General features: G+C 67.5%; 823 protein-coding genes, 1 tRNA gene, 10 pseudogenes and 1 riboswitch (2 of these 835 only partly in view). Of the genes and pseudogenes, 426 read left to right on the forward strand and 408 right to left on the reverse strand.

Going from position 1 to position 920432, the window contains the following annotated elements:
- The 7 genes from WS54_RS04490 to WS54_RS04525 all read left to right on the forward strand — a co-directional run.
- On the forward strand, window positions 1-368 hold the 3' portion of the coding sequence (locus WS54_RS04490) for a formate dehydrogenase subunit gamma (protein WP_059783954.1). It extends 259 nt beyond the left edge of the window; the window shows 368 of its 627 coding nt (coding positions 260-627); its start codon lies off the left edge, out of view; it ends in the stop codon at window positions 366-368.
- A gap of 108 nt (window positions 369-476) precedes the next feature.
- Entirely contained in the window at window positions 477-1412 is a 936-nt protein-coding gene (gene fdhE / locus WS54_RS04495) for a formate dehydrogenase accessory protein FdhE (protein WP_179949044.1), read from the forward strand.
- Between the two features lie 74 nt (window positions 1413-1486).
- Complete coding sequence (gene selA, locus WS54_RS04500) at window positions 1487-2926, forward strand: L-seryl-tRNA(Sec) selenium transferase (RefSeq protein WP_059783949.1); 1440 nt, start codon at window positions 1487-1489, stop codon at window positions 2924-2926.
- Window positions 2923-4848 carry a selenocysteine-specific translation elongation factor gene (gene selB / locus WS54_RS04505; protein ID WP_059785070.1) on the forward strand — a complete coding sequence of 642 codons (1926 nt, stop codon included), beginning with the start codon at window positions 2923-2925 and terminating at the stop codon, window positions 4846-4848. The genes selA and selB overlap by 4 nt, the downstream gene beginning before the upstream one ends.
- 32 nt (window positions 4849-4880) lie before the next feature.
- Window positions 4881-4976: transfer RNA gene (locus WS54_RS04510), tRNA-Sec, on the forward strand.
- A 275-nt stretch (window positions 4977-5251) separates the two neighbouring features.
- Complete coding sequence (locus WS54_RS04520) at window positions 5252-6373, forward strand: DUF2827 domain-containing protein (RefSeq protein ID WP_059783947.1); 1122 nt, start codon at window positions 5252-5254, stop codon at window positions 6371-6373.
- 487 nt (window positions 6374-6860) lie between these two features.
- Window positions 6861-7073 (forward strand): hypothetical protein, encoded by a 213-nt coding sequence (locus WS54_RS04525; protein WP_082725156.1) that lies wholly within the window; start codon window positions 6861-6863, stop codon window positions 7071-7073.
- Window positions 7074-7132: 59 nt separating this feature from the next.
- On the opposite strand, the gene WS54_RS04530 is transcribed toward WS54_RS04525, so the two are convergent.
- The 3 genes from WS54_RS04530 to WS54_RS04540 all read right to left on the reverse strand — a co-directional run bounded on the left by WS54_RS04530 (window position 7133) and on the right by WS54_RS04540 (window position 10389).
- On the reverse strand, window positions 7133-7558 hold the full coding sequence (locus tag WS54_RS04530; protein ID WP_059783945.1) for an NUDIX hydrolase: 426 nt from the start codon (window positions 7556-7558) through the stop codon (window positions 7133-7135).
- A 232-nt stretch (window positions 7559-7790) separates the two neighbouring features.
- Complete coding sequence (locus WS54_RS04535; RefSeq protein WP_059783943.1) at window positions 7791-9179, reverse strand: nucleobase:cation symporter-2 family protein; 1389 nt, start codon at window positions 9177-9179, stop codon at window positions 7791-7793.
- Between the two features lie 232 nt (window positions 9180-9411).
- Window positions 9412-10389, reverse strand: coding sequence for a LysR family transcriptional regulator (locus WS54_RS04540; RefSeq protein ID WP_059783941.1), 978 nt, complete (start codon window positions 10387-10389; stop codon window positions 9412-9414).
- A 134-nt stretch (window positions 10390-10523) separates the two neighbouring features.
- On the opposite strand from WS54_RS04540, the gene WS54_RS04545 reads away from it, so the two are divergent.
- The 3 genes from WS54_RS04545 (at window position 10524) to WS54_RS04555 (ending at window position 12972) form a co-directional block, all read left to right on the forward strand.
- Window positions 10524-11243, forward strand: coding sequence for an SDR family oxidoreductase (locus tag WS54_RS04545; RefSeq protein ID WP_034205134.1), 720 nt, complete (start codon window positions 10524-10526; stop codon window positions 11241-11243).
- A gap of 239 nt (window positions 11244-11482) precedes the next feature.
- Window positions 11483-11818, forward strand: coding sequence for a putative quinol monooxygenase (locus WS54_RS04550; RefSeq protein ID WP_059783939.1), 336 nt, complete (start codon window positions 11483-11485; stop codon window positions 11816-11818).
- Window positions 11815-12972 (forward strand): iron-containing alcohol dehydrogenase, encoded by a 1158-nt coding sequence (locus tag WS54_RS04555; protein ID WP_059783937.1) that lies wholly within the window; start codon window positions 11815-11817, stop codon window positions 12970-12972. The genes WS54_RS04550 and WS54_RS04555 overlap by 4 nt, the downstream gene beginning before the upstream one ends.
- Window positions 12973-13086: 114 nt before the next feature.
- On the opposite strand, the gene WS54_RS04560 is transcribed toward WS54_RS04555, so the two are convergent.
- On the reverse strand, window positions 13087-15267 hold the full coding sequence (locus WS54_RS04560; RefSeq protein WP_059783935.1) for an ornithine decarboxylase: 2181 nt from the start codon (window positions 15265-15267) through the stop codon (window positions 13087-13089).
- Window positions 15268-15774: 507 nt separating this feature from the next.
- Here WS54_RS04560 and WS54_RS04570 point away from each other — a divergent pair.
- Complete coding sequence (locus WS54_RS04570; RefSeq protein ID WP_059783933.1) at window positions 15775-18075, forward strand: Orn/Lys/Arg decarboxylase N-terminal domain-containing protein; 2301 nt, start codon at window positions 15775-15777, stop codon at window positions 18073-18075.
- A 61-nt stretch (window positions 18076-18136) separates the two neighbouring features.
- Window positions 18137-19522 carry a putrescine-ornithine antiporter gene (gene potE / locus WS54_RS04575; protein WP_059783931.1) on the forward strand — a complete coding sequence of 462 codons (1386 nt, stop codon included), beginning with the start codon at window positions 18137-18139 and terminating at the stop codon, window positions 19520-19522.
- Window positions 19523-19525: 3 nt separating this feature from the next.
- Here potE and WS54_RS04580 read toward each other — a convergent pair whose 3' ends face one another.
- Complete coding sequence (locus WS54_RS04580) at window positions 19526-20434, reverse strand: LysR family transcriptional regulator (RefSeq protein ID WP_059783929.1); 909 nt, start codon at window positions 20432-20434, stop codon at window positions 19526-19528.
- Window positions 20435-20630: 196 nt separating this feature from the next.
- Between WS54_RS04580 and WS54_RS04585 the strand changes: the two genes are divergently transcribed.
- Window positions 20631-21215, forward strand: a complete 585-nt coding sequence (locus tag WS54_RS04585) for a putative glycolipid-binding domain-containing protein (protein WP_059783927.1) — start codon at window positions 20631-20633, stop codon at window positions 21213-21215.
- Between the two features lie 39 nt (window positions 21216-21254).
- On the opposite strand, the gene WS54_RS04590 is transcribed toward WS54_RS04585, so the two are convergent.
- Both WS54_RS04590 and WS54_RS04595 read right to left on the reverse strand, forming a co-directional pair.
- The gene (locus WS54_RS04590) at window positions 21255-22247 is read right to left on the reverse strand and encodes a sulfonate ABC transporter substrate-binding protein (RefSeq protein ID WP_059783925.1); all 993 of its coding nucleotides are present in this window, start codon (window positions 22245-22247) and stop codon (window positions 21255-21257) included.
- 184 nt (window positions 22248-22431) lie between these two features.
- Entirely contained in the window at window positions 22432-22839 is a 408-nt protein-coding gene (locus tag WS54_RS04595; RefSeq protein ID WP_034205125.1) for a DUF427 domain-containing protein, read from the reverse strand.
- Window positions 22840-23211: 372 nt separating this feature from the next.
- Between WS54_RS04595 and WS54_RS04600 the strand changes: the two genes are divergently transcribed.
- Entirely contained in the window at window positions 23212-24873 is a 1662-nt protein-coding gene (locus WS54_RS04600; RefSeq protein WP_059783923.1) for an ABC transporter substrate-binding protein, read from the forward strand.
- Between the two features lie 118 nt (window positions 24874-24991).
- Here the strand turns inward: WS54_RS04600 and WS54_RS04605 are convergent, their stop codons facing one another.
- The 6 genes from WS54_RS04605 to WS54_RS04635 all read right to left on the reverse strand — a co-directional run bounded on the left by WS54_RS04605 (window position 24992) and on the right by WS54_RS04635 (window position 30749).
- Window positions 24992-25978, reverse strand: a complete 987-nt coding sequence (locus tag WS54_RS04605) for an ABC transporter substrate-binding protein (protein WP_059783922.1) — start codon at window positions 25976-25978, stop codon at window positions 24992-24994.
- Window positions 25979-26109: 131 nt separating this feature from the next.
- The gene (locus tag WS54_RS04610; protein ID WP_059783920.1) at window positions 26110-26541 is read right to left on the reverse strand and encodes a DUF1090 family protein; all 432 of its coding nucleotides are present in this window, start codon (window positions 26539-26541) and stop codon (window positions 26110-26112) included.
- 164 nt (window positions 26542-26705) lie between these two features.
- A complete protein-coding gene (locus tag WS54_RS04615) occupies window positions 26706-27881 on the reverse strand; it encodes a LysR family transcriptional regulator (protein ID WP_059783918.1) in 1176 nt (391 codons plus the stop codon).
- A gap of 61 nt (window positions 27882-27942) precedes the next feature.
- Window positions 27943-28671, reverse strand: coding sequence for an aspartate/glutamate racemase family protein (locus WS54_RS04620; RefSeq protein WP_034205121.1), 729 nt, complete (start codon window positions 28669-28671; stop codon window positions 27943-27945).
- Between the two features lie 22 nt (window positions 28672-28693).
- Window positions 28694-30244, reverse strand: a complete 1551-nt coding sequence (locus tag WS54_RS04625; RefSeq protein ID WP_034205120.1) for an NCS1 family nucleobase:cation symporter-1 — start codon at window positions 30242-30244, stop codon at window positions 28694-28696.
- Window positions 30245-30497: 253 nt separating this feature from the next.
- A complete protein-coding gene (locus WS54_RS04635) occupies window positions 30498-30749 on the reverse strand; it encodes a hypothetical protein (RefSeq protein ID WP_236872757.1) in 252 nt (83 codons plus the stop codon).
- 188 nt (window positions 30750-30937) lie between these two features.
- On the opposite strand from WS54_RS04635, the gene WS54_RS04640 reads away from it, so the two are divergent.
- Window positions 30938-31489, forward strand: a complete 552-nt coding sequence (locus WS54_RS04640) for a DUF3005 domain-containing protein (RefSeq protein WP_059783914.1) — start codon at window positions 30938-30940, stop codon at window positions 31487-31489.
- Window positions 31490-31556: 67 nt separating this feature from the next.
- Here the strand turns inward: WS54_RS04640 and WS54_RS04645 are convergent, their stop codons facing one another.
- Window positions 31557-32318 (reverse strand): DUF4397 domain-containing protein, encoded by a 762-nt coding sequence (locus tag WS54_RS04645; protein ID WP_034205117.1) that lies wholly within the window; start codon window positions 32316-32318, stop codon window positions 31557-31559.
- 295 nt (window positions 32319-32613) lie between these two features.
- Window positions 32614-33921: an MFS transporter gene (locus WS54_RS04650; RefSeq protein WP_059783912.1), complete on the reverse strand. Its 1308-nt coding sequence runs from the start codon at window positions 33919-33921 to the stop codon at window positions 32614-32616.
- A gap of 535 nt (window positions 33922-34456) precedes the next feature.
- Here WS54_RS04650 and WS54_RS04660 point away from each other — a divergent pair.
- On the forward strand, window positions 34457-34903 hold the full coding sequence (locus WS54_RS04660) for a MarR family winged helix-turn-helix transcriptional regulator (protein ID WP_034205115.1): 447 nt from the start codon (window positions 34457-34459) through the stop codon (window positions 34901-34903).
- Between the two features lie 18 nt (window positions 34904-34921).
- Here the strand turns inward: WS54_RS04660 and WS54_RS04665 are convergent, their stop codons facing one another.
- From WS54_RS04665 to WS54_RS04685, 5 genes are all read right to left on the reverse strand, one after another.
- The gene (locus WS54_RS04665; RefSeq protein ID WP_059783909.1) at window positions 34922-37198 is read right to left on the reverse strand and encodes a xanthine dehydrogenase family protein molybdopterin-binding subunit; all 2277 of its coding nucleotides are present in this window, start codon (window positions 37196-37198) and stop codon (window positions 34922-34924) included.
- 171 nt (window positions 37199-37369) lie between these two features.
- Window positions 37370-38023: an isochorismatase family protein gene (locus WS54_RS04670; RefSeq protein ID WP_006483545.1), complete on the reverse strand. Its 654-nt coding sequence runs from the start codon at window positions 38021-38023 to the stop codon at window positions 37370-37372.
- Between the two features lie 19 nt (window positions 38024-38042).
- Complete coding sequence (locus tag WS54_RS04675) at window positions 38043-39083, reverse strand: hypothetical protein (protein ID WP_059783907.1); 1041 nt, start codon at window positions 39081-39083, stop codon at window positions 38043-38045.
- Between the two features lie 47 nt (window positions 39084-39130).
- Window positions 39131-39961 carry an alpha/beta fold hydrolase gene (locus tag WS54_RS04680; protein ID WP_059783905.1) on the reverse strand — a complete coding sequence of 277 codons (831 nt, stop codon included), beginning with the start codon at window positions 39959-39961 and terminating at the stop codon, window positions 39131-39133.
- A 27-nt stretch (window positions 39962-39988) separates the two neighbouring features.
- A complete protein-coding gene (locus WS54_RS04685; RefSeq protein WP_034205111.1) occupies window positions 39989-40741 on the reverse strand; it encodes a maleate cis-trans isomerase family protein in 753 nt (250 codons plus the stop codon).
- 296 nt (window positions 40742-41037) lie between these two features.
- On the opposite strand from WS54_RS04685, the gene WS54_RS04690 reads away from it, so the two are divergent.
- The 4 genes from WS54_RS04690 to WS54_RS04705 all read left to right on the forward strand — a co-directional run bounded on the left by WS54_RS04690 (window position 41038) and on the right by WS54_RS04705 (window position 45832).
- Complete coding sequence (locus tag WS54_RS04690) at window positions 41038-42195, forward strand: FAD-dependent monooxygenase (protein ID WP_059783903.1); 1158 nt, start codon at window positions 41038-41040, stop codon at window positions 42193-42195.
- Between the two features lie 175 nt (window positions 42196-42370).
- A complete protein-coding gene (locus tag WS54_RS04695; protein ID WP_059783902.1) occupies window positions 42371-42874 on the forward strand; it encodes a (2Fe-2S)-binding protein in 504 nt (167 codons plus the stop codon).
- The gene (locus WS54_RS04700; protein WP_059783900.1) at window positions 42864-45275 is read left to right on the forward strand and encodes a c-type cytochrome; all 2412 of its coding nucleotides are present in this window, start codon (window positions 42864-42866) and stop codon (window positions 45273-45275) included. The genes WS54_RS04695 and WS54_RS04700 overlap by 11 nt, the downstream gene beginning before the upstream one ends.
- A gap of 224 nt (window positions 45276-45499) precedes the next feature.
- A complete protein-coding gene (locus tag WS54_RS04705) occupies window positions 45500-45832 on the forward strand; it encodes a hypothetical protein (protein ID WP_034205107.1) in 333 nt (110 codons plus the stop codon).
- 115 nt (window positions 45833-45947) lie between these two features.
- Here WS54_RS04705 and mmsB read toward each other — a convergent pair whose 3' ends face one another.
- From mmsB to WS54_RS04720, 3 genes are all read right to left on the reverse strand, one after another.
- Window positions 45948-46838, reverse strand: coding sequence for a 3-hydroxyisobutyrate dehydrogenase (mmsB, locus tag WS54_RS04710; protein ID WP_059783898.1), 891 nt, complete (start codon window positions 46836-46838; stop codon window positions 45948-45950).
- 23 nt (window positions 46839-46861) lie between these two features.
- On the reverse strand, window positions 46862-48388 hold the full coding sequence (locus WS54_RS04715) for a CoA-acylating methylmalonate-semialdehyde dehydrogenase (RefSeq protein ID WP_059783896.1): 1527 nt from the start codon (window positions 48386-48388) through the stop codon (window positions 46862-46864).
- Window positions 48389-48498: 110 nt separating this feature from the next.
- Window positions 48499-49818 carry an MFS transporter gene (locus WS54_RS04720; RefSeq protein ID WP_059783894.1) on the reverse strand — a complete coding sequence of 440 codons (1320 nt, stop codon included), beginning with the start codon at window positions 49816-49818 and terminating at the stop codon, window positions 48499-48501.
- Between the two features lie 158 nt (window positions 49819-49976).
- On the opposite strand from WS54_RS04720, the gene WS54_RS04725 reads away from it, so the two are divergent.
- Both WS54_RS04725 and WS54_RS04730 read left to right on the forward strand, forming a co-directional pair.
- Window positions 49977-50936, forward strand: coding sequence for a LysR family transcriptional regulator (locus WS54_RS04725; RefSeq protein WP_059783892.1), 960 nt, complete (start codon window positions 49977-49979; stop codon window positions 50934-50936).
- A gap of 93 nt (window positions 50937-51029) precedes the next feature.
- Window positions 51030-51821 (forward strand): hypothetical protein, encoded by a 792-nt coding sequence (locus WS54_RS04730; RefSeq protein ID WP_059783891.1) that lies wholly within the window; start codon window positions 51030-51032, stop codon window positions 51819-51821.
- Between the two features lie 67 nt (window positions 51822-51888).
- On the opposite strand, the gene WS54_RS04735 is transcribed toward WS54_RS04730, so the two are convergent.
- Complete coding sequence (locus tag WS54_RS04735) at window positions 51889-52611, reverse strand: haloacid dehalogenase type II (RefSeq protein ID WP_034205102.1); 723 nt, start codon at window positions 52609-52611, stop codon at window positions 51889-51891.
- Window positions 52612-53075: 464 nt separating this feature from the next.
- Here WS54_RS04735 and WS54_RS04740 point away from each other — a divergent pair, with 464 nt between their 5' ends.
- Window positions 53076-55325 carry a putative bifunctional diguanylate cyclase/phosphodiesterase gene (locus tag WS54_RS04740; RefSeq protein ID WP_059783889.1) on the forward strand — a complete coding sequence of 750 codons (2250 nt, stop codon included), beginning with the start codon at window positions 53076-53078 and terminating at the stop codon, window positions 55323-55325.
- Between the two features lie 23 nt (window positions 55326-55348).
- On the opposite strand, the gene WS54_RS04745 is transcribed toward WS54_RS04740, so the two are convergent.
- The 3 genes from WS54_RS04745 to WS54_RS04760 form a co-directional block, all read right to left on the reverse strand.
- Window positions 55349-56401 (reverse strand): response regulator, encoded by a 1053-nt coding sequence (locus WS54_RS04745; protein WP_059783888.1) that lies wholly within the window; start codon window positions 56399-56401, stop codon window positions 55349-55351.
- 76 nt (window positions 56402-56477) lie between these two features.
- Complete coding sequence (locus WS54_RS04750; RefSeq protein ID WP_059783886.1) at window positions 56478-57479, reverse strand: chemotaxis response regulator protein-glutamate methylesterase; 1002 nt, start codon at window positions 57477-57479, stop codon at window positions 56478-56480.
- 712 nt (window positions 57480-58191) lie between these two features.
- Window positions 58192-58416: a hypothetical protein gene (locus WS54_RS04760; protein WP_027782734.1), complete on the reverse strand. Its 225-nt coding sequence runs from the start codon at window positions 58414-58416 to the stop codon at window positions 58192-58194.
- Between the two features lie 271 nt (window positions 58417-58687).
- Between WS54_RS04760 and WS54_RS04765 the strand changes: the two genes are divergently transcribed.
- From WS54_RS04765 to WS54_RS04780, 4 genes are all read left to right on the forward strand, one after another.
- Window positions 58688-59377: a DUF969 domain-containing protein gene (locus tag WS54_RS04765; RefSeq protein WP_059783884.1), complete on the forward strand. Its 690-nt coding sequence runs from the start codon at window positions 58688-58690 to the stop codon at window positions 59375-59377.
- The gene (locus tag WS54_RS04770) at window positions 59374-60324 is read left to right on the forward strand and encodes a DUF979 domain-containing protein (RefSeq protein ID WP_034205097.1); all 951 of its coding nucleotides are present in this window, start codon (window positions 59374-59376) and stop codon (window positions 60322-60324) included. Before WS54_RS04765 ends, WS54_RS04770 begins: the two co-directional genes overlap by 4 nt.
- 19 nt (window positions 60325-60343) lie before the next feature.
- On the forward strand, window positions 60344-61366 hold the full coding sequence (locus WS54_RS04775) for a DUF2891 domain-containing protein (RefSeq protein WP_059785067.1): 1023 nt from the start codon (window positions 60344-60346) through the stop codon (window positions 61364-61366).
- A gap of 220 nt (window positions 61367-61586) precedes the next feature.
- Window positions 61587-62648 (forward strand): asparaginase, encoded by a 1062-nt coding sequence (locus WS54_RS04780; protein ID WP_034205096.1) that lies wholly within the window; start codon window positions 61587-61589, stop codon window positions 62646-62648.
- A 57-nt stretch (window positions 62649-62705) separates the two neighbouring features.
- Here WS54_RS04780 and WS54_RS04785 read toward each other — a convergent pair whose 3' ends face one another.
- Complete coding sequence (locus WS54_RS04785) at window positions 62706-63680, reverse strand: LysR family transcriptional regulator (RefSeq protein ID WP_059783882.1); 975 nt, start codon at window positions 63678-63680, stop codon at window positions 62706-62708.
- 141 nt (window positions 63681-63821) lie between these two features.
- Here WS54_RS04785 and aspA point away from each other — a divergent pair, with 141 nt between their 5' ends.
- Both aspA and WS54_RS04795 read left to right on the forward strand, forming a co-directional pair.
- Window positions 63822-65228, forward strand: coding sequence for an aspartate ammonia-lyase (gene aspA / locus WS54_RS04790; protein WP_034205094.1), 1407 nt, complete (start codon window positions 63822-63824; stop codon window positions 65226-65228).
- A 103-nt stretch (window positions 65229-65331) separates the two neighbouring features.
- A complete protein-coding gene (locus WS54_RS04795; RefSeq protein ID WP_059783881.1) occupies window positions 65332-66837 on the forward strand; it encodes an amino acid permease in 1506 nt (501 codons plus the stop codon).
- Window positions 66838-66894: 57 nt separating this feature from the next.
- On the opposite strand, the gene WS54_RS04800 is transcribed toward WS54_RS04795, so the two are convergent.
- On the reverse strand, window positions 66895-67584 hold the full coding sequence (locus WS54_RS04800) for an alpha/beta hydrolase (RefSeq protein ID WP_059783879.1): 690 nt from the start codon (window positions 67582-67584) through the stop codon (window positions 66895-66897).
- Window positions 67585-67841: 257 nt separating this feature from the next.
- Between WS54_RS04800 and WS54_RS04805 the strand changes: the two genes are divergently transcribed.
- Both WS54_RS04805 and WS54_RS04810 read left to right on the forward strand, forming a co-directional pair.
- Window positions 67842-68084, forward strand: coding sequence for an antitoxin (locus tag WS54_RS04805; RefSeq protein ID WP_027782744.1), 243 nt, complete (start codon window positions 67842-67844; stop codon window positions 68082-68084).
- Window positions 68081-68488 carry a type II toxin-antitoxin system VapC family toxin gene (locus tag WS54_RS04810; RefSeq protein WP_059783877.1) on the forward strand — a complete coding sequence of 136 codons (408 nt, stop codon included), beginning with the start codon at window positions 68081-68083 and terminating at the stop codon, window positions 68486-68488. The genes WS54_RS04805 and WS54_RS04810 overlap by 4 nt, the downstream gene beginning before the upstream one ends.
- 116 nt (window positions 68489-68604) lie before the next feature.
- Here WS54_RS04810 and WS54_RS04815 read toward each other — a convergent pair whose 3' ends face one another.
- On the reverse strand, window positions 68605-68793 hold the full coding sequence (locus WS54_RS04815; RefSeq protein WP_236872758.1) for a hypothetical protein: 189 nt from the start codon (window positions 68791-68793) through the stop codon (window positions 68605-68607).
- 96 nt (window positions 68794-68889) lie between these two features.
- Here WS54_RS04815 and WS54_RS04820 point away from each other — a divergent pair, with 96 nt between their 5' ends.
- From WS54_RS04820 to WS54_RS04855, 8 genes are all read left to right on the forward strand, one after another.
- Window positions 68890-71277 carry an MCP four helix bundle domain-containing protein gene (locus WS54_RS04820; protein WP_059783876.1) on the forward strand — a complete coding sequence of 796 codons (2388 nt, stop codon included), beginning with the start codon at window positions 68890-68892 and terminating at the stop codon, window positions 71275-71277.
- 22 nt (window positions 71278-71299) lie between these two features.
- Entirely contained in the window at window positions 71300-72028 is a 729-nt protein-coding gene (locus WS54_RS34410; RefSeq protein WP_059785064.1) for a methyl-accepting chemotaxis protein, read from the forward strand.
- Window positions 72025-72603: a hypothetical protein gene (locus WS54_RS04830; protein WP_059783873.1), complete on the forward strand. Its 579-nt coding sequence runs from the start codon at window positions 72025-72027 to the stop codon at window positions 72601-72603. Before WS54_RS34410 ends, WS54_RS04830 begins: the two co-directional genes overlap by 4 nt.
- Before the next feature lie 22 nt (window positions 72604-72625).
- Complete coding sequence (locus tag WS54_RS04835; RefSeq protein ID WP_034205088.1) at window positions 72626-73585, forward strand: chemotaxis protein CheX; 960 nt, start codon at window positions 72626-72628, stop codon at window positions 73583-73585.
- 37 nt (window positions 73586-73622) lie between these two features.
- Window positions 73623-73988: a response regulator gene (locus WS54_RS04840; RefSeq protein ID WP_006486240.1), complete on the forward strand. Its 366-nt coding sequence runs from the start codon at window positions 73623-73625 to the stop codon at window positions 73986-73988.
- 199 nt (window positions 73989-74187) lie between these two features.
- Window positions 74188-74772, forward strand: coding sequence for a hypothetical protein (locus WS54_RS04845; RefSeq protein WP_059783871.1), 585 nt, complete (start codon window positions 74188-74190; stop codon window positions 74770-74772).
- 10 nt (window positions 74773-74782) lie between these two features.
- On the forward strand, window positions 74783-75235 hold the full coding sequence (locus WS54_RS04850; RefSeq protein WP_059783869.1) for a DUF3592 domain-containing protein: 453 nt from the start codon (window positions 74783-74785) through the stop codon (window positions 75233-75235).
- Window positions 75236-75384: 149 nt separating this feature from the next.
- Window positions 75385-76335, forward strand: coding sequence for a hypothetical protein (locus WS54_RS04855; protein ID WP_059783868.1), 951 nt, complete (start codon window positions 75385-75387; stop codon window positions 76333-76335).
- 12 nt (window positions 76336-76347) lie between these two features.
- On the opposite strand, the gene WS54_RS04860 is transcribed toward WS54_RS04855, so the two are convergent.
- Complete coding sequence (locus WS54_RS04860) at window positions 76348-77229, reverse strand: LysR family transcriptional regulator (protein ID WP_034205084.1); 882 nt, start codon at window positions 77227-77229, stop codon at window positions 76348-76350.
- A 257-nt stretch (window positions 77230-77486) separates the two neighbouring features.
- Here WS54_RS04860 and WS54_RS04865 point away from each other — a divergent pair, with 257 nt between their 5' ends.
- Together WS54_RS04865 and WS54_RS04870 are read left to right on the forward strand one after the other, a co-directional pair.
- Window positions 77487-78908 (forward strand): MFS transporter, encoded by a 1422-nt coding sequence (locus WS54_RS04865; protein ID WP_059783867.1) that lies wholly within the window; start codon window positions 77487-77489, stop codon window positions 78906-78908.
- Between the two features lie 184 nt (window positions 78909-79092).
- On the forward strand, window positions 79093-79887 hold the full coding sequence (locus tag WS54_RS04870; protein ID WP_059785059.1) for an enoyl-CoA hydratase: 795 nt from the start codon (window positions 79093-79095) through the stop codon (window positions 79885-79887).
- A gap of 194 nt (window positions 79888-80081) precedes the next feature.
- On the opposite strand, the gene alr is transcribed toward WS54_RS04870, so the two are convergent.
- A complete protein-coding gene (alr, locus tag WS54_RS04875; protein WP_059783866.1) occupies window positions 80082-81203 on the reverse strand; it encodes an alanine racemase in 1122 nt (373 codons plus the stop codon).
- Between the two features lie 301 nt (window positions 81204-81504).
- On the opposite strand from alr, the gene WS54_RS04885 reads away from it, so the two are divergent.
- The gene (locus tag WS54_RS04885) at window positions 81505-81876 is read left to right on the forward strand and encodes an MAPEG family protein (protein WP_034205081.1); all 372 of its coding nucleotides are present in this window, start codon (window positions 81505-81507) and stop codon (window positions 81874-81876) included.
- Between the two features lie 40 nt (window positions 81877-81916).
- On the opposite strand, the gene WS54_RS04890 is transcribed toward WS54_RS04885, so the two are convergent.
- Window positions 81917-82864 (reverse strand): LysR family transcriptional regulator, encoded by a 948-nt coding sequence (locus tag WS54_RS04890; protein WP_034205080.1) that lies wholly within the window; start codon window positions 82862-82864, stop codon window positions 81917-81919.
- A 119-nt stretch (window positions 82865-82983) separates the two neighbouring features.
- On the opposite strand from WS54_RS04890, the gene WS54_RS04895 reads away from it, so the two are divergent.
- The 9 genes from WS54_RS04895 (at window position 82984) to WS54_RS04935 (ending at window position 94173) form a co-directional block, all read left to right on the forward strand.
- Entirely contained in the window at window positions 82984-86523 is a 3540-nt protein-coding gene (locus WS54_RS04895) for an ABC transporter ATP-binding protein/permease (RefSeq protein ID WP_059785055.1), read from the forward strand.
- Window positions 86524-86898: 375 nt separating this feature from the next.
- The gene (gene glnH, locus WS54_RS04900) at window positions 86899-87651 is read left to right on the forward strand and encodes a glutamine ABC transporter substrate-binding protein GlnH (RefSeq protein ID WP_034205078.1); all 753 of its coding nucleotides are present in this window, start codon (window positions 86899-86901) and stop codon (window positions 87649-87651) included.
- A gap of 66 nt (window positions 87652-87717) precedes the next feature.
- Window positions 87718-88374: a glutamine ABC transporter permease GlnP gene (gene glnP / locus WS54_RS04905; protein ID WP_059500780.1), complete on the forward strand. Its 657-nt coding sequence runs from the start codon at window positions 87718-87720 to the stop codon at window positions 88372-88374.
- A complete protein-coding gene (gene glnQ / locus WS54_RS04910; RefSeq protein ID WP_034205076.1) occupies window positions 88371-89099 on the forward strand; it encodes a glutamine ABC transporter ATP-binding protein GlnQ in 729 nt (242 codons plus the stop codon). Before glnP ends, glnQ begins: the two co-directional genes overlap by 4 nt.
- Before the next feature lie 20 nt (window positions 89100-89119).
- Window positions 89120-90169 carry a C45 family autoproteolytic acyltransferase/hydolase gene (locus tag WS54_RS04915; RefSeq protein WP_059783864.1) on the forward strand — a complete coding sequence of 350 codons (1050 nt, stop codon included), beginning with the start codon at window positions 89120-89122 and terminating at the stop codon, window positions 90167-90169.
- Window positions 90170-90184: 15 nt separating this feature from the next.
- A complete protein-coding gene (locus WS54_RS04920) occupies window positions 90185-91519 on the forward strand; it encodes an aspartate aminotransferase family protein (protein ID WP_059783862.1) in 1335 nt (444 codons plus the stop codon).
- A gap of 25 nt (window positions 91520-91544) precedes the next feature.
- Window positions 91545-92099, forward strand: coding sequence for a carboxymuconolactone decarboxylase family protein (locus WS54_RS04925; RefSeq protein WP_034205073.1), 555 nt, complete (start codon window positions 91545-91547; stop codon window positions 92097-92099).
- 208 nt (window positions 92100-92307) lie between these two features.
- Entirely contained in the window at window positions 92308-93207 is a 900-nt protein-coding gene (gene lpxO, locus WS54_RS04930) for a lipid A hydroxylase LpxO (RefSeq protein ID WP_034205072.1), read from the forward strand.
- 168 nt (window positions 93208-93375) lie between these two features.
- Entirely contained in the window at window positions 93376-94173 is a 798-nt protein-coding gene (locus WS54_RS04935) for a hypothetical protein (RefSeq protein ID WP_059783861.1), read from the forward strand.
- Window positions 94174-94268: 95 nt separating this feature from the next.
- Here WS54_RS04935 and ahpF read toward each other — a convergent pair whose 3' ends face one another.
- From ahpF to WS54_RS04955, 4 genes are all read right to left on the reverse strand, one after another.
- Complete coding sequence (gene ahpF / locus WS54_RS04940) at window positions 94269-95867, reverse strand: alkyl hydroperoxide reductase subunit F (RefSeq protein WP_059783859.1); 1599 nt, start codon at window positions 95865-95867, stop codon at window positions 94269-94271.
- Between the two features lie 119 nt (window positions 95868-95986).
- On the reverse strand, window positions 95987-96550 hold the full coding sequence (gene ahpC, locus WS54_RS04945; protein ID WP_034179823.1) for an alkyl hydroperoxide reductase subunit C: 564 nt from the start codon (window positions 96548-96550) through the stop codon (window positions 95987-95989).
- A 136-nt stretch (window positions 96551-96686) separates the two neighbouring features.
- Window positions 96687-96896, reverse strand: a complete 210-nt coding sequence (locus WS54_RS04950; protein WP_059783857.1) for a CopG family transcriptional regulator — start codon at window positions 96894-96896, stop codon at window positions 96687-96689.
- 129 nt (window positions 96897-97025) lie between these two features.
- Window positions 97026-97922 (reverse strand): LysR substrate-binding domain-containing protein, encoded by an 897-nt coding sequence (locus WS54_RS04955; RefSeq protein ID WP_034205068.1) that lies wholly within the window; start codon window positions 97920-97922, stop codon window positions 97026-97028.
- Between the two features lie 180 nt (window positions 97923-98102).
- On the opposite strand from WS54_RS04955, the gene WS54_RS04960 reads away from it, so the two are divergent.
- Genes WS54_RS04960 through WS54_RS04970 form a run of 3 tightly spaced genes read left to right on the forward strand, consistent with a single transcriptional unit; the run spans window position 98103 to window position 101062 of the window.
- On the forward strand, window positions 98103-99269 hold the full coding sequence (locus WS54_RS04960; protein ID WP_059783856.1) for a branched-chain amino acid ABC transporter substrate-binding protein: 1167 nt from the start codon (window positions 98103-98105) through the stop codon (window positions 99267-99269).
- Between the two features lie 25 nt (window positions 99270-99294).
- Window positions 99295-99819: an L-2-amino-thiazoline-4-carboxylic acid hydrolase gene (locus tag WS54_RS04965; RefSeq protein WP_059783854.1), complete on the forward strand. Its 525-nt coding sequence runs from the start codon at window positions 99295-99297 to the stop codon at window positions 99817-99819.
- A complete protein-coding gene (locus WS54_RS04970) occupies window positions 99812-101062 on the forward strand; it encodes a Zn-dependent hydrolase (protein WP_034206216.1) in 1251 nt (416 codons plus the stop codon). Before WS54_RS04965 ends, WS54_RS04970 begins: the two co-directional genes overlap by 8 nt.
- 29 nt (window positions 101063-101091) lie before the next feature.
- On the opposite strand, the gene WS54_RS04975 is transcribed toward WS54_RS04970, so the two are convergent.
- From WS54_RS04975 to WS54_RS05020, 10 genes are all read right to left on the reverse strand, one after another.
- The gene (locus WS54_RS04975) at window positions 101092-101928 is read right to left on the reverse strand and encodes a c-type cytochrome (RefSeq protein ID WP_059783852.1); all 837 of its coding nucleotides are present in this window, start codon (window positions 101926-101928) and stop codon (window positions 101092-101094) included.
- A gap of 291 nt (window positions 101929-102219) precedes the next feature.
- Window positions 102220-103485, reverse strand: coding sequence for a hypothetical protein (locus tag WS54_RS04980; RefSeq protein WP_059783850.1), 1266 nt, complete (start codon window positions 103483-103485; stop codon window positions 102220-102222).
- A complete protein-coding gene (glmS, locus tag WS54_RS04985) occupies window positions 103482-105305 on the reverse strand; it encodes a glutamine--fructose-6-phosphate transaminase (isomerizing) (RefSeq protein WP_059783848.1) in 1824 nt (607 codons plus the stop codon). The genes WS54_RS04980 and glmS overlap by 4 nt, the downstream gene beginning before the upstream one ends.
- A 119-nt stretch (window positions 105306-105424) precedes the next feature.
- A complete protein-coding gene (locus tag WS54_RS04990; RefSeq protein WP_034205062.1) occupies window positions 105425-105913 on the reverse strand; it encodes a biofilm PGA synthesis auxiliary protein PgaD in 489 nt (162 codons plus the stop codon).
- The gene (pgaC, locus tag WS54_RS04995; RefSeq protein ID WP_059783847.1) at window positions 105891-107162 is read right to left on the reverse strand and encodes a poly-beta-1,6-N-acetyl-D-glucosamine synthase; all 1272 of its coding nucleotides are present in this window, start codon (window positions 107160-107162) and stop codon (window positions 105891-105893) included. Before pgaC ends, WS54_RS04990 begins: the two co-directional genes overlap by 23 nt.
- A complete protein-coding gene (gene pgaB, locus WS54_RS05000; RefSeq protein WP_059783845.1) occupies window positions 107159-109255 on the reverse strand; it encodes a poly-beta-1,6-N-acetyl-D-glucosamine N-deacetylase PgaB in 2097 nt (698 codons plus the stop codon). The genes pgaC and pgaB overlap by 4 nt, the downstream gene beginning before the upstream one ends.
- Window positions 109256-109270: 15 nt before the next feature.
- The gene (gene pgaA, locus WS54_RS05005) at window positions 109271-111913 is read right to left on the reverse strand and encodes a poly-beta-1,6 N-acetyl-D-glucosamine export porin PgaA (RefSeq protein ID WP_059783843.1); all 2643 of its coding nucleotides are present in this window, start codon (window positions 111911-111913) and stop codon (window positions 109271-109273) included.
- 104 nt (window positions 111914-112017) lie between these two features.
- Window positions 112018-112776 (reverse strand): hypothetical protein, encoded by a 759-nt coding sequence (locus WS54_RS05010; RefSeq protein WP_059783841.1) that lies wholly within the window; start codon window positions 112774-112776, stop codon window positions 112018-112020.
- A gap of 62 nt (window positions 112777-112838) precedes the next feature.
- Window positions 112839-113267 (reverse strand): hypothetical protein, encoded by a 429-nt coding sequence (locus tag WS54_RS05015; protein WP_034205057.1) that lies wholly within the window; start codon window positions 113265-113267, stop codon window positions 112839-112841.
- A 631-nt stretch (window positions 113268-113898) separates the two neighbouring features.
- Window positions 113899-114894 carry a LysR substrate-binding domain-containing protein gene (locus WS54_RS05020; RefSeq protein ID WP_059783839.1) on the reverse strand — a complete coding sequence of 332 codons (996 nt, stop codon included), beginning with the start codon at window positions 114892-114894 and terminating at the stop codon, window positions 113899-113901.
- 583 nt (window positions 114895-115477) lie between these two features.
- Here WS54_RS05020 and WS54_RS05030 point away from each other — a divergent pair.
- From WS54_RS05030 to WS54_RS05060, 7 genes are all read left to right on the forward strand, one after another.
- Window positions 115478-116893, forward strand: coding sequence for a circularly permuted type 2 ATP-grasp protein (locus WS54_RS05030; RefSeq protein WP_034205055.1), 1416 nt, complete (start codon window positions 115478-115480; stop codon window positions 116891-116893).
- Window positions 116894-116957: 64 nt separating this feature from the next.
- Entirely contained in the window at window positions 116958-117899 is a 942-nt protein-coding gene (locus tag WS54_RS05035) for an alpha-E domain-containing protein (RefSeq protein WP_059500757.1), read from the forward strand.
- Window positions 117900-117907: 8 nt separating this feature from the next.
- Window positions 117908-118891, forward strand: coding sequence for a transglutaminase family protein (locus WS54_RS05040; protein ID WP_034205053.1), 984 nt, complete (start codon window positions 117908-117910; stop codon window positions 118889-118891).
- 93 nt (window positions 118892-118984) lie between these two features.
- Complete coding sequence (locus tag WS54_RS05045; RefSeq protein ID WP_059783837.1) at window positions 118985-122413, forward strand: transglutaminase family protein; 3429 nt, start codon at window positions 118985-118987, stop codon at window positions 122411-122413.
- A 202-nt stretch (window positions 122414-122615) separates the two neighbouring features.
- Window positions 122616-125222: a circularly permuted type 2 ATP-grasp protein gene (locus tag WS54_RS05050; RefSeq protein WP_059783836.1), complete on the forward strand. Its 2607-nt coding sequence runs from the start codon at window positions 122616-122618 to the stop codon at window positions 125220-125222.
- Window positions 125216-126274, forward strand: coding sequence for a transglutaminase family protein (locus WS54_RS05055; RefSeq protein ID WP_059783834.1), 1059 nt, complete (start codon window positions 125216-125218; stop codon window positions 126272-126274). The genes WS54_RS05050 and WS54_RS05055 overlap by 7 nt, the downstream gene beginning before the upstream one ends.
- Window positions 126275-126451: 177 nt before the next feature.
- On the forward strand, window positions 126452-126724 hold the full coding sequence (locus WS54_RS05060; protein ID WP_059785052.1) for a hypothetical protein: 273 nt from the start codon (window positions 126452-126454) through the stop codon (window positions 126722-126724).
- 60 nt (window positions 126725-126784) lie between these two features.
- Here the strand turns inward: WS54_RS05060 and pip are convergent, their stop codons facing one another.
- On the reverse strand, window positions 126785-127717 hold the full coding sequence (gene pip / locus WS54_RS05065) for a prolyl aminopeptidase (protein ID WP_059783833.1): 933 nt from the start codon (window positions 127715-127717) through the stop codon (window positions 126785-126787).
- A gap of 320 nt (window positions 127718-128037) precedes the next feature.
- Here pip and WS54_RS05070 point away from each other — a divergent pair, with 320 nt between their 5' ends.
- The gene (locus tag WS54_RS05070; protein ID WP_059783830.1) at window positions 128038-129189 is read left to right on the forward strand and encodes an acyltransferase family protein; all 1152 of its coding nucleotides are present in this window, start codon (window positions 128038-128040) and stop codon (window positions 129187-129189) included.
- A gap of 29 nt (window positions 129190-129218) precedes the next feature.
- Here the strand turns inward: WS54_RS05070 and WS54_RS05075 are convergent, their stop codons facing one another.
- The 9 genes from WS54_RS05075 to WS54_RS05115 all read right to left on the reverse strand — a co-directional run bounded on the left by WS54_RS05075 (window position 129219) and on the right by WS54_RS05115 (window position 138111).
- The gene (locus tag WS54_RS05075; RefSeq protein WP_059783828.1) at window positions 129219-130037 is read right to left on the reverse strand and encodes a hypothetical protein; all 819 of its coding nucleotides are present in this window, start codon (window positions 130035-130037) and stop codon (window positions 129219-129221) included.
- A gap of 95 nt (window positions 130038-130132) precedes the next feature.
- Window positions 130133-130606: a cupin domain-containing protein gene (locus WS54_RS05080; RefSeq protein ID WP_059783826.1), complete on the reverse strand. Its 474-nt coding sequence runs from the start codon at window positions 130604-130606 to the stop codon at window positions 130133-130135.
- Window positions 130607-130881: 275 nt separating this feature from the next.
- On the reverse strand, window positions 130882-131946 hold the full coding sequence (locus tag WS54_RS05085) for a 2-aminoethylphosphonate aminotransferase (RefSeq protein ID WP_059783824.1): 1065 nt from the start codon (window positions 131944-131946) through the stop codon (window positions 130882-130884).
- Window positions 131946-133127 (reverse strand): phosphonopyruvate decarboxylase, encoded by a 1182-nt coding sequence (aepY, locus tag WS54_RS05090; protein ID WP_059783822.1) that lies wholly within the window; start codon window positions 133125-133127, stop codon window positions 131946-131948. Before aepY ends, WS54_RS05085 begins: the two co-directional genes overlap by 1 nt.
- Entirely contained in the window at window positions 133124-134812 is a 1689-nt protein-coding gene (aepX, locus tag WS54_RS05095; protein WP_034205044.1) for a phosphoenolpyruvate mutase, read from the reverse strand. Before aepX ends, aepY begins: the two co-directional genes overlap by 4 nt.
- Window positions 134809-135576 (reverse strand): phosphocholine cytidylyltransferase family protein, encoded by a 768-nt coding sequence (locus WS54_RS05100; RefSeq protein WP_059783820.1) that lies wholly within the window; start codon window positions 135574-135576, stop codon window positions 134809-134811. Before WS54_RS05100 ends, aepX begins: the two co-directional genes overlap by 4 nt.
- Before the next feature lie 35 nt (window positions 135577-135611).
- Window positions 135612-136613 (reverse strand): HpnL family protein, encoded by a 1002-nt coding sequence (locus tag WS54_RS05105; protein ID WP_034205042.1) that lies wholly within the window; start codon window positions 136611-136613, stop codon window positions 135612-135614.
- Window positions 136610-137419, reverse strand: a complete 810-nt coding sequence (locus tag WS54_RS05110; protein WP_059783819.1) for a HalD/BesD family halogenase — start codon at window positions 137417-137419, stop codon at window positions 136610-136612. Before WS54_RS05110 ends, WS54_RS05105 begins: the two co-directional genes overlap by 4 nt.
- Window positions 137416-138111 carry a CDP-alcohol phosphatidyltransferase family protein gene (locus WS54_RS05115; RefSeq protein WP_034205040.1) on the reverse strand — a complete coding sequence of 232 codons (696 nt, stop codon included), beginning with the start codon at window positions 138109-138111 and terminating at the stop codon, window positions 137416-137418. Before WS54_RS05115 ends, WS54_RS05110 begins: the two co-directional genes overlap by 4 nt.
- A gap of 654 nt (window positions 138112-138765) precedes the next feature.
- Here WS54_RS05115 and WS54_RS05125 point away from each other — a divergent pair.
- Window positions 138766-140280: an acetyl-CoA hydrolase/transferase family protein gene (locus WS54_RS05125; protein WP_059783817.1), complete on the forward strand. Its 1515-nt coding sequence runs from the start codon at window positions 138766-138768 to the stop codon at window positions 140278-140280.
- A 30-nt stretch (window positions 140281-140310) separates the two neighbouring features.
- On the opposite strand, the gene WS54_RS05130 is transcribed toward WS54_RS05125, so the two are convergent.
- The gene (locus tag WS54_RS05130) at window positions 140311-141840 is read right to left on the reverse strand and encodes a DHA2 family efflux MFS transporter permease subunit (RefSeq protein WP_059783816.1); all 1530 of its coding nucleotides are present in this window, start codon (window positions 141838-141840) and stop codon (window positions 140311-140313) included.
- Window positions 141841-141975: 135 nt separating this feature from the next.
- Here WS54_RS05130 and WS54_RS05135 point away from each other — a divergent pair, with 135 nt between their 5' ends.
- The 3 genes from WS54_RS05135 to WS54_RS05145 all read left to right on the forward strand — a co-directional run bounded on the left by WS54_RS05135 (window position 141976) and on the right by WS54_RS05145 (window position 144037).
- A complete protein-coding gene (locus tag WS54_RS05135; protein WP_034205037.1) occupies window positions 141976-142416 on the forward strand; it encodes a MarR family winged helix-turn-helix transcriptional regulator in 441 nt (146 codons plus the stop codon).
- Between the two features lie 74 nt (window positions 142417-142490).
- The gene (locus tag WS54_RS34415; protein WP_269467448.1) at window positions 142491-143543 is read left to right on the forward strand and encodes a tetratricopeptide repeat protein; all 1053 of its coding nucleotides are present in this window, start codon (window positions 142491-142493) and stop codon (window positions 143541-143543) included.
- Between the two features lie 68 nt (window positions 143544-143611).
- A complete protein-coding gene (locus WS54_RS05145; RefSeq protein ID WP_059783812.1) occupies window positions 143612-144037 on the forward strand; it encodes a helix-turn-helix domain-containing protein in 426 nt (141 codons plus the stop codon).
- Between the two features lie 149 nt (window positions 144038-144186).
- On the opposite strand, the gene WS54_RS05150 is transcribed toward WS54_RS05145, so the two are convergent.
- Both WS54_RS05150 and WS54_RS05155 read right to left on the reverse strand, forming a co-directional pair.
- Entirely contained in the window at window positions 144187-145068 is an 882-nt protein-coding gene (locus tag WS54_RS05150) for a helix-hairpin-helix domain-containing protein (protein WP_059783810.1), read from the reverse strand.
- A 181-nt stretch (window positions 145069-145249) separates the two neighbouring features.
- On the reverse strand, window positions 145250-146785 hold the full coding sequence (locus tag WS54_RS05155; RefSeq protein ID WP_059783808.1) for a sigma-70 family RNA polymerase sigma factor: 1536 nt from the start codon (window positions 146783-146785) through the stop codon (window positions 145250-145252).
- Between the two features lie 298 nt (window positions 146786-147083).
- Here WS54_RS05155 and WS54_RS05160 point away from each other — a divergent pair, with 298 nt between their 5' ends.
- Together WS54_RS05160 and WS54_RS05165 are read left to right on the forward strand one after the other, a co-directional pair.
- Complete coding sequence (locus WS54_RS05160) at window positions 147084-147506, forward strand: hypothetical protein (RefSeq protein ID WP_034205033.1); 423 nt, start codon at window positions 147084-147086, stop codon at window positions 147504-147506.
- A 33-nt stretch (window positions 147507-147539) separates the two neighbouring features.
- Entirely contained in the window at window positions 147540-148478 is a 939-nt protein-coding gene (locus WS54_RS05165) for an SH3 domain-containing protein (RefSeq protein ID WP_059783806.1), read from the forward strand.
- Window positions 148479-148588: 110 nt separating this feature from the next.
- Here the strand turns inward: WS54_RS05165 and ilvD are convergent, their stop codons facing one another.
- The 5 genes from ilvD to WS54_RS05190 form a co-directional block, all read right to left on the reverse strand.
- A complete protein-coding gene (ilvD, locus tag WS54_RS05170) occupies window positions 148589-150448 on the reverse strand; it encodes a dihydroxy-acid dehydratase (RefSeq protein ID WP_059783804.1) in 1860 nt (619 codons plus the stop codon).
- Window positions 150449-150947: 499 nt separating this feature from the next.
- Complete coding sequence (locus WS54_RS05175) at window positions 150948-151994, reverse strand: Ldh family oxidoreductase (protein WP_059783802.1); 1047 nt, start codon at window positions 151992-151994, stop codon at window positions 150948-150950.
- A complete protein-coding gene (locus tag WS54_RS05180) occupies window positions 151987-153579 on the reverse strand; it encodes an aldehyde dehydrogenase (NADP(+)) (RefSeq protein WP_059783800.1) in 1593 nt (530 codons plus the stop codon). Before WS54_RS05180 ends, WS54_RS05175 begins: the two co-directional genes overlap by 8 nt.
- A 72-nt stretch (window positions 153580-153651) precedes the next feature.
- On the reverse strand, window positions 153652-155277 hold the full coding sequence (locus WS54_RS05185; RefSeq protein ID WP_059783798.1) for an APC family permease: 1626 nt from the start codon (window positions 155275-155277) through the stop codon (window positions 153652-153654).
- A 225-nt stretch (window positions 155278-155502) separates the two neighbouring features.
- Window positions 155503-156423, reverse strand: coding sequence for a dihydrodipicolinate synthase family protein (locus WS54_RS05190; protein WP_034205027.1), 921 nt, complete (start codon window positions 156421-156423; stop codon window positions 155503-155505).
- A 250-nt stretch (window positions 156424-156673) separates the two neighbouring features.
- On the opposite strand from WS54_RS05190, the gene WS54_RS05200 reads away from it, so the two are divergent.
- The 4 genes from WS54_RS05200 to WS54_RS05215 all read left to right on the forward strand — a co-directional run bounded on the left by WS54_RS05200 (window position 156674) and on the right by WS54_RS05215 (window position 160356).
- Window positions 156674-157606 (forward strand): 4-hydroxyproline epimerase, encoded by a 933-nt coding sequence (locus tag WS54_RS05200; RefSeq protein WP_059785050.1) that lies wholly within the window; start codon window positions 156674-156676, stop codon window positions 157604-157606.
- Complete coding sequence (locus tag WS54_RS05205) at window positions 157603-158730, forward strand: NAD(P)/FAD-dependent oxidoreductase (protein ID WP_059783796.1); 1128 nt, start codon at window positions 157603-157605, stop codon at window positions 158728-158730. Before WS54_RS05200 ends, WS54_RS05205 begins: the two co-directional genes overlap by 4 nt.
- A gap of 127 nt (window positions 158731-158857) precedes the next feature.
- A complete protein-coding gene (locus WS54_RS05210; RefSeq protein ID WP_012338331.1) occupies window positions 158858-159091 on the forward strand; it encodes a 2Fe-2S iron-sulfur cluster-binding protein in 234 nt (77 codons plus the stop codon).
- A complete protein-coding gene (locus WS54_RS05215; protein WP_059783794.1) occupies window positions 159088-160356 on the forward strand; it encodes an NAD(P)/FAD-dependent oxidoreductase in 1269 nt (422 codons plus the stop codon). Before WS54_RS05210 ends, WS54_RS05215 begins: the two co-directional genes overlap by 4 nt.
- A gap of 70 nt (window positions 160357-160426) precedes the next feature.
- Here the strand turns inward: WS54_RS05215 and WS54_RS05220 are convergent, their stop codons facing one another.
- The 3 genes from WS54_RS05220 to WS54_RS05230 all read right to left on the reverse strand — a co-directional run bounded on the left by WS54_RS05220 (window position 160427) and on the right by WS54_RS05230 (window position 163647).
- Complete coding sequence (locus tag WS54_RS05220; protein WP_059783792.1) at window positions 160427-160705, reverse strand: hypothetical protein; 279 nt, start codon at window positions 160703-160705, stop codon at window positions 160427-160429.
- A 96-nt stretch (window positions 160706-160801) separates the two neighbouring features.
- Window positions 160802-162130: a cytochrome-c peroxidase gene (locus WS54_RS05225; protein ID WP_082725153.1), complete on the reverse strand. Its 1329-nt coding sequence runs from the start codon at window positions 162128-162130 to the stop codon at window positions 160802-160804.
- Window positions 162131-162183: 53 nt separating this feature from the next.
- The gene (locus WS54_RS05230; RefSeq protein ID WP_059783788.1) at window positions 162184-163647 is read right to left on the reverse strand and encodes a metallophosphoesterase family protein; all 1464 of its coding nucleotides are present in this window, start codon (window positions 163645-163647) and stop codon (window positions 162184-162186) included.
- A gap of 164 nt (window positions 163648-163811) precedes the next feature.
- Here WS54_RS05230 and WS54_RS05235 point away from each other — a divergent pair, with 164 nt between their 5' ends.
- Window positions 163812-164660: a class I SAM-dependent methyltransferase gene (locus tag WS54_RS05235; RefSeq protein ID WP_059783786.1), complete on the forward strand. Its 849-nt coding sequence runs from the start codon at window positions 163812-163814 to the stop codon at window positions 164658-164660.
- Window positions 164661-164761: 101 nt separating this feature from the next.
- Here the strand turns inward: WS54_RS05235 and WS54_RS05240 are convergent, their stop codons facing one another.
- From WS54_RS05240 to WS54_RS05260, 5 genes are all read right to left on the reverse strand, one after another.
- Complete coding sequence (locus tag WS54_RS05240; RefSeq protein WP_059783784.1) at window positions 164762-165073, reverse strand: hypothetical protein; 312 nt, start codon at window positions 165071-165073, stop codon at window positions 164762-164764.
- Window positions 165070-167091 carry a BCCT family transporter gene (locus tag WS54_RS05245; protein ID WP_059783782.1) on the reverse strand — a complete coding sequence of 674 codons (2022 nt, stop codon included), beginning with the start codon at window positions 167089-167091 and terminating at the stop codon, window positions 165070-165072. The genes WS54_RS05240 and WS54_RS05245 overlap by 4 nt, the downstream gene beginning before the upstream one ends.
- Window positions 167092-167398: 307 nt before the next feature.
- Window positions 167399-168586: a porin gene (locus tag WS54_RS05250; protein WP_059783780.1), complete on the reverse strand. Its 1188-nt coding sequence runs from the start codon at window positions 168584-168586 to the stop codon at window positions 167399-167401.
- A gap of 125 nt (window positions 168587-168711) precedes the next feature.
- Window positions 168712-171132 carry a glycoside hydrolase family 31 protein gene (locus WS54_RS05255; RefSeq protein WP_059783778.1) on the reverse strand — a complete coding sequence of 807 codons (2421 nt, stop codon included), beginning with the start codon at window positions 171130-171132 and terminating at the stop codon, window positions 168712-168714.
- Between the two features lie 28 nt (window positions 171133-171160).
- A complete protein-coding gene (locus WS54_RS05260) occupies window positions 171161-172432 on the reverse strand; it encodes an MFS transporter (protein ID WP_059783776.1) in 1272 nt (423 codons plus the stop codon).
- 469 nt (window positions 172433-172901) lie between these two features.
- Here WS54_RS05260 and WS54_RS05265 point away from each other — a divergent pair, with 469 nt between their 5' ends.
- From WS54_RS05265 to WS54_RS05305, 9 genes are all read left to right on the forward strand, one after another.
- Window positions 172902-173846, forward strand: coding sequence for a MurR/RpiR family transcriptional regulator (locus WS54_RS05265; protein ID WP_059783774.1), 945 nt, complete (start codon window positions 172902-172904; stop codon window positions 173844-173846).
- Entirely contained in the window at window positions 173843-174841 is a 999-nt protein-coding gene (locus tag WS54_RS05270; RefSeq protein ID WP_059783772.1) for an isoaspartyl peptidase/L-asparaginase family protein, read from the forward strand. Before WS54_RS05265 ends, WS54_RS05270 begins: the two co-directional genes overlap by 4 nt.
- Window positions 174842-174866: 25 nt before the next feature.
- On the forward strand, window positions 174867-176765 hold the full coding sequence (locus WS54_RS05275; protein ID WP_059783770.1) for a dipeptide ABC transporter ATP-binding protein: 1899 nt from the start codon (window positions 174867-174869) through the stop codon (window positions 176763-176765).
- A gap of 101 nt (window positions 176766-176866) precedes the next feature.
- Window positions 176867-178429, forward strand: coding sequence for a glutathione ABC transporter substrate-binding protein GsiB (gene gsiB / locus WS54_RS05280; RefSeq protein ID WP_059783769.1), 1563 nt, complete (start codon window positions 176867-176869; stop codon window positions 178427-178429).
- A 67-nt stretch (window positions 178430-178496) separates the two neighbouring features.
- Window positions 178497-179417 (forward strand): glutathione ABC transporter permease GsiC, encoded by a 921-nt coding sequence (gene gsiC, locus WS54_RS05285; protein WP_059783767.1) that lies wholly within the window; start codon window positions 178497-178499, stop codon window positions 179415-179417.
- 7 nt (window positions 179418-179424) lie between these two features.
- Complete coding sequence (gene gsiD, locus WS54_RS05290; protein WP_059783765.1) at window positions 179425-180318, forward strand: glutathione ABC transporter permease GsiD; 894 nt, start codon at window positions 179425-179427, stop codon at window positions 180316-180318.
- Window positions 180318-181400 (forward strand): DmpA family aminopeptidase, encoded by a 1083-nt coding sequence (locus tag WS54_RS05295; protein WP_059783763.1) that lies wholly within the window; start codon window positions 180318-180320, stop codon window positions 181398-181400. Before gsiD ends, WS54_RS05295 begins: the two co-directional genes overlap by 1 nt.
- Window positions 181397-182224 carry a M55 family metallopeptidase gene (locus tag WS54_RS05300; protein WP_059783761.1) on the forward strand — a complete coding sequence of 276 codons (828 nt, stop codon included), beginning with the start codon at window positions 181397-181399 and terminating at the stop codon, window positions 182222-182224. Before WS54_RS05295 ends, WS54_RS05300 begins: the two co-directional genes overlap by 4 nt.
- Before the next feature lie 97 nt (window positions 182225-182321).
- Window positions 182322-183101: an AraC family transcriptional regulator gene (locus tag WS54_RS05305; protein WP_059783759.1), complete on the forward strand. Its 780-nt coding sequence runs from the start codon at window positions 182322-182324 to the stop codon at window positions 183099-183101.
- 460 nt (window positions 183102-183561) lie between these two features.
- Here WS54_RS05305 and pcaG read toward each other — a convergent pair whose 3' ends face one another.
- The 3 genes from pcaG to WS54_RS05325 all read right to left on the reverse strand — a co-directional run bounded on the left by pcaG (window position 183562) and on the right by WS54_RS05325 (window position 185710).
- Window positions 183562-184155 (reverse strand): protocatechuate 3,4-dioxygenase subunit alpha, encoded by a 594-nt coding sequence (gene pcaG / locus WS54_RS05315; protein ID WP_059783755.1) that lies wholly within the window; start codon window positions 184153-184155, stop codon window positions 183562-183564.
- Between the two features lie 3 nt (window positions 184156-184158).
- Complete coding sequence (gene pcaH, locus WS54_RS05320) at window positions 184159-184866, reverse strand: protocatechuate 3,4-dioxygenase subunit beta (RefSeq protein WP_059783752.1); 708 nt, start codon at window positions 184864-184866, stop codon at window positions 184159-184161.
- 277 nt (window positions 184867-185143) lie between these two features.
- Window positions 185144-185710: a YiiX/YebB-like N1pC/P60 family cysteine hydrolase gene (locus tag WS54_RS05325; RefSeq protein ID WP_059783750.1), complete on the reverse strand. Its 567-nt coding sequence runs from the start codon at window positions 185708-185710 to the stop codon at window positions 185144-185146.
- Between the two features lie 120 nt (window positions 185711-185830).
- On the opposite strand from WS54_RS05325, the gene WS54_RS05330 reads away from it, so the two are divergent.
- The 4 genes from WS54_RS05330 (at window position 185831) to WS54_RS05345 (ending at window position 188490) form a co-directional block, all read left to right on the forward strand.
- Window positions 185831-186568 carry a helix-turn-helix domain-containing protein gene (locus WS54_RS05330; protein WP_034205003.1) on the forward strand — a complete coding sequence of 246 codons (738 nt, stop codon included), beginning with the start codon at window positions 185831-185833 and terminating at the stop codon, window positions 186566-186568.
- A gap of 77 nt (window positions 186569-186645) precedes the next feature.
- Complete coding sequence (gene pcaQ, locus WS54_RS05335) at window positions 186646-187632, forward strand: pca operon transcription factor PcaQ (protein WP_059783748.1); 987 nt, start codon at window positions 186646-186648, stop codon at window positions 187630-187632.
- 127 nt (window positions 187633-187759) lie between these two features.
- Window positions 187760-188119 (forward strand): type II toxin-antitoxin system RelE/ParE family toxin, encoded by a 360-nt coding sequence (locus tag WS54_RS05340; protein WP_034206211.1) that lies wholly within the window; start codon window positions 187760-187762, stop codon window positions 188117-188119.
- 74 nt (window positions 188120-188193) lie between these two features.
- Window positions 188194-188490 (forward strand): XRE family transcriptional regulator, encoded by a 297-nt coding sequence (locus WS54_RS05345; RefSeq protein WP_012338300.1) that lies wholly within the window; start codon window positions 188194-188196, stop codon window positions 188488-188490.
- Between the two features lie 97 nt (window positions 188491-188587).
- Here WS54_RS05345 and WS54_RS05350 read toward each other — a convergent pair whose 3' ends face one another.
- The 3 genes from WS54_RS05350 to WS54_RS05360 all read right to left on the reverse strand — a co-directional run bounded on the left by WS54_RS05350 (window position 188588) and on the right by WS54_RS05360 (window position 195230).
- Window positions 188588-189862 (reverse strand): APC family permease, encoded by a 1275-nt coding sequence (locus tag WS54_RS05350; protein WP_059783745.1) that lies wholly within the window; start codon window positions 189860-189862, stop codon window positions 188588-188590.
- Window positions 189863-190002: 140 nt separating this feature from the next.
- Window positions 190003-194505 (reverse strand): DEAD/DEAH box helicase, encoded by a 4503-nt coding sequence (locus WS54_RS05355; protein ID WP_059783743.1) that lies wholly within the window; start codon window positions 194503-194505, stop codon window positions 190003-190005.
- 200 nt (window positions 194506-194705) lie between these two features.
- A complete protein-coding gene (locus WS54_RS05360; RefSeq protein WP_059783740.1) occupies window positions 194706-195230 on the reverse strand; it encodes a metal-dependent hydrolase in 525 nt (174 codons plus the stop codon).
- A 397-nt stretch (window positions 195231-195627) separates the two neighbouring features.
- Between WS54_RS05360 and ggt (WS54_RS05365) the strand changes: the two genes are divergently transcribed.
- On the forward strand, window positions 195628-197349 hold the full coding sequence (ggt, locus tag WS54_RS05365; RefSeq protein WP_011547886.1) for a gamma-glutamyltransferase: 1722 nt from the start codon (window positions 195628-195630) through the stop codon (window positions 197347-197349).
- Window positions 197350-197439: 90 nt separating this feature from the next.
- Here the strand turns inward: ggt (WS54_RS05365) and WS54_RS05370 are convergent, their stop codons facing one another.
- Window positions 197440-198363 (reverse strand): alpha/beta fold hydrolase, encoded by a 924-nt coding sequence (locus tag WS54_RS05370; protein ID WP_059783737.1) that lies wholly within the window; start codon window positions 198361-198363, stop codon window positions 197440-197442.
- Window positions 198364-198712: 349 nt separating this feature from the next.
- Here WS54_RS05370 and WS54_RS05375 point away from each other — a divergent pair, with 349 nt between their 5' ends.
- Entirely contained in the window at window positions 198713-199162 is a 450-nt protein-coding gene (locus tag WS54_RS05375) for a winged helix-turn-helix transcriptional regulator (protein ID WP_006479218.1), read from the forward strand.
- 184 nt (window positions 199163-199346) lie between these two features.
- Here WS54_RS05375 and WS54_RS05380 read toward each other — a convergent pair whose 3' ends face one another.
- Window positions 199347-200762 (reverse strand): TolC family protein, encoded by a 1416-nt coding sequence (locus WS54_RS05380; RefSeq protein WP_059783734.1) that lies wholly within the window; start codon window positions 200760-200762, stop codon window positions 199347-199349.
- Between the two features lie 278 nt (window positions 200763-201040).
- Here WS54_RS05380 and WS54_RS33525 point away from each other — a divergent pair, with 278 nt between their 5' ends.
- The 7 genes from WS54_RS33525 to ppk2 all read left to right on the forward strand — a co-directional run bounded on the left by WS54_RS33525 (window position 201041) and on the right by ppk2 (window position 208636).
- Window positions 201041-201217 carry a hypothetical protein gene (locus WS54_RS33525; protein ID WP_006479216.1) on the forward strand — a complete coding sequence of 59 codons (177 nt, stop codon included), beginning with the start codon at window positions 201041-201043 and terminating at the stop codon, window positions 201215-201217.
- A 224-nt stretch (window positions 201218-201441) separates the two neighbouring features.
- A complete protein-coding gene (locus WS54_RS05385; RefSeq protein ID WP_059783732.1) occupies window positions 201442-201627 on the forward strand; it encodes a hypothetical protein in 186 nt (61 codons plus the stop codon).
- Window positions 201628-201769: 142 nt separating this feature from the next.
- The gene (locus WS54_RS05390; protein WP_059783729.1) at window positions 201770-203890 is read left to right on the forward strand and encodes a peptidase domain-containing ABC transporter; all 2121 of its coding nucleotides are present in this window, start codon (window positions 201770-201772) and stop codon (window positions 203888-203890) included.
- On the forward strand, window positions 203887-204891 hold the full coding sequence (locus tag WS54_RS05395) for a hypothetical protein (protein WP_059785047.1): 1005 nt from the start codon (window positions 203887-203889) through the stop codon (window positions 204889-204891). The genes WS54_RS05390 and WS54_RS05395 overlap by 4 nt, the downstream gene beginning before the upstream one ends.
- A 12-nt stretch (window positions 204892-204903) precedes the next feature.
- Window positions 204904-206199, forward strand: a complete 1296-nt coding sequence (locus WS54_RS05400; protein WP_059783727.1) for an HlyD family secretion protein — start codon at window positions 204904-204906, stop codon at window positions 206197-206199.
- Window positions 206200-206203: 4 nt separating this feature from the next.
- Entirely contained in the window at window positions 206204-207598 is a 1395-nt protein-coding gene (locus WS54_RS05405) for an OmpW/AlkL family protein (protein WP_059783725.1), read from the forward strand.
- 87 nt (window positions 207599-207685) lie between these two features.
- Window positions 207686-208636: a polyphosphate kinase 2 gene (gene ppk2, locus WS54_RS05410; RefSeq protein ID WP_034204991.1), complete on the forward strand. Its 951-nt coding sequence runs from the start codon at window positions 207686-207688 to the stop codon at window positions 208634-208636.
- A 270-nt stretch (window positions 208637-208906) separates the two neighbouring features.
- Here ppk2 and WS54_RS05415 read toward each other — a convergent pair whose 3' ends face one another.
- Window positions 208907-209494, reverse strand: a complete 588-nt coding sequence (locus tag WS54_RS05415; RefSeq protein WP_034204990.1) for an IMPACT family protein — start codon at window positions 209492-209494, stop codon at window positions 208907-208909.
- A gap of 356 nt (window positions 209495-209850) precedes the next feature.
- On the opposite strand from WS54_RS05415, the gene WS54_RS05420 reads away from it, so the two are divergent.
- Window positions 209851-210648: a hypothetical protein gene (locus tag WS54_RS05420; protein WP_159086630.1), complete on the forward strand. Its 798-nt coding sequence runs from the start codon at window positions 209851-209853 to the stop codon at window positions 210646-210648.
- The gene (locus WS54_RS05425; RefSeq protein WP_034204988.1) at window positions 210624-211076 is read left to right on the forward strand and encodes a hypothetical protein; all 453 of its coding nucleotides are present in this window, start codon (window positions 210624-210626) and stop codon (window positions 211074-211076) included. The genes WS54_RS05420 and WS54_RS05425 overlap by 25 nt, the downstream gene beginning before the upstream one ends.
- A gap of 256 nt (window positions 211077-211332) precedes the next feature.
- On the opposite strand, the gene WS54_RS05430 is transcribed toward WS54_RS05425, so the two are convergent.
- Complete coding sequence (locus WS54_RS05430; RefSeq protein ID WP_059783722.1) at window positions 211333-212190, reverse strand: LysR family transcriptional regulator; 858 nt, start codon at window positions 212188-212190, stop codon at window positions 211333-211335.
- Between the two features lie 130 nt (window positions 212191-212320).
- Between WS54_RS05430 and WS54_RS05435 the strand changes: the two genes are divergently transcribed.
- Window positions 212321-212899, forward strand: coding sequence for a DUF4865 family protein (locus WS54_RS05435; protein WP_179955203.1), 579 nt, complete (start codon window positions 212321-212323; stop codon window positions 212897-212899).
- Window positions 212896-213021 (forward strand): hypothetical protein, encoded by a 126-nt coding sequence (locus tag WS54_RS34360; protein WP_256980673.1) that lies wholly within the window; start codon window positions 212896-212898, stop codon window positions 213019-213021. The genes WS54_RS05435 and WS54_RS34360 overlap by 4 nt, the downstream gene beginning before the upstream one ends.
- Window positions 213022-213104: 83 nt before the next feature.
- Here WS54_RS34360 and WS54_RS05440 read toward each other — a convergent pair whose 3' ends face one another.
- Together WS54_RS05440 and WS54_RS05445 are read right to left on the reverse strand one after the other, a co-directional pair.
- Window positions 213105-215306 (reverse strand): glycoside hydrolase family 3 C-terminal domain-containing protein, encoded by a 2202-nt coding sequence (locus WS54_RS05440; protein ID WP_059785044.1) that lies wholly within the window; start codon window positions 215304-215306, stop codon window positions 213105-213107.
- Between the two features lie 483 nt (window positions 215307-215789).
- The gene (locus tag WS54_RS05445; protein ID WP_373557144.1) at window positions 215790-216902 is read right to left on the reverse strand and encodes a polysaccharide biosynthesis/export family protein; all 1113 of its coding nucleotides are present in this window, start codon (window positions 216900-216902) and stop codon (window positions 215790-215792) included.
- A gap of 514 nt (window positions 216903-217416) precedes the next feature.
- Here WS54_RS05445 and WS54_RS05450 point away from each other — a divergent pair.
- The 13 genes from WS54_RS05450 to WS54_RS05510 all read left to right on the forward strand — a co-directional run bounded on the left by WS54_RS05450 (window position 217417) and on the right by WS54_RS05510 (window position 234066).
- Window positions 217417-218463, forward strand: coding sequence for a GHMP family kinase ATP-binding protein (locus WS54_RS05450; protein ID WP_059783717.1), 1047 nt, complete (start codon window positions 217417-217419; stop codon window positions 218461-218463).
- On the forward strand, window positions 218460-219041 hold the full coding sequence (locus WS54_RS05455) for a D-sedoheptulose 7-phosphate isomerase (RefSeq protein ID WP_059783715.1): 582 nt from the start codon (window positions 218460-218462) through the stop codon (window positions 219039-219041). Before WS54_RS05450 ends, WS54_RS05455 begins: the two co-directional genes overlap by 4 nt.
- Window positions 219038-219769, forward strand: coding sequence for a nucleotidyltransferase family protein (locus WS54_RS05460; RefSeq protein ID WP_236872761.1), 732 nt, complete (start codon window positions 219038-219040; stop codon window positions 219767-219769). The genes WS54_RS05455 and WS54_RS05460 overlap by 4 nt, the downstream gene beginning before the upstream one ends.
- A complete protein-coding gene (gene gmhB / locus WS54_RS05465; protein ID WP_034204984.1) occupies window positions 219759-220331 on the forward strand; it encodes a D-glycero-beta-D-manno-heptose 1,7-bisphosphate 7-phosphatase in 573 nt (190 codons plus the stop codon). Before WS54_RS05460 ends, gmhB begins: the two co-directional genes overlap by 11 nt.
- A 227-nt stretch (window positions 220332-220558) precedes the next feature.
- Window positions 220559-222781 carry a GNVR domain-containing protein gene (locus WS54_RS05470; RefSeq protein WP_082725152.1) on the forward strand — a complete coding sequence of 741 codons (2223 nt, stop codon included), beginning with the start codon at window positions 220559-220561 and terminating at the stop codon, window positions 222779-222781.
- Window positions 222782-222825: 44 nt separating this feature from the next.
- Window positions 222826-224007: a glycosyltransferase gene (locus tag WS54_RS05475; protein WP_159086631.1), complete on the forward strand. Its 1182-nt coding sequence runs from the start codon at window positions 222826-222828 to the stop codon at window positions 224005-224007.
- An 11-nt stretch (window positions 224008-224018) separates the two neighbouring features.
- The gene (locus WS54_RS05480) at window positions 224019-225452 is read left to right on the forward strand and encodes a DUF6418 domain-containing protein (protein ID WP_059785041.1); all 1434 of its coding nucleotides are present in this window, start codon (window positions 224019-224021) and stop codon (window positions 225450-225452) included.
- Complete coding sequence (locus WS54_RS05485; RefSeq protein WP_059783711.1) at window positions 225449-226687, forward strand: hypothetical protein; 1239 nt, start codon at window positions 225449-225451, stop codon at window positions 226685-226687. The genes WS54_RS05480 and WS54_RS05485 overlap by 4 nt, the downstream gene beginning before the upstream one ends.
- Window positions 226688-226775: 88 nt before the next feature.
- Window positions 226776-227984 (forward strand): glycosyltransferase, encoded by a 1209-nt coding sequence (locus WS54_RS05490; protein WP_159086632.1) that lies wholly within the window; start codon window positions 226776-226778, stop codon window positions 227982-227984.
- Between the two features lie 200 nt (window positions 227985-228184).
- On the forward strand, window positions 228185-229996 hold the full coding sequence (locus tag WS54_RS05495) for an alpha/beta hydrolase (RefSeq protein ID WP_082725149.1): 1812 nt from the start codon (window positions 228185-228187) through the stop codon (window positions 229994-229996).
- 105 nt (window positions 229997-230101) lie between these two features.
- Window positions 230102-231295: an acyltransferase family protein gene (locus WS54_RS05500; protein ID WP_059783709.1), complete on the forward strand. Its 1194-nt coding sequence runs from the start codon at window positions 230102-230104 to the stop codon at window positions 231293-231295.
- Between the two features lie 166 nt (window positions 231296-231461).
- Complete coding sequence (locus tag WS54_RS05505) at window positions 231462-232676, forward strand: glycosyltransferase (RefSeq protein ID WP_080747711.1); 1215 nt, start codon at window positions 231462-231464, stop codon at window positions 232674-232676.
- A gap of 100 nt (window positions 232677-232776) precedes the next feature.
- The gene (locus tag WS54_RS05510; RefSeq protein WP_059783707.1) at window positions 232777-234066 is read left to right on the forward strand and encodes a hypothetical protein; all 1290 of its coding nucleotides are present in this window, start codon (window positions 232777-232779) and stop codon (window positions 234064-234066) included.
- Window positions 234067-234090: 24 nt separating this feature from the next.
- Here WS54_RS05510 and WS54_RS05515 read toward each other — a convergent pair whose 3' ends face one another.
- Together WS54_RS05515 and WS54_RS05520 are read right to left on the reverse strand one after the other, a co-directional pair.
- Entirely contained in the window at window positions 234091-235656 is a 1566-nt protein-coding gene (locus WS54_RS05515; RefSeq protein ID WP_059783705.1) for a mannose-1-phosphate guanylyltransferase/mannose-6-phosphate isomerase, read from the reverse strand.
- Window positions 235653-236231, reverse strand: a complete 579-nt coding sequence (locus WS54_RS05520) for a drug:proton antiporter (RefSeq protein WP_034206202.1) — start codon at window positions 236229-236231, stop codon at window positions 235653-235655. The genes WS54_RS05515 and WS54_RS05520 overlap by 4 nt, the downstream gene beginning before the upstream one ends.
- Before the next feature lie 316 nt (window positions 236232-236547).
- Here WS54_RS05520 and WS54_RS33530 point away from each other — a divergent pair, with 316 nt between their 5' ends.
- Both WS54_RS33530 and WS54_RS05525 read left to right on the forward strand, forming a co-directional pair.
- Window positions 236548-237036: a hypothetical protein gene (locus WS54_RS33530; protein ID WP_156444431.1), complete on the forward strand. Its 489-nt coding sequence runs from the start codon at window positions 236548-236550 to the stop codon at window positions 237034-237036.
- 495 nt (window positions 237037-237531) lie between these two features.
- Window positions 237532-238923, forward strand: a complete 1392-nt coding sequence (locus tag WS54_RS05525; RefSeq protein WP_034204976.1) for a sigma-54 dependent transcriptional regulator — start codon at window positions 237532-237534, stop codon at window positions 238921-238923.
- Between the two features lie 41 nt (window positions 238924-238964).
- On the opposite strand, the gene WS54_RS05530 is transcribed toward WS54_RS05525, so the two are convergent.
- The 6 genes from WS54_RS05530 to WS54_RS05555 all read right to left on the reverse strand — a co-directional run bounded on the left by WS54_RS05530 (window position 238965) and on the right by WS54_RS05555 (window position 245878).
- Window positions 238965-241418: a glycoside hydrolase family 2 protein gene (locus tag WS54_RS05530; protein ID WP_236872763.1), complete on the reverse strand. Its 2454-nt coding sequence runs from the start codon at window positions 241416-241418 to the stop codon at window positions 238965-238967.
- Between the two features lie 29 nt (window positions 241419-241447).
- Window positions 241448-242503 carry a DUF1839 family protein gene (locus tag WS54_RS05535; protein ID WP_059783702.1) on the reverse strand — a complete coding sequence of 352 codons (1056 nt, stop codon included), beginning with the start codon at window positions 242501-242503 and terminating at the stop codon, window positions 241448-241450.
- A complete protein-coding gene (locus WS54_RS05540) occupies window positions 242500-243474 on the reverse strand; it encodes an amino acid--[acyl-carrier-protein] ligase (protein ID WP_034204974.1) in 975 nt (324 codons plus the stop codon). The genes WS54_RS05535 and WS54_RS05540 overlap by 4 nt, the downstream gene beginning before the upstream one ends.
- Window positions 243471-244667, reverse strand: coding sequence for an acyl-CoA dehydrogenase family protein (locus WS54_RS05545; protein WP_059783700.1), 1197 nt, complete (start codon window positions 244665-244667; stop codon window positions 243471-243473). The genes WS54_RS05540 and WS54_RS05545 overlap by 4 nt, the downstream gene beginning before the upstream one ends.
- The gene (locus WS54_RS05550) at window positions 244664-244915 is read right to left on the reverse strand and encodes an acyl carrier protein (protein WP_006490451.1); all 252 of its coding nucleotides are present in this window, start codon (window positions 244913-244915) and stop codon (window positions 244664-244666) included. The genes WS54_RS05545 and WS54_RS05550 overlap by 4 nt, the downstream gene beginning before the upstream one ends.
- A 180-nt stretch (window positions 244916-245095) precedes the next feature.
- On the reverse strand, window positions 245096-245878 hold the full coding sequence (locus WS54_RS05555; RefSeq protein ID WP_034204972.1) for a Crp/Fnr family transcriptional regulator: 783 nt from the start codon (window positions 245876-245878) through the stop codon (window positions 245096-245098).
- Window positions 245879-246796: 918 nt separating this feature from the next.
- On the opposite strand from WS54_RS05555, the gene WS54_RS05560 reads away from it, so the two are divergent.
- The 4 genes from WS54_RS05560 (at window position 246797) to polX (ending at window position 251700) form a co-directional block, all read left to right on the forward strand.
- Window positions 246797-247579 carry a Crp/Fnr family transcriptional regulator gene (locus tag WS54_RS05560; RefSeq protein WP_034204971.1) on the forward strand — a complete coding sequence of 261 codons (783 nt, stop codon included), beginning with the start codon at window positions 246797-246799 and terminating at the stop codon, window positions 247577-247579.
- Between the two features lie 32 nt (window positions 247580-247611).
- Window positions 247612-248997 carry an undecaprenyl-phosphate glucose phosphotransferase gene (locus WS54_RS05565; protein WP_230624784.1) on the forward strand — a complete coding sequence of 462 codons (1386 nt, stop codon included), beginning with the start codon at window positions 247612-247614 and terminating at the stop codon, window positions 248995-248997.
- A 383-nt stretch (window positions 248998-249380) separates the two neighbouring features.
- A complete protein-coding gene (locus WS54_RS05570) occupies window positions 249381-249773 on the forward strand; it encodes a TraR/DksA family transcriptional regulator (protein ID WP_059783698.1) in 393 nt (130 codons plus the stop codon).
- Between the two features lie 151 nt (window positions 249774-249924).
- Window positions 249925-251700 carry a DNA polymerase/3'-5' exonuclease PolX gene (gene polX, locus WS54_RS05575; protein ID WP_059783697.1) on the forward strand — a complete coding sequence of 592 codons (1776 nt, stop codon included), beginning with the start codon at window positions 249925-249927 and terminating at the stop codon, window positions 251698-251700.
- A 45-nt stretch (window positions 251701-251745) separates the two neighbouring features.
- Here the strand turns inward: polX and ald are convergent, their stop codons facing one another.
- Window positions 251746-252861, reverse strand: coding sequence for an alanine dehydrogenase (gene ald, locus WS54_RS05580; protein ID WP_059783695.1), 1116 nt, complete (start codon window positions 252859-252861; stop codon window positions 251746-251748).
- Between the two features lie 292 nt (window positions 252862-253153).
- On the opposite strand from ald, the gene WS54_RS05585 reads away from it, so the two are divergent.
- The 6 genes from WS54_RS05585 to WS54_RS33535 all read left to right on the forward strand — a co-directional run bounded on the left by WS54_RS05585 (window position 253154) and on the right by WS54_RS33535 (window position 261914).
- Entirely contained in the window at window positions 253154-253570 is a 417-nt protein-coding gene (locus tag WS54_RS05585) for a DUF3995 domain-containing protein (protein ID WP_034206199.1), read from the forward strand.
- Between the two features lie 818 nt (window positions 253571-254388).
- Entirely contained in the window at window positions 254389-255129 is a 741-nt protein-coding gene (locus tag WS54_RS05600; RefSeq protein ID WP_059785038.1) for a gluconate 2-dehydrogenase subunit 3 family protein, read from the forward strand.
- Window positions 255129-256907 (forward strand): GMC family oxidoreductase, encoded by a 1779-nt coding sequence (locus WS54_RS05605; protein WP_059783691.1) that lies wholly within the window; start codon window positions 255129-255131, stop codon window positions 256905-256907. The genes WS54_RS05600 and WS54_RS05605 overlap by 1 nt, the downstream gene beginning before the upstream one ends.
- Complete coding sequence (locus WS54_RS05610; protein WP_059783689.1) at window positions 256904-258331, forward strand: c-type cytochrome; 1428 nt, start codon at window positions 256904-256906, stop codon at window positions 258329-258331. The genes WS54_RS05605 and WS54_RS05610 overlap by 4 nt, the downstream gene beginning before the upstream one ends.
- A 199-nt stretch (window positions 258332-258530) precedes the next feature.
- Window positions 258531-260246, forward strand: a complete 1716-nt coding sequence (locus WS54_RS05615) for a cation:proton antiporter domain-containing protein (protein ID WP_059783688.1) — start codon at window positions 258531-258533, stop codon at window positions 260244-260246.
- Between the two features lie 582 nt (window positions 260247-260828).
- Window positions 260829-261914: a fimbrial protein gene (locus WS54_RS33535; RefSeq protein ID WP_159086633.1), complete on the forward strand. Its 1086-nt coding sequence runs from the start codon at window positions 260829-260831 to the stop codon at window positions 261912-261914.
- A 218-nt stretch (window positions 261915-262132) separates the two neighbouring features.
- Here WS54_RS33535 and WS54_RS05625 read toward each other — a convergent pair whose 3' ends face one another.
- Window positions 262133-264028, reverse strand: a complete 1896-nt coding sequence (locus WS54_RS05625) for a peptidoglycan D,D-transpeptidase FtsI family protein (protein ID WP_034204963.1) — start codon at window positions 264026-264028, stop codon at window positions 262133-262135.
- A 421-nt stretch (window positions 264029-264449) separates the two neighbouring features.
- Entirely contained in the window at window positions 264450-264797 is a 348-nt protein-coding gene (locus WS54_RS05630) for a DUF3564 family protein (RefSeq protein ID WP_034204962.1), read from the reverse strand.
- Between the two features lie 650 nt (window positions 264798-265447).
- Between WS54_RS05630 and WS54_RS05635 the strand changes: the two genes are divergently transcribed.
- Complete coding sequence (locus WS54_RS05635) at window positions 265448-266659, forward strand: SDR family oxidoreductase (RefSeq protein WP_059783686.1); 1212 nt, start codon at window positions 265448-265450, stop codon at window positions 266657-266659.
- A 55-nt stretch (window positions 266660-266714) separates the two neighbouring features.
- Here WS54_RS05635 and hpaR read toward each other — a convergent pair whose 3' ends face one another.
- The gene (gene hpaR / locus WS54_RS05640) at window positions 266715-267155 is read right to left on the reverse strand and encodes a homoprotocatechuate degradation operon regulator HpaR (protein WP_059783684.1); all 441 of its coding nucleotides are present in this window, start codon (window positions 267153-267155) and stop codon (window positions 266715-266717) included.
- 152 nt (window positions 267156-267307) lie between these two features.
- Between hpaR and WS54_RS05645 the strand changes: the two genes are divergently transcribed.
- The 7 genes from WS54_RS05645 (at window position 267308) to hpaI (ending at window position 273338) form a co-directional block, all read left to right on the forward strand.
- A complete protein-coding gene (locus WS54_RS05645; protein ID WP_059783682.1) occupies window positions 267308-267997 on the forward strand; it encodes a fumarylacetoacetate hydrolase family protein in 690 nt (229 codons plus the stop codon).
- Window positions 267994-268758, forward strand: a complete 765-nt coding sequence (locus tag WS54_RS05650) for a fumarylacetoacetate hydrolase family protein (protein WP_034204958.1) — start codon at window positions 267994-267996, stop codon at window positions 268756-268758. Before WS54_RS05645 ends, WS54_RS05650 begins: the two co-directional genes overlap by 4 nt.
- Window positions 268759-268780: 22 nt before the next feature.
- Window positions 268781-270244, forward strand: coding sequence for a 5-carboxymethyl-2-hydroxymuconate semialdehyde dehydrogenase (gene hpaE, locus WS54_RS05655; protein ID WP_059783680.1), 1464 nt, complete (start codon window positions 268781-268783; stop codon window positions 270242-270244).
- Window positions 270245-270409: 165 nt separating this feature from the next.
- The gene (gene hpaD, locus WS54_RS05660; RefSeq protein WP_034204956.1) at window positions 270410-271258 is read left to right on the forward strand and encodes a 3,4-dihydroxyphenylacetate 2,3-dioxygenase; all 849 of its coding nucleotides are present in this window, start codon (window positions 270410-270412) and stop codon (window positions 271256-271258) included.
- A 44-nt stretch (window positions 271259-271302) separates the two neighbouring features.
- On the forward strand, window positions 271303-271695 hold the full coding sequence (locus WS54_RS05665; protein WP_034204955.1) for a 5-carboxymethyl-2-hydroxymuconate Delta-isomerase: 393 nt from the start codon (window positions 271303-271305) through the stop codon (window positions 271693-271695).
- A 20-nt stretch (window positions 271696-271715) separates the two neighbouring features.
- Window positions 271716-272519 carry a 2-oxo-hept-4-ene-1,7-dioate hydratase gene (gene hpaH, locus WS54_RS05670; RefSeq protein WP_059783678.1) on the forward strand — a complete coding sequence of 268 codons (804 nt, stop codon included), beginning with the start codon at window positions 271716-271718 and terminating at the stop codon, window positions 272517-272519.
- 12 nt (window positions 272520-272531) lie between these two features.
- Complete coding sequence (gene hpaI, locus WS54_RS05675) at window positions 272532-273338, forward strand: 4-hydroxy-2-oxoheptanedioate aldolase (RefSeq protein WP_059783676.1); 807 nt, start codon at window positions 272532-272534, stop codon at window positions 273336-273338.
- Window positions 273339-273413: 75 nt separating this feature from the next.
- Here the strand turns inward: hpaI and WS54_RS05680 are convergent, their stop codons facing one another.
- Window positions 273414-274205 carry an AraC family transcriptional regulator gene (locus WS54_RS05680; protein WP_059783674.1) on the reverse strand — a complete coding sequence of 264 codons (792 nt, stop codon included), beginning with the start codon at window positions 274203-274205 and terminating at the stop codon, window positions 273414-273416.
- Window positions 274206-274300: 95 nt separating this feature from the next.
- Here WS54_RS05680 and WS54_RS05685 point away from each other — a divergent pair, with 95 nt between their 5' ends.
- Window positions 274301-274552 (forward strand): hypothetical protein, encoded by a 252-nt coding sequence (locus WS54_RS05685; protein WP_034204951.1) that lies wholly within the window; start codon window positions 274301-274303, stop codon window positions 274550-274552.
- A 31-nt stretch (window positions 274553-274583) separates the two neighbouring features.
- Window positions 274584-275546 carry a quinone oxidoreductase family protein gene (locus WS54_RS05690; protein WP_059783672.1) on the forward strand — a complete coding sequence of 321 codons (963 nt, stop codon included), beginning with the start codon at window positions 274584-274586 and terminating at the stop codon, window positions 275544-275546.
- A gap of 136 nt (window positions 275547-275682) precedes the next feature.
- Here WS54_RS05690 and WS54_RS05695 read toward each other — a convergent pair whose 3' ends face one another.
- From WS54_RS05695 to pdxR (WS54_RS05715), 5 genes are all read right to left on the reverse strand, one after another.
- Window positions 275683-276774: a porin gene (locus WS54_RS05695; RefSeq protein WP_059783670.1), complete on the reverse strand. Its 1092-nt coding sequence runs from the start codon at window positions 276772-276774 to the stop codon at window positions 275683-275685.
- Window positions 276775-276932: 158 nt separating this feature from the next.
- Complete coding sequence (locus tag WS54_RS05700) at window positions 276933-278000, reverse strand: ABC transporter ATP-binding protein (protein ID WP_034204948.1); 1068 nt, start codon at window positions 277998-278000, stop codon at window positions 276933-276935.
- A complete protein-coding gene (locus WS54_RS05705; RefSeq protein WP_059783668.1) occupies window positions 277993-279765 on the reverse strand; it encodes an ABC transporter permease in 1773 nt (590 codons plus the stop codon). Before WS54_RS05705 ends, WS54_RS05700 begins: the two co-directional genes overlap by 8 nt.
- 105 nt (window positions 279766-279870) lie before the next feature.
- Window positions 279871-280971 (reverse strand): ABC transporter substrate-binding protein, encoded by a 1101-nt coding sequence (locus WS54_RS05710; RefSeq protein ID WP_034204946.1) that lies wholly within the window; start codon window positions 280969-280971, stop codon window positions 279871-279873.
- Between the two features lie 181 nt (window positions 280972-281152).
- Window positions 281153-282640 carry a MocR-like pyridoxine biosynthesis transcription factor PdxR gene (gene pdxR, locus WS54_RS05715; RefSeq protein ID WP_059783665.1) on the reverse strand — a complete coding sequence of 496 codons (1488 nt, stop codon included), beginning with the start codon at window positions 282638-282640 and terminating at the stop codon, window positions 281153-281155.
- A gap of 101 nt (window positions 282641-282741) precedes the next feature.
- On the opposite strand from pdxR (WS54_RS05715), the gene WS54_RS05720 reads away from it, so the two are divergent.
- From WS54_RS05720 to WS54_RS05730, 3 genes are all read left to right on the forward strand, one after another.
- Window positions 282742-283977 (forward strand): multidrug effflux MFS transporter, encoded by a 1236-nt coding sequence (locus WS54_RS05720; RefSeq protein WP_059783663.1) that lies wholly within the window; start codon window positions 282742-282744, stop codon window positions 283975-283977.
- A gap of 123 nt (window positions 283978-284100) precedes the next feature.
- The gene (locus WS54_RS05725) at window positions 284101-284781 is read left to right on the forward strand and encodes a response regulator (RefSeq protein ID WP_034204943.1); all 681 of its coding nucleotides are present in this window, start codon (window positions 284101-284103) and stop codon (window positions 284779-284781) included.
- Between the two features lie 163 nt (window positions 284782-284944).
- Window positions 284945-286366 carry a sensor histidine kinase gene (locus WS54_RS05730; protein WP_034204942.1) on the forward strand — a complete coding sequence of 474 codons (1422 nt, stop codon included), beginning with the start codon at window positions 284945-284947 and terminating at the stop codon, window positions 286364-286366.
- 81 nt (window positions 286367-286447) lie between these two features.
- Here the strand turns inward: WS54_RS05730 and WS54_RS05735 are convergent, their stop codons facing one another.
- From WS54_RS05735 to WS54_RS05770, 8 genes are all read right to left on the reverse strand, one after another.
- Window positions 286448-287314, reverse strand: a complete 867-nt coding sequence (locus WS54_RS05735; protein ID WP_034204941.1) for an MOSC domain-containing protein — start codon at window positions 287312-287314, stop codon at window positions 286448-286450.
- Between the two features lie 87 nt (window positions 287315-287401).
- Entirely contained in the window at window positions 287402-288355 is a 954-nt protein-coding gene (locus WS54_RS05740) for an ABC transporter substrate-binding protein (protein ID WP_059783661.1), read from the reverse strand.
- 33 nt (window positions 288356-288388) lie between these two features.
- Complete coding sequence (locus tag WS54_RS05745; protein ID WP_059783659.1) at window positions 288389-289570, reverse strand: c-type cytochrome; 1182 nt, start codon at window positions 289568-289570, stop codon at window positions 288389-288391.
- A 50-nt stretch (window positions 289571-289620) separates the two neighbouring features.
- The gene (locus WS54_RS05750) at window positions 289621-290436 is read right to left on the reverse strand and encodes an ABC transporter ATP-binding protein (protein WP_059783657.1); all 816 of its coding nucleotides are present in this window, start codon (window positions 290434-290436) and stop codon (window positions 289621-289623) included.
- A complete protein-coding gene (locus WS54_RS05755) occupies window positions 290430-291524 on the reverse strand; it encodes an ABC transporter permease (RefSeq protein WP_059783655.1) in 1095 nt (364 codons plus the stop codon). Before WS54_RS05755 ends, WS54_RS05750 begins: the two co-directional genes overlap by 7 nt.
- Window positions 291525-291528: 4 nt before the next feature.
- A complete protein-coding gene (locus WS54_RS05760) occupies window positions 291529-292563 on the reverse strand; it encodes an ABC transporter substrate-binding protein (RefSeq protein WP_034204936.1) in 1035 nt (344 codons plus the stop codon).
- 31 nt (window positions 292564-292594) lie between these two features.
- Window positions 292595-293434, reverse strand: coding sequence for a class II aldolase/adducin family protein (locus tag WS54_RS05765; RefSeq protein WP_034204935.1), 840 nt, complete (start codon window positions 293432-293434; stop codon window positions 292595-292597).
- Window positions 293435-293450: 16 nt separating this feature from the next.
- The gene (locus WS54_RS05770; RefSeq protein ID WP_059783653.1) at window positions 293451-294536 is read right to left on the reverse strand and encodes an LLM class flavin-dependent oxidoreductase; all 1086 of its coding nucleotides are present in this window, start codon (window positions 294534-294536) and stop codon (window positions 293451-293453) included.
- Window positions 294537-294782: 246 nt separating this feature from the next.
- Between WS54_RS05770 and WS54_RS05775 the strand changes: the two genes are divergently transcribed.
- Complete coding sequence (locus WS54_RS05775) at window positions 294783-296141, forward strand: acyl-CoA dehydrogenase family protein (RefSeq protein WP_059785036.1); 1359 nt, start codon at window positions 294783-294785, stop codon at window positions 296139-296141.
- A gap of 70 nt (window positions 296142-296211) precedes the next feature.
- On the opposite strand, the gene WS54_RS05780 is transcribed toward WS54_RS05775, so the two are convergent.
- On the reverse strand, window positions 296212-297186 hold the full coding sequence (locus tag WS54_RS05780; RefSeq protein ID WP_179955204.1) for a LysR family transcriptional regulator: 975 nt from the start codon (window positions 297184-297186) through the stop codon (window positions 296212-296214).
- A 17-nt stretch (window positions 297187-297203) separates the two neighbouring features.
- Between WS54_RS05780 and WS54_RS05785 the strand changes: the two genes are divergently transcribed.
- Window positions 297204-297770, forward strand: coding sequence for a cysteine dioxygenase (locus tag WS54_RS05785; RefSeq protein ID WP_059783649.1), 567 nt, complete (start codon window positions 297204-297206; stop codon window positions 297768-297770).
- A 105-nt stretch (window positions 297771-297875) separates the two neighbouring features.
- Complete coding sequence (locus tag WS54_RS05790; RefSeq protein WP_059783647.1) at window positions 297876-299501, forward strand: rhodanese-related sulfurtransferase; 1626 nt, start codon at window positions 297876-297878, stop codon at window positions 299499-299501.
- Between the two features lie 70 nt (window positions 299502-299571).
- On the opposite strand, the gene WS54_RS05795 is transcribed toward WS54_RS05790, so the two are convergent.
- Window positions 299572-300717, reverse strand: a complete 1146-nt coding sequence (locus WS54_RS05795) for a glycerophosphodiester phosphodiesterase (RefSeq protein WP_059783645.1) — start codon at window positions 300715-300717, stop codon at window positions 299572-299574.
- Between the two features lie 368 nt (window positions 300718-301085).
- On the opposite strand from WS54_RS05795, the gene WS54_RS05800 reads away from it, so the two are divergent.
- A complete protein-coding gene (locus WS54_RS05800; RefSeq protein WP_059783643.1) occupies window positions 301086-302153 on the forward strand; it encodes a phytoene/squalene synthase family protein in 1068 nt (355 codons plus the stop codon).
- Window positions 302154-302633: 480 nt separating this feature from the next.
- The gene (locus WS54_RS05805; RefSeq protein WP_059783641.1) at window positions 302634-303866 is read left to right on the forward strand and encodes a porin; all 1233 of its coding nucleotides are present in this window, start codon (window positions 302634-302636) and stop codon (window positions 303864-303866) included.
- 104 nt (window positions 303867-303970) lie between these two features.
- On the opposite strand, the gene WS54_RS05810 is transcribed toward WS54_RS05805, so the two are convergent.
- The 3 genes from WS54_RS05810 to pdxR (WS54_RS05820) all read right to left on the reverse strand — a co-directional run bounded on the left by WS54_RS05810 (window position 303971) and on the right by pdxR (WS54_RS05820) (window position 306419).
- Window positions 303971-304390, reverse strand: a complete 420-nt coding sequence (locus tag WS54_RS05810; RefSeq protein ID WP_059783639.1) for a cupin domain-containing protein — start codon at window positions 304388-304390, stop codon at window positions 303971-303973.
- Between the two features lie 10 nt (window positions 304391-304400).
- Window positions 304401-304838 carry a carboxymuconolactone decarboxylase family protein gene (locus WS54_RS05815; protein ID WP_006479143.1) on the reverse strand — a complete coding sequence of 146 codons (438 nt, stop codon included), beginning with the start codon at window positions 304836-304838 and terminating at the stop codon, window positions 304401-304403.
- A gap of 96 nt (window positions 304839-304934) precedes the next feature.
- Entirely contained in the window at window positions 304935-306419 is a 1485-nt protein-coding gene (gene pdxR, locus WS54_RS05820) for a MocR-like pyridoxine biosynthesis transcription factor PdxR (RefSeq protein WP_059783637.1), read from the reverse strand.
- 225 nt (window positions 306420-306644) lie between these two features.
- On the opposite strand from pdxR (WS54_RS05820), the gene WS54_RS05825 reads away from it, so the two are divergent.
- Both WS54_RS05825 and WS54_RS05830 read left to right on the forward strand, forming a co-directional pair.
- Complete coding sequence (locus tag WS54_RS05825) at window positions 306645-307562, forward strand: LysR family transcriptional regulator (protein ID WP_034204925.1); 918 nt, start codon at window positions 306645-306647, stop codon at window positions 307560-307562.
- Between the two features lie 122 nt (window positions 307563-307684).
- A complete protein-coding gene (locus WS54_RS05830) occupies window positions 307685-308434 on the forward strand; it encodes an SDR family oxidoreductase (RefSeq protein WP_059785033.1) in 750 nt (249 codons plus the stop codon).
- Window positions 308435-308501: 67 nt separating this feature from the next.
- Here WS54_RS05830 and WS54_RS05835 read toward each other — a convergent pair whose 3' ends face one another.
- Window positions 308502-310139 carry a glycoside hydrolase family 32 protein gene (locus WS54_RS05835; RefSeq protein WP_059783634.1) on the reverse strand — a complete coding sequence of 546 codons (1638 nt, stop codon included), beginning with the start codon at window positions 310137-310139 and terminating at the stop codon, window positions 308502-308504.
- Between the two features lie 196 nt (window positions 310140-310335).
- Window positions 310336-311919: a glycoside hydrolase family 68 protein gene (locus tag WS54_RS05840; RefSeq protein ID WP_059783632.1), complete on the reverse strand. Its 1584-nt coding sequence runs from the start codon at window positions 311917-311919 to the stop codon at window positions 310336-310338.
- Window positions 311920-312115: 196 nt separating this feature from the next.
- Here WS54_RS05840 and WS54_RS05845 point away from each other — a divergent pair, with 196 nt between their 5' ends.
- The 5 genes from WS54_RS05845 (at window position 312116) to WS54_RS05865 (ending at window position 317223) form a co-directional block, all read left to right on the forward strand.
- The gene (locus WS54_RS05845; protein ID WP_059783630.1) at window positions 312116-313141 is read left to right on the forward strand and encodes a substrate-binding domain-containing protein; all 1026 of its coding nucleotides are present in this window, start codon (window positions 312116-312118) and stop codon (window positions 313139-313141) included.
- Between the two features lie 360 nt (window positions 313142-313501).
- Complete coding sequence (locus WS54_RS05850; RefSeq protein WP_059783628.1) at window positions 313502-314188, forward strand: type 1 glutamine amidotransferase domain-containing protein; 687 nt, start codon at window positions 313502-313504, stop codon at window positions 314186-314188.
- 140 nt (window positions 314189-314328) lie between these two features.
- A complete protein-coding gene (locus WS54_RS05855) occupies window positions 314329-315438 on the forward strand; it encodes an NADH:flavin oxidoreductase/NADH oxidase (protein ID WP_034204919.1) in 1110 nt (369 codons plus the stop codon).
- A 115-nt stretch (window positions 315439-315553) separates the two neighbouring features.
- On the forward strand, window positions 315554-316624 hold the full coding sequence (locus tag WS54_RS05860) for an AI-2E family transporter (protein WP_059783626.1): 1071 nt from the start codon (window positions 315554-315556) through the stop codon (window positions 316622-316624).
- 224 nt (window positions 316625-316848) lie between these two features.
- Window positions 316849-317223, forward strand: a complete 375-nt coding sequence (locus WS54_RS05865; RefSeq protein WP_034204917.1) for a hypothetical protein — start codon at window positions 316849-316851, stop codon at window positions 317221-317223.
- 39 nt (window positions 317224-317262) lie between these two features.
- Here WS54_RS05865 and WS54_RS05870 read toward each other — a convergent pair whose 3' ends face one another.
- Entirely contained in the window at window positions 317263-318057 is a 795-nt protein-coding gene (locus tag WS54_RS05870; RefSeq protein WP_059783623.1) for an SDR family NAD(P)-dependent oxidoreductase, read from the reverse strand.
- A 362-nt stretch (window positions 318058-318419) separates the two neighbouring features.
- Here WS54_RS05870 and WS54_RS05880 point away from each other — a divergent pair, with 362 nt between their 5' ends.
- Complete coding sequence (locus WS54_RS05880; RefSeq protein WP_059783620.1) at window positions 318420-319265, forward strand: AraC family transcriptional regulator; 846 nt, start codon at window positions 318420-318422, stop codon at window positions 319263-319265.
- A gap of 20 nt (window positions 319266-319285) precedes the next feature.
- On the opposite strand, the gene WS54_RS05885 is transcribed toward WS54_RS05880, so the two are convergent.
- The 7 genes from WS54_RS05885 to WS54_RS05915 form a co-directional block, all read right to left on the reverse strand.
- A complete protein-coding gene (locus WS54_RS05885) occupies window positions 319286-319873 on the reverse strand; it encodes a LysE family translocator (RefSeq protein ID WP_034204914.1) in 588 nt (195 codons plus the stop codon).
- A gap of 99 nt (window positions 319874-319972) precedes the next feature.
- Entirely contained in the window at window positions 319973-321457 is a 1485-nt protein-coding gene (locus WS54_RS05890) for a heavy metal sensor histidine kinase (protein ID WP_059783617.1), read from the reverse strand.
- On the reverse strand, window positions 321454-322149 hold the full coding sequence (locus tag WS54_RS05895; protein WP_034204912.1) for a heavy metal response regulator transcription factor: 696 nt from the start codon (window positions 322147-322149) through the stop codon (window positions 321454-321456). The genes WS54_RS05890 and WS54_RS05895 overlap by 4 nt, the downstream gene beginning before the upstream one ends.
- 33 nt (window positions 322150-322182) lie before the next feature.
- Window positions 322183-323694: an efflux transporter outer membrane subunit gene (locus WS54_RS05900; RefSeq protein ID WP_059785031.1), complete on the reverse strand. Its 1512-nt coding sequence runs from the start codon at window positions 323692-323694 to the stop codon at window positions 322183-322185.
- A gap of 5 nt (window positions 323695-323699) precedes the next feature.
- On the reverse strand, window positions 323700-324932 hold the full coding sequence (locus WS54_RS05905; protein ID WP_059783615.1) for an efflux RND transporter periplasmic adaptor subunit: 1233 nt from the start codon (window positions 324930-324932) through the stop codon (window positions 323700-323702).
- 36 nt (window positions 324933-324968) lie between these two features.
- Window positions 324969-328217: an efflux RND transporter permease subunit gene (locus WS54_RS05910; RefSeq protein ID WP_059783613.1), complete on the reverse strand. Its 3249-nt coding sequence runs from the start codon at window positions 328215-328217 to the stop codon at window positions 324969-324971.
- Window positions 328218-328402: 185 nt separating this feature from the next.
- Window positions 328403-329146: a Crp/Fnr family transcriptional regulator gene (locus WS54_RS05915; protein WP_059783610.1), complete on the reverse strand. Its 744-nt coding sequence runs from the start codon at window positions 329144-329146 to the stop codon at window positions 328403-328405.
- Between the two features lie 168 nt (window positions 329147-329314).
- On the opposite strand from WS54_RS05915, the gene WS54_RS05920 reads away from it, so the two are divergent.
- Entirely contained in the window at window positions 329315-330967 is a 1653-nt protein-coding gene (locus WS54_RS05920; protein ID WP_059783608.1) for an acyl-CoA synthetase, read from the forward strand.
- Window positions 330968-331013: 46 nt separating this feature from the next.
- On the opposite strand, the gene WS54_RS05925 is transcribed toward WS54_RS05920, so the two are convergent.
- The 4 genes from WS54_RS05925 to WS54_RS05935 all read right to left on the reverse strand — a co-directional run bounded on the left by WS54_RS05925 (window position 331014) and on the right by WS54_RS05935 (window position 334481).
- Window positions 331014-332996, reverse strand: a complete 1983-nt coding sequence (locus WS54_RS05925) for a methyl-accepting chemotaxis protein (protein ID WP_059783606.1) — start codon at window positions 332994-332996, stop codon at window positions 331014-331016.
- 148 nt (window positions 332997-333144) lie between these two features.
- Window positions 333145-333576, reverse strand: a complete 432-nt coding sequence (locus WS54_RS05930; protein WP_059505133.1) for a YqaA family protein — start codon at window positions 333574-333576, stop codon at window positions 333145-333147.
- A 37-nt stretch (window positions 333577-333613) separates the two neighbouring features.
- Window positions 333614-333760, reverse strand: a complete 147-nt coding sequence (locus tag WS54_RS33540) for a hypothetical protein (protein WP_159086634.1) — start codon at window positions 333758-333760, stop codon at window positions 333614-333616.
- Window positions 333761-333824: 64 nt separating this feature from the next.
- The gene (locus WS54_RS05935; RefSeq protein ID WP_059783604.1) at window positions 333825-334481 is read right to left on the reverse strand and encodes a LysE family translocator; all 657 of its coding nucleotides are present in this window, start codon (window positions 334479-334481) and stop codon (window positions 333825-333827) included.
- Between the two features lie 283 nt (window positions 334482-334764).
- Here WS54_RS05935 and WS54_RS05940 point away from each other — a divergent pair, with 283 nt between their 5' ends.
- Window positions 334765-335247, forward strand: coding sequence for an Lrp/AsnC family transcriptional regulator (locus WS54_RS05940; RefSeq protein ID WP_006479115.1), 483 nt, complete (start codon window positions 334765-334767; stop codon window positions 335245-335247).
- A gap of 423 nt (window positions 335248-335670) precedes the next feature.
- Here WS54_RS05940 and WS54_RS05945 read toward each other — a convergent pair whose 3' ends face one another.
- Both WS54_RS05945 and WS54_RS05950 read right to left on the reverse strand, forming a co-directional pair.
- Window positions 335671-335814 carry a hypothetical protein gene (locus tag WS54_RS05945; protein WP_230624783.1) on the reverse strand — a complete coding sequence of 48 codons (144 nt, stop codon included), beginning with the start codon at window positions 335812-335814 and terminating at the stop codon, window positions 335671-335673.
- 225 nt (window positions 335815-336039) lie between these two features.
- On the reverse strand, window positions 336040-337689 hold the full coding sequence (locus tag WS54_RS05950) for an IclR family transcriptional regulator (protein WP_059783602.1): 1650 nt from the start codon (window positions 337687-337689) through the stop codon (window positions 336040-336042).
- A 177-nt stretch (window positions 337690-337866) separates the two neighbouring features.
- Between WS54_RS05950 and WS54_RS05955 the strand changes: the two genes are divergently transcribed.
- Together WS54_RS05955 and WS54_RS05960 are read left to right on the forward strand one after the other, a co-directional pair.
- Window positions 337867-338826, forward strand: coding sequence for an MBL fold metallo-hydrolase (locus WS54_RS05955; protein WP_034204902.1), 960 nt, complete (start codon window positions 337867-337869; stop codon window positions 338824-338826).
- Between the two features lie 186 nt (window positions 338827-339012).
- Complete coding sequence (locus tag WS54_RS05960; protein WP_059783601.1) at window positions 339013-340359, forward strand: MFS transporter; 1347 nt, start codon at window positions 339013-339015, stop codon at window positions 340357-340359.
- A gap of 253 nt (window positions 340360-340612) precedes the next feature.
- On the opposite strand, the gene WS54_RS05965 is transcribed toward WS54_RS05960, so the two are convergent.
- Complete coding sequence (locus tag WS54_RS05965; protein WP_059785027.1) at window positions 340613-341413, reverse strand: SDR family NAD(P)-dependent oxidoreductase; 801 nt, start codon at window positions 341411-341413, stop codon at window positions 340613-340615.
- A gap of 132 nt (window positions 341414-341545) precedes the next feature.
- Between WS54_RS05965 and WS54_RS05970 the strand changes: the two genes are divergently transcribed.
- Both WS54_RS05970 and WS54_RS05975 read left to right on the forward strand, forming a co-directional pair.
- Window positions 341546-342505: a GlxA family transcriptional regulator gene (locus WS54_RS05970; RefSeq protein ID WP_034204900.1), complete on the forward strand. Its 960-nt coding sequence runs from the start codon at window positions 341546-341548 to the stop codon at window positions 342503-342505.
- 87 nt (window positions 342506-342592) lie between these two features.
- Window positions 342593-343741 (forward strand): epoxide hydrolase family protein, encoded by a 1149-nt coding sequence (locus WS54_RS05975; protein WP_059783599.1) that lies wholly within the window; start codon window positions 342593-342595, stop codon window positions 343739-343741.
- 83 nt (window positions 343742-343824) lie between these two features.
- On the opposite strand, the gene WS54_RS05980 is transcribed toward WS54_RS05975, so the two are convergent.
- Window positions 343825-344316, reverse strand: coding sequence for a 2,4'-dihydroxyacetophenone dioxygenase family protein (locus WS54_RS05980; protein WP_050010988.1), 492 nt, complete (start codon window positions 344314-344316; stop codon window positions 343825-343827).
- Between the two features lie 167 nt (window positions 344317-344483).
- On the opposite strand from WS54_RS05980, the gene WS54_RS05985 reads away from it, so the two are divergent.
- From WS54_RS05985 to WS54_RS05995, 3 genes are read left to right on the forward strand one after another with little or no spacing between them, the layout of a single operon-like run.
- The gene (locus WS54_RS05985) at window positions 344484-344954 is read left to right on the forward strand and encodes a MarR family winged helix-turn-helix transcriptional regulator (protein ID WP_034206193.1); all 471 of its coding nucleotides are present in this window, start codon (window positions 344484-344486) and stop codon (window positions 344952-344954) included.
- Between the two features lie 37 nt (window positions 344955-344991).
- Complete coding sequence (locus WS54_RS05990; protein ID WP_059783597.1) at window positions 344992-345327, forward strand: hypothetical protein; 336 nt, start codon at window positions 344992-344994, stop codon at window positions 345325-345327.
- Entirely contained in the window at window positions 345324-346562 is a 1239-nt protein-coding gene (locus tag WS54_RS05995) for an MFS transporter (protein ID WP_034204896.1), read from the forward strand. The genes WS54_RS05990 and WS54_RS05995 overlap by 4 nt, the downstream gene beginning before the upstream one ends.
- Window positions 346563-346580: 18 nt before the next feature.
- Here the strand turns inward: WS54_RS05995 and WS54_RS06000 are convergent, their stop codons facing one another.
- On the reverse strand, window positions 346581-347531 hold the full coding sequence (locus tag WS54_RS06000; RefSeq protein WP_059783596.1) for a LysR family transcriptional regulator: 951 nt from the start codon (window positions 347529-347531) through the stop codon (window positions 346581-346583).
- Window positions 347532-347636: 105 nt separating this feature from the next.
- On the opposite strand from WS54_RS06000, the gene WS54_RS06005 reads away from it, so the two are divergent.
- Both WS54_RS06005 and WS54_RS06010 read left to right on the forward strand, forming a co-directional pair.
- Window positions 347637-348992 (forward strand): aspartate aminotransferase family protein, encoded by a 1356-nt coding sequence (locus tag WS54_RS06005; protein WP_034204895.1) that lies wholly within the window; start codon window positions 347637-347639, stop codon window positions 348990-348992.
- 49 nt (window positions 348993-349041) lie between these two features.
- Window positions 349042-350559, forward strand: a complete 1518-nt coding sequence (locus tag WS54_RS06010; RefSeq protein ID WP_034204894.1) for a CoA-acylating methylmalonate-semialdehyde dehydrogenase — start codon at window positions 349042-349044, stop codon at window positions 350557-350559.
- 126 nt (window positions 350560-350685) lie between these two features.
- Here WS54_RS06010 and WS54_RS06015 read toward each other — a convergent pair whose 3' ends face one another.
- Window positions 350686-351060, reverse strand: a complete 375-nt coding sequence (locus WS54_RS06015; RefSeq protein ID WP_027782957.1) for a COG4315 family predicted lipoprotein — start codon at window positions 351058-351060, stop codon at window positions 350686-350688.
- A 417-nt stretch (window positions 351061-351477) separates the two neighbouring features.
- On the opposite strand from WS54_RS06015, the gene WS54_RS06020 reads away from it, so the two are divergent.
- Together WS54_RS06020 and WS54_RS06025 are read left to right on the forward strand one after the other, a co-directional pair.
- On the forward strand, window positions 351478-351855 hold the full coding sequence (locus WS54_RS06020; protein WP_059785024.1) for a nuclear transport factor 2 family protein: 378 nt from the start codon (window positions 351478-351480) through the stop codon (window positions 351853-351855).
- A 101-nt stretch (window positions 351856-351956) separates the two neighbouring features.
- The gene (locus WS54_RS06025) at window positions 351957-352805 is read left to right on the forward strand and encodes a dienelactone hydrolase family protein (protein ID WP_059783591.1); all 849 of its coding nucleotides are present in this window, start codon (window positions 351957-351959) and stop codon (window positions 352803-352805) included.
- Window positions 352806-352848: 43 nt separating this feature from the next.
- Here the strand turns inward: WS54_RS06025 and WS54_RS06030 are convergent, their stop codons facing one another.
- Window positions 352849-353652 carry a helix-turn-helix transcriptional regulator gene (locus WS54_RS06030; RefSeq protein ID WP_059783589.1) on the reverse strand — a complete coding sequence of 268 codons (804 nt, stop codon included), beginning with the start codon at window positions 353650-353652 and terminating at the stop codon, window positions 352849-352851.
- A gap of 133 nt (window positions 353653-353785) precedes the next feature.
- Between WS54_RS06030 and WS54_RS06035 the strand changes: the two genes are divergently transcribed.
- Both WS54_RS06035 and WS54_RS06040 read left to right on the forward strand, forming a co-directional pair.
- Entirely contained in the window at window positions 353786-355192 is a 1407-nt protein-coding gene (locus tag WS54_RS06035; protein WP_059783586.1) for an APC family permease, read from the forward strand.
- 64 nt (window positions 355193-355256) lie between these two features.
- Window positions 355257-356366, forward strand: a complete 1110-nt coding sequence (locus WS54_RS06040) for a P1 family peptidase (protein WP_059783584.1) — start codon at window positions 355257-355259, stop codon at window positions 356364-356366.
- Window positions 356367-356504: 138 nt separating this feature from the next.
- Here WS54_RS06040 and WS54_RS06045 read toward each other — a convergent pair whose 3' ends face one another.
- Window positions 356505-356717 carry a hypothetical protein gene (locus tag WS54_RS06045; RefSeq protein ID WP_034204888.1) on the reverse strand — a complete coding sequence of 71 codons (213 nt, stop codon included), beginning with the start codon at window positions 356715-356717 and terminating at the stop codon, window positions 356505-356507.
- Between the two features lie 137 nt (window positions 356718-356854).
- Window positions 356855-359038, reverse strand: a complete 2184-nt coding sequence (locus tag WS54_RS06050; protein ID WP_059783583.1) for an FUSC family protein — start codon at window positions 359036-359038, stop codon at window positions 356855-356857.
- A gap of 188 nt (window positions 359039-359226) precedes the next feature.
- On the opposite strand from WS54_RS06050, the gene WS54_RS06055 reads away from it, so the two are divergent.
- Window positions 359227-360174, forward strand: a complete 948-nt coding sequence (locus WS54_RS06055; protein ID WP_059783581.1) for a LysR family transcriptional regulator — start codon at window positions 359227-359229, stop codon at window positions 360172-360174.
- 95 nt (window positions 360175-360269) lie between these two features.
- On the opposite strand, the gene WS54_RS06060 is transcribed toward WS54_RS06055, so the two are convergent.
- Entirely contained in the window at window positions 360270-360572 is a 303-nt protein-coding gene (locus tag WS54_RS06060; RefSeq protein ID WP_034204885.1) for a DUF4148 domain-containing protein, read from the reverse strand.
- Window positions 360573-360838: 266 nt separating this feature from the next.
- Complete coding sequence (locus WS54_RS06065) at window positions 360839-361981, reverse strand: porin (protein ID WP_059783579.1); 1143 nt, start codon at window positions 361979-361981, stop codon at window positions 360839-360841.
- A gap of 336 nt (window positions 361982-362317) precedes the next feature.
- Here WS54_RS06065 and codA point away from each other — a divergent pair, with 336 nt between their 5' ends.
- The 5 genes from codA (at window position 362318) to WS54_RS06095 (ending at window position 367777) form a co-directional block, all read left to right on the forward strand.
- On the forward strand, window positions 362318-363559 hold the full coding sequence (gene codA / locus WS54_RS06075) for a cytosine deaminase (RefSeq protein ID WP_059783577.1): 1242 nt from the start codon (window positions 362318-362320) through the stop codon (window positions 363557-363559).
- A gap of 164 nt (window positions 363560-363723) precedes the next feature.
- A complete protein-coding gene (locus WS54_RS06080) occupies window positions 363724-365058 on the forward strand; it encodes a chloride channel protein (RefSeq protein WP_059783575.1) in 1335 nt (444 codons plus the stop codon).
- 276 nt (window positions 365059-365334) lie between these two features.
- Window positions 365335-365772 carry an STM2901 family protein gene (locus WS54_RS06085; protein WP_034204882.1) on the forward strand — a complete coding sequence of 146 codons (438 nt, stop codon included), beginning with the start codon at window positions 365335-365337 and terminating at the stop codon, window positions 365770-365772.
- A complete protein-coding gene (locus WS54_RS06090; RefSeq protein ID WP_059783573.1) occupies window positions 365765-366112 on the forward strand; it encodes a DUF1493 family protein in 348 nt (115 codons plus the stop codon). The genes WS54_RS06085 and WS54_RS06090 overlap by 8 nt, the downstream gene beginning before the upstream one ends.
- A gap of 342 nt (window positions 366113-366454) precedes the next feature.
- Window positions 366455-367777, forward strand: coding sequence for a TIGR00366 family protein (locus WS54_RS06095; RefSeq protein ID WP_059783571.1), 1323 nt, complete (start codon window positions 366455-366457; stop codon window positions 367775-367777).
- A gap of 64 nt (window positions 367778-367841) precedes the next feature.
- On the opposite strand, the gene WS54_RS06100 is transcribed toward WS54_RS06095, so the two are convergent.
- The 5 genes from WS54_RS06100 to WS54_RS06120 all read right to left on the reverse strand — a co-directional run bounded on the left by WS54_RS06100 (window position 367842) and on the right by WS54_RS06120 (window position 372977).
- Entirely contained in the window at window positions 367842-369170 is a 1329-nt protein-coding gene (locus WS54_RS06100) for an MFS transporter (protein WP_059783569.1), read from the reverse strand.
- Between the two features lie 223 nt (window positions 369171-369393).
- Window positions 369394-370326 carry a 3-keto-5-aminohexanoate cleavage protein gene (locus tag WS54_RS06105; RefSeq protein WP_059783566.1) on the reverse strand — a complete coding sequence of 311 codons (933 nt, stop codon included), beginning with the start codon at window positions 370324-370326 and terminating at the stop codon, window positions 369394-369396.
- Window positions 370327-370361: 35 nt separating this feature from the next.
- Window positions 370362-371168 (reverse strand): SDR family oxidoreductase, encoded by an 807-nt coding sequence (locus WS54_RS06110; protein WP_059783564.1) that lies wholly within the window; start codon window positions 371166-371168, stop codon window positions 370362-370364.
- A gap of 74 nt (window positions 371169-371242) precedes the next feature.
- The gene (locus WS54_RS06115) at window positions 371243-371953 is read right to left on the reverse strand and encodes a GntR family transcriptional regulator (RefSeq protein WP_034204877.1); all 711 of its coding nucleotides are present in this window, start codon (window positions 371951-371953) and stop codon (window positions 371243-371245) included.
- A gap of 232 nt (window positions 371954-372185) precedes the next feature.
- Window positions 372186-372977, reverse strand: a complete 792-nt coding sequence (locus WS54_RS06120; protein WP_059783562.1) for an IclR family transcriptional regulator — start codon at window positions 372975-372977, stop codon at window positions 372186-372188.
- A gap of 160 nt (window positions 372978-373137) precedes the next feature.
- Here WS54_RS06120 and WS54_RS06125 point away from each other — a divergent pair, with 160 nt between their 5' ends.
- The 4 genes from WS54_RS06125 (at window position 373138) to WS54_RS06140 (ending at window position 376718) form a co-directional block, all read left to right on the forward strand.
- Window positions 373138-373914: an ABC transporter substrate-binding protein gene (locus WS54_RS06125; protein ID WP_059783560.1), complete on the forward strand. Its 777-nt coding sequence runs from the start codon at window positions 373138-373140 to the stop codon at window positions 373912-373914.
- 88 nt (window positions 373915-374002) lie between these two features.
- Window positions 374003-374659 carry an amino acid ABC transporter permease gene (locus WS54_RS06130; protein ID WP_034204874.1) on the forward strand — a complete coding sequence of 219 codons (657 nt, stop codon included), beginning with the start codon at window positions 374003-374005 and terminating at the stop codon, window positions 374657-374659.
- On the forward strand, window positions 374656-375411 hold the full coding sequence (locus WS54_RS06135) for an amino acid ABC transporter ATP-binding protein (protein ID WP_034204873.1): 756 nt from the start codon (window positions 374656-374658) through the stop codon (window positions 375409-375411). Before WS54_RS06130 ends, WS54_RS06135 begins: the two co-directional genes overlap by 4 nt.
- The gene (locus WS54_RS06140) at window positions 375408-376718 is read left to right on the forward strand and encodes an NAD(P)/FAD-dependent oxidoreductase (RefSeq protein WP_059783558.1); all 1311 of its coding nucleotides are present in this window, start codon (window positions 375408-375410) and stop codon (window positions 376716-376718) included. The genes WS54_RS06135 and WS54_RS06140 overlap by 4 nt, the downstream gene beginning before the upstream one ends.
- Window positions 376719-376735: 17 nt before the next feature.
- On the opposite strand, the gene WS54_RS06145 is transcribed toward WS54_RS06140, so the two are convergent.
- Together WS54_RS06145 and WS54_RS06150 are read right to left on the reverse strand one after the other, a co-directional pair.
- A complete protein-coding gene (locus WS54_RS06145; RefSeq protein WP_059785021.1) occupies window positions 376736-378157 on the reverse strand; it encodes a cytochrome-c peroxidase in 1422 nt (473 codons plus the stop codon).
- A 98-nt stretch (window positions 378158-378255) separates the two neighbouring features.
- Window positions 378256-379929, reverse strand: a complete 1674-nt coding sequence (locus WS54_RS06150; protein WP_034204871.1) for a phospholipase C — start codon at window positions 379927-379929, stop codon at window positions 378256-378258.
- A gap of 404 nt (window positions 379930-380333) precedes the next feature.
- Here WS54_RS06150 and WS54_RS06165 point away from each other — a divergent pair, with 404 nt between their 5' ends.
- Window positions 380334-381191 (forward strand): EamA family transporter, encoded by an 858-nt coding sequence (locus WS54_RS06165; protein ID WP_059783556.1) that lies wholly within the window; start codon window positions 380334-380336, stop codon window positions 381189-381191.
- A 27-nt stretch (window positions 381192-381218) separates the two neighbouring features.
- Here the strand turns inward: WS54_RS06165 and WS54_RS06170 are convergent, their stop codons facing one another.
- Complete coding sequence (locus tag WS54_RS06170) at window positions 381219-381692, reverse strand: Lrp/AsnC family transcriptional regulator (RefSeq protein WP_006479071.1); 474 nt, start codon at window positions 381690-381692, stop codon at window positions 381219-381221.
- Between the two features lie 318 nt (window positions 381693-382010).
- Here WS54_RS06170 and WS54_RS06175 point away from each other — a divergent pair, with 318 nt between their 5' ends.
- The 6 genes from WS54_RS06175 (at window position 382011) to WS54_RS06200 (ending at window position 386368) form a co-directional block, all read left to right on the forward strand.
- The gene (locus tag WS54_RS06175) at window positions 382011-383396 is read left to right on the forward strand and encodes an amino acid permease (RefSeq protein WP_034204869.1); all 1386 of its coding nucleotides are present in this window, start codon (window positions 382011-382013) and stop codon (window positions 383394-383396) included.
- 46 nt (window positions 383397-383442) lie between these two features.
- Entirely contained in the window at window positions 383443-384645 is a 1203-nt protein-coding gene (locus WS54_RS06180) for an amino acid aminotransferase (protein WP_059783554.1), read from the forward strand.
- A 161-nt stretch (window positions 384646-384806) separates the two neighbouring features.
- Window positions 384807-385205: a DUF488 domain-containing protein gene (locus WS54_RS06185; RefSeq protein WP_034204867.1), complete on the forward strand. Its 399-nt coding sequence runs from the start codon at window positions 384807-384809 to the stop codon at window positions 385203-385205.
- Window positions 385206-385316: 111 nt separating this feature from the next.
- Entirely contained in the window at window positions 385317-385607 is a 291-nt protein-coding gene (locus WS54_RS06190) for a DUF1488 domain-containing protein (protein ID WP_034204866.1), read from the forward strand.
- A 16-nt stretch (window positions 385608-385623) separates the two neighbouring features.
- Complete coding sequence (locus tag WS54_RS06195) at window positions 385624-385863, forward strand: hypothetical protein (protein ID WP_006479066.1); 240 nt, start codon at window positions 385624-385626, stop codon at window positions 385861-385863.
- Between the two features lie 154 nt (window positions 385864-386017).
- On the forward strand, window positions 386018-386368 hold the full coding sequence (locus WS54_RS06200) for a hypothetical protein (protein WP_059783552.1): 351 nt from the start codon (window positions 386018-386020) through the stop codon (window positions 386366-386368).
- Between the two features lie 29 nt (window positions 386369-386397).
- Here the strand turns inward: WS54_RS06200 and WS54_RS06205 are convergent, their stop codons facing one another.
- From WS54_RS06205 to lhpI, 3 genes are all read right to left on the reverse strand, one after another.
- The gene (locus WS54_RS06205) at window positions 386398-387177 is read right to left on the reverse strand and encodes a helix-turn-helix domain-containing protein (RefSeq protein WP_034204864.1); all 780 of its coding nucleotides are present in this window, start codon (window positions 387175-387177) and stop codon (window positions 386398-386400) included.
- Window positions 387178-387193: 16 nt separating this feature from the next.
- A complete protein-coding gene (locus tag WS54_RS06210; RefSeq protein ID WP_059783550.1) occupies window positions 387194-387598 on the reverse strand; it encodes a response regulator transcription factor in 405 nt (134 codons plus the stop codon).
- A gap of 159 nt (window positions 387599-387757) precedes the next feature.
- Entirely contained in the window at window positions 387758-388693 is a 936-nt protein-coding gene (gene lhpI / locus WS54_RS06215) for a bifunctional Delta(1)-pyrroline-2-carboxylate/Delta(1)-piperideine-2-carboxylate reductase (RefSeq protein ID WP_059783548.1), read from the reverse strand.
- A gap of 263 nt (window positions 388694-388956) precedes the next feature.
- On the opposite strand from lhpI, the gene WS54_RS06220 reads away from it, so the two are divergent.
- From WS54_RS06220 to WS54_RS06250, 7 genes are all read left to right on the forward strand, one after another.
- The gene (locus tag WS54_RS06220) at window positions 388957-389694 is read left to right on the forward strand and encodes a FadR/GntR family transcriptional regulator (protein ID WP_034204861.1); all 738 of its coding nucleotides are present in this window, start codon (window positions 388957-388959) and stop codon (window positions 389692-389694) included.
- 124 nt (window positions 389695-389818) lie between these two features.
- Window positions 389819-390940 carry a branched-chain amino acid ABC transporter substrate-binding protein gene (locus WS54_RS06225; RefSeq protein WP_034204860.1) on the forward strand — a complete coding sequence of 374 codons (1122 nt, stop codon included), beginning with the start codon at window positions 389819-389821 and terminating at the stop codon, window positions 390938-390940.
- Window positions 390941-391009: 69 nt separating this feature from the next.
- Window positions 391010-392017: a trans-3-hydroxy-L-proline dehydratase gene (lhpH, locus tag WS54_RS06230; protein WP_059783546.1), complete on the forward strand. Its 1008-nt coding sequence runs from the start codon at window positions 391010-391012 to the stop codon at window positions 392015-392017.
- 196 nt (window positions 392018-392213) lie between these two features.
- Window positions 392214-394793: a penicillin-binding protein 1A gene (locus tag WS54_RS06235; RefSeq protein WP_059785018.1), complete on the forward strand. Its 2580-nt coding sequence runs from the start codon at window positions 392214-392216 to the stop codon at window positions 394791-394793.
- Between the two features lie 205 nt (window positions 394794-394998).
- A complete protein-coding gene (locus tag WS54_RS06240; protein ID WP_034204857.1) occupies window positions 394999-395328 on the forward strand; it encodes a DUF4148 domain-containing protein in 330 nt (109 codons plus the stop codon).
- A 245-nt stretch (window positions 395329-395573) separates the two neighbouring features.
- Window positions 395574-396251: a hypothetical protein gene (locus WS54_RS06245; RefSeq protein WP_159086635.1), complete on the forward strand. Its 678-nt coding sequence runs from the start codon at window positions 395574-395576 to the stop codon at window positions 396249-396251.
- Window positions 396252-396470: 219 nt separating this feature from the next.
- A complete protein-coding gene (locus tag WS54_RS06250; RefSeq protein WP_059783543.1) occupies window positions 396471-396875 on the forward strand; it encodes a lysozyme inhibitor LprI family protein in 405 nt (134 codons plus the stop codon).
- Between the two features lie 121 nt (window positions 396876-396996).
- Here the strand turns inward: WS54_RS06250 and WS54_RS06255 are convergent, their stop codons facing one another.
- Together WS54_RS06255 and WS54_RS06260 are read right to left on the reverse strand one after the other, a co-directional pair.
- On the reverse strand, window positions 396997-397644 hold the full coding sequence (locus tag WS54_RS06255) for a response regulator (protein WP_034204855.1): 648 nt from the start codon (window positions 397642-397644) through the stop codon (window positions 396997-396999).
- Window positions 397641-399743 carry a PAS domain-containing sensor histidine kinase gene (locus tag WS54_RS06260; RefSeq protein ID WP_059783541.1) on the reverse strand — a complete coding sequence of 701 codons (2103 nt, stop codon included), beginning with the start codon at window positions 399741-399743 and terminating at the stop codon, window positions 397641-397643. The genes WS54_RS06255 and WS54_RS06260 overlap by 4 nt, the downstream gene beginning before the upstream one ends.
- 3 nt (window positions 399744-399746) lie before the next feature.
- Between WS54_RS06260 and WS54_RS33545 the strand changes: the two genes are divergently transcribed.
- The 7 genes from WS54_RS33545 (at window position 399747) to WS54_RS06295 (ending at window position 405818) form a co-directional block, all read left to right on the forward strand.
- Window positions 399747-399908, forward strand: a complete 162-nt coding sequence (locus tag WS54_RS33545; protein ID WP_159086636.1) for a hypothetical protein — start codon at window positions 399747-399749, stop codon at window positions 399906-399908.
- 153 nt (window positions 399909-400061) lie between these two features.
- On the forward strand, window positions 400062-400532 hold the full coding sequence (locus WS54_RS06265) for a universal stress protein (RefSeq protein WP_034204853.1): 471 nt from the start codon (window positions 400062-400064) through the stop codon (window positions 400530-400532).
- A gap of 340 nt (window positions 400533-400872) precedes the next feature.
- Complete coding sequence (locus tag WS54_RS06270; protein ID WP_034204852.1) at window positions 400873-401379, forward strand: cupin domain-containing protein; 507 nt, start codon at window positions 400873-400875, stop codon at window positions 401377-401379.
- Between the two features lie 185 nt (window positions 401380-401564).
- Complete coding sequence (locus WS54_RS06275) at window positions 401565-402590, forward strand: DedA family protein/thiosulfate sulfurtransferase GlpE (protein ID WP_034204851.1); 1026 nt, start codon at window positions 401565-401567, stop codon at window positions 402588-402590.
- An 81-nt stretch (window positions 402591-402671) separates the two neighbouring features.
- Complete coding sequence (locus tag WS54_RS34190) at window positions 402672-402839, forward strand: hypothetical protein (protein ID WP_230624781.1); 168 nt, start codon at window positions 402672-402674, stop codon at window positions 402837-402839.
- Between the two features lie 449 nt (window positions 402840-403288).
- Window positions 403289-404671, forward strand: a complete 1383-nt coding sequence (locus WS54_RS06290) for an amino acid permease (protein WP_059783539.1) — start codon at window positions 403289-403291, stop codon at window positions 404669-404671.
- Window positions 404672-404882: 211 nt separating this feature from the next.
- Window positions 404883-405818 carry a universal stress protein gene (locus tag WS54_RS06295; RefSeq protein ID WP_034204849.1) on the forward strand — a complete coding sequence of 312 codons (936 nt, stop codon included), beginning with the start codon at window positions 404883-404885 and terminating at the stop codon, window positions 405816-405818.
- A gap of 427 nt (window positions 405819-406245) precedes the next feature.
- On the opposite strand, the gene WS54_RS06300 is transcribed toward WS54_RS06295, so the two are convergent.
- Window positions 406246-406683 (reverse strand): hypothetical protein, encoded by a 438-nt coding sequence (locus WS54_RS06300; protein WP_059783537.1) that lies wholly within the window; start codon window positions 406681-406683, stop codon window positions 406246-406248.
- A 529-nt stretch (window positions 406684-407212) separates the two neighbouring features.
- On the opposite strand from WS54_RS06300, the gene WS54_RS06305 reads away from it, so the two are divergent.
- Window positions 407213-407467 carry a DUF3562 domain-containing protein gene (locus tag WS54_RS06305; RefSeq protein WP_034204847.1) on the forward strand — a complete coding sequence of 85 codons (255 nt, stop codon included), beginning with the start codon at window positions 407213-407215 and terminating at the stop codon, window positions 407465-407467.
- A 192-nt stretch (window positions 407468-407659) separates the two neighbouring features.
- Window positions 407660-409459: a methyl-accepting chemotaxis protein gene (locus WS54_RS06310; RefSeq protein WP_034204846.1), complete on the forward strand. Its 1800-nt coding sequence runs from the start codon at window positions 407660-407662 to the stop codon at window positions 409457-409459.
- A 36-nt stretch (window positions 409460-409495) separates the two neighbouring features.
- Here WS54_RS06310 and WS54_RS06315 read toward each other — a convergent pair whose 3' ends face one another.
- Entirely contained in the window at window positions 409496-410785 is a 1290-nt protein-coding gene (locus tag WS54_RS06315; protein ID WP_236872764.1) for a sigma-54 interaction domain-containing protein, read from the reverse strand.
- 149 nt (window positions 410786-410934) lie between these two features.
- Here WS54_RS06315 and WS54_RS06320 point away from each other — a divergent pair, with 149 nt between their 5' ends.
- The 4 genes from WS54_RS06320 to WS54_RS06335 all read left to right on the forward strand — a co-directional run bounded on the left by WS54_RS06320 (window position 410935) and on the right by WS54_RS06335 (window position 414682).
- Window positions 410935-412917 carry a hybrid sensor histidine kinase/response regulator gene (locus tag WS54_RS06320; RefSeq protein ID WP_059783534.1) on the forward strand — a complete coding sequence of 661 codons (1983 nt, stop codon included), beginning with the start codon at window positions 410935-410937 and terminating at the stop codon, window positions 412915-412917.
- Between the two features lie 70 nt (window positions 412918-412987).
- Window positions 412988-413398: a BON domain-containing protein gene (locus tag WS54_RS06325; RefSeq protein WP_059783532.1), complete on the forward strand. Its 411-nt coding sequence runs from the start codon at window positions 412988-412990 to the stop codon at window positions 413396-413398.
- Between the two features lie 79 nt (window positions 413399-413477).
- Complete coding sequence (locus tag WS54_RS06330) at window positions 413478-414023, forward strand: hypothetical protein (protein WP_034204843.1); 546 nt, start codon at window positions 413478-413480, stop codon at window positions 414021-414023.
- A 32-nt stretch (window positions 414024-414055) separates the two neighbouring features.
- The gene (locus WS54_RS06335; RefSeq protein ID WP_059783530.1) at window positions 414056-414682 is read left to right on the forward strand and encodes a DUF4142 domain-containing protein; all 627 of its coding nucleotides are present in this window, start codon (window positions 414056-414058) and stop codon (window positions 414680-414682) included.
- 22 nt (window positions 414683-414704) lie between these two features.
- Here the strand turns inward: WS54_RS06335 and WS54_RS06340 are convergent, their stop codons facing one another.
- From WS54_RS06340 to WS54_RS06350, 3 genes are all read right to left on the reverse strand, one after another.
- Window positions 414705-415208, reverse strand: coding sequence for a PRC-barrel domain-containing protein (locus tag WS54_RS06340; protein WP_059783528.1), 504 nt, complete (start codon window positions 415206-415208; stop codon window positions 414705-414707).
- A 105-nt stretch (window positions 415209-415313) separates the two neighbouring features.
- Complete coding sequence (locus WS54_RS06345; RefSeq protein ID WP_034204840.1) at window positions 415314-415745, reverse strand: CBS domain-containing protein; 432 nt, start codon at window positions 415743-415745, stop codon at window positions 415314-415316.
- Window positions 415746-416114: 369 nt separating this feature from the next.
- Entirely contained in the window at window positions 416115-416363 is a 249-nt protein-coding gene (locus WS54_RS06350; protein ID WP_059783526.1) for a hypothetical protein, read from the reverse strand.
- Window positions 416364-416501: 138 nt separating this feature from the next.
- Here WS54_RS06350 and WS54_RS06355 point away from each other — a divergent pair, with 138 nt between their 5' ends.
- The 5 genes from WS54_RS06355 (at window position 416502) to WS54_RS06375 (ending at window position 422601) form a co-directional block, all read left to right on the forward strand.
- Window positions 416502-416801, forward strand: a complete 300-nt coding sequence (locus WS54_RS06355; RefSeq protein ID WP_034204838.1) for a hypothetical protein — start codon at window positions 416502-416504, stop codon at window positions 416799-416801.
- A 307-nt stretch (window positions 416802-417108) separates the two neighbouring features.
- Window positions 417109-417420, forward strand: coding sequence for a hypothetical protein (locus tag WS54_RS06360; RefSeq protein ID WP_006479035.1), 312 nt, complete (start codon window positions 417109-417111; stop codon window positions 417418-417420).
- Window positions 417421-417623: 203 nt separating this feature from the next.
- A complete protein-coding gene (locus tag WS54_RS06365) occupies window positions 417624-418502 on the forward strand; it encodes a MipA/OmpV family protein (protein ID WP_034204837.1) in 879 nt (292 codons plus the stop codon).
- A 107-nt stretch (window positions 418503-418609) separates the two neighbouring features.
- Entirely contained in the window at window positions 418610-420304 is a 1695-nt protein-coding gene (locus WS54_RS06370; RefSeq protein ID WP_059783525.1) for a VRR-NUC domain-containing protein, read from the forward strand.
- Window positions 420301-422601 (forward strand): ATP-dependent DNA helicase, encoded by a 2301-nt coding sequence (locus tag WS54_RS06375; RefSeq protein ID WP_059783523.1) that lies wholly within the window; start codon window positions 420301-420303, stop codon window positions 422599-422601. Before WS54_RS06370 ends, WS54_RS06375 begins: the two co-directional genes overlap by 4 nt.
- Window positions 422602-422708: 107 nt before the next feature.
- On the opposite strand, the gene WS54_RS06380 is transcribed toward WS54_RS06375, so the two are convergent.
- Window positions 422709-423482 (reverse strand): IclR family transcriptional regulator domain-containing protein, encoded by a 774-nt coding sequence (locus tag WS54_RS06380; RefSeq protein ID WP_034204834.1) that lies wholly within the window; start codon window positions 423480-423482, stop codon window positions 422709-422711.
- Window positions 423483-423644: 162 nt separating this feature from the next.
- Between WS54_RS06380 and WS54_RS06385 the strand changes: the two genes are divergently transcribed.
- Both WS54_RS06385 and WS54_RS06390 read left to right on the forward strand, forming a co-directional pair.
- Entirely contained in the window at window positions 423645-423878 is a 234-nt protein-coding gene (locus tag WS54_RS06385; RefSeq protein WP_027808267.1) for an AbrB/MazE/SpoVT family DNA-binding domain-containing protein, read from the forward strand.
- On the forward strand, window positions 423865-424278 hold the full coding sequence (locus WS54_RS06390) for a PIN domain-containing protein (RefSeq protein WP_034204833.1): 414 nt from the start codon (window positions 423865-423867) through the stop codon (window positions 424276-424278). Before WS54_RS06385 ends, WS54_RS06390 begins: the two co-directional genes overlap by 14 nt.
- A gap of 71 nt (window positions 424279-424349) precedes the next feature.
- On the opposite strand, the gene WS54_RS06395 is transcribed toward WS54_RS06390, so the two are convergent.
- Window positions 424350-425651 carry a UDP-N-acetylglucosamine 1-carboxyvinyltransferase gene (locus WS54_RS06395; protein ID WP_059783521.1) on the reverse strand — a complete coding sequence of 434 codons (1302 nt, stop codon included), beginning with the start codon at window positions 425649-425651 and terminating at the stop codon, window positions 424350-424352.
- 167 nt (window positions 425652-425818) lie between these two features.
- Here WS54_RS06395 and WS54_RS34420 point away from each other — a divergent pair, with 167 nt between their 5' ends.
- Window positions 425819-426631, forward strand: a complete 813-nt coding sequence (locus tag WS54_RS34420) for an HNH endonuclease (RefSeq protein WP_230624776.1) — start codon at window positions 425819-425821, stop codon at window positions 426629-426631.
- Window positions 426632-426663: 32 nt separating this feature from the next.
- On the opposite strand, the gene shiA is transcribed toward WS54_RS34420, so the two are convergent.
- A complete protein-coding gene (shiA, locus tag WS54_RS06405; protein WP_034204830.1) occupies window positions 426664-427971 on the reverse strand; it encodes a shikimate transporter in 1308 nt (435 codons plus the stop codon).
- Between the two features lie 358 nt (window positions 427972-428329).
- On the opposite strand from shiA, the gene WS54_RS06415 reads away from it, so the two are divergent.
- Window positions 428330-429457 carry a 4-hydroxyphenylpyruvate dioxygenase family protein gene (locus WS54_RS06415; protein ID WP_059783519.1) on the forward strand — a complete coding sequence of 376 codons (1128 nt, stop codon included), beginning with the start codon at window positions 428330-428332 and terminating at the stop codon, window positions 429455-429457.
- Window positions 429458-429614: 157 nt separating this feature from the next.
- Here the strand turns inward: WS54_RS06415 and WS54_RS06420 are convergent, their stop codons facing one another.
- The 3 genes from WS54_RS06420 to WS54_RS06430 form a co-directional block, all read right to left on the reverse strand.
- Window positions 429615-430955 carry a type II toxin-antitoxin system HipA family toxin gene (locus tag WS54_RS06420; protein WP_059783517.1) on the reverse strand — a complete coding sequence of 447 codons (1341 nt, stop codon included), beginning with the start codon at window positions 430953-430955 and terminating at the stop codon, window positions 429615-429617.
- Between the two features lie 2 nt (window positions 430956-430957).
- Window positions 430958-431365, reverse strand: a complete 408-nt coding sequence (locus WS54_RS06425; protein WP_059783515.1) for a helix-turn-helix domain-containing protein — start codon at window positions 431363-431365, stop codon at window positions 430958-430960.
- 473 nt (window positions 431366-431838) lie between these two features.
- Entirely contained in the window at window positions 431839-432504 is a 666-nt protein-coding gene (locus WS54_RS06430; protein ID WP_059783513.1) for a cation diffusion facilitator family transporter, read from the reverse strand.
- Between the two features lie 491 nt (window positions 432505-432995).
- On the opposite strand from WS54_RS06430, the gene WS54_RS06435 reads away from it, so the two are divergent.
- The 8 genes from WS54_RS06435 (at window position 432996) to WS54_RS06470 (ending at window position 442244) form a co-directional block, all read left to right on the forward strand.
- Window positions 432996-434015: a DNA-binding protein gene (locus WS54_RS06435; RefSeq protein WP_059783511.1), complete on the forward strand. Its 1020-nt coding sequence runs from the start codon at window positions 432996-432998 to the stop codon at window positions 434013-434015.
- A gap of 170 nt (window positions 434016-434185) precedes the next feature.
- Window positions 434186-434809, forward strand: coding sequence for a TetR/AcrR family transcriptional regulator (locus tag WS54_RS06440; protein WP_059783510.1), 624 nt, complete (start codon window positions 434186-434188; stop codon window positions 434807-434809).
- A gap of 234 nt (window positions 434810-435043) precedes the next feature.
- Window positions 435044-436102, forward strand: coding sequence for an NADP-dependent oxidoreductase (locus WS54_RS06445; RefSeq protein WP_034204821.1), 1059 nt, complete (start codon window positions 435044-435046; stop codon window positions 436100-436102).
- Window positions 436103-436194: 92 nt separating this feature from the next.
- Window positions 436195-436494 carry a putative quinol monooxygenase gene (locus tag WS54_RS06450; protein WP_034204820.1) on the forward strand — a complete coding sequence of 100 codons (300 nt, stop codon included), beginning with the start codon at window positions 436195-436197 and terminating at the stop codon, window positions 436492-436494.
- Between the two features lie 148 nt (window positions 436495-436642).
- Window positions 436643-437098, forward strand: coding sequence for a (2Fe-2S)-binding protein (locus WS54_RS06455; RefSeq protein WP_034204819.1), 456 nt, complete (start codon window positions 436643-436645; stop codon window positions 437096-437098).
- A gap of 1 nt (window position 437099) precedes the next feature.
- Window positions 437100-439319 (forward strand): xanthine dehydrogenase family protein molybdopterin-binding subunit, encoded by a 2220-nt coding sequence (locus WS54_RS06460; RefSeq protein ID WP_059783508.1) that lies wholly within the window; start codon window positions 437100-437102, stop codon window positions 439317-439319.
- A 15-nt stretch (window positions 439320-439334) separates the two neighbouring features.
- The gene (locus WS54_RS06465; RefSeq protein ID WP_059783505.1) at window positions 439335-440645 is read left to right on the forward strand and encodes a cytochrome c; all 1311 of its coding nucleotides are present in this window, start codon (window positions 439335-439337) and stop codon (window positions 440643-440645) included.
- Between the two features lie 153 nt (window positions 440646-440798).
- Complete coding sequence (locus WS54_RS06470; RefSeq protein WP_059783503.1) at window positions 440799-442244, forward strand: NAD-dependent succinate-semialdehyde dehydrogenase; 1446 nt, start codon at window positions 440799-440801, stop codon at window positions 442242-442244.
- An 85-nt stretch (window positions 442245-442329) separates the two neighbouring features.
- Here WS54_RS06470 and WS54_RS06475 read toward each other — a convergent pair whose 3' ends face one another.
- Window positions 442330-443382, reverse strand: coding sequence for a hypothetical protein (locus tag WS54_RS06475; RefSeq protein WP_059783501.1), 1053 nt, complete (start codon window positions 443380-443382; stop codon window positions 442330-442332).
- A 437-nt stretch (window positions 443383-443819) separates the two neighbouring features.
- Between WS54_RS06475 and WS54_RS06480 the strand changes: the two are divergent.
- Window positions 443820-444410 (forward strand): annotated as a pseudogene (locus WS54_RS06480) (ISNCY family transposase); the annotation flags it as partial.
- Window positions 444411-444613: 203 nt separating this feature from the next.
- Here the strand turns inward: WS54_RS06480 and WS54_RS06485 are convergent.
- Both WS54_RS06485 and WS54_RS06490 read right to left on the reverse strand, forming a co-directional pair.
- The gene (locus WS54_RS06485) at window positions 444614-445456 is read right to left on the reverse strand and encodes a formate/nitrite transporter family protein (RefSeq protein WP_034204814.1); all 843 of its coding nucleotides are present in this window, start codon (window positions 445454-445456) and stop codon (window positions 444614-444616) included.
- 326 nt (window positions 445457-445782) lie between these two features.
- A complete protein-coding gene (locus tag WS54_RS06490) occupies window positions 445783-447138 on the reverse strand; it encodes a nitrate regulatory protein (RefSeq protein ID WP_059783500.1) in 1356 nt (451 codons plus the stop codon).
- A 502-nt stretch (window positions 447139-447640) separates the two neighbouring features.
- Between WS54_RS06490 and WS54_RS06495 the strand changes: the two genes are divergently transcribed.
- A complete protein-coding gene (locus tag WS54_RS06495) occupies window positions 447641-449044 on the forward strand; it encodes an MBL fold metallo-hydrolase RNA specificity domain-containing protein (protein ID WP_059783499.1) in 1404 nt (467 codons plus the stop codon).
- Between the two features lie 79 nt (window positions 449045-449123).
- Here WS54_RS06495 and WS54_RS06500 read toward each other — a convergent pair whose 3' ends face one another.
- Entirely contained in the window at window positions 449124-450164 is a 1041-nt protein-coding gene (locus tag WS54_RS06500) for a zinc-dependent alcohol dehydrogenase family protein (RefSeq protein WP_034204811.1), read from the reverse strand.
- A pseudogene (locus WS54_RS06505) lies at window positions 450161-450346 on the reverse strand (bifunctional enoyl-CoA hydratase/phosphate acetyltransferase); the annotation flags it as partial. The pseudogene WS54_RS06505 and the gene WS54_RS06500, both read right to left, overlap by 4 nt.
- 194 nt (window positions 450347-450540) lie before the next feature.
- On the opposite strand from WS54_RS06505, the gene WS54_RS06510 reads away from it, so the two are divergent.
- From WS54_RS06510 to fnr, 7 genes and pseudogenes are all read left to right on the forward strand, one after another.
- Complete coding sequence (locus WS54_RS06510) at window positions 450541-451380, forward strand: universal stress protein (RefSeq protein ID WP_059783495.1); 840 nt, start codon at window positions 450541-450543, stop codon at window positions 451378-451380.
- A pseudogene (locus WS54_RS06515) lies at window positions 451335-451747 on the forward strand (acetate/propionate family kinase); the annotation flags it as partial. The gene WS54_RS06510 and the pseudogene WS54_RS06515, both read left to right, overlap by 46 nt.
- Before the next feature lie 69 nt (window positions 451748-451816).
- Window positions 451817-452320, forward strand: coding sequence for a universal stress protein (locus tag WS54_RS06520; RefSeq protein ID WP_059783489.1), 504 nt, complete (start codon window positions 451817-451819; stop codon window positions 452318-452320).
- Window positions 452317-453150, forward strand: coding sequence for a universal stress protein (locus tag WS54_RS06525; protein WP_059783487.1), 834 nt, complete (start codon window positions 452317-452319; stop codon window positions 453148-453150). Before WS54_RS06520 ends, WS54_RS06525 begins: the two co-directional genes overlap by 4 nt.
- A gap of 491 nt (window positions 453151-453641) precedes the next feature.
- On the forward strand, window positions 453642-453965 hold the full coding sequence (locus tag WS54_RS06540; RefSeq protein WP_236872698.1) for a hypothetical protein: 324 nt from the start codon (window positions 453642-453644) through the stop codon (window positions 453963-453965).
- Window positions 453962-454609, forward strand: a complete 648-nt coding sequence (locus tag WS54_RS06545) for a response regulator (RefSeq protein WP_059783484.1) — start codon at window positions 453962-453964, stop codon at window positions 454607-454609. Before WS54_RS06540 ends, WS54_RS06545 begins: the two co-directional genes overlap by 4 nt.
- Before the next feature lie 319 nt (window positions 454610-454928).
- Window positions 454929-455702, forward strand: a complete 774-nt coding sequence (gene fnr, locus WS54_RS06550; protein WP_059783482.1) for a fumarate/nitrate reduction transcriptional regulator Fnr — start codon at window positions 454929-454931, stop codon at window positions 455700-455702.
- A gap of 25 nt (window positions 455703-455727) precedes the next feature.
- Here the strand turns inward: fnr and WS54_RS06555 are convergent, their stop codons facing one another.
- Window positions 455728-456717 carry a zinc-dependent alcohol dehydrogenase family protein gene (locus tag WS54_RS06555; protein WP_059783480.1) on the reverse strand — a complete coding sequence of 330 codons (990 nt, stop codon included), beginning with the start codon at window positions 456715-456717 and terminating at the stop codon, window positions 455728-455730.
- Window positions 456718-456895: 178 nt separating this feature from the next.
- On the opposite strand from WS54_RS06555, the pseudogene WS54_RS06560 reads away from it, so the two are divergent.
- The 6 genes and pseudogenes from WS54_RS06560 to WS54_RS33925 form a co-directional block, all read left to right on the forward strand.
- Window positions 456896-457369, forward strand: a pseudogene (locus WS54_RS06560) (Acg family FMN-binding oxidoreductase); the annotation flags it as partial.
- A 359-nt stretch (window positions 457370-457728) separates the two neighbouring features.
- A complete protein-coding gene (locus WS54_RS06565; RefSeq protein ID WP_034206188.1) occupies window positions 457729-458175 on the forward strand; it encodes a VOC family protein in 447 nt (148 codons plus the stop codon).
- Window positions 458176-458218: 43 nt separating this feature from the next.
- A complete protein-coding gene (locus WS54_RS06570) occupies window positions 458219-458797 on the forward strand; it encodes a hypothetical protein (protein WP_059783478.1) in 579 nt (192 codons plus the stop codon).
- A 214-nt stretch (window positions 458798-459011) separates the two neighbouring features.
- Window positions 459012-460223: a porin gene (locus WS54_RS06575; RefSeq protein ID WP_059783477.1), complete on the forward strand. Its 1212-nt coding sequence runs from the start codon at window positions 459012-459014 to the stop codon at window positions 460221-460223.
- Between the two features lie 415 nt (window positions 460224-460638).
- On the forward strand, window positions 460639-461130 hold the full coding sequence (gene pal, locus WS54_RS06585) for a peptidoglycan-associated lipoprotein Pal (RefSeq protein ID WP_034206187.1): 492 nt from the start codon (window positions 460639-460641) through the stop codon (window positions 461128-461130).
- Window positions 461131-461263: 133 nt separating this feature from the next.
- A complete protein-coding gene (locus WS54_RS33925) occupies window positions 461264-461419 on the forward strand; it encodes a hypothetical protein (protein WP_034204800.1) in 156 nt (51 codons plus the stop codon).
- Between the two features lie 91 nt (window positions 461420-461510).
- On the opposite strand, the gene WS54_RS06590 is transcribed toward WS54_RS33925, so the two are convergent.
- Genes WS54_RS06590 through WS54_RS06600 form a run of 3 tightly spaced genes read right to left on the reverse strand, consistent with a single transcriptional unit; the run spans window position 461511 to window position 466338 of the window.
- Window positions 461511-462770, reverse strand: coding sequence for a cytochrome c (locus WS54_RS06590; RefSeq protein ID WP_034204799.1), 1260 nt, complete (start codon window positions 462768-462770; stop codon window positions 461511-461513).
- Window positions 462767-463462 (reverse strand): (2Fe-2S)-binding protein, encoded by a 696-nt coding sequence (locus WS54_RS06595; RefSeq protein ID WP_059783475.1) that lies wholly within the window; start codon window positions 463460-463462, stop codon window positions 462767-462769. The genes WS54_RS06590 and WS54_RS06595 overlap by 4 nt, the downstream gene beginning before the upstream one ends.
- A complete protein-coding gene (locus tag WS54_RS06600; RefSeq protein WP_059783474.1) occupies window positions 463459-466338 on the reverse strand; it encodes a xanthine dehydrogenase family protein molybdopterin-binding subunit in 2880 nt (959 codons plus the stop codon). The genes WS54_RS06595 and WS54_RS06600 overlap by 4 nt, the downstream gene beginning before the upstream one ends.
- Before the next feature lie 460 nt (window positions 466339-466798).
- Between WS54_RS06600 and WS54_RS06610 the strand changes: the two genes are divergently transcribed.
- From WS54_RS06610 to WS54_RS06625, 4 genes are all read left to right on the forward strand, one after another.
- Window positions 466799-468349, forward strand: a complete 1551-nt coding sequence (locus WS54_RS06610; RefSeq protein WP_059783472.1) for a sensor domain-containing diguanylate cyclase — start codon at window positions 466799-466801, stop codon at window positions 468347-468349.
- Between the two features lie 256 nt (window positions 468350-468605).
- Entirely contained in the window at window positions 468606-468881 is a 276-nt protein-coding gene (locus WS54_RS06615) for a hypothetical protein (RefSeq protein WP_034204795.1), read from the forward strand.
- A 161-nt stretch (window positions 468882-469042) separates the two neighbouring features.
- Window positions 469043-469258: a hypothetical protein gene (locus WS54_RS06620; protein ID WP_059783470.1), complete on the forward strand. Its 216-nt coding sequence runs from the start codon at window positions 469043-469045 to the stop codon at window positions 469256-469258.
- Between the two features lie 33 nt (window positions 469259-469291).
- Complete coding sequence (locus WS54_RS06625; protein ID WP_034204793.1) at window positions 469292-470326, forward strand: succinylglutamate desuccinylase/aspartoacylase family protein; 1035 nt, start codon at window positions 469292-469294, stop codon at window positions 470324-470326.
- Between the two features lie 61 nt (window positions 470327-470387).
- Here WS54_RS06625 and WS54_RS06630 read toward each other — a convergent pair whose 3' ends face one another.
- On the reverse strand, window positions 470388-471458 hold the full coding sequence (locus WS54_RS06630; protein WP_059785015.1) for a hypothetical protein: 1071 nt from the start codon (window positions 471456-471458) through the stop codon (window positions 470388-470390).
- Between the two features lie 575 nt (window positions 471459-472033).
- On the opposite strand from WS54_RS06630, the gene WS54_RS06635 reads away from it, so the two are divergent.
- The 7 genes from WS54_RS06635 to WS54_RS06670 all read left to right on the forward strand — a co-directional run bounded on the left by WS54_RS06635 (window position 472034) and on the right by WS54_RS06670 (window position 480309).
- Complete coding sequence (locus WS54_RS06635) at window positions 472034-472954, forward strand: recombination-associated protein RdgC (protein WP_034204792.1); 921 nt, start codon at window positions 472034-472036, stop codon at window positions 472952-472954.
- 486 nt (window positions 472955-473440) lie between these two features.
- Complete coding sequence (locus WS54_RS06645; RefSeq protein ID WP_059505503.1) at window positions 473441-474001, forward strand: GNAT family N-acetyltransferase; 561 nt, start codon at window positions 473441-473443, stop codon at window positions 473999-474001.
- Between the two features lie 66 nt (window positions 474002-474067).
- Complete coding sequence (locus WS54_RS06650) at window positions 474068-475021, forward strand: ABC transporter substrate-binding protein (RefSeq protein WP_059783466.1); 954 nt, start codon at window positions 474068-474070, stop codon at window positions 475019-475021.
- A 46-nt stretch (window positions 475022-475067) separates the two neighbouring features.
- The gene (locus WS54_RS06655) at window positions 475068-476117 is read left to right on the forward strand and encodes an LLM class flavin-dependent oxidoreductase (RefSeq protein WP_059783464.1); all 1050 of its coding nucleotides are present in this window, start codon (window positions 475068-475070) and stop codon (window positions 476115-476117) included.
- Window positions 476118-476127: 10 nt separating this feature from the next.
- Window positions 476128-477480 (forward strand): LLM class flavin-dependent oxidoreductase, encoded by a 1353-nt coding sequence (locus WS54_RS06660; RefSeq protein WP_059783463.1) that lies wholly within the window; start codon window positions 476128-476130, stop codon window positions 477478-477480.
- Between the two features lie 62 nt (window positions 477481-477542).
- Entirely contained in the window at window positions 477543-479342 is a 1800-nt protein-coding gene (locus tag WS54_RS06665; protein ID WP_082725146.1) for an amino acid ABC transporter permease/ATP-binding protein, read from the forward strand.
- A 34-nt stretch (window positions 479343-479376) separates the two neighbouring features.
- Window positions 479377-480309, forward strand: coding sequence for an ABC transporter substrate-binding protein (locus WS54_RS06670; RefSeq protein WP_059783461.1), 933 nt, complete (start codon window positions 479377-479379; stop codon window positions 480307-480309).
- A 70-nt stretch (window positions 480310-480379) separates the two neighbouring features.
- Here the strand turns inward: WS54_RS06670 and WS54_RS06675 are convergent, their stop codons facing one another.
- Window positions 480380-481474, reverse strand: coding sequence for an LLM class flavin-dependent oxidoreductase (locus WS54_RS06675; RefSeq protein ID WP_059783459.1), 1095 nt, complete (start codon window positions 481472-481474; stop codon window positions 480380-480382).
- A 61-nt stretch (window positions 481475-481535) separates the two neighbouring features.
- Window positions 481536-482504: an ABC transporter substrate-binding protein gene (locus WS54_RS06680; RefSeq protein WP_059783458.1), complete on the reverse strand. Its 969-nt coding sequence runs from the start codon at window positions 482502-482504 to the stop codon at window positions 481536-481538.
- 296 nt (window positions 482505-482800) lie between these two features.
- Here WS54_RS06680 and WS54_RS06685 point away from each other — a divergent pair, with 296 nt between their 5' ends.
- The 6 genes from WS54_RS06685 (at window position 482801) to otsA (ending at window position 492447) form a co-directional block, all read left to right on the forward strand.
- Complete coding sequence (locus WS54_RS06685) at window positions 482801-483718, forward strand: alpha/beta hydrolase family protein (RefSeq protein WP_059783456.1); 918 nt, start codon at window positions 482801-482803, stop codon at window positions 483716-483718.
- The gene (locus tag WS54_RS06690; protein WP_059783454.1) at window positions 483715-484146 is read left to right on the forward strand and encodes a MarR family winged helix-turn-helix transcriptional regulator; all 432 of its coding nucleotides are present in this window, start codon (window positions 483715-483717) and stop codon (window positions 484144-484146) included. Before WS54_RS06685 ends, WS54_RS06690 begins: the two co-directional genes overlap by 4 nt.
- Window positions 484147-484599: 453 nt before the next feature.
- Entirely contained in the window at window positions 484600-486045 is a 1446-nt protein-coding gene (locus WS54_RS06700) for a sialidase family protein (protein WP_059783452.1), read from the forward strand.
- A 467-nt stretch (window positions 486046-486512) separates the two neighbouring features.
- A complete protein-coding gene (locus WS54_RS06705; protein ID WP_059783450.1) occupies window positions 486513-488597 on the forward strand; it encodes a TonB-dependent receptor in 2085 nt (694 codons plus the stop codon).
- A 472-nt stretch (window positions 488598-489069) separates the two neighbouring features.
- Window positions 489070-490689, forward strand: coding sequence for a methyl-accepting chemotaxis protein (locus WS54_RS06715; RefSeq protein ID WP_082725144.1), 1620 nt, complete (start codon window positions 489070-489072; stop codon window positions 490687-490689).
- Between the two features lie 351 nt (window positions 490690-491040).
- On the forward strand, window positions 491041-492447 hold the full coding sequence (gene otsA, locus WS54_RS06720) for an alpha,alpha-trehalose-phosphate synthase (UDP-forming) (RefSeq protein WP_034204779.1): 1407 nt from the start codon (window positions 491041-491043) through the stop codon (window positions 492445-492447).
- 141 nt (window positions 492448-492588) lie between these two features.
- Here otsA and ftsH read toward each other — a convergent pair whose 3' ends face one another.
- Window positions 492589-494565, reverse strand: a complete 1977-nt coding sequence (gene ftsH / locus WS54_RS06725) for an ATP-dependent zinc metalloprotease FtsH (protein ID WP_059783446.1) — start codon at window positions 494563-494565, stop codon at window positions 492589-492591.
- Between the two features lie 466 nt (window positions 494566-495031).
- Between ftsH and WS54_RS06735 the strand changes: the two genes are divergently transcribed.
- Complete coding sequence (locus WS54_RS06735; protein WP_059783444.1) at window positions 495032-496696, forward strand: acid phosphatase; 1665 nt, start codon at window positions 495032-495034, stop codon at window positions 496694-496696.
- 140 nt (window positions 496697-496836) lie between these two features.
- On the opposite strand, the gene WS54_RS06740 is transcribed toward WS54_RS06735, so the two are convergent.
- Window positions 496837-498702: a phosphoenolpyruvate carboxykinase (GTP) gene (locus WS54_RS06740; protein WP_059783442.1), complete on the reverse strand. Its 1866-nt coding sequence runs from the start codon at window positions 498700-498702 to the stop codon at window positions 496837-496839.
- An 836-nt stretch (window positions 498703-499538) separates the two neighbouring features.
- Window positions 499539-501122 carry an isocitrate lyase gene (locus tag WS54_RS06750; protein WP_034204776.1) on the reverse strand — a complete coding sequence of 528 codons (1584 nt, stop codon included), beginning with the start codon at window positions 501120-501122 and terminating at the stop codon, window positions 499539-499541.
- Between the two features lie 403 nt (window positions 501123-501525).
- On the opposite strand from WS54_RS06750, the gene WS54_RS06755 reads away from it, so the two are divergent.
- From WS54_RS06755 to WS54_RS06775, 5 genes are all read left to right on the forward strand, one after another.
- Complete coding sequence (locus WS54_RS06755) at window positions 501526-502047, forward strand: YbaK/prolyl-tRNA synthetase associated domain-containing protein (protein ID WP_059783441.1); 522 nt, start codon at window positions 501526-501528, stop codon at window positions 502045-502047.
- Window positions 502044-502682: a helix-turn-helix transcriptional regulator gene (locus WS54_RS06760; protein WP_059783440.1), complete on the forward strand. Its 639-nt coding sequence runs from the start codon at window positions 502044-502046 to the stop codon at window positions 502680-502682. Before WS54_RS06755 ends, WS54_RS06760 begins: the two co-directional genes overlap by 4 nt.
- 66 nt (window positions 502683-502748) lie before the next feature.
- Window positions 502749-503723, forward strand: coding sequence for a threo-3-hydroxy-L-aspartate ammonia-lyase (locus tag WS54_RS06765; RefSeq protein ID WP_059783438.1), 975 nt, complete (start codon window positions 502749-502751; stop codon window positions 503721-503723).
- Between the two features lie 117 nt (window positions 503724-503840).
- The gene (locus WS54_RS06770; protein WP_059783436.1) at window positions 503841-504089 is read left to right on the forward strand and encodes a hypothetical protein; all 249 of its coding nucleotides are present in this window, start codon (window positions 503841-503843) and stop codon (window positions 504087-504089) included.
- Between the two features lie 202 nt (window positions 504090-504291).
- A riboswitch (cobalamin riboswitch) is annotated at window positions 504292-504484 on the forward strand.
- 215 nt (window positions 504485-504699) lie between these two features.
- A complete protein-coding gene (locus WS54_RS06775; RefSeq protein WP_059783434.1) occupies window positions 504700-506628 on the forward strand; it encodes a TonB-dependent receptor domain-containing protein in 1929 nt (642 codons plus the stop codon).
- A gap of 160 nt (window positions 506629-506788) precedes the next feature.
- On the opposite strand, the gene WS54_RS06780 is transcribed toward WS54_RS06775, so the two are convergent.
- Window positions 506789-507421 carry a LysE family translocator gene (locus WS54_RS06780; protein WP_059783433.1) on the reverse strand — a complete coding sequence of 211 codons (633 nt, stop codon included), beginning with the start codon at window positions 507419-507421 and terminating at the stop codon, window positions 506789-506791.
- Between the two features lie 116 nt (window positions 507422-507537).
- Here WS54_RS06780 and WS54_RS06785 point away from each other — a divergent pair, with 116 nt between their 5' ends.
- Window positions 507538-507999 carry an Lrp/AsnC family transcriptional regulator gene (locus WS54_RS06785; RefSeq protein ID WP_059783431.1) on the forward strand — a complete coding sequence of 154 codons (462 nt, stop codon included), beginning with the start codon at window positions 507538-507540 and terminating at the stop codon, window positions 507997-507999.
- A 111-nt stretch (window positions 508000-508110) separates the two neighbouring features.
- On the opposite strand, the gene WS54_RS33930 is transcribed toward WS54_RS06785, so the two are convergent.
- The 6 genes from WS54_RS33930 to WS54_RS34195 all read right to left on the reverse strand — a co-directional run bounded on the left by WS54_RS33930 (window position 508111) and on the right by WS54_RS34195 (window position 512454).
- Window positions 508111-509424 carry a collagen-like triple helix repeat-containing protein gene (locus tag WS54_RS33930; protein ID WP_179955193.1) on the reverse strand — a complete coding sequence of 438 codons (1314 nt, stop codon included), beginning with the start codon at window positions 509422-509424 and terminating at the stop codon, window positions 508111-508113.
- A gap of 261 nt (window positions 509425-509685) precedes the next feature.
- Window positions 509686-510033: a copper-binding protein gene (locus WS54_RS06800; protein ID WP_059783427.1), complete on the reverse strand. Its 348-nt coding sequence runs from the start codon at window positions 510031-510033 to the stop codon at window positions 509686-509688.
- A 53-nt stretch (window positions 510034-510086) separates the two neighbouring features.
- Window positions 510087-510878, reverse strand: coding sequence for a DUF2182 domain-containing protein (locus tag WS54_RS06805; RefSeq protein WP_059783426.1), 792 nt, complete (start codon window positions 510876-510878; stop codon window positions 510087-510089).
- Complete coding sequence (locus WS54_RS06810; protein ID WP_059783424.1) at window positions 510875-511519, reverse strand: DUF1326 domain-containing protein; 645 nt, start codon at window positions 511517-511519, stop codon at window positions 510875-510877. The genes WS54_RS06805 and WS54_RS06810 overlap by 4 nt, the downstream gene beginning before the upstream one ends.
- A 166-nt stretch (window positions 511520-511685) precedes the next feature.
- Window positions 511686-511985, reverse strand: coding sequence for a hypothetical protein (locus WS54_RS06815; protein ID WP_059783422.1), 300 nt, complete (start codon window positions 511983-511985; stop codon window positions 511686-511688).
- Window positions 511986-512205: 220 nt separating this feature from the next.
- Window positions 512206-512454 carry a hypothetical protein gene (locus WS54_RS34195; protein ID WP_034204763.1) on the reverse strand — a complete coding sequence of 83 codons (249 nt, stop codon included), beginning with the start codon at window positions 512452-512454 and terminating at the stop codon, window positions 512206-512208.
- 100 nt (window positions 512455-512554) lie between these two features.
- On the opposite strand from WS54_RS34195, the gene WS54_RS06825 reads away from it, so the two are divergent.
- Window positions 512555-512998, forward strand: coding sequence for a hypothetical protein (locus tag WS54_RS06825; RefSeq protein WP_159086637.1), 444 nt, complete (start codon window positions 512555-512557; stop codon window positions 512996-512998).
- Window positions 512999-513374: 376 nt separating this feature from the next.
- A complete protein-coding gene (locus tag WS54_RS06830) occupies window positions 513375-514754 on the forward strand; it encodes an MFS transporter (protein ID WP_059783418.1) in 1380 nt (459 codons plus the stop codon).
- A gap of 27 nt (window positions 514755-514781) precedes the next feature.
- Here the strand turns inward: WS54_RS06830 and WS54_RS06835 are convergent, their stop codons facing one another.
- The 3 genes from WS54_RS06835 to WS54_RS06845 form a co-directional block, all read right to left on the reverse strand.
- A complete protein-coding gene (locus WS54_RS06835) occupies window positions 514782-515030 on the reverse strand; it encodes a hypothetical protein (protein ID WP_059783416.1) in 249 nt (82 codons plus the stop codon).
- A complete protein-coding gene (locus tag WS54_RS06840; RefSeq protein WP_059783415.1) occupies window positions 515027-516292 on the reverse strand; it encodes an alkaline phosphatase family protein in 1266 nt (421 codons plus the stop codon). The genes WS54_RS06835 and WS54_RS06840 overlap by 4 nt, the downstream gene beginning before the upstream one ends.
- Window positions 516293-516459: 167 nt before the next feature.
- Window positions 516460-517359 carry an AraC family transcriptional regulator gene (locus tag WS54_RS06845; RefSeq protein ID WP_059783413.1) on the reverse strand — a complete coding sequence of 300 codons (900 nt, stop codon included), beginning with the start codon at window positions 517357-517359 and terminating at the stop codon, window positions 516460-516462.
- 166 nt (window positions 517360-517525) lie between these two features.
- Here WS54_RS06845 and WS54_RS06850 point away from each other — a divergent pair, with 166 nt between their 5' ends.
- A complete protein-coding gene (locus WS54_RS06850) occupies window positions 517526-518305 on the forward strand; it encodes an SDR family NAD(P)-dependent oxidoreductase (RefSeq protein ID WP_059783411.1) in 780 nt (259 codons plus the stop codon).
- Window positions 518306-518809: 504 nt separating this feature from the next.
- Here the strand turns inward: WS54_RS06850 and infA are convergent.
- The 4 genes from infA to WS54_RS06885 all read right to left on the reverse strand — a co-directional run bounded on the left by infA (window position 518810) and on the right by WS54_RS06885 (window position 520832).
- Window positions 518810-519073 carry a translation initiation factor IF-1 gene (gene infA / locus WS54_RS06865; RefSeq protein ID WP_059783409.1) on the reverse strand — a complete coding sequence of 88 codons (264 nt, stop codon included), beginning with the start codon at window positions 519071-519073 and terminating at the stop codon, window positions 518810-518812.
- 468 nt (window positions 519074-519541) lie between these two features.
- Window positions 519542-519745, reverse strand: a complete 204-nt coding sequence (locus tag WS54_RS06875) for a cold-shock protein (protein ID WP_006483056.1) — start codon at window positions 519743-519745, stop codon at window positions 519542-519544.
- Window positions 519746-520192: 447 nt separating this feature from the next.
- Window positions 520193-520609: a type II toxin-antitoxin system VapC family toxin gene (locus WS54_RS06880; protein WP_179949311.1), complete on the reverse strand. Its 417-nt coding sequence runs from the start codon at window positions 520607-520609 to the stop codon at window positions 520193-520195.
- Complete coding sequence (locus WS54_RS06885; RefSeq protein ID WP_034204757.1) at window positions 520596-520832, reverse strand: FitA-like ribbon-helix-helix domain-containing protein; 237 nt, start codon at window positions 520830-520832, stop codon at window positions 520596-520598. The genes WS54_RS06880 and WS54_RS06885 overlap by 14 nt, the downstream gene beginning before the upstream one ends.
- Window positions 520833-521317: 485 nt before the next feature.
- On the opposite strand from WS54_RS06885, the gene WS54_RS06890 reads away from it, so the two are divergent.
- A complete protein-coding gene (locus tag WS54_RS06890; RefSeq protein WP_059783405.1) occupies window positions 521318-522544 on the forward strand; it encodes an acyltransferase family protein in 1227 nt (408 codons plus the stop codon).
- 11 nt (window positions 522545-522555) lie between these two features.
- Here the strand turns inward: WS54_RS06890 and WS54_RS06895 are convergent, their stop codons facing one another.
- Window positions 522556-523233 (reverse strand): hypothetical protein, encoded by a 678-nt coding sequence (locus WS54_RS06895; RefSeq protein ID WP_082725170.1) that lies wholly within the window; start codon window positions 523231-523233, stop codon window positions 522556-522558.
- 826 nt (window positions 523234-524059) lie between these two features.
- Here WS54_RS06895 and WS54_RS06910 point away from each other — a divergent pair.
- Window positions 524060-525445, forward strand: coding sequence for a DHA2 family efflux MFS transporter permease subunit (locus WS54_RS06910; protein ID WP_059783401.1), 1386 nt, complete (start codon window positions 524060-524062; stop codon window positions 525443-525445).
- A gap of 17 nt (window positions 525446-525462) precedes the next feature.
- On the opposite strand, the gene WS54_RS06915 is transcribed toward WS54_RS06910, so the two are convergent.
- Window positions 525463-525843, reverse strand: a complete 381-nt coding sequence (locus tag WS54_RS06915; RefSeq protein ID WP_059783400.1) for a DUF4377 domain-containing protein — start codon at window positions 525841-525843, stop codon at window positions 525463-525465.
- 296 nt (window positions 525844-526139) lie between these two features.
- Between WS54_RS06915 and WS54_RS06920 the strand changes: the two genes are divergently transcribed.
- The gene (locus WS54_RS06920; protein WP_059783398.1) at window positions 526140-527336 is read left to right on the forward strand and encodes a tyrosine-type recombinase/integrase; all 1197 of its coding nucleotides are present in this window, start codon (window positions 526140-526142) and stop codon (window positions 527334-527336) included.
- Between the two features lie 135 nt (window positions 527337-527471).
- Here the strand turns inward: WS54_RS06920 and WS54_RS06925 are convergent, their stop codons facing one another.
- The 7 genes from WS54_RS06925 to WS54_RS06955 form a co-directional block, all read right to left on the reverse strand.
- Window positions 527472-527690, reverse strand: a complete 219-nt coding sequence (locus WS54_RS06925; RefSeq protein WP_034204751.1) for a YXWGXW repeat-containing protein — start codon at window positions 527688-527690, stop codon at window positions 527472-527474.
- Between the two features lie 58 nt (window positions 527691-527748).
- Complete coding sequence (locus WS54_RS06930; protein ID WP_034204750.1) at window positions 527749-528906, reverse strand: DUF1501 domain-containing protein; 1158 nt, start codon at window positions 528904-528906, stop codon at window positions 527749-527751.
- A 2-nt stretch (window positions 528907-528908) separates the two neighbouring features.
- Window positions 528909-530303 (reverse strand): DUF1800 domain-containing protein, encoded by a 1395-nt coding sequence (locus WS54_RS06935; protein ID WP_059783396.1) that lies wholly within the window; start codon window positions 530301-530303, stop codon window positions 528909-528911.
- Window positions 530304-530527: 224 nt separating this feature from the next.
- Complete coding sequence (locus WS54_RS06940; protein ID WP_059783394.1) at window positions 530528-531028, reverse strand: periplasmic heavy metal sensor; 501 nt, start codon at window positions 531026-531028, stop codon at window positions 530528-530530.
- Window positions 531025-531444 (reverse strand): hypothetical protein, encoded by a 420-nt coding sequence (locus WS54_RS06945; protein WP_059783392.1) that lies wholly within the window; start codon window positions 531442-531444, stop codon window positions 531025-531027. The genes WS54_RS06940 and WS54_RS06945 overlap by 4 nt, the downstream gene beginning before the upstream one ends.
- On the reverse strand, window positions 531441-532226 hold the full coding sequence (locus WS54_RS06950) for an RNA polymerase sigma factor (RefSeq protein WP_082725141.1): 786 nt from the start codon (window positions 532224-532226) through the stop codon (window positions 531441-531443). The genes WS54_RS06945 and WS54_RS06950 overlap by 4 nt, the downstream gene beginning before the upstream one ends.
- A 226-nt stretch (window positions 532227-532452) precedes the next feature.
- Window positions 532453-532752, reverse strand: a complete 300-nt coding sequence (locus WS54_RS06955) for a YXWGXW repeat-containing protein (RefSeq protein ID WP_059783390.1) — start codon at window positions 532750-532752, stop codon at window positions 532453-532455.
- Window positions 532753-533075: 323 nt separating this feature from the next.
- Here WS54_RS06955 and WS54_RS06965 point away from each other — a divergent pair, with 323 nt between their 5' ends.
- Together WS54_RS06965 and yddG are read left to right on the forward strand one after the other, a co-directional pair.
- Window positions 533076-534761 carry a purple acid phosphatase family protein gene (locus tag WS54_RS06965; protein WP_034204745.1) on the forward strand — a complete coding sequence of 562 codons (1686 nt, stop codon included), beginning with the start codon at window positions 533076-533078 and terminating at the stop codon, window positions 534759-534761.
- A 579-nt stretch (window positions 534762-535340) separates the two neighbouring features.
- Complete coding sequence (yddG, locus tag WS54_RS06970; RefSeq protein WP_059785003.1) at window positions 535341-536279, forward strand: aromatic amino acid DMT transporter YddG; 939 nt, start codon at window positions 535341-535343, stop codon at window positions 536277-536279.
- Window positions 536280-536357: 78 nt separating this feature from the next.
- Here the strand turns inward: yddG and WS54_RS06975 are convergent, their stop codons facing one another.
- The gene (locus WS54_RS06975; RefSeq protein ID WP_179955194.1) at window positions 536358-536990 is read right to left on the reverse strand and encodes a LysE family translocator; all 633 of its coding nucleotides are present in this window, start codon (window positions 536988-536990) and stop codon (window positions 536358-536360) included.
- Window positions 536991-537108: 118 nt separating this feature from the next.
- Window positions 537109-538005 carry a LysR family transcriptional regulator gene (locus WS54_RS06980; protein ID WP_059784999.1) on the reverse strand — a complete coding sequence of 299 codons (897 nt, stop codon included), beginning with the start codon at window positions 538003-538005 and terminating at the stop codon, window positions 537109-537111.
- Window positions 538006-538626: 621 nt separating this feature from the next.
- Here WS54_RS06980 and WS54_RS06985 point away from each other — a divergent pair.
- Both WS54_RS06985 and WS54_RS06990 read left to right on the forward strand, forming a co-directional pair.
- Complete coding sequence (locus WS54_RS06985) at window positions 538627-538884, forward strand: hypothetical protein (RefSeq protein WP_006478949.1); 258 nt, start codon at window positions 538627-538629, stop codon at window positions 538882-538884.
- 286 nt (window positions 538885-539170) lie between these two features.
- Window positions 539171-539470 carry a DUF4148 domain-containing protein gene (locus WS54_RS06990; RefSeq protein ID WP_034204742.1) on the forward strand — a complete coding sequence of 100 codons (300 nt, stop codon included), beginning with the start codon at window positions 539171-539173 and terminating at the stop codon, window positions 539468-539470.
- An 87-nt stretch (window positions 539471-539557) separates the two neighbouring features.
- On the opposite strand, the gene WS54_RS06995 is transcribed toward WS54_RS06990, so the two are convergent.
- From WS54_RS06995 to WS54_RS07005, 3 genes are all read right to left on the reverse strand, one after another.
- Complete coding sequence (locus WS54_RS06995; protein ID WP_059783386.1) at window positions 539558-541330, reverse strand: GGDEF domain-containing protein; 1773 nt, start codon at window positions 541328-541330, stop codon at window positions 539558-539560.
- Window positions 541327-542457, reverse strand: coding sequence for an extracellular solute-binding protein (locus WS54_RS07000; RefSeq protein WP_059783384.1), 1131 nt, complete (start codon window positions 542455-542457; stop codon window positions 541327-541329). The genes WS54_RS06995 and WS54_RS07000 overlap by 4 nt, the downstream gene beginning before the upstream one ends.
- 166 nt (window positions 542458-542623) lie before the next feature.
- Entirely contained in the window at window positions 542624-543346 is a 723-nt protein-coding gene (locus tag WS54_RS07005; protein WP_059784995.1) for a FadR/GntR family transcriptional regulator, read from the reverse strand.
- Window positions 543347-543613: 267 nt separating this feature from the next.
- Here WS54_RS07005 and uxuA point away from each other — a divergent pair, with 267 nt between their 5' ends.
- From uxuA to WS54_RS07030, 4 genes are all read left to right on the forward strand, one after another.
- Window positions 543614-544675, forward strand: coding sequence for a mannonate dehydratase (gene uxuA, locus WS54_RS07010; RefSeq protein WP_179955195.1), 1062 nt, complete (start codon window positions 543614-543616; stop codon window positions 544673-544675).
- 72 nt (window positions 544676-544747) lie between these two features.
- Window positions 544748-546058 (forward strand): MFS transporter, encoded by a 1311-nt coding sequence (locus tag WS54_RS07015; RefSeq protein WP_034204739.1) that lies wholly within the window; start codon window positions 544748-544750, stop codon window positions 546056-546058.
- 306 nt (window positions 546059-546364) lie between these two features.
- Window positions 546365-546754, forward strand: a complete 390-nt coding sequence (locus tag WS54_RS07025; protein WP_034204738.1) for a hypothetical protein — start codon at window positions 546365-546367, stop codon at window positions 546752-546754.
- Window positions 546755-546789: 35 nt separating this feature from the next.
- The gene (locus tag WS54_RS07030) at window positions 546790-546915 is read left to right on the forward strand and encodes a hypothetical protein (protein ID WP_442861302.1); all 126 of its coding nucleotides are present in this window, start codon (window positions 546790-546792) and stop codon (window positions 546913-546915) included.
- 82 nt (window positions 546916-546997) lie between these two features.
- Here the strand turns inward: WS54_RS07030 and WS54_RS07035 are convergent, their stop codons facing one another.
- The 4 genes from WS54_RS07035 to WS54_RS07055 all read right to left on the reverse strand — a co-directional run bounded on the left by WS54_RS07035 (window position 546998) and on the right by WS54_RS07055 (window position 552714).
- Window positions 546998-548278 carry a virulence factor family protein gene (locus WS54_RS07035; RefSeq protein WP_059783382.1) on the reverse strand — a complete coding sequence of 427 codons (1281 nt, stop codon included), beginning with the start codon at window positions 548276-548278 and terminating at the stop codon, window positions 546998-547000.
- A complete protein-coding gene (mprF, locus tag WS54_RS07040) occupies window positions 548275-550869 on the reverse strand; it encodes a bifunctional lysylphosphatidylglycerol flippase/synthetase MprF (protein ID WP_034204736.1) in 2595 nt (864 codons plus the stop codon). Before mprF ends, WS54_RS07035 begins: the two co-directional genes overlap by 4 nt.
- A 414-nt stretch (window positions 550870-551283) precedes the next feature.
- Window positions 551284-551718: a hypothetical protein gene (locus tag WS54_RS07050; protein ID WP_034204735.1), complete on the reverse strand. Its 435-nt coding sequence runs from the start codon at window positions 551716-551718 to the stop codon at window positions 551284-551286.
- Between the two features lie 81 nt (window positions 551719-551799).
- A complete protein-coding gene (locus tag WS54_RS07055; RefSeq protein ID WP_059783380.1) occupies window positions 551800-552714 on the reverse strand; it encodes a LysR family transcriptional regulator in 915 nt (304 codons plus the stop codon).
- 107 nt (window positions 552715-552821) lie between these two features.
- Here WS54_RS07055 and WS54_RS07060 point away from each other — a divergent pair, with 107 nt between their 5' ends.
- Both WS54_RS07060 and WS54_RS07065 read left to right on the forward strand, forming a co-directional pair.
- The gene (locus WS54_RS07060) at window positions 552822-553262 is read left to right on the forward strand and encodes a GlcG/HbpS family heme-binding protein (RefSeq protein WP_059783378.1); all 441 of its coding nucleotides are present in this window, start codon (window positions 552822-552824) and stop codon (window positions 553260-553262) included.
- 4 nt (window positions 553263-553266) lie between these two features.
- Window positions 553267-554043 carry an SDR family oxidoreductase gene (locus WS54_RS07065; RefSeq protein ID WP_059783376.1) on the forward strand — a complete coding sequence of 259 codons (777 nt, stop codon included), beginning with the start codon at window positions 553267-553269 and terminating at the stop codon, window positions 554041-554043.
- A 183-nt stretch (window positions 554044-554226) separates the two neighbouring features.
- Here the strand turns inward: WS54_RS07065 and WS54_RS07070 are convergent, their stop codons facing one another.
- From WS54_RS07070 to WS54_RS07085, 4 genes are read right to left on the reverse strand one after another with little or no spacing between them, the layout of a single operon-like run.
- On the reverse strand, window positions 554227-558414 hold the full coding sequence (locus WS54_RS07070; protein ID WP_059783374.1) for a bifunctional nitrate reductase/sulfite reductase flavoprotein subunit alpha: 4188 nt from the start codon (window positions 558412-558414) through the stop codon (window positions 554227-554229).
- A gap of 16 nt (window positions 558415-558430) precedes the next feature.
- A complete protein-coding gene (gene nirD, locus WS54_RS07075; protein ID WP_059783373.1) occupies window positions 558431-558775 on the reverse strand; it encodes a nitrite reductase small subunit NirD in 345 nt (114 codons plus the stop codon).
- Between the two features lie 38 nt (window positions 558776-558813).
- Window positions 558814-561375, reverse strand: a complete 2562-nt coding sequence (gene nirB / locus WS54_RS07080; protein WP_059783371.1) for a nitrite reductase large subunit NirB — start codon at window positions 561373-561375, stop codon at window positions 558814-558816.
- A gap of 21 nt (window positions 561376-561396) precedes the next feature.
- Entirely contained in the window at window positions 561397-562722 is a 1326-nt protein-coding gene (locus tag WS54_RS07085; RefSeq protein ID WP_059783369.1) for an MFS transporter, read from the reverse strand.
- A gap of 661 nt (window positions 562723-563383) precedes the next feature.
- Here WS54_RS07085 and cobA point away from each other — a divergent pair.
- From cobA to WS54_RS07120, 6 genes are all read left to right on the forward strand, one after another.
- A complete protein-coding gene (gene cobA / locus WS54_RS07095) occupies window positions 563384-564145 on the forward strand; it encodes a uroporphyrinogen-III C-methyltransferase (RefSeq protein ID WP_059783367.1) in 762 nt (253 codons plus the stop codon).
- A gap of 120 nt (window positions 564146-564265) precedes the next feature.
- Window positions 564266-564862 carry an ANTAR domain-containing response regulator gene (locus WS54_RS07100; RefSeq protein ID WP_034204726.1) on the forward strand — a complete coding sequence of 199 codons (597 nt, stop codon included), beginning with the start codon at window positions 564266-564268 and terminating at the stop codon, window positions 564860-564862.
- Window positions 564863-564867: 5 nt separating this feature from the next.
- Complete coding sequence (locus WS54_RS07105) at window positions 564868-565920, forward strand: CmpA/NrtA family ABC transporter substrate-binding protein (protein WP_059783365.1); 1053 nt, start codon at window positions 564868-564870, stop codon at window positions 565918-565920.
- Between the two features lie 121 nt (window positions 565921-566041).
- Window positions 566042-566641, forward strand: coding sequence for a uracil-DNA glycosylase family protein (locus WS54_RS07110; RefSeq protein ID WP_059783362.1), 600 nt, complete (start codon window positions 566042-566044; stop codon window positions 566639-566641).
- A gap of 80 nt (window positions 566642-566721) precedes the next feature.
- Window positions 566722-567663, forward strand: coding sequence for a helix-turn-helix transcriptional regulator (locus WS54_RS07115; RefSeq protein ID WP_059783360.1), 942 nt, complete (start codon window positions 566722-566724; stop codon window positions 567661-567663).
- Between the two features lie 118 nt (window positions 567664-567781).
- Window positions 567782-568480 carry a fumarylacetoacetate hydrolase family protein gene (locus WS54_RS07120; protein ID WP_034204722.1) on the forward strand — a complete coding sequence of 233 codons (699 nt, stop codon included), beginning with the start codon at window positions 567782-567784 and terminating at the stop codon, window positions 568478-568480.
- A gap of 56 nt (window positions 568481-568536) precedes the next feature.
- Here the strand turns inward: WS54_RS07120 and WS54_RS07125 are convergent, their stop codons facing one another.
- From WS54_RS07125 to pdxR (WS54_RS07150), 6 genes are all read right to left on the reverse strand, one after another.
- Entirely contained in the window at window positions 568537-569076 is a 540-nt protein-coding gene (locus WS54_RS07125; protein ID WP_059784987.1) for a DUF4303 domain-containing protein, read from the reverse strand.
- A 126-nt stretch (window positions 569077-569202) separates the two neighbouring features.
- Window positions 569203-570414: an MFS transporter gene (locus tag WS54_RS07130; protein WP_059783358.1), complete on the reverse strand. Its 1212-nt coding sequence runs from the start codon at window positions 570412-570414 to the stop codon at window positions 569203-569205.
- Window positions 570415-570642: 228 nt separating this feature from the next.
- Complete coding sequence (locus tag WS54_RS07135) at window positions 570643-572223, reverse strand: trypsin-like peptidase domain-containing protein (RefSeq protein ID WP_059783356.1); 1581 nt, start codon at window positions 572221-572223, stop codon at window positions 570643-570645.
- A 353-nt stretch (window positions 572224-572576) separates the two neighbouring features.
- The gene (locus WS54_RS07140) at window positions 572577-573488 is read right to left on the reverse strand and encodes a hypothetical protein (RefSeq protein ID WP_059783353.1); all 912 of its coding nucleotides are present in this window, start codon (window positions 573486-573488) and stop codon (window positions 572577-572579) included.
- 50 nt (window positions 573489-573538) lie between these two features.
- A complete protein-coding gene (locus tag WS54_RS07145) occupies window positions 573539-574378 on the reverse strand; it encodes a CPBP family intramembrane glutamic endopeptidase (RefSeq protein WP_059783351.1) in 840 nt (279 codons plus the stop codon).
- A 489-nt stretch (window positions 574379-574867) separates the two neighbouring features.
- Window positions 574868-576346: a MocR-like pyridoxine biosynthesis transcription factor PdxR gene (gene pdxR / locus WS54_RS07150; protein WP_059783349.1), complete on the reverse strand. Its 1479-nt coding sequence runs from the start codon at window positions 576344-576346 to the stop codon at window positions 574868-574870.
- A 174-nt stretch (window positions 576347-576520) separates the two neighbouring features.
- Here pdxR (WS54_RS07150) and WS54_RS07155 point away from each other — a divergent pair, with 174 nt between their 5' ends.
- Window positions 576521-577723 (forward strand): GNAT family N-acetyltransferase, encoded by a 1203-nt coding sequence (locus WS54_RS07155; protein WP_059783347.1) that lies wholly within the window; start codon window positions 576521-576523, stop codon window positions 577721-577723.
- 23 nt (window positions 577724-577746) lie between these two features.
- On the opposite strand, the gene WS54_RS07160 is transcribed toward WS54_RS07155, so the two are convergent.
- Entirely contained in the window at window positions 577747-578235 is a 489-nt protein-coding gene (locus tag WS54_RS07160; RefSeq protein ID WP_059783345.1) for a DUF3331 domain-containing protein, read from the reverse strand.
- 44 nt (window positions 578236-578279) lie between these two features.
- A complete protein-coding gene (locus WS54_RS07165) occupies window positions 578280-579491 on the reverse strand; it encodes an MFS transporter (RefSeq protein ID WP_059784985.1) in 1212 nt (403 codons plus the stop codon).
- A gap of 207 nt (window positions 579492-579698) precedes the next feature.
- On the opposite strand from WS54_RS07165, the gene WS54_RS07170 reads away from it, so the two are divergent.
- From WS54_RS07170 to WS54_RS07190, 4 genes are all read left to right on the forward strand, one after another.
- Entirely contained in the window at window positions 579699-580439 is a 741-nt protein-coding gene (locus tag WS54_RS07170; RefSeq protein WP_059783343.1) for a GNAT family N-acetyltransferase, read from the forward strand.
- Window positions 580440-580796: 357 nt separating this feature from the next.
- Window positions 580797-581861 carry a 2,3-butanediol dehydrogenase gene (locus tag WS54_RS07180; RefSeq protein WP_059783341.1) on the forward strand — a complete coding sequence of 355 codons (1065 nt, stop codon included), beginning with the start codon at window positions 580797-580799 and terminating at the stop codon, window positions 581859-581861.
- 295 nt (window positions 581862-582156) lie between these two features.
- The gene (locus WS54_RS07185; RefSeq protein ID WP_059784977.1) at window positions 582157-582813 is read left to right on the forward strand and encodes a VC0807 family protein; all 657 of its coding nucleotides are present in this window, start codon (window positions 582157-582159) and stop codon (window positions 582811-582813) included.
- A gap of 85 nt (window positions 582814-582898) precedes the next feature.
- Complete coding sequence (locus WS54_RS07190) at window positions 582899-583765, forward strand: CPBP family intramembrane glutamic endopeptidase (RefSeq protein ID WP_059784981.1); 867 nt, start codon at window positions 582899-582901, stop codon at window positions 583763-583765.
- Between the two features lie 25 nt (window positions 583766-583790).
- Here the strand turns inward: WS54_RS07190 and WS54_RS07195 are convergent, their stop codons facing one another.
- The 5 genes from WS54_RS07195 to WS54_RS07215 form a co-directional block, all read right to left on the reverse strand.
- Window positions 583791-584771: an aldo/keto reductase gene (locus WS54_RS07195; RefSeq protein ID WP_059783339.1), complete on the reverse strand. Its 981-nt coding sequence runs from the start codon at window positions 584769-584771 to the stop codon at window positions 583791-583793.
- Between the two features lie 174 nt (window positions 584772-584945).
- Window positions 584946-585617: a MarC family protein gene (locus tag WS54_RS07200; RefSeq protein WP_034204711.1), complete on the reverse strand. Its 672-nt coding sequence runs from the start codon at window positions 585615-585617 to the stop codon at window positions 584946-584948.
- 138 nt (window positions 585618-585755) lie between these two features.
- Window positions 585756-586556: an enoyl-CoA hydratase-related protein gene (locus WS54_RS07205; protein WP_059783337.1), complete on the reverse strand. Its 801-nt coding sequence runs from the start codon at window positions 586554-586556 to the stop codon at window positions 585756-585758.
- A gap of 40 nt (window positions 586557-586596) precedes the next feature.
- Window positions 586597-587919 (reverse strand): phenylacetate--CoA ligase PaaK, encoded by a 1323-nt coding sequence (gene paaK / locus WS54_RS07210; protein WP_059783336.1) that lies wholly within the window; start codon window positions 587917-587919, stop codon window positions 586597-586599.
- A 55-nt stretch (window positions 587920-587974) separates the two neighbouring features.
- Window positions 587975-589531: a 3-hydroxyacyl-CoA dehydrogenase gene (locus tag WS54_RS07215; protein ID WP_059783334.1), complete on the reverse strand. Its 1557-nt coding sequence runs from the start codon at window positions 589529-589531 to the stop codon at window positions 587975-587977.
- A gap of 542 nt (window positions 589532-590073) precedes the next feature.
- Here WS54_RS07215 and WS54_RS07220 point away from each other — a divergent pair.
- Window positions 590074-591162: a calcium:proton antiporter gene (locus WS54_RS07220; protein ID WP_034204707.1), complete on the forward strand. Its 1089-nt coding sequence runs from the start codon at window positions 590074-590076 to the stop codon at window positions 591160-591162.
- 174 nt (window positions 591163-591336) lie between these two features.
- Here the strand turns inward: WS54_RS07220 and WS54_RS07225 are convergent, their stop codons facing one another.
- A complete protein-coding gene (locus WS54_RS07225; protein WP_034204706.1) occupies window positions 591337-592245 on the reverse strand; it encodes a LysR substrate-binding domain-containing protein in 909 nt (302 codons plus the stop codon).
- A gap of 113 nt (window positions 592246-592358) precedes the next feature.
- Here WS54_RS07225 and WS54_RS07230 point away from each other — a divergent pair, with 113 nt between their 5' ends.
- Together WS54_RS07230 and WS54_RS07235 are read left to right on the forward strand one after the other, a co-directional pair.
- The gene (locus WS54_RS07230; protein WP_059784974.1) at window positions 592359-593297 is read left to right on the forward strand and encodes a 2-hydroxyacid dehydrogenase; all 939 of its coding nucleotides are present in this window, start codon (window positions 592359-592361) and stop codon (window positions 593295-593297) included.
- A 64-nt stretch (window positions 593298-593361) separates the two neighbouring features.
- Window positions 593362-594726, forward strand: a complete 1365-nt coding sequence (locus tag WS54_RS07235) for an MFS transporter (RefSeq protein ID WP_059783332.1) — start codon at window positions 593362-593364, stop codon at window positions 594724-594726.
- Between the two features lie 25 nt (window positions 594727-594751).
- On the opposite strand, the gene WS54_RS07240 is transcribed toward WS54_RS07235, so the two are convergent.
- Window positions 594752-595720 (reverse strand): LysR family transcriptional regulator, encoded by a 969-nt coding sequence (locus tag WS54_RS07240; protein WP_034204704.1) that lies wholly within the window; start codon window positions 595718-595720, stop codon window positions 594752-594754.
- Window positions 595721-596080: 360 nt separating this feature from the next.
- Between WS54_RS07240 and WS54_RS07245 the strand changes: the two genes are divergently transcribed.
- From WS54_RS07245 to WS54_RS07260, 4 genes are all read left to right on the forward strand, one after another.
- Window positions 596081-597253 (forward strand): HPP family protein, encoded by a 1173-nt coding sequence (locus WS54_RS07245; protein WP_059783331.1) that lies wholly within the window; start codon window positions 596081-596083, stop codon window positions 597251-597253.
- A 123-nt stretch (window positions 597254-597376) separates the two neighbouring features.
- Window positions 597377-597790: a MarR family winged helix-turn-helix transcriptional regulator gene (locus tag WS54_RS07250; RefSeq protein ID WP_034204702.1), complete on the forward strand. Its 414-nt coding sequence runs from the start codon at window positions 597377-597379 to the stop codon at window positions 597788-597790.
- A gap of 20 nt (window positions 597791-597810) precedes the next feature.
- A complete protein-coding gene (locus WS54_RS07255; RefSeq protein ID WP_059783329.1) occupies window positions 597811-599598 on the forward strand; it encodes a chloride channel protein in 1788 nt (595 codons plus the stop codon).
- 485 nt (window positions 599599-600083) lie between these two features.
- Window positions 600084-600416, forward strand: coding sequence for a hypothetical protein (locus WS54_RS07260; protein ID WP_059783327.1), 333 nt, complete (start codon window positions 600084-600086; stop codon window positions 600414-600416).
- A gap of 98 nt (window positions 600417-600514) precedes the next feature.
- Here WS54_RS07260 and ppnP read toward each other — a convergent pair whose 3' ends face one another.
- Together ppnP and WS54_RS07270 are read right to left on the reverse strand one after the other, a co-directional pair.
- A complete protein-coding gene (ppnP, locus tag WS54_RS07265) occupies window positions 600515-600835 on the reverse strand; it encodes a pyrimidine/purine nucleoside phosphorylase (RefSeq protein WP_006478890.1) in 321 nt (106 codons plus the stop codon).
- A gap of 186 nt (window positions 600836-601021) precedes the next feature.
- Entirely contained in the window at window positions 601022-601924 is a 903-nt protein-coding gene (locus tag WS54_RS07270) for a LysR substrate-binding domain-containing protein (protein ID WP_059783326.1), read from the reverse strand.
- A 182-nt stretch (window positions 601925-602106) separates the two neighbouring features.
- Between WS54_RS07270 and WS54_RS07275 the strand changes: the two genes are divergently transcribed.
- Window positions 602107-603291 (forward strand): M20 aminoacylase family protein, encoded by a 1185-nt coding sequence (locus WS54_RS07275; RefSeq protein WP_059783324.1) that lies wholly within the window; start codon window positions 602107-602109, stop codon window positions 603289-603291.
- 44 nt (window positions 603292-603335) lie between these two features.
- Entirely contained in the window at window positions 603336-604655 is a 1320-nt protein-coding gene (locus WS54_RS07280; protein WP_059783323.1) for an MFS transporter, read from the forward strand.
- Window positions 604656-604749: 94 nt separating this feature from the next.
- On the opposite strand, the gene WS54_RS07285 is transcribed toward WS54_RS07280, so the two are convergent.
- The 5 genes from WS54_RS07285 to WS54_RS07305 all read right to left on the reverse strand — a co-directional run bounded on the left by WS54_RS07285 (window position 604750) and on the right by WS54_RS07305 (window position 609919).
- Window positions 604750-605856, reverse strand: coding sequence for a porin (locus WS54_RS07285; RefSeq protein ID WP_034204697.1), 1107 nt, complete (start codon window positions 605854-605856; stop codon window positions 604750-604752).
- Between the two features lie 63 nt (window positions 605857-605919).
- Window positions 605920-606339, reverse strand: coding sequence for a DoxX family protein (locus WS54_RS07290; RefSeq protein WP_059783321.1), 420 nt, complete (start codon window positions 606337-606339; stop codon window positions 605920-605922).
- Between the two features lie 174 nt (window positions 606340-606513).
- Window positions 606514-607791 (reverse strand): cytochrome c, encoded by a 1278-nt coding sequence (locus WS54_RS07295; protein WP_059783319.1) that lies wholly within the window; start codon window positions 607789-607791, stop codon window positions 606514-606516.
- Window positions 607792-607793: 2 nt separating this feature from the next.
- On the reverse strand, window positions 607794-609413 hold the full coding sequence (locus WS54_RS07300; RefSeq protein WP_034204694.1) for a GMC family oxidoreductase: 1620 nt from the start codon (window positions 609411-609413) through the stop codon (window positions 607794-607796).
- On the reverse strand, window positions 609413-609919 hold the full coding sequence (locus WS54_RS07305; RefSeq protein WP_059783317.1) for a sugar dehydrogenase complex small subunit: 507 nt from the start codon (window positions 609917-609919) through the stop codon (window positions 609413-609415). Before WS54_RS07305 ends, WS54_RS07300 begins: the two co-directional genes overlap by 1 nt.
- A 304-nt stretch (window positions 609920-610223) precedes the next feature.
- Here WS54_RS07305 and WS54_RS07315 point away from each other — a divergent pair, with 304 nt between their 5' ends.
- The 3 genes from WS54_RS07315 (at window position 610224) to WS54_RS07325 (ending at window position 619347) form a co-directional block, all read left to right on the forward strand.
- Complete coding sequence (locus WS54_RS07315) at window positions 610224-616268, forward strand: MG2 domain-containing protein (RefSeq protein WP_059783315.1); 6045 nt, start codon at window positions 610224-610226, stop codon at window positions 616266-616268.
- 10 nt (window positions 616269-616278) lie between these two features.
- Window positions 616279-618534: a penicillin-binding protein 1C gene (gene pbpC, locus WS54_RS07320; protein WP_059783313.1), complete on the forward strand. Its 2256-nt coding sequence runs from the start codon at window positions 616279-616281 to the stop codon at window positions 618532-618534.
- 123 nt (window positions 618535-618657) lie between these two features.
- On the forward strand, window positions 618658-619347 hold the full coding sequence (locus WS54_RS07325) for a hypothetical protein (RefSeq protein WP_059783311.1): 690 nt from the start codon (window positions 618658-618660) through the stop codon (window positions 619345-619347).
- 44 nt (window positions 619348-619391) lie between these two features.
- On the opposite strand, the gene WS54_RS07330 is transcribed toward WS54_RS07325, so the two are convergent.
- Window positions 619392-619913 carry a GNAT family N-acetyltransferase gene (locus WS54_RS07330; protein ID WP_059783310.1) on the reverse strand — a complete coding sequence of 174 codons (522 nt, stop codon included), beginning with the start codon at window positions 619911-619913 and terminating at the stop codon, window positions 619392-619394.
- Between the two features lie 21 nt (window positions 619914-619934).
- On the reverse strand, window positions 619935-621182 hold the full coding sequence (locus WS54_RS07335) for a multidrug effflux MFS transporter (RefSeq protein ID WP_059783308.1): 1248 nt from the start codon (window positions 621180-621182) through the stop codon (window positions 619935-619937).
- 296 nt (window positions 621183-621478) lie between these two features.
- On the opposite strand from WS54_RS07335, the gene WS54_RS07345 reads away from it, so the two are divergent.
- Window positions 621479-622027 carry a hypothetical protein gene (locus WS54_RS07345; protein WP_059783307.1) on the forward strand — a complete coding sequence of 183 codons (549 nt, stop codon included), beginning with the start codon at window positions 621479-621481 and terminating at the stop codon, window positions 622025-622027.
- A 75-nt stretch (window positions 622028-622102) separates the two neighbouring features.
- On the opposite strand, the gene WS54_RS07350 is transcribed toward WS54_RS07345, so the two are convergent.
- A complete protein-coding gene (locus tag WS54_RS07350) occupies window positions 622103-622999 on the reverse strand; it encodes a glutamate/aspartate ABC transporter substrate-binding protein (RefSeq protein WP_059783305.1) in 897 nt (298 codons plus the stop codon).
- Between the two features lie 421 nt (window positions 623000-623420).
- Between WS54_RS07350 and WS54_RS07355 the strand changes: the two genes are divergently transcribed.
- The 3 genes from WS54_RS07355 (at window position 623421) to mgtA (ending at window position 628581) form a co-directional block, all read left to right on the forward strand.
- The gene (locus tag WS54_RS07355) at window positions 623421-625079 is read left to right on the forward strand and encodes a S8 family peptidase (RefSeq protein ID WP_059783303.1); all 1659 of its coding nucleotides are present in this window, start codon (window positions 623421-623423) and stop codon (window positions 625077-625079) included.
- Between the two features lie 521 nt (window positions 625080-625600).
- Window positions 625601-625768: a hypothetical protein gene (locus WS54_RS33940; protein ID WP_179949033.1), complete on the forward strand. Its 168-nt coding sequence runs from the start codon at window positions 625601-625603 to the stop codon at window positions 625766-625768.
- Window positions 625769-625815: 47 nt separating this feature from the next.
- Entirely contained in the window at window positions 625816-628581 is a 2766-nt protein-coding gene (gene mgtA / locus WS54_RS07370) for a magnesium-translocating P-type ATPase (RefSeq protein ID WP_059784971.1), read from the forward strand.
- Window positions 628582-628690: 109 nt separating this feature from the next.
- Here mgtA and WS54_RS07375 read toward each other — a convergent pair whose 3' ends face one another.
- Window positions 628691-628975, reverse strand: coding sequence for a transcriptional regulator (locus tag WS54_RS07375; protein ID WP_082725167.1), 285 nt, complete (start codon window positions 628973-628975; stop codon window positions 628691-628693).
- Between the two features lie 72 nt (window positions 628976-629047).
- The gene (locus WS54_RS07380; protein WP_034204685.1) at window positions 629048-629923 is read right to left on the reverse strand and encodes a LysR family transcriptional regulator; all 876 of its coding nucleotides are present in this window, start codon (window positions 629921-629923) and stop codon (window positions 629048-629050) included.
- Window positions 629924-629974: 51 nt separating this feature from the next.
- On the opposite strand from WS54_RS07380, the gene WS54_RS07385 reads away from it, so the two are divergent.
- The 7 genes and pseudogenes from WS54_RS07385 (at window position 629975) to WS54_RS07420 (ending at window position 636121) form a co-directional block, all read left to right on the forward strand.
- On the forward strand, window positions 629975-630253 hold the full coding sequence (locus WS54_RS07385; protein WP_059783299.1) for a hypothetical protein: 279 nt from the start codon (window positions 629975-629977) through the stop codon (window positions 630251-630253).
- A 197-nt stretch (window positions 630254-630450) separates the two neighbouring features.
- Window positions 630451-631532 (forward strand): annotated as a pseudogene (locus WS54_RS07390) (serine hydrolase).
- A 44-nt stretch (window positions 631533-631576) separates the two neighbouring features.
- Window positions 631577-631810 carry a DUF7661 family protein gene (locus tag WS54_RS07395; protein ID WP_059783296.1) on the forward strand — a complete coding sequence of 78 codons (234 nt, stop codon included), beginning with the start codon at window positions 631577-631579 and terminating at the stop codon, window positions 631808-631810.
- Between the two features lie 79 nt (window positions 631811-631889).
- A complete protein-coding gene (locus tag WS54_RS07400) occupies window positions 631890-632345 on the forward strand; it encodes a MarR family winged helix-turn-helix transcriptional regulator (RefSeq protein ID WP_059783294.1) in 456 nt (151 codons plus the stop codon).
- 65 nt (window positions 632346-632410) lie between these two features.
- Complete coding sequence (locus tag WS54_RS07405) at window positions 632411-632974, forward strand: isochorismatase family cysteine hydrolase (RefSeq protein WP_059783291.1); 564 nt, start codon at window positions 632411-632413, stop codon at window positions 632972-632974.
- The gene (locus WS54_RS07410) at window positions 632971-634428 is read left to right on the forward strand and encodes a DHA2 family efflux MFS transporter permease subunit (RefSeq protein WP_059783289.1); all 1458 of its coding nucleotides are present in this window, start codon (window positions 632971-632973) and stop codon (window positions 634426-634428) included. The genes WS54_RS07405 and WS54_RS07410 overlap by 4 nt, the downstream gene beginning before the upstream one ends.
- 451 nt (window positions 634429-634879) lie before the next feature.
- Window positions 634880-636121 (forward strand): mechanosensitive ion channel family protein, encoded by a 1242-nt coding sequence (locus WS54_RS07420; RefSeq protein WP_059783284.1) that lies wholly within the window; start codon window positions 634880-634882, stop codon window positions 636119-636121.
- Between the two features lie 58 nt (window positions 636122-636179).
- On the opposite strand, the gene WS54_RS07425 is transcribed toward WS54_RS07420, so the two are convergent.
- Entirely contained in the window at window positions 636180-637601 is a 1422-nt protein-coding gene (locus tag WS54_RS07425; RefSeq protein ID WP_059783281.1) for an aminotransferase-like domain-containing protein, read from the reverse strand.
- A 151-nt stretch (window positions 637602-637752) separates the two neighbouring features.
- On the opposite strand from WS54_RS07425, the gene WS54_RS07435 reads away from it, so the two are divergent.
- Complete coding sequence (locus tag WS54_RS07435) at window positions 637753-640077, forward strand: FdhF/YdeP family oxidoreductase (protein WP_059783279.1); 2325 nt, start codon at window positions 637753-637755, stop codon at window positions 640075-640077.
- A 12-nt stretch (window positions 640078-640089) separates the two neighbouring features.
- Window positions 640090-641010 (forward strand): bestrophin family protein, encoded by a 921-nt coding sequence (locus WS54_RS07440; RefSeq protein ID WP_034204674.1) that lies wholly within the window; start codon window positions 640090-640092, stop codon window positions 641008-641010.
- Here WS54_RS07440 and WS54_RS07445 read toward each other — a convergent pair.
- From WS54_RS07445 to WS54_RS07640, 44 genes and pseudogenes are all read right to left on the reverse strand, one after another.
- Window positions 641003-641695: pseudogene (locus WS54_RS07445) on the reverse strand (FUSC family protein); the annotation flags it as partial. The gene WS54_RS07440 and the pseudogene WS54_RS07445 sit on opposite strands and share 8 nt — an antisense overlap.
- 141 nt (window positions 641696-641836) lie before the next feature.
- Window positions 641837-643489, reverse strand: coding sequence for a hypothetical protein (locus tag WS54_RS33550; protein WP_159086638.1), 1653 nt, complete (start codon window positions 643487-643489; stop codon window positions 641837-641839).
- Window positions 643490-643498: 9 nt separating this feature from the next.
- Complete coding sequence (locus WS54_RS07450) at window positions 643499-644086, reverse strand: lipase family protein (protein ID WP_082725139.1); 588 nt, start codon at window positions 644084-644086, stop codon at window positions 643499-643501.
- Window positions 644086-644496 carry a hypothetical protein gene (locus WS54_RS07455; RefSeq protein WP_059783275.1) on the reverse strand — a complete coding sequence of 137 codons (411 nt, stop codon included), beginning with the start codon at window positions 644494-644496 and terminating at the stop codon, window positions 644086-644088. Before WS54_RS07455 ends, WS54_RS07450 begins: the two co-directional genes overlap by 1 nt.
- 24 nt (window positions 644497-644520) lie before the next feature.
- A complete protein-coding gene (locus tag WS54_RS07460) occupies window positions 644521-644793 on the reverse strand; it encodes a hypothetical protein (protein WP_059783273.1) in 273 nt (90 codons plus the stop codon).
- Complete coding sequence (locus WS54_RS07465; RefSeq protein ID WP_059783271.1) at window positions 644790-645260, reverse strand: lysozyme; 471 nt, start codon at window positions 645258-645260, stop codon at window positions 644790-644792. The genes WS54_RS07460 and WS54_RS07465 overlap by 4 nt, the downstream gene beginning before the upstream one ends.
- Window positions 645257-645598 carry a DUF1003 domain-containing protein gene (locus WS54_RS07470; protein WP_059783269.1) on the reverse strand — a complete coding sequence of 114 codons (342 nt, stop codon included), beginning with the start codon at window positions 645596-645598 and terminating at the stop codon, window positions 645257-645259. Before WS54_RS07470 ends, WS54_RS07465 begins: the two co-directional genes overlap by 4 nt.
- Window positions 645591-645788: a hypothetical protein gene (locus WS54_RS07475; RefSeq protein WP_059783267.1), complete on the reverse strand. Its 198-nt coding sequence runs from the start codon at window positions 645786-645788 to the stop codon at window positions 645591-645593. Before WS54_RS07475 ends, WS54_RS07470 begins: the two co-directional genes overlap by 8 nt.
- Window positions 645781-646071, reverse strand: coding sequence for a hypothetical protein (locus tag WS54_RS07480; RefSeq protein WP_159086639.1), 291 nt, complete (start codon window positions 646069-646071; stop codon window positions 645781-645783). The genes WS54_RS07475 and WS54_RS07480 overlap by 8 nt, the downstream gene beginning before the upstream one ends.
- Before the next feature lie 30 nt (window positions 646072-646101).
- Window positions 646102-646566: a hypothetical protein gene (locus WS54_RS33555; RefSeq protein ID WP_159086640.1), complete on the reverse strand. Its 465-nt coding sequence runs from the start codon at window positions 646564-646566 to the stop codon at window positions 646102-646104.
- Window positions 646563-647477: a tail fiber domain-containing protein gene (locus WS54_RS07485; protein WP_159086641.1), complete on the reverse strand. Its 915-nt coding sequence runs from the start codon at window positions 647475-647477 to the stop codon at window positions 646563-646565. Before WS54_RS07485 ends, WS54_RS33555 begins: the two co-directional genes overlap by 4 nt.
- Window positions 647478-647589: 112 nt before the next feature.
- Window positions 647590-649521: a hypothetical protein gene (locus tag WS54_RS07490; protein WP_159086642.1), complete on the reverse strand. Its 1932-nt coding sequence runs from the start codon at window positions 649519-649521 to the stop codon at window positions 647590-647592.
- Entirely contained in the window at window positions 649518-651431 is a 1914-nt protein-coding gene (locus WS54_RS07495) for a hypothetical protein (RefSeq protein WP_159086643.1), read from the reverse strand. The genes WS54_RS07490 and WS54_RS07495 overlap by 4 nt, the downstream gene beginning before the upstream one ends.
- Window positions 651432-651434: 3 nt before the next feature.
- The gene (locus WS54_RS07500; RefSeq protein WP_159086644.1) at window positions 651435-651632 is read right to left on the reverse strand and encodes a hypothetical protein; all 198 of its coding nucleotides are present in this window, start codon (window positions 651630-651632) and stop codon (window positions 651435-651437) included.
- A gap of 388 nt (window positions 651633-652020) precedes the next feature.
- Window positions 652021-652923: a hypothetical protein gene (locus WS54_RS33560; RefSeq protein ID WP_159086645.1), complete on the reverse strand. Its 903-nt coding sequence runs from the start codon at window positions 652921-652923 to the stop codon at window positions 652021-652023.
- Window positions 652920-653318, reverse strand: coding sequence for a hypothetical protein (locus WS54_RS07515; protein WP_059783249.1), 399 nt, complete (start codon window positions 653316-653318; stop codon window positions 652920-652922). Before WS54_RS07515 ends, WS54_RS33560 begins: the two co-directional genes overlap by 4 nt.
- 2 nt (window positions 653319-653320) lie before the next feature.
- Window positions 653321-653647: a hypothetical protein gene (locus tag WS54_RS07520; RefSeq protein ID WP_059783247.1), complete on the reverse strand. Its 327-nt coding sequence runs from the start codon at window positions 653645-653647 to the stop codon at window positions 653321-653323.
- Window positions 653644-655158 carry a hypothetical protein gene (locus tag WS54_RS07525; RefSeq protein ID WP_059783245.1) on the reverse strand — a complete coding sequence of 505 codons (1515 nt, stop codon included), beginning with the start codon at window positions 655156-655158 and terminating at the stop codon, window positions 653644-653646. The genes WS54_RS07520 and WS54_RS07525 overlap by 4 nt, the downstream gene beginning before the upstream one ends.
- Window positions 655158-655832, reverse strand: a complete 675-nt coding sequence (locus WS54_RS07530; RefSeq protein ID WP_059783243.1) for a phage adaptor protein — start codon at window positions 655830-655832, stop codon at window positions 655158-655160. Before WS54_RS07530 ends, WS54_RS07525 begins: the two co-directional genes overlap by 1 nt.
- Before the next feature lie 84 nt (window positions 655833-655916).
- Window positions 655917-656255, reverse strand: a complete 339-nt coding sequence (locus WS54_RS07535; protein ID WP_059783241.1) for a carboxypeptidase-like regulatory domain-containing protein — start codon at window positions 656253-656255, stop codon at window positions 655917-655919.
- Window positions 656255-656536 carry a hypothetical protein gene (locus WS54_RS07540; protein WP_059783240.1) on the reverse strand — a complete coding sequence of 94 codons (282 nt, stop codon included), beginning with the start codon at window positions 656534-656536 and terminating at the stop codon, window positions 656255-656257. The genes WS54_RS07535 and WS54_RS07540 overlap by 1 nt, the downstream gene beginning before the upstream one ends.
- Window positions 656536-656835, reverse strand: coding sequence for a hypothetical protein (locus WS54_RS07545; protein ID WP_059783238.1), 300 nt, complete (start codon window positions 656833-656835; stop codon window positions 656536-656538). Before WS54_RS07545 ends, WS54_RS07540 begins: the two co-directional genes overlap by 1 nt.
- Before the next feature lie 68 nt (window positions 656836-656903).
- Complete coding sequence (locus WS54_RS07550; RefSeq protein ID WP_059783236.1) at window positions 656904-657884, reverse strand: DUF5309 domain-containing protein; 981 nt, start codon at window positions 657882-657884, stop codon at window positions 656904-656906.
- A 12-nt stretch (window positions 657885-657896) separates the two neighbouring features.
- Window positions 657897-658943, reverse strand: coding sequence for a hypothetical protein (locus WS54_RS07555; RefSeq protein WP_159086646.1), 1047 nt, complete (start codon window positions 658941-658943; stop codon window positions 657897-657899).
- A gap of 58 nt (window positions 658944-659001) precedes the next feature.
- Window positions 659002-659283: a hypothetical protein gene (locus WS54_RS07565; RefSeq protein ID WP_159086647.1), complete on the reverse strand. Its 282-nt coding sequence runs from the start codon at window positions 659281-659283 to the stop codon at window positions 659002-659004.
- Window positions 659273-661441, reverse strand: coding sequence for a portal protein (locus tag WS54_RS07570; RefSeq protein WP_108041805.1), 2169 nt, complete (start codon window positions 661439-661441; stop codon window positions 659273-659275). Before WS54_RS07570 ends, WS54_RS07565 begins: the two co-directional genes overlap by 11 nt.
- Window positions 661434-661580, reverse strand: coding sequence for a hypothetical protein (locus tag WS54_RS33565; protein ID WP_159086648.1), 147 nt, complete (start codon window positions 661578-661580; stop codon window positions 661434-661436). Before WS54_RS33565 ends, WS54_RS07570 begins: the two co-directional genes overlap by 8 nt.
- A gap of 32 nt (window positions 661581-661612) precedes the next feature.
- Window positions 661613-662923 carry a PBSX family phage terminase large subunit gene (locus tag WS54_RS07575; protein ID WP_059783228.1) on the reverse strand — a complete coding sequence of 437 codons (1311 nt, stop codon included), beginning with the start codon at window positions 662921-662923 and terminating at the stop codon, window positions 661613-661615.
- On the reverse strand, window positions 662920-663249 hold the full coding sequence (locus WS54_RS07580; protein WP_082725138.1) for a DUF5681 domain-containing protein: 330 nt from the start codon (window positions 663247-663249) through the stop codon (window positions 662920-662922). The genes WS54_RS07575 and WS54_RS07580 overlap by 4 nt, the downstream gene beginning before the upstream one ends.
- A 41-nt stretch (window positions 663250-663290) precedes the next feature.
- Window positions 663291-663482 carry a hypothetical protein gene (locus tag WS54_RS07585; protein ID WP_059783226.1) on the reverse strand — a complete coding sequence of 64 codons (192 nt, stop codon included), beginning with the start codon at window positions 663480-663482 and terminating at the stop codon, window positions 663291-663293.
- Window positions 663482-663760, reverse strand: coding sequence for a hypothetical protein (locus tag WS54_RS07590; RefSeq protein ID WP_059783225.1), 279 nt, complete (start codon window positions 663758-663760; stop codon window positions 663482-663484). Before WS54_RS07590 ends, WS54_RS07585 begins: the two co-directional genes overlap by 1 nt.
- Before the next feature lie 737 nt (window positions 663761-664497).
- Complete coding sequence (locus tag WS54_RS07595) at window positions 664498-665670, reverse strand: helix-turn-helix domain-containing protein (RefSeq protein ID WP_059783223.1); 1173 nt, start codon at window positions 665668-665670, stop codon at window positions 664498-664500.
- Between the two features lie 249 nt (window positions 665671-665919).
- Window positions 665920-666336 (reverse strand): hypothetical protein, encoded by a 417-nt coding sequence (locus WS54_RS07600; protein WP_059783222.1) that lies wholly within the window; start codon window positions 666334-666336, stop codon window positions 665920-665922.
- Window positions 666337-666516: 180 nt separating this feature from the next.
- Window positions 666517-666852, reverse strand: a complete 336-nt coding sequence (locus WS54_RS33570) for a hypothetical protein (RefSeq protein WP_159086649.1) — start codon at window positions 666850-666852, stop codon at window positions 666517-666519.
- Window positions 666852-667421, reverse strand: a complete 570-nt coding sequence (locus WS54_RS07605) for a recombination protein NinG (RefSeq protein WP_059783220.1) — start codon at window positions 667419-667421, stop codon at window positions 666852-666854. The genes WS54_RS33570 and WS54_RS07605 overlap by 1 nt, the downstream gene beginning before the upstream one ends.
- Window positions 667418-667645, reverse strand: coding sequence for a helix-turn-helix domain-containing protein (locus WS54_RS33575; RefSeq protein WP_159086650.1), 228 nt, complete (start codon window positions 667643-667645; stop codon window positions 667418-667420). Before WS54_RS33575 ends, WS54_RS07605 begins: the two co-directional genes overlap by 4 nt.
- A complete protein-coding gene (locus tag WS54_RS33580; protein WP_059783218.1) occupies window positions 667642-668016 on the reverse strand; it encodes a hypothetical protein in 375 nt (124 codons plus the stop codon). Before WS54_RS33580 ends, WS54_RS33575 begins: the two co-directional genes overlap by 4 nt.
- Window positions 668013-668303, reverse strand: a complete 291-nt coding sequence (locus WS54_RS07615) for a hypothetical protein (protein WP_059783217.1) — start codon at window positions 668301-668303, stop codon at window positions 668013-668015. The genes WS54_RS33580 and WS54_RS07615 overlap by 4 nt, the downstream gene beginning before the upstream one ends.
- The gene (locus WS54_RS07620) at window positions 668300-668725 is read right to left on the reverse strand and encodes a hypothetical protein (protein WP_236872699.1); all 426 of its coding nucleotides are present in this window, start codon (window positions 668723-668725) and stop codon (window positions 668300-668302) included. The genes WS54_RS07615 and WS54_RS07620 overlap by 4 nt, the downstream gene beginning before the upstream one ends.
- On the reverse strand, window positions 668694-669431 hold the full coding sequence (locus tag WS54_RS33585; RefSeq protein ID WP_159086651.1) for a DnaT-like ssDNA-binding domain-containing protein: 738 nt from the start codon (window positions 669429-669431) through the stop codon (window positions 668694-668696). The genes WS54_RS07620 and WS54_RS33585 overlap by 32 nt, the downstream gene beginning before the upstream one ends.
- A 92-nt stretch (window positions 669432-669523) precedes the next feature.
- Window positions 669524-669799 (reverse strand): hypothetical protein, encoded by a 276-nt coding sequence (locus tag WS54_RS07630; RefSeq protein WP_059783215.1) that lies wholly within the window; start codon window positions 669797-669799, stop codon window positions 669524-669526.
- On the reverse strand, window positions 669796-670065 hold the full coding sequence (locus WS54_RS33590; RefSeq protein WP_159086652.1) for a hypothetical protein: 270 nt from the start codon (window positions 670063-670065) through the stop codon (window positions 669796-669798). The genes WS54_RS07630 and WS54_RS33590 overlap by 4 nt, the downstream gene beginning before the upstream one ends.
- On the reverse strand, window positions 670062-670406 hold the full coding sequence (locus WS54_RS07635; protein WP_059783213.1) for a helix-turn-helix domain-containing protein: 345 nt from the start codon (window positions 670404-670406) through the stop codon (window positions 670062-670064). The genes WS54_RS33590 and WS54_RS07635 overlap by 4 nt, the downstream gene beginning before the upstream one ends.
- Before the next feature lie 108 nt (window positions 670407-670514).
- Window positions 670515-670742, reverse strand: coding sequence for a transcriptional regulator (locus WS54_RS07640; protein WP_059783211.1), 228 nt, complete (start codon window positions 670740-670742; stop codon window positions 670515-670517).
- Window positions 670743-670813: 71 nt separating this feature from the next.
- Here WS54_RS07640 and WS54_RS33945 point away from each other — a divergent pair, with 71 nt between their 5' ends.
- The 22 genes and pseudogenes from WS54_RS33945 (at window position 670814) to WS54_RS07730 (ending at window position 681331) form a co-directional block, all read left to right on the forward strand.
- The gene (locus tag WS54_RS33945) at window positions 670814-671338 is read left to right on the forward strand and encodes a hypothetical protein (RefSeq protein ID WP_059783209.1); all 525 of its coding nucleotides are present in this window, start codon (window positions 670814-670816) and stop codon (window positions 671336-671338) included.
- Window positions 671339-671603: 265 nt separating this feature from the next.
- On the forward strand, window positions 671604-672008 hold the full coding sequence (locus tag WS54_RS07650) for a hypothetical protein (RefSeq protein ID WP_159086653.1): 405 nt from the start codon (window positions 671604-671606) through the stop codon (window positions 672006-672008).
- An 879-nt stretch (window positions 672009-672887) separates the two neighbouring features.
- Window positions 672888-673178 carry a hypothetical protein gene (locus WS54_RS07655; RefSeq protein WP_059783206.1) on the forward strand — a complete coding sequence of 97 codons (291 nt, stop codon included), beginning with the start codon at window positions 672888-672890 and terminating at the stop codon, window positions 673176-673178.
- Between the two features lies 1 nt (window position 673179).
- Window positions 673180-673386, forward strand: coding sequence for a hypothetical protein (locus tag WS54_RS07660; RefSeq protein WP_059783205.1), 207 nt, complete (start codon window positions 673180-673182; stop codon window positions 673384-673386).
- A 146-nt stretch (window positions 673387-673532) separates the two neighbouring features.
- Entirely contained in the window at window positions 673533-673664 is a 132-nt protein-coding gene (locus tag WS54_RS34345; RefSeq protein WP_240006032.1) for a Rax2 family protein, read from the forward strand.
- A gap of 109 nt (window positions 673665-673773) precedes the next feature.
- Entirely contained in the window at window positions 673774-674586 is an 813-nt protein-coding gene (locus tag WS54_RS07665) for a pentapeptide repeat-containing protein (protein WP_236872700.1), read from the forward strand.
- A gap of 48 nt (window positions 674587-674634) precedes the next feature.
- Window positions 674635-674859: a hypothetical protein gene (locus tag WS54_RS07670; RefSeq protein WP_059783203.1), complete on the forward strand. Its 225-nt coding sequence runs from the start codon at window positions 674635-674637 to the stop codon at window positions 674857-674859.
- Window positions 674856-675305 (forward strand): hypothetical protein, encoded by a 450-nt coding sequence (locus tag WS54_RS07675; RefSeq protein ID WP_059783201.1) that lies wholly within the window; start codon window positions 674856-674858, stop codon window positions 675303-675305. Before WS54_RS07670 ends, WS54_RS07675 begins: the two co-directional genes overlap by 4 nt.
- Window positions 675306-675606: 301 nt before the next feature.
- Complete coding sequence (locus WS54_RS34370; RefSeq protein ID WP_257792053.1) at window positions 675607-675738, forward strand: hypothetical protein; 132 nt, start codon at window positions 675607-675609, stop codon at window positions 675736-675738.
- 75 nt (window positions 675739-675813) lie between these two features.
- A complete protein-coding gene (locus WS54_RS07680) occupies window positions 675814-676389 on the forward strand; it encodes an ERF family protein (protein ID WP_059783200.1) in 576 nt (191 codons plus the stop codon).
- On the forward strand, window positions 676389-676667 hold the full coding sequence (locus tag WS54_RS07685; protein ID WP_059783198.1) for a hypothetical protein: 279 nt from the start codon (window positions 676389-676391) through the stop codon (window positions 676665-676667). The genes WS54_RS07680 and WS54_RS07685 overlap by 1 nt, the downstream gene beginning before the upstream one ends.
- A complete protein-coding gene (locus WS54_RS07690; RefSeq protein ID WP_059783196.1) occupies window positions 676664-677053 on the forward strand; it encodes a recombination protein NinB in 390 nt (129 codons plus the stop codon). The genes WS54_RS07685 and WS54_RS07690 overlap by 4 nt, the downstream gene beginning before the upstream one ends.
- Window positions 677054-677138: 85 nt before the next feature.
- A pseudogene (locus WS54_RS07695) lies at window positions 677139-677345 on the forward strand (DNA-methyltransferase); the annotation flags it as partial.
- 38 nt (window positions 677346-677383) lie between these two features.
- A complete protein-coding gene (locus tag WS54_RS07700) occupies window positions 677384-677677 on the forward strand; it encodes a hypothetical protein (protein WP_059783192.1) in 294 nt (97 codons plus the stop codon).
- Window positions 677674-677823: a hypothetical protein gene (locus WS54_RS33595; RefSeq protein WP_159086654.1), complete on the forward strand. Its 150-nt coding sequence runs from the start codon at window positions 677674-677676 to the stop codon at window positions 677821-677823. Before WS54_RS07700 ends, WS54_RS33595 begins: the two co-directional genes overlap by 4 nt.
- Window positions 677820-678086 carry a hypothetical protein gene (locus tag WS54_RS07705; protein ID WP_059783190.1) on the forward strand — a complete coding sequence of 89 codons (267 nt, stop codon included), beginning with the start codon at window positions 677820-677822 and terminating at the stop codon, window positions 678084-678086. The genes WS54_RS33595 and WS54_RS07705 overlap by 4 nt, the downstream gene beginning before the upstream one ends.
- Window positions 678083-678283 (forward strand): hypothetical protein, encoded by a 201-nt coding sequence (locus WS54_RS07710; protein WP_059783188.1) that lies wholly within the window; start codon window positions 678083-678085, stop codon window positions 678281-678283. Before WS54_RS07705 ends, WS54_RS07710 begins: the two co-directional genes overlap by 4 nt.
- Entirely contained in the window at window positions 678280-678924 is a 645-nt protein-coding gene (locus WS54_RS33600; protein ID WP_159086655.1) for a hypothetical protein, read from the forward strand. The genes WS54_RS07710 and WS54_RS33600 overlap by 4 nt, the downstream gene beginning before the upstream one ends.
- Complete coding sequence (locus WS54_RS33605) at window positions 678924-679193, forward strand: hypothetical protein (RefSeq protein ID WP_159086656.1); 270 nt, start codon at window positions 678924-678926, stop codon at window positions 679191-679193. Before WS54_RS33600 ends, WS54_RS33605 begins: the two co-directional genes overlap by 1 nt.
- The gene (locus WS54_RS07720; protein ID WP_059783185.1) at window positions 679190-679549 is read left to right on the forward strand and encodes a hypothetical protein; all 360 of its coding nucleotides are present in this window, start codon (window positions 679190-679192) and stop codon (window positions 679547-679549) included. Before WS54_RS33605 ends, WS54_RS07720 begins: the two co-directional genes overlap by 4 nt.
- Before the next feature lie 455 nt (window positions 679550-680004).
- The gene (locus WS54_RS07725; protein WP_059783183.1) at window positions 680005-680232 is read left to right on the forward strand and encodes an excisionase; all 228 of its coding nucleotides are present in this window, start codon (window positions 680005-680007) and stop codon (window positions 680230-680232) included.
- Window positions 680204-681331 carry a tyrosine-type recombinase/integrase gene (locus WS54_RS07730; protein ID WP_059783181.1) on the forward strand — a complete coding sequence of 376 codons (1128 nt, stop codon included), beginning with the start codon at window positions 680204-680206 and terminating at the stop codon, window positions 681329-681331. The genes WS54_RS07725 and WS54_RS07730 overlap by 29 nt, the downstream gene beginning before the upstream one ends.
- Before the next feature lie 78 nt (window positions 681332-681409).
- Here the strand turns inward: WS54_RS07730 and WS54_RS07735 are convergent.
- Window positions 681410-682783 (reverse strand): annotated as a pseudogene (locus WS54_RS07735) (FUSC family protein); the annotation flags it as partial.
- A gap of 146 nt (window positions 682784-682929) precedes the next feature.
- Here WS54_RS07735 and WS54_RS07740 point away from each other — a divergent pair.
- The 5 genes from WS54_RS07740 (at window position 682930) to WS54_RS07760 (ending at window position 689534) form a co-directional block, all read left to right on the forward strand.
- Window positions 682930-683832, forward strand: coding sequence for a LysR family transcriptional regulator (locus WS54_RS07740; RefSeq protein WP_034204672.1), 903 nt, complete (start codon window positions 682930-682932; stop codon window positions 683830-683832).
- A 404-nt stretch (window positions 683833-684236) separates the two neighbouring features.
- On the forward strand, window positions 684237-685796 hold the full coding sequence (locus tag WS54_RS07745) for a DHA2 family efflux MFS transporter permease subunit (protein WP_059783179.1): 1560 nt from the start codon (window positions 684237-684239) through the stop codon (window positions 685794-685796).
- Window positions 685797-686076: 280 nt separating this feature from the next.
- Window positions 686077-686409: a hypothetical protein gene (locus WS54_RS07750; RefSeq protein ID WP_059783177.1), complete on the forward strand. Its 333-nt coding sequence runs from the start codon at window positions 686077-686079 to the stop codon at window positions 686407-686409.
- 135 nt (window positions 686410-686544) lie between these two features.
- Window positions 686545-688134: an ABC transporter substrate-binding protein gene (locus tag WS54_RS07755; RefSeq protein WP_034204669.1), complete on the forward strand. Its 1590-nt coding sequence runs from the start codon at window positions 686545-686547 to the stop codon at window positions 688132-688134.
- A 146-nt stretch (window positions 688135-688280) separates the two neighbouring features.
- Window positions 688281-689534: a hypothetical protein gene (locus WS54_RS07760; protein WP_034204668.1), complete on the forward strand. Its 1254-nt coding sequence runs from the start codon at window positions 688281-688283 to the stop codon at window positions 689532-689534.
- A gap of 18 nt (window positions 689535-689552) precedes the next feature.
- On the opposite strand, the gene WS54_RS07765 is transcribed toward WS54_RS07760, so the two are convergent.
- The 5 genes from WS54_RS07765 to WS54_RS07780 form a co-directional block, all read right to left on the reverse strand.
- A complete protein-coding gene (locus WS54_RS07765) occupies window positions 689553-690860 on the reverse strand; it encodes an Nramp family divalent metal transporter (protein ID WP_059783175.1) in 1308 nt (435 codons plus the stop codon).
- Window positions 690861-690953: 93 nt separating this feature from the next.
- The gene (locus WS54_RS07770; protein WP_059783173.1) at window positions 690954-692210 is read right to left on the reverse strand and encodes an oxalate decarboxylase family bicupin; all 1257 of its coding nucleotides are present in this window, start codon (window positions 692208-692210) and stop codon (window positions 690954-690956) included.
- Window positions 692211-692247: 37 nt separating this feature from the next.
- Entirely contained in the window at window positions 692248-692598 is a 351-nt protein-coding gene (locus WS54_RS33610; protein ID WP_159086657.1) for a hypothetical protein, read from the reverse strand.
- Window positions 692599-692626: 28 nt separating this feature from the next.
- A complete protein-coding gene (locus tag WS54_RS07775; protein WP_059783171.1) occupies window positions 692627-693961 on the reverse strand; it encodes a type II toxin-antitoxin system HipA family toxin in 1335 nt (444 codons plus the stop codon).
- Between the two features lie 3 nt (window positions 693962-693964).
- On the reverse strand, window positions 693965-694213 hold the full coding sequence (locus WS54_RS07780) for a helix-turn-helix domain-containing protein (RefSeq protein ID WP_034204664.1): 249 nt from the start codon (window positions 694211-694213) through the stop codon (window positions 693965-693967).
- 247 nt (window positions 694214-694460) lie between these two features.
- Between WS54_RS07780 and sapR the strand changes: the two genes are divergently transcribed.
- The 13 genes from sapR (at window position 694461) to WS54_RS07845 (ending at window position 708979) form a co-directional block, all read left to right on the forward strand.
- The gene (gene sapR / locus WS54_RS07785) at window positions 694461-695345 is read left to right on the forward strand and encodes a sap1 transcriptional regulator SapR (protein WP_034204663.1); all 885 of its coding nucleotides are present in this window, start codon (window positions 694461-694463) and stop codon (window positions 695343-695345) included.
- Between the two features lie 17 nt (window positions 695346-695362).
- Window positions 695363-695926, forward strand: coding sequence for a D-alanyl-D-alanine dipeptidase (gene ddpX / locus WS54_RS07790; RefSeq protein ID WP_059783169.1), 564 nt, complete (start codon window positions 695363-695365; stop codon window positions 695924-695926).
- 62 nt (window positions 695927-695988) lie between these two features.
- A complete protein-coding gene (locus WS54_RS07795) occupies window positions 695989-697590 on the forward strand; it encodes an ABC transporter substrate-binding protein (RefSeq protein WP_059783167.1) in 1602 nt (533 codons plus the stop codon).
- 10 nt (window positions 697591-697600) lie between these two features.
- The gene (locus WS54_RS07800) at window positions 697601-698671 is read left to right on the forward strand and encodes an ABC transporter permease (RefSeq protein WP_059783165.1); all 1071 of its coding nucleotides are present in this window, start codon (window positions 697601-697603) and stop codon (window positions 698669-698671) included.
- 66 nt (window positions 698672-698737) lie between these two features.
- Window positions 698738-699652 (forward strand): nickel transporter permease, encoded by a 915-nt coding sequence (gene nikC / locus WS54_RS07805; RefSeq protein WP_034204660.1) that lies wholly within the window; start codon window positions 698738-698740, stop codon window positions 699650-699652.
- Between the two features lies 1 nt (window position 699653).
- Entirely contained in the window at window positions 699654-700568 is a 915-nt protein-coding gene (locus WS54_RS07810) for an ABC transporter ATP-binding protein (RefSeq protein ID WP_059783163.1), read from the forward strand.
- Window positions 700565-701341 carry an ABC transporter ATP-binding protein gene (locus tag WS54_RS07815; RefSeq protein ID WP_034204658.1) on the forward strand — a complete coding sequence of 259 codons (777 nt, stop codon included), beginning with the start codon at window positions 700565-700567 and terminating at the stop codon, window positions 701339-701341. Before WS54_RS07810 ends, WS54_RS07815 begins: the two co-directional genes overlap by 4 nt.
- A gap of 129 nt (window positions 701342-701470) precedes the next feature.
- A complete protein-coding gene (locus WS54_RS07820) occupies window positions 701471-701725 on the forward strand; it encodes a GlsB/YeaQ/YmgE family stress response membrane protein (RefSeq protein WP_034204657.1) in 255 nt (84 codons plus the stop codon).
- Window positions 701726-702426: 701 nt separating this feature from the next.
- Window positions 702427-702969: a fimbrial protein gene (locus WS54_RS07825; protein WP_059783161.1), complete on the forward strand. Its 543-nt coding sequence runs from the start codon at window positions 702427-702429 to the stop codon at window positions 702967-702969.
- A gap of 134 nt (window positions 702970-703103) precedes the next feature.
- On the forward strand, window positions 703104-703859 hold the full coding sequence (locus WS54_RS07830; protein WP_059783158.1) for a fimbrial biogenesis chaperone: 756 nt from the start codon (window positions 703104-703106) through the stop codon (window positions 703857-703859).
- Window positions 703860-704073: 214 nt separating this feature from the next.
- Complete coding sequence (locus WS54_RS07835; protein WP_059783156.1) at window positions 704074-706728, forward strand: fimbria/pilus outer membrane usher protein; 2655 nt, start codon at window positions 704074-704076, stop codon at window positions 706726-706728.
- A gap of 353 nt (window positions 706729-707081) precedes the next feature.
- Complete coding sequence (locus tag WS54_RS07840; protein WP_059822187.1) at window positions 707082-708068, forward strand: fimbrial protein; 987 nt, start codon at window positions 707082-707084, stop codon at window positions 708066-708068.
- Between the two features lie 575 nt (window positions 708069-708643).
- Window positions 708644-708979 (forward strand): hypothetical protein, encoded by a 336-nt coding sequence (locus tag WS54_RS07845; protein ID WP_059783155.1) that lies wholly within the window; start codon window positions 708644-708646, stop codon window positions 708977-708979.
- Between the two features lie 64 nt (window positions 708980-709043).
- Here the strand turns inward: WS54_RS07845 and WS54_RS07850 are convergent, their stop codons facing one another.
- The 3 genes from WS54_RS07850 to WS54_RS07860 form a co-directional block, all read right to left on the reverse strand.
- Entirely contained in the window at window positions 709044-709916 is an 873-nt protein-coding gene (locus WS54_RS07850) for a LysR substrate-binding domain-containing protein (protein ID WP_034204653.1), read from the reverse strand.
- A 116-nt stretch (window positions 709917-710032) separates the two neighbouring features.
- Window positions 710033-710932, reverse strand: coding sequence for a class A beta-lactamase (bla, locus tag WS54_RS07855; protein WP_059783152.1), 900 nt, complete (start codon window positions 710930-710932; stop codon window positions 710033-710035).
- 211 nt (window positions 710933-711143) lie between these two features.
- Entirely contained in the window at window positions 711144-712001 is an 858-nt protein-coding gene (locus tag WS54_RS07860; protein WP_059783149.1) for a peptidoglycan DD-metalloendopeptidase family protein, read from the reverse strand.
- A gap of 499 nt (window positions 712002-712500) precedes the next feature.
- On the opposite strand from WS54_RS07860, the gene WS54_RS07865 reads away from it, so the two are divergent.
- Both WS54_RS07865 and WS54_RS07870 read left to right on the forward strand, forming a co-directional pair.
- Window positions 712501-713397, forward strand: coding sequence for a LysR substrate-binding domain-containing protein (locus tag WS54_RS07865; RefSeq protein ID WP_059783148.1), 897 nt, complete (start codon window positions 712501-712503; stop codon window positions 713395-713397).
- A gap of 45 nt (window positions 713398-713442) precedes the next feature.
- Entirely contained in the window at window positions 713443-713829 is a 387-nt protein-coding gene (locus WS54_RS07870) for an ester cyclase (protein WP_034204650.1), read from the forward strand.
- Between the two features lie 77 nt (window positions 713830-713906).
- Here WS54_RS07870 and WS54_RS33615 read toward each other — a convergent pair whose 3' ends face one another.
- Complete coding sequence (locus WS54_RS33615; protein ID WP_159086658.1) at window positions 713907-714299, reverse strand: hypothetical protein; 393 nt, start codon at window positions 714297-714299, stop codon at window positions 713907-713909.
- Between the two features lie 39 nt (window positions 714300-714338).
- Here WS54_RS33615 and WS54_RS07875 point away from each other — a divergent pair, with 39 nt between their 5' ends.
- Window positions 714339-716501, forward strand: a complete 2163-nt coding sequence (locus WS54_RS07875; protein WP_059783146.1) for a hypothetical protein — start codon at window positions 714339-714341, stop codon at window positions 716499-716501.
- An 84-nt stretch (window positions 716502-716585) separates the two neighbouring features.
- On the opposite strand, the gene WS54_RS07880 is transcribed toward WS54_RS07875, so the two are convergent.
- Window positions 716586-717326, reverse strand: coding sequence for a sulfite exporter TauE/SafE family protein (locus tag WS54_RS07880; protein ID WP_059783144.1), 741 nt, complete (start codon window positions 717324-717326; stop codon window positions 716586-716588).
- A gap of 131 nt (window positions 717327-717457) precedes the next feature.
- Window positions 717458-718459: an aldo/keto reductase gene (locus WS54_RS07885; RefSeq protein WP_059783142.1), complete on the reverse strand. Its 1002-nt coding sequence runs from the start codon at window positions 718457-718459 to the stop codon at window positions 717458-717460.
- 141 nt (window positions 718460-718600) lie between these two features.
- Here WS54_RS07885 and WS54_RS07890 point away from each other — a divergent pair, with 141 nt between their 5' ends.
- The gene (locus tag WS54_RS07890) at window positions 718601-719506 is read left to right on the forward strand and encodes a LysR family transcriptional regulator (RefSeq protein ID WP_034204646.1); all 906 of its coding nucleotides are present in this window, start codon (window positions 718601-718603) and stop codon (window positions 719504-719506) included.
- A gap of 46 nt (window positions 719507-719552) precedes the next feature.
- Here the strand turns inward: WS54_RS07890 and WS54_RS07895 are convergent, their stop codons facing one another.
- On the reverse strand, window positions 719553-720707 hold the full coding sequence (locus WS54_RS07895; protein WP_034204645.1) for a porin: 1155 nt from the start codon (window positions 720705-720707) through the stop codon (window positions 719553-719555).
- A 380-nt stretch (window positions 720708-721087) separates the two neighbouring features.
- On the opposite strand from WS54_RS07895, the gene WS54_RS07905 reads away from it, so the two are divergent.
- The 3 genes from WS54_RS07905 to WS54_RS07915 all read left to right on the forward strand — a co-directional run bounded on the left by WS54_RS07905 (window position 721088) and on the right by WS54_RS07915 (window position 724125).
- The gene (locus WS54_RS07905) at window positions 721088-722185 is read left to right on the forward strand and encodes an OpgC domain-containing protein (RefSeq protein ID WP_034206162.1); all 1098 of its coding nucleotides are present in this window, start codon (window positions 721088-721090) and stop codon (window positions 722183-722185) included.
- Between the two features lie 61 nt (window positions 722186-722246).
- Entirely contained in the window at window positions 722247-723185 is a 939-nt protein-coding gene (locus WS54_RS07910) for an alpha/beta hydrolase (RefSeq protein WP_034204644.1), read from the forward strand.
- Window positions 723186-723366: 181 nt separating this feature from the next.
- A complete protein-coding gene (locus WS54_RS07915; protein WP_059783140.1) occupies window positions 723367-724125 on the forward strand; it encodes an SDR family oxidoreductase in 759 nt (252 codons plus the stop codon).
- A 102-nt stretch (window positions 724126-724227) separates the two neighbouring features.
- On the opposite strand, the gene WS54_RS07920 is transcribed toward WS54_RS07915, so the two are convergent.
- Window positions 724228-724602: a hypothetical protein gene (locus WS54_RS07920; RefSeq protein ID WP_059783138.1), complete on the reverse strand. Its 375-nt coding sequence runs from the start codon at window positions 724600-724602 to the stop codon at window positions 724228-724230.
- Window positions 724603-724919: 317 nt separating this feature from the next.
- On the opposite strand from WS54_RS07920, the gene WS54_RS07925 reads away from it, so the two are divergent.
- The 5 genes from WS54_RS07925 (at window position 724920) to WS54_RS07945 (ending at window position 732601) form a co-directional block, all read left to right on the forward strand.
- Window positions 724920-725843, forward strand: coding sequence for a LysR family transcriptional regulator (locus WS54_RS07925; protein ID WP_034204641.1), 924 nt, complete (start codon window positions 724920-724922; stop codon window positions 725841-725843).
- Window positions 725844-725863: 20 nt separating this feature from the next.
- Window positions 725864-726538: a response regulator transcription factor gene (locus tag WS54_RS07930; RefSeq protein WP_059783136.1), complete on the forward strand. Its 675-nt coding sequence runs from the start codon at window positions 725864-725866 to the stop codon at window positions 726536-726538.
- A gap of 154 nt (window positions 726539-726692) precedes the next feature.
- Entirely contained in the window at window positions 726693-729947 is a 3255-nt protein-coding gene (locus WS54_RS07935) for an efflux RND transporter permease subunit (protein WP_059783133.1), read from the forward strand.
- Window positions 729937-731142 (forward strand): efflux RND transporter periplasmic adaptor subunit, encoded by a 1206-nt coding sequence (locus WS54_RS07940; RefSeq protein WP_059783130.1) that lies wholly within the window; start codon window positions 729937-729939, stop codon window positions 731140-731142. The genes WS54_RS07935 and WS54_RS07940 overlap by 11 nt, the downstream gene beginning before the upstream one ends.
- A complete protein-coding gene (locus tag WS54_RS07945; RefSeq protein WP_059783128.1) occupies window positions 731135-732601 on the forward strand; it encodes an efflux transporter outer membrane subunit in 1467 nt (488 codons plus the stop codon). The genes WS54_RS07940 and WS54_RS07945 overlap by 8 nt, the downstream gene beginning before the upstream one ends.
- Before the next feature lie 86 nt (window positions 732602-732687).
- Here WS54_RS07945 and WS54_RS07950 read toward each other — a convergent pair whose 3' ends face one another.
- Window positions 732688-733863, reverse strand: coding sequence for a porin (locus WS54_RS07950; protein ID WP_059784967.1), 1176 nt, complete (start codon window positions 733861-733863; stop codon window positions 732688-732690).
- 330 nt (window positions 733864-734193) lie between these two features.
- Between WS54_RS07950 and WS54_RS07955 the strand changes: the two genes are divergently transcribed.
- Together WS54_RS07955 and WS54_RS33950 are read left to right on the forward strand one after the other, a co-directional pair.
- On the forward strand, window positions 734194-734466 hold the full coding sequence (locus WS54_RS07955; RefSeq protein WP_059783125.1) for a DUF4148 domain-containing protein: 273 nt from the start codon (window positions 734194-734196) through the stop codon (window positions 734464-734466).
- Between the two features lie 66 nt (window positions 734467-734532).
- Window positions 734533-734688: a hypothetical protein gene (locus WS54_RS33950; protein ID WP_179950160.1), complete on the forward strand. Its 156-nt coding sequence runs from the start codon at window positions 734533-734535 to the stop codon at window positions 734686-734688.
- Window positions 734689-734756: 68 nt separating this feature from the next.
- Here the strand turns inward: WS54_RS33950 and WS54_RS07960 are convergent, their stop codons facing one another.
- From WS54_RS07960 to WS54_RS07975, 4 genes are all read right to left on the reverse strand, one after another.
- Window positions 734757-735440: a response regulator transcription factor gene (locus WS54_RS07960; protein ID WP_059784963.1), complete on the reverse strand. Its 684-nt coding sequence runs from the start codon at window positions 735438-735440 to the stop codon at window positions 734757-734759.
- 58 nt (window positions 735441-735498) lie between these two features.
- Window positions 735499-736830 carry a HAMP domain-containing sensor histidine kinase gene (locus WS54_RS07965; protein WP_236872701.1) on the reverse strand — a complete coding sequence of 444 codons (1332 nt, stop codon included), beginning with the start codon at window positions 736828-736830 and terminating at the stop codon, window positions 735499-735501.
- A gap of 79 nt (window positions 736831-736909) precedes the next feature.
- Window positions 736910-737587 carry a response regulator transcription factor gene (locus WS54_RS07970; RefSeq protein WP_034206160.1) on the reverse strand — a complete coding sequence of 226 codons (678 nt, stop codon included), beginning with the start codon at window positions 737585-737587 and terminating at the stop codon, window positions 736910-736912.
- A 361-nt stretch (window positions 737588-737948) separates the two neighbouring features.
- Window positions 737949-738143: a hypothetical protein gene (locus WS54_RS07975; protein WP_236872702.1), complete on the reverse strand. Its 195-nt coding sequence runs from the start codon at window positions 738141-738143 to the stop codon at window positions 737949-737951.
- Window positions 738144-738430: 287 nt separating this feature from the next.
- Here WS54_RS07975 and WS54_RS07980 point away from each other — a divergent pair, with 287 nt between their 5' ends.
- Together WS54_RS07980 and WS54_RS07985 are read left to right on the forward strand one after the other, a co-directional pair.
- Window positions 738431-738736 (forward strand): DUF4148 domain-containing protein, encoded by a 306-nt coding sequence (locus tag WS54_RS07980; protein ID WP_059783119.1) that lies wholly within the window; start codon window positions 738431-738433, stop codon window positions 738734-738736.
- Between the two features lie 430 nt (window positions 738737-739166).
- Complete coding sequence (locus WS54_RS07985) at window positions 739167-740336, forward strand: porin (RefSeq protein WP_059783117.1); 1170 nt, start codon at window positions 739167-739169, stop codon at window positions 740334-740336.
- A gap of 122 nt (window positions 740337-740458) precedes the next feature.
- Here WS54_RS07985 and amiE read toward each other — a convergent pair.
- The 7 genes and pseudogenes from amiE to WS54_RS08015 all read right to left on the reverse strand — a co-directional run.
- Window positions 740459-740617, reverse strand: a pseudogene (amiE, locus tag WS54_RS34505) (aliphatic amidase); the annotation flags it as partial.
- 171 nt (window positions 740618-740788) lie between these two features.
- Entirely contained in the window at window positions 740789-743119 is a 2331-nt protein-coding gene (locus WS54_RS07990) for a dockerin (protein WP_236872703.1), read from the reverse strand.
- A 64-nt stretch (window positions 743120-743183) separates the two neighbouring features.
- On the reverse strand, window positions 743184-745457 hold the full coding sequence (locus WS54_RS07995) for a LamG-like jellyroll fold domain-containing protein (protein ID WP_059783113.1): 2274 nt from the start codon (window positions 745455-745457) through the stop codon (window positions 743184-743186).
- Between the two features lie 411 nt (window positions 745458-745868).
- Window positions 745869-747059, reverse strand: a complete 1191-nt coding sequence (locus WS54_RS08000; RefSeq protein ID WP_059783111.1) for a M20 aminoacylase family protein — start codon at window positions 747057-747059, stop codon at window positions 745869-745871.
- Between the two features lie 78 nt (window positions 747060-747137).
- Window positions 747138-748472: a DUF3100 domain-containing protein gene (locus WS54_RS08005; protein ID WP_059783109.1), complete on the reverse strand. Its 1335-nt coding sequence runs from the start codon at window positions 748470-748472 to the stop codon at window positions 747138-747140.
- 48 nt (window positions 748473-748520) lie between these two features.
- Window positions 748521-750038 carry an aldehyde dehydrogenase family protein gene (locus WS54_RS08010; protein ID WP_034204626.1) on the reverse strand — a complete coding sequence of 506 codons (1518 nt, stop codon included), beginning with the start codon at window positions 750036-750038 and terminating at the stop codon, window positions 748521-748523.
- Between the two features lie 54 nt (window positions 750039-750092).
- On the reverse strand, window positions 750093-750965 hold the full coding sequence (locus WS54_RS08015) for an NAD(P)-dependent oxidoreductase (protein WP_059783106.1): 873 nt from the start codon (window positions 750963-750965) through the stop codon (window positions 750093-750095).
- A 144-nt stretch (window positions 750966-751109) separates the two neighbouring features.
- Here WS54_RS08015 and WS54_RS08020 point away from each other — a divergent pair, with 144 nt between their 5' ends.
- Window positions 751110-752018, forward strand: coding sequence for a LysR family transcriptional regulator (locus WS54_RS08020; protein WP_034204624.1), 909 nt, complete (start codon window positions 751110-751112; stop codon window positions 752016-752018).
- 130 nt (window positions 752019-752148) lie between these two features.
- Here WS54_RS08020 and WS54_RS08025 read toward each other — a convergent pair whose 3' ends face one another.
- The 5 genes from WS54_RS08025 to WS54_RS34430 form a co-directional block, all read right to left on the reverse strand.
- Complete coding sequence (locus WS54_RS08025; RefSeq protein ID WP_059783103.1) at window positions 752149-753243, reverse strand: potassium channel family protein; 1095 nt, start codon at window positions 753241-753243, stop codon at window positions 752149-752151.
- Between the two features lie 61 nt (window positions 753244-753304).
- Window positions 753305-754639, reverse strand: a complete 1335-nt coding sequence (locus WS54_RS08030; protein ID WP_059783101.1) for an NAD(P)/FAD-dependent oxidoreductase — start codon at window positions 754637-754639, stop codon at window positions 753305-753307.
- 83 nt (window positions 754640-754722) lie between these two features.
- The gene (locus tag WS54_RS33620; protein ID WP_159086659.1) at window positions 754723-755124 is read right to left on the reverse strand and encodes a hypothetical protein; all 402 of its coding nucleotides are present in this window, start codon (window positions 755122-755124) and stop codon (window positions 754723-754725) included.
- A gap of 151 nt (window positions 755125-755275) precedes the next feature.
- Window positions 755276-755551, reverse strand: coding sequence for a hypothetical protein (locus WS54_RS08035; RefSeq protein WP_059783100.1), 276 nt, complete (start codon window positions 755549-755551; stop codon window positions 755276-755278).
- 166 nt (window positions 755552-755717) lie between these two features.
- Window positions 755718-755927, reverse strand: a complete 210-nt coding sequence (locus WS54_RS34430) for a hypothetical protein (protein WP_011547465.1) — start codon at window positions 755925-755927, stop codon at window positions 755718-755720.
- 483 nt (window positions 755928-756410) lie between these two features.
- Here WS54_RS34430 and WS54_RS08045 point away from each other — a divergent pair, with 483 nt between their 5' ends.
- Window positions 756411-757265 (forward strand): helix-turn-helix domain-containing protein, encoded by an 855-nt coding sequence (locus WS54_RS08045; RefSeq protein WP_027780902.1) that lies wholly within the window; start codon window positions 756411-756413, stop codon window positions 757263-757265.
- Between the two features lie 118 nt (window positions 757266-757383).
- Window positions 757384-759051 carry an ATP-binding domain-containing protein gene (locus WS54_RS08050; RefSeq protein WP_059783098.1) on the forward strand — a complete coding sequence of 556 codons (1668 nt, stop codon included), beginning with the start codon at window positions 757384-757386 and terminating at the stop codon, window positions 759049-759051.
- 48 nt (window positions 759052-759099) lie between these two features.
- On the opposite strand, the gene WS54_RS08055 is transcribed toward WS54_RS08050, so the two are convergent.
- Window positions 759100-760659 carry a methyl-accepting chemotaxis protein gene (locus tag WS54_RS08055; protein ID WP_059783096.1) on the reverse strand — a complete coding sequence of 520 codons (1560 nt, stop codon included), beginning with the start codon at window positions 760657-760659 and terminating at the stop codon, window positions 759100-759102.
- A 230-nt stretch (window positions 760660-760889) separates the two neighbouring features.
- Between WS54_RS08055 and WS54_RS08060 the strand changes: the two genes are divergently transcribed.
- The gene (locus WS54_RS08060; protein WP_059783093.1) at window positions 760890-762404 is read left to right on the forward strand and encodes an MDR family MFS transporter; all 1515 of its coding nucleotides are present in this window, start codon (window positions 760890-760892) and stop codon (window positions 762402-762404) included.
- Between the two features lie 57 nt (window positions 762405-762461).
- Here WS54_RS08060 and WS54_RS08065 read toward each other — a convergent pair whose 3' ends face one another.
- Window positions 762462-763460: a quinone oxidoreductase family protein gene (locus WS54_RS08065; protein ID WP_059783092.1), complete on the reverse strand. Its 999-nt coding sequence runs from the start codon at window positions 763458-763460 to the stop codon at window positions 762462-762464.
- A gap of 131 nt (window positions 763461-763591) precedes the next feature.
- Here WS54_RS08065 and WS54_RS08070 point away from each other — a divergent pair, with 131 nt between their 5' ends.
- The 5 genes from WS54_RS08070 to WS54_RS08090 all read left to right on the forward strand — a co-directional run bounded on the left by WS54_RS08070 (window position 763592) and on the right by WS54_RS08090 (window position 767050).
- Entirely contained in the window at window positions 763592-764464 is an 873-nt protein-coding gene (locus tag WS54_RS08070) for a LysR family transcriptional regulator (protein WP_059784960.1), read from the forward strand.
- Window positions 764465-764544: 80 nt separating this feature from the next.
- Window positions 764545-765105, forward strand: a complete 561-nt coding sequence (locus tag WS54_RS08075; RefSeq protein ID WP_059783090.1) for a GNAT family N-acetyltransferase — start codon at window positions 764545-764547, stop codon at window positions 765103-765105.
- A 9-nt stretch (window positions 765106-765114) separates the two neighbouring features.
- Window positions 765115-765954 carry a MerR family transcriptional regulator gene (locus tag WS54_RS08080; protein ID WP_034204613.1) on the forward strand — a complete coding sequence of 280 codons (840 nt, stop codon included), beginning with the start codon at window positions 765115-765117 and terminating at the stop codon, window positions 765952-765954.
- A 386-nt stretch (window positions 765955-766340) separates the two neighbouring features.
- Window positions 766341-766544, forward strand: coding sequence for a cold-shock protein (locus WS54_RS08085; protein ID WP_011549079.1), 204 nt, complete (start codon window positions 766341-766343; stop codon window positions 766542-766544).
- A 281-nt stretch (window positions 766545-766825) separates the two neighbouring features.
- A complete protein-coding gene (locus WS54_RS08090; protein WP_034204612.1) occupies window positions 766826-767050 on the forward strand; it encodes a hypothetical protein in 225 nt (74 codons plus the stop codon).
- Between the two features lie 212 nt (window positions 767051-767262).
- Here WS54_RS08090 and speB read toward each other — a convergent pair whose 3' ends face one another.
- Window positions 767263-768225 (reverse strand): agmatinase, encoded by a 963-nt coding sequence (gene speB, locus WS54_RS08095; protein ID WP_034204611.1) that lies wholly within the window; start codon window positions 768223-768225, stop codon window positions 767263-767265.
- A 360-nt stretch (window positions 768226-768585) separates the two neighbouring features.
- Between speB and WS54_RS08100 the strand changes: the two genes are divergently transcribed.
- From WS54_RS08100 to WS54_RS08120, 5 genes are all read left to right on the forward strand, one after another.
- Complete coding sequence (locus WS54_RS08100; protein ID WP_034206159.1) at window positions 768586-769257, forward strand: lysoplasmalogenase; 672 nt, start codon at window positions 768586-768588, stop codon at window positions 769255-769257.
- Window positions 769258-769503: 246 nt separating this feature from the next.
- A complete protein-coding gene (locus WS54_RS08105) occupies window positions 769504-771087 on the forward strand; it encodes a flavin-containing monooxygenase (RefSeq protein ID WP_059783089.1) in 1584 nt (527 codons plus the stop codon).
- A gap of 21 nt (window positions 771088-771108) precedes the next feature.
- On the forward strand, window positions 771109-772035 hold the full coding sequence (locus WS54_RS08110; protein ID WP_059783087.1) for an SDR family NAD(P)-dependent oxidoreductase: 927 nt from the start codon (window positions 771109-771111) through the stop codon (window positions 772033-772035).
- The gene (locus WS54_RS08115) at window positions 772032-772937 is read left to right on the forward strand and encodes a metal-dependent hydrolase (RefSeq protein ID WP_059783085.1); all 906 of its coding nucleotides are present in this window, start codon (window positions 772032-772034) and stop codon (window positions 772935-772937) included. Before WS54_RS08110 ends, WS54_RS08115 begins: the two co-directional genes overlap by 4 nt.
- A 4-nt stretch (window positions 772938-772941) precedes the next feature.
- Window positions 772942-773856, forward strand: coding sequence for an alpha/beta fold hydrolase (locus tag WS54_RS08120; RefSeq protein ID WP_059783084.1), 915 nt, complete (start codon window positions 772942-772944; stop codon window positions 773854-773856).
- Here WS54_RS08120 and WS54_RS08125 read toward each other — a convergent pair.
- The gene (locus WS54_RS08125) at window positions 773808-774371 is read right to left on the reverse strand and encodes a putative glycolipid-binding domain-containing protein (RefSeq protein ID WP_034204607.1); all 564 of its coding nucleotides are present in this window, start codon (window positions 774369-774371) and stop codon (window positions 773808-773810) included. The genes WS54_RS08120 and WS54_RS08125 overlap by 49 nt on opposite strands.
- 417 nt (window positions 774372-774788) lie before the next feature.
- On the opposite strand from WS54_RS08125, the gene WS54_RS08130 reads away from it, so the two are divergent.
- The 4 genes from WS54_RS08130 to WS54_RS08145 all read left to right on the forward strand — a co-directional run bounded on the left by WS54_RS08130 (window position 774789) and on the right by WS54_RS08145 (window position 781717).
- Entirely contained in the window at window positions 774789-775679 is an 891-nt protein-coding gene (locus WS54_RS08130; protein WP_059783082.1) for an urea transporter, read from the forward strand.
- On the forward strand, window positions 775657-776430 hold the full coding sequence (locus WS54_RS08135; RefSeq protein ID WP_059783080.1) for a class II aldolase/adducin family protein: 774 nt from the start codon (window positions 775657-775659) through the stop codon (window positions 776428-776430). The genes WS54_RS08130 and WS54_RS08135 overlap by 23 nt, the downstream gene beginning before the upstream one ends.
- Window positions 776431-776494: 64 nt before the next feature.
- Window positions 776495-776683, forward strand: coding sequence for a 4-oxalocrotonate tautomerase (locus WS54_RS08140; RefSeq protein ID WP_059783078.1), 189 nt, complete (start codon window positions 776495-776497; stop codon window positions 776681-776683).
- Between the two features lie 192 nt (window positions 776684-776875).
- Window positions 776876-781717: an NAD-glutamate dehydrogenase gene (locus WS54_RS08145; protein WP_059783076.1), complete on the forward strand. Its 4842-nt coding sequence runs from the start codon at window positions 776876-776878 to the stop codon at window positions 781715-781717.
- A 25-nt stretch (window positions 781718-781742) separates the two neighbouring features.
- Here WS54_RS08145 and WS54_RS08150 read toward each other — a convergent pair whose 3' ends face one another.
- From WS54_RS08150 to WS54_RS08175, 6 genes are all read right to left on the reverse strand, one after another.
- Entirely contained in the window at window positions 781743-782603 is an 861-nt protein-coding gene (locus WS54_RS08150; protein WP_034204603.1) for a class I SAM-dependent methyltransferase, read from the reverse strand.
- 10 nt (window positions 782604-782613) lie between these two features.
- On the reverse strand, window positions 782614-782964 hold the full coding sequence (locus WS54_RS08155) for a VOC family protein (protein ID WP_034204602.1): 351 nt from the start codon (window positions 782962-782964) through the stop codon (window positions 782614-782616).
- A gap of 1 nt (window position 782965) precedes the next feature.
- The gene (locus WS54_RS08160; protein ID WP_034204601.1) at window positions 782966-783142 is read right to left on the reverse strand and encodes a ribbon-helix-helix protein, CopG family; all 177 of its coding nucleotides are present in this window, start codon (window positions 783140-783142) and stop codon (window positions 782966-782968) included.
- Between the two features lie 91 nt (window positions 783143-783233).
- Entirely contained in the window at window positions 783234-784064 is an 831-nt protein-coding gene (locus WS54_RS08165; RefSeq protein WP_059783074.1) for an arylamine N-acetyltransferase family protein, read from the reverse strand.
- Window positions 784065-784192: 128 nt separating this feature from the next.
- Window positions 784193-784879, reverse strand: a complete 687-nt coding sequence (locus WS54_RS08170; RefSeq protein WP_034204599.1) for a hypothetical protein — start codon at window positions 784877-784879, stop codon at window positions 784193-784195.
- A gap of 355 nt (window positions 784880-785234) precedes the next feature.
- Window positions 785235-786719, reverse strand: a complete 1485-nt coding sequence (locus WS54_RS08175; protein WP_059783073.1) for an amidase — start codon at window positions 786717-786719, stop codon at window positions 785235-785237.
- 342 nt (window positions 786720-787061) lie between these two features.
- Here WS54_RS08175 and WS54_RS08180 point away from each other — a divergent pair, with 342 nt between their 5' ends.
- From WS54_RS08180 to WS54_RS08190, 3 genes are all read left to right on the forward strand, one after another.
- A complete protein-coding gene (locus WS54_RS08180) occupies window positions 787062-787496 on the forward strand; it encodes a universal stress protein (RefSeq protein ID WP_059783070.1) in 435 nt (144 codons plus the stop codon).
- A gap of 472 nt (window positions 787497-787968) precedes the next feature.
- The gene (locus tag WS54_RS08185) at window positions 787969-788217 is read left to right on the forward strand and encodes a hypothetical protein (RefSeq protein WP_034204596.1); all 249 of its coding nucleotides are present in this window, start codon (window positions 787969-787971) and stop codon (window positions 788215-788217) included.
- Window positions 788218-788342: 125 nt separating this feature from the next.
- On the forward strand, window positions 788343-788816 hold the full coding sequence (locus tag WS54_RS08190; protein ID WP_059783068.1) for a nuclear transport factor 2 family protein: 474 nt from the start codon (window positions 788343-788345) through the stop codon (window positions 788814-788816).
- Window positions 788817-788831: 15 nt separating this feature from the next.
- On the opposite strand, the gene WS54_RS08195 is transcribed toward WS54_RS08190, so the two are convergent.
- Window positions 788832-789629: a BPL-N domain-containing protein gene (locus WS54_RS08195; protein WP_236872705.1), complete on the reverse strand. Its 798-nt coding sequence runs from the start codon at window positions 789627-789629 to the stop codon at window positions 788832-788834.
- Between the two features lie 387 nt (window positions 789630-790016).
- Between WS54_RS08195 and acnB the strand changes: the two genes are divergently transcribed.
- The gene (gene acnB, locus WS54_RS08200) at window positions 790017-792602 is read left to right on the forward strand and encodes a bifunctional aconitate hydratase 2/2-methylisocitrate dehydratase (RefSeq protein WP_034204593.1); all 2586 of its coding nucleotides are present in this window, start codon (window positions 790017-790019) and stop codon (window positions 792600-792602) included.
- A gap of 114 nt (window positions 792603-792716) precedes the next feature.
- Here the strand turns inward: acnB and WS54_RS08205 are convergent, their stop codons facing one another.
- On the reverse strand, window positions 792717-793229 hold the full coding sequence (locus WS54_RS08205; RefSeq protein ID WP_034204591.1) for a DUF4274 domain-containing protein: 513 nt from the start codon (window positions 793227-793229) through the stop codon (window positions 792717-792719).
- A gap of 73 nt (window positions 793230-793302) precedes the next feature.
- Window positions 793303-793716: a PPC domain-containing DNA-binding protein gene (locus WS54_RS08210; protein ID WP_034204590.1), complete on the reverse strand. Its 414-nt coding sequence runs from the start codon at window positions 793714-793716 to the stop codon at window positions 793303-793305.
- A gap of 308 nt (window positions 793717-794024) precedes the next feature.
- On the opposite strand from WS54_RS08210, the gene WS54_RS08215 reads away from it, so the two are divergent.
- From WS54_RS08215 to WS54_RS08225, 3 genes are all read left to right on the forward strand, one after another.
- Entirely contained in the window at window positions 794025-794927 is a 903-nt protein-coding gene (locus tag WS54_RS08215) for a hypothetical protein (RefSeq protein ID WP_059783064.1), read from the forward strand.
- Between the two features lie 150 nt (window positions 794928-795077).
- Window positions 795078-795335: a hypothetical protein gene (locus tag WS54_RS08220; protein WP_034204588.1), complete on the forward strand. Its 258-nt coding sequence runs from the start codon at window positions 795078-795080 to the stop codon at window positions 795333-795335.
- An 86-nt stretch (window positions 795336-795421) separates the two neighbouring features.
- Entirely contained in the window at window positions 795422-795820 is a 399-nt protein-coding gene (locus WS54_RS08225) for a RidA family protein (RefSeq protein WP_034204587.1), read from the forward strand.
- 15 nt (window positions 795821-795835) lie between these two features.
- Here the strand turns inward: WS54_RS08225 and WS54_RS08230 are convergent, their stop codons facing one another.
- The 15 genes from WS54_RS08230 to WS54_RS08300 form a co-directional block, all read right to left on the reverse strand.
- Window positions 795836-796384 carry a GNAT family N-acetyltransferase gene (locus WS54_RS08230; protein ID WP_059783061.1) on the reverse strand — a complete coding sequence of 183 codons (549 nt, stop codon included), beginning with the start codon at window positions 796382-796384 and terminating at the stop codon, window positions 795836-795838.
- Window positions 796385-796551: 167 nt separating this feature from the next.
- Window positions 796552-797952: an MFS transporter gene (locus tag WS54_RS08235; RefSeq protein ID WP_059783060.1), complete on the reverse strand. Its 1401-nt coding sequence runs from the start codon at window positions 797950-797952 to the stop codon at window positions 796552-796554.
- A 37-nt stretch (window positions 797953-797989) separates the two neighbouring features.
- A complete protein-coding gene (locus tag WS54_RS08240; RefSeq protein WP_059783058.1) occupies window positions 797990-799234 on the reverse strand; it encodes an NAD(P)/FAD-dependent oxidoreductase in 1245 nt (414 codons plus the stop codon).
- Window positions 799231-800193, reverse strand: coding sequence for a VOC family protein (locus WS54_RS08245; protein ID WP_059783056.1), 963 nt, complete (start codon window positions 800191-800193; stop codon window positions 799231-799233). Before WS54_RS08245 ends, WS54_RS08240 begins: the two co-directional genes overlap by 4 nt.
- Before the next feature lie 18 nt (window positions 800194-800211).
- Window positions 800212-801702 (reverse strand): aldehyde dehydrogenase, encoded by a 1491-nt coding sequence (locus WS54_RS08250; RefSeq protein ID WP_059783054.1) that lies wholly within the window; start codon window positions 801700-801702, stop codon window positions 800212-800214.
- Between the two features lie 72 nt (window positions 801703-801774).
- Window positions 801775-802602 carry an aspartate dehydrogenase gene (locus WS54_RS08255; protein ID WP_059783052.1) on the reverse strand — a complete coding sequence of 276 codons (828 nt, stop codon included), beginning with the start codon at window positions 802600-802602 and terminating at the stop codon, window positions 801775-801777.
- On the reverse strand, window positions 802595-804262 hold the full coding sequence (locus WS54_RS08260; protein ID WP_059783051.1) for a thiamine pyrophosphate-binding protein: 1668 nt from the start codon (window positions 804260-804262) through the stop codon (window positions 802595-802597). Before WS54_RS08260 ends, WS54_RS08255 begins: the two co-directional genes overlap by 8 nt.
- Window positions 804255-805052 carry an SDR family oxidoreductase gene (locus WS54_RS08265; RefSeq protein ID WP_059783049.1) on the reverse strand — a complete coding sequence of 266 codons (798 nt, stop codon included), beginning with the start codon at window positions 805050-805052 and terminating at the stop codon, window positions 804255-804257. The genes WS54_RS08260 and WS54_RS08265 overlap by 8 nt, the downstream gene beginning before the upstream one ends.
- The gene (locus tag WS54_RS08270) at window positions 805049-805906 is read right to left on the reverse strand and encodes an IclR family transcriptional regulator (protein ID WP_059783047.1); all 858 of its coding nucleotides are present in this window, start codon (window positions 805904-805906) and stop codon (window positions 805049-805051) included. Before WS54_RS08270 ends, WS54_RS08265 begins: the two co-directional genes overlap by 4 nt.
- A complete protein-coding gene (locus tag WS54_RS08275) occupies window positions 805903-806799 on the reverse strand; it encodes an alpha/beta fold hydrolase (protein WP_059783045.1) in 897 nt (298 codons plus the stop codon). The genes WS54_RS08270 and WS54_RS08275 overlap by 4 nt, the downstream gene beginning before the upstream one ends.
- 18 nt (window positions 806800-806817) lie before the next feature.
- On the reverse strand, window positions 806818-807345 hold the full coding sequence (locus WS54_RS08280; RefSeq protein ID WP_034204576.1) for a cupin domain-containing protein: 528 nt from the start codon (window positions 807343-807345) through the stop codon (window positions 806818-806820).
- A 34-nt stretch (window positions 807346-807379) separates the two neighbouring features.
- A complete protein-coding gene (locus WS54_RS08285) occupies window positions 807380-808150 on the reverse strand; it encodes an SDR family oxidoreductase (protein ID WP_059783042.1) in 771 nt (256 codons plus the stop codon).
- On the reverse strand, window positions 808143-809213 hold the full coding sequence (locus WS54_RS08290; RefSeq protein ID WP_059783040.1) for an aromatic ring-hydroxylating dioxygenase subunit alpha: 1071 nt from the start codon (window positions 809211-809213) through the stop codon (window positions 808143-808145). The genes WS54_RS08285 and WS54_RS08290 overlap by 8 nt, the downstream gene beginning before the upstream one ends.
- 54 nt (window positions 809214-809267) lie before the next feature.
- A complete protein-coding gene (locus WS54_RS08295; RefSeq protein WP_059783038.1) occupies window positions 809268-809579 on the reverse strand; it encodes a recombinase-like helix-turn-helix domain-containing protein in 312 nt (103 codons plus the stop codon).
- Between the two features lies 1 nt (window position 809580).
- Entirely contained in the window at window positions 809581-809898 is a 318-nt protein-coding gene (locus WS54_RS08300; protein ID WP_006489883.1) for a non-heme iron oxygenase ferredoxin subunit, read from the reverse strand.
- A 435-nt stretch (window positions 809899-810333) separates the two neighbouring features.
- Here WS54_RS08300 and WS54_RS08305 point away from each other — a divergent pair, with 435 nt between their 5' ends.
- Window positions 810334-811413: a porin gene (locus tag WS54_RS08305; RefSeq protein WP_034204572.1), complete on the forward strand. Its 1080-nt coding sequence runs from the start codon at window positions 810334-810336 to the stop codon at window positions 811411-811413.
- 123 nt (window positions 811414-811536) lie between these two features.
- Here the strand turns inward: WS54_RS08305 and WS54_RS08310 are convergent, their stop codons facing one another.
- From WS54_RS08310 to WS54_RS08390, 17 genes are all read right to left on the reverse strand, one after another.
- A complete protein-coding gene (locus tag WS54_RS08310; protein WP_027780959.1) occupies window positions 811537-812430 on the reverse strand; it encodes an IclR family transcriptional regulator in 894 nt (297 codons plus the stop codon).
- Window positions 812431-812718: 288 nt separating this feature from the next.
- Window positions 812719-813198 (reverse strand): type 6 secretion system effector deamidase TecA, encoded by a 480-nt coding sequence (gene tecA / locus WS54_RS08315; protein ID WP_034204570.1) that lies wholly within the window; start codon window positions 813196-813198, stop codon window positions 812719-812721.
- 99 nt (window positions 813199-813297) lie between these two features.
- Window positions 813298-813777: a hypothetical protein gene (locus tag WS54_RS08320; protein ID WP_059783037.1), complete on the reverse strand. Its 480-nt coding sequence runs from the start codon at window positions 813775-813777 to the stop codon at window positions 813298-813300.
- Window positions 813774-815216 carry a Do family serine endopeptidase gene (locus WS54_RS08325; protein WP_059784956.1) on the reverse strand — a complete coding sequence of 481 codons (1443 nt, stop codon included), beginning with the start codon at window positions 815214-815216 and terminating at the stop codon, window positions 813774-813776. Before WS54_RS08325 ends, WS54_RS08320 begins: the two co-directional genes overlap by 4 nt.
- A 103-nt stretch (window positions 815217-815319) precedes the next feature.
- On the reverse strand, window positions 815320-815685 hold the full coding sequence (locus tag WS54_RS08330) for a hypothetical protein (protein WP_059784953.1): 366 nt from the start codon (window positions 815683-815685) through the stop codon (window positions 815320-815322).
- Between the two features lie 40 nt (window positions 815686-815725).
- Window positions 815726-816616 (reverse strand): hypothetical protein, encoded by an 891-nt coding sequence (locus tag WS54_RS08335; RefSeq protein WP_059783035.1) that lies wholly within the window; start codon window positions 816614-816616, stop codon window positions 815726-815728.
- A gap of 8 nt (window positions 816617-816624) precedes the next feature.
- On the reverse strand, window positions 816625-817515 hold the full coding sequence (locus tag WS54_RS08340) for a peptidylprolyl isomerase (protein ID WP_059783033.1): 891 nt from the start codon (window positions 817513-817515) through the stop codon (window positions 816625-816627).
- A 46-nt stretch (window positions 817516-817561) separates the two neighbouring features.
- Window positions 817562-817981, reverse strand: coding sequence for a hypothetical protein (locus WS54_RS08345; RefSeq protein ID WP_236872706.1), 420 nt, complete (start codon window positions 817979-817981; stop codon window positions 817562-817564).
- Complete coding sequence (locus WS54_RS08350; RefSeq protein ID WP_059784945.1) at window positions 817978-818550, reverse strand: YbjN domain-containing protein; 573 nt, start codon at window positions 818548-818550, stop codon at window positions 817978-817980. Before WS54_RS08350 ends, WS54_RS08345 begins: the two co-directional genes overlap by 4 nt.
- 59 nt (window positions 818551-818609) lie before the next feature.
- The gene (locus WS54_RS08355; protein WP_059783031.1) at window positions 818610-819287 is read right to left on the reverse strand and encodes a hypothetical protein; all 678 of its coding nucleotides are present in this window, start codon (window positions 819285-819287) and stop codon (window positions 818610-818612) included.
- Window positions 819288-819299: 12 nt separating this feature from the next.
- Complete coding sequence (locus WS54_RS08360) at window positions 819300-821111, reverse strand: putative porin (protein ID WP_059783029.1); 1812 nt, start codon at window positions 821109-821111, stop codon at window positions 819300-819302.
- A 91-nt stretch (window positions 821112-821202) separates the two neighbouring features.
- On the reverse strand, window positions 821203-821901 hold the full coding sequence (locus WS54_RS08365; RefSeq protein WP_059783027.1) for a TonB family protein: 699 nt from the start codon (window positions 821899-821901) through the stop codon (window positions 821203-821205).
- Between the two features lie 4 nt (window positions 821902-821905).
- Window positions 821906-822316 carry an ExbD/TolR family protein gene (locus WS54_RS08370; RefSeq protein WP_027780971.1) on the reverse strand — a complete coding sequence of 137 codons (411 nt, stop codon included), beginning with the start codon at window positions 822314-822316 and terminating at the stop codon, window positions 821906-821908.
- Between the two features lie 19 nt (window positions 822317-822335).
- Entirely contained in the window at window positions 822336-824141 is a 1806-nt protein-coding gene (locus WS54_RS08375) for a DUF2341 domain-containing protein (RefSeq protein WP_059784941.1), read from the reverse strand.
- A 65-nt stretch (window positions 824142-824206) separates the two neighbouring features.
- On the reverse strand, window positions 824207-825862 hold the full coding sequence (locus WS54_RS08380) for a ShlB/FhaC/HecB family hemolysin secretion/activation protein (protein WP_230624761.1): 1656 nt from the start codon (window positions 825860-825862) through the stop codon (window positions 824207-824209).
- 151 nt (window positions 825863-826013) lie between these two features.
- Window positions 826014-826661, reverse strand: coding sequence for an adenylyl-sulfate kinase (gene cysC, locus WS54_RS08385; protein ID WP_034204562.1), 648 nt, complete (start codon window positions 826659-826661; stop codon window positions 826014-826016).
- Window positions 826658-827833: a TIGR03032 family protein gene (locus tag WS54_RS08390; protein ID WP_059783025.1), complete on the reverse strand. Its 1176-nt coding sequence runs from the start codon at window positions 827831-827833 to the stop codon at window positions 826658-826660. The genes cysC and WS54_RS08390 overlap by 4 nt, the downstream gene beginning before the upstream one ends.
- A 584-nt stretch (window positions 827834-828417) precedes the next feature.
- On the opposite strand from WS54_RS08390, the gene WS54_RS08395 reads away from it, so the two are divergent.
- On the forward strand, window positions 828418-828984 hold the full coding sequence (locus WS54_RS08395) for a hypothetical protein (protein WP_034204560.1): 567 nt from the start codon (window positions 828418-828420) through the stop codon (window positions 828982-828984).
- A gap of 34 nt (window positions 828985-829018) precedes the next feature.
- A complete protein-coding gene (gene gspK / locus WS54_RS08400; protein ID WP_034204559.1) occupies window positions 829019-830014 on the forward strand; it encodes a type II secretion system minor pseudopilin GspK in 996 nt (331 codons plus the stop codon).
- A 67-nt stretch (window positions 830015-830081) separates the two neighbouring features.
- Here the strand turns inward: gspK and WS54_RS08405 are convergent, their stop codons facing one another.
- Window positions 830082-831716, reverse strand: coding sequence for a transposase (locus WS54_RS08405; RefSeq protein WP_059783023.1), 1635 nt, complete (start codon window positions 831714-831716; stop codon window positions 830082-830084).
- Window positions 831717-831898: 182 nt separating this feature from the next.
- On the opposite strand from WS54_RS08405, the gene WS54_RS08410 reads away from it, so the two are divergent.
- Window positions 831899-832711: a hypothetical protein gene (locus WS54_RS08410; protein WP_059783021.1), complete on the forward strand. Its 813-nt coding sequence runs from the start codon at window positions 831899-831901 to the stop codon at window positions 832709-832711.
- Window positions 832712-832854: 143 nt separating this feature from the next.
- Here the strand turns inward: WS54_RS08410 and WS54_RS08415 are convergent, their stop codons facing one another.
- The 6 genes from WS54_RS08415 to gspG all read right to left on the reverse strand — a co-directional run bounded on the left by WS54_RS08415 (window position 832855) and on the right by gspG (window position 836914).
- A complete protein-coding gene (locus WS54_RS08415) occupies window positions 832855-833106 on the reverse strand; it encodes a FecR/PupR family sigma factor regulator (protein WP_236872708.1) in 252 nt (83 codons plus the stop codon).
- A 308-nt stretch (window positions 833107-833414) separates the two neighbouring features.
- A complete protein-coding gene (locus WS54_RS08420; protein WP_059784937.1) occupies window positions 833415-834410 on the reverse strand; it encodes a FecR family protein in 996 nt (331 codons plus the stop codon).
- A gap of 11 nt (window positions 834411-834421) precedes the next feature.
- Window positions 834422-834970, reverse strand: a complete 549-nt coding sequence (locus WS54_RS08425; protein WP_034204554.1) for an RNA polymerase sigma factor — start codon at window positions 834968-834970, stop codon at window positions 834422-834424.
- A 6-nt stretch (window positions 834971-834976) separates the two neighbouring features.
- Window positions 834977-835723, reverse strand: a complete 747-nt coding sequence (locus WS54_RS08430) for a secretin and TonB N-terminal domain-containing protein (RefSeq protein ID WP_059783016.1) — start codon at window positions 835721-835723, stop codon at window positions 834977-834979.
- Window positions 835724-835917: 194 nt separating this feature from the next.
- Window positions 835918-836457, reverse strand: coding sequence for a GspH/FimT family pseudopilin (locus tag WS54_RS08435; protein ID WP_082725133.1), 540 nt, complete (start codon window positions 836455-836457; stop codon window positions 835918-835920).
- Window positions 836432-836914 (reverse strand): type II secretion system major pseudopilin GspG, encoded by a 483-nt coding sequence (gspG, locus tag WS54_RS08440; RefSeq protein ID WP_442861305.1) that lies wholly within the window; start codon window positions 836912-836914, stop codon window positions 836432-836434. The genes WS54_RS08435 and gspG overlap by 26 nt, the downstream gene beginning before the upstream one ends.
- A 22-nt stretch (window positions 836915-836936) precedes the next feature.
- Between gspG and WS54_RS08445 the strand changes: the two genes are divergently transcribed.
- On the forward strand, window positions 836937-837422 hold the full coding sequence (locus tag WS54_RS08445) for a hypothetical protein (protein WP_442861306.1): 486 nt from the start codon (window positions 836937-836939) through the stop codon (window positions 837420-837422).
- Window positions 837423-837430: 8 nt separating this feature from the next.
- Here WS54_RS08445 and gspF read toward each other — a convergent pair whose 3' ends face one another.
- Window positions 837431-838648 (reverse strand): type II secretion system inner membrane protein GspF, encoded by a 1218-nt coding sequence (gene gspF / locus WS54_RS08450; RefSeq protein WP_059783010.1) that lies wholly within the window; start codon window positions 838646-838648, stop codon window positions 837431-837433.
- Between the two features lie 663 nt (window positions 838649-839311).
- Between gspF and WS54_RS08455 the strand changes: the two genes are divergently transcribed.
- Window positions 839312-840610 carry a substrate-binding domain-containing protein gene (locus tag WS54_RS08455; RefSeq protein ID WP_034204551.1) on the forward strand — a complete coding sequence of 433 codons (1299 nt, stop codon included), beginning with the start codon at window positions 839312-839314 and terminating at the stop codon, window positions 840608-840610.
- Window positions 840611-840932: 322 nt separating this feature from the next.
- Here the strand turns inward: WS54_RS08455 and WS54_RS08460 are convergent, their stop codons facing one another.
- From WS54_RS08460 to WS54_RS08500, 9 genes are all read right to left on the reverse strand, one after another.
- Window positions 840933-853820: a filamentous haemagglutinin family protein gene (locus WS54_RS08460; protein WP_442861307.1), complete on the reverse strand. Its 12888-nt coding sequence runs from the start codon at window positions 853818-853820 to the stop codon at window positions 840933-840935.
- A gap of 65 nt (window positions 853821-853885) precedes the next feature.
- On the reverse strand, window positions 853886-856153 hold the full coding sequence (locus WS54_RS08465) for a tetratricopeptide repeat protein (RefSeq protein WP_082725131.1): 2268 nt from the start codon (window positions 856151-856153) through the stop codon (window positions 853886-853888).
- On the reverse strand, window positions 856150-858393 hold the full coding sequence (locus WS54_RS08470) for a tetratricopeptide repeat protein (protein WP_059783008.1): 2244 nt from the start codon (window positions 858391-858393) through the stop codon (window positions 856150-856152). Before WS54_RS08470 ends, WS54_RS08465 begins: the two co-directional genes overlap by 4 nt.
- Window positions 858394-858435: 42 nt before the next feature.
- On the reverse strand, window positions 858436-860658 hold the full coding sequence (locus WS54_RS08475; RefSeq protein WP_059783006.1) for a tetratricopeptide repeat protein: 2223 nt from the start codon (window positions 860656-860658) through the stop codon (window positions 858436-858438).
- Between the two features lie 178 nt (window positions 860659-860836).
- A complete protein-coding gene (locus WS54_RS08480; protein ID WP_059783004.1) occupies window positions 860837-861499 on the reverse strand; it encodes a PulJ/GspJ family protein in 663 nt (220 codons plus the stop codon).
- Complete coding sequence (gspI, locus tag WS54_RS08485) at window positions 861483-861914, reverse strand: type II secretion system minor pseudopilin GspI (protein WP_059784921.1); 432 nt, start codon at window positions 861912-861914, stop codon at window positions 861483-861485. Before gspI ends, WS54_RS08480 begins: the two co-directional genes overlap by 17 nt.
- A gap of 292 nt (window positions 861915-862206) precedes the next feature.
- Entirely contained in the window at window positions 862207-862413 is a 207-nt protein-coding gene (locus WS54_RS08490; protein WP_034204546.1) for a hypothetical protein, read from the reverse strand.
- A gap of 304 nt (window positions 862414-862717) precedes the next feature.
- Complete coding sequence (locus WS54_RS08495; protein WP_230624759.1) at window positions 862718-863317, reverse strand: alpha-ketoglutarate-dependent dioxygenase AlkB family protein; 600 nt, start codon at window positions 863315-863317, stop codon at window positions 862718-862720.
- A gap of 167 nt (window positions 863318-863484) precedes the next feature.
- The gene (locus tag WS54_RS08500) at window positions 863485-864630 is read right to left on the reverse strand and encodes a metallophosphoesterase (protein WP_059783003.1); all 1146 of its coding nucleotides are present in this window, start codon (window positions 864628-864630) and stop codon (window positions 863485-863487) included.
- A gap of 150 nt (window positions 864631-864780) precedes the next feature.
- Between WS54_RS08500 and WS54_RS08505 the strand changes: the two genes are divergently transcribed.
- The 6 genes from WS54_RS08505 to WS54_RS08535 all read left to right on the forward strand — a co-directional run bounded on the left by WS54_RS08505 (window position 864781) and on the right by WS54_RS08535 (window position 871463).
- Entirely contained in the window at window positions 864781-865269 is a 489-nt protein-coding gene (locus WS54_RS08505; protein WP_236872709.1) for a hypothetical protein, read from the forward strand.
- 289 nt (window positions 865270-865558) lie between these two features.
- The gene (locus tag WS54_RS08510) at window positions 865559-865852 is read left to right on the forward strand and encodes a hypothetical protein (protein WP_059783002.1); all 294 of its coding nucleotides are present in this window, start codon (window positions 865559-865561) and stop codon (window positions 865850-865852) included.
- Window positions 865849-866898 (forward strand): multidrug transporter subunit MdtN, encoded by a 1050-nt coding sequence (mdtN, locus tag WS54_RS08515; protein ID WP_034204542.1) that lies wholly within the window; start codon window positions 865849-865851, stop codon window positions 866896-866898. The genes WS54_RS08510 and mdtN overlap by 4 nt, the downstream gene beginning before the upstream one ends.
- Window positions 866879-868924 carry an FUSC family protein gene (locus tag WS54_RS08520; protein WP_059783000.1) on the forward strand — a complete coding sequence of 682 codons (2046 nt, stop codon included), beginning with the start codon at window positions 866879-866881 and terminating at the stop codon, window positions 868922-868924. The genes mdtN and WS54_RS08520 overlap by 20 nt, the downstream gene beginning before the upstream one ends.
- A complete protein-coding gene (locus tag WS54_RS08525) occupies window positions 868911-870455 on the forward strand; it encodes a TolC family protein (RefSeq protein ID WP_059782997.1) in 1545 nt (514 codons plus the stop codon). The genes WS54_RS08520 and WS54_RS08525 overlap by 14 nt, the downstream gene beginning before the upstream one ends.
- A 300-nt stretch (window positions 870456-870755) precedes the next feature.
- Window positions 870756-871463, forward strand: a complete 708-nt coding sequence (locus WS54_RS08535; RefSeq protein ID WP_027780999.1) for an MgtC/SapB family protein — start codon at window positions 870756-870758, stop codon at window positions 871461-871463.
- A 38-nt stretch (window positions 871464-871501) separates the two neighbouring features.
- Here WS54_RS08535 and WS54_RS08540 read toward each other — a convergent pair whose 3' ends face one another.
- Complete coding sequence (locus tag WS54_RS08540) at window positions 871502-872221, reverse strand: autoinducer binding domain-containing protein (RefSeq protein WP_034204539.1); 720 nt, start codon at window positions 872219-872221, stop codon at window positions 871502-871504.
- A 73-nt stretch (window positions 872222-872294) separates the two neighbouring features.
- Between WS54_RS08540 and WS54_RS08545 the strand changes: the two genes are divergently transcribed.
- From WS54_RS08545 to WS54_RS08555, 3 genes are all read left to right on the forward strand, one after another.
- Window positions 872295-872738, forward strand: a complete 444-nt coding sequence (locus tag WS54_RS08545) for a DUF4902 domain-containing protein (RefSeq protein ID WP_059782995.1) — start codon at window positions 872295-872297, stop codon at window positions 872736-872738.
- A 210-nt stretch (window positions 872739-872948) separates the two neighbouring features.
- Window positions 872949-873557 carry an acyl-homoserine-lactone synthase gene (locus WS54_RS08550; protein WP_034204537.1) on the forward strand — a complete coding sequence of 203 codons (609 nt, stop codon included), beginning with the start codon at window positions 872949-872951 and terminating at the stop codon, window positions 873555-873557.
- A gap of 51 nt (window positions 873558-873608) precedes the next feature.
- The gene (locus WS54_RS08555; protein WP_179949031.1) at window positions 873609-874370 is read left to right on the forward strand and encodes a hypothetical protein; all 762 of its coding nucleotides are present in this window, start codon (window positions 873609-873611) and stop codon (window positions 874368-874370) included.
- A 181-nt stretch (window positions 874371-874551) separates the two neighbouring features.
- Here the strand turns inward: WS54_RS08555 and WS54_RS08560 are convergent, their stop codons facing one another.
- Window positions 874552-874842 carry a hypothetical protein gene (locus WS54_RS08560; RefSeq protein ID WP_059782991.1) on the reverse strand — a complete coding sequence of 97 codons (291 nt, stop codon included), beginning with the start codon at window positions 874840-874842 and terminating at the stop codon, window positions 874552-874554.
- A gap of 298 nt (window positions 874843-875140) precedes the next feature.
- On the opposite strand from WS54_RS08560, the gene WS54_RS08570 reads away from it, so the two are divergent.
- Window positions 875141-875527: a VOC family protein gene (locus WS54_RS08570; RefSeq protein ID WP_059782989.1), complete on the forward strand. Its 387-nt coding sequence runs from the start codon at window positions 875141-875143 to the stop codon at window positions 875525-875527.
- Here WS54_RS08570 and WS54_RS08575 read toward each other — a convergent pair.
- Window positions 875442-875816: an aldehyde dehydrogenase family protein gene (locus tag WS54_RS08575; RefSeq protein ID WP_082725130.1), complete on the reverse strand. Its 375-nt coding sequence runs from the start codon at window positions 875814-875816 to the stop codon at window positions 875442-875444. The genes WS54_RS08570 and WS54_RS08575 overlap by 86 nt on opposite strands.
- Before the next feature lie 35 nt (window positions 875817-875851).
- Complete coding sequence (locus tag WS54_RS08580; RefSeq protein ID WP_034204534.1) at window positions 875852-876556, reverse strand: glutathione S-transferase; 705 nt, start codon at window positions 876554-876556, stop codon at window positions 875852-875854.
- Window positions 876557-876702: 146 nt separating this feature from the next.
- Here WS54_RS08580 and WS54_RS08585 point away from each other — a divergent pair, with 146 nt between their 5' ends.
- Window positions 876703-877278, forward strand: a complete 576-nt coding sequence (locus tag WS54_RS08585; RefSeq protein WP_059782987.1) for a TetR/AcrR family transcriptional regulator — start codon at window positions 876703-876705, stop codon at window positions 877276-877278.
- Between the two features lie 687 nt (window positions 877279-877965).
- Here WS54_RS08585 and ribA read toward each other — a convergent pair.
- Window positions 877966-878616 carry a GTP cyclohydrolase II gene (ribA, locus tag WS54_RS08590; RefSeq protein WP_034204532.1) on the reverse strand — a complete coding sequence of 217 codons (651 nt, stop codon included), beginning with the start codon at window positions 878614-878616 and terminating at the stop codon, window positions 877966-877968.
- A gap of 177 nt (window positions 878617-878793) precedes the next feature.
- Between ribA and WS54_RS08595 the strand changes: the two genes are divergently transcribed.
- Window positions 878794-879255 (forward strand): CBS domain-containing protein, encoded by a 462-nt coding sequence (locus WS54_RS08595; protein WP_034204531.1) that lies wholly within the window; start codon window positions 878794-878796, stop codon window positions 879253-879255.
- Window positions 879256-879413: 158 nt separating this feature from the next.
- On the opposite strand, the gene WS54_RS08600 is transcribed toward WS54_RS08595, so the two are convergent.
- Complete coding sequence (locus tag WS54_RS08600) at window positions 879414-879743, reverse strand: DUF4148 domain-containing protein (protein ID WP_059782985.1); 330 nt, start codon at window positions 879741-879743, stop codon at window positions 879414-879416.
- A gap of 513 nt (window positions 879744-880256) precedes the next feature.
- Between WS54_RS08600 and WS54_RS08605 the strand changes: the two genes are divergently transcribed.
- Window positions 880257-880655, forward strand: a complete 399-nt coding sequence (locus tag WS54_RS08605) for a GreA/GreB family elongation factor (RefSeq protein WP_034204529.1) — start codon at window positions 880257-880259, stop codon at window positions 880653-880655.
- A 174-nt stretch (window positions 880656-880829) separates the two neighbouring features.
- Here the strand turns inward: WS54_RS08605 and WS54_RS08610 are convergent, their stop codons facing one another.
- Window positions 880830-881951, reverse strand: a complete 1122-nt coding sequence (locus WS54_RS08610) for a porin (RefSeq protein ID WP_034204528.1) — start codon at window positions 881949-881951, stop codon at window positions 880830-880832.
- A gap of 585 nt (window positions 881952-882536) precedes the next feature.
- Between WS54_RS08610 and WS54_RS08620 the strand changes: the two genes are divergently transcribed.
- Both WS54_RS08620 and WS54_RS08625 read left to right on the forward strand, forming a co-directional pair.
- Window positions 882537-882908 (forward strand): YXWGXW repeat-containing protein, encoded by a 372-nt coding sequence (locus tag WS54_RS08620; protein ID WP_080747640.1) that lies wholly within the window; start codon window positions 882537-882539, stop codon window positions 882906-882908.
- Window positions 882909-883145: 237 nt separating this feature from the next.
- Window positions 883146-883334 (forward strand): annotated as a pseudogene (locus tag WS54_RS08625) (nuclear transport factor 2 family protein); the annotation flags it as partial.
- Between the two features lie 203 nt (window positions 883335-883537).
- On the opposite strand, the gene WS54_RS08630 reads toward WS54_RS08625, so the two are convergent.
- The 5 genes from WS54_RS08630 to WS54_RS08655 all read right to left on the reverse strand — a co-directional run bounded on the left by WS54_RS08630 (window position 883538) and on the right by WS54_RS08655 (window position 892030).
- Window positions 883538-884149 carry a cysteine hydrolase family protein gene (locus tag WS54_RS08630; protein ID WP_059782983.1) on the reverse strand — a complete coding sequence of 204 codons (612 nt, stop codon included), beginning with the start codon at window positions 884147-884149 and terminating at the stop codon, window positions 883538-883540.
- 176 nt (window positions 884150-884325) lie between these two features.
- Complete coding sequence (locus WS54_RS08635; RefSeq protein WP_059782980.1) at window positions 884326-885576, reverse strand: MFS transporter; 1251 nt, start codon at window positions 885574-885576, stop codon at window positions 884326-884328.
- Window positions 885577-886126: 550 nt separating this feature from the next.
- Window positions 886127-887650, reverse strand: coding sequence for an efflux transporter outer membrane subunit (locus tag WS54_RS08645; RefSeq protein WP_059782978.1), 1524 nt, complete (start codon window positions 887648-887650; stop codon window positions 886127-886129).
- Window positions 887647-890820, reverse strand: coding sequence for an efflux RND transporter permease subunit (locus tag WS54_RS08650; RefSeq protein WP_059784917.1), 3174 nt, complete (start codon window positions 890818-890820; stop codon window positions 887647-887649). The genes WS54_RS08645 and WS54_RS08650 overlap by 4 nt, the downstream gene beginning before the upstream one ends.
- A gap of 13 nt (window positions 890821-890833) precedes the next feature.
- Window positions 890834-892030, reverse strand: a complete 1197-nt coding sequence (locus tag WS54_RS08655; protein WP_059782975.1) for an efflux RND transporter periplasmic adaptor subunit — start codon at window positions 892028-892030, stop codon at window positions 890834-890836.
- 79 nt (window positions 892031-892109) lie between these two features.
- Here WS54_RS08655 and soxR point away from each other — a divergent pair, with 79 nt between their 5' ends.
- Window positions 892110-892589, forward strand: a complete 480-nt coding sequence (gene soxR, locus WS54_RS08660; RefSeq protein WP_034204522.1) for a redox-sensitive transcriptional activator SoxR — start codon at window positions 892110-892112, stop codon at window positions 892587-892589.
- 24 nt (window positions 892590-892613) lie between these two features.
- On the opposite strand, the gene WS54_RS08665 is transcribed toward soxR, so the two are convergent.
- Window positions 892614-893375 carry an SDR family NAD(P)-dependent oxidoreductase gene (locus WS54_RS08665; protein ID WP_059782973.1) on the reverse strand — a complete coding sequence of 254 codons (762 nt, stop codon included), beginning with the start codon at window positions 893373-893375 and terminating at the stop codon, window positions 892614-892616.
- A 114-nt stretch (window positions 893376-893489) separates the two neighbouring features.
- Between WS54_RS08665 and WS54_RS08670 the strand changes: the two genes are divergently transcribed.
- Complete coding sequence (locus WS54_RS08670; protein ID WP_034204520.1) at window positions 893490-894401, forward strand: LysR family transcriptional regulator; 912 nt, start codon at window positions 893490-893492, stop codon at window positions 894399-894401.
- Window positions 894402-894423: 22 nt separating this feature from the next.
- Here the strand turns inward: WS54_RS08670 and WS54_RS08675 are convergent, their stop codons facing one another.
- Window positions 894424-895077 (reverse strand): TetR/AcrR family transcriptional regulator, encoded by a 654-nt coding sequence (locus WS54_RS08675; protein WP_034204519.1) that lies wholly within the window; start codon window positions 895075-895077, stop codon window positions 894424-894426.
- Between the two features lie 146 nt (window positions 895078-895223).
- Between WS54_RS08675 and WS54_RS08680 the strand changes: the two genes are divergently transcribed.
- Window positions 895224-896516 carry an NAD(P)/FAD-dependent oxidoreductase gene (locus tag WS54_RS08680; protein WP_059782971.1) on the forward strand — a complete coding sequence of 431 codons (1293 nt, stop codon included), beginning with the start codon at window positions 895224-895226 and terminating at the stop codon, window positions 896514-896516.
- A 44-nt stretch (window positions 896517-896560) separates the two neighbouring features.
- The gene (locus WS54_RS08685) at window positions 896561-896950 is read left to right on the forward strand and encodes a DUF3331 domain-containing protein (protein WP_059782969.1); all 390 of its coding nucleotides are present in this window, start codon (window positions 896561-896563) and stop codon (window positions 896948-896950) included.
- Between the two features lie 3 nt (window positions 896951-896953).
- On the opposite strand, the gene WS54_RS08690 is transcribed toward WS54_RS08685, so the two are convergent.
- Together WS54_RS08690 and ggt (WS54_RS08695) are read right to left on the reverse strand one after the other, a co-directional pair.
- Window positions 896954-898282 carry a dicarboxylate/amino acid:cation symporter gene (locus WS54_RS08690; protein ID WP_059782967.1) on the reverse strand — a complete coding sequence of 443 codons (1329 nt, stop codon included), beginning with the start codon at window positions 898280-898282 and terminating at the stop codon, window positions 896954-896956.
- A gap of 181 nt (window positions 898283-898463) precedes the next feature.
- A complete protein-coding gene (gene ggt, locus WS54_RS08695; protein ID WP_059782966.1) occupies window positions 898464-900215 on the reverse strand; it encodes a gamma-glutamyltransferase in 1752 nt (583 codons plus the stop codon).
- A 367-nt stretch (window positions 900216-900582) separates the two neighbouring features.
- Here ggt (WS54_RS08695) and WS54_RS08700 point away from each other — a divergent pair, with 367 nt between their 5' ends.
- Window positions 900583-901461, forward strand: coding sequence for a MurR/RpiR family transcriptional regulator (locus tag WS54_RS08700; protein ID WP_034204514.1), 879 nt, complete (start codon window positions 900583-900585; stop codon window positions 901459-901461).
- Window positions 901462-901488: 27 nt separating this feature from the next.
- Here the strand turns inward: WS54_RS08700 and WS54_RS08705 are convergent, their stop codons facing one another.
- The 3 genes from WS54_RS08705 to WS54_RS08715 all read right to left on the reverse strand — a co-directional run bounded on the left by WS54_RS08705 (window position 901489) and on the right by WS54_RS08715 (window position 904888).
- A complete protein-coding gene (locus tag WS54_RS08705) occupies window positions 901489-902835 on the reverse strand; it encodes an ABC transporter ATP-binding protein (RefSeq protein WP_108041812.1) in 1347 nt (448 codons plus the stop codon).
- An 11-nt stretch (window positions 902836-902846) separates the two neighbouring features.
- Window positions 902847-904598 (reverse strand): ABC transporter permease, encoded by a 1752-nt coding sequence (locus WS54_RS08710; RefSeq protein ID WP_059780573.1) that lies wholly within the window; start codon window positions 904596-904598, stop codon window positions 902847-902849.
- Between the two features lie 80 nt (window positions 904599-904678).
- Window positions 904679-904888: a hypothetical protein gene (locus tag WS54_RS08715; RefSeq protein ID WP_059780574.1), complete on the reverse strand. Its 210-nt coding sequence runs from the start codon at window positions 904886-904888 to the stop codon at window positions 904679-904681.
- A gap of 254 nt (window positions 904889-905142) precedes the next feature.
- Here WS54_RS08715 and WS54_RS08720 point away from each other — a divergent pair, with 254 nt between their 5' ends.
- The 3 genes from WS54_RS08720 to WS54_RS08730 all read left to right on the forward strand — a co-directional run bounded on the left by WS54_RS08720 (window position 905143) and on the right by WS54_RS08730 (window position 907006).
- On the forward strand, window positions 905143-906087 hold the full coding sequence (locus tag WS54_RS08720) for a metallophosphoesterase family protein (protein WP_034204510.1): 945 nt from the start codon (window positions 905143-905145) through the stop codon (window positions 906085-906087).
- Between the two features lie 21 nt (window positions 906088-906108).
- On the forward strand, window positions 906109-906450 hold the full coding sequence (locus WS54_RS08725; RefSeq protein WP_059780575.1) for a cupredoxin domain-containing protein: 342 nt from the start codon (window positions 906109-906111) through the stop codon (window positions 906448-906450).
- A gap of 94 nt (window positions 906451-906544) precedes the next feature.
- Window positions 906545-907006 carry a cupin domain-containing protein gene (locus WS54_RS08730; RefSeq protein ID WP_034206145.1) on the forward strand — a complete coding sequence of 154 codons (462 nt, stop codon included), beginning with the start codon at window positions 906545-906547 and terminating at the stop codon, window positions 907004-907006.
- Between the two features lie 160 nt (window positions 907007-907166).
- Here the strand turns inward: WS54_RS08730 and WS54_RS08740 are convergent, their stop codons facing one another.
- Both WS54_RS08740 and WS54_RS08745 read right to left on the reverse strand, forming a co-directional pair.
- Window positions 907167-908336: an alpha/beta fold hydrolase gene (locus tag WS54_RS08740; RefSeq protein ID WP_059780576.1), complete on the reverse strand. Its 1170-nt coding sequence runs from the start codon at window positions 908334-908336 to the stop codon at window positions 907167-907169.
- 94 nt (window positions 908337-908430) lie between these two features.
- A complete protein-coding gene (locus WS54_RS08745; protein WP_059780577.1) occupies window positions 908431-909141 on the reverse strand; it encodes an HAD family hydrolase in 711 nt (236 codons plus the stop codon).
- A 250-nt stretch (window positions 909142-909391) separates the two neighbouring features.
- Here WS54_RS08745 and WS54_RS08750 point away from each other — a divergent pair, with 250 nt between their 5' ends.
- Window positions 909392-909700: an ArsR/SmtB family transcription factor gene (locus WS54_RS08750; RefSeq protein ID WP_059780578.1), complete on the forward strand. Its 309-nt coding sequence runs from the start codon at window positions 909392-909394 to the stop codon at window positions 909698-909700.
- An 80-nt stretch (window positions 909701-909780) separates the two neighbouring features.
- Entirely contained in the window at window positions 909781-910842 is a 1062-nt protein-coding gene (locus tag WS54_RS08755; RefSeq protein ID WP_034204506.1) for an alkene reductase, read from the forward strand.
- 66 nt (window positions 910843-910908) lie between these two features.
- Here the strand turns inward: WS54_RS08755 and WS54_RS08760 are convergent, their stop codons facing one another.
- From WS54_RS08760 to WS54_RS08770, 3 genes are read right to left on the reverse strand one after another with little or no spacing between them, the layout of a single operon-like run.
- The gene (locus tag WS54_RS08760) at window positions 910909-912189 is read right to left on the reverse strand and encodes an MFS transporter (RefSeq protein WP_059780579.1); all 1281 of its coding nucleotides are present in this window, start codon (window positions 912187-912189) and stop codon (window positions 910909-910911) included.
- Window positions 912190-912202: 13 nt separating this feature from the next.
- The gene (locus WS54_RS08765; protein WP_059780580.1) at window positions 912203-913375 is read right to left on the reverse strand and encodes a porin; all 1173 of its coding nucleotides are present in this window, start codon (window positions 913373-913375) and stop codon (window positions 912203-912205) included.
- A 60-nt stretch (window positions 913376-913435) separates the two neighbouring features.
- Window positions 913436-914623, reverse strand: a complete 1188-nt coding sequence (locus WS54_RS08770) for a M20 aminoacylase family protein (protein ID WP_059780581.1) — start codon at window positions 914621-914623, stop codon at window positions 913436-913438.
- Between WS54_RS08770 and WS54_RS08775 the strand changes: the two genes are divergently transcribed.
- The gene (locus WS54_RS08775) at window positions 914547-915656 is read left to right on the forward strand and encodes a LysR family transcriptional regulator (protein ID WP_230624755.1); all 1110 of its coding nucleotides are present in this window, start codon (window positions 914547-914549) and stop codon (window positions 915654-915656) included. The two genes, WS54_RS08770 and WS54_RS08775, sit on opposite strands and share 77 nt — an antisense overlap.
- A gap of 22 nt (window positions 915657-915678) precedes the next feature.
- Here WS54_RS08775 and WS54_RS08780 read toward each other — a convergent pair whose 3' ends face one another.
- Complete coding sequence (locus tag WS54_RS08780; protein ID WP_059780582.1) at window positions 915679-916206, reverse strand: GNAT family N-acetyltransferase; 528 nt, start codon at window positions 916204-916206, stop codon at window positions 915679-915681.
- Window positions 916207-916291: 85 nt separating this feature from the next.
- Between WS54_RS08780 and WS54_RS08785 the strand changes: the two genes are divergently transcribed.
- The gene (locus tag WS54_RS08785; protein WP_059780583.1) at window positions 916292-916903 is read left to right on the forward strand and encodes a LysE family translocator; all 612 of its coding nucleotides are present in this window, start codon (window positions 916292-916294) and stop codon (window positions 916901-916903) included.
- 54 nt (window positions 916904-916957) lie between these two features.
- Window positions 916958-917914, forward strand: a complete 957-nt coding sequence (locus tag WS54_RS08790) for an alpha/beta hydrolase family protein (RefSeq protein ID WP_059780584.1) — start codon at window positions 916958-916960, stop codon at window positions 917912-917914.
- Here WS54_RS08790 and WS54_RS08795 read toward each other — a convergent pair whose 3' ends face one another.
- Window positions 917915-918835: a phosphatidylinositol-specific phospholipase C gene (locus WS54_RS08795; protein ID WP_159086660.1), complete on the reverse strand. Its 921-nt coding sequence runs from the start codon at window positions 918833-918835 to the stop codon at window positions 917915-917917. It lies immediately after the preceding gene.
- Window positions 918836-918841: 6 nt separating this feature from the next.
- Here WS54_RS08795 and WS54_RS08800 point away from each other — a divergent pair, with 6 nt between their 5' ends.
- The gene (locus tag WS54_RS08800; protein WP_059780585.1) at window positions 918842-919864 is read left to right on the forward strand and encodes a LacI family DNA-binding transcriptional regulator; all 1023 of its coding nucleotides are present in this window, start codon (window positions 918842-918844) and stop codon (window positions 919862-919864) included.
- Window positions 919865-919896: 32 nt separating this feature from the next.
- Here the strand turns inward: WS54_RS08800 and WS54_RS08805 are convergent, their stop codons facing one another.
- Window positions 919897-920432, reverse strand: partial view of a carbohydrate ABC transporter permease gene (locus WS54_RS08805; protein ID WP_059780586.1) — the 3' portion only. 325 nt of this gene lie beyond the right edge of the window; only the last 536 of its 861 coding nucleotides appear in the window; its start codon lies off the right edge, out of view; its stop codon occupies window positions 919897-919899.

Consider the following 920432-nt stretch of genomic DNA (forward strand, 5'->3'; position numbering starts at 1 on the left):
ACCGACAGTGGCTGAAGCAGATCGGCGACGTGCTGACCAACCGGGAAGACAAGCTGCCGCCGGTCGGGCGCTATAACGCCGGGCAGAAGCTGCTATTCTTCACGCTGGTGGCGTGCCTGCTGCTGCTCCTGCTGTCGGGAGTCGTGATCTGGCGGCGCTATTTCTCGTTCTACTTCCCGATCGGGGTCATCCGCGCGGCCGCTGTCGTGCATGCCGTGGCGGCCTTCGTGCTGATCGCGAGCATCATCGTGCACATTTACGCGGCGTTGTGGGTGAAGGGTTCGATCGGCGCGATGGTGCGGGGCACCGTCACGCTGGGCTGGGCCCGCAAGCATCACCCGAAGTGGTTCCGTGAAAGCGTGAAGTGACGCAGCGGAGCGGGGCGGTACGCCGATTGCGGCGTATCGTTCCGCCCACCGCCGGAATCGCCCGAAAGCGCCGATTCGTCGGCGCTTCGTTTTTTGGAAGATATTTTCGTGACACAACGCATTCTGGAGCCGACCGAGATCTCGGCACTCGATCATTCGGCCATTCCGCGCTTTCGCCTGCCGGAGCGTGCGACCGCGTTCGCGGCGCGCGCCGCGCGGCTGCGCAAGCTTGCCGACCTGAACCCGATCAGCGGCTATCTGCGGCTGATGGCCACCGTCGCCGACGCGCAGCACGCGACGCTGCAGACGCTGGAGCTGCCGCTGCCGTCGAAGGAAGCGATCGCACGCGCGCAGGAACATTCGATGCCGCTCGTGCCGGCGCTCGACGGCCAGCGCGATTCGCGGTGGCGCGCCGTGCTGTATGAGCTGCTCGATCGCGTCGAAAGCGCCGGGCTCGTCAATCCGCAGCTCGCGAAGCTGCTCGACCGGCTGCGCCTGACGGCGCCCGCCGAACTCGACGCGCAGGCCGATGCGATTCTCGCGCTGCGCTTCGCGGAGGTCGACCCGGCCACCGCGCCGTTCCTGATGGCCGCGCTGCAGGTCGCGTGGACGGACCTCGCGAGCCGTGTGACGCCGGCCGATGTCCCGTATCTCGACCAGCCGGGGCTGTGCCCGGTGTGCGGCACGCATCCGGTCGCGAGCGTCGTGCGGGTCGGCGGCCAGTACCAGGGCTACCGTTTCCTGCAGTGCGGGCTGTGCACGACCGAGTGGCACATGGTGCGCACCAAGTGCTCGCACTGCGATTCGACGAAGGGCATCGCGTATCACGGGATCGAAGGCGGCAGCGAAGCCGTCAAGGCCGAATCGTGCGACGAGTGCAAGACCTATCGCAAGATCGGCTATCAGGAGAAGGACTACGAGTTCGAGCCGCTGGCGGACGACCTCGCGAGCCTCACGCTCGACCTGCTGATGAACGAAGCCGGCTACCAGCGCAGTTCGCCGAACCCGCTGCTGTGGCCCGACGTGCCGCGCGAAGCGGACTGACGGCACGGGGCCGCGGCGGCGCGCGAGCGCCGGCCCCGGCCGACTGCGGAGCATGAGACTGGAGCTACAACGACGTGACCGAACCGGGTGTGAATGAATTGAATGCCGTGCTGGCGCGCGTGCCGTCGGTCGAGCGCGTGCTGTCGTCGGCACCGCTGCAGCCGCTCGTCGCGGACTATGGCCGCACGCGCGTGCTCAATGCCGTGCGCGCCGAACTGGAACGCTGGCGCACGGCGGCGCAGCACGATCCCGCGGCGGCCGAACCGCTCGACGAGCCGCGCATCGCCGCGGCCGTCGCGCACGCGTTGGCCGCACAGAGCGCGGGGGCGGTGTGCCCCGTGTTCAACCTGACCGGCACCGTGCTACACACGAACCTCGGGCGAGCGTTGCTGCCCGACGACGCGGTGCGTGCCGTGGTCGACGCGCTGACGCGGCCCGTCAACCTGGAGTTCGATCTCGCCACCGGCCGCCGCGGCGACCGCGACGACCTGATCGACGCTCTGCTGTGCGAACTGACGGGCGCGGAAGCCGCGACCGTCGTCAACAACAATGCGGCGGCCGTGCTGCTGACGCTGTCGGCGCTTGCGACGAAGCGGGAAGTGGTCGTGTCGCGCGGCGAGCTGGTCGAGATCGGCGGCGCGTTTCGCATTCCCGACATCATGAGCCGTGCCGGCGCGAAGCTGCGCGAGGTCGGCACGACCAACCGCACGCATCCGCGCGACTACGCGGACGCGATCGGTCCGCGCACGGCGCTGCTGATGAAGGTGCATTGCAGCAACTACGCGATCAGCGGCTTCACGAAGGAGACGACGCTCGCCGAACTCGCGCCGCTCGCGCGCGAGCACGGGGTGCCGGTCGCCGTCGATCTCGGCAGCGGCACGCTGGCCGACCTGTCGCAATGGGGCTTGCCGCACGAGACGACCGTGCAGGAAACCGTCGCCGCCGGCGCGAACGTCGTCACGTTCAGCGGCGACAAGCTGCTCGGCGGCCCGCAAGCCGGCCTGATCGTCGGCGATCGGGCGCTCATCGCGAAGATCAAGAAGCATCCGCTCAAACGTGCGCTGCGCGTCGGCAAGCTGACGCTCGCGGCGCTCGAACCCGTGCTGCGCCTGTACCGGTCGCCCGAATTCCTGCGCGACCGGCTCACGACGCTGCGATTGCTGACGCGCCCGCAGCGCGACATCGCCGAGGCCGCCGAACGCATGCGCCCGGTGCTGCAGGCGGCGCTCGGCAGCGGTTTCGACGTGACGGTCGAGCCGATGTTCAGCCAGATCGGCAGCGGTGCGCTGCCGGTCGACCAGTTGCCGAGCGCCGGGCTCGTCGTGCGCGCCGCGGACGGCAAGCGCAGCGGCCGCGCGCTCGTGCAGCTCGAAAAACGCCTGCGCGAATGGCCGCGCCCGGTGATCGGCCGCGTGGCCGACAACGCGCTGCGGCTCGATCTGCGCTGCCTCGAAGCGGCCGACGAAGCGGCATTCGTCGCGCAATGCGTGCCGCTCGCGGGGCCGGCCGCATGATCGTCGGGACCGCTGGACACATCGACCACGGCAAGACCACGCTCGTGCGCGCGCTCACGGGCGTCGACACCGATCGGCTGAAGGAAGAGAAGGCACGCGGCATCTCGATCGAGCTCGGCTACGCGTATACGCCGCTCGACAACGGCGACGTGCTCGGCCTGATCGACGTGCCGGGCCACGAGAAACTGATTCATACGATGGCGGCCGGCGCGTGCGGCATCGACTTCGCGCTCATCGTGATTGCCGCGGATGACGGCGTGATGCCGCAGACGCGCGAGCATCTCGCGATCCTGCAACTGCTCGGCGTCACGCACGGCGCCGTCGCGCTGACGAAATGCGATCGCGTCGATGCTGCGCGCGTTGCCGAGGCGCGCGACGAGATCGCTGCGTGGTTGCACGATTCGACGCTGGCCGGCGTGCCGATCTTCGAAACGCGTGCCACGGTGGCCGACGATCCGGGCGTCGCCGCGTTGAAGCAGCACCTGGCCGACGCGGCGATCGCGTGGCGTGCGCGTCGCGACGACGGGCTGTTCCGGCTCGCGGTCGATCGCGTGTTTACGCTCGCCGGGCAGGGTACCGTCGTGACGGGTACCGCATTCGCGGGCCGCGTCGCGACGGGCGACACGCTCGCGATCGTGCGCACGGGCGACGCCGCCCGCGTGCGCAGCATCCATGCGCAGAACCGGCCGGTCGAGGCCGGCCGCGCGGGCGAGCGTTGCGCGCTGAACCTGGCCGGCGTCGACAAGGCCGACGTCGAGCGCGGCGACACCGTCGCCGATGCGCGGCTCGTCGCGACGTCGCCGCGTCTGGACGTCGACCTGACGCTGCTCGCGGACGCGGGGCTGACGCTGACCCACTGGGCGCCGCTGCACGTGCATCTCGGTACGCTGCATCGCGTGGCGCATGTCGCGTTGCTCGACGGCGACACGCTCGCGGCCGGCCAGCGGATGCGCGTGCAACTGGTGTTCGACGAGCCGGTGTTCGCGCTGCCGGGCGACCGTTTCATCGTCCGCAATCCGCAGGCGACGCGCACCGTCGGCGGCGGCCGGGTGCTCGATCCGTTCGGGCCGGCGCGCAAGCGCCGCACGCCTGCGCGCCGCGCGTGGCTCGATGCGCTCGCGGCGTGGCTCGACGAAGGGCGCCTCGATGCGCTGCTCGCGCAGGCGCCGCTCGGCATTGCGCGCGCGACGCTCACGCATCTGACGGGATTCGCGCCCGATGCGCTGGCGTTGCCCGGCGATGCGCTGGCGATCGGACAACGCGATGCCGCGTCGAACGAAGGCGCGGTGATTTCGCATGCGCACTGGCGTGCGTTGCAGACGCGGGCGGTCGATACGCTGCGCGCGCACCACGAGCGCATGCCCGACGAGCAGGGGCTCGACGCCGCACGCTTGCGGCGGATGGCTGCGCCGCTCGTCGGCGATGCGCTGTGGCGCGCGCTCGTCGAGGCGCTGGTGGCGGGCGGCGAAGTCGCGCGCAGCGGGCCGTGGCTGCATTTGCCGTCGCATTCCGTGAACCTCGAGCCGCGCGAGGAAGCGCTGGCGCAGCAACTGCTGCCGCTGATCCACGCGGGGCGCTTCGATCCGCCGTGGGTGCGCGACCTGGCTCGCGACACCGGCGCGGCCGAGGACGCGGTGCGCGTGCTGCTGCGCAAGCTCGCACGGCGCGGCGACGTGCATCAGGTCGTGCGCGACCTGTTCTATCATGCGGACGTCGCGCGCGAACTGGCGGAACTGGTCGCGCATCTCGCACCGTTGCGTGGCGGCGGGCTCGATGCCGCGACGTTCCGCGATGCGACGGGGCTCGGCCGCAAGCGCGCGATCCAGATTCTCGAGTTCTTCGATCGGGTTGGGTATACTCGCTTCCGCCGCGATCTTCACTACCTGCGGCCTGACAGCGGTTGGGTGGGTATTCAGGCGTAGGCGCTCGTCGTTCTTTTCGGTTTTTTCCCTGCGGAAGGCATTCGTATCCGGTGGTACGGCCGGGCTTCAAACTCGGTTAGGGGCGTCAGCCGCTCCTGGGTAGGTTCGACTCCTGCTGCCTTCCGCCACATGGCTTAAAGCGGATCTCGTGCTATCAAGCGTAGCGCGATTGATTTCGGCACATCGAGATGCATGACGCGAATTCCATCGATCGCGTGACGTAGCCCATCGTCGGCAATGACGCGATGTGCGGTGTTTGCGCCGGCCGCCGTCGACGCTGGCAATTGCCGAATTCCGGTGTGTTCCGCGGGAAAACGTTCCAAATTTTGACAGTTTTTAACCGCTCCGAAAATGTGGGGCGCGCTATGATTTGCATCTATTTGACGAGCACACCGGACCCCCAATGAGTTCCGCACGATCACTCAACATCGGCATCACGATCGGCCTTCACCACGCGACCGAGAGTCTTTGGGTCAACGGCATCAAGCAGAACGCCTTGTATCTGATGAAGCTCTTTCAACACTCGCCGCTCGGTCATCAAGTCAAGCTCGTCAACACAACGAGCGTCGAGATCACGTCCGCTCTTCCCTGGGATATCAAGCAGTTTCCGGTGTGTTCCTTCGACGATGCGAAGGATTCGCTGGATGTCCTGATCGAGCTCGGGGGGCAAATCGATCAACAGCAAACCTCGTATCTGCAGGCACGTGGCGCAAAAGTCGTAAGCTATTGTTGTGGTCCGGAATACGTGCACATGATGCAGGCGATGATTTTTGGCAGACGGCACGCCGAAACGGTATTCATCAACCAGCGTTACGACCAAGTGTGGATCATCCCGCAAGTCGTCGATACCAGCGCCGGCTTCTTTAGCGTATTGCGACGCCAGCCTGTTCGCGAGGTGCCGTTTGTCTGGGACCCGATCTGCGTGGAAGAACGATCGGCCGCACTCCCGCATCGCGGGGAATATCGCCCGACCGGACAACCGAAGCGGTTGTCCGTGATGGAGCCGAATATCGACGTCACCAAGTTCTGCCTCTACCCGATCTTGATTGCGGAATTGGGTTATCGGAAGCTGGGCGAGAAAATATCCTATGTGCACGCGACAAACACGGAGCATCTCGCGAAAGGCAGCCCCGAATTCATCGGCATCGCAAGTAATCTGGATCTTGTGCGAGATTCGAAGATAAGCTTTGTCGGTTATTACAATACGCCCCAATTTCTTTCGGAATACACCGACATCGTCATTTCTCATCAATCCGGTCTTGCATTGAATTATTTCTATTTCGATGTTTGCTGGAACGGTTACGCGATGGTTCACAACGCCGACCTATGCCGCGAACTGGGCTACTTTTACAATAAAAACGACGTGGATGAAGGGTGCCGTCAACTCGAGCGAGCCGTCGAATTTCACGATGAGGATTGGCAGGGCTATCGAATTCGGCAACGAGAGCGGATCGGGCGGTTTTTGTCCACCAATCCGAAACAGGTGGAAGCGTATGACAGGTTGCTTCTCGGGCTTTTCGAGTGAAATCGATCGTCCGGCTTCGGGAAGCGTGTGGCCGCGATGTATAGCTGTTCGGCATGGCGTGCTTGAGCGGCCTGGATCCCGCGGCGTATCGTGGCTACGTGCCTGACCGCATTGCCGATCGTCAGTGAGCCGCATAGGCCAAATGCTACCTTGGCACGTGGCGCCATTGCTGCTCTCTACTGCTTCGCGTCGAGCCCATCCGATAGCATCGCGGACTCCGCAGTCGACAACCTGCAGGTTTCCGCTGGCGAATCTGCTCCCGTTGATGGGCGACACGAAAGCTGCGCGACGGACCGGGAAACGGGCCAGCGCTCGATACCGCGCACCGCGCACGACGCCGCGCAACGGTCGCGACCGCGCAAACTTGATGGGGAAAAGCACTAGAAGTACGAGATTTATTTCCCGGCTATAGTGGAATGACTGAAGGTAGACGCGGCGAGTTTTTGCCGATACCGATCAGGCCATGACTGTATAGACGGGTTGCTGTATGAAAAATAAAACCGACAAGACCGCCGGACCGATCTGGGGCGTGGCAGCAGGATTGCTTCTTGCTGGCACGGGATTGAGTCTCGGTATTTTCCCGGCGGCGCTGCACGGTGCGGGAAGCGCAAACGACTTCCTGGCATCCGGTGTCACGATGCTGGGCATTTTCCTCGTCGTCTATTCCACGCACGAACTGCGAAGAAAGCGCTCGTACTGAACGTTCGCTCACCTCCGATCACGACAATCGACGCGAGCCGGCCGACGGCTCGGGATGCGCTACGTCTTGCGGATTTCGTGGTTGTAGACGAGTTCGACGATGCGCTTCGTCGGAATACTCGCGCGCAGACGCTCGATACCGTCGATCGGAAACCACTTGCATTTCTCGATCTCGTTGTTCGCTTGCGGCGTCTGCTCCGGCCCGACTTCCGCGAAGAACACGTGATGGATCTTCGCGAGCCCGGTGAACTGCATCGAGTAGATCAGATCCTGGCCGGTCATGCCGGTTTCTTCGCATAACTCACGATGCGCGGCTTCTAGCGGCGTCTCCCCGCGCTTGATCGTGCCGCCCGGAAGCGCCCAGCGCGACGCCGCACGCGCGACGAGCAATACGCGCTCGTCGCGATAGCAGACGACGGTCGCGCGTTCCTTGATCGGGGCGGCAGTCGTTTCGGGGGCGGTGTCGGGCGCGAGGATCTGGGGCATGTCGTGATTCTAACCAGCGCGACTCGATCGGCCAAGGCAGCCTGACCGGGTTTGACGATTGACGCTCGCCGACGCGTGGTCGGCCATCGCGTGACACGCCGAAAGCGCAAGGCCGGCGGCAGGGCCGTACGTCGGCCCCCGATGCCGTTCGGCTCTGGCGCGACGACCGGCGCGGCCCATCACGCCCCATCGCGCCCGGCACGTCGTCATGCGGTTCGCACCGCGATTGCCTTTACTTCTTTTCAGGCAGGAACCAGTTCATCACGAGCGCGCAGATGCCACCCGTCGCCACGCCCGATTCCAGCACGTTCTTCAGTGCATGCGGCAGGCTGTTCAGGATGTCCGGCACCTGCGACACGCCGAGGCCGAGCGCGAGCGACACCGCGATGATCAGCAGCGCGCGGCGATCGAGGTGGACGCCCGCGAGGATGTTGATGCCGGACGCGGCCACCGCACCGAACATCACCATCGCCGCACCGCCGAGCACGGGCTCGGGCACGGCCTGCAGCACGCCGGCGACGACCGGGAACAGGCCGAGCACCACCAGCATGCCCGCGATCCAGATACCGACGTGACGGCTCGCGACGCCGGTAATCTGGATCACGCCGTTGTTCTGCGCGAATACCGAGCTCGGGAACGTATTGAACACGCCGGCCAGCAGCGAGTTCGCACCGTTGACGAGCACGCCGCCCTTGATGCGCTGCATCCACACCGGCCCTTCGACCGGCTCGTTCGAGATCTTGCTGGTGGCCGTCACGTCGCCGATCGCTTCGAGCGACGTGACGAGGTAGATGATCAGCATCGGGACGAACAGCGCCCACGAGAAGCCGATGCCGAAGTGCAGCGGCGTCGGCACCTGGAACAGCGCGGCCTGGTGCATGCCGGTGAAGTCGAGGCGTCCGAGGAACGCGGCCGCGCAGTAACCGATCGCGAGCGCGATGACGAGCGCGGTGCTGCGCACCCAGACGATCGGCACGCGGTTCAGCAGGATGATCGTGCCGAGCACGAGGCCCGACAGCGTGAGGTTCTCCGCGCTCGCGAACGTGCCCTTGGCCATCGCGCCGTAGCCGCCGCCCATGCTGATGAGGCCGACCTTGATCAGCGTGAGGCCGATCAGCAGCACGACGATGCCGGTGACGAGCGGGGTGATCAGGCGTTTCACGAACGGCAGGATGCGCGACACGCCCATCTCGACGAACGACCCGGCGATCACGACGCCGAAGATCGCGGCCATCACGGTCTCGACCGGCGTGCCCTGCTTGACCATCAGGCTGCCGCCGGCGATCAGCGGGCCGACGAAGTTGAAGCTGGTGCCCTGGACGATCAGCAGGCCGGCGCCGAGCGGGCCGAAGCGCTTGCACTGAACGAAGGTGGCAATGCCGGAAATCACCAGCGACATCGACACGATCAGGGTCGTATCGCGGCTGGACACGCCGAGCGCCTGACAGATCAGCAGGCCCGGCGTGACGATCGGCACGATGATCGCCAGCAGGTGCTGCAGCGCGGCAACGAAGGCGACCATCGGCGCCGGCCGGTCGTTCGGGCCGTAGACGAGGTCGCGGGCCGCGTCTGCGGCGTCGGCGCCGTGGGAGGCGGATGGGGCGGAGGAGGCGGGTTGCATGGCGAGCGGGCCGGACAAGGTGGAAAGTGCGGCATTTTAGCCGAAGGGCTCGCCGGCGCCGCCCGGGCGTGCCGCAATAGTCGGGATTCGGCGGAACGTGGAAAAGGGCCGGTTCGGCACCCGGCGATCGGCGCATCGCTGCCAGGCGATCGCAGTCCTGTCGAGCAACCGCTTTGCGAATGGCGGATCCTGCCCTCGACGGCGGCGGCCGGCTGGCCCGAGCCGCGGAACGTCAGCCTGCGACGCGTGCTTCGTTGCCGCGCGCCGTTGTGCGTGGCGGACGGGAATCCGGATACGCGCGCTGGCAGACGGCAATGACCGTCTCGCGCAGGCGGCGATGCACGGGGTCGCCGTGCATGCGCGGATGCCACAGCGCGGACACGAGGATCGCCGGCAGCCGGACCGGGATCTCGAAACTGCGCAGCCCGAGGGCTTCGATGAGCCCCGGCGAGCACGCGTTGCCGAGGCTCGAGCGCGGCACCAGCGCGATCAGGTCGGTGCTGGCCGCGACACGCATTGCGTCGGGGTAGCCCGGCACGACGACGTGCACGGCGGGGCCGTCGCCTGCGTCGACGGTCGAATCGTCGGCCGGCCCGCCGAAATCGCCGAGCTGAGCCGCCATCACGTGACGGCAGGCTGCATAGCGCGCGGGCGTGATCCGGGCCGACGCGAACAGCGGATGGCCGGCGCGTGCCACCGCGACGTGCCAGTCGTGAAAGAGCATGCGCGTGTGCAGTTCGGGTGCGTCGTCGCCGCGCTTGCCGATTTCGAGGTCGACGGTGCCGTTGCGCAACGCTTGCGGATCGCGGTCGAGTTTCGGGACGAAGCGAATACGCACGTGCGGCGCGACGTCGGCCAGGGCGGCGACGACCGGGCCGGCCAGCATTTCCATGAACGATGCGGCTGCCCGGATGGTGAAGGTGGCCGTGAGCGTGGCGAAGTCGACATCGGCGGTCGCCGGACGCAGCACCGCGCGCGCGTCGCTTGCGACGGCATGCACGCGCTCGCGCAACGCGGCGGCGTGCGGCGTCGGCACGAGCTTGCGCCCCGCGCGCACCAGCAGTTGATCGCTGGTGGCGACGCGCAGCCGCATGAGCGTGCGGCTCATCGCGGACGTGCTCAGGCCCAGCCGCCGCGCGGCGCCGGTCACGCTGCTCTCCGACAGCAGCGCGTCGAGCGCGGTGACGAGGTTCAGGTCGATGTCTTCCATGCGGACAGGATACGCCACTGCGGGGTTTGGCATGGCGTTCGATGCAACGATGGATTGCATTCGATGCGTCTGGCGCCTGTCGAGGTGTGCGCCTATAGTGGGTGCGTCACGAAACAGGGCAAAGGCGAAACACCATGCAATCGACCGAATCGAATCGACGAAACGCCCCCGCGATCCTGCTCGTCGCGGCATCGCGCGGCCTCGGGCTGGCGATGGCGGAGGCATTCCTGAACAAGGGCTGGCACGTGACGGGCACGGTGCGCGAAGGATCGGGGCGCACGAAGCTGCACGACCTGGCCGACCGGTTCGACGGCCGGGTCGAGATCGGCACGCTCGACATCTGCGAGCCCGCGCAACTCGCCGCGCTGCGCGAGCGCCTGTCGGGCCGGCGCTTCGACATGCTGTTCGTGAATGCCGGCACGACCAACGATCCGAATGAAACGATCGGCGAAGTGACGACCGACGAATTCGTGCGCGTGATGATCACGAATGCGCTGGCGCCGATGCGCGTGATCGAGACGCTGCAGGATCTGGTGACCGACGACGGGCTGATCGGCGCGATGTCGTCGGGACAGGGCAGCGTCGCGAACAACGTGACCGGCATGCGCGAGGTGTATCGCGGCAGCAAGGCGGCGCTGAACCAGTTCATGCGCAGCTTCGCGGTGCGTCAGGCCGATACGCGCCGCGCGCTCGCGCTGATGGCGCCCGGCTGGGTCCGTACCGAACTCGGCGGCCCCGACGCGCGCCTGACCATCGACGAAAGCGTGCCGAGCCTCGTCGACGTGCTGCTGGCGAAGCGGGCGCGGCCCGGGCTCGAGTACCTCGACTATCTGGGGCGGACGGTGCCCTGGTAAGCAGGGTCGCGCAAGCTCGCGGCGGCCGGCCGGGTTCCGGCTTGCCGTGAGCGTGCCGTGCGGGATCGGGCCCGATGTTCGCGGCCCGGCCGCGGCGCTGCGAAGGCCGGGCCGATTCAATACAATGCGACGACGCGTCAGCGATACGGTGCCGCCTCATCGCGTTTGAATCCGTCCGGTTCATGGCGGATGGTGTGCGCTCCCGTCGTGACGGCCTGGTGTCGAACTTGGAGCGCAGCATGAACGAACCCTATCTGCAGGTGATCGCGCATTACTTCGCGAAACCCGGCAACGGCGACCGCGTGGTCGAACTGCTCGCGGAACTCGCGCCGGCCACGCGGGCCGAGCCGAAGAACCTCGACTACGCGTACTTCCGGTCGCCGGAGCATCCCGACCACATCGTGATCCTCGAGCGCTACCGCGATGCGGACGGCCTCGATGCGCATCGGGAAACGCCGCATTTCCAGCGGATCGGCGTCGGCGCGATCATTCCGTTGCTCGACCGTCGCGACGTGATCCGCTACATGGTGCAGCCGGACGCCGGCACGGCGACGCCACCGGGAGGCACCCGATGAACCCGTTCCAATTCCGTACCGTTCCGACGCAGATCGTCGAATTCGGCGCCGCGCGCCGGCTCGGCGCGCTGTTGCGCGAACGCTTTCCGGCGCTCGCGCGGTTGTGCGTGGTCACCGACGCGTTCCTGCATCGCAGCGGCGTGCTCGCGCCCGCGCTGGAAAGCATCGCCGCGCACGGCTGGCAGGTCGCCGTGATCGACGACGTGATCGCCGATCCGCCCGAGCACGTGGTGCTCGAGGCGACCGAGCGGGCCGTCGCGGCCGATGCCGAAATCGTGCTCGGCCTGGGCGGCGGCTCGTCGATGGACGTCGCGAAGCTGATCGCGGTGCTCGCGCCGGGGCAGCAGGCGCTGGCCGACATGTACGGCGTCGACAAGGTCTCGTGCGCGCGGCTGCCGCTCGTGCAGATGCCGACCACGGCCGGCACCGGCTCCGAGGTCACGGCCGTGTCGATCGTGACGGTCGGCGAGGCGCGCAAGATGGGCGTCGTGTCGCCGCATCTGTTCGCGGACGTCGCGATCCTCGACGCGGAACTCACGCTCGGCCTGCCGCGCGCGGCGACGGCCGCCACCGGCATCGACGCGATGGTGCACGCGATCGAGGCGTACACGTCCGCGCGGCTGAAGAATCCGGTATCCGACATGCTGGCCACGCACGCGCTGACGCTGCTGTCGCGCAACCTGCTTGCCGCATGCGACGACGGGCAGAACCGGCGCGCGCGCGAAGCGATGCTGGTCGGCGCGATGTTCGCGGGGCAGGCGTTCGCGAATGCGCCGGTCGCGGCCGTGCACGCGCTGGCCTATCCGGTCGGCGGCATCTTCCACGTGCCGCATGGGCTGTCGAATGCGCTCGTGCTGCCGCACGTGCTGCGCTTCAACGCACCGGCCGCCGCGCCGCTGTATGCGGAACTGGCGGCCATCGTCGCGCCGTCGGCCACGGGCAGCGACGAAGCGAAAACGCATGCGCTGATCGCCGAGATCGACCGGCTGATCGTCGCGACGGGCATTCCACGCACGCTGCGCGAGGTCGGCATCGGCGAGGCCGATCTGCCGAGGATGGCGTCGGACGCGATGCTGCAGACGCGCCTGCTCGTGAACAATCCGCGCGAGGTGACCGAGGCCGACGCGCTGGAGATCTACCGGCAGGCGTGGTGACGGGCGGCGCAGGCACGGCGTCGGCCGTCACGGGGCACACGCGGCCTGCCGTGCGGGCCGTGCTGCGGCATGCGCATGCCGGCGCACCGGCCGCGCGTCCGCAGCCCTCCGTCCTTACAGGCGCGACGCGTCCGCGCCGGCCGCGACCACGTACGCCGAGGCCTGCCTGGTGCCGTCCGGCTTCGTCTGCAGGTACACGCCCTGGATTTCCGGCTCGAAGCCCGGCAGCGCGTTGATCCCGGCTTCGAGCGCGCGGAAGTAGTCGAGCGCCGGGCCGCCCCACACTTCACCCGGCACCACGCAGAAGATACCGGGCGGATAGGGCAGTGCGCCTTCGGTCGCGATCCGGCCTGCGATGCGGTCGAGCGTGACGAGTTCGACGTTGTTGCGGATCAGCTCGGCATTCGCGGCCTGCGGCAGCATCGCCTGCTTCGGGAACTGCGCGCGCCGGAACATCTGCTTCTGCAGATGCTTCATGTCGTGGCTGCGGTAGAAATCGTGCATGCGCTGGCACAGCTGCCGCAGGCGCATGGTGCCGTACAGCTCCGGATATGCTTCGCACAGCGATGGAATCGCTTCGCGCAGCGGCGTGTCCTGGTCGAGATGACGCTCGAATTGCGCGAGGTGCGCGACCAGATGCTGCAGCTTGCCGAAACTCTCCGACGGCGTGAGCAGGAACAGGATCGTGTACAGGTCGGCTTTCTCGGGCACGACGCCGTGCTCGCGCAGATAGCGCGCGAGAATCGGCGCCGGTGCGCCGAACGGCGCGTATTCGTGCGTATCGCGATCGATGCCGGGCGTGGTCAGCAGCAGCTTGCACGGATCGACGAAATACTGGTCGTCCGCATAGCCTTCGAAGCCGTGCCACGCGTCGGCCGGATGGAAGCGGAAGAAGCGCAGGTCGTCGACGATCTGCTCGGTCGGGTAATCGGCCCACGGGCGGCCGTCGATCTGCTGCGGGACGAACGGGCGGATCTGGCGGCAGGTTTTCAGCAGCAGCTTGCGCGCATCGACGCCATGTGCGACGCAGTCGCGCCACAGGCGCTTGCCGGCCGGGCCCGCGTGCATCTGCGCGTTGACGTCGAGCGCCGCGAACATCGGGTAGAACGGGCTCGTCGACGCGTGGATCATGTACGCGTTGTTGAAGCGCCGATGATCGCAGAAGCGCTTCTGGCCTTCGATGTGGCTGTCCTTCTTGTGGATCTGGGACGTCTGCGAGAAGCCGGCCTGCTGCTTGTGCACCGACTGCGTGACGAAGATGCCGGGATCGTCGGGGCCGAGCGTCAGCATCAGCGGCGAGCAGTCCTGCATCATCGGGATGAACTGTTCGTAGCCGACCCACGCCGAATCGAACAGGATGTAGTCGCACAGATGGCCGATCCGGTCGACGATTTCGCGCGCGTTGTAGATCGTGCCGTCGTAGGTGCCGAGCTGTATCACCGCGAGCCGGAACGGGCGCGGCAGGTCGGCGCGCTCGGGCGCGACGTCGCGGATCGCGTCGCGAATGCGCGCCTCGCCGAGCGCCGCGCTGTCGACGCCGCCGATGAGGCCCCACGCGTTGCGCGCGGTCTCGAGATAGACCGGCCGCGCGCCGGACAGCACGAGCGCGCCGAGGTGCACCGACTTGTGGTTGTTGCGGTCGAACAGCACGAGATCGTCGGGCGCGAGCAGCGCGCTCGTGACGACCTTGTTCGACGTCGACGTGCCGTTCAGCACGAAGTAGGTCTTGTCCGCGTTGTAGATGCGTGCGGCGTTGCGCTGCGCCTCCAGCGCGGGCCCTTCGTGGATCAGCAGGTCGCCGAGCCGGACGTCCGCGTTGCAGAGATCGGCGCGAAAGAGGGTTTCGCCGAAGAAATCGAAGAACATTCGGCCGAGCGGATGATTCGAAAAGAACTGGCCGCCCTGGTGGCCCGGGCAGTCGAATTCGACGTAGCCACGCTGCACGTATTCGCGCATGACCTTGAAGAACGGCGGCAGCAGGTTCTCGCTGTAGATGTCGGCGGCGGCGGAAATCTGCCGGCCGTAGTAATGGCGGCCGCCGTGCCGAAGCTGGATCACGCCGCTCGCGCGCGGCAGGACCGACGGCGGCACTTCCTGGTCGGGCTCGACCGCGACGAAGAACGGAATCGCGAAACCGGTTCTTTCGACGGTTTTCAGCACCTTTTCCGCGGAATCGATTCCGACGACGATTGCCGCGATATTCGTGAAATCGGTCTGAAATACGTCGACCTGTTCGTGCGTGGTGAGGAAGGCGCCGATCAGCGCCGGCTCGACTGCGATTTTCAACAGGCTCACGCGAACTCTCCGGTAAATGACCTGAAAACGGGAGCCGCATTCATATCGGCGCGCAATCCAGGCCCGACACGCGCTGCAGCCGATCGAAACGGTCCCGCGAATGCTGAATGCCGAATGCGCACTGCACCAGAAGCCTTGCGCGGCGCGGCGCCGCCGCGATCGGGCCGGGTCCGGCGCAGCCGATCGTAGCAACAAAATCCCGCGAATTCAATCGAACCGAATCGGCAATGTCATTGCGGCATGAGCATGATCAAACAATCCGGAATTGGCATGCTGCGGTGCACATAAAAATGATCCAATGATGAAATCCGATTTGAAAGGCGCCGATGGTTTTACCGAATCGTCAGCTTTTCAGAGAAAAGCATCTATGGCATAGTCGGCTCCGAATTGGATGGCGAATCAAGCCGGAATTGCGAGCGTCTCATGCCGCTGCCCGTGGCCTGCTGTCCGCGTGCTCGTGAGACGAACGATACCAATCGAAGCAACGCAACAGCGAGGGTCAACATCATGAATACTTCTGTCGGCGGCATTCGTCGTCTGGGCATGCGTGCGCTACTGGTCGACGACGAAATCGCGCAGGAAACCGCAACCGGGCGCGCGGTCCGCACGCTGAGCGCGGAGCTCGCGCAACGCGGTATCGACGTGTTGACGGCCACGTCCGCCGACGATGCCATCGTGCTGATCCGCTCCGATCCGTCGATCCAGTGCGTGCTGCTCGACTGGGATCTCGGCGTGGACGGCCACGGGCCGTCCGAGGCCGTGGTCGACGCGATCCGGCATCGCAACGGCAGCGTGCCGATCTTCCTGCTGGCCGACCGCAGCGTCGCGTCGTCGGTACCGGCCGCGGTGATGGGCAAGGTCGACGATTTCGTGTGGCTGCTCGAGGACACGGCCGACTTCATCGGCGGGCGCATTCACGCGTCGATCGAACGCTATCGCTCGACCGTCCTGCCGCCGATGTTCGGCGCGCTCGCGAAGTTCTCGCGCGTCTACGAATACTCGTGGCATACGCCCGGTCACACCGGCGGCACCGGCTTCCTGAAATCGCCGGTCGGCCGCGCGTTCTTCGAATACTTCGGCGAATCGCTGTTCCGCTCGGACCTGTCGATCTCGGTGGGCGAACTCGGCTCGCTGCTCGACCACTCGGGCCCGATCGGCGAAAGCGAGCGCTACGCGGCGCGCGTGTTCGGCGCGCATCGCACGTATCACGTGACGAACGGCTCGTCGACGTCGAACCGCATCATCCTGATGGCGAGCGTGAGCCGCGACCAGATCGCGCTGTGCGACCGCAATTGCCACAAGTCGGCCGAGCATGCGATGACGATGTCGGGCGCGATTCCGACCTACCTCGTGCCGACGCGTAACCGCTACGGGATCATCGGGCCGATCGCCGCGGAGCGCCTCACGCAAACGGCCATCCGCGAGGCGATCGCGTCGAACCCGCTCGCGGCCGGGCTGGCGGATCGCCAGCCGAAGCACGCGATCGTCACGAACTCGACGTACGACGGCCTCTGCTACAACGTGACGCGTGTCGAGGAGCTGCTCGGCGCGAGCGTCGACCGGCTGCACTTCGACGAGGCGTGGTACGGCTACGCGCGTTTCAATCCGATTTACCGCGACCGTCATGCAATGCACGGCGACCCGCGCGACCATCATGCGGACCGGCCCACGGTGTTCGCGACGCAGTCGACGCACAAGCTGCTGACCGCGCTGTCGCAGGCGTCGTACATCCACGTGCGCGACGGCCGCAGCCCGATCCCGCACGGTCAGTTCAACGAAACGTTCATGATGCATGCGTCGACGTCGCCGAACTACGCGATCATCGCGTCGAACGACGTCGCGGCCGCGATGATGGACGGCCCCGGCGGCGCCGCGCTGACGCGCGAGTCGATCGAGGAGGCGGTCGCGTTCCGGCAGATGATCGCGCGGATGAACGGCGAATTCGGCGCGAAGGGCGACTGGTTCTTCGAGTGCTGGCAGCCCGACACCGTGCTGGAGGCGCGCACGGGCCGCACGCTGCCGTTCCACGATGCGCCGCCCGAACTGCTCGCGAGCGACCCGGCGTGCTGGGTGCTGCGCCCCGGCGCGCAATGGCACGGCTTCGGCAACGTCGAGGACGGCTACTGCATGCTCGATCCGATCAAGGTGTCGATCGTCACGCCGGGCGTCGCGCCGGCCGGCGGGCTGATGCCGGTCGGCATTCCCGCGAGCGTCGTCACCGCGTATCTCGATGCGCGCGGCATCGTCGTCGAGAAGACGACCGATTTCACGATCCTGTTCCTGTTCTCGATCGGCATCACGAAGGGCAAGTGGGGGTCGCTCGTCAGCGCGCTGTGCGATTTCAAGCGCGACTACGACGCGAACCTGCCGCTCGACATGGCGATTCCGTCGCTCGCGAAGGCGCATGGCTCGCGCTATGCGGGCATGGGGCTGAAGGACCTGGCCGACACGATGTTCGCGGCGATGGAGCAGCTCGGCACGACGCGCCTGATGTCGGAGGCGTTCTCGATCCTGCCGAAGCCGGAGATGAGCCCGGTGCGCGCGTACGAGCATCTCGTGCAGGGCCGCATCGAGCAGGTGACGCTCGACGAGCTGGCCGGGCGCACGGTGGCCACCGGCGTCGTGCCGTATCCGCCGGGTATCCCGCTCCTGATGCCGGGCGAGAACGCGGGGCCGGCCGGCGGCCCGGTGCTCGGCTACCTGAAGGCGCTCGAAGCGTACGACCGGCGGTTCCCGGGGTTCGCGCACGACACGCACGGCGTGGAGGTCGAGGACGGCACGTACCGCGTGTATTGCCTGACGGCCTGAAGCCCGGCCGGGCGTACGAGCGACCGGCCGCGCGGCGGCCTCACATCGAAGGATCGACACCATGGAAAACGCAGCGCGCATGTCCGACGCGGCCCCGGCGGCCGCGCCGAAAAACCGGATGAACGTCTGGCAGCTCACCATCCTCACGGCGGTCAACATGATGGGCTCCGGCATCATCCTGCTGCCGTCGAAGCTCGCGCAGGTCGGCACGATCTCGCTGCTGTCGTGGATCGTCACGGCCGGCGGCTCGCTCGCGCTGGCCTATGCGTTCGCGCGCTGCGGGATGCTGAGCCGCAAGCCGGGCGGGATGGGCGGCTACGCGGAGTACGCGTTCGGCAAGGCCGGCAACTACATGGCGAACTACACGTACGGGCTGTCGCTCGTGATCGCCAACGTCGCGATCGGCGTCACGGCGGTCGGCTACGGCACCGTGCTGTTCGACGCGACGTTGTCGCCGCTGCAGACCGGCTTGTGGACGATCTTCCTGCTCGTGCTGACGACGGTCGCGAACTTCGGCGGCTCGCGCATCACCGGCCGGATCGGCGCGGTGACGGTGTGGGGCGTGATCATTCCGGTCGTCGTCGTGTCGCTGATCGGCTGGTTCTGGTTCAGCGGCGCGACCTGGGGCGCGGCGTGGAATCCGCACGGCATGCCGTTCGGGCCGGCGGTCGGCAGCTCGATCGCGGTGACGCTGTGGGCGTTCCTCGGGCTCGAATCCGCGTGCGCGAACTCGGACGCCGTGGAGAATCCGGAGCGCAACGTGCCGATCGCCGTGCTCGGCGGCACGATCGCGTCGGCGCTCTTCTACATCGTGTCGACCAACGTGATCGCGGGCATCGTGCCCAACGCGATCCTCGCGAAGTCGAATGCGCCGTTCGGCATCGCGTTCGCGACGATGTTCACGCCGACCGTCGGCACGATCGTCACCGGGCTGATGGTGATTGCGTGCATCGGCTCGCTGCTCGGCTGGCAGTTCACGGTGGCGCAGGTGTTCAAGAGCTCGGCGGACGTCGGCTATTTCCTCCCGGTGTTCGCACGCGCGACGCGCACCGGCACGCCGATCGTCGGCATGGTGATCCTGCTGGTCGCGCAGGTCGCGCTGGCGCTGATGACGATCAGCCCGGAGCTGAGCAGCCAGTTCCAGAAGATCGTCGATCTCGCGGTCGTCACGAACCTCGTGCCTTACGTGATGTCGATGGCCGCGCTGATCACGATCCAGAAGGTCGCGAAGGTGCCGCCGGGCAAGGCGCTGGTGACGAACGTGATCGCGATGGTCGCGACCGCGTACAGTTTCTATGCGCTGTTCAGTTCGGGCGAGCAGGCGCTGATGCTCGGCGGCCTGTGCGTGTTCCTCGGCTGGACGCTGTTCGGCTTCGTCAGCGCGCGCTTCTATCAGATGGAAGTCGATGCGCACGTGAAGGAGCCGGGGAAGTCGCTGCAGGCGTGACGGCTACCGGTCGTGCTTCATCAGTAACGGCGGAAGCGCCTTTTTCAGCAGATCGACGACGGCGCGCACGCGCGGCGGCAGCGGCCGCTGCGCGTGCACCAGCACGTTGAGCGCGAATTCGGGGATGTCGTAGTGCGGCAGCAGGCGGACGAGCCGGCCCTGCGCGAGCGCATCGGCGCACGCCGGGTACTGAACCACGCCGATGCCGCCGCCCGCCGCGATCGTGTCGAACATCGGGCGCCAGTGGCTGGTGGTCATGACCGTCCGGATGCGCGCGTATTCGACCGCGCTGCCGCCGCACTGAAGCGGCACCTGTTCGTTCGCGAATACGCCTTTCACGCGGATGAACGGATGGTTCGCGAGATCGGCCTTCGTGTCGAGCGGGCCGTGCCGGTCGAGATACGACGGTGCGGCGACGAGCACGCGGCCGACCGAGCCGAGGGCGTAGGCGACGAACCCGCCGTCGCCGAGCTGGCCGACCCGGATCGACACGTCGACGCCCTCCGTGACCGGATCGACGATATCGTCGTTCAGCACCAGGTCGATGTGCAGCTTCGGATACGCGGTGCGGATCTGCATCAGCACGCCCGGCATCACGACCTCGCCGAAACATTGCGGCGCCGCGAGCCGGATCGAGCCGTCGAGCGCATTCTCCGTCTTCGAGACCGATGCAACGGCCAGTTCGGCCGCTTCGAGCAGCGCCTTGCTGCGTTCGTAGAAGATGCGGCCTTCCTCCGTGCACGCGAGGGTGCGCGCACTGCGCATCAGCAGCCGCGTGCCGAGATGCTTTTCGAGTTTCTCGATGCGCTCGCTGACGGCCGGTTGGCCCATGTCGAGATCCCGCGCCGCGCCGGACATCGTGCCGCGCTCCACGACCCTGACGTAGATGCGCATCGTCGCCAACAAATCCATGAAGTCGCGCCTTTTGTCTTCCGGTCCGATTTTTACCGATCGACGGATGGTACCAAAGCGGCGGAAGGGCGACGTGTGCGTCGTGCCGATACTGACTATCGGCCGGAGGGCGACCCGCGCCGTCGAAGCCGCGTGCGTTCATCCGCGCCGTGAGCGAAAATCGGTTTCCTTGCGCGCGACCGACAGGAGACCCGACATGACGCAACGTAGCGAAGCGCCACGGACGCACTGCGTCGCATGGCAGATCGTGCAGACGTGGCAAGCGGCGGAATGGTGCCGGCTCGACGAGTCGCAAACGGGCATCGCGCTGTCGGGGGCGGTGGCGGGCGCGATCGACGGTGCGCCGTTTCGCATCGATTACGCGATCGCATGCGGGACCGACTGGCTCACGCGCTCGGCGCGCGTGACGCGATGGACCGGTACGGCGCCGCCACGACAATGGGACATTGCCTGCGATGCCGGGCAGTGGACGATCGACGGCGTCGCTGCGCCGATGCTTGCGGGCGCAACCGATATCGATCTCGGCTTCAGTCCGTCGACCAATACGCTGCCGATCCGGCGGCTGGCGCTTGCCGTCGGCGAGTCGGCCGCGATTCGCACCGCGTGGCTGAGGTTTCCGGATGTCGACATCGTGCGCGGCGAGCAGCGCTATACGCGCACCGCGCCGCACGTGTATCGCTACGAGAGCGGCACGTATGCGGCCGATATCGCGATCGACGACGCAGGCCTCGTCACCGACTACGACGAATGGCGACGCATCGGCGCGACGCCTGCGCCGTGACGCGCCGCATCGCGAATCGCGCGCCTGCACCGTGACGCTTCAACGCGCGCTCGCCACCGACAGCTTGCCCGGGATCAGCTTCAGCGTGCTGAACGCGTCGGCGATGCTCTGCTGGTACGCGACCGTCGCATCGGTGATCGGCTGCACGCCGTAGCCGGCGCGCTTGAGCGCGACTTCGAGCGTCGGCGCGTCGAGGCCGACGAGCGGCGACAGTTGCGCGGCCACGTCGGGCACGTGATCGCGCGCCCAGCGATCGACCGCGTCGACTTCGTCGAGCAGCGCGCGCACCACCTGCGGGTGGGCGGCCGCGTACTTGCGCGCCGCGAGGTAGTACTGCGTGTTGCGCACGAGCCCGTCGCCGTTCGCGATCGCGCGGGCGCCGAGCTGCCGTTCGGCGGCGGCCAGATACGGATCCCAGATCACCCACGCATCGACGCTGCGCTGCACGAAAGCGGCGCGCGCGTCGGCCGGCGTCAGGTAGATCGGCTGGATGTCGGCATACGTGAGGCCCGCATGCTCGAGCGCCTTCACGAGCAGATAGTGGACGTTCGAGCCCTTGTTGAACGCGACCTTCTTGCCGCGCAGTTGCGCGACGGTGCGGATCGGCGAATCGGGCAGCACGACGATCGCCTCGCCCTGCGGCGCGGGCGGCTCGTTGCCGATGTAGACGAAATCGACGCCGCCGGCCTGCGCGAAGATCGGCGGGGTTTCGCCCACCGTGCCGACGTCGATCGCGCCGGCGTTCAGCCCTTCGAGCAGTTGCGGGCCAGCCGGGAATTCGAGCCATTGCACGGTGACGCCCTGGCTCGCGAGACGCTTCTCGAGCGTGCCGCGCGCCTTGAGCACGACGAAGTTGCCGTATTTCTGGAAGCCGATGCGCAATCGCGTGCCGCCGGCGTCGGCGCGTGCGGGCGCGGCCGCGAGCGGCCCGAGCGCGAGTCCGGCCAGCCCGGCGGCCGCGCCGTGCAGCCACCGGCGGCGGTGCGGGTTCGCCGGGGTCGTTTCAAGGTCTGCGTGCGGTGTGTCGTTCATCGAGGCGTCCTGCTGGAGGGTTCACGGGGCGCGCGGGCATGGCGCGATCGGCACGGGACGCGGCCGGCCCGCGCCGGACTCGAGACGATACGACCATGCGGGACGGCGGCCAACCAATGAATCCGCATATGCAAATCAGCCGCCGGACGATACGTGAACGGCGACGCGGCAGGGCGCCGCGCGCTCAGGCGGTGACGAGCAGGCTTTCCTCGATCGAATCGACGCGGTCCGGATAGAACGCGAGGTGCCCGCGAATCGATTCGACTGCCGGATTCGGATGCTCGTACGTCCACACCGCATTGGTCGCGCGTTCGCCGCCGGCCGGAATCGAGTAGTACGCGCAATCGCCCTTGTACGGGCAGTAGGTCGCGTGATCGGTGCGTTCGAGCAGCGACATGTCGGCATCCTCGCGCGGAATGTACAGCACCGCCGGATAGCTGGCCTCGCGCAGCACCAGTGCATGGCGCGTATCGGCGACGACCTTGCCGGCGACTTTCACGACCACGCGCGACGAGTGCGGTTCGATCAGGATCGGATGATCGGGGCCCGGCGACTTCACGGGACGAGACGGCGTATCGGGGTTGAGCGACATGCGTGGGTCCTCCAGGAACGGACGGCGCACCCGCGGGCGCGCCGTGCCGGCATGCGTGCGCCGGCGGATTCCCGCGCACCGGTGCCGGCGTTGGCCAACCGATACGATGCGCCAATTCCGCGGAACCTGCAGGGGGCCGGAAGGATGTCCGCAACCGTGAGCGAACGGCGCTGCGTCATGACGCCGGGCCGGGCGTCGCGGCGGTGTTCCGCGAGCATGTCCACGGCGCTCGCATGGACATTCCCATGCAGGGGCAGCGGGATGCATCCGCGACGATAAGCAACGCGGAATTAATTGGTAAGCGATCGGCGGGATGCGCGCGAAGATCGACGGTCGTCATTCGCATGGCACTTCTTGCTTGCCTCTCTCACCATGAAGAATCCTTTCGTTTCGTCAGCCGCGCGCCGTACGCGCGGCGTATCGCATGCCGGCGCCGCGCTGCGCTGCATGGCCGCGTCGCTGCTGCTGGCCGGCGCCGTGCCGCACGCACTCGCGGCCCCCGCGGGCAAGACACTCGTGTACTGCTCCGAAGGCAGCCCGGCCGGCTTCGATCCCGGTCAGCATACGACGAGCACCGATTTCGATGCGAGCACATACACGATCTACAACGGGCTCGTGCAATTCAAGCGCGGCACGCTCGATCTCGTCCCGTCGCTGGCGACGAGCTGGGACGTGTCGCCCGATCAGCGCACGATCACGTTCCACCTGCGGCGCGGCGTGAAATTTCAGACGACCGCGTGGTTCAAGCCGACTCGGCCGTTCCAGGCCGACGACGTCGTGTTCACGTTCCGCCGGATGCTCGACCCGAACGATCCGTTTCGCCAGGCCTATCCGGTCAGCTTCCCGTATTTCAGCGATCTCGGCTTCGACCGCAACATCGAGCGCATCGAGAAGGTCGACGACTATACGGTGCGCTTCGTGCTGAAGTCGCCCGACGTCGTCTTCGTGCGCAATCTCGCGATGGCGTTCGCGTCGGTGCTGTCGGCCGAATATGCGTCGCAGCTCGCCGCGCGCCATCGCGAGTCGGACATCAACCAGTTCCCGGTCGGCACGGGGCCGTTCCTGCTGCGCACGTACCAGAAGGACGCGCTGATCCGCTACGACGCGAATCCCGACTACTGGAAACCGGACGACGTGAAGCTCGCGCGCCTCGTGTTCGCGATCACGCCCGATCCGGCCGCGCGGTTGCAGAAGCTCGTGGCCGGCGAGTGCCAGGTGTCGGTGTTTCCGCGGCCGGCCGATCTCGAGACGGTGCGGCGCGACCCGAAGCTGACGCTGTTCTCGGGGACGGGCTTCAACGTCGGCTTCGTCGCGTACAACACGCAGCATCCGCCGCTCGATCGCGTCGACGTGCGGCGCGCGCTCGACATCGCGATCGACAAGGCGGCGATCATCAAGACCGTGTTCAACGGCGACGCGACGATCGCGACGAACCCGATGCCGCCCGCGCAATGGTCGTACAACCCGCGCCTGAAGGACGCGCCGCGCGATCCGGCGGCCGCGAAGGCGCTGCTCGCGCAGGCCGGCTTTCCGAACGGCTTTGACCTGACGCTGTGGGCGATGCCCGTGCAGCGCCCGTACAACCCGAATGCCCAGCTGATGGCGCAACTGATCCAGCAGGACTGGGCGAAGATCGGCGTGCGCGCGAAGATCGTCAGCTACGAATGGGGCGAATACAACCGCCGCGCGAAACACGACGGGCAGCACGACGCGATCCTGTACGGCTGGTCGGGCGACAACGGCGACCCCGACAACTGGCTCGGCACGCTGCTCGGCTGCGACGCGGTGCACGGCAGCAATCTCGCGAAGTGGTGCAACAAGGACTTCGAGCAACTCGTGACGGCGGCGCGTTCGAACGCGGATGTCGCGAAGCGCACGGCGCTGTACGAGCAGGCGCAGGTGGTGTTCAAGGACCAGGTGCCGTTCACGCCGATCGCGACGTCGATCGTGTCGCTGCCGATTTCCAGGCGCGTACACGGGCTGACGTTCTCGCCGCTCGGCGGACACCGGTTCGACGGCGTGTGGCTCGATTGAGGGAGATGTCGACGGACGCGAGATGCGCGGTCGCACGGTCGACGTTCGGCGACGACGTACCGGATCTCGATATGGCGCGGCCGCGCTGAACGCGCGCCCGCGCTCCGCGAGGCGCCACTCAGGCCGCCACGTTCCGGATGGCGATCGACGCGACGTCGACGCGGCGCGGCAGGATCGCGTCCGCCGCCGCGCGATCGGCGACGCGTTGCAGTACGTCGATGTCGGCGTCGCTGAGGCTGCGCTGTGCGAGCGCGGCCCGCCGCGCGATATCGGCGGCCGCGTCGGGCGGCAGGCGCGTGAGCGACGCATAGACGCTCGCGTAGTCGGCCGGGTGCGCGAGCGCCCATTGGCCCGCGCGGGCGAGCCGCGCGAGCACGTCCGCGAGCGCCGCGCGCTTGCCGCGATCGTCGAGGGTTTCGACCGGCGACGTGAGGAACGCGAGCCCCGAATTGATGCCGCTGCCGTCGCGGACGATGCGCGCGCCGCGTCGCACCGCGTGCCCGTAGTACGGATCGAACGTGGCCCAGATGCCGATCCGCTTCGCCTCGAACGCGGCGAACGCGTCGACCGGCAGCACGAAGCGCACGTCGACGTCGCGCGGCGCGAGCCCGTGTTCGCGCAGCGCGCCGTACAACTGGTATTGCGAGATGCTGCCGCGCGCGGACGACACGACGACCGTTTGCCCTTTCAGGTCGGCCACCGTGCGCACCGGCGAGTCGGGCTGCACGACGATGCCGAGCGACGTCGGCGAGCCGACGCGCGTCGCGACGATCCGCAACGACGGATCGCCGAGCGCGGCCGTCAGGACGGGGAGGTCGCCGGCTGGCGCGAGATCGATCGCGCCCGCGCGCTGCGCTTCGAACAGCGGCGCGGCGCCCTGGAAGTTGGCCCAGCGGAACCGGTACGGCGTGCCGTCGAGCACGCGCGCCGCTTCGGCCAGCGCCCGCAGGCCGCCGGCCTGATCGCCGAGCACGAGCGTGACGCCCGACAGGTCGGCGCCGGCCGCGCGCGCGGGCAGCGCGAGGCCGCTCGCGAGCGGCGCGGCGGCGAGGGCGGCAAGGCGCTGCAGCGTGCGGCGGCGTGCCGTGGCGAAAGAGTGGGTCATCGGCGGCGTGTCCTCGGTTCGGTGATCCGCGCGCGGGCGGCGCGGCTGCCGGGCAGATTACGGAATCGGTTTCCGGCCGACAAACATCGAATCGTGAAATGCATATTCGCGCGGCACGCCGTTTCGATCCGTCAGCCTTTCAGCGCGTCGCGATCGACCTGCGCGTCGTGCAGGTCGCGCGTGGCGTTGCGCAGCTTCGTTTGCTTGTCGGCGAGCTTGCGTTGCGCGTTGTTCAGCTTTCTTGCGTCGCCGAGCGCTTCGGCTTCGCGGACGCGCGCCTGTGCGTCGCGTACCTCGTCTTCCGCGTGGCGCAGGTCGCGCGCCTTGTCGGTCAGCTTGCGTTCGGCGCGTGCGAGCTGGCCGGCATCCGTGCAGTTGGCCATGATCCGTTCGAGCGCGGCCTGCTGGCGCATCGCCTGTTGCGTGTTGCCGAACCGTTTCGCGTTGTCGATCTGCGTGTGCAGCGCGCGGATGCGTGTCGAGCAGTCCTGAGTACCGGCGAATGCGCCGGCGCTCGCGAATAGCGCGACCGGGACGGCCAGCGCGACGAGTGTGTTCTTCATGCGGATTTCCTCGATTCGATAAAGCGGCTACGGGCGTTCGCGATGCGACGTCCGTCGGCATGCGTTCAATGCGTCATTCTGGCGAGTCGTCGCGGTGCGGGTAAATAGGACCGGTCTGACATGCGGCGTTCGAGCGCACGCTTGCCGCCTAGCTGCGGCGCCGGTCAGTGCGACTTCGTCGCGATGCGATGGATGCGTGCCGCCTGCGCGACGCGTGCCGGATGCGACGCATGGCAATGTGCGGCCGGTCCGCGGCGCGTGCGCCGGGCGGGCGCGGGCGGATCGGCGGCGGCCGGCGCGGTTGTCGGGATGTCCGCATCGACGCCGGAAGCGGCGACCGCGGCGACTGCCGGCAGCGTCGCCTCGGCGTCGAGCCACGCGCGCGTCGCTTCGGCGATCAGTCCGCGCAGCCACCGACCGCCTTCCGCGCACGATCCGGCTTCGTTCCACGTCATCCGGTACACGATGTCCGGCGGCTCGGCCGGCAGCGCGACCGCGGCGAGCGGCAGCAGCTTCGCGTAGTGCCGCGCGAGCCGGTACGTGGTGGTGAGGATCAGGTCGGTGCGCACGAGCGCATGCGCGGCGAGCTCGAAGTGCGGCAGCGTGACGGCGATGCGCCGCTGCAGGCCCACGCGCTCGAGTTGCCGGTCGATCGCGCCGGACGCTTCGAGCCACGACGGCGTCGGGCACAGCTGCGGCGCCGCCGCGAACCCGGCGGCCGTCATCGCGCCGCGCCGCGCGAGCGGATGCGTCGCGCGCATCAGGCACACGACGCGATCGTCGAACAGGTCGTCCTGCCGGAAGCGCGACCGGCGTGCGGGCCGGTTGTCGATCACGACGTCGAGTTCGCCGTCGGCCAGCGCGCGTTCGTCGTCGAATCCGTCGCCGAGCGGATGAAACACCAGTTGCGCGTTCGGCGCCCGCTCGCGAAACAGCGCGACGAGCTTCGGTACGAACAGCACGTTCAGGTAGTCGGGGCAGCCGATCCGGTAGGTGCGCACCGACGTGCGCGCGTCGAACGTCGGCTGCTGGATGCGGATGAAGTCGATCACGCGCAGCGCGTTGCGCAGCGGCTCGATCAGGCGCGCACCGAATTCGGTCGGCACCATCCCGTAGCGGCTGCGCACCAGCAGCGGGTCGCCGAGCAGCGTGCGCAGGCGCTTGAGCGCGGCGCTCGTCGCCGGCTGCGACATGTTCAGGCGCACGGCCGCACGCGACACGGTGCGCTCGGTCAGCAGCACGAGCAGGATGCGCATCAGCCGTGCATCGAGCACGTCGAGCGCGCCCGCGGCGTCGGGCGCGTCGCGGAGCAGGGGCGGCCGGTCTAGCGGGTTCCGCATGCCGATACGCGTCCCGGCGAGACGGGGCGTGCGCGCCGCACGGTAACCGGCCGGCGGCCCGTCATTTCGCGAAGGTTCCCGGCCAGCCGACGATCCGCTTCGGGCGCGGCGGCGCGTACGTGCGGACCTTCGACGTCTTCAGCTTCAGTCGCACCAGCGACTCGGCGAGCGCGACCGCCGCCGACACGCCGTCGACCACCGGCACGCCCGTGCATTCCTCGATCTGCCGATCGAGGCCGGCCATTCCGCCGCAGCCGAGGCAGATCACTTCCGCGCGATCGTCCCGCACCGCGCGCTGCGCCTCGCCGACGATCGATTCGATCGCGCGGGCCGGGTCCTCCTCGAGCTCCAGCACCGCGAGGCCGCTCGCGCGCACCGACGCGCAGCGCGCATCGAGCCCGGCGAGCTTCAGGCGATCCTCGATCAGCGGCACCGTGCGGTCGAGCGTCGTGACGACCGAGTAGCGATGGCCGAGCAGCATCGCGACGCTGGCGGCCGCTTCGGTGATGTCGACGACGGGCACCGTCAGCAGTTCCTGCAGCCCTTCGCGGCCGTGTTCGCCGTAGCCGGCCTGGATCACCGCATCGTACGGTTCGTCGTAGTTCAACACGCGATCCATCACGGCGATCGCCGCGAGGTAGCTCTCGAAGTTGCCTTCGATCGACTCCGCGCCGAAGCGCGGCGTCAGCCCGACGATCTCCGTGCCGGGCGACGCGGCGGCCTGCGCCTGCGCGGCGATCGCGTCGGTGATCGACTCGGTCGTGTTGACGTTGACTACCAGGATCCTCATCGTGACTCCGTATGCGTGTATGTCAGTGTTGCGCGCAGGCGACCGCGATGTGTTCGCCCGAGCGCGCTTCGTAGTGCCGTTTGCGATCGGCCAGCAGCCAGTACACGCCGCCCGCGATCGCGGCGCCGAGCAGCCACGAGAACGGCGTCATCGCGCCGAAGGCCGGCACGACGGCGAGCGCGATCGAGATCAGCGCGGACGGCACGAGCGCCGCGAGCGCCTTGCGGTTCACGCCGCGCGTGTAGAAGTAGGCGCCGCTCGGCGCTTCGGTATAGAGCTCGGGCACGTTCACGCGCTGCTTGCGCACGAGCCAGTAGTCGACCGTGATGATCCCGTACAGCGGGCCGAGCAGCGCACCGAGGCCGGACAGGAAATAGACGATCACGATCGGGCTGTTGTACAGGTTCCACGGCAGGATCAGCACGGCGATCGTCGCGCTGATCAGGCCCGCGCGGCGGAACGACAGGCGGTGCGGCGCGAGGCTCGTCAGCACGAAGGCCGGCGCGACGAAGTTCGCCATGATGTTCACGGCCACCGTCACGATCAGGAACGCCAGGCAGCCGAGCACGAGGAACAGCTTGTTCGGCACCGTCGCGATGATTTCGGTCGGGCTGTGGATGATGTGGCCGTTCAGCTCGAACTGCGCGCCCGCGAGCACGAAGCTGATCGTCGCGAACACGAGGATGTTGACCGGCAGGCCCCAGAAATTGCCGACGCGCACGGTCTTCGCGCTCGGCGACGAACGCGCGAAATCGCAGAAGTTGAGCACCAGCGTGCCGTAGATCGCGAGCCACAGCGAGCCGCCCGCGAAGATTTCCGTCCACATCTTCAGGCCGGTCATCGGCTTGCCGATCGACATCGCGAGATGGCCGCCGGTGCGGCTGATCATCCATGCGGCGAGCGACAGCGTCGTGACGAGGATCACCGGGCCGGCGAGCCCTTCGTACTTGCGGACCGTTTCCATCCCGTACGTGAGGATGCCGATCTGTACCAGCCAGATCGCGACGAACGTGATCCAGCCGAGCGTCGACAGCCCGAAGATCGCATTCCGGTCGAACGCGGCGAGGCCCGGCCAGATCGCGGTGAGCAGCACGCGCAGCACGACCGACGCGAGATAGGTCTGGATACCGAACCATGCGATCGCGATCACCGCGCGGATCATCGCGGGCAGCAGCGCGCCGTAGATGCCGAAGCTCATCCGGCTGATCACCGGGAACGGCACGCCGGTTTTCTGGCCCATGTAGCCGGTGAGGTTCATGAAGCAGTACACGAGCACCGCGCCGATCGCGAGCGACGCGAGCATCTGCCAGCCCGACAGGCCGAGCGCGAACAATCCGATCGCGAACGAGTAGTTCGCGATGTTGTGCACGTCGTTGGTCCATAGCGCGAAGATGCTGTAGCGGCCCCATGTGCGGCCTTCGGCCTTGGTCGGCGCGAGATCGGGATTGTGCAGCCGCGGGCTCAGCGCGGGATCGCGCGCGGCCGTGTCGTCTCGATGCGATGCGTCGTCCGCGCCGAGCCCGAGGCCCGTGCGGTGAATGGCTTCCAGTTGCACGCCGTTGTCTCCTTCCATGTGCGGGGCGCGAAACCGCGCCGCGGGTGTACGCAGCGCGGGCCGGGCCGCCGTGGACGTTATGTCTCGGATTTGTTCGCGAGTATGGGCGGCCGCCCCGGCGATGGGAAATTAAATATTCGGCTGGGCGTCATTCGAAAAATGAATGCGACGCGCGCGGCCGCGGCGGCGCGGGAAGGCACGCAAATTGCGGGTCGATGGGTTCCATCCACATCGACATCAGCGGAGGTGTCATGCAGCGATATTCATTTCGTCACGTATCGCGAGCCGTCTTCGCCGGCATCCTGATCGCGGGCTTGGCGGCAGGCGCGGGTTGCCAGAAGAAGGGAGACAACGGCGCAGCCAGTTCCGACTCGGGCGCAGCGAGCGGCATGTCGGCCGCGCCTTCGACCGCGCCCTCGGGCATGCCGAGCAGCGGGGCGGCCGGCAGCAGCGGCGATACCGGTGCAAGCATGCCGGGCGCGGCTTCCGGGCCGGCCGGCGCGAGCGGCGGCGGCTGACGCACGGTCGACGGTCGGGCGGGCGGCGCGCGAGCGTGCCGTCCGCCCGCGGGTGCCGTGCCGGCGGCACGCGCGCCGGATGGTGCGCGTGCGGAGCCGTGCGCATGAAAGATTTGCAAGGACCGTTGTAGCGATTTCCTGCCCGGCGGCGCTGGCACGATGCCGGCGCCCGTGGGCCGGCCAAGGAGGTGCGATGCAGAACGCGGAATCGAACCCTACCCCGGAAAAGCAGCGGGAACAGATCGAGAAAAGCCCGGTGAAGACGCCGGCGGCCGGCGACATGCCCGACGCGGCGACCCAGGCCGCGCAGGTCGCGCGGCGTCCGCTGACGCCGGAGGCGGTCGCCGGGAAAATGCCGACCGGCCTGCCGGCGATCGACGTCGACGCGCATGCGGTGGACAGCGGCGATCCGGTACGCCGTGCCGCCGGCCGGATCGTCACGCTCGACAACGCGAACATGGCGATGACCGACAACACGGTCGACGTCGACGGCAAGGGCATGGAGGCCCGCACCGGCGCGTCGGAACTGCAGGACAACGTGATTTATTCGAACGCGTCGCTCGACGAAGCGATCGATACGCCCGACGAAGGGCTCGGCGGGATCGAGAGCCGGCCGTCCGGCAACATGCCGCAGATCGCGACGCGGCCGGGCTGGCGCGTGCGCCATGTCGGCGACGTCGATATCGAGCACGGCGACGGGACGCGCGCCGAGCACGTGATCTGCCTCGAACGGTCCGACGGCTGATCCCGGGATTCGACGCCACGCGGCGGCCGTTGCATGTTGCACCGGCCGCCGCGACCGTTTCCGGCCCTTACTGCGGCCCCAGTTCCTGCGCGGACGTATCGGCGTCGTTGCCCTGCGCGACGAGCACGTGGATATCGTTCGGCGTCACGTCGCCGACCCCGCCCGACGGAATCGTCAGAAGCAGCCAGTCGGCGTTGTTGCCGATGCTGACCGGCGCGGTCTTCAGGATCGGCGACTTGCTGCCGGCCGTCGTGACGATCACCTGGTAGGTGCCGCCGTTCAGGTAGACCGAATCCTGCGTCGTTGCCGGCACGGCGTTCTGGTAGGCCGCGCCCGCCATCGTCGGGCTTTGCGTGGTGATGTCGGTGCCCGGCGGCACGACGTAGACGTCCACGTTCTGCGCATTCGGCGATGCGTTGAAGCTGCGCACGCGCGCCTTGTCCGACAGCAGCCCCTTGTCGTATGGATCGTCGATGACGGAGATCAGCGACGTCGTGCTCGGCAGCGCGATCGTCGTGTAGTGGTGACCGTTCGCCGCGCTGAACGATTGAGACGCGACGGTCGAGGTCGTGCCCGACACGTCGTAGCTCGCGGTCTGCGTGCCCGAATCGATGTCGTGATAGCGCGTCACGCCCTTGTATGCGACGCCCGACTGGTCGATCTTCGCATTCAGGTAGTAGTCGAGGTTCGGGCCGGCCGGCACCGCGTTGATGAAGCGCGCCTGCGGCTTCGAGATGCCGAGTACGGTCCCGGCGTCGTCGCCGCCGCCGCATGCTGCGAGCACGGAAATGACCGAGCACAGGGCCACTATCGTTCGTATTGATTTCATGTCGTCCTCTCGTTCAGGAAACCTGCATTGCGATGCGGGACCGCCGCGCAAAGCACCGCGCGGGTCGCAGCGCCGGTTGGAAGGAAGATGGCTGTCCGCCGGAGGGCGGGCGCGGGGATGACGCAATCGACGTGCCTGCGCGGCGCGAAAATCGGCGAACGGCGGCGGCGTGGCGGCGGGAAGCGCGCACGCGCCGGGAGGGCGGCGTGCGCGGAATGACGCGGGGGACGTTGGGGGCGGACCGCGCTAGCGGCGCGGTTGTAAAAAGGCAGTGTTGCGCGTGCGGCGCGAGGCGTCAGCGGTTCACGAGCCGGGCCGGATAGGCGAGCGCGAGTGCGCAGCCGACCAGCATGCACGCGGCGAAGCCGACCAGCCCTGCGCTTTGCGAATGGAACGTGTCGCGCAGCCAGCCGATGAAGTAGGTGCTGCCGAATCCGCCGAGGTTCGCGATCGAACACGCGAACGCGATGCCGCCGGCGGCGGCCGAGCCCTTCAGGAACGTCGACGGCAGCGCCCACACGACCGGCATCGCGGCGGCCGCGCCGGCGTTGATCAGCGAGAACAGCAGCACCGTGCCGAGCGTGCCGTGCGACGACGAAGCCGCGATCGCCAGCGCGACGGCCGACACCATGAACGGGACGACGATATGCCAGCGGCGCTCGCGCGCGCGATCGGAGCTGGCGCCGCAGTACAGCGTGGCGAGCACGGCGGCGGCGTTCGGGATCACCATCAGCCAGCCGATGTGATACGCGTCCTTCACGCCGGTGTCGCGCAGGATCGTCGGCAGCCAGAAGCTCACCGCATACAGGCCGAGCAGCACGCACAGATCGATCAGGCCGAGTGCCCACACCTTCGGATCGGAGAAGGCCTTGCCGAGCGCGTGGCTCTTGTTGCCGGCCGGATCGGCGTCGAGATTCGCGCGCAGCACCCGCTTCTCGTCGGCGTTCAGCCATTGCGCGGATTCGATGTCGTTGGGCAGCCAGCGCAGCACCGCGAAACCGAGCAGCACCGACGGCAGCGCCTCGAGCAGGAACAGCCACTGCCAGCCGCCGAGCCCGTGCACGCCGTCGAACGCACGCATGATCCAGCCGGAGATCGGGCTGCCGATCATGCTCGACAGCGGCAAGCCGACCATGAACAGCGCGACGATCCGTGCACGACGCGCATCGGGATACCACTGCGTCAGGTACAGCAGCACGCCCGGCAGGAAACCGGCTTCGGCGGCGCCGAGCAGGAAGCGCACGACGTAGAACTGCATCGGCGTCTGCACGAACATCGTCGCGCCGGACAACAGGCCCCACGTGATCATGATCCGCGCGATCCACAGCTTCGCGCCGACGCGCTGCAGCACCAGATTGCTCGGGACTTCGAACAGGATGTAGCCGGCGAAGAACAGGCCGGCGCCGAGGCCGTACACGGTGTCGCTGAACTTCAGCGCATCGAGCATCTGGAGCTTCGCGAGCCCGATGTTGATGCGGTCGAGATAGGCCGCGAAGTAACACAGGCAGAAGAGGGTGATGAGGCGCAGCGTGACCTTGCGATAGAGAGCGCCGTGCAGCGCGTCGTCGGCGGAAACGGCGGCGCTCGGGTGTGCGGTAGACATGGGACTGCCCCTGTTCGAATGTGACGGATGAATGGGTGGCTCGATCGACGCGAGCGGACGTTCCGCTGCGCACTGGAGTCTGTATATCACGTCAAATACATAGCGTACACACTAGAAAATACCGAATCGAACGGGCACGAATCCGGTCGTCGTGTTGTCAGTATAAGACCGGGGAAAGCCACGATTTAAAAGGGCTTATGGACGATATGAAGCATGCGCTGAAAAGGCTGGGGCACGCGTGCCGGTATGCACGAAATTCGTGCGTATGCACTCAAAATTGAAGCGTGTGCACGAAAGCCGGCAGCAGTGCGCGCAGGGGCCTGCGGCAGCCGCCGCGCCGGTGCGCGGCCGGCCCGGCGCGCCGACGCGACGAGCGGGCGACCGTTGCACTCGGGCGACCGTCACGCGCAATCTGCATGCGATGCCGCGAATCGTGATGCACCGCAATGACGCGATCGTTCTGCGCCGGCCGCGTTGATTCGAGGGTGTACACTGCTTGTCTTTCATTTGCATGCGGGCGCGGGCCCGCACTCTCATGGCGTCTTCCAAGGATTCGTACGATTTTCACGATCAGGTCGGGCATCTGCTGCGCCGCGCGTATCAGCGGCACGTGTCGATTTTTCAGGAAGCGATCCCCGATTCGGATCTCACGGCCGCGCAGTTCGTGACGCTGTGCGCGGTCAAGGAACGGCAGGCGTGTTCGCTGAACGACATCGTCAAGGCGACCGCGATCGATCAGGCGACGATTCGCGGCGTCGTCGAGCGCCTGAAGACGCGCGCGCTGATCGAGGTGTTGCCCGACCCGAACGACGGCCGCAAGCTGATCGTGCGCACGACCGCGGCCGGCCTCGCGCTGATCGATCGCACGGTGCCGTTCGCGCGGCAGGTGACGGAGCGCACGTACGGCACGCTCAATCCCGGCGAACGGGTCGCGCTGCAGTTCCTGCTGCGCAAGATGATGGAAGAAGACGGCGACGCGTGACGAGCGGCGCAGGCCACGCTACGTCGCGCCCGCCGTGGCTGATGCGCGGGTCGCGTCGGCGTGCATCAGCCGGCCGGCCTCGCGCAGCGCGGCGCGCACCGTTTCGGGCGTGAACGGCGGCGCGTAGAAGCGTACGCCGGTGGCATCGAACAGCGCGTTCGCGACCGCGGCCGGGCCTGGCACCGATGCCGATTCGCCGGCACCGAGCGGCGGTTCGCCTTGCCTCGGCATCAGCACGACATCGACGTCCGGCACTTCCGCGAACGTCAGGATCGGGTAGCTCGCCCATTCGCGCGACGCGACCTTGCCGTCGGCGAACCGCACGCGCTCCTTCAGCGTGCGGCTCAATACCTGGATCACGTTGCCGTGGATCTGGTGGCGCACGCCGTCCGGGTTGATCATCGTGCCTGTGTCCTGACCGACCGTCACACGTTCGATGCGGATCTCGCCCGACGCGCGATCGACGCTCAGGTCGACGATCCAGGCCGACCACGCCGCGCCGAAGCCGGGGAAGCGGCTGTGCACGTAGCGCGCATACGCGATCCCGCGGCCGCGCACGAGCCGCGATTCGTCGCGTTCGTTCGGCGCGCGCGTGGTCCATCCCGCGCGATCGGCCACCGCCTGCAGCAGCTCGGTCGCACGCGCGTCCTGCAGGTGGCGCAGCCGGAATGCGAGCGGATCGACGCCGGTCAGCGCCGCGCATTCGTCGACGAATGCATCGTGCGCGAACGAGTTCGGCAACGCCGACACGCCGCGCAGCCACGCTGCGCGCACGAGCGGCGCGAGATCCTCGCAGACGAAGCGGCGATGCGGGCTCGCATACGGCGACACGGCCGTACGGTCGCCCATCTCGAACACGCGCGGCTCGGGCGCGATCGCGCCGGTCAGCAGCGCCGCGAGCAGCGGCGCGTCGTTCGACGGGTAGCGCGTCGTGAAGTCGTAGCCGAGCAGGCGGCCGTCGCGCGTGACGGTGCCCGTCACCTGCATCGACTGGCCCGCGCCTTTCGGTTCCCACAGATGCTCGTCCGCGCGCGACAACTGCACGCGCACCGGCCGGCCGACCGCGCGCGACAGCAGCAGCGCGTCGCCGCACACGTCGTCCGCGCCGTTGCGGCCGTAGCAGCCGGCCGCTTCCATCCGCACGACGTCGACGTCGGCTTCGTCGCGCGCGACGAGCGTCGCGAGGTCGTAGCGCAGCGACACGGGGTTCTGCGTGCCGGACCACACGGTGATTCGCCCGTCGCCCGGTGCGCGGTAGTCGGCGAGCGCGCACGACGGGCCGATCGAGCCGTGCATCTGGAACGGCCACGCGTAGGTGCGCGACAGCGTGAGTGTGTCCGGTTCCGTTTGCGCGGCGTCGACGTCGCCTTCGTCGAGCAGTACGCGGCGTCTGGCCTGCGCGGCGGCGATCGCGGCGGCCGGCTCGTCGAGCGACGGCAGCGCGGGAAGCGGCCGCCACGTCACGCGCAACTGGCGCGCGGCGCGGATCGCCTGCTCCTCGCGCTCGGCCACCACGCCGACGAAATCGCCGATCGCGACGACGGCCACGAGCCCCGGCACGTCGGCCACCGACGCGCGATCGACGCCCACGAGCGACGTGCCGACGAACGGACCGCTGTCGTGGCCCGCGTACGGCGGCCGCACGACGCGGCCGTGCAGCATGCCCGGCACGCGCATGTCGTGCACGAACGTGAGCTGGCCGGTCGCTTTCGCGGGCAGGTCGACGCGCGGCGACGAGCGGCCGACGATACGGTATTGGGTCGGGTCCTTCGTGCGGGTGTTCGGGTCGAGCGTCAGCGCGATCCGCTGCCCGGCGACGAGCGCGGCGAACGTCATCGCCTGCCCATCGACTGAAATCGTTCCATCGTCGATGTCCAACTGCGCGGCGTCGACGCCGAGCCGCTCGGCCGCGAGCGCCAGCAGCGCGTGACGGGCCTGCGCGGCCGCGCAGCGCAGCGGCGTCGCGGAAATCTGGATCGTCGCGCTCGCGATGGTCGGGCCCTGGTTCGGTGTCGCGGCCGTGTCGCCGAGCACCATCGTCACGCGCGCGGCCGGCACGTCGAGCTCCTCGGCGACGATCTGCGCGAGCGACGTGCGGATGCCGGTGCCGAGATCGACGTGCCCGTTGAACGCGAGGATGCGGCCGTCGTCGAGAATCGCGACGAAGATTTCGGGCAGCGCCGGCACGTAGGACGACAGGCTGCCCGGCTGACCGGGCGCCGGCTTCACGGGCGGCGCGGGCGGCCGGATCACGGTCAGGCCGCCGGTGCGCGCGAGCAGTTCGGAGCGGTTCACGGGGAGAGGTCCTGTCGAGGGGCGGCGCGGCCGGCGGGCGATGGCGTCGGGAAGCGTTCGGGCGGCGGCGCGCGTGGCGTCAATCTAGGTCGTCAAAAGCGCAGCGTCAATCGCGGGCGACGCGCGATGCACGACGCACGCGCACTCGCGCCGCCCGCGATCCGTCGCGACTCAGCGCGCGCGGGCCTGGACGGCGTCGATCGCCGCGATCGCATCGTCGAGCGGCATCACGGCCGCATATTTCTGCTGCATGTCGAACAGGTTCGCGTCGTGCGGCGCGATCGCGCGATCGCCGACGCAATCGGCGAGCACGAGCGGGCGGAACCCGTGCGACATCGCATCGACGACGCTCGCGCGCACGCAGCCGCTCGTCACGGCGCCGGCGACGAGCAGCGTCTGCACCGCGCGCTGCGCGAGCCACGGCGCGAGCTGCGTGCCGAAGAACGCGGACGGCACGGTCTTGCGCACGACGAGTTCGCCTGGCGCGGGCGTGAGTTCGGGCACGATCGCGCTGTTCGGATGATGCTCGGTCAGCGTCGCCATGCCGGGCACTTTCAGCGAGAACACGTTGTCGTCGCTGCCGTCGTCCGCGTAGACGATGCGGCTGTGCGCGACCGGCCAGCCGCGTTCGCGCGCCAGCGCGAGCGCATGCGTCGTGCGCGCGATCGCCGGCGCGATGTTGCCGCCGCCGAACGTCGCGGGATCGGCGAAGCCGACTACGAAATCGACGATCAGCAGGCCGAGGTTGCCGTGCGGCGGCAGCGGCGTGCCGAAGCCCTGCTGGCGATACACGTTCGCTTCGGCGTGACGGGAAAGATCGTTCATGGTGTCGGGCACTCGTCGGTCAGGCGGGTTGATCGGTCACGCGGCCGTCGCGCACGACGGTCTCGCCGTCGAGCTCGACCGTGCAGCGGCGCAGCGGGATGTCGATGTGGCAGGTGGTCGTGCGGTTGCCGCCGCCTTCGTTGTTCGGGCCGAGCGAGAACAGGAAGTTGCCTTCGAACGCGCGCGCATCCATCCCGATCGTCGCCTCGCGGTCGTAGAGCCCGAGCGTCGACCAGCGTGCGCGCGGCTGCAGCCCCCAGCCGATGTGCGAGATCGCATAGCCTTCGGGGTCGGCGAACGTTTCCATGTAATCGCGCAGCAGGTCGGCGTCGACGCCGCCTTCGATGCGCGTCGCGTAGCCGCCTTCGACGGTGAGCGCGATCGGCTCGCGCACGTAGTGCTTCTGCGGCAGCAGGATGTCGCCGCGATCGATCACGATCGTGCCGTGTGCGGCGCGATCGTTCGGGTAAGTCAGCGCGAAGCCGCTCGGCCAGTGGTCCCAGCGGCCCGGCGCGTCGACGAAGCCGTACTCGGCGGTCGGCGGAAACTCGCCGAGCGGGCATACGAGCGCGGTGCCGGCCGCCGAGTTCACGCGCATCTCGCGCGCGGCCGCGATCTTCTTCGATGCGGCGAGTACGCGCGTGCGGTCGGCCAGGGTCGGCACCATCCGCACGAGCACTTCGGGCGGCTCGACCGCGAGCAGGATCTTCGTGCCCGATTTCAGGATGTCGTGTTGCTCCGGCGAGAACAGCAGCGTCATCAGGTCGAGCACGAGATCGCTCTCGCGCAGCGCGGCGATCGCGGCCTTGTTGCCGGTCAGCGGCGTCGTGCCGAGGTAGGCGAGCGGATCGCGGCTGAACGCCTTGTCGCCGTTGACGGGCGGCAGGTCGAGCCGGTTGACGATCGCGCCCAGAGATTGCGTCGCGATCAGCGCGCACGACAGCGTCTGCGGATGGGTGGCCGCGCTCGTCAGGATCGTGACGGTCTGGCCCGGTTCGAGGCGCGACAGCGTGAGGACCTGCTTCCACGCGTCGATCAGTTGGGTGTCGCTGACTGGCATCGTCGGCTCCGGTAAAGGCGTGAAGGAAATGGGCGGGCGCCGCGCGCTCAGGCCGCGAGCGGTGCGCCGAGGAAATCGCCGAACGCCGCGTAGAAGCCCGCCGCGTTGTCCCACGGGATCATGTGGCCGGCATCCGGCACGCGCACGTGCCGCATCGACGGCGTCGCGCGCTGCAGTTCGGCGACATCGTCGTCGCGCACCACGTCGCCGCGCTCGGCCGTGATCAGCAGCGACGGCACGGCCAGTCGCGCGGCGTCAGCGTGGAAATCGTCGGTGTGGAAGCCTTCGTACGACGTGCGCACCGCGCGCTCGTCGCAGGTATGCAGCCATTCGGCGCGCAATCGCAGTTCGGCATCGGTCCAGGTCGGGCAGAACGCGCGCATGCCTTCGGCGTCCGTGCCGGCGCGCGCGAGCGCCATCGAGTCGATGTACCACGGCAGCTTGCCCGGATAGTCGCGGCGGTTCGGGCCCGACACGGGTGGGTCGACGAGTACGACCGACGCGAGCCCGCGGATGCCGCGCCGGGCCGCGCGCGCGGCGATCCGCGCGCCCATCGAATGGCCGACGAGGCTCGTGCGCGGCAAGTCGAGCGCGGCGACGAACGCCGCGACGTCGTCCGCCTGCGCATCGAGGCTGTAGTCGAGCGCCGGCGATGCTTCCGACAGCCCGCGGCCGCGTACGTCGAGCACGTAGGTGTCGAATGCCGCGCCGAAGGTTTCTCCGACGAAGCCCCAGGTGATCGCGGGGCTCGTGATGCCTGGAATCAGCACGATCGCCGGGCGCGATGCGCGCGCGCCGGTCGCGCCGCCGTAGCGCAGATAGTGCTGGCGGATGCCGTTGGCGCGGACGTTCGCACCGTACAGGAAAGTCGAGGGCATGGGGCGTCTCCGAAGTGGCGGCGGCACTCAGTACGCGCCCGAAAGCAGCGCGCCGGCGCCGGGCACGACCGGCTCGAGATCGAGTTCGCGCAGCATCGCGTAGGTGGTCGCGATCGCGGCGGTGATCACCGGCTTGCCCGTCATCGCCTCGACCTTCGCGACGGCCGGCAGCGACGGCATCTGCACGCACGCGGACAGCACGATCGCATCGGCGTCCCGGTACGGCAGCGTTTTCACGATGTCGGGCAGGCGCGCCGGATCGTGACGGCCGACGTCGAGGTTGTCGGGGATTTCCAGCGCGCGGTAGGCGAGTACGTCGAAGCCTTCGTTGCGGATGTAGTCGACCACCAGCTCGGTGAGCGGCAGCATGTACGGCGCGACGACGACGATCCGCTTCGCGCCGATCACCTTCAGCGCGTCGACGAGTGCACCCGCGCTCGTCAGTACCGGCGCCTGCGCGCCGTTGTCGGCCGTGTGCTTCGTGAGGCGCGCCTGCGACACGCGGTGGTAGCCGTGCCCCATCGCCATGATCGCGACGAGGCACGCGTAGCCGAGCACGTCGACGCGCGCATCGCTCAGTTCCACCGCGCAGCGGTCGGATTCGGCATCCATCGCCGCGAGCTCTTCCTTGACGACCTTCTTCATCCGCATCCGGCTCGAGTGATACGTGAAGCGCTCGGGACGGATTGTTTCGCGCAGCCGCAGCATCGCGGGAATCTCGGTTTCCATCGTCGTGTTGGAACTCGGCACGATCTGGCCGATGCGGTAGGTCTTGCTCATGACGGGAGGCTCCGTGTCGGTGAGGGTGGGGCGGCTCGCGGGCGGGATCGCCGGATGTTGGGCAAAGTCTAGTGTGTACATTTGAAAATGGCAATGGATCAAAATGACGTCAGACATGGTTGTATTGTTATCGTGCGCGGGGTTCAGGCGAATAATTGGTGTTTTCCCGAATGCGGTGGCGTCGATCGACAATCCGCTTGTCCTGAATAAATTGAGTGTGTACGCTACATAAACGCCATTCAATCCGCCCGTCCTCGCGCCGCGTTCGGCAACGGGCCCACGATCAGGAGATCCGCATGAGCAAACCCCGTATCGCAATCATCGGCGCCGGCCTCGGCGGCACGGCCGCTGCGGCGCTGCTGCAGCGCGGCGGTTACGACGTCGCGCTGTACGAGCAGGCGCCCGCGTTCTCGCGTCTCGGCGCGGGCATCCATCTCGGTCCGAACGTGATGAAGATCATGCGGCGCATCGGCTGCGAGGACGCGCTGGAAACGATGGGTTCGCATCCGGATTGCTGGTACAGCCGCGATTGGCAGACGGCCGACGTGCTGTCGCGGATTCCGCTCGGCGACTACGCGCGCAAGACCTACGGCGCGAGCTACCTGACCGTGCATCGCGGCGATTTCCACGCGCTGATGACGCAGGCGGTGACGCCCGGCACGATTCGCTTCGGCAAGCGGCTCGCGGCGGTGGAGGACACCGGCAGCGAGGTGCGCCTCACGTTTGCCGACGGCAGCGTCGAGACGGCCGACATCGCGATCGGCGCGGACGGCGTGAACTCGCGGCTCCGCGAGCATCTGCTCGGTGCGGAACCGCCGCGCTACACCGGTTATGTCGCGCACCGCGCGGTGTTCCCCGCGTCGCTGCTCGGCAACAAGCCGTACGACATGTGCGTGAAGTGGTGGTCGGAGGATCGCCACATGATGGTCTATTACGTGACCGAGAAGCGCGACGAGTACTACTACGTGACGGGGGTGCCGCAGGCCGAGTGGCCGGAAGGCGTGTCGATGGTCGACAGCAGCCGCGACGAGATGCGCGAGGCGTTCGCCGGTTTCCATCCCGACATCCAACACCTGATCGACGTATCGCCGTCGATCACCAAATGGCCGCTGCTCGAACGCGATCCGCTGCCGCTGTGGAGCCGCGGCCGTCTCGTGCTGCTCGGCGACGCGTGCCATCCGATGAAGCCGCACATGGCGCAGGGCGCGGCGATGGCGATCGAGGACGCCGCGATGCTCGCGCGCTGTCTCGACGAAGTCGGCATCGGCGACCATGCGGGCGCGTTCGCGCTGTACGAGGCGAACCGCGCGGCGCGTGCGTCGAAGGTGCAGCTCGTGTCGCACAACAACACGTGGCTGCGCACCAACGAGGATCCGTCGTGGGTGTTCGGGTACGACGTGTTCGACGTGCCGCTCGAGGCGCCGTCGCGCGGCAACGTGGCGGCCGCGGCCTGACGCGCGGCGCCGGTGCCGGTCGGCACTGGGCAGCCGTTTCGCCGGCGCGGGCATCGATGCGTCGCAACGCGCGCATTTCGGCGTGTTATATGTCAGGCGCGTCGGCAGGCGCCAGCCGGCGGTCGTGTCCGCCGCCGGCCGACTCCGGCCCGCACGCCGTATTCCGGATCCATTCATGTCCCATCCCGCTTCTCCGTCGCGGCCGCTGGCGTTTCGCGTGAACGGCACGCCGCATACCTTCGCCGACGCCGCGCCCGACGCGCCGCTGCTGCTGGTCCTGCGCAACGATTGCGCGCTCAACGGTCCGAAATACGGCTGCGGGCTCGGGCAGTGCGGCGCGTGCACGGTGCTCGTCGACGGGCAGGCCACGCGTTCGTGCGTGGTGCCGGCCGCCGCCGCGCACGGACGCGACGTCACGACGCTGGAAGGGCTCGGGTCGTGCGACGCGCCGCATCCGATCCAGCGCGCGTTCATCGACGAGCAGGCCGCGCAATGCGGTTATTGCCTGAACGGAATGATCATGAGCACGAAGGCGCTGCTCGAGCGCAACCCGACACCCGACGATGCGGCGATCCGGGATGCATTGCGTTTCAACCTGTGCCGCTGCGGCACGCATCTGGAGATCATCCGCGCGGTGCGTCGCGCCGCACGCTATCTGCGAGGCGGCGATGAAGCATGATGCGGATTTGCCCGCGGCGCCGGCGTGCGTGACGGAACCGGCGCCGCACGATGAAGCGGCCGCCGACGCATCGCGCCCGCACCGCGCGCGCTACGCGTGGCCGCTCGGCGATGCGCACACGCATGCCTCGTTCGAGATCGAAACCTGGACCGCGCCCGACGGCCGGATGACGGCCTGGCGCTATCGCGCGCAGGCGCCCGGCGCAGGCGCGGGCGATGCTCGCGCAGCGGAGGAACGCGCCGATCCCGGCTCCGCATCGCCATTCGTGTACCGGCACGCGCAGACGTCGATCGAGCTGGCCGATGCAGATGGCGCGATTCCCGGTCACGCGCACGTCTTTGCCCGCGAATCCTTCGTCGACGAACTCGCGGGCGCAATGCGGCGCGATCCGGTCGCGTTGCGGTTGCAGCATCTCGATGCCGCGCGGGACGCGGGCCCGCGCGAAACGATCCGGATGGTCAGCGAACGCGCCGCGTGGGGCGCGCCGGTTGCGGCGCGGGCGAACGCGCCGTCGCGCGTCAGCGGCCGCGGTTTCGCATTCGACGGCGAGCGTGCCGATGCGCGCGCAGCCGCGTCCGGCGACGATGGCGGCCACGAATCGCACTGGTCGGCGTGGATCGTCGATCTCGAGGTCGATTGCGCGACGGGCGATGTCTCGGTGCGGCGCGTCGTGGCCGGGCAGGGTGCCGGCGAGCCGGGCGACGCATCGACGGCGGGCCTGCCGGCGTGGCAGATCGAGGCCGCGATATCGCGCGTGATGGGGGCACGGTTGTCCGCGCGGCCCGCATACGACGAAACCGAGGCCGGCGCGCGGCCCGACGCGTTCGCGCACGAGCTGGTTGCAGTCGATGCAGCCGCGCATCGCGCACACGGCGACCTGTCCGCATACGACGCGCGGCGAATCGAACAGGCGGCCGCACCGGCCGCGGCCGCGATCGCCAACGCGCTGTACGACGCGACCGGCGTGCGTTTTCGTGCGCCGCCGTTCGACGCCGCGCACATTCGCGCCGCGCTCGCGCAACCGGCGCCGGCCGATGTGGATGCCGATGCCGGCGACCGGCCGCGGCCCGCCGCACGCCGCGCATCGCGGTGGCGCCGCTGGCTGGCCGGCGGCGGCATCGGCGGCGTGGTCGGCGGGCTGATCGGGCTCGCGTGCGCGATCCTGCCGGGCCCGGCGCCGATCGCGCCCGTTGCGCCGGGCGGCGTGGACGGCGCGATGTGGAGCGCGGCGACGCTCGAACGCGGCCGCCAGATCGCGCTCGCCGGCGATTGCGCGGTATGCCACACGGCGCCGGGCGGCGCGACCAATGCGGGCGGGCTCGCGCTCGACACGCCGTTCGGCACGATCTACACGACGAATCTCACGCCCGATCCGGAAACCGGCATCGGCGCGTGGTCGTATCCGGCGTTCGCCCGCGCGATGCGCGAAGGCATCTCGCGCGACGGCTCGCACCTGTATCCGGCCTTTCCGTACACCGCGTTCGCGAAGCTGAGCGAGCCCGATCTGCTCGCGCTCTATGCGTACCTGATGTCGCAGCCGGCGGTGAAGCACGAGCCGCCGAAGACGAAGCTGCCGTTCCCGCTCGACCGGCGGGGTCTCGTGGCCGGCTGGAACTGGCTGTTTCACGATGCGCGGCCATTTGCGCCGGACCCGGCGCGCTCGGCGACGTGGAATCGCGGCAAGTATCTGGTCGACGGCGCCGGGCACTGCGGCGCCTGCCACACGCCGCGCAACGCGCTCGGTGCGGAGAAGGGCGGCCTTGCCTACCTGGCGGGCGGCGAAGCGGAAGGATGGGTCGCGCCGCCGCTCGTCGCGTCGCCGGCTTCGCCCGTACCGTGGACCGAAGGCGCGCTGTTCGACTATCTGCGCACGGGGTTCTCGGCGCAGCACGGCGTCGCGGCCGGGCCGATGGCGCCCGTCGTCGCGGGGCTCGCGGCGCTGCCCGAGTCCGACGTGCGGGCGATCGCGCATTATCTGGCGTCGCTGTCGCCGCCCGTCGATGCGGCAGTCGCCGCGGACGCGGCCAGCCGCCACGCGCGCGGCGCGGAAACGATCGCGACGCTCGGCCTCGAGAACGGCCGTCGCGCGTTCGACGCGGCGTGCGCGGTCTGTCACGCGGAATCGGGCGGCGTCGGGCATTTCGGCGTGCGGCCGCTGATGGGGCTCAACACGAGCGTCAGCCAGGCGACGCCGGACAACCTGCTGCGCGTGCTGCACCACGGGATCGACCGGCCGGCCACCGACGGGCTCGGCTACATGCCGGGCTTCGGCGATGCGTTCGACGATCGCCAGATGGCCGAGCTTGCCGCCTACATTCGCGCCCGCTACGCGCCGGGGCAGCCGGCGTGGCGAAACCTCGCTGAAGCGTCCGCGAAAATCCGGCAGGCGGGCGCGCATTGACCGTCGCGCCGGCGTGAGCGCCCCCGCCGGCGGACGCGCCGGGCGAAATGACCTGCCTGACGAAAACGAGGGTCGACGACGGCTGTAAATCTTGCCTGATTCGGCCATCGTTTAACCATTCGAAACAATGTGTTCACCGAAAGGGGCATGATCTCCGGCGATCGAGCAGGCATACTGTCGCCTATGTTGCTCAATGCACGTCGCCCGGCGTGCGCTTGCCCTCCATGTCCATTCCAGTCTCTTTTCGAACCTTGCGATGGTTGACCATTGCGGCTGCTGCATGCTTGCTCGCCGCGTGTTCGACTGCTTCCGACGTGACGGCGACGTCGAACCCGAACGTGTTCACCGTGACGACGCACACGGTCGGCGTGTCGACGACGTGGGCCGACGCCCACGAGAAGGCCGTCAGCGAAGCCACCAACTACTGCACGCAGCGCGGGATGCGCGCGAGCATGAAGCAGGAGTCGCTGAGCGGCGGCCGCCGCATCGACGCACGTTCCGAACTCGCGTTCGAGTGCCATCCGACCTTCGAGACGGCGTCGAACCCGCGCGGTTGACCGAGCGGCGGCATGATGACGCCGCCCGCGTTCTCCTTCCCCCGCATGCAAACCGACCCGCGACGCCATTCGGGCGCATCGCGGGTCGGCGCACGTCCGGCGGCGGCCGGGCGGGTCAGGACGGCTGCGCCTCGTACAGCTTCACGCACGCGGAGAAGTCGAGCGCGCCGAGCCCCTGCTGGCTCATCGACTGATACAGCTGCTGCGCGAGCGCGCCCATCCAGACCGGCTGATGCGCGCTGCGCGCGGCTTCGGTCGCGAGCCCGAGATCCTTCAGCATCAGGTTCGCCGCGAAGCCGCCCGCATAGCCGCGCGCGGCCGGCGCCGTGTCGCTCACGCCCGGATACGGGTTGTACGCATCCGAACTCCAGCAGCGGCCGGTCGACGTGTTGATGATGCCGGCCAGCACGGCCGGCTCGATGCCGAGCGCGGCGCCCAGCGCCATCGCTTCCGCGACGCCCATCATCGAGATCCCGAGCAGCAGGTTGTTGCAGATCTTCGCGATCTGCCCGGTGCCGGTGCCGCCGCAGTGCACGACGTTCTTGCCCATGTCCAGCAGCACCGGGCGGATGCGCTCGAACAGCGCACCGTTCGCGCCGACCATGAAGGTCAGCGTGCCGGCCTGCGCGCCGCCGGTGCCGCCCGATACGGGCGCGTCGGCGAGCGGGAAGTCGCGCTGCGCGGCGGCGTCGGCCACCGCGCGCACGGTGCCGGGATCGATCGTGCTGCAGTCGATCAGCGTCGCGCCGGCGCGCGCGCCGGCCAGCACGCCGTCGTCGCCGAGGTAGACGGCGCGCACGTGCTGCGCGGCCGGCAGCATCGTGATCACGACGGCGCCGCGCGCGGCCGCGTCGCGCGGCGAGCCGGCCGCCGTCGCGCCGGCGCGCACCGCGGCGTCGACCGTGTGCGCGTCGAGGTCGAACACCGTCAGCGCGTGGCCGGCCTTGAGCAGGTTGGCGGCCATGGGGCCGCCCATGTTGCCGAGTCCGATGAATGCAATGTCCATGTCGAGGTTCCCTGTGCGTTGCATCAGCGCAGCGCGATCGTCGTGTTCACGCCGCCGGCCGTCGCGTCGTCGTCGAACCAGCGCGCGGTGACCGTCTTGGTCTGCGTGTAGAACTGCACGACCTGCTTGCCGTACGGGCCGAGATCGCCGAGCTTCGAGCCGCGCGAACCGGTGAAGCTGAAGTAGGGCACCGGCACCGGAATCGGAATGTTGATGCCGACCTGGCCGACGTCGATCTCGCTCTGGAACTTGCGCGCGGCCGCGCCGCTCTGCGTGAACAGGCCCACGCCGTTGCCCATCGGGTTCGCGTTGACGAGCGCGATCGCGTCGTCGAGCGTGTCGGCCTCGAGCACCACCACCACCGGCCCGAAGATTTCTTCGGTGTAGATCGACATGTCGGTCGTCACGCCCGAGAAGATCGTCGGGCCGACGAAGTTGCCCTGCTCGTAGCCGGGCACCTTCACGTCGCGGCCGTCGAGCAGCAACGTCGCGCCTGCTTTCACGCCCGCGTCGATCAGCGACAGGATGCGTTCCTTCGCCGCCTTCGACACGACCGGGCCGACGTCGGTGCCGGCTTCGGCGCCCGCGTTGACCTTCAGCGCCTTCGCCTTGTCGACGAGATCGGGCAGCCAGTCGCGGGCCTTGCCGACCAGCACGACGACCGACGTCGCCATGCAGCGCTGGCCGGCCGCGCCGAAGCCCGCGCCGACGAGCGCGTTGATCGTCTGTTCGCGGTGCGCATCGGGCAGCACGACCGCGTGGTTCTTCGCGCCCATCATCGACTGCACGCGCTTGCCGTGCTGGCTGCCGAGGTTGTACACGTGCGTGCCGACGCGCGTCGAGCCGACGAACGAGATCGCCTTGATGTCCGGGTGCGTGCACAGGCGGTCGACTACCGTCTTGCCGCCGTGCACGACGTTCAGCACGCCTTGCGGCACGCCGGCCTCGATCGCGAGTTCGACGAGCTGCATGGTCGACAGCGGGTCCTGCTCCGACGGCTTCAGCACGAACGTGTTGCCGCATACGATCGCCATCGGGAACATCCACAGCGGGATCATCCCGGGGAAATTGAACGGCGTGATACCCGCGCACACGCCGATCGGCTGGCGCAGCGTGTAGGTGTCGACGCCGCCCGCGACGTTCTCCGCGAATTCGCCTTGCTGCAGCGTGCCGATCGAGCATGCGTGCTCGACCACTTCGAGGCCGCGGAAGATGTCGCCCTGCGCATCGGGCAGCGTCTTGCCTTGTTCGGCCGTCAACGTATGCGCGATCCGTTCGAGATTGCGGCGCACCAGATCCTGGAACTTCAGCATGATGCGCAGCCGCGCGCCGATCGGCGTCGTCTTCCAGGTCTGGAACGCGCGCTGCGCGGACGCGATCGCGGCATCGACCTCGTCGAGCGTCGCATACGGCACGCGGCCGATGAGTTCCTGCGTCGCGGGGTTGACGATGTCGCCCCATTCGGCGCTTTGCGAATCGACGAACGCGCCGTCGATCAGCAGCTTGGCGGTGGGCAGGGCGAGGGTGGTCTGGGGAACTGCGGCGTTCATGGAACTCTCCGGGAATCGGTGGTGCGAAGGAAAAGAGGGCTGCGTCCGCCGCGCGTGCGGCCACGGCGGACGGCAGGTCGAACTGAAATCGGACGAATGCGTGCGGCGGACTAGGTGCGCGCCGGACGCATCAGCGCGGTACACGCGAGTGCGAACACGCCGAAGCCGACGAGGTACGCGATCACGTAGTGCGGCTGGCCGCCGCCGGCCTTGAGCAGCGACGTCGCGATCATCGGCGCGAAGCCGCCGCCGATCACGCCGGCCAGCTGCACCGACAGCGAGATGCCGCTGTAGCGGATTTCCGCCGGGAACTGCTGCGCGAACAGCAGCGATTCCGGCGCGTAGAGGATCGGGAACACGACGCCGAGGCCGAGCACGATCGCCCACCATGCGTACGACGTCTGCTGCGTGCCGAGCATCGTGAAGAACGGCGCGGCGAACGCGCACATCAGCACGAGGCCGAGCGCGAACATCCGGCGCTGGCCGATGCGGTCGCTCAGATGCCCGCACAGCGGCATCGTGACGAGCGACAGCACCGCGCCGGCCGTGATCGCATGCAGCATCTCGGCTTTGGGCAAATGCAGTTGCTGGGTCGCGTAAGCGAGCGCGAACGTGACGACCATGTAGAACCAGGTGTTCTCGGCCGCGCGCGCGCCGACGATCGTCAGCACTTCGCGCGGATGGCGGCGCAGCGCGGCCGTCACCGGCGATTTCTCGGCCTTGCCTTGGCGCTGCATCTTCTCGAAGTCGGGCGACTCCGGCACCTTCGCGCGGATGAACCAGCCGAGGCCGACGAGCGCGATGCTCGCGAGGAACGGCACGCGCCAGCCCCACGACAGCATGTCGGCTTCCGGCAGCGCGGCCACCGCGGCCATCGCCACCGACGACAGGATCAGGCCGAGCCCGACGCCCGTCTGCGGCAGGCTGCCGAACAGCCCCTTGCGGCCCTTCGGCGCGTGCTCGACGGCCATCAACACCGCGCCGCCCCATTCGCCGCCGACGGCCATCCCCTGCAGGAAGCGCATCGCGATCAGCAGCGCGGCGGCCCAGTAGCCGATGCGGTCGTACGACGGGATCATCCCGATGATCATGCTCGGCACGCCCATCAGCAGCAGCGTGATCATCAGCATCGACTTGCGGCCGATGCGGTCGCCGAAGTGGCCGAACACGATGCCGCCCATCGGCCGCCCGATGAAGCCGACCGCGAACGTGCCGAATGCGGCGAGCGTGCCGACGACCGGGTCCAGCGACGGGAAGAAGATGCGGTTGAACACGAGCGCGGCGGCCGTGCCGTAGAGGAAGAAGTCGTACCACTCGATCGTCGTGCCGGCCATGCTGGCCCAGCCGGCCAGCAGGTAGTGCTTCGCGGTGCGTTCGGGGGCCGGCGTTGCGACTGCCGCATGCTCGTCGAGGGTGGATCGGGTCTGCATGGTGTCTCCGTGGTAGTTATTGCCGCGGCTCGTGGTCCGCAGGTCACGGTCGAGTATAGTTATGCGCAGATTCACGATGTACCGATAAAGAAACCGGTTGGATGTGCATTTATGCATATCGACGACCGGCCCGGAGACGCCCGCCTTTTCCTTCGCCGATGCGACATGCCACCGAGCCGGTTTCCGGCAACCTGAACTGGGACGACCTGCGCTTTTTCCTCGAGGTTGCGCGCACGCAGCGCGCGAGCGGCGCCGCGAAGCGGCTCGGCGTCGACTACACGACCGTCGCGCGGCGCATCCGCGCGCTCGAGGCCGCGATGGGCACGCTGCTGTTCGACAAGTCGCGCTCCGGCGGCTTCGCGCTGACGGCCGAAGGGCAGCGGCTCGTCGCGTATGCGGATGCGATGGAGACGACCGTGCAGTCCGCGTGCGACCAGATCGCGAATACCGGCGAGGCGCTGTCGGGCCACGTGCGGATCGGGTCGACCGAAGGGTTCGGCTGCTTTTTCCTCGCGCCGCAGCTCGCGCGGTTCCGCGCCGCGCATCCGCACGTGACGGTCGACCTGCTGCCGGTGCCGCATTTCGTCAACCTGCCCAAGCGCGAGGCCGATCTCGCGATCACGCTCGAGCGGCCCGAACGCGGGCCTTACGTGGTCACGAAGCTGTGCGACTACCAGTTGCGGCTCTATGCGACGCGCGACTATCTGGCGAACCACGCGCCGATCACGTGTACGGACGATCTCGCGCAGCACGCGTTCATCAGCTACGTCGACGATCTCGCGTTCAGCAACGAGCTGCTGTACCTGGACCGCGCGGTGCCCGGCGCGACGGCCGGTTTGCGCACGACCAGCGTGATCGCGCAGTATTTCGCGGCGCTGCAGGGCGGCGGCCTCGCGATCCTGCCGTGTTTCATGGCGGCCGCGCAGCCGGCGCTCGCGCCCGTGCTGCCGAATGATGTAGTCGTCACGCGGTGTTTCTGGCTGACGTGCCGCGAGGATCTGCGCAAGCTGCGGCGCGTGACCGCGCTGTGGGATTACCTGCGTGCGGCGGCGGACGCGAATCGCGCGTTGCTGTCGGGGGAGTCGGGGATGCTGCGCTTCGTCGGCGAGCCGGAATAGCGGTCGAAGGGCGGGGCGCGACGGCGACGCGGCGATCGATCTGGATGACAACACGGCCGGCGGCGATTCGACCGGCTAGCGGGGAGAAGGCAAATGGCTTTGACGCATGCGGGCAAGGTTTTCGTGGTGTGCGTGGTGGTATTCGGCGTGACCGCCTATTGGCTCGCGTCGCGCATGGTGCGCCGACAGACGGGCGGCAAGCGCGGCTCCGGCGGCGCGGTCGCGTTCTGGTGGCTCGTATGTTTTTGCCTGGTGTCGCTGTTGTTCCCGTTCGTGTACTGGATCGGCGACGAGCTCTACGCACTGACGGTATCGCCGAAATACGAAGCGACCGTCGTGTCCTACCAGTCCGAGTGGGATACCTGCGAGCGCCGCGACAGTTCGGGGCGAACCTCGTCGTACCGGTGCATCAAGTACACGTCGATCCTGGAAGCCGTGATGCCGGATGGCGAACGCATCGTGCTGCCGGGCAACATCCGTTCGGGGGCCGTGCCCGAAATCGGCGAGAAGATCGATGTCGTGTTGCCGCAAGGGGCTCATCAGTGGCACGAACGCAGCGTGCGGAGTATCGGGCTGCTGGCCGGCGGCACGGTGATGGTCGCGATCATCGGGTATTTCGTGTACCTGATCGCGGCGTACGGGGCCGGGAAGAAGATCGACGGCGCGGCACGCTTTGGCGTGGCGGCGGTGCTGAACGGGCTCGTGCCGCTCGGTGCGCTGCTGATGGAACTCGCCTTGCTGAGCGTGCCGTACCGTTACTGGGCGCACGGGAATCCGCAGCGATGGCCGGTGTGGGTGCTCGCGCTGTGCCTGCTGTTCGCGCTGGCGCTGCTGCCGTTGCTGCTCATCTACGCGCGAACCGCGTGGCGGGCGGTGGTGAAGTAGCGGAGGCGCGGCATGCCTGTACCGCGCCTCGCGAGCGCGGCGCGGGGGCAGGTCGCGTCGCCGGCGCTCAACCCGTGCAGCCCAGCCGATCCGCCAGCTCGTTCAGATCCCTGACGTCGAAATCCCACGCTTCGTCGGCTTGCAGGTCGGTCGTCTGGCCGGGCCCGTGTTCGGTCGGCCGCAGCACGAACGCGGTCGACAGCCCGAGCCGGCGCGCGGCCGCGAGATCGCCGTTGTGCGCGGCCACCAGGCACAGCTCGGCCGGCGCGAGACCGAGAATCTCGACCGCTTCGGTATAGACGGCCGGCGATGGCTTGTACGCGCGCGCCACCTCGGCGCCGAGAATCGCGTCCCACGGCAACCCGCCGTGTTTCGCGACGTCGACCATCAGCCGGATGTTGCCGTTCGACAGCGGCGCGATGATGTAGCGTCGCTTCAGACGCTGCAGCCCGGCGACGGCATCGGGCCACGGATCGAGCCGATGCCATGCGAGATTCAGTGCGTCGATGTCGGCATCGGGCACGTCGTCGATGCCGAAGCGGTCGAGCGTGCGCACGAGGTTCTCGCGATGCAGCACGTCGAGCCGCACGTAGCGGCGGCGCCCGCTGCGGATTTCTTCCATCGACGGCGAATACTCGGCGCGCCACGCATCGGCGAACGCGAACGGGTCGAGCGTCGGCGCGTGGCGCGCCAGGAATGCGGCGGCACCGCGTGCGACACCGCTTCTCCAGTCGACGATCGTTCCGAAGACATCGAAAACGAGCGCCTTGATTTCGGCAGGATTCGTCATGGTGATCCAGTGAAGGTCGTTCGATGAGGGGTCACATCGCCGTGCCGCCGGATGGCGCGACGTCGGTTCGATCGACATTGAATCACGGATACGAAAACGCGGCCCGGGAGGCCGCGATGCGTGGCTCGGTATTTCCGTCGCGGTGCGGGTCGCTGCCGCGGCTGCGTGGCCGAGCACATCCGGAAGGATCGACGGGCGGCGCGCCTGCGCCTTCGTGCAGCGCAGCAACCCTGTCGTCGCACCGGCCGCCGCCCGCGAGCCGCGCGGCAACCGAGCGTATCCCCTGATGCAAGCAGGCACGCCGGTTGTGCCGGATTGGTGTTAAATACATTTCGGCGCGCCCAGGCACGGCGCGCAAACGGGGCGCACCGTGCATCGGCGTAAACCCGAGGCGGGACAGGGCACGAAATATCGATAACGAATCGGGCGCATCAGACCCGGTCGGACAGACGGCAGGATTCATCTTGAATACCGAACCGCAAAGTTCTCGCTACAGCTTCGGGCTCGCCGCGGAAGTGCTCGCGTCCGAGCAGAGCGTGCTGAGACTGATCACGCGCAACACGCCGCTGCCGGAACTGCTGTCCGAAGTTTGCCGGCGTGCCGAGGTTTTGCTCGGCGACGGCGCGTCGTGCACGATCCTGCTGCTCGATACGGACGGCGTGCACGTGCGCGTCGGCGCGGCGCCGTCGCTGCCCGCGCAGTACAGTGCGGCGATCGACGGCGCGGCGATCGGGCCGGCGGCCGGCTCGTGCGGCACCGCGATGTACGAGCGCCGGATGGTCGCCGTCGAGGACATCGAAACCGATCCGCGGTGGGCCGACTATCGCGCCATTGCATTGCCGCTGGGCTTGCGCGCGTGCTGGTCGGTGCCGTTCGTCGACGAGGCCGGCGTCGTGCTCGGCGCGTTCGCCATCTATCACCACCGGCCGTGCCTGCCGAGCGACGAGGAAACCGCGCTGTTGCGCGATATCGGCAACAGCGTCGGCCTCGCGGTGCACCAGGACCGGATCGCGCGGCAGCTTGCGCGCAGCGAGGAACATCACCGGCTCGTCGTCAACAGCCTGAACGAAGGAATACTCGTCGTGTCGCGCGACGGCGTCGTGGTCGCGAGCAACCCGAGCGCGAACCGGATGATGCGCGTGAAGGGCGATCTCGTCGGGCGCCGGCTGTCGACGGTGATCCTGCGCAAGCTGCGCGAAGACGGCACGCCGATCGCGCCGGACGACTGGCCGAGCCGGATCGCGCTCGTGACGGGCACGCCTCAGCTCGGCTACACGGTCGGCTTCGGCCTCGCGGACGGCGACATCATCTGGGTGCGCGGCAACGCGGTGCCGATCGTGAGGCCGGGCGAGACGCAGGCCGACTCGGTGCTCGTGTCGTTCAACGACATCGGCCCCGTGCGCGAAGCGCAGCAGCAGTTGCGCTACATGGCGACCCGCGACGCGCTGACGGGCCTCTACAACCGCCGCTGGCTCGGCGACCGCATGCGCGAGCTGTTCGGCGTGCACGATGCGGCGGCCGGGCCCGCGCGCGTCGCGATCCTGTTCATCGATCTGGTCGGCTTCAAGAAGGTCAACGACACGGCCGGTCACGACGCGGGCGACGCGCTGCTGCGCAGCGTCGCGGCGCGGCTCGCGGCCTGTGCGGACGGCCGCTACGCGCTCACGCGCGTCGGCGGCGACGAGTTCGTGATCCTCGTCGACGACTGCGACGATCCCGAGCATCTCGCGGTGCTCGCGCGCGAGGTCATCGACGCGATCGCGAAGCCGTTCGCGATCGCGAACAACGAATACTGGCTCGGCGTATCGATCGGGATCAGCGTCGCGCCGCGCGACGGCGACGACGCCGTGACGCTGATGCGCAACGCCGATTCGGCGATGTACGACGCGAAGCAGCGCGGCCGCAACCACTTCACGTTCTTCACCGCCCAGCTCAACCTGCGGCTGCAGCGCCGCTTCGCGATCGAGCAGTCGCTGCGGCGCGCGCTCGCGTCGGACATGCTGCGGCTCGCGTATCAGCCCGTCGTCGATGCGCGCAGCGGCCGCACGGTCGGCGCCGAGGCGCTGCTGCGCTGGACGAGCCCCGAGCTCGGGCCGATGTCGCCGGCGGAATTCATTCCGGTCGCGGAAGACACGGGGCTGATCGTCGCGATCGGCCAGTGGGTGCTCGAAACCGCGTGCCGGCAGGCGGCCGAGTGGCGTCGCACGATCGCGCCGGACCTGATGCTGGCGGTCAACCTGTCGCCGCGGCAGTTTCACGAAGGGCTCGTCGAATCGGTCGCCCGCTGTCTCGCGCATACGCGGCTCGATCCGTCCGCGCTCGAACTCGAGATCACCGAAGGCGTGCTGATGAACGACACGGACACCGTGCTGCCGATGCTCGAAGCGCTCACGGACATGAACGTGCGGATCTCGGTCGACGATTTCGGCACCGGTTATTCGTCGCTCGCGTACCTGAAGCGTTTTCCGTTGCACAACCTGAAGGTCGACCGCTCGTTCGTGTCGGGCGTGCCCGATCATCACGACTCGGTCGCGATCACGCAGGCGGTCGTCGCGATGGCCCATTCGCTCGGGATGAAGGTCACGGCCGAAGGCGTCGAGACGCAGGCGCAGTCGTGGTTCCTGCAGCAGATCGGCTGCGACATGCAGCAAGGCTATCTGTTCAGCCGCCCGCTGGACGCGAACGACTACGCGCGCCGGCTCGGCGCCGCCTGAGCGCGCCGGGTGTCCTGCTGGCGCTAACGCGCGCCGAACCCGCCGGCGCCCGGCGGCGGATCGATCTCGACCCGGTTCTTGCCTTCGTGCTTCGCGCGATAGAGCGCGCGGTCGGCCGCCTCGATCAGGAGTGTCGTCGGCAGGCCGGGCGTGGGCACGATGCTCGCGCCGCCGATGCTGATCGTCACCGTGTGGTTGCCCGTCGACGAGTGCGCATGCCGCAGGCGCAGCGCTTCGACCGCGAGCCGGATCTTCTCGCCGAGCAGCCGTGCGGCGCCCGGCGACGTGGCCGGCATCACGACCGCGAATTCCTCGCCGCCGAAGCGCGCGGCGAGATCGCCCGACTGCCCGAGGCAGCGCTCGATCGTGGATGCGATCTGCTTGAGCACGTTGTCGCCCGACACGTGCCCGTACGTGTCGTTGTACAGCTTGAAGTTGTCGACGTCGATCATCAGCAGCGACAGCTCGCTGCGTTCGCGCGCGCCGCGCCGCCACTCGGCGGCCAGGTATTCGTCGAGATAGCGCCGGTTCGACAGCCCGGTCAGGCCGTCGGAGTGCGTGAGGCGCCGCAGTTCGAGATTGGCCTCGAGCAATTGCTGTTGCGACTGCCGCAACGCGCGATAGGCTTCGTCGCGCTGCAGCAGGTTCATGTACGAGCGCGAGTGGTAGCGGATGCGCGCGACGAGTTCGATGCGATCGGGCAGCTTGACCAGATAGTCGTTCGCGCCGGCCGCGAACGCGGCGCTCTTGATCACCGGCTCTTCCTGCGTCGACAGCACGATGATCGGCACGTCGCGCGTCGCCGGATTCGCGCGGTACGCCCGCACGAGGCTCAGCCCGTCGATGCCCGGCATCACGAGGTCCTGCAGGATCACGGTCGGGCGCGTCTCGATCGCGGTGGCCATCGCGTCGTCCGAGCGCGGGCAGTAGTGGAAGTCGATGCCTTCCTCGTCGACGAGCGCGCGCCGCACGGCCTCCGCGACGATCGTCTGGTCGTCGACCAGCAACACCATCGCCGGCGCGTCGGCGGGCGACGCGGTCGAACCGCCCGGCGGGCGAGTCAGGTCAATCGTCATGATCGATGCGGGTCGTTGCGGTTGTCGCGGTCGTTGCAGAAGCAGGCATGGGTGTTGCGCACGGTCATCGTCGGGTTCAGAGCCGCGCGAGCGCCGCCAGCTCGCCCGCGATGCGCCCGAGCGGCAGGATCGCACGCGCCGCGCCGAGCGTCGCGGCCGCCTTCGGCATGCCGTACACCGCGCTCGTCGCCTCGTCCTGCGCGATCGTATGGTAGCCCTTCATCCGCAGCGCCTTCAGGCCGATCGCGCCGTCGCGTCCCATCCCCGTGAGCAGTACGCCGATCACGCGGCCGGGCCAGTGCTCGGTCAGGCTGTTGAAGAACACGTCGACCGACGGCCGATACGGCGTGGCGGCCGGTTCCCGCGTGTATTCGAGCGTGCCGGCGCGCGTGATGCGCAGGTGGTCGTCGGTCGCGGCGAGCAGCGCGACGCCCGGCTGCGGGCGGTCGCCTTCGCGCGCGACGCGCACGGCGAGCCGGGTCTGACCGTCGAGCCATTGCGCCATGCCTTCGGCGAACGCGCGATCGACGTGCTGCACGATCACGATCGGCGCATTGAAATCGGCCGGCAGGCTGCCGAGGATCGACGCGAGCGCGCCGGGGCCGCCGGCCGATGCGCCGATCGCGACCAGCGGGCCGCCGCCGCGCGCGGCCGCGCCGGCGACGCGCGTGCCGCCCGGCGCGTCGAGCAGGCGGCCGATCTGGTCGATCTTCGCGAGCAGCAGTTTCGTCGTGTCGCCGGCGGCGCCGTCGCCGAGCCGCGGCGTGTCGACCGCGTCGAGCGCGCCGGCGCCCATCGCCTCGAACACGCGCCACGCGTTCGCGCCGATGCAGCTCGTCACGATCAGGATCGCGCACGGTCGTTCGGAACGCATGATCCGACGCGTCGCTTCGATCCCGTCGAATTTCGGCATGATCAGATCCATCAGCACGATGTCGGGCGGCTGCGCGGCGCACAGTTCGACGGCTTGCGGGCCGTCGGTCGCGACCCACAGCACGCGGTGCTCGGGCCGTCGCGCGATCGCGCGGCGCATCGCCTCGACGGCAAGCGGGAGGTCGTTGACGATGCCGATGTTCACAAGCGGAATTCTCCGGTCGGTTCGTAGTGTTGGAGGTGGGCCGGGTTCATGGAGGGGGGCAGCCTGTTCGGCGCTCGCTGCCGGGCGGCATCGGCGGCCGGACGGCGCGGCATTCTTTTCGGTTGACGACGCCCGAATGCTGTCATGCAGCGCGGGCGGCGGCAATCGAAAAATGAACGCATGATGCCGTTTCAGTGCGTTTCCTCTATGACTGTGCCGCATTGCCTGCAAGCGGGCCAGTGATCCTGTCCGGACAGGCCGCAAAAGTCCGCATGTTACCGTGCCGGCATCGACAAAAAAGAAAACGGGATCCCGAGGAGCGCGCCCGAAACCCTGCTCGTCAGCCGCGCGTCGTTCGCACCGGTCGCGATCGGGCGCGACGGCCGTTTGCCGTAGAGGATCTACATCGAGAGCGCGTATGCGTCGACCGACCGCGCTTGCCCGGTCGAACGCGATGCGCGGCGCGGGCGGCATTTCAACCCGATCTCGTGTGCCGCCCGCGACGAGGCCGAAGCCTTCATGACGGAAACCGATCGCGCCGACGAGGCGCGGCGGCCAACTTGCCGAGGCGCCTCGCGCAGACTGACGACCGGCAACCGCGCGAGGGCAGGTTTTGACATGGGCGCGGTCGAGCCGGCCGCGTAGCGGGCCGTACCGAGCCGTACCGGGCCGTCGAGGCATCGGGCCGCGGCGCACACGCGCCGCCGCACCGTCAATGGCTGCGCGCGTAGCCCTGGATCAGCGCGCGCATCATCCCTTCGACCGTCGCGTCGCGCAGATCGCCTTCCTGCTCGGCTTCCTCGACGAGCGCCGCATAAGCGGTCGCGAGCGTCACGCGGTCGACTTCATGGCGTTGCTCCATCAGCGTCACCATCCCGTCCTTCGCCAGATGAGCGGAGAACGCGCGGCTGCCGATGGTCTGGAATACGTCAATCATGGCGGCTCTCCCGTACGTTGCCGATGCCTTTCAGTGTAGTCGCCGTCCCGGGGCCGCGCCACGCGCGCGGGCCGACCCGATTCGTCCGATGAAATGCGTCCGACACACGGCGCGCGCACGGTATCCGCAGGCTTCAACGTTTACCCGAATCGGCAAATTGTCGACTTTTTATCGATAAAGTCTCGTGTTAGATTTCGCCGTCCGAGCCCGATGCAAACCGGGCCGCCTACGCGTTGCCGACGTGCCGCGCGTCCAGACACACGGAGGAGAAATGCTGGTGCTGATTGGGGTGCCGATCGTCGTGATCGGCTTCGCGCTGCGCTTCAATGCGCTGCTGGTGGTCACGATCGCGGGGCTCGCGACGGGGCTGGCGGGCGGGCTGAATCTCGTCGACATCGTCGGCGCGTTCGGCAAGGCGTTCGCCGAGAACCGCTACATGGGGCTGATCTGGCTCACGCTGCCGGTGATCGCGCTGCTCGAGCGCAACGGGCTCAAGGAGCAGGCGAAGCGGATGATCTCGCGCGTGCAGGCGGCCACCACGGGCCGCGTACTGATGCTGTATTTCGTGCTGCGCCAGGCGACGGCCGCGCTCGGTCTCACGTCGCTCGGCGGCCACGCGCAGATGGTGCGGCCGCTGATCGCGCCGATGGCCGAGGCCGCCGCGGTCAGCCGGCACGGCGAGCTGCCCGAGTCGGTGCGCCAGCAGATCCGCGCGCACGCGTCGGGCGCCGACAACGTCGCCGTGTTCTTCGGCGAGGACATCTTCATCGCGATCCAGTCGATCCTGCTGATCAAGGGCTTTCTCGAACAGAACGGCATCGCCATCGAGCCGCTGCACCTGTCGGTGTGGGCGATCCCGACCGCGATCGCCGCGCTGCTGATTCACTGCACGCGCCTCGCGCTGCTCGACCGCCGGCTCGCGCGCGGCTTCGGCCTGGTGAAGCAGGAGGGCGCGCGATGATCGGCCTCGAATCGCTGTACACGCTCGCGGGGCTGATGTTCGCCGCGTTCGCGTACTTCAACCTGACGGACCGCACGAACCCGCGGCGCGTCGTCAATTTCGCGTTCTGGGCCATCTACGCGGTCACGTTCCTGTTCGGCGCGCTGCTACCGCATTTCGTCACGGGCTGCCTCGCGATCGCGCTTGCGCTGATCGCCGGTTCGGGCAAGCTCGGCCGCGGCCGGTCGGACGAGGCCGGCGAAGCGGCGGCCGTGCGGCGCGAGACGCTCGCGCAACGCTTCGGCAACCGGTTGTTCCTGCCGGCGCTGCTGATTCCGGTCGTCACGCTGATCGGCACGTTCGCGCTGAAACTCGTGCCGTTCGTCGACCCGAAGAGCGTGACGCTGATCTCGCTCGTGCTGGGCACGATCGTCGCGTTCGTCGTCGCGCTCGCGATGCTGCGCGATTCCCCCGTGCATGCGCTGAAGGAAGCGCGCCATACGATGGATGCGGTCGGCTGGGCCGCGATCCTGCCGCAAATGCTCGCGGCGCTCGGCGCGCTGTTCGCGATCGCGGGCGTCGGCGGGGTGGTGTCGGGGCTCGTGAAGGAATGGGTGCCGATCGATTCGCCGTTCGCGGTGGTCGCCGCCTACACGGTCGGCATGGCGCTGTTCACGATGATCATGGGCAACGGCTTCGCCGCGTTCCCGGTGATGACGGCGGGCATCGGCCTGCCGCTGATCGTCCATCAGTTCCACGGCAACCCGGCGATCATGGGCGCGATCGGGATGCTGAGCGGCTTCTGCGGTACGCTGATGACGCCGATGGCCGCGAACTTCAACATCGTGCCCGCGGCGCTGCTCGAACTGAAGGACAAGAACGGCGTGATCAAGGTGCAGTGGCCGACGGCCGTGCTGCTGCTGGCCGTGAACACGCTGCTGATGTACGCGTTCGTATTCCGCTTCTGACTCGATGGACGAGATCCTCATGACCGACCGACTCACTTCCGAACTCGCGTCGAAATTCGCGTCGCTCGCGCTCGCGCATCTGACCCGCGAATATCCGAACAAGCTCACGCATGCGCTCGAAGGTCCGCACGACGTGCAGGGGCCGCGCGCATTGCACCCGATCTTCTACGGCAGCTACGACTGGCACTCGTGCGTGCACGGCTACTGGCTCGTGCTGCGCGTGCTCGAACGCTACCCGGCATTGCCGGAAGCCGAACGCATCGTCGCGACCGTCGACGCGCATTTCACCGACGCGAACGTCGCCGGCGAGCGCGCGTATCTCGCGCGGCCGCACAACGCCGGCTTCGAGCGGCCGTACGGCTGGGCGTGGCTGCTCGCGCTCGCCGCGCAGCTCGAGCGGCTCGCGCTGAAGGGCGTGCTGCCGCAGGCCGCGCGCTGGGCGAAGACGATGGCGCCGCTGGCCGACCTGTTCGTGTCGCGCTTCGAGACTTTCCTGCCGAAGGCGACCTATCCGCTGCGTGTCGGCACGCACTTCAACACCGCGTTCGCGCTGGCGCTCGCGCTCGATTTCGCACGCGACACGCAGCGCGACGGGCTTGCCGCGCTGATCGTCGATACCGCGAAGCGCTGGCACCTGAACGACGTCGCATGCCAGGCGTGGGAGCCGTCGGGGGACGAATTCCTGTCGCCCGCGCTGATGGAGGCCGAACTGATGCGGCGCGTGCTGCCGGCCGCCGAATTCGACGGCTGGTTCGCGCGCTTCCTGCCCGACCTCGCGCGCGGCAAGCCCGCGACGCTGTTCGAACCGGCGACCGTCAGCGACCGTAGCGACGGCAAGATCGCGCACCTCGACGGGCTGAACCTGAGCCGCGCGTGGTGCCAGCGTTCGCTGGCCGGTGCGCTGCCGGCAGACGATGCACGGCGTGCGAAGCTGCTCGACGCGGCCGACCGGCATCTCGCGAGCGCACTCGCGCACGTGGCCGGCGACTACATGGGCGAGCACTGGCTCGCGACGTTCGCGTTGCTCGCGCTGGACGCATAGCGCGCGAAGCCGCGCCGGCGGGAAGGGCCTCGGCGCGCGGCCGATACCCGCCGCGCGGGCCGCTCCGTGCAGCATGTGCGGCGCGAAGCGACCGGCTTTGCATCGTGCGCAACACCGCTTTCCACGACACGACCGACGCGCGGCGGCGGCGACTCGCTACACTGCCGTACCGGTTGGACGGGCCCCGGCATCAGGCCCGCGAGCAAGGAGACAGAAGAGGATGGACACCCCACGCGCAGCGGTCGTCACGTACCGCGGCAATGCGATCGAGAACACGCACGTCGCCCACGTGGCGATCGTCGATGCACGCGGCCGGCTGCTGGCCCGGTTCGGCGATCCGTTCCGGATGACGCTCGCGCGCTCGGCCGCCAAGCCGGCCCAGGCGCTGTCGGTGATCGAGACGGGCGCGCCGGAACGTTTCGGCTTCGACGACGCGGACATCGCGCTGATGTGCGCGTCGCACAGCAGCGAGGACCGTCACATCGAACGCACGCGCGCGATGCTCGAGAAGGTCGACGCGCACGAATCGGATTTGCGCTGCGGCGGCCATCCGCCGTTGTCCGACGCGGTCTACCGGTCGTGGATCAAGCGCGACTACACGCCGACCGGCGTCTGCAGCAACTGTTCGGGCAAGCATGTCGGGATGCTGGCGGGTGCGCGCGCGATCGGCGCCGCGATCGCCGATTACCATCTGCCCGACCATCCGATGCAGGTGCGCGTGAAGCACGCGGTGGCCGACGCGTGCGGCCTGCGCGACGACGAAGTCGACTGGGGCATCGACGGCTGCAACCTGCCGACGCCGGCGTTCTCGCTGGATCGGCTGGCGCGCCTGTACGCGTCGCTGGCCGACGGCGCGGACGCGGTGGAAGCGGGCGGCGCGCTCACCGATCGCGTGCGTGCACTGGCGCGCATTCACCGCGCGATGACCGCCTATCCGGAACTGGTCGCAGGCGACGGGCGCTATTGCACGGTGCTGATGAACGCGTTCGGCGGGCAGGTGGTCGGCAAGCTCGGCGCGGATGCGTGCTACGGGATCGGCGTGCGTGCGTCCGAACGCACGCGGCAACTCGGCGCGGACGGCGCACTCGGCATCTCGGTGAAGATCGAGGACGGCAATCTCGACGTGCTCTATATGGTCGTCAGCGAAATCCTCGAGCGGCTGCAGATCGGCACGGCCGAGCAGCGCGCGCAACTGGCCGGTTTCCACCGGCCGCCGATGCTCAACACGCAGGGCGTCGAGTTCGGGCACGCGACGTTCCCGTTCGAATTGCAGGCGGCCTGAACGCGGCCGCCGCGCCGATGCCGTCGGCCCACGATCCGGGCCGCGCATCGGCGTGCGCTACGCGCGTGCGTCGCGAATCTTCGCCAGCTCCCGCTCCGACAGCTCGCCGATGTGCGCGAGGTGTTCCGCGAGAAAATCCTTCAGCACGCGCAGCTTCGCCGAGCTGCGCCGGTTCGCCAGATACGCGATGTAGATGAACTCGCCGGTCAGCCGGTTCTGCAGCCGATAGCGCGGCAGCACGGCTTCGAGTTGGCCGCTCGCGAGCAGGTCGCGCACCAGCCAGATCTCGAATTCCGCGATGCCGAGCCCCGCGCAGGTCGCTTCCAGCAGCAACTCCGAATGGTCGGTGACGAGATTGCCGGCCGGCAGCACGCTGTGCTGCGTGTTGCCGCGCACGAGCGCCCAGCGCGGATCGCCTTCCGGATGCACGTAGCGCAGGCAGTTGTGGTGCTTCAGGTCGTCCGGCGTCGCCGGGCGTCCGCAGCGGTCGAGGTAGCCGGGCGTCGCGCACAGGATGCTGTCGTTGCGCGACAGCCGGTGGACGACCAGGTTGTCCAGGTAGTTCTCGCCTTCGTGGATGTCGAGATCGAAGCCACCGGCCACGAGGTCGTTGTGGTTGTCGGTGAGCCGCACGTCGAGCTGGATCGTCGGATAGCGCGCCAGAAACGGCGCGATCAGCGGCGCGAGATGGCGGCGGCCGAACGCGACCGGCGCGGTGAGCTTCAGCGGGCCGCTCGGCTGCGCGTTCAGCTCGGCGACGACGCGCAGCGTGTCGTCGAGATCGGCGATCAGCGTGACCGCGCGCTCCAGATAGATATGGCCGGCTTCGGTGAGCGTCACGCTGTGCGTCGAGCGGTGCAGCAGCGCGACCCCGAGCGCCTCCTCGATCGCCGTCACCTTGCGCGCGACCGTCGACGTCGACACGTGCATCTCCTTCGCGACCGCCGAAAAACTCCCCGTTTCGACCACGCGCACGAACGCGCGCATCGCGCCGAGGTGATCGATGCCGGTTTCTCTCGCGCCTTTTTTCATTCGATTCTCGCTGTTGCGTCACACGCAAAACCGCTTTCGATAATACAGAAGGGAGCTTGTTTTTGCAAAGGCATAGAATGCGAACCCGTCGCGTCGGCAAGCGGCGAACGACGAGCGGCACGAGACATCCAGGAGGGCACGATGAGCGAAAACGGCTTCCGCGTCGAAGCGGATCTTTTAGGCAAACGAAGTATTCCGGACGCCGCCTATTACGGCGTCCACACGCTGCGCGCGAAAGAGAATTTCGACATTTCGGGCCGCACCATTGCGTCGCTGCCGTACCTCGTGATGGCGCTCGCGGCCGTGAAGGAAGCGGCGGCCGACGCCAACTGCGAACTGGGCCTGCTGCCGCGGCCGTACCGCGATGCGATCGCCGCCGCGTGCGTCGAGATCCGCGAAGGGCGGCTGCACGACCAGTTCGTCGTCGACGTCATCCAGGGCGGCGCCGGCACGTCGACCAACATGAACGCGAACGAGGTGATCTGCAACCGCGCGCTCGAAATCATGGGGCACGCGCGCGGGCAGTACGAATATCTGCATCCGAACGAGCACGTCAATCTCGCGCAGAGCACCAACGACGTGTATCCGACCGCGATCCGGATCGCGACGTGCTTCGCGGTCGAACATCTGCTCGAAGCGATGGCGCGGCTGCGCGATGCGTTCGCGGAGCGGGCCGATGCGTTCGCCGGTTTGCTCAAGCTCGGCCGCACCCAGTTGCAGGACGCGGTGCCGATGACGCTCGGCCAGGAATTCTCGACCTACGCGGTCATGCTGACGGAAGACATCGCGCGGCTGCAGGAGGCCGGCTGGCTGATTCGCGAGATCAACCTCGGCGCGACCGCGATCGGCACGGGCATCACCGCGCACCCGCAGTACGCGGAGAAGGCGCTGGCCGCGCTGCGCCGGATCACCGGGCTCGACCTGAGCACCGCGCCGAACCTGATCGAGGCGACGCAGGATTGCGGCGCGTTCGTCCAGGTGTCGGGCGTGCTCAAGCGGATCGCCGTCAAGCTGTCGAAGATCTGCAACGACCTGCGGCTGCTGTCGAGCGGCCCGCGCGCGGGCTTCGGCGAGATCAACCTGCCGCCGGTGCAGGCCGGCTCGTCGATCATGCCCGGCAAGGTGAATCCGGTGATCCCGGAAGTCGTCAACCAGGTCGCGTTCGAGGTGTTCGGCAACGACGTGACCATCACCTTCGCGGCCGAGGCCGGCCAGCTTCAGCTCAACGCGTTCGAACCGGTGATCGCCAGCGCGCTGTTCCGCAGCTTCAGCCACCTGACGGCCGCGTGCACGACGCTCGCGCAGCGATGCGTGAGCGGCATCACCGCGAATCCCGAGCGGCTGCGCGAGACGATGGAGCGCTCGGTCGCGCTCGCCACCGCGCTGAATCCGTACATCGGCTACAAGCGCGCAACCGCCGTGGCCGCCGAAGCGCACGAGAGCGGCAAGTCGATCCGCGAAGTCGTGCTGGCTCACGGATTGATGACCGACGCGCAACTGGACGAGGCGCTGCAGCCCGAAGCGTTGATCCGGCCGCGCGCCTACTGATTCCGCCCGCGCGGCGCCGGCCGATGCCGCCGGCGGCCCGCGCGTGGCCGTTCCCCGCAGCGCCCGTCGACGGGCGCGATACATCAAGAAACGGAGACACACCATGAAGCACGCCAGCGAGCGCCCGGCCGACACGGCCGGCGGCGCCGATCCCCGTCATGCCGACCGCGATGCGATGTTCGCGTCGCACGAAGCCGGCTATGAACAGAAGTTGAAGCCGCGCCACGTGCAGATGATCGCGATGGGCGGCGCGATCGGCACCGGCCTGTTCCTCGGCGCGGGCGGCCGCCTGCAGAGTGCGGGGCCCGCGCTGGCGCTCGTGTATCTCGTGTGCGGCGTGTTCGCGTTCCTGATCATGCGCGCGCTCGGCGAGCTGGTGATGCACCGGCCGACCAGCGGCAGCTTCGTGTCGTACGCACGGGAGTTCATGGGCGAGCGCGCGTCGTTCGTCGCGGGCTGGATGTACTACCTGAACTGGGCGACGACCGGCATCGTCGACATCACCGCGGTCGCGATCTACATGAAGTACTGGGCCGTGTTCACCGACGTGCCGCAATGGGTGTTCGCGCTCGGCGCGCTCGGGATCGTGTCGGTGATGAACATGATCGGCGTGAAGGTGTTCGGCGAGATGGAGTTCTGGTTCTCGATCGTCAAGGTCGGGACGCTCGCGCTGTTCCTCGCGGTCGGCGCCGTGTTTCTCGCGAGCGGGCACCCGGTCGCCGGCCAGATGCCGGGGCTGCATCTCGTCGCGGATCACGGCGGGATCTTCCCGCACGGCATCCTGCCGGCCGTGCTGATCGTGCAGGGCGTGGTGTTCGCCTACGCGAGCATCGAGCTCGTCGGCGTCGCGGCGGGCGAGACCGCCGATGCGCGCAAGGTGTTGCCGAAGGCGATCAACAGCGTGATGTGGCGTATCGCGCTGTTCTACGTCGGCTCGGTCGTGCTGCTGACGATGCTGCTGCCGTGGACCGCGTACAGCGCGCACGAAAGCCCGTTCGTGACGTTCTTCGGCAAGCTCGGCGTGCCGTACGTCGGCACGGTGATGAACGTCGTGGTGCTGACCGCCGCGCTGTCGAGCCTGAATTCCGGCCTCTATTCGACCGGGCGCGTGCTGCGCTCGCTCGCGATGGGCGGCTCCGCGCCGCGCTTCGTGTCGCGGATGAACGCGCGCGGCGTGCCCTATGGCGGCATCCTCGTCACGGTCGCGGTCAATGCGATCGGCGTGCCGCTGAACTACATCGTGCCGGCGCAGGCGTTCGAGATCGTGCTGAACATGGCGTCGCTCGGGATCATCACGACCTGGGGCTTCATCGTGATGTGCCAGATCCTGTTCCGTCGCGCGGTCGATCGCGGCGAACTGAGCCCGGTGTCGTTCCGGATGCCCGGCGCGCCGTTCACGTCGTGGCTCACGCTCGGGTTCCTGGTCAGCGTGCTGGTGCTGATGGCGTTCGATTATCCGGGCGGCACGTGGACCGTCGCGATGATTCCGGTCGTCGTGCTCGCGCTGGTGGTCGGCTGGAAGCTGGCGAAGCGCGGCGCCGTGCGCGAGCAGGCGGCGGCGATGCCCGCAACGGCGCGCGCCGTTGCCGAGCCTGCGCAGAACGCGTAATGCCATGCACCGCAGGCGCCGGTCCGGTTGCGGGCCGGCGCCCGCGGTGCGTCCGGTTCAAGTCCGGTTCAAGCCGGCGCGCTCGCCGACCCATCGGCCGAAATCGCCGGCCATCTCCGCGGTCAGCTCGTGTCCGGCCGCATACAGCCGCGTGTCGTGCGCGACACCGAGCGCGGCGAGTTTCGCATCGGCCTTGTCCGCCCACGCGGCGGGCAGCTTGTCGTCGAAGCGGCCATGCACGATCAACGCGTGCAGCGGGCGAAGCGCATCGCGCGGCGCGATCAGCGGATCGATTTCCGGCAGGATGCGCCCGCACAGCACGGCGAACGCGCTCACGTCGCCCGGCGACGTGAGGCCGACGCTCGCGCTCATGATGCCGCCCTGGCTGAAGCCGGCGATCACGGTTGCCGACGCGGGGGCCGCGCCATCCCGCGCGCGGAGCGCGTGCAGCAGCGCGATCAGTTGCACGCGGCTCGCGTCGGCACGCGCCGCATCGATTTCAGGGCCGTTCGGGCCGAAACGCACCGGAAACCATGCATGCTGATTCGGCCCGAACGTGAGCGGGCCGCGCACGAACGCGATTTCGATGCGCGGATCGATCGCGTCGGCCACGTTCAGCAGGTTGGTTTCGTTGCCGCCGACGCCGTGCAGCAGCAACAGGCGCGCGGCGGGGCGGCCGGCGGCCGGGCGCAGCCGGTACTGCAGCCCGGATTCGGGATCGGTGGTCAGCGGCAGGACGTCGGTCATTGCGTGGGTCCGAAAAGGAACGATGCGACAGTCTAGAGCGGGCGGATCGGGAGGGGAATCGCCGGGGCGGGATTGATTGTTTCCTGGCAGGAATGAATGGGGCCACGGTGCGTTGCGGGAACGAATCGCGAGGCCATGCCGCCAGGTATGGACCAACGGCCCGGCAACCCATCGACGGTAGTCCGGTCGGACGACTCGTCATTCTCACGTGCGGTTGATAAAATAGATACATTTTGTAGATACGTGAGGGCGCGAAGATGGATACGGCAAAGATCTTCAAGCATGGCGGCTCGCAGGCCGTCCGGCTGCCGAAGGATTTCCGCTTCGATACGGCCGAGGTGCGCATCCGCCGCCATGGGGCGTCCGTCATTCTTGAACCGGTGCCGCAAGACTGGGCATGGCTGACACCGCTGATCGGCCCGGTCGACGCCGATTTCGAGGCTGCCGCGACCACGCAGCCGTCCGCTCAGGAGCGTTCGGGCCTGGATGTGTTCGAATGAAGTTCCTGCTGGACACCAACGCGGTGATCGCCATTCTCAAGGGCGAGCCGGCGATGCTGGCCCGTCTGCATGCGTGGCAGCCGGCCGATTTCGGGATTCCTGCGATCGTCGCGCATGAGCTTTATTACGGCGCGTACAAGAGCCGGCGAGCGGCAGCGAACGTCGCGCGTGTCGACGCGCTTCAGTTCGAGGTCGTACCGTTCGACACCGAGGACGCGCAGCATGCGGGCGAAATTCGTGCACATCTGATCGCGGCCGGCGCGCCGATCGGCCCTTACGACGCGTTGATCGCAGGGCAGGTGCGCGCCCGGCATCTCGTGCTCGTCACGCACAACGTCCGCGGATTCGGGCGGGTTCCGCGGTTGCAATTCGAGGACTGGCTCGCCGAACCGAACGAAGGCTGAGCGGCGGATCGCGCAAGGGCGACATCAACGAACCTGCGAGGCGAACGCCGCATCGATCATAAAAAGAAACCAAAACAAACCGGCTCGCCGATAATGCGCAAACGTTTTGCCGGCATTCAATAAAACGGATTTTGCGGGGCATGAATAAAACAATGAATATCCGCCATTACGGCGACGCATCGAGCGCCGCAGCCGCGCCGCGTATAGCGGCCGGAAGTTAACGGCAAATCTGCAAAAAACTTTAGGATTTTTCCCGCGCAATTATTCATTCCAATTTCCTCAATGAACGATTGATTTTCAGTCATCGGACGGTCATACACCTTCCCCGATAATTCGGCGCTCACATTCTTTCAATAGACCAAAGGGCGATCGAAGCCGGATCGCTGCGGGGAGCTGTACTCATGACCATCCGTCATCGCATTACGCTGCTAGTCGTCCTGACGTTCTTCGCGCTGTCCGCGATCGGCATCTATGCCGTGTACCAGACGCGCAAGAGCGCGTCCGAGGTGCGTCAGGTCACCCAGGGAATCGTGCCGAGCGCGCTCGCGTCGGCGGATCTCGTCGCCGACGTGAAGAACATCCAGATCGCGACGATGACGCTCGTCTACGCGCCCGACGCGAACACCGCCGCGCAGGCCCGCGACGAGCTGAAGGCGAAGCAGGCCGCCCTGCGCGCCGCGCTCGACGCGCAGGCGAAATCGGCGGTCGGCCGCGCGCAGGAAGGGCTCGTCGCGCAGGCGAAGGACAGCGCCGCCAATTATTTCGCGGCGATCGACGACACCGTGAAGATGAAGGCGGACGGCAAGGCCGAGATGGCGCAGGCCTATCTGTTCGCGAACGTCGCGCAGTATCGCGACGAACTCGAAAGCATCGTCGACACGCTGCGCGTCGAGAAGAACCGCCAGAAGGACGACGCGATCGGCGCGCTGAACGGGATGCTCGCGACCACGGCGACCGCGATCGCGGCCGTCGCCGGCACGGTGATCGTGCTGCTGACCGCGCTCGGCCTCGTGCTGTATCGCCAGATCACGCGCCCGTTGATCGGGATGCAGACGGCGATGAGCGAGATCGCGAGGAGCCAGGATTTCACGCGCCGCGTGCCGGTGGGCCGGATGGACGAAATCGGCCATTCGATCGTCGCGTTCAACGGGATGATCGAGAAGATCCAGGAGAACGCCGCGCAACTGAAGCAGAAGACGGCCGACATCCAGGCGATGCTGCAGAACATGCAGCAGGGCATCCTGACCGTCGTCGAAGGCGGCGTCGTGCATGCGGAGTATTCGGCGTACCTCGAAACCATCTTCGAAACGAACGACATCGCCGGCCGCGACCTGATGGCGCTCGTGTTCGACGATTCGACGATCGGCGCCGACGCGCGTTCGCAGGTCGATGCGGCCGTGCACGCGTGCCTGGGCGAAGACAGCATGAACTTCGGGTTCAACGAGCACCTGCTCGTCAACGAAGTCGCGAAGCGGATGCCGGACGGCCGCGAGAAATGGCTCGACCTGAGCTGGTCGGCGATCACCGACGAGACCGACACGGTGGTGCGCCTGATGCTGTGCGTGCGCGACGTGACCGAGATCCGCGAGCTGACCGCGCAGGCCGGCGAGCAGCAGCGGCGCCTCGAGATGATCGGCGAGATCCTGTCGATCAGCCAGGACAAGTTCCACGACTTCGTGCACAGCGCGAAGGGCTTCCTCAGCGAGAACGAGCGGATGATCCGCCAACACGAACGCGCCGATCACTCGATCGTCGCAGCGCTGTTCCGCAACATGCACACGATCAAGGGCAATGCGCGCACCTACAGCCTCCAGCATCTGACGAACATCGTCCACGAAGCGGAGCAGGCGTACGAATCGCTGCGGCGCGCGGACAGCGGCCCCGAGTGGAACCGCGACGCGCTGATGGACGACCTGGCGCGCGTGCGCGAAGCCGTCGACCACTACGCGACGATCAACGCGGTCACGCTCGGCCGCAGCAGCGAGCCGGCGCAAAGCGGCGCCGATTTCCTGATGGTCGAGCGCGCGCGCATCAGCGAAAGCCTGCGCGTGCTCGACGGCGCCGATCCGGCGAATGCGTCCGACTGGCACGCGGCGCGCGATGCCGTGCGGCGCATGCTGAGCCAGCTCGGCACCCAGGGTATCGGCGAGGCGCTCGGCAGCGTGATCGAGTCGCTGCCGTCGCTCGCGGCCGAGCTCGGCAAGCCGGCGCCGGTCGTGCATATCGACAGCCACGGCCAGCGCGTGCGCAGCGAGATCGTCGCGACGCTGAAGAACGTATTCATGCACCTGCTGCGCAATTCGATCGACCACGGGATCGAATCGTCCGACGTGCGGCGCGCGGCCGGCAAGGCGGCGTCCGGCACGATCGACATCGCGGTCGGCGTGGGCGGCGGCGAGCTGTGGTTCGTACTCGCCGACGACGGCCGCGGCCTCGCGCTCGAGCGGATTCGCGGCATCGCGCGAGAGCGCGGCTGGATCGATGCCGACGACGCGGCGGCACTGTCCGACGAGGAAGTCGCGGAGCTGATCTTCCGGCCGGGTTTTTCGACCGCGCAGACGGTGACCGAAGTATCCGGACGCGGCGTCGGCATGGACGCGGTGCGCAATTTCCTGAAGCGCGAAGGCGGCGATATCGCGCTGCGCTTCACCGACGATCGCGTCGGCGCGCCGTATCGCGCGTTCGAGACGATCGTGTCGCTGCCGGCGCGCTTCGCGGCGGACGGCGCCGCGCAGGGCGCGGGGCCGGCCCAGCGGGCGCGCATCGCGGATATCGGCGCAGCGGAGTGACGGCGTGATCGTGCAGGCGTGGATGATCCAGATGGCCGCCGCGCTGGCGGGCGGCGCGGTCGTCGCCGCGGCGGCGGCGATCGTGTTTCGCGTGATGCGCGGGCGGCACGTCGCGGCGCTGGCGCGCGAGGCCGATGGGTTGCGCGACGCGCTCGACGCCGCCCGCGCACGCGCCGAGGAAGCGGCGTCGGCGCATGCGGAAGCGGCCGACGCATGGGCGCGGCGCGAGGCGCAGCTCGAGGAGGCGCTGACACGCGAGGCATCCGCGCACGGCGCACAGCGCGACGCGTTGCAGGCGCTGTCGGCCGATCGCGCGGCGCTCGCGCAGCACGCGATGAAGATCGCGGACGAAGCCGCGCGCCTGCGCGGGCTTGCCGGCACGTTCGAGCGCTGGCACGAGCAGATGATCTCGCTGACCACGCAGAACCAGGACATGCGGACGAAGAACCAGGAGCTGTCGGCGATCGTCGCGCACGTGTCGATCGTGTCGCTGAATGCGTCGATCGAGGCCGCGCGCGCGGGCACGGCCGGGCGCGGCTTCTCGATCGTCGCGAGCGAGGTGCGCGGGCTGGCCGCGCGCTCGCAGCAATTGTCGAACAGCTATCGCGACAGCCTGAACCGCAACGATCTCGTGACGGCCGCGACGTTCCAGGACATCCAGGCCGGCGGCAAGATGATCACGGCCGCGCTCGCGACCGTCGAGACGCTGGCCGGGCAACTGCACGCGCGGATCGAAGGAGAGGCCGCGTGATCGGCGCGCAGGCGAGAGCCGGTTTCGAGCGGATCTTTTTCGACGCCGCGCGCACGCGGCTCGCATCCGGCGGCGCATGCGACATCCGGCCGGCCGCCGGCCACGAACATGACGCGCCCGATCGCGTGCAGGCGACGTCGCGATCGAAACCGACGGCGCCCGAGCATGTGGTCGTGCTGACGATCTCGGCGCTGCACTTCCGCCTGCTGCTCGCGCTGCGCTTCAGCGACGACGACGCGACGCGCCGCCATTTCGTCGGCGCGGCGGCAGGCGCGGGCAACCAGCGGCCGCTGACCGACGCGTTCATGGAAGCCGCGAACCTGTGTTGCGGCGCGATCAACCAGGCGCTGACCGTGCCGTTTCCCGATCTCGGGATGTCGACGCCTTACCTGCTGAGCGGCGCGAGCATCGACTACATGCACGCGCTCTCGCCCGATTACGTGGCCGCGTACGACCTGACGCTCGACGACGTGCGGGTCGGCGCGACGCTGTGCGTGTGCGCGAACGCGCCGGTCGATTTCCATGTGCCGGAATCGGCCACGGTGGAAACCGGCGGCGAGCTCGAACTGTTCTGACCGACCATCAGGAATCCATCAGATGACCGAAGACCAACCCGTCAGCAAGGTGCTCGTGCTCGACGACAGCCGCGTGCATGCCGACGCGATCAAGCGTTTCTGCGACGAGCACAACCTGGTCGGCCTGACCGTGCGGCGCAGCCGGTTGCTGAAGGTGCTGCGCTCGAACATCGATCTCGGCGCGATCCTGCTGGCCGAGGATTACGGCGGCTCGCCGGCCGAGAGCGCGATCATCGCGACGCAGATCGACGCGCTGCGGCCCGAGCTGCCGATCATCCTGCGCCGCGAATCGCTCGCGTCGCGCGACGGGCTGCCAGATGCGCTCGCCCGTGTCGCGTGCGCGGCCTACGTCGCCGACGACATGACGCCGCTCGCGCGTGCGATCGACGAATACCTGTTCGGCCGCGACTACCCGAACGCGCTCGTGCGCGGCATCTCGGAGATCACCGAGGCGCGCCTCGACAGCCTGTTCCCGGGCATGACGATCGAGCACGACACGCCGTGCATCGTGCGCGACCAGATCATCTTCGGCGAGGTGTTCAGCCTGATCGCGCTCGAAAGTGCGTGGTGCCGCGGCTACATGCTCCTGCAGACGAGCGAGCAGCCGCTGCTCGACATGCTCGGCGGCACGCGCGACGGCAGCCGCGCGCCGGATTTCCGCGACGTGAACAGCGTGCTCGGCGAGCTGACCAACCTCGTGTGGGGCGCGTTCAAGAACCGCTATCTCGGCGACGCCGAGGCGCTGGCGCGCCATCCGGTGCAGGTGCCGCTCGTCGTCAATCACAAGCAGAAGTTCATCTCGTTCGGCGGCGATTGTCCGCAGCTTTGTTTCAAGTACCGGATGACCGATCCGGCATCGGGGCGCTCGGTCCGTCTCGACCAGCGTTTCGTGTTCAGCCTGAGCTGGTCGCCGGAGGATTTCCGCGAATCGGTGCAGGACGTCGGGCCGATGGTCGAATCGGGCGAACTCGAACTGTTTTGAATGTTGAAGTCGGCAACGACGAAAAGGGGAATACGACATGGCAAAGATTCTGGTGGTCGACGATTCGGGCACGGTGCGCGACGAAGTGGCGGGCTTCCTGCGCAATCACGGGCTCGACGTCGCGACGGCCGTCGACGGCAAGGACGGGCTCGCGAAGCTCAAGGCGACGCCCGGCGTGCGCCTCGTGATCAGCGACGTGAACATGCCGAACATGGACGGCCTGACGATGGTCGAGAAGATTCGCGGCGAGCTGGCGAACACGGCGGTCAACGTCGTGATGCTGACGACCGAAAGCAGCCCGGCGATGAAGGAGCGCGGCAAGGCCGCCGGCGTGAAGGGCTGGATCGTGAAGCCGTTCAAGGGCGACGCGGTGCTCGACGCGCTGAAGAAGCTCGCGGGCTGACGCGCGCGGCCGGCGGGCCCGATGCCGCGCCGGCATTCGACGCTGCGGTTCGGGTTGCGCGGCCGCGGCGTGGCCGGTCGCCGGCGCAATTTACAGCGCGCCCCGATGTCCGTATCCTGCCGGTTGCCGAGGGCGGCGTGCCGGTGTGTCATGCACGGCACGCCCGGCATTGACGACATCGGGAACGGAACACCTTCCAATGAAAACCGGAATCGGTCGGCCCGCGCGCCTGCGCGGCGCGTGTGTATCGCTGGTCGCCGCGCTGGCGGGCGGATGCGCGAACACGGGGCCACGGAACGCACCAACGGCGGCCGCGGGCGGCGGCTCGTCGTACACGTGCAATCCCACGCAGGCCAACGGGCAGGCGTCGGCCGGGCGGGGCGCGAACGGATGCTATTTCGTGCTGCACGACCCCGCCACCAGGCAGGCGCTGCCGAACACGCGCTATGCGTTCGCGCTTTACACCAGCGCCGCCCAGGACAGCCGGGAACTCGAAGTCGAAGGCGCGACCGACGCGCAGGGGCGCACGCTCTACATGCGTTCCGACGCGCCGATCGATGCGGCGCGCATGGTGCTCGTCCGCACGATCGGCGACGGCCCGACGGGACGCATTCCGGTGCTGGTCCGTCCGACGGACGGCAAGCGCGTTCCGTTCGCGCGGTACAAGGTGACGGGCTGCAACGGGCCGTACGAAGGCGTGACCGACGAAACGGGGCGCGGCGTGATGTATCGCTGCAAGACACAGTCCCGGATCGACGTGTCGTTCTATCGGTCGCGTCCGTAGCGCGAAACGGATGATGTCCGTATCCGGCCGCGCTGCAGCCCGGCACATCGAGACGCTGATCGCAAAGGGCGTCGTCTTTACCGTCGTGGGCACGTGCATGCTGATCGGCGTCGCCCTGTATGCGCAGTCGACGCGTGAGTTCCTGCGCACGTCGGTCGTCGTGCCGGGGCGCGTCGTCAAGCTGAACGCGGGACCGCATCATCCGGAGATCGCGTTCACGACGCTCGCGGGCGAGCATGTCGAATATCCGCAGGGCGGCGACGTCAGCGTCGAGGACGGCGCGACGGTCGAGGTGCGCTATGCGCCGGACGCGCCGGAGATGACTGCGCGGATGAACACGTTCGGCGCGATCTGGGGCGATGTGCTGACATTCGGCGCGATGGGGTTGGTCTCTTTCGTCGTCGGTGTCGGTCAGTTGCGGTCGGGCGTGCGTGTGTGGCGCAGCGGGCGCAAGCGGGAGTGACCGCCTGCTGCGCGCTGAAACGCGTCGAATCCGGCAAGCAGAACATCATGAAACGCACGTGACACTATGGGCCGATCCGGTTGTCGCGCACACGATTGCGTGTGCGGCGTCGCAGTATGTTGCCTCGTTACTTCACAGGACATTCCCGCATGACAATTCGCTTGATACCGTGGCTCGTCGCGATCGGCGCTGCATTCGCGGGCTTCCCCGCGCACGCGGCCGGCACCGCGCATTCGCTCGACCAGGTGCCCGGGAAGCTCGGTTCGCCCGAAGCACGCGCCGCGTACGCGCGCGACATGAGCGGCGCGGAAGCGGACGGTTTCGGCGTGCACCTGCCGCCCGGCTTCACGAAGGAGAGGCTGGTGGCGCAGCTTGCCCCGGGCCAGCCGCTTGCGCGTGTCGTGCTGGTCGGCGCGAAACCGTGGCCGCAGCGCCCTGGCGCGTTCGTCGCGATCGTCTGCGTGGCGCCGACCGACGAGTCTGCGCGCGAGGTGCTGCGATTCAGTGCGCCGACCGATTGCGAAGGCTTCGAGAGCCACGCCGACGCCGATGACCGGAAGGAGCTGGTCTGGCTGGGCGTGTTCGAGCGCGGTCCGGACGGCGTGCCGCGCCTCGTCGCGCGCACCGAAGAGCCGCTCGAACAGGCGACCGACTGGAGCAACACGAATCTCGACAGACCCGACTACCTCGAGCAGACGAAGCAGTCGCGCGATGTCGCGTTACGGCCCGAGCGGTGGTCGCGGTTCGATCTCGCGCCGTACACGCTGCGGGCGGGCGATGCCGCGTTCGGGGTACGGGCGGGCTGGTCGATCGGCTATTCCGGCGGCGGCGCATCGTTCGAGGCGTTGTACCTGTTCCGGATCGACGGCAAGACGCTGCGCGTCGTGTTCGCCCAGCCGATGATGTTCTACCGGGATATCGCCGGCGACTGGCATCGCGACGGCACGCGCGATCACGACATCACGGAAGGCAGCAATGCGCTGAGCGTGCTGTCGACGTCGACGGACGGCTTCCACGACTTGCAGTTGCGCGAGCGCGGCGGCAAATGGCGCCGGACGTTTCGCTGGTCGGCGACGGATGGCGAATATCAGCCGCGCTGACGCACCGGCCCGTTAGCGGGCGGGGGCCGCCGCCGTCGCGAATTCGTCGACGACCGCCTCGATCACCGCCTGCACGCGCGCGGTCTTGTAGAGATCGGCATGGGCGACGAGCCACACGTCGAAATGATTGCACCGCTGCGGCATGAGTCGCACCAGTTCCGGCTCGGCGTCGGCGCGGAAGCACGGCAGCTCCGCGATGCCGAGCCCTGCCAGCGCGGCTTCCACCAGCATCATCGTCGACGAGGTCTGGAACATCACGCGGCCGCGTGAAGTCGGCTCGCCGCACAGCGCGTCCCACATCGTCGGCACCACCGGCTGCTGATACATCACCAGATCGTGCCCGTCGAACGCGCTGCCCGCGACCGGTTCGCCGCGTTCGGCCAGATAGCGGTGCGATGCGTAGATGCCGGTTTCGAGATGCCCGAGCCGCCTGACGATCAGGTCCGGCGATTCCGGCCGCAACGTGCGAATCGCGAGATCCGCTTCGCGGCGCGTGAGGTTGGTGATTTGCGCCGACGTCACGCACACGACGTCGATGCCGGCATGCCTGCGCCGCAAGCGGGCGATCGCGGGAACGACGAAGCGCTTGCCGAGCGTGTCGGTCGTGGCGACGCGCACGGACCCGGCGAGTTGCTCGTCGAGCCCCATCACGCGGCGTTCGATCGTCAGCGACGCCCGCTCCATCGTTTCGGCCGGTTCGAGCAGCGCTTCGCCCGCGGTCGTCAGCACATAGAGGGACGGTGTGCGGAGAAACAGCCGGGCCGAGAGTTCGTCCTCGAGCGCGGCGATCCGGCGCCCGACCGTCGCCTGGTCGACGTTCAGTTGCGCCGCGGCGCCGCGCAGCGTGCCGGTGCGCGCCAGCGCGAGGAAGAAGCGGGCGTTGTCCCAGTTCATCAGAATGTGCTCCGAGAAACCCCGCCATCGATGGCGGGAAGGCAAGGCGTGCGGTTGACAGGCAGGTTCTGCCACGGGTCGGGATCGCCTGCATGATTCTTGTCTACCGCTACCGGGTGAAGTCGCTCAACGGACAATCGGGCAGCCAGCGGCGGGCGGCATCGAATGATGCAAATCTGCATCAGGCAAATGCGAAATTATCACTTTTCCGCATCAGGCGCGCGGTCCTAGACTCCCGGCATCTGCCTGGAGGTGTCATGTCCGATTGCCATTCCGTTTCCGTTCCTGTCGCCGCGGCGGCGCCGAGCCGCCCGACGGCGCGCGAGCAGCGCTGGACGCTGGCGCTCGTCGCGGTCGGCATGTTCATGGCGGTACTCGATTCGACGATCGTCAACGTGGCGCTGCCGGCGATGCGCACGAGCCTCGGCGCGACGGTCGCGGAGCTCGCGTGGATCGTCGACGCGTACACGCTCAGCTTCGCCGCGCTGATTCTCGCGGGCGGCGCGCTGTCCGACCGGTTCGGCGCGAAGCACGTGTATCTCGCCGGGCTGGCGCTGTTCGTCGCCGCGTCGGCGGCGTGCGGCGTCGCGTCGTCGGTGGCGGTCCTCGTGGTCGCGCGTTTCGGGCAGGGCATGGGCGCTGCGCTCTTCTTGCCCGCGTCGCTCGCGATCGTGCGCAGCACCTTCGACGTGCCGGCCGAGCGGGCGCGGGCGATCGCGGTGTGGGCCGGCATCGCGTCGGTCGCGGTCGCCGTGGGGCCGGTGCTCGGCGGGATCCTGGTCGACGATTTCGGTTGGCGCAGCGCATTCCTGATCAACGTGCCGACCGGCGCCGTGGCTTTTGCCGGCGCGGCGGCGCTCGTCCGGGCATCGGCCGCGCAGGACGTGCGCCGGTTCGACTGGGCCGGCCAGTGCGTCGGGGCGACGGCGCTCGGTGCGCTGTGTTTCGCGGTGATCGAACTGCCGACGCGCGGCGTGGGCGCCACCGAGGTCCGGTGCGCGCTGCTGATCGCCGCGCTCGCCGCCGCCGTGCTGGTCGTGGTCGAGCGGCGTGCCCGCGATCCGATGGTGCCGCTCGCATGGTTTCGCAACCGCATCTTCGTCGCGATGAACCTGATGGGCAGCCTCGTCTATGTCGGGTACTTCGGGCTGCTGTTCGTGCTGAGCCTGTACCTGCACGGGCGCTTCGGCATGAGTGCGCGGCAGACGGGGCTGACGCTGTTGCCGTTCGCGCTGAGTCTGTCGCTCGGCAATCTGCTGTCGGGAAAACTGCACGGCCGGGTGCGTCCGGTCACGCTGATGGCGAACGGCCTCGCGATGGCGGCGCTGGCCGTTCCCGCGATCGCGCTTGCGCTCGCGCTGCGTGCGCCGTGGCCGGCGGTCTGGACGGCCATGGTCGCATTCGGCACCGGGACCGCGCTGTCGGTGGCGCCGATGATCGCGACGGTGCTCGAACAGGTGCCCGCCGACGCGGCGGGCGTGGCATCCGGGTTCCTCAACGCGGCACGGCAGGCCGGCAGCCTGCTCGGCGTGGCCGTCGCAGGCGCCGCGACGATCCTGTTGCCGGATCCGACCGATGCGCTGTGGGCAGTCGCGGCGCTCGGCTGCGTCGCCTATGCGATTGCCGCGCTGGCTGCGCGGACGGCAGATCGCGCGCAAGCCGCGCAGCCGCGCCGTTGACGCACGAGCGGCAGGGGCGTGGCGCAGTGGCCGGCAAGCCGCTGCGCACGCGCATGCGGCGGCGCGGCTGGACGCGCCGCGGAATGTGGAGGACCATTTCCTCGTCATGCCGCGAGCGGGCGGGCGCGACGGTCACGCGTTCGCCTCGCCGCGCCACCTGTCGAACCCCGTCCAGCGGAGCCCCATGGAACCCGATCAACAGACCGCCGATCCGATCCTGCTGCGCGACACGCACGACGGCGTCGTCACGCTGCGCCTGAATCGCCCGCAGCAGTTCAACGCGTTGTCCGAAGCGTTGCTCTCGGCCCTGCACGATGCGTTCGATACGCTGGCTGCCGATCCGCACGTGCGCTGCGTCGTGCTGGCGGCCGAAGGCAAGGCGTTCTGCGCCGGCCACGACTTGCGGCAGATGCGCGGCAAGCCCGAACTCGACTACTACCGCACGCTGTTCGCGCAGTGCAGCCGCGTGATGCTCGCGATGCGCGCGTTGCCGGTGCCGGTGATCGCGCGCGTGCACGGCATCGCGACGGCGGCCGGCTGCCAGCTCGTCGCCGCGTGCGACCTCGCGATCGCGGCCGACACCGCGCGCTTCGCGGTGTCCGGCATCGACGTCGGGCTGTTCTGCTCGACGCCGGCCGTCGCGCTGAGCCGCAACGTCGCGGCCAAGCGCGCGTTCGACATGCTGATGACCGGGCGCTTCGTCGATGCGGCGACGGCCGCCGCGTGGGGACTCGTCAACGAAGCCGTGCCCGAGGACGCGCTCGATGCGGCTGTCGCGCGCAAGGTCGCGGAGATCGTCGCGAAGAGCCCGGCCGCGGTGCGGGTCGGCAAGCAGATGTTCTATCGTCAGCGCGAGATGCCGCTCGACGAAGCGTATGCGTACGCGGGCGACGTGATGGCACGCAACATGATGGAAGAGGATGCGGGCGAGGGCATCGACGCGTTCCTCGACAAGCGGAAGCCGACGTGGCGTTCGTGATGTTTCGCCGGAAGGGGGCACGGAGCGCATCGGCGCCCGTCGTTGCACGACGCGCAACGACGTACCGCGTCGTCGCCGGTGCGCGTGAGCGGGCCGCCGGTATGTAGCGCGACAGGTGCGGCGGTGCGCTCGCGTATCACCGAACCGCCGAACCGCCGAACCGCCGAACCGCCGAACCGCCGAACCGCCGCCGGTCAGCGCCCGTAGCTGCCGGTCCGCGGCGCCGGCTGCACGCTCGACGCGCCGGGTGGCACGATCACCACCGGCACGCGGCGCGCGAGCGCGCACATCAGCTCGTAGCCGATCGTGCCGCTGGCTTCCGCGACGTCGTCCACCTTCACCTGGTCGCCCCACAGCTCGACGCTCGAGCCGATGCCCGCGTGCGGGCACGGCGTCAGGTCGACGGTCAGCATGTCCATCGACACGCGGCCGACGACGCGCGTCATCACGCCGTCCACGGCGATCGGCGTGCCGGTCGGCGCGTGGCGCGGATAGCCGTCCGCGTAGCCGCACGCGACGACGCCGATCCGCATCGGCCGGTCGGCCGTGAAGCGCCGGCCGTAGCCGACGGTCTCTTCGGGGGCGAGCGTCTGCACGCCGATGATCCGGCTGGTCAGCGTCATCGCGGCCGTCAGCGGCGTGTCGGCGATATGGCGCGACGCGCCCGTCGGCGAAGCGCCGTACAGGATCGTGCCGGGACGCACCCAGTCGCGGTGCGCGTGCGGGTGCCACAGCACCGCCGCCGAATTCGATACCGAGCGCTCGCCCGGAATCCCGGCCGTGGTCGCGTCGAACTGCTCGAGCTGCCAGTCGACCTCGCCTTCGTCGGCGTTCGCGAAATGCATCATCAGCGTGATCTTGCCGATCGACGGCGCGCGCGCCGCGCGCTCCCAGGCGGCGCGGAACGCGGCCGGCCGGTAGCCGAGCCGGTTCATCCCGGAATTCATCTTGAGCTGGATGTCGATCGGCTGCCGCGGCTTCGCGGCGATCAGCAGGTCGAGCTGTTCGTCGCAGTGCACGGCGACCGTCAGCCGGTGGCGATCGGCCAACTCGACGTCGGCCGGCTCGAAGATCCCTTCGAGCAGCAGCACGGGCTTGTCCCAGCCGAGCTCGCGCACGCGCACGGCTTCGTCGAGATCGAGCAGCGCGATGCCGTCGGCGGCCGCGAGGCCCGGGTAGATCCGTTCGATGCCGTGGCCGTACGCGTTGGCCTTGATCACGGCCCACACGCGCGATTGCGCAGCGGTGCGGCGGATGAAGTCGAGGTTGTGGCGGACGGCGTCCGGGCGGATATGGGCGACGATGGGACGGGGCATGGCAAGGGCTCGGGTCGGATGTCGTTCGGCGCACGGCGGCGCGGAGGAAACGGCGGGCTTGGCGCGACCGCGTGCCAAGCCAGTGTTGAGCGCTATCTTATTGGTGATCGACCAGTTTTAATTAACGTATTTGTCGACGATTTGGTGGAAATTTTGGTGTCATAGCAGGCCGGGCTCGTTGCCGGCGGCCTGCGCGGCCGAGTCTCCCGTCTAGAAAACCGGTGCGCGAACGGCACGGCGCGATGCTAAGCTCTCGGCGATCTTGTCATTGTTCAATGTAATCATAATGGAGGAGACCTGGATGACGACGTCCCAGCTGTGCCTGTTCATCGTCGCATTGTTGCCGTTCCCGATGACGTTTCTCGCCAAGGCCCGCAAGGGCTACGACAACCGCGCGCCGCGCGCGTACCTGGCGAAGCTCGAAGGTTGGCGCGCACGCGCCCAGGCCGCTCATCAGAATGCGTGGGAAGCGCTTGCGCTGTTCACGGCCGCGCTGGTGGTGGCATGGCACAACGGCGCGAACGTGCATCGCGTCGACCAGCTCGCGATCGCGTTCGTCGCGATCCGCATCGTCTATGCGCTGATGTACCTGCTGAACTGGGCGTCGCTGCGTTCGCTCGTGTGGTTCGGCGGGATGGCGTGCGTCGTCGCGCTGTTCTTCGCGACGCCGTAAGCAGCCAGGCGACGCGACGCCGGCCTCGCATGCCGGCCCGTCAGGCGCCGCTCGTGCCTCGCGCGTGACTGTCGTTGGATGCGGGCGCAACCATTTTCGAGACGAACGGCGGCGCGTTCGCTTCACTGCGCAGGAACGCGATCAACGGATCGAGCAGCCGGTGCCGCGTCGACGGATGGCGGCGCAGCACGAAGCGCCACGACGCGTCGCGCGCGAGGCCCGGCACCAGCGGCACCAGGCGCCCGCTGCGCAGTTCGGGCTCGATCAGCGGCACGCGGCCGAGCGCGATGCCCGCGCCGCCGACGGCCGCGCCGATCACCTGGCTGAAACTGCTGTAGCGGACGATCTTCGTCTCGAAGTCGCTCGGCAGGCCGAATTCCGACGCCCAGTTGCGCCAGTCGATCTCGGGGTTGTCCTCGTGCATCTCCTGCAGCAGCCGCGAGCGGCATACGTACCCCGATGCGTACGGAAACAATTCGGGACTGCACACCGGAAACACGGTTTCCCGCATCAGCACGTCGTCGTCGGCCCGCAGCCGGTGCGCGGGCACGTGCACGATCGCCAGATCGACGCCGCTGCGCGCGAAATCGGGCTCGTCGTCGAGCACGACCGCGTGCAGCGGGGTGTCGGGATGAAGCGACGAGAATTCCGCCAGCCGGCGCGCGAGCCACATCGACGAAAACGGCGCGTTGGCGGAGACGGTGAGCCGTTGCGCGGTGCCGCGAATCTCGGCGCACGCGTCGGTGAGACGCGACAGCGCGTCGCCGACGGCCGGCAGCAGGCGCGCCCCGGCCGGCGTGAGGCTGATGCCGCCGAGCCCCGTGCTGCGTTCGAGCAGCCGTGCGCCGAGCGATTCCTCGAGCGAGCGGATCTGATGGCTGACCGCGCTGGTCGACACGTTCAGCTCGACCGCCGCGCGCGCGAACCCGCCGAGGCGAACGGTCGCCTCGAAAGCACGCAATGCGCTGAGGGGAGGTAGGTGCGACATGCGGGGTATTGTAGTTGACTCAACACCCGTTGAAAAATCATCTTTTGCCGCGCGCGGGCGGCGCGGGTAGCCTCGATCCGGTCAAGAACAACGCAACGAAACACCGACTGGAGGGCTTCATGTATTTCGACCGACGACTATGGGCGATGATGGCGGGACTGCGCTGGCGGGTGGCGGCGGCCGTCGCGCTCGGGCTGCTCGCGATGGGTGTCGGCATCCTGCGCTTCGTATTTCTCGGTCGCGTGCTGGCGCTGGTTTTTTCCGGCGCGCCGGCGCGCGACATCGGCGAGGCCGTCGCTGCAACGGCGGCTTGCGTGCTGCTGCGTGCCTGGCTCGATCATCGCCGCACGGTGCTCGCGCAGCATACGGCGGGCCGCGTGCAGGCGACGCTGCGCGCGCGGCTGTTCGACCGGATCGCCGCGCTCGGCCCCGCATGGTTCAACGGCGAACGCACGGGCGGCGTCATGCTCGCCGTCGTCGACGGCGTCGAGCAGTTGCAGACTTTTTTCGGCGTTTACCTGCCGCAGCTCGTGATCGCCGCGTGCGCGCCGCTGATGATCTTCGCGGTGCTCGCGTGGTGGGACGTACCGACGGCCGCGATCCTGTTGGTCGCGGCGCTCGTCACGCTGGCGCTGCCGCAGCTCGTGCATCGCGCCGACAAGCGGGCGGCGCTCGCCCGTTCGGCCGCGTTCAAGGCGTTCGGCGAGGAGTTTCTCGACGCGGTGCAGGGCCTGCCGACGTTGAAGGCGTTCGGACAGAGCACCGCGTTCGGCGCGAAGCTGGCAGCGAAGGCGCGCGCGCTGTCGGACAGCACGTTCTGGGTGCTCGCGCTCGGCCTGCTGACGCGGTTCTTCACGGATCTCGGCACCGGCCTCGGCGCGGCCGCGGCGATCGCGGTGGGCGCGTGGCGTGTGCGGCACGGCGACATGAGCCTTGAAGCGCTGCTGATCGTGCTGATGGCCGGCAGCGAGATCTTCCGGCCGCTGCGCGACCTGCGTGCGGTGCTGCATCAGGGGATGATCGGCCAGTCCGCGGCGCATGCGATCCATGCGCTGCTCGACGCGGGCAGTCGGGCGCCGGCCGCCGACGCGCCGCGGGTGGCGGGCCTGCGGCCGGAGATCGCGTTCGACGACGTCAGCTTCGCGTATCCGGGGCGCCGCGCGGAGGCTCATGCGGCGCTGAGTTTCTCGGTGCGCGAGGGCGAGACGGTGGCGATCGTCGGGCCGAGCGGGGCCGGCAAGTCGACCATCGTACGCCTGCTGCTGCGCCAGCACGACGCGCAAGGCGGTGCGGTCCGGATCGGCGGCCACGACGTGCGTACGCTCTCGGCCGACCAGGTACGCGACATGATCGCGGTCGTCGCGCAGGACGCGACGCTGTTCGACGGCAGCGTCGCCGACAATCTGCGGCTCGGCCGCCCGGACGCCAGCGACGCGGACATGATCGCGGCCGCGCGCGCGGCCAACGCGCACGATTTCATTTCGGCGCTGCCCGACGGTTACGCCACGCGCATCGGCGAACGCGGGCTCATGCTGTCGGGCGGCCAGCGCCAGCGCATCGCGATTGCCCGCGCGCTGCTGCGCGATGCGCCGATCCTGTTGCTCGACGAGGCGCTGTCGTCGGTCGATGCGGAGAACGAAGCGCTGATCCAGCAGGCGCTCGACCGGCTCACGCACGGACGGACGACGCTCGTGCTCGCGCACCGGCTGTCCAGCGTGATCGGCGCCGATCGTATCCTGGTGCTCGACCAGGGGCGGGTGGTCGACGAAGGGACGCATGCGGCGCTGATCGCGCGCGACGGCCCGTATCGACGGCTGATGGGGCCGCAACTGGAAGCGGTCGCCGAATCCGTCGGCGCGACGGCGGCCGCCGGTGCGACCGCGCGCGCGTCGTCGGGCCCGCAGGTGCGGCCGCTGAACGACGATGCGGCGACGATCGGTTGGCCGGAAACGTTGCAGACGTTGCTGCGCTTCGTGCGTCCGTGGAAGGCCAAGGTGATGCTGACCGTGCTGTTCGGGATCGGCCGCGTGCTCGCATTCATCGGCGTCGGCGTGATCGGCGCACGGGTGGTCGGCGCGGTGCCGACGGGGCAGGTCGGCAGCGGGCTCGTGGTCGCGCTGCTCGCGATCGCGCCGGTCGCGGCCGTGCTGCACTGGCTCGAATCCTGGCTCGCGCACGACATGGCGTACCGGCTGCTCGCGGAAATGCGCATCGCGCTGTTCGCGACGCTCGAACGGCTCGCGCCGGCCGGACTGCTGCACCGCCGTTCCGGCGATCTCGTGTCGCTCGCGACGCAGGACGTCGAGACCGTCGAATATTTCTACGCGCATACGCTGGCGCCGGCTTTCGTCGCGGTGCTCGTGCCGACCTGTGTGCTGGCGTTGCTCGTGTCGGTCGCGTGGCCGCTCGCGCTCGTGCTGTTGCCGTTTCTGCTGTGGGCGGGGCTCGCACCGGTGCTGGCGCGGCGCGACGTCGACCGGCTCGGCACCGGTGCGCGCGAAGCGCTCGGCCAGCTCGGTGCGCACCTGACCGAAACGATCCAGGGGCTCGCGGAACTGACCGCGTTCCAGGTGATCGCGCGCCGGCGCGCGGCGTTCGTGGCCGAGGTCGATGCGTACCGCCGGCAGCGCGCGAAGCTGCTCGACGATCTGTCGTCGCAAAGCGCCGCGCTGGAAGTCGCGAGCGGGCTCGGCGGGCTGGCGGTCGCGGCGCTCGGCGCGTGGTTGTGCGCACGCGGCGGGTTCCCGCGCGAATCGTTGCCGCTATTGGTGCTGGTCGCGGTGGCCGCGTTCATGCCGGTGGCCGAAATCGGCCAGGTCGCGCGCCAGCTGGCCGACACGATCGCCTCGACGCGCCGCTTGCGCGCGCTGGAGAAGGAGCCCGTGACGGTGACCGACGGCGCGCACGCGATGCCCGGCGATGCGACGGTGCGGCTCGAGGCGGCGTCGTTCACGTATCCGGGGCGCAGCGTGCCCGCGATCGATCGCGTGAGTTTCGAGGCGCCGCCCGGCAGCACGGTCGCGCTGGTCGGCGCATCGGGCGCGGGCAAGTCGACCGTCGCGAGCCTGCTGCTGCGCTTCTGGGATCCGCAGCAGGGCCGCGTGACGCTCGGCGGCGTCGACCTGCGCGACCTGCGGCTCGACGACCTGCGGCAGCACATCGCGCTCGTTGCGCAGGATACCTACCTGTTCAACGACACGCTCGAAGCGAACATCCGGCTCGCCGCGAACGACGCATCCGACGCGGACGTGCGGCGCGCGATCGATCACGCCGCGCTCGGCGACTTCGTCGCGCGGCTGCCGGACGGGCTCGCGACGCGCGTCGGCGAGCGCGGCGTGCAGTTGTCGGGCGGCCAGCGCCAGCGCGTGGCGATCGCGCGCGCATTCCTGAAGGATGCGCCGGTGCTGATCCTCGACGAGGCGACGTCGCACCTGGACACGATCAGCGAGCAGCAGATCCGCGCGGCGCTGGAGGACCTGATGGCGCAGCGCACGTCGATCGTCATCGCGCACCGTCTGTCGACCGTGCGCCATGCCGACCTGATCCTCGTGATCGAGCAGGGCATGGTGGTCGAGGCCGGACGCCATGCGGACCTGATGGCGCGGCAGGGCGCGTATGCGCGGCTCGTGTCGCATCAGGCGAGCGGGGTCGCGGCGTGAGCGACGCGGCATCGGCGCGTTGCCCGTTGGCCGAGCGTTGCGTCACCTGCATTGAATCGAGCCGGCGGTTGTCGGCGTGACGCGCACGACCGTTCCGGCACGGCGCGCCATCTTCCGCCCCGCGCCGCGCCACGATCCGGCGGGGCATTGTGCTCCGCCATCCTCCCGCTTTCCTCCGATCTATCCGCGCCGCGCGGCCCGGGTTTGTCTCGATGCATTTATCTGTTGCGGACTTTTTTGGCGTCGTAGTATCGCCATTGACAACACTTGTTGCACTAATGTCTAATTAGACATCGCATGTTGCGGTGTGACTCGATGTCGTCGTTCCGCCGGCCCGTCGGCCGGTTACATCGCTCAATCATGCGGAGAGAAACCATGAGTCGCCGTTCCTTCCTGAAAGCCGTCGCGGTCGTCGCCGCGCTCGGCGCCAGCCTCGCGCACGCGGACACCAAGACGCTCGTCGTCGGGACCGATACGTCGTTCATGCCGTTCGAGTTCAAGCAGGGCGACAAGTACGTCGGCTTCGATCTCGACCTGTGGGCCGAGATCGCGAAGGACCAGGGCTGGAAATACACGATCCAGCCGATGGATTTCGCGGGCCTGATTCCGGCGCTGCAGACGCAGAACATCGACGTCGCGCTGTCGGGGATGACGATCAAGGAAGAGCGCAAGAAGGCGATCGACTTCTCCGCGCCGTATTACGACAGCGGGCTTGCGGCGATGGTGCAAGCCGGCGACACGTCGATCAAGTCGATCGACGACCTGAACGGCAAGGTGATCGCCGCGAAGACGGGCACTGCGACGATCGACTGGATCAAGGCGCACCTGAAGCCGAAGGAGGTCCGCCAGTTCCCGAACATCGACCAGGCTTACCTCGCGCTCGAAGCCGGCCGCGTCGACGCGGCGATGCACGACACGCCGAACGTGCTGTTCTTCGTGAACAACGAAGGCAAGGGCAAGGTGAAGGTCGCGGGCCAGCCGGTCAGCGGCGACAAGTACGGGATCGGCTTCCCGAAGGGCAGCGCGCTGGTGCCGAAGGTCAACGCGTCGCTCGTGAAGATCAAGGCCGACGGCCGCTACGCGCAGATCTACAAGAAGTGGTTCGGCGCCGAGCCGCCGAAGATGTGAGCGTGACGGCGCATCGGCGCGCGGCCCCGGGGCCGCGCGGGTCTTGAATCGAACGGGGAGCGACAAGTGAATTTCGATTGGTCGGCGATCTGGGCGGCGTTGCCGGACCTGATGGACGGGGTCCGGTTGACGGTGTTCATCGCATTTTTCGGGCTGGTGGGCGGCTTCGTCGTCGGGATGATCGCGGGCATGTTCCGCGCATACGGACCGAAGGCGATGAACGTGCTCGCACAGGTCTATATTGAATTGATTCGCGGCACGCCGATCGTCGTGCAGGTGATGTTCCTGTATTTCGCACTGCCGCTGCTCGCGCATATCCGCATCGACGGCCTGACGGCCGCGATCATCGCGATCACGGTGAATTCCGGCGCGTATCTCGCGGAAGTGGTGCGCGGCGCGCTGCTGTCGATCCCGAAGGGGCTGACGGAAGCGGGGCTCGCGATGGGGCTGTCGATGCCGCGCGTGCTGTTGAAGATCGTCGGGCCGCTGGCGTTCCGGCGGCTGATTCCGCCGCTCGGCAACCAGTGCATCGTGAGCCTGAAGGACACGTCGCTGTTCATCGTGATCGGCGTGGGCGAGCTGACGCGCAAGGGGCAGGAAATCATCGCGGGCAATTTCCAGGCGGTCGAGATCTGGAGTGCGGTGGCCGTCATCTACCTGATACTGACCGGTGCGATGACGCTGACGCTTCGTCTCGTCGAAAAGCGGATGAAAATCTTATGAGCATGATCGAATTCCAGAACGTGTCGAAGAGCTTCGGCCATGTGCCGGTGCTGAAGAACATCGACCTGAAGATCGACGCGGGCGAGGTGGTCGTCGTGGTCGGCCCGTCGGGCTCGGGCAAATCGACGATGCTGCGCTGTATCAACGCACTCGAGAAAATCACCGGCGGCGAGCTGCTGGTCGACGGCCAGAGCGTGCGCGGCAACGCGGCGACGATTCGCAACATCCGGCTCGAAGCCGGCATGGTGTTCCAGCAGTTCAACCTGTTTCCGCAAATGACCGCGCTCGAGAACGTGATGTTCGGGCCGATGCAGGTGCGCGGCGCGTCGCGCGCCGACGCACGTGACCAGGCGATGGCGCTGCTCGACAAGGTCGGCCTCGAATCGCGCGCGAATCATTACCCGTCGGAGCTGTCGGGCGGCCAGCAGCAGCGCGTCGCGATCGCGCGCGCGCTCGCGATCCGGCCGCGACTGATGCTGTTCGACGAGCCGACGTCGGCGCTCGATCCGGAATTGCGCCACGAAGTGCTGAAAGTGATGCAGGATCTCGCGACCGAGGGGATGACGATGATCGTCGTCACTCACGAGATCGGCTTCGCGAAGCGGGTCGGCACGCGGCTGCTGTTCATGGATCAGGGCGGCATTGCCGAGGACGGCCATCCGGCCGACCTGATCGACCGGCCGCCGACGCCGCGCCTGAAGGAATTCCTGAAGCACGTATCCTGAACGAAACCGAAACACCCGACATGCCGCTTTCCCTTTCACCCGTCATCGCCGGCACGCCGTTCGACATCGGCGTGCGCCTCGGCGAGCTTGCGCGCCCCGTGTTCCATCCGTACATGCAGCAGAGCAGCGCATGGGAGGCCGTGCGCCGCTGGCGCGGCCATCCGTTCGTCGCTGCGCTGCGGCAGGCCGCGCTGGCCGCGTACCCCGACCTCGTCGCGGAACTGGACGGGATCGCGGCGGGCGTCGGCTGGCCGGCCGAGGACATTTTTCTGTGGAATTGCCGCGGCGAGCTGATTCACAACGCGCCGGACGGCTGCACGACGCTCGCCGCGCGCGGCGCGGACGGCGCGCGCTGGATCGCGCACAACGAGGACGGCGATCCATACCTGCGCGAACGTTGCCTGCTCGTCGACGTGCAACCCGCCGGCAAGCCCGGATTCGTCAGTTTCTATTACCCCGGTTCGCTGCCGGGGCATACGTTCGCCGCGAACCGCGCCGGCATCGCGCAGGCGATCAACAACCTGCGGATCCGCACGCCGGCGCCGGGCGTGCCGCGCATGATCCTCGCGCGCGCCGTGCTCGACGCGACGTCGCTCGACGCGGCCGCCGACGTGCTGCGCACGCATGCGCGCGCGAGCGGTTTTCATCACACGCTCGGTGCGACCGGCGATGCGCGGCTGCTGAGCATCGAGGCGAGCGTCGCGCGCTGTTCGGTCGTCGACGTCGCACGGCTTGCGGGCCATGCGAATCATCTGGTGCATCCCGGTTGCGATGCGGAAGCGCAGATCGTCACGCAATCGTCCGGCGATCGCCAGCAGCGCGTCGACGCGCTCACGCGCGACATCGACGCGATCGACGAAGCCGCGCTGCTGCGCGTGCTCGGCGATCGTGCGCCGGAAGGACTGCCGATCTATCGCGACGATCCGGCCGACCCCGACGACGAAAACACGCTGGCGACCGCGGTGTTCGCGATTCGCGACACCGCGATCGACTTCACCGTTCATCAACACGGCACGCAGCGCTTCGCGACGCGCATCGTGCCGTCCGGACGCGCACACCGCGCATCCTGATCCATGAGGCCACGCATGACGACCGTTTTCCATCGCGCCCCGCGCGCCACCTTGCCCGTTGCCGTCGCAGGCGACGGCATCGAGATCATCGATTCGACCGGCAAACGCTATATCGACGCGTGCGGCGGGGCGGCCGTATCGTGTCTCGGCCACAGCAACCCGCGCGTGATCGACGCGATCAAGCGGCAGGTGCAGCAACTGCCGTACGCGCATACGTCGTTCTTCACGACGGACGTGGCCGAGGAACTGGCCGACCGGCTCGTCGATGCCGCGCCGGCCGGGCTCGAGCACGTGTACTTCGTGTCGGGCGGTTCCGAGGCGATCGAGGCCGCGCTGAAGCTCGCGCGCCAGTATTTCGTCGAGAAGGGCGAGCCGCAGCGGCGTCATTTCATCGCCCGCCGCCAGAGCTATCACGGCAACACGCTCGGCGCGCTCGCGATCGGCGGCAACGCGTGGCGGCGCGAGCCGTTCCTGCCGCTGCTGATCGAGGCGCATCACGTGAGCCCGTGCTATGCGTACCGCGACCAGTTGGCGGGCGAAACCGACGAAGCGTATGCGCAGCGCCTCGCGGACGAGCTCGAACGCAAGATCGTCGAACTCGGTGCGGAAAACGTCGCGGCGTTCGTCGCGGAAACGGTGGTGGGCGCCACGGCCGGCGCGGTGCCGCCGGTGCGTACCTACCTGAAGAAGATTCGCGCGGTGTGCGACAAGTACGGCGTGCTGCTGATTCTCGACGAGATCATGTCGGGGATGGGGCGCACGGGCTATCTGTATGCGTGCGACGAAGACGGAGTCGCGCCCGATCTGCTGACGATCGCGAAAGGGCTCGGCGCGGGCTACCAGCCGATCGGCGCGACGCTGGTGAGCGACCGCATCTACCGGACGATCGTCGACGGTTCGGGCTTCTTCCAGCACGGTCATACCTACCTCGGCCATGCGACGGCGTGCGCGGCGGCGCTCGAAGTGCAGCGCGTGATCGCGGAGGAGAAACTGCTCGACAACGTGAAGGCGCGCGGCGAGCAGTTGCGTGCGTCGTTGCGCGAGCACTACGGCGCGCATCCGCATGTCGGCGACGTGCGTGGCCGCGGGCTGTTCGTCGGCGTCGAGCTCGTGCGCGATCGCGACACCAAGGCCACGTTCGATCCCGCGCTGAAGCTGCATGCGGCGGTCAAGCGCGAAGCGATGCAGCGCGGGTTGATGGTGTATCCGATGGGTGGCACGATCGACGGCGTGCACGGCGATCACATCCTGGTCGCGCCGCCGTTCGTCTGCACCGCGCAGCAGATCGACACGATCGTCGAACGGCTGTCCGGCGCGATCGGCGCGGCGCTCGCGTCGGCCGGCGCATGAACCTCGATCTCGGCGAATTTGCACCATGACGAACAGACTGCCTCCTTTCGATCCCGCATCGGCCACCGACGAACAGAAGGCCGTGCTCGCCGACATCCTCAGCGGCCCGCGCGGCAACCTGAACGGGCCGTTCCTCGGCTGGATCGCGAGCCCCGAACTGGCCCAGCACGCGCAGAAGCTCGGCGCGTTCTGCCGCTACCGCACGGGGCTGCCGCTGCGCCTGTCGGAGCTCGCGATTCTCGTGACGGCCGCGCGTTGGCGCTCGCAGGCCGAGTGGCACATCCATCATCCGATCGCGCTCGATGCCGGCTTGCCGGCGGCAACCGCCGACGCGATCCGGCGCGGCGTCGCGCCGGCCTTCGAATCGGACGACGACGCGCTGATCCATGCGTTCGCCACCGAGCTGTACGACACGCGCCGCGTGAGCGATGCGACGTTCGCACGTGCCGAGGCGCGCTTCGGCCACGAGACCGTGGTGAACCTCGTCGCGCTGCTCGGCTATTACGCGCTCGTCGCGATGACGCTCAACACGTTCGGTATGCGCGCAGACGGACAAACTGATTTGCCGTTTCCGGAATAATCGCCGCCGGCGCGTGCGTCGGCGGCATGCCGCGTGCGCGTGCGGATTGCCCGAAAAGCCCGTCAACGCGGGCTTTTCGGCGTTTGAGCCTCGATCGACCGACGTTCGCGGCGTGTCGTCCCGCTGCCCGTCGTTCCGCCTGCGCGTCGATGCAGGAAATTTTCCCCGTCTTTAGAATTTCGCCAAAATAACCACGGGGGAAATATCGATGCGCTGGGTCCTGCTGATCGTGTTCATTGCGTGTGTCGTGTACACGCATCGGCGCGGCAAGGTTCGGCACCGGTTGTTCAGGCAACTATCCGACCACTCGACCTTTACCGCACCGCTGAACTGCTTTTCGTACGCGTTCTCGTCGGTGCCGACCACGCCGTTTCTCGACACCGATCATTTTCCGGAGCTGGCGGTGCTGCAGCGCGAATGGCGCACGTTTCGCCGCGAAGCGCTCGCGTTGCGCGACGCGAGCCGGATCAAGGCGTCCGGCGAGTACAACGACATCGGTTTCAATTCATTCTTTCGTCACGGCTGGAAGCGTTTCTACCTGAAGTGGTACGACGCGCCGCATCCGTCCGCGCAGGCGTTGTGCCCGCGCTCGGTCGAGATCCTGTCGCGGATTCCGTCGATCAAGGCGGCGATGTTCGCGCAGTTGCCGCCGGGCGGCAAGCTCGGGCTGCATCGCGATCCGTATGCGGGCTCGCTGCGCTACCACCTCGGGCTCGATACGCCGAACGACGACGCGTGCCGGATCGTCGTCGACGGCGAGTCGTATGCATGGCGCGACGGCGAAGCCGTGATGTTCGACGAGACGTACCTGCACTGGGCCGAAAACCGCACCGCGCACGATCGCGTGATCCTGTTCTGCGACATCGATCGCCCGATGAAATATCGCTGGGCGCAGCGCGTCAACGATGCATTCGGGCAACTGCTGATGCGCGCAGCCGCGTCGCCGAACGAAACCGGCGATCGCACGGGCGGGCTCAATCGCGCGTTCAGGTACCTGTATGCGATCCGGCGCGCCGGCAAGCGGTTGAAGGCGTGGAATCGCACCGTGTATTACGTCGTCAAGTGGCTGCTGTTCGGCGGGATCGCGGTCGCGATCTTCTGCATCTGACGGGCGAAGGAGGGCGGTATTTTTCTCGTCCGACGATAGTGCGGCGCGGCATCGCCGGTGCTGACGGCGCGCCACCGTGATCAATGCAACCAAATGTATTCATGCGGGATCAACGGGCGTCGGCCGCGTATCATGGCTTGTTCACGTGGATATGATCGGTGAGCAAGCATGACAAGTACCCGTAAAACCATGATGATCGCCGGCGGGCTTCTGGTGGCCGCGGCCGGCTCCGCGTACGTGATGCTCCTGCGCGCGGATCACCGTGCGATCGAAGATGCCGGCATCGGCGATTCGTCCGCGCCGGTTGCCGCGGCGCCCGCGGGCAACGATCACGCGGTGCAGGGCGCGATCGCGCCGCCGGCACCGGCCGCCGCGACGACGCCGAAACTGGCGGCTGCCGCGCCACCTCCGTCCGCGCCCACACCCGCGCCGGCCGCCCCCGCGCGCGTCGGTGCTGCGCCGGCGATTCCGGTCGTCAGCGACAAGCCGCAACCGGTAACGAAACCGGTCGCACCGCCGCCGAAGGTCCACGTCGTGACGGTCGACGAGCAGGATTCGACCCCATCGGCGCAGGTCCCGGCTTCGCCTCCGGCCCCCGCCCCAGGCCCGGCCGCCAAACGCGCTCAGTCAGCTGCGCCCGCGCAGGTCACGCAACGCGCGCCGCGCAAGCGCGACGGCCTCGAACGCCACGCCGCCGCCGCGCCGCCGGTCGTGACGAAATCCGAAACACCGGAGACGGCCGCGCTCGTCAGGGAATCGGCGAAGCTCGACCCGTCGTTGCCGCCGCCGTCGATGTCGCCGGTATCCTCGATGCCGGCGAGCACCGGTTCGTACCGGCAGGGCGGATCGTCGTCCGGCGCGAATCCGGTGGCGGCCGCGATGACCGAGCAACTGGTCAGGCAATCGAGCAGTTTCAAGTCGACGGCGCCTGCGCCGGCGGACGGCAGCCCGACCGCGACCAAGTAAGCGCGATCGGCGTCGGCATAAAAAGGACCCCGCACGCCGACCAAGGCATGCGGGGCCAAGAGAGACAAACTTTGATGTCGTCGGGCTGACGCGCGTCAGGCGGCGACCGCTTCTTCGGCCTGCGGCTGAGCGGTTGCCGCCGGCGCCACGTCCTGGCGGATCAGGTGATCGAACGCGCCGAGCGACGCCTTCGCACCTTCGCCGACCGCGATCACGATCTGCTTGAACGGCACCGTCGTCACGTCGCCGGCCGCGAACACGCCCGGCACCGACGTCGCGCCGCGCGCATCGACGACGATCTCGCCGTGCTTCGACAGCTCGACCGTGCCCTTCAGCCATTCGGTGTTCGGCACGAGTCCGATCTGCACGAACACGCCTTCGAGTTCGATGCGCTGCGTGTCGCCCGAGCGCAGATCCTTGTAGACGAGCCCATTCAGCTTGCTGCCGTCGCCGGTCAGTTCGGTCGTCTGCGCCTGCGTGACGATCGTCACGTTCGGCAGGCTGCGCAGCTTGCGTTGCAGCACTTCGTCCGCGCGCAGTTGCGCACCGAATTCGATCAGCGTGACGTCCTTCACGATGCCCGCGAGGTCGATCGCGGCTTCGACGCCCGAGTTGCCGCCGCCGACCACCGCGACGCGCTTGCCCTTGAACAGCGGGCCATCGCAGTGCGGGCAGTAGGCGACCCCGCGGTTGCGGTATTCGCGCTCGCCGGGCACGTTGATTTCGCGCCAGCGTGCGCCGGTCGCGAGGACGATCGTCTTCGCCTTCAGCACCGCGCCGTTCGCGAGGCGGATCTGGTGCACGTCGCCCGGAATCAGCGCGTCGGCGCGCTGCACGTCCATGATGTCGACGTCGTACTGCTTCACGTGCTGTTCGAGTGCGGTCGCGAATTTCGGCCCTTCGGTTTCCTGTACCGACACGAAATTCTCGATCGCCATCGTGTCCAGCACCTGGCCGCCGAAACGCTCGGCGACCACGCCCGTCGCGATGCCCTTGCGTGCCGAGTAGATCGCCGCGGCCGCGCCTGCCGGGCCGCCGCCGACGATCAGCGTGTCGAACACCGGCTTGTTTTGGAGCGACTTCGCCGCGCGTTCGCCGGCGCCCGTATCGAGCTTCGCGAGGATTTCCTTCACGCTGCTGCGGCCCTGGCCGAACGACGCGCCGTTCAGGAACATCGTCGGCACGGCCATGATCTGGCGCGACTCGACTTCATCCTGGAACAGCGCACCGTCGATCGCGACGTGGCGGATGCGCGGGTTGATCAGCGACATTACGTTCAGCGCCTGCACGACTTCCGGGCAGTTCTGGCACGACAGCGAGAAATACGTTTCGAATGCGTAGTCGCCGTCGAGCGCGCGAATCTGTTCGATCACGTCGTCGTCGAGCTTGATCGGATGGCCGCCCGTCTGCAGCAGCGCGAGGACGAGCGACGTGAATTCATGGCCCATCGGAATGCCGGCGAAACGGATGCCGGCCGGCTTGCCGGGCTCGCCGATCGAGAACGACGGCTTGCGCTCGGCGTCGTCGCGGCGTTCGATCACGGTCACGCGATCCGTCAGCGACGCAATCTCGGTCAGCAGCGCCAGCAGTTCCTGCGATTTCGCGCCGTCGTCGAGCGAGGCGACGAGTTCGATCGGGCGCGTGATTTTTTCGAGGTACGCTTTGAGTTGGTTCTTGAGATTGGCGTCGAGCATGGCGTTTCGGATTCCGTATTGATAATTCTGGTCGGGCACGTCGTGCCGGAGGAGGGCGCGGGCCGCGCGATGCGGCGGCCCGCCGTCGCGCGCCCCGTGCGAGGCGCGCGGCGCGATCGTCAGATCTTGCCGATCAGGTCGAGCGACGGGGTCAGCGTTTCCGCGCCCGGCGTCCACTTGGCCGGGCACACTTCACCCGGGTGCGCCGCGATGTATTGTGCCGCCTGGACCTTGCGCAGCAGTTCGCCTGCATCGCGGCCGATACCGTTGTCGTGGATTTCGCACAGCTTGATCTCGCCTTCCGGGTTGATCACGAACGTGCCGCGCAGCGCCATCCCTTCTTCCTCGATCAGCACGTCGAAGTTGCGCGACAGCGTGAGCGTCGGGTCGCCGATCATCGGGTACTTGATCTTGCCGATCGTGTCCGACGTGTCGTGCCATGCCTTGTGCGTGAAGTGCGTGTCGGTCGACACGCCGTAGATTTCGACACCCAGCTTCTGGAATTCCGCGTAACGGTCGGCGAGGTCGCCCAGCTCGGTCGGGCAGACGAACGTGAAGTCGGCCGGGTAGAACACGACGACGGACCACTTGCCCTTGAAGTTCTCTTCCGAAACGGGCACGAATTCGCCGTTGTGGTAAGCGGTTGCCTTGAACGGCTTGATTTGGGTGTTGATGATCGGCATCTGGACAATTCCTTTTCGTCAGGGGTGAGTGGAGTGTTGCCAGTATCCGGGTTCACCCTGAAGTTGTGAAATTGCTTGTTTCAATCCGCGGCATCGGGATTTTCTATCTGCTTCCGGCCCTTGATTGCATGGGCTTTCACCACGCCGAGCGCAGTCTCTCCAGATCGACGACCGCGCGGCCCTTCCATAGACCGAACACATCGTCAGCAAGTGTCATCGCGTGCTGCGCGAGATACGCATCGATTGCATCGCGGATGATCTCGGCCGGGGAACTGCCATTGATCGCCGCGATGATGGTCAGTGCCGCATGCCGGTCATCCGACAGATCGACGGGAACTCTGGTCATTGCAACCTCCGTTATACGACCCGCCCATCCTGACTGTCCGGCAAGAAAAGGGCAAGGTCGCGGCATGTCCGGATGTGAGTGCCGCTTTCCTGACGAGCCGGCCGACAGCGTAGCGGCGGCCCGGCCTGCTCAAATCCCCGCCATCTTCCGCAACCACGCCGCCAGCCGTCGCGCCCCGTCCGGCAGGTCCGCGTCCTCGCGCGTGCACAGGTAGTAGTCGCGCCCGTCGTCAAGCGCGCGATCGAACAGTTGCACGAGTTCGCCGTTCGCCAGTTCGCGCTGGACCAGCGGCGCGCGCAGCAACGCGGCGCCGAGATCCGCGCGGGCGGCGCTCAGCGTGAGCTGGCCATCCTCGAACATCGGTCCCACCGCGTGCGATACGTGCCGCACGCCGGCGCCCTGCAGCCAGTTGACCCACGTGCTGCGATCCTCGTCGTGCACGAGCGGTGCGCGCGCGAGATCGGCCGGCGTGCGGAACGGCCCGTGACGCTTCAGGAACGACGGGCTGCACATCGGCACCATCGCGCCCGGCAGCAGCCGCTCGCAGCGGTAGCCGGGCCAGTCGCCGGTGCCGAAGCGGATCGACAGGTCCGACGCATCGCTTCGGTAGTTGCGGTGATGCGCGTACAGCACCGTGACGTCGACATCGGTGTTGTCGGCCAGGAACGCGTGGAGCCGGGGAATGAACCAGCCGATGCCGAGCAGCGGAATCAGGCTGACGGTGATCTGTCGCAGCGACGAACGGTCGCGCACGAAGCGCGTCGCGCTGCGCAGCACCGAGAACGCCGCGCTGATCGACCGGTAGTAGTCGCGCCCCTCGTCGGTGAGCACGAGCAGACGGCCTTCGCGTACCGTCAGCGGCGTCTGGATGAACGCTTCGAGCAGTTGCAGCTGATGGCTGACCGCCGACGGCGTGATGTCGAGTTCGCCCGCCGCCGCGGTGACCGAGCCCAGACGCGCAAATGCTTCGAACGCACGCACCGCGCGCAGCGGCGGATCGTGCGGCAATTGTTCGATATTTTTCATGTATCGAATTTTATCGAAAAGTCAGGGTAAGCGACAACACGAAAATATCCTGTATTTACAGGGATGTGCGCTAATGTGTCGGGAACGGCATAAGCATCCAACAATTGGGTATTTGGGGCTTGGGTGTCGAATATTTAATATTTTTCATGTTTTTTTTGATTCGACGGATCGCCCCCGCACATGAAAATCGCTTTCCTCTCCGCCAGCGTCGCCTTCTCGGCGGCCGCCCTGGTCGCCTCCGTTCCCGCGTTCGCCCAGTCCGCTCCACGGACGGTCCTGATCGGTCTCGCCGCGCCGCTCACCGGCCCGTCCGCACGGATCGGCAAGGATCTGCAGAACGGCGCGCAACTCGCGATCGACGACGCGAACGCGAAGCATCCGACCATCGGCGGCCAGCCGGTCGTCTACAAGCTCGTCGCGGCCGACGACCAGTCCGACCCGCGCACGGCCGTCGCGGTCGCGCAGCAACTCGTCGACCAGCACGTGATCGGCGTCGTCGGTCACTGGAACACGGGCTGCAGCGTGCCGGCGTCGCGCGTGTACCGCGACGCGGGCATCCCGCAGATCGCGCCGGCCTCCACCGGCCATCAATACACGCAGCAGGGCTACGCGACGGCGTTCCGCATCATGGGGCACGACGATGCGGGCGGCAACTTCACCGGCGCGTATGCGGTGAAGACGCTGAAGGCGAAGCGCATCGCGGTGATCGACGATCGCACGTCGTTCGGCGCGGGGCTGGCCGACCAGTTCATCAAGGGCGTGCAGGCGAACGGCGGCACGATCGTCGACCGTCAGTACGTGAACGACAAGACGACCGACTTCAGCGGCGTGCTGACCGCGATCAAGGGCAAGCGTGCGGATCTCTTGTTCTTCGGCGGCCTCGACGCGCAGGCCGCCCCGATCGCGCGCCGGATGCGCCAGCTCGGCGTGAACGCGCCGCTGCTCGGTGCGGGCGGCTTCGTGAGCCAGACCTTCCTGTCGCTCGCCGGCAAGGACGGCGACGGCGTGACGGCGCTCGAGCCCGGCCTGCCGCTCGACCGGATGCCGGGCGGCAAGGCGTTCGACACGCAATACCAGGCCCGCTTTCACGCGCCGATCGAACTGCATGCGCCGTTCGCGTACGACGCCGCCGCCACGCTGATCGCGGCCGCGCAGAAGGCCGGCACGACCCAGCCGGCGAAGCTGGTCGCGGCCGTGCGCGCGATCGAGCGGCCCGGCGTGACGGGGCGCATCGCGTTCGACGCCGAAGGCAACCTGAAGGACCCGGCCTTCACGATCTACCAGGTGCGCGGCGGCAAGTGGGCCGTCGTCGACGTGCTCGGCGGCTCGCGCGCCGCAGCCAAGTAACCGCAAAACGACCAGGACGATCCCCATGACCGAAGCGAACCCGACATCCGCCGCCGCACCCGAGGACCCGCGCCTCGGCATTCTCGCGCGGCGCCGCATCGAAGCGGAAATCATCAAGCCGATCTACGAGATCATGAAGCGCGAGTTCGGCGCCGAGCGCGCGCAGGCCGTGATCGCGGAAGCTGTGCGCGGCGCGGCCGTCGACGCGGGCCGTACGTTCGCCGCGCAGGAGCCGGGCGGCACGAGCGTGAAGTCGTTCATCGCGCTGCAGGTGCTGTGGGAGAAGGACGATGCGCTCGACGTCGAGGTCCGGCGCGCGGACGACGCGCACTACGACTACGACGTGCATCGCTGCAGCTACGCGGAGATGTATCACGCGATGGGGCTCGGCGAGATCGGGCACCTGCTGAGCTGTGCGCGCGACAGCTATTTCATCCAGGGCTATGCGCCGGACATCGCGCTCACGCGCACGAGCACGATCATGCAGGGCGGCCGGCGCTGCGACTTCCGCTATGCGCTGCAAAGCGCGCCGGAGCACGGCGATGCGTGACGCCACCGTGACCCTGCCGCGCGTCGACGGCGAGCGTCTGTGGGCGTCGCTCGAACGGATGGCGCAGATCGGCGCGACGCCGAAGGGCGGCGTCTGCCGCCTCGCGCTGACCGATCTCGACCGCGAGTCGCGCGACCTCTTCGTGCAGTGGGCGCGCGACGCCGGCTGCACGGTGCGCGTCGACCGGATGGGCAACGTGTTCGCGCGCCGCGCGGGCCGCAATCCCGACGCCGCACCGGTGATGACGGGCTCGCACGCCGATTCGCAGCCGACCGGCGGCCGCTACGACGGCATCTACGGCGTGCTCGGCGGCCTCGAAGTCGTGCGCGCGCTGAACGACGCGGGGATCGAGACCGAGCGCCCGGTCGACGTCGTGATCTGGACCAACGAGGAAGGCTCGCGCTTCGCGCCGGCGATGGTGTCGGCCGGCGTGTTCTCGGGCGTCTATACGCTCGAATACGGACTGTCGCGCACCGACGGCGCCGGCCGGACGATCGGCGAGGAGCTCGAACGGATCGGCTACGCGGGCACGGAGCCGGTCGGCGGCTATCCGGTGCACGCGGCGTACGAACTGCATATCGAGCAGGGCGCGATTCTCGAGCGGGCCGGCAAGACGATCGGCGTCGTGACCGCCGGGCAGGGGCAGCGCTGGTACGAGGTGACGCTCACCGGTGTCGACGCGCACGCGGGCACGACGCCGATGGCGTTCCGTCGCGACGCGCTGGTCGGCGCGGCGCGGATGATCTCGTTCGTCGAAGTGCTCGGGCGCCGCTACGCACCGGATGCGCGCGCAACGGTCGGGATGATCGAAGCGCGGCCGAATTCGCGCAACACGGTGCCGGGAGGCTGCTTCTTCACGGTCGAATTCCGTCACCCCGACGATGCGGTGCTCGACGAACTCGACGCGGCGCTGCGCGCGGAGCTCGCGCGCGTGGCCGACGAAACCGGCCTCGGCGCGCAGATCGAGCAGATTTTCACGTACGCGCCGATACCGTTCGCGCCGCGCTGCGTCGACACGGTGCGCGACGCGGCCCGTGCGCTCGGGCTGTCGCACATGGACATCGTGTCCGGCGCGGGCCATGACGCGTGCTATGTCGCGCGTGTCGCGCCGACCGGCATGATCTTCGTGCCGTGCGTCGACGGGCTCAGCCACAACGAGGCCGAAGCGATTACGCCGGAATGGGCGACGGCCGGCGCCGACGTGCTGTTGCACGCGGTGCTGAAGAGCGCGCAGGAAGCGTAATCGCGACGGGTGGGTAACCGGCGCGCGGCTTACTTGCCGGCCTTGCGGCGCGCCATATACCCCAGATACGCGACGATCTCGTCGAGCTCTCGGTCGCTCAACTGATCGGGCGGAAACGCCGGCATGCTGCGGCCCGGCCAGTCACGCACCGACGCCGGGTTGCGGATGTAGCGGCGCAGCGCGGCAGGCTGGAAATAGTCGACCGGGTTCATCGGCGCGTTCAGATCCGGGCCGGCGTGGCTGCTGCCCGCGCCGTCGATGCGGTGACACGCGAGACATTGCGTGACGAACAGGTGCTGGCCCGCACGCGCCGGGTCGTTCGCCGGCAACGCGGGATCGACGGCGAGCGACGGCCAGCGCGCGAGCGGCGACGATTCGATCGCGATGCGAACGATCTGGTATGGCCACTGCTCGCCGCGCACCGACGACGCGTCCGGCCCGAGCCAGACGAGATAGAACGGCCCCGCGCTGACCTGCTTGCCGGGCAGCTTCGGCCACGGATGGGCCGGATCCTCGATCGCGAGCCACGGAATCGCGCCGGCCGGCGCGCGGCGGCGCACGAGATCGAGCGGCAGTTGCGCGGCGAAACCGTCGGCCGCGCGCGTTTCGAGCACGCCGGCGGCCGGCAGCGGCGTGTCGCCGAGCAGCGCGGCGAACGGCACCGCGCGGAACGTCATCGGCCGGCCGTACGCGATGTCGCGCGGCACGTGGATGTCGGTCGCGTCCGGACGCGCGAGCAACGTCTGTCGGGTGAGGGCGCGGGCGGTGCCGTCGGTGTCGAGTTCGAGCGTGGACTGGGCCGACGCGCGTTGCCCGAGCAGGCAAACCGTCAGCAGCACAAGCGAAAACCACTGGCGCTTCAGCATTCGTTCTCCGGGAAGGGGCGTTCCGGCGGCGGCAGGAGGCGGGACGCCGCGGCCGATGGAAGGAATCGGGCGACAGTCTATCCGGTACGGGCGGCGCTGGCGAATTCGGTGCGCAAAGCGGTGTGCAAGGGCGCGGCGGTCGTGCCCGAACAGGGCCGCGACAGCGCGCCCGGCGACTCGATCACTGATGAGCGACGTGTTGGCGTAACGCGGGGCGGACGGACGAAGGCGACGGGCAGGTGGCGACGCGCGGCCTGCCCGCGTTCGCGACAGCGCGTTATCGGCGTGCCGTCAGTGGCTCGAACACGACACTTCGTTCTTCGGCATCGGCGTACGCTGCGCCGGTTCGAAATCGGCTTCGCGTATCCCCGACGGCGTCAGCGATACGAAATGCATCGCCGCGCCTCGCGCCGGGAAACCGGCGACGCCGGTCGAGCCCCACGGAATCGGCGAGCGCTGCACGCCGCTTACCGCGATGTCCGCCGGCGCCAGCGCGAGCGTCAGCAGCCGCCCGTCGCGGGTCGGCACATACGCGTGCGTGCCGGCGACGCCGATGTCCGATTCGCGCACCGACGCGGGCAGGCAATCGAGCGTCGCCGTGCGACGGCCGTCCGGGGCGATCAGCATCGCGACGCCGCGATCGTCGGCGGTCGTCGTGACGACGAGGAAACGGTCGATCTCCGGCACGTAGGCGGCCGAATACACGTAGTACTGGATGGCGCCGTTCAGCGATCCGAGTTTTTCCAGCTTCGCGGTGACCGGATCGAACATCGCGTATTCGAGCGTCGCGTCCGTGCTGCCTTCGATGAACTTCTGCCATACGAGCAGCGCGTTGCGCGGCGAGCCCGCGATCACGGGCCACCACTCGCGGCGGCGCGGCGCGACCGCGACATGGTTCAGCACGCGCCCGGCCGCGTCGTAGGTTTTCAGGTAGACGCCGTTGCCGCTGCCGAGGTTGTCGACTCCGCCGCCGTTGACCCAGTCGGCCGAATAGAACACGACGAAACGGTCGGCGACCGTCGCGACATGCCCCGAATGGCCGCCCGATTCGACGTCGTTCGGGTAGGGCTTGATCGGCTTCAGGTCGCGGCGGTAGACGCCGTAGCGCTGGCTGACTTCCTGCGGCGCGTTCCAGCCGTCCTCGAACGTGACGAAGATGTCGCCGTGCGCGTTCTGTGCGATCGATACGGGTTCCTGCGCTTCGGGGCGGCTGATGAACGTGCGGACGTGCAGCACGCGCGGCTTGTCGGGCTGCCATTCGCCGACGTATACGTCATGCGGCCAGTTGCCGCTGCGCAGCGCACCGCGCGGCACGATGCCCGAGCTGCTGAAGAACACCCAGCGTTTGCCGTCGCCGGCGTCGGCCACGCCGATGCCGTGCATGAAGCGCCGCGGGTCGCCGGTGTCCTGCGGCGACGGCGCGCTCGACACGGTGACCGTATGCACGGCCGGCGCGCCGGCGAGGGCCGCCGGCGCCGCGCCGATGCCGCCCGCGCCGCAAAGCGCGGCCGCGGCCAGCCGCACGGCCGCCCGTACCGGACGCGTTCGCCACATCATTCGACGGTCACCGATTTCGCGAGATTGCGCGGCTTGTCGACGTCGGCGCCGCGCGCGCAGCCGACGTGATACGCGAGCAGTTGCAGCGGAATCACGTTGACGATCGGCGACAGCAGGTCGCCCGATTCGCGCACGCGGATCACGTGCGTGTCGCGGTCGGCGTCGATTTCGAGCTGATTGCCGGCCAGCACATAGAGCCGGCCGCCGCGCGCGCGTACCTCGGCCATGTTGGATTTCAGCTTCTGGAACAGGCGATCGTCCGGCGCGATCGTGACCACCGGCATCGCGCTCGTGACGAGGGCGAGCGGGCCGTGCTTCAGCTCGCCGGCCGCATAGCCTTCCGCGTGGATGTACGACACCTCCTTGAGCTTCAGCGCGCCTTCCATCGCGATCGGACAATGGATGCCGCGCCCGAGGAACAGCGCGTTCTCGGTGCGGGCGAACTTCGCGGCCCAGCCCATGATCTGCGTTTCCAGCGCGAGCGCGTGGCCGATGCGGTCGGGCAGCGCGCGTAACTGCTTCAGGTGCGTCGCGACTTGCGTGGCGTCGAGCCGGCCGCGCAGTTGCGCGAGCGTCAGCGTCAGCACGAACAGCGCGACGAGCTGCGTGGTGAACGCCTTGGTCGACGCGACGCCGAGCTCGGTGCCGGCCCGCGTCAAAAACCGCAGCGGCGCGTTGCGCGCGATCGTGCTGGTCGCGACGTTGCAGATCGCCATCGACAGGTCCTGGCCCATCGTGCGCGCCTGCTCGATCGCGCCGATGGTGTCGGCCGTTTCGCCCGACTGCGAGATGCCGACGACGAGCGTGCGCGGATCGGCCACGGTGTCGCGGTAGCGGAATTCGCTGGCGATCTCGACCTGGGCGGGCACGCCCGCGATGCTTTCGAGCCAGTACTTCGCGGTCAGGCCCGCGTAGTAACTGGTGCCGCAGCCGAGCAGCAGCACGCTTCTCACCCGCGACAGCAGGGCGCCCGTGCCTTCCGTCGCGTCGAACAGCGCCGGCGTGATCGTGTCGATGCCGTCGAGCGTGCTGGCGATCGCCTTCGGCTGCTCGAAGATTTCCTTCTGCATGAAGTGCTGGTACGGGCCGAGCGCCGCATCGTCCGCGCGTGCCTTCACTTCGCACAACGGGCGCCGCGCTTCCTGTCCGCCCGCATCGACCACGGCGATGCGCTCCGGCGTGATCAGCGCGACGTCGCCGTCCTCCAGGTACACGAAGCGGTCGGTCAGGTCGGCGAGCGCCGCGCAGTCGGACGCGAGGTAATTCTGCTTGGCGCCGATGCCGATCACGAGCGGCGAGCCGGCGCGCGCGGCGACGAGGCGCTGCGGCTCGCGCGCGCCGAGCACCGCGATCGCGTACGCGCCGTGCAGCCGTTTGACGGCGCGCACCACCGCGTCGAACAGGTCGTCGCGATAGAGGCTGTGGATCAGGTGCGCGATGACCTCGGTGTCGGTCTGCCCGCGAAACGTGTAGCCGCGTTCACGCAGCTCGGCGCGCAGCGCGTCGTGGTTCTCGATGATCCCGTTGTGCACGACGGCGATCGTGTCGCCCGACATGATCGGGTGCGCGTTCATTTCCGACGGCGCGCCGTGCGTCGCCCAGCGCGTATGCGCGATGCAGGTCTGCGCTTCGAGGCCGAGCGTCAGCACGCGATCCTGCAGGTCCGTCACGCGTCGCAGCGTGCGTTCGCTGTGCAGGCGACCGTCGCCCTGCACGGCGATGCCGCACGAATCGTAGCCGCGATATTCGAGCCGGCTCAGCGCATTGACCAGTTGCGGCACCTGATTGTTCAGGCCGCTTGCTCCGACGATTCCGCACATGATTCACCTCGTCTCCAGGAAGTTGCCGGCCGGCGCGCGACGCGCGCCAGCACGATGCCGGAAGCGGTGCCACGCCGCGCGGCCAGGCGGCGCGAGCGGCGCGGCACGTCTCCGGCGATTCATTCGCGGGGCTGCGGGCCGGCGTGCGCGACCCATTCGATTCCCGAAATCGACCCGTTCGCATCGTGCGACGCGACGAGAATGCGCGTCGTGCGCCGCGCGCCGCGCCGGCGTGCGCTCGCGAACGCGGTCGGCGGCACCGAGCGCACCTTGACGCTGGCCGAGCGCCGCAGCATCTTCGATACGCGCAAGCGGTACGCGAGCGGATGCACGACGCGCCCCGCGATCAGCCACATGACGATCGTGCCGGCGATCAGCGCGATGCTCGTCACGTAGAACACGATCTGCTCGATCGGCATTTCGGCCTCGTTGAACGGCAACAGGTAGCGGTACGTGTAGATGCAGATCGATGCCCATACACCCCCGACCAGCGCGGGCCGCACGAGGCGGAACCACGCGACGAGCACGGGCCCGACGATGCCGCCGCGTTCGGCAATGATGTCGCGCGGGGCGCGCAGGGAAAGGTCAATAATCGGCGCGTTCTTCATGTTGAATGCCTCGGTCGGGACTGACCCAAACGGCGCGCTTGCCGCGGCCCCGCAGTACGACGGCGGGCAGGGCGACGACGGTGGTGATCATGCTGATCAGCCAGAACGCGACGGGGTACCAGATGGTGTCAAGGAAGTACATCAGGAGTTTCTCGTCGTATTGACGATCGATCATGCTGCCGATGATCAGTTGCAGGATGCAGGTCGCGACCAGCAGCATCCCGTGCCAGTGCGGCACCACGGACACATGCCAGTTCGGCGGAAGCGGGTAGACGACGTCGATCAGCGCGAGCAGCAGGATGAACGACATCGAGTACGCCCACGCGATGCCTATCAGGTATTCGGCGAACAGCGGCCACATCATCATCTGCGTGGGCCGCATCAGCGTGCCCGCGTACTTGAGCAGCACCTGGATGCCGCCCTTGGACCAGCGCAGCCGCTGCCGGTAGAGCCCCTTCACCGTCTCGGGCATCAGGATCCAGCTGAGCGCGTGCGGCTCGTACACGACGCGCCAGTCGCGGCACTGCAGCTTCCAGCTGATGTCGATGTCCTCGGTCAGCATGTCCGAGCTCCAGTAGCCGACGTCGGCGAGCGCGGTCTTGCGGAACATCGTGATCACGCCCGACACCGTGAAGATGCGGCCGTACACCTGCTGCGTGCGCTTGATCAGCCCCACGATCGACGAAAATTCGCCGACCTGCATGCGGCCGAGCAGCGACGTGCGCGTGCGGATGCGCGGGTTGCCGGTCACCGCGCCCACGCCCGGGTCGGTCAGGAAGTGCTCGAGCATCCAGCCGATCGCATCGTGCGCGAGCAGTGCGTCGCCGTCGATGCACAGCAGGTAGTCCGCGTTGGATACCGCGGCCGCGGTCGTGAGCCCGACCGCCTTGCCTTCGTTGCGCGCATGATGGATCACGAGCAGCCGCGGGATCTCGACGGCCAGCTCGTTGAGGATGTCGCCGGTGCGATCCTTGCTGCCGTCGTTGACCGCGATGATGTCGTAGTTCGGATATTGCATCCCGTTCAGGTGGGCGATCACGCTGCGCGCGTTCGCGGCTTCGTTGAAGCAGGGCACGACGATCGAGACCTTCGGGATGCCGCTCGACGCGATCGTGCGCGTCGACAGATCGCGGCCCTCCTCGAGCAGGAAGTAGTGCACGACACCGCCGATCATCCACAGATACGACATGAAGAACGGATAGTAGAAGACGAAATCCTGCAGGCGCTGGATGAGGCTGTGGGTGTTCATGGCGTCTTGGTTCCCGGCGATTGCTGCATCTGCATCAGCGCGTTGATCGAGGTGGGGTCGAGGCGCGACTTCAGCGACATCACGTCGCGCATCGCGTCGAGCTCCGGATGGCCGTTCAGGAAGTTGTCGGGGTAGTAGCCGAAATTCACGGCGCCCTCGCTGCGCAGCCGCCGCATCTGCGCAAGCAGCGTGCTGGCCGGCACGTCCTTGCGCGCGTGCCAGTCGTATGACTGCAGTTCGAACACGGTGCGCTGCAGCCCGCGCTGCTTCGTGCGCACCGCCTTCACGAGCTGGTCCAGCCAGCCCTCCGGGTCCTTCGCCTGCTCCATGTACGGCATCGCCATCAGCGCGACGTAGTCGTAGGCGGCGAGGAAATCGTCGTAGTTCTGCGCATACCACGCTTCCGATTCGGGCTTGAGCACCGGCATCGCGAAGATGTTGCGCGAGGTCAGCACGTCGCCGACGTTCTGGTGGGCCAGCACGATCTGCTCGAGCTGCCGGGTCATGTCGATCAGGTAGCGCGTCTTCTGCCGTGTCCAGCGCTTCATCAGGTCGGGGTTCTCGCGGATCTTGCCGACGTCGGCCGGCAGCCCCCATTGCGCATAGGTGCGCAGCGCATGCCGGCTGGCATCCTCGTAGTCGTCGAGCACGGCGTCGTCGCTGAACAGGATGCCGCTGAACGACGCGTGCTTGCTGAGATCCTCGTAGATTTGCTGGATCATCAGACGCGCATCGGGATCGAACGGGCTCAGCCGGAACACCCGCGTGCCGTTCTCGCGGGCCGGCGCGCCGCCGTATGCGCTGACGGCCTCGAGCTTGCGCTGCTTGTCGGCCGGCGGCCGGAACGCGAGCACCGGCATCCACGCGTACACCTGCACGTTGGAGCGCGTGTTGAGCTGCCACGCGGCGCGCGAGAACAGGTCGGAGCGCATCGGCAGGTGCCGGTTCGGGAAATACACCGCTTCGGCCACGCCCGTGCCGTTCGGGTCCGCATACGCCTGCAGGTACACCGACTTCGGCTGCATCCGGTAGATGCGCTCGATCAGCTTGCCGAGATTCGCTTCCTGGCGCGCGGGATCGGGATCGTAGACCTGGTCGAGATCGACCTGCACGGTGCGCTCGGGCACGTCGACGTCGCCGCGATTGGACGCCGGCTCGCGCATCGAGCGCTCGAAGCCGCCGATGTCGACGTCGTACATCATCAGGATCCGTCTCAGCCGGTCGAGCGGCACGTCCGGCGTATTCGGGCCGGCATCGAGGCTGAACTGGATGTCCATGCCGAGCGACGTCGATATCTGGCGCACGGGCTGGTTTTCCGCGCCGTATGGCCACACCATCGAGCGTGCGACGAGACCGGTGCGTTCGCGGATCTGCCGCACGCAGGTCTGCAGGTCGTCGTGCACGCGTGCGTGGAATTCGGCGTCGGTTTCATAGCGTTTCTGGTCCTGCAGGTAGAGATGCGACGTGGTCGCCGGCAATTCGTTGCCTTGCGGGTTCGCGACCGCGCCGTGATGGAGATTGTGGGTGTGGCAGCCGAGCTCGACGAATTCCGATTGCCCGAGCTTCTTCACCTCGTCCCACGACAGGAAGTAGTCGCGCGGCACCTGAACCTTGTCGCTGATGCGGATCGGCGTATCCGGCGGCGTGTCGATCCACGCGGTGACGAGGCCCATCACGGCCGGATACTTGAAGCGCTCGAGCAGCGGCAGCACCTTCGTGTAGTGGCTGCGGAAGCCGTCGTCGAACGTGAGCAGCACCGAGCGCGGCGGCAGCGGCTTGCCGCCGCGCCGCGACTCCTCGATCTGCTTGACCGTGATCGTGTGGTAGTTGTTGGTCTGCAGCCACGAGAAGATCGCGGTCAGCGTGCCGGTATCGACCGCGAACGGATCGATGATCGCGTTCGGCGACGAAAACGACGCCATCAGGTTGTCGCGCACGTCGTGCATGCAGATCACGCGAAACGTCTTGCCGTCGGCCGGATCGGACGGCGGCAGCAGGTCGATCATCCTGGCGTTGGTCACGCCCGGAAACAGCGAACAGGCGGCAAACGTGCCGAGGCATCCGCACATGAAGGTCCGTCTGGATTGAAGCATTGCCCGATCTCCTTGCTAGAACGGCAGGTTGAGCGACAGGAAGCCGGTTTCGGAGCGCTCGCGCTGGCCGTCGTACGCGTGGCTGCTGACCTCGACGCCGTAGCTCAGCGTGATGTCGTGCTTGAACGTCCACGCATGCTCGAGACGCGCGCTCCACAGCGGGCTGGTGCCGAAGCCGCGCTCGTTGTACGCGCCGCCCGACACCGACAGGCGCTGTTGCAGCCCCGTGTCGCCCTTCTTCCACAGCGTCAGTTGATGCATGACGGTCGCCGCGGCCGCGTAGTCGCGCCCGGGGCTGAAGTAGGGCGCGTCCCGGCGCGTGTTGCTGTCGGTACCGAGATTCAGCGAGACGTTGACGAGCTGGTTCGCGGACGTGTACACGCGCTGCGTGGCGGTCGCCGCGATTTCCTGGTGCAGGTTCGAATCGCTGTAGCGGCTCACGCCGTAGCTCAGCTTGACTTCGCGCCGGTCGTTCTGGCGATACACGACCTCGACGTTCGCGGAGCGGCCCCAGATGTGCGCGGCATACGCTTTCCACGGCAGCGAGTTGTCGTTGGTGTCGAGCCCGGCGCCGACCGTCCAGTAGTCGTTCAGTGCATACGCGATCGTCCCGCGGCCGCCGGTTCGGCCGTCCGAGCCCATCGAGCGCGTGACTTCGCCCAGCACCGTGAGCGGGCCGTGCCGGTAGTCGCCGCCGATGCCCGTGCGCGTGCGGCTGACTCTGCCGCCGTCGGTCTGCGCGAAACCGTAGAACGTGTGCGAAAACACGCGCCAGTTGTCGCCGAACGGTTGCGAATACACATAGCTGTCCGACGTGAAGCTGTTGTCGGCCAGCGCGCTGTTGCCGTGCTCGAAACTGAGGTCGGTCGTGAACACCGGGCTGCGGTATGCGTTGTAGTCGCGTTTGAAGCCGCGCACGGCGCCGCTATCGGGGAACGTGTTGCCCAGGGTCTGGTCGACGGTCTTCGCGGTCGCGTAGTCGTCCGCCGTGAGCGACGCGCGGCCGAGGCCCGCGAGCATCTCGACGCTGTCCGGGTGATCGGTCAGCGACGCGCGATACATCGAGATCGCCTGGCGCGGATGGGCCTGGCCGGACACCGCATCGGCGTGCGCGGCGCGGATCTCCGCGTTGAACGGCACCTGTTGCTCGAGCTGTTCGAGCGCGGCGATCCCTTCGTTGGCGTGACCCGTGAAGATCAGGTATTGCGCACGCAGCCGGTAGTAGCGCAGGTAGTCGCTTTCTCCCGGACCGACGTGGGTCACTTGCTTGGCCGGCGGCAGCGACTTCTCCATGTCGTCGAGCACCTGCTTCGCTTGCGCCGCGCGGCCCTGGTCGACGTACGACCAGAACAGCCCTTCCTGCAACTCGATCGGACGCGTACGCGAGCCGTACTGGAAGCCGCGCGTCGCGCGATCCGTCGGCGATGCGGTGGCCTGCTTCAGCGCGCGCGCATACACGGCGTTCGCCTTGGCCGGCTCGCTCAGATACAGATAGGCGTCGCCGACGGCCGCGAGCGCGTCGATCGAGATTTCCGCGTTGGACGGAATCGTCTCGAACGTCGCGACGGCCGTCTTCATGTCGCCGCGTGCCGCGAGGGCGACTACCCGGTCGCCCGCGAGCGCGGTGCGCACCGGCGTGTACTCCGGCGTGGCCGGTATCCGCTTGTCGAGGTCGTCGGCCGCGCGCAGCGCGCTGTCGATTCCGTCGAAGCGGTCCGAACTCGTCATCGAACGCGACTTGTCGCGTCCGCCGCGCACCTGCTGGCGAATCGACAGTTCTTCCAGTTGCGCGATGTCGACGGCGGAGAAGGCGTCGGGGCGAGCCTTCGCTTCATCGAGCGCCTTGACCGCGCCGCCGCTGGCCGCGAGGCCGAACACGTCGTTGCGCACCGTCGCGACATCGGCCGTGCGCAGATTCGGCGCTTGTGCATTCGGTGCTTCGACGTCGGGCCCCTGCGATCGTTGGGTCGGCTCGCCGGGGAGCTGCGCACCGGGCGACTGTGAAGTCGGTTGTGGGGACGACGGCGGTGCGGTACCGGACGGCTGGGTCACGGGCGCGGGCGCATTCGGCATCGGCGTGCCGGATGCCTGAGCGGTGAGCGTCGGCGTAGCGGGCGTAGCCGGCGGTGCAGCGGTCGCGGTCTGGGCGAGCTGCTGCGGTGCATCCGACTTTCGCTCGCGCGGCGCAGACGTATCGGGCGGCGAAGTGTCGAATGCCTGGGCCAGCAGCATCGGCGCGTTCGACGCAGGCTCGACCGCTGCGGCGGCATTCGACGAGGTCGGCGCCTGCACCGCGGCGCTCGGTTGCGCGGCATCCGGGTCCACCACGACCGTGGTCGGCATCGCCGGGTTCGATCCCTGCGCGCTCTGCATCGACGCATCCGAGGCCCGAGCGATCGGCGTCGGCGCGTAAGGGGGCTGCGCGCCCGAACCCTGCGCGGCCTGCGTCGCCACGCCCGTCGGCTGCAGGTCGGGCGGCAGCGCATCCGGCGTGCCGCGGGATCCGGCGATTTCGCTCGCGCTGCGCGGCTCCGCGTCGCCTTCGGCGGCAAGGCACGAGCCGGACGCGACGAGCAGGCACAGAAGCGGCGCATGCAGGAGGATCCGCCGATTCGGCGGAGCGACGGTGGTGCATTGTTGTCGACGATTGTTGGCCACGGTGTGTCCTCACTTTGAAACGATCACATCGGTTGCACGCCCGACGACGCGCGTCGCCGGTCGTCGCATCGCCGGGCAGCGAGGCCAGGCGTCGTCCGACCGGTTCACAGGCGGTTGCGGATCGCTTGTCCAAGCAGCGCGCGCGATTCGCTGTTCTTCGGGTCGATGGCGAGTGCACGGCTCGCGTTTTGCTCTACACAACTCCATTCGTCGATCCGTGCGCACCAGCGCGCCTTGGCCAGAGCGCGGGCGCCTTCCAGCTCGTCGTGCGTGACGCTGGTGGCCTCCATATGCGACGTGTCGGCGATATACGACTGCGGTTGCTGCTTCGGCACGGGGTCCGGATGTTTTCTCGTGCGCGCCAGCGTTTGCGAACGTGACGTCCGGTGCGCATCGCCCGGGCGCGCCGTACGGCTGCCGGTCGACGCGGCGTGCGGGTCGGCCGCGAGCTTCGTCGCCGGCAGATGCGCGCGGCGTGGGTGTTTCGGTTCGGAACGGGCCGTCGTGTCCGGCGGCGCGGCCGGTTCGACCGCGGCCGACATGGCAGGCGCAGCCGAGGCGGACGGCGGAACCGGCCCGGCCTGCGCGAGCGTCGACGTCGAGCCGGCGGTCGCCGCCGGGCCGGACGCACCGCCGGTCGCGGTGACGATGAGCTTGCGGTACTTGCCGACGGCGGTTCCGATCACGCCGGCGATATCGTGCGTCACGCTCGCATGGCCGACCCTCGCGTCTCGCTCGACATACGCGAAAGCGCCGAAGATCGCGGCAAACGCGGCGATGCTGAGCGCCGCATTCTTTCCCGGACCCCACGAGGGTTTCGGCTGACGGACAGGCGAGTCGTCCGGTCGTTCTGCACGGGGCATTCAAGACTCCTTGATTCGATGCGTTCCACGAATGACGTGATCGCAGCGGGGCGACGCGACGCTCACCATCGCAACTGCGTCGTGAGCGTGCCCGTCTCGACGATCGCGAACTGGGTTGCTCCCTGATAGGTCCCTTCGACCCGATAGCTCGCATCGGGCACGCTGAACAGGCAGCGCGATCCCGATGCGTTGAATTCGACGAGCACGCGTCCATGCCGGCGCAGGCGCACCTGCACGTTGGAGAGCGGCTGCCCGGTGTTTCCGGACACGAAAGACACGCCCAGGTTGTACGGGCGGCCGTCGGGCGGCAGCGGCGCGGTACCGTCGATCCGCGCATCGCCGCAGATATACGAAATCACGTACCGGTTTGCTCCCGGACCGGACGCCGGCGGCGCCGAGGTCGCCGGTGTCTGTGCCATGGCGTTCATGCAGAGCGTGGAGAGCACGACGCTCAGAAAAGGGCGAGCATGCTGTCGAAGCGAGGGTGACATTGCAATCTCCCGTCCGGAGTCGATGACGTGCACCGACCCCGAGTCGAATTTGCCAACGTTCTTTTTGCGACACGCTATTGATACACGATGGTTTTTGAACCAACAACCGCGTGTGGCCCGAATGGGACGAGGGTAAAAGGTCCTATCTAAATAGGATAAGGAGGGATTGGTGAGGATCGCTTATTGCTGAATAAAGTCGATATTGCCGAACATGAAAATTGCTCGTCGGTAGCGATGATCGAGCACGCTTTGAATCACGTCGGAGGTATCGACGTTCCTGCCGAAAAATAACGACTGATAAAAGAAACTATTGCACCGGGATCGGCGCAAATCCATGAAAACAGGGCTTCGAGTCGCACATCATGAAATGAGGGTGCGCCATTTTTGGTTATTCCGATACTTACAGGTAAATCGAAACTTGTGTAACAAGGTATTTCTGTCCTGAAAATCGGCCTGAATATTCTTACTTAATACGGAAAGCAGTAAAAAGTACGATATGAATTCGCAAACGTTTGCGTTTTATCGAGATCGATTACAGTCGAGGAGGGATTAACGGCGTCGGATGGAATTATCGATTGCCGATGAAGGAACGCGCATGCGCGCCGTGGATATCCACGGCGCGAAGGCTTCATCAGCGACTGCCGCTCGCGCTTCGCCGCGCGCTGCGCATCGCTGGTGCGGCCGCCTCTTCGGCGCCGATCGCACCGTCGATCGCCGTGCGCGGCCGGTTCATGATGTAGGCCCACAGCTGCTCGGCCGCGAGCCCGCGCTTGCGCGCCGATCGATACAGGCGGATTTCGAGTTCGGTGATCCAGTCGCCGGTGCCCGCGCACACGAGCGTGCCGTCAGCGAGCTCCTTCGCGACGCAGCTCTCGGGCAGCCAGCCGATGCCGTGCCCGGCCACGACCATGCCTTTCAGCGCTTCGGACATGTGCGTTTCGAAACACCGGTGCAGGACATATGGCTCGGTCGCATTCAACAGCAGCATCTCGACGATGTTGCCGAGAAAGGCGCCCGACGAATACGCGAGCAGCGGCAGCGGCGCATCGGGCGTGCCGGGCAGCTGGAATACCGGCTTGCCGTGCGCGTCGGGCGACGACACGGGCAGGATCCGCTCGACGCCCAGACTGACGAACGGGAAGTGGTTCGGGTCGAGCACGATCGGCAACTGCGGATGGTGATAGCCGAGCAGCAGGTCGCATTCGCCTTCGACCAGTTGCTGCACGCCTTCCGGCACGTTCACCGCATTGACGCGCGCGGTCACGTGGCCGACCTCGCCGTTGAGCCGCTTGAGCCATTCGGGAAACAGCGTGAACACGAGCGTATGCGCGACGGCGAAGCGCACGACCTGGTCGCTCGCCGCGAACTGGTCATAGCCGTTCACGAGATTGCGCGCCGCATACATGCTGCGCAGGATGTCCGCGGCGAGTCCGCGGAACATCTGGCCGGCGGGCGTCAGCGCGATCGGATTGATGCTCCGGTCCACCAGCTTCGCGTCCATCCAGGTTTCGAGAGCGGCGATTCGTCTGCTGAACGCCGACTGCGTCAGGTGCCGGTGACGCGCGGCCCGTGAAAAACTCTTGGTATCCGCGAGGCTCAGGAAATCTTCCAGCCACTTTGCTTCCATTTCGATCTTCGCTTTTTATAGTCGGGCGCCTGAAAGGCGGCGCCGTCTGCTGACCAACGTTCTAGCGTACCGCGCCTCGCGCCGGTCGGGCCGATGTTTTTTTTCGATGGGTGTCAGTCGAAATATGCATGGGCATTGTCGGCGGGATTACGGCTGCATAGCGTTGAGGGGCCGGACCGGTTAACCGGACGGTTCACCGCATCGGACTGTCCCGGCCGCCCGGACGGCACTTCCCCTCAGGGCCGGCTGCGCCGTGTGCGTGCCGGCCCGCCCGCTGGCGGTCGTTCCGGGGGCCCGGCTCGCCGCTTTTGGTGCAGTGCAGATTGCACATCCGTGACACGCTGGAGAACTATGTTCGTCGGGCGCGGCGCCGCATCGGCCGTGCGCGCTTGCGGCGCACGGCCGGCGCCCGTCGCGTCGGGCGCTGCACCGTTGTGGTGCGAAATGCCGCACGGGCGTGCCTGGGCGGCGCAAAACAGGGGGATATCGAAGGGATCGAGCAAGGCACGTTCCTTGCAAAGCATTCAGTACGCCGGTCCGGCATGCGCAATGCCGGGGAAAACGATCGATGGAGAAAAGGTCGATGAAGCCATTCGATGAAATGCTGCAATCCGGCGACATGGTAAGGGCGCCTTACGCGCGCCTGAAGCAATGGCTCGACACGCAGAATCCCGCGAGCCTCGCCCAGAAAGCCCACGATGCGGAAGGCGTGTTCCGCAAGACGGGCATCACGTTCGCTGTCTACGGCGACGCGGAGGCCGCCGAGCGGCTGATTCCGTTCGACATCGTCCCGCGCATCATCTCGGGGGCGGAATGGAGCCGGCTGTCGCTCGGCATCGAGCAACGCGTGATGGCGCTGAACGCGTTCCTCGACGACATTTACCACCGCCAGGAAATCGTGCGCGCGGGCATCGTGCCGAAGCACCTGATCGCGCACAACGAGGCGTTCATCCCCGAGATGATCGACTTCCGGCCGCCCGGCAACGTTTACACGCACATCATCGGCGTCGACATCGTGCGCACCGGCGAGAACGAGTTCTACGTGCTGGAAGACAACGCGCGCACGCCGTCCGGCGTGTCGTACATGCTGGAAAACCGCGAGACGATGATGCAGCTCTTCCCCGAGCTGTTCCAGCAGGTGAAGGTGCGCCCGGTCGAAACCTATCCGCAGATGCTGCGCCAGTCGCTCGCGGCCGTGTGCCCGCCGGGCGGCAACACCGACAATCCGACCGTCGCGGTGCTCACGCCCGGCATCCACAATTCCGCGTACTACGAACATTCGTTCCTCGCCGACCAGATGGGCGTGCACCTCGTCGAGGGCAGCGACCTGCAGGTGATCGACGGCCGCGTCGCGATGCGCACGACCGAAGGCTTCCAGCCGATCGACGTGCTGTACCGCCGCGTCGACGACGCGTTCCTCGATCCGCTCACGTTCCGCCCGGATTCGGTGCTCGGCGTGGCAGGCATCATGGACGTGTACCGCGCGGGCAACATCACGATCGCGAATGCGCCCGGCACCGGCATCGCCGACGACAAGGCGATCTACTCGTACATGCCGGAGATCGTCGAGTTCTACACGGGCCGCAAGGCGATGCTGGAGAACGTGCCGACCTGGCGCTGCGGCGAGGCCGACAGCCTCAAGTACGTGCTCGAGCATCTCGACGAACTGGTCGTGAAGGAGGTGCACGGCTCGGGCGGCTACGGGATGCTCGTCGGGCCGTGCGCATCGAAGGCCGAACTCGAGGCATTCTCCGCGAAGCTGCGCGCACGTCCCGCGAACTACATCGCGCAACCGACGCTCGCGCTGTCCACGACGCCGATCCTGACCGACGCCGGCCTCGCGCCGCGCCACGTCGACCTGCGTCCGTTCGTGCTGGTGTCGGACCGCATCCGCATCACGCCGGGCGGGCTTACGCGCGTCGCGCTGAAGGAAGGATCGCTCGTCGTCAACTCGAGCCAGGGCGGCGGCACCAAGGACACCTGGGTGCTGGCCGACTGAGCCGGGCACGACCGCGCGCGCCGGAGCCGGCGCGCGAACCGAACGAAGACGGAGTGGACACGAGATGCTTCTGGGACGTACTGCAAGCGGTCTCTACTGGATGTACCGCTATATCGAGCGCGCGGAGAACATCGCGCGCATCGTCGATGCCGGGCTGCGGATGGCGCTTACGCGCACGGCCGACGCGCCGGCCGAATGGTCGTCGGTGCTCGTCAGCTCGGGCGCGGACGACGGCTATCGGCAGAAATACGACGCGTATGCGGCCGATACCGTGACCGACTATCTGCTGCGCGACCGCGACAATCCGTCGAGCGTGCTGTCGTGCATCGAGGCCGCGCGCTCGAACGCGCGGATGGTGCGCACGGCGCTGACGCGCGAGGCGTGGGAAAGCGTGAACGGCGCGTGGCTCGCGCTGCGCCGCGCGCTGGCGCAGCCGGTGCCGGAAAGCGAGCTGCCGGCCGTGCTCGACCAGGTGAAGCGCGAAACCGCGCTGATCCTCGGCAGCTTCTACAGCACGATGCTGCGCAACGAGATCTTCGATTTCGCGCAGATCGGCGCATTCGTCGAACGCGCGGACAACACCGCGCGGATCATCGACGTGAAATACCACCTGCTGCTGCCGTCGGTATCGCACGTCGGCACGATCCTCGACAACTACCAATGGGAGACGATCCTGCGCTGCGTGGCTGCACACCGTTCGTATCGCTGGGTGTACGACGTACAGTACAAGCCGCTCAACATCGCCGACTACCTGATTCTGAACGGCCGCATGCCGCGTTCGCTGCGTTATTGCTACGGGCGCGTCGTGTCGAGCCTGAACCTGCTCGCGAAGGATTACGGCGTGACACACCCGTGTCACGACACGGCCACGAAGATTCTGCAAATGCTGTCCGATACCTCGGTCGAGCGGATCTTCAAGAGCGGCCTGCACGAATTCCTGACCGACTTCATCGGCCGCAACAACAGCCTCGGGCTCGAAATCGCCCAGGCTTACAACTTCGACTGAGGCTTGCCATGCGACTCGCCATCCGACACATTTCGCGTTACCAGTTCGACGATCAGGCCACCCATGCACTGCAACGGTTGCGGCTGCGCCCGCAGTCGGGCCCCGGGCAAACGGTGCGCGCGTGGCAGGTCACGATCGACGGCGTCGAGCCGACGCTGTCTTACGCCGACGGGCTCGGCAACCGGATCGACCTCGTGCGCCACGATCGCGGCGCGAAGGCCGAGATCGTCGTCGTGGCGGCCGGCGTCGTCGAGACGCAGGACCGCGCGGGCATACTCGGGAATCCAGAAGGCTATGCGCCGCCGTGGATCTTCGAGCGCGAGACCGCACTCACGAAGGCGGGCGACACCGTGCGCGCGCTGACCGACGCGTTGCCGATCGAGCCGCGAGGCCTCGACGCATTGCACTGGCTGATGACGGAAGTGCACGGCCGCATCGCGTACGCGCCGAACCTGGCCGGCGATGCCGCCGTCGATGCGGAAACCGCGCTGCAAAGCGGCGAGGGCACGAGCCGCGACCATGCACACGCGTTCATCGCGGCCGCACGTGTGCTGAAGATTCCCGCACGCTATATCTCGGGCTACGTGCTGGCCGACAGCGCGATGCAGCGCATCGCCGATGCGAAACAGCATGCGGGCGACGTCGAGGACGAGGAAGCGCTGGCGCTGCAGAGCGCCGACGGCATGCAGCAGGCGCTCGGCGCGTCGCATGCCGTTCAGTCGCAATCGCAGGGGCAGTCGCAGGCGGCGCTCGGCACGCAGCCGCAAGCCGCGGCGCTGATGCAGCAGCCGGCCGGCCACGCGTGGGCCGAGGCCTATGTCGAAGGGCTCGGCTGGGTCGGCTTCGACCCGTTCATGAACCGTTGCCCGGACGAACGCTACGTGCGCATCGCGGTCGGCCTCGACCATCGCGACGCGCAGCCGGTGACGGGGCTCGGCGCGACGGCCGTCGGCGTCGAGATCAGCGTCGTGCAGACGCCGGAACTCGTCTGACCCGGCGCGCGCCTTCGCCGAATCCGCCATGCCGGGCCGCCGCGTCGGAAGCGACGCGGCGTGCGCGGCCGGCCCAACCCGACTCGAGCTCCCATGTCCATCCACGTCGCGCTGCATCACACCACCCGCTATCGCTACGACCGGCTCGTCAACCTCGGCCCGCAGGTCGTGCGGCTGCGGCCCGCGCCGCATTGCCGGACGCCGATCCTCGCGTATTCGATGACGGTCGAGCCCGCGCAGCACTTCATCAACTGGCAGCAGGATCCGTTTTCGAACTATCTCGCGCGGCTCGTGTTTCCCGAGCGCACCGAGCACTTCGAGATCACGATCGATCTCGTCGCCGAGATGTCGGTGTACAACCCGTTCGACTTCTTCCTCGAAGCGAGCGCGGAGCAATATCCGTTCAGCTATGACGACGCGCTGAAGACCGAGCTCGCGCCGTATCTCGCATGCGATCCGCAGACGAGCGCCGCGCCGCTGTTTCGCGCGTATCTCGACGGCGTGGACCGCACGCCGGCCGGCACCGTGAACTTCCTCGTCGCGCTGAACCAGCGGCTTCAGCGCGACATCGGCTATCTCGTGCGGATGGAGCCGGGCGTGCAGACGCCCGCGCAGACGCTCGAACTCGCGTCCGGCTCGTGCCGCGACAGCGCGTGGCTGCTCGTGCAGCTGTGCCGCCATCTCGGCATCGCCGCGCGCTTCGTCTCGGGTTACCTGATTCAGCTCACCCCCGACGTGAAATCGCTCGACGGCCCGAGCGGCACGTCGGTCGATTTCACCGACCTGCACGCGTGGTGCGAGGTCTACCTGCCGGGCGCCGGCTGGATCGGCTTCGATCCGACGTCGGGCCTGCTCGCCGGCGAAGGGCATATTCCGCTCGCGTGCACGCCGCAGCCGACGAGCGCCGCGCCGGTGGAAGGGCTGATCGACGAGTGCGAAGTGTCGTTCGAGCACGAGATGAGCGTGACGCGCGTGTACGAGTCGCCGCGCGTGACGAAGCCGTATACGGAGTCGCAGTGGGATGCCGTGCTGGCGCTCGGCACGCAGGTCGACGGCGCGCTGGCCGCCGGCGACGTGCGGCTCACGCAGGGCGGCGAGCCGACCTTCGTGTCGATCGACGATCGCGACGGTGCCGAGTGGAACACCGATGCGCTCGGTCCGACCAAGCGCGGCTACGCGACCGAACTCGTGCAGCGGCTGCGCGCCGAATACGGCGACGGCGGTTTTCTGCATTTCGGGCAGGGCAAGTGGTACCCGGGCGAGCAACTGCCGCGCTGGGCGCTGTCGATCTTCTGGCGCGCGGACGGCCAGCCCGTGTGGCACGATCCGTCGCTGTTCGCCGACGAGCGCGAGCCGTCCGCGTATACCACCGACGACGCGAAGCGTTTCATCGACGCGCTCGCCGCGCGGCTGAACCTGACCGGCGAATTCATCCGGCCCGGCTACGAGGACGTCTGGTACTACCTGTGGCGCGAGCGTCGGTTGCCCGTCAACGTCGATCCGTTCGACGCGCGCCTCGACGACGAGCTCGAACGTGCGCGGCTGCGCAAGGTGTTCGAGCAGCAGCTCGACAGTGTGGTCGGCTACGTGCTGCCGATCAAGCGCATGGACGATTCGTCGGGCGGCGATCGGCCGGGCCTCGACGGGCCGCGCTGGCAGACGGGCCCGTGGTTTTTCCGCGACGAGCGGATGTATCTGGTGCCCGGCGATTCGCCGATGGGCTATCGGCTGCCGCTCGATTCGCTGCCGTGGACGGCCCGCGCCGACTATCCGTACCTCGTCGAACGCGATCCGTTCGCGCCGCGCGATGCATTGCCGGACGCGGCCGCCATTCGCGCCCGCTACGCGGGCCCGGCCGACGCGCCGCGCTATCTGGCCGGCTTGCATCGCGAAGCGTCCGCGCCGACCGTGATGCAGTGGCGTGCCGACGGCGCGGCCGGGAGCGAGCGGCCGGGCGCCGTCGACCCGCATCGTCGGCCCGAGCGCTTCGAATCGGCCGCGTGGATCACGCGCACCGCGCTGTGCGTCGAAGTGCGCAACGGCATCCTGTACCTGTTCATGCCGCCGCTCGCCGCGCTCGAGGATTATCTCGACCTGCTCGGCGCGATCGAGTCGACCGCGCACGCACTCGGCGTGAAGCTCGTGCTCGAAGGCTATCCGCCGCCGCGCGACGCGCGACTGAAGCTGCTGCAGGTGACGCCCGATCCCGGCGTGATCGAGGTGAACATCCATCCGGCCGCGAGCTTCGACGAACTCGTCGACCAGACCGAATTCCTGTACGACGCTGCGTGGCAATCGCGGCTGTGCAGCGAGAAATTCATGGTCGACGGGCGGCACGTCGGCACCGGCGGCGGCAACCACTTCGTGCTCGGCGGCGCGACGCCGGCCGACAGCCCGTTCCTGCGCCGCCCGGACCTGCTCGCGAGCCTGATCGCGTACTGGCACAACCATCCGTCGCTGTCGTACCTGTTCTCGGGGCTGTTCATCGGGCCGACGAGCCAGGCGCCGCGTGTCGACGAGGCGCGCAACGACCAGCTCTACGAGCTCGACATCGCGTTCGCGGAGATCCAGCGCAACAAGCTGCTGTTCGGACAGGACATGCCGCCGTGGCTCGTCGACCGCGTGCTGCGCAACCTGCTGATCGACGTGACCGGCAACACGCACCGCAGCGAGTTCTGCATCGACAAGCTGTATTCGCCCGATTCGTCGACCGGCCGGCTCGGCCTGCTCGAACTGCGCGCGTTCGAGATGCCGCCGCATGCGCGGATGAGCATCGTGCAGCAACTGCTGCTGCGCGCGCTGGTCGCGCGCTTCTGGACCGCGCCGTACACGACGCCCCTCACGCGCTGGGGCACCGCGCTGCACGATCGCTTCATGCTGCCCGCGTTCCTGAAGATGGATTTCGACGACGTGCTCGCCGAATTGCGCGACGCCGGTTTCGCGTTCGATTCCGCGTGGTTCGCGCCGCATTTCGAATTCCGTTTTCCGTTGTTCGGGCAGATCGCGGTGAACGGGATGCAGCTGTCGCTGCGCGGTGCGCTGGAACCGTGGCACGTGATGGGCGAGGAGGGCGCAATCGGCGGCACGGTGCGCTACGTCGATTCGTCGGTCGAACGGCTCGAAGTGCGCGTGACGGGGCTGAACGACAACCGGCACGTCGTGACCGTCAACGGCCGCGCGCTGCCGCTGCAGCCGACCGGCACCGTCGGCGAATACGTCGCGGGCGTGCGCTACAAGGCGTGGTCGCCGCCGTCGGCGCTGCATCCGACCATCGGCGTGCATGCGCCGCTCACGTTCGACGTCGTCGATACGTGGCTGCAACGCTCGCTCGGCGGCTGCCGATATCACGTCGCGCATCCGGGCGGGCGCAATTACGCGACGTTCCCCGTCAATGCGTACGAAGCCGAAAGCCGCCGGCTCGCGCGCTTCGTCGAGATCGGGCACACGCCGGGGCGGATGGATGTCGCGGCCGCCGCGCCGAGCCGTGAATTCCCGTTCACGCTCGACTTGCGGCGGCCGTGATCGATCGATGACAGGGTGGACGACGATGCGGGGTTCGCGACCTCCCGGCGGCCGCGCCGGAATGCTAGGATGCGGGCAGATTGCGGCCGTGCGCCGCGGTAGCTTGCCGCCGGTGCGGCGGCGCGCATGTGCGGTTGCACCCTGACGACGGAACGACATCGTGCCGCCCATTGACCTTGATCATCTCGCCGCTCTCGACGCGATGCCCACGCTTTTCGATTCCGGCGCCCAGCCGGACGCCGCCGAACTGGCCGCCGCGCTCGCGGCGCCGGCGGCAGCCGGCCGTTACGACGAACTGCGCGGCAGCGCGGCCGGCCTGAACGCGCCCGCGCTGGCACCCGCGTGGCGCAATTTCTTCACGTCGATCGGCAGCGACGGCGTGGCCGACCTCGACCGCCGCGCCGACGCGCTGCACCGGCGCATGCGCGAGAACGGCCTCTTCTACCAGTTGCACGAGCAGCGCGCCGGCGACGGCGCGGTCGGCCCGTGGTCGCTCGACCTGCTGCCGCTGATCGTCACGCCCGAGGACTGGGTCGCGATCGAGCGCGGCGTGCTGCAGCGCGTGCGGCTGCTCAACGCGACGCTGGCCGACCTGTACGGGCCGCAGACGATCCTGCAGCGCGGGCTGTTGCCGCCCGCGCTCGTCACCGGCCACCCCGGCTACCTGCGTGCGATGCGCGGTGCGCACGTGCCGGGCGATACGTGGCTGCACGTCGTCGCGTTCGATCTCGCGCGCGGCCCCGACGGCCAGTGGCGGATCGTCGCGCAGCACACGCAGGGGGCGGCCGGGCTCGGCTACCTGCTGGAGAATCGGCTGATCGTGTCGCGGCTCTTTCCGCGCGGGTTTCGCGGGCTGCGCGTGCAGCGGCTTGCATCCGCGTACCGTGCGCTGCTGCAGAGCATGCAGTCGCTCAGCCCCGCCGCGAAGAATTCGCGGATCGTGCTGCTGACGCCGGGGCCGCACAGCGCGACCTATTTCGAGCACGCGTATCTCGCGCGCTATCTCGGCCTCACGCTCGTCGAAGGCGGCGACCTGACCGCGCGCGACAACCGTGTGTTCCTGAAGACGCTGAGCGGCCTCGAGCCCGTGCACGGCATCCTGCGACGCGTCGACGACGCGTGGCTCGATCCGCTCGAACTGCGGCCCGATTCGATGCTCGGCGTGCCGGGGCTGTTGCAGGCCGTGCGCGCGGGCAACGTGCTGCTCGCGAACGCACCGGGCTCGGGCTTCCTCGAATCGCCGGCGATGCTCGGCTTCATGCCGCGTCTCGCGGAAGGCTTGCTCGGCGAAACGCTGACGTTGCCGGCCGTGCATTCGTGGTGGTGCGGCGAGGCGGCCGCGTGCGACGATGCGCTGCCGCAGCTCGCGCGCGGCATCGTCAAGGCATCCTATCCACCTGACGTGCAGGAAGGCGGTGCATTCGAACCGGTGATCGGCGCGCGGCTCACGCAGGCGCAACTGGCGGAATGGCGGGCGCGGATTCTCGCGCGGCCCGAACATTACACGGTGCAGGCGGATCTGCCGCTGTCGCAGGCGCCGACCTGGCCGCGACCCGATGCGCCCGACGGCAACGGCAGCGCGCGCATCGTGCCGAAGCCGTTGCTGCTGCGCGTCTTCGCGCTCGCCGACGGCGCGCAGCGCTGGCGGCTGCTGCCGGGCGGGCTGTCGCGGGTCGGCACGCGCGACACGCTGTTCAACGCGCCGATGCCGCGCGGCGGCAGCACCGTCGATACGTGGGTGATGACCGAGGGCATCGTCGATTCGACGACGCTGCTGCAGACGCACCTCGGCCCGGACGATCTCGTCGAGCGGCCGCGCGCGATCGCGAGCCGTGCGGCCGAGAACCTGTTCTGGCTCGGCCGCTACACCGAGCGCGCGACCAACCTGATGCGCCTGGCGCGTGCCGCGCTCGAGCGGCTGCGCGGCGAAGACGACGTCGACAGTCCCGCGCATCTGGAGCTGATCGATACGTTGTGCCGCGATACGGGACTGATCGCGGCCGACGCGCCGCAGGCCGTCGATGCGCCGCGCGCGTTCCAGCACGAGCTGGCGACGTCGCTGACGCGCGGCGCCGATCGCACGTCGGGGATCGCGTCGTGCCTGTTCGGCATGCGCGGCGCGGCTGCCGCGATCCGCGAGCGGCTGTCGAGCGATCAGTGGCGGCTGATCGACGACGCGACGCAACTGTTCGCGGACAGCGCAGGGCAACCGGAGGCGGAGGAGCAGATCGGCAACGAGGCGCTGCAGTTGCTGGAACGTCTCGGCCTGCTGCTTGGCGCGATCACCGGCGCGCAGACCGACAACATGACGCGCGACGACGGCTGGCGATTGCTGTCGATCGGCCGGCAGATCGACCGGCTCGACTTCCTGTGCAGCGTGCTGAAGTTCGCGTTCGACGAAGGCGCCGTGCATCGGCAGGACGGCTTCGAACTCGTGCTGGAACTGTTCGACAGCACGATCACGTTCCGTTCGCGGTTCCAGCGCGGCTTCGACGTCGCGCCGCTGCTGTCGCTCGTCGTGCTCGATACCGACAACCCGCGCTCGCTCGGCTGGGTCGTGCAGGCACTGCGCGGCCGGCTGACGAAGGTCGAGCGCAGCGAAGGCTATGCGCTGTCCGAGTTGGCCGAGACGGTTCCGAACATACCCGCGTGGTCGTTGCACGAGCTGTGCGAGACCGCCGAAGGCGGTCGGCACGACAAGCTGCTCGCCGCGCTCGACACGACGGCGAAAGCGGTGTGGGAGTTGTCGAACCGGATCGGCGAGCGCTATTTCAGTCACGTGCGCGAGGCGGGCAGGACGCTATGGTGACGACGAAAGGCGTGCCGAAAACACCGGCCGGCGCCGCAAACGCGCGGCAGGCGCCGGCTGCCGCGGCCTCGGCGCCGATCGCGACGGATGCGCCGGCCGCCGTCGCGCCGGGCCGGTTGCTGCGCGTCACGCACGACACCGAATATCGTTACGCGGCGCGCGTCGAATCCGCGCAGCACCAGGCACGCCTGCAACCGCTCGCGACGCCGCGCCAGCAGGTGCTGTCGTTCGCGCTCGACATCGAACCTTCACCGGAAACGGTCTGCACCGAGATCGATGCGTTCGGCAACGCGCGGGCGTCGTTCGCGCTGAATCAGCCGCACGACACGCTGCTGGTGCGCAGCCGCAGCACCGTGCGCGTGACGCCGCCCGCGTGGTCGCTCGGCGCGCGCGGCGAGCCGCCGCCTGCGATCGCGAACCCGGACGCCGCGCATGCCACCGCCTGGGAGGCCGTGCGCGACCGCTTGCGGTTCCGCGCGGGGCAACCGTACGATCCGGCGAGCGAGTTCGTGTTCGCGTCGCCGCACGTCGCGTGCGACCCCGAACTCGCCGCGTACGCGGCCGCGAGCTTCACGCCGCAACGGCCGCTCGTGCAGGCTGCGTGGGACCTGATGCGCCGCGTGCATGCCGATTTCGCGTACACGCCGAACAGCACCGACATCACGACGTCGGCGCTCGATGCGCTGCGGTTGCGCAAGGGCGTCTGCCAGGATTTCGCGCACGTGATGATCGGCGCGCTGCGCTCGCTCGGGCTGGCCGCGCGGTACATCAGCGGCTACCTGCTGACGCAGCCGCCGCCCGGTCAGCCGCGGCTGATCGGCGCCGACGCGTCGCATGCATGGGTCGACGTGTACGATCCGGCGTGGCCCGAGGACGGCGGCTGGCTGCAACTCGATCCGACCAACGATCGTGCGCCGGGCGACGACTACGTGATGCTGTCGGTCGGCCGCGACTATGCGGACGTGACGCCGCTGCGCGGCGTGATCCGTGGCGGCGGCGCGGATCAGGAGCTGAGGGTCGGCGTGACGGTCGAGCCGCTCGATGCGGCTTGAAGGGCCGCCGGGCATGGCCCGCGCGCTTTAAGTCTTCGTTAATACTGCACGCCTAGCATGGTGATGCCGGCGAACGGCTCGGGCCCCGGTCCGGCGCGCCGGCGGCACGCGCGGGTGCGTCGACGTCATGGCGCCGCGCCGTCGCGCGGCGCCATTTTCATGCAACGGCGGCAGACCATGATCAAGCACTTCGACTACACGCTCGGCGGCGAGACGATCGAGCTTTGTGCGAGCTTCGGCGCGGGCCCGGCATTGCGCCGCGTGCTCGTGAGCCGCGCGGATTCGATGGAGACGCTGGTGGTGCTCGACGCGCGCGGGCTGTCGGGCCTGTTGAAAGTGGCGACCGAGGAACCGGAAGGGTTGCTCGACGACGCGATCCGCAAGGTCGGCGACGAACAGCTCGTCGAGCGGGCGATCAGCGGCAGGACGATCGTCGAAGCGGCGTTGTGATCGGGCAGCGCGGGTGCGTGCGGTACGCGCGGAAACACGCGCCGCGTTGCGTGACGTTACTCAGGCCGCGAACCGGTCCGTCGCCGCGACCAGCGCTTCCAGAATCCCCGGTTCGTTGTATGCATGCCCGGCGCCGGGCACGATCTCGAACGTCGCATCCGGCCACGCCTTCGACAACTCCCATGCGGTACGTGCCGGCGTCGCGATGTCATAGCGGCCCTGCACGATCACGCCAGGAATGCCGGCGAGCCGGTGCGCGTCGCGCAGCAACTGGCCTTCCTCGACGAAGCCCTTGTTCACGAAGTAGTGGTTTTCGATCCGCGCGAACGCGAGCGCGTAGTGGCCGTCCGCGAAGTGCGCGGCGAGCGCGGGATCGGGCAGCAGCGTGATCGTGCGGCCTTCCCAGACGCTCCACGCGCGTGCGGCTTCGAGCTTCGCGGCTTCGTCGTCGCCCGTGAGGCGGCGATGGTAGGCGGCCATCAGGTCGCCGCGCTCGGCCTCCGGAATCGGAGCGAGGAAGTCTTCCCAGTGATCGGGAAACAGCCACGATGCGCCTGCCTGGTAGTACCACAGCAACTCCGCGCGACGCATCGTGAAGATGCCGCGCACGATCAGCGCGCTCACGCGTTCGGGGTGGGTTTCCGCGTACGCGATCGCCAGCGCGCTGCCCCACGAGCCGCCGAATACGAGCCATTGCTCGGCGCCGACCATCTCCCGCAGGCGTTCGATATCGGCGACCAGATCCCACGTCGTGTTGTTCTCGAGGCTCGCATGCGGCGTCGAGCGTCCGCAGCCGCGCTGGTCGAACAGCAGGATGTCGTAGCGCTCGGGATCGAACAGACGGCGATGGTCGGGGCCGCAGCCGGCGCCGGGGCCGCCGTGCAGGAACACGGCAGGCTTGCCGGCCGGGTTGCCGCAGCGTTCCCAGTAGATGCGGTGGCCGTCGCCGGTGTCGAGGTGGCCGTGGGCGTAAGGTTCGATCGGTGGATACACAGGCAGACTCCGGGTGAGGGTCGAGAGAACGCGGACGAGGCGCGGACCGGTGTGCGGACGCGTACGGCTGCGGAGATTGCTGCGCCGCAAAATTCGTTGCGTGGGCATCGGACCGGCCGCCGCCGGACAAGGCTTGTCATTATGCCCATTCGTCATGCCGGACGTTGGCGCGCCGTCGCCTCGTCGGCGGCATGTGTCACGCGGATTTTTGAAGCAATTTCATTCCGATATTTTTCATACAAAATCCCGGCGGCGGGTCGGCGGGCCAATCGGGCGCCGGCCGATTCCCGTTCCTTCACCGTGCCAACGGACTCCAGCCGATGAACCATCGCGTCACGCAGTTGACCGGGTTGCGCGCCGTCGCGGTCGCGATGGTCGTCGTCGGTCATGCCGAGCATGTGCTGCCCGGCGGCTATACGGGCTGGTACGCGCCGTTGCGGCTGATCGCCGACGGCCGGCTCGGCGTGCTGATCTTCTTCGTGCTGAGCGGTTTCCTGATCACCAACGTGCTGCGCGCCGAGTTCGCGCGCACGGGCGGCGTCGCGCTCACGTCGTTCTACGTGCGCCGCGCGTTGCGGATCTGGCCGGCCTGCTACGTGTATCTCGCGGCCGTTGCGATCGTGGCCTTCACCGGCTCGTTCGACGTCGATCGCCGGCAATGGCTCTATGCGGCGCTGCACCTGTGGAATTACTCGGCGTGGTTCGGGCTGACCGGAGACAACTCGTTGCATCCGGACGGTGCGTGGTACCTCGGCCATTTCTGGTCGCTCGCGCTCGAGGAGCAGTTCTACTGGTTCTGGCCGCTGCTGTTCGTGTTCGGCATCCGCCGCGCCGGCACGCGCTGGCTGGCCGCGCTGATCCTGATCGTGCCGCTGGTGCGCGCCGCCACGTATTTCCTGGCGCCCGCGCTGCGCGGACAACTCGGGATGATGCTGCATACGGGTATCGATCCGATCCTGATCGGCTGCTATGCGTCGCTCAACCGCGAACGGCTCGAAGCGTGGATAGGTTCGTGGCGCGGGGAGGCGCGCATCGTGACGGCGCTCGTGTTCGTCGTACTGCTCGGCATGCCGCTCGCCGAACACCGGCTCGGCGGTTTCTGGAATGCGACGTACGGCGTGACGCTCGAAGCCGCGCTGATCGCGCTCGTGATCGTCGTGCTGAATTTCCGCAGCGAGTTCTGGTGCGCGCGCTGGTTGCGCGCCGGGCCGGTGGTGTTCGTCGGCACGATTTCGTTCAGTCTTTATCTGTGGCAGCAGCCGTTTGCGAATCCGCGATTGCCGGTGCCGCACGGGTTTCCGCTCGGCATCGTGTGGGCGCTGATTGCCGCGACCGCCAGCTACTTTCTCGTCGAGAAACCGTTCCTGCGGCTCAAGGATCGCTATTCGGCGCGCGAGGCGCGACGCGTGCGGGGCGATGCGTTGCGGATGCCGGCGCCGACCGATGCGATCGGGCCGAAGGTGGTGGAGTAGGCGGGCGGGGCAGTGTCGTGCCCACGGCGTTACTTGAAGCGTTTCATCGCGGCCGGCGAATACCAGAAGTTCCGGAACATGTCGATTCCATAGGACTTGCCGTCGTAGTGGACGATCGTGCGTGCCGTGCGCTTGCCCGTATCCGAGTAATCGCCGTTCTTGCGTTGCGTCTGCGCGATGTGCGCCGTGATCGACAGGTCGGCGAAGCCGTGGCTCGACGTTTTCTCGACGGCGATCGTCATCCGGGCCTCTTCGCTGCGCGCATCGCCTGCACCCGGGCCGCAGGCGTCGCCTTCGACGCTGACCCAGCCGTAGAGGTTGGTGCCGAACACCGGGCGGATACGGCTGCCTTCGCGCACCCACAGCGTCAACTCTTCACCGGCGTTGGCATCCGGGCAGCTCGGCCCGCGTGCACTGCTGGTAAACACGACGCCGAACGCGCGTACGTCGGGCGTCAACCGGTAGGGCGCCGTGTCGATCCGATAGCTATTCTCACCGATCTCCGTCGCCGCATCCTCTTCGACTACCGACCGCTCGGCCGCCACGACCTTGCCGCCCTCGACGAGCGCGATCACCTGCAGCTTTCTGCTTTCGTCGGGATTCTTGCTCTTCGGCAGCGAATCGAATGCGACGGCCGCGATCGTCGTGCCCGGCGCGTTCGGCATGGCCTTGCACGACGACGCGACGACGAGCCGGTCCGCATCGCGCGTGGCGATGCGTGCGCTCGCGATGCCGGCCCAGCGGGCGATGGTTGTCACGGTTTCGTCGCTGCAAGCCTGGCTGTCGGCGGCGTGAACGATGGGGGCGGCGGCGAGCACCAGCAGCGGGGCGAAGCGCAGGATTTTCATTGTCGTGATCGGAGATGTTGTTTTCATTGATATGCGTGGGAGGCGCTTACCGACCCATCGGTGACGTTCAGCTCCCTCCAAAGCGGACGTTGAAATTAGTAGGGTTCACCGTTCTTGTGCTGGAAACCCCACTGGCCGTTTGAACCCATCACAGCAACGAGATCGTCCGTTGCATAGCTTACTGCGTCGCCAGATACCCTGCTGCCGACCTCGATGATCGTGGCATCGGCTGCCGAGTTATTTTGTAGATGGTGCGCCATGCCATTCGCGCGAAACCCGGCGCACATTCCAGGTCGCATGAGGTAGCTTTCGTCACCGACGTAGAGGGTGACCTCGCCGCTGAGGACATACACCCACTCGTCCTGTTTCGAGTGCCGATGGTGCAGAGCAGACACCGCGCCGGGGCTCAACGTCGTCAAGTTCACACCAAACTGACTCAAACCGAACGGATCGCCAAGAGGTTTCTTCTCCCGTCCCGTCATGCGCGAGGCAAACGGCTCAGGGTAGTTTGAAGGTTTGGTACGGGGTATTGCATCGGCGGCGATCATGCAAGCTTGGGGCTGATCCATTTGCAATCCTCACTCCGTCAAAATAGGCAAAAGAGATTGTGGAAATGCATGACGGAGACGTCAATCTTGATTCGAACAATCAACCTATCTTTCGATTGGTCGTGAGCCCCAGTTGCTTTAGGCGCTTTTTTGCTGCGATTGTCAGCGATGCTGGCATAGGGCCCAGTGTCCCTTCCTGGCCGAATGCCGACAACGTGTTCCACGCCTCAGGAATTTGCAAATGACAACAAAAAAGGCCCTCGCGGGCCTTTCCGGGACGAAGTCGCGGACGACGCTTACCGCGTCAGCGCCGTAAACCCTTCCAGCAACCGCTCGACATCGGCCGCTTGAATCGCGCCCATCGTGGAGATGCGGAACAACTCCTTCGACAGCCCGCCTTGCCCCGCATAAATCACGAAACCACGCGCCTTCAGCCCGTCGTGCAGCGTCTCGTACGTGACGCCCTGCGGCAACCGATACGCACGCAGCACGACCGACGACGCACCTTCCGGCAGCACCAGCGGCATCCCGCGCGCAGCAAGCCCCGCCTGCGCCTGATCCGCAAGCGCCTTGTAATGCGCATGTCGCGCACGCCAGCCGCCGGCCTCATCGAACTCGCGCAGCGCCTCGACGAGCGCGTAATACGCATGCACGGACGGCGTAAACGGCGTATTGCGCTGATCCTGCAGCTTTGCAAGCCGACCGAGATCGAGATAGTAAGTCCGGCTCGCCGCCTTCGCGAGCGCACTACGGCGCACGATCACGAACGCCGCGCCGGGCACGCCGTGCAGGCACTTGTTCGCGGTGGCGGCAACCGCATCGATGTCGCCACCGGCGAAGTCGATCGCTTCCGCGCCGAAGCTGCTGACGCCATCCACGAGCATCTTCACACCGCGCGCACGGCACACGTCCGCAATCGCGCCGAGATCGTTCAGCCGGCCCGTCGTCGTTTCATGATGAATCACGGCGACATGCGAGTACCCGCCCGCGTCGAGCTTCGCACCGATCTGCGCGAGATCGGGCGCCTGCATCCACTCATGCTTCAACACGTCGTGCGCGATGCCGTACTGCGTGGCGATCTGCGTGATCCGCTCGCCGTACACGCCGTTCTCGATCACGAGCAGCTTGCCGTCCTGCGGCACGAGCGCGGCGATCATGCTCTCGACGGCGGCGGTGCCCGAACCCGTCATCAGCACGGCGGCCCATTCGGCCGGATCGAGTTCGTACGCGGCGACGAGGCGCGCGCGCGCTTCATCCTGCAGGTCGAAGAACTCGCTTTCGCGATGGCACAGATCGGGTTGCAGCAGGCTGCGGCGCACGCGTTCGGTGAGCGTGACCGGGCCGGGGTTCAGCAGCAGCATCAATGAGCTCCTTCAACGTGGGCGGCGGTCTGCGCGGCGCCGATGTGCCGCATCAGACGGGTCTTGACCTCGACCGGCGTGACGGTCGGGCGGGGCAGGCCGTCGGGCACGCCCGTGCGGATCGCCACGCGAACGAATTGCGCACCGTTCCCCGTTGCGGCCAGCGTCGCATCGAGCACGTCGAGCGTATCGCCTTCGACCGCCGACGCATACCCGCACGCGGCGGCAACGCCCGCGAACGACACATGTTGCGACACGGTCGCCTGGCCGCCGGTCGATTCGTGCGCGCCATTGTCGAGCAGCACGTGCGTGAGGTTGGCCGGGCCGTAGGTGCCGAGCGTCGCGAACACGCCCATGCGCATCAGCGCGGCGCCGTCGCCGTCGACGGCCACCACGCGCAGGTCGGGGCGCGCGAGCGCGAGGCCGAGCGCGAGCGGCGTCACGCAGCCCATCGAGCCGACCATGTACAGCTGGTTCGGGCGATCGTCGAGCGCGTAGAGTTCGCGGCCGCAGAAACCGGTCGACGCAAGCACGACGGTCGAATCGACCGGCGTATGCGCGATCACGCGCTGCAGCGCGTCGTGGCGGGTCGGCCATGCATCGGCCGACCCGGCGCGCGACGACGATTGCGCGGCGACGTGCGCGCGCGGCTTCGCGGCCGGATTCGCCTTCAGTTCATACGGCGCGACGCTGCCTTTCTGCATCACGAGCGCATACGGGCGGCCCGTCGCGTCCATGTGCGCGATTGCACGGTCGAGCGCCGGGCCGACCTGTTCGGGGTCGGTCGGGAACGTCTCCCACGGGATCTCCATCGTGTCGAGCATCGCGGGCGTGATCGGCCCCATCAGCGCGTGCTGCGGCTCGTCGGCCACACCCGGCTGGCCGCGCCACGTGACGATCAGCAACTGCGGCAGCCGGAACGTCCAGGTCAGCGACGTGAGCGGGCTCACCGCGTTGCCGAGCCCCGAGTTCTGCATCATCGCGATCCCGCGCTTGCCGCCGAGCGTCGCGCCTGCGATCAGCGCGACCGCGTCGCCTTCGTTCGCGGCCGACACGTAGTGCAGCGTCGGGTCCTGCAGCACGTAATTGATGAACGGCGTCAGGTACGAGCAGGGCACGCCCGCGTACCAGTCGAAGCCGCGTTCGCGCGCGGCCTCGACGAACTGTGCCGCTTCGATCATTGCGCGCCCCCGTTGCCGGCGCCCGGTTCGGACAGCGGCGTCTGGCCGTGCGCGAAGTCGCCCGCGCGGCGGAAGTCTTCCAGGTCGTTGACGCCGCGCCAGTGGCCGTGCACGTACTGCACCTCGATCTTCTCGCCGGCGGCGATCAGTTCGTTCAGCAGCGACGGGATGTCGAGCGTGTCGAAATCGGGGCGTGCCTGCAGCGTCGCGAGCATCGCCTTCAGGCGGTCGACACCGGCGCCGCGCACGTTCAGCAGGCCGATCCAGCGGCCGTGCGGGGTGCCCGCGGCGACGTCGCTCGACACGCGTTGCAGGTAGGTCTTCTGGCCGAACAGGCCGCGATCGTCGGCTGCCGAGCAGAGGGCGAAGTCGCGCACGCTCTGGTTCGACGGCTCGGTCAGCGACGAATCGACCACCACGCTGAACTCGGCCTCGCTCTCCGCGAGGTCGCGCAGGATGTAGCTGCGGAACAGCAGGTCGCCGTACGAGATCACGGTGTCGCCGGTCAGGCGTTCGGCCGCGCAGGCGAGCGACGCGAGCTCGCCCGTCTGCGCATGGCGTTCGTTGACGACGAGCTTGATGCCCGACGTGTCGATCGCATCGGCGCGGTAGCCGCCGACCACGGTGATGTCGTTTACGCCTTGCTTCTTGAAGCCGTCGACGAGCCAGCGCAACAGCGGCTTGCCGGCGACCGGCAGCATGACCTTGGGCTTGTCTTCGGTGACGGCTTCGAGGCCCTTGCCGCGGCTCGCCGCGAGCACGACCGCCGCATTCGACGCGCGCGACGACGACGACAGGTAGATGCGCTCGGCCGCCGAATACTCGTCGGCGTCCTGCAGGCGGAAGATCTCGTTGACCGACGCGACGCGGTCTTCGACGTTGATCAGCGTTTCATTCTCGTGGATCTCGCGCGCGACGGCCTGCATCGCCGACGCGGACGCGCGGATCAGGTGGTTCGCCCAGATCACGGTGCTGATGCCGGCCTGGCGGAACACGTCGGTCGGCGTGCTGTAGTACTTGGTCGGCACGATCACGAGCGGCGCCTTGCCGCTCCATTCGCGCGCGAACTGCAGGATCTCGTCCGGACGCGACAGCTTGCTGTGGATCAGGATCGCATCGGCGCCGGCTTCCGCATACGCGTTCGCGCGGCGCAGCGCTTCGTCCATCCCCCAGCCCGCGATCAGCGCCTCGACGCGCGCGACGATCGAGAAATCGGGATCGGTCTGCGAATCCTTGCCGGCCTTGATCTTGCCGCAGAACTCGTCGATCTCGGCGAGCGGCTGGCGCTCGCCGTCGATGAAGCTGTTCGTCTTCGGGAACTGCTTGTCCTCGATGCAGACGCCCGCGATGCCGCGCTGCTCGAGCTTCTTCACGAGGCGGCGCACGTTGTTGAAGTTGCCGTAGCCGGTGTCGCCGTCGAGCAGGATCGGCAGGTCGCTCGCGTCGGCCATGAACTCGAGCACGTCGACCACCTGGGTCCAGCTCGCCTCGTTGTTGTCGCGCACGCCGAATTGCGCGGAGATCGCGAGGCCCGACGCCCAGATCCCCTTGAAGCCGGCCTCGCGGACGATCCGCGCCGACAGGCCGTTGTGCGCTTCCATCAGGAATTCGAGGTCGCTGCTGACGAGCATGCGACGCAGGCGCGCGCTGCGCGATTCGGTGAAGTTGGGTTCGCGTGCGTTCATCGTGCGGCTCCGGCGGTGGTGCGTTGAATCAGGGGGAGAATGTCTTGCGTCGCGCGTGCGACGTCGTTCGGGAAGTCGATCTCGATCCACGGCGAGCCGGTGACGTCGGCGACGTCGAACGCATGGCCGCCTTCGAGCAGCAGGTCGCGCACGGCTTCCTCGTGCGGCATGTTTGCGCGGCCGCTGTCGACGTAGCCCGCGACGATCGTCGCGAGGCGGCGCGCGGTGCCTTCGGTGAAGCGGAAGAAGCCGACGGATTCGCCGATCGTGTCGTAGTCGAGGTCGACCGCGAGCTGCTTGCGCAGCTCGACCGGCACGCCGTTCTTCAGGCACAGCTTGACGGGTTCGTCGCCGGCCTCGAAGTCGCGATCGATCAGCAGGCGATCGACCGGCTTGTCGGCGTCGGCCACCAGCGCGTGCAGGATGTTCTCGTCGTACAGCACGTCCGCGTCCATCAACAGCACGTCGCCGCCGCGCGTCATCGCATCGGCGACGGTATGCACGGTCAGCACGCTGCCGAGGTCGTAGCGGTCGTTGATCACGATCTCGGCCTGGCGGCCGAGGCGCTTCAGTTCCTGCTCGACTTTCTCGTGCTGAAAGCCGAGCCCGAGCACGATCTCGTCGACGCCCGCGGCATCGAGCACGCGCAGATGGCGCTCGAGCAGCGACACGTCGTCGAAGCGCAGCAGGCACTTCGGGAACTGCGCTTCGGGCGGTTGTTGCAGGCGCAAGCCGAGGCCTGCCGCAAGAATGATGGCTCGCATGGGTTCTCCAACCAAAAAGCCGGCGATCTGAACGATCAGTCGGCGAGCGGCTGCGGCGCATGGCGCCGCTGCCAGTTTCTTTCACTGAAATGCAGATAGAGCAGGCCGGGCAGGCCGAGCGCGAGTTCGCGCGCGCGCTTCGCGAGCGACAGCGCGAGCGCCGCGTCGGGCGGCAACCCGACCAGCGGCGCGAGCAGCAGGTAGCCGCCTTCCTGCGCGCCGAGCGAGCCCGGGATCGCGAAGGCCGCCCCGCGAATCGCCTGGCCGACGCTTTCGAGCAGCAGCGCGTCGAGCCAGCTCACCGGATGCCCGAGGAAGTGCAGCGCGAGCCACACTTCCGCGGTGCCGACGATCCAGCCGGCGAGACTCAATGCGAAGGTCTTCGCGACTTTCGCGCGATCGCGGTACAGCGCGCCGACCGCGTCGTCGATCGCGTCGGCGCGCGTGGCGAGCGACGACCAGTCGCGCGGGCCGAGCAGCTTCGACGCGAGGCGCAGCCCGCGGCCGAACAGCCCGCGCCGCTGCGCCAGATAGAACATCACCGCGAGCGCGCCGAGCACGCCGGTGGCGATCAGCGCGGGCGTGCGCAGGTGCGCGACCGACTCGTGCGTCGCATACAGGCTGAACGCGGCGATGCCGATCAGCGCGAAGGCCATTTGCGCGAGCGCCTGCATCGTCGTGCTGACGGTCACGGCGGCGGCCGCATCGGCCATCCGCGTGCCGCGCTGCGCGAGGTGGCGCACCATCAGCACCGGGCCGCCGATCTGCCCGGCGGGCAGCAGGCTGTTCACCGATTCGCCGACCCAGCGCGCGCGCAGCGCATTGCCGAGTTCGGCGGCGGGCTGCCCGCGGCGGAACATCACGGAGATCGCGACCGCGTCGATCGCGAGCGGCACGACGTGGAACGCCGCGACGAGCGCGAGGCCCCAGCCGGCCGCGAGGAACGTGGACGCTACCGCGCCGATGCCCTGCCAGGCCAGGAGTGCGATGAAGAGTGCGGTCCCGAGGGACAGCAGGATGAGGCCCGCGCGTGTCATGACCCGCTCGTGCGTCGCGTCGCCAGTTGCTTGAACACCTGGCGGAAACCGAAATACGCGATCGCGTCCTTCATGTTCGAGATGAAGCGCTTCCACGGCCGCATGCCGGGGTTCGTCACGTATTCGAACGTGAGCGACACGCGTATTTCGTTCTGGCCGAGCGGCGTGATGCGGTGGCGCAGCTTGTCGCCGTCGAACAGCACGATGCCGCCGTCGGCGATCTGCACGGAGCCCGGTTCGTCGGCGACGTCCGGGTTGCGCGTGTGCAGTTCGTAGTCGAGCCGGCACGACGATTCGTCGATCACGCCGATCAGCAGCGTGTAGCGGCGGCCGTCGTAGTACGACGTGTCGTAGTGCCAGCCGATGTGGTCGCCGGGCTTCGTGTAGTAATACAGCGCGTACGCGTGCGGATCGTCGTCCGGCGACAGCATCAGCTTGTCGCCCGTGATTTTCTCGAGGAAACCGATCAGCGCCTTCGAGCGATACAGCTCGGCGATGTACGGCGCCTGCTCGTCGATCGTATGGCGGCTCACGCTGCCGCCCTGCTTGTGGCCGGGCAGGTAATTGCGGTTCAGGCCGGCCTGCATCGCGCGGGCGGCATTCGCCAGCTTCGCGTGCGCGTCGGCCGGCAGGAACGCGTCGAGGTAGAGGAACGAGCCCTGGCGCGTGTAGTCGTCGCGCAGGCGGTCGAGGTCGAGCCGGCCGACGCAGTCGGCCACGGTGCGATCGGGATCGGCCGCGGCCGCGCGCACGGGCGCGGGGCGTGCCGGGCTCAGCACGGAATCGTCGCGCGTGCTAGGAGTCATTTGGAAGCCTGGATTTCGGTTGGGTTCTGCGCGGCCGGGTTCTGCGGCAGGTTGCCGCGCCGCACGATGCGCCACCAGTCGATCACGACCCAGGCGGCGAACAGCGGAGCGCCGATCGACGCCGCGAGCAGGAACGGCTCGACGCCGTCGACGAGCGTTACGATCGGCAGCAGGTACAGCACGTCTTCCGTCTCGAAGCCGCCGGCGAACGCCTGCTTGGTGCCGGCCTTGCCGGCGATCGATTCGATCCGCATGCGCAGGAAGAAGATCAGCGCGACGGCCGCGCCGGCCACCGCGCCGAGCAGCACCGGCGACGCGGCCATCTGGCCGCCCTGGGCGACGATGCCGACGCCCATGCTGACGAACAGCGCGACCGTGACGAGCGCATCGGCCGCCAGGTCGTAAAAATGACCGATCTTGCTGGACTTGCCGCTGATGCGCGCGAGCTCGCCGTCGGTGTGGTCGACGAAGTTCGACAGCACGATCAGGAACGCGCCTGCATTGCTCCAGCCGAAGCCGCCGTGCGCGAGGCACCAGGCGCCGGCGAGGCCGATCAGCAGACGAACGGTGGTGAGGTGATTCGGGGTGACCGGCGTATCGACGAGCGGTCGGACGAGCGAGCGCGCGAGCCGCGCATCCCAGGTGCGTGGCGGGGGTGGCTCGGGGCGTGTGGCGGTTTTTCTTTGGTCCATCGGCGAAATATATACGGAATTGTAATTTGTTGCTTTTTATTCGATCAATGTCCTGACATACGGGAGTGTTACCGCGTCTTGCAGGCATCGGCCGGGCCAAAAACGCACGGGTGAACGGGGCGGCCATCCGGTCGGCGAACCCGTCTTCCAGTGTGGTTCGCCTCACGCGGCTGTCAAGGCCGGACGGGCCTCGCAGGCGGATCGCGCGGTTTTTTCGCGCCGTGTGGCCGGCGTCGCGCAGCGCATGCGACCTTGATCTCCGTCAGGTCCGGAAAAGCCGCATCGGGCGACAATCGGCCGCGCCGGACGGGTATCGGCGATTACCGAGCCGGAGGCCGTCAATGTCGGCGTAATCGCATCGATTGATGCGCGACGGTCGGTGGATCGCGAATCCATGATTCGCCCGATGCTTTCGCGCGCCTTTCGCATGCATTCGGCGGGAGGCGGATCGCCTGTCACAGAACGCTCGTTCGATACCCGGCAAATCCGGCAAGGATCTTTTGCATCCAGCGGACATTTCGCGGCGATGGCCTCTGCGATACTCCGACCGTGCCCGTGGTGCCGGGCCGCCCCTCGCGGCCCCAAGGGCTTCGCGTCGCTCAGGAGACCCCCCCCGCGACGTCAACGACAGACCAAAGCGTCAGATAACCAGCCATGTCTTCATCACGCATCCTCGCTCCCGCCCTGCGTTCGCTCGTCCGCACCGCCGACGAAGCCGCCGCGCTGATCCGCCCCGGCATGACCGTCGCCATGAGCGGCTTCACCGGGTCGGGCTATCCGAAGGCCGTGCCGGCCGCGCTTGCCGCCCACATCGACGCGGCGCACGCGCGCGGCGAGGACTTCCGGATCAACGTGCTGACGGGCGCGTCGACCGCACCGGAACTCGACGGCGCGCTCGCCCGCACGAACGGCATCTCGATGCGGCTGCCGTATCAGTCCGACCCGACGTTGCGCGACAAGATCAACGGCGGCGAAGTCGATTACCAGGACGTCCACTTGAGTCACGTCGCGCAGTACGCATGGTTCGGGCTGTACGGCGATCTCGACGTCGCGATCGTCGAAGTCGCGGGCATTCGCGAGGACGGGTTGCTGATTCCGTCCGCGTCGATCGGCAACAACAAGACGTGGCTCGAACGCGCGAAGCACGTGATCCTCGAGGTCAATTCGCGCCAGCCGCTCGGCCTCGACGGGATGCACGACATCTACTACGGCACCGCGCTGCCGCCGCACCGCAAGCCGATTCCGCTCACGAAGAGCGACGACCGGATCGGCGAGCCGTACCTGCGCTGCCCGGCCGACAAGATCGTCGCGGTCGTCGAGACCGATGCGCCCGATCGCAGCAATGCGTTCACCGCGCCGGATGCGACGTCCAAGCAGATCGCGCTGCAGCTGATCGAATTCCTGCGCCACGAAGTGAAGCGCGGCCGTCTGCCGGAAAACCTGCTGCCGCTGCAGTCGGGCGTCGGCAACATCACGAACGCGGTGCTCGCGGAACTGAGCTCGGCCGGCTTCTCGAACCTGACCGCGTACACGGAAGTGATCCAGGACGGCATGCTCGACCTGCTCGACGACGGCACGCTGAGCTTCGCATCGGCCACCGCGCTGTCGCTGAGCCCGGCCGCCGTGCAGCGCTTCGCCGACGAAATCGCGACGTTCCGCGAGAAGATCGTGTTGCGCCCGCAGGAGATCAGCAACCATCCGGAACTCGTGCGCCGGCTCGGCTGCATCGCGATGAACGGGATGATCGAGGCCGACATCTACGGCAACGTGAACTCGACGCACGTGATGGGCACGAAGATCCAGAACGGCATCGGCGGCTCGGGCGACTTCGCGCGCAACGGCTACCTGTCGTGCTTCATGTCGGCCAGCACCGCGAAGGGCGGGGCGATCTCGCGGATCGTGCCGATGGCGAGCCACGTCGACCATACCGAGCACGACGTCGCGGTCGTCGTCACCGAGCAGGGGCTGGCCGACCTGCGCGGCCTGTCGCCGAAGCAGCGCGCGCGCAAGATCATCGCGAGCTGCGCGCACCCGGACTACCGGCCGATGCTCGAGGACTACTTCGAGCGCGCGTCGCGCGACAGCTTCGGCAAGCACACGCCGCATCTGCTCGCCGAGGCGCTGTCGTGGCACGAGCGCTACGTGCGAACCGGGACGATGAAGGCCTGACGCGGCCCCGGACGGGCGCATGCGCGCTCGTCAATCCATCGCCGCATGCGCGACGTCGACGCTCGCCGCCTTCTGCGGCGGGCGGATCAGCAGCAATAGCGGGATCATCAGCAGCGTCGCGACGAACATCAGTTTGAAATCGTTCAGGTACGCGATCATCGTCGCCTGCTGGTTGATCGTGCGGTCGAGCAGTGCGATGTCGACGCGGCTGCCGGCGATCGCCTGCACGGCCGGGTCGAACGGCGTGACGTGGGCCGCGAGATCGGCATGCGCGACCTGCGTATTGCGCGTCATCAGCGTCTGCACGATCGAGATGCCGATACTGCTGCCGATGTTGCGCATCAGGCTGTAGGTGGCCGTGCCGTCGGCGCGCAGGTCGGGCGGCAACGTCGAGAACGACAGCGCGCTCAGCGGCACGAACACGAGCCCGAGACCGAAGCCCTGGATCACGCCGGGCCACACGATGTCCGCTTCGGACAGCACGACCGTGTACTGCATCATCTGCCACAGCGCGAGCGCGGAAATCGACAGCCCCGCGAGCAGCAGCATCCGCGCATCCACGTATTTCAGCAGCCGCCCGACGAACAGCATCGCGATCATCGTGCCGGCGCCGCTCGGCGCGGTGACGAGGCCCGTCGTCGCGACCGGGTAGCCCATCAGGTTCTGCAGCATCGGCGGCAGTAGCGCGCGCGTCGCATACAGCACCGCGCCGACCACGAAGATGAACAGCGTGCCCGTTGCGAAATTCGGGTCGCGCAGCAGTTCCGACTTGAAGAACGACGCCTTGCCGACGCTCGCCGTATGCGCGAGGAAGAACGCGAAGCCGAGCGCCGCGACGAGCGCCTCGATGCGGATCTCGTACGAACCGAACCAGTCGAGCTGTTCGCCGCGGTCGAGCATCGCCTGGAACGCGCCGATCGCGAGCGCGAGCGTCGCGAAGCCGAACGCGTCGAATTTCACGTGCGGGCGCGGCGCGCGCGCCGGCAGGAAGGTCATCACGCCGGCGAGCGCGAATGCGCCGATCGGCACGTTGATGAAGAACACCCAGCGCCAGTTGTAGCTGTCGGTGAGCCAGCCGCCGAGCGTCGGGCCGAGGATCGGGCCGACCATCACGCCCATCCCCCAGATCGCCATCGCCTGGCCCTGTTTCTCGCGCGGGTTGATGTCGAGCAGGATCGATTGCGACAGCGGCACCAGCGCGGCGCCGAACACGCCTTGCAGCAGCCGCGCGCCGACGATCTGCACGAGCGTCTCCGACAGCCCGCACAGCGCCGACGCAACCGTGAAGCCGGCGATCGACACGATCAGCAGCCGCTTCACGCTCAGCCGGTCGGACAGCCAGCCGGTGAGCGGCGTCGCGATCGCTGCGGCGACGATGTAGGAGGTCAGCACCCACGTGATTTCGTCCTGCGACGCGGACAGCGTGCCCTGCATGTGGGGCAGCGCGACGTTCGCGATCGTGCTGTCGAGGGTCTGGATCAGCGTGGCGAGCATGATCGACAGGGTCAGCATCGGCCGGTTCAGGGCGGGCGAAGCAGGGGCGTCGGCGGCGGGGTTCAAGCGGGTGTCTCCGTGGGGCGGTCGCCGTGGGCGGCGATCCGGTATGGCGCAAATTATAAGCATGCTTATTATATAGCCGCTTATTGCCGGGTCGCCAGCCTCGGGTCGGTTCCGGCTTGACCCTATAATCGCCGCATGGACAAGACCTACGAGAACCGGATCGGTTACCTGATCGCCGACGTGGCTCGCCTGAACGGGCGCCTGTTCGACCGGCGCGCGAAGCGCATCGGGCTGACGCGGGCGCAAAGCCGCGTGCTCGCGTACCTGACGTGGAAGGGCGAGATGAACCAGGCGCGGCTCGCCGAATGGCTCGAGATCACGCCGATCTCGCTCACGCGGCTGCTCGACCGGATGGAAAGCTATGGGTGGATCGAGCGCGTCGCGAACGACGACGACCGCCGCGCGTTCGTGATCCGGCTGACCGACAAGTCGCGCGAGATCTTTCCGCAGATGCTGGAGGTGGGCGACACCGTCGCCGACGACGGGCTGCGCGGCTTCACGCCCGATGAGCGCGAGACGCTGGTGCGCCTGCTCGGGCGCGTGCGCCGGAACCTGATCGACTGCGGCGGCGAGTGACGCGGGTGCGCGGTCGGGCGTACCGGTTGCAACTACAAAAAAGAGAACACTGAGAGATGACCGAGGCACGACGAATGGGCCGGAAAGCCCGTATTGCGATTCTCATCGCGCTCGCGCTGGTATTGATCGTCGGGGGCGGCACCGCCTGGCTCGGGCACGACGATGCGCCCGGGGCGTTCGACGCGGCGATGGCGAAGGCGAAGCGCGGCGATCTGGACGGCGAATTCAGCGTCGCGCTGATGTACGAGCACGGCGACGGCGTCGAACGGAATCCCGCCGAAGCCGCGAAATGGTACCGGCGGGCCGCCGATCAGGGCGACGCGGCGTCGCAGAACAATCTCGGCACGCTGTACGAAACCGGCATCGGCGTCGAGCAAAGCCGTGCGGAGGCCGTGAGCTGGTATCGACGCGCGGCCGCGCAGGGCAATGGGGATGCGTTGTGCAATCTCGGCCGCGCATACGAGGACGGCGAAGGCGCGCCGCAGGATAGCGCGGAAGCGGTGCGGCTCTACCGGCGCGCGGCCGAACAGGGCCTGCCGAGAGGGCAGCTGTATCTGGGGCTGATGTACGACGCCGGGACCGGCGTGCCGCAGGATGCCGCGGAAGCCGCCAAATGGTATCGGCGCGCGGCCGATCAGGGCGAGCCGCAAGCACAGAACGCCCTCGGTTACCTGTACGACAGCGGGCGCGGCGTGACGCAGAGCGACACCGAGGCATTCAAGTGGTACCGACTCGCCGCGGAACAGGGTGACGCGAACGCGCAGAACAATCTCGGCCTGATGTACGAAAACGGGCAGGGCGTGCGCAAGGACGACGCCGAAGCGACGAGATGGTATCGGCTCGCTGCGGCCCAGGGGGCCGCGACCTCGCTGTTCCGGCTGGGCGTGCAGTACTACGCGGGCAGCGGTGTCGCATCCGATCCGATCGCCGCGAATGCGTTGTTGAGCCTGGCGGCCGCCGCAGGCGAGACGCGCGCGCAACAGTACCTCGATCAGGGCGCGAAGCTCACCGCGCCGGCCGATATCGAGAAAGCCGCCAGGCTGAGGGCCGCGATGAGCCGGCCGGGCAACCTGCTCGACGCGCTCGATCGCCACGAGGAAACGGCGCAGCGCGGCGACGGCGGCTGATTCCACCGGGCTTGTCTTCGTGAAGTCGAGCGACTATCTTGCAACTTCAAGTTCACTTGAGGTCAAGCATGAGCCGACTGGACATCGCGGACGTGGCGCGGCGCTCGGGATTGCCCGCGTCGACGCTGCGTTACTACGAGGAAAAGGGGCTGATCGTGCCGATCGGCCGGCACGGGCTGCGGCGGCAATACGACGCGTCGGTGCTGGAGCGCCTGGCATTGATCGCGCTCGGCCGGGAGGCCGGTTTCTCGCTCGACGACATGCTCGCGATGGTCGGCGGCGACGGTCGGCCCGCGATCGATCGCGCGAAGCTCGATGGCAAGGCCGACGAGCTCGACCGCACGATCCGCCGTCTCGGCGCGGTGCGCGATGCGCTGCGGCATGCGGCCGTGTGCCCGGCGGCGAACCATCTCGAGTGCCCGTCGTTCCAGAAGCTGCTGCGCATTGCCGCGCATCGTCGTCCGGCACGCCGCGCGAAGGCGGAAAGCGCGTAGGCGGCGAGCCTGCGCGAGGGCGGGCGTAGCGGTAGCGATTCGACGGGAGGGTGGTGACGTGGCGACGTAACGGGTTCGACATGCCCGAATCGTCAAGAGGGATGCCGTTCGTGCCGTGTTCGACGTCGGCAAAACCGTCGACGCATGACTCATCCCGCGTAATACACGCGGCATTCCATCTCGCGTCCGCGCACGATCCGCTTGCCGACGAGCGCGCCGTACGTTTCGGTGAAGACGGTGCGCTGGTGCTCGCACTGCACGGCGTCGTAGAAGTAGAGCGAGACCCAGTCGGTCGGGCGCCCGGCTTCCGGCGTGCGCATCGCGGCATGCTGGCTCAGCACCGTGAAGTGCCAGCCGCCCTTGGTCATGTGCATCACGGGCGGCGGCACGTAACCGTCCGCGTTCAGGCGCCGGTGCGTGAGCCTCGGCAGCACGCCGGCGGCCGCCTTGTTGCGGTATTGGCGGTCGATGTAAAGCAGCAGTTCGACGGGCGGTTCCGTGCCGGGATCGGCGTTCTGCATGTGACCTTGCCAGCGCCGGCGGCGACTCAGCACGTCGTCGAGTGCGGCGCGGATGCCGGCCGCTCGGCGCGGGCCGACGCCCGCGATCGTTTCGAGCTGGCCGTTGCGGGCCGCGCGTTCGAGCTCTTCCAGCGTGTCGATGTGCAGTGCGTCATGAATGCGCAGCGCGAGCGCGTGGCCGATGCCCGGCACCGCGTCGAAGGCCGATGCGCGTTCCGCATCGCCGCGCAAGCGATCGAGCTGGCGCCAGCGTCCCGTCACCAGCAGCTCGGCGATCGCCTGCGCGACGCCCGCGCCGATGTCGGGCAGCGCGCCGAGCGCCTCGACGCCGCCGGTTTCGAACACGCCGCGGATGTCGCGCTCGAGCGCGTCGACGGTATCGGCCGCCGCGCGGTACGCGGCGACCCGGTACGGGTTCGCGCCCTGGTCGACGAGCCACTGCGCGGCCTCGCGCAGGCAGGCCGCGATGGACCGGTTTTCCTCGTACGTCTGGCTAACGGTCGACTGCATGGCGAGGGGCCCGGAAAGCACAAACGGAATGGACGCGGCGAGCGACGCGCCGGTCGGCTGTCAACCATTGTGGCGACGCGCAACGAAGAAAGTTTGATGCGCGTCAATGACAAACGTAGCACAGGCGCGCAGCGCACGGTCGTGCCGGAACGCGGCACGATCGGCGCTGCGCTCGATGCGGTCAAGCGTCGAGAAACGACTGCGCGTTCTCGGCCTCGGCGGCCGTACGCAGCGCGGCGAGCGCCCGTTTCTCGATCTGCCGCACGCGCTCCCGCGACATCCCCGCGTCCTGCGCGATCGCGTCGTAGGTGTCGGGCTCGGCGCCGCCGAGGCCGAACCGCCGGCGCAGCACGTCGGCCTCGGTCGGCGTGACCGACCGCAGCAGCGACCGCACGCAGTCGCGCATGCGCGTGTCGGCCAGTTGCTCGAACGGGCTGGCCGAGGCCTGATCCTCGATCAATTCGACGAGGCCGGTGTCCGCGTCGGGCAGCGGCGTGTCGAGCGAGACCGGCTCGGCGGGCAGCGCGAGCACCGCGCGCAGCTTGTCCTCGTCGAGGCCGGTTTCGGCCGCGAGCTCGGCCGGCGTAGCCCGCCGGCCCGTGCGCTGGCGAAAGCGCAGCGCATGCCGCTGTACGCGCTGGTACTGATCGCCGACGTGCACCGGCACGCGAATCGTGCGCGAGCGATCCGCGACCGCGCGCGCGATCGCCTGGCGAATCCACCAGGTCGCATAGGTCGAGAACTTGAATCCGCGCCGGTATTCGAATTTCTCGATCGCGCGCATCAGGCCGAGACAGCCGTCCTGCACGAGGTCGGACAGGTCGACGCCGCGGTTCAGGTACTTGCGCGCGATCGACAGCACGAGCCGCAGATTCGCCTCGAGCATCGCCCGCGTCGCGTCGCGCACCTTCTGCTGGCCGTCGTTCAGTGCGGCTGCGAGCGCGCGCCGGGCGACCGCGTCGAAGCACGCCGCATCGGCCGCCGACGGATCGTGAGGGGCGGCCGCGAGTGCGCGGACCGCACGGCTCGCGTCGTCGGCGGCCGGCGCGACCCACGGGAGCGAACCGAGCAGGGCGGCCACGTGGTTGCGCGCGTCGCGGTATTCGGCCGAACGGCTGCCATGCGCATGCAATGCGCCGCGCAGCGCCGACACCGCTGCGTGCAGCGCATCGTAGCGGGCGGGCGCGGACGCACCGGCGTCGTCGTCATCGGGCGAGCCGGTCGAGCCGGCGCTGCCCGCCACGCGATGACGCTCGATCAGCGCGTCGATCGCGGGCGGATAGCCGGCAATCGCGTGCAGTACCTGATGGCGGCCCGTTTCGATCTCGCGGGCGAGGACGATTTCGCCTTCGCGCGTGAGCAGCGGCACCGCGTGCATGCGCCGCATGTAGAGCGCGAGCGGATCGGTCGACGCGCTCGTGCCGCGCGCGAGGTCGCCGAGCATGGCCCGGCCTTCGTCGAGCGCGTCGCGATCGACCTCGACCGGCGCCGCGCCGGCGAACGGCGCAGGCACGGCCGGCTCGTCGAGTACCGCGATGCCGATGTCGGCAAGCGCGGCGCGCACGACGTCGAGCGCGTCGGGGCTGTCGCTTTCGGGCGGCAGCGCGTCGACGAGGTCGGCGTGCGTCAGATAACCTTGCTCGCCGGCGAGCGCCAGCAACTGGATGATCGGATCGAGCGGTGTGTCCGCCCGGGAAGTGGGGCGTGGCGTAGTCATGTCGATGGCGGCGCGAGCCGCGTTCCTGTCTGGGCGGGCCGAAGCTCGCCGGTTTGCGGGGGGCCGGTGGATCGCGGACGCCCGTCCGCGCCGGTCAGCCCGACATCGTTCAAGTTGAGGGCATTTGCGCCAACTTCAACGTCGGCGCCGCCGACGGCCCAGCACGCGGCGTGCCTGCTTCGCCGGTCGGAGCAGGAAACAAAAAGTAACCGATCATACGCGCGGAAATCTGCAGGGGACGTAAGCTAGAGTCAGGCGCGCGCCCGGCGGCGGCGCGCGGATTCTGCCGGAGTACGAGATGAACCCCATTTCCGCCGCGAGGCCCGCCGCCGTCGCGCTGGCCGCACTGGCGCTTGGCGGCTGCTACTACACGAGCCCGTACGGTTATGCACCTTATTACGCGCCGGTGCCTGCCGCGGTGACGCAGCGCGACACGCCAGTCGCAACGGCCGCACCGGCCCCGGCCCCGTCGACCGTGCCGCAGGCGCAGGTCGACGCCGACACGGCGGTGCCGGTGTATGTCGCCCCGGCCTACGTGCCGCCACCGTATCCGTATTACTACCCGGCGTACTACTCCGGCTGGTACGGGCCGCCCGTGACGATCGGCTTCTGGGGCCGCTGGGGCGGCGGATACTGGGGCGGGCGCGGCGGGTACTGGCATCGTCCGTGGGGCGGCGGTCATTGGGGTGGCGGTCACTGGGGCGGTGGCCATCGCCACTGACCGGCGCGCGTCGGCGCGACGCGGGAGAGCATCATGAGGAACACGATTGTCCGAAGTCTGTGCGTCGTCCTGGCCGGCCTCGCGGCCGCACCGGGCGTCGCCGACGCGCAGAGCAGCGCTTACACGAATTCGCCGGCCGAGTTGTATGCCGGGCCTGCGCCCGATTATCCGGTGGTCGCGCAGATTCCGCCCGGCACCGCGCTGGACGTATTCGGCTGCCTGAGCGACTACACGTGGTGCGACGTCGCATTGCCGGGCGTGCGCGGCTGGATCGATGCGCAGTTGCTCGACTATCCCTACCAGGGCGGCTACGTGCCGTTGCTCGAATATGGCGCGATCATCGGCGTGCCGGTGACCGGGTTCGCGATCGGCGCGTACTGGGATCGCTATTACCGGCACCGCCCGTGGTATCCCGATCGCGATCGCTGGGCGCATCGTCCGGAGCCGAGGCTCGGCCCCGGCGGCGTGCCGCCGGCGCAAGGGCGTCCGCAACCGGGCGTACCGATGCAGGTCGCGCCGGGCGGCTCGCCGCCCGTGCACGACACGCGGCCGTCGGCGACGCGCGGCGGCTGGAACGGCGCGAACCGCGTGCCGGCGCCGGCGGCACCGGCACCGGTACCGACGCCGATGCCGATGCCGATGCCGATGCCGATGCCAGGTGGGGTGGGTAATGCGCGTCTGGCCAGCCCGCCGGCGCAGACGCCGATGCCGGGTGGGATGGGTAATGCGCGTCCGGCCAGCCCGCCGGCGCAGACGCCGATGCCGGGTGGGGCGGGTAATACGCGTCCGGCCAGCCCGCCGCCGGCGGTGCTGCGCCCGCCGCCTGCACCGGGCGGAGAGGGTCGCGCGATGCCGCCGCCGGTACGCCAGGGAGGCGGGGGCGGCGGTTATGCACGGCCGCAAGGCGGCGGAAACGGTGGCGGCAACCACGGCGGCGGCGGGGGTGGCGGCCCCGACGAACTCCGTCACTGACGGGGCCGCACCGCGGGTGCCGGACGAAAAAAAGCCGCTCCGAAGAGCGGCTTTTGGATCGGGCAAGCGCGGCGAGGTAAGGTGCTACCGGTCGCCGGTCGCTCGCGGCATCAGTCGTCGAGCAGCGACAGATCGCGCACGGCGCCCTTGTCGGCCGACATGACGAGCTTCGCGTACGCCTTCAGCGCCGCGGACACCTTGCGCGGGCGCGGCTGCGCGGGCTTCCAGCCCTTCGCGTTCTGTTCTTCGCGGCGGCGCGCCAGCTCCTCGTCCGACACCAGCACGTCGATCGTGCGATTCGGAATGTCGATGCGGATCCGGTCGCCGTCGCGCACGAGGCCGATCGCGCCGCCCGCTGCCGCTTCCGGCGAGCAATGGCCGATCGACAGACCCGACGTGCCGCCCGAGAAACGGCCGTCCGTCAGCAGCGCGCACGCCTTGCCGAGCCCCTTCGACTTGATGTAGCTGGTCGGGTAGAGCATCTCCTGCATGCCCGGGCCGCCCTTCGGGCCTTCGTAGCGCACGATCACCACGTCGCCGGCCTTGACCTTGTCGTTCAGAATGTTTTCGACCGCTTCGTCCTGCGATTCGGTCACGTGCGCCGAGCCTTCGAACACGAGGATGCTCTCGTCGACGCCGGCCGTCTTCACCACGCAGCCGTCGAGCGCGATGTTGCCCGTCAGCACGGCAAGGCCGCCTTCCTTCGAGAATGCGTGCTCGTACGAGCGGATGCAGCCTTCGGCGCGATCGAGGTCGAGGCTCGGCCAGCGCGTGTCCTGGCTGAACGCGACCTGCGTCGGGATGCCGGCCGGGCCGGCCAGGTAGAACGTGCGCACGGCTTCGTCCTGCGTGCGGACGATGTCCCACTGGTCGAGCGCGTCCTTCAGCGTCGGCGCGTGCACGGTCGGCACGTCGGTGTGCAGCTTGCCGGCGCGGTCGAGTTCGCCGAGGATCGCCATGATGCCGCCTGCGCGGTGCACGTCCTCGATGTGGTACTTGTTCGTGTTCGGCGCGACCTTGCACAGCTGCGGCACGCTGCGCGACAGGCGATCGATGTCCTTCATCGTGAAGTCGATGCCGGCTTCCTGCGCGATCGCCAGCAGGTGCAGGATCGTGTTGGTCGAACCGCCCATCGCGATGTCGAGCGTCATCGCGTTCTCGAACGCCTTGAAGCCGACCGAGCGCGGCAGCACGCGTTCGTCGTCCTGCTCGTAGTGCTGGCGCGTCAGTTCGACGATGCGGCGGCCGGCGCGCTTGAACAGTTGTTCGCGATCGGCGTGCGTGGCGACCACCGTGCCGTTGCCGGGCAGCGACAGGCCGAGCGCTTCGGTCAGGCAGTTCATCGAGTTCGCGGTGAACATGCCCGAGCACGAGCCGCAGGTCGGGCATGCCGAGCGTTCGACTTCGGCGACGTCGGCATCCGAATACGACTGGTCGGCCGCGATCACCATCGCGTCGACGAGGTCGAGCTTCTTCAGTTCGACGGTCTTGGTGACCGGGTTCGCGAGACGCGTCTTGCCGGCTTCCATCGGGCCGCCCGACACGAAGATCACCGGAATGTTCAGGCGCATCGCGGCCATCAGCATCCCCGGCGTGATCTTGTCGCAGTTCGAGATGCACACCATCGCGTCCGCGCAGTGCGCGTTCACCATGTATTCGACCGAGTCGGCGATGATGTCGCGGCTCGGCAGCGAATACAGCATGCCGTCATGGCCCATCGCGATGCCGTCGTCGACCGCGATCGTGTTGAATTCCTTCGCGACGCCGCCGGCAGCCTCGATCTCGCGCGCGACGAGCTGGCCGAGATCCTTCAGGTGCACGTGCCCGGGCACGAACTGGGTGAACGAGTTGACGACCGCGATGATCGGCTTCGAGAAATCGTCGTCTTTCATGCCGGTGGCGCGCCACAGCGAGCGCGCACCTGCCATGTTGCGGCCGGCGGTAGAGGTTTTGGAACGGTAAGTGGGCATGGTGATGGCTGAAGAAATATCGCGGGAAAAGGGTGGGGGCTCGGGAATAAAGGCCCCTCTCGCGCCCGTGCGAACAACCTCTTGAGCTGCGCCCTGGGCAAACTCGACGATTATCCCACAGCCGCCGGGCCGGCGGCGCCGGCGGGCGCGGGCGAGCGGCGCGGGGCGGGGCGGGGCGGCGCGCCGGGGCGGCTGAATACACGAAGGCCACCAAGGCACCAAGGCACCAAGGCACCAAGGCACCAAGGCACCAAGGCACCAAGGCACCAAGGCACCAAGGCACCAAGGCACCAAGGCACCAAGGCACCAAGGCACCAAGGCACCAAGGCACCAAGGCACCAAGGCACCAAGGCACCAAGACACCAAGACACCAAGACACCAAGCCCACCAAACCCACCAAGCACGACGCCCGATGCAAACCATTGCTGGCGCAACCGGGCGGCGGCTTCATCGCCCGTCCCGCGGACGATGAAGCCGCACCGTGCCGCCCGATCGCGCATCAATCGAGCAGCGTCAGGATCTCGTCGTACAGCGCCTTCGGAATCCGCACGCCGTTCGCGATGCTGCGCGCGCGGGCGTCGAAGCGCCGTTGCGACGGCAGCCGCGCGCCCTGCGCGACGATCGATTCGAACATCCGCTCGGCGCGCGCGAGCCCCGCGTCGAGATCGTCGCCGAGAAACACCTTCGGATCGAACGCGATCACGAGTTCGCCGTGGCAGGGCGTCGCGCCGACGCCTTCGTCGAAGTCCATCGATTCCCGGCTCGTCATGTCGCCGATCAGCGCGCCGCCGAGCAGTTCGACCATCGCCGCCAGCGCCGAGCCCTTGTGGCCGCCGAACGTGCGCATCGCGCCTTGCAGCGCGGCCTTCGGATCGGTAGTCGGCTGGCCGTCCGCGTCGATCGCCCAGTGCGACGGAATCGCCTTGCCCTGTTTCGCGTGCAGCTCGATGTCGCCGCGCGCGATCGCGCTCGTCGCGAAATCGAACACGAACGGCTCGCCGAAGGGCTCGCCGAAGGGCTCGCCGCCCGGGCGCGGCCACGCGAACGCGATCGGGTTGGTGCCGAATACGGGCTCGCGGCCGCCTTCCGGCGCGACCCAGCTATGGCTCGGGTTCATCGCGATGCCGACCAGCCCTTCGGCGGCGATCGCCTCGACCTCGGGCCACAGCGCGGAGAAGTGATAGCAGTGGTTGATCGCCATCGCGGCGATGCCGTGCTGCTTCGCCATCTCGACGAGCACCGGCAGGCCGGTCTCGAAGCTCAGCAGCGAGAAGCCGCGATGCGCGTCGACCGCGACGATCGACGACGACAGCCGGCGCAGCGTCGGCACGGCCTGCGGATCGACCTTGCCCTTCTTCAGCGAGCGCACGCACACGAGCAGCCGGTACACGCCGTGCGAGTGGCACTCGTCGCGCTGGCCCTGCGCGATCACGTTGGCGATGGCCCGCGCATGCGCGTCGGACATCCCGTTGTGCGTCAGCACGCGCAGCGCGAGCGCGTGGACTTCATCGAGCGACAGGACGACTTCGGCGGTGCGCTCAGACATGGTTCACCTCGCGCGGGGCGGGCACGCCGTCGATGCGTTGCGGCACGTGCAGCGGATTGCTGCTGCGGATCGCGTCGGGCAGCAGCGCGTCCGGCACGTCCTGGTACGACACGGGGCGCAGGAAGCGCTCGATCGCGCGTGCGCCGACCGACGTCGTGCGCGTGTCGGACGTCGCCGGGAACGGGCCGCCGTGCACGATCGCGTGGCCGACCTCGACACCCGTGCCGAAACCGTTGACGAGGATGCGGCCGGCCTTGCGTTCGAGCGTCGGGCGCAGCGCGGCGAACAGCGCCGCGTCGCCGTCGGCGAGATGCGCGGCGATCGTCAACTGGCCTTCGAGCGATTTCAGCACGCGATGCAGCGTGTCGGCGTCCGGGCAGCGCACGATCAGCGACGCAGGGCCGAACACTTCGTCGCGCAATTCGCGATGCGCGACGAATGCGTCGGCGGACGTCGCGAACAGCGCTGCGCGGGCCTGGTGACGGCCGCCTTCCGCGCCTTCGGCGAGCAGCTCGACCGCATCGTGAGCGCGCAGCGCCGCGACGCCTTGCGCATAGCTCGCGTGGATGTGGGGTGTCAGCATCGTTTGTGCGGCTGCCGCGCGCAGCGCATCGGCCGCCGCGGCTTCGAATGCGCGCAGCGCGGCGCCGTCGATCGCGAGTACGAGGCCCGGGTTCGTGCAGAACTGGCCGGCGCCGAGCGTGAGCGACGCGACGAACTGCGGTGCGATGGTGTCGTGACGGGCCTCGAGCGCGGCGGGACACAGCACCACCGGATTGACCGAGCTCATTTCCGCATAGACGGGGATCGGCTCGGCTCGCGCGGCCGCGATATGCATCAGCGCCACGCCGCCGCGGCGCGAGCCGGTGAAGCCGACGGCCTGGATGCGCGGATCGGCGACCAGTGCCTGGCCGATCTCGCGCGACGCGTCGAACAGCAGCGAGAACACGCCGGCCGGCATCCCGCATTCGCGCGCGGCCTGCTGGATCGCGCGGCCGACGAGCTCTGACGTGCCCGGATGCGCGGAATGCGCCTTGACGATCACCGGGCAGCCGGCCGCCAGCGCCGACGCCGTGTCGCCGCCGGCCACCGAGAACGCGAGCGGGAAGTTCGACGCGCCGAATACGGCCACGGGCCCGACCGCGACGTTGCGCAGGCGCAGGTCGACGCGCGGCAGCGGCTTGCGCTCGGGGCGCGCCGGGTCGATGCGTGCGTCGAGAAACCCGCCGTCGCGCACGAGCGACGCGAACAACGCAAGCTGGCCGACCGTGCGGCCGCGTTCGCCTTCGATGCGCGCGCGCGGCAACCCCGTTTCGACGACGCAGCGCTCGATCAGGTCGTCGCCGAGCGCCATGATGTGGCGGCCGATCGCGTCGAGGAACGCGGCGCGCGCGTCGAGCGACGTTTCGCGATACGTGTCGAACGCATCGTCGGCGAGCGCGCACGCCGTTTCCAGGTCGTGCAGGCTCGCGCCGCCGAACGCCGGTTCGAGCGGTTCGCCGGTGGCGGCGGCAAGCGCATGGAAGGAGCCGTTCTGTCCGGCGACGGCCGATGGGCCGATCAGGAGCTGACCTGTGAGTTGCATGGTTTTCCTCGGGAAAAAGCGGGGCCGGGCGTGCTGCGCCCGACCGATGGAAGGGGAAAGGGCGCGGGCGCGTCAGTCCTCGTCGTCGTCGAGTTGCAGCTTGTCGGCGCGCACGCCGGTGCGAGCGCCCCAGTAGTAGATGACGAGCGCGACGGCCGCGACGACGGCCGTGTCGTACGGGTGCGCGAGCCGGCCCGTGCCGCCGAAGCCGCCGAGATACGACAGCACGATCATCGCCGCATAGAACGCGATCAGCCACGCGGACGAGCGCACCTGCTCGGCGAGGCTCAGGTGCGCGGTCGGCACCCAGCGGCGGCACGCGAGATAGATCGCGAACATCGCGATCTGCAGGCCGAGCAGCCAGGACACCGTGCTCCAGCCGGACCAGTAGACGATCAGCGCGGCGATCACGAACGACGCGGGGCCGGTGATGCCGAACGCGCTGGCGCGGAACGGCCGCGGCAGGTCGGGCGCGGTGCGGCGCAACGCGGCGACCGACACGGGCGCGACCGCATAGCTGAGCACCAGCGCGGCCGACACGATGTTGATCAGCGCTTCCCACGACGGGAACGGCAGCGTCCAGAAGATCGCGAGCCCGAACGTGAGCCACAGGCCCGCGCGCGGGATGCCCGACGCTTCGTCGACGCGCGTGAACACCTTGAAGAACGTGCCGGTCTTCGCCCAGCCGTAGACGACGCGCGGCGTCGCGTTCATGTAGATGTTGCCGCAGCCGCTCGGCGAGATCATCGCGTCGGCGACGACCATCACCGCGAGCCAGCCGACGCCGAGCGCGAGGGCGATGTCGCGGTACGGCAGCGAGAATGCCTTGCTCACGTCGTGCCAGCCGGCGGCGAGCATCGCCGTCGGGATGCTGCCGATGAACGCGAGTTGCAGCAGCACGTAGATCAGCGTCGACAGCAGGATCGACAGGATCAGCGCGATCGGGATCGTGCGCTGCGGATTGCGCACTTCGCTCGCGACCGACACGATCGGCGTGAGCCCGAGATACGCGAAGATGATGCCGCCGGCCGACACGGCCATCTCGATGCCCGGCATGCCGAACGGCGCGAAGCCGTGCACGGTCAGGTTCGCGGACTTGAAGAACGCGAACAGCACCGCGATCACCGACAGCGGCACGATGAACTTGAAGAGGCTGATGATGTTGTTCGCCTTCGCGAACGTCTTCACGCTCGAATAGTTCAGGTAAAAGAAGAAGCACAGCAGCGCAGCCTGCACGAGCCAGCCGAGCGTGGTCGGGTCGCTCGACCCGACGGCCGTCAGGCCCGGAAACCACGCGGCCGCGTACTGGCGTGCGGCGACGACTTCGATCGCGATCAGGCTCGAGAAGGCGATCAGCGTGATGAAGCCCATCAGGTAGCCGAGCAGCGGGCCGTGCGAGAACACCGGGTAGCGCACCACGCCGCCGGCGCGCGGCAGCGCGGCGCCGAGTTCGCAGTAGACGATGCCGAGCAGCAGCACCGCGAAGCCGCCGAGCAGCCACGAGAAGATGCCGGCCGGCCCCGCGATCGTCGACACGTGACTCGCGGCGAACAGCCACCCCGAGCCGAAAATGGCGCCGAGACCGATGAACGTGAGATCGGTCAGCGACAACTGTTTCTTGAACTTGCCGTGACCCGCGCCGGGATGCGCGGAACGGGAAAGCGGGACGGACGGATGGGCATTGCCTTGGCCTGGCATGAGCGTGTCTCCTGGGAATGTCGGTGCAGGCGCGCGTGGCGCGCGCTCCGACGGAGCAGCGCACACGCCTGCCGGCCGGCGTCGCCCGGTTCGAACGACCGGGGCGGGCCGCGGCCCGTTCACGCGCGGCGCGGGCGGGCGCCGGGGCGTGCGGACCCGCGGGCCATGCCGGACCGCGGACGGCGACGCACCGGGCAAACCCGCGCGCCGCCGCAGGGGCGTCGATCAGAGACCGACGTCGGGCAGCGCAGGGCGCGTGTCGAGCGCCTTCGCGACGATGGCCTTCACTTCCGCGAGCGTGTCGCCTTGCAGCGCGAGGCGCGGCGGACGCGTGACCGCGCTGCCGCGGCCGACCAGTTCCTCGCACAGCTTGATGCACTGCACGAGATCCGGGCGCGCGTCGAGGTGCAGCAGCGGCATGAACCAGCGATACAGCGCGAGCGCTTCGTCGAAGCGCTTTTGCTTCGCGAGGCGGAACAGCGTCTCGCCTTCCTTCGGGAACGCATTCGACATGCCCGACACCCAGCCTTCGGCGCCGACCGCGATGCTCTCGACCACGACGTCGTCGAGGCCCGCGAACAGCACGAAGCGATCGCCGACCGCATTGCGCAGGTCGATGAAGCGGCGCGTATCGCCCGACGAATCCTTGAAGCAGACGATGTTCTCGCAATCCTGCAGCGCGATCAGCACGTCGGGCGTCACGTCGTTCTTGTAGATCGGCGGGTTGTTGTAGACCATCACCGGCAGGTCGGTGCTCGTCGCGACCGCCCGGAAGTGCGCGGCGGTTTCGTGCGGCTTCGCCGAGTACACGAGCGCGGGCATCACCATCACGCCGTCGACGCCGACGCGCTGCGCTTCGCGCACCGTGTTGCGCGCGAATTCGGTCGTGAATTCGGCGATGCCGGCGATCACCGGAATCTTGCCGCCGGCCGCGTCGCGTGCGGCTTCGATCACCTGGAGCTTCTCGCTCGTCGACAGCGACGTGTTCTCGCCGACCGTGCCGCAGACCACGAGGCCCGACACGCCGTCGTTCACCAGGTTCTTGACCACGCGGTGCGTGGCGTCGATGTCGAGGGAAAAGTCCGGCTTGAACTGGGTGCTGACGGCCGGGAAAACCCCGGTCCACTGAATGGCTTTGCGGCTCACTGAAATCTCCTACGTTCGTATCGGTCGGCCGACGGTGTGTCGGTGTGGCAACCAGTATCGCCGCGCAAACGCCCATCACGCTTGAGTCGTATCGCGGAGCAAAATGACGAAATCGGCACAGCGGCCGGCGAGGGCGCGAAGGGCGTTTCGCACTATGCCGATTTCGTCGTCGTCCTCATCGAAAAGCCACAAGCGGACGGACGCGCGACGGAGGAAGCTATGCTCCTTTCCCCACTTCGGACAGCTCATGATGAAGCGCATCCAGATCATCGATTCGCACACGGGCGGCGAACCCACTCGGCTCGTCGTGTCCGGTTTTCCGTCGCTCGGCAACGGCACGATGGCCGAGCGACGCGACGTGCTCGCGCGCGAGCACGACCGTTACCGCACCGCGTGCATTCTCGAGCCGCGCGGCAGCGACGTGCTGGTCGGCGCGCTGCTGTGCGAGCCGGTAGCGGCCGACGCGGCGGCCGGCGTGATCTTCTTCAACAATAGCGGCTATCTCGGGATGTGCGGGCACGGCACGATCGGCGTCGTGCGCACGCTGCATCACATGGGACGCATCGCGCCCGGCGTGCACCGGATCGAGACGCCGGTCGGCACCGTCGAGGCGACGCTGCACGACGACCTGTCGGTCAGCGTGCGCAACGTGCCCGCGTATCGCCACGCGCAGGGCGTCGAAGTCGACGTGCCGGGATACGGCCCCGTGAAGGGCGACGTCGCGTGGGGCGGCAACTGGTTCTTCCTGATCAGCGACCACGGGCAGCGCGTCGCCGGCGACAACGTCGCGGCGCTCACCGCGTATGCGTCGGCCGTGCGCGAAGGGCTCGAACGCGCGGACATCACCGGCGCGAACGGCGGCGAGATCGATCACATCGAGTTGTTCGCCGACGATCCCCGGCACGACAGCCGCAGCTTCGTGCTGTGCCCGGGCCTCGCCTACGACCGTTCGCCGTGCGGCACCGGCACGAGCGCGAAGCTCGCGTGCCTCGCGGCCGACGGCAAACTCGCGCCGGGCGCCGTGTGGCGGCAGGCGAGCGTGATCGGCAGCGTATTCCACGCGAGCTACGAACTGGTCGACGGCGGCATCGTGCCGACGATTCGCGGCAGCGCGCACCTGAGTGCGGAAGCGACGCTGCTGATCGACGAAGACGATCCGTTCGGCTGGGGCATCGGGTCGTGAGCGAAACGAAGACCGACGTCGTCGTGATCGGCGCCGGCATCGTCGGCGCGGCGTGCGCGCACGAGCTCGCGCAGCGCGGGCTGCGCGTGCTCGTCGTCGACGACGCGAGCGGCGGCGCGACCGGCGCGGGCATGGGGCACCTCGTCGCGATGGACGACAATGCGGCCGAACTCGCGCTGAGCCATTACTCGATCGAACTGTGGCGCGCGTTGAGCGGCGAGATGCCCGACGGCTGCGCATACCGCAACTGCGGCACGCTGTGGCTCGCGGCCGATGCGCACGAGATGGATCTCGCGCGCGCGAAGCAGGCGACGCTCGCCGCGCACGGCGTGGCCGGCGCGCTGATCGACGCGGCGGCGCTCGCGCAACTGGAGCCGATGCTGCGCGCGGGCCTCGGCGGCGCGCTGAAGATTCCGGGCGACGCGATCCTTTATGCGCCCGTCACCGCGAACTGGCTGCTGCAGCGCGCGCCGCGCGTCACGCTGCGCCGCGAGCGGGCCGTCGCGGTCGATGGCCCGAGCGTGACGCTCGCGAGCGGCGACGTGCTGCGCGCGGAGCGTGTGGTCGTCGCGAACGGCGTGGCGGCGCGCACGCTGCTGCCCGAATTGCCGCTGCGCCCGAAAAAGGGCCATCTGCTGATTACCGACCGCTATCCGGGCCAGGTGTCGCACCAACTCGTCGAGCTGGGCTATGCGGCGAGCGCGCATGCGAGCGACGGCACGCCGGTCGCATTCAACGTGCAGCCGCGGCCGACCGGGCAGTTGCTGATCGGCTCGTCGCGCCAGTTCGACACCGAGGATGCGCAGGTCGAGCCGCCCGTGCTCGCGCGCATGCTGCGCCGCGCGGCCGGCTACCTTCCGGATCTGGCCGACCTGAACGGCATCCGCGCATGGACGGGTTTTCGCTCCGCGAGCCCCGACGGCCTGCCGCTGCTCGGCGAGCACCCGGCGCGGCCGGGCGTATGGCTCGCGGTCGGGCACGAAGGGCTCGGCGTGACGACCGCGTCGGGCAGTGCGCGGCTCGTCGCCGCGCTGATGGCCGGCGAGCGGCCGCCCATCGATATCGAACCGTATTTGCCGGGGCGCTTCCTGACCGCGTCCCCCGTAGCCGGAGCGCTGACATGAAACGACCCCCACGCGCACTTCGTTCGCCGTTGGCCGGAGTGGGCGCTTCGGCGCTTACTCCGGTCCCATGCAAGGCGACCCCCACGGAGGCGGTCCGCCTCGTTGGAACGGTCCGGCGGAGGTTGACATGATCATTCATCTGGACGGCCGCGCGCTGACGGTGGCCGACGGTGCGACCGTCGCGGCCGCCGTCGCGGCGAGCGGCGACGACACGACGCGTGTGTCGTGCACGGGCGCGGCGCGAGCGCCGTTTTGCGGGATGGGCATTTGCCAGGAATGCCGGATGACGATCGACGGCCGGCGCCGGCTGGCGTGCCAGACGCTGTGCCGCGACGGCATGCAGGTGGAGCGCACGCGATGAAACAGGAACGATTGAGCGTCGACGTCGCGATCGTCGGCGCGGGGCCGGCCGGGCTGTCGGCCGCGCGGGCCGCCGCGCGCAGCGGCGCGACCGTCGCGATCGTCGACGACAACCCGCGGGCGGGCGGGCAGATCTGGCGGCAGCCGGCCGCGGCCGCACCGACGCGTGCCGCGGCCGAACGCCTCGCCATCCTGAGGCAGCCGAACGTCACGCATCTCGCGGCGACGCGCATCGTCGCCGAAACGCAGCCGGGAACGCTGCTGCTCGAGGATGACGAACGCGGGCTGCTGCTCGATTTCCGGACGCTGATTCTCTGCTGCGGCGCCCGCGAGCTGCTGCTGCCGTTCCCGGGCTGGACGCTGCCCGGCGTGACCGGCGCAGGCGGCTTGCAGGCGCTGATCAAGTACGGGCTCGACGTGCGCGGGCAGCGCACGGTGATCGCGGGCAGCGGGCCGCTGCTGCTGGCGAGCGCGGCGACGGCCCGGCAGGCCGGCGCACGCGTATCGCACGTGCTCGAACAGGCCGCATGGAGCGACGTGGCCGGCTTCGGCGCGGGGCTGTGGCGCTGGCCGTCGAAGCTCGCGCAGGCCGCGAAGCTCGTCACGTCGGCGTATCGGCCCGCTGCGCACGTCGTCGAAGCCTTCGGCGACGTGCGGCTCGAACGCGTGCGGATTCGCCAAGGCGATCGCGAATTCGACGTCGACTGCGACCGGCTCGCGTGCGGCTTCGGCCTCGTGCCGAACACCGTGCTGCCGCGCCATCTCGGCTGCCAGATCGAGAACGGCGCCGTGGCGGTCGACGCGCATCAGCGTACGAGCCGCGACGGGTATTTCGCGGCGGGCGAATGCACGGGCGTCGGCGGCAGCGAACTGGCAATGGTCGAAGGCGAAATCGCGGGCTACGCGGCGACCGGGCAGACCGCACAACTGGCCGAGCTCGTCGCACGGCGGGCCCACTGGCAGGCGTTCGCGGATGCCGTCCGCGAGCGCTTCGCGATCCGGGAGCCGATCCGCCGGCTCGCGCGGCCCGACACGCTGCTGTGTCGTTGCGAGGACGTGCGGTTCGACGCGGTCGCACGAGAGCCGGGCTGGACGGCCGCCAAACTGCAGTCGCGTTGCGGGATGGGCGCGTGCCAGGGCCGCGTGTGCGGCGCGGCCGCGCAGGCACTGTTCGGCTGGGCGCCGCAGGCGCCGCGCACGCCGCTCGTGCCCGCGCGGGTCGGTACGCTGATGCTCGACGGCCCGGGATCCTGCGACGGCGCATGACGCGTGCGGGCTTGCGAATACGCGAGTGCGCCGGCCGGACGCGGTACCGAAGCGGCAAGCCGCCGCCATCTCATCGGCCGACCGCGTGTGTGGCGAGGTGCTGGCGGATCAGCGACAGGTAACGATCGCCGACCGAGAAATCGCGGGCCGCGCGCGGCCGGGCCGGAGCCGGCCGCAGCGTGGCCGGCGCGCTCATGCCCAGATACCGGCACACGGCGGACGGAAAGGGCTTGCGCGTATGCCCGAGCTGACGCGCCGCGCGCTCGACGCGGGCATCGCCGACCTGGGCACGAAGCCACGCCAGCACTTGGCGATCGGTGTCGTTGACGATACGGACCAGATGTTCCATCGCGCACCTCACTGTTCATAAATACAGTACTGTAAATATAACCAGTAGTTGCGGTAATCGCAAGCGGTGGCGCGTCGACTGGCCGTTCGGCCAGGGTCAGCGCGCCGGTGCGACGGTGCGCGCGATCCGCGCGTCGGGCGCGGCCGACGCGGCGCGGCCGGTATAGCGCGCGTCAGTCAGCGTGCCGAGGAACGCGACGATGTCGTCGATTTCCGCGTCGGTCAGCGCGGGCGCCGTGCCGGGCCGGCGGTTCATCGGCGTCGAGTTGACGTTGATGTTGCCGCGATAGGCGGCCGGCACGTCGTCGAACGTCTTGGCGCCGTGATACCAGAAGCCGGGATCGGTCGAGCGCGTGTTGTAGAACGCGACCGCGTCGCGCAGCGTCGTGAACACGCCGTTGTGCATGAACGTCTGCTTGACCGCGACGTTGCGCAGCCCGGGCGTGCGCAGGTAGCCGCACCATTGCGTCGGTTCGGGCCAGCGCAGCCGCCGCGCGGTATCGCACAGCCCGTTGTCGAAATGGCGCGGATCGCGGTTCGCCGGCAGCGCGCGGTTGCGCGGCACCGCGATCGCGTCGTAGCCGAAATCGGTGAAGAGCGAGCGTTCCGGGCGGCTCGACGTATCCGACAGCGTATGGCAGGTCATGCAATTGCCCTTGTCCGGATTCCGGAACAGCGCGAGGCCGCGCATCTCGGCCGGCGCGAGCGGCGTGCGCGTGCGCAGGAACGCGTCGAAGCGCGACGTGAACGGCGCCATCTCGTCGCTCTGCAGATAGGCTTCGACGGCCGAGCCCAGCGCGCGCACCAGTTGCTCGGGATCGCGCCGTACCGGCGCGCCGAAGCGCGCGGCGAGATCGGGCGCGAGTTCGGTCGCATCGACCTTGCGCAGCAGCGCGGCCGGCGACCGGTTGTTCATCTCGTTCGGATCGAACAGCGGCCCGCGGATCTGCTCGGCGAGCGTATCCGCGCGACCGTCGCTGAACAGGCCGCCGAACGGCGACGGGGCCGGCGCATCGTCGTCCTGGTAGAAGTGGCGGCGCGGCACGTAGCGCACGTACAGCAGCGACGGCGCATTGCGTCGGCTGAAGCGCCCGGGCCGGCTGCCTTCCGGCACGCCGGGCCCCGCGAGCGATGCGGCCGACAGCGTCGGCGCGAACGCGCGGCCCGGATCGTGGCAGCCCGCGCACGACATGCCGCGCGGCTCGGACAGCCGCGGATCGAAGAAGATCCGGCGGCCGAGCGCGACGAGCGTCGGGTCGGGCGCGAAGCGGGCGGTGGCCGCGTCGATCTTGCTCGTCACCTGCGGCGTGCCGTTGCCGATCGTGTCGACGACGCGCGAAGGCGGCGCGCCGGGAAGCAGGACCGTTTCGGCCGGCGCGGCGTGGGCCGCGAGCGTCAGGCCGGCGAGCACGGTCGCGGCAAGCATGTGCAGCGTTTGCCGGCCGCGCCCGCCGTGGCCGTCGCATCGAACTGCTTCTGTCACGGCGCGATGAACCCCGTCTTGTCGCAGGCGAGCGTCGTGCCCGACTGGTTGCACGACGCGAGCCGCTTGCCGGCCGCCGAATACGCATGGAACACCCAGCCCGTCGCCGGTGCCGGGTTGCGCTCCATGATCAGGAAACCGAAGCTGTTGTTGTGCGAAAGCCGCTCGATCACGGCGCCCGGCGCGGGCGTCAGGCCGGCCGGGAATGGGTCGGGCAGCGCGACGTCGAGGTTGTCGCCGCCGTTGCCGGAGACGATCGTCGCCGGGTGCCCGGACGAGAAGTTGATCGCCTGGAAATCGTGCACGTGGCCGTGCAGCGCGACGTGGACGCCCGGCGGGTAGTACGCCTGCGCGTTGAGGCTCGACATCACCGACTGCAGCGCGAGGTTGCCCGGCGCCGGCGTGCTGCCGGCGATCGGCGCGAACGCGAGGATCGGGTGATGGTTCGTGAAGATCGTCGTCGTCATGCCGGGCTTCGACGCGAGCGAGCCGACCGTCTGGAACTGCTTCTGGTAGATGCCGAACTGCGCGTCCGTCGTCTTCAGCGGGCTGCGGCCGACCTTCGCGGTGTCGAACACGATCACCTGCGAGCCGCCGCCGAGCGACACCGCATAGGGTTCCGAATAGTTCGCGCTGTTGTCGTTGGCCGGATCGTCGCACGAACGTGCGGCCGAATACGGGTGCGGGTCGAGGAAACGGAACCAGCCCTGGCCCGCGCGCGCGCATTCCTCGTGATTGCCGCGCACGACCACCCACGGCGCCTTCGCGAGCAACGGCGCGGCCGGGCGGAACAGGTCGGCCTGCCACGTATCCCAACCATAGCCCCACGGGCTGTCCTTGCAGCCGGCGATGTCCGGCGGGCACGCGTTCTCGCGATAGTGGTAGTCGCCGACGTGCAGCACGAGATCGGGCGCCAGCTTCGCGACGCTGGCCGCGATCGTGTCGAGCGGCCAGACCGCGGCGTCGTTGCACGCTTGCCATGCGTTGTCGGCCTTCTTCATCCGGCAGCCCGTGTCGGCGATGATCGCGATGCGCTGCGGCTGCGCTTTCGGCAGCGGCAGCGTGCGGCCCGCGACGCTGGCCGCCTGCGCGCCGGCCGGCAACGTCGCCTCGCAGACGGACACCGGGAAGCTCGACGGTTTCGAATCGGCCGGGTCGCTGGCGGTCGGCCGCTGGGCGACGGTCGCGGCGCCCGCGCGCAGCGCCATGCGCGACAGCTTGCCGTCGACGGTCAGTTGCGGGCACGGCGAATCGCCGGCCGACGCGGGCGTGTAGTTCGTGACGACGCGCGCGATGGCCTGGTTCGCATCGCCGATCTCGACCCATGCGGCCTGGACGTTGACCGACGCGCTGGCCGGATCGTCCGGCGTATCGATGTGATTCGAGCACGCGGACAACGCGGCGAGGGCAACAAGAGGAGCGCAGCGCACGAGCAGCGCACGCGTGATGAGTCGTCGCATGGGAGGAGAAGGCGCCGTAGGAAAGTCGTCAACGATACGCAGCGCGAATGTAAGAAATGTGAAAAGCGGGGCGTGACGGGGCGCACAAGGACCGGCCTTGACCTCAAGCCGGCTTGAAGTAGCACAGTCCGGTTCGTCATCAATGAATCGGAAGGGGATCGACGATGGAAGCCAACCGGCCCAACGAAGCGCAATCGGCGCTATGGAACGGTCCGTCGGGGCGCGCATGGGTCGATGCGCAGGCGTCGCTGGACCGGATGTTCGAGCCGTTCGAAGCGCTGCTGGCGGATGCCGCGGCAGCGTCGTCGGCCAGTCGCGTGCTCGATGTCGGTTGCGGCACGGGCGCGGTCACGCTCGCGATCGCGCGGCGGCTCGGCGCGAACGCGCAGTGCACGGGCATCGATATTTCGGCGCGGATGATCGACGCCGCCCGGGCGCGCGCCGAACGCTGCGGCCTGCGCGCCCGCTTCGTGTGCGCGGACGGGCAGACGCATGCGTTCGAGCCGGCGAGCGTCGACCTGATCGTGTCGCGCCTCGGCGTGATGTTCTTCGACGACCCGGTGCGGGCGTTCGCGAACCTGCGGCGGGCGGCGCGCCCGGGTGCGCAGATGCGGTTCGTCGCGTGGCGTGGCGCGGCCGACAATCCGTTCATGACGACGGCCGAGCGGGCGGCCGCGCCGCTGCTGCCGAATCTGCCCGTGCGGCAGCCCGGTGCACCGGGGCAGTTCGCATTCGGCGACCGGCAGCGGATCGCATCGGTGCTGTCGGACAGCGGCTGGGCCGACGTCGCGATCGAGCCGGTCGACCGGGCGTGCGTGCTGCCGGAGCCTGCGCTGGACGACTACATTGCCCGGCTGGGCCCGGTAGGCCTCGCATTGCTGGAGACGGACGAAGCGACGCGGCGGTGCGTGATCGACACGATGCGCGCGGCGTTCGAGCCGTACGTGCATGGCGCCGAGGTGCGTTTCGATGCGGCGTGCTGGCTCGTGACGGCGCGCGCGCCGAGCGCATGATGTGTCGCATGAAAGGAGCGGATCAGGGAGTGGTTGGCCATCCGCTGGCCCCGCGCGTGACCGTGCCCGCGTGACGCAGCGGATGGCGCGGCGCGCGGTCGTCAGCGTTTCCGCGCGCGCAGCATCAGCCACGCGCAGCCACCGGCGACCAACGCGAGTCCGAGCAGGACGGCCTCGGCGCCGAGCGCGAAACCGGGCGGCATTTCGCCGCTGTTCGGTACCGGCGACAGGTTGCCGCTCATCGCGACTGCGCCGCCGCCGAGCAGCGCCGCGCAGACGATCCAGTAGACCTTGCCGAGCGGCGCCGCGGCGCGGATCCGCCACAGCGCGATGCCGGCGCCGCCGAGGTACAGCACGGCGAGCGTGCCGAGTGCGATGACGTCGACGGCGCGGCTTTGCAGCAACCCGCTCACTCGGCCTCCGTCGCGTGCCCCGGCGCGCGGCTCAGCAGGTGCGTGCGAGTGTCCGCGGCGAGCGACACGTAGCGTTCGTACTGGCGCAGCACGTCGGCGATCACTTCGTCGCCGCGCAGGTATTCGACGTCGTAGCCGAGCCGGCCATCCTCGAAGAACGTGACGATCCCGTACACGTGCGCCCGCGCGGCTTCCGGCTCGGCCGCCTCGCGCATCAGGAACGCGGCCGCGGATTTCGCGGTGACGCGCACGCCATACACGAAATCGCGGTGTTCGGCGGTCGGCACGGTGAGCCGCACCGCATCGTCGCCGTCGCGCTGCACGTGCGCATCGACGCCGCTTGCGCGCAGCTCGTCGGCGACCTTGCGCAGCGCGGGCTCGACCGTTTCGGCGACGAACTGGCGCGCCTCGGCCTCGGTCGTCTGCCGCAGGATGTGCGTCAGGCGATGGCGCCAGTGCTGGCCGGTCCAGAAGCTCGCCGCAGGCGCGATGTCCTGCGAATAGTGCGCACGGTCGGCCGCGAGCCCGCGCCACAGCCCGTAGCACAGCGCGAGCATGATGAGGGCGACCGGCAGCGCCGCGATCAGCGTCATCGCCTGCAACGCGCCGAGCCCGCCCGCGACGAGCAGCACCGCGGCCGTCACGCCGAGCAGCGCGGCCCAGAACAGCCGCTGCCAGACCGGCGAATGCGCGTTGCCGCGCGTCGCGATCTGGTCGATCACGAACGCGCCCGAATCGGCGGACGTGACGAAGAACACCGCGATCAGCACGATCGCGACGATCGACAGCAGTTGCGGAAACGGCAGGAAATCGAAGAAGCGGAACAGCAGCGCATCGACGTTGGTCGCCGTCTGCGCGAGCGCGCCGGCCGCGCCGTGCGTGTCGAGCCAGATCGCGCTGTTGCCGAACACGGTCATCCACACGAGGTTGAACGCGGTCGGCACGAGCAGCACGCCGATCACGAACTGGCGGATCGTACGGCCGCGCGAGATGCGCGCGATGAACATGCCGACGAACGGCGACCACGACACCCACCACGCCCAGTAGAGAATCGTCCAGCCGCCGAACCAGCCTTCCTCCCGCGGCGGCGCGTAGGCGTACGTACGGAACGACAGGTCGACGAGGCTCGACAGGTACTGGCCGATGTTGTCGCCGAGCGCGCGCAGCAGGAATGCGGTCGGGCCTGCGACCACCACGAAGGCGAGCAGCAGGAACGCGAGCAGCAGGTTCAGCTCGGACAGCCGGCGCACGCCCTTGTCGAGGCCGGTCGCGGCCGACACGCCCGCGAGGATCACGACCACCGCGACGAGCCCGATGCGGAACAGGTTGCCGCCCGTGTCCCACCCGGCGGCCGTATGCAGGCCCGCGCTCAGTTGCATCACGCCGTAGCCGAGGGTTGTCGCGATCCCGGCGACCGTGCCGACGAGCGCGAACGCGTCGACCGTGTGACCGACCCAGCCGTCGATGCGCTCGCGCAGCACCGGATACAGCCCCGAGCGCAGCGTGAGCGGCAGGTTGTAGCGGAAGCCGAAGTACGCGAGCACGAGCCCCATCAGCCCGTAGATCGCCCACGCGTGGAAGCCCCAGTGGAAGAACGTCATCAGCATCGCTTCGCGCGCGGCGGCAGGCGTGCCGGGATCGACGGTCGGCGGCTTCAGGAAATGCTGCATCGGCTCGCCGACACCGAAGTACATCAGCCCGATGCCCATGCCGGCCGCGAACAGCATCGCCGTCCACGACACGAAGCTGAATTCGGGTTCGGCGTCGTCGGGGCCGAGCCGGATATTGCCGAAGTCGCTGGCGGCGATCAGCACGAGAAACACGAGGAAGCCGGTGACGGCGAGCACGTAGAACCAGTCGAACCGTGCGATGACCCATTGCTGGCCGGCGGAGAACAGTGCGCCGGCTTCGCTCGGGTGCAGTGCGCACACGACGAGTAGCGCGCCGATGACGGCGAGCGCGGGCAGGACGACCTGCGGCTTGAATGTCGTGCGGGGCGAGGGACGGGAATCCGGCATGGCGGGCATCCAGTTGTGGGCGCAACGAAGCGCGACGCCGCCCGGCGCGCACGTCGCGCGTCGGACCCTGATACGGCGTGCGTCGAGTGTACCGCGGTGTCAGGACTGCAAGAAGGGGTATGCAGAAGGATGAACCTGACGGATTGTAAGGTATCGCGGCCATCGAGAAAACCCGCGCGATGCGCGCGGCGGGCCGGCGAGGCGGGGAACGCGCCGCGACGAACGCGTATCGGGCGCCCGGACGGCGCGCGCGGCAAGCGCATCGTCCGGGCCGGAGACGGCGCGCGGAAGGCGCCGCTGGACGGGCTCAGAACGTGACGGCGATCCCGGCCATGCCGACGAACTGGCCGTGCGTCGTCGACGGCGTGAGCTGCTGCGAATCGCCGACGATCGGCGCCGCGTCGACGATGTGGCCGGCGCCTTGCGCGCCGAGCGTCCGCCCGCTCGAATGCGTGTACGCCTGCAGCGCGTAGAGCGTCGTGCGTTTCGACAGGCTGTACGACTCCTTCAGCGAATACTGCTGATAGCGGGCCGCGTTCGCGACGCCGTTCGCCTTCGACGCGAGCGTATACGCGAATGCGCCGGCCACCGAGAACGTCGGCGTGAAGCGGTACGCGGCAAGCGCGCCGTAGGTGTTGAACACGGCCGTGTCGGTGAAGGTCGAGCCGTTGCCGGGCAGATACTTCACGTTCGAATAGTTGAGCCCCAGCGTCAGGTCGCCGAGCGTGTAGTTGCCGGCCGCCGCGACCTGCTCGACGGCTTTCGCGGTGAGGTAGCCTTGATTCAGCACGGATACCGCGAAGCTGCCCGACGATGCGGTGGCCGGATTCAGGAAGCCCGCCGACGAGCCCGAGCTGTTGATCCGCAGGTAGCCGGCCGCGATCCCGACCGGCCCGTTCGCATAGCGCAGCGCGGCGCTGAACGTGTTGCCCTTGCCGGTCGCGCCGGCAATGCCGCCGAATGCGTACATCGCGCTCGCGCTCAGCCCGGCGAAGGTCGGCGACGTATAGGTGACCGAGTTGTTTACGCGAATCGTCGTGTCGAGGCCGTCGATGTCGCCCGGATGCGCGCCGGTGGCGCCCGTCAGCCAGCTGCTCGACGCGTACGGGCCGACGAACAGAAAGTAGGGCGTGTACTGGCGGCCGGCCGTGACCGTGCCGTAGCGAACGTTGCGCAGGCCGACGAACGCCTGGCGATTGAACAGCGTGCCGGCGGCGGCCTGCGCGCCCGTATTCAGGTTGAAGCCGGCCTGCAGGTCGAAGATCGCGTGCGTGCCGCCGCCGAGATCCTCGTCGCCGCGCAGCCCGAACTTCGACGCATATAGGTTGCCGTCGCGCATGTAGACGTTCGAGTGTCCCTGCTGGTTGTTCACGTACGCGAGCGAATCGTCGACGACGCCGTACAGCGTGACGCTGCTCTGCGCGTGGGCGGCGGTCGTGCCGAGCGACGCGGCCGATAAAATCAGGATTGCATAACGGTTGGCGGATGCTTTCATTGTCGATCTCCGGGTCTCTTCATCTTTTCAAGGGGCGGGAGGTTGAATGCCTCCTCTGTGACAGGGAGCGGGCCGCGCGAACGGCCCGCCCGATCGGGTTTGCTTCGGCTTTCGTGTTCGGTGGTTCAGTGGTCGAACGCGACGACGAGGCGGCGCCACGCACCGTCCCGCGCATCCTGCTCGACCCGCGCACCGCGCACGGCAACCGGGCCTTGCAGCGACGCGGGCAGCAGGATCTCGACGCGATCGGCCGGGCGCGCCGGGCGGCCGTCCCAGCGGACCGACACGCCGAGCACGCCCGACGCCTCGCGGCCGGTCTCGATGCGCCACAGGCCGTATTCGCCGTCGCGCCATGCTTCCGTCTCGCCGTCGTCCTCGACGCATTCGCCGTACGCGACGCCGTCCTCGATCCGCGGTGCGACGAGGAAGCCGCGCGTATCGGCGCGCGCACCGAAATGCTGTTCCGCGACGTTCAGCGGCAGCACGCGGCCTTCGCGCAGCAGCGTCACCGGCGTGTCGAGCGGCGCGGGCAGCGTCACGCTCGCGCCGCCGTCGAACGACTGCGCGCTCGCACAGCACGTCCAGCGTGCGCCCGCCGGCAGGTAAACCGTGCGCTCGGTCAGACCGGGATCGACGACCGGCGCGACCAGCAGCGCGTCGCCGAGCATCATGTCGTCGCATGCGTCGTAGCAGCGCGCATCGCCGGGGAAATCGGCGAAGGTCGGCCGCAGCACGGGCTCGTAGCGCGTGGTCGACAGCCACAACAGGTGATAGAGGTACGGCAGCAGCCGGTAGCGCTGCTTGATCAGCGACGCGATCTGCGCGGTGATCTCCGGGTACATCCACGGTTCGTTGACGGTGCCGTCGTCGTTCCACGAATGAATGCTGAAGCGCGGCATGAAGATGCCGAACTGCACCCAGCGCAGCAGCAATTCGGGCGACGGCGCGGGGCCGGAGAAGCCGCCGATGTCGTGGCCGATGTTCGACACGCCCGACAGCGCGAGCCCGAGGCCCATCTTCAGGTTGTAGCGCAGCGTTTCCCAGGACGTGAAGTTGTCGCCGGACCACGTCTGCACGTAACGCTGCATGCCGGCGCCGCCGGAGCGCGACACGAGGAACGGTCGGCGCGCCGGCGCATGCGCGCGCTGCGCATCGCGCGACGCACGCATCATCAGCATCGTCTGGAGCACCTTGGCTTCGCGTGCCGGAAACGGTTGGCCGAAGCCGTGCGCGATCGCGTCGGGCGACCAGATCTCGTATTCGTTGTTGTCGTTCCAGGTCGACTCGATTCCGTATTCCAGCAGCGCCGACGTGACCTGCTCCTGCCACCATCGGTAGGTGTCCGGCTGCGTGAAGTCGAGATACGCGCCGACTTCGTCCCAGAACTGCACCCATGCGGGTTCGCCGGATGCCGAGCGGATCAGCAGAGCGCGCTGCGCGGCTTCTTCGAACGCGGGATGGTCGCGCAGCAGGCACGGCTTGATGTTCGCGCACAGGCGGATGCCGTGGTCGCGATAGTGCTGCACGAAGCCCTTCGCGTCGGGAAACTTGTCGCGGTTCCAGTTGAACACGTAGCGCTTCGCGCCGATCGACGTATAGCCCGACGACAGGTGGAACGAATCGCACAGGATGTCGTGCGCGTCGCACTGCTCGACGAACTGGTTCATCTGCTGCTGGGCGTCCGGCGCGTCGGTGTAGCTCATCGTCGAGCCCGAATAGCCGAGCCCCCATTTCGGCGTGCGCGCGGGGCGCCCGGTCAGCCACGTGAAGCGCCGCGCGGCCGCGAGCGGCGTATCGGGCGACGCGATGAAGTAGTAGTCGAGATCGCCGTGCTCGGCGACGAAATAGCGATAGGGCCCGTGATAGTTGTCGAGCTCGCGGCCCATGTCGAACGAGCAGTCGGACAGCGTGTCGTAGAACAGCCCGAACCCCTGGCACGCATCGGGCGACCACGTGATGTAGAACGGGATGTGCTTGTACAGCGGGTCGGTATGCTTCGCGCTGTAGCCCATCGCGTCGATGTTGCGCATCTCGAAGCGTGCGCCCGTGCGATCGAGTTCGCCTGCGCGTTCGCCGAGGCCGAATACCTTGTCGCCGCGCGCGCGGGCGACGTAGTGATACGCGCGCTCGTCCCACCAGCCGAAGTTGTACGCCTGCGTCGGGCGGTCGGCGAGTGCGACGCGCCATGCGCCGTCCGCGCCGCGCATCGACCACGTGCAATGGCCGCCTTGCCGGCGCACCGTGAGCCGGACCTGCGCGGTTTCGATGCGCATGCCGTCGTCGTCTTCCACGAAGTCGTAGTGGGGCAGCGCGAAGCCGCTCAGGTCGAGGCGGTCGCGCCCGTCGAGCGGCACGTCGTCGAGACCGGGCGCGATCGTCCACGTGCGCGGGTTGCGCGCCGTCGCGTCGGGGAGCACGCGCACGCGCACGATATCGTCCTCGAGCACGAAGATTTCGAGAGTCGCGCCCGTATCGGAGGCGAGCAGCACGCGGTTCGCGTGGTGACTGGCGACGCGGAACACGGGCGGATGAAGAAGCGAAGTCATGAATGCGATTTCCTGGTGAAAACGGATGTCACGCGTGCTGCGCGAGCAGGCGTTCCTGCTTCGACTGCCCGCGGATCAGCACCGCGAGCAGCGTGACGCCGACGATGTCGAACAGGCCGAGGCACGCGAACAGCGGCGCATAGCCGATCTTGTCCGCGAGCGCGCCGACCAGCAGCGAGAAGCCGAGGCCGCCGATCCACGCGGCCATCCCGGCGAAGCCGCTCGCGGTGCCGACTTCCTCGGGATCGAACACGTCGGCCGACAGCGTGTTGACGAGCGCCGAGATCATCTGGTGCGCGAAGCCGCCGACGCAGAACAGCGCAATCGCCGTGTACGGCGACGACACGAGACCGATCATCGCGGGCCCGAGCATCAGCACCGCGCCGAGCGCGACGCCGGCGACGCGCGACCACACGAGCGGCAGCCTGAAGCGATTGGCGAGATACGGCGACAGATAGCCGCCCGCGATGCCGCCTGCGTCGGCCGCGAGAAACGGCATCCACGCGAACACCGCGATCTGCGTGAGCGGCATGTGGCGCTCGGTCGCGAGGTACAGCGGAATCCAGAAGCTGAAGGTCTGCCACGCGGGTTCCGCGAAGAAGCGCGGCAGCGCGATCGCCCAGAAGCGGCGCGCGGTGACGACGTCGCGGATGCGGCGCTTCGACACGGGCGGCATCGTGGCCTGGCCGTCGCGGATCAGCGTGCGCTCCTGCGGCGTGATGCGCGGATGATCGGCCGGGGACCGGTACTGCGTGTACCAGAGCGCGGCCCACACGAATCCGAGCGCGCCGGTGACCATGAACGCGGCCTGCCAGCCGAACCGCATCGACAGGAACACGACGAGCGGCGGCGCGATCGCGGCGCCGAGCGACGTGCCCGCGTTGAAGTAGCCGACCGCGACCGATTTCTCGCGATCGGGAAACCATTCGGCGACGGCCTTCATCCCGGACGGAATCGCGGCGGCCTCGAACAGGCCCAGAAAGCCGCGCAGGATGCCGAGCGACAGCCAGCCGGACGCGAAGCCGTGCGCGACGCCGACCACCGACCACAGCATCGCGAACAGCGCGAAACCGAGCCGCAGCCCGATCAGGTCGACGATGAACCCGCATACCGGTTGCATGATCGTGTAACCGATCTGGAAGGCGCCGACGATGTACGAGTACTGCTGCGTCGAGATCGCGAACACCTGCTTGAGCTCGGGCGCGAGCACCGCGAGGGAATTCCGTGCGAGGTAGTTGAGGATCGTGCCGAGACACACGAGCACGATGATCCACCAGCGCAACGCCTTGACTGTCTTCACTGCTGTCTCCTGTCAGGGAGGGCGGGCGCGCGGCGCCTGCCCGGTCCGTGAGGGCCATCCGTCCGGATGGCTTGTTTCGTTTTGTTCGTACGATGTCCGATCTTGATGCGCGCCGGTTTTACCGGTTTATATCGAAATCACGGTGTTCGAGCGAACATTCGGTCGTCTTCGAGCTGCAATGTTATCTGACGACTGATCATTTTCGAACATCCTATGTTCGAATGCGAATCCGGTCAACGTGAATCTGCATTCGAACGAACGTACTCGGGGTTTTCCCGATGAACGGTCGCGACCGGGCGAGCGGCAGCGCAGGCGGTTGCCCGTCGAAGGCCCGTGCGGCGGCCCGGACGATCGTCCGGACGGTCGACGCACGCCGGGTGGGGCGTGACAACCCTGATGAAAATTTATTTCTTTTCGGAAGACGGATTGTGTAAATTGATTTTCATCGAACCTTGCAACAACCCTTCGCATGACGCCTCTCATTCCGCCCGATGTCAGTCACGACGAACCCGCGATCGCCGAGCGGATCGCGTCGGCGATGCCGTTGATGACGCCGATTCACCGGCGCATGGGCGAATTCGTGCTCGCGAACCCGTTTCGCGCGGCGACGATGCGGATCGACGAGCTCGCGCAGGCGGTGAATGCGTCGATCGCGACCGCGAACCGCTTCGCGAAGGCGCTCGGTTTCGACGGCTATCCGGCGATGCGCGCGGCGCTCGTGCGCGGCTTCGAGGCCACGCTCGGGCCGGTCGAACGGCTGCGTTCCGCGCAGGAGCAGGAATCCGGCGTGCGCGGCGCGGTCTGGATCGACGCGGTGTTCGACCAGGCTGCCGCCAACATCGAGAACACGCGTGCGCAACTGGACGCAGCCGATGTCGAGGCGGCGGTCGAGGCGATCGTCGGCGCGCGGCGCGTGCTGATTCTCGGCGCCGGGTCGAGCGCGTTTCTGGCCGGATTGATGGAGCACGGACTGTCCGTCTGTCATGACAGCGTGCAGTCGCTCGCGCTGCTCGGCGGGCCGTCGCATGCGGCGCGACGCCTGTACACGGCCGATTCGCGCGATCTCGTGATCGCGCTCGCGTTTCCGCGCTACGTGAAGGACACGATCGAGCTGGCCCGTCGTGCGGCGGCGCGCGGCGCGCGCGTGCTCGGCATCTCCGACGGCCCGCAATCGCCGCTCGCGCCGATCGCGTCGCTGAACCTGTACGTCAAGGCCGAGCGGCGTTTCGCGGCCACGTCGGAAGCCGCCGTGCTGACGATGATCGAGGCGCTGATCGATGCGGTCGCGCTGCGCACGCACCGGTCCGCGAAATCCGCCGCCGAGATGACCGAATTCCTGCTGCCGTGGCTCGTGCAGCCGCAAGCGGCGTTGCCGGCCGCCAACCCTTCTTTCCCCCGTCCGAAAAAATCATGACTTCATCCGCGATCGTCGCGATTCACGGCGGCGCAGGCACGATCCTGCGCGAAGCGATGGACACCGACACCGAACGTCGGTACCGCGCCGAACTCACCGCGATCCTGCAGGCCGCACAACGGGTGCTGGCCGACGGCGGCAGCGCGCTCGACGCCGTCACCGTCGCGGTGCGGATGCTCGAGGATTGCCCGCTGTTCAACGCCGGGCGCGGCGCCGTCTATACGGCGGAAGGCAAGCACGAACTCGATGCGGCGGTCATGGACGGCGCGACGCTCGGCGCCGGCGCGATCTGCTGCGCGACCCGCGTGCGCAATCCGGTGCTCGCCGCGCGGCGCGTGATGGAGGCGAGCGAGCACGTGCTGTTCGCCGGCGCGGGCGCCGATGCGTTCGCGGCCGCGCAGGGGCTCGAACTCGCCGAGCCCGGCTACTTCGACACCGAGGCGCGGCATGCGCAGTGGGTGAAGGCGCGCGCGGCGGCCGGCGCGATGCTCGACCACGATGCGGCGACGTTCGTGTTCGGCCAGTCTCAGCAACAGACGCAGCCGGCCGAGCCGCTCGATCCGGACCGCAAGCACGGCACGGTCGGCGCGGTCGCGTGCGACCTGAACGGCCACATCGCGGCGGCGACGTCGACAGGCGGCATCACGAACAAGCAGCCGGGGCGCGTCGGCGATTCGCCGATCATCGGCGCGGGCTGCTATGCGGACGACGCGACCTGCGCGGTATCGTCGACGGGCACCGGCGAGATGTTCATGCGGCTCGCGACGGCCTACGACGTCGCCGCGCAGATCGCGTATCGCGGCGCGTCGCTCGCCGATGCCGCGCACGACGTCGTGATGAACAAGCTGCCGCGCCTGGCCGGCCGCGGCGGGATCATCGCGGTCGACGCACGGGGCAACGTCGCGATGCCGTTCAACACCGAAGGGATGTACCGCGGCTACGCGCGCGTCGGTGAAGCGCCGGTCGTCGGCATCTACCGCGACGACGCGGCGTGATCGCGAATCGCACGAGGAGAGACGCATGACTTCGAGCCGTAACCCGTCGGTCCTGACGCTGCCCGAGCAGCGCGTGGTGGCCGTCGACGATCTGTCGGTGACGTTCCGCCGCGAAGGCGCGACGTTCGACGCGGTGCGCAACGTGTCGTTTCACGTCGATCGCGGCGAGACGCTCGCGATCGTCGGCGAATCGGGCTCGGGCAAGTCGGTCACGTCGCTCGCGCTGATGCGCCTCGTCGAGCACGGCGGCGGCGAAATCACGAGCGGCCGGATCGCGTTCCGGCGCCGCGGCGGCGCGCTGGTCGATCTCGCGCAGGCGCGTGCCGCGACGATGCGCGGCATCCGCGGCGCGGACATCGCGATGATCTTCCAGGAGCCGATGACGTCGCTGAATCCGGTATTTACGGTCGGCGACCAGATCAGCGAGGCGATCGCGCTGCACCAGTCGAAGGGCGCCGCCGAAGCACGCGCGGAAGCGCTGCGGCTGCTGGATCTGGTGCGCATTCCCGAAGCGCGCCGCGTGTTCGCACGCCATCCGCACCAGTTGTCGGGCGGGATGCGGCAGCGTGTGATGATCGCGATGGCGCTGTCGTGCCGGCCCGCGCTGCTGATCGCCGACGAGCCGACGACCGCGCTCGACGTGACGATCCAGGCGCAGATCCTGCAGTTGATCCGCGGGCTGCAGGACGAAATGAACATGGGCGTGATCTTCATCACGCACGACATGGGCGTGGTAGCCGAGGTCGCCGACCGCGTGCTCGTGATGTATCGCGGCGAGAAGGTCGAGGAGGGCGAGTCCGAGCGGATATTCGCGACGCCCGCGCATCGCTACACGCGGGCGCTGCTCGCGGCGGTGCCGCGGCTCGGCTCGATGCAGGGCACCGACGTCCCCGAGAAATTCCCGCTGCTCAAGGTGGACGGCGCGAGCGCGACGGCGCCGACCACGGCGTCCGCGGCGAACGACGCGCAGCCGCCCGTCGATCACGCCGCGCCGCCGATCCTGCGCGTGCGCGATCTTGTCACGCGCTTTCCGGTGAAGAGCGGCGTGTTCGGCCGCGTGTCGCAATACGTGCATGCGGTCGAGCGCGTGAGCTTCGAGCTGCGCGCGGGCGAGACGCTCGCGCTCGTCGGCGAATCGGGCTGCGGCAAGTCGACCACCGGCCGTTCGCTGTTGCGCCTCGTCGAGTCGCAAAGCGGCTCGATCGAATTCGACGGCCGCGACATCAGCGCGCTGAAGGGCCCGGACCTGCAGGCGTTGCGCCGCAACATCCAGTTCATCTTCCAGGACCCGTTCGCGTCGCTGAACCCGCGCCTGACCGTCGGCTTCTCGATCATGGAGCCGCTGCTGGTGCACGGCGTCGCGAGCGGCGGCGAAGCGCAGGCGCGGGTCGACTGGCTGCTCGACAAGGTCGGCCTGCCGCCGGAGGCCGCGCGCCGCTATCCGCACGAATTCTCGGGCGGTCAGCGCCAGCGGATCGCGATCGCGCGTGCGCTCGCGCTGAACCCGAAGGTCGTGATCGCCGACGAGTCGGTGTCGGCGCTCGACGTGTCGGTGCAGGCGCAGATCGTCAACCTGATGCTCGACCTGCAGCGCGAGTTGGGCGTCGCGTACCTGTTCATCTCGCACGACATGGCGGTGGTCGAGCGCGTCAGCCATCGCGTCGCGGTGATGTATCTCGGCCAGATCGTCGAGATCGGCCCGCGCCGCGCGGTGTTCGAGGCGCCGCAGCATCCGTACACGAAGAAGCTGATGAGCGCGGTGCCGGTGGCCGACCCCGCGCGCCGGCATGCGCCGCGCCAGCTCGCGGCGGACGAGATTCCGAGCCCGATCCGCGCGGTCGGCGACGAGCCGCTCGTCGCGCCGCTCGTCGCGGTCGGCCCCGATCATTACGTCGCGACGCATCGTGTCGGCGGCGCGTATTGAGTGGGGGAGCGTGCGCGGCGACGACGGCGCACGCACCCGCAGGCAGTCGAAACCGAAACGCCCGTGAGGCGTCACCGATTCACCGATAGGAGCCCAGCAAAATGACCCAGCAGCATCCGTTTTCGATGTTCCGTCCGCGCGCATGCTTCGTCGCGCTTGCCGGCGCGTTTGCGCTGTCGGCCGCGCTGCCCGCGTACGCGCAGCAGACCGCGGTGATGGCGGTGGACTCGACCTTCACGACGATGGACCCGTACGACGCGAACGACACGGTGTCGCAGGCCGTCGTCAAGTCGTTCTACCAGGGCCTGTTCGGCTTCGACAAGGACATGAAGCTCGTCGACGTGCTCGCGACGGGCTATGAAGCCAGCCCCGATGCGAAGACGTACACGATCAAGCTGCGCTCGGGCGTGAAGTTCCACGACGGCACCGATTTCAACGCGGCCGCCGTGAAGGCGAACTTCGACCGCGTGACCGATCCCGCGAACCACCTGAAGCGCTACAACATGTTCCGCGTGATCGAGAAGACCGAGGTCGTCGATCCGACCACGGTGAAGGTCACGCTGCGCGAGCCGTTCTCGGCGTTCATCAACACGCTCGCGCACCCGTCGGCCGTGATGATCTCGCCGGCCGCGCTGAAAAAGTGGGGCCGCGACATCGCGCTGCATCCGGTCGGCACCGGGCCGTTCGAGTTCGTCGAGTGGAAACAGACCGACGACCTGAAGGTGAAGAAGTTCGCGGGCTACTGGAAGAAGGGCTATCCGAAGATCGACGCGATCGACTGGAAGCCGGTGGTCGACAACAACACGCGCGCGGCGCTGATGAAGACGGGCGAAGCCGATTTCGCGTTCCGCATTCCGTTCGAGCAGGCGACCGAGCTGAAAGGCAACCCGAAGGTCGACGTCGTCGAGCGGCCGTCGATCGTGCAGCGCTACGTGTCGCTGAACATGCTGCAGAAGCCGTTCGACAACCCGAAGGTGCGCCAGGCGCTGAACTACGCGGTGAACAAGGAAGCACTCGCGAAGGTCGCGTTTTCCGGTTTCGCGACGCCGTCGACCGGCGTGGTGCCGCAGGGCGTCGATTACGCGACGAAGCTGGGCCCGTGGCCGTACGACCCGGCGAAGGCGCGTGCGCTGCTGAAGGAAGCCGGCTATCCGAACGGCTTCGAGACGACGCTGTGGTCCGCGTATAACAACTCGACGTCGCAGAAGGCGATCCAGTTCGTGCAGCAGCAGCTCGCGCAGGTCGGCGTGAAGGTGCAGGTGCAGGCGCTGGAAGCCGGCGAGCGCGTCGCGAAGGTCGAGAGCGCGCCGGATCCGGCGAAGGCGCCGGTGCGGATGTACTACATCGGCTGGTCGTCGTCGACGGGCGAAGCGAACTGGGCGATCACGCCGCTGCTGGCGGCCGCGTCCGCGCCGCCGAAGCTCGTCAATACCGCGTACTACAAGAACGACGCGGTCGACGGCGATCTGACGAAGGCGCTCGAGACGACCGATCGCGCGAAGAAGGCCGAGTTCTACGCCGATGCGCAGAAGCAGATCTGGGCCGATGCGCCGTGGATCTTCCTCGTGCAGGAGAAGATCGTGTATGCGCGCAGCAAGCGGCTGCAGGGCGCGTACGTGATGCCGGACGGCTCGTTCAACTTCGACGAGATCTCGCTGAAATGACGGCGGTTCGTCCGCCATGCCGTGCCGGCGGCGCGAGCCGCCGGTGCGCTGATTCGATCGGTGCCCCATGCTGAATTTCCTCGTCAAACGCCTGTTCGGCCTGCTGCCCACGCTCGCGATCGTCGCGGTGCTGGTGTTCCTGTTCGTGCACCTGCTGCCGGGCGATCCCGCGCGACTCGCGGCCGGCCCCGAAGCCGACGACGCGACGATCGCGCTCGTGCGCGCAGATCTCGGGCTCGACAAGCCGATGCCCACGCAGTTCGCGAACTTCTTCGTGAAGATCGCGCACGGCGATTTCGGCGTCTCGACGCGCAGCAAGCGGCCGGTCTCGACCGAGATCGGCGAACGTTTCATGCCGACGCTGATGCTGACGCTCGTCAGCATGGGGTGGTCGACGCTGTTCGGGATGGCGATCGGGATTGCGTCGGCGGTCTGGCGCAATCGCTGGCCCGACCGTCTCGGGATGACGCTCGCGGTGTCGGGCATCTCGTTTCCCGCGTTCGCGCTCGGCATGCTGCTGATGGAAGTCTTCTCGGTGAAGCTCGGCTGGCTGCCGGTCGTGCCGGACGGCTCGTGGAAGAGCTACGTGCTGCCGTCGCTGACGCTCGGCGCCGCGGTCGCGGCCGTGATGGCGCGTTTCACGCGCGCGTCGTTCGTCGAGGTGCTGAACGAGGACTTCGTGCGTACCGCGCGCGCGAAGGGCGTGCACGAGCCGATGGTCGTGCTCAAGCACTGCCTGCGCAATGCGATGATCCCGGTCGTCACGATGATGGGGCTGCAGTTCGGCTTCCTGCTCGGCGGCTCGATCGTCGTCGAGGTCGTGTTCAACTGGCCGGGGCTCGGGCGCCTGCTCGTCGACGCGGTGACGATGCGCGACTACCCGGTGATCCAGGCGATCGTGCTGCTGTTCTCGCTGGAATTCATCCTGATCAACCTGACCGTCGACGTGCTGTACGCGGTCATCAACCCGACCATCCGGTTCAAGTGAGGCGCGAATGAACGCGACTGCCCAGCCCGCGGCGCCGGCCGCACCGACCGCGATCCGCACGCCGTGGCGCGAATTCTGGCGCAAGTTCCGCAAGCAGACCGTCGCGCTCGTCGCCGGCGGCTTCGTGCTGGCGCTCGTGGTGCTCGCCTTCGTCGGCCCGCACATCGTGCCGTTCGATCCGGAGAACTATTTCGACTACGACGCGCTGAACGCGGGGCCGTCGGCCGTGCACTGGTTCGGCGTCGATTCGCTCGGCCGCGACATCTTCAGCCGGATCGTCGCGGGCACGCGCATTTCGCTCGCGGCCGGCTTCTTCTCGGTTGCGCTCGGCGCGGCGATCGGCACGTTGTTCGGGCTGCTCGCCGGCTATTACGAAGGCTGGTGGGACCGCATCACGATGCGCATCGCCGACGTGCTGTTCGCGTTCCCGGGCATCCTGCTCGCGATCGGCGTGGTCGCGATCCTCGGCAACGGGATGGTCAACGTGATCTGCGCGGTCGCGATCTTCAGCATCCCGGCGTTCGCGCGGCTCGTGCGCGGCAACACGCTGATGCTCAAGCACATGACCTATGTCGAGGCCGCGCGCAGCATCGGCGCGTCCGACTGGACGATCATCATGCGGCACATCCTGCCGGGCACCGTGTCGTCCGTCGTCGTCTACTTCACGATGCGGATCGGCACGTCGATCATCACCGCCGCGAGCCTGTCGTTTCTCGGGCTCGGCGCGCAGCCGCCGACGCCGGAGTGGGGCGCGATGCTCAACGAGGCGCGCGCGGACATGGTGACGGCGCCGCACATCGCGGTGTTCCCGAGCCTCGCGATCTTCCTGACCGTGCTCGCGTTCAACCTGCTCGGCGACGGGCTGCGCGACGCGCTCGACCCGAAGCTGGAGCGCCGTTGATGCGCGCCGCACCGATGTGGGCGGCGACGCTGACGGCCGGGCCGCGCGGCACGATCGCCGACGTGCCGGGCGTGACGGTCGGCCATTGCACGCTCGATGCCGGCAACGTGCAGACGGGCGTGACCGTCGTGAAGCCGCATCCGGGCGACGTGTACCGCAGCAAGGTGCCGGCCGGGGCGGCCGTGATCAACGGTTTCGGCAAGAGCGTCGGGCTCGTGCAGGTCGACGAGCTCGGCACGCTCGATACGCCGATCGCGCTGACCAATACGTTCGGCGTCGGCGCGGTTGCCCACGCGCAGATCCGTGCGGCGATCGCGGCGAATCCGCAGGTCGGTCGCGACTGGCCGACCGTCAATCCGCTCGTGTTCGAGTGCAACGACGGTTACCTGAACGATATCCAGGCATGCGCGGTCACCGCCGCGCATTACGACGACGCATGCCGCGCGGCGTCTCGCGACGTCGCACGCGGCGCGGTGGGCGCCGGGCGCGGGATGTCGTGCTTCGACCTGAAAGGCGGGATCGGCTCCGCGTCGCGCGTGGCCGTCGCGGCCGGCCGGCCCTATACGGTCGGCGCGCTCGTGCTCGCGAATTTCGGCCGGCTGCCGATGCTGACGCTCGGCGGCGTGCCGCTCGGGCGCATCGTCGCGCAACGGCGCGCGGCCGAAGCCGCCTACGCGGCGCCGCCCGAGCAGGGCTCGATCATCCTGTTGCTGGCCACCGATGCGCCGCTCGACGCTCGGCAGTTGTCGCGGCTCGCGCGCCGCGCGGCGGCGGGGCTGGCCCGCACGGGCTCCGTCTACGGACATGGCAGCGGCGATATCGCGCTCGCCTTCTCGACCGCCTACACGATCGCGCACGACGCATCGACGATCGCGCTGCCGGCCCTCGTGGCCGATGCGGCGCTCGATCCGCTGTTCATGGCCGCGGCCGAAAGCGTCGAGCATGCGATCGCCGACGCGTTGCTGCAGGCAGTGACGGTCGCCGGGCGCGACGGCCACGTGCGGTCATCGCTGCGCGACGCGGTGCCCGATCTCGACCGGTTGTTCAACGAAGACGACGAAGGACGTTCGACCCCGTCATGAAGATCCTGATCTCGACCGACATCGAAGGTGTCGCCGGCGTATTCGCCACCGAGCAGACGCGCGCCGGCAATCCGGAATACGAGCGGGCGCGCCGCTGGATGACCGCCGAGGCGAACGCGGCGATCGAAGGCGCATTCGCCGGCGGTGCGCAGGCCGTCTGGGTCAACGATTCGCACGGCGGCTTTCGCAACCTGCTGCCCGACGGGCTCGATGCGCGGGCGCGCGTCGTGCTCGGCAAGCCGCGTACGCTCGGGATGATGGCGGGCCTCGAACAGCAGCCCGACCTCGTATTCATGATCGGCTATCACGCGAAATCGCAGACGCGCGGCGTGCTCGCGCACACGATCAACAGCTTCGCGTTCACGCAGGTGTGGCTGAACGGCGTCGAGCTCGGCGAAGCCGGGCTGTACGGCGCGCTGGCGCATGAATACGGCGCGCACGTCGCACTCGCGACGGGCGACGACGTATTCGCCGAGGAAACGCAGCCGCTGTTCCCGGATGCGCGTTTCGAGACGGTCAAGACGGCCGGCGGCGCATCGAGCGGCGAGACGCTCACGCCGTCCGCGTCGTGCGCGCGCATCGCGACCGCCGCACGGGAGACGGTCGCGCACGCGCTGTCGTCCGGCCGGCGCGCGGGCGCCCATCGGCCCGCGCCGGCCGCTTGCACGCTGCGCGTGCAGACGGCCGCGCAGGCCGACCTGTTCTGCGTGCTGCCGTCGCTCGAGCGTGTCGATGCGGTGACGCTGCGTTTCGACGGGCCGTCGGTCGAGCACGCGGTGCGCACGCTGAACAGCCTGTCGGCGATGTCGTTCATGTTGCGGTGACGTGTGCCGCGCGATGCCGCCGGCGCATGGCCGGCCGGCCGATCGCGGCGGGGCGGACCGCCCTCGATAGCGAGTCATTGATGATGGAATTCGGGCCGTGAGAAATACGCTGCTAGATCCCTACGAACACATTCCCCGGAGCGTGGTCGTGCTCGCCAACGAATTCGCGGCGGGTACGACGTTTCCGGATCATGCGCACGTGCGCGGGCAATTCGCATTCGCGTCGCGCGGCACGATCAGCGTGTCCACGCCGCACGGCCGCTGGCTGGTGCCGCCGCAGCGCGCGTGCTGGGTGCCGGCCGGCGTGCGGCACGAAATGACGATGACGGGGCCGGTCACGATGCTCAACGCGTTCGTGTCCGCCGACGCCGCGCAGGCGGCCGGGCTGCCCACCCAGTGCGGCGTGTATGGCGTGTCGCCGCTGCTGCGGCAACTGATCGACGATGCGATCGACTTGCCGGCCATGTACGACGTCGACGGCCGCGCGGGCAAGCTGATGGATCTGCTGATCGCCGAAATCGCGACGATGCCGCGTCTGTCGCTGCATGCGCCGTTACCGGCCGATGCACGGCTGGCGAAAGTCTGCCGGCATCTGTTCGCGGCGCCGTCGATCGCGGCCGATCTCGACCGGGTCGCGGCCGACGCGGGCGTGAGCCGGCGTACCTTCACGCGGCAGTTCCGTGCGCAGACGGGCGTGAGTTTCGCCGCCTGGCGCCAGCAGGTATGCATGCTCGCGGCGATTGCGCGCCTGACCGACGGGCAGCCGGTGACGCGCGTCGCGCTCGATCTTGGCTACGCGAGTGCGAGCGCATTCACGTCGGCGTTTCGCCGCATTCTGGGCGACACGCCGAGCCGGTATCTGGAGATTCGTCGCTAGGCGCAGGGACGCCGCGCGGGTCACGCCGGTGCGCGGGCCGCGACGCCAAAAAAATACGCGTCCGCCAACTTCGACCGGACGCGTTCAAAGGCACTCTGTCTGACAAATGCGCGGACCGCTTGTCCGGCAGCGTCGCACGTGACGCCTGTCATTGTTGCTTCACAAGATTCAATTCTGCCGACTCGTTGCGGATAACGAAGAATACGCCGCATAACGCGCAAACGATATCGGGTCGACCCGACGATTGATGTGCTGTCGCAGCATGCGCTTCAATGGCGCGTTCGATATCGGAGCGGGAAGCCGATGACGGCAGGATCCGCAGCCGTCACCGGGTACGACGCGGCGCACCATCGAATGACGACGACGCGTGCCCCAAAACGCCGTGTGGCGCGATGCCTGCCGGTATCGCGCCACACGGCGGTGCGGTTGCACACGAAGCCGGCGAGCGCCGGCGCATGCGTCAAACGTCGAAGAACACGGTTTCTTCCGGTCCCTGCATGCGGATGTCGAAGCGGTAGACGACCGGGCGGCCCGGCTGCGCGTCGCGTTTCGCGACGAGCGTCGCACGTCGCTCGGCCGGCACCGTGTTCAGCACGGGGTCGACCGCGTTCGCGGCGGCTTCGTCGTCGAAGTACACGCGCGTGAACGCGTGGGTGAGGATGCCGCGCATCATCACGGTCACGTTGATGTGCGGCGCCTCGTCGGCGGCGATGCGGCCCGGCTTCACCGTCTCGACGACGAAGCGCTGCTGCGGATCGGTGCCCGTGCCGACCCGCGCGAAGCCCGTGAAGCCGGATTTCGCGATGTCGTCGCGCGACGCGGGATAGCGGCCCGCGGCGTCCACTTGCGTGAATTCGAGCACCGCGTCGCCCACGACGTTGCCGTCGCCGTCGAACACCTGCCCGACCAGCAGCACATGCTCGCCTTCGGCGTGCGCGGCGGCGATCGTCGGCGTGAACAGGCTTTTCAGGTCGTAGTCGTATTGCTGCGGGCACAGGCCGTACGCGAAGTACGGGCCGACCGTTTGCGAAGGGGTTTGCTTCAGCGTCGTCATGGTTCAGCGCTCCATCGGGGTGGCGTCGCGGCCGCGCAGCACGATGTCGAATTCGTAGCCGAGCGCATAGCCTTCTTCGGTGATGTCCATCGAGAAGCGCGAGATCAGGCGATCGCGCGCGGCTTCGGGCGTGCCCTGGAAGATCGGGTCGTACGCGAGCAGCGGATCGCCGGGGAAGTACATCTGCGTGACCAGACGCGAGCCGAAGTAATCGCCGAACAGCGAGAAGTGGATGTGATTCGGGCGCCACGCGTTCGGGTGGTTGCCCCACGGATACGCGCCGGGCTTGATCGTCAGGAAGCGGTAGCGGCCTTCGTCGTCGGTCAGGCAGCGGCCCGCGCCGAGGAAGTTCGGATCGAGCGGTGCGTCGTGCTGGTCGACCTTGTGCACGTAGCGGCCGGCCGCGTTGGCCTGCCACACTTCCACGAGCGTGTTGCGCACGGGCTTGCCGCCTTCGTCGAGCACGCGGCCGGTGACGACGATCCGCTCGCCGAGCGGCTCGCCGTTCTTCACGGCGTTCTTCGTCAGGTCGTGGTCGAGTGCGCCGAGATCTTCCGCGCCGTACACGGGTGCGTACTGGTCCCGCAGCTTCTCCTTCAGCGGGATCAGCGGGCGGGTCGGGCCGCGCTTCACGGACGAACGGTACTCGGGGTGAACATAAGCCGGATGCGACGGCCAGTCGCGCGGCGTGAGGATCGTGGGGGAATCCATCGGGGCGTCTCCTGATAGGTATTTCGCGAAGTGGACGACACGACTTTAGCCAATCCGGAAAGTTATGAAAAATGACCTTTTTTCGCGAATTGCATAACCATTAGTTATGTTCGTCCCGCCCATGAAAATTCCGCCGGACAGGAACCCTGTCCGGCGGAAAAAGCGATCGGGCTTCGCGTCGTCGGCGACGACCCCGTGCACGGCCCTCCAGCCAGCCCGTCGCTGTTTTTTGTCTTTCGTTCTCGTTGTTATTCGGCCTCCCCGAGCGTGCCCGTCGTCACGGATGGCGTGGATCGAACACGATTCCGTCGAATTCGAGCGCCAGCGTGCCGCTGCGCAGCAGGGCCGACGGTGTCGACGCGTGGCCGGCGCCGAGCACGTCGTTCACGTACTGCGCGCAGAAGCCGCGCCGCGCGCGCAGGTTGAAGCGACTGCCGAGCAGCGCATCGATTCGCCGTTCGGCCAGCGCATGGACGTGGCGCTGCGCGTCGACCGATGCTGCCGCGATGCGGCGCGCCAGCGCGATGCGTCCGCCGTCGGCACGGGCGACGAAGCGCGACAGCGGCGTGAGCTTCGTCCACGCGAACGCCGCGGCCTCGGCGAGCATCGGTTCGTCGCCCGACGTATCGACGACGATGCCGAAGCGATTGGCCCAGACGCCCGCCGAGCCGGTCGCGGCATCCGGCACACCGGCCGGCTCGCGGATGAACACGAGATCGCCGACGTGCGCGCCGGCGGCCAGCGTGCGCACGGTGGCGAGCGGCATCGTGCGATCGGTGTCGCGTGCATCGCGCGGGGCGGCGTGGCGCGGTTCGCTGGCGGCTGTGTCGATTCGGGCGGTCATTTCGGCTCCGTCGTTGCGTGACAGGACGGAGCGGATTATGCAGACAAGTAACCTGAATTGCTGATATGGATGCGCGAGTAGCCTAATATCCGACCACGAGCATCATTTTTCGATACCGACATGACCGAGATCGCCCAACTCATCGAAACGCTGAAGCGCCAGTTGAAGGCGCAGGGAATGACTTACCGGGACGTCGCGCGTGCGCTCGACGTCTCCGAAACGAGCGTGAAGCGGCTGTTCGCAAGCGGCCGCTTCACGCTGGAGCGCGTCGCGGAGATCGCGCAACTGCTCGGCTATACGCTCGCCGAGCTCGTGCAGGAAGCGTCCGCGTCCGCGCCGCGCTTGCGCGTGCTGACCGAGCAGCAGGAGGCGCTGCTCGTGTCGGACGAGAAGCTGCTGCTGGTCGCCGTGTGCGCGATCAATTACTGGACCGTGCAGGACATCGTGTCGGCCTATCGCGTCACGCAGGCCGAGTGCGTGAAGTATCTCCTGATGCTCGACCGGATGAACGTGATCGCGCTGCTGCCCGGCGACCGGATTCGCGTACGCGTCGCGCGCGATTTCGACTGGCTGCCGGGCGGGCCGATCCGCCGCTACTTCCATGCGCACGTGCTCGACGACTTTCTCGGCAGCCGCTTCGACGGCCCGGGCGAGACGATGACGTTCCTGCAAGGGATGCTGACGGACGCGGCCGCCGCGGAGCTCGAACAAGAGCTGCGGCGGCTGAGCAGCAAGGCGGCGGCGCTGCATGCGGAGTCGTCGTCCGCGCCGCTCGGGCAGAAGCACGGCACGGCCTTGCTGATCGCGAAACGGATCTGGGAGCCGACGGGATTCCACGCGCTGCGGCGCCATGCATGACGCCGTGCCGAACGCTTGGGCCTTTCCGGAAAGTTATGCAAAATGGCGATTCATCGTCATTCGCATAACCGCCCGTTATGAATAACCGTATCGCCGACGGTCGCGTCAAATTCCGGCACCTGCAGTGTTTCCTCGCGGTCGCCCAACTGGGCGGCGTGCAGAAGGCGGCCGAAAGCCTGTCGATCACGCAGCCGGCCGTGTCGAAGACGATCGCCGAGCTGGAGGCGATCCTCGGCGTGAAGCTGTTCGAGCGCGGCCGGCACGGCGCACAGCCCACCCGCGAAGCGCAACTGTTCATGCCGCACGCGAATGCGTGCGTGCTGGCGCTGCGGCAGGGCGTCGGGCTGCTGGCGCGCGAGGGCGGGGCCGCTGCCGCGACGCTGGAAATGGGCATGCTGCCGACCGTCGCGGCTTCGCTCGCACCGGCGTTGATGAAGGCGTTGACCGCACGCTGGCCGCGCATCGTCGTGCGGATCGCGACGGCCGCGAACGCCGAGTTGCTCGAGCGTCTGAAATCCGGGGCGATCGAATGCGCGATCGGCCGGCTGTCGGAGCCGGAGCGGATGATCGGGCTCGCGTTCGAACAGCTGTACAACGAGCCGCTCGTCGCGGTCGTGCGCGCCGGGCATCCGCTGCTCGCGAGCGCGGCGCCGGCCGCCGAGCTGGCGCGCTACCCGGTCGTGCTGCCGCCGTTCGGCACGTTGATCCGCCAGTCCGCCGAGCAACTCCTCGGCGCATGCGGCGCGCCGCCGCTGGATTCGTTCATCGAGGTGCTGTCGGTATCGGTCGCGCGCGCACTGGCGCTCGAGAACGACGCGGTCTGGTTCGTGCCGCTCTATGCAGCCGAATACGATCTGTCGGCCGGCGCGCTGGCGCGCCTGCCGCTGCCGTCGGCGGGCACCGACGAGCCGGTCGGGCTCGTGCTGCGTACCGATGCGCAGCCGTCGCCGGTCGCGCGGACGCTGATCGATGCGGTGCGCGACATCGCGCGATCGCGGTTCGGTGCGGCGCGCCCGCACCAGGCGCCGCGCGCGTCGCGCAAGCCCACTCGCGGCAAGCGGTGATCCACCGGGCCTGGCGGATGCGCCGGGTCCGATCTGCGTCTTGCCGAAGCATTGGCCATCCGGTCAGTAGCCGGCATCGGGGTGCTTGGCATGTCGTACCGTTTTTGATGCGATGGACGACAAGACGATGGCGAGACAGCAGATTCAGGTCACGCTCGGCGTGCGGTTCTTCCGGACGGCCCGCGGCCACGAGCCGGTGCGCGAATGGCTCAATGCGCTCGGGCAAGCGGAGCGAAGGGCGATCGGCGAAGAGATCAAGACCGTTCAACTCGGCTGGCCGCTCGGCATGCCGCTGGTCCGGAAGATGGCGAAGGATCTGTGGGAGATTCGCGTGACGGTGCCGGGGCGAAGCGCGCGCGTGCTGTTCACGGTCGTCGGCGACACGATGGTGCTGCTGCACGGCTTCTTCAAGCAGTCGCGGGCCACGCCGTCGGACGATCTCGACGTCACCGTCGCGCGCCTGAAAGCGCTGACGCACGCCATCTGAATTCCCCGGTTGCGCCGGAACGCACCGTCTCCGACGGTCGGGCAGCCGGCAACGCCATGCACCTGGAGTACGACATGACGACCACGAACAATCCGCATATCGGCAGCGATTTCGACGCCTTCCTCGAAGCGGACGGCAATCTCGAAGCGGCCACCGCCACCGCGATCAAGCGCGTGATCGCGTGGCAGATCGGGCAGGAAATGAAGGCGCAGCACATCACGAAAACCGCGATGGCCGCGCGGATGAAGACGAGCCGCGCCGCACTCAACCGTCTGCTCGACGAAACCGACACGAGCCTCACGCTGGCGACGCTCGCGAGCGCGGCCGCCGCGCTCGGCAAACGGCTCAGCTTCGAGCTGGTGCCGGCCTGACGGGCGCGAACCCACGGCGCACGGCCGGATCGACGCGAGTGTTCGCGCGATCGGTGCGGCGAGTCGGCGGGCGTCGGCGCCGCGGGCGCCTGCCGCGTCATCGGCGCGGGCCGGTGAGCTGCAGATAAAGCAGTGCGCCGCCCGCGAGCAGCAGCGGGCACAGGAAATACCATCCGGTCGTCACGAACAGCCCGGCGACGGCAATCAGCGAAATCCACGCGCAACGATATGCGATGCCGCCACGCGGCAGCAGCTTCAGCGCAGCCGCCGCGCCGAGCCCGTACACCATCACGAAACATCCGGACGTCACGAGCACGAGCGGCTTCGGCCCGACGTCCGACACCGCCGTGGCGGCCAGCGCGATGGCCGCGAGCACCGCGATCACGCCGAGGCTGCGGCGCGGCACGCCGCCGACCTGGCTGCCTTGCGCGAGCCATGCGGGCAGTGCGCCGTCGCGCCCGAGCGCCGCGCCGAGTTTGGCCGCGCCGGCGAAATACGCGTTCATCGTGCCGAGCGTGAGCAGCAGCGCGGCGGCCGCCGCCAGCACCTGCGCATGGCCGCCAATGCCGCCCGCGATCAGTTCGGCGAGCGGCGCGCCCGATGCACCCGCGGAAGGCCCGAGCACCGTCACGCTCGCGGCGGCCACCGACAGATACAGGAACCCGACGACCACGACCGCGATGCCGGCCGAGCGCGGCATGTCGTGCGCGGGCCGGCGGAACTCGGCCGCGAGATGCGTGATCGCTTCCCAGCCGGCGAAGCTCCACACGAGCAACGCGGCGGCCTGGCCGACCGCGAGCCAGCCGTGCGGGGCGAACGGATGGAGGTTCGCGGCGCGGGCATGCGGCGCGGACGCAAGCACCGCGGCAAGCAGTAGCGCGACGAGCAGCGCCGACAACACCAGTTGCATGCGGCCCGACACGGTGACGCCGAACGCGTTCGCGGCCGACACGGTCGCGATCAGCGCGGCGGCCGTGACGACGACCGTCGTGTGTCCGCCGCCCGTGACGGCCGCGACGTATGCGCCGCCGAACATCGCGGCGGCCGGCGCGCCGGCCGGCACCGCGAAGTAGAAGCACCAGCCGACGATCGCCGCCGCCTTCGGGCCGAATGCGCGCCGCGCGTAGGTCGACACGCCGCCGGCGTCGGGATAGCGGGCGCCGAGTGCGGCGAAGGTGGCCGCGAGCGGCCCGGACAGTACGACGAGCGCGGCCCATGCGAGTAGCGAGGCCGGCCCGGCGACTTCGGCGGCGAGCGCGGGCAGCGCGATCACGCCGGTGCCGAGCACCGCGCCGATATAGAGCGCGGCGCCCTGGAAAATGGTCAGCGAACCCGCGTGATGGGCAACGGGCGAATCGGCATGCGAAGGCATGAGCGGCAGTCTCCGGAAGTCTTGTCTTGTGTAGGCGACGCGCGCAAGCTCGCGCGGTCGATCGTCCGATGCTACCCGAACGATGGCGACCGCGCGGCCCGGCGATCAGTAGTCGTGTGCCGCGTGCGTGTCAGCCGATGTCAGCAGGAACGCGCGAGCCGCAGGCGCGCGTCCTCGCACGCGGCGGCCGACAGCTCGGGCGCGTAATGGAACGTACCCGATACCAGCGATGCGACGGGCACGCCGTCGCGAAACAGCACGCGGTTGCCGGCCAGCGCCGGCACCTTGTCGCCGGGCAGCAGCGTGCCGGCGAGATTCAGCGGGTCGGCGCCCGTCACGCATACATACTGCCCATCGCCCGGTTGCCGGCGCAGTTCGCGCAGGATCGGGATGGCCTCGGGCAGCGCGAACTGCTCGCCCGCGAGCCCGGCGACGAAGCGACCGCCGCGAATCTCGCCGCGTGCTTCGAGGCGCTGCAGCACGCGCACGAGTTCGCGCCAGCTCGGCAGCCAGTCGGCTTCGCGTTCGAGCAACCGCCAGAACACGACGCCGTAGCGGCGCAGCAGCGTCCACACGATGTGTTCGAGTGCGTCGGGATCGGTCGTGGCGGGGCCGCGTTTCGGTGCGGGCGCGTCGTCGTCCGGCGGTGCCCGACGCTGCACGAGCGCCCAGCGGCCGGCGTCGTCCATTCCGCCGATCAGCGCGCCGCCGCGTCGTGTACGCGGTGCATAGGTCGCACTGCGCTTGACGGCCGGCTTCAGCAGCGCGCGCAGGCCCGCGTAACTGTCCGCGTTCACGAGGCCGGCCGACACGAGTTCGCCGAGCGCCTGTTCGAGTTCGACGGGCAGCATGTGCAGGTCGTCGAGCAATGCGTCGAAGAACATCGCGCCGTGCGCGGCGAGCGCGTCGCGCACCTGTGTGGCGCGTGCGGACAGCGCAGGCTGCGCATCGGGATCGCGCAGCGCCTGCCACGCGGAAAGATGGCGGCGCGGCAGCAGCACGATCGGCGTCGTCTTCACGGGCGTGCCGGCTGCGCGCGCCGGCGCGCCGATGCGGGTCCACACCAGCTTGCCCGAGCGGCACAGCTCGTCGAGTCCGCCCGCCGTGTAGTCGGTGAGCCGCGCGGGCAGCAGCGCGTCTTCCCAGGCGCTCGCCGCGGCCTCGTAGCCTTCGAGCTGTTCGACCACGGCTGCCAGCGCGTCGCGACCGGTGCCACGCGTGTCGGGCGTCAGGTGCTGCCAGTGGAACAGGAAGCGCATGAAATCGGCGCGCTCGACCGGTTCGATCTCGCGGCGCAACCGCTTCACCGTATAGCGATGAATGCGCGCGAGCAGGTGACGTTCGCACCATTCGTCGGTCGTCGCGCCCGGCGTGAAGCGGCCGCGCATCACGTAGCCTTCGCGCTCCAGCGCCGCGAGCGCCGTCGCGATCGACGCGGGCGGCAGGCCGAGCGGCGCGGCGATCGCATCGACCGTGAGCGGCCCGAAGCCGGTGAGTCGCGCGCGGATCACGTCGACGAGCGCCGCATCGGTTTCCCACGGCTGCGCGCACGCGGCCGGCACCTTGAGCGCCGGTGTCGTGCGGGCGTCGGGATGCAGCGCGCGCACGCACACGAGCCGCTCGACCGGCACCCACAGCACGGCGCCGCCCGGTGTCGCGAGTTGCGTCGCGCGGCGGCGTTCCGCGAGTTCCGCGAGTCGCTCCGGCCAGCCTGCGTGCGCGTGCGCCTCGCTGTCGGCGACGCAGGCGAGCGTGAGCAGCGCATCGTGCATCTCGTCGGCGTCGCGCGCGAGCGGCCACGCTTCGTCGCGCACGGCGGCGATCGCATCGGCGTCGAGCGCGCCGAGATCGTCGGCCGATTCGGGATCGCTCCAGCGGCGCGACTGCACGGCCTGCGTGCGGCGCTCCTCCAGCGGCGCATCGTCGAGGAACGCGTAGGGCTTCGCGTTCAGGATCTCGGCGGCGAGCGGCGACGGCGCGGGCAAGTCGCGCGCGACGAGTTCGATCGCGCCGCTCTCGATCCGGCGCAGCAGCGCAAGCCAGCCGTCGGTGTCCATCGCGTCGTGCAGGCAATCGTCGAGCGTCTGGTCGACGAGCGGATGATGCGGAATCTCGCGTTCGCCGACGACGTTCTCGAGGCACGCGACCTGATCGGGGAACACCGTCGCGAGCAGATCGTCGCTCTTCATCCGCTGCAGTTGCGGCGCGGTGCGCCGGCCGCCGGTGAAACGCGGCAGCGCGAGCGCGGTGGTCGCGTTCCAGCGCCAGCGCACGCCGAACATCGGCGCGTCGAGCAGCGCCTGGATCAGCACGTGCTCGGCGCTGGCCGAACGCAGATAGCGCCACACTTCGTCGAGCGCGAAGCTGTGCGCGAGCGACAGCGACAGGATGATCGCGTCGTCGGTCGCGGCGGCCTGCAGCTCGAAGTTGAAGGTGCGGCAGAAGCGCTTGCGCAGCGCGAGTCCCCATGCACGGTTGATCCGGCTGCCGAACGGCGAATGGATCACGAGCTGCGTGCCGCCCGATTCGTCGAAGAAACGCTCCATCACGAGCGTGTCCTGCGTCGGCAATGCGCCGAGCGCCGCGCGAGTGCGCGCGAGGTAGTCGGCGATCTGGCGCGCGGCGTCGGGCGACAGGCGCAGATCGTCGACGAGCCAGCGCAACGCGGGCGCGAGGCGGCTTTCGGTGGGCGCGAGCGAGGTGGCGGCGGCAACGGTTCGCGAGTCGGCGACGACGCCGGTCTGGGCCGCTGGTTGGGCGTTGCCGTGCGTCTCGGTCTTGCCGGCCGCGTTGCCGGCCGCGCGCTTGCGTCCGCCGGCGTTCGCCTGCCGGTCGCCTTCCGCGAGCAGGCCGTCGATCCGTGCGCGCAGCCGCCCGACCGCCGCCGACAGCTCGTCGCTGCGTCCGAGCCCCTCGCCGAGCCAGAACGGAATGCTCGGCGATTGACCTTGCGCATCCTCGACGCGCACGCAGCCCGTTTCCACGCGAATGATCCGGTACGACTGGTTGCCGAGCTGGAACACGTCGCCGGCGAGGCTCTCGATCGCGAAATCCTCGTTGACGGTGCCGACCTGGATGCCCTGCGGTTCGAGCAGCACCGCGTAGTCGGCCATGTCGGGGATCGTGCCGCCGGAGGTGGTCGCGGTCATCATCGCGTTGCGGCGGCCGCGCACGGTGCCGCCGATCACGTCGCGGTGCAGGTACGCGCCGCGCACGCCGCGGCGGCTCGTGAATCCCTCGGCGAGCATCTTCATCACTTCGTCGAAGCGTTCGCGCGTCAGCCGCGCGTACGGCGCGGCGCGCGTGAAGCTCGCATACAGTGCGTCTTCGTGCCATTCCGTGCACGCGACTTCGGCGACGATCTGCTGGGCGAGCACGTCGAGCGGCGCTTCGGGAATCCGCAGCGCATCGAGTTCGCCGCGTTGCACGCAGTCGAGCAGCGCCGCGCATTCGACCAGCTCGTCGCGCGACAGCGGAAACAGCCGCCCCTTCGGCACGCCGCCGACATGGTGCCCCGAGCGGCCGACGCGCTGCAGGAACGGTGCGATGCCGCGCGGCGAGCCGACCTGGCAGACGAGATCGACGTCGCCGATGTCGATGCCGAGTTCGAGCGACGCGGTCGCGACGAGCAGCTTCAATTCGCCGCGTTTCAGGCGCTGCTCGGCGTCGAAGCGGTGCTCCTTCGCCAGACTGCCGTGATGCGCGGCGATCGCGTCCTTGCCGAGCCGGTCGGCGAGATGGCGCGCCATGCGCTCGGCGGTGCGCCGCGTGTTGACGAATACCAGCGTCGTGCGATGCGCGGCCGCGAGCCCGGCGATGCGGTCGTACACCTGTTCCCACACGTCGGTCGCCATCACCGGTTCGAGCGGCACGTTCGGCAGTTCGAGCGCGAGATCGCGCTCGCGGGTGTGGCCGGTGTCGACGATCGCGCAGTCGCGCGGCGCGTCGGCCGGCCCGCCGACGAGGAAGCGCGCGACCGCGTCGATCGGCTTTTGCGTGGCCGACAGCCCGATGCGCGGCAGCGCGTGCCCGGCCAGCGCGTCGAGGCGTTCGAGCGACAGCGCGAGATGGCTGCCGCGCTTGGACGACGCCAGCGCATGGATTTCGTCGACGATGACCGAGCGCACGGTCGACAGCATCTGCCGTCCCGACGTGGACGACAGCAGCACGTACAGCGATTCGGGCGTCGTGACGAGGATGTGCGGCGCGCGCTTGCGCAGCGCCGCGCGCTCGGCCTGCGTCGTGTCGCCGGTGCGCACCGCGGTGCGAATCGCCGGCACCGGCAGGCCGAGTTGCGCGAGCGATTCGGCGATGCCGGCGAGCGGCGCGTCGAGGTTCACGTGGATGTCGTTCGACAGCGCCTTCAGCGGCGATACGTAGACGACCAGCGTCGCATCGGGCAGCGTGCCGTCGTGCGCGAGCGCATCGCGCACCAGATCGTCGAGCGCGCACAGGAAGGCGGTGAGCGTCTTGCCGGAGCCGGTCGGCGCGGCGACGAGCGTCGAGCGGCCGGCCTTGATGTGCGGCCACGCGAGCGCCTGCGCGCCGGTCGGCGCGGCGAACGTGCGCCGGAACCACGCGGCGACGGCCGGGTGGAACACGTCGAGCGCGCGGGCGGCAGGGCGGGTAGCTGTGACGTCCATCGGAGCGTTGAAATGGGGTGCGAGCGTGCGGATTGATCGCACGCGAATCGAATCGTCAGTGTGCCAGACGTCACCGGTGCGTGCCGGTCATGCATGCCGACGATTCCCCTCAGATGGGGGCCTGCCGTGCGCTTTCAATGGACGGAAAGTTGCGTGCACGTCGGCATGCCGACCGCGTGCCGATTTGTGTCGAATTGCAACTAGACGCGATGCAGCCAGCCGAGCCAGTGTTCGATCAGCGGCGCACGCGACCACAGCGATTGCGCGAGCCACAGCGTGCCGGCCCAGGCGGCGGCCACGATGATCAGGTCGCAATGCCCACTGTTCCACAGGTTGAGCGAGTGGCGCCGCCAGATCCACGGTACGCCGAGCGGATTGGGCCAGTCGGCGAGCAAATGCATCACGCCGCCGCACGCGAAGCCGAACAGCGGCGCGGCCCACGGCGGATGCGGATGATGGATGAGCCCGTGCCATCCGAGCGCGAGCAGCGCGACCCAGCCGATGCCCCAGTGCGTGATGGTGCGATGCGTGATCCACAGGCGGCGCTTGCGGCTCCACCATGCGACTTCGAGCCAGTCGGGCGCGGTGCCGCCCGCGACGCCCGCCGCGAACGCGGCGAGCATGCCCGAGTGCCACGGGCCGGTTGCGCCGGTTTGCGCGACGAGGACGGCGGCGGCGACGCCGGCCGCGACGCCGGATGCATGATGCGCATTGTGTGATGCCATAGGGAGCGAGACGAGAAAACGTGAAGCGGCGCGTGCACGAAACGATGATGCGGCGCGCAAGCGGGGCGCTATCTTCGCAGATCGGCCTGAGTCGCGGGCAGGTCGTTCGCCGATTTTTTTGTGCCGGCGACGACGGCTGCCGCGCGGTTCGCAACTTTCGGTTTTGTGCATTGCGCGATGGCGCGCACCGTAGGGGAGGTCGAGCGATCCCCGTGTGCGTCGCGGCGCAGCAACGTGAGCGCGCGTACCCAACCGGCACGCTTTCGCCGCCGCCGTGTGTTCGACCCTTTTTGTCCCCCTATACTACGAAGCCGGCATATGGCCGTCGGCGCGCCAGCGGCCATCCACGGATCAGGTGCTCGTCGCGCCTGAAGGAGATCCACATGGGGGACATGCAATGACTACGCTGAATCGCTTCAAATCATCCGCCGCCGTGCTGGCGACGGTCGCCGGCATCGGTTTCCTGCCGAATGCGCCCGCCTATGCGAAAGGGCCGCAGCCCGCGGTCCTGACGAGCTCCGCGGTGGCGGTGGCCGACAAGTACAGCGCGGATGCGGCGGAGCGGATCTTCAAGGAAGGCGGCAACGCGATCGACGCGGCCGTCGCGATCGCGTTCACGCTCGCCGTCACGTACCCGGAGGCCGGCAACATCGGCGGCGGCGGCTTCATGACGATCTACAAGGACGGCAAGCCGTACTTCATCGACTACCGCGAGCGTGCGCCGCTCGCCGCGACGAAGGACATGTACCTCGACAAGGACGGCAACGTCGTCAAGGGCATGAGCCTGTACGGCCCGCGCGCGGTCGGCGTGCCGGGCACGGTGGCCGGCATGTGGGAAGCGCAGAAGCGTTTCGGCAAGCTGAAGTGGAAGCAGGTGCTCGCGCCGGCGATCCACTATGCGCGCGACGGCTTCGTCGTCGACGAACAGCTCGCGCAGCGCGGCGTCGACGCCTCGAAGGAGTTCGGCGGCAAGACCAACTTCGACAAGTACTTCTCCGGGCTGAAGGCCGGCGCGAACTTCAAGCAGCCCGATCTCGCCGACGTGCTCACGCGCATCGCGGACGGCGGCGCGGAAGGTTTCTACAAGGGCAAGACGGCCGAGCTGATCGCCGCGTCGATGAAGACCGGCGACGGCAACGGGCTGATCACGACCGAGGATCTCGCGCAGTACCGCGCGGTGTGGCGCCAGCCGGTGCAGGCGAAGTGGAACGGCTATGACGTGATCACCGCGCCGCCGCCGAGCTCCGGCGGCATCGGCCTCGTGCAGTTGCTGAAGATGAAGGCCGACCTGAAGCAGGACTTCGAGGGCGTGAAGCTCAATTCGCCGCAGTACATCCACCTCGTCGCCGAAATCGAGAAACGCGTGTTCGCCGATCGGGCGCAGTATCTCGGCGATCCCGACTTCTACAAGGTGCCGATCGCGCAGCTGACCGACGATGCGTACATCGCGAAGCGCGCGGCCGAGGTCAACCCGAAGGAGCCGTCGGACACGAAGAGCGTGCAGCCGGGCCTCGGCACGACGATGCCGGAGAAGGCCGAAACGACGCACTTCTCGGTGGTCGACAAGTGGGGCAACGCGGTGTCGAACACGTACACGATCAACGGCTACTTCGGCTCGGGCGTGATCGCCGACGGCACCGGGATCGTGCTGAACGACGAGATGGACGACTTCTCCGCGAAGCCGGGCGTCGCGAACATGTTCGGCGTGGTCGGCAGCGACGCGAATGCGATCGAACCGAAGAAGCGCCCGCTGTCGTCGATGTCGCCGACGATCATGACGAAGGACGGCAAGGTGTCGCTCGTGATCGGCACGCCGGGCGGCTCGCGCATCTTCACGTCGATCTTCCAGGTGATCAACAACATCTACGACTTCAAGATGCCATTGAAGGAAGCCGTCGGTGCGATGCGTTTCCATCACCAGTTGCTGCCGCCGAACACGATCTTCTGGGAGCCGTACCACCCGATCGAAGGCGAACTCGCGAAGCAGATCGAGGCGCGCGGCTATACGCTGAAGGGGCAGGATTTCAGCGGCGACATCCAGGTCATCAAGATCGACGGCAAGACGCCGGAGGCGATGGCCGATCCGCGCGGGCGGGGCGTGACGCGGATCATTCGTTGACGTCGACATGAAGCGATGCGTGCGCGTCGGCGACAGCGGCCGCGCGCGCCGTTCGGCAGCCGGTGTTTCGATCCGGCTGCCGAATTTTTTTCAGCCGGTCGTGCGGATGAAGCCCGCGATCCGCGCGCCAATGGCATCGGGCGCATCCTCGAAGCAGTAGTGCCCGACACCCGCCAGCCGCTCGATCGGCGCGGATGGAAACAGGGCGGTAAAGAGCGGCAGGAAATGTTCGGCGCCGAGCGTTCGGTCGGCGTCTCCCCAGATCGCGAGCGCGGGTTTGCCGCGTATCGCGCGCAGCGCCGCCGCGTCGGGTTCCTCGAACCGGTGCATGCCGGCCGCGACCCCCCGGGGCCATCCGATTGCGCCGAGACAGTCGGCCGGTTGCGCGAACGGCGCGCCGTATGCGGCGATCCACGTATCGGTGATGATCGCGTGGTTCTCGAAGCCGTTCAGCTTCAGCGTGCTCAGGATATTGAAACCGAGCTGCCCGAGCACCGTTTCGAGCGTGTCGTCGGCCGCCGCGTGCATGATCCACCGGAACCACGGCGCATCGCGGCCATTCGCCGTCAGGCGCTCGACGAGATCGGATTGCCCGAACGGCGTCGGTCCGTTGGCCGAGACGATGCGCCGAATTCGGTCCGGATGCCGCGCGGCGAGCCCCATGCCGACCGGGCCGCCGAAGTCGTGCATCACCAGCGTGATGCGATCGAGGTCGAGCGCGAGCACGAAACGCTCGAGATTGTCGATGTGATCCTGCAGCCAGTAGCTGCGGCCCCGCGGCGTCGCGCTTTTGCCGAAGCCCATGTGATCGGGCACGACGACGCGGCATGTCGGGCTCAGCGCCGTCACGAGGTGGCGGAACAGATATCCCCACGTGGGTTCGCCATGCAGACACAGGACGATTTCACCGTCGCGCGGACCTTCGTCCACGTAGTGCATCCGGAAGCCGGATGCATCGTCGAAATGCGGGGCGAATGGAAAGGTGCCGTCGAACGTGGCATCGGACCGGATCATCGAATGCTCCTTCGGTAGTCGAGCAGAGTGGTTTCAAATTGAAACCTGACGAAAGCGTAGATCATGCGGTTGCAAGTTGCAACCGGGTAAATCGCGGAAGCGGTTGCCGGATGCAGGACGATGACGCGGGACGATGCGATAAAGCACAGAAATGTACGGTTTATAGGCTAAAAATGATGAAACCGTGTACCAATCTGGAATGGCGAGCGCGTTTCGTTCACCTATCCCGAACAGTCGGCTCCCCGGCATTGATCTTTTTTTGACAAGGTTTTATATTGCAACCATTCATTTCAACGAGAACGACCGCCGTTCAGCCCGTATCCCGGGCACGGCATCGCCGTACGCACCGATGAACAGACGCACCACGCACGAAGATTCCCTTTGCGGTGTCGCCCGCCCGCTGGACGCGATCGGCGACTGGTGGTCGCTGCTGATCGTCCGCGACGCGTTCGACGGGCTGCGCCGCTTCGGCGAATTCCAGAAGAATCTCGGCCTCGCGAAGAACATCCTGGCTGCCCGCCTGCGCAACCTGGTCGCGCACGGGATCATGGACGTCGTGCCGGCCGCCGACGGCGGCGCGCATCACGAATACGTGCTGACCGAAAAAGGACGCGGGCTGTTTCCGCTGCTGGTCGCGCTGCGGCAGTGGGGCGAGGATTTCTTCTTCGAACCGGACGAGGCGCACGTGCTGTTGGTCGACCGGAAGACCGGGCTGCCGGTCAGGAAGCTGGAGTTGCGTTCTCAGGACGGCCGCGTGCTCGGCCCGGAGGACACGGTCGTGCTGCCGCCGCCCGACTGATGCATCTCGAATCGGCAGGTATCGCCGCTTCAGCCACGCATGCGGCTGCGCGCGGCTGAGGTAAGCGACGAGAGGGAGTCGCGATGTGCCGTCGTTGAACATCCGACCGGTCGGCACATCGACGTTGTTCTTGAAAGTTGTGCACGCAACGTTGCCCGGAATGCCGGTATGGATGAAATCGCGTTCAACTTCGATCGCTCGCCGCGTTGCTTTCGAGGAAACTATCCACCGCGATCAGCGACTGTTCGTCGAGCGTGCCGAGCACGCTTTTCAGCTTCAACTGCAACTTCAGCGCATCGAGATAGCTGTCGAACAGCTTCTGCCGGATGCCCGAGATGTCGCGCCGCAGGTTCAGCGTTTCGTACGTCGTGCTGTAGCCGACCTGATGCGCCTTCATCGACGACTCGTACGCGAGCCGCGCGGCCTGCAGCGACTGCTGCAGCGCGCGAATGCGCTTGCCGGCCGACTCGAGCGCGGCCAACGCCTCGCGACGATCGGTGCCCAGTTGTTCCTCGACCTCGCGCAGCCGGTTGCGGTACTGCTCGGTCACGTGCTCGGCCTCGACCTGCCGGTAGTACACGCTGCCGCCGGAGAAGATCGGAATCGTCACCTGTACGCCGACCGCGCTTTGATGGAAATCCGAGCGATCGGTGAGCCCGCGAAGGTTCGGATTGAGCCCGCGCGAATACGACGCGAAGAGGTCGACGGTCGGCAAGTGTTCGGCGCTGACACGCTTCGCGGCGAGCCGCGCGACCTGGACGTCGCGATAGGCCTGCCGGTACGCGGGATTGTCCTGCGGCGCATAGTCGCCCGACGGAATGCGCGGGGACGACCCGCGCATCGCGAGCCGCGGCCAGCGGGAGAAGTCGATCGCCGAACCGAGCAACGTCTCGTAACGGGCGCGCCGCGCGTCCACGTCGGTCTGCGCGAGCGCTTCGTCGGATTGCGCGAGGCTGCGACGCGCCTCGATCTCGGCGGTATCGCCGATCGTCTTCATCCCGAGTTGCGCCATGCGCCGCGTATCGCTCTCGAGTCGCGTGAGCGCGCTGACTTCGTCGTCGGCCGATTGCAGTTTCTCGCGCGCGCTCAGCAGATCGAAGCATGCATTCGCGACCCGCAGGATCAGGTCCTGCTTCGCGACCTCGAGCTTCTGTTTCGCCGCTTCCTCGTACTCGGTCGCGCGCCGCATGTCGTACAGGTAGGGCACGTTGAACAGCGCCTGCGTGACCTGCGCGGAACCATATGCCGCGTTGCTCGAGCCGCTGACGTCGATGCCGAACAGGTTCGCGTGCGTGCCGTAGCGCCCCCACTCGAGCTGCGCGGCAGCCTGCGGCAGCATTTGCGCACGGGCCTCGGGAAATTTCTGGCGGGCCGCATCGTATTCGCTGCGGGCCTGCAGGTAGCGCGGATCGTGCACGGACGCGTACTGGTAGGCGGTATCGAGGCAGAACGCACGGGCGTGTGCCGGCAGGCCGATTATCGTTACAGCGAACAATGTCATGGTTGCAAGCCGGGGATTCCACCTAGTCGAAAATCTTGATAGGGAAATACCCGCATCCGGTGTCGCCGACCCGCGATTCGTGCGCATCGTTTCAAACATGGCCGTCTCCGTCTCCTGTCCGTGCCGCAATGCATTGCGGCGGGATTTAAACGTATTGAAATTGGAATTCAAACAGCATGAATGCCTGATGATCGTCGCGCATCGGAAAACACGGCTGTAAGAGTGTGTCCTCCATTGAATTCCGATGCGCCCGCATGATAGCCTGATTTCGGCTGGTAATCGCAGTGATTATTGAATTAACGAGTCGCTCGGGATTAAAAGCCGTTTGTATTTTAATGAAGGTTCTTTGCATCGTCTTTATTTTTTACGAGGAGAGAATGATGAAGGTCATGACGACGGAACAGGTCAGGAATGTGCATGGCGGCGGTGCGATCAGCTCGCTGGGTAGCCTCGCCGTCGACGCTGCGCCGGTGGTGACCGCGCTCGGCCAGTTCCTGCCGAGCCTCGGCAATTACCTGCAGAACCCGAAGACGTTCAATAACACCGGCAAGTAACCGCCGTGCGCGGGGAGGCGCCCCCCGCGTCAGATGCTGCGAAACAGAAGGACAAGAATCGATCGCCGCAGTGGAAGTAAGGAGACTTCGAAATGCATTATTTCGAAATCGGGCGATTATCGGAAGACTGGGGTGCCGGATTATCACGTAATAGAGTGAACGGCCATTTGGCTTGCGATTGGCTGACGGCTGTTGGCATTCCGACAATATAAAGGCCACAACAAATGCGAGACATCACGGAAGAACAGGCCCGCCAGATTCGCGGCGGCGCGTCGCTTTACTCCAATTCGGCCGCCTATACGGTCGATCTCGTCAATCAGTCGATCGGGACCACGCTGCAGGGCCTGATGGCCCAGTACCAGGCCCACGCCGTCGAACAGTTCCGGATGTCGCTCGGCTCGTCGCACTGAGCGGCCCGCCGAGCGGCCGGCAACACCGATCTTCCGTCGCAGCCGGACGCGCCGGCTGCGTTCATGCGTATCGCGCACGACCCGTCGCGGGCCTGCACCGGCTGGCCCGGGCGGCGCGTCGTCGCGCCCCGGGTGCCCGACCATGCTCTTCAATACGCGTAAAGTCCGTCCGGTCCTGCAGGACGAAGTGACGGAGTGCGGCCTGGCCTGCCTCGCGATGATCGCGTCATGGCACGGGCGCGACACGACGCTGCGTACGCTGCGCAACCGCTATCCGGTGCGGATCGACTCCGGCCTGTCGTTTTTCGACCTGATGGAGATCTCGAACGATCTCGGCCTGCGCGCACGCGGGCTGCAGTTCGATGCGGGCGAGCTCGACGCGCTCAAGACGCCGTGCATCCTGCACTGGGGGATGAACCACTATGTCGTGCTGACGAAGGTCGGCTACGGCAGCGTGCACATCGTCGACCCCGCGCTCGGCGAGATGAAGCTGCCGCTCGCGCAGGCGCTCACGCACATCACCGGCTATGCGCTCGAACTGAATCCGGACATCGGTTTCACGCGGGCCGGGCAGGCCGACCGGATCCGGCTGCGCGACTACCTCGAAGGACTGACCGGCATCCGCAAGAGCCTCGCGATCGGCATCGCGGGCGGCGTCGCCGCGCAGCTCCTGCTGCTGCTCGGCCCGTCGTACGTACAACTGACGATCGACGAAGCGCTGAAGAAGACCGACGTCGACATCCTGTACCTGCTGACGATCCTGTTCGCGATCGTGTTCCTGTTCGACACGCTCTACGCGAACCTCGTCGGCAACATCAAGAGCTACCTGCGCAACATCGTGTCGCAGCAGTTGTCGGCGAACATGGTCGGCCATCTCGCGCGGCTGCCGATCGGCTATTTCCTGTTTCACAACACCGGCGATTCGATCTCGCGCGTGTCGTCGGTGTCGGAGGTCGGGCGGTTTCTCGTCGACGGGCTGATCGGCGGGCTGCTGAACATCGTCACCTGCACGCTGACACTCGTGCTGATGCTGTATTACAGCCCCGTGCTGGCCGGTATCAGCCTCGCCGGGATGGTGCTGTTCGCGTTGAGCCGGCTCGCGATCCAGCCGCAACTGCAGGACGCGATGTCGCAGATCCTCACGCGCGGCGCCGAGGCCGATGCGCTGCTGATCGAGAACATCCGGTCCGCGCATTCGATCAAGCTGCTGTCGGCCGAGACCGCGCGCAGCAGCCTGTGGGTCAACGCGTTCACGCAGAAACTGCAGGCGATGCGCCAGCAGGAGCGGCTGCAACTGCTGTTCGATGCGATCTCGAAGGGAATCGTGCACGTCGAGCAACTCGTGATCGTCACGTACGGCGCGTGGCTCGTGATGCACGGGCAAAGCACGATCGGCGTGATCTACGCGTTCATCCAGTACAAGAACCTGTTCGCGGACAAGTTCACCGATGCGATCCAGCTCTACGTGCGCCGCAAGGTGCTGCAGGTGCACATGGATCGCGTCGCGGACGTGTTGCAGACCGAAACCGAGGAACCCGCGCCGGATGCGGTCGTGCGGCCGGTCGACGGGTTCGACGGCGCGCTGTCGATCCGTGCGCTGTCGTACACGCCGAAGGGCGGCCGTCGCCCGATCCTGAGCGCTGTCGCACTCGACGTGCCGGCCGGCGGCAAGATCGCGATCGTCGGCCGTACCGGTAGTGGCAAGACGACGCTGCTGAACCTGATCTGCGGGCTCGTGCGGCCCGAGCCCGGCACGCTGTTTGTCGGCGGCGTCGATCTCGCGGAAGTGAACCTGCGGCAATACCGCAAGCATCTCGCCGCCGTCACGCAGTCCGACCAGTTGTTTCGCGGGACGATCCGCGACAACATCACGAACTTCGCGCCCGCGCCGCGGATCGGCGCGATGTACGACGCGGCGAAGCTCGCGTGCATCCACGACGAGATCGAGCGGCTCGACCATCGCTATGACACGCCGCTCGGCGATACGCAGAAATTCCTGTCGGCCGGCCAGATGCAGCGGTTGCTGATCGCGCGGGCGCTGTATTGCGAGCCGCGCCTGCTGATCCTCGACGAATTTTCGTCGAATCTCGACCAGGCGACCACGCACGAGATCTGCCGCAACGTGCTGACGCTGCCGTGCACGATCGTGCTCGTCACGCACGATGCGTCGATCCTGTCGATGGTCGACCGGGTCTACCGGATGCACGAGGGCGTCCTGACCGACGCGACGGACGCATGGCGCGCGAGCGAGGAGGTGCGGTGATGCTCGGGCGACTCTTCCTGCTCAATCCGTTCTCGTATGCGTTCCTGGTGCGTCGCGCGGTGCGCTCCGTCGCGCTGCGCACGTCGCCTGCGCGCGGGCTGCGACTGATGCGCTGGTGCTCGGGCGCGTGCCTGCGCTGCTTTCCGTGCATTCGCGAGTCGATCGAACGCGCGGTCGCTTACATGCTGGGCGCGCACCTGAACGACGATCCGCGGCGCGTGCGGGAAGTGTCGACCGCGATCGTGCGCGAGTTGTTCGAGGCCGAATTCGCGGGGCTCAAGCTGCGCACGCACAGCCTCGAATCGATGAAGACGATGATCGACGGGATGGCGTGCGAAGGCGACGACCAGTTGCGCGCGGCACTCGCACGCGGCGGCCCGCTGATGCTCGCGGGGCTGCATTTCGGTAACCTGATGCTGTTCGTCACGAAGCTGCGCTTCATGATTCCCGACGACCGCAAGCTGATGGTGATCCTGCACCGGGATGCGCCTGGCGCGTTCTTCGACGATGCGCTGCGGCTCGTCGCCGAGTACGGCGCCGGCGAAGTCGAATTCATCGACATCGAGGAGCGCGTGCACCTGCGGCGGTTGATCGCGAGCCTGCGGCGCGAGGCGCCGGTGTTCCTGCTGTTTTCCGACCTGCACGGCAAATTCGGCAAGACCAATCGCTGCCGGCTCGGCGGGCGCTGGGTGCGGATGGCCGGCGGCGGCGTGAAGCTCGCGGTCGAGCAGGGCATTCCGCTGCTCGTCGCGTATGCGACCGGCGTGCCGTTCCGCGATCGCTGCGCGGTGCATTTCACCGAGCTCGCGGCCAGCCCGCTCGTGCCGATGCTGGGTAGCGACGACGACGCGTCGCCCGTGCGCGCGACGCACCAGCGCATCGTCGACCGTCTCGATCAGGCGCTCGTGCGCCAGCCCGAGCAATGGCACTTCTGGGAACACTTCACGCCTTACCTGATGCCGACGCCGCTGCTCGATGCGGCCCCGCGGCGTCGCGCCTGACGAGCCCGCCCCATGCCGACCTGGAATTCCGCCCTCCGAGAACAGAAGCCGTCGCGCAAGCTCGCGCGCGGCACGACCTTCGGCACCGTGATTCACGGCGTCGTCGACGTGCCGGTGTCGATGCGGTTCTTCTGCTACCTGTCGCTGACGATGTTCGCGATGTTCGTGACCGCGCTCGTCGAACTGAGCTATGCGAATACCGAAAGCGTGTCGGGGATGCTGACGCCGCGCTCGGGGCTGATCGGCGTCGGTGCGCCGCCGGGGTGGGCGGTACGCGACGTCTACGTCGGCAAGGACCAGCACGTGAAAGCCGGCCAGCGGCTGCTCGCGGTGACGCGCGACACGAGCTTCGTCAGCCAGGCGAACAACGTGCAGGGAATGCGCGCGGCGCTCGACCGGCAGCGCGTCGAGGTGGCGCAGCAGATCGATGCGGCACGGCTCGAATACCGGTCGTCGGTGCAGCAGATCAATCAGCAGATCGCCGCGCAGGGCGAGAGCCGCGGGCTGATCGACCGGCAGATCCAGGACCAGAAGCGCATCGTCGACGAGTACGGCGAACGGCGCGCGCGCGTGAAGCAGTTGCTCGACGAACAGGTCGTGACGCTCGAACAGTACAACCAGGTCAACACGCAATACCTGCAGGCCGGGCAGGCGTACCAGGACTTGCTGCTGCGCCGGGCCGAACTCGCGAAGAACGCGATGAAGCTGCGCGGCGATCTCGACACGATGCAGAGCAAGTACGACGGCGCGAACGCGGAACTGAAGATCAAGCAGGAGGAGCTCAACGCGAAGGAATACAACATCGACGAGAACGTGAACCAGGTGCTGTACGCGCCGGCTGACGGGCAGATCGTGCGGCTCGACGTCGTGCAGGGCGGTGTGATCGACCCGCCCGGCACGCGCGTCGTCGAGATCCTGCCAGCGAAGGCCGACGGGTTGATTGCCGAGGTCTACATTCCGTCGTCGAAGGCCGGCTTCGTGAAGAAGGGCCAGGAGGTGAAGGTTGCGTACGCAAGCTATCCGGTAGAGAAATTCGGCACGTATCGCGGCAAGGTGTTGTCGATCTCGCCGGTCGCGTTCTCGGCGAAGGAGCTGAACCTGCCCGGCGATGCGGCCGTGCCGCAGACCTACTTCAAGACCTGGGTCGAACTCGCCGACCGCACGCCGTCGTTCGACGGCCGGCCGTTGTCGCTGCGGGCCGGGATGATGCTGAAGGCGGACATCGTGCTCGAGCGGCGCAGCCTGCTCGAATGGCTGTTCGAGCCGTTGTACCGGATCCGGCAGCGCCTGTTCGGCGTGCCGGCCTGAGTCGATGGCGAATCGCGACATCCGCCGCCGCCGCGCGCGGCCGGGCACCGTGCGTCCGCTGTCGCGCTGGCTCGGCGCGACGCTGTTCGCCTGCGCGGCGGCCGCGCAGGCCGCGCCGCCGCCCGACGGCGACGCCGCACCGCGCTGGCAGGCCGGCGCCGACGGGATCGGCTTCTGGCCGGGTGGCGATGCGGACGGCTTCGACGCGCGCGCTTGGACGACCGATCCCGGGCCGGCGCGCGGCGGACGCAACGAAGCTTCGGTCGACGGACGGCAAGCGAATACCATCCCGCTGACCGCCCGCAAGATCACGCTCGGGCAGCGAACCGGCGAAGCAGGGCGCGCCTGCGCGGCCGCAGGCGGCGAGGGCGCGGACGGCATCGGCTTCGACGAGGGCCGTGCCGGCGGCGGTTGCGATCCGGCCGCCACGCCCGATGTGCCGGCGGACGACGCAGCGGCGCGCGGCGTCGTCCACGCCGACCGGATGCCGTACGAACTGCATCCGGTCGATCCGTCGCGGCTGCCCGATCTGCCGGCCGCGCAGGCGCCGCCTTTGCTCGAGCAACTGATGGGCGACGACCGCAACATGGTCGGCCTCGGCTGGCACTTCGTCGGTACGACCGGCCGCTCGACGCCCGTGACGACGCGCACCGACGCGCTCGGCCTGAACAGTTTCCAGAACGCGGGTTCGAGCCTGTCGCTCAGCAATACGAACACGCTGGCGTTCACGTTCACGCATTTTGTCTCGGAGCACTGGGCGGCCGAACTTGGCGCGGGCATTCCGCCGGTGCTGACGCTGCGCGGGCACGGCAGCATCGCGTTGCCGCTCGACCGCATCTTTGCCGGCGTCCACGGGCGCTTTCCGCTGATCGATCTCGGGAACACCCAAAGCAACCCGCTCGCGACCACGCGGGCCTGGCTCGGCTCGGTCGTGTTCAAGTACTACCTCGGCGAGCGCGACGACCGTTTTCGCCCGTTCGCGGGCCTCGGCGTCAGCTACACGCGCTTCACGAACACGAACCTGAACCCCGTGTTCCAGCGCAAGCTCGCGTCGCTCGGCGGGCTGCTCGCGGCCGGCGCGGACATCGGCAGCCTGCAGTCGCTGCTGCTCGATCCGGCGTTGTTCCAGCGGATCTGGGATGCCGGCGGCGACCTGCTGCTGTCGGGGCGGACCAATGTGTCGGCGAAGGTGAAGAGCGTGTGGGAGCCGGTGTTCACCGTTGGCGCGAGCTACCAGATCACGCGCCGGTTCTGGGTCACCGGGATGGTGACCTACATCCCGCTGCGCACCAGGATCACGCTCGACATCAGCCAGCCGAACCGTACGCTTGCATCGAATACGTTCGATATTTCGGCGAACCCGGTGCTGGCCACCGTACTGCTGAACTTCCGCTTCTGACGGCGTAGCCGGCCATTTTCATGAATTTGACGCGCGACGCTGGGATAATGGTCGAGTTTGGCCGCGTCAATGATGGAAGGAGGCCCCATGGGCGACAACGATACCCGCACCGAGACCGACAACCGCACCGATACGCGCTCGATGGAGGCGCGCCAGCGCCGTTTCGAGGAGGATCTCGTCGATGCCTACGACGAAGAGCTCGAGATGGAACTCGACGACCGCCGTTTCGACAATGGTGAGGACCTGCTGTTCTCGCCCGAGCGTCGCGAGGCGCGCAAGGAGTATTTCCGCGAGCTGTTCCGCCTGCAGGGCGAGCTCGTGAAGCTGCAGGACTGGGTCGTGCATACCGGGCACCGGCTCGTCGTCATTTTCGAAGGGCGCGATGCGGCCGGCAAGGGCGGTGCAATCAAGCGCATCACGCAGCGCCTGAACCCGCGCGTGTGCCGGGTCGCTGCGCTGCCGGCGCCGAACAACCGCGAGCGCACGCAATGGTATTTCCAGCGCTATGTCGCGCATCTGCCGGCCGGCGGCGAGATCGTGCTGTTCGACCGCAGCTGGTACAACCGCGCGGGTGTCGAGCGCGTGATGAATTTCTGTACCGACGACGAGTACGAGGAGTTTTTCCGCTCGGTGCCCGAGTTCGAGAAGATGCTCGTGCGCAGCGGGATCCAGATCGTCAAGTACTGGTTCTCGATTACCGACCACGAGCAGGAACTGCGCTTCCAGAGCCGGATCGAGGATCCGCTGAAGCAATGGAAGCTGAGCCCGATGGACCTCGAAAGCCGCCGCCGCTGGGAGGCTTATACGGCCGCGAAGGAAGAGATGCTGCAACGCACGCATATTCCGGAGGCGCCGTGGTGGGTCGTGCAGGCCGTCGACAAGAAGCGCGCGCGGCTGAACTGCATTCACCATCTGCTCGGCCAGGTGCCGTATCACGAGGTGCCGCGCCCGACGATCGATCTGCCGCAGCGCGAGCATCACGAGGATTACATTCGTCGGCCGGTGCCCGACAGCATGATCGTGCCGGAGATTTATTGATCGGTTCGCGCCGGTCGATCGCGATGCGATGAAGCGCGCCGCTCGATGCGGCGCGTTTTTTTTTCGGGCGGCCGGTTGACGGCGGGCGATTCGGTTCGACAGGTTTTACCGTCTTTCAGAATGTCGGACGGACAGCCTCGACGGCATGCCTGTAGGGGGGGCGTCGATATGCGGCGACGCCTTCGAAACGGGGCGATTCCGACGCCCTGGGGAAACGACGAGCGCCGAGCGCGCCGGGCGTGCGCCGCTCGGGGCTGTCGCCGCAACGGCTCAAATCTCCGGAAAACCCGAGCGCCCCTGCGTCAGATCGAACAGTTCGACTCTTGCCGCGGCTTCGGCGGTTTCGGGCAGCTTGATCACGAGCTTCACCGTCATCCCGTACGCGCTGTCCACCAGCGCGTAGCCGGCCTGTTCGATCCAGCGACGCACGCGCGCTTCTTCCGGGTAGCCGATCTCGATCGCGAGCCGTGTGTGCCGAATGCGCTCGACGCGCTCGGCATCGAGCAGCGCCGATGCGATCGCGTCCGTATACGCCCGCACCAGCCCGCCCGCACCGAGCTTCACGCCGCCGTAGTAACGCACGACCGCGCCGAGCACGCCGTCGAGGTCGTGATGGCGCAGCACTTCGAGGATCGGCCGACCCGCGGTGCCCGACGGCTCGCCGTCGTCCGACATGCCCGACTGGCCGCCCGCCAGCAGCGCCCAGCACACGTGGGTGGCCGCCGGATGCTCGTCGCGCAGGCGTTGCAGTACCTGCATCGCGGCATCGCGATCCTCGACGGGAACGGCATACGCGATGAAGCGGCTCTTGCGGATGTCGAGTTCGCGGGTGTAGGCGGTGGCGAGCGAGTAACTCATGCGTCGCGACGCGGAAAGCGTAGGGAAATCAAGGCGATGATGGCTGGTGGATGCGTTTGGCGTTGGCCCCGGGGGCGGATGGACATCGTCTGCCTGTGCGCGGGGCGAAGACGCAATTTTACCGTGGCGCGCGTCGAGAGGACCGGGTTTGGCTGGCGACTTCGGTCTGGACGGCGGAGGCCGGCGCGCGATATGCGCTGCTTTCGCGCCCGAAACCGGATTGAAAAAGCGCCGGAGATGGTTCGGTATTACGGATGTCTCGATAGCCGAATCGCCGATACAACCGCGCACTCGGAAGGAAATTCGCACGCTGATATCATGCGTTTTCTTTCGGAAAATGCGTCGAGCGATTGATCGTGACAGCGAAGAAGCCATTCAAAACGATTGCGATACGGGTCGTTCTCGTCGTCGTATTCGCCATGGCCGGCTATGGATGGTTCAAGTCGTCGAATCTGTCTTCGGCCGCCTTCCCGAGTCCACCGTCCCGATCCGAGGCAGAAGCATTTGCGCGTCAGGATGCATTGCGCTACACGGCCCGCGAAGTTTGCGACGATTATCGCCACTGGCCTGTCGTCTACGATTTCGATGCGCCGGTGTATACGGAAACGAAATATACGCTGGCGTTGATGGAGGCATTGGCCGGCGTGGGATTCGTCACCCGGACGGTTGTGAAGAACCCGCATGGCGGGCCGGTTCAGTTTTATCCGCACGAGAAGCGAATTTACGACATTGCTCCGCGAGCGAAGCCGTACGTGCGCGAACAGGCCGGAACGCCCGCTGCCGGCGGATCGCCAAAGGCGCTTTGCTTCGGCCGCTATGTATTCGATGGCTTCACTTCGGTCGAGGCGGATTTTTTCGTCGGCGATTCGTCGGACCGGTCGAAAATCAACGGGAGCGTCTACAAGGATCTTGACGGCGCGTACAGGACGGATGTCAGGTATTCGATACGGGCCGCGTCGAGTTTCGACGATTGGGCAAATGCCATCGACATGAAGTTGCACGGGCACACCATCCGCGACGAACACGAATATCGTCCGTATCGCAAGCTTGGGAATCTGATGTTCTTTAGCGGCTATGACGAATCCAACGGGTTGGACAAATACGTGTCGCTGGAATACGGCGACGGTAAATGGAAGTTCGCGCCGAAATCCTGATCGAGATCGCAATGAACGATACCAGGTGGAAGTGGGTTTTCCGTATGCGGAAATGGATCGCGGTATCGTGTTCGGCGCTCGTGTCGATGGGCCCGATTCATGCCGACGCATCCGGAGATCGATGCGGTTGGCTCGACCTGTCGCAGAGTACGGTCAAGCGCGACGCGATCGAATTTCACGACAGCGAGCGGATCTGGCTCGTCAACCGGGATGCAGGGCAGTGGCCGCTCATTCGTCAGTCGGATATGTATCCGAACGGGGCGGCATCGTATGCGCATTCCGAAGTGCGCGAAGAGGACCAATTGACCTGCGCGTGCATGGCGTTCGAGTCCGTCGACGGTGGCGTGGTCAGCAAAATGCGTCGGGCGCGCCTCATTCCGATCGAACGTTGCCTGAACGACCGGAATTTGTGGCAGCCGCCGGCGTAGTTTGCGGCGAATATCCGTTGGTACGAAACGCGTCAGGCAATTGTGTCCGGCGTCGAGCGGGCCGCCCGTCGAAGGGCTGAAAGCGTCGCGCCATTCCGGTCCGACGGCGGCAATATCTCGCAACGACGACTCGCCGCCATCGCCCGCTCGATCGAGGACGCAAGCACGGAGTCACGTTCGTTTATCGGTTCGTCCGGCGCATGCATGCCATTTTCAGACAAGGGTTCACGCCGGTTCGTCGAACCCGCGCGCGGCATCAACGCACGCCAACCGACGACCGTAGCGCCGCGCCCAGCGTGCGCAGTGCCTGCCTGGCGCGTGCATCGGTCAAATTCGAGTGGAGCACCACCTCGCGCGCGGGCAGCGGCGGCAGCCCGTACCGCGTACCCACGTCGACGGTGCCGGCGGGCGCCACGCGATGCCCGAGCGCCGCGACGGCCAGCCCCGCGGATACCGCTGCGCCGATCGTCGCCACGCCGCCGCCGACGAAGACTTCCGTCCATGCGACACCGGCTTGGTCCAGCGCGTCGACCGCCATGCGGCGCACGCTGCATGGTTCGGCCTGCGTGGCGAGCCGCAGCGGTTGCGGCGGACGGTGCTCGAAATCGGCCGCCGCCATCCAGCCGAACGACTCCGACAGAATGGTTTCGCCGTCGAGCCGCCGGCTGTCGTGCTGCAGCGCGACGGCCGCATCGAGCTGGCCGCGATCGAACGCATCGAGTACGTCGCGCGACGCGGCGACGCGGATCTCCAGCACGAGCGCCGGCTCCGCTTCGCTCATCCGCCGCAGCAGCATCGGGAGATCGGCGCCGACGACGTGGTGGCTGACGCCGATCACCAGCCGTCGCTGGCGCGTGCCGAATGCGCTGATCGCGCCGTGGTGAGCGGCCACCAGCTCACGCGCCGGTTCCAGGAACGCGGTGCCGTCGGCCGACAGGCGAACCTGCCGCGGCGTGCGCTCCAGCAGGCGGCGGCCGAGCCCGTCTTCCAGCCGCTTGATCTTCAGGCTCACCGCGGACTGCGTCGTGTCCAGCGCTTCCGCAGCCCGCGTGAAGCTCTTGAGATCGGCGGTCAGCACGAACGCCTGCACGGCTTCGATGTCGAGCGTTTTCATCGCACCCTCATTCATTTCCGAATCGAATCATTGAAATATTCTGCCATCGTCTTTTCAAATGATTCAAGGCCTTCTACGCTGCTTTCATGTCGTCCGGAATTCCGTCCGTTTCTTTCGCCAGGAGTCGATCATGCTGACCGCGTACTACGTGCACCGCCTGCCGGCGGACTACGACCTCGACATCATCCGCAATCGCGTGCGCGAGCGCGGCCGGCTGTGGGACGACACGCCTGACCTGCTGTTCAAGGGCTTCCTGCTGCGCGAGGCCGGTCGTCACGGCGCGACGGAAAACGGCTATGCGTCGTTTTACCTGTGGCGCAACGAACAGGCGTTCGCGCGGTTCGTGACGGACGGCCGCTTTCGGGGCGTGACGGACAGCTTCGGCCGCGCGCCGATCGACACGCAGGTTGCGCTCGACGCGCGCAAGGGCAGTGCGTCGACGGGACGTTTCGCGCGTCTGGAAACGATCGAGATTCCGGCGGACGCCGATCTCGACGCGACGCTGGCGCGGGAGATCGCACGCAATCGCGACGCGGCGGCTCGGCAGGGCGTGGTTGCGGCGACCGTCAGTGTCGATCCGCTGCGCTGGCGGCTGACGCGTGCGCTCGTGACGGAGCGCGAACCGGACGAAGGCGGCGCGGGCACGGTGTACCAGGTCCTGCATCTGGCGAAGCCGTTGCTCGACACGCTGGAAGCGGGCGGCGCGTGATGGCCGGCATCGCGTCGCGATTGCCGGCCGGCGTGGTGATTGCCGCGCATCTGGCGGGGGTGGTGGTGGGGATCGCCGCGATTGCGGCGCTGGCGACGGTGCTGGCGCTGTTGCTCAGGTGAGCGAACTCCAGCATGGTGACGATTGACGCGGGAGCGCCGCGCGTGCGATGCATGGCGCTCCCGGTCGCTTCATCGTCGCCCAGTCAGTGGCCCTGCAAGCGGATATCGCGCGACGACGCGCCGACATACACGGTCCCGCCCGGGACGACCCGCCAGCCGTTGCGCGACGTATCCCAGACGCTCTGCATCCGCGGCGATACCGTCACACGCACACGCCGCGCTTCGCCCGGATTCAGCCGGATCTTTTCCCAGCCGACCAGCCGCTTCGGCGGCTCGTCCTTGTACGGCACGCCGAGATAGACCTGCGGCGTCTCCGCGCCGGCAACGCGTCCGTCGTTGCGCACGGTAAACGCCACGCTCAGCGAGCCGTCCCATTGCTTCGACACCGACAGACCCGAATACGCGAAGTGCGTATACGACAGGCCGTAGCCGAACTCGAACATCGGCTTGATGTTGCGCGCGTCATACCAGCGGTAGCCCATGTTCAGCTTTTCCGCGTACACCGGGTCGGTCTCGAACGTGCCGTTTTGCCCCCACGTCGGCGAATCCTGATCGCGCGCCGGGAACGTCACGGGCAGCTTGCCGGACGGGTTGACCGCACCGAACAGCACGTTCGCGATTGCCTTGCCGCCGGCTTCGCCCGGATACCACGCCTCGACGATGGCCGACACGTTGTCCTTCCACGGCATCAGCACCGGGTTGCCGCTCTGGACGACGACGATCGTATGCGGATTCGCGCGCGCGACGGCTTCGACGAGCGCATCCTGGTTCGACGGGTTCGCGAGGCTCAGGCTCTGCAGATCGCCGAAATCCTCGCCGGCCGGCTGCGCGACCACGACGATCGCGACGTCCGAGCGGCCCGCGAGCGCCGCGGCCTGGTCGATCTCCTGCTGCGTGTACGCGCGGAACGGCGACTGCTGGTCGCTGTTGCCCGCATACGTGACTTGCGCGGCCGGCGCCAACGCGCGGATCGCCGCGACGATCGGCACGTCGACCTTGAGCCACGGATTGCGCCACCAGCTGCAGCCGGTCGACGACCCGAACGTCAGGCCGCCGCAGCCAGCGAACGAACCCGATACGGGATCGCGCGTGTTGCCCGAACCGCCGCCGGACAGCACGGCCGCATCCGCATGGCCGCCGATCACGGCGATGCGCGACAGCGCCGACGCGACGAGCGGCAACTGGTTGCCGTCGTTCTTCAGCAGAACGATCGATTGCTCGGAGGCTGCCTGCGCGAACCGGTTGCCGGCCGCGAAATCGATCGTGCCGCCGCCTTTGGCCGGATCGTCCATCACGCCGACGCGGATCATCACGGCGAGCTTGCGGCGCACCATGTCGTCGAGGCGTGCGGTCGACACTGAGCCGTTCGCGATCGCCTGCTTCACGGCCGCAGGCGTCAGGTAGACGCTCGGCCCGACGTCCTCTTCCTCGTCGAGCCCGGCGTTGATCGCGGCGGCGGTGCTGTGCGTCGCGCCCCAGTCGGATTGCACCTGGCCCTGGAAGCCCCATTCGTTCTTCAGCACGTCGTTCAGCAGATGCGGGTTCTCGCACGCATAGGTGCCGTTCAGGCGGTTGTAGCTGCACATCACGCTGCCGGGCCGGCCGCGCTTCGCGGCGATCTCGAACGGCAACAGATACAGCTCGCGCAGCGTGCGTTCGTCGATCTGCGTATTGCCGCCCATCCGGCCGTGCTCCTGTTCGTTGCCCGCGTAGTGCTTGATCGTGGCGATGACCTTCTGTCGCTGCGTGGCGAGCGTGCGCTCGGCGAGCAGGTCGCCGGCCAGCAGCGGATCCTCGCCGAGATACTCGAACAGGCGGCCGCCGCGCGGCTCGCGCGCGAGGTTGGTGCCGCCGCCGAGGCCCATGCCGAATCCTTGCGCGCGCAACTGGATCGCGACCTGCTTGCCGAATTCGTACGACAGCCGGCGATCCCAGCTCGCGGCGACCGCGATCGTCGCCGGGAACGTCGTGCTGGCCTGCGACGTGCTGCCGGAGCCGGTCGCCGAATCGACCATGTTCAGATCGGGAATGCCGAGTCGCGGCACGCCCTGGATGTAGCCGGCGCCGCCGCCCGGCACCTTGGACATTTCGTATTGCGAATGAATGAATTGAAGTTTCTCGTCGAGCGTCATCTTGCGCACGAGCAGGTCGGCGCGCCGTTGCGCGGCGGCCGATGCGAACGCGTCGGTCGCGTCGCCCTGCGCATTGAAATCGGCGTCGCCGGCGTAGGCGGTGGTGCAGAGGGTCGCTGCCAGCACGACGGCCGGCCAGAGGGTGTCCCGCATGTTGCTCTCCATGATCGTATTGCCGGTTGTTCGGATGATGTCTGGAGCTGCGCGCGCCCGGTGGATTCGCACCGGACGCATTCGGCTGGCGATGCAGGGTGGTTGCGCGTCGGCATGCCAGGCCAGGCGGGGAATCGTTACGGCCGGTTGGGCTCGATCGGTCAATGCGGGCGGCGACGCGCTGGCCGCCCGACACTGTCGAATCGGATGTAGCGATTCTCTGCAACGACAAATGGTATGAATGTAGTTTGACTACAGCATCGGTGTTTCTACCGATACGTGCGATCTTTATTTCGTAGGGGCGCGCGGCGGGTCGGAAAGGCGGTCACCCTTCCCGATCGTCGGGATGAGGCGGGTAAGAAGTACTGAGTAGCAAGCGGTTTTGCGGCGTAGTGCGGCGGGATGGCGGTCGACTCGTTGCGTGCGCATCGAACGCGGGAAGGCGCGTCATGCGAACCCGCTCCCCGCGTGCGGCCGGCCCGGCTATTTCGTCACGAGTGCGCCGGTCAACCCCGCGCTGATCGCCGGCAGCAGCAGGTTCAGCACGCGGCTCGCGCGGACGAGCCCGGTGTTGTCGACATACACGATGTCTTTCGACGCGAGCGGGAACTGGTTCGCGAGCAGCATCGACACCGGCGACTGCATGTCGAGGTGATAGATGACGGGTTCGCTGTCGGCGGCCTTGCGCAGCACGAACACCTGCTTGGCATTCGACGTTTGCTGGTTGAGCTGACCGGCCTGCGTGAGCGCTTCGCTCAGCGTGAGCGAACCGTCGCGCAGCGGCGCGACGGCTTGCGGCCTGACCACTTCGCCCATCACGTACACGGGGTTGTCGTCGCGCGCGCTCACATGCAGCATGTCGCCGGGCTTCAGCATGATGTCCGCCGGGTTTTTCCCCGTCTTCATCATCTGCGCGACGTTCAGCGGATAGATCGTGCCGTTGCGGGTGAGCGTGATGCGGCTCTGATCCGCGGTCGGCGCAAAGCCGCCCGCGCGGCTGACGGCTTCGATCAGCGTCATCGGAATGTCGTTGATCGGCTGGGCGCCGGGGTTACGCACCTCGCCGTCGACGTAGACCTGCGTGGCGCGGAACGACGCGACGCGAACCGTGACCTGCGGCTTCACGAACACCTTCGCGAGTTCGGTCCTGACTTCGTGCTGGAGCTGCGCGACGGTTTTCCCGACCGCGTGGATCGGCCGCGGGATATACGGAAACTGCACGTTGCCGTTGCCGTCGACGACGAAGCCGGGCGCGGCGTCCGCGGCCTTCGTGTTCTGCACCGGCTGGCCGGCGGCCGTCGCGAATTCGGGGTGATCCCACACCGTGATCTGCAGCACGTCGCCGGCGCCGATCCGGTACATGTCCGCCTTCGCGAACAGGTTCGGCGCAATGGTCGCGCCGGGCGCACGTTTCTGTGCGGCGCGCATCTGCTCGATCTGCGTCAGATCGATCTGCTTGACCGGCACTTGCATGTCGCTGGTGACGTCGCCGTTCTCGGCGGTCGTGACCGGCAACGCGGTCGAATTCATGTGCTGCCCCGGCACCGTGCAGGCGGAGAGCGTCGCGAGGGTCGCGAACGAGAACGCCATGCACATGCGGCGCATGACTGTGCGAGTGTGGCCCGGCGCCACGGAGTCCAGTGGTTGAGCGATTTTCATTTTTGTGTCCAGCATCGTTGAATCGATTGTTACGTTATCCGGATCGAAGCGAAGGCGCCCGTCGCGCCTTCGCTTCGTTCTGCACATCGTGACGACACGCGCGGGCGGCATTCGGGCGCACGGCGACACGCGCGTCGTTCACGGCGAGGCGGCTCCCGGCATCGATTGTCAAACATTGCCAATGACGCAAGGTAGTCGTCATGCGCGGCTGGGACGTGACGGCGATTTCGACGCCGGTTCGCACGTCGCCGTGCCGATCGCGAACAGAGCGTAACGCAGGTTGAACGCCCTGGATCGAGCGGTGGCGGCTTAATGTAAGCCATCGCACGCAGCGTGCCGGACATCTATCGCATAGTGGCGCCAACGAACATGGTCGTGCATTTCCGACCGAATGTGCGGAGGCGCGAACGGCATCGTGCCGGCGTCCGACTCACTGTCTGCGAGAGATTTCATGACACGCTTCATTGCCCGTTCGAGGGCGCCTTTGCGGTTGGGTCTGGGCGGCGGCGGAACCGACGTGCCGCCTTATTCGGACCGGTTCGGCGGTCTGGCGCTCAATGTCACGATCGAGAAGTTCGCGTATGCGTCGATCGCGCCGCGCGACGACGCGAAGGTCGAACTGGTGGCGGCGGATACGGATACGCGCTGGATCGGCCCGGTGTCGCCGGTGCTCGACGTGCAGAAGGGCCTCGGGCTGCATGTCGGCGTCTACAACCGGATCGTGCGCGATTTCCACGGCGGCCATCCGTTGGCCGTCACGATCACGACGTGCTCCGAAGCGCCGCCCGGATCCGGGCTCGGCTCGTCGTCGACGATCGTCGTCGCGCTGGTCAGGGCGTTCTGCGAACTGCTGTCGCTGCCGCTCGGCGAATACGACATCGCGCACCTCGCGCACGACATCGAGCGAGAGGATCTCGGGCTCGCCGGCGGCAAGCAGGATCAATACGCGGCGACGTTCGGCGGACTGAACTTCATGGAGTTCTACGGCGATCGCGTGATCGTCAATCCGCTGCGGATCAAGCAGGAAATCAAGGCCGAGATGGAGGCGTCGCTCGTGCTGTATTACACCGGCGTATCGCGCGAGTCGGCCAACATCATCAAGGAACAGAGCAGCAACGTGACCGAAGGCGTCGTCGATTCGCTGGCCGCGTTGCACGAGGTCAAGGACGAAGCCGTGCGCATGAAGGAAGCCGTGCTGCGCGCCGATTTCGATGCGTTCGCCGCGTCGATGCGCGACGCGTGGGAATCGAAGAAGCGGATGGCGAAGAACATCTCGAACTCGATGATCGACGATCTGTACCGGGTCGCGGTCCGGGCCGGCGCGAAGGCCGGCAAGGTGTCCGGCGCGGGCGGCGGCGGCTTCATGATGTTCTTCGTCGATCCGGTCGAACGGTCGGCCGTGATGCGCGCGCTGGACGCGTACAACGGGATCAACGGCCAGGTGCTCAACTGTACGTTCACCGACATCGGTGCGCAGTCGTGGAGAAAGAATCAATGACGATCGGCGTGGAGAGCGAAATTCGCCAGACGCTGTCGGTGCTGACGGCGCTCGTATCCGACCGTGAGCAACTGGCGCGGATCGAACAGGTGGCCGAACGCGTGACGGAAGCGCTACGGACAGGCAACAAGATCCTGCTCGCGGGCAACGGCGGCAGCGCCGCGGACGCGCAGCATATCGCCGGCGAATTCGTCAGTCGTTTCAACTTCGATCGGCCGGGGCTCGCGGCGTTCGCGCTGACCGTGGACAGCTCGGTCATGACCGCGATCGGCAACGACTACGGTTACGAGAAGCTGTTCGAGCGTCAGATTCAGGCGACCGGGCGCCCCGGCGACGTCTTCTGGGCGTATTCGACGTCGGGGCGTTCGCCGAACATTCTCCGCGCGCTGGAAGTGGCCAGGACGGCCGGCATGGTTTGCGTCGGCTTCACGGGCAACGGACCCGGCGCCGCCGAGATGCGCACGCGTGCCGACATCTGCATCGAGATTCCGTCCGCGTCGACCCCGAAGATCCAGGAAGGGCATCTCGTATGCGGCCACATCATTTGCGGCATCGTCGAAGAGCGGATCTTCGCATGAACGCGATGCTGCCCTGCCTGATCCTGGCCGGCGGCCTCGGCACGCGGCTGCGCCCGGTGTTGGGCGACGCACTGCCGAAGGCGCTCGCGTCGATCGACGGCGAGCCGTTTCTGGGCTGGATGCTGCGCGGGCTCCAGCAGCAGGGCGTGACGGAGGTCGTGCTGTCGCTCGGTTACGGCAGCGGCCCGATCAAGTCGTTCGTGACGTCGCGCGACTTCGGCATCGCGATTTCCGTGATCGAGGAAGACGAGCCGCTCGGTACCGGCGGCGCGATCGTTCACGCGCTGAAGGCTCACGGCGCGCGCGACATGATCGTGATGAACGGCGATACGTGGTCGGACCTGGATCTGCGCGCGCTGTCGGCTTTCCATCACGCGACGCGCCCCGATCTCGTCGTGGCGGCCACGTGCGTCGACGATGCGTCGCGCTACGGCACGCTCGAATTCGATGCGACGTCGCGCAGGCTGTCGGCGTTCCGCGAGAAGCGGCCGGCACGGGGCTACATCAATGCGGGCACGTATGTCGTCGACGCGAGCAAGCTGCTCGGCTTCGCGCTGCCGGAGAAATTTTCGTTCGAGCAGGATTTCCTGGCCGAACGGGTAGACGCGCTCGACATCCGCGTATTCCCCGAGGTCACGTCGTTCATCGACATCGGCGTGCCGGCGGACTACCGGCGCGCGCAGACCGCGATTCCGCCGATGCTGGAGACCGGAACCAGTGAAGCGTAGAGCCCTGTTCCTGGATCGCGACGGCGTGATCAATGTCGACTACGGCTACGTCCACCGGCAGCAGGACTGCGTGTTCGTGGACGGCATCTTCGATCTCGTGCGGCTGGCCAATGCGAACGGTTACCAGGTGATCGTCGTGACGAATCAGGCCGGGATCGGCCGCGGATATTTTTCGGAGTTGCAGTTCGCCGCATTCATGGACTGGATGCGCCGCAGGTTCGACGAGCGTGGCGCAAGAATCGACCGCGTCTATTTTTGCCCGCATCACCCGGTGGCCGGGATGGGCCGCTACCGGCAGGCATGTGCATGCCGGAAGCCGCAACCCGGGATGCTGCACGACGCGCGGCGCGAGCTCGACCTCGACCTGTCGGCGTCGATCCTGGTCGGCGACAAGCCGTCCGATCTCGAGGCCGGTGCGCGCGCCGGCGTCGGGCGCCGTTTCCTGTTCGTGGGCGACCGGCCCGGCCCGGTGCAAGCCGATCAGGCGGCCGACGTCGTCGCGCGGCTGTCCGACATCGGTGCGGCGCTGCAACCCACGGGCGTCGTCGCGGCGGGTGCGTAGCGGGTCGCAGCCTCGACGGCTGCATGCCGAGATGAAACGAACGAGGACTCGACGACGGCTTGCCGGCCGTTGCGCCGATCGGGCAAGCGCGGGGCATCCAGGCTCCCGACGCAGTGCATTCCGGCCGGCACCGAAGGGCTTCCAGCCGGATTTTCAAAGACATGAACGTGAATCACAACGCGCGTAAGGCGGCGAAGCCAGCCGGATCTTCCATTCTGGAGTTCAGCATGAAGATGGACCGACCTGCATTGACCGGGCATCAGAACGAACCGAAACAGGCCGCCGGACATGCGACGCGGTTGTCGCCGATCGATTTGCTGGAGAACGTGCTCGACAACGGTCGCCTGTTTGCGGCCGTGTTCGCGGCCTGCCTGCTGCTGGCGATCGTCTATGCGATCGCGGCGACGCCCGTGTATTCGGCCGACATGTTGATCCAGATCGAGGAGAACAAGCCCAGCGCACTGGGGTCGCTGTCGTCGATCTCCAAGGCGCTCGATATCCAGAATTCGGCGGTGGTCGGCGAAATCGACATCGTCCGTTCGCGTTCGGTCGTTCTGGAAGCGATGAACGCGACGGCCGCGCAGGCCGAGGTGTCGGTCGAGAACCGGTTTCCGATCGTCGGCGGGCTGATCGGTTCGTTCCTGCCGAAGGACGCGAACGGCCTCGTCGACGCGCCGCTCGGGATGTCGTCGTGGGCCTGGGGCGGCGAGCGTCTGGAGTTCAGGACGTTCGAGGTGCCGGCCGCGCAGATCGGCAAGGCGCTGACGTTCGACTATCTCGACGGCAACCGCTTCCGGCTGACGGACCGCGGCGGCCAGGTGGTGCTGAGCGGCGTGGTCGGCGAGCCGAGCGCGAGCGACGGCTATCGCGTGGACGTCGCACGGATCGTCGCGCACCCCGGTGCGCAATTCCGCGTGCGGCGCGTCGCTACCGACGTGCGTCTCGACGCGATCCTGAAGAAACTCGGCGTGATCGAGACGAAGCGCCAGTCGGGCATCATGCAACTGAATTTCGAGGATCCGGATCCCGTCTTTGCCGCGCGCATGCTCAATGCGATCGCCGCGGCCTACCTGAACTTCAACGCGAGACGCCGCGCCGACGATGCGGAGCGCAGCCTCAAGATCCTCAACGCGCAGATGCCGATCGTCAAGGCCCGGCTGCAACAGGCCGAGCAGGCGCTGAACACGTTTCGCAACCAGCAGGGGTCGATCGACGCGCAGGGCGATATCCGGCTGCTGGTCGAGCAACTGGCGCTCGTCGACAAGTCGCGGCTCGAAACCCGGCTCGAGTATCAGGATCTGCTGTCGAAATACGTGCCGGGGCAGCCGCAGGTCGTTGCGGCGGCCAACAAGCTGAAGGAGCTCGACAAGCAGGCTGCGATGTTGAAGGACAAGGCCGCGCGCCTGCCGTCGCAGCAGCAGACGTACTTGCGTCTCGCGCGCGACGTCGAGGTCAACAACCAGCTCTATGTCGGATTGCTGAACAATACCCAGCAGTTGCAGATCGCGGAGGCCGGCACGGTCGGCAACGCGTCGATCGTCGACAAGGCGGTCGCGAGCGACAAGCCGATCCGGCCGAAGCGCCTGATCGCGATCCTCGCCGGTGCGGTGATCGGGCTGATGCTCGGGTTTCTCGCGGCACAGGGCCGTGCACTGCTGGCCGGCCGCATTCGCGATCCGCATGACCTGGAAGCGGCGCTCGGCATCCCGATGCTCGGCATCCTGCCGAATTCGCGCCGCCTGGCCGATGCGGATGCGAATCGCACGCCGGCCTTCATCGCGACGCAGGAGTCGGCCGACGAGCCGCTGGCCGATGCGATGGACAGTCTGGCGCTGACGTTGCGACACCGGCTGGCGGCCTATGGCGGCGACGCGAAGGTCGTGCTGGTGTCGTCCGCCGCGCCCGCGCAGGGCAAGTCGATGATTGCCGCCAACCTCGCCTATCTGTTCGCCGAGCAGGGGCTCGAGACGGTGATCGTCGATGCCAACGTGCGCGCGCCGGCGCTGCATCGCTATCTGCCGGTCGCCGCGACGCCGGGCTTGTCCGACGTACTGAAGGGCGCGCTGCCGGCCGACGAGGCGATCACGCACGTGGCCGGGAAACTCGATGCGCTGTCCGCCGGCACCCAGCGCGCGTCGACGCGCAACCCGTTCGACGTCGCGCGTCTCGACAAGCTGTTCGTGTCGTTGCGCAGCGGCTACGACATGGTCATCGTCGATGCGCCGTCCGTGCTGCCGGTGGCCGACATCGCGGCCTTGTCGCGCGTGGCCGACATGACGTTGCTGGTCGCGCGCCAGGGTTCGGCGAATTCGGTCGGCATCGCGGACGCACTCGAGAGCCTGCGCAAGATCGGTGTGCACATCGACGGGCTGGTGTTCAACGGGTTCGAGCCGTCGCCGTTGCACGGCGTTCGCCGGATCGGCGCCGGCTTCGCCGCGGCGCGCGCCTGATCGCTCGGGAGGCGTCGATGCAATCGGGCGAGGAGGTGCAACGCATGAGCGATTCGATGGCGGGCAACGACGGGCTGCGGCGCGAGTCGCCCGCGGTGCGGGTCGTGTGGTTTCTCGGCCCGCGGCCGGTGAGCTGGAACGGCGTCATGCGATACAGCCTCAAATGTATCGATTTCATCCCGGTATTGGCGGGATTCGACGTGGAGCCGGTCGACATTCCGGCCGAGCCGCGTTCGTTCCGGCGCTACTGGACGCAGTTCGTGCTGTATCCGCTGCGTGCGATCGCGGCGGCGCGCGCCGGACATTTCGTGATGCTGTACCAGGAAGACCTCGCCTTCATGATTCCGCTGATCCGGCGGGCGGGCGGCCGCGTCGGCATCGTGCTGCATCACGTGCAGCGTCCCGGGCAGGTGCGCGGCGTCGTCGAGCAGTTGAAGAATGCGTACATGCGATTGACGCAGTCGCTGATCGCGACCGCGGACGTGGTGCTCGCGCCGTCGGACGTGACCGCGCAGGAAGCGCTGGCGGCGCTGCGCATCCGCGCCGACCGGATCCAGGTCGTTCCCAACGCGTTCGACGACCGCTATGCGCCGATCGACGCCGCGGTGCGCGAACGGGCGCGCGCGACGCTGCTTGCGCGCTTCGGCATCGACGTCGGCGACGCGCTGGTGGTGCTGAACGTCGGCTCGGACGAAACGCGCAAGAACAATGCGACGCTGTTTCGCGCGCTGGCGTCGCTCGGACGCAAGGACGTGATGGTGCTGCGGGTAGGCAGCGCGCACAACCAGGCCAACCGCGACGAATGCCGCGGCATTGCCGCGCAGGCGGGCATCGCCGCCCATTTCGTCGAGAACGTCGACGACGAGGATCTCGGCTACTTTTTCCAGGCGGCGGATCTGTACGTATCGCCGACGTTGCACGAAGGCTTCGGTCGCACGGTGATCGAGGCGCAATTCGTCGGCGTGCCGGTCATCGCGTCCGATTTGCCGGTGTACCGCTACACGATGGGCGAGTCGTTCGTGGCCGTCGCCGATGCAATGGATGCCGCCGAATGGGGCCGGCAGATCGAACGCGTCGCCGGCGACCCGTCGCTGCGCGCTGCGCTGGTGAGCGCCGGGCGGGCGAACGCGCGGCGCTTTTCGTCCGGCGCGGTCAGCGCGCAACTGCACGATGCGCTGGCGCGCGCCGTGCATGGCCGGCCGCGCGCCAGCCGGGCACAAGCGTGAAAGAGGCGGCGATGCGAACGATTCCGGCCGACGGCCGAACCGCGGTGCTCACGGGCGTGGCCGTATCGACGCTGTTCGTGCTCGCGTTGAGCGTCAATGCGATGCTGCCGGCGCTCGGCGCGATGGAACCGAGCGCGACCTGCACGTTGCTGGTCGCGGTCGCGGGCGTGATCGCGCTGATCGTCGTGCGGCCGGTGTTCGCCGTGTCGATCCTGTACACGCTGGTGATCGGACTGACCGCATTCGTTGCCGGCGTGGGGATCGAGTCCGGCGGATTCCTGCGGGAAACGGACATCTTCGGCGTCGCGAACGGCGCGTTCAGCCGGCTGCTGTCGTTCTATGTCGTTTTCATCGCGTGCGCATCGTTCGCGTTCGAGCGGATCCTGAACGCACGCTCCGTCCATCCGCCGATCCGCGCGCGGATGACGCTTCAGCCGATGAGCGTGGCGCTCGGGCTGGGGCTGGTCGGCGCGATCCTCGCGACGGGCGTGCTGGCCGGTCTGACGGGCGGCTTCGCGGTGCTGAGCGGCGTGAATCGCTACGCGCTGCGCAACGACGCGTCGAACGGCACGCTGTTCAACCTGTTCCTGAACAACCAGACCTTCGTCGCGGTGCTGCTCGGCACCTTCTGCACGAGTTCGACGCGGGTCGTGCGCTGGACGTCCGTGTGCCTGCTCGTCGTCGATCTGGTGCTGGAGGCGTTGCACGGCGAACAGTTCATGGCCGTGCTGCACGTATGCCTGACCGTCCTGATCCCGTTCATCGCGATCCATGCGATGAACGGCAAGCCGGTGATGCGCTACCTCGGCATCGGCTCGCTCATCGCGCTCGTGATCGGCAGCGTGTCGGTGTTCTACGCGTACCGGGGGCAGGGGCTCGACGTCGCGGAGACGGTGGTGTCGCGGTTTCTCGAACAGGGGCAGGCGTGGTACGTGGTGGACGGCGACGCCCACCTGTTCGGCGCGCCGACGTTCGGGGGCATGGCCGCGTTCGGGCGCTTCGTCGATTCATTGGGCTCGTTCACCGAGCCGACGTTCTTCAGCGATGCGCCGGTGAGCGGGCTGCGCGACCTGATGCTGTCGTACGGCACGCCCGAGATCCTGAAGGCCTACGTGTTCGACGACGTGACGTTCACGATGGGCAACATGGCGGTGCCGGTCTACTGGTTCGGCTATGCGGGCGGCGCGCTGTTCATTGCGCTGACGGGCGCGATCTACGGCGTGGCGAGCGCGATGCTGATCCTGGTCGCGATGCGCGGCGGCGTCGTGATGCTGTGGCTGGCCACGAAGATCTTCGCCTACGCGACCTATGCGATGCAGCAGGGCGATTACTGGACCTTGTTCGGCGCGCGCACGCTGTTCTATCTGGCGATCGCGCTGATCTGGTGGCATTGCGTCGACGCGCGGCGCGTGCATGCCGATGCGATGCGGACGGGGACATCTTGAACGCGTTCGTCAGGCTTCTGTTTTCGTCGTTCGCGGGTGTGGTGTGCGAAAAGATCATCGGTGCGCTCGCGGCGATCGCGAGCAATCACCTGTTTGCGAACATCTACGGCGCGCGGCTGTTCGGCGAGCTGCAGTTCGCGTTGTCGCTGGCCTACGTGATCGGCAGCGTCGCGCTGATTTTCGGCGCACAGGTGATCCAGCCGATCCTCGGCAAGCACCCGCGCCTGCGGCACATGGTCGTCTACCGTGCGTTCCGCCTGCGGCTCACGCTGACGCTGGCCGTCATGCTGCTGTTCATGGGCGTCGTGGTGATCGTCATGCGGCCGTCGAGCGTATCCGAGCTCACGTTGATCGCGGCCTTTGCGCTGATCGTGGAGCCGATCGCGCTCGGTTCGCTGATGGCCTACGCCGAATCGAAGCCGTGGGTGATCACGCGGGCGCGTGCGTACGCCAGCTGTGTGCGGGTGCTGTGGCTGTACATCGCGGCGCACGCGTCGCTCGGCGTGATCGTCGCCGCGTTCGCATGGCCGCTGGAGGCTTGCGTGGCGGCCGCGGCGCCGTTCAGCCGCTATCGCGAGCTGGCGTTGAAGACGCCGAAATCGTTTCGCGGCAGCGCGGCCGTCACGAAAGCGCTGGTCGTGCGCGGGCTGCGGATCTGGCCGGCCATTGCGGCCAGCGTGCTGGTGCTGCGCATGGATCGGCTGCTGCTCGGCGTGCTGGTGTCCAAGGCCGATCTCGGCATCTATGCGTCCGCCGCGTCGCTGGTCGAGCAATGGAATTCGGTCGGCACGACGCTGGCGCTGGCCTTGGCGCCGAGCATGGTCTTTTCAGCGCGGACCGAGCCGCTCGTGCGCGCCAAGGCGTTGAAGCTCGGCCTCTATCTCGGCCTCGTCGGCTGTGTCGCGTGGGTCGGCAGCTACGTCGTCGGCCGCAAGGTGTTCCTGATGATCTACGGGCCCGCGTTCGTGCAGGGCGTGCCGGTGATGATCTACGCGACCGGCTGCGCGATCGCGACGTTCGTCGATGCGGGACTGAGCACGTGGCTCCTGGCCGTGCGGCGCTACCGGCTCATCATGATCAAGCAGGTGCTGATCGTCGCGGCGATCGTCGCCGCGCCGTTCGTCATGCCGCGCACGCTGGTGATGTATGCGCCTTCGACGGGCATCGCGGTATCGCTCGTGGTGTTCTGGTGCGTGGTGCTCGGGAATCTCGCGTTCGCCCGGGAGCGGCCATGAGCCGGCGTGCAGGCGGTCGTTCGCCGCGCCGGCGCGGGCTGGCGGGACAGGGAATCGGGAAGGTATCGGATCGCAGGGGAGGTCGCTCGTGAAAAACCGGGTGCTGATGGTGATGACGCGGGACATTCCGCAGGACGTATCGAACGGACGGGAGCGCACGCTGAGCTTCATCCGGAAGGCAATCGGCGACCACATGGACGTGACCGAATTCAAGATCCGCTCGGTGTTCGAGGACGGCGGCTGGCGCGCGAAGATCGGCGCGGCGGTGCGGGTCGGATGGAGCGTGTTGCGCGGCGCGCCGTGCGCGCTTCAGGTGGCGATGTTCTCGCATCCGCGCAAGCGCACGGCGCTGCTGCGCGCCGTCGAGGCGATCAGGCCGGACGTGATCTATTTCGACGGCATCCGGCTCGTCGATTACGCGATCCTGGTGCGGCGCAGCGTGCCCGGCTGCCGGATCGTCGTGGATTTCGACGATCTCATGTCGCGCCGCGCGAACATCCTGCGCGAGCAGGATTTGCCGTTGTCGGCCGGGTATCTGGAGAAGTCGATTCCGGGGCCGTTCGTCAGGCTCGCCAACGCGAGGCTGGTCCGCAATGCATTCCTCGGCTATGAAGCATTCGCGCTGAGACGGCAGGAGCGCGCGGCGATCGGCTCGTCGCACGCCGTTACGCTCGTATCGACGGAGGACGCGCAGTCGCTGCGGCGGTCCCTCACGAACGACGAGGCCGTGAAGACGCACGTGATCGCGCCGCCGATGCATGCACTGGTGCCGATGCGGCGTCCGGCGGCGCCGTTCCGGTTCGTCTTCATCGGTTCGGACCGGCAGTTGCAGAACCGGCTCGCGATCGAATTCCTCGTGGCGTTGTGGGCGCGGATCCGGCCGGCAACGCCGCTGGTGATCTACGGGCGCATGGCCGGCCGGTACGCGCCCGTGCCGAACGTCGAGTTCGCCGGCTTCGCGCCGACGCAGGCGGAGGTCTACACCGCGTGCTCGATCGCGTTGTGTCCTGCTTTTCTGCGCGGCGGCATCAAATCGAAGGTGCTGGAGGCGGTTTCGTACGGTTGCGTGCCGGTCGGCAACGAAGCCGCGTTCGAAGGGCTTGGATTTCACGACGATGCGCTTGCGATGAGCGACGCGCGACTGGAGCGGTTCGTCGCCGATCCGGCCGCGGATCTGGATCGCGTCGTGGCGGCGGCCATGCGCTTCGCCGCGTATTGCGAGCAGCATTTCAGCATGCCGGTATTCGATCGTCGGTGGCGCGAGCTGATCGCGCCGCCGGCAGGCAGCCCGTCGTGACGGGCGCCGCAACGAAGAGGAGGGCCCCGATGGCGTAATCCGAACGGCTCGCGGCCGGCTGGCTTCCGGACCTTGCATGTGCAGCATGGATACCGGAAAGGGGAAGGCCGGGCGCGGGAGATTTGCCGTCCTGCGGCCGATCGATTCAGCAGTCGGGCCGAAGGGCGCCGTATCCATTCTTCACCGATACCTAATAGAAAATGAGACCGATCATATTTGGCGGACGGTTCGGATGGCTGCATCCGGGCAACGGGACGCGGGGCGTCGTCCTGTGCAACGCGTACGGACACGAATCCGTCTGGAGTCACGACGGCATGCGGAATCTGGCGGATCGCCTGTCCGCGCGCGGGATACCGGTGCTGCGTTTCGATTACCGCGGCACCGGCGATTCCGCCGGGGCCGATGGCGCGAACGACCAGTTCGAAACGGCCGTCGACGACGTGTGCGCGGCCATCGCGCGATTGCGCGAGGAAACCGGCGTGACCCGCGTGACGCTGTGCGGCCTGCGGCTGGGCGCGGCATTCGCGTTGCTCGCGGCGGACCGGGACGACGTCGACCGGCTGGTGCTGCTGGCGCCGGTGGCGAGCGGGCGCAGCTACGTGCGCGAGCTGTCGATCATGCGCAACATTTGGCTCGACCAGTTGCCGGCGCCGCTGCGCGCGGCCCAGCCGCAAGACGCGCCGCTCAACGTGCTCGGGCAGATCTACAGTGCGGCGTTCCGTACGCGGCTCAATGCCTTCGACGCGATCGACGCGTTGAAGGACCGCACGGGTGCGCCGGCATCGGAAACGCTGATCGTCGACATGAGCGCCGGCGGCACCGAAGCGCTGCGCAAGCGGCTCGACGCGCTGGGCGGCAAGGTCGAGCAAAGGCCGTTCGAAGGCTATGCGGCGTTCATGCAGGAAACGACGTTCTCGCGCTTGCCGACGCGCGTGTTCGACTCGGTCGTCGACTGGATCGCGGCCGCCGATGGTCCGCAGCGACAAGCGGCGCGCACCGCGCAGAAAACGGACTGGGATCCCGACCTGATGCTGCGCACGCCGGAAGCCTGCGAGCAGCCGGTTCGATTCGGGGCGGCCGGCCGCCTGTTCGGCATCCTGTGCACGCCGCACGAGATGCACGACCGGGGGCCGGTGGTGCTGATCACGAACACGTCGGCCAGTCCGCACGTCGGCGACAGCCGGCTGTCGGTGCGGATCGCCCGCGAGCTCGCGCGCCGCGGCATCGCGTCGCTGCGATTCGACGGACGCGGCATCGGCGACAGTTCGCCGGCGCAGGGCGGCGGCGCGCCGCTCGATGCGCCCCCGCCGGTCTATTCGAGCGCCGTCGTCGAGGACGTCGCGACGGCAGCCCACTGGTTGAAGGAGCAGGGGTATCGGCAGGTCGTATCGTTCGGCATCTGCTCGGGCGCATACAGCGCATTGCGCGCGGCGCTGGCGGGACGCGCACTGTCGGGCGTCATCTCGGTGAACCTGCAGCGTTTCCACATGCCCGACGGCATCTCGACCGACGCGCTGCGCGAGCATCGCCCCAATTCGATGGCCGGCTACCGGTCGTCGTTCTTCGAGCTGAAGAAGTGGAAGCAGGTGCTGAGCGGCGATCGAAAGATCATGCCGTTCGTCCGGCTCGTGCTGAAGCGTTCGACGACGACGCTGGCCGTGCGGATCGGCGCATGGCGACGCCGGATCGCCGGCTGGTCGTGCGCGGACACGACCCCGGTCGATCCGCACGAGATCCTGCGTGCGCTGCAGCGCAAGGAGGTGAGCACGTTGTTCGTCTGCGGCGCATACGACAGCAGTCTCGATCTGGTGACGATGTATTTCGGCCCGCGCGGAAAGCGGCTGTCGCGATTTGCCGGTGCGCGCGCCGTCGTACTCGACGATCTCGATCACAGCGTGTTCGGTTCGCATGCCGCCGACGCGGTGGTCGGGCTGTGCAGCGAATTCGTCAAGGGGCTCGAATCGCGTCGCGCGACGGCGGCGACGATCATCAACGCGGAGTCGCCGGCATGACCGGACCGACGCGGGGCTGTGTCACATGTCGCACAGTCGCCGCGCCGGTGCGGTGATACGGTAACGCGTCTGTTCCCCGGCGACACCGCCGACCTCTACGCGACCATGACGATGCATGCCGAACCTTCCGGACGTCTGGACCATATCGATGCGATGCGCGCCGTCGCGGTCCTGCTCGTCATCTGGACGCACTACGCCGAGCGGTTCGTCGCGCTGGCGGGTGCTCAGCAGTGGCTCGACACGCTGCAGCGCTCCGTCAATTTCGGGCGGATCGGCGTGGTGGTCTTTTTCGGCATCAGCGGCTTGCTGATTCCGGTCAGTTTGCGCGGCCCCGCCGGAGCGGGCACGCGGCGCTTCCTGATCCGCCGTTTCCTGCGGCTGTATCCGGCGTTCTGGTTGTCCATTCCGATCGGCTGCGTCGTCTTCTGGACGCTGTTCGGCAAACCGGTGAGCGCGGCGCTGCTGATCGCCAATGCGACGATGATCCCGACCGCGTTCGGCCAGGAGCCGGTCATGGGGCATTACTGGACGCTCGAAACGGAACTGTATTTCTACGGGCTTTGCCTCGTGCTGTTCTGGTGGGGCGGGCTGCACCGGATGCGCGACCTGTCGCTCGCCTGCATCGGGCTGTGCGCGGTGTTCGTGACGACCGTCGCGTTGCACGTCTTTCCGGACGACACGCTGGGCCAGTACAAGGCCATGCCGTACCACCTCGCGATCATGTTCTGGGGCGCATGTTTTCGTCAGGCCTACGACCGGCCGCGCGACACGCTGCAGGTGAGGGGGGGGCGGGGCGAACACGCCGGCATCGCGCTGACGTACCGATGCGTGGCGGGGCTGCTGACCGCGATGATCGTCGGCGTGGCGCTCGTCGGCGCGGCCAACGACTGGCGTCATCACAACGTCGATCATCTGCCGTCGTCGCTGGCTTATGTGGTCGGCGTCGCGATCTTCGTGGCGATGGCGACGGTATTGAAAGTCCGCGCACGCGCGATGGCGAAGCTCGGCGAGGTCAGCTACTCGATTTACCTGTTTCACGCGATCCCGCTGTTCGGGTTCTACTGGCTGTGCGAACACTATCGATGGACCGGATGGCCGCTGGGCGTCTACATGATCGTTCCGGTCGTGCCGTTGATTGCGTTGTCGTATCTGAGCTACCGGTATTGCGAGGCGCCCTGTGTGCGGCTCGCGCATCGCCTGACCGCATCGCGGCGGCGCGGCGGCGATCTGCCGGTCGGCAATCGGTCGGTCGATGCGACGCCGGATCCGGTGCGGAGCGGCTGGCGCGCGGACGGGTAATGGCGTGGAACGGCTTGGAACGGCTTGGAACGGCGATCCCGCGTTGCCGATACGAATGGAATGGACGATACGGAGCGCAGACGATGCTGACGAGTACGGTAGTGCATGACGATGGCGGCGGCATGCCGCGATACCGGGTGGTTCGATGCACGTTCGGGATGGCGAATTGAACGGGTGGTCGTCGATCGGCGCCCGCGCGGAGGCGACGCGCGTCGTCGTCGTCAACGACTACGCGCGCAAGGGCGGCGCGGAGGAGGTTTACCAGACCTCCATCGAGGTGCTGCGCAATATCCCGGACGTGGACGTGTACTCGTTCGACGAGACGAATTTCGCGGCGGCCGAAGGCGCGTTCGCGCGCGGCTGGAACCGCGCCGCGGCAGGCGCACTGGCGACGTTGCTCGATGACGTGCGTCCGCATCGCGTGCTCGTGCACAACTATCACAATCTGCTGACGCAATCGATCCTGCCGGTACTCGCGCGGCGGCGCCGCGAGCAGGGATTCCGCACGTATCTCACGTGTCACGACTACCATCTGGTGTTCTACAACCCGAACCTGCTCGCCTATCGCAACGGGCAGCCGGTGCCGGTTCCGGTCGATGCGCTGTCGAATCCGGCGCGCTTGTTCGCACTGGCGAGCCCGCGCGGGCGGCTGCACGACACGGTGAAGAAACTGCACTGGCACGCGGTGTACGCGTATTGCAATCCGCGGAACGTGTTCGACCTGTTCCTGTGCCCGAGTCCGTACATGCGCACGGCGCTGGCGCAACGCGGCATCACGCGCACCGCACTGCTGCCGAATCCGGTGAGCACGCTGGCGGAGCCGTTCCCGCCGCGCGTGTGCGATCGCGAGCAGTTCGATCTCGCCTATGTGGGGCGGCTCGATGCGGAGAAAGGCATTCACGAGTTCATCGAGCTGGCGCGCCGGATTGCGTTCCGCCGTATCGGCAGTCTGACGCTGTACGGCGACGGCACACTGCGCGCGCAGCTCGAAACGCGCCACCAGGATCTGGTTCAGGCCGGCCGGCTGCGTTTCGCCGGGCGGCTCGGCCACGGCGAGCTGTTTCATGCACTGCGCGCGCACGATGCACTGGTGCTGCCGTCGGTCTGGGCCGAAAACGCGCCGCTCGTGGTGGTCGAGGCTGCCACGCTGGGGCTGCCGGTGCTCGCGCACGAGATCGGCAGCCTGTCGACGTTCGGTAGCGAGATCGGCAACAAGATCCTGTACCGGAATTCGCCGGCCGGCCTGACGAGCGCGTTCGATGAACTGGGGCGTCACCTGCGCATCGCCGATCGGCACTACGATTGTTCGGCGTACACGCCGTCGCGTTACGCGGCGCAGCTTGCGTCGTGGATGGGGCTCGGCGGGCAGCAGGGCGGTTAGCGGCGCGCAACGGGGGCGTCGACGTGGGCCGGGTTCGGCCAGGATCCATCCCGGCCGCGCGTTCGTCCCGCGGCCGAGATACTCGAGCAAGAGGAACGTTATGCGGGCATTGCGACGCATCGTGGCGGTCGCGCTTGGCGCACTGGCGTTGTCGGCCGTCTACGGTCATTGCCAGGGCGGCGAGCGCGTGATGGCGCTCGCGCCGGCCAATACGTCCGGCAGCCCCGATTTCAAGGGCTCGTCGAACGGGCTGCTCGCCGGCACGGCGTCGATATCGAAAATCGACGTGCACACGTTGTTGTACCCGGGCAGCACGACGCAAGTGCTCGCGCACTATCTTCCATGGTGGGGCCCGGACCCGCGCGGCGTGAACGTCGGCTATCGATCCGACGATCCTCGCCAGGCATTTCGCACCTTCGCCGACATGCGTTCGAGAGGCATCGACGGCGTGATCGTCGACTGGTACGGCGCGGGCCATTTCGTCGACACCGCGTGGCAGGCATCGCTGCCCGAACTGGCGAAGTTTCCCGGCATGACGTTCTCGATCATGATCGACAGCGGTTCCTTCAAGTTCAATGCGTGCCGCGGCTGCGACCTGACCGAGACGATCCTGCACAACCTCGCGTACATCAGCCGCGAATACTTCACGTCGAGCCAGTATCTGCGCTACGACGGCCATCCGGTCGTGTCGGAGTTCGGGATGGACGCGGTCGGCAAGGCCGACTGGGCACGGATTCACGCCGCGTACCCCGACATCTACTGGATTCACACGTTGGCGCAGGGCTTCGATCTTCCGTACAGCAAGGGCGCGTACGTGTGGGCGCAACCGTCGCCGCGAGCCGCACCGCAAGCGGCCGGCATACGGCGCGACCTACTGTATCGCGAGCGCTTCTACGACATCGCACGGAATCAGCCGCCCGGGACGATCACGGTCGGCGGCGTATGGAGCGGCTTCGACGATACGAAGGCATCGTGGGGCGCCGCGGCACCGCGCTTTCTTGCGCCGTCGTGCGGCCGGACCTGGCTGGACACGTTCAAGACCATCAACGAGCGCTACAACGTGCGGCGACAATTGCCGTTCGTTCAGCTGATCACCTGGAACGACTACGAGGAGGGCAGCGCGCTCGAAACCGGCATCGCCAGTTGCACGGCCATCGACGCGCAGCCCGTAGGTTCGAGCTTGACCGTCAGGATCACCCATCCGGAGACCGTCGATCATCTCGAGCTGTACGAACAGCTCGGCGGCGGCGCGTTCGCGCTGGCCGGCCGCTATCCGGCCGATACGACGAGCATTTCGCTGCCGGGCGCCCGGGCGGGCACCTACTTCATCAAGGCTGTCGGCAAGCCGTTCATCCAGAACGTCGTGTCGACGGCGATCGTCGTGCGTTGACGCGCGGGCGTCATGCCCGTGCGGTCAGCACGCGTCGCCCGTCGACGGCGCGGCCAGCACGGCCGCCTTCCGCGTAGCCGGTTCCGGCGGTATGCAAGTCTCCCGGCCATACTGATCGTCGAAGCGGACGATGTCGTCCTCGCCGAGATAGTCGCCCGATTGCACCTCGATGATTTCGAGCGGAATCCGGCCGGGATTCTCGAGTCGATGGACCTCGCCGACGGCGATGTACGTCGATTCGTTCTCGCACAGCAGGAACGTCTCGGCGCCGCGCGTCACCTTCGCGGTGCCGCGCACGACGATCCAGTGCTCGGCGCGGTGATAGTGCATCTGCAGCGACAGCCGCCTGCCGGGTTCGACGACGATCCGCTTCACCTGGAAACGCTCGCCGAGATCGATCGAATCGTAATGGCCCCACGGCCGCTGCACCTTGCGGTGCTCGCTCGCCTGCGGGCGCCGGTCGGTCTTCAGGCGGGCGACGATGTTCTTCACGCGTTGCACGTCGTGCTTGTTCGCCACCAGCACCGCATCGGCCGTCTCGATCACGACGACGTCCTTCATCCCGACGCACGCGACGAGGCGGCCTTCCGAGCGCACGAGGCTGTCCTGCGTATCTTCGAACACGATCGGGCCGCGCGCGACGTTGCCGTGATCGTCCTTCGGCATGATTTCCCAGATCGCGTCCCACGTGCCGACGTCCGACCAGCCGGCCGCGAGCGGCACCACGATGCCTTCGATGCCGAGCTCGCCGTGTTCCGCGAGGCGCTCCATCACCGCATAGTCGATCGAATCCGACGGACACGCGTCGAAGGCCGCCGCATCGATCCTGAAGAACGGATCGTCGGCGACGCCCGCGCGCCACGCGCTCTCGCAGGCTGCGTGAATGTCGGGCGCGAGCGCGCCGATCGCCTTCAGCCAGACCGATGCGCGCGTGACGAAGATCCCGCTGTTCCACCAGTAATCGCCCGATTGCAGATAGCGTTCGGCGAGCGTCGCGTCGGGTTTTTCGACGAAACGCCCGATCGCGTAACCGCCCTGGCTGCCGTGGCGGCCCGAGCGCGGCTCGCCGACCTGGATGTAGCCGTAGCCCGTCTCCGCGCGGCGCGGCAGCACGCCGAGCGTGACGATCGCGCCTTCCTGCGCATAGCGCGCCGCACGCGCGATCGCGTCCTGAAACGCGCCGACATCGACGATCACGTGATCGGCCGGCATCACGGCGAGCACGGGATCGTTCGCGAGCGCACTCGCGTCGAGCGCGGCAAGCGTCAGCGCGGGTGCGGTGTTGCGCGCGGCCGGTTCCAGCAGGATGCGGGCGGGCGCCGAGCGGCCGTGCACCTGCTCGGCGCTCATGAAGCGATGCTGTTCGCCGCATACGAGCAGCAGCGTGTCGCCGAGCGACGCGTTCGCGATACCGTTCAGGCGGCGCGCCGTCGCCGACAGCGGCGACTCGTTCGATACCAGCTCGATCAGTTGTTTCGGATACTGCTCGCGCGACAGCGGCCACAGCCGCGTGCCGGAGCCGCCGGCGAGAATCACCGGCAGGATGCTCGGCAGATCGGGTTCGGGAACCGGACGAAGGGTGCGGGTCATCGGTTCGCTCCGGTATCGGCGGGGAGCAGGGTGCGCGCGCGGCCGTCGGCGCGTGCGTCGTCGTGGCGCGAGACCGAAACGGCTCGCGACAGCAGGTGACGCAGCGCGCCGGCCGCACGGTCGGCCGACCGTATCAGGCCGACGAACGGTGCGCCCTGTTCGAGATACGGCCCGTAGGCCTTGCGGAATCCGAACCGTTTGTAGAACGCCTGGCGCGCCGCGGGGACGTGCGTGCGCACCGCTGCCTCCGGCCATGCGGCCTGCGCGGCGGTGAGCGCGCGCCCGATCAGGCGTTCGAGCGTGTCGTCGTCGCGGCAGCTTTCGCTCGTCAGCACCTTGTCGATCACGACGTCCGGATCGATGTCGTCGCCGGGCAGGATGCGTGCGTAGGCCGCGACTTCCATCGCGTCGCCGTCGCGCACGCTCGCATAGACGTGCAGCGCGCCCGCGTCCTTGCCGTCGATGTCGAGGTGCGTGTGCGCGTCCTCGACCACCAGCACGGCGTTGCGCGCGCGCAGGATTGCATAGAGATCGACGGCGCTCAGATGTTCGAATTCACAACAATGCCATTCCATGATGCTGTCCTCGCGTGATGCCTTCGGCACGCCGCGCCGCGCGGATGCGGTCGATCCGTGCGGCGCGGCGATCTTCATCATCCCGATGCATGGTGCAGCGGTCTGTTCGAAAGCGCACTCACGCTCCGGATTCGCAGGCGCGGCGCGGGATACCGGGCGATGCGCGCGTCACGGGAGCGTCGCAATGTGCGGTAGCACACACCGTCGGGGCCGGTGCCTTTTCATAATTGGTTCATCGTGACGGCCTGCAATGAAGCGCGGCCGGCCGACATCGCACGCAAACCGCGCGCCGGGACACGGGTCGAGACGGCGATCGTTGACGACGGACCGGGTGTGCGCGGGCGTGCCGGGCCCTGGCTCGCCGTCGATCGCATCGTGCGCGCCGGGCGAGGCGATCCTCCCGCATCCCGTCGCCATCCTGCACGCCCGCAAGCGGGCGTTGCCGCTCGGGCGCCTGCGCCGCCGGGGCGATCTGCCGGTGCGGGCCGCTTCGGGCCGAAACCTGCGGGTGGGCGGATCGCGCAAGGTCGGCCGTCATGCTGCACCGCACGACGCGCGGGCCGGCGCCCGGCATCCGGCCGGCCGGCGGGATTTCGCCGAAAAGCGCCTGCGCGACGCGATGCCGGTGATTACGACGTGTAACGGCCGGGTGGCCGGCGCGCGGGCGCGAGGCGATGCGGCTACCCGGGGGCGCGCGCGATTATGCGTTCCGCGGAGCACGGTACTTTGCTTTTTGGGAGATTTCGATGGAAATCGCGGGCAATCGACCGGATCAATCTTGCGGAAAAGTAGTATTTGCCACTGATTGACGGGAATGGTCATAGATAATCAAATCTCAGTGGTCAAAAGCGCGGAGCGCCGGGCCACTGGTAGCGTAACCGACTGATTCACGTTTATCTTTTGGTAACAAGGCCAACTGGCAACGGGGTGTAAATTCAGGTGCGGATGAAATGGGGCGGTCGAGCCGCGCGCGGTTTGGCAGCCCTCCGGCTCGGCATCGGGTGCGACCGTCGTGTACGACGCGACGCACATGCGGGTCGGCGTTTCCGTGTGCCGACGTGCCCCGCCTGACGGCGGGTCGCTTCAAAGCCGGAATGTCATGGCTCCTGCAGTCGCGCATTCCGTTCGAGTTCGATGACAACGAGGCCGGATGACAGCCGGCTCGATCTCCGGGGGTTCTCGCCGTGTGCAGTTTCGATCTTCGCCAAAGCTGCGGAAACGCAGCGCGGAAAGGCGGCCATGCGCCGCCGACCGCAGCGCACGCGAACGGTTCGCGGAGTGCGGAAAGTGATGGTTCGTTATGAATATGCCAATAACGCGCGATAAGAGCGCCGGCGTGGGGAGCGGTAACGGGCAGCGTCCGCTGATTTACTGGACGCAGTCGCCGTCCGTGATGCTGCGAAAGGAATTGTCGCGCCGCGACTGGAAAGTGTCGGTCGTCGCGCATGCGAACGAGCTGCGCGACACGTCCGGCGAAATTACCTGCGGCATTCTCGACTTGAGCGGCGGCCACGCCGATGCGATCGGCAGCATCGCGTCGACCTGCGCGTCGATGCGCGATGTCGTCTGGGTAGCGCTTGTGGACGCCGGCCAGACTGCCTCGCCGAACGTGCGCGCGCTGTTGCGCGACTACTGCTTCGACTACGTCACGCTGCCGGCGTCGCACCAGCGGATCGCCGATACGGTCGGCCACGCCTACGGTATGGAATGCCTGTTCGCGCGCGATCGCGAACAACTCGAATCGGAGGAAAAGGGCATCGTCGGCACCTGCAGCGCGATGCTGCGGCTGTTCGACACGGTGCGGCGTTTCGCGCGCACCGACGCACCGGTGTTCGTGTTCGGCGAAACGGGAACCGGCAAGGAACTCACGGCCGTCGCGATCCATCGTCATTCGGAGCGGCGCAACGGTCCGTTCGTCGCGGTCAACTGCGGCGCGATTCCGCCGCACCTGCTGCAATCGGAACTGTTCGGCTACGAGCGCGGCGCGTTTACCGGCGCGAACGCGCGCAAGATCGGCTACGTCGAGGCCGCGAACGGCGGCACGCTGCTGCTCGACGAAATCGGCGACCTGCCGCACGAAAGCCAGGCGAGCCTGCTGCGGTTTCTGCAGGAACGTGCGATTCATCGTCTTGGCGGCAGCGATCCGGTGCCGGTCGATGTCCGGATCGTGTCGGCGACGCACGTCGATCTGCGCGATGCGATGGAGGAAGGGCGCTTTCGCGCCGACCTGTTCCACCGTCTGTGCGTGATGCGCATCGATCAGCCGCCGCTGCGCGCGCGTGGCAAGGACATCGAACTACTCGCGCATCACATGCTCGAGCGCTTTCGCGGCGATGCGCGCCATCGCGTGCGCGGGTTCTCGACGGATGCGATCACGGCGCTCTACAAGCACGACTGGCCGGGCAACGTCCGCGAATTGATCAACCGCGTGCGCCGGGCGGTCGTGATGACGGAAGGGCGCCTGATCACCGCGCAGGATCTCGAGCTCGAATACTGTCTCGACGCGGCGTCGCCGTCGGTGGCCGACATCCGCAAGTCGATCGAGCGCGAAGCGATCGAAACCGCGTTGCTGCGCACGCGCGGGCGCGTCGCCGCTTCCGCGCGCGAACTCGGTGTGTCGCGCGCGACGCTGTATCGCTGGATGGAGGCGTACGGCATCGAGCGGCCGCGCAGCACGGGCTCGTCCGACTGACACGCGGCGACCCGACGCTCGCGGCGGCCGCGAGCGTCGCGTCACCCTGCCTGGCTGGCCCGTACCGCGCGTGCGGCGTTCACGGCCCGGATTTCCACCGCGGGCGGCGCATGGTCGTCGGCCGCCGCGGGCTTCCCGTCGATTCGCAATGGAATGAGCGCGATGCGCGCCGGCGTGCCGGGCGCGAGATGGAACCAGTCGTCGCTCGGCATGAAACCCGGTGCGTCGATCTGCACGTGGCGCGCGACATGCCGCGTGTCGATGTCGACGTGCCAGGTCTCGCCGGTGCGCGATACGCACGCTTCGATCCCCGGCTCGCGACGCGCCAGCACGGCAGGATGCGTGCGGGACGGGAAATGGAACGCCTGCGACAGCAGCGTGCCGTCGTCGGCGCGCAGCGTCGCGACGACCGTATCGTGTTCGCAGGGGCCGAAGCGGTACGCATAGGTCCAGTCGAAGAAGCGGCCGAGCAGCTCGGCCGAGCCGAGCCGCACCGTGTCGTGCGCGGCGATCCGCACCGGGCAGCCGGCCCGTGCGACCGGCGTACGGCCGTCGCGTAGCGCGACCAGGTCGATCGCGGCCGACAGCGGCGCCGGGCGCTCGTTGACCACGTGCACGTCGAGCCCGTTCAGGCCTTCGTCCACGAGCAGCACCTGGATCGGCTGCAGCACCTGGCGCAGCGCATACCATGCCGATTTCGGGCGGTGCGCGGCGTCGATCACGCCCCATCCGGCGCCCGGCATCACGTCCTGGAACTGCCACACGAGCGCGCCGGCGCAACGCGAACCGGCGCGTCGCCATTCGGAGAACGTCTCGCGCATCACGTCCGCGATCACCGCACGCGACAGCTCGACGTAGCGCGCCGGATCCTCGCGTCGCAGCCGGTCGGGCGCGACGTCGTACAGCGTCTGCAGATAGTGGTCGCGGATGTCGTCGAAATCCCACGACGTGCCGGGGTCGCGCGGCACCGCCGCTTTCCAGCGCGGCTCGTGCACGCCGGGCCAGCCGAGTTCCGCGAGCGTCGCATCGCACGGCACGTTCGAGAACGCGAGGCATTCGCTCGCGAATCGCACGTCCGCGCGGCGCGCGTCGTCGAGCGGACGCAGGTACGCGCCGACGCCGTAGTAGTGCGACACACGTTCGCGCGGCGTGAACGGCAGCACGCCGCCGTCGGGCGAATCGGGCACGTACGGGACATCGGGGCGGTGCGCGGCCGCGTGGCCGGCCAGCCGGTCGGCCGTCAGCTCGACGAAGCGCTGCTTCGGCCCGAGTCCCGACATTGCCGCCTGTTGCGCGATCTCGCTGCCGCCGCACAGCACCGCGAGCGACGGCGACGCGCCGCGACGCGACAGGAACTGGCTCGCTTCGCGATCGACGTTGGCCGCGAACGCGGGATCGTCGAGCGCGTAATCGAAGTTGGCGAAACCGAAGTCCTGCCAGACCAGCAGCCCGAGCCGGTCGCACCATGCGTGGAACGCGTCGGCCTCGTAGGTCATCGTGCCGCCGACGCGGATCATGTTGAAGCCGGCGTCGCGTGCGAGCCCGAGCAGGCGGGCGTAGGTCGCGTCGTCCGCGTGCAGCGCGAGCGGTGCGGCGCTGCTCCAGCATGCGCCGCGCGCGAACACCGGCACGCCGTTGATGCGCAGCCCGAACCCCTTGCCGTCGGCGCCGGAATCGACCTCGATCGTACGGAAACCCGTCGAGCCGAGCGGCCGGCGCGCGGCGCCGATATGCAGCGCGATCTCGTAGAGCGCCGGTTCGCCGTGCGTATGCGGCCACCAGCGGCGCACGTTCGGTATCGCGACGCTTGCGCGCAGTTGGTCGATGTCGGCACGTTCGAGCGTCGCGTGATGGTCGCCGCACGACAGCCGCGCCGCGAACGCGGCGGGCAGCGGCGCGGCGAACGTCAGTTCCGCGTCGAGCCAGCCCGTGTCGCCTTCGATACGGGCATGCAGTTTGCAATCGGCCAGAACGGGGCCGCTGCTCGGATCGAGCACCTCGACGGGCCGCCACGGGCCGGTGGGCACATACGGCGGAAACCAGCCCGGCATGTGCCCGAACAGTGACGTGCGGATCGTGCGCAAGGCGGCCGGTTCGGCGAGCCGCGTGCGCCAGCGCGCACGGCGCGGCGCGCGCGCGTCGCGCAGATGCGGCGCGAGCGCGCGGAAACAGAGGGTCAGCCGGTGCGTGCCGTCGAGCGACACGGGCACGTCGTGCGAGACGAACATGCTGTCCGAGCGGTGGATCGGCGTGTCGTCGAGCCAGGCGTGGGCGAGCGTCGCGAGGCCGTGAAAGCGCAGGATGCGCGGCCCGCGCCCGCGTAGCTCGAGCCGGTACCAGTGGTCGCGCTCGTCGAGCGACGCGGCTTCGTCGAGCCGGCCGGCCAGCGCGAGCGCCTGCGCGACCGTGCCGGGCACCGGCGCCGCGATCCAGTCGCCGTGATCGGCCGGGAGGTCGCGCGGTTCGCGCACGGCGCCCGCGGCCGTCGCCAGCATCGACCATGCGGGCGGGGTGCGGGCGCGCGTCACCGCATGGCCGACACGGGTGCGGTGTCGGCGCGCACGGGCGTCACGTGCCGCAGCGGCGCGCCGATCTGCCGCGCGCACGCGACGAGGTCGGCATACGCGACCTCGATCGCTTCGAGCGTCGAATCGCCGTATTCTTCCTTGCCGCGTGCGCACGCGCGCGCGAGCCGGAATTCGAGCACCATCGCTTCCGACGCGATGCGATCGCATGCGGCGCGGATTTCGGCGAACGGCCCGGTGCAGCCGCTCGCTTGCAGCCAGCGCGCATAGTGGCCGAACAGTTCGAAATTCGCGCCGAGCTGCCGCACCGAATTGAACGAGTACGCATGGAAGCGCTCGAGCGGCGCGTCCGCGAGGATGCGCGCGTCGGTCTGCAACTGCCGGCGGAACGCCGCGATCGGATCGACGATCGGCACGCGCCGCAGGTGGCGCTGCAACGCGGCGAGCGAGGCTTCGCACAGCGCGCGTTCGTCGAGCGGTGCAAAGCGTCGCTTCGCGCATTCGACGTACGGCGGCAGCGTCATCGGCGAGCTGGCGCCGACGAGTCCGTTGTAGTCGAAATCCTCGGCGACGTAATAGCCGCTGTTGTGGAAGTAGCCGATCTGGTGCTGCGCACGGTCGATCGCGTCGATGCCGATCGTCGTCTTCGTATGCTGAGTGCGGTAGCTGCTGCCGCGCGTATCGGGCAGGAACCACGCGTCGACCTCGACGATCATCAGGTGGCCGCGCGCGACCTGCGTCTCGATGTGCTGATCGAGCGGTTCGTAGATCGAATGTTCCTGCACGACGATCCCGTAGAGCCGCTCCAGCTCGTCGTGCGGAAACTTGAAGAACGTGAACTGGTCGCCTTCGAAATCGAGCGCGATCGTAAACGGCAGCGCCGCGTACGGATTGAGCCCCCACCACCGGAGCACCTCGAGCCACATGTCGACATAGCAGTTGGTCTGCTTCCAGACCATCTCCTGACTGTGCAGCGGGTGCGGCCGGTAGTGGCGCGCGCGGTGGCGCACCCCCTCGAACGACGCGTCTTCGCCGTCGCGGGAAACGAACCTCATGGCGTGCCCCACAGCACGTCGCGAACCGCTTGCGGCCAGGCGTCGATGTCGAAGCCGTGGTGGCGGAACAGCGCGAGCGTGAGCCGTTCGAGGCCGAAGCCGACGCAGCCCGTGTGCGCGACGTCGCCCGTCGCGGTGCGGATGTCCCACAGCAGTCCGAAATGGTCCATGTGGTAGTTGAAGCTCAGGCACGCGGTCTGTCGGTCGTCGTGCTCGATCGGAATCAGCAGCTCGAACTTCAGGTTCTGCTCGCGCTGGCTGTTCGCGACGATCTTGCCGCCGCGCCCGAAGAACGGATCGTTCGCGAGATCGATCGCATTCGGCAGGCGCAGCGCTTCGATCATCCGCGTGCCGCGTTCCATCCACGTCTCGCGGAACGAGACGATCTGCTCGGGCGTGCCGATCCGCACGTATTCGCGCATCCGGAACAGTTGCATGCGGGTCGGGTCGAGCGACGGTTCGTGACGGAAGCAGTACGAGAACACGTCAACGATCCGGCCGTCGGCGGGCAGCGCCCCAGCACGCGCGACGACGGGATACACGGGGTAGCACGCGGCCGGCGTCATCACGACGTAGGTCGGCTTCTGGTTTTCGGTCCAGTCGTCGCCGCGATCGAGGCATTGCAGCACGCGCTGGTGCTGGCGTTCGTCGCCGCAGAATGCGTGCACGCTGCCCGCCAGTTGCGGGAAGCTCTTCATGTATTCGCTGCGCTCGAACTCGGTGCGGCTCATCGCCGGCGGGAAGCGCAGCACTTCGGCCTGCTGGTCGGCGCCGAGGCGCGTGACGAACGCGTCGAGCGCTTCGACCACGCGCTCGAATCGCTCGCTGCGGCCGAACAGGCCCTGGATGCCGGTCGAAACCAGCAGGCCCGCGTCGATCAGCGCATCGCGCAGCGGATTGACGCCCGCACGGTCGAGCGGTGCGTCGGCGGGGACGGAGGCGGCGGAGGGCACGGCGAGGCGATCGTTCACGTATGTTTCTCCAGCGTCGCGGGACGCAGCGCGAGCAACAGGCTCGCGGTGTTGGCGGCAATGCGGTCGTTGCTGATCATCAGCGGCGCCGCGTGCAGGTCGCGAATGTGGCGGCCGATGCTGAACGGCGTGCCTTGCTTGTAGCCGGCCATCCCGCAGATCATCATCGCCTGGTGCGCGACTTCGAGCGCGGTCGCCGACACGTAGGTCTTCAGCGTATTGATTTCGGCGGCCCAGGCCATGCCGGCCGACCACGAGCGGGCCGACGCGCTCGCGTGGAGGCGCAGCACGTTGTCGACGCGAGCCTGCATCGCCTGCATCAGCGCGAGCGATTCGGCGATGCGTCGCGCGGCGGGCGACGGTGCGCCGTCGGTCTGGCGCGCCTGCGCGCGGAAGAACTGGTGCGCGCGATGGAATGCGTCGCCGGCCACGCCGATCCACACCGCGGCCCACAGGATGTGCGAGACCGGCACCATCGTTTCCTCGGCGATCTTCGCGAACGGCACCGGCAGGCATTGCACGGCGGCGCCTTGCGCGTCGAGCACGAAGCCGTTGCTGCACGTGCCGCGCATGCCGAGCGTGTCCCATTCGCCGCGGCGCGTGAGCGTATAGCCGTCGCGCAGCAGCGTGACGAGCACCTGCTCGGAAGCCGGCGCGTCCGCATCGCGTCGCGCGGTGGCGAGAATACCGTCCGCGTAGTCGCCGTACGAGATCGTCGGCGCGGATTTGTGCAACCGGAACCCGCTGGCGTCGATTTCGAGCGCGCACTGGCTCGCGCGCAGGTTGCCGCCGACGCCGTCCTCCGACGTGGCCGAGGCGAGCAGCCACTGGTGACGCACGAGCTGTTGCAGGAACAGCTTGTGCCAGCCCTGGTCGGCGGCGTGGTCGACGATGCAGGCGACCTGGATCTGGTGCATCGCGAACACCATCGCCGACGATGCGCACGCCTGGCCGAGGATCGAGCAGGCCGATGCGATGTCTTCCAGCGACGCGCCCGCGCCGCCGAGATGGGTCGGCACCATGGCGCCGAGCAGCCGGCGCGCGCGCATCGCCTCGATCGCCTCGACGGGGCAGCGCGCGTCGCGATCGACCGCATCGGCATGCTGGGCGGCGATCTGCGCGACGGCATGCGCGGCCTCGTCGAGCCGATGCGAATCGCTGTCGGACGCGAGTTCGGGAAGCAGCGCGCTCATGCGGAGTGCTCGGTGCGTTGCAGCGTGGCGATCGTGTCCGCGAGTGCGTCGATGCTGCGGAACAGGTTGCGGTTCAGCATCTCGTCGGGAATCTCGATGTTGAACTGCTTTTCGATCGCGAGCATCAGCTGGATCGTATCGAGCGAGGAGAGGCCCGCTTCGTAGAGGTCGTCCCCGTCGCCGATCGAATCGATCGCGGCTTCGAGGTGGGCGACGTGCTTCAGGATGGTTCTGATTTCGTTTTTCACGTGCTGCTCCGGCATGCGTGGTGTCGTCCGCCCGGGCAGACGCGCGACACGCGCTGACATCCCCCCGGCAGTCCGGCATCAGTAGACCATCGGCAGACACGGCGTTCTGTTCGCCACCCTACAAACAGCTGACCCGGCACGCCGGCGGCGCCGACGCGCCGTCCCGGCCCGGCACGCCGGTCATGCGCGCGACGCGGCCGGCACGCCCGAGTCGGCCGACAGGATGCGCTTCATCTCGTCGCGCACGATCGCGCGGCAGCCGCACGACATTTTTTCGAGGCCGTCGAGGTCCGCGAGCTCGATCGAGCTGCGGTATTGCCGGATCAGGCCGAGCTTCTGGATTTCGCCGGCGGCGTCCGTGACGGTTTCGCGCCGCACGCCGAGCATTTGCGCGAGCATGCTGTGCGTCACCTGGATCTCGATGCTGCGCGTGCGGTCGAACGCGAGCAGGAACCATCTGCACAACTGATGTTTGAGCACGTGATGACGGCTGCAGAACGTGATCTGCGAGACCTGCGCCATCAGCAGCCGCACGCCGACGAACACGAGATGGCGGATCACCGGCGACGCATCGAACGCGGCCGCGAAGACGCGCCGGTCGAGCCGATAGACGAAACCGTCGCGGCACGCGACCGCGCGGCAGGGCATCCGGCCGCTGCCGCCGATCACGTCGTCGCAGACCACGCTTTCGCTGCCGATCTCCGCGACTTCCAGCGTCATGCCGCCGGACGACACGTACTGCAGCGAAATCGCGTTCGTGACCGGCAGGTAGACCGCGGCGAGCATTTCGCCGGGTTCGCATAGCACCTGCCCGGATTTCAGGTGAACGAGTTGCAGGTGGGGTGTCAGCGTGGCGAGTTCGTCGCGGTCGATGGCCGCGAGAAACCGGTTGGCGTCGAAGCTGTGGGAAAGCTCGATCACGCCGTTCGCATACGCGACGGCGTCGGCGGCCTGGTGAGTCACGGCGCATCCTCGCAGGTTGGCGGTCGCGCGTCGTCTCGGCGAACCCCGGAACGGGATTTCGCACGATCGTGCGGACTTTTGTTGATCAAAAACGGAATGACGATACTCGCGAAAAAGGCTAGCACGCAATTGAATTCGAACAATTCCGCATTCCGTCATTTCACAAAGTTTGACGATTGCAATTGAGCCAGAACGTTATGTCGATTTAATGATTCATTTTCCGGAATTAATCATCCGGAAATGGAATCGTGAGCTTGCTTGTCATTCTATGTCGACCGGGAATCAATCGGTCGACACGGCGAATCGTACAGTGAAAGTGGCCGGAAGGCATTGAACATTATTTGACAAATTAATGGGGTCCGCATGATTTGTCATTTGAATCAATGGCTTGTGGAGATGTGTGCGGTAGCGGACAGAGCCGTGAATTAGTGTATCGATTCAAATTTGAGACAGTTTGAAACGAGCGTGTGCGGTACGGCGATGACGCGAAATGCTGCGCTGCACATCACGAAGACAATTGAAAATCGGCTGTAAGTATTTGAACGATAAGCTTCGTGGCCGCTGCGCGGCCGTTCTGGCCGGAGCCGCGGGAATTGATCAGTCGAATGCTCGCTGTGTCCGTCGCGCGGGAGAGTGTCCGGAAATGAGACGTTTTTTGGGATTTGGGGGCGGTTATTCGGCGGCTCTAAATCGGATGTGATTCATATATTAAGGACGGGCGGCTATTGGCACGTAAATCGCTTATTCGGGCTGGCGTGTCGAAACGGGGCAGTCGACTCAATTCGGCGATGACAAGCCGATGATCAGTCGGATTCAGGGTTGTGGGCCGCAACCGCTGTCAATGTCCGGGCGCGCATCGAGATAACGAGTTCCGTGCCTGCCGCTGCAAGCGGCGCGGACGATAAAAGGGAAACAGACATGCTTCATCTTCACTCGAGCTATTCGGCGAACGCCATCCTTGCTGCCCTCCCGGAGGACAGCATCCGCGCCATCGCACCGCATCTCGAACTGGTCAGGATCAAGGCCGGGATGCTCGACCGGGTCGGCGAGCCGATGCGCCACCTGCACTTTCCGACGACGGCGATGATGTCGGTGCAGCATCTGATGGAAGACGGTGCGATGGTCGAAGTGGCGGTGGTCGGCCGCGAGGGCGTGGTCGGGCTGGGGACGCTGGTCGGCGGTCTCGCCGCGTCGAGCCGGGTCGAGGTGCGTATCGGCGGCATGGCCTATCGCGTGCCGAGTTGCGTGATGCGCGCCGAATTCGAGCGATCGGCGCAGACTTACCGGCTGCTGCTCAACACTTGCCAGGCGACGATGGCGCAGATCTCGCGCAGTGCGCTGTGCAACCGGCACCACTCGGTCAGCGAGCAACTCAGCCGCTGGCTGCTGCTCGCGCACGACCGGATCGACGGCGACGAGCTGGCCGTCACGCAGCAGACGATCGCGAACATGCTCGGCGTGCGGCGCGAGGGGGTGACGGAAGCGGCCGGGAACCTGCAGGAAGCCGGGCTGATCCGGCAACGCCGCGGCCGCATCACGGTGCTCGACCGGCACGGTCTCGAACATCAGGCGTGCGAGTGCTACGACCTGATTCGTGCCGACTACCGCCGATTGCTCGGCACGCGCGCAAATGCGAGGCCGGCGGCGGTTCGCCCGCGCATGCCGGACGCGCATTTCGGATTCCCCGCGCACGGTGCGTGACGATGCAGTCGATGTCCGGTGGAACGAATGCAATGCGACGAACTGCGATCGCAGTGGCCGACGGCGCGCTCGTGCTGGCCGGGACGCTCGTCGCGCAGGCGGCGTCGGGTCTCGGATGGCATGAATTGTCCGATGCGCAACGCGGTTCGATCGCGCTGCTGTGCGTGCTGACGGTGGCGTTGCTGCCGCGCTACCTGCGCACGGTGCCCGGCGGCGTGGCGGTGCAGGGCGGCGCGCACGTGCTGACGCACACGCTGGTGGCGGTGGTGTGCGCGAGCGTGCTGACGGTGGCGGGCACGATGTGGATCATGAATCGCGGCGGCACGGTGACGACCCGCTGGATCGTGCGCACGGTGCTGGCCGGCGACGCGGCGGTGCTGCTCGGCCGAGCGGCGCTGCTGGCGCTCGCGCTGACGCGCGGCGACCCGCTTGCGCGGCAGCGCCGGGTCGCCGTCGTCGGCGCAACGGCATACGGGCGCGTGGCGATCGAGCGGATGCAGCTCGCGCCGAACGGCCCGTTCGTGGCCGCATGCGTATTCGACGACGATGCACAGGCCGGCGCGGGCGGCATCGGCGGCGTGCCGGTGATCGACGACTGGAACACGTTGCGCGACCTGATTCGCGGCGGCGACATCGACGAGGTCTGGCTCACGCTGCCGATGTCGCACGAGTGGCGGATCCACCGCATCGTGCGCGAGTTGCGCGACGAGTTCGTCGAGTTGCGGCTGTTGCCCGACGTGCGGCAGATGGCGATCGTCGATCGCTCCGCGACCGACGTGTTGGGCATGCCGGCGATCAATCTCGCGACCACGCCGCGCTCCGCGCCGGAGTTGTGGGCGAAGTTCGCGTTCGACCGGCTGTTCGCGTTCGGCGTGCTGATTCCGTTGCTGCCGCTGCTGGCGCTGCTGGCGATCGCGGTCAAGCTGTCGTCGCCGGGGCCCGTGCTGTTCAGGCAGCGCCGCAAGGGCGTCGACGGCCGCGAGTTCGACATCCTGAAGTTCCGGACGATGCGCGTGCATCGCGCCCAGCCCGGCGTCGTGAGGCAAGCGTCGCGCAACGATGCACGCATCACGCGCGTCGGTGCGTTCCTGCGGCGCACGTCGCTCGACGAGCTACCGCAGTTCTTCAACGTGCTGTTCGGACAGATGTCGGTGGTCGGCCCGCGTCCGCACGCGATCGAGCACGACGACCTGTATCGGCAACTGATCGACTGCTACATGTACCGCTACCGCGTGCGGCCCGGTATCACCGGATGGGCGCAGGTGAACGGCTATCGCGGCGAGACGCGCAAGATCGAGGCGATGGAGGCGCGCGTGAAGTTCGATCTGTTCTACATGCAGAACTGGAGCTTCTGGTTCGACATCAAGATCATCCTGATGACGGTGGTGCGCGGCTTCGTCGGGCGCAACGCATTCTAAGGAGGCCGAATCATCGGCGCGGCGCCGCGTGCGCGATCGTATCGACTGCGTGATGCCGGTTCGCGAGCGTGGAAGGACGCACCGTGGCCGCACGGGAAATTGCTGCGCTGCGGTTGCGTCGGCGGACTTAGCGGCGTGGGCCGCGAAGCCGGGATTGCGCGTCGGTCCCCAGTTTCCGCACCGCTGCCGCTGCATGACGGGTAGCCGATTTCGGTCAACACACGCGTGTTCAATGGGTTTATCCTGCGTCGAATGCGTCCGGCGTTTCGCACGTCCGGCCGCCCATCCGGATGCGGCGGCGCAGTCGTGCCTGCGTGCCGCGCACCGGCGCGATACCGCGCGCCGCTCTTTTTCGCGCGGAACCCGGAACAGGAGAGACGGCCATGTCGCTCGACCCACAACAAAAGCAGACGCTGAAGCAGCGGCTGAACGAGAGCGAGCAGGCGCTGCGCGCGGAGATCCGCACGAGCGAAGACCAGCGCGCGTCGGAATCCTATGCGGATCTGGCCGGCGCGGCGCCGGACGAGGGCGACGAGGCGAACGCGGACCTGTTCGTCGACGTCGATCATGCATTGATCGGCATGAAGCTGGCCGAGCTGCGCGCGATCGGTCGCGCCCAGCAGCGGATGCGCGACGGCAGTTACGGCGAATGCATCGACTGCGATGGCTCGGTCGGTTACGCGCGGCTGCTGGCGCGTCCCACCGCCGAGCGCTGCACGCATTGTCAGGCGCTGTACGAGCGACGCTACGCGACGACGCCGCGCGCGTCGCTCTGACGTCGCGGCTTGAACCGCGCTGCACGCGACGCGCGGCCGGCGTAGGATGACCAACAGGCGCCCGGCGGCGTCGACATGCGGCGCCGGGCGGGCAAGCGCCGTCGCGCACGCGCGCGGCGCGACATCCACGTGGAAGGGAGCCACGCCGATCATGCCGATTCACAATGCCGAGTGCGCGGCCGTGTTCGCCGAGATCGCCGACATGCTCGAGATCCAGGGCGCCAACCCGTTTCGCGTGCGTGCGTACCGCAACGCCGCGCGTACGGTCGCCGACTACGGCCGCGATATCCCGACGATGATCGCGAACGGCGACGATCTCGGGAAGATTCCGTCGATCGGGGCCGATCTGGCGGCGAAGCTGCGCGAGATCGCCGCGACCGGCACCTGCGAACTGCAGCAGACCTTGCGTCATGCGTTGCCGGGCGCGATCGTCGAGCTGCTCGATGTGCCCGGGCTCGGCGCGAAACGCGTGAAGGCGCTGCATGACGCGCTGCACGTCGATTCGCTGGAACAGTTGCGCGCCGAAGCGAAGAGCGGGCATGTGCGCGAGCTGCCGGGCTTCGGCGCGAAAACCGAAGCGCATCTGCTCGAAGCGATCGACGATCGTCTGCAGCGCGAGCCGCAACGCTTTCTGCTGCCCGACGCCGCGCAAGCGCTGATGCCGTTGCTCGAACGCCTGCGTGCGGTGGCCGGCGTCGGCAAGGCCGTGCCGGCCGGCAGCTTCCGCCGCCGTCGCGAGACGGTCGGCGATCTCGACATCCTCGTCACCGCACGCGAGCCGGCCGCGGTCGCCGAAGCGTTCGTCGGCCACGGCGACGTGGCGCGCGTGCTCGCGCACGGCAAGACCCGGTCGAGCGTGACGCTTGCCAGCGGGTTGCAGGTCGACCTGCGCGTCGTCGATGCCGATGCGTTCGGCGCGGCGCTCGTCTACTTCACCGGATCGAAAGCGCACAACATCGCGCTGCGCAGGATCGCGCAGGCCGGCGGCCTGAAGATCAACGAATACGGCGTGTTTCGCGGCGACGAGCGGATTGCCGGCGCGACGGAGGCATCGGTCTATGCGGCGATCGGGCTGCACGAGGTGCCGCCCGAATTGCGCGAGGATCGCGGCGAGATCGATGCGTCGCGTGCCGGCACGCTGCCGGCGCTGGTCGAGCGCAAGCATCTCCATGGCGACCTGCACGCGCATACCGATGCATCGGCCGGCCGCGACAGCCTGCGCGCGATGGCCGACGCCGCGCGTGCACGCGGGCTCGCGTACCTGGCCGTCACCGACCGTGCTCCGCCCGATGGCGCCCGGGACGGCTTCGACTGGCTCGCGCGCCAGATCGACGAGATCGATCGCGTCAACGCGACGTTCGACGATTTCGTGTTGCTCAAGGGCGTGGAAGCCGGCATTCGCGAGGACGGCAGCCTCGACGTACCCGACGCGATGCTCGGCCGGCTCGATCTCGTGGTGGGCGCGGTGCGCGACGGTTTCGACCTGCCGCGCGGCGCGCAAACCGATCGCATGCTGCGCGCGATGGACCATCCGCATTTCACGATTCTCGCGCACCCGACCGGCCGCGTGCTCGGCGAACGCGACGCCTGCGCACTCGATGTGCCGCGCGTGCTCGCGGGGGCCGCCGCGCGCGGCTGCTTCGTCGAACTCGATGCGCAGCCGCGGCGATTCGATCTGCCGGACGTCTGGTGCCGCGAGGCCGCGAAGGCCGGCGTGCCGGTCGCGATCGATTCGGATGCATGCAGCGCCGACGAACTCGACAACCTCGCGTTCGGCATCGATCAGGCGCGGCGCGGCTGGCTGACGCGGCGGGATGTGCTGAACACGCGCACGCTCGCGCAACTGCGGCCACTGCTGGCGCGCACGATGGGCGGTGCGGGCAGCGCGGGCAGCGGCGCGAAGCGCGGCCGGTCGAAGGGCGCGTGAACGCAACGCGGCCGGCCGCGTTGCATGCAACTCATGCCGGCATGGTCAAGCGAGCACGCCGGTCGCCGGCACGTAGGGCAGGCCGAGCGCGAGTGCGACCGCTTCGTACGTGATGTGCCCGTCGCACACGTTCAGGCCCGCGCGCAGATGCGGATCGTCGAGCATCGCCTGCTTCCAGCCCTTGTCGGCGAGCGCGAGCGCATGGCCGAGCGTTGCATTGTTCAGCGCGAAGGTCGACGTGCGCGCGACCGCGCCGGGCATGTTCGCGACGCAGTAGTGGACCACGCCGTCGACGACGAAGGTCGGCGCCGCGTGCGTGGTCGCATGCGAGGTCTCGAAGCATCCGCCCTGATCGATCGCGACGTCGACGACGACCGCTCCCTTGCGCATCGTCGCGATCATGTCGCGCGTGACGAGCCGCGGCGCCGACGCGCCCGGCACCAGCACGGCGCCGATCACGACGTCGGCCTCGCGCACGGCTTCGTCGACCGTTTGCGCATTCGAGCAGACGGTCGCGATCCGGTTGGCGAACACGAGATCGAGCTGGCGCAACCGGTTCACGTTGTTGTCGAGCACGGTGACGCGCGCGCCCAGGCCCACCGCCATCTGCAGTGCGCCGGTGCCCACGACGCCCGCGCCGAGCACGACGACGTGCGCGGCCGGCACGCCGGGCACGCCGGCCATCAGCAGCCCGCGGCCGCCGCGCGGGCTTTCGAGGTGGGTCGCCGCGACCTGGATCGACATGCGGCCGGCGACTTCGCTCATCGGTGCGAGCAACGGCAGGCCGCCGCCCGGGCCGGTCACGGTTTCGTACGCGATGCAGACCGCGCCGGATTTCACGAGCGCGGCGGCCTGAGCGGGATCGGGCGCGAGATGCAGGTACGTATAGAGGATCTGGCCGCGCCGCAGCATCGCGCATTCGGCCGGCTGAGGCTCCTTGACCTTGATGATCATGTCGGCGCGCGCGAAGATGTCGTCCGCGCCGTCGCTGAGCGATGCGCCCGCTGCCGTGTAGTCGTCGTCGAGCAGGCCGATCGCCGTGCCCGCGCCGCGTTGCACGAGCACGCGATGGCCGTGCCGCACGAGTTCGCGCGCGCCGGCCGGCGTGAGGCCGACGCGGTACTCGTGGTTCTTGATCTCTTTCGGCACACCGATCAGCATGAGTCGCCTCCATGGCCTTCGTTATCGTCGTCGTGCGGGCAGCCGCTTGCGGGGCGGCGTACCGACCGCAGTACTGGAATAACAGGGTAGTTGTGCACGGAGGGAAGTCAAGCGGCCGGCCCGCGCGACGACGCATGCGCACTGCAACGCAGCATGCGCGGCTACCGGCTGCGGCCGTTGCGACCGGACGTCGCAATGCGCGCGTGGCCGGGTTTCGGTATCGTCATGCGTGCCGCGTGCGGGAATGCTTTCGGCAAAACAACGAGACAACGAGACGAGGACCTTGACCGACATGACCAGTGCGTATTTCAGCGTGCCGACGCTTTGCGCCATCGCGCTCGTGCACGTCTACTGGGCGTTCGGCGGGCGGATGGGCAAGCGTGCGGCCATTCCGGAGCACGACGGCGTACCGCTGTTGCGGCCGACCGTCGTCGGCACGCTCGCCGTCGCGGCGGCACTGCTGTGCGGCGCAGGCGTGGTCGCCGCGCGTGCCGGCTGGCTGGGGCGCAATGCGTATCCCGGCACGATCGCGTTCGCGGTCGTTGCGCTCGCATTGATCTTCGCGGTGCGGGCCGTCGGCGATTTCCGTTACGTCGGCTTCTTCAAGCGGATTCGCGGGTCGCGTTTCGCGCGGATGGACACGCTGTATTACTCGCCGTTGTGCGCGGCGCTGGCGTTGTCGATCGCGTCGATGTTCTGGCCGTGGTGAGGGAAGCGCCGCGCGCGATTCGACCCGCGTGCGTATCGGTCGGCGTAAGGTATTCGGCCGGCACGGCATCGTGGCTATGCATAAGAGGCGGAAGCTACCGGAGCGCGGTGCAACTCGACATCGCCATCCGAGCGGGCGTCGCCGGGAAGCGACACGCGGCCCCCGTGGCTCTCACGTCGCTCACGTCGCTCACGTCCGTCACATCCCCGGCGTCCCCGGCGTCCCCGGCGTCCCCGGCGTCCCCAGCGTCCCCAGCGTCCCCAGCGTCCCCCGGCGTCCCCCGGCGTCCCCCGGCGTCCCCGGCGCCTCGCGTCCAGCTCGTTTGCGCGACCGGCGAACGCATCCGTCGTCTAGCCATCCTTGCACATTCGGTCTTGCGAACTTCCCATTGTTGCTAATTTCGATGCACTGAATTGCATCGAACCCTCTAGTAATGGAACCGGTTCCATATATAATTCGCCGCACTCGTCGCCCGGCCGGAAAAGAGGGTCGTGCACGTTGCGCTTGCTGTCCGATGACGCGACGTCTAAGTTGAACAAAGGTCGTGAGCGATGACGGATAGATACCGGCCGATGTCGGTATTTGTCCGACGATAGGCCCGCGAAGAGGTCCGGCCGCGCAGTGCCGCCAGTCCCGGGCGACGTGCGGCTGCAATGACGGCACCGCCGCGGACTGCGCCGCCGGACGCCTGCATCGAGGTTGTGCGCAACACCCGAAAGAACACGGCGACCGGCCGCCTGCGGCACGGCTGCCTGCCGGGCACGCGGCATGCGGAATGCGCGCGTCCGAACCCGATCCCCAACGATCAACATCCGACCATGTCCACGCCACCTGACAAACCCAATTCGCGTCGCCGTTTCCTGCGCACCTCGGTCGCGCTCGTGCCGATCGCGTCGGTCGCCGGCTGCGACCTGCGCTCGTCGTCGTCGTCCGCGACGACGGCCGGCAACGCGTCCACCGCGTCGGCCGGCGCCGAACGCGCGCCGTACAAGCCGACCTTTTTCGATGCGAAGGAATGGGCGTTCGTCCAGGCCGCCGTCGACCGGCTGATTCCTGCCGACGCCGAAGGCCCCGGCGCACTCGAAGCGGGCGTGCCCGAATTCATCGATCGCCAGATGGAGACGCCGTATGCGCACGGCGCGACGTGGTACATGCAGGGGCCGTTCCAGCAGGGCGTGCCCGAGCTCGGCTACCAGTTGAAGCTGGTGCCGCGCGACATCTACCGGCTCGGCATCGCGGCCGTCAACCGCTATTGCGAGAAGGCGCACGGCAAGGCGTTCGCGGATCTCGACGCGCCGACGCGCGACACGGTGCTCGGCGCGCTGGAGAAGGGCAGCGCGCAGATCGACGACGTCCCGCCCGGCGTGTTCCTCGGCCAGTTGCTGCAGAACACGCGCGAAGGCTACTTCTGCGATCCGGTGCATGGCGGCAATCGCGACATGGCCGCGTGGAAGATGATCGGTTTCCCGGGCGCACGCGCGGACTTCATGGATTTCGTCAACCAGAGCGGCAAGCCCTATCCGTACGGCCCCGTCTCGATCAACGGGGAGCGCAGCTGATGGCCGCAGATAAGAAGCCGCACGTCGATGCGGTGATCGTCGGCTTCGGCTGGACCGGCGCGATTCTCGCGAAGGAACTGACCGAAGCGGGCCTGAACGTCGTCGCGCTCGAGCGCGGCGAATACCGCGACACCTATCCGGACGGCGCGTACCCGAACACGATCGACGAGCTGACCTACAACATCCGCAAGAAGCTGTTTCTCGACCTGTCGAAGACGACCGTGTCGATCCGCCATGGCCTGCAGGACACCGCGCTGCCGTACCGGCAGCTCGCCGCGTTCCTGCCGGGCGAAGGCGTCGGCGGCGCGGGGCTGCACTGGTCGGGCGTGCACTTCCGGATCGCGCCGGAAGAGCTGCGCCTGCGCAGCCACTACGAAGAGCGCTACGGCAAGAAGTTCATCCCCGAAGGAATGACGATCCAGGATACGGGCGTCACGTACGACGAGCTCGAGCCGCATTTCGATTTCGCCGAGAAGGTGTTCGGCACGTCGGGGCAGGCGTACAAGGTCGGCGGCAAGGTGGTCGGCGACGGCAACGTGTTCGAGGCGAACCGCAGCGACAACTTCCCGCTGCCCGCGCAGCTCAATACGTATTCGGCGCAGCGCTTCTTCGATGCGGCGCACTCGCTCGGCCTGCATCCGTACCGGCTGCCGTCGGCGAACACGTCGGGGCCGTACACGAACCCGTACGGCGTGCAGATGGGCCCGTGCAACTTCTGCGGCTACTGCAGCGGCTACGCATGCTACATGTACTCGAAGGCGTCGCCGAACCTGAACATCCTGCCGGCGCTGAAGCAGGCGCCGAACTTCGAGCTGCGCTCGAAGTGCCACGTGCTGCGCGTCGACCTCGACGACACGAAGAAGCGCGCGACCGGCGTGACCTACGTCGATCCGGCCGGGCGTGAAGTGCACCAGCCGGCCGATCTCGTGATCGTGGCCGCGTTCCAGTATCACAACGTGCACCTGCTGCTGCTGTCGGGCATCGGCAAGCCGTACGACCCGGTGTCGGGCGAAGGCGTCGTGGGCCGCAATTTCGCGTACCAGAACCTGTCGACGATCAAGGCGTTCTTCGACAAGGACACCTACACGAATCCGTTCATCGGCGCGGGCGGCAACGGCGTCGCGGTGGACGACTTCAACGCGGACAACTTCGATCACGGCCCGCTAGGCTTCGTCGGCGGCTCGCCGCTGTGGGTGAACCAGGCCGGCGTGAAGCCGATCAGCGGCATCGCGACGCCGCCCGGCACGCCGCAGTGGGGCTCGGCGTGGAAGAAGGCGGTCAAGGACAACTACGCGCACACGATCTCGATGGATGCGCACGGCACCAACATGTCGTACCGCGACGTGTATCTCGATCTCGATCCGACCTATCGCGATTCGTACGGCCAGCCGCTGTTGCGGATGACGTTCGACTGGAAGGACAACGACATCAGGATGGCGCAGTACGTGACCGGGCAGATGAAGAAGATCGCGGAGGCGATGGGGCCGAAGGCGATCGGCGTGTCGACGCGCGAGTTCGGCAAGCACTTCGACTCGCGCCAGTACCAGACGACCCACCTCGTCGGCGGCGCGATCATGGGCACCGACCCGAAGACGAGCGTGCTGAACCGCTATCTGCAGTGCTGGGACGTGCACAACGTGTTCGTGATGGGCGCGTCCGCGCTGCCGCAGGGCATCGGCTACAACCCGACCGGGATCATCGCGGCGCTGGCCTACTGGTCGGCACGCACGATCCGCGAGCAGTACCTGAAAAATCCCGCTCCGCTGGTGACCGCATGAAGAGGACGATGAACCACCACAACGCCGCGCGTTCGGTTTCCCCGCTGCGGCGCGCGCTGGCGATCGGCACGGCATGGGCGGCATTCGGTCTGTCGGGCGGCGCAGCGTTCGCACAGCCGGCGTCCGCGCCGGCCGCGGCTTCGGGCCCGGCGGCCGCACCGGCGGCGCTGTCCGCCGACGCGGCCCTCGTCAAGCGCGGCGAATATCTTGCCCGCGCCGGCGACTGCATCGCCTGCCACACCGCGAGCGGCGGCAAGCCGTTCGCGGGCGGGCTGAAGTTCGACACGCCGATCGGCGGCATCTACTCGACGAACATCACGCCGGACCCGAAGACGGGCCTCGGCGGCTGGACCTACGAGGACTTCACCCGCGCGGTGCGCGAAGGCGTGCGCAAGAACGGCGACACGATGTATCCGGCCATGCCGTTCCCGTCGTATTCGCGGCTGACCGACGACGACATGAAGGCGCTGTACGCGTACTTCATGCACGGCGTCGCGCCCGTCGAGCACGAGAACCGCGCGGTCGACATCGTGTGGCCGCTGTCGATGCGCTGGCCGCTCGGCATCTGGCGCAAGATGTTCGCGCCGTCGCCGAAGCCGTTCGACGCGGCGCCGTACACCGACCCGGTGGTCGCGCGCGGCGCGTATCTGGTGCAGGGGCTCGGCCACTGCGGCGCGTGTCATACGCCGCGCGCGCCGACGATGCAGGAGCGCGGGCTGACCGACGCGGACGGCCCCGACTTCCTGGCCGGCGGCGCGGCGATCGACGGCTGGGTGCCGACGAGCCTGCGCGGCGAGCCGCGCACGGGCCTCGGCACGTGGAACGAAGCCGAGATCGTGCAGTTCCTGAAGACCGGCCGCACGCTGCGCACGGCCGCGTTCGGCGGGATGACGGACGTGGTCGGCCACAGCATGCAGCACATGACCGACGACGACCTGAACGCGATCGCGCGCTACCTGAAAACCTTGCCGCCGCGTGTGCAGGGCGAGCAGCCGCACGTGTACGACGCGGCCGCCGCGAAGGCGCTGCAGACCGGCGATGCGAGCAAGCCGGGCGCGGCCGTCTATCGCGACAACTGCATGGCCTGCCATCGCAGCGACGGCCACGGCTATACGCGCGTGTTCCCGGCGCTCGCCGGCAACCCGGTCGTGCAGGGCGACGATCCGACCTCGCTGATCCACGTCGTGCTGGAAGGCAGCGCGCTGCAGGGGACGCGCACCGCGCCGTCGACCTTCACGATGCCGCCGTTCGGCTGGCGCCTGTCGGACCAGGAAGTCGCGGACGTGTCGAACTTCGTGCGCACGAGCTGGGGCAACACGGGCGCGCCGGTGACCGCCGCGCAGGTCGCGAAGGTGCGCAAGAGCGTGCCGTCGACACGGCCCGAGCCGCCGCCGGGCGCGCGGTTCCCGCAAGCGTCGCGCTGACGGGCGCCGGCCCGCCGGCGGCCCGGCCCGCGCAACCTGCGGCCGGGCTTGCGACGCATTTCGCCTGCGCAGGGGTTGCACCCCGCCAATACGCGCCGCCGCGTTGAAATTTTCGCGGCGGCGCGCCATTTTTCCGCCTCATCCCGTATCCTTTCACTCTTGAACCTTACTAATTCGTTACAAGAGCTTGGGAGGGGGGATGCCTCATGACGTCAGCCTGATTGCGTTGCTCGCGGCCGGTTTCGGTCTCGCGATGATCTTCGGTTATCTCGCGTCGCTGCTGAAAATGCCGCCGCTCGTCGGCTATCTGCTCGCCGGGATCGTGATCGGCCCCGGCACGCCCGGTTTCGTCGGCGACTTGTCGCTCGCGCAGCAGCTCGCCGAAGTCGGCGTGATGCTGCTGATGTTCGGCGTCGGTCTGCATTTTTCGCTCGGCGATCTCCTCGCGGTGCGCAAGATCGCGCTGCCGGGCGCCATCGTGCAGATCACCGTCGCGACGCTGCTCGGCGGCGGGCTCGCGCTTACCTGGGGCTGGAGCCTCGGTGCGGCGCTCGTGTTCGGGCTCGCGCTGTCGGTCGCGAGTACCGTCGTGCTGTTGCGCGCGCTCGAAGGGCGCGGGCTCGTCGAGACGGTCAACGGGCGCATCGCGGTGGGCTGGCTGGTCGTCGAGGATCTCGTGATGGTGCTCGTGCTGGTGTTGCTGCCGCCGGTGGCGGGGCTGCTCGGCGGCACGCCGCCCGGCGACGCGCATGCGGCGGGCGGCAGCGTGTGGGGCACGCTCGGCGTCACGATGCTGAAAGTCGCGGCGTTCATTGCGCTGATGCTGGTGGTCGGCAAGCGCGTGTTCCCGCGCATTCTTTGGCTCGTCGCGCGCACCGGGTCGCGTGAGCTGTTCACGCTGTGCATGATCGCGGCCGCGGTCGGCATCGCGTTCGGCGCGGCGAAGCTGTTCGACGTGTCGTTCGCGCTCGGCGCGTTCTTCGCCGGGATGATGATGCGCGAGTCGGAATTCAGCCGGCGCGCGGCCGATGAGACGCTGCCGCTGCGCGACGCGTTCTCGGTGCTGTTCTTCATCTCGGTCGGCATGCTGTTCGACCCGAAGGTGCTGCTCGACGAGCCGCTGCACGTGATCGAGGTCGCGGCCATCGTGCTGATCGGCAAGACGCTCGCGGCCGTCGCGCTGGTGATCGCATTCCGCTATCCGCTGAACACGGCACTGACCGTGGGCGCCGGCCTCGCACAGATCGGCGAATTCTCGTTCATCCTCGCAGGTCTCGGCCGCGCGCTCGGGCTGTTGTCGGCCGAGGGGCAGAGCCTGATTCTCGCGGTCGCGCTGATCTCGATCGCGATGAACACGCTGCTGTTCGCGCTGATCGATCCGGCGCTCGCGTGGATCCGCAAGCATTCGGCGTTCGCGCGCAAGCTCGAGGCGCGCGACGATCCGCTCGCCGCACTGCCGATGTCGACGCCGCAGACGCATCTGACCGGGCAGGTCGTGATCGTCGGCTACGGCAAGGTCGGCACGCGGATCGCGCATGCGCTGGACGAGCGCGGCATCGCGTATGTCGTCGTCGAGCAGAATCGCGAGCTCGTCGAGAAGCTGCGCGCGGACGGCATCGCGGCCGTGTCGGGCGACGCGATCGAGCCGATCGTGCTCGTGCAGGCGCATATCGCCCGCGCCGGGATGCTGGTCGTGACGCTGCCCGACGTGTTCGACGTGCGGCAGATCGTCGAGATATCGCGCACGCTCAATCCGACGCTGGAGGTCGTGCTGTGCACGAACAGCGGCGACGAGGCCGCGCTGCTGTCGAGCGAGGGCGTCGGCACCGTGTTCATGGGCGAGTCGGAACTCGCGCGCGCGATGACGGCGCATGTGCTCGGCAGGATGACGAGGCCGGCGGCAGCGTCGCACTGACGTTGCGCGGCGTGGGGCCGCGCTCGGCGCGCGGGGCGGCGGCTTCGATGCCGGCCGCCCCGTCGTTCAACGGGACGTATCGTGCGTCGGTGCATGCGCGGGCACGTGATAGCCGGTAAGCAAGCCATCGTCCGAAATGACGCCGCGGCCCCAGTGATCGCAGCGCGGCGACGTCGGCGCTCGGTCGCCGGCAGCGCGAGAATCGTCCATGTCGTGCGATTCCCTGGTCCAGAGACCCATCGAGCCGAATCATCAGCCGTTTTGTGGCATTTCTCGCACCGTGTCTCGGAAAGCCCGAGTACAAAAAGAATAATTAGTACAAGTCCGATTGGTTTGAAATCGAGTTTGAAGATTGTCCACTGTCCTCTCGTTTTCTGCTCTCGCACAATTTCGGATGCCGTTTTTCATGCTGCGCACAGGCGGTCGACGCGCAGCGGCGCGGATACACCCGGATGCATCTGGAGCGGATGTATCCGGCTGCGGCGCGCAAGGCGACGCACGTCATTGAAACGATGGGCATGCCCGAACGCGTCGTGGCTCGAAAAACGCTGCCGACACATCGACAACGAACGAAACGAGATAATGATTCAAATCAGCAGAAATCTTTTGAAAACGGCTTGCCGGGCGGCGTCCGTGGTATTGAGCGGGCTGTTGCTGACCGTGGCGTTGCCAGTGCAGGGGCAAACGGTCATGAAGTGTCAGTCGGTGCCCCCGAGCGAGGGCCCGGGGATACACCATTATGTTGACATCAATTTCCCCGCATCGATCCGCGTCGCGCCCGGCACACCGAACGGAGCGGTCATTGCGACGGTGACGGCAGAGTTCCCTTACGCCTGTCCAGCTAATCCGAACTCTCCGCCGGGCTATGATTACTGGTTCATATTCCCCGGACAGTCGTGGCTGACGACGAACTATCCGAATGTGGGTAAATTGACCACGCTTCAAAATTATCGGGAGTTCGAAACCTTCGGTTTTCGTGTGACGAACCTCGATACGGGGCGGGTAATGGCGGTTCATCATAGCCTGCAGGAATGGGCGCCGTCCCATACGAATGCTGAGCCGCTTTCCAAGGTGTTGAGATTGAAAATCGAAATGATCAAGCTCAACGACAATATCTATAATTTCGCAAAAATTCGGAATCCCAATGCGGCGGTGGGTATCGAGGTGAGAAACAGAGGCAAGGCGGCGCGAGCGATAACAGTGGATTTCAAGTTCTTCAAGTCCGGGGGAAGTTTGGTTGTCACCCCGAATAGTTGTACGGTCACCACGCCGAATGTCAATGTGACGTTGCCGCCCGTATCCGCAGGCAAGCTGAATCAGGCGGGCGCCACGGCCGGCGACACGGGTTTCAATATCGGGCTGTCCTGCCAATCCGGCTCGAATGTGTATGTGACGCTGACCGATTTGACCGACCCGTCGAATACCTCGACCAACCTGTCGCTGGTTCCCGGTTCGACTGCGTCGGACGTCAAGCTGCGCATCCTGAGAAATGGCAATCCGGTCGGGTTCGGCCCCGATTCGGCCGACCCGGGCAATCCGAATCAATGGCTGGTTGGACCGTCGAGCTCGACCTCCAGCATTCCGCTGTCCGCGCAATATGTGTCGACCGGGCGCGTCACGCCGGGGACGGTCAAAGGCGCGGCGACGTTCACGTTGAGCTATCAATAATCACGTCGGGTCACGTCGGGGCCGTGCGCGACAGCGAAGACGCACGGGCGCGTTTAACGCATGAGGCGACGCGCTACCGCACGAGGCGACGCGCGTGCTGCGTGGCCGCGACCGAACGGTGGTGACCTTCGGTTCGTTCTCGAATCAATAGAGCGCAGCGAGCATCGGTTTCTGCCTCATGATGCGATTGCAGACCGGCAATGCTGCCGGCGACCGGCTCAGCTTGCGGGCACCTTCGTCGGTACGGTCGTGTCCGACTGCGCGGCCGTTTCCACCGGCACGGCGGCTTTCCGAGCGGAAGCTGTCTTCGGTTGAGCAACCGCCGTTGATGCCGCGACCTTCTTCGGTGGCGTGATCGCCTTGTCCGGCTGGGGCTTCTCCGCTTCGACCGGCGCATCGGGCGGCACGCCGAGCAACTGCAGCGAGCCGCTCGTGACCGACGCGAACACCGGGCCGGCGACCGTGCCGCCGTAGTAGCCCTTGCCGCGCGGCTCGTCGATCATCACCGCGACGATCAGGCGCGGATCGCTCATCGGCGCCATCCCGGCGAACAGCGCGCGGTACTTGCCCTTCGCATAGGTCGCGCCGACCTGCTTGCGCGCGGTACCTGTCTTGCCGCCGATCCGGTAGCCGTCGACGCGCGCGCGGCGCCCCGTGCCGCCTTCACCCACCGCCATCTCGAGCATCGAGCGGATGGCGGCGGCCGTTTGCGGCGAGGTCACGCGATGGCCGCGATGCGCGTCGATCGTCTGCTGATCGGTGCCGTTCTTCAGCAGCGACACCGGGTGCAGCGTGCCGTCGCCCGCATACGCGGTGTAAGTCTGCGCGATCTGCAGCAGCGACATCGACAGCCCGTAGCCGTACGCCATCGTCGCCTGCTCGATCGGCCGCCAGCGCTTGTAGCCGCGCAGCCGGCCCGACGCGACGCCCGGGAACGTCAGTTCCGGCGCGCGGCCGATCCCGTACTCTTGGTATTTGTTCCAGATCGTTTCGGCGGGCAGGTTCAGCGCCAGCTTCGCTAGCGCGACGTTGCTGGACTTCTGCAGCGCCTGCGCGACGGTGAGCGACCCGTGGTTCGACGTGTCGTGGATCACGGCCGGCCCGATCTTGTAGGTGCCCGGCGACGTGTTGATGATCGTGTTCGGCGTGACCTTGCGCTCGTCGATCGACAGCGCGACGACGAGCGGCTTGATCGTCGAGCCGGGCTCGAACGTGTCGATCACCGCGCGGTTGCGCAATTGCTGGCCGGTGAGGCGCGCGCGGTCGTTCGGGTCGAAGGTCGGGTAGTTCGCCAGCGCGAGGATCTCGCCGTTTTGCGCGTCGAGCACGACGACGCTGCCGGCCACCGCGTTGTTCTCGATCACGGCCGCCTTGAGTTGGCTGAACGCGAGCTGCTGGATGCGGCGGTCGATCGTCAGCTCGATCGTCGCGCCGTGCTGTGCGGGGACGAGCGGGCGCGTGTCCGACACGATGCGGCCGAGCCGGTCGCGGATCACCTCGCGCTGGCCCGACGTGCCCTGCAGGCGCGCGTTCGCCGCGAGCTCGACACCTTCCTGGCCCGAGTCCTCGACGTTCGTGAACCCGACCACGTGCGCAGCCGATTCGCCTTCCGGGTAGAAGCGCTTCGAATCGGCGATCTGCGTGATGCCGTCGATCGCGAGCTTGTCGAGCCGGCTGGCGGTGTCCGCGTCGACCTGCCGCTTGAGCAGCACGAACGTCTTGTCGTTGCCGAGACGCCGCTTCACCTCGACGAGCGGCATGTCGAGCAGCTTCGCGATCTGCGGGTAATCGGTGTCGGCGACCTGTTTCGGGTTCGCCCAGATTTCATAGGTCGCCAGGCTGACCGCGAGCATCGCGCCGTTGCGGTCGACGATGGGCCCGCGCATCGCGTCGAGCTCGATCGTGCGCTGATAGCGCTTCTGGCCCTGGCCGACGTAAAAATCCTGGTTCGCGACCTGCACCCAGAAAGCGCGCGCAATCAGCGCCGCGAACGCGAGAAACACGACGACCACGATCAGCCGCGAGCGCCACATCGGCAGGCGCGACGCGAGCATTGGATTCTTGGTCGCCGCCGCGTACGGATCGGCAGGATGGGTCTTCTTTTTCACGCTCATGCAATGGCCGGGTCGGGCCGCCGGACGGCGGCTGGTCAGTCTGAATAATGCGATTGTAATAAATGAGTAAACATCGTGTGGGGAAAGTGTGTTCCGGCCCCGCAAAAAGGCGAGTGGCGCGCTGCTTGAGAAAGCGAGAGGAAGAGGAGGAGGAGGGGGGACGCCGACGCAGGATTGCGCGCCGGGTGCGGGTGATGGAACACGGACGATCCACCGCATGCCGATCCGGGTGCACGATCTCGGGCGAGCCTCGATGGCGACCGTTCCGGCGCGCGATCAATTGCCCGCGCGTCGGTTATTTCTTTAATTCCGAAAATGAAAAGCGCCTCCAGCCGAGGCGCCATTCATGCTGAATATCGAAATAAATATCACTGTTACCGGAATAAACCCGAAAACCGCAGACGATTGATGTCAATAATACCTATCGGGCAACGGAAATAAATTCCCGGTATTCCGGCGGGGTCGTGCAGGTATCGACGGCCTGCAGACGCCACGCGCCGTCGGGATGCTCGCCGGCGAGCACCGCGGGGCCCTGTTCGCGCCGCGTCGCATCGAACGACAGCCCCTTCAGCTGACAGACGGCATGGCTGCCGTCGGCTGCGCAGAGCGCCATCGCGCCTTCCACGTCGCGGACCTTGCCCCAGGTCGGAAGGTCGATGCCCTGATGTGCCTCGCGCGACCACAGCCCTTCGTCGGTATCGACCCACAATACCGCGAACGATTGCCGGGTTGCCGATTCGCTGCCATTAATCCGAATGGTGAGGCGCATTGCATCGTCTCCTGAAAAAAATGACGCATTCGACGGTTTGGACTTGAACAGTCTAGATAGACTGGTGTGAAACGCAAGTGATAATCCGCAATAAATCCGCATCGAGTCTATTTCGATTTCGGATGAAACGACGTCTGACGATTCATGGTCGTTCCCGAGGCGTCAGCACAGGCGGGCGATACCGGCGACGACGGTGTCCGGGCGGGGACGCGCGGCGGTCCGGACATGGGATGACAGGGGCGCCGGCCGCGTCGATCCGTCGCGCGCCGGCCGCCGTCGAAACCGGTGGCGAGCGATACGATCCGGCACCGGTCGAATGCGGCCGGACCGAACCGGTCGTCGTTTCGACGCGGTGCCGGCACGACACACTCGGACAATCGCGTACAAATCGGCACACTTTCACGAAACTTTCGGGACAGACTTGCATGCGGTCCGGCCCCACACTGGACGCTTCCCGATCCTGCGCGACGAACGCCCGTCCGCGCCGGCTGCCGCCGCCTCGTGCCAGAGCGCGATCGACGCGATCGCTGGCCGCAAGCCCGATCGGGAGCCGCCGGGGCGCGCGTCAGCCCCGGCGCGGCCAGTGAGCCGTGCTGCGCCCGCAATCGCGGGCGCCGCGCCGCCTGGCCGATTCTTCGAAGGAGACTATCGTGCTGATCTGGAAAACCGCGTTGTCGCTGAACTGGCGGACGAGCCTCGTGTCGCCGGCCAGCGCACCGGTCGCGGCGGCGAACGTCGGACGGCTGGTGCTGACCGGCGCGACCGGCTTCATCGGCAGTACCGTGCTGACGGCGCTCGTCAATGCAGGGCTGCTCGAACGCATCGTCTGCGTCGTGCGCGCGCAGGATCGCGGCCACGCGGTCGCGCGGCTGCGTGAAGCCGCGCTGCGCGCGGGGCTCGCGCCGTACTGGGCGTCGCGCCTGACCGATGCGAACGTGATCGTCGGCGCGCTCGCCGACGTGTGGCACGGCGCCGATGCGCCGCGCCTGGCCGGCGCGACGCACGTGATTCACTGCGCGGGCCATGCGTCGCCGGCCGACGGCGCGCACCTGCGGGCCGACATCGCCGATGCGGTGTGCTTCGCCGAACGCTTTGCGCGCTCGCCGCACCTGCAGCGTTTCGTCTACGTCGGCACGGCCTACGCGCACGCCGGCCGTGGCGGGATCGTGCAGGAAGAGGCGGAACGCGACGCGGGGAACGATGCCGCGCCGGGCGACGAAGGCCTGCCGGGCGCGGTGCTCGCGGCCGGCTACCTGCACGCGAAGGCGGAGACGGAACAGCGCCTGCGTGCGCTCGGGCTGCCGCTCGTCGTCGTGCGGCCGTCGCACGTGGTAGGCCACACGGTGCTCGGTACGCGGCCCGCGCCGAATTCGTTCTGGATGTTCCGGCTCGCGCATGCGGCGCGCCGCTTCACCGCGCGGCCGATGACGCGCATCGACATCGTATCGGTGGACGACGTGGCGCGCGCGACGATGCTGCTGGCCGTCAAGCCGACGCTCGCGCACGACGTCTATCACGTGTCGGCCGGCGACGAGGCGCCGCAGGTCGCGCAGATCGTGCGTGCGATGGACGAGGCGGCGGGGATGACCGGGGCGCCGCGCTACGCGGCATGCGCGCCGGCCGACCTGCCGCTCGTCGTGCGCGACGTGCTCGGGCGCCGCGATCCGGCACTCGAGCGCGTGATCGGCCGGGCGTTGCAGCGTTGCGGGGAATTCGCGACGGTCGATCGCGTGTTCGACAATCGTCGCGTGCGCGACGAGATCGATTTCGAGCCGTTGCCGTTCATCGATTACGTCGAGGAATGCATGCGCACGTCGCGCGGGGTGGCCGTGACCGAGCTGATGCGCGGCGCGATCCACTGACCGCCCGCGTCGCATCGGCGCCCGTTGCCGCACGTGGCGGGCGCGGGCGCCGTCTTTACGCGTGGCTGCCGAGCTCGATGAGCCGGTCGAGCGCGCGGTAGATATCGTCGAGGCCGTCCTCGCCGAATCGCGATTCGAGCTGGCGATATTGCTCGTCGATGCGCGGACCGATTTCCGTCACCAGTTTCCTGCTTTGCGGCGTCAGGCTGACCAGCAGCCGGCGCTGATCCTCCTGCGCGCGCGTGCGCGTGATCAGACCGTCGCGCTCCATCCGTTCCAGCACGCCGGTCAGGCTCGGGCTCAGGATGCAGCAGCGTTTCGCGATCTGCCCGGCTTCGAGCGCCTGCGCCGGTTCGCCGTCGAGCACGCGGATGATCCGCCATTGCTGTTCGGTCAGCGAGAATTCCTTGAGAATGGGGCGAAACAGGCCCATCAGCGTTTCGCGGGCCTCGAGCAGCAGCATGGCCAGGTTGCGATGGTCGAGCGTACGGTTCATCAGCGTGAGCAGAGGACGGGGACGCATCAATCTTAACAGCCGAAGCTGATGAATTTCGCGTATCAGGGTAATCGAGGTTGCCAGCACCCGATTGTTTACTTAAGATATTAACTATTGACGATGCGCCGCGACGCGCGGCAGGGGAATGACGCATGGAGCTGTCTTGCACGACCGCCGCGGCGCCGCCGTTGCCGGTCGCCATCGGTACCGTCTACGGCGCGCTGCTCAACGAGCGCGCGGCGCTCGCCGCGCTCGGCGATGCGGTGAACGCCCCGCCTTACGGCCGCCCGCCGCAGGCGCCGATCCTGTACATCAAATCCGCCAACACGCATGTGGCCGACGGTGCCGCCGTCGTCGTGCCGGCCGGCGTCGACGCGCTCGAGATCGGTGCCTCGGTGGCCGTCGTGTTCGCCCGGCGCGCGACCCGCGTGGCGGCCGCGCAGGCGCTCGACTACGTGCACGGTTTCACGCTCGCGAGCGACGTGTCGGTGCCGCATCCCGATTACTACCGTCCGGCCGTGCGTTTCAGGTGCCGTGACGGCTTTTGCCCGCTCGGCCCGGCGATCGTGCCGGCCGCCGCGCTTGCCGACGTCGACGAGATCGGCCTGACGGTGCGGATCGACGGCGAGGTGGCCGCGTCCGCATCGACCGCGACGCTGATTCGCCCGGTGCGCGAGCTGATCGCCGACGTGACGGCCTTCATGTCGTTCGACGCGGGCGACGTGCTGCTGCTCGGCGTCGCGGGCGGCGCACCGCGCGCCCGCGCGGGCAGCACGATCGAGATCGCCGCGGCCGGCATCGGCGCGTTGCGGCATACGTTGATTGCGGAGGAAGCACGATGAAGACGGCGCGTGTGATCTATAACGGCGCACTGCATGCAGCCGAACCGGCCGGCGACGGCGCGATCCGCCTCGATACGGGGCGCGTGCTGGCGGAGGACGCGGTGGCATGGCTGCCGCCCGTCGCGCCGCGTACGACGTTCGCGCTCGGCCTGAACTACGCCGACCATGCGAAGGAACTCGCCTTCAATGCGCCGAGCGAACCGCTGATCTTCCTGAAAGGGCCGAACACGTTCGTCGGCCACCGGTCGCGCACGGTGCGCCCGGCGGACGCCACGCACATGCACTACGAGTGCGAGCTGGCCGTCGTGATCGGCCGGCCCGCGCGCCGCGTGAGCCGCGCGCAGGCCATCGACTACGTGGCCGGCTATACGGTCGCGAACGACTACGCGATCCGCGACTATCTCGAGAACTACTACCGTCCGAACCTGCGCGTGAAGAACCGCGACACCTGCACGCCGCTCGGGCCGTGGTTCGTCAGCCGCGACGAGATCGGCGACGCGGGCGACCTGACGCTGCGCACGACGGTGAACGGCCGGCAGACGCAGCGCGGCAGCACCCGCGACATGGTCTTCGACGTGCCGGCGCTGATCGAGCACATCAGCAGCTTCATGACGCTCGCGCCGGGCGACCTGATCCTGACCGGCACGCCCGAGGGGCTGGCGGACACGCAGCCGGGCGACGAGGTCGTGACCGAAATCGAAGGGATCGGCCGGCTCGTGAACACGATCGTCGCCGAGGCAGACTACTATCGCGCCGGCTGAGCCCGTCGCCCAAGGAGAGCACATGACCATCAAGCACTGGATCGACGGCCGCGAAGTGGAGAGCCGCGAGACCTTCACGACGCTGAACCCGGCGACGGGCGACGTCATCACCGACGTCGCGTCGGGCGGCGAGGCCGAGGTCGACGCGGCCGTGCGCGCGGCGAAGGAAGCGTTCCCGAAATGGGCGAACACGCCGGCGAAGGAGCGCGCGAAGCTGATGCGCAAGCTCGGCGAGCTGATCGAGCGGAACGTGCCGATGCTCGCGGCGCTGGAGACGCAGGACACCGGCCTGCCGATCGCGCAGACGAGCAAGCAGCTGATTCCGCGCGCGTCCGAGAATTTCAACTTCTTCGCGGAAGTGTGCGTGCAGATGAACGGCCGCACCTATCCGGTCGACGACCAGATGCTGAACTACACGCTGTACCAGCCGGTCGGCGTGTGCGCCTTGGTGTCGCCGTGGAACGTGCCGTTCATGACGGCCACGTGGAAGACGGCGCCGTGTCTCGCGCTCGGCAATACGGCCGTGCTGAAGATGTCGGAGCTGTCGCCGCTGACGGCCGACCAGCTCGGCCGGCTCGCGCTCGAAGCCGGCATCCCGCCCGGCGTGCTGAACGTCGTGCAGGGTTACGGCGCGACGGCCGGCGATGCGCTCGTGCGGCATCCGGACGTGCGCGCGGTGTCGTTCACGGGCGGCACGGTCACGGGCAAGCGGATCATGGAACGCGCGGGCCTGAAGAAGTACTCGATGGAGCTCGGCGGCAAGTCGCCGGTGCTGATCTTCGACGACGCCGATTTCGACCGCGCGCTCGACGCGTCGTTGTTCACGATCTTCTCGATCAACGGCGAACGCTGTACGGCCGGCTCGCGGATCTTCGTGCAGCGCACGATCTACGACCGCTTCGTGCAGGAATTCGCGCGCCGCGCGAACAACCTGGTGGTCGGCGATCCGGCCGATCCGGGCACGCATCTCGGCGCGATGATCACGCGCCAGCACTGGGAGAAGGTGACGGGCTACATCCGCATCGGCGAGCAGGAGGGCGCGCGCGTGGTGGCGGGCGGCGCGGACAAGCCGGCCGGGTTGCCCGATCGTTTGCGCAACGGCAACTTCGTGCGGCCGACCGTATTCGCCGACGTCGACAACCGGATGCGCATCGCGCAGGAAGAGATCTTCGGGCCGGTCGCGTGCATCATCCCGTTCGAGAACGAGGAAGAAGGGCTGCGGCTCGCGAACGACACGGCGTACGGCCTCGCGTCGTACATCTGGACGCAGGACGTCGGCAAGGTGCATCGGCTCGCCCGGGGAATCGAGGCCGGGATGGTGTTCGTGAACAGCCAGAACGTGCGCGACCTGCGCCAGCCGTTCGGCGGCGTGAAGGAATCGGGCACCGGGCGCGAAGGCGGCGAGTACAGCTTCGAGGTGTTCGCGGAGATCAAGAACGTGTGCATCTCGATGGGTTCGCATCACATTCCTCGCTGGGGCGTGTAACGGGAGCGGGTCGTGTTGCCGCAAGAACGAACGATTCCTTGGCCGGCACGCCGGCCAAGCATGGGGCCAGAGTAAGCACTAAAGCGCTAACTCCGGTCGACCGCGAAGCATGGGACCGGAGTAACCGCTAAAGCGCTAACTCCGGTCGACAGGGAGACTTGAACGATGGGCAAATTGTCCCTCGCCGCGAAGATCACGCACGTGCCGTCGATGTACCTGTCGGAATTGCCCGGCCGGCATCACGGCTGCCGTGATGCGGCGATCCGCGGCCATCAGCTGATCGGCGAGCGCTGCCGCGCGCTCGGCGTCGACACGATCGTCGTGTCGGACGTGCACTGGCTCGTCAACGCGGGCTATCACGTGAATTGCAATGCGCGGTTCGCCGGAACCTATACGAGCAACGAGCTGCCGCACTTCATCCGCGACATGCAGTACGCGTATCCGGGCAACCCGGCGCTCGGCCGGCTGATCGCGGAAACGGCCACCGCGCGCGGCGTCGCGACGCGGGCGCACGAGATCGACAGCCTCGAGCTCGAATACGGCACGCTCGTGCCGATGCGCTACATGAACGGCGACCAGCACTTCAAGGTCGTGTCGATCGCCGGCTGGTGCATGTGGCACACGCTCGACGAAAGCCGGCGCTTCGGCGAGGCGCTGCTCGAAGCGATCGAGAAGAGCGATTCGAACGTCGCGTTCCTCGCGAGCGGCTCGCTGTCGCACCGCTTCAACGACAACGGCAGCCCCGAGGAATCGATCCACGAGATCAGCCGCGAATTCTTCCGGCAGGTCGACCTGCGCGTGGTCGAGCTGTGGAAACAGGGCGATTTCAAGACCTTCTGCGCGATGCTGCCGGAGTACAACGTGCATTGCCACGGCGAAGGCGGCATGCACGACACGGCGATGCTGCTCGGGCTGCTCGGCTGGGATCGTTACGACCGGCCCGTCGAGATCGTCACCGACTATTTCGCGAGCTCGGGCACCGGGCAGATCAACGCGATCTTCCCGCTGCCCTGAGCGTTGCCGCCCGCCCCGCATTCGAATCCGACCGGAGACCTGCCATGCCACACATCGTCGTCGAATACACCGCGAACATCCGCGACGACGCACGCATTCCCGTGCTGCTGCACACGATCAACGCGACGCTGATCGCCCAGGGCGGCGTGTTCCCGACCGGCGGCATCCGTTCGCGCGCGATCGAGCTGCGCGACTACTGCGTCGCCGACGGCACGGAGGACGACGCGTTCGTCCACGTGACGCTGAAGATCGGTTCGGGCCGCACCGACGCGCAGAAAAAGGCCGCGTGCGACGCGCTGTTCGACGCGATCAAGGTGCATTTCGCCGAGTTGTACGCGACACGCTACCTTGCGCTGTCGATGGAACTGACCGAGTTCAGCGAAAGCGGCTCGTACAAGCACAACAACATTCACGCCCGCTACAAGCGGGCCGGCTGAACGCCATTCCCGACCCGACCATGCTCGAACCCGCCATCATCGACCAGCTCGCGCACCGTCTGCACGACGCCGAACGCGCGCGCGCGCAGATCCGCCAGATCTCGCTCGACCATCCCGACATCACGATCGACGACGCGTATGCGATCCAGCGCGCGTGGGTCGCCCTCAAGCTCGCGGAAGGCCGCACGCTGAAGGGGCACAAGATCGGCCTCACGTCGAAGGCGATGCAGAACACGTCGCAGATCGACGAACCCGACTACGGCGCGCTGCTCGACGACATGTTCTTCGAAGACGGCGGCACGATCCCGACTAGCCGCTTCATCGTGCCGCGCGTCGAGGTCGAGCTCGCATTCGTGCTCGGCAAGCGGCTCGCCGGCCCGAACTGCACGATCTTCGACGTGTACGACGCGGTCGATTACGTCGTGCCGGCGCTCGAGATCATCGACGCGCGCAGCCAGTCGATCGACCCCGACACGAAACGGCCGCGCAAGGTGTTCGACACCATCGCCGACAACGCGGCGAACGCGGGCGTCGTGATCGGCGGCCGGCCGGTGCGCCCGCAGGACGTCGATTTGCGCTGGGTGGCGGCGATCATGTCGCGCAACGGCGTGGTCGAGGAAACCGGTGTCGCGGCCGGCGTGCTGAACCATCCGGCGAACGGCGTCGCGTGGCTCGCGAACCGGCTGTCGCGCTTCGACGTCGCGCTGGAGCCGGGGCAGATCGTGCTCGGCGGGTCGTTCACGCGGCCGTGCGCGGCGCGTTCGGGCGATACGTTCAGCGTCGATTACGGCCCGCTCGGGACGATCCAGTGTTACTTCGAATGAGTTGAGCGAACGATGCAGATTTCGTCGAATGTCTTCAAGGCCGCGCTCGCGCACGGCGATGCGCAGATCGGGTTGTGGCTCGGCCTCGCGAATCCGTACAGCGCCGAAGTCGTCGCGGGCGCCGGTTTCGACTGGTTGCTGATCGATGGCGAGCATGCGCCGAACACGGTGCCGACGATCCTCGCGCAACTGCAGGCGATCGCGCCGTATCCGTCGCATCCGGTCGTGCGCGTGCCGTGGAACGATCCGGTGATCGTCAAGCAGGTGCTCGATCTCGGCGCGCAGACGCTGCTCGTGCCGATGGTGCAGAGCGCGGACGAAGCGCGTGCGGCGGTGGCCGCGACGCGTTACCCGCCGCACGGCATTCGCGGCGTCGGCAGCGCGCTGGCGCGTGCGTCGCGGTGGAATCGCGTCGGCGAGTACCTGCATCGCGCGAACGACGAGATGGCCGTGCTCGTGCAGGTCGAGACGCGCGCGGGGCTCGACGCGATCGATGCGATCGCGCGGGTCGACGGCGTGGACGGCGTATTCATCGGGCCGGCCGATCTGGCCGCCGATCTCGGTCATCTCGGCGATCCCGGGCACCCGGACGTGCAGGCCGCGATCGACGGTGCGATCCGCGCGATCCAGGCGGCCGGCAAGGCGGCGGGGATCCTGAGCGCGGATGAAGCGGCCGCGCGGCGCTATCTGGAAGCGGGGGCGCTGTTCGTCGCGGTCGGCGTCGATACGACGCTGCTGGCGCGGAGCGCGGAACGGCTCGCCGCGCAGTTCAAAAGGGCCGGCGGCGACGCCGCGAAGCAGGGCGACGGCACGTATTGACGCGGCGGCAGGCGGTGGTCGTGTGCCGCCCGCGGGCTTTGCGCCACGCGGTTTCGTGCACGCGCATGGCCGCGCCTATCCTTTCGTGCCCCGTCCCGCCTCCATATATCGTCCCGGCGTCGTCCCCAGCGCGCGTCGGAACATGTCGATGAACGCGCTCACGTTGTCGTACCCGAGATCGAGCGCGATCGTCGTCACCGGCACGCCATCCGCAATGCGCTCCAGCGCCCGCAGCAGTCGCGCCTGCTGACGCCACTGCGCGAACGTCAGCCCCGTCTCGGCGACGAAGCGGCGACTCATCGTCCGTGCGCCGATGCCGGCCCATTCGGCCCACTCCTCCAGCCGCCGGTCGTTCGCGAGATCCGCGGCCAGCGCATCGGTGATCTTCACGAGCCGCGGATCCCGCGGCCGGACCAGGCCCAGCGCCTCGGCTTCCGATGCCGCGATTTCATCGAGGATCACGTCGGCGATCCGGGCTTGTGCGGCATCCAGCTCGGCATCGCCCCAGCTTGCCGCGCGCTGCACGGCTTCGCGCAGCAGCGGCGTCGTGCGGATCGCGCGCGGCGTGGCCGGCAGCGCCGCGCAGCGCGCTTCGGCGACGAATGCCGACCAGCCGGCAATCGGCCCGAACGAGCGCAGCGAATGCCGGTAATGCGGCGGAATCCAGATCGCATGGATCGCCGGCACGACCCATTCCTGATCGTCGAGCCCGATCGTCACCAGACCGCTCAGCGCGCCGACGAGCTGGCCGCGCGCATGCGAATGCGACGCGGTGATGCGCGGGTCGCGTTGCGACAGGATGGCGGCGACCACGAACGGGCCGTCGTCGGACGTGACGAAGCGGGCGGGCAGGAGCGGATCGGACATGGCCGGATATCGGTATCGAATGGCCGTTATACCGGAGATCGGCCGATTTTGCACGCCTACACTGCGTCCATCGATGACAACCGGAGCAAGACGCGATGCGAGCCGAACAGATGCTTCCCGACCATGCCGACCGGGTCGATGCCGGCGGAACGACGATTCGCAAGGGGACCGTCGGTGCGTTTCTGGTCAACGCACGGGTGTTGACCGATCCCAACGCCGCGCCGGCGGAGCGGGCGCGTGCGGAGGCCGATGCGATCGACGCGTTGCCTGCGCTGCGAGCGCTCGGCCTGTTCGACGTGTTGGAAGTACGCGATCCCGCGCTGCGCGCATGGCTCGATGCCCGGTAAAGACCCATCTTCCAGAATTGAAGGAACCACCATGAAAGCAGCAGTCGTGACGGGCGCCGGCGCGCGTCCCGTCCATATGGAATTCGACGCGCCGCCCGCGATGCCGGGCCACCGCCTGATCGACGTGACGGCGTCGGCGTTGAGCCGGCTCGCGCAGGGGCGCGCGGCCGGCACGCATTACTCGTCGGACCGACGCTATCCGTTCGTCGTCGGTGTCGACGGCGTGGGGCGTCTCGACGACGGTCGGCGCGTCTACTTCTTCGGTGCCCCGGCGCCGTTCGGCGCGATGGCCGAACGCACGATCGTGCCCGATCCGCAGTGCGTGCCGCTGCCGGACGCGCTCGACGACGTCACGGCCGCGGCGATCGCGATTCCGGGGATGTCGTCGTGGGCGGCGCTGACCGAACGTGCGCGGCTCGTCGCGGGCGAGACGGTGCTCGTCAATGGCGCGACCGGCACGTCGGGGCGGCTCGCAGTGCGGATCGCGAAGCATCTCGGCGCGGCGAAGGTCGTCGCGACCGGCCGCAACGCGGCCGCGTTGCAGGCGTTGCTGAATGCCGGCGCGGACGCCGTCGTGTCGCTGCAGCAGGACGACGCGCATCTGGTGCGGGCGCTCGAACCGCATTTCCGCGCGGGCGTGGATGTCGTGCTCGATTATCTGTGGGGGGCCAGCGCGCGGACGCTGCTGGTTGCCGGCGCGAAGGCGACACCCGATGGCCGCCGGCTGCGTTTCGTGCAGATCGGCTCGATCGGCGGCGCGGACGTGCTGGTGCCGGGCGCCGTGCTGCGGGCGACCGCAATCGAACTGATGGGCAGCGGGATCGGCAGCGTGTCGCTGCCGCGCTTGTTGGCGTCGGTGCGCGGCGTATTCGAAGCGGCCGGGCCGGCGGGCCTCACGATCGACACGCGGGAGGTGCCGCTGTCGGCGGTCGGCGAACATTGGGGCGATACGAGCAGCGTCGTGCGTCCGGTGTTCACGATGCGTGGCGATTAAGCGGCGCATCGCCAGGCGGCGGGCCGGCGGAGCGTCGGATTGCGCGGTAGCATCGGGCTGTTCGCCGTCGTGCCGCCTCGCGTGGCGTGAAAGCAGGCGGGCGGCCGACCGCCCACCGACGCCGGCCGCGTCGGCGTCAGAACCGCTGCTGAATCCCCGCCGTGACGCCCACCTGCGTGGTCCCATACCCCGCGAAATCGCGCGACACGCCGACCTTCTGGTCGTGTTTCGCGATCGCGAACGCGCCGGCCGCGTACAGCACCGTCCGCTTCGACAGCGCGTAGTTCGCACGCATCGACACCAGCGTCGGATCGGCGTCGCTGCCGCCCTTGATGTTCTGGTGATAAACGGCCGCGATCAGCGAGAACGCCGGCGTGAACTGATACGACCCGCCGAGCCAGACCATGTCGCTCAACTGGTTCGCCGCCGTGGTGCGGAACGTGCGCTTGTAGTTGCGGTAGCCGGCCATCGTCTTCAGGTTGCCGAAGTCGTAGCTCAGGCCGGCATGGATTCCCTGGATATAGTCGACCGTATCGGCCGGCGTGACGCTGTCGGCCGCGCCGTTCTGCCGGTCGAACGTGACGACCGCCGCGAACGGTCCCTTCTCGTAGCCGACCGCGAAATCGTATTTCGAACTGGTTTTCATGCTGCCCGGCACGTTGCCGAAGCCGTACAGCGCGCCGAACTTGAAGCCGCCGAATTCGCCGTCGTAGCGCACCGCGTTCGACGAGCGCGTGAACATGCCGTCCTTGCGGCCGCCCGTCGCCATCGACGACGACGCCCACGAGTAGTTCTGCGCGTAGCCCATCGGGTCGAACGGCAGCATGTAGTCGTAGGTGACGGTGTAGTTGCGGCCGAGCGTCAGTTCGCCCCATTTGCTCTTCAGGCCGACCGTCGCGCGGCGCGCGAAGATCGAGTCCGGGCCGTCGTCGAACGCGCCGTTCGCGAGATCGATCCCGCTTTCGAGGCGGAACACGGCCTTCAGCCCACCGCCGAGATCCTCGACGCCGCGCAAGCCCCAGCGCGACGTGTTCTTGTTCCCCGACTTGAGCTTGACCGAATTGCCGCCTTCCGGCGCCGCGTGGTTGGTGAATTCGATGCCGGCGTCCATGATCCCGTACATCGTGACCGACGACTGCGCGTGCGCGGCCGGCACGGCGATACAGGCCACTGCAGCTGAACTGATGAGGACTACTGTGCGAATGGAACGTTCTGCGCGTGACTTCATTTTGACGGTGTCTCCTTGGTTTGTTCTCGGTGGGGTGAAACGGGAAACGGGTACTCGGCGCGCCGTCGGCGAATGCCATGCAGCGTCCGCCGATGCGAGGCCGCAACGGATGCGTGCGTGACTGCATGCGCGGCGGCACGCGGGCCGCCGCAAACGGATCAGCCCGCTTTCGCGAACGCCCAGCAGTCGTTGGTCGGGAATTCGATCCAGTGCTTGCCGGCCGCGCGCGGCACATGGCCGAACGCGCGCAGGCGCATGTCGCCGCAATGGAACAGGTATTCCCAGCGGTCGCCGAGATACATCGACGTGACGAGGTCGGCCTGCAGCCGGTTCGCACCCGGGCCGTCGGCGACCTGCACGCGTTCGAGGCGAATCACGGCCTGCGCGTCCTGACCCGGCGCGAGCGTGTCGCGGGCGACCGCGCGCAGCTCCCAGCCGTCGCCGGCGAGCGTCACGCATTCGCCGTCGATCGCGGCGACGCGCGCGTCGATCCGGTTGTTGCTGCCCATGAATTCGGCGGTATACAGCGAGCGCGGCGCGCCGTACAGCTCGGCCGGCGTGCCTTCCTGCTCGATGCGGCCGTTGCGCAGCAGCAGGATGCGGTCGGACATCGCCATCGCTTCGGTCTGGTCGTGCGTCACGCACAGGGCCGACAGCCCGAGCGACACGATCAGCTCGCGCAGCCACGCACGCGCTTCCTCGCGCAGCTTCGCGTCGAGGTTCGACAGCGGCTCGTCGAGCAGGATCACCGGCGGGTTGTAGACGAGCGCGCGAGCGATCGCGACACGCTGCTGCTGGCCGCCGGACAATTGATGCGGAAAGCGTTCCGCGAGATGACCGAGGCCGAGCTGGTCGAGCGCGGTCTGCACGCGGCGCTTCTGTTCGGCCGGCGCCACGCGCCGCAGCTTGAGACCGTACCCGACGTTGTCGGCGACGGTGCGGTGCGGCCACAGCGCGTACGACTGGAACACGAGCCCGAGCGAGCGTTGCTCGACCGGCAGGTCGACGCGTTGCGCGCCGTCGAAGAACACGCGATCGTCGAGCTGGATGCGGCCGTCGGACGGCTGTTCGAGGCCGGCCACCGCGCGCAGCAGCGTGGTCTTGCCGCTGCCCGACGCGCCGAGCAGGCACACGACTTCGCCGGCCTTCAGTTCGAACGACACGCCCTTGAGGATCGGGTTGGCGCCGTAGCTGAGGTGCAGATCGTCGACGATGAGCTTATCCATGAAGTTTCACTCCGAAGCGCAGGGCCACGCCGAGACCGGCGCCGACCATCGCGATGTTGATGACAGAGAGCGCGGCGACCTGGTCGACGGCGCCGGTCGCCCACAGCGATACGAGCAGCGCGCCGATCACTTCGGTGCCGGGCGACAGCAGGTAGACGGCGGTCGAGTATTCGCGCTCGAAGATCATGAAGATCAGCAGCCACGCGGCGAGCAGGCCGAAGCGCACGAGCGGCAGCGTCACGTCGAGCGACACGCGGCTGCGCGTCGCACCGACGCTGCGGCCGGCTTCCTCGAGCTCGGGGCCGACCTGCAGCAGCGCGCTCTGGATGAGCCGCATCCCGTACGCGAGCCACACGACCGTGTACGCGATCCAGATGCTCCACATCGAGTTCTTCAGCTCGCGCAGGCCGGGCACGAACAGGAAGATCCACAGGAACGCGAGACCGGCGAGCAGGCCCGGCACCGCGCGCGGCAGCAGCACGAGATAGTCGAGCAGCCTGGTCGCCCAGTCGGGGCGGCGGTGGCCGGCGAACGCGACGAGCGAGTAGAAGCCGATCGCGAGCGCGCCGCCGATCACGCCGATGCCGAGCGTGTTGACGATGGCGCGCACCAGGTTGTCCTGTTCGAACAGCTCGATGAAATTCGACAGCGTCAGCACTTCGACGAGCGCGACGCCTTCGCCCCAGTTGGTCACGAACGCACGCAGCACGATGCCCGAGATCGGCACGATCACGGTCAGCATCAGCCACAGCGCGACGATCGCGAGCGCGACCCAGCGCCACACGCCGAGCGGCAGCACCGTCGCGCGGCCGGCCTTGCCCTTCACGGTGACGAAGCGGTTCGCGGTCTTCAGCAGGCGGCGCTGCAGCAGCACGAGCGGGAACGTGATCGCGACGATGCACACGGCGACCGCGGCCATCAGGTGATACGACGGCACGCCGAGCTTGTTGGTCAGCTTGTACAGGTAGGTCGCGAGCACGAGGTGGCCTTCCGGGTCGCCGAGCACGAGCGGCAGCCCGAACACCTCGAAGCCGAGGAAGAACACCAGCACGCCGGCGAACAGCAGCGCGGGCATCGTCATCGGCAGGCTCACGTCTAGCGCGACGCGGAACGGTCGCGCGCCCGTCACGCGCGCGGCTTCCTCGACGTCCGAGCCGAGGTTGCGCAGCGCGGCCGACGAATACAGGTACACGTGGGGCACGTGCGTGAGGCCGACGATCACCGTGATCGCGAAGACCGAATAGACGTTCCAGGGCACGTTATGCACCCCGAACCATTCCTTGAACCACACCGAGTAGAAGCCGACCGGGCCGGCCGCGACCACGTAGCCGAACGCGAGCACCATCGGCGACACGAACACCGGCGTGAGCAGCAGCGGTTCGAGCCAGCGGCGGCCGGGCAGGTCGGTGCGCACCATCAGGAACGCGAGGACGCCGCCGAGCGGAATCGAGATGAACAGCATCCCGCCGGCAATGACGAACGAGTTCTTCACGGCCGACCAGAAGTCGGGATCGCTGAAGACGAAACGGAAACCTTCGACGCCGAGCGTTTTGTTCGCGTCGAAGAACGGCGCGGACAGCAGGCTTTGGAACAGGATGAAGCCGAGCGGCAGCGCGACCGCGACGGTCAGTACCGCGACGACGATCCAGCGCAGCATGCCGGCGAGCGGCTGCAGGCTGCTGACCGGCAGCGCGGGAATCATGTCGCGCGGGCCGGTGGCGGGCGGCACGGCCGGTGCCGTGCCGCGTGTGCTGGTTGAAAGCATGAGTTCGCCCCTGCGGCCATCCGGATGGCCGCCTCTAGGAAGTCGGTAAGGGGAAGGGGCCGCCCGCGCGACGTGCGGCGGGCAGCCTGGGTCAGACGAAGCCGATCAGCTCTTGATCGCCTGCTGCCATTGCTTCAGGAACGCGAGGCGCTTCGACTGATCGAGATAGACGAGCAGGCCGGTGCCGATCTGGATCGGCTTCAGCGAATCGCCGAGCTCCTTCGTGAGGCTCGCGGCCGACGTTTCGCCGGTCACGTCCGTGCGGATCGCGTACAGGTTCGCCTGGTTGGCGATCATGGTCTGGCCGCGCTTCGACAGCAGGTAGTCCACCCACAGCCTGGCGGCGTTCGGGCTTTTCGCCTTCTTCGAGATCGTCGCGAGCCGGCTCACGATCTGCGTGTAGTCCTTCGGAAACACGTAGCCGATCGACTTGTCCTTCTTCGCCTTCGCGTACGCATACGAACCGATGATGTTGTAGCCGATCAGGTTCTCGCCCGACGAAATGCGCTCCATCATCGCGCCGGTGCTCGACTGCAGCTTCGGGCCGGTCGCGCCGATCGCCTTCACGAGTTCCCATGTGACCTTCTCGTTCAGGTGCGCGTCCTGCGTCAGTGCGTTGAAGCCGACGCCGGATTTCTCGACGTCGTACGTCGTGAGCTTGCCCTTGAACTTGTCCGGTTGCGACGCGAGCAGCTTGATCAGCTCGGCGCGCGTCTTCGGCACCTCGTTCTCGGGAATCAGGCGCTTGTTGTAGACGATCGCGAGCGGCTCGAACGTCGTGCCGTACGCCTGCTTCTGGTACTGCGCCCATTGCGGCACGTTCGGGCTTTCCGGCGAATCGTAGGACGCCATCAGGCCGTCGTTGACGAGCTTGACCTGCAGGTCCATCGCCGAGCTCCACAGCACGTCGGCGCTGGTGCTGCTCGCCGCGTTCTCGCTGATGTAGCGGTTGTACAGCTCGGTGCTGTTCATGTCGTTGTACTCGACCTTCACGCCGTACAGGCTTTCGAAGTCCTTGATCAGCGGGCGCACGAGGCCCGTGTCGGTCGTCGAGTAGACGATCAGCTTGCCTTCCTTCTTCGCGGCGTCGATCACGCCCTGGTAGTTCCCCGGGTAGCCGGCCGGAACCTGCGCGACGGCGCTGCCGGCGGCGGTGCCCAGAACGACCGCGAGCGCGGCGGCGAGGTGCTTCGGTGCAAACGGCATGTCTTCCTCCAGTTACGCTTATGTGTTGTTCGAGTGCAGCGGATGGTAATTGCGGGGCACTTTCAGCCCGCTTTCATTTCCGTTCACAATCGCGCCGTTCATGTCATGGATTTCCCGAGGTCGAAGCGGCGGCGGCCGCGGGTTCGCGGCGCGCGGCAACGCTTGAAAGGGCGCGGACGGGCTATGCGGACGCGGCCAGCAGTTGTCCGAGGAGGCGGCCGCCATGCCGTGCGTGCGCGGCCGTCAGCGCGGCATATCCGACGACGACGCCCGCTTCGCACCGGGCGCTTCGACAGAAGCCGCGAATCGGCTGCAACGCGACGCCGGCCGCGCGGGCTTGCGCGACGCAGGCTGCTTCGTCCATGCCGGGCGGCAGCCACAGCACGAAATGAAAGCCGGCGTGCTCGCCGGACACCGTGTACCGGCCGCCGGCATGCTTCGCCAGCTGGTCGAGCACGATGTCGCGCCGCTGGCGGTACGCGTGGCGGGCGGCGCGCAGGTGCTTTGCGAAATCGCCGTGGGCGATGAAGCGGGCCAGCGCGAGTTGCGGCGCCGCGCCGACCGAGCGGGCGGTCGCATGCCAGACGGCGGACAGCGCCGGCCGCAGTTCCGCCGGCACGACCATGAACCCGATGCGCAACCCGGAAAACAGCGTCTTGTTGAACGACCCGCAGTAGATCACGCGATCGCACGCGTCGAGCGCTTTCAGCGCGGGGAGCGGGGCGGTCTGGTAGCTGAATTCGCCGTCGTAGTCGTCCTCGACGATCCACGTGCGGTTGCGCTGCGCCCAGTCGAGCAGTTCGAGCCGGCGCGAAACCGACATCGTGACGCCGAGCGGCGCCTGATGGGCCGGTGTCACGTACGCGGCGCGCGCATCGGGATGGCGATCCAGCGATGCGGTGTCGATGCCTTCCCGATCGACCGGCACGTCGATCACGGTCGCGCCCGCGATCGTGAAGATCTGCCACGCCGACGCATAGCCGGGATCCTCCATCAGCACCGTCGTGCCGGGCGCGAGCAGCGTGCGTGCGACGAGGTCGATCGAATGGCGGATGCCGGTCGTGATGACGATGTCGCCGGCCTCGCACGGGATGCCGCGGTATTCCCGCAGGTACGCGGCGATTTCGGCGCGCAGGCTTTCGACGCCCTGTGCCGGCGTCGCGCCGAGATCGTCCGCGGTCGCGGCAAGCAGGCTGGTGCCAAGCGCCTTCTTCCATTGCTGCATCGGCAACAGGCCGGGATCGGCGAGCCGCGCGACGAACGGGACGCCGGGACGCACGCCTTGCTCGGGCTCGGCCGGGGCGGCCGGCGTGGCGGGCGTGGCGGGCGCGGCGGCACGGCGCGGGCGGTCGTCGCGCGAGCGCGCGGCCGCGCGCAGATAGCTGTCCGGCACGACCGCGCACACGCGCGTTCCGGATCCCCGCGTGCGGGCGATGTAGCCCTCGGCGCACAGGATGTCGTACGCCGCTTCGACGGTGCCGCGCGCGACATCCCAGCGCGCGGCCAGCGTCCGGCTCGACGGCAGCGGGCCGTCGCCGGGCAGCAGGCGCTTCAGGATCGCGTCGCGAATCGTGTCGGCGATGCATGCCTGCTTCGACTGCGGGCTGCCGCCCGACAGCCTGGGCGGGCGTGGCAGGTCCAGCGGAATCGCGGCTTTGCCTCGCGGCATAGTGGTCCAGTCGATGGTCGATTTAATGGTCCTTCAGCTTATATCACTTTCGCCTTAGATTGCTGTCGACCCTACCCATCCGACCGAAACGGACTTACCGCATGCAGACGCGTTCATTACCCCGATGGGGCTGGCTGTTCCTGTTGATGCTCGTGGTGTGCCTGCCGCGCGTCACGATCGATGCGTACCTGCCGTCGCTGCCCGCGATGGCGGACGCGCTGCACGGCACCGACGCGCAGTTGCAGCTCACGCTGACCCTCTACATGGCCGGCTATGCGTCGTCGATGCTGGTGTCGGGGCCGCTGTCCGACCGCTACGGCCGCCGCCCGGTGCTGCTCGGCGGCCTGTGCGTGTACGTCGTCGCGAGCGTCGCCTGCGCATGGGCGACCAGCATCCCGATGCTGATCGTCGCGCGCGTGTTCCAGGCGCTGGGCGGCTGCAGCGGCACCGTGATCGGCCGCGTGATCGTGCGCGAGCGTTTTCCGGCCGCGACGCAGGCCACGATGCTCGGCCATCTTTCGGCCGGCATGGCGCTGTCGCCGGTGGTCGCGCCGCTGGCCGGCAGCGCGATTGCCGAATGGCTGGGCTGGCGCGGCGTGTTCGGCTGGCTGGCGGCGGGCGGGCTGGTCGCGACCGCGATGGTGCTGCGCTATCTGCCCGAGACCCGCGCGCGCGAGGCGCGGCCGCCAGCGGGTGCGGGGCTGCTGCGGACCTACGCCGGCCTGCTGCGCGAGCGGCGGTTCCTGCGCTATTCGCTCGCCATCGGCTTTGCTTACTGCACGTACTATCCGTTCATCGCGGAATCGTCGACGCTGTTCCAGCGGCAAATCGGCGTGTCCGGGCCGGTCTATGCGGCGATCTTCGGCGTGACCGTGCTCGGCTACCTGATCGGGTCGAGCGCGTTCGCGCGGGCCGGCGCGCGCTGGACAGCCGATTCGGTCGTCGCGGCGGCGGCGGCCGTCAACGTGGTCGGCGCGGCCGGGCTGTGGATCGGCGGCGCGATCGCCCCGACTTCGGTGACGGCCCTCGTCGCGCCGATGTTCGTCGTGATGATCGCGGTCGGGATCGCGATTCCGGCCTGCCAGTTCGCGGTGATGCAGCCGTACACGAAGATCGCCGGCACGGCGTCGGGGCTGTTCTTCTTTATCCAGATGGCGATCACGGCCGCGTGCGGTGGCGTGCTGGCGTGGCTGTCGGACGGCACCGCGCATCCGATGATCGTCGTCACGGGCGGCGCGAGCGTCGCATTCGTCGCGGTGGTGGCCGGTTTGCGCGAGCGAGGCGTGGCCGGCGATGCGCGCATCGCGGCGCGCAGCCGGCCCGCCGCCGAGCGCTGAGCGGGACCGCCGGCACTGCAGCGGCGGGTTCGCGGCGCCCGCGCAACCCGTGTTTGCGCGAGGCGTGGAGACGGAAAGGATCATGTAATGTAGCGGGCTGTCGCTGACCTTACCGGAATCCCCATGCGTGTGCTGCTCGTCGAAGACAACCCGAACCTGGCCCAGTCGCTGAACGACGCGCTGAGCGCCGCGCGCTTCGCGGTCGATCACATGGCCGACGGCGAGGCGGCGGACCACGTGCTGCGCACGCAGGATTACGCGCTGGTGATCCTCGATCTCGGGCTGCCGAAGCTCGACGGGCTGGAGGTGCTGCGGCGGCTGCGCGCGCGCCGCAATCCGGTGCCGGTGCTGATCCTCACCGCGCACGGGTCGGTCGAGGATCGTGTGAGGGGGCTCGATCTCGGCGCCGACGATTATCTCGCGAAGCCGTTCGAGCTGACCGAGCTGGAAGCGCGCGCCCGCGCGCTGATCCGGCGCAGCCTCGGTCACGAGCATTCGCGCGTCGAATGCGGGCCGCTTTCGTACGACAGTATCGACCGCAGCTTTCATCTCGCGGGCGAGCCGCTGTCGCTCACGCCGCGCGAGCGCTCGGTGCTCGAGGTGCTGATCCTGCGCAACGGTCGCGCGATCAACAAGGACACGCTGTCGGAGAAGATCTTCGGGCTCGACGAATCGGTCAACGCCGATGCCATCGAAATCTACGTGTACCGGCTGAGGAAAAAGCTCGAGAACAGCGGCGTGGCGATCGTCACGCTGCGCGGGCTCGGCTATCTGCTCGAAGCGAAGGCGGAGAGGGCCGAATGAACCGTGCCCATGCTCCCGTGCGTTGCATCACACGTCCGCTGCGCGCCGAGGGGGAGCATCCCGTTCGCGGCCGGCCTTGCACGGCCGGCCGGCTGCTCGGGCGCGCGGCGATGCTCCGCGAATTCTCGGCCACGCCCGTTGGAGCGGCCCGGCGGGAGGCACGATGACCCGCCCGAACCTGCGCGCGCAGGTCGCGCTGTGGCTGCTGCTGCCGCTGCTCGGCCTGCTCGCGCTCGACTCGTGGCTCACGTACCAGCGCGCGATGAGCGCCGCGCACGTCGCGTTCGACCGGACGCTGTCGTCGTCGCTGAAGTCGATCCGCGAAGGCGTGCGGCTCAACGACGGCGAGATCGAGGTCGACCTGCCGTATCTCGCGCTCGAGATGCTCGAATCGAGCGACGGCGGCAAGATCTACTACCTGATCCGCGAGGACAACGGCCGCACGATCACCGGCTATCCGGACCTGCCGCTGCCGCAGGGGCGCGACGCGGGCGACGGCGCGCCGTTCGTCACGCGCTACTACGACGTCGTGTATCGCGGCGAACAGTTGCGGATGGCCGCGCTGCGCATCCCGGTGCACGACGTGCCGACCGCGCAGTCGCGCATCGTGTGGGTGATGGTCGGCGAGACGATCGAGGCGCGTCAGGCGCTCGCGCGCGAGATCCTGATCGGGTCGCTGCTGCAGGAAGGGTTGCTCGTCGTGCTGGCGCTCGGGATCGTGTGGCTCGGCGTCGGGCGCGGGCTGCGGCCGCTGAACCGGCTGTCGGCCACGGTCGCCGCGCGCAGCGAAGACGACACGACGCCGCTCGACACGGGCGCGATACCGAGCGAACTCGCGCCGCTCGTCGACTCGATCAACCAGTACATCGGCCGCACGCAGCGGATGCAGGTGGCGCGGCGCCGCTTCTTCGCCGATGCGGCCCATCAACTGAAGACGCCGCTCGCGGCGGTGCAGGCGGGCGTCGAGCTCGCGTTGCGGCCCGACGAACAGCCGCGCGCGAACGTGCACCTGCGCCGCGTGAACGCCGCGGTGCGGCAGGCCGCGAAGATCGTTCAGCAATTGCTGTCGCTGTCGCGGCTCGATTCGGACAGCGGTCATGCGGTCGCGCACAAGCCGGTCCCGCTGCACCGGCTCGCACGCAGCGTGACGCTCGACTGGTCGCCCGTCGCACGCGCGCGCGACATCGATCTCGGCTTCGAGCACGAGGCCGATGTCGACGTGCACGGGCAGGCCGATCTGCTCGGCGAGATGATCGGCAACCTGATCGACAACGCGATCCGTTATGCGGGCGACCATGCGGTGATCACGGTGCGCGTCTCGCGCGACGGCGACGACGCGCGGCTCGACGTGATCGACAACGGGCCGGGTATTCCGGCCGACGAACGGGACGCGGTGTTCGAGCGTTTCCATCGCGGCAGCAAGACGCAGACGGTCGAAGGGACGGGGCTCGGGCTGTCGATCGTGCGGGAGATCGCGCGCGTGCATCAGGGCAGCGTGACGCTCGCCGATGCGGGCGGCGGCGGGCTCGTCGTGACGATCCGGCTGCCGGCGGCGCTGAGCGATGCGATGCCGCGCGCCGCGTGACGGCGCGCGACGATACGGCACGTGAAGGGAACGGGCCGGCGCAAGCCCGTTATTGGCCGGAACAGGCCCTGGCTATCCGGCTCAGTCGCCGAAGCCGATCTCCGCTTCGACCGGCTGGCCGATTTCGAGCCACGCGCCCGCGCCCTCGACGACGATCCCGTTGATGCCGAACGTCAGCGCACCGCCGTAGTTCGGGTTCGCGCGATAGGTCTGCATCGTGTCGGTCGGCTCGTGCGGCCAGGCCGGATCGGGCGCGCCGGTGGCCTGGTCGATCGTCGGCATCGGGCAGCGCGTGCACAGCTTCACGAGCCGCAGCCGCACCGGCGTGTCGCCGCCGGTGTCGAGGTGCTCGACGAAATCCTCTTCGTACGCATCGAGATCCGACACGACGATGTTCGGCCGGAAGCGATTCATCGGGATCGCCGGCGCGCCTTTGGCGGCAAGCCGCGCGTTCAGGTCGTCGAGCGACGACTGGCCGATCACGAGCAGCGGGTAAGCGTCCGCGAACTGCGTGTGCGTATCGATCTCGCCGGTCCACTTGCGGTCGCAATCGCGTCGGGCGTCGGCGGCGAAGCGCGCGAGCTTCGTCGGCACGCCGAGGAATTCGGTGAGCCATGCGGCCGTTTCGGCGCCCGTATCGATCGCGTCGACGGTGTCGCGCCACACGGTCGCAGCCATCTTCGGCGTGGCGGGCGTCGCGTCGCCGTCGAGCGGCGTGCGCAGTGCCGGCATGCCCGGCGCGTTCAGCACGAGCGCATCGTCGTCGAACGTCGGGCGGATCAGCGCGAGGCGCGGGTGCGTGCGCTGCGTGAGCATGTGCCCGCGCGGATCGGTGATCAGCCAGTGGCGATCGTACGCGAGGCCCGTTTCGAACAGTTGCGCGCGCGTCAGCGCGACGCCGGCGCAGGATTTGATCGGGTAGACGAAGAGTGCGGTGATGGCTGGCATGACGCTGGCTGAAGGCGGGGTGATCGAATCGCGATTGTGCCAGATCGTGCCGAAGCCGTTTGACGGCTGCGCGCCGCCACGCGCCCGTCAGGCGAGCGGGAAGCCCGCATCGAAGGTCGTGCGCACGTCGAGCGGCTGGCGCAGCAGCCCGGCCTTCAGGTAGAAGTCGGCCGTGCGCTGCTGTTCGGCGATCACCGCGGCGTCGATCGGCAGCCAGCGCGTGCCGCGCCGCTCGAACTGCAGCTTCGCGGCGGCCGGCGGGATGCCGATGATGCGCGCGAGCGCCGCCGAATATGCATCGGCGTGCCGGTACGACCAAGCCTGCGCGCGCACGACGCGCCGCAGGAAATCGTGCAGCACATCGCGTTTCGACGCGATCGCCGTGTCGGTCGCCGCGACGTAGCTGAGGCCCGACCACAGCCCGCGGCCGTTGACCAGCACGCGCGCGCGGCCGCTCGTTTCGGCGAGCGCGGTATAGGGTTCCCAGGTCGCCCACGCGTCGATCGAACCGGTTGCGAGCGCAAGCATCGTGTCGGCCGGCGGCAGGAAGCGGAACGACACGGCATCCGGCGGCAGGCCGGCCGCATCGAGCGCCTTCAGCGTGACGAAATGGCCGATCGAGCCGCGCGTGGTGCCGATCCGCTTGCCCTTCAGGTCGGCCGCGCCCTTGAGTGCGGCGTCGGGGCGCACGAGCACGGCCGTGCCGTACGGATCGGAGCGGTTCGCGCCGATCACCTTGATGCGGGCGCCCGATGCGAGCGCGAAGATCACCGGCGCGTCGCCGATCGGCCCGCAATCGACGGCGGCCGCGTTCAGCGCTTCGGCGAGCGGCGCAGCTGCGGGGAATTCGGTCCATGCGATGTCGTACGCAAGGCCGTTCAATTCGCCGGCCGCTTCGAGCAGCGCGCGCAGCCCGCCTTTCTGGTCGCCGGCGCGCAGCAGCGGGCGGCCGCCCGATTGCGCGCGCAGGGTGGCCGGCGCGGCGGCGATCGTGGCAAGGGCGCTCGCCTGGGCGAGGAAGTGGCGTCGAGTCGGATTCATCGTGAATGTGTGTCGAAGGAAGGATTCGTGAGTTCAATGCGCAAGCCCGGCCTGTACGTCGCGCACGGGTTCCGCGTCGACGCGCAGCAGCAGCGCGGTCAGTGCGTCGCCGCCCGTGGCGCGCGCGGCCGGGCGGGCCGCCGCATCCGAGCGGCACAGCAGGTCGGCATCCGACCAGCCGGCGCTGCCGGGCAATGCACGCGCCCGCAGCCAGCCGCGTCGATCGGCAAGCAGCTGTGTGCCGCCAAGCGCATCGGGCGGGACGCCGGCAATCGTCGCGAACGCGCGCCACGCATCGGCCGTCGTCGCGACGCAGTTCGCACGCGAGTCGGCCGACGACGGCACGGACGCGCCGGGTTCGGCGACGAGCAAGGTCTGCCAGCGCGCGTCTTCCGGCGGTGGCGTCGCACCCGGCGCGAGCGCGACGACACGCACGCGCTGGCCGTCGCGCCAGCGTTCGAGTGGCTGCGGTGCCGCGTCGCCGCACCGCACGTCGAGTGCCGGCAGCGGAACGGGCACCGGCCACGCGCCTTCCGCCCGCGCGCCGCTACCGGCTGCCAGCGCTTTCAGGTAGGCGAGCACGGCCCACGTGTCCTGCGGGCCGAGCGTGGCCGCGAAGCCGGGCATCGTCGACGCGCCGTGCGCGTCCTGTGTGCCGTGGCGTACGCGCCAGAACAGTTCGCCGTCGAGCCGACGCGCGAGCAGCGTGCCGGCGAAGGTCGGCGGCCAGTGCGCGAGCGTGGCCGCGAGCGGCCCTTCGCCACGCCCGTCCGCGCCGTGGCAGGCCGCGCAATGTTGCGTATACAGGTGGGCGCCGCGCATCACGTTCGCGACCGAAAACGGCGCGGGATCGCGCTGGAAACTCGTCGGCACGGCAGGCGCGAGCCACAGCGAAGCGGACGGCCACGGCGCGAACCATGCGACGGCCAGCGCGGCGACGGCCGTCGCGACACGCCGCTTGCGCGCAGCCAGCGCGAGGCAGGCGAGCACGACGGCCAGCGCCGTCACGCCGCCGGCGACCGCGAGCTGCCGCGTGAGCCCCGCGTCGATGCGCAGCGTTTCGAGCGCGATGCGGTGTGCCCACGGCCACGCCGCCTGGCCATCGACGTCGCCGGTCAGGCCGATCGCGTGCAGCACGCGCGCCAACGCGATTTGCGCGCGATACAGCAATTGCAGGAACGCGATGGCCCAGTCGGCGAACGGCGGCGCGTTCATCGCGCGCGTCCGCGGCGAGCCGCAGCCAAACGTCGAAAGGCGCCCGGCATCTACCAGCTCGCATCGAGCCCGAGATGCCGCAGCGCGTCGTGGCGCAATACGGCGAGGCGCGGGTCGCCGCGATGGCGCGGGTAGGGCAGGTCGACGCGCAGTTCGGCGACGATCCGCGCCGGGCGCGGCCCGAACACGATCACGCGCTGCGCGAGGAACAGCGCTTCTTCCACATCGTGCGTGACGAGCAGCGCGGAGAAACCGTCGCGTTGCCACAGGGCGGTCAGCTCGGCCTGCATCGTGAGCCGCGTCAGCGAATCGAGCTTGCCGAGCGGTTCGTCGAGAATCAGCAGGCGCGGATCGTTGACGAGCGCGCGCGCGAGCGCGACGCGCTGCGCCATCCCGCCCGACAACTGATGCGGAAACACGTTCGCGAAGTCCTGCAGCCCGACGCGCGCGAGCGCATCGTCGACGCGATGCTGCGCAGTGTGCGCCACGCCGCGCGCTTCGAGGCCGAGCGCGACGTTCGCGCGCACGCGCCGCCACGGGTACAGCGTCGGGTCCTGGAACACGACGATGCGCGACGGATCGGGGCGCGCGATCGGCACGCCGTCCTGCGCGATTGTGCCTTGCCGCGCGGCGTCGAGCCCGGCGACGAGGCGCAGCAGCGTCGATTTCCCGCAGCCGCTCGGGCCGAGCAGCGCGACGAATTCGCCGGCCGCGACCGACAGCGACACGTCGTCGAGCACCGGCAGCGCGCCGCCGGGGCCGTCGAACGCATGGCTCACGCGGCGGATGTCGATGCGCGCGCCGCGCGGCGTCGTGACGGCAGGCGCGGCGGCTGCGGACGATTCGAGTACGGCGGCGCTTACCATTTGACGGTCCCTTTCTGCCACGCGAGCACACGGTCGCGCACCGCGAACAGCAGCGCGATCAACCCGGAAAACAGCAACGCCATCACGAGCAGCGCCGCATACATGTTCACGTACGACGCCCAGCCCTGCGCCCAGCTCAGGTACCAGCCGAGCCCGGACTTGACGCCCATCATCTCGGCGACGACCAGCACCGTGAACGACGCGCTCAGCCCCATGAAAATGCCGACGAACACGTGCGGCAGCGCGGCCGGAATCGCGACGCGCAGCACGAGGAAGCGCGCGTTCGCGCCGAGCGTGCGCGCGACGTCGTAGTACTGCCGGTTGACGCTCGCGACACCCGACCACGTCAGCACGGCGACCGGGAAGCCGGTCGACAGCGCGATCAGGAACGCAGCGGCCGAATAGCTCGACGGGAAGAAGTAGAACGTGAGCGGCAGCAGCGCGGTGGCCGGCACGGGGCCGAGCACGCGCAGCACCGGATGCACCCAGTAGCCGATCCGGCGCGACCAGCCGATCGACACGCCCACCGCGAAACCCGCCGTGACGCCATACGCGAAGCCGAGCGCGAGCAGCTTCAGCGTGTTGCCGGCGCTGCCGGCGAGGCGCGGCCAGTCGTCGACGTAAACCTCGATCAGCGCCTGCGGCGGCGCGAAGAACGGCGTCGGCAGCCAGCCGGTTTTCGCGGTGACGATTTCCCACGCGGCGAGCACGAGCGGCAGCGCGACGAGCCACGGGCCGGCCGGTCGCACCCGCGCGAGCCGCATGCGGCTCGCGGCCACGAGATGGCCGAGCGTCGCGGCGGCGAGCAGCAGCGCGGCGATCGTCCACGCGGCGGTACCGAACGTGTCGGTGTACGCCCAGTCGCTGAAGCCGACGATCCGGTTCGGCCACAGTTGCGTGAGCGCGCCAAGCGCGGCCCACGCGAGCGCGGCGGCGACGCCGGTCGGCCAGATGCGCGCGTGCCGGGCGTCGGCGGCCGGCGCGGCGTCGCAGGCCGCGCACGCGGTAGCGTCGGCGTCCGCATTGGCGGCGCCGCCGGTCGGTGCCGAGGCGATGCGTGCGGCGGAAGCGTGTTCGATCGTCGACATCGCGTTACCCCAGTACGTTGGCATAGACCTGCTGCGCGAAGCGCTGCGGGTCCGTGCTCTTCTTCAGCACGCTGATGCGGCGGAAATCGTCCGCATAGAACGCGATTTCCTGCTGCAGGTCGACGTTGGTCGGGTGATGCGTGTAGGTGAGCGTCGCGTACAGCTTGCGCAGATCCTCGGGGCTGATCTTCGGCGAATACTTCGCGAACACCTTCGCGGCTTCGTTCGGGTTGTCGTGCGTGTACTCGGTGGCCTGCACGATCGAGCGCGCGAGCGCGGCGGCCGACGGCCGGTCGTTGCGCACGAGGTCGCCGCGCGCGCCGATCACGCAGCACACCTTGCGCGCGTATTCGCCGGACAGGTTGGTCGCGAGTTCGGTATACGCGCCGTTGCTGCGCTTTTCGAGCAGGTAGAGATTCGGGTCGCCGTCGGCGATCGCATGGATTTCGCCCTTGTCGACCGCGACGCCGAGCAGGTCGGCCGGATACTGCCGCCACGTGATGTCGCGCTCGGGATCGATGCCGTTCTTCGCGAGCAGGATCGAGAAGAAGTGCTTGCCGGGCGCGGCCAGATCGCTGACGCCGACCGTCTTGCCCTTGAGCGCCTGCAGCGTCGTGACGCCGGCCGCCTTCGCGCCGAGCAGCCGCACGCAGCCGCCGTGCGAGCTGCCGATGATCTTCACGTCGAAGCCGGCTTCGAGCGGCTTCAGCCAGCGGTGGATCATCCCGACCGCCGCATCGGCCTTGCCGGTCGCGATCGATTCGAGCAACTGGTCGGTCGAGCCGCTGTAGTTGATCAGCTCGACTTTCAGCCCGTTTTTCTCGAAGAAGCCGCGCTCCTGCGCGACGACGATCGGCGTCAGGCAGAACGCGTTCTGGTTCCACGCGAACGTGAGTTTCTTCAGCGGCGGCGCGGACCAGGCCTTGCGGCCGAGCGTGATCGCCGGCACGGCGAGCGCCGCGGCGCCGGCCGCGCGCAGCAGCCGGCGGCGTCGGTCGTCGTGCGCGTCGGCGGGGATGGGTGCGGTGGTGTCGGTCATGGTCTGGTCTCCGGTGTGGCGCGAGAGCGGCTCAGTCGAGCAGGTCGGGTTCGTCGGCGACGACGCGTGCGAACAGGCTGTCGAACGCGTGCAGCGCGCCGTCGGGGCCGCCGATCTGGCCGTGCGTGTGGCGCGCGGTTTCGTGATCGATCGGCTGCGGCGTGCCGGCCGCTTCGGCCAGCAACTGCGTGTGCGCGGCGTTGTCGAGCGCGATGTACCACCACGCGGCGGCCTCGACCGTCGGGCCGGCCGTCAGGATGCCGTGGTTCTTCAGGATCACGCCCTTGTGCGTGGTGCCGTCCGGCTTCGCGAGCGCATCGGCGATCCGTGCGCCTTCGCCGGTGTCGACGACCATCCCCGTGAAGTCGTCGAACAGCGCGTGGTCTTCGTAGAACACGCAGGCGTCCTGCGTGAGCGGATCGAGCGGGCGGCCGAGCGTCGACCACGCCTTGCCGTACGTCGAATGCGTGTGCGCGGCGGCGACGACGTGCGGATGGGCTTCGTGGATCGCCGCATGGATCGCGAACGCGGCCTTGTTCAGCGGCCGCTTGCCGATCGCGGTTTCGCCGCGCGCGTTGACGAGCAGCAGGTCGGAGACCTTGATCTGCGAGAAATGCACGCCGAGCGGGTTCACCCAGAAATGATCGGGCAGCTCCGGATCGCGCGCGGTGATGTGGCCGGCGAGGCCCGACGCGAAGCCGAAGCGCGCGAACAGGCGGAACGCGGCCGCGAGCCGCTCCTGGCGGTGGCGGCGCTCGGCGGCCACGTCGACGCGCGGCGCGGGCGGATCGAACCAGAAGTGCTGGCGCGGGGTGTCGGCGAGCACGAGGCCCGATGCGGTGCGCCCGGGCGAGGAAAGGACGGCGGACATGATCAGGTATCGCTCCTCAGGCGGCACGGCGCGCCGCGTCGCGGGCGGCGACGGCGCCGCGCACGCGCGGAATCAGTTCGCGGCCGTAGTCGATCGCGTCGTCCAGCGGATCGAAGCCGCGGATCAGGAAGGTCGTCACGCCGAGGTCGTAGTAGTCGAGCAGCGCGTCGGCGACCTGTTCGGGCGTGCCGACGAGCGCCGTCGAATTCGAGCGCGCGCCGGTGAGCTTCGCGATCTCGGTCCACAGCCGCTTGTCCACCCGCGAGCCGCGTTCGGCCGCGGCGAGCAGGCGGCGTGCGCCTTCGCTCTGCTGCGGGCCGCCGGCGCCCAGGCCGGCCGCTTCGCGCAGCCGGCGCGTTTCGTCGAGGATGCGGTGCGCACGCGCCCACGCTTCGTCCTCGGTCGCCGCGAGGATCGGCCGGAACGACACGGAGAAGCGCACCTGACGGCCGTGCCTGGCGGCTTCGGCGCGCACGCGCGTCGTCAGGTCGCGCACCTGGTCGAGCGATTCGCCCCACAGCGCGTAGACGTCCGCGTGCTTGCCGGCCACCGCGAGCGCGGCTTCCGACGCGCCGCCGAAATAGATCGGCACGTGCGGCTGCTGGAACGGCTTCACTTCCGAAAAGCCCTGCTTGAAGCGGTAATGCGCGCCGTCGTGATCGAACGGCTGCGTTTCCGTCCAGATCCGTCGCAGGATGCCGAGGTATTCGTCGGTGCGTGCGTAGCGCGCGTCGTGATCGAGGAAATCGCCGTCGCGCTGCTGTTCGCTGTCCGAGCCGCCGGAGATGAAGTGCACGGCGAGCCGGCCGCGGCTGAACTGGTCGAGCGTCGCGATCTGCCGCGCGGCGAGCGTCGGCGCGGTGAAGCCCGGGCGATGCGCGAGCATGAAATGAATGCGCTCGGTCGCGGCCGCCGCGAACGCGATCGTCAGCGTCGCCGACGGGCCGGTCGAGTGATGCGGCACGAGAATCCGGTCGAAGCCGGCCGTTTCGTGGGCGCGGGCAAAGTCGCGCACATAGTCGGGATCGACCGCGGGGCCGGACGCCGGGTGGATTTCCGACTGCTTCTGGCTCTGGATCATGCCGATGAATTCGACGCTCATCTGGGTCTCCGGTGCAGGGACGTTTCCGGCGCGCGGCCGGGCAGGAATGGAGCGCAGGTTAACGCCGGGATCATGCGGAATGGAAATAATCAATCCCGATTTGAATATCAGATTTGCATGGTTTGGGGCCGCATGCGTTACGCATACGCTGTGGGCTCGCGAATGATCGGGCGCGCGTTGGCGCAGGCTTTGCCGCCGCTGTCGTTTTACGCCGCCGTGTTCGAACTACCCAGGGAATCCGTTTCGATGTCCGCCAGCCTTGCCGCTTCCTCGCCGTCACGGCAGCCTGCACTGCGTGTCCTGCCTGCCATTGCCGAAGCCACTGCCGAAGCCTCCGCCGAAGCGTCCGCCGAGACGAGCGATACGCGCCTCGCCGCGCTGCTCGAACGCCTCGCCCCCGAACTCGCCGCCGATGCGGCCCGCAACGACGTCGAAGGCCGCTTTCCGCACGAGAATTTCGCGCGGCTGCATCGTGCCGGGCTGATCGCGCAGGTCGTGCCGCGCGAGCATGGCGGCGCGGGGGCGACGCTTGCGCGGGCGAGCCGGATCGTCGCCGCCGTCGCGCGGGCCGATCCGGCGACCGCGCTGGTGCTGACGATGACGTATCTGCAGCATCGCGCGCTCGGCCGCGCCGATAACCGCTGGCCGGCCCAGGTGCGGCGCGCGGTGTTCGACAGCGCGGTCGCGCACGGCGCGCTGATCAATGCGTTGCGCGTCGAGCCTGCGCTCGGTTCGCCGTCGCGCGGCGGGCTGCCGGCGACCGTTGCGCGCCGCGTTGCCGACGGCTGGCGGCTGTCGGGCCACAAGCTCTACAGCACCGGGATTCCGGCGCTGCGCTGGCTGGCCGTGTGGGCGCGCACCGACGAACCGGCGCCGCGCGTCGGCGTGTTTCTCGTGCCGCGCGACCGCGATACCGACGGCGAGCGCATCCGCGTGATCGAAAGCTGGAATCACCTCGGCCTGCGCGCATCCGGAAGCCATGAAGTCGTATTCGACGAGGTGCCGCTGCCGGCCGATCACGCGGTCGACGTGCGCGCGCCGGACGCATGGAACGTGTCGGCTGCCACGCACGCGGATGCCGACGCGCAGGCGGACCAGCAGGCGTGGATGGTCGCGCTGCTCGGCAGCCTGTACGACGCGGTCGCGCGCGCGTCGCGCGACTGGCTGGTCGAATTCGCGACGACGCGCGCCCCGAGCGGGCTCGGCGCACCGCTCGCGACGCTGCCGCGCGTACAGGAAGCGGTCGGCGAAATCGAGGGCTGGCTGCACACGAATCGCGTGCTGCTCGACGATCACGTCGCGCGCACCGATGCGGGCAACGCGCCGTCGGCGACGACCAGCGGCCTCGTCAAACGCACCGTGACCGAGCAGGCGATCCGGACGGTCGAGCAGGCGCTGAAGCTGTCGGGCAATCACGGGCTGAGCCGCGGCAATCCGCTCGAACGCCACTATCGCGACGTGCTGTGCAGTCGTGTGCATACGCCGCAGGACGATGCGATCGCGGTGGCGGCGGGGCGGGCGGTGCTCGATGCGGCGACGCGCGGGGGAGCGAACGCGGACGCCACGTCACGCAACGGGGGCGAACGCGGCCGACATGATGCGTGAGCCGGAGCGGGTTGCCGCGCGCGGCAACGGCGCGACGCGACGCGGGCGCCGCGCGGCCGCGCGGGCCGCGTTATGCGGCCTTGTCGTGCGATTGCTCGGGCAGCGCGAATGCCGTGCGCGCATGCGCGGCGACGGCCGCGAGCGGCGCATCGAAGCGGGCCGCATCGTGCCGGCGCAGCAGCCACAGGTCGATCTGCGGCTTGAAATCGGCGAGCGGCACGATGTCGAGCGCGTCGCGCAGCGGGCTGCGTTCGACGAGCGGCAGCGGCATCAATCCGAGGCCGACGCCGTTTGCAACGCTTTGCAGTTGCAGGTCGCGGCCGTACGCATCGAGCGTGACCGGCATCGGCAGGCCCTGCGCGTCGAGCGCACGCCGCAAGCCCGCACGAAAGCCGCAGCCGTCCGGATTGAGCACCCAGCCGCGCGCGTGGCAATCGGCGAGCCGATAGCTACGGCGCGGCCAGTCGCCCTTGCGGCCGACCGCGACGAGCCGCGTGGCCAGCAACCGAACGCCGTCGACCTGCGCCGGCAGCACCATCTCGCGCGCGAGGAAGACCAGCGCCGCATCGAGTTCGCGGCGCGCGATGCGCTCGACGAGCTGGCCGCCCCATGCGGTCGTGACGTGCGTCGCGAGCGCGGGCCACTGCGCGGCGAGCTCCGCGATGAGCGCCGGCAGCATCAGCTCGCCGAGCCCTTGCGTGAGCCCGATCCGGAATTCGCCGGCGGGCGGTTGCTCGCCGGCCGTCAGTTCGCGCAGCGCGTCGACCTCGCGCAGGATCGCGCGACATTGCTCGAACACCTGCCGGCCGATGTCGGTCGGGCGCGGCGGCTTCGTGTTGCGGTCGAGCAGCGTCACGCCGAGCGCTCCCTCGAGATTCTGGACGCGCCGCGTGATCGCGGGCTGCGTCATCCCGAGCTCGGCCGCGGCCTGGCTCAGGGTCTGGCAGCGGACGACCGCTGCAAAAGCATCGATATCGCTAATTTTCATGTTTGTTCTGCATGGTCTTTCCGGTGCATCATGACGATTCATCATATTCGGCATCATATTCGAGGAGACGGCCGATGAGTACGCTTTCGTTGCAGCAGACGCCGCTGCGTCCGTTCGTCGAGGGTCTGGATGCGCTGCTCGCGTCCGGCGCGGACGAGGCGCGCATTCTCGACGAGGGCGGCGCGCTGCTCGCCGCGCTCGTCGAACACGACGACTGGTTGCCCGACGCGTTCGCGCAGCCCGATCCCGAACGCTATCGGCAGTACCTGCTGCATCTCGACCCGGACGAGCGCTTCTCGGTCGTCAGCTTCGTGTGGGGGCCCGGCCAGACGACGCCGATCCACGACCACACGGTGTGGGGGCTGATCGGGATGCTGCGCGGCGGCGAGTTCTCGCAGCCGTACCGGTTCGACGCGGCCGGCAAGCCGGTGCCCGCGGGCGACGCCGTGCGGCTCCGGCCGGGCGAGGTCGAGGCCGTGTCGCCGCGCATCGGCGACGTGCATCGCGTGACCAATGCGTTCGCCGACCGCGTATCGATCAGCATCCACGTGTACGGCGCGAACATCGGCAAGGTCGAGCGCGCGGTGTACCTGGACGACGGTACCGTGAAGCCTTTCGTGTCCGGCTATTCGAATGCCTGACGCGAAGCCCGCCCGCGCGGCTCGGTGCGGGTGCGTGCCAACAGGGCCCAACTCGAACCGTTCCGCTTTCTTCATCGACTTCAACGTATTCAACCCAGAGACATCGTGACGCACTCCGCCGATTCCACTTCCCGTTTTCCCGTCGCGTCGTACCAGGACGTACGCGCGCGCCTGCTGGCCCGCGACGAGATCGCGCTGATCGACGTACGCGAGGAAGATCCGTACGCACAGGGCCATCCGCTGTGGGCCGCCAACTTTCCGTTGTCGAAGCTCGAACTCGACGCGTGGACGCGGATTCCGCGCCGCGACACGCCGATCGTCGTGTTCGGCGAAGCCGGCGGCGAGGATCTCGCGCCGCGCGCGGCCGCGACGCTCGCGCGGCTCGGCTACACCGACGTGCGGCTGCTCGACGGCGGGCTCGCCGGCTGGATCGCCGCGGGCGGCGAAGTGTTCATCGACGTGAACGTGCCGAGCAAGTCGTTCGGCGAATGGGTCGAAGCCGAGCGCCATACGCCGTCGCTGTCCGCGCAGGAGGTGCAGGCGCTGCTCGACGCGAAAGCCGATGTCGTGATCGTCGACGCGCGCCGCTTCGACGAATACCAGACGATGAACATCCCGACGTCGACGAGCGTGCCGGGCGCGGAACTCGTGCTGCGCGTGCGCGCGCTCGCGCCGGATCCGCACACGCAGGTGATCGTCAACTGCGCGGGCCGCACGCGCAGCATCATCGGCACGCAGTCGCTCGTCAACGCGGGGCTGCCGAATCCGGTCGCCGCGCTGCGCAACGGCACGATCGGCTGGACGCTGGCCGGCCAGACGCTCGAGCGCGGCGCGGCGCGCCGTTTTCCGGACGAAATCGACGCGACGCAGCGCGCCGAAGCGCGTCGGGCCGCCCGCGCGGTGGCCGAGCGCGCCGGCGTGCCGCGCATCGCGCTGGCCGACGTCGCGGCACTCGACGAACCGGGCCGCACGCTGTACCGCTTCGACGTGCGTACGCCGGAGGAATACGAAGCCGGCCACCTGCCGGGCTTCCTGAGCACGCCGGGCGGCCAGCTCGTGCAGGAGACCGATCATCACGCGGCCGTGCGCGGCGCGCGGATCGTGCTGGCCGACGACGACGGCGTGCGCGCGGACATGACCGCGTCGTGGCTCGCGCAGATGGGCTGGGACGTGCGTGTCGTCGAACCGGCCGGCGCCGCGGCATTCGTCGAGCGCGGCCAGCCGCCGCGCGACGTGCCGGCGCCGCCGCCCGCGACCGACGTGTCGCCCGCGACGCTGGCGGGCTGGCTGAAGGAGGCCGCGCCGGACGAACTCGCGATCGTCGACGTGACGGCCAGCGCGAACTACGTGAAGCGTCATGTCCCGGGCGCGTGGTTTGCCGTGCGCGCGCAACTGCGCGACGCGCTGGCGGCGATTCCGCCCGCGAAGCGCTACGTGTTCACGTGCGGATCGAGTTTGCTGGCGCGGTTCGCGGCGCACGACGCCCGCGCGCTGCTGCCGGCGTCGGCCGAGATCCGGGTGCTGACCGGCGGCACGGCCGCATGGATCGACGCCGGGCTGCCGCTGGAGAGCGGCGACACGCGTCTCGCGTCGCCGCGCGTCGATCGCTACCGGCGCCCGTACGAAGGCACCGACAACGCGGCGGCGGCGATGCAGGCGTATCTCGACTGGGAATACGGGCTGGTCGACCAGTTGAAGCGGGACGGCACGCACTACTTCAACGTGATCTGACAGACGCGGGGCGACCGGGCACGGCACGTCGTGCGCGGCGCCCGGTCGCGATGCGGGTGGGTGCTTCGTATCAGCGCTTGAACGTATCGACGGCCGTGCGGCCGACGGCCGGATCGTCGGTGAAGAAGCCGTCGATGCCCGCGCGCAGGTACGCCTGGATCTCGCGCACCGAGCCGGCCGTGTTGCGCGTGGCCGGCGTGCCGCCGTCCTTCAGCGACGCGGGCAGGAAGTTGTTCTCGGGGCGGAACGTGTACGGATGCACGACGAGGCCGGCCTCGTGCGCGTAGCGCACGTATGGCGTCGGCTGCTGCAGCGTGCCGTCCGCGGCGACCGCGATGATCGACGTCTTGTACGGCCCGACGCCGTTCGCATAGGTCGCGATTTCGCGCATGCCGTCGCGCGTCGACAGGTCGCCGTAGGTGCGCTTGTCGTTCGCCTTCACGAAGTCGTACGGGCGCTGGCCTGCTTCGTCCATCAACTGCACGAGCTGCCAGTTCGGCTGGCTCGACTTGATCCGGTTGCGGATCGTCTTCAGGTTCGCGACTTCGAACGACTGGATGTAGACGGTCGCCGTGCGCGACGTGTACGGATCCTTCAGCAGTGCGTCGACGAGACGGTCCTCGAGCGGCAGGCCGATCGACTGGAAATAGGTCGGATGCTTGGTTTCCGGATACAGGTGGATCGTGCGGCCGGTCTGTGCGGACATCTGTTTCGCGAGCGCGACGATCTCGTCGAAGGTCGGAATCTCGAACTGGTCGTTGTATGCGGTATTGGCGGGGCGCACCTGCGGAATGCGCTCGCGCGCCCGCAGCGTCTTCAGCTCGGCGAGCGTGAAATCCTCGGTGAACCAGCCGGTCAACTGCACGCCGTCGATCGTCTTGGTCGCCTTGCGGCTCGCGAACTGCGGCAGCGCCGACACGTTCGTCGTGCCCGAGATCTCGTTCTCGTGGCGCGCGACCAGCACGCCGTCGCGCGTCGCCACGAGGTCGGGCTCGATGATGTCCGCGCCGTCCTCGATCGCCTTGCGGTACGACGCGAGCGTGTGTTCGGGGCGCAGCGCGCTCGCGCCGCGATGGCCGACCACCTGGACCTTAGCGGAAATCGGCTGCGTGGGATCGCGCGTGAGATCGTCGTCGCCGCCGCACGCGGCGAGCAGGAACGCGGCGGCACAGGCGAACGGGACGTAGCGCAGGGAGGTCGGGCGCTTGAGGAGCATGTCGATGAACCTTCGAAACGGAGTCGGAAAAGGGCGCTCGCGCCGGTGGCCGGGCGGGGCGCCGGGCTGAACGGGATCGAACGGAGCGCGATCGTCGCACTGAATAATTACATATGTATTACTCGTGCCTTTCCGTTTGTTTTTGAGGGCGGCGCATGCGCCGGGGCGGTCGAGCGCGGGTTTGCCCGCGCGGGCATCCGCCCGCCGCAGGCTGCCCGCGCGCCGGATGCACTAAACTTGCGGGAATTTTGCATCGCCGCACCGGGGCCGCCGCCGCCGGGCGCGACGATGCGGCGACTCGCGGGCCGGCGCGGGCGCCCGGCGCCCGCGTGCGTCCGGGGCGCGCGCCGACCGATTTTTCCCGACCCATGACGACCCATACCGATCCCGCCTATCTGCTCGGCGAGCTGCTGAAGAACGTTTCCCGCTCCTTCTACCTGACGCTGCGCGTGCTGCCCGACGGCATGCGCGACCCGGTCGGTCTCGCGTATTTGCTTGCGCGCGCGGCCGACACGATCGCCGACACGGCACTCGTCGCGCCCGACCGCCGTGCGACGCTGCTGACCGATCTGCGCGACGACGTCGAGCGGCTCGGCGACGGCGCGGCGCTGTCGCGTTCGCTCGAGGACGTGACGCGGATGCAGACCGATTCGCACGAACACCTGCTGCTGGGCTCGATGGAGCCGATGCTCGCGCTGCTGCGCGCGCAGCCGGAGGCCGATCGCGCGTCGATCCGCAAGGTCGTCGCGACGCTCACCGCGGGGATGGAATTCGACCTGCGCACGTTTCCGGACGAACAGTCGGGGCAGGTCGCATCGCTGCCGACGCGCGATGCGCTCGACCGCTACACGTACCTCGTCGCGGGCTGCGTCGGCGAGTTCTGGACCGACATGACGGACGCGCACACGCGCGCCGCGCGCGGCTGGGATCTGCCGGACATGCGCGAGAAGGGCATCCGTTTCGGCAAGGCGCTGCAGATGACCAACATCCTGCGCGACTGCGCGAAGGATCTGCGCATCGGCCGCTGCTACCTGCCCGACGACGTGCTGCGCGCGCACGGGCTCGTCGTGGCCGACCTGATGCAGCCGGAGGCTTCGGCGCGCGCGCGCGGCGTGCTGGTCGACCTGCTGCGCGTCGCGCTCGATCAGTATCGCGACGCCTGTCTGTATACGCTCGCGATTCCGCGTCGTTTCGTGCGGCTGCGGCTCGCCTGCCTGTGGCCGATCATGATCGGCCTCGAAACGCTCGAACTGCTGGCCGGCCACGCTGCGTGGCTCGACCCGGCGAAGCCGGCCAAGGTGCCGAGAAAGCGTATCTACCGGATCATGGCGGCGTCGCTCGCGCGGGTCGGCTCGAACACGGCGATCCGCGCGCGCCTGAACGCGCTCGTCGATGCCGTCAGCGCGCGGCTCGCGCACCCCGCGACGCAGCATTGAAGATCGCCGGCGCGGCAGGCGCCGGCATTCCCTCCCGGCCCGCATTCGTCGGGCCGTTCCCGTTGCGTCTGCGGCACGCCGACTAAAACGTTTTCATGATTTCGTGTTTCGAAACGTGGGTGTCATGAACGTCGGCGATCCTGCGCGGCGGCGTGAATCGCGGCGTCAGCTTCGATCGCGCATTTGTAAGACGTTTCATCGCCGAAGGCGTCTGACGACATCGGACGGTCGCGTGGCACCCGTAAAAATGTAAAGCTAGGGTTTTCACCGGCAAACGCCGGAAACGCCCGCCGCACAAGCGTTTTGGGCTGTCATGTAACCGTTTGGTGAACCCGCGCGTTGCGTCGATCATACGATGACCGACTGCACATGTTGGGAAACAATTGGTAATCCGTCAGAATCGCGTCGGCATGTACTCGCACATGTGTCAGTCATAAAACCACACCAGAAAAGAAATCATTCTTTGAGGACGGAGAATCAATGAAAAAGCGCGTCGCTTTCGCCATGACGGCAGTGGGTCTCGCAGCCGCTACCGCCGCCCACGCCCAGAGCAGCGTGACCCTGTACGGTATCGTCGACAACGCCATCGCTTGGCAGAACAACTCCTCGGGCACCGGTGCGACCACCGGCGGTCACTCGAAAGTGCAGATGGCCACCGGCATTTGGGCAGGCAGCCGCTTCGGCCTGAAGGGCAGCGAGGATCTTGGCGGCGGCACGAAAGCGATTTTCCAGTTGGAAGCCGGCTTCAACGCGAATAATGGCTCGTCGCAGTGGACGCAGGGCGGCGGTATCTTCACGCGCCAGGCATGGGTCGGTATGACGAACCCGACGTACGGTACGCTGACGGCCGGCCGCCAGTACACCGCGTACTACACGCTGCTGTCGCCGTATAGCCCGACGACCTGGCTGACCGGTTACTACGGCGCGCACCCGGGCGATATCGATTCGCTGGATACCAGCTACCGTGCGAACAACTCGATCGTCTACATGTCGCCGAAGTTCTATGGCTTCACGGTCGGCGGTTCGTACTCGCTCGGCGGCGTGGCAGGCAGCTTCAACCGCGGCTCGACCTGGAGCGCAGCAATCCAGTATCTGAATGGCCCGGCAGGTATCGCAGTCGGCTATCAGCGTGTCAATAACGCGACGTTGGGTGGTGGCCTGTGGGGTACGGCTTCGACCGTCGAGAACGGTACGAACGTTGATTCCAAGGGTAATGCCATTGGTGTCCAGCCGGCCGTGTCGTCGATCAACAACGGTTACGCGGGTGCCCAGTCGCAGCAGCGTCTGGCTGTAACGGCGGGCTATCAGTTCACGCCGGCGTGGGACATCTCGGTATCGTACTCGAACGTCCAGTACATCCCGGGCACGCTGTCGGGCTTCACGAATACGGCGATCTTCAACACGGCGGGCGCCGTGCTGCACTGGAAGGCAGCGCCGCAGTGGGACTTTGCAGCGGGCTACTCGTACACGGCTGCAACGCAGTCGAACGGCATCTCCAGCGCGGCCAAGTACCACCAGGTTACGCTGTCGCAGTACTACAGCCTGTCGAAGCGCACGGGCCTGTACGCAGTTGAGGCTTATCAGCATGCGAGCGGCAACACGTTGAACGGCGGCAAGATCATCGCTGCAACGACGTCGATCGGTGACGGCGTGGGCGCGGGTTCGAAGCAGAACCAGATCGCCGCTGGCGTCGGCCTGATCCACCGCTTCTGATGCCGCGCGGCGCGCGAGCGCCGCTCACGGCATGCGGGACGAAAAAACCGGCTTTCGAGCCGGTTTTTTCGTTTACGTCGCGAGCGTTCGCCCGATCCTCAGGATCACCGATCGATCGGCGACTTCAACGGCTGATGCTCGCCCGTCAGCCCGAACACGACGAGTTGCGCGGGCTCGGTCGCGCTCGCATTGCGCGACACCTGGTGCCGCGAGCCGGGCGGCTCGTACCAGCCTTCGCCGGCGCGATAGCGTTGCAGCGGGCCGCCGTTCACCTGCGACAGCACTTCGCCCTTCGACACCACGGCGAACACCGAGCCGAGATGCCGGTGCGCTTCGGACGCCTGACCGGGCGCATAGTCGACCGTCGCGACGACGACGCGCTTGCCGGGCGCTTCGGGCACGGCCTGCTGCATGATCGCGTGCACGGCGTCGCCGGCGTCGTGCGCATGGGCGGCGGCCGGCAGCGCCGCGGCGAGCACGAGTCCGGCGCACAGCGCGACGGGATGGAGCGGGGAACGGATCATCGTCGGCTCCTTACTCGGGCATCTTGCGGAACGCGATCGCGAAGCGGTTCCACGAATTGATCGTCGCGATCAGCATCGATAGGTCGAACAGCTCCTCGTCGGTGAAGTGCGGCTTCACGGCTTCCCAGACGGCGTCGGGCACATGGTTGCTGGCCACGAGGGTCAGCGCCTCGGTCCATTCCAGCGCCGCGCGCTCGCGCTCGGTGAAGAACGGCGTTTCGCGCCACGTGACGACGGTCGCGAGACGGCGATCGGTTTCGCCGCCCTTGCGCGCGTCGGTCGTGTGCATGTCGACGCAGAACGCGCAGCCGTTGATCTGCGACGCGCGCAGGCGGACGAGCTCGGCGAGCGGCTTCTCGATCGAGCTCTTCGCGAGGAATTCCTCGGCGTTGCGCATCACCTTGATGGCATTCGGGCTGGCGGCATAGAAGTTCAGGCGCGGTTGCATGGCAGGTCCTTTTCGGTTGGGTAGCGCCGGGGTGGCGCGACAGGACCCACTTTAAGAGCCGCACTGGCCTGCTTGAATAACCAATTCCGGGAAAATTCAGGTAACCAGTGGCGACCCGCCCGCGAGGCTGGCCTCCAGCAAACCGGCCAGCTTCGCGAGCGCCGCGTCGATGCGCAGCGCGTCGATTCCGCCATAGCCGAACAGCAGCCCCGGGCGCACCGGCACGCCCACGTGGAACGCCGAGATTCCGTACAGACCGATGTCCTGCGCCCGCGCCGCGCGGACCAGCGCCGCTTCGTCGAGCCCCGGCTTCAGGTGCGCGGCCAGGTGGATGCCGGCGGTCGGCACGATTGCGTCGAACCACGGCGCGAGTTCGCCGCGCAGGTGGGCGATCAGCATCTTGCGACGCGCGTCGTAGTGCTTCTGCACGCGTTTCAGGTGCCGCGCGAAATCGCCTTCGAGCATGAAGCGCGCGAGCGCCGCCTGCGTCAGCGTGCACGTGTGCCAGTCGACGATCTGCTTGGCCTTGGCGAGCGCGCCGCGCAGCGCGCGCGGCGGAATCGCGTAGCCGATCCTCAACTCGGGGAAAATCGTCTTCGAGAACGTGCCGACGTACGCGACGAGGCCCGTGCGGTCGAGGCTCTTCAGCGATTCGACCGGCCGCCCTTCGAAACGGAATTCGCCGTCGTAGTCGTCCTCGATGATCACCGCGCGACGGTGCTGCGCCCATTCGAGCAGCGCGACGCGGCGATCGAGCGTCATCGGCATGCCGAGCGGGAACTGGTGCGACGGCGTCACGTAGACGAGCCGCGCGTCGTCCGGCAGCCGCTCCGTGACGAGGCCGTGCGCGTCGACCGGCACGCCGATCACCGTCGCGCCGAGCGACGCGAACGCGGCGCGCGCCGGCGGATAGCCGGGATCCTCGACCGCGACGACGTCGCCCGGCCGCACGACGACGCGCGCGAGCAGGTCGAGCGCCTGTTGCGCGCCTTGCGTGACGAGCACGTCGTCCCAACTGCAGGCGACCGCGCGGCTGAATGCGACGTAGCGCGCGATCGCGCCGCGCAACTGCGGGTCGCCGGCCGGGTCGTGATACTGGCCGGGGCCGCGTGCCTGCCGACGCAGCGCGTGATGCAGGCAGCGCCGCCATGCGTCGAACGGGAACAGCGTCTTGTCGGTCACGCCGCCGCGAAAGTCGAAGCCGGGCGCGTCCTGCGGCGCGGGCATCGCGAGCGCATCGGGCAGGTCGTTCCACAGCGCGCGCGCATCGACCGCGTCGACGCGCGGCGTCTCGTCGACGATCGACGGCGCCGACGTCGCCGCGGCGTGCGGCACGCGCGCCAGGCCGTCGGCGACGAACGTGCCGTCGCCGGCGCGTGTCGTCAGGTAGCCCTCGGCGACGAGGCGCTCGAAGGCGTCGAGCGTCGTCTTGCGCGACACGCCGAGCTGTTTCGCGAGGTCGCGCGTCGACGGCAGCCGCGCGCCGCCTTCGAGACGCCCGTCGACGATCGCGGTGCGCAGTTGCCGGAAGATTTGCCCCGTCAGGTCGTGACGGCCTTCGATGCGGATCGCGATGTCCATCGCAGTGGTTACCTCGATTCGAGTCGTTTCGCGTGAATCAGCATACCGGAAGTCGCCCGCGTCAGCCGCGGGTCGACGGTAGGCGAGCGGCTTCGCGCGAGAGCGGCCGGGCCACGCATTCCCGCGGCGGGAACCGGCCGTCCCGGCAAGCCGGCTCGTCGTCCGATTGGACCGCCGCGTGCCGCTGCCGTACGATCCACGACAACCTCATCCCGGAGCGACCTCATGCTGTCCGAAGACGAACTGGCGCTGCTCGACGCGATCCGCGCCACCGGCAGCCTGTCGCGTGCCGCCGCGCGGCTCGGCAAGGCGCCGTCGACGGTGTCGCATGCTGCGCGCCAGCTCGAAACGCGGTTCGACGCATTGCTGTTCGACCGGCGCGGCTACCGGCTGCAACTCACGCCGGCCGGACAATTGCTGGCCGACGAGGCGGCGCGGCTGGCGCTCGACGTCGCACGGCTGACGCAACGCGTGCGACAGGTCGCGAGCGGCTGGGAGGACCGGCTGTGGATCGTCAGCGACGAAGTGCTGGAGTTCGATACGCTGCTGCCGGTCGTTCGCGCATTCGATGCGCTCGATTCCGGCGTGTCGCTGCGTTTCACGCACGAGGTGCTCGGCGGGACCTGGGAGGCATTGCGCGACGGCCGCGCGGATCTGGTCGTCGGTGCGACCAACGAGCCGCCGGCGATTCCGGGCCTCAAGTGGTTCGAACTCGGTGCGATGGAATGGGTGTTCGCGGTGTCGCCGCGCCATCCGCTGGCGTCCGCGAGCGCGGTGCTGACGCGCGATGCGATCGGCGCGCACCGCGCGGTCGTCGTCGCCGACTCGTCGCGGCGCGCGGCCGGCCGCGCGTACGGCCTGCTCGGCGGGCAGGCGATGCTGGCGGTGCCGTCGATGCGTGCGAAGATCCTCGCGCAGCGCGATGCGCTCGGCGTCGGCTGGGTGCCGCGCCGGCGCGTGACGTCGTTGCTCGCGCGCGGCGAACTGGTCGAGAAGCAGACGGCCGATCCGCGCGAGCCGAATCTGCTGTACGTCGCGTGGCACGGCGATCGCGACGGTCGCGCGCTGCAATGGTGGCTGGAGCGACTGCGCGAGCCGCGACTCGCGCGGCGATTGCTCGACGGGATCGACGTGGTCGGTTGAGCGCGCTCGCTTCAACATGTTCGACGTTTTCGAACATGTTCGCCGCGCCGGTCGTACGGCAACGCCGCGCGTCGCGCGCATCCTGTGCTCACGGTCAACTCACCGGTTCACAGGAGAACATCATGCAACGCTTCGAAGGAAAGACGGTCCTCGTCACGGGCGGCAACAGCGGCATCGGCCTGGCGGCCGCCCGCGCATTTGCGGCCGAAGGCGCGCGAGTCATCATCACCGGGCGCGACGCCGACACGCTGGAAGCCGCCCGTCGAACGCTCGGCGAAGAGGCGCGGGCGATTCGCAACGAAGCCGGCAGCGTCGCGTCGGCCCGCGCGCTGGCCGACGCGATCGCCGCCGCCGGCGTGCGGCTCGACGCGGTATTCGTCAACGCGGGCGTCGCGAAACTCGCGCCGTTCGCCGACAGCGACGAAGCGATGTGGGACCTCGTCTTCAACACCAACGTGAAGGGCGCGTATTTCCAGATCCAGTCGCTCGTGCCGCTGCTGAACCGCGGCGCATCGATCGTGATCAACGGCTCGATCAACGCGCACATCGGGATGCCGGGTTCGTCGGTGTACGCGGCAAGCAAGGCGGCCGTCAATTCGTTCGCGAAGACGTTGTCGACGGAACTGCTGCCGCATGGCGTGCGCGTGAACGTGGTCAGCCCGGGGCCGGTGCAGACACCGTTGTACGGCAAGCTCGGGCTCGATGCGGCGACGCTCGACGAGACGGCCGACAAGATCAAGGGCCTCGTGCCGGTCGGCCGGTTCGGCACGCCGGACGAAATCGCGTCGACGGTGCTGCACCTGAGCGCGCCGGAATCCGCGTTCATCGTCGGCGCGGAAATCATCGCGTCGGGCGGGATGGGCTTGCTCTGAGGGGCGAGGCGGACGGGGACCGCAACCGGCCGATACGGTGCCGGGCGAGCGGCCCCCGTCACATGCGCTAGCGGGATGCACACGCGCCGCGCGCGGCGTCGCCGGTTTCCAGTTGCGTCACCGTCAACCCCGCGAACGTCGCGCGGCCTTGCTCGGCGAACACGGCCACGCGATCCGCATCGAGCGGCGGAAAGATCAGGTCCGTCAGCGCTACGCGGCCGCCGTTCGCGAAGACTTCGACCGACCCGCGATCGACGACGATCTCGAGCCGCAGTTGCCCGTGTTCGAGCGGCAGATCGACGATGTGCTCGCGGCTGAACGTGCCGACGAAATTCGCTTCGCCGGATTGCGAGCGGTCGAGCGTCAGCGTGCGCTTCGCAGTGTCGTACACGATCCGGGTGCCGATCGAGCCGTCGCCCGAGCGCCGGACGATCAGCCCCGCGCGCGCGGCACGCTGCGGCGAGATCGTCACGGTGATGCGCTGGACGACGCCGCGCGTGGCGGCCGACAGCACCCGGGTAGCGGAGTCGACCGTGACGTCGCCTTCATGCACGGCGGGCCGGCCGTCGGCCCATGCGTCGAAGGCGGCGGCGGGTGCGACGACGAGTCTCGGCTCGCCGTCGATCGTCTTCAGCGACAGTTCGCGCGGCAGCGTGGTCGCGCCGCGCCATGGGGCGGTCGGCGCCTTTGCCGCGTAATCCCAGTTGCTCATCCATGCGATCGCGACCGGCCGGGCGCCGGGCGCGCCGGAGAACGTGCCGGCCGCATAGAAATCGGCGCCGTGATCGACCCAGCGGAATTGCGCGGGATCCGAGCCGCTCGGCGCGACGCGGTTGGGCACGAACGTGCGGCCGTCGAAGTCGCCGACGAAATACATCGCGCCGGAGCCGCCGGCGATCGACCACGGATTCACGTTGACGATCATCACCCACTTGATGCGGCGGGGATCGCCGTCGAGCGGCAGCGGGACGAGATCGGGCATTTCCCACAGCGCGCCCGCATGCGGCACGTCCGGCAGCGTGAAATCGCTCAGGAACGACCAGTGGATCAGGTCGTCCGAACGATAGAGCTTCACGACCTGCGCATCGGCGACGACCGTCGTCATCAACCAGTAGCCGCCCGGCGCATACCACGACACTTTCGGGTCGCGAAATTGCTTCGATTCCGGATCGAGCGTCAGCACCGGGTTGTGCGCGTACGGCTGCCACGTCGTGCCCCGATCGAGGCTGTACGCGAGCGACTGGGCCTGTATGCCGGGTGCGTGACCCGAGCCGGGCTTGTAGACGCTCGTATAGAGCGCGACGAGCGGCGTGTGGCCCGGTTTGCCGAGGCCGGACGTGTTCAGGGTATCGGCGACGATCGAGCCGGAGAAGATTTCCTCGGTGGCGTTCGCGCGCATCGCGACCGGCTGCTCGCGCCAGTGGACGAGATCGGTGCTGATCGCGTGGCCCCACGACATGTTGCCCCAGTCGTTGCCGAGCGGGTTGTACTGATAGAACAGGTGATAGCGGCCGTTCTCGTAGACGAGCCCGTTCGGGTCGTTCATCCAGTTGCGCTGCGGCGTGTAGTGGAGGGCGGGCCGCCATTGCGGCGTGCCGTTTTCGGCCGGCGTGTGGCATGGCGCGGCGGCGGCCTGCGTGCAGGCCATGCAGACGAGCAGCAGCCGGACGAGGCGGACGGAACAGCGAAAAGACGTCGATTTCATGCGGGGCCAGGCGCTTCGTCGGACGAAGCGGGAAAGGAGGGCGCAGGCCGGCTGCAACGGCGGCATGCGCGATGGTCGAAAGAAAAGTCGAAATAAAAAAGAGGAGGCGCACACGCGACACGCGCGATACGCGCCTCCTGAACCTCGTGCCTTCAGAGACGATCGTTATCGTTGGTTGTCCTGATTGCCGCCGCCGTTACGGACGGGTGCCCGGGCCGCCGTCGTGGCCGGCGCCCGTCGCCGGCAGGTTCGCGGGGATGTCGCCGTAGCCGCCGAGACCGCCGCGTCCGTACGTGCGGTCGACCGCCGTCGACGTGCCGTTGATGTTGACCTTCACCGTCGGCGCGAGCGTGCCGCCGCGGCGCGGGCCGATCGCATCGATGAACGACTCGACGAGCCCGCCCGGCATCACGTAGTGCGAATACGACTGGAATTCGCGCGGGTTCTGGTTCGGGTCCTGCGAATACGGTGCGCCGGCCGGCGCGGAGAAGTCGGTCGGGTTGCCCAGCACGAGGCCGCTGCCGCCGTTCAGCGGCAGGAAGTCGCTGCGGATGCCGTTGCCGACGAATCCGTACACGCCGTCCGGGCCGTCGACGCCGGCCGCCATCGTCGTGCGGTGGCTGATCGTGAACAGGTAGTACTTGCCGTCCTTCAGATAGATCTGCGGACGCTCGGTCTGGTCGTCGACGCAGTTCGCCGACAGGATCGGCGGCAGGAACTTCCACTGGGTCAGTTGCGGATTCGTCGCGACCGCAAGGCCGACGTTGGCCTTTTGATACACTGCGCCCGAATTCATCACCGCGTTGAGATCTTCCCGGTTCGGATCGTTCGGCGCATAGCCGAGATCGGCCTCGGTGCAGGTGCGTGCGCCGCGCGGGCCGCCGGTATTGCCTTCGAACACCATGTAGGTCTTGCCCGGATGGGCGGGATCGGTGAACACGAACGGATCGCGGAACGAGAAGTAGGTGTTCTGCTGGCCGGTCTGGTAGTAGTTGCCGTCCGGTTCAAGCAGCGCCCTGTGATCGTCGAAGCCGGTGAACCACACGTGCTTGTCGTCGGCGTGGATGTGGCCGTCGGCGCGCGTGATGATCGCCTGCGGCGGCGTGATGTCTGCGCCGCCGGGGGCCGAGCGGTTGAACGACGTCGCGGTGTAGTAGAGGCTGACGTTGTCGCCGTTGGTGAGGCGCGCGGAGCCCGACCATTCGGCGTTGTTGGTCATTGGTGCGGTGCCGAACACCTTGACGCTCGCACCGTCCGGGAACAGGTGGCCGCCCCAGGTCCAGCCGCCGTTCGCCGGGCGTTGCGACGCGGGGATGCCGGCGCGGCGATAGAAGAAGCCGATGCGGGCGTGGACGTGACGGTCGTCGAACGTGTAGCCGGCGTGCGGATCGGCGGTGAGCGAGAAGATCACCTCCCAGCCCTTGTAGCTGAGCTGGTTCGCGCGCAGGTCGGCCAGCGGCCACGTGTCCCATACCCACACGTTCGAGTTGATCAGCGGGAAATCCTGCGGGATGTCCGGCATCGTCAGCGCTTGCGGCAGCGAATTCCTGTCGGCGCCGGCGGTGTGCGATTGCGCGACGATCTGGCGGATGTCCGCCCGCGTCCAGCGCATCGTGAAATTGCCTTCGGGATCGTAGGCCTGCTGCGTATGGGGCGTGGGCATCGGCGCGCCCGTGCCGCCGGACTGCGCGTGCGCGACGGACGCGAAGGCGGCGAGTGCGCCGCCAGCGAGCAGCAAACGTTTGGCCGCGGTCGGGCGGAAAAGGGGAAAGTATGTCATCTCGTCGTCGTTTCCTGGATAGTTGAAAGTGAACGGCTGAGTGGGCATCGATGTCCAAACCGGTTTGGATGCTATTTCAAACCGGTTTGGAACGCAAAAGATATTTATTTGACGGTAATCATTACCCAATGGAAATAATTACCCGGTCGGCGCGTCCGAGTGTTCGGGCGGCCGGGCGGATCGGCGACTGCGAGGGATGACGGTGACGGGGAAGGTGAATCTGAAGGCGCTGTCGGACGCGCTCGGGCTGTCGCGGACGACGGTCAGCCGTGCGTTGAACGGCTACGACGATGTCAGCGAGGCGACGCGCGAGCGCGTGGCGAAAGCCGCGCGGGAAATGGGCTACGTGGCCGATCCGACCGCGCGCCGGCTCGCGACCGGGCGGGCCGACATGATCGGGATCGTCTACCCGTTCGGCGCCGGCGATCTCGGCGATCCGCGCTTTGGCGAAGTCGTCGCGGGCATCACCGAGCGGCTCGCCGAGCGCAATCTCGATTTCATCATCGCGTCGGCGCGACCGAACGCGGAACTGGACACCTATCGGCGCATCGTCGACGGCAAGCTCGTCGACGGGCTGATCGTCGCGCGCACGCTGGCGGACGACCCGCGTATCGCGTACCTGCGGGCGAGCGCGTTTCCGTACGTCGCGTACGGCCGCACGCAGGCGGCCGGCCCGTATGCGTGGTTCGACTTCGACAACGAGGCGGGCGCGCGCGACGCGGTGCGCCGGCTGATCGGCTTCGGGCATCGGCGCATCGCGATGATCAGCGCGCCGCTGACGCTGAATTTCGCCGCGCAGCGGCGCGCCGGTTATCTGTCGGCATTGCGCGAAGCCGGTATCGACACGCAGCCGGCGCTGCTCGTCGAGTGCCCGTTTACGCACGACGGCGGGCTGCAGGCGGCGCGGGCGTTGCTCGCGCACACCGAGCCGCCGACCGCGCTGCTGGTCGACAACAACATCGCGGGCGGCGGCGCGTTTCGCGCGCTGGTCGACAGCGGATTGCGCCTGGGCGCGGACATGTCGCTGATCGTCTATGACGGCGTGCCGCCGGATATCGCGCATCCGTACCGTGTCACGGCGGTCATGCAGCCGACCGGGCATGCATCGGGACGCACGCTGGCGGAACTGATGCTGCGGCTGCTGGACGACGGCGTGTGCGATCAGCGGCTCGAAGCGCCGGCAATCGAGGCGGGCGATACGGACGGTCCGTTGCGCGGGTAGCCGGCGGTGGCCGGCGCACGGCAGGGCGGCGGGACGGCGGCAGGCGGCGATGGCGATGCCGGACTGCGCGCCCCGTCGAAAAGCCATGACGATGGCAGGGGCGAATACGCGTTCTTCTAGACGACCGGTCTAATCCGGGGATATCATCCGTCCTCGTGAATGCGGCGACGTTCCTGGCAGGTTCATGCAGCGGGACGCCGTCGTTTTATTTCGGCCGCTTCTAGACGACTGGTCTAATAGGCGTATATCGCATGCGGACGAATGGATCGCACGTTGCCGCCCGCTGGGTGACTAACCGACAGGCGCGCCGTGCCGACGCGCGGCCCCGTTCCCCGTTCATTTTCGAAGGAGTGTCCGATCATGAAGATTCTGGTTGTCCTGACCTCGCACGATGCGCTGGGCGACACCGGCAAGAAAACCGGCTTCTGGCTCGAGGAACTGGCCGCGCCGTACTACACGTTCAAGGATGCGGGCATCGAGCTGACGCTCGCGTCGCCGAAGGGCGGCCAGCCGCCGCTCGACCCGAAGAGCAGCGATCCGACCGCCCAGACCGACGCGACGCGCCGCTTCGACGCCGATGCGGCGGCCAAGGCCGAACTCGCGTCGACGCGCAAGCTGGCCGAGGTGTCGGCGGACGACTACGACGCCGTGTTCTACCCGGGCGGCCACGGCCCGCTGTGGGATCTCGCCGAGGATCTGCATTCGATCGGCCTGATCGAGCGCATGCTCGCGGCCGGCAAGCCGGTCGCGGCGGTCTGCCACGCACCGGGCGTACTGCGTCACGTGAAGAACCCGCAGACCGGCGAGTCGGTCGTGCGCGGCAAGCGCGCGACGGGTTTCACCAACAGCGAGGAAGCGGCCGTCGAGCTGACCGAAGTCGTGCCGTTCCTCGTCGAGGACATGTTGAAGACCAACGGCGCGGCATTCGAGCGCAGCGCCGACTGGGCGCCGCATGTCGTCACCGACGGGCTGCTGATCACCGGGCAGAACCCCGCGTCGTCGGCGCCCGCGGCCGAGGCGCTGCTCGCGAAGCTCGGCCACCGCTAAGCGCATGGCGCCGGCCGGGCCGGCGCCGTTTCCTTGCCGTCGTCGGGCGCAGCCGGTCCGCCGACGGCCCGCATCGTCGCGCCGTGCGCTCCGCACCGCGCATCCCATCCGTTTCGTAGAACCCAGCAAAGGAGTCGTGGATGTCTGCCCTGTTCGAACCGTTCAAACTCAAGGATGTCACGCTGCGCAACCGCATCGCGGTGCCGCCGATGTGCCAGTACGTCGCCGAGGACGGCGTCGTCAACGACTGGCATCACGTGCATCTGGCCGGCATCGCGCGCGGCGGCGCGGGCCTCGTGATCGCGGAGGCGACGGCCGTGTCGCCGGAAGGGCGCATCACGCCGGGCTGCGCGGGGTTGTGGAACGACGCGCAGGCCGACGCGTTCGCGCCGTCGGTCGCGGCGATCAAGGCGGCCGGCGCGGTGCCCGGCATCCAGATCGCGCATGCAGGCCGCAAGGCGAGCGCGAACCGTCCGTGGGAAGGCGACGACCATATCGCCGACGGCGATCCGCGCGGCTGGCAGACCATCGCGCCGTCGGCGGTGCCGTTCGGTGCGCACCTGCCGAAGGTGCCGCGTGAAATGACGCACGACGACATCGCCCGCGTGCAGGCCGACTTCGTCGCCGCGGCGCGGCGTGCGCGCGACCTCGGTTTCGAATGGCTCGAATTGCACTTCGCGCACGGCTATCTCGGCCAGAGCTTCTTCTCGGTGCATTCGAACCAGCGCACCGACGAATACGGCGGTTCGGCCGAAAACCGCGGCCGCTTTCTCGTCGACACGCTCGCGGCCGTTCGCAAGGTGTGGCCCGAGCATCTGCCGCTGACCGCGCGCCTGGGCGTGATCGAATACGACGGCCGCGACGAAGAGACGCTCGCCGAGTCGATCGCGCTCACGCAGCGGATGAAGCGGGAAGGGCTCGACATGTTGAGCGTGTCGATCGGCTTCTCGACGCCTGCCGCGCAGATTCCATGGGGCCCCGCGTTTCTCGCGCCGATCGCCGAGCGCGTGCGTCGCGAGGCCGGGCTGCCGGTGTCGTCCGCGTGGGGAATCGACACGCCGCAACTGGCGAACCGCGTGATCGAGCAAGCGCAGCTCGATCTCGTGATGGTCGGCCGCGCGCACCTGGCCGACCCGCACTGGCCGTACTACGCGGCCAAGCAGCTCGGCGTCGAACGTCCGTCGTGGACGCTGCCCGCGCCGTACGCGCACTGGCTCGAGCGCTACCGGATCGCCGACAAGGCCGCCTGAACGGGGCGCGTCGACGTCGCGCGGGCCGCCGATCCGGCGCCGATGGATAGAATGGCGGTTCGTCCAGGCCGGTTGCCTGGGCGAGCCGCCATTTTTTCATTTCGACAGAGGTGCCATGGGCGCACATGTCCCGTCGTCTCACGATTCCGCCGCGCGGCCGCGCGCGCAGCAGATCGCCCGCGTCGCGCTGTATGCGGCGCTGCTGGTGCTCGCGCTGTGGGTGATCCGCGACTTCATCCCCGCCATCGCATGGGCCTGCGTGATCGCGATCGCGATGTGGCCGCTGCTGAAACGCTTCGAATCGCACCGGCTGTTCCGCGATCGGCCGACGTTGATCGCGACCGTCATCACGGCGGCGATTTCGCTGCTCGTCGTGCTGCCGGTGGCCGTCGCGACGGCCCAGGCGATCGCGCAGGCGCACGACCTGCGCGAGTGGCTGCGCACGGTCCAGGACAACGGCATTCCGCTGCCTGACGTGGTCGGCCGCTTGCCGTACGGCGCCGCGCAGATCACCGAATGGTGGCAGGCCAATCTCGGCCATCCGCTGCATGCGGCCACCGCGATGCATGGCGTCAACGGCGAGAAATTCCTCGCGTTCGGCCGGCAATTCGGCACGAAGCTCGCGCATGTGCTGCTCGAATTCGGTTTCATGCTCGTCACGCTGTTCGTGATCCTGCGCGCCGGCCACAAGCTGTCGGGCGCGCTGCTGCAGGGCGCGCGGCGCGCGTTCGGGCGCAACGGCGCGGAACTGATCGAGCGCATGGTCGCGGCCGTGTACGGCACGGTGACCGGGCTCGTCGTCGTCGGGCTCGGCGAGGGGGCGTTGCTCGGCGTCGCCTACGCATTCGCCGGCGTGCCGCACGCCGCGCTGCTCGGGCTCGTCACGGCGGTCGCCGCGATGCTGCCGTTCTGCGCGCCGGTCGTGTTCTGCGGCGCGGCGCTCTGGCTGTTCGTGCAGGGGGCGACCATGTGGGCCGTCGTGGTGGCGGCGCTCGGGTTCGTCGTCGTGTTCGTCGCCGAGCATTTCGTGCGGCCGGTGCTGATCGGCGGGTCGACGCGGCTACCGTTCCTGCTCGTGCTGTTCGGCATCCTCGGCGGCGCCGAGACGTTCGGCCTGATCGGGCTGTTCGTCGGGCCTGCGCTGATGACGGTGCTGACGATGCTGTGGACCGAATGGATCGCCTGATCGCGCATGCCGCTGCACGGGTCGATGCGCCGGTGCAGCGGCGCGGATGCGCGCGCACCGGCGCATCGTCTGCGACGATCGATGACGATTCGGCCGTCGCCGCGAAGACGCGCAAATGCAGAGATCCGGATAAAGATCTCTACATTTCTTTTCGATCCGGACCCAAAGGTCGAGTAGCATGGGGCTTTCGATCACGCCGGTACGGCGCAGCAGATTTCCCGAGCATGCGATTGATTTCGATGTCCCGTCCCGCAGCGACGCTGTCCCTGGCCGCCAGCTGCCTGATGTTGCATGGCTGTGCGTGGTTCGACTCGTGGCTGCCGTTCTCGTATTCGCGCACGCCGCTTGCGCGGGCCGCGTCACGGCACGGCGCGACGCGCGCCGACGTCGTCCGCGCCGCCGGCAACCCGCGCAGCGTCTGGATGGTCCGCAACGGCAGCGGCGTCTGCTACAACTACTTCATCGAGCACGGCAACGATCACCGGCCGTACTTCGTCGTGTTCGACAAGGCCGGCGTCGTCACGCAGTACGGCTTCGATACCTGCATGGACGCCGATCGCAAGGGCGCGCTTCAGGCGGGCAAGAGCGCGTCGCGATAGAGCGGCGGCCGCGCGCCGCGCGAGTGCGTGATGCTGCCGTCACGCTATCGTGTCGACCACGCCGCCGTCGACGCGCAACGCCGCGCCGGTCGTCGCCGACGCCTGCGGCGAGCAGACGTACACGACCAGGTTCGCGACTTCCTCCGTCGTCGCCGGTCGCCGGATGATCGAGCTCGCGCGCTCGCTGCGCACGAATTCCACTGCGACGTCGTCGATGCTGCGGCCCGTTTCGTCGGCCTGCGCCTTCAGCATTGCGCGCACGCCTTCCGACATCGTCGGCCCCGGCAGCACCGAATTGACGGTCACGCGGGTCCCGGCCGCAAGCTTCGCCAGGCCGCGAGCGATCGACAACTGCGCGGTTTTCGTGAACCCGTAATGAATCATGTCGACGGGGATGTTCAGGCCCGATTCCGACGAAATGAACACGATGCGCCCGGCATTGCGTTCGATCATGCCTTTCAGGTAATGCCGCGCGAGCCGCACGCCGGACATCACGTTGATCTGGAAATAATGTTCCCATTCGGCGTCGTCGATGTCGAAGAATGCCTTCAGGCCGTAGATGCCCGCATTGTTGACGAGAATGTCGGCATCCGGCGTGTGCTGCGTGACGCGCGCGACGCCGGCCGCGTCGGACAGGTCGGCGGCGACGCCGTCGAAGCGTGCGCCGGGCACGGCGTCGCGCAGTTTCTCGAGCGCGGACTGCACCGACGCATCGCTGCGGCCGTTGACGACGACGTGCGCGCCGGCGCGCGCGAGCCCTTCGGCGATCGCGAGCCCGATGCCGGCGGTGGAAGCGGTGACGACCGCGGTCTTGCCTTTCAGATCGATCTGCATGAGCGTGACGGGGGAAGAGTGAACGGGAACCGCCGCGCGTGCCGCGGCGGACGGAATTCAAAGCTTAGGCAAATTCCGGTCGATCGGCCATGTCGCGAGCGTGTCCGCGGCGTCGATGCGAAGCCGATCCTCTCGGCTCGAGCGCCCGAGCAGGCGGCATGCCTGCAAGCGAGGGCGGGGGCTGTTATCGCGTCAGCGCGACATGCTCCGCATCTTGTGTCGAAGCTTCGGCGGGGCAGGATTGTGCCGCGATCGGTTTCGCGCGTGCAATCGCGCCGAACGTCGAAGCCGGCGGGGCGGTTGCGCGGCGCTGCACAGTCTTGTACGGTGAGCGTTCGTCGTCCGACCCGGGAGCCCGCCGCGTGAGCCGCATTGCCAACCGATCCGTCGTACCGTCGCCGTTCTGGCGCGATACCGCGCTGCCGTTCATCGAGGCGCGCACCGTCGACGACGGGCGCGCGATCTGCTACGCGAAGCACACGCACGACACGTTTTCGGTGGGCGCGATCGTCGGCGGCACGAGCACGTACGTGAACGGTGCGACGAACGCACACGTCGGGCGCGGCGTGCTCGTGATCATCGATCCGGAGCAGGTGCACGCATGCAACCCGTACGGCCCCGACGCGTGGGCGTACCGGATGGTCTATGTCGACGTGCCGTGGCTCGCGCGCCTGCAGCACGCGCTGGGCCGCGATCCGAATCGCGATTTTCACGGATTTTCGCCGAAGTTGACCGAGCGCGGCGATCTGTTCGCGCAATTTGGCGGCTTCTACCGCACGCTCGTGTCGCCCGGCATCGACGCGCTCGGCAAGGAGAGCGCGGCGGTCGAATTCTTCACGGCGCTGCACGGCGCGCTCGATCGCGAACTGCCCGATTCGCGGCCGGGCGACGACAACGCGAAGCTCGCGCGCGCGGCCGACTACATCGCCGCCCATTGCCGCGAGGCCGTCACGCTCGATGCGATCTGCGCGGCGGCCGACCTGTCGCCGTCGTACCTGATCCGCGCGTTCAATGCGCGTTACGGGATGACGCCGCACGCGTTCCTGATCGATCGGCGCGTGCAGTACGGCCGCACCGAACTGCGCCGCGGCCGGCCGATCGCCGAAGTCGCGCTCGACGCCGGCTTTGCGGACCAGGCGCATTTCCAGCGCGCATTCCGGCGGATCGCGGCCGCGACGCCCGGGCAGTACCGCAGCGCCATGCGCTGAACGCAGCCGCGGCCAGCTCGCTACACGTCGAGTAGAAACAGCGCACTGCCCGCGAGCAGCAACGCCATCAGCCGGTTGAACACGCGCATGCGTCGCGCGTTCGCGAGCCGGTGCCGCAGCGACGCGCCCGCATAGCCCCAGCATGCGATCGATGCGAAGCAGATCACCAGATACAGCGCGGCGAATTGCCAGATCTGCGCGCGATCGCCGTCGGCCGCGTACGCACCCATCGCGGCCACGCACGCGAGCCATGCCTTCGGATTGAGCCACTGCATCGCCGCGCCCGCCGCGGCCGACGGGCCGGCTACGTCCGGCTCGGCCGACAGTCGGCCGTCGTCGAGCGCGAGCCGCAGCGCCATGTACAGCAGGAACGCGATCCCCGACCACTGCGTGGCCGTCGTCAGCATCGGCCAGCGCGCGAGCGCCGCGTGCAGGCCGAGGCCGATCAGCAGGAACAGCGCGACGAAGCCGAGCGTTGCGCCGGCCGCGTAGCGCAGGCTCGCGCCGAGACCGTGGCGTGCGCCCGCGCTGAGCGCGACGATGTTGACGGGACCGGGGGTGATCGACGAGGCGAGCGCGAACGCGGCCATCGAAACCAGCATGCTCATAGGGTGTCTCCATGCGACATGTCGAAAGTCGCATCGAGACTACGGGCGCCGCGTCGGCCCGTATTGAAGAAAACTGCCCTCGGCGGCGCGCGGCCGCCGTCAGTGCAACGCGCGTGGCGCGTGCGCCGGCCGCGCGCCGCGCGGATCGGCCGAATCGGCGGCACCGGCGGGATCGGCCGGGCCGACGGCGTCGGCCGGACGCGGCGGCCCGCCCGACCAGGGCTGCGTCGACACCGAGAAGCCGAACGTGTTGACGCCGCCCGAGCACGAGACGAACACGCCGCCACCATGCATCTCGGCCACGGCCTTGACGATCGACAGCCCGAGCCCGTGGTTTTCCTTGCTGTTCGCGCGCGCTTCCTCGAGCCGGTAGAAGCGCTCGAACACGTGCGAGCGCCGCACCGGGTCGATCGGCTCGCCGGGGTTCGACACGGCCATCTCGACGAGCGTGTCGCGGCGCGTGATCGTCACGTTCAGCGTCGCGCCCGGCGCCGAATGCTGGATCGCGTTGATCAGCAGGTTCGTCATCGCGCGGCGGAACAGCGACGGATCGACGGCCGCACGCGCGTCGCCGTGCAATTCGGCGCGCAACTGCGCCTCGTCGAGCGGGATTTCGAGGAAGTCGAGCATGCGCCGCACCTCGTCGGCGAGCGATACGTCCTTCAGGTCGGTCGCGCGTTCGCCGCGGTCGCTGCGCGACAGGAACAGCATGTCGTTGATGATCACGCGCAGCCGCTCGAATTCCTCGAGGTTCGACTGCAGCGTCTGGCGCATCCGCTCGACCGAGCGGTCGCGGCTCGTCAGCGCAACCTGGGTCTGGCCGATCAGGATGCTGATCGGCGTACGCAATTCGTGCGCGACGTCCGCGTTGAACGCTTCGAGCCGTGCGTAGGTTTGCTGGATCCGTTCGAGCGCGCCGTTGAACGACGTCGCGAGATCGCGCAGCTCGGTCGGCAGCGCGTCGGTGTGCAGCCGCTGGCGGCGGTTCGTCGCGCTCACGCTTGCCGCGTCCTGCGACAGCCGGTCGAGCGGCGCGAGCCCGAAGCGCGCGACCGCGCGACTCAACAGCAGCGTGACGACGGTGGCCGTTGCGATCAGCGCGGCCAGCGTCCACGCGAAACGGCGCAGCATCCGCTGGGTGCGCTCGCACGACGACGCGACGATCAGCTTCACGTCCGGACGCTCGCCGCTGCCCGCGATCGCGATGGTCTTCGTCATCACGTTGTAGCTGCTGTTGTTGAGCGCGTACTGTTGGAACGCGCCGAACGGTTTGCCGTCGGGCACGCCGTCGACCGGATGGCCGAAGCGGAAATCGGCGTCGGGGCTGTCGACCTGATAGCGCGTCGATCCGTCGGGCGGTTCGAGGTCGGCGAGTTTTTCCTGCATCAGGCGGCCGCGCGCGGCTGTTGTCGCATGCGACACGATCATCTGCGCGACCTTCGCGCGCGTGTCGATCGTCGCACGCAGCTCGGCGAGCAGTTGGCGCTCCATCATCACGAACAGCCCGCAGCCGACCAGCGTGAACACGAGTAGCGACACGATGCCGAACATCGCCGACAGGCGCAGGGCGATCGAGCGTTTCATGCGTGCTTCTCCGTGTCGCCTTCCTCGCGCGCCTCGAGCACGTAGCCCATGCCGCGGATCGTGTGCAGCAGCTTGTCCGCGAACGGGCCGTCGAGTTTCGCGCGCAGGCGCTTGATCGCCGTCTCGACGACGTTCGCGTTGCTGTCGAAGTTCACGTCCCACACGAGTTCGGCGATGGTCGTTTTCGACAGCACCTCGCCGCTGCGCCGCGCGAGCACGCCGAGCAACTGGAATTCCTGAGCGGTCAGATCGAGCCGCGCGCCGTCGCGGGTCGCGCGGCGGCCGATCAGGTCGACGCGCAGGTCGCCGATCGAGATCAGCGTCGATTCCTGCACGCGCGCGCGGCGCGTGAGCGCCCGCAGCCGTTCGATCAGTTCGAGGAACGAGAAGGGCTTGGTCAGGTAGTCGTCGGCGCCGCCGCGCAAGCCTCGCACGCGGTCGTCGACGCGATCGCGCGCGGTCAGCATGATCACGGGCGTCTGCTTCTGCGCGCGCAACGCACGCAGCACGCCGAAGCCGTCGAGCTTCGGTAGCATCACGTCGAGCACGACCACGTCGTAATCGAATTCGACGGCCTTCCACGCGCCGTCCTCGCCGTCGAGCGCGGTGTCGACGACCCAGCCTTCCTCGGTCAGGCCGCTCTTCAGGTATTCGACGACTTTCGGTTCGTCTTCGACGATCAGTACTTTCATGTTCGTTGTCCGCGTAACCGGGTTAAGGGCGGGTCAAGGGCCGACGCCCGCGCTGCGCTGCGGGGCCGCCGACGCGACGTCGGACGGCGCGGGGGCGTTCGCCGCACCGCCGTCCCAGCCGCCGCCGAGCGCCTTCGCGAGAAACACGACGAGCGCCGCGCGCTGACCCTGGATCTGCACGGCCTGGCGCTCGCTCGTCAGCAACTGCTGCTGGGCCGTCAGCACGTCGATGAACGGCGTCAGGCCGCCCGCGTAACGGTCCTGCGCGAGCGAGACGAGCTTGCGCGCGTCGTCGACGGCCGCGGAAGCCTGCTGCGCCGCCTGCGCCAGCACCGACAGGCCGGTCACCGCATTTTGCACCTCCTGGAACGCGGTGAGCACGGTCTGCCGGTAGCTGGCCTGCGCGGCCACGTAGCCGGCCTGCGCGAAATCGACGCCGGCCTTCAGCTTGCCGCCTTCGAACAGCGGCTGACTGAGCGACCCGCCGACCGACCACAGCAGCGCCGGCACGGTGAACAGGCCCGCGAAGCGCGTCGCGTCCCAGCCGATGTCCGGCGACAGCGCGATGCGCGGGAAATACGCGGCGCGCGCGACGCCGATCTGCGCATTCGCGGCGGCCATCGCGCGCTCGGCCGACGCGACGTCGGGGCGCCGCTGCAGCAGGTCGCTCGGCATGCCGGTCGGCAGCGCCGGCGCGTTGATCGGCACCACGCGCGGCGGCAGCGAGAAGGCGGGGGCCGGCGTGCCGACCAGCGTCGCGATCGCGGTTTCGACCTGCGCGCGCTGCTGGATCAGCAGCTGTGCCTGCGTGCGCGTCGCGTCGAGCTGCGCGCGCTGCTGCAACAGATCGAGGCCCGACACCGCGCCGAGGTCGTGGCGCGCGCTCACGTAGTCGAGCGCCTTCTGCTGCAGCTCGATCGAGCGCTTGACCACGTCGATCTCGGTGTCGAGTTCGCGCAACGCGAAATAGCTCGACGCGAGATCGGCGCTCAGCACGAGGCGCGCGTTCGCGAAATCGTCGCGCGCCTGCTCGGAGCTGGCCTGCGCGGCTTCGACGCCGCGTCGCACGCGGCCGAACAGGTCGAGTTCGTAGCTGACCGCCGCGCCGACCTGGATCTCGTTCTGCACGGTCGACATGCTCTTCGTCGCGTAGTTGGTCTGCGGCCGGTCGGCGGAGATCTTGAAGCGCTGGCCGCTCGCGTTCAGGCCGACGGCCGGATATTGCGCGGACGCCACCGATGCGAGCGTCGCCTTCGCCTGGTCGTAGCGCGCGGCCACCGCCTTCAGGTTCTGGTTGTTGCGCAGCGCGTCGGTTTCCAGCGCGTCGAGCTGTGCGTCGCCGAACGCGGTCCACCAGGCCGGATCGAGCGGCGCGCGGGCCGGCGCGGCCGGATGCCAGTACGCGTCGGCCGGGTCGAGCCGCCACGCGGCCGGCGTGTCGACGGCCGGGCGCCGGTAATCCGGGCCGACCGTGCAGCCGGCGAGGGCGGCCGCCGCGATGATCGCGACGGCGCCGATCGCGGCCGGGCACAGGCGCGTGCGCATCGCGCTCACGACTTCGCTCCGGCGACCGCGGATGCCGGCTTCGCGGCCGGCGCCGCCTGCACGACGACCGTGTCGCCGTTCGCGAGCGCGTCGCTCGGGTTTTCGACGAGGCGGTCGCTCGGCGTCAGCGGGCCGTCGACTTCGAGCGTCTGCCCGATCGTGCGCGCGATGGTCACGGCTTTCAGATGCACATGGCCGTTCGCATCGACGGTCGCGACCGTCGGGCCTTCGGCGCGGAACAGCAGCGTATTGGCCGGCACCTGCAGGCGGCCGACCGGCGTCATCGGCAGCGTCGCCTGCACGTACGCGCCGGGCAGCAGCCGCCCGTCCGGGTTCGGCAGCGTGATCTCGATCTGCAGCGAACGCGTCGCGACGTCGATCGCCTCGGACGTGCGCGTGATCGTGCCGTCGAACGTCCGCCCGGGCAGCTCGGCCTGCGCGACGCTCACGTGCTGGCCGACCTTCACCTGCTGCGCATACGCCTGCGGCACCTGCACGTACAGCCGCAGCCGGTCGGCCTGCACGACCGAAAACAGCGAGCGGCCCGCGTTGCCGGAATTGACGAGATCGCCGACGTCGACGTTGCGCTGCGTGACGATCCCGTCGATCGGCGCGACGATCCGCTGGAAGCCCTTCAGCTCGGTGAGGCGGCGCATGTTCGCATCGGCCGCGGCGAGGTTCGCGGCGCCCTGGTTGAACGCGCCTTGCCGGTCGTCGAGCTCCTGTTGCGACACGGCATCGCGCTGGCGCAACTGCTGCGCGCGGTCGAACGACGTCTTCGCGAGCGCGAGCGCGGCTTGCGCCTGCTGGCGCTGCGCGGTGGCTTGCGCCAGTTCCTGGTTCAGTTCCGGCGTGTCGAGTTCGGCGAGCGTTTGCCCTTGCTTCACGTGCGCGCCGATGTCGGCATGCCAGCGCAGCACGTAGCCGCTCGCGCGCGCATAGATCGGCGCCTCGACGAAGCCGCGCAGCGTGCCGGGCAGCGTCAGCTTGCCGCCGGTGGCCGCGTCGACCGGATGCGCGACGCTCACGTACTGGCGCGTGTTCTGCGCGGCGACCGCGTCGAGCCGGTTGCGGTTCAGCCCGTTGACGATGAGCGTACGCGCGGCGCCGGCGGCCAGCAGCACGCCGATCACGATCGCGACGAGGCGCGCGCGTCGCGACACCGACGCGCGCGCCGGCAGGTGCATGCCGTGTTCGTCCACCTGAATGCCGACGGCGCTGTGATGTTTCTCTTCCATGAATTCAACCAATTCAACCGGGTAGTGGGGCGAAAGTCAGTGTCCGGCCCGGCGCGCGCGCCGCCGGGCCAGCCGCGTATGCACGCCGCCGAACACGAGCGGCACGAACAGCAAGGTCGAAACGGTCGCGAACAGCAGCCCGCCGATCACCGCGCGGCCGAGCGGCGCGTTTTGCTCGGCGCCTTCGCCGAGGCCGAGCGCCATCGGCACCATCCCGATGATCATCGCGAGCGCCGTCATCAGCACCGGCCGGATCCGTGTCGCGCCGGCCTCCAGCGCGGCCGTGAGCGGCGGCGCGCCGTCCGCGAGGCGTTGCCGCGCGAACGACACGACGAGAATGCTGTTCGCGGTCGCGACGCCGACCGTCATGATCGCGCCCGTCAACGCGGGCACGCTCAGGTGCGTGCCCGTGACGAACAGCATCCACGCGATGCCGGCGAGCGCGGCCGGCATCGCGCTGACGATGATCAGCGGGTCGAGCCACGACTGGAAATTGACGACGATCAGCAGATAGACGAGCATGATCGCCATCGCGACGCCCGCGCCGAGGCCGAGATACGACGTGCGCATCGTCTCGATCTGGCCGCGCATCGCGAGGCTGGTGCCGCGCGGCAGCGTCGCGCGCGCGTCCGCGACGATGCGGTCGATCTCGCCCGCGACCGCGCCGAGATCGCGGCCCTCGACGCTCACGTATACGTCGATCGCCGGGCGGATGTTGAAGTGCGTGATCACGGCCGGGTTCGCGGCACTGCGCACCTGCACCAGATTGCCGAGCAGTTGCAGCGGCATGCCCGTGCGGCCGCTGGCCGAGATCGGCGTGCCGAGCAGGTCGTCGACCGACGAGAGGTTGTATTGCGGGGTCTGGATCTGCAGCGGGTACTGGACGCCGGTGCGGGGGTTGATCCAGAACGACGGCGTTGTCTGCGAACTCCCCGACAGCGAGATCAGCATGTTCTGCGCGACGTTCTGGGCGGAGAGATTGAGCTGCTGCATGCGCGTACGGTCCATGTCGGCCAGCAGGGTCGGCTCGTCGTTGCGTTGCAGCACGTGCACGTCGACGGCGCCGGGGATTTGCCTGATCTTTTTCATCAGGTTGCTCGCAATGGTCATGTTACTCGCGAGATCGTTGCCGAGCACTTGCACGTCGATCGCGGCCGGCTGCCCGAAGTTGAGGATCTGCGTGATGATGTCCGACGGCTGGAAGAAGAACTCGACGCCCGGGAAGCGTTGCGGCAGCAACGTGCGCAGCGTCTGCACGTAGTGACCGGTCGCGCGGTGGCCGGGCTTCAGCGCGATCAGCAGCTCGCCGTCGAGCGTGCCGATCGTGCCGGCGTTGCTGTACGACAGGTTGATGCCGCTCACCGGCAGCCCGAGGTTGTCGACGATCGCGCCGAGTTCGTCGGGCGGCACGGTGGCGCGGATCACGCGCTCGACCTGGTCGGCGAGGCGTGCGGTTTCCTCGATCCGGTAGCCGGTCGGCGCGCGCAGGTGCAGACGGATGTTGCCGGAATCGGCGTTCGGGAAGAAGTCGCGGCCGAGCACGAACACGAGGCCCGTCGACGCCACGCAGAAGCCGAGGAAGCACAGCGCGTAAAAGCGGCGGCGCACGAGCAGGATGCTGAGCAGCACGATGTACCACGCGCGCAGCCGTTCGAACGCCGCGTTGAACGCGTGATGAATGCGTGCGAAGCGCGACGTGGAATGGCCGGAGCCGGTGCTCGCCTGCTGCGGGCGGAACAGCAGCATCGCGAGCGTCGGCACCAGCGTGCGCGACAGCACGTACGACGCGAGCATTGCGAACACCACGGCTTCGGCGAGCGGCACGAACAGGAAACGCGCGACGCCGGTCAGAAAGAACATCGGCACGAACACGATGCAGATGCACAGCGTCGACACGAGCGCGGGCACCGCGATCTCGCCGGCGCCTTCGAGGATCGCGTCGTGCAGGTTGGTGCCGAACGACGACCCCAACGCTCCCTCCGGTCGCTGCCCCCCGAGGGGGCTGCTCGGCACGCCAGGGGCGGCCCGGCGCGTGCCGAGATGCAGATGCCGCTCGATGTTCTCGATCGTGACGGTCGCATCGTCGACGAGAATGCCGACCGCGAGCGCGAGGCCGCCGAGCGTCATGATGTTGATGGTCTCGCCGAGCGCGGACAGCGCGATCAGCGACGTGAAGATCGACAGCGGGATCGAGATCGCGATGATCAGCGTGCTGCGCCAGTTGCCGAGGAACAGCAGGATCATCATCGCGGTCAGCACGGCGGCGATCAGCGCCTCGTGGATCACGCCCTGGACGGCCGCGTCGACGAACACCGACTGGTCGAACAGCGGCGTGATCGCGAGCCCCTCGGGCAGCGTCGGGATCACCTTCGGCAGCAGCGCCTTCAGGTCCGACACGACCTTGAGCGTCGATGCGTCGCCGCTTTTCAGGATCGAGATGAGCACGCCGCGCTGGCCGTTCTGGCGCACGACGTTGGTTTGCGGCGCGAAGCCGTCGCGTACCGACGCCACCTCGCGCAGGTAGGTCGTCGCGCCGTTGACGGTCTGGACCGGCAGGTCGTTGATGTCGGCGACCGTATCGGCCGACGCGTTCGTGTCGATCCGGTACTCGGTCTGGCCCATCTTCGCGGTGCCGGTCGGCAGCACGAGGTTCTGCGCGTTGACCGCGTTGACGATGTCGGCCGGCGTCAGGCCCTTCGCGAGCAGCGCCTGCGGATCGAGGTCGATCGCGACCACGCGCGTGCGCCCGCCGTACGGGAACGGAATCTGCACGCCCGGCACCGTGATCAGTTGCGGGCGCAGGAAGTTCAGCGCGATGTCGGCGAGCGACTGTTCGCTGAGCGTCTTGCTCGACAGCCCGAGCTGGATCACCGGAATGCTCGACGCGGAATAGGTGATCACGAGCGGCGGCGTCGCGCCCTGCGGCATCTGCCGCACGATCGCCTGCGCGGACGAGACCGTCTGCGCGATCGCCGTCTGCACGTTCGCACCCGGTTGCAGGAACACCTTCACGACCGCGATGCCGGGCAGCGACGTCGATTCGACGTGCTGGATGTTGTTGACGGTCGTCGTCAGGATCCGTTCATGCACGGACGTGATGCGGTTCGTCATCTCCGTCGCGGAGAAGCCGGTGTAATTCCAGATCACGCTGATCACCGGGATATTGATCGCGGGCAGCACGTCGACCGGGGTGCGCATCAGCGCAAGCGGGGTGGCCAGCACGATCATGATGGCCATGACGATGAACGTGTAGGGGCGCCTGAGCGCGAGATTGACGATCCACATGGAGGCGGCGGAACAGGCGGTGATCGGGCGTCGGTGAAGGGAACCCGAATGATAGGCGTCGGCCCGGCACGGGTTACTGTCGCGAAACTGGCTGAATCGTCAGGTTGGGGTGCGCCGGCCGTCGGCCGATTCCGCGGACGAAATGCCCCGCCGCGATGGCGGCGGTTTCGCGCATCGGGCGGCGCTCACAGCTGCTCCATGCCGAAGCGGGCGAGCGCGTCGAGATCGACGACGTCGATCTGGTTGTACGCGAGCCGCAACGCGCCGAGCTTCTCGAGCTGCTGCAGCGCCTGGTTGATCCGCTGGCGCGACACGCCGACGAGCATCCCCAGTTCCTCCTGCGAGATCGACAGCGACGGGCCGGTATCCGGGTACAGCGCGGGGTTGAAGAGCTGCGCGAGCGCTTGCGCGACCCGTGCGTCGACATCGAGCAGCCTGCTGTTCTGGATCGACGCAATGAATTCGCCCATCCGGTTGTTCAACTGATGAATCACGAAGCGTGTGAACGGCAGGCTCGTGTCGAGCAGCGCATGGAACGTGTCGACCGGCACGAACAGCACGGTCGAGCGCTGGATCGCGACGACCTCGTACTTGCGCCGCTCGCGCTTGATCACGCTGCCTTCGCCGAACCAGCCGCCCGACGGCACGCCGGAAAACGTGCAGCCGCGTCCCGACGCGTTGAAGATCGCGAGCTTCAGCAGCCCCCGATGGACGCCGATCCAGTATGCGGACGGCGCGAGCCGGTGCGCGATCACGTCGCCGGCTTCGCACTGCGCGACGTGCGACTGGGCGAGCACGAGCGCCTGGTGTTCGGGCGCCAGCGTGCGGAACCACGCGCACTGGCCGAACAGCGTCGCCAGCGGCGGCAGCGGGCCCGGTTCGGGAAGCGTGTCGGCCGGGTCGGCGGCCGCGTCGGGGTGGTCGTGCATGGGTGCGGGTTTGCGAGGATAGGGATAACGCGCAGCGCTCGAGCGGCACTCTGTCGTTTCGACGACAGACGGCTCACAATAGCGCCCGTTAGGCTGTCGGCAATTGAACCACATCAAAACGCTCCGGGGTGCAGGCGCCCCGGTCGACAGAACACGGGAGACAGGATCATGACGCAGATGTTCGAGGCCGGGCTCGGCCGCCGCGACGCCAACTACGTCCCGCTCACGCCGATCGATTTTCTGGTCCGCGCGGCCGAAGTCTACGGCGAGCGCACGGCGATCGTGCACGGCGACGTGCGGCGCACGTGGGGCGAAACCCATACGCGGGCAAAGCAACTGGCGAGTGCGCTCGCTCGGGCCGGCGTCGCACGCGGCGACACGGTCGCGGCGCTGCTGCCGAACATCCCGGCGATGGTCGAGGTGCACTTCGGCGTGCCGATGGCCGGCGCCGTGCTGAACACGATCAACACGCGGCTCGACGTGTCGTCGGTGCTGTTCATGCTGCGTCACGGCGAGGCGAAGGTGCTGATCGTCGACACCGAATACGCGGAAGTCGCGCGCCGTGCGGCGCTCGAGGTGCCGGGCCTGAAGATCGTCAGCGTGGCCGACGCGATGCCGGCGGATCCCGACCGTTTCGCGGGCGCGACCGACTACGAGGCGTTCGTCGCCGGCGGCGACCCCGACTACGCATGGATACCGCCCGCCGACGAATGGGAGGCGATCGCGCTGAACTACACGTCGGGCACGACGGGCGATCCGAAGGGCGTCGTCTACCACCATCGCGGCGCGTATCTCGCGGCGATCAGCAACATCCTCGAATGGGACATGCCGAAGCACGCGGTGTATCTGTGGACGCTGCCGATGTTCCACTGCAACGGCTGGTGTTTCCCGTGGGCCGTCGCGGCGCGCGCGGGCGTGAACGTGTGCCTGCGCAAGTTCGACGCGAAGACCGTGTTCGACCTGATCCGTCGCGAGCGCATCACGCACTACTGCGGCGCGCCGATCGTGCAGAGCGCGATCGCGAACGCACCGGCCGAGCTCCGCGACGGCATCGACCATACGGTGCACGCGATGGTCGCGGGCGCGGCGCCCGCGCCGGCCGTGATCGCGAAGATGAAGGAGATCGGCTTCGACCTGCTGCACGTGTACGGGCTGACCGAGGTCTACGGCCCGGCGACCGTCTGCGCGAAGCAGGCGCACTGGGAAGCGGCGTCCGACGAGGAACGCGCGCGGCTCAATGCGCGCCAGGGCGTGCGCTATCACCTCGAAGCGGGCGCGACGGTGCTCGATCCCGACACGATGACGCCGGTGCCGGCCGACGGCGAAACGCTCGGCGAGATCATGTTCCGCGGCAACATCTGCATGAAGGGCTACCTGAAGAACTCGAAGGCGACCGACGAGGCGTTTCACGGCGGCTGGTTCCATACCGGCGATCTCGCGGTGCTGATGCCGGACGGCTATATCCGGATCAAGGATCGCAAGAAGGACATCATCATCTCGGGCGGCGAGAACATCTCGAGCATCGAGGTCGAGGACGCGTTGTACCGCCATCCGGCCGTCGCCGTGGCGGCCGTCGTCGCGATGCCCGACTCGAAATGGGGCGAGGTGCCGTGCGCGTTCGTCGAGCTGCGCGAAGGCGCGAGCGCGACCGAGGAGGAGATCGTCGCGCACTGCCGGCAACTGCTCGCGGGCTTCAAGGTGCCGAAGGCCGTGCGCTTCGGCGAGCTGCCGAAGACGTCGACCGGCAAGATCCAGAAGTTCCAGTTGCGCCATGCGGTCGGCTCGGACAAGGCGATCGATCTGGCCGGCGAGAAGAAGTAGAAGCAGGCGGCGGGCTTTGCGCCGCCGCGCGTCGACGATCGCGAGATTACGCGCCGCGCGCCAGCCGGAACACGCTCACCGCCTCCGACAGTTGCGCGGCCTGGTCGCGCAACGCGACGGCCGCGCGCTCGGCGTCCGAGATCAGCCTCGCATTCTGCTGCGTCGCGTCGCCGATCTGCGTGACGGCCAGGTTCACCTGCTCGATGCCGATCGATTGCTCGCGCGACGCGGCGCTGATCTCGCCGATCAGCGTGCGGACCTGGTCGACCCGCGCGACGATGTCGCGCATCGTGCCGCGCGCGGCGTCCGCGATCCGGTAACCCTGTTCGACCGTCGTCGACGATTCGGTGCTCAGCGTGTCGATCTCCTTGACCGCGGCTGCGCTGCGTTGCGCGAGCGCGCGCACCTCGGCCGCGACCACCGCGAAGCCCTTGCCGTGTTCGCCCGCGCGGGCGGCCTCGACGGCCGCGTTCAGCGCGAGGATGTTGGTCTGGAACGCGATGCCTTCGATCGCGCCGGTGATCTCGGCGATCCGGCGCGTCGCGCGGCCGATGTCGTCCATCGTCGCGACCACGCGCTGCACCGCGGCGTCGCCGTTCGTCGCGGCGGCCGACGCGTCCGCGACCAGCGCGTTGGCTTGCGCCGCATGCTCGGCGCTCTGCTGCACGGCGGCGGTGATCTGCTCCATGCTCGCGGCCGTCTGTTCGACGCTGCTCGCCTGCGTCGCGATGCGCGCGGCGATGTCGCCGCTGCCGGCCGCGATGCCGACCGTGCCGTGCGCGATGTCGGCCGCGCTGTTGCGCACCTGCGCGACGATTCGCGCGAGGCCGTCGCCGATCCCGTCGACGGCCTGCACGAGCCGGCTGATCTCGTCGTTGCCCGCGCTGTCGTGCGCGTTCGCGCCGTCGCGGATACGCACGCTGAGGTCGCCCGCCGCATAGCGCTCGGACGCGCGTGCGGCGGCTTCCAGCGGCCGGCTCACGACGCGCCGCACGACGATGACGAACAGCGTCGCGAACGCCGCGACGAGCACGGCGCCGATCATCAGGAAACGGTTGCGGGTGGCGCGCATGGTGGCGAGCAGTTCGTCGTCGAGCGCGATGCCGCCGACGAGCCATTGCCACTGCGGAATCGTCGTGAACGACACGACTTTCGCGGTCGGCCCGCGGTCGTGCGCGGCCGGGTCGGTCGACGTGTACGCGAGCCGGCCCTGGCCGGCCGAGAGCATCTGCGCGTAGGGCGCGCGCGTGCCGTCGGCCGGTTGGCCCGCCGCGTCGGGATGCACGACGAACGCGCCGCGCGACGGGCCCTGCGATGCATCGAGCACGAAGTAGTAGCCGTTGTCGCCGATTTTCAGCGAGCGGATGCCGTCTTCGACGAGCTTGAGCTCGGCGCCGATGTCGAGGCCGACGAACAGCGCGCCGATTACGCGGCCGGTCGCGTCGGTCACCGGCTTGTACTGCGTGATGTACGGCCGGCCGAACAGCTTCGCGAGGCCGGTGTAGCTGCGCCCGGCGACCAGCGGCGCGTACGCGGGGCCGGCGCGGTCGAGCTTCGTGCCGACCGCGCGCGCGCCGTCCTGCTTCTTCAGCGACGTCGTGATGCGCACGAAGTCGTCGCCGTCGCGCGCGAAGATCGTCGCGATCGCACCGCTTTTCTTCAGAAACTGGTCGGGAATCGAATAGTCGAGGTCGAGCGGCTGGCCGCCGGCGGACAGCGTCGGCGCGGCGACGCCGCCGATGTCGACGGTGCGCGCCGGATCGAGCGCGAAATCGGCCGGCAGGAAGCTCGCGAACAGCGTCATCGCGCGTGTCGCTTCGGCCGACAGCGCCTTGTCGAACAGTTCGACCATCGCGCCGATCGACTGCTCCTTGTCGGCGATCCGTGCGTGCGCCTCGTCGGCGAGTTGCTGGCCGGCAAAATGGGCGAGCGCCCACGCGAAAACGGTGAACAGCAGTGCAACGAGCGCGCACGCCAGCGCGGCAAGACGCGTACCGACGCTCACCCGGCCCAATTGGGTCAATCTCATACGGGATCCTGAGTGGGGAGAGAGGGGGCGGAACGCACGCGTCACCGCTTGTCGACGGGTCATCGGCAGTTTCGGCGAATTCTTTAGCGGCGCGCGCACGGCGGCGGCATGCGTCGGCTCGACCCGCGCAACCGGATGACGGACGGTTTCAGTGCGTCACGAGCCACGCGACGGCCAGATAGCGGCCGACCTTCGCGATCGTCACGATCGCGAGAAACGTGGGCAGCGGCTCGCGCAGCACGCCGGCGATCATCGTCAGCGGATCGCCGATCACCGGCGCCCAGCTCAGCAGCAGCGACCAGCGGCCGTAGCGCGCATACCAGCGCTCGGCGCGCGCGAGCGCGGACGGCTTGACCGGAAACCAGCGGCGCTCGCGGAAATGCTCGATCCCTCGGCCGAGCGCCCAGTTGATCGCCGAGCCGGCGACATTGCCGACGCTCGCGACGAGCACCAACGCCCACACAGGCTCGCGCCCGGCCAGCAGCAGGCCGGCGAGCACGGCTTCGGATTGCAGCGGGAACAGGGTCGCGGCGACCATCGACACGGCGAACAGGCCGCCGTAGGTGAGCAATTCGGACATCGCGCGATTGTACCGGCCGCGCGGCGGCGGGCCGGGGTCACACGGCTCCGGGATCGCCGGCGCGCGGCATCAACGCGGCATCGGCCGTGCCGAACGGCAGGTTCGGAATCGTCGACCTATCGACCGGTTCGTCGTTGGGCGTGCAGGCGAACCGTTGCGGCGGGAACGCCGTGTCGGGTTTCAACGGCCGCAGCCGTGCGGGGCGCGGCCACGCTCACGCTCACGCGCGCGACCGTCCGCGCGGCCGTTCAATTCCAGCCGACCATGATCGCGCCCATCCCGACGAGCAGCCCGCCCGTCACGCGGTTCATCGCACGCATGCGCGCCGGCCGCTGCAACGCGCGGCTCAGCCGGTGCGAGAACAGCGCCATCGACGCGACGCCGCCCGCGAACAGCAGCGCGAACGTCGCGGCGAGCAGCAGGTATTGAAGGTTGAGGCTCCAGTCGGCATTCGGGCTGATGAACTGCGGAAAGAACGACGGAAAGAACAGCAGCGTCTTCGGATTCAGCCCGGAAGTCGCGACGCCGCGCCAGAACAGCGCGCGCCCGGTGTCGGTGTCCGGCGCGGCGCTTGCCGTTCCGGCGCCGGCGTCGGCCGGTGCCCCGGCTGCGCCGCCTGGCGCGCGACTCAGCCATTGCTTGCCGCCGAGCCAGACGAGATATGCGGCGCCGGCCCAGCGCAGCACGGTCAGCGCGTGTTCGTCGAGGTGGACCAGCGAATTCAGGCACAGCGCGGTCAGCGCGAGTTGCAGCAGCACGGCGAGCGTGCCGCCCCACACGCACGGCAGCGCGCGGCGCCAGCCGGTGCGCAGCGCCTGGTTCATCGTGAGCAGGTTGACGGGGCCGGGCGCGTAGATGAGGACGACGGAAGCGGCGAGGAACGACAGATAAAGCTTGAACGACATGACGGACAGGCAGGAACGGGGACGCAGGCACCGGCCCCGCACGCGGTCGGATAGGCGTGCGGGCGGCGGGGAATCGCATGCCTGCGGGCCGGCACCGCAACTCGTGATTGCGGCCGTGCGTCCCGCTGCGACGGGTGTCGCGGGGAGCGTGCCGGCCAGCAGGCATGGAGAAAATGTATCAAGCGGCCCGGTTAAAAGGCTTCCTGTTTTCCAGCAAAATGGACATGAAACCGGAATCCTGTTCAGATAGAATGCCGATTTTCAGTAGAAGATTCTTCCCGTCATGGCTACCCGCGAACGCACGCCGAAAACGCTCGACAATCAGGACCGCAAGATCCTCGGTGCATTGCAGAAAAATGCGCGTCTGTCGAACGCCGAACTGGCCGAACAGATCGGCATGTCGACCACCGCCTGCTGGAACCGCACGCGACAACTCGAACTCGACGGCTACATCGACGGCTATGTCGCGCTGGTCAACCAGCGCAAGCTCGGCTACGCGGACATCGTGATCCTCGAAGTCACGCTCGATCGCCACGAGGACGACGCGCTGGCGCGCTTTGGCGCCGAGCTGGCGGCGCTGCCGGAGGTGCTCGAGGCGTATCTGGTGTCGGGGGAGTACGACTACTGGATCAAGGTGGCGGTGGACGGCACGGCCGGCTACGAGCGCTTCCTGCGCGAAAAGCTGTACCGGATTTCGAGCATCCGCCACAGCCGCTCGATGTTCGCGCTGCGGTGCATGAAGGACGTGCCTTCGATTCAGGTGTGACGGAGCGGAGCCGCGCGCGCGGCCGTCGTTGCAACGGCGGGCGTTGGCGGCGACGCGCTGGCGCGGACGAAACCGGCGAACGGCCGACGGCGACGGCTCGCCGGCGGGATGGCCGGCGAACACGCGAAAACGGAAGAATCTTCCGTCCGCGATGGCCGGGCACGATCGCGGGCCGGCCGGGAACGGCTTTGGGCCGAGGCATGCGGCCGGCGGCAATCCGTATCAATCGGCGCCGATATCGGGCCGAACCCGGCCTGAAACACGGCCTCGATACGATCTTGAAACGCTCGCCGCGTGGCGAGCGTATTCGGCCGGGACGAGCCCGGCCGCTTGCCAGCTGACCGGCGCGACCGCCGGTTGCCCGGCGCAACGGCCGCTGTCGGCGTGCGTCACCGCAAGCGCATCGAGCGGCCGGCAGTCGGCTCAGCGCGGCAGGCGCGCGTGTGCTTCGGCGATGACTTCGCAGTTCGCGAGATGCAGTGCCCAGGCTTCTGCCAACAGCTCGCCCACGCGTGCGAGCCAGCCAGCGGATTGGGTGGAACGATCGGAGACATTAGACGTTTGCATGACGAAGCCCCATGTAGGTGGCGAATTAGGGATAACCCTAATCATAGCGAAGGGCTGCCGTCTTGTGAAATGCGATTTCGTTATATGAGAATTACTGACAATTCCTGTTGCTGCTACGCAACATGAACGTCGGCGGCGCAGGCGTGCCGGACAGCCGCGACGCGGCCGTGCCGGCAAGGATGCACGTGGAGGAAAAAGGAATTCGAGCGTACGGAACGGGCGCGATTACCGGCCGATCCATCCGAAGCGCCACGACAATCGCCGCGTCGCGGCCCGCAGCGTCTGCGCCAGCTCGCTGTCCGGCCCGCGCGGAAAGCCGCGCGACGAGCCGATGATCGCGATCACGAGCCGGATGCTGCCGGTGTGATCGAACACGGGTGCGGCAATCGTCCCGATGCCCGGCACCGGCGCGTCGAACGCGAAATCGAGTTCGTCCGCGCGGATCGCCGCGAGCCGGGCGCGGAAGGCCGCGTCGTCCGGTGCGGCGGGCGCGCCGGCGAGGCGCACGGGTTCGTTGGCGAGCAGGTCGGCCAGCACGTCGTCGGACATGCCGGACGCGAAAATCCGGCCGATCGCCGTATTGACGAGCGACATCACGGTGCCGACCTGCAGGCTCACGTGCTGCGGCCGCGCCGATTCCTCGAGCCGGATCACGGTCGGCCCGAGCGGCCCGAGCGTCGCGGCGGCCACGCTCATGTCGGTCGCGCCGGCGAGCGCGACGATCTCGGCTTCCGCGTCGCGCGTCGGCGACACGCGCTGCATCGCGATCAGGCCGAGCGCCTGCGCGAGCGGGCCGCCGTCGAAGCAGCCGGCGTCGTCGCGGCTCAGCAGGCCGATCTTCTGCAGGCTGACGAGATGCGGAAATGCCTTCGCGGCCGGCATGCCGGCCGCCGTCGCGAGATCGCGCAGCGGCAGCGCGCGACCTGCCGACACCAGCGCGAGCAGCAGCTCGCCGGTGCTGTCGAGCGCATGGATTCCGCGCTGGGCTTTCGCGTCGTCGGCCAGCGCGGGCGGGACGCGCGCGGCGCCCGGCGCCGGCGCGGGCGCCGGTTCCGCACGCGCGGCGCCGAGCGACGCGGTGGCTTGCCGCGCCGCGTCGCGCAAGGCCGCCGCGATCGGGCCGTCCCAGTCGACATCGATCGATCCCGTCGAACCGATCACCGTCAACGCGAGTTGCAGGCGCCCGTGCGTATCGAAAACGGGCACGCACATCCCGCTGACGCCCGGGCTCGGCCGGTCGATGCTGCGTTCGATGCCGCGCAGGCGAATCGTGTCGAGGTCGACGTGTTGCGTATCGCCGTCGGGCGCGCCCGACGCGCTGTCGGCGCCGGCGAGCGTGCCGCCCGCGCCGGCCTGGCTGGCCGCCATCGCGTCGAGTTGCGCGGCGTCGCCGAACGCGCGGAACACCCGGCCGGTCGCCGTCGTGTCGAGCGACATCACCGAACCGACGTGCAGGTTCATGTGCAGCGGATAGCCGCCGCGCTCGATGCGCACGATCGTCGGGCCGAGCACGCCCGGCACCGACAGCGCGACGCTCAGGCCGACCGTTTCCGCGAGCCGCGCCGCGTGCGGCAGCGTCGCGCGGTAGGCCGGCTGGCGCTCGATCGACATCAGCCCGAGCCGCAGCGACAGCGGGCCGGGTTCGTAGTTGCCGGTGATCGCATCGCGCTTGACGAGCGCGAGCCGCGTCAGGCTCACGAGATAGGTGTGCGCCTGCGCGGTGGAAAGATCGGCGGCCGCGGCCAGCTCCGACAGCCCGAGCGGCTTGCGCCGGCGCGCGAGCGCGTCGAGCAGCCGGCCGCCGACCTCGACACTCTGGATACCGCGCTGCGCCTTGGGCGGCGCATCGTCCGCGCTGACTTCGTGGTTCTGCACGCGATGATTCTTCCGTTGACGAAACCCCGCATGGTATCCGACGCCATTTCCCGCGCCAGCCCGCAGGTTTACCCGAATTAGACAATAACAAGCATGTTTGTCATTGACAAATATTCGGTGCGGGCAGATGATCCGCTCATTCCCCTCAACACATGGCTCGAAGCCACGGAACGCACAATGGCCAAAGCATTTGCCTCCCAAGCCGATCTGGAAGAGAAGAAAGTCACCTGGACGCAATTGTCCGAGAACGCATACGCGTACACGGCCGAAGGCGACCCGAATTCGGGCGTGATCGTCGGCGACGACAGCGTGCTGATCGTCGATACGACCGCGACGCCCGCGATGGCGCAGGACCTGATCGCGAAGATCCGCAGCGTGACCGACAAGCCGATCAAGCACGTGGTGCTGTCGCACTACCACGCGGTGCGCGTGCTCGGCGCGTCCGCGTACTTCGACGAAGGCGCGCAGCACGTGATCGCGAGCCGCGGCACGTACGAGATGATCGTCGAGCGCGGCGAGGCCGACATGAAGTCGGAGATCGAGCGCTTTCCGCGCCTGTTCGCCGGCGTCGAGACGGTGCCGGGCCTGACCTGGCCGACGCTCGTGTTCGAGCGCGAGATCACGCTGTTCCTCGGCAAGCTCGAAGTGAAGATCATGCACGTCGGCTCGGGCCACACGAAGGGCGACACGATCGTGTGGCTGCCGTCGCAGAAGGTGCTGTTCTCGGGCGACCTCGTCGAATACGACGCCGCGTGCTATTGCGGCGACGCCCAGCTCGAACAGTGGCCGGCCACGCTCGAGGCGCTGCGCGCGCTCGGCGCCGAGAAGCTCGTGCCGGGCCGCGGCCCCGCGCTGCTGAATCCGGCCGAGGTCGACAAGGGCCTCGACTACACGAAGGATTTCGTCACGACGCTGCTCGCGCAGGGCCGCAAGGCGGTCGAGCGCAATCTCGACCTGAAGGCGGCGATGGCGCTCACGCGCGAAGCGATGGATCCGAAATTCGGCCACGTGTTCATCTACGAGCACTGTTTGCCGTTCGACGTGTCGCGCGCGTTCGACGAAGCGAGCGGCATCACGCATCCGCGCATCTGGACCGCGCAGCGCGACAAGGAAATGTGGGCCGCGCTGCAGGACTGAACGGCGCACGGCGGCGGGGCGGCGTTCACATGACCGCATCGCCGTTTTTCTGAGGGTGGCGGCATTCGCGGCGGCATCGCGCCGCGGTGCCGGCAACCGTATCCGGTCTCACAAGAAAGCAGGGCGCATGCACGCCCTCGGAGACTGCTGCGCGCTCGACGGCGCGCGGCCCGTTTGGAGAGAGACATGCCCCAATCGCTTCCCGCCGAAGCGACGCTCGCGCACGCGAGCGCTTCGGCGCCGACTTCCGCATCGAACGATGCGCTGCTGTTCCGCAAGATCGCGTGGCGGATCGTCCCGTTCCTGTTCCTCTGCTACGTCGTGTCGTTTCTCGACCGCATCAACATCGGCTTCGCGCAGTTGCAGATGAAGCACGATCTCGGCTTCAGCGACGCGATGTACGGGCTCGGCGCCGCGGTGTTCTACGTCGGCTACGTGTGCTGCGAAGTGCCGAGCAACATGCTGCTCGCGCGGTTCGGCGCGCGCCGAACGTTCACGCGGATCATGCTGCTGTGGGGCATCGCGTCGACCGGCATGATGTTCGTGTCGCAGCCGGCGCATTTCTACGTGCTGCGCTTCCTGCTCGGCGTGTTCGAGGCCGGCTTCTTCCCCGGCATCGTGCTGTACCTGACCTACTGGTTTCCCGCGAACCGGCGTGCGGCGGCGATCTCCGTGTTCTTCGCGGGCGTCGCGGTGGCCGGCGTGCTCGGCGGGTTGCTGTCCGGCTGGATCATGCGCGACATGAGCGGCGTGCTCGGGCTGCACGGCTGGCAGTGGATGTTCGCGATCGAGGGCGCGCCGGCGATCCTGCTCGCATTCGCCGCGTTCACGTGCCTCGTCGACCGGCCTCGGGACGCCGCGTGGCTCACGTCCGACGAAAAGGCGCGCGTCGCCGCGCTGTGCGCCGAAGGCCGCGCACACGGCGGCGCGCACGACGGGCGCAGCGTGATGGCCGCGCTCGCGAACCCGCGCGTGTACCTGTTCGCGTTCGTCTATTTCTCGCTGACTTGCGCGTCGCTGACGCTGAACTTCTGGATGCCGCTGATGATCCGCGACTTCGGCGTGACCGACGTCGTCGCCGTGAGCCTCTATACGGTCGTGCCGAACGCGGTGGGGGCGGTCGGGCTGATCCTGATCGCGCGCCGCTCGGATCGCACCGGCGAGCGCCGCAAGCACTTCGCGTGCTGCACGATCGGCGGCGGGCTCGCGCTCGCTGCGCTGACGCTGCACCTGCCCAGCTTCGCGGCGATGCTCGTCTGCCTGTCGATCGCGGCGACGCTGATCTTCGCCGCGCTGCCGATCTTCTGGGCCGTGCCGACCCGCTACCTGTCCGGCAACGCGGCCGCGGCAGGGATCGCGCTGATCAGCAGCATCGGGATCACGAGCGGCATCGTCAGCCCGTGGGTGATCGGGATGATCCGCACGCGCACGGGCAGCATGGATCTGGCCGTGTATCTGCTCGCCGCGCTGCTGGTCGCGAGCGGCGTGGCGCTGACGGTCGGCGTGAAGGGCGAAGGCCCGCGGCGCGGCTGAACGGGCAAGGGCCGGTCGTCGCCCGCGGGCGGCGGCGATCGGCGTTCATCCCCCGTCTGCACCGGAATCCGTCGAGGAGACGAGCGAGGTAAGCCCGTCTGCAAGCTCACGCCGCGCGCGACGCGACGGCGCGACCGGCGACGCGTTGTAGCGCCGCATCGGCGCGCGGATCGTGCCGTTCGTGTTCTTCCGCCATATCGTGTCGATCCCGGACCGCGGCAACAGTACGAGCCGCCGGCGGTCCGGCGTGCGCTCAGCGAGCCGGCGCGTAGCGCGGCGCGGGCGTATCCGCCGACAAATGCGGCGCCATCGTGCGGCGTGCAGCCTCGTACGCCTCCCATTCGTCGCCCGCATGCAGCGACGGAATCGTCACGAGTTCGCCGCGATCGAACCCGACCAGCGCCGCATCGACCAGGTCCGTCGCCTTCATCACGATCTCTTTGGGCAGGTGCTCGAGCGGCAGGCCGCCCGTCTGCCAGAAATCGGTGGCCGTCGCGCCGGGCAGCACGGCCTGTACCTGCACGCCCTGGCCGGCGAGCTCGTGATGCAGCGACTGGCTGAATGCGAGCACGAATGCCTTGCTGCCGCCGTACACGCCGTTCAGCGTTTCCGGCGAGATCGCGACGATCGACGAAATGTTGATCACCGCGCCGTGGCCGCGTGCGACGAAACCGGGCACGGCCGCATAGGTCAGGCGCGTGAGCGCGGTCACGTTCAGGTCGATCATCCGCGTCATCGCGTCGACGTCGCTGTCGAGCAACGGCGCATGCGTGCCGATGCCGGCGTTGTTCACGAGCAGCGTGATGCTCGCGTCCTGTTTCAGCTTGGCTTCGACCGCGGCGAGCGCCGTGCGGTCGTTGAGGTCCGCGTCGACGATCTCGATGCTGCGCTGCGTGTCGTTCGTGATGCGGTCGGCGAGGGCGCCGAGCCGGTCGCGGCTGCGCGCGACCAGGATCAGGTCGTAGCCGCGGCGCGCGAGGCGATCCGCGTAGACGGCGCCGATGCCCGACGATGCGCCGGTAATGAGGGCGGTACCGCGATGTGCTTGCGTCATGATGTACTCCGTTTCGCTGAGGATGGCCGGATGGCGTGAATGCATTCTGGCCTCGAAGCGTTGCGACACAAATGACGTAGATAGGTATGATTCCGGACATCGGGCCAATCGGCACGCGACCGGAGAACGCACATGCACCGAATCGGCTTCTTGATCAGCGACGGCTTTCAGATCATGGCGCTCGCCGCGCAGTCGGTGTTCGAGTACGCGAACATGGGGCTGGACACGCCGTTCTATGCGATGGCCAACTACTCGGTCGACGGCGGCGACGTCCGCTCGTCGCTCGGGCTGCCGGTCGCCACGCGTGCGCTGCGCGGCCGGCTCGGCGTCGATACGTGGATCGTCGCGGGCGTGAACGACCCGCTCGCCGCGCCGGCGCCGCTCGGCGTCGTCGCTTACCTGCGCCGCGCGAACGCGCATGCGCGGCGGATTGCCGGCATCTGCACGGGCGCATTCGTGCTGGCGGAAGCCGGGCTGCTCGCGCAGCGTCGCGCGACCACGCACTGGGCGTTCGGCCGCGACATGCAGCGGCACTACCCGGAGATTCGCGTCGAGGACGACCGGATCTTCATCGTCGACGGCCCGATCTGGACGTCGGCCGGGATGACGGCCGGGCTCGATCTCGCGCTCGCGATGGTGGAAAAGGACCTCGGCGCCGACGCCGCACGCTCGGTCGCGCACAAGCTGGTGATGCATCAGCGCCGGGCCGGCGGCCAGTCGCAGCATTCGGAAATGCTCGATCTCGCGCCGAAATCCGACCGGATCCAGAACGCGCTCGACTACGCGCGCCGCAATCTCGGCCGCGCGCTGACCGTCGAGACGCTGGCCGAGGCCGTCCACCTGAGCCCGCGCCAGTTCAGCCGCGTGTTTACGCTCGAAACCGGGCAGTCGCCCGCGAAGGCGATCGAGCGGCTGCGGCTCGAATCGGCGCGGCTGATGATCGAACAGAGCCGTCATCCGCTCGATGTGATCGCGAAGGAAAACGGTTTTCGCGATCGCCGGCACATGCGCGACGCGTTCGTGCGCGGGTTCGGCGTGCCGCCGCAGGCGTTGCGGCGCGATGCGCGGGCGGACGCGCCGGCAGCGGGCTGACGAGCCGGCGGGGCAGCAGGCGCCGTCCGACGCGTGCCGGCAAAATCGCGCAGAATCTCCATCGACGTTCGTCGCGAAGGAGACACCATGCACACGGAACCGTTCGACATTGCGATCCCCGAGCACGCGCTCGACGATTTGCGTCGGCGCGTGCGCGACACCCGCCCGCCGAACCTGACGCCCGCCGAGCCGTGGCAGCAGGGCGTCGACGGCGCGTGGCTGCGCGAATTGGCCGCGTACTGGGCCGACGGCTTCGATTGGCGCACGGCGGAACGCGCGCTGAACCGGCTGCCGCAGTTCGTCGCGGACGTCGGCGGGCGGCGCGTGCATTTCGTGCATCGGCGCGGTACGGGGCCGAAACCCTATCCGCTCGTCGTCACGCACGGCTGGCCGGGTTCCGCATTCGAATTCCATGCGCTGATCGACCGCCTGTGCGATCCGGCCGCGTTCGGCGGCGATCCGGACGACGCGTTCGACATCGTCGCGCCGTCGCTGCCCGGCTTCCTGTTCTCTCCCGCACCGGCGGCGCCCGGCACGTCGGCGCTTCAGGTCGCCGACTGCTGGGCGGAGTTGATGGCCGGCCTCGGTTACCGCCGGTTCGGCGCGCAGGGCGGCGATCTGGGCGCGGGCGTGTCGATCGCGCTCGGCGCGCGGCACGAGGGCGTGGTCGACGGCGTCCATCTGAACTACCTGCCGGGCAACTACGACCCGCCGATCGATGCGGCGCGGCCGCCGACCGACGACGAGCAGGCGTTCCTGAAGCAGCGCGGCGATTGGGCGGCGCTCGAAGGCGGATACGCGCACGTCCACATGACGAAGCCGCAGACGCTGGCGGTCGCGCTCAACGATTCGCCGCTCGGGCTGGCCGCGTGGATCGCCGAGAAATTCCGTGCGTGGAGCGATTGCGACGGCGACGTCGCGCGCCGTTTCTCGCACGACACGCTGCTGACCGGCATATCGCTCTACTGGTTCACCGGCTGCATCGGCTCGTCGATGCAGATGTATTGGGAGAACCGGCTGCAGCCGATGCGCTTCGCGGCCGGGCAGCGCGTGGCGGTGCCGGTCGCGTTCGCGCGCTTTCCGAAGGAGATCAGCCGGCCGCCGCGCAGCTGGCTCGAACGCGTATTCGACGTCGTGCAGTGGACCGACATGCCGAGCGGCGGCCATTTCGCGGCGATGGAGGAGCCGGACTTGCTGGCCGACGATATTCGGCGGTTTTTCAGGCGCTTCCGGTAACGGGGTGAGCCGGCGGGAGCAAACCTGTACCGGACCCTGCTCACGCGGGACGGGAGCGGCCGATGCGGATCGTGCCGCCTGCGTTATCGCGTAACGAACGCCGTGGCGGCATCCGGCGCCGTACGCGCATGCTTGCGCTGGCGCAGCAGCGCGACGCGGCAATTCTCGCGCGCCGTTTCGCGGCCGTCGTCGTCGAGCAGCACGAGATCGCCGCGCATCACGTTCAGCGTGATCACGTCCTCGCCCGGCGCGCCGAGCGTTTCAGGCGTGTGCACCGAGCCGGCCGGTTCGAGCACCGTCGAGCCGGCGTGCGCGACCCAGTCGTATTCGCGGTAGCGCCACGCACCCTGCAACGTATGGACGAATACCTCGCCGTCGTGACGGTGGCGCGGCAGCGTGCCGCCGGCCGGCATCTTCAGCAGCGCGGTCAGCGTGTCCTCGGCCGCATTGATGTGCAGGTACTTGATCGCGAGCCCCGGCAGGTCGGCGCTCATCGGCAGCCACGGCAGCGCATCGCCGGGCAGGCACGAGATCGGCGGCAGGTCGGTGGAGAGCGGGGCGGACGGCTGCGTCATGGCGGAAGGCGGCGCGAAAACGGGAAGCCCGCATTATCGCAGAGCCGGATCGCGCGGCCGAGCGGGGACGGCCTCGTGCCGAACCCGTGCGCGACGGGCCGATCCTTACGCGCCGAAATAGACAGTCAAACTGTACAGTTTAGCTGTCGATGTGCTATCTTGAATTCATGAACCCGCCATCGTCCCCTCCCGACACGCTCCCGCTGGCCGGTCTCGCCGGCGAACTCCGCATCTCGGTCGGCAAACTGATGCGGCGGATGCGCGAGCAGACCCATCCGAACGACCTCACGTCCTCGCAGAAATCGGTGTTGCTGCGGCTCGATCGCGACGGCCCGGCGACCGTGTCGGCGCTCGCGCGTGCCGAAAGCGTGCGCCCGCAGTCGATGCGCGTGACGGTCGCGACGCTCGAGGCGCTCGGCGCGGTCGCCGGCGCGCCCGACCCCGGCGACGGCCGGCAGACGCTGATCGCGCTCACGCCCGGTTTCCGCAAGGTGCTGCAAGCGAACCGCGCGGCCAAGGACGACTGGCTGTTTCGCGCGCTGCACGCGCAACTGTCGGCGGCGGAACAGGCCGAGCTGGCGGCGGCCGTGAAGCTGTTGCAGCGGCTCGCCGAATTCGAGGACCCGGCGCGTCCGTAAACCGTATCGACCCGCTCGCCGAAAGGATGGCCCGTACATGAACCTTCTGCATCTCGTGTCGTACTTCTTCGGCGGCGCGTTTCTCGCGAACGCCGTGCCGCATCTCGTCAGCGGGCTGCGCGGCGAGCCGTTCCAGACGCCGTTCGCGCATCCGCCCGGGCGCGGGCTGTCGTCGTCCACCGTGAACGTGGTGTGGGGCGTCGCGAATCTCGCGATCGCTTATGTGCTGGTGTGCCGGGTCGGCGATTTCGACCTGAAGGTCACGGCCGACGCGGCGGCGTTCGGGCTCGGCATCCTGCTGCTCGGCCTGTTTCTCGCGCGGCACTTCGGCGCATTGCACGGCGGCAACGCGCCCGACCGGGAGCGGCGATGAGCGTGCCGGCCGCGGGCGTGTTCCGCTCGCTTCGCAGCTTCAACTATCGGGTGTGGGCGATCGGCTCGCTGGTGTCGAACATCGGCACGTGGATCCAGCGTACCGCGCAGGACTGGCTCGTCCTCACGCAGCTCACGCATCACGACGCGTCGGCGGTCGGCACGGTGATGGCGCTGCAGTTCGGGCCGCAACTGCTGCTGTTGCCGTGGACCGGCTACGCGGCCGACCGCTACGACCAGCGCAAGCTGCTGATGGCGACGCAGGCGCTGATGGGCGCGCTGGCGCTCGTGCTCGGCGTGCTGACGGTCACCGGCGCGGTGCGGCTCGAGCACGTGTACGTGTTCGCGTTCCTGTTCGGCTGCGCATCGGCGTTCGACGCACCGGTGCGGCAGACCTTCGTCGCTGAACTAGTCGGCGACCGCGAGCTCGCGAACGCGGTCGCGCTCAATTCGACGTCGTTCAATGCCGCGCGGATGGTCGGTCCGGCGGCGGCGGGCTTCCTGATCGCATCGGTCGGCACCGGCTGGGCGTTTCTCGCGAACGGGCTCAGTTTCTTCGCGGTACTGGCGTCGCTGTCGCGGCTTCGGGAAGACGAGCTGCGCGCGAACGTGCGGGCAAATCGCTCGCGCAGCAGTCTGCTCGACGGGTTCCGCTACGTGTGGGGCCGGCCGGACCTGACGGCGATTCTCGCGATGCTGTTCCTGATCGGCACGTTCGGGCTCAATTTCCAGCTGTTCATTTCGACGATGGCCGCGAGCGTGTTCCACGTCGATGCGCGCGGGTTCGGTTTCCTGTCGTCGATGATGGCGGTCGGCACGATTTCGGGCGCGCTGCTCGCCGCGCGCCGCGAGCAGCCGCGGTTCCGCCATTTGTGGATCGGCGCGGCGCTGTTCGGGCTCGGCTGCACGTTCGCCGCGCTGGCGCCCGGTTACTGGTCGTTCGCCGCCGCGCTGGTGCTGACCGGGATCGCCGCGATCACCTTCATGAATTCGACCAATAGCCTGATGCAGTTGTCCACCGAGCCGGCGATGCGCGGCCGCGTGATGGCGCTGCGCCTCGCGGTCGCGCTCGGCGGCACGCCGATCGGCGCGCCGGTGGCCGGCTGGGTCGCGAACCATCTCGGCCCGCGCTGGGCGCTCGGGGTCGGTGCGGCGTCCGGTTTTGCGGCGGCGCTCGTCGCGACCCATTTCGTCGCACGCAAGCGGGCGCCGCGCGCGGGCGACGGCGCGGCCTGATCGAACCGAACGCCGCCGCTATGCGGCCGGCCGCGTGGCCGCATGCGCGGCGTCGAGGCACGACTGGAACAGCAGCGCGGCCCGCGACGGCTGCGGCGAGCGTCGCAGCAAGCTCACGAACCGGCACCGGTAATTGAACCGGTGCGGCGCGATCGGCTGCATCAGCCCCTTGTTTTCGAAACTCTCCGCGTAGTGATCGGGCAGGAAGCCGAGATAGCGGCCGGACAGGATCAGCGTCGCGATCGATTCCTGGTCGGACGCGGTCGCGCTGCGCGTGAGCTTCGCGCGATGGCTCAGCTCCATGTTCGGCGAATGGAAGCCGAGCCCGGCGAACGCATGGTTGCGGATCGTCGTCCACGTGAGTTTGCCGTGGGGCGCGTCGAAGAGCGGATGCTGGCGGCCGCAGTACAGCAGCATCCGTTCGTCGAACAGCGCCGAATAGACGAGGCTGCCCGAGTTGCGGTGCACGGGAATGATCCCGACCTGGTAACTGCCGTCGATGACCCCGCGCTCGACTTCGTTGATCGACGCGACGTGCAGGTTCAGCGCGACGTCGGGCGCTTCGTCGGCGAACTGGCGGATCGCGTCGCCGAGCCGGGCATTCGCGTTGGTGGCCGTCTTGTCGAACACCGCGATGTGGAGTTCTCCGCCCATCTTGTCGTGAATGCCGTCGATCCTGCTGCGAAATGCCTCCATCGAAGCAAGTAGCCGCAGCGTCTCCTCGTAGACCGTCTGGCCCTCGGGCGTCAGCGTGAAGCCCGCGCGGCCGCGCCGGCACAGCACGAGGCCGAGCCGCGTTTCCAGATCCTTCACGTGCCGGCTGATCGTCGAGATGCCGATATTCAGTTCCAGTTCGGCGGCCGCCATCCCGCCGCACTGCACGACGCCCTTGAAGACCCGCAGCAGGCGCAGATCCATGTCGCTGAGCTGCCCGAGCAGCGCGCGGCTCTTCGGTTTCTTTGCTTGCATAATCGAGCAAGTGAACATTGATATTGCGATATTCAAAAGACTAATTGTCGTCCCGACAATGTGCAACATCATCACGAGGAGGAGGGGCGCGCCGCGCCGACCGACATGACCGACATCACCACCGCCCAGCACGACGACACGAACCTTCGCACCGACGCCGCGTGGCTCGATGCGCACTGGATGCCGTTCACGGCCAACCGCCAGTTCAAGGCCGATCCGCGCATGATCGTGTCCGGCAAGGGCGCGTATTACACCGACGGCGAAGGCCGCAAGATCTTCGACGGCCTGTCGGGGCTCTGGTGCACGGGCCTCGGTCACGGCCGCACGGAAATCGTCGAGGCCGTGAGTCGCCAGGTCGCGCAGCTCGACTACGCGCCGGCGTTCCAGTTCGGCCATCCGAAATCGTTCGAGCTCGCCAACAAGATCAAGGAACTGACGCCGGCCGGCCTCGACTACGTGTTCTTCACGGGCTCGGGCTCGGAAGCGGCCGACACGTCGCTGAAGCTGGCCCGCGCGTACTGGCGCGCGAAGGGCAAGGGCACGAAAACGCGCCTGATCGGCCGCGAGAAGGGTTACCACGGCGTGAATTTCGGCGGCATCTCGGTCGGCGGGATCGGGCCGAACCGCAAGCTGTTCGGTCAAGGCATCGACGCCGATTTCCTGCCGCATACGCAACTGGCCGAGAACAAGTTCTCGCGCGGCATGCCCGAACACGGCGCCGAGCTGGCCGACCGGCTGCTCGAGCTGATCGCGCTGCACGACGCATCGAACATCGCGGCCGTGATCGTCGAGCCGTTCTCGGGTTCGGCGGGCGTGGTCGTGCCGCCGAAGGGCTATCTGAAGCGCCTGCGCGAGATCTGTACCGCGCACGACATCCTGCTGATCTTCGACGAGGTCATCACGGGCTTCGGCCGCGCCGGCGCGATGACGGGCGCCGACGCATTCGGCGTGGTGCCGGACATCATGAACTTCGCGAAGCAGGTGACGAACGGCGTGCAGCCGCTCGGCGGCGTGATCGCGACGAAGGAGATCTACGACACGTTCATGGCCGCGGGCGGCCCCGAGTACATGCTCGAGTTCCCGCACGGCTACACCTATTCGGCGCATCCGGTCGCCTGCGCGGCCGGCGTCGCGGCGCTCGACCTGCTGGTGAAGGAAGACGCGGTGGCGCGCGTGCGCGATCTCGCGCCACATTTCGAGGCGGCCGTGCACGGGCTGAAGGGGCAGCGCCACGTCGCGGACATCCGCAACTACGGGCTGGCGGCCGGCCTGACGATCGCCGCGCTGCCGGGCGAGCCGGCGCGGCGTCCGTACGAGATCGCGATGCGCTGCTGGGCGAAGGGCTTCTACGTGCGCTACGGCGGCGACACGATCCAGCTCGCGCCGCCGTTCATCGCCGAGAAGCGCGAGATCGACAACCTGGTCAACGCGCTGTCCGACGCACTGAACGAAGTGGACTGAGCCGCGGCTCGCCCGCAGCGACAACCGAATTCACGAAAGAGCAACGAACATGAAACACGACAGCAATGTGACCTCCACCGTCGGCCACTTGATCGACGGCAAGCGCGTCGACGGCGGCAGCCGCGTCCAGCCGGTGTTCGACCCGGCGACCGGCGAATCGCACAAGAGCGTCGCGCTCGCCGACAAGCTGACCGTCGAAGCCGCGATCGCGTCCGCGCAAGCCGCGTTCCCGGCATGGCGCAACACGCCGCCGCTGAAGCGCGCCCGCGTGATGAGCCGCTTCAAGACGCTGCTCGAGGAGCACGCGGAAGAACTCTGCGCGCTGATCACGGCCGAGCACGGCAAGGTGCTCGCCGATGCGATGGGCGAGCTGCAGCGCGGGATCGAGAACGTCGAATACGCGACCTACGTGCCCGAGCTGTTGAAGGGCGAGCACAGCAAGAACGTCGGCCCCGCGATCGATTCGTGGAGCGAGTTCCAGGCGCTCGGCGTCGCGGCCGGCATCACGCCGTTCAACTTCCCGGTGATGGTGCCGCTGTGGATGTGGCCGATGGCCGTCGCGTGCGGCAACACGTTCGTGCTGAAGCCGTCCGAGCGTACGCCGTCGTCGACGCTGCGCATGGCCGAGCTCGCGCTCGAAGCCGGGCTGCCGCCGGGCGTGCTGAACGTCGTGAACGGCGACAAGGAAGCGGTCGACACGATCCTGGCCGATCCGCGCGTGAAGGCCGTGAGCTTCGTCGGCTCGACGCCGATCGCCGAATACATCTATTCGACCGGCTGCGCGCACGGCAAGCGCGTGCAGGCGCTCGGCGGCGCGAAGAATTTCGCGGTCGTGATGCCGGATGCCGACATCGGCAACGCGGTAAACGCGCTGATGGGCGCCGCGTACGGCTCGTGCGGCGAGCGCTGCATGGCGATTCCGCTGGTCGTCGCGATCGGCGACGAAACGGGCGACCAGGTCGTCGCGGGGCTGAAGGCCGAGATCGAGAAGATGAAGGTCGGGCCGGGCAACGGCGCGGGCGTCGACATGGGGCCGCTCGTCACGCAGCAGCATTTCGAGAAGGTGACGGGCTTCGTCGAAGCGGGCGTGGCGGCGGGCGCGACGCTCGTCGTCGACGGTCGCGGCGTGAAGGTCGACGGCCATGACGGCGGCTACTACCTCGGCCCGTGCCTGTTCGACGACGTGAAGCCCGGCATGCCGATCTACCAGCACGAGATCTTCGGGCCGGTGCTCGGCGTGATCCGGCTGAAGTCGCTCGACGAGGCCATGGCGCTGATCGACGCGCACGAATACGGCAACGGCACGTGCCTGTTCACGCGCGACGGCGAAGCGGCGCGCTACTTCAGCGACAACATCCAGATCGGCATGGTCGGCATCAACGTGCCGCTGCCGGTGCCGGTCGCGTACCACTCGTTCGGCGGCTGGAAGCGTTCGCTGTTCGGCGACCTGCATGCGTACGGCCCCGATGCCGTGCGGTTCTACACGAAGCGCAAGACGATCACGCAGCGCTGGCCGTCGGCCGGCGTGCGCGAAGGGACGGTGTTCAGCTTCCCGTCGAACCGCTGACGCGACGCGCGCCCGGTTGCATGCAGCCGGTGCGGCGTGCGAGACCGCCGAGGCCCGCCTCGATCGACGATCGGGGCGGGCTTTTTCACGTCCGGGCGATATGCGCGGAACGCGGCGCAAGAAGGCTTACGGCGCGACCACGTGCCATACGTTCTTGAAGTTGTCGCCGTTGCGCTCGCCCTGTTTCATGTCCTTCGAGAAGAAGTACAGCGGCTTGCCCTTGTACGCCCATTGCGGGCTGCCGTCGTCGCGCTTGACGATCGTGTAGGGCCCGACCGGCACGTCGGTCGCGCTGGCCTTGTACGGCGGCCAGAGGGTTTCGCATGGGCCCGTGCAGGCGCTGGTGCCGGCGTTGGGCTTGTCCTTGTCGAACGTGTAGACGGTCATCCCGTTCGCGGCGACGAGCGCGCCGTTTTCTTCCTTCGTGATGGATCCCTGGGCCGTGGCCGAAGCTGACGCAATGGCGAGCAGGGCGGAGCTGACGAGCAGCGCGGCTTTCATGAGTGCCTCCTGATGGTCCGGTGGGCGGCCGCGATCGCGCACGGGCGAGCGTGCGCCGGAATCGCGATGAATGGTGCCGGAGCACGGCGCCGTCGCCGACCGCCCGTCCGCGCGAGCGATGCCGGGGGCGAATGGCGACAAACGGGGCGCCTCATTCACGATAGGCGGTTTTTGGCGGCGCTGCGAGAAGATCGGGGGGCATATCGGCGGCGTGCAGGCGTTGCGCAACGGCACGACGATCGCCGATGTGCCCGGGTATTCGGCATCCGTCCCCGAGCCCCGAGCCCGCGCCGCGCGTGCGTTGCGGGGGCAACGACCGCGATACGGGTTTGCGTGGATGACATCGCGCGCGTTCCGCCGGAATATCTTCGTCAGCGCGAGCCGGGCGCGCGCCGATCCTTCCGGGAGGTGACGACGATGCTTCAGGACCCAGGCGATGTTGCGCGCGCCAGCTATCGCGCGTATGTCGACAAGGACCGCGACGCGATCGAAGCGCTGATCGCGCCGGATTTCCATTTCACGAGCCCGCTCGACAACCGGTTCGACCGCGATGCGTATCTCGCACGCTGCTGGCCGAACAGCGCGATGCTCGCCGGTTTCGAATTCGTCGACGTCGCCGTGCACGGCGAATACGTGTTCGTCGTGTACGAAGCCGTCACGACTGTTGGACGGCGGTTTCGCAATGCCGAACGGCTGCGTATTCGCGATGGCCGGATCGTCGAGGCCGAAGTGTATTTCGGCTGGTACGTGCCGCATCCGGCGCCGGATGGCGGGTTCATCGAATCGGGCAGGTGAACGCAGTCGCGCGCCGCCCGCGAAGGGACGCCCGCCGGGGTGTGTCAACCGCGGCCATCCCGTTGCCGTTGTCGTGTCATCCGACCACGCGGGAGCGACCGATGCGCAAGTTGCTGACGGCGATGTTACTGGGGTGTGCCTCCGCGATCGCCGGTGCGCAGACCGTCGTCCACTTCCCGTCGACCGACAGCTCGACGACGATGCTCGACGGCTATCTGTTTCCCGCGCCCGGCGCCGGCCGCCATCCGGCGCTCGTGTTTCTGCACGGCTGCGGCGGGATGTTCGCCAGGTCCGGCAAGCTCTACGCGCGCGATCGCGACTGGGCCGAACGCTTCAACGCGGCCGGCGTCACCGTGCTCGAAGTCGACAGCTTCACGCCGCGCGGTCACGGCGAGATGTGCGCGCCCGCGCATTTCGTCGGCGACATCTATCGGGCACGGCCGTTCGACGCGTATGGCGCGCTGCGGTATCTGCAGACGCTCGATACCGTGCAACCCGACCGGATCGGCGTACTCGGCTGGTCGCAGGGCGGCGGCACGGTGCTGAACGCGATCAGGGCGTCCAGCCCGGCCCGGCCGGCATCGCTGCCGGACGGCGACTTCCGCGCGGCCGTCGCGTTCTATCCGGCCAGTTGCAACACGAACGCGCAGGGGCCCGCCTGGCAGAGCCCCGTGCCCCTGCTCGTGCTGATCGGCGAGGCCGACGTGTGGACGCCGTACGCCGCCTGCAAGACGCTGTTCGATTCGGTCGCGCCGGGCACGGACGCGACTTTCCACGCGTATCCGGGTGCGTATCACGATTTCGACTGGCCGAACATGCCGGTGCACGCGATCGCGTCGTTCACGACGCGCGCCGGCGTCGTGCCGATTACGGGCACGGAGCCGGCCGCACGCGCGGACGCACAGCAGCGCGTGGCCGATTTCGTCGGCGCCAAGCTGCTCGGCCACTAGGCCGTCGGCGGCGACGCAGGGCGTGTGCCGGCGTGCGTTCCGCTCAACCGGCTGCGTCGTCCTCGCCCAACGCCTGGATGAACCGCGAAAACAGTTCCGGCTGCGACGCGATCCCGAGCTTCGCGTAAAGGTGCCGCCGATGCACCTTCACCGTTTCGGGTGAGATCGCGAGCCGCTCGGCGATCGCCTTCGACGAATTGCCGCGCAGCACCATGCGTGCGATCGCCATCTCGCGATCGGTCAGCACGCCCGCGCCGAAGCGGGCGAGCGCCTGCTCGACGCGCGCGCCGAGGCCCGCGTCGGGCGTCGCGCGTGCGGTGTCGCCCACCAGCCGCCAATGCTGCCGGATCGTCGCGATCACCCACGGCATCGCGGCCGTCAGCTTGCCGAGCGGCTCGACGTCGAAGCGCGTCGATGCGCCGAGCGACAGCGACAGCAGCGTGTCGGCGTTCGGCCGCACGAGAATCTGGATCTCGTCGTCGCCGACCGCGTCGCGGAAATAGCTCAGGAAATACTCGCTCTGCCGGAACAGGTCGGGTGCGACTTCCTCGAGCCGGTAGCAGCCGTCGGCGAGCCCGTCGTGCGCGGCCTGCAGGAACGGATCGAGCAGATATAACCCATTCAGGTAAAGCGGCACCGGCGACGCGGCGTCGGTGCCGCCCGTGTCGTATTCGTCGAGCACGAGCGGCACGCCGTCGCGGCCGATCGCGGTCGCGAGCGCGTTGTCGAACGGCGTCATTTCGTTGAGCAGCAGCACGAGGAACCGCCAGAAGCGCGGCTGGCCGAGATGATCGATTGCGCGGCCAAGCGCCTGGTGCATCGCGATTTCGGAAAAGAGACGATCCATACCACCACCGGAAGGGCGTAACACGAAGGGGGAATAGCGGTCCTGAAATTGGCTTCCTAGACTGCCACGCAATCAATCGGGCCCGAGTATGGGTGTTCAAAAATACGCAGGATAGGAGCGACAGGAGAACGAAATGGCGATGATGTCGGAATCGACGGGCAGCCTGCAAGCGGCGCCTGCAACGGAAGACGCGCCGCGCGCGTTGTCGCAGACGCTCAGCGTGCGCGATGCGGTGATGATCACCGTGTCGGGCGTGACGCCGGCCAGCTCGATCTTCGTGATCGCGCCGTTCGCGATCCAGCAGGCCGGCAGCGGCGCCGTGCTGTCGTTCGTGCTCGGCGGCGTGCTCGCGCTCGCGTTCGCGCTCTGCTATGCGGAACTCAGCGCCGCGCACCGCAGCGCGGGCGGCGAATACGTGATGGCCAAGCGCGTGTTCGGCACGCTGCCCGGCTACCTGACCTTCATCACGGTGCTGTCCGTCAGCGTGTTCATCCCGGCCGTGCTCGCGAGCGGCGCCGCGCCGTACCTGAACAACGCGCTCGGCACGCACTTCGGCAACCAGTCGGTCGCGCTGACGATCGTGCTGCTCAGCTATCTGCTCGGCATGCTGAACATCAAGACGAACGCATGGATCACCGGTGCGTTCCTGGTCGTCGAAATCGGCGTGCTGATGCTGATCGCGGGGCTCGGTTTCGGGTCGCCGCACCGCGGCGCCGACGTGCTGATCGCACCGGTCGTCGCGAGCGGCAATGCGCTCGTGCCAGCGACGCTCGCGGCCATCGTGCCCGCGATCGGCACCGCGATCTTCTGCTACAACGGCTTCGGCTCGGCAGCCTATCTCGCGGAAGACCTGCGCGGCGGCAACCGCAACGTCGCGAAGGCGGTGATCTACTCGCTGCTCGTGATCCTCGCCGTCGAACTGGTTCCGCTCACCGCGATCGTGCTGGGTGCGCCGTCGCTGACCGAACTGACGAAGAGTGCCGATCCGATCGGCTACGTCGTGCGCTCGCTGAGCAATCCGGCCGTGTCGCGCGTGGTCAGCGGCGGGATCTTCCTGTCGGTGTTCAACGCGATCATCGCGATCGTGATCACGATGGGCCGCCTGCTGTACAGCAGCGGCCGGCATGCGCTCTGGTCGCGCACCTGCAACCGCGCGTTCTCGACGATTCATCCGCGCCTCGAATCGCCGTGGCTCGCGACGCTCGCGCTCGCGATACCGTCGGCCGGGCTCGTGTTCGTGTCGAGCCTCGACGAGTTGACCGCGTTCACGGTCGACCTGTTGCTGCTGATCTATCTCGTCGTCGGACTGGCCGCGCTCGCGAGCCGGTTCGTGCGCCGCGACGTCGAGCATCACTACCGGATGCCGCTGTGGCCCGCGACGCCGCTCGTCGCGGTAGCCGGCGCCGCGTATACGCTGGTCACGACGTTGGCGACGGCGACGAAGCCCACCGACCTGATCATCATCGCGGGGCTGCTGGTCGCGGCGCTCGTGATGTACGTGGCCTGGGCGCGCCACAGCGAAGCGTTCCGCGCGCTCTGAGCACCGGATCGACACCTTGTACCATCGACACACCGAACCATTGAAAGACGGGAGGAATCGCATCATGCGCACGAGGGATCTCGGTATCCGTATCGGACTCGGCACGCCGGGCCGCTTCAACGCGATCACGGACGTGCCGGGCGTGCGGGTCGGACATTGCACGCTGAGCGTCGAGAACGGCGACGCGTCGGTCCGCACCGGCGTCACCGTCGTCGAGCCGCGCGCGGGCGCCGCGCACGATTCGCCGTGCTTCGCGGGCGTGCACGTGCTGAACGGCAACGGCGACGCGACCGGGCTCGAATGGATTCGCGAAGCCGGCCTGCTGACGACGCCGATCGCCTATACGAACACGCACAGCGTCGGTGCGGTGCGCGACGCGCTCGTCGCGAACGAACGCGAAGCGGCGGCCGGCCGCGTGTACTGGTGCATGCCGGTCGTGATGGAAACCTACGACGGACTGCTGAACGACATCTGGGGGCAGCACGTGAACGCCGCGCACGTCCAGCGCGCGCTGGCCGCCGCGCAGTCGGGGCCGGTTGACGAAGGCGGCGTGGGCGGCGGCACGGGCATGATTTGCCACGAGTTCAAGGGCGGCATCGGCACCGCGTCGCGCGTGCTGGCGAGCGACGCGGGCGGCTGGACCGTCGGCGCGCTCGTGCAGGCGAATTACGGCGTGCGCGAGATGCTGCGCGTGGCCGGCTACCCGGTCGGCGAAGTGCTGCGGCACGTGCATTCGCCGTTCCGCGACGCAGAGGCGAAAGGCGAAGCCGGCATGGGCTCGATCGTCGTCACGATCGCGACCGACGCGCCGTTGCTGCCGCATCAATGCACGCGTCTCGCGCAGCGCGCGAGCGTCGGGCTCGCCCGCGTGGGCGGCGGCACCGAGGATTCGAGCGGCGACATCTTCGTTGCGTTCGCAACCGGTAACGACGGCTTGCCGGCAGCGAACTACGGCAGCAAGGGCACGCCGACCGCCGACGTGCGGATGGTCAACAACGACCATATTTCCGCGCTGTTCGTCGCGGCGGCGGAAGCGGTGGAGGAGGCGATCGTGAATGCGCTGGTCGCGGGCGGCGACGTCGAGTCGCGCGGGGCGCGGGTCGAAGGGCTCGGGCAGGCGCGCTTGCTGGATGCGCTGCGCGAAGTAGGCTGGCGGCCGGGGCGCGGCGCCTGAAACGGCAAGCGCCGCTTCAATCGAAGCGGCGGGGAGCGGGACGGCAATGCGGCGATCGGCCGGGCCGCCGTCCGCCCGCGCACGTCATGCGTGCGGTGCGGGCGATGCGGGCCTGGCCGTGACGACGCGGCGTCATGCTCAGCTGCCGAAGTAGATGTTGCAGAAGCTGACGGGGCCGACGCAGGCGTTCGGGTCTTCCTGCTTCGATTGCGCGCGATCGACGCGGCCGGCGGCCTTGATCGCCTCGGCGCGGTTCGCCTGTTGCGGTGCGGCGTCTGCCGGCGCCGGCTGCGCGTGGGCGACGGCAGCGGTGAGCGACAGGGCAACGAGGGCGAGGTGCAGCGGCTTCATTTTGTTTCTCCTGGGTGAGTACCAGTCTCGCTGGCAGTGAGGAAACTATAGGCTCGCACTGCTTGAAGATTAATCGCCGCGGCTGGAGAGCTTATTTCCATCCGGAACAACGATCCCGTTGTGCATGCACCCATTCATCAATGACGATGCCGATTGAACGGCGCGTCCTTGTCGAGCAGCGCGCTGCGCATGAAATGCAGGCAGCCGACGATTCGCTGCATGTTGCGACGCGCGTCGGGCACCGCGTACCACGCCTGCAGCGAATGCTGCGCCGCGCGGATCGCGAGATTCACGGATTTCAGCGTGCGCGCATGGCGAACGGGCGTCGGATCGTCGAAGAAGCGCGGCAGTTCGAGCAGCACCGCATCGATCGAACCGGTCCAGCGCAGCGTCTGCGGCGGTTTCGATGCACGGAATGCGTGCAGCTCGTCGCGCAGGTCGATGACCGCGTGGCCGACTTCGAGTGTCGACAGCATCCAGCGCAGCGCATCGCGATGCTGCCGCGTGCGGCGCACCAGCAGCGTCCGCAGTTGCGCCATCAGGTCGTGCGTGCTCGACTGGAAGCGCTGCGCGAGGCCGTCCGGCGCGCCTTCGCACGCCAGCGTGACCTGGCGGCGCAAGTCGTGCGCGATCCGGCCGGTGAGCCAGCGCATGTGCGTCGGGAACACGACGGCGAACACGAGCGCGCAAGCGAGCATCGCGACGACGATCGCCAGCCCGTTGTTGATCAGCACTTCAGGCGTATACGCGATCGCGTTGTCGGGGCCTGCGAGCAGGCAGAAGAACACCGCGAAGCCGATTCCGTAGCCGGACAGCCCGGGCCGCATCGCGAGAAACGCGCCGAGGCCGAGCACCGGCGCAAGCGCCGCGCACAGCAGCGGAAAGCCGTCGATGTTCGGATAGACATAGCACAGGAACAGGTAGCCGACCGCGGTCGCGCACGCTGCACCGACGCCCATCTGCGCGACGAACTTCGGCGCGCGCGGAGAGGTCGAGCTGAGCGCGCATGCGATCGCGGTGGCGATCACCGCGAGCGAGCCGCTCGGCCATTCGGACGCGATCCAGAACGCGCTCATCGCACCGACGGCGACCACCGTGCGCAGGAACGCGAAACCGACGAAGAACGCGTTGGTTTTCACCGCGTAATGGGTGACCGAGCGCTCGAACGCGTGATCGTCCTGGTCGAGCGACGCGTACGTGTCGACGTAGCCGAGATATTCGGCGATGAACCGGTACAGCAGCTCGATCGCGGTATCGAAGTCGAGCAGGCCGCCCGCCGCATGGTCCTCGATCGCCCGCCGCGACGCGCGCGCGGCCTTCGGCAACGCACCGTGAAAGCGGCGCAGTTCGAGCAGCGCGCCGGTCGCCGGTGCGAGGCCGCTCCGGCATTCGTCGCGCAACGCGGCGAAGCGCAATGCGAGCGCGTCGACGTGCGGCGCCAGCGCGTCGAGCACCGCGTCCGAGCGATTCGCGCGCAGCCGTTTGACGAGCTGGTGCAGCGCATGCAGCCGCGTGCAGGCGTTCATGAACTCGCTGTTCAGTCGCGCAAGCCGGCGGCTGCGCGCGCGAATGTGCGGATCCTCGAACGACGCGAACGCGCGGTTGGCTTCGAAGCCGACGATGTCGTCGACGAAATCGGCGAAGCGTCGCTCGAAATCGCCGCGCGCGACGTCGCCCGACAGCGCACCGGCGGCGAACGCGGCAAACGTCGCGTGGCGCGCGCTCAACGAACGCATCAGCGCCTTCGCGGAGCTCAACGGCAGGATCAGCGCGCTGACCGCGCCCGAGCACGCGATGCCGAGCGCGACTTCCGCGGCGCGCGTGAGCGCGGACTGGAACAGCGTCTGCGGCGTCATCACGGCCGGCAGGCCGATCAGCGCGGCCGTGTAGCCGGCGAGCACGAAGCCGTACCAGCGGAAATGGCGGTTGCGCACCGCGAGTGCGATGCAGCCGCCGATCCACAGCGTGATGCCGGCCATGTACAACTCGGGCTGCTGTGCGAACAGCCCGCCGAGCGCGAGCGCGCCGACGAGGCCGGCCGCCGTGCCGAGCACGCGATAGAAACTCTTCGCGAACACCATGCCCGACAGCGGCTGCATCAGCACGAACACGGTGGTCATCGCGGTGCGCGGCTGCGACATCTCCAGACGCATCGCGATGCCCATCGCGAGCAGCGCCGCGAGCACGGTTTTCGCGAGGTGCAGCCAGATCAGCCCGTCGGTCGCGGCCCAGTCGCGCGCCGCGTTGCCGAGCGGGTCGAGCCAGGCGCTCCATCGTGCCGGTTCGATGGAAGGTCGCTCGATCGCAGGTGGTGGCTTCATGAAAAGAGGGGGCCGGCGCGGTGCCGCGGCGCGTCCGAACGGCCCGTTCGACTGGTGAGGCGCCGATTGTAGGAGCGCGGCGCACGTGCATTAACGCCGTTGCGGGGAAACGATAGTTGCAGCCGCAGCAACAATCTGTCGCATCCCGTGGAGGAAAATGGCGGCTCCGCTACAGGTCGTTCACAGGAATGGATACCCTACAAAACATGCGGGTGTTTTCGCGCGTCGTCGAGACGGGCAGCTTCACCGCCGCCGCGCAATCGCTGAATTCGACGACGGGCGCGATGTCGCGCGCGGTGTCGGAGCTCGAGGCGCGCCTGCGCACCCGTCTGATGAATCGCTCTACGCGCCGTCTCGCGCTCACGTCGGCCGGCGAAAGCTATCTGCGGCGCTGCCGCCAGATCCTCGCCGACGTCGACCGTGCCGAAGAGGAGGCGAGCTGCGCGCACGAGCGCCCGGCCGGCGTGCTGCGCATGCACAGCTTCGCGAGCGTCGGTCACCACTACGTGTTGCCCGCGCTCACGCGCTATCACGCGCAGTTCCCGGACGTATCGATCGAGCTGTCGCTGTCGCAGCGCATGCCCGATCTGTTCGACGGCACGAGCGACATGGCCGTCGTCACCGCGTCGTCGCTGCCCGATTCGGAACTCGTGTCGCACCTGCTCGGCTCGACGTTCAGCATTCTGTGCGCATCGCCCGATTACGTGAAACGGCACGGCGTGCCGGCGCGCCCGCAGGATCTCGCCGCGCACGCGTGCCTGACGCTGTGCACGCCGGCATTCCCGACGCACGAATGGGTGCTCGAAGGGCCCGAAGGCGTCGAGCAGATTCACGTCGCCGGGCCGGTGCAGACCAATACCGCCGAATCGCTCGCACTCGCGATCCGCGACGGCATCGGAATCGGCATGCTGCCGCTGTATTCGGCGATCGATGCACTGCGCGACGGCACGCTCGTCCGTGTGCTGCCCGCGCATATCCTGCAGAAGATGAACGTGCATGCGCTGTACCCGTCGCGCCGCTTCGTCGATGCGAAGGTGCGGACCTGGGTCGAGATGCTGCGCGCCCAGGTGCCGGCGATGATCGCGCGCGACGTCGAGATGCTGAACGCGATCGACCGCGAACCGCAGGCCGCCTGAACGCCGTGCGCGCATCGGCGCGCGGCGGGTCGTTTCATTTCCATGCCGAATACGCGTCGCTCGCCATGCATGCGCGATGCGAGCGACGCGCGCCGTCACGGCGCGGGCCTGACCGCTGCGCCCGATTCGGTTGCCGGCTCGCCGGCCGGGCCGTACGCGGCCTGCGCCGCTTTGCGCTCGGCGAGACGCTTCGCCTGCAGTCGTTCCTGCGCCGCGAGGATGTCGTCCGGATAGTTGCCGACTTCGCCGCGCGCCGGGTTGTAGCCGACCGATTCGAGATCGATCAACTCCTGCAGCACCTGCGCGCGCGTGACCGGCGACGTCGCCTGCTGGGCGAACGACAGGGCCGGTGCGGCAAGCAGGACGGCGGCGGCCGCGGTAACGACGAGCGATTTCACGTGGTTCTCCTGAATACGGGGTGGGTGGCCAGATCGACACGCCGCACGCGATGCGCGGCTCCGACCTTCGACGTCAGTCTACGCAGCGCTTCCACGCGAAAACACCCCGATTCCAGGAGGGCTGCGTTCCAGAAGGAACAACATTGGCGGCGTCGCTCGCGGCGACCGAACCTGTGTTCGAACACGGGCGCCGTGCATACGGGCGCCGTGCATACGGGCGCCGTGTACACGGACGCCGCGCAGAGGGCGGCGCCGCGCGACGCCGATCAGAACCGCGTGCGCATGCCGATCGTGCCGACCACCTGGTTCGCCGTGCCCGATGCGCCGCCCGACGTGTTGATGAACGCCTGATAGCCGCGGCCCGACGCATGCTGGAACATCGCTTCCGCGTACAGGTCGGTGCGGCGCGACAGCTTGTACACGGCCTGCAGGTCGACCTGATGCCACTTCGGGGCGGTCCCATGCTTGCTGTCGGGATTCGACACGCTGGCGTCCGTATAGACATAGGCCGCGCCGACGCTGACGGCCGGCGTGACCGCATAGCGCACGTTCACGTCGTAGTTGTTGAACGCGATCTGGCCGCTGGAGCCGAACGCGCCCGTGTTGTCGTACTGCGAGCGCGTGTAGACGAAGCCGGCGGTCACCGGGCCGAACACGTAGCCGACGCCGCCGCCATAGGTGCGCATGCGGTCCGAGCCGAGCGACCAGCCGCCCTGGTTCAGGCTCTTCGCTTCGGCCGAATCGGTCGCGCCGGGGCTCGCGCTCGTCGAGCCCTTCGTGCCGTTCATCTGCAGGTACGCGCCGGCCAGCTTCAGCGGGCCGTTCGTGTAGCTCGCGGCCACGCTGTATGCGCGGTTCGCGCCGAAGTTCGCCGAGTTGGAGAACGCGTACAGCGCGCCGACCTTGAAGCCCGCGATCGTGTCGCTCGTGTACTTGACCGCGTTGTTGATGCGCAGCGAGTGGTTCAGGTTGTCGTTGTCGAACGGATGCGCGAAGCCCGTATCGCCGAAATCGCCCGACGTCGCGGACAACGGCGCGACGAAGTCGACCATCGTGTCGTACTGGCGGCCGAGCGTCAGCGTGCCGTAGCCGGCGCGGCTCAGGCCGACGTACGCGTGCCGGCCGAACAGTTTGCCGTCCTGGCCGAGCCCGCCGTTGTTCGCGTTGAAGCCGTTTTCGAGCACGAACAATGCCTTCAGCCCGCCGCCGAGATCCTCGGCGCCGCGCACGCCGAAGCGGCTGCCGTTGATCGTGCCGGTCGTCATGCGCCACTGCGACGCGCCGTTCACGTTGTTGGTATAGGCGATGCCGGCGTCGATCAGGCCGTACAGCGTGACCGAGCCTTGCGCGTGGGCGAGCGGCGCGAACAGGGCGCCGGCGCACGCGCCGGCGATCAGGGTTTTTTTCATCGTGAAGCTCCTGCGTGTGGGACTGGAAACAAAGTTCGGCGCAAGTATAGGAATGCGCGGCGCGCGCAAGGACGCAGCGGCCGCGAGCGCACCGTTCCTGATCCCGCAAGAGTCGTTCACAAAACCGACACGACGACGCGCGTGCGCGCCGGGCCGGCGGTTCCTGCCTGGCGGCCGGCACGCGGCTTCGGTCCGGCGCGGCCCGGCTGTCGTGTCGATGCAACATGCGCGGCACGTGTGCGCGTCGCCGCTTTCCTCCATACTGGTCGCCCGGACCGCACGGCCGCCAGCGCAGATCGCGCGGTCGTGTTCACGCATACGACAAGAGGCCTCTCCATGAACCTGTTCAACGTACGTTTGCGCGGCCGCGACGGCCTGTTCACGATCGGCATCGATGCCGGCAGGATCGCGCGCATCGATGCGCAAACCGCGCAGATCGCGTCGACGAACCCTGACCATATCGACGGCGGCGGCCGCCTCGCGATTCCGCCGCTCGTCGAACCGCATATCCACCTCGATGCCGTGCTGACGGCCGGCGAACCCGCGTGGAACATGAGCGGCACGCTGTTCGAGGGCATCGAGCGCTGGGCCGAGCGCAAGGCGACGATCACGCACGAGGACACGAAGGCGCGCGCGCATGCGGCGATCGGCATGCTGCGCGATCACGGGATCCAGCACGTGCGCACGCATGTCGACGTGACCGATCCGACGCTCGCCGCGCTGAAGGCGATGCTGGAGGTGAAGGACGAGGCGCGCGGGCTGATCGATCTGCAGATCGTCGCGTTCCCGCAGGAGGGCATCGAATCGTTCGACGGCGGCCGCGCGCTGATGGTGCAGGCGATCGAGCTCGGCGCGGACGTCGTCGGCGGGATTCCGCATTTCGAGAACACGCGGGAGCAGGGCGTCAGCTCGATCCGCTTCCTGATGGATCTCGCGGAACGCACGGGCTGCCTCGTCGACGTGCACTGCGACGAGACCGACGATCCGCATTCGCGCTTTCTCGAAGTGCTCGCGGAAGAGGCGCGCGTGCGCGGCATGGGCGCACGCGTCACCGCGAGCCACACCACCGCGATGGGTTCGTACGACAACGCGTACTGCTCGAAGCTGTTCCGGCTGCTGAAGCGGGCGGGGCTGAATTTCATCTCGTGCCCGACCGAGAGCATCCATCTGCAGGGGCGCTTCGACACGTTCCCGAAGCGGCGCGGCGTCACACGCGTCGCGGAGCTCGACCGTGCCGGGCTCAACGTGTGCTTCGGGCAGGATTCGATCAAGGATCCGTGGTATCCGCTCGGCAACGGCAACATCCTGCGCGTGCTCGATGCGGGCCTTCATATCTGCCACATGATGGGTTACCAGGATCTGCAGCGCTGCCTCGACTTCGTGACCGACCATAGCGCGACGGCGATGCACCTCGGCGACGGGTACGGCATCGCGGTCGGGCGTCCGGCGAATCTCGTCGTGCTCGACGCGGACAGCGACTACGAAGCCGTGCGCAGGCAGGCGAAGGCCACGCTGTCGATGCGCCACGGGAAAGTCATCATGCGGCGCGAACCGGAGCGCCTGACCTATCCGGACTGATGCGGCAGGCGGTCATCGCGGGCCGCCTGCCTTCATGTATTCATGGAATGCATGAGTTAATTAGAAAAATACGTTTGTCTCATGATTGGCGCGGGCCTACGATGCGGTCCTGACGACGGCGTGCGCGGTGCGCGCCGTCTTTTCGATCTCCGTTCGCCGACCCCATGCGCCTCGATCTTCCGTCCGCTCCCGCTGCTTCGTCGCCGCCCGTCAGCCCGTTCGCGCGCATGGCTGTCGTCACGATCCTGACCGGCATCGGCGCGGGTCTCGGCGGCATGCTGCTCGCGTTGCTGCTGCATGCGATCCAGCACGTCGCGTACGGCTACGACGTCGCGCACGTGATCGGGTCCGAGAGCTTCCTCAGCGGCGTGACCGGGGCCGAGCCGCTGCGTCGGCTCGCGGTGCTGGTGGTGTGCGGGATCGTCGCGGGCGGCGGCTGGTGGGCGCTTTACCGATACGGCCGGCCACTCGTCGGCATCCGCCGCGCGGTGCGTGCGGCCGATCCGCGGATGCCGTTCGTCAGCACGACGGTCCACGCGCTGCTGCAGATCGTCACCGTCGCGCTCGGCTCGCCGCTCGGCCGCGAAGTCGCGCCGCGCGAGATCGGTGCGCTGCTCGCCGGGCGGTTTGCCCATGCGGCGGGGCTCACGCCCGACGACTGCAGGCTGATGGTCGCGTGCGGCGCCGGCGCGGGGCTCGCGGCCGTCTACAACGTGCCGCTCGGCGGCGCGATCTTCGTGCTGGAGGTGCTGCTCGGCACGTTCGAATGGCGTGCGCTGGTCGCAGCGGTCGTGACGTCCGCAATCGCCGCGGTCGTCGCATGGATCGGTCTCGGCAACGAACACCAGTACGCGGTGCCGGCGTTCGTGTCGAGCACGCCGCTCGTCGCATGGTCGATCGTCTGCGGGCCGCTGTTCGGCGTCGCCGCGTACGGTTTCGTGCGGCTCACGACCCGCGCGCGGGCGAACGCGCCGAAGGACTGGCGGCTGCCGGTGTTCGCGCTGCTCAACTTCGCGGTGATCGGCGTGCTCGCCACGCGGTTTCCGCAACTGCTCGGCAACGGCAAGGGCCCGGCGTCGCTCGGTTTCGACGGCACGCTGACGATCGGTCTCGCGGCGGCGCTGCTCGTGCTGAAGGTGCTGATCGAGGCCGGCAGCCTGCGGGCCGGCGCGGAAGGCGGGCTGCTGACGCCGGGCCTCGCGAACGGCGCGCTGCTCGGTGTCGTGCTCGGCGGACTGTGGAGCATCGTGTGGCCCGGCGCATCGCTCGGCGGATGCGCGCTGATCGGCGCGACCGCGTTTCTTGCCGCGTCGATGCAGATGCCGGTCACGGCCGTCGTGCTGCTGCTCGAATTCACGCGCGCGAATCACGACAGCCTCGTGCCGATGCTGCTGGCCGTGGCGGGGGCGCTCGTCGCGTATCGGGGCGCGCAGCGGCTGGCGGAGCGGCGGGGGCGTAAGGTTGCGACCGCGAGTACGTCGGCGACGGTGGGGCGTTGATATGCATGAGCGGCCAGAAGGTGGGCGATCCGCTGAAAATTGACACTCTGCATCTGTTCAAATGCCTGTCGCCGCCGTGGCGCACTCGTGCGCAAGATGAGGCTGCGACAGCCCGAAGCGCAAGCCGCGCGGTACTTCACAGCATCTGCACGAGATCCGCCAATCACATCCGGGCAGACGCTTTGTCGCGGCAATCTGCCGGTGAGTCCGTTGTTTCGCCTCCGCTACTCACGCTAGCCTTTTCCGCTCGTTCAAATTCAAACTATGAGAGAAAAAATGGCGAGCACGTACAGATACGGCATTCACGAGGGTTTGAGCCGCGAAGCACTGTTCTTCCTGATCTTTATCGAAGAGACTGGTAAGGCATTGGGGGTGGATGATGCGGTCGGCGTCGCGATGGTATTGTTGGGTCAGCGCTTTATCCCGACGCGAGGCAAGTTCGCGAACGCGGTCAAGGGCACGTCCATCGCGTCCGTCGTTTCGCGTCGGCTGCTGCCATACGAATTGAAGCACCGGATTTTGCCGACCGTTACCTCATTCAGGAGCCTGATCATGTTGCGCATCAAGTTGACGCAGAATATCGGCGCATTCGTCGGGCGGGCGATTCCTGGAGTCGGTTGGGTGATTCTGGCGACGGACGTCGCGTTGATCACTTGTCGTACGATCGGCGCGTACAACGGCATGGTGAAGCCCGAGGATCGCTTATATGGCTGACACGTGGAAACGCCTCGAAGCGTTCATCGCGACTGACGTCGCAAGGCTCCAGATCGATCGCATCGAACTGTCGCGGGACACGGATCTTTATCACGATCTCGATCTCGAACCGCACGACATCGACAGAATCATTCGGCAATGGGGTGCGACATTCGGCGTCGATTTGTCCACGTTCGACCTCCATTATTACTATCCGTCCGCGAAGCTCGGCATCGGTTCGTTTCTCGCGACAGTCGTCAAATCCCCGTTCAGCCCAGAGGCGAGGGAGACGCTGGGGGGGCGGTCACTGACACTCGGAATGATGGAGGAAGCGATGGAGCGCGGACGTTGGGAGCCTTGATTCGCTGACCCGTCGAGATTCGCGAGACACACGACGAGACGAATATCGCCGCAGGAAGCGCCCGCCTGATCCGCAGTCAGGCGGGCGCTTTTGCATGCGCACGTCCTTCATGAATTCCAGTCTGCAGCGATACACACCATTGGCTTCTTCCCTCGGTTGCCTCGCTTCGGAGCCGGTCGCGGTCATGTAACGGATTCGATAGCCTGCCGAAGTCGACCGACCCGATTCCCGACAGGGGCATCAACGCAAGCAATACGGTTCTGTGCAAGAATCCGCGCGTTTCCGCGCCTCAACCAACAACGATACGCGCGGATGTCCCTATCAGGAAACGAGGAGCTCAAGTTGATCCAGCGCATTTCCCGCTTCTTCACGCAGGTGGTTCACCGCGTGTTGCCCGACCCGTTGATTTTCGCGATCCTGCTGACGATCGTCACGTTCGCGCTTGCGTTTGGGCTCACGCCGAACACGCCCGTGCAACTCACGACGATGTGGGGTTCCGGCTTCTGGAACCTGCTCGCGTTCTCGATGCAGATGGTCATGATCCTCGTGACGGGCCACGCGCTCGCGAGTTCGCCGCCCGTGCGGCGCCTGCTCGTCGCGCTCGCGAGCGCCGCGCGCACGCCCGGGCAAGGCGTGATGCTCGTCGCGTTCGTCGGCGCGCTGGCCTGCGCGATCAACTGGGGCTTCGGCCTCGTGCTCGGCGCGATGCTGGCGCGCGAAGTGGCGCGCCGCGTGGCCGGCAGCGACTACCGGCTGCTCGTCGCGTCCGCCTACATGGGCTTCCTGAGCTGGCACGGCGGGCTGTCGGGTTCGGTCCCGCTCGTCGCGGCCACGAAAGGCAATCCGATGGAAAAGACCATCGGCTTGATTCCGGTGTCCGACACGATCTTCACCGGCTACAACGCGTTCATCACGATCGGGTTGATCGTGATGCTGCCGTTTCTCGCGCGGATGATGATGCCGAAGCCGGGCGACGTCGTCAGCGTCGATCCGGCGCTGCTCGCCGAGCCGCCGAGCGTCGAGCGCAAGCTCGCGCCCGACGCGACGTTCGCGGAACGGATGGAGGAGAGCCGCGCGCTGTCGATCGTCGTCGCGGCGCTGTGCGCGGCGTTCCTCATGCTGCGTTTCGCGCAGAAGGGCTTCGCGCTCGACATCGACACGGTGAACCTCGCGTTCCTCGCGGCCGGCATCCTGCTGCACCGGACGCCGATGGCCTATGCGCGCGCGGTGGCCGGCGCCGCGCGCGGCGCGTCCGGGATCATGATCCAGTTCCCGTTCTACGCGGGCATCCAGGCGCTGATGGATCACTCCGGGCTCGCGGGCGTGATCACGAAATGGTTCGTCGATATCGCGAACGTCCACACGTTCCCGCTGCTCGCGTTCCTGAGTTCGGCCGTGATCAATTTCGCGGTGCCGTCGGGCGGCGGCCACTGGGTCGTGCAGGGGCCGTTCGTGATGCCGGCCGCGCAGGCGCTCGGCGCCGATCTCGGCAAGGCGGCCATGGCGATCGCGTACGGCGAGGCGTGGACCAACATGGCGCAGCCGTTCTGGGCGCTGCCCGCGCTGGCGATCGCGGGACTCGGCGTGCGCGACATCATGGGCTATTGCGTGACGACGCTGTTGTTCTCGGGCGTGGTGTTCGTCGCGGGGATGTATCTGTTCTGACGAAGCGGGGCGGGATGCCGGCGGCGACGTACCCGCATCCCGCCGGCTCGAGTGTCGTCCGGCTTCAGTCGCGCGAGCGCACGTCGGCGCGCTCGTGTCCGTGACGCAACGCGAGGCTCGTACATGCCGCGACGGCGAGTGCGGCCGCCAGCAGCGTCAGCCCGTTCTTCGCATTGCCGGTCGCCTGTTCGATCGCGCCGATGACGGTCGGCCCGACGAAGCCGCCGAGCAACCCGCACGTATTCACGAGCCCGAGCCCGCCGGCCAGCGCGCTGCCGGCGAGCCGCGAAGCCGGAAACGTGAACACGATCGACTGCACGACGAAGAACATGGACGCGGCCACGCACACGCAGAGCAGTCCCGCCAACGGCGACGCATGCGCGGCGCCGATCATCCCGGCCGCCATGACCACCAGCCCCGCACACAGCATGCGGCGCGCGTGACGCGACTCGCGCGCGAAGCGCGGCAGCGTCGCTGCCCCGAGGGCGGCGGCGAGCCAGGGCAGCGACGTCAGCAACCCGACCGCGACCGGCGAGAGGCGTCCCGATGCGCCGATGATGCCGGGCAGGAAGAAGATCACCGTGTAGATGGTCAACTGGTGGCAGAAGTACACGAAAATCGCGAGCCAGATCTGCGGATCGCGCAGGGCGGCGCCGAACGCGTGGCCGCCGTGCGCGGCGACGCCCGCGTCCTGTTCGGCGGCCAGCTTGCGCTCGAGCGCGCGGCCGGTTTCCTGGGCGAGCCACGGCGCGGCGCTCGGTCGATCCGGCAAGCGCGTCCAGACGACGAACGCGAGCAGGATCGCCGGAATGCCTTCGACGACGAACAGCCATTGCCAGCCGTGGAAACCGAGCGTGCCGTCGAGCTCGATCAGCGCGCCGGCCAGCGGCCCGCCGACGATGTTGGCGATGCACACGCCGAGCAGGAAATAGCCGGTGGCGCGCGCACGCTCCTCGCGGCCGAACCAGTACGTCAAATACAACATCACGCCGGGAAACAGCCCGGCTTCGGCCGCGCCGAGCAGCAGGCGCATCACGTAGAACGACGTCTCCCCGCCGACGAACGCCATCGCGACCGACAGCGCGCCCCACGTGATCATGATCCGCGTGATCCAGAAGCGCGCGCCGACGCGATGCATGATCAGGTTGCTCGGGATTTCGAAGAGCGCGTAGGTGAGAAAGAACAGCCCCGCGCCGAGCCCATACGCGGCCGATGAAATGCCGAGATCGACGCCCATCGAATGTTTGGCGAACGCGATGTTGGTGCGGTCGAGAAAACTGATCACATACGCGGCGATCAGCAGCGGCATGAGTTTGCGGAACAGCAGCCGGTTCAGCGACGCGTTCGCGTCGCCGGCGGCGGACGACAGGGCCTGAGCGTGATGAGTGGACATGCGGACGACTCCGGTAAGGGCGAACCGGCGCGCACGGCAAGCACGGCGCGCCGCGTTCGGCAGATGCCGCTGCGGTGCAGGCAGCGGATGGGCAGACGACGGAGCCGCGCCGGCGGCGCTCGAACGGAGCGGGGCGATCAAGGGCGTCCTGGCGCCGGCCGGCTCGGGCCGGCGCCTCGTCACTGCGCTTGCGGATACGGGTGTTGCGGGCGCGAGCCGGCGCTCAGAAATTCACCGCGTCGCCGCCCTTGAGGGCGAGCATCGCGCGCGCCTCTGCCGGCGTCGCGATCTCGAGCGACAGGCCTTCGAGCACCTGACGCACTTTCAGGACTTGCGCGGCGCTCGATTCCGCGAGCTTGCCCGGCGCGATCCACAGCGAATCCTCGAGTCCGACGCGTACGTTCGCACCCTGCGCCGCGCCGATCGTCGCGAGCGGAATCTGGTTGCGCCCGGCGCCGAGGATCGACCACACGTAATCGCTGCCGAACAGACGGTCGGCCGTCCGGCGCATGTGCATCAGGTCCTCCGGGTGCGCGCCGATCCCGCCCAGCAGGCCGAACACGCTTTGCACGAAGAAGGGCGGCTTCGCCAGCCCGCGATCGACGAAGTGCGCGAGGTTGTACAGATGCGAGATGTCGTAGCACTCGAATTCGAAACGCGTGCCGTTCGCGCCGCAGCGCGTGAGGATCGTCTCGATGTCGGCGAACGTGTTCTTGAACACGAGATCGCGGCTTTTCTCGAGATGTTCGCGCTCCCACGGATGCTTCAGCTCGCGGAAGCGCTCGAGCATCGGGTACAGCCCGAAGTTCATCGAACCCATGTTCAACGACGCGACCTCGGGCTGGAAATGCAGCGCGGGCTGCAGCCGTTCGTCGACCGTCATGTGCGGGCTGCCGCCCGACGTGAGGTTGATCACCGCGTCGGTCCGGGCCTTGATGCGCGGCAGGAATTCGGCGAACACGGCCGGATCCTGCGTCGGTTTGCCGTCGGACGGGTTGCGTGCGTGCAAGTGGAGGATCGCCGCGCCGGCCTGCGCGGCCGCGACCGCGGCCGTTTCGAGTTCGTGCGGCGTCACGGGCAGGTACGGCGACATCGACGGCGTGTGGATCGCGCCGGTCGGCGCGCAGGTGATGATGACTTTGCGAGCGTTTGCCATGAATGGATTCCTTTCGATGAGCGATGCAGGAGGCGTCAGAGCACTTCGACGTTGCCGCAGACGGAGATCGCCTGCCCGGTGATCCCGTGTCCGCCCGGCGAGCACAGGAACAGCGCGGTCGCGGCGATTTCGGCCGGATCGGTCATGCGCCGCAGCGAGATCTTCTCGAGATAGCGCTTCTCCATTTCGTCGTAGCCGATGCCGAGCTGCTGCGCACGCGCCTCGATCACGCGGCGCATCCGCGGGCCGCGCACGATGCCGGGCTGGATCGCGTTCACGCGGATGCCGAGCGGCCCGAGTTCGATCGCGAGGCTCTTCACGAGGCCGACCACCGCCCATTTGGTGGCCGCATACGGCGTGCGGAACGCGTAGCCGAGCCGGCCGGCGACCGACGACAGCGCGATGATCGCGCCGCCGTGTTTCGACTCGCGCAGCAGCGGCACCGCGCGGCGCGCGAACTGGAATTGCGCGTTCAGGTTGATCGCGACCGTTTGCTCCCATTGAACGGGGTCGATTTCGTCGATACCGCCGGTCGGGCCGGCGATGCCCGCGTTGTTGACCAGCACGTCGAGGCCGCCGAGCGTGGCCGATATGTCGGCGAACACGCGGTCGACCGCTGCCGGATCGGATACGTCGGCCAACGTTGCGCCGATCGCGCTCGCCGCGGCGTGCGGCGGCCGATCGGCGAGCGCCGCGATCGCGGCCTGCGACGCGTCGCACACGTGCACGCGCGCGCCGCATTCGGCGAACGCGCGGGCGATTTCGAGACCGATGCCCGACGCGCCGCCCGTCACGAGGACGCGCAGGCCGTCATAGGGTTTCAGCAGGTCGGAAGCTGTCATGCCGGGTTGTCTCCATCGTTGATCTAGTGGGGTGGCCGGCCGCTCGTGCAAAGGCCGGCCGTGGCCAGCGGCCGCTACGGCTTCGCGTTCGCGGTTCGCGGCGTCTGTTCGGCCCGCAGCGTTTCGGCGAGATCGTGCGCGGCTCCGCCGATGTCGAGCGCGATGCCGGCGCGCACGCCGGCGCCGTCGCGCCGTTCGAGCGCATCGACGATCGCGCGGTGCGCGTCCATCGAGCGCCGCATGTGCGGGATGTCGAGCGCGACCATGTTGAGGAACGGGCCGACGCGCATCCACAGGTTCTCGACGATCGCGAGCGTGTTTTCGCTGGCGCCGTGCGCGTAGATCGCGCTGTGGAACGCAAAATTGCTTTGCAGATAGGCGCGCGAGCGGCCGGCCTCGACGTGCGCCTGCATCGTCTCGCAGGTCTTGCGCACGGCCGCGATCTGCGCATCGGTCATCCGTGCGCACGCGCGCTCGGCGATGCAGCCTTCGAGCGCGATCCGCACGTCGCGCAGCTCGTCGAGCGTGTCGAGCGTCATCGGCGGGACGACGAGCGCGCGGTTCGGGCCGTCGACCAGTGCGCGTTCGGCGCGCAGCCGCGTGAGTGCGGCGCGCACGGGCATCGTCGACGAGCCGACCGCCTCCGCGACGCTGCGCAGGCTCAGCGCTTGGCCAGGCGCGAAGCGGCCGCTCATCAGCGCTTCGCGCAGTTGCTGGTAGACCTTGTCGGCCATCGTTTCCTGTTCGATGGCTTTCAGTGCGGGCGGGACGATACGAGGCGGCAAGGCGGGGTTCTCCTGGGTTTGATCTGCGATCTGTGATCACACTGGCGATGGGCGAAGTTTTATCGATCGGTGCGCAGGAGTCAAGGCGAACGAGATCGGGGAAAACGAGGGGGCGGAGCAACTCGTATCCCGCCCGAACCGTACCTCCCGGGCCGAGCATCCGCCGAAGCTGCAGTAGCGATCGAACGCCGTTGCGCGATGCAACGGCGCGCCGCGTGCCGTTTCGCCGACGCTATTCGAGCGTCCGGATCGAATTGCTGATCCCGCGCGCGCAGTCGATCACCGCCGGCGCGAGCTTGCGGCGCGCGTCGTCGAACGTCCAGCGGCTCGTCGGCGCGACCACGTGCACGGCCGCGACCGGCTGCCCCTGGCTGCCGAGCACGGGCGCCGCGATCGACATGTCGCCGATGAACAGTTCTTCCTGGTTGGTCGCGTAGCCTTCGCGCCGCGCGCCGTCGAGCAACGCGACGAGATCGTCGAGCGCCGTGACCGTGCGCGGCGTATACGGCGTGCGCGCCATGCCGTCGAGCCGCGCACGTGCTTCTTCCGGCGGCAACGCGCTCAGGAATGCGCGGCCGGAGCCGGTGCAGTACATCGGGATACGACTGCCGATCGGCATGTGGATCGGCACGAACTTGGTCGACACGAAACGCGCGACGTACACCATTTCATCCTCGTCCGGCTCGGTGAGGTTGGTGGTTTCGCCGGTCAGGTTCGTGAGCTCGGACAGGAACGGATTCGCGACGTCGATCAACGTATCGGCCGCGAGATAGTTGAAGCCGATCCGCATCACGTGCGGCGTGAGCTGGTAGCGCCGTGTGACCGGATGCTTGCGGATGTAGCCGAGCTTCTCGAGCGTATAGACCATCCGCTGCGCGGAGCTTTTCGTCATCCCCGCCGCGTCGGCCACTTCCGCCAGCGTCATCGTGCGCCGCTTCGCACTGAACGCGCGCAGCACGTTCAGCCCCTTTTCCAGCGACTGGTTGAACAGCAGATCGTTTGCTTGGTCGGGCGACGTTTCCATGGCGGCGGGGTGGGATCGATTCGATATTGCATCATATCGTATCGAATATCGATATGCAAAAATCTATTTGCGATGTTTTTGATTCGTTTTAAGATCGGACCATCGTCGCAGTGTCGATCAGCGACCGGCCGGCGCCCGGATTATTCGAGAAGGAGTCACCATGGTTCCGTTCATCAAGCGGTTCGGCGCATTGGCCGCCGGTTTCGCCACCTGCATCGCACTGTCCACCGTCTCGGCGAGCGCCGTGGCGGCCGAGCCCACGCTGAAGGTCGGCGCGACGGCCACCGGCGTGCCGTTCACGTTTCTCGACGTCAAGAGCAATTCGATCCAGGGGATGATGGTCGATGCGATCACCGCGGCCGGGAAGTCGGCCGGGTTTCGCGTCGACGTGCAGCAGACCGTGTTCTCGGCGCTGATCCCGTCGCTCACCACGCAGAAGATCGACATCATCTCGGCCGCGATGCTGAAGACGCCGGCGCGCCAGCAGGTCGTCGATTTCTCCGACACCGTCTACTCGTTCGGCGAAGGCCTGATCGTGAAGGCCGACGATCCGGGCCGCTATACGTCGATGGACGATTTCAAGGACCAGGTGGTCGGCGCGCAGGTCGGCACGGCGTTCGTCGATGCGCTCAACAAGAAGGGCATCTTCAAGGAAGTCCGGACCTACGATTCGATTGCCGACATCATGCGCGACGTCGCGCTCGGGCGCATCAAGGCCGGCTTCGCCGATCAGCCGATCGTCGCGTACCAGATCGAGCACGGCGTCAATCGCCAGGTGCGGCTCGTGCCCGAATACCAGAGCGTCGTGAAGGGGCAGGTCTGCTTCATCGTGCGCAAGGGCGACACCGCGACGCTCGAACAACTCAACGGCGCGATCCGCAAGATGAAGAGCGACGGCACGCTGCAGCAGATCCTGCAGAAGTGGCACATGAGCTGAGCGTCGGCATTCGATTCCCGACCGGCATCGCCCGCACGTCGCGGGCATTCGCGGCGGCGGGCCGTCCGGCCATCGCATAGGAGACCTCATGTTTTTTCAGAACGCGATCGATTTCCTGCCGATCCTGTTGAAGGGCGCGGTGGTCACGATCGAGATCACCGCATGCGCGTTCGTGCTCAGCTCGGTGCTCGGGCTGATTCTCGCGCTGCTGAAGGTGTCGCGCCATCGCGCCGTCTCGACGGCCGGCAGCACGATCGTCAACGTGATCCGCGGGCTGCCCATCATCGTGCAGCTGTTCTACATGTACTTCGTGCTGCCCGATCTCGGCGTGCAGCTGTCGGCGTTCCAGGCCGGCGTGCTCGGCCTCGGCATCGCCTATTCGGCGTATCAGGCCGAGAATTTCCGCGCGGGCATCGAGGCGATCGACCGCGGCCAGATCGAAGCCGCGCACGCGATCGGCATGCGCGGCCCGATGATCATGCGGCGCGTGGTATTGCCGCAGGCGTTTCGTATCGCGCTGCCGCCGTACGGCAACACGCTGGTGATGCTGCTGAAGGATTCGTCGGTCGCGTCGACGATCACGGTCGCGGAAATCACGCGCGCCGGCCAGCTGATCGCGTCGTCGACGTTCCAGAACATGAGCGTCTACACGCTCGTCGCGCTGCTGTATCTCGCGCTCGGCCTGCCGCTGATGTTCGGCGTGAACCGGCTCGGCAAGCGGCTCGCACTGAGGAGAGGCGCATGATCCGGATCGATTCGATACACAAGCGGTTTCAGCAGCACGCGGTGCTGAAGGGCGTGAGCCTCGACGTGCAGCCGGGCGAAGTCGTGTGCCTGATCGGGCCGTCCGGGTCCGGCAAGTCGACCGTGCTGCGCTGTATCAACGGTTTCGAGACCTACGACGAAGGGTCGATCACGATCGACGGCGTGAAGGTCGACGCGCATTCGAAACGGATCCACGAATTGCGGATGCGGGTCGGCATGGTATTCCAGCGCTTCAACCTGTTTGCGCACCGGACGGCGCTCGAGAACGTGATGGAAGGGCCCGTGCACGTGCGACGGAGGCCGGTCGCGCAAGCGCGCGAGCAGGCCCGCGCGCTGCTCGACAAGGTCGGGCTGTCGCACCGGATGAACGCGTATCCGTCGGAACTGTCGGGCGGGCAGCAGCAGCGCGTCGCGATCGCACGCGCGCTCGCGATGGAGCCGCAGGCGATCCTGTTCGACGAACCGACGTCGGCGCTCGACCCCGAGCTCGTCGGCGAAGTGCTCGGCGTGATGCGCGGGCTTGCCCGCGACGGGATGACCATGGTGGTCGTCACGCACGAGATGGCATTCGCGCGCGAGGTGGCCGATCGCGTGTGTTTCCTGCATGACGGGACCATCTGCGAAAGCGGACCGGCGCGCGAGGTGCTCACGCAGCCGACCCATCCCCGCACGCAGGAATTCCTCCGTCGCCTGCTGGCGTCGGACGGCGCGGACAACCCGGATCGAACATGAGCGCAACGAACGCGACACCCGGATGGCCCGACGCACGGTGGCCGGATTCGCTGTGGGCGGCGACCGCCGCGCCGGCGCCCGATACGCCCGCGCTCGACGCGTCCGCGTCGTGCGACGTGGCGATCGTCGGCGCCGGATTCACGGGTTTGTCGACCGCACTTCACCTGGCCGAACGCGGCGTGAACGTCCGCGTGATCGACGGCGCGCAGCCGGGCTGGGGCGCATCGGGCCGTAACGGCGGGCAAGTGATTCCCGGGCTGAAATACGACCCGGACGAACTCGTTCGCCGGTTCGGCGACGAGGCCGGCGAGCAGCTTGCCGGCCTCGTCGGCGGCGCCGCCGATACCGTGTTCGACCTGATCGCGCGCCACGGCATCGATTGCGATGCGCGTCGTCACGGCTGGATCCAGCCGGCACCGACCGCCGCGATGCTCGACACGGTCGCACGCCGTGCGCAGCAGTGGGCCGCGCGCGGCGCGCCGGTCGACGTGCTCGGCCGCGACGACGTCGCGCGACGGCTCGGCACGCGGGCGTATGCGGGCGGCTGGATCGACCGGCGCGCGGGCAGCGTGCAGCCGCTCAGCTATACGCGCGGCCTCGTGCGCGCCGTGCAGGCGAGCGGGGCGGTCGTGCACGGCTCGACCCGCGCCGTCGGGCTGACACGCGCCGACGGCCGCTGGCGGATCGCGACGTCCGGCGGCGCGACGCTGTCGGCCGAGCGCGTGGTGATCGCGACCAACGGCTACACGGACGGGCTGTGGCCCGGCTTGCGCCAGTCGGTGATCGCCGCGAACAGCTTCATCGTCGCGACGGAACCGCTCGCGCCGGCGCTCGGCCGCGACATCCTCGCCGGTGGCGAAGTCGCATCCGATGCGCGGCGTCTGCTGCTGTACTTCCGCCGCGACGCGGCCGGGCGCTTGCTGATGGGCGGCCGCGGCCCGTTCGCCGACCCGCGCGCGCCGAGCGACTGGCGTCACCTCGAACGCGCGACGACGCTGTTGTATCCGCAACTGAAGGGCGTCCGGTTCGAATACCGCTGGGCAGGGCGCGTCGCCATCACCGCGGATTTCCTGCCGCACGTGCACGAGCCCGCGCCGGGCGTGACGATCGCGCTCGGCTACAACGGCCGCGGCATCGCGATGGCGACGACGCTCGGCAAGCATCTGGCCGCGCATCTGTCGGGCGATGCGCGACTGCCGCTGCCGTTCCGCGTCACGCCGATCCGGCCGATTCCGTTGCACTGGCTGCAGCGCTTCTATATCGCGGCCGGGGTCGCCTGGTATCGGTTGCTCGACAGCCTGTCCTGACGACGCCCGGCAGGCGCTCAGTGCTGCGCTGGCGCGTCCGTCAGCGTGCCGAGAAACGCTTCGATGTCCTTGATGTCCTGAGCCGTCATCGCGGGCTTGTCGCCGGGCTTGCGATCGAACGGCGCATCGGTCACGTCGACGTTCGCGCGATATTTCGGCGGAATGTCGTCGTATTCGTCGACCTTGCCGTCCGCGCCGCGCGAATAGAACTTCTGCGGCGAGATGCTGCGCTCGTTGTAGAACGCCATCACCTGGTCGAGCGTGTGGAACACGCCGTTGTGGAAGAACACGTGGCGCGTCGCCGAATTGCGCAGCGTCGGCGTCAGGAACATTCCGCAGTACTGCGTCTGGTCCTTCAGGTCGTCGCGGAACGGCCCGCACACGCCGAGATCGTAGAACGCGGGATTGCGGTTCTGCGCGAGCGCGCGGTTGCGCGGCGCGCCGAGGGCCTCGTACTGGTAGTCGGTGAACATCGGCGGCAGCCCGTCCTTGCCGGGTTTCGACAAGTGGCAGCCCGCGCAATTCGCCTTGTCCGGATCGTTGAACAGGCGCAGCCCGCGCAGTTCGGCCTGCGTGAGGCGCGCACGGCCTTCGAGCCAGCGGTCGTACTTGCTGTCGTACGGATGGAAGGACGGATCCTCGACCTGGTAGCGCGCGATCGCGAACATCGCCTCCGACACCGCGAGCTGCGGGCTGTCGAATACGCGTGCGCCGAACAATTGTTCCAGTTGCGCGCGATGCGACGACTGCGCGAGCTTGTGCGCGACGTCGTCGACGCTCGCGTTCGCCATCTCGACCGGATTCAGCAGCGGGCCGAACGCCTGTTGCTGCAGCGTGTCGGCGCGGCCGTCCCAGAACATCCCGCCCTGCGGCACGAGCTGCGGCGCGGCCGACGTGCCGGCCACCTTCTGCGCCTTGACGACGCCGGCCGCCGCCGTGGCCTGCTGCGCGACGCTCGGCGCGGCGTCGTTTTCTCCGGCATCGGGGCCGATGCTGAAATTCGGCTGGCGGTACAGATACATCAACGACGGCGGCGGACGATAGCCCTGCTGCGTCATCGCGAGGCCGCCCGGCTGCACGTCGAGCGCATTCGGCGGGCCGTACGCATGATCGGGGCTGTGGCACGACGCGCACGACTGCTTGCCCGACGCCGACAGCGACGGATCGTGGAACAGCGCGCGCCCGAGCTGCGCGACCGCCGACAGCGGCTGCGCGGCGGGCCGTTGCAGCACGACCGGATGCGGGTTCGCGCCGGTCCAGTCGGCGACCACGGTGCCGATCGCCGCGGGTACCCGCGCGGGAAACGCGATAGCGAACGCGCCATAGCCGATCGCGGCCGCGCCGAGCACGAATGCCGTGCGGCGCAGCAGGCGGGAAGGGGCACGCGGCGCGGGCGTGCCGGCGGCATCGGGAGACGGAAACGCGGGGCGAGCTGTCATGCTGTCGGTCGAAAAACGGGTGTCGCGCAAAGCGGCGCGTTGAAATGGAAACGGCCGGCGCATCTCCATGCGCCGGCCATGCGGTCAGGCCGCGACGGTCAGATCGACGGGGCGGCGCTCAATACGGTGCCGAGCGTCGGGTCGAGATAGAGCGGCGTCGTGTTCGGCTTCGACGTGAAGTCGAACAGGTTGCGCAGGTCGCCCGCCGTCGCATCGAACGAGCCGCCGCCGATACGCTGGCCGCCGAGCCAGTTGTCCTCGATGAAGCGCACGACGGACGACTGGTCGAGCATCGTGTGATCGACGTAGTTCTGCTTCGCATACGGCGAGATCACGACCAGCGGAATGCGCACGCCCGGGCCGCAGCGGCCGTTCACGGTCGCGCCGTTCACGCCGGTGGTGCCGCCCGTGCCGCACTTGCCGGCGCCGTTGAGCTGATCGACCGGGTCCGACGACGCGTGCGTCGGCGACGTGTACACGTGGTCGTACCAGCCGTCCGAATCGTCATAGGTGACGATCACGGCCGTGTTCTGCCAGTCCGGTTGCTGCTGCAGGAAGTTGACGACCTTCGTCACGAACGCCTGCTCGTCGAGCGGATCCGAATAGCCGGCATGCCCGTCCTGTGCGGCCGGCGCCTTCAGGTAGCTGACCGACGGGAAGTTGCCGGCCTTCACGGCGGCGAAGAAGTCGTCCGTGTCGTACTGGTGGTTCGCCGGTTCGGCGGTCTTGCCGTCGGCCTCGACGCTCGAACCGATCGCCGCGATCGAGCTCGGGCGCGTGTGTTGCGGGTTCGCGGTCGACGCGTAGTACTGGAACCAGTTGTGGTGCGGGATGTAGTCGGCGGTCGCGGCGTTCACGGCGGTGGCGACCGTGCTGCGTGCGCAGCCCGTCGTGCCGTTGCCGTTCGTCGTCGACAGGTTGAAGCCGCCCATGAAGCCGCCCCACGTGATCTTCGCGGCGTTCAGCAGGTCGCCGATGTTCTTGCCGGACATCATCGCCTGGTCGGTCGTGCTCGAGCACACGTCGAAACCCGGATCGACGTCGTTGATCATGGTGAAGCCGCCCTGGCCGTCGTTGATGTAGTACGAGCTGGCGGCGAGCGTCGACGGCTGCTTCGACGTCTTGACGATCTGCATCCCGTTGGTCTGCCCCGCCACGACGTTCAGTGCGCCCGGCGTCGACGGGCCGTAGACCGTCGTGTACGTGTTGTCGCTCATCGCGAAGCGCTGCGCGTAGTTCCACAGCGCGGTCACCGTGTTGCCGTCGAAGTAGCCCATCACCTGGCCCTTCGTGCCGAACGCGCCGGCGCCGCCGGACGAGCCCTTGCCCGTGTACTTCGGGAACAGGTCCGCGAGGCCGTTGTCCTCGGCCTGCTGCTCGGCGGTGTAGGCGTGGTTCTGGTCGGCCGTCGCGGCCTGCGTGCGGTCGAGGCGGAACGGGTTCGCCGCGTCGGTGCCGTTGGCCGTGTTCGTGAAGTTCGGGTTCGCGGTGAGCAGCGTGCCCGTCAGGCCGTTCGGCGTCGGCGTGCCGGGTTTCGCGGTGAACGCCGGTTCGCCCGACGGGTTCGTCGCGTTCGGATAGGTGCCGAAGTAGTGGTCGAACGAGATGTTTTCGCCGTAGATCACGACGACGTGCTTGATCGGCGTGGCGGTCTGCAGCGCATCCTGCGACGACACGGCGGGCGCCGGCGTGGAATCGTCGCTGCCGCCGCAGGCGAACAGCGCCAGCGCTGCGGCTGCGCAGGCAGTGACGAGCAAGGCTTGACGGAACATCGGGAAACTCCAGGGTAAGGTCTTCGATGGTGGAGAACGGCCCCGTCGCCGTGTCGGTTCGGCGCGAAGCTCGTGAGGGAGCACGCGCATTGGACCAGTTGCGTATGAAGATATGGGGACGGAGTGTTTTCGCGACGGTTGCGCCGTGGTATCGATTCCATTACGCCGCGGCGCGGGGCGAAAGAGAACGGAAAGGGGTGGACCGCCTGCGACCTCCGTGTCACATGGGGCAGCGTGCAGGCCGCGTTCGGCGCACGCGGCGCGGGGCGGGCGACCGAAGGAGGCGGCCGAATCTTTTACGGCTGGCCGTTGGTCGCCTTTTTGACAATCCGGTGACGCATTCATACGATGAACGCCTGCCGCGCGGTATCGCGCAGCTTGACCCGCCAGCGGAGGTTTTCAGCGTGCCGATTCCCGTTCTGTTCGCCGTTCTGTGCGCGGCGTTCCTGCACGCGTCATGGAATGCGCTGGTGCGCAGCAGCGGCGACCGGCTGCGTTCGGCTACGGTGCTGCAGATCGCGATCGGGCTGTTCGCGCTGCTGTTCCTGCCGGCTGCCGCACCGATCGCGCCGGCGAGCTGGCTGTGCGTCGTCGCGTCGGCCGTGATCCACGTCGTCTATACGCTGCTGCTCGTCCGCGCGTACGAACACGGCGACCTGAGCGTCGCATATCCGGTCGCGCGCGGCACGGCGCCGCTGCTCGTCACGCTCGGCGCGGCGGCGTTCGCGGGCGAGCGCCTGAACGTCGGTGCGCAATGCGGGCTCGTGCTGATCTGCGCGGGCATCATGGCGATCGGGCTGGAACGCCGGCGCGGCGCGAAACACCGGATGACGCAGGTGCTGCCGACCGCGTTCGCGACCGGCGTGTCGATCGCGGCGTACAGCGTGGTCGACGGGGTCGGGGTGCGGGAGAGCGGCAGCACGGTCGGCTATACCGCGTGGATGTTCGTGCTGACGGGCGCGCTGATGGCCGCGTACTACCGGCTGCGGGCGGGACCGCTGCGGATGACGCAGGCGGTCGGCGAGACGGCGAAGGCCGCGTGCGGCGGCGTGTTCGCGGCGCTCGCCTATGGCATCGTGATCTGGGCGATGGATCGCGCGCCGATGGGGCCGGTGTCGGCGCTGCGGGAGACGAGCGTGGTCTTCGCGGCGCTGATTGCGCGCATCTACCTCGGCGAGCGGCTGACGCCGCGCCGGGCCGCCGGTTGCGCGGTGATTGCAGCGGGAGCGTTGTTGATCGGTGCGTTCGAGGCGGCGAGCTGAACGCATCGGCCCTGCGCGCCGGGCGCGTCAGCTTTCCACCGGCATCGCGCTCGTGCACTTGATCTCGTCGAGGCATACGCTCGAATGCACGCCGCTCACGCCGGGAATGCGCATCAGCGTTTCGAGCAGGAACGTCGACAGCCCTTTCAGATCGTGCGCGACGACTTTCAGCACGTAGTCGATGTCGCCCGTCACCGAGAAGCATTCCTGAATCTGCGCGAGATCCGACACGAGTTTCTGGAACTTCGACAAATCGCGGATATGCCCACGCTCCATCGTCACGTGCACGAACGCGGTGACGCCGAAGCCGAGCGTATCGGGGCACAGCCGCGTTTCGTAACGGCGGATCGCGCCGATCTCCTCCAGCCGCCGGTGGCGCCGCAAGGTCTGCGCGGGCGACAGGCCGACCGCCTTCGCCAGGTCGAGGTTCGACGCGCGGCCGTTCTCCTGCAACACCGACAGCAAATGGCGATCGATGCGATCGAGGACCGGTTCAGGCATTTTTGTTTCCTCATCTGTCTCCTGGATGCAATCTTATCTCATAATGTAGGGTTTGCATGAGCGGGTTACGCAACCCGATTTCGCCGTCGCAACGCTAAACTGACGCCGGATTTTCGTGTGCGGCCGCAGCAATGCGGCGTGGGCAACGAGTCGGCGGTCGATCTGGCCGCCCGCCGACGCGAATCGGACGCCCCGCGCGAGAATTGCAGTCCCCCAACTCGGCGGCTCCACGAACGGCCGCCGGCACAGCAAAACAGCGCCCGGCACACCGAGGCGCGCCGCACCGCGTCAGGCGGAGGCGGACAGAGTGGAGAAGACATGGTTTCTGGAAACGAGAGCGACGGCCTGAAGCGCGGGCTGAAGAACCGACACATCCAGCTGATTGCGCTCGGCGGCGCGCTCGGCACGGGGCTGTTCCTCGGCATCGCGCAGACGATCAAGATGGCCGGCCCGTCCGTGCTGCTCGGCTATGCGGTGGCCGGCATCGTTGCGTTCTTCATCATGCGCCAGCTCGGCGAGATGGTGGTCGACGAGCCCGTCGCGGGGTCGTTCAGCTATTTCGCGAACAAGTACTTCGGCCACTTCACCGGCTTCCTGTCCGGCTGGAATTACTGGGTGCTGTACATCCTCGTCAGCATGGCCGAACTGTCCGCCGTCGGGATCTACGTGCAGTACTGGTGGCCGGGCGTGCCGACCTGGGTGTCGGCGCTCGTGTTCTTCGTCGCGATCAACCTGATCAACCTGACCAGCGTGAAGTCGTACGGCGAGACGGAATTCTGGTTCTCGATCGTCAAGGTTGCCGCGATCGTCGGGATGATCGGCTTCGGCGGCTGGCTGCTCGCGAGCGGTCACGCGGGGCCGGAAGCGACCGTGCGGAACCTGTGGCAGCACGGCGGCTTCTTCCCGAACGGCGTGTCGGGCCTCGTGATGTCGATGGCCGCGATCATGTTCTCGTTCGGCGGGCTCGAGCTGGTCGGCATCACCGCGGCCGAGGCCGACGATCCGAAGCGCAGCATCCCGCGCGCGACCAACCAGGTCATCTACCGTATCCTGATTTTCTACATCGGCGCACTGGCCGTGCTGCTGTCGCTGTATCCGTGGGAGAAGGTCGTCAGCGGCGGCAGCCCGTTCGTGCTGATTTTCCATGCACTGAGCAGCAACCTGGTCGCGAACGTGCTGAACGTCGTCGTGCTGACGGCCGCGCTGTCGGTCTACAACAGCGGCGTGTACTGCAATAGCCGGATGCTGTTCGGCCTCGCGCAGCAGGGCAACGCGCCGAAGGTCCTGTGCTCGGTGAACAAGCGCGGCATCCCGCTCGCGGCGCTCGGCGCATCGGCGCTCGCGACCGGCGTGTGCGTGCTGGTCAACTACTTCATGCCGGGCAAGGCGTTCGAGGTGCTGATGGGCCTCGTCGTGTCGGCGCTGATCATCAACTGGGCGATGATCAGCCTGATCCACCTGAAGTTCCGCCAGGCCAAGCAGGCTGCCGGGGAGAAGACTTCCTTCCGCAGTCTGGGCTATCCTTTCACGAATTACCTGTGCCTGGCATTCATGGCCGGCATTCTCGTCGTGATGTACCTGACGCCGGATCTCCGCCTGTCGGTGTACCTGATCCCGGTATGGCTCGCGGTGCTCGCGATCGGGTATCGCTTCCGTCAGAAGAATGCGGGCTTTGCGGTGCACGACGGCGTTTCCGCCCGCTGACGCAGGCCACGACCGACCCTTCTTCCAAACGAGAACGACTCAAGCCATGTTCGAACACATCGACGCGTACCCGGGCGACCCGATCCTGACGCTCAACGAGAACTTCCAGAAAGATCCGCGCGATCGGAAGGTCAACCTGAGCATCGGCATCTATTTCGACGCCGAAGGCCGGATTCCGGTGATGGGCGCCGTGCGCGAAGCCGAAACCGCGCTGCAGCGCGACAGCGGCCCGAAGCCGTACCTGCCGATGGTCGGCCTGGCCGCGTACCGCGACGCCGTGCAATCGCTGGTGTTCGGCGCCGATCACCCGGCCCGCGCGGCCGGCCGCATCGCGACGCTGCAGACGCTCGGCGGCTCGGGCGCGCTGAAGGTCGGCGCCGATTTCCTGAAGCGCTATTTCCCGGATTCGCAGGTGTGGCTCAGCGACCCGAGCTGGGAAAACCATCGTTTCATCTTCGAGCGCGCCGGCTTTACGGTGAACACGTACCCGTACTACGACGAGGCGACGGGCGGCCTGAAGTTCGACGCGATGCTCGCGGCGATCGACGCGCTGCCGGCGCGCAGCATCGTGCTGTTGCACGCGTGCTGCCACAACCCGACCGGCGTCGATCTCGACGAAGGCCAGTGGGAGAAGCTGATCGACGTGATCGAGGCGCGCGGGCTGCTGCCGTTCGTCGACATGGCGTACCAGGGCTTCGGCGCGGGCCTCGACGCGGACGCGTTCGCGGTGCGCGAGCTGGCCCGCCGCGGCGTGCCGACGCTCGTCGCGAACTCGTTCTCGAAGAACTTCTCGCTGTACGGCGAGCGCGTGGGCGGCCTGAGCGTCGTCTGCGAAGACGCGGCCGCGGCCGACCGCGTGCTCGGCCAACTGGCCGGCGCCGTGCGCTCGAACTACAGCAACCCGCAAACCTACGGCGCGAAGGTCGTCGCGGCCGTCCTCGGCACGCCGGCGCTGCGCAAGCAGTGGGAAGAGGAACTGTCGGCGATGTGCCGCCGCATCGCGCGGATGCGCCAGTCGATCCACGACGGCCTGCGCGACCACGTGAGCGGCGAAGCGCTCACACGCTACGTGAAGCAGCGCGGGATGTTCACGTACACGGGCCTGACCGAATCGCAGGTCGATGCGCTGCGCGAGGTGCACGGCGTGTACATCCTGCGCTCGGGCCGGATGTGCGTCGCGGGCCTGAACGACTCGAACGTCGGCATCGTCGCGGACGCGATCGGCCAGGTGCTGAAGAGCGGCGTCTGAACGCGGCGCGGCGGCGCGCCGCGCACGATGCGGAACCGGCTGTATCCCGTCGCGGGAGCAGCCGGTTTTTTGTTGGGCAGCCGTCATGTGCGGTGCCCGGCTGACGTACGCGCAGGCGCGGCGGTACGATCACGGGAACGCATGCACGACAGAGGAGCGACATGGGCATCCGGATCATCCAGCTCGGCACGCCGCGCGCGGCCGGCGAAGGCCTGCGGATCGGCACGGTGCGGCGGCCGCCGCGCGGCGTACCGAAAGCGGAATTCGCGTCGCGCAACTACTATGATGTATGGTTGCCGACGCTGTCGCCGAGCCCCGAGCTCGTCGCGCTGGCGCAGGCCGCCGAAACCGACGCCGAATGGAAGGCGTTCAAGCGCCACTTCCGCGCGGAGATGGCGCACGGCGATCCGGCGAAGGTGCTGGACCTGCTGGCCGCGCTGTCGGCGACCACCGCGTTCTCGATCGGCTGCTACTGCGACGACGAGCGCCATTGCCACCGCAGCGTGCTGCGCGAGCTGCTCGCGGAGCGCGGCGCGGCGATCGAGCCCGACGCGGGCTGAAGCGGCGTCGGGCGGCCGCACCGCGATCGTGCGGTGCAGCGAACCGGTTGACGTGGGTCAAGCGCGCGGTCGCGCGCACCACTATGCTCTCGTCATGGAGCCATCGCGACGATGACAGGCCGACAGATGCACATCACTTTCCCACCCGAGCCGCCGGAATACTGCGCGCGCGACCTGGTCGTCGCGTTTTCCGCGCTGGTCGACGGGCGGTGCGTCCAGTGCGCGGTCACCGCCGAGGCGCTGGAAGACCATTTCGGCGCGCGCTCGCTGCTCGAACGCGATCTGCTGAGCGCATTCGACGCGCACCGGCCGGCCATCGAGGCCATGGCACGACGAATGCTGGAGGAAATCGGCGGCCGGCCGGTGCTGCTGCACAGCGGGCACTTCCGGCTCGAAGGCTGATACCGCAGGAGGGCGCATGACACTGCAGGGCAACATTCACGAACGCGACTGGTCGGTCGAAGTGGAGACGCGCCCGTGCGAATCGGGCGAGTTCCGCTGCCGCGTGTCGGTCGAGCACGGCGCCGGCGCCGCGCGGTTTCATCATACGTTCGAGCACAGCCACGCGTATCCGACCGAGCGCGAGGCGATGATCGAAGGGTTGCGGGCCGGCATGACATGGATCGAGATGAAGGCGTCGCAGACCTTCAACGTATGAACAGGTCCGCGCGGCGAAGCGCGGGCAGACGACCGGCCGGCCGCGATCGAAACATGCGCGCCGCGCCGCGGGAAACACCCGTGCCGCCGCATCGCGAGGCGGCCGGCACATGCAAGGCGGTCGACGAGCGGGCGGCCCCGTCAGGAGAGACGACATGGGCGTGGGCATGCAGATCGCCTGCCTCGGATTCACGGGTTCGGCAGCGCTCGAGGCCGAAGCCGGCGCGCAACTCGTGCGGCTCGAACGGTTTCGCGCGTGGATCGACGGCTGCCAACTCGCGATCGAATCGCGCATGGCGGCCGATGGGGCGTGCCTGTACGACGTGCGGCTCGACCTGACGATGCACGGCGCGGTGCGCCGATCGCTGCCGCCGTGCGTCGGCGCCGACGTGGACGATGCGCTGCGCCGCGCGTTCGCGCAGGCCGAACAGGCGCTGATCGCGTGGCAGGCGGGCGCCGCAACGGCGGCGCTGCGCGACGCGGCGGCGGGCGACGCGATCCGGTAATGCCGCGCCGGCCGTCGTGCCCCCGTACGTCAGACCTGCGCGAGCGCTTGCGCGTCGATGATGCGCACGCGCTTGCCGCGCGTTTCGACGAGCGCTTCGCGATGGAACCGCGAGAACATCCGGCTGACGGTTTCGAGCTTCATCCCGAGATAGCAGCCGATTTCCTCGCGCGTCATCCGCAGGTTGAATTCCGTCGCCGAATAGCCGCGCGCCTCGAACCGCGACGACAGGTTCAGCAGGAAATGCGCGACGCGCTGCTCGGCCGACATCGTGCCGAGCAGCAGCATCTGGCTCGATTCGCGCACGATTTCGCTGCTCAGCATCTGGTAGAGGAAGTGCTGCATCGGCTTCATTTCGCGGCACGCGGCTTCGAGCGCGCCGAACGGGATGATGCACACCACGCTGTCTTCCAGCGCGATCGCGTCGCAGCAGTGCTGGCCGCCGCCGATGCCGTCCATCCCGAGCGTTTCGCCGGCGATCTGGAAGCCCGTCACGTGCTCGCGGCCGTCGCGATGCATCATCACCGTCTTGAACGAACCCGCGCGCACCGCATAGATGCTCTGGAACGGATCGTCGGTGCGAAACAGCGCGTCGCCCTGGCGAATCTGTCGCGTCGTGCAGATGATCGCGTCGAGGCGGCCGTATTCGGCGGCCGTCAGGTGCGGCGGCAGGCACATCGAGCGCATCGCGCAGGCCGAGCAGCGGGCGGCCGGATGCTTGACGGCGTCGGCGCGCGCGGCCGGGCGCAGGGCAATCGGGGGCCGGGATACGACGGACACGTCGGCGGCGCAGGCGGTGGCGGTGGACATGAGTCGCTCCGGCTCGTCAGGGGCGGTGCACGCGAGCGCGCACCAAGGATTCGATGACACGGCACGCGGCGTCGAATTCGACGGTCTTGTCGAAGAAATAGTCGGCTCCCGCCGTCGCGCATGCCTCCCTGAATGCCGGCGCCGAGTGATTCGTCAGCACGATCGTGACGATGCGCGGCGCGGCCTTCGACAGCATCCCGATCAGGTCGAGGCCGCTGCCGTCCGCGAGCCGCACGTCGACGATCACCACGTCCGCGCGACTGCTGCGGATATGCGTCCACGCGTCGTGGCCGTCTTCCGCTTCGCCCACGACGACGACGCCGCGGATCGCGCCGACGAGCAGCGCGATCCGCTGGCGGACGGCGACGGCGTGATCGACGAGGAACACCCTGAGCGCGGCGGGTGACAGGCTGGCATTCATGCCGGCAGTATCGTGTTGCGCCGCCGAAATTGGAATCGGCCGAATTGGAACTTCGTGTAGGCCGCTTCGACACGGTGTAGGGCGTTTCCTACACCGCGTACGGGAAACCGCCGGCGTGGCCCGGCGACGCGATGCCGCGCGAACGATCGCGCGTCCGGGTCAGCCGGCGCGGCGCGCGGCCAGCGCGTCGCGCGCGGTGCGGCACGCGGCCAGGTCCCACGCGGCGCAGCCGACGCTCTTGAACAGCAGCGGGCCGCCGCCGGCGAACGTGCCGTTCAGCACGTCGGCGAGCGACGCGACGTGCCGCCAGTCGACCTGCGCAACGATCAGATCGCCGGCTTCGTGGCGCGCGCCGGCCGGATCGTCGACGACGAGCCGGCTGCCATGCACCGTGCTCGCGTCGATCTCGGCGGCATCCGCGGTGAACGCGCCGACGCCGACCACGAGCCGACCTTCGCGCGCGGCTTCGCGGTAGACGGGCGTGCGGCTCGTCGTCAGCGTGACGACCACGTCGATCGCATCGGGAACCGCGTCGCCGTCGAGCGGCGCGAGTCGCGGCGCATGCGTGCGGTGAGCGGCGCAGAAGGCGGCCGCGCTGTCCGCCGTCGTGCCGCGCACGCGAAGGCGCGCTTCCGGAAAGATCGCCGCGAGCGCTTCCGCGTGATTGGCCGCCTGCTTGCCGGTGCCGATCAGCAGGATGTCTTGGGGCGCGGCGCCATGCAGCGCCTGGATGCCGAGCGCGGTGATCGCCGCCGTGCGGCGGCCGGTGACGGTCGGGCCGTCGAGCGCGAAGCGCATTGCGCCGGTGGCGGCGTCGTACGCGGTGACCTGGCCGAGGATCGTCGGCAGCCCGCGTGCGCCGTTGCCGGGACACACGTTCACGAGTTTGTGGCTCGCCAGGTCGTGGGCGCTCGACGGCATCGACAGCATCACGCCGCCGCCTTGCAGCGGCACGACGAGGCGTTCGGGGCTGACGATGTCGCCCGCCGCATATTCGACGACCGCTTGCCTGAGCGTGGCGAGCAGCGCCGGGTAGTCGAGCAGGGCGGCCGTGTCGGCTGCGTCGAAAACGGGAATCGGGGAAGAGGCGGTCATCGTGTACGTCGTGGGCGTCGGTAAGCGTGAACGGCGGACGCATGCCGCGCCCGCCACGGGTCTGCCGGATACCGCGACACCGGGCAGTGTGGATCGAATCTATACCACTTGCTGGCGCGCCGGCAACCCAGAAAATAAAGCGCGTCGTGGATTTTGGTTCTAATATCCGGCCAGAAGGCTCGCCGCTGCCGCACTGGCCGCGCCGCTCCGGTATAGTGCGAACCCATTCCAGATCCACGCCCCGAACGGGCAGGAGCCATACGATGATGTCCGCGCGTCCCGACTCACTCGAAGGCGGTTTCAGGCCGCTGCAGATCTACGAGCAGGTAGCCGAAAAGATCCGCGACGAGATCCGCGCGGGACGCTACGCGGCGGAATCGCGGCTGCCGTCCGAGCGCGAGCTCGCGGCGCTGTTCCAGGTCGGCCGGCCGGCCGTGCGCGAAGCGCTCGGTGCGCTGCAGAACGAAGGGCTCGTATTCACGAAGCGCAATTCGGGCACCTACGTCGTCGCGGCGCCGCTCGACGTGCTCGCGCAGCGCGGCGACGCGCACACAACGTCCGAGGCCGACTTCAGCCCGACGTCGACGCTCGACGTGCGGCTGATCCTGGAGCCCGCGATCGCGCGCCTCGCCGCCGCCCATGGCCGCGCCGACCCCGGCGCCGAGCGCTATCTCGCGCAGATGGAAACCATCACCGACGTCGACGATCCGCACCAGCGCGCGCTGTGGAACGAGAGCGACCGGCTGTTTCATCGACAGCTCGCGCTGATGACCGGCGATGCGCTGATCGTGAAGATCGCGGACGAAGTCGCGAAGACGATGGACCAGCCGCTGTGGAAGCGGCTGAAGGACGACGGCATCTACGACGCGGGCCGGATCCGGCTCTACGTGTCCGAACACCGGCTGATCTACGAGGCGATCGTGTCCGGCGACGCCGATGCGGCCGCATTCTATGTCGAACAGCACATTCGCCGCGTGCGGCGCGATATCGCGCCGAAGTAGCACGTCCGCGCGGTTCAATCTGGTCTTCAATATGACCAAAACATCGGGAATTATTTTGAAATTGCTTGCGGTGTGACCACGCATGTCCTACATTGGTTTCACACAAAACCAATCAGGAGACATCATGCGACACCTCACGACCGCGCTCTCGGTGGCTGCTGCCGTCGGCGCGCTGACTTCCGCGCACGCGCAGGAAGTCGTGACGATCGGCCATTCGGCGCCGCTGACGGGCCCGCAGGCCGCCAACGGCAAGGACAACGAAAACGGCGCGCGGCTTGCGGTGGACGAACTCAACAAGGCCGGCGTGAAGGTCGGCGGAAAGACCGTTACGTTCAAGCTGGTTTCGGACGACGATCAGGCCGATCCCAAGGCCGGGGTTCAGGTCGCGCAGAACCTCGTCGACAAGGGCGTCGTCGCGGTGCTCGGGCCGTACAACTCGGGCGTCGCGATTCCGGCCTCGCGCGTGTATGCGAACGCCGGCGTGCCGATCCTGCCGGTCGCGTCGAACCCGGCGCTCACGCGGCAGGGCTTCAAGAACATCTTCCGGATCGGCGCCAGCGACGAGCAGCTCGGCGGCACGATGGCCACGTTCGCCGCGAAGACGCTGAACGCGAAAACCGCCGCCGTGATCGACGATCGCACCGCGTACGGGCAGGGCGTCGCCGAGCAGTTCATGAACGTCGCGAAGGCGAACGGCATCAAGATCGTCGACCAGGAATACACGAATTCGTCGGCCACCGATTTCCTCGGCATTCTCACCAAGATCAAGGCCGCCAACCCCGACGTGATCTTCCTCGGCGGCTATGCGGCGCAGGGCGCGCCGATGGCCAAGCAGATGAAGCAGCGGGGCTTGCGCGCGAAGCTGCTCGGCGGCGACGGCATCTGCTCGGCCGACATGGGCAAGGTCGCGGGCGAGGCGGCATCGATCGTCTATTGCGCGCAGGGCGGTGTCGCGCTCGAGAAGACACCGGCCGGCCGCGAATTCCTGAAGAAGTACCACGACGCCTATCACACGGATACGCAGGTCTACGGCGTCAATTACTACGACGGCGTGAAGCTGCTCGCCGACGCGATGGTCAAGGCCGGCACGACCACCGACAAGGCGAAGCTGATCGCGCAGCTCGCGAAGTCGAACTACGCGGGTGTCGCGGGCACCTATTCGTTCGACGCGAACGGCGACCTGAAAGGCGCGCCGACCACCGTCTACGTGATCCGCAACGGGCTGCCCGCACCGTACGCGAAGTAATCGCCGCACCGCCCGTCGCCGGACGGCGGCCCCGCCGCCGTCCTTCGTTTCAACGCACTCGATCCACCCATGAAAATTTCCCGCTCCCTTTCCACCGTCGAAGTGCACACCGGCGGCGAGGCGTTCCGCATCGTCACGAGCGGGCTGCCGCGGCTGCCCGGCGACACGATCGTCCAGCGCCGCGCGTGGCTCAAGGAGAACGCCGACGAGATCCGCCGCGCGCTGATGTTCGAGCCGCGCGGCCATGCCGACATGTACGGCGGTTACCTGACCGAGCCCGTGTCGCCGAATGCGGATTTCGGCGTGATCTTCGTGCACAACGAAGGCTACAGCGACCATTGCGGCCACGGCGTGATCGCATTGTCGACGGCCGCGGTCGAACTCGGCTGGGTGCAGCGCACGGCGCCGGAGACGCGGGTCGGCATCGACGCGCCGTGCGGCTTCATCGAGGCTTTCGTCAAATGGGACGGCGAACATGCCGGGCCCGTGCGCTTCGTCAACGTGCCGTCGTTCATCTGGCGGCGCGACGTGTCGGTCGACACGCCGTCGTTCGGCACCGTGACCGGCGACATCGCGTATGGCGGCGCGTTTTATTTCTATGTCGACGGCGCGCCGTTCGACCTGCCGGTGCGCGAATCGGCCGTCGAAAGACTGATCCGCTTCGGCGCGGAAGTGAAGGCGGCCGCGAACGTGAAGTATCCGGTCGTGCATCCGGAGATCCCGGAAATCAACCACATTTACGGCACGATCATCGCGAACGCGCCGCGCCATGCGGGTTCGACGCAGGCGAACTGCTGCGTGTTCGCGGATCGCGAGGTCGACCGCTCGCCGACCGGTTCCGGCACCGGCGGGCGCGTCGCGCAACTCTACCAGCGCGGGCTGCTCGCGGCGGGCGACACGCTCGTCAACGAATCGATCGTCGGAACGGTATTCAAGGGGCGCGTGCTGCGCGAAACGACGGTCGGCGACATCCCGGCCGTGATCCCGGAAGTGGAAGGCAGCGCGCATATCTGCGGGTTCGCGAACTGGATCGTCGACGAGCGCGATCCGCTCACGTACGGATTTCTCGTGCGCTGAGCCGCAGCGCCGGTCGCGCCGCCGTCGCGTCCTCATCGCGACCTCGTTGCGCGGCGTTCAGGTTGTCGTACCAGGTTTGGCGCGTCGTTCCGGTCGCGGAGCGCGCGCCTTTTTTGCGTCGGCGCCGTCGCGAAGCGGCACCATGTGCGCCGGCCCGATGCCGCCGCAGGTCGGGCGGCCGCGCGAGTTTGGTACGATGCAGCCTTTTCAGCCGAGCTCCACCCGCGTGAATCGCCGAAACGTGTCGTCAGTGCGTGCCTTGTGTGCCAGATGGGTCGCGCGCGCCCAACCTGTCGCGGCCGCCGCCGTCGCGCGGGTCAAGCCCCTCGCCGCCACCGCGTGGCACCATGTCCGCCACCCGACGCGCCGCGGCGTGCTGCTCGCGGCCGCCGCCGTGCCGGCGCTGTTCGCGGCGTACGTGATCGTGCTCGTTCCGTTTACGCCGGGCATCGGCGACATCCGCAAGGCGCGCGTCGACCAGCCGGCGCAGGTGCTGTCGGCCGACGGCAAGCTGCTGGCCGAATTCAAGCCGTCGAACCGGGAATGGGTGCCGCTCAAGCAGATCTCGCCGCACATGGTCGACGCGCTGATCGCGACCGAGGATCACCGCTTCTATGAGCACCACGGCCTCGACTGGAAGCGCACGGCGTCGGCCGCGCTCCATACGTTCTCGGGCAACCGCCAGGGCGGCTCGACGATCACGCAGCAGCTCGCGCGCAACCTGTATCCGGACGAGATCGGCCGCGCGCCGACGCTCAGGCGCAAGGTGAAGGAGGCGATCACCGCGCTGAAGATCGAGGCCGTCTACAGCAAGGACCAGATCCTCGAGACCTACCTGAACACGGTGCCGTTCCTGTACAACGCGTATGGCGTCGAGATGGCCGCGCGCACCTATTTCGACAAGTCGGCCGACGAACTCGACGTGCTCGACAGCGCGACACTCGTCGGGATGCTGAAGGGCAACAGCTACTACAACCCGGTGCTGAACCCCGAGCGTGCGCTGCAGCGGCGCAACACCGTGCTCGGCCAGATGGTGAAGTACGGCAAGCTGTCGCCGGCGCAGTTCGCGCAGTTGCAGCGCCGGCCGCTGCGCATCGACTTCGAACGCCAGAAGGAGCCGCCCGGGCCGGCGCCGCATTTCGCGCAGCAGTTGCGCAAATGGCTGATCGCGTGGGCCGACCGCAACGACTACAACATCTACTCGGACGGCCTGATCGTGCGCACGACGATCGACGCGCGCCTCCAGCAGATGGCGACGCAGGCGCTCACGCTGCAGGGCAATCAGCTGCAGGGCATCGCGAACAATGCATGGAGCGGCCGCGACGGCTGCGGCACCGACAACGAGGTGTTCCGCACCTTCATGCGCGAATCGCCCGAGTACAAGGCCGCGCAGGACGCCGGCAAGGACGACGCGGCGGCGATGAAGCTGCTCGCGGCCGACCGCGGCTTCCTGCGTGCGCTGTGCAAGTCGAAGACCGACGTGCAGGCCGGCTTCCTCGCGATCGATCCGCGCGACGGGCAGATCCGCGCGTGGGTCGGCAGCCGCGACTTCACCCGCGAGCCGTTCGACCACGTCGCGCAGGCGCGGCGCCAGCCGGGCTCGACGTTCAAGCCGTTCGTCTATGGCGCCGCGTTTGCGAGCGGGATGAAGCCGGACGACACGTTCATCGACCAGCCGGTCGAGATCCCGTTGAAAGGCGGCGAGATCTGGCGGCCGAACGACGACGTGCCGCCGTCTGGCAAGCCGATGACCTTGCGCGACGCGGTCGCGCTGTCGCGCAACCGGATCACCGCGCAGGTGATGGAGAAGGTCGGCCCGGCCGCCGTCGCGCGGCTGGCGCGCGACATGGGCGTGCGCGAAAGCCCGCTCGAACGCGTGCCGTCGCTCGCGCTCGGCACGAGCCCGGTCACGCTGAAGGAAATGGTCGCGTCGTACGCGACGATCGCGAACGGCGGGCTGTACGTCGAGCCGCAGATGGTCACGCGCATCGAGAATCGCCAGGGCGACGTGCTCGCCGAATACGCACCGGCGCCGCCCGAGCGCGCGCTCGATGCCGAAACCGACAAGACGCTGCTCGACGTGATGCGCGACGTCGTGACGCGCGGCACGGGCGGCAGCATCCGCACGCGCTTCGGCATCCGCGGCGACGTGGCTGGCAAGACCGGCACGACGCAGGACAACGCGGACGGCTGGTTCATCCTGATGCAGCCGGGCCTCGTCGCCGGCGCGTGGGTCGGATTCGACGACGGCCGCGTGACGCTGCGCAGCGACTACTGGGGGCAGGGCGCGCACAGCGCGCTGCCGATCGTCGGCGATTTCTTCCAGCGCGCGCAGCGCGCCCGGATCGTCGATACGAAGGCGAAATTCGATACCGAGCCGTCGCCGGGCTGGTTCGCGTCGCTGCGCGAGCGCGCGACCGACCTGTTCGACACGTGGTTCCCGCCCGAGCCGAAGAAGGCGCCCGCGCCGGTCAGGACGCAGCGTATCGAGCGCCCGGCCGACGCCGACGAGGGGGCGGCGTCGGCGGCATCCGCCGCATCGGCGCCGGATGCCGCATCCGGCGGTATCGTCGAGGAATGGGTGCCGGCGTCCGAAGTGGCCGCGTCGGCCGCCGCGCTGTCGGCGGGCGCCTCGCAACTGCAGCCGCAGCTTGCGCCGCCGCCGGCAGGCACCAGTGCGACGAGTGGAGGCAGCGCCGGTATCGGCGTCGCCCCTTCGGGCGTGCCGGCTCCGTCGGCGCCGGCCGCGCCCGATGCGACCGACGCTTCGCAGTAGTGAAGCCGTGTCGCGGCATTCGGTGTGCAGGCGGCGATAATCGTCTGACGAAACGACTTATTCCCGCTCGATTGTACGGTTTCGGTCAACAGTGAATTTGCGATTTAAGTATTTACCCTGATAGTCGAGCCTCCTAGACTTCTACTCATGCGCAACGACATCGAGTCGGAAGCGCCTGACAAAACAATCCCGGAGGTAACGCATCATGAAATCGCTGATCAAGGCAGTTGCACTGGCCGCCCTGGTGGCCGCACCGGTCGTCTCGTTTGCCCAATCGAACCAGCAGCCGCTGACCCGCGCGCAAGTGCGCGCCGAGCTGGTCCAGCTCGAAAAGGCCGGCTACAACCCGAACGACTGGATGAACTATCCGGAAAACATCCAGGCCGCCCAGGCCAAGATCGCCGCCGCGCAGAACGCCGGCGCGCAAGCCGACGCAACCGGCTACGGTTCGAACCCGGTCGCGACGTCGCAGTCGGGCCAGCGCGCGGTCGTGCCGGCCGTGAGCGACCGCTCGTCGGTGTACTTCGGCCACTAAGCCAGCCGTCGTTTCGCGGCCCCGAAGGCCGCGGCTGACGTCGTATCGAGAAAGCCCGCACTCGGTTCGGTTCCGAGTGCGGGCTTTTTCATGATGCGAAGCTCAGCGATCCGGCACAGACGACGGGCGAAATCGTCGGCGGGGCAATCCGGTATCCGCCGACACAGGGAGGTCTCTCTTCCCAAGGGTTCGTTAGAGTAAGATTCGCGTGCAATCGATGAGACGGCTTAATCAATGGAGAGGCGATGCGCTTGTATTCGGCGAGCGGAACGGTATCAAACATGCGCTGCTCGATAGAGCCGTGTTCGCCTTCGAAATTTCGCAAATTCGAGAAAACCGCAACGGATCTCGCGCCATTGTTACTCGCGTCCATCGGCGAAGACGGGATGGCGGTAAGCAGTGCAACGCTGCACGATTCGGACAGAAGTCGGCCTGATCCAGCAAAAGGCTATTGGGTCGAGATAGAGATCAGCGGGCGCGCGCTCAAAGGCTGGTTTGACTGTATCCCGTTCGAGAATGGCGGACATGTCGAGGCGGTTTTCGACAAAAACGGATTGTTGGTGGCCGTTAATAATCCGAAGGCGCGACTAATCGTATTCAGGCCACCTTGCCCCGATGGCCTCAAACCCATTTTCACTAAATCCATGCTCTACGGTTGCCTCGGGGTGACGTTGTTCTTGTTTTTTTGCCAGACGGTACTTTATGCATTCGTGATGCCCGGTTGGGGCGAGTTTTTCGGGTTGATGCCGATCCTGCTAGTTGCAACCGTGCTGCTGGTGGCTCTCCTGGTACTGCTGGCCTACCGGGATGAATTGATCAACGGGTCGCGAACCAGAAAAATCCTCAAACTGCTCGGTCTGTCGGATCGCGCGCGGGCGTTGAAGGCCGAACCCGTCGGCACCGATTACGCTTACCGCTACTGACGCCTTTTGCCCCGACCACCCGTAGCACCCGAGTCCGTGATCGCGATGCATGCGCAATCGTTCCCGAGCGAGTCTCCGGCTGCAGCCCGGCACCCCGCTGACAATCCGCCGCGCGTGCGCTAGCATCGCGGTCGACGTCGCCGCGCGTAGCGCGGCCCATCCACACGGGGCGCTGCACGGCACCGGGTTCCCGACTTCAACGAACAACAAGGAGCATCCATGCGTGTCTTGACCGGTCTGCTGGGCTCGCTGGCGCTGGTGACGAGCGTCGCCCATGCGCAGGCGAATTGTGCGGACGCGACGGATCAGGCGGTGATGACGGCGTGTGCCGATCGCGCGTACAAGCAATCCGACGGGGAACTGAACCGGACTTACCAGGCCGTCACCGCGCGCCTGCGCGATGCGCGGCCGCTTGCCGACAAGCTCGTGAATGCACAGCGCGCGTGGATCGCGTACCGCGATGCCGAATGCCATTTCTCGAGCGCGAATGCCGAGGGCGGCAGTGCGTATCCGATGGTCGTATCGACCTGTCTCGACGATTTGACGAAAGCGCGCACCGAAACGCTGAAGGGCTATCTGTCCTGCGAGGAGGGCGACCTCGCGTGCCCGGTGCCCGCGAAGTAACGATCACGCGCGGGCCCGAGCGGGCCCGCACGACGCCGGCTGGACGTCGTCCGTTACACGTCGTCCGTTACACGTCGCCGTTACACGTCGTCCGTTACACGTCGCCGTTACACGTCGTCCGTTACACGTCGTCCGTTTCGTCGAGCAGCTTGTGCCGCATCGCGTAACGCACGAGCGCCGCTTCGTGCGGCATCTGCATCTTTTCGAGAATCCGGGTCTTGTAAGTGCTGACCGTCTTCGCGCTCACACACAGCGCATTCGCGATCTCGGTCAGCGTCTGGCCGGCGGCGATCCGCCGGAACACGTCGAATTCGCGGTCGGACAGCCGCTGGTGCGGCAGCGTTTCGGCCGGCTCGTTCAGGCTCTGCGCGAACTGCTCGGCCATCGCGAGACTCACGTAGACGCCGCCCGACGCCACTTTCGCGACCGCGCCGACCAGCTCCGCGCTCGCGCTTTCCTTCGTCAGATAGCCGGACGCGCCCGCGCGGAACGCGCGCACCGCGTATTGCTGCTCCGCGTGCATCGTCAGCACCAGCACGCGCAGCGCGGGCTTCTCGTCCTTGATCTGCTTGATCAGCTCGACGCCGTTGCGGCCCGGCATCGACAGGTCGAGCACGAGCACCTGCGCGGGCGTCGCGCGCACCAGCGCGATCGTCGACGGGCCGTCGCAGGCTTCGCCGGCCACCTCGAAACCGGTGGCGTTCTGGAGGATGTGCCGCAGACCGTCGCGTACGAGCGTATGGTCGTCGGCGATGAGCACCTTGATCATGTGATGAGCGTGTCCTGTTGAACGGTGCCGAGCGGAAACGCGACGGTAATCGAGAAGCCGCGCGCGAGCGCGGTGTCGATCGTCACGGTGCCGCCCAGCATGTGTGCGCGTTCGCGAATGCCGATCAGGCCGAACGACTTGTCCTCGTGGGCCGGACCGCCGGGCGCCGCGCCGCGGCCGTTGTCGGCGACGCGCAGCACGCAAAAGCCTTCCTCGATGTCGAGCCGCAACGTCACGCGCGTCGCATCCGCATGACGCGCGACGTTCGTCAGCGCTTCCTGGACGATGCGGAACAGCGTGGTCGCGCCCGTACTGGTGAACGTGAGGCCGCCCGTTTCGATGTGACGCTCGACATCGATCCCGTAGCGGTTCGTGAAATCGTTCGCGAGCCATTCGATCGCGGGCACGAGGCCGAGATCGTCGAGCATCACCGGCCGCAGGTCGGCCGCGATGCGCCGCACCGACGCGACCGTCGCGTCGATCAGCCGCCGCATGCCTTGCAGATGCATCTGCACGCCTTCGTCGGGCTGCGCGCGGCCGGGTATGCGCAATTGCTGCTCGACGACCGACAGGTCCATCTTCAACGCGGTGAGCTGCTGCCCGAGGTCGTCGTGCAGCTCGCGCGCGATGCGGGTTTTTTCCTCTTCGCGCACGTTCTGCAGGTTCGCGGACAATTCGCGCAATTCCTCGCGCGATTGCTTCAGCGCGTTCTCGGCCCGCTGCCGCTCGGTGATGTCGCGCAGCATCACCGTATAAAGCTTGCCCGACGCGTCGCGGATCTGCGAGATCGATGCTTCGATCGGGAATTCCTCGCCGTTGGCCCGCAGCCCGAACAGCACGCGCTGGCGGCCCATCTGCCGCTCCGATACGCCCGTCACGCCGAACTGGTCGACGTGCTTCGCATGGGCGGCGCGGAACCGCTCGGGAATGAAGCGCGACAGCGGCGCGCCGATCGCCTCCATCGCGGACACGCCGAACACCTGTTCGGCCATCGGATTGAAGATCACGACCGTCTGCTTTTCGTCGATCGTGATGATCGCTTCCATCGACGAACGGATGATGCCCATCATCCGCGCCTCGTTGAGGATGCCGCGGCTGCTCGCGCCGGCGTCGGCGCGTCCGCGCAGCAGCGCATGGACGAGCGCCGCGAACCCGAACGACGCGATCAGCCCGGCGGCGAGCACCGTGCCGGCCGCCCGCTGCGCGCCGGTCGCGCTCGGCCGGCCGTCCGCGGAATAGGCGAGCGTCAGCGGGGTGCCGCCGAAATTCAGCACGTCGGTGCGCCGCATCAGGTCGGGCGACGCCGACGCTTCGTCGGTCGTCGTCTCGACGCTGACGATCGCGCGCGAATCGCCGCCGGCGGTCATCCGCAGATCGATCCCGCGTTCCGCGTCGAGCGCACGCTCGACCAGGCGCCGCGGGCTCAGCGCCGCGAACAGCATTCCGTCGGCGCCGGCTTCGCGCGTGCCGGACGGCGTGGCGGCGGCCAGCGGCGAGGTCGTCACGGGCAGGAACAGCGTCAGGGTGCGTGCGTCGCGGGACGTGTCGTCGTCGGCGGGGTGGACGCCGAGCGCGATATCGCCGGTCCGCAGCGCACGCGTGAGCGGCGCCGCGTCGAACGCGCCGAAGCGCACGACCGGCGCGTTCGACGCGGGGGCGCTGAGCGTCGCTGCCGCGAGCGCATCGGCCGGCAGCGGCTTCGTGCCGGCCAGCGCGCCGCGTGCCGCGGGCGTCAGCGGCGCATAGCCGATTTGCCGGACCGGCGAGCGGCCGCTGTCGAGATCGAGCGTCTCCGCATACCGGCGCCATTGGCCGGGCGTCATGTCCGGCACGAGGCCGAACGCGCCGCGCGCGCCTTCGAGCACGGCGGCGCCGGCCTGCAGTTCATGCCGCAGCATCGCGGTCACGTGCGTCGTGCGGCGTTCGAAACGCGTGTGAACGGCGCCTTGCCACTGCTCGCGCACCAGCAGCGCGACACCGAGCGACAGCACCGCGCCCGCGCACAGCGTAACGACGCCGGCCGCGAGTGGCTGGCGTAACATGATCTGAAGGCGCGTGGGCCCTCGGGCGTCCCGCGTCGGGGTTCCACTGGCGGTCATTCGATGGCCATTCTGTTGTTCGGACTACCCGGGGCACTCGGGCAGCGCGGCAAAACCGGGGGAAACTCGCACCGGCTGCATGCAACGATTATTTTCAAGATGAAATTGTGCGCGTTTTACACGTTTTTTGTAATGGGGTCGGTTGAAATTGCAGCAAAGGCGTGAACCAGCGGCGCGCCGGCCGCGGTTGACGCGCGTCAACGCGCGCGCCAGCACGTGGGGCAGACTGTTCGACAGGCAAGCCGGCGCCGGGCCGGCTTGCGATAACGGGCCGTCGTTGCGCAACGCGCGACGCCCGCCCGGTCGGAGGGACGGACCATGTACAAGCGGATTTTCGTCGGGCTCGACGGCAGCCCGAGCGCACGTCTCGCGCTGAACGAGGCGATCCGGATCGCGACGGCGTCCGGCGGCGAAGTGACGTGTGCGTACGTCGTCGAACATCGGCCGCAGCTCGTCGACGTCGACGCCGGCTTCGCCGCCGAGCGCGACGGCGATGTCGCCGCGACCGATGCGGCGACGCCGGTACTCGACGCAGCGAAAGCGATGCTCGCACAGCAGCATGTGCGAGGCACGGTGCGCGCGCTCGACGCGTACGGCGAGGACATCGCGACGGTGCTGATGCGTACCGCGGCCGAAGCCGACGCCGACCTGATCGTGATGGGTACGAGCGGGCGGCACGGCCTGCGCAGGCTGTTGCTCGGCAGCGTGGCGGAATCGCTGCTGCGTGCGGCCGACCGGCCGGTGCTGTTGGTTCGGCACGACGAGGCGGGCACGTCGGCGGCTGCGTAACCGGCGCGGCACGGCGGCCCGATGCGGCGCCGGCCCGCGCAGTTGGCGGGCTGCCGCGCGGCATTCCGGACGTCTTGCGTGAGCGGGCGTACTGCGCCGTTACGTCGCCCGACACGACGCGGCGAGCGCCGCCGATGCGAATCGCCGATGCGCGATTGCCCGTCCGCAGTTGCATCACGGCATGCAGTTCTGGCAGCATCGGCCGGTGTCCGCTCGATCGCCGCGCGCATGGCCGCGACGATCGACGCAGGGGCATCCGGCGGCACCCGGGCGCATGAATCGAATCGCGATCGGACGGTCGGCCGGATGCCGGTTTTCTCCCTTACCGACGTCATCTGCCATGCCGATTTCCGCGACCGACCTGATTCGCCAGTTCGACCTCCAGCCGCATCCCGAAGGCGGCTATTTCCGTGAAACCTACCGCGCGACCGAGTCGGTCGTGCGCCCGGCCGACGGCGCGCCGCGTGCCGCGTCGACCGCGATCTACTACCTGCTGTGCGACGGCGCGTATTCGTCGTGGCATCGCATCCGCTCCGACGAAGTCTGGCATTTCTACGCGGGCGATCCGATCGAAGTGTGGGTGCTCGACGCGCGCGACGGGCTGACGATCCACCGGCTCGGCAACCCGCTCACCCATCCGGGCACCGTGTTCCAGACGGTCGTGCCGGCCGGAAGCTGGTTCGGCGCGCGCTGCGCGTCGCCGCAGCACGTCGCGCTCGTCGGCTGCACGGTTGCGCCCGGATTCGAGTTCGCGGAATTCGAGCTGGCGGATGCGGCCGCGCTGGCGGCCGAGTTTCCCGACTACGCGGAACATGTCGCACAACTCGCGCCGCGCTCCGACGTGTGACCGTCACGGTCGCGTCACGCCGCGCGCAAAGCCCGCGCCGCCGGCCGGTGTTCCGCGCGAGCGCGGACAAACCCGTTTAGAATGCGCATGATGCATCGGTCGATCGCGGACATGCCGCGGCGGCCGTTGCGCCGCCGTACCGACGGCCCTGTCGCGCGGCCCGCATGTCTTCCAGGAGCGCCGCCGTGTGGCACTTTCCCATCGCTATTCCATCGTCGCTCGGCCCGTGGGCCGTGTTCGCGAGCGTGTTGATCACGCAGCTCGGCGTGCCGGTGCCGGCCGTGCCGATGCTGATTCTCGGCGGCACGATGGCGGCGATGGGGCAGGCGTCCTGGGTCAGCATGTTCGCGGCGGCGATCGGCGCGACGATGCTGGCCGATTCCCTTTGGTTCTTCATGGGCCGCACGCGCGGCCGGCGCCTGCTGAACGGCCTCGTACGCTTCTCGCTGTCGCTCGACACGACGCTGCGTTTCGCGCGTAACGTGTTCGAAAGGTACGGCGCGCCGCTGCTCGTGTTGTCGAAATTCCTGCCGGGCCTCGGCCTCGTGTCGGCGCCGCTGCTCGGCACGACCGCGATCGGCATCGGCGTATTCCTGTTCTGGGATCTGGCGGGCGCGTCGCTGTGGGCGGCGTTCTGGCTGATCGGCGGCGCGGCCATTCACGACCAGATCGTCCAGTTCGTGCTGTGGGTGCGCGCGAGCGGCGGCACGATTCTCGACGCGTTTCTCGCGATCTTCATCACGTTCCTGTTGTACCGCTGGGTGCGTCGCGTGCAGTTCCGCCGCTACCTCGCGCAGGTGCGCATCTCGCCACCGCAGCTCGTGGAGATGATGACGTCCGACGAACCGCCGCTGATCTTCGATGCACGTCCGAAGGCGATTCGCGAACGCGAGCCGTACCGGATTGCCGGCGCGGTGCCGGTCGATCTCGATTCGCCGGACTTGCTCGATCCGGAAGTGCTGAAACGGCCGATCGTCGTCTATTGCGTGTGCCCGAACGAGGCGACCGCGAAGCGGCTGATCGCGAAGATGCAGCGCAAGAAGATGATCCACAACATCCGGGCGCTGAAGGGCGGCCTCGATGCGTGGGAAAAGCACGGTTATCCGGTCGAGCCGCTGCCGGCTGATCTGGATTCGTCGCGGTATTTCGTGCGGCCGGAGCAGGGTGGGCTCGACGGCGAGTATACGGTGCGGGCGACGTTGTCGAAGTGATGCAGCCAGCGTTGCCGGTATCGCTGAGCGTGTGAGCGGCATCTCGGCCTTTTCGATCGCGTCATCGCTACCAGTGGCGACATGAATCTCAAGGGGGCGGTGAAACTGGCCTGCATTCGCGAACAGATCGGCGACGATTTCGTGTATGCCGGTGATAGCAAAGCCCTCAGCGACGACCTCAGTCGATGCGCATCTCCGACGCCGCCGAAGCCGTTGGCGTCGCCGTCGGTCTCGTATATCGAGGTCTGAACTCAAGAATGCGCGTCCGCCTCGCGCATTCGAATTCAATCACTGCTTTCACCCACCGCGATTTTCCCCAAAATCGCCTGGCATGAAACCGCCGATCCTCCCTATAATCCCGCCTGCATATTGCGTGCGCTCGATTGCGCACCTTCGACGCGCGTTCGTTCGCGCCGAAAGCGATGAATCCCGTTGCCGCCCGTCACGCGCACAGCCGCGTCGCGCGGGTCGGCCGGGTGTATTCCGTGAAAGGCCCTGTCCGTATATCCGGATTGTTCCGGGAAATACGGATAATCCGCGGCAATTCCAACCGAATTGACGCGGCATCCGTGTCGTTTCTCATTCGGAAATCGACAACGGGGATTATTTCGTTTTCGGCTGCCGAAGTCGGCATGAATGGTCGCGCATTGTCATCGACACAATGACGGCGGCCCGCCCGCGGCCGCCAGGAGACGAATTTGAAACAACCAGAAGACCAACTGCACCGCGGGCTGGAAGAACGGCACATCAACCTGATGGCGCTCGGCGCGACGATCGGCGTCGGCCTGTTCCTCGGCTCGGCCACCGCGATCCGCACGGCCGGCCCGGCCATCCTGCTGACCTACCTGCTGGGCGGCCTCGCGATCTTCCTGATCATGCGCGCGCTCGGCGAGATGGCGATCACCAACCCGGTCGCCGGCGCCTTCAGCCGCTATGCGCGCGACTACCTCGGCCCGCTCGCGGGTTACCTGACCGGCTGGACCTACTGGTTCGTCTGGATCGTTACCTGCATGGCGGAAATCACGGCGGTCGGCGTCTACATGCACATGTGGTTCCCCGGCGTGTCGAACTGGATCTGGGCGCTCGCGGCGCTCCTGGCAATGGGCTCGGTGAACTTCATCGCGGTCAAGCTGTATGGCGAATTCGAATTCTGGTTCGCGCTGATCAAGATCGTCACGATCGTGCTGATGATCGTCGGCGGCGGCCTGATGATCGCGTTCGGCATCGGCAACGGCGGCATCGCGACCGGCATCTCGAACCTGTGGTCGCACGGCGGCTTCATGCCGAACGGGATCGACGGCGTGATCGCCGCGCTGCCGATCGTGATGTTCGCGTATCTCGGCGTCGAGATGCTCGGCCTCACGGCCGGCGAGGCGCGCAACCCGGAGAAGTCGCTGACGAAGGCCGTGAATTCGGTGTTCTGGCGCGTGCTGATTTTCTACATCGGCGCACTGTTCGTGATCATGTCGCTCTATCCGTGGGACCGGATCGGCACGCAGGGCAGCCCGTTCGTGATGACGTTCTCGCGGCTCGGCATTCCGGCCGCCGCGGGCATCATCAACTTCGTCGTGCTGACCGCGGCGCTGTCGTCGTGCAACAGCGGCCTGTTCAGCACCGCGCGGATGCTTTACAACCTCGCGCAGCAGGGCCAGGCGCCGGCCGCGCTCGGTCGCGTGAACCGCAGCGGGGTGCCCGTGTACGGCGTGGCCGTGTCGGTCGCGCTGCTGCTGATCGGCGTGCTGCTCAACTATCTCGCACCGCAGCACGTGTTCACGTGGCTCACGTCGGTATCGACGTTCGGCGCGATCTGGACGTGGTGCGTGATCCTGATCGCGCAGATGCGTTTTCGCCGCACGCTGTCGGCCGACAAGATCGCGCGCCTGCCGATCCGCGTGCCGTTCTATCCGCTCGGTTCGTTCGTCGCGCTCGGCTTTCTCGTGCTGGTCGTCGTGCTGATGGCGTTCACGCCCGATACGCGCGTCGCGCTCGTGATCGGACCGGTGTGGATCGTGCTGCTCGGCATCGCGTACGCGCTGTTCTACGCGAACCGTCCGGCCGCGTCGATGCCGACGAAGTCGTAAGCGGCGCAGGCAGGGGGCCGCGCGATCGTTGATCGCGATCATGCACGCGCGGGCCGGACGGCCTATGCTGAACGAACGCATTGCTTGTCCGCGCTTCGCGTGACGGCCCGCCGATCCTGCAGCCACGGCAGCGGTTCGACGCGGCAACGCCGCTGCCGCGCGAAGCCCCGTCGTCGTTCGGCGACGACGTGCACGCACGGAGACCTTCGCCATGCAGCCTGCCCAGTCCATCCCGACGCTCGCGCGGATCGCGCTGGCCGTCGATCCGACGCCCGAATCGCTGACCGCCGCACGTTACGTGCGCACGCTGCTGCGTCCCGGCATGCGATTGCGCATCATGTGCGCGATCGACAATCCGCGCCTCGTGTTGCCCGACATTCCGCGCATCGACGCGCTGCTGACGTCGGCGCGCGAGGACATGATGCGCGAAGCGCACGCCACCTGCGAGCGGATCGCGGCGCTGTTCGCCGACAGCGGCGTTGACGTCGAGCGAACGGTCGTCGATACGTCGGTCACGGGCGGCTCGGTGGCGGACGCACTGGTGAACGATACGTCGACGTGGCGCGCGGACGTGCTGGCGATCGGCGCGAATCCGCACCACGGGCTGTTGCGGCTCATCGAAGGCGCGATGTCGGACACGCTGACGAAACGCGCGCGCTGTGCGCTGCTGATCGTGCCCGGCACGTATGCACGGCCGTCGGACGGCGCGCTGCAGCGGCTGATGTTCGCGGTCGACGGCAGCGAGCCGTCGCTGCACGCGGTAAGCGTCGGGCTCGGCCTCGCGGCGCCGACGACGTTGCTGTATGCGGCATACGTGATCGATCGCGCGGTTCGTCTGACCGACGTCGTGCCGGTGCGCGCGCTCGAGGATGCGTACCGCGCGGAAGGCGAGGATGCGCTCGCGAAGGTCGGCCCGCTGCTCCATGCGACGGGCAATCCGACCAAGCGCGGCATCGTCGAAACGCGTCCGACCAGCGACGACGTGGCCCATGCGCTGATGCGCGATGCCGTGCACTGGCGGGCGGAGCTGCTGGTGGTCGGCACGCATGGCCGTCGCGGCATCGCCGCCTGGCTGATCGGCAGCGTCGCGCGGCGCGTCGCGCATCTCGCACAGGTGCCCGTGCTGCTGGTGCGTAGCGCGGAATGAATTCGGCGCCGTCGCGCTCGAAGCGGGTTTGGATTGACCTGCATCAGAAACGCAGCGCACATCGCGTGAGACAGTGACGAAACGTCCGGCGATGCGGCTGGCCCGTCGTGCACGTGCGATTCCCGACCGCGCCTGCATGCAGGAAGCGAACGCTGCAGCACTCGCCGCCGTCACATCGTTTTCAGGAGCGGCGCCGCGTGTTTGTCCGGCGCGTCATCCGACCCGGAACTCTCTGGCACGAGGGTAGGCAACCGACGGTTGCCTTGGAGGACGGGCGGGGTGCAAGTCACCCCGTCCGCTTTCCGCGTGGCCCCGTCGAATTCACTTTCTCGCAGGAATGATGTCGAAGGCGGCCGCGTCGAGCCGCGCGCCATCGTGCACGCAACCATTGCGCGGCCCCGTGCCGTGCGTCGTTTCCGTGCGCCGGTCAGAGGGTACGAAGAATCGATCGCAGGTCGTGCCGGCGGTCTGTGCCGCGTCGTACCCGCGCATGCGGACGCACGACATGGAGCGGTGCGCATGCGCTGCACGTGCGGTTGCGCAAACGATTCGCATGCGGCCAGCCGGGGCGGGCCTTGCGACGCGGCTCCGAGCCGGCCGGTGCGTCGGCCGCGTGGCGCGCGTGGAGTGCCGCGGCGAACCGCTGCAAAGCGAAGACCGACCCCACGACGCTCTGATACTTTTCGCGGCCGATCTGCCCGTCGAGCGTGACGAGTAATCCGGCCTCGCGTGCGAGCGCGAGCAAGGTGTCGAGGTCGTCGGCCGGACGGATGCCGGCCGACGCGGTGCGGGCGGAAAGCAGGGCGCGCGCGTTGCCCGACGCGCGCCGCTGGCCGTCCCGGCCCGGTGAGTTGCGATGTGCCATGGTTGGTCTCCTGCGCCGAACCCCGCGCGCCGGCTCGACGGCCGGCTGAGCGATGTCCGGTATGAACGCCTGGTTCATGTGATCAGTATCGTGTGGCGAGGGCGCACTGCCAAGCGGCGCGCGCTGAAGTCGCTGTCAGGAAATTGCGCGACGCGTATCGGAATCCGCTGACACGCGCGGCGTCGGATCGGCCGATCCGACGCGTTCGTCCGACGAATGGCAGCGCGCTTGACGCATGATTTCGGACGGTCTAAGTTTCCCCACTGCATCGGCGTCGTGCGGCGTTCCACCGCTGCCCGTCGTCAGTGCCGCGCCTCGGGGGGCGTGGCAGGGTTTCAGTGACGTTCGCGGGCCACGTGCACCGCGAACACTGCGCGGACGATTCGGAAACGGATCCACACGGCGGCACGCAACGTGCCGTTGATCGTGCGCAAACACGCGTCGGCGCATCGTACGCCGCGCGTCTATCCAGTCTTTAAGCTTCCGGTACCGTCATCTTTTTCGTTCCTCGACCGTCAGGAGTCTGTCGATGTCCAAGGACAATTTGCTCGATTCACTCAAGGAAGCCGCCGAACGGCGCGCGATCGGCGCGGATCAGCTGCGTGCGATGCTCGACGACGAAGTGCGCGCGCTGTCGTCCGATGCGCGCGTGCACGACTACATCCACGTATTCGCGATCCGGCACCTGCGCGAACGGATGCGCCAGAAGGACGATTTCGATCGCGACACCCGGGCCGATGACACGCCCGCGGACGCCGATCCGCGTCCGAGGCATCGGCTGTAGCAGGTAGCGGCCGGGGCGCCGGGACCGGCGCGACGCACGCCGGTCGAACCCGGCCATCCTGACGATCCGCCGACGGGTTTCGTCATACGTTTCAACGAATTGTCACAACGACCTCAAGTAAGCGGCGCGATTTGCCGTTTACCCGGTGAATTCGTCCACCGGGCGTTCCCGCTCCCTTACCGAGTCGTTGCCATGTTCTCGTCCATTCGCGCCCGCATCCTCGCCGCGTGCGTCGCCATCGTCGTATTCGCGCTCGTCGCCACGACGCTGATCAACTATTTCATCGCGCGCTCGTACAACGACGACGCGATCGACCGCAACCTGACCTCGGTCGCCAGCGGCCACGTGGTCGGAATCGCCGACTGGGTCGCCACCCGCAGCCGGATGATCGCGTCGCTGCAGGATGCCGCGCTGACGCCCGATCCGCTGCCGGTGTTCAAGCAGATGGCCGCGGCCGGCGGCTTCACGAACGTCTATGCCGGCTACGCCGACAAGACGTTCCACTTCTCCGACCCGACCGGCATCCCGCCCGACTACGATCCGACCGGCCGGCCGTGGTACAAGCAGGCCGCACAGGCCGGCAAGCCGGTCGTCACGCCGCCGTACGTCGATGCCGGCACGGGCAACCTCGTCGTCACGTTCGCGGTGCCGATCCTGCGCGACGGCGCGCTGAAGGGCGTCGTCGCCGCGGACGTGTCGATGGACAGCGTGATCGCCAACGTCAAGTCGATCCGTCCGACGCCGGCCAGCTTCGGGATGCTGATCGACAGCAGCGGCCACGTCGTCGCGCACCCGGACGCGAAGCTCACGCTGAAGCCGGTCGCCGACGTCTCGCCCGAGCTCGGCGCGCTGGGTGTGGCATCGATCGCGGCGGCGAGCGCGCCGGTCGAGGTCGGCGTCGGCGGCGACGCGAAGCTGGTGCGCGCGAAACCGGTGCCGGGCACCGACTGGTACGCGCTGGTGCTGCTCGACAAGGCCGAAGCGACGGCCGGGATGCGTTCGCTGCTGACCGCGTCGCTGATGACGCTGATCGTGATCGTCGGCGTGGCGTCGCTGATCATCGGCGCGATCACCGCGACCGCGTTCCGCCGCCTGTCGCAGGTGCGTCAGGCGATGGCCGCGATCGGCTCGGGCGCCGGCGACCTCACGCAGCGCCTGCCGGCCGACGGCCGCGACGAAGTCGCCGACATCGCGCGCTCGTTCAACAGTTTCGTCGACAAGCTGAACGACGTGATGCGCCAGATCCGCGATGCGAGCGAATCGGTGCGCACGGCCGCGAACGAGATCGCGGCGGGCAACCAGGACCTGTCGTCGCGTACCGAATCGGCGGCGGCGAGCCTCGAGGAAACCGCGGCGTCGATGGAAGAGATCACCGCGACCGTCGGCCAGTCGGCGGCAGCCGCGAGCCAGGCCGACGAACGTGCGGCGGCCGCGTCGCGGATCGCGTCGCACGGCGGCGTGGTCGTGTCGGACGTCGTCGCGACGATGGGGAAGATCGAGGAAGCGTCGGGCCGGATCGGCGACATCATCGGCGTGATCGACGGGATCGCGTTCCAGACCAACATCCTCGCGCTGAACGCGGCCGTCGAAGCGGCCCGCGCGGGCGAACAGGGCCGCGGCTTCGCGGTCGTCGCACAGGAAGTGCGCAGCCTCGCGCAACGCAGCGCGCAGGCCGCGCGCGAAGTGAAGGTGCTGGTCGAATCGACGGTCGCGAGCGTGTCGGCCGGATCGGGGCAGGTGCGCCAGGCCGGCGACACGATGCGCGAGATCGTGTCGAACGTGTCGAACGTGACGACCATCATCTCCGAGATCACGCACGCGGCGAACGAGCAGACGCGCGGCATCCAGGAAGTGAACCGCGCCGTCAGCCAGCTCGACGAAATGGTGCAGCAGAACGCGGCGCTCGTCGAACAGTCGACCGCGGCGGCCACCGCGCTGCAATCGCAGGCCAACGCGCTGGCGACGACGGTCGGGCAGTTCAAGGTCGCCTGACGCGGCCGGCGGCCCGCAGCCTGCGGGCCGCGATGCTCACGAGCCGCCTTGGTCGCGCATCAGCGCGAGCCGGTTGTAGAGCGTCTTCAGGCTGATGCCGAGGGCCTTGGCCGCACGCGGCTTGTTACCGTCGAAGTGACGCAGCGTCGCCACGATGAAGCGCTGCTGCGCATGGTGCAGCGTCGCGCCGAGCGGCAGCGCCATCGCGCCTTCCGACGTGCTGTCGACGGCTGGCATCGGTTGCTTCGGCAACGCGATCTCGATGCCTTCGTCGGACAAGAGGTACGCGCGCTCGATCGTGTTGCGCAGTTCGCGCACGTTGCCTGGCCACGAATACGCGCGCAACGCGGCGATCGCGGCATCAGTCAGCCGCTTGTGCGAGCGATGCCGCTCGTTCAGCGTGTCGACGAATTCCTGCGCGATCGTCTCGACGTCGCCGTCGCGCTGACGCAGCGGCGGCACGTAGATCGCGAATGCGGCGAGCCGGTAGAACAGGTCCTCGCGCAGCCGGCCGTCGCGCACGGCGTCGGCCGGATTGTGGCGGGTGGCCGACACGAACCGCACGTCGAGCGGAATCGATTCGGTGCCGCCCACGCGCACGATCGTATTCGACTCGATCGCCCGCAGCAGCTTCACCTGCAGCGCCGCGGGCATTTCCGCGATTTCATCGAGCAGCAGCGTGCCGCCGCGCGCGGCTTCGAAGAACCCTTCGCGCTGCGTGGTCGCGCCGGTAAAGCTGCCTTTCTCGTGCCCGAACAATTGCGCCTCGGCAAGCTCGGGCGGAATCGCGCCGCAGTTCACGGGCACGAACGGGCCGTCACGCCGCGCGCTGAGATCGTGCAGCCGCCGCGCGACGATATCCTTGCCGACCCCGCTTTCGCCGGCAATCATCACGCTCGCGCGGGTCGGCGCGATTTTCTCGATACGGCCGAGCAGCGTGCGCATCGCGGCGGACCGGCCGGACAGCCGGCGACTGTCCGCGCGCTGCTTCGTCCGGTTTGCGGATTCACCCATAGGCATTGGCGGCCGTTTTGAAAAACGGCATCGCAGGTTCCGTTGATTGCAATATTTATCATCGACAGCGAAACGACGGCGAAGGTGCCGCGGAATAGAAAATTCCAATGTGCGCGACATGACCGACAGAAACAGGCCATCGGGCCGTTCGCGCGCCGTCGACGCGACGCCGCGTCCGCGTTGCGACCCGCACTTTTTTACAGACATCCGATGAAAAAAAGCGGTCGTCGATACGGTGCGGCGGTGCGCGCGGCGATGCCGCCCCCCGCATCTGTCCGGCCCGTCGCCGATGCAGGCATAGGGCGCGGCCATGCGTTGCCGCGCACGCGCCCCCCGGCCGGCGTCGGGTACGTCGTTTGCTGGCGCGTTCCTGCTCGCCCGGCGCGCTCGACGGGATGCCGGATGGTCGAAACGCGGCATCCCCCCGCACCCGACGGGAGCCGGCGCGATGCAAGGATGCAATGAGGACTATGACCCGTGAGCTGCTCCGGCAGGGTGCATGGATCGTGCTGGCCGTCGGGGTGGCGTCCGCGCTGCAGGCGTGGGCGATTCAGGCTGTCGGCAAGCACGCGCCGTTTGCGCCGCTACCTTTTTACGCCGGCGTGGCCGCCGCCGCATGGCTGACGTCGCTCGCCGGTGGCCTTGTCGCGACCGCCGCGAGCGTCGGCGTGATCGCCGCATTGTGGTGGCGCGACGCGCCGCTGGCGACGCTGCTCGCGCAAGCCGGCGCGTTCGTCGCGATCGGTTTCGTCGAATGCGTGCTGGTGACGACGGTGAAGCCGCTGCTGGCGAACGATCGTTTGCGCGAGATCGATGACGACGACGGCGGTCCGTACCCGCCGCACCGCGAGCCGTCGTCCGTCGCCGGCGGGTCCGACACCGAGCTGCTGCGCCGCGTGGTCGATGCGTCGCCCGATGCGATCGTCGGGACCGACGTGGAGCGCAGGATCACCAGCTGGAACCCGGCCGCGGCAAGAATCTTCGGCATCGATACGGCCCAGGCGAACGGACGCGACCTCGTCACGATGATCGCGCCGCGCTGGCTGCGCCGGCATGCGGTGCCCGCGTCGTTCGCGGACCTGCGCGAGCCGGTCGGGCCGCTCGACGTACTGTGCGTGCGCCGCGACGGCGGCCGTTTTCGCGCCACCTTCGTCGCCTCGCCGATCGTCGACGCGCAGGGCCGCAGCGCGGGCCTGTCGCTGACGCTGCGCGAAGCGGGCGAACGCCGCCGCAACGAACGCCACAACCTTCGCTCGCTGCGCGGCGCACGCGACGCGCGCATGCAGGCCGACACGTCGAACCGGCTGAAGGACGAGCTGCTGGCGACGGTGTCGCACGAACTGCGCACGCCGCTGAACGTGATCTACGGCTGGGTCGAGGTCCTGCGCAACGCCGACGGCCAGGGCTTCGCGCAGCAGGCGGTCGACGCGATCGATCGCAGCGCGCGGTCGCTGTCGCACATGGTCGCCGATCTGCTCGATGCATCGTCCCTCGCGACCGGCCGGCTGCGCCTCGAACGCGTGCCGGTCGATCTCGTGCGGATCGTGCGAGACGCCGCGCGCGAACTCGACGCGACGGCGCAGGCGAACGGGCTCGTGCTGTCGACGTCGTATGCGATGCCGGCCTGCGTGATCCCGGCGGACGGCGAGCGCCTGCGCCAGGTCCTGTCGAATCTGCTGTCGAATGCGATCAAGTTCACGCCGCCGGGCGGGCGGATCGACGTGTCGCTGACCCGCGCGGGCGAGCGCGTGCGGCTGTCGGTCTCCGACACCGGGCAAGGGATTGCGCCGGAATACCTGCCGCACCTGTTCGATACGTTCAGCCGGCCGGAGGGTGCGTTCACGTCCCCCAGGCGCGGCCTCGGGCTCGGCCTGTCGATCGTGCGCAACATTGTGCAACTGCACGGCGGCGAGGTCGTCGCGACGAGCGCGGGCGCCGGGCGCGGAACGACCGTCACGGTGACGCTGCCCGCGGGCTGGGACACCGACGATCCGGTCGAGCAGCCGTCGCGGGCGAAGGACAAGGCCGATACGGTCGCGCTCGACGGCCAGCGCGTACTGGTGGTCGATGACGACGCGACGTCGCGGACCAGTCTCGCGGCAGCGCTCGAAACCATGGGCGCGCAGGTATCGACCGCCCGGTCGGGGCACGACGCGCTCGACGCGGTGGAGCGGCAGCAGCCGAGCGTCGTGCTGTCGGATCTCGCGATGCCGGACGGCGACGGTTACTGGCTGCTGGACCGGATCCGGCATTTGCCGAACGGCGGCGGACATCTGCCGGTCGTCGCGGTGACCGCGCATGCAGGCAAGGCCGACCGGCGCCGGGTGATGGCCGCCGGGTTCGATGCGTATCTGTGCAAGCCGGTCGACATGCCGACGCTCGCGAGCGTGATCGTCGACGTCGTGCCGGACGACGTGGGCGACGGCAAGCCGCGCGAGCGGTAGCGGCGCATACCCCGACGTATACGCGGCGCGGTCGCGTGGCCGTCCGGCCGCATACGAGAAAGGAGACGCGATGGACCCAACGAAAAGCACGCGGCGCGACGGCACGAGCAACGAGCCGGCACGCACCGGACGCAGGACGCCGGTCGTGCCGATCGCGAGCATACTGATGCTGTCGTGTGCATGGATCGCGACACCCCGCTACGCATCGGCCGAGGAGGGCACCCGTGCGAAGCTTGCGAGCCAGGCGTCGGCCGTCGGCGGGCAGATCCGCGATGCGACGCTCGCGTCCCGCGTCAGGGCCGCGCTCGTCGCCGAACGCGGCCTGGCCTCCGGCGACATCGACGTGCAGGTTCGCGACCGCGTGGTCGAACTGACGGGCGACGTGCCCGACGAGCGACAACGCGCGACCGCGATCCGCGTCGCGCACGACGTCAGCGGCGTGAGCGGCGTGCGCGACAAGCTGCAGATCCGCCGGAAGTAACGTGATGCGCGGGTCAGCGCCGGGCCGATCGGGCGTCGCGCGCCCGCGGTCCTGCGCGTCACCGGGCAGGAGGTTCGACATGGACACCATCATCGCGGGCCGTTTCTCGCGGCTCGAGCAGGCGGAACGCTGCGCAGAGCAGTTGCGCGGCCACGCCATGCATCGGGACGACGTGAAGGTCTTCTTTCTCAATCCGCCCGGACAGCACGCGCTGTTCTGGCTCGGCGGCGACGTCTATGCGGACTCCGCCGCGCGGCCTGGCGGCATCGGCGCGCTGGAAGGCGTGGCCATCGGCGCGATCGTCGGGCTCGCCGGGGCCGCGCTGCTCTATCTGGGCGGCCTTCATTCCCCGCTCGCGTGGATCGGCGTGCCGCTCGTCGGCGGGTACGTCGGCGCGTTGTGCGGCGCGCTCGGCCGGATGCGCGGCGATGCGCCGGAGGGGCATGGCGCGCTGAAGCAATGTGAAAACGGCGTCGTGCTGGCCGCGCACGTGACGCGGCGCACGATCGCGTTCGCGGAGCGGACGATGCTCGCCGCCGGCGCGCTATCGGTGGAGCGCACCGAGGGTGCATGGCACAACGGCGAATGGACTGATTTCTTCACGTCGGCCCATCGTCCCGCGTGACGGTCCGCCCCGTTGCCCGATACGGAGGCCGGATGACGAAACCGAACCGGATGAAGCAACGCGGGCGCCGCTCGGCGGCAATCGTCCTGACTGCCGCCGTGGGCGCGCTGACGTTCGCGCTCGCGCGTGCGCAGGCGCCGCCTGCTTCGTCCGCGCAGGTCGCGCCGGGCGTCGTGCGCCCCGGTCCGACCGCCGACGAGGCCGGCATGACCCAGCGGCCGATCGGCATCGACGCAGAGTTCGTCGACAAGGCAGGCATGATCGGCAAGGTGGAACGGCAGGCAGGCCAACTCGCGCTCGATCGCTCGTCGAACGCGCAGGTGAAGGCCTTCGCCCGCCGGATGGTCGACGACCATGCGCGTATCGCGGACGAATTGCGGCACATCGGCGCGCAAAAGGGCGTACCGGTCCAGACGCGGATGCTCTTCGATCCGGCGGTGACGGCATTGCGCGCGAAGAACGGGCCCGCGTTCGATACGGCGTACGTGGCGTTGGCGGGGCCTCGCGCGCACGAGGCGGCGGTCCGGCTTTACGAGACCGAAGCGAAAGACGGTCGCGACCCGCAGCTTCGCGCATTCGCGGCCCGCACGCTGCCGACGCTGAACGCGCACCTGAGCGCCGCGCGGCAACTCGCGAAGACGGTGGCCGCCGCGCAGTGAACCGCTTGCCGGCCGGCAGGCTTCAGTGCTGCCGCGTGCCGTCTTCGGGGCCGCCCGGCGACGCCTCGTACGGCGGCGAATCGAGCGCCGTTTCGCCTTCCTCGATCAGCCAGTACGGCGAACGGCCGTAGTACGCATGCAGGGCTTCGGCCCATTCGGGGTCGGCCATCGCGGGCCACCGGCTCTTGTCGAAGCCGGGCGCCTCGCGCACACGCGCCGTGTCGACCGGCAGCACGAAGCATTCGCGCTCGGCATCGAGGACCAGCGCGCTCCACGGCACCGCGAGCAGCTTGTCGCCGATCCCGAGCAGGCCGCCCGACGACACGACCGCATAGGCGATCCGTCCGGCGCGCACGTCGAGCATGATGTGAGCGACCTTGCCGATGTCGGCGCCGTCCAGCGTCAGCACGCGATCGCCTTCGAGCGTGCGGGCGGCCATCACGTCGGGACCCGGGCCGCCCACGGCCGTATGCGGCTTCGTGCCGACGATGCGCGCGGCGTCGCGCGACGGTTTGTCCGTTGTCATCGAAAACCTCCTGATCGAAGCGGCAACCCGGCCCGCGCGCGAATTCGTCGCGCGGGGATTGCGCCCGGGCGGCAGGCCGCGCGGGATGATGGATGGGAACGCCGGTCAGCGGCGGCGCGGCAGCGATACGTCCTCGAGCGTGTTGGCCAGCTCGTCGCGCGCCGGGCCGCCCGCGCGCGTCGCGATGTCGCCGAGCGACACCATGCCGACCAGTTTCAGATGGCGGTCGAGCACCGGCAAGCGGTGCAACTGCACGTCGGCCATCCGCTGCTGGACATCGCCGACGCCGTCGTCCTCGACGCACCATTGCACGGGTCTGGACGCAACCGCCTGCACGGGCGTGTCGGGCGAATGACCGCGCGACAGCGCCCGCACCGCCAGGTCGCGATCGGTCACGATCGCGACGAGTTCGGCGCCGTCGCAAACGGGCAGCACGCCGATGTCGAAGCGCTGCATCAATTCGGCGGCATGGCGAATCGTGTCGGTCGGCGCGACGCACACTACGTCGCGCGACATGATCTCGTTGACGCGATACATGGACGTCTCCTTCGTGAGCGGGGACGACGCGGGAGCACCACGCGTGCCGCGCGACGCGCACACGTCGGGCCCCAAGGCCTCTGCACGCTGATGACGGGCTTGCGCCGGACAGCCGGCGACGGAGAAATTTGCCAGCCTCCTTGTACATCTTCCACGGCGACAGCCGCGGCCGTCGGCGCGGGACGTCAGTGGCCGATGCCCGTCATCGTGACGATTGCGAGGACCACCGCGCTTTCGATCGCGGCCAGCGCCGCGACGCCGGCCGCGCCGCTTACTTCATGCCATCTGCGTTCAAGGACTTTCATCGATCGCTCCTGAGTGGGCCGGCGCGCGGGTGCGCTGTCACGCAGCGCGTGCCGGGTGCCGCCGTCAGCCGTGATCGCGGGGCGGGGAAGGGACGTGCGGCGCGCGCCGTTCGCGCTCGCCGGACGGCTTGGCGGGGTCGATACGCGTCGCACCGCCGACGGCGGGCGGATCGCTGGCCGGGACCGTCTCCTCGAGCCCTTCGTCGATACGCTCCTCCGTCTTGTCTTCGGACGGCGGACGCGACGTGGCGAGCCGGAGCAGTCCGGCAGCCGGTGACACGGCGTCGCGGCGGCCGGGGTCGTGAACGGTCATGGTCGAACCTCCTTGTCGATGAGAAGGCGCAAGCGCCGTACCCGCGGCGGCCGCGGCACGGCGCTTGCAAGCCGCGAGAACCGGCCGGGCATGCGGGTACGACGCGCACGGGGCCGGTATGGACGAGAGGACATCGTGATGAATGCAGCCAAAGAAAGGATACGTTACGACGCGAACGTATGCGGCGGCGATTTCGGCCACGTGCGCGAGCGTTTCGACACGTGGAAGCGCGAATCGCGGGTCTATCGGCCGGAGCGGCGCATGTTCGACGGCAAGGACGAAGTACGCGAGCTGAACGACACCGTCTACGACGGCCCGGAGCGCGCGCAGCAGGCGCTCGTCGCGCAATGCGAACCGTCCGATCCGTTCGCGCTTGCCGTGCAACTGCGTGCCGAGGGGCGCACGATGTGGCTCGTCATGGCCGCCTACGACGACTGAATCCCACGGCCACGGGGCACGGCGCGACAGCGGGCACGACGCTTGCGGGGGCTCGCTTCGCCATCGACATGCGCGCGCCGTCGCGCAGGAGTGACATGAATACGCCATCCATGCTGCACCGCCCCGAACCGACGACACCCGACGTCGATCCGGATCCGCCGCCGCCCGGGCACGACGACCCGGTCGACCCGCCCGTGCCCGACGGGCTGCCGCAAGGCGATCCGCCGTCGAACCCGCCGCCGATGCGGACGCCGGACGGGGGCAGTGCGCCACCACCGGCCGCGCGAACATTGAAAGGAGGACCGTCATGGACATTCACGTGCAATCGCCGGACAAGCGCGCGATCGCTCAGGTACTGGGCCGCTATTTCGAATCGCGTTCGCTGCACTATCACATCGAGGAATTGCCGGGCGGCGTGCTGCAGATCGGCTTTCGCGCCAGCGGCCGCCCGGTCGCCGTCACCGTTTCGTTCGACGATGCCGCGTACGACACCTATACGCACTGGGACGCGAGCCAGAAACAGCTGGCGCTCGGCCGGCTCGCGGACGGATTCTCGCGAATGATGTCGACGCGCAGCCCGGCCGCGCTCGCCGGCGACTATCACGTCGAGCGTTTCTGATTCCGCAATCATCCGCCGGCGCATGCCGGATCCCGGCAAAGTGCCCGTCCACAACGGGCGCTTTGCGTCCGCACGCGTGTCGCGTAGGATGTCCGTTAATTCAGCGCACACTACGTTCGCGCAGCGGGCTGCCGACTGTTGCAGCCGCTGAAGCGCGACGCGCTTTCCTTCAGGTTCGTTTCGTGCAGCCGACGGAGACCGCCTTGACCACTGTTGCTCGCCTGTTGCTGTCGCCCGGCGCACGCCGGTTCGTATCCGGCCTGTCGGCATGCGCAGCGCTTGCCGCCGGCGCGCGCGACGCGTCGGCCCAGACGCCTTCGCCGCTCGGCGAATGGCAGTACACGGCGGGTGTACCGCTCCAGAAACTCTTCGATCCGAATATTCCCACGTGGCAGGTGAGCGTCGGCGCCGCGATGACGCTGCAGCCGCGCTACGCGGGCTCCGACCGCTATCGCGTGATGGGCGGCCCGAATTTCGACATCCGCTATCGCGACCTGTTCTTCCTGTCGACCGGCGAGGGCCTCGGCGCGAACGTGCTGCGCGGGCCGAACTGGCGCGTGAGCCTGGCGGTCGGCTACGACCTCGGGCGCCGTTCGGCCGACGATCTCGGCCACCTGAACGGCCTCGACAACATCAACGCGGCACCCGTGATGAAGCTCGCCGCCGATTACGTGGTCTCGAAGGATTTCCCGCTCGTGCTGCGTGCGGACGTCCGGCGCAGCATTGGCGGGTCGAACGGCTGGACCGGCGATTTCTCCGCTTACATGCCGATGCCCGGCAGCAACGAACACTTCTTCTGGTTCGCGGGGCCGACCGTGTCGTTCGCCGACTCTCGCTACATGAACAGCTGGTTCGGCGTGAACCAGGGCGCGGCCGCGCGCTCGGGGCTGCCGGCCTACTCGTCGGGGGCCGGGATCAAGTCGGCCGGCCTCGGCGTGACGATGGTGTGGTTCGTGAACAAGCACTGGTTCGTCACGATGGACGGCGCGATCGAGCAGCTCGTCGGCCGCGCGGCGCGCAGCCCGATCACGCAGCAGTCGACCAACGGCGTGTTCGACATGTCGGTGAATTACCAGTTCTGACCGAGGCCGGATCGAAGCCGGATAGCGGGAGGGCGGTGCCGGGTGCGGCATCGCCCGTCATATTTGATATGATTGCGACCTGTACAAATGTACAGTGATCGATCCCCGTGACGCCTGCCTCGCCGACGCCTCCGGCGTTTTACTACCTGACCAATTTCGAACGCGCGCTGGCCTGGCTCGGCGAGCGTTACGACGACCTGTTCGACGCGCACGAGCACGCGTTCGTCCGGCAGTTCGCGACGCTGCCGCAGGCGTCGCGGGCGCTGCTCGTGCGGATGCTGATGCGCAACGGGTCCGATTTCCGCGCGAGCAAGCTCGTGTACGACGAGATCGGCTGCACGCTCGACGCCGCCGCGCCGCTCGTCGCCCTCGGCTGGGTCGATCCGGCGCCGCCGCTCACGCTCGACGAGCTGTTCGCGCTGTCGACCAAGGCCGAGCTGATGCGCATCTTTCCGTCGCTCGCCGCGCATGCGGGCGAACGCAAGGCCGACTGGCTCGACCGGCTGCGCCCCGCGCACGACGTCGCGCAACCGCTCGACGCGTGGTGCGCACAGGCCGACGACCGCGTACTGCGCGTGACGGTCGGCGCCCTGTGCGACCGGCTGCGGCTGATGTTCTTCGGCAATCTGCATCAGGACTGGAGCGAATTCGTGCTCGCCGATCTCGGCGTGTTTCAGTACGAAAGCGTGCCGATCGCGCCGTCGTCGCGCGCGTTCCAGCAGCGTGGCGACGTCGACGCGTATCTCGCGCTGCAGATGTGCCGCGACGCGCTCGATGCATGGCCCGACGATCTGCCGTTCGACGACCTGATCCGCGCGCTGGACGCCGTCGGCTGTGCGCAGCCGTGGCTCGCGACGCGCCGCGCGAAGCTGCTGTTCGCGCTCGGCCAGGCGTGCGAGCGCCGTGCCGACTGGGGCACCGCCCTCGACGCGTATACCCGCAGCGCGTGGCCCGGCAGCCGCCACCGGCGCATCCGCGTGCTCGAACGCTGCGGACGCGACGACGACGCGCTCGCGCTGGCGCTCGACGCGCGCGGCGGTTTCGAGAGCGACGAGGAACGTCAGCGCGTCGAGCGCATGCTGCCGCGCCTGCAGCGCCGGGCCGGCCAGCGGGTCGAACGCGCGGCCGCCGCCGCCGACGTGCCGCGCGAGACGCTCGTGCTGGCGCGTCCCGACGCATCCGTCAGCGTCGAATTCGCCGTGCGCGATCATCTCGCGCAGCCGGCTTCGCCGGTCCACTACGTCGAAAACACGCTGATCAATTCGCTGTTCGGGCTGCTGTGCTGGGAGCCCGTGTTCGCGGCCGTGCCCGGTGCGTTCTTTCACCCGTTCCAGCGCGGCCCGGCCGATCTGCACGCGCCCGATTTCGCCGTGCGCCGCGCGGCGGCCTTCGATGCATGCTTCGCGCAGCTCGATTCGGGCGCGTACCGCGACACGATCCGCCGGCATTTCGCGACGAAGGCCGGGCTGCAATCGCCGTTCGTGTTCTGGGGCGTGCTGACCGACACGCTGCTCGACGAAGCGCTCGCCTGCCTGCCGCCCGAGCATCTGCGGCTATGGTTCACGCGCCTGCTCGCGGATATCCGCAGCAACCGGTCCGGCCTGCCCGATCTCGTCCGCTTCTGGCCCGACGAACGCCGCTACGAGCTGATCGAGGTGAAGGGCCCCGGCGATCGGCTGCAGGACAACCAGACACGCTGGCTCGCCTACTGCATCGCGCACCGCATGCCGGTGCGCGTCGTCGACGTCGAGTGGGCCGTCGGGGCCGCCGCGCACGCCGAAGCGGCGGGGTTGTCCGCATGAGCTACGTCGTCGCGGTGCGGGCGATGTGCGAATTCACCGCGCGGCGCGGCGATCTCGACCTGCGCTTCACGCCCGTGCCGACCGCGCTCGAAGGCATCGCCGGCCACGGCGCGGTCACGTCGAAGCGCGGCGCGCGCTACGAAACCGAGATCGCGCTGACGGGCACGTGGGGCACGCTCACCGTGCGCGGCCGCGCAGACGGCTACGATCCCGTGGCGAACCGGCTCGAGGAAATCAAGACCTATCGCGGCAGCCTCGACGCGATGCCGGCCAATCATCGTGCGCTGCACTGGGCGCAGGCCAAGGTCTATGCGCACCTGATGTGCGATGCGCGCGATCTGAAGGAAATCGACGTCGCGCTCGTGTATTTCGACATCGTGTCCGAGCGCGAGACCGTGCTGACGGAAACGCTGGATGCCGGCACGCTCGCGACGTTCTTCGCCGAGCAGTGCGCGTGCTTCGTCGGCTGGGCCGAACGCGAGGCGGCCCATCGCGCCGCACGCGACGCGGCGCTGCGCGCGCTCGCGTTTCCGCACGCGCAGTTCCGCAGCGGCCAGCGCGAGCTGGCGGTGGCCGTCTATCGCGCGGCGCGCGACGAACGCTGCCTGATGGCGCAGGCGCCGACCGGCATCGGCAAGACGCTCGGCACCGTGTTCCCGCTGCTGAAGGCCTGCGGCGAGGGCGAGCTCGACCACGTGTTTTTCCTGACCGCGAAAACGCCCGGCCGCGCGCTCGCGCTCGAAGCGGCGACGACGCTCGGCGCCGGCACGCCCGCGCTGCCGCTGCGCGTGCTGGAGCTCGTCGCGCGCGACAAGGCCTGCGAGCATCCGGACAACGCGTGTCACGGCGAATCGTGCCCGCTCGCGAAAGGCTTCTACGACCGGCTGCCGGCCGCGCGCGATGCGGCGATCGAGGCCGGGCTGCTCGATCGCGATACCGTGCGCACCGCGGCGCTCGCGCACGACGTCTGTCCGTACTACCTGGCGCAGGAACTCGCGCGCTGGTCGGACATGGTGATCGGCGACTACAACTACTACTACGACGGCAGCGCGATGCTGCACACGCTCGCGCAGCAGAACCAGTGGCGCGTCGGCGTGCTCGTCGACGAAGCGCACAACCTGCTCGACCGCGCCCGCAAGATGTACAGCGCGTCGCTCGATCCGTTCGCGTTCACGGCCGCGCGCGAAGCCGCGCCCGCGGCGCTGCGCAAGGCATTCGACCGGCTGGCCCGTGCGTGGGGCACGCTCAATCGCGCGCAGGCCGAGCGCTATGCGGCCTATCCCGACGTGCCGGGCCCGATCGTGTCGGCCGTGCAAAACCTCGTCGCGGCGATCGGCGAACACCTGACCGACGCGCCGCGCGCGAACGGCGACGCGCTGCTGCGCTTTCATTTCGAGGCGATCCAGTTCGGCGTGCTGGCCGAAGCGTTCGACAGCGCATCGATCTTCGACGCGACGCTGCATGGCGAACCGATCCCGCGGCAGCCCGCGCTCGACGGCGTCGCGACGGCCGGTCGCCGGCGCCGCGTCCAGTCGACGCTGTGCGTGCGCAACGTGATCCCGGCCGGTTTCCTGGCGCCGCGCTACGAAGCCGCGCGCGCAACCGTGCTGTTCTCGGGCACGCTGAGCCCGTTCCATTTCTACCGCGACACGCTCGGGCTACCCGGCGATACGGGCTGGCTCGACGTCGATGGGCCGTTCCGCGCCGAGCAACTGACGGTGCGCGTCGCGAGTCACGTGTCGACGCGCTGGCGCGACCGCGATCGCTCGCTCGAGCCGATCGCCGACCTGATCGCCGCGCAATACGCGGCCCGGCCCGGCAACTATCTCGGCTTCCTGAGCAGCTTCGACTACCTCGGGCGCGTGGTCGCGCTGATGCAGACGCGCCATCCGGACGTCCCCGTGTGGGCGCAAGCGCCCGGCATGGCCGAAAGCGAGCGCGACGCGTTTCTCGCGCGCTTCGACGCGGCCGGCCGCGGCGTCGGTTTCGCGGTGCTGGGCGGGGCTTTCTCGGAAGGCGTCGACCTGGTCGGCGAGCGGCTGATCGGCGCGTTCATCGCGACGCTCGGATTGCCGCAGGTCAACGACGTCAACGAGCAGATGCGGCGCGCGATGGATGCGCGCTTCGGCAACGGTTACGACTACATGTACCTGTACCCGGGGTTGCAGAAGGTCGTACAGGCGGCCGGGCGCGTGATCCGAACCGAGCACGACGAGGGCGTCGTGCATCTGATCGACGACCGTTACCGGCGGCGCGAAGTGCGCAATCTGTTGCCGCGGTGGTGGCGGATCGGGTGAAGGGCAAAAACCGGCCGACGGACTGCCGGTTGCGGCTCAGGGCGCTATTCGTTACGTAGCGGGGTTGCAGGCGTTGCACTGGGGCCGTTCGCGGCGAGCAGGGTGCGCTACAGCACGTTGAGCATCGCGAGCGCCGCCTCCTGCAGATGCGGCAGCACGCGCCTCACGGCCGCGTCGCTCGTCTCCGCGCCGATCGGCATGTTCGTGCTCAGCGCGGCGACGACTTCGCCGTGACGGTTCTTCAGCGGCACCGCGATCCCGCGCACGCCGACCTGCAACTGCTGCTCGATCGCCGCGTAGCCGGCGTCGCGCGCCTGGTCGACCTGTTCGAGCAGCCGCGCCTTGTTGGTGATCGTGTGCGGCGTGAACGGCGGCAACTCGGTCTCGTCGAGCCACGCGCGCACGGCCTCGCGATCCGGATGATGGGCGAGCAGCACGACACCGGGCGACGTCAGCGGCGCCGGCACGCGTGCGCCGAGCACGAAGCCCGTCGTCATCACGCGCGACACGCCGTTGCGGGCGATGAACACGAGTTCCCAGCCGTCGAGCACGCTGACGTACGCCGATTCGTTCAGCGACGCGCTCAGTTGCTGCAGATAAGGCTGGACCGTGCGCGGCAGCCGCGCTGAATCGAAGTACGACCAGCCGACCCGCAGCACGCGCGGTGTGAGGCCGTACAGCTTGCCGTCGGTGTACACGTAGCCGAGCGACTCGAGCGTCAGCAGGTAGCGCCGCGCGGCCGTGCGCGTGAGGCCGGTGCGCGCGGCGGCCTGCGTGGGCGTCATGCGCGCGTGCTGGCTGTCGAACGCCTCCAGGATCATCAGGCCTTTTTCGAGGCCGGCAATCCAGTCGCGTCGGTCGAGATCGGGCTTTTTTGTCATCACGGGCGGGCAGTGGCGCGCGATGTTCGCGCGGGAGTGGGCGATTATCGCGCGAGTGGCGAGGCACTGCGACATGCTTGGTATGCGGACTACATCATTCGGCCAGCTTGCGGACTTGCACCATGGATATACAATCTATCGCGTATATCTATGGGGGCTCATATGCAAGTCGCAAAATGGGGCAATAGCCTGGCAGTTCGCCTTCCGGCCAGTGTGGTTGACGCACTGGAACTCCGCGAAGGCGACGATATCGAGATTGTGGTCGACAGTCCCCGGGTTTTCGCGGTGAGCCGCAAGCCGAGGCCCGACGAGCTTCTGGAGCGGCTGCGGCGCTTCAGGGGCAAGTTGCCCGCCGATTTCAAGTTCAGCCGGGACGATGCGAATGAGCAGGATTGAGACGGAGAAATCGTTCGTCGACAGCAATGTCGTGCTTTATCTGCTGTCCGACGACGAAACCAAGGCAAATCGTGCGGAAGCGCTGTTCCTGCGGCGGCCAACCCTCAGCGTCCAGGTATTGAACGAGGTCGCCAGTGTCTGCAACCGCAAACTGCGGATGCCGTGGCGCGAGGTCGGGGAGTTTCTGGAGCCGATCAGGCGTTTGTGCCATGTCGTGCCGCTCACCGTCGATGCGCACGACCTCGCGCGGCGGCTGGCGGAGTGGCATCGGCTGTCCTTCTACGACGCATGCATCGTGGCCACTGCTTCGATCGAGGGGTGCGAATATCTGTACACCGAAGACATGCACGACGGCTTGCAAGTGGACGGCGGTCCGGTATTGCGCAATCCGTTTGCTTGAGGACGGACGAACCGGAAAAATGGGGAAGCGGATGCGACGCGACCGTTACGCGCGCCGCATCCGTCGTGGCCTTACTCGCTGCTCGTCCACTCGACGTTCGCGCCGACCGAACGCAGGTTCTCGACGAAATGCGGATGCGCGCGGCGGATCGGCAGCGCGTTCATGATTTCCGAGCGGCCTTCGATGCTCGCCGCCACCATCAGCAGCGCGATCGCGACGCGGATGATGTACGGGCTCTCGACGCGCGCCGGCGTCAGTTGCAGTCCGCCGAACGTGATCAGCCGGTGCGGGTCGGACAACAACACGTGCGCGCCGAACTTCGACAGTTCGCCGGACCAGCCGAGCGCGCCGTCGTAGACCTTGTTCCAGAACATCGCGCTGCCTTCCGCGCGCACGCCGAGCGCGATGAAGATCGGCAGCAGGTCGACCGGCAGGTACGGCCACGGCGCGGCCTCGACCTTGGTCAGGATGTTCTGCGTGAACGGCCGGCGCACGCGCAGCGGGCCGTCGCGCTCCGCGCGCGACCAGCCGTCCCGGTGCGTGACGGTGACGCCGAATTTCGCGAAGGTGCGGTCGATCAGCGGGAAATGCTCGGGCGACGAATTGCGCACCGTGATGTCGCCGCCCGTGATCGCGCCGAGCGCAAGGAACGTCGCGATTTCATGGAAATCCTCGGCGAAGCGGAACTCGCCGCCGCCGAGCTTGCCGCCGCCCGTCACGCAGAGCCGCGACGTGCCGATGCCCTCGATCACGACGCCGATCATCGCGAGGAACTGGCAGAACTCCTGCACGTGCGGCTCGGAGGCCGCGTTCATCAGCGTCGACGTGCCGTTCGCGGCCGTCGCGCACAGCGCGAAGTTCTCGGTGGTCGTCACCGACGCGTAGTCGAGCCAGTGATCGTTGGCCGTCAGCGGCCCGTCGGTACGGACGATCAGCGAATCGGGCGTGCGCTCGATGTGTGCGCCGAAACGTTCGAACACCTCGACGTGCGGATCGATCTCGCGCACGCCGAGCGTGCAGCCTTTCACGTCGTTCTCGAGGCGTGCGACGCCGAAGCGCGCGAGCAGCGGCGGAATCAGCATGATCGACGAACGCATCGCCTCGGGCAGCCGGTGGATGGCCGGATCGAATTGCGTGTTGCGATGATGAAGCTCGAGCAGGCCCGTCGTGAAATCGACCGACACGTCGCTGCCGAGCGTGCGGAAGATGTCGAGGATCTTGCGCACGTCGGTGATGTCCGGCACGCCGACGAGGCGCAGCGGCTGATCGGTCAACAGGGTGGCGCACAGAATCGGCAGGACGGCGTTCTTGTTCGCGGACGGCTTGATGTCCCCGCGCAGCGGAGTGCCGCCGTGGACGATGAGATTCGACATGATATGGGGGCGTATCGGTGACTGACGTAGGCCCATATGATGCCATTGGTCGGCACGCGGCGTGGAGTGTTCGGAGGGGAAAAGGGGAATCGGGGTGCTCGATTGACCGTGTTTGACGTTGGACGCGGGTGTGATCGGCAATCCAACGGGGCGGTCGGCGCGGGAAAATGAAAACGGCCGGTTTCCATGATGAGGATCGGATCGGCCTCTTATCTCGTAAAATCGAGATCGGACTCCCGAATCCGACCTTCATGTCGACCCCAACACCTAAATCCTCCTTATCTGACGACGTTTCTGCGAATGCAGACGGCCGGCCATGGACGCGCGATGAACTCCGTTCGTCGGTCGACGAATATCTCAAAATGCTCGAGAGCGAGCGCGCGGGTCAGTCGTACGTCAAGAAAGCGGTGTACGAAAAGCTGGCCGCGCGATTCAATCGCACCGCAAAAGCGTTCGAGTATCGAATGCAGAACATTTCGTATGTGCTGGCGCTGATGGGCCGCCAATGGCTTCCCGGTCTCAAGCCAGCAAAGAACGTCGGCTCGAACGGCGCGTTGATCGAACAATTCATCAACGAACTAGAGCAGCGATCAGCCGCGCCGACCGTGAAATTCGAACTCGACGTACGCGACGCGTTGAAAAAGCCGCAGATCGTGCCGCCGCCGGGCAGCGCGAGCCCTGAGGTCACCCATGCAACCGTGACCCAGATTCGCCGCGATCCCTCGGTCAAGGCTTGGGTGTTGGCGCAAGCGAACGGCACCTGCGAATGCTGTCGCGAGCCTGCGCCCTTCAAAGGCGCGGACGGACTGCCGTATTTGGAGGTACATCATGTCCGTAAGCTGGCGGAGCGGGGGCCCGATCTCGTGTCGAACACGGTAGCCGTGTGCCCGAACTGCCACCGCGAACTGCATTACGGCGAGGGCGCCCAACAACTCGTCGAACGCCTCTACGCACGGTTGCCACGCCTCGTTCGCGCGTAACCGGTGCACTTGCCGGCCACGCGCTCATCACGTCATTGCGCCGCCCGCATCCGCGCGGCGACCGCCAGCGAGATCAGGCAGCCGAACGCCAGATAGCCGGCGACGAGGTGCCACGAACCGCCTGCGAGGCTGACGAGGCCGACCGCGATGAACGGCGTGAACCCGCCGCCTACGACGCTCGCGAACTGGTAGCCGACGCCCGCGCCGCTGTAGCGATATTCGGCGCCGAACAGCTCGGTGAACAGCGGCTGCTGGACGCTCACGACCATGTCGTGCGCGGCGTTCGCCAGCAGGATCGAGAAGATCACGATCCATGCGATCGATCGAGCTTCCAGCGCGACGAAGAACGGCACCGCGGATACGAGGCCGATCAGCGCGCCGATCAGGTAGATGCGGCGCAGGCCGTAGCGGTCGGCCAGCCATGCGAAGCAGGGGATCGTCACGCAGCTCACCGCGCCCACCAGCAGGCCGATGTTCAGGAACAGATCGCGCGACATGCCGAGGTTCGTCGTCGAATAGCTGAGCGCGAACGCGGTGACGATATACATCGTGAACAGTTCGGCGAGCCGCAGCGCGACGATCAGCAGGAACGCCTTGGGGTGGCGCGTCAGCGCCTCCAGCACCGGCAGGCGCAGTTTGCGGTTGCCGTGCTCGACCTTCTCGACGAACTCCTGCGATTCGTCCATGTTCTTGCGCACCCAGAGCCCGATCAGCACCAGCACGATGCTGAACACGAACGGCAGGCGCCAGCCCCACGACTTGAACGCGGCCTCGCCGAGTGTATGGCTCAGGATCGACACGATGCCGGTGGCCAGCACGAGCCCGACGCCGTAGCCGACCTGCACGCCGCTGCTGTAGAACGCCTTCTTCTGCTTCGGCGCGCTCTCGACGGCCATCAGCGCCGCGCCGCCCCATTCGCCGCCGACCGCGAAACCCTGGATCGCGCGCATCAGCACCAGCAGCACGGGCGCCCACCAGCCGATCGTCGAGAACGTCGGCAGCAGGCCGATCGCGACCGTCGACAGCCCCATCAGCATCACGGTCAGCACGAGCATCCGCTTGCGGCCGAGCCGGTCGCCGTAGTGGCCGAACACGATGCCGCCCAGCGGCCGGAACAGGAAGCCGACGCCGAAGGTGGCGAACGCCGCGAGCGTGCCCATCGTCGGGCTGACTTTCGGGAAAAACTCGGAATTGAACACCAGCGCGGCGACGATCCCGTACAGCAGGAAGTCGTACCAGTCGACGACGGCGCCGACGAAGCTGCCGATCGCGGCCTTGCGGGCCTGGCTGCGCGCACGGGCGCCGGCGGCGGCGTCGAGAGTGTCGAAGGTGGGGGTCATGGCGATGTCTCCTGGCACGGCGCATCGTGGAATCGTGGCGGCGCCGCGTCCGATGCTGCATTGAAGTCGATGAGTGAACGGAGAATAGGGCGCGGGCCGCACGGCGGCAATCGGCCAATCGGATAATGTGCGCGATTATCGTTCAATTCCGTGCGATTATCGAACGCTTTTCGGGTTTGCACTAGGCCGCGCGACGATATGCCGTTTGGCCGGGGTGTGCCGCAATGAACGATCTGGTTAAAATCTGCAGCATCGACAACTCGCCCGTTCGGGGCGGAGGCGAGGCCGCCGCATCGGCCGCGCATGCCGCACGCGACGGGCACAATCCCTCATCGACAGCATGCCCCCGGAGACTGGAATGCCCGGCAATTCCCACCCCTTGTCCAGCGATACGCCGCCCGTCGCCGATCCGGCCGCCAATCCGCTCGGGATGGCCGGCCTCGAATTCGTCGAATTCGCGGCGCCCGTGCCGGAAGCGCTCGCGCAGCGCTTCGAGCAGTTCGGGTTCAAGGCGATCGCGCGGCACGTCAGCAAGAACGTCACGCTGTACCGGCAGGGGCAGATGCATTTCCTGATCAACGCCGAGCCCGATTCGTTCGCCGCGCGCTATGCGGAGGAATACGGGATGGGCGTCTGCGCGATCGGGTTGCGCGTGGCGAACGCGCGGCGCGCGTTCGAGCGCGCGATCCAGCTCGGGGCGTGGGCGTTCGAAGGCGAAAAGGTGGGCGTCGGCGAGCTGAGGATCCCGGCGATCCAGGGCATCGGCGATTCGCACCTGTATTTCGTCGACCGCTGGCGCGGTCGGGACGGCCAGCGCGGCGGCGTCGGCGACATCTCCATCTTCGACATCGATTTCCGGCCGATCGACATCGCGACCGCGCATACCGATCTCGATTGCGCGGGCGTCGGCCTGCAGCAGGTCGACCACTTCACGCAAACCGTCGGCGCGGGCCGCATGCAGGAGTGGCTGGATTTCTACCACGACCTGCTGCATTTTCGCGAGATCCACCAGATCGACGCGCACTGGCATGTGTCGGAGGAGTCGCGCGTGATGGTGTCGCCGTGCGGCGCGGTGCGGATTCCGGTCTACGAGGAAGGTACGCGGCGCACCGAGCTGATGCATGCGTACCTGCCCGACCATCCGGGCGAGGGCGTGCAGCACGTCGCGCTGGCTACCGACGACATCCTGGCGTGCGTCGATGCGTTGCGTGCGAACGGCGTCGAATTCATCGAGCCGCCCGTACGCTATTACGACGACGTCGACACGCGGCTGCCTGGGCACGGTGTCGATCTCGACGCGCTGCGCCGTCGCGCGGTGCTGGTCGACGGCGAGATCGGCGACGACGGCGTGCCGAGGCTGTTCTTCCAGACCTTCGTCAAACGCCGCCCGGGCGAGATTTTTTTCGAGATCGTGCAGCGCAAGGGGCACCACGGGTTCGGCGAGGGCAACCTCGCGGCACTCGCCCGCGCGCGCGACGCCGGCTGAACGATCAGCCGCCGGCGGCCGGCAAGCGGTTCGGCGCGGGCGTTCGATGTCCGTATCCGCGGCGGCGTAGCCGCTTCGGTCCTGCCAGGGCCGCCCGTCGACGGAGGGTCGAAGTATTGCGGCGAAGACCGGCAGCCCGTCGCGGCCGGTCGATTTGTCACGCCGCGTCGGCCGCCGCGAGTTTACGGCTTTGCCGACGCATGCCCGCGAATATCGCGTCTGCCACGTCCGCCGGAAAATCCGCCGGGATCTGCGCGGCGGCTTCGGCAATCGCGGGCTCCGTCCGTGCTGCGACGGCCGTCATCGCGGTCCGCACGTCGTCTTCGGTCAGGCCGACGCGCCGGCCCTGTGCGATCCAGTGGCGCGGCCGGATTTCCCCGATCACGTAGTGCCGGTTCTTCCCGCAGACGGCCATCGCCAGGCGCGCGCGGCTCGGCGGGATCTGATTGCGGCGCGTACCGATGATCGGATGCGCGGACAGCACGTCGTACAGCGGCGTGCTGCGATACGCATTGCCGGGCAGGTGCGCGATGCTGAAGTTCTTCGCGTGGCCGTCGATCGCCGCCAGCACCCAGAACACGAGCTGTGCGACGAAGAAATTCATCCGGTCGCGGGAAGCGTCGGCCGAATTCGCGAGGATGCCCATGATCGTCTCGATGCCGGGGCCGCCGTCCGTTTCGTATTTCGCTCCCGACGGCGTGCCGGTCGCCTGACACATGTCCTCCTGCGGCAGCCGCAGGATCCACGAGCCGTCGCGCGACGGGCGCCGGTCGAAGCGCTCGACGATCAGCGCCTTCTGATCGTCGAACCGGCCGATCTCGCACGGTGCGACCGGCAAGCCGTACGCGGCGACGATCTTCGAGCACAGCCATTCGTTTTCGACGGACGTGCGCATGTCGGCCTGCATGTTGCCGACGCGCCCGAGCGGCAGCTTGAAGATGTGGGTCGTCGGCGTGCTGCCCGACGGCCGCAGCCAGCGGTTGCGCCGACGCAGCAGCGCGGTCTTTTCCTGCGCGCCGGCAATCGACAGGCGCAGGTCGTCGTGCGGTTCCCCGCGGCCGGGCAGCGGCGCGGCGGTCGCGTGGCGCAGCACATCGGCAACAGCTGCGTCGTCGAGCGGCGTGCCTTCGATTCCGTTGAGATTGACCGGTGTCTCGTCGGGCGGCAGCATCTGGATCGCGCCGACGCAATCGCGGCCGATCGACGCGAGCAAGTCGAACGGCGCTGTCGACCGGAGCCGGTAACGCTGCGCGATGCGGCGGCGGATCGGCTCGCTGTCCGGCAGCAGATTGTCGAAGTAGTCGGCCACGATCGCGCCCTGGTGCGGCTGGTTGCCGGGCGTGAAGGGCAGCGACAACGACAGCGGCCGGCCCTGGGGATCGTCGAGCCAGTCCGGCAGGTAGACGAGACGCTCGACCCCGCGCCGGATTTCCCAGTAGCCGACGGGAATGCCGTTCATCCACAGGTCGAGCCGGTTGCTGCGGGTGCGTGCGACCATCGTCACCAGTCCTCCCGCTCCGACGCGCGTGGCCTGGCCCGAGCCGTCGCTGTCGGGCGCTTCCGCGCAGTTCCGACGGCGGCCCCGGTCGGGGTTGTGGCGGCCGTTGTGCCGCGCTTGCTCGCGACCGGCTTGCGGCGCGCCACCGGTTCGGCAGCGGAAGCCGAATCGGCCGCGTCCGCCGGTGCATCCCGCTCGTCGAGGCTGAGCATCATGCGAACGCCAAGCGCGTTCATCACCTTGAAAAGCCGTTCGATGCTGACCGCCGACGGATTGGCTTCGAGCTGAGCATAAGATTGCTGGGTGATGCCGAGGCGGGCGGCCAGTTGCGCCTGCGTGAGTCCCGCGGATTTGCGGAAGCCGACGAGGATCGGGCGCAATTGGGTCAAGGTCTGGACAGGAAAGGCCATCGGGCGCTCCGCGAGATGACAGGCGATCGTTTGTAATCTGAAAATACAGTCTATGGCATGTATCGTCAAAATACAAACCATAGACTGTATTGACAAAAAACAAGCAATAGCCTGTTACGCGGAGCCCGATCGGTCAACCTGCCTGCGGTCGTCGCGCACGACACCCGCGTATCGCCCCATCACGCCGCCCGCGGAGCATACGTGTGCATCGCGGGATGCCGTGCAAGGCATCCCGATACTCCATTGCGCGAAACCGTCCCATGCCGTATGCCGCGGCCGTCGCTCGGCGGCGCTCGTGCGGATTTTGCCCGGGAGCGTCGTGCCGCTCGGGTGGGCGGTAGCATCGGTACGCCAAGCACGCCATGCCGATGGCGACATCACGCAAAAGAGGCTCGCGGGGGCGAGCCTCTTCTTCATCCCGCGCACTCGATCGCGCGTATCGAAGCATCGACGAGCGACGCGACGACCCGCGTTCACGACCCACGCGTCGAGCGATTCGTCCAATCGGCCAGTGCCGGCCACTGCGCATAGCCGCGCCGGATGAACCCGGCGCCCGTGCGGATCACGAGCGTACCGATCGTGAGCGCCGCCAGATCGTCGAGACGGCCGAAACCGAGCAGCGCCGCACTCATCGCGAGCGCCGCGAGCAACGACGACAGCGCATCGGTCCGCACGTGCCAGCCGCTCGCCTCGAGCAGCGCGGAGCCGGTCTCGCGCGCCTTGCGCAGCATCCAGTACGACAGCACGGCCTTGCCGGCGAGCGTGACGGCAGCCAGCGCGAGCGCGGTCGCGCCCGGCTGCACGATGGGCGGCGTATCGAACCGGGTCAGCGCATGCCAGATCATCTGTGCGCCGGTCGCGGCCAGCAACGCGCCGAGGCCCGCGAGTGCGAGCGGCTCGTAGGTCGGGCGTCGCTCCGGCGGCAGGCGCGCGTCGAACCGGCACGCGACGAGGATCAGCGCATCGGCCGCAAGATCGATCGCGGCGTGCGCGACGTCCGCGAGCAGTCCCGACGAATGCGCGGACCATGCCGCCGCCGTCTCGACGGCGAGCAGCAGCAGGTTGATCGCGAGGCTGACGGCGAGGACGCGGGACGTGGCTGCGTAAACGTGGGGCGTGGCGCGCGACGGGCGCTGCATGTCGGTTCGCTTGTCGGAATCGGGGCGGCTTCGAACGTTACCGGCAGCAGGTGGCACGCGAATGACAGGGTCAAACGAAGGCGCGTGTCGATCCACAGCTCCTGACGCGGCAATTGATCGACTTCTTCTGGGAGGCGGCATCCGACTGCTGGAGGGCGGCGCGCCTCGTATCGCCCTTGCGCGTACGCCGGGGTTTTGTTGCCGCGCGTGTGGCGCGATCTTGTCCGGCTGCCGTGCGAAGGGCGGTTGTCCCGATCCAGTGGATGCCCCGAGACACTCGGCGAGTGAATCTGCGGCCATGACCCAATAGGGGGATTCCAGCGTTTTGATTCCGCATCGCACCGCGCCGTAACAAGCAGGGCTGGACTCGCTCGTCTTCCACCACGAAATTCTCGACATTATAGAAATAATGTCAAAAGCAAACCATTCGATGATTGGATATTTGACGGTTTACGTTATATTATTCATCAAAATTCTCGATAGAACCCGCCATGTCCGATCTCGTCGCCGATGAACCTCGCCTGACCGCCGAAATCGAGCGCCTCAAGGCCGACTTCCCGAAAACACGCGAGCTGTACCGCGAAGTCTGCGCGCTGTTGTTCTTCCGCTTCGGCGTCACGCCGACGGCGAACCGCCTGTACCAGCTCGTTCGCAAGGGCAGCATGAGCACGCCGACGGCTGTCCTCGGCGAGTTCTGGGCCGAGCTGCGGGAAAAAAGCCGTGTGCGCATCGAGCATCCGGACCTGCCGGCCGATTTGCAGGCAGCAGCGGGCGAACTCGTCGCGGCACTGTGGAACCGCTCGACCACCGCGGCGGCCGCGGCCCTCGACACGCTGCGCGCGGAAGTCGAAGCCGAGCGGGCCGCGGCGCACGCGGAAGTCGCGACGTTGCAGGCCGATCTGGCCCGTACCGAAACCGCGCTGGAGCAACGCACGGCGGCGCTGCTGGCCGCGCAGGTCCGCATTCAGGAACTGGAGCAGGCGAGGGCGGCGGACGATGCATCGCGGCAAGCGCTGCAAGCGGATATCGAGCGCCTGAAGGCCGACAACGCGGAGGGCGATCGTGCACTCGCCGAGGCCCGTGCGGATTTCACCACCCAGCTCGACCGGTTGCGCGACGACGCCGGTCGCGCCGAGGAGCGCCTGCGCGCGTCGGAGAAACGGGCGCTTCAGGAGATCGATCGCGAGCGGCTCGCCGCCGCGCGATTGCAAAAGGAGCTCGACGCGGCCGCGTCGCGCGCGGAACAACGCGATGCGCAGCAGCGGAAAGACATGGCCGCGCTACAGGCGCAACTCGGCGACGCGCTGCATCGCTGCGGCGTGCTTCAGGGGCAGCTCGACGGCGCACTGGCGGCCGAGGCGGCGCGCGGCAACGAGCTCGATGCGGTGAGGCGCGAGATGGCGGCGCTGGTGCGCCGGCCGCCGTTGCGCGGAGTCAAGAGCGCTCCGGCCGCCGAACGCAGCGAGCGTCGGGCGCGCATGAGAAAGCGTGCCGACGAAGCGCCGCGCTGACGGCGCAACCGACTCGCCGCGGATGACATGCGGCCCGCGCACGCCCCGGGCAGACGAGAAGCGCGCCGGCCAGGCATTGGGCTCGCGACGGGGATCGGGTAAAGTGCCGCTCAACATGCCGGCTCGACGTTACTAGACGACCGGTCTAATCGTTGCTACCATACGCCATCATGAATGCATCTTCAGGCGCCGAAGTCCGCCAGCACATCCTGAATATCGCGAAGCCGATCATGCTCCACAAGGGGTTTTCGGCGGTCGGTCTGAACGAGATTCTCGCTGCGGCGGGCATCCCGAAGGGCTCGTTCTACCATTACTTCGGCTCGAAAGAGGCATTCGGCGAAGCGCTGCTCGAATCGTATTTCGAAGGCTATCTCGCGCATCTCGACAACCTGCTCGAGCAGCAGGCCGGTACCGGCGCCGAGCGCCTGATGACGTACTGGGGCAACTGGCTGCACACGCAATGCGCGGACGATCCGGAAGGCAAGTGCCTCGCGGTGAAGCTCGGCGCGGAAGTGTCGGATCTGTCGGAAGCGATGCGCACGGTACTGCGGCGCGGCACCAGCCAGATCATCGAGCGGCTCGCGGGCGGCATCGAGGCCGGGCTCGCCGACGGTTCGCTGAGCGGCGTCGACGATCCGTCGTACACGGCCGCGATCCTGTACGAGCTGTGGCTGGGCGCGACGCTGCTGGAAAAGATTCACCGCAACCGCAAACCGCTCGAAAGGGCGATGGCCGAAACGCGGCGCATGCTGAACCTGCCGCCGGCCGCACCGCGGGACGGAGCGCAGTCGTAATCCGGGCGCGCATGGGCGCGCCTTGTTTTTGCCTTGATTCTAGACGACTGGTCTACTCAATCATTCATGACGAATGTCTCACGCCGCGTTACGCTGTTCCGATCGTTCCAACCGCGCGCCTGCAATCGCACCGGCGCGACCGCCGACGCCGCCGCAGGCGCGCACTTCTCGCTGGTTCATCCCTGATCCGAGCGTGCCCACGCGGCACGTTCATTCCCGTTGACGGAGGCTCACATGCCGCAAAGCAAAACCGCAAACCGCCAGATCGTCCTGAATTCGCGCCCGGTCGGCGCACCGACGCCGGACAACTTCCGCGCCGAAACCGGCGACGTGCCGGTGCCCGGCGCCGGCCAGGTGCTGCTGCGCACCGTCTGGTTGTCGCTCGACCCGTACATGCGCGGCCGGATGAGCGACGCGCCGTCCTATGCGCCACCGGCCGAACTGGGCCAGCCGATGGTCGGCGGCACGGTCAGCCGTGTGGTGGCGTCGAATCTGCCGGCGTTTCGCGAAGGCGATCTCGTCGTGGCCGGCGCCGGCTGGCAGGACTATGCGCTGTCCGACGGGCGCGACCTGATCCCGCTCGGCCGCGACTTCGCGCATCCGTCGTACGCGCTCGGCGTGCTGGGCATGCCTGGCTTCACCGCGTACACCGGGCTGCTGACGATCGGCGAACCGAAGGCCGGCGAAACCGTGGTCGTCGCGGCCGCGAGCGGCGCGGTCGGCGCGGTGGTCGGCCAGATCGCGAAGCTGAAGGGTTGCCGCGTGGTCGGCGTCGCGGGCGGCGCCGACAAGTGCGCGTACGTGACCGGCACGCTCGGCTTCGACGCGTGCGTCGACCATCGCGATCCGGCGTTTGCGGCCAAGCTGAAGGACGCGTGCCCGAACGGCATCGACGTGTATTTCGAGAACGTCGGCGGCGCCGTGTTCGACGCGGTGTGGCCGCTGCTGAACGACCATGCGCGCGTGCCCGTCTGCGGAATCATCGCGCATTACAACGACGCCGCATACGACGACAAGGCCGTGTCGACCGGCCGCGACCGCGTGCCGGCGCTGATGGGTGCGATCCTGCGCAAGCGCATCCGCGTGCAGGGTTTCATCATTCTCGATCACTATGCGACCGGCTATGCGACGTTCCTGAAGGACATGAGCGAGTGGGTCGCGCAAGGCAAGGTGAAGACGCTCGAGGACGTCGTTCCCGATCTCGCCGACGCGCCGCAAGCGCTGATCGGTTTGCTCGCCGGCAAGAATTTCGGCAAGGTCGTCGTGCGGGTCGGCCCGGACGAACTGGCCTGATCCCCGCTCGGCGACAGACCGCCACTGCACGCTGGCGTCGCGAGACGCCGGCTTGTGGCATGCTCGTTTCCGTTTTCAAAGGAGTGGAAAAAATGGCGCTTCACGTGATTGCTTCGCTGTTCCTGAAACCCGAACACGCGCAGGCCGCCGAGGCCGAACTGCGCAGCATGGTCGCCAAGACGCGCACCGAACCGGGCAACCGGCGCTATGACCTGTTCCGCGAGCAGGACGGTTCGCCCAACCTGCATCTGTACGAAATCTACGACGACCAGGCGGCGTTCGACGCACACCTCGCGAGCCCGTATTTCGGCGAATTCCGTGCGAAGTCGGCCGACTGGTTTACCGCACCGCCGGTCATCAAGGTGCTATCGGGCATCGACGTGGCCGAGTAACGACGCACGCACGCAACACCCCCGCCGCGGCTCGCCCACACCCGGGCCGTGCGGCAGCCGTTGCACACGACGCAACGGCGACGACGACCCCACGGCGCAGCACGCCCCGTTCGCGCCGCTTCCCCAATACAACGGCCCCGGAGGCTGAATGATCACCCTCAACATCAACGGCGAAACCCGCTCGGTCGACGCCCCCGACGACATGCCCTTGCTCTGGGTGCTGCGCGACGTCGTCGGTCTGACCGGCACCAAGTTCGGCTGCGGGATCGCGCAATGCGGCGCGTGCACCGTGCATCTCGACGGCGTTGCCGCGCGCTCGTGCGTGCTGCCGGTCGCGGCCGTCGCGGGCCGCAAGATCACGACGATCGAAGCCGTCGGCGCGACGCCGGCCGGCCACAAGGTCCAGCAGGCGTGGCGCGAGCTCGACGTCGTCCAGTGCGGCTACTGCCAGTCGGGGCAGGTGATGGCCGCCACCGCGCTGATCGCAGCGAATCCGAATCCGAGCGATGCCGACATCGACGCGGCCATGGCCGGCAACATCTGCCGCTGCGGCACGTACCACCGGATTCGCACGGCCGTCAAACAAGCCGCGAAGGAGGCCTGACATGTCACGTGGACTGATCGAAGCAGGTCGGGCCGGCGCGGGCGTGTCGCGCCGCGGGTTTCTCAAACTCGGCATGTCGCTCGGCGCGGCGGCCGGCGGCGGCTTGCTGCTCAGCTTCAGCCTGCCGGCGGCGGGCGACGATGCGCGCCGCTCGGTGATCGGCGGCGACGCAGCCGAACCCGCTGCGCCCGGCGTGTTCGCCCCGAACGCATTCGTGCAGATCGACCGCGCCGGCAAGGTCACGCTCGTGATGCCGAAGGTCGAGATGGGGCAGGGTGTCTATACGGCGCTGCCGATGCTGATCGCGGAAGAGCTCGAAGTGCCGCTGTCGAGCGTGACGCTCGATCATGCGCCGCCGAACGAGAAGCTGTTCCTCGACCCGCTGCTCGGCGGCCAGCTCACCGGCGGCTCGACGTCGGTGCGCTACGCGTGGGATCCGCTGCGCCGCGCGGGCGCGACGGCGCGCACGCTGCTTGTCGCGGCGGCCGCGAAGCAATGGAACGTCGATCCGGCCAGTTGCCGCGCGGCGAACGGCGAAGTGCAGCATCCGCCGAGCGGCCGGCGCGCATCGTACGGGCAGTTGGCCGACGCCGCGGCGAAGCTGCCGGTGCCGAAGGACGTCGTGCTGAAACAGCCGGCGGATTTCAAGCTGATCGGCACGCCCGCGAAGCGCCTCGATTCGCCGGAGAAGGTCGACGGCACCGCGCAGTTCGGGCTCGACGTGCGCGTGCCCGGCATGCTGTATGCGGTGATCGTGAACAGCCCGGTGTTCGGCGGCACGGTCGCGAGCGTCGACGACACGGCCGCGAGAAAAATCCCCGGCGTGCGTCAGGTCGTGCGCGTCGACAACGCGGTCGCGGTGGTCGGCGATCACACGTGGGCCGCGAAGCGCGGCGCATCGGCGCTCGTCGTGAAGTGGAACGAAGGCGCGGACGCAAAGGTGTCGACGAAGGATCTTTTCGCGGATCTCGCGCATGCGGCGGCGAACGGCAAGGGCGCGGTCGCGCGCAAGGAAGGCGACGTCGGCAAGGCGTTCGCGAACGCGAAGACGCGCGTCGACGCCGTCTACGAACAGCCGTTGCTCGCCCACGCGACGATGGAGCCCGTGAACTGCACGGTGCACGTGCGCGGCGACGGCTGCGACATCTGGGTCGGCACGCAGGTGCCGACCCGCGTGCGCGACACGGCGCAGCAACTGACCGGGCTGGCGCCGGACAAGATCGTCGTGCACAACCATCTGCTCGGCGGCGGATTCGGCCGGCGGCTCGAAACCGACATGGTCGGCCAGGCCGTGAAGGTCGGCAAACAGGTCGCGGCACCGGTGAAGGTGATCTGGACGCGCGAGGAAGACGTCCAGCACGACATGTACCGGCCGTGCTACTACGACACGATCTCGGCCGGCCTCGACGCGAACGGCAAGCCGGTCGCGTGGCAGCACCGGATCGTCGGCTCGTCGATTCTCGCGCGCTTCGCGCCGCCCGCGGTCAAGGACGGCGTCGATCCCGACGCGGTCGAGGTCGCGGCCGAGCTGCCGTACGACCTGCCGAACCAGCTCGTCGACTACGTGCGCCAGGAGCCGCGCCACGTGCCGACCGCGTTCTGGCGCGGCGTCGGGCCCACGCGCAGCACGTTCGTCGTCGAGAGCTTCATCGACGAATTGGCCGCCCAGACCAAGACCGATCCGGTGCAGTACCGCCGCGCACTGCTCGACAAGACGCCGCGCGCGCGCAACGTGCTCGACGTCGCGACGAAGGCGGCCGGCTGGGGCGCGTCGCTGCCGAAGGGGCAAGGGCGCGGCGTGTCGGTCATGCACGCGTTCGGCAGCTTTTTCTCGATCGTCATCGACGTGGCGGTGGACGGCGGCGAGGTGCAGGTCAAGCGCGTCGTGTGCGCGGTCGACTGCGGCATGTACGTGAATCCGAACACGATCGAGGCGCAAGTGCAGGGCGGCATCATCTTCGGGATCACGGGCGCGCTGTACGGCGAGATCACGATCGAGGACGGCCGCGTCGTGCAGACCAACTTTACCGACTACCGGGTGATGCGAATCAACGAGACGCCGCCGATCGAAGTCCATCTGGTGAAGAGCGGCGAGGCGCCGGGCGGGATCGGCGAGCCGGGCACGGCCGCGACCGCGGCGGCGCTGTCGAACGCGATCTTCGCGGCCACCGGCACGCGGCTGCGCAAGCTGCCGGTCGGCAACCAGCTGAAAACGGCCTGAGGGGAGGGGACGACCATGCGACATCTCACCCTGAACCCGAGCCTGAACGCGCTCCGTGCCTCGTTGCTCGCGCTGTCCGCACTGGTGGCCGGCACGGTCGCGCATGCCGCTCAGACGGCGCCCGCCGACAGCGCGCTCGTCGCACGCGGTGCATATCTCGCGAAAGCCGGCGACTGCGTCGCGTGCCACACCGCGCCGCGCGGCACGCCGTTCGCGGGCGGCCTGAAGATGGTCACGCCGATGGGCGCGATCTACACGACCAACATCACGCCCGATCCGGAGACAGGCATCGGCGGCTATACCGAAGCCGATTTCGCCGCCGCGTTGCGCAAGGGCGTCGCGAAGGACGGTCACCACCTGTATCCGGCGATGCCGTATCCGTCGTACGCGAAGCTGAAGGACGACGACGTGAAGGCGCTGTATGCGTACTTCATGCACGGCGTCGAACCGGTGAAGCAGGCGAACCGGGCGTCCGACATCCCGTGGCCGCTCAACATGCGCTGGCCGCTCGCGTTGTGGAACATGGTGTTCCTCGACACGACGCCCTACGCGGACAAGCCCGCGAAGGATGCGATGTGGAACCGCGGCGCGTATCTGGTGCAGGGGCTCGGACACTGCGGGTCGTGCCACACGCCGCGCGGCGTCGGCTTCCAGGAGAAGGCGCTCGACGAAAGCGGCGCGGCGTTCCTGTCGGGCGCCTTGATCGACAACTGGTTCGCGTCGAACCTGACCGGCGAGCACAACACCGGGCTCGGCCGCTGGAACGAGGCCGACGTCGCGCAGTTCCTGAAGACCGGCGCTAACCAGCACGCGACCGCGTTCGGTTCGATGGTGAGCGTGATCAACCACAGCACGCAGGAACTGACCGACGACGATCTGGCCGCGATCTCGCGCTACCTGAAATCGCTGCCGGCGGCAGGCGGCACGGGTGCGCCGCCGTACCGCTACGATCCGAAGGCGACGCAGGCCGTGCTGGGCCGGCCGGCAACCGATCCGGGCGCGAAGGTGTATAACGCTTACTGCCTGCATTGCCACGGCGTGGACGGGCGCGGCTATGCGCCGCTGCTTGCTCCGCTCGCGGGCAATCCGAACGTGCTGGAGGCCGATGCGTCGTCGCTGATCAACGTGACGCTGAACGGCAGCGACACGCTCGTGATCGGCGGTGTGCCGTCCGCCTATCCGATGCCGGCATTCTCGAACCAGTTGAACGACCGGCAGATCGCCGACGTGCTGACGTTCATGCGCGCCGGCTGGAACAACGGCGCGCCGGCGGTGCAGGCGGCGGACGTCGCGAAACTCCGCAAGGCGACGGCGGCCGCGCACTGAGCGCGGTATGCTGCGCAACGATGGCGGGCCGCCGTGCCTGCCGCCCATGCCGCCCGGTGCGTGCCTGCCCCGGCGGCGTGGCTTTTTCTGTCAACCGGCGCGCGGCCGCTCGCGGCAGCGCGCGTTTTATCGACGCAATGTAGGGGTGTCTGGATGGCTAACGTGACTTATACGGATACGCAACTGCTGATCGACGGCGAGTGGGTCGACGCCGCGAGCGGCAAGACGATCGACGTCGTGAACCCGGCGACCGGCAAGCCGATCGGCAAGGTGGCCCACGCGGGCATCGCCGATCTCGACCGTGCGCTCGCCGCCGCGCAGCGCGGCTTCGAAGCATGGCGCAAGGTGCCCGCCCACGAGCGCGCGGCGACGATGCGCAAGGCGGCCGCACTGGTGCGCGAACGTGCGGACACGATCGCGCAGTTGATGACGCAGGAGCAGGGCAAGCCGCTCGCCGAAGCGCGCATCGAAGTGCTGTCGGCGGCCGACATCATCGAATGGTTCGCGGACGAGGGCCGCCGCGTGTACGGCCGGATCGTGCCGCCGCGCAACCTCGGTGCGCAGCAGACGGTCGTGAAGGAGCCGGTCGGCCCGGTCGCGGCGTTCACGCCGTGGAATTTCCCGGTCAACCAGGTGGTGCGCAAGCTGAGCGCCGCGCTCGCGACCGGCTGTTCGTTCCTCGTGAAGGCGCCGGAAGAAACCCCGGCATCGCCGGCCGCGCTGCTGCGCGCGTTCGTCGACGCCGGTGTGCCGGCCGGCGTGATCGGCCTCGTATACGGCGATCCGGCTGAAATCTCGTCGTACCTGATCCCGCACCCGGTGATCCGCAAGGTCACGTTCACGGGTTCGACGCCGGTCGGCAAGCAGTTGGCCGCGCTCGCGGGCCAGCACATGAAGCGCGCGACGATGGAACTGGGCGGCCACGCGCCGGTGATCGTCGCCGAGGACGCGGACGTCGCGCTTGCGGTGAAGGCCGCCGGCGGTGCGAAGTTCCGCAACGCGGGGCAGGTCTGCATTTCGCCGACGCGCTTCCTCGTGCACAACAGCATCCGCGACGAATTCACGCGCGCGCTGGTCAAGCATGCGGAAGGGCTGAAGGTCGGCAACGGCCTCGACGAAGGCACGACGCTCGGCGCGCTCGCGAATCCGCGGCGGCTGACCGCGATGGCGTCGGTTGTCGACAACGCGCGCAAGGTCGGCGCGAGCATCGAGACCGGCGGCGAGCGCATCGGCGCGGAAGGCAACTTCTTCGCACCGACCGTGATCGCGAACGTGCCGCTCGAAGCGGACGTGTTCAACAACGAGCCGTTCGGCCCGGTCGCGGCGATTCGCGGCTTCGACAAGCTCGAGGACGCGATCGCCGAGGCGAACCGACTGCCGTTCGGGCTGGCCGGCTACGCGTTCACGCGCGCGTTCGCGAACGTGCATCTGCTGACGCAGCGCCTCGAAGTCGGGATGCTGTGGATCAACCAGCCGGCGACGCCGTGGCCGGAAATGCCGTTCGGCGGCGTGAAGGATTCGGGCTACGGGTCGGAAGGCGGGCCGGAAGCGCTGGAGCCGTATCTCGTCACGAAGTCGGTGACGGTGATGGCCGTCTGACGACGACTTGAGCGTCGTGACGCCGCCGCTTCCGGGCACGGGGCGGCGGCGTTTTTTTTGGGGGGCGCGTCGACCACGGCGAACCTCAGCGGATCGGCAGAATGCCCTCGAAGACGCGTCTCACTGCGCTCTGCTGGTCGGGGTTCAGATCTCGGTAGGCGGGCGGAACCTTGCCGCATTCGGCGACCTTCGCGCTTTTGACCTTTCCTTTCGCGACTGCCCACTCGCCGGACAGATCGCCTTCGAATTTCATGCCGAAGGGGCTATTGGCGCCTGCCGCCTGGCCCCAGCCGTTCACCATCATGGTTTCCTGCGCGCCGCCCCACGCGAGCGGGTGCTTGCCGTCCTGCGACTCGCGGCGGTTCTGGCAGGAGTCGGCATTCGGCACGCAGTGGCCCCCGATGATTTGCTCCGGCGTGGCCTTCTTCAGGTCGGCCAGGTCCAGCAGCATGTAGTTCTCGAGATTGACGAGATAGTCGCGATTGCTTTCGGCGATCAAGATCGCCGCCATCGCGTTGCCGAGCGCCTGATCGTTCGCGTCGGCTCCGCTCAGGCCGCCCGCGTAAACCGTCTTCATCGCTTTGAGCAGCTCCGCCGGCGTCCTGTCTTTGGCGGCCCTGGCAAACATCGTCGGGTAGTCGCTGGCGAAACACGTGCTCGAGTTCCCGTTCGCTCGTCCCCAGAAGTGAATGTAGTTCGAGTATTGTCCGCCTCCGCACTGGCGATAATAAATGGCCTCGTTCATCGAGAAGAACTGGCTCCGGCCTCCTGCGCCAGCGCATTGATAGGCCGCGAGACGCAGGAACTTCAACGGGCTCACGACGTTGCCGAAGTAGTTGCGCTGGTCGGGACCGGCCGCAGGAAGGCGATCGTTCGCCCCGTCGCAACGTTTCGGGTCGGGCGGGGGCGCTTCCGGCCTCAGCGGCATACGCTCGACGACAGTGTCGACTTTCGCGTCCGCGACCCTGAGCGCGGCTTCGCGCAACACATCCGACGTGACGTAGAGCGGCCCACCGCGCATGTCGACGGCATAGCAGGCGGTCGCTCCTTGCGCCTGCACGGCGAAAGAAAGTGCGGCGGCAAACGAACATGCGGCGATCCCCAAGGTGCCGCCGATACGGTGACGATCGATATCCATGAACGGGCTCCGGTGATTTCGTGGATGGGAAAGGGCCCGCGAATGGGCATGCGTTAACAGCAAGCCGGCGCACGCAGATGGTCTACGGGCCGACAGCGCTGCCCGACGTCGCGGGATGAAGGACACAGGAGGAAGGGACGCTCGGGACGAGCCGTTGTGAGCTGCCCGGGAATCGAGGGATGCGGTGCGTTAGTCGCGCATCGGACTGGCCGGATGGATCAGGCCGTTCTTGGGAATGGGACAAGCAGTGACATACCGATTAGCCACGGCGTTTTAATTTTACATAACGTGAATTATCGACAGTTTGTGTTGTAGCAGCCATATCCTAATGTCGTGTTCTGGCTATTTACAGATGTCGTGTTTTTGACTGCTGGCATGCTGGACGGCTCGTTGAGTAAGCCCGGGAGCCGACCATGCAGCCAGCCGGATTGGTGACACTGACGATGCGAGAGCTTGATCGACTCAAGGTAATCCAGGCCGTGGTGGACACGGGCTTGAAGCCTGGGCGTGCGGCTGAACGGCTGGGCCTGAGCGTGCGCCAGGTGGAACGGCTGATCATCCGATATCGAGAGCAAGGAGCCAGCGGCGTAGCTTCGGGCCGTCGCGGCCGGCCGGGCAACCGCAAGCTCGACGACGGGCTGGCGTTACGTGCCCTGACCGTTATTCGCGAGCGCTACGCTGATTTCGGGCCGACGCTGGCGTGCGAGAAGCTCTGGGAGTGCCACGGCATTCGGCTGGCCAAGGAGACGGTCAGGAAGCTGATGACGGACGCTGGGCTTTGGATTCCGCGTCGACAGCGGCCGCCGAAGGTGTATCAGCCACGAGCCCGACGCGCGTGCCTGGGCGAACTGATCCAGATCGACGGCAGCGATCATCGGTGGTTCGAGGAACGGGCGCCGGCCTGCACGCTGCTGGTGTATGTGGACGACGCGACGAGCCGGTTGATGATGCTGCATTTCACGCAGACGGAGTCGACGTTCAGCTACTTCGAGGCAACACGGGCATACATCGAACGGCACGGCAAACCTGGGGCGTTCAAGAAGAAGCAACGCGAGATCACGCAGGCCGACGTCGAGCATGTGATCGTGGATCTGGCGCAACGTCGGCAAACCGCAGCGCCGCCAAACAAACCTGGCCGTCGGTCTGCCAAAGCTGGTGAACCAAACGTGGGCGCCCTGCCCGTTCAGGCGCCGTGCCTCGCCGGCATTCGGTTGCGGCTTGCGCAGCGCGATCAGGCCTTGCGCGCAACAACACCCACCGGCGAAGCGGGCGCGCGTTTCGGTGCGGTCTTGTAGTGCGTGCTGTACAGCGCCGCGCCGACGAACACCAGCCCGCCGACCAAGTTGCCGAGTACCGTCGGGATCTCGTTCCACAGCAGATAGTCGACGATCGTGAAGTGGGCGCCGAGCATCAGGCCGGACGGGAACAGGAACATGTTCACGACCGAGTGCTCGAAGCCCATGTAGAAGAACACGAGGATCGGCATCCACATCGCGATCACCTTGCCGGGTACGGACGTCGACATCATCGCCGCGACCACGCCGGTCGACACCATCCAGTTGCACATCACGCCGCGCACGAACAGCGTGAGCATGCCGGCGGCGCCGTGCGCCGCATAACCGAGCGTGCGTGCTTCGCCGATACCGCCGATCTTCTGTCCGATTGCGTTCGGCGCTTCCGAAAAGCCGAATGTGAAGATGATCGCCATGAACAGCGCGACCGTCAGCGCGCCCGCGAAATTGCCGAAGAACACCAGCGTCCAGTTGCGGAACACGCCTCCCCAGGTCGCGCCGGGCCGGCGATCGATCACCGCGAGCGGCGCGAGCGTGAAGACGCCCGTGAGCAGATCGAAGCCGAGCAGGTACAGCATGCAGAATCCGACCGGAAACAGCAGCGAACCGGCCAGTGCGTTGCCGGTGTTGATCGTGATGCTGACTGCGAAGGCGGCTGCGAGCGCGAGGATCGCGCCAGCCATGTACGCGCGAATCAGCGTATCGCGGGTCGACATCGACAGCTTCGATTCACCGGCGTCGACCATCCTGGTGACGAATTCGTTGGGCGTGAGGTAGGCCATGGTGTGCGCTCGTAAAGTTGGACGAAAAAAAACGCGCCAGGCACTCGCTCGACATGCGAGTGCCTGGCGCGGACGCTGTTATCCACGTAATCGGCCGCCACGGTTGGACATGGCGCGATCGTCAGGCCGCCATTAGCCCGACGACCGAAATGTTCGCAATTTCCATACCAGTGACGGAGATATCTCGATGCAGGCTGGCCGAACGCGAAATGCCCGCGGGAGCATGCCGCAGCCGAACGCAGTGAATCGCACTCGCGCGGTGCAAACTGCACTTCGTGCATGCGCTTCGGGCGCCGCCGCGGTGCGTGAAGCGCGGTGCATTCCTGTCAGGTCGTGCCGTCGTCGTGCGGTGTCCGCGACGCGCTTCGCTGCGTACGGCGTCGCGCGGAAGGCTGCGCGTGCTCGTCGATGAATCGCTCGGGCGACGTCAGCGCGTCTTCCGCGATATCGGCAAGCGGCCGATTGCCGTCCATTGACGCTTTCTGCAGCATCCGATACGCTTCGTCCTCCCGCAGGCTGAAGCGCGTCATCAGCGTATTTTTCGCACGCTGCACCAGCTTTCGTTCGTAGAGCGCACGACGTGCCGCGTCGAGCTCGACCTCCGCGCCGGCCAATCGCGCCGATTGCGACTCCAGCAGGGATTTCAGGCTGGCGAGCGTCCACTGGTCGGAGCCGGAGAGGCGTCCCGGCAGTTCGTGAACCGCCGCGCGCGCCGACAACGGATCGCCGGCGAAGAACTGGGCGAGCGCCTGGATATGCGGGGGCGGATTGTTTCGCAAATGCGCCATCAGGCGCTCGGAGTCGCGCAGCGTTCGGTGCGCGTCGTCGATTCGCGCGTTGCACGTTTCCTGCACCTGCAGCGTCAGCGCAATCTGAAGGTGCCAGAGATCGTCGATGCGGGCGCTCGCGGCGTCGAACCATGCTTCACTCAGGGCGGTATCGAGCGCATCGCCGGCGTGCGCCGTGCACAGTACGCGGCGCAGCTTCTCGAGCGCCGCCATGTGCGGCTCCGTCATGCGGTTTTCCCACCATGCGTTTTGCGCCGCGCTTGCGAAGCTCGCGAAGACTTCGAGACTGCGCTCCTGAGCGGCGATCAGATACAGCAGGCGCTGCTGCTGGTCCGCCGAAAACGTGCCCGCCGCGAACATGTGCGCGCCGACGGCGCGTTCCTGTCCCGCCTCCTCCTTGCCCTCGACGACATGGACGAGAGCAATCAGCGTGCGCGACACCGACGGATCCGCCGCGCTGTCGGCAAACTGGAAAATCAGCTCCACCAGGCCGCCGATCACGGTACTGAACGCCTGGACGGAATCCGGCGCCGACAGCGCAAGATGGTCGACCTGTTCGCGCAGCACATCCAGCGATTCCAGGTCGAGCAGCACCCAGGCGATCAGCGACAGCAGGCGCGACGTCGAGCCGCGTGCGGGCGTCAGCTCCAGATCCAGGCGCGCGCGCAACTGCGCGACGAGCGGCGCCGATTCGCCGCGCGAAGCCGCGCGTTCGGCGACAAAGCGCTTGCCGCTCGACGCCAAATAGATGCTGGTGGCGCCGCGCTCGCGCTGCAGCGCATGGATCAGGCGGCCGAGCAGGTCGACCAATTCGATTTGCTCGGCCAAGTGGCGCAGGGACGCGATTTCCTGATGCTTGGCGAGCAGTGCGAATTGCAAGGCGGTGGCGGGCATGGTGGATACTGACCGTCGACAGGGACTCGGTGCAGTGTAGTGCAGACAATAATCGTTGTTTTGTGACGCCTTGCACGTCAAGATTCGTGACGAAGGCGCGGTCCGCAACAAGGCGGTCTATCTGGCGCCGCTCAAAAACGAGCTTTACTCGCTCCCGGATGGCAATGCACGCTGCTGGTGGGCGTGGATGACGCCACGAGCCGCTTGAGGATGCTGCACTTCACGCAGACAGAGTCGACGTTCAGCTACTTCGAGGCAACGCGAGCGTACATCGAGCGTCGCGGCAAGCCGAAATCACACATCGCCGCAACGTATACGATCACCATCGGGTCGCCGTCCGGCCGGGGGCGTTGATCGACGTCAAACCGGAGCCGCAACCGCTGACGGACGAACCTCGCCCGCCCGGGACACGGATACTGCAATCCCTGATTTCCATCAATCGCTTCGTACGCATCCGCGCTGTAATCGATTCACTGCTCCGTCCACTCCCGCGAGGCGATCCATGAAACTGACTTTTCTTGGTGCGACCGAAACCGTGACCGGCTCGAAATACCTGATCGAGCACGGCAATACCCGCGTGCTGGTCGATTGCGGCCTGTTCCAGGGCACGAAGAACCTGCGGCTGCGCAACTGGAGCCCGTTGCCGGTTGCGCCCGACACGCTCGACGCGGTCGTGCTCACGCACGCGCATATCGACCATAGCGGCTATCTTCCGGTGCTGGCGCGCGAAGGCTTTCGCGGCCCGGTGTACTGCACGGCAGCCACGGCCGAACTCTGCGACATCATGCTGCGCGACAGCGCGCGGCTGCAGGAAGAGGAAGCCGACTTCGCGAATCGCCACGGCTACTCGAGGCATCATCCCGCGCAACCGCTCTACACGCTGGACGACGCGCAGCGCGCACTGCACCTGCTGAAGCCCGTCGCGTTCGACGAGTGCACCGCGCTCGGCGGCGGGCTGGCGTTCCGCCTGCTGCCGGCCGGCCACATTCTCGGCGCCGCGAGCGTCGTGATGCACTGGGATCACAAGGTGCTCGCATTCTCGGGCGACCTCGGACGCTATCACGACCCGATCATGCAGCCGCCGCTGCCCCCGGCGCATGCCGATTATCTCGTCGTCGAATCGACCTACGGCGACCGGCTGCATCCCGCATCGGACCCCGAGAACGAGCTGGCCACGCTGCTCGACAAGACGTTCGCGCGAGGCGGGGTCGTCGTGATGCCTTGCTTCACCGTCGGCCGCGCGCAGGAAATCCTGCATTACATCGCACGACTGAAGGCGTCCGGCCGCATGGCGCGCGTGCCGGTGTTCGTCGACAGCCCGATGGCGACCGACGTGACCGAAATCTATCGCCACCATATCCTCGAGCACCGGCTGACGCTTTCGGAAGCGAACGCGCTCGGCCACGCGGCGACGATGATCCGGTCGGTCGAGCAATCGAAGGCGATTGCAGAACACCACGGCCCGATGGTCATCATCGCCGGAAGCGGCATGGCGACGGGCGGGCGCGTACTCCATCACCTGAGCCGCTACGCGCCCGATGCGCGCAACACGATCGCCCTCGTCGGCTATCAGGCTGCCGGCACGCGCGGAGCGGCACTGGCCGCGCACGAGCCGACCGTCAAGATTCACGGCGAATACGTGCGCGTGCGCGCCCAGGTCGAGTCGATCGCCGCGTTGTCCGCCCATGCCGACTACGAGGAGATTCTCCAGTGGCTCGGCACGATGCGGCCCGCGCCCGTACGAACCTTCGTCACGCATGGCGAGCCGGCAGCGGCCGACGCATTGCGGCGGCGCATTTCGGAGCGATTGCACTGGCCGTGCGAAGTACCGACTTACGCGCAGAGCGTCGATCTCGATGCGGTCGAATCGGGCGATGCGTGCGAGCCGGCTGCCCTTTCCTCCTGACCACGGTACCGACGAGACACCGATCGGGCGCGGCGGGAATCGGAGGTTGCGCACCGGTCCCCGTCGCGCCACCGGCCCGTCAACGGACTTCGATGATGACCTTCAATGCGTGGGTCTGCGCGGCGCGCCCGAACGTGTCGTACGCGCGCTCGACGTCGTCGAGCGAGAACCGGTGCGTGATCAGGCGCGTCGGGTCGATACGCCCGGCGCGCACGGTCTTCAGCAGCATCGGCGTGCTGACCGTGTCGACGAGCCGCGTCGTGATCGAGATGTTGCGGTCCCACAGCTTCTCCAGGTGCAGGTCCGCCTTGACGCCATGTACGCCCACGTTCGCGACGACCCCGCCGGGCGCGACCAGCGACGTGCACATTTCGAACGTTGCCGGAATGCCGACCGCCTCGATCGCACAATCCACGCCGACGCCGTCGGTCAACTTCATCACTTGCGCCACCGGGTCGCCGGCACGGCCGTCGAAGCAGTCGGTCGCGCCGAAGTGCCGCGCGATCTCGAGCCGGTTGTCGTCCGGATCGATCATGATGACCTGCGCAGGCGAGTAGAACTGCGCGGTCAGCAATGCGGCCAGCCCGATCGGACCCGCGCCGACGATCGCGACCGAGCAGCCCGGCTGCACCTTGCCGTTCAACACCCCGCATTCGAATCCGGTCGGCAGGATATCGGACAGCATCACGAGCGCGTCCTCGTCCGCGCCCGCCGGAATCCGGTACAGGCTCGTCTGCGCGTGCGGGATGCGCACATACTCGGCCTGTGTGCCGTCGATCCGGTTGCCGAGGATCCAGCCGCCGGTCGTGCAGTGCGAATAGAGTCCGCGACGGCAGTATTCGCAGCGGCCGCACGACGAGATGCATGAAATGAGCACGTGATCGCCCGGTTTCAGCGATTCGACCGCGGCGCCCACTTGCTCGACGATGCCGACGCCCTCATGGCCGAGAATGCGGCCGGGTTCGCACGTCGGTACGTCGCCCTTGAGGATATGCAGATCGGTGCCGCAGATCGTCGTGCGCGTGACGCGGACGATCGCATCGGTGGGCGACTGCAGTTCCGGCTCGGGGCGTTCCTCGAGCGCCTTGCGCCCCGGCCCGTGGTACACGAGTGCTTTCATCGCCGTTCCTCCATCGAAAAAATTGCGGGTTCGTCGATCGACGCGGGTGCGTGCCGTTGCCGCGCCAGCAACGCGGCCAGCGCGCAGGATGCGACCCGGACGGCGACACCGTCGGCGCGGCGCGTCAGCACGATCGGCACGCGTGCGCCGACGACGATGCCCGCGCTGGCGGCGCCACCCAGGCTCATCGGCCTTCCCCTTTCGATCGGGTCAATGGATCGACATCCGCCTCGTCACTTTGCGCGGCCTCGGCGTCGCGACCGCCTCACTGTGCGGGTATCGCGCATCGTTGCCGTTGATCTGAGTCAAGCGCGTGGAAACCCTGCTTCGTAGACTGGATTGCACTGGCGGATCACCCGTCGATGGAGCGATTCCGATGAGCTACAAAAGCATGGTCGTGCACCTCGATACGAGCGCTCGCGCACATTCGCGTCTCGAGTTCGCGTTGCATCTCGCCCGGCGCTTCGGCGCGCATCTCACCGGGCTGTTCGCGGTCTACACACCCGAGCCGCATTCGTTCTACGTGATGGCCGGTTCCGCCGACTATTTCCGGGCGCATCGCGAAGCGCGCGACGAGCGGCGCGCGGCGCTGGAGCGTCTGTTTCATGCGGAAACCGCTCGTGCAAAAGTGCCGGCAACCTGGGTTCGCGCCGACGAGCGCGCGAATGTGGCCGTGCCGCGCGCCGCGCGACTCGCCGATCTGGTGATCGCGGGCCAAAGCGACCCGAACGATCCCGAAACCTATATCGACGATCAGTTTCCCGAGAACCTCGTGTTGTCCGCCGGCCGCCCGGTGCTGTTCTGGCCGTACACGGGAGAATTTCCGTCAGTCGGCGAGCGGGTTTTCGTCGCTTGGGACGGCAGTCGAGAAGCCGCTCGCGCCGCGCACGACGCACTTCCGTTCCTGGAGCATGCGAAGCGCACGACGGTGGTCGCCGTGGTCGACGGCGATTCGGAGTCCGCACCCACACGGATTCCGGCCGCCGATGCCGCGCTGATGCTGGCGCGCCACGCGCGCGACGTGAAGGTGCTCGACATCGCGACCGGCAGCGGCGCGTCGGTCGGCGACACGCTCCTGTCGCGCGCTTATGAAACGGGCTCCGACCTGCTCGTGATGGGCGCCTACGGCCATCCGCGCTGGCGCGAACTGATGATCGGCGGCGCCACGCGCACGGTGCTGGCGTCGATGACGCTGCCGGTGCTGATGTCGCACTGATGCGGTCGATGCGTACGCGTGCGCCGCTCGCGTGCGAGGCGGCCGGCGACCCCGCTCGCGTGTGATGCGCTGGCGCTGTATGTTCACCGGATCGTGCGAGACCGGCGCGTTGACCGCCCTGCCCGGCGGCCTCGACATGCGCGTCTTCATGGCCGACATCGGCGAGCAATCGGCGCCGTTGCGCGAGCGGATCTGCACATCGCTCGGCTGGCTCGGCATCGAGCTCGACGCGCGCGCGAATGCGCACAATGCACACGGCGTGTCGCGTGCGTCGAGCGCGGTCACGGTGGTCGTCGAGCCAAGCAACGACGCGTGGATCGCAGCGCGTGCCGCGATGCGCGTGCTACGCGGCAACCGGGACGCTTGATCCAGATCAGCGCGCGCGGCCCCCACGCGCCGATGATGGTTTCGTCCACATCCGTTCAAGGGAAATGCCATGTACTCGAACATTCTGGTTGCGCTCGACGGCAGCGACACGTCGTCCCGTGCACTCGACGTCGCGCTGGATCTCGCGGCGGAAACGGGCGCGCGGCTGACCCCCGTCTACGTCGTCGATTTTCTGGTGCCGGCCTACGACATGTACGGATACGACCCGTCGATCCTGGTCGACTCGTTCCGTGAAGAAGGATTACGCGTGACCGAAGACGCCGCACGGCGCATGAGGGCGCGCGACATCGCCGGCACGCCGCGGATTTCCAACGTCGCGCCGGCAGGCGAGGACATCCCGCACCGGATCGTCGGTCTCGCGGGCGAGATCGACGCCGATCTGATCGTGATGGGCACGCACGGCCGGCGCGGCTTTCAGCGCCTGTTCCTCGGCAGCGTGGCCGAACGCGTGCTGCGTCAGGCCAGGTGCCCGGTCTTGATGATTCCGGCGAGCGCCGCAGCGAAAGCGTCCGCCGAAGCCACGGCCGCATCCACCGAAAAGGAGCCGTCATGAGCTACAAGACCCTGCTCGTCCATCTCGACGACAGCGCGCGCTGCGCCACGCGCGTCGATCTCGCGCTCGAACTCGCGGGACGCTGGAATGCCCATCTGGTCGGACTCTACGTCGTGTGCCAGGATCTCTTCGAGCCGCTGCGGCGGCCCGACGAACCGCTGAAGCTGGCCGTCTACGAACGTCTGTGCGACCAGCGCCGCAAGGAAGCCGAAGAGCGATTCCTGACGGCTGCGGAACGTGCCGGCCGCAGCGTCGAATGGCAAGCGCCGGCCGGCAATGCGACCGAGGCCGCGATCCTGCATGCGCGCCACGCCGACCTGCTGATACTCGGCCAGGAAGATCCCGACGACCGCACGACCTACGTGGCGCGCCATTTCGTCGAGGACGTCGTGATGGGCGGCGGACGCCCGGCGATCGTCGTGCCTTACGCGGGTGACGTGCGAACGATCGGCGAGAACGTGCTGATCGGCTGGGACGGCGGACGGGAGGCCGCGCGCGCGATGGCCGATGCGCTGCCGTTGCTCGCCCGCGCGCGCTTCGTCAACGTCGAGACGGTCTCGCGCGGGCATCCCGATCCGGACAAGACGCCACCGGGCGTCGATGTCGCCGCCTATCTCGAACGGCACGGCATTCGCGCGTCGTTCTCGACCACGCCGCGCACGCGGTCGGTCGGCGTGGGGGCGACGCTGCTGAACCGCGTGACCGACCTGCACGCGGATCTACTGGTGATGGGCCTGTACAGTCATGTCCGCATGCACGAACGCGTGCTCGGCGGCGCGACCCGCGCGATCCTCGAGACGATGACGGTGCCGGTGCTGCTGTCTCACTGAGCACGTAAAAACGGGCAGCCGCGTGCGGGCTGCCCGCTTCCGGCGACGACCGCCGTCATTGCAATCGCGTCGTCACGGCATGTCTGCGCACGCGCCCGGCCTCTTCCGTACGACCAGCGCCGGCCGCTCCGAGATGCGCGCCAGCGATTCGGCGACGCTGCGAGCAACGCACGGCGCGGGCAAGCGAAATCGCCTCGTCGAGCCCACGCCGCGCGCTGCGGTTGTCGTCGAATGCAGCAAAGATGCTTCGGTACATGGCACGTGCGCCATGTCGTCCCGGTTCGAACCACTCTGATCCTGCCGCCCGCCTTTCCGTTGACGCGGGCCAAGCACGCGCGGCGCCGCCCATACGCATCGGTTCCGATTGGCGAACGTCGGTAAAACGCGCACAATTCACGGCGATATCGCAATTCCCGCCTGCCCCGCCGCTTTTCGTGCCCCGCGTCCGGCCCGCCGCCCGCCGTCGACGAAATCCGTCAGGATGAACGGCCATGACAGTGAATGCGTCTCCCTTCCAGGCCAGGCCGGCTCCGCACCGGATCCGGCCGGTTGCCCGATATGCCGCGCCGGCCGCGCCGGCCGCGCTGCCGACGCTGGACGGTTATTGCATGCCGCGCATCGCGGACAACGGCCACGGCGCGCCGGAACATCCACGCGCCAGCCAGGATCGCCCGCCGTTCGGGCGGATCGGCATTCGCGAGCGAGCGCGCATGCTCGACGGTCCGGCGACGATCGACAACCGGCCGGGAGCGCGGTTCACGTTCACCGTGGCGCTGCCGCTTCACGCCATCCAGCAAGGAGACGTGCTGTCATGATCAGCGTACTCATCGCCGACGACCACGCGCTCGTCCGGGACGGTCTACGGCACATCCTGCAGAACGCAAGCGGTTTCGACGTCGTCGGCGAAGCGCAGGACAGTGCGTCGACGATCGAGCTCATACGCGACACGGCCGCGAACGTGCTCGTGCTCGACCTGTCGATGCCCGGCCGCAACGGCATCGAACTCATCAAGCAGATCAAGGACGAGAAACCGGGATTGCATATCCTCGTGCTGACGATGCACGCCGAGCAGCAATACGCGGTGCGCGCATTCCGCGCGGGCGCCTCGGGCTACATGACCAAGGAAAGCGCGAGCGCGGAACTGGTCGCCGCGCTGACCAAGATCGCGGCCGGCGGCGTCTACGTGAGCCTGACCATGGCCGAGCAATTCGCGCAGAGCCTGAACGAACCGACCGATCTCCTGCCGCACCAGCGCCTGTCCGACCGCGAGTTCGACGTGTTCCGGCGCGTCACCACCGGCGAATCGATTTCCGAAATCGCGCAGGCGCTGTGCGTCAGCGTCAAGACCGTCAGCACGTACAAGACGCGGATCCTCGAAAAGATGCAGATGCCGAACGACACGGCCCTCGTGCGCTACGCGATGCGCCACAAGCTGTTCGAGGATCCCGACGAGCTCTGACGGCGGCATCCGAGGCTCGCGACAAGACGCCGCACCCCTGTAGGAAACCTCCTACAAGACTTCCCTCTCTCCTACCGCAACTTCAATTGCGGCTGATTTTCCTGACGGCGCGCAACATCCATACTGGACATCAAGAAAAACAACCCTGCGTGCCAGCCGGAGCCAACGCAGCGTCGTCGTCGAGGCCGGCGTAACGGTCTCGCGGCGCGTCCGGCAGGCACTCCCGACACGAAGGCGGCGGAAACCGAGGCCGCCGGTACAACGGCCGGCGCGATCCCGCCCGACGGCGAACCGCCGCTGCCCCGAACTGGAGCCGATCATGCAGAGCAGTGCCGAAGTCTCGACGACCATGCCGTTACGCCCGTTCATCCCGATGCGCCCTGTCGAACCGTGGGACCAGCCCAAGCGCGCCGCGTCCCGCTGTTCGACGTGTGCGTTGCGTACCGTGTGCATGCCGCCCGATCTTTCGCCCGACGATTTCGCCCGCGTCGACGCGATGATCTGCACGACGCGCCACGTCAAGCGCGGCGAAACGCTGTTTCGTTCGGGCGATGCGTTCAACAGCATCTACGCGGTGAGAACCGGCTCGTTCAAGACGATCGTCATGCATCGCGACGGCGACGAGCAGATCACCGGCTTCCAGATCGTCGGCGAGTCGCTCGGGCTCGATGGCGTGCACGCCGGGTGCCACAACGGCGACGCGATCGCGCTCGAAGACAGCACGGTCTGCATCATTCCGTTCGGTCAGCTCGAACAGATGTGCCGCGAAGTGCGGCCGATGCAGCATCACGTCTATCAGATGATGAGCGGCGAGATCGTGCGCGAATCCTCGCAGATGCTGCTGCTCGGCACGATGAGCGCCGAACAGCGCGTGGCCGCGTTCCTGCTGAACCTTTCCGCCCGCTTCAAGGCGCGCGGCTACTCGGCCGCGGAATTCGTGCTGCGGATGACGCGCGACGAGATCGGCGAATATCTCGGGATGAAGCTCGAAACGGTCAGCCGCATGCTGTCGAAGTTCCAGCACAAAGGGCTCGTCGCGGCCCAAGGCAAGCAGATCCGGATCGTCGATTCGGACGGCCTGCGGCAAATCTGACCGCGCCGCGGCGGCGTCGAGCGGATCAGTCGTGCATACCGAGCACGGCAGCGCCTGACACGCGTCCGCCGCGCAGGTCGTCGAGTGCGCGGTTCGCGTCCGTCAGCGCGTAGCGTACCGCCTCGACCCGCAGCGGTGTCGCGGCGGCGATCCGCATGAATGCGGCCGCATCCGCACGCGTCAGGTTGGCCACCGACGCGATGCGGCGCTCGCCCCATAGCCACGCGTACGGAAAGCTCGGGATGTCGCTCATGTGAATGCCGCCGCATACGACGATCCCGCCTTTGTCGAGTGCCCGCAGCGCAGCCGGCACCAGCGCCCCCGCCGGCGCGAAAATCAGCGCGGCATCGAGCCGCTCCGGCGGCGCTTCGTCGCTGCCGCCGGCCCATGCCGCGCCCAGCGACAGCGCCAGTTGCTGCGCCACGGCGTCGCCGGGCTTCGTCAGTGCGAACACCTTGCGTCCCTCCCCCCGCGCGACCTGCACGACCAGATGCGCCGCCGCACCGAAGCCGTAGAGGCCGATCCGGCGCGCATCGCCCGCCATGCGCAAGGTTCGGTGACCGATCAGGCCGGCGCACAGCAGCGGCGCGGCTTCCAGATCGGAATAGCGCCGCGGCAGATGCACGCAATACCGGTGGTCGGCGACCGCGCGCTCGGCATAGCCGCCGTCGATCGTATAGCCCGTGAAACCCGGGCTGTCGCACAGGTTCTCGCGGCCGGATGTGCAATACGTGCAATGCCCGCATGTCGAGCCCAGCCACGGGACGCCCACCCGGTCACCGACGGCGAAGCCCGTCACGCCTTCGCCCAGCCCGCGCACGGTGCCGACGATCTCGTGCCCCGGAATCAGCGGCAGCTTCGGGTGCGCGAGCTCGCCGTCGACCACGTGGAGATCGGTGCGGCATACGCCGCACGCGTGCACGTCGATCAGCAGCTGACCCGCCGCGGGCGACGGGTCCGGCACGTGCGTTTCGCGCAAATGCGGCGTCGTGCCGTCAAACGTCATCGCAAGCATGTTCCCCCTCCCCGCGCGATCGTCTTCGCGCGCTTCGCTTTCACAGGCTAGTCGCCGCCCGTCGCGCGTGCACCGTCCGGTGACGGACGCTTGACGTGGGTCAACGGCCGCCGGACGGTTGCTGACACGATGAAGTGGCGTGAGTGACGCCGCGGGCGCGGCGACCTGGAGATGATCGATGATATCCGTTCCCCCGCTTGCCGCCAGCACGCGTTCCGACCGCGATCCGAGGTCGCTGGTGGGCTACGCGGTGCTGGCGCCGTCCAGCCACAATTCCCAGCCGTGGCGCTTCCTGGTCGACGGCAACACGATCTTGTTGTGCGCGGACCGCGTGCGCGCGTTGCCCGTGGTCGATCCGTTCGACCGCGAGTTGATCATCAGTTGCGGGGCGGCGTTGCTCAATCTGCGCGTCGCGCTCGATCACGCCGGGCTCGCCCATACGATCGGCACGTTTCCGTCCGAAGTCGACCCCGATCTGCTGGCGCAGGTCCGGATCTGCGACGACGGCTATTCCGACGCCGCCCTCGGCACACTGTTCGATGCGATTCCGGCGCGCGTCAGGACACGTGCACCGTTCGAATCCGGCCCGGTTTCGGAAGCGATCCAGCACGCGTTGATCGAGGCCGGTATCGCGGAAGGCGCCGACCAAGCCGTGAGTACCCCACACGGTCGCGCGCCGCTTCGCGCAGCCGCCGGAATCGACTGTATTGCCACGCCGGCGATTGCGGTTGAGCTGTGTCAAGCGTCCGTTCGCGGTTCAGGGTCACGGCGTCCAGCCGGTATCCGTGCCGATCGGCTGGAACAGGGATTCGCGAGCCGAAAATTCCCCCCTCCGACCGGAACGAATTCTGCTCAGGGTCAGAGCGACTCCAGCGGATTCGGCCGGAAGATGGTTTGACGCGTGCATCGTGGCGTTCGCCGCCATCTGCGCAGCGGTCAATTTCGTTCAAGACCGGGAGCAAAATGCGCGATAGGATCGAGCCACACCCACACCATCCACCGGAGGGCACCATGGCGATTCGCGAAGTCTTTCCGTATCTGCGCGCCAAACGCGCGGAGGATGCCATCGCGTTCTATGCGAAGGCATTCGGCGCGCAGGAGAAATTCCGGCTCGTCGAGCCGTCGGGGCGCATCGGTCACGCGGAATTGCAGCTCGGGCCATGCACGCTGATGATCTCCGACGAGTTCCCGGAATACGATCTCTTCGCGCTCGACCCGGACGGCAACGCGCCGATGGCGCTCCATCTTCATGTCGACGATGCCGATGCGACGATCGCCGCCGCCGTCGCGGCCGGCGCGCGCGTGACGCGCGCGCCCCAGGACCAGTTCTACGGCGAGCGTTCGGGCAGGATTCGCGATCCGTTCGGTTACGATTGGCTGATCGGGCATACGATCGAAGCGGTCGAACCCGACGAAATGCAGCGGCGTTACACGGCGCTGATGTCCGGCGATCAGTGAGCGATCCGGACGGCATACCCGAGCGATCACCCCGACTTCCGCGATGCACTACCACCCCGACGACATCGGCCGGCTTTTCCTCGGCGTGCCGACGCTGCAGTTGAACCGGCCGGCGCCTGCCGAACGGTTTCTCGCCGCCGCCGTCGATACCGGCGTCGAACTCCGACAGGTGCTGCGCGACTACCCGCATGTCCGCTATCGGCCGCTCGACTTCCACTATCTGTGCCAGCAAAGCCTGTCCGCGCTGGACGACGCGCTGCTGGCCGACCTGACACGCGACATGCGGCATGGCTGGCGCGGCGCGCACTGGGCCGCACTGCTGATCGCGTTGTCGGGCGACGCGCGTTATCTGCCGCATCTCGACGAGGTCAGGCGCCACCGCGGCGTCGAATGGACCGCCGAGCTTGCCGAAGCGGTATCGGCCCCAAATGCGCAATCGGCGGCCTGCCGTTGCTGCCGGTCGATCGTGCAATTGCGCAATCAACTGGCCGAGTTGCCGCGCGTCGTCGTGCGGCTGAGACCCGGGATTTCACCGGAAGCGCTCGAAGCGAGGACAAACGCCGTTCGTGCTGCCTATCGAAGCGGCGGCGCCAACGCGGCGCTGCCGATCGCCCGCCGCTAGGCGCTCGGCACGCCGTCGCGCGATGGCGTGCCGAACCGCACGCCCCTCCACGCACGCTCCCTTCCCGACCGCTTCCCCGCAGTCGACGCATCGCGATTCCGAGCGATTCCGCAGAGGACCTTTCCTGTGCAACGCCTTAATCGGCCGCCGAAAGATCTCCAATAATGGCCGCCCGATTCAATCGGCCGCCAGGCCGGTCCAACAACAAACACCCATGCATTCCTTCCACACGAACCAGCACGCCGGCGCACGCGTCGCGGGGACCGTCATCGCCGCCTGCCTGAGCGGCTTCGTGCCGGATGTCGCGCTTGCCCAGAGCAGCGTGACGCTGTACGGCCTGATCGACACCTCGATCACGTTCTCGACCAACCAGCGCACGCGCGGTGCCGGCTCGCCCGGCAGCGACAGCGTCGCGATGACGAGCGGCGCACTGAACGCGTCGCGCTGGGGGCTGCGCGGCCGCGAGGATCTCGGCGGCGGAATGGCCGCGGTCTTCGCGCTCGAAAACGGCTTCTCGGGCACCACCGGCAAGCTGTCGCAGAAAGGCGTCGCCCTGTTCGGCCGCCAGGCGTGGATCGGGCTGAGTTCGCAGACGGCCGGCACGCTGTCGTTCGGCCGCCAGTACGACCTGATCCTCGATTTCGTGACGCCGCTCGGTGCGTCCGGCCCCGGCTGGGGCGGCAACCTCGCGGTCCACCCGTACGACAACGACGATTCGAACCGCAACCTGCGCATCAACCACGCGGTGAAGTACACGAGCCCGACGGTTCGCGGGCTGAGGTTCGGCGCGATGGTCGGGTTCTCGAACACGGCCGGCCAGTTCTCCAACAACGCGGTGTGGAGCACGGGGGTGTCGTATGAGAACGGGCCGCTGAAGCTCGGCGCCGGCTACCTGAAGATCAGCCGGGACCGCAATGCGCCGAACCCGGACGGCGCGCTCAGCACGGTCGACGGCTCGGCGACGATCACGGGCGGCAACCAGCAGATCTGGGCGATGGCCGGGCGTTATGCGTTCGGGCCGCACTCGGTCGGCGCCGCGTGGTCGCATTCGACCACCGACGGCGTGACGGGCGTGCTCCAGGGCGGCAACATCGTGCCGCTGAAGGGCGAATCGCTGGTGTTCGACAACGTCACGATCGACGGACGCTACTTCGTCACGCGTGCGCTGAGCGTCGCCGCCGCGTACACGTACACGATGGGCCGCTTCGACACCCGCACGGGCCAGACGCGCCCGAAATGGAACCAGGTCGTCGCGCAGGCCGACTATGCGCTGTCCAAGCGCACGGATGCGTATCTCGAAGGCACGTACCAGAGCGTGAGCGGCGGCAACGGCCATCCGGCGTTCAACGCGACCGTCTGGACCTTGACGCCTTCCGCGAACGGCAACCAGGCCGTCGTCGCGCTGGGGCTGCGGCACAAGTTCTGACGAGGCCGCGTGCGCTGCGGCGTCACGCGGACGACCGACGGCGTCCGGCGAGTGCTTCCCGCATCACCCGCTTCCCGTTGCCGTACCGACAAGGCCGCGCCTCGTGCGCGGCCTTGTCGCTGTGGCATGCAACGCATGCCGCACACCGTTCGCGGAAGCAAGAATGCCTCCCGACTGTCGCGTTTGCGCAAAAAATGCGAAGAAACTGGTCACGTTGTGACATTTTTCCTAATCTGTTTGCAGCGACGCCGCGATTCGGCGTTCCGGTCGCAACATTCTTTCATCTGGCGCACCATCGGCTTACGAGCCTGCATCACGGCAACGGGGCCGGACCTTTCGCGCCATGGCGGCCGGACAGCTGCGTGCGAACGGCACGCGCCACGCTTTCAACGCAGTCAACCGCTGGAGACGAACGATGAGCAAAATGAACCGAATTGCGGTCCTGGCAACTTTCGTACTGCTGGCCGGTTGTCACAACGCGGCGAAAACGCCCGAGAACGCCGGCGCGGCGCCGACGCCCTCGAGCGAAGCCGTCGCGACGGTGACGGCCGACGATCTGAACAATCCGAACAGCCCACTCGCCAAGCGCAGCATCTACTTCGATTTCGACCAGTACTCGGTGAAGCCCGAATTTCAGTCGCTGCTGCAGGCGCACGCCGACTACCTGCGCAGCCACCCGGCGCGGCGCGTACTGATCCAGGGCAACACCGACGAGCGCGGCACGTCCGAATACAACCTCGCGCTCGGCCAGCGCCGCTCGCAGGCCGTGATGAGCGCGCTCGAAACGCTCGGCGTGCCGGCCACGCAACTCGAGGCCGTCAGCCTCGGCAAGGAAAAGCCGGTCGCGCTCGGTCACGACGAGGAAGCGTGGGCGCAGAACCGCCGCGCCGATCTCGTCTATCGTTGATCCACGCGCCGCCGCCGCGGCGATACGCAAAAAGCATGGAATAACGGCTCCGCCGAAACGTCTTCTCATCGCGCAGACGCGCGGTTCACGCGAACCGCCTTTCCTGTGGCCTGCGCGCTGCAAGGAGATTGCAATGAAATCGGCAACGTTGGCTGCGGCACTGATCGCGGCGCTGGTGCTCGTGCTGTCGGCGGGCTGTACGTCGTCGGGCAGCGGCGTGTCGCAAGGACCGGGCATGAGCCGGTATGGCGGCTCGGGCGGCAGCGGAGGCGGTGGCGGCGGCTACTGACGCGCCACCGTCAGGAAAACGGGGCGGCGCATCGCGCACGAGCACCGGAAACCGGCTGCCTCGTGCGCGACGCCCGGCCTCTAGGCACGACTCAACGCATCGCCTTCACGTCGGCCGGCGTGACGCTCGCGGGCTGGCCGCCCCACGTCGCGCGCAGGTAGTTCGCGAGCTGCGCGAGCTCGTCGTCGCTCAGCGTGTGCGCGAAGCCCGGCATCGGCTGCAGGTTTTCGAAGCCGGCGAACTTCTGCTCGTCGATGCCGTCGAGCATCGCGACCAGCAGGTTGCGCGGATCGCCCTGCCGCACCGTCGAGTTGCCGTTCATCGGCACCGCCACGTGCGGCTTGCCCTCGCCGTTGAGACCGTGACAGCCGGCACAGACCGCGAGATACACCGAGCGCCCGGCGGCCAGTTGCGCGGCATCGGCCGATACGGGCTTCACCGGTTGCGGTGCGGGCGGCGTATCGCCGAGCAGGTACGTCGACAGCGCGCGCAGGTCGTCCTTCGTCAGGTACTGCGTGCTCAGGTGCACGACCGGATACATCTCGCCGAACGCCGAGCCTTGCGGCGCGATGCCCACGCCGAAGAACGCCTGCAGGTCGGTGCTCGTCCAGCCGCGCGCGGCGAGGCCGGCCGGCGTGATGTCGGGTGCGGCCACGCGGCCGAGCGCGGCCCCCGCGAACGGCTTCGCGCCGTCGAGCTGCCCCGTGAACGCGCGCGGCGTGTGACATTCCGCGCAGTGGCCGAGCGCGCCCGCGAGATAGCGGCCGCGCTGCCAGTCGGCGGATTGCCCGGCCGACGCATCCGGCAGGCTGTCCTTCAGGAACGCCATGTCCCAGAACACCATGCCGAAGCGCAGGTTGTACGGGAACTTGAGTTCATGCGCGCGGTTTTCCTGCGCGACCGGCTTGACCGTCTTCAGGTACGCGTACATCGCGTCGGCATCGGCGCGCGTGAGCTGCCGGTAGGACGTGTACGGCATCGACGGATACAGGCGCTTGCCCGGGGCCTTGCCGTCGTGCAGCGCGGCGTAGAAGTCGTCCGCGCTCCAGTTGCCGATCCCGTGATCCTTGTCGGGCGTGATGTTCGAGCCGTAGAACGTGCCGAACGGCGATTCGAGCGCCGCGCCGCCGGCGAACGGCGCGCCGTCCTTCGCGGTATGGCACGCCGCGCAGTCGGCGGCCTTGACGAGATAGCGGCCGCGCGCGATCTGGTCGGCGCCGGGGGCGCCGGACGCCGCGCTCGACGCCGGCGCGTCGCGACCGCCGCAGGCGGCGAGCAGCAGCGCGCAGGCCGCCGCGAGCGCGGGCAGGCCCGCGGCCCGCGCGACACGATGAGCGAATGTGCGTTTCATGCGCTGTCCTTCACGAGTCCCGGTGTCGTCAAAATCACGTCCTTGACGGCTTCGTAGTAGCGGACATAGCCCGTGCAGCGGCAAAGATGTGCGTCGAGCGCGTCGGTGATCGTGCGCTCCACGTCGGCCTTCGCGATCGGCTCGCGCTTCAGGCGCTCGATCAGCACGGTTGCCGCGTTGACGAAGCCCGGCGTGCAGTAGCCGCACTGGAAGCTGAAGTGCTCGAGGAACTTCTGCTGGATCGGCGACAGCTCGACCACTTCGCCGGCTTCGTTGCGCTTCGCGTGGCCTTCGATCGTGCGGATCGAACGGCCGTGGAAGAAGTGCGCGCCGGTAATGCAGGTACGCATCTCCTCGCTCGTGCCGTCCGGCTTGTCGACGATGACGACGCACGCGTGGCAGATCCCCTGCCCGCAGCCGAGCCGCGAACCGGTGAGACCCAAGTACTCGTGCAGGAACTCGATCATCATCAGCCCTTCCGGCACCTGCATCGGGCCGACGGACTTGCCGTTGATGTTCACCGACAGCGGTTTCTGCTGAAACCGGACGAGCGGACGCTCGACGGCGGCCGGTGCCGATGCCGGTGCGGCAGGCGCGGATGCCGGCGCGACGGAAGCCGCGGTCGGTGCGGCAGCGCCGGTCGCAGCCGCGCCAGCGCTCGCGGCCGAAGCCGCGGTTTGGGCGGTCGTCATGCGAGCACCTCCTGAATCTTTTGCGGGGTCACCGGCAGGTCGGTGAAACGATGGCCGATCGCGTGCGCGATGCCGTTCACGATCGCGCCGACGACGGGGATCATCACCACTTCGGCGACACCCTTGGGCGGATCGGTTTCGGACAGCGGCGGCAGCACGTCGCCCGTCTGCGTCCAGACGGCGACGTCGGACGCGCGCGGCAACCGATAACGGTTGAAGTTCCACGTGCCGTTGCCGGGGCCGTCCTCGTAGAGCGGCAGGTACTCGTGCAGCGCATGGCCGATGCCCATCGCGAGACCGCCCTGCAACTGCCCCGACACGAGCTGCGGCGAAATCTGGTTGCCGCATTCCATGATCGAGTGGTGCGTGAGCAGTTCGACCTTGCCGGTCGCTTCGTGCACGGCCAGCTCGACGAGCGTGCCGACCGCCGTGTAGTACGTGACGGCCGCGTTGTTGCGGCTCGTCGGCGGGATGAACACGCGCTTGCGATCGAGCACGCGATAGCCGTTCGCGGTCGGCGGCAGCGTGCCGCGCAGCGCGGTCGCGCCGGCCGGTGCGGCGGTGCCGGGCAACGGGCCGTCGTCGGCGCCTGTCTTCGGCGCGCCGATACGCAGCGACAGCCCGTCGATCGGCAGACGCTCGAGCGCGCCGCCGATCTCGAATTCGGCATCGGTCCACTGCCAGCGGTTGAACACGTGCACGACGGCGCCGGTCGGCAGGCCGAGCGCATGCGCCTGCTTCGCGAGCTGCTCGAACGTCAACGGCTCGAGGCCGTCGGCGGTCAGCTTGCCGTCGACCCAGCGCGCATCTTCGATACGAATCGTGTACGGCGCGGCCTGACCGCCGCCCAGGCCGCGCGTCCAGATCGACATCGCGGCCGGCCACAGCCCGTAGCGGAATACGGCGCGCGCGGCCTCGCGCGTGCTGTGCGTGAAGTAGTAAGCCGAATTCGTCGCGCTCGACGGCGACGCATAGCCGGGCGACCAGCGCGGGTTCGTGCTCAGGCGGTCCTGGTCGGCCTGCGACATCAGGTACGGATCGCCGCTCGTCTCGATCGGCAGGTCCGGCCATTCGGTCACGGCCACGCGGACGTCGGTCGCCGGGCGGCCGAGCCATTTCGCGACCGCGACGGCCTGCGACGTCGACATCCCGGTGCCGATCTCCGCGGCCGTGTGTTGCAGCGACACCTTGCCGTGCGCGTCGAATTCGACCTTCGCGAACGACGCTTCCGCGCCCGTGCCGAAATCCTTCTGCACGCACGCGAAACCGACGCCGTAGCGCTTGCCCGGATGCGCGGCCTCGAATTCGGCCTTGCGCGCGGCGCGGCGCGTCCAGAGCGGATGCTGCTTCGCACGCTCCAGCACTTCGTCGACGCGCAGCGCGCCGGCGGGAATCGCGCCCTGCGTGTTCTTCATCCCCGAACGCAGCGCGTTGCGCAGACGGAAGTCGATCGGGTCGATGTTCAGTTGCGCGGCGATCTCGTCGACCGCCATCTCGGTCGCGGCCATGCTCTGCAGCGTGCCGTAGCCGCGTGCGGAGCCGGCGTCGATCGCGCGCGACGCGATCGCGACCGCCGCGAGGTCGCTCTTCGGGAAGTAGTAGATCGATTGCGCGGCGGTGGCGCCGACCATCGCGACCGACGGCGAGAAGTTCGAGCGGCCGCCGCCGTTCGCCTCGAAGTCGCCCTTGAACGACTGCAGCAGGCCCGTGTTGCGATCGACCGCGATCCGGTAACGCATCTTGAACGCGTGACGCTTGAGCGAGGTCTGGAACTGCTCGTAGCGGTCGTTCGCGAAACGCACCGGGCGGCCGTCCGCGTACAGCGCGCAGACGAGGCCGTAGAACGGCACGTTGAAGTGATCCTTCGAGCCGTAGCCGACCGTGTAGCACGGATGCACGAACAGCTGCTTCACCGGGAAGCGGCATTTCGCGACCATCGCGGCCGCGTTCTCCGATACTTCCAGTGGCGACTGGGTCGGCACGACGAGATGCAGCGACTGCGTCGCGGCGTCGTACCAGCAGTTCGCGTTGTCGGGTTCGAGCGCGGCCGTATCGACCGACTGCGTGTTGTATTCGCGGTCGAACACGAGCCAGTCGGCCGGCGGACGGTCGAGCTCGCCGGCGATCTGCCCGGCGAGGAACATGCCCTGCTCGTCGAGCTTGCCGTGTTCCTTGCCGTCCGGCCAGACCGGCAGGTGCTTGCGCATCATGCTCGGGAAGATCGGCGCGTCCTTCAGGCTCGAATAGACGTCGTCGTCATAGGCGGTCTTGCCGCCCACGCGCACGTAACGGAAGGTGCCCCACGGATCGCGCTCCAGCGGGCCCGTGACCGCGCCGTAGCGGATCACGTCGTCGCGGAACTTCAGCGCGTTCTTCGCGAAGCGAAAGCGCGCGAAGTCGTGATAGATCAGGATCGCGACCGCATGGCCGAGATACGCTGGCGTCTTGCCGGCCGGCAACAGCATGTCGTCGCCGTAGAACGCGGGGAATGCGACGCCGTCGCGCGCGAGATCGTCGGCCGTGACCACGCGGTCCGGCTTCAGCTCGTCGCCGAGCAGCGACAGGTCGAAGCCTTCGTACGTACGGTCGGCCTGCGTGACGCGCAGGATCAGCGCATGCGACTGCTGCTGCGGCCAGTGCGGCATGTCCGCGGCGCGCACGTCGCGGGCGAACACTTTCGAGCCCGTGACCTTCGCGATGCCGTCGATGCGGAATTGGGGGATGCCGGTGACGCTATCCCATTTGACGGGCGTGAGGAGTTTTTCTTCGAAGAGCGCCGCGAACGCGCGGCTGCCGATGGGCGCGACATACACCGCGACGCCCGCCAGCACGCTGGCTTTCAGAAAACCCCGCCGTGACAGGCCGTGGTTTTTCATTGGGGGGAACCTCCTGAGGCGGCTCGGACGGCGATCGGGTGTCGCGGCGTTCGGAGCGGCGCGCATTCTGGCATTGTTTTCGATATATCGCCTATAGTATTTCCCGCATGAAATACTTATTGAATTTCTTATAACGAAGCTCGGCCGGGCTGCGCGGGCGGTCCCGTTGGCCGCTTGCGTGCGGCTGGATGTCGTCGCGCCGGCTTCGCGGTCGCCGCTCGGCCGCCGACCATCCGCACATCGTTCCGTTCGCAACGATGCTGCCTTCGCGCCGACGCATCCGCAAGCCGCCCCCAACCATGGTCGACGACCGTCGCGCGAGGCAGCGCGTGGCGTCGCCGACCGGCCCGCGCCGCCGGTTTTTCATGGTAATGTCGTGCGCATCCGGCTCGGCCGGGCTTCCGCCACGTGCCGTGCGGGCGCCGCCAGCCATCGCGACATCGTGTCGAGGTCGACAACCATGGCAGTCAGGGCATCTCTCCTGAACTCCGTTCTCGCCACTCCCCCCTCCGGCAACCACCGCGTGACGGCCGCGCTGCGTCCGTCGATGCTCGTGACGCTGTTCGAGGACGTGCGTCCGATGGCGCTGTCCGGGCTCGCGAGCGGTTTCGTCGCGGCCGTCGCGCTGCTCCAGCTGCAGCAACTGTGGTGCGTCGCGTGGCTCGTCGCCGACGTCGGCCTGCTCGTGGCGCGCCTGTCGATCGCACGGGCGTACGCGGTGCGGCGCAACGCCGGCGACGATCGCGCCGAATACTGGGCGATGCGTTATGCGCCGGTGTCGCTGGTCGCGTGCTTCGTGCTCGGCCTCGGCGCGATGGGCTGCGTGCAGGCCGCCGACGTCGAGCTCGGCACGCTGTCCGTGATGGTCGCGGGCGGCGTGTTCGGCGGGATCGCGTCGCGCAATTCGGCGCTGCCGCGGCTCGCGATGACGCAGGTCGCGCTCGGCGTGCTGCCGATCGGCGTCGGTGCGCTGCTGGCCCCCCGGCCGGGCGCGTGGCTGCTCGTGCCGCCGCTCGCGATCTATCTCGCGGCGATGCGCACGGTCGTGCAACGCCACTATCGCGTGCTCGTCGCGCTGATCGCCGCGCGCCAGCGCAACGCCGAACTCGTCGCCCGCTTCGACGCCGCGCTCACCTACATGCCGCACGGACTGTGCATGATCGACGGCGACAGCCGCGTGATCGTCGCGAACCGGCGCACCGCGCAACTGTTCGGCTCGCCGCGCGAAATCATGCTCGATACGCCGCTTCCGGCCGTCGTCGCCGCGCTCGGCGCCCATGCTGCGACCGATCCCGGCGGTGCTGGCCTCGCCGCGCAGTGCGACGACTGGCTGAGCCGCCACGCGCCCGGGCCGCTCGACATCGCGCTTGCCGACGGCCGCCAGCTCGAACTGACGCGCCACCGCGTGCCGGACGGCAACGCGGTGATCATCGTCGAGGACGTCACCGCGCGCCGACAGACCGAACAGCATATCCGGCACCTCGCGCGACACGACGCGCTGACGGGTTTGCCGAATCGCCACGAACTGCATGCGGAGCTCGAGCGGATGCTCGCGCGCCGGCCGCGGCTGCCGAGCCCGGCGTTCGCGGTCATGTATCTCGACCTCGACGGGTTCAAATCGATCAACGACCGCTTCGGCCACCAGGCCGGCGACGAAGTGCTCACGCAGGTCGCCGAGCGGCTGGGCAAGACGCTGCCGCCGGGCGAGCTTGCGGCACGCATCGGCGGCGACGAATTCGTCGTCGCGATCGACGACACGACGATGCACGCGTGCTCGATCCTCGCCGCGCGGATCATCCGGCAGATTTCGGCGCCGTATGCGCTGTCGATCGGCGAGACCGTCTGCATCGGCATCAGCATCGGCATCGCGCTCGACGACGGGCACGGCTCGCCCGACGAGTTGATCCGGCAGGCCGACAGCGCGCTGTACGACGCGAAGTCGGCCGGCAAAGGCATCTACTGCTTCTATTCGAGCGGCAGCCGCCGCATGGCGCCGGCCACCGCAAGCTGAGCCGGCGACGCGCGCGCCGCAGCGCGCATCCCTTTTACGCACCCGCCGCGGCCTCCCGACGATTCGATGTCGAAACGCTTTGCCGGTTCGCACGTGGCACCGCGCGTGCGCGTGTCACGTGACGTGTTCCGTAACATCGCCGTCCGGCACGCCGAAGAAGACTGCAGAAGCCTGCACGATCGAGGCCGAGCGCGGCATTTCGCGGCTGGCACCCTTATTGCTCCTTGATGGGAAAAGCACGTTTCAGGGAGCCTATATGAATACCGTCGACGTCCTCGCACGCACCGAAATCATCGACGAACAGGCCGTGATCGACGGCGCGTCGCTGATTCGCCGGCTCGTATCCGACCGCCGGATGCCGGCCGCATACGAAGCCGCATGCGTCGACAATCCTCCGCTCACGCTGTACGGCGCGTTTCGCCAGGGCGTCGCCGATCACGCTGCGGGGCGCGCGAATCCGTATCGCGCCGGCAGCCGTTTCTGGGCCCTGTGGGAAGAAGGACGTCTCGAAGCTGAAACATCCGGCCGGTAACCCGGTTGCACGCGCCGCCCCTGTCGCGACAAGGGCGGCGCGAGATCCGACGTATGCATGCGGCCGGCCGGCGCGCCGGCATGCGTTCATCGCTGCAACATCCGCGTCGGTCCGGCGGGCATCGTCGTCGATCAAGACGAACGCGGGCCGTCCCGATCCGGATGGAGCACGAGATCGATCGCCGGCGGATCGCGATGCGCTCGCCAACGCGCGCACGGTATGGCGATGCCCGACGCCGCAGCCGCATCGGGCGGCCGCACGCCCGGGCATTCATCGATCGGATCAAACGGGAATGGGAGCCGTATTTCGATCGACGCGTGCAGGCGTTCGGCACCGAACGCGCCCGGTGCGGCGCGCAGCGCTCGTTTCCTCTATAAGATGGCAGATTCCATGCATCGAACGACGCTGCCATGACCGCTTCCTCCTCACACCGAAATCCCATTCACTGCGAAATCGATCTCGACGCGCCGGGCAAGCACGCGGGGTACCTGCGGCTGCCGCACTCCGTGCACCGCTCCGCCTACGGCTGGCTGCCGATCCCGATCGCGTCGATCCGCAACGGCGACGGCCCGGTCGCGCTCGTGATGGCCGGCAACCACGGCGACGAGTACGAAGGCCAGATCATCGTCTCGCAACTGATGCGCGAGATCGAACCCGACATGGTCAGCGGGCAGTTGATCCTGCTGCCGATGGCGAATTTTCCGGCGGCGGATGCGGGCCTGCGCGTGTCGCCGCTCGACGAAGGCAACCTGAACCGCAGCTTTCCCGGCGACCCGACCGGCACGCCGACGCAGATGATCGCCCACTACATCGAGCACGCGCTGCTGTCGCGCGCGCAGTACCTGGTCGATCTGCACTCGGGCGGCAGTTCGCTGCTGTACCAGGGCGGCAACATGCTCGCGATCGATCCGCTCGACGCGGACGAAGCCGCGAAGCTCAACGGGCTGCTGAACGCGTTCGGGCTGCACAATGCGCTGCTGCACGCGCCGAATCCCGTGCATTCGGCGTCGGCCGCGCGCCGGCAGGGCGCGATCTCGATCGTCACCGAGCTCGGCGGCGCCGGGATGGCCGATCCGTCGCTGATCCGGCTCGGCCGGCACGGGTTGCTGCATTACCTCGGCTATATCGGGCTGCTGCACGGCGCACTCGTGCCCGACGCGCCGCCGACCGTCACGCGCTTCATGCGCGTCGACGGCGATCGCCATTTCGTTTATGCGTACGAGCGCGGGCTGTACGAGCCGCTCGTCGAACTCGGCGACCAGGTGAAGGCCGGGCAGCCGGCCGCGTGGGTGCATTTTCCCGATACGCCGTTGCGCGAACCGGTGCTGCACCGGTTCAACGGCGACGGCGAGGTGGTGTGCAAGCGCGTGCCCGCGCAGGTGCGGCGAGGAGATTGCCTGTTTCAGTTGGCGGAGTTGTCCACACCGCCGCGTGTCATCGAGTGACGCAACCGACTGGCGCGTTCGCGACCGTCGCAAGCCGACGCCGGTGCATACGCGCCGGTTGTCAGTCGGACGACACCGGCGACTCAGTTCCCTGTGCAACGCCGCATCGATGGCAATGCGGGAAGAAGAAGAAATTCCGGCCCCCGCATTCGCCGCATGCATTGAAAAGTCTCAAGCCGCAATGTACGCAGAACGTGGAATCGTCGCCGCCGAGATTCCACTGTTTGTCGCACGACGGGCAGCGCTTTTTCTCGAGTGACCGGACGGCTTTTTCATATCCGATCGTGCGTGCGCGTTCGCCCCGATCCTGCTGCAATTCGAGCCGTTTGCGTTCGGCATAGCGCTGAAACGCCTTCATCATGTATAGACCGGCGAATACCGTGAGCACGATGCCGACGAGGACCCGGACATAGCCGCCGAAATTCGGCAAGTACGGCACCAGCTCAATGAAAAACGCACTCAGCGCAAACAGGCCGAAACCGTACACGAACGGCCAGTAGCGCGCCTTGCGGTAGCGGATGAACAGCCAGATCGCAACCAGCAGGATCGGTAACGTCAGCGCTAGCCGCAGCCCGAACACCTGCATCTCGTAGCGTCGCGTTGCTTCGTCGAAGCGCCGTTCGGCCGCTGCGTCCGCTTCGGCGATTTGCGTGTCGACCTGATTTTGCTGCGACGTCAGCGCCCGTTGCTGGTCGCCGATCGCATCGATCTGATGCTGCCAGTCGACCACCACGGCCTGCAGCGTATCGAGCTTGCGCGTTCTCGCCAGAAGGTCCGGATCGCTCGCACCGTCTCCCGTCACCGCGCGGGTTGCCAGCCAGTTGCGGAAACTTTCCTTCTCGGCCGCGTATTCCTTCGCGGCTCGGCCGCGCGCCACTTCCAGCGTGTCGACCTTCTCGGCAAGCGCGTCGCGCTGCGCCAGCAGATGGCGCCGCGCCGCGTCGAGCCGCGCCTTTGCCGGCGCATCGGCGAATTGCTCGACGGCCGGCGGCCCCCCGCGCGGAGCGAACGCCATGTCCCGGATCACGAGGCTGCCGAGCATGTTCAGAAAGACCGCGAAGACGATCGCGATTGCCCATGACGCGATTCGCAGGAGCCGTGCAGGGCTGGTCAGGCCGTCACCGGGAGTCATCATCGTTTTTTTCCTGTTGTTGGAATGGTTTCCATTGTTATTAATCTCGAAGCAACCGTCGATGCTCTCTTTCTCGCCGGCTGCCCGCCCGACTTCGCCGCGATGCCGAATGCTGATCCCGAGCGGTCGGCCCCCGTTCGTGCCAGCGGACCATCAACTCGAAATTGGCGGAGGAACGTGTGGGTTCAGCTCGATGAGTTCTCGGGCCAATCTGACAGGCATCGCAATGCCGCAACCGGAACAAACGCTATTGTCGGTCCGTTCGCCACAACAGGGACAAAACCATCGCCCCGTGCAGGCGCGAGAGGGTTGAACGGACGTTTCGCCGGTTCTCAATGCTTCGAACTGCATTCGAACGGAGTGGCTAAAAAGTGCGCCCGTCGATGCACATCGAAGTTCTCCTCCCGCGACGATGACGAGTTCAGCGGAGCAATAGGGGCAATGCATGAGCGACAAGGTCGTGGAAATGACTGGAGCGGACTGGAATGCCGCCATCTTGGACGAGGCATCGACTGTCCGCAACCGACCGGCAGTCGCGCCCGTCAGATAGAATGATGGGCTTTGCCCGTACGCCTATGTGGTTCAAGAACCTTCAGCTTCATCGTCTTCCGGCACCTTGGGCCGTTACCCCCGACCAGATGGAAAAATGGCTGGCGCCTCACGCGTTCCAGCCGGGCAGCAGCGTCGAAATGCAGCGCGTCGGCTGGGCATCGCCGCGTGACGACGGCGCGCTCGTGTATTCGATCAACCGGCAGATGCTGCTGCTGTTCCGTTCCGAAAAGAAGCTGCTCCCGGCGTCGGTCGTCAATCAGGTCACCAAGGCGCGTGCGCTCGAAGTCGAAGAGCAGCAGGGCTTCAAGGTTGGCCGCAAACAACTGCGCGAGCTCAAGGAACAGGTTACCGACGAACTGCTGCCGCGCGCGTTCAGCATTCGCCGCGATACCCGCGTGTGGATCGACACGGCGAACGGCTGGCTCGTCATCGATGCGGCTGCCCAGGCGCTCGCCGACGACGTGCGCAGCCTGCTCGTCAAATCGATCGACGGGCTGCCGCTCGCGGGCGTGCAGGTGGCGCGTTCGCCGGTCGCCGCGATGACGGACTGGCTGTTGTCCGGCGACGCGCCGGGCGGATTCACCGTGGACCAGGACGCCGAGTTGCGCTCGAGCGGCGAAGGCGGCGCCACGGTGCGATACGTCGGCCACGCGCTGGAAGCGAACGACATGCGCCGGCACATCGAAGCCGGCAAGCAATGCATGCGGCTCGCGATGACTTGGGATGACCGGATCTCGTTCGTGCTGACCCCGTCGCTGACGATCAAGCGTGTCACGCCGCTCGACGTGATCAAGGAAGCGGCGGATCCGACCGCGCAGAACGACGATGAACGCTTCGACTCGGACGTCGCGCTGATGACGGGCGAGCTGGCGCGGATGCTGGCGAGTCTCGTCGATAGCCTGGGCGGCGAACGGCAGGACGCGACTCGTCAGGAAGCAGCCTGAACACCGTCGTCGAGGATCATCGCCCCCGCGACGGCGGGGCGTCGTGCCGACACGACGATTAGAGGAAGACCGCCGCCACCTGGCGGCGGCGAATCGCGGCCGGGCGCTCGCGATCCTGAAAAGCCAGCCCGAATCGGCCTGACCGGCAGGCCATCGAAGCGACGACACGCTGCCGATCCGCGGCGCTCGTCTGCGTCGCCCACACGTCGAACGGGCACGGCGCCCTGCCACGGGCGTTCGCCCCACCCCACTCCGCCTGCAAGCCTTCTTCCGCGTCCCGCGAAATCCTTATCGAAATTGCTTCGTTCGCCTTTGCCGGCCGCGCCGCTAACGTGTTCGAAACTGGCGGCGCGCCGGGATGCCTCGCACGAAGCACCACAGCGGCCGCCATCACGACAACCGCGTCGCGATAACGGAACAGACCGGACGGGCCGCGTGCCCGCACCCCGCCAGGAACGTCCGCATCGCGCGCCATTCGCGATGCCCATGGCCACGAACGACCGCATCATCGACACGACGCCGCTCGACGTCCGCGCGCAACCGCTGATCGACGCGCTGATCGACGAGTATTCGACCCGTTACGACGCGTACCGCCCCGACAGCCGCGCGTCGGCTCGCGACGAGCTCGCGCGCTACCCGGCCGAACTGTTCGCTCCGCCCGACGGCGCGTTCGTGCTGCTGCTGCGCGACGGCGAAACGATCGGCGGCGGCGCGTTCAAGCGTTACGACGCGCAGACCGCCGAACTGAAACGCATCTGGACGCGCACCGACCTGCGCCGCCAGGGCCTCGCACGGCTCGTCGTCGAAGCGCTCGAACTGCGCGCCGTGCAGCAGGGCTACCGCCGCCTCTACCTGACGACCGGCTTTCGCCAGCCCGAAGCGTGGGCGCTGTACGACCGCACCGGCTATACGCGGCTGTTCGACTCGTCGATCGATCCCGAAGCGTATTTCCACCTGCGTTTCGGCAAGGACCTCGTCGATCCGTCGCGCACGTCGACGCTGGCCGACCTGTGGGCACCCGTGCCCGAACCGGTGCTGCCGCGCTGAGCGCACGGCGCCCCGCCTTTCACGTTGCCCATTCCGCCTTCCACGCTTCCACGACAGGACGTTTTCATGCATCGAGCCGTACCGCTTTCATTCCGTGCCGTGCGCACGCTGGCCACCGCGCTGATCGGCCTGAGCGCCTTCGCCGCCGTCACGGCCGCGTCCGCCGCGACGTTCGACCTGAGCCCCGAGCAGCGCGGTCGCCCGCGCGGCGCAGCCGATGCGGCCGTCGAGCGCGCGGTGCCTGCGTCGTTCAGGTTCGCCGAACCCGGCACGCTGACGATCGGCATCGCGCCGAGCCTGCCGCCGATCAGTTCGTATGCGACCGACGCACGCACGGTGATCGGCTTCGACGCCGACGTCGGCCAGCTCGTCGCCGATACCCTCGGCCGCAAGCTGAAGATCGTCGCGCTCGCCTGGGCCGACTGGCCGCTGGCGCTCGAATCGGGGAAAGTCGACGCGGTGATCTCGAACGTGACCGTCACCGAGGAGCGCAAGCAGAAGTTCGATTTCTCGACCTATCGCAAGGATCAGGTCGGCTTCTACGTGCGCAACGACAGCAAGATCCAGGCGATTCGCGAGCCGAAGGACGTCGCCGGGCTGCGCATCGTGACCGATGCCGGCACCAACCAGGAAAAGATCCTGCTCGCGTGGGACCGCGAGAACGTCGCGCACGGGCTCAAACCCGTGCAGATCCAGTACTACGACGATCAGGCGATGCGCATCGTCGCCGTGCAGTCGGGCCGGGCGGACGCGGTGTTCAGCGTGAACTCGGTGCTCGCGTATCAAAGCGCGCAGCAAGGCAAGACGCGGCTCGTCGGCACGATCAGCGGCGGCTGGCCGCGCACGGCCGACATCGCGATCGCCACGCGCCGCGGCAGCGGTCTCGCCGAGCCGCTGACCGTCGCGCTGAACGGGTTGATCAAGAGCGGCCGCTACCGGCAGGTGCTCGACCGCTGGAACCTCGCGTCCGAAGCGATCGACCAGTCGCGCACGAATCCGCCCGGGCTGCCGAAGAGCTGAGCGCCCGCAACCGTCCACCCACGCTCACGCAGGAACGCCGCTCACCATGTCTTATTCGCTTTCGTTGCTGGACAAGAGTCCGATCGCCGACGGCGCGAACGCCGCCGACGCGCTGCGCTTCACCACGACGCTCGCGCAACGCGCCGAACAGCTCGGCTATGCGCGCTTCTGGGTCGCCGAACATCACGGCACGCCGGGCTTCGCGAGCTCGGCGCCGGAGATCGTCGTCGCGCATCTGCTCGCGCGCACGTCGCGCATCCGCATCGGCTCGGGCGGCGTGATGCTGCAGCACTACAGCCCGTTCAAGGTGGCCGAGACGTTCAAGCTGCTGGCCGCGCTCGCGCCGGGCCGCGTCGATCTCGGCATCGGCAAGGCGCCCGGCGGGCTGCCGCTGACCACGCGCGCGCTGCAGTGGTTCCACGACAAGGCGCGCAAGCCCGACTTCGCGGGGCAACTCGCGGAGCTCGATGCGTTTCTCGGCTGGGGTGTGGCCGAGGATCATCCGCTCGCCGGCGCGGTCGCGCTGCCGGTGCCGCCGCAGTTGCCCGAACGGATCCTGCTCGGCGGCTCGCCGGACAGCGGCGCGCTCGCCGCGCGCCACGGCTGGCGCTTCTGCTACGCGGGCCATTTCAACGGCGACGACGCGAATCTCGAACGCTCGCTCGACGCATACCGCAGCGCGGGCGGCCAGAAGCCGCTCGTGGCGCTGTACGCCGTCGCCGCGCCGACGCGCGACGAGGCCGAGCGACTGATCGGATCACTGAAGATCTTCAAGCTGCAATTCGCGGGCGGCCAGAGCTTCAACCTCGCCAGCGCGCAGGCGGCCGCCGAATTCGCGCGGCAAAGCGGCGCGTCCGACTACCGGATCGACGAGCTGCGCCCGACGGTGCTGGCCGATACGCCCGAACGCGTGCACCGTGCGCTCGACGCGCTGAGCCGGCGCCTTGACGTCGATGCGTTCGTGATCGATTCGCCGGTGTCCGACTACGCGGCCCGGCTCGCGTCGGCCGAGTGGCTCGGCGGCGCGCTGTCGACCACGCCGTTGCAGGCGGCCCTCGCGGCCGACCGTTCCCTTTCCCCCGACCAGAACGCGTGACGCTCCCATCATGACGACCCGACGATCGATCCCCTTCGGCCTGATGCTGCAAGGCGCAGGCAGCCACATGAACGCGTGGCGGCATCCGAGCAACCCGCCCGACGCGAGCATCAACCTCGACTTCGCGATCGGCGTCGCGCGCAAGGCGGAGGCCGCCGGCATCGCGTTCGCGTTCGTCGCGGACGGCCTCTACATCAACGAGAAGTCGATCCCGCACTTCCTGAACCGCTTCGAGCCGCTGACCGTGCTGTCGGCGCTCGCGGTCGCGACGAAGAAGATCGGGCTCGCGGGCACGATCTCGACGTCGTACAGCGAGCCGTTCACGGTCGCGCGCCAGCTCGCGTCGCTCGACGCGATCAGCGGCGGGCGCGCGGGCTGGAACGTCGTGACGACGCCGCTCGAAGGCACCGCGAAGAATTTCGGCAAGGCGCACCCGGATCACGAGCTGCGCTACGAGATCGCCGACGAATACCTCGAGGTCGTGCAGGGCCTGTGGGACAGTTGGGATGACGATGCATTCGTGCGCGACCGCGCAACCGGCCGCTTCTTCGATCGCGACAAGCTCCATACGCTCGATCACCGCGGCCGCTTCTTCCAGGTCGCGGGCCCACTGAACATCCAGCGCTCGCCGCAGGGGCAACCGGTGATCTTCCAGGCCGGCTCGTCCGACACCGGGATCGGCCTCGCGGGCAAATACGCGGATGCCGTGTTCACGCATTCGCCGTCGATCGAGGAAACGGCCGCGTTCACGCAGCGCGTGAAACGCAGCGCGATCGAGCACGGGCGGCAAGCCGGCGACGTGAAGATCTTCCCCGGCGTCGGGCCGATCGTCGGCCGCACGGCCGCCGAAGCGGAGGACAAATACCAGGCGATCCGCGACCTGCTGACGATCGACGAGGCGCTCGCGTACCTCGGCCGCTATTTCGATCACCACGATTTCACGCAGTACGCGCTCGACGCGCCGTTCCCGGAACTGGGCGAGCTCGGCCGCAACAGCTTCCGCTCGACCACCGACCGGATCAAGGCCGATGCGAAACAAAAAGGCCTGACGCTGCGCGAGACCGCGCTTGCGGTCGCGACGCCGCGCCCGAACTTCATCGGCACGGCCGAGCACGTCGCCGACGAGTTGATCCGCTGGCACGACGCCGGCGCTGGCGACGGCTTCATCCTCGGTTTTCCGGTACAGGCGCAGGGCATCGACGATTTCGTCGAACTCGTGATTCCGGTGCTTGAGGCGCGCGGCCGCTACAGCCACGACCTGCCCGGCGTCACGCTGCGCGATCACCTCGGTCTGCCGCGCAAGGCGAGCCGCTACGCGACGCCCGGCGCCGCACGGGAAACGGCCGCCGAAGCGCACGCCTGACGCCGCCGCGCCGCCCGCGCGCGGCGCGCCCGCCGATCGATCCATTCGAGGACTCCAACGACATGAGCGACACGACCCATCTCGGCGGCGCGCTGCCGCCGCTCTCTTCCCCCGGCGCACGCGCGCCCGGCACGCGCGTGCGGATCGTACCCGCGCGCCACCGGTCGCGCACGGCCGGCACCGTGCTCGCGCTCGTGCTGATCGCGCTCACGCTGCATTCGATCCTCGGCAACCCGCAATGGGGCTGGCCGGTGTTCGCCGAATGGTTCCTGTCGCCGCCGGTGCTGTCGGGGCTCGCGCGCACGCTGGTGCTGACGCTGCTCGGCGCGGTGTTCGGCTTCGTGCTCGGTGCGTTCGTCGCGCTGGCCCGGCTGTCGCGTTCGCGCCTGCTGTCCGCCAGCGCGTGGACCTTCGTGTGGCTGTTCCGCTCGATTCCGCTGATCGTGCTGCTGCTGATCCTGAACAACCTCGGCTACCTGTACGAGCACGTGCGGCTCGGCGTGCCGTTCACCGACATCGTATGGTTCGACACGCCGACGACCGACCTCATCAGCCCGTTCCTCGCGGCCGTGCTCGGCCTCACGCTGAACCATGCGGCGTTTTCCGCGGAAGTGATCCGCGGCGGCATTCTCGCGGTCGACCAGGGGCAACTCGAAGCCGCCGCCGCGCTCGGGCTGCCGCGCGGCCGGCAGACCTCGCGAATCGTGCTGCCGCAGGCGATGCGCGCGATCCTGCCGACCGCGTTCAACGACCTGATCACGCTCGCGAAAGGCACGTCGATGGTGTACGTGCTCGCGATGCCGGAGTTGTTCTATACGGTGCAGGTGATCTATCGCCGCAACCTCGAAGTGATTCCGCTGCTGATGGTCGCGACCGTCTGGTACCTGATCATCCTGACCGTGCTGTCCGCGATCCAGGTGCAGGTCGAGCGGCACTATGCGCGCGGCGCGCTGCGCAATCCGCCGCCGTCGGTGGTCACGTTCGCGCTTGCGCGCATCGGCGGGCTGTGGCGACGTGTCGCGTCGCGCCGCGCGGCATCGATCGCCCGTACGCGAAGCGATGGCGGCACGCCTGCCGATACCGCGGCCGCCGTGTCGCACACCGGCGGCGAAGTGGCCGTGCATGGCGTGTCGAAACAGTTCGGCATGCAGCGCGTGCTCGACAACGTGTCGTTCGTCGCGCCGCGCGGCAGCGTGACCGTGATCGTCGGGCCGTCGGGCTCCGGCAAGTCGACGCTGCTGCGCACGATCAACCATCTCGAACGCGTCGACGACGGCTTCATCGACATCGACGGTGAATTGATCGGCTATCGCCGCGAAGGCGACGTGCTGCACGAGCTGAACGAACGCGACGTGCTGAAGCGGCGCACGGCCGTCGGCATGGTGTTCCAGAACTTCAACCTGTTCCCGCACCTGACGGTGCTCGAGAACCTGGTCGAAGCGCCGGTCGCCGTCGCCGGCATGACGCGCGACGCGGCCGAGCACGCCGCGCGCACGCTGCTCGCGCGGGTCGGCCTCGCCGATAAAGCCGATGCGTATCCGCGCCAGTTGTCCGGCGGCCAGCAGCAACGCGTCGCGATCGCGCGAGCGCTCGCATTGCGGCCGAAGGTGCTGCTGTTCGACGAGCCGACGTCGGCGCTCGATCCCGAACTCGTCAACGAAGTGCTCGATGTGATCAAGGAGCTCGCACGCTCGGGCACGACGCTCGTGATCGTCACGCACGAGATCGGCTTCGCACGCGAAGTCGCGGACAACGTGCTGTTCATGGAACGCGGGCGCATCGTCGAGGCCGGCCCGCCCGCCGTCGTGCTCGATGCGCCGGCCCATGCGCGTACTCGCGCGTTCCTGTCGCGGGTGCTGTGATGCGCGCCGCTTCCGACTCGCGAGGTGCCGGACGATGACCGATCGACGCCAGTTCGTCACGGCCGCGCTGGTCGCGGCATCGGGCCTGCCGTGGCGTGCGGCTCGCGCGGCCGCCGCGACGGCCGACCTCGACCCGCGCCAGGCCGGCCGCGTGCGCGCCGGCCCCGACGACGCGGCCATTCGCGCGGCAAGCGGCTACCGCTGGGTGCGCGACGGCGCGTTCACGGTCGCGATCTCGCCGCACGCGCCGCCCGTATCGACCTATGCGACCGACGCGCGCACCGTGGTCGGCGCCGATCCCGACTATGCGCAGCTCGTTGCCGACGCGCTCGGCCGTACGCTCGTGCTGGTGCCGATCGCATGGGCCGACTGGCCGCTCGGGCTGACGTCCGGCAAGTACGACGCAGTGATCTCGAACGTCGGCGTGACCGAGAAGCGCAAGGAGAAATACGATTTCACGACCTACAGGCTCGGGCTGCACGGCTTCTACGTGCGCATCGGCAGCCCGATCGCGAAGATCGCGGAGCCGAAGGACATCGCGGGGTTGCGGATCATCACCGGCGCCGGCACGAGCCAGGAGCGCATTCTGCTCGAATGGAGCAAGCGCAACGTCGCGCAGGGGCTCAAGCCGGCCGAGCTGCTCTATTTCGACGACGACGCGACGGCGCGCGTCGTGCTGCTGTCGGGACGGGCGGACGCGGAGCTGAACCCGAACGCGTCGCTCGCGTACGAGGCCGCGCGCAGCGGCAAGATCCGCCGCGTCGGCGTCGTCAATGCCGGCTGGCCGGCGAATGCCGATGTCGCGATCGCGACGCGTCGCGGCAGCGGGCTCGCGCCCGCGCTGACCATCGCGACCAATGCGCTGATCGGCAACGGCCGCTACGGGCAGGCGCTCGCGCGCTGGGGTTTGCAGAGCGAGGCGATCGCGCGGGCGCAGACCAATCCGCCGGGGTTGCCGTCGTTCTGAACGCGCCATGCAATCGCCCCGGCATGCCGTGACGGCGATGCCGGGGTACGCGACTGGCGCGCAGGCTCGTCTACGCCGGCACCGCCGCCCGATATCGGTCGAGTTCCGCGACATGCGCATGAATCGCCGGGATCAGGTCGCGCCCGTAGGCCAGCGCATCGTCGAGCGGATCGAAACCGCGAATCAGGAACGTCGATACGCCGAGCCGGTAATACGCGCCCAGCGCCCGCGCGACCTGCTCGGGCGTGCCCACCAGCGCGGTCGAATTCCAGCGCGCGCCGGTCAGGTTCGCGACGCCCATCCACAGGCGCTCGTCGAGCACGTCGCCCTGCGCGGCGGCCGCCATCAGCCGCTGCGAGCCGGCATTCTGCGGCGCATGGCCGGCGATCGGCTGGCCGTTCGCGAGCCGCGCCGCGCGCACGCGCGCGCGAATCGCCTCGGCCTTCTCCCACGCGGCCGCCTCGGTATCGGCGACGATCGGCCGGAACGACACGCTGATGCGCGGCGCCCGCCCGAACGGCGCGGCCGCGGCCCGCACGCGGGCGATCTGCTCGCGCACCGCGTCGAGCGGTTCGCCCCACGTCATGTAGACATCCGCGTGTTCGCCCGCGACCGCGAGCGCGGCCGGCGACGAGCCGCCGAAATAGATCGGCACATGCGGCCGCTGCGCGCCCTTCACGACCGGCGACGCGCCGCGCAGCCGATAAAACGCGCCGTCGTGGTCTACCGGCGCATCGGCCAGCCAGATCCGTTTCAGCACGTCGAGATATTCGCCGGTGCGGCGGTAGCGCGCATCGTGCGGCACGAAATCGCCGTCGCGCTGCAGGTCCGCATCGTCGCCGCCGGACACCACGTTCAGCGCCAGCCTTCCGCCGCTGAACACGTCGAGCGTCGAGATCTGCCGCGCGGCGGCCGACGGCACGATCACGCCCGGCCGGTGCGCGAGCAGCAGGCGGATGCGTTCGGTCGCGGCGGCCGCGAACGACGCGACGATGAAACCGTCCGCCGCGTTGCTGAAATGGCCGACCAGAATCTGGTCGAAGCCGGCGGCCTCGTGCGCCTGCGCGAAGCGGCGCACGTAGTCGGGCTGCACCGCGGCGCCGCCCGGTACGTCGACCTCCGCGCCGGGTGTCGCGGTGATCATGCCGATGATGTCGACTGGCATGTCGGAATGTCCTCGGGTATGTCGATCGGGAATCGCGTGAATCGTGAAGCGTGCCGCACGATCACTGCGCGGCGGCCGTCTTCTGCGCGGGCACGGCGAACGCGCCCGCATACGAGCGGTCGAGCAGCTTCGACGTGTCGTACGCGGCGGGAATCACGCCGGCCTTGTGCAGGAAGTCGGCCGTGTTCTGCGCATCTTTGGCGGCCGTCTCGTCGACGGGGCCGACGCGCTGCTTCGCGTTGTTGAGCCAGCGATACGCGACGTCGGGCTCGAGCTTCGCGCGCTTCGCCCACAGGTCCGCATACTCGCGCGGATGGCTGTCGACCCACTGGCGCGCGGCCACCACGCGCCGCAGGAAATCGGTGATCTCGGCGCGCTTGCCCGAGGCGGCCTGCTCGTTCGCGGCGACGAAGCTCAGCGCCGGCATCAGCCCCTGTGCGGTCGTCACGGGCCGCGCGCCCTGCCGCAATGCGAGCGTGCTGACGAACGGCTCCCACAGCGACACCGCATCGACCGAACCGTTCGCGAGCGCATTGGTCGCATCGATCGGCATCAGGTATGCGTACTTCACCGAATCGGCTCGCAGGCCCGCGTGTTCGAGCGCGCGCAGCACGAGCTGCTGGCTCCAGGCGCCGCGCCATACCGCGATGGTCTTGCCCTGCAGGTCGGCCACGGTGCGCACCGGCGAATGCTTCGGCACGAGGATCGCGACGCCGTCGAGGCTCTGCCGCGACACCGCGACGACCTTGACCGGCGCGCCGCGCGCGGCCAGCGTAAGCAGCGCGGAATCGCCGAGGAAGCCGATGTCGATCGCGTTGCCGTTCAGGCTTTCGGCGACCGGCGCGGCGGCCTGAAAGTGCTTCCATTCGATCGCGTAAGGCAGGTCCTTCAGCACGCCGGACGCCTCCATCGATGCCTGGATGTTGAAGTAGTTCTGTTCACCGACGCGCAGCGTGACGGTGTCCTTGGCGATGCCCGGCTGCGCGGCAAGCGCCAGCATGAGCGCCGTGACGATTCGGCTCAGCAACATGATCTCCCGGAAGGTTGGCGGACGGCCGCGCGACGGCGGCGCCCTTTGTCCGCCGCGCGCGACCGCCGGCGGAACGGATGGAACCGGTGAAGATACGTCGATCCACTTCATGACACAAACGCAATATTCTTCTATGTAAAGATGCAAATATTTTATGAAGTACGCGCACTTGCGCGGCACTCGCCACCGGCCGCAAGCCCACGGAGTTCGAACGTTTCCTCGATAAATATTTCGTGCACGAAATAAATCACGGACTATATTTCGCATGCGAAATAACTGCCCGAGCGAGGACGGCCATGACCCCCCAACCCATCGAATTTTCCGCCGCCGACGGCTATGTCCTGCACGGCACGCTGTGGTCGCCGGCCGCGACGCCGCGCGCGCTGGTCCTGATCCATCCCGCCACGGCCGTGCCCGAGCGGCTGTATGCGGGCTTCGCGCGCTTTCTGACCGAACGCGGTTTCGCGGCGCTGACCTACGACTATCGCGGCATCGGCGCCTCGCGGCCCGCGCGTCTGCGCACGCTGCGGGCCCGCATGCGCGACTGGATGGAGCTCGACGTGGGCGCCGCGACCGCGTGGGCCCGGCACACGTACGAAGGGCTGCCGCTGCTCGCGGTCGGCCATAGCGTCGGCGGCCACGCGATCGGGCTGTCCGGCGCGACGACGCATCTGCGCGCCGCCGTGCTGGTCGCCGCGCATGCGGGCAGCACGCGGCTGATCGCGCAGGCGGCCGAACGCCTGAAGGTGCGGCTGATCCTGCGCGTGCTCGGCCCGCTGATGTCCGCGCTGCTCGGCTACGTGCCCGGCAAGCGGCTCGGGCTCGGCGAGGATCTGCCGGCCGGTGTGTTCCGCGAATGGAGCCGCTGGACGACGTTGCCGCACTACTTCTTCGACGACCCGACGCTCGGCGCGGCCGAGCGCTTCTCGAAGCAGCAGTTGCCGATCCTCGCGCTCGGCTTCGACGACGATCCGTGGGCGAACCCGGCCGCGATCGGCCTGCTGGTAAGCTATCTGACCCGCGCGAAGGTCGAACGCCGCCAGATCGATCCGCGCGCGGCAGGCATCGGCCCGGTCGGGCACATGGGCTTCTTTCGCAGCCGGCCCGGCGCCGTGCTGTGGCCCGACGTCGCCGATTGGCTCGCGCAGGCGCTCGACACGCCTCGCGCCGCGGGCCGCCCCACCCTTACCATCGCAGCCGGGAACCCAGCTTGAGCGAAGACCGACGACTGTTTTTCATGTTGAACATCGGCCAGCGGCGCGTGCAGCGCTGGATCGATCGCAAGGCCGAAACCGAGACGCGCGCGAGCGCCGCGCAGGCCGGCGTGCTGTTCTGCCTCGCGAAGCAGGACGGCGCGCTGATCGGCGAAGTCGGCGCCGCCTTGCAGCTCGCGCCGTCCGCGATGACGGGGCTCGCCGACCGGATGGCGAAAGCCGGCCTCGTTACGCGTCATGCCGATTCGGACGACGGCCGCGCGACGCGGCTGTACCTGACCGACGAAGGCCACGCGGCGCTCAAGCGCGCGCGCGTGCTGCTGCGCGAACTCAACGGCAAGCTGTGCGACGGGTTTTCCGACGACGAACTCGATGTCGTCGCGCGCTGGCTGCACGCGTTGCAGGAGCGGTTTCCGGCCGAGCGCTGAGCAGCGCATCGCGCGCTCGCAACCGGCTCTCACCGGCCTCAATCGCAAGCGATTGCGATTCGCGTTTTCGATTCGATTTTCATGCCGGCGCAGCGGCAAATCTTGCGTGCCCGCGCCGGCTTCCGGCAACGCTTTCCGGCTACGCTCTGTTACAAAAAACCGCCTGTCGCGCGTCATTCGAATCGCCTACATTGCAATCCACTTCGACGCATTCGTCGCATGCCCTGACCGGTTTTCCCGTCGGGTCGACATCGCAGGCACACCGACAAGCAATGAAAATGAAGAGGAGTCTTAACCGAAGCGCTGGCGGCATCCAGCGCACGCGGAGGGCGATGACCGAAGCGGCATGCTGAACGACGCGTAGCGACGTGCGCGGCATGATCGGCCGCGCCCCGGCTCGCGTCGTCTCGTCGTGCCCCGCCATCGCATCCGCACCTCACCGAGGAGTCGTCCATGCGACGCATGATCGTGTCCCATCCGCTTGTCACCCGCCTGTCCGCCGCGATGGCGCTGGCCGCCGCTGCCGCGGCACACGCCGAGCCGACCGTCGTGTCCGGCCCGAGCCCGTTCGCCGCGTGCACCATCGGCGGCCCGGGCGTCAATTACGTGAATGCAGAAGTCGAACCGTGGCTCGCGGTCAACCCCGCGAACCCGAACAACATGATCGGCGTGTGGCAGCAGGACCGCTGGTCGAACGGCGGCGCCCACGGGCTCGTCGCCGGCTACTCGTTCGATGCCGGCGCAACCTGGGCGCGCACGCCGCAGCCGTTCAGCGCCTGCGCGCCGGGCGGACTCAAGTACGAGCGCGCATCCGATCCATGGGTATCGTTCGGGCCGGACGGCACCGCATATTCGGTGTCGATCTCGTTCAATCAGTCGAACAACGGCAACGCGGTCGCCGCGTCGGTCTCGACCGACGGCGGACAGACGTGGAGCAGCCCGGCCGTGCTGATCGCAAACGACGAACCGACGACGCAATTCTTCAACGACAAGGAATCGGTGACCGCCAACCCGGTGAAGGCCGGCACCGCGTACGCGGTATGGGACCGCCTCGAACTGCCGAACGGCAACCCGTACGCGAACCTGCACACGCAGGCGTTCCGCGGGCCGACGCTGTTCTCGAAGACGACCGACGGCGGCAAGACGTGGAGCGCCGCGAAGGTCATCGTCGACGTTCCTTCGCGTCAGCAGACGATCGGCAACCAGATCGTCGTCGATCCGAAGAGCGGCACGCTCTACGATTTCTTCGACCTGATCCAGCCGCCGTTCAGCAAGGCGGCCGGCAAGGTCGCGTTCATCAAGTCGACCGACGACGGCGCGACGTGGACCAAACCGCAGGTGATCGCGGGACTGCAGACGGTCGGCGTCACGGATCCGAACACCGGCGAACCCGTGCGCACCGGCGACATCATTCCGGAGCCGGCGATCGACCCGGCCTCGGGGCAACTCTACGTCGTGTGGCAGGACAGCCGCTTCAACGGCGGCACGTACGACGAGATCGCGATATCGACGTCGAAGAATGGCGGCGCGACATGGAGCGCGCCGCTACAGGTGAACACGCCGACCGGGCGCCCCGCGTTCAATCCGTCGGTGCGCGTCGACAACACGGGCGCGGTGATGGTCACGTACTACGACTTCCGCGACCTGCAGGCCGGCAACACGACGACGCTGCCGACCGGCTTCTGGCGCAAGATCTCGCACGACGGCGGCGCCACGTTCGCCGACGAGCGGCGCGTCGGCGGTCCGTTCGACATGAAGCTCGCGCCCAACGCCGAAGGGTTCTTCATCGGCGACTACCAGGGGCTCGACGTCCTCCCGTCGTCGTCGTTCCATCCGTTCTTCGTCCAGACCAACGCGGGCAACCTGACGAACCGCACCGACGTGTTCTTCGCGCCGTGATGCGAGGATGACCGCTCCGGCGCCGCACGACGCCATGCGTCGCGCGGCGCCGTGCGCATGTTCAGGGCATCGATGCAGGCGGTCGGCACGATGCGTTCGTGATCTTCCCTTCCCCCGCTTCGCAACGACGTCGTCGATGTCGGCGAGCCGGTCGACACGGCTCCGCGACGATCGGCATCGTTCGACGCGAAAGCTCGCGCCGGCGATTGCACGCCGCCGCCCCGCTGCTGCCCCGTCCCTCGCCGATCCGACAGAAACCCGACGGGATGCTGCCGTTCGGCTTGGAATTTGACATGATATAACATATCATCTCGCGTGCTCGTCCGCCTGACGCCGTTCCAACCCAGGTGGCCGCGCATCGCCGAGCCATGTTCCAACGGGTCATTGCGCGCCGTTGACGCAACAATATATCGTATCCAGCGATCGCCCGCATGGCTCGTTATCCGATCCCAACCGATTCACCGACCATGCGCGACCTCCCTCGCTTACCGCTTCGCCCGCTCTCGTCCTTGTCGCTGATCCTGTTCGCCGTCGTCGCCCATGCGCAGACCGACGCGCCCGCCGCGTCCGGCACGCCGTCCATCGAACCCGCGCCGCTCGCGCCGATCTTCGTGACTGCGAACCCGCTCGGCGACACCGAACTGATCGCCCCGACCGTCCAGCTTTCCGGCGATGCGCTCACGCGCCGCCAGGCCGATTCGCTCGGCGAAACGCTCAACGGGCTGCCCGGCGTGTCGACCACCACCTACGGGCCGATGGTCGGCCGTCCGATCATCCGCGGGATGGATGGCGACCGGATCCGGCTGCTGCAGAACGGCGTCGCGGCGTATGACGCGTCGTCGCTGTCGTACGACCATGCGGTGCCGCAGGATCCGCTGTCGATCGAGCGCGTCGAAATCGTGCGCGGGCCGGCCGCGCTGCTGTACGGCGGCAACGCGGTGGGCGGCGTGGTCAACACTATCGACAACCGGATTCCGCGTGAAGCGATCGAGGGCGTGACCGGCGCGCTCGACGCGCGCTACGGCGGCGCGAATTCCGTGCGCGCGGGCGCCGCGCAGGTCGAAGGCGGCAACGGGCGCTTCGCGTTCCACGTCGATGCATTCGATCGCGAAACGAGCAAGCTGCGGATTCCCGGCTACGCGCGCAGCAGCCAGCAACGCGCGATCGACGGCCCCGACACGCCGCAACCGGAAGGCAACGTGCCGAACAGCGACGGCCGCGTGCACGGCGGTGCGGTCGGCGCGTCGTACACGTGGGCGGACGGTTTCGCGGGCCTGTCGTACAGCGGTTACGAATCGAACTACGGCTCCGTCGCGGAAAGCGACGTACGGCTGCGGATGCGCCAGGAACGCCTTGCGCTCGCGTCCGAGGTACGCAACCTGAGCGGACCGTTCACGACACTGAAATTCGACTTCGCGTACACCGACTACCGCCACAAGGAAGTCAACAACGGCGAGACGGCGACCACCTTCCGCAACCGCGGCTACGAGGCGCGCATCGAGGCGCGCCATCGCAAGATCGGCCCGTTCGAAGGCGCGATCGGCGTGCAGTTCGGCCAGAACACTTTTTCCGCGCTCGGCGACGAATTGCTCGTGCCGTCCACGCGCACCAACAGCGTCGCGCTGTTCGGTCTGGAGGAGTGGCAGGTCGTCCCGGCGCTGAAGCTGAGCCTCGGCGGCCGCATCGAGCACGTGAAGGTCGATCCCGATCCGGCCGGCGTCGAGAAATTCGCGCTCGCGCAGCCGCGCGACTTCAACGCCGGCAGCCTGTCGGCCGGCGCGCTGTTCTCGCTGACGCCGGTATGGTCGGTCGCCGCGAACGTCGCCTACACCGAACGCGCGCCGACCTTCTACGAGCTGTATTCGAACGGCCCGCACGATGCGACCGGCCAGTTCCTGATCGGCAACCCGAACGCGTCGAAGGAAAAAGCCGTGTCGACCGACCTGTCGCTGCGCTATGCGAGCGGGCCGAACCGCGGCAGCGTCGGCGTGTTCTACAACCGCTTCTCGAACTACCTGACCGAGTACAACACCGGCCGCGTGGTGGACGGCGACGACCAGCCCGTCGCGCCCGGCACCGACGGCGCGCTCAACGAGGCGATCTATCGCGGCGTGCGCGCCGAGTTCTACGGCATCGAGCTGGACGGCAAATGGCGTGCATTCGCGCGGCGCGGGCATACGGTCGATCTCGAACTGACGGCCGACTACACGCACGCGCGCAACGTCGACACGGGCCAGCCGCTGCCGCGTATCGCGCCGCTGCGTGCGACGCTGGCGGCCGACTACGGTTACGGCCCGTTCGGGGCGCGTGCGCAGGTCACGCACGCGTGGTCGCAGCATCGTGTGCCCGACAACGACTTCTCGACGGACGGCTACACGTCGCTCGGCGTGATGCTGACCTACAAGTTCCGCGTCGGCGCGACGAACTGGCTCGCGTACCTGCGCGGCGACAACCTGACGAACCAGGAGATCCGCTACGCGACGTCGGTCGTACGCGGCTTCGCACCGGAAGGCGGCCGCAGCGTGATGGCCGGATTGCGCACCACGTTCTGACCCTCGTACGGCTCGCGGCGCCCGCCGCGGGCCTCGCGGGTCTTTTACCGGCGCGAGCCCGAACCGCGCGCGCCGCTCCGCTTATTCGTCATTCCCTTGCGCCGATTACGCCGATTACGCCGCTCGCATCGAACCTGCTCATCGCAACGAAATTCCCTCATTCATCGGCAAATCAGAAAGAAATCATCAGACAAATATTATAAAAAAGATGTTTTTTGTTTCGCCAGTAAAACCGCATTCAAATCCCGTACATAACTAATCGAATAAGTCGCAATCCCGCGAACCATTTGATCAAGACCAAGAACGCCCGCTTGACAAGGCCGACGGTGTTTGAAAAACGAATGTAAGGGTTTTCGAAGGGTAAAGAATCATTCCAAATTCCCGTTAAAGCCGGCACCAACCTGTATCTGGTCGAACGATAAATTCCATTTACCACCACACGCACAGGGGCCGAAACGTGAAAATCGTCAGAATGAGCATCAAAACGAAACTCCTCGGCGGCTTCGGCCTGCTGGCCGCGGTCGTCGTGACCGTATCGGGCATGGCGCTCAAGGCACTGTCCGATACGAACACCGAGTTTTCACGCTACATGAACGGCATCAACGCGCGGGCCAGCCTGGCCGCACACATCCGCACCGCGGTCGACCGGCGCGCGATCGCCGCGCGCAATCTCGTGCTCGCCACCCGGCCGGCCGACATCGAGGCCGAACTCGCCGAGGTGAACCACGCGCACAAGGACGTGCAGGACCATCTCGCGAAGCTCGACGACCTCATGGCGAAGGCGACCGACACGTCCGATCGTGCACGCGAACTGGTGGCCGAGATCGTGCGCATCGAAACCCGCTACGGGCCCGTTGCACTGCGCATCGTCGGACTCGCGCAGGCCGGCAGGAAGGACGACGCGATCGCCGACATCGACGACAATTGCCGCCCGCTGCTCGCGCAACTGGTGCGTGCGACCGACGCCTACGCGACCTATACGCATGAACGCGAAATCGGGATCGCGCAGGCATTCGCGGATCGCTACACGGTGGAGCGCAACCTGCTGGCCGGCATCTGCCTGATCGCCATCGCGATCGCGGCCGGCGGCGGCCTGTGGCTCACGCGCAAGATCACGGCGCCGATCGGCTCGGCCGTGGACGTCGCGCGCACGGTGGCGAACGGCGATCTCGGCAGCCGCATCGAGGTGCGCGGCAACGACGAAACGCACGACTTGCTCGACGCGCTGCGGACGATGAACGAGCGGCTGATCGGCATCGTCGGCCGCGTGCGCGACTCGTCGAACAGCATCGCGCACGCGGTGAGCGAGATCGCATCGGGCAACCTCGACCTGAGCCAGCGCACCGAGGAACAGGCCGCGTCGCTGCAGGAAACCGCGGCGACGATGGAGGAATTCACGTCCACGGTGCGCCTGAACGCGGAAAACGCGCAGCAGGCGAGCACGCTCGCCGCGAATGCATCGGACGTCGCGCAACGCGGCAGCTCGGTGGTCGGCCGCGTGGTCGACACGATGACGGAGATCGGCCACAGCTCGTCGAAGATCGCCGACATCACCGGCATCATCGAAGGCATCGCGTTCCAGACCAACATCCTCGCGCTCAACGCGGCGGTCGAAGCGGCCCGCGCGGGCGAACAGGGTCGCGGCTTCGCGGTTGTCGCGAGCGAAGTGCGCAGTCTCGCGCAGCGTTCGTCGACGGCGGCGAAGGAAATCAAGGAACTGATCTCCGCGTCGGTGCAGACGATCCGCGACGGCTCCGCGCTCGCGGGCGAAGCCGGCAAGACGATGTCCGACGTCACGCAGGCCGTGGCGCGCGTGACGGACATTATGGGCGAGATCGCGGCCGCGTCGGCCGAGCAGAGCCGCGGCATCGACCAGGTGAACCTGACGATCACGCAGATGGACCAGACGACGCAACAGAACGCGGCGCTCGTCGAACAGGCGGCGGCCGCATCGAAGTCGCTCGAGGCGCAGGGCCGCGAGTTGTCCGAAACGGTCGCCGCGTTCCGGATGCCGGCCGGCGCCCATGCGGCATTGCCGGGCACGCATGCGCAGGAAGCCGACGCGCGCCGCTGGCAACCGGCTGCCGCGTAACGGCACGCGCGTCGTCCGCGCCATGACGCCCCACGCGCCGCATGTCCCGGCACGTACTGCGTCGCAGCGTGCGCAAGTTTCGGTCCCGCTCGGGCGGCACCGGTTGCAGGACCGTCGCCCTCGATACCGCGCGACCTGTTCGCACGAGCCGTTCGTCGACACGGACTTTTAAAACGCACGAATGACGAGTATCCTAAAAAAGCACTTTTCGACCGGACGGCGAATCGCATGCCCTGACTCCCGTCCGATCGCCATGCGGCCCCGTCGTATCGCGCACCGCGCGCCGACGGCGGCGTCTGTCTCTCGCGCCCTGGCCGCACGTACCTTCCCCAACAATCGTCAGGAGAGCTGGTGAGCCGACTCGTCGTCGTATCCAATCGCATCGCAGATCCCCGTAAAGCCGCGGCCGGCGGCCTCGCCGTAGCCGTGAAGGACAGCCTGCAGGAAACCGGCGGCGTCTGGTTCGGCTGGAGCGGCAGGCTACGCGGCGGCGACGAGCAGAGCGCGCATGGCGACGACGTGCAGGTCCAGAACGTCGGCGGCATCCAGCTCGCGACGGTCGATCTCGATCCGCAGGATTACGACGCTTACTATCTCGGTTACTCGAACAACGTGCTGTGGCCGGTGTTTCACTACCGGCTCGATCTCGCGCAGTTCGACCGGCGCTTCGCCGACGGCTACCGACGCGTGAACCAGCTGTTCGCGCGCAAGCTGCGCACGCTGCTGCGGCCCGACGACACCATCTGGGTCCACGACTATCAACTGATTCCGCTCGCGGCCGAGCTGCGCGCGATGGGCTGCACGAATCCGATCGGCTTCTTCCTGCACATCCCGATGCCGCCGCCGCCGATCATGGCCGCGATTCCCGAACACGAATGGCTGATGCGCGCGCTGTTCGCGTACGACCTCGTCGGCTTCCAGACCGAATCGGATCTGCTCCACTTCGAGCACTACGTCGAAGCGGAAGCCGGTGCGGCGCGGCTGCCGGACGGCCGACTGCGCGCGTTCGGCCGCACGCTGTCGGCCGGCGCGTTTCCGATCGGCATCAACGTCGACGAATTCGAGTCGCTCGCGCGCGATCGCGACGGCCTCGCCATGTTCGAACGCATGCGCGACGAATATTCGCGCCGCCAGTTGCTGGTCGGGGTCGACCGGCTCGATTACACGAAAGGGCTGCCGCAGCGCGTGCATGCGTTCCGCGAGTTGCTCGAACAGTATCCGGAGAACCGCGACCGTGCGACGCTGATCCAGATCGCCGCGCCGAGCCGCGAGGATCTCGGCGCCTACGACGACTTGCGGCGCGAGATGGACAGCCTGTGCGGCGCGATCAACGGCGACTACGGCGAGCTCGAATGGATGCCGATGCGCTACATTCACCGCACCGTCGCGCGCAAGCGCCTGCCGGGCCTCTATCGCGCGAGCCGGGTCGCGCTCGTCACGCCGCTGCGCGACGGGATGAACCTCGTCGCGAAAGAGTTCCTCGCCGCGCAGGACGCGGCCGACCCGGGCGTGCTCGTGCTGTCGCGTTTCGCGGGCGCGGCCGAGCAACTGAAATCGGCGCTGCTCGTCAATCCGTACGACACGCAAGGCACCGCGCAGGCGATCCAGCGCGCGCTCACGATGCCGCTCGAAGAGCGCCGCCAGCGTCACGCGGCGCTGATGGCGATCGTGCGCAAGACCGACGTGCACTGGTGGCGCACGCGCTTTCTCGACGCGCTCGCCGAAGCGGCCGAAGTCGCGGCCGCGACCGAATCCTGACGCGCCGACGCGCGCTCACGCGCTGCCCGCTTCGTCGTGCATGCGAGCACGACGCCGTTCGATCGATACGGGCGCGCCGCTCGTGGCGATTCCGCGGCGAAAAAGCAGGAATGTCGACGCGCGCCGGCCCGCGCAACGGCTTCAGCGATCGGATTCGTGCGGTCGTCCGTACGCGACGAAATCGCGCTCGACGGTGGAGGCGTGCTCCGTGTCGATCGCGCCGCCGCGCGCATTCGTTTCGTCGCCGGCTAACACCGAAGTCGTCGACGACGGTTCGATGCGTCCGTCGATCAGCGCCTGCAGCGCGTCGCGTTCGAGCACCTCGCATTGCAGCAGCCGTCGCGCGATGCGTTCGAGCGCGTCGCGTCGTTCGCCGAGCGTCGTCGCGACGCGCGCGTGCGCATCGGTCAGCAGCGTGCGCACTTCTTCGTCGATCATGCGCGCGGTGTGCTCGCTGCAGCGGCCGCCATCCGCATGCCAGATGCCGGGCAAGCCCGAGCGCGTGTCGCCGTCGTCGAACGTCGCGAGCCCGATCTTCTCGCTCATCCCGTACTGCATGACCATGTGGCGCGCCATCGCGGTCGCGCGTTCGAGGTCGTTCTGCGCACCGGTCGAGACATCGCCGAACACGAGCTCTTCCGCCACGCGCCCGCCGAGCAGCGCATCGATCCGGTCGAGCAGCTCGCTGCGGCGCAGGACGTAGCGATCCTCGGTCGGCACCTGCTGCGTGTAGCCGAGTGCGGCGACGCCGCGCGGAATGATCGACACCTTCTTCACCGGGTCGCAATGCGCGCGGCTTTCCGCGACGAGCGCATGGCCGGCTTCGTGATACGCGATCGTCAGTTTCTCCTGCTCGTTCATCACGCGGCTCTTGCGCTCGAGGCCCGTCAGCGCGCGGTCGATCGCCTCGTCGAAGTCGGCCATGCCGATCGCCGGCTTGCCGAGTTCGGCCGCATGCAGCGCGGCCTCGTTGACGACGTTCGCGAGATCGGCGCCGACGAAGCCCGGCGTGCGCGACGCAAGCTCGCCGAGATCGACGTCGGCCGCGAGTTTCACGCGCTTCACGTGCACGCCGAGGATCTGGCGGCGGCCGTTCACGTCGGGCCGGTCGATCGCGATGTGCCGGTCGAAACGGCCCGGCCGCAGCAGCGCGGGATCGAGGATCTCGGGCCGGTTCGTCGCGGCCATGATGATCACGCCGGAGCCGGCCTGGAAGCCGTCCATCTCGACCAGCAACTGGTTGAGCGTCTGTTCGCGCTCGTCGTTGCCCGACGTCGGGCCCACGCCGCGCACCTTGCCGAGCGCATCGAGCTCGTCAACGAACACGATGCACGGCGCCTTCTGCTGCGCCTGCTCGAACAGGTCGCGCACGCGCGCGGCGCCCACGCCGACGAACATCTCGACGAACGCCGAGCCGCTGATCGAGAAGAACGGCACGGCCGCCTCGCCGGCCACCGCGCGTGCGAGCAGCGTCTTGCCCGTGCCCGGCGCGCCGACGACGAGCACGCCTTTCGGGATCTTGCCGCCGAGCCGCTGGTAGCGATCGGGATTGCGCAGAAACGCGACGAGCTGTTGCAGTTCGGCCTTCGCTTCGTCGATGCCCGCGATGTCGTCGAACGTGATGCCGGTTTCCTGCTGCACGTACACGCGTGCGCGGCTCTTGCCCATCCCGGTGAAGTCCTGCAGCCCGCCGCGCTTGTGCAGCATCATGTTCCACACGAACACGAGCAGCATGAGCGGCAGCAACCACGACGCGAGCGACGCGATCCAGCCGGTGTCGGGCGTGCCGCGATAGCGGATGCCGGCCGCGGTCAGCGTGTCGATCAGGTGTTCGTCGGTCACGCGGCTGGTCGTGAAGCGCCACGGCGCGCCGGCCTGCTGCACGACCGTCGCGTCGGACGCCGGCAGCATCGCGCCGGCCTGCGGCATCTTCAACGCGCCCGAGATCGACGCAGGGCCGACCTCGAGATCGTCGACCAGCCGCGCGGCGACGAGCCGGTGGAAATCGCTGTACGCGATCGGCGTCGACGACGGGTGCAGCATCAGCAACTGCGCGGCGAACAGCACGAAGAAGCCCGCCGCGATCAGCAATCCCGGGTAGTCGAATTTCCTGTCCATGGCATCGGGCCGGCCGTATCGGCTGCGCGGCGTACGCTCACGCCGGCACGCGCGCGGAACCGGTACGCGGCCGCCATGCGAAAACGGCAAGCATCCGCGCCATCGTCGCCTCGCTGTCTCGCATCGTTCGCTGCATCGATGCCGCCTCGGCAACGCCGTCGGCCGGCGTCGCGGGGCGATCCTCGCCCGGGCGGCACGCCGCGACGCGCCGCCCCTGATTCCAGTCTAGTTCGCGCGCGGGCGTCGCGCACCGCTCGCCGCGCGCGCGCGTCGAATCGTCCGACGAACGGCTTTCATCTGCCCCCTTGGCGCGCTATAGTCGCGTTCATGACATTTATGTGACAGTCGCGTCGCACCACCGCGTGCGATGCCGGCCATGGCATTCCGCCCTGCGTCGCGGCAGCCCGCGCAACGCAGGCGCGCATCGAACGACACCCGCCCACCGCCCATCCGAGGAGCCCACGACGTGAACGACACCCCCGATCGCCCCGACGACCTGCCCGCCGACCCCGACCGCCGCCGTGTGCTCGGCGGCCTCGCCGCGCTCGGTGCCGGTGTCGCCGTCGCCGGCTGCGAAACCACCGCGGACAACGCACCGCGTTCGGCCGCCGACCTGCGCATCGACGAAGCGTTGCGCCAGCGCGTGCGCCACATCGTCGTGATCTATGCAGAAAACCGCAGCTTCGCGAACCTGTACGGCGACTTCCCGGGCGTGCGCTATCCGCTCGGCGACGTGCGGCCGGAACAGGCACGACAGCTCGATCGCGACGGCAAGACGCCGCTGCCGGTGCTGCCGAAGATCTGGGGCGGCCTCGTGCCGCAGGCGCAGGAAGTGGACGGCAAGCGCTACGCGATCGGCGAGCGCGACATCGACAAGCTGCCGAACGCGCCGTTCCGGATTACCGACGCGCAGGGCAAGCCGCTGCCGAACGGCGTGATCACGCGCGACCTGTGGCATCGCTTCTACCAGAACCAGATGCAGATCGCGGGCGGCCGCAACGACCAGTTCGCCGCATGGGCCGATTCAGGCGGCCTCGTGATGGGCCACTACCGCAATTCGGCCGACACGCTGCGGCTATGGAATCTCGCCCGGCAATACACGCTGTGCGACAACTTCTTCATGGCGGCCTTCGGCGGTTCGTGGATGAACCACATGTTCCTGATCTCCGCGCAGCCGCCGCTGTATCCGGACGCGCACAAGCATCCGCATGCGGCGAAACTGCTGTCGCAGGTCGAAGGCGACGACCCGACCGGCACGCGCCTGAAGCTCGCCGACGATTCGCCCGCGTCCGCGCTCGACGGCCCGCCGAAGTTCGCGGCCGACGGCCCGCTGACGCCGGACGGCTACGGCGTGAACACGATGGCGCCGCCGTACCAGCCGAGCTACGTGCCGCCGCCCGATCCGGGCAATGCCGCGTATGCGGATCCGTCCGACCATCGCGTGATGCCGCCGCAGGGCTACGCGACGATCGGCGACCGCCTGTCGGAAAAGAATATCGACTGGGCGTGGTACAGCGGCGCATGGCAGTACGCGCTCGAACATCGCGACACCGGCACCGTGCCCGACTTTCAGTACCACCACCAGCCGTTCAACTACTTCGCGAACTACGCGCCCGGCACCGAAGCCCGCCGCAAGCACCTGCGCGACGCGGGGCTCGGCGACGCGCCGTCGACCAACCACTTCATCGCCGACATCGACGCGGGCCGCCTGCCGGCCGTCGCGTTCTACAAGCCGCAGGGCAACCTGAACATGCATGCGGGCTATGCGGACATCGAATCGGGCGACCGTCACATCGCGACCGTGATCGACCATATCCGGCGCGGTCCGCAATGGGAAAACACCGTGATCGTGATGACGCACGACGAGAACGGCGGCTGGTGGGATCACGTCGCGCCGCCGGTCGGCGATCGCTGGGGTCCCGGCTCGCGGATCCCGGCGCTCGTGATCTCGCCGTTCGCGAAAAAGGGCTTCGTCGATCACACGCTGTACGACACGAACTCGATCCTGCGCTTCATCAGCCGCGTGCACGGCCTCGCGCCGCTCGACGGCGTGGTCCGGCGCAACAACGCGTTCGCCGCACGCGGCGCGACGCCGCCGGGCGATTTGACGAACGCGCTCGATCTCGGCTGATCGCCAGTCGATCATCGGAAACGCCGACGCCCCGGGCCACGCGATGAATGGCCCGGGGCGTCGTTCGTTTCCGGCCCGGCGACGCCATGCGGCGCCGGGCAATGCGTCGCGCGCAACGTGCGCGACGCCGATCCCGCGCGTCAGCCGCCGAGACGCTGCTCGATCTTCTTCATCGTGTCGGTCATTTCAGCCGGCAAGCGCAGCTTCAACGTATCGAACAGCGCCGCATGCAGCTTCAGCTCCTCACGCCATTCGTCCGCGTTCATCGACGTCACCGCATCGAACTGATCGCGCGTGAAATCGAGGCCGTCCCAGTGCAGGTCCTCATACGCAGGCGACACGCCGAACGCATGCTCGCCGCCACCGCCGGTGCCTTCCAGACGATCGAGCATCCATTTCAGCACGCGCATGTTCTCGCCGAAGCCGGGCCACACGAACTTGCCGTTCGCATCCTTGCGGAACCAGTTCACGCAATAGATCTTCGGCGGCTTCGCGCCGGCGGCTTCGAGCCGCTTGCCGAGTTCGAGCCAGTGCGCGAAATAATCGCTGACGTTGTAGCCGCAGAACGGCAGCATCGCGAACGGATCGCGGCGCACGATGCCCTGCTTGCCGACGGCGGCCGCGGTCGTCTCGGAACCCATCGTCGCGGCCATGTACACGCCTTCGACCCAGTCGCGCGCCTCGGTCACGAGCGGCACCGTCGTCGAGCGGCGGCCGCCGAAGATGAACGCGTCGATCGGCACGCCGGCCGGGTTTTCCCAGTCGTCGTCGATCGACGGGCACTGCGCGGCCGGCGCGGTGAAGCGCGAGTTCGGATGCGCGGCCTTGCGTCCGGTTTCCTTGGCCGTTTCGGGCGTCCACGGATTGCCCTGCCAGTCGGTCAGCTTCGCGGGCGGCGTGTCGGTCAGCCCCTCCCACCACACGTCGCCGTCTTCCGTCAGCGCGACGTTCGTGAAGATCACGTTTTCCTTCAGCGTGGCGATCGCATTCGGATTGGTCTTCACGCCCGTGCCCGGCGCCACGCCGAAGAACCCGGCTTCCGGATTGATCGCGTACAGGCGGCCGTCGCGGCCGGGCTTCAACCACGCGATGTCGTCGCCGATCGTCGTGACCTTCCAGCCGTCAAAGCCCTGCGGCGGGATCAGCATCGCGAAGTTGGTCTTGCCGCACGCGGACGGGAACGCGGCCGCGACGTGATACTTCTTGCCGGCCGGCGACGTGACGCCGAGGATCAGCATGTGTTCGGCGAGCCAGCCCTGATCGCGGCCCATCGTCGACGCGATGCGCAGTGCGAAGCACTTCTTGCCGAGCAGCGCATTGCCGCCGTAGCCCGAGCCGAAGCTCCAGATCTCGCGCGTTTCCGGGAAGTGCACGATGTACTTGACCGGATTGCACGGCCACGGCACGTCCTGCTGGCCGGCCTCGAGCGGATGGCCGACGCTGTGCACGCAGGGCACGAAATCGCCGTCCTCGCCGAGGACGTCGTACACGTCGCGCCCCATGCGCGTCATGATCCGCATGTTCACCGCGACATACGGGCTGTCGGACAGCTCGACGCCGACGTGCGCGATCGGCGAGCCGAGCGGCCCCATCGAGAACGGCACGACGTACAGCGTGCGACCGCGCATCGAACCGCGGAACAGCCCGTTGAGCGTCTCGCGCATTTCGGCCGGATCGATCCAGTTGTTGGTCGGGCCGACGTCGTCGCGCGACGCCGCGCAGATGAACGTGCGATCCTCGACGCGCGCGACGTCCGACGGATCGGATTGCGCGAGATACGAGTTCGGACGCTTCGCCGGGTTCAGGCGCTTGAGCGTGCCCTGGTCGACCATCGCCTGGCACAGCGCGTCGTATTCTTCCTGCGAACCGTCACACCATACGATGCGCTCGGGCTCCGTGAGCGCCGCAATGCGCGCTACCCAGTCGATCAGCTTGCGATGTTTGACGAAAGCCGGCGGAGCGATCAGCGGGCCGTGTGTCGCTTCGGCCAAAGTGTTTTGCGACATGGGGATGTCTCCAGATTATTGGGCGGGGATGGGGGATGCGGGCGAGCCCGCGAGATGGGGAATGCGTGCGGAGCGCAGGAAGATGCGGCACGCAGAACGCGACGCGCGAGCGGAGCGCGCGTCGAAGCCGCGATGCGTGCGAGAGAAGGTGAAGTCTCGTTAGAGGGTGCGAACGCGCGTTTCGCCATGCAAGCAACCTGCCATACAACTCCATGCCGGCCAGCATACCATCGCCGTTATTGGGCGGGCGTTGCGTTGCAACAAGAAACAACTGTGACGGCGCACCGGCACGCGCGTTGCAGGTGGGTGCTTTTTTACGGCGTCGTCGCAGGCGACTGGGGGACGAAACGCCCGCGACAGCCGCCCGGCAAGGGTTTCGCGCGAGCGGTAATTTCAACCTGCGGATCGTCCATGCCGGCAATACGAACACGCATCGCGCCCATTCGCGTTTTCGCTACTCAGGCAAACCCTGAATTAGGTTGCGCACACAAACATCCCGATCGAATGCCCCGATGCAGCCACTGCTCATAACGGTACGCGTGGCAATCCGTGTTAATACGCGCCCGGCGACGACGCGAATCGTCGAGGAGTACTTCCGGTTGCCGCGATGACGGTCCGCGTGAATTCTTCGCTGCGGTTGGCGACGATGAAAAATTCCAGCACGACGTTTGCCGAAACGATGGACAAGTTGAGGTCGCGTCGTCGATCTCGATTCGATCGACGGGGTGCCGACGAACCGGTACGTCGCGAAGACGTGCGCGGGTCACGCACTGGCGTGGGCAGACAAAAAAACGCCAGCCCCAAGGGCTGGCGTCGTGCTTCGGGTCGGACGACGATCAGAACTGGTTCATCGTGTTGTCCTTGCCCGCCGCCTTCAGCGCCGCTTCGCCGCTGAAGTATTCCTTGTGATCGTCACCGATGTCCGAACCGGACATGTTCTGGTGCTTCACGCAGGCGATGCCCTGACGGATTTCCTTGCGCTGCACGCCCGCCACGTAGCCGAGCATGCCCTGATCGCCGAAGTATTCCTTCGCGAGGTTGTCGGTCGACAGCGCAGCCGTGTGGTACGTCGGCAGCGTGATCAGGTGGTGGAAGATGCCTGCTTCACGCGATGCATCGGCCTGGAACGTCCGGATCTTCTCGTCGGCCAGCTTGGCCAGTTCGGTGTCGTCGTATTCGACGCTCATCAGTTGCGCACGGTCGTAAGCCGACACGTCCTTGCCTTCGGCCTTCATCGCGTCGTAGGCCTGCTGACGGAAATTCAGCGTCCAGTTGAACGACGGGCTGTTGTTGTACACCAGCTTCGCGTTCGGGATCACCTTGCGGATCTCGCTGACCATGCCGCCGATCTGCGCGATATGCGGCTTTTCGGTTTCGATCCACAGCAGGTCGGCGCCGTTCTGCAGCGACGTGATGCAGTCGAGCACGCAACGCGCTTCGCCCGTGCCGGCGCGGAACTGGAACAGGTTGCTCGGCAGGCGCTTCGGACGCAGCAGCTTGCCGTCGCGCTTGATGACGACGTCGCCGTTGCCCAGTTGGTCGGCCGACAGTTCTTCGCAATCGAGGAATGAGTTGTACTGGTCGCCCAGGTCGCCCGGCGCGTTGGTCACGGCGATCTGCTTGGTCAGGCCGGCGCCCAGCGAATCGGTACGCGCGACGATGATGCCGTCGTCCACGCCCAGTTCCAGGAACGCGTAGCGGATCGCGCGGATCTTCGCGAGGAAGTCCTCGTGCGGCACCGTGACCTTGCCGTCCTGGTGGCCGCACTGCTTCTCGTCCGACACCTGGTTTTCGATCTGGATGCAGCACGCGCCCGCTTCGATGAACTGCTTGGCCAGCAGGTAGGTCGCTTCCGCATTGCCGAAGCCGGCGTCGATGTCGGCGATGATCGGCACGACGTGCGTGACGTGGTTGTCGATCTTTTGCTGGATCGCGGCCTTGGCGGCCGGGTCCTTCGCGGCATCCAGCTCGCGGAACAGGCCGCCCAGCTCGCGGGCGTCGGCCTGGCGCAGGAACGTGTACAGCTCGCGGATCAGCGCGCTGACCGAGGTCTTTTCGTGCATCGACTGGTCCGGCAGCGGGCCGAACTCCGAGCGCAGCGCGGCGACCATCCAGCCCGACAGGTACAGGTAGCGGCGCTCGGTGCTGTTGAAGTGCTTCTTGATGGAGATCATCTTCTGCTGGCCGATGAAGCCGTGCCAGCAGCCCAGCGACTGCGTGTACTTGGACGGATCGGCATCGTACGCGGCCATGTCGGCGCGCATGATCTTCGCGGTGTACTTCGCGATGTCCAGGCCAGTCTTGAACTTGTTCTGGGCACGCATGCGGGCGGCATATTCGGGGTTGATGGCATTCCACGCGCTGCCGTGGTTTTCCTTCAAACCTGCCACTGCCTTGATGTCGTCTTGATATTGGGACATGTCTATCTCCTGGGAACGAAGCGCATTTGAGTAAAGGATTCAGCGTGCCCGCCGCGTGTGACGAAGCGAACTGCATGGACTCAATAGTAATCCTGCTTGGCGCGATTTCGACCAAGTCTTATATAAGACATAAGATATAAATTTTCGTTGTTTTTCAATGAGATAGCCAAGCGTTTTTGCGATGCAAAACACGGTTTCAAGCGGCGGTAAAACGCGGCGGCAGGAATCCGGCGCACTTCTCGCGATATGAAATGCCCTTTCGGTTGCTGAAGGACCGGCACGCTCCGACCAAGCCGGAACAGCAACGACCGTCAGGCTTTGTCACAGCCATGACAAAACGTCTATACTTGGACGATTATTTGATACGCGTGCGTCAGCGCGTCGGCCTGCGCCCCGGAGCGACATGAACGACTCTCCCGTTTTCGATACCCTTTGCGAACTGCTGAATACGTCCGGCGCGCGGTTCCGCGTGCTCGAGCATCCGGCGGAAGGCAAATCCGATGCGATCGCCGCGCTGCGCGGCACACGCCCCGAACAGGGCGCGAAGGCGATGCTCTGCACGTTCAAGGATGGCGGCGACACCGCCGCGCTCGCGGTGATTCCCGGCCACCTGAAGATCGACTTCCGCAAGGTCGCCGATGCGTTGGGCCGGCGCAAGGCGACGCTCGCGTCGCCCGACGTCGCAGCCGCCGTCACGCGCTGCGTGATGGGCGCCGTGCCGCCATTCGCGTTCGACCCGAGCGTGACGCTCGTCGTCGATCCGGCGCTGGTCGAGCGCAACGCCGAGATCGCGTTCAACGCGGGCCGCCTCGACCGCTCGGTGGTGCTCGACGCGGCCGACTACATCCGCATCGCGCGCCCGCTGCTGGCCGACATCACGCGGCCGGAAACGACGGACGCGCCCGCCTCCCGGGACCGCGCATGAGCACGAACCGCAAACCGCTGCAGTCGGAGCAGGCATCGCTGATCGAGCAGGTGCAGCGCATCGCCGAAGGGCTCGGCGAGATGTTCGCGCCGTTCACCGAAGTCGTCGTGCACGACCTGCGCACGCCGGAGCATGCGATCCTCGCGATCCACAACAACCTGTCCGGACGCGCGGTCGGCGATCCCGCGACCGAACTCGGCCTCGCCCGCATCGCCGACGACGATTTCCCGCAGGTGCTCGCGAATTACCCGAACCGCTTCGCCGACGGCCGCACCGCGAAAAGCACGTCGATCGGCATCAAGGATTCGACCGGGCGCTACGTGGCCGCGCTGTGCCTGAATGCCGACGTCACGCTGTTCCGCGGCTTCCAGGGCATGCTCAACCAGTTCTGCCGCACGGTCGGCGAAGCCGTCGTCGAAACGCTCGACCCGGCCAGCGCCGACGCGATCCGGCAGCGCATCGACGCATTCGCGACGCGCCTCGCGACCACGCCGCGCGAGCTGAAGACCGACCAGCGCCGCGCGCTGATGCAGACGCTGAAGGCCGACGGCTTCCTCGAGGTGCGCCGCGCGATGGAGATCGTGTCGCAGCATCTCGGCGTGTCGCGCGCCACCGTCTACAACGACGCGAAGTGACGCGCCGCGTCCGGCTTTCCCATTTCGAGTTTCCCGTTGACTGATCTTTTCGACCCTCGAGCGACCATGAACTCTCCGATTCTTCCCACGTACGACGACGTCGCCGCCGCCGCGGCCCGGCTCGAAGGCCACGCACACCGCACGCCGGTGATGACGTCGCGCACGGTCGACGACGCACTCGGTGCGCAGGTGTTCTTCAAGTGCGAGAACCTGCAGCGCATGGGCGCGTTCAAGTTCCGCGGCGCGTTCAACGCGCTGTCGCGCTTCAACGCGGAACAGCGGCGCCACGGCGTCGTCGCGTTCTCGTCGGGCAACCATGCGCAGGCGATCGCGCTGTCCGCGCGCATCCTCGGCATTCCGGCGACGATCGTGATGCCGCAGGACGCACCGGCCGCGAAAATGGCCGCGACGCGCGGCTACGGCGGCAACGTCGTGACCTACGACCGCTACACCGAGGATCGCGAGCAGATCGGGCGCGCGCTCGCGGAGAAGCACGGACTCACGCTGGTGCCGCCCTACGATCACCCGGACGTGATCGCCGGCCAGGGCACCGCGGCCAAGGAACTGTTCGACGAAGTCGGCCCGCTCGACGCGGTGTTCACGCCGCTCGGCGGCGGCGGACTGCTGTCGGGCACCGCGCTCGCCACGCGTGCGCTGTCGCCGCATGCGAAGCTGTACGGCGTCGAGCCCGAAGCCGGCAACGACGCCCAGCAATCGCTCCGGTCCGGCACGATCGTGCACATCGACACGCCGCGTACGATCGCCGACGGCGCGCAGACGCAGCATCTCGGCAACCTGACGTTTCCGATCCTGCGCCGCGACGTCGACGACATCCTGACCGCGACGGACGCGGAACTCGTCGACTGCATGCGCTTCTTCGCCACCCGTATGAAGATCGTCGTCGAGCCGACCGGCTGCCTGTCGTTCGCCGCCGTGCGGCGGATGAAGGATGCGCTGCAGGGCAAGCGCGTCGGCGTGGTGATCAGCGGCGGCAACGTCGATCTCGAGAACTTCTGCGCGCTGGTGTCGGCACCGGCCTGACCGTCTGCGCGCGCATGAAGATCTTGTCATGCGCGCGCAGCGCGGCCTTCACGTCGCGTTAAGTTTCGCCTCCTAGACTGATTAGGTCGTCCCGAAGTCAGTCATGCAGGAGTGGTCATGAATACGCACGCGTTCGTCGCCGCCGCCCTGGCGGCCGTTTCCCTGTCGGCGTTCGCTCAACCGGGCGTGACGACATCCGTTTTTTCCGCCGCGTCGCCTCACCCCGCGGTCGGGCACGCGATGCACCGTTCGTCCGCCGCATTGCCGCCCGCCGGCTTCGTGCTCGCGAAGATCGATCAGAACAATACGCCGCCCAACCGCGGCGGCGACCCGGGCGGCCGCGCACATGCCGGCACGCATATGTAACGACACGCGCCCGACCGTCGACATTCGGCGCGACGGCAGCCGGCTCCGGCGCGACGGCATGCGGTCGAACCCGGCCGTTTCTTCAGACCTGAAACGCGCTCCGGGCACGTCGAACGAAAGGATCCGGAAAGCCGACGCCGATCGATGACGTTTTTTCGCATCCGCGCGCAGACGAACGATTGACGTGCCTACATGCACGCCATTACCCTTGCGCGCTGATGGTTCCCAGGGATGGGATCAAAAGGGAACGCAGGCGAGGCAACGCCTCGAATCTGCGGCTGCCCCCGCAACTGTGAGCGGCGAATCCGTGCCACCGCGTGCCACTGGGAAACCGGGAAGGCCTGCACGGATGGCGACCCGCGAGCCAGGAGACCTGCCATCGACCCGAGGTCCAGCAGCCGCACCGGGCGGGGTGTCCCGATGTGCAAGCACCGCCGTTGGCGGCCGCCCGTTGCATGGACGACCCGACCTCAGGATCCGTCAGATGTCCATCGTTCCCGAATCCGCTTCCCGGCCGGAAGCGTCGCACCGACACGCCGTCGGCATGCGCCCCCCGTCCGCCTTGCGCTCACGATCGCCGTACCCGCTTCACGCTTTGTCCCGCCGCCTCATGACCATTCGTCACCTGCTCGCCACGTCCGTCGCCACCGCGCTGTTGTCCCCGCTCGCCCACGCGGCCGGCGACACGGCGCCTGCACGGCCCGCCGCGCCCGCCGACGGCACGGACCTGCCGACGATCAGCGTGACCGACACGCGGCACCTGCCCGAATCGTTCGACCGGCGCTATGCGTCGACGCAGGTGCTCACGCGCGAGGATCTCGACCGGCTGTCGCCGACCGACCCGAGCATCACGCAGGCGCTCGCGACGCTGCCGGGCGTGACCGTCGCGCAGAACGGCGGGCCCGGCTCGTCCGCGTCGGTCAGCATTCGCGGCGCGTCGGCGAGCCAGGTCGCCGTGTTCATCGACGGCATCCGGATCGGCTCGCCGACCACCGGCATCGCGCCGTGGGCCGACCTGCCGACCGAAGCGTTCGAGCGCGTCGAAGTGATCTCCGGCCCGGCCGCCGCATCGTTCGGCAACAACGCGATGGGCGGCGTCGTGCAGTTGTTCACGCGCCGCGCCGCCAACCAGCCGAACCAGACCACCGTGTCGTTCGGCGGCGGCTCGAACAAGACGTTCGACACGCAGTTCCGCACGTCGGGCACGGTGCCGTCGACGGGGCCGCTCGCCGCGCTCGGCGGGCTCACCTATTCGCTCGGGCTGCACGACTACAACACGGCCGGCATCGACGCGACGCGGCCGTTCTTCTACGGCCACGAAGACGGCCGCAATCCGTATCACGCGCAGGATCTCGATGCGCGGCTCGGCTATGCGCGCGACAACTGGTCGATCTCGACGTTCGCGCTGTATCACCGCTCCGATCTGTCCTACGACAACAGCGGCTACGCGAATCGCGAGCTGGACCATCAGTTGACGACCGGCGTTGCGTTCCATCTCGACATCACGCCCGATACGCAGTTCGACCAGTCGCTCGGTTATGCGAACGATCGCCAGTTCATCCATGCGGACAACCCGGCTCTCGCGACGGACCAGATCAACTCGCAGCGGATCAGCACGTCGACGTCGCTGACCCATCAGGAGCACGGGTTTCACCTGTTCGGCCTGCCGCTGTCGGGCGAATCGAAGCTCGCCTACGACTTCACGCGCGAACAGGCGTTCCTGCCGGTCGACATTCCCGGCGGCGTGCCGACGCGCAACGACTCCGCGTTTTCGCTGCACCAGTCGGCGACGCTCGGCAGCGTGACGATGTTCGTCGCCGGCCGTCACGAGATCATCGCCGGGCAAGCCGTGAACACCGGCAACGCCGCGCTGTCGTGGGCGATCACACCGGTCTATACGGCGCGCGTATCGTACGGCAATGCGTTCCGTCTGCCGACGTTCAACGACCTGTACTACCCCGGCTACGGCAACCCGGCCCTCAGCCCGGAGCGCAGCACGTCGGTCGAAGCCGCGCTCGACGCGAATACCGCGTACGGCACCTTCACCGCGGCGATCTACGACACGCGCGTCAACAACCTGATCGCGTACAACCCGGCGACGTTCTCGCCGATGAACATCGGCCGCTCGCACATTCGCGGCATCGACCTGTCGTACAAGGGGACGATCGGCCGCTCGACGCCGGTGAGCGTGGCCGTCGGCATCCTGAATCCGCAGGACGAGACCAACCGGACCTGGCTCAGCCGCCGGCCGCGCCAGACGGTCAGCCTGAACGTCGATCACACGTGGGACGAACTGAAGCTGCACGCGTTGAGCACCGGTGCGTCGCTGCTGTACGGCGGCTCGACGTTCGACGATCCGGCCAACCGGCAGTATCTGGCGTCGTACCTGACGGTGAGCCTGCGCGCGTCGTACCGGATCGATTCGCACCTGACGGTGTCGGCGTCGCTGTCGAACCTGTTCGACCGGCAATACATGACCGCGTACGGCTACAACACGCTCGGGCGCACCGCGTTCGGCAAGGTCAGCTACACGTTCTGACGCCCGGCGCATCGGCGCATCGGCGCATCGGCGCAACGCGCCGCACCGGCACGCGCGGAAAATTGACGTCGCGGCAAAAGCGCATGAGGACGACATCGGCATCGGCCCGGATCGCGGGATCGGATCCGGAGATCCGGTCGGCCCGCGCGGCCCCGTACGCCTAGATCAACCCGCGCACGCCGGCGACCAGCTGGATCGCGCCGAATACCGCGACGACGGCCGCCGACACGCACGACAGCCCGTGCATGAATGCGAACGACAGCTTCGCGCGCAGCGCGGCGGTCGCGCTGCTCAGGCACAGCCACCACATGGCCGAGCCGACGAACACGCCGGCGACCATCCGCGCGACGGTCGCCCACATCGCGCCTTCCCGCGCACCCGGCAGCGGGCCGAGCGCCGCGAAGATCCCGACGAACGACACGATCGTCATCGGGTTCGACAGCGTGAGACCGAACGTCGTCAGGAAATCGCGCAGGACGGTCGTGCGCGGCAACGCGCGCTGCCCCGCCGGCGCGGCCGGCGCCTGGCGCGCGATGGTCCACGCGAGCCACACGAGAAACGCGCCGCCGCCGATTTTCAGGCCGACGGTCAACATCGGGAACGCTGTGACGACGCCCGCGACGCCCAGCGCGCCGAGCAGGCCGTAAATCGCGTCGGCGCACGCGGCGCCGATGCCCGTCGCGAAGCCCGCCCGGAAGCCGCGGCTCAGGCTGCGCTGAATGCACAGCATGCCGATCGGGCCGACCGGCACCGCGATCGACAGCCCCATCACGACGGATTGGATGAACAGCATCGCCTGCCCCTTGCGACATCGCGTGGATCGAACAGGCATCGTAGGGAAAGTCCGCGCCCCGCTGAATGCAATTTTTAAGGAAAAATGGCGGCTCTACCTTAAAAATCCCCGCTGCGATGGACGATCTCGACTGGAAGATACTGGCGCTGTTGCAGGACAACGGACGCATCAGCTATACGGAGCTCGCGCGTCAGGTTCACCTGTCGGTGCCGGCGGCGACGGAGCGTGTGAAGCGTCTTGAAGCGGCCGGTGTGGTCGAGGGCTACACCGCGCGGATCAATCCTTCCGCGGCCGGCTATCCAGTGAGCGCGCTGATCGGCATCACGGTGCCGCAACCGGCGAAAGCGAAGTTCCTCAAGCTGCTGGAGACGATCCCCGAAGTCGTCGAATGCCATCACGTGACGGGCGCCGATTCGTATGTGATGCGGTTCGTCGCCGTCAGCATGGTCCATCTCGAACGACTGATCGAACGCATCAACCTGTACGGCGAAACGCGCACGTCGATCGTGATGTCGACGCCGCTGCCCGCGCGCGGGATGGCGCGTCCGGCGGCGAAGCCCGGCGACGACCGCAGGTAGCGAGTTGCGGTTTCGCGATCGTCGGACGGTTCCGGCCGGGACCGGCGACGATCGATGGCGGCCGTCCCCGCTCACGCGGCCGGTTGCCGCATGACGATCGGTACGCGCCGGCTATTTGCCGACCGCGCCGCCGAGCAGGCCGCCCACCAGCGACGTCACCGGCGCGAGCGGATTGGCGAGGCCGCCCAGCGGCGAGCTGCCCCCCGTACCGGTCGCGGCGCCGTCGTGCACGGTGGCCGGGATGCCGCCGACCACGCTCGTCACCAACCCGGAGATCGGCACCGCGCCGTTCGCGCCAGCCGGGTTCACGAGGCCGCCCACATTGGTTACCGTGTTTCCGACCGCACGGACGAGATCGCCGACGCCACCGACGATCGGCTGCGGCGACGCGGCGGTCACCTTCCATCCGGTCGACGTGATCGCCCCGCCGACCTGACCGAGCAGGCCCGCGACCGGCTGCCCGAGGCCGGTTGCGGTGCCGACCTGCTGCGTGAGGTGGCCCGCCGTCGTCACGAGCGGCGTGATCGCGGTGCTGATCGCCTGCGTCGCCTGCTGGACCGGGGCCGACGACAGCGACGCGCCGAGCGCCGCGCCGCCTGTGCGCAGGCCGCTCGCCACCGTGTCGAGCAGCCCGCTGACCGGCGTCGTGATCGGCGTCAGCGGCGACAGCGGGCCGGAGCCGAGCGCCTTGACGGTTTCGCTGATGCCGCTGACCGGGTTGCCGGTCGCGGCGACGACCGTACCGAGGCCGCCGACCGTCGTGCCGACGGGGTTCGGTACGATGCCGATCTGGCCGAGACCGCCGCTCACGGCGTTCGACGTATCGCGGATGATCGTGCCGACACCGGTTACCGTATCGGCCGGCCCGACGGTGACGCCCTTGCTGACACCGGGCACGCTCGCGCTACCGAGCGTGGCGCCCACGTCCATCACGATCCCGCCGATGGAGCTGACGATGCCGTTCGTACCCGGCGCGCCGCTCGTGCCCCAGCCGCTGGTGTTGCCGCTGCTTGTACCGCTGCTGCTCGTGCCGCTGCTGCTTGTGCCACTGCTGCTTGTGCCACTGCTGCTTGTGCCACTGCTGCTCGTGCCACTGCTGCTCGTGCCGCTGCTGCTTGTGCCACTGCTGCTTGTGCCACTGCTGCTTGTGCCACTGCTGCTTGTGCCACTGCTGCTTGTGCCACTGCTGCTTGTGCCACTGCTGCTCGTGCCACTGCTGCTCGTGCCACTGCTGCTCGTGCCGCTGCTGCTCGTGCCACTGCTGCCGCTCGAGCCACTACTACCGCTCGTCCCGCTCGTGCTCGTCCCAATGTTGTTGCCGGCAAGCGTCGGCGCCGTAATGTCACTTCCCCCGCACGCCGCGAGCGTACACGCCGCGGCCATAGCGGCGAGCGCAACGTTCGCCGTGATGAAATGATTTCGCATGGAAGCCCCCGTCCACTATTCAGCGCAAACATTTCATCAAGCATCTACCGTGCCATTTCCATCGGCCTCCTTCACAATTTCACAATCGCCTTGCAACGGCCGTCCAGGCCGCGCTGCGGAACAGCGCGCATCGGATGCGGATCGTGCCGCCCTGCTCGGCCCGTGCAGCCGGTCCGACAACGCTGACGTAACACCGCCTCTGCGTTACGTAGCACGAGAAGAGAAAGTCCGACGGCGCCCCGTACACGCGCCGCATCGTCGTCACGGCCGCTTCACCAGCTTCACGATCGTCAGTGTGCCGTTGACGTTTTCCACCCGAACCCGGACCTTGTCGCCCACATGCAGCGACGGGATCATCGCCGCGTCGCCGGCCTTGAACGCCATCGTCATCGGCGGCATTCCGATGTTGTCGAGTGCGCCGTGCTTCAGCGTCACGAGTCTGCGCCCGGCATCGATTTCCCTGACTTCGGCATCGGTCAGCTTCGCATCCTGCGTCGACATGCTCGCGTCGCCTGAATTCATGCCCGACATGTCGCCGCCTGCGAGCACCGGCATTGCAACGACCGCCATCGCACACGACATCGCGACAGCGTGAAAGCGGATCCTCATCGAGCGTCTCCCTTCGCGCCCGGCCTGTTTCTACTGCCAGCCGGCGCCGCGCCTTACACGATCAACGTCACACCGGCCCAGACGATCAGCACGACGCCGAGCACGCGGCCGATACGATCGCCGCCGGGCAGGACCTTTTCCACGAACACGAACAGCGACAACGCGACGATCCACACGACGTTCATCACGCCGCCGACGAACAGCAGCGCCATCAACAACCAGCAGCAGCCCACGCAAACCATGCCGTGCCGCGCGCCCAGAAGAAAGCTGCCAGCGACGCCGGGACGCCAGTGCGCAATCAAGAACGCCGTCGGCGCACGGCATTGCCGCAGACACGTGCGTTTCAGCGGCGAGAATTGATAAAGCCCGGCCAACGCCAGCACGATGGCGGAAAGGCGCGCGCTTTTCGACCACAGCATCATCGCGGAGATCAGCCCGGCCGGCTGCAGCAGCGCCTGAAGCAACGCCGCACCGATCGAGAACGCGAGCCATGTCGTCAGATAGCCGGCCAGCAGCACCACCGACGTGAACGCCGATCCTGCCGCCCCGTTGCCGTGCTGCAGCAGCACGCGCCGGTACAGCAGCACGAGCGGCGCGGCACCGGGCGCCATCATCGCGATCATCATCACCCACCACATCGCGATCACGATCGGCAGAGACGGATCCATGCTGCCCATGCCGTCCGCCAGCCGATGCGGAAACAGCGCGACGGTCGTCATCTCCCACGCCGACATGCCGGTTCCCGCGCCCGTCCACAGGTAGAACCAGCACAGGCCGACGAGCGCCGCCATGCCGATCAGCATGACGGCGCGCTCGCGCGCGAGCCAGGTGTCGAACGGAGTCATGCCGCGGCGCGATGCCGGATCAGCCCGTGGTTGTTCAGATGCAGTCGCGCGAATTGCGCATACGTTCCGTCCAGATTCAGCGCGATGTTGCCCTGCGAGCGCCCCGTGCCCGAACCGACCTCGGCCAGCTCGTATTCGAAACCGTGCGGCAGGTCGATCCGCACACGGTGCTCGTCTCCCGTCACCGGATTGCGGATGGGTTCGCCGGCGACGTCGAACACACCGTCCACGTGAATCCGGCCGCGCCGCGCGTCGACATCGACGTCGAAATCGATCTTCGTGAAGATCGGATCGAACGCGTGCTCGAGCGTCGACGCATACACCGAGAACATCGTCGCGAATGGATCGGTATCCTGACCGGTCATGATCTTCAGCACGGCGTCGCGCTGCGCCGGACTCGCACGTTCGTCGACGATCGGCTGGCACTTGCCCTTGCCTTCGTGAACGGCGCCCGGCCACTGGAATACCACCGCGATCCTGACGCCGTCGAGCACCACGTCGCCGTAGTGGCCGCTGTCGATCGAAATCGCCCCCATCGCTTCGCAGTTGCCGTTGGTCGGCAGCGCATTGAACTGGCAAGGGCAACCGTATGAGCAATTGCAACTGATCATTTCGGTGCCCTGAATCTCCCACGGCGTCATGGCTCCACCTCGCGCTCTGAAACGGACGAACGCTTCGAATCTAGTGCACGCCATCGGGGAAAGCAAAGCGGTAACGGCAGCGTGAAAAACGTGGGTTCCGGCCTCACGTAAGACATTTCCGAATGCGTTCGCCGCGCGGCTCAGGAAACCGTCTCGTCATCCGTTCTCACACGAACAGCGATACGACGATCGCACACCACACCGCGCCCGCGCCGCACAGAAACACGCGTCGCGCGACGAACATTCGCGACTCGTCGTCGGGCGTTTTCATCGGCGACGTCGCGAGAAACGGCACGCTGGCGAGGCATGCGAAACCGGCTAGCGCGAGCACGATCACGACGTAGTCGCCGAACCGCCAGGGCGATGCTTCGTGCAATCCCCAGTAGCCGAGAAACAGCATGCCGATCGAGAACATCGTCGCCGCGGCCGAGCTGAGCGCGACCACCGATCCTGTTGGAAATTGCACGGGAACCTCCTCTCGCGCGGCGCGCGATGCAACGCCTGTCTACGGGGATGGGCATGATCTCGTGCGCCGGCAGCGGAATCAGGCGTTCGTTTCGGACTCGCATGCATCGAGCGCGCCCTCTCCACCCTTCGGCGAATACGCGTTGTCACCGATTGACGGGTTCGACCCGGGCGAGTTGTATTTCGTGCCCGTTCAATCGGGCAGCACGACCATGACGTTGCTAGCCCGGTTTCTTCGTGCCCTGCGCAACGGAAATCCACCCGACCACCGCCGCGGCGACCCAGCAACAGGTGATCATCAGGTCCAGATCCATCAGGCCCTGGAAATTCGTGCTGTTTTCGAAACTGCAGCGCTGATGGCCCCTGACCCACATGCATCCGCTGATCAACTGCTGGATATGCATGTAGATGCTGTACACGGCAACGGCCGACGCGATGACGGCGACCCGCAGGCGTATGCTCTTTTTCATTGGCGCTGAAGGCTTGGGATGATCTCCCGACCGATCTTAAGTCAATGGCGATGCGCGACGCAATCGCCCTGGTATCGACCCGATTGACCGGCATGCAGAAATGCCCATCGAACGCGCGCCAGCAATGCGAACCACCATGACCACACAGAACACGATTGCACTGATCGTCGATCCCGACAGCGGCGAGCGAATTCACGACATCGCCGCGCACGCGCGGCATACGTGGGTCGTGACGAGCGACACGAACGACCCCGTGATCAGGCAGATCTGGAATACGCGCCGGGCGGAGTCGGACCGGGCCGCCGAAGGCGGCGTGACCCTGTTCCTGCGTCATGGCGACGACCGCGACAGCTGGTGCGCCGGAATACTGGATGCGGTGGACGACCATCACGGCGACGCGATGCATCTCGACGGCCATGCAATTCTGGTCGTTTACGGCACGCCGCTTTCCGCGCGCCTGCGACACGCGTTGTCCGCGTTCGGATTTTCTGGCTTCGTGTCGACGGCGGAAGGATTTCGAGCGATCAAGCGCGGCACCGCATGAATCGCGGGCAGCTCAAAGCGCCCTCGCCCAACCGGCGATCGACCGGATGGTCTTCAGGTAACCCGCCGGTTGCCAATGAATCCGCGTGCCGTTCGCCTTCGCGTCGCTCAGTTGCCTCACGACCGTGCCGACATGCTCGCAAGCAGCACGTCGTAGCCGGCCTTCGCGAATCCCCCGGGGCGCGACGATCGTCGTTGCGCCCGATCGTCGCGCCGTCCATCACCCTGCCGATGCCGACGGAAACCGCGCGCAAACCACTTCGTCATGCGACACGCGGGCATGCCGCTTGCGCGCCAAATGTTTCTCGGCTGCTGACACCACGCTGTCAGTGGGGAACGTCCAAGCTCGATCGACCGACACCCGAGGAGCACCGCCCGTGGCCCATACCGAAGGACCGGTCGCACTGGCCGAACGCACCGTCAAACGTCGCGGCGTGACCCTGCTCACGCTGTGCATCGCCGTACTCGTCGCCCAGGTCGACACGGCCGTCGTCAACCTCGCCACGCGCGCGATCGGCGCCTATTTCCATGCCGGTGTCGGTGCCTTGCAATGGGTCGTCGACAGCTACAACCTCGCGTACGCGGTACTGCTGCTGACCGGCGGGCTGCTCGCCGACCTCTACGGTCGCCGCCGCGTCTTCATGGCCGGCACGGCCGTCTTCACCATCGCGTCGCTGCTGTGCGCGCTTGCGCCGTCGGTGTCGGTGCTGATCGCCGCCCGCGCGCTGGCCGGCGTCGGCGCGGCGTTGTTGCTGCCGGCGTCGCTGGCGATCGTGCGGGTCGTGTGGCGCGACCCGGTCGAACGCGGCCGCGCGCTCGGTATCTGGGCCGCGTGCAACGGCGTGGCGATGGCGATCGGGCCGACGCTCGGCGGCGTGCTGATCCGGCACTTCGGCTGGCGCAGCATCTTTTTCGTCGTCGTGCCGCTGAGCATCGCCGCGATGCTGCTCGCGATCCCGGCCGTGCCCGAGTCGTCCGATCCGCACGGCCGGCATTTCGACGGCGCGGCGCAGGTCATGGGCGCACTCGCACTCGGCGCGCTCGCGTATGCGGCGATCGTGTTCCGCGAGGCGCCGGTCGCATGCGCGATCGCCGGCTGCATCGCGGTGGCGTCGTTCGTCGCGTTCGTGGCGATCGAGCGCCGCCACGGCGAATCCGCGCTGGTGCCGCTCGACATTTTCCGGATCCCTGCGTTTCGCGGCGCGATCGCCGCCACCACCGGCATGACGTTCGGGATGTACGGCGTGCTGTTCCTGCTGCCGCTGACGTGGCAGAGCACCGGCCGCCTCGATTCGACCGGCGCGGGCCTCGCATTGCTGCCGATGGCACTGGTGTTCGTCGCCGTATCGCCGTGCTCGGGGAGATTGTCGGAGCACATCGGCACGCGGGCGACGACAGCCGGCGGCGTCGCGGTGATCGCGAGCGGACTCGCTGCGATCGGCGCGTCGGCCGGTTCGCCGAGCCTGCTCGGCGCCGAGATCGGGCTCGCATTGACGGGACTCGGGATGGGCGTCGCGACGGGTCCGCTGATGACCGTTGCGGTGGGCGCGGTCGACGCCGCGCGCTCGGGCACCGCGAGCGCGCTCGTCAACGTCGCACGGATGACCGGCGCGACGCTCGGGATCGCGGTGCTCGGCACGGCGTTCGCCGCCGTGCACGGCGGCGCGGCCGGCCTGCGCGTGGCGATGTTCGCCGGCGCGGTGGTTCAACTGACGGGCGCGGCGGTATCGGCCGTCAGCGTGCAGCGGGCGGCATGACGCGCCACCGGCGTGCTCGCCCGTCGCTCAACGATGCTTCCCGCCACGCTTGCGCGCCCGATGCTCGGCGCGCTTCTGCAGCAGCGCCGGCATCAGTTCCTCGATGTATTGCCGCGCCTGCCCGCGCGTGACGATCTCGCTGAAACGCCGGTGAGCCTTGTCTTCACCGACCAGTGCCGCATGCGCTTTCCTCAGGATATGCAGATAGGCGATCAGGCTCGTGCCGTCGCGCACGGGCAGCGCGTCGCGCGCGTCCGGCGTCGGGGCGGGACTCATGTTCCGATCCTTTGCGGACAATCCGTCCGGCATGTCGCCGTCACGAGCCCGAGCAGGTCGTTGGCGAGACGATCGCGATCGGTCAGCGGCGCGAGGCCGAACAGCCGCTCGAGCGTCGCGGCCACCGACGCGTGGTCGTACGGCGTGTGATCGACGTGCCCGGCCGCGACCCACGGCGAAATCACGATCGCCGGCACGCGCACGCCGTACACGTCGAAGCCGAAGCCGCTCGCGTTCAGCGTCGCGGGCGCGCCATCGTTCGGCGGCGGCGCAGCGCCTGGCCTGACCGAATCGTAGAAGCCGCCGTGCTCGTCGTAGACGATCACGAACAGGCTGCTGTTCCACACTGGCGCGTTGCGAATCGCGTTGTACACGCGCGCGGCGAGCTGGTCGCCGCCGGCCAGCCCGTCCATCGGGTGCTGCGAGCTGCCGTTCCGGTAGGTGCCGTGCACGATGTCCCCGTAGCCGGGTTCGATGAACGTGTAGCGCGCGGTGTAGCCGGCCGCGAGATCGGCTTCGAAATGCGCGAGATCGTCGACGTCGAAGAAGCTGATGCCCTTCAGCGACGCGACCTGCGGCACGTGGCCGAGCGGATCGCCCGTCTGGTCCTGGTAGATGCGCCAGTTGTCGTCGCCGAGCGCGCTGAAGATCGAACCGTTCGGATAGTGGAAGCCGTCGAACGTATTCCATCCGGCCATTTCTTCCTTGGTCGGCGAATGGTCGAGCCCGGCCGACGATGCGCCATGCAGGAAGAAGCGGTTCGGCCAGGTCGGCCCCGGCATCGATGCATGCCACGCGTCGCACAATACGAACGCATTCGCGAGTGCATACAACGACGGCGCCTGCGTCGCGGCATCGACGCCCAGCATGACCTTGCCCGCATCGGCCAGCTGCGGCGGCGCGCCCTCGGCATGCGACGTCGCATAGTTCGACACGAACCCCGAATTGCCGACCGGCGGATACGGCTGCCCTTTCACGAACGGCACGCCCGCGCCGCAGAGCTGTTCGAGCACGTCGGTGAATTCGTGGCACGGATCGGTCGGCATCCGGTCGGGCGCGCCGCCGCCGAACGGATAGACGGTGCCGCCGTACGCATTGCTGTTGCCCGGCGACGCGGCGACGATGTCGGCAATGCCCGACAGCGCGAACAGATGATCGAAGGAACGGTTCTCGAGCATCAACACGAACACGTGCCGGAGGCGATCCTGAACCGACGGGACGGCGGGAGCGGAGGAAGATTCGGGGGCTGCGTCTGCACTCATGGCGCCTCCTGGCGTCGCGCGACGAAGGTCCGGCCGGCACGGCCGTTGGCCCGCCGAAAGCACTGAAGGGATTGAAAGCCACGCGCGGGCCGCGCATTGCCGACGAGTGTACGACCGCGCCGGCCCGCGCGTAAAGCCGCATGCGAACGGCGTCGCCGCGCGTGCGTTCAGTCGTCGGCCGGGGCGGTTTTCAACGTCACGACGTCGCGCCGCGGCGGCGCGCCGAACATCCGTGCATATTCGCGGCTGAATTGCGACGCGCTTTCGTAGCCGACGCGATACGCGGCCGTTTCCGCGTTCGCCGCGCCCGTCACCATCAGGTGTCGCGCTTCGAGCAGACGCAACTGCTTCTGGTACTGCAGCGGCGTCATCGACGTCAGCGCCTTGAATTGCCGGTGAAACGCGGACGGGCTCATTTGCGCGACGGCGGCGAGTTCGTCGACGCGGATCGTCTCGGCGAACTGGCCGCGCAGCGCATGGATCGCCGCGACGACGCGCTGCGCGTGACCATTCGCGAACACGACGCGCGACACTTCACCACCGTGCGGCCCGGCGAGCAGCCAGTAGCAGATCTCGCGCTTCACCAGCGGCGCGACGATCGGAATCGCGTCCGGCGTATCGAGCAGCCGCACCAGCCGCAGCACGCAATCGCCGAGCGGCCCGCCGAAATCGGTCACGCAGACGCCGTGTCCGACCGGGCCGGCCGCCCGCAGCGGCGGTGTATCGAGCCGTTCGAGCACGTCGCGCATCATCGCCAGATCGAATTCGAGCACGAGGCCGAGAAACGGTTCGGCGTCGCTGGCCTTCACGATGCGGCTCGTCGCAGGCATCTCGACGCTGACGACGAGCGCGCGGCCGGGCCCGTAGTCGTAGCGCCGCCCGCCGAACGTCGTCCACTTCGCACCCTGCACGACGACGCACAGCGCCGGTTTCATGATCCGCGGCGCGGACAGCCGCTCGCGGTTCGAACGCAGCAGGACCAGCCCGTCGATCGCCGTCGCGACCGGGCTTTCGTCGCGTTGCCCGCCGGTCAGGTGTGCGACGCGCTCGAGCAGTTCATCCGACATGGTGCAATCCTCCGTACCCCGATCTCCGGATGGTACCCGCGACACAGCGCACGCCGGCACGCGCGGGCAGGATCGGGCAAGAACGCGGCCGGTTCCGGCATTCAGCGGATGCGCCGGCCGCCGTACGCTTGCCGCTGTTCGTCACCTACTTGGCCAGGAGCACAGCATGACAACAGCACACCCTGCAGCGTCCGCCCCGAAGATCGCCGTCCTCACCGGCGGCAGCCGCGGGCTCGGCCGCAACACCGTGCTTCATCTCGCGCAGCGCGGCGTGCGTTCGATCTTCACGTATCGCTCGAATCGCGCGGAAGCCGATCGCGTCGCCGCGCTGACCGCAGAAGCCGGACAACCGGCGCTCGCGCTGCCGCTCGATACGGGCGACATCGCCACGTTCGACCGCTTCGCCGAACAGCTTCGCGACGCCCTGTCAGGCTGGGGCGCCGAGCGCTTCGATTTCCTCGTCAACAATGCGGGCACATCGCATCACGCGCCGATCGCCGAGACGACCGAGGCCGACCTCGACGCGCTCTATCGTGTGCACTTCAAGGGCGTGTTCTTTCTCACGCAGACGCTGCTGCCGCTGATCCGCGACGGCGGCCGCATCGTGAACGTGTCGTCCGGCCTCACGCGCGTCTCGGTGCCCGGCAGCGCAGCGTACGGATCGATGAAGGGCGCGGTCGAGGTGCTGACGCGCTATCTGGCCAAGGAGCTGGGCCCGCGCCGCATCGCGGTGAACGTCGTCGCGCCGGGCGCGGTGGCGACCGATTTCAGCGGCGGAATGGTGCGCGACAATCCCGACGTGAATCGACGGATCGCGGAATGGACGGCGCTCGGCCGCGTGGGCGAGCCGGACGACATCGGGCCGATGATCGCGTCGCTGCTGTCGGACGACAACCGCTGGGTCAATGCGCAGCGCATCGAGGTGTCGGGCGGGATAGCGCTCTGAGCAGCGACTTTCGTCGATCGGCCCGATACGATCGGCGCACTTTCAATCAAAACGCCCTGCCGGTCCGCCGGGAGGGTGTTTCGTTTTGGTTCCAGGACCAAAACGACACGACTTCATCGATGACGTGCGCGGGCTCGACACGCTAACTGGTGATCGTCGGCGACAAGGACCCAAGGTTCGACGCAGCGGCGATGCAGGCGACGTTTTTTGCATGACATGCGGTCGCACGGCTCGGGACGATGCCGAATTGCCAGCATTACCCGATGCACGAATGTCCGCCGTATTTCGCGATGGTGATCGAGGATTTCCTGCGGGACGCGCCGCCTGAGCGTGGAACACGCGCGGCGCCGATAAAGGCGGGAGACGTAGAAGAAGCCAACGCGGCGCGACGGCGCCGCCGGCAATCGGCGAACGGCACGCCGTGCGCCGTTCATCCGGTTCGTCCGGCCATGCGGCCGAACAGGTGTCGGCCGGTACGCGCGGATACGCACCGGTCGTGGCCGCTCAGCTGCGCGGCTGGCCGCTTCGCGGCGGACGCGGCGAGTTCGCGTCCTTGTGCCGGAAGTTGATGCGGCCCTTGGTGAGGTCGTACATCGACAGTTCCAGCGTCACGCGATCACCGGCGAGAATGCGGATGTGGTTCTTGCGCATGCGGCCCGACGCGTACGCGCCGACCACGACGCCGTTTTCCAGCGTGACACGGTATTTGCTGTCCGGCAGCACTTCGTCGACGATTCCGTCCAGTTCCAGCAGTTCTTCTTTTGCCAAACCAATTCCTCCAGACAAGGTGATTGACCGCGGCCGCGGCGATTGCCCGGCGCCGGCTCCCGCAAACGGGACGGCGGCCGGCAGGCGACCGGGATCGGTTCGTTCAGACGGGCCACTGGCCTGTCTTGCGATCGGAGCCCGGCGCGCTGCGGCGTTCGGGCGGTCGGTGGCGGCGGCGCAATGCGCGCCGCGCAAGTCGGGACCGCGCCGGCTACGGGGCATGGCGGCGGCCTGCTCGGGTTGATGCGTTGAAGCGGTGATGCGCTGGCGAAGCGCCAGGCGCTTCGCGAGGGCGTTGCGTCGCACGCGGGTCACGCATGCGATGAGGGAGGCGTCACGACCGATGCATCGTGAATGTCGCGATGCATCGGTCGTGCGCATCGGAACGCACAGGCCGCCGTCATGCGGCGCCCCGCGCGATACTCCATCCGGCATCGGCCGCCGCTCGGCGACCGCTGCCGATGCGGCTTACTGCGGCGTGATGTTCGACGCTTGCAGACCCTTCGGGCCGCGCTTCACTTCGAAGCTGACCTTCTGGCCTTCGGCCAGGGTCTTGAAGCCCGTGCCGCGAATTTCCGAGAAATGGGCGAACAGATCGTCGCCGCCGTTGTCCGGGGAAATGAAACCAAAGCCCTTGGTTTCGTTGAACCACTTGACGGTACCGGTATCCACAAATACTTCCTTAATACAAATAATTGAACATGCGCCCGCGACGGGCACAGAAAGAATCAAAGAGGGAGAGACCAACGACTGCCGCACGGTGTGCGGCCAATGATGAGCAATCGGACTTCTTGACGACTTCGGTCTCGGACACTACGCGGTAACGGCCGCCTCGTCAAGTTATTTTGATGCGGCGCACAAGCGCGGACCTTCAGGCGCCGTCAACGAGGCCGGCCGGTCGAGCGTGTGACATCGCGTGACATCGTCTGTCGGGACGGGAGCATGGACGCCAAGAGGCGGAGTTGCGCCGCGAAAGCACGCCGGCGGAGGATTCGGTGGGTGCCCGGCGTGCGATATGTGGCGGCGGCGTCGAGCCGGCCACGGGAGCGAGGCGTCCTGCACTAGCCTGGTAGCCGGCAGCCGCCCGACTTCGCACGACGGCGGGCGGCAGCCGCGACGCTAGTCGAACGGATTCAGCAACCGGACGCCGGTGCGGGCGAAATCGTCGACGTTGCGCGTGACGACCGTCAGATCGTTGATCAGCGCGGTGGCTGCGATCAGCTTGTCGAGTTCGTGCGTCGGATCGGGCACGCGCAAGTGCCCCCACATCTGGCTGATCTCGATATCGACCGGCAGGATGTTCGGCGCATAGCCGGACAGGATCATCGCGATCCAGGCCTCGAGCGCCGACGCCTGGCTGTGATCGCCGCGATGACGGATCAGATCGACGCCGCGCCGCAACTCGGCCACCGTCACGACCGACAGGTAAAGCGGGCTCGCGTCGGCTTCGGCCTGCCTGAAGAATGCCCGCACGCCGCGGTTGGTGCGCTTGCCTTTCCTGATTTCGCTGATGACGTTCGTATCAATCAAAAACACGCCGGACCTCGCCTGAATCCTGAACACGTTGAAAATCCGCGTCTTCGCCGACCTCCGGCATGCTCATCAGCACTTGCGCGAAAGTCCGCCGCTTCGGCCGGCCGAGCGCGTCGGCCAGAATGGCTCGATGTTCGGCCTCGGCGCTCCTGCCATTGGCCGCGGCCTGCTCGCGCAGGCTTTGAACGATAGTGTCATCCACGTTACGCACCAGAAGATTTGCCATGAGTCCCTCCGTCCAGAATTGCTATCAATGATAGCACCATGACGGTGAATTGCAAGCATTGCTATCACCCTCATGGCCGGACGGCCCCGAGTTGGCGCGGACCCGCGGCAGCCGACGACAAGCATTTCGTCCATCTCCACCGCCGGTCCGACGCATCGAACTGCTGTCGCTCAAGGTAAGCCCGCGCGGGACGATGCGGAAGCCGGCCGGATGGCCAGTCGCGCGCCATCGATCACGACGCCTGGCCGGCGAGGAACGGGATTTGCGATGCAGGCACCGTCGGCGACATGCGTCACAAATCCGGGCGTCGCCTCGATTCGCGCTGAAACATCGTGTTGCACAACCGGCCGCGACCGTCGCCATCGTTTGGTACCATCGGATCACAAGACCGGCGATCGAACGCCGTGCGAAGCGCGCAGAAGACCTTGCATCGACGCGGACCATCCGTGCCTGAAATCCCGATCTAAGACACGAGACGCTCTTCAGTGGACTTCGTTACGCCCTCTCTGGAAATCCTGTTCTCCCCGACACCCGACAAACTCTACTTCCCGGCATGCGTGGCGGCCGTGGCGATCATCGCGTGGCTGGTTGCCCGACACGTGCCGTTCTACCGATCGGCCGTCGACAAGTCGCTGTCGATGCGCTATCGCAATCTCGACGGGTTTCGCGGCCTGCTGGCCACGTCCGTGGTCTTCCATCATTTCGCGTGCAACCAGGCGTTGCTGTCGACCGGCGTCTGGGGCGCCGGCACCGACTTCCTGCGTAATCTCGGGACGATTCCCGTCGCGATGTTCTTCATGGTCACCGGGCTGCTGTTCTGGGAACGCGCATGCAGAGGCACACTCGACGTGCGGGCCTTCTTCGTCGGACGCGTGCGACGCCTCGCGCCGCTCTATCTGTTTTACGCGGCCGTCATCGTCGTCTGCACGCTTTACTGGTTTCCCCGCCATGCCGTCGGCGCACCTGTGCAGCTGCTGGCCGACCTGCTCAAGACCGTTTCGCTCGGCTGGTTCGGCGCGTTCCCGATCAACGGGGCGCAGCGCACCCCGTATCTGAGCGGCGTCTGGTGGACCCTCGCCTACGAATGGCGGTTCTACGTCGCCGTTCCGTTTCTGGCGTGGTTCGTCGCCACGCGTGCGTGGCGCAAGCTGCTTGCGCTCGCGATCGTCACGGCCTGCGCGGCGCTGTTCGGGCCGCCCGGCGGCATGGCGCTGCTGTTCGCGTTCGGCGCGGTGGCCTACGAGGTGTCGCGGCACCCCGCGGTCCGTGCGCGGCTCGCCACGAAACCGGCGGCGACGGTCGCGCTGCTGATTCTCGCGATGTCTCCGTCTCCCGCCGAACGGTATTCGATCGAGGGTGCACTGCCGCTGCTTCCGGTGTTTCTCTGCATCGCCAGCGGAAACACGTTCTACGGCGTGCTCAAGACCCGGCCGCTCGCGCTGCTCGGCACCGCCAGTTTCAGCATCTACATGATCCACATGGTGATCGTGTACATGATCGTTCACGCGTTCAACAACTTCGTTTTCCCGATCAATTCTGTCGACGATTCGGGCATCTGGGCGCTCGCGCTGGCGTGCGCGCTGGCTGCCGTCTTCTGTGCGCTGCTGACTTACCGCTACGTCGAGCATCCGTTCATCGCCAAGCGCCACGACGCCCGCCCGGCACGCCGCGCGGCGGAGCCCGCTCGCGAGCGTCAAACGGTCACGCCGTGACCCGTGCGCGCTCAGAAACGGTACGAGATGCCGATCTGCAGGACCGGATACCACCGATAGCGCGACATCATCTGCCGCAGCGAGTCGAGCCCGCTCGCGATCAGCACCTGGCTCTTCGCCGGTCCGGCCGCCGCGGCCAGTGCCGGCGACAGCGTGTACGAACATTTCGGTATCCCGTACGCGACGCCGACATCGGCAACGAACCCGAGCCCTTTCGACGCCGGCCGATGCCCGTAGCCGATTCCGACATACGGCATCACGGTCGGATAACGCGCTTGCGCGACCGCGTACATACCCGGAAGTGCCGGATAACGCTTGCCGCCGAATACGTAGGTTCCGTTGGTCGGTACGGACATGCCGTGAAGCTCGTCGTCGTTGAAGCGCAACCCGAGCGTCGCGCGAAAGCCGCTGCCTCGCCACGGAAAGATATCGGCATACAGGCCGCCCTGGCGCAGCTTCAGGTCGTCCTGATAGCGGTTGCCGGCCACCGTGAAGTCATGCGTCAGATTGATCGCGTTGAATTCCGCGTGCGCGCCCAGCATCGAATTGAAGCTCACGGCCGCCCCGATGCCGACGCCCTGCGTGCCGCCCTGCAGGTAGATTTCCTGCGCGTGCGCGCTCGCGACGAACATCGCCGCGACCGCTGCCCATTGATTCACCGTCGTTTTCACGGGCGCCTCCCCCGACATGTGCCGGGCGCGACGCGACCCACACGCGACCTTCGTCGCGATGCGCGATGCGAACCCCGGCACGACACCTTGCAAGCACGCTTGCTGTTCGACGGATCGGGGGCGCGTTGCGCGGTGCGCGTGACCGATACGACACGCGCCGCGCAGGCGCCGTGGCACACGACGCGCGCGACCCGATCCGGTTCCCCGTTTGTTTCGATGTCGTTACATGCCGTCGATGCGCGGATCGTTCTGGCGAAGTTCGTCTGCGTCGGCGGCATCGGGTGAACCGCAAAGGGCGTGCCATGCGGCGCCGACCGAAGCGGGAAAAGCGCCATCCGTTGGAACGGGTAGTGGCGCGAGTCGCAATCGAGAGGAAATGTTTCATGAACGTATCCGTATTCGGCGAGCGACGCCGAAACACGCGATGCGTCGTCTTGCGCGTCGACCGCGTAGCGATGACGCGATGCCCGCGGAGCGAAGCCGGACGGCCGTCAGCGCACGCGCGCTGCCGTTGCGATCGATCGCATACGGAACGACGCATTGAAAATGCGTTGCAAAAATGCAGCTTCGTTCCGGGTGCAAGCGTCGCCGATGCACGATCCGGCGCGACGAGGCACGATGAATACCGATGCATGCGCATGCATCTTGTCCGGTCACGCGCGACGTGCCGCGCGAGCCCGGTCGGCTCACGTCGTGCGACGGCGTCGAACGGAAGCGGAAAGCCGGATCATGTCCCCGATGCAGTTGGCGAGATCGCTTCCCGACAACCGGCGGAATCGGTACCATCGAGCGGGCGCCGCACGACCATGCACCGGCGCCCGCCCCTCGTACCACCGATTTCGCCATGTCCCGGGAACCCACACATTCCGTGTTGCTCTGGATCGTCGCCGCTGCCTTCTTCATGCAGTCGCTCGATACGACGATCGTCAACACCGCGTTGCCCTCGATCGCACAAAGCCTGCATGCGTCGCCGCTCGCGATGCAGCCCGTCGTGGTCGTCTACACGCTGACGATGGCGATGCTCACGCCAGCCTCAGGCTGGCTCGCCGACCGGTTCGGCACGCGCCGCGTATTCTCGGTCGCGATCCTCGTGTTCGTGCTCGCGTCGATCGGCTGCGCGGCGTCGCACACGCTCGGCCAGCTCGTCGTCGCGCGCGCCGTGCAAGGCATCGGCGGCTCGATGCTGCTGCCGATCGGGCGGCTCGCCGTGCTGCGCCGCGTGCCGGGCGAACAGTACGTCGCGGCGATCGCGTTCGTGTCGATCGCCGGCCAGCTCGGCCCGATCGTCGGGCCGACGCTCGGCGGCTGGCTCACGCAGGCGATTTCGTGGCACTGGGTGTTCATCGTCAACGTGCCGGTCGGCGCGATCGGCTTCGTCGCGGTTCAGCGCTACCTGCCGCACGACCAGGCGACGCAGCCGCCGCCGTTCGACTTCGTCGGCTGTGCGCTGCTGTCGGCCGCGATGATCGCGCTGTCGCTCGCGATCGACCCGCCAATGTCCTCGCACCGCGCCGCGTGGTCGGCCGCGCTCGCCGGGCTCGGCCTGACGAGCGCGCTGGCGTACCTGCCCCACGCGCGGCGACGCACGCAGCCGCTGTTCCGGCTCGGGTTGTTCCGCGAGCCGAACTTCGGGTCGGGGCTGCTCGGCAACCTGCTGTGCCGGATCGGCACGAGCTCGGTACCGTTCATGCTGCCGCTGCTGATGCAGGTTCAGCTCGGCTATACGCCGCTGCAATCGGGGCTGATGATGCTGCCGGCCGCGATCGCGGGCGTCATCGCAAAGCGGTGGATCGCGCCGCTCGTGAAGCGCTTCGGCTATGCGGCGTTTCTGGTCGTGAATACGGGGATCGTCGGCTGCGCGATCGCGGGGTTCGCGCTGGTGTCGGCACGGCCCGCGCCGGTCCTGGAAGGCGTACTGCTGATCGTGTTCGGCGCGGCGAATTCGATGCAGTTCGCGGCGATGAACGGCGTGACGCTCAAGGGGCTGTCGCACGCCGACGCGGGCAGCGGCAACAGCCTGTTCACGATGATGCAGATGCTCGCGATGGGGCTGGGCGTGTCGATCGGCGGCGGCCTCGTCAATCTGTTCGCCGCCTACCGCGGCTCGATGGCGCACGGGTTCATGCTGTCGTTCGCGTGCATGGGCGCGGTGACCCTGCTGTCGTCCGTCGTGTTCCGGCGGATCGATACGGCCGCGCCGGCCGGTGCGGCGGCGCGCCCTTCCGCTTGATCGCGGCCGTCAGGCCGTCAGTTCACCTGGCGGCGCTCGAGGACGCGCTTGAGCACCCAGCGGATCGACGAGCCGTCGGCCGGCGGCCGCGCGACGCGGTATTCGTCGACTTCGAGCGTGTACAGGTAGCCGGGCTGGTACGCAAAGCCTTCGATCCCCGCGTACCACAGGCTCCACGGCTCGCTCGGGCTGCTGCGCACCTGCAGGCACTCCATCGGCGCGACGCCCGTGCAGCGCGCGGACTGCGGCGCGACGTAGACGGTCTTGGCCACGGGCTCGCCGTCGGCCGGGCGGGCGACGTTCGACGCGGTGGCCGCCGCATCGGTCTGGCATCCTGCGAGGAGCGTGCTGCCGGCAAGGACGGCCGCGCCAAGCAGCGTGGGGATCTTGCGAATCATCGGATATGCCTCCGGGAGCGTTGAAGGGCCAATTAGACGAGCCGCCCGGCGAGAAGGTTCACGAACACCTTACGGAACGCGTTCGAGCACGCTCATTCATCGGACGTCGCGCGCGAGCCGATACGTTACGCTGTTCCGGCTCCGCCGCGCGCTTCATCGCCGGCCACGTGATCGCCGTCGACGGCGGCTTCACCGTGCGGCGATCGTGTACCATCGACGCTTTCCGATACGCCTTGGCGCGCCGCGTTCGTCCACCAGGCCAAGCCCGCGCGGTTCGCACGGCGCGTTCCCTTCGCATGACCTCATCCGTTCCGTCCGACACCGTGCTGCGCCCGCTGCCGATCGATACGCTGGCCGTGCCGGCCGCGCTCGACGGACGCACGGGCACCAACCGCTCGGGCAGCGCGCATCCGCAGATCGCCGCGACCAACGACCTCGACGCCGTGCGCGCGTGGCTCGCCCGCTTCGTCGATACGCCGACCACGTTCCAGAACTACCGCAAGGAGGCCGAACGCCTGCTGCTGTGGGCCGTGATCGCGTGCGGCAAGCCGCTGTCGTCGCTCACGCACGAGGATCTCGCGGTCTACCGGCAATTCCTGCTCGCGCCCGCGCCGGCCGATCTGTGGTGCGCGAACGGCGGCCGCAAGCATCCGCGCGACGATCCGCGCTGGCGGCCGTTTTACGGGCCGCTGTCGGCCGCCAGCCAGCGGCAGGCGCTGGTGATCCTGAACGTGATGTTCTCGTGGCTCGTGCAGGCCGGCTATCTGGCCGGCAATCCGCTCGCGTTGTCGCGACAGCGGCAGCGCCGGCCGTCGCCGCGCGTCACGCGCCATCTCGGGCAGCCGCTGTGGCAATCGGTGAAGGACGCGATCGCCGCGATGCCGCGCGACGATGCCCGCGCATGCTTCCATGCGGATCGCGCACGCTGGCTGTTCACGCTGCTGTATCTCGGCGGACTGCGCATCACCGAAGCGGCCGATACGACGATGGGGCAATTCTTCTGCCGGCGCGATGCGGACGGACACGCGCGCTGGTGGCTCGACGTGACGGGCAAAGGCGGCCGGCAGCGGCTCGTGCCGGCCACCGACGAGATGATGGCCGAGCTGGCGCGCTACCGGCGCGCGCACGGCCTGCCCGCGCTGCCGCTCGACGGCGAACCGACGCCGCTCGTGTTGCCGATCGGCCGGACGCGCAAGCCGCTCACGCGCGCGGCGCTGCATCGGATCGTGAAGCAGGTGTTCCGGCACGCGGCCGACCGGCTGCGTGCTCAGGGGGATGCCGGCGAACAACCGGCGCGCGTGCTCGAACAGGCGTCCGCGCACTGGCTGCGTCACAGCGCGGGCTCGCACATGGCCGACGGCCGCGTCGACCTGCGGCTCGTGCGCGACAACCTCGGCCATGTGTCGCTCACGACGACGAGCCAGTATCTTCACGCGGACGACGACTGGCGCCATCGAGAGACGGAAGAGAAGCACCGGATCGGGTGGGACTAGACTGCGTGCCGCCGCTCGACGGACGAGGTCGATCCCGCCGGATCCGCCGTTGCTGCGGCACTGCGCACGGTCGCGCGTCTCCGGCACGTCGATCTCGCCGCACGACACGTCGACACGCTTGCCGTGTCTGCCGTGTCAGTACACCGCCACCCAGTGCCCGGGCACCCACGCCCAGTGATTGCCGGCCCACCGGTAATGCCCCTTCGCCCAGCGATAGCCGGGCGCGGGCGGCGGCGGCGCTACTTCGACGACGGGCGCCGGCTGCGGCGGCCGCACCGGTTCGACCACGCACGCGGTCATCAGCACGGCACTCGCGCTCGCCAGCACGGCGAGCGAAACGGATCGGATCTTCATTGTCGATGCTCCCTGTCGTGTAATCGGTCGACGGCGCCGATCGCGGATACGTGCCGCGTCACGCGGCCCCGCGAATCAGGCCGCTCATCGGCCGCGTCGCGCCGCTTTCGGCAAACAGCGCTGCCGCGGTGCGGCGCGGATCGAGCCGCAGACTGTCGGCGGCCGCGCCCGCGATCAGCGCGTCGAGCGACGCAGTCGGCTTCAGGTCGCGCCCCTCGTACAGATCGCCGGGCCGCAGCCCCGGCCAGTCGGCGATCACGCGGCCGCCTGCCACCGCGCCGCCCGCGAGCATCGCGACCGACGCCTGCCCGTGATCGGTGCCGCCGGTGCCGTTCGCCGCGGCCGTGCGGCCGAACTCGGTCGCGACCAGCACCGTGGTCTGCCGCCACGCAGGCCCGAGGCCGTCGCGCAGCGCGGCGAGCATCGTGTCGAGCGCCTTCAATTGATTCGCGAGCCGCGCGTTCTGCGCGCTGTGCGTGTCCCAGCCGCCCGTCTCGATCATCGCGATCCGCGGGCCGTCGTCGCGCGCGAGAAACGTCGCGGCGAGCTTGCCGACGCCGGCCGGGTCCTGCCGTGCATGCGCATCGCCGGCGAGACCGCGCGCCTCCATCGCCGCTTGCCACAACGGACCGAGCTGCGCGTCGGCTTCGTAGAGCGCCGACACGCGCGTGAGCAGATCGTCCGGCGCGGCCGGCAAGCCGGACGGCGCATACGACGCGGCCTGCACCGCGCCGCGCAGCGCGAGCGGCACCGTCGGCGCGAATGCGATCGCGTTGTCGCGCGTCGCCGGCAGCAGCGCGGCGAGCCGGTTCAGCCAGCCGTCCTTCACCTGGTACGGCGCACGGCCGCCCGTTTCGAGCACGTTCTGGCCGTCGAAATGCGAGCGGTCGCGATACGGCGATGCAATCGCATGGACAAACAGCGCCTGACCGTCGCGATACAACTGCGCGGTCTGCGCGAGCGACGGATGCAGCGCGAACGTACCGTCGAGCTTCGTCGCGGCCGCCGTGTCGATCGCGAGCGGGCCGCGCAGCGACGCATACGCGGGCTCCGCGTACGGGACGACGATGTTCAGGCCGTCGGCCGCGCCGCGCTGGATCACGAACACGAAGCGCCGGTCGGTGTCGACATTCGCGAACGCGATCCGCGGCGCGACGAGGATCGCGCCCGCGCCGGCGGCGGCAACGCTGAGGAATTGTCGGCGGGACAGTGCCATGGTCATCTCCGTTGGAAATCGGGCGACACGAGCAGCAGCGCGAGCGACGTCGTCGCGCTTTCGGCGCGCGCGAGCGCGGTCGCGGTCGACCCGCTCATCGAACCGGCGAGCAGCGTGTTGCCGAGCGTGCGCGGGTCGAGGCGGTCGCCCGTCCGCGCGGCCAGGCGCTGCGCGATCTCGACGCGGCGCACGAGCGCGTCGGGCGCGGCCCAGCTCGCGGCCACGTCGTCGTAGCCGGCCGGCGAGCCCGGCCGCCACACCGGCTGGCCGAGTTGAGCCAGCAGCGGCGCGGCCTTCAGATCGCCGGTGTCGCGCCAGCCGAGCCCGCGCAGCGACGATACGGCCCACTCCCACGGCGTCTTGAACTTGCGGTCGACCGGCGACCACGCGTCGGGGGCGTCGATGAGCGCGCGATAGACGGTCGGCAGGTCGCCGCCGCTCGCATCGAACGCACGCGCGAGCCGTTCGGTCAGCGCGGGCGGCGGCGTATCGGCGACGAAATGACGGGCGAGCTTGAATGCGATGTGCCGGCCGGTCGCCTCCGATCGCGCGAGATCGTGCAGGATCGCACGCGCCTGCGCTTCGCCCGGCTGATCGTAGGTGCGCCCCATCACCGTGCGCGTGCCCGGTTCGTGCAGATTCGGGCGGAACACGAATGCGCCGGGCGCCGCATCGCCCGGTTGCGGCCCGCGGCCGCCGGCGATGCTCCAGCCGGTCAACGCGCGGGCGAATTCCGTCACGTCGGCCTGCGTGTAACCGGTGCGCACGCCGAGCGTATGCAGCTCCATGATTTCGCGTGCGAGGTTCTCGTTGAGCCCGCGCTTCGCCGACGGATTGCGTTCTTGCGCACGCAGCGCGGCCGGGCTGTCGGGGCCGACCGAGCGCGCCTGGTCGAGGAACGTCTGCATCGCCGGATGCTGTTCGACGGCGACGAGCATGTCCTCGAAACGGCCGAGCACGTGCGGGCGGATCGCGTCGCGTTCGAATGCGCCCGCGTAGGCGGCCACCTGCCCCTTGTCGACCGATACCGCGAAATGGTTCGCCCAGAAATGCACGAGACGCTCGACGAACGGCGCGGGCGTGCTCAGCGCACTGTTCATGCGCGCGGCGACTGCGCTGCGATATGCGTCGTAGCCGTCGCGGCGGATCGACTGCGCGGTTGCGCGCCTGGCGGCCGCGTCGTCGCTCGTCATCGCGTTGCGGGTGTTCGCGAAGCGCGTGGCGAGTGTGACCGCGTCCGGCTCGCCGGCCCAGGCGGCGGGCCGTGCGTCGTAGCGGTCGAACTGGTCGAGCAACGCGGCCTTCGGGTCGGCGGGCGGTGCTTCGTCGGCCCGCGCGCCGAGACCGAAACGGTTCAGCGCGATCGCGGCCGGCGTGGAGTCGTTCGGGTGGTCCATGACGGGCTCTCTTGCGGTGCGTACTCACGTTCAACGCAAGGGCGCCGGGAAATCCGTCGCGGCAGGGGAAATATTTTTTGCGATCGGGGAAACGGCAGGCGGAAGTTTCGCAGCACGGCGGCATGCATCGTCAACGGACGACGACCGCGCGACGCGCCGGAACGGCACACGTGACGCGCGAATCATCCGGATCGGATCGCGGGCCGCCCGCGCACGGCTTCCTTTTACTCGCTCGCCGATGCGTCCGGCTTCTTCTGCAGCCTTGGCGGCAAACGCCAGTTGCCGCTGCGCTGCAATCCGTCGACGAACTTCGCGCGCTCGTCGGGCGTCAGCGTCGCCGCAAAATCGACGACGCTGCGCTCGACCTGCGCCCGCAGCGCGGTGTCGGCTGCGCGCGTGCGTTCGAGCGCGGCGTCGATCGCCGCGCGATCGAGTTGCGGCGCGGCGAGCAGGTCCAGCACGGCGATCCGGCCGTCGCGCCCTTCCCGCGCCAAATCGCGGCCGTCCTTGCGCGCCGCTTTCAGCGCGGCGGCGAACTCGCGCCGGCGCGCATCGGGCAATTCATCCGCCGCGAAACGCAACGCGGTGCGCGAGGCGGGCGTGCCGGGGTGTTGGTCGCGATGGGTCGAGAACCATTGATATGCGCCGCCGCCGATCGCGCCGAGCATGAACACGTTCAGCACGACCGAGCCGACGAGGGTGAATTTCCAGCCGCGCTCGGTCATTCGTCGCCCCCATCCACGCTCGGACCGCCGAACGTCGTCGTCAGATAGCCCGGCTCGTGCTGTGCCGGCGGCGCGCTGCCGAGCATCAGCATCGACACGGCCACCGCTCCCGCGAGCGCGCCGGCCAGGCCGACGCCGGCGAACGCCGCGCCCGACCACCATACGGCGCCGCGCCGGCGTGCGCGCTGCGGCGCGGGCGCCGTTGCGACGATGCGCTCGACGAGTGCCGGCGCGGGCGGCGCGACCGTGTCGCAGGCGAGCCACGCATCGAGGTCGGCCGCCTCGTCGAGCGCCAGCAGCGCTTCCCGTGGGTTCGCATGCGCCCAGGCCTCGGCGGCCGCGCGCTCGCCGGTCGGCCAGCGCCGCGCGTCGGCGCCGTACGCGGCGACGATGGTACGAAATCGTTCGGGTGTCATCGCTTGTCCTCGCTAGGTGGGTCGCCGGCCAGTTGCGCGCGCAGGTTGCGCCGCGCACGGGCGAGCAGGCTTTCCAGCGCATCGACGGTGATGCCCATCAGGTTGGCCGCGTCCACGTTCGACATTTCCTGATAGTACTGGAGCACCAGCGCTTCCCGCTGCCTCGGCGGCAACGCGGCCAGCGCCTGCCGCACGCGCGCGTCGCGCGAACGCAGCTCCGCATGCGCGGCCGGCTCCGGTTGCGGGTCGGGCACGTCGGGCAGCGTGTCGACGGGCTCCTCGCGCCGGCCTCGCAACCGGTCGTAGCACAGGTTCAGCACGACGCGATGCAGCCACGTGTCGAAGCGGGCTTCGCCTTCTCGCCAGCGCGGCGCCTGCTTCCAGATTCGCAGGAACGTCTCCTGCGCGACATCCTCGGCTTCGTTCCGGTCGCCGAGCATGCGCGTCGCCAACGCGAGCAGCCGCGGCAACTTGCGCGCGACGAGCACGCGTACCGCCGACGCATCGCGCGCGCCGACGCGCGCGACGAGTTCCGCGTCCGGATCGCGGTCGCCGCGATCGCTCAACGTCGCCTGCTCCGTCGCGCGCCGCGCGGGCGCCGCGCTGTCGCGGCAGGAATACCCGCCGTCCGGCTGAAGCTCATCGTCGTGCTCTCCTTGCATGCGTCGGGCCATCGCCGGACGGCGCCATACCGACGCTTCGTCGACGCCGCGCGCGTCGCACCCGGCATCGCACACGGCGTCGGCCGTGCCGGTTTCATCGACATCCGGTTCGCGCCGCATGTCGATCCTGTCTGCCGGCCGCGCGACCGTCGGCCGGCGCGTTCAATATACGACGACCGGCGCGGGCCGGTAATACACCGGACGGGCCGGCACCACGACGCAGCCGGCCAGCACGATGGCTGCGAGCGCCAGTATCACGATGGTTCGAAAAGGCATCGCCACGACTCATGATGTTGCGTGAAAAATCCGCCGTGCCGGCACCGCGCGCCGCGCGCCGGCGTGCACGTCAGGCCCAGTGGCCCGGCACCCAGCGCCAGGTCGGGCCGCGCGCGACCCAGTGTCCGGGCACCCAGTGGTAGCCGACGCGTACGACCTGCCAGTGGCCCGGAATCCATACGTAGCGGCCCTGCCGCCAGTGCCAGTGCCCCTGATCCCAGACGTAACCCGCACGGGGCGCCGGCATCACTTCGACGCGCGGCGGCGGCGGCGCGTAAGGCGCGACGATGACGGCCTGCGCGAATACGGCCGACGTCGCGAGTGCAGCCATGCACCCGGCCGCCAATCGCAATAAAACGGAAAGTTTCATGAAAGACTCCGAAATAACGGGCATCGACCGGAAGCGGTCGTTCATGCGTTAAACGGAGCCGGAGGGCGCAATCCGTCGCGGCGTCGGCAAAAAAATTTTTGGTGGCCCCACCCTGCTTCGGAGCAAGCCGGAGGCGCGCGACGCGCGATTGCACGGGTCGGCCGCCGCACACACGGGGTTGCGGTACTGTCACAACGCGGCAAAACTGCCCTTCGACAATGCATGCGACCGGGATCCCGCTCGTTTCCGGCCCACGCCCCGGCCGTGCTCGCGCATGGCCGCGCGGTTCCACGTCTCGCGTCCCCTCAACGAAAACACCGACCATGTCGAACCAGGACACTTTCCCTGACCAGCCGAACGAGCCGGCCGCCTCCGTGTCGCGTCGCGGCTTCCTGAAACTCGCCGGCGTCTCCGGCCTCGCCACCGCCGCCGGCGGGCTCGCGGCGGCCCGCGCCGCCGCGTCGAATCCGGACGGCACGCCCGAGCAGGTTCACCTGACGTGGGGCAACGACCCGACGTCCGAAGTCGTGATCTCGTGGGCGTCGCTCGCCCCGGCCGTCAATCCGCGCGCGCGCATCGTCGCCGACGGCGAGCCGGCGCGCACCGTGCACGGCGTCCAGCGCCTGTACACCGACGGCCTGAACGGAGAGACGGTGTTCGCCTACCACGCGCGCGTGCACGGGCTGAAGCCGGATACGCGCTACCGCTACGAGATCACCGCCGACAACGACGGCAATGCCGCGCAGCCGTTCTCCGCGAATTTCTCGACCGCACCGCGCGGCCGGGCGCCGTTTCGTTTCACGAGCTACGGCGATCTCGCGACGCCGAACGGCGCGTGGGTACTGTCGTCGCCGCAGAGCCGCTTCGCGGTGCAGGCCGTCGAGCAGTTCCAGCCGCTGTTCCACCTGCTGAACGGCGACCTCTGCTACGCGAACCTGAACCCGGCGCACCAGCCCGACGTGTGGCGCGATTTCGGCAACAACAACCAGACGTCGGCCGCGAATCGTCCGTGGATGCCATGCCCCGGCAATCACGAGATCGAATTCAACAACGGTCCGCAGGGGCTCGACTCGTACCTCGCACGCTATACGCTGCCGGAGAACGGCACGCATTTCCCGGGCCGCTGGTACAGCTTCCGCGTGAGCTCCGTGCTGTTCGTGTCGCTCGACGCCGACGATGTCGTGTACCAGGACGCCGCCGCGTTCGTCGGCGGCCCTGCGCCGCTCGTCCCGGCCGCGAGCACCGGCCGCCCGCCGATCGAGCCGGGCACGTCGTTCTACGTGCGCGGCTACAGCAACGGCGAGCAAACGCGCTGGCTCGAACGCACGCTGCGTCATGCCGCGCATGACGACGACATCGACTGGATCGTCGTGCAGATGCATCAGGACGCGCTCAGTTCGTCGAAGACGGGCAACGGCTCCGACAAGGGCATTCGCGAAGCGTGGCTGCCGCTGTTCGATCGTTACGGCGTCGATCTCGTGCTGTGCGGCCACGATCACGACTACGAGCGCAGCTATCCGGTGCGCGGCTGCAATCATCGCGCGGGCGTCGATGCGAAAACCGGCGAAGTGGTCGAGACGCTGCAGCCGCGCCCGGTCGGCTCGAACGATCCGAACCGCACGACGTTCGACACGAGCCACGGCACGATCCACCTGATCCTCGGCGGCGGCGGCACCAGCGCACCGCTCGACGTGTACGGCGAAAACCCGTCGACCGGCTTCGCGCAGGCGAAGGTGTTCACGAAGCCGAACCGGCCGGTGCCCGGCACCGCGCCGAACACGTTCGTGCGCCAGCCGGCCGATGCGCTCGAGGATGCGATCTGGTCCGCGCGCCGCGATACGGGCACCGGCTACGGGATCGCGGTATTCGACCACGATCCGGGCAAGCCGGGCGGCCACACGACGATCACGATGCGCTACTACCATGCGCCGGGCGCCGATCAGCATCCGACTGCGCAGTACGAGCTGTTCGAGACGATCGAGCTGAGCAAGAAGCGGCGCGAACGGTGATCGACGCATCGGGCGCTCGCCGCGGCGGGCGCCCGATGCATTACCGTCGGCGGACGGCAGGCGCGGCGCGAGTTGCACTGCCGCCTCGCACACAGGTCCATGCGGATGCGTTTCGAATACCGCATTCACACGCCTGCACCTCCTCCTTCGGCCGGCGTATTCCATGCCGTCGCAAATGTGCTGCGGCAAGCACATCGCGACATCGGCGTCGGTCCATACGAACGACAGCTCGAAATTCGCGATGCGACCGGCGGCCGACCGCCGATCGATCCGTCGGCCGAGGAACCCGGCTTCCTCCTTGTCATCACGCTCGGCCCGACGCGGAATGCGATGCTCGACGCGATCGGACCCGCGCTGTCGGGATCGGCGCCGCGTGGCGTATCGACGACGCGTGATCGGCTCGCGCGACCGAATCGATCGTACGCGCCGATCCACCTGCGTCGCTGCAACCGCCGCCCCACCGTAAAATGCGCGTTTCCCGCGAAATCTTCCCGTTGTCTCACCGTTCGTGATGACGGCACGCGCAGACGGACTCACATCATCCGAAATCGAATGGGCATGTTGAAACAGGCAGCACGCATGAAACGCAAGAACAAGGCAACGCTCATCGGGCTCGGCGCGGTGCTGTTATGGGCGTCGGTGGTCGCGCTCGTCCGCGGGGTCAGCGAAAGCCTCGGCGCGACCGGCGGTGCGGCGATGATCTACACGGTGGCGTCCGTGCTTCTGCTGTTTTCGATCGGCTTCCCCGACCTGAGCCGATTCCCGAAAAACTATCTGCTGTGGGGCGGGCTGCTGTTCGTGTCGTACGAGCTGTGCCTGGCGTTGTCGATCGGCTACGCGAGCAACGCTCGGCAAGCGATCGAGGTCGCGATGGTCAACTATCTGTGGCCGAGCCTCACGCTCGTCGCCGCCATCGTGTTCAACAAGCAGCGCGCAAACCTGCTGGTCGTGCCCGGCGTCCTGCTGTCGATGCTCGGCATCTGCCGGGTGCTCGGCGGCGACCGGGGGCTCGATCCGGCCGGCATGCTGCGCAACGTCGCGGACAATCCGCTCAGCTACGGCCTGGCGTTCTTCGGCGCGCTGATCTGGGCCGGCTATTGCACGGTGACCGCACGCATCGCCGACGGCAAGAACGGCGTCACGCCGTTCTTCATGCTGGTCGCCGCGGTGCTCTGGATCAAGTTCGCGATCGAAGGCGGCGGCATGACGTTCAGTTTTCATGCGATCGTGTACCTCGTGCTCGCGGCGTCGGCGCTCGGCTTCGGCTATGCGGCCTGGAACACCGGCATCATGCACGGCAACGTGACGATCATCGTCGGCGCATCGTACTTCACGCCGGTGCTCGCCGCCGCCTTCGCCGCCGCGCGGCTGGATGCGCCGCTGTCGGCCGAATTCTGGCAAGGCGCGGCGATGGTGTGCGGCGGCTCGATTCTGTGCTGGCTCGCGACGCGCAGGCGGCGTGACGAAGCCGAGCCCGTGCGGATCGCCAAGGAAGCCGAGGGCAATTGCCACGGGTGACGATGGCCGGCGCCGTCGACGGAAGGCCGGATCGCGGCCGGCCATGCGTCGACGCGTCGACGCGTCGACCGCCGCGCACTAACGCTGCGATTCCAGCGCAATCCTCACGGCCAGCCCAGCCAGCACCGTCCCCATCAACCAGCGCTGAACCGCCGCCCACAGCGGCCGCCCTGCAAGAAAACCCGCGATCGATCCGGCCGCGCAGGCAATCAGCGCGTTGACGCTGACGCTCACCGCGATCTGCACGCAGCCGAGCGCCAGCGATTGCGCGAGCACGCTGCCGTGCCCCGGCACGACGAACTGCGGCAGCAACGACAGATACATCACCGCGATCTTCGGGTTCGCGAGATTCGTGACGAAGCCCATCGCGAACAGCCTCGCGCGGCTGTCGTGCGGCAACTGCCGGACCTGGAACGCGGAGCGCCCGCCCGGCTTCAGCGCCTGCCACGCCAGGTACGCGAGATACAGCGCGCCGGCCAGGCGCAGCGCATCGTACGCATACGGCACGGTCATCACCAGCGCGGTGATACCCACTGCCGCGCACACCATGTAGAACACGAATCCCAGCGCGACGCCGCCGAGCGACACCAGTCCGGCGCGGCGGCCCTGGCAGATCGAGCGCGACACCAGATAGATCATGTTCGGTCCGGGCGTCAGCACCATGCCGAGCGACACGAGTCCGAACGCAACGAGGGTGGGCAAGGCCGGCACGGCACACTCCTTCATGGCAACGACAACGAGGTTCGAGCAATATATTGCATCCTGTCATGCGTCGGCATGAATAAACTGCAAGCGGCGCATGAGCGCCGTTCATCGTGCGCGCCGGTCGCTATCTGCCCTTTTTCGCGCGGGTCCGAATCGCCTTTTCCGCCTTCGCACGTTGCGCGTCGACGAGCCGCACGAACGCGTCGGTAACCGCGTTGCCGGCGGTATTCCACGCCAATCGCACGGAGCGATGCAGCCGCGGAGACAGTGCCAGCACGCGGCCGCCGAACGGCGTGTACGTGAGCGTGATGCGCGGCACGATCGATACGCCCATGCCGGCCTCCGCCATCGACAGGATCGTGCGCATCTCGACCACGTTGAATGCGGCCCGAAGCGGTACGCCGCCGCGCGCGAAGTAATCCGCGATCACCGGCCCGCATCCCGCCTTCGAGAAAATGAACGGCACCGCGGCCAACTGCCTGGCCGACACGCTCTTGCGGCCAACGAACCTGTCGTCGGCCGCCACCGCGACGAAATCCTCGTCGAGCAACGGCAGGTTGTGCGCGAACGTCTTCGTGCCGGCGACCACGCCGACGTCGGCCGTCCCGTCGTCGATCCACCCTTCGACTTCGCTGTCCGTCCCTTCGAGCAGCACCGCCGATACGCCGGGGTGCATCTCCTTCAACGCCTCGAGCGCGGGAACGACGAACGCCAGCGATACGCTCGGCAGCGACGCGACCACCAGCTTCCCTTCGAGTTTGCCGCGCGACAGGCTGAACTGCTGGCGCAGCATCTGTGCTTCCCGCACCACGCTCTGGACATACGGCCACAGGCGTTCGCCGGCCGCCGTCAGGACGACCGGCTGCCGGTCGCGCCACAGCAGCTTGACCTGCGTGATGTCCTCCAGCTCCGTCAGCGCGTGGCTGATCGCGGATTGACTGCGGCTGAGCCGGTCTGCCGCGGCCGTCAGCGAACCGAGTTCGACCACGGCGGCCAGCGCCTGCAACTGGGCGAGCGTCATCGGGTTTCCTTGTTCGGGGGTTTGCATGTCGCGCATGAAGCGACCGATCGACTTGAATTATATTGAACCGATGCAACGGTCACGCAGCCGACACGCGTACCTCGCCACGCACGCGGCGGATGCCCCGTGCGCCGCCGGGGTACGACGGACGATCGAACCGCCGGCATGCTGCGTGCGACCGAGCGCACATGCGTTCTGAAAGCTGCAACGCGTAGTATTCGCAGACCCGGCGTATCGCCCCCCACCGACGGCACGGACGATACGGGACCGGTTTTGCCGCACGTACGCCGATGTCGACGTCGGCGTTGCCATGTCTACAAAGGCACGAAATGGAAACCTATGTGTTGCTGGGCTGCGGATTGGGCGTGGGCCTGTTGATCGCGATCTGGGGTATCTGGTCGCTCCGATGACGCGCGCCGGCCCCGCCCGCGCGCAAGGAATCCGTATGGAGACGGACGGAAAGCCGTAGTTGTCCGCGAACCATTCCGGCCCACTTGATTCGCAGTCCGATTCAGTCTGCCGGCGCCTGTGCTCCGCGGCGCCGGCGCCTCTGCCGCCCGGCGCACGATACCTTCGGCGCCAAGCCCTGCTCCATTCCCGAAGACGGGTTAGACTAGCCGGATGGAACAATGCCGTTATTGTCAGAGAATCCGGGACGAATGGGATTGCCATGGCGACGAATGCCGTCGGGCGATCGCCAAGGCGCTGCGCCGGCAGCGCGCGGGCCTGCCGATGGTCCCCGATCGCATCCGCAACGAGCTGCCGTCCGGCGCGCCGACCCAGCAGGTGATCGCCGTCCTGTCGCGCCAGCGCCTGCGTGCGCGCCGCGGCAACGAGGAACGCCGCGAGCGCAAGGAAATCGACGACGACGGGGTCTGAGCACCCCTGACGCGATCCCGCCGCGAGACATTCGCCGGCCCTGCGCAGCCGGGTGCGTGCCCGTGCGCCCGTGCACGACATCCCGCCCTTCACTTTCCCGTTATTGCCTCCCATCCCCGCAATACCGCATGGGGAGGGTACATGTTTGCCTCGAAATTATTACTCCCAGCGCAACGATCTTTCACTCAAACTCACGTTTACCCTAGGTGAGCCGGCGCCTACGATGTAATCAACCGCTGACGACATGGTGTCGAACGCGGAAAGCCAATAAACATCGGAGGTCATCATGAAATCGCTCGTTTCCGCAGTCGCCGCCGCCGTCGCGCTGTCCGCCTCGTTCGGCGCATTCGCGCAAAGCACCGTGACCCGCGCCCAAGTGCGCAACGAACTGGTCCAGCTCGAAAACGCCGGTTACAAGCCCAGCCAGTCGAGCCCGTACTACCCGGCCGACATCCAGGCCGCGCAGGCCCGCGTGCACGGCACCGACAACAGCGGCTTCGGTTCGCAACCGGCCGCGGCCGCCGAGAGCGGCGCACCGGCCGTCCGGGCACAGAACCCGCGCGACTCGGTCTACTTCGGCCACTAAGCGTGCCGCTGCGCGCCCCGCGCGTGCATCCCGCATCGAAGACGAGCCCGTCAAGCGACGGGCTCGTCTTGCGTTCCGACGCGCCGTTCAGCGGCTGCCCCCCGACGCGACGCGGCCAGTCTCGTCGGGCACGCCGCCGCGGACCAGATCCTGATAGCGCACGCACACGCACTGCGCGGACGCCTTCGCCGCGTACATCGCCGCGTCGGCCTTGACGAGCAACTCCTCGGCCGACGCGCCATCCGCGGGAAACTCGCTGACGCCGATGCTCGCGCCGACGGCCATGCGTCCTTCGTCGAACTCCAGCTCCTCGGCCATCACGATCTGGATGCGCGTCGCGACATCGCCGATCACTGCCGGCGAACGCACGTCCGAAATCAGCACGATGAATTCGTCACCGCCGAGCCGGGCCACCATGTCGCCGCCGCGCAGCACCTGGCTCAACCGCTTCGCGACCGTGACGAGCGTGCGGTCGCCGGCCGAGTGCCCGTGCTGGTCGTTGATCTGCTTGAAGCGATCGAGATCGACGAACATCACCGCCAGCCCCTCGCCCACCGCGGCCGCATGCCGGATCGCGGCATCGAGATGCTCCATGAACAGCAGGCGATTCGGCAGGCCGGTCAGCGGGTCGTGACCGGCGAGGTGCGTCAGCTCCAGTTGCTTCGCGCGCAACATCGCCATCTGCGTGCGAATCTCGACGCGCATGCTGTCGAAACAGCGCGCGAGCACGCCGATCTCGTCGGCCCGCGCAACGGGCAGCCGTTCGGCCGCCGGATCGTCGAACACGTGCGTCGCGGCGCGCGCGAGCGTCTGCAGCGGCCGCGTGATCGCACGCGCGAACAGGATCGCGAGGATCACCGCCAGCACGCTCGATACGAGCACCATCCTGACGATCCGTCCGCCCAGCATGCCGGCCGGCGCGAGCACGTCCGCCAGCGGGCGGGCCATCCCGAGCACGACGAAGCGGTTGCCCTCGTCGTGCCCGAACGGCGTGCGCACGAACGCGAACATCTGTCCCGGCGCCTCGTCGGGCTGAGCGAGCCCATTGAGCGTCACGCTCGTGCGCTCGCTGTCGAACAGCGCACGCGTGCCGGCGAAGCGGTCCTGCATCAGCACACGCCGGCCGCGATCGAAGCCGAACGTCTGCTGCGGATCGGGATGCACGAGAAAATCGCCCCATTCGTTCGCGAGATAGACCCCATAGTCGTCCGGCAGATCGCGTTCGAGGCGGTCGAACACCCGAGAAAGCTCGACGTCGACGACGAGCGCCCCGACCGTCCGACCCGAGGCGTCGGTCACCGGCGTCCCCACGCGCAGGATCGGCAGGCCTTCGGCCGCATGCGATCCGGTCTCGTGATTGATCGCGATCGGCGACAGGTAGATATGGCCCGGCGCCGTCGCGAGCGTATCGAATACGTAGGAGAACTGCCCTTTCTCCTGAAACACGCTTTCGGGCAGCACGACGATGCCGCGCGCATCGCGATCGAGGCGAATGCGTTCGATCCCGAAATGCCCGCTCGCGATCAGGCGGATCTGCAGGTATTCCGCGTGATTTCTCATGAAGCTGTAATACACCTGCTCGAGCCGCGTGCGCCGCGCGGCGTCCGGATGGTCGTCGCCCGCGACGAACGCGGACGACGGCAACTGCGCGAGCACGAGCGCATCGTCGGCAACGTCGGCGAGCGCGGTCGCGAAGCGCTGCCCGAGCAGTTGCGTCGACATCAGCAGGCTGTGCTGCGCCTCCTGCACGAGCATCGCGCGGTTGGCGCGATACGCGTAGTAGCCGGTCGTACCGGACGCAATCACGCCGATGCACGCGAACAGCACCGACAGCTTCGACGTGAGCCCGAGCCGGATCATTTTCCGAACCGCTCCGGCCGATCGCCCGACACGATGCGGCTCCACAGCGACTCGCGGCGCGCGATGTCCTCCACGGGCTGAAGCCACACGAGATGCTGATGCCCGGTATCCAGGCCGTGCGGCGGCTCGAGCGTGTTCGCGAGCCCCTGACGCTCGGTCAGCAGCGCGCCGATCGCCGGTTCGAGCATGTAGTTGATCCACGCGAATGCAAGCTCGGGACGGAGCGCGCCGCGCGTGACGGCCCAGCAATCGAGCCACGCGAGTGCGCCTTCGTCCGGGATCACGTAGCCGACGTCCGCGCCGGCGCGACGCAACTGCTCGACCTGCTGCGTGCCGTAGTTGCCGAACATCAGCGCCGCGCGATGCTGGACGAACAGCGCGGTCGCTTCTTCGGGAAGCGTGTAGTACGTCAGCAGGTTGCGGCGCAGGTCGATCAACTTGCGGGCCACGACGAGCGTCTGGGCGGGCGACAGGTGGAACGGATCGGGATAGCCGAGCGCCAGCGCCGTGAATGAAAAATTGTGCTGCGCGCTGTTGAAGTCGAGCACCTTGCCGCGATAGCGCGGATTCCACAGCTCGCGCATCGAGTGCGGCGCGGCCGGCACCTGCTTGCGGTCGTAGATCAGCCCCATCGACGAATACGTGAACGGGATCGCGTAGGATGCGCCGTCCTGCACGAGCCCGCCAATCGTCGCGAGCTGCTGGAAATTCGGCAATTGCCGCCGCCGGTTCGGGATCCGCGACAGGTCGATCGGCGCGAGCAGATGTTCGTGCGCATAGCGCTGGATCTCGGCCGTGTTCGCGGCGAGCACGTCGTACGGCGGCGGCGAAGCGCCGTGCATCCGCGTCCACAGCGCTTCGTCGGAATCGACCTGCGTCACCTCGACCCGCACGTGAAACTGCGCCTCGAATGCGCTGACGATATCGCTGTCCGCGTAACCAGGCCAGGCCAGCACGCGCAGCACGTTGTCGTTGACGGTTTCGGGAGAGGCGGCGAAGGCTGGCAGAGCGAGTGCGAGCAAGCCCAGCGTGAATACGACGAGCAGCGTGCGCACGGCGCCGCGGGCGCGTGTGCGTACGCCGATTCCCCTGATCAATCGCCCCCCGCGTGGATCGCCCGGCTGCATTCGACTGTCCTTTTTCGAGTCGATGCGATATCCCGCAACGAGACCATAAAACGCATGGTCACGCAATCGGAACAAGCCGCACATCGCGCATTTTCGTCGGGTCTCGCGGTGGAATGCGACCCAATTACGTCGGCCGGGTCGGGCCGCGAATACGCGACGACGACCGTCAGCGCCAGGCCTGCGTGAATTCGGCGATCACGCGCGACAGGTGGGCGCGCATCGCGTCGCGCGCCCCGTCCGCGTCGCGCGCCATGATCGCCGCGAAGATTCGCTGGTGATCTTCCTGCGACGCCTCGCGCAGCGCGGTCGAGTGAAAGTGCTCCTCGATCTTGTCCCACAGCGGATCGCTGCGCGCGCAGTCCCACATCGCCGTGACCATGTGCAGCAGCACCGTATTGCCGGTGGATTCCGCGATTCGCAGGTGAAACTGACGATCGGCCGCGTCGTAGGCGGCCTTGTCGCTCATCTGCTCGCGCATCGTCGTCAACGAGAAAAACAGGCGGTCGAGATCGGCGTCCTTGCGTTCGGTCGCCGCGAGCGCCGCGACTTCCGCCTCGATCAGCCCGCGCGCGCGCAGCGTCTCGATCGGCCCCGGCCCGCGCGGCACGTCGAACGTCACCGGCCGCGCGGCATCGGCCGCCGACACGTAGATGCCCGAGCCGATCCGCACCTCGACGATCCCCTGCACTTCGAGCGCGATGATCGCCTCGCGCACCTGCGTGCGGCTCACGCCGAACTGGTCGGCCAGGCTGCGCTCCGACGGCAGTCGTGCGCCGGCCTCGAACGCGCCGGCGGCCACCATCGCGTGAATCTGCCGCGCAAGGCCGATATAGGAGCGGTCCGCGGCATCGGTGTCGCGGCTGGCGGACAGGGTGGAAAGATCGGTCATCGAAAGGCTCGCAACGGGCTGGCCGGCGCCGTTGCGGCGCCGGATCGCCAAAATGGTACACCAATTTGGTTCGAAGCCGGTTCGGCCTGTCGGCTAGCTTTACCAGGCGGGTCCGTGAACGATACGGCGACCGTCATCCGGCCGGACAACTGGTAAACCACTATCCCACACAACTGGCATACCAATCATAATCCGCACACCGACGCCGGGCCGGCACGCCGCCGCCCCGTCGTCCACCGCATGAACCGCCAGCCAGGAGCCGCTCCAGTGAAGATGTCTTTCCGTTGGTACGGCGAGTCCGATCCGGTCTCGCTGCAATACATCCGCCAGATCCCCGGCGTCACGCATATCGTGTCCGCGATCTACGACGAACCGGTGGGCGAGGTCTGGCCCGTGCACAAAATCGACGCGCTGAAGGCGACGATCGAACGTGCCGGCCTGCAGTTCGACGTCGTCGAATCGGTGCCCGTGCACGAGGACATCAAGCTCGGCAAGCAGACCCGTGACCGCCTGATCGACCAGTACCGGCAGACCATCCGCCATCTCGGCGCGGCCGGCATCCGCGTCGTCTGCTACAACTTCATGCCCGTGTTCGACTGGACGCGCACCGAGCTGTCGAAGACGCTCGACGACGGATCGACCTGCCTCGCGTTCAGCACCGACGCGGTCGACCGGATCGATCCGAACGACGGCATCGCGCTGCCCGGCTGGGATTCGAGCTACCGGCCCGAACAGTTGCAGGCGCTGCTCGCCGACTACCGCGACGTCGACGAGAACGCGCTGTGGGCCAATCTCGAGTACTTCCTGAAGGCGATCGTTCCGGTCGCCGAGGAAGCCGGCGTGAAGATGGCGATCCATCCCGACGATCCGCCTCGCCCGATCTTCGGGCTGCCGCGCATCGTGAAGAACCGCGACGATCTCGCGCGGATCGTGCGCATCGTCGACTCGCCCGCGAACGGGCTGACGCTGTGCTCGGGCTCGCTCGGCGCGGGCCCCGAGAACGATGTCGAAGCGCTCGTGCGCGAATTCGGCGCGATGGGCCGGATCCACTTCGCGCACATCCGCAACGTGAAGGTCGACGCGAACGGCGATTTCGAGGAAACCGCGCACCTGTCGAGCTGCGGCTCGCTCGACATCGCCGCGATCGTGAAGGCGTATCACGACACCGGCTTCACCGGCTACGTGCGCCCCGACCACGGCCGCATGATCTGGGGCGAGACCGGCAAGCCCGGCTATGGCCTCTACGATCGCGCGCTCGGCGCGGTCTACCTGAACGGCCTGTGGGAAGCGCTGGCGAAGTTCGACCGCGCGCCGCACGCGTCGCGGTAATTCGCCCTTCGAGGCGGCCGGCGCAGCGGATCGCCGGTCGCCCGCCACGATATTCCGCACGGAGACACCTGCATGCCACGCATCCGATGGGCCATGATCCTGATGTGCTTCCTGGCCAACGTCATCAACTTCATCGACCGCGCGAACCTCGCGATCGCCGCGCCCAGCATCCGCGCCGACCTCGGCCTCGACGCGGTCGGCATGGGGCTCGTGCTGAGCGCGTTCTTCTGGACCTATGCGTTCCTGCAATTGCCGGCCGGCTGGTTCATCGACAAGGTCGGCGTGCGCGTGAGCCTCGCGCTGGCCGTCGGCTGGTGGTCGGTGTTCACGGTCGCGACGGGCGCCGCGCGCGGCCTCGCGCAACTCGTGGGCGTGCGGCTGATGCTCGGAGTCGGCGAAGCGGCCGCGATCCCATCGTTCGCGAAGGTCGCGTTCAACTGGTTTCCGCGCAGCGAGCGCGGCCTGGCCAGCAGCATCTTCGACAGCGGCTCGCGCGTCGGCTCCGCGCTGTCGCTGCCGCTCGTCGCGTGGCTGATCTCGATCGTCGGCTGGCGCGGGTCGTTCGTGATCACGGGCGGGATCGGCATCGTGTGGGCGCTGGCATGGTGGTTCGTCTATCGCGACCCGGAACGCTATCGCGCGATCGCGCCGGACGCCGTCGATGCGCTGCTCGCGCAACGCGGCGCCCCGACGGTTGCGGCCGCAACCGTCGGCCCGAAGGTGTCGTGGCTCGACCTGTTCCGCTACCGCACCGTGTGGGGCATGATGATCGGCCTGTTCTGCCTGAACTTCGCGATCTATTTCTTCATCACGTGGTTCCCGAGCTACCTGTTGCAATCGCGCGGCTTCTCGCTCGCGTCGCTCGGCACGTGGGGCATGCTGCCCGCGCTGCTCGCGATTCCCGGCGGCTGGCTCGGCGGCTACGTGTCGGACAGCCTGTTCCGCCGCGGCTGGAGCGCCACCGCCGCGCGCAAGACCTGCCTCGTGCTCGGCATGCTGCTGTCGTCGTCGATCGCGCTGTCCGCGTTCGTCGAAAACGTGTGGGCCTGCCTCGCCCTGTTCGCGCTCGCGTATGCCAGCCTGTCGTTCGCCGGCGCCAACGTGTGGACGCTCGTCGGCGAAGTCGCGCCGACGCCTGCGCACGTCGCATCGCTCGGCGGCATCCAGAATTTCGCGGGCAATCTCGCGGGGATCTTCATCACGACCTTCACCGGCGTGATGCTGTCGATCACGAAAGGCTCGTTCGTCGTGCCGCTCGCGGTGGCCGGTGCGCTGTGCGTGGTCGGCGCGCTGTCGTACCTGTTCGTCGTCGGCAAGGTCGAACCGTTGCCGCCGCTGCGGCGCGGCGGCAGCGAGAGAAATGTCGAGCCGAACGCGGCCTGACGCAGCGGGACAGCGCGGCCGAAACACCCACGCTTTCCCTTTCGGTCGCGCGTCGGACAATGAGCCGCGCTCGCCGTTTTCGGCCTCGCACGGCTTCGAGCACGGCGTGCGCGTAAACCTCGGCCAGCCGTGGAGTCGCGACATCGAACGCGCGATCCGCGTGCTCGGCGGACCGGTCGCGCCACCGTCGGTCCGCCGGGCCGGCCGAGTCGCACGACGCGCGCGCTGCGCTGGCTGCGTCACGGCCATGCAGCCGATCGGCGCACGGGTTACATTGCAACTCCTGCCGCCCTTTCGCGATTGCCCATGAGCCCACTGCCTTACCTCGATCACGACGCGCTGCTGACACTGGCGGCCGAAGCGGCGCACGTCACGCAGCCGTGCACGTGCACGAAGACCTCGCTCGCCGGCTGGACGACCCTGCCGCTGTCGCTGCCGGACACGCAACTGATCGAAGTGGCGACGCTCGCGCCGCCGGACGACGCGGAGCCGACCTACGCGGAACATCATCCGGCCGGCACGCGCTATGCGTCGGACGACGCGCCGATCGCGCCGCGTCATTTCCCGTACAACCGCTGCACCGTCAGCCGCTGCCGCGCGTGCGGCCGCCTGTTCCTGCGCTACCAGGAAGGCGGCGGCTACTTCGTCGACCAGCGCATCCGCGCGCTCGATCCGGCGCTCGTCGTCGACGCATGACCGCGTAACGTACGGGGTTTTCGGGCGCGGTGCCCATGCTCGGCGACGACACCGACCTCGGGGCCGCACGGCGGCTGCTCGACCGGTTTCCGGGCTTCCTGCAGCACGATACGAGAACGGTCATGCCGCCGCAGGACGCGGCAGCGCAGGCCGCAAAATGAAACGGGCGGCTCGCTGGCCGCCCGTACGATGAACCGGAAGCAAACCGGCCGACGCCCGCCGTCACGCAGGCGCCGCCGGCGTTCAGTGCGCCGCTGCCGGCTTGCCGAACGCGCCGAGGATCTTCTTCTCGAGCGCGATGTAATCGCGGCCGAAGTGGTGATCGCCCTCCGTCTTGATCACGTCGGCGCCCGTGTTCGCGAGTGCGGGGCACATCGTGTCCGACTCTTGCGCGCCATAGAAGCACTGCACGAGTTGCGGCGGCACCTTCGCGATTTCCGGCGCGACCTTCAGCGCTTTGTCGCTCGCGGGCATGCCGAGCCAGCCCGTCACGCGGATCTGGAAATCGGCCGACGGCGCGAAGCCGAGCAGCGACATCACCGCGACCTTGTCGCGCAGGTCCGCCGGCAGCCGGTTGTACGCGAACGGCATCACGTCGGCGCCGAACGAATAGCCGACCAGCGCCACGCGGCTCGCATGCCAGCGCGCCATGTAGGTGCGCATCACGCGGGCAAGATCGCGACTCACCTGTGCGGGCGGCTTCTCGCTCCAGAAATAACGCAGGCTGTCGATGCCGACCACCGACACGCCGTCGCGCTGCAGCGCCTCGGCGATCGTCTTGTCGAGATCGCGCCAGCCGCCGTCGCCCGAGATCACGATCGCGAGCCGGTCGCTGCCGCCCTTGGCCGGCAGTTCGACGAGCGGCAGATCCGACACGTCGAGCTCGTCGCTGCTGCTGGTGTCGCGCAAGTGCGATGTGACGAGCGAAACGAGCTTCGCGGCGTCGCCCACGGCAGCCGTTTCGACGAAACCCGGCATCGCGCGGCGCACGATCGTCGGATCGGGCGGACACGGCTTGAAGCGCGGATCGAGCTTCGCGGCCGGCCCCACCGCGACGACGCCGGCGATCGTATTCTCCGGCGCCATCGACAGGATCTGCTTGGCGATCGCGCCGCCCTGGCCCACGCCCGCGACGATCGGCGTGAAATAGCGCGACGATTGCGCGAGACGTTCGAGCTGATGGCTGACCGCCTCGGCGTCGCCGTCGAGGTGATGGCAGGCCTCCTGCTTCGCGGCGAGATTCGCCGCGTAACGCCCCGAATCGACGCCGACCGTCATCGCACCGGCTTGCGCGAGCGCGTCGGCCGCCTGTTGATCGGCGGCCTGCCAGCCGGCCCCACGCGAGAACAGCACGACGAACCCGCGCAGCGGCCCGCTCGGCTTCGTCACGGTCACGGGCCCGTAGCGGCCGCCGGACACGGTTTCGGCTTTCGCGGCGGCCGGCTGCGCGGCGCACGCGGCGCCGGCCAGCATCATTCCCGCGCAGGCGGCTGCCGCCCGCGCGATTACCTTCTTCAACATCATGAACGCCGACCTCCAGCCAGCAATGACAGATCCGCAAGCGTGACGAACACGCCGACCGAGCCCGAGGCCGCGAGATAACGCGGCTCCCAGTGCGGTTCGAACTTGCTCTTGAAAGCGCGCAAGCCGCGGAAGTTGTAGAAGCGGCCGCCGAAGCGCCAGACCATCAGGCCGAGCCGGTGGAACGGCGACGGCATCTTCGCCGCCCCCATCCCCGAGAACGGCGCGATGCCCAGGCTGAGCTTGCGGAACCCCGCTTCCTTCAGATGCAGCGCGAGCTGCGTAAACAGGTACTCCATCGCGTACGGCGATGCGTCCGGCAGATGGCGCATCACGCCGACCGTCGCCTCGGTGTTGAGATCGGTCGTCATGAACGTGACGAACGCGATCGGCTTGTCGGCCTGCCGCACCAGCATCACCGACTGCGTCGCGAGATAGCCGTCGTGGAACGCAGCCACCGAGAAACTCTTCTCGCGCGCATCGCGACTGTCGAGCCAGCCGTCGGAGATGTCGCGCAGCGCCGGCAGCGCGGCCGGCACGTCGCCCGGCGCGATCACCTCGACCGTCAGCGCATCCTTGTCGCCACGGCGCAGCGCGTAGCGCAGGTGCGATCGGTTCGATCCTTTCAGATCGAACTGATCGAGCGCGATGTGCGCTTCCTCGCCCAGCTTCATCAGCGTGAGCCCTGCGTCGAGATACAGCGGCAACGCGTTCGCGCGCACCTGGTAGAACGCCGCGCGGCCGCTGTGCGCGTGCGCGAGCGCGATGAACTTGCTGATCAGCGCCGGCCACTCTTCACGCGGCCCGACCGGGTCGTGCAGCGCGGCCCACGTGCGGCCGTTCTTCGCGTACATCAGGAACGCGCGGCGCGACTCGGAGAACAGGAACGACTTGTCGCCCATCAGCGCGAGGCCCGCATCGCTGCACTCCTGCGCGCGGATGATCTGCTCCGCGTCGACCAGGTCCTGCTCCGCGGGCTTCACGAAGCGTCCGGGCGCCGGGCGCAGCAACTGCCACAGCGCGAACAGCGCGACGAACACGCCGGCCGCGAGCGTCGCGCGCAGCGCCCGCGGCGCGCGCGCATCGAACGAGAAATGCGACCACAACTCGCGCGTGTAAGGCACGTCGCGGAACGCGAAGAACAGCACCCACACGGCCAGCATCAGCACCATCGCCACCGACACGAACCAGCTGACGGTGAAGCGCTCGGCGAGCAGCGAAGAATGACGGTTGAACCGGCGCCGGCTGACGAGCAGCAGCACGAGCAGCGTGCCGAGCACGCCGGCCTCGACGAACGCAAGGCCCTTGGCCAGCGACAGCGCGAGGCTCGCGAGCGTCAATGCGAAGGTCATCCACCAGGCGCCGTCGAGCCGGCGCAGCAGCCCGCGCGCGACGAACAACAGCGCGACGCCGAGCACGCTGCAGATCACCTGCGAGCCTTCGAGCACCCACAGCGGCACGATGTGGCGCAGGATCGCGATCCGATGCCAGAACGCGGGCGTCGCGCTCGAGATCACCAGCATTCCGCCGACCGCGAACGTCACGAGGCTCAGGAACACCGGCGCCAGTTGCGACACGCGCACGGCCTGCCGCGTCACGAGCCGGCGCCGCAGCGCGCGGCCCTCGAAACCGGCGAGCAGGCCCGCCGACAGCACGAGCGGCACGCCGAAATAGATCGCGCGATACGCGATCAGCGCGGCGACCATCGCGTGCGCGGGCACTTCGCGACCGAGCGTGAAGACCATCGCCGCTTCGAACACGCCGATCCCGCCCGGCGTATGGCCGATCATCCCGAGCAGCAACGCGGCCGCGTAAACGGTGATGAAGGTCGGGAAGCCGACTGGTGCAGCCGGCAGCAACACCCACAGCGTCAGGCCCGCGGCAACGACGTCGAGCACCGCATAGACGACCTGCGCGACGAGATCGCGCCGCGCCGGTACGTCGAACGACAGCCATTTGAAGCGCGTGACGACCGGGCGCGCGGTGTTGCCGCACAGCACGACCAGCGCGGCGAGCACGACCAGCAGGGCAGCGCCCGTCCACGTGAGCACGCCGGGCGCGACGTGCAGCATCGCGGCGAGCGCCTCCGGCACGCAGACCATGCCGACCGCCGTCATCAGCACCATCGCGAGCGCCAGCGTGCCGCTCGTGAATACCGTCATCCGGCCGATCTGGGCAGGCGTGACGCCCGACACGCCGTACACGCGCGCGCGCACCGCGCCGCCCGTCAGCGCGCCGAAGCCGGTCGCGTTGCCGAGCGCGGAACCGGCAATCGCGCCGATCCACAGCGCGACGCGCGGCACCCTGGCCGCGACATAGCGCAGGCCGACCGCATCGCGGGCGACGAGCGCGAGATAGCTGAGGGCCGTCGCGGCCAGCGACGCGCCCCACTCGCGGACGGACATGTGACGCAACTGGCGGATCACCGACCGGTAGTCGACGGATTCCGACAGGTGCTGGAAAACCACGATCAGCAGCAGGCCGATGCCGAGCGCGAGCAGCGGCGACAGCACGCGCTCGTTGCGGATCAGCGCCCGGGCACGGGCGATCACCGCCGCGGCGCGACCGGGCGAACCAGAGTGGCGGGAAGACATAACGTGTTCAGTGGTGGTGCATAGCGTGTCGCGGCGCGGGTTGGCCGGGCGGCGACGTATCTGTTGTTCTGCGTGGGCGGCCGGCCGAATACGGCCTCGTGGCGCCTGGATCAGAACTTACGAGTATACGGAATTAATATTACAGAATCTTTCACGTCGACTTTGTGCGGATTTGTGGTGTCTCGCACATCAAGACGCACCGAAAAACAGGGCGTCCGACGAACGCAAGGTGCGCATCATACCGGGAACCGCGGCGGTTTTTTCATCGGACGAATGACTTCTCGTCCATTTGGGAGGAATCTGCCCGACGGACTCCGGCCGGCGAGGACGAAAGCGTCGCGCCGCGACGCTTCAGCGGAATGGGGGCAGATTGATTCGGACGTGCGCATCCGCGCGGAAACGTCCTGGCCTCCGTTACTTCGCCCGCTCATGCTCTCCCAAGCCGATCGCCTTGTAGTCGTAAGTCGGATAGAACTCCGTCCGGTACACGCCCCAGGCCGTATCCTCGAGCACGCGATTGACCTCGCGCAGCCGCGACGCCGGCAGCCGCAGCACGACGATCTGCCCGATCCCCATCGTCACGGTCCAGCTCACCACCTCGACGCCCGGCGGCGGAAATGCCTTGTAGAAGCCCTGCTTCGCGAGCTGCGCATTCAGTTCCGCGAGCGGGCGCGATTCGTCGTGCTTCAGAAAGACGGTCAGCAGGACCGCGTTGTCGGGCGTCGCGACCGCCGAACCGGCCGGCACCGTCGACGTCTGGCCGATGGCCGGTGCGCCGGAAAGCGCGACGGCCGCCAACGCAGCGGCAATCACGAGCGTCCGAATCGGAACATGCGGGAATACGGTCATTGCGCGACTCCATGGCTTCGTGGCTGGAGCCGCCATCATGCACCGCCGGATCGATCGCTGCAGCGAGCCGCGCCGATGCGATTACGCCGCATCGCCGGCCGCGCGCTCGCGCAGAACGTCGATGAACGCGCGCAGCTTGGCCGGCACGTGCTTGCGATTCACGTAATACAACCACATCGGCGGCAACGTGCGGCATGCACCGGGCAGCACCTCGACGAGCGTGCCGTCGCGCAGGTCCTGCTCGATCCGCTCGCGCATGAACGCGAACGCAATGCCGACGCCCGCGCGCGCCGCATCGATCACCGCATCGTCGTCGTTCGTCACGAACACGCCGTCCGGATCGAGATCGACGTCGCGTTGCCCGTCGCGCAGCAGCCATTTATGCAAACGGCCGCTTTCCGAGAAACGGAAACGAACGCACGCATGATGCTCGAGCTGCGCGATCGACGCCGGCACACCGTAGCGCGCCAGATAAGCGGGCGACGCGACCAGCGCACACGTCAACGCAGGCGCGATCCGCACGCCGATCATGCCCGGCTGCAGCCGGTCGGCCAGGCGGATCCCCGCGTCGAAGCCGTCCTTTGCGATGTCGACGAGTTCGTTCTCGTAGCGAATTTCGAGCCGGACTTTCGGATAGCGTTCGCGGAACGTGGCGAGCACCGGCGCGATCACGCGCAAGCGTGCGAGCGGCAGCGCGGTCACGCGCAACAGCCCGTTCGGCTCGCTGCGCGCGTCCTTCAGTTCGTCGCGTGCCTGCACGACCTGACGGTACGCAGGCTCGGTCTGCCGCAGGTAGCGCTGGCCGGCTTCGGTGAGGCTCACGCCGCGCGTGCTCCGGTTGAACAGCTTCACGTTCAGCTCGCCCTCGAGCTGCCCGATCGCGAGGCTGACGGCAGCCGGCGTCAGGCCCAGCGCGGCGGCGGCGCGCGTGAAGTTGCCGGCCGTCGCGACGGTCATGAACACGTGCAGCCCGGCCATTGGATCGCGTCGGCTCATCGTCTGTCCATCATTAGAAAAACTTGAAACTGCTTCGAGCGGAATACGGATTCTGCCATATACCGTCGCTGCCTACACTGGCGCTGTCGTCCCCATCGGAGCCTCGCATGAACCCGCTCATCGCCGCCCTGCCCCTCGCCGCCGCCCGCCGCACGATCGACGCGGCGCTCGCCCATGCCGCGTCGCTGCAGGTGGCCGGCGTCGCGATCGCCGTCGTCGACGCCGGCGCCAACCTGCTCGCATTCGCGCGCACCGACGACTGTTTTCTCGGCGCGATCGACCTCGCGCAGCGCAAGGCGCTGACGGCGATCCGCTTTCGCGCGTCGACCGCGTCGCTGGGCGCGATGTCCGGCGTGGACGGGCCGTTGCGCGGCATCGAGCACAGTCACGGCGGGCTCGTCACGTTCGGCGGCGGCGAGCCGCTCATCGACGGCGACTGGCGCTGCGTCGGCGCAGTCGGCGTGTCGGGCGGCAGCGTCGAACAAGACGAAGCGATCGCGCGAGCCTGCAGCGATCATTTCCTGGCAACACTCAACCGCAAGGAGTAAGCACATGGCACGCAAACGCATCCTCATCACCGGCGCGGGGTCGGGCTTCGGCCTCGAAGTCGCGCTACGGCTCGCCGAGCGCGGCCACGACGTGACGGCCGGCGTCCGCGCCGCCGCCGAGATCGACGTCGTGACGAGCGCCGCAGCGCAGCGCGGCGCCGCGCTGCGCGTCGTCAAGCTCGACGTCACGTCCGCATACGACCGCGCCCGCGCGGCCGATCTCGAAGTCGACGTGCTCGTCAACAACGCGGGCGTCGGCGAAGCCGGCGCGCTCGTCGACCTGCCGATCGAGATCGTGCGCGAACTGTTCGACGTGAACGTGCTCGGGCCGCTCGAGCTCACGCAACAGGTCGCGCGAGGGATGCTCGCGCGCCGGCACGGCAAGATCGTGTTCGTGTCGTCGATTGCCGGGTTGATCACCGGTCCGTTCACGGGTGCGTACTGTGCGTCGAAACACGCGGTCGAATCGATCGCCGAGGCGATGCACGCCGAACTGGCGCCGCACGGCATCCGCGTCGCGGTCGTGAACCCGGGCCCGTACCGCACGGGTTTCAACGACCGGATGATGGAAACGACGAAGCGCTGGCACGATCCGGCCGTGCATACGGTGACGCCGGACAAGCTCACCTTTCCGCTCGAACAGCACGACCCGGAGGAAATGATCGCGAAGATGGTCGACGTGATCGACAGTGACGGCGGCGCGTTCCGCAACCTGCTGCCGCAGTCGGCGGAGGAGTTCGTCCGCGCCGAGCAGGCGCATGCGTGGGATCGCCAGCAGTAATGCAAACCGGCTGCGGCAGGCGGGTCACGCAGAGGCGCCCCGCCAGCCGCCAGCCACGCGACGCGCGGCGTTCGGCATCGACGGCCCGCCTCGACGGTTCGGACCGCCGGCGGCCGGCGACCGGCCGGCCGCCGCGTGGAACCCGCGTGCAGGCGCGGCGGCATCAAGCCGCCCTGCCCGTGTTCAATACACGTCCCGCATATAGCGCCGCGCCTTCGAAAGCCGCGCGACGTAGTCGTTCGCGGCTTCGTCCGACATGCCGCCGTGCTCGGCGACGACCGCCTTGAGCGCCGTATCGACGTCCTTGGCCATCCGCGCGGCGTCGCCGCACACGTAGAAGTGCGCGCCTTCCTCCAGCCACGCGAACAGCTCGGCGCCGTGCTCGCGCATCCGGTCCTGCACGTAGATCTTGTCGGCCTGGTCGCGCGAGAACGCGAGATCGAGCCGCGTGAGGAATCCGCTGTCGTGCATCGCGCCCAGCTCGTCGCCGTAGTAGAAGTCGGTCTGCGCGTGCTGCTCGCCGAAGAACAGCCAGTTGCGCCCGCGCGCGCCGCGCGCCCGCCGCTCGTGCAGGAAGCCGCGGAACGGCGCGACGCCGGTGCCCGGGCCGACCATCACGATCGGCACGTCGCCGTTCACCGGCGGCCGGAAATGTGCGGACTTCTGCACGAACACGGGCACGCGGCCGTCGTCCGCGCGATCGGCGAGGAACGTCGACGCGACGCCTTTGCGCGCGCGCCGGCCGTTGTGATAGCGCACGGCCGACACGGTCAGGTGAATCTCGCCCTCGTGCGCGCTCGGGCTCGACGCGATCGAATAGAGGCGCGGCTGCATGCGCTTGAGCATGCCGACCAGCTCCGCCGCCGACAGCTCGACCGGGTATTCGTGCAGCACGTCCGCCAGTTGCTGCCCCCACAGCCATTGCTTGAGGTCGGCCTTGCGATCGTCGCCGAGCAGCGACTTCAGCGCGCCGTTCGCGCTGCGCGACGCGATGAAGGCCAGCGTGTCCGGATGCGGGCGCGTGATGTCGAAGTGGCGCGCGAGCGCATCGCCGAGCCGGATATCGCCGATGCCCGCCACCGACACGGGCGCATCGGCCTTCAGCGCGGTGACGGACAGCAACTCCTCGACCAGTTCCGGACAGTTGGTGGGCCATACGCCGAGCGCGTCGCCGGTTTCGTATTCGAGGTTCGCGCCCTGGGTCGACAGCGACACGTAGCGCGTGTCCTTCGCGGCGCCCGGCCGGTTCAGCCGCAGATTCGCGACGAGCTTCGACGGCGCCGGATGCGCCTTCGTCGGCAGCAGCCCCGACGGGCTCATCGCGCCGGACGGCACCGCGTGCAACGCGGCATCGGCCTCCTTGATCCGCGCGACGACGCGCTCGAGCCACCGGTCGGCATCGTGCTGGAATTCGACGTCGCAATCGACGCGCGCGCACAGGCGCACCGCACCGAGCTCCGCGAGCCGCGCGTCGAGCCGGCGGCCGTGGCCGCAGAACTGGTCGTAGTTGCGGTCGCCGAACGCGAGCACCGCGAAATGCACGCCGTCGAGGCGCGCGGCGCTGCCGGCTTGCAGCGCGTCCCAGAACTCGCTGCCGTTGTCGGGCGCATCGCCGTCGCCGAACGTGCTGGTCATCAGCAGTACGTATTGCGCACCGGCCAGCGACGTGACCGGGTAGTCGGACATGCACGCGGTGCGGATCTCGAAGCCCGCGTTCATCAGCTTCGTCGCGTAATCCTCGGTCAACGATTCGATGTTGCCGGTCTGCGATGCCCACAGCAGCGTGACCTTCGGGCGCGGGCGCACGATGCGCACGCCGCCGGACGCGGCGGCGTCCGCCGGCAGCGCGGGCGCCGCGGCGCTCTGCGCACCGGCGGGCAGCGAGCGACTGAACAGACCCGCGAGCATCCCGTCGAGCCACAGCCGCACCGGCGGCGCGAGCGGCGCGCCGGCCGGCAGCACCGGCACGCCGCCTTCGCGCCGGCCGGCGCTTGCCTTCAGCCCGCTGACGAGGCCGGCCACGTACAGGCGCTCCGCGTCGGTCAGCGGCGGCGGCGCGAGATCGGCGACGCCGAGCGCGGCCGCGAAAGTGTCGATGTCTGCCATGTCGGATTCCTGTGAGGCCGCGGCCTGCGCCATCGCCGGCGCGGGCCGCGCGTCGTCGGCGCATGTATCGGGTTGCGCGGTGTCGTCGGCGGCGGACGCGAACGCGTCGGCCTCGACGCGCCGCAGCGCGACCGCGCAGTATTTCAGTTCGGGCTGCTGCGATTCCGGGTCGATCGCGTCGTTCGTCACCGCGTTGATGCACAGGTCGTCGCCGTATACGTCGTTCCAGTGCATCGGCGCGAAGCAGTTGCCGCGCCGCACGCGCTCGGTCACGACGGCCGGCAGCACCGCGCGGCCCCGCGCCGAACGGATCTCGACGCTGTCCTTCGCGGCGATGCCGAGCGCGCCGGCATCGTCCGGGTGCAGTTCGACGAACGGGCGCGGGTTGAGCTTGTTCAGCATCGCGACCTTGCCCGTCTTCGTCATCGTGTGCCACTGATGCTGCAGCCGCCCGGTGTTCAGCACGATCGGGAACGTGTCGTCGGGCAGTTCGGCCGGATCGACGTGCGGCCGCGCGAAGAAGCGCGCCTTGCCCGACGGCGTCGGGAACGCGATGCGCGGCGCTTCGCTGCCGTCGGCCGCCGTGCGCAGCGGCTGGCTCACGCCGTCGTTCAGGTAGCGGATCGGATGCCGCTCGCGCGCGGCGCCCGGTGCGACGGGCCACTGCACGGGCCCATCGCGCAGCGCCGCGTGGCTCGCGCCGCGCAGGTCGTAGCCGGTCGCCGGATTCGAGAAACGGACGATCTCGTCGAACACGTCGGCCGCCGACGCATAGTCGAACGCATCGCCGAAACCCATCGCGCGGGCGACTTCCGCGACGATGCGCCAGTCGGGCAGCGCGTCGCCGGGCGGCGCGACCGCCGCGCGCATCAGCGTCATGTTGCGCTCGGAGTTGATCATCACGCCGTCGCCTTCGGCCCACAGCGCGCCGGGCAGCAGGATGTCCGCGTAGCGGTTGGTCTCGGTGTCGAGGAACGCGTCCTGCGCGATCACGAGCTCCGCCGCCTGCAGCCCGGCGATCACGTTGCGCCGGTTCGGCACGGTCGCGACCGGGTTCGTGCAGACGATCCAGCATGCCTTGACGTCGCCGGCCGCCATGCGCGCGAACAGGTCGACCGTGCCCTTGCCCGTGTCCTTGCGCAGCGTGCCGGCCGGCACGCGCCACAGGTTCTCGACGAAGCGGCGATCGTCGTCGGATGCCACCGAGCGCTGGCCGGGCAACCCCGGCCCCATGTAGCCCATCTCGCGCCCGCCCATCGCGTTCGGCTGGCCGGTCAGCGAGAACGGCCCGCTGCCCGGGCGGCAGATCTTGCCGGTCGCGAGATGCAGGTTGCAGATAGCGTTGGTGTTCCACACGCCGTGCGTGCTCTGGTTGAGCCCCATCGTCCAGCAGCTCGTCCATTCCTGCGCGTCGCCGATCCATTGCGCGGCCGTGCGAATGTCGGCTTCGGCCAGCCCCGTGATCCCGGCGACGCGCTCGGGCGGGTAGTCGGCGAGGAACGCGGGCATCGCGTCCCAGCCTTCGGTGCAGGCAGCGATGAACGCGGCGTCGGTGCGGCCGTTCGCATGCAGCAGATGCAGCAGCCCGTTGGTCAGCGCGAGATCGGTGCCCGGCCGGATCTGCAGGAACAGGTCGGCCTTGTCGGCGGTCGCGGTGCGGCGCGGATCGACCACGATCAGCTTCGCGCCGGCCTTCACGCGATCCATCATCCGCAGGAACAGGATCGGATGACAGTCGGCCATGTTCGCGCCGATCACGAAGAACAGGTTCGCGCGGTCGAAATCCTGGTACGACCCGGGCGGGCCGTCCGCGCCGAGCGACTGCTTGTAGCCGGTGCTCGCGCTCGCCATGCACAGGCGCGAGTTCGACTCGATGTTGTTGGTGCCGACGAAGCCCTTCGCGAGCTTGTTCACGAGGTATTGCGCCTCGATCGACATCTGCCCCGACACGTAGAACGACAGCGCGTCGGGCCCGTGCGTATCGAGCACCGCGCGCAGCCGCCGTGCAGTCTCGGCGATCGCGTCGCGCACCGGCAGCGGCACGAGGTCGTCCTCGCGCGCGCGCCGCACGAACGCGCGGTCGAGCCGCCCCGAGCGACGCAGCGCGACGTGCGCCGACGAACCCTTCGTGCACAGCCGCCCGAAGTTGGTCGGATGGTCGGCGTCGCCGGACACCTTGACGACTTCGCCCTCCTCGACGTGCAGCACCATCCCGCAGCCGACGCCGCAGTACGGGCACACGCTCTTGACGGGGGTGGCGGTCATGCGTGCTCCGGGGCGCTCAGGCCGCGATCCACACGTAGCCGTCCTCGACCCGCGACGGATACGCGTTCACCGACTGCTCGGGCGCTTCCAGGCATTCGCCGGTACGCAGGTCGAAGTGCTGCTTGTACAGCGGCGACGCGACCACGATGCGCTCGCCGAGGCTGCCGATCAGCCCGCGCGACATCACGGCGGCCTGCGACACCGGATCGACGTTGTCGATCGCGAACACGCCGCCGTCGGGATGCGCGACGTGAAACACCGCGACCTGCTCGCCGTTGACGAGCGCGCACACGCCCGTGTTCGGCACGATGTCGTCGAGCGGACACACGCGGGTCCAGGACAGCGGAAGACGATCGTTCATGATGGGCTCCTTGAGAAAGACGCTGATGTCGGTCAGGATCAGACGGTCGCCGGTTCGGCGACGACCGGAATCGCCACGGGTTTGCCGCGCACGCGCTCGTCGGGCGTCGCGGGCCGGATCTGGCCGCGGGTCTCGACGAATGCGATGGTCGCGTCGGGCGCGTCGCTGTTCACGAAGTGGCGGAAGCGCTTGCGCGTCTCCGGATCGGTGACGGCCTTCTTCCATTCGCATTCGTACGTATCGACCACGTGCTGCATGTCGGCCTCGAGTTCGGCCGTGATCCCGAGCTTGTCGTGCACGACGACGTCGATCAGGTAGTCGAGGCCGCCTTCGAGGTTGTCGCGCCACACGCTGGTGCGTTGCAGGCGGTCGGCCGTGCGCACGTAGAACATCAGGAAGCGGTCGATGTAGCGGATCAGCGTCGCGCGATCGAGATCGGACGCGAGCAGTTCCGCGTGGCGCGGCTTCATCCCGCCGTTGCCGCACACGTACAGGTTCCAGCCCTTCTCGGTCGCGATCACGCCGACGTCCTTGCCCTGCGCTTCCGCGCACTCACGCGTGCAGCCGGACACGCCGAACTTGATCTTGTGCGGCGCGCGCAGCCCCTTGTAGCGATTCTCCAGATCGATCGCGAGGCCGACCGAATCGTCGACGCCGTAGCGGCACCACGTCGACCCGACGCACGATTTCACGGTGCGCAGCGCCTTGCCGTACGCGTGCCCCGATTCGAAGCCGGCCGCGATCAGTTCCTCCCAGATCGACGGCAACTGCTCGACGCGCGCGCCGAACAGGTCGACGCGCTGGCCGCCGGTGATTTTCGTGTACAGGCCGTATTTTTTCGCGACCTGACCGACCGCGATCAGCCCTTCCGGCGTAACTTCGCCGCCCGGCATGCGCGGCACCACCGAATACGTGCCGTCGCGCTGGATGTTCGCGAGGTAGTAGTCGTTCGAATCCTGCAGCCCCGCGTGCTCCTTCTTCAGCACGAACTCGTTGAAGCACGACGCGAGGATGCCCGCGACGGCCGGCTTGCACACGTCGCAGCCGAGGCCGCGGCCGTGCTTATGCAGCAATTCGTCGAAGGTCGTGATGCGCTCGACGCGGATCAGGTGGAACAGCTCCTGCCGCGAATACGCGAAGTGCTCGCACAGATGATTGTTGACCGCGAGGCCCTGCTTCTTCATCTCGGCCTTCATGATCTGCGTGACGAGCGGCACGCAGCCGCCGCACGACGTGCCGGCGCCCGTGCACGTCTTCAGCGCGCCGAGGCTCGTCGCGCCGTCGGCCACGGCCGCGCAGATCTGCGACTTCGACACGTTGTTGCACGAGCAGATCTGCGCGGCCGCGGGCAGCGCGTCGACGCCGATCGCCGGCTTCGCCGCGCCGTCCGACGACGGCAGGATCAGGAATTCGGGCTGCTCGGGCAGCTCGATGCGGTTCAACATCATCTGCAGCAGCGTGCCGTACTCGGCTGCATCGCCGACCATCACCGCGCCGTGCAGGAACTTGCCGCAGTCGGACACCACGAGCTTCTTGTAGACCTGACGGCGCTCGTCCGCGTACTGGTAGGTGCGGCTGCCGGCCGTCGTGCCGTGCGCGTCGCCAATGCTCGCGACGTCGACGCCCATCAGCTTCAGCTTGGTGCTCATGTCGGCGCCCGCGAACGCGGCGTCGGCCTCGCCGCCGAGCCGTTTCGCGACCACGCGCGCCATGTCGTAGCCGGGCGCGACGAGGCCGTACACCATGCCGTTCCAGGCCGCGCATTCGCCGATCGCGTAGATGTCGGCGTCGCTCGTGCGGCACGCGTCGTCGATCGCGACGCCGCCGCGCGGGCCGATCTCGAGCCCGCACGCGCGGGCCAGTTCGTCGCGCGCGCGGATGCCGGCCGAGAACACGATCATGTCCGTGTCGAGATGCGTGCCGTCGGCGAACGCCATCCGGTGCGCGCCTTCGTCCCCGTCGACGATTTCGAGCGTGTTCTTGCCGGTATGCACGGTCACGCCGAGCGCCTCGATCTTCGCGCGCAGCATCCGGCCGCCGCCGTCGTCGACCTGCACGGCCATCAGGCGCGGCGCGAATTCGACCACGTGCGTGTCGAGCCCCATGTCGCGCAGCGCCTTCGCGCATTCGAGGCCGAGCAGCCCGCCGCCGATCACGACGCCGCGCTTCGCGTGCGCGCCGCACGCCTGCATCGCTTCGAGATCCTCGATCGTCCGGTACACGAAGCAGCCCGCGCGATCGCGGCCCGGCACCGGCGGCACGAACGGACGCGAGCCCGTGGCGAGCACCAGTTTGTCGTACGCGAGCGTTTCGCCCGATACGAGCGTGACCGTATGCGCGGCGCGGTCGATCGACGCGACTTGCGCGTTCACGCGCAGGTCGAACTGCGGATGGCGCTCGAAGAAGCCGGGTTCGACGAGCGACAGGTCGTCCGCCGACTTGCCCGCGAAGAATTCCGACAGGTGCACGCGATCGTAGGCCGGGCGCGGTTCCTCGCCGAGCACGGTGACCTGCAGCGTGCCTGCCGTGCCGGCTTGCGCCGCGATGCATTCGAGGAGCTTGTGGCCGACCATGCCGTGGCCGATGACGATGAGTTTCATGATGACGGTTCCTTCGGTCGATCAGTTCGCGGCGCTCGCGGCGGCCAGCGCGCGATCGCGCAGCTCGGCTTCGCGCGCCTTGTGTTCGTCGCTGAAGCGCACGGCCATCGCGCACAACGCGGTCGCGGTGACCGCGAGGCCGAGCAGGCTCAGCGTGTGCTGCACGTCGCCGACGCCCTTCAGCAGGAAAGCCGCGGCGACCGCGCCGACGTTGCCGCCCGCGCCGACGATCCCCGCGACGCCGCCGAGCGCCTTGCGGTCGATGAACGGCACGAGCGCGTAGGTCGCGCCGCACGCCATGTGCGTGAAGAGGCCGAAGGTCAGCATCGCGACGAGGGCGATGCCGACGCCTTGCGCATGCGAGAACCAGATCAGTCCGAGCCCTTCGCCGACTATGAGCGCGCACAGCAGCATCGCGCGCACGTCGAGGCTGCGGCGGGCGGCGATCTTGTCGGACAGCCAGCCGCCGAGCGCGCGGGCGAACAGCGCGAGCAGACCGAACAGGCCGACCGCGAAGCCGGCATCCTTCAGCGACAGCTTGAAGTGATCGACGTAGTACAGCGCGGCGATGTTGTGAATGAACACCTCGACGCCGAAGCAGGCGCCGTACGTGACGAACAGCATCCACACGCGGTAGTTGCCGCAGGCGGCGAAGAAGCTCGCCCAGCCGCCCTTCTTGCCGCTGTCGACCGTTACGCCCTGCTTGCGCAGCGCGACGAAATCGCCCTGCGGGCAGTCCTGCGTGAAGCGCCAGTACGCCCACGCCATCGCGAGCATCGCCACGCCCGGCACGATCAGCGCGATGCGCCACGACGAGCCCTCGCCGAAGCCGAGCATCAGGCCGGCGGCGACGAGCAGCGGCATCAGCGCCTGCGTCGCGCCGGCGCCGGCATTGCCCCAGCCGGCCGTCGTCGCGTTCGCGGTGCCGACCACGTTCGGCGCGAACATCACCGACGTGTGGTACTGCGTGATCACGAAGCCCGCGCCGATCGCGCCGATGCCGAGCCGGCAGATCAGGAACCACAGGTAATCGTGCGTGAACGACACGGCGAACACGGGGATCGCGCCGAGCAGCAGCAGCCCGGCATACACGCGGCGCGGGCCGAAGCGGTCGCACATCGGGCCGACCAGCAGCCGCACGGCGATCGTCGCGGCCACCGCGGCGATGTTGATGTTCGCGACTTGCGCCGCCGTGAGATGGAATTCGCGCGCGATCAGCGGCATCAGCGGCGCGCACGCGAACCATGCGAAGAAGCATACGAAGAACGCCATCCACGTCAGATGGAACGCGCGCATCGGCGCGGTGCGGAGGCTGAAGAGATCGATACGGGTAGCTTTGTCGGTCATGTCATCCGCCAAACGAAAAACGGCGTCCTGCGCACCCGGTCTCGTCGAGAGACCCGATGCGTAGGACGCCGTTGCCCATGAAGCCCGTTGCCGGGCGCTTCTGTTGATCGGTACTGCGGGCGAATCGTCGTTGATCCGCTCGAACCAGCTTATGCAAACGCCGTGCCATATCGGCCCGAATCGCGCGGGCAGCCCCGCCGCACAAGGCGCGCCGGCCAACATGCGCGTCGCTCCGGCACGCGGCGCGCGATGCGTCGCGATGCAGAGAGGCACAGATGTGGTGCGCTGCAGCACTGTCGCCGTGCGACATTGCGGTGCGCGCCGACGGGGCGCGATGCACGCCGATGCGGCATCGCGACGGCCGCGCGCACGGCAAGCGGCCTGCAAGCGCGCGGGCATCGCGCGGTGCGTCGCGGCATACGATGCCCGCGCAACGGACGGGTTGGCCCGGATATTGCTGAACCCCATGCATCACCGGCAACGGCGCCGGTGGGCAGTCCCCGCAAAACCCCGCTCGCGCTTCACGCGAGCCTCCAGGACAACGGCGTCCCCCCGTGCTCGGCCACGGCCGGATGCCGGTGCGTTTCGACCGCCCACCGCCGCCGCGCAGCAACGCACTATCAGACCGCCGCATGGATGCGATGCGGCACAGGAACACGACATGACGACAGGCAAAGTCACGCTGCTGGGCGCCGGCCCCGGCGATCCCGATCTCCTCACGCTGAAGGCGGTGAAAGCGCTGGCCGCCGCCGACGTGCTGCTGCTCGACGATCTCGTCGCGCCCGGCATCGTCGAACTCGCGCCGCAGGCGCGCGTGATCCGCGTCGGCAAGCGCGGCGGCTGCCGCTCCACGCCGCAGGCATTCATCGAGAAGCTGATGCGCCGCCACGCACTGCGCGGCGCGCACGTGGTGCGCGTGAAAGGCGGCGACGCGCTGCTGTTCGGGCGTGCCGGCGAAGAACTCGCGACGCTGCGCGCGGCCGCGATTCCCGTGGAGATCGTCAACGGCATCTCGTCGGGATTCGCCGCCGCCGCGAGCCTCGGCATCTCGCTCACGCACCGCGAGCACTGCCAGGGCGTCACGTTCGTCACCGCGCACCGCCAGGACCACGGCGAACCCGACTGGGCACGGCTCGCGGCGACCGGCACCACGCTCGCGATCTACATGGGGATGAGCCGCGTCGACCGCATCGCGGCGGGCCTGCTCGCCGCGCTCCCGGCGTCGACGCCGGCGGCGGCCGTGCAATGGGCCGGCACGCCGGACGAGCGCCGCTGGACCGGCACGCTCGGCACGCTCGCGGGCGGCGTCGAAGCCGCGCGGCTCGGCAGCCCGGCCGTGATCCTCGTCGGCGGCGCGATCGGCGCAGCGGCCGCCCAGGGCGCGGACGCGGCAACCGGCGCGGCGCTTGCGCGGGCCGCCTGACGTGCGCGGCATCGCGCGGCTTCGGCCGCTCCCCGTTTCCTTCGCCATCGGCCGCGCGTGCGGCCCGAATCCCTCGTTCGCCCCTTGCACCGACGCGTCACTGCCCCTGTTGCCCGCCTCATGAGTTCGTCTGCCCTGCCCGCCCGCCTGCGCGTGCTGCTCGTCACCGATACCGACAAGCCGATCGGCGAACTCGGCGACGCGCTCGCGCGCCTCGGCTACGAGATGCTGAACGACGTCGCGACGCCCGCGCGCCTGCCGGCGGCCGTCGAGGAGCAACGCCCCGACGTCGTGATCATCGATACCGATTCGCCGTCGCGCGACACGCTCGAGCAGCTCGCGGTCATGCATGCGACCGCGCCGCGCCCCGTGCTGATGTTCAGTCACGACGCCGATCAGGAACTGATCCGCACGGCGGTCGGCGCGGGCGTCAGTGCGTATCTCGTCGAAGGACTGTCGGCCGAGCGCCTCGCGCCGATTCTCGAAGTCGCGCTCGCGCGCTTCTCGCACGACGATGCGCTGCGCCGCCGGCTGGCCGACGTCGAGCGCGAACTCGCGGAGCGCAAGCTGATCGATCGCGCCAAACGCGTGCTGATGGACCGGCGCAAGCTGTCCGAACACGACGCGTATGCGGCGCTGCGCAAGCGTGCGATGGATCAGGGCCTGCGCATCGTCGACGTCGCGCGACAACTGCTCGACGCGTCACCCCAGTCATGAGTGCAATGAATACATCTCCTCCCGCCGCGCCGGAACGCGCGCATCTTCGCCTCGGCTTCGTCGCGCTCAGCGACGCGGCCCCGCTGATCGTCGCGCAGCGCCTGAACCTCGGCGCGCGCCACGGCCTCACGCTCGAACCGAGCCGCCAGCCGTCGTGGGCGGCCGTGCGCGACAAGCTGCTCAGCGGCGAGCTCGACGCCGCGCATGCGCTGTACGGGCTCGTCTGCGGGCTGCAGCTCGGCATCGGCGGCCCGCAGGCCGACATGGCCGCGCTGATGGTGCTGAACCGCAACGGCCAGGCGATCACGTTGTCGCGCGGCCTCGCCGACGCGTACCGCCAAACCGGCAGCGTGCGCGCCGCCTTCGCGACGCTCGGCCGCAAGCCGCTGCTCGCGCAGACCTTCCCGACCGGCACGCACGCGATGTGGCTGAACGCGTGGCTCGCGTCGCACGGCGTCGATCCGCTGCGCGACGTGCGCAGCGTCGTGATTCCGCCGCCCGAGATGGTCGCCGCGCTCGCGGGCGGCGAGCTCGACGGGTTCTGCGCGGGCGAACCGTGGCATGCGGTCGCCGAAGCATGCGGCGCGGGCCGGACCGTCGCCGTCACGAGCGAGATCTGGCCCGATCATCCGGAGAAGGTGCTCGCGACCCGGCGCGATTTCGTCGCGCTGTATCCGGCCAGCGCCCGCGCGCTGATCCGCACGCTCGTCGATGCATGCGCATGGCTCGACAGCGCCGCGCACCGCCGCGAGGCGGCCGACTGGCTCGCGTCGCCCGACGCGCTCGGCGTGCCGGCCCGGCTGATCGCGCCGCGCCTGCTCGGCGACTACGGCGCGGGGCCGTTCGCCACGCCGCCGCTGCCGATCCGCTTCCACGACGGCGGCGCGGTGAACCGGCCCGATCCGCGCGAGGGCCGGTGGTTCCTGTCGCAATACCGGCGCTGGGGCATGCTCGACGGCGTGCACGACGACGCCGGCATCGCCGCGGCGATCGCGCAGACCGCGTTGTATGATGCTGCGGTCGCCGAAGGCGGCGCGGCGGGCCTGTCGCAGGCGTGACGCGCGCCGCGCGGTGCAGCCGGCGTGCGCTGCCGGGCCAGGGCGCCCGGCCGCTGCCCGCGCGTGCCGCTCGTGTCGCTCGTACGACAGCGCCTCGCCACTCCGTCCCCGCTCCGAACCGATGCCGAAACGAACGCGCGCGCCGCTCGACGTGCTGCTCACCGAAATCCGCGCGTGCCGTGCATGCGAAAACGACCTGCCGCTCGGCCCGCGCCCGGTCGTGCGCGCCCATCGCGACGCACGCATCCTGATCGTCGGGCAGGCGCCGGGCGCACGCGTGCATGCGAGCGGCATCCCGTGGGACGACGCGAGCGGCAAGCGGCTGCGCGACTGGCTCGGCGTCGAGCCCGACGCGTTCTACGACGAGACGCGCTTCGCGATCGTGCCGATGGGCTTCTGCTACCCGGGCCGCGGCGCGAGCGGCGACAACCCGCCGCGCCCCGAATGCGCGCAATTGTGGATCGATCGGCTGGTGGCCGAACTGCCGTCGATCCGGCTCACGCTGCTGATCGGCCAGTACGCGCAGCGGCATTTCCTGCGCGGCACGCGCAAGGCGACGCTGACCGACACCGTCCACGCGTGGCGCGACTACGGCCCCGCGATCCTGCCGCTGCCGCATCCGTCGCCGCGCAACCAGGCATGGTTCAAGCACCATCCGTGGTTCGACGCCGAGGTCGTGCCCGAGCTGCGGCGCCGGATCGCGCCGCTCGTGGCGGGCTGACCGCGCAAACGCCCGTCCCCGTCGCGCCCGGTTCGCTGTACCATCGCGGCTCATCCGCGTCACGAACAGCAGAATCCTTCATGCCCTCCACCGCCCCGCCGCGCCTGTACGGGATGCCCGAACGCAGCGACCGGCTCGATTTCTACATCCGCGACCAGGCGTCGCGTCAGGCGATCACCGAGCCGCACCGGCACGCGTATTTCCAAATCCAGTTCAACCTCGGCGGCGACACCGAGCAGCGCATCGGCGGCGTCACGCGGCCGTTTCCGCGCGGCGCGCTCGCGTTCGTGCTGCCGCACCGCGAGCACCTGATTCCGCATCCGGAAGGCGCGCACTTCATCGTGATCAACTTCAGCCAGGCGTTCCTGCGCGCCGATCTCGACGTCGATCCGCTCGACCTCGAGGACGTGCCCGCGCACCGCTTCCCCGAGCTGACGCCGTTCCGCTTCCAGGAGCACCTCGATTTCATCCTGACCGGCGACACGTACGACGAAGCGCGCCGCCTCGCGCTGTGCATGCTCGACGCCGATCGCGTGCGCACCTTCGGCTCGACCACGTTGCTGCGCGGCTACCTGCTGCAACTGATCGGGCTCGTCTGCACGCAGTACGCGGGCGCGCTCGACAAACTCGCGCAGCGCGGCGCCCAGCGCGCCGGCCGGCGCGACGCGCTGGCCCGCGTGCTGCGCCACGTGCGTGCGAACCTGACCCGCGAGGACCTGACGCTCGCCGCGACCGCCGAAGCCGCGTTCCTCTCGCCGAACTACCTCGCGCACCTGGTCCGCAAGGAAACCGGCAGCACCTTCACCGATCTCGTGACCGAGCGCCGCATCGCGCTGGCGCAGTCGCTGTTGGCCCATACCAGCCGGCGCATCGCGGACATCGCGCGCTCGGTCGGCTTCCGCGACGAAGGGTATTTCGCGCGGCGCTTCCGCGCGCGGGTCGGCGTCTCGCCGAAGGCCTATCGCGACGCGAACGCCGCGTTGCCCGACGGCGACGATCCGCCGGCCGCCGCCGACGCGTAGTTTTGTCCCGGTAAAACGCAGTTGCGTCGCATCCGGGCGCACGCGCGTCGGGTATCGTTGCACGCATGCCGGCGCGGTGCGCCGGCCATCCGTCTTCCTACCGAACGAGGGCCATCCGATGTCCGCCTATGTCATCGACGCCGCCGAGCGTCCTTCAGTCGAAGTCGACCAGTCGTCCGCGCGCTTTCCGGTACGCCGCGTATTCTGCGTCGGCCGCAATTACGCCGACCACGCCCGTGAAATGGGCGCCGACCCCGACCGCGAGCCGCCGTTCTTCTTCACGAAGCCGGCCGACGCGATCGTCCCGGCCAGCGGCACGGTCGCCTATCCGCCGCTGACGAACGATCTCCATCACGAAATCGAGCTGGTCGTCGCGATCGGCAAGGACGGCCGCTCGATCGACCCGGCCGACGCACTGTCGCACGTGTGGGGCTACGGCGTCGGCGTCGATCTCACGCGCCGCGACCTGCAGGCCGAAGCGAAGAAGCTGAGCCGCCCGTGGGACTGGGCAAAGGGATTCGATGCATCGGGCCCCGTGACCGCACTGCGCGCGGCGACGGCCACCGGCCATCCGGCCGCCGGCCGCATCTGGCTCGCGGTCAACGGCGACACGCGCCAGCAAGGCGACCTCGCCGACATGATCTGGGCCGTGCCCGACGTCATCGCGTACGTGTCGCGCTCGGTCGAGCTGAAGGCCGGCGACCTGATCTTCACCGGCACGCCGGCCGGCGTCGGCGCGCTGCAGCCGGGCGACCGCGTGACGGGCGGCGTCGACGGCATCGCGACGTTCGAATTCGTGGTCGGCGCGAAGCCTTGACGGCGTTTGCGGGGGCGGCTGCCTGCCCGGGCCGCCCCGCGATACCTCGATGCCGGTCAGTCGTAGCGACGCAGGAACGCGTCGGCGACGGCCGGCGGATTCAGCGCTTTCGCCGAAGCGTTTTCCAGCGCCTCGGCTGCGTCGTCGTCGCCGATCGACACGAACAGCGTGACGGCCGCCCGGTCGTCGCCCGTGCCGAATACGCCGTCGCGATCGAGCAAACGTAACGCCTCGATCATGTCGGCGTGCAGTTGCCGCGAAAATTCGGCGAATCGCGACCGGACGAACTGCGGGCTCAGCACTTCGTCGGCCAGCCTGCCGCAGATCGCGTTGAACGGCGACGCCTCGGCCGCCGCGTACGCCCATTCGGAAACGCCCCACACGAACCGCGGATCGTCGTCCGCCACCGCCTGCCGCGCGCAGATCCGGCGCAGCCCTTCGAGCGAATTGGCTGCCGGCGCGACCGTCATCGCGCCGCTGTCGGTGTACAACGCAAACACGTAGAAATGCTCGTCCGGGTGCAACGCCCGCAGCGCCCTGAAGGTCGCCCTCGCGGCATCGGCAATGTCTCGCTGGAAATCAGAAAAGTCGCTCATCGCATCCTCGTCCAGTCGCCCTTCGTGCTCGTCGGGACACGTAGCGCGCGGATCGTGCATCGTCTCCCGGCATGCGGCGGATTGTCCGTCATTCGGCCGCGCGCCGGTACCGGGGCGCACCCGCGCTCACCGCCCGGCGTCCTGCGCGTCGAACGCCCGCACGCACACGGCGGCCGCCAGCGCGACCGTCGCCGACAGCAGCATCGTCGCGAGCGGCAGGTAGCCCGCATTGGCGGAGGTCAACAGCGCGCCCGTCAGCGACGACAGCGCGGCGCCGCCGCCGATCGTCATCGCGCCGGCCAGCCCCGACGCGCTGCCCGCCAGTTCCGGCCGCACCGACACCGCGCCCGCATGGGCGGCGGGATTGCTCAGTCCATTGCCGATGCCGACCAGCACGCACGGCCCGAACCACGCAAGCGCGTGCGTCGCGCCGCCGAACACGAGCACGAGGCCGATCAGCGGGCCCGCACACGCCACGATCCGCCCGCACAGGATCGTCGTGGCCGGCGCATGGCGGCGCGCGACCCGCGCGGCCACGAAGCTGCCGCACACGAACCCGGCCGTGATCGTCCCCATGTAGAAGCCGATCTCCGCCGGCGCGATGCCGAACCGCGTTTTCGCGGCGAGCGGCGCGCCGGCCAGAAACGCATGGAACGCGCCCGTCGAAAACGCCATGCACAGCGCATAGGCCCAGAAACGGCGCGCACGCAGCAGCGCCGGATACGCGCGAAACTGCTGCCCGAAGCTCGACGACCGATTCGTATGGGTTTCGACGAGATCGAGCGCGCACCAGCCGAACAGCGCGATGCCGACTGCGGCCAGCAGCCAGAAGCTTGCGCGCCAGCCGACCGTCTGGTCGAGCGCGCCGCCAAGCGTCGGGCCGAGCATCGGCGCGAACGCGGCGGCCATCGCCGCATAGCCGATCCGGCTCGCCGCGCGCGCGCCGCCACCGGCATCGCGGATCGCCGCCATCGACACCGGATAAACCGACGTGATCGCCGCCTGCATCAGCCGGCAGCCGAGAAACACGCGGATATCGGTCGCCATCGCGCAACCGAGCGAACCGAGCGCGAATATCGCAACGCTCGTCAGCACGACCGGGCGCCGCCCGAACCGGTCGGACAGCGGCCCCGTCACGCATTCGAGCGACGCGGCCACCGCCGCATACCCGCCGAGCGACAGCGCGACGACCGCATAGTCGGTATGCAGGTCGCGCACGATCGCCGGCAGCGACGGCAGGAACAGGCTCAGCGGCAGCACCGACAACGCGCACAGCAGGATCAACGTCGCATGCCGCGGCGACGCCGGGTCGGAAGCGGTCGACAGGTTCGATGCCAAGCGGATGCCCTCCCGCGCACGGGCCGCATGGCCGCGCGCAACACAAAAAAAAGCCCCCGAACGAGTCGGGGGCGCATGGATGCCGGCGCGGTGCCGCTACCGGACCTTGCGCCTGTGGATTACTACGATGAAGTACGCGGTTTTCATGCCGAATGGCTCCCGAATGCGTGGCGGACCGCCAGCGATACCGGACGATGTTAGGCGGGCGACGGCGCCCGCGTCAACGTCCTAACGTGTGCGCACCGAGACGAACTTCCGCGCGTTGTTGCGCTGGATCAGCACGGCGATCACGCTGCCGCCGCTCGCTTCGAGCGTCTGCACGTCGTCCGGCGTCTCGAGCAGCGTGTCGTTGAGCTCCAGCACGACGTCGCCCGGCTGGATGCCTGCGCGCGCGGCCGGGCCATGCACCGCGTCCACCATCATCCCGACCGCGAGCCCCGTCGAACGGCGCTCGTCGTCGCTCAACGCGTGCATCGTCAGGCCGAGACGATCGCCGTGGTCACCGCTGTCGCCAGCGCCGCCGGTACCCGGCCCCGGTCGCGCGGCGGCCTTCGGCGCGACCATGCCGACCGTCGCCGCCGCGCCGCCGCCCACGTCGTCGGCGCCGGTGATCGTCAGCGTCATCGGCGCACGGTTGCGGATCACGCGCAGCGGCGCCTTCCCGCCGGGCGGCAGCGCGGCGGCCAGGTCGTTCAGTTCGGCCGAGCGACCGATGGCCGTATCGCCCATCTTCACGATCACGTCGCCGGGCTTCAGGCCGGCCGCGGCGGCCGGCGAGCCGGGCTCGACGCCGTTGACGAGCGCGCCCGCCGGACGCGGCAGCCCGAACGCCGCGGCCAGACCGACGCCCACGTCCTGCACGTCGACGCCGAACGCATTGGCGGACGGTGCGCCCGGCGCCTGAGGCTGCTGCGCCTGCATCTGCGCCTGCCGTTGCGCGCGCAACTGGGCGCGCACCTTCGCCGCGAATGCGATCGGGATCGCGAAGGTCGTGCTCGCGTAGCGGTCGGCGCCCGTATAGACCTGCACCGCGATACCGATCACGTCGCCCGCGCGATTGAACACGGGGCCGCCCGAGTTGTCCGGGTTCGGCGCGATGTCGGTCTCGAAGAACGGGAATGCGCTGCCGTCCGGCAGCCGGCGCGACGTCGCGCTGACGATGCCGGCGGTGACCGTGTTGCCCGACCCGTCCGGCGCGCCGATCGTCATCACCGGTTCGCCCGCGCGGACTTTCGACGAATCGCCGAGGCGCACGAACGGCAGCTTCCGCGCGTCGACGCGCAGCATGGCCACATCGCTTTGCGGATCGACGGCCAGCACCGTCGCCTTGAATTCGCGGCGGTCGACGAGCCGCACGGTCACGTCGGTCGCCTCGTCGACCACATGGGCGGACGTGACGATCAGGCCGTCGGCGCTGACGATGAAGCCCGAGCCGCTGCCGGACACCGTACGCGGCGCGGTATCGGGCGCCGGCGCCTGCGGCCCCTGCGCGGGCGGCGGTGCGCCATGGCGGAAGAACGCGGCGAGCGGATCGTCGGGATCGAGGATGGCGAAGGCCGGGCCGCCGGTCTGCGGATCGGGGGTGGCGGCCAGGACGGTCACGACCGCCGGGCCGTAGCGCTCGACGATCGCCGGGAAGTCGACCGGCATCGCATAGGACGCGGCGGGCGGCCGTGCCTTCATCGCCGGCGGTGCGGCGGGCGGCGCGAGGGTGTCGGCGATGGCGGCGGGCGGCGGCAGGACTCCGGCAAACACGCCCCCGATCAACGCGGTGCGAAGCACGGCGCGAGCAAGCGTCTGGCAAACCACGGTGCACCTCCCCCGGGCAGTCGCGGCCCCCCTGCGCGAGACGCGCAGGCGCCCGACAAACACCGGCACACCCAACCATTTATAGCCTACGCGCCGGGTGGAACATACGAATCGAAACCCGTATGCCGGGAGGTACCCAAGCGGCGGAACCGCGACGGCGTTCGTTTCGAACAAAGCGCGCGGTTCGTCAATCCGAACATCCACCACGCATCGGTGCGGGCGTCAGTGCCAGTGTCATCGTCGCAGTCTGCGGCCGGGCGTGCCACCCGTCGCGCATCACGGACAGGTGGCCCGCACACCGCAAACGGTTCGTCATCGGCCCCCGTCCATCGACGAGCCGGCACCGGTTCCGGTCAGTGGCACGACAACACCGCCACGCCGCCGACGCCTTGCGTGTTCGGCAACGCAACCGTGTAACCGACGGCCACCAGCGGCTGGGCCGCGTCGTGTCCGACCACGATCGATTGAATCGTCGCGGGGCCGGTGGTATTCAGCACGCCGTTCAACGGCACCTGCGTATACGTCAGCCCGTATTGCGCGCTGTCCAGCTTGATCGACAGGTTCAGTGTGGTCAGCATGCGCGTGACCGGATCCAGCGTGGCCGAACTCGAAACGAGCGCACCGCTCGTGTCGCCGTTGTTGCTCGCCACCGTATCGGCCATCACCTGGGTACACGAAAGCGGGCCGCCCGTGGCGGGCAACGACAACGGCGTGCCGACCGCGTAGTGCACGCCTTGCGTATCGGTATACGTATTGCCGTCGGTGTCCATCGCGCGATTCCACCGGCCGATCGCCACATCGGTGCCGACGCCCTGGATGTCGGTCACGGCCCCATGGTCGAGCCCGAGGCAGTCGGTCGCCGCCGCCGACGACGCAAGCGTCGTAAATGCGCCGCTACCCTGCTGAACCAGGCTCGTCGCCGGCACGTTGGCCGCCGTCATGTTGCGGTTCTTCGCGTAATCGCTCGGCAAATTCGGCACGACGAGCACCGCCAGTTGGCCGTTGCTCGCCGCGACCGGCGACGCAGCCCCCGAATAGCTGAAGTTGCCGTTCGGTCGGCAAGCCGTCTGGACCGCAGGCTGGGTCGACGCGCCCGGCGCTGGCGCCGGCGCGGCGGGCGACGTGGCCGTCGGCGTTCCCGTCGTATCGTCGTTCGACGCGCTGCTTCCGGTCTTGGCGCCGCCACCGTCATCGCCGCCGCCACATGCCGTCAGCATCAGCACCGTACTTGCCAGCCCCACCAGAAAGATTTGCTTGCCCCGCATCCTTCACCTCGTTTTCTCGTTGTAGAAGCCCATCGCCGTGCGCGCTTGTTTCACGCGTTGTCGTTTGCCGTACTCGCCGACACCATTCGCTGCTCATCCACCGCCTTGACCAGCCACCCTGCACCGACGCCGCCCAGCACGAGCGCGCCGAACCACCAGGACGTCGGCCAGATTTCCAGCAGGCTCTCCCCAGTGAGGACGAACGGCGATTTCAGCGCGACGATCACCACGGCCGTGTTGTAGCAGGCATGAATCAATATCCCCGGCAGCAGCGATCGAGTGGCCGCATACAGCTTGCCGATCAGCAAACCGAGTCCGAATGCGAGCGCGAACTGATACACGTTCAAATGCGCAAGACCGAATACCGCGGCCGAATGCGCGATAGCCGTTCCCTCCGGATACTGTCGCAAGAAACTGCGCAGCATCACGCCGCGAAACAGCATCTCTTCGAGTAGCGGCGCAATCGCGCAGGTCAATACGATCAGGCCGAGCCCGCCATTCACATAAACCTCGCGGGCGTCGTCTCGGGTTCCGGTCCACGGGAAAAACTGCCCGACGCCGACTTCGAGCACGCTCATCGTCACGAGCAAAGCCGGTGTCATCAGCACGATGGGCACGAAAAATCGCCCGATCGTCGTTCGCCAGGAATCGACGCTGTCGTGCAGCAAGCTGCGGTAGGTCAATTTGCCGTGATGAAGCAGCACCGTAAATACGAGGCCATTCGCGAGCACCCGCCCGATGCTGGCGATTGCCATCGTCTGCAGCCCGGCGCTGCGGCCGGCCGACCAGATGATCGAGTTCATCAGATACTCGACCATGTTCAGCACGACGACGATAAAAAACGCTTCGAGCAGATTCGGGAAGCAATAAGAGCTTGAATCGGATTTCATCTGGATTGATACGATTTCGCAGGCGGCATACGCGGTAATCGCGCCCGGATGCCTGCAGCCGATCTCGTCCGATCGGCATTGTTATTTATCGGAGCACACGACGAACGTGACTCATTGCGGCCTGCCCGGTCTTTGTCCGCCACATCGAGTCATCGCCGGAAAGTAACCGTTTGTTACGGAGAGGGATCGTCGCTCATGGCACGAATCGTGGCAAGCGCCGTTGACCATTCTTTACGATCGAAAAGACAAAACGCGCGAATCGGACTGCGCAATCAGCCGTCGTTAATATCGAGATATCGGCCGATCTTTTAAAATATTTAGCGATTTTCGGCCTGCCCGGCGTTTCAATATTTTGAAAGCACCGATTACCTGACGCACCAGTAACGCGCGGCGAATTCCTTGTCGATCGTCACGGAGACCATCCCGTAAGCGCCGCGCGGCGGTAATCACGATCGAGTGGCGGGAACTCGGAATCGCGCATCCATACCGTCACGCGTCACCCGCGGCCACCTGCTCCGCGATCGTCGACACCATCCGCAACATCGGCTCGAACGCATCGGCCGACGTATTGCCGAAACCGAGCACGAGCCCGTTGCGGGCCCGCGCCGCATCGATCGCGAAACCCGACAGCGGAAACGGGCCGATGCCATGCGCGCGCGCCGCCTCGACGATCGCGCGATCGCGATAACGCGCCGGCAGCCGCAGCGCCAGATGCAGCCCGCACGGGCCGCCCTCGACCTGGTGCGGCACGCTCAGGCTGCCGTCGAGCGCGGCGAGCAGCAAACGCCGCCGGTCGCGATACAACCTGCGCATCCGCCCGAGATGCCGACCGTACTCGCCCGTCTCGATGAAATCGGCCAGCGCGAGTTGCACGTGGCGCGTCCCGCCGCGCAGCATCTCCGGCAGCGCCGGCCGCACGGCGGCCAGCAACGCGTCGGGCAGCACGAGAAAACCGATCCGCAGCGCCGGAAACATCGTCTTGCTGAACGAGCCGAGATAGACGACCGGCGAATCGGGCGCGAGCCCATGCATCGCGCCGATCGGCTCGCCGGTGTGACGGAATTCGCTGTCGTAGTCGTCCTCGATGATCCACGCGCGATGGCGGCGCGCCGCATCGATCAGCGCGAGCCGGCGCGAGATCGACAGCACGGCGCCGGTCGGGAACTGGTTCGACGGCGTCGTGTAGACGAGGCGCGGCGGTCGCTCGTGCCAGTCGTCCGGTTCCGCGCGCAGCCCTTCCGCGTCGACCGGCATCGGCACGACGTCGAGGTCGGCCGCCTGCATCGCGGTGCGCGCGCCGCGATAGCCGGGCTCCTCGACCCATACCGTATCGCCCGGATTCGTCAGCAACTGCGCGCACAGCGCGATCGCCCCCTGCGCGCCCTCCGTGATCACGATCTGCTCGGGATCGCAGCGTACGCCGCGCGTGACGGCCAGATGGCGCGCGATCGATTCGCGCAACGCGGGCTCGCCGAGCGGATCGCCGTACGCCAGCAGGTCGCGGCCGGCGCGGCGTAACGCGCGATCGATCGCGTGCCGCCACGCGTCCACCGGGAAATGCGACAGCGCCGGCACGCCCGGCCGGAAGCCCTCCGATTCGCCGGCGCTGACGAGGCTCGCGCGAATCCGGCCGAGCCGCTGCGCGACGGTCGGCGGCGCGGCACGCCGGCGCGGCGGTGCCGGCCGCGACAGCCCGACGACCCGCGTGCCGCGACGGTCCGACTGCAGGAAGCCTTCCGCGACGAGCTGCTCGTACACGGCGGCCGTCGTATTGCGCGACACGCCGAGCGTTTCGGCCAGCGCGCGCGTGCCGGGCAGCCGCGTGCCGGCCGGCATCGCGCCGCCGAGAATCGCGTCGCGCACGCGACGCAGCAACTGGCGCTGCAGCGAAGGTGCGCCGGGCGTGCGCGCCAGCGGCGCATCGAGCGGCAGCAACGGCGCGCCGCCGGAAGGAAAGGCAGTCGTCATCGGAACATCGCAGCGTGAAAAGGTCGAACGTACGGTGAGCGGCGTACGGCTGACGGCCACCGATCGTGGCACCATAAATTTGCCGTTCGCTGGCGCTTCTCATGGTACCTCGCCGGGACTACGATCGTCTGCATGCCGGCATGTCGCCGGCCGCCAACCGAAGCGAGATCGACCTTGCCCACGCTCACCAACGCTTTCCAGCAGCCCATCGGCCAACCCGTTCCCGACTGGTCCGCGCGTCCGCGCCCCGAGCGCATCGCGCTCGAAGGCCGCTACTGCCGGCTCGAACCGCTCGACGCCGAGCGCCACGCGGCCGACCTGTACGCCGCCTACGCCCAGGCGCCCGACGGCAGCGACTGGACCTATCTGGCGCACGGCCCGTACGCCGACGAGTCCAGCTACCGCGATTACGCGCGCGGCGCGCAGGCAAGCGCCGATCCACTGCACTACACGGTGATCGACAGCGCCACGGGCCGCGCGGTCGGCACGCTCGCGCTGATGCGCATCGATCCGGCCAACGGCGTGATCGAGGTCGGTTCCGTCACGTTCTCGCCGCTGCTCAAGCGCACGCCGGTGTCGACCGAAGCGCAGTTCCTGCTGATGAAGTATGCGTTCGACACGCTCGGCTACCGGCGCTACGAATGGAAGTGCGACGACCTGAACGCGCCGTCGCGCAAGGCGGCCGCGCGGCTCGGGTTCCGCTACGAAGGCACGTTCCGGCAGGCGATCGTCTACCGCGGCCGCAATCGCGACACCGCGTGGTTCTCGATCATCGACGGCGAATGGCCGGATGTCCGCGCCGCGTTCGACGCGTGGCTCGCGCCGGAGAACTTCGACGCGCAAGGCGAACAGCGCCAGTCGCTCGCCGCGATCCGCCACGCGCAGGCCCGCGCGCGCGACGCCGCCGGCCGCGCGAACGATGCCACGCGCGTCGCGGTGCGCCCGCTCGTCGCCGCCGACGAAGCCGCGTGGCGTCCGCTGTGGCAGGGTTACCAGAAGTTCTACGACACCGCGCTGAGCGATGCGGTGTTCGCGACGACGTGGGCACGCCTGATGGATCCGGCCGAGCCGATGTTCGTGCTCGGTGCGTTCGACGCGTCGGGGGCGCTGGTCGGGATCGTGCACGCGATCTACCACCGCTCGTGCTGGACCGAAGGGCCGTACTGCTACCTGCAGGACCTGTACACGGCGCCCGACGCGCGCGGGCAAGGCGCGGGCGGCGCACTGATCGAGGCCGTGTACGAACGCGCCCGCGAAGCCGGCGCGAGCCGCGTCTACTGGCTCACGCACGAAACCAACACGACCGCACGCGCGCTGTACGACAAGCTCGCGAACAACGCCGGTTTCATTCAGTACCGGCACGATCTGAAGAAGTAACGTCGCCCCCGGACGGCCGATGTTCAGCCATGAACATCGGCCGGATCGCGGGCGTCGCAGTCCTCCGGCACGTCGTCGTGCGCCGCACCGGCCATGCCCAGCACCGCAGCCGGGCAGATCATCTCGTCGCCATTGGCCGGCACGGGCCGCCGTACCGGCCGGAACACCGGTTCGCCGGGCGAGATCGGCTGCCCCGAGAGCGCGCAGCGACCGGGCTGCAACGCGACGCGCAAGCGCCAGCGTTGTTCGCCGTAATGACACCGGCCGCTCTCGACCCATCGCACCAGCAGCCCGTCGTGACCGGCCTCCAGCACCGTGACGAACAGTTGCGGGCGCAACGGCGACACCGCGGCCGTCGCGTGCTCCGGAATCGGCGCACGCCCGATCGTCGCGAGCGAATGCGCGAGCACGCCGCCGCGCGACGGCATCGGATCGTCTTCGCCGAGCGCGGACGCGGACACGTCGCACGACAGGTCTTCTTCGCAGGTCGGGCTTTCCATGATGTCGAGCATGCTTGACGGATTTCCGTGCAGGTTGAAAGACGCCGGCGCCGCACTCAGCGCCGGCCCATCGGTTCGCGCAGCAGGCACAGGCCGATCGCCGCGCCGACGACGGCGGCCGCGAGCATCAACCCGACGCCGCCCGACCAGCCGAATGCACCGACGATCGCGCCGATCGTCAGCGGCCCGATCACCTGGCCGAGATAGTTGCCCTGCACGACCCAGCCGATGCTGAGCGGCGCCAGCGACGGCGACGGCGCGGAACCCGGCGCGCACGCGAGAATCGTCGCGGGCAGCATCCCGGCCATCGCCGAGAACGCGAACCCGAGCGCGACCGCGAGCGGTGCGGGCGTCGCCGCGCTGAAGAGGCCCGCCCCCGCCGCGCCGATCGCGACCGACGTCGCGGCCATCACGAGCCCCGGTCGCGCCCCGCGCGACAGCAACCAGCCGGCCGTCAGGTTGCCGATCACGCATGCAGCGACGATCGCCGCACTGATCAGCCCGGCCGCGCCGACGGCAACGCCGAGACGCTGCATCAGGAACACCGGCAGGAACGTCATCGCCGCGAAAAACTGCACGTTGTAGGTCGCGAAACCGAGTGCGAGGAGCGTGGTCGAGCGCGCCGCGAGCACGGTGCGCAGCGCGGGCCCGATGCGCGTCGCCGCGGCCTGCCGCGCCGGTGCGTCGGCCGACGTCGTGACCGGCACCGCGGCGGCGGCGACGAGCGTCAGCGCCGCGGCCGCGAGCCAGCCGTTGCGCCAGCCGCCGAGCAGCGGCCCGACCAGCATCGACAGCGCCATGCCGGCCGGCATGAAGGTGCTCCACAGGCCGAACGCGAGATTGCGCCGCTCGGGCGGCGTCACGCGGTTCAGCACGGCCGGCGCAGCAACCACCACGATCACGAACCCGAGCCCTTCCGCGAAGCGCGTGGCCAGCAGCAGCGCGAAGCTGCCCGCCCATGCGCCGACGATGCTCGACAGGCCGAGGATGACGAGGCCCGTCACCAGCAGTCGCCGGTCGCCCCAGCGCCGCACCAGCACCCCGGCGGCGATCCCGCCGAACACGCCGACGAACGGAAACACCGACATGATCCCGCTCAGCGACGCGAGCGAGCCGCCGAACTCGTGCTGCAGCGACGGCAATGCGATCGTCGCCTTGCCGACGTGCAGCGCCGACACGATGCTCGCCAGCACGACGTTCGCGACGGCGGCCCGGTAGCTGCGCGACGGCAGCGTGGCGGCCTCGGCCGCGACAGGCGATTCGGTCATCGTCACCTCCGTTGAGGCGGCCGCGTGCGACGGGATGTCTCGCACGGCCGCAATCGGACCGGCGCCCATGATACAAATTGAAGTTAACTTCAAGTAAAGGGGTAACGTGCGCAACGATTCGTTTCGGTGAGGGCGACAATGGCTGGCACAGCAAGCGACGGCATCCTCGGCTAAGCTGTCGGCTTCGCTCCGACAATGCCCGTCCGAATGCCGACCGCCTCCCCTGCACCGGCCACGCTGTTCCCGCTCGACGAAGCCTGGTCCGCCTTCCCCCGCCGCAAGGCCGCCGTGCGCACGTTCATCGCCGGGTACTGCGCCGCGCGCGACCGGCGCGATGCGCCGCTGCACGACGGCCCGGACGGCCACGTCGTGCAGTTCGACGACGCGATGGGCCGGCCTTTCGAGCATTTCATGATCGAGGGGGCGCCCGGGTCCGGCGCCGGCCCGTTCGTCGTCGGTGCGTGGATCACGCGCTATGGCGCCGCGCCGCTGCCGTCCGCGCTGCACGGCAGGACGCGCCGGCTGACCGACGAGCACTTCATGGCCGCCGATATCGCCGGGCTGGCGGGCGACGACGCGCTCGCGCAAGCGCTCGCCTGCGACACGCCGGACGCGATCGACGCGTTCAACGCCAGCGGCGCCTTCCCGCCGTTCCAGCCGAATCCGGCCGCGTTCCTGTTCGCGCACCGGCTCGACGGGCAGATCGCGGCCACCGCGCGCTACGGCTTCGCGTCGCCGCGCGATATCGTCGTCGATCGCGTCGCGACGGCGGACTCATACCGCCGCCGTGGCCTCGCGACGCAACTGCTCGCCGCGATCGCCGCCCACGCACGGCGCCGGGGCGCGCACCGCGTGTGGCTCATATCGACCGAAGCCGGCCAGCCGCTATACCGCGCCGCCGGATTCACGCCGCTCGCGACCGTCGCCGTGGACGAAGTCGTCGCCTGACCGCGAATCGCACCGCATCGTCCATCGCCGTTCGCCACCGTTCGTCTCGCGCTTCGTCTCATCGCGCTGAGACGAACGTCCCGGCGTCTCAGCGGATCCGATGTTGCGCGATCGCAGCAAATCCGACGCGCCCTTCCTTCCGAATCCCGGCCGGTCGGCACCGAGCGACATGGTGCAACGCATCCAGCGTCCCCTTTCGACCGCCCCGTGCCGCCCCGATTCACGCTGGCCCCGTTCCTGCATACCGGTCGATCGCGCAATCGCGCGACGGGCACACCGGCAGCGTTGCCGCGCGCCCGACGACAACCCGACGGAGACAGCAACGTGAATACATCTGCACCGATCACTTCCCCCAGCATGAAGGCCGCCGTCTGGCATGGCCGCCACGACATCCGCGTCGAAGCGGTTCCCGTTCCGGAGCACCCGCCCGCAGGCTGGGTCACGATCCGCGTGCACTGGTGCGGCATCTGCGGCTCCGATCTGCACGAATACGTCGCCGGGCCGGTGTTCATCCCGGTCGACGCGCCGCATCCGCTGACCGGCCTGAAGGGTCAATGCATCCTCGGTCACGAGTTCAGCGGCGAGATCGCCGAACTCGGCGCGGACGTGTCGGGCTTCGCGGTCGGCGACCGCGTGACGGCCGACGCGTGCCAGCATTGCGGCACCTGCTGGTATTGCCGGCACGGGCTGTACAACATCTGCGAGAACCTCGCGTTCACCGGGCTGATGAACAACGGCGCGTTCGCCGAATACGTGAACGTGCCGGCCGAACTGCTGTACAAGCTGCCCGACGATTTCCCGACCGAGGCCGGCGCGCTGATCGAACCGCTCGCGGTCGGGCTGCATGCGGTGAAGAAGGCCGGCAACATCGTCGGGCAGACCGTCGTCGTGGTCGGCGCGGGCACGATCGGCCTGTGCACGATCATGTGCGCGAAGGCCGCGGGCGCCGGGCGCGTGATCGCGCTGGAGATGTCGGCCGCGCGCAAGCAGAAGGCGCTCGAGGTCGGCGCGAGCGTCGTCGTCGATCCGAAGGCGTCCGACGCGATCGCCGAAGTCAGGGCGCTGACGGGCGGCTACGGCGCCGACGTGTCGTTCGAGTGCATCGGGCACACGGCCACCGCGAAGCTCGCGATCGACGTGATCCGCAAGGCCGGCAAGTCGGTGATGGTCGGCATCTTCGAGGAACCGGCGCCGTTCAACTTCTTCGACATCGTGTCGACCGAGAAGGAAGTGATCGGCTCGCTCGCGTACAACGGCGAATTCGCGGACGTGATCCGCTTCATCGCGGACGGCCGCATCGACGTGCAGCCGCTCATCACCGGGCGCATCGCGCTCGGCGACATCGTCGCGCACGGCTTCGAGGAACTGGTCAACCACAAGGACCGCAACGTGAAGATCATCGTCCGTCCGGCCGTCTCCTGACCGCTCGCGCGGCCGCGGCATCGATGGCGGCCGCGCAGCGCAGGCTGCCCGCCCGCCCCGCCGCCGGGCGTCGCACGTGCGGGGGCGGCGCGCCTGCGCGGCACCGCCCTTCCCGCTATCGCCATCGTCCGAAGCGGCCGCCATGTACCGTTCCATCCGGATGCGTGATGCCGAAACATTCGCCATCCCTAACCCGGCGCGATTCTTCGATATACTGGGCCGAACCCTTTTCGGGGCAACCGGGGGCAACCACGCGTTTCGCGCGTTCGCCCCGACCTGCGTGGAATGGCGCACCGTGAAACCGCGAGCCGGCCTGATTCTCGAACTCTTCGTCAACCTCGTGCTGCCCTGGGTGGCCTATCGGGTCGCGCATCCGTATTTCGGCGAAACCGGCGCGCTGTACGCGTCGGCGGTGCCGCCGATCGTCTGGTCGATCGTCGAATTCATCCGTTCGCGCCGCGTCGACGCGGTGGCGGCCATCGTGCTGCTCGGCATCACGCTGTCGATCGTCGGGATGGCGTTCGGCGGCAGTCCGCGCACGTTGCTGATGCGCGAATCGATCGGTTCGGGCACGATCGGCGTCGTGTTCCTGCTGTCGCTGTTCCGCGAACGCCCGCTGATCTTCTATCTGGCCCGCGCGACCGTGGCCCGCGAGATGGACGGCGGCGCCGCGCACTTCGAAGCCGTCTGGGACGCGCAGCCGGGCCTGCGGCAGATGCTGCGGCTGATGACGTTCGTGTGGGGCGCCATCATGACGCTCGAGATGCTGCTGCGCTGGTGGATGGTCGTCAGTTGGCCGGTCGAGCGCGTGCTGGTCGTGTCGCCGGTCATGGGCTACACGGTGTTCGGCTGCCTGCTGCTGTGGACGTTCTGGTACCGGCGGCGGATGCGCGTGCGCAACAGCGTCGACATCCCGGGCCGCGGCGGCATCACCGAAACCGCCGGCCGCTGACGCACGGCTGCCCGGCCGTGCGGCGGCGTGTCACCGCACCTGCTGTATGATGCGCGGCGTCTCGTCCGCCGATCCGCTTCCCGTCATGTCCCTTTCGCTCCTTCCGTGTGCCACGATCTGGCTCGCCCTGTTCGCGGCCGCCGCTTTCGCGTGGCATCGCCCGCTGCACGGCCTGAGCATCGGCCTCGCCGCGCTGGGCTATGCGGGCGCCCTGGCGTTCGGCCAGCTCGCGCCGATCGCGCTGGCGCCGTTCGCGCTGCTGATCGCGGCCGGCTGGGGCGTGTCGCCCGAGCGCCCGCTCGCGATGCGCATCGCCGCGCACCTCGTCTTTGCGGCGCTCGCGATCGCGCTGAGCCTGCACCTGCTGCCCGGCTTCCACAATCCGCGCGTGATCGGCCCGACCCGCTTCACGCCGGACGCCGTGCCGTTCACGATGTACCTGAATTTCGACAAGCCGCTCGTCGGCTTGTGGCTGGTGTGGGCGCTGCCGTGGGTGGCTCCCGACGTCGCGCCGTTGCGCGCGCTGCGCACCGGCGTGGCGGCGGCCTTCGCCACGGCCGCCGCGTGCCTGGCCGGCGCGCTCGCGTTCGGGATGGTCGGCTGGGCGCCGAAGTGGCCGCCGTCCGGCTGGCTGTGGCTCGTGAACAACCTGTTGCTGGTGACGCTCGCCGAGGAAGCGCTGTTCCGCGGCTACGTGCAAGGCGGACTGACCCGCGTGTTCCGCGCCTACCCGTGGGGCCCGTGGGTCGCGCTCGCGGCCGGCGCGGTGCTGTTCGGCGCCGCGCACGCGGCCGCCGGCTGGCAATGGATCGTGCTCGGCACGGTGGCCGGCGTCGGCTACGGGCTCGCGTGGCGGCGCGGCGGCCTGCTCGCCGCCGCGCTCGCGCATGCGGGGCTGAACGTCGTCCACTTCGGCCTGTTCACCTACCCGATGCTGGCCGCCGCGCGCTGACCGCGGCGCCGGCGAGCGACGCCGCTCAGTTGAACCCGGCCACCGCGTGCGGCACGTACGGGCGTTCGAGCGCGGCGATCTCGTCCGCGCTCAGCTTCAGCGCGAGCGCGCCGAGCGCATCGTCCAGCTGCTGCGGCTTCGAGATGCCGACGATCGGCGCGGTCACGCCGCGCCTGTGCGCCACCCACGCCAGCGCGACCTGCGCCCGCGGCACGTTGCGCGCGGCGGCGATCGCCGCGACGGCCTCGACGACCGCCTTGTCGGCGTCGACCGTCGCGTCGTACAGCCGCTGGCCGACGTCGTCCTTCTGCTGCCGTTCCGACGTTTCGTCCCAGTTGCGCGTCAGGCGCCCGCGTGCGAGCGGGCTCCACGGAATCACCGCGATGCCTTCGTCCTCGCACAGCGGCAGCATTTCGCGCTCTTCCTCCCGATACAGCAGGTTCAGGTGGTTCTGCATGCTGACGAAGCGGGCCCAGCCGTTCTGCTTCGACGTATGCAGCGCCTTCGCGAACTGCCACGCGAACATCGACGACGCGCCGATATAGCGCGCCTTGCCGGCCTTCACGACATCGTGCAGCGCCTCGAGCGTCTCCTCGATCGGCGTGCCGTAGTCCCAGCGGTGAATCTGGTAGAGATCGACGTAGTCGGTGCCGAGCCGCTTCAGGCTCTGGTCGATGTCGGTCATGATCGCCTTGCGCGACAGGCCGGCGCCGTTCGGCCCCGACCGCATCCGGTAGAACACCTTCGTCGCGATCACGACCTCGTCGCGCTTCGTGAAATCGCGCAGCGCGCGGCCGACGATCTCCTCGGACGTCCCGTCCGAATACATGTTCGCGGTGTCGAAGAAGTTGATGCCGGCCTCGACCGCCCGCTGGATGATCGGGCGGCTTTCCGCTTCCGGCAGCGTCCACGGATGCGTGCCGCGCAACGGCTCGCCGAACGTCATGCAGCCCAGCACCAGCTTCGACACGTCCAGCCCGGTCGATCCGAATTTCACGTATTCCATTGCACGCCTCTCCATTCGAGTCGGGGTTGCGGCCAGATGCGCGCCGCGCATCCGCCAGACGTCGCATGGTATCCCGCATGCCGCGAACGCGTACGACCGCGCGCCGCATGCAGGCTGCGTGAAAGGACGAAAAAGGGCGAACGAGGGCGAACGAGGACGAACCGGAAGGCCCGGTTACTTGACCTGGTCGGCGATCGGCTGCAGGAACGCGGAGAAGCCGGTCAGCATGATCTGCACGCCGATGCACAGCAGCAGGAACGCCGACACACGTTTCGCGACCTTGGTCCCTTCGCTGCCGAGGTAGCGCGCGAGCAGCGCGGAGCGGCTGTAGACCTGCCAGATCACGAGCGCGACGAGCACCGACACGGCGATCGACACGATGCTCGACAGCATGAATTCCGACAGCTTGTGCGTGCGGTTCGCGTTCAACGCGATCGCGGTCGCGATCGAGCCGGGGCCGACCGTGAGCGGCACCGTCAACGGGAAGAACGCGCGCGTCATGATCGCGTTCGCGTCGATCGGCTTGATCGGCGTGTCGCCGCCGCCCGGCCCGTCCGGTTCGTTCAGCATCTGCCAGCCGGCCACCGCAACCGCGAAGCCGCCGCCGATCCGCAGCGCTTCCATCGAGATCCCGAAGAAATGCAGCACCGGCGTGCCGGCGAAGAACGCCACCATCAGCACGACGAACGCGTTGAACGCGACCTTCCTCGCGAGCAGATCCCGTTCGTGCGCGGTGAGCGCCTCGGTTCGTTCGAGAAACAGGAACGCGATACCGATCGGATTGATGATGCCGATCAGGCCGGTAAAGCCGAACAGGATCTCGGAGACGAGGCGATTGACGATCATCGTGCGAAGCAGCGGTCGGGACGGGGCCGGCAGCGCGCCGGGGGTCACGCATTGTAGTGCAAGCGCCCGCGTCCGAGACGCAAAATGCGGGCGCCCCGGTTTCGCCGTCGATCGCCGTGAACGTGCGGCGCGCAGCGCTTATTCGGCGCCCGCCTCCCAGGCCGGCGGCCGCTTCGCGAAGAAAGCCGCGAAGCCTTCCTTCGCTTCCGGCGTCGCCCGCACGCGGGAGATCGTCTGCGCGGTGAACGCCGCGCGTTCGTCCGACGGCGGATACTCGCCGATCGCATCGAAAAAGCGCTTGATCTCCGTCAGTGCGTGCGGGCCGTTGCGGCCGAGCTCCGCGAGCGTCCGCTCGAGCGTGTCGTCGAGCACATCGAGCGGCACGGCCTGATGAATCAGGCCGATCGCGACGGCGTCGGCAGCCGCGAGCTGCGTCGCGGTCAACGCGAGACGGCGCGCCTGGCGCTGGCCGACCGCCTCGACCAGATACGGGCCGATCACGGCCGGCAGGATTCCGAAGCGCGCCTCGCTGACCGAGAATCGCGCGTGATCGCTCGCAATCACGATGTCGCAGGCGGCGCACAGGCCCACGCCGCCGCCGAACGCGTGTCCCTGCACGCGGGCGACCGTCGGTTTCGGGCACTGCCGGATCGCGTGCATCATCGCGGCGAACCGCTCGGCGTCGCGCAGGTTCGCGGCCGCATCGTTCGCGCTCGCGCGCTGCATCCACTGCAGGTCGGCGCCCGCGCAAAATGCGCGACCGTCCGAACGCAGCACGATCGCGCGCACGTCGTCGCGCCGGCCGAGCGTCGCGAACGCGTCGGTGAGCTCCGCGATCATCGTCTCGTCGAACGCGTTCAGCACGTCGCCGCGCTGCAGCGCAACGGTCGCGATGCCGCGCGCATCGACCGTGACGGCCAGGGTCTTCAATTCATCCATCGAACAGGTTTCCTCGGGTAAAACGACGCACACGTCGAAATCAGGCGGCCTGGCGGCGATCGATCACGCGGCGCGCCTTGCCCGTCGCGGTCGCGGGGATGCCGCCGGCCGCCAGCACCGTCACGCCGGACGACACGCCGACCATCGTCTTGATCCGGTGCTGCAGTTCGCGCGCGAGCGCCGCGCGCTCGCCGTCGGTGACGGACGCCGCCGCTTCGGAACGCAACTCGACCGCGAGGTCGAGCCGGTCCATGTGACCGTCGCGCGACAGCGTGATCTGGAACTGGCCCGACAACTGCGGCAGCGCGACGACGATCTCCTCGATCTGGCTCGGGAACACGTTCACGCCGCGCACGATCAGCATGTCGTCGGAGCGGCCCGTGATCTTCGCCAGGCGCCGCATCGCGCGCGCGGTCGGCGGCAGCAGCGCGGTGAGGTCGCGCGTGCGGTAGCGGATCACCGGCATCGCCTCCTTCGTCAGCGACGTGAACACGAGCTCGCCCTGGCTGCCGTCGGGCAGCACTTCGCCGGTGACGGGATCGATGATCTCCGGGTAGAAATGATCTTCCCAGATCACCGGGCCGTCCTTCGTCTCCACGCATTCGCACGCGACGCCCGGGCCCATCACTTCCGACAGCCCGTAGATGTCGAGCGCGTCGATGCCCACGCGCGTTTCCACTTCGTCGCGCAGCGCCTGCGTCCACGGCTCGGCGCCGAAGATGCCGATCTTCAGCGACGATTCGGCCGGGTCCATCCCCTGCCGCACCATCTCGTCGATCAGGTTCAGCATGTACGACGGCGTGACGAGGATGATCTTCGGCTCGAAATCGCGAATCAATTGCACCTGCTTCTCGGTCTGCCCGCCGGACATCGGCACGACCATGCAGCCGAGCCGCTCCGCGCCGTAGTGAATCCCGAGACCGCCCGTGAAGAGGCCATAGCCGAACGCGTTGTGCAGCGTATCGCCCGGGCGGCCGCCGGCCGCGCGGATCGAGCGCGCGGTCACGTTCGCCCACGTGTCGATGTCGCGCGCCGTGTAGCCGACCACCGTCGGCTTGCCGGTCGTGCCGCTCGACGCATGCACGCGCACGACCTGCTCGCGCGGCACCGCGAAGAGGCCGAACGGATAGTTGTCGCGCAGGTCGCTCTTGGTCGAGAACGGAAATTTCGCGAGATCGGCGAGCGACTTCAGGTCGTCCGGATGCACGCCCGCCGCATCGAACGTGCGCCGATAGTGCGGGACGTTGTCGTACGCGTGGCGCAGCGACCATTTGAGGCGTTCGAGCTGCAGCGCCTGCAGTTCGTCGCGGCTGGCGGTCTCGATCGGCTCGAGGGCGGCGGCGGGATGCGTCGGGTGAGTCATCGGGGTGCTCCTCCAATGGAGTGATGTCGTTGTCGTGTTCGAGGTGACGAGGCGGTCACGACCGGAACGTGCGACCGGCCGCGTGCAGCGCGGCGAGGCGCGGCGACACGCGATAGCGGTCCTCGCCGTAGCTCGCCGCGAGGTTCGACAGCACGCGATGCACGCGGCCGATGCCGATCGCATCGGCCCACGCGAGCGGGCCGCACGGATAGTTCACGCCCTTCTCCATCGCGAGATCGAGATCGGCCGGCGAGCACACGCCCTGGTTCACCGTATCGGCCGCTTCGTTCGCGAGCATCGCGACGGTGCGCATCGCGACCATCCCCGGCACGTCCGCGACGCCGACGACGCGAAAACCCGCCTGCTGGAACAGGCCGACCGCGTCCGCATACGCCGCGTCGCTGCACTGGAGCGCGCGCGTCAGCGCGACGAGGCCGGCCTGCGCGTAATCGCGCGCGAGATCGACGAGCACGAGATCCGGCACGCCCGTTTGCGCGGCGCGCGCGGCGGCCGTCCGGCCGTCGGTCAGTGCGATCGATGCGCGGCCGGCCACGGCGAGCAGATCGTCGGCATGCGCGTCGTTACGCCGCGCGTTCGCGATGCGGTCGACGAAGCGCGCATGCAGCGCGGCGGCCGGGCCGTCCTGTGCAAACAGCGCGACCTCGGCCGGCGCGGTGCGCGCGGGCTCGAAATCGGGCGCGGGCGGCGTCGCGCCGTCCGCATACGAATAGAAACCGCGCCCGGACTTGCGCCCGAGGAAGCCCGCATTCACGAGTTCCTGCTGGATCAGCGACGGCGTGTAGCGTGGGTCGTTGAAGTACGCGCGGAACACCGACTCGGTCACCGCGAAATTCACGTCGTGGCCGATCAGGTCCATCAGCTCGAACGGCCCCATCCGGAAGCCGCCGGCTTCGCGCATCACCGCGTCGATCGAAGCCGGCGTGCCGCCCTGCTCGTTCAGCACGCGCAGCGCCTCCGCGTAATACGGCCGGGCGACGCGGTTCACGATGAAGCCCGGCGTCGATTTCGCCATCACCGGTTGCTTGCCCCACGCGGCGGCGGTCGCATGAAGCATCCGGGCGACATCGGGCGCGGTCGCGAGCCCGCTGACCACCTCGACGAGCGCCATCAGCGGCGCCGGGTTGAAGAAATGCAGGCCGGCGACGCGCTGCGGCACGCGCAGCCCGGCCGCGATCGACGTGATCGAGATCGACGACGTGTTGGTCGCCAGCACGCATGCGTCGTCGACATGGCGTTCGAGGGTCGCGAAGATCTCGCGCTTCACCTCGAGCCGTTCGGCCGCCGCCTCGACGATCAGCGCGGCGCCCGCGAAATCGGCCAGCGCGCGCACCGCGCGGATCCGGTTGCCGGCCGCCTCGGCCTGCGCCGGTTCGAGCCGGCCCTTCTCCGCCAGCCGCGCGAACTGCGTGCGGATGCCGGCCAACGCCTTGTCGCAGGCCGCCTCGTTCAGGTCGTACAGCAACACCGCATGGCCGGCCGCCGCCGCGACCTGCGCAATGCCTGCGCCCATCGCGCCGGCGCCGATCACGCCGACGACGGCCGACGGCGCGAGCGCGCCCGAGTTCACCGAATGTGCAGAGGAAACAGCCATCGCTTGCGATCCGTCATGAAGTGGAAGTGCGAGCGATTATAAACCGACCGGTCGGTAGATTTATGTCAGGGCGAGCCCGAATGTGTCTTGCAAAAAACCGTTACGAAATCTGCAACGACAAAAATCGAAAGGTCGGGGCAACTTTTTGTCTACCGAAAGGTCAACGTAAGGGTTCGAATATGAGATAGTGCCCCCCGAACGCCTGATAAAATTCGACAAATTGCCGGATTCCAGGGGGGAATGCGTGTCGCGCCGTCACCGCCGTCCATCGCCCCTTTTCGGGGTCGAATCGAGCTTCCGGCCCGCGTGTCGCCTCAGGTGCTCGTCTTGCCGTCCGCGGACAACCGCTTCGAACCGTTTCATCCCGCGACGGGCTTCGGCCCGCCCGCGCCCCTCGCCGCCTCGCGGCAGCGAACCCAGGGCTGCGCCGTTGCGTGCCGCCCCTCTTCGGTTTCATCGTCTTCGTTCGGCGGATAGTACGGCCGGGCTTCGTCAACCCGTGACGGCGCGTCGCGCGCCGCCGCTCGCATAAGGAAACCCTCATGCCGCTCTCGTCCAACCAGCTCCCGCGCTGGACCCTCTGGGCCCCGCTTGCCGCCTGGCTGGTACTCGCGCTGTCGCGCGTCGTGCCGGTCGAAGGTCTCGTCATCGCGGTGTTCGCCGCCGCGCTCGCCGGCGCCGTGTTCGCCGCCGTCCACCATGCGGAAGTCGTCGCGCACCGCGTCGGCGAACCGTTCGGCACGCTCGTGCTCGCGGTCGCAGTGACCGTCATCGAGGTCGCGCTGATCGTGTCGGTGATGCTCGGCGCGGGCCCCGAAAAATCGGGCCTCGCGCGCGACACCGTGTTCGCCGCCGTGATGATCATCTGTAATGGCATCGTCGGCATCTGCCTGCTGGTCGGCGCGTGGAAGCACGGCGAACAGGACTTCCAGGGGCGCGGCGCGAGCAAGGCGCTCGCGGTGCTCGCGTCGCTGTCGGTGCTGTCGCTCGTGATGCCGAACTACCTGAACGCCGCGCCCGGCCCGTTCTTCTCGAAATCGCAGCTCGCGTTCGCCGGCGTCGCGTCGCTGGTGCTGTACGGCGCATTCGTGTTCGTGCAGACCGTGCGTCACCGCGACTACTTCCTCGCCGCGCACGACAGCGCGGACGAAGCGGTGCACGCGGCGGCGCCGAGCAACCGCACCGCGATCATCAGCATGGTGCTGCTGTTCGCGAGCCTCGTCGCGGTCGTGCTGCTCGCGAAGCTGCTGTCGCCGGCCGTCGAGCATGCGGTGCTGAAACTCGGCGCGCCCGAAGCCGCGGTCGGTATCGTGATCGCCGCGCTCGTGCTGCTGCCGGAAGGGCTCGCGGCCGTCACCGCCGCGCGGGCGAACCGCCTGCAGACCAGCATGAATCTCGCACTGGGTTCGGCGCTCGCGAGCATCGGGCTCACGATCCCGACCGTCGCGGCCGTGTTCATCTGGGTCGGCCAGCCGCTCACGCTCGGGATCGGCGCGATGGAAACGGTCCTGCTGGCGCTCACGCTGCTGGTCAGCACGCTCACGCTGAGTCAGGGACGCACGACGGTGCTGCACGGCGTCGTGCACGTCGCGCTGTTCGCCGCGTACCTGTTCCTGTCGATCACCCACTGACGTCCCGATGCGCGCGCGCCGGCGGATGCTCGCCGCACGGCCGCGCGCAGGTCTTCAGGCCTCTTCTCCCTTCCTCGCTTCACGCCGTCGTGACAGGGCTGCAATCGCAAGATGCCGCCGGATCGACGGCGCGTCACGTGGCGGCTGGCTATCGGCTCGCGCGAGCAAGCGCAACTAGGCGCCGGCGTCGTCCGTGCTCGCGGTCAAGAACCGCTCGACCATCGCGTTGAACACCGGCAGCGCCGGATTGTCGTTGTCCGCGCGCCATGCGAGATACAACTCGGCCGCCACGTTGACGCCCGCCAGCGGCCGGAACACCACGCCGTCCACATGAAGCTCGCGCGCCGACGCGGGCACCAGCGCCGCGCCGAGCCCCGCGCGCACGAGGCCGAGGATCGTATGCGTCTGGCCGACGTAATGCAGGTAGTTCGGCAGCCGCCCGGCGCCCGCGAACATCCCCGAAATCATGTCGTGGAAATACTTGCCCTCGTTCGGCGAATACGCGATGAACGGCTGCCGGTCGAGCTCGTCCGGACCGATCTGCTCGTAGGCCGCGAGCGGCGCGCCTTCCGCGACCGCGACGAGCATCGGTTCGCGCTGCACGAGCCGGTATTCGAGCGGCTGGCGCGCGGCGCGCTGGCGCACGAAGCCCGCGTCGAGCATCCGCGACGCGAGCGCGTCGATCTGCACGGTCGACACCATCTCGCGCAGTTCGACGTCGACGTCCGGCAACGCATGCGCCGCGTGCGCGAGCAGCACCGGGATCATCCGGTACGCGCTCACGGCCGTGAAACCGAGCGTGATGCGCCCGGCCCCGCCATGCGCGACGCGCTGCGCGGCCTGCTCGGCCCGTGCGGAAAATTCGAGGATGTGCCGCGCGTCGCGCAGGAAGCGTTCGCCGGCCGCGGTCAGGCTGACCTGCCGGCTGCTGCGCTCGAGCAGCGCGATGCCGAGCGCGTGCTCGAGCAACTGGATTTGCCGGCTGAGCGGCGGCTGAGTCATGAAGAGCCGCCGGGCCGCACGGCCGAAATGCAACTCTTCGGCCACCGCGACGAAACAGCGAAGCTGATGGAGTTCAATCATTCAAATCTTGAATCAATCGATAGTCTTTTGATGTTAGACCGATATCGATTCGATTTCTATACTCGGTTCCACCTGATGCGCAGCCCGTGCCGCGCACGACGACCGAGACCTTCATGCCCATCGACATCCTGCTGACCCAGCCGCTGCCCGACACCATCGACGCCGAACTGTCCGCGCGTTACACCGTGCACCGGCTGTATGCGACCGAGCGGCCGGACGCGCTGCTCGATCGCGTGGCGCCGCGCATTCGCGGCGTCGTGACCGGCGGCGCGAACGGCCTGTCCGCCGCGCTGATGGACCGGCTCGGCGCGCTCGAGATCGTCGCGATCAACGGCATCGGCACCGACGCGGTCGATCTCGAGCGCGCCCGGGCACGCGGCATCCACGTGACGACGACCCCCGACGTGCTCACCGACGACGTCGCCGACATGGCGCTGGGGCTGATCCTGACGACCCTGCGCGACCTCGGCGCGGGCGAGCGCATCGTGCGCGCCGGCCGCTGGGGCAAAACGGCCCAGCCGCTCGCGACGCAGGTCACCGGCAAGCGTCTCGGCATCGTCGGGCTCGGCCGCGTCGGACGCGCGATCGCGCAGCGCGCGCAGGCGTTCCGGATGCCCGTCGCTTACTTCGGCCCACGCGAACATCGCGACAGCGGCTATCGCTTCGTGCCCGACCTCGCCGCGCTCGCGCGCGACAGCGACGTGCTCGTGATCGCAGCCTCGGCCGATCACGGCAACGTGCTGGTGACGGCCGACGTGCTCGCCGCGCTCGGTCCCAAAGGATTCCTGATCAATGTCGCGCGCGGCAAGCTGGTCGACGAAGCCGCGCTCGTGCGCGCACTGGCCGACGGCACGATCGCCGGCGCCGGTCTCGACGTGTTCGCGAACGAACCGCACGTGCCGGCCGCGCTGCTCGAACTCGACCGCGTCGTCGTGCAGCCGCACCGCGCGAGCGCCACGCACGAAACGCGCGAGGCAATGGGCCGCATCGTGCTCGCCAACCTCGCCGCGTGCTTCGCGGGCCAGCGCCCGCCGACCAGCGTCACGCGCTGAGCGCGGCACCGCCCTCCCGTTACAACACCGGATGCCTCCGCGCGACGGAGGCCAGGAGACACGCATGTTCAATCGATCCAGCGGCGCTGCCGTCGCCGCCTCGCCCGCCGCCTCGCGCACGATCGGCCGGATCCGTTATGCGGTTCTCGCGCTGATTTTCGCGGTCACCGTCGTCAACTATGCGGATCGCGCGACGATGTCGATCGCCGGCACCGGCGTCGCGCATGACCTCGGGCTCACGCCCGTGCAGCTCGGCGTCGTCTTTTCGGCGTTCGCGTGGGCCTATGCGATCGGTCAGATCCCGGGCGGCTGGCTGCTCGACCGCTTCGGCGCGCGACGCGTGTACGGCCTGAGCCTGTTGCTGTGGTCGGTATTCACGATGCTGCAGGGCACGGTCGGCGCGTTCGCCGTGCAAGGCGCGGCCGCGACGCTCGCGCTGTTCGCGATGCGCTTCATGCTCGGCCTCGTCGAATCGCCGGCGTTTCCGGCCAATTCGCGGATCGTCGCATGCTGGTTCCCGACCGCCGAACGCGGCACCGCATCGGCGCTGTTCAATTCCGCGCAATACATGGCCGTCGTGCTGTTCACGCCGGCGATGGCGTGGCTCACGCATGCGCTCGGCTGGGAGCACGTATTCCTGTGGATGGGGCTGCTCGGCATCGCGCTCGCCGTGCTGTGGTTCGCGTGGTATCGCGAGCCGCACGGCCACCCACGCATGACCGACGCGGAGCGCGACCACCTGCGCGCCCACGGCGCGCTCGTCGATCTCGAGGCGAATCGCGTGCGCGAGCGGTCGCGCGCGTCGTGGCGGGACGTGTCGCAGCTGTTCCGCCACCGGAACCTGTGGGCGATCTACATCGGTCAGTACTGCATCACGGCCCTCACCTACTTCTTCATCACGTGGTTCCCGATCTACCTGATCAAGGGGCGCGGGATGACGATCGTGGAAGCCGGCTGGGTCGCCGCGCTGCCGGCGATCTGCGGCTTCACGGGCGGCGTGCTCGGCGGCGTGCTGTCGGACTGGCTGATCCGGCGCGGCATGCATCCGTCGAGGGCGCGCAAGACGCCGTTCGTCGCGGGGATGGCGATGGCGACGCTGCTCGTGCTCGCGAACGGCGCATCGTCGAACGCGGTCGTGATCGCGCTGATGACGATCGCGTTCTTCGGCAAGGGGCTCGCGGCGGTCGGCTGGGCGGTGCTCGCCGACACGGCGCCGGAAGGCATGGTCGGCTTGAGCGGCGGCGTCTTCAACGGTCTCGGCAACATCGCCGGCATCGTCACGCCGCTCGTGATCGGCTACTTCGTCGCCAGCACCGGCTCGTTCGCCGGCGCGTTATGGTTCGTCGCCGCGCACGGGCTGATCGGCATTGCGGCGCATGTCTGGCTCGCGGGCCGCTTCGAGCGGATCCGCATCGCGCCGGCCGCATGAGCGGCGCGGCGGCACGCACGCGCCGTCACGCAGGCTGGCGGCCGCCCGGCACGTGCTCCGTCGTGAGCCGGTCGAGCTCGCGCAGATCGTTCTCCAGCGCCGGCGTGAGCGTCGTGCGCAAGTGATCGAGGAAGGTGCGGATCTTCGCATCGAGATAGCGGCGCGTCGCGTAGACGGCATAGACGCTCACCGTCTGCAGCCGGTACTCGGGCAGCACGCGGATCAGGCGCCCTTCGCGGATATCGTCGAGCACCGTATACAGCGCCACGCACGCGATCCCGCGCCCGGCGCGCACCGCGACGCACAGCGCGTCCGGCACGTTGACCTGGAACGGCGCCGGCTGCAGCGCGTAGACGGTTTCCTCGCCGTCGCTGCGCTCGAGCCGCCATTCGCCGGCCGGCGACGCGGGCGTGTCGAGACGCAGGCACACGTGGTTCGGCAGATCGTCGGGCGTGTGCGGCGTGCCGTGCCGCGCCAGGTATTCGCGCGATGCGACGAGCACGCTGCAGCTCGTGCCGCAGGTCTGCGCGACATAGCCCGAATCGGGCAACTGCGACGCCGTCACGATCGACACGTCGTAGCCCTCTTCGACCAGATTCGGCATCCGCTGCGCCAGCGTCAGCTCGACCGACACGTCGGGGTTGTCCGCCTGGTAGCGCACGATCGACGACACGACATGGCTCTGCCCGAGCCCCGTCATCGCATGAATGCGCATCTTGCCGCTCGGCCGCAACAACGCGTTGCGCGCCTCCGCGTTCGCGTAGTCGAGTTCCGCGAGGATCGATTTCGCGCGCTCGAAATAGCGCTCGCCGCTTTCGGTCAGGCCGAGGTGGCGGGTCGTGCGATGCAGCAGGCGCGTCTGTACGTGGGCCTCGAGGTTCGAGACGGCGCGCGACACCTGTGCGGTGGTCGCGTCGATTTCCTTCGCGACCGCGGTAAAGCTGCCGGCTTCGACAACGCGCACGAACAGGCGCATGTTTTCGAGCATGTCCATTGAATTGGCTTGGGGAAAGTCAGTGGGGAGGCGTCGGCGGCGCTCGCGTCACAGGGGTAACGGAACGCGGCCGCGAACCGCGCCGAATCGATCGCCGTGCCGGGGAAAAGGCGGGAGAGCGGGCATCGCGGACGGGGTTCTGGCATGACGGGGGAATTGATTGCGCCGAATTGTACGCCGCTGCAGACAAATTTGCGCGGTTACGCGTGCGGAAGCTTCCACCCGATGAAAGGTATTTGCAAGATTCGTGCATCGCGCGCGTGCAACGGCTTGATGCGGCGCGACAACATGTATCACAACGCGATATAATTTCGCGCTCGTCGCCCCGCCCCGCGTCGTCATCTCTACCGCTTACCGTCCATGTCGTCAGGTTCCTCTCCGTCGCGCCGCACGTTGCGGCAATGGCTGCACAGCTTCATTCCCCATCCGATGACGCTCGGCTGGCGCGAGCGCCTGCGCTCGTGCACCGGCGCGCTCGTGGGCATTGCGACGGTCGGCGTCACGATGCGGATGCTGCCCGGCGTGCCGGGCCTCGTGCCGCTGCTCGTCGCGCCGATGGGAGCGTCGGCCGTGCTGCTGTTCGCAGTGCCGGCGAGCCCGCTCGCGCAGCCGTGGTCGATCATCGGCGGCAATCTCGTCGCGGCGACGGTCGGCGTCGCGTGCGCGCAATGGATCGCCGATCCGATCACGGCCGCCGCAGTCGCGATCGCCTGCGCGATCGGCGGCATGTTCGCGCTGCGCTGCGTGCATCCGCCGTCGGGCGCCGTCGCGCTCACGGCCGTGGTCGGCGGCCCGGCGATCCATTCGCTCGGCTTCGGCTTCGTCCTGCAGCCGATCGCGCTGCAATCGGCGATCCTGCTGTCGGCCGCGCTCGTCTATCACGCGCTGACCGGGCACCGCTATCCGCACGGCGGCGTGCGCCCCGAAGCGAAACAGCAGGCCGGCGCCGCACCGGCGCGCGGCGGCTTCACGCGCGGCGACCTCGACGCGGTGCTGAAACGCCGCAGCGAATGGCTCGACGTCGATCCGGACGATCTCGAAGCGCTGCTGCGCGAAACCGAAATGCAGGCCTATACGCGCACGTTCGGCCAGTTGAAGTGCGCGGACCTGATGACGAAGAATGCGATCGAGGTCGCGCCGTCGACGTCGATCGCGACCGCACTGACGCTGCTCAACCGACACCGCGTGAAGGCGCTACCCGTGGTCGACGGCGAAGGCCGCCTGACCGGCATCGTCACGCGCGCCGACCTCACGCGCCAGTTGCGCCGTCCGACCCCGCTGTGGCAGCGCCTGTCCGCGCGGCTGCCGCAATCGTTCGGCGGCCAGCCCGCGAGCGTCGCGTCCGTGATGACGCGCGACGTCGCGTCGGTGCCGGAAACGATGCCGATCACGGCGCTCGTGCCGCTGTTTACGCATTCGGGCCACCACCATATTCCGGTCGTCGATGCGTCGCGCCGGCTCACCGGCATCATCACGCAGACCGATCTCGTCACGGGCCTTTATCGGCAGACCCGGATGCTCGAGGCCGCGTAGCGCGCATCCCGCGCCGTCACCGCCTGCGAAACACAGAATGCAACCACTCAGCGGTATTTCGGCCATTTATATCATGTTGTGATATATTTACCGCCACCGTAACCGACTGCCCGACCGACCTCGATGAACGATACCCGACGCGCGCTCGCGAAAAGCGATTTCCAGCAACTGTCCGAGTTCCGCTACCAGATGCGCCGCTTCGAGCGCTTCTCCGAGCGCGCCGCGCAAAGCGAAGGCGTGACGCCGCTGCAATACCTGCTGCTGCTGCACATCAAGGGCTATCCGCATCGCGAATGGGCGACCATCGGCGAGCTCGCGGAACGCCTGCAGGCGCAGCACCACGGCGTCGTGGCGCTGGTGACGCGCTGCGAAGCGCTCGGGCTCGTGAAGCGCAAGCCGAGCGAGGCCGACCGTCGCCAGGTCGAAGTCCACCTCGAACAGGCCGGCGAAACGCTGCTCGCCCGTCTCGCGGCCATGCACCGCGCCGAGCTGAAGTCGCTCAAGGACACGTTCCAGGTTCCCCAGATCGATTACTGACCCTTGCCCTCGCCACGCCGATGAACGCACCACACAAACGCGATTTCTCAATCAACGAACGCCTGCCCAGGATCGCGTTGCTTGCCGCCGGGATCGGCCTGCTCAGCACGCTTGCCGCGTTCGTGCTGTTGAGCCTGATCCACCTGTTCACGAACCTGTTCTTCTTCCAGCAGTTCTCGTTCGCCGACCATTCGCCCGCGAACAACACGCTCGGCGCATGGGTGATCGCCGTGCCGGTGATCGGCGGGCTGGTCGTCGGCCTGATGGCGCGTTTCGGTTCGGAAAAGATCCGCGGCCACGGCATTCCCGAAGCGATCGAGGCGATCCTGTTCGGCAAGAGCCGCATGTCGCCGAAGGTCGCGATTCTCAAGCCGCTGTCGTCCGGCGTCGTGATCGGCAGCGGCGGCCCGTTCGGCGCCGAAGGCCCGATCATCATGACGGGCGGCGCGCTCGGCTCGCTGATCGCGCAATGCGTGCACGTGACCGCCGCCGAGCGCAAGACGCTGCTCGTCGCCGGTGCGGCCGCCGGCATGACGGCCGTGTTCGGCACGCCGGTGGCCGCCGTGCTGCTCGCGGTCGAACTGCTGCTGTTCGAATGGCGTCCGCGCAGTTTCCTGCCGGTCGCACTCGCGTGCGCGGTCGCAGGGTTCGCACGCGTGGTGTTCTTCGGCGTCGATCCGCTGTTTCCGGTGACGACCGCCGCGCCGACGCCCGTCGCGCTGCTGTCGTGCATCGTCGCGGGCCTGCTGTCGGGCATGCTCGCGTGCGGGTTGTCGGCGGCGCTCTACCGCGTCGAGGACACCTTCGCGAAGCTGCCCGTGCATTGGATGTGGTGGCCTGCACTCGGCGCGATCGTGATCGGCATCGGCGGCTGGCTCGAGCCGCGCGCGCTCGGCGTCGGCTACGACGTGATCGGCGACCTGCTGCACCAGCACATCGCGCTGAAGGTCGCGCTCGCGCTACTGATCGTGAAAGCCGTGATGTGGGTGATCGCGCTCGGCTCGGGCACCTCGGGCGGTGTGCTCGCCCCGTTGCTGATGCTCGGCGCCGGCCTTGGCACCGTGCTGTCGCCGGTGCTGCCGGGCGGCGATCCGGTGCTGTGGCCGCTCGTGTGCATGGCCGCGACGCTCGGCGCCACGCTGGGCGCCCCGCTCACCGCGATCGTGTTCGCCTTCGGCCTCACGCACGACGCCAACGCGCTGCTGCCGCTGCTCGCCGCGACGCTCGTCGCGCACGGCTTCGCGACCGTCGTGATGAAGCGCTCGATCATGACGGAAAAGATCGCACGCCGCGGCTACCACATCTATCGCGAATACGGCGTCGATCCGCTCGAGCGGCACGACGTCGGCGAAGTGATGACGTCGGCCGATCGGCTCGTCGCGATCGACGGTTCCGCGACGCTCGCTACCGTCGACACGCAATACTTCGGCGCGAAGCAGACGCACCGCGCGTATCCGGTCGTGCAGAACGGCCGCCTGCTCGGCCTCGTCGATCGCGCGACACTCGACGCACAGCGTGCACGGGCCGGCGCCGACGCGCCGATCTCGGCCGCGTTCGCCGACCGCGCACCGGCCATCGCGCTGGCGCACGAAACGTGCCGCGTCGTCGCGTCGCGCCTCGCGATGCTCGGCCTCGAGCGCCTGCCGGTGGTCGCCGACGAGCAATCGCTGCGCATCGCGGGCATCGTGTCGCGCAGCGACCTGATCAAGCCGGCACGCCAGCACTTCGACGACGAACACAAGCGCGAGCGCTTCCGCCCGGTCGTCCCGCCCAACCTGCGCGACGCCCGCTCGCGCAAGCCTGGTTGACACGCCTCGCGTGCGCGGCGCCCGGCCGCGCACCGCTTGCCCGCCTCACGTCGCTGCACGATGCCGCGCGCCCGTCGCGCGCCGCATCGCGGCGCGGCCCTCTTCTCCGTTTAAAGTTGGTTAACAATTCGGCAAGCGAAAGTTTGTCATCATGGTGCTCATGCGACGGGGCCATTCATCAGCCATTCCACTTCGTCATCAGATAAAGAGTCGCGGCGCGGCATGCACGCACATGCCGCCCGCCGCGGCCGTCACCTCACCACGCCACGACCGGGCAGCGCAGCGACCGCGCCACGCATGACGTCGAGCCGTACGCGACGCATGCCGCGCCGCAGCAACATGCGGCAGCATCCGAGCCGCCGTTTGGCAAGCACGTTAACAACTTGTTTCGGAATGACCGGAACCGAGCCTGCCAGAGGCGATCTCACTAGCACGCAGCACTGCTGCGCATCCCACTCAATCAATCACGACTCGAGGGAGATAACGTGAACGCGAAATACTTACCGCTCATCGCATTGACCGTGGCAATTTCTGCTCATGCCGCCGAACCTGCCGTGCAGAACGTGGGACAAAGCCAGAAGGCGGCACCCGACGTCTCGGTGTGCATCGCCAAGACCTGGGCCGACAAGTCGCAACAACAGGTGATCTCGCAGAACGTGCTGGCCAACGGCCTGGCGACCGACGTGTACGCACCGGGCCAGCAGCCGCCGAACGGCGCCGCCGCGATGGTTCGTCCGTCGTGGCAGCCGGGTGCGAAGACGTGGGTCGGCGTGCGCGGCGACGCAGCATCCGCCGGCGACATCAACGCCTGCCTGTAACGATGTAACGAGAACAGGCGCTCCGGATGGCCTCGCGCCATCCGCTTGCGACGAGCCCCGCTTCGGCGGGGCTTTTTCTTTGCTGCGCGAAAAACGTCTTACAGGTAGCTGCAGACGTAATCGAGCGTCTCGAGCACTTCGATGTCGAAGCGGCTCTTGCCCGGCACGGAGAACGATTCGCCGGCGCCGTAGGTCTGCCATTCGCTGCTGCCGTCGAGCTTCACGCGGCACTTGCCGGCCTGCACTTCCATCAATTCGGGCGCATCCGTGCCGAAGTTGAGCGCGCACGGCAGGATCACGCCGAGCGTCTTGCGCGTGCCGTCCGGGAAGAGCACGGTATGCGACACGCACTTGCCGTCGAAATAGACGTTCGCGCGCTTGACGACCGATACGTTGTCGAATTGGGTTGCACTGGTCATGTGATGCCTCTGATTGCTGGATGCCGGATGGCGATGGAGTGGGAGGCCGGCCGTAGCGGCGGACCGTAGCGGCTGGCCGGCCGCTATGATACCGGCTCGCGCGACGTGCGCCGGAATGGCATGTGGCCGGCACATGCCGGTCCCACGATCGTCAGGATCACTACGTGATCTGCGTGAGGCGCCGGCTCACCGCAGCCCCTTGCGTCGCGCGGAATCGCGCAGGCAATCGAGCAGCATCGCCGCGGCCGGTGTCAGCGGGCTGTCGCGGCGCGTGACGACCTGCACCGATACGCCCGGCAAGCGCTCGCGAATCGGCAGCACCGCGAGCTGGTCGCGCGCCCATTCGCCTTGCAACAATTGCTCCGGCATCGACGCGATCAGGTCGCAACCGGTCATCAGGCTGTGCGCAAGACCGAAGCTTGGGCATTCGACGACGCGCGTCGGCACCGGCAACCCGTACGCGACGAACGAGTTGAACAGCACCTGCGTCGAGCTTTCCGGCGACGGATTCATCAGCCAGTCGGCTTCGACGAGATCGGCGAGCGAGGTGGCCGACGCAAGCGGATGCCCTTTGCGCGCGACGATCAGCGAACGGCTCGCATAGAGTTCCGCGTGATCGAACTCGGCCGCCAGCAGTTCGGGGACGACGACGGCCACCGCGAAATCGAGCGAACCGTCGTGCAGGCGCGGCAGTGCGACGCCGGGAAATCCTTCGACCAGATTGACGCGCGCCACCGGAAAGCGGCGCCGGAACGCCCGAAACGCGTCGGGCAGGATCGTCACCGCCGCCGCCGGCGTGATCGCCGCCGCAACGGAACCCGTCATCGCGCCCTGTGCCTGCTCGATGTCGTCGCGGGCGCGCTGCATTTCGGCGACGATCAGCCGCGCGCGCACCTGCAGCTGCTGGCCGAACGCGGTGAGCTGCACGCCGCGCGCGGTGCGCACGACGAGCGATACGCCGAGCGCGATCTCCAGCTCCTTGACAGCCTTCGTGAGCGCAGCCGGCGACACGTTCAGGCGCCGCGCGGCCGCGCGAATGCTGCCTTCTTCCGCGGCGGTGACGAACGCTTTCAGCTGATGGTATTTCATGGCGGCAATGCGTGATCCGTGGAAACCCCGTGCGGCCGGCCGCGCCATGGCTCAGGGTATTCCCGAGCGGCAACCGACGGTGTGCACCAAAGCAATTTAGCAGCTTCTGGTACCCAAAAGAAATTTATATGCTTGGTCGTCATATGCGCGTCAAACGCCCCACCGGCCCCACAGGAGACTCCATGCTGCAAGCCGTGAACCCCGTCATCCCAGGCATCGCCGCGATCGCCCCCGAGTTCGTCGAGGTGCGGCGCCGCATCCATGCCCACCCCGAACTCGCCTTCGAAGAGACGCTCACGAGCGATCTCGTCGCCGAGTTGCTGACCGGCTGGGGCTACGAAGTGCATCGCGGTATCGGCAAGACGGGCGTGGTCGGCGTGCTGCGCGAAGGGCAAGGCACGCGCACGGTCGGGCTGCGCGCCGACATGGACGCGCTGCCGCTCTCGGAAACCACGGGCCTGCCCTACGCAAGCCGTCATGCGAACAAGATGCATGCATGCGGGCACGACGGCCACACCGCGATGCTGCTGTGTGCGGCGCGCCACCTCGCGGCAACGCGCCAGTTCTCCGGCACGCTGAACCTGATCTTCCAGCCCGCCGAGGAAAACTTCGGCGGCGCGAAGGCGATGATGGACGACGGCCTGTTCGACCGTTTCCCGTGCGACGCGATCTTCGCGATCCACAACATGCCGGGCCGCGCGGCCGGCGACATGGCGTTCCGCACCGGCGCCGCGATGGCGTCCGCCGACCGCGTGACGATCACGCTGCGCGGCGTCGGCGGCCACGGCGCGATGCCGCATTTCGCGCGCGACCCGATGTCGGCCGCGGGCAGCATCATGGTCGCGCTGCAGACGATCGTCGCACGCGAGGTCGACGCGCAGCACGCGGCCGTGATCACCGTCGGCAGCGTGCAGGCCGGCGAGACATTCAACATCATTCCCGAAACCGTCGTGATGAAGCTGTCGGTGCGTGCGCTGAGCGCCGACGTGCGCGCCCTGCTCGCGCGCCGCATCGAAGCGCTCGTGAAGGGCCAGGCGGAAAGCTTCGGCGTCACCGCGGAAGTCGACTACGACTATGGCTACCCGGTGCTCGTCAATCACGCGGAACCGACCGCGTTCGCGGCCGACATCGCATGCCGGATGCTCGGCGCGGAGCGCGTCGAAACCGAAACCGCGCCGCTGATGGGCAGCGAGGATTTCGCGTTCATGCTCGAAGCGCGCCCCGGCTGCTACGCGTTCATCGGCAACGGAATCGGCAGCAAGGGCGGCTGCATGGTGCACAACCCCGGCTACGACTTCAACGACGACATCCTCGCGATCGGCGCGAGCTACTGGGTTCGCGTCGCCGAAGCCTGGCTCGCGGCCTGACGACCCTTCATCACGCAGTTCCGCGCTCCAAGCAAGGGAACCCCATGGAAACGTCCGCCATTTCATTCGCCGGCACGCCGGCCGATGCTCGCGCCACCGCGAAGAAACGCCGGCTGATCGCCGCCGCCGCCGTCGGCAACGCGCTCGAGTTCTACGACTTCACGGTCTACAGCTTCTTCGCGATCCTGATCGGCAAGCTGTTCTTCCCCGTGCATTCATCGTTCGGACAACTGATGCTCGCGGTCGCGAGCTTCGGCGTCGGCTTCGTCACGCGTCCGCTCGGCGGGCTCGTGATCGGCATGTATGCGGACCGCGCCGGCCGCAAGAAGGCGATGATCCTCACGCTGTTGCTGATGGCGCTCGGTACCGCGACGATCGCGGTCGCGCCGACCTTCGCGCAGATCGGCATCGCCGCGCCGCTGCTGCTCGTGCTCGCCCGGCTGCTGCAGGGGTTCGCGTCGGGCGGCGAAGTCGGCGCATCGACGACGCTGCTGCTCGAACAGGCGCCGCAGCATCGTCGCGGTTTCTATGCGTCGTTCCAGTTCTCGAGCCAGGGGCTCGCCGCGCTCGCGGGCGCACTCACCGGCGTCGCGCTGACGTCGACGCTGAGCGCCGCGCAACTCGAAAGCTGGGGCTGGCGCGTGCCGTTCATCATCGGCACGCTGTTCGTGCCGCTCGGCTACTGGCTGCGCCGCACCGTCGAGGAAGTGCCTGCTGCCGCGCCGGCCGCCGCACACGACGAGCCGGTCGCATCGCTGCCGCTCGCCGACGTGCTGCGCCATCACGCCAAGGCCGTATTCGCGGGCCTCGGCGTGACGATCGGCGGCACGTCGATCCACTACATCATCGTGTTCTACATGGCGATCTATGGCGTACAGGTGCTGCACTTGCCGACCTGGTTGTCGATGACGGCCGGCTGCGTCGCCGGTGCGATCCTGATGCTCGTGACGCCGATCGGCGGCCTTCTGTCGGACGTGTACGGGCGCAACCGGATCGTCTGGTGGACACGCATCGTGCTGATGGGCACGATCTACCCGGCGTTCATCGCACTGAATCGCTGGCCGGGCGCCGCGTCGCTGCTGTCGATCATCGTCGCGCTGTCGATCATGCATGCGATCAACATCGGTGCGACCGGCGCGATGCTCGGCGAGTTGTTTCCGCGGGCCGTGCGTGCGACGGGCGGTGCGCTCGTCTACAGCGTGGGTGTCGCGATCTTCGGCGGCTTCGCACAGTTCTTCGTCACGTGGCTGATCGCGGCGACCGGAAATCCGAATGCGCCAGCGTGGTATGCGATCGGGTGTGGCGCGATGACGTTGCTTGCGATTCGCTGCATGGACGAGAAGGCAGGGAAGGCGCTGGATTGAGCGGCGGACGGTGCGGCCGAAGCCGCCGCATGCCGCAAATGAAAAAGGCACGGGTCAATCACCCGTGCCTTTTGCGTCTCCGGCGCTGCACCACTCAGAACGTATGCATCATCCCCACATACGCGCCCGTCTGCGACTCGCCCGTCATCGGGCTCGTTCCCGACGTCGCGTCACGCGGCGTCGCGAGCAGCGAGAAATTCGAATTCCCGCCGTTGCGCACATACGCGACCGTGCCGTACAGGAACGTGCGTTTCGACAGGTTGTACGTGGTGCCGAGCACGTACATCATCGCGTGCCCCGACGGGTCGTGCGACGCATCGCCGCCGCCGTCACCCACCTTCACGTAATACCCGCCGCCCGTCACGGCCCACTGCGGCGTCGCCGAATAGGTCGCGCCGAGCCAGTAGTGATCGGCACGATCGGCAACACCGGCCGGGCTGTCCGGCGCCTGGTAGTGCGTATACGCCCCCTGGATCTTGAACTTCGACACCTTCACGTTCGCGCCGACGAAGTACTCGCGCGACGCGGTGAAGATATTGCTGAACTTGCCGTTGTTGTCGCGCAGCTCGTCGTAGATGCCGCGCACGTCGAGCACCGGCGAGTGGTACGAGATCATGATCCCGTCCGAGCGGCCGAAATCGTCGGCCGCGCCGTAGTTGAAGCCGCGTGACTGGTTGCCGAACGCGTATTGCGCCTGCACGTCGAAGCCGCCGATCACCGGGCTGTGATATTCGATGTTGTTGCTGGTCTGCTGCCAGTTGCGGCCACGCACGAGCGACGCCGACGAAAACGCCTGCTGGACGAACGGATCGAATTCCCACACGCCGTCGCTGTCGATGAACAGGTTGCGGCCGGCCTGCAACTGGCCCCACGTGTTGCTCTTCAACCCGACGTACGCGCGCCGCGACCACATGCGTCCGCCGCCCGTCTGGCCGTTCATCACCTGGAACGCGGTTTCCAGATTGAACACCGTCGACAGCCCGCCGCCGAGATCCTCGACGCCCTTCAACCCGAACATGCTGGTGCCCCAGTCGCCGCTTTCCGCGCTCCAGCGCGTCCCGCTGCCGCCGTTCGGCTTCGCGATGTGATTCAGGTATTCGACGCCGCCGTCGATCCGGCCGTACAGCGTGACGCTCGTCTGTGCAAACGCGGCCGCCGGCGTGGCGGCCGCAATCAGCCATGCGAAGTATTTGAGTCGCAAAATGATGCCCCCTCGAAGTCTCGACCGTCCGACGCGCGCCCCATGCACGCGCCTCGGGTCTGCTTATCCGCGATCGAGCGAAAAACGTCCGGGGCCGGCCGCGCAGAGCGCGAGCAAGCCGCCCGAGATCGCGATGTTCTTGTAGAAATGAATCATGTTGTTGATCTGCTCGCCGCCCGTCATCGTCCAGTAGTGGTGACCGATAACGGCGGTGCCGATCGTATACAGCGCAAGCAACAGGGCGAGCGGCCGCGTCTGGAAGCCGACGAGGATCGCAATCCCGACGAACAGCTCCATCACGACGGAGATCGCCGCCGAGATGATCGGCGCCGGCGCGCCCTCGCTACCCATGAACGCGATCGTACCGGAGAAGTCGATAATCTTCTTCCAGCCGAACATCACGAACAGGATCACGATCAGGATTCGGGCAAGCAGCAGCAGCACATCGCGCTGGGACGCGAGAAACGGTTGATTCGGTGTCATGGTGTGATCAACGAAAACGATGCGCGCTATCGCACGCACCGGATTGCCTGTGAACCGGGTCGGACGGCCATCCGCGCCGCCCGCCCCGCTCTGCAACAACCGGCATCGGGGCCCGCCCGATGTGCTGTGCTCCTCCTCTTTTACGTTGTCGCCCTGCTTCGTCGCCGTGCCGCGTCAGCGCAGCTTCGCGACGTCCTGCTCGGTCACCTTCGCGGCCGGATTGCCGAACTGCCCGGTCAGGTAGTTCGTCAGCGCGGCGATCTGCGCATCCGACAACTCGTGGCGGAACGCCGGCATCCCGACGTCCTCGCTGCCGGCCTTGCGCTGCACGCCGTTCAGGATCACCTGCACGAGATTGGTCGGATTCGACGCACCGACCGTCGAGTTGTGGAACAGCGGCGGGTAGTAACCGTCCGGCGAGCCCTTGCCCTGCATCTGGTGACAGGTCGCGCAGTTGCCGAGATACAGCCGTGCCGGATCGATGCCCGACGACGCGAGTGCGACGCCGCGCAGCTTCAGCCCGTCCTCGGCCGGCTTGCCCCACGACGAGCGCGACTGCTTCGCGTCGCCGCTGGCCACGGCCGGCACCGTGCGGATGTACGTCGCGATCGCGCCGATGTCGGCTTCGGTCATCTTCGAGAAGCTGTGCTCGATCGCCTCGGCCATCGGGCCGGCCGCCTGCGCGAGGCCCGGCACGCTGCCGGTGCGCAGGTACTGGACGAGTTGCTGCTGCGTCCAGCCGCCGATCCCCGCGTTCGGGTCGGACGTGATGTTGTAGCCGTCCCACCCCGCGAGCACCGAGCCCGACAGGAAGCTGCCGCCCGTTTCGTCGAGCGACTTCTCCTGCATCGCGATGCCGCGCGGCGTGTGGCACGTGCTGCAGTGCGCGAGGCCCTGCACGAGATACGCGCCGCGGTTCCACTCGGCGCTCTGCGCCGGCTTCGGCTGGTAGACGCCGTCCTTCAGGAACAGCCAGTTCCAGATCTTCAGCGGCCAGCGCATGCTCAGCAGCGCGGGAATCTCGTTCTTCGGCGGCGCCTGCTTGACCGGTTCGACGCCGTGCATGAAGTACGCGTACAGCGCCTGCACGTCGTCGTCGTTGATCTTCGCATACGACACGTACGGCATCGCCGGGTACAGGTTGTCGCCGTTCTTCGACACGCCGTGACGCACCGCACGCTCGAAGTCGTCGAACGTCCAGGTGCCGATGCCCGTATCGGGATCGGGCGTGATGTTGCTCGTATAGATCTTGCCGAGCATCGGCACCGGCATGCCGAGGCCGCCCGCGAACGGCTTGCCGCCCTTCGCGGTGTGGCACGCCATGCAGTCGCCCGCGACCGCGAGGTATTCGCCGCGCTTGACCTGCGCCGGATCGGCCGAATCGGCCGCGCGTGCGAGGCCGGGCAGCGCGAGGCAGCCGGCGAGGAGGAAGGTGAGAGTAGATTTCCGCACGGTCAGACTTCCTTCTTCAGCGTGTCCGACATCCGCAGCGCGAGCGCCGCGATCGTCAGCGTCACGTTCACCGTACCGACGGTCGGCATCGTCGAGCTGCTCGAGATGAACAGGTTCGGATGGTCGAACGTGCGGCAGTCCTTGTCGACGACCGAGTCGCGTGCATCCGCGCCCATGATCGTCGCGCCCGTGATGTGGTTGTTCGGCGCGAACTCGTCGTTGAACACGACGTCGGTGCCGCCGAGCACCTTCGCGGCCGTCGCGTAGACCTCGCGCGTGTGCACGGCGCCGCGCTTCACGTAATCGTCGATCGCATACGTGATCTCGGGGCGCGGGATGCCGATCGCGTCGGTGGCCGTCTTGCTCGGCACGATGCGGTTCTCGGGTTGCGGCAGGATTTCGTGGAAGCAGTCGAACTGCACGTAGCGTGCGGAACGGTCGCGGATCTGCGCGTCGAGCTCCTCGTGCTTCATCAGCTTGCCGGCCTTGAAGATCTTCTGCGTCTCCTGGTTGATGCGCGACATGTTCGACAGGTGGATCTTCTTCGCGGCTTCGGTCGCGCGGAACGGGCCGTCGCGGAAACCGATCAGCGACGTCATCTCCTGTGGGCCGCGGCCCGGCCACAGCTTCTCGCTCGCGTAGAACGACACGCCGGTGCCCGGGTGGTCCATCAGGTTGCGCCCGACCATGTCCGAGCTGTTCGCGACGCCGTTCGGGAAATCGCGGTTCGCGGACATCAGCAGGATCTTCGGCGTCTCGATGCCGTTCGCGGCGAGCACGAAGTACTTGCCCTCGACGCGATGGTCGGCGCCCGTCTTGTCCTTGTAGATCGCGGCGACGATGCGCTTGTCCGGCCCGGTCTCGAGCTTGTAGACCACCGCGCTGTCGATCAGCTTCGCGCCGGCCTGCTCGGCCTTCTCGACGTGGACGATGCCGTTGTACATCGCACCGATCGGACAGATCGGCATGCAATTGTTGTTTCCGCAACAGGTCGGCCGGCCGTCGTACGGGCGGCTGTTGCGCGCGACGGGCTCGGTCACCACGTGGAACTTCGGGTCATAGCCGTTCAGCGCGCTCTTGATGGTCTGCTCGTTGAACGACAGCGGCAGCGGCGGCATCGGATACGCCTGCTTGCGCGGCGAGTACAGATCTTCCTCGGGGCCCGGGCCCCACACGCCGAGCTCTTCCTCGGCACGCTGGTAGTAATGCTCGAGGTCGTCGTACTGGATCGGCCAGTCGCGGCCGACGCCGTACACGGTCTTCATCTTGAAGTCGTTCGGGATGAACCGCCACGCCGACGCGGCCCAGTGCCACGTCGTGCCGCCCACCGCGCGGATGTACTGCGAGTTGAACTTGTGCTCGCCCTTCAGGATCAGGTAGTCGTTCGGCGGGCCGTATTCCGGATGCGGGGCCCACGGGCTCGACGGGTACGGCGCCATGAAATCGGTCTTGTCGGGCTGGTTGCGAAAGCGCTCGACGATTTCCCAGCGCGGCATGCGCGGGCCGGCTTCCAGCAGGATCACCGACTTGCCCGCCATCGCGAGCTGGTGTGCAACGATCGCGCCGGCGACACCCGATCCGACGACGACGACGTCGGCTTTTTGCGTATCGGTATCGGCCATCAGGCTTGCCTCTCGATCGGTTTTTCGGCCCAGAAGCCGGGTTTGTTGGGGCAATACGAAGGGATCACGAGCGTATCGGACACCACGCTGAACATTAATGCTTCTTCGTAGGCAATCACGACGTTGTCGACGATGCCGAGATACCACGCGCCGAGAATCGTCAGTGCAAGCGATTCCTGGTCGGGGTTCAGCGAGCCGGATGCGAGCGCGCCGGCGAGCTGCGGCAGGCTGTCGGCCGTCTTGAACGAGCCCTTCTGCAAGGCCTGCAGATAGCGCTGGCCGGTGACGCGGCTCAGCCCTTTCTTGCCGGTCAATGCTTCGGAAAGCGTCATGAACGTATCGAGCGGCGCGGTGCCGGGATCGTCGGCCAGGGCCCGCAACGCCAGCGAGCCCGTGAGGCCCGCCGCCGTCAGCGCCAGTGCGCCCTGCAGCCATTGACGCCGCGTGATGCCGGTTGCGGCTGCGTCGTTGTCACGACGCGATTGGGGGGTGTTGTCGTTGTGCATGTTTCCTTCTCTCGAACACCGGATTCGGGAAAACCACGCTTGATATTTCTCAAACATTGGCGCGGACCTGCAATGTACGCGCACACGCCGGATCAAACAATCTTTTTATAGTCCATTTAATGTTCCGCAATCCGTGACAATCGACATTTCGCTGCATTTTTGTGTCGTCGACGCGACAGATCTGCGGCACGCACCGCCGTGTCGCACGCCGACGACACACTGCACGCCGCGCTGCGCGCGCATGACGGTCGGTTAGAATCCCGTGCAATCAAACAGAAAGCTTCCCTCCGAGGGCAATCGAGCGATGAAGCAGCGCGACAAGCACAACAAACAAAAGCATCGAATCAACCACACGACCCGGCTGCTCTGGCGCATCGGCGCCGTCGCGGCGCTCGGCGGCGCCGCGGCCCTGTCGCTGCATGCGGGCGCGGCGCGCACGGTGAGCGTGTCGCCGCAAGGCACCGTCACCGAAGTCCGGCAGAGCGTCGTCAAGTTCGACGAACCGATGGTCGCCTTCGGCTCGGCCTCCGCGCCGAGTCCGGCGCGCGTGAGCTGCAACGATTCGGCGGCCGCACGCGGCCAGGGCCACTGGCTCGACGACAAGACCTGGGTTTACGATTTCGAAAGCGACCTGCCGCCCGGCGTACGCTGCTCGGTCGCGCTCAACGACACGCTGCGCTCGGTCGCGGGCAATGCGGTCAGCGGCCCGCGTCGCTTCACGTTCCAGACGGGCGGCCCGTTTCCGGTGTCGGTGCGCCCCGGCTCCCGCGAGATCGAGGAGCGGCAGGTCTTCGTGATGACGCTGAACGGCCCGGCCGAGCCGCGCTCGGCGCTCGCGAACATCTGGTGCGAAGCGGCCGGCATCGGCAACCGCATTCCCGTCGCGGCGGCCGCCGACGATACGCGCAACGCCCTGCTCGATCATTTCGGGTTGAAGAAGGAGGCGGCGCGCGTGCTGACGCTGTCGTGTTCGCAGGCGCTGCCGGCGAGCGCGAAGGTGCAGCTGGTGTACGGCAAGGGCGTCGCGAGCCCGAGCGGCATCGCGAACGAAACCGAACGGCGTTTCGATTTCACCGTGCGCGCACCGTTCGCCGCGAGCTTCTCGTGCGAACGCGAGAACGCGAAGGCGCCCTGCACGCCGCTGCGCCCGCTCACGCTGTCGTTCAACGCGCCGATCTCGCGCAAGCAGGCCGACGCGATCAAGCTGCGCGGCCCCGACGGCTCGCTGTCGCCGACCTTCGCGGCCGACGACCACAGCGAGGAAGTGACGACCGTCACGTTCAACCCGCCGCTGCCCGCGCAGGCCGCGCTGACCGTCGAGCTGCCGTCGGGCCTGCGCGACGTGACCGACCGGCCGCTGTCCAACGCCGACTTGTTCCCGCTCGCGACGCGCACCGCGCCGATGCCGCCGCTCGCGAAATTCTCGTCGGGCACCTTCGGGATCGTCGAGCGCTTCGCCGAACCCGGCACGCCCGCGCTCGTGCCCGTCACGCTGCGCAACGTCGAGGCCGACCTGCATATCGCCGGCCTCAATGCAGGGGGCGCGCAATTCGCGAACCTGAAGGTCGAGAACGACACCGCAATTCGCCAATGGATGCGCACCGTCGATCGCTTCGACAACTGGTCGATGACGGCCGGCTCGATCGACGACCAGTTGCCCGGCCTGCTGGCACGCAAGGGCCAACACCCCGTCTACGTGCCGCTCGCGGCCGGCGAGAAACAGCCCACGCCGCGAGACCGCCGCATCGACGTGCGCTCGCTGTCGCTGCTGACGGGCGAGCCCGGCGCGCAGGTGCTGACGCTGCCGAAGGCCGACCCGAAGACGCTGCGCCCGTTCGAAGTGGTCGGCGTGCCGATCGAGAAGCCCGGCTTCTACGTGCTCGAACTCGCGTCGCCCGCGCTCGGCCGCTCGCTGCTCGCGAAGCCGTCGAGCATGTACGTGCGCACCACCGTGCTCGTCACGAACCTCGGCGTGCACCTGAAACAGGGCCGCGAGAACAACCTCGTGTGGGTCACGACGCTCGACAAGGGCAAGCCGGTGCCGAATGCGCAGATCCGCGTGTCGGACTGCAACGGCGACGAAATCGCGGCCGGCAAGACCGACGCGCAGGGCCTGCTGAAGATCGACGGGCCGTTCGAGCCGAAGCGCGCGTGCAGCTCGTCGGAGCAACGCTTCGACGACTATTTCGTGTCGGCGCGCGTCGACGATCCGAAGACGGGCCCCGACATGGCGTTCGTCAGCTCGGGCTGGAACCGCGGGATCGAATCGTGGCGCTTCAACGTGCCGACCGATACCGACAGCGCACCGACCGTGCGCGCGCATACGGTGTTCGACCGCACGCTGCTGCGCGCCGGCGAAACCGTGTCGATGAAGCATTTCATCCGCACCGAGACGCTGCAGAGCCTCGCGTTCCCGTCGCAATACCCGACGCGCATGACGATCCGCCATCTCGGCACGGGCCAGACGTACAAGCTGCCGCTCACGTGGGCGGCCGACCACAGCGCGGACTCGCAGTTCACGCTGCCGGCCGCCGCGAAGCTCGGCGAGTACAGCGTCGAACTCGAAGGCGGCCCGGAAGACGCGCCGACCGCCACCTATTACAGCGGCAGCTTCCGCGTCGAGGCGTTCCGCCTGCCGGTGCTGAAAGGCTCGATCGGCGCGCGCGACGCGCAGAAGAGCCCGCTCGTCGCCGTGAAGGAAGCGCCGCTCGCGGTGCAGATCGACTACGTGTCGGGCGGCGGCGCATCGAACCTGCCCGTGCAGGTGTCGGCGCTGATGAAATGGGCGTCGCCGCCGTTCGCGGACCGTTTCGAGGATTTCAGCTTCACGCCGTATCGCCCCGACACGAGCGACGGCAATGCCGACGACGATTCGCAGGACGACGACCACGCGTCGTCGAACAACAACGATCCCGACGCGACGAAGCTGATCGCCGACAAGTTGCCGCTGACGCTCGACCGCAACGGCGCGGGCGCGGTCACGCTCAAGGGCCTGCCCGACGTCGACGCGCCGAAACGCATCGCGCTGGAGGCGACCTTCGCCGATCCGAACGGCGAAGTGCAGACGATTCGCGGCGACACGATCCTGTGGCCGGCCGCGGTGGCGGCCGGCATCAAGGCCGGCCGCTGGGTATCGGTCGGCCAGCGCGTGCCGGTGCAGGCACTGGCGGTCGACCTGCAGGGCAAGCCGCGCGCGTCGGTGCCGATCGAGATCAAGGGCGTCGCGCGCATCACGACGTCGTCGCGCAAGCGGATGGTCGGCGGGTTCTATGCGTACGACAACAAGAGCGACACGCGCGACCTCGGCGTGCTGTGCTCGGGCAAGACCGACGACAAGGGCCGCATGGCCTGCGACGCGACGCTCGAGCAGGCCGGCAACGTGCAGCTGATCGCGGTCGCGAAGGACGGCGACGGCCGCACGTCGAATGCATCGACGTCGGTATGGGTCACGCGCGAAGACGAGCTCTGGTTCGGCGGCGACAATACCGACCGGATCGACGTGATCCCCGAGAAGACCTCGTACGAACCGGGCGAAACGGCCCGCTTCCAGGTGCGCATGCCGTTCCGCTACGCGACCGCGCTCGTCGCGGTCGAGCGCGGCGGCGTGATGGAAACGCACATCGTCGAGCTGAATGGCAAGAACCCGACCGTCGACCTGAAGGTCGGCGAATCGTGGGGGCCGAACGTATACGTGTCGGTGCTCGCGCTGCGCGGCCGGATTCGCGAGGTGCCGTGGTACTCGTTCTTCACGTGGGGCTGGAAGGCGCCCGTCGAATGGGCGCGTGCGTTCTGGCGCGAAGGCCGCCACTACGAGGCGCCGACCGCGTTCGTCGACCTGTCGAAGCCCGCGTTCCGCTACGGCCTCGGCGAGATCAAGGTCGGCGCCGGCGTTCACCGCCTCGGCGTGACCGTGACGACCGACGCGACGCGCTACACGGTCCGCAGCAAGGCGCAGGCGCACGTGAAGGTCACGCTGCCGAACGGCCAGCCGGCACCGGCCGGCACGCAGATCGCGATCGCGGCCGTCGACGAAGCGCTGCTCGAACTCATGCCGAACGACAGCTGGAACCTGCTCGACGCGATGCTGCGCCGGCGTGCGTACGGCGTCGAGACGGCCACCGCGCAGATGGAAATCGTCGGCCGCCGCCACTTCGGCCGCAAGGCCGTGCCGGCCGGCGGCGGTGGCGGCAGCGCGCCGACCCGCGAGCTGTTCGATACCCTGCTGCTGTGGAACCCGCGCGTGACGCTCGACGCGAACGGCAGCGCGACCGTCGAAGTGCCGCTGAACGATGCGCTCACGCGCTTCCGGATCGTCGCGATCGCGGCGGTCGGCCCCGACCGTTTCGGCACGGGCAGCACGTCGATCCGCAGCACGCAGGATCTGCAACTGATCTCCGGCCTGCCGCCGCTCGTGCGCGAAGGCGACGCGTTCCGCGCGCAGGTCACGCTGCGCAACACGACCGACCGCGCGATGCAGGTCGTCGTGACGCCGCGCGTGACGGGCCTCGATGTCGCCCCGCAAACCGTGTCACTGGCGGCGAATGCGGCGACCGACGTCGCGTGGACGATCACCGTGCCCGAGCAGGCGCTCGATGCGGCCGGTGCGCTGAACTGGCGCATCGAGGCGGCCGAGCAAGGCGGCAAGCGCGCGTCCGACGCGCTGGCCGTCGCGCAGAAGGTCGTGCCCGCGCTGCCGGTAACGGTGCAGCAGGCGACGCTCGCGCAGGTCGACGGCACGCTGACGGTGCCCGTGTCGGCCCCGGCCGGCGCGGTGAGCAACGCCCAGGGCGCACCGCGCGGCGGCATCGCCGTGTCGCTGCAGTCGAAGCTCGCCGACGGCCTGCCCGGCGTGCGGCGTTGGTTCGAGCGCTATCCGTACCGCTGCCTCGAGCAGCAGACGTCGCGTGCGATCGGGCTGCGCGACCCCGCGCAATGGCAGGCGCTGATCGCGCGCCTGCCCGTCTACCTCGACGGCGACGGCCTGGCCAGCTACTTCCCGCCATCGTCGGACGATTCGCATCACGGCAGCCCGACGCTGTCGTCGTACCTGCTCGTGGTGTCCGACGAAGCCAGCCGCCTCGATCCGCGCTTCGCGCTGCCGGAAGACCTGCGCACGCAGCTCGAAGCCGGGCTCGCGCGCTTCGTCGACGGCCGCCTCGAGCGCAACGCGTGGGCGCCGCGCCAGGATCGCGACCTGCGCAAGCTCGCCGCGATCGAGGCGCTGTCGCGCTACGGCGCCGCGCAGGGTCGCATGCTCGGTTCGATCGAGATCGCGCCGAACCAGTGGCCGACGTCGGCGGTGATCGACTATCACGCGATCCTGACGCGCGTGAAGGACATCCCGCAACGCGACGAGAAACGCGCGCAGGTCGAGCAGATCCTGCGGGCGCGCCTCACGTATCAAGGCACGCAGCTCGTGTTCTCGACCGCGCGCGACGACGACCTGTGGTGGCTGATGACCAGCAACGAGACCAACGCCGCGCGTCTCGCGCTGGAATTCGCGGGCGACCCGGCGTGGAAGGACGAGATGCCGCGCGTGACGGCCGGCCTGCTCGCGCTGCAACGCCAGGGCGCATGGCAGACGACGACGTCGAACGCGCTCGGCCTGCTCGCGGTCGAGCGCTTCTCGCGAACCTACGAGAGCACGCCGGTCGCCGGCGCGACGAAGATTGCGCTCGGCGGCGACGCGCGCTCGATCTCGTGGTCGCAGGCGGCATCGGCCGCGCCCGCCGACACGCCCGCATCGGCCACGCCCGCGACCCGCGCGGCCGCCGCACGCAGCGTGCTGCTGCCGTGGCCGCGTGCGTCGCAGGGGCCGGCCACGCTGTCGGTCACGCAGGACGGCACCGGCCGCCCTTGGGCGACCGTCGAAAGCCTCGCGGCCGTGCCGCTGCGCTCGCCGTTCGCCGCCGGCTACCGGATCGCGAAGACCGTCACGCCCGTGTCGCCCGCCGTCAACGGCGTGCTGACGCGCGGCGACGTCGTGCGCGTGCATCTCGACATCGATGCGCAGAGCGACATGACGTGGGTTGTCGTCAACGATCCGATCCCGGCCGGTGCGACGATCCTCGGGTCGGGCCTCGGCCGCGATTCCGAAGCCGCGACGCAGGGGGAGAAAACGCCGGACGGCGCGTGGCCGACGTTCGTCGAGCGCGACTTCGACGGCTACCGCGCGTACTACGACTATTTGCCGAAGGGCAAATTCTCGGTCGAGTACACGGTGCGGCTGAACAACGTCGGCACGTTCGGACTGCCGCCGACGCGCGTCGAGGCCCTGTATGCACCGTCCGTGTACGGCCTGTGGCCGAACCCGCCGATGACCGTGAAGCCGGCCGACGCGGGCAAGTGACGAGATCGCGATGATGGATCCGGCTTTGCCGCGGCCGGCGCGCTTCGCCGGCCGCATATTCGTCGCCGTCGTGCTGGCCGCGCCGCTCGTCGCGCATGCGCTGCCCGGCTACGACGACGTGCGCCGCAACTGGCGCAGTTCCGACTGGGTGCTGCTCGCCCGCGACGGCACGCCGCTGCAGCGCACGCGCGTCGACCTCGCCGAACGGCGCGGCGAATGGGTGTCGCTCGCCGACGTGTCGCCCGCGTTCCGCGAGGCGATCGTCGTGTCCGAGGACAAGCGCTTCTACGAACACAGCGGCGTCGACTGGCGCGGCATTGCCGGGGCCGCGTGGGGCAACCTGTGGAACGAGCGCACGCGCGGCGCATCGACCGTCACGATGCAGCTCGCGGGCTTGCTCGGCGATTCGCCGCGCCGCTCGGGCCAGCGCTCGCTGCCGCAGAAAGCCACGCAGGCCGTGAACGCACTGTGGCTCGAGCGCAGCTGGCGCAAGGACCAGATCCTCGAGGCCTATCTGAACCTGGTGCCGTTCCGCGGCGAGACGATCGGGCTCGGCGCGCTGTCGCAGGTGTTGTTCGGCAAGGCGCCGTCCGGCCTCGACGCGCGCGAAGCCGCGATCGCCGCGGCACTGGTGCGCGCGCCCAACGCGGCGCCCGCGAAAGTCGCCGAGCGCGCGTGCCGGATCCTGCGCGACATGCATGCCGGGCAGGCGTGCGCGTCGCTCGACGGTTACGTGCAGCTCGTCACGGCGCGCCCGGCCAACGCCACGCGCAACGACGTCGTGGCGGACGGCGCCGCCCTCGCCCCGCACTTCGCGCGACGCATCGCGGCGGAGGTCAAACCCGCAGCCGGCGCGCAGGTCCGCACGACACTCGACGCGCCGCTGCAGCGCTTCGCGCGCGACACGCTGATGCGCGCGCTGACCGAACTCAATGCGCCCGCGCACCGGCGCAACGTGCAGGACGGCGCGGTGGTCGTGATCGACAACGCGACCGGCGAGATCCGCGCGTGGGTCGGCTCATCCGGGGCGCTGTCGAGCGCGCGCGACGTCGATGCCGTGCTCGCGCCGCGCCAGGCCGGCTCGACGCTCAAGCCGTTCCTCTATGCGCAGGCGATCGACGAGAAACGGCTGACGGCCGCGTCGCTGCTCGACGATGCGCCGATCAACCTCGCCGCCGGCGGCGGCCTGTACATTCCGCAGAACTACGACAAGGATTTCAAGGGCTGGGTGAGCGTGCGCAGCGCACTCGGCGGCTCGTTGAACGTACCGGCCGTGCGCACGCTGGTGCTCGTCACGCCGCACCGCTTCGCGCGCACGCTGACCGCGCTCGGCCTGCCGCTCGCGCAGGAAGGCGATTACTACGGCTTCAGCCTCGCGCTCGGCAGCGCGGACGTCACGCTGCTGTCGCTGACCAATGCATACCGCGCGCTCGCGAACGGCGGCGTCGCGCGCAAGGTCGTCGACCTGCCGGCCACGGCGCCGACGTCGACCTCCGGTCCATCGACGCCCGCGCGGGCGGACGCCGGCACGCGCGTGTTCAGCGAAGCCGCCAGCTTCGTCGTCACCGACATCCTGTCCGACAACAACGCGCGCGTGCGCACCTTCGGCTTCGACAACCCGCTCGCGACGCGCTTTTTCTCGGCGGTCAAGACCGGCACGAGCAAGGACATGCGCGACAACTGGACCGTCGGTTTCACGTCGCGCTATACGGTCGGCGTGTGGGTCGGCAATGCGGACGGCTCGCCGATGTGGGACGTGTCGGGCGTCACGGGCGCGTCGCCCGTGTGGTCGGCCGTCGTCGGCTATCTGCACCGCGACCTGCCGAGCCGTGCGCCGCGCGCGCCGGCCGGCGTCGAGACGTGCCGCATCGCGTTCGAGCGCGACATCGAGCCGGCTCGCAACGAGTGGTTCGTCGCGGGCACGGCGGTCGACACGATCCGGCTCGCGGCGCCCGTCGCGCCAGGCAAGGACGGCGCGCGTGCGCCGCTGACGATCGGCGCGCCGACCGACGGCACGATCTTCGCGATCGACCCGGACATTCCGCCGAAGAACCAGCGGATCTGGTTCGAGCGCTCGGCCGGGCGCGCGACGAAATTCGCGTGGCGGCTCGACGACAAGGTGATCGGGCATGCCGACCGCGTCGCATGGCTGCCGTGGCCGGGCCGGCACCGGCTGGAACTCGTCGATGCGCGCGGCAACGTCGCGGATGCGATCGGCTTCGAGGTGCGCGGCGCGTTCGCGAAGCCGGCCGCGCGCAAGCCCTGAGCCGGCGAGCCGGCGTGACCGGCCGGCCGTATTCGCTTTCCCCGGATCAGGACATAGAATGACAACAGCGCCGCCATTCCCCACGCGCACCGGTTGCCTCATTCTCTCGGATTGCCCGCGACCATGAACATTCGCCCTATGCGTTTCACCCGCCCTGCGCTGGGCGCGTTGTGCGTTGCAACGCTCGCCGCTCTCCAGGCCTGCAACGGCGATGCCTGCTTCGGCGTCGACGTGTGCTTCAACGACAACACGCAAACCGTCTCGCTGTCGGGCACGGCCGCGACGGGCGACGCGCTCGCGAGCGCGCAAGTAACGGTCGATTGCGCGGCGGGCTCGGCCACGACGCTGACGGACGGTGGCGGCAACTACCGTGTGACGCTCAACGCGGCGCTGCCATGCGTGATCACCGTGGCGTCGGGCGGCGCGAGCCTGCATTCGCTCGCCTACGCGGGCGGCACCTTCAATACGACGCCCGAGACCGAGCTGATGCTCGTCTATCTCGCGGCGCAACTCGGGACGAACACGGCCGGGCTGATCGGCAATTTCCAGGGCACCCTGCGCTACCAGCGGGCGATGAACAGCCCGGACACCGTCCAGGCCGCGCAATCGGCCGTGGTGACGAACCTGCAGCAGCGCTATGCGGTCACGTTCGCCGCGCCGGCGTTCCTGACTACTTCGTTCGTGGTCGGGCAACCGGGCGTCGACAGCGATCTCGTCGCGCTGGCCAAGGCGGGGGCGATCGACCCGAACGGGCTGCCGGATCCGGTTGCCGTGTCGCTGTTGCAGCAGGCCGGGGCCGCGCATCCGCTGTAAGCGACGCCGGATGCGACGCGACGTGATGTGACGGAAATCGGCCGTCAGGCGCCGGCTTCGCGCGCGTCGTCCGCCAGCAGTGCCCAGCGCTCGTGGTCGCGCCATTCGCCGCCGATGCGCAGATAGCGCGGCGAAAACCCCTCTTGCCTGAACCCGAGCCGTCGCACCAGCGCGATCGATGCATGATTGCCGGGCTGGATGTTCGCTTCGAGACGGTGCAGCCCGAGTTCGCCGAACGCGACGCCGATCGTCGCGCGCAACGCTTCCGTCATCAGCCCCTTGCGGCTGGCCTCCGCCATGCCGTAGTACCCAAGATAAGCGCTCTGAAACACACCGCCGACGATCTCGTTGAGGTTCACCACGCCGACCACCGTGCCCGACGCCCGTTCGCGCGCGACGAATCCGACGTTCGGCCCGGTCAGGCAGCGGGCGAACCAGTGATCGAACCCGGCCTGGTCGACGAACGAATCGACCCACGGCAGATGATGACGCCGGCTCGCACGGTTGGCGGCGATCAGATCGGCGGCGTCGGAACGGGCGACGCGATTCAGCAGGATCCGGTTCATGAGTCGTTCGCCGGCCGGCGCTTACGCCGCCCCCTCGCTTGCGCACACCACCGGCGCCGCCTGCTGCTGCGACAGATACCTCAGCAGCTTCGTCACCATCCACACCACGACGAACGACAGCGCGACGAAGAACACCGCCAGCGGCGTCAGCACGTGAATCGACACGAAGCCGGCCAGGCCCATCATCGCGGACGACACGAGCAGCAGCGCACAGCCGAGAATCGCGCTCGTCAGGCCGGCGATATGCGGAAACAACGAATTGCCCTTGGCCATCAGCGTCGGATACATCGCGCCCGCGCAGAAGCCCATCACGAGCACCGGCGTCGCGAGCGTCCACACGCGCAGGCCGACGGTCAGCGCCAGCACGAGCATCGCGACCGACGCGCCCGCCATCACGCGCGCACCGATACGCAGCCGTTGCTCGGCGCTCGGCAGCCCGCGCCCGTGAATCCGGTTCGACAGGCCGCCAAGGAAATACATGAGGCCGATGCCGAGCGCGAGATAACCGAAGAAGGTCGGCGGCTTGTGCAGCGTGGTCTGCACCATGAACGGCCCGACGATGTTGAACACCAGCAGGATGCTGTAGCACAGCCCCTGTGCGAGGAAACAGCTCTGGAACACCGGGCTCGCCAGCACCTTGCCCGTGTTCGCCATCAGCGTGCGCGGCTCGAGATGCACCGGCTTCGGCAAGGTCTCGCGGTAACGCCACAGCAGCGCCCACATCGCCAGCGAGTAGACCAGCAGGAACACGAGGCACGCGCGCCAGCCGAACCATTCCTGCAGGTGCGCGCCGATCACCGGCGCGACGATCGGCGCGAGCCCCCACGCGATCGACATGTACGTGAACGCGTGCATCAACGCCTGGCCGGAGAACGAATCGGTGATGATCGCCTTCGCCAGCAGGTTGGTGGTCGCGATCCCGAAGCCCTGCAGGCAGCGCGCCAGCACGAACGTCTCGAGGTTCGGCGCGCCGAGCGACAGCAGGCAGCCGATCGTGTAGATCACGAGCCCGAACGCGAGCACGCGCTTGCGGCCGTAGGCGTCGGCGATCGGCCCGAAGATCAGCTGGCCCAGCGCGTAGGCCGCCATGTAGCCGGACACGCTGGACTGGATCGCTTGCGGGGTCGTTGCGAACGAACGGGCCATGTCCGGTAACGCGGGCACGTAGATGTCGATGGCGAGCTGCCCCGCGGACGCGAACAGACAGATCAGAAACAGCAGGAAGCGCGGCGAATTCGACTCGCGCGCGGGAGTGGGCGTGGCGTTCATGACGACTGGGAAGGAGGACAGGCAGCCGTGCCGCATCGTCGATGTTCGAGTGACGAACACGCGTGCGGTCGCGACGAATTCCGTATTGTGCCTGTTGTTGCACCGCGCGACAGGATTCCCCTGGCGCGGGCGCGGTTGAATACCGGTTGCGGTTCGTCCCGAAGGGCGCCGGTCGGTCCGGCCGGCCGCGATTTTAATGTTGATTTAAGCCGCAGGCCGCATTGTCTCGGATGGCTCACTCCGTGAGCCGCACGTCATTGTTGATTCGATCAGTCTCGTTTGATGGAGATACGAAGATGCGATTCCGTTCGTATATGGCGGCGGGCGCGCTGGCGCTGGCGCCCATGTTCGCCCTGGCCGGGCAGGCCGGCGCGGCGGCCGCCGCCCAACCGATGTTCGTCAACGTCGACGGGCAGGCCGTGCCCGTGAAAGCCGAAACGCGCGTCGTCCAGACGGCCGTCGGCCCGATGAAGGTCAGTACGTGGAGCTGGCACAGCCCGCAAGGCGGCGCGAGCTTCGAGACGCAGACGTCGTCGTCGGGCGGCATGCCGCCGGCGGCCGCGCTGCGGCAGATGCAGGTCGCGCAGTACCGGATGCAGGCGGCCCAGGCGCAGATGGTCGCGATGCAGCAGCAAATGATGGCGCTCCAGCACATCGCGCTCGCCAACGCGTTCGCGATGCCGATGCCGATGCCACAAACGGTCGGCTTCGCGATGCCGCTGTGGGCGATGCCGGAACCGGTCGTCGTGCTCGTGCCGGCGCAGCCGCCGGTGCGTTCGGCGGCCCCGGCAACGCCGGCCGCACCTGTCGCACCCACCGCACGCGGCCCGGAAATCAAGGCCTGACGCGCTTCGCGCCACCCGGCGCGGCACGCTCGAACCGCCGGCATGCGCCGGCGGTTTTTCATTGCGACGGCCGAATCAGTACTGCGCCTGGTCCGTCGGATTCTTGAACAGCTGCTTCATCTCCGCCGACAGCGGATAGTTGAGGCTCACGCCCTTCGGCGGAATCGGTTGCATGAACCACTGGCCGTACAGCTTCTCGGCCGCGCCCGAGGTCTGCATCTTCGCGATCACGCCGTCGACGACGCGCTTGAATGCCGGATCGTCCCTGCGCATCATGCACGCGTAGTTTTCGTGAACGAGCGGCGTGCCGGTGACCGTGTACGCACCCGGGTTGCGGTCCTTCGCGATCTCGCCGTACAGCAGCGGCTCGTCCATCACGAACGCCACCGCGCGCCCGGTCGTGACGTTCATGAACGCTTCGGCGTGATCCTTCGCGCTGATGATCGTCATGTTCATCGCCTTCTCTTCGTTGAGCTTGCGCAACAGGCGCTCGTCCGACGTGCCGGCCGTCGTCGCGACCGTCTTGCCGGCCAGGTCCGCAAAGTCCTTCACGCCCGAATCCTTGCGCGTGCTGAAACGGATGCCGTACAAAAAGATGCTGTTCGAGAACGCGGCCTGCTTCTGGCGTTCGAGCGTGTTCGTCGTCGAGCCGCATTCGAAGTCGATCGTCCCGTTCTGCAGCAGCGGAATCCGGTTTTGCGACGTGATCGGGATTTCCTTCACCGCGAGGTTCGGCAGGTTCAGGTCCGTCTTCAACTGATCGATGATGCGCGACGCGATGTCGCGCGAGTAGCCGATGTTCTTCTGCTGGTTGTCCGAATACGAAAACGGCACCGACGACTCGCGAATGCCCAGCGACACGACACCCGTGTCCTTGATCTTCTTCAGCGTACCGGTAAGGGCCTGCGCGTGCGCGGTGCCGGCCAGCGCACAGGCCAGCGCGACGGCGAGCCAACGGAAACGGCGATCCATGCGTGTCTCCTGACGAAACGTTGAGCGAATCGCGATCCTACGCCCGACAATATTCGCGTCACATCGGGGGAACCGTAAAACACCCTTCCGCCGCGGCCCGATCCTCAACGAGGTTTTCCGTGCCGCGCAAACCGCCCGGCGCCGCTCGTCTCGCCCGACCGACCCGGGCGCGCGCGGCCGCGCCATCCCCGCCGGCTGTTCCAAACGTGCGTTCGCGCTGCAACGCAGCAACGTAATCGTTTGCGGCGCCCGTCGTTTTTCTCGCGAAACGCACTCAAGAAGCCGCCGCGCACGCCGTTACCCAGTGCATGGCGCGTCGCAGCAACCCGCTGCAACCGTCAGACAAAAACGACAAGGTCCGGCTCGCCCGGACCGGCGCCACCGCCGGCACGACGGTTATCTACGAGGATCGAGTTTCAACATGAGAGCCAAACGTTTCCATTTCGCGCTGGCGCGCCCCGCACATGCGCGCATGCTCGCCGGCATGCTGTCTGCCGCCGCCCTGCTGCCCCTCGCCGGCTGCGGCGGTGGCGGCGGCGACGGCAGCAACCCGTCTTCTTCCAACGCGGCGCCTGCCCCGGCCCCGGCACCGACGCCCGCTCCCGCGCCCGCCCCGACCACCCCGCCCGCGTCGTCCGGCAGCAATGCGTGCACGTCGCAGCAGGCCGCCGTGCAGATGGCCGCGCAGGCCACACCGATCGAGCCGCCGGTCGATCACCTGATCGTCAAGCTGAAGACGCTGACGGCCACGCGTGCGATGGCGGCCGTCGACAACGGCTCGCGACTCGACGCGGTGATCCAGCGCGCGATGACGCGCTGGACGGCACCGGTGACCGGCAGCGCACGCGCGTACGCGAGCACGGTCCCGCAAACGCCGGTGAACGTGCAGGTCGAGCGGACGATCTCGAACGGCGCGGCCGTGCTGTCGCTCGGCCAGCGCATGGCCGCCGCCGATGCCGCCGCGCTCGCGCAGGCGTTCGCGGCCGACAGCGACGTCGACTACGCGGAACCGGATCACCCGATGCAGATCCGCGACACGCCGAGCGATCCGCTCTACAACCAGCAGTGGTACCTGTCCGACCCGACCGCCGGCATCGACATGCCGCCCGCGTGGAACGTGACCAAGGGTTCGCCGACCGTCGTCACGGCCGTGCTCGACACCGGCTACCGGCCGCACGGCGACCTCGTCGGCAACCTGATACAGCAAGGCTACAGCTTCATCAGCAACGTCCACACCAGCAACAACGGCTCGACGCGCGGCCCGGACGCAACCGATCCGGGCGACTGGGTCACGCAGCAGGAACTGGACGACGCCAACGGCCCCTACTATCACTGCGCGAGCCAGCCGAGCAACAGCAGTTGGCACGGCACGCGCGTGATGGGCGTGATCGGCGCGACGGCCAACAACGGCACCGGTGTCGCCGGCGTGTCGTGGCTCGGCCAGATCCTGCCGGTGCGCGTGCTCGGCAAGTGCGGCGGCGTGACGAGCGACATCGCCGACGGCATGCGCTGGGCAGCCGGCATTCCCGTCAACGGCGTGCCGAACAATCCGAATCCCGCGAAGATCATCAACCTGAGCCTCGGCGGGGTCGGCGCATGCAGCACGACGTTCCAGCAGGCGATCGACGACGTGACCGCGAAGGGCGTGACCGTGGTCGTCGCGGCCGGCAACGACGGCCTGTCGACCGGGCTCGACCAGCCCGCGAACTGCCGCGGCGTGATCACCGTCGGCGCGACCGATGCGACGGGCCGCCGCGCATCGTTCAGCAACTTCGGCGCCGATGTCGCGCTGAGCGCACCGGGCGTCAACATCCTGTCGACGTCGAACACCGGCACGACGACGCCGGGCGCCGACACCTATGGCCTCGCGAACGGCACCAGCCTCGCGACACCGCAGGTGACGGGGGCCGCCGCGCTGATGCTGTCGGTGAACGGCAATCTCACGCCCGCGCAGATCCTGCAGAAGCTGCAAGGCGGCACGCGCGCGGCGAAGCTGGCGGCCGGCACGTCGTGCACGGCGCTGCCGGCAGGCTCGGGCATCCTCGATGCAGGGGCCGCCGTCGCGACCGCGAACCGGTAACCCGCACCTCGTTCGAAGCGGCCGCGCGCATGCCGACATGGCACGCGCGCGGCCGTTTCGTGACGGGCTGTCGCGCACGCCCGCGAACCTGCATCGGCACGATCGAGTATCCCGAAAAAACGCCTGAAAAAAGGGCCGACAAAAGGGTTGACGCTTCGCACGACGAGCCATTACCATCGCTCCCGTCTAATTACATGGAGTGTTCTGTGAACACCGATGCGAGTTGTAGTTGGTGTCCGACCAACTTGACTGCTGCCTGAGGAAAACGCGCAGAGCCTCGTCTTCTGCCGCATCCCGGGAAGCAGGATGCGGCGCCCTTCCGGCCTGATTACCGGCCAGATCCCCCGCCGAATTTTCGATGTTGTCGAATGCACGCGACGCACCGTCGCGCGTGTGCGTTCGCGTTGCGCGCGGCATCGGCCGCGTGCGCTCTCCGTTCGCGTGCCGTCCGGCCGCGCGCCTCGTTGCGCGCGCCGCTGCCGATCGCCCGTGCCGACTATCCGCAACCGACAGGAGTGCAGATGAACTCAGACGACAGTAGTCGATTACCGCTCGCCGGTGCGACGCTGCGCATCGACACGCCGTCCGCATCGTGCGCGCCGGCGAGCGTTCCCGCCTTTACCGATCTTACCGATCCACAGCCGATCGCGCCTGACGCGACGCGGCGGGGAGCGCTCGTGCGTCGATAACGTCACGGTCGCTCCCCGCCCGCCGCCTCGTGCGCAAGGAGCGATTCATGACGAAACGACACGACACCTCGCACAAGAAACAGCGCGGCTTCATCAAGGCCGGCGCCGGCCAGCAGAACGACCCGCGCATCATGCGCGCCGCGCAGGAAGCGGCCCGCCCGCTCGAAGCCACGCTGAAGTCGCTGCACACCAGCACGCGCGGCCTCACCTACGACCAGGCCGCCGACCGCCTGCAGCATTACGGGCCGAACGAAATCGCGCACGACAAGCCGCCGCACTGGAGCCGCCAGCTGCTGCTCTCGTTCCACAACCCGTTCGTCTACGTGCTGCTGGTGCTGGCCGCCATCAGCTTCTGCACCGACGTCTACTTCGCGGCCCCCGACGATCGCGATTACGTCGGCATGACGATCCTGCTGACGATGGTCACGATCAGCGCGCTGCTGCGCTTCGTGCAGGAGTTCCGCTCGCTGCGCGCGGCCGAGAAGCTCAAGGCGATGGTCCGCACGACGGCGACCGTGCAGCGCGCGGTGACCGACACGGCGGAGCCGGCGCGCCGCGAGGTGCCGATGCGCGAGGTCGTCGTCGGCGACATCGTGCATCTCTCGGCCGGCGACATGATCCCCGCCGACGTGCGCCTGCTCGCGTCGCGCGATCTGTTCATCAGCCAGGCCGTGCTGACCGGCGAGGCGCTGCCCGTCGAGAAGTACGACACGCTCGGCGCGGTGGCCGGCAAATCCGCGAGCACGCATGCGCCCGCCGCGGCCAACGACGCACCGGCGTCGCTGCTCGACATCGAGAACGTCTGCTTCATGGGCACCAACGTCGTCAGCGGCACGGCGACGGCCGTCGTCGTCGCGACCGGCGAAGACACGTACTTCGGCTCGCTCGCGCGCAACGTCGTGAGCCACAAGCGCGTCGAGACGAGCTTCGACCGCGGCGTCGCGAGCGTCAGCTGGCTGCTGATCAAGTTCATGTTCGTGATGGTGCCGATCGTGTTCATGATCAACGGCCTGACCAAGGGCGACTGGCTGAGCGCACTCACGTTCGCCCTCGCGGTGGCCGTCGGCCTGACGCCGGAGATGCTGCCGATGATCGTCAGCGCGAACCTCGCGCGCGGCGCGGTCGCGATGGCGCGCCGCAAGGTCGTCGTCAAGCGGCTGAACTCGGTGCAGAACTTCGGCGCGATGGACGTGCTGTGCACCGACAAGACCGGCACGCTCACGCAGGACAAGATCATCCTCGAACACCACCTCGATCTGTCCGGCCACAAGAACGAGGACATCCTGCGGCTCGGCTGGCTGAACAGCTTCCACCAGAGCGGCCAGAAGAACCTGATCGACATCGCGGTCGTCGCGCGCGCCGACGAGATCGGCGAACGCGTGAAGCCGCAGGGCTACAAGAAGATCGACGAACTGCCGTTCGACTTCGTGCGGCGCCGCCTGTCGGTCGTCGTCGAGGACACGCACGGCACGCACCTGCTGATCTGCAAGGGTGCGGTCGAGGAAATGCTGGCGGTTTCCACGCACGTGCAGGACGAAGACGGCGTGCGCCCGCTCGACTTCGTGGCCCGCAAGCGGTTGCTCGAACAAGCCACCGCGTACAACGAGGACGGTTTCCGCGTGCTCGTGCTCGCCACGCGCACGATCCCGCGCGGCGACGAACGCGCGCAATACCGCACCGCCGACGAACGCGATCTCGTCGTGCGCGGCTTCCTGACCTTCCTCGATCCGCCGAAGGAATCGGCCGCACCGGCGCTGGCCGCGCTGCGCGAGAACGGCGTCGCGGTGAAGGTGCTGACGGGCGACAACCCGACCGTCACGATGAAGGTGTGCCGCCAGGTCGGCCTCGAACCCGGCAAGCCGATGCTCGGCACGGAGATCGAAGCGCTCGACGATGCCACGCTCGCGCAGGTCGTCGAACGCACGACCGTGTTCGCGAAGCTCACGCCGCTGCAGAAGGCGCGCATCGTCAAGGCGCTGCAGGCGAACGGCCACACGGTCGGCTTCCTCGGCGACGGCATCAACGACGCGCCCGCGCTGCGCGACGCCGACGTCGGCATCTCGGTCGACAGCGGCGCCGACATCGCGAAGGAAACCGCCGACATCATCCTGCTCGAAAAGAGCCTGATGGTGCTCGAGGAAGGCGTGATCAAGGGCCGCGAGACGTTCGGCAACATCCTGAAGTACCTGAACATGACCGCCAGCTCGAACTTCGGCAACGTGTTTTCGGTGCTCGTCGCCAGCGCGTTTCTGCCGTGGGAGCCGATGCTCGCGACGCAGCTGCTCGTGCTGAACCTGATCTACGACACGTCGCAAATGCTGCTGCCGTGGGACAAGATGGACCCCGAGTTCCTGAAGAAGCCGCGCAAGTGGGAAGCCGGCAACATCGGCCGCTTCATGCTGTGGGTCGGGCCCACGTCGTCGGTATTCGACATCACGACGTACATCCTGATGTGGACCGTGTTCGGTGCGGGCGCGCTGTATCACCTGAACGGCGGGTCGAGCGGCCAGATCGTGATGAATTCGGGCTGGTTCATCGAGAGCCTCGTGTCGCAGACGCTCGTCGTGCACCTGCTGCGCACGCAGAAGATCCCGTTCCTGCAGAGCACGGCGTCGCTGCCGGTGCTGCTGTCGACCTTCACCGCGATCGCGATCGGCTGCTGGCTGCCGTTCTCGCCGTTCGCGCAAGCACTCGGCTTCATGCACCTGCCGGGCACCTACTGGCTGTGGCTCGCCGCGACGATGGTCGGCTACATCGTGCTCGCGCAGATCGTCAAGACGATCTACGTGCGCCGCTACAAGCAGTGGTTCTGATGTCGCGCGGATGTCGACGCACCGGCCCGCGCGCCACCCGCGCGGGCCGAACGCCCCGACCTGCCGTCGCTCGGTGACGAACGGGCCGCATCCGCGGCCCGTTTTTCGTTCATCCGGCGTCGTTCGCGCCGAACAGCTGCGCGCACACCGCGCGCCCTTCGTCGGTCAGTGCGGCGCTGCCGGTACCGTCCTCGTTCAGCGTCGTCGCACTCAGGCCCGCGGCGTCGAGTTGCGTCAGCACGCGGCGAAGCGTGCTCATCGGCAGCTGCGCACGCTTCGCGATCTTCGGCAGCGACCACGTCTTGCCGGCCGGATCGTTCGCGGCTTCGTTCAGCGTCGCGAGCGTGGCAACGAGTGCGGGATCGAGCGGGGAGGCGTCGGTTTCTGAAGTCATCGGTTCGCGTTCGTCGGCCGGCGTCGGCGCCGGCATGCATGGAGAAAACGATCGTGGACACTCTACGCGGCGTCACGCCCCCTTGAGCGCCGCGCGCATGAACGACACGAAACGCGCGGTGACGGGATCGTCGCGATCGGACCGCCACGCGAGCCCCACGCGCCACTTCGCGTCCCGGCCGTCGAGCGGCAGCACCGTCGCGTCGCGCAGCAGGTACCGCGCGCTCGACGGGATGAACGCGACGCCGACGCCGGCCGCGACCGACGTCAGCACCGACTGTACGTCCTCCGCCTGCTGCATCACCTGCGGCACGAAGCGGCGCGCGACGCACCACCGGTCGATCTGTGCGGCCAGCCCCGGGCCGCGCGCACGCTGCAGCGCGATGAAGCCGATCTCGTTGAGCACGTCGAGATTGGCCGGCACGCGCTTGAAGCCGAGATGCGGCGGCGCCGCGAGCGCGAGCGCCTCGTCGATCACCTTGAACGACGACAAGCCTTCGTCGGCGGGCACACGCAGGAAACCCGCGTCGAGCTTGCCGGCGCGCAGCCGGCGTGTCTGTTCGGACGACGACAGATCGCTCAGCGTCACCGCGATACCCGGATTGCAACGACGGAATTCGGCGATCAGCTTCGGCACGAGCGTGAGCACGGACAAGCAGATGCCGAGCCGCAAGTGCCCGCGCTGCCCGCTCGTCGCTTCCCGCGCACGCGCCAGGATTTCGTCGGCATCGCGCACGAGCGCCTGCGCGTCGGGCAGGAAGCGTTCGCCGAACGGCGTCAGTTCCGCGCCATGCCGGCCGCGCTCGAACAGCTTGCCGCCGAGGCTCGCCTCGAGCGCGCCGATCTGCTTGCTGAGCGCAGGCTGGCTCATGTGCAGCGCATCGGCCGCGCGGCTGAAATGGCACAGCTCGGTGACCGTCAGGAACGTGCGCAACAGTTTGAGTTCCATTCTTCAACGGAATCGTAACGATCGAAATATTCATTTTACCGATCGAATGCAATGGCGTTCAATACGGACATGCCCTTCCCGGAATTCACGTCCATGTCCCTCGATCCAGCGGCCGACTGCGTGGCCGAGCCCTCATCCGATGTCGCGGATACGACCGCATGCGCCGTCGCCGCCGATGCGCGCGCACCGAAGCGTCGTGCCAAATGCACGGACGGGCGCAGCCGCCGCTTCCGCTTCGGCGACGCGCTGGACGACGCGCCGCCACGCGCGGCGACGGGTTCGATCGCGATCGGTTTTGCGGTCGTGTCGCGGCGGAACTGGCCGCGCTGAGCCGCGCACCCGCCCGCCTTTCATCCCATGCGCACCGCTGTCCGGCAGCGCGAAAACGCCGGAAACCCTCCCGTATCACGCGTCATTGCGCGTCATCCGATCGTCATCGCCCCGCGATCGACCGTATAATTTCCCGCACCCGCTGACCGCCCACGCATTCCGCGCAGCCGCATCGCGCGTGAAAAGGAGACTTTCGCTTGACCGGCCTCATCGCGCGCCTGCCTCGCGCCCGGACCACCCTGATCCTCGCCCTGTCGTTCCTGCTACTCGCATTCGCCACGAATGCGTCCGCGCAACGCGTGCAGCCGCATCGCACCGTACACGCCCAACCGCATGCCCACACGAAGGCCGTCAAGAAGAAGCCCCATCGCAAGAAAAAGGCCGTCAAGCATCGCCGCCCGCGCGTGACGCATCAGGCGGTCAAACGCCACGCGGCACCCGCGCCGCAGCAGCGACGCGCGAAACGCACGACGGCCGTGCGGCCGCGCCCGCCCGCGAAACCGAAGCTGCTCGCCAGTTGCGGCTACACGCCGCGCGCGGTCCGGTCGCTGCATTCGCGCGCGGCCTACGTGCTCGACGTCGATTCCGGCACCCCGCTGCTGGCTCGCAATGCACGCACCGTACGGCCGATCGCATCGATCTCGAAACTGATGACGGCCGTCGTCGCACGCGACGCCGATCGTCCGCTGAACGGCGTGCTGCGCGTGACCGCGCGCGATCGCGACACGATCAAGTTCACCGGTTCGCGCCTGCAGGTCGGCTCGGAACTGTCGCGCCGCGAGATGTTCCATATCGCGCTGATGTCGTCGGAGAACCGCGCGGCCGCCGCGCTGAGCCGCGACTATCCGGGCGGGCGCACCGCGTTCGTCAACGCGATGAACCGCGAAGCGCGCCGGCTCGGCATGCGGCACACGCACTTCCGCGAACCGACCGGCCTGTCGCCGCACAACGTGTCGACGGCGGAAGATCTCGCGCGGCTCGTCGGCGCGGCCGCGCAGGATCCGCTGATCCGCTATTTCTCGACGATCTGTCGACCACCGTGCGCCCCGGCAACGGCGAACTCGTGTACGTCAACTCCGACCCGCTCGTGCGCTACCGCCGCCTGCCGATCCGGCTGCAGAAAACCGGCTTCATCAACGAATCGGGGCACGGCGTCGTGATGCGCATGCGCGTGAAAGGTCGCCGCGAAACGGTCGTGCTGCTCGGCGCACCGACGCGTGCCGGCGTATCGAGCGACGCCATCCGGATCCATCGCTGGCTGTCCTGCTCGATCCGGTAAGCGCATCCGGGCAGCCGGCGCGTTCACGCTACGGGAGCGACGTCATGCAGCACGAATACCGCTTCAACGCGTTCGGTCGGCTGCTCGCCGTCGTGCGCACGAACGGCCGCTGGGCCGTGTTCGATCTCGGCGCCGATGGCAAGCGGCGCCCGGCCGATCTGCAGATCCCGTCGACGCTCGCCGCCCACGAACTCGCCCAGTACCTCGGCGATCTGCTGCACGAAAACGCGACCCCGCGATACAGCGAAGTCGTACCGATCGCGCATCGACGCACGTAGTCACGTAGTCGCGCCGGTAGGCGCCGCCATCCGGCGATCAATTCAACAGTTAAACTTGCAAGTTTAACTGTCATGTTCTATGCTTCGCCGCATGAACCCGCCACGCAAACCCGGCGTTTCCGCCGAAACCGTCGCCGCCGACCTGACCCTCGCGGTCGGCCAGCTCATCCGTCGGCTGCGCGCCGAGATCGATTCCGAAGGGCTCGGCATGTCCCAGACGAGCGCGCTCGCCCGGCTCGAACGGCACGGGCCGATGACGACCGCCGATCTCGCGCGCGCCGAGGCGATGAAGCCTCAGTCGATGAAGGCGATCCTCGCGAGCCTCGAGGAAGACGCGCTCGTCGAGCGCGAACCGCATCCGACCGACGGCCGCCAGATCCTGTTCAAACTCACCGCCGCCGGCCTCGACGCGCGACGCAAGCGCAACGCCGCGAAACACCGGTGGCTCGCCGCCGCGATCGAGAAGCTCGATCCGCAAGACATCGACACGCTTGCCGCGGCCATCCCGCTGATTCGCCGCATCGGCGACCAATGAACCGGCCCGTGCGCCACGCGGCATCCGCGCACGGTTTTCCTCGCCCTCTCCTCCGGAGTCCCATCATGAGCGCAACCCGTCTCGACACGAACACGGCGCTGGTCGTCATCGACCTGCAGAAAGGCATCGTCGGCCTCCCCACCGCGCACCCGGTCGCACCGGTGATCGCCCGCACCCGCGAACTGCTCGACGCATTCCGCAGCCGCGGCCTGCCGATCGTGCTGGTCAACGTCGCGGGCGGCGCACCAGGCCGCACCGAGCAACCGCCGCGCACGGCGCAGTTCCCCGCCGACTGGACCGAACTCGTGCCCGAGCTGAACCGCCAGCCGAACGACCACGTCGTGACGAAGCAGACCTGGGGCGCCTTCACCGGCACCGGTCTCGACGCGCATCTGAAGGCAGCCGGCGTCACGCAGATCGTGCTGACCGGCGTCGCGACGAGCATCGGCGTCGAATCGACCGCGCGGCAGGCGCACGAACTCGGCTACAACGTGACGCTCGCCGTCGACGCGATGACCGACCTCAACGCGGACGCGCACGTCAACAGCGTCGAGAGGCTGTTCCCGCGCCTCGGCGAAACGGGCACGACGCACGACATCGTCGCGTTGCTCGACCGGCGCGGCGCGTGAGCGACGAGCGCATCCGGCCGGCGCCGGGCCACGCGCCCGGCCGGCTCGATCCGTCGATCTGGAAAGTCAGCGCGGTGGCGACGCTCGGCTCGCTGCTGTCGCAGCTCGATGCGACGATCGTCAACGTGTCGCTGTCGAGCCTCGCGACCGACCTGCATGCCAGCCTGTCGACGATCCAGTGGGTGACGAGCGGCTACCTGCTCGCGCTGACGCTGGTGCTGCCGCTGAACGGCTGGCTCGTCGACCGCATCGGCGCGAAGGCGCTGTACCTGTGGTGCTTCTCGGCGTTCACGCTCACGTCGGCGCTGTGCGGGCTCGCGTGGTCCGCGCCGTCGCTGATCGCGTTCCGCGTGTTGCAAGGCGTCAGCGGCGGCTTGCTCGCGCCGATGGCGCAGATGATGATCGCGCGCGTCGCCGGCCAGCAGATGGCGCGCGTGATCGGCTACGCGGCGGTGCCGGTGCTGCTCGCGCCGATCCTCGGCCCGGTCGTGGCCGGCGCGATCCTGCAGCACACGTCGTGGCGCTGGCTGTTTCTGGTGAACCTGCCCGTCGGCGCGCTCGCGCTCGCACTGGCCGCGCGGTTCCTGCCCGGCGACCGGGACGATGCGCCGCGGCGCGAACTCGACTGGATCGGCCTCGCGTTGCTGTCGCCGGCCCTCGTGCTGTTCCTGTACGGCGTCGAGCGGATCGGCTCGACGCCCGGCATCGTGGCGGTCGCGAGCTCGGCGCTGCTGCTCGGCGCGTTCCTGCGCTTCGAGCGCCGCCAGGGCGAGCGTGCACTGATCGATCTCGCGCTGTTTCGCTCGCGCGTGTTCGGCGCGGCCGCCGGCACGCAGTTTCTGTCGAACGGCGCGCTGTATGCAGGCCAGATGCTGATTCCCGTGTTTCTGATCCAGGCGTGCGGGCGATCGCCCGGCGAAATGGGCTGGCTGCTCGCGCCGCTCGGGCTCGGCATGCTCGTCACCTATCCGTCGATGGGCGCGCTGACGAGCCGGTTCGGCGTACGTCGGCTGGCCGCGGCCGGCGCCCTGCTCGCACTCGTCGCCACGCTGCCGTTCGTGTTCCTCGCGCTGACCGGCTACGATCCGCTCGTGCTCGTGCCAGCGCTGTTTCTGCGCGGCATGGGCCAGAGCGCGATCGGCGCGCCGTCGATCTCCGCCGCGTATGCGTCGGTCGAGCGCCGCAACCTGCCGATGGCAACCACGTCGCTCAACATCGTGCAACGGCTCGGCGGCCCGACGTTCACGACGCTATGCACGCTGTTTCTCGCGTGGCGTCTGCAGGCCGAATCGACGTCGGCGGGCGGCACGCAGGCCGTCGCGTACGCGTGGGCGTTCGGCTTGCTGTGCGCGCTGCATGCGGCGAGCTTCGCGACGACGCTGCGGCTGCCGTTGCGGTCGGCTGGCGCAGGCGGCGACGGACGAGCTCGCCACACACCGGCCGGTTCGCGCTGAAGACGGGCCGCGCCGCGTGCGCGCGCGGTCCCGCTACGGCAGGCCACATCGGCACCGATCGACGCCACGCGCAACGAGCCAAGCCTCGCATTCAGGCAACGCCGCGGCCGCTCCGTGCGCAACATGCATGTGAAACGGCCGTCCGGCGAAACACCACGGCGACAACGACGCCATCGCAACCACGCCGAATGCAAAACCGAGCAGCACGTCGAGCCGCGCCGTCCCTGCCGCGAGCGCCGGCTTGCGGTGACGCGGATTCGCCATCCACCTTCACCTCGATACAGAGGACACCTGTACAAAGGTGAGCCGATTCGGGAGCCGATCGACCGGCCCTCACCGCACGCATCCGGAACCCGATGGCACAATCACGGTCCCTTTCATGCGCCCTTCACCGGGTGCACGCCGCCTCGCGGCGCCGATTCAACGCACAAGAAGGCCCCATTCCGCCCCTATGACCCTGAACGAATCCTGGTTCACGCCGCTCGTCGGCATCGTCGTCCTGCTCGCCGCCGCCGGCGCGATCGCCGCTGTCGTCCACTTCCTGCTGTTTCGCGTGGTCGCGCGTCTCGCGCGGCTGTCCGCCACGCGCGTCGACGACGCGCTGTTCGAATTCGGCGCATTCAAATGGCTGAACCGCATCGTCCCGTTCGTCGTGATCAAGCTCGGGCTCGGCGCGGTGCCCGGCATGCCAGGCCTGGTCGCGCAGGTCGCCGACAAGGTGCTGTTCGCGCTGATCGTGTTCCTCGTGACGATGACCATCAGCGCGACGCTGTCCGCGCTCGAGCATACGCACCGCACCTCGCAGCGCGACCAGCCGCGCCTGTCGCTGAAAGGCGCGATGCAGCTCGTCAAGCTGGTGATGTTCATCACGGCCGCGCTCGTCGTGATCGGCGACGCGACCGGCAAGCAGATCGGCCTGCTGCTGTCCGGCATCGGCGCGATGTCCGCGGTGCTGATGCTGATCTTCAAGGACACGCTGCTCGGCCTCGTCGCCGGCGTGCAGCTGTCGTCGAACGACATGCTGCGGATCGGCGACTGGATCACGATGCCGTCGGCCGGGGCGGACGGCACGGTCATCGACATCACGCTGAACACCGTCAAGGTCGCGAACTTCGATCACACGATCATCACGGTGCCGACGTGGAAGCTGATCACCGAGAGCTACCAGAACTGGCGCGGGATGACCGAAGCGGGCGGCCGCCGCATCAAGCGCGCGCTGTTCGTCGATGCGACGAGCGTGCGCTTTCTCACGAACGACGAGATCGAACGGCTCGGACGCCTGACGCTGCTGAAGGACTATCTCGAGGACAAGGTCGACGCGATCGAGCAATGGAACGGCACGCTCGGCGCGGCCGGCGACTGCCCGGCGAACCGCCGCCAGTTGACGAATCTCGGCACGTTCCGCGCGTACGTCGCGAACTACCTGAAGGGCCATCCGCGCATTCGCGGCGACATGACGAACATGGCGCGACAACTGCCGCTCACGGCCGAGGGCATTCCGCTCGAACTGTACTGCTTCACCGATACGACGACGTGGGTCGACTACGAAACCATCCAGGCCGACTTGTTCGACCACCTGATCGCGGTGCTGCCTGAATTCGGGCTGCGCGTGTATCAGCATCCGTCGGGCTTCGACATGCGGCAGATGGTCGACGCCGCGCAAGCGGGCGTGCACGCACCGCGCGCGGCTTGATACCGGCCACGGCGGCAGGCCGCCAGCGGCCGCCTGCCCCGCCGTCGGGCGGCGGCGCTCACCGCGCCGCGCACTCCGACGCGAGCCGCCCCAGCACCTTCAACGCGTCCTCGATCTGCCGCGACCACGGATAGCTGTAGTTGAGCCGGATGAAATGCCGGTAGTCGGTGCCGGCCGAGAACATGTGCCCGGGCCCGACCGTGATCCGCTGCGCGAGCGCCAGCGTATACAGCTTCATCGCGTCGACCTGCGGCGGCAGTTCGACCCACAGCACATATCCGCCCTGCGGCTGCGACAGCCGCGTGCCTTCCGGGAAGAAACGCCGCACCATCGCACTCATCAGGCTCGCCTGCTGCGCATACTGCTTGCGCATGCGCCGCAAGTGAAAATCGTAGCCGTCGTATTTCAGGTATTCGGCGATCGCGAGTTGCTCGATCGCGGGCGTCGCGAGCGTGTTCAGGAATTTCAGCTTCTCGACCTGGTCGCGATAACGGCCCGGCATCGCCCAGCCGATCCGGTAGCGCGGCGACAGGCTCTTCGTGAACGACGCGCAATGCAGCACCAGTCCGTCGCGATCGAACGACTTCAGCGCGCTCGGCGCCGTGTCGCCGAAGTGCAGCTCGTGATAGACGTCGCTCTCGATCGCCGGCACGCCGTGCTTCGCGAGCAGTTCGACCAGCGCGCGCTTGCGCGCATCGGGCATCTGGAAGCCGAGCGGATTCTGGAAATTCGGCATCACCATGCATGCGGCGACGGGCTCGCGCGCGAGGACCCGCTCGAGCGCGTCGAGATCGATGCCGTCGCCCGGGTGCGTCGCGATTTCGAGCGCGCGCATGCCCATCCGCTCGATCGCGTGCAGCATCGCGTAGAACGTCGGCGACTCCACCGCGATCGTGTCGCCCGGTTTCGCCACCGCCTGCAGGCACAGGTTGATCGCCTCGGTCGCGCCGATCGTCATCACGATCTCGCCCGGCTCGACCGCGACCCCGCGCTCCGCATAGCGCCGCGCGATCTGGCGAATCAGCTCCTGATTGCCGGGCGGCAGGTCGTCGATCACGCCCCAGCGCGTGCGCCGCCGCCCGATCGTCTGCGCATAGCGCGCGAGGCGCTGCACCGGAAACTGCGACGCGTCCGGATACGGCGAACCGAGCGGCACCGCGTCGTCGCGCGCGATCGAGCGCAGCGTCGACAGCACGAGCCGGCTCACGTCCACGGCCGACGGCTCGGCGGCCGGCGCTGAGACATGCAGCTCGGCCTCGGCCGGCGCCGCCGCGCGCGCCCGCACGAAGTAGCCCGACTGCGGCCGGCTTTCGATCAGGCCGCGGCTTTCCAGCACGAGGTACGCACGCAGCACGGTCGTGACGCTGAGCTGCTGCTGCCGGCTCGCGTGCCGCACCGACGGAATCCGCTCGCCGGGCCGGTACACGCCTCGCTCGATCTGCGCCTGGAGATCGTCGGCCAGTTGTTCGTAACGCTTCACGTGCCTCCTTTCAGCTTCCCTTCAGCAACACAGTTGCGATCCGCATGGTATGGATGGCCGAAACTGTACTCTTTTTTGAAGTGAACAGGTGTACACACAGCGGCACGGGCGCCGCGCGTACTCTGCACGCATCGACCCCGACACCCGCATCATGAAAAAGAAATCCGCCACCGCGCGCATCGAACCGTATACCCACCCGGCCGCCGGCTGGGGCGCGCTGAAAGCCGTCACGATCAACCTGATCAAGGAAAAGGTCGCCGGCGGCAACTACCGCACGCTGCTGCGCCAGAACCAGCCGGACGGCTTCGACTGCCCGGGCTGTGCGTGGCCCGACCGCCAGCACGCATCGACGTTCGAATTCTGCGAGAACGGCGTGAAGGCCGTGGCCGCGGAGGCGACGAGCAAGCGCGTGACGCCGGACTTCTTCGCCGCGCACACGGTGACCGAACTGCTCGAACAGTCGGATTTCGAGCTCGAACAGCACGGGCGGCTCACCGACCCGATGGTGTACGACGCGCAGACCGACCGCTACGTGCCGATCGCGTGGGACGACGCGTTCGAGCTGATCGCGCGCCACCTGCGCGCGCTGCCGGACCCGAACCAGGCCGCGTTCTACACGTCCGGCCGCGCCAGCAACGAGGCCGCGTTCCTGTACCAGCTGTTCGTGCGGCGGTACGGCACGAACAACTTCCCCGACTGCTCGAACATGTGCCACGAGGCGACGAGCCGCGGGCTGCCGGCGTCGGTCGGCGTCGGCAAGGGCACCGTTACGCTCGACGATTTCGAGCATGCCGACACGCTGCTGATCTTCGGCCAGAACCCCGCGACCAACCATCCGCGGATGATGGGCGAGCTGCGCGAGTGCGCGAAGCGCGGCGCGACGATCGTGTCGATCAACCCGCTGAAGGAGCGCGGGCTCGAACGCTTCGCCGATCCGCAAAGCCCGCTCGAGATGCTGACGATGTCGGGCACGAAGATCGCATCGACGTTCATCCAGCCGACGATCGGCGGCGATTTCGCGCTGATCAAGGGGATGGCCAAGCGCGTGCTCGAACTCGACGACGCCGCGCGCGCCGCCGGTGCGCCGCGCGTCGTCGACACCGCGTTCATCGGCGAGCACACGGCCGGGTTCGACGCGTTCGCCGACGATCTGCGCGCCGAGCGCTGGTCCGCGCTGACGGCCGAAAGCGGCGTGCCGTACGAGCAGATCGACGCGCTCGCGCAGCGCTATGCACGCAGCGAACGCGTGATCGCGACGTGGGGCATGGGCATCACGCAGCACAAGCATTCGGTCGCGACGGTGCAGATGCTGACGAACCTGATGCTGATGCGCGGCAACATCGGCCGCCCCGGCGCCGGCCTGTGCCCGGTGCGCGGCCATTCGAACGTGCAGGGCAACCGCACGGTCGGCATCGAGGAAAAGCCGTCGCAGGCGTTCCTCGACCGGCTCGGCCACGTGTTCGATTTCGAACCGCCGCGCCATCACGGCTACGACGTCGTCGAGACGATCGAAGGGATGCTCGACGGCCGTGTGAAGGTACTGATCGGTCTGGGCGGCAATTTCGCGATGGCGACGCCCGACACGCCGCGCACGTGGGAAGGCATGCGGCGCTGCGCACTGTCCGTGCACATCACGACGAAGCTGAACCGCAGCCACCTGATCCACGGCCGCGACGCGCTGATCCTGCCGACGCTCGGTCGCACCGAGATCGACCTGCAGGACGACGTCGCGCAAGGCGTGACGGTCGAGGATTCGATGAGCATGGTCCACGTGTCGTACGGGATGAACAAGCCGGCCTCGCCGAACCTGATGTCGGAGCCCGCGATCGTCGCGCACATGGGCCACGCGCTGTTCGGCAGCGGCACGATCGACTGGCTCGCGTACAAGAACGACTATGCGAAGATCCGCGACGCGATCGAGGCGACCGTCGACGGCTTCTACGACTACAACGCACGCATCGCACGGCCCGGCGGCTTCCACCTGCGCGTCGCATCGCGCGACCGCGAATGGCTGACACCGACGGCCAGGGCGAACTTCATCGCGCACGCGCTGCCGACCGACACGCCGATCCAGCGCGCCCGCGCGCTGCACGGCGACCGGCTGATGACGCTGATGACGACGCGCTCGCACGACCAGTACAACACGACCGTCTACGGGCTCGACGACCGCTATCGCGGCGTGTTCGGCCAGCGCCGCGTGGTGTTCGTCAACCGCGACGATCTCGCGATGCTCGGCCTGAAGGCCGGCGAATGGGTCGACATGGAAACCGTGTGGCACGACGGCATCGAGCGGCGCGCGGACGGCTTCCTGCTCGTCGAGTACGACATTCCGCGCGGCTGCATCGGCGCGTACTACCCGGAAACCAACCCGCTCGTGCCGCTCGACAGCGTCGGCGACGTGTGCAACACGCCGACGTCGAAATCGGTGCCCGTGCTGCTGCATCGCGCGGCGGCGCCCGCCTCGATCGCCGCCTGACGGAGCGCGACGATGATCGTTCGTCCGCGCGAGCACTGGCTGCGGATGCTGCTCGTCTGGAACGGCTCGGTGCTGCCGACCATCCTGCCGCAGCTCGTGCTGACGCTCGCGATCAGCGTCGTCGCGGTCTGGGGCGGCGGCCGCGTGCTCGGCGAGAAGGTGCCGCTGAACCCGACGCCGTTCACGCTGATCGGCCTGACGCTCGCGATCTTCGCCGGGTTTCGCAACAACGCCAGCTACGAACGCTATCGCGAAGGCCGGCAGCTGTGGGGCGGCGTGCTGACCGCCACGCGCACGCTGGTGTCGCAGGCGCTCTGCTACGGCGCGCTCGACCGCGACGACGCCTCGCGCCGCGCGTTCGTGCGCACGGTCGTCGCGTTCGTCTACGCGCTCAAGCACCAACTGCGCGGCACCGATCCGGCCGCGGACCTGCGCGCGCTGCTCGACGGCGCCACCTACGCGCGCGTCGCCGCTTCCCGGTTTCGCCCGATCGTCATCGTGCACGCGCTGCGCGAAGCGTTCGCCGCGCGCGCCGATGCGGGCCATCTCGCCGACACGCGCCTGTGGATGCTCGATGCGCGCCTCGACGATCTCGTCGCGATGGTGAGCGGCTGCGAGCGCATCGCGTCGACGCCGATTCCGTTTTCATACGACGTGCTGCTGCACCGGACCATCTACGCGTATTGCGTGTTGTTGCCGTTCGGTCTCGTCGATTCGATCGGTGTGGCGACACCTTTTGTGACAGTTTTCGTCGCCTATACGCTGATCGCGCTCGACGCCATCGCGCATGCGATCGCCGAACCGTTCGGCGACGGCCCGAATCATCTCGCGCTCGATGCGATGACGCGGCAGATCGAGCGCACGCTGCTCGAACTGAACCGCGAGCCGCTGCCGGCCGAGGTGACGCCCGGCCCGGCCTACCGCCTCACCTGAGCGGCCATCCTGTTCGATCGCTGCGGCCGCGCAGGAAATCGCCATGCGCGGCGGCCGCATCCGCGATCCGCCGCAGCAGGACCACGCCGTGCAGCAACGCATGCGCGTCGTCGCCGTCGCGCGCGGCCACGCGTCGTCGCAACAGGCCGGCCGCGGCGTCGCACGTCTGCTCGAGTCGCGCGAAATCCGCCCGTGCGACGCGCCCACGCACCGCCGCCGCCGCGCGGCGCGCGGCCGGCTCGCGCGTGGCCAGTTCGGCGAGCGACAGCAGGCTGTCGCCGATTCCCCAGATCGCGAGCAGATCGCGCATGTCGTGCTCGATCCGTGTCTGCGGCACGCTACCCGCGAATCCGAGCTCGCGTGCAAGACGGTCGGCCGTGCGGCTCAGCCACGCGCTCGCCGACCACGCCCGCGGCTCGCGCGCGAGCCGCGCCAGATCGCGGCGCACCGCGCGATGCAGCCGCCGCCGGCTCGTGCCCGGATCGCCGGGAAACACCAGCGCGAATACCAAAGCGCCGAACGCGATGCCGAGCAGCGTCGCGAGCGCGCTGTTCAGAAACGCGGCGTCGCCGATCCGCGTCGTGTTGTTCGGCGACGTGAAATTCCAGAAGAAGATCGAGAACGCGCTGCCCATCGCGGCCGTGCGCGGATGGCGTATCGCGAGGCCGGTGCCGATCAGGAACAACCACCAAAACCGCATAAATGCATGATTTCGTGTGGGAAAAATGAGCTTGATGGATGAATTTAGGACTACTGATTCAAACAATCTGCCACTAACAAAAACAAACACTTACAAGGCAGTTTTGGATTGCATCGGCCTAAATCATCAGCGACGGCGCCGATACATGATCGCTCCGCTAACCTGCATGGTGCTAGTAGCGAAGATGACGTTTGCAACTACATAGACGGTCGTGGGAGACGATACGTTCACACGCGTCAGAGGGCATGACGTATTAACAGCCGTGCCAGCCGCTGCGCTAACGCCTACCGGGCCATTCGCATTGTTCACTCCTGTAGCGAACGTCCCGAATGTCGCTGATGTCGTGCTGATGCCGCACTGATATGTCGAGGTTGTCGTCGTGCCGGCAGGATTGGTCGTAATGGCGCCCCACACATCCCAGTCCCCAGCTGGAAGAGACACGCTCGTTGCGTTGAACACAACGCCGCTCGTGATTGACGTGTTTTGCGTAGATGCAATCCCGAATTCGCCTACACTCCCTGAATTTGCGTTATCGGCCAGTGTCGTACCTACGATGCCGGCAGTCGTTGATGGGGTAATAGTCGACGTAGCCGAAACAGTTGTAAATGCTCCGGTTGACCTGACCGTGTTGCCGACAGGCGTATTGTTCAATCCTCCATTCGTCGATAATGAGCCGCCGTCAGTCATCGTCGCGATTACTGAATTGAAAGCATCATTGACGAATTCAAAATTACCGCCTCGTGCTCGGATTGTTTTGCTTGGCGTCGTTCCTCCATTGCCAATAAATTTGAGCCCCGCTCCCTGCGAATCACCTGTTGCAGAGATCGTCAAATTTGCTTGGTTGCTTCCCGATGGATCAGTAACCGTTACGGGCCCGCTGAAAGTCCCATTCTGGGCGTATATGTTGGACCACACCAAAGATGAAGTGCCAAGCGTGGCTACGTTCGTTGTCTGCGGATTGAATGCTGCGGCATTTGTTTGAAGGCCCGTCGGCGTCATGGTCACAGTCGACGAATGGGCAACGCTTCCCGCATCAGTATATTGGAAAACGATGGGCTGACTCGATTGACTGGCACCCGTTGCAGCGAGTCCTACATACATGGCATTGACCGAGTTCCCATCAGGAGATGCGAAAGAGTACGTCCATTTAGCCCCAACGCCCCCGCCAAGCTGATTTGTTTGAAACCCAACAAGATAGGCAGACGAGGTTAGCGCTGTGCCGCCCGCGAAAAACGATATGCACTTTGTGTTTGGGCTGCTGACGTTACAGTCTGCTTCGAATCCATATAGTTGACGCCCGGACCCGGAAGTTACGCCGGTAAAGCCAAGCGAATCCGAAACAATCGTATCGCCGCCCCATGATTGGCAGTTGTCAACCGCGCATATATTCACACCAAACAGGGCTACAGCTGATTTAGTTGATGTTGCCCCGGCTTGCTTATTTAGCACGTAACCAGCAATGCCATTGGTCGTCCAGTTGGTTGACCCCGATGTCTGCGTAGCAACTCCGCGCATGGCATCACCCGTAAATACAGGCTGTCCAACAGCCCCGATCGCGGCACCGTATATGTATTCCGCCGATGCCGTAGGGTTGTTGAGTTGCCCCGTAATCCTGAACTGATCAGTAGTAAGCGGAGCGACTGATGTACCTATCAGAGAGGCTGTTCCTGCGCCGCCAATCCCGCCTAGCAGAGTCACATTATTCAACGTCGGCGACGGATAGCTCTGGGCAAGCGTCAGCAGCGGCCACATCAGGGCCGCGATAAGGATTTTCTTCATGGATCGTCCCTAGTTTGTCGGGAGAGCTGCGATGTACCGCGAGAGCGCGTGATCTTTCAGATTGATGAACGGCAGCGACGCTTTGCCGATCTGAATCAGAGATCCGCTTTGAGGCCAGATAGGAGGTACAGCGGGCACCGCATCGTTGCCGTTTCGGTAGAGGTTCATACGCGTGCCAGCAAGCACGCTCGAGATGCTTACGTCCGGGCTCACCCGCGGCGGTGCAAAACCCCATACCGCCTTGACGGGATTCCCATTCGCCACGAATGAAGCCGCAGCAACGATAGCGAGTGCAGCCCCCAATGAGTGGCCAACGAAGATAACTGCTTGCCCACTGGCCGCGTTGATGACTTCTTGCTGAATAGCCTGGTAGGCGCTCCAGAAGCCGCCATGCACATGCCCGAGGAACGGAACAGGATCAGGCTTTACGTCGAAGTCAGCTAGCAGGTCGGCCACACTATCGGTTCCAGGGAACGCGATAACACGACCGTCTGCAACGTCACGGACGATTGCGCACGACGGGCCACTACCAGTCCCAATATCGTGCGGCGCGCTATATGCCTCTTGGGCAAGCAGCGCGTAATCGCGGGCATTCATTACTGGCTTGCTGCAACCGGTGCCGTGGCGACGATCAACTGATCGATGAGCGCCTGAACCATTGGGCCGAACGTCTGAAGTGCGAGCAGGACGGCCGGTTGATTCGGGATGGCTGGAACGCCTTCCACGATCGCGATGGCGGCCGGTAAAAGGCTGTCGTGGAATGCCTTGAGGTTTGCCATGTTCAGTTCGCCGCCAGCCTTGCAAATCGCTTCGTTGGCCGGAAGGATTTCCTTGTTGATGGCGTCCTGCTGAGCGGTCGTCAGAAGTGGGGATTGACCAAGAATGGTCAGATCGCCATTGACGATCGTGCAGCCGGTCTGGAACTGCTGTTGGACGGTCGGCAGAGACGAGCAACCAGCAAAAGCGACGGACGCGGCAATGCCTGCCGCAAGCAGCATCTTTTTCATCACGGTTCCTTTGGATTGGGAGGGTTACTGCTGAACGGGTGCTGCGGCGGACTTCTTGGCGATGGCTTCTGCGATCTGATCTGCGAGTGCGGCGGCCGATTGGGATGGAATTCCGGTTTCCTTCGCACGCAGGAAGCTCAGGGCGAGCAGCTCAAGCACCTTGTAGATCTTGCCTGCCGGCGTGGTCGGATCGGGCGTCGGGATGATCGAATTGAGCAGAGCAGCCGCAGCGACGACGTGCGTCGGATCAGCCTGAAGCCAATTGAGAATGGACATCAAGAATTGCAGGGTATTCATGCATTCACCGGCGTGTTAAACAGCGCCGCCTCCTGTTTGCGCCGGGAAACGAGACCCGGCAAGATTTGCCCAGCCTGGTAGACCCAGGACGAGAACTGCGAAGCGGCACCGCTGTAGTTGCCTTCGTTTAGCAACCGCAGCAGCGTCGACCTATCGAACGCAGCAGCCCCTTCGTTTTCAGTGAAGCTGACAAGCGCATCGAACTGGTTCTGGTTGAGCGGCACATTTACGGCCGACAGGACGGCGCTTTGCGCCCACGCCATATCCTGCTGAAACCATTCTTCGGCCTGCTCGGGCGTGCAGGTCATGCCTTCCGTCACGCCATGGGTATGCCCCCAACCCAGCGTCCACACGTCGTTCGGCGTGGGCTTGAACGCGACGAGCTTCGGACCGTTTGCGTCCTCGAATTGCTTGATGATTGCAGCGCCAGCCGCTGAAAGCGTCAGGCCGGCATTGGCTGAGTTCATGACTTTTCACCTTCGGTAAGCGCCTTCAAAAGTCGTTCGTCCGACTCCTTCAGCGCGCGCATAAGTGCGATTTGCTCGGCATCGCGTTCTCGGGCCGATTCGGCCATCGCGAGAAGCGCCTCAAGCTGTCTTTGCTGAATATCTCCAGAACGTTTCTGCTCCATCATGATCACGGCGCTTGCGATCGCAGCCTCAATGGATAGAGTCAGGTTCGTGCCACCCCAATCGGCGTCATACCCGATCGTGTAATGCAGCGTCAGCGCCGTGAAGACGAACACGCAAAGCGCCCGAAGAAAGACCCTTTCCTCACGGAACTTGAGGTACAGGCGCTTAAGCATGGCGCATCACCCACCAAACCTGCCATGCGCCGAGTGCAAGCTCGATTGCGAACAGAGCGACGACGATCCAATTCAGGCGCATACCTTCCGCATGCTTGTCCTCGCCTTCCAGCTTGTCGAGCCGTTCGCCGTAGTGGTCGAGACGATCATCGACCAACTCGAAACGCTGCTCGATCAATTCGTCATCCATGGCGCGCCACGAGCATAGCGATGATCGGAACGATGACGCCGGCCGCGGCGATCAACAGGCCGATCTTTGCCGGAATCGAATTGTGAGCGTCCCGCATCTGAGTCGCGTACGTATCGTTGATATCCTTCCGAAGCTCGGAGATATCGTCCTTCGTTGCCACCTTGGCGACTGCCTCCCGTAGACTGGCGATGATCTCGTCATGCCGTGTGACACGGGAATCCAATTTCTCAATCGCATCTTCAGTCGCATCCTGTCGCGCTCGAAGTTCCGCAATGGCAGCCATGTTCGTATCCATGAAATCCCCGGTTGTTCGTTAATTGGATGGAAGAATGGTGAAGTTGTCGGTAAATCCAGCTCGAACGATGTTTCCCGGGTTGCTATTCACTTGCCAGGACGTCGAATTGATCTTCCCTAAAACGATCGAGGCGTTCGTCGTATTGTTTTTTAGGAGAATGTTCCCGCTCCAGTTCGGAGCGACACTGAAGGTAATGGATACTGTCAATCCAGGGGCGCCCCCAGTAGTTGCGCCGAGCTGAGAAATCTGCCCCCGGAACCAAGGCGATGAGAATGGCGCAATAATTCCACCGCCGCCAGACGTTGCAGCGGCGTTCCCGGTTGCAGTTCCTGTCTGACCCAGCAAATCACTGAAGCTAACAGGCAATCCAGACTTTCCAGCGAGAGCGACCACCCAAGGATGGCTGATTGAGAGCGGAAGCGATAACCCAAGCTCAGATGCGATCTGCGACATCGACATCGGGAACGATGCAGGGAGCGTCATTGTTTCTTCTCCAGTTTTTTGACGCGCGCTTCCAGTTCCTTGAATGCCTCGGCCAGGTATGCGGTGGCGTTCCCATACGCAATACTCTTGATGCCCTTGTCATCTTCGAAGACAAGTTCAGGCGTACTCGACTGCATCTCGTTCGCAATGAACCCAGCATGCCGCCGCTTTGTCTTGTCACCCTTACGCTGGAACGTCACGCCGGCCCATGAAAGGACGACATCAGTCGCGTTCCGAATCCTTTTGATGTGAGATTTGAGCCGCCGATCAGACGAGCCGGTGATGTTGGAACCGCTAACCGTGCCAGCGGTTGTAAAATTCCCGGTGTCATCAAGGCTCGTCACGGATGCCGAATAGGCGTTGTTGACAAACTCGCACCCTCCCCCATTTCGGCCGCGGAGATAGAAATAGCCGCCCCCGTTATTCTGAAGCGCAATTTCCCCGTTGTTAGCTCCGCTGTTACTGAAGTAGCTGCGACCTTGCGTATAAATCCCCGCACTCAGCCGGGGGAACGATGAATACAACGGATTGAAGATGCCTACATCTACCTCTGAAAGACCGCTGTCGAGGCTCCCCGAATCCCAGGCGACGGTAATCGTCGTCAGAGATGTGTAAGCGGAAGCGGTAATGGCGCCGTAGATAGTCCCGGCTGTCACGCTCGCCTTGACCCGTCGACCCACCGAGTAGGTTGTCGTCCGATTGCCGGTGACTGTAAATTGCGTGGCACTGACGTAGGTCGGGGTATCGCCGAGATTCATCCACTCTGCCGCCTGATACCAGACTGCTACGGCCGCCATCATGGCTCGAGCCGAATCGTTGACCGTGGAAGGTGCTTGCCCCTCTTGCCAGTTGATCGACGGATCGGCCGTGGCGTTGTTTGCCGCAGTGGTGGACCAATTCCAAAGTCCCATTTCGGATCACCTATAATGAAAAACCCCGCACTGGGCGGGGTTCGGAGCGTTCATGTACGACCAGATCATTCAGATCGGCCTGATCAAAATTGGGGTAGCCATCGTTATCGGGTTACTGGTGGGTATTTACGAGGCCGCCACTAAGGGCATTCCCAATGGCTGGACGCCCATAATTAAGCAACCACTGCATGAGCGGATTTGGAACCGCTTGCGCCGCCGCGGCAGCACGAGCATCGAGGTACGGGAGGATCGCGTTCGGGTCCATAAGAAGGCCCGTTAGGCGGTCTTGCAGACGGCCTCCGACCATCTGGCCGATTCGGTTACCCGCTCCGAGAATCCCCAAACCCGCCATGGGGTGCCCGAGCGCGGTTGCACCAAGAGCCCCGACTGCCTTCCCGATATTGCCAGCCCCGCCGAACGTCGGCCCATAAAGCTGACGTGCCAGCCAGCCTTGAGCAGCAAGGTTGTAGGCAGTATCGCTACCAGGCGACTTGATCGAATTCGAGACGGTCGCTCGCTGCAAGTCTTGACCGATCCCCTGAAGCGTGTTGAGCGCATTCGCGTCAATGCCGTACGGCGCGTTCTTCATTGCGCCAGTCAGGGCCGACCGATAGGGCATCAATTGGATTTCGGGGACGCCGCCAGCATTCATTGCGCGAGTACCGAGGCCATTGGCGATCTGCTGACCAACCTCCATCGTATTGACTGGCACACTCCCTTGCGCGTATGCGGCCTTCGCCGCCTGAACGCCTGGGATATAACGCTGAGTCCAACCGTCCACGCTGTTCTTCAGCGCCGTAAGCGATGCCGCGCGCGAGTTTGCACCGCTGCGCTGGGCATCGCCGATCATGTCGCTGAGTGCTCTAGACGTGTAATCCAGCGCTGACCCGTTGATTGCGTTCGATGTGGGAGTCGGCCATACCGGTGCTACGCCACGCCCTACAGCAGAATCAAGAGCAGCATTGCGCTGGGCCACTTCCATCGCTTGCTGCATTTCCGGGATCTGAGCGTATCGCATGAACGCCGGGCCGACGTTAGCCGTCGCCTGGTGAGCTTGCTGATACAGCGGGGAGGCCGCCGCATCGCGCGTCGCTTGCGCCGCATTGAGATCGGCCTCCGTCCCGGCAACGCCCATCAATGCCTGCCAGCGCGCGTTGTTGTTCTCGATCGCCCGCTCGGTTGCGGCGGTCTTGAAGGCCGGGATATTGGCGGCCGCCTTTTCGGTCTGCACGAGCATCGGATTGCCCGCAATCTGCGCCGTCGTCGGCATCGACCCAGGAACGAACTGCGGTGCATTGCGAATGTTCGCCGCGGCCATCGCTGCGTCTGCCGGCTCCATCAGACCGGTAATCCCCTGACCGACATAGCGCTCAGGCTGAAAAATTGGCCGCGCCGCGTTCCAGAGCCCGTTACCGACTGCTCGGGCCCCATCCATTGCGAGAGGAATCGCCGCGCCCATCAAACCGCCGATACCTGCTTGCTGCGCCTTCTGCTGCGCAAACGACTGATCGGAGTTGCCAGTGGTCGGCATTAGCGCCGCACTAGTGGCCCCCTGCAATGCGCCCATTCCAGCACGTCCTAGCAATCCTTCGCCGCCGCCCATCGCCATTACAGGTAGCGTGCCGATAGCATTGCCAGCCAAGCGGCCCCAATCCGTGCCGAGCGCTGGTTTCTGGCCGGTGACTACGCCGGTCAGCGTTTGAGGCTGTTGCGCGGCTCGCTGCGCGTCATAGGCGGCATTCTGCGTGTCGATCGTTTGCTGCATCTGCGGGAGAGCTGCAGCAGCATCCTTAGCAAACTGAGAATTTGGCGCGATCTTGTTGGCAAGCCACGAAATACCATGCACAAGATCCTGAGTACCACCTCGCACAACATCGCCGATGCCCATCGTTACACTGCTAGGAACCTGCCACTTGCCTTGAGGCTGCGCTGTCAGCGCAGGAGCAGTCGCTTGGGGGGGTTGCTGAGCAGCGCCAAGGTAAGAGTCGAAGCTCTGCCCTTGGGGTACCGGAGCCGAATTGAGGTAGTCATCGAACGCACTCATTTCAGCATCCCGTTATTGAATGCCCACTCGAAGTTCGCGCGAAGCGACGGATTGGCCTTAATCGCGGCTTGAACTGCTGCACGCTGCTGATCGCCTTGCATCTGGAGGATCGGCATCATCGAAGGCTTGATGTTCTGATCAAACGCGGCCGATTGCTGCGTGTACGCCTTCTCGTTGCCTTGCGTGTACAAGGGCGTAAGAAACTGCGTCTTCAGATGCATCTGATCGAGTTGGTTGAGCTGGTTCGTCAACCCAGCGACCTTCGCATCCTGCGGCTTGTCATACGTCGGAACAGCTTCATTCAGAGTGGCTCTGGAAGCATCGGTTCCGCCAGAACCGAGCGCCTTTCCCTGCAAGCTGACGTAGTTCGCATGCGCCTTCTGGTATTCCGCAGCATCAGTGCTAAGCCGCGTCGCGACATCAGCTGGAAGCATCCGCGCAACCGTGCCGCCAAGCCCCTGATTGTGCGCAATATTAAGCATTTGCTGGAGCGATTCTCGCGACTGCTGATAGTTCGCGTCAGCGCTAGACAGAGAGCCATACGCGTCGGCCATTTGCTTGCTCGGGGCACCCTGAGATGTTTGAGCAGCATTCTGGGCACCCATAGGGGGTTGAGCAGCCATAGGCCCACCATGCGATGCAGGCGTCATAGAGCCAGACCTGCCGAGAATATCTCCTACATAGGACGCGACGGTCTTGCCGTTGCTATCGGCGACGTTCCTGATGAATGGCGTAGGACTGCCCGGAGGGGCGACGTTTCCTTCACCAGAGAAGTATGCCGTCGCAATACGCCCAAGATCACCACCGTATTGCTGATTGAACTGTGTCAGCATCCGTTGCGCGACCGTATTGCGATCGGCGACGTTGTTCCACGACTCTCCTGGCTGTGCGAAGCGGTTAAACGTTGCCTGCTGAATCTGGAATGGATTGCTGGGGTCGGTCTTGCCGCCGTTCGATTCTTGCTGGGCGAAAATTCCAGCCAAACCACCAGTCGGAACGCCCGCACCACCGTTCGCACCACCCCCATTCGCAGCGTCGGCAACCTGCGTCGTGGTCTGATAAACGTATCCGCCTTGCCCCCCGTTGGCATTGGGGTCCCATACCTGCATCGGCTTATAACCGGCTTGCGCCCGAGCTTCTGCGCCATACATCGCGCCGTAGCCGGCCTGAAGTTGATCGGCAGGCACGACCTTCGTGGTCCCGCTCACCGGGTCATAGTAGATCGGCGTGCGCAGAGCGGTCGGCGCGATGTAGTTGGCCTTCGTCACGCCAGCGCGGTTCGCTGCCTGGATCTCATCGGGCGACATACCGCCCTGCATGCCCATCTTTGTGATGTCGGTCGGCATCATGGCCGCGAGCGATGGGTCATGCTCGACTGCGATCCGCATCATGTCCCCGCCGCCTTGAATGCCAGCCATGTTCATCAGCATGCCTTGCTGGAATAGTTGCTGTGGCGAACGGCCGTAGATGGAAGCTCCGGAGGTTTGAGCGGGAGCACCGGAGGTATCAGGTGCAGGTCCAGAGGTTTGCGCCATCGCCCCCGGTGCAGTCGATGCAGGACCGAACATGGACGAGTACGACGGCGCAGATTGCGGCTGCGCACCGGGTTGTCCCATGTCGCCACCCATCAGACCCTGCATCGCACGCATGCGAAGCAACTGCTGCTGCGTCTGGAAGGCGTTTCCGACGCCTTGGCCCATGCCGCTCAAGCCAGCGCCCATTGCCTGACCCATCGTCACAGGAAGGCGCGATGGTCCTGCGGCTTGCAGCAGACCGCCAGCCATTCCCAACATCCCTGCGGTTTGCGGATTGGCGAGCATCCCCATCATCCCGGGCATACCGCCAGATGGTGCGAAGGCACCCATTAAGCCTCCTGCGGTCGGGTCAGTCGGATCGAAGAAGCCGGCCATGGATCACCCCGTAAAGCCAAACGGACGGAATTGTGAATAGGCAGGCATCTGACCTTGGCCCATTTGCATTTGCTGTTGGAGTTGCGGGTTTTGTGGGCGCCCCCCCATCGGCATTGCCGGCGCGGGTGCGCTGATCTGCTGAGGCTGCGCGTTCTGTTGCTGCATCATGCGCATCGCCATCTGCGCCATCATGGGATTCATAGACATTCCACCAGTCGCAGCCGGCACCATAGACGCCGCACCAAGAGGGGCGGCTCCCATAGTTGCGCCTGACAAACCACCCCCGAGAGCTCCGCTTGCCGTCCCCATCATTCCGCCGCCGGGGAGTAGCCCGCTAAAGAGTCCAGCGGGTGCAGCGCCAAGAGTGCCACCCAACCCACCGCCAGCCGAAGTGCCAGCCGCTCCACTTCCCAATGCGCCAAGCAACCCGGAGCCGCCGGCACTAAGAGCGCCGGTTGCTCCAGCTGCCCCTGCACCAGTTTCACCGCCAGCGGCAGCTCCGGCCGGGCCGCCAAGTAACATCCCAGCCCCTGCACCGAGCGCTCCAAGTGCAACGGGAGCCAGCCATCCGAAGTTCATGCTAATCCCCTTAGAGAATGCCCATCAGGCCGCCAGCCGCCGCACCGTATGCCGGATTCATACCCAGCGAACCTGCGAGCGCAGCGCCGCCCAAAGCGCCGCCCATACCACCGGCAAGCTGGTTTGTGTAATACGGAGTCGAGGTTGATGTATTGCCGCCGTATTGGCCTTGGATGATGTTCGAGTAGTTGTTAAGCAACTGCCACGGGGCGTTGATCTGCGCTTGTTGAAGAGCCTGTTGGTTGCCGCCCATGTTGTACAGGTTTGTGGCCGCACCGTTGATCGAATTGACCATATTCGGCGCGCTCGAGAGTGCCATATTCTGCTGCTGAGATAATCCTTGTGCGCCCGCAAGCATGTTCCCCATATTCTGCTGATACATGCTATTCACGAGAGATGCATCAGTATTGCCAAGCTGAGTCGCCAAGTCTTGCTGATTCTGACTGACGGCCTGTCCATATGCACCCGAACCATAGCGACCGGAGGCGGCGAAATTGCTTGCCGTCTGGGGAGCAGTTGCAGTCTGGTAAGCCCGCGTGATCGCATTGTTTGCAGCATCGAGAGCAGCGCTCTGATACGGGCTATTCATCATTGAGCCATTCGCGAAATTAGCAAAGGCCGATGAAGCCGGATTGGCGCTTGTGTTTCCGTTCAGGACGTTAGAAATATAGTTGCCGCCAGCATTATTGATGCCGGATGCATTTCCGAAGTTCGTCCCATTAGCGACTCCTTGTGTAGCCTGCATCGCCTGCTGCTGCATTGGCGTAAATCCGGCGACACTTGATGTCGGATTCTGCATCTGGCTGTTGAAGGTGTTCCCTGCATTCGTGAGTTCATTCATCAAGAATGCTTGCTGCCCGATCCACGGATCGCTTTTCTGGGTAGTAACCGTGTTTCCGCCGCCGCCGCTCATAACGCCTTCTCCAAATAAACGTGGGTCTTTGCGTACTCAGGTAGCGCCTTTTCCCACCCTGGCCGCGCCTGAAGTTCCATTGCGTGGCAGCCCTCAGATTTGGCCCACGTTTCAATTTGCGAAATGCACTGCGCCTCCCATTCGCGCCGGTTCCTGCCGGTCACGATGCGGATCGTGCAAACCTTCTGTTTCGGGTAATGGATGATTCGAGTGATTCCGACTGCGAAAGCCGTATCGGTCTTCCAGATCCAAAGCTGATCGTCTCGATCGAGTAGACCGCGTTTGATGTCTTCTTCGTCGAACTTGCCGCGGCTTCGCTTGCACGCAGCAGCAATCCACGGGCGCACCTCTCCCCACACTGCCTCGATAGCAGTGGATGGAATTCCGTAAAGCATGGTTACCCGACTAGGAGGACGTTGAAGGTACGATCAACGGATGCCGTGCTGGCATGTGTAAGGGTCGCGCTGCCGTTGTGCTGTGCCGAAACATAGAGGCCCGAGAGTGCTGCTGCCGCATTAGCAGTGAGCGGAGAGAAGAACAGCCCCGTGTAACCACCGATGCGCTTGTCTGTAACCGTCGTCGTCGTGGCGCTCGGTGTCAGCGTCACTTGGATGACGGTGTTCATCTTCCCTTGCAGGAGGTTGTTCGCCAGTTGGGCGATTTGCCGACGATGTTCCCTCTCGTTCGGCATTTCGAGCTGCACGCCGTCATATCCGCGGTTCATCGACGCCCCGTCATATGAACTTCGGATTCAGGAATTTCAATCCCTTGAAGATGGCTAAATGTCCCTGTCGTAAGGATTCGGCCACGCAGATACCTGCCGTCTGCGCGCATCGGACACTCCCCATTTGCATTGATCGCGCTAGTGGCAGTAAAGGCCGGCGCATCAACCAAACGCTGGCGCGTACCGATAGAGATCGTTGGAGATCCGCCATCCACCATCGGTCGAACGCTCGTTACCAGCGCTCGTTTCCCGGCCGAGCCGAATGGCTCTACTTCCACCGTATCGGCGGAAGCGCTGGCGGGTGAACCCGTGAAATATGCAAGCGCATGCGAGGTAGTGAATGCACCCATCAGAACTTGTCCCCCTACCCACACACGCGAATCAAGACTAAACGGCAGCGAATCGAGCGTATAGCCGGTCGAATCCAGCGAGTCGAGCGAATAGCCCTGCGTGATCGCGCGGAAGATGTATTCCGCATTGATCTGCGCGAATCCCCACTTATCGAGAGCCCAGTTGTAGACGAGCAGTGAATCCGGGATTCCACTGGGCGCAGATGTTGACGGGTACAGCCACATGACCAGGCGGTTGATCGGGTCTATAGCCCCTACAACGTTGTAGAGGTAAGACTGATTGACGGTATTCCAGAACGTCTTGTCGACTCGATCCACGCCAATCGGACGTGAGGTCGAGCCATCGAAAGCGTAGAACCCGTCTTCACCGAGGTAATAGACCAGCGCGCCTAGCTGGATGATGCTTTTCGGCGCGGGCGTGCCTCGCGAGCCTTCTGCCGGATAGAACCCGAATACCGTAGGAGAGCCTTGGAATACGACCCGCCAGACAGCGCGCTCGAAGAAGATCGCACCATCGGCCGTGCCGAGGTTCCCTACAAGGCCCATGATCCAGCCTTGATCGCCCGGAATGATTTGGGAGCCGGCAAGAAGCTGGGCTTCCGTCGTGCTACCAGAGACCGGCCAGTTCGTCGGATCATCGATCGCGCACCATTGCACCCGCTGCGGCTGGGCGCCATTGGTCCCGTCAAACGTATTGCCGACCATCACCCAATCTTTGATCGTGGTGATGTATCGCGCCTGCGGAGCTGCCGCGGCTAGATCAGCAAAAGCCGAACTCGAATTGAGCGTGAACGACTGAAGGTTCTGTCCTTGAGCGGCGGCAATAATGCGCTGACCGTACTGCGTGAAGAACCACTTTTCTCCTGACGCAAGGCTGTAGCCGCCTGTCTTGCTGACGTTCGCGAACACCGTAGACCCAGGCGAGAGTTCATATAGCTTCCCCGCGTCTCCAGCGAAGACGTAGTTATTGGCGCCCATATCGATGGCGACAAGCGCCCCGAGACATTGCGAGGTAAGGCCGTTGCTGCTGTAGTTCGACAGCGTTCCCACCGGCCCCCACGACTCGCGCGTCTTCGGGAACAGATTCACGATGTTCGCGGACGTGCCAGCATTGTTGTTCGGCGGCAGGTCCGGCGCGTAGTCAGCAATCGGAAGCAGCATTACGCAGCCACCATCGCAAAGGCAGAGCCGGACTGTTCTTCGGCGCGATCGGCCAGAAGGAAATCGGCCATATCAGCCTGATACTCGGCGCTCCACAACTGCAATGCTTCCTGATCCTTCACGAATCGGGCCGCGGCCACGCAGCAGGCGGCAAGCAGAATATTCGGGATGGTGTTCGTCATCCATGTCACGTTGTTCACCGACGTGAGCTGCGGGGAGCGCATCCAGTACGTGCCGGTAACCGTATATGCCGCGTCTGGGAATGGCCCGAAGATGAAGTTCTGGCCTTCGCGCGCAATATATGCCGGCGCCGCTTGCGGGCTACGATTCGGGTACTGCGTATAGATGAACTCGGCGTTCCGACGTTGCAGCTCGAATGAAAAGCCGTTGATCGATACGACCGAATGCTTCAGCCCGAGATAGCCCACGGGAAGCGGGGCGACGCCATTGGCAATCGTCACGTTCAAAGACGCTTCGATCGGCTGGACGCCGCGCCCCTCGTTCATCGAGAAAATGTCGCGGTAGATCTTGTTCTCGGCGGTCTGGATGAAATAGTCAATGTATCCGCCCACGTCAGACCGCGCGAACCAATCCTGAACCGCCTGCTTGAGCGAGAAATAGTCGATTATCCCCGCGACGCCAGGGGTGCCGACTGATTGGACAAAGATGGTCATTGCGCCCCCTAGTAAAGCGGATAGCTCTGGGCGAGCACCAGCAGCGGCCACATTAGAGCCGCGCAAATCAGCTTCTTGAGCATTTCAGGATACGGAGACGGTACCGCCGTTGTTCCAAAGCTTGCCGGACGACCCCGGAAGCGCCGTAGGCAAATCTGCGGGCAGCACGTCAACAAGCATAATGTCGTTGACGGTCGCTAGTTGAATGTTGAAGCCGCTGATCACGAGTTGATAACGGCCGTCCGCGGCGTAGAACGAGAAGTTGCCGCTGCCGTCCGTGGTGAGCGGATTCGCAGCAACCGTCACGCCATTGTCGGAATAGATCGTCGCGGGCGTACCGGCGGGATAGTTGTTCACCTGAACCGATGCGCCGGCAATGGGGATGCCGTTCGTGGCCGCCACACTGTTCACGTACTTTTGCATCAGATCACCTTGTTCGTGGTGCGGAACTTGGCGTATTCCGGCCCGCGCAGGATCTTCATGACGAGCGGCCAATGGTCCTTGTTCATGTAGTCCCAGCCGTACTTGACGAGGATGTCGAGCATGACCGACTGCGGGACACGCATGACCTGCTTGAATTCGCCCATCTTCTCGAATTCGCCCTCTGTGACGCGCTTGGCATGGGCGTAGTCGAGAATCGGCTCGACATCTTCCGAATAGCCGACATGGAACTTATCGCCGTCATCGTGGAATGTCGTTTTCATCAGTGCGTTACCTCGATGACGTTCAGCATGCCAGTCGATGCTCCATCCTGAATCACCGCGATCTTTGCGCCATTCTCGACGCGGATGATGTACGGCGGGTCGGATGCCTTGATGAGCATGTCCGTCGCAATCGCGGTCGGGTTCTGGCCTACGCGCACGTGACAGTTGCCAGTCGCGGAGATTTGAATCGCCTGCGTGTAGACGTTGAACGCGGTCGATTGGGTCGATGTCGCGCCGAGCGTGAGGTTTTGGCCCGTGCCGTCGATTGCCCGCCACGGACTGAGAGGTGTCCAAGACATTTCGCTTCCTCAAATGAAAAGAGGCGCCCGAAGGCGCCCCATGTACTCCGAAAGAGCGAAACTGCCGATCAGCCCGTCGTGTCCGTGATCAGGCCGTGAGCCTTCTCATTGCCGACTTCCAGCGTGTAGTCGACAAGCAGCATCTTCTTGTCGCTGTCGCCGGTCTTGGCGAGCGGCACGGTCTGGAACGGGCGCAGATACGCGACGCGCAGGTAGTTCGGGTTGATGAAGAAGCAGTCTTTCGACTGGGCCAGGAAGATGTCCGGGATGATCTTCACTTCACCGAAGTCCGACTGGTAGACGTCGACCGCGGTTTGCAGGGTCTTGTCTTCCACTTCGATGAAACGAGTGCCCGGTCCGCTGAAGGCCGAGATGTTCTGCTTGTTGGCCGGCGACACGACAGCGTATTCCGGCGATTCGCCCGAGTTCTTGTAGATCAACTGGAGGACGTTCTTCATCATCGCTTCGGTGAGCGCCGTCGTCGTGCTGTTGTACGTGCGCGTGCTCGAACCGTCGGTCCAGCCGTTGGCGTTCAGCGACGGGTTTGCACCTGCCGGCGTGCCGCCAGTCTGGAACACCGTGTTCGTGTATAGCCAGCACGGCAGGCCGCCGAGCGTCGATGCTGTGGTCGAGTTGCCGATGGCTTTCGCGTGGTTGTAGGTGAGGATACCCTCCATATCACGCTTCAGTTCCTTGGACTTCTTCAGGAGCTGGTAGCCCATCTTGTTCGAGCCGCCCGCAGCGACGACCGCTTGCGACAGTCCCGAGAGCTGTACGACCTTGTTCGACGTTTGCACGTAGTTGCCCATACGTGCAGTCGGGCTGAGGACTTGGGAGGTCGGATCGTCACCTTCAACCTGCGCATTCGACAGGTTTTGGGCGGCCAGCGAATCCGTATCCCATTCGTGGTTGCGCTGCGTGGCCTTGTTCTTCTTCGTCATGTTCAGGATCGGCGTCTTGAACGGATCGACGTTGAAAATGAGGTTCGAGAGGTCTTCTCGAATGTTGGTCTGCTGATACGTCTGATAGGTATTCGACGGGACTGCCATTTTTATCTCCGATTACTGGTTCGCGAAGATGTCAAACGCCGCTGCTTGGGCGTCGATGTCGCGGGGATTCCGTTTCATGCGGTCAAGTGCTTGCTGCTTCTTGGCCTCTTGGGGGTTCACATCGACCCGAGATCCCGGTTTCGCCATCGGAGGCGCTTGCCGAACCTGCTTCAGTGCTTGAGGTGCCGACGCTTGGAGCGCTCGGTACGACGCCGCGTCGCTGAGGATCAGCATGTAGCGGTGGTCATAGATCGAGTTAAGCTCGGCGTCTTGGAACCCCAGACTGCGGGCGTACTGCTTCATGCTGTCGCGCGCCTTATTGAAGGCATCCGCGTTACGCCACTCAGGGCGTGCATTCAGGAGGAGTTCGTTCTCTTTCGTGAGCGACTGGCGCAGCGCGTTTTGCTGCTGTTCGGCCTCTTGGGCCGCCATCGCCTGCACTTGCTGAACGAACTGACCGATCTGTCCTTGACGCTGCTGGAATTCAGCTTGAAGGGCTGCGAATTCCGCCGGGTTCTGCATCCGGAGTGTGTTCCAATCGACCTTCTGGTAGTCATGGTTGAGCATCTGGAGGGCCGCTTGAGCCATCGTCTGATGCATCTGGATCTGTTGCTGATTGGCTTGCTGCCACTGTTGCTGCGCTTGTTCGAACGCGGTTTTCTGGTTCGAAAGCTCGATGCTCTTGTTGTTGACGTGGCCTTCGAGCTGGTAGCTCTTGATCACATCCGAGAGCGGAACTTGGGTTTCGACGCCATCGATCTTCGTCGTGACGTGCAGGCCCATGACCGACTCGGGATCGATCTTGTGAGCCGTCAGGAGGTCGGTGAGGCTGGCGTATTGAGGCGTGTCATCGGTTTCTTCCGCTTGCTGCTGATGGGCTACAGCATCGGGATCGGCAGCCTGTTCTTGCTGCTCTTCGGCTACAGGAGCATTCTGCGCATCTTCATTGCGCGGCCGTTCTGCTTCAACCGCGCCCGGGTTGTCCCAGAAGCTCTGAAACTGTGCTTCCTGACCGGCCGGGGCGCCCAGTTCTTGGGTAGTCCCTACAACATCGCTCATTTTCTCGCCTCAAATAAAAAAGCCACCCGAAGGTGGCTTGTGTTGGTGATGCGGTTCGTTATCGGTTGAGCTGATACCACTTACGCTTCTGTTCTTCCTGCGCCAACTGGATCTGGGCCATCTCGCCCGTTTGCTTGAGCTGCTCGAAGAAGCGCTCGAAGGCATCCCAGCACTGCAACGCGATGATCAGCCGTGTGTGCATCGTTTGATCCGACATCGGAACCTTACGCATCTGCGCAGTCAGCGTGTCGAGGACGTGCTGTTTCGCCTCTTTGAAGATGGCGGAATCGAGCAATTCGGCAGCGCGGCCACCGCGGACGATTTCTTCTTCAGGAGCCACGCTGCACCTCGCTCATATCCTTATTGACCATCGCGCCGGCGTCCGCCATTGCGTCCTGTTTGAGTTGGCTGGCGACGATCTGGCCGATGACCTTGAGCGCCGTTTGCCACTCCTGCGAATTAATCTGCGCGGCTTGCAGGTCGCGATCTTGCTGGCCCTGTTGCGCGCCATGCAGGAGTTCGGCCTGAGCCTGTGCACGCTCGCTGTCGGCTTTGATCTGCTCGGTTTGCAGGCGAATGCCGGCGATCTGTTTGTCCGACTCTGCCTTGATCTGCGCAGCGCCAAGCCGCGGGTCTTGCGGCGGCTGTTGAGCCTTCTGCGCCATCATCTGCTGGTATTCCTGCGAGTCGGGATCCATCGCATAGAGCGTCGGATTCTCTTTCCCTAACAGCCGAGCCATTTCCTTGAACGTCTCGTAGGCTTGCTTCGGCCCGACCAGCCCGAACGGTGCAATTTGGGCTTGCGCTTGGCCGAGCAGCATGATGTTTGCGCGTGCTTCCTCGCGATTTCCCGAGCCAAGACCCACGTTCACGCTGATCTGCGTCCGCTCACGCCATTCGCCCGGGTTCACATCGACCCATCGATTGGTGAGCTTGAGCGTCATCGTCTTGTCCTGATGGCGCATGAGCAGGCGGTGGATCTTGCTGAATACTTCCTTAACGCCTTCAGCCAGTAGACGGGCCACAAGCTCGACCTTCATCGCCGCAGCAGACATGGCGGCAAGCTGGCCGCCCTTCGTCACGTCCTGCAATGCGTCCGCATCGACGCCCATCGTGTCCTTGCCGATGCCCGTGCGCATCTCGCGCTGGAGATCGCAGTATTCGAGCGCCGGGACGATCTGGCTCATCATGTTCGACGGCGTGGTGAGTGGCAGGATAGAGTTCGCCGGCGCGCCCGTTGTGCGCACAATCCGGCCCGGACGCGACGTGACCATGTCGCTCATGTTCACGTTCTGCCAATCGACCGCGTAACCTTGGTTGTTAGTCAGATACAGGTTGTCGAGAGCCTGACGGAACAGCGTCGTCTTGATGACTTGTAGGTCATACAGCAGATCGTAGTAGCTGATCCCGACGTGACGGTGCGGCATGCGGATGGGCGAGCAGTACGAATAGCTCACCTCTTCTACTTCATCGTTGTCGAGGATTTTGTCGCCGCCAACCATCACGCGGCGAAGCTCGGCAATCCCGTCGCCGTCGTAATCCACGCGGATGAAGACCGTGCGCAGCGTCACAAGCTGGCTCGCCGGGTCGGTCGGCTCGTCCTCGCTCAACTGGTCCGTGACTTCATTCCGAGCCAATGCGATCAAATCAAGCCAGTCAGGCTGCGACTTCTCGATGCGTGCCACTTCGGCCAGGTCGAAGCCCATCTCGATCAGGTCGGAGCGCGGAACCTTGCGTTCGTGTTCTGCAAAGGGCGATTCATCCAGACCATGGCGCGCTTCCGGCGAGATGCGCATCTCTTCCGGGGGCACGCATTCGACGCAGATTCGGCCGACTTTGCGCGTGCGGCGAAGATTGATGTCGAAAACGACCGAGGGCTGCGGTGTGCCATCAGGCGCAAAGATGATCTGCTGCGACTCCTTCTGCTCAAGGATCTCGATCTCGTCGCCCGCGGACTGAGCGTCCTGCATCATCTTGGCGACTTCGATCTCACCCAGCCCGGAATAGCGCTCGACCGATGACTTCCGTTCCTTCAGCCAATACGTGTTGATGTAGCCATTGCGCAGCAGCAGCGCGTCTTTGAAGAAGTCGTGCAGGATGAAGAAGCCCGGATTCTGCTTCATGAACACGTGGTTCACGACTTCCGTTTCGATCTCCGCCTGGTCGTCGTCGTCCGGATTCTCAGGGTCGAACTGGCACGGCTTGCCAGCGGCGAACATTCGCATGAGCTGCGGCATGATCCATTCGACCGTATCGCGAAGCTCGGGAAGAACGATCTGGCTGCGATCCTCCACCTCGTTGCCAAGCGGGCGAGCGAAGTAGGCGTTGAGTGCGTTGTAGCGATCGATCTCCAGCGTTGTCATCGCCTGAGCTGCGGGCTTGATGCTGCCGCCAACAGACGGGCCAACCGAGACAGACGAGCCGAGCGCCGACTTTTCGTATTGCCCGATGAGCGCTAGAAGTTCTTCGTCTGTCATGCCGCGCTTGTCGTTAGGCATTGCTATCCTTCGGTTTCGGGCCCGGCTTGCTTCGCTGCTCGATAGCGAGAATGCGATTGATGGCCGCAGCAAGCGCCTGCTCCATTTCAATCAAGCGACGCTCCAGTTCGGTAACTCGCGCTTCCGTTGCAATGCTCATTTGATGGTCATTTCCAATGGATCAAATAGGCGTCAAACGATTCCAAGGCGCCCGTACTGAATAGGTTTCATCTCCTGCGGCTCCTTCCAAACCACGCAGCCGAGGCCGAATGCATCTGCACCATGCGATGACCAGTCATGCTCAGGACCGAGGCCGATTCCTCGTTCCTCGTCCCGCTTCTCGTGATACCAACCAAGTGCAGCTCGACCAGCTTCGGTCGTCATCTCGTTGAACCTGATCTGCGGAAACAGCACCCGAGCGCGATCAACGCGAGCCATCGCAGCGCCGGGTCCTTGGTTCGGTACAACCGTTACGCTGTATCCGGCTTTTACCAACGCAGACTTGTACGAAACGTCGTACACCTTGTCTTGCGTATCGCCGTCATGAGGGAGCCAGAATTGCGCCCGGCTCGGCTCGTAGCCCTGAGCACGACACCAGGCAATGTGTGCGTCAATCGGCTGCCCCACAGCCTCGTAGTAGTTCACGACGCGAATCTCGCGGCCGATGAACTGCATCGCCCAGATGGCGAATGCGTCGGCCTTAGCACCCGTGCCGCCGATGTCGCACATCAGGCGAATCGTCATCAGCGGATCGGCGGGGAAGAACCCGATGCGACCGTCTTCCTTCGCTTTCAGCAGATGCTTCGCGTAATAAGCACCCTCAAGCGCGGTGACGAAGCCGCCTTCCCAGATGTGGTCGTATTGCTCCGGACGCTCTTCGAGATCACGCTGACGGTCACGCTCCAGCTTCGCCGGGAAGCGCGGGTTATCTCGCCAGTTGAGTTCAACGACCTTGATCCGCGGATCGCTGCAATTGACCGGGAATCTCCGCTCCACCGGAGCCGTCTTGCGTTTCGGGTTCCACGTCACCCAGAGTTCAGCGTTCCAGCCTTCGCCTTCTTCGCGCAGCGTCGGAATCAACGTCGTCCACGCTTCCTCAGTGACGGGCTCGGCCTCATCAACCCAGCAAAGCAGAATGCGTCCCTTCGACTTGATGCTGGCGATGCTTCGATCCAGGCCAGCGAACGAGAACCAGATACGTCCGTCGCGGCTCTTGATGTATTTGTCGCCAAGCTCGTAGTAATCACTCAGCGCCGGCTCTTCCTCGATCGCCCGCTTGCACTCTTCGAGCGATGAGTCTTCCAGAGAATTCATGTACTGCCGTCCGCAGAGAATCTGGCCGCCAATCCCAGCCTCTCCGAAACGCTGCCCTTGCACTGCTGCCATCTTGGCGAACGATCGCGTCTTGGCGCTCCCGCGCCCCCCCTTTGCCCCCCGTACGTCGGCCTCACCCTCGAACACCGGGATCAGCTTTTCCGGCAGAGCAATCGATACTTCGCTCATGCAATCAGCGGCGTGAGCTTGAATGTGTGCTGAATCGGACCGCCCCCCTTACCCGTGTGCTCGACCTTCTCGGGAGCTTTGCCGTAGCCACGGTCGATGATTGCCTGCGCAGCCGCGAGCCGATTGCGCTCGTTCTCGCCTTCCATCATGATCGACTCAATAACAGCGAGTGCCGCCGGCGTCCGGTCTTTACATGCCGCGATCAGATCAAGCTCTTCGGCCGTACGCTTCGGCCGTCCTCCGGGATTCCCCGAGACGCCCTTCTTGAACGCCGTTTTAGGCGCGGGCCGCTTTGGCTTGTCTGTTTCCTGTCTGTTCTTAGACATTCTTCGCCGCATCCCTTTCGGGGTAGCGCTCCAATTGCCAGTTACTTACGATCGCATTTCAATGCCGCGCACAAAATGCAGCAGGCAGTCCAAATGCCCCAAACTCCGTAGAGAAAGCCCGATGTCCATTCCTTCAGGACAGAAGCAAACGTCACATCGACGATTGCGATGATTGCGAGGCCGAAGATCCACCGCGCGATATGAACGGCGATCCACACCAGCAGCCGCAACATCAGTCCTTCCCCATGTTTTCCCATTCGGCGTGACTCTGCGGATGACGCGTTGCTTTGTGCGTCTCCGTCCGTTCACCCCGATTCGGGAATGCCTTGTTCGCTGCCGCATCGATCTTTTTCTTTTCTGCCGGCGTCGCGTAGCGCTCGTAGGACTCGGCCGCCTTGATGTGCGCCCTGTCGTTCAGCGGAAAGCGGCCAGTAGCGTCACCCTTCGGCTTGCCGCCAGCGAATTCCTTTGCGGACATCGCTTTGCGCTGCGCAGTGGTGAGCTTTGCCATTCCAGACTCCAGAAAAGAAAAAGGCCGCACCAGGCGGCCAAACGTCAGGGGGTGACGTAGAGGAGGACAACGATGAAACAGGTTGAGAGCGGCCGGTGCTGATCTCCGGCTTTCGAGGGGATTCCGCGTTGCACCCCTAACTCCTCGGATTCATGGGCGGCCGAGCTTTCCGCCTTTTACAACGCTTTCGCGCATCAGCCTGCGCATTCGCTCTCACGGCTGGCGATTGACTGCTGGATTCGAACTCAGCATTACGCTAGTCCTCCGGCCTGCGCCGTCTAGCTTTGCCTTTCGACTTTCAGCGTCTACCAATTCCGCCAAGTCGCTCGCCATGCGTGAAAGGGCCGGTTACGCCGGCCAGGCGGCGGCACGCTAATTTTCTCCGCCCGTCATCGCAGTTAAGGATTGCGCCTCCCGAGAGCCGCCCATCAGCCTAGCAATGTGAATCGCGGATGGCGTCTAGGTGTTGGTTGTGCTCTCACGACTGACATTTGCCAAGCCCTCGGGAAGGATCTGCTAACTAAGTCCCGGGCCTACAGCGATCCTCTGTCGCAAATGCCATGCGTGAAACCACTACCGAAACGACCGCCCTATCTGCGGCTTGTAACAGTGCTTCTCCCAGTCATTGTATGACTTATTAGGAGTACTCCCGACCCCTATCCCGTCGATCCCGCGCATGTTGCAGATCCATCCAGCCGATCCGTTAGCCCAGATATGCGGCTTGTGCGCCCCGCGAATCATTCGAACATCTCCGGAGCCACGTAGTTGCGCGCGACCTGACCGAACTTTGAGTGATACGTGATTACCTGCGCCGCCCGCTCCGAAATCCATCCGCCGCGTGCTGCATAAGCGTCGCGAGCTGCCAAAGTCGGGTGCTGGACAACCACGATGCCGGAATATTCCTTCTCATCAACGTGATGGCGATGGCCCGTATGGCAGTAACGCTTTGCCGTCGCGCCCCAGATCTTCGGATATTGCGCCGCAAAGAGCATTGGGAGCGCCTCATTCTTCACCTTATGCCCGTGGTGGAAGCACAACATCACATCGCCATGCTGGTGAACGTAGAACGGAAGCTCCGAGTCGTTCACCGTCAGCCGCGGCTCGTTCTCGTATAGCGCACCGAACATCTGTCGCAGCCAGATCGAGCCAGCCTCGTCGTGATTCCCTTCGCACAGGATGAGGTGCACTTCCGCATGCCGTTCAAGCGCGTAATCGACCAGATGCCGGATCACTCGAATGGCCGAGGCCACGATCTTGCTGTAGCGGCTGTCTGCATCAAGGACGTTCTTATGTGCCGGCGTGACCGGCAGCAATCCATCCGTGTGCAGGAAGTCGCCTTGGATCGCCAGAACGCACTTCCCTGCCTTCGGCGCCGCCTGCACCATATGCAGGAAGCTCGACACCAGCAATCGCTCCGCGATCTTCAGATCCCAATCGGCCCCGCCTTCCTTATGCCATGCGAGCATTCCAAGGTGGTAGTCCGTGAACACCACCAGATTGCACAGGGCGTTCATTTCTCCGCCGCTGTATGCAATCGGTGAACAGCGCGGAAAAGATGTACAAAGCTCGGAGATCGTTTCGCGAATGATCTCCAACTGCTTTTCGTGGTCGATGCTGCTCTTGACCCACTGCCCGGCAGGCTTGCCTTCGGCGTTGTAGTAGGTGCTGACGCCCTTCACATGGAAGCCGTCTGGAACCGCATGCGTCATGTCGTGCGCCGGGCTATACCCCATACGCGCAGCACGCCTTTTCAGCCCCTCTAGGAGGTTCGCAATCGTGCCGCGAGCGACGTTCAGCTCCTTCGCTGCCGCACTGACGTTCCCATTGTGGCGCTCGATGGCGTCGATGTATTCGATCTGCCGCGGCGTAGCCCACTGCTTGAGCGCTACGAGTTCAGCGTAGGCTTCCATTCGCCGCACCAGTTGTCTTTCGCGGTGGATGGGAAAATACTCACGATCTCGCCCTCAGACATCTCGATTGTCACGCTTGGCGGATTGCGTCGGCAATACTCAGCTTCGCTGTCTGCCCTGTAGAAGCGGCACGTTTCACAACGTTCCACGGGTTCGGACGGCGCAGCCACCTTCGCTTTACGCGTTGCCATCCGACTCTCCAATGAAAAAGCCCGCGCTTGGCGGGCTTGGGGGCACTGATTCAGACTTTCACAAAGTATGGCTCGGAACGCCAATTATGGAAACTTCCAAATCGGAAACTTTTTGGTTTCCACCCGACATCATGCGTCTATACCCGCGGTAAGCCTCTCCCCGTGTCGTCCGGACTGCCTTGTAGAACCCCTGCGTCGTCATGCCCAGTTCGCTCGCTGCCACTTTCACCGGCCTGACTTCATGCAGGTAAAAGAGGTAGAAAGCCAGCTTTCCCCGGCTCTCGGGTAGGCCAAGCAATGCAAGGTTGAAGTAGCTCAGATCGACGCTGAGGATCGCGTCAGGAACCTCCCGTACCGGTTGCGGCCTCATCCTGGCTAGGATGTTCTGCGGGATGAGCGGCGCAAACAGGCGCCGGGATCGGTGCCATGCTGCCCACGACTGAGCGAACTCGTCCAGCGTCTGGTTATCATCCATTCGCTTCCTCCTTATCCAGACAGTCGCGGAACCACTCCCATCCGCAGCGTGTGCAAGTCAGGCAAAGTTCTTCTTTGACCACCAGGTAGGGAGACTGCGGGTATCGCCATGGTTCGGAGCGATATTCCACCGTCTTCCCCGGATACCCGCACTTAGCGCAGTTCTCGTGTTGGTCGTATTTCATTTCGCGACCGCCTTTCCCTGCGCGAGTTTCGATACCGCATCTACAACTCGCGCGACTTCAGAGGCGGACATCCAGCAACTACCGTAAATATCGGTGCCGACAATTTTTGAAATTTGCCGGATTGCAGACTCTGCGTTATTGGCCGATGCTGCATGCCTCACCAAGAGTTTCGCGACATAGATGCCGGTGCCAAGGACACCTGCCCCGAATAAAGCTAACAATAGCTTCGGGAGCGCGCCCTCGATCACCATCCACCATATGAATCCCTCTTTTGCTCCGTCGGCTAATCCGGCCAGCGCTTGAATAATTACCTTCAGTTCATCGATGCCCATTATGCTGCCTCCTTTTTCATGCGCCGGACCTCGGCGCGGTAAAAAGCCTTTCGCTCTTGAATCTCAGCGATCGTCAACTTCTGCGGCTCGTGCTTCCCTTCGAGCCATTCGACGCGCTCCAGTCCGATCTTGCGGATCAGGTTGATCCGGTACGGAATCAAATTCCCAGACAGATGCGTGTTACATGGTTGACACTGTAGGTGCACGTTGTCGGGCTCGAACCTGAGCGCCGGCTCCGATCCGACCGAGCGGTAATGGCCCGCGTGGTTCTGGCCTTGGTGATACCGCCCGCACGAAATGCAGGGTTGCCCTGCATCGCGCGCGCGAATCCACGCGTTGAACGCCGCCTGCAACTCCCGGAGGTGCGTGCCGCGCGTCTTCGCTTTCTCTAGTGCTTCCCGCAACGACTTCCTTTCCTCGCGCTGCGCCCGGGCGGCCTTGCGCGCCTTTTCCTTCTCGGCCAGCGCCATCGCACATCCGGGCGAGCACACCTTCTGCATCGAACGCATCGGCGTGAAGACGACTCCGCACTGCCGACACTTCTTCGCCTTAAGCGCGCGCTCGATCATGCAGCCTCCCGCTTGTCGGTCAGGCCCGCGAGATAGTCGAGACTGACGCCGAAGAACCGGGCGGTTTCCAGCAGCGTCCAATAGCCCGGGACTCGAAGATCTCGCTCCAACATCGAAACGTATTCCGACGACAGCCGGCATTCCGCGGCGAAGGCCGATTGGCTCATGTGTCGTTCCCTGCGAAGCTCGCGCAGACGGGAATGGAATGCGGGCGCCTTGTTCATTGCGTCACCTGAGCGATAAGGGTGGAAAATGGATTGCCAGCTACCTCGAATAGCTTCGCCTTCATTTCCTTTTGCGCCTTGAGTTTCTCGGCGTATCGGGTATCGGCGGCTCGCTTCGAATAGACTGGCTTCGGCGCGTCTTTCTTGTTGCCCGCAGCCAATACCCGCGTGCAGATTCGAACCTCGGGAGCGACAAGCCATTCCTTCACGTAGACGCGGCGCGCACGGTCAGGCTTCTTCATCCGGCGTAGGATCGTGTCGACGTTCGTTCGCAGAATCCCGAGCTCCGCGGCGATTTCTTCGGCGGTCATCGGGCCGATTTCGCGGAGAACCATGACAAGCCGGTCCTCCCAAACTCGCGGTTTGCTCATGCCGTCACTCCGTTGGCTTCGAGAAGCTTCGCCATTGCTGCGGCCTGGAATGCTTCGAGGATCTCGTTGGCGCGAAAGACGGCGATGTGGGGCTTCCTCTGGACGGCCCATACCGAGTCAATGACGAGCTTTCCTCGCTGGAGCGGGTAGACCCGATGCTGGCGGTAGAGGCTCATCATTCCGACCTCAAGCTCTTGCGGATCACAGTCCAAATCCTTTGCGATCCGGAGGCACGTCGCGCCATGAGGCGAATTTTGGAGGTATTGGGTAATTTCGCGCAGGTTCATTCCACCACCTTCTTTGCGGTGAGGCCGCCAACAATGGCCTTGATTTTTCCTATGTTCTCGCTGACAACTTCCGGCGAGCATTCGCGTTGGTCCGTAAGCTTCGGGCGCTGCATCGCCGAAGCATCGAAGCGAGCCTGTCGGCAGTGAGCAACAAACTCCGGAAGGGACGGCGGTTTAGGAAGATCCGTTAGGTTGTCGCTCCCCGCCTTGAGTTGTTCCCGCGACAATTTCGCCAGCTCGATCGCCCACGCCTTCTGCACCTCTTCCGGCTTTGCGCCGCTCCACATCGCCGCGAACTTCGATCCGTAGAACGCGCTCATCTTCGCGAACAGGGCTTCGATCCAATGCTTCGGCAGAGCGTTGAGAGGCCAGTCCGGACGCTCAGGCCGTTCATACGTCGATGATTCGGTCATCTGGTTCATAGCTTCGATCCCTCCCCGTCAATGCCGCGATCGTTGCGTCGTTGCGATCCTGGAAGCTGGCCGGCGTACTTCTGCCGCTCTGCGCTCGCTGTCGCCTCACCCAGTTCCGCCACGTGGCGGTCCAATCAAGCTTCGTGCCGTCCTTCCCGGGTCTGGCAGTCCAGTAATCCCGGAACTCGTTCGCGACTTGCTGCACGTTCAGGTCTGGCCGTTCGGTCCTGCAGAACGTCGCTTCCTCGTCTGAGGGATACCAGTCCTTGGGCAAGCGCGAAGCGCGTGCTACTGAGCTTGAAGTACCACTAAGTTCTCTAATCTTCTCTTCTCTTCTCTTCTCTAGGCCGTTACCGGAACGTTTCTGTAACGTTACTTGCTCGTCAGCACTGCTAAGTCTTTGTTTTTCGCGAAATTTCGCAACGCGACTTGTGCTGGAGTCGCTTTTCTTCTGGCGGTCGCCCCATGCGTTGATGACGATCTCGCCGCGGTCATTTAACGCTACAAGCTCACGCTGTAACAACTCGTGTAACGTTACTGAAGCGTTACGGCGTAGCGCCCAGTCAATGCTTGCTTCGGTCAGCTTTGTATTGCCGTCATCCTCGGCTGCAGTTGCAACCATCAACAACTCAATCCACGTACGAAACTGAGCGTCCGAGAGCGTCCCGACTTTCGGATCGTTTAGCATCTCGCTATAAAGGCGACACCAGTCCATTGACGATCCTTACTTCCGCAGCAACCAGCCAAGTAACCCGAGCAGCCCAACAAACAGGGCGCTCCAGGCTATGAATGCTCCGAGAAGGGGTGTCATACAGCCTCCCGATCAAATTGGAATTTCTCGTACAGGCCAGCCAGCTTGAGCATTGGGATTACCGCGCGCCCCGCTTCCGTCAGCCGAAACACGAGCCGCCCGTCATCCTCGGCACGCTCACACAAGCCTTTCCCGATCAGAGCGTTTGCGGTATGCAGATAGCCGTGGCACCAGCCCATCTGGTCAAGCTGACAAAGTGCTTCGACTTGCCGACGCGAGAGCGTCAGAGAAAATGCCGTGCTCGTCACGTAGTCGCGGAATCGATCGCTCATACGCTGACCTCATCGGTTACGTCGTCGGTGATCGGGAGGCCAGAGACGGGACGAAGCCACGCGTCCGGGATATAGCAATCCCTTACGCTCACTTGCGCGCCCGTCCAGCTATGGAAACCAAAAGTCGGTTGAGGCCAGCGAGTCAACCATTGATGATCGCCATCCTCATCCACGAATGAATCAGCGAGAACTTCGATGATCGTTCCGATATCCGCTGGCACATCGGGCCTGATCACGATCGCCAGATCACCAGGTTTGCAGTTCATGCCGCCCTCTGCGCGATGACTTCTTCCATGATCGTCAAGTTGGCCTGACGGTTGAGCCACTGCTGTACGCCCCAATTCCCTACCGCGGACGCCCATTCACCCAGACGTTGAGCTGGGAGATCCCGGCGCGTCGGCTTGTCGTCTGCCTGCAGGTAATCCGATACATGGGACGGGTAGCAGCCGATCAACTCGGCCAACGTCCTTTGCGTCATGCCCTTCACCCGCCGATGCGCCCACGACAGGCGCACGATTTCGCGGAACGTCCGGCATTTCGCTACTTCGTCAACGGGCAAGAAGCTAGGCCCATTAACCGCGCCTCCCAGCAGCGGTAAGTTGTTCATTTTTCTGCCCTTCTTAGAAAAATTTCATCGAATACTCAGTTGAATAACCGGTTGATGTGGGACGAAATTTAAGGCGTCCTCACGACGCCTTACGAAAAAATGAAACGCTTAGACCTTCTCTTCTGCCAGCTCGGGCCAGATTTCGCGCCAGTCGGAGCGAAGATCGCGACGCGTGATAGCGCCTTGTGTAAGGCGCTCGATCGCAACACACTGCCCTGGCGCAATTGGGCGCAGTCCGTTGAGCCACTGATACACAAGACCCGGGCTTACGCCCAAGGAACTCGCGAATGCGGATCGAGTGAGCTGCTTGGTGTCGAGGTAGGTCAAGATATCCATGAGCTTCACTATAGCAACGCTACATCCGAAAAGCAAGCCATGCTATTGGACCGCAGCCCTAGCATTGCTACATGAAAATGTGGACTAAACACGAAGAGGCTGAGGCGCTCGCGGCGCGCTTTGAGGGCGTCGACCGGGCGAAATTCGCTCGGGATCATGATTTCCCGGGCGGCCAAGCCATGATCTATCAGCACATAACGGGGCGGCGTCCCATGAACCTCACGCACGCCAGGATCTACGCGCAGGGGTTCGGCTGCTCACTGGAAGAGATAAGCCCTCGGTTGGCCCAGGAAACTCAGGAAGCGGCCGACACGCTGAAAGCACCGCAGCAGGGCATAACTCAGAAAAGTAGCCAATCTTCTACTCTATTTACCAAATTGGCGGAGGGCGCCGGGCATAGACTTGTCGGGCACAACCTTTCAAACGTATCTCGCGAGACTTGGGAGCTTATAAGTCTGATGATAGATACGGATTTGATGGGGCCCGAAGCTAGATCCAATATGCATCGGGGCGTGCGATCGGCCATCGACCTAGCCCGTGGCATAAACAAGGGAAAGCCCTCAGCAGAAACAACCCGTAAATCAAAGCGCGGGTAAGAAACCCGTAAGAAGCTGTCTATAAATTTGCTCACCTGTAGGTCGTTTGCTCAAACATACGGAGATAGCGAGGAGACATCGATGGGGGAGATTCTAAAAATGCCTAAAAGGCCAGCAGCAATATTGAAGACCGTACGATCGACAGGGATGCCGCCTCCCTGCGAATCTTGCGAATTCAAAGCCCAGTTGGAATATGTGCATTCATGCTTGGGCGTTATAACTCAGGCGGCCAAACCTAAGGAGCCATCCTGTAGGGGAAAATGAGATGAAGCGGGGAATCATCATATTAGTTGCAGTCGGCGTTGCCGGATGCGCCACGCAATACACACCAGAACAACTCGCAGCTCGCGCCAAAGAAGATTCGACGCCGAACCTATGCGCCATTACCCTAATGGCGCCGCCTATGGCCGTCTTAAACGCCGCCGAAAATGAACTCCATGCGCGCGGGGCCGCGTGCGATTGGGAGCAGGCGAAGGCCATAGCAGCCAACTACTACGCCAGGAAGCAAGCGGAGGCAGAAGCGCGGCAAGCGCAGCAGGCAAACGCTATGGCGCTTATGGGCATGAGCGCCCTCTTCCTCCAGCAATCAGGCCCGCGTTACTACGCGCCCCCACCAGTCCATACCACTTGTCAGCAGCAAGGCGTCTTCACGAACTGCACGTCTTACTGACCCTCCATCCTCCCCATATCCCAGGCCGCCACCGAGCGGCCTTTTTGTTTCTCCTCCCCTGTTACAATTTTCTATAGCATCGCTATTGCGTGAAGACTAAAGCGTTGCTATAGTTTATTCAACGTCACGACAGACGTGACCCAGCGAAAGCTGGACGTTCTTTGACAACTTGGGATTCAGGAGAGGGGGTGCAGGGCGAAAGCCCGCTCCCTTTCGGAAGCGGGGGCCTACTTAGCTGAGGAAGAGCATGAGCAGTGCGATCAGCGCATGCAACTGCTTGTAGCTCAACTTCAGTTTGATTGTCAGCTCGAACATGGCGTTAGCCCTGTTTCTGCTGGCAGGCCTGCCAACTGGTTAGAGTTGGCATTTGTATAGCGCCGTGCCGGGCGCTTTGCGAGTCGCTTCCTAGGATCGGTCCTCGCGCTTGTGCGTCGGATGGTTCCGTTGAGTGGTCAACGGAATTCCTAAACACAAGGCGGCTCCATTTGCCTCTGGTAGTCGTATCGACAGCTTGCGCTGGTAACCCGGCTCGACGGTTATCAATACGGCGCCTTTGGGTCACTTCACCTTAAGCGGCTGAGTGGCCGCAGCCGGGTTTCTCAGGCCCGGTTCGCGAAGGATAGCACCTGTTGCCCCCTCCCCTGAATCCCTCGTTGGCAAAGAAGAAACCAACCGAGGAGCCAGCCATGAAATACGCAGCCGCAATGATCCTGATCGCCCTGGTGGCGTGTACGAGCCAACCGGTCACGACGATCGGAGTGGGTGGAGTCTGGAATACGCAGGATCACCAAGCAGTGGGTGGTCATAGCGGTAGCTCGGGTTCGGTCGGAGCGCGCGGAGGTCGTGGTGCGGCTTCGGGCGGGATGGGTCGGAGCTGACATGTCCACGCTCTCCCAAACCATGAGCGGCGTCGAGTATCGGGACGCACGAATGCAGGCTCAAGGCGAACGCGACGATCGCAATTTCGACGCTGGCTACGAGACTGGCATGGCAGAGGCTGAGCATGACCTCGCTGGCTTCGCAAAGCGGTTCGTTGCTGATCCGGCCGAATCGCTCGATGAGCGCTGCCGCCGGTTTGTCGCCGAGTTCATCGGGCGCTGCGACTGCTGTTACGACGAGTTGTCGAAGGCAATCGCTGCGGCTGTCGGCATGTTTCAAGAAGAGGTGTGACATGGACTGGTATCAGAACCTTTCGATTGTGAACGGCACGATGTACGCCGGATCGCGCTGGCTCGGTGAGTTCAGCTCGCATGAAGCTGCGATCGAGATCATGGGCATCCAACGCGAACAGCGTGTCGTGTTCAGCGCTCGGGAAACGGCGTGCTGCACCGAGACTGACCTGGAACTGGCTGCGGCCATCGATTACGACGAGCGCTGAAATGAAAACTGGCTACGTGACCTCATTCTTCTACCTTCAGTATGCAGTCCTAATGCTGACTGAGTACGTATGCCGGGATGGACATCGTATCCATGTGCGCACTGAAGAGATTGACTGGCAAGACAAACGGATGATTTGGGGTTGACATGCAGACCTTCGTAAAGATCGTGCTTCTCGCGCTTGGATCGCTGTTCGTGGTGGGGATCATCTACGAGGTCATCGACCGAATCCGCGGCGCCATGAAGAACATCGAGAACGACGAGCACCACCGGCACTGACCAACCAAACACGACGATAGAGGATGACATGAAGGTTGAGATCAAACATTGGATTACCGGCGCAGTTCTGTTTGCTCATAGCGCTGATGTGAACGGTATCGAAATCGCTTTGAAGGCAGCCGTAGAAGCCCGCGCGGACCTGTACGGCGCGGACCTGCGCGGCGCGAACCTGTACGACGCGAACCTGCGCGGCGCGAACCTGTACGACGCGAACCTGTACGGCGCGGACCTGCGCGGCGCGAACCTGCGCGGCGCGAACCTGTACGACGCGGACCTGCGCGACGCGGACCTGCGCGACGCGAACCTGTACGGCGCGGACCTGCGCGGCGCGAACCTGCGCGGCGCGAACCTGTACGACGCGGACCTGCGCGACGCGGACCTGCGCGACGCGAACCTGTACGGCGCGGACCTGCGCGGCGCGAACCTGCGCGGCGCGGACCTGCGCGACGCGAACCTGTACGGCGCGGACCTGCGCGGCGCGAACCTGCGCGGCGCGAACCTGTACGGCGCGGACCTGCGCGGCGCGGACCTGCGCGACGCGAACCTGCGCGGCGCGAACCTGTACGACGCGAACCTGTACGGCGCGGACCTGCGCGACGTTAAAAACCTTGTATTCCAGATCATCCCCGAAGAAGGCGCATTCATCGGCTGGAAGAAGCTCCAAGGTGGTGTCATTGCCAAGCTGGAGATCCCGGCTGATGCGAAGCGGAATTCGACTCCTGTTGGCCGGAAAAACCGCGCCGAGTTTGTTCGCGTTCTGGAGTTGTTCGGGGCTACCGAAGGCATCAGCCAGCACGACGACAAGACTGTCTATCGCGTGGGGGAAATCGTGCGGCCGGATTCGTACAACGACGACGTTCGGCTTGAATGCACGAACGGGATCCATTTCTTCATCACGCGCGCTGAAGCTGAAGCGTACTGACCGCCCGCTCCCGCCCTGAGGGCAATCACACCACACCGAGGATAGACCATGAGCGAGATCAAAGACGGCGGCCCGGCGTTTCCGCATGAATACAAATTCGGCGACGGGACGGCAGACCGTGCAGTAGGCCTGACGGTCCGCGACTACTTCGCGGCAAAGGCGATTCAGGGTATCTGCGCTCACCGCGACACGTGGGGTCTTGTCGTCGACGAGATCGTGTCTCAGTCATATGCGATCGCCGACGCCATGCTCCGCGCGCGAGGTGAAGCATGAGCGAGATCAAGCATATCGAGGGCCGATGGGAACTCATCGAAACGCCCGACGACAAGATGATTTCCGACTGGAAGATCGTGATCGGCGCCGATTCGATTTCGGTATTCCCGTTCAAGTACGTCAAGAGCGAATGCGACAAGTTCGGCGGCTACGTTATGGACCGCGAACGACTTTCCACCTATCGGCTGATGACGATGGCTCTGGACATGGCCGAAGTCCTCGAAAAGCTGGCTGCCGATGCCGACGATGGAAAAGCGAAGATCCCGAGCGGCACTCGCGCGATGCTCGACGCCGCCCTCATCAAGGCCGGCCGCAAGGCTGCGCCGACGGCGGTGCGGCACGTGACGATCGCGGGGGTGGATCGTGATCCGCCGAGGTACTGCTCGTTCTGCTTCGAAGCGGATTGCAACGGCGAATGCTCCGGCGACGGCGCGATGGGGGACTGACATGCGCGCCCCTCTCAACAGCGTTCGTGTAGTAGACGACAACGATTTGTACAAGGCTTGTGACCGTGTTCATGCCGGTCTTGCAGCTATTGCATGTGTACTGATTGTTGTGTCGGTGACGATTCAGTTTGGTGACGTTTTGGCGAGGTCGGTATGACGAGTGCATTCTGGTTAGGACTGGTGTCCGGAACCCTATTGATGGCGGCCATTTTTTCCTTGAGTAACGGTTTTTTACTTTTCCCCGTAGTCGTTGGGGTGGTCGGGCTCATTACTGCATTTCTAGGGTTTCACGAGGTATGACATGCGCAAAATTTTCCGCCACCCCATCACCCAAATGGCAATCGGCTGGACGGTTTTCTTCGCGATCTGGCTGGTTTTACCAGTGGATGACGCTCCGTATGTTCAGCAGGTAGTGCAGCGGAGTAAGACATGACACACGGCGCTGACTGGCGACAACAGGAAGAAGTCGAGGAGCAACTTTTCTGGTTTCAGGAACAGCGAGAAAAGCATGAAAACGAGCGAAAGCATCAGCAAGATTGCGGCAGCCCTGCTGGCGGCTCAGAAGGGGATCACGTTCGCATCGAAGGATGCGACGAACCCGCACTTCAAGAACAAGTACGCGGACCTCGGATCGGTCGTGGACGCGGTGAAACCGGCTCTGAACGAGGCGGGGATCGTGTTCATCCAGACGGCCTCCCATTCTGACGACGGAAAGTTGCATCTGGCGACGCGTCTCATGCACGAGTCCGGCGAGTGGATCGAGGACACGCTGGTTATGCCGCTGCCGAAACCTGATCCGCAGGGGTTTGGATCGGCCATGACCTATGCGCGCCGCTACGGTCTTGCCGCTATCACTGGTGTCTATCAGGACGATGACGACGGCAACGCTGGATCGCGGACGAACGGCACAACACAACCGACTGACGACAATCCAGCAAGCTCATCCGACGTTCAGATCGCGATCCAAGATGCCAAGACGGTCCAGGAACTGGTTGGGATCATGAACGGACTGTCGGTGGAAGCCCAGAAGGAAGTACGCCAAGCGTTCAACAAACGCATGGCTGAACTGAAGAAGGCTGCGTGATGGACCTGACCGAAATCGAACCTGCCGTGATCCTGGCGCGAGGCCAATACGCGACGGTGAACGGTGAGTACAAGACCACCATGTCGCATTTACAGGCCAAGGTTCAGGTCGCCTGCGATGCCCTGCGCCACGCGTTGCAGAACGACGATGACCGGATTCAATTGATCGATGACATTGCCATGCTTCTGTCCGGGATCAGGGAAACGGCAGTCATCGCGAAAGAACTGAAGGCGCAGAAGGACGAACTGTGGGAATCAGCTTGGGGAGTCAATAAATGAGCAAGGTATTCGTTCTCCGTGCACCTGAACACGGTCACGCACTCGTCAGCTACATCAAGTCGCTTGCTGGCCCCATGGCGGCAGCGGGAAAGCCTCTGATGGTCACGGTTGACGAATACCAGGCGAAGCGTAGTGGTGAGCAGAACCGGCTTCTCTGGGCCCTTCTGACCGAGATCGCGGAGCAAGTCGAACTGGAAGGTAAGCGGTTCGCCAAGGAAGCTTGGTACGCCCACTACCTCGACCTCTACGCGCCCAAGCAGGAAGGCCCGCGCGGTCTGGTTCCGGTCGGCTCGAGCCAGATGACGAAAGAGCAGTTTGCCAATTTTGTGACGCGTATCGAGTGCCATGCAGTGCAGGAACTTGGCGTCGAGTTTGCAGCGATTTGACTTCATGGCGGTCCTTATCGGCGGCTAGTACAGCGCCCCTCTTTCTGCCATTGAGGCTTGATCTACTGATTTAGAGGATGCGACCTTGAACTGGATCGACCACTCCCACCGCGGCGACTGCCGCGACCTGATGCGCGCGATGATCGCCGACGGCGTGCGCGTGCAGACGATCGTCACGTCGCCGCCGTACTGGGGCCTGCGCTCGTACCTGCCCGAGGGGCACCCCGACAAGCACCGCGAGATCGGGCAGGAGCCGACGCTGCGCGAGTTCGTCGACACGCTCGTGGCGATTCGGCGCGCCATCGACGCCGCCCGCGCAGGAGGTCAGTGATGCGCACGCTCACGCTCGCCCTAAAGGGCATCTACTTCGACCAGATCGCCGCCGGCACGAAGGACGAAGAGTTCCGGCTCGTGACGCCGTTCTGGCAGAAGCGGCTTCTCAACCGGACGTACGACCGGATCGTGCTGACGCGGGGCTACCCGAAGACGAGCGACACGTCTCGGCGGCTCGAACTGCCGTGGCGCGGCTTCGTCACGCGCACGATCACCCACCCGCACTTCGGATCGGAGCCGGTTGAGGTATTCGCGATCCGGGTCGCCGCCCGCACCGGAGCCTCATCATGAAATATCCCGACTACATCGTGATTCGCGTTAAGCGGCCCGAGGATTACGACGACGTATGCGCCGAACTGGTCGCAGAGGATTTTCTCGCGACCCATGACAACGGGCATTGGGAGTACGAGATCGCCGACGACGGAGCCTCATCATGAAAGAGCCGATTTTGTCGCGCGAGGAAGTGAAAGCGCTGTATTCCAAGCATTTTGCCAATCCCTACGACTTGCTGCCGCTCTGGGCGGAAGCTTTCGCCGCCGCCATCGAATCCGCATTGCTGGAGAAGCTGTGCGGGGAGCCGGTGGCATACACCACACAAGCCAACTTCGAGATGATGAAGAAGCACAACACCGGAGTGATGTATCGCGACGCTTTAGACGGCGACATTCCGCTATACGCCCTCAACCGGAGCAAAGCATGAGCACCGATATGACCGATGAGGGGTTCGCAGCGCTCAAGGCGATGGTCAACATTGCTCGCGGCATGGTGCGGCCGCGACTTTCCGAAGTGCGCGACGAGCTCGTCCGAGCTGGACATGCTGAGGCTGCTATCGACGAGGCGGTGAAGGCATGGGCCTCGTATGAAGCGAAGAAACAACGGCATGGAGGCCAATCATGAAGATCACCGATGACATGCTGACGGACGAACGCCTGATCGAACTGGCGATCTTCCACAAGATCCTTGGCATAGATGGGAATGGCGATGCAACTCGCTCATACGGCGGCCGAGATGACGTACTTAATCTCTGCCGAGCGGTCGCATCTGCCGCCCGCCGCACCACGCCCGACAGGGAGTCGATCATCGAGGAGTGCGCGAAGGTTGGCGAACACGATCAAGCCGGGCCGAAGACTCTCGACCAAATTTGGGACGCTGCTATGGATAACGCCCCTTCTTCGGTATGCACATATCGCTCGGCGCCTAGCAATGTGGTGAGCATACTCGATAAGGTGCCGAGCGTATTTTATGGCGTATCGATCGAGCAAGGACCGGACGGTGTGCGTAGCGTTCGCGTTCATGATGTCGATGACACGCCGCGAGATCGAGAGGCTGTTGCGTTTGCTTTACGAGAAGCGGCTGACATTATTTCGCCTTTGACCGCTTCGCCGACAGACAGTGATTGGGATGCACGGCGAAAAGTTGCCGAAGCGCTCGGGATCGTATGGCCTGGTACGCGGGACGGAAAGCGCATCGGCTACGCATGGAGCTATCTGCTCGCGTGCATTAGGACCGCCCCCACTAGCGATAAGGGAGGTGCGTAATGTCTGAAAAACTGAAAATCGGTAAGGACGAACGTGTCATCACCGCGTTCGCTGAACCAGCGGCAGGACCGGGCTGGAGCAATCAGCCGATCTGGGTGATTGTCCGAGATGTCAACGGGCAGATACGCCAAGAGTGCATCCAGCCGGAGCAACAGACCTACGAGATGATGCTTCTCTATCGCGCATCGCATGAACTGCATTCGGCTATGACAATGGCCGCGAACGATGCACTTCTGCCGAAAGTGAAGCTGCCGCGGAGCAAACGATGATCGACCAAGACAAGATGCGGGCGCTGGCGGCACGACTGCGTGTTACGGCAAAAGACCGACATTCACACGGCCTGCTGGTAACGGCCGCCGAGATAGATGAAGCCGCCGACGCCATCGACCTCCTACTGACAGAGGTGGAAGCCACTGCGGTGGATAAGCGGGATGCGGAGCGGTATCGGGCGCTGCGGGATTTTGGCAAAGATGGCGTCAAGATGAAGCCGCCTGTTGAGCACGTACACGCGATGATTTACAGACATGCCGTCGGCGCCATTCCCGGCTCGTGTGTCGCAACGGGAGACGAGCTTGATCGGGCTATCGACGCCGCCCTCGCGCAACGACAAGGAGAAAGATCGTGATCTGCCGGAAAACGATGATGGAATGCTCGACGCCGAGCATGTGCGCGCCGTTCCAAGGCTGCACGCCCGCTCCGTCTGCTGTCGGCTGGACTTGCCCGACCTGCGGTAAAGGAAACGCGCCGTGGCAGCCTGTCTGCGCCAACCAGCTTTGCGGCGTGCGCCTCGATCTCGGTGCAACTGGCCGCGCCCCTGCTAGTGAGGGAGAGCAGAAATGAAAAAGTTCCTCGGATTCATCGCGTCGTGGGCGCTCTTTGCAATTGGCCATGTTGTTTCCAGAGTGTGCATGACACGGCATTGGTACGTTCCCGGAATTTACCCGATCTACAACCGACTGATGCTTGCATCGGTTGATTGCCAAGACTGGGGCGGCAAAGGCCCGTGGTCGAGATGTGACGGAGCCTGAATGAACGCAGCACTGCAACGGATACTAGAGATTAGCTGGAGGGAGTGGAGAGATGGCAGCCAAACTGATACCGATCAAGGAATGGGCTGCGGCAATCTTCGGGGACCATACGCCGCACCAGAACACGCTGATGCGGTGGGTGCACACGGGGAAGATTCTGCCGCGTCCGATGAAAGTGGGACGGGGGTATTTCTGCCAGCCGGACGCTGAATATGTGGATGAAACCGCAGACCGAATCAACAGGATGATCCATGGCCGCCAGACCACGAAACGCGCGTAACCGTCCTTTGCCGCCCAATCTGTATCAGAAGAAGGACGGCTATTTCTGGTTCCGCAACCCGATCACGAAAGAGACGTTCGGCCTCGGCAGGAATAAAGAGGCTGCGATCTCTCAGGCCAAGACTGCGAACGCCGACATCGAGCGGCGCCGCGGCGATATTTCCCTGATCGCTCGCATGGATGGCGGCGACAATTTGCTGTCGAAGTGGTGTGATGTATACGAGGAATCTCTCACGGGCCTAAAGCCGAACTCCATGAAATCGATTCGTTCTCACCTGAACGCGATCCGAAGCGATGAGATCGGCAAAATGATCCTCATCCACATTGCACCACGCGATGTAGTTGCGTTCGTCGAACGTTGTGAGGCCACGCGTGGAGCACCCATGGCGGCCAAGATTCGATCGCGCTTGCGCGACGTTTTGCGGGTGGCAATGGAGCGTGGCGCCCTTGAGGTCGGCAAGAATCCCGTCGAGGTGACGTACAAACCAAAGGTAGTAGTGAAGCGAAGCCGCCTATCTCTGGAGACGTATCAAGCGATCCTGGCCGAGGCGAAAAGCCATAAACATCGTCTATGGGTGGCCAATGCAATCGAGCTGGCGCTAGTCACTGGTCAGCGGCTCGAAGATGTCTGTCGCATGACGTTCGAGAATGTGCATGACGGGTTTTTGTGGGTCGAGCAGACTAAGGGGAGCGGCCCGAACAAACCGAAGCTCTGTATCCCGCTATCCCTATCGCTCTCGGCGGCAGGCCTGACATTGGAAGATATCGTAAAAAGGTGCCGGGACCGAGTTGTGTCGAAGCATCTGATCCATTTTTCGCACCCCATATCGAAGGGTAAGCCAGGTTCGGCAGTGGCACCTAGAACCCTCAGCCGAGCATTCAAAGTTGCCAGAGTTGCAGCCAGGATCGCAGTCGAGAAAGATCGTACGCCCCCGACCTTCCACGAACTTCGGTCACTGGCCGCTCGCCTCTATTCCGAGCAGTACGGCAAGGACTTCGCCCAAGCCCTTCTGGGCCACAAATCGGCTGCCATGACAGCGGTCTACCGGGACTCTCGAGGTCAAGGCTGGACCGAAATCAAGATCTCGAATGGCGTTTAGTTTTTGACGAATTTTGGACGAATTTTGGACGACGGCCGCAGAAGGCCGTCACATAAGGGCTGTTGGAGATAGTCATATTCCGATCAGGAACACGCCGAGGATGTAGGCCAGCATCTCGAAGCCCGACACCGCGGGCAGCAGGATGAAGTTGCAGACGACGCCCGCGACCGCCGCGCATGCCGTGCCTTTCAGGAAACCGACGATCGCACGCACCGAATTGGTACGGGTCGAGAACAGCGCGCTCACCACGGCCGTGATCGCGACGAACCCGCCGCCCACCGGCCACGCGGTGAAGATCCAGATCGCCGACGCGGCCAGCACCGCGATGAACGCGCGGACGCCGTTGTGACACGCGAGCACCGGATCGCGGTGGAACGCATAGCGCACGCGTGCAGGCGGCGGCACCGGCCGGTCGAGCAATGCCTGGCTCGCGAATGCACGGTCGAAGCCGCCGAGCAGCGCCGACAGCCGATCGAGCGTGAGCAGGCGCGACGTGTCCGGGCCGGCCGGCGCGGCCGCTTCGACCCGCAGTGCGTCGTCCACGCGTGCGCGCAGCGCCGCCATCTCGTGCCCGGCGTCGCCCGATACGGCGACCCGGTCGAGCACGCGTGCCGCCTCGTCGACGAGCGGTTCCGGCGTATCGCCGCCGCGCGCCGCATGCTCGCGGATCGCCAGCCCCGCGGCCTGCGCGGCGAGCACGCCGAGCGCCGCCACGCGCAAATGGCCGATCATGTTGCGCACCGGCGGCGCGCCGGCCGCCGCATATTCGGCCGCCGTATCGAGTTCGAGCGCGTCCGCGAACAGCCGGTGCACGGCCGCGTCGTTCGGCTCGCGGCGCAGCGCGCCCGCGCCGACCGCCACCGCGCGGTCGAGATAGCGCGCGAGTCGCGTGCGGACCTCCTTCAGCGGCGCGCCGGGTGCGAAGACCGTTTCGAACAGCGCACCGCACAGGATGCCGACCACCACGTACAAAAACCGCGCGACGGCGATGTCGAACGCATGCAGCGGCGCGGATACCGCGTCCATCGCGACGATCGCGGCCGTATAGCCCGCGAGCACCGCCGCATACGCACGAAAATTCCGCTGGAACGTCGCGATGCCCGCGCACAGGCCGATCCACGCGGCGAGCGCGGGCAGGAACAACTGGGGCGTCTGCGCGAACGCGCTGGTCAGCGCGAGCGCCACGACCGCACCGATCGCGGTGCCGAGAATCCGGTACTGGCTCTTCGACAGCCCCATCCCGCGGCTGCCCTGCGCGACGATCCACACGGTCGAGGCGGCCCAAATCGGATCGTCGAGATTCATCCGGAACGCGATATAGAGCGCGGTCAACGACGCGGCCGTATTGCGGAGTGCGAATGCAAGCGCGCCGGGCGGCAGCGTCGGACGCGCGTCGCGCAGCGCGGCCCGGACGGCCGCGAGCGGCGGCATGCTGGGGAAAGCGAATTTCATCCGGCGAGCATACGGTCGCGCGGCAGCCGCCACTACGGGGCGCGGGCAGGATGCGTTATTGCGCCGGGCAGGATAATCGGCTCGATCCGCAACGTTTCGGCCCGCGACGGTAAGATGCACGCAGGCCAAACACCGAAACGAACCGCATGGACCTCGAGAGCATCCGGATATTCCTGCGCGTGGTGGAACGCGGCAGCTTCACCGCCGCGGCCACGCAGATCGACATGCCGCTCAGTCGCGCGAGCCGCAAGATCAGGCAGCTCGAGGACGACCTCGGCGTCCAGTTGCTGTACCGCACGACGCGCCGCGTGTCCGTCACCGAAGCCGGCCGCGACTATTACGAACGCTGCCTGCGCGCCGAGGAGATCCTGCTCGACGCGGATCGTCAGGTGCGCGCGCTGCGCACGGAACCCGAAGGCACGCTGCGCGTGCTGGTGCCTTACGCGATCGGCCTGTTCGAACTGGAACCGGCGCTCGCCGAGTTTCGCCGGCGCTACCCGCTGGTCCAGCTCGTGCTGATCTACGACAACAGCGCGCTCGACCTCGTCGAACACGGCTTCGACGTCGCGCTGCGCACCGGCGTGCTGACCGATTCCGGCTATGTCGCGCGCTCGCTCGGCTGGTCGCACGCGAAGCTCGCGGCCAGCCCGCACTATCTCGACCGCGCCGGCCGGCCGCACACGCCGCAGGATCTCGTCGATCACGACATCCTGTTCGTCGGCCGCGACGCGCCCGGCCTGACGCTGCGCCTCACCAACGCGGCCGGCGACGTCGCCGACGTGCCGGTGCGGCCCGTGCTGATCTCGAACGAATCGGTCACGGTGCTGCGCCAGGCCGCGAGCGGCGGCGGCATCGCGCTGATTTCGACCCACTTCACCACACGCCGGATCGAGAGCAACGAACTCGAGATCGTGCTGCCCGACTGGCATCGCACCGACGACGTCGAGCTGCACGCGCTCTACCCGAAACGCGCGACGCTCGACAGCAAGGTGCGCGCATTCGTCGAGTTCCTGACCGAAGTCTTCACGGCGTGGCGGACCATGCCGTAGGGCCGGCAATCGATGCACGGCGGCTACATTATTGCGGTGCAGGAAAGGAATTAATGAGCGCGCAAGCGTTGATCGTCGTGCGCCGCATCGTTAGCCTGTGGCGATGAAAAACGACCACACCCGCTACGGCAGCCACGTGCCCGCTGCCCGCCGACGCGTCACGCGCGTCGCGCCCTCCTGACCGGCGACAGCCCGCCCCGCGACGCCGGCCGCGGCTTCGCCATTCCGATTCACCGATCGAACCGACCACCGCACGCGACGGCACCGCTCGTCGGGCCGCCGTGCGGCGCGCGTGCGTCCGTCCGTTCCGCGCTTCGCCGCACTTGGCCGCACGCCTGCCCCTCACGGGCAGGCGCGGCGTACGGGGCGCACCGCACGACCTTCGTCCATCACGCAGGAACGCCATGTCCTCTCCCTCGTCCTCAGGCCCGCTGTCGGGCGGCCGGCTCGTCATCGGCACGATCGCGGTATCGCTGGCGATGTTCATGAACGTGCTCGACTCGTCGATCGCGAACGTCGCGATCCCGACGATCTCGGGCGACCTCGGCGTGTCGGTCGACGAAGGCACGTGGGTGATCACGATCTTCGCGGCGGCCAACGCGGTGTCGATTCCGCTGACCGGCTGGCTCACGCAGCGCTTCGGCCAGGTACGCCTGTTCGTCGCGTCGATCCTGCTGTTCGTGCTCGCGTCGTGGCTGTGCGGAATCGCACCGAACCTGCCGACGCTGCTCGCCGCGCGGATCCTCCAGGGCGCGGTCGCGGGGCCGCTCGCGCCGCTGTCGCAGGCGCTGCTGCTCGGCGCATGGCCGCGGCAGAAGTCGTCGACGGCGCTCGCGCTGTGGTCGATGACGGCGCTCGTCGGCCCGATCGCGGGGCCATCGCTCGGCGGCTGGATCACGTACGACTACAACTGGTCGTGGATCTTCTACATCAACATTCCGGTCGGCTTCTTCGCGGCCGCCGTCACGTGGTTCGTGTTCCGCGATCGCGAATCGGCCACGCGCCGCATGCCGATCGACACGGTCGGCCTGCTCCTGCTCGTGCTGTGGGTCGCGTCGCTGCAGATCATGCTCGACAAGGGCAAGGATCTCGACTGGTTCAACTCGCCGGTGGTCGTCGCGCTGGGCATCGTCGCGCTGATCGGCTTCGCGTTCTTCCTCGTGTGGGAGCTGCACGAAGCCAACCCGATCGTCGACCTGCGACTCTTCACGCAGCGCAACTTCGCGGGCGGCACGATCGCGATCTCCGTCGCGTACGGGATGTTCTTCGGCACGCTCGTGCTGCTGCCTCAATGGATGCAGGGCTATCTCGGCTACCGCGCGGTCGATTCGGGGCTGGCCACCGCGCCGCTCGGATTCTTCGCGATCCTGCTCACGCCGGTCATGGGGCGTCTGCTGCCGCGCACCGATCCGCGCTATATCGCGACGCTCGCGTTCGTCGGCTTCGCGGTCGTCTTCATGATGCGCACGACGTTCTATACCGACGTGTCGCGCCGGGATCTCGTGCTGCCGACGCTGTTGCAGGGCATTCCGATGGCGATGTTCTTCGTGCCGCTGACGTCGATCATCCTGTCCGGGCTGCCGCCGGAAAAGATTCCGGCCGCGGCCGGCCTGTCGAATTTCGGCCGCACGTTCTGCGGAGCGGTGGGGACGTCGCTGATCGGCAATGCGTGGAACGACCGCACGATCCTGCATCACGTGCGGCTCACCGAACAGGCGAGCGTCACCAATCCGGTCTTCGCGCAACAGCTCGACACGAGCCGTTCGCTGCTGCACCTGAGCCCCGATTCGGCACTCGCGTTCTTCAATGCGTCGGTCGATTCGCAGGCGGCCGTAATGGGCCTGAACGACATCTTCTACGTGTCGGCGATCATCTTCATCGCGATCATCCCGCTCATCTGGATCACGAAACCGGCGCGCTCGGGCGGCGGCGATGCCGATGCGGCGGCGGCCGGCGCGCATTGATCCGCATGCACGGCGCCGGACTGCGCGCCGGCATCGCGACGACGCGAGACGCGCCGATCACGGCGACGACCGACGCAAGCGCCCGGCCGGCAGCGGGCGCTTTGTATCGAATCGTTTCAACGCGCCGACGGTGTCGAATGCTGCGGGTATACTCCGTCGTCAGCCGCCCGTTGCATCGTCGTCCGTCAAAAGCGGCCCGATTCCGGGCGGTTTCGTCGCGAAGCTTCGCGTTTCGCCACCCCGCGCTCCAGCCTCGATACGAGACACCCGACGACCGACCATGAAACGATTCCTGCTGCTTCTTCCCGCCGCCCTGCTCGCCGCCTGCGGTTCCGCTCCGTCGTCCGACTCGGCCGGCTCGGGTGCGGCACCGATGATCTACGTGTCGTCGCAACGCCCGGCCTACGCGATCGCGAACTGCCTCGACAGCCGCCTGTCGGGCACCGAACAATCGCAGCACAACGGCGTGACCGACATCGCCGTCGGTTCGAATTCGTACTTCGTCACGCTGACGCCGTCGGGCAACGGCTCGGTGATCAAGGTCGTGCGCGGCTCCGGCAGCGAACCGGCCGAGGAAGCGATGCGCTACGCGGTCGCGCGCTGCGCGATCTGACGCCCGCCGGCGCCGGGCACCCGCCCGGTCCGCCTGCCCAACGCTGCGCGCCAACCGGCGCACCAGCCGAATATTTTCATCCGGGCGCCCGTCGATGAGAGAATCGCACCACGATTCCTTTTCAATGGAGCCCGCATGAAGCACCTGCTGTCCCGGCTGTTCGTCAGCGCCGCGCTCGTCGCGCTTGTTCCGGCGCTGCCGGCGCAGGCTGCCACGCCGCCCGGCATCTTCGTCGTCGCCACGCAACTGGGCGAATTCACGACCCTCGACCCGAGCGGGATCTACGAGCTGGTGCCGTCCGAATACGTCGCGAACACCTACGAACGGCTGGTGCGCGTCGACCTGAAGGACCCGACGCGCTTCGACGGACAGATCGCGCAATCGTGGACGGTCGGCGCAGACGGCGTGACCTACACGTTCAAGCTGCGCCCGGGCCTCACGTTCCACTCCGGCAACCCGGTCACCGCCGACGACGTCGCGTGGTCGCTGCAGCGCACCATCCTGCTCGACAAGGGGCCGGCCGGCGTGCTCGCCGATCTCGGCCTCACGAAGGCGAACGTGATGCAGAAGGTGCGCGCGATCGATCCGCAAACCGTCGTGCTCGAAACCGACCGCAAGTACGCGCCGAGCTTCGTGCTCAACGTGCTGAGCGCGTGCCCGGCATCGGTGTTCGACAAGAAGCTGCTGCTGTCGCACCAGCAGGGCAACGATTTCGGCAGCGGCTGGCTGCGCACCAACGACGCGGGCTCGGGCCCGTACCAGCTCGTCAAGTGGACGCCGAACGAATCCATCGTGCTGCAGCGCTTCGACAAATACCGCACGCCGTATCCGATGAAACGCGTCGTGCTGCGTCACGTGCCCGAAGCGTCCGCGCAACGGCTGCTGCTGGAGAACGGCGACGCCGACGCCGCGCGCAACCTGAGCCCCGACAGCCTCGCCGCGCTGTCGAAGGCCGGCAAGATCAAGGTCGCGTCGTGGCCGGTGTCGGCCCTGCTGTACCTGAGCCTGAACACGAAGAACCCGAACCTCGCGAAGCCCGAGGTCCAGCAGGCGATGAAGTGGCTCGTCGATTACGACGGCATCCAGCGCAACATCGTCAGCACGACCTACAAGGTGCATCAGACCTTCCTGCCCGAGGGCTTCCTCGGCGCGTCGAACGCGCGACCCTACAAGCAGGACGTCGCGAAGGCGAAGGCGTTGCTCGCGAAGGCCGGCTTGCCGAACGGTTTCGACGTGACGATGGACATGCCGAACGACTATCCGTACCTCGAGATCGCGCAGGCGCTGCAGGCGAACTTCGCGCAGGGCGGCATCCGCGTGAAGCTGATCCCCGGCGACGCGAAGCAGGCGATCGGCAAGTACCGCGCGCGCCAGCACGACATCTTCATCGGCGAATGGTCGCCCGACTACATGGACCCGAACAGCAACGCGCGCGGTTTCGCGTGGAATCCGGACAACTCGGACCAGTCGCCGACCAAGATGCTCGCGTGGCGCAACGGCTGGGACATTCCGCAACTGACGAAGGACACCGAGGCCGCGCTCGTCGAGCCGTCGCCCGCGAAGCGCGCGCAGCGTTACGAGGCGCTGCAGAAGGCCGTGCTCGCAAACTCGCCGTTCATCATCATGTTCGAGAAGGTCGTGCAGGTCGCCACGCGCCCCGGCGCGACCGGACCGGAAATCGGGCCGATCAACGACCTCGTGTCATACCGCACGCTCGCGAAATAATCGCGGCCGCCTGCACGCGCGGCCACACCGCCGTGCAGGTAATCGCCGCGGGCCGCAGGGCCGGCGCCGGCCCGTGCGGCGGCGGCGAACTACAATGACCTGCATCGCGCGGATACCGCGCCGGGCACACGTAACGGGACGAGAACATGCATTCGAGCGAGCACGCAGTGTGCGTGGCGATCAACGACAACAACCGCGCGTGGTACGAAATGCTCGTGCCGTTCCTGCTGTCGCTGCGGCACGCCGGCTACGACGGGCGGATCGCGGTAATCGGCTACGGGCTGTCCGAGCGCAAGCGGCAGATTCTCGCGAGCCAGTCGGTCGACGTGATCGACGCGTCGAGCGCCTATGCGCTGCCGGTCGGCCGCTTCATCGAGGCCGCCGAGTATTGCGCGCGCCATCCGCAGATCCGCAAGCTCGCGCTGTACGACGCGGACATCTGGTTCTGCGCGCCGCAGTTCGACCTGTTCTCGCAGATCGGCGACGACCGCATCCACGTGTGCCCCGACCCGCTGTTCTGCACGTTCGTCGTCACGCCGCTGATCGGCGAGCGGCGCGACCATCACTGGCGCCTCGTCGTCGACGAAGTCAATGCGCGCCACGGCGGTGCGCTGCAGGCCGGGCTCGTCGCCGGCACCGCCGACGCATGGGCGCGGTATGCCGACCACCTGCGCGACTGCATCGCCCGCATCGGCACCGATTTCCAGGAATGCTTCGGCATCGATACGACGTTCCTGCATCTGTGGAGCGCGCAAGGCGAAACGGCGCTGCTCGACCCGGTCCAGAACTTCGTCAGCAAGTACGGCATTCACGAATCGTTCGATGCGGGCAGCGGCAAGACGACGCTCAGGTATCACGGCGAGCCGATCCGTGCACTGCACATGACCGGCGACATCCGCTTCCTCGACCGGTGGCGCTACTACACGAACCACGCCGATGCCGCGCTGCGCGACGGCACGCCGTTCGCGCTGTCGGACGGCACGCCGGCCCCGTCCGATGCGCTCGCCGCACGCATCGCGGCGGCGGATTACGTGCGCTCGGCCGGGCTGACCGTTGCGTCCGCGGCGCTCGAGACGAGCGCGGGCGCCTACCTGCAGGCGATCGACGAACCGGGCGGCACGATGCTCGTCGGCAGCGGAAACCATGAAATCGTGTTCGCCGCGACCCGCGACATCGCACGGCTGAACGTCTACGTCACGCACCCGTCCGGCTCGCCGTCGCCGCTGCTGTGCGAGGTGCGGGTCGACGGCCACCCGCAGCGCAAAGGCACCGAACTGATGGCGCATTTCTGGTACCGGATAGCGGCCGGCGCCGTCGTCACGCTGCGCGCGACGAGCCTCGGCGGCCAGCAGTGCAACGCGATCTGGCGGCTGCGCGAAGCGCCGGACATGCAGCAGTAAGCGCCCGCACGCACGCATTCAATCGAACGCGGCCCATACAAGGTACGCATTCAGCCCGACGATCACGACCGTCGCCGCGCCGGCGACGATTCGCAGCGGCATCCGCATCGCGTAAGCGCCCATCACGTCCTTGCGCGCCGACAGCACCACCAGCGCGATCATCGGCATCGGCAACACGAAGCTCAGCACGACCTGGCTCGCCACCATCGCGCGCGTCACGTCGCAGCCGAGCACGACCACCGCGAACGCGGGCGCGATCGTCACCGCGCGCCGCACCCAGATCGACAGGCGGCGGTGGATGAAGCCCTGCATCACGACCTGCCCGGCCATCGTGCCGACCACCGAGCTCGACACGCCCGACGTCAGCAGCGCGACGAGAAACAGCGCGCCGGCCGCCGGCCCGAGCACCGGGACCAGCGTGTGATACGCATCGCCGATGTCGGTCATGCCCGGCGCGGCCACGCGGAACGCCGACGACGCCATCATCACCATCGCGAGATTCACGAATCCGGCAAGCCCGAGCGCGATCGCGACCTCACGGTTCGAGAAACGCACGAGCCGCCGCCGCTGCGCGTCGTCGCGCGGCGCGGTGCGATCCTGCGTGAGGCCCGAATGCAGATACAGTGTGTGCGGCATGATCGTCGCGCCGATGATCCCGACTGCGATCGTCAGCGCCGCATGATCCGGAATCTGCGGGACCACCAGGTGGAACGCGGCCGCACGCCAGTCCTGCGGCGCGATCAGCAACTCGCCGAGATAGCACGCGCCGATCACGCCGACCAGCGCCGCGATCGCCGCTTCGAGCGGCCGGAAGCCGCGCTTTTCGAGCGCGAGGATCGCGCAGGTCGCGAACGCGGTCGCGACCATCCCCGCGAACAGCGACAGGTGGCACAACAATCCGAACGCGAGCGCGCCGCCGAGGAATTCGGCGAGGTCGGTCGCCATCGCGGCGATCTCGGATGCGATCCACATGGCCCACACGACCGGCGCGGGAAAGCGGTCGCGACACAGTTCGGCGAGATTGCGGCCGGTCACGATGCCGAGCTTCGCCGACATCGCCTGGAACAGCATCGCGATCGCGTTCGCGGCCAGCACGACCCACAGCAGCCGGTAGCCGTATGCGGCGCCGGCCTGGATGTTGGTCGCGAAGTTGCCGGGGTCCATGTAGCCGATCGATGCGATCACGGCCGGGCCGACGAACGGCAGCAGCGCGGCGACGCCGGTGCGGCGCCCTTCCAGCGCGGCGCGCGCCGCGCCGTCGGCGTGCTCGGTGGGCCGGCCCGGCAGCGCGAAGCCGCCGGCAGGTTTGCTCGGGACGGGAAGCATGGTGGAGTTTCCGTTCGAATGAGTAAGACCGATTCGGGCGCACGTGCCGCGGCCGGCTTGCCGGCTGCCGGCCGTGGCGGGACGATGGCGGCGTTACAGCGGCACGACGTCGGGGCGATTGCGCGGAAACTGCGCGATCACGTCCGGCGCGACGTTCAGGTGCGCTTCGACGAGCTTCGGCGGCGTATGCGCGAGCCAGTCGGACAACGACACCTCCGCATAGCGGTCGGTCTTGAAGATCTCGAGGAACACGAGGTCGGTCCGGCCGGTGTTCTGCACGTAGTGACCGAGGCTCTTCTTCACATAGCCGACGTCGCCCGCGCGGAAGTCGGCCGTCTGCGCCTTCGGCCCCGTGTCGAACACCGTCATCCGCGCCTCGCCTTGCAGGTAGTACTGCCATTCGTCGGCGTTCGGGTGCCAGTGCAGCTCGCGCATGCCGCCCGGATGCACGGTCACGAGCGCCGCCGCGACGGTCGTCGACACGGTGAAGTTGGTGCTGTCCGCGATCCGCACCTCGCCGCCGCGCGTCTTCCTGACCGGCTTCATGTCGCCGAGCGAAAAGACGAACGGATGCGGCGGCGCACCGGCCGACGCGGCCGACGCGCGCTGCGCGTCCGCGAGCGGGCCCGGCTCGTCGCCCTGGAAAATCCACAGGTTGTCGAGCGGCACGTTCCTGAATGCGTCGGCCGGCACGCCGAAGTTGAGCGCGAGCACGTCGGGCGGCGTATGCGCGATCCAGTCGGTCAGCAACAGCGTGTTGAATTCCGATGCGCGGCCGTTATCGAATGCGAGCAGGAATTCGGCGCCGTCGCTGCCGAGGCCCTGCAGCGAATGCGGCAGGCCGGGCGGGAAATACCAGAGATCGCCGGTCTTGACGTCCTGCACCGACGGCCGGCCGAGCTCGTCGAGCACCGTGATCCGGCAGCGGCCGTCGAGCATGATGGCCCACTCGGCCTGCTGGTGCCAGTGCATCTCGCGAATGCCGCCGCGCGTCAGCCGCATGTTGACGCCGGAAATGGTTTCGGAAATCGCGAAATCGTCCTGCGTCACTTCGCGCGCCCAGCCGCCATTTTGAATGCGTTTATGGGCATTATTGAAAGACGCCCAGAATAACGGCATCCCGTTGATATCGGTGGCCGGCGGATCCTGAAAAGACGGAAATTGATTGGCGATGGCCGGATTTTTAGGCCCCGGGTCGGTCAGGCTCTGGCGATTGCGTGCATTCACCGCGCCTTCCGGCGGGCTGTCCGGATTGCCGAACGAGGCGGCCTTGGCCGATACCGCGATGCCCGCCGCAGCAATGGCGCCGGCCGTACTTGCCAGCATTTTGCGTCGAGAAAGATTCGTCATGATTTCCTCTTCATTCTTGCGATCGAGAGAATTCCGGTTACGGAATACTTGCCGTTTTCGGATTATCGAAAATCAAACATCCCGTGACGCAAGTTAAATCCAAATCACAGAAAAACTTAAATGAATTATTAACCTGAATTAATGACTTAATCTGATCGACTTTAATTTTGTAATTATTGCGGTGCGGAGGAACGCCGGGCGGCGGCGGATGTCGGCGAATCGGTGGGGTGCGGTGAATGCGGAAATACGACCGCGGCAGGTCGTGACGTCGCGCATGGCGACGGGAAGCAATCGAGGCGCGCCACGTGCCATCGCCGATGCGATGCAGCCGATTCGGAGAACCGATCGTGAAAAACGGAAAACGGGTGAACGCCGATCCGGCGACCACCGGCTAACCGGGCCGCGTCGGGCGCGGCTTACTCCCGCGGCATGTCGGCGAGCCGCTGCGCGGCGAACCGCAATCCGCCCAGGATGCGCTCCGCGACCCTGGCCGGAAAGCCGGGAGGCAGTGCCGCGCCGACCGACTCGATCACGTTCGGCGTCGCGGCGACGAGCCGTTCGACGATCGGCGTCGCGATATCGCCGAGCAGGCAATATTCGGCCATCGCGGCAAAGTGCCGTCGCGTGATATCGCGCATTGCATAGTGCTTGCGCTTGCCGTGCACGGCCATCGCGAGCTTCGCCTTGTGCCACGACCACTGGTTCGCGCCATCGCCTTCGACCGGCCAGATCGACATCACGTCATAGAGCGGCGTGAGGCGGAAACGGCCGCCCGGCAGCAGCCGCAGGCTGAAATTCTTCGCATGCCCGTCCGGCGCAGCGAGCATCCAGAACACGATCAGGGCGGCGAACAGCGTGTCGAGATCCTCGCGCGCCGTCTCCGAACGGCGCAGCAGGCCGGCCAGATCGGGTACGCCGGGGCCGCCCTGCGACTCGTACTTCAGGTGAGGCGGCACGCCGAGCGCCTGGCAGAAATCTTCCTGCGGCAAGCGCAACAGCCATCCGCCGTCGCGATGCAACACCCGATCGAACCGTTCGACCGACAGTACCTTGTGCGCGCCGAAACGCACGATTTCAGCACGCGCCGCCGGCAGGCCGAACGCGCGCAGGATCGCGAGACACAGCCACTCGTTCTCGACGGAGGCCGTGAGATCGGCGCGCTTGTTGCCGACCAGCCCGAGCGGCAACTTGAGAATATGCGTCGTCGGCGTGGCGCCGTGCGGACGCATCCAGCGCCCGTCGTGAAACAGCAGTGCGGTCTTTTCCTGCGCACCGGCGAGCGACAACCGGAAATCGTCGTCGTCCTCGCCCCCCGTCGCCACGCCGCTCGCCTGATCGAGCACGCGGGCGACGTCCTCGTCCGACAGCGGCGTGCCGTCGATGCGATCGAGGCCGGTTGGCGCATCGTCTTCGCCGAGCAATTGCACCGCCCCGACGCAATCACGACCGAGCGCGGCAAGCAGATCGAACGGCTCGGTCGTCGCGGTGCCGAACCGGGCGGCCAATCGGCGCCGAATGGCGTCGCTGTCCGGAAGCAGGTTGTCGAAGTAATGATTGACGCGTTCGCCACGCAACGGGGCATCGCCGACACCGAACGGCAGCGACAACGACAACGGGCGGCCGACGGCCGACTGCTTCCAGCCGGCGTCGTACAGCAGTTCCATGTCGCCGCGCACGGGAATCCGCCATGTGCCGACCCTCTGGCCGTTCGTCCAGATCGACAGCGCGCGCGTGTGCGATTTGCGGCCCATCGCTTACCACTCGGCGGCGGCGGCGTCGCGCCCGTCCTTGGTGCGAATGCTGAGTTCAAGACCGTACAGCGCGGTCAACTCCAGCAATTGCCTGAGCGACAGGCTTTCGGTACGCGTGGTCTCGAGCAGCGACAGCCGCGACTGGCCCACGCCGATTCGCACGGCCGCTTCGGCTTGCGTCAGGCCCTTGGCCTGACGCGCCGAAGACAGGATTTCGCCCAGTTGCGCGGGCGTATTGACGATGAAATTCACGGCGCGTATTCCTGTAGGCAATATGCGCAGTATATTCCTGACAGGCATAAACGCAAATTATTCCCCACATGCATAAACGCAAAATATGCATGACAGGCATAAAAAGAGGCCTGCGCGCCGACACCCCGCTTTTGGACCGACCCTATCAGTCATCCTCACACCATAGTTTTTATCCGCTGGCGCGAATGATTTTGGCTTTGTTAGATGGATGACATTCGATCCATTGACGACAACAATCTAACATCCGATGACTTGCGCGTTCGCCCGTACCGTCGAATCCCGCTTTGCCGAGCTGACGCCGACGGCCAAGCGCATCGCGAGCTACATGCTCGCGAACCTCGATCGGCTCGGGCTCGAGACGGCCGACCAGATCGCGCAGCAGGCCGGCACCAGCGGTATCTCGGTCGGGCGCTTTCTTCGCAGCGTCGGCTACCGCAATCTCGACGACCTGAAGCGCGAACTGCGCGGCGGCGGCGATCGTCCGTGGATGATCACCGACCGGCTCGACGAATACCGCCGCGTCGCGGGCACGCAACCGGCCGAACGCAACCGCGGCAACGGGAGTGACGGCCCGCTCGCGTCGTCGCTCGAGCGCGAGCTCGACGCGATCCGCCACGTGTACCGCCTGGCCGAAGGCCCGGTGTTCGCGCAGGTCGCCGACCGCATCGCGCAGGCCGACGCCGTGTTCATCCTCGGCATCCAGTCGACGCGCGGCATCAGCAACGCATTCAGCAGCTACCTCGAATACCTGCGCCCGCGCGTGTTCTATTCCGACGGCCAGTCGGGCTCGTACGTCGATTCGCTGAATTCCGAATTCGAGCGGCCGTACTGCGTCGTCACCGATACGCGCGCGTATTCGCGCAGCGCGCGCCGCTATTGCCAGGCGGCCGCCGAGCTCGGCCAGCCGTTCGCGCTGGTCACCGATCTGTCGTGCCCGTGGGCGCGCGAATGGCCGGCCGACCTGCTGCAGGTGAAGACCGACGTCGGCCAGTTCTGGGATTCGCTCGCACCGCTCACCTGTCTGTTCAACCTGCTGATCACGGCCGTGGTCGACCGCCTCGGCCCCGCGATCGACCGGCGCGTCGCGCGCAACCGCGAACTGCAGCGCACGTTCGACCAATTCGAATCATGAGCGAGCCCACCCTGCCGATGAACGATCACCGTCTCGTCGAAATCACGCCCGCCACGCATCGCGTCGATATCGAGCTCGTCTATGCGACCGCGCGCAATCTGACCGGCAAGCCGATCTACCGCAACGCGCACTGTCTGCTGCTCGAGCCGGCCGAAGCCGCATTGCGCCGCGCAGTCGACGTCGCCGCGCAGGCCGGCTTCACGCTGCGCATCTACGACGCCTACCGGCCGCCGCAGGCGCAGCAGGTCCTGTGGGACTTCCTGCCCGATCCGAACTTCGTCGCCGATCTCGGCCGCGGCTCGAATCACAGCCGCGGCACCGCGCTCGACCTGACGCTCGTCGGCGCGGACGGCGCGCCGCTCGACATGGGCACCGGCTTCGACGAGATGGTCGCCGCATCGGGCCACTTTCATGCGGGACTGCCCGAGCAAGTACAACGCAATCGCCTGCTGCTGCTCGGCGTGATGCACGCGGCCGGCTTCGCGCACATCGACAGCGAATGGTGGCACTACGAACTGCCCGGCTCTCGCGCGTTGCCGCAGATCGACGACGCGGCGAGCGGCCCGTGGCGCCTGATGTAACGACGAAGCACGCCCCCCTTTTCCGTTCACGTTCAACGACTTCAACGACCGATGGAGCGCACATGAAATTCCCGACATCCCGGCTCGTCGCGGCGCTGGCCGCCGCGCCCGTATTCGCCGCCGTTCCGCTTTCCGCCGCCCATGCGGAAACGCCGAAGGACTTGTTCGTGATGGCGACGCTGCTCGACGAATTCACGACGCTCGACCCGGGTGAGATCTACGAGCTGGTGCCGGAGGAATACGTCGCGAACACGTACGACCGGCTCGTGCGCGTCGATCTGCGCGATCCGTCGAAATTCAACGGCGACGTCGCGCAGTCGTGGACGGTGAGCGCCGACGGCCTGACCTATACGTTCAAGCTGCGCACCGGCCTCAAGTTCCACTCGGGCAACTCGCTGACGGCCGACGACGTCGCGTGGTCGATCCAGCGCGCGGTGCTGCTCGACAAGGGGCCGGCCGCCGTGCTGACCGGCATCGGCCTCACGAAGGCGAACGTCGCCGCGAACGTGAAGAAGCTCGACGACGCGACGGTGTCGATCACGACCGACCGCAAGTACGCGCCGACCTTCGTGCTGAACGTGCTCGGCTCGTGGCCCGCATCGGTGCTCGACAAGAAGCTGCTGCTGTCGCATCAGCAGGGCAACGACTTCGGCAACGCGTGGCTGAAGACCAACGAAGCCGGCTCCGGCGCATACAGGCTGGTCAAGTGGACGGCCGGCGACAGCCTCGTGCTGCAACGCTTCGACGGCTACCGGCTGCCGCTCGCGATGAAGCGCATCGTGCTGCGCCACGTGCCCGAAGCCGCGAGCCAGCGCCTGCTGCTGGAAAACGGCGACGTCGACGCGGCGCGCGACCTGAGCCCCGACGATCTCGCGTCGGTGGTGAAGTCCGGCAAGGCGAAGGTGGCGGCATCGCCGCAGGCGACGCTGCTGTATCTCGGCCTGAACACGAAGAACCCGACGCTCGCGAAACCCGACGTGCAGGAAGCGCTGAAATGGCTCGTCGACTATGCGGGCATCCAGAGCAACGTCGTGAAGACGACCTACAAGGTGCACCAGACCTTCTTGCCAGAAGGCTTCCTCGGCACGCTGAACACGAACCCGTACAAGCTCGACGTCGCGAAGGCGAAGGCGCTGCTCGCGAAGGCCGGCGTGCCCGGCGGCTTCTCGGTGACGATGGACGTGCGCAACGACTATCCGTACACGGAGATCGCGCAGGCCGTGCAGGCGAACTTCGCGCAGGCGGGCATCAAGGTTCAGCTGATCCCCGGCGACAACAAGCAGACGCTCGCGAAATACCGCGCGCGCCAGCACGACATCTACATCGGCGAATGGTCGGCGGACTACATCGACCCGCACAGCAACGCGCAAGGTTTTGCGTGGAATCCGGACAACTCCGACAAGTCGAGCTATAAAATGCTGGCCTGGCGCAACAGCTGGGACATCCCGCAACTGACGAAGGAAACCGACGCCGCGCTCGCCGAGCCGACCGCCGCGAAACGCGCGCAGCTGTATCAGACGATGCAGAAGGAAGTGCTCGCGCGCTCGCCATTCGTGATCATGTTCGAGAAAGTCGCGCAGGTCGCGACGCGGCCCGGGGTGAGCGGGCTCGAAGTCGGGCCGATCAACGATCTGGTGTCGTACCGCAACCTGAAGAAGCAATAAGATTCGCCGCATGTCGACTCCCGCCTCCTCCCTCGAAGCCCTGCGCACGCTGCCCGCGCGGCGCCCGGCCGTGCGCTGGGCCCTGCGCGTGCTGCGCTGGGCGCTCACGCTCGCCGTCACGTTCGCGGGGCTGCTCGCGCTGACGTTCGTAATCGGCCGCAAGGTGCCGATCGATCCCGTGCTCGCGATTCTCGGCGATCGCGCATCGGCCGACGCCTATGCGGCCGAGCGCATCGCGCTCGGGCTCGACAAGCCGCTCGTCACGCAATTCCTGATCTATGCGCGCGACGTACTGCACGGCAACCTCGGCGTGTCGCTGCTGACCGCGAACCCGGTGCTCGACGACATCCGGCGCGTGTTCCCGGCCACGCTCGAACTCGCGACGATCGCGACGTTGATCGGCATCGCGATCGGCGTGCCGCTCGGCGTCGCGGCCGCCGTGAAGCACAACCGGCCGATCGATCACATCGCGCGCTTCGTCGGGCTGATCGGCAACTCGGTGCCGGTATTCTGGCTCGGGCTGATGGGGCTGCTGCTGTTCTATGCGCGGTTGCACTGGGTCAGCGGCCCCGGCCGGCTCGATCCCGTGTACGACGGGATGGTCGACCCGCGCACCGGCAGCCTGCTGCTCGATGCGGCGCTCGCCGGCGAGTGGGACGTATTGCGCAACGCGGTGTCGCACATCGCGCTGCCGGCCGCGATCCTCGGCTACTACTCGGTCGCGTATCTCAGCCGCATGACGCGCTCGTTCATGCTCGACCAGCTGAGCCAGGAATACATCGTCACCGCGCGCGCGAAGGGTCTGTCCGAGCGGCGCGTGATCTGGCGGCACGCGTTCGGCAACATCGCGGTGCCGCTGCTCACCGTGATCGCGCTCACGTACAGCAACCTGCTCGAAGGCTCGGTGCTGACCGAAATCGTGTTCGCGTGGCCGGGGCTCGGCTCGTACCTGACCGGCGCGCTGCTGAACGCCGACATGAACGCGGTGCTCGGCGCGACGCTCGTGATCGGCGCGATGTTCATCACCGTCAACCTGCTGACCGACGCGCTGTACCGCGTGTTCGATCCGCGTGCGCGCTGAGGGCCGCTTCGACATGACCGCTTCCGCCCCGCTTCTTTCCCCGTCCACCCCGAAGGCCGCCCGATCATGAATGCCGAGCGTCTCACGCTGCGCGCGTGGCTTCTTTCCGATGCGCCCGCGTCGCGCTCGCAGGCCGCGTTCGGCCTCGCGTACCGCCGCTGGCGCCGCTTCGCCGCGAATCCGCTCAACCTGTTCGGGCTCGCGATCCTGGCCGCGCTGATCGCGGTCGCGATCGTCGGCCCGCTGATCATGCCGCACGATCCGCTGCGCCAGGTGCTGGCCGACCGGCTGCTGCCGCCCGGCTCGCCGTCGCACTGGTTCGGCACCGACCAGCTCGGCCGCGACATCCTTTCGCGGCTGATCGCGGGGTCGCGCCTGACGCTCGGCATCGCGCTGCTCGTCGTCGTGATCGTCGTGCCGATCGGTCTGCTGATCGGCACGACGGCCGGCTATTGCGGCGGCTTCGTCGACAGCGTGCTGATGCGCATCACCGACATCGCGCTCGCGTTCCCGAAGATCGTGCTCGCGCTCGCATTCGCGGCCGCGCTCGGCCCCGGCGTGATCAACGCGGTCGTCGCGATCTCGATCACCGCATGGCCCGCGTATGCGCGGCTCGCGCGCGCGGAGACGATCCGCATCGCGCAGGCCGACTACATCCATGCGGCGCGGCTGCAAGGCGCGTCGGGACCGCGCATCCTGCTGCGCTACATCATGCCGCTGTGCATGTCGTCGGTGATCGTGCGTGCGACGCTCGACATGGCCGGCATCATCCTGACCGTCGCGGGCCTCGGCTTTCTCGGCCTCGGCGCGCAGCCGCCGAGCCCCGAATGGGGCTTCATGGTCGCGTCGGGCCGCAACGTGCTGCTCGACGCGTGGTGGGTCGCGACGCTGCCCGGCATCGCGATCCTGCTCGTGAGCCTCGCGTTCAACCTGCTCGGCGACGGGCTGCGCGACGTCTTCGATCCCCGCCATGGAGCATGACATGCCGATGCATTCCACCGCCGCGCCGGCGCCGCTCTGCGAGATCGACGGGCTGAAGATCGGTTTCCGCGGACACGACGGCAGCGTCACCGACGCCGTGCGCGACCTGTCGCTGACGCTCGCACCGGGCGAACGGCTCGGCATCGTCGGCGAATCGGGCTCCGGCAAGTCGCTGACGGGCCGTGCGCTGCTCGGCCTGCTGCCCGACGCCGCGCGCTGGTCGGCGCACACGATGCGCTTCGCGGGCCACGACCTGCTCGCGATGTCGCCGCGCGAACGCCGCCGGCTGTGCGGCAGCCAGATGGGCATGATCCTGCAGGACCCGAAATATTCGCTGAACCCGGTCATGACGGTCGCGAAGCAGATGGGCGAAGCGTTTCGGCTGCACGAGCCGGGCTTGCGCGGCCGCGCGCTGCGCGAGCGGATCGTCGACGCGCTCGCTGCCGTGCAGATCCGCGACCCGGCGCGCGTCGCCGATGCGTATCCGCACGAGCTGTCGGGCGGCATGGGCCAGCGCGTGATGATCGCGATGATGGTGTCGACCGGTCCGCGCCTCCTGATCGCCGACGAGCCGACCTCCGCGCTCGACGTTGCGGTGTCGATGCAAGTGCTCGCGGTGCTCGACGCGATGATCGCGCGACACGGCACCGGCCTGATGTTCATCAGTCACGACCTGCCGCTCGTGATGTCGTTCTGCGACCGCGTCGCGGTGATGTATGCCGGGCGCGTGGTCGAAACCTGCGCCGCGCGCGACCTGCGCGACGCGTCTCATCCCTATACGCGCGGGCTGCTCGCGGCGCATCCGCCGCTCGCGAACCCGCCCGACGAACTGCCGGTGCTGCGGCGCGACCCGGCATGGCTCGACCCCGCGCCGCCGGCCGTCGTACGCACCGATCGACAGGAGGCCTCACGATGATCGACGTCGATCACGCATCGATCCGTTTCCCGACCCGCACGGGTCACGTCGACGCCGTGCGCGACGCGAGCTTCGCGGTACGCGACGGCGAAGTGTTCGGGCTCGTCGGCGAATCGGGTTCCGGCAAGTCGACGCTGCTGCGTGCGCTGACCGGCCTCGCGCCGCTCGCGTCCGGCAGCCTGTCGATCGACGGCCGCCCGGTGGGCGGCACGCCCGATCGTGCGTTCCGCCGCCACGTGCAGATGGTGTTTCAGGATCCGTACGCGTCGCTGCATCCGCGCTTCACCGTGGACCAGACGCTGCGCGAGCCGCTGTCGATCCATGCGATCGGCGACGCCGACGCGCGAATCGCCCGCGCGCTGTCCGAGGTCGGGCTCGGCCCGGCGTTCCGCTTCCGCTACCCGCACCAGTTGTCGGGCGGCCAGCGCCAGCGCGTGGCGATCGCGCGCGCGCTGATCGTCGAGCCGCGCGTGCTGCTGCTCGACGAGCCGACGTCGGCGCTCGACGTGTCCGTACAGGCCGAGATCCTGAACCTGCTGCGCCGCCTGCATCGCGAGCGCAATCTGACGATGATCCTCGTCAGCCACAACCTCGCGGTGATCGGCTTCCTGTGCCAGCGCGTCGCGGTGATGCAGCATGGCCAGATCGTCGAACAGCTGCGCATCGAGGACGTGCGCGCCGGACAGGTCGCACGCGACTACACGCGCACGCTGCTGAACGCGACCGAAGGCTATCGCCGCCTCGATCCGGTGGCCGACGCGTCCGCCACGTGACATCCGCCGGACGCGAACGCATGCGATACTGCGCACGCCACGCGCCGGCTTGCCGCCGCATGGAACCCGTGCGCACCGCAGGGGTCAATTTCCTTTCTTCAACAGCTCAACAGCAATAGGGAGGCGTTCATGCTGCAATTCATCGAAACCCTGGTCGTCGGGCTCATCGTCGGCCTCCTCGCCCGCGCGCTCAAGCCCGGCGACGACAAGATGGGCATCCTGATGACCATCGTGCTCGGCGTCGTCGGCTCGCTCGTCGCCGGTTATGTCGGCCGCGCGGCCGGCTGGTATGCGCCGGGCCAGGGCGCCGGCTGGATCGCGTCGATCATCGGTGCGATCGTGCTGCTCGTGATCGTCGGCGCGGTGCGCAAGCGCGCGGGTTGATCGCGGATCTGCGAATCCGGTACAACACGGCCGCTCATCTCGATGAGCGGCCGTTTTCTTTGGCGAACCGCCATTCGCCGGCGCGCCGACTCGTCGATGCCACATCCGGGCAACGAGCATGGGCCGACGATGGCGATCGTGACCGCCCCTTCACGCCATCGCGGACGCCGTCCACCGCGGGTTCCGCACGCTTTCCGCGGCGTGGCGCTTTCGTGTCCGGGATCGCGGCCCTACAAGCCCGCTTGCATTGAAGCCGTCTGCGTCGGGCATCACATCGCCGATCGTGATACCGCAATATGGCATTCACCATTCGTCGCGGAATCGAACAGTTCGAGCGACAACATCTGCCGAAATTATGACATGCACATGAACGTCAAACGCTCGTCGAACCACGACGGCGTGTGCTGATCCACGAACGGCAAAACCCTTGCAAAACCGCCCAGATCCTTGCATCACAAGGATCCGGACCTCCGCGCAATCATCTCGCCTCCGAAAGAGGCATAAATTCTTAGTACTTGTACTACAAAAAATCAATTCGAATTCGAATTCGTCAAATTCCCCAAAATCTTGGGTCACTCGATAATTCGTCCTGAATTCAGCCTCGTGCAGACCTCAATTTCCCCCGGTCGGAATAAAGAGAATCGAAGCGGGCGATTTCAACCTCCCTCTATGTTAAGCATATTTAACAATTAGGTATTCGAATGACCAAAACCATCATTTCCGCCGCACTGGCAGCAGCAAGCATCGTCGCAATGGCGCCGGCAGCACACGCGTTCGACGGCACGATCGACTTCACCGGATCGATCGTCGCGACGACCTGCACGATCAACGGCGGCGGTAGCGCCAACAACTTCACGGTGGCCTTGCCGCCCGTGTCGACCGACGCACTGAAAGCAGCGGGATCGACGGCCGGCCGCACGCCGTTCCAGCTGAAATTGACGAACTGCCAGCCGGATACCGGCAAGGTTGCGACCTTCTTCGAATCGGGTCCGACGATCAACACGGCCACCGGTCGCCTCATGGTCGACGCCGGTGGCGCCGAGGGCGTGGAAATCGGTCTGCTGAACGATTCGTTCCAGCACATCGCGGCTGGCGCGGCATACAACTCCCAGAACTCCCAGGTCGTGGACATCACGGGCGGCGCCGCCACGCTGAACTACTACGCGCAGTACGAATCGCTCGGCACCGCGCTGAAGGCCGGCCCCGCGAATTCGCGTGTGCAGTACACGATGAGCTATCAGTAAAGCGTAGCGTTCGGCGGTCGCTAAGTCAGGGCCGCCGTTCGAACCACGTTGGCTTGTCAAGCCGTCTCCGGGATTCGCGAGTCGGCTTCGCAAGACAACGCATCGATCTATATCGAATTGGAGAAGGGATTCACATGAAATACCTCTGCCGGAAACTATTCACTGCCGCGTCCATCGCGGCCAGCCTGTTCGCCGCGAATGCGCACGCAAGCATCGTGATCGCCGGCACGCGCGTGATCTTCCCCGCCAACGAGCGCGAAGTCACGATCAAGCTCACCAACGACGGACAGACGCCGGCCCTGGTTCAAACCTGGATCGACAAGGGCGACGCGAACACATCGCCGGAAAAGATCGACGCGCCCTTTACGGTGACACCTTCCATGTTCCGCCTCGATCCCGGCAACGGCCAGACCTTGCGGCTGATCTACACGAAGGAGCCGCTCGCGCAGGACAAGGAGACGATGTTCTGGCTGAACGTGCTGGAAGTGCCGCCCAAGGCGGAAAACGCGGAAGACGCGAGTCGATTGCAACTCGCGTTTCGCACGCGCATCAAGGTATTTTTTCGTCCGCAAAACTTGCCGGGCAAGGCGGACGAAGCACCCGTACAGACGAAATGGCAGGTGGTCCGCGACGGCAAGGGCTATGCACTGAAGGCCACCAATCCGACGCCGTACTTCGTCAACCTGGGCAGCGTCACGCTTCGGTCGGGCGGCAAGGCGCTCGATGCCGGCGCCGGTTATATCAAGCCCGGCGACTCCGCGCTGTTTCCGGTCCAGGGCCTGACGGCTGGCGCGGAACCCGGCGCCGAGGTCGACTACACGAGCATCAACGACTGGGGCGGCGGCATCAAGGCCACGCAGCCGGTGTCGTCCGGCAAGAACACGCCCTGACGACACCGCGATTCCGTCGCGTTCCCTGGCACCCGACCCGCTGAAGTAACCGGAGGCGCGTTCGCGCCTTCCGCCGGTCGACTGCCCATCCCACGGTTTGCCCCAATTCGTGCCTCCGACGAGGCGGCAATCAGAGGCTGACAACGCCTCTGGCGGCATCCCTTTGCCCTGATCGCCCGCGATACGTATCGACGGGCACCTCGGAGTGTCATGCATGATCTCGAAACGGTCGAACCACGCCGCCTGTAGCGTAGCGCCTCGCATCAAACCGCTGTGCGCGCTCCTGCTGTCGACGTTCGCCACGTATCAGCTGGACGCGCAGGCCAACGACGCGCCCGCTCGGCCGGCGAAATTGGCTCAGGTCGAATTCGACCAGCATTTCTTCCCCCAAGGCGGCAGCCAGAGCGTGGATGTGTCCCGCTTCGAAAAAGGCAATACCGTCTTGCCCGGCACGTACAGCGTCGACATCTACGTCAACCAGAACCGCGTCGCCCGCGGCGACGTGCCGTTCAAGGCCGTCGAAACGAACATGGACGCGCAAGCCTGTTTCGATGCAAAGCTGCTCGAGCGCGTCGGCGTCGCCTGGAAGAAGCTGACTCCGGAACTGCTCGCCAGAATCTCGGGCGAAGGCGAAGACGCGTGCCTGCCGATCGACGAACTGGTCGGCGGGGCGACCAGCCGCTTCGATTTCGGCGAGCAGCGTCTCGACCTGAGCATTCCGCAGGTTTCGCTCGCCCGCAACGCGCGCGGCTACGTGAGCCCCGAGCTGTGGGATTCGGGTATCAACGCGGCGATGCTGGGCTACAACTTCAATCTGTACGGCACCCACAACAGCGGCCAGGGCGGCGGCACGCAGACGCAGGGTTATCTCGGCGTGAACGGCGGCGTGAACCTCGGGAACTGGCACTTCCGCCATGACGGGTCGTTCATGTTCGACTCGCGCGGCAACCGCCAGTATCAGGACATCAACACCTACGTGCAGCGCGACCTGCCGTCGCTAGCGTCGCAATTGACGCTCGGCGAGGCCTATACCACCGGGGAACTGTTCGACTCCACCGCGTTTCGCGGCATGCGCGTGGCGTCCGACGACCGCATGCTGCCCGACTCGCTGCGCGGGTACGCACCGACCGTGCGCGGCGTCGCGAACAGCAACGCGAAGGTCACGATTCGCCAGAACGGCATGGTCATCTATGAAACCAGTGTCGCTCCCGGTGCATTCGAGATCAACGATCTGTACGCGACAGGCTATGGCGGCGACCTGGACGTTTCCGTCCAGGAGGCGGACGGCAACACGCATTCGTTCTCGGTCGCGTATGCAGCCGTGCCGTTGTCGCTGCGCCCGGGCGTCAGCCGCTACAGCTTCGTCGTCGGCGCGCTGCGCGACACGCAGCTTTCGTCTCATCCGCTGTTCGCGCAAGGCACTTGGCAACGCGGCTTGACGAATCTGCTGACCGGCTATGGCGGCGTCACGGTGTCGGCAGGCTATGTATCGGCGATGGTCGGCGGCGCATTCAATACGCCGCTCGGCGCGATCGGCGCCGACGTCACGCAGGCGAGCACCGCGCTGCACGGGCAAGGCCGCCTCAGCGGCGCCAGCTTCCGCTTGAGCTACATGAAGGACGTCGCGCAGACCGGCACCAACGTCGCGATCGCCGCCTATCGTTACTCGACCGGCGGGTTCCTCGGGCTGAACGATGCAATGCGCGCGCGCGATCTGGCCGCGCAAAACCTGTCGATCGAAAACGTGTGGCGCCAACGCAGCCGTGCGTCGGTCACGATGAGCCAGCGGCTCGGAGAGCGTTGGGGGCAACTGAACCTGACGGCGTCCACCGTCAATTACTGGAACCGCAGCGGATCGGATGTCAATTACACCATCGGCTACAACAACACGTTCCGGAACATCGGTTACAGCATTTCGGCCAATCGCCAGCGCAATGCGATCGGTACGGCGGACACCCTGTACTACGCAAGCGTGACGATTCCGCTGGGCAAGGCGACCCCGATGACGATGACCGGGAACGTCTCGCACGAATCCAGCGGCCGCACACAGGCGCAGACCATGCTGTCGGGCTCGCTCGGCACCGACAACAATCTGTCCTATGGCGTGACCGTGAACCCTGCGTCGGGCGGAATGGGCAGTTCCACCACCGGCGGAAGCGTGAATGCGCTGTATCGCAGCCCGTATGCCGAATTCAGCGGAGCGGTCGGCACCGGCACCGGCTACTCGCAAGGGTCGATCGGCATTCGCGGCGCGGTGGTCGCGCATCCGGGCGGCGTGACGCTGTCGCAGCCGCTGTCGGACACGATCGGCATCATCGAAGCGCCTGACGCCGAAGGTGCACGCGTGATCAACGCGTCGGGCGTGCGCGTGAACAGCCGCGGATATGCAGTGGTGCCTTATCTGACGCCGTACAGCATGAACACCGTCGAAATCGATCCGAAGGGTTTGTCGACCGACGTCGAGCTGCAGGTGAGCAGCCAGCAGATTGCACCGCGTGCCGGGTCCGTGACGCTGCTGAAGTTTGCAACGGTATCGGGCCGCTCGGCGCTGATTCGCGCGTCGCAGTCCGACGGCACGCCGTTGCCGTTCGGCGCGCAGGTGCTCGACGAGCATGGCACCGAAATCGGTTCGGTCGGCCAGGCAAGCAAGATCTTTGCGCGCGGATTGCAGAACAAGGGCGAACTGACCGTCAAATGGGGTGAAGACGCTTCTTCAATTTGCCGTATCGCGTACGCGCTGCCGTTGCGCGAGAAAGGGCGCAAGTCACAGGACCTGCTGCGGGTGAACGGAACTTGCGCAGTTGCAGCGCCACGCGTTTCCCATGCACTGAACGTCGTCCCATCTCGACTTGCCGGCGCGGCGCAATGACGCCGCGCCGGCAAGTCGGCCGCGTGCCCGGTTTGAAAATTACGGCATGCGATTGCGCCGGCCACCCTCTGGTCGAATTATTTGAGGATTCCACATTGAAACCCGTCACTCTCACCGGCCTCGCTTCACCAGCCTTAACAATTTTGAATAATTTTAATTACTATTTTTTTAAAAATCTCATTGATTGCGTCATCACAAATACCCCCTTAGTGATAGCAAATCATATCAAACCGCAAAATTAAATCAGACAAAAAATCGCCACGTATCGCTCAAACACAACGTCGGCCACGTACCAATCTGAATTTTTTACTTCCCACGCGAGATCTGGCTGGGTTACAAGGACAAACACTCCGATGAGACTACCTATTCTGCTGGCTTTGATTTCAACAAGCATTTCACATTCTGCGTGGGCGGCTTGCACATCAAACACCACCGATGGCTTAAACTATTTTATAGCGAACGTTTCTGGATTCGCCCCACCACCTTTCGATCCAACTTCGATTCCGATTGGAGGAGTAATATATAGGGCCAGCGGAACCCCGACGTTCATTAATGCCAGCGGTCAAGCGTCGGCCAAATGCGACCAATCGTTTGCAAACCATATAGGTGGAGTTGGAACTCCATCGGCAAATAATATTTATCCAACATCAGTTCCCAATATCGGCATGCGGTTATTCTCCAGCAATCGGATACTTCCCTTTGCTTCGGGATCGGCCACTAACGTCACGTGGGACCAGAACTATGTTCTGACGATCGAACTGGTCAAAACAGGCAATATCACGGCTGCCGGCGTACTGAGTGGTTCGTACGCACAATATCGAGTAAACTCGGCCAACGGGCAGCTTCTCGTCGATTATCGATTTTCGCAGCCCGTGTTGATTCAGCCAAAGGTACCGACCTGCAAGGTTGCGACGCCACTGATCACCGTACCGATGGGTACGGTCCACATGCACTCGTTTCAAGGAGTTGGCACAACGACGCCCCCACGCATGTTCAGCATCTCGCTCACCTGCTCCGGCGGGAGCGCGGGAACGTCAACCAACGCGCACGTGACGCTCACCGACGCGACCACACCAGGCAATACATCGACGACGCTGTCCATGTCGAAGGATTCGACAGCGTCCGGGATCGGTGTCCAGATTCTGAAAGGTGATGCACTGTTGCGTTTCGGGCCGGATTCGGCCGCAGTCGGCAACATCAATCAATGGTACGCGGGCACGATCGCGCAGGGGCAAGCCGGACTGACCATTCCACTGAGCGCGCGATATCTACAAACCGGCGCCAAGGTCTCGGCTGGTAGAGCGAACGCGCGTGCGACTTTTACGTTCAGCTATCAATAACGGGTCTAGCGATCCCGCAGCAAAATGCAGCGGCATCGTCGAAAGGCATGCGGCGACCAGCCATCGTGAAGCACCCGCGTCACGAAGCTGGTCCAGCCGCACCCGCAACGAAGACACCGTGGCGCATGTCGCGACGGCCGGGCCTACCTGTCGGGCAAAGCGTCGGCCCTCAAATCCTGAATCATCGTGGTCATCCATGCGCGAACGTGGCACCTGCCTTCACCGCATCCTCGAACGGCCGCTCATCTTGACCAGCGTCTGTTTTCTTTAAGCGAACGACAGGTTGTAGGGCCGCCGCCTCGTAGGCATCGAACCAACTCACTGCGAAACCAGCAGCAGATGCTGCCAACGGTCTTCCGCCCAACTTCAGCCCTCAGCAATACCCTGCCTTGCGCCACGACAAATTTGAGATAAATTGATTGAAGGACTACGCCGTCGTTTGCGTATTCCCGTTATTTCCGGATTTTCGCTCAAGAGGTTCGATGAAGTTGCCGTTTACGCATTCAGCACCGCAGCGTTGACGGACTGCCATTCGAGCGGCCCCGCTGCGACGCGCTTCTTCTCTGGAGCCTGTCATGAAGCATCGCCTGTTCGCCGCCTCGTTCGCCCTGGCTGCCTCGCTTCTGGCCACGTCCTCTTCATTTGCCGCCGGCACGTCCGGCATCATCTACTTCACCGGCATGATCGTCGAGCCTCCGTGCTCGTTCGCGCTCGACGCGGCCGGCACCGCGCCCGCGCGCGTGCGCGCCGACTGCCCGCGCCCCGCGACCGGGCAGATCGCGTTCGTCGATGCGGCGAGCATGCAGGCCGTGAAGACCACGACCTTCACCCAGGCTTCTCGCGCAATCGTTTTACCGAATCGTCCGGGCAACGACCACACGCCGATGATCGCCGTCGTCACGTATCAGTAACGCCCGGCGCCGGTGCGGCATGCAAGAGGTTCCGCGCGTCCGGTTCGCGCCGTGAAATCGCCCGTCAGTCGCGATGGCAGGCGATCCAGTCGCTGAACGCGCGGATCTTCTGCTGGCTGCCGAGGTTCTCCGGATAGACGAAGTAGTAGCGTGCGCCGGTTTCGAGCACGATGTCGAACGGCCGTTCGAGCCGGCGCGCGCTGACGTCGTCGTCGACGAGCGTCACGTCGCCGATCGCGACGCCGAAGCCCTGCATCGCCGCGTTCGTCGCGAGATCGAGCGTGTCGAACGTCGGCCCGCGCGCGGGATCCACACGACGCTCGCCCGCATGCTCGAGCCATGCGCGCCAGTCGCGATGGTCGCGCGTCGGATGCAGCAGCGTATGGCGCGCGAGATCGCCGGTTGCGTCGAGCGGCGACGCCTGCCGCAGTTCGGGCGCACATACGGGTGTCAGCCGTTCGTCGAACAGCGGCAGCGCGACGACGCCCGGACCCGGCGACATCCCGTAGACGATCGCCGCATCGAACGGCTCGCTCGAAAAATCGACGACGTGCTGCCACGCGGTCGTGATCTGCACGTGGAGATCGGGATGCTCGCCCTGAAAGCGCATGATGCGCGGCAGCATCCAGCGGATCACGCAGGTCGGCACCTTCAGCGCGAGATCGGTGCGTTGCCGCGTGAGCTTCATCGAGATGTCCTCGATGCGCGCGAAGCTTTCGTCGACCACCGGCAACAACTGCTCGCCCTCGGCCGTCAGCGTGAGGCCCTTCGCATGCCGCTTGAACAGCGGAAAACCGTAATGCGCCTCGAGCGTCTGGATCTGCCGGCTCACGGCGCCCTGCGTGAGACACAGCTGCTCGGCCGCACGCGTGAAGCTGCGGTGGCGAGCCACCGTCGAGAAGATCTGCAGCGCGTGCAGGGGCGGAAGTCGGCGCATGGCGAACGGGAAACAGGAAACGGCGAGGAAACGGCACGGAAGGACCGCGCGTCGAGCCGACGCGCGCTGTTCGACACGATAAGCCAAACGCCGGCTTTGCGCGAGACGCTGAATGCTCAGGCCGTCGCGGTCAGCGCGCCCGCCGCGATGCGCGCCGCCGCTGCGACGACATCCGCGCGCGCGGCGGCGGCAGCCTCCGGCTGCGTGAACGACACGGCCATCACGATCGGTGCGCGCGACGGCGGCCACAGCACCGCGACGTCCGTCGTCGTGCCGAAGCCGCCGTTGCCGGCCTTGTCGGCCACGCGCCAGCCGGGCGGCACGCCCGCCGCGATGCCGGTCGCCCCGCGTGCGCCGCCGACCATCCATTCCGTCAGTTGCGCGCGCTGCGGCTCGCGCAGCGCGTCGCCGAGCAGCAACCGCTGCAGCGTGTCGACCATCGCGACCGGCGTCGACGTGTCGCGCTCGTCGCCGGGCGTCGCCTGGTTCAGTTCGGGTTCCCAGTGATCGAGGCGGAAGGTCGTGTCGCCGCTTTCGCGCGCGAACGCGGTGACGGCCTGCGGGCCGCCGAGCACGCCCATCAGCAGGTTGCCCGCGCTCTTGTCGCCCGACTGCAGCATCGCCGCGCACAGCTGCGCGATCGTCATGCCGGTGTCGACGTGGCTTTCCGTAATCGGCGAGCCGGACACGATTTCATAGCGGCGGTACAGGATGCGGCGCGGCAGCAGCGATGCGTCGAGCGAGCCGCGCGCGAGCATCGCGGCGGCCGCCATGACCGCATACGTGCCGCACAGCGGGAAGCGCTCGCGCGCATGGTGCGCGATGCGCACGCCGTTCGACGTATCGAGCGCGGCGACGCCGAGCCGCCCGTTCGATGCTTTTTCGAGCGCGGCGAGTTCGGCTTGTGCGGTGCGTGCGCGCCCCTGGTCGGCGACCGGCGCGGACGTGCACGCGGCAACGAACGGCGCGGCAACGGCGGCGAGCAACAGCGAGCGGCGTGTCGGAGAGTGTTCCATGAATGAGGTCTGTTCTGTCGGAAACGATGGCTCGAAGCAACGCGGCCGCGCGTCGGCGACGCGCGACCGTTCACGCCGACGGGCGGCCCGCGACGGCATTCGCCGCGCATCCCCGAAAGACACCCGTCGGCCCCGCGCGAAGGCGGGATTCGCATGAACAGACCCTAGCGTAGCAGCGACCGCCGTCGCGTTCCAGCGAAACGGCCGCGCGTCACCCTTGCGACGAAGGCAGATACGGCATCGGATTCACCGGCTTGCCGTCGCGTCGCACCTCGAACAGCAGCGCGACGCGCGAGTTGTCGAGATCGCCCATCTCGGCGATCGCATCGCCCTGATGCACGATGTCGCCGGTCTTCACGAGCAGCTTGCGGTTGTGCGCATAGGCAGTCAGAAAATCGGCGTTGTGCTGGACGATGATCAGGCTGCCGTAATCGTTCAGGCCGGTGCCCGCATACATCACGCGGCCGTCGGCCGCGGCGCGAACCGGGTCGCCCGGCCGGCCGGCGATCTGGATGCCGCGGTTCTGCCCGGGCCGGAACCCGTCGACGACCTTGCCGGTCGCGGGCCACTTGAGCGCGACGCGGCCCGCATGACGCCTGGTTTCCTTGACGACCTCGCGATCGCTCGCGGTCGACGCGGCGGCTTGCGAATTGGCCTGCGCGGTTGCCTGGTTACCCACCGCGCCATTGCTCGCCACGGCTTGCGTGTCCGCCGCGCGCGCCGGCGGCAGCGGCTGCTGCTTGACGATGCGCAGCACCTGCCCCATGCGCAGCCTGCCGTTGGCGGTCAGCTTGTTCCAGGTGCGCAAGTCGGCCACGCTGCAATCGTTGGCGGATGCGATGCCCGTCAGCGTGTCGCCGCGTTTCACGACGTACTTTTGCGCGACGAGAATCGGCGCAGGCGGCATCGCGGCGGCCGACGGAGCGACGGGCGGGCTCGAATCGGAAGGCTGCCCCGCCAGCGTGTCGCTCGGCGGAACGGACTGGGGACTTGCACAACCGGCCATCACGAGCACGGCGGCCAGGCCCGACAGCCACGCCGCCTTGCGGTGAATCTCGCGCGTTTTCATGGACGATCCGACTCCGGTTTGACAATCTTTCAAGCATCTCAAAAACGGAACGGCCGACGTGTAACCGGATGCAAACAATGATGACAAACGATCACGGACCGGATGCAGGCCGGCATTCGCTACCGGTAATACGGTCCGATCCGGAAAAACTTGATGGTCTTTTCGCAGAAAAACGGAAGAATTTTCGTTGCCGAAAACTATGGCCGGGATGTTTCAATAGGCGCAAGCCACGCCATTCATCGCAACCATGCGACGAATTCGGCGCCGGCCCATGCGACGCCGATGCACAGGAACAGCAGATGCAGCGCGATCTTGAACGACACGCCCCAGGACGAATCGATCTGCATGACGGGCTCCCTCGATTGATGTGCGTCCATCATCGGCCATCGATCGCGCCCCGAAAATGCGGAAGCGGCGAACCGGGTCTCAGGCTGCCCCTGAGACCGGCACGGCGGTTCCTGCTAACTTATCGGCCATTCTCTCCATCGCTTCGCCCATCATGCGCTTCGACCTGACCGACCTGCGGCTTTTCCTGAACATCTGCGAAGCCGGCACGATCACGAGCGGCGCCGAACGCACGCACATCACGCTGCAGGCGGCGAGCGAACGCATTCGCGGGATGGAGGACGAACTCGGCGTGCCGCTGCTGCACCGGACCAAGTCGGGCGCGCAGGCGACCGATGCGGGCCGCGCGCTCGAACATCACGCACGCACCGTGCTGCAGCAGATCGATCACATGCGCGGCGAACTGCAGCAATACGGCCAGGGGCTGCGCGGCCATATCCGGCTGCTGTGCAACACCGCGTCGCTGAGCGAATACTTGCCGGACGCACTGGCCGAGTACCTGCCGCATCACCCCAGGCTGTCGATCAGCGTCGAGGAACGCTCGAGCCAGGAGATCGTGCATGCGATCCGCAACAAGACGGCCGAGGTCGGCATCGTCGCCGATTCGGTCGGGCTCGGCGGGCTCGAACAGAAGCCGTTCCGCGAAGACTGGCTGATCGCCGTCGTGCCGGCCGCGCATCCGCTCGCGTCGCGCGACAAGGTCGCGTTCGACGACATCGCCGGCGAAGACTTCATCGGCCTCACCGACGGGAGCGCGCTGCAAGTGCATCTGGCCGACCAGGCACGCGCGCTCGGCAAACGGATCCGCTATCGCGTGCAGTTGAAGAGCTTCGACGCGATCTGCCGCGTGATCGCGAGCGGCGTGGGGATCGGCATCGTGTCGCGGCACGCGGCCGAGCGCGCGATGCAGACGATGGATGTGCGGCTCGTCGAACTGTCCGATCCGTGGAGCCATCGGAAACTGACGCTCTGCGCGCGGTCGTTCGATGCGCTGCCGAAGTACACGCGCGAGTTCGTCACATTCCTGTCGGGCGACGCACCGCCGCCGTAACGCGCGCCGCCTCGATTCGCCCCATCGACATACGGAGACAAGGCCATGACCGATATCGATCTCGCAACCCGCTATCGTGCGTATATCGACTGCCTGAACCGGCAGGACTGGGCGGCGCTCGGCGAGTACGTGTCCGACGACGTGATCCACAACGACCGGCCGCTGGGCCTCGCCGGTTACCGCGCGATGCTGGAGCAGGACTTCCGCGACATTCCCGATCTCCGTTTCGAGATCCGGTTGCTCGCGTGCGACCCGCCGCACGTCGCGTGCCGCCTGCGCTTCGCGTGTTCGCCGAAAGGGACGTTCATGGGCCTCGCCGTCGACGGCCGCAAGGTCACGTTCGCCGAGAACGTGTTCTACGAGTTTCACGAAGGCAAGATCCGCCAGGTGTGGTCGGTGATCGACAAGGCGGCGATCGAAAAGCAGCTTTGAACCTCGTCGAAGCGGGGGCGTCGCCCGCGGCGGCCGCGGCGGCCGGTGGGCAGCGGCGGCTCAATGCATTTCGATTCTTATGGATAACGTTTTCTCTCGTCATCCATCGAGAACCCGTTTCCATGCGATGCGCCCTTGCGCCGCTGTAAAGCCGCTCCCTCCCGCGCGACGAACACTCGATCGTCAAGAAAAGCCCCGACGATTCCGTCGTAATCCTCATTCCATTTCGCCGCCTCCGCTCCCGCCATTCGGGTTTCTACCGGCGTCTCCGATGTGAAAGTTGATTGACATCGCGCAGATCGATGCCTAAATTTGGAAAACGTTTTCCAATGCCGAAGCGCGACGCCGGTCTCGGCCCGCGCAGGGGAAACGCTTGCCCGCTCGATTTGCGATTCAGGCCGTCCGTCTTCAGGGAACAGGGTTGCAAGGCGGAAGCCGGGTACGGGCATCGAGCGCGGCATCGGCCACACGCGCCCGTTCCTTCACCACTATTCAAAACCGGAGACACCATGCATCAGCGCAGCAGATTCGCGCTCGGCGCCGCGCTCAGCGCCCTTTCCGTCGTGCTCGTCAGCGCATGCGGCGGCAACGACGTGACCGACACGCCGCCGTCGCCCCCTTCGTCCACCCCGCCCGCGCTCGCAGCGAACTCGCTGCAGGCGCTCGTCTACGGCGCGCCCGACACCAGCGTGCCGGCCGGCACGAACGTTCCGCTCACGATGATGGGGCAGATGCGCGCACTGTTCGACCTGATCCGGAAATCGCCCGACTTCACGCAGGTCGTGATGGATCTCGGCGACGGCACGCCCGTCCACGTGCTCGACACGAATACCGGCGACAAATTCCTGCCCGGCAAGCTCGCGCTCGGCCTGTCGTACATCCTGATCGACATGAAGTCGAAGAACGACCCGCAATACGCGAGCTACCTCGCGACGTACCAGACGATCACGACCGCGATGATGGCGCAGTCGGGCAGCAACTACACGTATGCGAACACGTCGTGGGGCGAGTACTACTACCTCGTCGCGCTGAACAACCTGAAGGCGCACGGGATGCTCAACGAAGTCTTCAGCGATGCGATGCTCGCGACGCTGCAGCAGCGGCTCACCTTCTGCGACATGTTCGGCCCCGATGCGAGCGGCAAGACCACGACGTGCCCGGCCGCCGGCACGCCGATCGACATCGCGTCGCTCAACACCGCGCAGAACTACTATGCGGTGTCCTACGGCATCGCCGGGCTGCGCCAGAAGCTCGGCTGGAGCAGCCCGACGTTCGCGTCGAAGACCGATCCGGCGGTCGCGACGATGAGCGCGCGCGACGCACTGCTGTACACGCTGACGAACCACATCCGCAACGACTCGTCGGGCGGATTCTCCGACGAAGCGTCGAACACGCACACGACCTACTACGATCAGGCGCGCTTCGACCGCTACAGCACGCTGCTGATCGGCGAAGTAGTCGAGCGCACGTTCGAGATGGGCAACGAAGCGAATCTCACGCCGGAGCTGAAGGGCTATCTGCGCAAGTCGGTCGACCTGATCCTGCCGCAACTGAACGCCGACGGCCAGGGCTTCAACTACGGCCGCTCGATCGGCCCTTACGGCGATTCCGCGTTCATGGAGGTGCTGACGGCCGCGGCCAATGCCGGCGTGCTCACCGATCGCGAGAAACAGGTTGCGTATGCATTCATCTACCAGGCCGCGCGTCGTTTCGACACGTACTGGTACGACCCGTCGCTGCCGACGCCGTCGGTCAACATGTGGGTCAAGGGCCGCGGCACCGACGCGTATCGCGGCAAGCCGCGCGTGATGGGCGAGAACTTCAGCCTGCTGCATCAGTACCTGTACGTGAACGCGTGGTGGAACAAGCTCGGCTTCGGCGGTCAGGCGCCGATGGCCGATGCGGACTACCGCGCGTGGCTCGACGCGCTGCCGCGCTACACGCTCACCTGGTACAACCAGCCGGGCGACGCCGCGCATCCGTACAGCGCCGCGCTGCTCACCGTGCGCGACGGCCGGCGCGTGATCAACCTGAACCTCAGCCAGGCGCCCGACTACAACTCGTACACGCCGTATTACCCGGTGCCGTTCTCCGACAAGCTGATCTACGGCACGACCGACCTCGGCTATGCGCTGCTGCTCCCGCAGGTGACGTACAACGCGAAGACCTACATTCCCGTCACGTACTACAAGAACCTGAACGTGCAGCAAAGCAACGGCCAGGTGATCGTGTCGTTCGATACGACGAAGTTCCGCCTCGCGTCGAAGAACGCCGCTTACACGACGGATCTCGACCTGCAGGTGCACACGGTATTGACGTTCGCGCACGGCACGATCTCGCGCAGCGATACGCTGAGTTCGGGCACGCTCGCGGGCAACCTCGCGGTCGAAACGGACTTCACGTCGTTCGCGGATTTCGCGTCGACGCAGGCCAACGGGGACGGCGTGTCGGTGACGTATGCGAACAGCGCCGCGACCGGCTATGCGGCATCCGGGTTCGACAACTGCACGCTGTCCGCCTTCGACACGGCAAACGGCACGACGAATCCGCTGTCGACGACGCCGATCGGGCAGTTGCATTCGAACTTCGCCTGCACGACGAAGCCGTTCGCACTCGGCGCGGGCGCGACCCGCACGGTCGGATGGACGCTGAGGTACGCCGATCCGGCGTAAGCGGCGTGACCGCGATCCCGTGACCGATCCCCGAAGCCGGTTGCCGAAACCGGCTTCGGGATCATTCGGCGGCCGGACGCGCGTTCACCTCCACCCCGCCCCCGCCATATACGCGCCGAGCGCAATCAGCCCGACGAAGAAGCAGCGCTTGAACGTCTTCTCGCTCATCACGCGCCGCGCATATTGCCCGCCGGCCATCCCCGCCAGCGCGGGCACGAGTGCGAGCGCCGACACGCCGAGGTCGATCGTCTGCAGTGCGCCCGTCACACGCAACTGCAGGCCGAGCACGATCGTCGACGCGGTGAACGACAGCCCGAGCGCCTGGATCAGATCGTCCTTCGACAACCGCAGCGCCTGCAGGTACGGCACGGCAGGTACGACGAACACGCCGGTCGCGGCCGTCACGACGCCGGTCAGGTAGCCGACCACGGCCGACAGCCATTTTTCGTGACGGCCCGGCGCGGGCAGCCGCGCAGCCGCCAGCCCCCACAGCCCGTAAAGCACCAGCACCACGCCGAGCGCCGCGTGCGTCCACGTGCTGCCGGCCGCGAGCGCCGGCAGCCCGCCCGTCAGCGTGCCGACCGTCAGGCCCGCGAGCAGCGGCCACAGCCGGCGCAGCAGCGCGCCGAACGACGGGCCGAGCCCCAACTGCCACACGTTGGTGACGAACGACGGCACGAGCAGCAGGCTCGCCGCGGCCGACGGCGGCATCGCGAGCGTCAGCAGCCCCATCGCGATCGTCGGCAGCCCGAGTCCGATCATGCCCTTGACCGCGCCGGCCAGCAGGAAAACCAGCACGACGATCGTCAGCGTATGAGTTTGCATGGCAGGCATTCCGTCCGGTGAGTACGGCGCCGATGGTGCCTGCCCGTCATGCCGCCCGCCATCTGGTTTTGCCTGAGGCTGGCTCGGGCCCGTCGGACGGGTGTTCGGGCCGGTCGATCCGGCCCCGTGAATCACCCCCGACCCTGCTCGCTGTCGAGGTGAGCCATCTGAGCGGCCGGATAGCGCTCGCCGGCAGCCGCCCCGGCGGGAACCGCCGCTTCGATGCGAGCGAGATCATTGACCGTTAGTTGCAATTCAGTCGCCAGCAAACCGTCCTGCAGTTGCGTGCGCTTGCGCGCGCCGACCAGCGGCACGATGTCGGCACCGCGCGACAGCGCCCACGCGATGGCGATCTGCGCCGGATTGCTGCCCTTCTCGTCGGCGATCGCGCGCAGCGCATCGACGAGCGCGAGGTTGTGCGCGAGGTTCTCGCCCTGGAAGCGCGGGCTCGCCGCGCGGAAATCGCGCTCGCCCTGCCGCGCCGCGCTCCAGCGCCCGCCCAGCAGCCCGCGCGACAACACGCCATAGGCCGTCACGCCGATGCCGAGCTCGCGGCATACGGGCAGAATCCCGGCCTCGATCCCGCGCGACAGCAACGAGTATTCGATCTGCAGATCGGCGATCGGCGCGACGGCGGCCGCGCGGCGGATCGTGTCCGCGCCGGCTTCGGACAGGCCGATATGACGCACGTACCCGGCCTTCACGAGATCGGCGATCGCGCCCACCGTCTCCTCGATCGGCACCGCCGGATCGACGCGTGCCGGGCGGTAGATGTCGAGGTAGTCGGTGCCGAGCCGCTTCAGCGAGTACGCGACGAAGTTCCGGATCGCCGCGGGCCGCGCGTCGTAGCCGACGAACCCGCCGGCCGGATCGCGCAGCGCGCCGAATTTCACGCTGATCAGCACCTGGTCGCGCGCCCGGCCGCGCAGCGCGTCGCGGATCAGCATCTCGTTGTCGCCCATGCCGTAAAAGTCGCCGGTATCGAGCAACGTGATCCCGTGATCGAGCGCCGCGTGCAGCGTCGCGATGCTTTCGTCGCGGTCGGCCGGCCCGTACAAGTCCGACATCCCCATGCAGCCGAGTCCGATCGCCGATACCTGCGGGCCGGTGCGGCCCAGTTGACGCATGTCCATGTCCGTTTCCTTCGAATGGTGAGTGGATGAAACGGATTCTGGATGCGCGACGCCGCGCGATAAACGCGAAACGCGCCACCAAACCATTCGACGCTGATTAACAATGGAGTCTTTCCGTTTTCCGCCAAGGCCCTCGCCCGCATGGACCACCTGCAAGCAATGCGCATCTTCGCGCGCGTCGCCCATCTCGGCAGCTTCACGAAAGCGGCCGAGCAACTCCAGCTGCCGCGCCCGACGGTCAGCAACGCCGTCCAGTATCTGGAAAAGCACCTGAAGATCCGCCTGTTGCAACGCACGACGCGGCGCGTCGCGCTGACCGCCGAGGGCGCGACCTATTACGAGCGCTGCGTGCAGTTGCTGGCCGATCTCGACGATGCGGAAACGCTGTTCGAGGATGCCGGCGCGTCGCCGCGCGGCGTGATCCGCGTCGACCTGCCCGAACGTTTCGCGCTGACCCGGGTGATTCCGGCGCTGCCGGATTTTCACGCGCGCTATCCCGATCTGCGCGTCGCGATCAGCACGACCGACCGCTTCGTCGATCTCGTCGCGGACGGCATCGACTGCGCGGTGCGGGTCGGCGTGCTGTCCGACACGTCGCTCGTCGCGCGGCGCGTCGGCGAGATGGCCCAGATCAACTGCGCGTCGCCGGCCTATCTCGCGCGCCACGGCACGCCGCGCTCGCCGGACGAGCTGCCGGACCACGTCGCGGTCGGCTATTTCTCGAGCCGGACGGGCCGCGAGCTGGACTGGGAATATGCGGACATGGATTCGGGCGAGATGCACACGGTGAAGATGCACAGCATCGTGTCGGTCAACAGCTCGCAGGCGTATCTCGCGTGCTGCATCGCGGGCCTCGGGCTGATCCAGGCGCCGCGCGACGGGCTCGCGCCGCTGCTCGCAGACGGTTCGCTGGTCGAGGTGCTGCCGGAATGGAATGCCGGGCCGCTGCCCGTATCGGTGGTGTTTCCGTACGGCCGGCATCTCGCGCCGCGCGTGCGGATCTTCGTCGACTGGCTCGCGGAAACGCTCGGCGGCCGGGCGGACTGACCGGCGGCAGTGCCGGGGTTTTGCGCCCCGGCCGCCGGCGCCCGGGTCAGAACTTGTGGCGGATCGCGGCGCGCACCGCGAACTGGTTCGACGACGCCGACGGGCCGTCCGTCCCGACGACATAGCCGCCGTCGGCCGCCGTGCCCGTCTTGTCGCCGCCCACCTTCTGCCACGCGCCCTGCAGGTACACGTCGGTACGCTTCGACAGGCTGTAGTCGGCCATCAGGCCGACCGTGTGGTACTTCGGCTTGAACGAGCCGGCCGCGGCATCGTACTTGCCGTCCGTATACACGTACTGCGCGCCGAGGTAGAAATCGGGCGTGAGCTGGTACTTGCCGTTGATCTCGAAGTTCTGGAACTTCGTCGCGGTCAGCCCGAGGCCGGCGAACGTCGACGCCGGCAGGTAGACCGTCGATACGGGATTCTTCACGTCGGTCTTCGTATAGACGATGCCGACCGTGGCCGGGCCGAACGTGTAGTTGACGCCGCCGCCGAAGATGCGCAGCCGATCGGCGACGAAATTCGCGTCGTCGGCCGCGATCGCGCCCGCGCTGCCGATGCCGGGGTTGTTCGCCTGCAGGTACGCGGCCGCGACCTGCAGCCCGGCCAGCGAATATTGCGCGCCGATGCTGTACTGGCGGTTGTTCGAGAAGCCCGTGCCGTTGCTGAAGCTGTACGTGCCGCCGAACGTCAGGCCGTTCCAGTCGGGGCTCGCGTACTTGACCGTGTTGTTGACGCGGAACGAGTTGTCCGTGTTGTCGTTGTCGAACGGGTGCGAAAACAGCGTGCCGCCCCAGTTGCCGTTCGCGGTAAGCGGCGCCAGATAGTCGACGACGGAATCGTACTGACGGCCGAGCGTCAGCGTGCCGAAGCGCGACTCGGAAAGCCCGACGAACGCCTGACGGCCGAACATGCGGCCGCCCTGGCCGAGCCGGCCGTTGTTCACGTCGAACCCGTTTTCCAGCGTGAAGATCGCCTTCAGCCCGCCGCCGAGATCCTCGCTGCCCTTCAGGCCCCACCGGCTGCCCTGCGCATAGCCGCTCGCGAGCTGGTAATTCGTCTTTCCGACCCCATTGACGTTGACGTTGTTCGTGTAATTGAAGCCTTCGTCGATCACGCCGTACAGCGTCACGCTGCTCTCGGCAAAGGCCGGCGCGGCGAATGCGGCGAGCGCGGCGGCAAAAATGACGTGCTTCTTCATGACGGATCTCCGGAGCCGAGGACCGGGCAGGCCGAACGCCCGGCGAATGTTTGGTCTGTGTATAAGTGGCCCGCAGGGCGGACGACGCGGTGTGCGGCCGCGTGAGGACAAAATGGTGTCACGTCGCAAACCTTCCGTCCATCGGGTGCGGGTCGTCGCGCGCAAAGCGTTGCGCTCGTCCAACTGCCCCGTTGCGCGGAGAGCCTGACCGGGCTTATCGGCAGCGGCACGCCGGCCGGCCATCCGCGTAAACCCGATGGGCGTCGCATCGGTGGCACAATGCGCATCCGTTCGTCATTTCTTCACGAAGTCATGCTTCACCCCGATTCATGCGCGGCGCGCGCCGGCCGCGCCCGCGGCCCGCGCCGGAAGGCGCGCCGATGACCGCGCCGGCCCGCGCCGGCCGCTACGCCGAGCTCGATTTCTTCCGCGGCCTCGTGCTGCTCGTCATCGTCGTCGACCACATCGGCGGCAGCATTCTGTCGCGCGTCACGCTGCACGCGTACGCGCTGTGCGACGCGGCCGAGGTATTCGTGTTCCTCGGCGGCTTCGCGACCGCCATTGCGTACAACTCGCTCGCCGAGCGGCACGACGAGGCCGCCGCGCGCCAGCGTTTCATCCGGCGTGCATTCGAAATCTACCGCGCGTTCCTCGTGACGGCCGGCCTGATGCTGCTGATCACGGCCGTGCTGAATGCGTTCGCGATCGACGGCCCGAACATGCCGACCAACGATCTCGACGGGCTGCTGCACAAACCACTCGCCGCGCTGCGCGACATCCTGCTGTTCCGCCGCCAGCCGTACCTTGCGTCGGTGCTGCCGATGTACGCGTTCTTCGCGCTGCTCGTCCCGCTCGCGCTGCCGCTCGCGCGCACGCAGCCATGGCTGATGCTCGCGTTCAGCGGATCGCTATGGTTTGCGGCGCCGCACGTCGCACGCTTCCTGCCGACCGTCGAAGGCGCGCCGTGGGATTTCAATCCGTTCGCGTGGCAATTCCTGTTCGTGCTCGGCGTGATCGCACGCTGCCAGCCCGTCTACCAGACGCTCTCGCCCAAGCCGCAGGGCTGGCTGCTGACGGCCGCGTCGCTCGCGATCGTCGCGGCCGGCGCGTACTACCGGCTGCGCATCGAGCCGTTCCCCACCGATCCGTCGATCAAGCAGAACCTCGGCGTGCTGCGGCTCGTGAACTTCCTCGCGATCGCGTGGCTCGCCGCCAAGCTCGTGCACCTCGGCTGGATGAAGAAGGTCGCGCACGCGATGCCGTGGATCGGCACGATCGGCCGGCAGGGGCTGCTGTGCTTCGTCGCGGGCACCGGCATCTCGCTCGCGGTCGATTCGCTGCTCTACCAGGCGACCGAAGGCTATCTCGACGTGCCGCTGGGCCTGACCGCCGACGCCGTCGCGATGGGGCTGCTGTATCTCGTCGCCAAGCTCTACGGGCCGCTCGTCGCGCGGCTGTCGTTCCGTTCGCGGCAATGACGCGCCGCGCCGTCATGCGCCGCTGCTACGATAGCCGGCGCCTCTCCTGAAACGATTCGCCATGCGCCGACTCGCCCTTCCGTTCGCCCTCGCCCTGTTCGCCGGCGCCATCGCCGCCGCCCATGCCGCGCCGCCGGCGGCGCCTGCTCCGGCCGTATCGACCGCGCCACCGGCCGTCCAGACCGCGACGACGCCGTCCTCCGCGCCGGAGCCGTCCGTCAATCCGGGCAGCAGCGTCGTGCTGCGCACGTTCCGGTCGGCGTCGTTGAAGCGCGACTGGTCGTACACGGTCTACCTGCCGCCCGGCTACAACGCGGAAGGCGCACGCTACCCGGTGATGTACCTGCTGCACGGCAACGCGGGCAACGCGAACGACTGGGTCACGCAGGGCCGGCTGCAGGCCACCGCCGATACGCTGATCGAGCGCCACGACATCCCGCCCGTCGTGATCGTGATGCCGCAGGGCGGCACCGACTGGTACGTCGATCGCAAGGAGAAGATGCAGAGCGCGTTCCTCAACGACCTGCTGCCCGAAGTCGAAGCGCACTTCGCGGTGTCGAACCAGCGCGCGGGCCGCGCGATCGGCGGCGTGTCGATGGGCGGCTTCGGCGCGCTGCGCTTCTCGCTGCTCGAACCGGGCCTGTTCTGCGGCGCGATGCTGCTGAGCCCCGCGATCTATGCGAACGAGCCGCCGCTCAATTCCGCCGCGCGCTACGTCGGCGTGTTCGGCGACCGCCAGTTCGATTCGCGCGTGTGGCACGAGCTCAATTATCCGGCGCTGCTGCGCGGCTATTTCGCGCGCAACTGGCGCGTGCCGATGTTCATCGCGGCCGGCGACGACGACCTGACGATCCAGGCGGAATCGAGCGTGCTGTACACGCACCTGCGCCGTGCGCAGAACCCGGCCGAGCTGCGCATCGTCGACGGCGGGCATACGTGGGACGTCTGGCGCGGGCTGCTCGGGCAGGGGTTGAAGTATGCGCTGGAGTGCGTGAAGTGACGGCCGGCGGGCGTGGCAGGAAAGCCGCGCCCGGCCGGAAGAAAGGGGCGCCGCCGTCTCGTGGAGCACGTTTCACGATGTCGCTCGAATCCGGGCATCGCGCATTTCGACTACAGTGCCGAAGTGGCGACGGCATCGACCGGCCGCCTCTCCCGTCACTCAACCCGCAGGGTATCCCGCCATGTCCGACTCGAAGAAATTCGCCGCCGTCACGGGCGCCGGCTCCGGCATCGGTCGCGCCGCGGCCATCGCGCTCGCCCGGGCCGGCTTCATCGTCGCGCTGCTCGGACGCACGGAGGCGTCGCTGCGCGACACGCAGGACGCCATCCGCGCCGCCGGCGGCGACGCCGACGTGTTTCCCGTCGACGTCGCCGACGAAGCCTCGGTCGATCACGCGTTCGCGCAGATCGCGCAACGGTTCGGCCGGCTCGATGTGCTGTTCAACAACGCCGGCCGCAATGCTCCGGTCGTTTCTCTCGACGAATACGAACTCGACGTGTGGAACAGCGTCGTCGCGACGAACCTGACCGGCGTCTTTCTGTGCGCGCGGGCCGCGTGGCGACTGATGAAAACGCAGACGCCGCAGGGCGGCCGAATCATCAACAACGGCTCGATCTCGGCACACGCGCCGCGCCCCGACACGATCGCGTACACGGCCACCAAGCACGCGGTCACCGGGATCACGAAGTCGCTCGCGCTGGATGGCCGCCGGTACAACATCGCGTGCGGCCAGATCGACATCGGCAACGCGGCCACCGCGCTCACCGAACGGATGACGCAAGGCGTCCCGCAAGCGGACGGCAGCCTCGCGCCCGAGGCGCGGATGGACGTCGCGCATGTCGCGAATGCGGTCGTCCAGATGGCGAATCTGCCGCTCGACGCGAACATCCTCAACATGACGATCATGGCGACCGCGATGCCGTTCGTCGGGCGCGGATAGCGCGTGGTGCGCGCCCGCGCGGACGACGGCGTTCACGCACGGGCCGCTGCCGAACCGATCCCTGGCGACGGCGCCGAATGCCCGCGCGTTCGCGACGCACATTCAGTGAGGCAGGCCGATCGCTTGCTGCTCGTCCTCGAGCAGCTGCGTCAGCGAACCCTGCAACCGCTCGAGGCTGCGCGGCGGGAGTGCGAAGCTGGCCCAGCCAAGCCCGCTATGACGCAGCAACAGCACCACGCCGCCCTCCAGCGGATGGCGCTCGGCATACCAGCAAGGATCCATCTCCGTCACGAATTGCTGCGCGTGCGGCGGACGTTCCGGCACCGCAGGCTGCATCGACGCGCGCAACAGGCTCAGGTACTGGATGACTGCGTCCACGTCTTCCGGATCGAGCACCGCCGCGCCCCGTTCGATCGACATCAACACGACGGGCTTGCCGCGCTCTTCGATCATCTTGATGCTCAACGGTTGTGCCATTTCTGTCGTCCTTGCCACGGTTACGGGAACCCATTATCGATCTCGGTACACGTCTGCCGCCTGAAGATTCGTGATCCGCGCATGAATCTTTTTTTAGAAATTTTTCAGAAAACGCGCCGCGCGATCGTCTGTCGAGGCTCCGCCGCTTTCTAAACGAAATTTCATCCGGCCAGCACTGTTTTTTTAGCGTCCCGCATCCGCGTGCCTTCCATAATGAATTCGCTGCCCGCCCCGGCAGGCGCCGCGCGATGCGTCGACGTAGCCCGCCGAAGACGGACGCGCCCCCGTATTTCCGGCACATCCATTCCTCGCCGATCATGAACCAACTGCAAGCGATGCGTGTCTTCACGCGTGTGGTCGAATTATCGAGCTTCAGCCTCGCCGCGCGTCAGCTCGGCATGTCGGCCGCCGCGGTCACGCGCAGCGTCGGCATGCTCGAGGCACATCTGAACATGCGCCTGTTGAATCGGACCACGCGCAGCCTGTCGCTCACCGAGACGGGCCGCGAATATCTCGACGGCTGCCGCGCGATCATCGAGAAGCTCGACGAGATCGAATCGAATCTCGCGCAGGTCAATCGCGACCCGCACGGTACGCTGCGCATCGCCGCGTCGGCAACCTCGGTTGCGGCCGGGCTTGGCGCGCTGCTGTCCACGTATCGCGTCGCGCATCCGCGCGTGCGATTCGACGTGACGACCTTCGATATCCAGGTCGACATGGTGGAAGGCGGCTACGACGTGTGCTTCTGCGACGATCACCGCCTCGTCAACTCGACCTTCGTGTCGCGCACGTTGACGAACGTTCGCGACGTGATCGTCGCGTCTCCCGACTACCTCGCGCGCCACGGCACGCCGGTCGAGCCGGTCGAACTGAATACGCACTGCCTGCTGACCGTGTCGAACGGCGCCGCGCGCAATTGGGCGTTCTCGGACGTCGACGGGTGCGCTCGCATCGATACCGGCAATGCGCTGGCGTCGACCAGCAACACGATGGTGCGGATCGCGGCGCTCAATCACATGGGCATCGCGCAATTGCCGCATCCGCTCGTTGCCGACGATCTCGCGCGCGGCACCCTGGTGCCGGTTCTCGAACGCTACGACGTGAACGGCGGGCCGCGCTGCGTATCGATCCTCTACCCGAGCCGCAATTACCTGTCCACGAAAGTGCGCAGCTTCATCGACTACGTGGTCGATCACTATCGCACGCCCGAGCGCATGGCCATGCAGCTTGCCGCGGCCTGATTCCGCCGATCGCGTACGCCATGGCCCACATCCTGACGATCGAAGACGATCCGCTGATCGCGGATCACATCGCGCACACGCTGCGTGCCGAAGGCCACCGGATCGACATCGCGCGCACCGGCCGCGACGGCATGGCCCGCGCGATGAGCGCGAACTACGACGTCGTCACGCTCGATCGCATGCTGCCCGACCTCGACGGGCTGACGATCCTCGCGACGATGCGCGGCGTCGGCCTCGATACGCCGGTACTCGTGATGAGTTCGCTGGCCGACGTCGACCAGCGTATCCAGGGGCTGCGCGCAGGCGGCGACGACTACCTCGTCAAGCCGTTCTCGCTCGAAGAAATGTGCGCACGCATCGACGTGCTGATTCGCCGGCGGCCGCGCGGCACGCACGTCGAGACGGTGCTGCGCGCCGGCGAGCTGGCGCTCGACCTGGTGCGGCGACGCGCCACGCTGGGCGCGCGCGAGCTCGCGCTGCTGCCGACCGAATCCCGCGTGCTCGAATTCATGATGCGCAACGCCGGCCGCGTGCTCACGCGCACGATGATCTTCGAGGCCGTGTGGGGCTGCCGCTTCGATCCCGGTACGAACCTGATCGACGTGCACATCGGCCGCCTGCGCAAGAAGGTGAACCGGCCGGGCGCGGCGCCCCTGATCCGCACGATCCGGGGCTCGGGCTACATGCTCGGTTGACGCCGCCCGCTACTTAAAACTTGTTTCATCTTTTTTGCGACCCGTTGTTAGGGGCTGCTCCGCAGAATGCGGTCGTCGGATGCGCATCGGTGTTTTCCCGAAGACGCGCACACCCGGCTCATCTTCACGACGATCTTGAACGGAGCAGCACCTCATGCTGAAAATTGTCCGGCTCGCGCTCACGCGGCCCTATACGTTCGTCGTACTGGCGCTGCTGATCCTGATCGCGGGCCCGCTCGCCGCAGTCCGAACGCCGATCGACATCTTCCCGGACATCCGCATCCCGGTGATCAGCGTCGTCTGGAACTACGCCGGACTGCAGCCGGACGACATGTCCGGGCGCGTGATCACCTACTACGAGCGCACGCTCGGCACGACGGTCAACGACGTCCAGCATATCGAGTCGCAATCGTTTCGCGGCTACGGCATCGTGAAGATCTTCTTCCAGCCGACCGTCGATATCCGCACCGCGACCGCGCAGGTCACCTCGATCTCGCAGACGGTGCTCAAGCAGATGCCGCCCGGCACCACGCCGCCGCAGATCCTCAACTACAACGCGTCGACCGTGCCCGTGCTGCAGATCGCACTGACCAGCGACACGCTCGACGAACAGAAGCTGGGCGATTACGCGGTCAACTTCATTCGGCCGCAGCTGCTGTCGGTGCCGGGCGTCGCGATTCCGACGCCGTACGGCGGCAAGACGCGCGAAGTCCAGATCGACCTCGACCCGCAGGCGCTGCAATCGAAAGGGCTGTCGGCGCAGGACGTCGCGCACGCGCTCGCGCAGCAGAATCAGATCATCCCGGCCGGCACGCAGAAGATCGGCCGCTTCGAATACAACATCAAGCTCAACAACAGCCCGCTCGCGCTCGACGCGTTGAACGACCTGCCGATCAAGTCGGTCGGCGGCACGACGATTTACATCCGCGACGTCGCCCACGTGCGCGACGGCTACCCGCCGCAGGGCAACATCGTGCGCGTGGACGGCCACCGCGCGGTATTGATGAGCATCCTGAAGAACGGTTCGGCATCGACGCTCGACATCATCGCGGGCGTGAAGGCGAAGCTGCCGCTGGTCGAGCAGACGCTGCCGCCGGGCCTGAAGCTCGTCACGATGGGCGACCAGTCGACCTTCGTGAACGGCGCCGTCAGCGGCGTGGCGCGCGAAGGCATCATCGCGGCCGCGCTGACCTCGCTGATGATCCTGCTGTTCCTCGGCTCGTGGCGCTCGACGCTGATCATCGCCGCGTCGATCCCGCTGGCCGTGCTCTCGGCGATCGCGCTGCTCGCGGCCACCGGCGAAACGCTGAACGTGATGACGCTCGGCGGCCTCGCGCTCGCGGTCGGGATCCTCGTCGACGATGCGACGGTGACGATCGAGAACGTGAACTGGCACCTCGAACAGGGCAAGGACACGCGCACCGCGATCGTCGACGGCGCGAAACAGATCGTGATGCCGGCGCTCGTCTCGCTGATGTGCATCTGCATCGTGTTCGTGCCGATGCTGATGCTCGACGGCATCTCGCGCTTTCTGTTCGTGCCGATGGCCAAGGCGGTGATCTTCTCGATGGTGTCGTCGTTCGTGCTGTCGCGCACCTTCGTGCCGATGCTCGCGCAATATCTGCTCAAGCCGCATGCGTCGGCCGGTCACGCATCGGGCGAACTGGCCGCGGTGATGGACCCGCACGCGGGTCACCCTGGCGCGCACGACGTCCCGCCGTCGCGCAATCCGCTGGTGCGGTTCCAGCGTGCGTTCGAGCGCCGCTTCGAGTCCGTGCGCGCGTCGTACCGGATCCTGCTGGGCCTCGCGCTCACGCGCCGCAAGCCGTTCGTCGTCGCCTTCCTCTGCATCGTGGCCGCGTCCTTCCTGCTCGCCCCGTCGCTTGGCCGCAATTTCTTCCCGACCATCGATTCCGGCGAGATCGCGCTGCACGTGCGCGCGCCGGTCGGCACGCGTGTCGAGGAAACCGCCGCCGAGCTCGACCGCATCGAAAACACGATTCGCGGCGTGATTCCTCCCGCGCAATTGCGCGAAGTGATCGACAACATCGGCTTGCCGAACAGCGGGATCAACCTGACCTACAACAACAGCGGCACGCTCGGGCCGCAGGACGGCGACATCCTGATCTCGCTGTCGCGCGATCACGCGCCGACCGCCGACTACGTGCACACGCTGCGCGAACGCCTGCCGCGCGCCTATCCGGGCACCACGTTCTCGTTCCTGCCCGCCGACATCGTCAGCCAGATCCTCAACTTCGGCGCACCGGCCCCGGTCGACCTGCAGGTGGCCGGCCCCGACCAGCAGGCCAACCTCGCTTATGCGCGCGAGCTGTACCGCAAGCTGCGCCTGATCGCGGGGGTCGCCGACCCGCGCATCCAGCAGGCCAGCACCTATCCGCAGTTCACGGTGACGGTCGACCGCACGCGCGCCGACCAGCTCGGCATCACCGAGCAGGACGTGACGAACTCGGTGGTCGCGACGCTCGCCGGCACGAGCCAGGTCGACCCGACCTACTGGCTCAACCCGCGCAACGGCGTGTCCTATCCGATCGTCGCGCAAACGCCGCAGTACAGGATGACCACGCTGTCGGCGCTGCGGAACCTGCCGGTCACCGGCGCGAACGGCCAGTCCCAGCTGCTGGGCGGCCTGGCCACGATCACGCGGGGGGTCGGTAACGCGGTGGTGTCGCACTACAACATCGAACCGCTGTTCGACATCTACGCGACCACCCAGGGGCGCGACCTCGGCGCGGTCGCGGCCGACATCGACGATATCGTCAAGGCCACCGCGAAGGACGTGCCCAAGGGCTCGACCGTCACGCTGCGCGGCCAGGTGCAGACCATGAACGGCGCATTCGCCGGCCTGCTGCTCGGCCTCGTGGGCGCGATCGTGCTGATCTACCTGCTGATCGTCGTGAACTTCCACTCGTGGGCCGACGCATTCGTGATCGTCTCGGCACTGCCGGCGGCGCTGGCCGGCATCGTCTGGATGCTGTTCACCACGCATACGCCGCTGTCGGTGCCGGCGCTGACCGGCGCGATCCTGTGCATGGGCGTGGCCACCGCCAACTCGATCCTCGTCGTCAGTTTCGCGCGCGAGCGCCTGGCGGAAACGGGCAACGCGCTGGCCTCCGCGCTCGAAGCCGGTTTCACGCGTTTCCGCCCGGTGCTGATGACCGCGCTCGCGATGATCATCGGCATGGCGCCGATGGCGCTCGGTCTCGGCGACGGCGGCGAGCAGAACGCGCCGCTCGGCCGCGCCGTGATCGGCGGCCTCGCGTGCGCGACGATCGCGACGCTGTTCTTCGTTCCCGTCGTGTTCAGCCTCGTGCATCGGCGCGACGCGCTGAAGCACGACGCGTCCCGCGCTTCCTCCCCTTCCGCGTCCGGAGCTTCCCATGTCCACTGAGATCGATATCAAGTCGCCGAAACGGCTGCCCAACCTCAAGCTCGTCGCCACGCTCACCGCGCTGATCGCGGTCGGCATCGTGGCGACCGGCATCGTCGGCCGCGCGCACGCGAAACGGGAAATGACCCGGTGGTCCGCCGAACAAGCGGTGCCGACCGTGGTCGCGTACACGCCGTCGACCGGCGGCGACGGCGCAACGCTCGTGCTGCCCGGCCACCTGTCCGCGTTCGAGCGCGCGCCGATCCACGCGCAGGTGTCGGGCTACCTGCATGCGTGGTACGCCGATATCGGCGCGCACGTGAAGTCGGGGCAGTTGCTCGGGCTGATCGATACGCCCGAACTCGACCAGCAACTGCAGCAGGCGCGCGCCGACCTGCAGAGCGCGCTCGCCAACGAGAAGCTTGCCGCGTCCACGGCCGCGCGCTGGACCAGGATGCTCGCGCAGGATTCGGTGTCGCAGCAGGAAACCGACGAAAAGACCAGCGACCTCGCGGCCAAGCAGGCGATCGTCGCCGCCAACGAGGCCAACGTGCGACGCCTCGACGCGCTCGAGGCGTTCAAGCGTATCGTCGCGCCGTTCGACGGCGTCGTCACCGCGCGCAAGACCGACATCGGCCAGTTGATCTCGGCCGGCGGCGGCGCCGGCCCGGAGCTGTTCGCCGTGTCCGACGTCCACCGCATGCGCGTCTACGTGAGCGTGCCGCAGAACGAGGCCGCCGCGATCCGTCCCGGCATGACGGCCACGTTGACCGTGCCGGAGCATCCGGGCGAGACCTTCCGTGCGACGCTCGCCGACACCGACGACTCGATCGCCGATTCGACCGGCACGCTGCTCGTGCAGTTGATGGTCGACAACCCTGCAGGCAAGCTGATTCCCGGCGAATACACCGAAGTGCATTTCGCGCTGCCGGCCGGCAGCGCCCAAGCGTTGACGATTCCGGCCAGCTCGTTGATCTTCCGGCAGGCCGGCCTGCAGGTCGCCGTGGTCGGCAAGGACAATCGCGCGGTATTCAAACCCGTGACGATCGCGACCGACCTCGGTACGCACGTGCAGATCGCGACCGGCCTCGCGCCGGACGATCGCGTGATCGACAACCCGCCCGACTCGCTCGCGGCCGGCGATCCGGTCAGGCTCGCGGCGCCGGCCCGCACCGTCGCGTCGGCCGCGCGCGACACGGAGCGCTCGCATGGCTAACCGGCTTCGGCTCTGCGCGCTGCTCGCCGGCGTCGCGTTCTTGTCCGCGTGCTCGTTCGCGCCCGCCTATCACGCGCCGCGGACGGCGCTGCCGGCCAGCTTCAAGGAAGCGGACGGCTGGCAGGCCGCGCAGCCGGCCGACCGCATCGCGCGCGACGGCTGGTGGAAGGCGTTCCGCGATCCCGTGCTCGACCGGCTCGAAGCACAGGTGAGCGTGGCCAACCCGGACGTGGCCGCGGCCGTGGCCCGCCACGACGAAGCGGCCGCGCTGTTCGATCAGGCGCGCTCGGGGCTGTTCCCGACCATCGGCCTCGGCGCGCAGGTCTCGAGCAACCGTCAGTCGGCCACGCGGCCGCTGCGCGGCTCGAACCAGCCGAACGTCTATGGCGCCGACACGCTCGACGCCGGCTTCGACTACGACCTCGACTTGTGGGGGAAAGTCCGCAACGAGGTCGCGGCCGGGCGAGCCGACGCCCAGGCCAGCGCCGACGATCTCGCGTCGGTGCGGCTGAGTCTGCAGGCGAGCCTCGCAAGCGCGTACTTCAGCCTGCGCGGGCTCGATCAGCAGCAACGGCTGCTGACCGACACGATCGACACCTACCGGCGCGCGCTGCGCCTGACGATGAGCCGGCACGCGGGCGGCATCGCGTCCGACCTCGACGTCTCGCGCGCGCGAACGCAGCTCGATGCGGCCCGCGCGTCGGCCGAGGACGTCCGGGCGCGGCGCGCGCTCTACGAGCACTCGATCGCGACGCTCGCGGGTGTGCCGGCGTCGTCGTTCTCGCTGACGCCGGATCTGAATGCGGCATATCTGCCGACGATCCCGCCCGGCATTCCCGCAACGCTGCTGCAGCGGCGTCCCGACGTGGCGGCCGCCGAGCGGCGCATGGCCGCCGCCAACGCGAAGATCGGCGTGGTGCGCGCGGCGTTCTTCCCCGACATCACGCTCGGGCTGGTCGGCGGCTATCAGAGCTCGGGCCTCGGTCACTGGCTCAGCGCGCCGAACGAGATCTGGTCGATCGGGCCCAGCCTCGCGCTGACGCTGTTCGATGGCGGCCGGCGCCAGGCGCTCACCGACCAGGCGCGCGCGCAGTTGGCCGAGAACGGCGCGAAATACCGCGCGGTGGTACTCGACGCATGCCGGCAGGTGGAAGACAACCTCGCACTCACGCACCACCTCGGCGACGAAGCCGATCGCGAGCAGGAAGCGCTCGACGCGGCCGAACGCACGTTGCAGCTGTCGATGTCGCGCTATCGGGACGGCGTCGTCAGCTATCTCGACGTGGTGACGGCGCAGGCCACCGAGCTGGATACGAAGGTCGCGATGCTGGAGCTGAACACGCGCCGGCAACTGGCGGCGGTAGGGTTGATCGCCGCGCTGGGCGGCGGGTGGTCGGCAGATGAAGCCGCGGCCGATACGCAAGCACCGGCCGCGCTGCCGGCTCGTTCAACGAACTGAATCCTTCGCGACATGGACGACGCGTGTCGCATTTCAAGGCACCCGTCGCGATGACGGGTGCCGTTTTTTTACGCCGGACTGGCGGCTCAGAACTTGTGGCGGATGCCGGCTGCGACCACGGCCTGACGATCGTTGCCTGATGCTGCCAGGTTGAAGATCCCCGCGTTGCCGAGCACCGCGACGCCGTCGGCGCCTGTCACGCGCTGGTACACGCCTTCCAGATAGAGGTCGGTGCGGCGCGACAGCGCATAGTCGGCCTGCAGCATGAACTGGTTCCACTTCGGCGCGATGCTGCGGCCCGCATCGTCGAAACGGCCCTGCGTGAACGTATAGGCGCCGCCCAGCGAGAAAGCCGGCGTGACGAAGTAGCGTCCGTTCAGTTCGTAGTTGCTGAAGGTCAGCAACTGGCCGTTCACATGGCCGTATGCGCCGCCCTGCGACAGCTCGCGCGGGTCGTTCAGGATCGTTCTGGTGTAGACCAGGCCGATCGACGCATGGTCGAACGCATAGTGCGCGCCGGCGCCGAACGTGCGCCAGCGGCCGCCGGCCAGCATCGCGTCGCCATCCGAACTGCTCAACGAGCCGCCGGTGTTCTGCGGCGCGTTCACGCCGCCCGGCTGGTTCGACTGCAGGTACGCGACGGCGAGGTCGACCGGGCCGTTCGCATACTGCGCGCCGACGCTGTATGCGTTGTCGTTGCTGAACCCGCCGCCCTGATTGCTGAAGCCGTACGCGCCGCCGAACGTGAAGCCGCCGTAGTTCGCACTGCGGAACTTCACCGCGTTGTTCATCCGCGTGTCGTTGGCGAGGTTGTCGTTGTCGTACGGATGATCGGCGAGGTTGCCGCCGAATCCCGACCCCGTCGCCGACAGCGGCGCGACGAAGTCGACCAGGAAATCGTATTGGCGGCCGAGCGTGACCGTGCCCCACCGGCGGCTCGCGAGGCCGACCCACGCCTGGCGGCCGAACTCGTCGCCGCCGTTGCCGAGCTTGCCGTTCGCGACGTTGAAGCCGTTCTCGAGCGTGAACACGGCGGCCAGGCCGCCGCCGAGATCCTCGTTGCCGCGCAGCCCCCAGCGCGACGTGCTGACGTTGCCGCTCTGCAGGCCGTAGACGGGCCCCGCGCCTGCGGCCGATTTCTGGTTGCTGATGTAGTCCAGGCCCGCGTCGATCGTGCCGTACAGCGTCACGCTGCTCTGCGCATGCGCCGAACTCGCCAGCAGGCACGCGACGGCTGCCGGAATTGCCAGATATTTCTTCATGATGGTTTCGTTGGAGTGGATCGGTCTGCTCGCATCGCCGGCCCGCGCGACATGGCCGCTCGTGCGCGATGCGATGGCGCCCAATTTAGGCAGCGGGCATGACAGCGCCGTTATCGAAACGGCCCGAAAAATGAAACCTGCTTCATCTTGACGACATCCCGGTTTCACGTCCCCGCGAATGCGCGCCGGTGCATGAATTTCTTTTCACGTTGCGTATGCCGATCCGTTAACGCCCCTCCTCTATGCTCGTCCTCAACCCCGGCGCGATGCCGATATCGACACGCCGCGCCGCGGGGAGATGCCCAGTCGATCATCATGAGGACTCCAAACATGAAAACCACCAGCATCGTCGCCGCCGCCATGCTTGCGGCAATCGGCACGCTGTCCGTTCCCGCGTTTGCCCTGACCGGCAGCCAGCCGATCCCGATGTCGCCGGCCGCCACCAAGGACGGCGCGCCCGGCACTCAGGCCGCCGGCCAGTGGGTGCCGCCCTACGGCCAGCCGATCCACGAGAAGACCCGCGCCGAAGTCCATGCCGAGCTCGTGCAGGCCGAACAGGACGGGCAGCTCAAGTACCTGAACTCCACGCTCTATGCGCATTGACGGGTGCGACCGTGCGGCCGGGCGCTGCCCGGCGCACGCCGGCTGCCCCCGAATGGCTCGCCATCCATGAAGCTGCTTTCTCTGCTCGCCCGTTCCGCCCGTCTCACGCTCGTCGCGCTTGCCGCCGGCGTCATGTTGTCCGCCTGTGCCGCCGCGCAGCCCGACGGCCCCGGCAATTGTGTCGGCCCGCCCGACTTCTGCGTGCCCTTCTTCGGCTCGTAAACGCACGACGGGCGCGCTGCCGCCGGCAGAGCGCCCGTCGCGTCGGTCGCGCGGCCGACACCGCGCGCTCATGCGTCCGGCAGCGTCACCTGGTAGCCATAGCGGCTCACCGTATCGATGCGGACGTCGGGCAGATGCCGCGCGAGCTTACGGCGTAGTCGCGACACCACGAGATTGACGCTCGACGGATCGACATCCTCCTTGTCCTGCCATACATAGCGGATCAATTGGTCGCGCGGCACCGGCGCGTTCGGATGGCGCATCAGGCATTCGAGCAACAGGAATTCCCGGCGCGTCACGGCGAGGCGCAGCTTGCCGTCCTTGAGCTCGCGCGCGAGTGTCCCGACGGCGGACGCACCCGCGATCGAACGACCCGCATCGCGCGGCCCGGCCAGCCGCTGCAACGCCTCCAGGCGTTCGTGCAGCTCGATGAACGAATACGGTGCGCAGAAACACGCATCGGCGCCCGCGCGCAACATATGGATGCGTTCGCGCGCCGACGCCTCGCCGAACAGCACCACGAGCGCGGCGCCGCCGCCGTCGGCAACGAAACGCGGCAGCATCCCGAGCAACGCGGCCTCGCCGCCGGGCTCGAACGCGGTCGCGACGATCGCGTCGAACGCCTCCTGCGACGCGAGGAACAGGCCGTCGCGCGGATCGTCGGCGCGCTGCACGCTGTGCCCGCTTTCCTGCAGCGCCTTGTGCAGCCACGACGCTTCCGGATGCGGCGAAGTCACGAGCAGGATGCGCATCGTCAGGCGGCCTCGCGGCTGCAACATGCGATCGCGTGCAGCGTCGTCCGGACGGCCGTCATCCCAGCGACCTCGGCCAGCATTCGATCGTCACGCGCGTGCCGGGCGCGGCATTGCCGATCCGCAGCGTGAAATCGTGCACGTTGACGACCGTCGACACGATGCTCAGGCCGAGGCCGGCCCCGGCGAGATGCCCGGTGCGGCGGCTGCGGTACCGATACCGCAGCACCGCGTCGCGTTCGTCGGCTGCGATGCCCGGGCCGTTGTCGATCACGTCGATGCGCGGGCCGGACGGCGTGTCGTGAAGTTCCAGGCGCACTGTATCGCCCGCCGTCGTGTACTTGAGCGCGTTGTCGAGCAGGTTGCTCAGCGCCTCGAACAACAGCGCGCGATCGCCGTGAATCCGCGCCACCGGCTCGACCGACTGCACGAAGTGGATCGCGCGGCTGTCCGCGAGCGGTTCGAACAACTGCCCGATGTCCACCACCAGATCCTCCAGCGACAGCTCCGCAAATCCGCCGCGCCGCTGCAACGAACCGATTTCGGCGATACGCAGCATCGCCCGGAAACGATCGAGCAACACGTCGGTCTCGTTGCGTGCACGCGAGACGAGACGCGCCAGCACGGCATCGTCGAACCGCTCCGCGCGCTGCGCCGCCTGCGCGAGCAGCGTGTGCACGTGTGCGAGCGGCGTCCGCAAGTCATGCGCGATGCCGTCGCAGACACCCTTTACCTCGTTCATCAACCGCTCGATCTCCTCGAGCATGTGATTGACGAGATGGGACAGCAGATCGATCTCGTCGTGTCCGCCCACCGGCAGCCGCTGGCCGAGATCGCCCTGCGCAATGCACTGGGTGATGTGCCGAACTTCCTTCAGACGCCGCATTTGCCGCACGCTGAGCATCAGGCCGCCCACGACGCCCGTGCCAAGACAGAGCAGCCCGCCGCCGACCAGCGCCTGGATGATCGCCGCGCGGATTCGCAGGATGTGCGTGAGGTCGCGTCCGAGCACCAGCACGTCGCCGTTTGCACGCCGCTCCGCCATCGTGCGGACGACCGGCGGCACCTGGTCTCCCGCGATCGGCATCGTGTGATCGAGCGTCACGCCGCTGCGGTTCGGCTGCAGGCCGGCGGGCAACGCCAGCACGTCGCCGGCAATATGCGTGCCGTCCGCGGTAAAGAGCCCGTAGTAGTTGGTATGCATCCGCTCGTGCTCGATCCGGTGCAGGATCGCGGCAGCAAGCTGGTCGTCCCGTATCGAATCGAAATAGATCATCTGCCAATCGATCACCGTGTCGGTTTCCCGCTCCATGTCGTGCGTGATCACCGATGCGATGAAACCGAGCAGCAGCATGACCGACACGGAGAACGTGACGGCATAGACCGACACCAGCCGAAACGTACTCGAGTACCAGCGTCGCGCGGGTGCCGGCTGGACCTGATGGGCGGCGCACGCCGCGGTAGCCGGCTCAGCCAAGGCGATACCCCGCGCCGCGTACCGTCTGGATCATCTGCTTCGCATCGGGGGGATCGATCTTCTTGCGCAACCGGCCCATGTGCACTTCGATCAGGTTCGTGCCGGGATCGAAGTGATAGCCCCATACGGCCTCGAACAACATCGTCCGCGTAATGGTTTGCCCGGCATTGCGCATCATGTATTCGAGCACGCGATACTCGGTCGGCAACAGCACGATTTCCTCGCCGTCGCGGAACGCCTTGCGCGAGATCAGGTCGAGCTTGAGGGGGCCGACGACCAGCGTCGTGTCGAACGGAGCCGGCGCGGCCTGGCTCCGGCGCAGCAGCACCTCCAGGCGCGCGGCCATTTCCTCGGGGTCGAACGGCTTGGTCAGGTAGTCGTCGCCCCCCGCGCGCAGCCCGCGCACCCGTTCGTCGACATCGCCGAGCGCGCTCAGCATCAGCACGGGTGTGCGCACGCCGACGCTGCGCATCGTGGTCAGGATCGTGAGGCCATCGACGACCGGCAGCATCCGGTCGAGCGTGATCACGTCGAACTCGTTGCCGAGCGCACGCGCCATCCCATCGCGCCCGTTCGCCACCCATTCGACCGTAAAGCCGCGCCCCTCCAGCTCCCTGACTATTTCGTTCGCGGTGATTTCGTCGTCCTCGATCGTTAGGACGTGCGCGATGGCCGTACGCTCCTCGGCCAGCGTGTCACGCGAGATGGGCTCGTGGCCCGGGGAAGCGGATGATGCCATGTACGATTCTCGTCTTCGTCGAAGGGACGTATGCGCGTCGATATCCGACGACCGAACGCGCTCGTGCAGAGCTTATGCGTGCACGCGTAAAAGATGCACATCGGCTTCGTGAAGAAAGTTTCATATCCGGCAGCATGGCGTCCAGGCCGTCTTCGATCCCGGCCGGTGCGCCGTCGCAACGGAGACCGGGAACGACGCGGCATGCGGGCCCTTGCGACACGATGCCGTACCGCGACCATTCATGCGCACCGGACGGCGCGACCGGCTGCGAACCGAGCGCCGCAACGCGCGATCAGCGCGGGCGAGATCGTGTGCCCGATCCGTCCGCACGATGCGACGCGAGATCGCGTGCGGCATCGATCGCGCGATCCGTCCGTTCGGCTTTCGCATGCGCGAGCGTCACGTCGGCGATCGCGAGCCCGGTTCCCTGCACCTTCGCGAATGCCGGCAGCGACGCACACATCAGCGCGACCAGTCCAGTCGTCATGACCGTCGATTTCATTGCATTACCCCAGTGTGTACCGCGCGGCGCACGGCATCGATCGAGTGTCGCTCGACGATACGCCGCGGCGCCTAACCATCCGGAAACACGCACATGAAGGATTCTTTAGATTCCCATGCGGCAGCCGAGGCATGGACGGAACCGCGCTTGCCTAAAACATCTTTCATCATCGCGCTGCCGTTTAGATAGTCCGCCGTGCCTAATCTTCGTCTCGCGGCCGACGCAGGCATCCTGCCGTACGGCCTCTACCCAACGCTATCCAGGAGCCGAAGATGAATCATCCCGTCCGTTACGTCGTCTGTGCCGCCATGCTCGCATTGAGCGTCTCCGCGCATGCCGAGACGAAGCTCACGTCGGCGCAATGTCATGACTATCCGTTCGTGCATACGAAAGGCCCGGTCTCTCACCGGCAGCTCGTCAACGAACTGAACGAGCTGGAGTCCGTCGGTTACAACCCGTCGTCCGGCGACGAGAGCAGCTATCCGGACGACATCGATTCGGCACAGGCGCGCCTGATGCAGAAGTATCAGCACGATTGTGCCGGTGCAGCCAATACCGTCGCGTCGAACGGCAACTGAATCGTCTGCGGCACACGTTCTCCGAGTTTGCGCGCGAGCCTCGCGGCCGCGCGCGTTTTTTTGGATTGATGTGACTCGGTCGTCGACGGCACACGCGACCGTGTCCTCGTGCGCTTTGCCCCGACATTCCGTTCCGATATGTCGACGTGTCACGCGAATAAAATCTTCATGTCAACCGGCGAACGACAGAAAACGACACATCGCAAAGCGTGCGATACGTCAGATGACTCCGAAGCACCCCTATCTTTGCGCGCGACGTCCATCGCCGCACGAGACTTTCGAATACTGAAAGAGAGTCTTTCCATGAACGTTGCGGCGCCCGCTTTTCCTCTGCCTACACTGCTTCGTCCGCCGAGATCGCATTTCGGGACGACATCGACGTCGGTGCCATCCGGCGCCGACTACCCAACCACACCATCAGAGCAACGAAATGAAACGTCAATCTATGAAACCGCGCTGGTTCGCATTCGCGCCGGCACTCCTGCTCGCCGGTGCGGCGCATGCCCAGCAGAGCATCACGCTGTACGGGCTGATAGACGAAGGGCTCAACTTCACGAGCAACGCAGGCGGCCATCGCGCATGGCAGATGTCGAGCGGAGACACGTTCGGCAGCCGATGGGGCTTGAAAGGCAGTGAAGACCTGGGCGGCGGCGACAAGGCCATCTTTCAGCTCGAAAACGGCTTCAACGTGAACAGCGGCAAGCTCGGTCAGGACTCGAGCATGTTCGGCCGCCAGGCGTTCGTGGGCCTGTCGTCTTCACGGTATGGCACGCTCACGCTCGGACGCCAGTACGACACCAGCGTCGACGCGCTCGGCTTCGGCGGTATCACGGCGGCCGGCAACTGGGCGGGCGACATCGCTACCCACCCGTTCGACAACGACAATACGGACTGGGATTTCCGCGTCGACAATGCCGTCAAATATGTCACTCCGACATACCGCGGACTCACGGCGGAAGCGATGTACGGCTTCAGCAACCAGCCCGGCGGATTCTCGGACAATCGCGTCTGGGGCGCCACGCTGAACTACCAGAGCGGCAACCTGACCGCGGCGGCGTCCTACCTGAAGCTCGACAATCCGGGGCTCGCCGCGGGTGGCGCGGTCAACGGTGGCGATCTCTTCAACGGGTCGTCGCAGCAGGACGTCGGCGTGGCGGCTTCCTACCAGTTTACCCACGTACTCGTCGGCGCCGCGTGGTCCCGTGTCGATGTCTACAACCCCACCGGCAATGCATGGATCGACGATTCCACCCTGCAGAACGGCGCGACGTGGAATGCGTGGAAATTCGACAACTTCGAACTCAATGCTCAGTACTACTTCACTCACGCCCTATGGCTGGGCGCGTCCTACACGTTCACCATCGCGCATCTGTACACGTCCGACACGAAATATGTCCCCAAGTGGCACCAGATCGGCATGATGCTCGACTATGACCTGAGCAAGCGCACTTCGCTGTATCTGCAAGGTGCGTGGCAGCATGTCGTCAGCGCTCGTACCGGCACCGGCTTTGACGAAGCACAGATCGTGGACGCATCGGCTGGCGCGTCGTCCGGGCCGAACCAGATGGTTTATCGCATCGGCATGTTGCATCGCTTCTAGCCCGCGATACGCCCGCACCGGAACCCGCTCGGCGCGGCTTCGGTGCGGGCGCCGGCTTGTCGATCGGCATTCGATGCGAATCATCGTCATGAATGCGCTTGATTACACGCGGGCACACGTGCTCAGTCCTCGTGCGGGATGCCTTCGATCGGACACGCCGGCGTGCCGGGCGTAGCGCGCGTCAGCGCTTCGACACGGCGACGCGTGCGCATCGCCGGCCCGGCGTCTGCGTCGCATGAATGCCCGACGGGAACTACCCGATGTCCATCACTGCCTTGCCCGACTGGCGGCGCTCGTCGAGCGCGGCATGCGCTTCTTCGGACATGCGGCCGATGTTGCGCTGCTCGGATCGGACCCGCTGACAAGGACGAGATCCTCGTCCGTGTCGCCGTTCAACCACGCGCTCCGTCCGGTTGCAAACCGCAACCGGACGGCCGACAGGCCGATCGCCCTCAATTGCTGAAGATCAGACCGCGAGCGGCGCCATTGACGTAAATCCGGCCGTATGTGTTCCAGTCGCCGGCCATCACGCCGGAGTCGCCGAATTGGTGCGTGTCGTCGTTGAAGCGCGCCCACGTTGCGCCGCCGTCGTCGGAATGGTAAATGCCCCAGACGCCGTTCACCGTGCCTTCCACATAGACCGCGGCCGAGTACGGCGACCCGGTCGGCGCCTTGCCCAACGCGATCACGGTGGCGCCCGGCGTGCCGTTGACCGACGCAAAGGCGCCGAGCTTCGTCCAGGTCGCCCCCGAGTCCACCGAGTGGTACACGGCGGTGCCGTCGGCCAGCCAAAGATCGCCCTCCGCGTTCGGATTGACCGCCATCGACGTATCCCGCCACGCATTCCACGCCAGATTCGCGTTCACCGAGCCCTGGCTCAGCGTGAACGTATGGCCGCCGTCGTTCGACACGTAGATCTTGCCGCGCTGCCAGCTCCACGACGCACCGCCCGAATCGTACGCATAGACCTTGTTCGGGTTCTGGCGGTCCGCGGCCAGTCGATAGGCACGCGGGAAGCCGTTCCAGGTGGCGCCGAACGCCGGCAGGTTGGTCGCCGTCCAGCTGGCGCCATTGTCGGTGGTGTACGACGGCACCGAGTCCGGCGGTGCCCAGGTCACGTTGTTGCGGGACGAGACCGCCAGGTTGCCCACGTTGCTCTGGCTTGCCGCGGCGCCGTTGGGCAGCGACGCGAAGGTCGCCCAGCTATTGCCGCCGTCGCCCGACCAGAAGCCCTTGGTGGCATGGCCGTTGGCGTTGTCGACGCCCGCGGCGGCGATGTACGTCGGATCGGACCACGACATATCGGCCGAATTGCCGCTGCTCCACGTGTTCAACGGGCCTTTCGTCGGCCTCGTCGACAGGTCCGTATTGACCCACGTGCCGATGTCGCCGGCGCTGTTGATGAAGTTGTACGACGCACCGGGCGGCGCCGTGACGAGCGCGAGCGTCACGGTTTCCTCGAGGTTGTCGACCTTGGGGTTCCAGGTCGGCGTGGGCGACGACGCGTTCATGGTTTCACAGATACCGCCGCCGTGGACGTGCATGATGTGATCGCGATTGGCGGGGTCGATGGCGACGCTTTCCACCCAGCCGGCGCAACCATCCGACGCAGTGCCCGTATGCGGCATGCCGGCCTCGATTTCGCGCCACGTGCTGCCGCCGTCGTCGGACAGCTGGATGGTCTTGCTGGTGTCGCTCCAGCCTGTCATGCCCAGTGCGATTCGGGCGGACGAGCCGAGACCGGAGACGGACAGGCCGCCAAAGCCGTTGCCGTTGGAACGGTTGAGCAGCGTCCAGTTGCCGTCGTTGCTGCCGCCGAACTTGTAGAGATAGCTCGGTCCGCCGATGCCCTGGCCGACGCCCGCGTTGAACACCACGTAGAAGTTGCCGTCGGACGTGCGCACGACGTGCGGGATGTAGTAGCCGGACACCGTCGGCGGGACGGGCACCGGGGTCCACGAGAAGCCGCCGTTGGTGGACTTGTACAGCGTCGACGTCAGGCCCGCCGCGTTGGCGTAGTCCGGGGCGACGGTGGCCCACATGATCCAGGTCGGCTGACCGCTACCCTTGCCCGACGTATCGAAGATCACCTGTTCGACGCCGATCGGGGAATTGCCGCCGCCGATCGTGGTGGAGGACAGACCCGTGACCTGCGCCCACGTGCGGCCCGAATCGGTACTCTTCCACAGGCCGGCCGTGCGCGATCCATAGAACAGCGTCGACGGATTGTTCGGGTCCACCTGCAGGCGCTCGCCGGTGGCCCGGCCGTTGTCGTTGCCGCCCACCGGGAACGGTAGATCGTAGTGCGTCCAGCTGTTGCCACGATCGCTGGAGATGTAGATGCGGCCGTTGTGACCCTGCGTCACGGTAACGCCGGCCATCATGTAGACGAGCTGATCGTCGTTCGGGTCGAGCGCGAGGCTTTCGATGCCGTGGAAATCACCCTCCCCTGCGCCGAAACCAATGCCGTCGGTGATAGGCGTCCACGTCGAGCTGGTCGCATTCCAGCGGTATGCGCCGCCAACGTCGGTGCGTGCGTACAGCAGGCTCGCGTTGGTCGGATGATAGATCAGGCCGGTGACGTAGCCGCCCCCGCCCCACTTGACGCTGGTCCAGCTGGCCGCCGGCTGATTGCTGCCGCTGCCGATTCCGCCGATCTGGCCGCGATTGGCGGCTACATTGGCACCCAAATTGGTCACGCCCGTCGCGCTATCGGATCCGTCACCACAGCCCCATAACGTACACGCCATCGCCGCAGCGGCAATCCATCGCCGAGAAAACATAGTCATCCGAAAAGTCCTTGAAGGAAGAGGTCCATCGCAGGGCCCGCCACCGGGCCCTGCGCAATCAATTCGCCATGAGCGATGCAATCTGCGCAGCGTCGAGCGCACCGCGATAGATGCGGAAATCGTCGATCAGGCCGTTGAACGTGGCGTCGGCACTGTATTGCGATTTGCCCAGCCAGTTCTGCGTGGTACCGCCGAGGCGGAACGGCGCCTGGAACATCGCCGTGTTGGTGCTGACGGGCGTGCCGTCCACGTAGATCGTGCCGGTCGACCCCGACAGCGTGACGGCCACATGCACCCATCGCTTGCTCGGCAACTCGGCGGGGGCGTCGATGATCTGTTCCGGAGGGCCGTCGCCGGGGCCGTTGGCCGTCATCGCGAAGCGCATGCCGGCCCAGCCGTTGCGCGACTGCCCGCGTGGCGTGAACATCATGTAGCGGTGGAAGCCCGTGCCGAAGTCGAACAGGCGTGCCCACGTCTGCGAGCCGTTCCAGAACACCCAGCTGGCGATGGTGAAGTCCGACACATCGGTCAGCACATCGTCGGGCAACGCCACATACGCGCCCGAGCCATTGAGCGAGACCGCGTTGCCGTTGCGCCCCGCTGCCCACGTTGCGCCGTTGAGCGTGCCGTTGCGCCCGTTGCCCGAACGATCGGCGGCCGTGGCGCCGCTGCCTTCATCGAAGGTGAGGTGCGCAAGCAGTTGCTGCGCCGTGATCACTTTCACTTCGTTGGAGTGCGCCGATTCGCCCGCAATCGTTTGCGCTGTCACGACATAAAAATACGTACCGGCACCGGCTGGCATGTCGGTATAGGTCAGCAGATCGGTGATCCCGCTCTGGATGGTGCTGTACGGTCCACCGGCAATGGTCGCGCGCTTGACGTTGTAGCTCGTGGCATCGCTGCTGCCCCACCACGACAGCACCACCTTGCCCGCGCTGGCGTAGCCGGTCAGGCCGGTCGGCGTGGCGGCAGCGGGGCCGGGGTCGAGCGTGCAGGTGAGCGTGCCGTAGCCGAGCTGGTCGAAGCCGCCGCTGTTGGGGCCGTAGTTGCCGCCGCCGCCTTCCGGCGCCACGAGTTCGGCTGCGCGCTTGGTGTAAGGCGCCGCCAGGCCTTTGCGGTTGATGTAATGGTTGGCCACCAGCGCCCAGCAGGGCCGCCCCAGCGCGCCGCCTTGCCCGCCGGCGGCGAACTGCGTCTGGATGACGCCGGCGCTGTTCTGGTACGTGACGAAAGGCACCGTGTAGAACGCGCCGTCTGCCTGCTTCAGGTTGGCCTTGGCCACGTATTCGGCGCCCGCCAGAAAGCGGTTGTTGTCGTAGCCGTACAGGTCGATGCCCTGATTCCACGCCATTTCGCAAATGGCACCCGTCAATGCAATGCCCAGCACACTGTGCCCCTGGTCCCGGCCGGCTTCCTGCCATTGCCCGAGGTTGCCGGGGTGCATGTAGTACACGGCTTGCCGGATACAGCCGTTACTGCCGCCGGTCTTGAAATGGGTGACGGCCTCGTCGACGAGCCCGGCATCGTCGCACAGCACGCCGATGGCCAGGACGCACGCGACGTTGGCCAGTCCCCAGTTGGCCCAGTAGTGCGTGTCCATCGCGGTATCGATACGGGTCAGGAAAGCATGGCTGACCGGGTAGAAGACATTGCGCATCATCGCCTGAAACGCGGCGAGGCCGGCCGGGCTCCAGCCGCTGTAGCTGCGCATGATTTCGGCTACGTTGGCGAACTCGTAGCCATAGATGCCGGCGGCGAGTGCCACGTCGCTGCCGCCGAGCGTCGTCAGCGTCGAGGCCCATCGGTCCAGATACTCCACTGCCTTGTCGGCGTAGCGCTTGTCGTCCGACACCTTCCAGCGCAGCGCGTCGCCGTAAGCGGCGGCGATGTCGTTGTAGAGGGCGCCGTAGTTCTGACCATGCGTCGGATCGTTGCCGCGATAGATGCCGACCTGCGGGTTAGGGTTGTTCGTCAGGCGCGTGTGACCGTTGGCAACGAGCACGTTCCAGCTGTCGATCCACGGGGAAGCTTGCGCGCCGACTTTCGCGCGCATGCGTTCGAAATCCGCGTCGGTATGCAGCAAGCCAGGATGCACGAAGGTGCGGGTTTGGGCAGTGCCTGCCGCCGTCGCACCCGCGCCGATACCGTCCGAAGCCGGGGCCACTGCGGACGCTTGGCCGCCGTTGTTTGCCGATGCACGCTCACCGCCTGTCACCGTGTTCCCGCCGTCACCGCCGCATCCGGCCAGAAGCGTTGCACCGAGCCCCATCACGAAATGGCGTCGGGCAATATTGTCGATGTCGCCGAGTGCGACGATTTCCTCGGACAGCATCGTCGATGCTCCTTTGTCTCGCATGTCTGGATCCCCTGTTTTTAGCTTTCGTCAACGCGATAAAATGTACTATCCGTTCCGTATTCATCAGGAACGGGGTGCATTCTATCCAGTGAGATAGGGATCCAATCAAGCGGAAAATAACAAATTCACCGATGACACGCACTTGTCACATCGGTGATGCAGGGAGCGAGGAATGCGCGAAGCGGTCGGGTACAGCCGCAGAACCGAGCAAAGGTCGTCATCGTTTGCGAAGTACGAATGTCGCTTCATCGGCCGACACCGACGCGAAACCTGAAAACTTCCACGGAATCCAGTCCATTTCCATTCGTGCTACGAAATAAAATCGTCACTGGCCATGATGTCGCGAAAGGCGGCGTCAATTCCCCCTGCAACGCCGGCACCGCCTCCCTACCGCCCCAACACCCGCTCCACCAACCTCACGAAATAACTCGCCCCCACCGGCAGCAACGCATCGTTGAAGTCGTAACTGGCGTTGTGCAGCAGGCAAGGCCCGCCGCCATGCCCATGCAAACGATGATCTCCCGCGCCATTCCCGAGAAACGCATAACAACCCGGCTTCTCGCGCAGCATGAACGAGAAATCCTCCGCCGCCATGGTCGGATCGACGGCTGCGTTCACATGCGCGTCGCCCACCAGCTCACGCATCACCGCCACCGCCACCGCAGTCTGCTCGGCGTCGTTCACGGTGGCCGGATACTGGCGCTGGAAATCCACCTCGCTCTCGCAATCGAAGGCTGCGGCCGTCGCGGCCACCACGGCGCGCATGCGCGTCTCGATCAGGTCGAGCGTCGCATCGGAGAAAGTCCGCACCGTGCCGCCGAGCCACGCATCGGTCGGCACCACGTTCATCGCCTCGCCCGCATGCACCTGCGTGACCGACAGCACCGCGCCGTCGATCGGATTTCGGTTGCGCGTGACGATCCCCTGCAGCGCATTCAGCACCTGGCCCGCCGCGAACACCGGATCGCGGCCCAGGTGCGGCATGGCCGCGTGGCAGCCGGCACCGCGCAAGTCGATCCGGAACAGGCTGGTCGAGGCCATCAGCGGCCCCGGCCGCACCGCGAAATCGCCGGCCGCGATGCCGGGCCAGTTGTGCAACCCGAACACGGCATCCACCGGGAAACGCTCGAACAGGCCGTCGTCGATCATCGCGCGCGCGCCGCCGCCCGCTTCCTCGGCCGGCTGGAAGAACAACTGCACGGTGCCGTTGAACTCGCCATGCCGCGCCAGATGGCGCGCGGCCCCCAGCAGCATGGCGGTGTGGCCGTCGTGGCCGCACGCATGCATCGCGCCGGGCACCGTCGAACGATGCGCGAAGGTGTTGGCCTCCTGCACGGGCAGCGCATCCATGTCGGCGCGCAGGCCGATCGCGCGCGGGCCGCTGCCGCGCTTCAAGGTGCCGACCACGCCGGTGCGGCCGACGCCGCGCGTGACGGCATAACCCCATTGCTCGAGCCGCCCGGCAACGAGTTCGGCAGTGCGGAGCACGTCGAAGCCCACCTCGGGATGGGCGTGAATATCGCGGCGGATCGCCGTCAGTTCGTCTGCGTGCGCGACGATGGAATCGATCAGTTTCATGCGGAGGGAAGCGCTTTTGTCGTCGTCGCGATACGGCGGCGGGCCGGTCCATGCCGGTCGCCGCCGCGCCGCGAGGCATCAGATATGGAACAGTTGCGCCACCAGGGTCGCGCCGATGAAGGTACCGGCATTGGCCACGAAGGACACCAGCACGATGCGCCAGCCGAGCCGACGGAACGCCGGGATGTCCTTGGCGATCGACAGCCCCGCGAATACCAGCATCGGCGTGGTCACCCCGAGGAAATCGTTGTGCGAGCTGAGCGCGGCGATCTGCGAAGCCCACGGGCACCACGGCGAGGTCAGGAACATCGCCACCACCGATACCCAGCAGACCGCCGGAATCCGTCGCCCCGTCACACGCGCCAGCGCATCGCCGACGATCGTCGCGCACACCATGATCGCGATTCCCGGCAGTCCCGCGAGCGGCGTGGTGCCGTGGGCGATCCAGTCGCACACCAGCGCCATCGCGGCCGTCACGATCCAGGCCAGCAGCTTGCCGCCGTAGCCGAGCGCCGGCGCCTCGGTCCGCACGTCGCCCAGCGACGGGCTGGCCGCCTCGGGCTGCGCCGAGGCCTTGGTGGTGCGGCCGATCAGCGGCTCCAGCACGCGATAGCCCCAGACCGCGAGCGGCAGCGAGATGAACAGCGTGAAGTAGGTACCGATGGTGGTGGTGATCAGGTTGCTGGCCGCGGCGAACGCGAGCACCGATTTCGCCGTCTCCGGGCCCTGCTGCGCGGCGATCGCGCCCGAGGCGGCCGCCATCATGCTGCCCGAGCCGACGCCGGAGCCCATCGCCAGCGCGAGCGGATCGAAGATGCCGAGGCTGCTCACGAAACCCGCGAACACGGCGATGAACACTGCACCGAACACGGTGCCGGTCAGGTACTCGGCCAGCACGCCGCGGCCCTCGGCCGAATCCATCCCGTACTTCTCGCCGATGATCGCCAGGCTCGGCTCGCGGCCCACCGAGAAGGTCGCGCCGATCGCCTCGCGTTTGATGCCGAGCAGCAACGCGAGCGGCAGGCCGAGCAGGATGGTGCCGACGAAGTGGCCGAATTCCTGGAAGGCCAGCGCCCAGCCCGCCGACGCCAGCTTGGGCAGCGCGCTGCCCACCATCAGCCCGAGCTTGGAGACGAACAGCAGCAGCGCCGGCTGCAGGATCGCGGCCGCGAAGAATTGGTCGGGCACGCTCAGGCGCGCACTGCCGTTCCAGCGCGCGCTGGCCAGCCCTACCGCCGCGCCGAGCAGCAGCGCCCAGATCATCGGCAGCAGCACGACCTTGCCCGGCCCGAGCTTGAACGTGAACGAGCCGATCCATTCGGCGACCAGCAGGATGCCGGCCGCGTATAGCAGAACCTTGGCGGTGGCCGCGCCGCCCAGTTCGCGGCGCTCGATACCCAGTGCGTGTTCCATGACGAGTCTCCCCTTGAAGCCCGGCTGCCGTCGAATGCGGGCCGGTGGTTACAGATAACCGAACGCGGTGGGCGGCGCTTCGGCCGTCTCGACCCACACGCTCTTGGTCTGCGTGTATTCGTACAGCGCCTCGACCCCGCTCGAGCGGCCGTAGCCGCTCATGCCGTAGCCGCCGAACGGCGATGCCACGTTGATGGTCTTGTAACCGTTGACCCAGAAGGTGCCGGCCTTCACCTGCGCGGCCACACGATGCGCGCGCGCCACGTCGGTGGTCCACGCCGCGCCGGCCAGGCCGAAGTCGGTGTCGTTGGCGATCGCGATCGCCTCATCCTCGGTGTCGAACGGGATGGCGGCCACCACCGGCCCGAAGATCTCGGTGCGCGCCACATCCATCGCGTTCGACACGCCGGCCAGCACGGTGGGCGCCACGAAGTAGCCGCCGCTGCCCTCCGCGACGCGCCCGGGCGAGCCGCTGGCGAGCGTGGCGCCCGCCGCCACGCCGCTCTCGATCATCGACATCACGTGGTCGTACTGCTTGCGATTGTTGATCGGGCCCACCTCGGTCGCCTCGTCGAGCGGCGCGCCGACACGGATCTTCTTCGCCCCAGCCGCTACCATCGCGACGAACTCGTCGTAGACGGCGCGCTGCACCAGCAGACGCGAGCCGGCCACGCAGCTCTGGCCCGCGCCGGCGAAGATCGCCGCCTGGGCAGTCAGCGCGGCGCGCTTGAGGTCGGCATCGGCGAACACGATATTGGCCGACTTGCCGCCCAGCTCCAGCACGCACGGCAGCACGCGGCGCGCGGCGGCCTCGGCGATGCGCGCGCCGGTGGCCGGCGAACCGACGAACACCACCTTGCCGACCACGCGATGCGCGATCGCGGCCTGCCCGGCGGTGTGACCGAAACCGGCCAGCACGTTGACCAGGCCGCGCGGCAGCCCGGCCCGCTCGCCGAGCCTGGCGACCGCCAGCGACGTGAAGGGCGTCAGTTCCGAGGGCTTGAGCAGCACGCCGTTGCCCATCGCCACCGCGGGCGCCACCTGCCAGCCGCAGGTAAACACCGGCGCGTTCCAGGGCGTGATCTGCAGCACCACGCCGGCCGGCTCGCGGCGCGTGTAATTGAGGTGCGAGGTCGGCACCGGGATCACGCTGCCGTAGAACTTGTCGGTCCAGCCCGCGTAGTACTCGAACATCTCGGCGACCTTGCCCACCTCGCCCCGGCAGTCGCGGATCGGCTTGCCCGAGCCCAGCGCCTCCAGCCGCGCGATCGCCTCGGCCTCGGCGCGGATCGCGCGCGCCACCTCCTGCATCACGCGGCCGCGCGCGGCATGCGTGAGCGCCCACCATTCGCGCTGCGCGCGGCGCGCGCTTTCGGCCGCGTGGTCGATCGCGGCTGCGCCGGCGTCGCGATAGGCGAGCGTGGCCTCGCCCGTCGCCGCATCGTAAAGCTGGATCGTGTCGCCCCGGCCGGCGACGAGCTCGCCGTCGACATACGAGCCGATCGTGGCGGCACCGGGGAAGAAATGCGCGAAGGCGGCAAGCAACTGGTCTGCGTGCTGGGTCATGTCAGGTGTCCGTGTATGTGAGTCGAGCGGGATCGCGGCGCGGGCTGCCGGGCCTCACGCCGGGTCGAGGAAGTCGACGATGCGGTTGAAGTCCTCGCCGTCGGCGACGGATCCCTCGCTGGCGGCCCACACGCGCGCCGCCTCGCGCGCCACCGGCGCGACGCTGTCGAACTGGTCGAGCAGGCCCAGCGCGAGCCGCACGTCCTTGCGCATCAACTTCATCGTGAAACCGGAATCGAACTTGCCGTTGAAGATCCAGGTCGGGTAGTTCGTCAGCGTCGCGCTGTTGCGGCCGGAGCCGCCGTTGAGCGCCTCGACCAGCTTTTCCGGATCGACGCCGGCCGCGCGCGCGGTGCGCACCGCCTCGCTGGCGGCCAGCAGGTGCACGCCGGTCAGCAGGTTGTTGAGCAGCTTGGTGACGTGACCGGCGCCCACCGGGCCCACATGAACGCGCTTGGCGCTGATCGTCGCGAGAATCGGCTCGATGGCGGCGATATCGCTGTCCGAGCCGCCGAGCACCATGGTCATGGTGGCGGTAGCCGCGCCTTTCGGGCCGCCGCTCACCGGGCCGTCGACGAACCCAATGCCGCGCTCGGCCAGGGCCGCCGCCACGCGCCGCGTGCTGTCCGGATCGGCCGTGGTGGTGTCGATCACGATGGTGCCCGGTTTCGCGTGCTCGAGCACGCCGCCCGCGCCCAGCACCACCGCCTCGACCACCGCCGAGGTCGGCAGCGACAGCAGCAGCACGTCGGCGTCGCGCGCGATCTCGGCCACCGAATCGCGCGCCGACAGCACCGCCTGTTCGGCCAGCGCGAGCGCCACGCCGGGCGCCGCGTCATAGCCGAGCACCGTGTAGTCGCCGCGCCGCAGCGAACCCGCCATGCCGCGCCCCATGTTGCCCAGACCGATCACGCCCACCGTTTTCATCCGACGACTCCCGATAGCTGTTGGTTCGAGGCCGGCGCGCCAGCTTGCGCCTACCCTGCATGGCTACGATGTTCGGTCCGGCGATCCGTATAATCAATCAACGCCAATATTGAGATTGTTCTCTTTTTTAGAACGCCAGGATCCATGAGCGATACCCTCACCGACAGTCGGATCGTCTATTTCTACGAGGCCGTGCGTTGCGGCACGATCCGCGCCGCGGCCGACTGGCTCGACGTGGCGCCCTCGGCCGTGAGCCGCCAGATCGGGCTGCTGGAGAAGGAGCTCGACGCCACGCTGATGGAGCGCCACGCGCGCGGCGTGACGCCCACCGAGGCGGGACGCTGCGTGATCGAGTATTTCCGCGAGCAGCTCGCGCACCGCGACGACCTGATCTCGCGTCTGCAGGAGCTGCGCGGGCTCAAGACCGGCCAGGTCAGCCTGGTGCTCGGCGAGGGCTTTGTCTCGGATCTACTGGCCGGGCCAATGCAGCAGTTCTGCCGGCAGTTCCCCGGGATCCGCGTCAACCTCGACGTGGGCAGCACCAACGACGTGATCCGCAAGATCTCGAACGACGAGGGCGAGATCGGCCTGGTGTACAACCCGCCCGCCGAGCCCAAGCTGGTGTCGCGCGCCTCGAAGCGGCAGCCGATGATGGCGATCGTCGGCCCCGATTTCCCGCGCCGCAGCCACAAGGTGCTGACGGTGCAGCAGCTCGCCACCTACCCGCTGGCGGCCACTCACCCGTCGTACGGCACACGACAGATGATGGAGGCCGTGGAATACGCCGAGCGCGTGCGGCTCGCGCCGATCATCACCACCAATTCGTTCGCGATCCTGAAGGAGTTCGTGAAATCGGGGCTCGGCATCTCGGTGATGCCAGCCTTCGCGGTGACCGCCGAACTGCAGGCCAAGGAGCTGTTCGCGATCGAGATCGCGCATCCGATCCTCGAGAACGCCGAGGCGCACATGGTCACGCGCGTGGGCCGCAAGCTTTCGGTTGCCGCCAACAAGATGCTGCAGATGATGACGGGGCAGATGCGGGCGTTCCGGTAGGGGGTTCTGGCCCGACTGGTGATTCTGCCCGCGACGCGAGGCTTCGGTCAGCGGCCTGCAACGGTCATCGAAGAAAAGGGAACGCTGCACGCCCGTGCCCTCATGGGCACATAACCAGAGCCAAACGCCCTCACGCATCCGGATCCGGAATCCGCGCCGACTGAATCACCACCAGCGTATCGCCCGCCTCGATCCTGCACGGCGGATCCTCGTAAAACGAATGGATCTTCCCGCCGCGATCGAGCCCGACCACGATCGCGCCCGGCACGACATTCGTCATGCAGCCGATCTCATGCGGCAACGCCTCGCGCTCCAGCAGCGTCGCGCGACCGCGCGTCGACAGCATGTCGTTCACGAACGGCACGATGTAGCGGCTATGGACCGCATCCGCCAGCAACAGCGCGCCGATCTTCGTCGACGACACGATCACGTCCGCGCCGGCCTGCCGCAGTTGCCGCTGGTACAGGTTCTCCTGGATCCGCACGACGATCTTCGTATCGGGCGCGATGCTGCGCACCGACAGCGTCAGCAGGATCGCGGTCGGATCGTCGGTCACCGAAATGATCACGGCCTTCGCCGCGCGCACCTGCGCCTGCTGCAGCAGATCCTCGTGCGCCGGATCGCCGAGCAATCCCGTCACGCCGAGCGACGTCGCCGCCTCCAGGGCCTGCTGTTGCGAATCGATCACGATGATCGTGGCCGGATCGACGCCGCTCTCCAGCAACTCGCGCACCGCGATCGACCCCGACAGACCATAACCGCACACGACGATGTGATCGGACAGTTGCTTCTGCAGGCGTTTCATGCGGAATTCCTCGACGACGCGCTGGATCACGAACTGATACGCCGTGCCCAGGAAAATGAACCAGATGCCGATGCGGATCGGCACGATGAAGAACGCATCGAGCAGGCGCGCCCGCGCCGTGACGGGCACGATATCGCCGTAGCCGACCGTCGCGACCGTGACCATCGTGAAGTACACGAGATCGGCCACGGTCATCGGCGTGCTCTTGGTCGAATCGCGCAGGCCGTCGCGATCGAGATACAGCACGAGAAACGCAAGCGTGCACAACAGCACGACCGCGCCGAGGCGGAACAGCAGCGTGCGGCGCGGCGACGTCGCGGGGCGCGTGAACAGCGTGCGTGCGCGCGGCGCCTGCCACGGATTGCGGGCGCGACGCAAACGCAGGCGCAACGAGCGGCGCTGATCGGATGGCGTTGCCAACGGGAAATCTCCTGAAGGATGCGGGCTCGATTCTACGACGGGAACGCGTGCGCGCGGCCGCTCACAGCATGCTGCGCGGCCGCACCATCGTCCCGTCGACGAAACGCCGCGCGCGAAACGCCGACAGGTCGAGCGACGGCGCGCCCGTGTCGATCCATTCGGCGAGCAGCCGGCCGACGATCGGCCCCATCGCGAAACCGTGCCCGCAGAACCCGGTCGCAATCGCGAGCCCCGCGGGCGTGCCGGGCGCATCGATCACCGGAATGCCGTCGGGCAGCACGTCGATCAGGCCGGCCCATGCCTCGACGACCTGCGCATCCTTCAGCGCGGGAAAGATCGCCTTGAGCTTCGCGAGCGCGCGCGGCGCATGGGCGCGATTCGGCTGGGGCTGCGGATCGCGCGGCTCGATCGGCCCGGTCGAGCCGTCGATGCGTGCGAGCACGTCGCGCCATGCGGACGCACCCAGATGCAGCCGGAATTTGTCGCGTTGCGACCAGAATTCCGGCCAGAAGAGACTCAAGCCGCGCAGATGGCCGAGCGTCAGGTCGACGTCGACCTGCATGTCGTCGGCGAGATTGATCGCGCCGTTCTTGCGCTGCCGGATGCCGAGACCATGGCCCCACACCGTCGCCGCGGACACCGGCGCGACCACGTTGGTGCGCATGCAGGTGCCGCGCACGGCCTGCTGCGGCAGCCGGATGCCGACGCCGTCGAGCAGCCGGAAACTGGTCGCGCCGGCCGCGCAGATCACGCGACGCGTGCGGATCGTGCCGCGCTCGGTCGCGACGCCGACGACCGCGCCGCCGGCCGTCTCGATCGCGGTCACGCCGCAGCCTTCGAAGAAACGCGCGCCGGCCTCGGTCGCGCGCGCCGCGAATGCGGCGGCCACGCGACGCGGCTCGGCCTGCCCGTCGGTTGCCGTATACAGGCCGCCGAGGGTACGCGCGTGCGTCGACAGCCCTTGCACGCGCTCGTCGATCTGGGCGCGCGTCAGCGTGCGCGTGTCGAGCCCGTGCTCGCGCGCGACGGCGAGCCACGCCTGGAACGAGGCCCAGTCGTGTTCGTTGTCCGCCATGTAGAGGCAGCCGCCCTGCCGCCATTCGAGATCGAAGCCGAGCGCCTGCTCCAGGCCTTCCCATATCCGCATGCCGGCCATCATCAGCGGCACTTCGGCCGATTCGCGTCCCTGCTGTCGCACGAAGCCCCACGCGCGCGTCGATTGCTGGCCGGCGATGCGCGACTTGTCGAGTACGACGGCTTTCAGGCCGCGCAGGCCGAGGTAGTAAGCAGCCGCGCAGCCCATGATGCCGGCGCCGGCGACGACGACGTCGGCTTCGGTCGGAAACGCCGTATCGGCGTGGCTCAATGCGTCGTGCAGCGGATAGGTGGTGGTCATTGTTTTCTGTCGGGGGTCGATGCATGCCCGGCAAAGCTTATCGTGGCGGCGACGTCACATGAAGCGATAAATTTCGAAAACCGTCATTCGGCCATTCCTTCGGGGTCCATCATCGCATCGACGCCGGTGCGGTGGCGCGGCCTGCCGACGCCACGGCGCCGCAGCCGCATGTCGCACCGCGACGGTTGCGCTCGCTTGCGCGTCGATACCGGCAGCGGAGGAATTGTCGGCCGATGCCGGTGCTCCGACACCCGGCGCCGTTGCGGGAATTCGATCCGTAGATGCGGGCTCGCCAAGCGCAACGCGAACCGTTGCGTCGACAAGGCTCGACGCTCGACGCAATCGTTGACCGCCCAGCCGGATTCCTTATCGATGAGGATTGCGAATTTAACGGCGGACAATACCCGATCGATGCCGCAACCGTTCGCGCCGGATCGGTTCCGGCGGCTGTTGTCCGCCGGACGAGACGACGGCACGCCGTTCATGTCTATGCCCGATGTAGCGCGAACGCGCAATCGATGCGTGTCGGTTCGACGGCGTCGACGGCGACATGTCGAGCGCCCGACAACCACGCGGCCATTCATTCAGTCAGGACTTCGCGGCCTGCCCGGGGGAGCCGCCGCCACGCCGGCGTCCTCAGTGCGAATAGCGCGTTTGAGTGCCTGCGGTGCGGTCGAACGGCTGCAGCCTCGCCAGCTGCTCGATCGACATCGCGACGACTTCGAGAACGTGCCGCGCGATTTCGTCGTCGGCCATGCCCGCGATGATGTACCGCTCGATGCTCATCGTGCGGGGCGGATAGCTGCCGGCTTCGTCGTCGACGATGTCGATCCTGGCCGTACGCTGCTCAGGCGACAGCACGATCTGGACGGTTTTGCCGTGAACGACGGTCTGCATGCACAAAGTGGACATTCGCAGTCTCCGATTGCGTTGGCTTCGGACGATCGATACCTCACAACAGGAGTCGTCAATCTACAAATTTCCGCACGCATTCGCAACATTCAGACACGAATTCCTCGTCGTTCGGGCGCAGCACCGCCGGTCGACCGATGCCCGCATTGCACGGGCATGCGCTGCGCTACGCATAGCGGCTCAGCCATTCTTCGGAGAATTGTCTCGCGTACGCGACCGCTTCGGCTTCGGTGTCGAATTCGCCCAGCTTGCGGAATGCAGCCTCACGGCTGAAACCCACCTTCGTGACCTCGACCTGCGCGGCATATTTGCCCGTCTCCGTCACGCGCGGCTCGCAGTTCATTTCGTATCCGCGCATCAAGAATTTCTTCTGCATCGGTTCAACACGTTTTTGAAACGGCGGAATCGTAGCAGCAGCTGCGCTGACCTGAAAAGTGTCCGCGTCGGTCTCACTAGAGGAAACCGTCGATGGATCGCCTTCCAGGGACTTCGACGATCCGTCGTGCGATATCCTGAAAAAATGGGGCGGATACGTCGGTCCGGCGCGTCCGCGCCCTGCGTTGGTGCATCGTGCGGCGATTACCCGCCGCTTCGTGTGGAATCGCATTCGGGCCGACCGGAATACGGACCGGAAGATGTCGAACGCGCCATCACCGGCACGCGCCGCGTCAAGCCGGGCGTAACGTCATGACACACCTTTCACACAAACGCACCTTTCACCACACTGAATGACGACCATTTTGCGGTAAAGTTATCTTTTCCGTGCGTGGCCGGTCGGCTCGCCATTGGACGTCATGAAGACTGTCCGCCGAGACTGCCGCAAGGCGTCGTTCTGAACGTCACGATCCGTTCCCGTAGCATGACCACTGAAGCAATCACCACGGATTCCCTCGCGGTTGCCGAGCGCGTGCGCGAGCTGATGACCCGCAACGGCATCGGCAAGCGCCAGCAGACCACCGAGCTGTGCCGCATCCTCGATCTGAGTTTCTCGCAAGGCCACCGCAAGCTGCGCGGCAGCAGCCCCTGGACGCTCGCGCAGATCAAGAAAGTCGCCGAAGCGTACGGCGAACCGGCCGCGCAGTTGTTCGGCGCGCAAACGCTCGACCCCGGCATGGTCGGCGCCTATTCCCAGGAAGCCGTCCTGTATGCGGGCGTCGCCGAGATTCCGTGCACCGCCTGGATCGGCGCGCCGCTCGAAGCCGGTGCGCGCCCCGAGTTCGTCGCGTACGAACAGAACGGCCGCTGGCGCGTGCTGCGCCATACCGGCGTGCTGTACCAGAACGCGTACGACGTGCACAAGATCGAGATCTACCCGCGCCGTGCGGAGAGCGACAAGCTCGTCGTCGCGGTGATCGATCCCGATCGCGTCAGCGCGACCGAGCTGTGCCGCTATCTCGAACGGCAGGGTTTCGCGACGGCCGCGTTCGACGGGCTCGCCGCATTCGTCGACGCGCTGCAGGGCCAGGCCTTCGACGCGGTCCTGACCGAATGGCTGTTCGACGACGGGACGGCCGCGACCGCAATCAAGGCCGTGCGCACGTCCGACAATCCGGGCGCGCCGATTTTCGTGCTGACGGGCGACCTGCTCACCGGCCGCGCGAGCGAAGCCGACATCAGCGAAGTGATCCGCGCGTTCGACGTGGTGTGCTACGAAAAACCCGCACGCATGGCGATCCTCAGCGCCGATCTCGCGAAGCGTCTCGCGCGCGGCTGACGTCCGCCGGGCCGGCCGCCCGTCGAATGGCCAACGCATGCGCCGCGGGCATGAACCGGTTCCTCAGTACAATAGCCGCACCCGTTCACGCGCACGCCGGCATCCGCCGCCCGACTCCATGGCCCGCCTCATCCCCGACGACTGGAAAAGCCTCGCCGCGACCGGCGCGGCCGAACGCGAGCGCGAAACGCTCGCCGCGCTCGAGCACGCGCTGCCCGACAGCTACACCGTGTATCACGGCGTCCACTGGACGCGCGCCGACCAGGCGTTCTCGGTGTTCGGCGAAGCCGCGTTCGTCGTCGTGAGCCCGGCCGGCCGCGTGCTGCTGATCGAACAGAAGGCCGGTTTCCTGCGCGAAACCCCGAAAGGGCTCGTGAAGGTCTACCTGCAAAAGGAACGCAATGTCCCGATCCAGCTCGCGCGCACGCAGGAGACGCTGCACCGGCGCCTGACGGCCGCGCTCGGCGCGGGCGTCTACGGCGTCGAGGCGCTGCTGTACTGCCCCGACTATTCGATCCGCGACGCATCGATCGCCGGCGTCGCGCCCGAGCGCATCGTCGACGCGTCGCGCAAGACGCAGCTCGCGCAAGTGATCCTGCAAGTCCTGCCCGAGGACGACGCGCCGTTTCCGAACGCGCCGAAGCTCCACCATTTCCTCGCGGACGAGCTCGCGCTCACGCCCGACACGAGCGCGCTCGTCGGACAGGCCGGCACGCTCGTCACCCGGCTGTCGGGCGGGCTCGCCGCATGGGCGCGCCAGCTCGCGTTCACGCCGTTCCGGCTGCGCGTCACCGGCACCGCGGGTTCGGGCAAGACACAGCTCGCGGTGCAGGTGATGCGCGATGCGGTCGCGGCCGGCCAGCGCGTGCTCTACGTATGCTTCAACCGGCCGCTCGCCGACTACATCGCGCGCATCGCGCCGCCCGGCGCGAAGATCGCGAATTACCACCAGCTGTGCGACTGGGTCGCGCGCGACGGCGGCTATACGCCCGACTTCCAGGCGCCCGGCGAATTCGAACGGCTCGAGGCGCGCTTCGCGCAAACGCCGATTCCCGAACGCTGGCGCTTCGACGTGCTGGTCGTCGACGAAGGGCAGGATTTCCACGCGCCGTGGGCGGCCGCGCTGGAGCGCCTGCTCGCGCCGGACGGCGCATGGTGGTGGCTGGAAGATCCGCTGCAGAACCTGTACATGCGCGAACCCGTCGCGCTGCCCGGCTGGGTCACGCTGAAGGCGCTCACCAATTACCGCAGCCCGCGCGACCTGCTCGAATTCGTGCGCGACATCGTCGGCCGGGCCGAGCCGCTCGCGGCCGAATTGCGCTCGGGCAGCCCGTTCGACGGCTCCGATCCGTCGGTGTCGGCATACGGGGAAGACGGCGCGTCGGGCGACGCGCTGGCGCAAGCCTGCATCGACGCGACCAAGCGTGCGATCACGCACGCGCTGTCGCTCGGCTTTCGCAAGCAGGACATCGCGGTGCTGTCGTACCGGGGCCGCGAAGGCTCGGTGCTGGCATCCCTCGACCAGCTCGGCCCGCACCGGATCAAGCGCTTCACCGGCAAGTACGACCTGTTCGGCAACCCCGAGTATCGCGACGGCGACGTGCTGCTCGATTCGATCTACCGTTTCAAGGGCCAATCGGCGCCGTGCGTGATCCTGGCCGAAGTCGACTTCGACACGCTCGACGCGCGCGCCGCGCGCAAGCTGTTCGTCGGCGCGACGCGCGCGACGATGAAGCTGCTGATCGTCGCATCGTCGCGCGCGGCCGCGCAACTCGCGGCCGGTTGACGCGGCGGGCGGTGCGCCTGCCCGCCGCCGCGCCGCCGTCATTTCGCTTCAAGCCACCCGAAACGCCCCCACCGCGCGGCGCAGCCCATCCGCCTGCTCCTCGAGCGACGCGGCCGCCGCGGCCGCCTGCTCGACCAGCGCCGCGTTCTGCTGCGACACCTGATCCATCTGCGACACCGCGCGGTTCACCTGCTCGATCCCGTCGCGCTGCTCGCTCGATGCGGCCGCGATCTCCGTCATGATGCCCGTCACGCGCCCGATCGCCTGCTGGATGTCCTGCATCGTCGCGCCGGCCGTACCGACGAGCCGCGAGCCGGTCGCGACACGCTCGACCGATTCGCCGATCAGCGTGCGGATTTCCTTCGCCGCGGACGCCGAGCGTTGCGCCAGCGTGCGCACCTCGCCCGCGACCACCGCGAAGCCACGGCCCTGCTCGCCCGCGCGCGCGGCTTCGACCGCCGCATTCAGCGCGAGGATGTTGGTCTGGAACGCGATGCCTTCGATCGTGCCGATGATGTCGGCGACCTTCTGCGAACTCCGGTCGATCTCGTTCATCGTGCCGATCACCTCGCCGACGACCGTCGCGCCGCGCGTCGCGATCTCGCTCGCGCTGTCCGCGCAGGCCTGCGCCTCGAGCGCGTGGTCGGCGTTCTGCTTCACGGTCGCCGTCAATTGCTCCATGCTCGCGGCCGTCTGCTGCAGCGCCGACGCCTGTTCCTCGGTGCGCTGCGACAGGTCGGTGTTGCCGGCCGCGATCTGGTGCGTCGCCGTCGAGATCGCTTCGGAACCCTGGCTCACCTGGCGCACCGTATCCGCGAGGCTGCGCTGCATGCCGGTCACGCCCTTGACCAGTTCGGCCATCTCGTCGCGCGACGACCAGTGCACTTCCGACGTGAGGTCGCCGTCCGACAGCCGACGGAAATGCGACAGCAGGCAATTCACCGGCTGCGTGATCGCGAAATGCAGGCCGATCGCGCAACCGAGGCACGCGGCCAAACCAAACGCGATGCCCGCGATCGCGCCCGTGCGCATCCAGCCGTAATAGGTCTGCGCGGTGTCGTACACGTCCTTGCCGCGCGCGGCCTGGTACGCATCGAGCGCATCGCTCGCCTGCGTGAGCGCGACCGACAGCGGCGGCGCGACCGTCATCAGCAACCGGTCGGCTTCGTCGCGCCGCCCTTCGCGAATCGCGTCGATCATCGGCTTCAACGCCTGTCCGATCAGCGCCTGGCGCGCGGCATCGAGGCGGCTCGCGAGCGGGCCCTCGTCGTCGCCGTGCGGCATCGCCGCGTAAGTGCGCCACGCCGTGTCCGCCTTCGCGAGATAGCCCTCGGCCTTCTTCACGAGATCGGGCACCTCCGGCGCTTCCGGATGCAGCAGCGCACGGTCGAGCGTCGTCCGCACGATCGTCAGATTCAGGCTCGCCGCGGACAGCGCGGTCTTCGCCGCGAGTTGCCGCGTATAGGCCTCGTCGAGGGCGCGGTTCGAGCTCTGCATGCCCGCGAGGCCGATCAGCCCCGACACGACGAGCAGCGCGGCGACGAGGCCGAGCGTGGAGAAAATCCGCGTACGGATCGAAAAACGGGAAAACAGGGCGTTCAGGTTCATGACGGCACGTGAGCGATGAAAAGTGCCGCGGCAATCGGTCCGCGGCACGCTGTATTACGGTTTGCCTGCAAAAAACTTGAGTCCGTCCCTGCTTCGCGGCTGACCGCGATCAATTTTTCGGGCGGCAATGTCCCGTTACGACTGCAACATATTAAGTCTGGGCAGAAATTAACTAGTCAATCATCTATGGCTATATTTCGACTCAATTTCCTGCCATGGCAGATATTTCGATGACGACCCATACGCTCCCTACTTCCCCGTCCGCCGACGCGGCCCGCCGCGACGCGCCGACCGGGCTGATCGTCGCCGCGCTGCTGCTCGTGATGCTGCTGTCCGCGCTCGACCAGACGATCGTGTCGACCGCGCTGCCGACGATCGTCGGCGAACTCGGCGGGCTCGACCAGTTGTCGTGGGTCGTCACCGCGTACCTGCTGTCGTCGACCGTGGTGCTGCCGCTGTACGGCAAGCTCGGCGACCTGTACGGCCGCAAGATCGTGCTGCAGGTCGCGATCGTGCTGTTCCTCGCCGGCTCCGCGCTGTGCGGCGTCGCGCAGGACATGACGCAACTGATCGTGCTGCGCGCGCTGCAGGGGCTCGGCGGCGGCGGCCTGATGGTCGTCACGATGGCCGCGATCGGCGATCTGGTCCCGCCCGATCGCCGGGCGCGCTACCAGGGGATGTTCGGCGGCGTCTACGGCCTCGCGACGATCGTCGGCCCGCTGCTCGGCGGCTTCCTGGTCGAGCATCTTTCATGGCGCTGGATCTTCACGATCAACCTGCCGCTCGGTGTGCTCGCGCTCGCGGTGATCGGCATCGCGTTCCGGCCGCACACCGCGCACGTGAAGCACCGGATCGACTACATGGGCGCCGCGTTCCTCGCGACCGCGCTGACCTGCGTGATCCTGTTCACGAGCGAAGGCGGCTCGCTGCTGCCATGGACGTCGCCGCAGCTGTGGATGACGCTCGTGCTCGGTCTAGTCGCGATCGGCGGCTTCATTTACGAGGAGCGCATCGCGGCCGAGCCGATCATGCCGCTCGACCTGTTCCGGCATCGCACCTTCGTGCTGGTCAGCCTGATCGGCTTCGTGGTCGGCATCGCGCTGTTCGGCTCGGTCACCTTCATCCCGCTCTACCTGCAGGTCGTGAAGGGCTCGACGCCGTCGCAGGCCGGCATGCAGCTGCTGCCGATGATGGGCGGGATGCTCGTGACGTCGATCGTCAGCGGGCGGCTGATCTCGCGGTTCGGCTCGTACCGGCTGTTCCCGATCGGGGGGACGCTGATGGGCGGCGTCGCGATGGCGTTGCTGTCGACGCTGACGCTCGATACGCCGCTGCACACGATGTACGCGTACATGGCGCTGCTCGGGATCGGGCTCGGGATGGTGATGCCCGTGCTGACGCTCGCCGTGCAGAACACGGTCGAATTCCGGCACATGGGTGTGGCGACGTCGGGCGCGACGCTGTTCCGCTCGATCGGCGGCTCGCTCGGCGTCGCCGCATTCGGCGCGCTGTTTTCGCACGGGCTGCAGTCGCGGATGATGCACGCGCTGCCGGCCGGTACCGAACTGCCGCCCGCGCTCGGCCCGGCCGCCGTGCACCAGTTGCCGGATGCCGTGCGCGACGCGTACCTGCACGCGTTCGCCGGTTCGCTGCACGTCGTCTATCTGTCGGCCGCGGCGGTGATCGCGATCGCGTTCGTGCTCGCATGGTTCGTCGAGGATGCGCCGCTGCGCAAGCACCCCTGAGCGCCAGCGGCTCGCGATGCGACCGCCGGGCCGTCGCGCGAGCCGCCGCCCCCGTCGTCACGCCAGCAGCACGACCCCGCCCGTCGTCGCGCGCGACTCCAGCAACCGGTGCGCGTCGGCCGCCTGTTCGAGCGGCAGCCGCGCGCCGATCTCGACGTGCATGCCGCCCGCCAGCCGGTCGAGCGTCGCACGCGCGGCGTCCCGATACGCGCCGGCGTCGCGCGCGATGAAACCGAGCACGCTCGGCCGCGCGAGCGCGATCGAACGGGCCGGGCCCAATTCGTCGAGCTCGAACGTCTGTCGCGCACCGATCGCGGCGACCTGCCCGATGCTCGCGACCATGCCGAACGGACGAATCGCCCCGAGCGTACGGGTCAGCACGTCGCCGCCGATGCCGTCGATCGCGTAGTCGACGCCCGCGCCGCCGCCGAACGTACGCGCAGCCGCGACGAAATCCTCCTCGCGATAATCGACCACCGCTTCCGCGCCGTGCGCGCGCACGAGCGCGGCTTTCGCGGCCGATCCGACCGTACCGATCACCCGCGCGCCGAGCGCACGCGCCCACTGCGTCGCGAGCAGCCCGACGCCGCCGGCCGCCGCATGCACGAGCACCGTGTCGCCGGCGCCGACCTGCCGGACGCGATGCAGCAGCATGTAGACGGTGATGCCCTTCAGCAGTCCCGCGGCGGCGGCTTCGTCGCTCAGCCCGTCGGGAATCGGCAGCACGCGCTCGGCCGGCATCGTGCGCAGGCTCGCATAGCTGCCGGTCGGCAGGCCCGCATACGCGACGCGCTGCCCGGGCGCGAGATCCGTCACGCCCGGCCCGACCGCGTCGATCACGCCGGCCGCCTCGACGCCGAGCGCCGCCGGCAGCGCGGGCAACGCGTGCGCGCCCGTCCTGAAATAGATGTCGACGAAATTCACGCCGATCGCGGTCTGGCGAATCCGCACTTCTCCGGGCCCGGGCGGCGCGACGGGCGCATCGACGCGGCGCAGCACGCCGGCGTCGCCGTAACGATCGATCCCGATCCGGATGGCATGGGCGGTTTGGGTCATGGCGTTCCTCGCTATCGAATGATGTGACACGATCATCTCATCGTGCATAATCGAACGGAATTCACGTTCAACGCCCATCTACTGTGCAAAATTCGACCGATCGAGAGACTGCCGGCGCGCCCATGCTGCCGATGAGCTGGGACGACATTCGCTACTTCCTGGCGGTGATGCGCGGCGGTAGCCTGTCGGCCGCCGCCCGGGCGCTGCAGGTCCAGCATTCGACGGTCGCGCGGCGGATCGATGCGCTGGAGTCGGCGCTCGGGATCCGGCTGTTCGACCGGCTGCCGCGCGGCTGGCCGCCGACCGACGAGGGGCTGTACGTCGCCGAGCACGCCGCGCGCCTCGAAGCCGACGCGCATGCGTTCGCGCGCGCGGCGCAGGGCGCGGCCGCGCTCGACGGCGTGGTGCGCGTATCGGCGTCGCCGGTATTCGCCAGCCATTTCCTCGCGCCGCGCCTGGCCCGCGCGCAGCGCGCATGGCCGGCGTTGCGGATCGACCTGATGGGCGAGATGCATGCGGCGAACCTGTACGCACGCGAAGCCGATCTCGCGGTGCGGCTGTCGCGGCCGAGCGAACCGGGGCTCGCCGCGCGCCGGCTCGGCACGATGCGCTTCGCGCTGTGCGCGACCCGGGAATGGGCGGACGCGCCGCCCGATAGCTGGCCGTTCGTCGGCTACGACGATGCGCTCGCGCAAACGCCGCAGCAGCAATGGCTCGAACGCTTCGCGGCCGGGCGTCGTTTTGCGTTCATCGCCAACGACCTGGCCGCGCAGCATCGCGCGTGCACAGCCGGGGCCGGCGTCGCGCTGCTGCCGCGGTTTCTCGTCGACGATCCGGCCACGCACGCCGGCGCGCCGCTCGTCGAGCTGACGGCCGCGCCGCGCTGCGACATCGAGCGCGAGATTTGGCTCGTCGTCCACCCGGACGTGCGCCGCTCGCCGCGCGTGCAGCGCGTGGCCGACGCGATCGCCGATGCGGTCCACGCGGCGGACGGCCGGCTGTAAGCCGCCGAAACCGCAAACGGCTTTACCAGCCGCGCCAGCAGCCGGCATAGTGGCGTTTTGACTTCGCTCGCCCTGCCGCCATGCCTGCCGCCCCCGCCTGCGTCGTTCGCGACGCCACCGACGCCGACCTCGATGCGATTCACGCGATCTACGCGCACCACGTGCATCACAGCGTCGCGTCGTTCGAGGAAACGCCGCCCGACGTCGCCGAACTGCGCGCACGCCGCGACGCGGTGCTGCGCCACGGGTTGCCGTATCTCGTCGCCGAATGCGACGGCCGCGTGGCCGGCTACGCCTACGCGACGCCGTACCGCACGCGCAGCGCGTATCGCTTCGCGATCGAGGATTCGATCTACATCGACGAGGCGCAGCGTGGGCGCGGCATCGGCCGCGCGCTGCTCGCGGCGCTGATCGAGCACTGCGAACGCGGCCCGTGGCGGCAGATGATCGCGGTGATCGCCGACGGCGGCACCGGCGGCTCGACGTCGCTGCATCGCGCGTTCGGCTTCGAGCCGGCCGGCCTGCTGAAAGCGGTCGGTTTCAAGCACGGCCGCTGGATCGACACGGCGCTGCTGCAGCGCCCGCTCGGCGACGGCGCGAACACGCGCCCCGCCTCGCCCGAGCCTGGCGCGGCGCGCTAGAATGGCCGCATGTCAAAACAGACTCATTCCACGCCCGACGAGGCCACGCCGGATTCCCGCAACGAGTACACGGTCGACGAACTCGCGCGCGTGTCCGATACCACCGTGCGCAACGTCCGCGCCTATCAGGATCGCGGGCTGCTCGCGCCGCCGGAGAAACGCGGACGCGTCGGCATCTACGACGACACGCACGTCGCGCGCCTGAAGCTGATCAACCATCTGCTCGCGCGCGGCTATACGCTGTCGAACATCCAGGACCTGATCAAGGCGATCGACGAAGGCCACGACCTGCGCTCGATCCTCGGCCTCGAAAACGCGATCGGCGGCCGCTGGTCGCACGAGTTGCCGAAAACCTATTCGCTCGCCGCGCTCGCGCAGATGTTCGGCCCGCAGGCGACCACGCAACTGTCGCGCGTGACCGAGCTCGGGCTGCTCGAACGGCGCGGCCTGTCGTTCGTCGCGAAAAGCCCCGCGCTGCTCGAGGCGGCGGCCGCGATGACGAAGGAAGGGATTCCGCCGCGCGAGCTGCTCGACGTGATCAGCCTCGCGCGCCCGCATTTCGACGCGATCGCGCGGCTGCTCGTCGATCTCGTCGTGAAACGGCTCGACCGTTACGACGCCGACACGCTGCCGCCGGCCACCGACGTGCCGGAACTGGTCGACGCGATCTGGCGCCTGCGCCCGCTCGCGGCCGTGTTCGTCGAGGCCGAGACGAACCGCGCGCTCGAAACGGCCGCCAGCGCGTATCTCGGCGGGCGGGTCGCGACGATCCTCGACAAGAAGCTCAGCGACGAAGCGGCGCGGCAGTCGGGTACGACCGATACGCAAGGCGACGGCGACAACGCATAGGGCCAGCCGCCCGCCGTCTTGCGTCGGTTCTTCACGAACGACGCGCGCGCATCCGGTTCGCGGAAGGACCGACGGCCGTTGCCGATGAGAAGCGCCGTTCGCCGGGACCGGCGCATGGCCGGCAGCGCCGTTCGACCGTCATTCCCGCCGGACGGCGCCGCATCGCGCCGCCCACGGTCACCGGCCGCGCCGCGAAACAGTTACAAGTTATCGGTTGACGTGAACCCGCCCGGCGGTTAGTGTATGCGTCGAAGTCCAAGAAGTCCGATTGCTGTTCATCAATTGCTCGCTCGCCCCTCAGCGGTATTCGTTGTCCTCTCCCTCCTTGACGCTTCAAGCGCTCTTTCACAGAGCAAATCCCCGTATATTTTTTTCAAGGAATCTTCATGGATACCGGTATCGTCAAGTGGTTCAACGACAGCAAAGGCTTTGGCTTCATCACGCCGGACAAGGGCGGTGACGACCTGTTCGCTCACTTCTCCGAAATCCGCGCCGACGGCTTCAAGACGCTGGCCGAGAATCAAAAAGTGAGCTTCGAAACGAAGCAAGGCCCGAAGGGTCTGCAAGCGGCCAACATCAAGCCGCTGTAAAGTTTGAAGGGCCCGGCCTCCCACGACGGACACCGGGTCGCAGCGACATCCCCACGGAGCTTCGTCTCCCAAAGTTGGCGCCATCGGCTCGATCTGCATCTGTTCAGTCAGCAGCTTGCCCGGCGTCACACGTCTCGTTGCACTTCATCCCCCCTCCGGCCGCAACGCCTTATTTTTCGCTTTCCGACTGCGTCAGATTCAGCTCGCAATGGCGTTGAATCGGCGTACCCGTGCGTATAACGCGCACGGCACGCGCGCACTCGACCATCATTAAAATTAAAATGGACAACCAACGAATTCAACAGTACAACGGCTATGCCGTCCAACCCTCGGCGCATCGGCTGCCCGACGGGTATTTTTCATCCAACCTGCTGCTCGAACGTACCGACGGCACACACGGCGAAGGCCGCTACCAGTTCTATTCGCTCGATTACTTCGCGAGCGAAGCGCAGGCGCTGGCGCATTCGGCACGCTGGGCACGCAACTGGGTCGATACGCGCGGTTGACGGCAGCGCCCCAGTACCCGCGCCCGCCCGGCATATGAGCCGTCGGCGCGATCGGTTCGAACTTCGCGATCGCCCGTCTCACGTCGTCGTCAAGCTGCACCCGCTCCGCGTGGACATTGGCGACGTACTGCGACATCAGCGCAGACGGCCATCGAGAAAACCGGCGGGCAACTGCCCACCGGCCTTCTGCACGACACGTCCATTCACCGGCTTCACCGCCCCGCCACCTTCTTCTGCCGCCACAGGCACAGCAGATCGCAAGCCACGTGCGCGGCCGCGATCGCCGTGATATCCGCGTGATCGTACGCAGGCGCCACCTCCACCACATCCGCGCCGACCAGATTCACCGCCCCGAGCCCCCGCACGATCGCCAGCGCCTGCGCCGACGACAACCCGCCCGCGACCGGCGTCCCCGTTCCCGGCGCGAAGGCGGGATCGAGACAATCGATATCGAACGTCAGATACGCCGGCCGCTCGCCGACGATCTCGACGATCCGCTCGACCGCCGCCCGCGCACCATGGTCATGCACCCACGCGGCATCGAGCCGCTCGATCCCGAGAAAGTCGTCGTTCCACGTGCGGATCCCGACCTGCACCGACGTCGCGGGATCGATGAGCCCTTCCTTCACCGCCTTGTAGAACATCGTCCCGTGATTGAGGCTGTCCGGATCGTCGTCGGCCCACGTATCGCAGTGCGCGTCGAAATGGATCAGCGACAGCGGCTTGCCGTAGCGCTCCGCGTGCGCGACCAGCAGCGGATACGTGATGTAGTGGTCGCCGCCGAGCGTGAGCATCTTCGCGCCCGAGCGCAGGATCGTGCGCGCATGCTCGACGATCGCGGGCTTGATCGACAGCGGGTTGTGCGCATCGAACCAGCAGTCGCCGTAGTCGACGGCCGCGAGGTCGTCGAACGGATCGAAGCCCCACGGATACGGATGGAGCTCCGCGAGCTGCACGCTCGCCGCACGAATCGCGGCCGGCCCGAGCCGCGCACCGGAACGATAGGTCGTCGCGAGATCGAGCGGCACGCCGGAGATCGCGACGTCGATACCGTCGAGCGTGCGCGAGTAATTGCGGCGCATGAACGACAGCACGCCCGCATAGGTGTTTTCGATCGAGGAGCCGTACGGCGTCGTGCGACGGATCGCGCCGTCGCCGTGAAGAAGTTCGGTCATGGTCGGGTTCGGGTTCGTGGTGGCCGGGGCGCCCCGCTTCGAGCGAGCGCTCGGGCCGGGCACGGCGTGGATACGTCGGGCCTGCACCGGCTCGCGCATCCGGTCGCGAGGCGAGGCGGGACATCGACAGCGACAACGGCAATACCGCGGCGATCATAGCAAGCCGATTCGCAGCCGTTGCCCCGGTTCAGCCGGGGCAACGCGCGGAAAAATCCGCTGGCGGCGTCGCGGCGCGTCGCCGTCGTTTCCTAGAAGGATTCGCCGGTTTTCGCGCCCCCGTTCTTCCGGATAATGGCCGGCAGCCGCGCCATCGACCGCGCGCCGTCCACCGCGGACGACAACGAACCGGAGACACCCGCCTTGATCGCCACGCTTCCCGCCGCCTACCGCCGGCTCCGGCCGCTCGCCATCGCCGCGGCGCTGCTGTACGGGCTGTCGCTCGCCGCCGCGCCCTATCCGGGCCAGGCCGCCGCAAAAGCCGCGATGGGCATCCTGCTGCTCGCGGCGGGCAGCACCTGCGGCGCGGCGCGCGAACGCACGTGGCTGTGCGCGGCGCTCGCGAGCGCCGTGCTCGGCGACGTGCTGCTCGCGCTGCCCGACTGGCCGCTGTCGTTCGTCCTCGGCCTCGGCGCGTTCCTGCTCACGCATCTGTGTTATTGCGCGATCTTCTTCCGGTGGCGCGCGCGGCCGCACGGCTGGCGCATCGTTGCGCTCGTCGGGCTGTGGATCGCCGCGCCGGCGTTTTACGTGGCGTTCTTCCCGCATCTCGGCGAGTTGCAGGCGCCGGTCGCCGTCTACATGCTCGTGCTGTGCGCGATGGCGAGCTTCGCGCTCGCCGCCCGCACGCATGGCCCGCTGGTCGCGCTCGGCAGCCTGGTCTTCGTCGGCTCCGACACGCTGATCGGCGTCGGCCGGTTCCTCGGCGGTTTTCCGGGTATCGACTATTTCATCTGGGGCCTCTATGCGCTCGCGCAGGTCACGATCGTGGCCGGGGTTTTCCATGAGACGGCCAACCGGTCGATCCGTCCCTGATACCGTTTCAAACAGGTCGCCGCACGCCGGCGGCCCCGCTTCTTCCGTGTCTCGCCCTGTCGACGGCCTTTTCCGCTCATTCCGCATCGCGGAAAGCGACCCGTTCCAAACCCCGCTCGGCCTTTTCCCGCCTGGCTTTCCGCCCTTAGAGCGCCGCTTCTAGCCTCTTGCGGTTTCTGGGTTCACGCACTATCGTTACATCAACCAATGTAACATTAAAAAATGAGCCAAATCGGAGACACCCGGATGAATGCTCGCACGTTGCCTTTCGGTCCAGCCGGCCATGACGGCCTGGACGAAACCATCGACATCGCCATCATCGGCACCGGCTTTGCCGGCCTCGGGATGGCGATCCGCCTGAAACAAACGGGCGTGACCGACTTCGTCGTCCTCGAGAAAGCTGCGTCGGTCGGCGGCACATGGCGCGACAATCATTACCCCGGGTGTGCATGCGACGTGCAATCGCACGTCTATTCGTTCTCGTTCGCGCCGAACCCGCGCTGGACGCGCATGTTCGCGCCGCAGCCGGAGATCCGCGCGTATCTGGAAGACTGCGTGCAGCGCTTCGGCGTCGGCCCGCACCTGCGGATGAATCACGAACTGCAGCGCGCCGAATACGACGAAGCCGCGCAACGCTGGCGCCTCACGTTCGCGAACGGCAAGCGGCTGTCCGCGCGCGTGCTGGTGTCGGGGATGGGCGGGCTGTCGCGCGCCGCGCTGCCGGCGATACCCGGCGTCGAAACCTTCCAGGGCCGCGCCTTCCATTCGCAGCAGTGGGATCACGATTACGCGCTCGAAGGCAAACGCGTCGCGGTGATCGGCACCGGTGCGAGCGCGATCCAGTTCGTGCCGCAGATCGCGCCGCGCGTGAAGACGCTCGCGCTGTTCCAGCGCACGCCGCCGTGGATCATGCCGAAGCCCGACCGCAACCTGACCGGCTTCGAGAAATGGCTGTTCCGCACACTGCCGTTCACGCAGAAGGTCGTGCGCAGCGGCATCTACTGGATGCTCGAATCGCGCGTGCTCGGCTTCGCGATCCATTCGTCGCTGATGAAGAACGTGCAGAAGCTGGCGCTGCGCCACATCCGCAAGCAGATCCCCGATCCGGAGCTGCGCAAGACGGTCACGCCGAACTACACGCTCGGCTGCAAGCGCGTGCTGATCTCGAACGACTACTACCCGGCGCTGTCTCGCAAGAACGTCGACGTGATCACGACCGGCATCGATCGCATCGAAGCCGACGCGGTCGTGACGACCGACGGCAAGCGTCATGAAGTCGACTGCCTGATCTACGGTACCGGCTTCCAGGTGGCCGACCCGTATCCGCGCGGGGCGATCATCGGCCGCGGCGGCCTCGACATCGTCGACGCGTGGCGCGACGGCGCGCATGCGTATCTCGGCACGACGCTGCCGGGCTATCCGAACTTCTTCATGATCGTCGGCCCGAACACGGGCCTCGGTCACAACTCGATGGTGTTCATGATCGAGTCGCAGATCGAGTACATCCTCGGCGCGCTGCAGGCGATGCACCGCGAACGCGCCGATGCGATCGAGGTGCGCCCGCTCGTCGAGGCGCAGTTCAACAACGACCTGCAGGGCAAGCTGAAAAAGGCGATCTGGTCGACGGGCGGCTGCAAGAGCTGGTACCTCGACCCGCGCACCGGCAAGAACACGACACTGTGGCCGGGCTTCACGTGGCGCTTCAGGCAGGCAACCGCGCACTTCTCGATCGCCGATTACCACGCGTATCGCGCGCCGCAGCACGACACGACCGCGCGGCCCGTCGCCGCGCCCGCCGCTTCCGCTTCCACGTCCGCCGAAGCGGCCTGAGCCAGACAAGGAGCCACCGACATGAAAGATTTCGCCAACAAGGTCGCCGCGGTCACGGGCGCCGGCTCGGGCATGGGCCGCGCGCTCGCGATCCAGCTCGCGCAGGCCGGCTGCCACGTGTCGCTCGCCGACAAGAACGGCGTCGGCCTCGCCGAAACCGAACGGATCGTCCGCGCGATCGCGCCGAACGTGCGCGTGTCGACGCGCGTGCTCGACGTCGGCGATCGCGACGCGATGTTCGCGTGGGCCGACGACACCGCGAAGGAGCACGGCAAGGTCAACCTGATCTTCAACAATGCGGGCGTCGCGCTGTCGAGCACGATCGAGGGCATGGAATACGGCGATCTCGAGTGGATCGTGAACATCAACTTCTGGGGCGTCGTGCACGGCACGAAGGCGTTCCTGCCGCACCTGAAGGCATCGGGCGACGGCCACGTGATCAACACGTCGAGCATCTTCGGGATCTTCGCGCAGCCTGGCATGAGCGGCTACAACGCGACCAAGTTCGCGGTGCGCGGCTTCACCGAATCGCTGCGCCAGGAACTCGACATGATGAAGTGCGGCGTGTCGGCCACCTGCGTGCATCCGGGCGGCATCCGCACGAACATCGCGCAATCGAGCCGCGTCGCGAAGAACATGGTCGGCTTCATCGTCGAGAGCGAACAGCAAGGCAAGGACAGCTTCGAGAAGTTCTTCATCACGACCGCCGACGACGCCGCGCGCACGATCCTCGCCGGCGTGCGCAAGAACAAGCGCCGCGTGCTGATCGGCCGCGACGCGAAGGGCGCCGACTGGATGGCGCGCATCCTGCCGGCCGCCTACCAGGCGCTCGTCGTGCTCGCGACGCGCCGCGAGGCCGCGAAGGCCCGCCGCCATGCCGCACGAGGCACGTCGGCGCCGGTGCACGCCACCTACAACAATGCAGGCAACCAGGGAGAACAATCATGACGACACCGAACATGATGCCCGTGCGGCGCGACATCCGTTTCGCGCTGCCGCCCGAACGCGCGAAGGACTGGCATGTGCAAGGCGTGCCGGTCACGCATTTCATGAACGCGCTGTCGCTGCTGTTCCCGGCCGGCGAACGCTTCTTCATGGATTCGGTGCGCCACTACCGCGACCGGATCGAGGACCCCGAGCTGAAGAAGCAGGTGCTCGGCTTCATCGGGCAGGAAGCGATGCACACGCGCGAACACATCGAGTACAACGACCTGCTGCAAGCGTCCGGCCTGCCCGCGCACAAGCTCGACAAGCGCCTGTGGACGATCCTCGGCTGGTTCAAGAAGGTGCTGCCGCACTCGATGCAGCTGGCGATCACGATCGCGCTCGAGCACTACACGGCGATCCTCGCGAACCAGTTGCTGTCGGGCCACGAGCACCGGATCGACGGCTCCGTCGAAGGCTACCAGCAGATGTGGATGTGGCACGCGATGGAGGAAACCGAGCACAAGGCGGTGTCCTACGACGTGTGGCGCACCGTGATGAAGCCGGGCCTCGGCAGCTATCTGCTGCGCACCGGCACGATGCTGACGACGACCGTGTTCTTCTGGGCCATCGTGTTCGACTTCCACGTGCGGCTGATGCTCGCCCACCGCCGCGAACACGGCAAGTTCGGCGGCATGTGGCGCCTCGTGAAGTATCTGTACAGCCCGAAGAACGGTGTGTTCCCGAGCATCGCGCGCGAATGGCTCGACTATTTCCGCCCAGGCTTCCACCCGTGGGATCACGACAACCATCAGTACTTGCAGGAGCTCGACACGCTGCTCGAGAACATCGACGCGACCAACGCGCGCTATGCGGCGCAGGCCGCCCCGCGCCGCGTGCCGCTGCATTCGGTGGCGCAGGCATGACGCCATGGCGCGCGCTCACGAGATGCTGACGGTCCGGTCCGGCGACGTGAAACTCGCCGTCTACGTAAGCGGCTCGCGTCGCGCGCCGCCGCTGATCCTCGTGCATGGCTATCCCGACTCGGCGGCCGTGTGGGCGCCGATCCGCGCGCGGCTCGCGAAACGCTACCGCGTGATCGCATACGACGTGCGCGGCGCCGGTGCATCGGATGCGCCGCGCCGCCGTGCCGACTACACGCTCGAACGGCTCGCCGGCGACCTGAAGGCAGTGGCCGATGCGACCTGCGGCGGCCGGCCGTTCCACCTGGTCGGCCACGACTGGGGCTCGATCCAGTGCTGGGAAGCCGTGACCGATCCCGCGTTCCGCGGCCGCATCGCGTCGTACACGTCGATCTCGGGCCCGTGCCTCGATCACGTGTTCCGCGCGAAGATGCGCGTCAAGCAGAGCCTGAAGTCGTGGTACATCGCGTTCTTCCACCTGCCGCTCGTACCGTCGCTGGTGTGGCGGCTCGGCGGTGCGGCGCTGTGGCCGCGCTGGCTCCAGCTCACCGAACGCGTGCGCGCCGAGCGCGATCCCGTGCAACTGAAGAACGCGCTGAACGGGATGCAGATGTACCGCGCGAATTTTCTCGCGCGAGCCCGCAGGCCGCGGGAGCGGTACGCGCAGGCGCCGGTGCAGATCCTGGTTCCGACGCGCGATCGCTACGTGACGCCCGAGATGTCGGTCGATCTCGATCGCTGGCTGGGCGATCACGTGCGCGAGGAAATCGACGGCACGCACTGGATCGTGCTGCGTCACCCGGACATGATCGCATCGCGGATCGACCGCTTCGCGTCCGCGCAGGAGCGGCCGGCGGCGACGAACGCCGCGGTTCAGCGCGCCGTCGGCGGTGCCGGCAGGCGTCTGAACAGCGTCTCGTAATCGACGACGAGCCCGTCGTCGTCGATGTCCATCTCCGCGGTGAAATTCCGGAAGATCCCTTCGTAGCGATAGCGGCGGCCCGGCTCGATGCACGCATAAGCCTGCTTGACCGGCTTGACGGTCAGGTCCGGCGTCGAGATGTACGCGACGTCGATCGGCCGCCGCTCGCCACGCGCGAGCCCGAGGCGGCCGATCGGCAGCGAATTCGTGAACGGCGTCGCCGCGATGTCGATGTCGATGCAACCCTCCAGTTCCGGCAGTGCGCGGCCTGAACCGTCGCGCCAATGCCCGGCGCCGTCGCCGTGCAATTCGAGCGTGCCGCCGCCCATCACCTTGAGCACCGCGTAAGTCACGCGCCATTGCGCATCGCACTCGACGCGATACGCAAGCCCATACGCGCGACCGTACCGCTGGCCGACCACCGCGCTTTCGACGACGATCGCGCCGCCGCGCCGGTCGAACGTCAGATGTTCGACCCCGTCGCCTTCGAGCGACGCCCATCGCACTTCACGCATCGTTCCGCCTCCCGGTTTCCCCATTGCGGGGCATCGTCGCGCAAATCCCGGCAATCGGGAATGCTACCGTCAAAGAGTCCAGCGTGCGTCATTTGCGTTCGACGTCTACGTCCGGCCCCTCAAACGCTGACCGGATAGCTTCCACGACTCGCGCCGCTCCGTGCTCATCCTCGAACTGACAATTCCACGATCCCACACGAAAACATTAACGCGCTAGCTCACGCGAAAACGACAACAATGGCGCGAATATGTTAACAAACCGTATAAAGCTCGCTAAAACGCTAACAAACATCCAAATACACACCTGTCACGCCCCATTTCGGGGCACCGACCACAAATCCCGACTATCCAGAATTCCCTATTCCGGTGCATGAGATTGTGTCCTATGCTCGCGGCTCATCCTGTTCCGCCGCCATCATGCCTACCGCCCGCCCTGCCTCGCCGCCGATCGACCTGCGCATGCTGCTGCGCGGCATCGGGCAGGTCGTGCTGCAGGCGAACGCGCTGACCGGCACGCTGCTGCTCACCGCGCTCGCGCTGACCGACCTGCGGCTCGCGTGCGCGGCGCTGGTCGGCTCGGCCGCCGCCAGCATGACGGCCGTGTTGACGGGCGCCGAGCGCCGCGACGTCGAACAGGGACTACATGGCTTCAACGGCGCGCTGGCCGCGCTGATCGCCGTGCTGTTCGCGCCCCATCCACTCGCCGCCGTCGCGCTGGTGCCGCTGGCGGCGATCGGCGCGGCGCTCTTGCAACGCGCGATGCGGGTGTCGCTCGCCCGCTGGCGCCAGTGCCCGTATTCGAGCCCGTGCCTGGCCGTCACCGCGCTGTGGTTCCCGTTCATCGCGTTGCAGCATGCGGACGGCGCGACCGCCAGCCCGACGCTGACGCCGGCTTCCATCACCGACGCGCTGCTGTCGGCTGTCGCCCAGACCACCTTCGCGCACGGCGCATGGGCCGGCGTGCTGGTCGTGGCCGGCCTCGCCGTCGCATCCCGCCGCGCGACCGCGTTCGCGGTCGGCGGCGCGGCCGTGTCGACCGTGCTGCTGGTCGCGCTCGGCGCAAGCGGCGCATCGTTCGCCGGCGGCCTGCTCGGCTTCAACGGCGCGCTCGCCGCGCTCGCGCTGATGCCGCGCGGGCCGCGTGCGGCGCTCGCGGCCGCCGCACTCGCCGCGCTCATTCAATGGCTCGCGATGCGCGCGGGCATCCCCGTGTTCACGGCCCCGTTCGCGCTCGCGTCGTGGGCGACCGTGGCCGTCGCGCGCCGCCTCACCCTCGGAGAACCCGATGTCGTTCGCACACCGTCCTGATGCCGTGAAGCCCGGCGGCCCGATCTCGGACGCCGAGCGCCGGCTGCGCGTCGACCTCGCCGCCGCGTACCGGCTCGTCGCGCTGAACGGTTGGGACGACCTGATCTACACGCATCTGTCCGCGACCGTACCCGGCGAGCCCGGCCACTTCCTGATCAACCCATTCGGCCTCACGTTCGACGAGGTTTGCGCATCGAACCTCGTGAAGATCGACCTGGCCGGCCAGCGGATCGGCGGCGGCGAGCACGCCGTCAACGTGACCGGTTTCGCGCTGCATGCGGCCGTGCACGCCGCGCGCGCCGACGCCGTCTGCGTGATGCATCTGCACAATACGGCCGGCATCGCCGTGTCGATCCAGCGCGACGGGCTGCTGCCGGCGTCGCAGCATGCGTTGCGTTTTCATGGCGATCTCGCGTACCACGACTACGAAGCACTCGCGTTCTCGCCGGCCGAAGGCATGCGGCTGACCGCGAGCCTCGGCGCGAAATCCGCGATGCTGCTGCGCAATCACGGCACGCTGACGGTCGGCCGCACCGTCGCCGAAGCCTATGTGCTGATGGATACGCTGATCAAGGCGTGCGACATCCAGGTGCGCGCGCAGGCCGGCGGCGGGCCGCTCGTGCTGCCGGAGCCGGACGTCGCCGAGCGCACCGCCGAACAACTGCGCGACGGCGGCGCGATCGAAGGCGAACTGGAATGGCCGGCGCTGCTGCGCCGGCTCGACCGGATCGATCCGTCGTATCGCGACTGACGTTGCCTGCGCACCCGACCGAATCGTTCATCGTCAATCGTTCAATCCCAACGGAGCATCTGTCATGCCGACTTTCAATATCCAGCTGTTCGAAGGCCGCACCGTCGAGCAAAAGCGCGCATTCGTCGAAGCGATCACGCGCGTCACGTGCGAGACGCTCGGCTGCACGCCGGGCTCGGTCGATATCATCCTGACCGACGTGAAGAAGGAGAACTGGGCGACGGCCGGGAAGCTGTGGAGCGACGAGGGCTGAGCGCCGAGGGCAGCGTCGCTTCGGCGCCGCACGCCCTGCGCTGAACGTTGCACCGCGGGATGCCCGCGACGACCACTGCATGCGGGCGCCTCACGCCCGCCGCCATTGTGCACCCGCACATCGCTTTGTCACGCAATCGGCGCATAATGCCGGACAGACGCAGCAGCCAATGGCCACCCGACGGAGACCGCCATGGAAGCGAAGAACGAGGAAGTCGTCGCACACCTGCTCTCCGACGTCGTCGAATTCGCGCGCGCGCGCCTGCCCGAAGCCACGTTCCGGATCGTCGAGCCTTTCCTGCGTCACTACTACGATTTCGTCGACGCCGACGATCTGCAGAACCGCAGCATCGCCGACCTGTACGGCGCCGCGATGGCGCACTGGCAAACCGCCCAAAAGTTCGTGCCCGGCAGCGAACGCCTGCGCGTGTACAACCCGATCCTCGAACAGCACGGCTGGCATTCCGACCACACGGTGATCGAGATCGTCAACGACGACATGCCGTTCCTGGTCGATTCGGTGACGATGGCCGTCAACCGTCTCGGGCTCGCGCTGCATTCGGCGCTGCATCCGGTGTTCCGCATCTGGCGCGGCGCCGGCGGCGGCATCGAGCGGGTCGACGCGGGTGGCGCGACCTCCAGCGACAGCCAATCGCAACTCGCGTCGTTCATCCATTTCGAAGTCGACCGCTGCGGCGACGCCGCGCTGCTCGACACGCTGCGCGAGGACATCGCGCGGGTGCTCGGCGACGTGCGCGCGTCGGTCGAGGACTGGCCGAAGATCGTCGACATCGCGCGCGCGACGATCAAGGAGATGAAGTCGCGCGAATCGACCGCGGAGGACATCGAGGCGCGCGCGTTCCTCGAATGGATGGCCGCCGATCACTTCACGTTCCTCGGTCAGCGCGACTACGCGCTCGTATCCGACGGCACGGGCTTCGGCCTGCGCGGCATCGAGGGCTCGGGCTTCGGCATCCTGCGCGAATCGCTGCGCACGTCCGATGCGCCCGACGTGACGCCGCTGCCGCAAGCCGCCGCCGACATCATCACCGGCGCGTGGCCGATCTTCCTGACCAAGGCGAATTCGCGCGCGACCGTGCACCGCCCCGGCTATCTCGACTACGTCGGCGTGAAACTCGTCGGCGCCGACGGCAAGGTCGCCGGCGAGCGCCGCTTCATCGGGCTCTACACGTCGACCGCATACATGGTGTCGACCGCCGAGATCCCGATCGTGCGCCGCAAGTGCGCGAACATCCTGCGGCGCGCGGGCTTCTTGCCGAAGGGGCATCTCGGCAAGTCGCTCGTGACGGTGCTCGAAACCTATCCGCGCGACGAACTGTTCCAGGCCGACGAAGACCAGCTCTACGACATCGCGCTCGGCATCCTGCGCCTGCAGGAACACCAGCGTACGCGCCTGTTCGTGCGCCGCGACCGCTTCGACCGCTTCGTGTCCTGCCTCGTGTTCGTGCCGCGCGACAAGTACAACACCGACCTGCGCCGGCGCATCGCGAAGCTGCTCGTCGATGCGTACAACGGCGTGAACGTCGAATTCACGCCGCTGCTGTCGGAATCGGCGATCGCGCGGATTCATTTCGTCGTGCATGCGGAACCGGGCACGATGCCCGACGTCGACACGCGCGAGCTCGAAACGCGGCTCGTGCAGGTCACGCGCCGCTGGCAGGACGATCTCGCCGACGCGCTGCTCGACGCCTTCGGCGAAGAGCAAGGCAACCGTCTGCTGCAGCGCTACGCGGAATCGTTCCCGGCCGGCTATCGCGACGACTATCCGGCGCGCACGGCCGTGCGCGACATCGAGCTGATCGAGCGCGTGAAGGATTCGGGGCAGCTCGCGATGAACCTGTACCGGCCGATCGAGGCCGAGCCGCGCGCGTTCCGCTTCAAGGTGTATCGCGCGGGCGACCCGATCGCGCTGTCGCGCAGCCTGCCGATGCTCGAACACCTCGGCGTGCGCGTCGACGAGGAGCGGCCGTACCGGATCCAGACGCAGGACGCCACGCATGCGTGGGTACACGATTTCGGGCTGGAGCTCGCCGACGACACCGAATTCGACATCGAGCGCGTGAAAGGCCTGTTCGAGGATGCGTTCGACCGGATCTGGAGCGGCCGGATCGAGAACGACGACTTCAACCGTCTCGTGCTGCGCGCGCACCTGAGCGCACGCGAAGTGACGATCCTGCGCGCGTATGCGAAATACCTGCGACAGGTCGGCTCGACCTTCAGCGACGCCTATATCGAACGCGCGCTGACCGGCAATCCGGCGATCGCGCGGCAACTCGTCGAGCTGTTCCTGCTGCGCTTCGACCCGCACATCGGCAACACGCGCGACGTGCAGGCCGAGCGGCTTCTGAAGGCGATCGAAGGCGCGCTCGACCAGGTGCCGAACCTCGACGAGGACCGCATCCTGCGCCAGTTCCTCGGCGTGATCAACGCGACCGAGCGCACGAACTACTTCCTCGCCGACGCGAACGGCGAATCGAAGCCGTACCTGTCGTTCAAGTTCGATCCGGCGAAGGTGCCCGGCCTGCCCGAACCGAAGCCGATGTTCGAGATCTGGGTGTATTCGCCGCGTGTCGAGGGCGTGCACCTGCGCGGCGGGCGCGTCGCGCGCGGCGGCCTGCGCTGGTCGGATCGCCGCGAGGATTTCCGCACCGAGGTGCTCGGGCTGATGAAGGCGCAGATGGTGAAGAACGTCGTGATCGTGCCGGTCGGCTCGAAGGGCGGCTTCGTCGTGAAGAACCCGCCGCCGCCGAGCGATCGCGAAGCATGGATGCGCGAAGGCATCGCGTGCTACCAGACGTTCCTGCGCGGGCTGCTCGACCTCACCGACAACCTCGCCGGCAACGCGATCGTGCCGCCGCCCGACGTCGTGCGCCACGACCCCGACGATCCGTACCTGGTCGTCGCCGCCGACAAGGGCACGGCCACCTTCTCCGACTACGCGAACGCGATCTCGCACGAATACGGCTTCTGGCTCGACGACGCGTTCGCGTCCGGCGGCTCGGTCGGCTACGACCACAAGAAGATGGCGATCACCGCGCGCGGCGCGTGGGAATCGGTGAAGCGGCACTTCCGCGAAATGGGCGTCGACACGCAGACCACCGACTTCACCGTGGTCGGCATCGGCGACATGTCGGGCGACGTGTTCGGCAACGGGATGCTGCTGTCGCCGCATATCCGGCTCGTCGCCGCGTTCGATCACCGGCACGTGTTCCTCGACCCGAACCCCGACCCGGCGACGAGCTTCGCGGAGCGCCAGCGCATGTTCGCGCTCGAACGCTCGAGCTGGGCCGACTACGACGCGGCCGCGATTTCGCCGGGCGGCGGCGTGTATCCGCGCACCGCGAAGACGATCCCGCTGTCGCCGGCCGTGCAGGCCGCGCTCGGCATCGACGCGCACGCGCTGCCGCCGACCGAGCTGATCCGCGCGATCCTGCAGGCGCCGGTCGACCTGCTGTACAACGGCGGCATCGGCACCTACGTGAAGGCGGCGCGCGAAACCCATGCGCAGGTCGGCGACCGCGCGAACGACGCGGTGCGCGTGAACGGCGCGGACCTGCGCTGCAAGGTCGTCGGCGAAGGCGGCAATCTCGGCTGCACGCAGTTCGGCCGCATCGAGTTCGCGCAGCGCGGCGGCCGCATCAACACCGATGCGATCGACAACTCGGCCGGCGTCGATTGTTCGGATCACGAAGTCAACATCAAGATCCTGCTCGGGCTCGTCGTGTCCGACGGCGAGATGACCGAGAAGCAGCGCAATGCGCTGCTCGCCGAGATGACCGACGAAGTCGGGCTGCTCGTGCTGCGCGACAACTACTACCAGACGCAGGCGCTGTCGATCGCGGGCCGCCATGCGGTCGAACTGCTCGACGCCGAGGCCCGCCTGATGCGCTGGCTCGAACGCGCGGGCCGCCTGAACCGCGTAATCGAATTCCTGCCGACCGACGACGAAGTCGCCGAGCGGCAAGCCGCGAAGCTCGGCCTCACGTCGCCGGAACGCGCGGTGCTGCTCGCGTACAGCAAGATGTGGCTCTACGACGCGCTGCTCGAATCCGACGTGCCCGAGGATCCGCTGGTGGCCGCGATGCTCGTCGACTATTTTCCGAAGCCGCTGCAACAGCGCTTCAGCGAGCCGATGCGCCGCCATCCGCTGCGCCGTGAAATTCTCGCGACGCACCTGACCAACGCGCTCGTGAACCGCGTCGGCTGCGCATTCGTGCACCGGCTGATGGAGGAAACCGACGCGAAGCCCGGCGACATCGTCCGCGCGTGCATCATGGCGCGCGACGTGTTCGACCTCGACGCGGTATGGCGCGACATCGATGCGCTCGACAACCGCGTCGCCGACGACGTGCAGGCGCGCATGTTCGTCGACGTCGCGCGGCTGCTGGAGCGCGCGGCGCTGTGGTTCCTGCGGCACCTGCAGTCGGGGGCGGTGGCCGACGGCGGCGTCGCCGGATTGATCGCGCGCTGCCGCGACGCGGTGCAGCGCATCGCACCGCAACTGCCGTCGCTGCTGCCGGCCGACGATCTCGATGCGCTGTCCGAGCGGCAACGCGTGCTGGTCGATGCCGGCGTCGACGCCGCGCTTGCCGGGCGCGTCGCGAGCGGCGACATCTCGGCCGCGCTGCTCGACATCGCCGAAGTGGCCGCGACCTGCCATCGCAGTCTCGAACTGGTCGCGGGCGTCTATTTCTCGCTCGGCACGCTGCTCAACTACGGGTGGATCGGCGAACGCGCGGCCACGCTGCCGACGCCGACGCATTGGGACATGCTCGCGCGCGCGGCCGCGCTCGCGGAAGTCGCGCGGCTCAAGCGCACGCTCGCGACCAGCGCGCTCGCGGAATCGCCGGATTCGACCACGCCGGACACGATCGTCGGCGCGTGGCGCGCGCGCCGCGAGACCGCGCTCGCGCGCTACGAGCACCTGCTCGCCGATCTGCGCGCATCCGGCGGCACCAGCCTCGCGGTGCTGCTCGTGGTCGTGCGCGAGATGGCGGTGCTCGAACGCGCGTGAAGCTCGCACGCGCGGCACGCGGCGGTCACACCGTCGCGACGAGCAGTTCCTCTGCGCGATTCGGCGGGCGCAGCCCGTCGGTACGATCGGCGAAATAGCGGCGTGTGAGATCCGCCGCCGACACGTGTTCGGCCCGCGTGAAACCGGCTTGCGTCGCGAGCGCGCAAATCTGCGCCGGCGTGAAGAAGCTGATGAACGGCGTGCCGCTCTCGCGCGCGCCCTTGGCGGCCATTTCGAGACCCGGGCGCACGTCCGGATCGGCATGCTCGAGCGGCAGCAGGAAGGTCATCGCGAACGTCGAGCCCGGCGCGAGCGCCGCCGCCTCGCGCAACGCCGCCACGTTCGCTTCGTGCGTCAGGTACATGCTCACGCCGGTGGACACCACGACCGCCGGTTTGTCCGCATCGAAGCCCGCCCGCACGAGCGCGTCGCGCCACGACTGCTTCGCTTCGAAATCGACCGGCACGAAGCGCAGCCAGTCCGGCACGCCGAAGCCGAGTTCGGTCAGGCGACGGCGTTTCCACGCCTGAGGCGCGGGCGGATCGACCTCGAAGACGGTCAGTCGCGACGCCATCTCGGGCCGGCGCTGCACGAAACTGTCGAGGCCCGCGCCCAGGATCACGTACTGGTTCACGCCCCGCGCGGCCTCGTCGACGACGAGATCCTCGATGAAGCGCGCCCGCGCGACGATCGATGCACGAAACGGCCGCGTGAAGCGCTGATCCATGTCGCCGCGCTGCTGCCAGCCGGGCCGCGGCGCGAGCAGACGCAGGCCGACTTCATCGGCGAGCACGTGCGGCGGCTCGTCGAGTTCGACGTGCAGCGCGCGCCACAGCGCGACGCGCTCGGCGGTGCTGTCGGGAGCATCCTGATGGCGGTCGGTCATCGTCGTCCCCTCATGCACCGGGCTTGCCCGGCGCCTGCAGGCGCCATACGCGGCCGTCGGGATCGCGCACGGTCATGTCGCGCGTGCCCCAGTGCGTGTCCTCGAACGGCGTGACGACGTCGACGATCGGCTGCGGCTGCACGGCCTGCTCGTCGGCGACTTTGAGTACGACCTGCATGTCGGGCGTCTCGCTCGCCGGCACCTCGGCGATGAACAGGAACGGGCCGTCGCCGCTGCGCAACTGGCCTGACTGATGATCGGTTTCGAACTCCAGCGTGAAGCCCAGCGCCTGGAAAAACTTCGCCGACTTGCCCCAGTTGTGCGTGGTCAGGTACACGGCTTCGATTCGCTCGGATGACATGTCACTCCTCCTTGTTGGATGACCCGGCCCCCGGTCGCGGAGCGGCCAGATATGCACGCAATGCGTCGGCCACCAGCGCGGACAGCGACTGCTCCGTTTCGATGGCGCGATGCTTGACCTGCCGGATCAGACTCAGCGGCAAGTACACGTTGAATTGCTTCACTTCTTCGTCGGTCATGGTTGCTAGTATGCTAGCAAACTAGCAAAAGTCAACCGACGGCAGCGGCGAAAGGGCCGAGAGGGCCGCCGTCGGATATCGGCCGGCCGCGTTACTTCGCGCTGCGCGCCGCGAGCCGCGCGAACAGCGCGTCGAGATCGAATCCCGCCGTATCGATGCCGATCGTGTCGCGCAGGCACGCCGCCCAGTCGGCGGCATCGTCGAACGTGACGGTGCGCCCGGCTCCCGCCGCGTCGCGCAGCGTCAGCACGGTGTTGAGCAACGCCGCGCGGCCGTCCGGCAGCACACGGCACGCGATCAGGTCGTTCACGAAGATCGATTCGGGATACGTGGACGTAAACCAGTTCGCGGCTTCGTAATCGATCCACTCGGCCGGCTTCAGCGAGAAGCGGTAGGTCGTCTGCCAGCCGTCGGGGATCTCGAACTGCATGTCGAATTCGCCATCGACCGGCGCATCGATCACGCGAAACGCGCCGTGCGGCGTCAGTTGCCGCTCGCCCGGCGCGAACCGCAGCGGCGCGGTCAGCGTCGCGCTGCCGAAGCCGATGTCCGCAAGCCACGTCGCGCCGTCGAGATCGATGCGCAGCAGCATGTGCGTCTGCGCGGTGACGATCTCGGGCGGCCGCATCCAGCGCACGCGCGCGATCAGCGGCGTCACGCGAAAGCCGATCGTCGTGAGCGCGGTGTAGAACAGCTTGTTGAGTTCGAAGCAGTAGCCGCCGCGCCGGCCTTCGATCACCTTGTCGACGAGCGCGGGCAGGTCGAGCGCGACCCGCGCGCCGGTCAGCGGATTGAGGTTTTCGAACGGAATCGCCTGCGGATGCAGCAGATGCAGCCGGCGCAGTACGTCCAGCGTCGGTTCGGCCGGGCCGTCGTAGCCGATGCGGGAGAAATAGCGCGAGAGGTCGAACGAGTCAGTCATGAGAACCGGCACCGATGAAGGAACACGCCACGATAGCATCGCGCGAAATCCCCATGTTGTGCGGGGCCATGGTTCGTCGCCGGCGCGCACGATGCCGGCCACCGCATCGCGCACGCCTGCCCGCGGCGTTACGGCAGTAGCTTCAGCGCGGACGACGCGACCGACGGCACCGAAATGCCCTGGCTCGTCGCGAATTGCACGGCCTGGCCGAGCGTCGCGGCAAGCGACTGCAACTGGCCCGGCGCGCTTTGCGCGATATACGACGCGGCCTGCATGTTCTGCGGATTCAGGCCCGATTGCAGCAGCGACGCCGCGCTCGTCGAACCGAGCGTGCCGAGCCCCGACTGCAGTTGCGAATACTGCGTGAGGCCCTGCCCCAGCGACGCGAGGCCGTTGCTGAACGCCTGCTTGTCGATCGGGCCGTGCGTGGCGCCGCCGCTCGCGAATGCCTGGCCGAGCGCCTGCGACACCGATTGCTGCGCGCCGCCCATCTGCGACAGCGTGGCCGGCGACAGCGCATCGCCGCCGGACAGCTGGCTCGCGGCCTGCTGCGCTTGTCCGGCCGCCCCCGTCAGCCCCATCGCCGACGCGAGCGACGACTGACCGTTCAGCACCTGCTGGTTCGCACCGACATAGGCCTGCAGCAACTGCGCGACACCGCCCTGCGCAGGCGCGGCCTGCTGCTGCCCGCCGCCGAGCAGCGACGCGCCGATCGACTGCAGGTCGAGCTGCGCGTGCGCGGCGCCGCTCACCAGGATGCCGAACGCGATGCCTGCCGAGGCCAGATGCCGGCCCGTCGCGCGAATGTGCTTCATGTGTTTCCCTCGTGCCCGAATGATCGAGGCGATATTGTCGAAGCGCGTCGCGCGCCGCCGCAACGACTGAAACACATCGAAACGAAATCGGGCCACGCCGCCGCTTGCAATTCGGCGGCCGACAGGCCCCGTCGCGCAGATTCCCGTGCGGTTGCCGCGCGATGCCGCGCACGTCCCGCGATTCTTTCTCCGGTTGCATCAATGGACGCCAGCCCCGGCCTGCGCCGGCGACGCGACGCAACGCGTCCGCCGCGCGCTTCGCGTCGAGCGATGCAAACGAAACGGGCAGCCCGTCGCCGCCCGTTTCGTCACCCGTTTCGCCGCCCGGCTTACGGGCTGCCTGCCGGCCGCGGTATTACGCTGCCATCCACGCCGGCACCCGCCGGGCCACCCAGTCGGCCGCCTGCTCGTAGCCGCGCGCAAGCTGCAGCACGGCGAGATCGGCGCGCGGACGACCGATCAGTTGCATCCCCATCGGCAAGCCCGCGTCGTTGAAACCGACCGGCACGTTGATCACCGGGCAGCCGGCCAGCGTCCACGGCACGACCGTTTCCATCCAGCGGTGATAGGTGTCCATCGCGCGGCCCGCGATCTCCTTCGGCCAGCGCTGGTCGACGTCGAACGGGAAGACCTGCGCGGTCGGCGCCGCGATGAAGTCGTAACGATCGAAGAAGCTCAGCGCCGCCTGATGCCACGCGGTTCGTTCAACGCTCGCGTCGAACACCGCCGCGCCCTGCATCGCGAGCAACCCCTCGACCTCGTAGATCGCCTCGGGCTTCAGCAGCGCGCGCCGCGCCGGGTCGCGATAGTGCGCGAGCAGCCCGCCGCCCGACAACAGGTGCCGGTGCACGAGCCACAGGCGCCAGATCCGGTCGGGCGCGAACGCCGGCAGCGCCGCATCGACGTCGCAGCCGATCTCGCGCAGCGTCGCCAGCCCATGCTCGCACTGCGCGAGCACGCCGGCCTCGGTCGCGAGATAGCCGTTCCAGTCGCCGACCCACGCGACGCGCTTGCCGCGCAGATCCGCGTCGAGCGGCTGCGCGAACGCCGCCGGATCTTCCGCGAGCGACAGCGGATCGTTGCGGTCGTAGCCGGCCTGGATCGCGAGCAGTTGCGCGACGTCGCCGACCGTGCGGCCCATCGGCCCTTCGATGCCGAGCTGCTGCATGAACACGTCGACGCCCGGCCAGCGCGGCACGCGGCCTTGCGACGGACGGAAGCCGTAGATGTTGCAGAACGCGGCCGGATTACGCAGCGAACCGCCGAAATCGCTGCCGTCCGCCACCGGCAGCATCCGCGACGCGAGCGCCGCCGCCGTGCCGCCGCTGCTGCCGCCCGCGCTCTTCGTCAGGTCGTACGGGTTGCGCGTCGCGCCATAAACCTCGTTGAACGTGTGCGAACCGAGCCCGAACTCGGGCGTATTGGTCTTGCCGATGAAGATCGCGCCGGCCGCGCGCATCCGCGCGACGCCGACGGAGTCGGCCTGCGGCACGTTCTCGCGGAAGATCGGCGAACCGTAGGTCGTGCGCAGCCCCTTCGTCATCGCCAGATCCTTCGGCGCTTGCGGCATCCCGTGCAGCCAGCCGCGGTACTCGCCGCGCGCCAGCTCCGCGTCCTTTTGCGCGGCTTCCGCCAGCAGCGCATCGCGCTCGCGCAGCGCGACGATCGCGTTGACCGCGCCATTCACGCGCTCCATGTGATCGAGATACGCACGCATCGTCTCGACGCACGAGACCGCCTTGCCGCGGATCGCCGACGCGAGCTCGCCGGCCGACAGGCGCACGATCGGATCGACGGAAATGGAAGCGGGAGCGAGAAACTGCGGGGCGCCGTGCGGCATGCGGGTCTCCTGGGATGCGGTATCGGATGGCGCGCCGCCGGGCGGCGGCCGACGCTCTACTCTACGCGACGCGCCCCGTACGACCTCCGATATTTTGCGGCGCAATTCATTGCGGATCCGACTGAATCGCGCTCGCGGCGAGAGTCCGCACCGACCGGCCGGGGCCGGTGCTAGCGCTCGCTGCCATTTATGCGCATAAACTTAAATTTCTTATATTTTTAATTGGTGCGTCACGAGGCTGCGTGCGTTAACGACATTTTTATGCGGCCGGCCGATCTCTTTAGATCGTTTCGTCCTGCCGCCCGCTACGCTGGAAGCACTTCGTTTCCGGGTTCATCGTCCATGCTCAAGCTGCTGGTTCCGGTCGGCCATTCGCCGCGCTCGCTTCAGGCCGTTCGGCACGCAACGTTTCTGTATCGCGAGCGCTGCGCGTCGGAGGTCGTGCTGATCAACGTGCAGGCACCGCTCGAATCGACGCGGCTCGAAGCTTATTACCCGCTGGCGCGGTTGCGCGCGATCGAGACACGATTCGCGACCGACGATCTCGCGATGGCCGAGCGGCTCCTGCGCGATGCGGACGTGAAATACAGCGTCGTGATGAAGGTCGGGCCGGTAGCCGATACGATCGCGGCCACGGCAGCCGAAACCGGGTGCGACGAGATCGTCGTGACCGTGCCGGGACGCGATCCGCTGCACGCGTTGATGTCGGTGTTTCGGCGCAGCGTGACGGCCCGGCTGTTGCGGATTTCGAATGTGCCGGTGACGGCGGTGCAATGACGGGAACGGCGCGTCACGCGTGCGCATCGTGCGCACGCCGTCGCGCGGTCAATCGATGACCTTGCGCCAGAACACGAAATAGGCGGCTGCCGAAGACGCCAGCAGCAGGATGGCCCACATCGGAGCAAGACTGATCAGGACGGACGAGACGTTCAACATTTGGATTCCTCACTATTTCGACAGCGATCTTCAACACCTGCCTGCTTGCCGGACCCGATGCGTCGACCTGCATCGCGTTCCGTCAAATCATGCATTCATGCTATCGCTTTGAACGGCCGTGCGACCGCCGCCGCCGGCCCGCACCCTGACATTCGTCAAACTCGCGCGCATTGCCCGCCCATCGCACGGCGACGGAAAAACAGGACAGGATCGTCCTGCCTCGCCGCCGCTTTCAGCAGACGTTTACCGGGGGAAGCCCCAAGTGCTTCGTCGAACGTGTCCGCGTTACGCTTGAGCAACGAGGAGACGAATCATGAGACGAGCCGTACATATCGCCGTTTTCGCCCTGCTGGCCTATCTCATCGGCGATCGCGCGATCCTGCACGCGCAGGGCCGAGACGCCAGCCCGCTCGCGTGCGAGCAAGGCGCCGCGCAGGTGAGGGCCGATGCGCTCGGTCGCGGCTTCGGCGAAACCGCCGCCGGCAGCCAGAGCGAGGCCTTCATGTCGGGCTGCCTGGTGACGGGACGGAGCGATCAGGACGTCGCGATGGCCGCCCGCTGACGCGTATCATCCGGCGGCGAGCCGGCTACGCCCGACGTCGCGAGCACGGGTGTCGGTTCACGCTGCGTGCCCCACTGCCCCGATACGGACGCCACCGTCCACCCTCCCTGCCCCGTTAGCCCGACATGACCGATCCGAACACCGCGTTGATCCAGCGCTTCTACACGGCCTTCCAGCAGCGCGACATCGACGCGATGCTCGCGTGCTATGCCGACGACGTCGTCTTCAGCGATCCCGCATTCGGCGAACTGCGCGGCGAACTCGCGCACGACATGTGGCGGATGCTGGTCGCGCGGGCCCAGGCGTTCTCGCTGACGTTCGGCGAAGTCGCCGCGGACGACCAGGCCGGGCGCGCGACGTGGAGCGCGCACTACCGGTTCGCCGCGACCGGACGGAGCGTGGTCAACCGGATCGACGCGCGTTTCCGGTTTCGCGACGGACGCATCGTCGAACATCGCGACCATTTCGACCTGTGGCGCTGGGCCCGTCAGGCGCTCGGGATGAAAGGCGCCCTGCTCGGCTGGACGCCTTTCATGCAGCGCGCGATCCGCGCGCAGGCACGGAAAAATCTCGACGCGTATCGCGCCAAACGGACATGAGCCGCGGCCGCTCCGCTACGGCTTCATCGTCGCGTTGATCAGGTCGTAGGCCATGTCCGGCGCCACGCCGTCCGGGTTCTCGAGGCCGTTCTGGCGATACCAGCTTTCATCGGCCTCCGGATGCGGACCGGCCAGGCCGACGCGCCCTTTGCCGTAGCGGTACGTGGCGGCCGCGATGTCCTTGTTCGGGTAGATCGCCAGCACGATCCCGCCGGAGCCGAGCGGCGCGACCGGGAGCCGCGCGCCGTCCTGATAGTAGATCCAGCGTTTTTTCCCGCGCCAGACGACCGGCGTCACCGTATCGGCGGTGCCGTGAAGCGTCGAGCCTGGCCGGTCGACCTCGGAGTCGATATCGCCGGCAACCAGCCCGAAACCCTGCTCGCCGGCCAGGTAGGCACCCATGCACAGTCCGAGATATCGGCCGCCGTTCGCTACGTAATGCCGCACGGCCCTGATTGCGGGGCGGCCGATGCTGGCTGCCGCGCCGGGAATATCCTGCCCGCCGCCGGGCTGCACATAGAGCGCCGCACCGGCCAGCGCGGCGGGCGTGATCTCGAGCTTTTCCGCCGGCCCCACGTAGATCACGCGGAACCGGTAGTCCGATTCCCGCAGGCGTCTGGCGATGGTTTCGGGGCACCCGTCGCACGCGGCAGGCCCGCGATAGACCAGCGCGACCGGCTGGCTCGCCGCGTCGCGCGCCGTGTTGCGCGCTGGGTCGCCGGGCGTGGCCGCGTGAACGGCCGGCGACGCGACGAGCGCCACCATCAGGAAAATCGCGTCTATCGAGCGCATGTCGTGGATCGCCGGAGTCAAGGAAATCGCTGCCGCCCGGGCCGAATCGACGGGCGCGCGACCGCTTTCGCCTCCCGTTCCGACACCCGACTGCACGTTGCGTGACAGCGAGCGTAACGGCCCGAACGCGCCCCGTGTGTACCGTTTCCTGCGGGCTTGTGCAGATATGTGCGACATCGGGGACCTGAACCGACACCCTGCACCCGGCCGCCCGGCCGCGCCCGACAAGGCCGGCTCCCGCCATGCAACCACGTCTTCCGTGTTTCGCACCGACAACTCTTATATAAGACATAAGACATTTGACGTTCCACCCCGTTGAGATTAGAATTCCGCTCAAAGCAGTGCCTGGAATCGCCCCGGAGTGCCGGCAAGGCCTTCCCCTCAAACGCAATATCAGCAGGTCTCCCCATGCTTGAAAACTTTCGTGCTCACGTGGCCGCCCGCGCCGCGCTCGGTATTCCTCCCCTGCCGCTGACGGCTCAGCAGACCGCCGAACTGGTCGAGTTGCTGACGAATCCGCCCGCCGGCGAAGAGCAGACGCTGCTCGAGCTGATCACCCATCGCGTGCCCGCCGGCGTCGACGAAGCCGCCCGCGTGAAGGCCGGCTTCCTGGCCGCCGTCGCGAAGGGCGAGACGGCCTGCCCGCTGATCTCGCGTGCGCGCGCCACCGAGCTGCTCGGCACGATGCTCGGCGGCTACAACATCCAGCCGCTGATCGAACTGCTGTCCGACGAAGCCGTCGCCGCGGTAGCCGCCGACGCGCTGAAGAAAACCCTGCTGATGTTCGACCAGTTCCATGACGTGAAGGAACTCGCCGACAAGGGCAACGCGCACGCGAAGGCCGTGTTGCAGAGCTGGGCCGACGCCGAATGGTTCACGAGCCGTCCGGAAGTGCCGGAAAGCCTGACCATCACCGTGTTCAAGGTCACGGGCGAAACCAACACCGACGACCTGTCGCCGGCGCCCGACGCCACCACCCGCCCGGACATCCCGATGCACGCGCTGGCGATGCTGAAGAACGCGCGCCCGGGCATCACGCCGGAAGAAGACGGCAAGCGCGGGCCGGTCAAGTTCATCGAATCGCTGAAGGAAAAGGGTCACCTGGTCGCGTACGTGGGCGACGTGGTCGGCACCGGCTCCTCGCGCAAGTCGGCCACCAACTCGGTGCTGTGGTTCACCGGCGAAGACATCCCGTTCGTCCCGAACAAGCGCTTCGGCGGCGTGTGCCTCGGCGGCAAGATCGCCCCGATCTTCTACAACACGATGGAAGATGCGGGCGCGCTGCCGATCGAGCTCGACGTGTCGCAAATGAACATGGGCGACGTGGTCGAACTGCGCCCGTACGAAGGCAAGGCGCTGAAGGACGGCAAGGTCATCGCCGAATTCCAGGTGAAGTCCGACGTGCTGTTCGACGAAGTGCGCGCCGGCGGCCGCATTCCGCTGATCATCGGCCGCGGCCTGACCGCGAAGGCGCGTGAGGCGCTCGGCCTGCCGCCGTCGACGCTGTTCCGCCTGCCGCACCAGCCGGCCGACAGCGGCAAGGGCTTCTCGCTCGCGCAGAAGATGGTCGGCCGCGCGTGCGGCCTGCCGGAAGGCCAGGGCGTGCGCCCGGGCACGTACTGCGAACCGAAGATGACCTCGGTCGGCTCGCAGGACACCACGGGCCCGATGACCCGCGACGAACTGAAGGACCTCGCCTGCCTCGGCTTCTCGGCCGATCTCGTGATGCAGTCGTTCTGCCATACCGCCGCGTATCCGAAGCCGGTCGACGTGAAGACGCACCAGACGCTGCCGAACTTCATCAGCACGCGCGGCGGCATCGCGCTGCGCCCGGGCGACGGCGTGATCCACTCGTGGCTGAACCGCATGCTGCTGCCCGACACCGTCGGCACCGGCGGCGATTCGCACACGCGCTTCCCGATCGGCATCAGCTTCCCGGCAGGCTCGGGCCTCGTCGCGTTCGCGGCCGCCACCGGCACGATGCCGCTGGACATGCCGGAATCGGTGCTGGTCCGCTTCAAGGGCAAGATGCAGCCGGGCGTCACGCTGCGCGACCTCGTCAACGCGATCCCGCTGTACGCGATCAAGCAAGGCATGCTGACGGTCGCCAAGCAAGGCAAGAAGAACATCTTCTCGGGCCGCATTCTCGAAATCGAAGGCCTGCCCGACCTGAAGGTCGAGCAAGCGTTCGAGCTGTCGGATGCGTCCGCCGAGCGTTCGGCCGCCGGTTGCACGGTGCGCCTGAACAAGGAACCGATCATCGAGTACCTGAACAGCAACATCACGCTGCTCAAGTGGATGATCGCGCAGGGCTACCAGGATCCGCGCAGCCTGCAGCGCCGCATCGCGGCGATGGAACAATGGCTGGCCGACCCGCAACTGCTCGCGCCGGATGCCGACGCCGAATACGCGGCCGTCATCGAGATCGACCTCGCCGACATCCACGAGCCGATCGTCGCATGCCCGAACGATCCGGACGACGTGAAGACGCTGTCGGACGTCGCCGGCGCGAAGATCGACGAAGTGTTCATCGGCTCGTGCATGACCAACATCGGTCACTTCCGTGCCGCGTCGAAGCTGCTGGAAGGCAAGCGCGACATTCCGGTCAAGCTGTGGGTCGCGCCGCCGACCAAGATGGATCAGAAGCAGCTGACGGAAGAAGGTCACTACGGCGTGTTCGGCACGGCCGGGGCCCGCACCGAAATGCCGGGCTGCTCGCTGTGCATGGGCAACCAGGCACAGGTGCGCGAAGGCGCGACGGTGATGTCGACGTCGACCCGCAACTTCCCGAACCGCCTCGGCAAGAACACGAACGTGTACCTCGGCTCGGCGGAACTGGCGGCGATCTGCTCGCGTCTGGGCAAGATCCCGACCAAGGAAGAGTACATGGCCGACATGGGCGTGCTCACCGCGAACGGCGACAAGATCTACCAGTACATGAACTTCGACCAGATCGAAGACTTCAAGGAAGTGGCCGACACCGTGCAGCTGTAAGCACGCAGTCGGGCTGCGGCGGGCGGTCGACGTCGCAGCGCACCGAAAGGCGCCGCAGGCCGACAGGCTGCGGCGCTTTTTTTCGTCCGTCGGCGACCGGACGCGCCCGTCCCGTCAGTCGTACAGCGCGTGCAGCCGCTCGACCACGTCGAACGGCAAGCCTTCGTCATACCCGTCGGCTTCGTCGAGATCGACGTACTCGCGCCCGTCGGTCGGCTGCAGCATCATTGCCGGCACGGGCCGCGCGACCGGCACGTCCGGATAATCGTTCGGCCCCGCGCCATCGAAGTCGTGCGGATCGAACCAGATACCGTGATTGGCGTAGTAGCCGTCGGCGTAACGTTGCTCGATTTCGCGAAGCAACCGAAACGTATCGAGTTGATACGACGCGTCGCCCAGATCGCTTTCGTTCGCATACTGCACGAACCACGCGGCGCCGAGATTCCAGTAGATCAGCAATGCGGTCGCGCGATCTACGTTGCGGTTGTCCAGCAGCCAGCGCAACGCACGGCCGTTGCCGTCGTAATTGGAGCGTGCGGCGAACCGGTGCCACTGTTCGGGCGTCGCGCCTTCGAGCCAGGTCCGGACGATGTCCCACGCCTTCTGTTCGATGTCGGTGTCATCCATGGATTGCGCCTTGCGGAATGAGCGGTAACGGGAAACGTCTTCGATGGCCGGTGATTCTAGCGCCGCTGCCCATTCATGCCGCGCCGCCGCCCGGCTCGCGACGGATCACCAGTTCGTTGAAGCCGGTGCCCGCATCGAGCTCGCGCGAGAAGCGATGTGCGGGCAGCAGCGCGAGCAGGATCTCGGCCGTCGTGCGCACCACGCAGCCGCTCGCCACGTGGCCGCCCATCACGCGGCCGGCGGCATCGGAGATCGACATATGAAGGTGTGCGCCGTCCGGCGATACGGAGCCGGCCAGCGTCAGGATTTCGAGGTCGCCGCGCAGTTCGGTCGGTTGATCGACGCCGGCGAAGCGCAACTGCGCGACGCTCAGGCTGCCGATGCCCTGGATCACGAAGGCCGCATGCACTTCATGTTGGTGGAGCGCTGCCTCGATGGCGCCGCGCAGATCGTCGCCGGGGGAAAGACGCAAAGGATGGGCTTGCATGGTCGAGAACCTGGGTCGATCGTGGTATCGACCAAGCGTACGTTCGCCCCGTGAATCCGGCAAGTCGTCCGCGCTCGATAATCCCGCGCGTCGGGGTCGTCCCCGCGTCGCTTCATCCGCTACCGTTCGACTCCGACCACCCGCGCATACGAGCCCCTGCGGTATGGCTTCGCACCGGCCGCAGCGCATCGGTTCGTTGACGGACGGAACACACATGCGTCCGGACGAAAACCGACCCTGACCTATGCAAGAATCGGTTCCTCGAGGCAAGCCCTGCTTCATCCCCCTTTCATCGAACGCCCCGTCGAATGCCCAAATGCCAGAATACGTATGAGCGCTTCCACACCCCGAGCGACGAAATTGCCGCGCGGGAAGTCGCGGCGATGAGCGATGAGGAGCGTGCGCGCGCCCAGTCGGCGGGGAGCGTGCATGTCCGAAACTGGCTCGCCATTCTGGTGATGCCGGTCGCCGTCGGGCCTTTGATCGCGGTGTTCGCGTATATGGCGGGCATGCTCGCCTACCGCGGAATGGTCGATCCGGCCTTCGATATCGATCGTGCGGTTGGCGAAACATCCGTCACCGTCATAGGGGTCACGGCGCTCTTCATCGCAGTCTGGATCGGCCTGAACTGGTACGTCGCGACGTACGGTACCCGACAGCGGTACTGGCGTGAAATGCCGTTCAACGGGCGTGTCGAACTGGAGCGCCATACGCTCCGTGCGGCGATCATCGTGTGGTCGGACGACTACGATCCGGAACCCCTCTACGTCGAGGAATGGATCGACGGCAAGCTCAAATCCAGCAAGGCCCGACTAAGGCAGTGGATCCTGGCCCGGACGTCCGTCGGTCATTGGCTGGTGCTGGATCATCGAATTGCGGCAGACAGTGGGTACGGGCCGCCCACGCTCCCCTTGGAAACGAAACGGTTGGTCCCGCAGCAAGAACTGGCAATCGCATTTGCGCCACGCACCAATGTCCGCATCGGATTGAGATGGAGTGGACCGGCGGCGCCATCGACCGTGACTTCCTGCCTGCTGTCTCACGCCGAATGTGAGCGTCTGGCTGCGGCGGCTCACCACTATGGTTTTTTTCCGCCGGACCAATATGGCGTCGTGGCTGCCTCCGATGCCGACTGGGTCGAGGAACTCGCGGCCCGGGCATTGGAGCGCGACGTGCCTGTCGACGGGGCGCCCGGGCGAGCGCTGACGTAATCGTCGCAGGTCGTTGCAACGTCGACCGCGGCCGCCACAGCGAGTCTGAAAACGACGCCAATTGCCGGCGGCCGCATAATAGCGGGGTTCATCTCGAGGTCTTGTGCACGGCCTTCCGCGACGCATCCGCCCCAACCCGGATTCTTTGTGATGACAGCGATTCCGAACCGACGATCCCGCCTGCGCGGCGGCCTGCTTGGCCTGCTGATCGGCGACGCGCTCGGCGTGCCGTACGAATTCCACGACGCCGCGTCGATTCCGCCGCCCGCCGCGATCGACATGGCGCCGCCGCCGGGCTTCGCGCGCACGCACGACGGCGTGCCGTACGGCGAGCAGGCGTTGCCCGCACGATGGGTGGCGACGCTGCGCGGGAAAGACCAGGCCGAGGGCTGGCTCGCGAGGTGGTGAACACCGCCGCCGGTCGCCCCTGACTCGAATACGGCGGCCCGATCGGGCCGCCCCGACCCACCGCATCAACCTGAGAGGATGCTCCGATGCTGCGTGCCATCAATCCCCCCGGCGCCACGATTCCCGGCATTTCGCAAGCGATACTCGTCGAAGGCGGTCAACCGCTGTATTTGTCCGGCCATGTCCCGTTCGATGCCGCTGGCGCCGTCGTCGGCGCCGATCATGCGGCGCAGCTCGATCAGGTGTTCCGGAATATCGCTGATACGCTTCGCACCGCGGGCGTCGGCTTCGAATCCGTCGCGCGTCTGACGATCTATGTCCGCGATTTCGATTCGAGCCTGTTGCCGCAGATTCGCGCGGTGCGCGACCGCTGGGTCAACACCGCGTGCCCGCCCGCGAGCGCGCTCGTCGGCGTGGCGTCGTTGTTCCGCCCGGACGTACTGGTCGAAGTGGACGCATTCGCGATCGTTCCTGCCGCGAAATAACCCACCGCAGCGGCCTCAGCGGCGATCGCTCGCCAGCAACCCGTACAGCGCACTGTCCGACACTTCGTCGCCGACGATCCAGCGCTCGCGCAACAGCCCTTCCCGGACGAAGCCGAGCCGTTCGAGCAACCGCGCCGACGCGACGTTGCGCGGATCGATATCGGCCTCGATCCGGTTCAGCCGCAGCGTGCCGAAGGCATGATCGACCAACGCCGACGCCGCTTCGCGCATGTATCCGCCGCGCCAGAACGCGCGCCGCAGGCAAAAGCCGATCTCGGCACGCCGGCATTGCGCGTTCGCATGGAACAGCACGCACTCGCCGAGCGCTTCGCCGGTTTCCCGCAGTTCGAGCACGCAGACCAGGCTCTCGCCGCTCGCGGACATCTGCACGTTGCGCGCGACGCGCGCCTCGGCCTGCTCGATTTCCGTCATCGGCGAGAACGAGAAATAGCGCATCGCTTCCGCATCGGACCAGATCTCGAAGAAGGTCGGTGCGTCGGCGTCGCGAAGCGGCCGCAGCACGAGGCGGGAGGTATTCAGCGTGACGGGTTCGAACAGGGGCATGGCAGCGGTCTGACGAAAATCGGGACCGTGAATTAGAACACGCGAACCGTGCGTCAACCAGCGCGCCCGCTGCAGCGCCCGACATGGAACGGCCGACGGCCGTGAAACAAAAGGCCCGGGCAGCGTCTCCCGGGCCTGAGCACCTCGTCCATGACTGCGGGTCACGCTTACGCCTCGAGCGCCTCCAGCACCTTCCCCTTCGTCTCGATCCCGACGAAGTGCACGGTCAGCGCCGCGATCAGCGGCACCACGCCGATCAGATAGAACGCCGGCGCGAGGTTCCCGCCGATGATCGCGTGCGGCACGACCATCGGCGCGACGAACGACGCGATCTTCAGCCACGCGCTGCCGAGCCCGCAGCCCGACGCGCGGATGCTCGTCGGATACTGCTCGGGCGTATAGACGTACGCGGTGATGAACCCCGACGCCATCAGCCCGAGCGACAGCGAACAGAAGACCGCGACCACGTACACCGACGACGCGTGATAGATGCCGGCGAGCGCCAGCGACAGCGCGCACAGCACGAACGACCACACGATCACCGGCTTGCGGCCGAGCTTGTCGACCAGCAACGCGGAGGCCAGCGAGCCGAGCACGCCCATCACCGAGCCGATCACCGCGAGGTTCAGCGCGAGCTGCAGCGGCGCGTGATAGAAGTTCTTGTAGATCGTCGGCAGCCACGTCGACAGCCCGTACTGGATGAACCCGCAGGTCGCCCACAACGTCGCCACCGCGAGCGTGCGCTTGCGATACGCGGCGCTGAACAGGTCGGTCATCCTGCGCTTCGGATGCTGGCGCACCATCTCGTCGAACGCGGCCGCCTGCGTGACCGGCGGCAGCTCGCCGCGCACCGATCCTTCGAACACGCCGACCGCGCGCCCGGCCTCCGCGAGCCGCCCGCGCGACGCGAGCCAGCGCGGCGATTCCGGCACGAGGCGCGTGAGCACGAGCGACAGGATCACCGGCAGCCCGCCGACGAAGTACATGATTTCCCAGCCGAAGCGCGGCACGAGCCACGCGCCGAGCGCCATCGACACGAGCAGGCCGATCGGGAACACGATCTCGTACAACAGCACGAAGCGGCCGCGGCCATGCGCGCGCGTGATTTCGTTGATGTACGTGGCCGCGACCGGCAATTCGCCGCCGAGCCCGAGCCCCTGCAGGATCCGCAGCAGCACGAACACCTCGAACGTCGGCGCGAAGCCGCACGCGATGCTCGTGATGCCGATCACGGCCGAGCTCCACGCGATGGCTTTCACGCGGCCATGCTTTTCCGCGAGCGCGGGAAACAGGAATGCGCCGATCAGCTGGCCGATCGCGCCGGACGCGATCAGCATGCCGATCTGCGTCGGCGACAGCCCCCATTTGTGAATCAGCAGCGGCAGCGTCGCCGCGATCGTGATCACGTCGAAGCCGTCGAAGAACGTCGCGGTGCCGATCAGCACGCGTGCGCGGACCTGCATCGCGTTGGCCGGAAGCCGCTCGAGCCGCGCGATGATCGCGCCGGGCGTGGAGGCGGCAGCTTCCATCGTGGCGCTGCCGGCCACGACGTTGTCGAAAGTGCTCATGCGGGGTGTCTCCTGGATCTCTTTCCGGTTGGGCCGGTCAGGCAAGCGCTTGGGTCGTGTCTGCCAGGGCTTCCGTATCCACTGCCCGGCCCTGGTTCATCCACTTGCGCGCGAGCTTCAGCTCGCGCGCGTTGTTCACGGCGATGACACCTCTCACATGTCCGTCGCCCACGAAAAACAGCGTCGCACGACGCGCGGCGAGATCGCCGCGCACGACGAGCTGCGCATCGACCGGCAGATCGCCGAGGATCTGCAGGTTCACGTCGTACTGATCGGACCAGAACCACGGAATCTCCGCGTACGGTTCACGCACGCCGAGCACGGCTTTCGCGGCCGCGATCGCCTGGTTCTGCGCGTTCGCCCACGATTCGAGCCGCACGCGCCGCTTCAGCCAGCCGTTGTGATGGTTCGCGACGTCGCCGCACGCGAAGATCGCGGGGTCGCTGGTCGCGCCGTATTCGTCGACGACGATGCCGTCGTCGACCGCGAGCCCCGCGTCGCTCGCCAGCGACGCATTCAGCGCGAGACCGATGCCGGCCACCGCGAAATCGGCGTCGATCGTCGTGCCGTCGGCGAGCGTCGCGCGCACCTTCGATGCGTCGCCGGGCTGCGCATCGAGCGATTCAAGCGCCGCGCCAAGTCGCACGTCGACGCCGTTCGAACGATGCAGGTCGAGCAGGAAGTCGGACACGATTTGCGGCACCGAACGCCCGCACAGCCGCGGCGCGCCTTCGACCACGACGGCATCGACGCCGAGCTTGCGCGCGGTCGCCGCGACTTCGAGGCCGATCCAGCCGCCGCCGATCACGAGCACGCGCCGGCTCGCCCGCAGCTTCTCGCCGAGCGCGGCGGCTTCGTCGAGCGTGCGCAAATAATGCAGGTTCGGCGTGTTGACGAGCGCATCGGGCAAGCGGCGCGACGTGCCGCCGGTCGCGATCACGAGCCGGTCGTATTCGATCTCGCGGCCGCTTTCGGTCGTCACCACGCGGCGCGTGCGATCGATCGACGCCGCGCGCTCCGGCTGCCATGCCTCGACGTTCAGCGCACCGAATTCGTCCGGGCGCACGACGCGCACGGTCTCGATGTCGGCGTCGCCGGCCAGCACGGCCTTCGACAGCGGCGGGCGCTCGTACGGCAGGTGCGGCTCGTCGGCGATCATCACGAGACGGCCCGCATACCCTTGCGCGCGCAACGTCTTCAACACCCAGCCGGCGGCCTGGCCGCCGCCGATCACGACGACCGTGCCCGGTGCGGGCCGCGCGGGCGTATTCGCTTCGGTCATGATTTGCGCTCCGTCATGAACTTGCCTTCCGGCGCCTTCGCGTGCTTCTGCCGGCGCGTGTTGCCGTCCAGGCCGCCGTCGACGGCCCACTCGGCGAACACGGTCGGCCCCGGTTCGAATTCGCGCGGTTGCCAGTCGGGCGTCAGCACGTCTTCGTCCGCGTAGTACTCGATCAGCGCGCCGGCCGGATTCTGGAAGTACCAGAAGTACGCGGACGACACCGGGTGACGCCCTGGGCCGAGTTGCGTTTCCCAGCCGCAGCGGTCGATGTGCATGCCGCCGCCGAATACTTCGTGGATGTCGCGCACGGTGAATGCGACGTGGTTCAGGCCGCGTTTGCCGTTCGGCAGCGCGAGCAGGAACAGGTCGTGATGGCCGCCGTGCGGCGCGCAGCGCATGAACGCGCCGCGGCCCGGATAACGGTCCGACGTCTCGAAGCCGAGCAGTTCGTGATAGAACCTTTCCTGCGCGTCGAGGCAGTTCGTGAAGAACACGACATGCCCGACCTCGACCGGCTCTGCACGCGCATAGATCGGGCTCGGCTGGTCCACGCGCAGCGTCCGCCCCCAGACGTTCGACGGCGAGCCCGTGATGTCGAGTGCGCGCTTGCGCGTGACTTCGATGCGGATCGCCATCCCGTTCGGATCGATGCAGCCGAGTGCATCGTCCTGCGCGTAATAGCCGGGCTGGCCGGCCAGCTTCGTGCGCAATGCGTCGAGTTCGCCCTGCGTCGCGACGCCCCACGTGACTTCCCGCAGCGTCGGGCCTGCTTCGAACGCGGGCGGCAGCGACGGATCGTCGGCTTTCACGACCAGCACGGTGCAACCGTTCAGCGTCTCGAAGCGCGCACGCGTGTCGTTGTGCGCGACTTCCTTCAGCCCCCAGTCGGCGAAAAAGCGCCGGCAGGTGGCGAGGTCGTCGACGCCGTACGTGATCTGCTCGATTCCCAAAATGCTCATTGCGTCATTCCCCTTCGCTCAGTTTGCCCACGGCAGCGGCGCGTCGTTCAAGCCCCAGTAGAGGCTCTTCTGCTGCATGTATTCGCGGATGCCGAGGCGCCCCTTCTCGCGTCCCATCCCGCTCTCCTTCCAACCCGAGAACGGCGTGGAGATCGAGAACAGCTTATACGTGTTGATCCAGACGGTGCCCGTCTCCAGCGCGCGCGCGATGCGCCATGCGCGCTTGTAGTCGCGCGTCCAGATGCCCGCAGCGAGCCCGAATACGCTGTCGTTCGCCTGTGCGATCAACGACGCCTCGTCGTCGAACGGCATCGCGACCAGCACCGGCCCGAAGATTTCCTCCTGGCAGATGCGCGCGCTGTTCGGCAAGCCTTCGAGAATCGTCGGCTGATAGAAGAAGCCGTTCTCGCGCCCGTCGCCCGCCGTCCGCTCGCCGCCGCACAGCAGACGGCCGCCTTCTTCCAGCCCGAGCGCCACGTAGCGTTCGACCGATTCGCGATGCTTCGCGGTGATCAGCGGACCCATCTGCGTGTCGGGCCGCGTCGGGTCGCCCACGCGCAGCTTGCGTGCACCGGCCACCAGGCGCTTCATGAATTCGTCGTATATCGCGCGCTGCACGAACAGTCGCGAACCGGCGATGCACGCTTCGCCCGACGAGCTGAAGATGCCGTACAGCACGCCGTTGACCGCGTGGTCGAGATCGGCGTCGTCGCACACGATCGTCGGCGACTTGCCGCCGAGTTCGAGCGACACCGGCATCAGCTTCTCGGCCGCGATGCGCGCGATGCCGCGGCCCACTTCGGTGCCGCCGGTAAACGACACCTTCTTCACGAGCGGATGACGCACGAGCACGTCGCCGATCACCGAGCCCTTGCCCGGCAACACGCTCAGCACGCCCTTCGGTACGCCCGCTTCCTCGCAGATGCGCGCCAGCGCGAGCGATACGAGCGGCGTGACCTCGGCCGGCTTGAGCACCACCGCATTGCCGCCGGCCAGCGCCGGCGCGAGCTTCTGCGCGTCGGACGCGATCGGCGAATTCCACGGGGTGATCGCCGCGATCACGCCGATCGGCTCGTACACGCTCATCGTCAGGTAGTCGCCGCGCGACGGCGTCAGCTCCTCGTCGAGCGTTTCGAGGCAGGCCGCGAAATAGCGGAACGTGTTCGCGGCGCTGGCCACCAGCACGCGCGTCTCGCCGATCGGCTTGCCGTTGTCGCGGCGCTGCAGGTGCGCGAGCGCCTCGTGGCGCTGCATGATGAGATCCGCGATGCGGTACAGCACCTGCGCGCGCTGATGCGGCTTCAGCCCGGCCCAGTCGGCGCGGCGCCATGCGGCGTCGGCCGCCACGACGGCGTCGGCCGCGTCTTCCGCGTTCGCCGTCGATACTTCCATGTTCAGCGACTGGTCGGCCGGATAGATGCTCGCGTAAGGCGCTCCGCGGCCGCGCCGCCACTCGCCGCCGATCAGGATGTCGCCGTCGGGTACGAGGCTCGTATCGAAAGGAGTCATGTCACAAGTCCCACAAATCTGTCTCTGCACATCCGCCCTCGCCGTGGCGTGGGCGGACGCTCGATGGTCCGGTCAGATCACGCAGCGGGCCGCGCGGTTGCGCAGCGCACGAATCGCGCTGTATGCCGTCAGCGCGGACGTCTTCGGGTTGTCGGGCAGCGGCTTGCCGCTCATTTCCAGCGACATCTCGCCGAATGCGCCGCGCGCGGTGATGCGGTGCACGTTGCGCTCGACCGCCGGATCGGCGATCAGGCGCACGTGCGTCGCATCGAGGCCGAGGCCCGCGAGCGCGACCGTCGCCGCGACGTTCGCGTTCTTCGGGTACAGCCGCGCGGCGTCGCGCGCGGTGCCTTCGAAGATCACCATTTCCTCGGTCATCGCGCGCAGATCGCACAGTTCCTCGGCCGGCGTGCCGAGCCAGCCGAGCGGCGGCTTGCGCCCGACGTACAGCACGTCGTCGAGGCCGCCCTGCTTCGCGGACGCCAGCGCGTCGATGCCGCCGATCGCGCCGGACAGCAGCGTCACCGTCGTGCCGCCCTCGTCGGCCGCTTGCGACAGCGCGTCGAGCAGCGCGAGATCGGACAGCGCACCGATCGACGCAACCGCGCAATCGGTGCCGGCCTTCAGCAGCGGCACGACGTGATCGACGAGCGCGCTGTGGCCCGCGCATTCGAGCGCGAACTCGGGGCGGCGGGCCAGCGCGTCGACCGACGACACGACCTCCACCGCGCCGCCGAGCGCGTCCTGCACCGCCGCGCGCTGGTGTTCCGGCACGATCACGTGCGCGACGCGCAGCGACGCATCGTGCTCGACCGCGTGGTACACGGCCGCGCCGATCGCGCCGAAGCCGATCATCGCGACGTCGACGGGGGCATGCGCCCGCTGTTGCCCGTTACGCATACTGGCGCTCCGTCGGCGCTTCCTTCTTCACCGGCGGGCCCGCGAATGCCGACGCGAACGAGCCGACCGACAGCATGTCGACCTCGACCATCACCGGCCCTTCCTTCGCGAGCCCTTCGCGCACGATCGCTTCGGCCTGGTCGAGCGACGTGATCCGGTAGTGCGTGAGGCCGAAGCTCGCGCAGAACTGCGCGAAATCGGGCTGGTGCAGTTGCACGAAGCAGCGGCGGCCGCCGTAGTGCGCGTCCTGGATGTTGCGGATCACGCCGTAGCACTGGTCGTTCATCAGCACGATCATCACGTTCGCGTTTTCCTGCACGGCCGTGACGAGTTCGCCGACGTTGACCATCAGGCCGCCGTCGCCGACGAGGCAGACCGTCTTCGCCGCGGCGCCCGCGAGCGCGGCGCCGATGCCCATCTGGATGCCCTGGCCGATGCCGCCGCCGAGTGCATGCACGCCCGAGCGCGGCTCGAAGATCTTCAGCAGGCGGTTGCCCCACGTGCTGTTCGAGATCGTCACGTCGCGCACCCAGTTGTAGTCGCGGCCGACGGCGGCCTGCAGCGTGTCGACGAGCTTCTTGTACGGCCCGAGGCCCTTCGCCACGTCGGCCACTGCCGCCTCGCGGGCCGCCGCGAGATCGGCCGCGAATTGCGGATCCACCGACAGGCGGCCTTCGAGGCGGTCGGCCAGCTCGGCCAGCACGCGCTTCGAATCGCCGTGCACGAACAACGCGTTGCGGTAGCCGCGGTTGTCGGCGAGTGCATCGGCATCGATACGGAACAGCGGCTGCGGCAGCGCGAGCTTGTACTTCAGCGTTTCGTTGCCGCGCAGGCGCGAGCCGACCACGACGAGCGCGTCGCAGGTCTTGTAGAACGCTTCGACCGACGCGTGCACGTTGAACGCGCCGAGCGTCGCCGGATGATCTTCGGGTAGTACGCCGCGGCCCTGCACGCTCGTCACGACGCCGAAGCCGAGCTTCACGAGGCGTTCGACTTCCGCACGTGCGTGACGCGCGCCGCCGCCGAGCCACAGCAGCGGGCGGCGCTTGGCCGCGAGGGCGTCGGCGAGCTTCGCGACGCGGGCTTCGTCGTGCTCGCGCACCGCGACGTGTGCCGGTGCGAGATCTTCCGGCCATTCGATTTCGGCCGCCTGGATGTCGATCGGAATCTCGACGGACACGGGGCCCGTGGGCGCGGTCTGCGCGATGCGCACGGCTTCGCGAATCGTCGGCAGCACGGTTTCGACCGTGCGCACGCGGAACGCGGCCTTCGAGATCGAGTCGAGCATCGACAACTGGTCCGGCGCTTCGTGGATGTACGCGAGATCCTGGTCGAGGTACGGCGTCTCGATCTGACCCGTCACGTGCAGCAGCGCGGTGCCGGCCGTCAGCGCCTCGACCATCGCGCCGGCCGCGTTGCCCGCCGCCGTGCCCGTGCTCGTGAATGCGACGCCGAGGCCGCCCGACACGCGGGCCAGCCCGTCGGCCATGTTCAACGCCCCCGCTTCGCCGCGCGCACCGACATACCGGATGTTGCCGCGCGAGTGGATCGCGTCGAGGATCGGCATGTTGTGGATCGAGATGACACCGAATGCGGTTTTCACGCCGCACTGCTCGAGAAAGGCGGCAATCAGCTCGCCGACCGTGGTTTTTTCAGACATGGCGTGCAAAGCCTCCAGAAACGTCGATATGGCTGCCCGTCGTGTAGGACGACAGATACGTTGCGAGATAAAAAAGCGCCCAGGCGGCCTCGTCGGGCTTGCCGAAGCGATTCAGCGGAATGTTCTTCTTGCGGGCGAGCGCGCCGGTCCAGTCCTCCCAGCTTTCGCCGGGCTGCGCCTGCGTGTCGTAGCGGCGGCGCCACTGCCCCGACTCGACGATGCCGATCAGGATCGAGTTCACGCGGATGCGCTGCGGCGCCAGTTCGGTCGCGAGCGATTTCACGAGGCTCAGCACGCCGGCACGCGCCGACGACGTCGCGACCATGTGCGGCTCCGGCTGCAACGCGAGCAGCGAATTCACGCAGGTGATCGTCGGCGCCTGCGCGTCGCGCAGCAGCGGCAGGAACGCGCGCGTCGGGCGGATGATGCTGAAGTACTTCAGTTCGAGTTCTTCGCGCCACGCGTCGTCGGTCGTGTCGGCGAAGGTCGATACGCGGCCCTGGCCGGCGTTGTTGACGAGCATGTCGGCGCGGCCGAAACGCGCGGACACCGCTTGCGCGAAGCCGGCCACGTCGGTTTCGTCGAGCACGTTGCAGCGCGTGGCCAGCAGTTGCGCATCGGCGTACTTGTCGCGCAGCATCGCGTCGGCGCGTGCGAGACGGTCGCCGTCGCGGCCGCAAATCGCGACCGACGCGCCCGCCTGCAGGAACCGTTCGGCCGTCGCGAGGCCGATGCCGGACGAACCGCCCGTCACCACCGCCACCTGCCCGGTCAGATCGATCTGGATCATCGGAGTCCTAAAGCCTTGAGAAACGTGTGCTCGTCATCCGAGCGGTAATTGAGCCGCCGCGACAATTCCGCCGCCGCGCGCTGCACCTTGTCGATCAGCCCGTCGGCGATCAGCGCCGCGTCGATCTCCGGACGCGGCACCGTCACCGTGATGCACGCGACGATCCGCTGCGTCTCGTTGCGCACCGGCGCCGTGACGACCGAGATCCCGCGCTCGAACGACGAATTGCTGACGCCGTATCCACGCAGCGCATCTTCGCGGATCACTTCGTACAACGCATCGACCGTCTCCGGCGTCGCGCTCGTCATCCGGCTCAGCGCGCCTTCCGGATACAGCGCACGCAGTTCCTTCAGCGACAGGTCGCCCATCAGCACGTGGCCATGCGTCGTCGCGTGCGCGGGCAGCCGTGTGCCGACGTTCACGCGGATCGAGCTGAACACCGGCGACTGGCTCTGCGCCTTCGCGACGAACACCACGTCGCGGCCGTCGCGGATCACGATGTGCGTCGTGAAGCCGGTCGCATCGCGCAGGCTCTCGATCACCGGCAGGCCGAGATCGGTCAGCTCCAGCGAGCTCAGATATTCGAAGCCGAGCCGCAGCACGGCGACGCCGAGCTTGTAGTTGCGATCCTTGTCCGCGCGCTCGAGAAAGCCGAGCGATTCGAGCGTCTGCAGCAGACGGAACACCGTCGTGCGCGGAATGCCGAGCCGCTTCGACAACTCGGGCGCGCCGAGCACCGGCTCGCGCGGCGAGAATTCGGCGAGAATGCGCAGCCCGCGCTCGAGGCCCGGCACCACGTAGCTGGCTTCGGCCTTCGCGCTTTCGGATGCGTTTCGTTGCAGCGGTTCGCTCATGCCATTCCCCACTGCGTATCGCACTGACGGCAGAACGCATCGATCAGCGCCGAATAAGCGGCCGGCGCCTCCACGTAACCCGCGTGCCCGGCCTGCGGAATCACCTGCAGCCCGACGTGCGCGGCCGCGGCGATCCGCTCGCACGCGGCGGGCGGCGTGATCGCGTCGTTCGCGCCGACGGCCACCGCCGCGCGGCCGCGGAAGCCGGCGAGATCGGCCGCGAGATCGGCGTTCGCGAGCAGATGCGTGGCCTGCGCGTAGCCGGCCGGCACGATGCGCGCCATGTTCCAGCGCACCCACGCCCGTGCCTCCTCGTTCGCGAAACCGGACAGCATGTTGCCGCTGCGCTGCTCGGCGAGCCCGGCCGGGCCGAGTTCCGCGAGCATCGCGAGCCGCGCGTCGCGGCGCGTGTCGCGCGTTTCGGCCGGTGCGCTGCCGTAACCGCCCGCGGGCGAGATCAGCAGCAGGCCGGCGATGCGCGCGGGCATCACGCGGACCAACCCGCCCGCGACGATCGCGCCGAGCGAATGACCGACCAGCACGCAGCGTTCGATGCCGAGTGCCTCGAGCCATGCGTTCAGCGATGCCGCGTAATCGGCGGCGGCCGGCGACGCGCCGTGCACGGGCGTCGACACGCCGTAACCGGGCGCATCCCACGCAAGCACGCGTCGCGACGCGCCGAGCGTGTCGAGCTGGCGGACCCACGATGCGGCGCCCGAGCCGATGCCGTGCAGCAGCACGACGGGTAGCGCGCGGCCCGCATGCTGCGCGCCGGCCTCGCGGTAGCCGATCGTGCCCGCCGCGCCGGCTGCGCAACGCTGCTCGGGAAACTGCCCGAGCAGCGCGGCGAAGGCCGCGGTGCGGTCGCGTTCACGTTTGTCGATGACACGCATTGCTTCACCCGCTCCGTCTCAACGCTTGATCTTCGCGAGCGGCGAATCGGGCGGATACGTCGGCGTGATCGGCTTCGGCGAACCGAGCATCACGCACATCAGCGCGTCTTCCTCGCCGATGTTGATTTCCGTGCGATACACGCCCGGCGGCACCGAGATCAGGTCGCGCTCGCCGAGGATCGCTTCCCAGGTCTCGCCATCGCGCTCGCAGATCACCTTCATCTTGCCGCGCAGCACGAAGAAGATTTCCTCGACGTCGACATGGATGTGGCTCGGCCCGATGTTGCCGGCCGGGATGACCATCGTCGAGAACGTGAAGTTGCCGGCCGGCACCGTGTTGACGTCCTTCGCGACGCCCGTGCCGCCCGTGCCGACATAGCGCATCTGCGCACGGCGGTACTTCGGGTCGTAGTCGGCCTGGAACTTCAGTGCGTCCCAGTCGTAGCGCCGCGTCGCATAGCGCGCGACACGCCCTTCCATCCAGTCGTTGAAGCTTGCGCCTTCCGGCTGGTCCCACGACTTGCGTTCGAGATCGGCGTCCGCCATCGTCCTCTCCTTCATTGCGAGTGAAAACTTCGATTCAATTCATCACGAAGCCGCCGTTCACCGGCAGCAATTGACCCGTCACGAAGCGCGCGCCGTCCGACAGCAGGAACAGCACGGGGCCCGTCACGTCGTCGGGCACCTGCGCGCGTGCGAGCGCGCGGCCCTGCAGGTAGAACGCGTGGCGTTCCGCCGGCACGTACGCGGTCGCCTCGACTTCGGTGAGCCCCGGCGCGATCGCGTTGACCGTCACGCCATGCGCGCCGAACTCGCGTGCCTGCGCGTGCGTCATCGCGATCACCGCGCCCTTGCTGGCGACGTACGCGAGCAGCTTCGGCGCGCCCCACAGCGCGGTGTCCGATGCCAGATTCACGATCGCGCCGCGGCCCGACTGCGCGAGGTGCGGCAACGCCGCATTGCTGACGAGCCACACGCCGCGCACGTTCACGTTCATCACGGCGTCCCACGTCGACACGTCGAGCTCCGTCGACAGCTTGCCGCCCGAGTTCGTGATCGCCGCGTTGTTGATCAGCGCGTCGATACCGCCGAGCGCCGCCGCGCCCTGCGCGACGAATGCGTCGATGCTGGCCGGGTCGGCGAGGTCGAGTGCGAAGAAATGCGCGGTGTGGCCGGCGCGGGCGAGCTGCGCGGCCAGCGCGCGGCCCTCTTCCGCCAGCACGTCGCCGAACGCGACCTGCGCGCCCGCTTCGACCAGCGCCTTCACGAATGCGGCGCCGAGACCGCGCGCGCCGCCCGTGACGAGCACGCGGCGACCGGGCAGCGCCACGACCGGAGCGCGCTCAGCCATTCGCGGGCTCCGAAGCGGCGTGTGCCGCGCGATGCGCGTCGAGCGCGGACAGATGCTCCTGCGCCCGCTGGCGCAGCATCCGGCGCACGCGCGTGATGCCGACGTCGTGCTGGTACAGGTATTCGTGATCGCGCGCATGCGGCGCGAGGCTTTCGAGGACGTAGCGGTCCTGTTCGAGCACGTCCCAGTGCAAGCCTTCGAGACGGTTGCGGTACATGAAGCGCCACACGTCGCGCTGCCAGCCGCTGACCTTGCGGGTACGCCAGAAATAGACCTGGCAGTGGTCGCCGTCGACCGGCGTCGCGAAGCCGATGATCCCGAAGTTGCCGCCGGGGCCGAACTTCTGCTTGTACGGAATCGCGAGGCGCATCCACAGGCAGCCCGTTTCGCCGAGTTCGACCCAGTCGAAGTTCACGTCGCGCTGGCCGATCTTCTCGAACATCAGGCCCGTATCCGTCTTGCGCACGCGCATGTCGGCCTGCTTGTCGCCTTCGGCCATCGAGTGCGACGTCGCGTGCAGGTAGGCGCCGTGCATCGGGTCCATCACGTTGTCGATCGCGTACTGGTAATTGCACTTCCAGTTCGACACGCACAGGAAATGGCCGTACTCGTCGGCCACGAGCTCTTCCGGCAGGTTCAGCGGCGCCGGCTCGCCGTGCGCTTCGTCGCCGAACCACAGGAAGATCGCGCCGGCCTTCTCTTCGACCGGATACGACTTCACGCACTTCATGCCTTCGAGCGGACAGTTCGACACGGCCGGCACGCGGTTGACCGTGCCGCCGCCGTCGACTTCGATGCCGTGATACCAGCACGCGATGTTGCCGCCGAGGTTCCAGCCGAGCGACAGGCGCGCGCCGCGGTGCGGGCAGCGATCTTCCAGCGCATGGACTTTGCCTTCGTGATCGCGCCACAGCACGATCTGCTCGGACAGGCGCGTGAGACCGACGGGTGCGTTCGACACCTGCCAGCTCGGCGCGACGGGATACCAGTAATTCTTGATGCCGCGGTCGAGGTAATCGCGGACCGGGTCGCGTTGGGCTTCGTATTGTGCGGGGGACGTCATCAGTGTGCTCCGGATGCGGTTGTCGTCGGGTCGGCGGTCACGCGGCGCGCGCGCTCATTCCGCCAGCGAGGCCATTTCGGCGCGAAAGCGCTCGGCAGTCCACGCGGTGCCGTCCGGCGCGCGAAAGCCGATGCGGTTCAGGCCCGCGACGACATCGTCCAGCTCGGTCGCGCCGCTCTCGAACACGCGTTCGAGCGCATCGCCGAGGTCGTTCTCGTACTGGGTCGGTTCGGCCTTGCGGTTCTGCCAGACCTGGTTCTCGACCTGGCCGGGGATCTCGATCTGCCCCTTGCCCGCGACGTTGTTCGGCTGCGGCGCCACCCACGGCTTCAGGAAGGGATTGAAGTTGACGGTCGCTTCTTTCATGTCATTCCACCTTGATCTGGATTTCCTCGCCGGCGAGGCGCACCGCGTACTGCTTCAGCGCACGTCCGCCCGGCCCCTTCAGGCATTCGCCCGTCTTGATGTCGAACACGGCCTCGTGCAGCGGGCATTCGACCGTGCCTTCGTCGACGAACCCCTGCGTCAGCAGCGCGTACGCATGCGGGCACACGTTCTCGAGCGCATACACGTCGTCGCCGACGCGGTAGATCCCGATTTCCACGCCGTCGGTCCGCTTGAACTCGATCGGCGTGTCTTCCGACAGCGCGCCGGCGTGACCGGCGCAAATCCATTGCTCAGACATCTCGCACCCTTCCTTCTGATCGACTCTCGGTTTGTTCCATATCAGGAACAACAGTTTATGGATGGTGATTATAGGAGCGAGCTTCCTCGAGTAAAACAAAAAGCTGCATGTCCTAGGGAAAACACCGACCGGCGGGTCGACGATCGTCGCGGCCTACCTCGTCAAATGTGATTTTTTGTTTGGTTGCGGGGATTTAAGTCCGTTTTTCAGGATTCTCGAGCCCATGTTGCAGATCAGCGCCCACCCGATCCGGCCCGATAAATTTATTTTTGATCACCCGTCGGACACCTCTATACTTCATTCCACTAGAGGCACGTTGTTCCTTGTATGGAACATAAAAATGCCCGTTCGGCGATGAACATGCGCGACGGCCGGCCGTCCCTGCGCAGCCCCGTCACAACACGTTTTCATCAGGTTGGAGAGTCAGGAGACAAAATGGTCAAGCATGCGGTAGCAGCGGCAGTCATCGGAATGGGCGCCGTGTCGGGCGCGTGGGCGCAGAGCAGCGTGGTGCTGTACGGCAGCCTGGATGCGGGTGTCGCGTACGTGAACAACGTCGGCGGCCACGCGAAGTGGGCGATGATCCAGGGCAATACGCAGCCCGATCGCTGGGGCCTGAAAGGCAAGGAAGATCTCGGTAACGGGCTGTCGGCGATCTTCCAGCTGGAGAACGGCTTCTATACGAACAACGGCCAGTTCGCGACCGCGAACACGATCTGGAACCGCGCGGCGTTCGTCGGCCTCAGCGCCGAGCGCTACGGCACGCTGACGCTCGGCCGCCAGACGCCGCTGGCGTTCGACTATCTCGATCCGCTCAGCACCGCGTACCTCGCGATGAGCTGGTACGCGTTCCACCCGGGCAACATCGACGGGCTCGCCGCGACCGGCAACGTGCCGTACAACAACGCGGTCAAGTACCGTTCGCCGAGCGTCGCGGGCTTCTCGGCCGCGGCGACGCTCGCGCTCGGCAACACGACGAATTTCTCGACCGGCAAATCGGTCGGCGTCGCGCTGAACTATGCGAACGGGCCGTTCAAGGCGTCGGCCGTCTACTCGAACGAGCACGACCGCTCGATCCTGATCGGCCAGACGGGCATCGCGTCGTTCCAGGGGCAGAACACCGCGAACGGCTACCTCGCGAACAAGGTCGAGAACATCGGCGCGGGCGCGTCGTACCAGATCGGCGACTTCCTCGTGCACGGCCTCTATACGCGCGTGAAGATGCAGTCGAACGGGTTTTCCGACACGTTCCAGAGCTACGACGCGGGCGTGAACTACCGCAGCAGCGCGTTCAACACGATCGCGGGCGGCGCGGCGACCACGACGCTGGCCGGCCGCCGCTGGACTCAGGTCGAACTCGGCGACATCTACGCGTTGTCGAAGCGCACGCAGTTGTATGCGAACGTGCTTTACGAACACGGTTCGGGTGGCGCCAAGGCCGCGTTCTTCACGGCCGGCACGTCGAGCACCGCGAACCAGGTGATCGTGCTGACCGGCATCCACCACTCGTTCTGAGCGACGGCGGACGCGGTTGCCCCGGTGCCGCAAACGAAAAGAGCAGCCCGCGGGCTGCTCTTTCTCGTTGGCGACGGGTTGCCGGCGATCGGCGAAGCCGCGCGAGGCGGCTCGTTCGGTGGATCAGAACATCGCGACCTTGTGGCGCGCATGCGCGAACGTCGGGTCGCTTTCGAGCGGCCGATAGTTCAGCCGTTGCGACAGGTCGACCGCCGCGCCGCACACGGCTTCGACGAGCCGCTCCTTCTCGCCGGCGTCGCCGATCTCCGAGCGCGGCACCGTCGCGGTGATCGCCGCGACGATGGAGCCCGAGTGATCGCGCACGGGCGCGGTCACGGCCGAAATGCCGCTCTCGAACGCCGCCTCGCTGACCGCGTAGCCGAGCCGCGCGTAATGACGCACGCGTTCGTACAGTTCGTCCACGGTGCCGGGCGTGCGCTCGGTGAACTGTTCGAGTTTCTTCTCCGGATAGAGCTGCCGCAACGCGTCGCGCGTCAGGTCGCCCATCAGCACGTGGCCGTGCACGGTCGCATGCGCGGGCAGGCGCGTGCCGACGTGCACCTTCACCGAACCGAACATCGACGCATTGCTCTGCGCCTTCGCGACGAACACCACGTCACGCTGGTCGCGGATCAGCAGGTGCGTCGACAGGCCGGTGGAATCGCGCAGCCGTTCGAGCACGGGCGCGCCGAGATCGGTCAGTTCGAGCGAATTCAGGTATTCGAAGCCGAGCCGCAGCACGCCGACGCCGAGCCGGAAATAGCGATCGCCGTTCACGCGTTCGAGAAAACCGAGCGCTTCGAGCGTCTGCAGCAGGCGGAACGTGGTCGTGCGCGGAATGCCGATGCGCTTCGACAGCTCGGGCGCGCCGAGCACCGGCTCGCGCGCGGAGAATTCGGCGAGGATTCGCAGCCCGCGTTCGAGGCCGGGCACCAGATACGACGACGCGCCGCCGGACGGCTCGTCGTCGCCGGGCGCTGCCGGATCGGGTGCATCGCTCATCGTTGTCTTGACCATGTGGACATGGACGGAAGGAAGTCGGTCACGAAACAGGTCATCGATCGTCGTGGATATTCGGTCATGCTACCTCAGTGCGCGCATGGCTCGCACCGGCGCGCGGCGCCGCGAGGCGGCATGCGCGCCCACGCCGCGATGACGCGTCACTCAAGGTCGAGAGGATAGCAGCGTTGGACGGCGCGACGCCATGCGGATATCGCCGAACGGCGGGAAAGCGGCCGCGCGGCGCCGGCGCGCGGCCGCCAACGGGTCACGGCGGAAACGGCGCGAGATTCGACGCCCGACGGCCTACAGGCGCGACAGATAAACGCGAATGGTCGTGCGGTCGTACGTAAAACCGCCGGCCGGATCCGGCTGCAGCACCCGTGCCAGATCGACAGGATGCAGCCATCCGGCGCCCAGCAGGCCGCCGTTGATCCCGCGGATCCGGGTGCCGCCCACGGCGATCGCGGCGTGAAAGACATTGCCGCCGCGGGCGAAACCGACCGCAGTGCCCGCCGGAATGCTCGCGCGTCCGTCCCATTGATCGCCGGTCTCGAAGTTGAAGCGCGTCTTCCACAGCTGACCGATCGTGTCGAGCAGCACACCGGGCGCGATCATCGTGTCGGCGCGCAGCAGATACCGGACATACGCCGCGGCGTCGTAGCACACGCCGCCGGACACGTACTCGTCGATGTTCGCCATCCCGAACATCAATGCTTGCGCGTGTTTTTGCCGCTCGGCGATGCCGGATTGGGCGACATGCCCGCCTAACTGGGTCAGTTGCACGGATAGCTCCTCTCAGGAAAGCGGGACGTCATTGTCCCGCCGATGCGATCTCTTCATATCTTATTACGATATCCGTCGATCTCTACCCGGCCCGGCACGTCACGGCATGCGCGCCGCCGACGCCGGTGCGGCCGCCGCCGCGTCGGGATTGGGCGCGAGCCGCAGGCGCACGCGCAACGGCTGCAGCATGTCCGGCGGCGGCGGCTCGGTCAGCGGGCCGGCCGTCAGCAGTTGTCGCAGCGTCGCGTCCGCGTCCGGATCGCCGAGCGACGCGAATTCGACGCGCGTGACGACGCCGTTCGCGCCGATCCACGCACGCACGACGATCGCGGGCGGCGGCGCATCGGCGCGCGCGTTCAGCACGCGCGTCTCGAGATAGCGGTGGAGCCGATCGGCCGCGTCGCCGTCCGCTTCGAGCCACGTCTGGAACTGCTGCCCGGCGAGCTGGCCATAGCGGATCCACGCTTGCGGCACGTCGGCCGTCTGCGCGACGGCCGGGGCCGCGCCCGCGGCCAGCACCGACGCGACGACGATCGCCCCCAGCCATCCCGATGCGCGCTGCTTGCGCATTCGCTTCATCCCGCCTCCCGTTTCGACGACGAATCCGCCCGGCCGATCTCGATCGGCACATACAGCCGCGTGCCGCCACGCTGCACCAGCAGCGCGACGTTGCCGTGCGCGGCATCGATTCCGGCCATCAGCGCGCCGATGCTCGCGACCGGCACGCCATTGACCGACAGCACGGCATCGCCGGGCTGCAACCCCGCGCGCGCCGCCTGGCCGCTCGCCTGTTCGACGACGAGGGCCTGGCCGACGCCGAGCCGCTGGCGCTCCTGCTCCGTCGCAGCCCGCAGCGCGAGCCCGAACCGCGCAGGCCCCTGTTCGCCGCCCGCCGACGCCGTGCCGCTGTCGAACGCGCCGACCGTCGCGATCACGTGCATCGCCCGGCCCGCGCGCCACACGAGCAGATCGGTTTGCCGGCCCGCCCGCATGGCCGCAACCATGCCGAGCAAATCCGCCGATTCCGCGACCGGCTTGCCGTCGACCGCGAGCACGACGTCGCCCGCCTTCAGGCCCGCGCGCGCGGCCGGGCCGTCCGGCTCGACCATCGTGATCAGCGCACCGTCCGGGCTCGCGAGGCCGAACGAACGCGCGAGCGCCTGGCTCACTTCCTGCAGGGCCACGCCGAGCCGGCCGCGCGTGACCTTGCCGGTGCGCAGCAACTGATCCTTCACGTCGAGCGCGATGTCGATCGGAATCGCGAACGCGAGCCCCTGGTAGCCGCCCGTCTTCGAGAAGATCATCGAGTTGATCGCGATCACGCGGCCGCTCAGGTCGAACAGCGGGCCGCCCGAATTGCCGGGATTGATCGGCACGTCGGTCTGGATGAACGGAATCGCCTGCTCGCCGGGCAGGGAACGCGATTTCGCGCTGACGATGCCCTGCGTGACCGTATTCGCGAACCCGTACGGCGACCCGATGGCCATCACCCAGTCGCCGACCTCGGTGCGCGCCGGGTCGCCGGTCGCGACGACCGGCAGGTCGTGCGCGTCGATGCGGATCACCGCGACGTCGGATACGGGATCGCTGCCGATCACGCGCCCCTTGAACTGGCGCTTGTCGGTCAGCTTCACGTCGATGGCGAGCGCGTCGCCGACCACGTGCCGGTTGGTCAGGATCACGCCGTCCGCGCTCACGATGAAGCCGGAGCCGAGGCTCACCTCCTCGCGGTTGCCGATCACGCGCCGCGCGAGAAACGGCGCGAGCGGATGATCGGGCGCGATGCCGGGCGGCAACTGGATCCCCATCTGCGTGACTTCGCGCGTGACGCTGATGTTGACGACCGCCGGCCCGACGCGCCGCACGAGCGCCGCGAAGTTCGGCAGCGCAACCGTGGGCGTGCCGGCCCCCTGCACCGCGCGCTCGGCGCCGGTGGCCGCGCCGCATGCGCAGGCGAGCGTCACAGCGAGCCCGGCCGCGAGCGCCGCCCCGCTGCCGATGTGCTTGCCCGATTTCACGTTGCTGCTCCTCGTCGGTTCGCGCCGGTGCGCCACCGGCCCATGCCCGTTCCCCAACCGTTGGTCCGCCGCACCGTTCGCGTGCGGCGGCTGCACGAGCGCTTCACTTCGGCGGCACGGCAACCGGCGCATTCGGCCGTTGCGGCGTCACGGATTTGCCCCAGTTCGCGCCGAAGCGATTCCGCTCGGTCGACAGGTTGAACGTGCCGAGACGGTTCGACGGCTGCTTCGACAGCCGCTCCGAATCCGTTTGCGACGCGCCCGCCTGCGGCTCGGCCTTCGGCTTCAGTTGTTCGCTCAGGCAGTCGTACGACAGCGCGCGCTTGCCGTCGACTTCCGCGTCGACGCACACCGGCTTCGCGGCCGAGCCGGGCTCGGTCGCCGCCGCGCGGCCGCCCTGCGCATGCGCGCCGGCCGCCAGCAGCAGGCAGACGATCGCCGCCGCGATGCCGTTTCGTCGCCGCTTCATCCGCGCCTCCATCGGTAACGACGCCATCGCGCGCATGCCGTCATGCTCCCGTGCCGGCCGCCGGCGCACGGGCCAGGAAGCGCCCGAACGCCGCGCGATCGGCTGCGTCGACGGCCGGTTCGCCCGCATCGACATGCCGCGCCCATGCCTCGCGCATGCCGTCGACCGGCTGCCACGCGTGCACTTGCGCGCCGGTCGGATACGGCGTGACGAGCGGCTCCCGGTAGTCGACGCGAAACAGCGGCGCCGCGTCGTTGCCGGCCGTCCACAAATCGCCGACGTCGCGCACGCTCGCGTCGAACCAGAAGCGCACCCAGCGAACGGCTGGCGGGCGCGCATCGTCGGCCGGCGTACCGGCGGCCGGCATACCGGCTCCGGGCGTACCGGCTCCGGGCATACGGACGCCCGGCGCAGCGATGCCCGACGCATCCGGCACGCGCAGGAAACCGGCCAGGACGAGCAGCACGGCGGCGAGATCGTCGTCGCGCAACGTCCTGTACGACCAGAGATCCGCGACATCCGCGCACGAGATCACCGCGATGAAGCGCCCGATCGTGAGCGCGGGCCACGCGCGTCGCATCAGCGCGTAATGCCGCGGCCACTGCGCGATGAAACGGTCCCGATGACGAGCCGCGACCTGCACGTCGCGCGAGCCGCGAATCGTCGGCTCCTCCGGTTGATACTGGCGTGTGGTGAGCACGCACTGCGCGGAACATCGCGCGCTGCGGTGCCGCGCATAGCCGCCCGCGCCGGGCAGCGGCTCCAGCGCGCCGAAGCACAGCGGACAATGCGTCGGCCACTCGCCGGGCCGGCCCGGCCACGGGTTCGCCTTCGGCATGCGCGGACGGTCGGAGGCGGCGGCGGAGCGACGACGCCCCGGCGTACGCGCGTCGGGCGCCTCGACGCGCGGCGTCGAACGGAGCGTGGCCATGAGCGCGCCTACCGGGCCGACGCGAGCGCTTTCTTCAGCGCGTCTTCGTTGATCGGGGCGTTCGCGGCCAGCTTCGCGAGATACGCCTGGGCATTCTGCTGCGTGCGCTGGGCGCGCAGCATCGCGCGCAGTTGCTCCTTCACGTCGGCCAGCGGACGCGGCGCGGCCGCGCGTATCTCGATCAGCTTCACGACGTGGAAACCGGCCGGTGTCTGGATCGGCGCGGAGACCTGGCCCGGCTTCAACGCGTCGGCGGCCTGACGGACCGCCGGCACCATCAGCTGCTCGGGCACGAAACCGAGATCACCGCCGTTCGCGGCGCTCGCCTTGTCCTGCGAGTTCGCCTTCGCCAGCGCCGCGAAATCGCCGTTGCGCGCGCGGCTCGCGAGATCGGCGGCCTGCTTGCGCGCCTTGTCGAGCGTCGCGGCATCCGCGTTCGGCGGCACCGCGACATAGATCTGCGCGACGTGCAGCGCACGCGGCGCCGTGAACGCCGCGCGGTTCTTGTCGTAGGCCGACTGGAGCTCCGCGTCCGACGGGTAGTCGGCCGGCGGCGCATTCACCGACGCGAGATAGCTGCGCACGACGATTTCGCGCTGCGCCTGCTCGACGGCTGCCTGCACCTGCGGCTGCCGGTCCCAGCCCTTCGACTTCGCCTCGGCCAGCACGGCCTTCTGCGCGAGCGTCGAGCGCACGACCTGGTCCAGCGCCGCGGGATCGGCCGCGAGGCGCTCGCGCCCTTCCGCGCTCACGGTCTTCAACAGCCCGGCGATGTCGGCCTGCGTGACCGACGCCTGCGCGGCGTTCGCGATCACGTCGTCCTGCGCGCATGCCGCGAGCGGCACGCCCAGCGCGAGAGCGCCCGCCACCATCGCCAGCATCTTCATCTTCGTCATCATCGTTCGACTGCCCTCTCGATTGCTTCTTTCAAATACGGACGCCGTATCAGCGTGCGTCCGTCAGCGCCACACGCAGCACGAGCGGTTGCGTCATCCCGCGCGGCGGCACCATGCCGATCTCCCTGCCGGCAAACGCTGCGTGCAGTGCGGCGTCGAGCACCGCCTGCCCGGCCGCCGCGCTGTCGACCCGCGTCACCCGCCCGCGCTGGTCGAGCCATGCGCGCACCGGCAGCACGGGCCCGTCGTCGCCGGCATCGGCCCGCGCGTCGGCCCAACGTTCGATGTCCGCGCGCAGTCGGCCCGCGGCCGCATCGTCGCCATCGAGCGCCGTCTGCAGCCACTGCGCGACGTGTTGCGCGTACGTGCGCCACGCGACAGGCGCGTCACCCGCGGCCGTCGCGTCGGCTCGCGTGCGGCCCGGCAGCCACGCGCGCAGCGCGGCACCGAGCCGGTGCGCGACGATCACGATTGCGCGGCCGCTTCGACGGAGGCGGCCGTGGCGCGCGGCTCGCCGGCCGCCGCCCGCGCCGCCGCTTCCTGCTCGGCCATCGCGGGGCGGTTGCGCAGGTGCAGCAGGAATTCCTGGATCAACCGATCCCACAGCTCGACCGTCGAGCGCAGATAGCGCTCGGACACGCCGCCCGCGACGACGACGTCCATCTCCAGCGCAAGAAACTGCCCGTGGCTCGCAAGACGCGCGAAGCGCTTGGTGCGGTTCCAGTCCGCGACGAGTTCGGCCGGCAATTCGCCCTGCACTTGCAGCACGCACGACAGCGTGTAGTCGATGTACGGCAGCGCGGCGAGCGGCGTGTCGGCGCCCTGCGGCGCGAGCGGCGCCGCCGGGTTGCCGAAGCGCACCGCGAAGCCGATGCCCTGGCTCGCGCTCATCAGTTGCACCGAGCCGTTCTGCTCGGCGGCCGTCACGCGGTAGCCGGCACGGCGCAGCACGTCGGCCAGATGGTCCGCGCTGATCGCTTCGATCGGCGCATCGTGTGCCGCGCGTTCGGCGCCGGCGTTCGGTTGCTGGTCTTGCATGTCGAGGTTCTCCCTGTTCGACGAGTCGATGGATTCCAATGCGATATCGGGCGGCACGCTCACGGCGCGCTCGCCGCCGATGCCGGTGCGGGTGCCGTGGTGGCCGCACGCGCGGCCGGATCGTACTTTCCCGCATACAACGCATCGCCGTAGCGCTGCGCGAGATCGTCGTACTTCACGCGGGCCGACTGCGCGAACGGCTGCCTCGACGCGAGGAACGTGCCGATCCCGACATGCTCGTACGCGTCGAGAATCTCGTGCCCGACGCGATACAGCTCGGCATTGTGTGCCTGGCAGGTTTTCAGTTGCGTGTCACGCGCGGCGACGTCCTTCTGCAGTTGCGCGTGCTGCGCATCGCGGGCGCGCGACACGGCAAGCAAGTCCTCATAGGACGCCTTGTATTTCGCGAGCGACTTCGCGTCCTGCTCGCGGCCGGCCCGCTCCTGCGCGAGCGCGCGCTTCGCGGCCGCCTCGGCGCCCGAGTCGCCGCGCGCCGCTGCAAGCTGGCCCTGCATCGCCTTCAGTTGCGCGAGCGCATCGTCGCGCTGCTTCTCGGCCGCCGCCTTGTCGCTCTGCAATTGCGCCTGACTGTCCTGCAACTGGCGCAGCTCCTGCACGGTCGAGCGCAGCTGGCTGCGCAGCTTGTCCTCGATGCTCTGCGCGTGCGCGCCGACGGCCGCGAACAACAGCGCGGCGGCGACGGCGGCCGCCGGCATCGTGCGAGTGATCGTATTCATGCGCGGCTCCGGTCAGAAGCGAGCATTGAGCTCGATCTGCAGCACGTCGATCGACACCGGCGGCCCGTACACTTCCTTCGAGCTCAGGTAGCGGGCCGACACCCACGTGTCGCGCGCGACCGCATAGGCTGCGCCGATCACGTAGCCGCGTGCGTTGGTGCCGCCGAGATGGAAATCGGGATCGTTGAACGCGTCGAGCACGGCGTCCGGCTGCAGGTACTTGTACGCGATCGAGAAATTCCACTGGCCCTTCTCGCGCGGCTCCGGCTCGCCGACCGTCGCCTTCGCGAGGAAGCCGTTCGGGCCGCTGCGATAGTCGGCCCGCGTCGCGTTCACCGACGTCGCTTCGTAGTTGTTGACCGGCAACGACGCCGCCGCGAACGCCTTGTTGTCGTTGTACGCGAGGTTGCGCACGTATTCGCCGTCCAGGCGCAGCTTGAAGCGGTCGGCCACGACGGTATCCCACTGCGCCTTCAGGTCGAGCAACCGGTAGTTGTATGCGAGCCCGAAGAGCTGCGGCTGCGGTGTCATCCCCGGCGCGAGGTTCGGGTTCTGCACGATGTTGCGCAGCGCGATCAGCGTGTTGCCGCCCTGCATGAACGCGGGCGCCTCGTTGTCGGTGCTGCAGTTGGTCGCGCCGAGATACAGCGCGCACGGCGACGACAGCGTGCCGCGCATGTTCTGGAAGTCGTAGTACGCGACCGCACCGCGCAGCCGGTTCTTCGCGTCGATCTTCCAGTCGGCGCCGAACTGCGCGCCGAACATCCACTTCGTGTCGCTGCCGGCCTTGTCGGTGCTGTTCGACGGGAAGTTCTCGCCCGTGTACTGGATCGGGAACACGCCGAGCGTGCCGAACAGCGTGACGTCCGGATTCCACGGCAGCGCATGGCGCAGGTTCGCCGCGAGCCCGTCCATCATCAGGTCGTCGGAGAACACGAGGTCCGACTTGAAGAACGGATTGTCGAAGCGGCCGGCCGTCAGGTTCAGCCACGGCGTCGGCTTGTACGCGAAGAACGCCTTGTTCAGCCAGATGTTCTTCTTCGCGAAGCCGCCGCCGGCGGTGGCCGTGGTCGACACCGGCCCGTTGTCGTTGCCGCTCGCGAGCTGGATGCCGGCCGTCATTTCGTCGGACAGCGTCGCGGTCACGCCGAGCCGCGCACGGTAGCGCAGCAGGTTGTTGCGGTTCTGCGTGGTGTTCTGCGTCGGCAACTGCGTCGTGTTGGTGTTCGGGTTGATGTCGAACCCGTTGCCCTGGTTGATCGCCGCGAAGTTCGTGACGTTGTTCGCGTTGCGGCTGCCGTAGAAGTGATACTCGTCGCGCACGCGCAGGTCGCCGTCGAGCTTGATGCGCGACACCCAGTCGGGGAACGTGTTCGGCTGCGCCCAGTTCTCGGCCTTCGCCTGTGCGATCACTTCCTGCTTCACCTGGTCGCGGATCTGGTCGCGCACAAGTTGCGGCACGTAAGGCACCGCGACGTCGCCCGGCTGCGTCGGCGGATTGACCACGCCGCCCGCGACGACCGGTGCGCCCGACCCGCGCGCGGCCCGCGCCTGCACGGCCTCGGTGCGCGCCTCGCTGATCAGCTCGTTCGCATTCTGCTGCGTGAGCACGCCGCGCTTGACGAGCAGGTTGATCAGGTTGATCACCACGCTTTCCGTCGGCGCGGCCTTCCCCGATGCCGCCTGCGCCTCGAGCGATTGCGCCTGTGCGACGGACGCGCACGTCAGCCCCAGCGTCAGCACCGCCGCGCCGACGCGCGACAGGCGCGCGGGCGGCGCGCCGTTGCAGGGCACCCCGCCCCGTCCGTTCATCTTCCGAGTCATCTAGTGCTCCGAACAATTTTCGTTTCTTTTCCGGCAGGATCCGTGCGACGGACCTGCCCCATGATTCTTTCGTGGTCTCTCTCGCGCATCGTCATGCCGGCTTGCGTCCCTGGAGCTTGACGAGCACCGGGTACGACGTCGCCGGCGGCGGCACTTCGTCGACCTTGCCGAGCGCCTCGACCGCCGCGACGACCGCCGCATCGATCTTCGCGTCGCCGGTCGACTGCGCGACCGTCACCTTCGTGATCCGCCCCGACGCATCCATCCACAGGTTCAGGCTGCCGGCGAACCGCGCGCCGCCGACCTCCTGCACGCCCTTGTCCTGTTCGATCGCGCGCTGCAGCACGTACACCATGTACTGCGCATAGCTCGCGTTGCCGAACTTGCCGCCCCCGCCGCTGCCGACCATGCCCGAGCCGTCGCCCGCGCCGATGTTGAAGCTGTCGGTGCCGGCCTGCGCGGGCGCGTTCATCGTCATCTGCTTCGGCTGGTTGTCCGACGGCTTCGGCGCCTCGGACGGCTTCGGCGCGATCGTCGGCCGCTCGACCGGCGTCTTGACCTCTTCCTTCACCTTCTCGGGCGGCGGCTTCTGCTTCGGCGGCGGCGGGGGCGGCGGCAACGGGATCACCGTCGTCACCTGCGGCGCGCTCGCGCGCTTCACGCCCGCGGTGTCCCCCGCGAAATGCCAGATCAGCGCGGCGAGCCCGGCGAGCACGAGCGCGAGCGCAACCGGCTTCACGAAACGGCCGGGGCCTTTCTGCGGCGGGCCGCCGTTGTAGGTCATTTCCATCGCGTCAGCCGCCCTGCTTCGCCTTGCCGGTCACGAGCCCGACCTGCGACAGGTCGAGCCGGCGCAGCAGGTCGAGCACGTCCATGACCTTCTGGTACTGCACGGCTGCGTCGCCCTTCAGCACGATCGGGAATTCCGGATTGGTCGCCTTCTCGGTGCGCAAGCGGCTTTCGAGCTCGTCCATCGTCACCGGATACGCGTCGAGGAACACCTGCCCCGAATCGGCGACCGTGATCGCCTTCGTCTTCGGTTTCGCGAGGCTCGCGGACGAGCTCGCCTTCGGCAGGTCGACCTTGATGCCCTGCACCGACGCGGTCGTCATGATGATGAAGATGATCAGCAGCACGTACGCGAGGTCGAGCATCGGCGTGATGTTGATGTCGTCGTACGGCTTGTCGTCGTCCTGAACCTGCATGGTGGTCTCCTGCGTGCGTTCAGTCGGCCAGCACCGCGTGGTCGGGCGCGCGATGCGCTTCGGCCAGGCGCGTGACGAATTCGTCGACGAACACCTGCATGTTCGCGGTCACGTTCTTGTTGCGGATCAGCAGGTAGTTGTAGCCGAACAGCGCGGGAATCGCGACGAACAGGCCCGTGACGGTGGCGAGCAGCGCGGCCGCGATACCCGGTGCGATCGCGTTCACGTTCACGTCGCCGGCCGCCGCGATCGCCGCGAACGTGATCATCACGCCGACCACCGTGCCGAGCAGGCCGAGGAACGGGCCGCCCGAGATCGCGATCGTCAGCAGTACCATCGATTTCGACAGCCGCTGGTTCTCGCGCACGAGCGTCGCGTCCATCGACGCGCGGATCGCCTCGATCGATTCGGACGTGATCACCGTGCGGCCGTTGCCGTCCACGCGGCTGTGAATTTCATGCACGCCGGCCTTGTACAGCCGGTACAGCGACGACTGGTACAGGCGCCGTCCTTCCGCGCTGCCTTCGTCGACGTGCGCGAGGCCGATCAGGTGACGCCCGGCCACTTCGCGGAAACGCTGCACGAAATACTGGTTCGCCTTGTCGACGGTGCCGACGTAGCGTGCCTTCGTCCACATCACGATCCACGACACGAGCGCCATCCCGAGCAGGATCGTGATCACGACCCACGCGTCGACGGTCACCGACTGCACGATCACGCCGAAGTAGCCGAAGCCGAAGCCCGACTGCTTCTCGTCGGCGCCGTACGCGACCAGCTTCGATTCCGAGCCTTGCGCGAGCGCGTCGACCGCGATCGCGGCCGGCGAACGCGCGATCTTCGACAGACGCAGTTCGTCGAGCGCGCCCGCATACGCGGCAAAGCCGGCCGGTGCGCCGGGCGCATCCGCGCCGATCGTCGTCACGCCGTTCAGCGCGGGCAGCGTTGCCGCGACCTGCGACACCTGCTTGCCGTTCGCGTAGACGGTCAGGTTCTTGCCGTCGGCCGTGACCGCGACATACGTCCACTGGTTCGCGGCGACCGGCGACGCGGCCGGCGTGCGCACCGGCGCCGGATTGCCGGCCGCGCCCTGGACTTCCGCGAACGGCACGCCGTTGTCGAGGCCGATCAGCAGCGCGTTCGCGCCGTCGCGGCGACCGTACAGCAGCGTGTTCGGCGCGAGCGCCGACGGCTTGACCCATGCGCTGAACGTGAAGCTGCCGCCGGCCGGCACGTTCAGCGACGGGCTCGCCGGCAGCGTCAGCGACCCCGTGCCGTCGAACCGCGCGCCCTTGCCGACGATGCCGTCCTCGATCGTGCGGAACGACGCGTTCTGCGCGTGGTTGCCGTACGCGGTCGCGTCCTTCGGCGGGGCGCCGGCCGCGCCGTTGAAGTGATAGACGAGCGTGTAGTCGGGGTCGAACGTCTCGGCCGGCTTGCCGCCGTCCGGCGCCTTCTTGTTGCCGTAGTACATCCAGATCGACTCCGCGGCGCCGGCCGGCAGCTTCGGCACGTCGACCCAGATCAGCGCGACGCCGAGCACCGGATCGTATTGCTCGACATGGAAGTTCAGCGGCGTCTTGTCGTCGGCCGCGACGAAGCGGATGTCGGCGCCGTTGTCGGCCAGCCCGTCGAACTGGAAGTTGCCCGAATGCAGGCGAATCAGCAGCGGCACGCGGCCGGCCGATTCCGCGAGGTTCGCGCCCTTCGGGCTCGCGTCGATCGTGATCGCCTTTCGGTACGACCAGTCGTTCTGCCACCATGCGTTCGCGATGCCGGGCAGCACGCCGAGCATCACCGCCAACAGGAAAAACAAGACTCGCTTCACGATCCACTCCCCGAATGGGCGGGCGCCGCGCTCGTCGCATCGCCCCGCCACGAACAAAAAATCCGTCAGAAACCCAGCCTTACGTAGAAATCGAACCGCGGGCTGTACTGCCGCGTGTAGACGCCGGCCTTCAACGGCCAGCCGGCCTCGAAATCCGCGCTCGCGTATTTCATGAGCTGCAGCCGCGTGCCGACGCCGACGCTCATCAGGTTGAAGCGCGACGTCTGCTCCGGCAGCGGGCTCAGCAGCCACAGGTGCGCCGCGTCGAAGAACGCATGGAAGCGCCATTCGTTCACCCGGCTGCCGACCGCGCCGCCGAGCCACTTCGACAGCGACGGGCTGCGCAACTCCAGCGACGCGATCACGCCGCTGTCGGCCGTGTCTTCCGCCTGCATGTAGCCGCGCACGCTGTTCATCCCGCCGGCGGCGAACTGCTCGCTCGACACGAGCGGCGAGTTCGAGATCTGCCCGCTCACGTGCGCATTGGCCTGCATGTCGTTCGCGAAGCGCTGCGTGTGATTCACGTCGAACTTGCCGTACACGAAATCTGGCGTCGCGTTGTAGCGCTTGTTGTCCCACGCGCCCCAGTCGCTGCCGAGGCCGCGGATGTTCGTCGTCAGCGACGCGGAGAACGACGTCTGCGAGTTCTTCAGGCTCAGCTGGCCGTTGTACGACAGCGTCACCGGCACGTAAGTGAGCGGCGCCGTCGAGCCGCCCTGGCCCGGCAGCGACACGTCTTCGTCGTAGTGCTTGCGGTCGATCTCGATGCTGACCGTATGCGCGTAGGTCTCCGTCGCCGGCAGCGAATAGATCGCGGTGAAGCCGTAGGTAGTGCCCTTGCCGAGCACGTTGGTGTTGCCGACCGACGCGACGTTGCTGTCCGAATGCACGACCGTCGCCAGAAAGCTCCAGCGCGAATCCTTGATCGGCGCGAGATACGAGAACGCGTAGACGCGCGCATCGTTCGGATGCTGCGGCGCGATCACGTAGGTGCCGGAAATCACGTGGCCGAGCTGCCACAGATTCGAATAGCTGAGGCTCGCAGTCGTGCGCAGCGTCGACGTGCCGGGGCTGTTGTCGTTGTTCAGTTCGAGCGAGCCGTGCAGCGGGCTGTGATCGTCGACCTTCAGGTCGACGTCGACCGTCTGCGGCAGCGCGCCCGGCTTCAGCACCGGAATCACCTGGCGGTCCGCCGAGCGGTTCAGGTCGGTGAGCTGCTGCTGGGCCTGATTGAAATCGGGCACCTTGCCTTCGGCCAGCGCGGGCACCGCGTCGCGGATGTTCTGCGGCGAGTTGTATTGCGCGCCGTCCACGCGCAGACGCCCGACCTTCGCCTCGGTCACCTGCAGCAGGATCACGCCGTTCTTCACCTGCTGCTGCGGCAACTCGACGACGACCGACTGGTAGCCGCGATCCTGATACGCCTTCTGCAACGCATCGCGGGCCGCGTTCACGTCGGCGAGCGTGCGGCCCGGCCCTTCGAACGGATACACGGCCTTCTCGATCTCGAGCGTCGGCAACGTCGTGTTGCCGCGCACCACGAAGGCATTCACGTCGAACGACTGCGGCGCGGCGGGCGCCGCCTTCGCGGCCGGCGCGGCAGCGTCCTGCGCATGAACGCCCGGAGCGACGCTCAAGCCTCCGGCCAGCACGGCACCGGCCAGGCATCGGCCATTCAGCCGCCATCGTTCGCGTGACTTGCGGTCTACTCTCGGCGGCATGCGCCATTCCCCTTTGTCGTTCCGGACCGCAGCGAAGCTGTCGCGACCCCGTCGCTCGCCCCGCTATCAGTTGCCTGTTTCACTTTGATGACGATTGATTCGTCATCCTTATCATGATCCGCGCAATGCCTTTCATGCCGTCGAGCCGAACTTAGCCGCGATGCGTCGGCGCCGCCTGCGCATCCGCTTGACAACCGAACTGCGTCACGGCGAATTGCAACAGCGTATCGACGCACGTCGCGAGCGATGCGCGGCCGGTATCGAGCGTGAGATCGGCTTTCACCGGCGGTTCGTACGGCGCCGACACACCGGTGAATTCCGGCAGTGCGCCGCACCGCGCCTTCGCATACAGCCCTTTCGGATCCCGCGCCTCGCAGCACGCCAGCGGCGTGCTCACATACACCTCACGGAACGCCGGCCCGACGATCGCTCTCGCCGCATCGCGCATCGCCGCGAGCGGCGAAATGACCGCGACGATCGCCAGCGCGCCGGATTCGCTCGTCAGTGCCGCGACTTCCGCGATGCGCCGCACGTTTTCGAAACGGTCCTGCACCGTAAAACCGAGATCCCGATTCAGCCCCGTACGCAGCCGGTCGCCGTCGAGCACCACCGGATGCATGCGTCGTTCGCGCAGTCGCGCCGCTACCGCATCGGCCAGCGTCGTCTTGCCCGCCCCCGACAAGCCGGTGAGCCACAACACTCCGCCGGCCCGCCGTGGCGACACGCGCCGCTCGTCGCGGGGCACGTCTACCGATAAGGACGAAACGACGTCGGGAAACCCGCAACGATCGATCTTCATCGCGCACGCTCCGCCGCCTTCGCGGGTTCGTCGTCCTCGCGCGGACGCGTCTGCCAGAAGCCGCCCTGCATCGTCACGATCGACGGCGTCTCGGCCCATTGATGCGGGCTCAGGATTTCGGCACGCCGCACGTTCGGGATCACCTGCACGTCGAAGATCTCGTCGACGCCGTTGAAGAACTGCAGGATGCCGAGCACGTCGCCGGTGTTCGCGTCGAGCGCGGCGACCCCCGCGACCAGCGCATCCGATTCGCTTTCGATCGGCAGCCCCTGCGGGCCGCGTTTGTCGCGCAACTTCGACAGCCCGACGAACAGCACGCCCCCGTATTCGGCGAGACCGTGCGTGAAGCCCGGCAGTTTCGCGAGCACGCGCCGCGCGCCCGACTGCGGATCGATCTGCAGCACGTGGCCGCGGCCGCCTTCGAGCACGTGCAGGCGTCCGCCGATCACGCGCGGCGAATGCGGCATCGACAGCCCCGATGCGACGATCCGGCCGGACGGCACCTCCATCACGATGCCGCCGTCGGCCATCCCGCTGCGCCAGCCGAACGGCTCGTTGCTCATGCCGAGCGCCGTCGCGAACCGCACCTTGCCGTCGGCGAACGCCATGCCGTTCAGGTGGCAGCGATCGTCCGGCACGGTCTCCGTCACGAACGGCGGCTGCCAGATCGGCGTGAAGTTGAAATAGCCGTCGATCACGCTGATGCAGGAATAGCGTGTGTTGACCGCGAGCACGATGTGCTTGTCGAACGCCATGTCGTGCAGGTCGAGATCGCCCGTGTAATAGGCCATGCGCGGCACGAACATCGCGTCGTAGTGATCCGGTCGAGCAGGATAGCGCGGCGCGAGCGTCGATACGTTCGCGAACACCATCAGCTCGTGCATCGTCGCGATCGCGAGCCGCTTGCCCGACACGGCCATCCCCATCGAGCGCGGCAACAGGCACGCGGACAGCGTGGGCACGCCGTCGTCGACGCCGATCACGGCCACGCCGGACGGGCGGCGGCTCACGGCCAGCGAGCACCCGAGCGCCTCGAGCACCTGCAGGAAGCGCCCGGTGTCGCGCAGGTTGATGACTGGCGACAACGCTTCCGCCTGCCGCGCCGATACGTCGTCCGTCGGCGCATCGGTTTCGCCCGCCGGCCGGATTTCCTCGAACTGTTCCACTGTCATGCACCTGTCGGCTTCACGCCGCCTGATGAGAAAAAATGCTCGCTTGCCTGCCGGCTCGATGCACGCGCATCGGTCGCGAACGGGGCCGCGTACGGCGCACCAAGTCGCAGCTCCCACTTACCTAGACGGAATGAAGCGCGCATTGCCGCAATGTTTTTTGCGTGACGTCGACCGATCCGCCGGCACGGGCAGCGGTCGACGCAAGCGGCCTGCATGCGTGCAGCCGCTCCCTCGCGCGAGATGCGGCGCATGACCTTGCGTGGCCCCCATTTCGTATACATGTCGTTGCCTGGCCGACGCGCGGCGCGTCGGCAGCCCGCCGGCAAACGAGTCGCCGTCCGGCCGGCCCGCGAGCGAAAACGCGACGGGCAGCGTGCGGCCCGACAATCCTCCGGTTTCAACCGGGAAGTTTTTGTGACATTCGACTGAAGATATTCACGAAACACGCGCGAAACACGGGGTGCGATCGTCGGGACCGTTTACGCCGCACCGCAAACCGCGAGCACGTGCGAAATCCTGCGGCTTGCAGCCGCCCGATTCGTCCTAGCTATTGAGAACGGAACATGTCAACGACAGGACACATCATGTCATTCGCCACGATGCTCGTACGGTGGCTCGCCGGGCGATTGGCCGGCGCCGCCGGCATGCCGGGCCAGCTGCATCCGCGCGCCGCCGCTCGTGCCGCGTCGAATCCGCCGCTGCGCTGGCGCTCGCCGTGGCTCGCGTGGCAACTGCTGTCGTGGTCCGTGCTCACGCTGCTCGCGCCGCCGGTCTGGACGATCGGCACGCTGCTGCTGATCAATCCGTCGAGCGATCAGCCGCTGTTCTGGGCGCTGGCGATGGCGATCGTGCCGGTCGCGAACGGGGTCGCGATCGTCGCGACGAACCAGCGGCATCACCGCACGCCGTTCACCCGCCGCCCCGCGGTTGCAGCCCACACGTTCGCGATCGCGATGACCGTCGGCTGCACGCTGTTCGTGCTGCTGCTGTGGCGCTCGCACGCGATCGCCGACCTGGTCGGTCCGCTTGCCGACGACGGCATGCGCCCCGCGACGCTCGCGTGCTGGGTCGCGGGGCTCGCCGCGCTGTTCGGCGTCGCGTCATCCGCGCATGCGAGCATCGCGCATGCGTGGATGGCGTTCGAGGTGTGAGCGCGCCGCGCCGACACTGCGGAGGGGCACGCGGATGCATCGATACGGGACGGGAAGGACGGCATACGCACCGCGCGAACGCGGCATCGCGATCGTGACGGTGCTGCTCGTCGTCGCGCTGGCGGCCACGCTCGCGGCCAGCGTACTGTGGCGCCAGCAGGTCGCGACGCGCGACGTCGAGAACCAGCGGCTCGCGACACAGACGATGTGGATCGAGCGCGCGGCCGTCGAATGGGCACGCGCGACGCTGCGCGCGCAAAGCGCGACGTCGAACGTCACGTTCGTCGGCCAGACGTGGTCGGCGCCGGTCGCCGACGTGCAGCTCTCGGACCTGCTGCCGTCCGACGCGCTGGCGGTCAATGCGGAGCTGTCGCGCGCGTGGATCTCGGGCAGCGTCGAGGACGCGCAGGCGCGCTTCAACCTGATGAACCTCGTGTCGCGCGCCGCGCCCGGCAAGCCGTGGCAGTCCAACGGCGAAGGCGTGCTGGCGTACCGGCGCCTGCTCGGCCAGTTGTCGCTCGATCCGGCGCTCGCGCAACCGACGGCCGACTACATGCTGCGCTCGCTGCGCGACGCGAACGGCCCGGGCGGCTGGCCGCTGCAGCTCGTGTCCGTCGACGATCTCGCACGTATTCCCGGCTACGACGCGCATGCGATCGAAGCGCTCGCGCCGTACGTCACGATCCTGCCCGACCTGACCGTCGTCAACGCGAACACCGCGACCGAACCCGTGCTCGTCGCCGCGATCCCGACGCTGTCGGCGAGCCAGGCCAAGCGGCTCGTCGACCGGCGCGCGACCGCCTACTTCGTGAGCACCGGCGACATCGCCGAATACCTGCTGCCCGCGCAGGGCGGCAACCCGACGTTGCCGGACGGCTCGGCCGTCGGCGTAAACAGCGGCTACTTCATCGTGCATTGCCGCGTGCATTCGGCGCGGATCAACGCGCGCGTGGACACGCTGATCGCACGCTACGGCAGCGGCAATTTCGCGTGGACGTCGGTGATCTGGGTGCGGCGGCTGACGAGTTGAAGCCGGATGCGGCAGAGACGGGCGCGGCGAACGCCGAGCCGGGCCGGCAACGTGCGGTCGGCGCCGGCTAATTCAGCGACGACTCGCTCAACGTCACCGGTCGCTGCCCCGGCGACGCCGCCGCATCGAACGACAAGCGCGTGAAGCTCGTCTCGCGCACTTCGCCGAGCAGCCGGTTCCAGTCGTCGATCGACACGAGCAGCGCGATCGGCCGGTTGTACTTGGTGACCATCACCAGTGCCTCGCCGGCGTGCCGCAGCGCCTTCGACGGATTGCTGCTGAAGTCGCGCGTCGCCATCGCGATCGTGCGCAGGCTGAACACGTTCGCGGCCGGATCGTCGCCGTTGTCGTGCAGCAGGCACTCGAGCGTCGCGGCGCGCAGCAATGCCTGCGACTTCGACGACAACCGGCTGTCGCGGCGGCGCCGCCGTTCGCTGCGCGGGTCGACGTGCACGGCGAGCATCCGCACGATCTGGCCGAGCGTCGTCGCGGGCAACCGGTCGTAACGCTGCCACCAGTCGGGCGGCAGCGCGATCATCATGCCCGCATAGGTGGCCGTGACGCCGTCGGCGATCAGCGACGGCAGGCGCGCGACGTCGCGCGCATCGAGATCGAGTGCGCCGTCAACGACGCGCGTCATCGCGCTGAACGCGTTGTAGGCGAACGCGGCGATCCCGCTCGCCAGCAACGCCGCACGCGCGGGCACGGCGCCGAACGGCGTGCCGCCCGTCACGGACTCGAGCGCGAGCGGCAACGCGTCGCGCCAGCGTCGACGCGACAGCGCCACGATCTGCGGCGCGTCGAACCGCTCGGCCGGCAGATCGGTCAGCAGCGTGACGCTTTCGCCGGACGCCTCCGCGCCCTCCCATTCGATCTGGCGAAACGTGTCCGACGCGCCGCCTTCGCCGGACATCCCGACGGATCGTTCGCGAACGCGCCCGGCGCCGAACACGCCGGCGTCCCGCCAATCGCCGAGCGGTCGGCACGCAGTTGAACGGCCGTATTCGCGCAGCACGAACGCGCCGCCCCGGCGCGGCCAGCCGGACAGGATCGCATCCGTATCGAAGCGCCCGTCGACGATCCACAGCTCGCCGGGCCGGACCGCTTCGAGCAGCGCGCCGACGAATGCACGCTCGTGCGACCGGCCGCGCTCGCAAGGCAGCAGGTCGACGATCATCCCGAGATCCGGGTCGTACACCGGCAGGACGCGCGCACCGCCGGCCGCCGCATCGCGCGCCGGGTCGTCGCACGCGCGCCCGCAATCGCAACCGTCGGCTCGCGGCGCACAGGCCTCGCCAGCCCCATCGAGCACGCGCAGCCGCATCCCGTCGACGGCGCACGCACCGTCGACGCCGCGCACCGACGCGACCGGCAGCAGCAGGTCGACGCTGTCCCTGGCCAGCGCACGCCCCCAGCCGGACCGCCACCGGCTCATGCAATCGTGCAGCGCCGTCACGGCTGCGCCGAACCCCGGCGCGACGGCGCCGGCCGCATCCGGCATCCGCCGCCACGCGGCAATCGCCGCGATCGCGTCGACGGCAGCGGCGAACAGCGCCTCGCGGATCGACTCGCCGTCGGGCTCGTCGCCGGCGCCCGCCGCGGCGTCGACCCAGTCGTCGTGTAGCGCGCATTGCAGGACGAGCCGCGCCATGATCGTCATCGGGCTCTGCTCGACGAAGCGTTCGACGATCGTGCGCATCATCGCGTTACCCCACACGGTCCGGTCGAGCGCGCGGGCCGCCGCACCGGCATGCGCTCGCGCGCGTCGAACCGCGTTCGCACTTGACGCAGCGCGATCGACCCCGCAGCATCGTGAGCGACCCGCTCCGCGCGACGCCGCGCCGTCGCGGCGGGCCACCCGCAATCAATGCACGAGGCACCGGCATGTACGTAGATCCCCGCGTGGCGCACGGCCGCGCCCGGTTCGATCTGAGCGGCTCCCCGCGGCTCATCGCCGACGAGCGCCGCTGGGAAATCAGCGATGTCGTCACGCGCGGCCTCGACGATTTCAAGGGCGTGCGCAATCGCCGCAACCTGCTCCGCTTGCTCGAGCGTCAGATCGCGCCGAAACTCGTGCGCCTCGGGCTCGAACCGTACGTCGGCGCGCTCGGTCACGCAGAAGGGCTGTTCGTCCATTTCTCGACGATGAGCGCCGAGCACGGCTTGCGCGAATTCCAGCTTCAATTGACGGTGCCCGACCTCGTGCTGCGAAGTTTCGCGTCGAACGCGATCCGGCCGCACGCGGTCGCGCGCTGCATGCAGCGCAACGGCGTGATGTCGCTTGCGGAGATCGAGCACGAGACGCGCATCGCGTTCGTCGCGGCGCGCGTGATGCGCTCGCTGGCGATCGCGGAAGGCTGGCAGCAGGTCGGCGTGCCGACGCCGCACGGGCTGTTCGTCGGCACGCTGACACCCGCGTGCGACGTCGCGATGAATACCTATTTCCGCCCCGGCGACAACGATCGCCCGTCGCGCTGGAGCGGCTTCTCCGCCCTCTTCTCGACGATGCCGGACTGGCGCCCGGAACAGGTCCGGCACGGCGGCGAACTGCTGCAATGGATGGTCAACCATATCGTGGCCCTGCAAGAATCCGCACCGTTCGTCGAACGCTTTCCGTTTCTGCGCGAGCCGCTGCGCGATGCCGACGACCCGCTCGACGCCGCATGGACCGGCGCGCGCGCCGACCACCGTGCATGACGGGCGATCCGGGGGCCCATTCCGGCCCCCGTTCCCCCGGTCTCCACGCCATCGCCCCTCTTCACGGCCCTCGCTCTCTCATATACAAGGTCGCAGCAGCCTCGCCTAACCCGCAGACTTTCTTGCAACGCCGATGCGGCGCGTCAATGCGTGCGCGTGGGCCCGCCCGGCTCCGGGCGGCCGACCGTCTCCAGCACGGCCCACATCCAGATCAGCTCGCGCACCGTGCGTGCATGCTCGTCGCTCTGCGCGCGCCACCGCCCGAAAGCGTCGCGTTCCCGTTCAGTCGTGTCGCCGGCGCGCAGCCACAGCAGCCAGCGCACCGCGCCCTCGCGGATCGCGTCGGCGCGCGTGTCCGCGTCGCCGGAATCCGTATCCCGTTGCGATTCGTTCATGATCACGCCACCGCCCGAAGCTCCCTCGACACACATCCCCCCACCGCGCATCGCTGCGCGGCCGGGGCGCTTGCCACCCACGCCTCGGGTCCGACGACGCCCCACCGGGCCGTCACGCGTGACGACCCGGCGTTTGCCGGCCCTCATGGATAAGGTCGTATCGACGCGCCGTAACCCGCAGCGCGGGCAGCACCGCGGCAGGCGAAGCAACGGCCGGATGGAAACGGGAGAAAGGAAGGAAAGCGGAACGCGGGGAAAGCAGCTCGGCCCGGCTCAGCTCAGCTCAGCTCAGCTCAGCTCAGCTCAGCTCAGCTCAGCAGCACGATATTGCCGGGCAGGCGCGTGATGTGCGCGCCGTACAGGCGGCCGACCATGTCGATCACGTCGTCGAGCCGCGTGATCGGAAACTGCGCCTGCATTCGGTTCGCGCCGAGCGACGCGCTGCGCAGGATGACCTTGCCGCGCCGGTAGCGGTTGATCTCGTCGACGACGTCCGACAGCGGCACGCCGTTGAACACCAGCATGCCGCGCCGCCACGCGCTGACGGCGCCCGGATCGGTCCGCGACACCGGCTGCACGCCGCGGTCGTCGTAGACGACCTGATCGTCGGCGCTCAGCGTACGCGCGCCGCGCGGATGTTCGAGCGTGACCGTGCCGGACAGGCAGGTCACGCAGACCTGCGCACCCGTACGCCGCACGTTGAAACGCGCGACCAGCGCCCGCATGCGGCCGCCGCCCGCCACCACCGTGACCGGCTGGATCGGCGTCGCGCGGCCGGCCGGCGGCGCGACCGCGTCGATCTCCGCCTCGCCCGCGACGACTTCGACGCCATGCGCGGCATCGCTCGCCGGCAGCACGTCGACGCGCGTTTGCGTATTCAGTTCGACCGTGACCCGCGACGACAGCGCGACGCTGCGCTGCTCGCCGGTACCCGTGTGGTAATCGGCCGCGATGTCGCCGAGCGACGGCCACAGCTGCAGCGGCGGCCGCACGACGAGCCACGACGCGCCCGCGGCGACCGCGAAGCCGATGAACGCGCGCCGCCCGGTGCGCATCGTGCGTTCGCGCCTGGCGACCTGTGCCCAGGCCGCGGCCGTGCGCTCCTCGTACGCGAGTTCGGTCGCGGCCGTGCGCAGCGAGCTCCAGGTGCCGCGCAGCAGATCGGCGGCTTGCGGACGATCCTTGCACCAGCGTTCGAACGCGTCGGCGTCGTCCTGGCTCGCGTCCCCCGAGCGCAGACGCAGCAGCCACGCACTCGCTTCGTCGAGTTCGTCGTGGGCAGGTTGGGCCTGGGCTTTCGTCATCGTCCGGATGCTCAAAATTTGCGCGGGCCGCCTCGCGTGCCCGCGTACGAATCGCCGTCTTCCTGCATCCGCTGCAGGCAGTACTTCATCGCCGCGCTCAGCTCGCTTTCGACGAGCCGCAGCGAAATGCCGAAATGCTCGGCGATCTCGCGATTCAGCAGGCCGTCCACGCGGGCGGCCAGCAAAATCGCGCGACGCCGCGGCGGCAGGCCGCGCAGCACGTCCTTCAGCGTCTCGACCTTGCGGCGCGCCGCGACGATGCGCTCGGGATCGGCCAGTTCGTCGGGCACCTCCAGCAGCGTCTCGACGTCGTCGTCGTGCAGATGCCGCCGTTCGCGCCGATGCTGGTCGATCGCGACATTGTTCGCCATCCCGAGTATATAGGCGTCCGCGTTCGTCACCTGCGTGGAGACGTTCGCGTTCTCGAGGCGAAGCCAGGTTTCGTGCAGCGCATCGGCGGCGCCGTCCTTCGACCCCGTCACGCGTTCCAGCCGCCTGACCAGGTACGCGTAGCGCGTCGCCAGCAGATTCCGGAGCCCGGAGCGGTTGCCGTCGGACATGATGGCCTAGCCCCGAACGGCCGGCTGCGGCGCCGGACAACGGAAATGCACGCCGTTGCCGGCCGGGCGCAGCAGGATCGTGACCGGCTGCGGCAGGTCCGCAGGCGGCGCGTCGTCCAGCTTCAGCGCGCGCAGCGCGCGCATCACCGCCGCATCGCGGGCGGCCGAACCGCTCGATGCCACCATGTTGACCGCCACCACCGCCCCCCTGTTGTCGATGCGCATCTGCGCGACGAGTCGATAGCTGCCCGGCACGGCCGCCGGCTGCGCGCACAGCGCATCGATCAGATGCGCCTGCAGCAGGCCCGCGAACGCGCGCCGATCGCCGGAATCGCCGATCCCGTCGATCGGCAGCGCCGCATCCGCCGGCGTGTCGGCCGGCGCGGGCGGCGTCTCGGCGGCCGGCTGCGCGACGATGATCGCTTCGTCCGGACGCGAGAATTCCGCACGCAACCCCGTTCCGGCCAGCATCCGCTCGAGCGCGTCGCGCGGCGCGAAATCGCCCTGGACCGGCACACTCGTGCGCCCGTCGAGCAGCGGCGCCGGCGCGAGCACGATCATCTCGGTGAGCCGCGCGAAATCCTGCAACGTCTTCGCGAGCGGCTGCGCGGGCAGATCGAAATGCACCGCGCTACCCGGTTGGCGGCCGATGGAACCGGTCTCCTGCGCGTACGCGCCGCGCATCGACAGCACGGCGAACGCGAGCCACGCGACGAGCGCCAGGACACCGGTCGGCGCCCGTGAACGAGTCATGAATCCCTGGACGGAAGTGGAGTTGCACGCCGCGTGCCGAAGCGTGCATCCCCGTGAGCGGCTCCGTCGCAAGCGAACGACAGATTGTGAGCGGGCACTGTGACAGTCCGGTGAAGCGTTTCGCCGCGCGACGCGATCGCGCCGCACCGCTTTCGTGCATCGCGCACTCGCACGTGAACCACGACGCCCGCCGCTCAGGGCCGGCGCACGACGAAGTTGCCGATGCCCGTGCCGACGACGGCCATCCGCACGTCGCCGGACCACAGCGTGATCGTCACCGGCACGTCGATGCTTTCGCTGCCGAGCACGATCCGCGACGGCGCTTCGCCGCCGCCCGTGTAACGCACCGACACGCCCGTCACTTCGCTGCCCCAGCGGCGGGCGCGATACAGGTCGTCGGTCATCGGCGCCCAGCCGCCGCTTTCGGTGCGCTGCACGAAGCGATAGCCGCCGCCGACCGGCTGCCATGCGATCGGCATCGCGCGCACCTGCGCTTCGTCGCCGGCCGATTCGAGCAGGTTCGCCAGGCGCTGCGCCTCCTCCGCCAGATCGGTGCGCCGGTTGCGCGACGGCGCGAGCGTCACGACCGCGACCAGCAGCCCGACGATCACGAGCACGACGAGCATCTCCAGCAACGTGAAGCCGGCCGCCGTGCGACGTGCAGCGCCCGCGCGTCGTCCGCGCCCGTTCAGGATGCCCATCGTTCCGTCACTGCCACGAGCCGATGTCCGCATCGTTGCCCTCGCCGCTCGGTTTGCCGTCCGCACCGTAACTGAACACGTCGATCGCGCCGTGCGCGCCCGGGTTCAGGTATTGATACGCGTTTCCCCATGGATCCTTCGGCAAGCGCTCCAGGTAACCGCCGTCCTTCCAGTTGTTCGGTATCGGATCGGTCGTCGGCTTCTGGATCAGCGCGGCAAGCCCCTGCTCCTGCGACGGATAACGGCCGTTGTCCAGGCGATACAGGTTCAGCGACTGCATCATCGTGCCGATGTCCTGCTTGGCCGCGATGCGGCGCGCCTCGTCCGGACGACTCATGATCTTCGGCACGATCAGCGCCGCGAGAATCCCGAGAATCGCGACCACCACCATGATCTCGATCAGCGTGAAGCCGCGTTGCGTGCGACGACGCCCACGTTCACGCACGTGGCCGGCGTACGACGCTCGGGTTTCGTTGAGGCCCGTCATCATGCATTCACCCTCGCGGCAAAGAATGGAAAACGTGTTCTGTCCATTGCATCGACCCGTCGCCATGAAACCATTCGACCTGCTTCGCATCGCGCCGTCCCGCACCGATCTCGTACAGCTCGCGGCGACGCTCGCTGCCGCGGCAGCGCTCGCCGCCGTGTCGCTGTGGGCCGTGCGCGTATTGAGCGCCGCCGATGCGCCGGTCGCGGCGCTTGCACCGCCGCCCGCGCCGGTCGACGTTGCGGCCGGCGCACGGCTGTTCGGCGCGAAACCCGACGACGGCCGCGATGCCATCCAGTTGCTCGGCGTACTCGCGTTCGATGCACGCCGAGCGGCCGCGATCGTCAGCGTCGGCGGCGAAGCATCGCGCGTCGTGTCGCTCGGCGCGGCGATCGGCGAAGCCGCGAAGCTTGCCGAGGTTCGCGCGCGCTCGATCGTCGTCGACCGCAACGGGCTGCAACGCGAAATCGCGCTGCCCGCCGCGGAGAAAGCCAACGCGTTCGTGCGCTGAGCCGCGCATCACTGCACCATGTTGTTCAGCTCGATGATCGGCATCATCACCGCCAGCACGATCACGAGCACCACGCCGCCCATCGCGAGGATCAGCAGCGGTTCGAGCAGGCTCGTCAGGAACATCGTGCGGCGCTCCAGCTCGCGCGATTCGCCTTCGGATGCGCGATCGAGCATCGTCGTCACGTCGCCCGTCGCCTCGCCCGAGCGGATCAGGTGCACGAGTACCGGCGGAAACGTCTTCGTATGCGCTAGCGCACGCGACAGCGCGGCGCCTTCGCGCACGCGGACGATCGCGTCGTCGACGTTCGCGCGCATCGCGCGGTTCGACAACGTCTCGCCGGCCGCCTGCAACGCGCGCAGGATCGGTACGCCGGCCGCCGTGAGAATGCCGAGCGTGCTCGCGAAGCGCACCGTGTTGTAGCCGCGCACGAGCTTGCCCGCGAGCGGCGCGGTGAGCACCCACGTGTCGAACCTGAGCCGCGGCGGATCGCGCGACAGCACCTTGCGGATCGCATAGACGATCGCGACCGTCGCCGCGAGCGACGCCCACCACCAGTGCCGCACGAAGTCCGACAGCGCGAGCATCACGACCGTCAGCGTCGGCAGTTGCTGCTTGGTGCTGGTGAACACGTTCGCGACCTGCGGCACCACGTAGCTCAGCAGGAACGTGACGATGCCGAACGCGATCAGCGTGACGATGCCCGGATACGTGAACGCAAGCAGGATCTTCTGCTTCAGCGCGTTGCTTTGTTCGATGTAGTCGGCCAGGCGCGACAGCACGATGCCGAGCTTGCCCGTGTGCTCGCCGGCCGCGACGAGCGCGCGATAGATCTCGGGGAAATCGCGCGGATGCTGGCTCAACGCATTCGCAAACGAATGGCCGCCGACGACTTCCGCTCGGATCGACGCCATCAGCTCGCGCACGTATTCGCGTTCGGCCTGCTCGCTCAATACCGACAGCGATTCGTCGAGCGGCAGACCTGCGACCAGCAGGCTCGCGAGCTGGCGCGTGATGATCGCCTGCTCGCGCTGCGAGAGCTTGCGGCCGAGCGACAACCGTTGATGGCGCTCGCCGTGCAGACGCTGCGCGGCCAGTTCGACGACGAGCGGCGTGAGCCCCTGCGTGCGCAGATGGCTGCGGCCCGCGCGCGCGCTGTCGGCTTCGAGCACGCCTTTCAGCGTGCGGCCGGTGGGATCGATCGCTTCGTAGCGGAATGCCGACATGTCAGTGCCCTCGTGTCACGCGTGCGACTTTTTTCGGCGACGGCGCGCAATGTGCCGGGCGGAGTCGCCGGGGAAGACTACGGAGCGAACCGGCGCAGATTTGTGACGGATGTTGGGCTACCTTTTTTGACGGGGCTTATTACCCGGATTCGCCATTCTTATAACGTAAAAACGATTTCAATCTTATCCAGTCAATTAACTGAACACACATTAAATACACTACGACCTTGCTCGACCTTTCATTTACAGATTCGAGCGACAATCAGAAAAATACATCGAAACGGAAGGTATTCATCGACGTGCGCAATGTTCCGTAACATCCGCCACGAAACCGTCGTGAAGTTGGGATAGCGCTGCCTGGCTCCGCATGCTGTTTCAACGACCTCCGTTAAGCCCGACACGGGCTCTCGCGCGCAATCCGTCGAACGACGCCGCCCCAATCCCAGTATCTGGACGCTCCAGCGCGTGCCGAATGACGCTCCGATCGGCGCTTTATCCATTCGAATAACGCAATGGCTCGATCGATAAAAATGTTACGCACCATTCGTTATGAAAAATTCACACGCGCCGTTCGAATTCCCTCCTACATTTACCCGGCGGTCCATAAGCATTCCAACCGCAGTAGCAGGGGTTCCCGTTTATCTTCGTTCAAGGAAATTTCTCATGAAATCCAGCAAGCGCAAGATCTGTCAAGTCCTCGCTCTCGTTGTTTCCGGTCTGGGCGCCACGGCCGCGATGGCCGCGGACATCCACGGCGGCGGTTCGTCGCTCGTCGCCCCGACCATCGGCGCGATCGGCAACACCGCGACCGAAATCGGCCTGTTCGGCACCGCCGAAGGCTCGTTCACGTATTACTCGGTGGGTTCGGGCGCCGGTCAGAACGCGTTCCTGAACAACCAGCCGACGTTCTTCGGCGCAGGCGTCACGGGCACGGTCCACTTCGCGAACAGCGATGCGGCCCTGTCGACCGCCCAGCTCACGTCCTACAAGGCCGGCCTCGGCGCGACGAATGGCCCGCTGATCCAGATTCCGTACGTCGTCACGCCGATCACGGTGCCGGTCGTCAACGGCCCGGCCGTGACGAGCACGACGACCCCGCAAACGACGCCGAATCAGGCACATAGCATCGCGCTGAACGACAACGACCTGTGCGGCGTGTTCTCGGGCAAGCTGACGAACTGGAATCAGGTCACGAATCCGGAAACGGGTTCGGTGTACGCGCTGAACGCACCGATCAAGGTCGTCTACCGTTCGGACGGTAGCGGCACGACCGAACTGCTGACCCGCCACCTGGCAGCTGTTTGTACGACTGCCAATACGGCTGCGGGCGTGACGTTCGTCGATTCGCTGACGTTCACGGCTTCGTTCCCGGGCGGTGTTCCGTCGAACTTCACGCCGGCTTCGGGTAGCGGTGGCGTGCGTACGCAACTGGTGAGCTACCAGTCGGCCGGCACGGCCGCTGTCGCTTACCTGAGCCCGGACTACACGAACACGTTCCTGGCTCCGAAAAGCACGGTCGTGACGTCGGCCAGCGCATTCCAGCTGCCGGTGGCAAGCCTCGTGAACGCCTCGAACGGCGTGTACTACGCGCCGACGTATGCGAACGCGACGACCGCACTCAGCACGGCGACTGTCCCGAGCACCCAAGCTCGCGCCGCCAACCAGGCGAACTGGGTGCCGAATGTCGGCAATCCGGGTTCGGGCTATCCGGTTTCCGGCACCAGCCAGATCATCCTGAGCCAGTGCTACGCGGATCCGTCGGTCAAGACCGCCGTGCACGACTTCCTGAACAGCCACTACACGAACGCCAGCTTCGCGTCGATCGTTCACGGCAACGGTTTCGACACCGTGTCGTCGAACTTCCAGACGGCAATCTCGGCTGACTTCCTGAGCAACACGAGCGGCTTCAACCTCGACATCGGCAACACGAGCGTCTGCACGGGCTCGGTCACCGGTCGTTAAGCCATTTGACGGTGGATGCTCCACCGTCTCTGCAACTGCGCCCTTGAATCGTCAAGGGCGCAGTTTTTCGTTTACAGCTTCAATCCGCACTACTCGTCACCGTCAGGTCAAGCATCGTCTGATGCACTCACGAAGAGCCTTGGATGATGGCTGACGCAAGAGGAAAATCTCATGGGATTTCTCTGAATCACCAGTGGCGCGGCTTTTCGTCTTGTACTCGAATTCGCAAGCAGCTGCACTACGTCTCTCGACAATGCCGAGAGACGATGATCAAAGGGCATAAACTGTCAGTCGAACCGGCGGCTCGCATCGACTTCCCCCTTCAAATCTTGCCCAACCGCGCACGCTCGTCCGAACTCAACGCCGATCTCTGCGCCGGCCCCACTTGACCGAAGCCCAGCACCGACACCGCGTTCGACGCGTCATAGCCGACCTGCTGCTTGTGTTTCTTCCCGCCATCGCCGCCTGTATCGCCAAACCCCTCGACCTGCACCGAGATCGTCCAGCGACGTGGCGACACACCGGACGCATTGTTCTTGGCGATATCCTGCGCGACCTGGGTCGCGGCCGACGCGGCGGCACTCGCAGCCGTCAGCGCACCCGTATTTACCGCCTGCACGAGCGGGATGCCGCTCGCTTTACCGGTTACCTGAATGTTGTCCGTGTTCACGACACGCAGTGCTGCGACGTTCAGGTTACCTGCACGAATGCCCGCGTCGCCCGCATCGACCGTACCGCGCGGCGCAATCAGGTTGATCGTGCCGATCGGCACGCCCGGTACGCTCTGCAGTGTCGCGATACCGGCACCTGTGACCTGGCCACGCGTATCGACCGTGCAATAGTGGTTCGCGTCACACACATATTGCGGCGTCGGCGTGTCCGCCGACGACTTCGCGCCCTTGCCCGCGTTGATGTCGCCGTTCGAACTCCAGATCGTCATGTCGCCGCCCTGCTCGGTGAAAATGCGACTCTGCGCAAGCAGCACGCTGCGATCGGTGAAGATGTCGATGTCGCCTTTCTCGAGCGTGAGAATACCCATCGTACCGGGCCCGGCAATCACCGATCCGTCGCTCGCCACGACCTGCGGCGGCGCGGATGTGCTTCCGATCAGCGCCTGTCCGCCGGGACCCAGGATCGACACATTTCCGCCCTGCTGCGTCTGGATGGTCGTGCTTCGAATATCCAGGTCGCCCGTATCGATCACCTTGTTCGCGCCGTTGTTGCCGCCACCGAGGTTGTTGGCCGTATAGCCGAACGAGGACGGGAACATCGTATTGAGCGCCTCGTATCCGCGCGCATATTTCTGATAATACGGACTGGCCGGATTGTTGTAATCCTCACCTACGCTGGCCAGCACCTTGAACAAGACCTGTTCTGCAAACAACTGCTGAACGAACTGCGGAAGTGCCTTGAACTTCGACCATGCTGCGGCGGCAGTCAAAGGCTTGACTGCCGGTTGGTCCTTGACGAGGCCGGTATCGACCGAGAGGCCCGCCTCATACTGCTCCATGAACGTGATGAGTTCCGGCGTCGCGCCAGGTACGCCGGATACGGCACTCGCCGGATCGATATACGTCGAGACGAATGACGCAGTGTCAATGCCGGGCCCGATTCCGAACAGCACATTGACGTTCGCACTTTCATGCGGCAGGTACGGATTGTTCGCGTTGCCGATTGCGTCGATGCCCGTCAGTATGCCCTTCGCATTCCCCAGATTGCTCTGGTTGGTCAGCGGACCGATATTCCGCCCCGCCTGGATGTCGAACGTTCCCGGACCGCCCAGTGCCAGCACCGGTGCAACGAGCGGCTGCGGCTGCGACTGCTGCGGCGGCGTATCGTAGATGTCGCGCCCCGCCACGATACGCGTCACGTCTGACTTGCGCAGATTTTGTCCGAGGAACGACAGATTGACGATGTCCCGCCCAGCCTGAATCACCGCGGGCTTGTCGATCGCAACGGGAACCAGATTTCCGTAGAAGCCTGCGTCTCCTCCTGTCGTCTGAAGCACGCCATCGACGATGTCGCCATTGAGGCTGTAGATTCTTGCCGGCACGGGGTCGTCGGCATGCAACGCATTTGAGCCATGTGCCGCCGCCGATGCGATGTTCGGATTGACCATGAGAACATTCGGATTGGCGGGCGAAGGCATCGCGCCCGGGTCGACGTCGAGCATGCCGAACGCGGGTGCCCCGGCGAGCGCCATGCCGTTGCCGCTCGACAGGTTGACGGATTGGTCGGCGATCAGGCTCAGGTCGCCGGACGCTGACGGATAGAGCACACCGCTTGCCGCCACGGTGATGCCGCCCGTCAACGCGGTCAGGCTCACTGATGCCGGCAGGACCGACGAGAGATCGTTCGCCCCCGGAATCGATGTAGTCGGCGCACCGCCGCCGATCACGCCGACGGCCGAGAGCGTACCGATCGCGACATCGCCTGTCGTCGACGCAATATTGACCGCGGAGGTCGACGAATAGCCCTGCATGTCAGCGCGCTGCTTGTACGCATACAGCAGCGTATTGCTCTGCACATACGACGGATCGAACACACGCCCGACGCTCACGCCCTGACGCGCACTCACGTCGAGCACGCCGTCCTGCGTTGCCAGCAGCGTATCCACCGTTACCGGAGGTTGTCCGGTGAGTTGCGACGGCACCGCGAGATCCGAGCCGATCTTCCCGCCAGCCGTGATCGTCCCGGTCCCTTTGGCGACGAAATAACCGCCGCTCAAGATGTCTCCACCGGCTCGCACCGACAGGTTGCCGCCGCCGACCGTATTGACGGTCGGGGTATCCGTTTTCGTGCCGGTCAGCCACCACGTGGTCGGCAACGACACCGACAGATCGGAGATATTCCCGCCCGCCGACACGGAGACATTTCCGCCCACGCTCAACACGCCTTGATCGAACGCACCGAAGTTGATCGACGTCTGGACGGTCTGGATAACGGGAGTGGTCGCGCCGACCGACCCGGTCGGATTGCCGATCTGCATCCACTGCCACCAGAACGGACTGATGTTGGTGCCGGTCCGTCCAGTGACCGTGCCGTTCGTATCGGTCAGGTACTCGGCGCCCGTGATGTCGCCCTGCGCGTGGATCGTGATATCGCCAGCCGAATCGGGGCTGACGGTCGGCGTGATCAGAATGTCCTGATAGCCGGTTCCGGCGTGCAGGATCGCCACCGTGGGGCTACCGGATGGCGCGGACGCGGCAGGCGCGCCACCGGTATAAATCACGCCCGGCACGACCACATCCGAGTCGTTTGCTTGTGCGGTACCGGCATCGAACAACGCGACGCCGTTGCCCGCGGCCACATCGATGCCGCCCGTACCGGTTCGGATCGTCGTTGGTGCAAGCACGGCAAACCCACTGCTGTCGACGTAGGTCGTATGGCCGTCGAACGTGACACTCTTGCCGCTCGTTGTTTCGCCCGCAGCCAACGGCTGCAGTGCAAGCGGATTCGTGCTATTCAGATCGGCGCCCGCCACTACGCGGAACGAACTGCTCGTTCCACCCGTCAGCGACGAAGACTGGAGCGGAATCGGATTGGTCGCGACCGGCGTCGGCGCGGGCGAGTTGTCGGTTACGGCCGGCAGGCTGATCGTCGGCGTCCCGATCACCGAAACAGGTTGAACCGCTGGCGCGGCGGGAACATCCACTAGCGGATACTTCCCATTTTGATTCCGGAATCGAACGGAGTCGGCCAGATATTTCTGATACTGATTCAGATAAATCAGGTATGAACCGGGATCTACCGCTTGCTCGGCCGCCGAAGGCGCAATCGGCCCTTTCGGCTGACCAGCCGCGACCGCTCCGGCCGCGTTGAATCTCAGCTGATAGACGATACCGATATTGTTGTAAGTCGGAGCCCAATTCAGCTGCGACGAAAGGCTCGTCGCAGTCTGATCGAGAAAATTCGCGTACGCCATATAGAGCGCGTAGTATTCCGCGATCTCGTCCGGCGTTCCGCCGACCGGCTGTCCAGGGGCAAACGCCACACCCTTCTTGGCGTAGTACCAGATTCCGTACCCGTACGGGTACGCGTTGTAGCCCGACGGCAACTTGAAAATGGCATTCGCCTCGCTCAACGTCGACAACGGCGGCACCGCAATCGTCCCGCCGCCGCCCAGCGGGTTGGCGATCTGGAAGAACCCATCCGACAGGCTGGCATTCACCTTCACGTTGTTCTCGGCGCGCAGCGTCACGATCGGCGCCTGCCCGTCGAAACGGAACGCGAGATTCGTCGGCGACGCGCCCGCCCCGAGGTTCCAGTTCGTCAGCACCTGAATGTCGCCGCCGTTGATCGCCGGGCTCGGGTTGTCGAGCTCGATCCCCGGCACGATGCGCGTATTCGCGATGTTCTTTCCCGCGAACGGATCGACGAGCGTATCGAGCCCGTGTTGCACGAACCCCATCAGCGTTCCCGGCGTCGCGGTCGATGCATCGCCGTTCTGGTAGCCGTAGAAAGTCTGGTGATCCGTATTCGCACCGTTGCTCGCCGGCGCGAAATACATGTTGTTCAACCCGCCGAAACCAATATCCTTGTCACCACCTTGAAGCTGCGCCTGCGTGACACTCGCCGTTGCGCCCGTCGTCTGATTCGTCAGCGTGCCGCCACCCGACCCGTCCGGTGCGAACGAGAACGTCGCCGGCGTGCCGGACGTCCCTTGTGCCGTAAACGTGCCGGCCAGCAGATGCCCGCTCTTGTCATACCATCCCGCCGGATCGATGACGCCGTCGAAGTGCTGCGCGCCCGTCGTCGCGTCCGTCGTGCTCCATACCGCATACGCCTCGAGCGTCGTCGCGCGCGAGCCGACGATGCCCTTGCCGTCGTTGAACGTATCCGGCAGGTTGACCTTCACGCCGTTGTCGGCCAGCAACGGCGCGCGGAAATTCACCGTGCCGCCTGACAAACCGCCGGCCGTCCCGCCCGACACGTCGATCAGCGCATTCGCGCCGAGCGTGATCGCACCGGCGTTCGCACGCAGGATGTTCTCGTAACCATAGGTTGCGTTGTACGCGACCGAGTTGCCGTTCGCGTCGACGATCGTCGGATCGAACAATGCGGTCGTGCCGATGTTGACCTTCCCGCCGCGCTGATTCGGATCGGAGCCGCGCGCCAGCAGCGAACCTTCGACGTCCACACCGTTGCGGCCGTACAGATCGATCTCGCCGCCTGCCTTGCCGGACGCGTCGATCGTCCCGAGCACGTTCACGTTGCCGTTCGCCGTATCGGCCGGGCTTCCCGATCCGCCGTCGGCCGTCAGCAGCACCGAGTGCGCGGTCAGCGTGTTGCCCTGCGACAGCGTCAGGTTGCCTGTCTTCGTATGGACGGTGATCGCCTCGTTCACGCCGCTCGATGCCAGCGTCTTCGACAGCGCATCGAGATCGGCCGCGCCGCCCGTATTGAGCGAGAACGATCCGCCCGCATAGCCGCTCGCCGCGCCGCCCTTGATCGCGCCGTTCAGGTTCACGACCTGTTGCGGAGCCGACAGCGAAAGACTGCCTGCCGCGCCACCGCCAGTAGCCCCGGAGAAATCGAGCGTCGAGCCGGCCTGTACGTCGACGGTGCCCGCATCGGCCGTCAACGTAATTGACCCGGCCGGCGCGTAGCGCGTCACATCGAAAAACTGTTTCGACACGCCCGCCGAGCTGACCGTCGATCCGCCGCCGATCGTCAGGTTGCCGGCCGTCGCCTCGAGTGTCACGTTGCCGGCCGGCGCGCTGATCGTCGCACCGTTGTCGACGACGGTACCGCCGATGAAGGTCCATGCACCGCCGACCGCATCGCGCTTCAATGCCGTGCCCGACGCGCCGTTCAGCGTCAGTGCGCCCGTGGTCTTCACGGTGGCGGCCGAGCTCGTATCGGCAAGGTAGACCGGTGCATTGAGCGTGACCGGCAATGCGCCGAAGTCGAATGTGCCGGTACCCTGGCCGACGATGCCGGCCGCCGCGTTCATCACCGCCGAGCCGAAGCCGCTTGCCGCCTTCGTGCCCGTGCCGAAGTCGATCTCTTTCGCGTTGACCGTCAGCGTGCCGTTTCCGGCCGTCGTCGTGCCGGGCGCGGCGCCCATCTCGTTCGTGAACGCGACCTGCTGCGCATTCAGCGTCACGTGGCCGCCGTCGCTCGTGAACGTGCCGGCGCTCAGATCGACGCCGTTGCCGAACGTCGCGTTCACGTCGCCGACGAAGCCGATCGCACCGTAGCTGCGCAGCGTCACCTGCTGCGCATTTGCGAACTGTGCGAGACCGGCCGGATCGACGACGAAGCCCGGCAGGCTCGCCGCCGACGCGCCGCTCGCGTTGGTGAACGTAATCGCGGAGCCATCCGCCGTGATCGCCTTGGCCGACAGCACAGCGGACGGATCGACCTTCAGATCGCCGGACGAATCGAGCAGCAGCGCCTGTCCGCCCGTGAGCGTCGCGCCTGCGCCGACCGTCATCAAACCGTTGCCCGTGCCGCCGGTGCGCGACAACGGCGCCATCGCGCCGTTCGACACGCGCAGCAATGCGCCGTCGCCGGCGATCGCGATCGGTTGATCCTTGGCGGCCGGGTAATCGCCCTGGGCGGCGATCGACGCACCGGCATCGACGCGCAGGCCGTTCGCCGCGTTCGGATCGGTGCCGCTGCCGTCGGTCTTCGTGACGAGCAGGATCTCGGGGCCCTTCAGCGCCGTGTTGCCGTCGTTGGATACGACGACGCTGTTCGCGATCGGCGTGATCGTGACGCCGCTCGTCGTCGCCGCGCGCGTGCCGCCGATCAGCAGGCTGCCCGCGTTCAGCGAATCGAGCGCGTCGCTGCCGATCTGCAGATAGCCGGGCAGCGCCGCGCTGCCGTTACCGGTGATCTGGATCTCCTGCGACGCGATGTCGACCTGGGCCGGCGCGCCGCCCGCGCCGGCGGCCGCATTCAGCGTCGCGCCGAGCGTCAGCGCCTTCGTCGCCGCCAGCACCAGCTGACCGCCGTCCACCGGCAGCGGCGGCGTCACGTTGCCCTTCGTCGCGGCGAGTTTCGCGAAATAGGCGTTCGCGCCCGTCAGCGTGTATTGCGAGTACTGCTGCCACACGCCGTTCGACTGCACGTTGAACAGCGTCGGCGTCGCGCTTCGGCTGCCCGTCAACGCGTCGGCGAAATAGCCGGCCGTCACGACGGTGCCGTCCTGCAGCATCTGGCTCGCGCCCGGCACGAGATTGCCGGCCGTGTTCGACACCGTGACGCGATACGCGCCCGGCAACGTCGCGTACTTGCCCGGCAGCAGCGTGTAGTAGCCGGGCGCCAGCCCCGGCACGCCCGACAGATACACGGCCTTGCCGACCGGATCGGTCAGGCTCGCCTGCCCGACGCCCATCGTCGCCGTCGCGGTCGTCGGCGTACCGTTCGCATTGGTCGACGGTTGCTGCGTCTGTGCGAACACCGGGTCATAGGCGGCGACGGGAGATTGCGCGCCCGGCACGATCGCGTAGACGTTGCCCGCCCCGGCATTGACCGGCACGGCCGTCGCGCCCTTGCCGCTCGCATAGCTCACGTTGTATTGCGACAGCACGTCGCGCGTGCCGCCGGTGCCCGGCACCCATTCGGCGGCCTGCAGGTCGCCGCCGCCGGACAGGTCGATCGTCGCGCCCTTGTCGAGCGCGACATTGCTGCCGTTCACACCCACGTATTTCGCGGGCGGTGCGGTCAGGTCGGGCGTCGTGTTGCCGGCAAGCGGATTGAACTGCCACTCGACGCCGTCGATCGTCGTGCCGTACGGAATGACCGCGCCGCCGTTCGAGACCGACGTCACACTGCCGTTCGCCAGCTTCACCGAATCCGTTGCGACGAGCGAGAGGCCCGCAAACTGTGCTTGCGTCGCCACATTCGACGGATCGCCGACGCCGAACACGATCGCGCCGGACGGCGCGCGCACCGTGCCGCCCTGCACGATGTTCGTCGCGTCGACCAGCAGCGTACCCCCTGCGGACAGCGGCGTGCCCGACTCGCCATTCGACGCGAACGCGACCGTCGTCGACGCCGGTTTGCCTGTCGACGAATCGGTCGGACCAACCGCAGCGACGACGAACGTGCTGCCGGTCGACGGATACAGGTCGGCCGCCTTGAAGGTCAGATCGCCCGGCGTATAAAGAATCCCGGGCGCCAGACCCGGCGCCTGGGTCTGGCTCGCGTTCGTCGAACTCAGGCGGATATCGCCGCTGCTCATGAAGTTCGCGTGAGCAAAATTGTTGAGCTGGAACTGGTTCTTCAGATCGACGAACGACGCGTTCACGTTCAGCGTCGCATCGGACAGCGCCGCGACCGGATTGAACTTCGGCGCCTGCGACTGGATGAGCGGCCCCGACAATGCGACGTAGGGCGCATCGATTTCCACCGTCGTGCCGAGCGGTGCTTGCGGCGCTTGTGCCAGTACCGCGTCGACCGTCGACGCGATCGTCCCGTCCGGTTTGCGTACCGGCGGCGTCGACAGCAGCGTCGACAACTGTCCCATGTCGATGGCCGCGATGCGGCCCGCATTCAGGCTCACCGATTCCGGCAGTGACAGTGTCACGTCGCCCGCAAACAGAATCGGTGTCGGCGACACGCCGAAAAGATTAGGCGGCGTGTCGCTGCCGAGCACCAGATTCGCGATGCCGGATCCTTTCAACCGGTCGGCCGAGAACTGAAGAACGCCGGTCGGCTGACCGATCGGCAAGCCGGTCGTCGGATCGATCGCCGACGCAAAGTCCTGCCCCGGTGCCAACCCGGCGGGCGCGAGCGTGCCGTCTTGCCGCACGACCAGAGCCGTGCCGGTCGCGCCATCGTTCTGATGCGGCAGGATCGTCAGCGTGCCGCCTCGCGCCTGCGCCGCGCCCGGATGGGCCTGCAGCGTCGCATCCGCGAACAGGCCGTTCGCCGCCAATAGCGTCATCGAGCCGGCATCGCTCCATACTGGTCGAGACGCATACGTGCCGTTCGCCTGCAATTGGTCGAAATTCGTCGACGCACCCGATACGTCGATCTTCGAGCCGGCCTGCGCAACGACGTAACCCGTATCGCTCGACAGCGTCACCGAGCCGCCGGGCAGCACCTTGCCCGTATTCGGCACGACGGTGGTCCCGCCGATCTTGACCGGTGCCGCGAGCGGATTGGCTACCGCGGTACCCGACACGTCCAGCGTCGCATCCGAGCCGAGCCAGACCGACTGGCTTGAACTTCGGGCGCCGGTGTTGAACTGTCCCGTCTGCGCGAACGTGCCCGCCCCGTCCGCACTCAACGTGATCGATCCCCCCGGCGCGACGATCGTGCCGAGTACCGTGACCTGCGTCGGCGAGCCGAGTCCGATGCTCGAGCCCGCATCGGCATGAATCGACGCGCCCTCCGACAGCGTGACCGCACCGGTCACACCCGGGTACGTCGGCGCCGCATCTGCCGATGTAAGCCATGACGTGTAATTGCCGCCCGTCAGCACCAGGCTCGTCGCCTGCCGGTGATACGCATCGAGCTGGCCGATCGACGTCAGGCCGCCCGACGACAGGTTCGCGCCCGTACCGGCCTGCTGAAGCGCGGCCTCCGGGATGCGGTTCAATTGCGTCACGCCGACCGTGGCGCCCGGCGCGACGGTCGCATCGTAATATGCGTTCAGCACGTACTTGCCGAACCCCTGCCGCGCAAAGAAGCTCTCCGGGAGATAGACGTCCCACGGCGACGCGGCCGCCGCATCGCCGCCGATCCGGAAGCCGAGCGCCTGCAGCGTCAGCGTGCCCCCCCCTGAAAAACCGTCGCTCAGGATCGTACCGCCCAGGGCAAGGGTGCCGGCCGTCGGCTGCGCCGCGGGCAAATACGCGCCACCGCCGCCGTCGGTCGTATGGCCATACTGTTTCGACTGAGGCGCCGCATACGTCTGCAGCGACACGTTGCCGCCACGCCCGGCCGGCACGCCGTTCTGCATCAGCATCTGGCCGTTCGCCAGCATCTCGCCGCCGCTCGACACGTCCAGCACGCTGCCGGGCTGCAGCAGGATCGAGCCGGTCGTGTCCGCATAGCCGACGCCGGGCACGTTCAGCGAATTCTGGATGGCCGACAGCGAGATGGTGCCGCCATTGACGAACTGACCGTTGCCCGGCGTCGTACCGGGTGCGGCCTGCACGTCGTTGTTGACCCATTGACCGGCAGCGCTGATCACCGCTTCCGGTCCCACGACGACGTTGCCGCCGCTCGACAGGGCGATCGAGCCCGACGGCACGATCAGCTTGCCTGCCACATTGACGTCGGCGCCGGGACGGGCGCTGTTGAGCGAAACGGAGCCACCCGGCTGCAACGTCAGTTGCGTGCCTTGCGAAACGACGATCCCGGTGCCGCCGACCTTGTCCTCGGTCACGTTCAGATTCGCGAAGCCGCCGCTGTTCAACGTCGCGACCGGCACAACGGTGGTCGACAGCACGTTGCGCGGGTCCGCGGCGGGCAGCGCCTGCAACGTCTTGGTGTCCAGCGGGGTATCGATCGAGAAACCCGGCGTGACCTCGTCGAGCGACGGTGCGTTGTCCTGCAGCACGACGAGGCCGACAGTGCCGGTTCCGGCGGGATGGCCGTTCGACGTCAGATTGACCAGTGCAGCGCCATCGAGCTTCGGATCGGCGCCGAGGTTGAACGTCCCGCCGCTCGGCAGGCTGTTGCCCTGCATCTGTTTCGAGCCGCCGAACGCCTGCGCGCTGATCTCGCCGTCGAGTACCGCCGCCTGCGACGCATAGACGTCGAGCGTGCCCGCATTGCCGCCGACGATATAGTCGCCCTGGTACGCCCCCGCCGTCTGCAGCGGGTTGTACCAGGACTTCGTCACTCCCCAGCGCGGATGGGATTCGATAAATTGACCCGCGATGCCGATGTAGGTGTCGTACGGGCTCGCCTGTCCGATCGGCACGATGGCGCCGTTCGCATCGACCAGCCGCGTCGTGTTGACCATCCCGCCGTCGTAATGCACGTAACCGCCGTTCAGGTTCATCGACGAACCTGCCGCGGTCATCACCTCGTTGCCGGACAGCGTGATCGACCCGCCATTGGTCAGCAACTGATCGACCGTGCGCGGAATCAGGCTTACATACCCCGACAGGTTCAGGATCGGGCTGCCGACCCATTGCACGCCGTCGCTGCGCGTGCCCGTCAGCGTGCTGTCGAACACGAGGCCCTTGTACCCGAGCAGGAACCCGTTGCGCAGCAGCGGCGAATCCGCGAGTTCGTTCTGGCCGATCCGGTCGACCGTCACGAGCGTCTGCGAGATCGGCACTTCGACGTTCGCAAGGCCGGACACGTCGATCGTCGCGCCGTTATCGACATAGATGCGGCCCGGCACAGCGGTTTGACCTGCCGGCGTCTGCGCCCCGGACGTGGACGGCGTCAGCGCCGTGACGGTGACCTTCGACCCGGGCGCCTCGATCAGCGAGCCGCCCTGGAGCCAGATCGACCCGGCCGTCATGCCGATGCTGCCTGGCGTGAAGGTCGCGCCCGGCGTGGAAGGCGTCGTCTGGCCGTTGCCGTCCGGCATCACCGTCGTCACCGAATCGGGACCGAAGCTAAGCAGGCCGGCACGATGCGTGTCGCCGCCGGTGCTTTGCTGGCTCATCGTCACAAGCGCCTGCCCGAGATACGCGGCCCCGGCCGGATTGTTGGATTGGTATTCGTCGACCGTGGAAATCGTGATTGCGCCCGGCGCGTTGACGCTCGTCGTCACGCCCACCACGCCGTCCTGGGCGACCCGACTGCCGAGCAGGTTCACGTTGCCGCGCGCCGCTTCGACGATACCCGTGTTGGTCAGCGTGCCGGCCGGCGTGATGTCGGTCGCCTGGCCGTTCGGTCCAAGCAGCAGAATCTGCCCGCTCAATTCCGGCAGCAGCACCTGCGGATTGACTTTACCGGAACCGTTCGGCCGCAGGCTCACGCCGACCCCGGCCGCGAGCACGACCTGCCCGTCCGTCGCCTTGATGTGCCCCGCATTCGTCACGTTCGGCGCCGCGATCATCACGAAGCCGCCGTCGCTGACGTTGCCGTTCGCATGCGTGGTGATCGATGCACCCTGCTCGATGGTGATATCGCCCCACGGTCGATACTGGCCGGCCGACGTGAGGTTGACCTGATTGCCGAGGCCGAGCACCTCGTTCGGAACCTGGCTGTCGCCATTCACCCCCGTCGAGCTACCCGACTCCGGATACGCCAGCCCACCTGTCGTCCCGGCGGGCAAACTCAGGAACTGCTTGTTGCTCGCGACGATCCCCGCGGCGTCCTGCGCAAGACTGCTGTCCGTCACAACCGGCACCCTGTTCTGCATGGCCTGGTTGTAATTGTTCATGTTCAGCACATCGAGCGACGACGCCACCAGCGAATGCACGTTCACCTGCGACCCGGCGCCGAACAGCACCCCATTCCGATTGATCACATACACCGCCCCCTGCGCGGTGATGTTCCCCAGAATCTGGCTCGGCCGCCCGCTCGGATCGTTGACCCGGTTCAACACAGCCCAGTTGTTCGCCCCATTCGTCTGCGTCCCGCCCGACTGATCGAAATTCAGCGTCGTCTGCCGCCCGACGTTCATCGTCTCCCACGTCAGCACCGCGTTCTGCCCGGTCTGCTTCACGTCCACGTTCACGTGGCCGTTCGCGTCGGTACTCTGCGTCGGCGCGTTCGCGTTGAACCACAGCACCGGATTGTTCGTATCGCCCGACGCGCCCGCCGCCACCTGCAGCCCGCCCGGCGCCAGCCCGTTCGGCACGGTCGACGGCAGCTTCGCCGCCGCGGCCGCCGCATTCTGCTGCGCGGCGATCTGCGCGGCGATCGCGTGCGCCGCATAACCGAGGTTGCGGATCGACGGCTGGCTGGCCTGCAGCGCCTGCTGCGGCGACACGCCGAGATTCGGCACGCCCGGCATGCCGCCGATGCTGCCCGCGCCCCCACCCGCCGCACGCGCGGTGGCCTGCCCGAGGTTCATGATGCCCGCCCCATGCGCATGCGCCGACACGCCCGCCGCGAGCATCAGCACGACCGCCCGGTACAGCGGGCTCAGTTCCGATTTCAGGACCGACCGCGAGGCCGTTGCGCGAGGTTGCCGTTCCGTACGTGCGCGTGCTGCCATTCTTTCCACCCCGATGCTAGGAATTTGCATGCGGCGCCGGTCGGGCACCGCACATGTCGTTGCGCCTGAAACAGGCCGCTGGAATCCGAAGACCATACGAAGCGCGAATGGCAGCGACATGGCGACTGTTACGGACCATTCCGGCCGCCGTGAAAAGGTCCGTAGCTTTTGTCATGGAAGGCCGGTCACGCCGGTTGGGCGCGCGTGCGAGCCGCTGCGCCGAGCGCGGCAGCCACCCGCTCGACCGCCGCCGGCCAGTCGCCGGGCCGCGCCTGCCGGAACAACCTCGCGGACGGATACCACGGGCAGTCGTCGCGTTCGAGCAGCCAGCGCCAGTCCGGCACGCGCGGCAGCAGCACCCAGACGGGCCGCCCGAGCGCGCCGGCCAGATGCGCGACCGACGTGTCGACGCCGATCACCAGATCCAGCGTGTCGACCAGCGCCGCCGTCTCGGAGAAATCCGTGAGCGCGTCCGCGAACGACAGCACGGCGCTTGAGGCGAACGCATCGGCATCCCGGGCCCGCACCTGCGGCTGCAGGCTCACGAACGTCACGTCGAGCGCACCGCACCCGACGAGCGGCGCGAGCGCGGCGAACGGTATCGAGCGATTCTCGTCGTTCGCATGACGCGGATTGCCGGACCACGCGAGCCCGACCCGCAATCGGCCCGACGGCGCAAGTGCATCGAGCCGCTGCACCCACGCAGCGCGCCTTCGCGCATCGGCGCGCAGGTACGGCACGTCGGCCGGCACCGTATCGAGCGTCGTGCGGAACGCATACGGCAGGCTCATCAGCGGACACTGCAGGTCGAACGCCGGCATCGGCTGCCCTTCGGTGACGACCCGGCTCACGCCGCGCAACGTGCCGAGCAGTTCGCCGAGCGCGGCCGGCGCCTCGACGATCACGGTCGCGCCGAGGTCATGTGCGAGGCTTGCGTAGCGGCAGAACTGCAGCGTGTCGCCGTATCCCTGCTCGGCATGCAGCAGCAGCGTGCGGCCCGCGAGCGGTTCGTCGCCGGTCCACCGCGGCCGGTCCGCATGACGCCGGTGCAGCATCACGTCGGCCGCCTCCCAGCGCGCCTCGTGCTGCCGCCAGCCTGCGTCGAAATCGCCCGCGAGCAGCAGGCAGAACGCTAGCGAGCGACGAGCGGCCCCATGATTTGGATCGCGTCGGCATGCGTCCGCATAGTCGGTCAGCGCCGCGTCGTCGTCGCCGATGTGCTGGTGCGCCAGCGCACGCGTGAACAAGGCCTGCGCCGTGTCCGCGGGCGCGCCGGCCGCCGCCGCATGGCTCGCGAGCGCCTCGTCGTAACGGCCGAGCTGCTGCAGCGCGAGCGCGCGGTTGTAATGCAGTTCCACATGCGGGCCCGTCAGCGCCAGCGCCGCGTCGTAATCGGCGAGCGCGTCGTCGAACCGGCCGAGCGCACGCAGCGCGGCCGCGCGGTTGCGGCGCGCGTCGATATCGTCGGAATCGCGCGCCAGCGCATGCGCGTAGGCTTCTGCGGCTTCCGCATGGCGCTCGAGCCCCAGCAGCGCATTGCCGCGCCCGACCCACGCCGCGACGTGGTCGCGATTCAACGCGAGCAGCCGGTCGCAGCGCTTCAGCAATTCGTCGCGGGCGTGCAGCAGATCCAGCGCGACGCAACTCGCGTACAGCAGCTGCTCGTCGTTCGGCAGTCGCGCGAGCCCTTCGTCGAGACACGCGAGCGCGTCGGCCGGGCGGCCGAGTTCGGTCATCACGACGCCGCATGCGTAGACGAGCTCGGGCGTCTTGCCGCGCACGACCATCGCAAGCTGATAGCTGTGCAGCGCTTGCTCGCGATGGCCGAGCGCGCGCAGCGCATGTCCGCGCTCGATGTTCGCGGCCGCATCGTTCGGGTCGATCCGCAACGCGCGCTCGATGCTGATCAGCGCATCGGCGGGCCGCTCGAGCCGCCGCAGCGTCTCGCCGCGCTTGCGCCACGCGGTGGCGTGCGCCGGTTCGCGCACGAGCGCCCGATCGTAGGCCGCGAGCGCCGCGTCGTATTGCCCGAGCCCGAGTAGCGCATCGCCGCGTGCCGCATGCGACGGCGCATGGTCCGGATCGGTCGCGAGCGCGCGATCGGCGAGTGCGAGTGCGTCGCGATGACGGCCGACACCGGTCAGCGCCGCCGCGTGGTTCGCCAGGTTCCACGGCTGGTTCAGTCCGAACTTCATCGAGCGCGCGATCAGCGGCTCCGCCCTTGCGGGATCGCCGAGCTGCAGATGCACGAGGCCCAGCAGGTGCAGCGCTTCGACATGATCCGGCGCCATCGTCAGTACGCCTTCGTAGAGTCGCCCGGCCCCCGCGAAGTCGCGCTGTTCGAGACGTGTGCGCGCATTGCGCAGCGCGTCGGCGAGCACCGCATGCAGCGGCATGGCCGCGGCGCCCGGTACGGCACCGGCCATCGGCGCGGCCTCGCGGCGCACACTCATTGCGCGCCTCCGCCGACGAGCGCCGGCAACTCGGCCGCGATCCGCTCGACGACGGGCGCCCACTGCCCGCCCTCGGGCTGGCGGAACAGCCGCGCCGACGGATACCACGGGCTGTCGTCGCGATCGAGCAGCCAGCGGAAATCGGGCGTATGCGGGATCATCAGCGCGAGCGGCCGGCCGAGTGCGCCGGCAAGGTGCGCGACGGACGTATCGACGCTGACGATGCCGTCCATCAGCGCGGTCAGCGCCGCCGTATCGGCGAAGTCATGGAGTGCGTCGCCGACGAAGCGCACCGCACTCGCGTCGAGCACCGGCCGATCGTCGTCGCGGACCACCTTTTGCAGGCTGATCCACTCGTAACGGTCGTCGAACAGCGGCAGCAGATCCGCGAGCGTCATCGAGCGGTTGCGGTCGTTCAGGTGCAGCGGGTTGCCGGACCACACGACGCCGATGCGCGGCCGCGTCACTGCGCCGAGCCGTTCGCGCCACTGCGCGACACGCACGGGGTCGGCGGCCAGATACGGTATGCCGGCCGGAATCGACGCGAGGTCCGTGCGAAACTCGAGCGGCAGGCTCAGCAGCGGGCAATGCAGGTCGAACGGCGGCAGCGGCTCGCCGCGCGCGACGAGCGTGTCGACGCCGTCGAGCGTCGTGAACAGCGTCTTCAGCTCGACCGGCGCTTCGAGCACGACGCGCGCGCCGAGCGCCTTCACGAGCGGGACGTAGCGGCAGAACTGCAGCGTGTCGCCGAGCCCCTGTTCCGGGTACAGCAGGATCGTCTTGCCGTCGAGCGGCATCCCGTGCGTCCAGCGCGGCTGCGCGAACGTGCGCCGGCTCGCGTCGAGCTGCGTGTCGCGCCAGCGCCATTCGTACTCGGCCCAGCCGGCTTCGAAATCGCCGATCGACAAACACAGGAACGCGCGCATGCAGTGCGCGAGCACGTAGTCGGGATCGATGTCGATCGCATCCGCATACGCCTGCCGCGCGTCGTCGTGACGCCGCAGCGCGCGCAACGCATTGCCCTTGTGGAAGTGCGCGAGCTTGTCGCACGGCGTCGCGTCGATCACGCGCGCGAAATCGTCGAGCGCGGCCGCGTAGCGATGCGTTTCGAGCGCCGCGCGGCCGCGCGTGAACCACGCCGGCACATAGTTTTCGGCAAGCGCTAGCGCGCGGTCGCACATGTCGCGCGCGTCGTCGTGACGCTCGACGCGCATCAGCGCGCTCGCATAGTTGCACAGCACGCCGGGGCTCTCCGGTTCCACGTCGAGCGCACGCGCATAGCTGTCGACCGCGTCGCGATAACGCTCCAGATGACTGGCCGCATTGCCGCGGTTCGCCAGCGCCCGCGCATGGTGCGGATCGATCGCGAGCACGCGGTCGCAGCGCACGAGCGCCTCGTCGTGCCGGCCGAGCTGCTCGAGTGCGATCGAACTGTTGAAGATCGCATCGACGAAGGTCGGGCTCGCCGCGATCGCCGCGTTGAAATCCGCGAGCGCGCGTTCGGGCTCGTGCAGATCCAGATACGCGACGCCGCGCAGGAACAGCACCTCGGCGCTGCCGGGCGTCTGCGCGAGTGCGTGGCCGTAGCTGTCGACCGCATCGCGGAAGCGGCCGAGTTCGCGCAGCGCGAGGCCGCGCCCGCGCATCGCGTCGAACGAACGCCCGGCCAGCGCGATCGAGCGATCGCAGTCGGCGAGCGCGTCGTCGTGGCGGCCGAGCGCGCGCAGCATGTCGCTGCGCTTCACATAGCCGTCGGCAAAACCGGGCGTCAGCGCGAGCAGCCGATCGTAGACCGCACACGCGTCGTCGTACCGCGCGAGTTGCGCGAGCAGGCCCGCACGCTGAAACAGCACGCGCTGATGGACCGGATTGATCTCGAGCGCTTCGTCGAGCCGCGCGAGCGCGTCGTGCGCGCGCCCGAGCCCGGTCAGCACCGCCGCGTAATTCGCGAGCGCGAGCGGCGCCGGCTGGCGCTCGATCGAGCGCCGCATCAGCGGTTCGGCATCGGCCAGCCGCCCTTGCTGGAAGCGCACCGCGCCGAGCAGGTGCAGCGCCTCCGGATGCTCGGGATCGAGCGTCAGCAATTCGGTATAAGCGTGTTCCGCGTGCTGCAGCGCGCCGTCGTGGTGTGCCTTGCGCGCACGCAAGAGCAGCCGGTCGAGTTGCGCGGCGTCGGGCGGACGGCGATCCGGCGCGACCGGCGCGCTCGCGAGTGTCGTCCCTTCCCCGTTCGGTGTCATCGTGTGGCCCCCACTTGTCGCTGTTCGTGTCGCGTGTCGTGTCTAACGTGTCATCGGCGCGATCGCGGCATGCACCGCGTCGATCGCGCCCGTCCAGTCGCCCGGCGCGGCCTGCCGGAACAGCCGCGCGGACGGATACCACGGGCTGTCGCCGCGGGTCCGCATCCAGCGCCATTCCGCGGGATCGGGCAGCAGCACCCACACCGCGTGGCCCAGCGCGCCCGCCAGGTGCGCGACGGCGGAATCGACAGCGATCACGAGATCCAGCGCGCCGATCAACGCGGCCGTGTCCGCGAAGTCGCCGAGTTCGTCGTCGACGCGCAGCACCGGCGCCGCCGCGAGCAGCGCCGCGTCGCGTTCGCGCACGGGTTTTTGCAGGCTGATCCAGTCGACGTCGAGATCGAACAGCGGCGCGAGCCGCGCGAAATCGATCGACCGGTTGTGATCGTTGCGATGCGCCGGATTGCCGGCCCAAGCGATCCCGATCCGCGGCCGGCGCCGTTCGCCGAGCAGCGCCTCCCACTGGCGCGTGCGCTGCGGGTCGGCATGCAGATAGGCGCCGGCATACGGAATCGTGGCTTCGTCGGTGCGGAACGCGTGCGGCAGACTCAACAGCGGCACCTGGCAGTCGAACGCCGGCAGCGGATCGCCGCGCGCGATCACGTCGACCGCTCCGGGCAGCGACGCCATCAGCGCGCGCAATGGCGGCTGCACCTCGAACACGACCCGTGCACCGCGCGCGGCCACCAGCGGCACATAGCGACAGAAATGCAGCGTGTCGCCGAACCCTTGTTCCGCATGAATCAGCACCGTCCGGCCGCCGAGCGGCGTGTCGCCCTGCCACGCCGGCTGCGTGAACGGCCGGTAGTGCCGCGCCAACTGCGTGTCGCGCAGTCGCCATTCGTATTCGGGCCAGCCGCGCGCGAAATCGCCTTCGATCAGATACAGCGACGCGCGCGCGAAATGCGCTTCGGCGTAGTCGGGACGCAGCGCGATCGCGCGGTCGTACGCGGCAAGGGCATCGTCCGGGCGCGCCGTTTCGAAATACAGGTTGCCGCGGTTGAGCCAGTTCGTCGCGTGGTCGGGACGCAGCGCGAGCGCACGGTCGAGCGACGCCATCGCTTCGTCGTAGCGATGCAGGTCCTGCAATACGTTGCTGCGGTTGGTCCAGGCTTCGGCGAACCCCGCGTCGCGCGCGAGCGCGGCGTCGTAGCTGGCCAGCGCGTCGTCGTAGCGTTTCAGGTAACGCAACGCGGTGCCGCGGTTGCACAACGTCTCCACCGAGTGCGGATCGAGCGCCAGCGCACGCGCATAGGCCGCCAGCGCGTCGTCGTGGCGCTCGAGCTGCAGCAGCGCGTTGCCGCGGCTCGCATGGGCGCGGACATGATCCGGATCGAACGCCAGCACGCGCTCGCAGCGGGCCAGCGCCTCGTCCGCGCGGCCGAGCCGTTCGAGCGCGACCGCGCTGTTGTAGAGCACGTCGATCCGCGCGGGATCGGCCGCGATCGCTTCGTTGAACGCGTCGAGCGCCTCACCCGGTCGATCGAGATCGATCAACGTACTGCCGCGCTCGGCCAGGATCGCGGTCACGCCGGGCCGGATCGCGTTTGCGCGCTCGAAGCACTGCAGCGCATCGGCAGGCCGCTGCAGTTCGCGCAGCACGAGACCGCGGTTGAACCACGATTCGAACGAACGCGGATCGACCATCAGTGCGCGGTCGTAGGTATCGAGCGCCTCGTCGAAGCGGCGCAGCGCACGCAGCGCGCTGCCGCGATTGCACAGCGCATCGAGGACGAGCGGCGACACCGCGAGCGCACGGTCGAACGACGCGAGCGCGTCGTCGTAGCGTCGCAATCCGAGCAGCGTATTGCCGCGGCGCACGAGCGTCTGCACGTCGTCGGGCGTCGTGCGCAGCGCGGCCGCGAAATGCTCGAGCGCCTCGCCGACGCGGCCGCGCTCGCCGGCGATCGCGCCGAGATCCGACAGGACGCGCGTGCCGGGCGCGATCGCGATCGACTGGCGCAGCAACGCTTCGGCGGCGTCGGCCGCGCCGCACTGGAACTGCAACACGCCATACAGGTGCAATGCCTGGGGGTTGTCGGGCTCCTTCTCGAGCACGGCGAGATAGTCGCGCGCCGCGTCGTCGAACCGTCCGGCGCTGTGCGAGTGTTGTGCGCGGCTCAGGATCGCCGCCGATTGCCGTTGACCGCGCGCATCGAGTCCCGACGCGCCCGCGTGTGCATCATGCCGGTGCTCGACCGTCACGTTCGCCCCCCTTCCCGTTGCCGATGCCGCCGCCGGCCCGGTTCGACGGAACCGGTCGCAGCGGTCATGCTCGTCACGAGACTAACGGACGGGTAATAACAGACGTATGACGAAAGTTACGGACCATTTTGTCCGGGGGACGGATCGCGTGGCGCGCCGCGAGTGCCCCGCGCCGCCGTCACTGGCCGATCGGGATCGTCCGCACGTATTCGACTGCCGGCGCGCCCATCGTGACCGCGAAGCGCACGCCGCGCGGCAGCGGCATGCCGAGCGACGTGATGTTGCTGACGCCGTGCTGGGCGAGAAACTGCGCATAGCTCTGCTCGATGGCGGTCTGGCTCGTCGTCCATCCGCCCGGGGGAATCCACACGGCAAGCTGCATCGTCCGCGTATCGTTGCTGACCACCACGCGCGCGAACGCATCCATGTGCTTCAGTGCATCCTCCACGTCGGCCAGCGATGCGAGCGGCTGCGACGCGCTGCGCGCGAGCTCGCGCCCCTCGAGCTGGTAGCGCACGACCTGCATCTGCGCCGGTCCGCCGCCGACGCCGAGATGGCGCACCATCACGAGCTCGTTCGGCCGGATGCGCAGCGGCGGCCCGAACACTTCGTCGGCCGTCACGAGGTTGATCAGGTCGAACTGCAACTGGGAGAAGTAACGTCCGAGCAGACGTGTTTGCGCCAGATTCGACGCGATATCGTCGCGCCCGCGAATCGTCGCGTCGAGGCCGCGCCACGACAGCAGCGCGATCACGGCGAGCAGCGCGATCGCGACCAGCATCTCGATCAGCGTGAAGCCGCGGGCGCGCCCGGCCCCTCGACGTTCAGCGGCGCGCTTCATTCTGGATCACCGTGACGACTTCGGCGAGCACGTTGCGGCTCGATGCGGACGGATAGACGCTCACCGTCACGCGCCGCACGAGCGGGTTCGGCAGCGCGGCCACCGACTGGCGGCACACGAAACGGTAGCGCCCCTGCGGGCACGCGAACGTGTTCGCGCCGACGGGCGGCCAGGTCGATGCGATGCGGATCTCGCCGAGCGCGTTGTCGGCGCTCCACAGCGCGAGCAGACGCATGCGCGCCGTGTCGGTGTCCGACGCGAGCGCGCCGATCGCGCGCATCACGGCGCCCAGCGCCACGGCCACGATCGCCAGCGCGATCAGCACCTCGATCAGCGTGAATCCCCGTTCCGGCGCCCGCGTCGTGCGCGGTCCGCCGCGCGCAGGGCGGTGGTAGTCGGTTCTGTCGTCGCACATGACCTGCATCATTCTCGTCGATGGGTCGGCGTCCGGCGTCCAAGCCGCGGCGCAGGCCGCGTCGCCGGCGCGACGGGCGCCGTGCCCGGACGTTAAGCGCGACGTATGGCACGCACGTGTCGAATGGTACGGACCATTTGGCGCGGCGGGCGCGGGCGAACAGGCGCGCCCGCGCGATGCGCGCATCGCGCGGGGCACGAGACGGAAGATGGAAAACGATCGGGAAAGCCACCGCCCGGCAGCGAGCGGCCGACGGTGAGGACGATCCTCGGGCGGGATCGCCGCGACGGCGTCAGGCCGTCACGGCGGCGTCATATTCGGCGCGGGCGAGCTGGCCCGCGGCGTATGCCTCGGCTTCGCCGCGAAAGCCTTCGCGGCTGAACGCCACGACTTTCACGCCGACGCCGGTCGCCCGCTTCACCGTCAGCGCCCATTGCCATCCGCCGTCTTGCTCGAAGACGTGCAGCGAGGGTGCGAAGGAAGGGTCGAGTACGGTCACGCGTTTTGCTCCTGCCCCGTTGCGCGCTGCGTCGGCAGCGCACGGAGGCATATCGAAAAGGTCGCGCCGGCACGCCAACGCGGTTCTGTCATTCAACAGTTTATTCAAGAATTGTTGCGACGCACCATCAGAGGTTTCACTCACCTATCGGAACCGGGCGGTTGATCGTATCTACCTGAAAGCCTTGCGGGACGGGCCTCAGCGGCACGCCGAGGCGCCCGGCACCGCGTTCGTGCGGCAACGTGCCGCACGCCGGGCCAATTGCTTGCACCACCCTTTCGTGGATCGGGAAACGGGGCGCGATCTATCCGCCCATCATCGACACGCGCCGGAAGGTCAGGTTCACGCGTTCGCCCTGCACGGCCGGCGCCTTCGGCACGCGGTGCTGCCATTCGGCCTGCGTGCGTCCGCGCATCACGAGCAGGCTGCCGTGCACGAGGCGGTACGCATGCGTGACGCCGGTCGCGCGATGGCGAAGATCGAACACGCGCATCGCGCCGAGACTCACCGACGCGATCACTGGCGCGTCGCCGAGTTCGGGTTCGTTGTCCGCATGCCAGCCGAGGCTGTCGAGCCCGTTGCGATAGCGATTGAGCAGCACGCTGTTGAAGCGCACGTCGCACGTCGCCTCGACCGCATGCTTCAGTCCGAGCACGGCCGGCGTCCATGGCTCGGGTACGTTGCGGATGCCCGAGTACACGTACACGGCATCCGGTTCGCCTTGCCACGCGGTGAGCCGCGGCAACGGAATGCGTCCGCGCGGCGTACGAATCGTGTCCTGCCGCCACGCGACCTCGTCGATCAGCGCGGCCAGCGCGCGATCGGCGTCGGGCGGCGCAAGCCAGTCCGGGTACCAGTCCACGTCGGGCACGGGCGTATCGGCGAAGAGATCGGGCGTGGACATGTCGGCAGGAACGAGTGAGGAACGAAGCGAACGATGCATGTCTGCATACTAGCCAACGGCGCCGCGCGCCGCCATGCGCTGTCATTCGCCGCCGAAAGGCCGAAAGGAAGCCGCGGTGCACCGCGATGCGCGTTCGTCTCGCGCGACGGCCGCCTCCCGGCCATCGGCTAACCGCGCGTCAGTCGGATCAGCGCGATCTCGGACGGCACGCCGAAGCGGTTCGGCGGTCCCCAGTAGCCGGTGCCGCGGCTCGTATACAGCCACATGTCGCCGAAGCGGTTCAGCCCGCCGATCACCGGCTGCTGCAGTCGCACGAACGGCGGCCACGGCAGAAACTGGCCGCCATGCGTGTGCCCCGACAACTGCACGGTAAAGCCCGCGCGGTTCGCCGCTTCCGCGCTGCGCGGCTGGTGCGCGAGCAGGATCTTCGTGCCGACGTCGCGCGGCGCACCGGCCAGCGCCTGCGCGGGGTCGCTGCGATGGGCGGGATCGAATCCGCCCGCCGTGAAATCGGTGACGCCCGCGAGCACCGCCCGCGCGCCGCCGCGCTCGATCACCACGTGCTCGTTCAGCAGCACCGTCAGCCCGATACGACGAAACTCGTCGATCCACGCATGCGCACCCGCGTAGTACTCGTGGTTGCCCGTCACGAGGAAGGTGCCGTACCGCGAACGCATCTCGCCGAGCGGCGCCGTGTGGTCGCGCAGACGCTTGACCGAACCGTCCACCACATCGCCCGTCACGACCACGAGGTCGGCGTCGAGCGCATTGACCGCACGCACGATCCGTTCGATGTAGGGCCGCTTGATCGTCGGCCCGACGTGAATGTCGGACAGTTGCACGATCGTCAATCCGTCGAGCGCGGCCGGCAGCCCCGCGACCGGAATCGACACGCGCTTGACCGCCGCCGTGCGGCGCGCGCCGACGAACCCGATCGCGGTCACGAGCACCGCGGCCGCCAGCACGCCGAGCGCCGTGTCGGGCGCGGCGCCGCTCCACGCGCCGTCATGCCCGAGATGCCGCCAAGCGAACACGCCGAGCAGCACGATGTCGCGCAGCAACGTCAGCACCAGCAGCGACGAGAAGAAGCCCATCGCGAGCGCGCCGGCCCAGCCGACCAGCGTCGCCGCCCACCCTTCGTCGAAGCGGCGCGAGAACATGCCGACCGGAATCAACACGACGAAACTCGCCAGCACGAGCGCCGCGATCGTGCGCGCGAGCGGCGACACGAACGCATCGGGAACGATCCGCATCCCGACATACAGATGGAACAGCACGCCGATTGCAATGAACCGGACAAAGAAACTTCGCATGGAACGTTCGCCTTCGTTGCACTACCGCTTCCGCGACGCGCGTCGCACGGGCCGTGATGCCCGGTGCCGCGTGTCGCACCATACGCACGATGGTACACAGATCCCGGCCGCGACGACGGGTCGCGCCCGGCAGTGCCGCGCCGTACGACTTTGCGTGATCGTCGGCCATCCTCCCGGCGTCGCGACCACGCATCGACGCCGTTCGTCGCGACGCTCGACCGCGACGTCATCGGCCTGCACGACGCGAGCGCGATCCGCGCCTTCCCGAAGCGCACGGCCGCCGACATGCAGCGCATGCTGCGTGGACGCATCCGGGTCAGCAACTTCGAGACGGCCTGCAGGATGATCGTCGAGAACGTCGTCGTACTGCCCGAAGGCACCGCGCGCCGTCATGCGAAGACGATGGCGCCGCGCCTCGTCGCGCTCGAAGGCGACTGGGCCGAGCGCCGGTTGCAGATCCGCGTCGCCGATCGCGATGCGCTGCCGCGCTTCGCACGCGATCTCGTCGGCCTGCTCGTCGAGGATGCGCGCGGCGAGCCGGGCCGCCCGGATTCGCACGGGTTCGGGCAGCAATCGGCGATTTGCGTGCCGATTCCGCTGCGCCCACACGGCAAATTCCGCGGCGCGATTGGCGTCTGACGATCCTTTACAGTCCCTTAGCAACCCTACGCGAACGGCTGCTGGCAGAATCGCAGCGGTCCGGCCATCGCTGCCGACCCGCGCTGCCGGACCGTTCGGCATGACCGACGGCGCGGCCACGGCCGGCCTCGCCGCATGCCGTGAACGCATGCCGGATCGCTGGCGATCCACATCGCGCTGATTTATGATCGGCTCCGTATCCCGGAATCGTCGTCGCGGCCCGGCCGTTCGCGACGATCCGCATTGCGCCGCGCCCGGCATCCACCCTCAACGTCGAGCTCGTCACACCATGAGAAAAACAACGCCGCGCGCGCCCCTGAGCGTCGCCGCCGTCCTGGCGCCCGCCCTGCCGCTCGCGGGCTGCGCATCGCGCGGCGCGCCGTCCTACGTGCTGTTCGGCGCGTACTTCCCGCTGTGGCTCGTCAGTGCGATCGTCGGCATCGTCGGCGCCATCGTCGCGCATCGCGTATTCGTCGCGACCGGCTGGGCCGCGACGGTGCCCTACCAGCTTGCCGTCTGCACCGCGATCGGGCTCGTGGTCGCCGTGATCGTCTGGCTCACCGGCACGGGGCCGTTCGCATGAAGGCCGCCGGCATCGCCCGCCCCTCCGTCAAAGGCCGCGCGATCGCGCTCGCGATCGTCGCGCTCGGCATCGCGGCGCTCGCGTACGCGTACCACCGCACGACGGCCTACCCGTCCACCGACGACGCGTCGATCGACGCGGACGTCGTGCACGTCGCGTCGCCGGTCGGCGGCCGCATCGTGCAGCTCGCGGTGCATGAAAACCAGCGCGTCGCGAAAGGCGACCTGCTGTACGTGATCGATCCCGTGCCGTACCGGCTGAGCGTCGCGCAGGCGCAGGCCGATCTCGAGCTCGCGCGCGCGTCGCTCGACACGCGCCGCCGCTCGCTGATCGGCGAGCGCTCGAACGCGTCCGTCGCCGCCGAGCAGGTCAAGCGCGCGACGCAGAACTACGATCTCGCGACCCGCGACGTGAACCGGCTTGCACCGCTCGCCGCGCAGGGCTACGTCAGCGCGCAGCAGTTCGATCAGGCGAAGGTGCGCCAGCGCGACGCGTCCGTTTCGCTCGCGCAGGCGCAGGAGCAGCAGCGCGCGTCCGCGCAGACGATCGGCGACGACGCCGACGCGATCGCGACGCTGCATGCGCGCGAAGCCGCGCTGGCCCGCGCGCAGCATGCGCTCGACGATACGGTCGTGCGCGCGCCGCACGACGGGCTCGTGACGGGCCTGAGCGTGCTCCCCGGCGAAACCCTCGCGCCGAATCAGTCGATCTTCACGCTGATCGACGCGAGCGAATGGTTCGCCGTCGGCAATTTCCGCGAGACGTCGCTCAATCGCATCGCGGTCGGCGACTGCGCGACCGTCTATTCGATGATCGACCGCGGCCGCCCGATGACGGGCAAGGTCGTCGGCATCGGCGCCGGCATCGCGGACAGCGACCGCATCAACCTGCCGCGCTCGCTGCCGATCGTGCAGCGCTCGGTGAACTGGGTGCACGTCGCGCAGCGCTTCCCCGTGCGCGTGAAGCTCGACGAACCCGACGGCAAGCTCGTGCGTGTCGGCGCGAGCGCGATCGTCGAGGTCCGGCATGGCTCTGCCTGCCGCTGACGTCCGCTCGCCGGGCCCGCGCGAAGTCCTGCGGCTGCTCGCGCCGTTTCCGGGGCGCGCGGCCATGGCCGTGCGCGTCGCGCTGATCTGCGCGCTCGTGGTGCTCGTGACGAGCGGATACGGCACGCCGGAAGCCGCGATTTCCGCGTACGTCGTGTTCTTCCTGAACCGCGCCGATCGCGTGACGAGCGCCATGCTCGCCGTCGCGATGCTGTTGCTCGTCACGCTCGTGATCGCGCTCGTGATCGGCGTCGCGATCTTCAGCATCGAGTATTCGGTGCTGCGCGTCGCGTGCATGGCCGTGCTGTCGGTCGGCCTGCTCTACCTGACGTCCGCCAGCAAGCTGCGCCCGGTCGGCGCGATCCTCGCGATGATCGTCGGCTTCGGGCTCGACCAGCTCGGCCTCGCGCCGTTCGGCGAAGCCGCGACGCGCGCGCTGCTCTATGCATGGCTGATGGTCGCGATCCCGGTCGGCGTGGCGATCGTCGTCAACCTGCTGATCGCGCCGTCGCCGCGCACGCTCGCGCATGCGCAGCTCGCGAAGCGGCTGCGGCTCGCCGCGCGGCGGCTGCGCGGCGACGACGACGCGCGCGCCGCGTTCGACGCAAGCCTGCGCGAAGGCGACCGGCAGTTGCTCACGTGGCTCAAGCTGTCGAAGCTCGAAGGCTCGTCGTCGGGCGCCGATGTCGTCGCGTTGCGGCAGGCCGTCGCGTCGAGCACCGCGCTGCTCGTCGCGGTCGCGCTTGCCGATCGCGAACCGGAGGCGCGACTGCCCGACGCTTTCGCCATGCCGATCGCGACGACGCTCGACGAGATGGCCGCGATCCTTGAACAGGGGGGCTATCCGGTCGACGTGACACTCGCGCTGCCGGCCGCCGATGCGCTGCCGCCGCTCGCACGCGTCGTCGCGACGGACCTGCACGCCGCGATCGCGCAGTTCGCGCAACCGCCCGCCATCGACGCGCCTGCCGCATCAACCGACACCACCGACACGCGCGCCGCCGACGAACCGGCGCAGGCCACCGCACCGCCCGCCCCACGCGGCGGCTTCTTCGTGCCCGACGCGCGCACCAATCCCGACCACATCCGCTATGCGCTGAAGACGACGGCAGCCGCGATGTTCTGCTACCTGCTGTACTCGCAGCTCGACTGGTCCGGCATCCATACCTGCTTCATCACCTGCTACATGGTGTCGCTCGGCTCGACGGCCGAAACGGTCGAGAAGCTCACGCTGCGCATCGCCGGCTGCATCGTCGGCGCGCTGATCGGCACCGCCGCGCTCGTGTTCGTCGTCCCGTCGCTATCGTCGATCGGCGAGCTGATGGCGCTCGTCTTCGCCGGCGCGTGGCTGTCCGCGTGGGTCGCGTTCGGATCGCCGCGCATCGCGTACGCGGGCTTCCAGGTCGCGTTCGCGTTCTTCCTGTGCGTCATCCAGGGTGCGGGCCCCGGCTTCGACCTGACGCTCGCGCGCGATCGCACGATCGGCATCCTGCTCGGCAACGTCGTCGTGTATCTCGTGTTCACGCGCATCTGGCCGGTCAGCATCGGCAAGCAAATCGACACGGCGCTCGCGGCGCTGCTCGACCAGTGGCGTCGCGTGGCGCAGATCGCGCAGCCGGCCGAACGACGCGCGCTGGCCGCCGAAGCGTTCGCGCGCCACGGCGCGATCTCGCAGGAGCTCGGCCTGATCCACTACGAACCGTCGTGGGTGCGGCCGGCCGCGACGTGGCTCGCCGCACGGCGGCGCGCGCTCGCGGAGCTCGGCGCGATCGAAGGCCCGCTGTTCCTGCTCGCCGAGCGCAAACCCGGCGACGCGGCGATCGGCGCGCAACTCGCACGCGTGACCGCGCCGGCCGACGACGCAACCGCGCCCCGCACGGATGTCCCGCCGCCACCGCCGGGCGCCGCCCCCACCGACCCCGCGCGCGACGCGCTGCTGAACCTGATCGACACGCGGCTCGCCCATATCGCCGACGCCGCCCGTCAAGCCACACCGAAGGAGCCTGCCCCTCATGCGTCTACCTGAACCGCCGGCCGCCTCGATCGCCGCCGCCGCGCTCGCGACCGCGGTCGCGCTGGCCGGCTGCGCGACGTCGTCGATCGATCTGGCGCCGGAGGCGTCCGACCGCCCGTGGCAGCCGCAAACGTCGGCCGCGGGCGACATCGTGGCGGCGCCGCCGCGCGCTTCCGCACAAGGTGCACACGACTACACGCTGCCCGCATCGCCGGCGCTCGCGTCGGTTCCGGCGCCGGCCGCGCTCGATGCCGCGCATGCGTACACGCTGCCCGAGCTCATCGATCTCGCGGAATCCGCGAACCCGCTGACCCGCATCGCCTGGAACGACGCGCGCAACGCGGCGCTCGCGGTTGGCCTCGCCAAGTCCGCGTATCTGCCGCGCCTGTCGGCGACGGCAATGGGCGCGTACCAGGCGAACCACGGCTCGACGTCGACGATCCTCGGCGATTCGTCCAGCAACACCACCGTGCACGGCACGATTTCGGCGCTGTCGCTGCAATGGCTGCTGTTCGATTTCGGCGGCCGCGCGGCGCGCGTCGAAGCGGCCGAACAGGCGTCGATCGCGTCGAACGTCGCGTTCACGGCCGTGCACCAGCAGGTCATCCACGACGTGACGGTCTCCTACTACCGCTACGAAGCCGCACGCTCGCGCGCGCTCAGCGCAAAACAGGGCCTCGCGAACGCGGATGCGATTCTCGCGGCGTCGCGCGCGCGGCTCCAGCACGGCGTCGGCACCGTCGTCGAACTCGCGCAGGCGACGCAGAACCGCGCGCAGGCGAACCTCGCGCTCGTGCAGGCGAACGGCGCCGAAAGCGACGGCTACCTCGCCCTCGTCTCCGCACTCGGCATCTCGCCGCTGTCGAAGCCGACGATCGCCGCGCTGCCGAAGCGGCCGCTGCCGCCCGCGCTCGGTTCGTCGGTCGACGCGATCGTGTCGGACGCGATCGCGCGCCGTCCCGACCTGCAGGGTGCGTTCGCGGTCGAAAAGGCCAATCGCGCGAAGATCAAGGCCGCGCAAGCCGCGTTCATGCCGAAGATCTTCCTGTCCGCGTCGACGTCGTATGCGAGCGGCGGCGCGTCCATCTCCGCGCTGCCCGCGATCGGCGACCAGGCGCCGACCGTCAACCTGAACGGCAGCCGCTACGGCGGCGGCGTATTCCTCGGCGTGACGATCCCGCTGTACGACGGCGGTCTGCGCTCGGCCGTGCTGATGCAGGCGCGCAACGACGCGGAAAGCGCGTCCGCGCGCCTCACGCGGACCAAGGAGGAAGCGGTGCGCCAGGTCGTCGCCGCGCAGAACGCGGTACAGACGAGCCTGGCGTCGCACGACGCCGCGAAGGCGCTCGTCGATGCCGCGCAAACGAGCTACGACGCGGCGCTGACCGCGTACCGGAACGGCGTCGGCTCGGTCACCGACGCGACGATCGCGCAAAGCCAGTTGCTCGCCGCGCGCAACGCGGAGGTCGACAGCTATGCCGGCGCATTGTCGGCCGCCGCCGCGCTCGCGCTCGCGACGGGCACGATCGGCTCGGCGCAGTAGCGCAGCCAGGCGGTTGACGCGGGCGCGCGCCGCCCACTAGAATGCCGCCCATTCTTCCTTCAGGAACCATCGTGGACAGTTGCAGCACTCCGTTGCGTGCGCCGCTTGCCGCCTGAACGCCTGTCCGCCGCAGTTCTCCTGCCCCGGCTCGCGTTCCGCGAGCCGCACGCCATCCGTTTCACATTGAACGACGCATTCGCGCGGTACAGTACCGCGCGATGACGGCTATCGCCGCGTCGCCTTCGGCCTTGCGTCGCGGCGACGCCAGCCGGCATGCGCTTCTTGCACGGCAGGACAACCATGACTTTCGATTTCGCACTCCGTCTTTTCACCGCGTTCGCCTGCGGCGTCGCCATCGGCCTCGAACGCCAGATGCGCCAGCGCACGGCCGGCCTGCGCACCATTACGCTCGTCGCGAGCGGCGCGTGCCTGTTCGTCACGCTAGGCGTGCTGACCGGTAACGGCGTCGCGGGCGTCACGCAGATCGCCGCGTACGTCGTGTCGGGCGTCGGCTTCCTCGGCGGCGGTGTGATCATGCGCGACAAGGGTTCGATCCAGGGCATCAACACGGCCGCGACGCTGTGGTGCTCGGCTGCCGTCGGCGTGTTGTCCGGCTCCGGTCACTACGTGCCCGCGCTCGCCGGCACGGGCGTCGTGCTGCTCACCAATACGGTGCTGCGCGGCGTCAGCCAGGCCATCAACGCGACGCCCGTCTCGAATGCCGACCTCGTGCGCGAATACCAGATCACCGTGATTTGCCTCGCCGCCGACGAAGTGCACATCCGCACGCTGCTGTCGAACGCGATGTATGCGAAGCCGCTGTCGTTCCAGAGCCTCACGAGCGAGGACGTGCCCGAGCAGCCGGACCGGCTGAAGGTGACCGCGACGCTGAAGCTGCATCCGAAGGATCAGCAGAAGCTCGAGCAGATCGCGAGCCGGATGAGCATGGAGAAAAGCATTTCCAGCGTGAGCTGGACCGCAAAGGAAGCGGAGCCGATGATGGAATGAGCCGCGCGGCGGCCGCCGCATCCGGCGCCGCCGTCGCGTCAGGGCGCGTCGATGAGCCCGGCCGAGATCGCCTTGACGACCGCCTGGACCTTGTTGGTCGCGCCGAGCTTCTCGAGGATGTTGTTCACGTGGAAGTTGACCGTCCGCTCCGAGATGCTGAGGATCTGGCCGATTTCGCACGCAGTCTTGCCCTCGGCCGTCCAGCACAGTACCTCGCGCTCGCGCGCGGTCAGCGTGACGCCCGCCGCGGGCGACAACTTCGGCACCATGAAGCGGCTCATCAGCGAATGCGACAGGTTCGCGAGCCAGTTCGTCTGCAGCGTCAGCATGTTGATCTCGGCCGGCGTCAGCCGGTCGGCATGACGGGCGATGCTCAGCAGGCCGAACGCGCCGCGCGCCGCCCAACTCGACTGCGCGACGCCCACCGACAGCCCGAAATCGCGCGCGTCCTGCCACAGCGGGCAGGGCTCGATGTTGTCGACGTCGGGCCAGACGATCATGTTGGTGCTGAGCGCGCCATCGCGAACCGTTGAGTCGATCTCGATATAGTTCTGCGCCTGATAGTGCGCCATCCAGCCGTCCGGATAGGTATCGAAGATGGCGACCGCCGGCTTCGAGACAGGCAGCGGTACGCGAATGCCGTAACAGCAGTATTCGAATCCCAGCCGCTTGGAATAGGCGGCGATCCGCTGGAAGAGCTGCTGCTCGTCTTCCGCGGCGCTGAATTGTTGGTAGGCATCCTGCCAGCGCAGTTCCATTCTTTCTCCGACAACGTCACGCTGTCATACTTGTCAGGTTCCAGCACCCGTTCGAGGCTGATACATTCCGCGCATGACTTCACCCTTGCTGCACCCTGTCCCCGGCCCGTCCCCGGACGGCTACGTACGCCTGTCAGAAGGCGCACTGGCCGCACTCGTGCTCGACCATGTCGCGAGCGGCCTCGACCCCTCGCTGCTGGCCGAATTGCGCGACAACGCGATCGACGCCCGCCTCGCCGGTTATACCGAATGGCATCGCGCCGCCGGTGCCGGCGTCGCGTACGTGACGGTCGGCTGGGACTGGTACCTCGAACGCGCGACGGGCACGTTCGTGATCGCGGGCGGCGACGTCCGCAGCAACGTGATGGCCACAGACGCCAAAGGCGCCGACATCGGCATGGTCCGCACGGCAGCCGCGCTCGCCGCGCGGCTCGCCGCCATCGACTGGCCTGCCGCGGTCGCGTCGGCTCTGCTCGCGCACAACGACGCCTATCATGCCGGTCCGACGCTCCAGTGACAACCGGCCGCACATTCTTCTGACGATTCTGCGCGACTGGCGGTCTTTATAAGCAAAAGTTGCCTGGTTTTCAATCCCGGCGATCAAGAAACCGTTACCACCACGCAAATGGCGTCTTTACGCCGTCACCCTGTAAGAGTTACCAGTTACAGGCTCCTCGTGCCGCGCGCTGTAATGGATGCATACCAAAGCACAGATCCGAGGACATCCATGCAGACCTTCGTTCACGAGGAAGGGCGGTTGCCACACGAACTCGCGGCGGATCTCGGGCGCTATCGGCGCCGCGTGTTCGTCGAACAGCTCGGTTGGGCGCTCCCGTCGGCGAACGAAAGTTTCGAGCGTGACCAGTTCGATCGCGACGATACCGTCTACGTGTTCGCGCGAAACGCCGACGGCGACATGTGCGGATGCGCGCGCCTGCTGCCGACGACGCGCCCGTATCTGCTGAAGTCGCTGTTCGCCGATCTGGTCGCCGAGGACATGCCGCTACCGCAATCGGCCGCCGTCTGGGAGTTGTCCCGATTCGCGGCGACCGACGCCGAAGGCGGGCCGGGCAATGCCGAATGGGCCGTGCGCCCGATGCTCGCGGCCGTCGTCGAATGCGCGGCGCAGCTCGGCGCGCGCCAGCTGATCGGCGTGACGTTCGCGAGCATGGAGCGGCTGTTCCGTCGGATCGGCATACACGCGCACCGTGCAGGCCCGCCGAAGCAGGTGGACGGACGTCTGGTGGTCGCGTGCTGGATCGACATCGATCCGCAAACGTTTGCTGCGCTAGGAATCGAGCCGGGGCAGGCCGCCCGGCAAGCTATCGCCGCCTGAGCCGGAACGCGCGTTTCCGTCCGGGCGGCATCGTAACGAAGGAGAACCAACGTGGACCAGTCCCAGGTCTTTCGCGCGATGATGCCAGGATTGACGAGCGCCGACGGCGCCCGCATCGCGGTCGCCTACCCGTCGTTTCCCAGGCCGTTGCCGCTCGTGCGGCTCGATCGCCGCGGGCTCGTGTTTCGTGCCGCCGGCGCCGCGCCGCTCGTGTGCGGGCTGCCGCGCCCGGCCACCCTGCTGGTCGCGGACGAGCCGCTGTGCTCGCTGCGCCTCGTGATCCGCGACATCGTCGCGACCGGCGACGGCCGGCACGACCTGACGATGCAGCCGTCCGGCGCCGCCGGCGACGAATTGCTGTGGCACGCGTTGCGCGATCGCGAGCCGTACCGGCGGATCCAGCATCCGCTCGCGCCGGTCGATCTGCCCGCCGCCATCGACCGCGAACAAGCGCCGGCCGGCGAAACCGCCGCGCGCCCGTCGCGCAGCGCGGCTTTCCGCCTGCCGTGCCACAGCGACGCACTGTTCTTCGCGGACTGGCTCGAATATCACTTCGACGAATTGCGCGCGCTGTCGCAACAGCACGGGCCGCAACTGCAGCTCAATCAGCTCGAACGACAGGTTGACGATGACGAGGTCGGCGTGCGTTTCGTCTACGACATCGACGGGCATGCGACGCGGCACGCATTGACCGACTGCGCACGCGAGGCGTGTGCATGGATCGAGACGGAGATGCGCAGCAAATACGCGCTGCCCGTCGCGCAAGAGCGGTTCGGCGCATTCGCGGCGCACGCACGGGCCGCCGGCATGTGAACGAGGCCATGCTACGCGGCGGCAAGTTGTGCGGATACAACGAGCGCTTGCAAACGTTCGGGTTTTCCCTTAAATTTACGTCTGTCTCCTCCATGTCTCCAAACATGGATTCAGCCCGCTCAAGCAGCGGGCTTTTTTATTGCCGGCGTGGATTGCGGGGCCACATCATTTTCCATTCCGGCTAGCCGGCCAGGTGCACGCCAGCCGGGCGCAGCCAGTAGTGATGCACCGCAAATATCAACGCGACCGCCACGACCACTGCCAGCAGCAGATACAACCAGCCCTTCCTGGTCGACGGCAGGTCCGTCAGGGCCCCGACGTCGCCCGTCAGCGCCGCCAACGCGACCACCGCCAGCCCGGCCAGTACCAACGTCCCCTTCGCCACCCATCCGAAAGCGGCCTCCAGTCCGGCCACCCATCGCGACTGACGATATGGTCCGGCAATCGGCCGACGAAGATCGGGCTCGTCCATTCGTCACCGCCCTGCCGGCATGTGCCTATCCGCGCGTCGTACGGCAGGCACGGCGAACACACGAATTCGACTGGTTTGCGAATGAGTCGCCGCTGCGACGCGGAGTGCGCATAAGGGATCGAGAAGCGTCATGTTTTTCCTTTCGCGAGACGAGGCTCGACAATTCGACCCGTTTGCTCAGGCCGGATCGATATCGTTCGATACGGCGAGTATCGCCGGAAACACGATCCGCTCGCATCGCCCAATCCGGATCGGCCGGCTTATCATTGACCGCCCGCCACTTCCCGCCGAGGCCATCTTGCACGCCCATCTGCGTATCGCCCGCCCGGTCGCCAACCTCGCCCGCACCGAGCGCATGTATCGCGACGCCCTCGATCTGTCGGTACTGGCGCGCTTCGAAGATCACGACGGCTTTTCCGGCGTGATGCTCGGACGCGCGGGCCTCGACTATCACTTCGAGTTCACGCACTGTCCCGATCATCCGATCGCGCCGTCGCCGACGCCCGAGGATCTGATCGTGTTCTACCTGCCCGATCGTCCGGAATGGGAAGCCGCGTGCGCGCGCGCGACCGCACACGGCTTCATGCCGGTGACGTCGTTCAATCCGTATTGGGAAATATCAGGCCAGACTTTCGAGGATGCCGATGGCTATCGGATCGTGTTGCAGAACGGCACGTGGCGCTGACAGGCACACGCGCGTGAGCCGTTACGCGGCGGCGCGGCCGTCGAGGCGGACATGCCTCCGCGCCCGCCGGCCTCCAGCGACGTAGCGTCAGGCATTCGGTTTCGATTCGACGGCATGATCGCCACGCGAGATTGGTGAACAGTTGCCGCCCTTCGTTTCCATGCTCCGTGCCAAGGCCGGATTGCTTATGTCCTCCGAACGGAATGTCCACGCCTTGGGTGTGAATTTCATTCACCGATCGTTGGGACGCAGCAATCTGGCGGGCAAACGAAACCGCAGCACGGCGCACCGCGGCTCAAACGCGAAAGCAGTCGTCCACAAACATCAATCGGATGTCCCGCTCAGCGCCGAGAATGCCGGCTGATTTCTTACGCTGGGGCGCTCCTTCATCCTCGCGTACCACGCATGAAGCGCCACGTATTCGGCAGGCACCGGCAGTTTCACGATCGACGCGAAGATCAAACCGCCGATCACCGTGATGTCGGCCATCGAGAAGGCTTCCCCGGCGACAAACGGCTGTCTTTTCAAAACCTCGTCGAAGTAACGCATGCCCCTCAGGGCTTTGTCGCGTTGACGGAATCCCCACTCGGGGTTCTGATAGGTTTCGACGTCCGGCCCCAGCCCCGGCGTGCCGTGGTGGAAATAGACGCTGATGGCGTCGAGCAGCTCCAGCTCGGCGCGCTTGCTCATCATGTGGATCAAGCCCTGTTCGAGCGGTGTCCTGCCGGTGAGCGTGGGCGCGCCATCGAGCGCGTCCAGGTATTGGGTAATGGCCGTGCATTCGGCAATGAGCGTCCCGTCGTCGAGTTCGAGCACCGGCAGCGTGCCCGAGTAGTTCTTCTGCGCAATGAATTCCGGCCTTTTGTGCTCCCCTTTATAAAGGTCGACCATCGCAAACTCGACACGCGATTGAAGGTTCTTCTCGGCCACGGCGATGCGCACGCGTGTCGGATAGGGTCCCGTCGGAAAATCGTGGATCTTCATCAAGGGAAGCTTGGTTGCATCGAAATCGAGGATGTCGGAACTCATCGTTAAGCCTCTACAGTGCGGTTGCGTCGGAATAGACGGTGTCGGAGCCTGCGGTGTTACTACCCTACCTGCCACATGGTAGGTTTACTGTAGAAGGTATAATCGCCCCCGTCAACACTCCTTTTTTGAATTGCGAGGCCGTAGCAGTGAAGAACGAGACAAGCTCAAACTCCAAGGAGAACATCCTGGCGGCCGCCACAAAGGTCGCGCAGGCGCATGGCTACGGCGGGCTGAATTTTCGCGATCTCGCGGACGTCGTCGGCATCAAGGCTGCCAGCGTCTACCATCACTTCCCGAGCAAGGCCGATCTGGGCGCGGCGGTCGCGAGGCGCTATTGGGAGGATTCGGCCGCTACGCTGGAAGCACTGTTGGCCGAATCCTCGGATCCGCTCCAGTGTCTTCGCCAGTATCCCGACACGTTCCGCAAGGCGCTCGAGAACGGTAACCGCATGTGCCTCTGCAGTTTCATGGCCGCCGAAAGCGACGACCTGCCGGCGGCGGTGATGAAAGAGGTCCAGGCGTTTGCCGATGTCAATGTCGCGTGGCTGAGTAAAGTGCTGTCCGCGGCGGCAGTGGGTAGCGCCGAAGCGTGCGAACAACGGGCTCGCGCCATCTTCGCCGCCGTTGCCGGCGCTCAGCTCATTGCCAGAAGCCGTTCGGATATCGCGCTATACGACACCTTGATAGAGACTTACCGCGTGGCAGGTCTCCTGCCGGCATAGGGGCGTGCGTGCGCGACGTAATCGCCCGCAAAACCGACGAATGCACGACCGGGCTCTTCGTCGCGTGGGGGACCCGGCCTTCCATTGGTATCGGAACGTTGACAACGACGTTGTCCATTGTCCAACCGCGTTAATCGTGCCGCGCGAAATGAGTCGGCAAGCGCTGCGCGGCGATGGGCGACGTCGGTGCTCCAGCAATCGGCGAGTATTTCAGGGCCTCGGCCGACAGCAGGAGATGTAGCCGGGAAAGGCCGCAATGCGGACACCGGTCCGGGGCAATCAGCAGGAGAGCATCAAGCGACACGAGGGCTGATCGCCAACGAGCCCCCAGGAGGGAGGCCCAAATCACAAGACCTTTTTATTGGTTCCGCGCGATCGTGAGACGAGAGGATCACAGCATGTTCGCACCACGAAAGACGACTTCCGGTCGCCTTCGGGCGTAGCCCGGGAAAGCCGTCAAGGCCAAGTGCTGGCCCGAGGTCAGCTTGCTTGCAGTGCGCGCGCAAATCTCATCGGAAATGGCGTAGCTTTTCGAAAAAGCTACGCCAGAACGCCAAGTTTCCCGATGTTCGGAAGTGTCGATACGATTTGCGATCAACCTGACTTTCGGTCAAAACCCTTTACCAGAAAGCCTCTCCAGGACAAATCGCTTGCCAGACGAGCGTCCCGAAGACTCCCGAATTTCCATCACTCGTTTTCTTCGAAGTAGTGTCCGAACTTCGCCTGCTTCGTGCGGATATAACGCTCGTTTTCCTCGCGCACGGGCACCGCGAGCGCCACGCGTTCGCAGACGGGAATACCGTGCTTCACGAGCGTATCGAACTTCTTCGGATTGTTGCTCATCAACCGCACCGACGTCACGCCGAGGATGCGCAAGATCGCAGCGGCCGAATCGTATTCGCGGGCGTCGTCGGGCAGGCCGAGATCGAGGTTCGCCTCGACGGTATCGCGCCCCTGCTCCTGCAGCGCGTACGCGCGGATCTTGTTGCTCAGGCCGATGCCGCGGCCTTCATGGCCGCGCAGATACAGCAGCACGCCGCGGTCTTCGGCCGCGATGTAACGCAACGCGAGATCGAGTTGCTCGCCGCAATCGCAGCGGTACGAACCGAACACGTCACCGGTCAGGCATTCGGAATGCAGCCGGGTCAGCACCGACTGCTCGCCGGCCACGTCGCCCATCACGAGCGCGAGATGTTCGGCATCGCTGCCCGAGACGCGAAATGCGTACGACGTGAACGTACCGTAGCGCGTGGGCAGCGACGCCGTGGCGACGAGCGTCACGCACTCGTCGGCCTGGCCATTGCCCGGCAGGGGCGATTGGGGACGCGAAGACATCATGAATTCAATCGAAACGTTCAGGAATGTAGGAGTTGTGTGGATGGCGCGTGACGGGAGTTTACCGCTAATCTGGAAACGTCACGCGACTGCCGCCGCCCGCCCGGCTATACTGGGCTCATCGGGTGACGCGCATCACGCCCCGCCTGCCCTGCATCGACCTGCACACGGAGAAAGCGAATGAGCACGACTGTCGCGCAGATTCTCAAGGCCAAGCCGGATTCGGGCCGTACCATCTACACCGTCACGAAGAGCGACCTCGTCTACGACGCCATCAAGCTGATGGCGGAAAAGGGTATCGGCGCGCTGCTCGTCCTGGACGGCGACGACATCGCAGGCATCGTCACCGAGCGCGACTACGCGCGCAAGGTCGTGCTGCAGGACCGCTCGTCGAAAGCCACCCGCGTCGAGGAAATCATGACGGCGAAGGTGCGCTACGTCGAACCGTCGCAATCCACCGACGAGTGCATGGCGCTGATGACCCAGCACCGGATGCGCCACCTGCCCGTGCTCGACGGCGGCAAGCTGGTCGGCCTCATCTCGATCGGCGACCTCGTGAAGAGCGTGATAGCCGATCAGCAGTTCACGATCAGCCAGCTCGAACACTATATCCACGGCACGCCCACCGTCACGTCCGCCTGATCCACCCAGCAAAAAAGGCCCAAACGCGTCAGCGTCTGGGCGGAAAGCCGCCGACATGCGGCGACGGAGGTTCTGCTCCTGCGGGCGAACGACGCGCGCGACTGGCGCGCGTCTCGTCGATTCGGCGGTGCGCCCGGGCAGACCCGCGGGATGCTCGATCAGTTACCGAAGTAGACCGAATTCACGGGATTCGGCGCTTCCCGCGTCACGCGGCGGCCGGTTTGCACGGCCCCCGTTGTCACGGCACCGTAACCGCTCGTGTCGGCGTGCGCGAGCATCGGCTGGTTCGGCTGAACCCGTTGTTCGGCCGCCTGGATGTCGCTCGGATATTGCGAATCGCTCGCCAGCGGCTTGTAGCCGTTCTGCTCGAGTTGCACGAGTTCGGCCTTGACCTCAGCGCGGGTCAACCCCTGTTCGGACTGCGCGAACGATGCAATCGGAGCGGCAAGGACGGATGCGGCGATGGCTGCGTAGATGATCGACTTCATGATTTACCTCCGGAATATGTTCTCTTTTGGCGTCGCCTCGGCAGGACTGTCTGAAGCGATTGAATTCAGTGTAGTGCGCGCGCCCCCAGGGGGAAACCCTTAGTTTGAACATACAGCGTTGCATTTCTGGAAAAAATCGCCCACTGTTTCCGGACAGGGTCGTTGCAACTTGCTTCATCTCCACAACAATCGCTGACGAAAGGCCGACAGCCGGATCACATGGCCGGAAGGTTGTGTTGTAGAATCGTAAGGTTTCCTTCGCCAGTCGATATTCCATCCACCATGTACGCGCTCACGCCCCTTTTGGTTTCGCCGTCCGGCTTGGCCGGCGTGCGCGTGCGCGCCGGCCAGCCGGCGCATCCCCTCGTTCGACGCACGGCCCAGGCACCGCTCGCCCCTGCCCGGCGCCTGATCTGACCGCTCGGTCTCCACCCGGAGCCAGGTTAGACAGGCTCCGGGCGATCCTCATAGGCACGCCACGCCTGCCCTCTGCCGATCATTTGGAGAACCACCATGAAACAACGCCTTTACCAGTTGACCGAACTCGACGTCGCTCGCCTCGAAAAGCATGCCGAGCACAATCCGCGCTTTCAGGCGATGCTCGACACGCTGCTGGAGCGCGCCGATATCGTCCGGCCCGACGCCATCAAGGCGAACGTCGTCACGATGAACTCGCAAATCACGCTGCTCGACGAAGCAACCCAGGAACAGGCCACCTGGACGATCGTTTATCCGGACGCCGCCAATCTCGAACTCGGTCGCCTGAACGTCTTCTCGCCCGTCGGCATGGCGCTGCTGGGCACGCAACGCGGCCAGATGGTCAAGGTGATGCAACCGAGCGGCGCCGAAAAGCTGATGAAGGTTGCCGCGATCGTGTTCCAGCCGGAAGCCAACGGCGAATACACGCGTTGAGCCCTCGGCGACCAGCGCCGCGCCACACGGGCGCAGCACGAAAAAAGCGAGGCACAGGCCTCGCTTTTTTGTATCCGGACGGTCCGGGTTGCCGTCATCGCGTTTCGCAGACGAAAAAAGGCGCCCGAAGGCGCCTTTTCGATGCTGCGAAGCGGGTTACCCCGCCCGTCACGCTTAGAAGCGGTGACGCAGACCAACCGTTGCTGCGGTTTGGTTGATCGACGAGCTCGGCAGGTTGTTGGCGAAGGTGTCGCCGTTGTAGATCGACGCGCCGATGCCGTTCTTCGCTGCACGCTGGTACACAGCTTGTGCGTAGACGTCCGTGCGCTTCGACAGTGCGTAGTCAGCTTGCAGACCGAACTGGTTCCAGTGCGTGCTGCCGTTGTTGATCTTCGCGTTCGTGTACGTGTAAGCAGCACCCAGGCCGAGAGCCGGCGTCAGGTTGTACTTTGCGTTGACTTCGTAGTTGTCGGTGCGCAGCGTGCCTGCAGCAACTGCGTTGTTGTCGAGACGCGCTTGCGTCCATGCAGCGCCGACTTGCGCCGGGCCGAATGCGTACGCAGCAGCAGCACCGTACGTACGGACGCGGCCTTGGCTAGCGATGCCACCGATTGCCGACGACGTCGCGCCGTTTGCGTTCGTACCGTCACCCAGGTTTGCTTGCGAGTATGCTGCACCCAGCTTCAGGCCTTGGAACTGGTACGACAGACCGCCGCTGTATGCACGGTTGTTGCCGAAGTTCGTGCTGTTCGAGAACGAGTACGTGCCGCCGAATTGCAGACCAGCGTAGTTAGCGCTCGTGTACTTGATCGTGTTGTTCTGCGCGACGTCGCCGTTCGTGCTCAGGCGGTCGAGGTTCAGCGGGTGCGCGAAGTACGTGCCGCCCCACGAGCCCGTTGCCGTCAGCGGCGCCAGGTAGTCTTGCGTTGCGTCATACTGCTTACCCAGCGTGACCGTGCCGTACTGGCTCGACAGGCCAACGAAAGCCTGGCGGTTGAACATGCCGCCGTTGCCGTTTGCGAAGCGGCCGTTACCGATGTTGAAGCCGCTTTCCAACGTGAAGATTGCCTTCAGGCCGCCACCCAGGTCTTCCGAGCCACGCAGGCCGAAACGGCTCTGGTCAATGCCCGAACCCATTGCCCAACGCGACTTGCCAGCTTGGCCGAGTGCCGGCTGGACGTTGCTCGTGTAGGTGATGCCTGCGTCCAGCACGCCGTACAGCGTGACGCTGCTTTGCGCGTGAGCGACGGTAGCGAACGATGCTGCAGCTGCTGCAACGATCAGAGTCTTGTTCATTCGTGGAGCTCCCTTCTAAAAAGAGGCAGGTCTCGCGACCTTGTTCATAAACGGTCTTCAACCGCCCGGGAGCGCCATCGATCCTGCTGGCGGCGCCCGGATAGTTGCCCGTTTGGGAACCGTGAGTTTAGGGGTGTACCCTAGGGGAGCGATCCGCAAATAAAGAAATAAGCTTTTCCAGAACTAGAAATAATGAAAGTGGGGCCGCGTCATAAGTATTTGTTTTAACGTTTGTTTTTGACCTCTTGACGCCGGTTTTTTGGACGCTTTCATCGCACCATTCTTTCATGTCATCGGCTTGACGGTTGCATAGAAACAACAAACGGATTCGGTTCGGCACATCAAAAACGGTAATTGTTACCTCTTACAATCTCAAATATTGGCCTTTCCGCCTCTAAAACGTCCCCTCGGTACCCTAAACAGGGGTCGATACCTGTGCCACGGCGAGATTCCGTCAGGCGTTGGAAAGGAAACAGCGGCTCGACCTGCCGTGACACGCGGTAACAGCCTTAACCGGCCCCGTAACGCGGCGGGCAGACCGGCAGGCTAATGTAAGGCAGCCCCGCATACAGAACAGGAACCGCCATGAATCGACGCTCGTTGCTGCGCGCCATCGGATTGACCGCCGCCTTCGTCGGCACCGGCTGGCTGCGCGCCGCCTCGGCCCAGCCTTCCCCGCCCGTGTATCGGCCCTCGGGCCCGAATCGTGTACCCGGCGGGCCGCCCTATGCAGACCGGCCGCGCTTCGCGCCGCCGGCGGCACGCCACGACCGTCGCCCGCCCCCGCCACGGCCGCATGGCTATATATGGACGGACGGCTATTGGCGCTGGCAGCGCGGCCGCTATATATGGGTACCCGGTCGCTGGGTCGCGCGACGCCCCGGGCGCCGCTGGGTACCCGGCTACTGGCGCCGTCAAGGGTCGGTGTGGGTCTACGTCGACGGCTCGTGGCGGTGAGCAGCGGCCCGGCTCCGGCCGACGAAGAGCCGGCGCCGAGCCGCGCGCGAGAACCGACGCGGTCCACGCCACGAAATCGTGCGTTACGGCAGCCGCGCTGCAGTCGACATATCGTCGGTCGCCATTCCGGCGGCATCGTTCCGATAACGAAGTCACAAGATGTGGCGATGCGAATGCGTCCGGGACGCTTCAACCCATCGAGATCGTCTACTGCACACCGCCGGTCAACGAACCGATGCGCGCATCGTCCGCAGCGCGGCCGACGGCGATCTCGTCTACCTGCACGTGCATGCGACCGAGCATCCGGGCGATCGCGGCGAAGCGGTGGTCGACATCTTCCGCGTGAAGGACGGCAAGATCGTCGAACACTGGGACGTGATTCAGCCGGTACCCGAAACGTCCGCGAACCGGAACACGATGTTCTGATGCACGAGGCCGGACGCGATCGGCCGCCCCCTATGCCGGCCGAATCGACGCTGCTTCGCGAGCTCCGATGGCAATCGGTTCGCCCGTTCGGTAGCGACGCTCGCGCCGCCCCGTGCGATCGAGACGTGCATTTGCATTTGCTTTCGCAGCGAAGCACGTCCGTCGCGCCGGGCCTCGGGCGATCGGCGCGCGAACTGGCGCCGTCACGCGACGCCGAGCGCCAGCACCTGCTCGGTGGTCAGCACGTCGCCGAACGTGTCCGACAATGCGGCCAGCGTCGCACGATGGAGGTCGCGGTGCGCCACCGTGCCGCCGTCCGCGACGTCGAGATCGCGCGTCGCACAGGCATCGTCGACGACGATCACCGCATAGCCGAGCGGCACCGCATCGCGTGCCGCGCCGGCCACGCACGCATGCGTCATCAGGCCGGTGACGATCAGCGTGTCGATGCCGGCCGCCTTCAGCCGCGCATCGAGGTCCGTCGTCGGGAAGACGCTCACCGACGTTTTCTTCACGACCGTGTGAGCGGGCGCCGGCTGCAGGTCCGCATGAAAGCGGAAGCCGTCGCTGCCGTCGGCGAAGATCGGGCTGTCTGCCGACCCGACGTGCTGGACGTGGAACACCGGAATACCGGCGCGGTCGGCGAACGCGATCACGCGCCGTGCATTGCCCAGCGCACGCGGCCCGTCCGGAATCGGCAGACGGCCGCTGAAGTATTCGTTCTGGAAATCGATCACCAGCAGCGCGGTGCGCGCGGCGGCGATCGACGTCGGCGCGCTCGCACCGGCCAGGGTACGGATGGTCGGATGTTGCATGGGATGTCCTCTCGGTCGACACATTGGCGGAACGGCGCGCCGGCCTTGCGGCGTCGCCGGACGCGGCCCGGAACCTCCCCGGCCGCGACGCGCCAGTGTCGGGCCGCGCGGCGTGTCGCGACAGCGGCGCGCGGGACAACGTCCGACAGAATCGGGCCAACGTGCGCGAGCGCCGCCTACGACAGCACGGCCGTTCGTGCGCCCGGCCGCGTACGGCCGTAAGCGACCATCATCGCGAAGCTGAGCAGGAAACCCGCGCCGCCGATCATCAGCAGGCCGATTTCGCCGAATACGGGCAGCAGGTTCGTCAGCGCGCCCGTCACGACCCACGCGACCGCCATCACCGAGCCCGCGACGCCGAGCGCCCAGCCCTGCCGATCGTCGCTGACGGCATCGGAAAACGCGGTATACATCGTTGTGTACGCAACCATGTCGAAACAGCCGACGACCATCGCGAGCACCCACAGCACCGGTTCGTGCGGAAACAACGCGGACAGGATCTGGCCAAGGCCGGCCACCAGCAGGCCCGTCTTCGCGATGTCGATCACGCCCCACACGCGCAGCATCAGCCGCACGACGCACACCAGGCCGAACACGAAGCAGATGCCGATCACGCCGCTGAACAGCCCGAGCCGCGCGCTCGTATAGCCGAATTTCGCCTGCAACAGCAGCATGATGGTCTGCAGATAAAGCCCGTAGCCGACCTGCATCAGGAAGAACACCACCGACAGGAACGCGACGTTGCGCTGGCGCGCGGCCTCCCGAATGATCCGCAACGGCAGCAGCGGATCGATGCGCGTATCGCCGCGCGGCGCGGCGCAATCGCGATACGACGCCCAGGTCCAGCACGCGCAGATCAGCGACAGCGCCGCGACCAGCACGAACGGCGTGCCGTAGTCGAACAGCGGCGAGATCGTCCGGTCGGACGCGACGCCGCCGAGCACCGGGCCGACGATCACGCCCGCGCTGAACGCGAGCGACATGATGCTCATGTCGAACGCCTTCGTATCGGGCGTGCCGAGATCGGCGACGGCCGCCTGCGCGATGCCCTGGCACCCGGCCATCAGGCCGGTGAGCCCGCGGCCGGCGAGCAGCAGCGCGACGCTGCCCTGCCACGCACCGGCCGCCATCGTCGCGTAGCCGATCGCGAGGCCCAGCAAGCACAGCAGCAGGATCCGACGGCGGCCGTAGCGATCGGACAGCTCACCCATCAGCGACGAGCCGAAGAACATGCACAGCGGGTAGATCCCGTAGCCGAGACCGAGATAGAAATTGCGCGCGTGTGCACTGGCGCCGGCCGGCAGGATGCCCGCGTGCGGATCGCTGAAGATGGCGGACATCATCGGATAAACGAGCCCGAACCCCATCGCGTCGAGCGCGATGGCGAGCAGGCAGGGGCCGAGCAGTTTGTAATCGAACCGGGACATGCGACCTTCCGGACAGAGTGGACGATCGCCCAAGCGTAATGACAGGGCGGCGGCCGCGGTAGGCCGCCACCGGCGATGCTAAGCATCGGTTCGCGCGATACCCCGCATGCGGCCCGCGCCGACGGGCATGCCGGTCCCGCCGCCGGCGCTCGCGGCCGACATCGATCCCGGCACGCCGGGCGACTCGACGCACGGCGGCCCGCCCTGAACCAAGTCGGCGCGCGACCATGCACGGCGCGCCGACGGGCACGAACACGTTGGATGGGAACCCGAACGATCTCGCGAACGGCACGTACCACGCGGGTACGACGGGCGACCCGCTCGCACACGTCAGCCACGTGACGACGAACGTCGCGACGCGGGTAGGCGACATCCTCTCGCCGACCAACCTCGTATCGGGCAGCGTCGGCTGCTCGCTGCTGCCCCGGCCGTGCGCGCGAGCTGTTCGCGCACCGCATCGCGCTCGTACCGCTCGCCGGAGCAACGACCCGTCAGACCGTCGGCCTGAGCTTCCCGCATCGCCGCGAGCAAGACCCGAACCCTGCCCGCGCTACTTCCCCGACCGAGCGAGCGGGCCTTGCACGCCCTGCCCCGTGCCCGACGGCCAGCCGCCCGCGAGCGCCTTGTACAGCGCGACCGTCGATGCCGCGCTGCGCATCCGTCCGTCGGCCGCCGCGTCCTGCGCCTGCAGCAGCGTGCGCTGCGCATCGAGCACTTCGTAGTAGTCGATCGCGCCGGCCGAGAAACGCGCCTGCGCAAGCTGCGCGGCGCGTGCGCTGTCGTCGGCCGCGCGCACGAGGTGCGCGGTCTCGTCACGCGTGCGGGCGACACGCAGCAGCGCGTTCTCGGTTTCCTCCAGCGCGCCGAGGACGGTCTGCCGGTACTGCGCAAGCTGGCCGGCCGCTTCCGCGTCGCTCGCCGCGATCCGTGCACGCACGCGACCGACGTCGAGGAACGACCAGTCGATGCCGAGCGCGATCAGGTTCGTGTCGCTGCCCGCGCGGAAGAACCCGTAGCTGCTCGTCGCGCTGCCGAGCAACCCAGACAGCGTGAAGCGCGGGAACAGGTCGGCGGTCGCGACGCCGACACGCGCGGTCGCCGCATGCAGCCGCGCCTCGGCGGCCGCGACATCGGGGCGGCGGCGCAGCAGGTCGCCTGGCGTGCCGGGATCGATGTCGGCCGCGAGCGCCGGCAGCGGGACCGGCGTGCCCGTCGGCGCGGTCGTCTTCGGCAAGTCGAACCGGCCGATCAGCGCATCCGGCGTCTGCCCGGTCAACACCGCGAGCCGATGCTCGTCGACGCCGATCGCGGCTTCGTACACGGCGATCCGCGACGTCGTCGATTCGTACTGCGCGCGTGCGCGCGCCGCGTCGAGGTCGGAGCCGCGTCCCGCGCCGACGCGCGCATTGATCAGCGCGAGCGTCTGCTTCTGGTTGTCGGCGTTCTCGCGGGCGATCCGCAACCGCTCCTGCGAGCCGCGCAGATCGACGTACGTACTCGCGACCTCCGCCGTGATCGCGACCCGCACCGCGCGTACGTCGGCCGCGCTGGCCGCCGTTTCCGCGCGCTGCGACTCGATCGAGCGGCGTACGCGGCCGAACAAGTCGAGTTCCCACGCGGCATTGATGCCGACGCTCGACGTCGGCGTGTCGCGCTGGCTGCGCGGCGCGCCGAACGCCTGATCCTTGCTCATCAATTGATGGCCGATCCGGCCGCTCGCGGTGAGCGTCGGATAGCGGTCGAACGTTGCCTGAGACAACAGCGCATTCGACGCGTCGTAACGCGACACCGCGACCTGCAGGTCCTGGTTCGCCGCGAGCGCCGCATCGATCAACTGCGTCAGCACCGGATCGCCGAACCCGCGCCAGAACGTGGCATCGGCGTCGGCCGACGCGTCGGGCAGCATATCGGGCCGTGTCCGGGCCGTCGCCGCGTCGCGCTGCGTCGTCGGACGGGTGTCGCGCGCGAACCGCGCGGCGGTGGCCGTATCGGGCCGTTCGAAATCGGGGCCGACCGCGCACGCGGCGAGCGTCACCGACATCGCCAGCGCGGAAAGACGGAAAGCGGCGCTCATCGGCTTTCTCCTTCGAGGGTGCCGTGCTGTTCGCGCCAGACGGCCGGCGTGCCGCCCGCGAGCTTGCGGATCGCCACATAGAACACGGGCGTCAGGAACAGCCCGAACAGCGTGACACCGAGCATCCCGGCGAACACGGTGACGCCGGTGGCCGCCCGCACTTCGCTGCCCGCGCCGCTGCCGATCAGCAGCGGCACCGAGCCCGCGATGAACGCGACCGACGTCATCACGATCGGACGCAGCCGCAGCCTGCACGCTTCGAGCGCCGCTTCGACCGCGCCCTTACCCTGGATCTCGAGCTCGCGCGCGAATTCGACGATCAGGATCGCGTTCTTGCACGCCAGCCCCATCAGCACGACCAGGCCGACCTGCACGAACACGTTGTTGTCGCCGCCGGACAGCCACACGCCGAACAGCGCCGCGCACATGCACACGGGCACGATCAGGATCACCGCGAGCGGCAGCGTCCAGCTCTCGTACAGCGACGCGAGCACCAGGAACACCAGCATCACGGCCAGCGGAAAGACGACGATCGCCGCGTTGCGCTGCGTGACCTGCTGGTAGCTGAGGTCGGTCCATTCGAGCGTGATGCCCGGCGGCAGCACGTCCTTCGCGATCTGCTGCAGCTTCGCGATCGCCTGCGACGACGACATCGTCTTCGGATCGGCGTCGCCGATCAGATCGGCGGCCGGATAACCGTTGTAGCGGACGACCGGGTCGGGGCCGTACGCGGGCCCGACCGTCACCATCGAGCCGATCGGCACCATCTCGCCCTTCGCGTTGCGCGTGCGCAGGTTCGCGATGTCGGCGGCCGTCTGCCGGTGACCGGCATCCGCTTGCGCCATCACGCGATACACGCGGCCGAACACGTTGAAGTCGTTCACGTACATCGAGCCGAGATAGACCTGCAACGTATTGAACAGATCGGTCAGCGCGACGCCCTGCGCCTTCGCCTTGAGCCGGTCGACCTTCACCTCGAGCTGCGGGATGTTCGCCTGGTACGAGCTGACGGGATAGCTCATCCCCGGCGTCTTCGCGACCGCGGCCTGAAACGCGCCGAGCGCCTTCTGCAATTCGCCGTAGCCGAGCCCGCCGCGATCCTCCAGGTACAGCGAATAGCCGGAGCCGTTGCCGAGACCCTGGATCGGCGGCGGCATCAGCGCATAGGTGATGCCGCCGCCGATCGCCGCGAAGCGCGCGTTCAGGTCCGCGTTGATCTGCGCGGCGCTGCGATGACGCCGGTCGAACGGCTTCAGGATCACGTACGAGTTCGTGATGTTCGGCGTGTTCACGCCCTGCAACGCGTTCAGCCCGGCGAACGCCGGCACCATCTCGACGCCGTCGGTGCCGAGCGCGATCTTCGTCATCTGCTCGGTCACCGCGCTGGTGCGCGCGAGCGACGCGCCTTCCGGCAGCTTCGCGCCCGCGAACAGGTACAGCTTGTCCTGCACCGGGATGAAGCCGCCCGGCACCGCGTCGAACAGCAGCGCGGTCGCCGCGAGCAGCGCCGCATAGACCGCGAACACCCCGCCGCGCCGCTTCAGCATGCGGCCGACGACGCCGTGGTAACGATCGGAGCTGCGTTCGAAGAACCGGTTGAACGGACGGAACAGCCAGCCGAATGCGCGATCGAGCGCACGCGTCAGCGCATCCTTCGGCGCGCCGTGCGGACGCAGCAGCTTCGCGGCGAGCGCGGGCGACAGCGTCAACGAGTTGATCGCGGAGATCACCGTCGAGATCGCGATCGTCACCGCGAACTGCTTGTAGAACTGGCCGGTCACGCCCGACATGAAAGCCATCGGCACGAACACCGCGCACAGCACGAGCGCGATCGCGACGATCGGCCCCGACACCTCGCGCATCGCCTGGTGTGCGGCGTCGCGCGGGCTCAGCCCCTGCGCGATGTTGCGCTCGACGTTCTCGACGACGACGATCGCATCGTCGACGACGATGCCGATCGCGAGCACGAGCCCGAACAGCGTCAGCGTGTTGATCGAGTAGCCGAGCAGATAGAGCCATGCGAACGTGCCGACCACCGACACCGGCACCGCGACGAGCGGAATGATCGACGCGCGCCACGTTTGCAGGAACAGGATCACGACGAGCACGACCAGCACGACGGCCTCGATCAGCGTGTGCTGCACCGCGCGGATCGATTCGCGCACGAATACCGTCGGGTCCCACACGGGGCGGTATGCGACACCGGGCGGAAAGCGCTTCGACAGCTCGTCGAGCTTCGCATACACGGCCTTCGCGACGTCGAGCGCGTTCGCGCCCGGCGACAGGAAGATGCCGACCACGGCGGAATGCCTGTCGTTGAAATACGAACGCAGCGTGTAGTCGCCCGCGCCGAGCTCGATGCGGGCGACGTCGGACAGCTTCACGACCTGGCCGTCGTCGCCGTTGCGCAGCACGATGTCGCCGAATTCCTGCACCGTGCGCAGGCGGCCGCGCACGTTGATCGACACGAGGAAGTCGTTTTGCTTCGGCGACGGCTCCGCGCCGAGCTGACCGGCCGACACCTGCACGTTCTGCTCGCGCACGGCCGCGATCACGTCGCTCGCGGTCAAGCCGCGCGACGCGAGCCGGTTCGGGTCGAGCCACAGCCGCATCGCGTAATCGCCGGAGCCGTACACGCCGACGTCGCCGATGCCGGTGAGCCGCGACAGTTCGTCCTTCACGTGCAGCGTCAGGTAGTTGCGCAGGTACAGCGAATCGCGGCTGTTGTCCGGCGAATAGAGGCTCACGTACATCAGCGGCGTCGGCGACTGCTTCTGCGTGGTCACGCCGTACTGGCGCACCTCGTCGGGCAGGCGCGACAGCGCCTGGCTCACGCGGTTCTGCACGCGCACGGCGGCCGTGTCGGGGTCGACGCCCTGCAGGAACGTGACGACGACCTGCAGGCTGCCATCCGAACCGGCGACCGACTTCATGTACATGATGCCTTCGACGCCGTTGATCGCCTCTTCCAGCGGCTCGGCCACCGACTCGGCGATCTCCTTCGGGTTCGCGCCCGGGTACGTCGCACGCACGACGACGCTCGGCGGCACGACTTCCGGATATTCGCCGGCCGGCAGCATCGGAATCGAGATCAGACCGATCGCGAAGATGACGATCGACAGCACGACCGCGAAGATCGGCCGGTCGATGAAGAATCGGGAGAAATCCATCGTATCGCTCCCGTCATTGCGCGGCAGGCGCGCCGGCATCGGCGACCGCCTGCGTCGCGCTGCCCGCATCGGCGCGCGCGGGCAGCGCCTTCGGCTTCACCTGCGCGCCCGGATAGTAGATGCGCTGCACGCCGTCGACGACCACGCGGTCGCCCGCCTGCAGCCCCTTCTCGACGATCCGCTCGCCGTCGAGTTCGCGGCCGATCGTCACGTCGCGGCGCAGCGCCTTGTCGCCCGCGCCGATCACGTACACGTACTTGCGGTCCTGGTCGGTCAGCACGGCCTTGTCGTCGACCAGCAATGCGCTCTGGTCGCGGCCGCTGACGAGCTGCACGCGCGCATACAGGCCCGGCGTAAACGCATGGTCCGCATTCGGCAGCCGCACGCGTGCGCGGATCGTGCCGGTCTGCGGATCGAGCCGGTTGTCGAGGAAATCGACGGTGCCCGCATGCGGGAAGCCCGTCTCGTTCGCGAGGCCGATGCGCACCGGATCGGCGCCGATCGCGCGATGTTTCGGGTCGGCGCGCCGCGCGTTGTAGCGCAGATAGCTCTGCTCGTCGCAATCGAAATACACGTAGACCGGATCCTGCGACACGACGGTCGTCAGCAGCGTGTCGTCCGCACGCGCGAGATTGCCGACGGTCGCGACCGCGCGGCCGACGCGGCCCGCGATCGGCGCGCGCACTTCGGTGAAACCGAGATTGAGCTTCGCGTCGGCAACGGCCGCATCGGCCGCCTGCAGATCGGCGCGTGCCTGCTCGGCAGTCGCGCGCGCGTTGTCGAGTTCTTCCTGCGACGTCGCGTGCGCATCGATCAGCGTCTGCACGCGCTTGAGTTGCACGTTCGCGAGGCTCGCGGCCGCACGGGCGCGCTGTTGCTGCGCATGCGCACGGTCGAGCGCGATCCGGTACGGGCGCGGATCGATCTCGAACAGCAGCGCACCCTGCGCGACCACGTCGCCCTCCTTGTACGCGACACGCTGCAGATAGCCGCTCACGCGCGGCCGCAGCTCGACCGCGTCGACCGCTTCGACGCGTCCGTTGAATTCGTCCGCGAGGCGAACGGTATGCGGCGCGACGGTGGCGACGCCGACTTCGGGAAGAGGATGGGCCGACGATGCGCCTTTGCCGTCGTGACAACCCGACAACACCAGCAACAGGGCACAGGCGGCGCCCAAAGGCGACGTCCTGCGTAGGGAAAAGGAGAACATGATGCCTCGCGACGGGTTAAACTGCCGCGTAGCATAAAAGTTCAAGTTAACTTCAAGTCAAGCTTTCCCGGAGGGTGTCATGGGTATCCAGGAAACCCCGCAGTGGCCGCTGATGTCGATCCGCGAAGTGGCCGCGCGCAGCGGCGTGCCGGCGTCGACGCTGCGCTTCTACGAGATGCGCGGGTTGATCAAGTCGCACCGCAACGGCTCGAGTCATCGCCACTATTCGCGTGCGGTGCTGCGGCTGATCGCGTTCATCGTGTTCGCGCAGAAGATCGGCTATTCGCTCGACGAAATCGCCGAACAGCTCGTCAGCCTGCCCGAGGACACCGCGCCGAGCAACAAGGACTGGCAGCGGCTGTCGCGCGGCTGGAAGCAGCGCGTCGCGAGCCGGATCGAGGAGCTGCAGCGGCTCTACATCAATCTCGACGAATGCATCGGCTGCGGCTGCCTGTCGCTGAAACGCTGCAAGCTGACCAACCCGGACGACCGCGCGGGCCGCAACGGGCCCGGCGCGCGACGCTGGCTCGGCGACAAGCCGCCGACCGATTCCGAATGACGCGCGGGCCGCGCGCGTCCTGCATCACCCGACACGCCAGCCGCCGTTCACCGCGATCGTCGCGCCCGTGACGAACGACGCGCGCGGCCCGGCGAGCCAGGCGACCGCATCGGCGATGTCGTCCGGCTGCCCGGCGCGGCCGACCGGCGTCTGCTCGCGGATCGTCGCCGCGACGGCCGGCGCGACCCCGCTGTCGCCGAAAAAACGCGTATCGGCGACATAGCCGGGCGCGACCGTATTGACCGTCGCCCCGCGCGGCCCGAGTTCGCGCGCCAGCGCGACGGTGAAGCCTTCGACGCCGGCCTTCGCGGCCGCATACGCGAGGCCGCCCGGCAGCAGGCTGCCGGCGCGCGCCGCGATCGAACCGATGTTGACGATGCGCGCGGCATGGTCGGCCAGGTGCGGCAGCACGGCCATCGTCGTCAAAAACAGGCTTTTCAGGTTCGCATGGAGCACCGCGTCCCATACGGCCTCGGCCTCCGCCGCTTCGGTATCCGCGCCGACGCGCCCGGTCAGCCCCGCGTTGTTGACCAGCACGTCGATGCGCGGCCATCGCGCGACGATCGCGGCGACGACCGCTTGCGCGTCGCGCCGCACGCCGAGGTCGCCGGCCTGCCCGATCGCCGCGCCGCCCAGACGCTCGACGGCCGCCTTCAGCCGCGCCGCTTCGCGCCCGACGATCGCGACGCGATACCCGTCCTGCACCAGCCGGCGCGCGATCGCGAAGCCGATCCCGCTCGATCCGCCCGTGACGATCGCCGTGCGTTGTCGTTCGTTGCCCGTCATGACCTGCCCTCCTTTCCTCGGTGTTGACGATTGGTGACGTTTGCAGTGTGGGCAACGGAAGGCGATAGGTAAAATACGAATTCGATGACATATTGATACGCAGAAGGTATCGCCATGATCGATCTGCGCCAGTTCCGGCAATTCATCGCGGTCGCCGAAACGCTCAGCTTCCGGCGCGCTGCCGAGCGGCTGCACATGGCCCAGCCGCCGCTCAGCGCGGCGATCCGCAAGCTCGAGGACGAACTGGGCGTCGCGTTGCTCGACCGCGACACGCGCGGCTCGCGGCTCACGCCGGCCGGCGAAGCATTCCTGCTCGAAGCGCGGCGCGCGCTCGAACAGGCCGAGCGCGCGGTGGCCGCGGCGCGCCGCGCGGGCGCCGGCCTCGGCGGCACGCTGCGGCTGCGCTTCGTCGACAGCACGGTCAATGCGCTGTTGCCGCTGATCCTGCGCGCGTTCCAGGAACGGCATCCGGGCGTCGATTTCCAGCTCGAGGAAGGCACGACGGCCGAGCAGGTGCTGGCGCTGCGTCACGATCGCACGGACGTCGGCCTCGTCGTGCTGCCGGTGGCCGACGCCGGCGACGTGCGTGTCGAACCGCTGCTGCGCGACCGGATGGTGGCCGCGCTGCCCGACGGCCATCGGCTCGCGCGCCGCCGCCGCATCGCGCTGGCCGAACTGGCAGACGAACCGTGGGTCATGTTTGCCGCGCATCACGGGCCCGGCATGCATGCGCTGATCGTGACGGCATGCGCGCAGGCGGGCTTCGCGCCGCGCGTGGTCCAGCAACCGCGCCAGATGCAGACGACGGCCGGGCTCGTCGCGGGCGGCATCGGCATCGCGCTGATGCCGCGCCTGTTCGTGCCGATGCAGCCGCAAGGCATTACGTTCTGCGAACTGAAGGATGCGGGCAGCCCGCTCGCGTACGAACTGGCGCTCGCGTACCGTACACCGTCGCCGCTCGTCGATGCGCTGCGCGAGAGCGCGCGCGACGCGGTGCGCGAACTGGGGCTGGTTGCCGCGACGTGACCGCGCGCATCGCGCGCGGCGTTCAGTCGCCGAGGAAGTTGAGCGCGACGCCGAGCACGGCCTGCCGGAATGCTTCCGGCCGCGTCGGCAGCGACGTGAACTCCAGCATCATGTGGCTGTACGACACCGTCGTGCCCACGGCGCTCGCGATCATGAAGAACAGCACGTTCGGATCGACCGGACGGATCGCGCCGGCCTCGACCGCGTCCGCCAAGAGCGGCAACATCGCGTCGTGATACGGGCGCACGATCCGCTCCTGCAGCCGGTCGAGCCGCCCGCCCTCCTCGGTCGCCGCCGTCGAGAAGAACATGGCGATATCCGGCTCCGCGAACTCGTGATCGACGCACAGCTCGAGCGCGCGCCGCACGCGATCGCGATGCGGCAGCGACGACGTGCGCAACGCGCGCAGCGCGTCGAACATCGGTTCGGCCAACTCGGCGATCTGCTCGACGACCGCCAGCCACAACGTTTCCTTCGTACCGAAGTGATGGGCGATCAGCGCCGCATCGATGCCCAGCTCGCGCGCGACTTCGCGCACGCTCGTCGCGTCGTAGCCGCGCTTCGCGAACGTGCGGCGCGCGGCCCGCAATATCACGTCCGGACCGACGGACGCGTCCGCCAGCGGCCGTCCGCGCGTACGCCGCTTCGACGGCGCGCGCTCAGTGACTTCTGCCACGTTTTTCCTGCTCCTTGAACGATTCGAATGCCCGTGCCCGGTACCCGGCTTCGCGTACCGGAAGCGGGCGGCCTGCCCCGCTGCGTTGACACGCCGAGCCGGGAAGCGCTAGGATCATACCTTATTCATCACGTGATGATTTATACATGACAACCCCTACACGCATCGTCATCGTCGGCGGCGGGATCGCCGGACTGCAGCTCGCGACCCGTCTGGGCGAGCGTCTCGGCCGATCCGGGCGGGCGCAGATCACGGTCGTCGACCGCAGTCCGACGCACATCTGGAAGCCGATGCTGCACACGATCGCGGCCGGCACGCGCGACGTCCAGCAGCAACAGGTGATCTTCCTCGCCCACGCCCGCGATCACGGCTACGCGTACCAGCCCGGCGAACTGAAGGGGCTCGATCGCGCACGCCGCCGCGTGCAGCTCGGCGAGATCCGCTCGCAGGATGGCGACGTGGTGATCGACGCACGCGAACTCGAATACGACGTGCTGATCCTCGCGCTCGGCAGCCAGGCCAACGATTTCGGCGTGCCCGGCGTACGCGAGCACTGCTACTTCATCGACAGCCAGCAGCAAGCGGAAACCTTCAACGAAGCGTTGCGGATGCGCGTGTTCCGCAGCATCGCGCGCGACGAGCCGTTTCGCGTCGCGATCGTCGGCGCGGGCGCGACGGGCGTGGAGCTCGCGGCGGAGTTGAGCCGGTTGCTGGAAGTGGCGCAGGCGTACGGTGACGAAACGGTGCGCGAGCGGCTGCAGCTCACGCTGCTCGAAAGCGGCCCACGCATCCTCAACGCGTTTCCGGCGCGGATTTCCGCGTCGGCCCAGCGGCGGCTCGAACAGATCGGCTTTCACGTACTGACGTCGACGCGCGTCACATCGGCCGACGCGAACGGCTTCCATTACGGCGACGGTTCGTTCGCCGAAGCGGACCTGATGGTCTGGGCGGCCGGCGTGAAGGCGCCCGATTTCATGCAGGCGCTGGGCGGGCTCGACACGAACCGCGCGAACCAGATCGTGGTCGGCCCCACGCTGCAGGCAACCGGCGACGAGCACGTGTTCGCGATCGGCGATTGCGGGAGCCTGCTGCCCGACGGCCACGAACGGCCGCTGCCGCCGACCGCGCAGGTCGCGACGCAGCAGGCCGAGCATCTCGCGAAGCACCTTCCCGCATGGCTCGACGGCACGCCGATTCCGCCTTTCGCGTTCCGCGATTTCGGCGCGCTGGTGTCGATCAGCGATTACGACGCGTTCGGCACGCTCGGGCAGTTCGGGTTCTTCCGCGGCGGCTTCATCCAGGGGCGCTTCGCGCAGTTCAGCCACCTGATGCTCTACCGGCGGCACCAGCAGGCGCTGCACGGTTTCCCCAAGGCCACCTTGCTGTGGATCGCCGAACGGATCAACGGCTGGGTGCAGCCGCGCATCCGCCTGTCGTGATGCCGCGCGTCGCGGCACCGCGTAACGTTTCGAGGAACAGACACATGAACAACCGTGCAGCGCCCTGGCTCATGACCGTCGCCGCAATCGGCCGCTTCGACATGCCGTCCGTCTCGTGGGGCGGCCCGCGGCGGCGCAGCGTCACGCGCGACCGGCTGCCGGCGTGGGACGCGACGAGCAAGCCGACCATCAGCGTGCTGGAACGGCCCACGGCCGACACCGTGATGATCTCGTGGTGCGACGCGTGCACCGGGCACTACGGCTACCAGAAGTGGCGCCTGTTCACGACGCGCAAGCGCGGCGTGTGCGCGCTGTCGGGGCGATCGATCGAGATCGGTGACAGCGTCTATGCGCCGCAACTGCTCGGCTCGACGCCGGGCAACGCCGCCGCGATGGTGCTCGCGGCGTGCATCGACGACGCCCTGGCGGCCTGACCGTCAGGTCGACGTGGTCTGACCGGCGCCATAGGCCGGCGCATCGTTCTGCCGTTCGAGCTCCGCGTCGAGATGCGCGGCATGCGCATTCGCTTTGGATTCCGACATCAACTCGCCTTCCCACTTCGCGACCACTGCGCTGGCGATCGAGTTGCCCACCGCATTGGTGGCCGAGCGGCCCATGTCGAGGAACGTGTCGACGCCGAGAATCAGCAGCAGCCCGGCCTCCGGGATGTTGAACTGGTGCAGCGTCGCCGCGATCACGACGAGCGATGCGCGCGGCACGCCGGCCATCCCCTTCGACGTCAGCATCAGGATCAGCAGCATCGTGACCTGCGTGCCGAACGACAGGTGGATGTCGTATGCCTGCGCGATGAACAGCGACGCGAACGTGCAGTACATCATCGACCCGTCGAGGTTGAACGAATAGCCCATCGGCATCACGAAGCTGGAGATCTTGCGGCGCACGCCGAAGCGGTCGAGTGCGTCGAGGATCTTCGGATACGCGGCTTCGGAGCTGGCCGTCGCGAACGACAGCATGAACGCTTCCTTGATCAGCACGAGCAGCTTGAACACACGGCGGCCGAGGAACAGCAGCCCGGCCGCGACGAGCGTGGCCCACAGCAGCACGAGGCTCACGTAGAAGTCGCCCATGAACACCGCGAACTTCAGCAGGATCGACAACCCGTTGACCGCGACGGTCGACGCCATCGCGGCCATCACCGCGAGCGGCGCGAGCTTCATCACGTAGCCGGTGATCTTCAGCATCACGTGCGCGAGCTGGTCGATCGCGGCGACGAGGATCTTGCCGCGCTCGCCGAGCGCGGCGAGCGCGACGCCGAAGAACATCGAGAACACGACGATCTGCAGGATCTCGTTGTTCGCCATCGCCTCGGCGATCGACTTCGGCACCATGTGCCCGACGAAATCCTTCAGCGTGAACTTGGACGTCGCGAGATGCGCGGACGCGCCGATGTCCGGCAGCGGCAGGCCGAGGTTCTCGCCGGGCCGCAGCAGGTTCGCCATCAGCAGGCCCAGCAGCAGCGAGACCAGCGACGCGGTGACGAACCAGCCGAGCGCCTTCACGAACACGCGCCCGACCGACGACGCATCGCCCATGTGCGCGATGCCGACCACCAGCGTCGAGAACACCAGCGGGCCGATGACCATCTTGATCAGCCGCAGGAACACGTCGGACACGAGCGAGATGTAGCCGGCGATTTCGGCGGCCGACTGCTTGTCCGGAAGCTGCGTGTAGATCAGGTAGCCGATCAGGATGCCGGCTGCCATCGCGAGCAGGATCCAGCCTGCCGCAGACATTCGTTTGTTCATGATGGAATTCGCCGCACGGCGATGGAGTTGACGGAAGAAGGAGGCGCGTGCCGTGCCAGGGGGCGCGCGGGGCGCGCCGCCCGGGCCGACACGGATGTCCGCGATCGGACGCGCTGCCGCCGCACCGGCATTCGCAGCAACGCGAACGCCGGCGGCAGCGGTCCGGCATGAAACGACCGGGTCAATAGCCGATCGCGGAGCCCGCCGGACGGCGCGGATCGTTGTAGCCGTAGATGAAGCCGACACGCACGTTGCCGGACACGGACGAATCGTTCCCGGAACTCTGGCGGCTCGCGGCTTCGGTGCCCGGCAGGCCGACCATGATCAGCTCGGCGGCGCCCCACGGCGTCTGCTCGACCATCTTGTAGCCCATGTTGCGAAGGATCGCGAGCGTGTCGGGCGACAGGCCGTAGGTTTCGTAATAGACCGCGTCGGGCAGCCACTGATGATGGATGCGCGGCGCGGCGACCGCGTCCTGCGGCGTCATCCCGTAGTCGATCACGTTCAGCACGGTCTGCAGCGTGATCGTGATGATGCGCGAGCCGCCCGGCGAACCGACCACCATGAACACCTTGCCGTCCTTCTTCACGATGGTCGGCGCCATCGACGACAGCGGACGCTTGCCCGGCGCGATCGAGTTGCGCGTGCCCTGCACGAGGCCGAACAGGTTCTGCGCGCCGACCTTCACTGTGAAGTCGTCCATCTCGTCGTTCAGGAAGAAGCCCGTGCCCGGCGCGATGACCACGGCGCCGAAGCGGCCGTTGACCGTATAGGTCGTCGACACCGCATTGCCGTCGTGGTCGACGATCGAGTAATGCGTCGTTTCCGGCTTCTCGTGCACGCCGACGCCGGGCTGCACGTCGACCGACGGCGTCGCCGTGTCGGCATGGATGCTCTTGCGGATCTGCGCCGCGTATTCCTTGCTCGTCAGCTTCGCGACCGGGTTGTCGATGAAGTCCGGATCGCCGAGCAGCGTGTTGCGGTCTTCGTACGCATGGCGCATTGCTTCGGTCATATAGTGGACCGCCGCGGCCGAGTGGTAGCCGAGCTTGCGCAGGTCATACCCTTCGAGGATGTTCAGCGTCTCGCACATCGTCGCGCCGCCCGAACTCGGCGGCGGCGCCGACACGAACTCGTAGCCGCGATACGTGCACGTCAGCGGCGCCATGTCCTGCGCGCGATAGGACGCGAAATCGGCCGCCGCGATCACGCCGCCGCCGCGCCTGGCCGCCGCTTCCACGATCTTCGGAATCTCGCCGTGATAGAACGCGTCCGGCCCCTCCTCCGCGATGCGCTCGAGCGTGCGCGCCAGATCCTTCTGCACCAGACGATCGCCCGGCTGCAACGCCGTGCCGTTCGGGCGCAGGAAGATGCGCGCGGCTTCCGGGTCCTTCCTGAAGCGCTCGACCGTCGTGTCGAGGATGTCGGTATCGCCGCGCGTCAGCACGAAGCCGTCGCGCGCGAGCCGGATCGCCGGCGCCATCACCTGTTTGCGCGTCAGTTTCCCGTACTTGCGCTGCGCGAGATCGAGCCCGGCCACCGTGCCCGGCACGCCGACCGCGCGATAGCCGTACAGGCTCTGGTCCGGGATGACGTTGCCGGCCGCATCGAGATACATGTTCGCGGACGCCGCGGCCGGCGCGGTCTCGCGGAAATTGATGAAGCGGTCGCGACCGTCGGCCAGGTGGAGCGTCATGAAGCCGCCGCCGCCGATGTTGCCGCAGCACGGGTTGGTCACGGCCTGCGCATAGCCGACGGCCACCGCCGCGTCCACCGCGTTGCCGCCAGCCTTCAGGATGTCGACGCCGATCTGCGACGCGAAGTGCTGCGACGACACGACCATGCCGTTCTTCGCTTCGACCGCCGGATCCGACGCCGCGAACGCGCACACGCTCATCGCGGACAACAGGGTGAGTACTACGAGCCGCCTCATGACGGAATCCTCCAGACGAATAAACCGGCGCATGCCGGGATGCGCGGCCGCACCGCCGCGTATCGACGCCGCCCGTTCGACGTGTAATAAACGGTACATTTCCACAAGGCCGCGATCATAACACCCGCTTTTTTGCGTCAAAAACTAGGGTAATCACTGAATTAAAAGCGGGCATGCGGGACTATCTTTGTTGAAGCATGTTCGATTTATTACACATATGAACGTATCCGTGGGTCGAGCGATACGTCCCTCTAATTTCGAACCGTACGCGGCCTGCCGCACGTCGATCGGCTAACATGCGTGCAGTTACCGGCAGACGCACGTCTGCCGTTCGATCGTTCAATTCAGATAGAGAGCCGGAGTGCCGATGGGGACGAGCATCAGGGCGTTGCTGTTATCCCAGATGGATAGCTTCACGCCGTCGGAACAAAAGGTCGCGCAGGCATTGCTGGATCGCTATCCCAGTCTCGGGCTGGGTCCCATCGCGCAGTTCGCGAAGCAGGCGGAAGTCAGCGACCCGACCGTGTTCCGCTTCGTCGTCCGGATCGGCTTTCCGAACTACTCGTCGTTCCAGCAGGCGCTGCACGACGAAATAGACACCGCGATGAATTCGCCGCTCGCGCGCATGGATGCCTTTCATTCGGAAACGGGCATGCGCGACAGCCACGCGGCGATTTTCCAGCGGCTGTCCGAATCGCTCGCGACCACGATCGAAGGGCTCGACGCGGCCGCGTTCGACGCAGCGGTGGCGGTGCTGGCCGATCCGGACGTACGCATCTTCTGCGGCGGCGGGCGCTATACGGCGCCGCTCGCGTCGTTGTTCTCGTTCACGCTGGCGTATGCGCGGCCGCACGTGCAGTACGTCGAGCCGAACGTGAATCTCGCGTCCGTCGCGCTGGCCGACATGGGGCGCAACGACCTGCTCGTGATCTTCGACTTTCGCCGCTACCAGAAGGACAGCATCCGCTTCGCGCAGGCCGCGCACCGGCTCGGCGCGCGGATCCTGCTGATCACCGACGAATGGCGCTCGCCGATCGGCGAATTCGCGGAGATCGTGCTGCGGATCCAGGGGCGCCCTTTCGCGATGCTGCAGACCAACGTGCCGGCGCTGGCGCTCGCCGAAGCGCTGGTGATCGGCGTGACGAACCGGCTGCCGGAACTGGCGCGGCAGCGGATGGAGAAGATCGAGCAGCTCAACGCGGGCGGGATCGAATGGGATACCACCCAGCGCGATTTGCCCGAATGACACGCGCTCGCCATTCGGGCGCGGCGCTCAACTCTCGACGTCCTCCAGACTGAACACTTCCGTCTTGTCGTTGTACGAGAAGACCTCGCCGTACCGCCCCCAGTCGATCACCGCGTCGAGCGTTTCCTCGGCCGCTTCGTCGGACAGAAAATCCTCCAGTTCCTGCTCGAAGCGCACGCGCGGCGCGCGGTGGCCCGGACGCTCGTTTAGCACCTTCCTGATCCGCGCGGCGAGCGGCACGTGCTTCAGCAGGTGATCCGCGAACATCAGCTTGCGCTCCTGCGTGCCGAATTCCGCGAACACGCGCGCAGGCGGCGTCAGGAACACGTCGCCTTCGCGCACGTCCGCGAAGCCGAGGTACTGCAGCACTTCCGCGATCGGGAACAGGTCGTCGACCTCTAGGTGCAGCGTGCGCGCGATTTCCGGCATGTCGGCGCGGCCGTGGTACGGCGCCATCGCGAGCGTCTCGATCAGGCCGGCCATCAGGTTGGTCGACACCTGCGGCAGCCAGCTGCCGAGTTCGAGCCCCTTCTTCGTCGCCTCGCCGGTCTGGCGCGCGGTCATCTTCGCGTAGATGTCGTCGACCAGCTTGCGGAAATCGGTATCGAGACGATTGCGCGGATGCTTGAACGGCACCTTGATCTCGGCGATCACGCGGCCCGGGTTCGACGACAACACGAGAATCCGGTCGCACATGAACACCGCTTCCTCGATGTTGTGCGTGACGATCAGCACCGACTTGATCGGCATGCGGCCCTGCGTCCACAGATCGAGCAGGTCGGTACGCAGCGTTTCGGCGGTCAGCACGTCGAGCGCGGAAAACGGTTCGTCCATCAGCAGGATGGTCGGATCGACGACGAGCGCGCGCGCAAAGCCCACGCGCTGGCGCATCCCGCCCGACAGCTCGCGCGGATACGCGTTCTCGAAGCCGTCGAGGCCGATCAGGTCGATCGCGGCCAGCGCGCGTTCGCGCCGCTCGCGCGCGCCGACGCCGAGCGCCTCGAGCCCGGCTTCCACGTTCTGCAGCACGGTGAGCCACGGGAACAGCGCGAAGGTCTGGAACACCATCGCGACGCCCTCGGCCGGGCCGCGCAACGGCTTGCCGAGATAGGTCACTTCGCCGTCGGTCGGCTCGATCAGACCGGCGATGATGCGCAGCAGCGTCGACTTGCCCGAGCCCGATCGGCCGAGCAAGCCGACGATCTCGCCTTCGCGCAGCGACAGGTTCGCGTCGTCGAGCACGAGCAGCTCGCCCTGCGTCTTGTTGAAGCCGCGGTTCACGTGCTCGACGCGCAGGATTTCCTCGCCGAGCCGGGGCGGCTGCAGCGGCTGGGACGTCTTGACGGGGGCGTTGATAACGGTCGGATTTTGCATCGCGCTTACTCTCAATCGAGACGGAGCCGGGATTCCGCATAGGCGTACATCGGACGCCACAGCAGGCGGTTGAACAAGGTAACGAACAGGGACATCACGGCGATGCCGAGGATGATCTTCGGGAAATCGCCGGCGGCGGTCGTTTGCGCGATATACGAGCCAAGACCGTGCGCGACGACCTTCGTGTCGCCCCACTGCACGAACTCGGACACGATGCTCGCGTTCCACGCGCCGCCCGATGCGGTGATCGCGCCCGTCACGTAGTACGGGAAAATGCCCGGCAGAATCGCCTGGCGCCACCACTGCCAGCCGCGGATGCGGAAATTCTTCGTCGCTTCCTTGTAGTCGTTCGGATAGGACATCGCGCCCGCGATCACGTTGAACAGGATGTACCACTGCGTGCCGAGCACGATCAGCGGCGACAGCCAGATATCCGCGTTCAGGTGAAAGCGGACGATCACGATCACGAACACAGGGAACAGCAGGTTCGCCGGAAACGCGGCGAGGAACTGCGCGAGCGGCTGGACCTTCTCGGCCAGCTTCGGGCGCAGCCCGATCAATACGCCGAGCGGCACCCAGATCGCCGACGCGATCGCGATCAGCACCAGCACGCGCAGCAGCGTGACGAGCCCGAGCACGAGCACGTGACCGACCTCGGCCATCGTCACGCCGGTCGCGACGAAGCCGACGACGCGCCACACGACGTACGCCGTCAGCACGATCACGAACGCGCCCCATACGATGTCGCCGATACGCGACGAACGGCGCGACGATGCGCCGCGCGCACGCGTGCCCTTCAGCGCCGGCAGTCGCAGCGGAATCCGGGCGGCCTGCGACAGCAGCCAGCCGGCCGGCACGAGCAACTGATGGATCAGGTGCGTGCGACGCATCATGTCGAGCAGCCACGATTGCGGCGCATCGCCCGACGCGGTGTTCTCCATTCGGAACTTGTCGGCCCACGCGACCAGCGGGCGGAACAGGAACTGGTCGTAGGCGAGGATCACGACCGACATCGCGACGATCACCCAGCCGACCGCGCCGAGATTCTTGTCCGAGATCGCCTGCGCGAGATACGCGCCGATGCCCGGCAGCGTGATCGTCTGGTTGCCGACGGTGATCGCCTCCGATGCGACGACGAAGAACCAGCCGCCCGACATCGACATCATCATGTTCCAGATCAGGCTCGGCATCGAGAACGGCACTTCGAGCTTCCAGAAGCGCTGCCACGCCGTCAGGTGAAAACCGCGCGACACTTCGCTCAAGTCGCGCGGCACCGTGCGCAGCGATTGGTAGAAGCTGAACGTCATGTTCCATGCCTGGCTCGTGAAGATCGCGAAGATCGCGGCCAGCTCCGCACCGAGCACGCGCCCCGGAAACAGCGCGAGGAAGAACGTGACCGTAAACGAGATGTAGCCGAGCACCGGCACCGACTGCAGGATGTCGAGGATCGGGATCAGCACCATGCCCGCGCGGCGGCTTTTCGCGGCGAGCGTGCCGTAGACGAGCGTAAACACGAGCGACGCGACCATCGCGGCGAGCATCCGCAGCGTGGTGCGCAATGCGTATTCGGGCAGGCTCGCCGGATCGAGCGAGATCTTCTGCGTCTGCAGCACGCCGATCGGCGCCATTGTCTGGTGAAAACCGACGATCGCCATCGCCAGCACGCAGATGATCAGCGGAAACGCGACGGCATCCCAGCGGTTGGGCAGCACGCGCCACGCGGAGGCGTTGGCGGTGCGGTTCGGATCGAAACTGATATCCATCGGTAGCGTCTTGTGTCGAATTGAAAATCGATGGGTCCGGCCGCGTGCCGCGCGGCCGGGCGGCGCACTCGCGGTGCGAATCAGGACAGTCCGTGCGGCACCCGTTCCGGGATGGCCGGCCGCGCGAACGGCAGCACCGGGCCTGCCTTGACGAAGCGGAAATCGGCACCGGGATGAATGCCGGCATCGGCGATGCCGCAGGCAATGATCGGAAAAAACGGCGCGAGGCCGAAGGTGCGCATGCGGTGACCGACCGCACCGACCGTGTCCGTTGCCGCGAGGTTCGGCATGAAGGGCTCCGGAGAGGTGATTCGGAGTGGGAGGCTATCGGGCGGTCGTGACGCAAATGTGACGTGTCACTTACAGGACATTGACAGGTCATCCGGCGGGTGTCGTGCCTCGACCCGTCGGCCGCCGACACGGGGATTCGATCTCGCAACGGTCGGGAATAAATGGGCCGTCTCGCCGGTATCGCATGCGAAGGCGCCGGCTTATTCCAGGACGATCCGGCCGTCCGGTTTCGTCACACGAATGCGAGGCTCACATGTCTTCATCGACCCCCACCCGCCCGTCGCGCCGCAAGGCCCTGCAGTGCATGGCCTTCGGCGGGCTCGGCACGCTGTTCACGCTGTCGGGCGGCATCCTCACCCCGTTCGACCTCGCGCTCGCGCAGACCGGCGACGCGCGCCCGGCCGACGCGGGCCGGCCGCTGTTCGTGCAGATCAGCGATACGCACATCGGTTTCAACAAGGACGCGAATCCCGACGTGTCGGCCACGCTGAAGCAGACGATCGACCTCGTCAACGGGATGCCTGCGCTGCCCGCGCTGACGATCCATACCGGCGACATCACGCATCTCTCGAAGCCGGAAGAATTCGATCGCGCGTCGCAGTTGCTGTCCGCGCTGCGCGTGCCGGAACTGCATACGGTGCCCGGCGAACACGACGTCACCGACGGTTCGGGCGCCGAATATTTCGGCCGGTTCGGCAAGGCGTCGGACAACCGCGGCTATTACAGCTTCGACCATGCGGGCGTGCACTTCATCGGCCTCGTCAACGTGATGCACTTCAAGCCGAACGGACTCGGCAGCTTCGGCGACGAGCAGCTCGCATGGCTCGCACAGGATCTGAAAGGCCGTTCGTCGAGCACGCCGATCGTCGTGTTCTCGCACATGCCGATGTGGACCATCTACGAACCGTGGGGCTGGGGCACCGGCGACGCACCGCAGACGATGGCGCTGCTGCGCCGCTTCGGCTCGGTCACCGTCCTGAACGGGCACATCCACCAGATCGTGTCGAAGGTGGAGGGCAACGTGACGTTTCATACCGCCCGCTCGACCGCGTTCCCGCAGCCGACGGCAGGCAACGGCCCGGGCCCCGTCCCGCTCACGGTGCCGCACGACCGGCTGCCGTCGATGCTCGGCGTGACGACCGTCGAATTCGCCGGCCATCCGGTCGCGTCGTCGCTGCACGATGCGACGCTCGCCTGATCAAAACATAAGGAGAACGACATGATCCGCTTCCAACGCGCTCGAATCGTCGCGATGCTGATCCTGTGCGGCGCGGCCGCCGGCACGCCGCCCGCCGCATTCGCGCAGGGCCCGAGCGGCCCGCTCGTGACGATCCGCAACTTCATGTTTTCGCCGATGTCGACCACGATCAAGGCCGGCACGACGATCACGTGGAAGAACCTCGACGCGGAGCCGCATACCGTCGTCAACGACGCCGGCATCTTTCATTCGAAGGCGCTCGACCAGGACGAGACGTACGCGTTCCGCTTCGACAAGCCGGGCGTCTACAAGGTGTTCTGCGGGATTCATCCGTACATGAAGGAGACGATCACCGTCGAATGACGCGGCCCGCTACGACACGCGCGGGTGAGCGACGGGCGGCTGCCGCCTACAATGAACGTCGCCCTCTTTGCCCGCGAGTCAGATGGAGTCGCTCATGCCAAAAATCGATCTCGATGCCGTGCCCGAACGCCGCGGCAGCGGCTATCCGCAGCCGTTCGACGCGCCGTGCGCGCGGCGTATCCGCCAGCGTCTCGGCGACGCCGGCGGCCTGCGCGATTTCGGCGTCAACCTGATGCGCGTGCCGCCGGGCGGCTGGTCGGCCCAGCGGCACTGGCATTCCGACGAGGACGAATTCGTCTACGTGCTCGAAGGCGAACTCGTGCTGATCGAGGACGGCGGCGAGACCGTGCTGCGCGCGGGCGACTGCGCGGCTTTTCCGAAAAATTCCGGTAACGGTCATCACCTGGTCAACCGATCGAGTGCGGTCGCCGTCTATCTCGAGGTCGGCTCGCGCTCGCCGGACGACGTGATCACCTGCCCGGACATCGACATGATGAGCCCGAGTCGCGACGGCCGGTTTCTGCACAAGGACGGCACGCCGTACCCGGACGCGTGACGCCTGCGCCGGCCACACCCGCCCGGCCCGCAGTCGCGCACGGCCGGCGTCGTCTCCATCGCCGCCCGGCGTATGGCGGCGGACCACGTAGCCGTGCGCACCGGCTTCTCCCGACATTTTCCCGATCGATTTTCGTCACGGGCGAGCGTTGCATGCAGGCTCACTGCCCCGCTGCGCGCAGGTCCGGCGCCGTGCCGGCGACGACCGGACACGACGGCGGCAACGCCTGCCCGAACAACACGGCCAGCCCGCAAGCGGACGTGAACATGCCGAGGCCGTCATGCCCGACACCCGGCACTTCGACGACCTGCTGCGCGAGATCGGCCGGATGCCGCTTCTTCAGGTATTCGAAATAGGCGAGCCCGCGCGCCAACCGGTACGGCCCCTGCGCCATCGCCGCGCACGAGCGGTCGATGAAATGCGTGTAGGGATTCGTGTCGGCCTGCCCGAGCAGGTACACGACATGGCGCGTGACGTAGCGCGTCTCGAGATCGCCCACGTCCTGCGACGCAACGTAAGGCGGCGCCGATTTCAGCCCGTACTTCCATTCGGTCGCGCGCGGACAGACGCCGCCTGCAAGCGCGTCGGCATTCGGCCGCTCGTCGTCGAAATACAGGTAGCTCGACGGGTTCGCGACCACGTAGCGCACGGCAATGCCCGCGCGCGCGAGCGCGTCTCCTTCGCGCCCGGCCACCGCATAACGCTGCAGCAACTGTGCGCCGGCGGAGTGGCCGATCACGACGACCGTGGATAACGACGGGTACAGACTGCGGTCGGCGAAATGCGCGAGCAACGCGTCGAGCGCCGCGAAAGAGCTGAGCGGGCCCGGCTCGCGCGCCGGTTCGCCGCCCTTCCATCCTTCCTGCGTCCACGCGAGCGTCGGTGCGGGCAACGAAAACGCGCGCACGTCGGCGCGTGTCAGGAACTGCGGCGCGACCACCATCGTGCCCGCGCCGAGCGCACCGGCCTTTTCGACGACCTTGCGCCCCGCTGCGCAATACGCGTCGGCGTTACGCAGCGTGCCGTGAATCACGATGAACACGCGCGTGACGTCGGGCGCGGCCTGGTCGAGCGGACGATCGGCGTAGACGGGCAGCATCGCGCGGCCCTGCGCCGTATCGACGGCCATCCGCTGGTCGGCGACGGCCTTGACCGGCGCTTCGAGACGTTCGCGCTGCGTGGGCGTGGCGGCGTCGGCCGGCTGCGCGCCGGCCAGCATGCCGGCCGCGGCGCAGGCGAGCGCAAGCGGAACGGCAGATGAAAGGGCTCGGGCGGCCCACAGCGCACGCGCGCGTCGGAGGCGGGCAAAGGCGACGGATATGACGGACATGGCGGAATTGGCGGCGGCTCGGGTGGCGGATATGGGTTGAACGGCGATGGTCGCAGAATCCGTCGCGCACTGCCGGCCCGTTGCGGAAAACGGGTCAGCCGGCCGGTTGCGCACCCGGTTCGACGTCGGCGCACGCGTCGCCCGAGCGGCGCTGCATCTGCTGCACGATGGCGGCCAGTTCACCGATATGCGTCGGCACCGCCTGCTTGCCGGCGCGCGCCCACGCATCGAACGACGTCATGCCGCTCACCGCGCCGACGAACGGCACGCCGGCGCGCTCGGCCGCCTGCGCGTCCACTGCGTGGTCGCCGACGTAGATCGCCGCCGCGGCAGGCAGGCCCAGCCGCGCGAGGGCCTGCACGAGCCCTTCGGGGTCCGGCTTGTGGCGCTGCACGTCTTCCCCGCCGATCAGCACGTCGATCAGCGATTGCAAGCCGTGACGTTCGAGAATCGCGTCGATCCGGTAGCGAAACTTGGACGACACGATCGCGACGGCGATCCCTTGCTCGCGCAACGCCGCAAGCAGCGGCGGCACTTCCGGATAGATGCGGGTGCCGGACACCATGATCTCGTCGGCGCGCGCCACGAAGTGCCGCGCGAACGCATCGGCCCGCGCCGCGCCGGTTTCTCCCGTCAACGACCGGAACATGTCCGGCAGCGGCAGCCCGATCACGGCGCCGATCTGCGCGGGCGTCGGGCCGGCGGCGCCCAGTTGATCCAGCGCATGCTCGGTGCATGCGATGATCGCGGCGGACGAATCCGCCAGCGTCAGGTCGAAATCGAATATCACGGCCCGGACTGGCATCAAAGACTCCGTAAGCAAAGCACGATGCCACGTATGTTACGCGGGCGGCGGCGATACGAGATCGTCGACGAGATGGCCAGACACCGGCGCCCTGCGTCGAAGGCGCCGCCCTCGTCGTCGATCCGACCCCGCGATCGGCGCACGCTATCAACCCCATTGCCGACAGTGCTTTCAAGCATATCGCAAAAAGACGATATAAGATTCGCCCATCGACGATACCCGTTGCCTGATCGAAACACCCAGCCTTTCCATGCCGACCGAACTCGACATCGACGCGATCCTGAAAGCGCTCTCGAACCCCGTGCGCCGGGAAATCCTCGTCTGGCTGAAAACGCCCGGCGAGCATTTTCCGCAGCAGACGCTGCCGTACGAACACGGCGTCTGCGCGGGCCAGATCGACGCGCGCTGCGGGTTGTCGCAGTCGACCGTGTCCGCCCACCTCGCCACGCTGCAGCGGGCGGGGCTCGTGACGTCGACGCGGATCGGCCAATGGGCGTTCTTCCAGCGCAACGAGGCCGTCATCGACGCATTTCTCGACGCTCTGCGCCACGAACTCTAGCCAACGGCCGAACCGGCCATCCGGGGCGCCGCCGCACACGACGCGACGGCTTTCCCGCCTTTCGTAAGAGGTTATCTGCCATGCCCACGCTGTTCGATCCCGTTACCCTCGGCGAACTGACCCTGCCGAACCGCATCGTGATGGCGCCGCTCACCCGCTCCCGTGCGGGCGCGACGCGCGTGCCGAACGCGCTGATGGCGCGCTACTACGCCGAGCGCGCGTCGGCCGGCCTGATCATCACCGAAGCGACGTCGGTCACGCCGCAAGGCGTCGGCTATGCCGACACGCCCGGCATCTGGTCCGACGAGCAGGTCGAAGGCTGGAAGCAGATCACGCAGGCCGTGCACGCGGCCGGCGGGCGCATCGTGCTGCAGCTCTGGCACGTCGGCCGGATCTCCGATCCGATGTTCCTGAACGGCGACCTGCCGGTCGCGCCGAGCGCGATCGCCGCGGGCGGCCACGTGAGCCTCGTGCGTCCGCAGCGCCCGTACGTGACGCCGCGCGCGCTCGAACTCGACGAGATTCCGGGCATCGTCGCCGCGTACCGCAAGGGCGCCGAGAATGCGAAGGCCGCCGGCTTCGACGGCGTGGAGATTCACGGCGCGAACGGTTACCTGCTCGATCAGTTCCTGCAGGACAGCACCAATCGCCGCACCGATGCGTACGGCGGCCCGATCGAGAATCGCGCCCGCCTGCTGCTCGAAGTGGTCGACGCGGCGATCGACGTGTGGGGCGCCGGCCGCGTCGGCGTGCACCTCGCACCGCGCGGCGACGCGCATACGATGGGCGACTCCGATCCGGCGGCAACGTTCGGTTACGTCGCGCGCGAACTCGGCCGCCGCAAGATCGCGTTCATCTTCACGCGCGAATCGTATTCGGGCGACCAGTTGAGCCCGCGTCTGAAGGAAGCGTTCGGCGGTCCGCTGATCGCGAACGAGCAATTCACGCTCGATACCGCGCAGGCTGCGCTCGCGAACGGCAGCGCCGACGCGATCGCGTGGGGCAAGCTGTTCATCGCGAACCCTGACCTGCCGCGCCGCCTCGAAATCGGTGCGCCGCTCAACACGCCGGTGCCGGAGACGTTCTACGCGCAAGGCGAAACGGGCTACACCGACTACCCGGCGCTGAGCGACGCGGCCTGACGGCCGGCGACACGCGCGGCGCACGGACCGTGCGCCGCGCCCTTCCCGTCGCCTGGGCACGCTGCTTCAGCGTGCCGTCTCCTCGCGAAACAATGCGAGGCCGACGAAACTGGCCACCCCGCCGCCGAGCACGTACCAGGCCGGCGCATAGAAGCTGCCCGTCGCACGCCACAGCGCGCTGACGATCAACTGCGCGAAACCGCCGAAGATCGTCACGCCCAGCGCATAGATCATCCCGAGCGACGTCGCACGGACTTCCGGTCGCAAGGCTTCGAGAATCATCACGAAGCCCGCAGGGCTCGACAGCGTCATCAGACCGATCAGCACGACCACGACCGCCAGCACGGTGAAGACCGACGGCCATGCGCGCATCGCATGAAACGCCGGCAGCACGAGTGCCGTCGAGATCGCGCACACCGTTTGCAGCATCGGCTTGCGGCGGCGCAGGCGGTCCGCGAACCGGCCGGCGAACGGTGAGCCGGCCAGCATCACCGCACCCGCCGTACAGCCGGACAGCAACGAGACGGAAGCCGGCATGCCGAGTGTCAGCGTCAGGAACGACGGCAGGAAGAACACGATCGTATACATCGTCGACGTGCCGCCGATCACCAGCAACGTGCCGGCCGCGACCTGCCGCCACGGAATGCGGCGGCTGACACGCGGCGCGCCCGCAGCCGGGTGCGGCAGCGTGTCGTCGAGATGGCGTCTCAGATAAAACCCGACCGGCCCGATCAGCAGGCCGAGCACGAACGGTACACGCCAACCCCAGCCTTGCAGCGCATCGGGCGGCAGCCAGCGCGACAGCGTCAACGCGACGAGCGCGCCGGCAAGCGCCGCGCCGCCCTGGCTGGCCATCTGCCAACTGACCAGTTCACCCCTGCGGCGGGCGCCGCCCGACTCCATCAGCAACGTCGTCGCGGCCCCGACCTCGCCTCCTGCCGAAAAACCCTGCAGCAGCCGGCCGATCACGATCAGCAGCGGCGCCGCGATGCCGATCTGCGCGTAGGTCGGCGCGAATCCGATGATGCCGGTGCCGAGCGCCATCAGCGCGACGGTCAGCACCAGCGCGGGCTTGCGCCCGACGCGATCCGCATACGCGCCGATCGCGACGCTGCCGAGCGGCCGTGCGACGAAACCGACGCCGAAGGTCGCCAGCGACAGCATCAACGCACCCGCATCGCTGGATGCCGGAAAGAACAGCCGGCCAATCAGTACCGCGAAGAAGCTGTATACGGTGAAGTCGAAGAATTCGAGTCCGTTGCCGAGCGCAGCCGCGGCGACGGTTCGCCGCATCGCGCGTCGTTCGTCGATGGTCTGCGCGGCAGCCGCGCGATTCAGGGTGCTCATCCGAAGCCCTCGTTCAGAAGTTGTGATACATGCCGAGCGACATCGTCACGGGCGTCGTGCCGGTACGCGGCGTCGTGCCGCCGGGGTCGGTCGGCAACGGATTGCCGTTCAGCAGAACGGTCGACACGCCGTAGTTGCGGATGAACCCCGCCCGCGCGTAAAGACCGGTACGTTTCGACAACAGGTAGTCGTAGCCGAGCATGACGCCAAGCGCCGAATCCTTCACCGGCCGGCCGGCGACATCGCGTACGCCCGACGTATCGCGATAGACGACCGACGCGCGAACCGCATTCACGCCGAACGGCACGATCGTGCCGAGGGTGTACACGCGTGCGATCCCGTCGCCGGCCAGTTTCGGCGCATATTGATTGAACGACGCGGACAGCACGAGCCGCCCCGTGTCGTACACGGCGCCGAGCCCGTACAGGTCGTTGCGGACCGTGCTCGCGCCGTTGATGCCCCACACCTGGTTGTAGCTCGCCGCCAGATAGGTCGTGCCGTTGTACCACTGCAGCAGTGCGCCCTGCGCGGACGCCGCCGGTGCGCGCCCCGCGACGTTGCTGGGCGCGTACATCAGCATCAGCGTCGTGGTGCCGGCCACGATCGGCGTGCGATAGGTGATCGCATTGTCGACGCGTGCCGGCAGTTGTGTCGCGCCCGGTCCGAGGTCGCTGTTGTAGCCGACGCCGCGCGCGGTCTGCACGGCGGCCGCGCCGAGCCACGTGTAAACCGAATTGGTGCCCACGGTGCCGAACACGTCGATGAACAGCGGCAGCCCCGTGCCGATCTGCTTGCCGACTCGCAGCCGGCCATAGCGGTCGGACATCAGGCCGATCCACGACTGCCGGTTGAAGAACGACTGCGTATCCTGCTGCGCGCCGTTGTTCGCGAGAAAGCCGCTTTCGAGATTGAATTCGGCGCGCCACCCGCCGCCGAGATTCTCGCGCCCGAAGAAGCCGAATTTCGACGTCCACTCGCCGCCGCTCTGGGTCTGCCACGTCGACCGCCCACCCACCGACTGGTAGTTGATCCCCATGTCGACGGAGCCGTACAGCGCCACGCCCTCCTTCAATCCGCCGTTGAACTCCGGCACCGCCGCGAGCAGTACGTCCTGATACGGCACCGCGCAGGCACTTCCGGCACCCAGCGCCAGACACGCCGCACCCCATGCCAGCCTCTTCTTCATTCGTTTTCCTTATTTTTCAGCGAGAAAATTCCGAATTGCCGCGACTGGCCGACGCGCTCGTCAGACCGTGGCCAGGAAGCGTTCCGCGATGCCGACGAAATAGGCGGCGCCCCAGCCGAGCGCCTCGTCGTTGAAGTCGTAGCCCGGGTTGTGAACCGAGCAGCCGCCGTGCGAATCGATACCGTTGCCGAGCATCACGTAGCACCCGGGCACGCGTTCCGTCATCCATGAAAAATCCTCGCTGCCCATCACACCGTCGGGAAGCAGCGTGAGCGCGCCGGCGCCGGCCAGCGCCGTGATCGTCTCGACCGCGAGATCCGCGGCGGCGGCATCGTTGACGACGACGCGCGAGATGGCCTGATAATCGACCTGCGCAACGGCCCCGTAGGCCTGCGCCTGCGCGTCGGCGATCCTGCGAATCCGCGCCTCGACCTCGTCGCGCGTGGCCGCGTCGAGCGAGCGGACCGACAGTTGCAGCGTCGCGGTCTCGGGAATCACGTTCGGGGCCGTGCCGGCATGGAACGTACCGACGGTCACCACTGCCGCCTTGGCCGGATCGATGTTGCGGGCGACGATCGATTGCAGCGCGGTCACGATGTTCGCCGCCGCAACGATCGGATCGCACGCGTGCTGCGGCATCGCGCCGTGCCCGCCCTTGCCCGTCACAGTGATCGTCACCGAATCGGACGACGCCATCATCGCGCCGTAGCGCAACGCGAAATGACCGACCGGTACGCCAGGCGCGTTGTGCAGCGCATAAACGCGCTCGCACGGAAAGCGCTCGAACAAGCCCTCCTCGATCATGCGCCTTGCGCCGCCGAGCCCTTCCTCCGCGGGCTGAAAGATCACGTTCAACGTGCCGTCGAAGCGCCCCTGTGCGGCCAGATGATGGGCGGCCGCAAGCAGGATCGCGGTATGGCCGTCGTGACCGCATGCGTGCATCGTCCCGGCGACCGTGCTCGCATGAGGCAGGCCCGTTTCTTCCCGGATCGGCAACGCGTCCATGTCGGCGCGCAGGCCGAGCGTGCGCGACGACGTACCGCGCCGCAACCGGCCGACCACCCCGGTGCCGCCGATACCGGTCGTCACGTCGAAGCCCCACTCGGTCAATTGCGCGGCGACGATCCGCGCGGTGCGGGTTTCGGCAAAACCGAGTTCCGGGTGGGCATGGATGTCGCGTCGGATCGCGACGAAGCGGGGGGCGGTTTCACGGATCGCCGCGAGCGTCCGGGCAAAGTCCTGCGTCATGTCTGGCTCCATTGGATCGGCTGCATCGCAACCGCTGCGGCCAAGTATGGAGAGACGCGCCGGGTCAAAAAACACATCAATTTTGATACGGATAAGATTTGGTTATATCCTCCGCATCATGAAAACCCATCAATTGCGCGCGCTGGTCGCAGTGGCCACGGCAGGCAGCATCAAGGCTGCCGCGAAAACGATGCATGTCAGCCAGCCGGCCGTCAGCAAGGCGATTCAGGAACTGGAAAGCGAATTCGGCGTGGCGCTTCTGGAACGCAAGCCGTGGGGTGTCGTGCCGACGCCGGAAGGCGACGTCCTGCTCGGCCGCGCGCATGCGGTCGTGCGGGAGATCGAGCGCGCACGCGACGACATCGCGCATCTGAAAGGGCTGCGCGAAGGCAGGCTGGTGCTCGGTTTCACGCCGATCGTCGCGGTCACGGGGTTCGCCCACGCCTATGCCGAATTTCGACGCCACTGGCCCCATGTCGAGTGCGAACTGCGCGAACTGTCGTTCAGCCAGTTGACCGAGCAGTTGCACAGCCGGACCCTCGATCTCGCGTTCGCGGCCATCACCGGCGAGGTCGCCGAGTCCGCCGACGTGAAGCCGATCCGCACCTTCGACACGGCATTCGTCACCCGCGAGAACGGGCGTTTCGCCGGCGCGACATCCCTGGACGCGCTACGCGATGCCGAGTGGATCCACACCGATCCGAGCGACAATTTTCCGGCGCACATTCGCGCGCTCCATGCGCACGCGGGCCTGCCGGCGCCGCGTTGCATCACGCGCTGCACGTCGTATGCGCTGTTCTACAGCCTGCTTCTCACGACGGATGCCATCTTCTCGTGGACCCGGCACTCGCTGTCGGAAACCGTGTTCGGCCAGGCGCTCACGCCGCTCGCGCTGCCGCTGTCGCCACCACCGCTGCAGCTCTATCGGCTCACGCCGCCCGGATTGCAGTTGACGCGCCCCGCAACGGATTTTCTCGCGTACATCGAAGCTGCGTTCGCGTCGCGTTCGTTCGGGAGCGACACGCGGCGCTGACGGAATCGGTCCGTACCGAGCATCAGGCCGCCACGGCGCGCCGCATGAACACGCGCCGCGTTTCGTCGAGACCGAGCGCGACGTGGTGCGAGCGGATCGCGCGCAGCGCGTCGTCGAGCGATGCGTCGTCGATGATGTGAAAACCGAGGCGCGCGTAATAAGGCGCGTTCCACGGCGCGTCGCGGAACGTCGACAGCACGACCTCAACGATGCCGTCTTGCGCGGCGCGCGTCATGATCTGCTCGATCAGGCGCGCGCCGATCCGCTGTCCCGCATGCGACGGCGCGACATCCAGTTCCTCCAGATACAGCCGCTGCGCATCGAGTAGCCGGTAGAACACGAATCCCACGCACGCGCCTTGCGGATCGACCGCCACATACGCGCGACCGCCGTCGATCCGCTCGAGCACGGCAGCCGCATCGGTCGGCTCGCCGTCGGCGATATCGGCCATGCCGATCGCGCGAAACCGCTGCGCGGCGGCGACTTCCACGGCGGCCATCGCGGCCGCGTCTTCCCGCGTGGCGGGGCGAATCAGGATCGATGCAGGCATGACGACAATTCAGGCAGGCAGTCTGGAACGGCCGTCACTATAATCGAAACCTCAGACGTTTCGAACGCCCCCCACGAGGCCTGCCATGACGTTGTCCGCCCTCGCCGTCTTCGCCTTCGCGTTGCTCGTCACCGCCGGCACGCCCGGCCCGAGCGTCGCCGCGCTCGTCGCCCGCGTGCTGACGAACGGCGTGCGCGACGTGCTGCCGTTTCTCGCCGCGATGTGGCTCGGCGAAGCGCTGTGGCTCACGCTCGCGGTCGCGGGGCTGTCCGCGTTCGTGCGCACGTTCGCGACCGGCCTGATCGTGCTCAAGCTGCTCGGCGTCGCGTATCTGCTGTTCCTGGCATGGAAGATGTGGACCGCGCCCACGTCGGCGGGCACGGACGCGCTGCCGACCGGCCAGTCGCCGTGGCGCATGTTCGTGGCCGGCATGCTGGTCACGCTCGGCAACCCGAAGATCATGCTGTTCTATCTTGCGCTGCTGCCGACGATCGTCGATCTGACGCATGTCGGCGTGATCGCCTGGGCCGAACTCGTCGGCACGATGCTCGTGGTCCTGATTCTTGCCGACTGCTTCTGGTCGCTGCTCGCTTCGCGTGCGCGTGCGTTGCTCACGTCGGCACGCGCGAAGCGGATCGCGAACCGCACGAGCGCGACCGCGATGGCCGGTGCGGCGGTGGCGATCGCGACGCGGTAAGCCGCCGCCCGGCGCGCATCGCGCGTCCCTTTCTCCGTCGCCTCGGGAATCGACATGAAAACCTGGCTATCGACTGTCCTGCTCTGCCTGTGCACAACGGTCGCGCACGCGGCCGGTGTCAAGTTCGTCCGGATCCCCGCCGATGCATCCGGCCCGGAGCTGCGTGCGATCGTGTGGACGCCGTGCGCGGAGGCGATGCAAACGCTCACGATCGGCCCTTACACGCTGAAAGGACGTCGCGACTGCCCGACCGCCGGCGACAAGCTGCCGCTCGTCGTGATCTCGCACGGCCATGGCGGCACGTTCGTCGGCCATCACGATCTCGCCGAAACGCTTGCCGATGCGGGATACGTCGTCGCGGCGATCAACCATCCGGGCGACACGTTCTCCGACATGAGCCGCGCGGCCGACCTGCAGAACTTCGTCGAGCGTCCGGCAGATATCAAGCGACTGGTCGACTACATGCTCGCTCACGCGCCGGATGCCGCGCACATCGACCCGGCACGTATCGGCTTCTTCGGCTTTTCGCGCGGCGGCTATACCGGCCTCGTGCTGGCCGGCGGCAATCCGGATTTCGCTCATGCGCCGGTCGCCTGCCCTGATCCGACCTGGCCGATCTGCAAGCAGATCCGGGCCGGTGACCTGCCGAAGGCGCCGCTGATGCACGACTCGCGCATCAAGGCGTACGTGCTGGCCGATCCGCTCGATGAATTTCCAACCTCGGATACGGTGAAGAACATCCGTGCGCCTATCCAACTCTGGGCATCGGAGGAAGGCGGCGACGGCGTGACGCCGGATACGGCCCCCGCACTGGCCGCGCTACTACCGCAACGGCCCGAATTCCATGTCGTGCCGAATTCAGCGCACTTCGCGTTTCTCGCGCCATGCCCCGAACGGTTGGCCCACGACGCACCCGACATCTGCACCGACGCAAAGGGATTCGATCGCGCCGCGTTCCACGAAACGCTCGACGCCAAGGCACTCGCGTTCTTCAACGCGAATCTTCGCTGACTAGCAGCGAAACGCCTTGCGCCAGCCGCCCTGCTCCGGCGCGCGATCGTTGCATTCGATCAGCGCACGCACCAGCGCCCAGTTGTCGTCGTCGCAGAAATCGAGCAGCACCGCGCCGTACGGGCCGCGCTGCTCGCGCAAGCGCTCGGCCAGTCGCGCATGAATTCCCTGCACCCGGCCATCGCCGAATGCGACCACCGACGGATTCGCCCCCATCCCCGTTCCGCTGCAGAAACTGAGCGCCCAGCGGCCGCTGTCCGGCAACGGCAGATGCGTCAGCAGCGCGTCGATCGCGCGCCACTTCCATGCGATCGACGCGGCCACCGGCACGCGATATTCATCCTGGATCACGAAGGCGCCGTCCGGATGGTCGATCGTAAACGTCGCGTTGTCGGGCCACGCGGTCAAGTCGATGCCGAGCGGCCGGCCGCTCCGAAAGCGCCGCAACAGCACGACCGCGCCGCGCACGTCGCCGAGCGTCGGCAGCGTGCCGCCGGCATGCCAGCGCAGCCGCGGATGCCGCGCGCGATGCACGTCGAACGTCGCATCGAAACCGCGCGTGCACGCATGCGCCGGCCACTCGTCCTTCACCGACATCACGATGCATTCGCGCGGATGCGCATCGAGAAAGCGCGTACAGGTCGCGAGCACGTCGTCGAACGTCATGCCGAGCGCGATGCCGCCGTGATGGATATCGAACGCATCGCGCACGTGCCGGCAGCGGACGTCGAGCAGCCGCACGCCATGCGCGAGCTGCGCATCGAGCGGCGCACGCTGCGTGCGCACCAGCCGATCATCGACCGTATACGCACAGGTGTCATGGCTGCCCGGTAGGGTCAGCGTATGCAGCGGCCGCGCGTCGTCGAGCGCCGACATCCAGTCGGCAGGCGGCATGCACGTATCGTGGCGCGAAGGAATCATGAATCGATGAGTGACAAGGAAAGAAAACCGTGGGTGACGGCGTCGGATGTCGCGGCGCGGGCCGGCGTGTCGCGCTCCGCAGTGTCGCGCGCGTTCTCGCCGACGGCAAGCATCGCACCGCAAACCCGCGAGCGCGTGATGGTCGCCGCGCGTGCGCTCGGCTATCAGGTCAACCTGATCGCGCGCGACATGATCACGCAGCGCAGCAGCATGATCGGCGTCGTGACGGCCGGGTTCGAGAACCCGTTCCGCGCGCGACTGCTGTCGGACCTGATGGCCGCGCTCGGGCAGCGCGCGCTCACGCCGCTCGTGACCAATGCGGAAGATCCGCGCCAGGTCCGGCAATCGCTCGAACGACTGCTCAGCTACCGGATCGCGGGCCTCGTGATGACGTCCGCATCGCCGCCGCTGTCGGTCGCGCAGCAGTATCTCGAACACCGGATTCCGGTCGTGATGATCAACCGCGAAGCGAATCTGCCGGGCGCGGACGTGGTCGTCAGCGACAACGCGGTGGGCGCCGTCCACGCCGCGCAGCGGCTCGTGCGGGCCGGCGCGCGCCGGCTCGCGTTCGTCGGGCCGCGCAGCGCGAGCTACAGCGCGCGGTCGCGTGCCGCGGCGTTCGAACAGGCGATCGGGCAACGCGACGCGATCGACGCGACGCTCGTACGCGTGCTCGACACGCCGTCCGACACCCATGCCAGCGGAATCGACGCCGCGCGGCAACTGTTCGCGACCGGCGAACGGCCCGACGGCGTGTTCTGCTCGTCCGACCTGCTCGCGCTCGGCGTGATCGACGTCGCGCGCCGCGAATTCGGCTTGCGCGTGCCGGACGACCTGCGCGTGATCGGCTTCGACGACATCCCCGCCGCCGAATACGACGCATATCGGCTGACGACGCTGCAACAGGACACGCGCGGCCTCGCGCACGCGGCGATCGACCTGCTCGCCGACCGGATGCAGACGTTCGACGGCCCGTCGCGCACGCGCGTCGTACCGGTCACACAGGTGGTGCGGGCCAGTTGCGCGTGACGGCGCGGAACCGCGCGCGGCCGCGCCGTGCGTCACTTCAACCCGCCCGCGAACCCGCGCAACAGGTAACGCTGCACATAGCCGGCCACGGCGAGCGTAGGCAGCGACGCCATCAGTCCCGCGCTCATCAGGTCGCCCCAGTCGATGCCGTTCTCCGTCACGTAGCCGGCAATCGCGAGCGGCAGCGTGAAGCGGCTCGGCGTCGACACGAACAGCAGCGCGATCAGGAATTCGTTCCAGGCCGCGATGAACACGAAGATCGCGGTCGCGATCAGCCCCGGCGCGCACAGCGGAAGCACGATCTGCACGAGCCGCCGTGCGAGCCCCGCGCCATCGATGCACGCCGCTTCCTCGTATTCGATCGGCACGTCGCGCACGAACGCGAGGAGCATCCAGATCGCCATCGGCAACGCGTAGATCTGGTACGCGAGCATCAGGCCGAGCGTCGAATCGAGCAGGTGCAGCCGCTTCGCGAGCGCGAACAGCGGCACCGCGATCGTGATCGGCGGCATCAGCTTCAACGCCAGCACGAGCACCAAAAACAGCAGGTCGAGCCGCGCCGGAAATC

This window comes from Burkholderia sp. NRF60-BP8, assembly GCF_001522585.2.
GTDB lineage: Bacteria > Pseudomonadota > Gammaproteobacteria > Burkholderiales > Burkholderiaceae > Burkholderia.

Excerpts from the sequence above, each read along its gene's own strand:
- WS54_RS06045 (WP_034204888.1), bottom strand. The coding sequence starts at position 356,717 with ATGAAGCCGCTGCACCTCGCCCTCGTTGCCCTGTCGCTCACCGCTGCC.
- WS54_RS08425 (WP_034204554.1), bottom strand. The coding sequence starts at position 834,970 with ATGTCCGACGGCAACCGCTCCGGGCTCCGGAATCTGCTGGCGACGCGC.
- WS54_RS06565 (WP_034206188.1), top strand. The coding sequence starts at position 457,729 with ATGGCGATTCGCGAAGTCTTTCCGTATCTGCGCGCCAAACGCGCGGAG.
- WS54_RS06705 (WP_059783450.1), top strand. The coding sequence starts at position 486,513 with ATGCGCGACCTCCCTCGCTTACCGCTTCGCCCGCTCTCGTCCTTGTCG.
- WS54_RS08035 (WP_059783100.1), bottom strand. The coding sequence starts at position 755,551 with ATGTCCACTTTGTGCATGCAGACCGTCGTTCACGGCAAAACCGTCCAG.
- WS54_RS07980 (WP_059783119.1), top strand. The coding sequence starts at position 738,431 with ATGAATCATCCCGTCCGTTACGTCGTCTGTGCCGCCATGCTCGCATTG.
- WS54_RS06440 (WP_059783510.1), top strand. The coding sequence starts at position 434,186 with ATGAATGCATCTTCAGGCGCCGAAGTCCGCCAGCACATCCTGAATATC.
- WS54_RS06885 (WP_034204757.1), bottom strand. The coding sequence starts at position 520,832 with ATGGCAAATCTTCTGGTGCGTAACGTGGATGACACTATCGTTCAAAGC.
- WS54_RS07545 (WP_059783238.1), bottom strand. The coding sequence starts at position 656,835 with ATGTCTTGGACACCTCTCAGTCCGTGGCGGGCAATCGACGGCACGGGC.
- WS54_RS04770 (WP_034205097.1), top strand. The coding sequence starts at position 59,374 with ATGATCGGCCTCGAATCGCTGTACACGCTCGCGGGGCTGATGTTCGCC.
- WS54_RS06425 (WP_059783515.1), bottom strand. The coding sequence starts at position 431,365 with ATGGCCTTTCCTGTCCAGACCTTGACCCAATTGCGCCCGATCCTCGTC.
- WS54_RS04820 (WP_059783876.1), top strand. The coding sequence starts at position 68,890 with ATGACCATCCGTCATCGCATTACGCTGCTAGTCGTCCTGACGTTCTTC.
- WS54_RS05850 (WP_059783628.1), top strand. The coding sequence starts at position 313,502 with ATGAAGATTCTGGTTGTCCTGACCTCGCACGATGCGCTGGGCGACACC.
- WS54_RS05225 (WP_082725153.1), bottom strand. The coding sequence starts at position 162,130 with ATGCTTGCCGCGACCGTGCTCGCCGGCCTGACGCTCGCGGCCCACGCC.
- WS54_RS08220 (WP_034204588.1), top strand. The coding sequence starts at position 795,078 with ATGACAGCGATTCCGAACCGACGATCCCGCCTGCGCGGCGGCCTGCTT.
- WS54_RS06185 (WP_034204867.1), top strand. The coding sequence starts at position 384,807 with ATGGGCATCCGGATCATCCAGCTCGGCACGCCGCGCGCGGCCGGCGAA.
- WS54_RS04895 (WP_059785055.1), top strand. The coding sequence starts at position 82,984 with ATGTATTTCGACCGACGACTATGGGCGATGATGGCGGGACTGCGCTGG.
- ppk2 (WP_034204991.1), top strand. The coding sequence starts at position 207,686 with ATGGGCGACAACGATACCCGCACCGAGACCGACAACCGCACCGATACG.
- WS54_RS08080 (WP_034204613.1), top strand. The coding sequence starts at position 765,115 with ATGTCAAAACAGACTCATTCCACGCCCGACGAGGCCACGCCGGATTCC.
- bla (WP_059783152.1), bottom strand. The coding sequence starts at position 710,932 with ATGGAACACTCTCCGACACGCCGCTCGCTGTTGCTCGCCGCCGTTGCC.
- WS54_RS04705 (WP_034205107.1), top strand. The coding sequence starts at position 45,500 with ATGTCCATTCCAGTCTCTTTTCGAACCTTGCGATGGTTGACCATTGCG.
- WS54_RS05100 (WP_059783820.1), bottom strand. The coding sequence starts at position 135,576 with ATGCGAGCCATCATTCTTGCGGCAGGCCTCGGCTTGCGCCTGCAACAA.
- WS54_RS06945 (WP_059783392.1), bottom strand. The coding sequence starts at position 531,444 with ATGACACCCGAACGATTTCGTACCATCGTCGCCGCGTACGGCGCCGAC.
- ahpC (WP_034179823.1), bottom strand. The coding sequence starts at position 96,550 with ATGCCGATCATCAACACCCAAATCAAGCCGTTCAAGGCAACCGCTTAC.
- WS54_RS33945 (WP_059783209.1), top strand. The coding sequence starts at position 670,814 with ATGAAAATGTGGACTAAACACGAAGAGGCTGAGGCGCTCGCGGCGCGC.
- WS54_RS04810 (WP_059783877.1), top strand. The coding sequence starts at position 68,081 with ATGAAGTTCCTGCTGGACACCAACGCGGTGATCGCCATTCTCAAGGGC.
- WS54_RS07710 (WP_059783188.1), top strand. The coding sequence starts at position 678,083 with ATGAGCACCGATATGACCGATGAGGGGTTCGCAGCGCTCAAGGCGATG.
- WS54_RS07670 (WP_059783203.1), top strand. The coding sequence starts at position 674,635 with ATGAGCGAGATCAAAGACGGCGGCCCGGCGTTTCCGCATGAATACAAA.
- WS54_RS05360 (WP_059783740.1), bottom strand. The coding sequence starts at position 195,230 with ATGGCATCACACAATGCGCATCATGCATCCGGCGTCGCGGCCGGCGTC.
- WS54_RS08560 (WP_059782991.1), bottom strand. The coding sequence starts at position 874,842 with ATGGACGAGCCCGATCTTCGTCGGCCGATTGCCGGACCATATCGTCAG.
- WS54_RS06025 (WP_059783591.1), top strand. The coding sequence starts at position 351,957 with ATGCGCAAGTTGCTGACGGCGATGTTACTGGGGTGTGCCTCCGCGATC.
- WS54_RS07600 (WP_059783222.1), bottom strand. The coding sequence starts at position 666,336 with ATGGATGATAACCAGACGCTGGACGAGTTCGCTCAGTCGTGGGCAGCA.
- mgtA (WP_059784971.1), top strand. The coding sequence starts at position 625,816 with ATGACGAAACGACACGACACCTCGCACAAGAAACAGCGCGGCTTCATC.
- WS54_RS07525 (WP_059783245.1), bottom strand. The coding sequence starts at position 655,158 with ATGCTGCTTCCGATTGCTGACTACGCGCCGGACCTGCCGCCGAACAAC.
- WS54_RS04980 (WP_059783850.1), bottom strand. The coding sequence starts at position 103,485 with ATGATGTGGCGAACGCGTCCGGTACGGGCGGCCGTGCGGCTGGCCGCG.
- WS54_RS06135 (WP_034204873.1), top strand. The coding sequence starts at position 374,656 with ATGATCCGGATCGATTCGATACACAAGCGGTTTCAGCAGCACGCGGTG.
- WS54_RS07905 (WP_034206162.1), top strand. The coding sequence starts at position 721,088 with ATGACCGCGCCGGCCCGCGCCGGCCGCTACGCCGAGCTCGATTTCTTC.
- WS54_RS07160 (WP_059783345.1), bottom strand. The coding sequence starts at position 578,235 with ATGCTCGACATCATGGAAAGCCCGACCTGCGAAGAAGACCTGTCGTGC.
- WS54_RS05385 (WP_059783732.1), top strand. The coding sequence starts at position 201,442 with ATGCGAGACATCACGGAAGAACAGGCCCGCCAGATTCGCGGCGGCGCG.
- WS54_RS34345 (WP_240006032.1), top strand. The coding sequence starts at position 673,533 with ATGCAGACCTTCGTAAAGATCGTGCTTCTCGCGCTTGGATCGCTGTTC.
- WS54_RS07235 (WP_059783332.1), top strand. The coding sequence starts at position 593,362 with ATGTTCAATCGATCCAGCGGCGCTGCCGTCGCCGCCTCGCCCGCCGCC.
- WS54_RS05720 (WP_059783663.1), top strand. The coding sequence starts at position 282,742 with ATGCAGACGCGTTCATTACCCCGATGGGGCTGGCTGTTCCTGTTGATG.
- WS54_RS06980 (WP_059784999.1), bottom strand. The coding sequence starts at position 538,005 with ATGACGCTCGCCCAGTTGCAGGCGCTGGCCGCCGTGGTCGAACTCGGT.
- WS54_RS05665 (WP_034204955.1), top strand. The coding sequence starts at position 271,303 with ATGCCACACATCGTCGTCGAATACACCGCGAACATCCGCGACGACGCA.
- pgaC (WP_059783847.1), bottom strand. The coding sequence starts at position 107,162 with ATGAACACCCACAGCCTCATCCAGCGCCTGCAGGATTTCGTCTTCTAC.
- WS54_RS04570 (WP_059783933.1), top strand. The coding sequence starts at position 15,775 with ATGAATACTTCTGTCGGCGGCATTCGTCGTCTGGGCATGCGTGCGCTA.
- glnQ (WP_034205076.1), top strand. The coding sequence starts at position 88,371 with ATGAGCATGATCGAATTCCAGAACGTGTCGAAGAGCTTCGGCCATGTG.
- WS54_RS07870 (WP_034204650.1), top strand. The coding sequence starts at position 713,443 with ATGACCGATATCGATCTCGCAACCCGCTATCGTGCGTATATCGACTGC.
- WS54_RS06235 (WP_059785018.1), top strand. The coding sequence starts at position 392,214 with ATGCAGCCTTTTCAGCCGAGCTCCACCCGCGTGAATCGCCGAAACGTG.
- WS54_RS06655 (WP_059783464.1), top strand. The coding sequence starts at position 475,068 with ATGTCTTATTCGCTTTCGTTGCTGGACAAGAGTCCGATCGCCGACGGC.
- WS54_RS06995 (WP_059783386.1), bottom strand. The coding sequence starts at position 541,330 with ATGATCCGGCTCGGGCTCACGTCGAAGCTGTCGGTGCTGTTCGCGTGC.
- WS54_RS33595 (WP_159086654.1), top strand. The coding sequence starts at position 677,674 with ATGAAATATCCCGACTACATCGTGATTCGCGTTAAGCGGCCCGAGGAT.
- WS54_RS08075 (WP_059783090.1), top strand. The coding sequence starts at position 764,545 with ATGCCTGCCGCCCCCGCCTGCGTCGTTCGCGACGCCACCGACGCCGAC.
- WS54_RS05210 (WP_012338331.1), top strand. The coding sequence starts at position 158,858 with ATGATCATTCATCTGGACGGCCGCGCGCTGACGGTGGCCGACGGTGCG.
- WS54_RS04525 (WP_082725156.1), top strand. The coding sequence starts at position 6,861 with ATGAAAAATAAAACCGACAAGACCGCCGGACCGATCTGGGGCGTGGCA.
- WS54_RS06085 (WP_034204882.1), top strand. The coding sequence starts at position 365,335 with ATGGCGAGCACGTACAGATACGGCATTCACGAGGGTTTGAGCCGCGAA.
- WS54_RS05080 (WP_059783826.1), bottom strand. The coding sequence starts at position 130,606 with ATGGATCAGCCCCAAGCTTGCATGATCGCCGCCGATGCAATACCCCGT.
- WS54_RS05125 (WP_059783817.1), top strand. The coding sequence starts at position 138,766 with ATGTCTTCATCACGCATCCTCGCTCCCGCCCTGCGTTCGCTCGTCCGC.
- WS54_RS08635 (WP_059782980.1), bottom strand. The coding sequence starts at position 885,576 with ATGTCCCGGTTCGATTACAAACTGCTCGGCCCCTGCCTGCTCGCCATC.
- WS54_RS04535 (WP_059783943.1), bottom strand. The coding sequence starts at position 9,179 with ATGCAACCCGCCTCCTCCGCCCCATCCGCCTCCCACGGCGCCGACGCC.
- WS54_RS06800 (WP_059783427.1), bottom strand. The coding sequence starts at position 510,033 with ATGAGGATCCGCTTTCACGCTGTCGCGATGTCGTGTGCGATGGCGGTC.
- WS54_RS05495 (WP_082725149.1), top strand. The coding sequence starts at position 228,185 with ATGAGACCGATCATATTTGGCGGACGGTTCGGATGGCTGCATCCGGGC.
- WS54_RS07450 (WP_082725139.1), bottom strand. The coding sequence starts at position 644,086 with ATGAATGCCCGCGATTACGCGCTGCTTGCCCAAGAGGCATATAGCGCG.
- WS54_RS06140 (WP_059783558.1), top strand. The coding sequence starts at position 375,408 with ATGAGCGCAACGAACGCGACACCCGGATGGCCCGACGCACGGTGGCCG.
- WS54_RS06345 (WP_034204840.1), bottom strand. The coding sequence starts at position 415,745 with ATGTATCGCGTCAACGAGATCATGTCGCGCGACGTAGTGTGCGTCGCG.
- WS54_RS05865 (WP_034204917.1), top strand. The coding sequence starts at position 316,849 with ATGCGATTGATTTCGATGTCCCGTCCCGCAGCGACGCTGTCCCTGGCC.
- WS54_RS06805 (WP_059783426.1), bottom strand. The coding sequence starts at position 510,878 with ATGACTCCGTTCGACACCTGGCTCGCGCGCGAGCGCGCCGTCATGCTG.
- WS54_RS06325 (WP_059783532.1), top strand. The coding sequence starts at position 412,988 with ATGGACCCAACGAAAAGCACGCGGCGCGACGGCACGAGCAACGAGCCG.
- nirD (WP_059783373.1), bottom strand. The coding sequence starts at position 558,775 with ATGAACGATCGTCTTCCGCTGTCCTGGACCCGCGTGTGTCCGCTCGAC.
- WS54_RS07760 (WP_034204668.1), top strand. The coding sequence starts at position 688,281 with ATGCATTCGAGCGAGCACGCAGTGTGCGTGGCGATCAACGACAACAAC.
- ribA (WP_034204532.1), bottom strand. The coding sequence starts at position 878,616 with ATGATGTCTTCGCGTCCCCAATCGCCCCTGCCGGGCAATGGCCAGGCC.
- WS54_RS05050 (WP_059783836.1), top strand. The coding sequence starts at position 122,616 with ATGCCCACGCTTTTCGATTCCGGCGCCCAGCCGGACGCCGCCGAACTG.
- WS54_RS05185 (WP_059783798.1), bottom strand. The coding sequence starts at position 155,277 with ATGCCAGGCCAAGGCAATGCCCATCCGTCCGTCCCGCTTTCCCGTTCC.
- WS54_RS07420 (WP_059783284.1), top strand. The coding sequence starts at position 634,880 with ATGACCCTGAACGAATCCTGGTTCACGCCGCTCGTCGGCATCGTCGTC.
- WS54_RS08390 (WP_059783025.1), bottom strand. The coding sequence starts at position 827,833 with ATGACAGTGGAACAGTTCGAGGAAATCCGGCCGGCGGGCGAAACCGAT.
- WS54_RS05945 (WP_230624783.1), bottom strand. The coding sequence starts at position 335,814 with ATGCAAACGTCTAATGTCTCCGATCGTTCCACCCAATCCGCTGGCTGG.
- WS54_RS08215 (WP_059783064.1), top strand. The coding sequence starts at position 794,025 with ATGCCCAAATGCCAGAATACGTATGAGCGCTTCCACACCCCGAGCGAC.
- glnH (WP_034205078.1), top strand. The coding sequence starts at position 86,899 with ATGAGTCGCCGTTCCTTCCTGAAAGCCGTCGCGGTCGTCGCCGCGCTC.
- WS54_RS07935 (WP_059783133.1), top strand. The coding sequence starts at position 726,693 with ATGCTGAAAATTGTCCGGCTCGCGCTCACGCGGCCCTATACGTTCGTC.
- WS54_RS07860 (WP_059783149.1), bottom strand. The coding sequence starts at position 712,001 with ATGAAAACGCGCGAGATTCACCGCAAGGCGGCGTGGCTGTCGGGCCTG.
- WS54_RS07570 (WP_108041805.1), bottom strand. The coding sequence starts at position 661,441 with ATGCCTAACGACAAGCGCGGCATGACAGACGAAGAACTTCTAGCGCTC.
- pdxR (WP_059783349.1), bottom strand. The coding sequence starts at position 576,346 with ATGACGACTGCCTTTCCTTCCGGCGGCGCGCCGTTGCTGCCGCTCGAT.
- WS54_RS04860 (WP_034205084.1), bottom strand. The coding sequence starts at position 77,229 with ATGAACTGGGACAACGCCCGCTTCTTCCTCGCGCTGGCGCGCACCGGC.
- ald (WP_059783695.1), bottom strand. The coding sequence starts at position 252,861 with ATGCTGATCGGTGTGCCGAAAGAGATCAAGAACCACGAGTACCGCGTC.
- WS54_RS08015 (WP_059783106.1), bottom strand. The coding sequence starts at position 750,965 with ATGAAAACGGTGGGCGTGATCGGTCTGGGCAACATGGGGCGCGGCATG.
- WS54_RS04695 (WP_059783902.1), top strand. The coding sequence starts at position 42,371 with ATGTCCCATCCCGCTTCTCCGTCGCGGCCGCTGGCGTTTCGCGTGAAC.
- WS54_RS04920 (WP_059783862.1), top strand. The coding sequence starts at position 90,185 with ATGACGACCGTTTTCCATCGCGCCCCGCGCGCCACCTTGCCCGTTGCC.
- WS54_RS04540 (WP_059783941.1), bottom strand. The coding sequence starts at position 10,389 with ATGGAAGACATCGACCTGAACCTCGTCACCGCGCTCGACGCGCTGCTG.
- WS54_RS05015 (WP_034205057.1), bottom strand. The coding sequence starts at position 113,267 with ATGTCACCCTCGCTTCGACAGCATGCTCGCCCTTTTCTGAGCGTCGTG.
- WS54_RS08180 (WP_059783070.1), top strand. The coding sequence starts at position 787,062 with ATGCTCAAGCTGCTGGTTCCGGTCGGCCATTCGCCGCGCTCGCTTCAG.
- WS54_RS06740 (WP_059783442.1), bottom strand. The coding sequence starts at position 498,702 with ATGTCGCAAAACACTTTGGCCGAAGCGACACACGGCCCGCTGATCGCT.
- WS54_RS07100 (WP_034204726.1), top strand. The coding sequence starts at position 564,266 with ATGAGTTCGTCTGCCCTGCCCGCCCGCCTGCGCGTGCTGCTCGTCACC.
- WS54_RS04625 (WP_034205120.1), bottom strand. The coding sequence starts at position 30,244 with ATGGAAGGAGACAACGGCGTGCAACTGGAAGCCATTCACCGCACGGGC.
- WS54_RS07180 (WP_059783341.1), top strand. The coding sequence starts at position 580,797 with ATGAAGGCCGCCGTCTGGCATGGCCGCCACGACATCCGCGTCGAAGCG.
- pdxR (WP_059783665.1), bottom strand. The coding sequence starts at position 282,640 with ATGCCGCGAGGCAAAGCCGCGATTCCGCTGGACCTGCCACGCCCGCCC.
- WS54_RS05765 (WP_034204935.1), bottom strand. The coding sequence starts at position 293,434 with ATGTCCGCCGTCCTTTCCTCGCCCGGGCGCACCGCATCGGGCCTCGTG.
- WS54_RS05380 (WP_059783734.1), bottom strand. The coding sequence starts at position 200,762 with ATGTTTGAAACGATGCGCACGAATCGCGGGTCGGCGACACCGGATGCG.
- WS54_RS05965 (WP_059785027.1), bottom strand. The coding sequence starts at position 341,413 with ATGACGCAAGCACATCGCGGTACCGCCCTCATTACCGGCGCATCGTCG.
- WS54_RS07920 (WP_059783138.1), bottom strand. The coding sequence starts at position 724,602 with ATGGCACAACCGTTGAGCATCAAGATGATCGAAGAGCGCGGCAAGCCC.
- WS54_RS07875 (WP_059783146.1), top strand. The coding sequence starts at position 714,339 with ATGCATCAGCGCAGCAGATTCGCGCTCGGCGCCGCGCTCAGCGCCCTT.
- WS54_RS05295 (WP_059783763.1), top strand. The coding sequence starts at position 180,318 with ATGCGCGCCGCACCGATGTGGGCGGCGACGCTGACGGCCGGGCCGCGC.
- WS54_RS06895 (WP_082725170.1), bottom strand. The coding sequence starts at position 523,233 with ATGTCGGGGGAGGCGCCCGTGAAAACGACGGTGAATCAATGGGCAGCG.
- WS54_RS04965 (WP_059783854.1), top strand. The coding sequence starts at position 99,295 with ATGACCGAAGCGAACCCGACATCCGCCGCCGCACCCGAGGACCCGCGC.
- WS54_RS06780 (WP_059783433.1), bottom strand. The coding sequence starts at position 507,421 with ATGCTGTTCATCCAATCCGTCGTGATGGGGCTGTCGATCGCGGTGCCG.
- WS54_RS04935 (WP_059783861.1), top strand. The coding sequence starts at position 93,376 with ATGACAAGTACCCGTAAAACCATGATGATCGCCGGCGGGCTTCTGGTG.
- WS54_RS08205 (WP_034204591.1), bottom strand. The coding sequence starts at position 793,229 with ATGGATGACACCGACATCGAACAGAAGGCGTGGGACATCGTCCGGACC.
- WS54_RS06520 (WP_059783489.1), top strand. The coding sequence starts at position 451,817 with ATGTACTCGAACATTCTGGTTGCGCTCGACGGCAGCGACACGTCGTCC.
- WS54_RS33565 (WP_159086648.1), bottom strand. The coding sequence starts at position 661,580 with ATGAGCATTGCAACGGAAGCGCGAGTTACCGAACTGGAGCGTCGCTTG.
- WS54_RS07110 (WP_059783362.1), top strand. The coding sequence starts at position 566,042 with ATGCCGAAACGAACGCGCGCGCCGCTCGACGTGCTGCTCACCGAAATC.
- WS54_RS04950 (WP_059783857.1), bottom strand. The coding sequence starts at position 96,896 with ATGACCAGAGTTCCCGTCGATCTGTCGGATGACCGGCATGCGGCACTG.
- WS54_RS08365 (WP_059783027.1), bottom strand. The coding sequence starts at position 821,901 with ATGGAAATGACCTACAACGGCGGCCCGCCGCAGAAAGGCCCCGGCCGT.
- glmS (WP_059783848.1), bottom strand. The coding sequence starts at position 105,305 with ATGTGCGGAATCGTCGGAGCAAGCGGCCTGAACAATCAGGTGCCGCAA.
- WS54_RS07955 (WP_059783125.1), top strand. The coding sequence starts at position 734,194 with ATGAAAACCACCAGCATCGTCGCCGCCGCCATGCTTGCGGCAATCGGC.
- WS54_RS34190 (WP_230624781.1), top strand. The coding sequence starts at position 402,672 with ATGAATCTCAAGGGGGCGGTGAAACTGGCCTGCATTCGCGAACAGATC.
- WS54_RS06010 (WP_034204894.1), top strand. The coding sequence starts at position 349,042 with ATGAAACACGACAGCAATGTGACCTCCACCGTCGGCCACTTGATCGAC.
- WS54_RS07825 (WP_059783161.1), top strand. The coding sequence starts at position 702,427 with ATGACCAAAACCATCATTTCCGCCGCACTGGCAGCAGCAAGCATCGTC.
- WS54_RS04615 (WP_059783918.1), bottom strand. The coding sequence starts at position 27,881 with ATGCGGAACCCGCTAGACCGGCCGCCCCTGCTCCGCGACGCGCCCGAC.
- WS54_RS07125 (WP_059784987.1), bottom strand. The coding sequence starts at position 569,076 with ATGAGCGACTTTTCTGATTTCCAGCGAGACATTGCCGATGCCGCGAGG.
- ftsH (WP_059783446.1), bottom strand. The coding sequence starts at position 494,565 with ATGGACAGGAAATTCGACTACCCGGGATTGCTGATCGCGGCGGGCTTC.
- WS54_RS06050 (WP_059783583.1), bottom strand. The coding sequence starts at position 359,038 with ATGAAGCCACCACCTGCGATCGAGCGACCTTCCATCGAACCGGCACGA.
- WS54_RS07290 (WP_059783321.1), bottom strand. The coding sequence starts at position 606,339 with ATGACACCGAATCAACCGTTTCTCGCGTCCCAGCGCGATGTGCTGCTG.
- WS54_RS05610 (WP_059783689.1), top strand. The coding sequence starts at position 256,904 with ATGAAGAGGACGATGAACCACCACAACGCCGCGCGTTCGGTTTCCCCG.
- WS54_RS05625 (WP_034204963.1), bottom strand. The coding sequence starts at position 264,028 with ATGAGCGTGAAAAAGAAGACCCATCCTGCCGATCCGTACGCGGCGGCG.
- WS54_RS05445 (WP_373557144.1), bottom strand. The coding sequence starts at position 216,902 with ATGTGCATGGCGTTCTCGTTCGCGACCCTCGCGACGCTCTCCGCCTGC.
- WS54_RS07595 (WP_059783223.1), bottom strand. The coding sequence starts at position 665,670 with ATGGAAGCCTACGCTGAACTCGTAGCGCTCAAGCAGTGGGCTACGCCG.
- WS54_RS05600 (WP_059785038.1), top strand. The coding sequence starts at position 254,389 with ATGTCCACGCCACCTGACAAACCCAATTCGCGTCGCCGTTTCCTGCGC.
- WS54_RS05545 (WP_059783700.1), bottom strand. The coding sequence starts at position 244,667 with ATGAGCGCGCTGCTTCCCGAACTCGCGTCCGACAGCGATTCGCATCGG.
- WS54_RS07120 (WP_034204722.1), top strand. The coding sequence starts at position 567,782 with ATGTCCGCCTATGTCATCGACGCCGCCGAGCGTCCTTCAGTCGAAGTC.
- WS54_RS04780 (WP_034205096.1), top strand. The coding sequence starts at position 61,587 with ATGGACACCCCACGCGCAGCGGTCGTCACGTACCGCGGCAATGCGATC.
- WS54_RS06000 (WP_059783596.1), bottom strand. The coding sequence starts at position 347,531 with ATGCAAGCAAAGAAACCGAAGAGCCGCGCGCTGCTCGGGCAGCTCAGC.
- WS54_RS07755 (WP_034204669.1), top strand. The coding sequence starts at position 686,545 with ATGAAGCACCTGCTGTCCCGGCTGTTCGTCAGCGCCGCGCTCGTCGCG.
- WS54_RS07555 (WP_159086646.1), bottom strand. The coding sequence starts at position 658,943 with ATGAGCGATGTTGTAGGGACTACCCAAGAACTGGGCGCCCCGGCCGGT.
- WS54_RS06840 (WP_059783415.1), bottom strand. The coding sequence starts at position 516,292 with ATGAGTGCAGACGCAGCCCCCGAATCTTCCTCCGCTCCCGCCGTCCCG.
- WS54_RS08355 (WP_059783031.1), bottom strand. The coding sequence starts at position 819,287 with ATGAATACGATCACTCGCACGATGCCGGCGGCCGCCGTCGCCGCCGCG.
- WS54_RS05450 (WP_059783717.1), top strand. The coding sequence starts at position 217,417 with ATGACACGCTTCATTGCCCGTTCGAGGGCGCCTTTGCGGTTGGGTCTG.
- WS54_RS08445 (WP_442861306.1), top strand. The coding sequence starts at position 836,937 with ATGGAAAACGTGTTCTGTCCATTGCATCGACCCGTCGCCATGAAACCA.
- WS54_RS07680 (WP_059783200.1), top strand. The coding sequence starts at position 675,814 with ATGAAAACGAGCGAAAGCATCAGCAAGATTGCGGCAGCCCTGCTGGCG.
- WS54_RS07220 (WP_034204707.1), top strand. The coding sequence starts at position 590,074 with ATGCCGCTCTCGTCCAACCAGCTCCCGCGCTGGACCCTCTGGGCCCCG.
- WS54_RS07850 (WP_034204653.1), bottom strand. The coding sequence starts at position 709,916 with ATGCGCCGACTTCCGCCCCTGCACGCGCTGCAGATCTTCTCGACGGTG.
- WS54_RS06055 (WP_059783581.1), top strand. The coding sequence starts at position 359,227 with ATGGATACCCTACAAAACATGCGGGTGTTTTCGCGCGTCGTCGAGACG.
- WS54_RS33555 (WP_159086640.1), bottom strand. The coding sequence starts at position 646,566 with ATGACGCTCCCTGCATCGTTCCCGATGTCGATGTCGCAGATCGCATCT.
- WS54_RS07615 (WP_059783217.1), bottom strand. The coding sequence starts at position 668,303 with ATGAACCTGCGCGAAATTACCCAATACCTCCAAAATTCGCCTCATGGC.
- WS54_RS06040 (WP_059783584.1), top strand. The coding sequence starts at position 355,257 with ATGCGCACGAGGGATCTCGGTATCCGTATCGGACTCGGCACGCCGGGC.
- WS54_RS05390 (WP_059783729.1), top strand. The coding sequence starts at position 201,770 with ATGCTCTTCAATACGCGTAAAGTCCGTCCGGTCCTGCAGGACGAAGTG.
- WS54_RS07480 (WP_159086639.1), bottom strand. The coding sequence starts at position 646,071 with ATGGCTGCCATTGCGGAACTTCGAGCGCGACAGGATGCGACTGAAGAT.
- WS54_RS05565 (WP_230624784.1), top strand. The coding sequence starts at position 247,612 with ATGCGACGAACTGCGATCGCAGTGGCCGACGGCGCGCTCGTGCTGGCC.
- WS54_RS06940 (WP_059783394.1), bottom strand. The coding sequence starts at position 531,028 with ATGACCGAGCGCGGCTGGAAATTCACCCTCGTCGGCTCGGTCGTGCTG.
- ddpX (WP_059783169.1), top strand. The coding sequence starts at position 695,363 with ATGAACGATCACCGTCTCGTCGAAATCACGCCCGCCACGCATCGCGTC.
- WS54_RS04960 (WP_059783856.1), top strand. The coding sequence starts at position 98,103 with ATGAAAATCGCTTTCCTCTCCGCCAGCGTCGCCTTCTCGGCGGCCGCC.
- WS54_RS33940 (WP_179949033.1), top strand. The coding sequence starts at position 625,601 with ATGAACTCAGACGACAGTAGTCGATTACCGCTCGCCGGTGCGACGCTG.
- WS54_RS07455 (WP_059783275.1), bottom strand. The coding sequence starts at position 644,496 with ATGAAAAAGATGCTGCTTGCGGCAGGCATTGCCGCGTCCGTCGCTTTT.
- WS54_RS05430 (WP_059783722.1), bottom strand. The coding sequence starts at position 212,190 with ATGAAAACGCTCGACATCGAAGCCGTGCAGGCGTTCGTGCTGACCGCC.
- WS54_RS06430 (WP_059783513.1), bottom strand. The coding sequence starts at position 432,504 with ATGCAGCGCCCGTCGCGCGCCACGCCCCACGTTTACGCAGCCACGTCC.
- WS54_RS07335 (WP_059783308.1), bottom strand. The coding sequence starts at position 621,182 with ATGAACGCCACGCCCACTCCCGCGCGCGAGTCGAATTCGCCGCGCTTC.
- WS54_RS33600 (WP_159086655.1), top strand. The coding sequence starts at position 678,280 with ATGAAGATCACCGATGACATGCTGACGGACGAACGCCTGATCGAACTG.
- WS54_RS07960 (WP_059784963.1), bottom strand. The coding sequence starts at position 735,440 with ATGCGCATCCTGCTCGTGACTTCGCCGCATCCGGAAGCGTCGTGGCTG.
- WS54_RS06080 (WP_059783575.1), top strand. The coding sequence starts at position 363,724 with ATGCGCCTCGATCTTCCGTCCGCTCCCGCTGCTTCGTCGCCGCCCGTC.
- WS54_RS05055 (WP_059783834.1), top strand. The coding sequence starts at position 125,216 with ATGGTGACGACGAAAGGCGTGCCGAAAACACCGGCCGGCGCCGCAAAC.
- WS54_RS07275 (WP_059783324.1), top strand. The coding sequence starts at position 602,107 with ATGCTGCAAGCCGTGAACCCCGTCATCCCAGGCATCGCCGCGATCGCC.
- WS54_RS08115 (WP_059783085.1), top strand. The coding sequence starts at position 772,032 with ATGACGACACCGAACATGATGCCCGTGCGGCGCGACATCCGTTTCGCG.
- WS54_RS33580 (WP_059783218.1), bottom strand. The coding sequence starts at position 668,016 with ATGAGCAAACCGCGAGTTTGGGAGGACCGGCTTGTCATGGTTCTCCGC.
- fnr (WP_059783482.1), top strand. The coding sequence starts at position 454,929 with ATGCAGAGCAGTGCCGAAGTCTCGACGACCATGCCGTTACGCCCGTTC.
- WS54_RS08540 (WP_034204539.1), bottom strand. The coding sequence starts at position 872,221 with ATGGAACTGCGCTGGCAGGATGCCTACCAACAATTCAGCGCCGCGGAA.
- WS54_RS07910 (WP_034204644.1), top strand. The coding sequence starts at position 722,247 with ATGCGCCGACTCGCCCTTCCGTTCGCCCTCGCCCTGTTCGCCGGCGCC.
- WS54_RS05800 (WP_059783643.1), top strand. The coding sequence starts at position 301,086 with ATGACGACCCATACCGATCCCGCCTATCTGCTCGGCGAGCTGCTGAAG.
- WS54_RS06525 (WP_059783487.1), top strand. The coding sequence starts at position 452,317 with ATGAGCTACAAGACCCTGCTCGTCCATCTCGACGACAGCGCGCGCTGC.
- WS54_RS08320 (WP_059783037.1), bottom strand. The coding sequence starts at position 813,777 with ATGAAGCGAATGCGCAAGCAGCGCGCATCGGGATGGCTGGGGGCGATC.
- WS54_RS08270 (WP_059783047.1), bottom strand. The coding sequence starts at position 805,906 with ATGAGCGAACCGCTGCAACGAAACGCATCCGAAAGCGCGAAGGCCGAA.
- WS54_RS05350 (WP_059783745.1), bottom strand. The coding sequence starts at position 189,862 with ATGCCTTCGCATGCCGATTCGCCCGTTGCCCATCACGCGGGTTCGCTG.
- WS54_RS05075 (WP_059783828.1), bottom strand. The coding sequence starts at position 130,037 with ATGAAAATCCTGCGCTTCGCCCCGCTGCTGGTGCTCGCCGCCGCCCCC.
- WS54_RS05870 (WP_059783623.1), bottom strand. The coding sequence starts at position 318,057 with ATGCAGATCGATCTGAAAGGCAAGACCGCGGTCGTCACCGCTTCCACC.
- WS54_RS06315 (WP_236872764.1), bottom strand. The coding sequence starts at position 410,785 with ATGGCCGCGCCCTATGCCTGCATCGGCGACGGGCCGGACAGATGCGGG.
- cysC (WP_034204562.1), bottom strand. The coding sequence starts at position 826,661 with ATGAAGATCGATCGTTGCGGGTTTCCCGACGTCGTTTCGTCCTTATCG.
- WS54_RS05200 (WP_059785050.1), top strand. The coding sequence starts at position 156,674 with ATGAAGCGCATCCAGATCATCGATTCGCACACGGGCGGCGAACCCACT.
- WS54_RS05990 (WP_059783597.1), top strand. The coding sequence starts at position 344,992 with ATGAACCTTCTGCATCTCGTGTCGTACTTCTTCGGCGGCGCGTTTCTC.
- WS54_RS05975 (WP_059783599.1), top strand. The coding sequence starts at position 342,593 with ATGCACACGGAACCGTTCGACATTGCGATCCCCGAGCACGCGCTCGAC.
- WS54_RS04725 (WP_059783892.1), top strand. The coding sequence starts at position 49,977 with ATGCGACATGCCACCGAGCCGGTTTCCGGCAACCTGAACTGGGACGAC.
- WS54_RS04715 (WP_059783896.1), bottom strand. The coding sequence starts at position 48,388 with ATGAACGCCGCAGTTCCCCAGACCACCCTCGCCCTGCCCACCGCCAAG.
- WS54_RS08225 (WP_034204587.1), top strand. The coding sequence starts at position 795,422 with ATGCTGCGTGCCATCAATCCCCCCGGCGCCACGATTCCCGGCATTTCG.
- WS54_RS05520 (WP_034206202.1), bottom strand. The coding sequence starts at position 236,231 with ATGGAATGGCATTGTTGTGAATTCGAACATCTGAGCGCCGTCGATCTC.
- WS54_RS08785 (WP_059780583.1), top strand. The coding sequence starts at position 916,292 with ATGACGTTGTCCGCCCTCGCCGTCTTCGCCTTCGCGTTGCTCGTCACC.
- WS54_RS05165 (WP_059783806.1), top strand. The coding sequence starts at position 147,540 with ATGAGGAACACGATTGTCCGAAGTCTGTGCGTCGTCCTGGCCGGCCTC.
- WS54_RS33575 (WP_159086650.1), bottom strand. The coding sequence starts at position 667,645 with ATGAACAAGGCGCCCGCATTCCATTCCCGTCTGCGCGAGCTTCGCAGG.
- WS54_RS07745 (WP_059783179.1), top strand. The coding sequence starts at position 684,237 with ATGTCCTCTCCCTCGTCCTCAGGCCCGCTGTCGGGCGGCCGGCTCGTC.
- WS54_RS05275 (WP_059783770.1), top strand. The coding sequence starts at position 174,867 with ATGACTTCGAGCCGTAACCCGTCGGTCCTGACGCTGCCCGAGCAGCGC.
- WS54_RS06125 (WP_059783560.1), top strand. The coding sequence starts at position 373,138 with ATGGTTCCGTTCATCAAGCGGTTCGGCGCATTGGCCGCCGGTTTCGCC.
- WS54_RS06100 (WP_059783569.1), bottom strand. The coding sequence starts at position 369,170 with ATGTCCACTCATCACGCTCAGGCCCTGTCGTCCGCCGCCGGCGACGCG.
- paaK (WP_059783336.1), bottom strand. The coding sequence starts at position 587,919 with ATGACTCACCCGACGCATCCCGCCGCCGCCCTCGAGCCGATCGAGACC.
- WS54_RS07200 (WP_034204711.1), bottom strand. The coding sequence starts at position 585,617 with ATGATCGTCAATCGCCTCGTCTCCGAGATCCTGTTCGGCTTTACCGGC.
- WS54_RS08780 (WP_059780582.1), bottom strand. The coding sequence starts at position 916,206 with ATGCCTGCATCGATCCTGATTCGCCCCGCCACGCGGGAAGACGCGGCC.
- WS54_RS05010 (WP_059783841.1), bottom strand. The coding sequence starts at position 112,776 with ATGCCCCGTGCAGAACGACCGGACGACTCGCCTGTCCGTCAGCCGAAA.
- WS54_RS08290 (WP_059783040.1), bottom strand. The coding sequence starts at position 809,213 with ATGACGTCCCCCGCACAATACGAAGCCCAACGCGACCCGGTCCGCGAT.
- WS54_RS07205 (WP_059783337.1), bottom strand. The coding sequence starts at position 586,556 with ATGGATGAATTGAAGACCCTGGCCGTCACGGTCGATGCGCGCGGCATC.
- WS54_RS07345 (WP_059783307.1), top strand. The coding sequence starts at position 621,479 with ATGCGATTCCGTTCGTATATGGCGGCGGGCGCGCTGGCGCTGGCGCCC.
- WS54_RS05475 (WP_159086631.1), top strand. The coding sequence starts at position 222,826 with ATGAGCGATTCGATGGCGGGCAACGACGGGCTGCGGCGCGAGTCGCCC.
- WS54_RS06210 (WP_059783550.1), bottom strand. The coding sequence starts at position 387,598 with ATGAATGCCAGCCTGTCACCCGCCGCGCTCAGGGTGTTCCTCGTCGAT.
- hpaH (WP_059783678.1), top strand. The coding sequence starts at position 271,716 with ATGCTCGAACCCGCCATCATCGACCAGCTCGCGCACCGTCTGCACGAC.
- WS54_RS04835 (WP_034205088.1), top strand. The coding sequence starts at position 72,626 with ATGACCGAAGACCAACCCGTCAGCAAGGTGCTCGTGCTCGACGACAGC.
- speB (WP_034204611.1), bottom strand. The coding sequence starts at position 768,225 with ATGACCGAACTTCTTCACGGCGACGGCGCGATCCGTCGCACGACGCCG.
- hpaD (WP_034204956.1), top strand. The coding sequence starts at position 270,410 with ATGGGCAAATTGTCCCTCGCCGCGAAGATCACGCACGTGCCGTCGATG.
- WS54_RS06485 (WP_034204814.1), bottom strand. The coding sequence starts at position 445,456 with ATGGCCTACCTCACGCCCAACGAATTCGTCACCAGGATGGTCGACGCC.
- WS54_RS07495 (WP_159086643.1), bottom strand. The coding sequence starts at position 651,431 with ATGGCCGGCTTCTTCGATCCGACTGACCCGACCGCAGGAGGCTTAATG.
- WS54_RS08460 (WP_442861307.1), bottom strand. The coding sequence starts at position 853,820 with ATGTCGCTGCCATTCGCGCTTCGTATGGTCTTCGGATTCCAGCGGCCT.
- WS54_RS05585 (WP_034206199.1), top strand. The coding sequence starts at position 253,154 with ATGACCAGTGCGTATTTCAGCGTGCCGACGCTTTGCGCCATCGCGCTC.
- WS54_RS08185 (WP_034204596.1), top strand. The coding sequence starts at position 787,969 with ATGAGACGAGCCGTACATATCGCCGTTTTCGCCCTGCTGGCCTATCTC.
- WS54_RS05940 (WP_006479115.1), top strand. The coding sequence starts at position 334,765 with ATGGCTACCCGCGAACGCACGCCGAAAACGCTCGACAATCAGGACCGC.
- WS54_RS05525 (WP_034204976.1), top strand. The coding sequence starts at position 237,532 with ATGAATATGCCAATAACGCGCGATAAGAGCGCCGGCGTGGGGAGCGGT.
- WS54_RS07060 (WP_059783378.1), top strand. The coding sequence starts at position 552,822 with ATGAACCCGCTCATCGCCGCCCTGCCCCTCGCCGCCGCCCGCCGCACG.
- WS54_RS06205 (WP_034204864.1), bottom strand. The coding sequence starts at position 387,177 with ATGTCCACCGCCACCGCCTGCGCCGCCGACGTGTCCGTCGTATCCCGG.
- WS54_RS06420 (WP_059783517.1), bottom strand. The coding sequence starts at position 430,955 with ATGGTCGCACGCACCCGCAGCAACCGGCTCGACCTGTGGATGAACGGC.
- WS54_RS04885 (WP_034205081.1), top strand. The coding sequence starts at position 81,505 with ATGACGACGTCCCAGCTGTGCCTGTTCATCGTCGCATTGTTGCCGTTC.
- WS54_RS06930 (WP_034204750.1), bottom strand. The coding sequence starts at position 528,906 with ATGGCACTGTCCCGCCGACAATTCCTCAGCGTTGCCGCCGCCGGCGCG.
- WS54_RS06675 (WP_059783459.1), bottom strand. The coding sequence starts at position 481,474 with ATGCCAGTCGACATCATCGGCATGATCACCGCGACACCCGGCGCGGAG.
- WS54_RS07880 (WP_059783144.1), bottom strand. The coding sequence starts at position 717,326 with ATGCAAACTCATACGCTGACGATCGTCGTGCTGGTTTTCCTGCTGGCC.
- WS54_RS07465 (WP_059783271.1), bottom strand. The coding sequence starts at position 645,260 with ATGAACTCAGCCAATGCCGGCCTGACGCTTTCAGCGGCTGGCGCTGCA.
- WS54_RS07490 (WP_159086642.1), bottom strand. The coding sequence starts at position 649,521 with ATGAGTGCGTTCGATGACTACCTCAATTCGGCTCCGGTACCCCAAGGG.
- WS54_RS08650 (WP_059784917.1), bottom strand. The coding sequence starts at position 890,820 with ATGGATTTCTCCCGATTCTTCATCGACCGGCCGATCTTCGCGGTCGTG.
- WS54_RS06920 (WP_059783398.1), top strand. The coding sequence starts at position 526,140 with ATGACCTCATCCGTTCCGTCCGACACCGTGCTGCGCCCGCTGCCGATC.
- WS54_RS33930 (WP_179955193.1), bottom strand. The coding sequence starts at position 509,424 with ATGCGAAATCATTTCATCACGGCGAACGTTGCGCTCGCCGCTATGGCC.
- WS54_RS07750 (WP_059783177.1), top strand. The coding sequence starts at position 686,077 with ATGAAACGATTCCTGCTGCTTCTTCCCGCCGCCCTGCTCGCCGCCTGC.
- hpaR (WP_059783684.1), bottom strand. The coding sequence starts at position 267,155 with ATGAACCGTACGCTCGACCATCGCAACCTGGCCATGCTGCTGCTCGAG.
- nirB (WP_059783371.1), bottom strand. The coding sequence starts at position 561,375 with ATGAAACTCATCGTCATCGGCCACGGCATGGTCGGCCACAAGCTCCTC.
- WS54_RS05770 (WP_059783653.1), bottom strand. The coding sequence starts at position 294,536 with ATGAGCGTCGAATTCATCGGCATGATCCAGAGCCAGAAGCAGTCGGAA.
- WS54_RS05215 (WP_059783794.1), top strand. The coding sequence starts at position 159,088 with ATGAAACAGGAACGATTGAGCGTCGACGTCGCGATCGTCGGCGCGGGG.
- WS54_RS07355 (WP_059783303.1), top strand. The coding sequence starts at position 623,421 with ATGAGAGCCAAACGTTTCCATTTCGCGCTGGCGCGCCCCGCACATGCG.
- WS54_RS05685 (WP_034204951.1), top strand. The coding sequence starts at position 274,301 with ATGCGAGCCGAACAGATGCTTCCCGACCATGCCGACCGGGTCGATGCC.
- acnB (WP_034204593.1), top strand. The coding sequence starts at position 790,017 with ATGCTTGAAAACTTTCGTGCTCACGTGGCCGCCCGCGCCGCGCTCGGT.
- WS54_RS05435 (WP_179955203.1), top strand. The coding sequence starts at position 212,321 with ATGCTGACCGCGTACTACGTGCACCGCCTGCCGGCGGACTACGACCTC.
- nikC (WP_034204660.1), top strand. The coding sequence starts at position 698,738 with ATGAATGCCGAGCGTCTCACGCTGCGCGCGTGGCTTCTTTCCGATGCG.
- WS54_RS07475 (WP_059783267.1), bottom strand. The coding sequence starts at position 645,788 with ATGGATGACGAATTGATCGAGCAGCGTTTCGAGTTGGTCGATGATCGT.
- WS54_RS08655 (WP_059782975.1), bottom strand. The coding sequence starts at position 892,030 with ATGTTCTCCTTTTCCCTACGCAGGACGTCGCCTTTGGGCGCCGCCTGT.
- WS54_RS07535 (WP_059783241.1), bottom strand. The coding sequence starts at position 656,255 with ATGCAAAAGTACGTGAACAGTGTGGCGGCCACGAACGGCATCCCCATT.
- WS54_RS06810 (WP_059783424.1), bottom strand. The coding sequence starts at position 511,519 with ATGACGCCGTGGGAGATTCAGGGCACCGAAATGATCAGTTGCAATTGC.
- WS54_RS06470 (WP_059783503.1), top strand. The coding sequence starts at position 440,799 with ATGGCTAACGTGACTTATACGGATACGCAACTGCTGATCGACGGCGAG.
- WS54_RS06255 (WP_034204855.1), bottom strand. The coding sequence starts at position 397,644 with ATGATCAAGGTGCTCATCGCCGACGACCATACGCTCGTACGCGACGGT.
- pgaB (WP_059783845.1), bottom strand. The coding sequence starts at position 109,255 with ATGCTTCAATCCAGACGGACCTTCATGTGCGGATGCCTCGGCACGTTT.
- WS54_RS04805 (WP_027782744.1), top strand. The coding sequence starts at position 67,842 with ATGGATACGGCAAAGATCTTCAAGCATGGCGGCTCGCAGGCCGTCCGG.
- WS54_RS04730 (WP_059783891.1), top strand. The coding sequence starts at position 51,030 with ATGGCTTTGACGCATGCGGGCAAGGTTTTCGTGGTGTGCGTGGTGGTA.
- WS54_RS08230 (WP_059783061.1), bottom strand. The coding sequence starts at position 796,384 with ATGCCCCTGTTCGAACCCGTCACGCTGAATACCTCCCGCCTCGTGCTG.
- WS54_RS07765 (WP_059783175.1), bottom strand. The coding sequence starts at position 690,860 with ATGCTTCCCGTCCCGAGCAAACCTGCCGGCGGCTTCGCGCTGCCGGGC.
- WS54_RS08340 (WP_059783033.1), bottom strand. The coding sequence starts at position 817,515 with ATGATGACGAAGATGAAGATGCTGGCGATGGTGGCGGGCGCTCTCGCG.
- WS54_RS34430 (WP_011547465.1), bottom strand. The coding sequence starts at position 755,927 with ATGCAGAAGAAATTCTTGATGCGCGGATACGAAATGAACTGCGAGCCG.
- WS54_RS05480 (WP_059785041.1), top strand. The coding sequence starts at position 224,019 with ATGCGAACGATTCCGGCCGACGGCCGAACCGCGGTGCTCACGGGCGTG.
- ggt (WP_059782966.1), bottom strand. The coding sequence starts at position 900,215 with ATGAGGCGGCTCGTAGTACTCACCCTGTTGTCCGCGATGAGCGTGTGC.
- WS54_RS08610 (WP_034204528.1), bottom strand. The coding sequence starts at position 881,951 with ATGAACAAGACTCTGATCGTTGCAGCAGCTGCAGCATCGTTCGCTACC.
- WS54_RS08125 (WP_034204607.1), bottom strand. The coding sequence starts at position 774,371 with ATGCGTGAAGTGCGATGGGCGTCGCTCGAAGGCGACGGGGTCGAACAT.
- WS54_RS05110 (WP_059783819.1), bottom strand. The coding sequence starts at position 137,419 with ATGACTCCTAGCACGCGCGACGATTCCGTGCTGAGCCCGGCACGCCCC.
- WS54_RS07550 (WP_059783236.1), bottom strand. The coding sequence starts at position 657,884 with ATGGCAGTCCCGTCGAATACCTATCAGACGTATCAGCAGACCAACATT.
- WS54_RS07190 (WP_059784981.1), top strand. The coding sequence starts at position 582,899 with ATGTCCCTTTCGCTCCTTCCGTGTGCCACGATCTGGCTCGCCCTGTTC.
- WS54_RS08285 (WP_059783042.1), bottom strand. The coding sequence starts at position 808,150 with ATGGCTGAGCGCGCTCCGGTCGTGGCGCTGCCCGGTCGCCGCGTGCTC.
- WS54_RS05510 (WP_059783707.1), top strand. The coding sequence starts at position 232,777 with ATGCGGGCATTGCGACGCATCGTGGCGGTCGCGCTTGGCGCACTGGCG.
- WS54_RS04660 (WP_034205115.1), top strand. The coding sequence starts at position 34,457 with ATGGCGTCTTCCAAGGATTCGTACGATTTTCACGATCAGGTCGGGCAT.
- WS54_RS06700 (WP_059783452.1), top strand. The coding sequence starts at position 484,600 with ATGCGACGCATGATCGTGTCCCATCCGCTTGTCACCCGCCTGTCCGCC.
- WS54_RS08745 (WP_059780577.1), bottom strand. The coding sequence starts at position 909,141 with ATGCCAGTCCGGGCCGTGATATTCGATTTCGACCTGACGCTGGCGGAT.
- WS54_RS07580 (WP_082725138.1), bottom strand. The coding sequence starts at position 663,249 with ATGTCTAAGAACAGACAGGAAACAGACAAGCCAAAGCGGCCCGCGCCT.
- WS54_RS06775 (WP_059783434.1), top strand. The coding sequence starts at position 504,700 with ATGACCATTCGTCACCTGCTCGCCACGTCCGTCGCCACCGCGCTGTTG.
- WS54_RS08410 (WP_059783021.1), top strand. The coding sequence starts at position 831,899 with ATGTACGTAGATCCCCGCGTGGCGCACGGCCGCGCCCGGTTCGATCTG.
- WS54_RS07840 (WP_059822187.1), top strand. The coding sequence starts at position 707,082 with ATGAGACTACCTATTCTGCTGGCTTTGATTTCAACAAGCATTTCACAT.
- WS54_RS07385 (WP_059783299.1), top strand. The coding sequence starts at position 629,975 with ATGGCGTTCAATACGGACATGCCCTTCCCGGAATTCACGTCCATGTCC.
- WS54_RS05250 (WP_059783780.1), bottom strand. The coding sequence starts at position 168,586 with ATGAAAGCATCCGCCAACCGTTATGCAATCCTGATTTTATCGGCCGCG.
- WS54_RS06105 (WP_059783566.1), bottom strand. The coding sequence starts at position 370,326 with ATGGCAAACGCTCGCAAAGTCATCATCACCTGCGCGCCGACCGGCGCG.
- WS54_RS06295 (WP_034204849.1), top strand. The coding sequence starts at position 404,883 with ATGCAGCCTGCCCAGTCCATCCCGACGCTCGCGCGGATCGCGCTGGCC.
- WS54_RS04675 (WP_059783907.1), bottom strand. The coding sequence starts at position 39,083 with ATGCCAGTCAGCGACACCCAACTGATCGACGCGTGGAAGCAGGTCCTC.
- WS54_RS05970 (WP_034204900.1), top strand. The coding sequence starts at position 341,546 with ATGCACCGAATCGGCTTCTTGATCAGCGACGGCTTTCAGATCATGGCG.
- WS54_RS07165 (WP_059784985.1), bottom strand. The coding sequence starts at position 579,491 with ATGACCGAATCGCCTGTCGCGGCCGAGGCCGCCACGCTGCCGTCGCGC.
- WS54_RS08620 (WP_080747640.1), top strand. The coding sequence starts at position 882,537 with ATGAATCGACGCTCGTTGCTGCGCGCCATCGGATTGACCGCCGCCTTC.
- WS54_RS07945 (WP_059783128.1), top strand. The coding sequence starts at position 731,135 with ATGGCTAACCGGCTTCGGCTCTGCGCGCTGCTCGCCGGCGTCGCGTTC.
- WS54_RS07820 (WP_034204657.1), top strand. The coding sequence starts at position 701,471 with ATGCTGCAATTCATCGAAACCCTGGTCGTCGGGCTCATCGTCGGCCTC.
- pcaH (WP_059783752.1), bottom strand. The coding sequence starts at position 184,866 with ATGGATTCCCCCACGATCCTCACGCCGCGCGACTGGCCGTCGCATCCG.
- WS54_RS07435 (WP_059783279.1), top strand. The coding sequence starts at position 637,753 with ATGAAAAAGAAATCCGCCACCGCGCGCATCGAACCGTATACCCACCCG.
- WS54_RS07975 (WP_236872702.1), bottom strand. The coding sequence starts at position 738,143 with ATGACGACTGGACTGGTCGCGCTGATGTGTGCGTCGCTGCCGGCATTC.
- WS54_RS07395 (WP_059783296.1), top strand. The coding sequence starts at position 631,577 with ATGCAGCACGAATACCGCTTCAACGCGTTCGGTCGGCTGCTCGCCGTC.
- WS54_RS04645 (WP_034205117.1), bottom strand. The coding sequence starts at position 32,318 with ATGAAATCAATACGAACGATAGTGGCCCTGTGCTCGGTCATTTCCGTG.
- WS54_RS06330 (WP_034204843.1), top strand. The coding sequence starts at position 413,478 with ATGGACACCATCATCGCGGGCCGTTTCTCGCGGCTCGAGCAGGCGGAA.
- WS54_RS07215 (WP_059783334.1), bottom strand. The coding sequence starts at position 589,531 with ATGGCTGTTTCCTCTGCACATTCGGTGAACTCGGGCGCGCTCGCGCCG.
- polX (WP_059783697.1), top strand. The coding sequence starts at position 249,925 with ATGCCGATTCACAATGCCGAGTGCGCGGCCGTGTTCGCCGAGATCGCC.
- WS54_RS08495 (WP_230624759.1), bottom strand. The coding sequence starts at position 863,317 with ATGTCCACGCCCGATCTCTTCGCCGATACGCCCGTGCCCGACGTGGAC.
- WS54_RS05220 (WP_059783792.1), bottom strand. The coding sequence starts at position 160,705 with ATGGAACATCTGGTCCGTATCGTCAACGACACCGATCGCCAAGTGCTG.
- WS54_RS08645 (WP_059782978.1), bottom strand. The coding sequence starts at position 887,650 with ATGAGCGCCGCTTTCCGTCTTTCCGCGCTGGCGATGTCGGTGACGCTC.
- WS54_RS04775 (WP_059785067.1), top strand. The coding sequence starts at position 60,344 with ATGACCGACCGACTCACTTCCGAACTCGCGTCGAAATTCGCGTCGCTC.
- WS54_RS07740 (WP_034204672.1), top strand. The coding sequence starts at position 682,930 with ATGGACCTCGAGAGCATCCGGATATTCCTGCGCGTGGTGGAACGCGGC.
- WS54_RS33950 (WP_179950160.1), top strand. The coding sequence starts at position 734,533 with ATGAAGCTGCTTTCTCTGCTCGCCCGTTCCGCCCGTCTCACGCTCGTC.
- WS54_RS05795 (WP_059783645.1), bottom strand. The coding sequence starts at position 300,717 with ATGCTCCTCAAGCGCCCGACCTCCCTGCGCTACGTCCCGTTCGCCTGT.
- WS54_RS08085 (WP_011549079.1), top strand. The coding sequence starts at position 766,341 with ATGGATACCGGTATCGTCAAGTGGTTCAACGACAGCAAAGGCTTTGGC.
- WS54_RS07005 (WP_059784995.1), bottom strand. The coding sequence starts at position 543,346 with ATGACCGATCTTTCCACCCTGTCCGCCAGCCGCGACACCGATGCCGCG.
- WS54_RS06475 (WP_059783501.1), bottom strand. The coding sequence starts at position 443,382 with ATGGATATCGATCGTCACCGTATCGGCGGCACCTTGGGGATCGCCGCA.
- mdtN (WP_034204542.1), top strand. The coding sequence starts at position 865,849 with ATGAAGGCCGCCGGCATCGCCCGCCCCTCCGTCAAAGGCCGCGCGATC.
- WS54_RS05745 (WP_059783659.1), bottom strand. The coding sequence starts at position 289,570 with ATGAACGCGCCGCCGTTCGCCGACTGGGCCATCGCGTTCCTGCAATTG.
- WS54_RS04545 (WP_034205134.1), top strand. The coding sequence starts at position 10,524 with ATGCAATCGACCGAATCGAATCGACGAAACGCCCCCGCGATCCTGCTC.
- WS54_RS06985 (WP_006478949.1), top strand. The coding sequence starts at position 538,627 with ATGGAACAATGCCGTTATTGTCAGAGAATCCGGGACGAATGGGATTGC.
- WS54_RS05345 (WP_012338300.1), top strand. The coding sequence starts at position 188,194 with ATGACGACCACGAACAATCCGCATATCGGCAGCGATTTCGACGCCTTC.
- WS54_RS08310 (WP_027780959.1), bottom strand. The coding sequence starts at position 812,430 with ATGGTCAAGACAACGATGAGCGATGCACCCGATCCGGCAGCGCCCGGC.
- WS54_RS06760 (WP_059783440.1), top strand. The coding sequence starts at position 502,044 with ATGAGCACGAACCGCAAACCGCTGCAGTCGGAGCAGGCATCGCTGATC.
- WS54_RS05920 (WP_059783608.1), top strand. The coding sequence starts at position 329,315 with ATGACGCAGATGTTCGAGGCCGGGCTCGGCCGCCGCGACGCCAACTAC.
- WS54_RS05750 (WP_059783657.1), bottom strand. The coding sequence starts at position 290,436 with ATGGTAAGCGCCGCCGTACTCGAATCGTCCGCAGCCGCCGCGCCTGCC.
- WS54_RS06510 (WP_059783495.1), top strand. The coding sequence starts at position 450,541 with ATGAGCTACAAAAGCATGGTCGTGCACCTCGATACGAGCGCTCGCGCA.
- mprF (WP_034204736.1), bottom strand. The coding sequence starts at position 550,869 with ATGTCTTCCCGCCACTCTGGTTCGCCCGGTCGCGCCGCGGCGGTGATC.
- WS54_RS06910 (WP_059783401.1), top strand. The coding sequence starts at position 524,060 with ATGTCCCGGGAACCCACACATTCCGTGTTGCTCTGGATCGTCGCCGCT.
- WS54_RS05740 (WP_059783661.1), bottom strand. The coding sequence starts at position 288,355 with ATGAATCCGACTCGACGCCACTTCCTCGCCCAGGCGAGCGCCCTTGCC.
- pdxR (WP_059783637.1), bottom strand. The coding sequence starts at position 306,419 with ATGGACATCGCGATCCGCATCGAAGGCCGTCACGACCTGACGGGGCAA.
- WS54_RS07025 (WP_034204738.1), top strand. The coding sequence starts at position 546,365 with ATGAGCCCACTGCCTTACCTCGATCACGACGCGCTGCTGACACTGGCG.
- WS54_RS07930 (WP_059783136.1), top strand. The coding sequence starts at position 725,864 with ATGGCCCACATCCTGACGATCGAAGACGATCCGCTGATCGCGGATCAC.
- WS54_RS07070 (WP_059783374.1), bottom strand. The coding sequence starts at position 558,414 with ATGACCGCCACCCCCGTCAAGAGCGTGTGCCCGTACTGCGGCGTCGGC.
- WS54_RS05830 (WP_059785033.1), top strand. The coding sequence starts at position 307,685 with ATGCAACGCTTCGAAGGAAAGACGGTCCTCGTCACGGGCGGCAACAGC.
- WS54_RS08725 (WP_059780575.1), top strand. The coding sequence starts at position 906,109 with ATGATCCGCTTCCAACGCGCTCGAATCGTCGCGATGCTGATCCTGTGC.
- WS54_RS04720 (WP_059783894.1), bottom strand. The coding sequence starts at position 49,818 with ATGCAGACCCGATCCACCCTCGACGAGCATGCGGCAGTCGCAACGCCG.
- WS54_RS07810 (WP_059783163.1), top strand. The coding sequence starts at position 699,654 with ATGCCGATGCATTCCACCGCCGCGCCGGCGCCGCTCTGCGAGATCGAC.
- WS54_RS08070 (WP_059784960.1), top strand. The coding sequence starts at position 763,592 with ATGAGCTGGGACGACATTCGCTACTTCCTGGCGGTGATGCGCGGCGGT.
- WS54_RS06300 (WP_059783537.1), bottom strand. The coding sequence starts at position 406,683 with ATGGCACATCGCAACTCACCGGGCCGGGACGGCCAGCGGCGCGCGTCG.
- WS54_RS07035 (WP_059783382.1), bottom strand. The coding sequence starts at position 548,278 with ATGATGTTGAAGAAGGTAATCGCGCGGGCGGCAGCCGCCTGCGCGGGA.
- WS54_RS07585 (WP_059783226.1), bottom strand. The coding sequence starts at position 663,482 with ATGTTGCGGCTGCTGGTGTGGATCGCCGTTCATATCGCGCGGTGGATC.
- WS54_RS08790 (WP_059780584.1), top strand. The coding sequence starts at position 916,958 with ATGAAAACCTGGCTATCGACTGTCCTGCTCTGCCTGTGCACAACGGTC.
- WS54_RS04990 (WP_034205062.1), bottom strand. The coding sequence starts at position 105,913 with ATGAAGAACGCGCCGATTATTGACCTTTCCCTGCGCGCCCCGCGCGAC.
- WS54_RS06220 (WP_034204861.1), top strand. The coding sequence starts at position 388,957 with ATGATGTCCGCGCGTCCCGACTCACTCGAAGGCGGTTTCAGGCCGCTG.
- codA (WP_059783577.1), top strand. The coding sequence starts at position 362,318 with ATGAACCTGTTCAACGTACGTTTGCGCGGCCGCGACGGCCTGTTCACG.
- WS54_RS08685 (WP_059782969.1), top strand. The coding sequence starts at position 896,561 with ATGAACAACCGTGCAGCGCCCTGGCTCATGACCGTCGCCGCAATCGGC.
- WS54_RS07000 (WP_059783384.1), bottom strand. The coding sequence starts at position 542,457 with ATGCAGCCGGGCGATCCACGCGGGGGGCGATTGATCAGGGGAATCGGC.
- WS54_RS06005 (WP_034204895.1), top strand. The coding sequence starts at position 347,637 with ATGACCGACATCACCACCGCCCAGCACGACGACACGAACCTTCGCACC.
- WS54_RS06495 (WP_059783499.1), top strand. The coding sequence starts at position 447,641 with ATGAAACTGACTTTTCTTGGTGCGACCGAAACCGTGACCGGCTCGAAA.
- WS54_RS33590 (WP_159086652.1), bottom strand. The coding sequence starts at position 670,065 with ATGAACTGCAAACCTGGTGATCTGGCGATCGTGATCAGGCCCGATGTG.
- WS54_RS05815 (WP_006479143.1), bottom strand. The coding sequence starts at position 304,838 with ATGCAACCGCGCCTGAACTTCTATGCCGCCAGCCCGAATGCCATCAAG.
- WS54_RS08760 (WP_059780579.1), bottom strand. The coding sequence starts at position 912,189 with ATGAGCACCCTGAATCGCGCGGCTGCCGCGCAGACCATCGACGAACGA.
- WS54_RS07540 (WP_059783240.1), bottom strand. The coding sequence starts at position 656,536 with ATGAAAACGACATTCCACGATGACGGCGATAAGTTCCATGTCGGCTAT.
- WS54_RS05175 (WP_059783802.1), bottom strand. The coding sequence starts at position 151,994 with ATGTCTGAGCGCACCGCCGAAGTCGTCCTGTCGCTCGATGAAGTCCAC.
- WS54_RS07520 (WP_059783247.1), bottom strand. The coding sequence starts at position 653,647 with ATGAACCGCGGATATGACGGCGTGCAGCTCGAAATGCCGAACGAGAGG.
- WS54_RS05515 (WP_059783705.1), bottom strand. The coding sequence starts at position 235,656 with ATGACCCGCACCCTTCGTCCGGTTCCCGAACCCGATCTGCCGAGCATC.
- WS54_RS08300 (WP_006489883.1), bottom strand. The coding sequence starts at position 809,898 with ATGTCTGAGCAATGGATTTGCGCCGGTCACGCCGGCGCGCTGTCGGAA.
- WS54_RS04620 (WP_034205121.1), bottom strand. The coding sequence starts at position 28,671 with ATGAGGATCCTGGTAGTCAACGTCAACACGACCGAGTCGATCACCGAC.
- WS54_RS06020 (WP_059785024.1), top strand. The coding sequence starts at position 351,478 with ATGCTTCAGGACCCAGGCGATGTTGCGCGCGCCAGCTATCGCGCGTAT.
- WS54_RS08350 (WP_059784945.1), bottom strand. The coding sequence starts at position 818,550 with ATGCAAGACCAGCAACCGAACGCCGGCGCCGAACGCGCGGCACACGAT.
- WS54_RS06305 (WP_034204847.1), top strand. The coding sequence starts at position 407,213 with ATGTCCAAGGACAATTTGCTCGATTCACTCAAGGAAGCCGCCGAACGG.
- WS54_RS05955 (WP_034204902.1), top strand. The coding sequence starts at position 337,867 with ATGGCCAAAGCATTTGCCTCCCAAGCCGATCTGGAAGAGAAGAAAGTC.
- WS54_RS33570 (WP_159086649.1), bottom strand. The coding sequence starts at position 666,852 with ATGGGCATCGATGAACTGAAGGTAATTATTCAAGCGCTGGCCGGATTA.
- WS54_RS33605 (WP_159086656.1), top strand. The coding sequence starts at position 678,924 with ATGTCTGAAAAACTGAAAATCGGTAAGGACGAACGTGTCATCACCGCG.
- WS54_RS07500 (WP_159086644.1), bottom strand. The coding sequence starts at position 651,632 with ATGAATCCCATGATGGCGCAGATGGCGATGCGCATGATGCAGCAACAG.
- WS54_RS06590 (WP_034204799.1), bottom strand. The coding sequence starts at position 462,770 with ATGAAACGCACATTCGCTCATCGTGTCGCGCGGGCCGCGGGCCTGCCC.
- WS54_RS07255 (WP_059783329.1), top strand. The coding sequence starts at position 597,811 with ATGAACGCACCACACAAACGCGATTTCTCAATCAACGAACGCCTGCCC.
- WS54_RS04700 (WP_059783900.1), top strand. The coding sequence starts at position 42,864 with ATGAAGCATGATGCGGATTTGCCCGCGGCGCCGGCGTGCGTGACGGAA.
- WS54_RS05500 (WP_059783709.1), top strand. The coding sequence starts at position 230,102 with ATGACGATGCATGCCGAACCTTCCGGACGTCTGGACCATATCGATGCG.
- WS54_RS06170 (WP_006479071.1), bottom strand. The coding sequence starts at position 381,692 with ATGCCTGAACCGGTCCTCGATCGCATCGATCGCCATTTGCTGTCGGTG.
- WS54_RS04865 (WP_059783867.1), top strand. The coding sequence starts at position 77,487 with ATGTCCGATTGCCATTCCGTTTCCGTTCCTGTCGCCGCGGCGGCGCCG.
- WS54_RS06450 (WP_034204820.1), top strand. The coding sequence starts at position 436,195 with ATGGCGCTTCACGTGATTGCTTCGCTGTTCCTGAAACCCGAACACGCG.
- hpaE (WP_059783680.1), top strand. The coding sequence starts at position 268,781 with ATGACCATCAAGCACTGGATCGACGGCCGCGAAGTGGAGAGCCGCGAG.
- WS54_RS05980 (WP_050010988.1), bottom strand. The coding sequence starts at position 344,316 with ATGACGCAGCCGTCCGCCCCGCTCTCCACCGACCTGCCGCCGATCTCG.
- WS54_RS04530 (WP_059783945.1), bottom strand. The coding sequence starts at position 7,558 with ATGCCCCAGATCCTCGCGCCCGACACCGCCCCCGAAACGACTGCCGCC.
- WS54_RS08420 (WP_059784937.1), bottom strand. The coding sequence starts at position 834,410 with ATGACGAAAGCCCAGGCCCAACCTGCCCACGACGAACTCGACGAAGCG.
- WS54_RS08005 (WP_059783109.1), bottom strand. The coding sequence starts at position 748,472 with ATGGAACACGCACTGGGTATCGAGCGCCGCGAACTGGGCGGCGCGGCC.
- WS54_RS06390 (WP_034204833.1), top strand. The coding sequence starts at position 423,865 with ATGAGCAGGATTGAGACGGAGAAATCGTTCGTCGACAGCAATGTCGTG.
- WS54_RS08055 (WP_059783096.1), bottom strand. The coding sequence starts at position 760,659 with ATGAACCTGAACGCCCTGTTTTCCCGTTTTTCGATCCGTACGCGGATT.
- WS54_RS05960 (WP_059783601.1), top strand. The coding sequence starts at position 339,013 with ATGCCCCAATCGCTTCCCGCCGAAGCGACGCTCGCGCACGCGAGCGCT.
- WS54_RS06650 (WP_059783466.1), top strand. The coding sequence starts at position 474,068 with ATGCATCGAGCCGTACCGCTTTCATTCCGTGCCGTGCGCACGCTGGCC.
- WS54_RS07590 (WP_059783225.1), bottom strand. The coding sequence starts at position 663,760 with ATGGCAAAGCTCACCACTGCGCAGCGCAAAGCGATGTCCGCAAAGGAA.
- WS54_RS06380 (WP_034204834.1), bottom strand. The coding sequence starts at position 423,482 with ATGACAAAAAAGCCCGATCTCGACCGACGCGACTGGATTGCCGGCCTC.
- WS54_RS07950 (WP_059784967.1), bottom strand. The coding sequence starts at position 733,863 with ATGAAGAAATATCTGGCAATTCCGGCAGCCGTCGCGTGCCTGCTGGCG.
- WS54_RS05690 (WP_059783672.1), top strand. The coding sequence starts at position 274,584 with ATGAAAGCAGCAGTCGTGACGGGCGCCGGCGCGCGTCCCGTCCATATG.
- WS54_RS06555 (WP_059783480.1), bottom strand. The coding sequence starts at position 456,717 with ATGCTTGCGATGACGTTTGACGGCACGACGCCGCATTTGCGCGAAACG.
- WS54_RS05425 (WP_034204988.1), top strand. The coding sequence starts at position 210,624 with ATGGAAGTTCGCGCCGAAATCCTGATCGAGATCGCAATGAACGATACC.
- WS54_RS08600 (WP_059782985.1), bottom strand. The coding sequence starts at position 879,743 with ATGAAGTCGATCATCTACGCAGCCATCGCCGCATCCGTCCTTGCCGCT.
- WS54_RS07650 (WP_159086653.1), top strand. The coding sequence starts at position 671,604 with ATGAAGCGGGGAATCATCATATTAGTTGCAGTCGGCGTTGCCGGATGC.
- WS54_RS05855 (WP_034204919.1), top strand. The coding sequence starts at position 314,329 with ATGTCTGCCCTGTTCGAACCGTTCAAACTCAAGGATGTCACGCTGCGC.
- WS54_RS05645 (WP_059783682.1), top strand. The coding sequence starts at position 267,308 with ATGGAGCTGTCTTGCACGACCGCCGCGGCGCCGCCGTTGCCGGTCGCC.
- WS54_RS05035 (WP_059500757.1), top strand. The coding sequence starts at position 116,958 with ATGCTTCTGGGACGTACTGCAAGCGGTCTCTACTGGATGTACCGCTAT.
- WS54_RS07705 (WP_059783190.1), top strand. The coding sequence starts at position 677,820 with ATGAAAGAGCCGATTTTGTCGCGCGAGGAAGTGAAAGCGCTGTATTCC.
- WS54_RS07995 (WP_059783113.1), bottom strand. The coding sequence starts at position 745,457 with ATGCTGTCCGAGGAAATCGTCGCACTCGGCGACATCGACAATATTGCC.
- WS54_RS06090 (WP_059783573.1), top strand. The coding sequence starts at position 365,765 with ATGGCTGACACGTGGAAACGCCTCGAAGCGTTCATCGCGACTGACGTC.
- WS54_RS04670 (WP_006483545.1), bottom strand. The coding sequence starts at position 38,023 with ATGAACGATCTTTCCCGTCACGCCGAAGCGAACGTGTATCGCCAGCAG.
- WS54_RS08260 (WP_059783051.1), bottom strand. The coding sequence starts at position 804,262 with ATGTCTGAAAAAACCACGGTCGGCGAGCTGATTGCCGCCTTTCTCGAG.
- WS54_RS05680 (WP_059783674.1), bottom strand. The coding sequence starts at position 274,205 with ATGTCCGATCCGCTCCTGCCCGCCCGCTTCGTCACGTCCGACGACGGC.
- WS54_RS08795 (WP_159086660.1), bottom strand. The coding sequence starts at position 918,835 with ATGATTCCTTCGCGCCACGATACGTGCATGCCGCCTGCCGACTGGATG.
- WS54_RS05150 (WP_059783810.1), bottom strand. The coding sequence starts at position 145,068 with ATGCAGTCGACCGTTAGCCAGACGTACGAGGAAAACCGGTCCATCGCG.
- WS54_RS08255 (WP_059783052.1), bottom strand. The coding sequence starts at position 802,602 with ATGCGTAACGGGCAACAGCGGGCGCATGCCCCCGTCGACGTCGCGATG.
- WS54_RS04845 (WP_059783871.1), top strand. The coding sequence starts at position 74,188 with ATGAAAACCGGAATCGGTCGGCCCGCGCGCCTGCGCGGCGCGTGTGTA.
- WS54_RS04955 (WP_034205068.1), bottom strand. The coding sequence starts at position 97,922 with ATGAAAAATATCGAACAATTGCCGCACGATCCGCCGCTGCGCGCGGTG.
- WS54_RS04610 (WP_059783920.1), bottom strand. The coding sequence starts at position 26,541 with ATGAAGAACACACTCGTCGCGCTGGCCGTCCCGGTCGCGCTATTCGCG.
- WS54_RS07800 (WP_059783165.1), top strand. The coding sequence starts at position 697,601 with ATGTCGACTCCCGCCTCCTCCCTCGAAGCCCTGCGCACGCTGCCCGCG.
- shiA (WP_034204830.1), bottom strand. The coding sequence starts at position 427,971 with ATGACCCCCACCTTCGACACTCTCGACGCCGCCGCCGGCGCCCGTGCG.
- WS54_RS08715 (WP_059780574.1), bottom strand. The coding sequence starts at position 904,888 with ATGCCGAACCTCGCGGCAACGGACACGGTCGGTGCGGTCGGTCACCGC.
- WS54_RS33545 (WP_159086636.1), top strand. The coding sequence starts at position 399,747 with ATGGCCATTCTGTTGTTCGGACTACCCGGGGCACTCGGGCAGCGCGGC.
- WS54_RS06465 (WP_059783505.1), top strand. The coding sequence starts at position 439,335 with ATGCGACATCTCACCCTGAACCCGAGCCTGAACGCGCTCCGTGCCTCG.
- WS54_RS07985 (WP_059783117.1), top strand. The coding sequence starts at position 739,167 with ATGAAACGTCAATCTATGAAACCGCGCTGGTTCGCATTCGCGCCGGCA.
- WS54_RS06500 (WP_034204811.1), bottom strand. The coding sequence starts at position 450,164 with ATGAAAGCACTCGTGTACCACGGGCCGGGGCGCAAGGCGCTCGAGGAA.
- WS54_RS05155 (WP_059783808.1), bottom strand. The coding sequence starts at position 146,785 with ATGACTACGCCACGCCCCACTTCCCGGGCGGACACACCGCTCGATCCG.
- WS54_RS08470 (WP_059783008.1), bottom strand. The coding sequence starts at position 858,393 with ATGACACCGAACGGGGAAGGGACGACACTCGCGAGCGCGCCGGTCGCG.
- WS54_RS04840 (WP_006486240.1), top strand. The coding sequence starts at position 73,623 with ATGGCAAAGATTCTGGTGGTCGACGATTCGGGCACGGTGCGCGACGAA.
- WS54_RS07145 (WP_059783351.1), bottom strand. The coding sequence starts at position 574,378 with ATGAAATCCGATTCAAGCTCTTATTGCTTCCCGAATCTGCTCGAAGCG.
- WS54_RS06225 (WP_034204860.1), top strand. The coding sequence starts at position 389,819 with ATGCGACACCTCACGACCGCGCTCTCGGTGGCTGCTGCCGTCGGCGCG.
- WS54_RS05615 (WP_059783688.1), top strand. The coding sequence starts at position 258,531 with ATGCCTCATGACGTCAGCCTGATTGCGTTGCTCGCGGCCGGTTTCGGT.
- WS54_RS07105 (WP_059783365.1), top strand. The coding sequence starts at position 564,868 with ATGAATACATCTCCTCCCGCCGCGCCGGAACGCGCGCATCTTCGCCTC.
- WS54_RS05785 (WP_059783649.1), top strand. The coding sequence starts at position 297,204 with ATGAGTACGCTTTCGTTGCAGCAGACGCCGCTGCGTCCGTTCGTCGAG.
- WS54_RS34195 (WP_034204763.1), bottom strand. The coding sequence starts at position 512,454 with ATGAAAAAGAGCATACGCCTGCGGGTCGCCGTCATCGCGTCGGCCGTT.
- WS54_RS04690 (WP_059783903.1), top strand. The coding sequence starts at position 41,038 with ATGAGCAAACCCCGTATCGCAATCATCGGCGCCGGCCTCGGCGGCACG.
- WS54_RS07655 (WP_059783206.1), top strand. The coding sequence starts at position 672,888 with ATGTCCACGCTCTCCCAAACCATGAGCGGCGTCGAGTATCGGGACGCA.
- WS54_RS04765 (WP_059783884.1), top strand. The coding sequence starts at position 58,688 with ATGCTGGTGCTGATTGGGGTGCCGATCGTCGTGATCGGCTTCGCGCTG.
- WS54_RS06015 (WP_027782957.1), bottom strand. The coding sequence starts at position 351,060 with ATGAAAGCCGCGCTGCTCGTCAGCTCCGCCCTGCTCGCCATTGCGTCA.
- WS54_RS08250 (WP_059783054.1), bottom strand. The coding sequence starts at position 801,702 with ATGACTCCTTTCGATACGAGCCTCGTACCCGACGGCGACATCCTGATC.
- WS54_RS08770 (WP_059780581.1), bottom strand. The coding sequence starts at position 914,623 with ATGACGCAGGACTTTGCCCGGACGCTCGCGGCGATCCGTGAAACCGCC.
- ppnP (WP_006478890.1), bottom strand. The coding sequence starts at position 600,835 with ATGACCAGTGCAACCCAATTCGACAACGTATCGGTCGTCAAGCGCGCG.
- WS54_RS06310 (WP_034204846.1), top strand. The coding sequence starts at position 407,660 with ATGTTCTCGTCCATTCGCGCCCGCATCCTCGCCGCGTGCGTCGCCATC.
- WS54_RS06770 (WP_059783436.1), top strand. The coding sequence starts at position 503,841 with ATGAATACGCACGCGTTCGTCGCCGCCGCCCTGGCGGCCGTTTCCCTG.
- WS54_RS06490 (WP_059783500.1), bottom strand. The coding sequence starts at position 447,138 with ATGCCCGCCACCGCCTTGCAATTCGCACTGCTCGCCAAGCATCAGGAA.
- WS54_RS08395 (WP_034204560.1), top strand. The coding sequence starts at position 828,418 with ATGTCATTCGCCACGATGCTCGTACGGTGGCTCGCCGGGCGATTGGCC.
- WS54_RS04795 (WP_059783881.1), top strand. The coding sequence starts at position 65,332 with ATGAAGCACGCCAGCGAGCGCCCGGCCGACACGGCCGGCGGCGCCGAT.
- WS54_RS08800 (WP_059780585.1), top strand. The coding sequence starts at position 918,842 with ATGAGTGACAAGGAAAGAAAACCGTGGGTGACGGCGTCGGATGTCGCG.
- WS54_RS08030 (WP_059783101.1), bottom strand. The coding sequence starts at position 754,639 with ATGACCACCACCTATCCGCTGCACGACGCATTGAGCCACGCCGATACG.
- WS54_RS07925 (WP_034204641.1), top strand. The coding sequence starts at position 724,920 with ATGAACCAACTGCAAGCGATGCGTGTCTTCACGCGTGTGGTCGAATTA.
- WS54_RS08140 (WP_059783078.1), top strand. The coding sequence starts at position 776,495 with ATGCCGACTTTCAATATCCAGCTGTTCGAAGGCCGCACCGTCGAGCAA.
- WS54_RS05355 (WP_059783743.1), bottom strand. The coding sequence starts at position 194,505 with ATGGACGTCACAGCTACCCGCCCTGCCGCCCGCGCGCTCGACGTGTTC.
- WS54_RS07770 (WP_059783173.1), bottom strand. The coding sequence starts at position 692,210 with ATGACGAATCTTTCTCGACGCAAAATGCTGGCAAGTACGGCCGGCGCC.
- WS54_RS05835 (WP_059783634.1), bottom strand. The coding sequence starts at position 310,139 with ATGAAATCGACGTCTTTTCGCTGTTCCGTCCGCCTCGTCCGGCTGCTG.
- WS54_RS04760 (WP_027782734.1), bottom strand. The coding sequence starts at position 58,416 with ATGATTGACGTATTCCAGACCATCGGCAGCCGCGCGTTCTCCGCTCAT.
- WS54_RS08245 (WP_059783056.1), bottom strand. The coding sequence starts at position 800,193 with ATGAGCATTTTGGGAATCGAGCAGATCACGTACGGCGTCGACGACCTC.
- WS54_RS06415 (WP_059783519.1), top strand. The coding sequence starts at position 428,330 with ATGCCCGGCAATTCCCACCCCTTGTCCAGCGATACGCCGCCCGTCGCC.
- WS54_RS04555 (WP_059783937.1), top strand. The coding sequence starts at position 11,815 with ATGAACCCGTTCCAATTCCGTACCGTTCCGACGCAGATCGTCGAATTC.
- WS54_RS08670 (WP_034204520.1), top strand. The coding sequence starts at position 893,490 with ATGATCGATCTGCGCCAGTTCCGGCAATTCATCGCGGTCGCCGAAACG.
- WS54_RS05805 (WP_059783641.1), top strand. The coding sequence starts at position 302,634 with ATGAAAAAGCGCGTCGCTTTCGCCATGACGGCAGTGGGTCTCGCAGCC.
- hpaI (WP_059783676.1), top strand. The coding sequence starts at position 272,532 with ATGCAGATTTCGTCGAATGTCTTCAAGGCCGCGCTCGCGCACGGCGAT.
- WS54_RS04590 (WP_059783925.1), bottom strand. The coding sequence starts at position 22,247 with ATGAACGACACACCGCACGCAGACCTTGAAACGACCCCGGCGAACCCG.
- WS54_RS06260 (WP_059783541.1), bottom strand. The coding sequence starts at position 399,743 with ATGACCGCCAGTGGAACCCCGACGCGGGACGCCCGAGGGCCCACGCGC.
- WS54_RS07330 (WP_059783310.1), bottom strand. The coding sequence starts at position 619,913 with ATGAACCGGATCCTGCTGAATCGCGTCGCCCGTTCCGACGCCGCCGAT.
- WS54_RS06850 (WP_059783411.1), top strand. The coding sequence starts at position 517,526 with ATGACAACAGCACACCCTGCAGCGTCCGCCCCGAAGATCGCCGTCCTC.
- WS54_RS07460 (WP_059783273.1), bottom strand. The coding sequence starts at position 644,793 with ATGAATACCCTGCAATTCTTGATGTCCATTCTCAATTGGCTTCAGGCT.
- WS54_RS06120 (WP_059783562.1), bottom strand. The coding sequence starts at position 372,977 with ATGGAAACGTCGCCCGACCAAGCAAACGATCTGCTGTTCAACCAGTCG.
- WS54_RS08435 (WP_082725133.1), bottom strand. The coding sequence starts at position 836,457 with ATGCGGACATCGGCTCGTGGCAGTGACGGAACGATGGGCATCCTGAAC.
- WS54_RS05560 (WP_034204971.1), top strand. The coding sequence starts at position 246,797 with ATGCTTCATCTTCACTCGAGCTATTCGGCGAACGCCATCCTTGCTGCC.
- WS54_RS06065 (WP_059783579.1), bottom strand. The coding sequence starts at position 361,981 with ATGAAAAAAACCCTGATCGCCGGCGCGTGCGCCGGCGCCCTGTTCGCG.
- WS54_RS07170 (WP_059783343.1), top strand. The coding sequence starts at position 579,699 with ATGCCGACCGCCTCCCCTGCACCGGCCACGCTGTTCCCGCTCGACGAA.
- WS54_RS05330 (WP_034205003.1), top strand. The coding sequence starts at position 185,831 with ATGACCGAGATCGCCCAACTCATCGAAACGCTGAAGCGCCAGTTGAAG.
- WS54_RS07240 (WP_034204704.1), bottom strand. The coding sequence starts at position 595,720 with ATGGACATGCTCGAAAACATGCGCCTGTTCGTGCGCGTTGTCGAAGCC.
- WS54_RS06715 (WP_082725144.1), top strand. The coding sequence starts at position 489,070 with ATGAGCATCAAAACGAAACTCCTCGGCGGCTTCGGCCTGCTGGCCGCG.
- WS54_RS06335 (WP_059783530.1), top strand. The coding sequence starts at position 414,056 with ATGACGAAACCGAACCGGATGAAGCAACGCGGGCGCCGCTCGGCGGCA.
- WS54_RS07620 (WP_236872699.1), bottom strand. The coding sequence starts at position 668,725 with ATGAACCAGATGACCGAATCATCGACGTATGAACGGCCTGAGCGTCCG.
- WS54_RS06435 (WP_059783511.1), top strand. The coding sequence starts at position 432,996 with ATGTCCGATCTCGTCGCCGATGAACCTCGCCTGACCGCCGAAATCGAG.
- WS54_RS07250 (WP_034204702.1), top strand. The coding sequence starts at position 597,377 with ATGAACGATACCCGACGCGCGCTCGCGAAAAGCGATTTCCAGCAACTG.
- WS54_RS07315 (WP_059783315.1), top strand. The coding sequence starts at position 610,224 with ATGAAGCAGCGCGACAAGCACAACAAACAAAAGCATCGAATCAACCAC.
- WS54_RS08105 (WP_059783089.1), top strand. The coding sequence starts at position 769,504 with ATGAATGCTCGCACGTTGCCTTTCGGTCCAGCCGGCCATGACGGCCTG.
- WS54_RS06610 (WP_059783472.1), top strand. The coding sequence starts at position 466,799 with ATGGCAGTCAGGGCATCTCTCCTGAACTCCGTTCTCGCCACTCCCCCC.
- WS54_RS08210 (WP_034204590.1), bottom strand. The coding sequence starts at position 793,716 with ATGCAAGCCCATCCTTTGCGTCTTTCCCCCGGCGACGATCTGCGCGGC.
- WS54_RS07885 (WP_059783142.1), bottom strand. The coding sequence starts at position 718,459 with ATGGACATGCGTCAACTGGGCCGCACCGGCCCGCAGGTATCGGCGATC.
- WS54_RS06670 (WP_059783461.1), top strand. The coding sequence starts at position 479,377 with ATGACCGATCGACGCCAGTTCGTCACGGCCGCGCTGGTCGCGGCATCG.
- WS54_RS08580 (WP_034204534.1), bottom strand. The coding sequence starts at position 876,556 with ATGAGTTCCGACATCCTCGATTTCGATGCAACCAAGCTTCCCTTGATG.
- WS54_RS07730 (WP_059783181.1), top strand. The coding sequence starts at position 680,204 with ATGGCCGCCAGACCACGAAACGCGCGTAACCGTCCTTTGCCGCCCAAT.
- WS54_RS04685 (WP_034205111.1), bottom strand. The coding sequence starts at position 40,741 with ATGAGCAAGACCTACCGCATCGGCCAGATCGTGCCGAGTTCCAACACG.
- WS54_RS08000 (WP_059783111.1), bottom strand. The coding sequence starts at position 747,059 with ATGAAACTGATCGATTCCATCGTCGCGCACGCAGACGAACTGACGGCG.
- pal (WP_034206187.1), top strand. The coding sequence starts at position 460,639 with ATGAGCAAAATGAACCGAATTGCGGTCCTGGCAACTTTCGTACTGCTG.
- WS54_RS06250 (WP_059783543.1), top strand. The coding sequence starts at position 396,471 with ATGCGTGTCTTGACCGGTCTGCTGGGCTCGCTGGCGCTGGTGACGAGC.
- WS54_RS05650 (WP_034204958.1), top strand. The coding sequence starts at position 267,994 with ATGAAGACGGCGCGTGTGATCTATAACGGCGCACTGCATGCAGCCGAA.
- WS54_RS07515 (WP_059783249.1), bottom strand. The coding sequence starts at position 653,318 with ATGCTTTACGGAATTCCATCCACTGCTATCGAGGCAGTGTGGGGAGAG.
- WS54_RS06455 (WP_034204819.1), top strand. The coding sequence starts at position 436,643 with ATGATCACCCTCAACATCAACGGCGAAACCCGCTCGGTCGACGCCCCC.
- WS54_RS06935 (WP_059783396.1), bottom strand. The coding sequence starts at position 530,303 with ATGGACCACCCGAACGACTCCACGCCGGCCGCGATCGCGCTGAACCGT.
- WS54_RS07890 (WP_034204646.1), top strand. The coding sequence starts at position 718,601 with ATGGACCACCTGCAAGCAATGCGCATCTTCGCGCGCGTCGCCCATCTC.
- WS54_RS05370 (WP_059783737.1), bottom strand. The coding sequence starts at position 198,363 with ATGATCCGGTCCGATGCCACGTTCGACGGCACCTTTCCATTCGCCCCG.
- WS54_RS05105 (WP_034205042.1), bottom strand. The coding sequence starts at position 136,613 with ATGACACGCGCGGGCCTCATCCTGCTGTCCCTCGGGACCGCACTCTTC.
- WS54_RS06175 (WP_034204869.1), top strand. The coding sequence starts at position 382,011 with ATGGTTTCTGGAAACGAGAGCGACGGCCTGAAGCGCGGGCTGAAGAAC.
- WS54_RS06340 (WP_059783528.1), bottom strand. The coding sequence starts at position 415,208 with ATGACAACGGACAAACCGTCGCGCGACGCCGCGCGCATCGTCGGCACG.
- WS54_RS04735 (WP_034205102.1), bottom strand. The coding sequence starts at position 52,611 with ATGACGAATCCTGCCGAAATCAAGGCGCTCGTTTTCGATGTCTTCGGA.
- WS54_RS07940 (WP_059783130.1), top strand. The coding sequence starts at position 729,937 with ATGTCCACTGAGATCGATATCAAGTCGCCGAAACGGCTGCCCAACCTC.
- WS54_RS05530 (WP_236872763.1), bottom strand. The coding sequence starts at position 241,418 with ATGCTGGCGACGGCCGCGGGCGCCGTGCGCGAACCGCGCGACCTCCCG.
- WS54_RS06385 (WP_027808267.1), top strand. The coding sequence starts at position 423,645 with ATGCAAGTCGCAAAATGGGGCAATAGCCTGGCAGTTCGCCTTCCGGCC.
- WS54_RS07775 (WP_059783171.1), bottom strand. The coding sequence starts at position 693,961 with ATGGGCCGCAAATCGCACACGCGCGCGCTGTCGATCTGGACGAACGGC.
- WS54_RS33535 (WP_159086633.1), top strand. The coding sequence starts at position 260,829 with ATGATTCAAATCAGCAGAAATCTTTTGAAAACGGCTTGCCGGGCGGCG.
- WS54_RS08415 (WP_236872708.1), bottom strand. The coding sequence starts at position 833,106 with ATGAACGAATCGCAACGGGATACGGATTCCGGCGACGCGGACACGCGC.
- gspG (WP_442861305.1), bottom strand. The coding sequence starts at position 836,914 with ATGATGACGGGCCTCAACGAAACCCGAGCGTCGTACGCCGGCCACGTG.
- WS54_RS04915 (WP_059783864.1), top strand. The coding sequence starts at position 89,120 with ATGCCGCTTTCCCTTTCACCCGTCATCGCCGGCACGCCGTTCGACATC.
- WS54_RS04855 (WP_059783868.1), top strand. The coding sequence starts at position 75,385 with ATGACAATTCGCTTGATACCGTGGCTCGTCGCGATCGGCGCTGCATTC.
- WS54_RS07470 (WP_059783269.1), bottom strand. The coding sequence starts at position 645,598 with ATGCTTAAGCGCCTGTACCTCAAGTTCCGTGAGGAAAGGGTCTTTCTT.
- WS54_RS07685 (WP_059783198.1), top strand. The coding sequence starts at position 676,389 with ATGGACCTGACCGAAATCGAACCTGCCGTGATCCTGGCGCGAGGCCAA.
- WS54_RS07700 (WP_059783192.1), top strand. The coding sequence starts at position 677,384 with ATGCGCACGCTCACGCTCGCCCTAAAGGGCATCTACTTCGACCAGATC.
- WS54_RS06245 (WP_159086635.1), top strand. The coding sequence starts at position 395,574 with ATGCGCTTGTATTCGGCGAGCGGAACGGTATCAAACATGCGCTGCTCG.
- WS54_RS08280 (WP_034204576.1), bottom strand. The coding sequence starts at position 807,345 with ATGGCGGACGCCGATCTCGAACGCAAGTCGTGGGACCAGCCGGAAGGC.
- selB (WP_059785070.1), top strand. The coding sequence starts at position 2,923 with ATGATCGTCGGGACCGCTGGACACATCGACCACGGCAAGACCACGCTC.
- WS54_RS04520 (WP_059783947.1), top strand. The coding sequence starts at position 5,252 with ATGAGTTCCGCACGATCACTCAACATCGGCATCACGATCGGCCTTCAC.
- WS54_RS05340 (WP_034206211.1), top strand. The coding sequence starts at position 187,760 with ATGGCGAGACAGCAGATTCAGGTCACGCTCGGCGTGCGGTTCTTCCGG.
- gspK (WP_034204559.1), top strand. The coding sequence starts at position 829,019 with ATGCATCGATACGGGACGGGAAGGACGGCATACGCACCGCGCGAACGC.
- WS54_RS08050 (WP_059783098.1), top strand. The coding sequence starts at position 757,384 with ATGGCCCGCCTCATCCCCGACGACTGGAAAAGCCTCGCCGCGACCGGC.
- WS54_RS33525 (WP_006479216.1), top strand. The coding sequence starts at position 201,041 with ATGATGAAGGTCATGACGACGGAACAGGTCAGGAATGTGCATGGCGGC.
- WS54_RS05930 (WP_059505133.1), bottom strand. The coding sequence starts at position 333,576 with ATGTCCGAATTGCTCACCTACGGCGGCCTGTTCGCCGTGTCGATGGTC.
- WS54_RS33585 (WP_159086651.1), bottom strand. The coding sequence starts at position 669,431 with ATGGACTGGTGTCGCCTTTATAGCGAGATGCTAAACGATCCGAAAGTC.
- WS54_RS08525 (WP_059782997.1), top strand. The coding sequence starts at position 868,911 with ATGCGTCTACCTGAACCGCCGGCCGCCTCGATCGCCGCCGCCGCGCTC.
- WS54_RS08605 (WP_034204529.1), top strand. The coding sequence starts at position 880,257 with ATGAAACAACGCCTTTACCAGTTGACCGAACTCGACGTCGCTCGCCTC.
- WS54_RS08235 (WP_059783060.1), bottom strand. The coding sequence starts at position 797,952 with ATGAGCACTTTCGACAACGTCGTGGCCGGCAGCGCCACGATGGAAGCT.
- WS54_RS05630 (WP_034204962.1), bottom strand. The coding sequence starts at position 264,797 with ATGCGCCTCACCATTCGGATTAATGGCAGCGAATCGGCAACCCGGCAA.
- soxR (WP_034204522.1), top strand. The coding sequence starts at position 892,110 with ATGGGTATCCAGGAAACCCCGCAGTGGCCGCTGATGTCGATCCGCGAA.
- WS54_RS05700 (WP_034204948.1), bottom strand. The coding sequence starts at position 278,000 with ATGGATAAGCTCATCGTCGACGATCTGCACCTCAGCTACGGCGCCAAC.
- WS54_RS05900 (WP_059785031.1), bottom strand. The coding sequence starts at position 323,694 with ATGCGCACGCGCCTGTGCCCGGCCGCGATCGGCGCCGTCGCGATCATC.
- WS54_RS07350 (WP_059783305.1), bottom strand. The coding sequence starts at position 622,999 with ATGGATCGCCGTTTCCGTTGGCTCGCCGTCGCGCTGGCCTGTGCGCTG.
- WS54_RS07305 (WP_059783317.1), bottom strand. The coding sequence starts at position 609,919 with ATGCACAACGACAACACCCCCCAATCGCGTCGTGACAACGACGCAGCC.
- WS54_RS05755 (WP_059783655.1), bottom strand. The coding sequence starts at position 291,524 with ATGTCGACGATCGAACACGCTTCCGCCGCACGCATCGCCTCGGCACCG.
- WS54_RS07245 (WP_059783331.1), top strand. The coding sequence starts at position 596,081 with ATGTCGTCAGGTTCCTCTCCGTCGCGCCGCACGTTGCGGCAATGGCTG.
- WS54_RS07115 (WP_059783360.1), top strand. The coding sequence starts at position 566,722 with ATGCCCTCCACCGCCCCGCCGCGCCTGTACGGGATGCCCGAACGCAGC.
- WS54_RS04870 (WP_059785059.1), top strand. The coding sequence starts at position 79,093 with ATGGAACCCGATCAACAGACCGCCGATCCGATCCTGCTGCGCGACACG.
- WS54_RS07280 (WP_059783323.1), top strand. The coding sequence starts at position 603,336 with ATGGAAACGTCCGCCATTTCATTCGCCGGCACGCCGGCCGATGCTCGC.
- WS54_RS05160 (WP_034205033.1), top strand. The coding sequence starts at position 147,084 with ATGAACCCCATTTCCGCCGCGAGGCCCGCCGCCGTCGCGCTGGCCGCA.
- WS54_RS07230 (WP_059784974.1), top strand. The coding sequence starts at position 592,359 with ATGCCCATCGACATCCTGCTGACCCAGCCGCTGCCCGACACCATCGAC.
- WS54_RS08190 (WP_059783068.1), top strand. The coding sequence starts at position 788,343 with ATGACCGATCCGAACACCGCGTTGATCCAGCGCTTCTACACGGCCTTC.
- aepX (WP_034205044.1), bottom strand. The coding sequence starts at position 134,812 with ATGAACGCACGCGAACCCAACTTCACCGAATCGCGCAGCGCGCGCCTG.
- WS54_RS06270 (WP_034204852.1), top strand. The coding sequence starts at position 400,873 with ATGCCGATTTCCGCGACCGACCTGATTCGCCAGTTCGACCTCCAGCCG.
- WS54_RS08730 (WP_034206145.1), top strand. The coding sequence starts at position 906,545 with ATGCCAAAAATCGATCTCGATGCCGTGCCCGAACGCCGCGGCAGCGGC.
- WS54_RS07635 (WP_059783213.1), bottom strand. The coding sequence starts at position 670,406 with ATGAACAACTTACCGCTGCTGGGAGGCGCGGTTAATGGGCCTAGCTTC.
- WS54_RS07640 (WP_059783211.1), bottom strand. The coding sequence starts at position 670,742 with ATGGATATCTTGACCTACCTCGACACCAAGCAGCTCACTCGATCCGCA.
- WS54_RS04585 (WP_059783927.1), top strand. The coding sequence starts at position 20,631 with ATGACGCAACGTAGCGAAGCGCCACGGACGCACTGCGTCGCATGGCAG.
- WS54_RS08150 (WP_034204603.1), bottom strand. The coding sequence starts at position 782,603 with ATGACCGACCGCCATCAGGATGCTCCCGACAGCACCGCCGAGCGCGTC.
- WS54_RS08020 (WP_034204624.1), top strand. The coding sequence starts at position 751,110 with ATGAGCGATACCCTCACCGACAGTCGGATCGTCTATTTCTACGAGGCC.
- WS54_RS08705 (WP_108041812.1), bottom strand. The coding sequence starts at position 902,835 with ATGCAAAATCCGACCGTTATCAACGCCCCCGTCAAGACGTCCCAGCCG.
- WS54_RS06355 (WP_034204838.1), top strand. The coding sequence starts at position 416,502 with ATGAATGCAGCCAAAGAAAGGATACGTTACGACGCGAACGTATGCGGC.
- WS54_RS08455 (WP_034204551.1), top strand. The coding sequence starts at position 839,312 with ATGAAATCCAGCAAGCGCAAGATCTGTCAAGTCCTCGCTCTCGTTGTT.
- WS54_RS05255 (WP_059783778.1), bottom strand. The coding sequence starts at position 171,132 with ATGACTTCGCTTCTTCATCCGCCCGTGTTCCGCGTCGCCAGTCACCAC.
- WS54_RS06320 (WP_059783534.1), top strand. The coding sequence starts at position 410,935 with ATGAGGACTATGACCCGTGAGCTGCTCCGGCAGGGTGCATGGATCGTG.
- WS54_RS06200 (WP_059783552.1), top strand. The coding sequence starts at position 386,018 with ATGGGCGTGGGCATGCAGATCGCCTGCCTCGGATTCACGGGTTCGGCA.
- WS54_RS07605 (WP_059783220.1), bottom strand. The coding sequence starts at position 667,421 with ATGATCGAGCGCGCGCTTAAGGCGAAGAAGTGTCGGCAGTGCGGAGTC.
- WS54_RS05060 (WP_059785052.1), top strand. The coding sequence starts at position 126,452 with ATGATCAAGCACTTCGACTACACGCTCGGCGGCGAGACGATCGAGCTT.
- WS54_RS05825 (WP_034204925.1), top strand. The coding sequence starts at position 306,645 with ATGCTGTCCGAAGACGAACTGGCGCTGCTCGACGCGATCCGCGCCACC.
- WS54_RS05460 (WP_236872761.1), top strand. The coding sequence starts at position 219,038 with ATGAACGCGATGCTGCCCTGCCTGATCCTGGCCGGCGGCCTCGGCACG.
- alr (WP_059783866.1), bottom strand. The coding sequence starts at position 81,203 with ATGCCCCGTCCCATCGTCGCCCATATCCGCCCGGACGCCGTCCGCCAC.
- WS54_RS05415 (WP_034204990.1), bottom strand. The coding sequence starts at position 209,494 with ATGAGTTACTCGCTCGCCACCGCCTACACCCGCGAACTCGACATCCGC.
- WS54_RS07835 (WP_059783156.1), top strand. The coding sequence starts at position 704,074 with ATGATCTCGAAACGGTCGAACCACGCCGCCTGTAGCGTAGCGCCTCGC.
- WS54_RS04925 (WP_034205073.1), top strand. The coding sequence starts at position 91,545 with ATGACGAACAGACTGCCTCCTTTCGATCCCGCATCGGCCACCGACGAA.
- WS54_RS08170 (WP_034204599.1), bottom strand. The coding sequence starts at position 784,879 with ATGAAGCACATTCGCGCGACGGGCCGGCATCTGGCCTCGGCAGGCATC.
- mmsB (WP_059783898.1), bottom strand. The coding sequence starts at position 46,838 with ATGGACATTGCATTCATCGGACTCGGCAACATGGGCGGCCCCATGGCC.
- WS54_RS07325 (WP_059783311.1), top strand. The coding sequence starts at position 618,658 with ATGAACATTCGCCCTATGCGTTTCACCCGCCCTGCGCTGGGCGCGTTG.
- WS54_RS06765 (WP_059783438.1), top strand. The coding sequence starts at position 502,749 with ATGAACTCTCCGATTCTTCCCACGTACGACGACGTCGCCGCCGCCGCG.
- WS54_RS05915 (WP_059783610.1), bottom strand. The coding sequence starts at position 329,146 with ATGCACGACCACCCCGACGCGGCCGCCGACCCGGCCGACACGCTTCCC.
- WS54_RS07530 (WP_059783243.1), bottom strand. The coding sequence starts at position 655,832 with ATGACCATCTTTGTCCAATCAGTCGGCACCCCTGGCGTCGCGGGGATA.
- WS54_RS05375 (WP_006479218.1), top strand. The coding sequence starts at position 198,713 with ATGAACAGACGCACCACGCACGAAGATTCCCTTTGCGGTGTCGCCCGC.
- WS54_RS05895 (WP_034204912.1), bottom strand. The coding sequence starts at position 322,149 with ATGAAAGTACTGATCGTCGAAGACGAACCGAAAGTCGTCGAATACCTG.
- pcaG (WP_059783755.1), bottom strand. The coding sequence starts at position 184,155 with ATGACGACGCTGAAGCAAACCCCTTCGCAAACGGTCGGCCCGTACTTC.
- WS54_RS06680 (WP_059783458.1), bottom strand. The coding sequence starts at position 482,504 with ATGTTGCTGAGCCGAATCGTCACGGCGCTCATGCTGGCGCTTGCCGCG.
- WS54_RS05910 (WP_059783613.1), bottom strand. The coding sequence starts at position 328,217 with ATGTGGATCGTCAATCTCGCGCTCAGGCGCCCCTACACGTTCATCGTC.
- WS54_RS07830 (WP_059783158.1), top strand. The coding sequence starts at position 703,104 with ATGAAATACCTCTGCCGGAAACTATTCACTGCCGCGTCCATCGCGGCC.
- gsiB (WP_059783769.1), top strand. The coding sequence starts at position 176,867 with ATGACCCAGCAGCATCCGTTTTCGATGTTCCGTCCGCGCGCATGCTTC.
- WS54_RS07795 (WP_059783167.1), top strand. The coding sequence starts at position 695,989 with ATGAAATTCCCGACATCCCGGCTCGTCGCGGCGCTGGCCGCCGCGCCC.
- WS54_RS08480 (WP_059783004.1), bottom strand. The coding sequence starts at position 861,499 with ATGAAGCGCGCCGCTGAACGTCGAGGGGCCGGGCGCGCCCGCGGCTTC.
- WS54_RS06035 (WP_059783586.1), top strand. The coding sequence starts at position 353,786 with ATGGCGATGATGTCGGAATCGACGGGCAGCCTGCAAGCGGCGCCTGCA.
- WS54_RS08500 (WP_059783003.1), bottom strand. The coding sequence starts at position 864,630 with ATGCGAAGTTTCTTTGTCCGGTTCATTGCAATCGGCGTGCTGTTCCAT.
- WS54_RS07630 (WP_059783215.1), bottom strand. The coding sequence starts at position 669,799 with ATGAGCGATCGATTCCGCGACTACGTGACGAGCACGGCATTTTCTCTG.
- WS54_RS33620 (WP_159086659.1), bottom strand. The coding sequence starts at position 755,124 with ATGAACGGCGTGCCGTCGTCTCGTCCGGCGGACAACAGCCGCCGGAAC.
- WS54_RS08755 (WP_034204506.1), top strand. The coding sequence starts at position 909,781 with ATGCCCACGCTGTTCGATCCCGTTACCCTCGGCGAACTGACCCTGCCG.
- WS54_RS06570 (WP_059783478.1), top strand. The coding sequence starts at position 458,219 with ATGCACTACCACCCCGACGACATCGGCCGGCTTTTCCTCGGCGTGCCG.
- WS54_RS08550 (WP_034204537.1), top strand. The coding sequence starts at position 872,949 with ATGCAGACCTTCGTTCACGAGGAAGGGCGGTTGCCACACGAACTCGCG.
- WS54_RS08775 (WP_230624755.1), top strand. The coding sequence starts at position 914,547 with ATGTCGCGTCGGATCGCGACGAAGCGGGGGGCGGTTTCACGGATCGCC.
- WS54_RS08330 (WP_059784953.1), bottom strand. The coding sequence starts at position 815,685 with ATGAAGCGGCGACGAAACGGCATCGCGGCGGCGATCGTCTGCCTGCTG.
- WS54_RS06750 (WP_034204776.1), bottom strand. The coding sequence starts at position 501,122 with ATGTCCCAATATCAAGACGACATCAAGGCAGTGGCAGGTTTGAAGGAA.
- WS54_RS05735 (WP_034204941.1), bottom strand. The coding sequence starts at position 287,314 with ATGCCAGCCATCACCGCACTCTTCGTCTACCCGATCAAATCCTGCGCC.
- WS54_RS05845 (WP_059783630.1), top strand. The coding sequence starts at position 312,116 with ATGACGGTGACGGGGAAGGTGAATCTGAAGGCGCTGTCGGACGCGCTC.
- WS54_RS08135 (WP_059783080.1), top strand. The coding sequence starts at position 775,657 with ATGTCGTTCGCACACCGTCCTGATGCCGTGAAGCCCGGCGGCCCGATC.
- potE (WP_059783931.1), top strand. The coding sequence starts at position 18,137 with ATGGAAAACGCAGCGCGCATGTCCGACGCGGCCCCGGCGGCCGCGCCG.
- WS54_RS06445 (WP_034204821.1), top strand. The coding sequence starts at position 435,044 with ATGCCGCAAAGCAAAACCGCAAACCGCCAGATCGTCCTGAATTCGCGC.
- WS54_RS04785 (WP_059783882.1), bottom strand. The coding sequence starts at position 63,680 with ATGAAAAAAGGCGCGAGAGAAACCGGCATCGATCACCTCGGCGCGATG.
- WS54_RS05135 (WP_034205037.1), top strand. The coding sequence starts at position 141,976 with ATGGACAAGACCTACGAGAACCGGATCGGTTACCTGATCGCCGACGTG.
- WS54_RS07380 (WP_034204685.1), bottom strand. The coding sequence starts at position 629,923 with ATGGAACTCAAACTGTTGCGCACGTTCCTGACGGTCACCGAGCTGTGC.
- WS54_RS08665 (WP_059782973.1), bottom strand. The coding sequence starts at position 893,375 with ATGACGGGCAACGAACGACAACGCACGGCGATCGTCACGGGCGGATCG.
- WS54_RS07065 (WP_059783376.1), top strand. The coding sequence starts at position 553,267 with ATGGCACGCAAACGCATCCTCATCACCGGCGCGGGGTCGGGCTTCGGC.
- WS54_RS06190 (WP_034204866.1), top strand. The coding sequence starts at position 385,317 with ATGACAGGCCGACAGATGCACATCACTTTCCCACCCGAGCCGCCGGAA.
- WS54_RS04975 (WP_059783852.1), bottom strand. The coding sequence starts at position 101,928 with ATGCTGAAGCGCCAGTGGTTTTCGCTTGTGCTGCTGACGGTTTGCCTG.
- WS54_RS04850 (WP_059783869.1), top strand. The coding sequence starts at position 74,783 with ATGATGTCCGTATCCGGCCGCGCTGCAGCCCGGCACATCGAGACGCTG.
- WS54_RS04800 (WP_059783879.1), bottom strand. The coding sequence starts at position 67,584 with ATGACCGACGTCCTGCCGCTGACCACCGATCCCGAATCCGGGCTGCAG.
- WS54_RS04680 (WP_059783905.1), bottom strand. The coding sequence starts at position 39,961 with ATGCCCTCGACTTTCCTGTACGGTGCGAACGTCCGCGCCAACGGCATC.
- WS54_RS08090 (WP_034204612.1), top strand. The coding sequence starts at position 766,826 with ATGGACAACCAACGAATTCAACAGTACAACGGCTATGCCGTCCAACCC.
- WS54_RS06545 (WP_059783484.1), top strand. The coding sequence starts at position 453,962 with ATGATCAGCGTACTCATCGCCGACGACCACGCGCTCGTCCGGGACGGT.
- WS54_RS04970 (WP_034206216.1), top strand. The coding sequence starts at position 99,812 with ATGCGTGACGCCACCGTGACCCTGCCGCGCGTCGACGGCGAGCGTCTG.
- WS54_RS05885 (WP_034204914.1), bottom strand. The coding sequence starts at position 319,873 with ATGAGCATGCTGGTTTCGATGGCCGCGTTCGCGCTCGCCTCGTCGATC.
- pcaQ (WP_059783748.1), top strand. The coding sequence starts at position 186,646 with ATGAATAACCGTATCGCCGACGGTCGCGTCAAATTCCGGCACCTGCAG.
- WS54_RS08060 (WP_059783093.1), top strand. The coding sequence starts at position 760,890 with ATGACGACCCATACGCTCCCTACTTCCCCGTCCGCCGACGCGGCCCGC.
- WS54_RS07085 (WP_059783369.1), bottom strand. The coding sequence starts at position 562,722 with ATGACCGACAAAGCTACCCGTATCGATCTCTTCAGCCTCCGCACCGCG.
- WS54_RS06145 (WP_059785021.1), bottom strand. The coding sequence starts at position 378,157 with ATGACAGCTCGCCCCGCGTTTCCGTCTCCCGATGCCGCCGGCACGCCC.
- WS54_RS33550 (WP_159086638.1), bottom strand. The coding sequence starts at position 643,489 with ATGAAGAAAATCCTTATCGCGGCCCTGATGTGGCCGCTGCTGACGCTT.
- lhpI (WP_059783548.1), bottom strand. The coding sequence starts at position 388,693 with ATGACCGCCTCTTCCCCGATTCCCGTTTTCGACGCAGCCGACACGGCC.
- WS54_RS07990 (WP_236872703.1), bottom strand. The coding sequence starts at position 743,119 with ATGTTTTCTCGGCGATGGATTGCCGCTGCGGCGATGGCGTGTACGTTA.
- gspF (WP_059783010.1), bottom strand. The coding sequence starts at position 838,648 with ATGTCGGCATTCCGCTACGAAGCGATCGATCCCACCGGCCGCACGCTG.
- WS54_RS06620 (WP_059783470.1), top strand. The coding sequence starts at position 469,043 with ATGGAGCACGAGATCGATCGCCGGCGGATCGCGATGCGCTCGCCAACG.
- WS54_RS08145 (WP_059783076.1), top strand. The coding sequence starts at position 776,876 with ATGGAAGCGAAGAACGAGGAAGTCGTCGCACACCTGCTCTCCGACGTC.
- WS54_RS08110 (WP_059783087.1), top strand. The coding sequence starts at position 771,109 with ATGAAAGATTTCGCCAACAAGGTCGCCGCGGTCACGGGCGCCGGCTCG.
- WS54_RS08240 (WP_059783058.1), bottom strand. The coding sequence starts at position 799,234 with ATGACCGAAGCGAATACGCCCGCGCGGCCCGCACCGGGCACGGTCGTC.
- WS54_RS07690 (WP_059783196.1), top strand. The coding sequence starts at position 676,664 with ATGAGCAAGGTATTCGTTCTCCGTGCACCTGAACACGGTCACGCACTC.
- WS54_RS06240 (WP_034204857.1), top strand. The coding sequence starts at position 394,999 with ATGAAATCGCTGATCAAGGCAGTTGCACTGGCCGCCCTGGTGGCCGCA.
- WS54_RS05840 (WP_059783632.1), bottom strand. The coding sequence starts at position 311,919 with ATGACATACTTTCCCCTTTTCCGCCCGACCGCGGCCAAACGTTTGCTG.
- WS54_RS05235 (WP_059783786.1), top strand. The coding sequence starts at position 163,812 with ATGGAAGCCAACCGGCCCAACGAAGCGCAATCGGCGCTATGGAACGGT.
- WS54_RS06195 (WP_006479066.1), top strand. The coding sequence starts at position 385,624 with ATGACACTGCAGGGCAACATTCACGAACGCGACTGGTCGGTCGAAGTG.
- WS54_RS06625 (WP_034204793.1), top strand. The coding sequence starts at position 469,292 with ATGACCGCTTCCTCCTCACACCGAAATCCCATTCACTGCGAAATCGAT.
- WS54_RS07195 (WP_059783339.1), bottom strand. The coding sequence starts at position 584,771 with ATGGAATACGTGAAATTCGGATCGACCGGGCTGGACGTGTCGAAGCTG.
- WS54_RS07725 (WP_059783183.1), top strand. The coding sequence starts at position 680,005 with ATGGCAGCCAAACTGATACCGATCAAGGAATGGGCTGCGGCAATCTTC.
- WS54_RS06965 (WP_034204745.1), top strand. The coding sequence starts at position 533,076 with ATGTCGAACCAGGACACTTTCCCTGACCAGCCGAACGAGCCGGCCGCC.
- WS54_RS04600 (WP_059783923.1), top strand. The coding sequence starts at position 23,212 with ATGAAGAATCCTTTCGTTTCGTCAGCCGCGCGCCGTACGCGCGGCGTA.
- WS54_RS08710 (WP_059780573.1), bottom strand. The coding sequence starts at position 904,598 with ATGGATATCAGTTTCGATCCGAACCGCACCGCCAACGCCTCCGCGTGG.
- WS54_RS07270 (WP_059783326.1), bottom strand. The coding sequence starts at position 601,924 with ATGAAATACCATCAGCTGAAAGCGTTCGTCACCGCCGCGGAAGAAGGC.
- lpxO (WP_034205072.1), top strand. The coding sequence starts at position 92,308 with ATGCGCTGGGTCCTGCTGATCGTGTTCATTGCGTGTGTCGTGTACACG.
- WS54_RS08405 (WP_059783023.1), bottom strand. The coding sequence starts at position 831,716 with ATGATGCGCACGATCGTCGAACGCTTCGTCGAGCAGAGCCCGATGACG.
- WS54_RS06915 (WP_059783400.1), bottom strand. The coding sequence starts at position 525,843 with ATGATTCGCAAGATCCCCACGCTGCTTGGCGCGGCCGTCCTTGCCGGC.
- WS54_RS05145 (WP_059783812.1), top strand. The coding sequence starts at position 143,612 with ATGAGCCGACTGGACATCGCGGACGTGGCGCGGCGCTCGGGATTGCCC.
- WS54_RS05230 (WP_059783788.1), bottom strand. The coding sequence starts at position 163,647 with ATGCGACGACTCATCACGCGTGCGCTGCTCGTGCGCTGCGCTCCTCTT.
- WS54_RS06460 (WP_059783508.1), top strand. The coding sequence starts at position 437,100 with ATGTCACGTGGACTGATCGAAGCAGGTCGGGCCGGCGCGGGCGTGTCG.
- WS54_RS05455 (WP_059783715.1), top strand. The coding sequence starts at position 218,460 with ATGACGATCGGCGTGGAGAGCGAAATTCGCCAGACGCTGTCGGTGCTG.
- WS54_RS06600 (WP_059783474.1), bottom strand. The coding sequence starts at position 466,338 with ATGAAAAACCACGGCCTGTCACGGCGGGGTTTTCTGAAAGCCAGCGTG.
- WS54_RS05270 (WP_059783772.1), top strand. The coding sequence starts at position 173,843 with ATGACTTCATCCGCGATCGTCGCGATTCACGGCGGCGCAGGCACGATC.
- WS54_RS06925 (WP_034204751.1), bottom strand. The coding sequence starts at position 527,690 with ATGAAGATCCGATCCGTTTCGCTCGCCGTGCTGGCGAGCGCGAGTGCC.
- WS54_RS08130 (WP_059783082.1), top strand. The coding sequence starts at position 774,789 with ATGCCTACCGCCCGCCCTGCCTCGCCGCCGATCGACCTGCGCATGCTG.
- WS54_RS07225 (WP_034204706.1), bottom strand. The coding sequence starts at position 592,245 with ATGATTGAACTCCATCAGCTTCGCTGTTTCGTCGCGGTGGCCGAAGAG.
- WS54_RS04815 (WP_236872758.1), bottom strand. The coding sequence starts at position 68,793 with ATGACTGAAAATCAATCGTTCATTGAGGAAATTGGAATGAATAATTGC.
- WS54_RS06825 (WP_159086637.1), top strand. The coding sequence starts at position 512,555 with ATGCCCATCGAACGCGCGCCAGCAATGCGAACCACCATGACCACACAG.
- WS54_RS06630 (WP_059785015.1), bottom strand. The coding sequence starts at position 471,458 with ATGACTCCCGGTGACGGCCTGACCAGCCCTGCACGGCTCCTGCGAATC.
- WS54_RS04580 (WP_059783929.1), bottom strand. The coding sequence starts at position 20,434 with ATGGATTTGTTGGCGACGATGCGCATCTACGTCAGGGTCGTGGAGCGC.
- WS54_RS34370 (WP_257792053.1), top strand. The coding sequence starts at position 675,607 with ATGCGCAAAATTTTCCGCCACCCCATCACCCAAATGGCAATCGGCTGG.
- cobA (WP_059783367.1), top strand. The coding sequence starts at position 563,384 with ATGACGACAGGCAAAGTCACGCTGCTGGGCGCCGGCCCCGGCGATCCC.
- WS54_RS06110 (WP_059783564.1), bottom strand. The coding sequence starts at position 371,168 with ATGACAGCTTCCGACCTGCTGAAACCCTATGACGGCCTGCGCGTCCTC.
- WS54_RS06395 (WP_059783521.1), bottom strand. The coding sequence starts at position 425,651 with ATGTCGAATCTCATCGTCCACGGCGGCACTCCGCTGCGCGGGGACATC.
- WS54_RS05860 (WP_059783626.1), top strand. The coding sequence starts at position 315,554 with ATGGGCGCACATGTCCCGTCGTCTCACGATTCCGCCGCGCGGCCGCGC.
- WS54_RS05810 (WP_059783639.1), bottom strand. The coding sequence starts at position 304,390 with ATGATCCGTTCCCCGCTCCATCCCGTCGCGCTGTGCGCCGGACTCGTG.
- WS54_RS08465 (WP_082725131.1), bottom strand. The coding sequence starts at position 856,153 with ATGAGTGTGCGCCGCGAGGCCGCGCCGATGGCCGGTGCCGTACCGGGC.
- WS54_RS07675 (WP_059783201.1), top strand. The coding sequence starts at position 674,856 with ATGAGCGAGATCAAGCATATCGAGGGCCGATGGGAACTCATCGAAACG.
- WS54_RS08065 (WP_059783092.1), bottom strand. The coding sequence starts at position 763,460 with ATGACCCAAACCGCCCATGCCATCCGGATCGGGATCGATCGTTACGGC.
- WS54_RS05535 (WP_059783702.1), bottom strand. The coding sequence starts at position 242,503 with ATGAGGTTCGTTTCCCGCGACGGCGAAGACGCGTCGTTCGAGGGGGTG.
- WS54_RS08120 (WP_059783084.1), top strand. The coding sequence starts at position 772,942 with ATGGCGCGCGCTCACGAGATGCTGACGGTCCGGTCCGGCGACGTGAAA.
- WS54_RS08535 (WP_027780999.1), top strand. The coding sequence starts at position 870,756 with ATGACTTTCGATTTCGCACTCCGTCTTTTCACCGCGTTCGCCTGCGGC.
- WS54_RS08360 (WP_059783029.1), bottom strand. The coding sequence starts at position 821,111 with ATGACTCGGAAGATGAACGGACGGGGCGGGGTGCCCTGCAACGGCGCG.
- gspI (WP_059784921.1), bottom strand. The coding sequence starts at position 861,914 with ATGTGCGACGACAGAACCGACTACCACCGCCCTGCGCGCGGCGGACCG.
- WS54_RS34415 (WP_269467448.1), top strand. The coding sequence starts at position 142,491 with ATGGGCCGGAAAGCCCGTATTGCGATTCTCATCGCGCTCGCGCTGGTA.
- WS54_RS07815 (WP_034204658.1), top strand. The coding sequence starts at position 700,565 with ATGATCGACGTCGATCACGCATCGATCCGTTTCCCGACCCGCACGGGT.
- WS54_RS08175 (WP_059783073.1), bottom strand. The coding sequence starts at position 786,719 with ATGCCGCACGGCGCCCCGCAGTTTCTCGCTCCCGCTTCCATTTCCGTC.
- ilvD (WP_059783804.1), bottom strand. The coding sequence starts at position 150,448 with ATGCCCACTTACCGTTCCAAAACCTCTACCGCCGGCCGCAACATGGCA.
- sapR (WP_034204663.1), top strand. The coding sequence starts at position 694,461 with ATGACTTGCGCGTTCGCCCGTACCGTCGAATCCCGCTTTGCCGAGCTG.
- WS54_RS06665 (WP_082725146.1), top strand. The coding sequence starts at position 477,543 with ATGAGCGACACGACCCATCTCGGCGGCGCGCTGCCGCCGCTCTCTTCC.
- WS54_RS05115 (WP_034205040.1), bottom strand. The coding sequence starts at position 138,111 with ATGGACCAAAGAAAAACCGCCACACGCCCCGAGCCACCCCCGCCACGC.
- WS54_RS06660 (WP_059783463.1), top strand. The coding sequence starts at position 476,128 with ATGACGACCCGACGATCGATCCCCTTCGGCCTGATGCTGCAAGGCGCA.
- WS54_RS07375 (WP_082725167.1), bottom strand. The coding sequence starts at position 628,975 with ATGACTTCAGAAACCGACGCCTCCCCGCTCGATCCCGCACTCGTTGCC.
- WS54_RS06845 (WP_059783413.1), bottom strand. The coding sequence starts at position 517,359 with ATGTCGGATGAACTGCTCGAGCGCGTCGCACACCTGACCGGCGGGCAA.
- WS54_RS05905 (WP_059783615.1), bottom strand. The coding sequence starts at position 324,932 with ATGGAAGAGAAACATCACAGCGCCGTCGGCATTCAGGTGGACGAACAC.
- WS54_RS05935 (WP_059783604.1), bottom strand. The coding sequence starts at position 334,481 with ATGTCGTTCAAGCTTTATCTGTCGTTCCTCGCCGCTTCCGTCGTCCTC.
- WS54_RS07140 (WP_059783353.1), bottom strand. The coding sequence starts at position 573,488 with ATGCGGGGCAAGCAAATCTTTCTGGTGGGGCTGGCAAGTACGGTGCTG.
- WS54_RS34420 (WP_230624776.1), top strand. The coding sequence starts at position 425,819 with ATGAAAACGGCCGGTTTCCATGATGAGGATCGGATCGGCCTCTTATCT.
- WS54_RS06360 (WP_006479035.1), top strand. The coding sequence starts at position 417,109 with ATGGACATTCACGTGCAATCGCCGGACAAGCGCGCGATCGCTCAGGTA.
- WS54_RS04890 (WP_034205080.1), bottom strand. The coding sequence starts at position 82,864 with ATGTCGCACCTACCTCCCCTCAGCGCATTGCGTGCTTTCGAGGCGACC.
- WS54_RS08045 (WP_027780902.1), top strand. The coding sequence starts at position 756,411 with ATGACCACTGAAGCAATCACCACGGATTCCCTCGCGGTTGCCGAGCGC.
- WS54_RS05725 (WP_034204943.1), top strand. The coding sequence starts at position 284,101 with ATGCGTGTGCTGCTCGTCGAAGACAACCCGAACCTGGCCCAGTCGCTG.
- WS54_RS08690 (WP_059782967.1), bottom strand. The coding sequence starts at position 898,282 with ATGAACAAACGAATGTCTGCGGCAGGCTGGATCCTGCTCGCGATGGCA.
- WS54_RS06785 (WP_059783431.1), top strand. The coding sequence starts at position 507,538 with ATGGACGATCTCGACTGGAAGATACTGGCGCTGTTGCAGGACAACGGA.
- WS54_RS05020 (WP_059783839.1), bottom strand. The coding sequence starts at position 114,894 with ATGGAAGCAAAGTGGCTGGAAGATTTCCTGAGCCTCGCGGATACCAAG.
- WS54_RS06030 (WP_059783589.1), bottom strand. The coding sequence starts at position 353,652 with ATGGATCGTCTCTTTTCCGAAATCGCGATGCACCAGGCGCTTGGCCGC.
- gsiD (WP_059783765.1), top strand. The coding sequence starts at position 179,425 with ATGAACGCGACTGCCCAGCCCGCGGCGCCGGCCGCACCGACCGCGATC.
- WS54_RS05030 (WP_034205055.1), top strand. The coding sequence starts at position 115,478 with ATGAAGCCATTCGATGAAATGCTGCAATCCGGCGACATGGTAAGGGCG.
- WS54_RS05775 (WP_059785036.1), top strand. The coding sequence starts at position 294,783 with ATGTCCGCCAGCCTTGCCGCTTCCTCGCCGTCACGGCAGCCTGCACTG.
- WS54_RS08265 (WP_059783049.1), bottom strand. The coding sequence starts at position 805,052 with ATGATCCAGATCGATCTGACCGGGCAGGTGGCGGTGGTGACGGGCGGT.
- WS54_RS07400 (WP_059783294.1), top strand. The coding sequence starts at position 631,890 with ATGCTTCGCCGCATGAACCCGCCACGCAAACCCGGCGTTTCCGCCGAA.
- gsiC (WP_059783767.1), top strand. The coding sequence starts at position 178,497 with ATGCTGAATTTCCTCGTCAAACGCCTGTTCGGCCTGCTGCCCACGCTC.
- WS54_RS08520 (WP_059783000.1), top strand. The coding sequence starts at position 866,879 with ATGGCTCTGCCTGCCGCTGACGTCCGCTCGCCGGGCCCGCGCGAAGTC.
- WS54_RS05300 (WP_059783761.1), top strand. The coding sequence starts at position 181,397 with ATGAAGATCCTGATCTCGACCGACATCGAAGGTGTCGCCGGCGTATTC.
- WS54_RS08740 (WP_059780576.1), bottom strand. The coding sequence starts at position 908,336 with ATGTCCGTCATATCCGTCGCCTTTGCCCGCCTCCGACGCGCGCGTGCG.
- WS54_RS08380 (WP_230624761.1), bottom strand. The coding sequence starts at position 825,862 with ATGCCGCCGAGAGTAGACCGCAAGTCACGCGAACGATGGCGGCTGAAT.
- WS54_RS08335 (WP_059783035.1), bottom strand. The coding sequence starts at position 816,616 with ATGGCCACGCTCCGTTCGACGCCGCGCGTCGAGGCGCCCGACGCGCGT.
- WS54_RS05070 (WP_059783830.1), top strand. The coding sequence starts at position 128,038 with ATGAACCATCGCGTCACGCAGTTGACCGGGTTGCGCGCCGTCGCGGTC.
- WS54_RS08295 (WP_059783038.1), bottom strand. The coding sequence starts at position 809,579 with ATGAAAGAAGCGACCGTCAACTTCAATCCCTTCCTGAAGCCGTGGGTG.
- WS54_RS07660 (WP_059783205.1), top strand. The coding sequence starts at position 673,180 with ATGGACTGGTATCAGAACCTTTCGATTGTGAACGGCACGATGTACGCC.
- WS54_RS05325 (WP_059783750.1), bottom strand. The coding sequence starts at position 185,710 with ATGACCGCCCGAATCGACACAGCCGCCAGCGAACCGCGCCACGCCGCC.
- WS54_RS08545 (WP_059782995.1), top strand. The coding sequence starts at position 872,295 with ATGACTTCACCCTTGCTGCACCCTGTCCCCGGCCCGTCCCCGGACGGC.
- WS54_RS05400 (WP_059783727.1), top strand. The coding sequence starts at position 204,904 with ATGCCGACCTGGAATTCCGCCCTCCGAGAACAGAAGCCGTCGCGCAAG.
- WS54_RS05245 (WP_059783782.1), bottom strand. The coding sequence starts at position 167,091 with ATGCCGGATTCCCGTCCCTCGCCCCGCACGACATTCAAGCCGCAGGTC.
- aspA (WP_034205094.1), top strand. The coding sequence starts at position 63,822 with ATGAGCGAAAACGGCTTCCGCGTCGAAGCGGATCTTTTAGGCAAACGA.
- WS54_RS05570 (WP_059783698.1), top strand. The coding sequence starts at position 249,381 with ATGTCGCTCGACCCACAACAAAAGCAGACGCTGAAGCAGCGGCTGAAC.
- WS54_RS08010 (WP_034204626.1), bottom strand. The coding sequence starts at position 750,038 with ATGACCCAGCACGCAGACCAGTTGCTTGCCGCCTTCGCGCATTTCTTC.
- WS54_RS07485 (WP_159086641.1), bottom strand. The coding sequence starts at position 647,477 with ATGGGACTTTGGAATTGGTCCACCACTGCGGCAAACAACGCCACGGCC.
- WS54_RS06950 (WP_082725141.1), bottom strand. The coding sequence starts at position 532,226 with ATGCGGCGCGAACCGGATGTCGATGAAACCGGCACGGCCGACGCCGTG.
- WS54_RS07440 (WP_034204674.1), top strand. The coding sequence starts at position 640,090 with ATGATCGTTCGTCCGCGCGAGCACTGGCTGCGGATGCTGCTCGTCTGG.
- WS54_RS08430 (WP_059783016.1), bottom strand. The coding sequence starts at position 835,723 with ATGACTCGTTCACGGGCGCCGACCGGTGTCCTGGCGCTCGTCGCGTGG.
- WS54_RS08275 (WP_059783045.1), bottom strand. The coding sequence starts at position 806,799 with ATGCGTGTCATCGACAAACGTGAACGCGACCGCACCGCGGCCTTCGCC.
- WS54_RS07050 (WP_034204735.1), bottom strand. The coding sequence starts at position 551,718 with ATGACCGTATTCCCGCATGTTCCGATTCGGACGCTCGTGATTGCCGCT.
- aepY (WP_059783822.1), bottom strand. The coding sequence starts at position 133,127 with ATGATCGAAGCGGCACAGTTCGTCGAGGCCGCGCGCGAACGCGGCTTC.
- WS54_RS06150 (WP_034204871.1), bottom strand. The coding sequence starts at position 379,929 with ATGTTCCGTCAAGCCTTGCTCGTCACTGCCTGCGCAGCCGCAGCGCTG.
- WS54_RS05405 (WP_059783725.1), top strand. The coding sequence starts at position 206,204 with ATGGCGAATCGCGACATCCGCCGCCGCCGCGCGCGGCCGGGCACCGTG.
- WS54_RS06755 (WP_059783441.1), top strand. The coding sequence starts at position 501,526 with ATGAACGACTCTCCCGTTTTCGATACCCTTTGCGAACTGCTGAATACG.
- WS54_RS07405 (WP_059783291.1), top strand. The coding sequence starts at position 632,411 with ATGAGCGCAACCCGTCTCGACACGAACACGGCGCTGGTCGTCATCGAC.
- WS54_RS08700 (WP_034204514.1), top strand. The coding sequence starts at position 900,583 with ATGGGGACGAGCATCAGGGCGTTGCTGTTATCCCAGATGGATAGCTTC.
- WS54_RS05730 (WP_034204942.1), top strand. The coding sequence starts at position 284,945 with ATGACCCGCCCGAACCTGCGCGCGCAGGTCGCGCTGTGGCTGCTGCTG.
- WS54_RS08720 (WP_034204510.1), top strand. The coding sequence starts at position 905,143 with ATGTCTTCATCGACCCCCACCCGCCCGTCGCGCCGCAAGGCCCTGCAG.
- WS54_RS07720 (WP_059783185.1), top strand. The coding sequence starts at position 679,190 with ATGATCGACCAAGACAAGATGCGGGCGCTGGCGGCACGACTGCGTGTT.
- WS54_RS06130 (WP_034204874.1), top strand. The coding sequence starts at position 374,003 with ATGTTTTTTCAGAACGCGATCGATTTCCTGCCGATCCTGTTGAAGGGC.
- WS54_RS06685 (WP_059783456.1), top strand. The coding sequence starts at position 482,801 with ATGACCCCCCAACCCATCGAATTTTCCGCCGCCGACGGCTATGTCCTG.
- WS54_RS06615 (WP_034204795.1), top strand. The coding sequence starts at position 468,606 with ATGAATACCGTCGACGTCCTCGCACGCACCGAAATCATCGACGAACAG.
- WS54_RS07055 (WP_059783380.1), bottom strand. The coding sequence starts at position 552,714 with ATGAGCCGACGCGATCCAATGGCCGGGCTGCACGTGTTCATGACCGTC.
- WS54_RS06955 (WP_059783390.1), bottom strand. The coding sequence starts at position 532,752 with ATGAAACTTTCCGTTTTATTGCGATTGGCGGCCGGGTGCATGGCTGCA.
- WS54_RS08155 (WP_034204602.1), bottom strand. The coding sequence starts at position 782,964 with ATGTCATCCGAGCGAATCGAAGCCGTGTACCTGACCACGCACAACTGG.
- WS54_RS05705 (WP_059783668.1), bottom strand. The coding sequence starts at position 279,765 with ATGCTTTCAACCAGCACACGCGGCACGGCACCGGCCGTGCCGCCCGCC.
- WS54_RS06835 (WP_059783416.1), bottom strand. The coding sequence starts at position 515,030 with ATGAGTCCCGCCCCGACGCCGGACGCGCGCGACGCGCTGCCCGTGCGC.
- WS54_RS04640 (WP_059783914.1), top strand. The coding sequence starts at position 30,938 with ATGCAGAACGCGGAATCGAACCCTACCCCGGAAAAGCAGCGGGAACAG.
- WS54_RS06540 (WP_236872698.1), top strand. The coding sequence starts at position 453,642 with ATGACAGTGAATGCGTCTCCCTTCCAGGCCAGGCCGGCTCCGCACCGG.
- WS54_RS33925 (WP_034204800.1), top strand. The coding sequence starts at position 461,264 with ATGAAATCGGCAACGTTGGCTGCGGCACTGATCGCGGCGCTGGTGCTC.
- WS54_RS05040 (WP_034205053.1), top strand. The coding sequence starts at position 117,908 with ATGCGACTCGCCATCCGACACATTTCGCGTTACCAGTTCGACGATCAG.
- lhpH (WP_059783546.1), top strand. The coding sequence starts at position 391,010 with ATGAAAATTTCCCGCTCCCTTTCCACCGTCGAAGTGCACACCGGCGGC.
- WS54_RS08595 (WP_034204531.1), top strand. The coding sequence starts at position 878,794 with ATGAGCACGACTGTCGCGCAGATTCTCAAGGCCAAGCCGGATTCGGGC.
- WS54_RS08765 (WP_059780580.1), bottom strand. The coding sequence starts at position 913,375 with ATGAAGAAGAGGCTGGCATGGGGTGCGGCGTGTCTGGCGCTGGGTGCC.
- WS54_RS07015 (WP_034204739.1), top strand. The coding sequence starts at position 544,748 with ATGCCACGCATCCGATGGGCCATGATCCTGATGTGCTTCCTGGCCAAC.
- WS54_RS07575 (WP_059783228.1), bottom strand. The coding sequence starts at position 662,923 with ATGAGCGAAGTATCGATTGCTCTGCCGGAAAAGCTGATCCCGGTGTTC.
- WS54_RS07300 (WP_034204694.1), bottom strand. The coding sequence starts at position 609,413 with ATGGCCGATACCGATACGCAAAAAGCCGACGTCGTCGTCGTCGGATCG.
- ahpF (WP_059783859.1), bottom strand. The coding sequence starts at position 95,867 with ATGCTCGACGCCAATCTCAAGAACCAACTCAAAGCGTACCTCGAAAAA.
- WS54_RS04605 (WP_059783922.1), bottom strand. The coding sequence starts at position 25,978 with ATGACCCACTCTTTCGCCACGGCACGCCGCCGCACGCTGCAGCGCCTT.
- WS54_RS05605 (WP_059783691.1), top strand. The coding sequence starts at position 255,129 with ATGGCCGCAGATAAGAAGCCGCACGTCGATGCGGTGATCGTCGGCTTC.
- WS54_RS04595 (WP_034205125.1), bottom strand. The coding sequence starts at position 22,839 with ATGTCGCTCAACCCCGATACGCCGTCTCGTCCCGTGAAGTCGCCGGGC.
- WS54_RS05085 (WP_059783824.1), bottom strand. The coding sequence starts at position 131,946 with ATGCTGCTGCTGAACCCCGGCCCGGTCACGCTCACCGAACGCGTGCGC.
- WS54_RS05710 (WP_034204946.1), bottom strand. The coding sequence starts at position 280,971 with ATGCCGTTTGCACCGAAGCACCTCGCCGCCGCGCTCGCGGTCGTTCTG.
- WS54_RS05890 (WP_059783617.1), bottom strand. The coding sequence starts at position 321,457 with ATGAAACGCTCGATCGCCCTGCGCCTGTCGGCGATGTTCGGCATCGTG.
- WS54_RS08370 (WP_027780971.1), bottom strand. The coding sequence starts at position 822,316 with ATGCAGGTTCAGGACGACGACAAGCCGTACGACGACATCAACATCACG.
- WS54_RS33560 (WP_159086645.1), bottom strand. The coding sequence starts at position 652,923 with ATGAGCGGCGGCGGCGGAAACACGGTTACTACCCAGAAAAGCGATCCG.
- WS54_RS05780 (WP_179955204.1), bottom strand. The coding sequence starts at position 297,186 with ATGATGCCGAATATGATGAATCGTCATGATGCACCGGAAAGACCATGC.
- WS54_RS05695 (WP_059783670.1), bottom strand. The coding sequence starts at position 276,774 with ATGAAGTCACGCGCAGAACGTTCCATTCGCACAGTAGTCCTCATCAGT.
- WS54_RS04550 (WP_059783939.1), top strand. The coding sequence starts at position 11,483 with ATGAACGAACCCTATCTGCAGGTGATCGCGCATTACTTCGCGAAACCC.
- WS54_RS06265 (WP_034204853.1), top strand. The coding sequence starts at position 400,062 with ATGTACAAGCGGATTTTCGTCGGGCTCGACGGCAGCCCGAGCGCACGT.
- WS54_RS07865 (WP_059783148.1), top strand. The coding sequence starts at position 712,501 with ATGCGCTTCGACCTGACCGACCTGCGGCTTTTCCTGAACATCTGCGAA.
- WS54_RS06350 (WP_059783526.1), bottom strand. The coding sequence starts at position 416,363 with ATGACCGTTCACGACCCCGGCCGCCGCGACGCCGTGTCACCGGCTGCC.
- WS54_RS05995 (WP_034204896.1), top strand. The coding sequence starts at position 345,324 with ATGAGCGTGCCGGCCGCGGGCGTGTTCCGCTCGCTTCGCAGCTTCAAC.
- WS54_RS08305 (WP_034204572.1), top strand. The coding sequence starts at position 810,334 with ATGGTCAAGCATGCGGTAGCAGCGGCAGTCATCGGAATGGGCGCCGTG.
- WS54_RS08750 (WP_059780578.1), top strand. The coding sequence starts at position 909,392 with ATGCCGACCGAACTCGACATCGACGCGATCCTGAAAGCGCTCTCGAAC.
- WS54_RS34410 (WP_059785064.1), top strand. The coding sequence starts at position 71,300 with ATGATCCAGATGGCCGCCGCGCTGGCGGGCGGCGCGGTCGTCGCCGCG.
- WS54_RS05045 (WP_059783837.1), top strand. The coding sequence starts at position 118,985 with ATGTCCATCCACGTCGCGCTGCATCACACCACCCGCTATCGCTACGAC.
- WS54_RS05985 (WP_034206193.1), top strand. The coding sequence starts at position 344,484 with ATGAACCCGCCATCGTCCCCTCCCGACACGCTCCCGCTGGCCGGTCTC.
- WS54_RS06990 (WP_034204742.1), top strand. The coding sequence starts at position 539,171 with ATGAAATCGCTCGTTTCCGCAGTCGCCGCCGCCGTCGCGCTGTCCGCC.
- WS54_RS08630 (WP_059782983.1), bottom strand. The coding sequence starts at position 884,149 with ATGCAACATCCGACCATCCGTACCCTGGCCGGTGCGAGCGCGCCGACG.
- yddG (WP_059785003.1), top strand. The coding sequence starts at position 535,341 with ATGAAACGCAAGAACAAGGCAACGCTCATCGGGCTCGGCGCGGTGCTG.
- WS54_RS06575 (WP_059783477.1), top strand. The coding sequence starts at position 459,012 with ATGCATTCCTTCCACACGAACCAGCACGCCGGCGCACGCGTCGCGGGG.
- WS54_RS06180 (WP_059783554.1), top strand. The coding sequence starts at position 383,443 with ATGTTCGAACACATCGACGCGTACCCGGGCGACCCGATCCTGACGCTC.
- pbpC (WP_059783313.1), top strand. The coding sequence starts at position 616,279 with ATGATGGATCCGGCTTTGCCGCGGCCGGCGCGCTTCGCCGGCCGCATA.
- WS54_RS05440 (WP_059785044.1), bottom strand. The coding sequence starts at position 215,306 with ATGCGGGACACCCTCTGGCCGGCCGTCGTGCTGGCAGCGACCCTCTGC.
- WS54_RS04650 (WP_059783912.1), bottom strand. The coding sequence starts at position 33,921 with ATGTCTACCGCACACCCGAGCGCCGCCGTTTCCGCCGACGACGCGCTG.
- WS54_RS05265 (WP_059783774.1), top strand. The coding sequence starts at position 172,902 with ATGACGCCTCTCATTCCGCCCGATGTCAGTCACGACGAACCCGCGATC.
- WS54_RS07895 (WP_034204645.1), bottom strand. The coding sequence starts at position 720,707 with ATGAAGAAGCACGTCATTTTTGCCGCCGCGCTCGCCGCATTCGCCGCG.
- WS54_RS06635 (WP_034204792.1), top strand. The coding sequence starts at position 472,034 with ATGTGGTTCAAGAACCTTCAGCTTCATCGTCTTCCGGCACCTTGGGCC.
- WS54_RS07915 (WP_059783140.1), top strand. The coding sequence starts at position 723,367 with ATGTCCGACTCGAAGAAATTCGCCGCCGTCACGGGCGCCGGCTCCGGC.
- WS54_RS05470 (WP_082725152.1), top strand. The coding sequence starts at position 220,559 with ATGAAGATGGACCGACCTGCATTGACCGGGCATCAGAACGAACCGAAA.
- WS54_RS06645 (WP_059505503.1), top strand. The coding sequence starts at position 473,441 with ATGGCCACGAACGACCGCATCATCGACACGACGCCGCTCGACGTCCGC.
- WS54_RS07030 (WP_442861302.1), top strand. The coding sequence starts at position 546,790 with ATGCTCGGCGACGACACCGACCTCGGGGCCGCACGGCGGCTGCTCGAC.
- WS54_RS04745 (WP_059783888.1), bottom strand. The coding sequence starts at position 56,401 with ATGACGATTGACCTGACTCGCCCGCCGGGCGGTTCGACCGCGTCGCCC.
- WS54_RS07845 (WP_059783155.1), top strand. The coding sequence starts at position 708,644 with ATGAAGCATCGCCTGTTCGCCGCCTCGTTCGCCCTGGCTGCCTCGCTT.
- WS54_RS08165 (WP_059783074.1), bottom strand. The coding sequence starts at position 784,064 with ATGACTGACTCGTTCGACCTCTCGCGCTATTTCTCCCGCATCGGCTAC.
- WS54_RS08510 (WP_059783002.1), top strand. The coding sequence starts at position 865,559 with ATGAGAAAAACAACGCCGCGCGCGCCCCTGAGCGTCGCCGCCGTCCTG.
- WS54_RS06595 (WP_059783475.1), bottom strand. The coding sequence starts at position 463,462 with ATGACGACCGCCCAAACCGCGGCTTCGGCCGCGAGCGCTGGCGCGGCT.
- ggt (WP_011547886.1), top strand. The coding sequence starts at position 195,628 with ATGACTACGCTGAATCGCTTCAAATCATCCGCCGCCGTGCTGGCGACG.
- WS54_RS08160 (WP_034204601.1), bottom strand. The coding sequence starts at position 783,142 with ATGACCGACGAAGAAGTGAAGCAATTCAACGTGTACTTGCCGCTGAGT.
- WS54_RS06375 (WP_059783523.1), top strand. The coding sequence starts at position 420,301 with ATGAGCTACGTCGTCGCGGTGCGGGCGATGTGCGAATTCACCGCGCGG.
- WS54_RS05925 (WP_059783606.1), bottom strand. The coding sequence starts at position 332,996 with ATGAGATTGACCCAATTGGGCCGGGTGAGCGTCGGTACGCGTCTTGCC.
- WS54_RS05760 (WP_034204936.1), bottom strand. The coding sequence starts at position 292,563 with ATGACCGACACCACCGCACCCATCCCCGCCGACGCGCACGACGACCGA.
- WS54_RS05180 (WP_059783800.1), bottom strand. The coding sequence starts at position 153,579 with ATGCAACTCACAGGTCAGCTCCTGATCGGCCCATCGGCCGTCGCCGGA.
- WS54_RS08680 (WP_059782971.1), top strand. The coding sequence starts at position 895,224 with ATGACAACCCCTACACGCATCGTCATCGTCGGCGGCGGGATCGCCGGA.